Consider the following 919,290-nt stretch of genomic DNA (forward strand, 5'->3'; position numbering starts at 1 on the left):
CAGCGGACGCGGTGCACGATGCGGCCGCCACGGCTCCGGAACGAGCCGTGAGTCTGCAGGTGCTCGAGGGCAGCGGCGTGCCGGAGGTGCTGGGGGACGATGCGCGTCTGCGCCAGGTGCTCGGCAACCTGGTGGGCAACGCGCTCCGGCACACCCAGCCGACGGCGTCGATCACCGTGGCGGTCGGAACCGTCGGTGAGACAGCAGTTCTGGAGGTTCGTGACACCGGGCCGGGACTCACCGAGGACGATGCCGAGCGCGTCTTCGAGCGGTTCTATCGGGCGGATCGTTCGCGCACGAGAGAGAGCGGCGGGAGTGGTCTGGGTCTGTCGATCGTGTCCGCGCTGGTCGCGGCCCACAGCGGTCGGGTCTCGGTGGCGAGCGCGCCCGGCCGGGGTGCGACGTTCCGCGTGGAGCTGCCCCTGGCGGGCCGGCGTCCGGGTGGACGGGTGGAGTCAGCCGGAGACGAGCCCCTCGACCAGGACGACGGCGATGAGGAGCATGACCACACCGATCAGGACGTCGAGCACACGCCACGCGACGGGTCTGGCGAAGATCGGCGTCATGAATCGCGCGCCGAATCCGAGGGCCGTGAACCAGACGATGCTGCCCAGTGTCGCGCCGAGGGCGAACCACCAGCGCGCTGACCCGGTCTCGCGATTGGCGACGGAGCCGAGGAAGACGACGGTGTCGAGGTAGACGTGCGGGTTGAGCCACGTCAGTGCCAGGCAGGTGAGGACCGCGGACCGCAGCGACACACTCGCTCCGTTCCCGCCGACGGTCAGACTCGTCGGGCGCAGTGCCCGTCGGAAGGCCATGAGTCCGTACACGGTGAGGAAGACGGCGCCGGCGACCGTGACGACGGTGACAGCCGTCGGGTAGGTCTCGACGACCACGCCGATGCCCGAGACTCCCGCGAGGATGAGGACCGCGTCGGACAGAGCGCACACCAGGACGACGGCCAGCACGTGCTGTCGTGCGATGCCCTGACGGAGAACGAAGGCGTTCTGTGCGCCGATCGCGACGATGAGGGAGAGGCCGACACCGAAGCCGACGAACAGGGAGGACATGACCGGAACGCTAGGTCGAACCCGACGATGTAGTCCAGCTCATGTTTTTCAGGACTGATGAGCGTAGCTTCACATCATGCAGTCGGACCAGCTCGAGGCTCTGCGTGCCGTCGTCGACGACGGCACGTTCGAAGCGGCTGCGCGGTCGCTGCACATCACACCGTCGGCGGTGAGTCAGCGCATCAAAGCGCTGGAACTGCGGGTCGGTGCCGTTCTCGTCTCGCGCACGAAGCCCGTGATGCCGACCGAGTCGGGCGTCGTGCTGCTCCGGCTCGCCCGGCAGATCCAGACTCTGACCGACGGCGCCGTGCGGGAGTTGCGCACCGCGGACGACGTCGCTCGGGTGTCGCTGGCCGTCAACTCGGATTCCATGGCCACGTGGGTGTTGCCGGCGCTCGCGCCACTGGCGGGCTCCGTGATCCTCGACATCCATCGAGAGGATCAGGACCACACCGCCGAACTCCTCCGCGGTGGAACGGTGACGGCGGCGATCACGTCCGTGGACACACCTGTGCGCGGCTGTACCTCGACCAGGCTCGGCTCGATGCGGTACCGCCCCTGCGCGTCTCCGTCGTTCGTGACTCGATTCCTGGACGACGGCGTCACTCCGGACGCCCTGGCCCGAGCCCACGTCGTGGTGTTCGACGAGAAGGACGCGCTGCAGGATCGCTACCTCTCGCGACACGGCGTGTCCGCGTCGGTGCCGCCGCGACACCTGGTGCCGTCGTCCACCGAGTACGCGCGTGCCGTGCATCTGGGCTTCGGCTGGGGCATGCTGCCGGACCAGCAGCGCGGCGGACTCGACGTCGTCGAACTCGACGACACCGTGATCGACGTGGCGCTTCACTGGCAGCAATGGACGCTGTCGTCGCCGGCGCTCGACACGGTGGCCGCGGCGATCGTCGGAGCCGCGCGGGCGGTTCTCGGACGACCGATCAGCGACGGGGGACGTGCTGCCCGTGGCCGAGTGCCGTGAGCGCTGCGGTGATCTTCTCCTGCGCCTCGTCCAACGACTCGGGCGACGGGGAGGTGTCGGCGCCGGAGATGTCGAAGTCCGCCATGTCGAAGGCCGGGAACACGTGCAGATGCAGGTGCGGCACCTCGAGACCGGCGATCAGCAGACCCGCCCGAGGGGCGTCGAACGCCGACCGGACGGCCTTGCCGACGGTCTGAGCGACAGACGTGAGCGAGCCGAAGGTCGTGGGATCGACGTCCTGCCACTGATCGATCTCGGCTCGCGGGACGATCAGGGTGTGACCCTGCGTGACCGGGGCGATGGTGAGGAACCCGACGACGTCGTCGTCCTCCCACACGAAGCGGCCCGGGATGTCGCCGGCGATGATTGCGCTGAACACGGATGCCATGGGCCGACTCTATTCGTCGGCTCCGCATCGGCTCCCGGGTACTTCCCGGGTTCGCCCCGGGTCGGTCCCGGGGCGGCGCACGAGTGTTCGGTGCATGACAACCAACTCAGTGGTGGAGCGGGAAGGCCGGAGGCCGGCCGGTGACGGGCGGGAAGGCCGGAGGCCGGCCGGTGACGGGCGGGAAGGCCGTGGGCCCGGGCGCGGGCGGGAGCCGGGGCCGGGTGGGGGTGCGGCGCGGACGGTGACCGTCGAGCTCGTGGTGCCCGTGTACAACGAGGAGGCCGCGCTCGAAGCCTGTGTCCGCAGGCTGCACGCCTTCCTGCGGGCCGACGTTCCCTGGTCGACGGTGATCACCGTCGCCGACAACGCGAGCACGGACGCGACACGGTCGATCGCCGAGCGCCTCGCCCGGGAGCTCGACGGTGTCTCGGTGCGACATCTGGACGACAAGGGTCGCGGCCGCGCGCTCAAGGCGGTGTGGACGGAGTCGGAGGCCGACATCGTCGCGTACATGGACGTCGACCTGTCGACGGATCTCGGTGCACTCGTGCCCCTCCTGGCTCCGCTGGCATCGGGCCATTCCGATCTCGCGATCGGGTCCCGGCTCGCCTCGTCCTCGCGGGTGGTGCGAGGGGCGAAGCGAGAGTTCATCTCCCGCACCTACAACGTCCTCCTTCGCACGGGTCTGCGGACCAGATTCTCCGACGCTCAGTGCGGGTTCAAGGCCGCGCGCACCGAGATCGTCCGGGAACTGCTTCCGCTGATCGAGGACACCGGGTGGTTCTTCGACACCGAACTGCTCGTCCTCGCGGAGCGGGTCGGTCTCCGCATTCACGAGGTGCCCGTCGACTGGGTCGACGATCCCGACTCGAGCGTGGACATCGTCGACACCGCACTGGCCGATCTGAAGGGCTGCTGGCGCGTCGGGCGTGCGCTCGCGACCGGCGCCCTCCCGATCGCGGACCTGCGTCTCAGCCTGGGTCGTGGACCCCTGTCGTCCACCGCCTCCACCACCGAGGTCTCCGAACTGAGGGGAGTGCCCGTCGGCATGATCGGTCAACTGGTGCGGTTCGCGCTCGTCGGCGTCGCCAGCACTGTCGCCTACGCGGTGCTGTACCTGATCCTGCACACGATCCTCGGCGCGCAGGGCGCCAACTTCGTCGCGCTCCTCGTCACCGCAGTGCTGAACACCGCCGCCAACAGAGCCTTCACATTCGGGGTCCGAGGCTCCGACGGGGCTGCGGCGCATCATCTTCAGGGTCTCGCGGTGTTCGCCTTCGGGTGGCTCGTCACCGCCGGTTCTCTCGTCGCCCTGCACGAGTGGGCTCCGGGTGCGTCCAAGCACGTCGAGCTCCTCGTTCTCGTTCTCGCCAACCTGGTCGCCACCGTGACGCGCTTCGTCGCGCTGCGCTGGGTCTTCCGGGCCGCATCCTCCGCCCGCACTCGTCAGATGGAGTCCACCTCGTGACCACCCTCCTCACCGCCCCGGAAGATCACGTGCACGACGGGGCTCCGCGCCCGGTCCGTACTCGTTGGGAACCATGGGCCGCTGCGGCCCTGATCCTGGGAACTGCTGTCGCCTACCTCGTGAACCTGAGCAGCAACGGATGGGCCAACTCTTTCTACTCCGCTGCGGTGCAGGCGGGTTCGCAATCCTGGGAGGCGTTCTTCTTCGGCTCCTCCGATGCCGCGAACTCCATCACCGTCGACAAGCCGCCGATGTCGCTGTGGCTCATGGAACTGTCCGTCCGGGTGTTCGGGCTGAACTCGTGGGCGATCCTCGTGCCTCAGGTCCTGCTGGGTGTCGCCTCCGTGACGCTGCTGTGGCGCACCGTACGGCGACAGTGGGGACCGGCCGCCGGACTGCTCGCAGGACTGGTTCTCGCGCTGACTCCCGTGGCGGCACTGATGTTCCGTTTCAACAACCCCGATGCGCTGCTGGTGCTGCTCATGATCGCGGCGGTGTGGGCGACGATGCGGGCTGTCGAGACCGGTCGCACCCGGTGGCTCGTGGTCGTCGGCACGATGGTCGGACTCGGCTTCCTGACCAAGCAGCTGCAGGTCATGCTGGTGGTTCCCCCTCTGGCGCTGACGTACCTCCTGGCCGGGCGTGTGTCGCTGCGACGGCGCATCCTGCAGTTGTGTGCCGCGCTGGGCGCGATGATCGTGTCGGCCGGATGGTGGATCGCCGTCGTGGAACTCTTGCCGGCGTCGTCGCGGCCGTGGATCGGTGGGTCGCAGAACAACTCGATCCTCGAACTGACGCTGGGATACAACGGTCTCGGTCGGCTCAACGGTGAGGAGACCGGTTCGGTCACGCCCGGCGGCGGCGGTGGTGGCGGCGGAATGTGGGGGGAGACGGGCATCCTGCGGATGTTCGACGCCTCGCAGGGCGGTCAGATCGCCTGGCTCGTTCCCGCTGCGCTGATTCTGGGAATCGCGGCGATCGTGCTGCGCGGCAGGGCTCCTCGTACCGACCAGCGGCGCGCTGCGCTGATCGTCTGGGGACTGTGGCTCCTGGTCACCGGGCTGACGTTCAGCTTCATGGCCGGCATCTTCCACTCGTACTACACCGTGGCGCTGGCGCCGGCGGTCGCGGCGCTGGTGGGCATGGGCAGCGTGGCGCTCTGGCGGGCCCGCGAGCGCCTCGTCGCACGCATCGCTCTCGCCGCGACGGTGGTCGCGACCGTGGTGACGTCCTGGATCCTGTTGTCCCGCAGCGCATCCTTCGTTCCGTGGCTGAAGGTCGTCGTCGTGCTGGTCGGTGTGCTCGCGGTCGTGGGGCTGCTCGTTCCGCGGCTGACTCGCGGCAGGCTCGCCGCGGTCACGGTTCTGGCGGCGGTGATCGCGGGTCTCGCAGGACCGACCGCCTACGCCGCGAACACCATCGCGACACCGCATCAGGGCTCCATCGTCACGGCCGGGCCGAACACCGGTGGCGGCTTCGGGCGTGGCGGCATGGACGGCGGGCGCGGCATGCGCGACGGCGGTGCCGGCCGGATGCCCGCCGGGGGACAGGCGCCGACGGGTGCGCCCGGTCAGCTCCCGGGTGGCGCCGCGCAGATGCCGGGTGGCGCGGACGGTGGCGGCGGCATGGGCGGGTTGCTCGATGGCAGTACTCCGAGCGCCGAGATGGTCGCCCTGCTCGAGGAGAACTCGGACTCGTACACCTGGGTCGCCGCGGCGATCGGGTCCAATGCCGCGTCGGGCTACCAGTTGGCGACCGAGGACCCGGTGATGCCGATCGGTGGCTTCAACGGGAGCGATCCCTCCCCGACGCTGGCCGAGTTCCAGCAGTACGTCGCTGACGGTGAGATCCACTGGTTCATCGCGGGCGGCGGTATGGGAGGCGGTGCGTCCGGTACCTCGGCGGAGATCAGCGAGTGGGTCACCGCGACCTTCACCGCCCAGACCGTGGACGGCGTGACACTGTACGACCTCACCGCCTGACCCGGATCCGGTGCAGTGAACCGTGCTGACCACGGTCCACTGCACCGGATCTCACATCAGCGAAGTTCTCCGGCGATGTCGGCCGAGGCGAGCATCAGCACCAGCGCGGGCACGACGGTGCGTGCGGCGAGCCGGTAGTCGCCCCGGCCGTGCTGCTCGACGATCCGCGCCGAGGTGAGGGTCTTCAGATGGTGATAGAGCTGACCGACGGACGACAGTCCCACCGCCGCCTGGAGATCGGCGGCGACTGCTGGACCGCGCAACAGTGCGCGGACCACGGCGAGCCTCACGGGGTGGCCGAGCGCCGCCAGCACCTCGACCGCCCGGTCGGGAGGAAGATCGAGCACGGCGTCGGGCACGTACTCGATGGACCAGGTGACGTCGCCGGCCAGATGGACGTCACCCGAGTAGGACACGAGGCCCCCGGTGGACGCCGCCGTCTGTCGGGGGTCCCCCTCGAGCGCCGCGACCCGAGCCTCCAGGGCTGCGACGCGTGCCTCCAGCTCGCTCACGAGATGCAGGCTAGCCGCCCCACTGTCGCCGGATCCGCCGCGGCCTCGAGGAGCAGCGTCTGATGCTGGGTCAGGTTCGTCGTCGCGGACTCGTACTCGGCTGCGGTCAGACCATGGTTCAGCCACACCACCACGGCGGGGGCGCCGTCCGCGCGGCGGAACTCGAAGCCGTGCGTGAGAACTCCGGGCAGATTCCCGCCCTTGAACCCCATGGCCACGAACCCGGCGTCCGCAGGCGGGTCCTGCCATTCGAGGTGGCGCCTGACGGTGTCGACCCCCGAGCCGTAGGAACCGTCGGCGACGGCGGTGTGGAATCGCGCGAGCTCGGCGGCCGTCCCGGTCGGGCCGAACCGATCGAAGTAGGTGAGGAGTTCCGTCTCGCCGCGCGGTCGCGCAGTCGTTCCGTAGGTCGCGCGGAAGTCGGCGTCGAACGCGAACCGCTGTGCGAGCGACCACAGATCGTCCGTGTCGACGGTCGCGTCGAGGGCGCCGAGCGTGACGCCGACGAGGGTGGGTGGTGTGAAGTCGCTCCACCCGCCCGCTGCGGCGGCGTCCCGCAACGCGTCGTCGCCCAGGCGGTACCGGAGGTAGTCGGGCACTCCGTTGTCGCTCTCACGCACCATCGCGGTGACCATGTCGTCGAGCCGCACCGTTGCGGCCGGATCCGTCGGCGATGTTCCGTCGTTCGCGATGCCGAGGCGATTGAGAGCCGCGATGTGGACACCGCCGTCGGTGCCGGGTGCGTACCACCGCTGCCAGTCGGCGACAGGGATGCGTTCGTCCGGGTCCAGCGTGCCGTCGGCAACCGCGCGGGCGTAGGCACCGAGGTGTACGACCTTCACGGCGGAGGCGAGGGGGTGCGGCGTGTCCGCGTCGTGCTCGGCGGTGTGTCCGAGACCGTCGTCCACCGCGAAGGACACCGATTCGGGGTGCTGGGCGGCGAAGCCGATCCAGCCGTCGGGTGTGGTCATGTCCGCAGCGGGGGCCGGTGCGCACGTCGTGGTGGTCGTCGGCTGGGCCGTGCTCGGCGGTGCGGACGAGCACCCGGCCAGCAGAATCGACGCCGCGGTCACGGCGGTGAGAGTGCGCATCATCGGTTCTCCTCGAGTCGCATCGTTCGGCTATTCCGTAATTCCGGAAATTACCATAGCGCGAACGGGTGCGCTGGTCCAGAGGTCGTGGCCAGTACGCTGCTCTCGTGCGAGTACTCGTCATCGGTTCCGGAGCCCGTGAACATGCCCTGCTGATCGCCCTGGCGGCCGACCCCGAGGTGAGCGCGGTGATGTGCGCCCCCGGCAACGCCGGCATCGAGACCGTCGCCCAGACGTACCCCGTCGACGTGGCCTCCGGGGAGGCCGTCGTGTCGCTCGCTCGCGAGCGCGGCGCCGATCTGGTCGTCATCGGCCCCGAGGTACCGCTGGTGCTCGGCGTCGCCGACGCGGTGCGCGCGGCCGGGATCGCCTGCTTCGGTCCGTCCGCCGCCGCCGCCCGGATCGAGGGTTCCAAGGCGTTCGCGAAGGACGTCATGGCGTCGGCCGGGGTCCGCACCGCGACCAGCGAGGTGGTGGACACGCCGGCACTGCTCGATGCCGCCCTCAACCGCTTCGGGCCGACGTGGGTGGTGAAGGACGACGGACTGGCCGCGGGCAAGGGAGTCGTCGTCACGCAGGACCGCCTCACCGCGCGCGCTCACGCCGCCGAGCTCCTCGAACTCGGCCATCCCGTGTTGCTCGAATCGTTCCTGTCCGGCCCGGAGGTGTCGCTGTTCTGTCTCGTCGACGGCGAGACCGTGGTGCCGCTCCTGCCCGCTCAGGACCACAAGCGCGTCGGAGACGGCGACACCGGGCCCAACACCGGCGGGATGGGCGCCTACACACCGTTGCCGTGGTTGCCCGACTCGATGGTCCAGCGCATCGTCGACGAGGTGGTCGCGCCCGTGGCAGCGGAGATGGTGGCACGGGGTTGCCCGTTCACCGGCCTGCTCTACGCGGGCCTCGCGGTGGACGGTGAGGGCCCCGCGGTCATCGAATTCAACTGTCGCTTCGGTGATCCCGAGACCCAGGCCGTGCTCGCACTGCTCGACTCACCGCTCGGTGCGGCGCTGTACGCGGCATCCACCGGAACATTGGCGGACCTGCCGCCGCTGCAGTGGAAGCAGGGTTCGGCGGTCACCGTCGTGCTCGCCGCCGAGAACTATCCCGGCCGACCGCGCACCGGAGACGCCATCACCGGCGCCGAGAACCCCGGCGTGCTGCACGCGGGGACGGCGCACGGCAGGAACGGTGGCCTCGTGTCGGCCGGGGGCCGCGTGCTCAGCGTCGTCGGCACCGGGGCCGATCTCGCCGCCGCCCGCACCGAGGCGTACGACATCATGGCGCGAGTGTCGTTGACCGGCGGCCACTTCCGCACCGACATCGGACTCTCGGCCGTCGAGGGCCGGATCTCGATCCCCTCCTGACGATGGTCGAGGAATCCGCGCGCTCGCGTATCGAGCCGTTCCGCGTCATGGACGTGTTCGCCGCTGCGGCGCGCCGCCAGGAGACTCACGGCGACGTCGTGTCCCTCGCGGCCGGACAGCCGTCCACGCGTGCGCCCGGGCCGGTCCTCGCTGCCATGCGCACGGCGCTCGACGACGACGTGATCGGCTACTCCGAGACGTTGGGTACCGCGCGGCTGAGGGCGACGATCGCCGCCTACCTGTCGACGCGATCGCAGGTCGTCATCGAGGCCGAGGACGTCGTGGTGACCACCGGGTCGTCGGGTGCGTTCACATTGCTGTTCCTCGCGGCGTTCGACGCCGGCGACACCGTGGTGATGGCGCGACCCGGTTATCCCGCGTATCGCAACACGTTGTCCGCGTTGGGGTGTCGCGTGATCGAGCTGGACTGCGGCGAGGACGTGCGCTTCCAGCCGACGGTCGCGATGCTCGATGCGCTCCCCGAACCTCCGAAGGGACTGATCATCGCCAGTCCGGCCAATCCGACCGGCACGATCATCGATCCCGACGAGTTGGCCGCGCTCGCGCGATGGTGCGACGAGCACGGCACGCTGCTGATCTCCGACGAGATCTACCACGGCATCTCCTACGGCGACGTCGAGTGCCGGAGCGCTCGGGAGTTCTCGGACGGCGCCGTCTCGATCGGATCGGTCTCGAAGTACTTCTCCATGACCGGCTGGCGTCTCGGCTGGATGGTGCTCCCGCGTTCGCTCACCCGAGCGGTCCAGCGGCTGGCCTCGAACATGACGGTGTGTCCGCCGACCGTCTCGCAGCTCGCCGCGGTCGCCGCCTTCACGGACGAGTCCCTCGCCGAGTTGGACGGTCACGTGCGGCGGTACGCCCGCAACCGCGAGGAACTGCTCGGCGGTCTCCGTGATGCCGGTATCACCCGGCTCGCTCCCGCGGACGGCGCCTTCTACGCGTACGCCGACATCGGGCACCTGACGGACGATTCGTTCCGGTGGTGTGCCGACACCCTGGACGAGACCGGCGTGGCCGTCGTCCCGGGTGCGGACTTCGACACGGTGCACGGTCACCACACGGTGCGCTTCTCCTTCGCCGGTGCGACCGAGGACATCACCGAGGCGCTGCGTCGGCTCGCCCCGCGACTGCGGTAGTGGGCTGCGCCCCCGTGCGCCCTTTGCGCATCCAGGGATACGCAAAAGGCGCACGGGGGAGAAGCGCCGGTGGCAGCATGTGTACGCATGTCGACCGGCTCCGCTCCCCGCTCGACGCCCAAGGGTCGGCGTCGGCGCGAGGCCCTCATCTCGGCCGCAGCGGATCTTCTGCTGGCCGGAGGGTACGACGCCGTGCGGCACCGGAGCGTCGCGGCGAGGGCCAGGCTTCCGCTGGCGTCCACGACCTACTACTTCGACTCCCTGGACGACCTCGTCACGCACGCCGCGGAACTGAACGGGGTCCGTGAGATCGCGATGATCCGCGACCGGATGACCGCATTCGCGCCGGCTGCGTTGGACACCGCGGACACGGTGGACCTGGTGGTGGACCTGCTCGTGGGTCCGGACGACGGCGACGAGGTCCGGCGGGACCTGATGGTGGCGCGCTACGAGCGGGTGCTGGCTGCGGCGCGGCATCCGCAGCTGCAGGAACTGCACTGCCGGCTGCGTGGTGAGCTGGAGGACATGCTGTCCGACGTGCTGTCCGCCGCGGGTCGGCCCACCGACCGTGACCACGTCCGCCCGCTCCTGGCCCTCGTCGACGGTGTCGTGATGGGCGCGTTGGGTGAGAATGGGGCGGACCTGCGGTCACGCGTGCGGGACGTCCTGCTGGATGCGGTGGACCGTCACGCGCCGTTGTCGCGGGAAGTCCGGAGGACGGTCGCGCAGTAGAGGCGCAGTCCGGAGGACGGTCGCGCAGTAGAGGCGCAGTCCGGAGGACGGTCGCGCAGTGGAGGGACCGTAAACTGGCCGCTCGTGAGCCGTATCCCGAATGTCCTCGCCCACCGTTACGCCAGTCCCGACATGGCCCGTCTGTGGTCACCCGAGCACAAGATCGTGCTCGAGCGTCAGCTGTGGATCGCCGTGCTCCGAGCGCAGGCCGATCTCGGTGTCGACGTCCCGGCGGAGGCCATCGCGGACTACGAGCGCGTGGCCGACCGGGTCGATCTCGAGTCGATCGCGGATCGCGAGCGGGTCACTCGTCACGACGTGAAGGCGCGGATCGAGGAGTTCAACGCCCTTGCCGGCCACGAGCACGTGCACAAGGGTCTGACCAGCCGCGATCTGACGGAGAACGTCGAGCAGCTGCAGATCCTGCGGTCTATGGAACACGTGTACGGGCACGGCGTGGCTGTCGCGGCGCGTCTGGCCGAGCGCGCGGCCGAGTACACCGAGGTGGTCATGGCCGGCCGCAGCCACAACGTCGCGGCGCAGGCCACGACGCTGGGCAAGCGGTTCGCGTCGGCTGCCGACGAGCTGATGGTGGCGTTGACCCGGCTCCGGGAGCTGATCGACCGGTACCCGCTGCGCGGCATCAAGGGTCCGATGGGGACGGCCCAGGACATGCTCGATCTGCTCGGCGGCGACGCCGACAAGCTCGAGACCCTCGAACGCGCAGTGGCGCAGCATCTCGGTTTCGCCCACGTCTTCACGAGTGTCGGCCAGGTCTACCCTCGTTCCCTCGACCACGACGTGGTGTCGGCGCTGGTGCAGGTGGGTGCGGCGCAGTCCTCCTTCGCCCACACGGTGCGCCTGATGGCCGGACACGAGCTGGTGACCGAGGGTTTCCAGCCGGGTCAGGTGGGCTCGTCGGCCATGCCGCACAAGATGAACACCCGGTCCTGCGAACGCGTCAACGGCCTGCAGGTGATTCTGCGCGGCTACGGGTCCATGGCCGCGGAGCTGGCCGGCGCACAGTGGAACGAGGGCGACGTCTTCTGTTCCGTCGTGCGTCGTGTCGCGCTGCCGGACGCATTCTTCGCCATCGACGGGATGATGGAGACCTTCCTGACCGTGCTCGCAGAGTTCGGTGCCTATCCCGCGGTGATCGCCCGCGAGCTCGATCGCTATCTGCCCTTCCTGGCGACGACCAAGGTGCTCATGGCCGCCGTACGTGCGGGAGTCGGTCGGGAAACAGCCCACGAGGCCATCAAGGAGCATGCCGTGGCCGTCGCTCTCGCGATGCGGGAGCAGGGGAGGGAACCGGACCTCCTCGACCGACTCGCGGCCGACGAGCGGTTGCCGCTCGACCGCGCGGCACTCGACACGGCGCTGGGGGATCGGTCGGCGTTCATCGGCGCCGCGCACGCGCAGGTCGCTGCGGTCGTCGCCGCGGTGCAGACACTGGTCGACGCGAACCCGGAGGCGGCTCGGTACACACCGGCTCCCATTCTGTGATGTGAACCGTGACGACGGGGCGGTCTCCCGGTGGAAGTGACGGCCGTCAGACCCTACGGTTCGTCATGTGAGCAAAGTTGTCGTCATCGGAACGGGTTACCTGGGCGCCACGCACGCTGCGTGCATGGCCGAGATCGGACACGACGTCCTCGGGGTCGATGTCGACCCGAGCAAGCTGGCCAAGCTCGAGGCGGGGGAGGTGCCCTTCTGGGAGCCCGGCCTCGAGGAAGTGTTGCAGCGCAACATCGCAGCGGGCCGCCTGCGCTTCACCGCGTCGTACGCGGACGCTGCAGCGTTCGGTGACATCTTCTTCCTCGCGGTGGGCACGCCGCAGAAGAAGGGCGAGTACGCCGCTGACGTGACGTACGTGAACTCGGTGGTGGAGAACCTCGCACCGCTGATCACCGGACCCGCTGTCCTCTTCGGCAAGTCGACGGTCCCCGTGGGCACGGCGGAGCGACTCGGCACTATGGCCCACGCGCTCTCGCCGGCAGGCGAGGACCTCGAGGTGGCCTGGAACCCGGAGTTCCTGCGCGAGGGTCACGCCGTGGAGGACACGCTGCACCCGGACCGGCTGGTGCTCGGGGTCGACCGGAACCGTCCTCGGCGCGCGGAGGAGGTCGCCCGCGAGGTCTACGCGCCCCTGCTCGCCGAGGGGATCCCCTTCATCGTGACCGATCTGGCCACCGCCGAATTGGTCAAGACGTCGGCCAACGCATTTCTCGCTACGAAGATCTCGTTCATCAATGCTATTTCCGAGGTCTGTGACGCGGCAGGCGCCGATATCACCGTTCTGGCCGACGCAATCGGTCACGACGATCGAATCGGACGCAAGTTTCTGAACGCCGGGATCGGTTTCGGCGGAGGTTGCCTACCGAAGGACATTCGCGCATTCATGGCTCGTGCCGGTGAGCTGGGAGCCGATCAGGCGCTGACGTTCCTGCGCGAGGTCGACAACATCAACATGCGTCGCCGCACCGGCATGGTCGAGGTCGTGCGCGACACCGTGGGAACTCTGCTGGGAGCTCAGGTCGCGGTGCTGGGTGCAGCCTTCAAGCCCGACTCCGACGACGTCCGCGATTCGCCGGCTCTCAATGTCGCTGGGCAACTGCAACTTCAGGGTGCCGGTGTGACCGTGTACGACCCGAAGGCCAACGACAACTCGCGCGCGCTGTTCCCCACGCTGGGGTACGCGAGCTCTGCGCTGGAGGCGTGCGCGAAGGCCGACGTGGTACTCGTGCTCACCGAATGGCGTGAATTCCGCGAGCTGGTTCCCGCCGATCTGGAGGGCGTGGTGCGAGAACGCAGAATCATCGACGGACGCAATTGCCTCGACGTGAATATGTGGCGTTCTGCCGGGTGGCACTATCGCGGTCTCGGACGACCCTGAGTCCGACGAAACGACAGTCGACAACGCCATTGATACACTCCTGCCGAATATCGGTCCGAGAACGAGCAGAGGATTGTCGTGTCGAATGAGCTCGGTGGAACCACGACGGCACGGCGACGGCGGGTCCCGATCTGGGTGTGGATCGTGGCCGTCGTCCTCCTGGCTCTGGTCGCGTGGTTCGGGTGGACCGTCTACACGGCGTACAAGGGGCTGAGCTCCGCCCGTGACGATGCACTCGCGGCACGGTCGGCGATCCTGGCCGGCAACGCGGACGAGGGTCGTGAGCGCGTCGCGGACGCGACCGCCGCGTCGACAGATGCGCTGGATGCGACCGAGTCGCCCATCTGGAAGGCCGTCGCCGCCATTCCGGGTGTGGGCTCCCCTCTCGATGTCGTGGGTCCGCTCACCGGACTCGTCCACGACCTCACGACCGAGGTCCTGCAGCCCGCGGTCGACGTCGGTGCGGTGCTGAACCCGAGTGAACTGCGCGCCGACGACGGCACGATCGATCTGGGTGCGCTGCGCGAGGCGTCGCCGACCCTCGAGCAGGTGTCCGCCTCGGCGACCGCACTGAACCAGCGCGCGGAGTCCATCGACACCGACAGTTATCTACCGCAGGTCACCGAGGCCGGTGATTCGCTGAAGGCGCAGTTGAACGATCTGTCCGGGTTGCTCACCAACACCAGCCTGGCGTCGAAGATCCTCCCGGACATGCTCGGCGAGAACTCACCCAAGAGCTACTTCCTGGCGTTCCAGACCAATGCCGAGTCGCGCGGTACCGGCGGGCTCATGGGTGGATTCGCCATCATCGACGCGGACCGGGGCAAGATCTCGCTCGACGCACTGGCGAAGAACAGCGAGCTCGGTGCCCTCTACGACCCGATCGATCTGGGGCCCGACTTCGCCAAGGCGTACGGCAACCAGTACAACGCGACGGCCAACTGGCAGAACGCGAATGTGAGTCCTCACTTCCCGTACACGGGGGAGATCCTCCGGTCGATCTGGCAGCAGGAGTCCGGTCAGTCCGTCGACGGTGTGCTGGCGACCGACCCGGTCGCGCTGAGTTACATCCTCGGCGTGGTCGGCCCGGTGACTCTCGCCGACGGCGAGCAGGTCACGTCGGACAACGTGGTGAACCTGACGCAGTCGGAGGCGTACTTCCGCTTCGCCGACGACAACCTCGCGCGCAAGGACTACCTGCAGCAGATCGCGGCACGCGTCTTCTCCAAGGTGGAGGGCAAAATCAACGATCCTGCGGGACTTCTCGACGCCATCGGACGTGGCGTCAGCGAGGGCCACACCGCCGTCTGGAGCGCGGACCCCGCGATCCAGAGTGTGCTCTCCGGAACCAAGATCGCGCACGAGGTGCCGGACGATCCCGCGCCGTACGCCGCGCTGGTGGTCAACAACGGCGCCGGTGGCAAGCTCGACTACTACCTCGAGCGAGACATCACCTACACCGCGACGTCCTGCGAGGGGGACACCCGGACGACCCAGATCACCGCCTCCGTGACCAACACGGCTCCGCCGCAGGAGTACCCGACGTACATCGCCGGACGTCAGAACGAGACGACCGCGTACGAGGGTCCCCCCGGAACCAATCGATCGGTGGTGTCGGTCTTCACGACGACGGGATCGACGCTGACGAAGGCGTCGATCGATGGGCAGCAGGTGTTCGTGCTCACCGGGCAGGAACGGGGCCATCCGTTCTTCTACACGCCGTTCGTCGTCGAGCCGGGGCAGACCAAGACCCTCGTCCTCGACCTCGTGGAGCCGACGGCGCCGGGTGCTGCGCGGGTGCCGCTCCAGCCTGCGACGCTCCCCGGCACCGCCACCGTCGACGTGCCGGACTGCTCGGGATCCTGACGCGGCTCTCGTGAGATCGTGACGCGCTGGTCACAGCTGTCTGTGACCGGCCCCATTGCACTCCACCGCCAGGCATGGTTAGGCTCGCCTTACAGTCGCTCGATTTCCCCGAGCGTGCCGCAGGCGAGGAGGTCCGATGTCGACAGCGTTCGAACTCGACGCCGCGACGCTCGATGCGGAACCCGGCTTCTATCCGGCGTCGGTGCTGTCCACGACGGCGATCTCACCCAGCATGGTGCGCATCGTTCTCGGCGGCCCGTGGGTGGAACGGTACGTCGGCGTCGAGGCACCGGACGAGTGCGTGACCGTGTACTTCCCGCCCGCCGTCGACGACGTCCTGCCGCCGATGACCTGCTGTAAGGGCGTGTGGGGCTACCACGACGCGGCGACGCGGCCGGAGTGCCGCAACTACACCGTCCGCATGCGCGACGACGACACGCTGACCATCGACTTCGTCCTGCACGAGAGCGGCGTCGCGTCTGACTGGGCGCGGCTGGCGCGCCCGGGCCACAGCGTCGTCCTCTCGCGCCCCCGCTCCTGGTACCGGTGTCCCGAGGACGCCGCGTGGCAACTGCTCGTGGCGGACCAGACGGGTCTGCCGGCCATCGCCCGAGCACTCGAACAGGCACCGGCCGGGCTGCGGACCCACGTCGTGCTCGAGGTCCTCGACCCCGCCGACATCCAGTCGTTCGACACGGCGGCGGACGTCACCGTCGACTGGCGCGTGGGTACCGGCAACGGTGTGATGCCGAGTGTCCTCCCCGATGCGGTCGCGTCGTACGAGCGTTCCGCGGGCTCCGGATACGTGTGGTTCGCCGGTGAGGCGGGCGCGTCCCGCGCGGTGCGCTCCCACGTGCGCAAGCAGTGGGGCATGAGCACCCGTGAGTGCTCGGTCATCGGATACTGGCGCGAGCGCGCCGAGGAGTGGCTGGCCTCCTACAAGCGGTACGAGGCGATGGCACTCGCGGGCTACAAGCGCGCTCTGCGCGAGGGCAAGTCGGAAGCGCAGGCGCAGGAGGAGTTCGAGGCACTCCTCGAGCGCGTCGGCCTCTAGCTCTTCTCGGGATCGGCGATACGGCCACCGGGCATCGCGAGCGCGGCGATCAGCAGCAGGACCGCTCCGCCGATCACCGTGTAGAACACGATGTGCAGACCGTCGCCGAGTTCGGTCGGCGATGCGTCGTCTCCGACGGTGGCATTGACGATGGCCCCGCACACCGCGATGCCGACGGCGCTGCCGAGGTTGCGGGCGAACGTGTTGGTGGAGGTGACCACTCCGCGCTCGGACCAGTCGACACTCGACTGCGCCGCGATGAGCGCAGGGCCCGCGATCAGCCCCATCCCGGCTCCGATCACGAGGCACCCGACGCAGATCTCCCACACCGACGACGTCGTGGTCCATCCCAGTGTGAGCAGCGAACCGGCCGTGACGATCGACCCACCGATGACCGCGGTGCGCCGGAACCCGATGCGCAGATACACCCGACCCGACTGTGACGACATCAGCGGCCACGACAGCAGGAGCGGTGCGAGGGTGAAGCCGCCCGCCAGTGCGCTCAGCCCCAGTACGCCCTGGACGAACGTCGGGACGTACGTGGTGAGCGTGAGCACGACGGCGCCGATGACGGCGCCCACGGCGCTCGTGGCGACCAGGACGCGACGCGTCAGCACCCACAGTGGCAGCACGGGGGACGCGACGCGTCTCTCGACGAGCACGAAGGCGGCGAGCCCGGCCACTCCGACGGCGAATACCGCGACACTCGCTCCCGACGTCCACGCCCACGATTGACCACCCTCGAGCAGCCCGAGGATGAGGGCGCCCGCGCCGACGGTGAGCAGCGCGGCGCCGACGTAGTCGATGCTCTGCCGCGTCGACGGCCTCGCCGTCTCGTCGAACTTGCGGATCAGCATCACCGCCGCGACCAGGCACAGCGGGATGTTGACGAAGAAGATCCAGCGCCACGAGAGGAACTCGGAGAAGATGCCGCCGAGACTGGGACCCACGATGGACGACATCGCCCACACGCTGGCCAGATAGCCCTGCGCCTTCGCGCGCTCGCGCACGGTGTAGATGTCGCCGGCGATCGTCTGCACCATCGGTTGGATCGCGCCCGCGCCGATGCCCTGGATCGCCCGGGCGACGATGAGGGCGGGCATGCTCCAGGCGATCCCGCACAGCACCGAGCCGATCGCGAAGACGGCGATGCCGAACAGGACGAGACGCTTGCGGCCGAAGAGATCCGCCAGCTTGCCGTAGACCGGCACGGTGACGGCCTGTGCGAGCAGGTAGATCGAGAAGAGCCACGGGAACTGGGAGAAGCCGCCCAAATCGTCGACGATGGTGAGGACGGACGTGGCGATGATCGTCGAGTCGAGGGCGACGAGCGAGTTGCAGAGCATCAGCGCCGCCAGGATCGGGCCTCGTTCGGACCGGAATCCGACCTGCACCCTGTCCGTCGTCGTCACCCGCCACGCTCCTTCGTTCGCCTCGGTACCGAGGGTCCCTCCGAACACTGCCAGACACCGCCACCACCGCGATGCGCGGCACGACTACGCTCGAACGTCGTGCGCCCCTCTCTCTCGCAGTATCCCCATCTGGCGGCCGGCAAGGTCCGCGACCTGTATCGCATCGACGACGACCATCTGCTCTTGGTGGCGAGCGACCGCATCTCCGCGTACGACCACGTGCTGTCGACGCCCATTCCTGACAAGGGTCGCGTGCTCACCGCGATGAGCGTGTTCTTCTTCGACACTCTCGGCGTGCGCGATCACCTCGCCGGAGACGCGGAGGATCCGCGGATCCCGCAGGAGGTGCTCGGCCGCGCGCTGGTGGTGCGCGCGCTGCGCATGGCGCCGGTCGAGTGTGTCGCCCGTGGCTACCTCACCGGGTCCGGGCTGCTCGACTATCGGGAGACAGGCGCGGTGTGCGGCGTTCCGCTCCCGGACGGTCTCACCGAGGCGAGCACGCTCCCGGAGCCGATCTTCACCCCCGCCAGCAAGGCGGCGATCGGCGATCACGACGAGAACATCGACTTCGATTCCGTGGTCGCCCTGGTCGGAGCCGACACGGCGGACAAGCTGCGCTCGGCGACGCTCGACATCTACGCGCGCGCCGCGGAGTTCGCCGCCGGACGCGGAATCATCCTCGCCGACACCAAGTTCGAGTTCGGTGTCGACGACGACGGCGAGGTGGTCCTCGCCGACGAGGTGCTGACTCCCGATTCGTCCCGGTACTGGCCGCTCGACGGCTACACCGAGGGGCAGGCGCAGCCGAGTTTCGACAAGCAGTTCGTCCGGGACTGGCTGACCGGTGAGTCCGGATGGGACCGCCACGGCGACGCACCGCCCCCGCCGCTGCCCGACGACATCGCCGACCGCACCCGGTCGCGTTACGTCGAGGCGTACGAACGACTCTCGGGTCTCTCCTTCGACGATTGGGTACGACCGTGACCGACATGCAGACGCACGACGCACAGCAGACGACACCACCGATCGCCAAGACCGTTCCGCACACGCGCACCCACCACGGTGACGTCGTCGTCGACCCGTACGAGTGGTTGCGGGAGAAGTCGGATCCCGAGGTCGTCGCGTACCTCGAGGCGGAGAACGCCTACACCGAGGCGCAGACGGCCCACCTGGAGCCGCTGCGCACGGCGATCTTCGACGAGATCAAGTCGCGCACACAGGAGACCGACCTGTCGGTGCCCACGCGCCGCGGACTCTGGTGGTACTACGGGCGCACGCTCGAAGGCAAGAGTTACGGCATGCAGTGCCGCTGCCCGGTCGCCTCGGTGGACGACTGGACGCCGCCCGCGCTCGAACCGGGTGTCGAGGTCCCCGGCGAGGAGATCGTCCTCGACGCCAACGTGCTGGCAGAAGGACACGACTTCTTCTCGCTCGGCGCATTCTCCCTGAGCGACGACGGACATCTGCTCGCGTACTCCGTCGACACGGCCGGCGACGAGCGGTACACGTTGCGCATCAAAGATCTTCGTACCGGGGAGCTGTTCCCGGACGAGATCGAGCAGACCGCTCCCGGAGCGACCTGGTCCGCCGATCAGCAGTACCTCTTCTATCAGACCGTGGACGACTCGTGGCGGCCCGACAAGGTGTGGCGACACCGGATCGGGTCGCCCACGTCCGAGGACGTGGTGGTCTTCCACGAGCCGGACGAGTCCTACTGGGTCAGTTTCGGATCCACGCGCAGCGAGAAGTACCTCGTGATCTGGGTGGGGTCGAAGGTCACCACCGAGGGCTGGTACCTCGATGCGCAGGATCCGACGGGCGAGTTCCACGTGATCCTGCCGCGCAGGGACGGCGTCGAGTACAGCGCGGAGCACGCCGTGGTCGCGGGCCGCGACCGGTTCCTGATCCTGCACAACGACGTCGTCGACGGAGTGAAGGCGGAGAACTTCGTCCTGGCCGACGCGCCGGTGGAAGACCCGTCGGACATGACGATTCTCCTGGAGCACGCCGACGACGTGCGGCTCGAGGACGTCGACGCGTTCGCGCACCACCTGGTGCTGTCGTACCGCCGGGAAGCCGTGCCGCGCATGGCCTTGTGGCCACTGCTCGACAGCGGCTACGGCGAGCGTCACGAGCTCGAGTTCGACGAGGAACTGTTCTCGGTGGGTCTCGGCTCGAATCCGGAGTGGGACGCACCGCTGCTGCGTTTCGGCTACACCTCGTTCATCACGCCCTCGCGTGTCTACGACTACGACCTGTCGTCCGGCGAGCGCATCCTGCGCAAGTCGCAGCCGGTGCTCGGCGATTTCGACCCGACGCGGTACACCCAGACCAGGGAGTGGGCGACGGCGGAGGACGGCACGCGAGTGCCGCTCTCGGTGATCAAGCGCGTCGACGTCGAGGTGTCCGAGGGCGGCGCGCCGACGTTGCTGTACGGGTACGGCTCGTACGAGGCGAGCATGGACCCGGGCTTCTCGGTGTCGAGACTGTCCCTGCTCGATCGGGGCATCGTGTTCGTCATCGCGCACGTGCGCGGCGGCGGGGAGATGGGCCGCCTCTGGTACGAGGACGGCAAGATGCTGCACAAGAAGAACACGTTCACCGACTTCGTCTCGTGCGCACGGCATCTGATCGACACCGGGGTCACGTCTCCCGATCGTCTGGTGGCCGACGGTGGCAGTGCGGGCGGCCTCCTCATGGGAGCGGTGGCCAACCTCGCACCCGAACTGTTCGCGGGCATCCTCGCCAACGTGCCGTTCGTGGATCCGCTTACGTCCATTCTCGACCCGTCGCTGCCGCTCACGGTGATCGAGTGGGACGAGTGGGGAAACCCGCTGGAGGACAAGGACGTCTACGACTACATGAAGTCGTACAGCCCGTACGAGAACGTGGCGGAGAAGGACTACCCGGCCGTCCTGGCCATCACCTCGATCAACGACACGCGCGTGCTCTACGTCGAACCCGCGAAGTGGATCGCCGCTCTGCGGGTGAAGAACACCGGCAGCGAGCCGATTCTGCTGAAGACCGAGATGAGTGCCGGGCACGGCGGGGTCAGCGGGCGATACGAGAAGTGGAAGGAGATCGCCTTCGAGTACGCGTGGGTGATCGAACGCACGGGTGCGATTGCCACGGGTGGCCGCGATACGGCAAGCTGACGGCGTTCGCCGGGGGGTGGACTGCAGCGAATGACGGTCGGGGGCCGCAGTGAGTGAACGTCGTGATGTCGAGTTCGTGTCCGGGGACGCCACCTGTGCGGCGTGGCTGTACCGTCCGGCCACACCGAGCGAGCGGCAGCCGATCGTCGTCCTCGCTCACGGTCTCGGCGGTGTCCGCGAGATGCGGCTCGACGCGTACGCCGAGCGCTTCACTGCTGCCGGCTACGCGTGCCTGGTGTTCGACTACCGCCACTTCGGCGCCAGTGGCGGCGAGCCACGGCAGCTCCTCGACATCAGGCTCCAACTCGAGGACTGGGCGTCGGCCATCGCGCACGCCCGCACGATCGACGGGATCGATCCGACCCGAGTGGTGCTGTGGGGGTCCTCGTTCGGCGGTGGCCACGTCCTCGAGGCCGCCGCTCGGGACGGCCGGGTCGCCGCGGTGATCTCCCAGTGCCCGTTCACCGACGGGCTCGCGTCGGCCCTGGCCACGCCGCTGAGCACGACGCTCAGGATCACCCCGCTCGCCGTCCGGGACATCGTCGGATCGCTCCGAGGCAAGCCTCCCGTGATGGTGCCGCTCGCCGCGGAACACCGTGGTGTCGCACTGATGGCCAGCACCGATGCGCTCGACGGGTACCTCGGTCTGCAGCCCCCCGGTTCCGCCTTCTCCAACGAGGTGGCGGCTCGGTTCGTACTCGCCATCACCCGGTACTTGCCCGGCCGGGCGGCGAAGAAGATCACCGCGCCGGTGCTGTTCTGCGTGTGCGATCCGGACACCGTCGCACCGACGAAGGCGACCCTGCGCCATGCGGCGAAGGCGCCTCGCGGACAGATCGAGGTGTACCCGTACGGCCACTTCGAGATCTATGTCGGCGACCCGTTCGAGCGCGTGGTGGCCGATCAGATCGCGTTCCTGGAGCGCACGGTCCCGCTGGGCTGACTCACCGCCAGCGGTACCGCACCTGGGGCCGTCCGGCCCTGCCGTACTCGGTGTGCCGCTCGACGAGCCCGTCGTCGGCGAGCCGTTCGAGATAGCGCCACGCCGTCACCCGGGAGACGCCGACGGCCTTGGCTGCCTCGGAGGCCCCGAGTCCCTCGGGCTGTGCCCGCACGCTGTTCGAGATCTCGGTGAGTGTCGCCGGAGCGATGCCCTTGGGGGAGGCGGCGCGCTCGTCCGCGGTGCGCAGAGAGGCCATGGCGCGGTCGATGTCGCGTTGACTCACCGCCGACTCGCCGTCGCGCAGGGCGCTGCGAAACTCGCCGTACCGTTCCAGCTTGTCCCGGAACGCCGCGAAGGTGAAGGGCTTGAGCAGGTACAGCACCACCCCGTGCGCGACGGCGTTGCGCACGACGGCGAGGTCGCGCTCGGAGGTGATGGCGATGACGTCGGGTCCGGGGCGCAGTCCACCGAGTGCGGCGGCGACGTCGATGCCGTTGGCGTCCGGCAGCCCGATGTCGAGCAGGACCAGATCGAACGGCGACCCGTCGGCGATGGCCTTGGACGCCGCGCGCATGGCGCCCGACGCGGTGTGCACCATCGCACCCACGGTGAAGCCGGGGACACGACCGACGTAGCTCGAATGGGCTTCCGCGATCAGGGGTTCGTCCTCGACGATCAGCACGCGGATGGTGGTGTCGTCGGGACCGGGTGCCTCACTCATGCGGGATGCTCGCGGTGACGACCGATCCGTAGGTCGTCTCCGACGTCAGGGTCCCGTGATGGCGTTCGACCACCTGGGTGACCAGCGCGAGACCGAGGCCCCGCGAGCCGGACTTGGTGGAGTAACCGCGGGTCCGTGCTCTCGCCAGGGCGTCCGCGTCCATTCCCGGTCCACTGTCCGCCACCTGGATCACGAGGTCCGTCTCGCTCTCGCGCACGGTCACCTCCACCCACGGCTCGTCCGACTGCTTCGCTGCATCGATCGCATTGTCTATCAAATTTCCGGCGAGAGTGACCAATTCGCGTCGGTCGAAGGACTCGGTGTCGGTGAGGGCGGTGTCCTCGGTGACCGTGAGCTCGACGCCCTGCTCGGCGGCCTGGCTCACCTTGCCCAGCAACAGTGCTGCGACCGCGGGTTCCTGCACCGTGCTCATGAGCCGGTCGATGAGGTTCTGCGACAGCTCGAGTTCCTGGGTGGCGAACTCGACCGCCTGCTCGGTGCGGCCGAGTTCGACCATCGTGATGACGGTGTGGAGACGGTTCGCCGACTCGTGCGCTTGCGAGCGCAGCGACTCGGCGAAGGACGTCATCGAGTCGAGTTCGCCCATGACACGCTGCAATTCGGTGTGATCGCGCAGCACGGTCACCGTGCCGAGCCGGCGGGACCCGTGCAGGACGGGGTCCTGGGTCACCACGAGGACACGCGTCGTCGTCAGGTGCATCTCGTCGCGAACGGCGGTGTCGCCCAGTCCGCGCAGCGATTCCGGAAGGCGCTCGCGCGTCACGGGACCCTCGGGCAGGTCCAGCAGCCGCCGCGCCTCGTCGTTGACCAGCTCCGCCTCCGAGTCGTCGCCCCACACCACCAGCCCCTCGCCGATGGAGTGCAGGACGGCGTCGTGGTGCTCGTACATGCTGCGCAGCTCGTCGGGCGCGAGCCCGAGGGTCTGACGACTGAGCCGCCGATTGAGTAGATACGACGCCGCGAGGGCCACGCCGAGTGCCGCCGCGATGATGCCGAGGACTGCCGGGAGCCCGGCGACGAACTGACTGGAGATCTTCTGGCGGGTGACCCCGGCGGAGACGAGCCCCACGACGCGGCCGTCGTCGAGCACGGGCGTGACGGCGCGGATCGACGGTCCCAGAGATCCGCGGTACGTCTCGGTGAACGTCTCGCCGGCGAGCGCCCGGTCGATCGTGCCCGTGAACTGCCCGCCGATCAGCTCGGTGGTGGTGTGGGTGAAACGCGTGCGGTCGGGCGACATGACGACGATGAAGTCCATCCCCGTCGCGATGCGCACGCGCTCGGTCACCGGTTGCAGCGCGGCTGTGGGATCCGCACTCGCGAGTGCGGTCACCGTGGACGGGGCAGTCGCGATCGAGACGGCGATGTCGACGACCTCCCGGCGGATGCTCTCGTCGCTGTCCCGGCGGGCGTCGACGAGGGCGAGAGCGCCGCCGAGCGTCACGAGGAGCACCACGACCGCGAGCTGGCCGACGAGGAGCTGCCGCGCCACACTGCGGCGACGCCGGGTGTTCGTGCTGCTCACGGGGTTCCTCCGGGTTCGACTGTTCTGCTCACGACGTGCGCGTGACCGCTGTACACATGAACGAAATGAACTCATTGGTGACTCGGGTCACGCTCATGGACCACCATTCCATTCAGACAAGCGTGATCCACCTCACGCCACGATCGTAAGGACAACCATGACCGCCAGCATCGACGCCGAACCGTACGACGCGACCCCGCCGCCCAAGAAGAAGCGGGACAAGACCCACTGGCTCTACATCGCCGTGATCATCGCCGTGATCGGCGGTGTCATCGTCGGTCTCGTCGCACCCGAGGTCGGGTCGAGCCTCGGCGTGCTGGGCACCATGTTCGTCGATCTGATCAAGATGATGATCAGCCCGGTCATCTTCTGCACCATCGTGCTCGGCATCGGGTCGGTCAAGGCCGCGGCCAGCGTCGGCAAGGTCGGCGGCCTCGCCCTCGGTTACTTCATCACGATGTCCACCTTCGCCCTCGCCATCGGCATGGTGGTCGGCAACCTGATCCAGCCGGGAACCGGCCTGAACATCGAGCCGAACTCCGGCGCTGTCGGCAAGCTCGTCGAGACCGCGGAAGGTGCCGGCGGCACGCTCGACTTCATCCAGGGCATCATCCCGACGTCGCTGCTGTCGTCGCTCACCGAGGGCAGCGTGCTGCAGACCCTCTTCGTCGCGCTGCTCGTCGGCTTCGGCCTGCAGGCCATGGGCAAGCAGGGTGAGGGCATCCTCCGCGGCATCGGCTCGATCCAGAAGCTCGTCTTCCGCATCCTGGCCGGCATCCTGTGGCTCGCCCCGATCGGTGCCTTCGGCGCCATCGCCAAGGTCGTCGGTGACACCGGCTTCGAGGCCGTGGTCCAGCTGGCCACCCTCATGCTGGCCTTCTACCTGACCTGCACCATCTTCGTCTTCGGCATCCTCGGCACGATCCTGCGCTTCGTCTCTGGCGTCTCGATCTTCAAGCTGGTCAAGTACCTGGCCCGTGAGTACCTGCTCATCGTCGCCACCTCGTCCTCCGAGTCGGCCCTGCCGCGCCTCATCGCCAAGATGGAGCACGTCGGAGTGCAGCGCACCACGGTCGGCGTCGTCGTCCCCACCGGCTACTCCTTCAACCTCGACGGCACCGCGATCTACCTGACGATGGCCTCGATCTTCATCGCCGACGCCATGGGCAACCCGCTCGGACTCGGCGAGCAGATCTCGCTGCTCGTCTTCATGATCATCGCCAGCAAGGGTGCGGCCGGCGTCTCCGGCGCCGGCCTCGCCACGCTCGCCGGTGGGCTGCAGAGCCACCGCCCCGAGCTGCTCGACGGCATCGGCCTCATCGTCGGCATCGACCGGTTCATGTCCGAGGCTCGCGCCGTCACCAACTTCTCGGGTAACGCCGTCGCCACGATGCTGGTCGGCACCTGGACGAAGACGATCGACAACGAACGCGTCAAGGACGTCCTCGCCGGCAAGCTCCCGTTCGACGAGACCACGATGGTGGACGACGGGCACGGAGAGGCCCGCGATCCGGAAGCCAAGCCCGACCTCGTGAAGAACTAGCACCGCACGCACCGACCGAGAGCGGGCGCATCCTCCACACAGGGAGGGTGCGCCCGCTCTCGTGCTCACGGGTTACCGGCCGGTACTGTGAGCCCATGACAGAACTGCAGAACGTCGGCATCAGCACTCTCGGCGGCGCTCCCACCTCGCTCGAGGAGTACAGCGGCCGCGCGGTGCTCGTGGTCAACGTCGCCTCGAAGTGTGGCCTGACCCCGCAGTACACGACGCTGGAGAAGCTGGCCCGCGAGTACGCGGACCGCGGACTCTCGGTCGTGGGCGTTCCCTGCAACCAGTTCGGTGGCCAGGAGCCCGGCTCGGCCGAGGAGATCGAGACGTTCTGCTCCACGACGTACGACGTCACCTTCCCGCTGATGGAGAAGGTCGACGTCAACGGCGAGAACCGGCACCCGCTCTACGAGATCCTGACGCAGACCGCGGACTCCGAGGGGAACGCGGGAGACGTGCAGTGGAACTTCGAGAAGTTCCTCGTCTCGCCGGACGGCGAGGTCGTGGGCCGATTCCGCCCCCGCACCGAACCGGACGCCCCCGAGGTTCTCGCGGCGATCGACAAGGTGCTGCCCGTTCCGACTCTCTGACGTCGCCCGGCGTTCACACGGGACGAGACCGTCGTACACCTCGGTGTGCGACGGTTTCTTCATGAGTGCACGTCTGATCGTGTCCGTGTCCGGTATCCGCGACGAGACCCGCGACGCCGCCGCCGAGTTCGCCGCGGAGATGGATCGCCGCGACATCGAGTTGTCGCTTCTCGTGGCCCCACGGTTGAAGGACAAGTACCGCCTCACGCGCGACACCGAGACGCAGGACTGGCTGCGCATGCGCCGCGATCACGGAGACGCACTGGTCCTGCACGGATACGACCAGGCGGCCACCAAGCGGCGTCGTGCCGAGTTCGCGACCCTCCCCGCTCACGAGGCGCAGCTGCGGTTGCGCGCCGCGGACCGGGTCATGGAGGAGATCGGCATGCGCACCCGCGTGTTCGCACCGCCCCGCTGGGTAGCCTCACCGGGTGCGGTGTCCGCCCTTCCCACGGTCGGGTTCCGTGTCTTCGCCGGGCTCGCCGGCATCCAGGACCTCGAGCGGGGCACCACGGTGCGCGGTCGGGTCCACGGTATCGGTGAGGGCTTCGGCACCGGATCCGGTGGCTACGTCTGGGAGCCCGGGTCCACGGAACCGTGGTGGTGCCGCGCGCTCGTCATGGGTGCCGGCCGTACGGCTCGCCGCGGCGGCGTGGTGCGACTGTCGGTGAGCGCCAAGCAGCTCGGCCGTCCGGGCCCCCGTGCCGCCATGCTCGACGCGGTGGACCTGGCGCGCTTCCACGGTGCGACGTCGGCCCGCTACGAGTGGGTTCCGCGCTCACGCACCGCTGTCGCCTGACCCGGCCGCGACCTGCGCGTCGTACAGGTCGTAGGGATCCGCGATCGGCATCCCGAGGGCCTCGGACAGGGACTCCGCCGACCAGCTCGTTCCCTCGGCATCGGTGTCCACGGCGCCGTCCGAGGTGAGGTTCGACCGGAAGATCCCCGCGGCGGACGCGGGTAGGAAGTCCTCGTAGACAACGGGTTCGAGCCCGTCCGGCGTGCGAAGGTAGTAGGCCAGTCCGCGCTCCGCCATCTCCTGATCGGTGCCGGGGAAGTGCTGCGCCCACTCCCGGGCAGCGGCCTCGTCGGAGAGGCCGTCCACCCGCGCCATAGCGGTGTCGTACACCTCCCGGCCGCGGCGGGTGAGGGCGACGCCCCGTGCCTCCACCTCACCGAAGCGCACGCGGAGCCGATCGGAGAACGTGGCACCGGACGCGTCGCGAAAGAGTCGAGGTTCGGCGAGAGCTCGGAACGACGTCTGGCGCAACAGCACCGGCGGTCCGGCCCACCGAGGGGGTCCCTGGATCCTGTCGATCATCTCGATACCGCGCTCGGCCATGCGGCGGTACAGGTCGTCGATGTCGAGCACCCGCGGCGTCAGGTGGTTGATGTGCGTCGACGACACCCCGCCGATGTCCGCGGCCACCGACGACACGGCTTCGAGCTCGTCGTACCAGGCGCGATCGACGGGCTCCGTGCCGAGTTCGAAAACGGCGACGGCGCCGTCGACGAGCGTGGTGGCCTCCGGTTCCGGTAACCCGCCGTCCTCGGCGGCACGGACCGCGAGGCGCACCAGGTCGGGCGGGACGAGCGTGCGCGCCTCGAGTGCGGTCGAGAGTCGCTGCTCCAGATCGGCGGTGAAGAATCTGCGGTCGTCGACGACGAGCAAGGAGCAGAACACCCGGAACGGGTTGCGGGCCAGCTCGATCGAGTCCACGGGCCGGAACGCCGTGGACACCACCGGTATCGGGGTGGCGGCGTCACGCAGATCGTAGAAGCCGACGGGGTGCATGCCGAATCCCCCGAACAGTCGTGCCACGTCGCGCAACTCGGCGACGGTCCCCACCCGGACGGCTCCGTGCCGTTCCGCCGTGACGCGGTGGAGGGTGCCGAGGCGCTCGGCCTCGGCACCCTCGCGAGCCACCACGTCTGCGTTCACCGCGGTCGCCACCTCCACCAGCGTCGTGTACGCCGGGACCTCACGGCCGTACATCGCCGAGAGGGCGACTGCGAAACGAGCGCGGAGATCGGACGCCGGGATCATGCGACGACGCTATCGCTGTCCGACCCGTTCCGGCACCCGGACGGCCACCAGGATGTCGTCGGAGACGTGGGGGGTTCCGGGTGCTGCCTCCACCAGTCGTGGACGCGTCTCGTCGACCGTGACGGTCCACTCGGCGGGGTCGAGGGACTCGGCGACGGAGTGGGGGCTGTGGAAGTCCGACGGATCGAACCCTGCCCAGCGGTGTCCGGGCGACGGGGTGTGGCCGACCATGAGCAGCGTCCCGCCGGGAGCGACGGTGTCGACGAGGCGCGCGACCCCGTCCGCCGGCCCGGACCGCAGGATGCCGAAGTAGTGCAGCGTCAGCAGATCCGTGGAGTGCGGCGGCAGCGGGTCGATCAGCAGGTCCCTGGCCAGCCACGTCACACCCTCGTGCAGTCCGCGTGCCCGCTCCACGGCCACCTCGGAGATGTCGACGCCGGTGACGGTCCAGCCGCGTTCCGCCAGCCACACGGCGTCGGCGCCCTCACCCGACCCGACGTCGACGGCGCGCCCGGGGGAGAGGTGCTCCGCGTACTGGACCAGTGTCGGGTTGGGATTGCCGCTCCACCGCTTGTCCGACTCCCGGTACAACTCGTCCCAGAAGTGCCCGTCCAACGCCGGACGGGGGCGCCCTGCCTGGACCGCCTGGTCGAACTCCTCGGCGATGAGGTTCGCGTTGACGTGAGCGCCGGCGAGGGCTCCCTGCGCGGTGGAGGCGATGACCGTGGCCGACGGGTCGGTGACGTTGCCCGCCGCCCACACTCCCGCCACGGTGGTGGCACCGAAGGAATCGACCTCGACGACGTCGCCGAGTCCGGTCGCGTGCGGCACTGTGGTGAGGCCGAGCGACCCGAGAAGTTCACTGCGAGCGGTGAAGCGCAGTCCCACGGCGAGAGCGTCGACCGCGACCTCGGTCCCGTCGGCCAGCCCGACCGCACGGAGGCGATCCTCCCCGGTGAGCACCGCGGTGACCTTCTGCTCGACGATCTCGATGCCGCGCGCGGTGAATTTCTCGCGATCCTCGTCCGCCAGAGGTCCGCCGTCGGTGAAGAAGGTCAGGTCCTCTGTCCACTGCCGCCACATCGAGGCGTGATGGATGCTGAACGGCCCGGTGCTCAGGACGCCGATGCGGTGATCCTGGATCTCCCACCCGTCGCAGTAGGGGCACTGCACGACGTCCCGACCCCAGCGTTCGGCCAGACCGTCGACGGGCGGGAGCAGATCGGTGAGTCCGGTCGTCACCACGATGCGCCGCGCAGAGAAGGCGCGTCCGTCGTCCGTGGTCGCGGAGAAGTGCCCGACGTGACCGCCGAGTGCGGTGACCGTGGCGTCGACGATCGTGACGTCGTATCGCTCGAGGTCAGCTCGGCCGTTCTTCAGGTAGTCGAGCGGCGAGGTGTGGTCCCGACCCAGCACGCCGTGCATGTGCGAGGCAGGTGCGTTGCGAGGAGTTCCGTTGTCCAGAACCAGGACTCGCCTACGGGCACGGCCGAGCATGAGTGCGGCGGACAGTCCGGCGGACCCGCCGCCGAGGACGATGACGTCGGCGTCGACGTGGTGGTGTGAGGTCATGCGGACACTGTGCGCCCGAGTCTGCGGATTTGACAAACATATTTGCCGAAACTGCAATATGAGGTATGGACGACTTCGACGGTGTGATCAGTGCGATCGGTCCGCGCCTGCGCGCTCTCCGCGTCGCGGCGGACGTGACCCTGGCCGCGGTGTCCGAACGCACGGGCATCCCGGTGAGCACGCTCTCCCGGCTCGAATCGGGGCAACGAAAGCCCAGCCTCGAGCTGTTGCTGCCGTTGGCCAAGGTGTACGACGTTCCCCTGGACGACATCGTCGACGCCCCCGAGACCGGAGATCCGCGGGTGCAGTTCACGCCGGTCACGACGAACGGCGTCACCGTCGTCCCGCTGACGCGCCGGGCGGGCGGGTTGCAGGCGTTCAAGCAGATCGTCCCCGGAGATCGCTACGAGGAGAACCCGCGGTTGGGGTCTCACGAGGGTTATCACTGGATCTACGTGCTGAACGGGAAGCTACGACTCATTCTGGGCGACAAGGACCTGGTGCTGGGTCCGGGTGAGGTGGCCGAATTCGACACTCACCTTCCGCACTGGTTCGGCAGCGCCGACCGCCGGCCCGTCGAGTACCTGGGAATCTTTGGACCGCAGGGCGAACGGATGCATGTGAAGGCGACGTATTCGGGGCGCTGAGGACCTTCGTGGTCAGGGGATGTGCAGGAGGCGCCCGACGACCTCGCCCATCAGTTGCGGGGGCACGATGCCCGGCTGGGCGAGTTCCTCGACGGCCAGACCGTTGCTGAGCGCCAGGATGACGAACGTGACCCACTCCGCGGGAACGTGCAACGTCGCTCCGGAGCTCTCGGTGACGCTGACGACGGCGTCGGTGACCGCCGCCCGGAGCTGCGCCCTGTGCTCGGCGAAGCGGGCACCCACCTCGGGGTCGCGCAGGGCCCTCGACCAGTAGTCCATGAACAGCAGATGCCAGTCGCGATTGTTCGAGATCGCCTCCGTGAGACGGGTACTCAGCACCCGCTGGGCTTCCCGCAGGTCGGAGGGGAGCTCGGCGAGCAGGTCGACCGACATCCGCGCCCGACCGAGCACCTGCCGGTCCATCAGCTCGTAGAACAGCCCCTCCTTGGAACCGAAATTCGAGTAGACCGCGCCCTTGGTGAACCCGGCCTGCTCGGCGATGGCATCGAGGGTGGCGTCGGCGTACCCGCGTCGACCGAACTCTGTCATCGCGGACGCGATGATCCGCTCGCGAACCTCGCTGCGAGGGGGGCGCGTGGTCGGCTCGGTGATGTTCGGGTCGGGGGTGCTCACTCGGGAAGAGTACCGCTCGATACCGGCGGTATCGAAAACGTGGTTCGCCGTATACGGTGAGGTCATGGGGATACGAGAGTGCGATGTCGTCGTGGTCGGTGCGGGTCTCGCAGGACTGGTCGCGACAGCGGAACTGGTCGAGGCGGGCAAGCGCGTGATCCTGCTCGATCAGGAGAACGAGGCGAACCTCGGCGGCCAGGCGTTCTGGTCGTTCGGCGGGCTGTTCCTCGTGGACAGCCCGGAGCAGCGTCGTCTCGGCGTCAAGGACTCCTACGAACTCGCGCTGCAGGACTGGATGGGATCAGCCGGCTTCGACCGTCCCGAGGACGAGTGGCCTCGCCAGTGGGCCGAGGCCTACGTCGCGTTCGCGGCGGGGGAGAAGCGCTCCTGGTTGCGCGAGCGCGGCTGGAAGATCTTCCCGGTCGTCGGGTGGGCCGAACGCGGCGGCTACGGCCCCACCGGCCACGGCAACTCCGTGCCGCGGTTCCATCTCACCTGGGGTACCGGGCCGGGACTGGTGGAGATCTTCGAACGCATCGTGCGAGACGGTATCGACCGCGGCAGCGTGATCCCCGCCTTCCGGCACCGGGTCGACGAGGTGGTGGTGACCGACGGTGTCGCGACCGGTGTGCGCGGCGCCGTCCTGGAGCCGACCGACGTCGCCCGCGGCGTGACGTCGTCCCGCACCGTGGTGGGGGACTTCGAGATCCGGGCCGGCGCGGTGCTGGTGACCTCCGGCGGCATCGGCGGCAACTGGGATCTGGTGCAGAAGAACTGGCCGAAGCGCATGGGCCGCACCCCTTCTCACATGCTCTCGGGCGTACCGGCGCACGTCGACGGTCGGATGCTGGAGATCTCGCGTGCCGCGGGCGGGAACATCATCAACGAGGACCGCATGTGGCACTACACGGAGGGCATCACCAACTGGGACTCCGTGTGGCCGAACCACGGCATCCGCATCCTGCCGGGTCCGTCGTCGCTGTGGCTCGACGCGTCGGGTCAGCAGCTACCGGCGCCGCTGTTCCCCGGCTTCGACACGCTCGGCACTCTCGAACACATCGTGTCGACGGGACACGACTACACGTGGTTCCTCCTCGATCAGAAGATCATCGAGAAGGAGTTCGGACTCTCCGGTCAGGAGCAGAATCCGGATCTGACCGGCCGCGATCTGCGCAAGCTTCTCGAGCGAGTCCGTCCCGGCGCACCCGGCCCCGTCGAGGCCTTCAAACAGAAGGGCGTCGACTTCGTCGTCGCCGACACGGTGGCAGAACTGGTCGCCGGAATGAACAAGATCGGTGACGTCACGCTCGACGCCGCCGACGTGGAGAAATTGGTCGTCGCGCGAGATCGTGAGATGGACAACGACTTCAGCAAGGACCTCTCGGTCTCGGCGATCCACGCGGCGCGCAACTATCGAGGCGATCGCCTGGCGCGCATCGCCACACCGCACAAGCTGCTCGACGAGACCGGGCGTGCCGCAGCGGGTCCGCTGATCGCCGTCAAGTTGCACCTTCTGACGCGAAAGTCGCTGGGCGGGTTGCAGACCGACCTGAACTCCCGGGTGCTCCGAGCCGACGGCACGCCGTTCCCGGGGCTCTACGCGGCCGGCGAGGTCGCCGGCTTCGGTGGCGGCGGTGTGCACGGGTACCGCTCGCTCGAAGGCACATTCCTCGGGGGGTGCATCTTCTCCGGACGTGCCGCGGGACGCGCCCTGCGGCGCTAGGTGTACTGCAGCCGGGGAGTCATCCCAGCGCCCACTGCACGTTCACCGAGACGCTGACGGTCTGCTGCCCCGGCTCGATCGGCACCGCGGACGAGGCGGAACTTCTGTCGAAGCTCGGCGCCGACTCCTGGCCGGTGATGTTCTCGGTGATCGACAGGACTTTGCCTAGATCGCTTCCCGCCAGGGACGCGTACTGCTCGGCTCGGTCGCGAGCGTCCGCGAATGCCCGTGACCGAGCGTCGGCGATGAGGTCGGAATCGTCGTCGATGCGGAAGGACACGCCGGACACTCGGGTCGCGTTCCCACCTGCGCGGGTGGCGTCGCCCAGCACCGCCGACGCTCGCGACAGGTCGCGCACGGTCACACCGAGGATGTTCGACGCCCGGTAGCCGGAGATCGTGGAGGTTCCGCCCCCGAACCCGTCGGCATACTGCGGGTCGATGGACACCTGGCGGGTCTGGATGTCCGCGCGGTCCACTCCGGCAGCGGCGATCGCCTCGGTCACCGCAGTCACCGCGGTGTTCGCCTCGTCGATCGCCGTCGTCACGTCGTCCGCCGTCGTCTCGACACCGATCTGAGCGGTGAGAGTGTCCGGGGTGCCCTGGATCTCGCCGACCCCGGACACGGAGATCCCCGGCGGTGTGTCGGTGGCCGACGCACCGGACTCCCCGGTCCCGCATGCCGCGGTCGCCGCCACGACGGCCAGCAGGGCGGCAGATCCGATGACCTTCGAAGTACTCCTGGTCCACGTCATCGGGTCAGTGTCCACGACGGTCCGGGAATGTCTAGAGCGGCGTGCCCGTCTCCTCCTCCAGGGCGCGGAACTCCGTCCCCTCGCCCGCGAGGCCCGACAGCATGCCGTAGTAGATGCCGCGCGCGTCCGGCGCGACGATGGCCTGGTGGATGGGAACGGCCAGTCGCGGAGAGACGGCGCGGAGGAAGTCGATGCCCTCGCCGATCTTCATCCACGGGGCCGCTGCCGGAAGTGCCAGCACGTCGATCTCCACGTCGGGAACGAACAGTGAGTCGCCGGGATGCATCAGCTGCCCGGGCTGATCCGGCGTGCCGAGGAGATACGCGATGTTGTCGATCAGCGGGATGTCCGGGTGGATCGTCGCGTGCGTGCCGCCCGCACCCGTCACCTGCACGCCCCCGATGGAGAAGACGTCTCCCGCGTTCACGGCGGTCCACCGATCTCCGAGCTGGTCGGCCGTCTGCGGGTCCGCGTACAGCGCCGCGTCGGGGTTGGCTTCGAGGAGCGCCGGCAACCGATCGGTGTCGACGTGGTCCGCATGCTGGTGCGTGATCAGGATGGCGTCGAGGCCGGTGATGCCCTCGAACCCGTGAGAGAAGGCGCCGGGGTCGAACAGCACCGTCGATCCCGCCATCGACACCTGAATGCACGAATGTCCGAAGTGAGTCAGCTCCATGGTTCCCCAGTATGCGCCGGATTCGTGGAGTGGTTCGGGACTGGGTAAAGTGCCTGCTGGATCTGCCCTCTTAGCTCAGGAGCTCTCACGTGGCCCGTGTGGTTGTCGACGTCATGCCCAAAGCGGAAATTCTCGACCCCCAGGGACAGGCCATCGTCGGGGCGCTGCCGCGACTCGGTTTCGCCAATGTCTCCGACGTCCGTCAGGGCAAGCGATTCGAGCTCGAGGTCGGCGACGACGTCGACGATGCGACTCTCGACCAGATCGCCGAGACCTTCCTGGCCAACACCGTCATCGAGGAATGGAAAGTGACCCGGCTGTGACTCGCCTCGAAGATCGACCGGCCTCCGGCCTTCCCGCCCGGATCGGTGTGATCACCTTCCCCGGCACGCTGGACGACATCGACGCCTCGCGCGCGGTCACGCTCGCAGGTGGTGAGGCCGTCAGCCTCTGGCACGGCGACGCAGATCTGAAGAACGTCGACGCCATCGTCGTCCCCGGCGGTTTCTCCTACGGCGACTACCTGCGCGCCGGCGCCATCGCGCGCTTCGCCCCCGTCATGGATGCGGTCATCGACGCAGCGAAGGGCGGCATGCCCGTCCTCGGAATCTGCAACGGCTTCCAGGTGCTGTGCGAGGCCGGACTCCTGCCCGGCGCCCTCACCCGGAACGCCAACCTCCACTTCACGTGTCGCGATCAGTGGCTCACGGTGGAGAGCACGTCCTCGGCGTGGTCCTCGCGGTACGAGGCGGGCGCCGAGATCCTCGTTCCGCTTAAGTCCGGTGAGGGTCGCTTCCAGGCGTCCGAGGCGGTCCTGGACGAGCTCGAGGGCGAGGGACGCGTCGTGTTCCGCTACTCGGGTGACAACCCGAACGGTTCGCAACGGTCCATCGCGGGCATCTCGTCCGCCGACGGACGCATCGTGGGACTCATGCCGCACCCCGAGCATGCCACCGAGGCCCTCACGGGCCCCAGCGACGACGGCCTCGGCATCTTCTACTCTGCGCTGGACGCGATCGTCACGGCCTGACGGTCACCGCCCAGGAGTGCGGCCGCAGGTCGTTCTCCACTCCGTCGGCTGCTGCCACGATGTCTCCGGCCGGTCGAGGCACGGGTGCGTCGCCGATGTTCGCCGACAGCACCAGCGTCGTCGTGCCGTCCGTCGCGGTGAGGGTGACCGCGGTGTTCTCCAGTCCGGACACCTCGGCGTGCGCACGGTGCAGCCACGGGAACCGTCGCCGCATCGCGATCAGGGCCTGGTGGCGCCGGTAGTGCGGCCATCCGTACGGCGCCAGATCGTCGGGTGTCGCCGGGAACTCGGGTCGGATGGCATCGTCGCCACCCACCCGCTCCTCCTTGATCCCGCGGAATCCCTGCTCGTCGCCGTAGTACACCGTCGGCGTTCCCGCCACGAAGAACAGCAGCGCGGCGGCGATGTCGGCATCGTCGTCGTCGAGGGTGGACGCGATCCGGGTGACATCGTGGTTGCCGACGAACGTCGCCGGAACGAACGTGGGCAGCAACTCGTCGTGGCGCCCCAGCGCGTGGGCGAACTCGAAGAAGTTCGCGTCCTTCAGGGCGCTCCACGTCGCCTTCCACAGCTCGTACTGCGTGATCGAGTCGAGTCCGGACTCCCGCACGTACGACGAGTAGTCCCCGTGGATCATCTCGCCGACGATCCAGGCGTCGGGATGTGCCTCTCGCACACGGGGGAGCACCGCCGCCCAGAAGGCCGGTGAGACCGCGTACGCCGCGTCGAGCCGCCATCCGTCGACACCGCGGTCGAGCCAGTGCGTCATGACCTGTGCGACGTGCTCCTGCACCGCCTGCTCGTCGTGGTTCAACTCGACCAGCAGATCGTGGCCCTCGAACGTGCGCGGCCGACCGTCCTTCCAGCGGAACCACCGCCCCGCGTCCGAGTCGGGCCCGTCCTGCTCCGCACGAACGAACTGCGGGTGGCTCCTGCCGACGTGGTTGAAGACGCCGTCGAGCAGAACTCGGATGCCCTTGGCGCGTGCCGCACCGATGAGTGCGTCCATGTCGCTGTCGGTTCCCAGACGGGAATCGATGCGGAGATGGTCGACGGTGTCGTAGCCGTGGGTCTCCGACGCGAACACCGGGCCGAGTGCGAGGCCGTTGCACCCGAGCTCGAGGAGGTAGTCGAACCAGCCCTCGATCCGGTCGAGTCGGTGTTCGGTGCGGTCCACTGCCTCGGCCTCGGCGCCGACGAACCCGAGGGGGTACACCTGCCACCAGATGACGTGATCGACCCAGTCCTGCATCGCATTTCCCCCTTTCTCCCGGTCTCGGCGAGGGTTCGCCGAGCGACGGTCTGCTTGTCGGATCGCACAATTCGATTCCGGTTGTGTAGTGACTGTCACTATGAGTAACTGACGTCGGCGGACGACCGTTCGTCACCACCGTGCCAAGGGAGTCACCATGTCCTCCGACCTCACCGATCTGCTCGAACTCTTCCAGAACCTGTCCGGGATCGTCGACGCGCTCGGATCGATCTTCGACGGACTGTCCTTCTTCAGCTGACCCGATCATCCCTGTGGGGCGAACTCGGCCGAGTCCGCCCCACAGGTGTGCCCGGCGTGGAATGGCAGGAGTCGGCGTCGGATCGGGTCGGAGTCCACGCGAGGCGACAGTGCTGGTGACAATGGCTCGCCCGTGGCCCGGCGTTGCAGGTGGTGCACAAATCGACCCGTGAGTCGATTCTCGTCACCGAATCGCGACAATTTTCGGGTTGCGAGCCATTCTTTTGTGTGGATTACTTAGCAAGCGGGCAACAAGCCCACCAACCTCACAAAGGGAGCTCCTCATGACCGACCTCGCCAGCTTCGTCGACCTTCTCGGTGCACTGTCCGACATCTTCGGTGGCGCCGGAAGCTTCCTCGACGGCCTGAGCTTCTTCAGCTGAACCCTTCTCGACTCGTGATGCCGGGTCCACCCTCGTGGTGGGCCCGGCATCGCTGTCTCCGCACCCCGTCTCTCTACGATCGGTGACCATGGCGTCCCTCACCTCCGCGACCGCGGCCGGCCTCTGTTCCTTCGTCGACGCGTCCCCGTCGCCGTTCCACGTCGTCGAGACCGTGGCCTCGGAACTGGCGGCGCACGGGTTCACCGCCGTGGCCGAGACGGACGCGTGGCCCTCCGAGCCCGGCCGGTACCTCGTCGTCCGCGGTGGTTCGATCATCGCCTGGTCCACCGAACGCGCGCCCGACGCGGCGTTCCGCATCGTGGGCGGGCACACCGACAGTCCGAACCTCCGCGTCAAGCAGAACCCCGATCTCGACGTCGCCGGGTGGCAGATGGTCGCCCTCGAGCCCTACGGCGGCGCGTGGCTCAACTCCTGGCTCGACCGCGATCTCGGCATCTCCGGCCGTCTCGGTGTGCGTGACGGCGGCTCGGTGCGAGACGTCCTCGTGCGCGTCGACCGTCCCATCCTGCGCGTGCCCCAGCTGGCGATCCACCTGTCCGAGGATCGCAAGGGAGTGCACCTCGATCCGCAGAACAACGTGAACGCGATCTGGGGCGTCGGGCGATCACCCCACTCGTTCATCGGGTTCCTCGCCGACGAGGTCGGGGTGGATCCCGGTGACGTGCTCGGGTGGGAACTGATGACCCACGACCTCAATCCTGCTGCAGTGGTGGGACTCTCGGACGACCTCGTCAGTTCGCCGCGACTGGACAACCAGGGCACCTGCTACGCCGGAACCGAGGCGCTGGTCGTCGCGGCCGCGCAAGCCGACGACTGCATCCCCGTGCTCGCACTCTTCGATCACGAGGAGGTGGGCAGCATGTCGGACCGTGGCGCGTTCTCGGATCTGATGAACACCGTCCTCGAGCGCATCGTGCTCGCGCGTGGTGGCGGCCGCGAGGAGTTCCTGCGCGCGATGGCCGGGTCGATCCACGCCTCGGGCGACATGGCGCACGCGACCCACCCCAACTACGTCTCGCGGCACGAGCCCGCGCACCGCATCGAGGTCAACGGTGGCCCGGTGCTCAAGGTCAACCAGAATCTGCGCTACGCCACCGACGCCGCCGGTGCCGCGGCCTTCGCCTTGGCGTGCGAGCGAGCCGACGTCCCACTGCAGCGGTACGTCCACCGGGCCGATCTGCCGTGCGGCTCCACCATCGGCCCCATCACCGCCTCCCGCACCGGTCTGTCCACCGTCGACGTGGGTGCCGCGCAGCTCGCCATGCACTCCGCGCGCGAGGTGATGGGCGCACACGACGTCGACATGTACGCCGACGCCTTGGCTGCGTTCCTGGGGGCGTAGCGCCGGTCGGGCTGCGCTGAGTGCCACCTGGTGCCGCCGGGCCGGGCGGTGGGTACGGGAACCCCGTCGATTCGGCCGACGAATCCTGAAGCCGTACAGGGCCCGGCGGGGGAGACTGGCGGGATGGAGATCGCGCAGTGGTGGCCGGCCGTCACGGCGGAGACTCGGGACTGGCTGGTCGAGCACAACGGTGAGCCGCTCCCGTCCGCCGTGAGGGACGACGTGCTGCGCGTGAACGGCGATCTCACCGACCCGTCGTGGTGGGCCGGTGAGTCCGTCGACGGGTCGTCCGAGCTGACGGACGCGGCGACGGACTGGATCGAGTCCGCGGCGAACGAGGGGTGATGAGTTCCGGCGTCCGGCATGGTCTGTCCCGCAGTGATCGGCGACCGGCGCCGGTTCTTCACGAGGGCGGTACACGATGCGTGCGGTGACGGCAGGGCTCTTCCACTCGGTGGACGGTGTGGTCGAGGCTCCCGACCAGTGGCAGTTCGACAGTTTCGACGACGAACTCGGCCAGTCCATGGGCGGGTTCATGAGCAGGACGACCACCGCCGTCATGGGTCGGGTCGCCTACGAGTCGTGGTCGGAACACTTCGGCAACGCGGGGGCGGACGACCCCTTCGCCGGCTTCATCAATCCGGTGGAGAAGTTCGTCGCCTCACGCACGCTCACCGGAGATCTCGCATGGCAGAACTCGACGCTCATCGACGGCGATCCGGTGGAGTTCGTGCGTCGACTCAAGCAGACCGACGGTGGCGACATCGCGCTGGTGGGCGGCGTCTCTCTGGTCCGCCAGCTCTTCCTGGCCGGTGTGCTCGACACCCTGACCCTGATGACGCACCCCGTCGTCGTGGGCAAGGGCCAGCACCTGTTCGAGCCGGGGGATCCGCTCACTCGTCTCGTCCTGACCAACTCCCTCGTCACGAGCAAGGGCAACGTGGTCGTCGACTACGCCGTCAAGGGGGACTAGCGGGCAGGCCGGAGGCCGGTCGGGGGCTGACGAACGGGCAGGCCGGAGGCCGGTCGGGGCTGACGAACGGGCAGGCCGGAGGCCGGTCGGGGCCGACGAACGGGCAGGCCGGAGGCCGGTCGGACGGTGTCGGGTCCTGCACATAGAATGACCTCGACATTCTGCCGAGGGAAGGACCCCATCCACCGTGTCTGTCGAGTCCACTCCTCAGGTCGACGCCCTCCCCACCCCTCCGGTCGACACCGTCTCCGCTGCGGCCGGGTCGCCCGACGTCGCTCAGCCGTGGGCGGAGTTGGGTCTGAAGGAGGACGAGTACGCCCGCATCCGGGAGATCCTCGGCCGCCGTCCGACGGACGCCGAGTTGGCGATGTACTCGGTGATGTGGAGCGAGCACTGCTCGTACAAGTCGTCGAAGGTGCACCTCAAGTACTTCGGCGAGACGACGACGGACGAGATGCGGTCGGGAATGCTCGCCGGAATCGGTGAGAACGCGGGCGTGGTCGACGTCGGCGACGGGTGGGCTGTCACCTTCAAGGTGGAGAGCCACAACCATCCGTCGTACATCGAGCCGTACCAGGGTGCGGCCACCGGCGTCGGCGGCATCGTGCGCGACATCATGGCCATGGGTGCTCGTCCGATCGCGGTGATGGATCAGTTGCGTTTCGGTGCGGCTGATGCTCCGGACACGCGCCGGGTGCTCGAGGGCATCGTGCGCGGCGTCGGCGGTTACGGAAACTCACTCGGCCTTCCGAACGTGGGCGGCGAGACGGTGTTCGACGCGTCCTACGCCGGCAACCCGTTGCTCAACGCGCTGTGCGCCGGAGTGATGCGTACCGAGGATCTGCACCTGGCGTTCGCGTCGGGCTCGGGCAACAAGATCATCCTGTTCGGTGCCCGTACGGGCCTCGACGGGATCGGCGGCGTGTCGGTGCTGGCGTCCGAGACGTTCGACGAGAAGCAGGGCCGACGCAAGCTACCCGCGGTGCAGGTGGGCGACCCGTTCACCGAGAAGGTGCTCATCGAGTGCTGCCTCGAGCTCTACCAGCAGAAGCTCGTGGTCGGTATCCAGGACCTCGGCGGTGCCGGATTGTCCTGTGCCACCTCCGAGCTCGCTTCGGCGGGTGATGGCGGTATGCACATCGCCCTGGATCGGGTTCCGCTGCGTGCGACCGGGATGACGCCGGCGGAGGTGCTGTCCAGCGAGTCGCAGGAACGCATGTGCGCCGTGGTGGCACCGGAGAACGTCGACGCCTTCATGGCGGTGTGCGCCAAGTGGGACGTGCTGGCGACCGACATCGGCGAGGTCACGGACGGTGAGCATCTCGAGATCACCTGGCACGGCGAGGTCGTCGTCGACGTGCCGCCCAAGACGGTGGCCCACGACGGTCCCGTCTACGAGCGTCCCGTGCAGCGGCCCGCGAGCCAGGATGCCCTGGTGGCGAACACCACCGAGGGTCTGCCCCGTCCGACCACAGGCGTGGAACTGCGCGAGACCCTGCTGCAGATGATCTCCTCCCCCCAGCTCTGCAGTCGGCGGCTCATCACCGAGCAGTACGACCGGTACGTCCGCGGCAACACCGTGCTCGCCGAGCACGCCGATGCCGGTGTGGTGCGCATCGACGAGAAGACCGGCCGCGGAATCGCTCTCGCGACCGATGCGTCCGGCCGGTACACCGCGCTGGATCCGTACCGCGGTGCGCAGCTGGCTCTGGCCGAGGCGTTCCGCAACGTCGCGACGACGGGCGCCACGCCGAAGGCCGTCACCAACTGCCTGAACTTCGGGTCGCCCGAGGATCCGGGTGTCATGTGGCAGTTCCAGCAGGCGGTACGCGGCCTGGCGGACGGCTGTGTGCAACTGGGCATTCCGGTCACCGGCGGAAACGTCAGTTTCTACAACCAGACCGGGTCGACGCCGATCCTGCCGACCCCGGTGGTGGGTGTGCTGGGTGTCCTCGACGACGTCCACCGCCGCATCCCCACGGGCATCGGCCTGGAGCCGGGCGAGACCCTGATCCTGTTGGGTGACACGCACGACGAATTGGACGGCTCGATCTGGGCCCAGGTCGTCCACGACCATCTCGGTGGTGTTCCGCCGCAGGTGGATCTGGCTCGCGAGCAGTTGCTGGCCGACATCCTCACGGCGTCGAGCCGCGACGGTCTGGTCACCGCGGCGCACGACCTGTCCGAGGGCGGGCTCGCGCAGACCGTCGTCGAGGTCGCGCTCGCCGGCGAGACCGGGTGCCGCATTCTGCCGCCCGAAGGAACAGATCCTTTCGTCACCTTGTTCTCGGAATCGTCCGGGCGGGTACTCGTTGCTGTCCCTCGGACCGAGGAGACCAGGTTCACGGGGATGTGCAGCGCGAGGGGGATGCCATGGACGCGTATCGGGGTGGCCGACGAAGGGTCGGACGAGGTGGAGTTCCAGGGACTGTTCAGTGTCCCGTTGACCGAACTCCGCGAGGCGTACGAGGGGACGCTCCCGGCGCTCTTCGGCTGACCGACCTTCCCGGCACCGGCACCGGCACCGGCACCGTCCGATGACCGACACCGATACTCGGTCGTCGGACGAACTGCAGCGCCCCCACAGTTTCGAGGAACTGCCGGCGTACGTCCTGAGCTCGGCGACCCGCACGGTGCGCAAGCACCCCGCGTGGATCTGGGCGTGGGGTCTGCTGCGGCTCGACGTCACCGGCATCGCGTTCGGCGCCCTGTTCTTCTGCTGGTCGCTGACGCCGTCACTGCTGCCACGCGGCTGGCTGTTCCAGGGCATTGTCAGCGGCATCACCGCGGCCATCGGGTACGGGCTGGGCGTCGCTGTCGGCTGGATTCTCCTGCGCACGGTGCTTCGTCAGCAGCCGTGGTGGCCGCTGCCGATCCGCGTGGAGCGCGCACTCCTGGTCGCTGTCCCGGTGATCGCGACCGTCGCCGGAGCGGTCATGCTCTACGCCTCTGCGGACTGGCAGCGTCAGCTCGCCGCGCTCATGGGCGCCGAGGGGCTCACGTCCACGGGGTTCATCCGCACCGGCATCATCAGTTTCGCGGTGTGCGCCGCGCTCATCGGCCTGTGGCGGGTCATCCGGGACATCCGCCGCTTCGTCGTGCGCTCGATCCTGCGTCTGATCCGACTCCCGCAGTGGGTGGCCAACCTCGTGGGGTTCCTCCTCGTCGTGACGGTGCTCGTCACACTGGTGCAGGGTGTGCTGTTGCGCGGCACCATGACCGTCGCCAACTCGGTCTTCAGCACTCAGAACAGCAACACGCGTGAGGGTGCCGAACAGCCGACGGTGCCCGAGCGTTCCGGTGGTACCGGCTCGCTCGTCGGCTGGGACACACTGGGATTCGAGGGCAGGAACTTCGTCTCGGGTGGATTGTCGGCCGACGAGATGACCCGAGCGACCGGCCGCACGGGCATGGAGGCGATCCGCGCGTACGTGGGACTCGAGAGCGCGGAGACGGACGAGGAGCGCATGAATCTCCTGGTACGCGAACTCGATCGAACCGATGCGTTCTCCCGCAAGGCCATCGTCGTCATCCCGACCACGGGAACCGGGTGGGTCAATCCCACCGCAGCTCGGGCCGTGGAACTGATGTACGACGGGGACGTCGCGCTCGTGGCGTCCCAGTACTCGTACCTTCCGAGTTGGATCTCTTTCCTCGCCGATCGCGAGAAGGCGGCGGCCGCGGGGAAGTTGCTCATCGACACCGTGCACCAGCGATGGGAGCAGGAGCCCGAGGCGACCAGGCCCAAGTTCTACGTCTACGGCGAGAGTCTCGGAACCCAGGCCGGCGAAGGCGCGTTCGCGGACATCGCCGACATCCGGGACACCGTCGACGGAGTGCTGTGGGTGGGCCCGCCGAACTCCAATCGCATCTGGGACACCTACGTCAGCCGACGCGATCCGGGAACCACCGAGGTGGAACCCGTCTACGCCGGCGGACTGCTGATGCGGTTCGCCGACAGCACCCGGGACGTCGAGGCGCTGAGCGGGGACTGGCCCTACCCGCGCGTGCTGTACATCCAGCACCCGTCCGACCCCATCGTGTGGTGGACGCCGGATCTGATCTTCCAGCGTCCGGATTGGCTCGCCGAGCCGCCCGGGTACGACCGACTGCCCAGCATGCGGTGGTTCCCGTTCGTCACCTTCTGGCAGGTGAGTGCCGACCTCACGAACGCGGCCGGCGTGCCGGACGGGCACGGCCACAACTACGGGACGACGGTGCTCGACGGCTTCGCCGCTGTGGCCGCCCCCGACGGGTGGACGCAGGCCGACACCGAACGCATCCGCGTCGTCATGAACGAGTACGCCGACGCCGACGGTCCCGAGAAGTGACCGGACTGGCCCGATGGGTGCTGTTCGACATCCCCATCGGGACAGTGCTACCCGAGGAATTCCTGTTCCGCGGCGTCGTCGACACCGTGGCCACCGCCGTGGTGGGTCCCCGTGCCGCACTGGTGGTCGGCTCCACGGCATTCGGGGTCTGGCACTGGTACGACTCGGGCAGGTCGGTGCCCGTCGTCCTGTTCACCGGGGCGGCCGGCGCACTGTTCGTCGAGTCGAAGCGGCGAACCGGCACCATTCTGACGCCCATGGCACTGCACTGGGCCGCCAACTCGGTCGGTGCGATCGCATCGACGTGGTGGCGCTCTACTCGAGGTGACAGACCGCCTCGAGGTTGAGGCCGTCGGGGTCGTACACGAAGCCGCCGAAGTAGTTCTCGTGGTACTCGGGGCAGACGCGCGGAGACAGCTTGTCCCGTGCGCCCGCCGCAAGGGCCGCGGCGTAAAACGCCCGGACGACGTCACGGGTGGGTGCCGAGAACGCCACGTGCAGTGCGGGATCGACGGTGCTTCCCTGGACGAGCCAGAAGAACGGCTTGCGGCCACTGCCGAATCCGACCATGCGGACGTAGTCGTCGTCCGGCCCGCCGGTGAAGTCGAGCAGCTTCTCGATACCCAGTACCGCGAGGGCCGGCACATAGATCGCGAGTGAGCGGTCGACATCCGTGACCGTCACGTTGAGGTGGTCGATGGTCGATCCTTGATAGAGATTCGGTGTCATGGAGACAGTGAAGCGTCCATCGCGGACAGCGGCAGTCCTCGTTGATCAGACCGTGCCTCAGCATCCGCAAGTCTCACGAATCGACGGGATCCCGTCGATCAGAGCGACCTGTGGACGGTGAGGCACGGCTCGGGGCACACCGCGCTCGGTGAGACACTGAACGGCGTGGCACCCTCGAAACCCGTCGACCCGGCCGAGCTCCGGAGCGCACTGCAGACCGTGTCTCCGTGGCTCGACGACCCCGACCTCCCGAAGCCGCCGCGCGCCGATCTCGCCGCCGCGGTGCGGCTCAGTGCGCGCACCATCGAGCAGACGGCGCCGGGCTCGAGTGTCGAGGTGCGCGTGCCGCCGTTCGTCGCGGTGCAGTGCATCGTCGGGCCGCGTCACACCCGAGGGACGCCGCCGAACGTCGTCGAATGTGACCCGCGGACATGGCTGTTGATGGTGACGGGGCGCGTGGCGTTCGAGGACGCCGTCCGTGGTGCGGGCGTCACGGCCTCGGGTGGCCGCGCCGGCGAGGTGGCGCATTGGCTCCCACTCGTCCGGATCTGACCCTCACCGCCAGGGCTGTACCGGCGGCTTCACCCACAGAATCTTCTCGTCGGCGTGTGCCCGGCGGACCGCGTCGTGATCCGGGTGATCGAGCGCCCACTCCGCCTTCTCGCGCAACAGCGTCGACACCACCGTCCACGTCTCGTCGGAACTGGGTGGATTGATGTCCGCGGCCCGCGCCACCTTGCGTCGGACGTCCGCAGCCATCGCCGCGAGGTCGTCCGCAGAGATGTCGCGATCCCACAGGTACCGAGCGAGAGCGACGGCCTTGTCGCGGCGGGACTTCTCGGCCGCGTCGGAGTGGCTGTAGAAGTTCTTCTCGGCCACTACCAGCCCCAACTCCCGGCGATGCCCTTGAACGGTCCGACGACGTCGCGGGTGATCCACCCCGCGTAGAAGCCGCCCTCCTGCGGGCGTGCCACCTCGCCGTCGAGCTCGCACGTCAGGGACACGGGAGAGAAGGAGAGCGCGCCGGCGATCGGTGCGAAGGACGGGGTGGGGTTCTCGTAGCTCCACCCGCCGGCCTCGAGCACGGCGCCGTCGTCGCCCACGATGTCCCAGTAGGTGGCGGATCCCTTCCATTCGCACATCGTCGATCGCGCACTCGAGCGCCGCAGTCGGCTCTCGTGGACGTCGGCCCGCGGGATGTACCAGGTGGGCGGATGGCTGGTCTCCAGGACGCGGTGGGCCGCGTGACTGTCGGCGACGATCACGTCGCCGAAGCGCACCACGAGATGCTTCGTGGACGCCTCGAGGGCCGGCGGACGCGGGTAGTCCCACACCGATTCCTGCCCCTCGCCGGGCTGTTCGGGGGTGACGCCGTACGGAAGTCTGCTGACCATGTCTCCATCATGGCACCGCGCCGCGAGTCGTGGATCACAGCTCACCGCGGTATCGGTGCCTGCCGACGGCTTGTTGATCGCGGGGTTGCCCGTAGACTCCCCGAGTGTGCGTGCAGCGTGGCCTGCACCCCACCCCTCCCGGCTTCTAGGAGAGCGCGTCGTGACTCGTGACCCCTCGGTCCACAGCCCGAATCTGCTCGATGACACATCCGGTCCGGAACTGGACATCAACGAGAACGAGCCGCGGGAGGAATGCGGCGTCTTCGGTGTGTGGGCCCCCGGCGAGGACGTCGCGAAGATGACGTACTACGGCCTCTACGCGCTGCAGCACCGCGGTCAGGAGGCCGCCGGCATCGCCGTGGCCGACGGGTCCCAGGTGTTGGTGTTCAAGGACCTCGGTCTGGTGAGCCAGGTGTTCGACGAGCAGACTCTCGGCGCCATGAGCGGCCACATCGCCATCGGGCACTGCCGGTACTCCACCACCGGATCGACGACGTGGGAGAACGCGCAGCCCATCTTCCGCACCACCGCGGCCGGCAGCGGCATCGCCCTGGGCCACAACGGCAACCTCGTGAACACGGCCGAGTTGTCGGAGCGGGCGCGCGACGCCGGCATCATGGGCCGCCCGCGCGGGACCGGTGCCACCTCCGACTCGGACATCGTGGGCGCACTGCTGGCGCACGGCGCCGCGGACAGCACCATCGAGCAGGCGGCCATGGAACTGCTGCCGACGCTGAAGGGTGCCTTCTGCCTCACGTTCATGGACGAGCACACCCTCTACGCGGCGCGTGACCCCCACGGTGTGCGTCCGTTGTCCCTGGGCCGTCTCGACCGCGGCTGGGTCGTGGCCTCGGAGACCGCCGCCCTCGACATCGTCGGCGCCTCGTTCGTCCGCGACATCGAGCCGGGCGAGCTGCTCGCCATCGACGCGGACGGCGTGCGATCCTCCCGCTTCGCCGCGCCCGAGCCCAAGGGCTGCATCTTCGAGTACGTCTACCTCGCACGCCCCGACAGCGTCATCGGTGGCCGGTCGGTCCACTCGACCCGCGTCGAGATCGGCCGCCGCCTGGCCGAGGAGCACCCCGCCGAGGGCGATCTGGTGATCCCGGTCCCGGAGTCGGGAACGCCCGCCGCCGTCGGCTACGCGCAGGGTTCGGGCATCCCGTACGGCCAGGGCCTGATGAAGAACGCCTACGTCGGACGCACGTTCATCCAGCCGTCGCAGACCATCCGTCAGCTCGGCATCCGGCTGAAGCTCAACCCTCTCCGCGAGGTCATCCGGGGCAAGCGCCTCATCGTGGTGGACGACTCGATCGTCCGCGGCAACACCCAGCGGGCCCTGGTACGCATGCTGCGCGAGGCGGGCGCGCTCGAGATCCACGTGCGCATCGCGTCGCCGCCGGTCCGCTGGCCCTGCTTCTACGGCATCGACTTCGCCTCGCCCGCGGAACTGATCGCCAACGGCATGGACTCCGAGGACGGCATGCTCGAGGGTGTGCGGCAGGCCATCGGCGCCGATTCGCTGGGCTACATCTCGATCGAGGGCATGATCGCCGCCTCGGAGCAGCCCGCGACGCGGCTGTGCTCCGCCTGCTTCGACGGCAAGTACCCCATCGAGCTCCCCAAGGAGACCGCCATGGGCAAGAACGTCCTCGAGGGCATGTTGGCGACCGCAGCGGGCATCGCGATGCCCGCGGCCGTCGACAACGTGAGCGCTCTCTCGCGCCCCTGACACCCAGATGCTGATCCGGCTCGCGATCGCCGAGGCGATCGCGGCGGGAACGATCCGGGTGCAGTACCGGCGCTGGGCGAAGCGGCGCGTCAAGGCGGGTACGTGGATCCACACGCCGGCCGGTGTCGTCGTCGTGGACTCGATCTCCGAGTGCGACCCCGAGTCGCTCACGGACGACGATGCCCGCGCGGCGGGGGAGCCCTCGATCTCGGCCTTGCGCAAGGGGTTTCGGGGCGCCGACGGTGATCCCGTCTGGCGGGTCGAGGTGTCGTTCGGTGGCGAGGACCCGCGAGTGGGGCTGCGTGCGGACGACGATCTGTCCGACGACGACGTCGCCATGGTGACCACGAAGCTCGATCGCATGGACGAGCGTGCCGACGCGCCGTGGGCCTGGCGCACCCTCGAGCTGATCCGGGAGCGCCCGGCGGTGCTGGCGGCGGACCTCGGCGCCGTGCTGGGACTCGAACGCGACGTGTTCAAGCCGCGCGTGCGTCGGCTGAAGGCGCTGGGTCTGACCGAGAGTCTGAAGGTGGGATATCGGCTGTCTCCGCGAGGCGAAAAGCTGTTGGACATCAGGCGGTCGGACAGGTAAGTACCGGTCATGTTAAAAATTTCGTGTGGTTCGACACATGAACGACATGCGCACTCGGTAACGTGCCGTTCACCGAACCACCGGAACGACCCGGCCGGACGGGACGCGACGCGCGCTTCCGACACCGCGGGCCCAGACTCACGAAGGACATCCACACCATGAGCGTGCCCTCCCGAGGACGCACGGCGCGGCGCACCGCAGCCGTGTCCATCCTGTCCGTCGCGGCTCTCACCGCGGCAGCGTGCGGCTCCGGCCGCACCGACGACGGCGGCGGCGCAGGCGGTGAGGGCGGCGGCGAGGCGCTCGTCGTCGGCACCACCGACCAGGTCTACTCGCTCGATCCTGCCGCCTCGTACGACAACGGCTCGTTCACGATCATGAACCAGGTCTATCCGTTCCTGATGAACTACGCCCCCGGCAGCGACGAACTGCAGCCCGACGCCGCCGAGAGCTGCGAGTTCAGTCAGCCGACGGTCTACACCTGCACGCTGAAGGACGACCTGACCTTCGCCAACGGCCACGCGCTGACCAGCGAGGACGTCAAGTTCTCGTTCGATCGCATCGTGTCCATCAACGATCCCAACGGCCCGTCCTCGCTGCTGGCCAACCTGGACTCGGTGGCCGCGCCGGACGACAAGACCGTCGAGTTCACGCTGAAGGCCGCGAACGACCAGACCTTCCCCCAGGTTCTCGCCACCAACACCGGGCCCATCATCGACTCCGAGGTCTTTCCGGCCGACTCGATCATGGACGACAACGCGGTCGTGGCGGCCAAGCCCTTCGCCGGCCCCTACTCGATCGACAGCTACGAGAAGAACTCCCTCGTCAGCTTCTCCGCCGCGGCGGACTACAAGGGCGTGCTGGGCGAGCCCAAGACCGGATCGGTCACCCTGCGCACCTACACCAGCGCGGACAACCTCAAGCTCGACATGCAGAACAAGTCCATCGATGTCGCGTGGCGTTCGCTGACCCCGACCGACATCGAGTCGCTCGACCAGGTGGACGGCCTCACCGTCCACGAGGGCCCCGGCGGCGAGCTCCGCTACATCGTCTTCAACCAGAACACGATGCCCGGCGGCACACCCGAGCAGAAGCTCGCGATCCGCAAGGCCATGGCCGCCTCGGTGGACCGTGACGCACTGTCGGAGAACGTCTACAAGGGCACGTTCACGCCGGCGTGGTCCGTGGTGCCCAGTGGCCTCGAGGGCGCGAACACCGCGTTCAAGGACGTCTACGGCGAGGCCCCGAACAAGGACGAGGCAGCGAAGTTCCTGTCCGACGCCGGTGTGCAGACCCCGGTCGCGGTCAATCTGCAGTACAACCCCGATCACTACGGTTCCTCGTCGTCGGAGGAGTACGCGGCGGTCAAGGCGCAGCTCGAGAGCTCGGGCCTGTTCACGGTGAACCTGCAGTCCACCGAGTGGAACACCTACAACAAGGAACGCGTCGCGGACACGTACCCCGTCTATCAGCTCGGCTGGTTCCCGGACTTCCCGGATGCGGACAACTACCTGACGCCGTTCTTCGCACCGGACAACTTCCTGCAGAACCACTTCGAGAACCCCGAGATCACTGCGCTGATCGACTCCGAGCGGACCGAGACCGACCCGGCTCGCCGCTCCGAGATCATCGGTGAGATCCAGACGCGGATGGCGCAGGACTTCGTGTCCACGCTGCCGCTCCTCGAGGGCAAGCAGATCGCGATCTCGACGGACGAGGTCCAGGGTGTCGACGAGACTCTCGACGCCTCGTTCAAGTTCCGCTTCACCCCGCTCACGAAGGGCTGATCCATGGTCACCACCACGCCCGACGAGGCGTCGGTGGGGAAGCAGTCACGGGCGAGCGCGTCGTCACGCTACGGCGCGCTCGCCCGTTATCTCGTGATCCGGTTCCTGCTGATCATTCCCACGGCATGGATCCTGGTCACGGTCGTCTTCTTCCTCATGCGCGTTCTCGGCGATCCCATCAGTGCTGCCCTCGGTGGACGACTGCCCGCCGACCAGATCGCCGAACGACGCGCCGCGGCCGGTTACGACCGGCCGATCCTGGTGCAGTACTGGGAGTACCTGTCCGGTCTGCTGCGGGGAGACTTCGGTCGCTCCGCGACCAGCAACCAGGAGATCAGCGGTGTGCTGATCACCAACGGCGCGGCGACGCTGGAACTCGCGTTCTGGGCGTTGCTCGTCGCGTTCGCCGTCGGCATCCCCCTCGGCTTCTACGCCGCGACCCGCCGCGACTCGATCTCCGACGGCACCCTGCGCATCCTGGCGATCCTGTTCTACGCGGCGCCGGTGTTCTTCGTCGGCATGCTGCTCAAGCTGGTCTTCGCCGTGAAGCTCGGGTGGCTGCCGGTGGCGGGCCGGGCGAGCACCAATGTCGAACTGGCACTGCAGAACGTGTCACCGAAGACCAACATCCTGCTGATCGACTCGATTCTCTACGGGGAGCCGAGCTACACCGTCGACGTGCTGAAGCACGCCGTGCTCCCCGCGGTCGCGCTCGGACTTCTCACCGCCGGCGTGTTCCTGCGCCTGGTGCGGGTGAACCTTCTGCAGACCCTGCAGTCCGGCTACGTGGAAGCTGCGCGCGCACGGGGACTCTCGGCGCGCGTCGTCGCCCGGCGGCACGCCTTCCGCAACGCGCTCATCCCGGTCGTCACCGTGATGGGGCTGCAGATCGCCATGCTGCTGGGCGGCGCGGTGCTCACCGAGACGACGTTCGAGTGGCAGGGACTGGGCTATCAGCTCGCTCGCTACCTGCAGGCGCGCGACTTCATCGCCGTCCAGGGCATCGTCACGTTCCTGGCCATCGTCGTCGCGGTCGTCAGCTTCCTCACCGACGCCATCGTGGCGATCGTCGATCCACGAGTGAGGTTCTGATGAGTATCGAGGTGAGCGTCGGCTCGATCGAGGCGCCGAAGCGACGTCGGGGTGTGCCCGGCCTGTCGATCATCCGCTCGAGTGCCGGACTGCAGAAGGCCACCATCGTCATCGGGCTCGTGCTGGTGGTGCTGTTCGTGATCATGGCGGTCTTCGCTCCGCTCATCGCGCCGTACACCTTCTCCCAGACGTCCGCCGACGGCGTGGAGTTCGCGCGCCAGGCGGCGCCGAGTGCGGACCACATCTTCGGGACGTCGGTGCGCGGAGAGGACGTGTTCTCCCGCGTCGTCTACGGCGCACGGACCGCCCTGCTCGTCATCGTCACGTCGCTGGTGCTGTCGATCGTGGTGGGCGTTCCCCTCGGACTGCTCTCCGGCTACGTCGGCCGGTGGGTGGACCGGGTGTTGGTCCTCTTCATGGACGCGATGTACGCGTTCCCGAGTCTGCTTCTCGCCGTGGTGGTCTCGATCGTCGTGGCCGGAGGCCAGTCCAGCAGTTTCGGTGGTGTCCTCTCGGCCGCGATCGCCATCACCGCCGTCTTCGTGCCGCAGTACTTTCGCGTGGTGCGCAACGCGACGGTCTCGGTGAAGACCGAGCCCTACGTGGACGCGGCGCGGGTCACCGGCGCCGGCCCGGTGCGGATCATGTTCCGCCACATCCTCGCCAACGTCACGCAGACACTGCCGGTGATCCTCACGCTCAACGGCGCCGAGGCCATCCTGACTCTGGCGGGTCTCGGCTTCCTCGGGTTCGGCATCGAGCCGACGTCCGCGTCCGAGTGGGGATACGACCTCAACAAGGCGCTGCCGGACATCTCCAACGGCATCTGGTGGACGTCGATCTTCCCCGGCACGGCCATCGTCCTGGTCGTGCTCGGTATGACCATGGTGGGCGAATCCGTCAGCGAGACACTCAATCCCGTTCTGAGAACCAGACGCAAGCAGAAAGATCCCTCATGACGGCCTCAGCGTCCACCCCGCAGGCGGCTCTGACCCTCGAGGCACTGTCGGTCAGCTTCGCCACCGACGCGGGGCCCGTCGACGCCGTCAAGGGAGTGAGTTTCGAGGTCTTCCCGGGCGAGGTCCTGGCCGTCGTCGGCGAATCGGGCTCCGGGAAGTCGGTCAGCGTCCGCTCCGCCATCGGGCTGCTCCCGGACACCGCCCGCGTACGCGGAACCGTCACCGTGGGGTCCCGCGAGGTGACGTCGCTGTCGGACAAGCAGTGGGCCGATCTCCGCGGCAACGCCGTGGCGATGGTGTTCCAGGAACCCGGCAGCGCCCTCGACCCGCTGTTCACCGTCGGTTTCCAGATCGTCGAGGCCCTGCGAGCTCACGCCGGAACGGACGGGAAGGTGCTGGACAAGAAGTCCGCCCGCGTCCGGGCGATCGAGTTGCTCACCATGGTGGGTCTGCCCGACCCGGAGCGGCGATTCGGCTACTTCCCGCACGAGTTGTCCGGTGGCCAGAAGCAGCGTGTGATGATCGCGATCGCCATCTCGTGCGAGGCGAAGGTGATCATCGCGGACGAGCCGACGACGGCACTCGACGTGACCGTGCAGGCCGAGATCCTCGACCTGCTGCGCGACCTCAAGGACCGTCTGGGTTGCGCGATCGTGCTGATCACGCACAGCATGGGCGTGGTGGCGGACATCGCCGATCGGGTCGTCGTCATGAAGGACGGCGAGGTGGTCGAGGAGGCACTCGTCCACGATCTCTTCGCTGCGCCGAAGGCCGACTACACGAAGACGTTGCTGGCGGCGGTCCCGACGCTCGATCCCGTGGTCACCGATCGCACCGTCTCGGACGAGGTGGTGCTGTCGGTGCGCGATCTCGTCGTGCAGTTCCCCGGCGGCATCGGTCAGCCCGTCTTCCGGGCCGTCGACTCGGTGACGTTCGATCTGCACCGCGGCGAGACCCTCGGTCTGGTGGGGGAGTCCGGTTCGGGCAAGTCCACCATCGGCCGTTGCGTGGCCGCACTGCAGAAGCCGACGTCCGGCTCGGTGGACGTCCTCGGTCAGGACGTGGGCAGGCTGCGGGGGTCCGCGCTGAAGAGTCTGCGCAAGCGTTTCGGATTCGTGTTCCAGGATCCGTCCACGTCGCTCAACCCCCGACTGACCGTCGGCCAGTGCATCGCCGAGCCGATGATCGTGCACAAGGCCGGGTCGAAGGCGGACATCGCGCGCACGGTCGTGGAGTGGCTCGATGCGGTCCAGCTCCCGAAGGGCACGGAGAAGCGGTACCCGCACGAGCTGTCGGGGGGTCAGCGTCAGCGGGCATCGCTGGCGCGGGCACTCGTCCTGAAGCCGGATCTGCTGGTCGCCGACGAACCGACCAGCGCGCTCGACGTCTCGGTGCAGGCCGCGGTTCTCGACCTCTTCGAGGAACTGCAGACCGAACTGCACTTCGCGTGCCTGTTCATCAGTCACGATCTCGCCGTGGTCGACCGCCTCGCGCATCGGGTGGCGGTGCTGCGGGGCGGCGCCGTCGTCGAGCTCGGGACGCCCGGACGGATCCTCCGGGATCCGGCGGAGGAGTACACCAAGCGCCTGATCGCGGCCATTCCCAGGCCCGAGGTGACACGAGACCGGAAGGACCGATAGGCCTCCGGTACCGTTAGGGCCGCATCCGACCCTCCCGGGTACTCACACACAGATCAGGCTGGAGCAGTACACCCATGACCGATGACACCCACCAGCCCGGCGCAGGAGCCTCGTACGCAGCGGCAGGAGTGGACATCGAAGCCGGTGATCGTGCCGTCGAGCTGTTCGCGCCCCTCGCCAAGCGGGCGTCGCGACCGGAGGTCATGGGCGGTCTCGGTGGGTTCGCCGGCCTGTTCGCGCTGAAGGGCGGATACCGCGAGCCGCTGCTCGCCGCGTCCACCGACGGTGTGGGCACCAAGATCGCGGTCGCGCAGGCTCTGGACAAGCACGACACGGTGGGACTCGACCTGGTCGCGATGGTCGTGGACGACCTCGTCGTCTGCGGCGCCGAGCCGTTGTTCCTGCAGGACTACATCGCGGTGGGGCGCGTGGTGCCCGAGCACGTCGCGCAGTTGGTCAAGGGCATCGCCGACGGCTGCATCCTGGCGGGATGCGCACTGCTGGGCGGCGAGACCGCCGAGCACCCCGGCATGATGGCGGACGGCGAGTACGACCTGTCCGCGACGGGTGTCGGCGTCGTCGAGGCCGACCAGGTACTGGGCCCGGACCGGGTGCGTCCCGGCGACGTGGTCCTCGCGATGGGGTCCTCGGGACTGCACTCCAACGGCTACTCCCTCGCTCGCAAGGTTCTGCTCGACATCAGCCGCATGTCGCTCACCGGTCATGTCGAGGAGTTCGGCCGCACGCTCGGCGAGGAGATGCTCGAACCCACCCGCATCTACGCCAAGGACTGCCTCGCCCTCGCGGCGGAGACGGACGTGCGGACGTTCTGCCACGTCACCGGTGGTGGCCTGGCTGCCAACCTCGCTCGCGTCATGCCGAAGGGCCTCGTCGCCGAGCTCGATCGCGGAACGTGGAGCCCGGCTCCGATCTTCGCGATGATCGCGCAGCGCGGACGCGTGGAGCGCGAGGAGATGGACCGCACGTTCAACATGGGCGTCGGCATGGTCGCGATCGTGGCACCCGAGGACGTCGACCGCGCCCTCGCCGTGCTCACTGCTCGCCACATCGACTGCTGGACGCTGGGGACGGTCAAGAAGTCCGCCGACAGCGGAACCGACGAGCGCGCCGTGCTGACGGGTAATCACCCCCGTTTCTAGGTTCTCGTTTGTCGCAGGACTGGTCGGGCACCCGACCGGCATGACGACGTACGACGGATTCGACACCCTCCCGATCGCCGGTCAGTGGCGAGTGGGCCGAGACGGCCGCACCGCCGACGACGTGAACCCGTACTCGGGCGACGTCCTGACCACCCTCGCGCTGGCCGATGCGGCCGACGTCGACGCAGCGTTCACGGCGGCGAGCATCGCGCAGCGGGACTGGGAGTCCACGCTCCTGACCGAGCGTGCGGACGTGTTCCACCGCGCAGCGCGCATCATGGAGGAGCGCAAGGACGAGATCGTGGACTGGCTCGTCGCGGAGGTCGGCGCCATCCGCCCCCGCGCCGAGTGGGAATGGCTGGCCGTCCGCGCGGTGATGCTCGAATCGGCGAGCTACCCCACTCGATCGGCCGGGCGCATCCTCCCCGCTGCGCTGATCGACGGCAAGGAGAACCGCGTGTACCGGCGGCCCCTCGGCGTGGTCACGGTGATCAGTCCGTGGAACTTCCCGATGCAACTGTCCGCCCGCTCGGTGGCGCCCGCGCTGGCGCTCGGCAACGCAGTGGTGCTGAAGCCCGCGAGCGACACCCCCGTCACCGGCGGACTCCTGCTGGCCAGAATTCTCGAGGATGCCGGGTTACCCGCCGGCCTGCTGTCCGTCGTCGTCGGCAAGAGCAGCGAGATCGGTGACGCCGTGACCTCGCATCCCCTCACACGGCTCGTGTCGTTCACGGGTTCGACGCCCGTGGGGTCGGGCATCGCGGCGTCGGCGCCGCTCACCAGAATGTCCCTCGAACTCGGGGGCAACGGGCCTCTGGTCGTGCTGGAGGACGCGGACGTCGAGGCAGCCGTGAACGCGGCGGTCTTCGGGTCGTTCTTTCACCAGGGTCAGGTGTGTATGGCGACCAACCGGGTGATCGCGGTCGATGCGGTGCACGACGAGGTGGTGGACCGGCTCACCGAGCGGGTCCGGTCACTGCGCACCGGCGATCCCGCCGATCCCGACACACAGATCGGCCCGATCATCAACGACGCGCAGGTGGAGTCGATTCTCGACCGGATCTCTCGCGCGGAGTCGGACGGCGCGGAAGTCCGCGTGCGCGGGGAGCGTTCGGGACCGGCCGGGCGGGTGCTGGGCCCACATCTCGTGCTGGGGACGAACGGCGTCGCGACCGCCGCCGAGGAGGTGTTCGGACCCGTCGCCACGGTGATCCGGGCAGACGGGGAGGACGACGCTGTCCGGATCGCGAACGACACCGAGTACGGGCTCTCCAGCGCGGTGTTCTCGCGAGACGTCGGGCGTGCGGTCCGGGTGGCGACGAGACTCGAGGCCGGAATGACACACGTGAACGACACCACGATCAACGACGAGCCCAACACCGCGTTCGGCGGCGAGAAGAACTCGGGCATCGGTCGTTTCGGCGGCGAGTGGGCCATCGAGGAGTTCACCACCGACCACTGGATCAGCGTCCAGCACACGCCGCGACAGTATGCGATCTGACCTCGCGTGAAGAACCTCGCACACACGACCGTGCGGGGCGTCCCTGAGTCGGAACGCCCCGCACGGTCGTGTGTGCGATGTGAGGATTCCCCCCGTGTCAGGGGATGCGGTCAGCGCCGCCAGTCGTCGTAGTCGTCATCGTCGTGTCGGGACGGCTCCCGATCGGCGATGCCGTTGCGGTGCGAGTCGGGGGAACCTGTGAGCTCTCGTTGGAGACTCTCGAAGTCCGTGGACGGTGAGCTGTACTTGAGCTCACGTGCAACTTTGGTCTGCTTTGCCTTAGCCCGGCCGCGGCCCATGGCTAACCCCCTCGCGAGTAGCGGGGCGGCCTGGGATTTTTTGGCGGCCCCGTCTGATTGTGTGTTCTTCCTGCCCACACTCTAGCGTGCGAATCGGGTCTGCGCTTCCACCGGCGCCGGTGTCACACCGACGGTGCGCGCCGCGCCGCCCGGGCCGCCATGTCGCGGGCCTCGCGGTAGACCTTGGGCGCCAGATCGGGGGTGTTCAGAAGGATCTGCATCGCCTCCGCCGACACCCCGGTGAAGAGGTCCCGCACGGTGACTCCGTGGTCGGGAACGGACACGATCTCGATGTCGTCGCCCGCCGAGAGCGCGCCGACTCGCACGACGCGCAGGTACGCCCCGACATCGCCCCGCGCGGTGAAACGCTTGACCCAGGTCTTCTCGCCCGTCCACCGCGCGAAGGCGGCACACGGGCGCCGCGGAATGGTCACCTCGAGCTCGGCGGTGCCCACCGACCAGCGCGTTCCGACGACCGCATCGGTGACGGGCAGTCCGCTCACGCGCAGGTTCTCACCGAACCACCCCGCGGGAACCTCCCGGCCGAGTTCCTCGGCCCACCTGTCGGCCTCGGCCTCGTCGTACGCGTAGACCGCCTGGTCCGCGCCGCCGTGGAAGGTGACGTCGCAGGAGCGATCACCGTGCAGACCGAGCTCGGTGACGTCGACCGGTCCGGACACCGCTCGCTTGTCGATGGCGGAGTCGACCACCGCCGGCCGAGAGATGGGGTGGATGGTGTGCACGACGCACACCGACAGCACGCGTCCCGACGGGGCCGGCTGCGTCACCGGCCGCGCAGCCGATCCACCGCGGCGCGGCCCGCCTGGACCGCGGTGTCCAGGACGTAGGAGTCGGGATCGATCGAGGCGGCACACGGCCCGGCGTCGAGCGTGGTCTCCACCGGCACCGCGCGCTTGATCTGTGCGAGCGCGATCGGTCCGAGCTCGAAGTGATCGACGACGGTGCCGATGCGGCCCACGGATCGGCCGCCGACGGTGACGTCGTCGCCCGTCTCCGGTCGACCGTCCGCGGAGCCGTCGAGGTGCAGCAGGACCAGTCGGCGCGGAGGCTTGCCCAGATTGTGGACGCGCGCCACCGTCTCCTGTCCGCGGTAGCACCCCTTCTCGAGGTGGACGGCCCCGAACTCGGTGACCCCGCCGATCCAGCCGACCTCGTGGGGAATCGTGCGGTCGTCGGTGTCGAGACCGAGGCGTGGTCGACCGGACTCGACGCGCAGCGCCTCGAACGCCCAGCTGCCCGCCTCACGCGCACCCGCGACGACGAACTTCGCCCACCACTCGTCGAGACGGTCGGCGGGGACCAGGACGTCGAAGGAATCGGTGCGGGTCGGCCACGGCATCCGGCGGACGAGACCGGCGTCGGGGTTCGCGGCGTCGAGCGGAAGGGCGTCGTACGGCATCGCGGGCACCTCGGCGCCCACCGCTCGCAGGATGGAGCCTGCCTTCGGGCCGAGCAACGACACGACGACCCGTTCGCTGCCGCGACGCGGCGCGGCCTTCGACCAGAACACCATCTTCGACAGGAAGGCGAGAAGGTCCGGTCCGCGGTCCGCCTCGGTGTCGATCCAGGTGGTGCCGTCGAGGTCGGTCATGACCATGTGGTGTTCGACGCGCCCGTTGACGTCCAGGCTCAGGTTCTCCGCGGAGGCTCCGTCGGCAAGCGTCGCGACGTGCTGGCTGGAGATGGTGTGCAACCAGGTCAGTCGCTCCTCGCCGGTGATCGCGATGACGAACCGGTTCGACCGATCGACGACCGCGGCGGTCGTGACGGCGGCGCGCTGCTCACCCAACGGATCCCCGTAGTGCCAGGCGGTTCCACGATCGGGACCGTCCTGGGGTGCGGCCACCGCGCCGGGGCGGGCCAGAACGGGGGAGGAGTACAGGCCAGGGGTCTCGGACACCCCACCAGTCTAGGAGCGGACTGCCCGGTCCGGCCACGGCACTACCCTCGGGGCCATGACTTCACGCGTGGTGGTGACCCTGGACGGTGCCGTGCTCGATCCGACCGAGCCTGTTCTGCATGCCGACGACCTGGCGGCGGTGCGCGGGGACGGCATCTTCGAGACCGTGCTGATCCGCGAGGGTCGGGCGTGCCGACTCGACGCTCACCTCGCCCGCCTCACCCGGTCGGCGGCCATGCTCGACCTCGCGGAACCGGACGTCGACGCATGGCGGCGCGCGGTGGACGTGGCACTCGCGCAGTGGGAGAAGACCGGTGGCGGCGAGGGTGCGATGCGGCTGCTGCTGAGCCGGGGGCGCGAGGGCGCGGACGGTGCCGAGACGGCGCTCGTCATGGTCTCCGCCGTCGCCGATCGCGTCACCCAGGCGCGCGCGGAGGGCGTGTCGGCCCTGACCCTGAACCGGGGTTTCTCCATCGACGCGACACAGCAGTCGCCCTGGGCCCTGCTCGGTGCGAAGACTCTGTCCTACGCCACCAACATGGCGGCCCTGCGCCACGCGGCACGAGAGGGCTTCGACGAGGTCGTGTTCCGCAGTATCGAGGGGCAGGTGCTCGAGGGTCCACGGTCGAGCGTGCTGGCCGTGGTGGATCGCCGCATGGTCACGCCTCCGGTGGAGCACGGGGTGCTGCGCGGCACCACGGTGGACGCTCTCTTCGAGGTCGCGGGCGACGCCGGCTTCGACTGTGCGCACGAGCCGTTGCGGGTGGCCGATCTGATCCTGGCCGACAGTGTCTGGCTGATCTCCTCCGTCACGCTGGCCGCGCGCGTGCACACGCTCGACACCACGCACCTCAAGGAGATGCCGTCGGACCGCGTCGTGCGCGAACTGGTGGACACCGCCGTCGCGCGTTGACGCGCGCCACAGGTAACGGTGGACACAGTCCATCGCCTACTACTACGCGTAGTAGTAGCGTCGGCCCCGTAGGCAGGATCCCCGCCTCGCAGCCGACGACAAGAAGCTGGTCATGGACGCACTCGATGTCTCACGATGGCAGTTCGGAATCACCACCGTCTATCACTTCCTGCTCGTCCCGCTGACCATCGGACTCGCTCCGATCGTCGCCGCGATGCAGACCATGTGGGTGATCACCGGCAAGGACTCCTGGTACCGGCTCACCAAGTTCTTCGGCAAGCTCTTCCTCGTCAACTTCGCACTCGGCGTCGCCACCGGCATCGTCCAGGAGTTCCAGTTCGGCATGAACTGGTCCGAGTACTCGCGGTTCGTGGGCGACGTCTTCGGTGCGCCGCTCGCGCTCGAGGGCCTCGTCGCGTTCTTCCTCGAGTCCACGTTCCTCGGGCTGTGGATCTTCGGGTGGCAACGGCTGCCGAAAGTCGTTCACCTGGTGACGATCTGGCTGGTGGCCATCGGGGTCAACGCCTCCGCCTACTTCATCATCGCCGCGAACTCGTGGATGCAGCACCCGGTGGGGGCCGTCTACGACCCGGACACGGGGCGTGCCGAGCTCGTCGACTTCTGGGCCATGCTCACCAACAACACGGCGCTCGCGGCGTTCCCGCACGCGGTGGCCGGATCCTTCCTCACCGCAGCGACATTCGTCGCCGGCATCGCCGGGTGGTGGATGGTGCGCAGCGCACGTCGCGGCGACGTCGGCCCCTCGTCGGAGGCCCGCTCCATGTTCCGCCCCGCGGCCCGGCTGGCATTCGTCGTCATGATCGCCTCCGGCGCTGCACTCGCGATCACCGGAGACGTGCAGGGCAAGCTGATGTTCGAGCAGCAGCCCATGAAGATGGCATCGGCAGAGTCGCTGTGTCACACCGAGACCGGCGCCTCGTTCTCGATCCTCACCATCGGCACCCACAACAACTGCGACAGCGTCCAGCACATCGTCGCGATCCCCGGCCTGACGTCGTTCCTCGCGAAGAGCGACGTCGACGCGACCGTCCAGGGTGTCACCGAGCTGCAGCAGCAGTACGAGGAGCAGTACGGACCGGGTAACTATCGGCCCAACCTCTTCGTGACCTACTGGGCCTTCCGGATGATGATCGGCCTCGCCGCCGGGTCCGCCGTGCTCGCGCTCGCCGGCCTGTGGGTCACTCGAGGTGGCCGAGTTCCGGACCAGCGCTGGTTCTCCCGGCTCTCACTGCTCGCGATCCCGACACCCTTCCTGGCCAACAGTGCGGGCTGGATCTTCACCGAGATGGGCCGCCAACCCTGGATCGTCGCGCCCAACCCCAGCGGAGTCGACATGATCCGCCTGACGGTCGACCAGGGTGTGTCCGACCACCCCGTCGCTCTGGTGGCGGCGTCCCTCGCAACGTTCACCGTCCTCTATGCCGGGCTCGGTGCCGTCTGGTTCCTGCTCATGCGTCGCCACGTGCAGGCAGGTCCGCTCGAGCACGACAGGCACCCCCACGACGACGACGGTGACGACACCGACGCCGACGCCCGCCCGCTCTCGTTCGCCTACTGACCCGCCGGAGACATGATCATGGGAACGCCCGAATTCTGGTTCGCCGTCGTCACCGCATTGTTCGTCGGATACTTCGTTCTCGAGGGATTCGACTTCGGGGTCGGCATGCTCATGCCCGTTCTCGGTCGATCCGGCCGGGACGACGCCGAGACCCGACGTCGCGTCGTGCTCAACACGATCGGTCCGGTGTGGGACGGCAACGAGGTGTGGCTCATCACGGCGGGAGGAGTGCTCTTCGCGGCCTTCCCCGAGTGGTACGCGACGCTCTTCTCCGGCTTCTATCTGCCGCTGCTGCTGATCCTCGTGGCGCTCATCCTGCGTATCTGTGCCATCGAGTACCGCGGCAAGATCGACGACCCCGTGTGGCGGCGTCGGTGCGACCTCGGTATCGGGATCGGTTCCTGGGTGCCCGCGGTGCTGTGGGGTGTCGCCTTCGCGAACATCGTGCGCGGTGTCGCCATCGACGCGGACAAGAAGGTCACCTCGGGACTGCTCGACCTTCTCACTCCCTATGCGCTGCTGGGTGGTGCGACCACAGCGATGCTCTTCGCGTTCCACGGTGCCGTGTTCATCGCCCTCAAGACGGCCGGCGAGGTTCGAGCGGACGCATCGAGACTCGCTGCGGCACTGATCGTTCCGACCGTGGTGGGCGCCGGGGTGTTCGCGCTGTGGACTCAGCTCGCGCACGGGAAGGGCTGGACCTGGTGGATCGTCGCCGCTGCCGTGGCAGGGCTGGTGACGGCAGCGGTGGCCGTGCTGCGCGGGCGAGACGGATGGGCCTTCGTCGGCACCACCGTGACCATCGGCGGAGCCGTGCTGTTGCTCTTCTGCTCACTGTTCCCGAACGTGATGCCCTCGACCATCGACGCCGCGTTCTCGCTGACCGTCGACAACGCGTCGTCCTCCGCGTACACGTTGCGCATCATGGCGTGGCTGTCGGCGATCGTGGCACCGGTGGTCCTGGCCTACCAGGGCTGGACCTACTGGGTCTTCCGTCGGCGCATCTCGACGACGCAGATCCCGGCGTCCATCGGCCTGGCGAGCACTCGATGACCGCGACGAGGCGGCCCCGAGGACCGATCGACCCCCGGTTGTGGCACCGGTCGGTGCCCGTCCGTCGTCACCTCGTGGGGTCAGTGGCGCTCTCCCTGGTGACGACCGCGTGCGTCGTCGTCATCGCCGTCGTCGTCGGGACCGTGCTGGGCGGCGCGGTCACCGACCCGACCCGTCGGACGGTCGGAGCCTGGACCACCGAGCTGACGGTCCTGGCTGCCGCCGTACTGGTCCGCGTCCTCGCGTCGTGGGCGCGGTCGAGGTACGCGCACCGCTCGGCGGTCCGAGTCGTGCGCGGGTTGCGCGAGGACATGCTGGACGCGGCCACGACGACGCGCTCGCGCGGCGGGGAGGATCGGGGCGAGTGGTCGACGGTGGTCACGCGTGGTCTCGACGGACTGGCGCCCTACCTCACCGACTACGTCCCGGCCCTCGTCCTGGCGGCGACCGTCACCCCGATCGCGACCCTGATGATCGCGTTCGTCGATCCGCTCTCCGCGGTGATCGTGGCGGTCACCCTCCCGACGATCCCGGTGTTCATGGTGCTGATCGGTCTGATGACCCGCGGGCGGTCCCGACGAACCCTCGACGCGATGACGCGACTGTCCTCTCAGCTGATGGACCTGCTCGCCGGAATCCCGACACTGCGCGCACTCGGCCGGCAGGACGGGCCGGCCGCGCGGGTCGGCGAACTCGGGGACGAGCACCGCCGCCGGACGATGGCCGCACTGCGCGTCGCCTTCCTCTCGTCCATGGTGCTCGAACTGCTGGCCACGCTCGGCGTCGCACTCGTCGCGGTGTCGATCGGTCTACGCCTCGTGTACGGCGACATGGAGCTGGCACCCGGCATCATCGCGCTCATTCTGGCGCCCGAGGTCTACCTGCCGCTGCGCGCACTCGGTGCCGCCTTCCATGCGTCCGAGGACGGTGCGGAGGCCGCGGGACGTGCCTTCGCTCTGCTCGAGAGCGCCGAGGCGCAGGCGCCGCATGACCAGCGGACGGCCGCGCCGCCCACCGGTCCGGTCACCGTCGTCCTGACGAACCTGTCGGTCCGCGGGCGGGACGGGTGGGCACCCCGCCACCTCGACGCGACGTTCCGGCCGGGACGGGTGACGGTGCTGACCGGCGCCAACGGGACCGGGAAGTCCACGGTCCTGGCGTCCGTTCTCGGGCTCGTCGATCCCGACGAGGGGTCCGTCTCCCTCGTGGGCTCCGACGGGGTTCGGGTCGACCTGTCGACCGTCGACCTCGACCGGTGGTGGCGCCGTGTGACCTGGCAGCCGCAGCGTCCGGCCGTCGTCGCCGGATCCGTCGCCGACAACCTCGACCTCGGGGCGCGTGGTGACGTGGCCGAAGCTGCTCGCGCCACGGGGTTCTCGTCCGTCCTGGCGTCCCTGCCCCGCGGAGCCGCGACGATGCTCGGCGCCGGGGGAGTGGGACTGTCCGTCGGAGAAGCCCAGCGGTTGGCCCTGACGCGCACTCTCGCCGCGACGGAATCCGTCGTGCTCCTGGACGAACCGACCGCCCACCTCGACCCGGAATCGGCGCGTCGGGTGCTCGGGTCCCTGCGGGCCGCGGCCGACGGCGGCCGCACCGTCGTCATCGTGGGGCACACGCCCGAGGTGCTCGCCGCCGCGGACACTGTCGTGCACGTGGACCGAGCGGCGGTGTCGGCATGAGCGATCTGACGCGGGCACTGCGGCTGCTCGACCTGCCGCCGGGGCGCGTCGCGCGGGCCGTGGCGGCGGGAGTCGCGACGCTGGGCAGTGCACTCGCGCTGTCCGCGCTCTCGGCCTGGCTCATCACGCGGGCATGGCAGATGCCGCCGGTGTTGCACCTCTCGGTGGCCGTGGTCGCGGTGCGCGCGCTCGGCATCACGCGCGGCGTGTGTCGGTATCTGGAACGACTGGCCACTCACGACGTCGCACTGCGCGGGACCGTCCGTGCGCGGTCCACCCTGTACCGCGAACTGTCGCAGGGTGATTCGGCCACGGCGGTGACGACGCGGCGAGGGGATCTCCTCGTGCGGACCGGCGCCGACGTGGACGCCGTCGGCGACGTGGTGGTGCGCGCCCTCGTTCCCGTCGCCGTCGCCGCGGTGGTCTCGGCCCTCGCGGTCGGACTCGTCGCCGTGTGGTCCCCTGCCGCGGCAATCGTCCTGGCGGTCGCGCTGCTCGTCTCCGGGGTCGTGGCGCCCTGGTCGAGCGCCAGGGCCGAGCGGGCCGTCGCCGAGGATCTCGTCGCTGCGCGAGCCGACTTCGCCGCCCACGCCGTCACCGCGATCGACCACGCCGCCGAACTCCGGGTGTCCGGGCGACTGGCAGACGTGCGACGCCGCGCCGACGAGGCCGACCGCGCCGTCGGTGCCGCGCAGGACCGCGCCGCTGGGTGGTCCGCCCTGTCCGCCGCGGCGACCCCGCTGTCGATGGGAGTCGCGGTGCTGGGCGCCCTCGCCGTCGGCATCTCGGCGTACGGCACCGCATCGGGGTTCGCGGGCGGCACCGACCCCACCGGGCTCGCCGTCGTGGTGCTGGTTCCGCTCGCCGCGTTCGAGGCGACGGGTGCGATACCCGCCGCCGCGGTGGCGTGGGTGCGCGGATCCGCGGCGGCTCGGCGGATCATGGCTCTCGTGGACGAGGCCCGCTCCGGGCCGGCGGTGACGCCGAAGGACGACCCGTCGCCGTCGCCGTCGGTGCGCCTCGAGGTGTGCGACGTCGTCGCAGGCCGCGGCGGATCGCGGACCGCGCCGGTATCTCTGGTGGTGGGACCCGGTGCGCGCCTGGCGATCAGCGGACCCAGCGGCGTCGGCAAGTCCACGCTCGCCATGACGATCGCGGGGCTCGTCGCCCCCGCCGCGGGCGCCGTGCTCGTCGACGGCAGGTCCGTCGGCGAACTGTCCGAGGACGCGGTGCGCCGGACGGTGTCCTACGTCGCCGAGGACGCCCATGTCTTCCGGACCACCGTTCTGGAGAACCTCCGTGTGGTGCGCGGTGACGTGACCGAGACGGAGGCGACGGCGGCACTCGACCGGGTCGGGCTCGGCGACTGGGTGCGCGCACTGCCCGACGGTGTGCACACGGACCTCGACGGCGGCGCGGAGGTGCTATCCGGCGGACAGCGTCGCCGATTGCTGCTGGCCCGCGCGACGCTCTCGCGGGCGGCGGTGATCATCGTCGACGAGCCCACCGAACACGTGGACGACGTGTCCTCCGCCGCGTTGCTCGCCGCGATGCTCGATCCCGACGGTGGACTGTTCGATCGGGCGACGACCGTTCTGGTCGTGACGCATCGACCGGTGCCGACGGGCGTTCGAGTGGTGACCGTGAGCGGTGAACGTCAGGTGTGTTCGCTCACGGAAAAAGACGTTGCCGACCGGGCTGATCCACGCGTAGCGTCGTCTGTACACGAGAGAGGAGGTGGTCTGGAATTGTATGACTCTTGGACGCGTGAGGTGGCTGCCCGCTAGCCGCAACCGCTGACGGTTCTTCTCTCACCGCGCGAGCGGCGGGCGAATACCAGGCAGCTACCCGACCCCCGAGCCCTCGGTCCGTCCAGACCGAGACCCGTACTCCTGCAACGGTGTACCGGTAGGGCTCGGGGGTCGTCCCATGTCCGGATCAGGCCCGCGCGCCTGGTCTTTCCCGTTCTGCCGAGCAGACCCCCTCGCCTGTGTCACTGTGGGGGACATGACGAGTGACGAGCAGCCTGACACGACGAACACCGACGACACGTCCTCCGACACCGGTTCGGCGAACGAGGAGACCGTGGGCCCCGAGCTGACGCAGGAGGACCTCGATCGCGCCGGCGAGAAGATGGACGGCCTCAATGCGCGGTACGAGACCGGTGCGCGCGAGACGGTGACGCTGCCCGGCACCGGCGGCACCGTGTCCGGTACCGCGTTCGCGGACTTCGACGAGGACGGTGCCTCCGAGAGATCCGACACCGAGAAATCCGACACCGAGAATGCCGACACCGGTTCCGGGAAGGATGCGGAGAGCGAGAAGGGCGAGCGTCAGCCCACGTAGCGTTCGAGGCGGGCGGACAGCCGGGGCTCGAGATCGCCGTCCGGTCCGACCCGCTCCTCGACGTACGCGAGATCGCCACCCTCGACGATGCCGTATAGACGCTTCGCGCCCCCGACCAGCGCCGCCGACGTGCTTCTGATGACCACGTCGGTGGCCAGCTCCCAGGACGACTGCGTCAGTGCGCGGCCGTAGTACAGCTCGATGAGCCCGCTCGCGTGGGTCAGTAGGAGCTCGAGAGTCTCCTCGCCGTCGTCACCGGGCTCACCGGTTCCGCTCACCCGCCAGAAGCCGGACTCGCGCAGGTCGCGGCCGGCGTAGGCGCCGTTCTCGTCGACGCGCCAGGTGCGGGACTCCCACGACAGGTAGGGACCGCCGTCGTGGCTCACGACGATCTGCTGTCCCAGTGTGTAGTCGCCCTCAGCGTCGTGTCCCTCACCGGTGCCGCGCCACACGCCGACCAGCGGCAGCAGTGCCAGCATGGAGTGCGAGATGTCGGGACCCTGCCGCAGATTGGCGGTGTCACCGTCACCGGGCAGATCGGGGAGCAGCGGGATGTTGCGCCCGGCCGTCTCCTTGGCCCGTTCCTCCGCACGCGCGACCGCGGCGTCACCGCTCAGGCGGGGCGCCGGGGTGCCGAACTCGTCGGTCACGACTCGTCGGTGACCAGGCGATAGACGACGTACAGCGAGAACCAGGCGATGAGGATCGACGCCAGGATGAGGAGTGCTTCGAAGAATAGGACCACGCACCGATTGTAGACCGGCGGTGTCGTGGATCTGCCACGGGCCGCCGTCGCGATCGGTCGACGCAGGCGGTCCGCAGACTGTGTGACGGATGACAACCTGTGCCGGGTCCGGTGACGCGATTCATTGTTTAAGGTCGTGAGGTTCTGGAACCGAGAGACGAGGGTGATCCATCCATGCTTCGTGTGACCGGGCTCGACCCGACCGACCGTCGGCGGACCGGGCCGACGAGGATCGTGCTGCGCGCGGCGACCGCTGCCCTCGCGACACTGCTGTTGTGCGCGATCCCTGGAGGACTGGCGGGGGCGGCACCGATCACCCCCTCCGATCCGCTCGGTCTGGGCGACGACCCCGTCGAGTCGGTGCTCGACACGTTCGGGCTGGGCACGAAGGTCGATCAGGATCCGAACAACTACGCGTACGACTGCCCCGACGTGCTCATCGTCGCCATCACGGGCGCGACGGACTCGGAGTCGGACCGGAACCCCGTCGACGAGGTGGACCGGCTGCCGTGGTCCAACTGGGTCGGCAACGTGACCGTGCCCGCGGGGGAGGCCTCGGCGTCCACGCCCGGACGAGTCGGTTGGGTGTACGTGCCGTACGCGTCGGAGTACGGCGTGGCCGTGGCCGAGCCGGTGCCCACCTATCAGGAATCCGTCGCCGAGGGCCTCGCGACCATGGGCCGGATGATCGACGCCAACAAGACCGCGTGCGGCACGTCGACGAAGTACGTGCTGCTCGGCTACAGCGTGGGTGCCGAGGTGGTCGAGCGCCTCGCCGTCGACATCGGGTCCCGACCGTCCACGGCGCACGTGACGTCCGACGACATCGCCGGGGTCGCCCTCGTCGGAGATCCGTACCGCCCTGCCGGCACTGCGTCTCTGGACAAGCCCGGTCCGCCGGGTGGTGGCTTCATGTCGTCCGAGCCGAAGGACTACGGAACCCTCACGAACAAGATCCGGTGGGCGTGCCGTCCGATGGACATCGCCTGTGACGCACCGGAGAACCTCGGCGTCCTGCCGTTGGCGCTCAACGTTTTCGGGCGGATGCACTTCACCCTGCTCGATCCGGGCCGCACCGTCACCGAGTTCGTCGCGGTCTCGTCCGACGTCGCGGCTCGCACCATCGCGCACGTCTTCAGCGACCCGGACTTCGCCACGTCGGACGAGTCCCTGCTCGACGTGATGCTCCGGGTATCGGACCGCACCCAGCCACTGCCGGACGAGAGGTCGCCGACGCCGCGCGAGATGTTCGACGCAGTGACGTGGGCGCTCGGTCCCGGCCGCCCCGTCGTCGAGGCCAAGCTGCAGGCGGAGGCCGTGGGGTTCGGCGAGGACAACGCCGACATCCCGCAGCTGTTCGAGAAGCCCTACGTCGAACTGGGGTTTCTGCAGCACCTCTACTACTGGGACAACTTCCCGGACAACGGCCGCGACTGGGAGAGCGAGAAGATGATCCGCTGGATCACCGACCTCGCTCGCGAGCAGAGCGAGGCCCCTCCGGTCGACGAGCCGGCCGCTCCTCCTGCGGTAGACACGACGGCGCCCGCCGAGCCCCGCGTGATTCCCCCGGTGAATCCCGGCTATCTCGCGCCGCCGGCGCAGCCCATGGAGACGGTGCCGTCGACGTGGGAGGAAGTGCTGAAGTCCCTCGGCCTCCCGCCGGAGCCCGGCAAGTAGTTCCCGCGGTCGGATCGCACACCCTCCACGACGCGAACACCCTCCCCAGCACGCTGGGGAGGGTGTTCGGCTGAAACGAGAGGTGTTCGGTCAGGCGCCGATCGAGATCTCGGCCTCGTGGAGGCCGGCGGACTCGGGCGAGATGGTCACGTCGCCGTTGCCGGACGCGGACAGCGCGCGCAGCGTCCAGGTGCCGGGGGCCGCGAAGAAGCGGAAGTCGCCGGTTCCGGACGCGACGACCTCGGCGGTGAACTCACCCGTGCTGTCGAGCAGGCGCACGTACGCACCGCCGACGGGCTGACCGTCCGACGCGGCCAGGACACGGCCCGTGATGACCGTCTCCTTCTCCACGTCGACGCCGGCGGGAAGGGTCTGTCCCTGAGCAGGTGCTCCACACATGATTACGCTCCCAACTCGATAGGTGCTCCCACGAGGGAGCCGTACTCGGTCCAGCTGCCGTCGTAGTTCTTGACGTTCTCGTAGCCCAGCAGCTGCGTCAGTGCGAACCAGCTGTGCGACGAGCGCTCGCCGATGCGGCAGTACGCGATCGTGCCCTTGCTCGGATCGATGCCGACACCGTCGTAGAGCTCCTTCAGTTCCTCGTCGGACTTGAAGGTGCCGTCCTCGTTCGCTGCCTTGCTCCACGGCACGTTGACGGCGCCGGGGATGTGGCCGGGACGCTGGCTCTGCTCCTGCGGGAGGTGCGCCGGCGCCAGGATCTTGCCCGAGTACTCGTCGGGGGAGCGGATGTCGAGGAGGTTCTTGGTGCCGATGGCGGCGATGACCTCGTCGCGGAACGCGCGGATCGACAGGTCGGGAGCCTCGGCCCTGTAGGACGTTCCCTCGCGGGAGACGGCGTCGGTGCTCAGCGGACGACCGTCCAGTTCCCACTTCTTGCGGCCGCCGTCGAGCAGACGGACGTCCTTGTGGCCGTACAGCTTGAAGTACCAGTAGGCGTAGGCCGCGAACCAGTTGTTGTTGCCGCCGTAGAGGATCACGGTGTCGTCGTTGGCGATGCCGCGCGTCGACAGCAGGTCCGAGAACTGCTCCTGGTTCAGGAAGTCACGAAGGACCGGATCCTGGAGGTCGGACTTCCAGTCGAGCTTGACGGCACCCTCGATGTGGCCGGTGTCGTAGGCGCTGGTGTCCTCGTCGACCTCGACGAACACGGTCTTGGGAGCATGCAGGTTCTGCTCGGCCCAGTCGGCAGTGACCAGGACGTCGGAGCGAGCCATGTGGTTCCTTTCGATTCTTCTCTGACAGGTGGTGGGTGGTTCAGGTGGTGGCATGTCGAGCCGGCAGGAGCCGACTCGCGAGTGGGTAGATCTTGCAGCCCAGGCAGATTCCGAACGCCGCGTTCAGCACGGCGGCGAACAGGGCCAGGCCCGTGGCGACGGTGCCGACGGTCGTCGAGGACAGCGCGAACCCGAGGGTTCCCACGATCGAGAAGGCGAATCCCAGTCCCTGCGCGAACCGCAGGGGGGTCGTCGGTTCGGTCTCCGACACCGGGCCCAGGCGCGGTGCGACGACGGCGCGGAACACGCGTCCGTAGGGATGCGCTGCCGGCCCGGCAGCAGCGCCGTACGCGAAGACCAGCGTCTGCAGGCCCAGGAGCACCGCTGCAGCGGTGAGCGACACCGTCGACACGAGCAGCGTCACGACGAGGACGCCGGTGGTCACCCAGGCGACGAAGCGGGGACCACGAACGTCGACCTGCGGGGGAATGGATGACATCGAGATGCTCCTGGAGTGGAGGAAAGGGGACCGAGCGGATGCGCATGATCTCCGGCGATCGTCGAGCGGTCCGAGGTCGGTACAGCACGGCTGTACCCGAGCGGACGGGTCGACGAGGGGAGGACCGTCGTCAGCGGCAACGGCAGCAACAGCCACCGAGGCGGCACAGGTCCACTGTGCGGCGTCGGGTGAGCAGAAGCTCGTGGCTGGCGGTCACGTCGGCCATGGTACCCACGCCGGTCCAGATCCAGAAGTTCCGGGTGTCGCTCGTCACTCCGACGAGGGTGAATCGGACGCCGAGAGCACAGCGGCCCGCAGGTCCTTCGACGACGGCACACCCGACGCGCGCGATCGTTCCCGCATCGCCCCGTCGAGCACGAAGGTGGTCGGGAGAGACATCACGCCGAAGTCGCGGGCGAGCTGCGGATTCTCGTCCATGTCCACCTCGACGTCGGACACGCGGTGCCCCGCCGACTCGAGGTCGCTCACCACGGCGGACACGACGCGTCGCACCGCCGCACACGGGCCGCACCAGGTGGCGGAGAAGTGGAGCACGGTCACCGCGCCGTCGGTGGCGCCGGCGGCGCGCAGAGCGTGAGCTCGCGATCCCGACGCGCCGCCGCGATCCGACGTGCGGACGGCGCCCTCTCGGCGGCGGACCCACAGGCCCACCACGGCGGCGAGCGCCAGGGCGACGAGAAGGACGACGACGGCGCTCACGGCGTGCGGATCTCGTCGAGTTCGATGGTGACGTCCTCGGCGCTGCCCTCGATGACGATCTGGCCGCCCTCCGCGTAGACCGACGTGGGGAGGATGCCGAACGGCAGCTGCTGCTCGTCGATCGTGCGGGTGAACAGGCCCAGGACCGCGGGCTTCAGGAAGTCGGGGATGGTGAAGTCGGCCTGGCCCTCGGGCCCGAAGTAGAGGTCCGACGCGACGATGGACACGGTTCCACCGTCGAGCCGGAGCTCGGCGGTGACGCTGACCGCGGTGTCCAGGGGGCCGACGGGCACGGTGCCCGTGAGGACCACGGCCCCGGCGGTGGTCTCGCCGGAACCGCCCGAACCGCCGGTGCCGTCGGAGCGGTCGGCTGGGGGAGTGGAGACCTGGAGGTCGGGGATCTCGAGGAACCGGCCGAGGTCGGTGGCGTCGATACGGACGCGCGCGTCGAGTTGATCCATGGGCACCGTGCGCACCGATCCGTCGAGCAGGTCGGAGGCCGGAATACGCACGCCGCGCAACGTCGCCTCGATGGTCGTCTTCTCGACGTAGTCGGTGGGGACGTCCTGCGCTCGGATCTCCACGCGGCCGTACCTGCCGTCGGCCGCCTGGGTCAGGAACGGGAAGCCGTGGATGGTCACCTGCGGATCGGACACCAGATCTCCGCCGTCCCGCAGTGCCCGCGAGACGCGGTACTCGGAGTAGGCGGCAGTGCCGAAATCGGCGGCCAGAGCGAGCGCCAGGACGAAGACGAGCCCGACGATCAGTTTTCGCACGGAGTTCCTCTCGGGCGGTTCGGTGTCCTGCGGGAGGGTCCCGAGGCGGGCGGTGGCGGCTCGCAGCCGACTGTCCTGCCTTCCGACAGGTTAGTCTGTGACCGAAGAACAACCGGAAGTGCCGGTCGCGGACCCGCTGGTGGGCTCGTCCGGCCGGAGAAGAGCGGACGAGGAGGCCCTGTGGAGTTGCTGCTGCTGACCTCCGATCCGGATCCGGAGTCCGTGCTCCCGTCCCTCGCGCTCCTGGCGCACACGGTGCGTCCCGCGCCGACCGAGGTCTCGTCGTTGCTCGAGGCCGGGAGCGCGGACATCGCGCTCGTCGACGCGCGCACCGATCTGGCCGCCGCCCGCGGACTGTGCCGACTGCTCGGCAGCGCCGGCTCGTCGGTACCCGTGGTGGCCGTGCTCACCGAGGGCGGCCTGGTCGCCGTCAACGCGGAGTGGGGCCTCGACGACATCCTGTTGCCCACCACCGGACCCGCCGAGCTCGATGCCCGGTTGCGTCTGCTCGTGGGCCGCCACGGAGGCGTCAGCAGTCCCGAGGCCTCGGGAAAGATCACGCTCGGCGAGCTCGTCATCGACGAGGGCACCTACACCGCCCGTCTGCGCGGGCGACCGCTCGACCTCACCTACAAGGAGTTCGAACTCCTCAAGTACCTCGCCCAGCACGCGGGCCGCGTCTTCACCCGGGCGCAGCTGCTGCAGGAGGTGTGGGGGTACGACTTCTTCGGCGGTACCCGCACTGTGGACGTGCACGTCCGGCGTCTGCGCGCGAAGCTCGGAACGGAGTACGAGTCGCTCATCGGCACCGTGCGCAACGTGGGATACAAGGCCGTGAGACCGAGCCGGGCAGGTAAGGGCGCGGCGGGCAGCGACGACGCGGTCGACCTGCCGTCGGACGGCGACCTGGACATCGAGAACGACACGGCGACACCCTCGTTCGCCCCAGCTGATCGGACGGCCTTCTGACGTGAGCGACGCGATTCGACTCGAGGCACGGCGACCGGTCGGCGACGAGGCCCGACGCGTCCGCGACGCGATCGAGGCCGCCACGACCGCCGACGGGACACCGCCGCTGTCGGAGCAGGCCGAGCGCGCCGTGGACTCTCCGCGGGACGACGAGCATCTGCTGGCACTGGACGGCGAACACCTCGTGGGGTACGCGACGCTCTCGTCCGCGCGCGGTGACGCGCCGGTCATGGTGGAGGCCGTCGTGCACCCCGATCACCGGGGCCGCGGCGTCGGCACCGCGCTGGTCGACCGCGCTCTCGCAGCACCGGGGGCGCGCGTGTGGGCCCACGGGCGGCTGCCCGCCGCCGATCGCGTCGCCGAGAAAGTCGGTCTCGAGGTGGTCCGCGAACTGCTGCAGATGCGCCGCCCGCTCGGTGGCCCCGACGCGGCGCCCCTGCCCGAACTCACCGTCCCGGACGGCATCACCGTGCGGACCTACCGGGAGTCCGACGACGCCGAGATCCTGCGGGTGAACAACGCCGCGTTCTCCTGGCACCCCGAGCAGGGTGGCTGGACGCAGGCGGAGATCGACGAGCGCCGCGCGGAGTCCTGGTTCGACCCCGCGGGGCTGTTCGTGGCGACGTCGACGGACGACCCGGACACGGTGCTGGGGTTCCACTGGACCAAGGTGCACCGGCCGACCGGAGACGATCCCGAACTGGGTGAGGTCTACGTCGTCGGCATCGATCCGGCGGCCCAGGGCAGGGGGCTCGGCCGGACCCTCACGCTCGCCGGCCTGCGGTATCTGGCCGATCGCGGCCTCGCCGGCGTGCTGCTGTACGTCGAGTCGGACAACACGGCCGCCGTGCACACGTACGACCGGCTCGGCTTCGCCACCTTCCACGTCGACGCGGCGTTCGCGCGCGTCTGACGCGGGACCGGTGCGGTCCCTGAGACGCGCATCGCATCCCGATCCGGGTTTTCGGTCTGTCTGTTCACCCTCCGTTCACAAAGGCGCGGTGAACCGTCCACCACCGGCGCTTACGTTCTCCCACGGGTAGCGCACGCTGCCCGTTGCGGTACGACGTCACCGCATCTTTTCTCGCCCGCCGACCGATCGGTCGCCGACGGGCTGTTTCTGGAGGAGACAGGTGAAGCTCGAGCGCAGCATTGCCCTCATGGGTGTACTGGCTGTCGGCGGATTGACGCTGGCTGCATGTGGTTCCGACGCGAACGTCGAGGCCACCGGCAGTGGTGACTCCGCCGCGACGTGCGAGGGCAAGAGCCCCATCACCGGCGAAGGATCGTCGGCGCAGCAGAACGCGATGTCCAACTTCACGTCCGTCTACTCGGGTGTGTGCTCCGGCAAGGCCGTGGAGTACACCGTGAGCGGTTCCGGCAACGGCCGGACCCAGTTCGTCGCCGGTCTCGTGGACTTCGCGGGCTCGGACTCGTCCATCAAGGAAGAGCAGGCCGACGCGGCCGCCACGCGCTGCGCCGGCAACCCGGCGTGGAACCTTCCCCTCGTGTTCGGTCCGGTCGCCGTGGCCTACACGCTCGACGGTGTCGACGACCTGGTCCTGACGCCCGACGTCATCGCCCAGATCTTCACCGGCAAGATCACCACCTGGAACGATCCGGCCATCGCCGCGCTGAACGAGGGCGCGTCGCTCCCGACCACCGCCATCACGCCGATCTACCGCTCGGATTCCTCGGGCACCAGCGACAACTTCCAGCGCTTCCTGTCCGACGCCGCACCGCAGTCCTGGACGCTGGACCACAGCTCCGACTGGGCCGGTGGAGTGGGCGAGGGCGCCAACGGTTCGTCGGGCGTCGCTCAGGCCGCTGCCGCCACCCCGGGCGCCATCACGTACGTCGAGAAGGGCTTCGCCGATCAGGAGAACCTGACCGCGGCGCAGATCGACTTCGGCGCTGGTGCCGTCGAGCTCACCACCGAGACCGCCGCCAAGGCGATCGACACGGTCACCTTCTCCGGTGACGGAAACGACCTCGCGCTCGACACCGACGCACTGTTCGCCAGCAAGGAAGCCGATTCCTACCCGCTGGTGCTGTCGACCTACGAGATCGTCTGCTCCAAGGGCTACGACGCGGAGACCGCCGCGGGCGTCAAGTCGTTCCTGCTCAGCGCTGCCAACGAGGGCCAGGAAGGCCTCGAGGCTGCCGGTTACGTGCCGCTCCCGGACAGCTTCAAGGAGCGTCTGGTGACGGCGATCAACGCCATTTCCTGACACACTGGTTCTCGCCTGCATCACCCCCGAAGACCATTCACCGGGTGATGCAGGCGATGCCGTACCACCCCACACGAGACAGTGAGCGGTATGAGCGACACCCATTCGATCAGCGACGTCACGCCGGCCACCACATCGGCCGTGAGCGCCGCTCGCAAGACGGAAGCGCCGACACCAGTGCCCGACAAGAAAGCCTCAGGTACGGTCACCCGCCCGGGTGACCGCATCTTCTCGACGCTCGCCACCGGTTCCGGTGTCTTCGTCATCGTCCTGATCGCGGCGATCGGTGGGTTCCTCCTGTGGCGGGCGATCCCCGCGCTGCAGAACAACACCGTGAACTTCTTCACGTACAACGGGCAGTGGAGCACGTCGGACACGTCCGCCATGCTCTTCGGTGTCCGTGACCTGTTCCTGGTCACGGCCACGGTGTCGGTGGTGGCTCTGCTGATCGCCATGCCGGTGGCACTGGGCATCGCGATCTACCTGACGAACTACGCCCCGAAGCGTCTGGCGGGCCCGCTGGGCTACGTCATCGACCTGCTGGCCGCCGTGCCGTCCATCGTCTTCGGACTCTGGGGCCTGTACGTTCTCGCGCCGGTCATCTCGCCCGTCGCCGAGTGGCTCAACACGAACCTCGCGTGGTTCCCGCTCTTCGCCACCGGTTCCGTCTCCATCGCCGGCGGCGGCACCATCTTCACCGGTGCGATCGTGCTCGCCGTCATGATCCTGCCGATCATCGCCGCGGTCACCCGCGAGGTGTTCGTCCAGACGCCCCGTGGCCAGATCGAGGCTGCTCTCGCCCTCGGCGCCACTCGGTGGGAGGTCGTGCGCACCACGGTCATCCCGTTCGGCAAGTCCGGCTTCGTCAGCGGCTCGATGCTGGGCCTGGGCCGCGCGCTCGGCGAGACCATCGCGCTCTACATCATCATCCGCAGCACCCAGGAGACGTTCGGCTGGACGCTGTTCGACGGTGGCAACACCTTCGCGACGAAGATCGCACTGGCCGCGGGTGAGTTCAACAACCAGCTGCAGGCCGGTGCCTACATCGCCGCGGGCCTGGTGCTGTTCGTCCTCACCTTCGTCGTCAACGCCGGCGCCCGCGCCGCCATCGCTGGAAAGAAGGACTGACCCATGGCCGACACCACGTCCGGTGGAACCGCCACCATGGATCGCCCCGTCAAGGAGCCGACCTTCCAGGGTGTCAGTGCCCGTCGCAAGGCCTCCGACTCGATCGCGACGGTCCTCGTGTCCCTCGCGGTGCTCGTCGCGCTCGTCCCACTGATCTGGGTTCTCTACACCGTCGTCTCCCGCGGCATCGGGGCCGTCGCGTCGGCCGACTGGTGGCAGTACTCGCAGGCGGGTGTCACCCCCTTCAAGGAAGGCGGCGGCGCGTACCACGCGATCGTCGGAACGCTGCTCCAGGGACTCTTCTGCGCGGTCATCTCCATCCCGATCGGCATCTTCGTCGCCATCTACCTCGTCGAGTACGGCGTGGGTACGCGGCTCGCGAAGGCCACGACGTTCATGGTCGACATCCTCACCGGTGTCCCGTCCATCGTCGCGGCGCTGTTCATCTACTCGCTGTGGATCGCGACGTTCGGCTTCGACCGGTCGGGTCTGGCTGTCTCGCTCGCCCTGGTCCTGCTCATGATCCCCGTGATCGTGCGCTCGGCGGAGGAGATGCTGCGCATCGTTCCCCAGGACCTGCGCGAGGCGTCGTACGCGCTGGGTGTGCCGAAGTGGAAGACCATCGCCAAGATCGTCGTCCCGACGGCGCTCTCGGGCATCGTCACGGGCATCATGCTCGCTCTCGCCCGCGTCATGGGTGAGACGGCGCCGGTGCTGATCCTGGTCGGGTCCGCGACGGCCATCAACTTCAACCTGTTCGCCGGTCCGCAGACGTCGCTGCCGCTCATGATGGTCGACCTCCAGAAGGCCGGAACCGCTGCCCTCACCAGCGAGCGGATGTGGGGTGCCGCCCTCACCCTCATCCTCATCGTCGCGGTGCTGAACATCGGCGCGAAGCTGGTCTCCCGCTTCTTCGCTCCCAAGAACTTCTGACAGAAGGATCTCGACATGGCAAAACGACTCGAACTCAAGGACGTCAACATCTTCTACGGCAAGTTCCACGCCGTGTCGAACGTGACGCTCTCCGTTCCTCCTCGTAGCGTCACGGCCTTCATCGGACCGTCCGGCTGCGGCAAGTCCACGGTGCTCCGCTCGCTGAACCGCATGCACGAGGTCACCCCGGGTGCTCGCGTCGAGGGCTCGGTGCTGCTCGACGGCGAGGACATCTACGGTTCCGGCGTCGACCCGGTCGGCGTCCGCCGCACCATCGGCATGGTCTTCCAGCGTCCGAACCCGTTCCCCACCATGTCCATCCGCGACAACGTCGTGGCCGGCCTGAAGTTGCAGGGTGGCCGCAGCAAGAAGCAGCTGGACGAGGTCGCGGAGGAGTCGCTCAAGGGCGCGAACCTGTGGAACGAGGTCAAGGACCGCCTCGACAAGCCGGGCGGCGGTCTGTCCGGTGGTCAGCAGCAGCGTCTGTGCATCGCCCGCGCGATCGCGGTGCAGCCCGACGTCCTGCTCATGGACGAGCCCTGCTCGGCTCTCGACCCGATCTCGACGCTGGCGATCGAGGACCTGATCGGTGAGCTGAAGAAGGACTTCACCATCGTCATCGTCACGCACAACATGCAGCAGGCTGCACGTGTGAGCGACCAGACCGGCTTCTTCAACCTCGAGGCCACCGGCAAGCCCGGCAACCTGATCGAGATCGACGACACCGAGAAGATCTTCTCCAACCCGTCGCAGAAGGCCACCGAGGACTACATCTCCGGTCGCTTCGGCTAGACCGCAGCTCGCGCGTCCACACACGGAAAGGGCGCCCTCCCCGCGGGGAGGGCGCCCTTTCGTGCGTCCGGGTACCGAGTGGAAGAACTAGGACACGTGCTGCGCGGGAGGCGTCGGCAGGTCGCTGGGCAGGCTGCCGGTGACCAGGAAGATGACTCGGCGGCCCACCTCGACGGCGTGGTCGGCGAAGCGCTCGTAGAAGCGACCCAGCAGGGTCACGTCGACGGCTGCGGCGACGCCGTGCTTCCACTCCTTGTCCATGAGGACGCTGAACAGGTGGCGGTGCAGGTCGTCCATCGCCTCGTCCTCCTCACGGAGCTTCGCGGCGCGCTCGGGGTCGCGGGTCTCGAGCACCTCACGTGCGGAGGAGCCGAGAGCGACGGCGATGCGTCCCATCTCGGCGAAGTAACCGTTGACCTCCTCCGGCAGTGCGTGCTGGGGGTGGCGACGACGCGCGATCTTGGCGACGTGCAGGGCGAGAGCGCCCATCCGGTCGATGTCGGCGACGATCTGGATGCCGGAGACCACCGAGCGGAGGTCGCCGGCGACGGGTGCCTGGAGAGCCAGCAACGCGAAGGCGCGCTCCTCTGCCTGGGCACTGAGGTCGGTGATCTTGTCGTGCTCGCCGATCACCTGCTCGGCGATCCGGAGATCCGCCTGCAGCAGGGACTGCGTGGCGCGCTCCATCGCACTACCGGCCAGGGCGGCCATCTCGCCGAGCAGGTCGGCGAGTTCTGTCATCTGTTCGTTGTAAGCCACGCGCATGGCCCGATTTTACTCGGCCGTACGTGGGTACAGGGCATGCAGGCGGTGAACGGGCGGTGAATGCGGAGCAGCGATTCACACACAGGACTCGTCCGCCCCGTTCGTGACCGTCAGATCGCTGGGGAGCGCGACCTCCGTGGACGCTCCGGAGACCCCCGTCGCGAAGGTCGGAAGCAGGTCTCCGACGACGGTCGGCGGCATCAGGAAGCCCTGGAAATCCGTCCCCAGGACGACTTCGACGATGCCGCCCAGAGTCGGCGTCTCCTCGAGAACCGCTCCCGGAATGGTGCTGGCCACCGTCGACGCGTCCGCGATCGACCCGGCGCCGTACCGCACGACGGTCGCCGCGGCACCGGTGGTCTCGGCGTTGCCGGTCCCGACGACCTGGAAGCCGTAGGCCGCCAGTTCGTCCGCGGTGGTGGCGGCCAGTCCGCTGGTCTCCGAGGCGTTGGAGATCTGGACCGACACCAGCGAGGGGTCGACCGCGACCTGCGGTTCGGTGGTGACCGGCGGCGCGACCTCGGGGGTGGTCTCGGGTGCGCGTTCCTCACCGGGGAGCGGCTGGTCGTCGATGATCGCCTGGAAGATCGCCTTGATGTCGTCGGTGCGCGGGATCTCGTTGCCGTAGTCGGTGGTACCCGCGGTGGGGACGGTGAGGAACGTGACCGCGCCCGCCTCGACGCCGCGCAGCGACTTGCCGAGCGTCAGCAGATCCGACGTCTTCACGTTCTCGACGAACGTGTCGCGGGTGAACGCCGTGACGAAACCGTTGAGGGCGCCCGGGTCGAACAGCACGCGGTTGCTCAGCACGGAGCGCAGGAGCGAGGACAGGAAGAGTTGCTGACGTTTGATGCGTCCGTAGTCACCGGTGCCCTCGGCGTCCACCTTGCGGGCGCGCACGTAGTTGAGCGCGGTGCGTCCGTCGATGCGCTGTTCGCCCGCGGTGGCCAGGACCGTTCCCAGCTCCTCGTCGACCAGCGGAACCGGGGAACACACGTCCACCCCGCCGACCTCGTCGACCATCGACTCGAAGCCGGCGAAGTCGATACCCACGAAGTGGCCGATCCGCAGTCCGGAGATCTTCTGAATGATCTTGACCAGGCACTTGGGTCCACCGAGCGCGTAGGTCGCGTTGAGCTTGTCGCCGTCCGCGGCGGGATACATCTCGCCCGTGTAGTCACCGGTGGTGCTGTCCCAGCCCTCGCACTCGGGGCGTTCGACGTCGAGGTCGCGGGGGAACGACACGGCGACCACGCGACTGCGGTCGGCCGGGATGTTGATGAGCATGACGGTGTCGGACCGTGCACCCTCGGCATCGGCCACCGTGCCGGCGCCGATCTCACCACTGGCTCCGGCTCGGGTGTCCGTCCCGACGATGAGGTAGGTCTCGTCGCCGTACTGGCCGGGCGCGTCGACCACGTCGGTGGACTCGGTGTCCAGGGCCGCGACCTGCTCGAACCCGCGGTCGGTCGCCCGGAGATATCCCCACACGACACCGGTGATGACCAGGGCCAGGATCGAGACCATCGAGACGCCGACACGGCCGGCGACCCGCATCCGCTTGCGCTTGCGTGCCCTGCTGAGGGCGAGCCGCGTGAGCGTCGGGGGTGCGACGGGGCCGACCGCCTCGGGCGCCGGACGCTCTGCGGTGCGTCGCTCGTCCACGACGGGGGCGATCACCTCGGTGGGCGGCTCGGGATCCTCGCGAGGTGGAACCGGCGGGGACGGTGGAGGGCTCGACGCGACCGCTCGATCGTCCGCGCCGGAGGTCGGCGAGTCGTCGCGACCCGCTGCGCGTCCCCGGTTGGAACCGATGCGGGAGATCCGATCCACGACCTCGGCCACCGAGAGCCGTCGATCCTGGTCGTCGGACGAGGACGGCGGGGTCTGCTCGGGCTCGGGTCGATCCGCTGGCGGGCGCAGTTCCGGCGCGGGCTGCTCGGACGGGGGAGACGGTGTCTCGGGGTCGCGATCGGAGCGCGGCACTCGCGAGATGGGACGCTCCCAGGGGGCGCGTCGTCCGGGTGTGGGCGACCCCGGTTCGTTCTCGTCACCCACTGGTCGTTCCGTCTTTCTCTCGGGCGTCGAACAGTGGTCGACGGATCGACGCCATAGTACTGATCATCCGCCCGAGTGCATCAGATCGGCGCCCGCCGGCACCGCACAGTCGTCGGGATCGTCGAGCCAGCCGTCGGGCAGCGACACTGCGCCGGGGGAACCCTGGCGACCGCGGGGGCCCTCGGCGTCGGCCGGGAAGGGAACGGACGGATCCAGGCGAGCCAGCAGCTCGTCGAGCTCCGCGAGTGTCGAGACGGTGGCCATGCGTACCCGCAGGTCCGAGCCGGCCGGGAAGCCGCGCATGTACCAGGCGACGTGCTTGCGCATCTCCCGGAGCCCGCGGCCCTCGCCGTGGTGGTCGGACAGCAGTTCCGCGTGCCGACGCATGATGACGGCGACCTCGCCCAGCGTGGGCGGAGTCGGCGCAGTGGTGCCGCGCAGAGCGGCGGACAGTTCGGCGAACAGCCAGGGGCGTCCCAGGCAGCCGCGGCCGACGACCACGCCGTCGCAGCCGGTCTCGGCCATCATGCGGGCGGCGTCGGACGCGTCGAAGATGTCGCCGTTGCCCAGGACGGGGACGTCGCGGACGTGATCCTTGAGGCGCGCGATCTCGGACCAGTCGGCCGTACCGGAGTAACGCTGCGCCGCGGTGCGCGCATGGAGCGCGACGGCCGCAGCACCCTCGCCGGCGGCGATCCGTCCTGCGTCGAGGTGCGTGTGATGCTCGTCGTCGATGCCGATCCGGAACTTGACGGTCACCGGGATGTCGGTCCCCTCGGTGGCCTTCACCGCCGCGGCGACGATGCGTCCGAACAGCGATCGCTTGTACGGCAGGGCGGCGCCGCCGCCCTTGCGCGTCACCTTGGGCACGGGGCAGCCGAAGTTCATGTCGATGTGGTCGGCCATGTTCTCGTCGACGATCATCTTCGCGGCGTCGTACGTCGTGCCCGGGTCCACGGTGTAGAGCTGCAACGAGCGAGGCGTCTCGGTCGGGCCGAACGTGGTCATGTGCAACGTGGCGGGCTGCCGCTCGACGAGGGCACGCGCGGTGACCATCTCGCAGACGTAGAGCCCGGAGGTGCTGCCCGTCAGCGTCTCCTCGAGCTCCCGACACAGCGTGCGGAACGCCACGTTGGTGACACCGGCCATCGGCGCGAGGACGACGGGACTACGCAGGGCGAGGGAACCGATCTGCAGAGTCATGGTTGATCACACACCAGACATGGTCGACGGGAAACAGCGATGTGCCCGGCATCCGCGGAACGGGTGCCGGGCACATCGAGGGTATCCGTCGGAACTGGCACTCGGCCACTCCGTGGTGCGGTGCGGGTCAGGATGCCTGCGCGGCCTGCCGCTTGGCAGCCTCGCGGGACAGCATGCGGTCGCGCTGCTCCTCGAACTTGAGAACGTCTTTCTCCAGCTTCTCGAGGAAGGCGGCGAGCTCCTCACGCGTCTGCTCGCCCTCGGCGGTGAAGTCGGTGCGATCGAAGATGTTCCACTTGCGCAGCACCGGCATGACGACGTCCTCGAGGTGCTGACGCAGATCGTAGATCCCGTGCTTGGCCATCAGCACGCCGTTGCGGCGGAAGTTGGGCATGCCGGCGCCGGGCATCTGGAAGTTCTGCACGATGTCGGCGATGGCACGCAGCGCCTGGTCGGGCGAGATGTCGAGCGCCGCACCGCACAGGTTGCGGTAGAAGATCATGTGCAGGTTCTCGTCGGCCGCGATGCGCTGGAGCATGCGGTCGGCGATGGGGTCGTTGCAGACTTTGCCCGTGTTGCGGTGGCTCACTCGCGTGGCCAGCTCCTGGAACGTCACGTACGAGACGGAGTGCAGGAAGCCCATCTGATCGTGGCCACCGGCAGCGGCCGAGGAGAAGCCGTTGGTCATGTGCTCGATGCGGGCCTGCTCGAGGGCGACGGGATCCACTCCGCGCGTGACCACCAGGTAGTCGCGCATGACGATGCCGTGGCGGTTCTCCTCGGCGGTCCACCGGCCCACCCAGGTGCCCCAGGCGCCGTCCTGCGAGAAGTTCTCCGCGATCTCGCGGTGGTACGACGGCAGGTTGTCCTCGGTGAGGAGGTTGGTGATCATGGCGGCCTTGGCCACCTCGTCGAGCCGAGACTGTTCGGGCGACCAGTCCTCGCCACCGAGCGCGGCGAAGTTACGCCCCTCGTCCCAGGGGACGTAGTCGTGGGGGTGCCACTCCTTCGCCATGGAGAGATGCCGGTTCAGATTCTCTTCCGCAACCGGCTGCAGCTCTCCGAGCAGCTCCAGTTGGGTCAGATCCCGTGCCATGCGTGTCCTCCAGAATGGTGTTCGGCTCACTGCTTCCGCGCGATGACCGCGCTGCCTCGTACTGTGAGGGCAGCCTACGGCACCGTAACTTCGATGTGAATTGCTTCGACGAGCCGCCGCGAGGGGTGCGTACCGTCCGGTAGACGTTCATCGAGCGGGGCGACAGTTCGTTACGCCCGCCCGCCGTCGACCCCGTCCAGTATATGCCGCGGGGTACGGGGTGCAGGTGTTGTGACTTCTGCGAGAAACGAACTCGATGTACTGTGCGTCACTCGGAGTCGGTGGCAGGGGACAGATCACCGGAGCCACTGTGGCGACGGCCGTTGTCTGCCATTCTGTCTGCCGTGGCGCAACTGAGAACCGAGGGACACCGCGTTCTGGTCGTCGACCTGCACGGGGACAGCGTGCGGGCGGTCACCGGATCGATGATCGCGTACGAGGGCCAGGTGACCTTCCGGAACGCCGGGATGGGCGGTGGCGGTGGACTGCGCGCCGCTCTCAAGCAGAAGGTCACCGGCGAGTCGCTGTCCCTGATGGAGATGGCGGGGCAGGGAACGGTGCGGCTCGCGGTCGACGCGCAGCACGTCGTCGTCGTGCCGTTGGCGGGTGACGCACTCCACGTCGAATCGTCGCAGTTGCTCGCTCTGTCCGGCGGGCTGCGGTCCGATGTGGCCTTCGCCGGGCTCCGCGGCGCCTCGTCCGGGCAGGGCCTGTTCACGACGGTCGTCAGTGGACAGGGCGAGGTGGGGCTGCTGTCCGCGGGCGGACCGCTCATCGCGCTCGAGGTGTCACCGCAGTACCCGTTGGTGGTCGATCCGGACGCCTTCGTCGCGCACCGAGGTCAGGTGACACAGAGCTTCGTCACCGACGTCACGTGGCGGTCGGCCGTCGGCGGCGGGAGCGGCGAGGCCTTCTCCCTCCGCTTCGACGGCGCCGGTGTCGTCTACATCCAGCCGCAGGAGCGCTGACATGTTGGAACTCGTCAACAGCAAGGTCGTGAAGTCGACCGTCGCCCCGGGCTCGCCCACGCTCGCGCGCCGTGGATCCATGTTGTTTCACCAGGGCGACGTCCGCTTCGTCCCGCACACGATCGGCGGCGCGGGCGGCATGCCGGGGATGGGTGCCGTCGCGGGTATGGCCGGCCGGATGATGTCGGGCGAGCACGTCGCCATGATGGCCGCCGAGGGGTCCGGCACCGTGCACTACGGCCACGCCGGGTTGCACGTGTCCGTCATCGATCTCGACGGGACCGGTGTCCTCTCGGTCGAGGCGTCACGGTTGCTCGCACACAGTGGCGCACTCTCGACATCGGTCGTACCCCTGACGCAGCAGGGAGGGGTCCGCGGCGCGGTGCGCGGGGCGATGACCGGGCAGGGCATGTTCACGACACAGGTCGCCGGACGTGGGCAGGTGGCCGTGCTGGCCCACGGTGGGACGGTCGAGATCGAGGTGGGTCCGCACCGGCCGCAGGTGGTGGTCGATCCGCAGGCGTACGTGTGTCACCGCGGCACTCTCACCGTCGACATCTCGGCGAACGTCGGGTGGCGTGACGCCGTCGGCCGCGGTTCGGGTGAAGCCGTGCAACTCGCGATCGGCGGCGCAGGGACCGTGTGGGTCCAGGCGTCCGAGCAGAAGTTCTGACGAGAGGGAATCGGACATGACCGACGTCGTGCACAACCCCCACACCCTGCCGGTGAACGACAACGTGCCGGGAAACGACTACGCCTTCTGCATCGAACTCGCGGGACAGCCGTGGTTCACGGCGAAGGGCGCGATGATCGCCTACTACGGGTCGGTGCAGTTCGAGCCTCTCGGGCGGACGTCGATGGCGGCCGTCGTGGCCTCACGCTTCTCGTCGCCGCTGTACGCGAACGACTGGGTGCTCGCGAGTGGACACGGCAAGGTGCTGCTCGGCGATCGCGGCTTCGACATCAACTCGTTCGATCTCGACGACGGCAACCTGACCATCCGGGCGTCGAACCTGCTGGCCTTCGAACCCGGCCTGGAGCTGAAGCAGTCCATCGTGCCCGGTTTTCTCACGCTGCTCGGCACCGGGAAGTTCCTCGCCTCGTCCAACGGTGCGGTCGTGTTCGCCGAACCGCCCGTTCGAGTGGATCCGCAGGCACTCGTCGGCTGGGCCGACTGCCCCGCTCCGTCCCACCACTTCGACGCGCAGTGGATGCAGAGCTTCCTGGGGGCGGCGCAGGGGATGCTCCTCGGAGCACAGACGGGGGAGGAGCGGCAGTTCGACTTCACCGGTGCGGGAACGGTCCTGATCCAGTCGTCCGAGAAGGTGGTGAGCGACGCTCATCTGCTCCGCCACATCGAGTCGGAGACCGTGGCGCTGGGTCAGAACGCGTTGCGCTCACTCCATCAGAGCATCGGGGCCCGGCTGAGCCAGAATTCCTGAGCGTCGACGGGTGTGGGGAAAGACGTTGTGCCCCCAGTAGGGCTCGAACCTACGACCTGCGGATTAAAAGTCCGTAGCTCTACCAACTGAGCTATAGGGGCGGTGCTCGACGAGTGTAATGGACCCCGGGCGGTCGCTCTCGACCTGGCCTCGCGTCGGGAGTGACGCATTCACCATTCACCTATTCGCTATGAATCATCACCATTCTCGCCGGTCGACATTCGGACGCGGGCCGGGCATATATCCGACAAACCGGTCATCGGAACGTACGACACGCTGGTGGGGCCGTCCGAACACGCCGGACGAACCCGCTCGAGCTCGATGTTTGCGGCCACGTCCGAGGGGATTCTCAGGTTTGTCGGCTACCCTTCACTCAGTATCAGGGCCCTTCAGGGTGTTCAATTTCGGAGGCAGCAGCGCAATGGCACAGCAGGAACGTGCTCGACGCACCCGGGCCGCGATCGTCGAGGCAGCCGCGTACGAGTTCAGCAAGCGTGGGTACACCGCGGCGTCGGTCAACACGATTCTCGAGGGATCACGCGCCACCAAGGGTGCGATGTACTTCCACTTCAGCTCCAAGGAAGAACTGGCTCGCGCCGTTCTGCAGACCGCGATGGAGAAGTACGTCGCGATCATGGACGTGGAGCGCCCGGACGGCGTCGACGCCCTCGAGTGGCTGCACAACCTCATCTTCCAGCTCGCCCGGTCCTTCGACGAGAACGTCGTCGTGCGTGCGGAGTTCCGTCTCGTGGTCGAGCCCGAGTTCCACGCGAGCATCCGCGAGGGAGCGGGCGCCGTGTGGGGTCGCACCGCCCACAAGCTCGCGGCCGAGGCGCACGAGACCGGTCTGCTGCGCCCCGACATCGATCCGCGCATGTTCACCCGCGTGCTGGTGACCTCGCTCGCAGGCCAGCGGTACATGGCCGATCTGACCGCCGAGGACACCGACCTGGTGGTGCTGTTCGAGGAGTCCCTCGAGGTTCTCCTGATGGCGATGGCGTCGCGGGAATGGCTCGACAAGTGGCGCGTCAACGGGTGGCCCCGAGTCGACGCCGTGAGCGTCGAAACATAGCCTCACCTGCGGATTTGTGAAATTCCGAAGCGGTGTCCTAAGCTATCCAAGCTCCCAACGGAACGCCGTTGGGGTACGGTCGGAGCGATTCGACGGGCCCCCTTCGTTTAGCGGCCTAGGACGCCGCCCTTTCAAGGCGGTAGCGCGGGTTCGAATCCCGTAGGGGGTACGTTTCAGCGAGTGACAACGCTGGAGCGGGAGTGGTGAGAAGTAGGACGAAGATGCAGTAGGGTCTTCCACGCAGTACATGCTTCACAGCATGGCCCTGTGGCGCAGTTGGTTAGCGCGCCGCCCTGTCACGGCGGAGGTCGCGGGTTCGAGTCCCGTCAGGGTCGCAACACCTCAGAGGTCGCAATACCTCAGTGATGCGATGATCTTCAGCACCGAGTAGTACAGCATCACCGGTACCCGCGAGGGTGCCCACGGCCAGGTAGCTCAGTCGGTACGAGCGTCCGCCTGAAAAGCGGAAGGTCGCCGGTTCGATCCCGGCTCTGGCCACCGAGAATGGACACAGACTGGAACCACCTGCCCGCGCAGGTGGTTCTTCTCGTTTCCGGACCCGTCGTCCGAGGTCGCCGACGCCCGGGTGGTATCGATAGGGCATGACTGACATCGATGCTGACGTGATCGTGGTGGGGGCGGGTATCGCCGGTCTACGGTGCGCCGGAGCGCTGCGCCGGCGTGGATTCACGGTGCGGGTCGTGGAGGCGGGCGACGCCCCGGGAGGACGGATCCGCACCGATCTCGTGGACGGTTTCCGCTGTGATCGAGGCTTCCAGCTCCTCAACCCCTCCTACCCGGCCGTGAAGCGTCATGTCGACGTGTCCGCGCTCGATCTGCGGGTCGCCGGTCGCGGTGTGCGGATCGTCGACGACTCGGGGCGAGCGCACACGATCGCCGACCCGACACGGCACCCGGGCCTGCTGCTCGGGACGGTGCGGTCCGCGGCTCGCCTGGGCCTGCTGCACCCGGGCGCCGTCGTCGGCGCCGCGCGGTGGGCGTTGCCCGCTGTCGGACCGGTGCGCCGCCTGGCCGCGTCCCCCGACGCTGCACTCGCCGACGACTGGGACCGCGTCGGCCTCCGCGGTCCGCTGCGCTCCGCACTGCTGGCTCCGTTTCTCAGCGGGGTCCTCGCCGACGGCGTGGGAGACACGTCGGACCGCTACGTCCGGCTCGTGCTCCGCAGCTTTCTTCTCGCGACACCCGGTGTGCCGAACCGCGGAATGCAGGCGTTCCCCGAGCAGCTCGCCCGCGATGCCGGGGTCGACATCGCGTACTCCTCGCGCGTCGAGCAGGTCACCGACGGCGCGGCACCCGCCGTGCGGATCGCCGACGGGTCGGTGCTGCAGGCCCGCGCGGTGGTGGTGGCGACGGACGCGCGAGGCGCGAACGAGCTGACGGACACCCGGACCTCTCCCATGCGCGGGTTGTCGACGTGGTGGTTCGAGGCCGACGCCGCGGAATCCGACGAGTTCCTCCGCATCTCGGGGACGGGCGGCGTGGTGGTCAACACCGCCGAGATGAGCTCCATCGCACCGGGATACGCGCCGACCGGGAAGACCCTGGTGCAGGCGACCGGGCTGCTGGACGACGCCGGTCCCGCCGAGGAGTCCGTCGTGCGCGCCGTTCTCGATCGGCTGTGGGGTCGGTCCACCGCGTCGTGGCGGGTGATCGTGCGTCACGACGTGCGGCGTGCGCTCCCGGTCCAGGCACCCGGGACGTCGCTCCGGCGATCGCTGCGGGTCGGTGACCGCGTGCTGCTCGCCGGCGACCATCGCGACACCCCGTCGATCCAGGGTGCTCTGGTGTCGGGTGGTCGCGCGGCCGCCGAGGTGGCGCGGCTGCTTGGCTGACGCGGCGTCCGGTTCTGGGCCGGAGCGATCTCCACGGAATCTTCACAACGTGTCCCCGAGACCCGCACATGGTGCCGTTACGGTCTGTTTCATGGATCGACGACGAATTCTGGTGGTCGAGGACGAACGGGCCCTGGCCGACGCGATCGCGGCACGGCTGCGGTCCGAGGGCTTCGACGTCGACCTCGCGTCGACCGGACCGGCCGCCGTGGAGACGGTGGCCCGCACGAACCCCGACCTGGTGGTCCTCGACGTGATGCTGCCCGGGTTCGACGGTCTCGAGGTGTGCCGACGCATCCAGTCCCGCCCCGAGGGCGCCGTCGCCGTCCTCATGCTCACGGCGCGGTCGGACGAGACGGACCAGCTGGTGGGCCTCGGGGTGGGTGCGGACGACTACATGTCCAAGCCGTTCTCGATGCGCACCCTGGTGGCCCGCGTGCACGCACTGCTGCGCCGGGTGGAACGCCATCCCGCGCCGACGCCGACCGTCGTGCACGAGTTCGACGACGTGCGGGTCGACGAGCACGCGCGGCGGGTCTTCCGTGACGGCGAGGAGGTCCACCTGACACGCACGGAATTCGATCTGCTGCTGTTCCTCGCCCGGCGGCCGGGCGCGGCCTTCGCGCGAGATCGACTGCTGTCGGACGTGTGGGGGTGGTCGCGCGACGACTCCATGACGTCGGTGCCGTCCCGCACGGTCGACAGCCACGTCAAGGCGTTGCGGCGCAAGCTGGGGTCCGACGTCGTGCGCACCGTCCACGGCGTCGGGTACGCGTTCCGGGCACGCGGATGATCCGCCCTCTCGACTCGCTGCGCTCGTTCAAGGTCAAGACCGGCATGGTGGTGGTGATCGCGCTGTTCGCGGCGTCGGGCACCTTCTGGCTCGCGGCCCAGCAGCCGTTCCGGTACGCGCTGCTGCTCGCACTCGTCGTGGCGCTGGTGGTCACGCAGATCGTCGCGCACGGGATGACCTCGCCGCTGCGCGAGATGACCGCAGCCTCGCGAGCGATGGCGAACGGGGACTACACGCACCGGGTCCGGGCCACGTCGCGGGACGAGATCGGCCAGCTGGCCGTCGCGTTCAACACGATGTCGGCAGACCTCGCAGAGGCCGACCGCTACCGTCGGGAGCTGATCGGCAACGTCTCGCACGAACTCCGGACACCGATCGCGTCGCTGCAGGCCGTGCTCGAGAACATCGCCGACGGGGTGCAGGAGGCGACCCCGGCGACGGTGGGAGTCGCCCTGGAGCAGACCGAACGTCTGGCTCGGCTCGTCGACGACCTCCTGGATCTCTCGAAGCTCGAGGGTGGCGCACTCGGTCTGTCGCGCAGCACGTTCGACCTCCGTCAGTTCCTGACCAGCGTGGTCACCCAGAGCACGGCGACCCGGTTCTCGGTGTCCGTCGAGCCTCCCGGTGCGACGGTGATCGCCGACGAGGAACGGGTACGGCAGGTGATGGCCAATCTGGTCGAGAACGCCGTGCGCCACGGTCCGCCCGACGGTGCAGTGGCCGTGTCGGCCGTGGTGGGGGACGACACGGTGCGCATCGACGTGATCGACGAGGGCGACGGGATCGCGCCGGCCGACCGCGCTCGGGTCTTCGACCGGTTCGTCCGCGGCGGGTCGACCGACGGCGGTACCGGCATCGGGCTCGCCATCGCTCGATGGGCCGCCGAGTTGCACGGCGGCACACTCGATGTGGTCGACGTCGGCGCCGGGTGTTGCTTCCGGCTCACCCTTCCTGTCTGACCCCACCGTCCGCACTCGGCACGTGACACCGCATCCGGTGCTCGCGCGATCACCCCTGCCCGAAAGAGGTTCACGATGACCACCGATCTTCTTCCCGATCCGGCGGCGCAGTCGCCGGTCCGCACCGTCACCGAGTCTCCGCGTCGCTGGGCCGTGGGTTCCGCCGCAGCGGTCGGGGTGGTCGCCGGCGCGATACTGACCGACCGGCCGTCGGTGGCCTACCTCGCCGTCGGCGTCGCTGCCGTCCTCGCCGCTCGACTGCCGGACCGGTCGCGCTGGTCCGTGGCATGGATCGGCGCCGCGTTCGCGCTGCTGCTGGTCCCGTTCGTCCGCGATTCGGGATGGCTCGCAGCGTCGTCCGTCGGACTGGCCGTGTGGTGTGTGGCTCTGTCGACCACGAGATCGACGACGTTCACCGCCACGGTGCTCGCGCCGATCGTGCCCGTCGTGGTGCAGGGAGCCGTGCTCCGCTCGCTCGGAACCGGTGCCGCACTGGTGACGCTCCCGTCTCGGGGGTCCGCGGTACGCACGCTGCGCGTCGTGGTGAGCACGGCCCTGCTGGTCACCGTGTTCACGCTGCTGTTCGCGGGTGCCGACGATCGCTTCGCCTCGCTCGTCGACGCGGTGATCCCGACCGTGTCCGTCGACGTCGACCCGCTGGGGCCGGTCGTGGCTCTGTGCGTCGCGCTGTGGATTCTGGGTGTCGCCCACGCGAAGCGTCACGCGATGGCACTCGATGCGCTCGCTCCCGGCGCTGGTCGACGACGACCGGTGTGGGAGTGGGCGGTGCCGGTCTGCGCGCTCGTCGTCGTGTTCGCTGCGTTCGTGGTGGTGCAGGCAGCCACGTTGTTCGGCGGACACGACCACGTGATGACGACGGACGACCTGACCTTCGCGGACCACGCCCGATCGGGATTCTGGCAGCTGATCACGGTGACAGTCGGCGTGCTCGTCGTGGTCGCCGTGCAGGTACGCAAGGTCGACGCCGAGGTGCGGCGCGACCGGGTGCTCGCGCGCATCGCCTTCGGGTCGCTGTGTGTGCTGACGCTGGTGGTCGTCTGGTCGGCGGTGTACCGAATGTCGTTGTACGAGCAACAGTTCGGTCTCACTCGGCTGCGAGTCGGGGTCATGGCCGTCGAGGTGTGGTTGGGCGTCGTCGTGCTCGCCGTCATCGTCGCCGGTGCGCGCTGGTCCGCGCGCCTACTGCCCGCGGTGATCGTCGGCACGGCGGCGCTGGGCGTGCTGGTGATGGCGGCGGTGAACGTCGATGCGCTGGTCGCGGAGCGGGCAGTCGAGCGCTACGAGCGGACCGGACTGATCGACGTCGACTATCTCGGCACGCTCTCGGCGGACGCGGTGCCCGCCGTGTCGACCCTGCCGCCCACGCTGCGCGACTGCATCCTCGACGAGCCCGGGAGCGACCCGTGGTGGAACGCGAACATCGCACGCCGTGAGGCCGCCGTCATCGCGGCGAGCGACCCTCTCGCAGAGTGCGCTCTGCCAGCTCGCGAAGCGGGCCGGTGAGTGCCGAATCGCCGGTCTCACACGAGTGCTCGCCGATCTCGAGTCGCCACCGGAAGGTGTCGCGGGCGAGGGACGACGACTCGGGCAGGCCGTTCAACAGGGGGAGCGCGCGAGTGACCAGCTGCTCCCACTCGGGTGCCGTGTCGCCGAGGGCCGTGGTGTCGACGCTGCCGCGGCGGGTCGTCCCGGCCACGCCGCCGCTGCGTACCACCACGATGACCATGTCACGTCCTCTTGCTCGCCTCGTCCGCCGCATCGGACGCGGATCCCGTCCCGGCCGGCTCGAGGCCCACGGTAGTCCACCCGCCGACCACGGCGCGGTGAACGTCGGACCCGGTTCCGTACCGCGCCGATGCGGCCGCGACCGTCGCCGCGGAGAAGGCGGCGAAATCGGCGGTCGGCGTCAGGCTGCCGGACGTGAGAGCGTCGAACCAGACCTGTCCGAGACGATCCCAGGCCGGCCCGCCGAGCGCGACGGCGGCCTCGGCGAACGCGCGGTTGGGGATGCCGGAGTTGATGTGCACCCCGCCGTTGTCCTCGGTGGTCTCGACGTATCCCGCCATGTCCGCGGGCTGGGGGTCCTTGCCGAGGACGTCGTCGTCGTACGCGGTACCGGGTGCCAGCATCGAGCGGAGGGCGCTGCCCTGCACGTCGGGGAGGAAGAGCCCCTCGCCGACGAGCCAGGACGCGTCCTCGGCGTTCTGCCCACGCGAGCGCTGTTCTGCGAGGACGCCGAACACGTCGGACACCGACTCGTTGAGGGCGCCGGACTGTCCCGCGTACTCGAGCTGTGAGGTGTACTGCGTGAAACCGTGAGCCAACTCGTGCGCGATGACGGACAGCGACACGGTGAAGCGGGTGAACACCTCGCCGTCACCGTCGCCGAACACCATGCGGGTGCCGTCCCAGAACGCGTTGTCGTACTGCTCGCCGTAGTGCACCGTGGCGTCGAGCGGCAGCCCCTGCCCATCGAGGCTGGACCATCCGTAGACCTCGGCGAACAGGGCGTGGGTGACGCCGAGGCCGTCGTAGCTCTCGTCCGCCGCCGGATCGCCGACAGGTTCGCCGCCCTCGGTGCGCACGACGTCGCCGGGCAGAGTCTGCGTGTTCTTCGCGTCGGCGATGGTGCGCTGCAGCCGATCCGCGACGGCGCCGCGGGGAGCGGTGGGCGACACGGTGGACCGCGTCGAATCGCGTCGGCGCCGCATCTCGTCGTCGAGTTCCAGCGTGCGGCTCGCGACGGACGGGGCGGTGTCCAGGCGGGCACTGCGTTCCGCGGGGGCCGACGCGAGGCGCTGCAGAAGGTAGGGAGGAACGACGCCCTGGCAGCAGGGCGTGGTGCGCGAGAGGTCGGGGGTGGCCACGATGAGATCCTTCCGAAGGGGAACGATCGCCACGCTAACCCCGATCACCGACAGCCCGCGCACCTCGCGGAGCTCGTGCGGTCAGGGGCAGGCGACCTTCGCCTGGTCGTAGATGCGACCGGCCTCGTCGACACCGGGCTCGTTGCCGTTGTTGGTGGCCTGCGACCGGATGTCGGTGACCACGGCGTCCTTCTCCTTGCCGTCGGTGATCTGCTGGCAGATGCTGCCGAGCAGCGATTCGATGTCCTCGTCGGACTTTCCCTCGGAGAGCGCGGAGAACTGCGCCTTGTAGGCGGCGACGAAGGTCGCGCGCTTGGCGTCGTCGAACATGTTGCCGGCATCGTCGGCCAGGCTGCCGGCGCTCGACTGGATGCCGGGTGCGGCCGACTGTGCAGAGCTGAGTGCGCCCTGAGCTGCGTCGCCCACCGATTCCGCGGCGTTGTTCGCGGTGTCCTGTGCGGACTGCTGATCCTCGGAGCTGCATCCACCCAGGACCAGGGCGAGGGTGGCGGCAGCGGCGAGCGTGGCGGGAAGGAGTCTCATCGGACGAACTTTACCGGGCGTACCGTCGCATTCCACCGCGAAAGAGGCCTGTGAATGACCATGATCGACGATGGCCATCATGCAGCGGGGTGCGGGTGCGCGGCGGGTGCGGACGCCGATCGTGCGCAGTGCCGACGGGACGTCGTCCGTGGAGTCGTTCGTCATCGCCGCGGTCGCGACCATCCTGCTCACCCGCGCCTACCTCGAACTCACCGACTATCCGCAGGTGGGCGGTGGAAGCCTGCACATCGCCCACGCACTGTGGGGCGGTGCGCTGATGATGACGGCGCTCGTCGTCGGATGGCTGTTCCTCGGCTTCGGAGCGCGCTCGTCGGCCGTGCTGCTGGGCGGCGTCGGCTTCGGTCTGTTCCTGGACGAGGTCGGGAAGTTCGTGACGAAGGACAACGACTACTTCTACGGCCCGTCCGCCGAGATCATGTACGTGACGGTGGTTCTGGTCCTGGTGCTCGGACGAACCGTCCGCGACGTCCGCGAACCGACGCCACGGGAATGCCTCGCGAACGCTGCCGCCATCGCGTCGGAAGGACTCGTCGGTGGGGTACCGGGATCGCGCCGGGAGCTGGCCCGCGAACTGCTCGACCGAGCGCGGACGACGGGAGCCGATCCCGAGCTCGTCGCGAGCATCGACACCCTGCTGAGTCGGTGCGTTCCGGCACCGTCCCGGCCGACGAGTCGGCGGGCGTGGTTCTCGCGCGCCGTCCCGTCGTTCGTGACCAGTACGCGCTGGGCGATCGCGTTGTCCTGGCTCATGGTGGTCACCGCGTCCGCGACGGTCGTGGCGGGCATCGCGCAACTGGCCACGGGCGGTCTGGTCATCGAGCGCGACGACCTCGATGTCACCCTCGACCGGATGACCATCTCGGGCGGCATCCTGTGGGTGACGGCGTGCGTCACGGTCGCCCTCGGGCTCCCGTCGCTGATCGCACGGCGGCGCACCGCGTCCCTCTGGCCTCTGCACCGACTCCGGTCGGCGGCCCTGATCTACGCGTTGCTCGGTGCGCTCGTCGACTTCGCCGAGACGGGCTTCGCCGCCCTGACCAACCTCGCGATCGGACTGTTGACGCTCGCCGCGATCTCGCACCGGATCACGGTGGAGACAGCGCGAGGGTCCGCTGCGACGCGAAGTGCCGCGGTGCGCCTGTGAGCGGGTCGGTGAACTCGATGCTCCGCGCCAGCAGTCGCAGTGGATCCCGGTAGTCGTCGACGGCGACCTCGCGCGGCACGGGATACAGCGAGTCGCCGACTATGGGCAGGCCGAGAGAGGCCATGTGCACGCGTAGTTGATGGGTCTTGCCCGTGCGCGGATGCAGGCGGTAGAGCGCCAGGTCGCCCACCGTGCGCACCTTCTCGATCACGGTCTCGCTGTTCGGCTCACCCGGCACCTCGGTCGCCTGCAGTGATCCACGGTCCTTGACGATGCGGCTGATCACGGTGTGCGGGAACGAGATCGGCGAGTCGGGGGCCACCGCTTCGTAGACCTTGACCATGCTGCGCTCCCGGAACATCTCCTGATATGCGCGGCGGACGTCCTGTCGTGCGGTGAAGACGAGCACGCCCGCGGTGAGGCGATCGAGGCGGTGCGCCGGGGACAGTGCGTCGTTTCCCAGTTCGCGTCGCAGCCGGGTCAGGGCGGTCTGCACGACGAAGCGCCCCCGTGGTGTCGTAGCCAGGAAGTGCGGCTTGTCCACCACCACGATCGCATCGTCTCGGTACAGGATCGGGGCGGTGAACGGCACCTCGGGTTCCACGGGCGGATCCCGGTACAGGTAGACGTCGGCGCGGGGGACCAGGGGAGTGTCGACCAGCACGGGCCGTCCTGCGGCATCGACGACCTCGCCGTCCGTCACCTTCGCGCGCAGGGCCTCCGCATCGCGCGGAAAGCGTGCGACGAGGTACTCGACTATGGTCCTGTGCTCTGCCGGCGCGTCCGGCATGCGGATCCGCGTCGGATTGAGACCGTCTCGGATCGGCAGCGGTGCGGGCACCGGATCGAGCGTAGTGCGCCGGTACCCTCGAACGCGGTCGGCCGCGGCGAGCGGCCGAGAGAAGTCTCAGGGGGGAATCGCATGGCACAGAAGTCTGCACACAAGTGGGTCGAGACCGACGTACCGGATCAGTCCGGCCGGACCTTCGTGGTCACGGGAGCCAACAGCGGGCTCGGCGCCGAGGCCGCGAAGGCACTCGGTCGCGCGGGCGCGACGGTGGTGCTGGCCTGCCGGACCGTGGAGAAGGCGAAGCCGATCGCGGACGAGATCGGTGAGCGCGCCGAGGTGCGTCGACTCGACCTCGCGGATCTGAGCTCGGTGCGGGAGTTCGCCGACGACACGCCCACCGTGGACGTACTGATCAACAACGCCGGCGTCATGGCACTGCCGCTGAAGCGGACCGCCGACGGTTTCGAGATGCAGTTCGGCACGAACCATCTCGGGCATTTCGCGCTGACCGGCCTCCTGCTGGACAGGATCACCGACCGCGTGGTCACCATGTCGAGTTTCATGCACCAGGTACCGGGACTGAAGCTGTCGGACCTCAACTACGAGAAGCGTCGCTACAGCCGGTGGGGTGCCTACGGGCAGTCGAAGCTGTCGAACCTGCTGTTCGCGTACGAGCTGGATCGCCGACTGCGTGCGGCGGGGTCACCCGTGCTCTCGCTGGCGGCGCATCCCGGTTACTCGAGTACCGAGTTGATGGGTCGGACGGAGAGTGTGCAGGACGCGTTCATGTCACTCGGCCGGGTCTTCGCCCAGTCGGCCTACATGGGAAGCCTGCCGGAGCTCTACGCCGCGACGGCGCCGGGGCTGCAGTCCGGCGGCTACTTCGGACCGGACGGGTTCCAGGAGCTGAGCGGGCACCCGAAGAAGGTCGGATCGAACAAGGCCTCGCGTGACGAGGCGAAAGCCCGTGAGCTCTGGACCAGGTCGGTCGAGCTCACGGGCGTCACCTACCCGATCTGAACGGTCAGTCGTCGCTGACGGTGATCTGCACGTCGATGTTGCCGCGGGTCGCGTTGCTGTAGGGGCAGACCTCGTGGGCCTTGTCCGCGAGGGCCTGCGCCGTGTCGTGATCGAGGTTGGGGAGGGTCACCTCGAGGACCACGGCGAGCTCGAAGCCGCCGGCGTCGTTCGGGCCGATGCTGACCTTCGCGCCGACGGAGGAGTCGGTGACGTCGGCCTTCTGCTGGCCGGCGACGAGGCGCAGAGCGGAGTGGTAGCACGCTGCGTAGCCGACGGCGAAGAGCTGCTCCGGGTTGGTTCCGTTGCCGCTGCCGCCCATCTCGGTGGGGGCGGCGAGGTCGACGTCGACCTTGCCGTCGGTGGTGCGGCCGTGGCCGTTGCGTCCGTCGCCGGTGGCCAGTGCCTCTGCGGTGTACAGCGTCTTCATGGGTGAACCTCTCGTGGTGGGGATGGACGGGTCAGGCGGAACGAAGCGACGCGGTGGTCTTGCGGACGAGCGCGATCAGCGTGGTCGCCTCGTCTTCGGTGAGGCCGGTCGCGGTGAAGATGCACTCGGGAACGTGCGCGGCCGCGGAACGCAGGGCGCGGCCCGTGTCCGTCAGCCGGATCTCGACGCGTCGTTCGTCCTCCGCTGAGCGTTCGCGGGTGACGAGCGACAGTGTCTCGATGCGCTTGAGCAGGGGGGACAGTGTTCCGGAATCCAGGCCGAGTCGATCGCCCAGTTCCGAGACGCTGAGTCCGTCCCGCTCCCACAGCACGAGCATCACCAGGTACTGCGGGTAGGTGATGCCCAGGTCGTCCAGCAGGGGCCGGTAGACCGCGGTGGTGGCCCGCGACGCCGAGTACAGGGCGAAGCAGAGTTGCTTGTCCAGTGTCAGCGCGTCGTTCACAAGACCGAACGTAGCGCACAATTGAATTGTGCACAACCTTTTGCTCGAGACAATTGTCCGTCGAAGCGATCGAGGCGGACGTCAGCGTGCGAACAGGAACATCGCAAGAGTGCGGAGAACGCCGGGGTAGGCGTCGTCACGCGGCTGCGAGGCGGCGGGCGCGGGTCGGAGCGGCGTCATGGGCACCGATGGGTTTGTCGGTGTCACGACATCGACGCCTCACATCCGGGCGTGCCGGGCCATCACGACGGCGTAGACGCCGTAGAGGGCGATGCCGACTCCGGCGAGGACGAGCAGGATCTGTCCGAACGGCTGCGCCCCCAGGGTCTTGACGGCTCCGTCGAGACCCGTCGCCTTGCCGGGATCCGCGGTCAGCACGGCGGCGGCCACCAGGACACCGACACCGACGAGGGCGAGGCCCTTGGCGGTGTATCCGACCACGCCGATGACCCGGACCGGACGCCCGACGTGACCATCGAGGTCCTTCTCGAACTTCGTGGAGATGCCCTTGTACACGTGATAAGCGCCGACGCCGATGATGACGGCCGCGGCCACGACGAGAACGACCTTGCCGATCGTCGACTCCATGAGGCGGGCGGTGAGCCCGGCGTTCTGCTGACCCGTCGACTGCCCGGCACCGCGAGCGAAGTTCAGCGCGGACCAGGCGAATGCGAGGTACACGACGGCGAGTGCACCGGCCTTGAGTCGATCGGTCGCACTGCCGGAATCGGCCTCGGTCTTCTTACCCACCACCGCCTCGAGAATGCGCCACGCGGCGAGGGCCAGGAAGGCGACGACGGCGATCCACAGCATGACGGCACCGCCGGGCTTGGAGGCCAGCTCGCCCAGCGCGCCGGACTGGTCGGCGTCGCCGCCCTGTCCGAAGGCGAGCCGCACCGCGATGTATCCGATCAGGAGGTGCAGCACTCCGCTCACGAGATGCCCTGCGCGGGCGGCTCTCTCGAACGCCGTGCTGTTCTGGATGCGGTCCCCGCGAGAGGTGTCGATCGCCATCGGACCATGGTCCCACGTCAAGGGAGGAGAATGTCCGCTTCCGCCGCCCGGGTGCGTCGGTACGGCCGTGCGCTACAGTGCCTGTGTGCAGCGAGCATATTTTTGGTTCAGCAGGCCGGCCCTCGGTGGTCCGGTCAGCGGAACCATGCGCTGACCCACTCCACCCGACGAGCCGGCAGGACCGGCTCGCGTGGAATGCGTGTCCCGGTCGTGACGTCTCACCCGACCGCCCCGAGGACTCATCGTGACTCTCGCACTCGACACTCTTCCCGACCTGTCGCGGACAGGTCCGCTCGTCTCGCCGCGTGCGCTGCGGGACGCGGAACCCGCATCCGCCGACGCGGCTCTCCGCGTCGCCGACAGCCGTGACGCCCTGCGCGCCATCCTGACCGGAGCCGACGACCGCGTGGCCGTCGTGGTGGGCCCGTGCTCCGTGCACGACCCGATCGCGGCACTGGACTACGCCCGCCGGCTGGCCGTCCTGGCCGACGAGGTGGGGGATCGACTCCAGGTGATCATGCGGGTCTACTTCGAGAAGCCGCGGACGTCGGTGGGCTGGAAGGGTCTGCTCAGCGACCCCGGCCTCGACGGCTCGGACGATCTCGACGCCGGGCTCCGGGCGGCGCGGCGCATTCTGGCCGCCATCGTCGACGGCGGCCTGCCCACGGCGACGGAGTTCCTCGATCCTGCTCTGTCCGGCCATCTCTCGGACCTGGTGACGTACGGGGCGATCGGTGCCCGCACCGCGTCGTCGCAGGTTCACCGCCAGATGGTCAGCGGTCTGCCGATGCCGGTGGGCATCAAGAACGGAACGGACGGCGACGTGCAGGTGGCCGTCGACGGGGTGCGCTCGGCGAGGTCGCCGCACGTGTACGCCGGGGTCGACGACGACGGCCGACTGGCCGCCGTGCGCACGACGGGCAACGAGGACGCCCACGTCATCCTCCGGGGTGGGTCCTCCGGCCCGAACTACGACGCGGCTTCGGTGACCGACGCTGGGGAGCGGCTCCGGCGCTCGGGCGCGGACCCGCGGGTGGTGGTGGACGTCAGCCACGGCAACAGTGCCAAGAACCACCGACGCCAGCTCGACGTGCTGGGCGACCTCGCCGACCGGATCGCCGGCGGCGACCGCGGCGTCGTGGGGGTGATGGTGGAGAGCTTCCTCGTCGAGGGCCGTCAGGACCTCGGCACGTTGGGGGAGCCGCTCACCTACGGCCAGTCGATCACCGATGCCTGCCTCGGGTGGGCGGACACCGAACGCGCCGTGCGGGCGCTGGCCGACGCCGTCAGCGCACGCCGTGCGGTCGGAACTGGACGCTGATCCGGGGCCCCGTGGCGCGTGTGCTCTTGGGCACGCAGTGCTCCCAGGTCCGCTGGCAGGACCCGCCCATGACGATCAGATCACCGTGTCCCAGAGTGTGTCTCACCGAGGGACCGCCGCCGCGCGGTCGCAGCAACAGCGGCCGTGCGGCGCCGAGGGACACGATGGCGACCATGGTGTCCTCGCGCGCTCCGCGTCCGAGGTCGTCGCCGTGCCAGGCGACGCTGTCCTTGCCGTCGCGGTAGAAGCAGAGTCCGGCCGTGGCGAAGTCCTCGCCCAGTTCGGCCCGGTAGTGCTCACTCAGCTGTCGACCGGCATCGACCAGGACGGGGGCGGGCAGCCGCTCGGGATCGGGGAAGAAGGAGACCAGGCGCGGGACGTCGACGACGCGGTCGTACATCGGTCGGCGTTCCGACCGCCACGGAACCTCGTCCACCAGCCGGTCGAAGACGGAGTCCGAGCCGCTCACCCAGTTCGGCAGCACGTCGATCCACGCGCCGTCGGTCAACACCGTCCGGCGGACGGACGCGAGGGAGCCGAGCGACGGTCCGTCCGCGCCGTCGTCGAACAGGGACGCCTGGAGTGCGTAGGTCACGGGGCCATCGTAGCGCGGTCGTTCGAACGTATGTTCCTACGCGGCCGTCGTCAGCGAACGCGGGCCAGCTCCGCTGCGCGCAGACCGACGTACAGTTCGGCGGCGTCCACCGGGTTCGTGTGATCACGGCCCGTGAGGTCGTGGATACGGCGGAGCCGGTAGAGCACAGTGTTGCGGTGGTAGTGCAAGCGGTCGGCCGCCGCGGTGGTGGAACCGGCGGCCGCGAACCACGCGTCGAGCGTCTCGAGCAGGCTGTCCCGGTCCGCGAGGCGGTGCGGGCCCTCGGCCACGGCGAGCGGACCCAGGATCTGCCGGGCGGCCCGCGCGGCGGCGTCGGGAGTCGAGACCAGCAGCAGCGGAACCGGACACGCGTCGTAGCGACTGATGCGCGCGCTCCCCGGCGGTGCGCAGCGACGAGCCGTCCGGGCCTGCGCCACCGCCGTCGGGGTGGACAGCGACCGCTCGTAGTACGTGCCGACACCCAGTCGGGTGCCGTAGAGCCGGCCCAGGGTGTCCACCGCGTCGTCGAGCACCGCCGGCGCGGAGGCGACCAGCAGTCCCAGGTGACCGTCCGCATCGGTGTCCCACACCGACTCGACACCGAGCGGCAGGATGCTCTCGCGCGCGCTGCCCGGAGTGGCACCCCGGTCGACGGTGGTCTCGGCGGACACGACGGCGAAGTGGCCCGCGTCCGGGATGCGGAAGGCCCGCAGGGCGTCCTGCACGGCAGCGGGATCCGAAGCGGTCTCGTCGAACAGAGCGCGGAGCACCATGCGGCGCGCATCGGCGTCGTCGAGGGCGAGCCGGTCCGCGGCGTCGCGATACGCCTCCGCGGCCGCGTCGGAGTAGGTGTCCACCAACGCCCACACCTCGGTGGCCATCGCGAGCAGCACCTCCGGAGCCCGGCCCGCGGCCGCCGCGGTGAGCTCGGCCCAGATCAGACGACCACCGAGGCGGAACGCGTGCAGCAACGCCGCCAGCGGCACCGCGTTCTCGGCCTTGATCCGGCCGGCCGCGCGTGCGGGTTCCAGGTCGCCGCTCGCGCCCGTGGTCAGAGCGTCGAGCATGGACCGAAGATTGCCGGTGCACACCGTGGCGAGCTCGTCCCGCGTGAGCGACGTGGCCTCGAGGTACGAGTGCTCGGCGACCAGGATGTCGAGGACGAGTCGCTCGCTGAGCTCGCCGACGTGCTCTCCCAGCAGCGCGGCGAGACCCTGCGAGGTGAGCGGTTCCGGTGCGGAGCGGCGGACGGCCACGGGCGTCGACATCACTCCACCGTACGGCTGTCCGGTGACGGACACCACAGGGCGGCTGTGCCTCGGCACAAACCGGGCGCGTGAGCTGCCGACGTCCGCCTATGGCCACCCGATGTAGTACAGGTCACAATCAACGGTATGACCACAGGCGAACTCACCCCGAGTACCACCGGCGCATCCGCCTTTCCCGAGGTCGACGCGGCTCTCCGCGACCTCGAACAGGGCGAGGCCGCATGGGCACGTGCCTCGCTCGGCGACCGCGCGGACCTTCTCGACCGGGTCGCGGCCCTCACGGCGTCGAAGGCGCAGGAGTGGGTCGATGCGGCCGCTCGATTCAAGAAGCTGCCCGCGGCCTCCGCACTCCTCGGTGAGGAATGGCTCTCCGGGCCGTACTCCGTCGTCACCGCGTGCCACGTGCTCGCGCAGAGTCTGCGGCAGCTCGCCGTGGGGAAGAGCCCGCTCGCGGACGCCCGGATCGGCTCGGGTCCGGGCGGGCGCACCACCGTGCAGGTGCTGCCGTCGAACATCTTCGACACGCTGCTGCTCAACGGGTTCTCCGCCGAGGTGTGGCTCGAACCGGGTGTCGACGCGGACACCGCGCGCCGTGACGCCGGACTCGCGCAACGGAATCCGACCGAGACCGGCGGCGTCGGTGCGGTGCTCGGCGCCGGCAACATCACGTCCATCGCCCCGCTCGACACGCTCTACGAACTGGTCGCTCACAACCGCGTCGTCGCGCTGAAGCTCAACCCGGTGACGGATCCGATGGAGCCGGTGCTCCGCGCCGTCTTCGCTCCCTTGGTCGAGCTGGGCGCGGTGCGCATCCTCACCGGTGGCCCGGACGTCGGCTCGTACCTCGTGCACCACGACGCCGTGGCGCACGTGCACATGACGGGCAGCTCGATCACGCACGACGCCATCGTCTTCGGCACCGGCGAGGAGGGTGCCGAGCGCAGGAAGGCCAACACCCCGTTGCTCGACGTGCCCATCTCGAGCGAACTCGGCGGCGTCTCGCCGGTCATCGTGATCCCGGGCGAGTGGTCCGACGCGGACATCCGGTTCCAGGCCGAACACGTGGTGACCCAGCGGCTGCACAACGGCGGCTACAACTGCGTCGCCGCGCAGGTCGTGGTGATCTCCTCCGAGTGGCCGCAGCGCGACGCGTTCCTGGCGGCACTGCGCACGGCACTGCACGAGGCACCGGACCGCGAGCCGTACTACCCCGGCAGCGCCACCCGCGTCGCCGGTGCCCGAGCGGACTACCCGGGCGCGGAGTCGCTCGGCCCGTCCGGCGGCCGCACCCTCGTGAGCGACCTCGATCCGGACAGCTATCGCGCTCTGCTCACCACCGAGTACTTCGCACCGGTACTCGGTGTCATCGAGATCCCGTACACCGGGCAACGTTTCGTGGACGAGGCCGTCCGCATGTCGAACGAGGAGTTCGTCGGCACGCTCGGCGTCAACGTGATCGCGCATCCCGACACGCTGTCGTCGCTCGGCACCGCCGTCGACGAGATGCTCGAGGACCTGCGCTACGGCACCATCGCGCTCAACGCGTGGACCGGCGTCGGCTTCCTCACGGCGGCGGCGACCTGGGGTGCGTTCCCGGGCCACACGCTCGACGACGTCCAGAGCGGAATCGGCGTCGTGCACAACGCACTGCTCATCGACCGACCCGAGCGCACCATCGTCCGCGGGCCCTTCCGGCCCGCGCCGCGCTCGATCCTGAAGGGCGAGTTCACCCTGTCGCCGAAGCCGCCGTGGTTCGTCACCAACCGCACCGCGGCCACCACCGCGAAGCGGTTCACCGCGTTCGCTGCGGCTCCGTCCTGGAAAGCCCTGCCCGCCATCTTCGCGTCCGCTCTGAGAGGTTGACATGACCGAGACTTCCACCGACTACGTCGTCGTCGGCGCAGGATCCGCAGGATGCGTCGTCGCGAATCGGCTCAGTGCCGCGTCGAACACCGACGTCGTCGTCCTCGAGGCGGGCCCGGAGGACAAGGACAAGTTCGTCCACATTCCCGCCGGGTTCTCGAAGCTCTTCCGTTCGGAACTGGACTGGGACTACGACACCGAGCCGCAGGCCGAACTCGCCGGCCGACGGATCTTCTGGCCCCGTGGGCGCATGCTCGGCGGCTCCTCGTCGATGAACGCCATGATGTGGGTGCGCGGGTTCGCAGCCGACTACGACGACTGGGCGGAGGCAGCGGGACCCGGGTGGTCGTTCGACAGCGTGGTGGACACCTTCCGCCGTATCGAGAACATCGAGGGTGCCACCGAGTCCGACGAGGGCAGCGGCGGACCGCTGCACGTGTCGAAGCAGCGCAGTCCCCGGTCGATCACCGGCGCGTACCTCGATTCGGCCGCGGCACTGGGCTTGTCGACGGAGCGCGCCAATCTCCCCACGCCCAAGGGCATGACCGAGACGATGGTCAACCAGAAGCGCGGCGCCCGGTGGAGCTGCGCCGACGCGTACCTGCGGCCGGCCATGTCACGGCCCAACCTCACCGTGGTGACGGAGGCGCAGGCCACGCGCGTGCTCTTCGAGGGAACCCGCGCAGTGGGTGTCGAGTACTCGAAGGACGGTGCGCTGCACACGGTTCGGGCCTCGAAGGAGGTCATCCTGTCCGGCGGTGCCATCAACACCCCGCAGTTGTTGATGCTGTCGGGGATCGGTGCGCCGGAGCATCTCGCCGAGCACGGCATCGACGTGGTGCACGCCGCCCCCGAGGTGGGCGAGAACCTCATGGACCACCTGGTGTCCGCCCTCGGATACGGGGTGCAGTCCGACACGCTGTTCACCGCGGAGAAGATTCCGGAGCTGATCAACTACCTCGCGCGTCGACGCGGCATGCTGACCTCCAACGTCGCGGAGGCGTACGGCTTCGTCCGCAGCCGCGACTCGCTCGACCTCCCGGACATCGAACTGCTCTTCGCGCCGGCGCCCTTCTTCGACGAGGGTCTCATCCCTGCGGACTCGCATGCGGCCATCCTGGCGTCGATCCTGCTCAAGCCGGAGAGCCGCGGACGCATCTCGTTGCGGTCGTCCGCACCGTTGGACAAGGCGATCGTGGATCCGCGCTACCTGTCCGACCCGGGCGGTGTGGACCGTGCGGCGATGCTCAGCGGGCTGCGCTACTGCGCCGACATCGCGCAGACGGAGCCGCTGAAATCGCGACTGGGGGAGATGGTGCGCCCGGTACTGCGCAACAGCGAGGCACTCGATGAAGCGCTGAGCGAGTCGCTGGAGACCATGTCCCACACCCTCTACCACCCGGTGGGCACCGCCCGGATGGGCTCGGACGCGGCATCGGTGGTGGATCCGGAGCTGCGGGTGCGCGGGGTGGACGGGCTGCGCGTGGCCGACGCGTCCGTGATGCCGACGATCATCCGCGGCCACACCCACGCACCGTCGGTGCTCATCGGGGAGAAGCTGTCGGAGTTCGTGCTCGCCTCACGCGTGTGAGCGGTACGACCCCGGCGTCATCCCGGTCCACCGTTTGAAGGCGCGGCGGAAGGCGCTGGGTTCGGAGAAGCCGAGACGCGAGGAGATCTCTTCGGCCGTCTCGCCTCGTTCGAGCCCGGCGACCGCCGCGTCGCGCAGCACCTCGTCGCGCAGCTGACCCAGTGACGTGCCCTCCTGGCGCAGCAACCGGCGCAGGTGCGGCACGCTGATGGACAACATCGTCGCGATGTCGGTGGTGGTCGAGGCGCGGCCCATCGCGCCCAGTGCGAGGGCGCGCCGCACCACACTCGCCGCGCTGGAGCCGTAGTCCCGCTCCGAGAACAGGCGATTGGGCGACTCGCGGAGGTACTCCTCGAGGCTCTCCTCCGTCTGCACGAGCGGTGACGCCATGATCGCGTCGTCGAATTCCAGTGCCGCGACGTCGGATCCGAACGTCACGTGCACCCCGAAGATGTCGTCGTACACCCGCGGCGACGGATGCTGCGGTTCGGGGAAGGGCACCTGGACGGACAGCAGTTTCACGCGCCGCCCGATGAGCCACGCAGAGAAGCGGTGCCAGAGGATGAGCAGGAACTCGATGCGGATGCGCTGCGCCGCCTCGGCCGCCTCCGGGGAGAGCTGATCGGCGATCATCGTCGGGGAGTCGACGAGTTCGAGCCGGGCGCGTCCCCCGCCGCGCATCAGCACACCGCGCGGGACGCCGGGAAAGGCGCGACCGACGTCCACCATCCGCTCGAGCGCGCTCCCCAGATCGGGGCGGTGGATCATCGTCAGACTGAGTGCCCGAAAGGTGCCGCGGCGCACCGGAGCCGATCCGAGACCCATCAGCTCGTCGCCCGTCATCTGCCACAGCGCGCGAGTGAGGCGCGTGACCTGGTCGGTGGTGAGGCGGGCGCCGGGTCGAGTGAGGACGTGCGGGTCGATGTCGGCCTCGCGCAGGCAGGCGGACAGGTCCACACCCGTCTCCCGCGCGAGGGTCACCGCCGTGCGGACGAACTCCACCGAGATGGTCGGCGGCGCCGCAGTGTCGATCGTCATGGGGTGGCGGACAATCGGGCCAATCGCGACGCCGCGTCGGCGAGCACGTGATCCTGTTTGCAGAAGGCGAAGCGCACCAGGGTGTCCCAGCCCTCGCGGTGATCGACGAACGCGTCCACCGGTACGCCGACGACGCCGATGCGTTCGGGCAACGCACGGCAGAAACTGTCGGCGTCGGACTCGCCCAGTGGAGCGATGTCGGCGCAGACGAAGTACGTGCCCTCACTGCGCTTGACGTCCAGCCCGGCATGCGACAGCGCGGCGGACAGCGTGTCCCGCTTGGCCTGCAGTCCCGATCGCAGGGCGTCCACCCAGGCGCTCTCGTGGTCGAGGGCGTGGGCCACCGCCGGCTGGAAGGGTGCGCCGCCGACGAAGGTCATGAACTGCTTGGCCGCCTTCACCGCGGCGATGAGGTCGGCGGGTCCGCAGGCCCACCCCGTCTTCCACCCGGTGGCGTTGAACGTCTTCGCCGCGCTCGACACCGTGATGGTGCGCTCGGCCATGCCGGGGAGTGTGGCGATGGGGGTGTGGACGGCGTCGTCGAAGACCAGTCGCTCGTAGACCTCGTCGGTGAGGACCAGGAGGTCGTGCTCGCACGCGACCTCGGCGATCGCGGCCAGCTCCGATGCGGTGAACACGGTTCCGGTGGGATTGTGCGGGGAGTTGACGACGATCATGCGGGTACGCGGGCCGACGGCGGAGCGCAGGGCATCGACGTCGAGGGCGAACCGATCGCCGTCGACGACGAGGGGGACGGTGCGCCGCTGCGCACCCGCGAGCGCGACGGCGGCCGCGTAGGAGTCGTAGTACGGCTCGACGAGCAGCACCTCGTCACCGCTCTCGACGAGGCCGAGCATCGCGGCGCTGATCGCCTCGGTGGCCCCGACGGTGACCAAGATCTCCGAGTCCGGGTCGTACTCGGTGCCGTAGCGGCCGGCCCGGTCCCGAGCGACGGCGTCGCGCAACACCGCCATGCCCGGCCCGGGCGGGTACTGGTTGAGGCCGGACGCGATGGCCTCGCGCGCCACCTCGAGCATGCGCGCGGGACCGTCGGTGTCCGGGAAACCCTGACCGAGGTTGACGGCGTCGTGCGTGGCCGCCAGCGCGGTCATCTCCGCGAAGATGGTGGACGCGAAGGGGCGCAGCCGGGCGACGGTGCGGGAAGGCCGGAGGCCGACCGGACTCGATGCGCGGTCGTTCGACGTCACAGCCATGAGGGGGAGCCTAGCGTTCGAGTCACGAGTCCCTCGACGCGTCAGTCCGCGCGCTTCTGCAGCAGTTCCTCGGGCAGGTCGTGGGGGTCGATGAGGAGCTGATCGTTCTCGGCCTGCCGCACGGTCTCCGACACGGACAGGTTCTTGCGCAGCAGCTTCCACTCGACCGGATCGATGGCCTCGATGGCCGTCCGCAGCACGGTCCTGTCCCGCGTACCCCAGGCGATGGGCATGGGGCTGACCATCTGCCACGTCTCCGAGATGGATTTGGCGCTCCGGTCGGACAGCACGGCCACGGAGGGGACGCGCTCGCCCTCGGTCATCGTGTGTCCCGGCAGCGCCCGCACGTTCCGGACGACGAGTGCGTAGTGCGGGACGGTGGTCTCCGGCTTGGCGATGTCGATCAGCGCGAGGATCGTGGCTCCACGCGGTCGCGTCTCCGACACCATGGCCGGCACCAACGCGCTCGAGGCGTACAGCTCGTCGATGGACCCGACCTTGCGGGGCGCCCACACGGACACCCACAGCGACATCAGGGCGGCCACGGCCAGCACCGCACACAGGATGTAGGACCACGCGTGGTCGAGGACGAACAGCCAGGCCGCGCCGCCCGCGAGGAGCACGGCGAAGACGACGGACGAGATGCGCAACCGCCGCACGTCGCCGAGGGTCTCGTTCACCGACCGGGCGTGCGCGCGGTCCACGGGGAAGTCGAAGGTGCGCACGTCAGATCGCCGGTCCCAGGAGGTCGTCGGCGTCGGTGATGCGATACGCGTAGCCCTGCTCGGCGAGGAAGCGCTGGCGGTGAGCCGCGTACTCCGCGTCGAGGGTGTCGCGCGAGACGACCGAGTAGAAGTGCGCCTGCCCACCGTCGTGCTTGGGGCGCAGCAGTCGGCCCAGTCGCTGGGCCTCCTCCTGCCGGGATCCGAAGGTGCCCGAGACCTGCACGGCCACCGAGGCTTCGGGGAGGTCGATGGAGAAGTTGGCGACCTTGCTCACCACGAGGGTCTTGATCTCGCCGCGGCGGAACGCGTCGAAGAGCAGTTCGCGCTCCTTGTTCTTGGTCGAGCCCTGGATCACGGGAGCATCCAGGGCCGCACCCAGCTCGTCGAGCTGGTCGAGGTACGCGCCGATGACGAGCGTCGGTGAGTCCTCGTGCCGCGCCAGGATCGACTTCACCACGGCGATCTTCGTGTGCGCCGTGGAGCACAGCTTGTAACGCTCCTCCGGCTCCGCCACGGCGTACGACATGCGTTCCGCGTCGGTCAGAGTGACGCGCACCTCGATGCACTCGGCCGGCGCGATCCAGCCCTGTGCCTCGATGTCCTTCCACGGTGCGTCGTAACGCTTGGGGCCGATGAGCGAGAACACGTCGCCCTCGCGGCCGTCCTCGCGCACCAGCGTCGCGGTGAGTCCGAGTCGGCGTCGCGACTGCAGGTCGGCTGTCATGCGGAACACGGGAGCGGGGAGGAGGTGCACCTCGTCGTAGATCACCAGGCCCCAGTCGCGGGAGTCGAAGAGCTCGAGGTGCTTGTACTCACCTTTGGTGCGGCGCGTGATCACCTGGTAGGTCGCGATGGTGACCGGGCGGATCTCCTTGCGCTCGCCGGAGTACTCGCCGATCTCCTCCTCGGTCAGAGAGGTTCGGGCGATGAGCTCGCGCTTCCACTGCCGACCGGCGACGGTGTTGGTGACGAGGATCAATGTGGTCGCGCGGGCCTTGGCCATGGCCGCGGCGCCCACCATCGTCTTGCCGGCACCACAGGGGAGGACGACCACACCGGATCCGCCGGCCCAGAACGAGTCGGTCGCCATCTGCTGGTAGTCGCGTAGCTCCCAGTGGCCACCGGAGAAGTCCAGATCGATGGGATGCGCCTCGCCGTCGACGTATCCGGCCAGATCCTCGGCCGGCCAGCCGACCTTGAGGAGCATCTGCTTGAGGCGCCCGCGCTCACTGGGGTGGACGAGCACGGTGTCGTCGTCGACCTGAGCGCCGAGCATCGGGGCGATCTTCTTGTGCCGCATGATCTCGGTGAGCACGGCGCGGTCGAGGCTCACCAGGGACAGTCCGTGCACGGGCGACTTGACCAGCTGGAGCCGGCCGTAGCGGGCCATCGTGTCGACGATGTCGACGAGCAGGGGCTGCGGAACCGCGTAGCGGGAGAAGGTCACGAGGGCGTCGACCACCTGCTCGGCATCGTGGCCCGCGGCGCGCGCGTTCCACAGCGCGAGCGGGGTGATGCGGTAGGTGTGGACGTGCTCGGGTGCGCGTTCCAGCTCGGCGAACGGAGCGATGGCCGCGCGGGCCTGCCCGGCGAGCTCGTGGTCGACCTCGAGCAACAGGGTCTTGTCGGACTGGACGATCAACGGTCCGTCGGTCACGGTCTCTCCTTCACGCGCCCCGCATGGACGAACCGGGGCGCAACCAGTCCATTGTGCCTTGCACCGGCGCGGCGGTTCAGGCGAGCAGGGCCACCGACGTGATGCGGTGCAACGTGAAGTGACGCATGACACCGGCGTCGGGGTCCCACGCGTCGAGTTGGCCGCCGCCGACGGTCACCGGTTCGACGACACGGTTGCTCGAGACACCGGCAGCGTCCACGTAACCGATGCTGATCGGTGAGCGGGACAACGCGGCGCGCTGGAGAAGCGCGATCGTCGCGGCGCCGGACGCACGGGTGCCGTCGGACCGCACCCGTTCACGCTCGGTTCGGCGCACCTCTCCGGCTCGGGTGCCGGCCCGCATCTCCGAGACGAGGCGCCCCAGTTGCTCGTCCGTGGGGACGGCGGGCGTGCGGTAGGGCGAGCGACCGCGACGGGGGACGACGCGCGCACCGCGATCGCGGACGTCGACGATGGTGCCGGAGGAGTCCTCGCCCGCGGGTGCGAACCCGGCGGCGCGCAGCCCGGCCAGCACGTCGGCCAGCGGCGCCTGCGAGATCGCGACGGTCGGGGCCAGTGCCCGCAACGCGAGGGCCTCGGCGGCGGGGGAGGAGAGCACCTCCGCGAGCAGTGCGGGATCCTCGCAGCGGACGAAGGACGATGCCACCCCGGCACGCAGGCGTCCGTGGCGGCGGGCGACGTCGTCGATGAGGTAGGTCAGCGACTGCGGGACGGGCGTCCGAGAGTGGGTGGCGAAGAGGGCATGGAGCTCCGCGGCGGTGGTGCCGCCGTCCAGAGCACGTCGCAGCGTCCGCTCGTCGATGCGGTACATCGTCGCGGCGCCCGCCGACTCGATGTCCGCGACCGTCGCCATCCGCTGCGCGAGCTCGGGAGTCAACGGCCCGGGGGCGACGACGGTCAGGTCGGCCTGGACCAGAACGTGGTCGATGGGGTCGGGCAGGACGCGGTGCATCGCCGCCGCGGCCGAGGACGGATCACCGATCAGTGCGCGTCCGGGGGTGGACAGTGCTCCGCGGCCGACGACCCCGAGAGCGCCGGCCTCGGCCAGGTAGCGGGAGACCGGGCCGACGCCCAGGCGAGCGGCGAGGCGTGGCCTGCGCCAGGTGGCGATGCGGACGACGTCCTCGGTGGCGAGGGCCTTTCCCGAGGCGAGATCGGCGATCACGCCCAGCACGATCCGCCGGTCTCGGGGCGCGGCGGCCGAGCGGGCCTCGTCGGACAGTGCGGCGATCGGCTTGTCGTTGGCGTCGCGCATGCCGATCAACCACGGCACCCTGGGCAGATCCAGCCAGGCACCGGCCAGGGTGGCCCAGCGCTGTGCCGGCGATGCGGTGACCCATGCGTCGACGGCGGGGGTGGGCGTCCACATGTCGTCGATGTCGGTGAGAGGTCCCGGATCGGGCAGCCCCACCGTGATGAGTCCGGCGCCCGCCAGGACCTCGACCAGCAGGCCGACCCGCGCCTCGTCGAGATCGGCTGCCTTTGCGATGCGTCGGATCTCCCGGACGCCGAGTCCCCCCGCCTTGAGTGCGGGCGCGGGCGTGCGGGAGAGCGAGTCGACGATGTCCTCGCAGTGCCGCAGCAGCTCGAGGGCCTCCCCGGCGGCGGCCGCGTCGACGTCCGCCACCCCGACAGCGGTGGTCGACGCCGCCGGTGGGGCCAGCGACACCGGATCGGTGACGGGCTCGCCGCGGAGTACCTGCGAGACCTGCGGCGGCAGTTCGACCGTGTTGTCGTCGAGCCAGGTGAGCAGCCCGGCGGCGAGCAGGCGCTGGACGGGCCGATCCGCGGGCGTACCGGGTGCGGCGTCGCGCGTCCGGCCGATCGACGACGAGCGGGTCAGCGTGGTGAGCAGCTCACGGCTGCGGTCGTCGATCTCCGCGAGCTTCGCACCGACCACCTCGGCGGTGAGAGAGGCGTCGACGTCGAAGAACCGTCCGACCCGCCACGGCACGGCGTCGCGTGCGGCCGCGACCAGGGTGAGCGACGTCGTGCCGCGCACCAGCGCACGCGCACGCAGCACCGACAGTGCCGCGTCGACCGCCTTCTTCGTCGCTCGGCGGCCGACGATCTCGTCGAGTCGGGCGCGGGCGACCGGGGCGGTGTCGGCGCCCTCGTGCGCGAGCAGCTCCACGACGGTCAGGCACGTGGTGTCCAGGTCCTCGGCCGCGCGCAGCACCGAGGCGCGTTGCTCGGACCGGCCCGCCAGAACCTCGAGTGTGGGCGGCGGCGGGATGGTCAGGTCGGGGCGGAGCCGCAGCAGTTCGGCCAGTTCGTCGTCGCTGCGCGCGGACAACCACTCGGTGAGTGTGTCCGCCGGCGTGCCCTCGTTGTCGGTCATCGAGGTCAAGCGTAGAGACCGGTCCAGGGACCTGGACTGGCAGAGGCGCTACTCCGAATGGTGAAATGAACCATGGCGAACTCAGAGAAGAAGCGATATGTCGACCCGGGCTGGCCGCACAGTGCGGACGACGACGATCATCCCGTCACCGAACTGATGTCGGCGCGCGCCGGAAACCTGTCCCCGTTCGGTGAGGAGACGGAGTTCCCGCTGCCGGTGGACTCGCTGCCCTACGCGCATCCCCACACGGTCATCAACCGCTGACGCGCGAGACACGAGAAAGGCCCCCACCAGTCGGTGGGGGCCTTTCTCGTGGAGTGGGTCAGCGGGGCAGGAGATCCTGGTTCGCTGCGATGAAGCTCGCCACCTGCGGATCTGCGGTGGCGGCCTGGACGAAGCCCAGGATCGCCGGATCGTTGGTGAAGTTCTGGACGACCTGGGTGAGTCCCTGCACGGCCTGCTCGGTCGACGGGATGCTCGTCAGATCGGGGAGTGCCGGTGCGGTGGGCGCCGTGGTCGCCGGTGCGTCGCGCTGCGTCGGGCCGCTGCTCAGTCCGAGCTGCGAGGAGCAGGACGGCCAGGCGCCCCAGCCCTGCGACTCGAGCACGCGCTCGGCGACGACGATCTGCTCTTCACGGCTGGCCTGGTTCGCGGTGGCCGCGAACTCTCCGCCGCCGTGTCCGGTCCAGGTGCTCGGCGAGAACTGCAGGCCGCCCTGGAAACCGTTACCGGTGTTGATGCCCCAGTTGCCGCCGGCCTCGCACTGCGAGAGACGGTCCCAGTCGGAATCGGGGGCTGCGTTGGCCGTGCCGCTGAATGCGAGACCTGCGGTGCCGACCAGTGCGCCGGTGACGGCGACCTTGGCGACGGTCTTGCCCGTGGTGCTCGGCTTGCGATGACGTCCGCTCATAAGGGTAGAAATCCTCTCCACACGCGCCTGCGAGGTCAGCTGTCGGATTCGGGCTGAGAGGTAGCCCGGCCTCGGTGCGCTCCTGGCTGGAGCGGAGAGGCTTCACCCCTAGGTCGACTGCTCGGTGCCCGGTGGGGCGCCGCGAGAGCCGGCCGGATATCTACGAAGGACGTGTGGGTCCCCCGCCCTCGTCCCTGATCATGTCTGTGAGGGATGTCCGGTACCCGCGGGACGAGGTTTGGCGCGGCGGGCCGGACGTCGGCCGAACTTCCGGCCGTGATGGACAGTATTACGAAACGGGCACACATGTCACTGTTCGATAACTTCCCCTGGTGCGCGCGTCGCGCCGCCGTTGTGAGGTGTTCGAACGGGTCGTCGCAGCTAGGACGGCGAAGGCGCGCTGACCACCGTCTCGTCACCCGTTCGTGACCGCTTCGTTATGTGTCCGACGTCACATGTGCGCAGGATCACAGCCACGACGACGAGCACCAGGACACCCGTGGTCGGGTAGACGGTCTGCAGCACCACACCCTCGAGTCGGTTCGACGGCGGGAGCATGAAGGTGCCGATCGCGTAGACGTCACCGGGCGCCACCCAGAACCAGGCGATCTGCGGCAGGCTCGCGACGAGCGGCAGGAGCCAGGCGAGCGGGTTCGAGGCACGCAGTGCGACGTCCATGCAGACGATGACCAGCGGCAGGAGCCACACCCAGTGGTGACCCCAGGAGAACGGGGACACCAGAGGCGCTGTCAGGCCGATGACGATCAAGCCGAGGAGCGGCAACCCCCGGCGGTGCGCCGCGGCGCCCACGAGAAGGCCGGCCACGCAGACGGCTCCGGCGATGACGATCCAGAGCAGCGTCGGCGCCTCGGTCATGCCGAACCACCTCGGTATCGACGCGCGTAGCGACTGGTTCGCGCCGGACGAGATGTCGCCGATCCGGGACGAGTCGGAGATGGCGCCGAACCAGTAGGTGACCGCGTCGGAGAAGAGCACGACGAAGCCGAGCACCACGGTCGCCGCGGCGGTGACGACGCCGACGACCAGTGCCCGCCACTGCCGTGTCAGCGCGAGGTGGACGAGGAACAGTCCGGGAGTCATCTTGATGCCGGTGGCGATGCCGACCCCGATGCCGCGGAGCCGGCTGCCCTCGGGCCGCGACAGGTCCCACAGCACCAGCGCCAGGAGCACGAGATTGATCTGACCGAGCCAGATGGTCATGCGCACCGGTTCGAGCCACGTGAAGACGATGGACAGTGCGGCGCTGACGATGCGGAGACTGCGGTCGTCGCGGAAGCCGAGGATCATCCAGCAGGACCGGACGATCAGATAGAGCAGCGCGATGTTCCCGAGCCAGAAGACGATGTTGGTCGTCGCGGTGGACATCGCCCCGAGAGGTGCGAACACCAGCGCGGCGAACGGGGGATACGTGAAGGGGAGTTCGCCGACCAGATCGTGGGCGTACAGCGGGGACGAGTCGAGCACCGTCGCTCCGCCGGCGCGGTACACGAGAGCGTCGATGCCGAACCGGAACAACCCGAACTTGGGGACGTCGAACGGGATGAGCCGATCGTGCGCGACGAGCGCCACGGCGGCACCGATCACGGTGAGGGCGACGAAGATCCTGTGTGATCCGAAGGTGCGGTCATCGGATTTCTTCAGTATCACGCACAGGATGGTAGACCGATCCGACGTGTATCACCCCTCGGGCCACGCCGAGAAGGAACCGTTCGTTCTGTTGAGTGCGCGCCCCGACGTCAGTAGCGCGTGGCCACGAACGGTGCGTCCGAGTCGACGATGTCCTTGCCCAGCGGCATGAGCGACACCGGGATCAGCTTGAGGTTCGCCAACGCCAGCGGGATCCCGATGATGGTGATCGCCATGGCGATCGCGGTGAGGATGTGCCCGATGGCCAGCCAGATCCCTGCCACGACGATCCAGATCACGTTGCCGATCACCGAGGCGACGCCCGCCGTGGGCTTGTCCACCACGGTCCGGCCGAAGGGCCACAGGGCGTACACCCCGATGCGGAACGCCGCGATACCGAACGGGATGGTGACGATGAGAATGCAGCAGACGATGCCTGCCACGAAGTAGCCGAGAGCGAGCCACAGGCCGCCGAAGATCAACCAGATGACGTTCAGCAGCAGGCGCATGCGACCAGTATGCCCGGTTCCGCCGTGTCAGCGCCGGGCTCGGCGGCCCGACCGCAGCGCGTGGATCAGACCGAGCAGGAACCCCAGCGGGCACAGCATCGCCGAGAGGTAGATCCACAGTCCGGGCGGATCGTCCCAGACGAGCAGCGTCACGAACATGACGACGATCGCCAGGAGGCCCAACCCGAAACAGACGAGGGCAGCGACCAGGAGCGCCGGGGTTCCGGTACGGGGGGAGTCGGTCACGAGAGAGCACACTATCTCTCCGGCCTTCCCGGCCTGACGACCCGACCGGCCTCCGGCCTACCCGGCCTGACGACCCGACCGGCCTCCGGCCTACCCGGCGCCTGCCCCGCGATATCGAGGTGCTCGTCGTTCGCGCAGCGGAGTACCATCGACTCATCGCGTCCCGAGCGCCAGGGCCCGTCATGGGCGGCGGCAACGGGCGCGATTATTCATGTGACGCGATCAACGAGACGAATGGGTGAGATCGGTGCCGACCGGCAAGGTGAAGTGGTACGACGTCGACAAGGGTTTCGGATTCCTCTCGCAGGACGAGGGTGAGGACGTGTACGTCCGGTCGTCCGCGCTCCCGCAGGGAGTCGAGGGCCTGAAGGCCGGCCAGCGCGTCGAGTTCGGCATGGCCGCCGGGCGCCGCGGACCCCAGGCGTTGTCGCTGAAGGTTCTCGACCCGGCGCCCTCACTGCGTCAGGCGGGTGCCGCCGCCCGCCGCGATCAGCCGACCGCTCGCAAGCACACGCCCGACGAGTTGCACGGCATGGTCGAGGACATGATCACGCTTCTGGAGGCCACCGTGCAGCCAGAGTTGCGCAAGGGCAAGTACCCCGACCGCAAGACCGCCCAGAAGATCTCCGAGGTGGTCCGGGCCGTCGCCCGCGAACTGGACAGCTGACCCGGGCGCTCACTCCCAGCGGCCGTGCGTGCGCCAGTGCTCGAACTGGGTGGTGAATCCGTCACGCGAGCCCGCAGTGTCCTAGAGGGCCGTCGTGGTGGCGATCGACCAGATGGCGTGGCTGACGATCTCCTCCTGGTCGGTGTCGACGTCGATGACACCGGACGGCAGGCGCACCTCGACGCCGATGAGCACGAGTCCGTCCTCGTTCACCGGCGGCACGGTGAGCGTGTTCCGAGTCCCGGGGGCGAAGTACTCGTCTGCTTCCACGACGTCGCCGGAGTCCGGGTCTCCGTAGACGCTGGCGAAGCCCCACGGGTTCTCCGAGATGGCGCCCGGCAGGGACAACTGCAGCGGATGGCCCTCGCGCACGGGCATCGTCGCGGTCGTGCCCTCGTAGTCGCAGAGCGGCTCCTGCACCGGGCAGTACCGGAACGGTTCCACTTCCTCGTACCGGCCGTCGGCGTACGCGGACACCCGCGGGGACTCCTCGGGGGCGTCGAGGATCGCCTTGCCGACCACCAGCACGAAGGCGACGCCGACGACGGCGACCAGTGCGGACAGTCCGTACAGGATCTTGCGTGTCGTCATCGGGGAGCGTCCTCGCCCGCGGGTGCGCGGCCCGCGTCCTGATCCACTCGGGGAATTCGGCCGGTGGCGTGGCGCAGTTCGCTGCCCGCCACCTCCTGGTCCGCTCGTACCGGTCTCTTGCCGCCGAAGCCGGGAAGCAGCGAGCCGCCCCGGTGGGTCACGAATGTCTGCACCAGGCCGATCGTAAGGACCACCGACACCACGGTGAAACCCAGCCAGTACTCGGTGGGGAGCAGCACGCCGAACGTGCCGCCGATGACCCAGCTCAGCTGCAGCACCGTCTCGCTGCGCCCGAAGCCGGACGCGATCGACTCGGGAGGCAGGTCGTTCTGCAACGACGCGTCGAGCGACACCTTCGCCAGCGCGCTCGCGCCCGACGCGACGAGAGCCGCGAGCGCGGCAGTCAGCAGGCTGTTCGTCAGAGCCGCGACGATCGCGACCGCAGTGACGGCCGCGGTGCAGCGCACCACCAGCACCGACGGGCGACCGAGCTTCACCCGGGCGCCGGCGGCGTTGCCGCCGAAGTTGCCGAGACCGGCCGCCGCGCCCACCAACGCCAACATGAGTGCCTGCTGGAGTGGCTCGTGCTCGGTGCGGGACTTCGCCACGAACGCGACGTACAGCGTGAGGAAGCCGGTGAGCACGCGGATGGTGCCGTTGCCCCACAGTCCGGTGAGGACGTCGCGGCCGAGGGGCTGCCGGCGTTTGCTGGGCGCCGGGACGATGCCGATCGCGCCGGTGGTCGCCTCGGCGTGGTACCCGAGCGTCGCGGGCACCTCACCCTCGGTGACCTCCACCCAGGACGGGATGCGCATGGAGAGATACGCGCCGAACACCGTCACGGCGAACGTGAACCACAGTGCCCCGGCGGAACCCAGTGCGAACGCGATGGCACCCGCGACCGCTCCCGCCGAGATGGTGCCGCCCAGCAACCCGAACACGGTCAGGCGGGAGTTCACCCGGACGAGGTCGATGTCCGGTGGCAGCACCCGAGGGGTGACGGCTGACTTGAGCACCGAGAACGACTTGCTCAGCACCATCATCCCGAGCGCGGCGGGATAGAGGAGCCAGGTGTCGAAATTGAAGACCAGCACCACGGCGAGGACGGCACGCAGGACGAACGAGGTGGCCAGCGCGATGCGGCGACCCTGCTGCAGGCGGTCGAGCATGGGGCCGATCAGGGGCGCGATGATCGCGAACGGGGCGATGGTGATGAGCAGATACAGGGCGACCTTGGTCTTGTCCTCGCCCGTCGCGGCGGAGAAGAACAGCGTGTTGGCCAGCGCCACCGCCATCGCCGCGTCCGAGGCGAAGTTGGCCATCGTCGCGTAGGTGAGCGCCGTGAGACCGGACTTGTCGGCTCCGTCGGCGGTGGCGGCGCGTCGGAACGTCGCGATGCCCTTGCCCGTGATCTCACGACCACGCATCGCCGCGACGCGGGTGACCGTCAGTTTGCGCGGTACGCGGGGACGGCGGGGACCGGTGTCCTGGTTCGGCATGCGTGTCGTCGGGTCGGGCGCCGTGGTCGGGTCGCCCGGGATCGTCTCGCCCGGTCCGGCCGTCGGTGGATGCAGCGGAGGCAGCGGCGATCGACGGGGTGGGAGTCGCTCGGACGGCGAGTAGTTGTCCCATCCCGGATGTCGCGAACCGGGGCGCGGATCGTCGGGACCTGTCACCCCGTCATTGTCCCCCACCTCGGGTCGGGGAGTGTGGGCGACTCGCTCGGCGGGGGCGGCGTCCCTCGGTCACCGTGGTCGGAACTCGACCTCGAACAGAGTGGGCCACAATTTGCCGGTCACGAGGAAGCGGGACGTGCCGGGGACGGCCGCGATGCCGTTGAGGACGTCGATTCCGGACGTGTCCTCGAGTGCGGCACGCAACGGCGAGGCGTCGACGATCGCCGTCACGGCGCCGGTCGACGGATCGATCCGCACGATGTCGTCGGTCTTCCAGATGTTGGCGTAGATCCCGTCCGCGGTGCACTCCAGCTCGTTGATCGACGTCACCGGCCGCTCGCCCCGAGTCACGCGCACGCTGCCGGTGGGCTCGAAGGTGACCGGATCTCGGAAGGTGAGGGTGTCGGTGCCGTCGCTCATCACGAGGCGGCCGCTCGATCCCGCACTCGACTCGTCGAGGCACAGACCCCAGCCCTCGCCGTCGTAGTCGACGCGTCGCCGCTCCAGCAGAGTCTCGCGATCTCGGGCCACCGCGATCCCGTCCTGCCAGGTCAGCTGCCACACCGTGTCGCCGGCGACGGTGATGCCCTCGCCGAACAGCGGTGCGGGAAGGTCCACCTCCGCGAGCACGTCGCCCGTCTCCCGATCGGACGCCGTGACGCGGGAGCGGCCCTCGCGGCCCGTCCCCTCGAGCAATCGGTCACCGTCGATCTCGAGACCCTGGGTGAAGGCGTCGGTGTCGTGCGGCGACGTGCCGACGATCTCGACGCCGAAGCGGGGCACGTCCGCGGCCGGCGGTGCGGGGTCCGGCGCGCATCCACCGAGCACCACCGCGGCGGCGACGGTTCCGGACCCGATCGCGCGGCCGACTCCCGAACCTGAACGCAAGAGACCCGAACGCATACGGCCATCCTGTCAGGCCCGGTGGGCGCACGACGCGAGCCGATGCTGCAAAATAGGGGGTGTGAGTGCCCCTGTCGTGACCGAGATCCCCCCGCTCCTCGCCGACGCCGTGTCCGTGGCGCAGGCCGCCGTCGTGGAGTCGGGCGAAGGCCCGGTCGGAGCCCACCTCGGGGTCGAGGCCGTCGATGAGGCCTCTGCGATCCACCGCTTCGCGGCCGACCTGCCCGGATACGGCGGCTGGCAGTGGGCGGTCGTCGTCGCAGCGCCCCCCGGCTCCGAGACCGTCACCGTCAGCGAACTCGCCCTGCTTCCCGGTCCGGACGCCCTGGTGGCGCCGACGTGGGTTCCGTGGGACGAGCGCATCCGTCCCGGCGATCTGGCTCCGGGTGACCTGCTGCCGCCACGCCACGAGGACGTCCGACTGGTGCCGGGGTACCTGGCCACCGGCGATCCCGCCGTCGACGACGTCGCCCTCGAACTCGGTCTCGGTCGCAAGCAGGTCATGAGCCGCGAGGGTCGGCTCGAGGCCGCCGAGCGGTGGGCCGAGAGCGACTTCGGTCCCGATTCCCCGATGGCCAAGGCGGCGCCGGGCACGTGCGTCACGTGTGGTTTCTATCTCGCTCTGCAGGGTTCGCTGAGCGCTGCGTTCGGCGTGTGCGGAAACGAGTTGGCCGCGGACGGACACGTGGTGCACGCGGCGTACGGCTGCGGTGCGCACTCGGACACCGAGGGACCGACCGGCGCCGGATCGCCCGCGTACGCGGCCTACGACGACGGTGCCCTGGAGACCACGCCGACCGAGAACACCGAGCCCCAGAACACCGAGCCCCGGGACACCGAGGCGGTCACCGACATCACGGAGTCGTCGTCGACCCTCTGACCGACCCCTTCGGGACGGAGGCACTGCGCGAGTCCGTTCTCGCGGCCTGGTCGTCGTCGCCCACCCGACTGCGGGAGGATGCGGCCACGGAGGCCGATCTGGTGCTGGGGGGCTACCGCGATCGCGTGATCACGGAGCTGGCGCAGAACGCCGCCGACGCCGCCTCCCGCGCCGACGTTCCCGGTCGCCTGGCGGTGTGGTCCGTCGGCGACGCGCTGCACGTCGCGAATGTCGGTGTGCCGCTGTCGGTCACCGGGGTGCAGGCGCTGTCCGCGCTGCGAGCGTCCGACAAGACTTCCGAGCACGCCACGTCCGTCGGGCGATACGGAGTCGGGTTCACCGCCGTCCGTGCGTTGTCCGAGCGTATCGAGATCCGATCCACGTCGGGCTCGATCGTCTTCGACGGATCGAGGACGCGCCGAGCGATCGCCGCGCGTGGGCTCAGTGAGCCGGAGCAGGGCGTTCCCGTTCTCCGATTGCCGTGGGCGTCGGACGACGTGCCGACCCCGGGTTGGGACACCGAGGTCGTGCTGCACGGCGTCGTGGACGTCGCCGAAGTGCTGACCGCGGCCGCCCGTGAGTCGATCGATCTGATGCTCGAACTCGATGCGCTGCAGTCGATCTCCGTCGACGGGACCGAACTCGTGCGTGAGGTGTCGTCGGGCCCGGGAGCGTGGACGGACGTGCGGGTCGGCGGCCGACGATGGTGGCGCGGCGACGCGGCGACCGCACGCTGGTTTCTGCCGCTCGAGGACGACGGTCTCACGCCGGACTCGCCCGCGCCACTGACGCGGGACGTGCTGCGTGCGCCCACCAGATCCGATGAGGTGCTGACGATTCCGCTGCTCCTGATCGCGGACGTCCCCCTCCAGCCCGACCGTCGACGGGTCCTTCCGGGCGCTGACCTCTCGGTCGTGGCGACCGGATACGCGGCACTGGTCGCCGACCTGCCGGCGTCTCATCGGGCCGCCGCGGTACCGCGTCCGGGACTGCCGGCGTCCGAGGTCGACGAGGCGGTCCGCGCGGCGCTGGTCCGCGACCTGGAGTCGACCGCGTGGGTCCCGACGGCGGCGGGCCGGGCGGTACGTCCCGCGAATGCCGCGGTGGTGGACTCTATCTCGGCCGAATTGGCCGATCTCCTCGTGGACGTCGTGCCGGGTCTGGTGGCACCCGAGGCATCGGATCGCGCGTCGGCGACGGCTCTGGCGGCGGTCGGTGTGCGTCGGCTCGGGCTCGCGGGCATCGTCGAGAGCCTGTCGGGGGTGTCGCGACCGCCGATCTGGTGGCACCGCCTGTACGACGCACTGACCGACATCGTGCACGACTCGGCGGACGTCGACGAGTGTGCGGCGCTGCCGGTTCCGCTGACGGACGGCCGCACCGTCACGGGTCCCCGCACGGTGGTGCTGGTGGACGGCGACCGTCTCGGCTCGGTCGGGTGGGCTCGTGTGGTGCACCCGGACGCCGCCCATCCGTTGCTCCGCCGCGCGGGAGCGCGGACCGCTCGCCCGGCCGACCTGCTCGCCGACCCCGCGTTGGCAGCGATGCTCGAGGATCCGGACGACGTGCCGGAGGAACTGGTGCACGACGTGCTGACCCTCGCGGCAGCCGTCGGCGGCGGGACGAGGATCGGCTCCGTCGGGTCGTTGCCGTTGCTCTCGTCGGACGGCGAGATGCGGGCGGCGGACGAACTGCTGTTGCCGGACTCGCCGTTACGGCGAGTGTTGCAGCGGGACAGCCCGTTCGGCGTGGTGGATCGGTCCGTCGTCGACCGGTACGGCGCGGACGCCCTGCGGGTGGTGGGCGTGGGTCACGGCTTCGGCGTCGTGGTGGACGAGACCCCCGCGGGTCCCGATCACGATCTCGACGACGAGGAGGCGTGGTGGGACAGTCTCTCCGGTGAGCCCGGCACCCTGGTCGCCGTGCGTGATCTCGATCTGGTGGACGAGGCGCGCTGGGCGGACGCGCTCACCCAGATCGTCGACGATCCGGTGACGGCCGCGGCGGTGCGGGACCGGACCGGCTACACCGCCTGGTGGCTGCGTCGTCACGCGCGGGTGAACGAGACACCGCTGGGGTTGCTCCGTCTGCCCGGCGACGACTCCCTGCGTGGACTGCTGGACCCCGTCGACCATCCCCGCGCCGCCGAGTTCGCCGCGGCGCTGGCGGGTCCCGCGATCGACGACGCCGACACGGCGGCCGATCTGCTCGCCGCGGCGGCCGATCCCGATCGTGTGGTGTCTCCCGCGGTGGCGATCCGGGTCCACACGCTCCTCGCCGAGGCGGTGGACGCCGGGCGGGTGGATCTACGCGACATCGATCCGCCCGTGGCGGTACGCACTCTCGCCGGCAGCGTGGCCGATCCCGCCGCGGTGGTCGTCCTCGATCACCCGCGGTGGATCGCCCTGCTACCCGCCGACCGAGTCGTGCTCGGGTCGACGGCGTCCGCCGACACCCTCGCGGATCTCCTCGACGTGGAGACGGCGTCGACGGCGCTGAGCGTCGAGATCGTGTCGGTGGGGGAGCGGGCGACGGTGGACACCCATCCCGCCCTCGCGGCCGCACGCGCGATCTCGTCGTGGCCGGTCCCGGACGTCGTCGTCCTGCACGACGACCTGGTGGTGCGGTGTCGCGGCACCGTGCGAGTGGAGCGAGCGGTGCCCTTCTGGGTCACCGACGACGGCGAGACGCACGTGTCACGGACGGTGCTGCCGTGAGCGCGGACCGTGATGTCCTCGACTGGATGGTGGATCACCGGAGCGCGGCCCTGACGGACGCCATGACCGTGATCACCACGGTGGGCAACACCGCGGGCGTCGCACTCGTGACGGTGGTGGTCGCGCTGATCCTGGTGCGCCGGGGGCACCGCCATCTCGGGCCGGGCCTCGTGGCCACGGTGTTCACCGGATGGCTCGTCATGAACGCTCTCAAGTACGCGATCCGCCGGACCCGGCCGCCGGTGCCCGAGCGCCTCGTCGACATCTCGACCTACTCGTTCCCGTCCGGTCACGCCATGGTGTCGGCGACCTTCGCGGCGGCGGTGATCACGCTGCTGGTCGCGCTCGGCGCGTTCGACAGTGCCCGGAAACGAACGAGAGCAGCGGCCGCCGTGGTCACGGCGGCAACGCTGCTCATCGGGTTCTCCCGCGTCTACCTCGGGGCGCACTGGCTCAGCGACGTCGTCGTCGGCTGGCTCCTGGGGGCCCTGGTCGGTGTCGCGGGTATCGCGGTGGTGTCGCGACTCAGCGGTCGCGCTGGGCGATGACGAGAAGCTCGTCACGCATCGCGGGGCTGCCCACGTTGTTCGCGCGTGCGTAGAGATCACGCAGTGCCCGAACGTGGCGGCGGCGGTTGAGGAAACTTTCGACGTACTTCACTTCTATCTCTCCGGACGTTGCTCGAGTAGCTGAACTGACATAACCTATTCTCCACGTTACGTCCGTGTTACTCAACCTCGAGGAGGGTGAGTTCCAGCACGTCAGAGGGGGTTTTCGCGCCCGGAACCTGTCGCCCGGGTCACACCTCGGGCGGGTGCACGAGCCCCTTCTGGGCCGTGCGTCGGCCGCGGCGAGCAGCTCGGCGTTGCAGTGCGAACAGTCCGAACCCCAACGCGCCCAGAGCGGTTCCCGTCCAGCAGACCGCGACTGCGCCCGAGAAGGAGTCGACCACCGAGCACAGGACGGCAGCGACGAGGAACAGCAGCGTCCCGGCAGCGAGCACCGGAGCGGGATCGGTCACGCGCGGTGGCAGTCCGGGCGGGGTGGCGGGGGTGGGGCGCACGGCGCCGACGCTACCCGCGCCCCTCACCGGGTCATGGCCTAGTCTCCACTTCATGTCTCGCGCGACGTCTCTCCTCGACTCGTACTTCAAGATCACCGATCGCGGATCGACCATGTCCGCCGAGGTGCGGGGAGGCGTCGTCACGTTCGTCGCCATGGCCTACATCGTGGTGCTGAATCCGCTGATCCTCGGCAGCTTCTCGCCCGACGACGCGGCGGCCAAGACCGACGTGCTGGGCGACATCCTCCCGGTGCCCCAGGTCGCCGCCGTCACGGCGCTCGTGGCCGGCGTCATGAGCATCCTCTTCGGTGTCATCGCCAATTACCCGTTCGCCATCGCGGCGGGACTCGGCATCAACACGCTGCTCGCCGTCACCATCGCCCCGCAGGTCACCTGGGCCGAGGCCATGGGGCTGGTCGTCATCGACGGCATCATCATCGTGGTGTTGGCGCTCACCGGATTCCGCACCGCCGTGTTCGAGGCCATCCCCAGCGAACTCAAGGCCGCCATCGCGGCGGGCATCGGCGCCTTCATCGCGCTCATCGGTCTCGTCGACGCAGGCTTCGTGCGTCGTGTGCCGGACATCGCCGGCACCACCGTTCCGGTCGGCCTGGGCATCGACGGGTCCATCGCGTCGTGGCCGACGGTGACCTTCGTCTTCGGTCTGCTTCTCATGGGCATCCTCGTGGCGCGAAAGGTGCGGGGCGGGTTGCTGATCGGGATCGTCGTCACCACCGTGGTGGCCGCGATCATCGAGGCGATCACCGACACCGGTGCCTCCGCGGGAGTGAACCCGAAGGGCTGGAACCTCAGCGTGCCGGCGCTGCCCGACGTCGTCGTCGACCTCCCCGACCTGTCACTCGTGGGCAACGTCGATCTGTTCGGCGCCTTCACCCGCATCGGCGTCCTGGCGGCCAGCCTGCTGGTGTTCACGCTGGTGCTGGCCAACTTCTTCGACGCCATGGGCACCATGACCGGGCTCGGCAAGGAGGCCGGGCTCGCGAGCAAGGACGGCACGCTGCCGGGCGTCGGCAAGGCGCTCGTCGTCGAGGGTGTCGGCGCGGTCGCGGGCGGCGCGGGCTCGGCGTCGTCGAACACGGTCTTCGTCGAGTCGGCGTCGGGAATCGCCGAGGGTGCGCGCACCGGCCTCGCCAACGTGGTGACGGGCGTGCTGTTCCTCGCCGCGATGTTCCTGACACCGCTGTACTCGGTGGTCCCCATCGAGGCGGCCGCACCGGCCCTCGTCGTGGTGGGGGCGTTGATGATCGGGCAGGTCGCCGACATCGACTTCACCAAATTCCATGTGGCGCTGCCCGCGTTCCTCACCATCGTGGTCATGCCGTTCACCTACTCCATCGCGAACGGCATCGGCGTCGGATTCATCACCTGGGTCGTCCTCGCCGTCGGTCGCGGCAAGATCCGCAGCGTCCACCCACTTCTCGGCATCGTGGCCCTGCTCTTCGTCGCGTACTTCGCCCTCGGGCCCATCACGGACGCGCTCACGTAGTCGGCGCAGATCCGCTGCTCGCGCGGGTCGTTCAGCACCCGCACGTGCCGTATCCTGTGGCGATGCCTCAGGAACTGCGTGCGTTGGCCGGCGACCTCTCCCTCGCTGTCGTCCGTATGACGCGGCACCTGCGAGGCCGCCGCACCAGCCAGGTGACGCTCACGCAGCTCTCCGCTCTCGCGACCCTCGCACGCGAAGGCGCGATGACTCCGGGCACCCTGGCAGCGCGCGAGCGCGTACAGCCGCCGTCCATGACGCGCGTCGTCGCGTCCCTGGGCGATCTCGGGTACGTGGACCGGATGCCCCACCCCACCGACGGCCGTCAGATCATCGTGTCGCTGTCCGACGCGGGCCGTCAGGTCATCGAGGACGAGGTCAACGCCCGCGAGGCGTGGTTGACCGAACAGTTGCGCGGGCTCGACGCGGACCAGCTCGTGGCGATGCGTACCGCGGTCGACATCATGTCGGCCATCGTCAACGAGTCGGAGTGACGCTCCCCGCCTGACCTCGGGCCGAGGTCTCCGCCACCGGAGTAGATTGGTACTTCGTGCAACTACTTCATCGGCGGACGGACGGGTCCGCGGCCCGGCCCTCTCTGTTCGACGCGTTGCACTCGCGCAACTACAGACTGTGGGCGTCGGGTCAGATCGTCTCGCTCATCGGCACCTGGATGCAGCGCATCGCCCAGGACTGGCTGGTTCTCGAACTGTCCGGGGGCAACGGTCTCGCCGTCGGCATCGTCATGGCACTGCAGTTCGGTCCCACGCTGGTGCTGTCCGTGTGGGGCGGGGTGCTCGCGGATCGGTACGACAAGAGACGTCTCCTCATGGCCACTCAGGCCGCTGCCGCCGTGTTCGGGCTCGTGCTCGGGCTGCTCGACGTCGGCGGTGTCGTGGCGCTGTGGCACGTCTACGTCCTGGCGCTGCTCCTCGGCTGTTCGTCGGCGATCGACGCGCCCGTCCGGCAGTCGTTCACCATCGAGATGGTCGGTCCCGCACGGCTTCCCAACGCCATCGGCCTCAACTCGATGACGTTCAACCTCGCCCGCATCGTCGGCCCCGCGATCGCCGGCGTGGGCATCACGCTGGTCGGCACCGGCTGGGTCTTTCTCGTCAACGCAGCCTCGTTCGCCGCGGTGTTCGGCGCCCTCGCCGCCATGCGGCCCGCCGAACTGTTCACCGTCGAGCGTGCACCGCGTCGGAAAGGGCAGGTGCGGGAGGGATTCCGCTACGTCGCGGGGCGGCCGGATCTCTGCGTGCTCCTGGCGACCGTGTTCGTCGTGTCGACGTTCGGCATCAACTTCCCGCTGAGCCTGTCGGTGATCGCGCGCAACACCTTCGACAAGGGTGCGGACGCGTACGGATTCCTGTCCACGGTGCTCGCGGTGGGCACCTTGATCGGCGCGACTCTCGCCGCCCGGAGACGCGGCACCCCCGGGATCCGTCTCTTCGTGCTGTCCGCGGTGGTGTTCGGCATCTTCGAGACTCTGGCCGGAGTGATGCCCGCGTTCTGGGCCGTCGCAGTCATGCTGATCCCGGCCGGCGCAGTCCAACTCACGTTCAGCACCATCGCGATGAACATCCTGCAGGCGTCGGTCCCGTCGGACATGCGCGGCCGGGTCATGGGCATCTACATGCTGTGCTTCCTCGGCGGAACCCCGCTGGGCAGCCCGTTGCTCGGCTGGGTGGCCGACGTCGTCGATCCTCGCGCACCGCTGGTGCTCGGCGGGATCGTCTCCCTGATCGCGGGCCTGGGCGCGGCGCTGGTCGTGCGCCGCACCCATGTCGCCGACATCGCGATGCCCGACGTCGGGGTCGACGAACCCCGACCCGCCTAGAAGAACCAGCCGATCTGGGGCTGGCTCGGGGTGCCGAAAGCCAGATCGAACTCGTGCAACGCCTTCTCCGACGTCGACGCCACTCGGCCGGCGGCCGCGAACTGGCGAGCGCGGTGCGCGCCGAGGTAGAGGCTGCCGAGGACGGACGAGGACACCGTCACGTCGGGGTCGTCGTCACTGCGGGTGACCTCGGCGTGCCCGTCGCGGGTGACGAAGCGATAGGCGCCGCCGGCGTGCAGGAACGGATCCTCCACGCCGATCACGAGATCGGTGTCGATGGCGTACGTGCGCGCCGACAGCGCCGCCGGGACGTCCATCAACCGCACCCACAGGCCGTCCTTGACGCCGGTGACCTGCGGGACACGGCGATCGGTCAGCAGTGTCAGCAGCGGATCCCCGACGGGAAGCGTCACCTCGATCGTCTCCACGAGATCGATGCCGCACATCACCTGCCAGAGATCGGAGCGTGCCTCGTCCGTCGCGGCGATGATGTCGACGATGCGCGCCTCCTGCGCCCCCGCTGTCCCGACGCGGTAGCCGCGGCGGAACGCGATGTATCCGTCGGGGTGGACGATGAAGAAGAGCTTGGAGAAACCACCGCGGGAGTTCTTGCGATCGGCGAAGAAGCGATGCCACCGGGTCTGGGGCATCGGCTGGGCGCCGGCGGTCTGTCGCTGCCACCGTCCGTAGATCTCCGGCAGCAGTTCACGAGCCTCCGCGGACGTCACCAGACGGGCGCCCCGGGGCGGCGGCAGATCCTTGCGGAACGCGGTGAAGCGCCGGTCGATGGTGTAGTTGACACCCTGCGTGGCGGCGCCGTACCCGAACCGCTCGTAGATGGTCGCCTCGCTCGCCGTGAGCACCGACAGGGGCTTGCCCGCCTCCTCGAAGCGCTCGTGCTGCGCGGTGAACATCCGGCGCAGGATGCCGCGTCGGCGATGCGTGGGAGCGACCGACACCCACGACACCCCCGTCGCGGGCAGGGTGCGGCCACCGGGGACGGTGACGTCCATCGGGAAGTGCATCGTGACACCGACCGGCAGGTCACCGTCGCACGCCAGGAAGATCTCGGACGAGGCCGTGAGGATCTTGGTCTCCTCCATGTCCTCGCTGTTCTGGTGCTCACCGAAAGCGTGGGCGTCGAGGAGCGCGATGGCGTCCCAGTCGTCCTCGGTGGCGGTACGGATGGTGATCGTGTCGTCGGTAGTCATCGCAGACGACCTTATCGGCCGCGCCGATGCACCGCCGGAACACGTCCTGAGAAGATGGGTCCGTGGTACACGTCGTCGACATCACCGACCCAGCCGATCCTCGCCTCGACGACTTCCGGGACCTCAACTCCTCGGACCGCCGCCCCGACCTGCCCGAGGGCAAGGGGCTGGTGATCGCGGAGGGTGTTCTGGTGGTCCAGCGCCTCGTCGCGTCACGTTTCGAGCCCCTCTCGCTGCTGGGCGTCGAGCGGCGGCTCGGTGAGCTCGCGGACGATCTCGTGGACGTCGACGTGCCGTTCTACCGCACCACGGCGGACGTCATGGCGGAGGCCGTCGGGTTCCACCTCAACCGCGGTGTGCTCGCGGCCGCCCGGCGCCCCGCACCGCTGGACCTCGCGGACGTCGTCGCCGACGCGCGGACCGTGGCGATTCTCGAAGGCGTCAACGACCACGAGAACCTCGGCTCCATGTTCCGCAATGCCGCCGGCCTCGGTGCCGACGCCGTCCTCTTCGGCGGCGCCTGCGCCGACCCGCTGTACCGACGGTCGGTGCGTGTCTCGATGGGCCACGTGCTGCGCGTGCCGTTCGCCACGGTCCCCGACTGGCCGCGCGGGCTGTCCGTGCTGCGCGACAACGGGTTCCAGCTCGTCTCGCTGACTCCGAATCCCACCGCCGTTCCGCTGGCCGAGGCGATGACGGGGGAGAAGGTCGCGCTCCTGCTCGGCGCCGAGGGGCCCGGACTCACCGAACACGCGATGCGCGCCACCGACGTCCGGGCGCGGATCCCGATGGCACCGGGCACCGACTCGCTCAACGTCGCCACCGCGGCCGCCATGGCGTTCTACGAGCGGGTGCGCACGGGATGAGGGATCCGGACGAACCGACACCGTGGGGCCCGGGAATTGCGTGTGCCGTCGCCGCGGCACTCGTCACCGCCGCCGCGGTGATCTCGCTGGGCCTCACCCTGCTCCGGGTCAGCAGCCTCTTCGCTGTCCTGGTGATGGCCGTGATGGTGGGCGGCGCTGCGCCGTCGGTCGCCCGCCGGCGTGCAGATCCGGTGTGGCGCTTCGTCGTTCCGGGCATCGCCGCCGGCGCGGCCGTGGGTGTGCTGGCGTTCGCCGTCGACGCGTCGGTCTAGCGGCGCCGGAACAGGCCGCGCTTGCGCTGCGGCTCCGGAGTCTCCGGTCGCGGCGGTTCGGGCGGAGGGGTCGCCGCCGGATCGCGCATCGCGAAGTCGCACAACAGCACCGACCCGGGGTCGGTGTCCCCGTCGCGGGCACCGCCGATCATGCGGACGCCGAGCCAGTGGGCGCTCGCCGCGTCGGCGAACTCCTGGGGGTGGAACGGCAGCGCCTGGGGATCGGGAAACTTCTCGCCGTCGAACTGCAGCGGATGGTCGCCCGACCAGAAGGGCCGTTCCCACGGGAAGGGAAGACCCTCGTCCTCGTGGATGTAGGTGGGGCCGGCGCTGAACGAGCGCTTCAGGGTGCCGGAGTCCCATTGCGCGAAGGCGCCCCACGCGTGCTCGCGTTCGGAGGCGACGAGAAAGGTGTGCGTGGACGGCAGCAACGACGTCCACGACTCCTCGAGAGTCGACGGGCGCACCGCGGCGGGCTCGGACGCGCAGACGACGGTGATGCCCGGGTAGCAGCCGACCAGCACGCGATTCGGCTCCGACGCCACGGCGAACGCCGTCAGGGGAGCCATGCCGACGAGGGTGGGCTCGAGACCGGGGTGGAGCTTCCGTGCGACGGCCGCGGCCGCATCGGTGTCGGACTGCACTCCGGACCGCAGTACCGCGATCGGATCAGGTGCATCGACGAACCACAACGCTGCTGTTCCCAGCCCCACCGGGCGCCCCCTTGTCGTCGTCCGGTCTCAGACGGTCACTTTCTCGGCCGTGAAGATCACTCTGGCGTGAACACTGCTCGGCTCAGCGGCCGTTGCTGCGCACTCCCAGCAAGACATCCTCCCACGACGGCATGGCGGGCTTTCCCCGTTTGTCCTTCGCGTTCGCATGGCCCGGCGCCGGCTTGGGTTGCGTCGGTTCGGGCTCGGGCTCGGCTGCGGGCGTCTCCGCGGGTTCGGGCTGCTCCGCCGTGGTCTCCGTGTCCGAGTCCGCGTCGACCCCGTAGTAGTCGTCGAGGGTCTGCTGCGACGGCGAGTCCTCCTCGGCGGCGACGACGGGGGCCAGCCCTCGGAGCTGGCGGCCGAAGTCGGGGTCGATCAGCTCGGACGCCGCGTCGTCGAGGGGCGTGACACTGCCGCCGTGGGCATCCGGCTGGAAACGCCAGTGCGCGGTGTTGGTGGTGCGTCCCGCGGGCCACGTCAGCTGAGCGATCCAGTGATTGTCCTCGTCGCGCCACGCGTCCCACTCGGCCTGGTCCATCGAATGCCCGCGGCCGCGGAACGCGAGTCCCACGATCTCCACGAGGGTGAGCACGGCGGGCCCGTCGGCACGCAGGGGGTGGCCCAGCTGGGCGAGTTCGGCAGCGCGGGAGCGTTCCAGCAGAACGGGGTGCGCGTAGCGCTCCACCTTGCTCGCCGGCATACCCGACTCCTTGGCCACCTGCTCGATGGAGGCGCCGGACCGGATGCGCGCCTGGATCTCGCGCGGTCGCATCAGAGAATCCATCTCGATCTCGATCTGTCCGAGTCGCGCGGCGTCACCACGGGCGGCGGCACGCAACTTCTCGTCGGCCGGCAGACGGAACTTCTCACCGGAGGAATCGGCACAGACGATGTGCTTGCCGTCCGACGCCAGGCCGATCACGTGGATCTCTCGCACGATCACTCCTTTGCGTCGCGACGGCCCCTGCCCCTCGGCTGCTCGCTGTCCGAGCACGGGGCCGGGTTCGGTGCCTCCCCCGACTGTAATGCACCACAGTGCAGCAGTCGGGGGGACACGCACGCTCTCACGCCAGGTGTTCGACCACGTGATCGATGCAGGCGGTCAGGGCGGTGACGTCGTCGGGCTCGACGGCCGGGAACATGCCGACGCGCAGCTGGTTGCGGCCGAGCTTGCGGTAGGGCTCCGTGTCGACGATGCCGTTGGCGCGCAACGTCTTCGCGACGGCTGCAGCGTCGACCTTCTCGTCGAAGTCGATGGTGCCGACCACCTGCGAGCGATGCTTCGGGTCGACGACGAACGGCGTCGCGTACTCGGAGCGCTCCGCCCAGTCGTACAGCCGCGACGAGGAGTCGGCGGTCCGTGATGTCGCCCAGTCCAGGCCGCCCTTGCCGTTCAACCACTCGATCTGGTCTGCGAACAGGAGCAGCGTCGCCACCGCGGGGGTGTTGTACGTCTGGTTCTTGGTGCTGTTGTCGATGGCGATGGGCAGCGACAGGAAGTCGGGGACCCAGCGCTTGCTCGCCGCGATCTCGTCGACGCGGGCCAGTGCCGCGGGGCTCATCAGCGCGACCCAGAGGCCACCGTCCGCAGCGAAGTTCTTCTGGGGAGCGAAGTAGTAGACATCCGAATCGGCCACGTTCACGGGCAGGCCGCCGGCGCCGGAGGTCGCATCGATCGCGATGAGGGCGTCTTCCGAGCCCGCCGGGCGCGACACGGGAATGGCGACACCGGTCGAGGTCTCGTTGTGAGCCCACCCGATCAGGTCGACCGACGGATCCGACGTGGGCTCCGGAGCACTGCCCGGCTCCGCGGAGACGACGATCGGGTCACCGATGAACGGGTTGGCCTTGGCCACCGAGGCGAACTTCGAGCTGAACTCACCGTTGGTGAGGTGCAGCGACTTCTCCTTGATCAGGCCGAACGCCGCGGCGTCCCAGAATGCGGTGGTGCCGCCGTTGCCCAGCACGACCTCGTAGCCCTCGGGGATCGAGAACAGCTCGCGCAGACCGTCGCGCACCCGACCCACCACGTCCTTCACCGGCTTCTGGCGGTGGCTGGTGCCGAACACCGACGCGCCCACGTCCACCAGGGACTGGAGCTGCTCGGGCCGGACCTTCGACGGACCGCACCCGAAGCGTCCGTCGCCGGGCTTGAGGTCGGAAGGAATGGTCAGGTTCTCGGCCATACGGGGTTCGCGTCCTTAGTTTCGGTGTGGGCGTTACCGGCGTGATCAGGGTAGTGCAGCCGTGACAGGGGTCGTGCACCCCATTGGGCCGGCGTTGGTGGGCCGGCGTTGGTTTGCCGGCGCGCGCACCGCGCGGTGCCCTGCGCAGGATGCGGCGTGCGCTCGTCGACGGGCGCTGCGCGTGGAGGGCGCGGTCACCCCACCCGAGTGGTGCGCGGCCGTGCGCCCCCGCACCCTGCGGCCAACACCCGACACAGTTCGCGGCCGAGTTGCGGCGACGTCAGATCAGCCCACGTCCAGCGCACCACCGTCCATCCGTGTGCGCGGAGCAGGTCCTCGCGACGCTTCTCCCGCACCAGGACGTCGGCGGGTGACTCGCCGGGGCGTGCGAGAGCCGAGTACTTCGAGACACCGTCGAACTCGCCGATCACACCCTCGTCCTCCCACAAGAAATCGGGGCGGAAGGTGGTGCGGCGGTCCGAGAGCATCAGCGTGACCTGCAGTTCCGGGCACGGAACGCCGAGATGGTGCAGATACACGCGGCTCCGCGACTCCCCGACGCTCTCGCTTCGCCCGTCCAGGAAGCCGAGTACACACTCGGCGGCGGTGCGTCTGCGATGGGACGGCGTACGGCTCAGCGACTCGCGCACCGACTCCGGCGTCACGAGATGTCGGTTCAGTGCGGAGTCACCGGCGCAGACCGCATCCTCGAACGGGAGGGTCCGCGCGAGGTCGGCGACGGTGCGCGCAGCGGACGTGCAGCGCAGGCCGTCGATGACGTCGACGTCCCGCTCGGTCAGACCGTCGGCATGCACGTGGCGATGCCGACCGACGTGGCCACCCGACGATCGCGGGATGCCGAGATGCACCCGTTCCGGGACTCGCCACAACGACATCCCGTGCACCAAGGCTGCGGAACCGTGTGCGGCGGCCGCCGCGGGGGCGCTCGCCAGCAGCGTCGCGCGCACCTCGAGCAGGTGCCGGCCGGTGGCGTCGAGCGATTCGAGGACCGCAGCCGGAACGTAGATGCCGCGCCGGACGACGGCGATCTCGCGACGCGCCAGTGCAGCCTTGATCTCGGCGTCGGTGGCGCCGCGTGCCAGTGCGTCACGACGGCTGAGCAGGTGTTCCCCGTAGAAGTTCACGGCCGCAGTGTGCGCACGAGTCGGTCGCCCGCGCTGCGGCCGTCCACAGTCGGCCGTCATCCCCGGGTTCGAGCGCCCGCCCCTTGCCCCGCGCGCACCGCTCGGCTACGCGCGCAGGACGAGAAATGCGCGAAACACCGTGCGGTGCGCGCGGCGGAAACCCGGGCACCCAGCAACTGGGCACCCCACCTACCTCACGCGATGGTGCCCCACCCCTCGACGCTCTCGGGGGAGCGCGGTGCGGGACCGGTGTAGATGGCGGCGGGACGCACGAGCTTGCCGAGGCGTTTCTGTTCGAGGATGTGGGCGCACCAACCGGCGGTGCGGCCGCAGGTGAACATGGCGGGCATCATGTGCGCGGGTACTTCGGCGAAGTCGAGGATGACGGCGGCCCAGAATTCGACGTTGGTCTCGATGGCGCGGTCGGGGCGGCGTTCGCGCAGTTCGGCGAGTGCGGCCTGTTCGAGGGCGGCGGCGACCTCGAAGCGGGGTGCGTTCAGGCGCTGCGCGGTGGCGCGGAGGACGCGGGCGCGGGGGTCCTCGGCGCGGTAGACGCGGTGCCCGAAGCCCATGAGCTTCTCTTTGCGGTCGAGGATGCCCTTGACCAGTGCCCGTGCGTCGTCGGACTTCTCGACCTCCTCGATCATGGGGAGCACGCGGGCGGGGGCGCCGCCGTGGAGCGGTCCGGACATGGCGCCGATGGCTCCGGAGAGGGCGGCGGCGACGTCGGCTCCGGTGGAGGCGATGACGCGGGCGGTGAAGGTGGAGGCGTTCATGCCGTGCTCGGCGGCGGAGACCCAGTAGGCGTCGATGGCCTCGGTGTGGGCGGGATCGGGGTCGCCCTTCCACCGAGTCATGAATCGTTCTGTGACGGTGGAGCACTGGTCGATTCGCGTCTGCGGCACGGCCGGCTGGTAGATGCCCCGCGCGGACTGGGCGACGTAGGACAGCGCCATGACGGAGGCGCGGGCGAGGTGTTCGCGGGCGGTGTCGTCGTCGATGTCGAGGAGCGGTTCGTAGCCCCAGATCGGTGCGAGCATCGCGAGTCCGGCTTGGACGTCGACGCGGACGTCGCCGGTGTGGATGGGGAGGGGGAAGGGTTCGGCGGGCGGCAGTCCGGGGCCGAAGCGTCCGTCGACGAGCAGTGCCCACACGTTGCCGAAGGTGACGCCCTTGCCGACGAGGTCCTCGATGTCGACGCCGCGGTAGCGCAGTGCGCCGCCGTCCTTGTCGGGTTCGGCGATGTCGGTGGTGAAGGCGACGACGCCCTCGAGTCCGGCGACGAAGCCCTCCGGTACCACTGTTTCCTGGGCCATGAAGATCCCTCGTTCTCCTGTGTCCGCGGACCCCGCTTTCGTGCGTGGACCTGCACCTCACCGCACCCTAGTGGGTAGCGCGGGCCGCACCGTACTCCGGGAGTAGCGTCTGCGCGGTGACCGAGAACATCGACCTGGCGGATATGCGGGTGGCGTATGGCGGGGACGAAGATCTCGAGGAGAGCGACCTCGCCGACGGCTGGCTCGCGCTCGCCCGTGTGTGGTTGCAGCAGGCGATCGACGCGCGTCTGCCGGAACCGAATGCCATCACACTCGCGACGGTGGACGCGGACGGCCGACCGGCGACCCGCACGGTGCTGTGCAAGGAGTTGTCGGAGTCGGGTGTCGTCTTTTACACGAACTACGGATCCGCGAAGGCCCGCCATCTCGAGTCGACGCCCTTCGCATCGGCGACGTTCCCGTGGATCGGCATCCAGCGCCAGCTCACGGTGCGCGGACCGGTCACGCGGGTGAGCGCCGACGAGACGGCTGCCTACTGGTCCACCCGGCCGCGGGGGTCGCAGCTCGGTGCGTGGGCGTCGCAGCAGTCGAGCCCCATCGGATCGCGTCAGGTCCTGGAACGGCACCTCGCCGACGTGACCGACAGGTTCGAGAACCAGGATGTGCCGGTGCCTCCGAACTGGGGCGGCCTCCGCATCGCGCCCGAGTCCGTGGAGTTCTGGCAGGGCCGGAACAACCGTCTGCACAACAGGCTGGTGGTCACGGCGTCCGGCGTCGAGCGTCTGCAACCGTGAGACTTCTCGCCGACACCACTCCTCTCCAGAACCCCGACTATCGACGACTGTGGGCGTCGGGCGTCGTCACGGTCATCGGTGCCCAGCTCTCGGTCGTCGCTGTGCCGCAACAGATCTTCCAGATCACGTCGAGCTCGGCGTACGTGGGGCTCGCGGGTGCGTTCGCGTTGGTTCCGCTGGTCGTGTTCGGGCTGTGGGGCGGGGCGTTGGCCGACGTGATGGACCGGCGCACCCTGCTGATGATCACCACGGTGGGGATCGGCGCGACGTCGTTCATGCTGTGGCTGCAGGCGCACCTGGGGCTGAACAACGTGTGGATCGTGTTGGTGCTGCTCGCCGTGCAGCAGGGCTTCTTCGCGGTGAACCAACCCACGCGCAGCGCCATCATCCCGCGCCTGATTCCGTTGCGGCAGTTGCCCGCTGCCAACTCACTCAACATGACGGTGTTCAACTTCGGTGCCATCGCGGGCCCGATGCTGGCCGGTGCGTTGATTCCGGCGTTCGGGCTGCCGACGCTGTACCTGCTCGACACCATTGCGCTGTCGGTGACCCTGTGGGCAGTCGCGCGACTGCCGAAGATTCCGCCGACGGGGGAGTCCCGACGCGCGGGTCTGCGCGAGGTGTTCCAGGGGTTCGCCTACCTGGCGACGCAGAAGGTGCTGCTCGCCTCGTTCGTCGTGGACATCATCGCGATGGTGTTCGGGATGCCGCGCGCACTGTTCCCCGAGGTGGCCACCGAGACGTTCGGTGACCCGGCCGAGGGTGGACTCGTCCTCGGACTGCTGTTCGCGTCGCTGTCGGCGGGCGCGGTGCTGGGCGGAATCTTCTCGGGGTGGTTACCGCGCGTGCAGCGTCAGGGTGTCGCGGTGATCGCGTGCATCGTGGTGTGGGGCGGCGCGATGATCGGGTTCGGCGTCTCCGTGGCGCTCGCGACGGTCGGGGAGCGCGGGTGGGCGCTGTACCTGGCGCTGGGCTTCCTGGCGATCGGCGGCGGCGCCGACATGATCTCCGCCGCGTTCCGGAGTTCGATGCTGCAGTCCGTGGCCACCGACGACATGCGTGGCAGGTTGCAGGGAGTCTTCATCGTGGTGGTCGCGGGCGGCCCGCGGGTGGGCGACGTCCTGCACGGCGCGGCCGCCTTCATGGTGGGTACCGCGGCCGCGGCGGCGGGCGGCGGGGTGCTGGTCATCGTCGGCGTGATGATCGCGGCCCTCGCCATCCCGGCCTTCGTCAAGTACCGCGTCACGGCTCACACCTGAGCGGTGCGGCGGCACACCTCCGCCCAGGGAGTGGGCTCGATGCCCAGCATCTGCTGTGACCGCGTCGAGTCGAGGACGTAGGGCGCGGTGCGCTGGTAGGACAGCTGGTTCAGCTCCCGCAGCATCGGTACGGCGAGACCCGCAGCCCGCGTGATCACGCGGGGTACGACGCGTACGGGCACCGGGGGTCTGCCCACGGCCGCGAGTGTGTCGGTGATCGCCTGCCGCAGTGTCACAGCGGGATTGGTCGGCGCATGCCACACCTGACCCCATGATTCGGGAGTGTCGACGGCGGCGATCAGTGCCCGCGCCTCGTCGAGGACGTCGGTGAACGAGTGCGGCACGTCGGCCGCATCGATCGCCCACACTGCCTTGCCGTCGAGCGCAGCGGGGAGGAGGCGCGTGACGTGGCCGTTCGCGCCCACTCCCGTTCCCACGTAGTCGGATCCGCGTACCTCGACGGCGCGCAGAGAACCGGCGCGGTGAGCGTCGGCGAGATCCGCCCACATCTGGGCCCGCAGCACACCCTTGTGGTCGGTAGCCGCGTCGGGCATTCCCTCGCGCATGACACCGTCGGCGACGGGCCCGTACGGGTAGAGGGTGCCCGTGACAGCCAGGACGGCGCCTGTCCGTTCGGCAGCGGTGCGCAGCGACCGCGCCAGAGGGGGCCACACCTGATGCCACTGCGTGTAGTCGCTCGGGTTGGCGCAGTTGTACAGCGCGACGGCACCGTCCGTGACTGCGCTGAGAGCGTCGGCGTCGGAGGCGTCGAGCGTGGCGGAGGTGACGCCGGGGGCCGTGGTGCCGCGACGGGAGACGAGAACGACCTCGGAGCCGCGGTCGGCGAGCAGGCGGGCGACGTGGGTACCGACGGGGCCGGCCCCGACGACGACGTGACGATCGGACATGGGAAACACCTTCCGTAGTGGAGAGCACCGCTCTCGCCACAACTATGAGAGCACCGCTCTCGAAAGTCAAGAGCGGTGCTCTCGGTTACTGTGAAGGCATGCCCACGCCTCGGGAGACCGCCCGCACGGAGACGATGGCCGCGATCCTCGGCGCAGCTCGGACCCAGCTCGCCGACATCGGACCCGCGGCACTGTCCCTGCGCGCCGTGGCGCGGGAGATCGGCATGGTGTCCTCGGCCGTCTATCGCTACGTGGCGAGCCGGGACGAGCTGCTCACGGCACTGATCGTGCAGTGCTACGACGAGCTGGGTGCGGCCCTCGAGGATGCGGATCCGCAGGGTGGGAAGCCTGTCGACCGCTGGGTCGCGGTGTGTGACGCACTGCGATCGTGGGCCGCGGCGCACCCGCACGAGTACGCGCTGCTGTACGGCTCGCCCGTGCCCGGCTATCGAGCGCCGCAGACGACCGTCGGTCCGGCCACGCGCCCGACTCTCGTGGTGGTGAGCATCGTCGTCGACGCGCATCGGTCCGCACCGCCGGTCCGTATCGAGCCCGACAACTATTCACCGGCGCGCGACTTCGTCGTGGAGCACTATCGCCAGGCCACCGGTGAGGATGTCGGCGGCGTGATGACGACCGACCTGGTGGCCCGCACGTTGTCGGCGTGGATCACGGTCTTCGGCGCGGTGTCGTTCGAGCGTTTCGGCCATCTGGTCGGCGTCACCGAGGACACCGGCGCGTTCTACGCCGACATCGTGCGGAATCTCGCCGCGACGCTCGACCTCAGTGGAAGGTGACGTGCCACACCGCGAGTGCGGCCAACGCGCCGGCGCCGTTGAGTGCCCAGTGCAGACCGATGGGAGCGAGGATGCTCCCGCCGCGATGGCGCAGCCAGGTGAAGACGAAGCCGGCGACGGTGGTCCCGGCGACCGCGCCGCACACCCCGATTATCTGGCCGAACAGTCCGGTTCCCAGCACGGCGGAGAACCCGTCGTTGCCCACTGTCAGGCCGAGTGACGACGCCACGTGCCACAGGCCGAAGAGCAGCGAGCCGATGACGGCGACCGCGCGAATGCCGAAGCGCCGCGACAACTTCGCGTGCAGGACGCCGCGGAACGCGAGTTCCTCGGGAATGACGGTCTGGAGCGGGATGATGACGAGGGCCGCGAACAGCGTGGCGCCGACGTTGACGCCGTACCGCTCGTTGAGGAAGGCGCTCTGGGTGAGGGGGATCGAGGCAGCGATGGCCACCACCACCAGCGTGAGTCCGGCCGCAGCGGCGCCGTGACGGGCTCCGCGCCCGATGTTGCTCAGCCCGAGGTCGCTCCACTGGACGCCGCGCGCACGAGCGAAGGCGAGCAGGATAAGGGCGCCGACCGGCACCGCGGCGACCGCGATGGGAGTGGGCGCGAAGTGTGCGGTCAGGTTGAAGACCACGAGGGCGGCGACGACCACGACGATGTCGACGAGGGTCCTGTCGAACCAACGGCGGGATGTCACCGGTTCGGTGGCGACGACGACTGTGGACACCCGATCCACCGTACAGAGAACGGCGCGTCACATCAGGGCGGTAGCGTGCTGCCATGGTCGACGACGCGCCATCCGCCCTGTCCCACTCGCTGCGCCACGGTGCGTACCGCGCCGACGTCGCTCACCGAGACGTGGGACGCGGGCAGGCCGGAGGCCGGTCGGGATCGGGTCGCCGTCAAGCCGCCGTTGTCGGCAGGGCTGGTGCTGGCCCCGTGGCCCAACCGCACGCGCGACGGCCGGTTCACGTTCGACGGTGAGACACATCAGCTCGAGATCACCGAACCGGCCCGGAACAACGCGAGTCACGGACTCGTCCGTCGACGGGAATGGGACGTCGCGGAGCGGTCCGACTCGTCGATCACCCACACCATCGACATCGGTGGCGAGCAGGGATGGCCCTTCGCGCTGCGGCTGACAGCTCGGCACAGCCTCGGTGACGACGGTCTGACCGTGACCCACACGGCGACGAACGTCGGGGATCGCACGGCGCCGTTCGGCATGGGCGTCCACTCGTTCGTCCGCGCGGGTGATGCGCCCCTGGACGAGTGCACGCTCCGACTCTCGGCGGGTGTGCGTCTCCCGCTCGACGGCGAGCGCAACCTGCCCAGCGGCGGCCCCGTGCCCGTGCAGGGCACGGACCTCGACTTCGCTGCGGCGCGGAGCCTCGCCGGAGTCTGGCTCGACACCCCGTTCAGTGCCCTCGTCCCGGACGCGGACGGCATCGCACGGCAGTACCTGACGCCGCCGGACAGCGCGGCCACCGTGCTGTGGACCGACGCGAATTTCCCGTGGGTGCAGGTGTTCACGGCGGATCCGGCGCACGATCAGGCCTACCCGGACCGCGGCCGCGCCCTGGCGATCGAACCGATGACGTGCCCACCGGACGCGCTGAACTCAGGGGTGGGGCTGATCGTGCTGGAGCCGGGGGAGACCTGGACCGGGAGCTGGGGCATCCGGGCGGACGACGGGAGCGCCTCGTGACGATCCTCGTGTGCGGCGAGGCGCTGGTCGATCTGGTGCCGGATCGCCAGGGCGGTGGTCCCGCGTTGACGCCGAAGCTGGGCGGCGGCCCGTTCAACGTCGCCGTCGCGCTCGGCCGCCTCGGTGCGGACGTGCAGTTCCTCTCCCGCATCTCCCGCGACCCGTTCGGCCGCGACCTGGTGGCGTGGCTGGAGGCGTCGAAGGTGGGACTCGACCTGCTGCAGCGTGGGCCGGAGCTGACCACGCTCGCCCTGACAGTGCTCGACGCGCACGGCGCCGCCGAGTACTCGTTCTATGCCGACGGCACCGCGGACCGACTCGTCGAGGCGCCCGCGACCATCCCCGAGTCGGTGACCGCGGCGTCGTTCGGCACGTTGTCGCTGCTCTACGAGCCGGGCGCGAGCGTGTACGCGGCGCTGCTCGCGAGGGTGCACGACGCCGGGGTCCTGACGATGCTCGATCCGAACATCCGCCCGGCCGCGATGACGGACGGCGACGGTTACCGCGCCCGGTTCCGTACCTGGCTTCCGTCGATCGACATCCTCAAGGTGTCGGTCGAGGACGCGGGATGGCTGGGGGAGGGGCCGCAGGGCACCACCGTCCGAGACTGGTTGGACGCGGGCGTGACGGCCGTCGTCGTCACGCGCGGCGGGGACGGACTGTCGGTGGTCACCACGGCCGGCGAGACAGTCGTTCCGGGTGTGTCGGTGCAGGTCGCGGACACCATCGGTGCGGGCGACACCGTCCACGGGGCGATGCTCCACCACCTGACGGAGCAGGGCATGCGCTCGTCGGCGGACCTTCTGCGACTCGATTCACAGGCCTGGACGGCGGCTCTCACGTTCGCCGCGAAGGCAGCCGCCATCACCGTGTCACGACCGGGGGCGGACCCTCCCTGGGCGGACGAGGTCGGCGACGACTAGTTTTATCGAGACACCACAAGTTCCGTTACACCGAGCTCGAGAGGGACCCTTCGTGCCCGCTGAGAATGCCGACAACGCCGCCACCGCCAAGCTGATCTATCCCGGCGGCGAACACGAGATGACCATTGCGAGAGCGACCGAAGGCAACGACGGTATCGAGCTGGGCAAACTGCTCGCGAACACCGGGTACACGACGCTGGACGGTGGGTTCGTCAACACGGCCTCCACCAAGTCCGCCATCACGTACATCGACGGTGCCGAGGGCATCCTGCGCTACCGCGGATACCCGATCGACCAGCTCGCCGAGAAGTCGTCGTTCCTCGAGGTCAGCTACCTGCTGATCTACGGGGAGCTGCCCACCACCGTCGAGTTGGAGAACTTCACCGACCGCATCCGTCGGCACACTCTGCTGCACGAGGACCTCAAGCGCTTCTTCGACGGCTTCCCGCGCAACGCGCACCCGATGCCCGTCGTCTCGTCCGCGGTCAACGCGCTGTCCGCGTACTACCAGGACTCGCTCGACCCGAACGATCCCGAGCAGGTCGAGCTCTCGACGATCCGTCTGCTGGCCAAGCTGCCGACCATCGCCGCGTACGCGTACAAGAAGTCGGTGGGCCAGCCGTTCCTGTACCCGGACAACTCGAAGAGCTACGTCGAGAACTTCCTGCGCATGACCTTCGGTTTCCCGGCCGAGCCCTACGAGGCCGATCCCGAGATGGTCAAGGCGCTCGACATGCTGCTCATCCTGCATGCCGATCACGAGCAGAACTGCTCGACGTCGACGGTGCGCCTGGTCGGCTCGTCCGACGCCAACCTCTTCACGTCCATCTCCGGCGGCATCAACGCACTGTGGGGTCCGCTGCACGGCGGCGCCAACCAGGCCGTCCTCGAGATGCTCTACCGCATCCAGAGCGAGGGCGGCGACAGCGCCGACTTCCTGAAGCGGGTCAAGAACAAGGAGGACGGTGTCAAGCTCATGGGCTTCGGACACCGTGTCTACAAGAACTACGACCCGCGCGCGGCCATCGTGCGCAAGACGGCGCACTCGATCCTCGAGAAGCTCGGCACCAACGACGAGCTGCTCGACATCGCGATGAAACTCGAAGAGGTCGCCCTGTCCGACGACTACTTCGTCGAGCGCAAGCTGTACCCGAACGTCGACTTCTACACGGGTCTCATCTACCGCGCCATGGGCTTCCCCGAGCGCATGTTCACGGTGCTGTTCGCGCTCGGCCGCCTGCCCGGGTGGATCGCGCACTGGCAGGAGATGCACCAGGACCCGAACGCCAAGATCGGCCGCCCCCGTCAGATCTACACGGGCTACACCGAGCGCGGCTACGAGGGCATCGACGGCCGCTGATCGGCCCGCCCCTCGCGACACCCCCGACGCGGTGCGTCAGAACTTCCGGTTGGCCAACACCGGCAAGTTCTGGCGCACCGCGTCGATCTCGTTCGGGTCGATGTCGAGCGTGAGCAGACCGGGCGCCGCGCCGAGCTGGTCGAGCACGTGGCCGGTGGGGGACACCACCATCGAGTTGCCGACGCCCACGGGTGCCGAGCCGGAGATCTCGATACCCGACTCGGCGGGGTCCGCCTGCCCGCAGGCCGCGAGGAACGTCGTCGAGTCCAGTGCGCGGGCGCGGGCGAGCAGTGTCCACTGATCCACCTTGCCGGGGCCGCGGCCCCACGACGCGGCGACGACGGTGAGCAGGGCGCCGCGGTCCGCGAGGGTCTGGAAGAGGCCGGGGAAGCGAATGTCGTAGCACGTCGCGAAGCCGACACCCACGCCGTCGATGTCGACGACCACCGGCTCGGTTCCCGGTGCGACGGTGTCGGACTCGGCGAAACCGAACGCGTCGAACAGGTGGATCTTGTCGTACGACGCCTCGACGCCCCCGCCGGTGATCAGCAGGGTGTTGCGCACCCGCTCGTCACCGCCGACGGCCGGGGTGAACATGCCGGCCGCGACGGTGATGCCCGCGTCGTCGGCGATCTCGCGCACCGCGGTGGCCCAGGGGCCGTCGAGCGGCTCGGCGACGTCGGCGATCGATCCGCCGAATCGGCGCATCGTTGCCTCGGGAAGGACGCACAGCCGGGCGCCCGCGTCCACGGCGTCACGGACCGACGAGCGCACCAGGTCGAGGTTCTCGTTCGGATCGCGGGACGCGGTGATCTGGGCGAGGCTGATTCTCATGCGGTGCTCCTGACGTCGGCGTGCGGGGTGTCGAGGGTCGTGAGTGGTATACACACAGTATGCAAGAACAGTCCGGTCGCGAGCGTGCCTATGTCTATCTCCGCGACCGCGTGCTGTCCGAACCGGCGTTCACGGGCACGTTCCTGAACGAGGGCGAGCTGGCGTCGCAGATCGGGGTGTCGCGCACCCCGGTTCGAGAAGCGTTGCTGCTGTTGGTGTCCGAGGGTCTCATCGAGATGGTGCGCGGCAGGGGCGCGTACGTGCCGCCGATGTCCGGGCGCCAGATCGGTGAACTGATGGACCTGCGCGGCGTGCTCGAACGGCACGCCGCGGAGAAGGCGATCGACGCCGGGAACGTACCCATCGCGGCGATGACGGCCACTCTGGAGTCGCAGGAGTCCCTGGCTGCCGGTGCCGCCGAGGATCACGCTCGAACCTTCATCGACCTCGACGGTACGTTCCACCAGGAACTGATCGACTCCGCAGGCAGCGAGTTGCTGTCCCGGACGTACGCCGGGCTGCGGGCGCGGCAGTTGCGTGCCGGGTTGTCCGCGCTGTTCGGCGCTCCCGACCGCAAGCGCCAGGTGTGCACCGAGCATCGCGCGATCGTCGACGCGTTGGCCTCGGGGGATCTGGCCGCGGCGTCCGCGCAGATCGATGCACACCTGGACGTCACCATGCGAATCCTGCTGCGCGGCTAGCTATCCCGCGCCGAGAGCTGCTCGGCGCCGAGGTTCTGCGCGACGTAGCTCTCCTCCTCCGCGGGATCGGGACCACGGCCGAGTGCCAGGCCGAGGACGGTGAGCACACCCATCGCCATGATGTAGACGAAGACGGGCACCCAGCTGTCGGTGCGGTCGAGCAGGAACGTGAACATGAGCGGTGCGATCGCGCCGCCGAAGACGCCGGCGATCGTGTACGCCAGCGAGGCACCGGTGGAGCGCAGGCGCAGCGAGAACTGCTCCGTCACGAACGCGGCCTGCGGCCCGTACATGAACGAGTGGAACGTCAGTCCGACGACGACGCCCAGGACGAGCATGCCGAACGAGCTGCCGCCGATGAGGAGGAAGAAGACGGCCACCCACGCGACGCCGCCCACGGCCGCGACGGCGTAGAGCAGTCGCCGGTTCACGATGTCGGACAGTGCGCCCGCCAGCGGGATGGTGGCCAGCTGGAACGCCGAGCCGATGAGGATGGCCGTGAGCACCTCGCTGCGCACGAAGCCGAGCTTCTGCACGCCGTAGGTGATGGAGAAGACGGTGAAGAGGGCGTAGATGACGTCGGGCGCGATGCGCGAGAGGATCGCGGCGATCAGGGGGCGGCTCTGCTCGCGGAAGACCTCGGTGATCGGTGCCTCGGGTCGGTCGCCGCTCTCCTGCAGCGCCTTGAACACCGGGGTGTCCTCCAGCTTCAGGCGGATCCACAGTCCGAAGCCGACCAGCACGGCCGACAGCAGGAACGCCACGCGCCAGCCCCACGACTCGAACTGCTCCTCGGTGAGGGCGAAGGTCAGGGCCGCGAGAGCGCCGTTGGCCATCAGGTTGCCGGCGGGCGGGCCGATCTGCGCTGCGGACGACCAGAATCCACGCTTGCGCGGATTGCCGTACTCGCTCGAGAGCAGGACGGCACCGCCCCACTCGCCACCGACGGCGACGCCCTGCGCGAAGCGCAACGCCACCAGGATGATCGGGGCCGCGACGCCGATGGTCGCGTAGCCCGGCAGCAGTCCGATCAGGAAGGTCGTGACGCCGATGAGCAACAATGTGATGACGAGCAGCTGTTTGCGTCCGATGACGTCGCCGAGGCGGCCGAAGACGAATCCGCCGATGGGCCGCGCGACGTATCCCACGGCGTAGGTCGAGAACGCGAGCAGCGTTCCCGTCAACGGGTCGCTCTCCGGGAAGAAGACGATGGGGAAGATCAGTGCGGCCGACGCGGAGTAGACCGCGAAGTCGTACCACTCCAGTGCCGTACCGGTCAGGCTGGCAGCGAAAGCCTTGGTCAGCGCAGTCCGGTCGGGACGCACCGCCCCTCGGCCGTCGGGTGTCGTGCCGTCCATGGGATGTCCTTTCGGGTGTCGTGGTTCATATACTTGCTGTATACAAGACGTATGCGCAACCCCCGGAGCGCTCCCGAAACAGAGAAGTAACAGGAGAAATGATGACGACACTGACCTTCGAACTTCCCGACGGTTCCACCGAGTCGGTCACCGTGACCACCCTCCTGAACGCCGGATACGCGGGCCGTGACCAGGCCGAGGTCGCGTCCCACATCGCCGAACTGGCCGAGCTCGGCGTTCCCGCACCGACCACCATCCCGGCGATGTACCCCATTTCGCCCTACCTGGCACAGCAGACCTCCGAGGTGCACGTCCAGCACGGACACACCTCCGGCGAGGCGGAGTGGGCACTGGTGATCACGGGTCCCACCCGCGACGACGTGCTGCTGACCGTCGCGTGCGACCACACCGATCGCGATCTCGAGGTGCACAGCGTCGCGTGGAGCAAGAACGCCTCGCCCGATGTGCTCGGCACCGGGGCCTGGCGGCTCGCGGAGGTCGCCGACCGCCTCGACGACATCACGCTGCGCGCGTGGGTCGGAGACGACGAGACCCTGATCCAGGACGGCACTCTGGGCGATCTGCTCTCGCCCGATCACTGGCTCGACGTCCTCACCGAGCGGGGACTCTTCCGGGCGGGCACGGTGCTGATGTCCGGAACGGTGTCGATGGTTCCGGGGGTGGACCAGTTCGCGAACTCGTGGAAGGTCGAGCTACGCGACCCGGCGACCGATCGGTCTCTGACCTGCGCCTACCGTACGGTCGCCATGCCGTCCCCGATAGGCTGAGCGCAGTCACGTTACAGTCGATCGGTACAGGACATCGTCGTTCGGTATCAGTCGACTACAGGAGTTCATCGTGACCAAGCCCGAGATCGAGTTCCAGGCCGGCCCCCCTCCTACCGACCTGGTGGTCCAGGACATCACGGTCGGTGACGGCGCGGAAGCTGTTCCCGGCGGCACCGTCGAGGTGCACTACGTGGGCGTCGAGTTCGAGAGCGGCGAGGAGTTCGACTCGTCCTGGAACCGCGGTGAGTCCATCACCTTCCCGCTGCGCGGCCTCATCCAGGGCTGGCAGGACGGCATTCCCGGCATGAAGGTCGGCGGACGCCGTCAGCTCACCATCCCGCCGGAGCTCGCCTACGGCCCCGCAGGCGCCGGACATCGGCTGTCGGGCAAGACCCTCGTCTTCGTCATCGATCTGCTGAACGCCTGACCTCTGCTCCGCAGATTCGACGGGCTCACGCCACGTCGAGCACCAACCTCGCACCGCCCAGCGGGCTCGCCTCCAGATGCACCGTTCCACCGTGCAGGTGAGCCTGCTGGGCGACCAGTGCGAGCCCGAGTCCGGATCCGCCCGCCGCGGCCCGTGATCCGCGCTCGAAGCGTCCGAAGACACGTTCCCGCTCGTCCTCCGGGACGCCGGACCCGTTGTCGTCCACGCTGATTCGCGCACCCTCCGCCGTGCGCGCCACGCTGATCACCACGGTCGTCGCGCCGCCGTGACGCACGGCATTGAGCACGGCGTTGTCGAGCGCCAACCGTAGTCCCGTGGGATGGCCCAGGGCGGACACCGGCCCGTCGGCCTCCACCCGCACCCGCGTCTCCGGCAACGTCCGCGCGGCGTCCCGTGCGACGAGGTCGGCGATCTCCACGACGTCCACGCTCACCCGGTCCGCGTCGGTGGTCAGCTCTCCGGTGGCCAGCCGTTCCAGCGCGGCGAGTGTCGATTCCACCCGGCCCTGCGTGCGCTGGAGGTCGTCGAGAATCTCCTGCCGCTGCTCGGCCGAGAGATCGAGCGTGCGCAGCACCTCGATGTCGGTACGCATGGCGGTCAGCGGCGTCCGCAGCTCGTGCGCCGACACGGCGGCGAAGTCGCGGGCCGTCTCGAGGGCGCTCTCGGTGCGCGCCTGGGCGTCCGACACTCGCTGCAGCATGTCGCCTACGGCGGCCGCGAGGGCGTCCGCCTCCCGCACACCCGTCGACTTGCGGGGTGGTGTCGGCGGGTCCTTCGCGACGTCGTGCGTGAGCCTCATCAACGGGCGCACGGCCCGTCCGCCGAGGATCCAGCCGAGTGCCGTCGACGCGCCGACCGCCAGAGCGCCGGCCTGCAGCACCTGCCGCTGCTGGTCGTCCGTGATGTCCTGCGCCTCCGACAACGGCACCGCGATGGACACGGTGACGTCCGTCCGGTCCGGCACCGCGGCGGTGTAGACGCGGAACGGGGTGCCGTCGACGTCGGCGGTCGCCGAACCGAGCGGCATCGCGGGGAGCTGCGGCTGCGTACTGGCCCGCACCTGATCGGTCTGCCTGATCGTGATGGCGAAGGCCTCGGACCTACTCAGGCTCCCGAGGAACATCTCGAACGTCTGCGCACGCGGCACCACCACCTCCGACGCTGTCTCGAGCCGACGGTCGAGCTGCAGGATGTTGTTGCGGGAGATGGCCGCTGCGACGTACCAACCGACGAGCGAGACGATGATGAGGGCGCCCAGGGCGGTGGCGGCGGCCACGCGGGCGCGCAGCGAGAAGACCCGGGAAGGCCGGAGGCCGGTCGTCATGCGCCGGGAAGGCCGGAGGAGCTTCATGAAGCCGTGCGCAGGACGAAGCCGACGCCGCGGACGGTGTGCAGGATCCGTGGCACCCCACCGCTCTCCATCTTCCGGCGCAGGTACCCGACGAAGACGTCGACGACGTTGGTGTCGGCCACGAAGTCGTACCCCCACACCAGTTCCAGGAGCCGCTCCCGGCTGAGCACCACTCCGGCGTTGTGCGCGAGGACGGCGAGGAGTTCGAACTCGCGCTTGGTGAGGTCGAGGGGCCGCCCGTCGATGGTGGCGCGGTGGCCCGGCTCGTCGAGGCTCAGCGGTCCGACCACCACGGCGGCAGTGGCCGGGACGCTGGTACCGATGGTGCCGCGGCGGCGCAGCATCGCGTTGATGCGTGCCACCAGTTCGGCGAGGACGAACGGCTTGGTCAGGTAGTCGTCGGCGCCGGACTCGAGGCCCGCGATGCGGTCGTCGACGGAACTGCGCGCGCTCAGGACGCACACCGGGACGTCGTTGCCGCGGGCGCGCAATGCGGTGACCACGCCGTTGCCGTCGAGGACGGGCATGTTCATGTCCAGCACCACGACGTCCGGATCCTGCGCACCGACGAGGTCGAGAGCGGCGGCGCCGTCGCGAGCGGTGAGCACGGTGAACCCGGACAGCCGCAGTCCGCGCTCGATCGAGGCCAGCACGTCGACGTCGTCGTCCACCACGAGGACGGTGGGCTGGTCCGGAGCGGTCATCCGTCGATTGTGCCGGAACGCCCGTGGTGTGCGGATACGCCCCGCGCCGCGGGAGTCGACCTGTGTGCAGTGATCCGCGCTCACCGCGGATCACTGCACACAACCGGCCGGGCCGGGAACGATCGCGGTGGTCACGTCTGCGCAATCTGCCCGGAACAGAGCGTCTCTATCGTCTCTCGAAGCCGTCGGTGCATCCAGCGCGGTCGGGGTCGAGCATGCAAGGGGTATCACGATGAGCGCGAACACGGTCCGTCTCCAGGCTCTGCGAGCGGTCGAGGCGTACCAGCCTCCCGCCGTCAGCTACACCGACACGGAGACTCCGGGTCAGGTCTTCGGCGAGAACGTGTTCAACCGCGTGGTGATGCAGAAGCGCCTGCCGAAATCGGTCTACAAGTCGGTGATGAAGACGATCGAGCACGGTGCGCCGCTCGATCCGATGGTGGCCGACGCGGTGGCGTCCGCGATGAAGGACTGGGCCATCGAGAAGGGGGCGACGCACTACGCGCACGTGTTCTACCCGCTGACGGGTCTGACGGCGGAGAAGCACGACAGTTTCCTCGAGCCGGTGTCGGACGGTTCCGCGTTGGCGGAGTTCGCCGGCAAGACGCTGATCCAGGGCGAACCCGACGCGTCGAGTTTCCCGAACGGCGGTCTGCGCAACACCTTCGAGGCGCGTGGTTACACGGGGTGGGACGTCACCAGCCCGGCGTACGTCCTCGAGAATCCGAATGGCAACACGCTGTGCATCCCGACGGTGTTCGTGTCGATGACCGGTGAGGCACTGGACCACAAGACGGGTCTGCTGCGCTCCCAGCAGGCGATGGGCCGGCACGCCGAGCGCATCCTGACGCTCTTCGGACACGAGGACCCCGAGCACGTCGTGTCCTTCTGCGGACCGGAGCAGGAGTACTTCCTCGTCGACCGGCACTTCTTCCTGGCGCGTCCGGATCTGCTCAACGCGGGGCGCACCCTGTTCGGTGCGAAGCCGCCCAAGGGCCAGGAGTTCGACGACCACTATTTCGGCGCGATTCCCGAACGCGTCCTGGGCTTCATGATGGACACCGAGCGCGAACTGTTCAAGCTCGGCATCCCGGCCAAGACCCGGCACAACGAGGTGGCGCCCGGACAGTTCGAGATCGCGCCGATGTTCGAGCGCGGCAACATCGCCGCGGATCACCAGCAACTGCTCATGACGACGTTCAAGACCATCGCCAAGAAGCACGGCATGGAGATCCTGTTCCACGAGAAGCCGTTCGAGGGCGTCAACGGGTCGGGTAAGCACGTCAACTTCTCGTTGGGCAACTCGGAGCTCGGCAGCCTCCTGGTCCCGGGGGACACCCCGCACGACAACGCACAGTTCCTCGTCTTCTGTGCCGCGGTGATCCGCGCGGTGCACAAGTACGCCGGGCTGCTGCGCGCATCGGTGGCGTCGGCCACGAACGATCACCGACTCGGCGCGAACGAGGCTCCGCCGGCCATCATCTCGATCTTCCTGGGTGACCAGCTCGCCGACGTCTTCGACCAGATCGCCAAGGGCGCGGCGACGTCCTCGAAGGGCAAGGGCACCATGATGATCGGGGCGGACACGCTACCCGTGCTGCCCACCGATCCGGGCGACCGCAACCGTACGAGCCCGTTCGCGTTCACCGGCAACCGATTCGAGTTCCGCGCTCCGGGGTCGATGCAGACGGTGAACGAGCCGATGGTCGTCATCAACACGATCATGGCCGAGTCGCTCGACCACATGGCCACCGAGCTCGAGACGGCCGTCGCGGACGGGGTCGACTTCGACACCGCGGTTCAGAACCTGTTGACGCAGATCATCACCGACCACGGCGCTGTCGTCTTCAACGGTGACGGGTACTCGGAGAACTGGCCCATCGAGGCGGAGGCGCGGGGTCTCGCCAACCTGCGCACGACGCTGGACGCATTGCCGGAGCTCATCACCGACGAGGCACTGGCCCTCTTCTCGAAGTACGACGTGTTCAACTCGCGAGAGATGCACAGCCGCTACGAGATCGGGCTCGAGCAGTACGCACTCACCATCGGTGTGGAGGCTCGGTTGACGCTCGAGATGGGCACCACCATCGTGCTGCCGGCGGCAGTGCGGTACCAGACGGAGGTCGCCCAGAACCTGGCCGCGCTGCAGGCGGTGGGCGTGGAGATCGACAGGGCACCGCTGGACACCGTGTCCGTGCCGCTCGCGGCTCTGCGGGCCGGGCTGGCGACGCTGAAGGGCGCGCTGGACGCCGACACCGGGCACGACGCGCTCGGCGAGGCCACCCACGCCAGGGACGCACTCCTTCCGGCCATGGCGGAGGTGCGGGCGGCGGCCGATCAGCTCGAGGACATCGTCGCCGACGACCTGTGGCCGCTGCCGACCTACCAGGAGATGTTGTTCGTCCTGTGATGCACGCGGCGCGCTGGTGACATTCACTCGAGGCGTGCCGAATGTCCGTTTTCCGTGCGGCACCACCTCCGGCGGGCGGTAGCTTCCCCGTCGGGGGTGATGCGGCATGGGGTCGTCGGGATCAGGATCGTCAGGGTGGAATGCAGGGTCGTTGTTCGCGCTACCGGTTCGGGTCGGGTTGGTCCTGACCGCGGTGGCGGCGACGGTGGTGGTCAGCGCCGTCACGGCGGTCGCAGCGCCCGCCGACCCGGCCGTCGGCTCCACCTACGCGTGCAGCGGCGACGTCGCGGGTGCGGCGGAGGACCCTGTGGTGTTGGTGCACGGCACCTGGACGAACAGTGTCGAGGACTTCGGCGCGGTGCTCGAACCGTGGCTCACGCAGACCGGTCGACCGTTCTGCACGGTGGAACTACCTCGGCGCGCGACGGTCGACGTGCAGATCAGCACCCGCTTCGTCGTGGACGCCGTGCTGCGCACCGCGAACACCCGCGGTGGCCCGGTCGATCTGGTCGGCCACAGCCAGGGCGGAACTCTCGCGGCGTGGGCGGTGAAGTCCGATCCCGAGGTCGCCGCGGTGGTGGACGACGTGGTCGGGCTCGCTCCGGTGGGTGCTCCGCAGGACACCGATGCGGTGTGCGCGGCGCTGGGCGGCTGTGCGGCGCCCATCTGGCAGTTCTCGGAGGGTTCCGACTTCATGGCCGCACTGACGTCGACGCCGTTCCCGGCGGGCACGTCGGCCACCACGATCTCGACGGCGTTCGACGAGCTGGTGCGACCGGCCCCGGCCGCCGGCGCGATGGCCGGGGCGTCGAACCTGGTGATCCAGGACGTCTGCCCCCTGAAGTACGTCTCCCACGTCCTGCTTCCGTCGGACGCCACGGCGATCGCGATGCTGGCCGACGCGTTGGACAACGACGGCCCGGCCGTCGAGTCGAGGGTGGGCACGCAGAGTTGTCTCCAACTCACTCCGCCAGGAACCGATCCGCTGGGCCCGCTGCGTACCGCGCCCACCGCCATCGCCGGCCTGGTGGACGCGCAGATCCAGACGCAGGTGCTTCCGGCCGAGCCGGCCTACACCGGACCCTGACGTTCGGCCGGGGCGCGGAACGGGTACGAACGTCTGTCATGAGCTCTTCTGCACCCTCCGTCCTGTGGTTCCGCCGCGACCTGCGCCTCGGTGACCACCCGGCACTGGCCCACGCCGCCGAGGACGGCCGGGACGTGCTGGCGCTGTTCGTGCTCGACGATCACCTCCTCGGCCCGTCGGGTGCCGCGCGCCGCGACGTGCTGTTCCGGTCGTTGACAGCGCTGGACGATCAGCTCGGCGGCCGCCTGATGGTGGTGAAGGGCGATCCGGTGGCCGCGGTTCCGGCCGTGGCGAAGGCCGTGGGAGCGGGCGCCGTGCACGTGAGCGAGGACTACGGTCCGTACGGTCGACGCCGCGACGACGCCGTCGCCGAGAAGGTCGACCTGGTGCGGACGGGGTCGCCGTACGCGGTGTCGCCCGGCCGCATCGTCAAGGACGACGGCGAGGGTTTCAAGGTCTTCACGCCGTTCTACCGCCGCTGGCAGGACCACGGCTGGCGCGGCCCCGCCGACACCTCCGCGTCGTCGGCGTCGTGGATCGATCCGGACGACGTGTCGGGCGGCCGCAAGCGAGTGACCATTCCGACGGAGAAGACCCGTGCGGACGTCGAGGCCGGCGAGCAGGCGGCGCTGTCCTCGTGGGCGGACTTCCGCGACGACCGTGCGACCGGGTACGACGACGAGCGCAACCGTCCGGACAAGGACAGCACCAGCCGGATGTCGGTGCACCTGAAGTACGGGACCATCCATCCGCGCACCATGCTGGCCGATCTGGCCTCACTGAAGAACGACGGCTCGGAGGCGTACCGACGCGAGTTGTGCTTCCGAGACTTCTACGCCGACATCCTCTTTCGTCGACCGGACAGCGCTCGGGAGAACTACGACAAGAGGTTCGACAAGATCGAGCTCGACTCCGGGCCGCACGCGGACGAGCTCTTCCAGGCGTGGTGCGACGGCACGACGGGCTTCCCCATCGTCGACGCGGGCATGCGCCAACTGGTCTCGGAGAACTGGATGCACAACAGGGTGCGGATGATCGTCGCATCCTTCCTGGTGAAGGACCTGCACCTGCCGTGGTGGCGGGGTGCACGCTTCTTCCTGCAGCACCTGATGGACGGCGACATCGCCAGCAACCAGCACGGGTGGCAGTGGACCGCGGGCACGGGAACCGATGCGTCGCCGTACTTCCGGGTGTTCAACCCCACGACGCAGGGCGAGAAGTTCGACCCGAACGGCGACTACGTGCGTCGCTGGGTTCCCGAGCTCCGCGGTGTCGAGGGTAAAGCCGTGCACGCTCTGAAGAACGGACGGCCGGAGGACTATCCCGAGCCGATCGTCGACCACAAACACGAGCGGGAGGAAGCGCTCCGACGCTTCGGCGCGCTCAAGTCCTGACTGTGCGGTCCTTCAGGGCCTGAAGAGGGCCGCCAGGGCGTCGAGCACGGACGCGTCCTCGATGGTCGACGGCACCACCACCTCGTCGCCGTCGACCATCTGGCGCATCGTCTTGCGCAGGATCTTGCCCGAACGGGTCTTGGGCAACGCCTGTACGACGGTCACGTCACGGAACGTGGCAACGGCGCCGATGTCCTCGCGAACGGCGGCGACGAGTTCGGAGCGCAGGGTGACGTCGTCGATGTCCACGCCGGTCTTGAGCACGACGTAGGCGCTGGGGCGTTGACCCTTCGTCTCGTCGTGGATGCCGATCACGGCGCACTCGGCGACGGCCGGGTGGGCGCCGACGACGGCTTCGATACTGCCCGTGGACAATCGGTGCCCCGCGACGTTGATGACGTCGTCGGTGCGCCCCAGGACGTAGACGTAGCCGTCCTCGTCGACGTAGCCCGAATCGCCGGTGAGGTAGTACCCGTCGAACGCGGCGAGATACGACGACAGGAACCGGTCGTCGTCCTGCCAGAGGCCGGCGAGTGTGCCGGGCGGCAGGGGGAGTTCGAGCACGATGTTGCCCTCGGTGCCGGCGGGTACCTCGGCCCCCGCACCGTCGACGATGCCGACGTGGAACCCGGGCACCGGCACCGTCGGTGAGCCCGATTTCAGCGGCATCAGTTCCAGCCCACGGAGATTCGCGCAGATCGCCCACCCCGTCTCGGTCTGCCACCAGTGGTCGACCACCGGTCGGTCCAGGATGCGGGACGCCCACGAGAAGGTGTCCGGATCCAGGCGCTCGCCGGCGACGAACAGGGTTTCCAGGGACGACACGTCGTGATCGCGCAGCAGCGCGGCCTCCGGATCGACCTTGCGTACGGCGCGCAGTGCTGTGGGCGCCGTGAACAGCGCACGCACCCCGTACTCCTCGATCACTCGCCAGAACGCGCCCGCGTCGGGGGTGCCGACGGGCTTGCCCTCGTACAGCACCGTCGTCGCTCCGGCCAGCAACGGGCCGTAGACGATGTAGCTGTGGCCGACCACCCAGCCCACGTCCGAGGCGGTCCACATGACCTGGCCGGGTCCGACGTCGTAGATGTTGGTCATCGACCAGCGCAGCGCGACGGCGTGTCCGCCGTTGTCCCGGACGACGCCCTTCGGCTTCCCGGTGGTGCCCGACGTGTAGAGGATGTAGAGCGGATCGGTCGCCGCGACCGACACGGGATCCGCGGGGGTCGCGGCGTCGAGTTCCCGGTGGAAGTCCAGCCAGTCGCCCGGTGCCTCGATGTCGATCTCCGGTCGGCGCGTGAGGAAGACCGCACGCGGGGACGACGTCGACATGGCGAGGGCCGCGGCGACGGGTGTCACGTAGTCGACGGTGCGTCCGGGTTCGAGACCACCCGTGGCGGTCACGATCGCGACGGGATCCGCGTCGTCGATGCGCGCGGCCAGTTCCTTCGCGGCGAACCCGCCGAACACCACCGAGTGGACCGCACCGAGGCGCGCACAGGCGAGCATCGCGACGACGGCCTCCGGGATCATCGGCATGTAGAGCACGACGCGATCACCCGCACCGACGCCGCGAGCGGCGAGCGCCCCCGCGAAACGGGACACCCGGTCGAGGAGTTCGGAGTAGGTGAACGACACGCGAGCGCCCGTCATGGCGGAATCGTGGATCAGCGCGGTCCGATCGCCGGCACCGGCCGCGACGTGGCGGTCGAGCGCGTTGACGCACGTGTTCAGTCGACCGTCCGGGAACCAGCGGTGGAAGGGTGCGTTCGACGAGTCCAGGGCGATGGTCGGCGCGACGTCCCAGTCGATCGCCCGCGCCGCCTCGAGCCAGAAGGCGTCGGGGTCGGCGGCAGCGGCGTCGTAGGCCTGGCGGTAGGCGCCCGATTCGGTCATGAGCCGACTGTAATCTCGGCCGCACTTCCGTAAGGTCGAGACATGACCCTGATTGCCGAGGATCTGCTGCTTCTTCTGCTGGACGACGGAACGGGCAAGCCCGTCGTCGACAGCACCAAGCTGCCGCGGGTGCTCGCCGGCGCGGTGATCCTCGAACTCGCGATGGACGGCACCGTGTCGGTGGCCGGCGACAACGAGACGACGAAGAAGGGCCGGCTCGCGGTGTCCGGCGCTCGAACGGTGTCGGATCCGATACTCGAGCGGGCCGTGGAGGCGATCGAGACGGCCAAACGTCCGATGACGCCGAAATCGGCCGTCGAGAAGTTGCACAAGGACATTCGCGAGCAGGTGGTCGCCCGCGTCGTCGAGCGTGGGTTCGTCGGCGAGGAGAAGGGCAAGGTCCTGGGCCTGTTCCCCACCACCACGTGGCCGACGCTCGATTCGTCGCACGAGGACCGGGTCCGCGAGACGCTGCACTCCGTCCTGATCGACGGTCTCGATCCCGATGCGCGGACGTCCGCGGTGGTGGCGTTGCTGTCGGCGATCGACGCGACGCACAAGGTCTTTCCCGATGCGGACAAGCGCGCGGTGAAGAACCGTGCCAAGGACATCGCGCAGGGGGAGTGGGCGAGCGATGCCGTGCGCAAGGCGGTGCAGGACGTCTACACCGCGGTCACCGTGGCGGTGATGGTTCCCGTCATGGCCGGTACGTCGGGGAGCTGATCCCGACCGCTTCCTGGACCGGGGTCTCCCGGGTGACGCGGTGCCGTCCGCAGTGGCACCGGTGATAGACGACGGTGCCCTCGCTGGTGCGGTGGCGGGACTCGACCGTCCATCGATGCAGACATTCCACGGTGCTCATGACGACGAGTCTGCTGTAATGGTCTTGTGCACCTCAACCCTTACGGAGAATATGCGGTCCGGCTGGCCGTCGACATCGTGAACTCGCCCCCGACCGATGCGGTGGAGTTCGAGAGTCGGTGCCTCGAGGCGGGCATGTCCGATGACACGGTGGCCATGCACACCGATCTGGCCCGCGCGGAGGTGTTCTTCGAGGAGTGGCTCGGCGTGGTCGACGCGCCGACGCACGAGCAACGGGCGCTCGCACTGAACGCGTTGCTCGCGCAGACCTCGGCATACCCGAGGTTGACGAACCACGCCGACGACGGCTGGCACCTGCACTACCGGGATCCGGATCTGCCGCTCGCGGACGTCGTGCGCGCGCTGGTGAGCGTCGGTACCGCGCTGCATCTGGTGGGCCGCGGCATGCACCGTCTCGGTCGGTGTTCGGCGGACGACTGCGACCGTGTCTACGCCGACTTCTCCCGTACCGGTCGCCAACGGTACTGCGGCACGGCCTGTTCCAACCGCGACGCGGTCCGGCGGCACCGCGCGAAGGCTACTGCCCCAGCGTCCTGAACCGACGCAGTCGCTCGGACTGCCGGACGCCCGGGTCGAGGGCGGTGACGGTGTCGAGTTCGCGGGCGATCGCGGTCCCGAGGCGACCCATGAACCGGTGCGGTTCGTCGGCGGCATCCGGGTCCTCGGGCACGATGGTGTCGACGATCCGGGCCGACCGGAGGTCGACGGGCCGGATGCCCTGCGCCTCGGCCATCGCGGGCGCGTGTGCGGTGTCGCGGTGCACGATGGCACTCGCCCCTTCCGGCGGGAGCGGCGCCAGCCAGGCGTGCTGCGCGGCCACGACGCGGTCGGCGGGCAGCAGTGCGAGCGCGCCGCCGCCGGTGCCCTGCCCCAGCAGGACCGACACGGTGGGAGTGCGGAGGGTGATCAGCGTCGAGATGCAGCGCGCGATTCCGGGAGCCAACCCGTGCTCCTCGGCCTCGCGTGAGAGCGATGCGCCGAGCGTGTCGATCACCAGGACCAGCGGCAGGCCCAGTTGCTCCGCGAGGCGCATGCCGCGCAACGCTTCTCGGAGAGCGCCCGGACCCATCGTGTTCTCCGGCGTCTGCCCGGTGCGATCCTGCCCGAACAGGACGCACGATCGTCCGCGGAACCGGGTGAGGGACAGGGTCACGGTGGAGTCGAAGTCGCCGCGCCCCGTCCCGCTCAGCGGGATGTGATGAGAGACGTTCGCCACCAGCAGCTCTCGCACACCGGGGCGGTCGTCGCGGCGACTCAGCAGGACCGAGTGCCATGCCGACACGGAGGTGTCCGCACCCTCGTCGGACGGCTCCGCGTTCTCGGGGGTCGCCTCCGGTTCGTCCTGCAGAACCACCAGGACCCGTTCGAGGACGCCGCGGACATCGGCGGGACGGACGACCGCGTCGATCACGCCGCAGCGGAACAGGTTCTCGGCCGTCTGCACGCCCTCGGGGAAGTCCTGGCCGTAGAGGGCCTGGTAGACCCGCGGTCCGAGGAACCCGATGAGGGCACCGGGTTCGGCGAACGTGACGTGGCCGAGCGATCCCCACGACGCGAACACGCCGCCCGTCGTGGGGTGCCGGAGATGGACGAGGTAGGGCAGGCCGACGTCCTTGTGCAGGGTCACCGCCGCGGCGATCTTCACCATCTGTACGAACGCCGCGGTGCCCTCCTGCATGCGCGTGCCGCCGGAAGTGGGGGACGCGATCAGCGGAAGCCCCTCCGCCGTGGCCCGTTCCACGGCCAGGGTGATGCGCTCCGCCGCGGCCACACCGATGGATCCGGCGAGGAACGCGAACTCGCACACCACCACGGCGACGTGCCGCCCGCCGACGGTGCCCGCACCCGTCAGGACCGCCTCGTCCACTCCGCTCCGGGTTCGTGCGCGCTCGAGGTCGGCGAGGTACTGCTCGTCCGCCGCGACGACGAGCGGTGCCCGATCCCACGAGAGGAAAGTCCCGGGATCGAGCACCGCGTCGAGGAACTGCTGCGCCGAGGTCGTCATGCGCTCAGTATGGCGTGCGATCAGGCGCGCCCGAGCGCCTCCTTCCAGGACACCGTGCGGCCGATGCGCAGGATGGAGCGCTGGTAGATCTTGGCCGCGACGACGGCGAGAACCAGGGTGGCGACGATCATCAGCACGATGGTGCCGACGATCTGGATCGGGTCCGCGACGCCCGCCGCGATGCGCAGCGGCATGAGGATGGCGGAGAACGGGGGAATCCACGACAGGACGGTCGGCAGTGTCGCTCCCGGGTCGTCGATGGACGAGAACGCCGCGAAGAACATCGCCAGGATCACGATCAGCAGCGGCATGGTCGTCGAGTTGACGTCCTCCTGGCGCGACACCATGGAGCCGCCGGCGGCGTAGAGCACCGCGAAGAACGCGAAGCCCAGCACGAACCAGCCGATGGTGGAGACGAAGACGCTGACGGCGGTACCGGTGACCGTGAGCGTGCCGGTGGCCGTGCCCGCGATGAGGCCGGCGGCGCCGTACGCGGTGAGCTGCACCAGTCCGACCACACCGATGCCGATCACCTTGCCCCACAGCAGCTGCAGCGGGCGCACGGTGGAGAGCAGCAGTTCGACGACCCGGGACGACTTCTCCTCCACGACACCCATCGCGACGTACATGCCGAAAGTGATGATCTGGGCGTACAGCAGGATGACGGCGATGAAACTCAGCGCGAGTCGTTGACCCTGTGCGGGATCGGGCGGATCGACGGCCTCGACCGTGACCGTGGCGGCGCTCGTCGCCGAGGTGACGGTGGCGGGATCGACTCCCAGCCCGGTGAGGGCGTCGTTCTGCGCCTGCGCGGCGACCGCGCTGTCGATGACGGCCTTCAGGGTGCCGTCGACGGTGTCCTCGGTGACGGCCGTGTACGCGCCGCCGGTCCCGGGGACGAGCGCCACGTCCACGTCGCCGTCGGTGACCTGCGTGCGAGCCTCGTCCGCCGAGCCGATCTCGCGGACCTCGACGGGAGCGCCGAGTTGATCGCCCACCGCGGTGAGGGTCTGGGACAGGCTTTGGTCACCGACCAGCCCGAGGGGCGTCCGGTCCTCGGAGTCGCTGCCGCCGGAGAAGATCGAGAACGCGACGATGCCGCCGACGATGACCAGCAGCACGATGGCGTTGGAGATCAGGAAGCTCTTCTTCCGGACCTGGACGTCGAACTCGCGCCGGGCGACGAGCGCGATGGCTCGTCCCGCCGAGAGCGGTGATCGGGTGGTCGACTTCTCGCTCATGCCACTACCTCTCGGTACAGGTCGGTCAGGGACGGTGTGCTGCGGGCGAACTCGTGCACGGGTCCGGTGGCGAGCGCTGCGGCGAGCACCGCCTGGTCGTCCGCCTCGGGCGCCAACGACAGGCTGGTGCGCCCGTCGGAGTGCGACACGGTGGTGACCCCGGTCAGCGCGTCGGCCCAGCCGGCGGGAGCGGCCGGGGCGTGCACCTCGAGGGTGGTGCCGGACTTGCCGCGCAGTTCGTCGACGTTGCCCACGGCCTTCATCCGGCCGGAACCGATGATGCCGACCCGATCGCACAGGCGCTGCACCAGATCGAGCTGGTGGCTCGAGAACAGCACGGGGACACCGGTGCGGGCCTTCTCGAGAAGCACCTCGCTCATGGTGTCGACGGCCACGGGGTCGAGACCCGAGAAGGGTTCGTCCAGCACCAGGACGGCGGGATCGTGAATCAGGGCTGCGGCCAACTGGACTCGCTGCTGGTTTCCCAGTGACAGTGAATCGACCGTGTCGTTCACCCGGCCGTCGATGCCGAGGCGCTCGGTCCAGGTCGCGACCGCGGCGGAGGCGTCGGACGTGGAGAGCCCGTGCAGCTCGGCCAGGTACTTCAGCTGCGCTCCCACCTTCATCTTCGGGTACAGCCCACGCTCCTCCGGCATGTATCCGATGGTGCGGCGCACGTTCAGGTCGATGGGCTGCCCGTTCAGGCGTGCCTCTCCCGAATCGGCTCCCAGCACGCCGAGGGTGATGCGCATCGTCGTGGTCTTGCCGGCACCGTTGCTGCCGACGAACCCGAACACCTCGCCGGGATTCACGGTGAACCCGACGCCGTCGAGTGCGACGGTCTCGCCGTATCTCTTGTGCAGGTCGTCGATCTCGAGAGTCGAGCCGCTCATGCTGATCCTTTCTCGGGGGAGTGGGGTGTGGGAGTGGGGAATTCGTCCGGTTCGTCGACCGGCGCCGTCCAGGCGAGGATGATGCCGGGAGAGCAGATCCCGACAAGTAGACCACTCAGTATGATGAATCCGCCACCGAGTGCCAGTCGGGGATCGTCGGTGAAGGTGGTCGCCCACACCAGTGCGAGCGCCGGAACCGTCACCGCGCCCTGGGTGATCGCGAACCCGATGGAGCGAGCCGCGTTGCGACGTTCCAGGTCCCACTCGTCGAGCGCATCGGCGGGAGCATCGCTGCGGCGGCCGGTGACGATCTGCAGCGTCGTCCACGACACGCTCATGAGAATCGCGCCGGGAAGCCAGGTGAGCGGCGCCCACTCGGGCCCGACGAGAATGAAGATCGACGATGCCGCGAGCGCGACGAGCGAGGCGACGAGAATCCACACCAGCAGCCGGCGCCGTGACCTGGTGCGCCAGCCGGGGAGGTAGTGCGCGTACCGCGCCTCGTTCTGCAGGTATCGACGGGTGCGGAACGCCTGATAGCGGTCCAGAACGGTGTCACTCATCGTGGTGTCCCTTCCTCGGGCTGGGTGCGTCGGTAGACCTCCGTGGACAGCGGCGCGAACTCGGTACGCGAGAACACCGCCTCGACCGGCAGCCCGAACACGTCGCAGATGCGCATCGCGAGATCGAGGCTCGGGTAGTGGTCGCCGCGTTCGAGTGCGCCGACCGTCTGCGGGTTGACCTCGACGAGTTCCGCGAGCTGGGCGCGGGTCATCCGACGCTCGGCGCGCAGCACACCGATGCGGTTGTGGATGGGGAGCGTGGTCCCGCGTTTGACCGGACTCATGTATCGAAGTGTTGTATAAACCTAACGATGTGTCAATACCGGAGGCAGCACTGTTCGCGCGAGCGCGCGCTGAACCACACGATCGTGCGTGATTCTGCCGATCGGCAGGAACTGCGACGATCGGGTGGGGAAATCCTCAGTCCTGGTGCAGAACGCCCTGCGCGACGGTCCACCGGCGCGTGCTGCGCACCGAGTCGAGCATCCGCCGGTCGTGGGTGACCAGGAGCATCGTTCCCTCGTAGGTCTCCAGTGCCGATTCGAGCTGCTCGATGGCGGGGACGTCGAGGTGGTTGGTGGGCTCGTCGAGCACGAGCAGGTTCACCCCTCGGGCCTGCAGCAGCGCGAGTCCCGCTCGGGTGCGCTCGCCGGGGGACAGGGATGCCGACGGCCGCAGGGCGGCCTGTCCGCGGAGACCGAACTTCGCCAGGAGTGTGCGGACGTCGGCGTCCGGCCAGTCCGGAACGGAGGCTGCCAGCGCGTCGGCGACCGAGTCGGGTCCGTCGAAAGCCGAACGCGCCTGGTCCATCTCGCCGATCTCGACTCCGGAGCCGGTGCTCACGGATCCACTGGTCGGCGTGATGCGGCCCAGCAGCAGGTGCAGCAGGGTGGTCTTGCCCGAGCCGTTGGCGCCGGTGACGACGATGCGGTCCCCGGCGTCGATCTGTGCCGTCACCGGCCCGAGCCGGAACGCCCCCCGCTCCACGACGGCGGAGTTCACGGAGACCACGACGCTGCCGCTGCGGGGCGCCGCCGCGATCTCCATGCGCAATTCCCACTCCTTGCGCGGCTCCTCGACGACGTCGAGCCGTTCGATGCGTCGCTGGGTCTGGCGCGCCTTCGCGGCTTGCTTCTCCGTCGATTCGGCGCGGACCTTCCGGCTCGCCTTGTCGTTGTCCTTGCTCTTGCGTCGAGCGTTCCGCACGCCGTGCTCGAGCCAGTTCCGTTGCATCCGAGCGCGATCCTCGAGCCCGGACCTGGTGTCGGCGTACTGCTCGAACTCTTCCCGTGCGTGACGACGCGCCACGTCGCGCTCGACGAGGTAGGCCTCGTAACCGCCGTCGTAGACCGCTATCTGCTGCTGCGCCAGGTCCAGCTCGACGATGCCGGTGACGGTGCGCGCCAGGAACTCACGATCGTGACTGACGATCATCACGGCGCACTGGGTACTCGTCACGAAGTTCTCGAGCTGGTCCAGTCCCGCGAGATCCAGATCGTTGGTGGGCTCGTCGAGAAGCAGGACGTCGTAGCGCGCCAACAGGATTCCCGCGAGTGATGCGCGGGCCGCCTGCCCACCGGACAGGGCGGACATCTCGGTGTCGAGCGCCGCGTCCAGGCCCAGGCCGGCGAGCACCGACTCGGCTCGCTCGGGCAGATCGGCGCCGCCGAGCGCCAACCACCGCTCCAGTGCCGGTGTGTAGAGATCGTCCGACGCGCTCGCGTCGCCGAGCGTCTCCGCCGCCGCGTTCATCGCGTCCTCGGCCGCGCGCACTCCGGTGCGGCGCTGCAGGAACATCTCGACGGTCTCACCGGGAACGCGGGAGACCTCCTGCGCCAGGTGGCCGACGGTGGCGTCCGACGGGGTGAGCGTGACCGTGCCGTCGTGGTCGACCCCGGTCGCCGTGCCCGCCAGCAGGCCGAGCAGCGTCGACTTGCCGGCGCCGTTCGCGCCGACCAGCCCGACGACGTCGCCGGGTCCGACGGTGAGGTCGAGACCGTCGAACAGCGTGCGCTCGCCGCGATAGGCGGACAGGTCGTCGACACGGACCACGGCACTCACGTCTCGCCCAGCTCCTGAAGTAGTTCCCGCACGGCCGTGCGTCCCGCACGGTTGGCGCCGATGGTGCTGGCCGACGGACCGTATCCGATCAGATGGACGGTGGGCCGCGCGGCCACTCGAGTGGCCGACGCGCCGGTCATCGTGATGCCGCCGCCCGGCCCGCGCAGTCGGAGCGGCGCGAGGTGATCGAGCGCGCTGCGAAACCCGGTGGCCCACAGGATGACGTCCGCCCGGGTGGCGGTGCCGTCGTCCCACCGCACTCCGTCGGGTGTGACCTCCGCGAACATGGGCCGCCGTACCAGGACGCCGCGATCGCGGGCCTCGCGCAAGCTGGGGGTGAGGATCAGGCCGGTCACCGACACCACCGATCCCGGCGGCAGTCCGCGGCGCACTCGATCCTCGACCTGCGCGACGGCAGCGCGGCCCACCTCGGGTGTGAAGTCCCGCTCGAGGAAGACGGGCTCGCGGCGGGTCACCCACGTCGTGGTGGTCACGCGCGAGATCTCGTCGAGCAACTGCACCGCGGAGATCCCGCCTCCGACGACGACGACGTGCTCGCCGCGGAACTCCTCCGCCGAGGTGTAGTCGCGCGTGTGCAGTTGGCGCCCCGTGAACGTCTCCATGCCGGGGTAGCGCGGGACGAACGGGTGCTCCCAGGTGCCGGTGCAGTTGATCAAGCCCCGTGCGTGGACGTCGCCCTGCTCGGCCTCCACCCGGTACCGCATCGTCGTCTCGTCCCGGTCGCAGACGACCGACACCCGTCCCGGCCGCCGTACGGGCAGCGCGAAGTGCTTCTCGTACGCCGCGTAGTACTCGGGCACCGCCGACGACGCGGGCACGTGCGCGGGGTCGACGTCGGGTGCCAGCGTGTCCGCGAACGCCATGCCCGGAAGGTCGTGCACGCCGTTGACGGTCTCGAGGGTCAGGGAGGGCCAGCGGAACTGCCACGCCCCACCGGGAGCCGGCGCACCGTCGAGCACGACGTAGTCGTCCCATGCCCGCAGCCCCGCTCGCTGCAGGAAATAGGCCGCGGACAGACCGGCCTGCCCGGCACCGATCACTGCGACGTCGACGTGTTGCACCCGTCCAGTACACCAGTCAGGGCTCCGCACCCGGTAAATTCGCGTGAGGGGGTCTCACAGAACACTTCGTTCCACGCAGAGAGAAGACACAACGTGACCATTGGTATCACCAGGAACGGCGCGGTTCTCACCGTGGAACTGCAGCGACCGGAGCGCCGCAACGCTCTGAACACGGCTCTGTGCACCGAAGTGCGTGAGGCGGTGGAGGGTGCCGAGGCGGACGGCACCCGCGTCGTCGTGATCACCGGCGAGGGCACGAGCTTCTGCGCGGGCGCCGATCTGTCGGGCGAAGCCATCGCCGACGAGTTCCCCGAGGCGCTGCTGTCGATGAACCGCGCGCTCCAGACCGTGTCGGTCCCGGTCATCGCCGCCGTGAACGGGCCTGCTGTGGGTGCGGGTACGCAGTTGGCCATCGCCGCAGACCTGCGGGTGGTCGACTCGGGCGCCTTCTTCGCCATTCCCTCCACCCGGTTGGCCATCGCCGTGGACAACTGGACCGTCAAGCGGCTGGTGTCGCTGGCCGGCGGCGGTCCCGCCCGGACGGTGCTCCTGGGTGCCGAGCAGTTGTCCGCCGAGCAGGCGCTGGCGTGCGGACTGGCCAACAAACTCGGCGATCTCGACGTCGCGCACGCGTGGGCCGAGGAGATCGCGCAGCTGGCGCCACTGTCGCTGCGTCACCTCAAACTCGTCTTCAACGACGACGGCACACGTGACGAGGCGAACGCCACGCAGCTCGACGCGTTCGCGGCCGCCTGGGCGAGCAACGACGCCGTGGAGGCGCGGATCGCGCGCAAGGAGAAGCGACGCCCGGTCTTCCAGGGCCAGTGACGACATCGGGGTCGCTGACCTGCCGATTCGGGCAAAGGCGACACCCCGGCACCACGTAACGCACTCGACACAGAGTGCGTACAGTCCGGCAACACAGCGTTCCTACGGTCATCTCGCATCGCGCCGCCACGGCGTGCGACACGACCGGAGGCACCCGACCATGACCGCTCTCGGAGACGTTCCACCCGACTCCACGCTCACGTCCGACAGTCAGAAGCAGTCGGCGGCACTGAAGGAGACGCTCGAGGACTACACGCTGCGCTTCGCCCCGCGCAGCTACCGCAAGTGGGGGACCGGCGTCGTGGCGACGTCGGCTCTCGGCGGAATCGCCTATCTCGCGGACTTCGCGATCGGCGCCAACATCGGCATCTCCTACGGCACCGGCAACGCGCTGTGGGGAATCCTGGTGTTCGCCGTCGTCATCTTCCTGACGGGTCTGCCGCTCGCCTACTACGCGGCGCGCTACAACATCGACCTCGATCTGATCACGCGCGGAAGCGGATTCGGCTACTACGGGTCGGTGGTCACCAACGTCATCTTCGCGACGTTCACGTTCATCTTCTTCGCGCTCGAAGGGTCGATCATGGCCCAGGGCCTCGAACTGGGGCTGAACATCCCGCTGCCCATCGGGTACGCGGTGTCCACCCTGATGGTCATCCCGTTGGTCATCTACGGCATGAAGGCGCTCGCCACACTGCAGGTGTGGACGACCCCGCTGTGGCTGATCCTCATGGTGCTGCCGTTCGTCTATCTCGTGGTGAGCAACCCCGACTCCATCGGTCAGTTCATGGCCTACGGGGGTGCCGACGGTGCCGCCGGCACCGGTGTGAACCTCGGATCCGTCATGCTGGCCGCGGGTGTCTGCCTCTCGTTGATCGCTCAGATCGCGGAGCAGATCGACTACCTGCGCTTCATGCCGCCCAAGACGCCGGAGAACTCGCGTCGCTGGTGGACGGCCGTCCTGCTCGCGGGGCCGGGTTGGGTCATCTTCGGTGCGCTCAAGCAGATCGTCGGACTGTTCCTCGCCGTGTACCTCATCGCTAACGTGGTCGACGGATCGTCGATCGCCAACGAGCCGGTGCACCAGTTCCTCGAGATCTACGAGAACTTCATGCCGGGCTGGCTCGCCATGACCCTCGCCGTGGTGCTCGTCGTCATCTCGCAGATCAAGATCAACGTGACCAACGCGTACTCGGGCTCCCTGGCGTGGACCAACTCGTACACCCGCGTCACCAAGTCCTACCCCGGACGACTGGTCTTCGTGCTGTTCAACCTCGCGATCGCGTTGATCCTGATGGAAGCCAACATGTTCGACTTCCTCAACAACATCCTCGGGTTCTACGCGAACTGCGGTATCGCCTGGATCGCGGTGGTCGCCTCCGACATCGTGTTCAACAAGTACCTGCTGAAGCTGTCCCCGAAGGTGCCGGAGTTCCGCAGGGGGATGCTCTACGCGGTGAACCCCGTCGGTTTCGGTTCCATGGCGGTGTCCGCGATCCTGTCCATCCTCGTGTTCTTCGGGGCGTTCGGGCCGGCGATCAAGCCGTACTCGCCCATCGTGGCGCTGGTACTGGCGATCGTGCTGCCGCCCGTGCTGGCGGTCGCGACCAAGGGCAAGTACTACCTGCGGCGCACCGACGACGGCATCGACCTGCCGATGTTCGACGAGTACGGCAACCCGTCCGACGCGACGCTGCTGTGCTCGGTGTCGGGAATGGAGTTCGAGCGGCCGGACATGATCGCGTCGGCCAAGAAGGGGTCGAACGGGGAGACGCTCTACATCTCGTCGCTGTCGCTGAGCACCGACAAGACGGGGGAGCACATCCTGCCGGAACAGACGTGAGCCGATACTTGTGAAGTCGGTACACATCAACCGTGGACTAGTGTCGGAGGCGTGAATCCAGCCACCGCAGCAGTGTCCATCGGGCTCGCCGCCGCAGGGTTGTCCTGGCTCGCGCGCGCGGCGTGGGGTGTGCCGTCCGCCGTCGGCGCCGGACGCGGTGCCATCCGTCCGTACGCCGCCGCGTCCTCGCACTACCGGGACCGCAAGTTCCACAACACACGCAGCAGCTCGCCGGTCGCGGCGGGGGAGCAGGCGAGCATCGGAGCCGCGATGCTCACGCGCGGCCGCTCGGGACGACCCGAGCGCGCCGTGCCGTTGGCCACCCCGCTCGCGCCGGCGGAGGCCGGGGACCTGGCCGTCACCTGGTTCGGGCACTCCTCGGTGGTCGTCGAGATCGACGGTCACCGCGTGCTCACCGATCCGGTCTGGAGCCGGCGGGTCTCACCGTCGCGGGTTCTCGGACCGGCCAGGTTGCACCCGGTACCCGTTGCGGCCGAGGCGCTTCCGCAGGTCGACGCCATCGTCATCTCGCACGATCACTACGACCACCTCGACCGTGACACGGTGGCCACGCTGCTCACGTCGCAGTCGGCGCCGTTCCTGGTGCCGCTGGGGGTGGGCGCCCATCTGCGCCGCTGGAAGGTTCCCGAGGACCGGATCGTCGAGCTCGACTGGAACGACGACGTCCGCATCGGATCGCTCACCGTCACGTGCCTGGAGGCACGACACTTCTCGGGCCGGTCCCTGGTGCGCGACACCACGCAGTGGGCGTCGTGGTCGGTGGTGGGTCCGGAGCACCGGGCCTTCTTCGGCGGCGACACCGGCTACACCGAGGCGTTCGCGGACATCGGCGCGCGGCTCGGTCCGTTCGACGTGACCCTGCTTCCCGTCGGTGCCTACGACGACCGGTGGCCGGACATCCACATGAACCCCGAGGAGGCGGCGCGGTCGCACGGTGACCTGCAGCAGGGCACCCCGTCCTCCGGCATCGTCGTGCCCGTCCACTGGGCGACCTTCAACCTCGCGTTCCACCCGTGGTCCGAACCCGTGGAGCGGCTGCTGACGGCCGCCGCGGCGGAGCGCATCTCGGTGGTGGTGCCGATGCCGGGCCAGCGTGTCGATCTCGCGCGTCCTCTCCCGCACCGGCGTTGGTGGTCCGGCGCGGTATCGTGACGACCATGGCACTCGTGGACAACCTCAAGAAGCTGATCGGCCAGGGCAAGAAGGCCGCCGCTCAGAACAGTGACAAGATCGAGAAGGCCGTGGACAAGGCAGCGGACTTCGCCGACAAGAAGACGCAGGGCAAGTACGCCGACAAGATCGACAAGGTCCAGGACGCCGCCAAGAAGGCGATCCCCGAGAAGTAGCAGACCCGCGCGGTAGTCGAGTCGATGGACGGGTGGCTCCTGCTTCTGGTGATCGTCGGGGCCGTCGTCATCGCCGGCTTCGCCAAGCGCCTCGATCTGCAGGTGCCCCTCGTTCTCGTCGCCGTCGGGTCGGTCGCCTCGTTCGTCCCCGGGCTGCCGCGTCCCGCTCTCGAACCCGAACTCCTTCTGGGCGTGATCCTTCCGCCCCTCCTGTACTCGACAGCGTTGAACTTCTCGTTCCGCTCCTTCGCGCACAACTTCCGCTCCATCGTCCGGCTCGGCGTCGGTCTCGTCGTCGTCACGACCGTCTCGGTGGGGTACTTCTCGTACTGGCTCGTCCCGGAGCTGACACTGGGCGCCGCCCTGGTCCTCGGCGCCGTGGTCGCGCCGCCCGACGCCGTCGCCGCGGTAGCCGTGGGGCGCAAGCTGGGTCTGCCCGCGCGCATGATGGCGATCCTCACCGGCGAATCACTCGTCAACGACGCGGCGGCGCTGACCCTGTTCACCATCACCGTCGCCTCCGTGACGGGAAGCCGGGTCGGCATCGACTCGCCGCTCCTGTTCTTCGTCTACGAGGTCGTGGGCGGCGTCGCCGTGGGATACGTGCTCAGCCGACTCGTGCGCTTCGTCCGCAGCCGTATGGCGGACAGCGCGCTGGAGACCGTGCTGGGCATCCTCGTTCCCTTCACCGCCTACCTCGCCGCGGAGCAGATCCACGCCTCGGGTGTGCTCGCCGTCGTCACCGCCGGATTCGTGCTCGGTTCGGCGCGCAGCGGCGACGCGATCCCGACGCGAATCCAGGAGCGGCACGTCTGGCCGACGCTCGATCTGCTCCTCGAGACCTTCGTCTTCGCCTACATGGGCCTGCAGCTCAAGTTCGTCATCGACGACATCAGCCGCGAGGGGCTGCCCGTCCACCACATCTTCCTGTACGGACTTCTGGTCCTCGCGCTCGTCATGGCAGTGCGTCCGGTGATGCTGTTCGCCGGCTCGGCGCTGCGACGCGTCTACCACCGGGCTCGATCGACCGAGGACGCGGAACTCACCTGGCGCCAGAACGTCGTCCTGTCCTGGGCCGGGATGCGCGGAGTGGTGACCCTCGCGGCGGCCGCCGGTGTCCCTTTCACCACCCTCGCGGGGGACGACTTCCCCGGGCGCGGAGTCATCCAGGCCATCGCCTTCACCGTGGCCGTCGGAACCCTGCTGATCCAGGGGGTGACATTGCCGCTGGTGATCCGACGGCTGGACATCTCCGACCCGGACGAGGCCCGGCATCTCGACGAGCAGCGCGCACTCGCTCGGCAGATCGCGCGCCGTGCGGTCGAGGAGTCGCTCGACGAGGCGATGACGAAGGTCGAGGGAACCGAGGCCGCCGAGGTCGTCGATCGGGTGCGCCGCGTGATGCTGGGCCGTCTCCGGACGGAGCAGGACGAGGACGATCAGGAGAGGGCCGCGCGGGCGCGGTCCTCCGGCGCGGTGTTCGATCGATGGCGGCGCACCGCACTGCGGCGACAGCGCGAGGCGTTGCTCGCCGCACGCGACGCGGGGGACCTCGACGACGAGGTTCTCGCCGCGGTTCTGGACGGGCTCGACATCGAGCAGGCCGCCACCGAGACACGGTTGCAGCGATTCATGGCGGAAAGAGGTCGAGAGTGAACGTGTGCAGGATCGGTTCGAGACCAGGACTGCGCGGCAGGGTCCCGGTCCTGCTGGGATCGGCACTGGCCGCGTCGATGCTGATGCTGTCGGGATGTGCGTCGTCGGATCCCGCGCCCAGCCCGGGGAACGACGCGACCACTGACGCGGCACCCCGCTCTCCCGCCCCCACGGGCGACGAGCGCGGCTCGCTGGTCGCCGACGTGCTCCTCGGTCAGGTCGACCAGGCGGTCACCAACCTCGGCGCCACGGCGCACCGCATCACGTACCGCTCGACGTCCGGGGTGGACGGCGGCGGTGTCGACGTCACGGGCACGGTGTTCGTCCCGGCCGGCGCACCGCCCGAGGGGGGATGGCCGGTCGTGTCCGTCGGGCACGGCACGACGGGTGTGACCGACGAGTGCGCACCGTCCCTCTATCCCAATCTGCTCGGCTCCATCGGCCTGGTCACGCCGATGCTCGAACGCGGCGCCGTCGTCGCGGTGACGGACTACGAGGGCCTGGGAACCGACGATCCGCATCCGTACCTGAACGCCCCGTCGGCCGGCCACGACATCATCGACGCTGTCCGCGCAGCGCGGAACGTGGCGCCCGGCAGCGGGACTCGCTGGGCGGCGCTGGGCGTGTCGCAGGGTGGGCAGGCCACCTGGGCCGCCGCCGAGATGGCCGCGGAGTACGGCGACGGGCTCGAGTTCCTGGGATCGGCCAACCTGTCCCCGGCCGCGGACATCAGCCCGATCGCCCCGGAGTCCGGACTGGGGCAGCTCACGTTGCCACAGAAGGCGATCATGCCGTTCGTCGTCGAGGGCTTCCTCGTGGACCATCCGGAGTACACCGACGCGGACTTCCTCAGCGGCGGACTGCTGGAGAACAAGGACGTCCTGTTGGCCTGCACGGGACCCCTGGCCGCCGGCAAGTTGACAGCCGCGGGATCCATCGGACCGGACGACGTGCGCCCCAGCTCGCCGGAAGCGTACGCCGCCATTCGAGAGTGGTTGTCGGACAACGCCCTACCGCAGGGGCGGGCCGCGGCGCCGATGATGGTGCTGGTCGGTTCGCGAGACGATCTCATCCTGCCGCAGTGGACCGAGGACGCGTCCCGCCGAGCGTGCGCGCAGGGCGACGTCATCGACTACCGGGTCCGGGCGGACCAGGGCCACGCCGACTCGGCCGCCAACATCGAGGGCATCGACTGGATCACCCAGCGGTTCGAGGGAACCGGACAACCGACGAACACGTGTGACCAGGTGCCGTGACAGCCACCACGGCGGTCGTCCTGTTGGTGATGGCCGCGGTCGTCGCCGGTGCGGTCGTCGTCATCACGCGCCGGGGGACGCGCCCGCTGACCACGCCCACCGAACGCGCGGTGCACGCCGCGCTGCACACCGCATCGCTCGCGGCACGCCCGTTGCGGCGGGGCCTCGACGCCGCGTCCGCGTCGGAGGCGGCGCCGCACCTGCGCACACTGACCGGCGCCGCCGCCGTCGTCCTGGCGGGACCGGACGGGACGGTGTTGGGCCACGACGGTCCCGTCGACGGGACCCTGGACGAGTTCCCCGTGGTCGCCCGCCGTGCCGTTGACACCGAGCGTCGGGTGCTGCTGCGCACCGCCGCGACCGCGGACGCCCCGGCACGCTCGGTGGTGGTGCAGCCGGTCCTCACCGAGGGCGCCGGCGTGGTCTGCGTGCTGGGCGTGGTCACGCTGGAGGAACCCGGTCCCGGTCTTCTCGGGGCCTGCACCGAGGTCGCGCGGTACGTCGGCGAGCAGGTCGAGCTGGCCGAACTCGACGCGAGCAGAGCACGCCTCGACCGGGCCGAGGTCCGGGCGCTGCGCGCCCAGATCAGCCCGCACTTCATCTACAACGCCCTGACGACCATCGCGTCGTTCGTGCGGACCGATCCCGATCGTGCGCGCGAGTTGGTCCTCGAGTTCGCCGACTTCACGCGCTACTCGTTCCGCACGGCGGGGGAGTTCACGGTGCTCTCCGACGAGCTCCGCAACATCGACCGGTACCTCACGCTCGAGCGCGCGCGTTTCGGTGACTCCCTCGACGTGACGGTGCAGATCGCTCCCGAGGTACTGGGAGTGGTGTTGCCGTTCCTGGCGCTGCAGCCCCTCGTCGAGAACGCGGTGCGCCACGGCGTCGCCGGCCGGGGACGCGGCCGCATCACCGTCATCGCGGCGGACGCGGGTACGGACGCGGCCATCAGCATCGAGGACGACGGTGTCGGCATGGATCCGGAACTGCTGCGCTCCGGCGACCTGGGATCGGAGGAGGGGGTGCACGTCGGACTCGCCAACGTCGACGACCGGTTGCGCGCCGCCTTCGGCAACGACTACGGCCTGGTGGTGGAGACCGCGCCGGACGCCGGCACCAAGGTGAGTATGCGGATCCCGAAATTTCGGGCAGGCATCCGGCCCTGACGTGCGCGCGCGACATGGCACGATGAAGGCGCCATGAGCCCCACCCATGCCACCGAGGCGACCACGCCCGCCGCTGCCGACCGGCCCCTGCGGCTGCTCGCCGTGGACGACGAGCGGCCGGCCCTGGACGAACTCGTCTACCTGCTGCGCCGCCACCCGGCGGTCGGATCGGTCGAGGGAGCGAGCGACGCCACCACGGCGCTGCGCATCCTGCGCGACGCGCCGGTCGACGGTGTCTTTCTCGACATCGACATGCCCGGACTCGACGGCATGGAACTGGCCGGAGTGCTGAGCAACTTCGCCTCACCGCCGGCGGTCGTCTTCGTGACCGCCCACGACGATCGCGCCGTCGCCGCCTTCGAGATCGGGGCCGTCGACTACCTCCTCAAGCCGATCCGCGACCAGCGCCTGTCCGACGCTGTCCGCCGCGTCGTCGACAAGAGGTCCGGCGCGGTACCGGGTCCCGCGGGGCGCAGCGACCAGGACGACGTGATCCCGGTGGAGCTCGGCGGTGTGACGACGATGGTGCCGCGGTCCACCGTCGTCTGGGTGGAGGCCGAGGGCGACTACGCCCGGCTGCACACGACGACCGGCACCCACCTGGTGCGGATCGCCCTCTCGACGCTGGAGTCCCGCTGGGCCGACCACGGATTCCTGCGCGTCCATCGGTCGTACCTCGTGTCCGTCGGCCAGGTCGGGGGGACCCGCACCGTCGGGTCCGGACTGGTGGTCTGCCTGCGCGGCACGGGTGCCTGCCCACCCGTCGAGCTCCCGGTGAGCCGTCGCCACACCCGCGAACTCCGCGATCGGCTCGTCCGCGGCCCACGAGCGGCACTCGCCGGACAGCACCGTTCCTGAGATGGCGGCGCAGCGAGAGAAGGTGGTGTTGGCCCAGCGCCGCGGTGCACGCATCGTGCGCACCCGGGTGGAGGTCCAGGAGCAGACCGAGGTGGGCGAGGCCATGATCAACGGCCTGGTCCGCGCACAGTTGGCGCTCGCGTTGCGCACCGCGGCCGTCGTGGTCCTGATCCTCGGCATCGTCCCGCTGGTGTGGGTGTTCGCGCCGGCCGCGGGTACCGCACGCATCGCCGGCATCGGGGTTCCGTGGTGGGCACTCGCCGTCGCCGCGTACCCGGTCCTGCTGGTCGCCGGGTACCTCTTCGTCCGTTCGGCCGAGCGCAACGAGCAGGAGTTCACCGAACTGGTGGAGGACTGATGGCCGGCGCTCTCACGTCCGGCACGCGCTGATGGTGTCCGTCCCCACGGTGCTCGCCGTCATCTTCTCGGCTGTGGCCACCGTCGCGGTGGGCGCCTACGGAGTCCGGTTGGCGCGCACCACCTCCGACTTCCTCGTCGCCTCCCGCAGCGTGGGTCCGCGGTGGAACGCCGCGGCCGTGTCCGGTGAGTACCTCTCGGCCGCATCGTTTCTCGGGGTCGCGGGCCTGATTGCCAAGTACGGTGCCGACGCACTGTGGTACCCGGTGGGCTTCACGGCCGGGTATCTCGGGCTGTTGCTGTTCGTCTCGGCGCCGCTGCGACGGTCCGGTGCGTACACGGTGCCGGACTTCGCCGAGTTCCGCCTCGGTTCGGCGCGGCTCCGCACGTTGGCCATGCTGGTGGTCGCGGGGGTGTGCGCGCTGTACCTCGTCCCGCAGCTGCAGGGCGCCGGGCTCACCCTCAACATCCTTCTCGGCGTTCCCAGTTGGGTCGGCGCGGCTGTCATCGGAGTGATCGTGATCCTCAACGTGGTCGGCGGCGGCATGCGCTCCATCACGTTCGTCCAGGCGTTTCAGTACTGGCTCAAGCTGACGGCCGTCGCGGTACCGGCGCTGGTGCTCGCGGTGCATTTCGCGGCCGATCCGCGCGAGATGGGCACCCCCGCACCGCCGTCCGTGGACACCGCCACGACTGTCGACATCAGTACCGACGTCGTCGTGCAGGTGCAGGAGAACCTCGACGTCGTGGTCCGCGGCACCGTCGACGGCGCCGCGGTGGACGGACCGACGACACTCGACGCGGGCGACCACACCCTGCAGTCGGGCACGGTGCTCGAACTCGAGGCCGGATCGCCGGTCCCCGTGGTGGCGGGCGCACCGGTCGAGGGCTCCGACTGGCTCTCGCCCGGCAACGGTTTCGGTGGTCCCTTCCCGCTGTACCAGGTGTACTCGCTGATCCTCGCCACGTTCCTCGGCACGATGGGGCTGCCCCACGTCCTCGTGCGCTTCTACACCAACCCGGACGGGCCGGCGGCCCGCTGGACGGCGCTGACCGTGGTGGGTCTGCTGTCGGTGTTCTACCTGTTCCCGACGGTGCTGGGTGTGTTCGCACGCCTGTACGTTCCCCAGTTGCTGATCACCGGAGCATCCGACGCGGCCGTGCTCCTGCTGCCGTCGGCGGCCATCGACGGGGTGCCGGGGCTGCTGCTCGCCGCACTCGTCGCCGCGGGCGCGATGGCGGCGTTCCTGTCCACGTCGTCGGGACTGCTGGTGACCATCGCCGGAGTGCTCAGCACCGACGTCCTGCGCGGCCGGGTACGCGACTTCCGGATCGCCGCGATCGTGGCCGGCACCGGTCCGCTGCTGCTGTCGGTCGGGCTGGTGACGCTCGACCTCTCCCGCACCGTCGGGCTCGTGTTCGCCGTCGCGGCGTCGACGCTGTGTCCGCTGCTGGTGCTCGGCATCTGGTGGCGCGGTCTCACCGCCGCCGGGGCCGCCGCGGGGCTGATCGTCGGCGGCGGGGTCTCCACGGCCGCCGCATCCCTCGCCGTGCTCGGCGGGGTGTCCGACCAGCTCCTGGGTGGGTGGGCCGCGGCGATCGTCGGCTACCCGGCGGCGGTCAGCGTGCCCCTCGCCTTCGCCGTCATGGTGACGGTGTCGCTGGCGACTCGCTCCTCGATACCGCTGGACATCGGCCGCATCATGTCGGCCATGCACGCACCCGAACGCCTCGGTCTGGGCGTGGAGCGACTGCGCAAGCAGTGAGCGGCACGACCGTTCGTCCCGCCCGGCAGACCGTTCGGCGCACCGGCGCGCTGCTCGGCGTGTGATCGGCGCCACGCCGTATCGGTGTGATGGTGGTCTCACTACCGTCATCCGAGTATCTCCCGACACGTAGGAGCACCCGTGACCACCGCACAACCCCATTCGGGCGCACACCCCGAACCCCGGACCCCGTCCCCCCAGGACTTCGTCGACATGCAGGCCACGCCCGAGTTCCAGGAACTCAAGAAGCGCCTGCGCGGCTTCGTCTTCCCGATGGCCGCCTTCTTCCTCATCTGGTACACGACGTACGTGCTCCTCGGGGCGTACGCACACGACTTCATGGCCACCCGCGTCTTCGGCAACATCAACGTCGGACTGTTGCTCGGACTCGGACAGTTCGTGACGACGTTCGCCATCACCGGCATCTACGTGAAGTTCGCGAACCGTGAGCTCGACCCCCGTGCCGCGAAGATCCGCGACGAACTCGAAGGACCCCTCCAGTGACCACCTACTCTGCCGCGCAGCAGTTCCTGGCCCAGCAGACGATCGAGGCCGAGACCGTCGGCAGCCCGCTCGTCAACATCTCGATCTTCGCGGTCTTCGTCATCGTGACCATGGCCGTGGTGATCAAGGCCAGCAAGAAGAACGCCACCTCCGCGGAGTTCTTCACCGCGGGCGGCGGCTTCTCCGGACCGCAGAACGGTGTCGCCATCGCCGGTGACTACCTCTCCGCGGCGAGCTTCCTCGGCATCGCGGGCGCCATCGCCGTCTACGGTTACGACGGCTTCCTGTACTCCATCGGTTTCCTCGTCGCGTGGCTCGTCGCCCTGCTTCTCGTCGCCGAGATGTTGCGCAACACCGGCAAGTTCACGATGGCAGACGTGCTGAGCTTCCGCCTCAAGCAGGGCCCGGTGCGTACCGCGGCCGCGCTGTCGACACTCACGGTGTCGTTCTTCTACCTGCTCGCGCAGATGGCCGGAGCCGGCGGCCTCGTCGCACTGCTCCTCGACATCTCGGATCGCACGGGACAGTCCATCGTCATCGCGGTCGTCGGCGTCCTCATGATCGTCTACGTCCTCGTCGGCGGTATGAAGGGCACCACCTGGGTGCAGATCATCAAGGCCGCGCTGCTCATCGCCGGTGCCGGTCTCATGACGGTGATGGTGCTGGCCAAGTTCGGCTTCAACCTGTCCGAGATCCTCGGCAGCGCGCAGACCATGGTCGGCGACTCGGTCTCCGAGACCGTCGCCGCGCGTGACGTTCTCGCCCCCGGCGCCCAGTACGGCGGCTCGGCCACGTCGCAGCTGAACTTCGTCTCGCTCGGTATCGCCCTGGTGCTCGGCACGGCCGGCCTGCCGCACGTGCTCATGCGCTTCTACACGGTGCCCACCGCCAAGGAAGCCCGTCGCAGCGTCGTGTGGGCCATCGCGCTGATCGGTGCGTTCTACCTCTTCACGCTGGTGCTCGGCTACGGCGCCGCCGCCATCGTCGGACCGGACCGCATCCTCGCCGCGGCCGGCGGTCAGAACGCTGCCGCACCGCTTCTCGCGTTCGAACTCGGCGGCGTGATCCTGCTGGGCGTCATCTCGGCGGTCGCCTTCGCGACGATCCTCGCGGTCGTCGCCGGCCTCACCATCACCGCGTCCGCGTCCTTCGCTCACGACATCTACGCCGGTGTCATCAAGAAGGGCAAGGTCGACGACAAGAAGCAGGTCCAGGTCTCTCGCATCACCGCCGTCGTCATCGGCATCCTCGCCATCGGTGGCGGCATCCTGGCCAACGGACAGAACATCGCCTTCCTCGTGGCGCTGGCCTTCGCGGTCGCCGCGGCGGCCAACCTGCCGACCATCCTGTACTCGCTCTTCTGGCGACGCTTCACCACGCGCGGCGCGCTGTGGAGCATGTACGGCGGTCTGATCTCCACCATCGTGCTCATCATCTTCTCCCCGGCCGTGTCCGGCTCGGCGACGGCGATGATCAAGGGCTCGGACTTCGCCTGGTTCCCCCTGTCGAACCCGGGCATCGTCTCGATCCCGCTCGCCTTCATCCTCGGCATCGTGGGAACGCTGACGAGCAAGGACAACGAGAGCACCGACAAGGCGGCGGAGATGGAGGTGCGATCCCTCACCGGCGTCGGCGCCGAGAAGCCGGTCGCTCACTAGCATTCGTCCTGGAAGTTCGGACACGATGCGGGCCACCGCGGGTGTCGTCACGCGCTAGTGTTCACGGCGTGGCGAAACTCGAGGTGGTCCGCATCGTTCCTCTGTCCGCGGAGGATGCCTGGAACGGCGCATCCGATCTGACGCGGTACGAGGAATGGCTCAGCATTCACGACGGGTGGCGCAGTGACCTGCCCGCCGAACTGTCCGAAGGCACGCAGATGGCGTCCGTGGTGTCGGTCAAGGGCATGCGGAACCGGGTGCAGTGGACCGTGAAGAAGTACTCCCCGCCGCGCGAGCTCGAACTGAAGGGCGCGGGCAAGGGCGGGGTCAAGGTCTCGCTGAAGCTCACCGTCGCGGAGAAGAAGGACGGCTCCGAGCTGAAGATGACGATCGATCTCGGCGGCGCGCCCCTGTTCGGTCCCGTGGGATCCGGTGTGGCGCGGGCGCTCAAGGGCGACATCGAGAAGTCGGTCGACACGTTCGTCACCGTCTTCTCCTGAGCGTCAGGACAGTACGACCCCCGTCGCGCACGCGGCGATCACCAGCACCAGGGCGACCGCGTCGGATCCGTGCGGGCGACGTCGGCCCGATGTGATGCTGCCGCTGCCGCCGCGCACCGCGATCGCCTCGCCCATGTCGGCCGACCGCCGGATGGCCACCGACATGATGGCGGCCATGATGTCGATGAGGAATGTGTCCTGCGTCTTGCCGCTGCGCGTGCTCTTGCGGGGTCGCAGCTTGCGTGCGGCCACCAGCGTGTAGACGTCGTCGACCAACATCGGCAGCGACCGCAGCAGCAGAGCCATCGAGACGGCCCACTCGTCCACGGGCGCACCGACTCTGCGCAGGGGCGACAACAGAGTGGCGATGGCCGGTGCGATGTCCGCCATCGACGTCGTCCAGGCCACGGTGAGCGTCGCCCACAGCAGCACGACGCCGAACAGGATGCCGCGGAAGTAGATCCACACGGCGTCGACGCCGACCACCACGTTCACTGCGGCACCGAACGCGACCAGTCCCCAGAGCCACCACGGCGGTACGGGGATCGCGAACACCGGGACCCGCGCGGCGATCGCCGCGAGCAGCAGGACGACGGACACCGCGGCGAGCATCGGCCAGGTCGGGTAGACCACCAGCGACCCGCCCAGCAGCGTGACCGCCACGAGTTTCGTTCCCGCCCAGAGTCGGTGGACCGACGTCTCCCGCGGAAGTTCGCGGAGCAGTGTGCCTCTCACCGGGTCGCTCCTCGTTCGATGGTGTCGTTCGTGGACTCGGGCGCCACGGTGCCGTGGTCGAGCACGACGGTGCGCGAGCGGACGGACGCCAGGGTGTCGACGTCGTGCGAAATGATGACGAGGGTGAGCCCCGTGCGGCGCAGATGGGTGAGCAGGGCGGTGATCTCCCGTCGACCCGGCGGATCGAGTCCGGCGAGCGGTTCGTCGAGCACCAGGACGTCCGGCTTGCCCACCAGAAGTCCGGCCAGCGCGACGCGCCGCATCTGCCCGCCACTCAGTTCGTCGACACGCGCGCCCGCGATGCGGCGATCGAGTCCCACCTGGTCGAGGACACGGCTGACGTCGATGGTGCCCACGTCGGTTCCCCCCGCGGCCTCGATGTCCTCGGACACGGTGCGGCGCTGCAGTTGCAACCGAGCGTGCTGGAACGAGAGCGCGACGGTGCCGACGGCCGACGACGTGGCCTTGCCCGAGAGCTCGCACGTGCCCTCGGAGGGCTTCGTCAGGCCGGCCATGATCCAGGCCAGCGTGGATTTGCCGGAGCCGTTGCCGCCGATGACGAGCAACCCCTCGCCGCGATGCACCGTGAGGTCGATTCCCTCGAGCGCGCGGGTGGCCCACGGACCGCGTCGGTCGTACACGTGTCCGACGCCGCGCAGCACCAGTAACGGTGGTCCGGGCGGCGGCAGCGGATCCGTCCGTAGCGGAGTCGACGACATCCAGTTCGGGTCGTGCATCACCCGGCGGCCGCGGTGGAGCCGTACGACGTCGTCGGCCAGTGCTGCCTCGGTCGCGCGATGGGTGATGAGGACGACGGCCATGCCGTGGCGACGGGGGAGCCGGGCGAGCAGTTCGACGAGATCGCGCTGACCCTCCGGGTCGATCATCGCGGTGGCCTCGTCGGCGACCAGCAGCCGTGGTTCGCGAGCCAGCGCCGCGGCGACGGCGAGGCGCTGCAGTTCGCCACCGGACAGGCTGCCGGTGTCGCGCAGCCCGTACCCGGCCAGGCCCACTTCGGCGAGCAGGGCCTCTACACGGTCCGGTGTCGGCCGCGCCGCCGCCGGCAGGCCCCACACGACGTCGTCGGCCACGCGGGTACCGAGGATCTGGGACTCGGGATGCTGCAGAATCATCGCGGTTCCGCCGATCAGGCCGAGCCCGGTGGAACCCGTCCGGTCGATCCGGCCGCCCGTCGGCTCGGTGCCCACCAGGATGCGAGCGAGGGTCGACTTGCCGGATCCGTTGGCGCCGACGACGGCCACGAAACGGCCGGGCACGATCTCGAGATCGAGTGGGCCCAGCGCGTCGTCGTGACCGCCCCGGTAGCGGTAGGTCACGCCCGTCAACCGCACGGGCACGGGGTGCGGTGCGGCCGCGTCGTCGGGGGTGATCACGACGTCGGGCAACTCGCCCCGCGACTCCAGCTCGCCGAGGCGGGACAGGGTGGCGCGCAGCACCCACCACGCGACGACGCCGCTGACGGCCGTCGACATCAGCGCCGAGACGAAGACGAGCACCCACCAGTACCCCAGGGCGAAGGAGGCGTAGTCGGCCACGGCGGTGGCGACGTCCTCGGCGGGTGCGATCCTGCCGACGATGTCCGCGCTGCCGCGGATCGAATTGTCGAGGACGGTGAGGAACAGCTCGCGCAGTCCGCTGAGGATCAGCAGCATCAGCACGGAGAGGGCGCCCACCACGGCGCCGGTGAGCAGCGAGAGGGTGAGCACCGACGTGAACCCACGTCCGCGTCGGACGCTCACTCCCACGATGCCGGCCAGCACTCCGGAGATCGTCATGGTCAGCGCGGTGCCGAACCCGCCCGCGACGAACGACACGAGCATGCCGGCGGTACCGGCGACGGCCAGTGCCCGCAGGCGGTGGCGGTGGGCGATGACGGCCAACGGGACGACGGCGACGATCTGCAGCGCACCCGCCACGGGAATGAGGGCGCCGATCACCGAGAACGCGACGGCGAGGGCGGTCATCACCGATCCGGTCGCGAGTTCGTCCGGGTGTAGCGTCTTCGTACCGCGACCTGTGGCCGTCCTGGATCTCACCCCTCGAGTGTGCCACCGGCGTGTCCGGTTCCCGTTCCGACGGAGACCCGCGGAACGAGAAAGTGAGCCATGACGTCCGACTCCGACGCCGCCGTGCAGATCACGCGCCCGAGACGCGTGCACCGGGCCTGGATCGTCGCCGCCGTGGCGTTCCTCGCACTCCTCGGGGCCGCGGGGTTCCGCGCCGCTCCGTCGGTGCTGATGGTGCCGATCACCGACGAGTTCGGCTGGTCGCGCGGCGTGTTGTCCGCGGCGGTGGGTGTCAACCTGCTGCTCTTCGGGCTGACCGCACCGTTCGCGGCGGCACTGATGGACCGCTTCGGCATCCGGACGGTGACGTCCGTCGCCCTCACCGTCGTGGCCCTGGGCAGCGCCCTCACCGTGTTCGTCACAGCGCCGTGGCAGATCCTGCTGACGTGGGGGCTGCTCATCGGCCTGGGTACCGGATCGATGGCACTCGTCTTCGCCGCCATGGTCACCGACCGCTGGTTCGTGCGGCGGCGCGGGCTCGTGTCCGGCATCCTCACGGCCGGGTCCGCGACCGGTCAGCTCATCTTCCTGCCCGTGGTCGCCGCGCTCGCCGACAGCTCGGGATGGCGGACGGCGTCACTGGTCGTGGCGGGCGGTGCGCTGGCCGTGGTGCCGTTCGTCCTGCTGTTCCTGCGGAACTCCCCGGAGGAGGTGGGGGAGCTGCCGTACGGGGCGACCGAGCAGGCCGCCCCGGTGCTCGTCACGGGGAATCCCGCGATGCGGGCGATCCGAGCACTGCGGGACGCGTCGTCCGTGCGGACGTTCTGGGCGTTGATGGTGGGCTTCGCGATCTGCGGCGCCACCACGAACGGGCTGGTCGGGGCGCACTTCATCCCGTCCGCGCACGACCACGGCATGCCGCAGACCACGGCCGCGGGACTGCTGGCCGTGGTGGGGATCTTCGACATCGTGGGCACCATCGCGTCGGGCTGGCTCACCGACCGGGTGGATCCGAGACTGCTGCTGGGCGCGTACTACGCCTTCCGAGGCGTCGCCCTGCTGTTCCTGCCGGCGCTGCTGTCCGACGCCCTGCACCCGTCGATCGTGGTGTTCATCGTCGTGTACGGCCTCGACTGGGTCGCCACGGTGCCGCCCACCATCGCTCTGTGCCGCGAGGTGTTCGGCACGCAGGGGCCGCTGGTCTTCGGCTGGGTGTTCGCCTCGCACCAGGTGGGCGCGGGCATCGCGTCCGTGGTGGCGGGGGTCGTGCGCGATGCCACCGGTGAGTACACCGCCGCCTGGTTCGGCGCAGCTGGTCTCTGCGTCGTGGCGGCGGTGCTCAGCGTCGGGATCGCTCGGCGATCAGCCCCGGTAACCGGCTGATTCGCTGCGCGCGGTGGTGGGGCGACGACGTCGACCCGAACCCCCGTTGGAGTTGCCGGCATGACCGCCGCGGGTGGAGCGTCCGCGTCCGGGCTGCTGCTGCTTCGGAGCCGGTGCGGCCTCCTTGGGAGCGGGCTTGACGTAGGCCGCGACGTCGCCGACCAGCTCCTGGACGGCCGGTGAGTCGACGGTCACGCGCTGCGGCGCCGCGTCGATCTTGGCCTTGCGCATCAGGACCGACAGGTCTCGACGCTGCTCCGGCAGGACGACGGTGACGACGTCGCCGGCGCTGCCCGCACGGGCCGTACGGCCACTGCGGTGCAGGTAGGCCTTGTGCTCGGCGGGCGGATCGACGTGGACGACCAGCTCGACGTTGTCGACGTGCACACCGCGCGCCGCGACGTCCGTGGCCACGAGCACGCGCGCATCGCCGTTGGAGAACGCAGCGAGGTTGCGGTCACGCGCAGCCTGCGACAGGTTGCCGTGCAGGTCGACGGACGGGATGCCGGCCTCGGTGAGTTGACGCGCCAGCTTGCGAGCCTGGTGCTTGGTGCGCATGAAGAGGATGCGGCGACCCTCACCGGAGGCGAGACGCTGGACCAGCGCCTTCTTGCCGTCGACACCGCCCACCTCGAAGATGTGGTGGGTCATCGCGGCGACGGGGGAGTTCTCCTCGTCGACCGAGTGCTGCACCGGGTCGGTGAGGAACTGCTTGACCAGCTTGTCGACGCCGTTGTCCAGCGTCGCCGAGAACAGCATGCGCTGTCCGTGCGAGGGTGTGGCCTTCATGATGCGCGTGACGCCGGGCAGGAAGCCCAGGTCCGCCATGTGGTCGGCCTCGTCGAGCACGGTGATCTCGATGTCGTCCAGCGTCACCAGACGCTGCTTCATCAGATCCTCGAGGCGACCGGGGCAGGCGACGACGATGTCGACGCCGCGGCTGAGCGCGGTGACCTGGCGTGCCTGCGAGACGCCACCGAAGATCGTGGTGACGCGCAGGTTCGACGCCATGGTGAGCGGCTCGAGGGCGGCAGCGATCTGGGTGGCCAGCTCACGGGTGGGGGCGAGGATCAGACCACGCGGGCGGTTGGGCTTGCGGACGCCCGAGAACGTCTCGCCGAGGCGGGACACCATGGGGATGGAGAACGCGAGAGTCTTTCCGCTGCCGGTCTTTCCGCGTCCGAGGACGTCGCGACCCTTCAGCGTGTCGGGCAGGGTGTCCGCCTGGATGGGGAACGGTGACGCGATGCCGGCAGCTGTGAGAGCGCGGACGAGACGGTCACTGACGCCGAGGTCGGCGAAGGAGGGAGAAGTCATGAAGAGTTCGAGTGCCTTTCGGGCATCTGAGCACTCCTGTGGCGGAGCGCAGAATGGCGAGACTGCCGGTGGGCAGTTCCGATCGCCGTAAGAAAAATTCGTGCTGATTCCACGACGTACGCCGCGCACAGTGGCGCAGCAGCGTGCCCCAGTGTAGCCGGTCGGTCGCTGTGACCGCCGTCTCGCAGCGCGTGGGGCCGGCGCCGTGCACGCTCTGCCGGGTGGAGTTGTTGTGGCGGAACGGGATCGGCAGTGCGTGCACACCATTTCCGGTGGGCGCACACCCCTCCCGGCAGGCCGCAGCGGGTGTGCGCCTCACGGAACTGGTGTGCGGTTCGGAGTACGGGTCTGGTTCGCGTGTGCGCACCCGGGTGATGAGCGCGCGCGGCTGCGGTGGGTGTGCGCTTCGGTGCAAGGCCCGGTAGGGGTGTGCACACCCCCTCTGGGGAGCGCACACCCCTCCCAGCAGGCCGCAGCGGGTGTGCGCTTCACGGAATCGGTGTGCGCTTCGGCGTGCGGGTCTGGTTCGCGTGTGCGCACCCCGTGTGACCAGTGCGCACGGGGCTGCGGTGGGTGCGCGGGAGATGCTGGCCCGGTAGGGGTGTGCACACCCCCTCTGGTGGGCGCACACCCCTATCAACAGGCCGCAGCGGGTGTGCGCCTCACGGAATCGGTGTGCGATCAGGCAGTGAACGCCGCGCTCTGCGACCGCACCAGATCGACCAGTGTCTGTTGCGGAATCGTCAGGTCCAGCAGGTGCAGCCCCCAGGTCGCGTTCGGCAGCGTGGGCAGGGCCGAGGCTCCGGGGCCGTCGATCATGAGCACGTTGTCACCGTCGCACTGCGCCGTGAGGTTCGGCAACGGCCCCAGTACCGGCGTCCTGGCATTCGCTTCGAGCGACGCCGGGTTGGTGCAGATGATGCCGTCGCCGCCGTAGCGGGAGTCGGGTGGGGGAGTGCGCGAGACCGTGGAATACGCGACCACGCAACCGGTCTCGCTCACATCCGTGCACGGGGCGACGGTGGTGAAGTCCGCCGTCCGCACCGAGATGCCGGGAATGATGGCGGACACCAACAGCGCTCGCGTCGCGGGATCCGGTTCGATGCGTTGCTGCAGGAGCGTGCGCAGCATGCGTGAACCCTGCGAATGGCCGACAAGCACGACACCGCGTTCCGAGTTCCGCTGCGCGAGGAAATCGGTCCACGCCGCATCGATGTCCACGTAGGCCGCGGCGAGTGCCGCATCGCGTGCGGGACCGTCGGCCGTGGCGAGGCTCAGCAGCGTGGCCTGACGGTAGACCGGAGCCCAGACGTTGCACACGGAGTCGAACGGGCGGGCCTGCGCCGCCGCGGCGAAGGCGAGTTCGGGGGACGCGTCGAGGTTCGCCGACTGCGCCGGTTGCAGAGAGGCGGTGGGGTAGACGTAGAAGCAGTCGACAGGGGCGTCGGTGCCACCACCACACGGATCCGCGGTGCCGGGCCGGCAGAGCCAGGTTGTCGACGGTGCTGCCGACGCGGCCGGCACCGACAGGACGAGTGAGCCGAACAGGGCTGCCACCAGGAGGAGCGCGCGCGTCATGGCTGGACTGTAGCGGGGCTTTCGGTGCCCTCGGCAGGATTCGAACCTGCGACCTACCCTTTAGGAGAGGGTTGCTCTATCCCCTGAGCTACGAGGGCCGACCCGGTGAGAGCCGGGCTGACGCTCAGCACTCTACCGGGTCGACGTGGCCGTCAGGCGCTGGGCGAGATGGCCTCCAGCTTGCGTGCCACCAGTGCGGCCTGCAGGTGCCGCATTCCGGACGGGCGCGTGGGATCGAACCCCGTGAGGTGCGCGATCCGCTTGAGGCGGTAGTCGACCGTGTTGGTGTGCAGGTGCAGCTGACGCGCCGAGCGCTGACGGTTGAGGTCGTGGTTGATGTGGATCTCGAGGGTCTCGAGCAGCTCGGGCGAGTTGTCCAACGGGACGAGAACGCGTGACAGGTACGCCCGGCCGGGGCCGGGGCGGGTGAGCTGGTACTCGAGAACCAGGTCGGTCATGCGGTAGACACCGGCGGGTCGACGAAGCTGCTGGGCGAGGTCGAGAAGCTCGTGCACCTGATCCGAGGCGGCCGGCACGTCGTTGACGGAACTGGTGGCGACGGTGGCGGTGACCGCGGTCTCGGCGGCGACGGACATGCGCTCCACGAGAGTGGCGACCCATTCGTCGTCGCGCTCGCCGGGAACGAGAATGGTGCCGCCCTCGGCGGACAGCATCGACAGGGGGGAGCGGTCGCACACGAGGGCCAGCTCGGCCTGCACGCGGCGCAGCTTGCGACGGGCGGTGACCGCGCGCGGCAGGGCGGGGTTGGACTCGTCGGGATGCGCGGCGATGGAGACGGCCAGCACGGTGAACGAGTCGGCGAGCTCGATGCCCGACTGGCGGGCCACCGAACGCGCGTTGTGGCCACTGAGCAGTGCGGTGACGACGGTGTGCGCGGCGGTGTGGTGCTCGCTCGCGACGGCCTGCAGTTCGTCGACGTAGCTGGCCGACGCGGCCGTCGAGATGCGCTCCGACAGGGCGACGAACGCCTTGGCGACAGCCTTGAGATTGCCCGTCGCGCGCTCGGACACCAGGTCCCAGCCCATCTGGATGCCCTCGTGGTAGACGCCGAGGACGGCGCGGAGCGGAACACCCTCGCGGGCCCACTGCGCCGCGCGGCCACCGAGCTCGTCGATGTCCTCGTCCGAGGTGGTGGGTGCGTCGCCGACGCCGACGGCCATGGACAGGCAGGACACCGTCAGTTCCGTGACGTCAGCCCGGAGGGTCGCGCCGAGTGTCGACGTGCGGGTGGCCGCAGCCGGCTGACCCACCGTCCGACGAGCGACGTTCTCGAGGTCGCGTGGCGGCACGCCGGTGCGGCCTGCCACCATGAGTCCGGTGGTGCTCTTCTCCACCGCAGCCGCCTGGGACGACTGCGTGTTCTCGACACTCACGTAACTAGTTCCTTCCGGTCGGCGAGCCGTACGTCCACTCCGTGTCACGTGGCGGTTTCCCTCCACGTCGACGGTCGACTGGCTCGTCACTCGCACAAAAACGGGGCGCAAGTTCAGATTGTAGGGCAATAAAAGTTCATATGTGTAGTTTCGTCCCGCGTTTCCTCGCGGCGCTGTGACCCGAGCCAGGCGGAATCGGACCGTCCTGCGACTCGTCCCAACATCGACGCAAGGCGGCGGTGGCCCGATCGGACCCGTCCTAGCGTCACCTCTCGTCGGCCGGCCAGGTCGACGGAACACGACGCGTCACGGGGGAACCTCATGCCACAGGTGCTGTCACAGATCGAGCTGCTGCGCGAACTGCAGCCGGTAGCGGAAACCAATCTCGAACGCCATCTGACGCTGGCCAAGCCGTGGAACCCCCACGACTACATCCCGTGGAGCGACGGCAAGAACTTCGCGATGCTGGGCGGCCAGGACTGGTCGCCGGAGCAGTCGTCGCTGTCGAAGGTCGCCAAGGCGGCCATGGTCACCAACCTGCTGACCGAGGACAATCTGCCCTCCTACCACCGCGGGCTCGCCGAGAACTTCTCGATGGACGGGGCCTGGGGAACCTGGGTCGGTCGCTGGACCGCGGAGGAGAACCGCCACGGCATCGCGATGCGCGACTATCTCGTCGTCACCCGGAGCGTCGATCCCGTCGCGCTCGAGCAGGCGCGGATGGAGCACATGACGGTCGGTATCGACTCGCCGATGGAGGGCGCCAACCTGCTGCACGGCGTCGCCTACGTGACGTTCCAGGAGCTGGCCACCCGGGTGTCGCACCGCAACACCGGCAAGGCCTGCAACGATCCGATCGCCGACGCACTGCTCGCCCGCATCGCGGCCGATGAGAACCTGCACATGATCTTCTACCGCAACATGTGCTCGGCGGCCATCGAGCTCGCGCCGGACCAGACGATGAAGGCGATCGCCGACGTCGTCATGAACTTCCAGATGCCGGGGCTCAACCAGCCGGACTTCCGTCGCAACGCCGTCCTCATCGCGAAGTACGGCATCTACGACCTGCGCCAGCACCTCGACGAGGTCATCATGCCGGTGCTGCGCAAGTGGGACATCTTCGAGCGCACCGACTTCGGACCCGAGGGCGAGAAGCTGCGCGAGATGGTGGCCGACTACCTGGCCGACCTCGAGAAGCAGGCGGTGCGCTTCGAGGAGTCACGCGACCGAGCACTCGCCCGCGACCGCGAACGCGGCGAAGCCATCGCCGTCTGACAGATCTGACGACCGTCTTCGATCGACCGGCCTCCGGCCTGCCCGGCCTCCGGCCTGCCCGTCCTACATCGCGACGGTCAGCAGGAACGCGACGTCCTCGACGGCCTCCACACTGTGGCGGGCGTCGGGGACGACGAGGAGATCGCCCGCGGAACCTTTCCAGGATCGCTCACCGCTCACCAGTTGCAACTGGCCGCTGAGGACCAGGACCGTGGACTCCCCGTTCAGATCGTGCTCGGCCAGCGAGTTGCCGGCGGCCAGGCCGACGACGGTCTGCCGCAGGCTGCGCTGATGTCCGCCGTAGACGGTGTGCGAACTCCGCCCGCTGGACGCGGTCTTCGCCAGCTTCAGCTGTTGCCGAGCGAGCGCGGTCAGCGATTTCTTGTCCATGCGTCGTATTGTCCCGCTCAGCGGGCCCCGGCGCGGCGAATCAGCGCGTGTAGCGCACGAATCGATAGCGAACATCGGATGCGCTGCTCGTCTGCCAGGCGCCCTCGGTCCGGGTGAACGATGCCGGTACCTCGGGAGCGACCGTGTCGCCGCCGGGGACGTCCAGATCGATCTCGGTCATCTCGACGACATCGGCGTGCGGCAGGGCGAGCCGGTAGATGTCCGCGCCGCCGATGATCCACGTGTCGTGGCCGCCGAGCAGCGCCTCGTCCATCGTGGCGGCACGTGCGGCACCCTCCGCGGACCAGGACGCGTCACGGCTGAGCACGATGTTCGTCCGGCCCGGCAGAGGGCGGAACCGTGCGGGCAACGAGTCCCAGGTACGCCGCCCCATGACGACGCGGCTGGATCCCGTGACCTCACGGAAGTGCGCCATGTCCTCGGGCACCCGCCACGGAATCGTGCCGTCCTTGCCGATGACGCCGCCGTGCGCCTGCGCCCACACCAACCCGATCATCATACCGCTACGGGTGCCTTGATCGCGGGATGGTGCTGGTAGTCGACGATCTCGATGTCGTCGAAGGTGTAGTCGAAGATCGAGTCACGTGGAGCGAGTCGGAGCGTGGGGGCGGGGAACGCGTCTCGCGTCAACTGCTCGCGCACCTGGTCTACGTGATTGTCGTAGATGTGGCAGTCGCCGCCGGTCCACACGAAGTCGCCCACCTCGAGGCCGGTCTGCGCGGCGACCATGTGCGTGAGCAGGGCGTAGCTCGCGATGTTGAACGGCACGCCGAGAAACATGTCGGCGCTGCGCTGGTACAGCTGGCACGACAGCTTTCCGTCGGCGACGTAGAACTGGAAGAAGGCGTGGCACGGAGCCAGTGCCATGTCGGGGATCTCCGCGACGTTCCAGGCCGAGACGATCATGCGTCGGGAATCGGGGTCGCGGCGGATGGTGTCGATCACCTGCGAGATCTGATCGATGTGGTCGCCCGACGGTGTGGGCCACGAGCGCCACTGCACTCCGTAGACCGGCCCCAGGTCGCCCTTCTCGTCGGCCCACTCGTCCCAGATGGTGACGCCGTTCTCGCGCAGGTAGGCGACGTTGGACTCGCCTCGCAGGAACCACAGCAGCTCGTGCACGATCGACTTGAGATGCACGCGCTTGGTGGTCACCAGCGGGAATCCCTCGGACAGATCGAACCGCATCTGGTGGCCGAACAGGCTGGTGGTGCCGGTCCCGGTGCGGTCGGACTTGGGCGTGCCCTCCGCGAGCACGCGGCGGAGCAGATCCTCGTAGGGCGTCGCGACCATGGCTACACCTTAGGCTCAGGCAGATGAGGACCATGCACGTGATCGGTATCGGAGCGGGGGATCCCGACCAGGTGACCGTCGCGGCGATCAAGGCGATGAACACCGTCGACGTCTTCTTCGTCATCGACAAGGGCGCGCAGAAGCAGGAGTTGGTCGACGTCCGCACCCGCATCCTGCGCGAGCACGTGCCGACCGACCATCGCGTGGTCGAGTTCACCGATCCGCCGCGCGACCGCGCGCCGTCGGACTACGACGACGCCGTCGACACCTGGCACGACCTCCGCGCCCGGATGCTCGCCGACCTCGTGGACGCGGAGCCGTCCGAGTCGGTCGGCGCGATGCTGGTGTGGGGCGACCCGTCGCTCTACGACAGCACGTTGCGCGTGGTGGAGCGGGTGCGCGCGGTGCTCGACAGCCCGTTCGAGGTCTCGGTGATCCCGGGTGTCACCAGTCCGTCGGCGCTCGCGGCCGCGCACCGCATCGTGATGAACCGAGTGGGGGAGCCGGTCCTCACCACCACCGGTCGCCGGCTTCGTGACGAGGGCCTGCCCGACGGCGTCACGGCGGCCGTGGTGATGCTCGACTCGGACTGCAGCTTCCGGTCGCTGCCCGGGTGGAACGTGTGGTGGGGCGCGAACCTGGGCACGCCCGGCGAGGTGATCCTGGCAGGCCCCGTCGACGATATCGGGGACGAGATCGTCGCGCGCCGGGCGGCTCTGCGGGCCGAGGCCGGCTGGGTGATGGACACCTATCTCGTCCATCGACCGTGACTTCCGATTAGGGTCGAGGTGTGCCGGAATTACCCGAGGTCGAGGCTCTCGCGGGCTTCCTCCGTGAGCATGCGCTGGGAGCGGTGATAGGGCGGATCGACGTGGCCGCGTTGAGCGTTCTCAAGACCTTCGACCCGCCGGTCACCGATCTGCAGGGCAAGGACATCACGGGCGCGGCCCGGTGGGGCAAGCACCTCGGCATCGAGGCCGGCGGGCTCTGGCTCGTCACGCATCTGTCGCGCGGCGGCTGGCTGCGGTGGACGGACAATCCGTCGTCGGCGCCGCCCAAGCCGGGCAAGGGGCCGCTCGCACTCCGTGTCCATCTCTTCACGCCGGAGGGGCTCACGCCCGCGTTCGACCTCACCGAGGCGGGGACGCGCAAGCGGCTCGCCGTGTGGGTCGTGCGCGATCCGCAGGAGGTGCCCGGCATCGCCCGCCTGGGCCCGGACGCCCTCGCGGTGACGGAGCCGGAGTTCGCGGAACTACTCGCCCGCAAGAGTTCTCGGCTCAAGACCGCATTGGTGGATCAGCACCTGCTCGCCGGGATCGGCAATGCCTACAGCGACGAGATCCTGCACACCGCGAAGCTCTCGCCGTTCGCCACCACCGCCTCGCTCACCCCCGAGTCGGTGACCCTGTTGTGGACCACGATGCGCTCGGTCCTGCTCGACGCCGTCGCGCGGTCCGAGGGTCAGGACGCGGCGCGGCTCAAGGGCGAGAAGCGGTCCGGTATGCGGGTGCACGCGCGGACGGGCATGCCCTGCCCGGTCTGCGGCGACACCGTGCGCGAGGTGTCCTACGTCGACCGGTCGTTCCAGTACTGCCCCACGTGCCAGACCGGCGGCCGGATTCTCGCCGACCGCCGTCTGTCCCGTCTCGTGAAGTAGCCGATCAGCGGAAGTCCTGCGACGACTCGTTCTCCGTACCGGCCGAGGATCCGGTCGGTGTGTCGTAGCCGCTGAAGCCCTCCCACGCAGCGCGACGGGACCCGAGCGGATCGTTCTCCATCCGCGTCGCGCTGTCGAAGATCCGAGTGGCGCGCCCGGGCACCTCGTACTGGGTCCAGTCCGCTTCGGGCGCACCGGTTCTCGCGAAGGCGAGCCACTGCTTCTGCACCTCGTCGGTGACAGCCACCGAGCTGCCCCAGTCGCCCAGGATCGCGAAGAACTTGCCGACGCGGGCGCGGTAGACGCCGAACACGGCGAACAGTTCGGAACCGTGCGTCGAGTACAGCTTCAGCAGGTCGAACAACCGCGGTGAGTAGTCGTAGCGGTACACGTAGGTGGGCGCGTGCTCGGTGTGCGCGTCCGCGATCTCCAGCGACGGTCGCCAGAAGGTGATGTCGCCGCCGAAGTCGATGGCGGACAGGCCCTTCGGGTATCCGGGGTACTCGGCGAGAATGCGATCCCTGGCCGACGGGTCGGTGTTCGCGAACAGGCGGTCGATGCGCTCGGCATTCGTGGGAAGGGCGTCGAGCCACTTGGGGAACAGGGTGCCCTCGTGCTCGTTGCTGCCGATGATCATCGGGACGGGATGCGCGCGGCCCGATCGGTACGCCTCGAGCGGCGCCTCCGGCACGTAGTCCCCGTCGACGCTGGGGCCGAACGGAATGAGCCCCGGAGTCTCCTTCAGGCTCTTCGAACCCAGCCGGTGAGCCGCCTTCAGCAGGTCGGCCACGTCGGCTCCCGCGAGCGTGTCGGCGGCGGTGTCCGGAGTGGCACCGAGCAACTCGACGAAGTCGCGTCCCCACTTCTCGCTACGGTCGGACGTGGCGACCATGCCCGGCGCCGAGCTCTGCGAGATGGCCTTGTGGAAGAGGCCCTTCGTGGCGGGCACGGTCGTCAACGTGGTGACGGCGTTGCCGCCGGCCGATTCGCCGAAGATGGTGACGTTGTCCGGATCGCCGCCGAATGCGGCGATGTTGCGCTGGACCCACTGCAGCGCGGCGACCTGGTCCCGCAGCCCGAGATTGCTGTCGAAGGTCCGGTCGGGCGTCGAGAACTGTCGGAAGTCGAGGTATCCGAGGGCGCCGAGCCGGTAGTTGAGCGAGACGTAGACGATGTCGCCGCGGCGGACCAGCGACGTGCCCGAGTACATGGAGGTGGCCGACGTTCCCAGCGTGTAGGCGCCGCCGTGGATGAACACCATGACGGGGCGGGGGCCGGCGGGCGTGGTGGCCGGCGCGCTGACGTTCAGCGTCAGGCAGTCCTCGCTGGTGCCCTGTCCCTTGATGGGACCGATGGGGGAGCGGCCCGAGTCCTGGACCGCCGCGTCACCCCAGCGGGTGGCGTCCCGGACGCCCTCCCACGCCGTCGGCGGCTGCGGTGCCCGCAACCGCAGCGGTCCGACCGGCGGCTGCGCGTACGGGATGCCCCGCCACTGCGCAATACCGCGCGCGACGAATCCGCGGACCCGCCCCTCGCTCGTGGTGATCTCTGTCGAAAAGTCTCCCTGCCCCATCCGGCCGACTATACGGAGAGCCGAGTGAGCACACTCGGGGTATGACGTTCACCTGTCCCATCGAGATCGTGCAGCTTCTCGTGTCTCCGTCACATGCCTACTTCGGTCGCAGCAAGGACGGACCCGCCGCCGACGTACGCACGCAGCTGCCGTCGTCCGTCGAGGTGGTGACCGGGAAGGGCATCCGGGGCGACCGGTTCTTCGGCGTCCAGGCGCACACCGAGGCGGCGATCACGTTCCTGGCCGTCGAGGCGTGGGAGACGGCGGTCGCCGAGGCGAACGCCCTGCACCCGGACGACGAGCCGTGGGACGGCGACGTGAGCGTGGCCCGCCGCAACATCGTCGTGCGTGGTCTCGAACTCGACCCGCTCCGGGGCGAGGACTTCGTCATCGACACCGGTGACGGCCCGGTGCTCCTGCGTGGGGGGCGTCCCGCGCACCCGTGCGCGTGGATGGACAGCATGGTGGTGGACGGCACCCGCAAGGCGTTGATCGGACGCGGTGGTCTGCGCACCGCGCCGATCAGCTCGGGCACGCTGCGAGTCGGACCCGGTGTCGTGATCTCCCCGGTCCCACTCGACCCCGAGCGAGCAGCACTGTCCGTACGGCGCGCCCAGCCGCTGCCACGCGGCTAGCTTCCGCTGCGAGCGGCCTCGAGCAGGCGCAACCACACCTCGCTCATCGTCGGGTAGGACGGGACCGCGTGCCACAGGGTCTCCAGCGGGACGCGGCCGACCACCGCGATGGTGGCCGCGTGCAGGAGTTCCGCGACGCCCTGGCCGACCAGCGTGAATCCGACGATCACGTCGCTCGACGTGTCGATCACCATCGACGCGTGTCCGGCGAAATCGTCCTGGCGCAGGGAGCTTCCCGCGACGGCGATGTCCATCTCGACCACCCGCACCGGCAGACCGGCGGCCCGCGCCTTCTTCTCGGTGAGGCCCACCGACGCCACCTCGGGGGTGGTGAAGACGACCTGGGGCACCTGGCCGTGGTCGGCACTCGCCCGGAACCTGCTGCCGTCGATCGATCGACCCTCGGCGCGCGCGGCGATGACGTCGCCGCACACGCGTCCCTGGTACTTGCCCATGTGGGTGAGCAGGGCGCGACCGTTGACGTCGCCCACCGCGTAGAGCCACTCGTCCTTCGCCGTCAGATGGTCGTCGACGGCGATCGAGTCCCCGGTGGGGAGGCCCACCGCGTCGAGCCCTAGGTCCTTGGTGGCCGGCCGTCGGCCGGCGGCGACCAGGATCTCGTCGACCTCGAGTGTGTCGTCGCCGATCGTCACCGAGGCGGGCCCACCGTGGAGGTGGCCGTACCCGGTGTCCTGCGCGTCGGGCCGCGACACCGTGGCGACCTGCGACTCGAACAGGATGCGCGCACCCGCGGCGGTCAGAGCGTCGGCCACCGCCGCCCCGGCGAACGGCTCCGATCCGGCCAGCAGCGAGGTTCCGCGCACGATCATCGTGACCTCGGCGCCGAGGGCCAGCAACCATGTCGCCGACTCGCAGGCGACCACGCCCCCGCCGATCACGATGATCCGCTCCGGCACCTCGTGCAGGTTGGTCGAATCGCGGGACGTCCATGGTAGTGCTTCGCGCAGTCCGGGAATCGGCGGCACCGTGGCCGTGGTGCCGGTCGCGAGGACCACCGCGTGCCGAGCGCGCAGGACCCGATCGCCCACTGTCACCTCGCGCTCGCCGGACACCCGGCCGTGACCGCGCACGACGTGGATGTTCGCGCCCTCGGCCCACGACACCTGGGAGGAGTCGTCGAGCCCGTGGGTGAAGCTCTCGCGGCGGGCGAACACCGCGTCGACGTCGAGTCGCGCGTCGCCGACGATCTCGCGGACCCCGGGCATCGCCCGGGCCTGGTTCAGCACCGAGGCGGGCAGGAGCAGCGCCTTGCTGGGCATGCAGGCCCAGTAGGAGCACTCACCGCCCACCAGTTCGTGCTCGACGATGGCGGCGGTGCGATCACTGCCCGCGATCGCGTACTGCGCCGCGTTCTCGCCGACGGGCCCTCCGCCGATCACGATGACGTCGTACTCGTCGGTGCTGCTGTCGCTCACTGATCCTCCAGAGTTCTGAGTGGGTCGTGGTGGCTAGTGTGTGCCCGATGGGGAGACAGAAGATCGTGATCACCGGGGCCAGTTCGGGTCTGGGCGAGGAGATGGCGCGGCGGTTCGCGGCGATGGGCCGCGACGTGGGGCTGTGTGCCCGGCGGGTGGACCGGCTCGAGGCTCTGCGCGCCGAGCTCACCGCCCGGCATCCGGACATCACCGTGGCGGTCACCGCGATGGACGTGACGGATCACGAGTCGGTGGTGTCGGGGATCGACGCGCTGCGGGAGACACTCGGCGGGCTCGATCGCGTGATCGTGAACGCCGGTCTCGGGAAGGGCGCGAGGCTCGGCACCGGCCGCGCGGACGCCAACCTCGAGACCGCACGCACCAACTTCGTCGGAGTGGTGTCCCAGGTCGAGGCAGCGCTGGCGGTGTTCCGTGAGCAGAATGCCGGTCACCTCGTCCTCGTGTCGTCGGTGAGTGCCGATCGCGGACTACCCGGATCCAAGGCTGTGTACTCCGCATCGAAGGCGGGAGTCTCGGCACTCGGCGAGGCGCTGGTCGCCGAACTCCGCCGCACACCCATCGCGGTCACCACGGTTCTGCCCGGATATGTCGCCACCGACATGTCCTCCCGCGCCGGAGACGCCGGTCGACTGATGTCCTCACTCGACGACGGCGTCTCCGCGATGGTCGCGGCCATCGAGAAGGAGGTCACGCGCTCCGCGCTGCCGGGCCTCACCTGGAAGGCGATCGACGTCGTGTTGCGCGTGCTCCCTCGTCGACTCACGGACGGGCTCGTCTAGCTACTGCAGGTAGTTCTCGACCTGTGAGACGGACTGCGCCTCGGCGTCGTCGGGGGAGAGTCCGGCGTCCTTCTTGGCGCGCCGCTGACGCAGCAGGTCCCAGCACTGGTCGAGTGCTTTCTCGAGCTGGTCGAGCTGCGCCCGCTCCTCGCTCGGATCGAGCTCGCCTGCTTCGGTGCGCGAACGCAACTCGTGCTCGGTGTCGACCAGGTCCTTGATCTTCGCGTAGATGTCGGTCTCACTCATGAACGCACTCACCTCTCTGAAGTCGGTGATGTTCACCGTACTCACCAGAAGTCGGGTGTGAGGTGGTGATGCCCGAGTGCCGTCGCGATCGCGTCGCGAACCTGCTCCACCGAGTGCGCCGCCGCAGGATCGGTGACCACCACCGACAGCGTGTACGCGTGATCGTGGCGGCAGAGATAGGCCGACAGGATGGTCGGCGACGCGGCGGACTGCTCGTGTCGGAGTCCCGGGTGGATCGCCCGCGCGGCGACGCGCACCGCGGGGCGGCCGCCGATGGTGCGCACCGCCTCGGGAAGCGGGCCGATGTTGGAGCACAGAGCATCTCGCCGGCCCGTCGACGGCGCGAGGAGCGCGGCGGCGCGTTCGGGGACCACGTGCAGCAACTCGTCGGGAAAGCCCGCGGGACCGGTCAGCGGGCTTCGGTACGCCGTCTTCGCGCGTCGACGGATGTCGGCCAGTGAGTCGGATTCCGTGATGCGGACCGCCGTCACCGAGATCGCGTTGGCGCCGCCGGCCTCGACCTTCATCGGGACGCCGAGCAGGACGGACCCGTCGGTGTCGCCGGACGTGCCCGAACATCTCAACGTCGCGACGACGGCCGCGACGACGGACAGGAACACCACGTTCGGAGTGCCCGCTCCGTCGGCGGCGACCCGATCCCACTGCGTCGCTTCGACATCGGTGCTCACGGACAGCGCTTCCCACGCGTCGGGACGGGCCGGCGCAGGAGTTCCGGTCCTCGACGCCTGCAAGTACTGCATCAGTTCGGCGCGCCGGGCGGGACTGACGGCGAGCGCGGAGACGGCCACGGCGGTGCGGCCGACGACGGTCGACAGTGTGGCCAGTGCATCGGCGGTGTCGGTGGTGCCGTCGTCCGGGGCGATCGGGTCCGGGACGCCGGACAGCGCCGCCGCTGCTGCGTCGATGAGTCCGCGTGCGTCGGCGATGACGTGGGAGCACACCAACGAGACGGCGGTTCCGTTCCCGCAGGGCGCCGCGGTCAGACGCCAGCCCGGTCCGTACTCGGGGTCGAGCGAGACGTCGGCGCCCGACTCGGCCCAGCGGACCGGGTCGTCGGTCGGCTCCGTCCACCGGACGCCGGGGCGCCCCGAGGCCCGGACCCAGCGCCGACGCGCGCCGGGCAGACGCGAGCTGACGATCCGCACACCCAGACGTCCCTCGGCGAGCCGGGCGTCGATCAGGTCGAGAGCGCCGGGGGTGATGGGCTCCTCGGTGACCCAGAGGCCCTGCATCGCAACGGGTATGCCGAAGCCTCGATGTGTGCGAAGGAAGATCTCGTCGACGACGGAGAGGCGAGTCACTCGAGCGGTGCTCCGTGTCGCCCGGCGCCGGACGCGAACTTCTGTGCACCGTCGAACGCGTCGACGAGCGAGGTGGCACCGTGCCGGAACTCGTTCGCCATCGCCGCGCGGTGGTCCAGGCCCTCCTGCTCGAGCGCCGACAGTCGGTCGCCGCGCAGGCACGCCTGCGGGAACTCGGCCAGGGACGCGGCGAGTTCCTCCGCGGCAGCGCGGCAGGTGCCCGTGGGGACGACCCGGTTGGCGAGTCCGAACGTCAGCGCTTCGTGCGCGTCGACGGCACGCCCGGTGAGGATCATGTCCATCGCCCGCGACGTACCGATCGCCCGCGGCAATCGCACCGTTCCGCCGTCGATCAGCGGCACACCCCAGCGCCGACAGAACACACCGAACACGGCGTCCTCGTCGGCGACGCGCAGGTCGCACCACAGCGCGAGTTCGAGACCGCCGGCGACCGCGTGGCCGGACACCGCGGCGATGACGGGCTTGGACAGTTCCATGCGCGTGGGCCCCATCGGCCCGTCACCGTGCTCGGTCGCCACGTTCGAGCGCTCGGTGCCCAGTGCCTTGAGGTCGGCACCGGCGCAGAAGGTTCCGCCGTCTCCCCACAGCACCGCGACCGATGCCGTCGGATCCGCGTCGAACTCCTCGAAGGCCTCCACCAGAGCGGCCGCCGTCGGACCGTCCACGGCATTGCGTGCCTCAGGTCGGTGGAGGATCACCGTGACCACCGGACCTCGGCGTTCGATCCGCACGTTCATGGTTCGACCGTACCGCTGCCACGCCAGGTTGTGGTTGTTCACGAGGCCGCCGAAGAAAGTTCGCCCGATGTGTAACGCCCGGACGGGTGGCGGCGACATGGTGTGTGAGACCGTGCCGGTCCGTCAGACCCCCGACCCGACGGACCGGCGCGGTCTCGCTGTACGTCAGCGTCCGCGTTCGCTGCGGTACCAGTCGATCAGCGCACTCGTCGACGAATCGAGGTCCGCGCCCGGGCCGTCCGCATCGGTCAGCACCGGCGTCAGCTCCTGCGCCTGGGTCTTGCCCAGCTCGACTCCCCACTGGTCGAACGAGTCGATGCCGAAGATGACGCCCTCGACGAAGACCTGATGTTCGTAGAGGGCGATGAGCTGACCCACCACCGAAGGCGTGAGTTTCGGCGCGAGGATCGACGTCGACGGGCGGTTGCCCGGCATCACCTTGTGCGGCACGATGTCCGCGTCCGTGCCCTCGGCGGCGATCTCCTCCGCCGTCTTGCCGAAGGCCAACACCTTGGTCTGGGCGAAGTAGTTGCTCATGAGCAGGTCGTGCATGCTGCCCGTGCCGTCCGCGGTGGGAAGATCGTCCGTCGGCTCGGCGAAGCCGATGAAGTCCGCCGGCACGAGTCGTGTTCCCTGGTGCAGCAATTGGTAGAAGGCGTGCTGGCCGTTGGTTCCGGGCTCGCCCCAGAAGATCTCGCCGGTGTCCGTCGTGACGGGCGTTCCGTCGGCCCTCACCGACTTGCCGTTCGACTCCATGGTGAGCTGCTGCAGGTAGGCGGCGAACCGGTTCAGATCGTTCGAGTACGGCAGCACCGCCCGGGACTGCGCGCCGAAGAAGCTGGAGTACCAGACGCCCAGCGTGCCCAGCAGGATCGGCGCGTTGGATTCGAGCGGCGCCTCGCGGAAGTGCTGGTCGATCAGGTGGAAGCCCTCGAGGAAGTCCGCGAACGCCTCGCGGCCGACGGCGAGCATCACCGACAGACCGATGGCGGAATCGACCGAGTAGCGGCCGCCGACCCAGTCCCAGAAGCCGAACATGTTCGCGGTGTCGATGCCGAAGTTCGACACCTTCTCCGCATTGGTGGACACCGCGACGAAGTGCTGGGCGACGGCGTCGTCACCGAGTGCGGCCGTGAGCCATCGCCGGGCGGCCGTGGCGTTGGTCAGCGTCTCGAGTGTGCCGAAGGTCTTGGAGGCGACGATGAACAGCGTCGACGCCGGGTCCAGGTCGGCGAGGGTGCCGACGAGGTCGGCCGGGTCGACGTTCGAGACGAAGCGCGCCGAGATGCCCGCGTCGGCGTAGTGCCGCAGAGCCTGGTAGACCATCACCGGACCCAGGTCGGAGCCGCCGATCCCGATGTTGACGACGGTGCGGATCCGCTCACCGGTGGCGCCGGTCCACGCGCCGGATCGCACTCGATCGCTGAAATCGCCCATCCGCGTGAGGACCTCGTGCACGTCGGCCACCACGTCCTGGCCGTCGACCTCGAGTGACGCGTCCGACGGCAGACGCAGCGCGGTGTGCAGCACGGCCCGGTTCTCGGAGGTGTTGATGTGCTCGCCCGCGAACATGGCGTCCCGACGCCCGGTGACGTCCGCTGCGCGTGCGAGGTCGAGCAGCAGTTCGAGCGTCTGCCGCTCGACCCGGTGCTTGCTGTAGTCGATGTACAGGTCGCCCGCGGTGACGGTCAGCTCGCTCCCACGCGACGGATCGTCGGCGAAGAAGTCACGGAGGTGGCGATCGGCCACGGCCTCGTGATGCGAGACGAGCTCGGTCCAGGCTTCGGTGCTCGTGATGTCGGCGCTCATGAGCCCTGACCCTAATCGCTGGGCACCCGAGCCGCTGGGACATGCCGACCGGCCTCCGGCCTGCCCGCTGACATGCGATCGCCGTGCGGGAGTGCGTGACGAGTCCCGCCCCACGGGGTAGACAGTCGGTACCACCGGGCGACCCGGCGAGCAGCGACGAGGAGTGCGAGAGACGTGAGCGAAGGAACGAGCAGCGCAGCGACGACCCGGGAGAAGGACCTGATCGCGTCCGTCCCCACGAAGTTGTGGATCGGAGGCAAGCAGGTCGACGCGGAGAACGGTGCCACGTTCCCGGTTCGGGATCCCTCGACCGGGGAGGTGCTCACCGAGGTCTCGGACGCGAGTCCCGCCGACGCCGCACGCGCGCTCGACGAGGCCGTCGCGGTGCAGAAGTCCTGGGCCGCCACCCCGGCGCGACAGCGCGGCGAGATCCTGCGGGCGGTCTTCGAGTCGATCACCGAGCACGCCGACGACATCGCACTGCTCATGACGCTGGAGATGGGCAAGGCCTTTGCCGAGAGTCAGGCCGAGGTGAAGTACGGCGGAGAGTTCTTCCGCTGGTTCTCCGAGGAGGCGGTCCGCATCGCGGGGCGGTACACGCCGGCGCCCGCGGGCAACGGCCGGATTCTGGTGACCAAGCAGCCCGTCGGCCCGGTGCTGGCGATCACGCCGTGGAACTTCCCGCTGGCGATGGGCACCCGCAAGATCGGGCCCGCACTCGCGGCGGGATGCACGATCCTGGTGAAGCCCGCCTCGGAGACTCCGCTGACGATGCTCTACCTGGCGAAGCTCATCTCCGAGGCCGGGCTGCCCGAGGGCGTGCTGTCGGTACTGCCGACGTCGAAGTCCAGCGCTGTCACCGGGCCGCTGATCGACGATCCTCGACTGCGCAAGTTGACCTTCACTGGCTCCACCGAGGTGGGGCGAATGCTCGTGGAGAAGTCGTCGAAGAATCTGCTGCGGACGTCGATGGAGCTGGGCGGCAATGCGCCCTTCGTCGTGTTCGACGACGCGGACATCGACGCCGCCGTCGAGGGCGCGATGCTCGCCAAGATGCGCAACGGCGGCGAGGCCTGCACGGCCGCCAATCGGTTCCACGTGCAGAACTCGGTCAAGGACGAGTTCGTCGCCAAGGTGACCGAGAAGATGCGCGCCATGACTGTCGGGCGGGGCAGTGATCCGGACACGAAGCTCGGACCGCTGATCAACGAGGAGCAGCGTGACACGGTGGCCGAACTCGTCGACGACGCGGCGTCCAAGGGCGCGACCGTCGCACTCGGCGGCACTGCGGAGGACGGGCCGGGCTGGTTCTACCCCGCCACCGTGCTGACCGACGTACCCGGCGACGCCCGAATTCTGAGCGAGGAGGTCTTCGGACCGGTGCTCGCGGTGCGCGGCTTCGAGACCGAGGAGGACGGCATCGCTGCGGCGAACGACACCGAGTTCGGCCTGGCCGCGTACATCTTCACGCGGGATCTGGACCGGGCGCTGCGCGTGGCGGAGGCCGTGGAGACCGGCATGGTGGGTGTCAATCGCGGGGTGATCTCCGACGCGGCCGCACCGTTCGGTGGGATCAAGGCGTCGGGATTCGGTCGCGAGGGCGGAAGCGAGGGGATCGAGGAGTACCTCGAGACCAAGTACATCGCCCTGCAGTGATGCGGTGAGGCACGGGAACCGCCCGTCGTCTGGGCGGTTCCCGGTCGAGCTCTACGAGCGGTGGACTCAGTGTCCGAGGCGGCCGCGGCCCAGGCGGAGCAGGAGCATGGCCAGCGTGTGACCCTCCTGGCCGAGGTCGCTGAAGCGCTGGAGGACCTTCATCTCGCGGCTGTGGACGAGGCGGGGTCCGCCCTGTGCCATCCGCGTCTGACCGATGGTGCGGGAGACCTCGGAGCGGCGCTTCACGGCGGCGAGGATCTCGGCATCGAGGCGGTCGATCTCCTTGCGGAGCTCGTCGATCTCGGCTTCGGACGTCGGCAGGTTCGCGTCGTCGGCGTGATCGTTCGACTCGGACGATGCCGATGCTGCGGTGGTGTGAATCGCTGTGCTCATATCAACTCCTCGTGTCAGAACGTGTGTCGCTCTGCTCTCACGTTCTGTTACGTAGATTCCAAGAATTCTCGAGGACGCCACGAAATACCTGGTCAGGGGGTCGGATGCGGTCGGCGCTGTGCCGTCCGCGAGTCCGGGCCCGAGCAAGAGTATGCCCGGCCCGCACTCGGCGTAAAGAAGGAGCCGAACGGTCTCGTTCGGATCCGACGTCCGCGTGCGTGCGTCACGACAGGGATTCGGCGCCCACGGCCCGAGTGATGGTGTCGGTGTCGGTGACCGCCGGTAATCTGGACGGACGATGAACACACAGTCACCCGCACGTGCCACCAGGTCCTCGGACCAGCTCCTCGAGGGCCTCAATCCCCAGCAGCGCGAGGCAGTGATGCACTCGGGGGGACCGTTGCTCATCGTGGCGGGCGCCGGTTCGGGCAAGACCGCGGTGCTGACCCGTCGCATCGCGTATCTCCTGGCGGAGAGAGATGTCACACCCGGCCAGGTCCTCGCGATCACGTTCACCAACAAGGCCGCGGCGGAGATGCGGGAACGCGTCGTCCAGTTGGTCGGGCCGCGGGCCAACTTCATGTGGGTGAGCACGTTCCACTCGAGCTGCGTGCGGATCCTCCGGAGCCAGGCGGCGCTGCTTCCCGGCCTCAACTCGAACTTCTCCATCTACGACGCGGACGACTCGCGTCGGCTCCTCACGATGATCGGCAAGGATCTGCAGCTCGATCCGAAGAAGTTCTCGTCGCGTCTGCTGGCGACGCAGATCTCCAATCTGAAGAACGAGCTGATCGATCCGGACCAGGCCGTCGCCGACGCGGAGAAGGAGCCGGCCGAGCTGCCGGCCGTCATCGCGAAGGTCTACGGCCACTACCAGCAGCGTCTGCGGGCGGCCAACGCGTTCGACTTCGACGATCTCATCGGCGAGACGGTGGCACTGCTGCAGAGCCATCCGGACGTCGCCGAGTACTACCGGCGCCGCTTCCGCCACGTCCTCGTCGACGAGTACCAGGACACCAACCACGCGCAGTACATGCTGGTGCGCGAGTTGGTGGGCACCGGATCGACGGCGGAGGGCGAGGTCGCGGCAGTTCCCCCGAGCGAACTGTGCGTGGTGGGTGACGCGGACCAGTCGATCTACGCGTTCCGCGGCGCGACCATCCGCAACATCGAGGAGTTCGAGCGCGACTATCCGGATGCGCGGACCATCCTGCTCGAGCAGAACTACCGGTCCACCCAGACCATCCTGGCGGCCGCCAACGCCGTCATCGCGCGCAACACCAACCGCCGTGACAAGCGGCTGTGGACGGACACCGGCGACGGCGATCCGATCATCGGCTACGTGGCGGACAACGAGCACGACGAGGCCAAGTTCGTGGCGTCGGAGATCGATCGGCTGGTCGACGGCACCGACTACAAGTACTCCGACGTCGCGGTGTTCTACCGGACCAACAACTCCTCGCGCGCGCTCGAGGAGATCTTCATCCGCCTCGGTCTGCCCTACAAGGTGGTGGGCGGTGTGCGCTTCTACGAGCGCAAGGAGGTACGCGACGTGGTCGCGTACCTCCGCGTGCTGGCCAATCCGGACGACACGGTGAGCATGCGGCGCATCCTCAACACCCCGCGCCGCGGCATCGGCGATCGTGCCGAGGCCTGTGTCGCCGTGCACGCCGAGCGGAAGAACATCAGCTTCAACGCCGCGCTCCTCGATGCCGCGGCCGGCTCCGTGGCGCTGCTCAACACTCGCGCGCAGAACGCCATCGCGTCGTTCATGGAGATGATCGGCGAGCTGCGGGCCACCATGAACGCCACCGATGCCGACGGAAACGACGTCGCGGACATCGGCGACATCGTCGAGGCGGTGCTCGACCGCACGCGGTATCGCGCCGAACTCGAGGCCAGCTCGGATCCCCAGGACGGCGCTCGCCTCGACAACCTCAACGAACTGGTCAGCGTGGCCCGCGAGTTCAGTGCCGACGCACGCAACCTTCAGGGCATCGAGGATCTCGAGGTGGGGGTCGACATCAACGCGGACCTCGACGTCGCGTCCGCAGAACCCGAGGACACCGACGGTGTGGCCGAGCCGGGTTCGCTCGCCGCCTTCCTCGAGCGGGTCTCGCTGGTGGCCGACACCGACCAGATCCCGGACAACGGCGACGGCGTCGTCACGCTCATGACGCTGCACACGGCCAAGGGGCTCGAGTTCCCGGTCGTGTTCGTCACCGGGTGGGAGGACGGCCAGTTCCCGCACATGCGAGCGCTCGGTGATCCTGCGGAGTTGTCCGAGGAGCGTCGACTCGCCTACGTGGGCATCACGCGTGCTCGGCACCGGCTCTACCTCACTCGCGCGATCATGCGCTCGGCGTGGGGGCAGCCCATCAACAACCCCGAATCGCGTTTTCTGCAAGAGGTTCCGCAGCATCTCATCGACTGGAAACGGGAGGATCCCGGCGTCGGCAGCGGGTTCGGTTCCAGTGGTGGCTCGGGGCGCCAGCGCGACTGGACGTCGAATCCCCGTGGTGGATGGTCCGGTGGGTCGTCGCCGTCGGCCACCCCGACACCCAGCTTCGGCAAGGCCCGGTCCAACAACACCCTGACGCTCGCCGTGGGTGATCGCGTGAGCCACGACAAGTACGGTCTCGGGACCGTCGTCGAGTCCGAGGGATCAGGTCAGCGTGCGATGGTGTTGATCGACTTCGGCACGTCCGGTCGCGTGAAGATGATGCTCATCGGCGGAGTGCCGATGACCAAGCTGTGAGAGGGCACGGAAGAATGGTCCGGCGCCACCGTCCATGACGGTGGCGCCGGACCTTCGACGTGTGTGGAGTTGTGGGAAGTCAGTCGCGCTCGGGGCCGAGAGCGATACCGCGGGACGCCAACCAGGGGAGCGGGTCGATCTTGTTGTCCCCCGTGAGGTGGACCTCGAAGTGGAGGTGCGGGCCGGTGGACTGGCCGCGGTTGCCCATCTTGGCGATCTCGTCGCCGGCCATGACCGTCTGGCCCACCTGGACCTCGGACGAATCGATGTGGCCGTACACGGTGATGGTGCCGTCGGCGTGCTGCAACCGGACCCACAGTCCGAAGCCGGCCGCGGGGCCCGAGTCGATGACGGTGCCGTCGGCCACGGCGTACACCGGCGTGCCGATGGCGTTGGCGATGTCCACGCCGGCGTGCAGCGTGCCCCACCGCGAGCCGAAGCCGGAGGTGTAGGTGCCGAGCGCAGGCAGTGCGAAGAGGGGACGCCGTGCAGCGGCCTCGCGAGCCTCGCGCTCCTCGCTGAAGCGCTGGCCCTTCGCCAGGAGCTCCGAGAACTGGCCCAGGTCGACCGGTGCGGCGATGTTGAGGATCTGCGGTGCCGCGGACGTGGAGGGGGCCGTGACGGGCGCTCCTGTCGACGTGGCGGTGGGCACCGAGTCGACGTGCGCGGCCGGCTGGTCCGCGACGATGCCGGCAGCGGTGGAGCTGTCGACGATTCCTGCGGACGCGGCAGCTGCCGGGGCCTGACCCGCGGCCAGCGCGTACTCGGAGGTCTCGGTGCGCTCGGCGGGCTGTGCGTTGTCGATCGCGGCCTGGCCGGCAGCGACGACCGCACCTGCGGCCACGGCGACGACAGCGACGCGTCCCTTGAGGGCGGACGGCGGAGCGGGGATGCGGTGGGCGCCGCTGCGCTTGACGGCGATCTCGTCCGCGATGGCAGCCGAGGTCACCGACGGTGCTGCTCCGGCCGGAGCGGTGACGAGGAAGGACGTCGCCGGTACCGAGCGGCGGCGGCGCGTGAGCGCATCGCCGAGGGGTGCCGGGGTGTACGCGGGCGCGGACGCCACGTAGTCGCTGGACTCGTGCGCACGGTCCCAGGGGGACGATGCTGCATCGGTCGAGAGGGCTTCGAGGGGGCCGGTGTCGGTCAAATGACCGTCCGCCGGCGTGAACACGGTGGTTTCGTGCTCGAACTGCTGGGCCTCGTACTGCTGGGAATCGAACCGACTGTCGTCGGTGGCGTCCGAGACGAAGCGTGAGCGTGTGAACGGAGTTCGGTGGTGCTGCAAGACCTGCCGTCCTCCTGATTCGTGACCTACCCGTGATGTGGAACCTCGTGGACGGTAACGAAATGGTCGCGGCGGGCGCAAGCCAAACGGCTTCTCGGGTCACATATGTGAGGTGGCTCACAAGGTGTCCTGGGTTTACTCGAGGACGAGTCCCGACGCCGATCAGGCACATCGGTGATCTTCCTGTGATCGAGGCGAGCGGCATCACGATCGACGGACACGAGGACCGGATACCGTTCGTCATCGTGACACAGCCGACATCCGCGGGCCGTCGTACCTCAGGTTCCGCGTCCGACCCCGTCCGGCTCGGTGCCCGCGCTCTCGGAGTCGTCGGAGCGCTGGCGGTGGCGGCCGCTCCGTACGTTCCCGTCGTCGGCGGCGCCGACGTGGGTCCCCCGGTGCGGGGCGCGGCCGCCGTCTCGTCGGCGCTCTGGGCGGCGATCGCCCTGCTGCTCCTGGTGCGCGCGACCCGGCCGATCGTCTTCCCCGTGCTCGCGACGTTGGGCGCCGTCGCACTGGGATCGATCGTGGCCGATCTCCAGTTGTTCGTCGGAGCGATCGACGCCGACCGGCTGGAGCTGTTCCGTCCGATCTCGGCCGGCGCGCTGGAGGCGGGCCCCGGAGCCGTGGTGGTGACGCTCGGGCACGCGCTCGTCGTCGTCGCCGGGGCGCTGGCGGCACTCGCGCTGGCGCGGACGGTCGAGTGGGACGACGTCGACGAGGATCCCGTCGCTCGTCGATCGGCATCGGTCGTGGTCGCCGCGGGGGTCGCGGGCGCTCTCGCTCTCGCCGCCTCGTTCCTCCTGCCCGCGTACGTGAGCACCGATGCCGTCGTCCTCGCTCCCGCTCCGGTCGCCGGACCCGTCGCGTCGGCTCTCGGCGGTGGACTGTCCGCGGTCGCGGTGCTGGTGGGTGTGGCCTACGCGTTCTCGTCGACCAGCAGGTCCGCGGCGGTCGGCGCACTGACCGGTGTGGTCGCGGCGTCGGCGACCGTCGTCGGCGTCCGCCTGGCTGCCGCGCTGGGGGCGGGCGACCGCATCGACCTCGGCGCGGGCACGGTCGTCGGAGTCGGCGGGCTCCTCGTCCTCGGCGTGGCCACGGTGGCGACGGCGCGCGCGACCTCCGGACCCACGACCTCCGTGCCCCGGCTCGCACGGTCCGCCGCTCCCTCGAACTCGACGCGGCGGCACGTCGTCGCGGGAGCGGTGACGGTCCTGACGGGCATCGCTCTCGGTGTCGGCGCCGTCCTGCCGCTTCTCGACGTCTCGACCGGCTCCGTCCCGACGGTGGTGGGGGATCGGGCGGTGGCCGCGTACGCCGTCGTGACCGTCGTCGGCGGCGTGCTGTTGCTCTTCTCGGAGTTCGCCGCCGCGGTGCGGCCTGCGGTGCCGCTGATCGTCACGGGCCATCTGGCGCTCGCGGCCGCGGTGCTGCAGGCGCTCGTGCTGGGCGTCGGTATCGACGGCGTGTCCGTCGGTGCGGGCGGCTGGCTGCTGGTCGTCGGCACGCTGCTCGGTCTGCTCACGCTCGCGCTCGTCGCCGCGGCGGGCGCCTCGGAGCGGGACGGCGTCGACACCAGCGATCTGGACGGGGCCTCGCGCCCCCTCGCAGCCGCGCTGGCCGTCGCGGCCGGGGTCGCCGCACTGGGGCTGCTCCTGCCGCAGTACGACGTGGTTGGGGAGACCGGCGGCTGGATCGGGGCGCTGCCGTGGGGGTGGGACGTGTGGGGGCGGCTGGTACTCGTGGCCGCCGTCCTGATCGGCGCCGCCGTCGCGGCCCGCGCTCGGGCGTCGCGCGCCGCGGCGCTCCAGATCGGTTCCGCGGTGGCTCTGGCGGGTGTCGCGCTGAGCCCGATCCTCGGCGGCGCGGGCCCCGACGTGACGGCGTCGTCGGGGGCCTTCGTGACCGCTGTCGGCGCTGCGGCATCGGCGCTGGTGGCGGCGGGATTTTTTCGTACTGGCGAGTAGATGTCGGCGCAGGTCGGTGATCTGAACCACAAGTTCGACGGGCTGTCGATCAGGCCTCTCGGTGGAAAGTTACAGTCGCAAGTCGGACCCGCTCCTACCCCTCGAGCGGGCGTCAACGCAGACGAGATGGTGAGCTGATGGATCTCTTCGAATACCAGGCGAAGGAACTCTTCGCCAAGCACGAGGTTCCGACGTCGGCAGGTCGTGTCACCGACACGGTCGCCGGTGCACGACAGATCGCCGAAGAAATCGGCAAGCCTGTCATGGTCAAGGCCCAGGTGAAGGTCGGCGGCCGCGGCAAGGCCGGCGGCGTGAAGTACTCCAAGGACGTCGCCGAGGCCGAGGCGAACGCGGAAGCGATCCTCGGACTCGACATCAAGGGCCACGTCGTCAAGAAGCTCCTCGTCGCCGAGGCCAGCGACATCGCGGAGGAGTACTACATCTCCTTCCTGCTCGACCGCACGAACCGCACGTACCTCGCGATGTGTTCCGTCGAGGGTGGTGTCGAGATCGAGGTCACCGCCGAGGAGAACCCGGACGCGCTCGCCCGCATCCCCGTCGACGCCGTCAAGGGTGTCGACCTCGCCTTCGCGCGTGAGATCGCCGAGGCCGGCAAGCTTCCCGCCGAGGTGCTCGACGCCGCGGCCAACACGATCCAGAAGCTGTGGGACGTCTTCATCAAGGAAGACGCGCTGCTCGTCGAGGTCAACCCCCTCGTGCGCACGCCGGACGACCAGATCCTCGCCCTCGACGGCAAGGTCACCCTGGACGCCAACGCGGACTTCCGCCAGAAGGGCCACGCCGAGTTCGAGGACGCCGACGCGGCGGACCCACTCGAGGCGAAGGCCAAGGAGAACGACCTCAACTACGTCAAGCTCGACGGACAGGTCGGCATCATCGGAAACGGTGCCGGACTGGTCATGTCGACCCTCGACGTCGTCGCGTACGCCGGTGAGGCGCACGGTGGCGTCAAGCCCGCCAACTTCCTCGACATCGGCGGCGGCGCCTCGGCAGAGGTCATGGCCGCAGGCCTCGACGTCATCCTCGGCGACTCGCAGGTCAAGAGCGTGTTCGTCAACGTCTTCGGCGGCATCACCTCGTGCGACGCGGTCGCCAACGGCATCGTCGGCGCTCTGAAGACGCTGGGCGACACCGCCTCCAAGCCGCTGGTCGTCCGCCTGGACGGCAACAAGGTCGAAGAAGGCCGGAAGATTCTCGCCGATGCTGCGCACCCGTTGGTGACACTGGCCGAGACCATGGACGAAGGCGCCGACAAGGCCGCCGAGCTGGCTGCGAAGTAGAGGGCACCGAAACTATGTCTATTTTCCTGAACAAGAACAACAAGGTCATCGTCCAGGGCATCACCGGCGGCGAGGGCACGAAGCACACCGCCCTGATGCTCAAGGCCGGCACGCAGGTCGTCGGCGGCGTCAACGCTCGCAAGGCCGGGACCACGGTCAAGCACACCGCAGCCGACGGTTCCGACGTCGAGCTGCCCGTGTTCGCCAGCGTTGCCGAGGCCATGGAGAAGACCGGAGCCGACGTGTCCATCGCGTTCGTGCCGCCGGCATTCTCCAAGGACGCCATCGTCGAGGCCATCGACGCGGAGATCCCGCTGCTCGTCGTCATCACCGAGGGAATCCCGGTGCAGGACAGTGCGTACGCGTGGGCCTACAACGTCGAGAAGGGCAAGAAGACCCGCATCATCGGGCCGAACTGCCCCGGCATCATCACCCCCGGCGAGGCACTGGTCGGCATCACGCCCGCCAACATCGCCGGCAAGGGCCCCATCGGCCTCGTCTCGAAGTCGGGCACCCTGACCTACCAGATGATGTTCGAGCTCCGTGACTTCGGCTTCTCCACCGCCATCGGCATCGGCGGCGACCCGGTCATCGGCACCACGCACATCGACGCCATCGAGGCGTTCGAGAACGATCCCGACACCGAGATCATCGTCATGATCGGCGAGATCGGTGGCGACGCCGAGGAGCGTGCAGCCGACTACATCAAGGCGCACGTCACCAAGCCCGTCGTCGGTTACGTCGCCGGCTTCACCGCTCCCGAGGGCAAGACCATGGGCCACGCCGGCGCCATCGTCTCCGGCTCGCTGGGAACGGCTCAGGCCAAGAAGGACGCTCTCGAGGCGGCCGGCGTGAAGGTCGGCAAGACGCCGTCCGAGACCGCTGCCCTCGCGCGCGAGATCCTCGAGAAGAAGTAGTCACTCTTTCTTCTCTCACACGAGGGAGGCCGGTTTCCCGCTCGGGAAGCTTGCCTCCCTCGTGTCGTTCCGGGGGACTACCGTCGAGGTATGAGCATTCCCGCGACTCACTCCGCCATCGTCTCCGTCGAACCCGACTCGCCGTTCGTGCAGATCGAGCGAGAGACTCCGTCGCCCGCCGGATTCGACGTTCTCGTACGTGTCGACGCGGTGTCCGTCAATCCGGTGGACACGAAGGTTCGCTCGTCCTTCGATCCGTCCGACGGCCCGAAGGTCCTCGGTTTCGACGCCGTCGGTGAGGTCGTCGCGGTGGGTTCCGACGCCCGAATCTTCGAGCCCGGCGATCGAGTCTTCTATGCGGGATCCATAGCTCGGGACGGCAGCAACGCCCAGTACCAACTCGTCGACGAGCGGATCGTCGGCCATGCGCCGTCGTCACTGTCCGCCGCGGACGCCGCGGCCGTGCCGCTGACCGCCATCACCGCCTGGGAATCGCTGTTCGTGCGGCTCGGACTCGGGAAAGACAGCACCGGAACACTTCTCGTGATGGGGGCCGCCGGCGGTACCGGGTCGATGATCATCCAGCTCGCCCGGGCACTGACCTCGCTCACCGTCGTTGCCGCGGCATCGCGCGGCGAATCCCGCGACTGGGCAACGGAGATGGGCGCCCATCACGTGGTGGATCGGCACTGCCTCGTGGACGAGGTCGGTGCCCTGGCGCCGGACGGCGTCGAGTACGTGTTCTCCCCGTTCTCCGAGGGCAATGTCGACGCCTACGCCGCGGTGATGGCAGTGCACGGTCAGGTCGTGGCGATCGACGATCCGGTCGGCCTGGACCTGATGCCGCTGAAGGCCAAGAGCCAGACCTGGCACTGGGAACTGATGTTCACGGTGCCGTTGTCGTTGCCGAAGAGCACTTCTCAGCACACCATCCTCGACGAGGTCTCGCGACTCATCGACGACGGAACTCTGCGGAGCACCCGCACCACGACTCTGTCACCGTTCGACGTGGACACCCTGCAGGACGCGCACCGGCGGGTGGAAAGTGGCGGCACCATCGGCAAGGTGGTCGTCGTTCGGTAGATCAGTCGATCGGCGAGACCCTGATGAGGTTGCCGTCGGGGTCGCTGACCACAAATGTGCGGCCGAAGACCGCGTCGTACGGCTCGTCGACGACACGGACTCCCTTCGAGACCCAGTTCGCGAAGACCTCGTCGACGGCAGACGCCGACCCGGGGACCATCAGTCCGACCTCGGTCGTGCGTGGAGTGTCCGGGGCCAGGTGCTCGCTGTAGCCGGTCCACAGCGCGAACAAGACGCCGGGGGCTACCTGGAAAGCGACATAGTGGGGACTGATGAAGGTCGGTTCGATCTCGAACAGGTCGCTGTAGAAGCTGGTAGCGGTCTCGGCGTCGCGGACGCCGATCAGGAACAGGTTCGGTGCGGGCACAGGAGCTCCTCGACTCGGTGAATTCTCGGTACCGCCACAGTGGACCGGCCTATCACGACAGAACCTGTCACCTTTTCTGCGAAGATCGGACGCATGAAGGCCGCCCGATTGCTGCACCTCTTGCTGTTGCTGCAGACCCGCCAACGCATCACCACCACGGAGCTGGCCGCGCGTCTGGAAGTATCGCGGCGGACCGTGCTGCGGGACGTCGAGGCGCTCTCGGCAGCAGGAGTGCCTGTGTACGCCGAACGTGGCCGCAGCGGTGGAATCGTCCTGCTCCCCGGTGCGCGGCTCAACGCGTCCCACCTGGAACCACCGGAGTTGGAAGCCCTTTCTCTGGCGGGTCTGGACAGCACGCAACGTGAGCGCATGGGCTTGTCGGCGATGTGGGAGTCGGCAGCACGCAAGATCGCCGCCCGCCAGGCCGCGACATCCACGGGCACGAGCCCATTGCGACTGGCGGACCTCGTGCTGGTGGACAGCACCCCGTGGTTTGCCGATTCAGAAGCAGCGGTCGACGTCGCCGATCTGGCATCGGCCCTGCAGGACCGACGCCGATTGCGAATCCGATACCGGCGGAGCGCCGAGAGTGAGGCCTCGACACGTGTGGTCGACCCGTACGGGATCGTGGCGAAGTCCGGCCGCTGGTACCTCGTCGCCGACCACCGAGGAGATGGACGACTGTTCTCTCTGGACCGACTCGCGGCTTTCGAACAACTCGACGCGCCAGTCTCTCTCCGACCCGGAGAAACCCTCCGCACCACATGGGCCGCGTTGAAGGACCGCACCGAGGGTCGAGGTCATGTGAGCGTGACCTTTCGCCTGCCGGAACACGGCCTCGACTTGGCGCGGCGCATCCTCGGGACACGCATCCACGATGTATCCGATCCGGAGAACGGAACATGCATCGTCGTCGTCGGCTACCCCGACATCGAGTCGGTGCGTCAACTGCTGCAATTCGGCGACCACATCGAGGTCCTCGCCCCAGACGCAGCCCGCACACGCATCAGCCAACTCGCGAAAGTCCTGGCCGAAACACACTCACCCCCATCCAGTTGACCGCCGATCGGGACGCCTCGAGCTCGATCGACGTGTCCGGTCAGTACGACCGGCCGTGTTCTCGGGCACGGAATGTGTTGGTGGAAAGGCGATCTGCGCTCAATGTCCGCGCATGTATCGACGGCCGAAACGGATCGAGGAGCTGGAGCGCGCATCCGACGGCGTGACCCGAAAGTGTGTCGGTGGGGTGGGCTACTGTCTGTTCAGGTCGTCGGGGGGCGGTCTGATCGGGGCATCACCGGGGGGTGAATTCGTGTACGACGCAGAGGCTTCGGTGGATGTGGTGGTGTCGGCGAAGGTCGACGCTCAAGCGTCGTTCGCCCGGACCGTGTCGGCGTCGTGTGCGTACGTGCAGGAGTCGTCGCGTCGGCCGGCGGTGCTCGGTCCGGGTGGGGTGTTCGACGCGGAGGCTGCTGAGACCTGTGCGGTGGCGGAGGTCGCGGCGGCGTTGGCGGTGTCGACGCGCACGGTGAGCGAGTGGCTGTTCCTGACCCGCACCGCGCATCGCGCGGTGGCGGAGGCGTTCGATGCGGGCCTGTTGGCGTATGCGGCGTTCCGGACGGTGTGCCGGTCGGTGGCCGGGGTTCCGAACGCCACCGAAGCGCTGCTGCAGCGGGTGATCGCTGCCGCGTCGAGGTGCACTCCGGGTGCGGTGGCAGCGGCGGTCGATCGGATTCTCGCGGAGTTCGACGCGGAGTGGCACCGCATCGCTCGGGAGCGCGCGACGACGGAACGGTACGTCTCGGTCAGGAAGCTGCCGCGAGGTCAAGCCGAGCTGAAGGTTCGTGGCCCCGCAGAGCAGATCGCCGGGATGAAGCGGGCCATCGTCGAGGCGGCCCGAGGGGTGTGCGATCCGAGTTCGCTGCCGGCGCGGTTGTTCGACGCTGCGCATGCGATCATCACCGGCACACCTCTGCCGTGCGACTGCGTTGACGAGAGTTGCGCCCACGCGCCGTCGCCGGCCGCACCGGCCCATCATGCCGTCATCGTCCTCGACGCCGCCACGGCGGCGGGGTTGGCAGGGGAACCCGGTCACCTCGTCGGTTGGGGTCCGGTTCCTGCGGACACTGCCCGGAGGATCGCCGGGGATGCGACGTGGCAGGCGATGATCACCGCCGCGGAGGTCGCGGAACCGCGGGCGGGGTGCAGCTGCCGATGCCCACAACACGACCCACCGACCGACTCCGAACCACCGGGCCCGCCGGTGCCCGCCGCCGGGCGGGAAGTCCGCCGCACCCCCCGCATGCCCGCAGGCTGGACACCGACCACCGGGAAACTGGGCAGCACGAAAAACCGAAAACTCCGGGAGCAGGTCGACTATCTTCGCACGCTCCCACCATCGGCGGTGGACCGTGCCGTCGCCGACCCCGACGGCCACGGTGGCTTCGCCGTACCCCCGGCCGGGGCGTTGACCTACCGGCCGTCCGAGGCGATCGCGTCGCTGGTGACAGCCCTGTATCCGACGTGCATCCATCCGGGGTGTGCTGTGCCCAGCGAGGACTGCGACCTCGACCACGTCGTCCCGTTCGACCACACCGACCACCCGGAGAGAGGCGGCTGGACCGTCACCGGCAACCTCGCGCCGCTGTGCCGTCGGCACCACGGCCTGAAGACCCGGCGGCAGTGGCACCACCGCATGCTCCGGGACGGCATCGTCCATGTCCGCGACTCGCACGGCACCGACTACCTCACCGCACCCGGCGAGTGAGCGAACCGTTCGAATCACCCAGAGCGCAACGGTGGTTCCGCATCGACCCGGGCGATGTACTTCCGGGCATGACGATCACCGACACCCGCCCCGCCGGCGCCGCCACCGAACCGCGCTGGACCACCGCTCCCACGACGTCCGCGGAATGGATCGACCGTGCCCGCGAGGTGGCCGCGATCCTCGCCGTCGACGCCGTCGCCCGTGATCGCGCCACCGAGGCGCCGCACGAGGAGGTGACGTTGTTGAAGGAGTCCGGTCTGGTCACGATCCTCGGGCCGACCGAGTTCGGTGGCGGTGGGCAGACCTGGGAGACCGCCTACCAGGTGATCCGCGCCGTGGCCGCCGCCGACGGGTCGATCGGACAGCTGCTCGGCTACCACCTGCTGTGGTTCTGGGCGGCACGTCTGGTCGGGACGAAGGAGCAGATCGCTGCCGTCGAACAAGCCGCCACCGAGAACACCTGGTTCTTCGGCGGCGCGGTCAACCCGCGCGACAACGACGTCGAGATCACCGACGAAGGCGACACGATCGTCTACAACGGTGCCAAGACGTTCTCCACGGGCAGTCGTGTCTCCGACGTGACCGTGCTCGAGGGGGTGCTCGCCGGTACCGACACCCACGTCTTCGCCATCGTTCCGTCGAATTCCGAGGGCCTGACGTTCCACGACGACTGGGACAACATCGGTCAGCGTCGCACCGAGAGTGGCAGTGTCACCATCGATCACGTCCGCACTGACTGGAGCTCGGCCGCCGGATTCGCGAACAAGGCGTTCGAGCCGCGGGTCTACAACACCCTCAACGTCCCGATCATCCAGCTGGTGTTCGTCAACTTCTACCTCGGCATCGCACGCGGAGCCCTCGAGACCGCTGCCGACTACACGCGTACCACCACGCGAGCGTGGCTGCACAGCACCGTGGACAACGCGCTCGACGAGCCCTACATCATCGACCTGTACGGAGACCTGACCGGGAAGCTCTGGGCCGCAGAGGCTCTCGCGGACTCCGTGGCCGCGGAGCAGCAGCGGATCCACGAGAACGCCTGGACTGTCACCGAGCACGAGCGCGGCGAGCACGAGGTGCGCGTCGCCGCGGCGAAGGCACGCGCCACGGAGGTCGCCCTGGAGATCACGTCGGGCATCTTCGAGGGGCTCGGCGCCCGCGCCACCGCGTCGAGTCACGGATTCGACCGTTTCTGGCGCAACGTGCGCACGCACACGTTGCACGATCCGGTGGCCTACAAGCGCCGTGAGGTCGGCCGCCACGTGCTCACCGGCGAGTTGCCCCAGCCCACCTGGTACTCCTGAAATCATATGTCGCGCACTATTATCGAACCGAGGACTGCATGAGTACAGAGAAGATCGCCGACGAAGTGAAGTTCGCCTACTGGGTGCCCAACGTCAGTGGTGGCCTCGTCACCAGCGACATCGAGCAACGCACCAGCTGGGAGTTCGAGTACAACAAGAAGCTCGCGCAGACGGCGGAGAACAACGGGTTCGAGTACGCGCTGAGCCAGGTCCGGTACGAGGCCAGCTACGGAGCCGAGTTTCAACACGAGTCCACGAGTTTCAGTCTGGGACTGCTCCTCGCGACCGAGCGCCTCAAGGTCATCGCTGCCGTGCATCCCGGGCTCTGGCAACCGGCCGTGCTCGCGAAACTCGGTGCGACAGCAGACCATCTGTCCAACGGACGCTTCGCCGTCAATGTGGTGAGTGGATGGTTCAAAGACGAGTTCACGCATCTCGGTGAGCCCTGGCTCGAACACGACGAGCGTTACCGACGCAGCGCCGAATTCCTGCAGGTGCTGCGCAAGATCTGGACCGAGGACGACGTCGATTTCCGCGGCGACTTCTACCGCATCCACGACTTCACGCTCAAGCCGAAACCGCTCAACACGCCCGCCCGTCCCAATCCCGAACTGTTCCAGGGTGGTAATTCGTCGGCGGCACGGGAGAACGCAGGTCGGTACTCCGACTGGTACTTCTCCAACGGCAAGGATTTCGACGGCATCACCGAGCAGATCGACGACGTGCGGCGCGTCGCACAGGCCCATCAGCGTGAGGTGAAGTTCGGTCTCAACGGCTTCATCATCGCCCGCGACACCGAGAAGGAGGCGAGGGACACCCTCCGCGAGATCATCGAGAAGGCGAACAAGCCGGCAGTCGAGGGGTTCCGCGGTGCCGTGCAGCAGGCCGGCAGTTCGACGTCGGACAAGAAGGGCATGTGGGCCGACTCGAGCTTCGAGGACCTCGTGCAGTACAACGACGGCTTCAAGACCCAGCTGATTGGTACGCCCGAACAGGTGGCGACGCGCATCGTCGACTACCGCGACCGCGGCGTGGACCTCATCCTCGGCGGTTTCCTGCACTTCCAGGAGGAGATCGAGTACTTCGGAGCGAAGATTCTGCCGCTGGTGCGGGAGATCGAGGCCGCGCGGGCGAGTGACCGCGAACCCGTCGGCGTCGCCTGAGCGAGGAGTCACTCACCGCGGGTCCGTAGTGTTGGTGAGCGGCGCGGCCGCCGCAGTCGGCGGCCGACCGACGACCAGCACCGAGGAAGAGGAATCGAGATGACCTTCTCACCAGGGGGACCCGACCACGACCACGGCCGGACGGACCCGCGGACGACCACCTTCGGAGACCCGTCCACGGAGACCGGGCAGGTCGACGACCGTTCAGCGTCGATCGACCGCACTGACGGCGCTGCGACCCCGTCCGTCGACGCGGACGCGGCCGGCGCCGACGACAACACGACCGAGCAGATCGCGGCGCGCACGACGCAGGTCGCCCGTATCGCGTCGTACGTCGTCATCGGCACCGGTGTCCTCGCGTTCCTGCTCGGTCTGTCCGCGCAGTTCGCGCTCGGCGGTGAGTCCTCCAACTTCTTCGAACGCGAGCTGGGCGACCCGACGTCCGTGGCGCTGCTCCTCCTCGCTGCGCTCGTCACGGCCGCGGGCCTCCTGCCGCGGCAGACGACGTCGCGGGGACTGGTCGCGGCGCTGTCCGTCACCGCGTTGCTCACGCTGATCTTCCAGCTGGTGAACCGCGGGGCGGCGTTCACCGCCTTCGGTGAGACCGTCCGCGTCGGTATCGGCATCGGGTCGATCCTGGTTCTGATCCTGGCCATCGTGCAGGTGGCCGCGGCCGTCGGTGCGCTTCTCGTCGACTCGGGAGTCGTGACGGTTCCGGCGCCGCGTCCGAAGCAGCAGCAGTTCGGCCAGCCGGGTGGCCCGGGACAGCAGGGTCCCGGCCAGCAGAACTACGGGCAACAGGCATACGGCCAACAGGCATATGGCCAGCAGGGCGCCTATGGCCAGCAGGGTTACGGGCAGCCACAGAGCTATGGCCAGCCGCAGGGTTACGGGCAGCCGGGTGCCTACGGGCAGCCGCAGGGATACGGGCAGCCGCAGGGTTACGGGCAGCCGCAGGGTTACGGGCAGCCGGGTGCCTACGGGCAGCCGCAGGGGTACGGCCAGCAGGGTCAGGCGCAGCCCGGCGCCTACGGTCAGCAAGGGTACGGCCAGCCGCAGGGCTACGGATCGCCCTACAGCGCCCCGACCGAGCGCTACGGGCAGCCGGTCGGCCAGACCGCCGCGGACACCGCCCCCGCGCACGCCGCATCGGCGGAGTCCGCGACACCTCCCACCGGTGAGCAGTCGTCCGCGCAGCAGCCGAGCACGGAGGGGCACGCACCCGAGCAACAGGCACCCGAGCAACAGGCACCCGAGCAGCAGGCGCCCGAGCAGCAGGCACCGGAAGCCACCCGCGCACTCGACTTCGGCGATCGGTCGGACGACCGCCGCTGAACCACGTCGTCGGCGCGCCTAGGTTCTCCACCGCGCCGACGGTGAGAACCTGATCGGTGATGACCTCACTACTCGATCGCGAACCGCACACGCGGGGCCGTTTCGGTCCGAGTCCCGACGAGGCTCGAATGCTGCTCACCGTGGCGTTCCGGCCCGTCGGGCTACTCCTGGCCGTCGTCACGGCCGTGGTGCTGGTGACGCTCGTCTCCGCGAACAGCGACCTGACGGGGACGTTTGGAGCGTTGGCCGCCACGTGGCTGGCCGTGCATCAGGTGCCGCTGGGCATCGCCGGTGCGACGTTGTCGATCCTTCCGCTGCTGCCCACTCTCGTGCTGGTGCACGCGGTGTCGTCGGCGGTCGCGCGGCCACTGACCGACGCCTCCACCCGTCGCGACATCGGATGGGTCGTCGGCGCGGCGATCGCGGGTCCGCTCGCGATGGCGGCGGTGATGCTCGCGATGATTCACGACGCGTCCACCGTCATCGCCCTGAGCACGCCCAACGCACTCGCCACCTTCGGGTGGGTCATCCTCGTGCACGGCATCGGTGCGGCGATCGGCTGCATCCGCGGTACCTGGCCCTCACTCATGCGCACGGTGGTCCTGCCGCCGTGGCTCGCAGCGTCCTTCGCTCCGGCGGCGCGTGCCGGCGCGGTGCTGCTCGCCGGTGGCGCCGTCGTCGTCGCCACCTCTCTCGTGCTGTCCTTCTCCACGCTCGGCACGCTGCTCGAGTCCGGCGGCGGGATCGGCGGAGCGCTGGGTCTGACCGCGATCTCGGTGCTGTATCTGCCCAACATCGTGGTGGCGGCGTCGTCGGTCGTCACCGGGTCGTCCGCCCACGTGGGCGCGGCGATGGTCTCCGTCACCGAGACGACCGGCGGTCAGCTTCCTGCCGTCCCGGTGCTGGCAGTCATGCCCGAATCGTCGGCCCAGGTGTGGTGGCCGGTCATGCTCGTCGTCCCCGCACTCGCCGCCGTGGTGCTCGGGCGTGCGTGTGCTCGTGCGACGACGTCCCTGGCGGACGCGGTGCGCAGTGCCGCCGCCGCCGCGGTCTGCGTGAGCGTGGCGGCCCTCCTGATCGGCGTCGTCGCCGGTGGCTCGGTGGGAACGTTCGGCCATCTCGGTGTCGATGCGCCGCTCCTCGGCGTCACCACCTTCGCGTGGTGCCTCGTGGTGGGCGCGCTCACCGCGGCCGTCACCGCCTGGTCGATGCGGCGCCACGACATCCACGGATGGCACGAGGACAGCGAAGCCGAGGAGAGCGAATCCGACGACTCCGCGGGCACATCGATGCTCGGTGAGCCGGCCGCCCTCCCCGCAGCCCCGGACGCCGCGCCGACGGACACGGACATCGTGGAAGCCGAGACCGAAGCCGAGACCACCGACACCGACACCGTCGAGACCGAAGACGATGCCGTGGAGGCGGACGTCGTCGACGCCGAGATCGTCGACCTGCCGGACGAGTCGGCCGAGCCCGAGAAGCCCGGCGGCACCGACACCGCTCCCTGACGCGCGTCCTCCCCGAGCGAGGCCGATCGAGGAGGCGAACGGCGGCCGTCTAGGCTTCCTGTCGGCGTGATCCCACGCCGACAGAGCACCTGACCCGCCCGAGCAGCTGAGGAGAAGCACGCTGTCTGCCCCGCGTTCGACACCCGGGCGGGACCTCCCGGCCCGCGTCGTCGTCCTCGCCTCGGGGGTCGGATCACTGCTCGGATCGTTGGTCGAGGCCGCGTCCGCTCCCGAGTTCCCGGCCGAGGTCGTCGCCGTGGTGGTGGATCGCCCGTGCGGCGCCGAGGGCGCAGGGCTGCCGTCCCGGCGAGTGGCCGTGTCGGACCACGGTTCGCGTGCGGAGTGGGATGCCGCCCTCACCGAGGTCGTGGACTCCTGGTCACCGGATCTCGTCGTGAGTGCGGGATTCATGCGGATCCTCGGGCCGGTGTTCCTCGCACGCTTCGGTGGCCGCATCGTCAACACGCACCCCGCACTGCTGCCGTCGTTCCCGGGCGCGCACGCGGTGGCCGACGCCCTCGCCCACGGTGTGAAGGTCAGCGGGTCCACCGTCCACCTTGTGGACGACGGTGTGGACACCGGGCCCATCGTGGCGCAGGAAGCTGTTCCGGTGCTCGACGGCGACACCGAGGAGTCGCTGCACGAGCGCATCAAGATCGTCGAACGACGGCTGCTGATCGACGTGGTCGCCGCCGTCGCCACACGCGGAGTCATCACCGATGGACGAAAGGCCCAGATCCCCAGTGACTAACCCAGAGAACACGCGCGCCGTCTCGCGCGCACTCGTCAGCGTCTACGACAAGACCGGTCTGGACGAGCTGGCCGTGGGCCTTCACGCCGCCGGGGTGGAGATCGTGTCCACCGGATCGACCGCCGGGCGCATCGCCGCCGCGGGCGTACCGGTGACTCGGGTCGAAGACCTCACCGGCTTCCCCGAGACCCTGGACGGCCGCGTGAAGACGCTGCATCCGCGCGTGCACGCCGGCGTCCTGGCGGACACGCGCAAGCCGGAACACCTCGCGCAGCTCGACGAGTTGGGCGTCGCTCCGTTCGAGCTCGTCATCGTCAACCTCTACCCGTTCACCGAGACGGTGGCGTCCGGTGCGAGTCCGGACGAGTGCGTGGAGCAGATCGACATCGGTGGCCCGTCCATGGTCCGCGCCGCGGCGAAGAACCATCCGTCGGTGGCGGTCGTGGTGGATCCCGCTCGCTACGCCGACGTGCTGACCGCGGTGCAGGGTGGCGGCTTCACGCTCGAGCAGCGAATCGCGCTGGCCGCCACGGCGTTCCAGCACACCGCAGCATACGACGTCGCGGTGGCGTCCTGGATGACCGACGTCCTCGTCGCCGGCGGTTCCGACGAGTCCGAGCACTTCCCGGCATGGATGGGCGCGACCTACGAGCGCGCCTCGGTTCTGCGCTACGGCGAGAATCCGCACCAGGCCGGCGCTCTGTACGTCGACCCGTCCGCTCCCGCCGGCATCGCGCAGGCGGAGCAGGTGCACGGCAAGGAGATGTCGTACAACAACTACACCGACGGTGACGCCGCCTGGCGTGCCGCGTTCGACCACGATCTCCCGTGCGTGGCGATCATCAAGCACGCCAACCCGTGTGGCATCGCGGTGTCGGCGTCCGGCTCCATCGCCGAGGCGCATCGCAAGGCGCACGCCTGCGATCCGGTGAGCGCGTACGGCGGCGTCATCGCGTCCAACCGCGAGATCACCGTCGAGATGGCCGAGCAGGTCGCCGAGATCTTCACCGAGGTCATCATCGCCCCGTCCTACGCCGACGGCGCGCTGGGAGTGCTGCAGCGCAAGAAGAACATCCGCGTCCTCGTGTGCGAGCCGCCGACGGCGGTGCCGGAGATCAAGCAGATCTCGGGCGGCCTGCTGCTGCAGGACCGTGACCGTCTCGACGCCGCGGGCGACGATCCGTCGGGGTGGACCCTGGCCGTGGGCGAGCCCGCCGACGAGGCAGTGCTGGCCGACCTCGAGTTCGCCTGGAAGGCGTGCCGCGCCGTCAAGTCCAACGCCATCCTCATCGCCGCGGACGGTGCGTCCGTGGGAGTGGGCATGGGACAGGTCAATCGGGTCGATTCCGCCGAACTGGCCGTGCGCCGCGCCGGCGACCGCACCACGGGCGCCGTGGCCGCGTCGGACGCCTTCTTCCCGTTCCCCGACGGCTTCCAGATCCTCGCCGCAGCGGGGGTGGCGGCGGTGGTGCAGCCCGGCGGATCGATCCGCGACACCGAGGTCGTGGAGGCAGCGCGCGAGGCGGGCGTGACCATGTACCTGACCGGGTCACGCCACTTCGCACACTGACCTCTCTCGAACCTCGACCCCCCGAACTTCGACCCCCCGAACCTCGACCCCCCGGGCTCAGCCCTTAGCGAGAACCTTCTCGATGGGCTTCGCGAGCTTCTCCGGCTTGGTGGTCGGCCCGAAACGGTCGACCACCTTGCCGTCGGCGTCGATGAGGAACTTGGTGAAGTTCCACTTGATCCGGCTGCCCAGCACGCCCGACTTCTGGTCGCGCAGCCACTTGTAGAGCGGGTGCGCGCCGTCGCCGTTCACCTCGATCTTCTCGTGCATCGGGAACGTGACGTCGTACCGCAGCGAGCAGAAGTTCTTGATCTCGTCGGCGTCGCCGGGCTCCTGGTGCCCGAACTGATCGCACGGGAAGCCGAGAACCACCAGCCCCTGCGGCCCGTACGTCTTGTTCAGCACCTCGAGGCCCTCGTACTGCGGCGTGAATCCGCACTGCGAGGCGGTGTTGACGATGAGGAGCGGCTTGCCCTTGTAGGCGGCGAGGTCGACGGGCTCGCCGTCGATGGTCGTGGCGGTGAAGTCGTATGCACTGGTCTCGGTCACCGCTCGACGCTACCGGCAGGAGGCCACATCGTGTTTGGTCTGTTCTCGGCGAGGGTAGACGCGGGCCATGACTCAGGACCACCGTGACGGCGACCCGGACGGCGGAATGAAGGAGGGCAGCTCGGAGCGCGAGCCTCGCGACGACGAGCGGACTTTCCGCGCACACGCCGGCGAGGCCATCGCCGATGCCCGGAACTGGCCCGGCTACTTCCTCATCGCACTGGGCCTCGGGGCCATGGGTCTCGGGCTCACTGCCGCAGGAGGCGGTTTCGAGGGGTGGGTGATGATCCTGTTCCCGGCCACCGTGATCCTCTGGGCCGCCGGTCTGACAGTGATCCTGCTCGAACGCAAGCGCGTCAAGAACGCCGAGGGCAAGGACCTGACGGACCCGTCGGGGCACTGATCGAGCTGTGCACGTGCCGAAACGGCTCGACGCTCGTACGTTGGAAGGGTGACCCAGTCTCCCAGTAGTCGAGATCCACACCCGCGCGCGACCACCCTCGGTGAACTCCGCGCGTCGGGACACGTCCAGAAGACAGTCAAGAACGAACTCCGCGACAACCTGCTCGACGCCCTGCGCGAGGGCCGCGACGCATGGCCCGGCATTCTCGGATTCGAGAACACCGTCCTTCCGCAGATCGAACGCGCACTCCTCGCCCAGCACGACGTCGTTCTCCTCGGCGAGCGCGGGCAGGGCAAGACCCGCCTGCTCCGTACCCTCGCCACGCTGCTCGACGAGTGGACGCCCGTCATCGACGGCTCCGAGCTCGGTGAGCATCCCTACGACCCCATCACCCCCGCCTCGATCCGCCGGGCAGCCGAACTCGGCGACGATCTGCCGGTGTCCTGGCGCCATCGCTCCGAGCGGTACTCGGAGAAGTTGGCGACCCCGGACACATCGGTGGCCGACCTCGTCGGCGACGTCGACCCCGTGAAGGTCGCCGAGGGCCGCAGCCTGGGCGATCCGGAGACAATCCACTTCGGCCTCGTGCCGCGTACCCACCGAGGAATCGTGGCGATCAACGAGCTGCCCGACCTCGCCGAGCGCATCCAGGTGTCGTTGCTCAACGTGATGGAGGAGCGCGACATCCAGATCCGTGGCTACACGGTGCGGTTGCCCCTCGACGTGCTCCTCGTCGCGAGTGCGAACCCGGAGGACTACACCAACCGCGGTCGGATCATCACTCCGCTGAAGGACCGGTTCGGCGCCGAGATCCGCACCCACTATCCGATCCTGCTGACCGACGAGATCGCGGTCATCGAGCAGGAGGCCGACCTCACCGCAGTCGTGCCGCCGCACGTGCTCGAGGTGCTGGCGCGGTTCACCCGGCTGCTGCGTGAATCGCCGTCGGTCGACCAGCGTTCCGGCGTCTCGGCTCGGTTCGCCGTCGCCGCCGCCGAGACCGTCGGCGCGGCCGCCGTGCACCGTGCCGCCGTGCTGGGCGAGTCCGATCCGGTGGCCCGTCCCGTCGACACCCAGACGATCGTCGACGTCCTGCGGGGCAAGGTGGAGTTCGAGTCGGGCGAGGAGGGACGGGAGATCGAGGTCCTGAACCACCTGTTGCGGCGGGCCACAGCCGACACCGCACGGGACTCGCTCGGCGGTATCGACCTGAGCCCTCTCGTCACGGCCGTCGAGCAGGGTGAGCCCGTGATCACCGGTGATCGAGTCACCGCGAAGGTGCTGCTGAACGAGTTGCCGGATCTTCCTGTCATCGACGAGATCGCCGAGCGTCTGGGCGCGACCTCCGACGGTGAGCGCGCCGCGGCCGTCGAGCTCGCGCTCGAAGGTCTCTACCTCGCACGTCGCATCGGCAAGGACACCGGCGACGACGGGCAGACGGTGTACAGCTGATGGCGGGCCACAACTCCCGGTACGGGCCGTACGTCGACGGTCCGGATCCGCTGGCACCACCCGTCGATCTGCGGGAGGCGCTCGACGCGATCGGTCAGGACGTTCTCGAAGGTGCGTCGCCGCGCCGCGCGATGCAGGAGATGTTGCGTCGCGGGACGAAGAACATGCGCGGCCTGGACGATCTCGCCGCGCGGGCGAACCGTCGTCGGCGGGAACTGCTGAAGAACAAGAATCTCGACGGCACCCTGCAGGAGGTGCGCGACCTGTTGGACGAGGCGGTCCTCGAGGAGCGCAAGACCCTGGCCCGTGCTCTGGACGACGACGCCCGCTTCCAGGAGATGCAGATCGCCGAACTGCCTCCGTCGACGGCGCAGGCCGTGCAGGAGCTCGCCGACTACGACTGGCGCAGTAGCGAGGCGCGGGAGAACTACGAGAAGATCAAGGATCTGCTCGGCCGCGAGGTGCTCGATCAACGCTTCAAGGGCATGAAGCAGGCACTCGAGGGGGCCACCGAGGAGGACCGTGCTCGGGTCGCCGAGATGCTGTCCGATCTCAACGACATGCTCGACGCCCATGCGCGCGGGGAGAACACCGACGAGCAGTTCGAGAAGTTCATGCGCGATCACGGTGAGTTCTTCCCCGAGAATCCCGAGACCATCGACGACCTGATCGATGCTCTCGCGGAGCGGTCCGCGGCAGCGCAGAGGCTGCGGAACTCGCTCTCCGCGGAGCAGCGTGCCGAGCTGGACGCGTTGGCGCAGCAGGCCTTCGGCAGCCAGGACCTGATGGACCAGCTGTCGCGACTCGACGCGAATCTGCAGTCGGCCCGGCCGGGGGAGGACTGGGACTCCGCCCAGAAGTTCCGCGGTCAGGAGGGCATGGGACTCGGCGACGGGACCGGTGTGCTGCAGGACATCGCCGAACTCGAGGAGCTGGGGGACCAGCTCTCGCAGCAGTACAACGGTGCGGCGCTCGACGACATCGACGCCGATGCGTTGCTGCGCCAACTGGGTCCGGAGGCGGCCGCGGACGCGCGGACGTTGGCGGACCTGGAGAAGGCGTTGCAGCAGGAGGGTTTCCTCGACAAGGGGGCCGACGGACAGTGGCGCCTGTCCCCGAAGGCCATGCGGCAGTTGGGGCAATCGGCTCTGAAGGACGTCGCGGGCGGCATGGCATCGCGCCGCGGTGAGCGTGACACCCGCCGAGCGGGCGCGATGGGCGAGCCCACCGGTGCGTCGCGCGCCTGGGAGTTCGGCGACACCGAGCCGTGGGACGTCGTCCGGACGGTGACCAACGCCGTCCTGCGCACCGCGACGGAACCTCGCGGAGACGGCGAGACCGGAGTGCGTCTGGCCGTCACCGACGTCGAGATCAGCGAGACCGAGCTACGGTCACAGGCCGTGGTGGCCCTGCTGGTGGACACGTCGTTCTCCATGGTGATGGAGGGTCGCTGGGTTCCGATGAAGCGGACGGCGCTGGCGTTGAATCACCTCGTCAGCACGCGGTTCCGCGGCGACGATCTGACGATGATCGGTTTCGGACGACACGCGCAGACGCTCACACCGTCGGAACTGGCGGGGCTCGACGGCGCGTGGGACCAGGGCACCAACCTGCACCACGCGCTGATGCTGGCCACGGCGCACCTGCGGCGCAATCCCAACGCCCAACCCGTGGTGCTCATCGTCACGGACGGCGAGCCGACCGCCCATCTCGAACCGGACGGCCACGCCTTCTTCGATTATCCGCCGCATCCGCGGACCCTCGGGTTGACGGTCAGGGAGCTCGATACCCTGGCGAAGATCGGTGCGCAGGTGACGATCTTCCGGCTGGGAGACGATCCCGGTCTGGCCCGCGTCGTGGACCGGATGGCCCAGCGCGTGGGCGGGCGGGTCGTCGCACCCGATCTGGACGGACTCGGTGCCGCGGTGGTGAGCGACTATCTGAGCGCCCGCAGGAAGCGCTGAGCCGGCTCAGGTCCCGTTGAGCACCGTGCGGGTGCCCACCGGGGCCGCGAGCTGCAGCTCCATGGTCCCGTACACGGCGATCATGATGCAGGACTTGTCCTTCGCGGATTCGAGGGTGCCGGTCCGGACGGTGACCACCACCGTCTCCTCGGTCTCCTCCACGGTCGCGTCGGCGCCGTAGCACTCGGGAGTGCCGGTGACGAAGTGCACCGCGATCCGGTTGCCCGGCAGCGCGGTCCACGCCTCGAACGGTGTGGACTGCGCCATCACCAGCGACGCGCCGGGTGTGAACTCGGTGCCCACCTGGTCCGCGGCCACCTCGTGGGGAACCGGCGGTGAGCCGGGGACGGGCACGAGGTCGGTGGGGGACGCCGCGCCGGTCTCGAGGTCGCCGGCGTCGCCGGGGTCGGAGGAGCCGCATCCGCCGAGTGCGACACACAACAGCAGCCCCAGGGCGAACGACCTCATGACCTCCACGGTAGCGCGGCCGCGCGCGGGCCCGGCCGAGCTCGCTCCCACGGTCACGCGAGCAGCGCGGCGACGAGGGCGATGACGGGAACGGACACCAGCGTCGTGACGAACGCGGTGTCGCGTGCCAGCACGGTTCCGCGGCCGTAGCGGGTGGCGTAGATGAACACGTTCTGCGCGGTGGGAAGCGCTGCGATGACCACCACGGCGAAGAGGTCGTGGCCGTCGATGCGCCACACCCACCGCGCCAGGACGTAGGTGAGGACGGGCAGCACGGCCATCTTGAGAAAGGTCGCCAGCGCGACGTCGCGGCGCGGTCCGGCTCCCCGCTCGAGCACGCGTACGCCCTGCAACGACATGCCGAAGGCGAGAAGGGCCCCGGGAACGCTGGCGCCGCCGAGCAGTGCGAACGGCTGCATCACGGGGTCCGGCAGGATCAGACCCGTCACGGCGAGCGCCAGTCCGGCGAGGCCGGCGAGGACGATCGGGTTGGTGAACGGGGCTGCCACGACACCGACCAGCGAGGTGCCGCGCGACGACGTCGAGACGTCCAGGATCGTCAGGGCCAGCGGCGAGTAGATCATGATCTGGAAGAGCAGCAGCGGCGCGACGAACGAGGCGTCGCCCAGGACGTACACGGCGATGGGGATGCCGAGGTTGGCCGCGTTGACGTAGGACGCGGCGAGTGCCCCGATGGTGGCCTCGGGGACCGTGCGCTTCGTGATCGTCAGGGCGATCACCAGATACAGGGCTCCGACCAGCAGAGCCCCCACGGCCGTGATGGCGAGTGTGGGGGAGAAGATCACCGACAGGTCGGCGCGGGCGAGGGTGTCGAACAGCAGCGCCGGAGTGGCGACGAAGAACACCATCCGCCCCAGAACGAGTCCGCCGGACTCACCGAGTACGCCCGTACGGGCGACGACGTAGCCGATGAAGACGACCACGAAGATGACGGTGAATCCGGCGAGAACTCCTGACACGGGGGGCCTGTCAGCCCCTACCGGTCGACACTCAGCGGGTGGTGAACGGAAGGAGCGCCATCTCGCGTGCGTTGCGCACGGCGGTGGCGACCTGACGCTGCTGCTGGGGGGTCAGCCCGGTGACACGGCGGCTACGGATCTTGCCGCGATCGGAGATGAACTGACGCAGCAGGTTCACGTCCTTGTAGTCGACCTCGGTGATGCCCGCCGCGATGAGCGGGTTCTTCTTGGGCTTGCGATCCTTCTCGACCCGATCCTTCTTGGACGGGCCCCTCTTCACTGCCATGAGTTCTCCATCTCACCAACTGCTCTTGTGGACGCCGGGAAGTTCCCCGCGATGTGCTCTCTCTCGAACGCCGATGCGGGAGAGTCCGAATTTTCGGAGGTACCCGCGCGGGCGACCGTCCGCAGCGTCTCGATTGCGCAATCTTACCGGACTCGCATCGCGCGGTAGACGCTGGAGAGCCCGCTGCGCCGCGAACCGGTCCTCGTCGCTCGTCGAGGGCCTCCGGATCAGCTCTTTCAGCTCGTGGCGACGTGCCGCGTGGCGGGCGACGATCTCGGCCCGCTGGGTGTTGCGGGCGATCTTCGACTTCTTGGCCATCAGCGTTCCTCCCGGAAATCGACGTGTCGACGCACGACGGGGTCGTACTTGCGCAGGACCAGTCGGTCGGGATCGTTGCGCCGGTTCTTCCGGGTGACGTACGTGTGGCCGGTGCCGGCGGTCGACGTCAGTTTCACGATCGGCCGGACGTCGGTGCTCTTGCTCGCCATGTCAGAACTTCTTTCCGGCCGCGACGAGCCGCGTGACGACGGAGTCGATGCCGTCGCGGTCGATGGTCTTGATCCCCTTCGCCGAGACCGTCAGCCGCACTCGTCGGCCGAGGCTCGGTACGAAGTAGGTCTTGTGCTGCACGTTGGGGTTCCACCTCCGACTCGTGCGGTGGTGGGAGTGCGAGACGGACTTCCCGAAGCTCGGGACCCGTCCTGTGACGTCGCAGTGCGCGGACATCGCGAACCCTTCCTCTCTGTCGACTGGTGACCGGTGACTTTATCGACAACAGTTGTCGACAAGCGCTGTATCGGAACTGTACGCTCGGACGCCGGTAACTGACAATCGTTGTCGACAACTCGAAGAACCGAAAGGACGTGCAGTGCCGATGGAGAACCTCGAGGCGCCCGACAGGAGAACGCCCCTGGTCGTGGTGTGCGGGCCGGAGGATCTCGGCGCCGCGGTGAGCGCGACGTTCCAGGAGCCGGGCACGATCGTCCTGCACCACGACCTCTCCGACGCCACCGTCGGTGTCGTGCGGCGGCGGACGGTCCGGGTGGACGACGACGCCACGCCGACCACCCGGGTCGTCGACCTGGCGGGTCTCGGGTGCTGCGTCTCCTGCCTGCTGCGGGAGGATCTGCTCCCCCTGCTGCGATCGGTCTCCGCGGACTCGTCCGTGCGACGCATCGTCGTCCGGGTCGATCCCTCGCTGGAGGTCGAGGCGATCTGCTGGGCGATCGAGAACACCGTCGTCACCGGCATGGTCGGCCGGGTGGACGCCACGGCGTCGCGAGACGTGCGCATCGAGGCGGTCGTCGGCTGCGTCGACGGCGCGACCTGGTTGTCCGACGCCACCGGCGACGAGCTCGTCGGCGAACGGGCGTTCCCGCCCGGGCCCGACGGCGGTCAGGTCGTGGATCTTCTCGACGACCGCACCGTCGCGCAGGTCGCCGTCGGCACCGTTCGAGGGTCCGATCTGCTGGTCGTCGCGGACACCGGAGTCGATCGGTGGGACGCCGCGCGCCTAGACGCGGTACTGGCGCGGCTCGCACCACGCGCGCCGCGGGTCTGGATCCTGCCGGGCGAACGTCCGCGAGACCTGCTGGCCCGCGTTCCGGCGACGGCGCGGCGAGGACTCGTCGACGACGCCCACGCGCCACTGCTCGACGGGCAGCCGCCGCTGTCGGCGGAGTGCGGCGTCACCCTGGTCGAGTTCACGGACCGACGGCCGTTCCACCCGGGCCGGCTGCACGACGCGATCGATGTTCTCCTCGACGGTGTCGTCGCCACCCGCGGTCGGCTGTGGGTGGCCACGCAACCCGACGCCGTGCTGTGGCTCGAGTCCGCCGGCGGTGGGCTCCGGGTTGCCTCCGCGGGCTCGTGGCTCGCGGCCATGGCACCGGACGACTACGAGGAGGCGCCCACCGCCCGCCGCGCTCTCGCCGCACTCGCATGGGACGAGGAGTACGGGGACCGCGCGCAGTCGCTGGTGGTGCTGGTGCACGAGGCAGATCCCGAGCACGTGTACGCGGCGCTGTCCGACGCGCTGCTCACGCCGGACGAGCTCGAGACTCCCGAGCTCTGGGCCGAGTGGGCCGACCCTTTCGGGCAGTACCACGAAGATCCCTGCGAGACAGACAGTTCCGCCGTCGGGGCGGACGACGACAGAAGGGCTGCACAGTGAAGAAGAACGTACATCCGGACTACCATCCGGTCGTATTCCAGGACTCCGGGACGGGATCGATGTTCCTGACGAGGTCGACCGTCACCAGCGATCGCACCGTCGAGTACTCGGACGGTCGCACATATCCGCTGGTGGTCGTCGACGTCACCAACGAGTCGCACCCGTTCTGGACCGGCGCGGCGCGGGTGATGGACACGCAGGGACGCGTCGAGAAGTTCGAGCGTCGCTACGGCACCCGCACGAGAAAGGCCTGACCCGTGGCTGTTCCCAAGAGGAAGATGTCCCGCTCGAACACGCGCAGTCGACGCTCGCAGTGGAAGGCGACGCCGCCGGATCTGGTGTCCGTCACCGTCGGCGGCGTGACGCACCGGGTGCCGCGTCGGCTGGTGAAGGCGGTGCAGACGGGACTGTTGGACCCGTCACGACTGACCTGAGGGGCTAGCATCGCCGCATGAACGTCGACGTCACCCTGCTTCCCGGCATCGGGGTACGCAAGGATTTCGCGCTGTCCACGGGGCGACGCATCGGGGTCATCACGCGCAAGGACGGCACGAACGAGCTGATCGTGTCGAAGAAGGAGGACCCGGACTCGACGCAGGCGTCGATCACGCTGACGAACGAGGAGGCGGCGGCGCTCGGCAACCTGCTGGGCACGCCGCAACTCGTCGCGCAGCTGGGGGAGGAGCACCGCGACCTCCCCGGTATCCGGACCCGGCAGTTGCCGATCCACGAGGGATCCCGCTTCGACGGCCGACTTCTCGGCGACACCGCCATGCGGACCAAGACCGGGGTGTCCATCGTGGCGGTCATGCGGGCGGGGCAGGTCCAGCCGTCGCCGCCGCCGAACTTCACCCTCGTCTCGGGCGACCTGCTCGTCGTCGTCGGAACGAGCGACGGTCTCGATCACGCAGCGAAGATCCTCGGTAGCTGACGGGTGGGAGAGACTGCGCTCGGACTGACCGAGCTGGGCGCTGTCTTCTTCGCGCTGGGGTTGCTCGCCAGGCTCGCTTCGCGGATCGGCATGTCCCCCATCCCGTTCTATCTGCTCGCCGGGTTGTTCTTCGGCAACGGCGGCATCGTCGAGCTCGACGGCATCGACGACTTCACCCATCTCGCGAGCGAGATCGGCGTGGTGCTGCTGCTCCTGCTCCTCGGACTCGAGTACACCGCGAACGAACTGGTCACCGGGCTGCAACGTTCGTGGACCGCGGGCCTGGTCGACCTGGTGCTGAACTTCGTGCCCGGTGCGGTGACAGCGCTGATTCTCGGCTGGGGACCGATCGGCGCCCTGGTGCTCGGCGGTGTCACCTACATCTCGTCGTCCGGCATCGTCGCCAAGGTGCTCGGTGACCTGGGCCGACTGGGCAACCGCGAGACGCCCGTCGTGCTGTCCATCCTGGTGTTCGAGGACCTCATGATGGCGCTCTATCTGCCGATCCTCACCGCGGTGCTCGGCGGCGTCAGCATTCTCGGCGGCGCCGAGGCCGTGGGGATCTCCCTGTTGGTCGTCGCCGTCGTGCTGGTCGTCGCACTGCGGTACGGGTGGGTGGTGTCGAAGGTGGTCGCCAGCCGGGACCGAGAGGTGGTGCTGCTGAAAGTCTTCGGGCTCGCCCTCCTGGTGGCCGGAATCGCGTCGGCGATGCAGGTGTCCGCGGCCGTGGGGGCGTTCCTGCTCGGGATCGCCATCTCGGGATCCACCGCCCAGGCCGCCACCCGGGTGCTCGAGCCCTTGCGTGACCTGTTCGCGGCCATCTTCTTCGTCGTGTTCGGGTTCAACACCGACCCGCGCTCGATCCCGCCCGTCCTCGGGTACGCGGTGCTGCTCGCGGTCATCACCGCGGTGACCAAGGTGGCCACCGGCGCGTGGGCCGCGAAGCAGATCGGCGTGGGACAGCTGGGCCGGATGCGTGCCGGGGCAGCACTGATCGCGCGCGGCGAGTTCTCCATCGTCATCGCGGGTCTGGCCGTCGCGGCCGGCGCCGTGGAGAGCGAGCTGGCCGCACTCGCCACGGCCTACGTGCTGATCATGGCCGTCGCCGGACCCATCGCAGCCAGGGTCGTCGAGCCCGTGACGCTGCGCGTGCTGGCGGCGCGGGGTCCGACGTCATGAGACCGGCCTGTTGCAGCGATGCCTTCTTCGCCGCGAGCGCTGCCCGAGCCGCTGACCGGTCCCGGGTCCACTGCGCGACCACCTCGTCGGCGTCGACGCGGCCGATGGGTACCTGAGGTCCCACGGGCGCCCGCAGCCAGTCCATGATGCGCGCGTTCAGATCCCTGACGATCGCACGGACCGCGTCCTCGGACCGTACGTCCCGCAGCGCCTCCGGGAGACGCTCGACCTCCTTGCGCAGGCGGAGCGGCGTCGGCAGAAGAGCATCGCCCGAGAGGTTCTCGCGCTTCAGATACCCCCGCACCCAGGACAACTCGTCGGTGCTCGACGGCGGGATCGGCTTGCCGAGGCCCGGCAGGTTCTCGAAGGCGCCGTTCTCCTGAGCGGACGCGATCTGCCGGTCCACCCACGTCTGGACACTGATGTCCGACGGCTTGCGTTCCGTCATGCGACGAGACCTCCTGCGCTGCTGTGCCTATCCGACGGGGTCGGACCCGAGCTCCTCCACGAAGTCGCGGACCAGTTGCTCCGCGATCACCCGAGCCTTGACGTTGGCGGCCTGACTCATCGTCGCGATGTGGTCGAAGGCCGCCTCCGGCGACATCCGCTGCGTGACCATCAGCAGGCCCACTGCCTGACTCAGGACACTGCGGCTGTCGAGCGCCGTGCGCAGCGAGGACACCTCGCGTTGCGCGCTGCCGAGCAGCTGCTCCCGCAACCGGGCGAGCTCGAGGTGCACCCGGACACGTGCGACGAGCTCCGCCGGCTGGAACGGCTTGGTCACGTAGTCGTCCGCACCGAGGCGGAGGCCTTCGACGACCGACTCGGATCCCGCACGTGCACTGAGCAACACGATCGGGACGCGCACCAGCCGGCCGTCGGACCTCGCCTCGTCGACGAGCGAGAGACCGGAGCGGTCCGGCAGCATGATGTCGCTGACGATGACGTCCGGCGGGTGGGCGCGGGCGTGCGCCATCGCGGAGTCGACATCGGCGAACATGGTCACGTGCCAGTTCTGTTCGCGGAGCAGTCCGACGAGGTAGTCGCGCATGTCGGCGTTGTCCTCGACGAGCACCACCTGGCGCTGATCGGGTGTCGGATCGGTCCGGACGCCGTCCAGCGGTCGCCAGGTGTCGGCTTCACCGATGTACCCGGCGCCCAACGCTTCCGCGACCTCCTGTGTGGTGGCGTCGGAGGCGGGCGGCGCGGACGCCACCGTGCGGGGAAGCGTCACGGTGAACGTGGATCCCGTGCCGTCCGGACCGTCGCTCACGTCGATGGTGCCGTGCAGGGCGGCCACGAGGTCGCGCACCAGGGAGAGTCCGACGCCGGACCCCTCGCGGCTGCGACCGGCGGCGGCCGCGACCTGATAGAACCGGTCGAAGATCTTCGCTCGGTCGGCCTCGGGGACACCCGGTCCCGTGTCCGTGACCGTCAACGTCACCGTGTCCGCGTCGTCTCGCAGGCTCACGGTCACCGATCCCGCCGTCGTGAACTTGACCGCGTTGGACACCAGGTTCATCACCACGTGAGTCCACATCGTGCGGTCCATCTCGGCGAAGCGGTGGGTGACGCCGTCGAGTGCGAGGTGCAGTTCCACTCCGGCCCGCGCCGTCGCGTCGCGGAACATCGAGGCGCAGTCCGTGGTGAGCGAGACGATGTCGGTCGGTTCGAGAGACACGACGAATCCGTCGGCATCGCCGCGGGCGACGTCGAGCAGGGTGTCCACCAGTCGCTGCAGTCGCAGTGCCGCGCGCCGCGCGGTCTGCAGCGATCGCACCCGGTGCGGCGGCAGTGGGTTCTCCTGGTCGTCCACCACGTCGCCCAACGGACCCAGGAGCAGTGTCAGCGGGGTGCGGAACTCGTGGCTGACGTTCTCGAAGAACCGGGTCTTGGCAGCATCCAGCTCTTCCAGGTCGCGAGCCCGGCGGCGTTCTGCCGCATACGAGTACGCATCCGTCAGCGCCGTCGAGATGCGTCCGGCCACCAGATCGAGGAACACGCGGTACGGCTCGTCGAAGCGCCGCAACGCGCTGATGCCGGCCACGAGAACGCCGACGGGTCGGCCCGACGACGCGTGCAGGGGGAGCACGACGGCGGTCGTGCCCACGATCTCGCCGACACCGCTCGTGCTGACGCGATCGATCACGCCGCGATCGACGGTCGTGGCGGTGTGCGGCCGACCGGGGAGCGTCGCGGACGTCGAGGCGACGGGACGGATCTCGCCGAGTTCCGCGTCGTGGGTGGTGCGGAGGTGGATGGACGCGAACGGCACGTCGGCCTCGTTGCCGGCGAGCAGGTCCAGTGACGCCCGGCAGACGTCGTCGATGTCGCGGGAGGCCACGGAGATCGAGCCCAGCTCGTGCAGCACCGACATGCGGCGCTCCGCCAGTACCTGCTGGGTCACGTCGGTGGTGGCGACGAAGACCCCGTTCACCGTGTCGCCGGAACCGAGGATCGGGCTGTAGGAGAACGTGAAGAACGTCTCCTCGAGGTAGCCGAAACGGTCCAGCAGGACGCGCTGACGGGTGCGATGGACGGCGGTGCCGCGCAGGGCGTCGTGCGCCAACGGGCCGAGCTGCTCCCAGCCGACGCGCCAGCAGTCCGCGGCTCGCTGGCCCACGGCCTCGGGAAACAGGTCGCCTGCCATCGGGGTGTAGGCGTGGTTGAAGAGCTGGACCAGATCCTCGCCCCACCACACGAGCTGTCCCACCTCGGACGGGAACAGCGTGCGGATGGCGGTCACCAGTGCGTCCGGCCAGTTCTCGACCGGTCCGAGTGACGTCGTCGACCAGTCGAACTCGCGATGGGCGGTCGAGGTGGCGTCCGTGCCGGGGAACAGCTCGTCGCGGGTCGTCACGCGACCACGTGCATCATGCGAGCACACCCGTCATGCGCTGTGTGCTGTCGTCGTCCCCGGCATTCCTGATGAACCTTCCTCGCGCGTCTCCGTACAGTGTAAAGGTGCGCGCGGGGTGGTGACGACTGCGAGCGGATCAGGCCAGCGCACTCCCGGCGAGCCACTCGGACCACGGGACGCTCCAGTCACCGTTCTGCCACTGCTGCAGCGGTGCACCGCCGGTGTCGCGCACCTCGACGACGTCGCCGGGCACCGAGAAGTCGTAGAACCAGGACGCGTTGGCCCGGCTCAGGTTGAGGCAGCCGTGCGAGACGTTGGTGTTGCCCTGCGCCCACACGGTGTCCTCGAGTTCGTGCAGGTAGATGCCGTCGTTGCTGATGCGCGTCGCGTAGTTGATCGACTCCTTGTACCCGAGGCGCGAGTTCACCGGCAGCCCGTACGTCGAGGAGTCCATGATCACCGGGTTCGCCTTGTCCAGCACGGTGTAGACGCCGGGCTGAGTCCAGAACGTCAACGTCTGGCCACCGACGGTCTCGCTGCCGCCCATGCCCATCGACGTGGGCATGGTGCGCACGAGCGTGCCGTTCTCGTACACGTCGACCTGCTTGGTGTCGTCGTCGGCGACGGAGACGTGCGAGTCGCCGATGGTGAACGACGTGGTGACGTCCTCCTGTCCGAAGAGGCCCTCACCGACCTCGACGCCGTACACCTTCGCGGAGATGGTCACCGCGGTTCCGGGCGTGTAGTAGTTCTCCGGCCGCCAGTGGACGTTCTGGTCGTCGGCCCAGTACCAGGATCCGGTCACGGCGGGCGTGGTCTGGACGGACAGCGTGCGCTCGGCGGCGGCGCGGTCACCGATGGGCTCGTCGAAGTGCACCACCGCGACGATGCCGACGCCGAAGGTGCCCCCGTCCGTGAGCAGGTTGCCGCCCGACGTCACGAAGGACGGCAGCGTGTAGTTGTCCGGCTCCACGGTCGTGAACGTGCTCGTCTGCTCGTGCGCGGCGCCGTCGGTCGCCTCGGTGTCGATCTCCAGTGAGTACTGCTTCCCGTAGCCGAGCGTGGTGGCCGGCTTCCAGGTGGATCCGTCGGGTGTCACGACCCCGTCGACGACGACACCGTCCGCGTTCGTCATCCGCACCGCGGTGATGGTGCCGTTCGACGCCGTCACGCTCACCGGCGCGAGCGGGTTGACGTCGGCCGCGCCGTCCGGCGGGTCGAGGGTGAGGGTCGGCGCGGGTGCGGCCTGCGTCGTCTCCGGCGCGCCGCCGGAATCACCTCCCGAGCCGCCGTCACTCGATCCGATGGTGCAGGCCGAGGCCAGCAGCATCACGAACGCGAGGCACGCCAGGAGACCGGTGCGGAGAAGGGCAGGACGGGACGACATGCGGGTGCTCCGTAAGGTGCGGAATCGGGTAGCGCGACGACACGGCGCTGACCACCACGGTAGCGCGTGCGCGGCGCTCACCCCCGCCGAGCGGGAGTGCGGGTTCGATGGAAGCATCGCGGGCATGACCACGACTCGCCGCCGATCCTCCGTCCCGGACGCGTTGCCGCCCCAGGTGGTCGTCCTCTTCGGTGCCACCGGAGACCTGGCCAAACGCAAGCTGCTCTCGGGGATGATGCACCTCGTCCTGTCCGAACTGGCGCCGCGGATGCGCGTCGTCGGTACGTCGTTGCAGGAGATGACGTCGGACGAGTTCCGAGCGATGGCGAAGGAGGCGATCAAGCAGTTCTCCACGCGCACACCGACGGAGGACGAGTGGGACCGCTTCGCGACTCGCCTGACCTACGTGCCCCAGACCGCCGGCCCGCGGGCGTTGTCGGACGCGGTGGCAGCGGCGGAGAAGGAACTCGGGGACGGCGTGCAGCGGCTGCACTATCTGTCGGTACCGCCGTCCGCGGCGCTCGCCGTCATCGACATGCTCTCCGAGGCGACGCTCGTCGAGCGGGCCCGCATCATCATGGAGAAGCCGTTCGGCACCGATCTCGCCAGCGCCGTCGCGCTCAACGCGGCTGTGCACGAGACCTTCGCCGAGGAGCAGATCTTTCGCATCGACCACTTCCTCGGCAAGGAGCCGGCGCAGAACATCCTCGCGTTCCGCTTCGCCAACGGTCTCTTCGAGCCGATCTGGAACCGCACGTTCATCCAACACGTGCAGATCGACGTGCCCGAGACTCTGGGACTGGACGGCCGCGCCGGCTTCTACGAGTCGACGGGTGCCTTCAAGGACATGGTGGTGACCCACCTGTTCCAGGTACTGGCCTTCACGGCCATGGAACCGCCCACCGCGCTGGAACCCGAGGCGATCAAGGAGGAGAAGAACAAGGTCTTCCGCTCCATGCTTCCCCTCGATCCGCGGAACGTCGTGCGCGGCCAGTACTCCGGCTACCGCAGCGAGAAGGACATCGCCCCCGACTCGGACACCGACACCTTCGTCGCCCTGAAGTGCCACATCGACAACTGGCGGTGGGCGGGTGTGCCGTTCTATCTCCGGACCGGCAAGAAGCTGGCCGAGGGGCAGCGCATCATCTCGATCGCGTTCCGGGAGCCGCCCAAGTCGATGTTCCCGGCGGGCTCCGGCGTCGGCGCCCAGGGGCCGGACCACCTGACCTTCGACCTCACCGACTCGTCGAAGGTGTCGCTCTCCTTCTACGGTAAGCGGCCGGGCCCGGGCATGCGCCTGGACAAGCTCAGCATGCAGTTCGCGCTGCACGAGACGGAGAGTGCCGCAGACGTTCTGGAGGCGTACGAGCGGCTGATCCTCGATGCGATGCACGGGGATCACACGCTGTTCACCACGTCCGAGGGCATCGAGCGGCTGTGGGAGGTCTCGGCACCGCTGCTCGAGGACCCGCCGCCCGTCCGGTCCTACGCGCCGGGATCGTGGGGCCCCAACGCGATCCACAGTCTGGTCGCGCCCGACGCGTGGCGGCTGCCGTTCGAGCGCGAGTGGCGCGGGGAGTGACCTAGTTGCAGGTACTCGGCGCCGGTGTCCCGGCGAACCGGCCGTCCAGCCATTCCGCCGGCGCACTTCCGAGGTTCAGGATGCCGTGGCCCTGTCCCGGTGCCTCGCGGAGCTCGATGGTGTCGCCGAGTGCGCACGCTCGCTGCACCGCGGCCACCGTCCACTCCGGGAGTGCGAGTCGATCCAGTTCGCCGTAGCCGACGAACATGGGCGCGGTCGCCGCGGCGCCCGGCACTCCGGCCTCGGTGAGCCACGCGCGCAGACGATCTGCGGCGGCCTCGTCCACCGGTGCGTAGTCCGACGGTGTGACAGACTCGGCGATCGCGCTCTCGAGACCGTCGTTCTCGCCCTCGCAGGCGGCGAAGACGTCCCGACGTTCGTACAGCACACCGCGGAGGTAGTCGGTCACCTGAAGGTCGGGGTGCGCGACGGACAGCCCTGTCAGGACCGACGGCACCAGCGCGACCTGTTCGGCGGTGAGTGTTCCGGCCACCATCGCGTCGACGAGCGGGCTCAGGTCGGTCGCGGGGGACATGCTGATGGTGCCGACGAGGCGGAGTCCGTCGCCGTAGTCGGCGGCCCGTTCGTTGGCGGCCCACACCGCCTGCCCGCCCTGGGAGACGCCGTAGCCGATCCAGGAGTCGGACGCCGTCGGTTCCACCTCGCGCGCTGCGCGCACCGCGTCGATCACGTTGTTGCCGGCCGTGGCGGCATCGAGGTACGGGTGCGGACCCGGGGTGCCCAGGCCCTCGTAGTCGGTCATGGCGACCACGTAACCGTTGGCGAGGAAGGGGATCACGGTGGTGAGCGCCCCCAGCAGCCCGATGTGGGTGGACGGCGCGCACCGACTGTCGGTACCGGTGGTCGCGTGGCCGACGGCGACGACCGGCCACCCACCCGCCGGTGGGTCGCCGCGAGGAACGAGGACCAGCCCGCTCACCTCGGTGGCGGAGCCGTCGATGCCGGAGGTCGAACGGTAGAGCACCGTCTTCGACACCGCTGTCAGGGTGGCGAGTGCGGGATAGCCCGCGAAGTCACGGGGGGTGCCCAGCAGTGAGCCGGCGGCGACGTCGGCGAGAGAGTCGACGGCCGTCTCTGGGTCCGACTCTCCGGGCAGCCCAGCGCAACTCGCGCAGAGGACGGCCAACACCGACAGCCAGGTCAGCGCGACGTGGCGGCGCGCGGTCGTCGTCCCGATGATCGCGGCCACCGCACGTCACTCCCCGTCGGAGCGCAGGTCGGCCGTGTTCCGGCTCAGCAGGCCGACGGGATCGGCACACGCGCGGGCGAGGGCACGGTCGACCGTCTCGGTCTCGATCATACCGCTGCAGAACGACGCCGAGTACGAACGTCCGCCCTGGACCTGCGAGACGAGGATCGAGATGCCGTCCGGGCCGTCGGGTTCGAGAGAAGCCGTCATCTGACGGGGCCGACCGTCGTCGAGCCAGGGAAGATGGTCGTAGATCGAGAGGGTGCCCAGGTCGCTCACCGCGAGTCGCGGTCGGTCGGGCACCGTGACGACGTCCTCGCTCGGCGCCGGCGCCGGGGCTGTCCGGTGACCCTTGAGAGTTGCTCGGGCATCGGCCATTCCGAGCACGGCGATGGGCCAGCCGGAGTCGATGACCTGCTTCATGACACCGGCGACGTCACCCGGCGTCGGCAGCACGGGCAGGCGGACCGGGATACCGATCGCGAAGTTGCCGTGTTCCGCGCGGTGCTTCTCGTCGAGGTACCGGCGGCAGTTGAAGAGGATCATGACGTGCTCGTCGAGGGGGACACCCTCGGAGCGCAGAGCGGCGACGAGCAGAGCCACCGACACCGACGCGCCGGTGGCGCCCGGCGCGTTCGCCTTCGACCACGATCGCAGTTCCGCCACCTGCTCGGGACGCATGTAGGCCGCGCGCGTGGTCTTCGACGATTCCCAGTGCTCGATACGGCGCGTCGGCGCCCCGTCGGCCGTCGCGTCACGCCGTTTGTGGACGGCGCGCAGGCGCCGGAAGTCCTGCAGGGCACGAGGGTTGGATCTGTAGTGCCGCCGCAGAGCACTCCACGTGGCGCTTCTCGGCAGCGACGGCGCCATGCTGCGTGCGATCGCGAAGCCGGGGTCGCTCGCGGCGGCGCCGACCAGCAGTACACCGAGCTGACCGTCGCCCACGCCGTGGGAGTAGTGGACCACGGCGTAGTCACCGCACAGCACGATCTCCACGGGGGCGCGTACACCGTCGCGGGTGCGCACCCGGTCCATCAGCTCACCGAGGTCGTCGGTGGCCAGATCCGGCCTGCTGGTGACGGCAGTGCCGGCGCCGATGTCGGTGCGGTACGCCCAGTTCCGACTGTCCGAGCGGGGATCGAGCCGGATGCGGGAGGTGGGGGACGCGTTCTCCGCCGCGGCGAGCATCGCCCGCGCGGCGTCGACGTCGAGACCCGCCGTCGGCCCGACGACGGCGAGGGTCTGCGCGGACGCGAAGGTGCGGTCGAGTTCGGTCGACGGGTACTCAGACTGCGGCATCGATCACCTCCTGCATTCGTGAGCGGAAGTTGGCTCGCGAGAAGCCTTCCGCCCAGACGCGGATCTGCGCTCGATCGAACTGGGCCGGGTCGAACGACGTCATGGCGTCGGCGAAACCGGTGACGATCTCGTCGTCGGTACCGGGCTGCACGTGCAATCCGGTGGTGCCGTGGATGACCGAGTCGACGGCACCACCCTCACCGAGCGCGATGACCGGGGTACCGGTGGCCATCGACTCGACGGGAACGATGCCGAAGTCCTCGATGCCGGGCATCAGCAGTGCACGCGTGGAGCGGTGGAGCTCGAGCAGCTTCTCGTGCGAGACGCGGCCGAGGAACACCGTCTTCGGTCCGGCGAGGGCGCGGCACTGCTCCATCGCGCGGCCGTCGCCGGCGACGATGAGCGGTACGTCCGCCAGGGCTGCCGCACGGATCGCGATGTCGGGACGCTTGTACGGCACCAGGCGACCGGCGAGCAGGAAGAAGTCCTCACGCTCCACCGTCGGATCGGGAGTGAAACCCTCGGTGTCGACGGGTGGGTGCACCACCACGGCGTCGTCTCGTCCCCACCAGCGCGAGATGCGGTCCGCTACGGCGGTCGAGTTGGCGACGACGGTGGTCAGACGCGGCGCGGCTCCTGTCTCGCAGCGCCGTGCGACGGCCGACAGTGCCGTGAGGATCGCGGCACCTGCGCGGCCGCCGCCCTCACCCGCCCGCAGTTCCGGATCCCACGCCCAACGCGCCGGGCTGTGCACGTAGGCGATGACGGGAGCGTCGGTCGCGTGCACGGCCTGCGTCGCGAAGGCGTGGTGGCTCACGACGACGGCCTCGGCGTCGCGCAACGGCAGACGACGGAACACCGTCGGCATCAGCGGCAGGACCGGGGCGTAGGACCGCTGACCGATGCCGTTGTAGATCGAGTTGAGCCACGTGGTGTTCGGCGGCGTGGTCAGCCCGGCGGGAGTTCCCTCGGGACGGGCGATGGGTGCGTACACGCGCGCACCCGGCCACTGCAGAGCGAGCTGTTCGACGACGTGCTCGGATCCGGCGATCTCGGTGAAGCGCTCGTGGACGATCGCGATCTTGTCAGTGTCTGGCATTGTGTCCGACCTGTTCCTCGGGGCGCTGGGAGGCCGTGCGTCCACCCGGGGCGGGATCGGACCGGCGCTTGCGGCCGGACGGTTGCACGACGAGGTGAGTGTGGATGCCGAACGTCCGCAGCTGCTTCAGCACTCCCTCGGCAGCTCGGCGGTCGCGTCCACCGGACGACAGTAGTACCACCGCGGTCTCGACGTCGTGCACGTCGACGAAGGTCCACCACTCGCTCGTGAGGTCGGCCCCGACGAGTGCGTCCGGGTGGCGGGGCTGCCCGCCCGTGGAGAGGGAGGTGGGAGCCGGATACACGGCGTCGTCACCGACGAGTACCAGCACGTTCTGCTCGATGCGACCGTGAGCGGCGTGGCGAGCGCCGGCCGACCGGGTGCCGTTGCCGTTGCTGCCGTTCCCGTTGGACGACGACGCGCCCCGGTCCGACGCGGCCACCGTCGCGGCGACGATGGGCGGCAGGCCCGTGGTCACCTTCGGATCGAAGTCGGCCTGGTACTTGCGAGCGACGCGGCGGGCCCACGCGGGCCGCGGACGACGCCCGAGTCGACTGCGCAGCAACACGATCAGCTCGGCGGCGACGATGAACGCCACCAGACCCGCGACGGAGGCCTCCGAGGCCGGCATCGGTGAGACGGGGGCGGTGCTCTGCTCGGGCACGGCGAGCACCACCAGCTGGTTCCCGCCGCCCGTGCTCTGGAGCTGTGTCAGCTGGTCGCGGAGGTCGGCGAGCGACTGGTCCGACGCGGAGCGGGCGGGGTCGCCCGGGATGAGCTGGGAGTTGCGCGCCTCCTCGGCGGCAATCGAGGCCTGGACCTGCTCGAGCTGCCCCTGTGCGTTGCGGGCGGCGTTGGCCGACGACGCCTGCGACACCGTGGTCACCGTGGTGCGGGCGACCTCGAGGGCGAGCTCGGGGGAGTCCGCGGTGACGGTGAAGGTGAGCAGCGCCGGCGACGTTCCCGGGGCGAGCTCGAGGTGGGAGGCGAGCTCACCGGCGTCCCAGCCGGTGTCGACCTGCGACAGCACCTGATCGAGCACGTCGTTGTCCGCGGCCAGCCCGATGAACGGGGCGCGCAGCTGCTCGATGAACGCGTCGCCGGGGATCACCTCGCCGGTCGCCCGGATCTCCGTCACGACGGATGCCGCGTACTGCTTCTCGGTGCCGTACTCGCGGAGGGCGAAGACGCCGGCGCCGACGATCAGCGCGATGATCAGAGCGGGAAGGAACGCGCGTCCCAGTTCCCGCATGTGCCCGGCGAGATCTATCGGCGGAGGTACGTCTCCGCGGTGCACGGGGTCGTCTACGGGCGCCAACCGAATCTCCTCGAGTTGCTGGTGCGCGTGCGGTCATGCCCGGTCGACGGCATGTCCCATTCGATACTACGCAGGGACGGAGACCATTCCTGCGTAGGTGAATTGCCGTGTGTCACCGTTCGGGAGATCGGTTCGCGGGCCGTCGTGAAACCGACGCGGTACCCATTCTGGGCGCGTGAGGAATGGCTGATGGCTCTTTCTGTCGTGGCATTCATGCGGTCAATTCCGTCAACAGTCGGGGGAGGGTGACCGAGATGTCGTGACGCGTCGCGACGGTGTCCCGCGCGCGTGCTCCCATGTCCGCGCGCGCCGCGTCGTCGCCGAGCACCCTTCGCAGAGCGTCGGCCAGTGCCGCCGCGTCACCCGGCGGGACCAGCACGCCCTCCCCGCGAGCGAGGAACTCGGTGGGACCGCCGTGATCGGTGGCCACCACCGGCACCCCGTGGGACATGGCCTCGAGGACGGACAGGGGCCCCGCCTCGGGGAGAACGCTGGCCGACACCACGACGTCCCACCGGCGCAGCGCGCTGTCGGGATCGACGTGCCCGAGGAAGCGGACACGTCCCGCGAGATCGGGACGTGCTGCCCGCGTGTGCAGTTCGTCGACGTACGCCTGATCGCCGGAGAAGCTGCCGCCCGCAAGTTCGACCATCACGTCGAGCTTCGCGACCGCGTCGAGCAGGACGAGGTGCCCCTTCCACGGAGTGAGGAGCGCGAGCATGCCCACGACGGGCGGCGAGTGCGTGGGGGCGGCGAAATCCTCCACGGGCCACGGCACGCCGTAGGGCACGATCTCCACCTCGATGCCGAGGTCGCGTACCGGTGCCGCCGCGGCGGACGTGCACGCGACCGCGCGGCGGACGGCGCCTCGACTCGCCGATGCCACGGCGCGCTGGCGTCCCGCCGCGATCGCATCGTGCACCAGCCAGGCGACACCGTGCGGTGGCCGGGCGAGTCGCGCTGCGGGCAGGGCGAACAGCGAGTTGACGACGGTGTGGGTCGCCGGCCGTCGCGTCACCGCACGCAGCGTCCGTGCCGCCGACACCCACCGCGCCGCCATCCTCGCCGCGGCGCCGATGCGGGCGACTCCCTGCTCTCCGCCCAGGCCCAGCTCGGGGATCGCGACGTGCACCGCGGCGTCGGGCAGCGCCTCGGACAGCGCCCCGACGGGACAGACGACGGTGACGCCGCCCGGCCCCCGCAGTGCCTCGGACACCAGCGACAGCAGCATCTTCTCGGCACCCGAGATGTTCGCGGTGTGCGCGACGAACACGGTGGTGCGATCCGGAGTCACGAGGCGACCTCCGGGGCAGGAGAGTTGCTGCGCGAGTCACGCTTGGTCAGGAGGAACCCGCACGCGGCGACCAGGAGCGCCGCGACGACCGAGATCAGGAACCACAGGGACGGTGCCTCGTCGACGAGCAGTGTCGCCCCGACCGTCACCGCGGCCGTGACGGCGGCGAGCACGAGGATCGGCGACACGGCGAGCAGCCCCGACATGGGCATGCTGCGCTCGATCACGACCCACAGCATGATCACTGTGACACCGAACGTGACGACGGTGGCGATGGCGGATCCGTTGTAGGACAACCTCGGGATGAGCGCGACGTTGAGGCCGATGTTGAGAGCGAGGCCGAACAGCGCGACGAGCGGGTAGTGCCGCTGCATCCCCGCGGAGGCGAGCAGGAAGATGCCGAGCAGGATGAGCGACATGATCGCGGCACCGAGGACGAGGAGCCGTGCCGCGTCGGAACCGGGAGCGAAGCGCTCGCCGTAGAGCAGGCGGATGAGCGGCTCGGCAGAGGGCCAGAAGCCGGCGACGGCGACGGCGCCGAAGGTCGCGAAGTACAGTCCCGCGGAACGGGATCGGGCGCGGAACGTGGCCGTCTCGCTCGGCCAGGCCGCCACGAGGAGGGTGCTCACCGGCGCCACGGCGGCCAGCGCGATGGTGTCCATCATGTCGGAGAACTTGTAGCCGATGGAGTACAGGCCGACCGCGTCGAAGGTGTCGAGAAGGCTCAGCATCAGGACGTCGATCTTCAGCATCGCGATGGTCAGCGCGAAGCCGATCGCGAGGGGAATCGCCTCGCGGAGGTAGGCACCCCACCGGTGGACGTCGATGTGACGAGACGGGCGCAAGCCCACCGACCGCCGCCGCACCGCGAGACCCTTGCCGACCGCGCGGAACGCCTCGTTGAGCACCGCCGGCAGCACGAAGATCAGCAGCACCGGCGCGAAGACGGCGGCGAGGATCGTGAGCACCAGCTGCAGGCCCTGGCCCAGGCTCTCGATGACCGCGACCAGCAACAGTCGATGGCGGGCCTGGAACAGCACGGAGAGTGCGTGGGACGGCGTCGCGAACACGACGACGAGGCCGCCCAGAGCGGTCGCCGCGATGACCTCACCCGGGTACTGCAGCACCACGACGTAGCCGACGGCGAGCACGTACCCCACGAGTCCGAGCACGGTGCGCAGTGCGAGGAACGACGAGGCGGTGCGGCCGATCTCCTCGGCGTCGTCGTCCATCAGTCGGGCCAGGACGACGCGGCCGACGCCGAGGTCGGTGACGACGGACATGAGTCCGAGCAGCGCGAAGACGAAGCTGAACTGACCCCACCCCTCGGGGCTCAGCGAGCGGGCCACGATGACGCTGCCCACCCAGCCGAGTCCCGCCACGATCACGCGGGAGATCAGCACCGCCGCGGTCGCCCGCGCCGCCGCCTTCGGATCGGCGGCGAGCGCGCGATAGTCGGGTGCAGTGGTTTCAGGTTCGGGGGTGACGGCACCCTCGACGGTGATGTCGTCGTCCATCAGAGCAGGCCTGCGTCCCGATAGGCGTCCGCGGTGCGCTCGGCGGTCCGGGCCCACGTCAGGTCGGCCATCGCGTGCAGGGCCTCGGTCACCAGGTCCGCGCGCGCCGTCTCGTCGAACATCAACGGGCTCAGTGCCTCCGCCCAGTCGTCGACCCGCTCGTTGTCGAGCAGCACGGCGCCCTTGCCGACCACCTCGGGCAGGGCGCCCACCGCGCTCGCGACCACGGCGCCGCCGCACGCCATCGCTTCGACCGGGGGCAGCCCGAAGCCCTCGTAACGCGACGCGTACGCGGTGACGGTCGCCGCCGCGTACAGTGCGGGCAGGTCCTCCACGTCGACGTAGCCGAGCCCGTTCGCGTAGCGGGGTGCGTCCGGGCCCGTGGACCCCGCGCCCGCCAGGAAGAAGGGCACGCCCAGCTTCTCCGCGGCGTCGGCGACCAACTGCACGTTCTTGCGCGGCTCCACGGTGCCCACCTGCATGACGAAGCGTTCGGGCAGACCGTACCTCGCGCGCACCGTCTCCACCGCGCCGTCCTCCGGGGGCACGGCCCAGGCTGCCGGGGCGAGTTCGACGACCGCGGCGTCGCGGCCGCTGACGGCCTTGATGCGGTCGGCGGTGAACTGCGAGACGGCGATGAGCAGGTCGGCCTTGCGCAGCGACCGTCGCACGAGGCGCTGTTCGCCGGCGGCGCGGAAGCGACTCGACGCGGACGGCATGTCGATGACCGAGATGTCGTGCACCGTGGCGACGGTGGCGCCCCGGCCGACGAGGGGGAGATCGACGTCGAGCCCGTGGACCACGTCGTGCGACCCGACCGGGAGCGCACCGAGCACCGCGCGGACGGCACCGCCGGACACCGGCCGGGGGAGCGCGTCGACGCCTGTCGGCAGCTCGCCGATCGCGTCCTTCTGGACGACGGCGGCGAGGTCCGTTCCGGGGAGACGGCCGGGCAGCTCCCTCAGGAGCTCACGGATGTACGTCTGGACGCCGCTGCCGCCGGGACGGAGGGCGAGGGCCCCGAAAACGATTCGTGTTGTGCTGCTGCGCATCCCACAACTCCTAACAAGAGCCAGAAATAGACGTCGATAGGGAAGATCTCGAAATAGGTGGCCACCAGTGACGCGAACATCGCCGCGACGATGGAGGCGCCGACACCGAGTGTCAGCGCGCCGTCCTGACCGGGGAGGGTGCGGGAGAGTCGCGTGCACCAGATCAGGGCGGTCACCAGGAGCGCGAGGACGGCCCACAGTCCGATCGGACCGAGTTCGAGAGCCGTCTTCACGTAGTAGTTGTCGGGCTGGTAGTTGGTGGACAGCCCGAGCGACCCGGTGATGTTCTCACCCTGCGCCGACGAGATCCGGTCCGCTGCCGCACCACTCGACCCGAGCCCCTCGCCGAGCCAGTGGGTGCGCACCTTCTCGATGACCTCGTTCCACCTGCCGCCACGTTCGTTCAGGCTGCTCGACGAGAAGAAGACCGACGTGATCTTGGGGACGAACGGCAGAATTGCGCCGACGAGCGCCGCCATGATCACGAGCAGCCCGCCGAGTGCGCGGAACCGGATGATGGTCATGTAGATCAGCCCGACCGCGAGTCCGAGCAGCGCCGCTCGCACGATGGCACTCGACATGGCGACCACCATGAACGGGCTCGCGCACAGGAACAGCAGGTTGCGCCGGCGCATGGGGTTCGCGAGCGCCACGGCTCCGCCGACGAGCAGCGACAGCATCACGTAGAGCCCGAACGGGAAGGGCAGGTTGAACGTGCTGAACGTGCGGAGCAGCCCGCCCGACGTCCGGACCTGGGTGCCGTACTCGTACCCGATCGCCACGAGCGCCGCCGGTCCCGCGAGCAACTGAGCGATGCCGACCAGGGACGTGAACGCGCCCATGCCCATGAGGATGCTGACGAGGTGGTCCCGGTCGCGGGCGTCGAACGGCGCGAGCCACAGGATCGCCACCAGCAGCAGGTAGAAGAACGTCACCTTGATGCCGACGAAGCCGATGATCCCGAACGACAGCAGTGCCGACGCGGTCCCGAACACCACGAACAGGGCTGCGGCCGGCCACCAGGGCATCAGCAGTGTCGGACGACGCGGGCCCAGCGCTCGACTGCGCCGGATCCAGGCGCTGCCGAGCGTGAAGATCACCAGGCCCTCCTTCCAGCCGGCGACGAAGCCGGGCAGCGGAAGGATGGCGAGGAGACCGTTCAGCGGGACGAACGCGGCCAGCAGCAGCACCCCGAGCTGCGGTCGATGAAAGACCGCGCGTGCCACCAGGAACGCGACGACCAGCACGACGACCGCGGCAAGACCCTCGAGGACGATCAGCATGACGGGACCGCCGACACGGTCAGTCTTCCGCCTTCTTCAGGACCGCGGCGATGGTGAGGAAGAGGATCTTGATGTCGAGGGACAGCGACCAGTTCTCGATGTAGTAGTTGTCCCACTCGGCTCGGTCGGCGATGGACGTCTGTCCGCGCAGTCCGTGCACCTGCGCCCACCCGGTGACACCGGCCTTCACCCGGTGGCGCTCACCGTAGCGGCGGATCTGCATCTCGAACAGATCCACGTATGCGGGGCGCTCCGGCCGGGGACCCACGAGGCTCATGTCGCCGCGAACGACGTTGAGGAGCTGGGGCAGCTCGTCGAGCGACGTCTGGCGCATGATCTTGCCGATACGGGTCCGGCGATCCACGCCCTCGACGCCGCCCGGAGCGGCGCCCTCGACGCGAGTGAACTCGGCGTCCGAGGCACGCGGCGGACGCATCGACCGGAACTTCAGGCAGCCGAACGGTTTTCCGTCACGGCCGATGCGCTCCTGGGAGAAGAAGATGGGTCCGGGGGAGCTCGTCTTGACCAGCAGCGCGAGCACCAGGAAGACGGGGGAGAGGACCAGCACGCCCAGTCCGGCCAGGGTGCGGTCCATGACGCCCTTGACGACGAACTGCCAGCCCTTGGGGTCGGTGTGCGGCAGCACCATCAGGGGCAACCCGCCGAGATGCTCGACGCGGGTCCGCACGCCGACGGTATCGAACAAGCGCGGTACCAACCACACTCGCATGCCGTTCGAGTGGGCGGTGCGGATGGCCTTGACCAGACTCTCGGTCGGAACGTCCGAGAACCCGATGACGAGCTCCTCGGCACCGGTCTGCTCGATGGCCTGCGCGAGCTGCGACGGTGTGCCCATGTAGGGGACGGTCAGTGCCTCGGGAGTGTCCGGCTGCGGATCGACCGCGTGTGCCTTGTCGAGCACGCCCACGGGGTCGAGGCCGTACTCGGGGAACTGGTGCATGCGCGACGCCAGCTGGTGGGCGATCGGACCGCCGCCGATGATGAGCGTCGGAGCCGCCGACTTGTGGTTCACCCGCAGGTACCGCTGGATCGCGGTGCGCAGGAACCGCGCCACCGCCACCAGGATCGCCGCGGCGATCCACACCCGGACCATGAAGAGGCCGGGCCGGTACTCCGTGCCGATGACCAGCAAGATCGTCAGCACCAACAGAGTGGCGAGCGCGACGGACGTCTCGACGGGACCGATCTCGTCGAGGAAGTTCCGGCGGAGTCCGCGTCGGTAGAGCGAGCGGGACGCCAGGATGAGCAGAACCAGCGGCACGAACAACCACGGCACCCAGCCGTAGTCGATGCCGCCCGTTCCCGGCCAGAACCTCGCCACGGCAACAGCCACGATCGCTGCCGTCGCGTCTGCCGCGATGGTGACCATCGTGTGTGCGGGATCGACGCGAAGACGGTCCGCTATTCCACGTTCATTGGACACCCTCGTGGCAGGGGCGTTGCGTAGCAACGTATCTCGCGATTCCAGTGTTTCGGACACAGGATTCACTCCGTACGGACCTAGTGGTTGACCGACCGAGGTCAACACTAGACCATTCTTTGGAGTTGTCTTCTCAGAATGGTCACGGCGCCATTACGGAAAAGCGACCGATGGACAGACTAACGAGGCGAAAATGTAGATCACGCCCGGAATGGTTCGCTCACTCGAAAATTCGCTCGCGAACCATCCACGCGATGTCCTTGAGTACCTGTACGTGCCCCGTCGTCCACTGACGTGGCTCGGCGTCCCAGACGCACAGCGTGCCCACCGCGTGACCGCCGTCGTCCACCAACGGGATGCCGAGGTAGGAGATGAAGGTCTTGTCCAGCACGCCGGGGTGGTTCATGAACTTCTCGTCGAGGCGAGCGTCCTCGACCAGCAGTGGTTCACCCAGGGCCACCGTGTGGCGGCACATTCCGGCCTCGAGGGGAATCTCCCGAGGCCGTTCTTCCTCCGGCCCGAAACCGACAGCGCTCTTGATGAACTGGCGGTCCTTGTCGATCAAGGAGATCGAGGCACCCGGCGTGGACAACGCGTCTGCGGCCATGGCCACGATGCGGTCGTAGGCCGGTTCGGACGGGGTGTCGAGCAGCCCGGTGGCCTCGACGGCGCGCACGCGATCGGGATCGGTGACGATCGCGGGCATGTCGGATACCGCCGGCGGTGTGGACGCGGGCGTGTCGGGCACGGGATCGGCCGTCGCCTCGAGGCGCTTGAGCAGATGGCCCAGATCGGTGTCGTCCGCCTCGGCGAGTTCTTTCACCAGGCGTGTCACGACGGCGCGCCGAACATAGGCGGGCACCGTCTCGCCCACCCTCGCGGCCTGCTGTTCCAGAACCTCGTTGAGGCGGGCGTCGAAGCCGTCGTTTCCCGTCGTCATTTCGCCGATACTAATGCAGGCTTGTACGGGATCGAGCGATGTGGAGAATCATCGCATCCGGAGCCTCGCCGGTGTCCGTTTTCGCTGGTACGCCCCGCGCGGCCGCCGCTGTTAGCCTGGGCCGGTGCTCACCGATCGGTCTGTTTCGCGTTCGAGGCCGACTCGGCGCGGAGCCGGTGCCGGGTTTCTTCGGCGATGCAGCGTGTCTGGTGCCGCTGTCCTTCTCGTTCTCGTCGGTGTGCCGACACCGGCATCCGGCGCTCCGTCGGGCGAGGTACCGCGGTGCGTCGCGGAGTCCGACGGTGTCCGGGTGGGCGGATCACCCGGCGGCTCCTTCGGATTCCTGTCGGACGAGGACCTCGGACGCGAACTCGACATCGCGAGGAATGCGGGCATGTTCTCGGTCCGCATCGACATCGACTGGTCGGTGGTGGAGCCGCAGCCCGGTCGGCGCGACTGGTCGTCGACGGACAGAGTGGTCGACGCCATCGTCGCTCGGGGTATGTGCCCGTACGCCATCGTGACCTACGCACCTGCCTGGGCGCGTGTGGCGACGGCTCGGGATCAGCCCTACGCCCGGCCGGCGAGTCCGGACGCGTTCGGGGCTTTCGCGGCACTCGCCGCGGAGCGGTACCGCGACCGAATCGTGTTGTGGGAGGTGTGGAACGAGCCGAACATCACCACCTACTTCACGCCGCTGCCCGACCCGACGGTGTACGCGCTGATGCTGCGCGCGACGTACCGCGCCATCAAGAAGGTGCAACCGGAGGCGCTGGTGCTCGCCGGCGGTATGGCGCCCGCGGTGAACAACGGCACCAACATCTCGCCGACCGCTTTCCTCTCGTCGCTCTACACCCTCGGAGCGAATCGTTATTTCGATGCCTTCAACGTCCACCCGTACACGTGGCCGTTCCTTCCGAACGATCTGTCGACGGCGCCGTGGAACACGGCGATGGCGATGTGGTCGATGCACGATGTCATGAGCGCCGAGGGTGACGGCGGCAAGCAGATCTGGATCACCGAGATGGGCGCCCCCACGGGAACGAACGCGAATGCCATGAGCGAGGAGGGGCAGGCCGAGTCCATCGGCATCATGCTCAATGCCCTTCTCGGCAATTCCTGGCTCGGGCCCGCGTACGTCTACAGCATGCGTGACTCGGGCAGCGACGAGTCCGACACGGAGCAGAATTTCGGAATGGTGCGCCGCGATTTCTCGCCCAAGCCTGCGCTCGCCGAGATCACGGAATTCACGGCGGAACATTCCGGCTGACGGTGCCAGGCCGGCGCAGTGTCGAACCTGAGGTCGCCCTCGGCTCACCGTCTCGGATTCGATCAGTCGTCCGGGGGCGGCGCGAGGTGCCGTTCCGGGAAGTTCAGGTGGTTCGGGATGCCGCGCCGACCCTCGTCGATGACGGCAGGCGGATGCCACAGCACTGTTCCCGGGTACGGATGACTCGGGGGAGCGGTGCTGGTGGCCCACTGGCCGGCACGTTCGCCGACGAGCGGATGGTGGACGTCGCACGCCAGCGCGAGGTCGTCGATGTCGGTCAGGCCGCCCGCCGCCCAGTCGTCGACATGGTGGGCCTCGCACCGTGACGCGGGGGCCGAGCATTCCGGCCCGGTGCAGCCGCGGTCGCGGGCGAACAGGGCGAGCCGCTGGTCGGTGCTCGCGCACCGGCGGGCTCGGGCGAAGTGCAGCGTGCTGCCGGTGGCCCCGTCGAAGACGCGGAGGTAGTGGTGCGCCTCGGCCGCCATGCGCACCACGTCTGCCACGGGCATTGTGGATCCGGTGGCGGTGAGCCCGAGACCCGCTGCGGCGGTGAGCTGTCGAGTGACACCGACACGACCACGGACAGGGGCAGACCACGATGCTGTCCGTGTCGACCCGAGGCCAGCACGTCCTTCAGGAGGTAGGTCAGTGCATCGTGATTGCGCTGGCCGGGGGTGCGGTGGTCCCACTCGGCCTCGCGGTCGTCCGACCCTTCCGCGCTGTCGGCCGGTTGTCCTGCGTCGCCGGACGGGACAGCGTCAGTGGGGGTCGTGTCATCCTTCGGGGGCGGGTCGTCGAGATCGACTGCTGAGGGAGTGCTTTCGGAGTTGTTCGTTCCGGGTGCCGCGAACTTGGCGAGGAACGCGTCGAGCAGGGCGCGCAGCACCGGGTCGACGCAGAAGCGGCCGGTCGACATCGAATCGGGACCCTGGGGGTCGATCTCGAAGAAGCGCTTCCTGGCGCGGTCGCGATCGTCGGGCTCCGCTCCGTCGGGATCGAGGTATTCGGTGAGGCGCGTCGCGATGGCCGTGAGCTCCTCCGGTCCGACCGTGCGCGCAAGGTCGGCGAGAGTCTGCTCGGCGGCGTCGCGCGTCTCGGCATCGACGGCGTGAGGGAGCTTCTTCAGGAACGAGCGGATGATCGAGACGTGTGCGTCGGCCAGCGCGCCGTCCCGCGCTGCCGCGGCCGTGTGGGTCAACGGCGGATCGAGCGTCTCACCCGTCATGGTCGTTCCGGTGCCGAGATCGCGTGCCACGGCAAGGCGGGATGCCGCGGCAGCCGTGGTGATGCGCAGCATGTGCGCCAGTGCGTGCGGAACACCGCTCGCGCCGATCGCACCGAGCACTGAGTCGAATCCCGAGCCGGCCACCAGGCCGTTGAGCCAGGTGTGTGACGCGCCGGTGAGCAGGCGCCGGGTGTTCTCGGCCCCGCAGACCAGCGCCAGTCGGTCCTCGCTGGTGAGCGTCGACGCGTCGAGCATGGCGATGCCCTCGACCGCGGAGCCGAGCTGGGCGAGTAGCGCGCACACGCGGGGATCGTCGACAGGTGCGGCCACAGCAGGCAGCGCGCCGACACGTCGGCCCATCTGCACCTGCCAGGCCGACCGTGGATCCCCCGATTCCATGACCTCAGATTACATGGATTAGAACATATGTTCGATAGTAGATGTCACCGAATACGGACAGAGAACTGCCCACCGTTCACAGGTGAACGGTGGGCAGTCGTCGATGTGCGTCGGTGTCAGCGCGAACGGTAGCTGTGCGACATCTGGCGTCCCCGGAAGTCCAGGTCGCGTCCGCCGGACAACAGTGCGACCGCGAGTGCTGCCGCGCCGACGAGTGTCAGTGTGATCATCATGTGTTTCCTCCGATCGTGCTGAGGTCGGTTCCCCTGACCGGCCCCGGCGGGAGCGTGTCCCGCCGTGCTCCATGATTGCCCGCTGCGAGGTGGTTTCCACCGGAATGAGGGGCACCCCACGTGGTGCCGATCGGGGCGACGACGGTCACAACTGAGTGTGACGCGAGGTCACGGCTACTCGCGTAGGCCGTCCGCCAGCTCGAAGACCCGGCCCACGTACCGGGAGACGAAGACGTCGAGCGCGTGGTCGGACAACTCCAGGCACCCCACCCGTCGGAACCAGTGTTCGAGGTCCACCAGCTTGTCGCCGAGGGCCACTCGGTGGTCGTCGAGCGCCCGGAGCTCGTCCGCGACCGCGCGCAGCTCGAGCACCTTGTCGTTCACCGAACTCTGCGTCGCACCCACCTCGTCCATGACTGAAGAGCGTAGCCGTGATCGAACGTATGTTCTAGTCCGGAACCCGGTGCCGGAGCGGTACGGTGACGCCGTGCCGAACCGCTCCCGCCGCCTGCTGCGCGCCTTGGTGACCCTGACCGCCACGACGTCCGTCGCGCTGACCCTCACGGGTGTGGCGCAGGCGCAGGACCGTGATCCGGGCACTCTCGTCGGATCGACAGCGTCACCGGCCCCGATTCCGGGAAGTGTCGACGCCCGGCGCATCACCTACTGGTCGGTGGGCTCGCAGAACGAGCCGGCCCTGAGTACCGGTGGCGTCTATCTGCCGCCCGGCGAGGCGCCCGAAGGTGGCTGGCCTGTCATCGCGTGGGCCCACGGCACGTCCGGGCTCGGCGACGACTGCGCTCCGTCGGTCGTCGGCCCCACGTTGCCGGACCGCGACTTCCCGTACCTCCAGACGTGGCTGAACCGCGGCTACGCGATCGTCGCCACGGACTACGTGGGACTCGGTACCCCCGGAGTGATGCCGTACCTGGACGGCAAGGTGCAGGCGCACAGCGTCGTCGACAGTGTCGCTGCTGCAAGGGAACTGGAGCCGACGCTGTCGAATCGCTGGGTCGCGATCGGCCAGTCCCAGGGCGGCGGCGCCGCGGTGACCACCGCGCGGTACGCCACCGAGTACGGCGGCGACGGCCTGGACTACCTCGGCGCCGTCGGGACCGGCGTGCCCGCCAACATCGAACTCGTTCTGCTTCCGCTCGGGCCCGGAGTCCCGCCCGTCGCGATTCCGGACGGTCTGACGTCGTACGTCTTCTACATCCTGGCGGGGTTGCGGGCCGCCCATCCGGAGATCGATCTGAACTCGTACCTGACTCCGCTCGGCCGGCAGTGGGTGGACACCGCCGAGACGCAGTGCGCGAACCCGTTCCACGATGCGGTGTCCGGGTTGCGACTGGGCGACATGTTCTCGCGGCCGTTGGCGCAGATCCCGAACGTGTACGGACTGCTGAACGACTACATGGGTGTGCCCACCTCCGGGTACGACCGTCCCGTCTTCATCGGCCAGGGTCTGCGGGACGTCGATGTGCCGGCACCGTCCGCCCTGTCGCTCGCGGCGGCCATGACGGCCAACGGCGAACCGCTGACCTTCCGGACCTACCCGGGCGACCACAGTCAGACGTTCCGTGACTCGCAGCCCGATGCGATCGCGTTCGTCGACCGGCTGTTCGGGCGCTGACACCGGCCGCCCCTGTGTCCTCTCAGCAGCGTCTCAGTCGTCGGGGCGACACTGTTCCCATGCGTGTACTGGTGACCGACGACGATCGTGCCGTCCGAGAATCGCTGCGACGGTCGCTGACGTTCAACGGGTACACCGTGGACCTGGCCACCGACGGTCTCGACGCCCTCGAGAAGGTCGCGGCCGAGCGACCGGACGCGCTGGTCCTCGACGTCATGATGCCCCGGCTCGACGGGCTCGAGGTGTGCCGTCGCCTGCGCAGCACCGGAGACGACCTGCCGATCCTGGTCCTGACGGCTCGTGACTCCGTGTCCGAGCGGGTGGCGGGTCTCGATGCCGGGGCGGACGACTACCTGCCCAAACCGTTCGCGCTCGAGGAGCTGCTGGCACGGCTGCGCGCACTGTTGCGACGCACCGGTGGGGAACTGGGTCCGGACAGCGAGGCCATGACGTTCGCCGATCTGTCACTCGACCCCGTCACGCGCGAGGTGCGACGGGGCGAACGGCCCATCAGCCTGACCCGCACCGAGTTCTCGTTGCTCGAGATGCTGCTCGCCAACCCCCGACGGGTGCTCAGCCGGAGCCGCATCCTCGAGGAGGTGTGGGGCTACGACTTCCCGACGTCGGGCAACGCCCTCGAGGTGTACGTCGGGTATCTGCGGCGCAAGACCGAGGCCGACGGCGAGACTCGTCTCATCCACACCGTCCGCGGTGTGGGTTACGTGCTGCGGGAAACGCCTCCGTGATGGTTGCTCCCTTCGGCCGCCGGCGGGGCGAGGCCGGGACCGACAAGGGGCGCGCGGCACAGGACGGACTCATGCGTCCTCCGATGCCCCTCACCCGCTCGGTGTCCCTGCGGTGGCGTGTCACGCTGCTCGCGGCGTCCGTGGTGGCCATCGCGGTCGCCGTCATGGCGATCGCCGCGTACGCGGTGGTGTCCCGCGCGCTGTACGGCGACGTCGACAATCAGCTGCGTACCCGGGCGAGTGCGCTGATCGAGACCAACCTCGTCGCCTTCGATCCCCGGTACGTCGCGGGCGCCACGCTCTACAGCACCGATGTCAGTGTCGCGCTGATCTTTCCGGACCTGACGAAGTACATCCCGCCGGGTTCGATCGTGCCCATCGGTGACCCCGAGATGGACGTCGCGCTGGGACAGTCGACCTCGTCGCTGCGCACCACCTCGGGAGCTCGCGTTCTCGCGGAGCGCACGCAGACCGGAAGCACGCTGGTGATCGCACAGCGGCTCGCGCCCACCGGCCAGGTCCTGGATCGACTGGCCTGGGTGCTGTTCGTCGTGGGCGGCTGTGGCGTCGTCCTCGCGGCGGTGGCCGGCACGGCGGTGGGACGCACCGGTCTGCGACCCATCGGACGGCTGACGGCGGCGGCCGAGCGTGTCGCCCGAACCGACGACCTGACGCCCATTCCGGTGACGGGTAACGACGAACTCGCCCGCCTCACCGACAGTTTCAACACGATGCTGCGGGCGCTCGCCGAGTCGCGGGCGCGGCAGAGTCGACTCGTGGCGGACGCGGGTCACGAACTGCGGACCCCGCTGACGTCGTTGCGCACCAACATGGAACTGCTGATCGCGTCGAGTCGGCCGGGTGCGCCGCGCATCCCGGAGCAGGACATGGCGGAGCTGCGTCTCGACGTGGTGGCGCAGATCGAGGAACTGTCCACGCTCGTCGGCGATCTGGTCGACCTGGCACGTGAGGACGCCCCGGAGAACGTCTTCGAACGTGTCGACATGGCGGATGTCGTCGAACGCAGCCTGGAGCGAGTTCGCAGGCGTCGCAACGAGATCGACTTCGACTCGATGACCACACCGTGGATCCTGTACGGCGACCAGGCAGGTCTGTCCCGCGCCGTCCTCAACGTGCTCGACAACGCGGCCAAGTGGAGTCCGTCGGGCGCCACCGTGCACGTGGCGATGATCGCCCGGCCCGACGGCCTGCTCGAACTCACCGTGTCCGACGCGGGTCCGGGTATCGCGCCCGAGGAACGAGAGCTGGTGTTCGAACGCTTCTACCGGTCCACCGCGTCGCGGTCGATGCCCGGATCGGGACTGGGTCTGGCGATCGTGCGCCAGGTGGTGCTCAAGCACGGCGGAACCATCGCGGTCGAGGACTCGGTCACCGGCGGCACCCTGATTCGAATCGTTCTCCCGGGGGAATCCGCCGGTCCGCAGGATCTGCTGGGAACAGGATCGCAGGACCCACAGGCCACTGACACGATGATCTCAGCGCCCTCTCAGTCCGGCGGAGCATCGTCGATCAGGACGACGTGAGGTGACCGGTGCGAGCCGGTCATGGAGATGGAGCGAAACGCATGAACGAGGACCGCACCACTGGTGACACCGGCCGCGACGGCCGGGACGGCGCATCGGAGCCCACCGCGCAGCAGCCCGCGTACGGGGGACAGACGCAGCCCCAGTACACCGGGTGGGACGGTCGACAGTCCGGTCAACACCAGGCGGGTCAGCACCAGCAGCCCCACAACCCGTATCAGCAGCCTCATCAGCAGGGACAGAACCCCTACCAGCAGAACCCGTACCAGCAGCCGCAGTACTACGGCGGGACGGCGCCGGCGACCACGTCGCGGAAGCCGGGGCGTACAGCCCTCGTCGCAGGCGCCATCGCGCTGGCCCTGGTGAGCGGTGGAGTCGGCGGCGCGGTCGGCGCCATCGCCGCGGACGGCGGCAACGGTGGCGTGACCAACGCCCTCAATCAGCCCGTCACGCAGGCGAACCCGGCCGCCAACGCCCCCGACGGTTCGGTGCAGGCCGTGGCCGGCAAGGTGCTCCCCAGCGTGGTCCAGATCCAGGTGGCGGGCCGCACCGCCGAGGGCGAGGGGTCCGGCGTGATCCTCTCCTCCGACGGCCTCATCCTGACGAACAACCATGTCGTGTCCGGCGCGGGTGCGAACGCCCAGCTGACCGTCTCCTTCAACGACGGATCCACGTCGTCGGCGACGGTGGTCGGTGCGGACGCGTCCTCGGACATCGCGGTGATCAAGGCGCAGGGTCGCAGCAACCTGACGCCCATCGAGCTCGGCACCTCGGACGGTCTGCAGGTGGGTCAGGGTGTCGTGGCCGTCGGTTCGCCGCTCGGCCTCGCCGGCACGGTGACCTCCGGCATCATCTCGTCGCTCAACCGCCCGGTCGCGACCAGTGGCGAGTCGACGGACCAGACCACGGTGATCGACGCGATCCAGACCGACGCGGCCATCAACCCGGGCAACTCGGGCGGCGCGCTCGTGGACATGAACGGCAAGCTGGTCGGCGTCAACAGCGCCATCGCGACGTTGGGAGCGGGCGCCAGCTCGTCCGAGTCGCAGAGCGGGTCCATCGGCCTCGGCTTCGCCATCCCCGTCGACCAGGCCCGCCGCATCGCAGACGAGCTGGTGCAGACCGGCAAGGCGACGCAGGCGATCATCGGCATCAGCGTCCCGAGCCGTGACGACGCCAACGGAGCCACGGTCATGGCCGTCACCGACGGTGGGCCGGCCGCGCAGGCGGGCATCCCGACCGGTGCAGTGGTCACCAAGGTCGACGACCGCGTCATCGCCAGCGGCGACGCACTCATCGCGGCGGTCCGCTCCCACGCCCCCGGCGACCAGGTCTCGGTGACCTACACACAGGGTGGCAACGAGCAGACCGTGCAGGTCACGCTCGGGACGGCCCCGAGCGGAGGCAACTGATGAAGCGACCCCGGATCGTCCGTGACCGTGGGCACCTCACTCCCATCGTCGGGCACATCGAGTCTCCGTCGGGCCCGGGCATTACGGTGAGCGACATGACTATGGATGCAGCCGTGGCCGGACGTGCGCTCGTCGTGATCGTCGACGACCGCACGGCTCACGGAGATGCCGACTCGACCGGACCTCTGGTCAACGAACTGCTGACCGAGGCGGGCTTCCTCGTCGACGGTGTCGTCGTGGTCAGCAACGACGAGGTGGACGTGCGCAACGCACTGAACACCGCGGTCATCGGCGGCGTCGACCTGGTGGTCTCCGTCGGCGGCACCGGCACGTCGCCACGCGACGTCACCCCGGACGCGACGGCCGAGGTGCTCGACCGTGAACTCCTCGGCATCAGTGAGGCGCTCCGCTCCTCCGGACTGGCGGCGGGGTCGCTCGACGCCGGCCTGTCCCGCGGGCTCGCCGGAGTGTCCGGCAGCACGCTGGTGGTCAACTTGGCCGGGAGCCGCGCGGCCGTCCGCGACGGAATGGCGACGCTGACGCCCCTCGCCGCCCATGTCATCGGTGAGTTGTCCAGCCTTGACGGCTGACGACCCCCAGAAGAACGACCCTCGAGCCGGCGACGCAACACCTGTCGATCCGGACTCCGAGGACACTGCGAGCCGGGCCCGTGCACGACGGGCCCGGCTCGCTCGTGTGTTCGGCGATGTTCTTCCCGAGTCGACTCGAGACGACGGAACGTCGGGCGAACCACATCGAGGTGATTCGTCCTCGGGCTCGGAGGAGTGGTTGAGGAGCCAGAGGCCTCCGCATTACGAATAGTTTTGTGTGATCCACATCACTGGGAGTTACCACAGTGCGAACCTGGTGTTGCCTGTCTGTTAACCGCGAATTCGTCTGAATTCGGACGACCTCCCCGAGAGTTACCGCAGGGTAGATGTGACTGGTGTGACTGGCAACCCCCGTCGAGCAGTGGTTCCGCTCGGGGTCGAGTCGAATAACGCCCACGTCACGGGCACCCGGGCACCCGGTTAGCACAGTCCGACGACGTTTGGTGCCATTGGAGCTGCGGCGCGTCGTGCGGCCAAAACGCTTGTGACGCACGTTCACACGCACGAAACGTGGACGGCGGTTTTCGGACGCAACGCCGCGCACGTAGGGATTGTCACGGTCCGAATCACCCTCTAAGGTTTCGCTCAGGTTCAACGGTGGATGCTGAATCGATACGAGGACGCGTCCAACTTGTGTTCCTGCACTGCCCGACGCGTAAGCCATGAGCTTGCAGTCGCCGCCTGATACGGTTCGCTCGCAAGCGAACCGCTCGGGAGGACGTCAGAGCCCGACAGCGCACCCGAGGCGAACACGCCGCGGGACGAACATGATGAGGAAGTACATGACCGTAATTCAGAAGCCGCGGCGCAGCCGGGGGCTCAAGTCCATGCGTACCGCAGTGGTCGCCAGTGCCGCAGTCGTCGGCCTGGTCGTCGGTGGCGGCTCGGCATCTGCAGCAGTCGACGATTCGAACTCCGTCGTCGACGGTGGTGGCAACACCATCACGGTCTCGCAGGCCGACACCTTCATCAACAGCGTCTTCCCGCTCGACGGAAGCCCCCTCACCCGTGAGTGGTTCCACAACGGTCGCGCCATCGTCGAGGTCACCGGCCCCGACGCCGACGACTTCGAGGGCGACATCACCCTCGGCTACCAGTTCGGCTACCCGGCTTCGCTGGGTGGAGAGCTGACCTTCAGCTACAGCACCCCGCAGCTCGAGCTCGACTTCGATGGCGGCGGCACCGTATCCGACATCCTCCCGCAGGTCGGCACCACGGTCACCCTCGAGCCGGGCCCCGGCATCGAGGACGTCGAGGTCGGCACCGGCTCGGCTTCGGGCGCGCGCACCGAGATCCAGATCTCGAACGTGCACGGCACCGCGACCAACATCGCCGGCAACGTCTCGGTTCGCCCGTACGTGAAGGTCGTCTCCAGCAATGGCGACACCGCAGTCACCTACGGCAAGCCGTGGCGCTTCAACTGATCCTGGCCCAGCCAGTATCAGTTGCCTGCTGATCGGTAGTCCGCTGCCACAGCAGATCTGAACACAGACGAAGCCCCATCCGGGTCATCCGGGTGGGGCTTCGTCATGTTCGTGAGGCGTGACAATGGCGTGCGACAACGGTCGGTGGCATGTCACGAGCATCCGAAGGTGCACCGCCCCACTGCGTTCCGACGTCCACGCATCCTGTTGAATGGTCGGCATGAACTCCGGTACCGCGACTCGTGTGATGACTGCAGCTTTCGCCCTCACGGCCCTGGTTGGCCTGTCCGCCTGCAGCAGCGGGGATTCCGGGACGTCCGACGACTCGTCCGAGAACGCCACCGCCTGCGCCGATTTCGAGACCACGTACGACCAGTTCACCGCCCTCGTCAAGGCCGGCCCGGCCGACACGGACGTCCAGACCTGGACCGACGCGAAGACCGCCGAGATGCAGAAGTTCCAGCCGCTCGCGGACACCGCCACCGGTGACGTCGAGTCCTCGCTCAGCACCCTCATCGGCGCGCTACCCGCCGATTCCCTCGAACTCACCGAGCCGGACAGCTCGTCCGGTCAGGCGTTCGTCGACAACTCGACGGCAGTGGTCGATGCCTGCTCCGCGGCCGGCACCGCGATCACTCTGGACGAGTTCCCCTTGGTCAAGTTCAACTGATCCCGCTCGTCCGAACAGACGACGAAGGGCTCGTCCCCACCGTGCGGTGGGGACGAGCCCTTCGTCGTGTCTGCGGGTGACTACGTGGTGGTGTCCGGCTTCGTGTTTCCGGTGATGCCGTCCGAGGTGGTCTTGACGCCGTCGGACCGGCCCTCCGCCAACAGGTCCCGGATCTGGATCAGGATGTCCTGATCGCTCAGGGCCTTCTCCTTCTTCGTCGCGAAGCGGTTCTTCGCGGTGTTCACCGGGAGGATGAGCACGAAGTAGACGACCGCCGCGATGATGACGAAGTTGATCACCGCGGTGATGACGGCCCCGATGTTCACGAATGTCGCGTCGTTGCCGGAGCGGATCAAGAAACCCCAGCCCAGCTCATTGCTCGCCCCGATGGACGAGATCAACGGGTTCACGATGTTGGTGGTGAATGCGGTGACGATGGCCGTGAAGGCCGCACCGATGACCACCGCGACCGCGAGGTCGACCACGTTCCCGCGCAGCAGGAAGTCCTTGAAGCCCTTCAACATGCGATCCGCCCCTACTTTCGTCGATCATGGATTGAGCCACGACGAGAGTAACCGACCAGACCGTCTCGTGGGCGCGGGCGAAGCCTCGGACGGTCACCGCAGCAGCACCGTCAGTGCATCGGAGAGCGACGCAGCGGCGACGGCCGACGCGTCGTCCGCGCGCAGGGCGACCAGGACGAGCTGGTCGCGTCGCGACACGCCGGAGCCCGGGGCGGAGACCATCACCACGGTGGCGCTTTCGGCGATCACCCCGGACGAGGACGTGTCGTCCGGCGCCGCACGCACGACGTCGACCACGTCGCCGGCTCGAAGCAGTTGCGCCAGCTCGGGATCGGCGAGGCGGATCGGCACGATGCGGGCGTCACCGGACGGCAGGGTGGCGGACGCCAGCCGAGGCCCCAGCAGTCGGACATCGGTGAGCGCCTCGCCGGATCGGACGGGTCCGGCGACAGTCCGTCCCACCGCGTCGTCCACCGACCGCAGCGTTCCGTCCGCGAGCAGGGACGAGTCGACGCGGGTCAGCGTGACGTCGGCGGCCGTGAGTGAGGTGCCGGGAGCGACGTCCGTGGCGGTCACGACGACCGGGACCTCGGTCCGCGACGGATCGGTTCGATAGGTCGAGACGACGGCGAGCCCGACGAGAGCAGCGGCGAGGATGCGTCGAGCGGCAGGTGACCGCAGACGCGGTGGTAGAGGCGGGATGCGGTCGAACAGGCGCGCAGTCAGCGGGTGATCGACCGTGGGAGACATGACGCGACCGTAGAACGCGGGCGACGCAGGACGCGGCCAGGATCGACGGTGCCCGGGGACAGCGGCTCAGCGATCCCCGGGTCGGACGATCAGCTTGCGGCGGCGGGGGTGGAGGTGCTGCTCGACTTCTTCTCACTCGAGGTGGTCGAGGTCGAGGTCGAGTCGGACTTCGTGTCGCTCTTCTTCTCGCTCGAGCTCGTGCTGTCCGAGGAGCTGCCGGAGTCGGAGGAGCCCGACTCGCTGCTGCTGGAGCTGCCTCGGCTGTCGTTGCGGTAGAAGCCGCTGCCCTTGAAGACGATGCCCACGGTGTTGAACAGTTTGCGAAGCTTGCCGGAGCACGCGGGGCAGACCGTCAACGAGTCGTCCGTGAACTTCTGGACGATGTCGAACCGGTTGTCACACTCGGTGCACGCATAAGAGTAGGTAGGCACGTTTCCTCCGCTGTCGGTCCCTGACTGGCACTCTACAGTCGACAGTGCCAGCGTCGGCAATCGAGGCAACGTCCGTGCAGGTGGCGCTATTCCTCAGCCGTGGCTGTCGTGGCCGAGTCGCTGCAGCCCCGACAGCGGCGTCAACACGTGGGTCATCCGCACGTCGTGCGTCTCGGTGGGCAGCGCGTCGACCAGGTCGTCGTCGTACACCACGCCCACCAGCCACGCGTCGGGCCGGACGGCATCGAGTGTGCGGTCGTAGAAGCCGGCGCCTCGGCCGAGGCGACCGCCGCTGCGATCGACGGCGAGTGCGGGTACCAACACGATCGATGCGTCCGCGACGGTCTCGGGAGGAAGCGTCGGGCCGGACGGTTCGCGCAGGCCGTACGCGGCCGCGACGAGCGAGTCGGGTCCGCGGTACTCGGCCCAGGACAGCGGCCCCGGTTCACGCGCGACGGGCAGCAGCACTCGCAGTCCGGCGGCCAGTGCGGAGTCGAGCATGCTCGCATCACCGGGCTCGCTACCCACCGGTACGTAGGCGGCGAGAGTGTCGCCGCCGCGCTCCCGCGCATCGGAGGCCAAAACCGACACGGCGTGAGAGAGTGCCTCTGATGCCCGCTCTCGTGCGTGGACGTCTCGCTGCTTGCGGGCAGTGAGTATGCGTGTCCTCCACTCGAGTTTGTCGTCACTGATCACGGGGGAAACCCCAGTGTCTCGCGAAGGACGATTCGCGGTCTACATGGATAGGGTGTGCGCATGAGCTCAGCAAACAGTGAGTCCGTGGCCGGTGGCAAGAAGCCGTCGTTCCGTACGGCCGTCGTACCCGCTGCAGGCATGGGAACACGTTTCCTCCCCGCCACGAAAACGGTACCGAAAGAGCTACTGCCGGTGGTCGATACGCCCGGAATCGAGCTCGTCGCCGGAGAAGCTGCCGATTCCGGCGCGCAGCGCCTCGTCATCGTCACCTCGCCCGGCAAGGACGGTGTGGTCGCCCACTTCGTCGAGGATCTGGTGCTGGAGAACAAGCTCGAGGCGAGCGGCAAGCTCGAGATGCTCGAGAAGGTCCGTGTCGCGCCCGGACTTCTCGACGTCCAGTCGGTCATCCAGGCGGAGCCATTGGGTCTCGGACATGCCGTCGCGTGCGCCGAGGAGGTGCTCGACGACGACGAGGACGCGATCGCAGTGCTGCTCCCGGACGACCTGGTGATGCCGCGGGGTGTGCTCGACGTGATGTCGCGGGTGCGTGCCAAGCGCGGCGGAACGGTGTTGTGCGCCATCGAGGTTCCCGAGGACGCGGTGTCCGCGTACGGAGTGTTCGACACCGAGATCGTGCCCGACGCAGTGAACCCCAACGTGCTCAAGGTCAACGGCATGGTGGAGAAGCCCAAGAAGGAGGACGCGCCGTCGAACTACGCGGCGGCCGGCCGATACCTTCTGGACCGGGCCATCTTCGATGCGTTGCGACGCATCCAGCCCGGCGCCGGCGGCGAGTTGCAACTCACCGACGCCATCGCTCTCCTCATCGAGGAGGGTCATCCGGTACATGTGGTGGTGCACCGCGGAGTGAGACACGACCTCGGAAATCCCGGGGGTTACCTCCGCGCTGCGGTTGACTTCGCACTGGAACGCGAAGATTACGGTCCGGCACTGCGCGAGTGGCTCCAGGAGCGCTTGAGCGACAGCTGGGCACCGGAGCTCACGACCTACGAGTGACGCCCGGTCGACACGGATGACGGAAGGTGCGGATGCGCTCGGTTGAGGAGCAGCAGTCGAGAGTGACGGCTGCAGCGGTTGCCCCCCGGCCGGTGCGAGTCGCCATCTCCGAGGCGCAGGGTCTGCTGTGCGCGGAGGAAGTGGTGACCGAGCGCCCGCTGCCCGGGTTCGATCAGGCGGCCATCGACGGCTACGCGGTCCGCAGTGTGGACATCGCCGCCGCGGGGTCGGCCACCGACGACGACGGCGCACCCGTGGACATCTCGCTGCCCGTGGTGGGCGAGGTCGCGGCGGGGTCGCGTCAGCCCATCCGTCTGCAGCCCCGGCAGGCGGTGCGCGTCGACACGGGTGCACCGCTGCCCACCCTCGCGGACGCCGTTCTGCCCGTGGATCGAGCGAAGTTCGCGCGCGGCCGCATCGAGGTGCTCGCACCCGTGCGTTCCGGAGAGTACGTGCGCCGCATCGGCGACGACGTGCAGCCCGGCGACGTCGCCGTGCGGTCCGGGACCATCATCGGCGCAGCGCAGGTCGGGCTCCTCGCAGCTGTGGGCCGCGACAAGGTCCTGGTGCATCCCCGTCCCCGCCTCTCGGTCATCTCGATCGGCGGCGAACTCGTCGACATCGAACGCACACCGGGCCAGGGCCAGGTGTACGACGTGAACAGCTACGCCCTCGCTGCCGCGGCGCGGGACGCGGGCGCGGACGTCAACCGCATCGGCATCGTCAGCGGTGACGCAAAGCGGCTGCGCGAGGTGGTGGAAGGGCAGCTCATCCGCTCCGAGATCGTCGTCATCGCCGGAGCCGTCGGCGGCAGCGCGTCCGAGGAGATCCGCGAGGCGCTCGAGGACTTCGGCGACATCGAGGTCGGCCGCGTGGCCATGCACCCCGGATCGGTGCAGGGCTTCGGCCAGCTCGGTCGCGACGAGGTACCCACCTTCCTGTTGCCGTCCAACCCGGTGAGTGCGCTCGTCGTCTTCGAGGTGATGGTGCGGCCGCTCGTGCGCATCGCGCTCGGTCGACGCCAGCCCATGCGCCGCATCGTCACGGCCCGCACCGTCGGACCCATCACGTCCATCGCTGGGCGCCGCGCCTACCTGCGCGGCCAGCTCATGCGGGACGAGGGCACGGGGGAGTACCTCGTGCAGGCACTCGGCGGTGCTCCCGGCAGCTCGTCGCACCTGCTGGCGACGCTGGCGGAGGCCAACTGCCTGGTCATGGTCGACCCCGAGGTGACCGAGGTGCGGACCGGCGAAGAGGTCGACGTCGCATTCCTCGCGCAGCGCGGCTGACGCTCCGTCCTCTTCGCTAAGGTTTCGAAGTATGCCGCGATCGTGGTCGAGCCATCCCGGATGGCCGGCGAAGCTGGGACCTCTCGTGGTTCCCGCGGGCGAGGTGACGGTCCGACCGGTACGTCTGCGTGACGCCGCGGTGTGGTCGCGGACCCGCATCGACAACCGCGCGCACCTCGAACCCTGGGAGCCCACCGGTGAGGCGCCGTGGGACATGCGGCACGCGATGTCGTCGTGGCCGCCCCTGTTCTCGAGCCTCAAGGCCGAGGCCCGGCGCGGGATGATGCTGCCCTTCGCCATCGAACTGAACGGCACCTTCGTCGGGCAGCTGACTGTCGGCAACATCGTCCGCGGAGCCCTTCGATCGGCGTGGATCGGCTACTGGGTGGCCAAGGACGTCGGCGGGCAGGGGGTTGCCACGGCAGCACTCGCACTCGGCGTCGACCACTGCTTCTCGTCGGCCGGGCTGCACCGGCTCGAAGCCACCGTGCGGCCGGAAAACGCTGCCAGCCAAGCGGTTCTGCGCAACGTCGGGTTCCGCCAGGAGGGCCTGCTGCAGAGGTACCTCGACGTGGACGGTGCGTGGCGCGACCACATCCTCGTCGCCATGACGGTGGGGGAGACGCCCGGAACGGTGGCGGACGTGCTGGTGCGCAGTGGTCGGGCGGCGTGGGCTCGGTAGTCGCCTTGCGATTCCCGTAGGGCTTCCGTGTTCCCGCGCGTGCTGCAGTGTCCGCGGGAACACGCAAGCACTACGGGAAGTCCGGCCTGTGACTGGAGTGACATGAGTGCACTCGTGTTCGGCGCGTCGTCGTCGGCGGTTCACCGCGCCCCACTACGCTGACGTGCAAGCTCACATGAATGTGATTCACGTCAGGAGGTGGTGGGTGTGCCCAATTCGGTGATCTGGATCGGCCTCGTCGCCATCTGGCTGTTCGTGCTCGTGCCGATGGTGGTCACATCGCGCCCGCGTATCCGCCGCACCACCGACGTCGCGCTCGCGACACGGGTCCTGCACCGGGGCGGAGCACGGCTCCGCGTCGATCCCGGCCCCGCGGCAGGGCATCGCAGCGACCCCGACTGGCGCCCGTCCGACGACGACCTGCACTCGACCGACTCGCTTTCGGAGGATCCGATGGAGACCCAGCACGGCCACGAGAGCGACGAGCACGTCGACGAGTACTTCTCGGAGGACTTCGTGCCGCAGCGACGCGGTCGCGGCGGCTTCGATCCCGAGGCCGACGCCATCGCCCGCGCCGCCCGCTACGCGTTCCGTCAGCGCACGGTGCTCGGCTCCGTGTTCGTCATCGCGATGTCCGCAGCGCTGGGATTCCTTGCGAGCCCGATCTTCTGGTGGGTCTTCGCCGTCACCATCGTCGGACTGTCGTCCTACCTGTTCTACCTCCGCCGCCAGGTGCGCATCGAGGAGGACATCCGTCGTCGTCGCATGCAGCGTCTGCAGCGCTCGCGCCTCGGTGTCGAGTCCAGCACCGACCCGGAGCTCAAGCTCACTCCCGAGCGCCTGCGTCGCCCCGGCGCCGTGGTGCTCGAGGTGGACGACGAGGACCCGGCGTTCGACCATCTCGAGCACTACGACGAGCGCGTCGGCGACTCCCACCTCGACGTCCGCATGCGCCGCGCAGCGGGGGAGTGACCGGATTTCTGGCAGTCCCGCGGGGCTGCTAGAGTTCGAGACGATCCTGGTTAGCCGGGTCAGGGGCTGTGGCGCAGTTGGTAGCGCGTCTCGTTCGCATCGAGAAGGTCAGGGGTTCGATTCCCCTCAGCTCCACCACGTTCGACTCTCGTCACAGCGCATCGCGGAACTCGTCCAGGAACGGCGACGGCGTCTCCCGTCGGATCCGCCACGACCGCACCAGCCACATCTCGACGAGCTCGGGCCGTACGTGGCCCAGTCTCGCCCACTCGTCGAGCACCTCGCAGTAGTCGAGGTAGCGCCGCACGGTCATGGCCGACACCGAGGGATTGTCCACCCACCCCAGGTGCACGAGTTCCGACAGCGCCTGCTGGTCGAGGAGTTGCGGGCGGTGCAGCATGTTCTCCGACCCGATCGCCCACACGTACAGGGACATCGGAACGCGCCCGAATCCCGTGGCCCTCGGCCAGCCCGACCAGTCCCGGTGCGGACCGACGTCGATGAGCGCCGGCGCGCGGCGGCACTCGTCCAGTGCCTGCCGAACACCGTGCAGCCGACGGTCGCCGGCCGGCTCCTCGAGGTCCCGCGCATCGGGGAAGCGGCGAGCGCGGTCTCGGTCTCGATGACCGACGAGCCATGCGGCGCAGTGGTAGACGGTGGTCAGATCGCACCCGCTCCCGATGGTCTGCAGATCGCCGCGCCGCAGGAACCCGGTGCCGGTCTCGACGACATCTCCGTCCAGACCTCGGGCGCGGACCCGCACCGGGATGCGCGCGCTCGTGAGCCGACTGTTCCACCAGTCGAGGTCGATCTCCGCGAGATCACCCAGCACGTCGTACTCGTACGAACGGGTGCTGCACCACGCGAGGCACGCTTCGGGTAGCGCCGGCGTCGTCGTCATGTCGGCGATGGTGGCAGGTCCCACCGACAGCCTCGGTCGGGTTTGCAAAGTGTCTGTAAAGACTGCCCGCAGCCGTGCCTCATATGGCGCCGGTCACACCTAGTGTTCGTTCGGTGCATCCCCTGCACCGGACCGAAAGGTGACCATCCATGGCCACGACAGCCATCCCCGCGGGGCCTCCCTCGACGAAGCGGGCGGTGTTCAACACCATTCGCGGATCACTCGGCAACCTCGTCGAGTGGTACGACGTGTACGTCTACACGGTCTTCGCGTCGTACCTGCAGTCGAGCTTCTTCGCCGACGGTGAGCCCAACGCGGGCATCTACACGATGGGCATCTTCGCGATCACCTTCGTGATGCGCCCGATCGGGTCGTGGTTCTTCGGTCGGTACGCGGACCGGCACGGGCGTCGTCCCGCGCTGGTGTTCAGCATCTCGCTCATGGCGGGCTCGTCCCTGCTCATCGCGCTGACCCCGACGGCCGCGTCCATCGGGTCGGCCGCCGTGGTCATGCTCGTCCTCTGCCGTCTGCTGCAGGGCTTCGCGACGGGTGGCGAGTACGGCACGTCGGCGACCTACATGTCCGAGGCGGCCACGCCGGGGCTGCGCGGATTCTTCTCCTCGTTCCAGTACGTCACCCTGGTGGGCGGTCACGTCCTCGCCCAGGTCACGCTGCTGATCCAGCAGAGTGTCCTGACCGACGAGCAGATCGCCTCCTTCGGCTGGCGCATCGCGTTCGGAATCGGCGCCCTCGGCGCCGTGGTGGTGCTGTTCCTGCGTCGGAGCATGGACGAATCCCTGCAGACCGAGGTCGACGGCAAGCGCAGCGGCTCGATGACCGAGCTGTTCACCGCGTACCCGAAGCAGCTGCTCATCTGCTTCCTCGTGACCCTCGGCGGGACCGTCGCGTTCTACACCTACAGCGTCAACGGGCCGCTCATCGTCAAGAGCACCTACGCCGATCAGGGCATGACGGCGACGTGGATCAACCTCGCGGCGCTGGTGCTGCTCATGGTGATCCAGCCACTCGGCGGACTGCTGAGCGACAAGATCGGGCGCAAGCCGCTGCTCGTCGGGTTCGGCATCGCGGGTGTGCTGTGGTCGTGGACCTTCCTGAACCTGCTGCCGCGCGTCGAGACGCCGATGGTGTCCTTCCTGCTGCTCGCCGGCACCTACGTCATCCTCACCGGCTACACCTCGATCAACGCGATCGTGAAGGCGGAACTGTTCCCGGCGCACGTGCGCGCTCTGGGACTGGGACTCGGCTACGCACTGGCCAATTCGATGTTCGGCGGCACGGCTCCGGTGATCTACGAGGCCGCCAAGGAGAACGATGCGCTCGACGCCTTCGGCATCTACGTCACCATCGCCATCGCTGTCTCGCTCGTCGTGTACGTCTTCGTCCTGAAGAACCGCGCACCGACCTTCCTGGACGCCGAGCAGGCACGCCGAGCGGACAGGAACGAGGCGGCCGTGTCCTGAGGTCCGTGCGTTAGGCTTTCCGCGCCGGACGGGAGGGCCTGACGATGCAGATTCTCGTCGTCGAGGACGACCTCGGAGTCGCCGACGCACTCACACAGTCGCTGCGTCGGCAGGGCTGGGCGGTGCGGCACGCCGCGACCGGGACCGCGGCGCTCGACATGGTGGACGACGCCGATCTCGTCCTGCTCGACATGGGGCTCCCGGATCACGACGGCCTGTGGGTCTGCCGCCGGATCCGGGAGCACTCGTCCGTTCCCATCGTGGCGCTCACGGCGCGGCGCACCGAGGATTCCGTGATCGGCGCTCTGCGTGCGGGTGTCGACGACTACGTCACCAAGCCGTACAGCTTCGCGGTGCTGCTCGCACGGCTGGACGCGGTCGTGCGGCGCAGTGTCGGACGCGTCGCCACCGAGCCGGCCGTCGATCTCGGCTTCGACCTCGCTCGGGACACCCGCGAGGTCACCGCACCCGACGGCTCCGTGCGCACGCTCACTGCGAAGGAATGCGAACTGCTCGTGGCACTCTCCCGCACACCGGACCGCCCCGTGAGCCGCGCCGCGCTCATGGAGGAGGTGTGGGACACGACGTGGGTGGGTGCCTCGCGCACGCTCGACGTCCACGTCGCGTCACTGCGGAACAAGCTGAAGGACGTCGCCCGGATCGAGTCGGTGCGCGGTGTCGGCTATCGACTGGTCGCTCCCGCCGAGCCCGACGCGTGAGGAGACGGCTGCTCGCACTGGCGATCACGTTGACGGCCGCCGTGCTGGTGGCACTCGTCGCGCCGCTCGTGGCCGCCCACGCCGAGGAACGGGCGATCACCATCCACGAACGGCGTCTGGCCGCCGCGACCCGGTTCGCCACCCTGGCCGACAGTGTCGGTGACGCGAGCTCACTGGGACCCGATCTGATGCGGTACGGCGAGGTCACGGAGAGCACCCGCACGTGGATCGTCGACATCGACGGATCGGTGCTCGCACCGGCAGGCTCGGATCTGCCGGCCGACGTGCCGGGTCTGGCGGGCGCGGTACGCGACGCGCTCGCGGGAACACCGACCTCCGCTCCGACTGCGCTGTGGCCGTGGCAGACCGAGCCGTTGATCGTCGCGACGCCCATCGGCCGGGACGCGCAGATCCTCGGTGCCGTCGTCATGCTGGAGGACACGTCGGCCGCGCGGGACAACGTGCAGCGAGCGATGGTGCTCGCCGCGGCGGGCGGCGCCGTCGTCCTCGCGCTCGTCGCCTGGCTCGTGGGAGTGCCACTCGTCGGCTGGGTGGTGCGGCCGGTCGACGATCTGACCACCCGCGTCGAGCAGCTGTCCCGTGGCCGCACTCCGACCGAGGGACGCCACGTCGGGCCGCCCGAACTCCGGCGGCTCGCGGAGTCGTTCGACGACATGGCGGCGAACGTGGAGCACTCCCGGCAGCAGCAGCGCGAACTGGTCGCGGACGTGTCGCATCAGTTGGCCAATCCGCTGACGGCACTGCGGCTCCGGCTCGAGAACCTGGCCGTGGACGATCCGGCCGTCGAACCGGTGCTCGCCGAGACCGAACGCATGGCGCGCTCACTCGACGCGGTGATCGAGATCAGCCGCGCGGGAGGCTTCGACCGACGCTCCTCCGAGGTGGACGTCGCCCGGCAGCTTCGCGAGCGGGTCGCGCTGTGGGCGCCGTTGTTCGGGGATCTGCTGACCGTCCGGGTCGACGTCGACACCGCCCCGGCGTTCCTGGAGGAGGACCTCGTCCCCACGGTCCTCGACGTCCTGCTGGACAACGCCCTGAAGTACGCGGAGGGTCGGTCCGTCGACGTCGCGCTGGAGCAGGCCGGCGACGCGTGGCGAGTGACGGTGCGCGATCACGGTGACGGCGTCAGTGCCGCCGAAGCCGCCGAGCTGGGGCGGCGCTTCCATCGACTCGACCGGCACGCCGGCGTCGAGGGCACCGGACTGGGTCTCGCGATCGTCGTCCTCCGCATCCGCGACGCCGACGGGGACGTGGTCTTCGACCCCGCCGATCCCGGCCTGCGGACGGTCATCTCACTTCCCGCGCGTCTCGATCGCGGAACCACCGCAGCGCCCCCGGATGCAGCGGGACCGGCTGGGTGAACATCCCGGCGGCGACGGTCGGCTGCCGGACGTCGGGGACGGTTCGTGCGATCGCGTCCTGACGGTCGAAGACGACGGACGTGAACCCGTAGGCCGTGTCCTCGCGGAGCGTCGGCGTCGCGATGAGGTAGGTCTTCACGCTGACAGTCTGGACGGCGGCGGGCAGACGGTACGGCCCGGCCGGCAGCGGACCGGTGACGTACTGCGGACCCCACGTCGACACGAGTCCCTCGACCAGTCCACCGAGATCCAGCGCGCGGACCGGTGTGCGCGCGCCCAGCTCGACCAGTGCCCGCACCGGGAACCCGCTGACGAAGGCCAGCGCGTCGACGCGTCCGGTGCTCAGCGCCGCCGTCGCCTCGCCGAGCGGTTGCGCGACGAAGTCGACGTCCGCCGTGTCCACTCCTGCTGCGGCCAGGCACCTCTCGGTCACCGACCGGGTACCCGAGTCGGTCTGGCCCGCGCTCAGGCGCACGCCCGTCAGATCCTGGATGCCCGTGACCGGGGAATCCACCGGGACGAGGATCTGCAGGAAGCTGTCGTAGAGCCGGGCCAGCGCGGTCAGGGGGACCGGGGAGTCGAAGGCTCCCTCGCCGCGCACCGCGTCGAGCGCCGTGTCGCCGAGACAGAACGCGACGTCCGCGGTGCCCGATGAGAGGTCGAGCACGTTTCCCACGGAGCCGCCGGTCACGACGACCTCCGAGCGCACACCCGGCAGCACCTGCGTGGCCTCTGTGCGCAGAGCCGCGCCGTACTCGTCGAACACCGCACCCACGTTGCCGGTGGCGATGCGCAGTCGGCCGGAAGCGTCCTGCCACCACGTATCTCGGGAACACCCCGCCAGGGCGGCGGCGGCCGCAGCCGCGCCGGCCCCGCGGAGGAACTGCCGTCGGCCGAGCACGCGTTCAGCATAGGCCGGGGCCGGTCCGTCAGCGCTGAGTGAGCCGCGACCCGGTCTCGACGGAGACGACGCCCGAGCCGAAGAGCCCGTCGACGATCTGGTGCACGCCGGTGGCCAGTTCCTGTGCGGCGACCGGATTGAGCATGTCGGCCATCGACGGGATGCCGATGTCGACGGCGGCGTCGAAGGCCATCTCGACGGCGCCGTCGCCGGTCTCCCGCACCGCCCACCGGCCGTCGAACGATCCCAGGTCGCCGCTCGACTGCTCGAAGGTGACGGTGCGGCCGGGCACGTCGACGGTGTCCGTCTCGACCCACTGCAGCAGACCGCCGCGGAAGTGGGTCGACCACGACGACGATCGAACGTACCCGGCCGCGTCCCGCGACTCGGGATCCGTCACGGTGATGCGGTCGACCATGGGTACGTGATCGCCGAAGGAGGCGAAGTCGCTGACCCGATCGAACACGTCGTCCGGAGTGACGCCGGTGAGGGTGGCGATCACACTGATGATGCTGGGGGACATGAGAACTCCTCGAATGGAATCGACGGTCAGGCGGACTGCAGGACGGGATAGGCGCCGGGGGAGCGCTCCACCAGATGTCGGGCGGTGAGGCGGGCGGAGCGTTCGATGGTGCCCGCCGTCTGCGCGGGAGGGAGGGGTCCGGACCCGAGCGACGTGGGAAACGGGTTGGTGTTGAACAGGTTCGCGACGGAGGCGAGGAGATTGGCGAACTTCGTCTGCGACGCGGGGTCGAGCAGGTCGAAGAAGGCCGGCTTCCACAGGCGCTGGAACACGTCCGGGTGCAGCCGGCGAGGCGCGTCCACCGCGATCCCGAGGCGGGTGGCCTCGTCGACCAGCACGGCGACGAGCGAGTCGATGTCCAGTGCCGCGGCCCCGCTGGTGACCCACACGTGCTCGCGGTCGTACTGCCGCGGGTGGTTCACCACCGTCGCGATCGACCGTGCGACGACGTCGCACGGCACGAAGTCGTACTGCAGCGCGTCCTCGCACAGGACGACCGGCAACGACCCGCGCAGGAAGGCGCGCACGAGGGTGTGCAGCCCCTGCAACTCGGAGATCTCACCGGTCTCGGAATCGCCGCACACGATGGACGGGCGGACGATGGTCCAGTCGAGGCCGCTGCTCCGCACGAGATCCTCGCCGTCCCTCTTGCTGGCGATGTACGCACCGGGGTGCATGGTGGCGAGTCCGCCGGTGACGTCCGGGATCACGGGTTGGCCGACGAAGGCGGTGCTGACGTGCACCAGGCGTGCCGACGCGTCCCGGGAGAGCTCCACGATGTGGCGGACTCCGTCGACGTTGACGGCCCGGGTGGACGCGTCGTCGATCCCGAAGTCCACGACGCCGGCGCAGTGCACGACGGTGTCCACGTCGCGGGTGAGGGCGGACCACGTCCGGTCGTCGAGTCCGAGGTGTGGCGCGCGGAGGTCGCCGCGGACAGTGATCCCCGAGTGCTGCACGGCCCGTCGACCTTCCAGCACGACGACGTCGTGGTCCTCGGTGAGGGCGCGGAGCGTCGGCAGTCCGACGACGCCGGAGGCTCCGGTCAGCAGAATCGTCATCGGTGTCCTTTCGAGAACGTCTCGCGCAGTGCGTCGCCGACGGCGGTGAGCATCCAGTCGACATCAGCCTCGGTCATCGTGGCCGGGGGAGTGAAACGCACGACTGGACTGGCGTTCAGGGAGTGGTTGGCCACGACGCGCCGGTCGAGCAGCGCGAGCAGGAAGCTGCCGGCGGTGCCGGCGTCGCCGAAGTCCAGCCCGATGAGCAACCCTCGACCGCGGACCTCCACGGTCCCGAGATCCGCTGTGAGTATGCGCAACTCGTCGAGCAGTCGTCTGCCCGTCCGTGCGGATCGCGCCACCAGCTTCTCGTCGTCGATGACCTCGAGCGCGGCGCACGCGGCCGCCATCCCCAGCGGCGCACCGGAGAAGGTCGACGTGTGGATGCCGAAGTCGATGTCGAAGGCACGGAAGGCGCGCGGTGTCGCGACGGCGGCCGACACGGGAATCACGCCGCCGCCCAGACTCTTTCCCACGAGGACGATGTCGGCGTCGACGGCGTCCCGCTCGCTCTCCCACATCAGGCCGGTGCGTCCGAGGCCGGTCATGATCTCGTCGATCACGAGGAGGGCTCCGCGTTCACGGCACAGTGCCGAGGCGACCGCGAGGTAGTTGCGGGGCGGCAGCACGACCCCGCCCTCGCCCTGCACGGGTTCGAGGACCACGCAGGCGTCGGAGGCGTCGTCGCCGAGTGCGTCCGACAGTGCCTGGACGTCGCCGTACGGAACTGTGGTCGCCGCGGTGAACAGTCGACGGAACGGGTTCTGGTACGACGGATTCGCCGTGAGGGCGAGCGCGCCGAGGGTCTTGCCGTGGTAGCCGCGGCTCGCCCCGATCAGGCGATGGTGGCCGGCGCTGCAGGCCATCTTGACGGCGGCTTCGGTGGCCTCGGTTCCGGAGGCGCCGAAGTAGACCTTCGACAGCGGGTCCGGCAGGCGGGCCGCCAGTGCCGCCGCGGCCTCGGCCACCCGAGGTTCGAGCAGGGTGCGGGTGGAGACGGGATGGCGTCCGAGCTGGGCGATCACCGCGTCGACGACGCGGGGATGCCGGGCGCCGAGCAGGAGGGTCCCGTACCCGCCGCAGTTGAGGTACTCGACGTCGTCGGTCGACCACAGTCTGGCTCCGAGCGAGCGGTCCTCGACGATGTCGCCCAGCATGGAGGCCACGCGTGCACGAGACTCGGACAGATGCGCGCGGGTGTGGCTCTGCACCCGCCCGTCGAGGGACGTCGAGATCGACATGGTGTGGCTCCCGAGACGAGGAGAAGCGATGAGGCGTGCGGCCCGGCGGGCCGCCGCGATCACCGACGGTAACCCCGGCTGCAGGTGGCGTCAAAGCCACCGATGAGTCGTATGATGTTGCGCCACAACAGATGGAGCGAACCACCGTTATCCTGTGGGGCAGCTCCGAGTGGCTGGTCCGGTGACCACGGAGTGAATCCGGATCATCAGAAATTGTGCGAATATCGGTTCACCGGGACCAGCCGTCGTCAGATCTTCTTGCGGGCCCGGTACGCGGCGACGTTGGCGCGGTTGCCGCAGTTTCCGGTGTCGCAGTACCGCCTCGATCGGTTGCGGGAGAGGTCGACGAGCACCGCGTCGCAGTCCGGTGCGTCGCACAGGCGGAGCCGCTCGAGCTCGTCCGACCGCACCATGTCGGCGAGGGCGACGGCGGTCTCGGCCGTCATGCGATCGGCGAGGGGCGCGTCGTCGTCGCTGACGTGCATGTGCCAGCCCCAGTCGCCGTGGCGGGTGAGGTACGGCCGGGCGTCGGATGCGGCCAGCATCGCGTTGACGACGGGTACGACGGCGTCGGGTTCGCCCGTCTCCCACAGCGCCCGCCAGGCCGGGCGCAGGGCCCGCACGGCGTCGAGTTCCTCCTGTGTGCCGTCGCGGCGCCCCGTCCACTCGTGCTCGTCGAGCATCGACGACAGGGTGCTCACGTCAGGGAGGTGGTCCTCGCCGTTCGCGGCGGTGTTGATCAGCGCCGCCGCCCAGACGAGGGCGGTGCGTGTGTCATGAGCAAAAAGCATTTGACTCCTGACCTTCCGGGTCTCTAGTGTCATGACCAATCTACAGTTACGGTCATGACATGACGGGCGACGTACCCGGCGGTGTGGCCGGATCCTCGAAAGGGCCGCTCATGGTGTCCTCCCGTTCCGGTGTCGCGTTCGCCGTGACCTCCGCGATCGCGTTCGGAATGTCGGGCCCGTTCGCGAAGGCGCTCACCGACACCGGGTGGTCGCCCGAGTCCGCGGTGCTCGCTCGCATCGTGGGCGGTGCGGTGATCCTCCTGCCCGTCGTCGTCCTGCTGCGCCGCGGCGCACTCCGCGGGGTGCTCTCGGCTCCCGTCACCGTCGTCGCGTACGGCGTCGTCGCGGTGGCAGGAGCCCAGGTCTGCTTCTTCAATGCGATCCAACACCTCTCGGTGGGTGTCGCACTCATGCTCGAGTACCTCGGGCCGGTCCTGGTGATCGGCTGGATCTGGATCACCACCCGGCGGCGCCCCCGCCCGACGACGATGGCGGGTGTCGCACTCGCGCTCGGCGGTGCGCTGGTCGTGCTCGACGTGTTCGACGGCGCCGTGTTCGATCCTGTCGGCGTGCTCTGGGGACTGTCCGCCGCCGTGTGTCTCGCGTTCTACTTCGTGGTGTCCGCGAAACAGGGCGACGCCATCGATCCGTTGGTTCTCTCGGCCGCCGGACTGGCGGTGGGCGCCATTGTGGTCGGCGTCGCCGGAATGCTGGGAATGGTTCCGTTGCAGGTGTCGACGAACGACGTCGCTCTCGACGGCCGGGCGTGGCCGTGGTGGACTGCCGTCGCAGTGCTCGCCCTGGTCTCCGCAGCCGTCGCGTACGTTTTCGGGATCATGGCGTCCCGCGCCCTCGGGGCATCGACCGCATCGGTGATCGCGCTGGTCGAGGTGCTGTGCGCGGTGGTTGCGGCGTGGCTCCTGCTCGGCGAGACGGTGTCTCTCACTCAAATCGCAGGTGGTGCAGCAATTCTGACGGGAGCCGCCGTGGTGCAGTGGCGATCCGATGCACCGCCGCCCGTGGAGGCGTTGCCGGCCTCGGCAGGAATGGACGGATCTCACGGGGTATCCGTTCTCCCCTGACGCGGCACTGTATGGTGAGGGCGCGTCGTGGTATTCGGCGGGTGGGCACTTCTCCGGGCGGGGTCGCGAGTGCCGGTCCGCCGGAATGTCAGTGACCACCACGCGGACATCGAAGCCGTTGCACGGGAGCCCGTCATGACCATCGAATTCGTCGACCTCGCGGAAACGTGGGTTGCGGGTCTCCCTGTGCGCAGCCCGAAACGGGCGTTGGGCTCTCTCTACGACACCAATCTCGAACGTGCGTGGTCCGGAATCCTGAACCAGGACATCGGTGAACCGCTCGGGTCGATCTACACCGACTTCGTTCCCGCGATCGGGTCCTACAGCACGCAGATCGTCGGGTACCGCGTCGCGGACGGTGACGTGCGCCGCGGGCACATCGTGGCGCGTGTGCCGGCGGGTCGCTATGCGAAATTCTCAGCAGTCGGCAATTTTCCGCAGGTCCTGACGACGCTGTGGAACGAGATCACCCACGCGGAGGAGATGGGGTCCTTCACTCGCGCCTTCACCGGTGAGTTCGAGGTGTATCCCCACGCGTACAAGATCGAGATGTACGTTCCGGTCGCGACGCCCGGCTCGCGGGGCGTCGGCGGTGCGGGATGACGTTCCGTCTCGTGGCACGTCCGAGCATGGTGTTCGGCGGACTGGTCGTGCCCGGTGTCGATCCCGGACCCGAGGGCAGCGCCAGCGATCTCGTCGTGTTCCTGCGTGAACGTATCCGCGAACGTGAACCGGAGGACGCCGACGTCTACACCGTCTACGTCCCGGATCAGCGTGGTGTCTGCAACGTCGTCGTCGGCGTACCTCGTGGGAACGTCGACGACGTGCCGATCGGCGACGTCTTCGTCACGGTTCCGTCGGGAGCGTTCGCGGTCTTCACGCCGTCGATGACTCTGCCCGACCGGGCGGAGGACGCGTGGGCGCAGGCCGAGGAGGCCATCGCCGACGGCTCGATCGTGCGCGCCGGCGGGGTGGAGTTCGAGTGCCTCTCAGCCGACGGGAACGTCGAGATCTTCGTCGCCGTCTCGCTGCAATGACGTGCGCCGACGTCCGGTGCCGGCGGACGAGGAGTCGGCTCTCGTCGAGATAAAGAACCTACCGACGAGTAGAAGCAGTCGGAGCGGTGCCTGGACTCGCTCGAGCGCTGGTCGTCATTGTGATTTTGTCTCGAGTGCATTTCTGTGGCGGTGTTCGAGTCCAACCTGTGCCTATCATGATCACGCGCAGTAGAAGGGTGTGACACGGGATTCACACCGGCGGTTCGGAGCACCGGTCCGAACGCGCGTGACTAGTGGGGAGTAACAATGGTCAGGCAATTACGTGCAGAGGCAACGCGGTCCGCGGCCCTGCGGGCTGCCGCCGATCTGTTCCTGCGGGTCGGCCACGCCACGGCGACCCTGAGCCAGGTCTCGGCGGAGTCGGGTGTGACCAAGGGCGCGCTGTACTTCCACTTCGCGTCCAAGGAAGAGCTGGCGCGCGCGCTCGTCGACGAGGGTCGTGAGCGTGTCGCGGCCGCCTGCACCGGAATGGTCGACAGCCGTTCTCCCGCACTGGAATCCGTCATCGGGATCACGTATTCCGTTCTCGACCTTGCCAATACCGACAACCTGGTGCGCATCATGTACCGCCTGCAGCTCGAGGTGGACGCACCGGACCCCACGCGGGGGAGCGTCTTCGGTACGTGGCAGAACATCTTCTCGCACCTCTTCGAGCGTGCCATCGAGCACGGTGACGTCATCGACTCGCTGGACGCCGAGACCGCGTCCTGCCTGGTCTCGGAGATGCTCAGTGGCGTGCTGATGGTCGCCGAGGGCACTGCGCGCCTCGACGGTGCCGCCGTGCGCATGGAGCAGGTCTGGCACACCATCCTGCCCTCGCTCGTGCCGCCGGCGAAGCTCCCGTACTTCCGCGAGTTCGCCTCGCGAAGCCTCTCCAGCTTCGTACGCGATCGCTCGGGTGCCGACGCCACCAGCGACACCGGCGTCTCCAGCAACCACTAGCGTTCGGCGCTCTCCCGGCGCACACTGTGACGTGAGACACACGGCATCGTGTGTCGACCGCACGAGTGACGTCGGGAGAGACCGATGGAAGACATCGCCACGCGCGAGCGCACCGACCGCCGCATGTCCGACAACGAGCTGCGCAAGGCCATCCGCGTGCTGCAGTCACGCGCGGACGACGCTCGGAAACGCGGTGACGCCGACGATGCCGCACGCATCGAACGCACTGTCCGCGACTACCAGGACGAGATGACCACCCGCCTCTGAACTCGGCCGGGCGGGGACGGTTGTCAGCTGGGTCCGAAGCGCTCCGTGCGGATGTTCGCCGGTGCATGTCCTCGCTCGACCAGCATGTCCGCGACCGTGTCGACGAAGCTCGTGGGCCCGCAGATGTAGCACCGCGGCTCGAACTCGGCGGGCCACCCGTGCGCGTCGAGATCCTCGATCGTGATGCGGCCGAGCGGCCTGCGGGAGCCGGTGGGGGCGCGCCGCGTGTAGAGCGTGGTGACGTCGACTCCCGCGGGCGGATGCGCCCACTCGTCGGCGAAGTACACCTCCGCCGGTTCACGGACCGAGTAGAGCACGCGGAACGGCACCCGGCCGCCGCTCGATCCCGCCGCGGCCTGCGCGCGGACCATCGCGCGGAGCGGAACGATGCCCGAGCCGCCGCCCACCAGCAGGACAGGCGGTGATGGGGTCTCGGTGGGTGCCGACGGCCGCCAGACGAACCACCGGCCGACGGGTCCGCGGATCTCGAACCGGTCGCCCACCTCGACGGCGCCGACGAGGTAGGGGGACACCTCGCCGTCGGAGACGTTCTGCACGGCGATCTCGATGCGCGACGTGCCGTCCGGTGCGGAGGCGAGGGAGTAGCTGCGCTGCGCGCTGTACCCGTCCTCGGCGGTCAGCTTCACGTCCACGTGCTGTCCGGCGAGATGTCCCGGCCAGCCGTCGACGTCGAGCACCAGCGTCGAGGCGGTCGGTGTCTCGCGCCGCACCTCGAGCACCCTCGCGACGAGCCAGGGCCGGGCCCCGACCCCGGCGGTGGCTCCGGTGGTCACGTCAGTCGCCTTGGTATCGCTGCTCGCGCCACGGGTCGCCGTAGTCGTGATAGCCGCCGCGCTCCCAGAATCCCTGTTCGTTCTCCTCGGTGAGTTCGATGCGCGAGACCCACTTCGCCGACTTCCAGAAGTACAGGTGCGGCACGAGAAGCCGTGCGGGACCGCCGTGTTCGCGTGCGAGCGGCTCTCCGTCGAACTCGGTGACCAGCCAGGCCTTCCCGTCTCGCAGGTCCTCGAGGGGCAGATTGGTGGTGTATCCGTCGAAGCCGTGTACGACGACGTACCCCGCCTCGGTGTCGAGACCGTCCAGCAGCACGTCGAGACTCACGCCGTTCCAGTTGGTGTCGAGCTTCGACCACTTGGTGACGCAGTGGATGTCGACCGTCGGGGTCTCGTGCGGCAGCGCGGCCACCTCGTCCCACGTCCAGGTCCGGGTCTCACCGGTCTCGGACGTGATGGAGAACGACCACGTGTCGGTCGCGACCACGGGCGCGGGCCCGATGGCGAGAACCGGGAAATCGTTGGTCAGGTACTGGCCGGGGGGAGTCCGACCGTCGTCGCCGCGCCGGCGGCCCACGAAGCCCTTCGAGATCAACGCCATGGTGGCAGATTCTGCGCCGGTCGTCGGGCCTCTGACAAGTCGGAGCGCGCACACTCGACCGGTAGTGTCGGGCACCACAGCAGGCCGGCGAGGGGGGAGTGCGACGCGATGGTGCAGAGCAGGCTGAGAGGGAGACGTCCGCGACGGTCGTGGACCGACCTGCGCGGGGCGATCGTGCTGGTCACCGGCGCCGCCAGCGGCATCGGTCGCGCCACGGCGATCGAGGCCGCGCGGCGTGGGGCGCGGCTGGTCGTCACGGACATCGCGGAGGCGGGACTGGCGGCCACGGCCGCCACCATCGCCGAGAACGGCGGCAGCGTCGTCGCCTCGCGTGCGCTCGACGTCTCCGACCACGACGCCGTCGCCTCGTTCGCGGACGCCGTGCACGCCGAGGTGGGGAGCGTCGACGTCGTCATGAACGTGGCCGGGATCTCCGCGTGGGGCACCGTCGAGAACATGGCCCACGAGACGTGGAAGGCGCTGATCGACATCAACCTGATGGGCCCGATCCACGTCACCCAGTGCTTCGTTCCCCCGATGATCGCGGCGGGTCGCGGTGGGTACCTGGTCAACGTGTCGTCGTCGGCCGGCCTGCTCGCGTATCCGTGGCACGCGGCGTACAGCGCCAGCAAGTTCGGCGTGCGCGGCATGTCCGAGGTGTTGCGCTACGACCTCGCCCGGCACGGCATCGACGTCTCGCTCGTGGTCCCCGGGGCGGTGCGGACACCGCTCGTCGAGACGGTGGACATCGCCGGCGTGGATCGCGACGACCCACGCGTGACGAAGCTGACCGCACGCTTCGAGGCCCACGCCGTGTCGCCCGAGGTGGTCGCGGAGAAGATCCTGACCGGGATGGCGAAGCGGCACTTCCTCGTCTACTCGAGCAACGACATCCGGGTGGGGTACTGGGTGTCGCGCAAGTTCGCGCGCCCCTACGAGATGACCATGCAGGCGGCCAACGACTACTTCTCCCGACTGCTGCGCTGACCTCACGCGCGTGTCGCGGCGGAGCGCGTGCCGAGTCGGCGCTCACGCACTACCGTTCTGGCATGGACGCGACGGCTCCGCTGGGAGCGGATTCCGAGGTGGGAACGCTCCGGACGGTCATGCTGCACCGCCCTGGCGACGAGCTGCGCCGACTCACCCCCCGCAACAACGATCAGCTGCTGTTCGACGGGCTGCCGTGGGTGGACCGCGCTCGCGACGAGCACGACGCGTTCGCCGACCTGCTGCGAGGACGCGGTGTCGAGGTCCTCCTGCTCGGTGATCTGCTGACCGAGACCCTGGCCCTCAGCGGTGCCGCACGCGTGCAGGGTGTCGCCGCCGCGGTGGAACCCCGGCGGCTCGGACACGTGCTCGCCCGGGATCTGGCGACCTACCTCCGAGGCCTGCCCGCACCCGAACTGGCGACCGTGCTGATGGCGGGCATGACCTTCGACGAACTGCCGGTAGCGGACGACTCGGGTGTCTCGCTGGTCCGGCGCATGCACCACGGCGGCGACTTCGTCATCGAGCCGCTCCCGAACCTGCTGTTCACCCGCGACTCGTCGTTCTGGATCCAGCAACGCGTCGCGATCACGTCGCTGGCGCTGCGGGCCCGCGCTCGGGAGACGTCGCTGACGGATCTTATCTACGCCTTCCATCCACGATTCCTCGGTGTGCGCCGGGCCTACGAGTCGCACACCGCGCCGGTGGAGGGCGGCGACGTGCTGCTGATGGCGCCCGGCGTCGTCGCCGTGGGAGTCGGTGAACGCACCACGCCCGCCGGTGCAGAAGCGCTCGCGCGCAGCCTCTTCGACGACGACCTCGCGCACACCGTGCTCGTGGTCCCCATCGCGCAGGAACGGGCGTCGATGCACCTGGACACCGTGTGCACGATGGTCGACACCGACGCGGTGGTGATGTACCCGATCATCCAGGACACGCTGTCCGCGTTCACGATTCGCCGCGAGGACACCGGTGTGACCATCACCGGCGCGGGCCCGTTCCTCGACGCCGCGGCCGACGCCATGGGTATCGGCAAACTGCGGGTCATCGACACCGGACTCGACAACGTCACCGCCGAACGTGAGCAGTGGGACGACGGGAACAACACGCTCGCACTGGCTCCCGGCGTCGTCGTCGCGTACGAACGCAACGTCGAGACCAACGCGCGCCTCGAGGCGTCGGGCATCGAGGTGCTGCGCATCTCGGGATCGGAACTGGGGTCGGGCCGCGGCGGACCCCGCTGCATGTCCTGCCCCGTCGCCCGCGATCCCGTCTGACCTCCGGCCTTCCCGCAGATGTCCGGCCGGTCAGAGGACCGTACTCACCGTGGCCGCCGGGCGCGCCAGGACGGTGCCCTTCTCGCCGACCACGAAGGGCCGCTCGATGAGTACCGGATGCGTCAGCATGGCGCGCAGGACCGTCTCGTCGTCGGCATTCGCGAGATCGAGTTCCTTGTACAGTGTCTCGCGCTTGCGTACAGCGGTGCGCGGGGTGAGGCCGGCATCGGAGATGAGGGCTCGCAACGTCGCCTCGTCCGGCGGGGTGGTCAGGTAGGGCACGATGGTCGGCTCCACCCCCGCGTCGCGGATGGCCGCGAGTACGTTGCGGGACGTCGAGCACCGGGGGTTGTGATAGATCGTGACGGACATGGAGCAAGTATGGCGGGAGTGGGACCGATGAGGTTCACGATCGACGGTGCGTCGGGGACGGCGCCGTTCGACCAGGTGCGGTCGCAGATCGTGGCCGCGGTGCGGTCGGGGCAGCTCATCGCGGGATCGAAACTGCCGACGGTGCGAGCTCTCGCGGCGACGCTGGACCTCGCTCCCAACACGGTGGCGAAGGCGTACCGCGAACTCGAGAAGGACGGCGTGATCGAGACCCGGGGGCGGTCGGGCACCTTCGTGGCGGCCGGCGGCGATCCTTCGGCCGGGGCAGTGCAACTCGCGGCCACGGAGTACGTCCGCGCGGCGCGTCGCGCCGGCATCGACGACGAGGTGGCTCTGCGCTACGTGCGGACGGCGCTCGCGGACTCCTGACACCACTTAGGTTGACGCTTCAACCTAAAGTGTGTCATCGTGATCCCGAATCCACCCCGACCCATCAGAGGATCACTGTGAAGACACCTGTCGTCGTTCGAGACATCGCCGCACTCGTCGCGCGCATCGCCCTGGGCGTCGTGTTCGTCGCCCACGGGTGGCAGAAACTGCGTACCAACGGGCTCGATGCCACCACCGCCGGCTTCGAGGGCATGGGCATTCCGGCCCCGCAGGTGTCGGCGTACTTCGCCACCTTCGTCGAGCTCATCGGTGGAGCCGCTCTGATCCTGGGCGTGCTGACGTCCGTCGCGGCTCTGCTGCTGGTCGTCGACATGGTCGGCGCGCTCGTCTTCGTGCACCTCGACAAGGGCGTGTTCGTCGGCGAGGGCGGCTGGGAACTGGTCGTCGCACTCGGCGCCGGAGCGCTTCTCCTCGCGGCAGTCGGCTCGGGCACGTACAGTGTCGACCGCGCATTCCGCCGTCCGAAGTCACGTGCACGCGTATCGTCCTGACCTGCGAAAACAGTCTGTGAACTTGCACCGGGGCGTCGAGGCGAGCAACGTGACGTCTCATGACATCGCGTATGGACACGGACACAGGACCGGCTGACACCCCACGCGATGATGCCGCGGACGTTCCGTCGTCCGCGGCATCTGCCGTGCTGCCCACCTCCGCGCACCCCGATGCGCAGGACCCCGGGTCGCAGGAACCGGCGCCGCGGCGCGCCACCCTCGACCCCGTGGTGTTCGGCGTCGCGGCAGCCGTCGTCACGGGCATCATCGTCTGGGGACTGGCCGGACCGACGAGCCTCGAGAACGTGACGTCCTCGATGCTGGACTGGCTCGTCACCAACATGGGCTGGCTGTTCATCATCTCCGCCACCGGTTTCGTGCTCTTCTGCATCTACCTGGCGATGTCGAAGTACGGACGTATCCCGCTCGGCAAGGACGGGGAGAAGCCGGAGTTCAAGACCGTCAGCTGGATCGCCATGATGTTCAGCGCCGGCATGGGCATCGGGCTGATGTTCTACGGCGTCTCCGAGCCGCTGACGCACTTCGTCACGCCGCCGCCCGGCACCGACAGCAGTGTCGGAACGGCCATGGCCACCACGATGTTCCACTGGAGCCTGCATCCGTGGTCCATCTACGCCGTCATGGGTCTCGCCGTCGCGTACAGCACCTACCGCCGCGGCCGTCGTCAGCTCATCAGCTCCGCCTTCCTCCCGCTCCTCGGTCGCCGCGCCGAGGGCCCGATCGGCAAGGTCATCGACATCCTCGCCATCTTCGCGACGCTGTTCGGTACCGCCGCCTCCCTCGGACTCGGTGCGCTGCAGATCGGTTCGGGTGTCGAGGTCATCGGCTGGCTCGGTGAGGCCGGCACGCTCCTGCTCGTCGCCATCGTCGCGCTGTTGACCCTCGCCTTCGTCGCGTCCGCGGTCTCCGGCGTCGCCAAGGGCATCCAGTGGCTGTCCAACATCAACATGGTGCTGGCACTCGTCCTCGCACTCTTCGTGTTCGTGCTGGGCCCGACGGTGTTGATCCTCAACCTGATTCCCACCACCATCGGCGACTACGCGAGCCAGCTGTTCCACATGTCGGCTCGCTCGGCGGCGTCGTCCGATCCGGAGACCGCGTCGTGGCTGTCGTCGTGGACGATCTTCTACTGGGCCTGGTGGGTCTCCTGGACCCCCTTCGTCGGCATGTTCCTCGCCCGCATCAGCCGTGGCCGCACCGTTCGTGAGTTCATCATCGGTGTCATCGTGATCCCGAGTGCCGTGAGCCTGGTGTGGTTCTCGATCTTCGGCGGAGCCGGTATCGGCGAACAGCGCGACGGCATCGACCTGGCCGCGCGCGCCAGCAGCGAGTCTCAGCTGTTCGGCATGCTCGAGAACCTGCCGCTCTTCGGGCTGTCGACGGTCGTCGTGATGATTCTCGTGGCCGTCTTCTTCGTCTCCGGTGCCGACGCGGCGTCCATGGTCATGGGCACCCTCAGTCAGCGCGGAACCCTCGAGCCCAGCCGCTGGGTCGTCGTGTTCTGGGGAGCCATCACCGGTGGCACCGCCGCGATCATCCTGTGGACGGGCGGCGCGGACGCGCTCAACGGCTTGCAGACCATGACGATCATCGCCGCGGCGCCGTTCGTGCTGGTCATGATCGGGCTGTCGGTGTCGCTCTACCGCGACCTGTCGCACGATCCACTGGTGCTCACGCAACGTCGTCGACGTCTCCGGCTGACGAAGGCCGGGCGCACCGAGCTCTGAGCGGTCAGCGCCAGCTCGGCAACCAGAGCTGCTGCTGCCACGTCTCCTGACTGATGGGCAGACCCGTGAGGATCGGCCAGAGCCACACGAAGTTGGCGATCACCACGGCGACGTACAGCGAGACCAGCAGCAGACCGAGCGTGCGGCGCTCGCGACCCTGCCCACCGCGGAGTCCTCGCCCGAGGATGTCGCCGAGGACCAGGGTGACGCCCATGACGAGGAAGGGCGCGAGCGCCGCGGCGTAGAAGAAGTACATCTGACGGTCGAGGGTCAGGAACCACGGCAGGATGCCGGCGCCGTAGCCGACGAGCACGGCGGCGTAGCGCCAGTCGCGGCGGGCCACGGTGCTCCACAGCGCCCAGCCGAGCATCGGGAACGCGACCCACCACAGAGCAGGCGTGCCGATGAGCATGACGGCCTTGACGCAGTTGCCGCCCGTCGAACAACCGGTGATCTGCTGCCCGTCGGCGAAGTAGTAGAGCATCGGCCGCAGACCCATCGGCCACGTCCACGGCTTGGACTCCCACGGGTGGCGGTTACCGGCCGAGTTGGTCAGTCCGGCGTGGAATTCGAGGACGTTGCCGCTGTAATACCAGAGCGAGCGCAGAGCGGCGGGCACGAACGAGAACGGTCCGCCCGTCCCGATGTCGGTGCCCACGGCGTTCCGGTCGACGCCGGTCTCACTCGCGAACCAGCCGGCGTAGGTGGCCAGATAGACGACGAGCGGAATCGCCACCAGCGCATACAGCGCGGGTCCGACGTCGCGCACGGCGGTGCCGACCCACGGCCGGGTGACCCCGTACTGGCGACGCGCCGCGACGTCGAAGGCGACGCTGAGCAGTCCGAAGAACGCGACGAAGTAGATACCCGACCACTTCGTTCCGCACGCCAGACCGAGCAGGAGTCCGCCGCCGAACCGCCACCAGCGGACGCCGAGACGCGGGCCCCACGTGGTCATCTCCATGCGGCCCTCGACGGCGACCCGGTGCAACCGCTCCCGGACGTCGTCCCGGTCGCGGACCAGAGCGCCGAACGCGGCGACGACGAACACCACCATGAAGATGTCGAGCATGCCGACTCGGGACGTCACGAACGTGACGCCGTCCACGATCATGAGGATCCCGGCGATCGCGCCCAGCAGCGTCGAGCGCGTCATGCGGCGCACGATGCGGGCGACGAGGAGAACGAGGATCACACCGAAGACGGCCGACGACAGCCGCCAACCCCATCCGGTGTAGCCGAACAGTGCCTCGCCGACGGCGATCAGCTGCTTGCCGACGGGCGGGTGGACGACGAGGCCGTAGGCCGGGTTGTCCTCGACGCCGCCGCCGGTGAGCACCTGGTAGCCCTGCGGGGCGTAGTGCTTCTCGTCGAACACCGGGGTGCCGGCGTCGGTCGGATAGCCGAGCATCGTGAAGCGGGTGACGGCCGCGAGGACCGTGAGGACCGCGGTGACGATCCATCCGCGCATGCGGTCGGTGGGCCCGAACACTGCGGGCGGGAGAGCGGGGCGCGGCGCGGTGAGGTACTCGTCGGAACCGTCGCGACCGGTGGGGATACGCGCGGTCACGAGGGTCACGATTCGATCGTAGGCTAGATGCCGACGGCGACCGCGGTCGTGACCGACGAGCGAGATGAGGACGACGCGTGCTGGTACTCGGTGCGACACCGATGGGGGACCCCGCAGACGCGTCGCCCCGACTGCGCGACGCACTGGCCACGGCCGATGTCGTCGCGGCGGAGGACACGCGTCGCACGAAGTCCTTGGCCACGGCACTCGGGGTGCAGATCACCGGTCGCGTCGTCAGTTTCTACGACCAGGTCGAGGTCGATCGGGTTCCCCTGCTGCTCGCCGAGATGCGCGAGGGGCGGCGGGTCCTGCTGGTCACCGACGCCGGTATGCCCTCCGTGAGCGACCCGGGTTACCGACTGGTGGCCGCGTGCGCAGAGGCGGGGATCGGCGTGACCTGCCTGCCCGGGCCGTCCGCCGTGACCACCGCACTGGCCCTGTCGGGGTTGCCGGTGGAGCGCTTCTGCTTCGACGGATTCGCCCCTCGCAAGCGTGGTCCCCGGCAGGCGTGGATGCGCACGCTGACGACGGAGAGCCGCGCCGTCGTGTTCTTCGAGGCCCCGCACCGCATCGCGGACTGCCTCGCCGACGCGTCCGAGGTACTCGGCCCCGATCGGCGCGCCGCGGTGTGCCGGGAATTGACCAAGACCTACGAGGAAGTGAAGCGAGGGACGCTGGGGGAGTTGGCCGCGTGGGCCGCCGACGGCGTGCGCGGCGAGATCACGGTGGTCCTGGCCGGAGCCGAGCCGGTCAGCGCGGATCCCGCCGACCTCGTCGCGGAGGTGGAGGATCTCGTGTCCGCCGGGCTCGGCCTCAAGGACGCGTGCGCACGGGTGGCCACCACGACGGCGGCGGACGTGTCCAAGCGTGCGCTCTACGAAGCGGTGCTGGCCGCGCGCGGCTGACGCCGACGCCGCGTCGTCAGCCGACGACCTGCTGGCGCAGTCCGTCGGTCGCCGTCTCGAGGACGGACTTGGTCCCGCGCTTGACGATGAATCCCGGCACAGGGATCTTCGGGTCGAGCGTGATCTCGAACTCGAGGTGGGTGCCCTTGTCGGTCTCGCTGAGGCGGTACTCCGCGTGCTGCGACTTCTGCTGGGTGCTCTCGACGACGTCCCATGCCACCGACATGTCGGACCACGTGAAGCGCAGCACCTGCTCGTCGGTGAATCCCATGACGGCGACGGTCATCTCGGCGAGGACGGGACGACCCTGATCGTCACGCTCGCGCACCGAGACCTTCTTGTGGATCGACGACCAGGCCGGCAGACCCTCGAGGTCCGCGATGACCGCGAGCACGTCGGCCGGTGGTGCCTCGATCTCGACTTCTCTGTTTCCGCTGACAGCCATGGCGTGAATGTAACCGACCGTCCACACCTACAGGGCGGTTTGGGTCGGTGTCGTGATCATGTACCGGTGCCGGCCAGGGGAACTGTGCCGCGGCGGACCTGCTCGTCGACGAAGACGGCGATCTCCGAGATCGCCCGCGCCGACTCGGGAACGAAGTCCGCGGCGTGGAACACGTGCACCTGGTCCTGCCACACCTGGAGACGGCACTCGATTCCGGCGTCCGCCAGGCGCTCCGCCATCAGTTCCGAGTCGGCGTAGACCATCTCGGTGGATCCGACCTGGATCAGGACCGGCGGGAGGGCGGACAGGTCCGCGTCGACGGGACAGACGCGGGGACCACGCTTGCCGTCCACGACGATGCGGGCCTCGACCTCGTCCGCCAGCTCGGTGAGCGCCGGCACGGCGCCCTTGGGGAAGACCGAGCACAGGGACGCGTTGGGATGCAGCATCTTCCGCGTCGGATCGAGATCGGTGAGCGGAGACAGGGCGATGATGCCGCCCGCGGGCGGCAGACCCTGGCTCTGCAGGGCGAGCGCCACCATGAAGGCCAGGTAACCGCCGGCGGAGTCACCGGCGATGAAGATCTGTTCGGGCAGGTACCCCGCGTCGAGCAGGTAGCGGAAGCCGTCGACCCCGTCCTCCACCGCGTGCGAGATGGGGTTGCGCGGCATCATCCGGTAGTCGACCGACAGCACGTCGGCACCGGTGGACTGGGCGATGCGCGAGACGAGCCGGCGGTGGCTGTTGAGGCCGCACACCACGAACGCGCCGCCGTGGAGATACAGGATCACGCGATCGCGGTCCGCGCGGCGGGTCGGTCGCTCGGACCTGCCGTCGGCACCGACACGACGCGGGCTGTCCGTGCGGACCCACTCGGCCCGGCACTCGTCGAGCCGCACGGGCGCGACGGTGGTGTCACCCACGGGTGGGAGGAGTCGGCCGGCCTGGTCGACCATCGACATGGGCCACGGCAGGCTGTGGGTCCGGGCCCACACGCCCAGGAAGGGACGGACCGTGCGGCGCAGGTACGCGGCGAGAAGCTTGGACTGCATGCTGCCGCCCTCGAACTCCTGGCGGTCCACGGCGGTGCCGACGCCGAGGGCGCGTCGCACCCGGCGACTGGCGGACGTGCGTGTCAGCGACGACGGTGCGGTCATCTCGGCCGAGGCGATGCTCATGGGTGGCCCTCCACTTCCTTGCTCGTACTGGGAATCGCACGATAGGGCCGAAACGAAACACTTCTCGAGGAATAGTTGTTGCCGGGGTCACACCGTGACCCCACGTTGTCGCAATAGTTGTGGGTTCGTTACTTCCGGGTAGCACAGTGAACCTGCAGGTGAGCCGCACCGTGACCACGCGGTTCCGCAGTTCGAGAGAGGTCCGCCCCCATGCCCTTCATGCCGGTCACAGAGTCGATGTTCCTACTGGCCGAGACGCGCGAGCACCCCATGCACGTCGGGGGACTGCAGCTGTTCGTGCCCCCGGAGGACGCCGGCGACGACTTCGGGATGCAGCTCTACGAGACGTTCCAGGCCGCCACCGACGTCTACAAACTGTTCCGCAAGCGGCCGGCGCCGCCGGTGAACTTCATGGGCACCGTACGCTGGATCTACGACGAGGAGCTCGACTTCGAGCATCACGTCCGGCGCATCATGCTGCCGCGGCCGGGCCGCATCCGCGAGCTGCTGCGCTACATCTCCGCCGAGCACAGTGCGCCGCTCGATCGGCATCGCCCGATGTGGGAGCTGCACATCATCGAGGGCCTGGCCGACGGCCGCGTCGCGCTCTACAGCAAGATCCACCACTCGCTGGTCGACGGTGTCTCGGCGCTCAAGTTGTTCGAGCGCACCCTGACCACCGATCCCGAGGCCCGTGACTGCGGCCCGATCTGGGACCCGGCGCTGTTCGAGCGGCCGAAGAAGAAGAGCACCGAGGTCGCGAAGGTCGACGACGGTGGCGTCCTGTCGCTGCTGTCCACGGGCGTCAAGGCGGCCGGTGAGCTCGCCGGGGTCGGACCCGCCGCGGCCCGGATCGGTCTGAACAAGCTGCGCGGCAACGAGATGGTGTTGCCTCTGACCGCGCCGCGGACGATGCTCAACGTGCCGATCGGCGGGGCACGCCGCTTCGCCTCGCAGCAGTGGTCCAAGTCGCGGATGAAGGACATCGCGGCATCGCTGGGGGTCACGTTGAACGACGTGGTGCTGACGATGTGTTCCGGGGCGCTGCGGTCCTATCTCATCGACCGCAACGCACTGCCCGACCAGCCGCTGATCGCGATGGTGCCGGTATCGATGCGCGAGGCCGGTGCCGACGCGGACGGTGGCAACGCCGTGACCACCGTGCTGTGCAACCTCGGCACGGATCAGCCCGACCCGGAACGCCGTCTCGCCGCCGTCGTCTCGTCGATGAACGAGTCGAAGGCGATGATGCGCAACTTGTCTCCGCTGCAGGCGCTGAGCTACGGTGCCGCCGTGATGGCCCCTCTGTTGCTCACTCCCGTACCGGGATTCGTCCGCAACACCCCGCCCCCGTTCAACGTGATCATCTCCAACGTGCCGGGCCCGAAGACCGAGATGTACTGGAACGGTGCGCGACTGGACGGGGTGTATCCGGCGTCGATCGTCCTCGACGGTCAGGCGTTGAACATCACATTGGCCACCAACGCCGACAACGTGAACTTCGGACTGGTCGGAGATCGACGGAGCGTGCCGTCCCTGCAGCGGATGCTCACGCATCTCGACACCGCACTCGAGGAGCTCGAGAAGTTGGCCGACGGGTGAGTCTCGCTCTACGGCCGATGGTTCCGCGGGACCCGAACGAGGAACATCGAGCTGCGAGTTCGCTGGAACTGTTCTTCGACCTGGTCTTCGTCGTCGCGGTGTCGTTCGCCTCCGTGGAACTGGCCCATCTGCTGGAAGAGAACCACATCGCGTCGGGCATCGGTGCCTACGCGATGGTGTTCTTCGCCATCTGGTGGGCGTGGATGAACTTCACGTGGTTCGCCACGTCGTTCGACACCGACGACTGGCTGTACCGCGTCACCACCATCGTGCAGATGGCGGGAGTGCTGATCCTGGCCAGTGGTGTCTCCGACGCGATGATCGACTACGACTTCACGCTGGTGACCATCGGCTACGTCGTGATGCGACTGGCGATGGTGAGTCAGTGGATACGGGCGGGGCTGCGCAACAACGAGTTCCGCGCCACCGCCGTGCGGTACGCGGTGGGCATCACCGTCGTGCAGGTGTTGTGGGTCGCCCGACTCGCGCTTCCCGACAGCGTGGCCGTGCTCGGGTTCGTCGCGCTGGTGGCCGCGGAGCTCGCCGTCCCCGTGCTGGCGGAGCGCGCGGGACGGACGCCGTTGCACGGCGAGCACATCGCCGAGCGCTATGGTCTCTTCACGCTCATCCTGCTCGGTGAGTCGTTGCTGGCCTCGGCGACAGCCATTGTCGGCGGCATCAACGAACACGATCACACGGTCGAACTCGTCGGCCTCGCGATGGCCACGCTCGTCGTCGTCGCCGGCATGTGGTGGCTGTACTTCTCGGTGTCGCAGGAAGATTCGGTCGGGGCGAGACTCGGCCGCTCCTTGAGTTTCGGCTACACGCACTACTTCGTGTTCGCGGCGGCGGGCGCGGTGTCGGCGGGCATCGAGGTGGCCGTCGCGCACATCGAGGGTGACGGAGTGCTGTCGGACCGTCAGTCCTCCGCCGCGATCACGATTCCGGTGGCGGTCTTCGTCCTGGGGTTCTGGATGGTGGCGATGCGCCGCCGGTCGTCACGGCTGGTGAACATCGTGACGCCGGTCGGCGGTGTCGCTGTGCTCGCGGCCACGGCCGTACCCGGATCGGCCGTCGTCAGTGCGGCCGTGACGGCCCTGACCCTGCTCGTCGTCGTCGGAACGACGGTCGCCGATCGGTCCGCTCACTCCTCCGGTTCGACGTAGCGGGGGAAGACGCCGGTGGGCTTGGGCAGCGCGACGCCGGGAGTGAGACGCGTTGTCAGCGAGTCGAACTCGCGTTCCGTCACCCCGAGCAGGTCGAGCAGCTTCGCTGTGCTGTCGGGCATGAACGGCTGGGTCAGCAGGACGGTCACGCGGAGCACCTCGAGGGTCACGTACAGCACCGTCGCCATGCGGGCCGGATCCGTCTTGCGCAGAACCCACGGTTCCTGCGACGAGAAGTAGCGGTTGGTCTCCGCGAGTACCGACCAGATCGCGTCGAGCGCCAGGTGCATCTCGACGGCGTCCATGTGGCCGCGCACCACGGCGTGAAGGGCATCGACGCGAGCGAGCATCGCCTCGTCGTCGGCGGTGAACTCGCCGGGTGTCGGCACCTGCGCATCGCAGTTCTTGGCCACCATGGACAGCGACCGCTGAGCCAGGTTCCCCAGTTCGTTGGCCAGGTCGGCGTTGATCCTGGTGACGATCGCCTCGTGGCTGTAGCTGCCGTCCTGTCCGAACGACACCTCGCGCAGGAGGAAGAAGCGCAGCGAGTCCAGGCCGTACTCCTCGATCAAGGCCGCCGGACTGACGACGTTGCCCACCGACTTGGACATCTTCTCGCCCTTGTTGGTCAGGAAGCCGTGCGCGAACACGCGTTTCGGCAATTCGACACCTGCCGACATCAGGAACGCCGGCCAGAACACGGCGTGGAATCGCACGATGTCCTTGCCGATCATGTGGACGTCGGCCGGCCAGAACTTCCGGAACGACTCGCTGTCGGTGTCGGGGTAGCCGACGCCGGTGAGGTAGTTCGTCAACGCGTCGACCCACACGTACATGACGTGGTCGGGATCGCCGGGAACCTGGACACCCCAGTCGAAGGTGGACCGTGAGATCGACAGGTCCTTGAGACCGGACTTCACGAAGCTCGCCACCTCGTTGCGGCGACCCGCCGGGAGAATGAACTCGGGACGCTCCTCGTACAGCGCGAGCAGCTTGTCCTGGTACGCGGACAGCCGGAAGAAGTACGTCGACTCCTCCGTCCACTCCACCGGGGTGCCCGACTCGGTCGCGATGCGGGAACCGTCGTCCTGCAGCGTGGTCTCGCCCTCGGCGTAGTACGCCTCGTCCCGCACCGAGTACCACCCGCTGTACGAGTCGAGGTAGATGTCGCCGTTGTCGGTCATCTTCTGCCACAGGTCGCGGCTGGCCTCGAGGTGGTCGGCGTCCGTGGTGCGGATGAACCGGTCGAACGTGATCTTCAGCGACTCCTGCATGGCCTGGAACGCGTCCGAGTTCCGGCGCGCCAGATCGGCGGTGGAGATGCCCTCCTTCGACGCCGTCTGGGCCATCTTCAGACCGTGCTCGTCCGTTCCCGTCAGGAACCGCACGTCGAACCCGTCGAGCCGCTTGAACCGAGCGAGGACATCGGTGGAGATGTACTCGTACGCGTGGCCGATGTGGGGATCACCGTTCGGGTAGGCGATAGCGGTCGTGATGTAGAACGCAGGCTTGGTCGAACCGGTCTCAGTCATGGTGCGCCTACTCTATCTTTCGTGCCGAGAGACCGTCCCGCCCCCGACTTGCCCACTCCGCTCGCACCGCTCGTGGACGCGCACACGCACCTCGACGCGTGCGGGGCCACCGATGCAGCGTCGGTCGCGGCGATCCTCGATCGTTCCGCATCGGTGGGCGTCGGACGCGTCGTCACCGTCGCGGACGACCTGGACGCTGCTCGCTTCGCCGTCGCCGCCGCGCACTGGGATTCCCGCGTGTACGCCGCCACCGCGATCCATCCGACGCGCGCGAACGTGCTCACCGACGAGGTGAAGGCCGAGATCGAGCGCCTCGCGCGCGATCCCCGCACCGTCGCCGTGGGGGAGACGGGGCTCGACTACTACTGGCCGGGGAAGCTCGACGGCTGCGCCGCGGTGGAGGAGCAGGTCGAGGGCTTCCGCTGGCACATCGATCTGGCGAAGCGCGTCGGCAAGCCGCTCATGATCCACAACCGCGACGCGGACCACGACGTTCTCGCGGTGCTCCTCGACGAGGGCGCGCCGGAGACGGTGATCTTCCACTGCTTCTCGTCGGGTCCCGAGATGGCGCAGGTGTGCGTCGACGCCGGCTACGTGCTCAGCTTCTCCGGCACCGTGAGCTTCAAGAACTCGCACGACCTGCGGGAGGCGGCGCAGCTGGTCCCGGACGGGCAGTACCTGCTCGAGACCGACGCGCCGTTCCTGACACCGCATCCGTTCCGAGGTGCTCCGAACGAGCCGTACTGCCTGCCCTACACGGCCCGTGCGCTGGCCGAGGCGACCGGCCGAACTGCCGACGAGGTCGCGGCGTCGGCGACCGCCACGGCGGAACGGGTCTACCGGCTGGTCTAGTTAGGGGGCGGGAACTCGCCGTACGGGGTGATGGTGTTCCCCGTGAGGTCGAACTCGACGAACGAGGTGTTCGACGGGCAGCAGAACGCGTCGTCGGGGTTCAACCACCGGTAGCGCACCGTGACGGTGCTGTCCGACGCGCCGACCACCGAGGTGTAGCTGTACGCGTCCGACGTCGCGGTCCCGAGGTAGTCACCCGAGTTGGTGAAGAACAGGACGTGCGACTGCACGGTGCCGTTCCGGATGCCGGTCCCCGTCGCCCGCGCCCATTCGAGCGTCGGACATCCGTCCGCGCTGGTGCCGGGCGTGTGATCGTCGATCACGAAGGCCCCTCCCTGCGAGTCGGTGCCCAGGTTCGCCACGGCGGTGCGCACGTTCAGCGAACTCGGGTCGACGCACGGCACCACCTGCGCCGGCTGCGCCGGTGCGGGTGCGGGCACGGTGACCGTCTCGGTCTGCGTCTCCACCCTCGTCTCCGGCGCGGGTGCCGGTGCGGGGGCCGGAGCGGACGACGAGGGTGCCGGGTCGTCGGCGGGGAGCGCCGTCCCGGTCGTACCGGCGGAACCGCACGACACGGCGGCGGCGGCGCAGGCCGCCACGGCGAGAACGGCCATCGAACGCGGGAGAGTGGTCACCGAGCCTCCAGGGTGTCCGTACCGAGCGTCTGCTCGGCGGTCGAAGGGTGTGTCGGTGACCACCACCCGATCGTTACCGATGCTCAGGTCACGATCGGGTCGCGGCGACGGATCAGTCGTCGTCCCCGTACGTCTCCACCAGTCGATCGAACTCGGCACGGTCGATCACGCTGGGCTCGTTGATGGCCAGAGCCTGCGCGTACTTGCCCGCGAGGTGGTAGTCGCGGCCCAGGGGACCGCGCTCACCGTCCTCGTCGTCGTCCTGCGTGCTCGCTCCGGGCGGCACCTCGTTCTGCAGACCGTTCGTCTGCGCACCCAACCGAGCGTCGATCTTCGCCGTGATCTTCTGCATGATCTCTTGGTCGTCGCTCACTGTCGTGCCTCTCGTCGGTGTAGCGGCTTCTCGGTGCGGGGCCCGCGTCTCACAGGACCTTGTCGAGGAAGTCCTTCGTTCGCTCGTGCTGCGGGTTGCCGAACAGGTCGTCCGGCGAACCCTCCTCGACGATGTACCCCTCCGCCATGAAGATCACACGGTCGGACACCTCGCGGGCGAAGCCCATCTCGTGCGTGACGACGACCATCGTCATGCCGCCCTTCGCCAGATCGCGGAGGACCTGCAGGACCTCGCCGACCATCTCGGGGTCCAGCGCACTCGTGGCCTCGTCGAACAGCATGATGTCCGGGTCCATCGCCAGTGCACGTGCGATGGCGACGCGCTGCTTCTGCCCGCCGGACAACTGCGCCGGCTTCGCGTTCTCCTTGTCGGCGAGGCCCACCTGGGCCAGCAGACGAACGGCGTTCTCGCGCGCCTTCGACTTGTCCGACTTCTTCGTCTCCACGGGCGCGAGCATCACGTTCTCGATGACGCTCATGTGGGGGAAGAGGTTGAAGTGCTGGAACACCATGCCGATGTGCTGGCGCACGGAGTCGAGGTCCACCTTCGGATCGGTCAGGTCGAAACCGTCGACCACGACCGTGCCGCCCGTGATGTCCTCGAGCTTGTTGAGGCACCGGAGGAAGGTGCTCTTGCCGGAACCGGACGGGCCGATGACACACACCACCTCGCCCGAGTGGACGTCGACGTCGAGGCCCTTGAGCACCTCGAGATCGCCGAACGACTTCTTCAGTCCGATGGCGCGGATCTTGACCTCGGCCGCAGCGGCGTCGGGCGCGGTGGTCTCGGTGCTCACTTGTTGATCCTCTTCTCGAGACGGTTCGACAGCATCGTCAACGCCATGATGATGACGAAGTACATGACGCCGATGATCAGCCACATGTTGAACGACTGGAAGTTGCGGGCGATGATGATCCGCCCCGACTGGGTGAGTTCGGCGAGGCCGATCACCGACAGGATCGAGGTGTCCTTCAGCGTGATGACGAACTGATTGATGTACGACGGGATCATCGTCCGGATCGCCTGTGGCATCACGACCTTGCGCATGGACGTCAGGTAGCTGATACCGAGACTGCGCGAGGCCTCCATCTGGCCCTTGTCCACCGACAGGATGCCGCCGCGGACGATCTCCGCCATGTACGCACCGGCGTTGAGCGACAGCGTGATGATGCCGGCGGTGAACGCCGACATCTGGAAGCTGAGCGCGGCGGGAATGCCGAAGTAGATGAAGAAGGCCTGCACCAGCAGTGGCGTGCCGCGGAAGATGGCCACGTAGGTGGCGCCGATCCCGCGCAGCCACGCCTTCGTCGACACCCGGAAGAGTCCGAAGACGGCGCCGAGGATCAGGGCCAGCACGATGGAGATGACTGTCAGGACGATGGTGAGCCAGAGGCCCTTCAGCAGTTCCTTGTACTCGCTCTTGATCAGTCCGGGGATCGAGTTGTCCGTCTCGTCCGCCGCGGCGCCGATGTAGGTGCCGAGGATCTCGTCGTACAGGCCGGACGACCGCAGGTTGGCCAGTCCGGTGTCGAACGCGGCGAGCAGCTCGGGGTTCGCGCCCTTGTTCACGGCGAAGCCGTAGTTGCTCGGCGACTCCTTCTCCGTGACCGTCTTCAGACCGTTCCCCTGGGTGATGCCGTACTGCAGCACCGGGTAGTCGTCGAACACCGCGACCGAGTTCCCGGTGCGCACCTCGTCGTACATGCTCGCGGAGTCGGCGAAGTACCGCGTCGTGAAGCCGTACTGCGCCTTGATGCTCTCCGCGAAGTCGGCGCCCTCGGTGCCGTTCTTGACCGCGACCTGCTGCCCGGAGAGATCGTCGTACGAGGTGATCGACGAGTTCTCGAGCACGGCCATCTGCACGCCGGACTCGAAGTAGGGCTCGGAGAAGTCGAACACGGCCTCGCGTGCCGGCGTGATCGTCATGCCGGCGATGACGCCGTCGGCCTGGTTCGCCTGCACTGCCTGCAACGCCGCGTCGAACCCGAGGGGTCGGATGTCGACCTGGAAACCCTGGTCCTCCGCGATCGCTCGGATCAGGTCCATGTCGATGCCGACGAACTGGCCGTCGGAGTTCTGGAACTCGAACGGTGCGAAGGTCACGTCGGTGGCGATGGCGAACGTGCGACCTTCCACCGGGCTCGGGGGCGCCGGCTGGGCCTGCGCTGCGGGTGCGAGCACCAACGCGACGAGTGCCACGACGGCGGTGATCGCCGGGAGGCGGCGCAGTCGGTGCCACCGTCCGCGTTCGGATCGCGGTGGGGAGGTCGGATTCACGAAGAGCCTTCCGTTCTGGTGCAGGTGAACAGTCGGCTCGGACCCTATCGGCCGGGGGGCTCGCGACGACCCTTACCGGAAGGTAGGAACGGTCGACGGGCTGCTCGAGGCCGTGAAGTTGCCGAACCTCTGCCCGCTCGTTACCGTATCGTGATCGTATGACCCCGATGCGAGCCTCTCGGCCTCGTGATCGTCTCGACCCGGCAAGGAAATCGAAGTTGCGTTATTCGTCCGTGATGTCCGTTCGACCAGTCGTGTCCACCGGGGCGGGAGCGCGGTGACGATGTCGCACGTCGCCAGACTCAACTCCGCCCGGTCCCGCCTGCTGTACGTCGTGGTGGCCGCGCTTCTCGCCACACTCGTCGTGGGAGCGAGCGTCGCCGTGGCCCGCCACAAGACCGTCACGATCGACGTCGACGGGCAGCAGGTCCAGCTCTCCACGATGACCACCGACGTCCGCAGCGCCCTCGCGGCCGCCGGCTATCAGCCCACCGAGCGGGACGAGGTCGCGCCCGCCGCGGACGCGACCCTCGCCGACGGAGAGACCGTCACGCTCAAGCGGGCTCGCGAGGTGACTCTCACCGTGGACGGTGCGCCGACGACGGTGTGGACCACCGCCTCCACCGTCGCCGAGGCCAAGGATCAGTTGGGCATCGCTCCCGACGTCCACATCGACGAGTCGGAGTCCGACCCGCTGCCGCTCGACGGTGCCTCCGTCAACGTCGTGCTGCCGAAGTCCGTGACCCTCGCCGACGGGGCCGCGTCGCCCGCACCGATGCGGCTCGCCGCACCCACCGTCGGCGAGTTCCTCGCCGCGGCCGGTGCGCCTCTCGAACAGAACGACACGGTCGCCCCCGCGGCGGACGAGCCGCTCGTCGAGGGCGCCGTGGTCACGGTGACCCGCGATCGGACGGAGACCGTCAGCGTCACCGAACCCGTCGTCGCGCCGGATCAGCGCATCGAGGACCCGACGATGAACATGAGCAAGACGATCGAGGAGTCCGCCGGCGCTCCGGGCGAGCAGAACGCGACCTACTCGGTGAACAAGGTCAACGGTGTCGAGGTCTCCCGCACGCTCGTGAAGGCCGACGTCACGACACCGCCGGTCGCCAAGACCGTGCGCGTCGGTGCCAAGCCCGGCACCGAGGTGCCGCCGGTCGAGAACGGCGCCGTCTGGGACGCCCTCGCGCAGTGCGAGGCCACCGGGAACTGGGCCATCAACACGGGCAACGGCTTCTTCGGCGGCGTGCAGTTCGACCAGAACACCTGGGAGCGGCAGGGCGGGCTCAAGTACGCGGCGCGCGCCGACCTGGCCACCCGCGAGGAGCAGATCGCGATCGCGTCGCAGACCCAGCGCACCCAGGGCTGGGGCGCCTGGCCCTCCTGCACCAGCAGGCTCGGGCTGCGCTGACATACGCTCCACCCGTGTCCGAACCTCCCGTCTCCCCGCCGACGTCCGATTCGCCGGCGTCCGATTCCGCAGCCGGCCCGGCACGCGTCCGCCTGCTGGGGCCCGCGGAGGTGCGCACCCTCGCGGCCGAGCTGGGCGTCCGGCCCACCAAGACCCTCGGCCAGAACTTCGTCCACGACGCGAACACGGTGCGACGCATCGTGACCGCGGCCGGAGTCGGTCCGGACGACACGGTGCTCGAGGTGGGGCCGGGACTCGGATCGCTGACCCTGGCGTTGCTCGACGTCGTGCACGACGTGGTCGCCGTCGAGATCGACCCCGTTCTGGCGCAGCGTCTTCCGCAGACCGTCGCCGAGCGCGCCGAGTCGCGAGTCGACCGGTTGGCGGTGGTCGGTGCCGACGCTCTGCGCGTGCGTCGCGACGAGATTCCCGGCGCGCCGACAGCACTGGTCGCCAACCTCCCGTACAACGTGGCGGTGCCGGTGCTGCTGCACCTGCTCGCCCTGATCCCCACCCTGCGCACCGCGCTGGTGATGGTGCAGTCGGAGGTGGCGGACCGGCTGGCGGCTCCTCCCGGCAGCAAGACCTACGGGGTGCCGAGTGTGAAGGCCGCGTACTTCGGCGACGTCCGCCGCGCGGGCGCCGTGGGCCGTTCGGTGTTCTGGCCGGTGCCGCAGGTGGAGTCGGGTCTGGTGCGCGTCGATCGGCACGAGAATCCGCAGTGGCCGATGGACGAGACGTTCCGCCGCACTCTTTTCGCCGTCGTGGACGCGGCATTCGCGCAGCGGCGCAAGACGTTACGTGCGGCTCTGGCGGGGTGGGCCGGATCGGCGGCCATGGCGGAGACGCGGCTCGTCGAGGCCGGGATCGACCCGTCGGCGCGCGGGGAGACGCTCGACGCCGCCGCGTTCGTCCGACTGGCGCAGACTACCGGTGGTCACGAGTCCTGACACGGGCGGTGCTCGTCGCGGGCACGGGCGTATCGGGCGGCGACACGGTCGAGTCGCCGTGACTCGACCTCGCAGGCGTCGATCAACTCCTGTGGGCCGCACACCGTGAAGTCCACGTCGAAGGCGGCGAGCCACCGCGCCATCGACGGGTAGGTGTCCGCGGTGATCGAGACCTCGCACCGCTCGTCGTCGAGCCGGGCGAGGGTGCCCCACTGCGGATCGACGCGGTCCTCGACCCGTTCGAACGGCACGTGCAGCACGACCCGTCCGCGGGCGGCCGAGAACGCCTGATCGATGCCCCTCGACACGAACTCCGCGGCGCCGCCCTCGGGCAGGGCCCGAGGAGTGAAGCGAGGCCCCGTCGGCACCTTCGGATCGAGGCGGTCGACGCGGAACGACCGCCAGTCCTCACGGGCGAGGTCCCAGCCCACGAGGTACCACCGCAACCCCGACCGCACGAGCCGGTACGGCTCCACCTCACGCCGCATGGTGTCCCCGCCGTGGGTGCGGTAGTCGAACCGCAGGCGTTCGTGGTTCTGGCACACGGTCGCCAGTGCTGTCAGTACCGACGCGTCGACGCTCGACTGCACCGGACGTGACTGCACGACGTCGATCTGCAGTGCGTCGAGTCGGTGACGCAACCGTGACGGCATCACCTGCCGCAGCTTGGTGAGGGCCCCGATCGACGACTCCGCGGTGCCGGTGACGGACGCGGACGCGCCGCTCTGCAGCCCGAGCGCCACGGCGATCACCTCGTCGTCCGTCAGCAGCAGGGGTGGCATCTCCGCGCCGGCACCCAGCCGATACCCGCCGCCGACGCCGACCGTTCCGTCCACCGGATAGCCCAGCGACCGCAGCCGGTCGACGTCACGGCGCACGGTGCGCGGGGTGATCTGCAGCCGTTCGGCCAGATCGGCCCCGGACCAGTCGCGCCGGGTCTGCAGCAACGACAGCAGAGCCAGCAGTCGGGCGGACGTCTCGCGCATGTCGACATGATGCACCCGACAGCGGACAGTTCGGGTCCTCGATCCGGTTCGGTACTCGGGCGCACGCCGACTACAGTGGTGAGACGTGCTCACAGTCGTTCCGCGGCCGGTCTCGGTCCGCGCTCCCGCCAAGGTCAATCTGCACCTTGCCGTGGGTGACCTGCGCCCCGACGGCTACCACGAACTCACCACCGTCTTCCACGCGCTCTCCCTCGTCGACGACGTCTCCGTCGTGGCCGCGGAGACACTGTCCGTCAGCGTGTACGGGGACGATGCGGGCATCGTTCCCACCGACCACACCAACCTGGCGTGGAAGGCGGCCGAACTCGTCGCCGCCCATGCCGGTCGTCGGCCGGCCGTCGCCATCAGCATCGACAAGGGCATTCCCGTCGCGGGGGGCATGGCCGGGGGCAGCGCCGACGCGGCCGCGACCGTCGTCGCGCTGGACGCGCTCTGGAACCTCGGCCTGTCCCGCGAGAAGATCATGGACTTCGCGGCGCAGCTCGGTAGCGACGTCCCGTTCTCCGTCGCCGGTGGCACGGCCGTCGGCACGGGTCGCGGCGAGAAGCTGCTGCCGGTGCTCTCACGCAACTCCTTCCACTGGGTGCTCGCTCTCGCGAAGGGCGGCCTCTCGACTCCCGCGGTCTACCGCGAACTCGACCGGCTGCGCGAACGGGGAGCGCCGCCGCGCCTCGGCGCACCCGACGAGCTGATGCAGGCCCTGGCGTCGGGCGATCCGGCGCGGGTCGGGCCGCTCCTGGGCAACGACCTCCAGGCCGCGGCGCTGTCCCTCGAACCAGGCCTTCGCCGCACCCTGCGCGCCGGCACCGAGGCGGGTGCCATCGCCGGCATCGTCTCCGGGTCCGGCCCCACCTGCGCCTTCCTCTGCGCCTCTGCCGACCATGCGGTCGAGGTCGGCGCGGAACTGTCCGGCGCCGGCGTCTGCCGCACGGTACGTGTGGCACGTGGACCGGTGAGCGGAGCGCGAGTGCGCACCGAACGCGACCAGAACGACACGAACCGGGGACAACACTGATGGCCAACCTGATCAACCTGGAGCAGGTCTCCAAATCCTTCGGCGTGAAGCCGCTCCTCGACGGAGTCTCGCTCGGTGTCCAGGAGAACGAGCGCATCGGCGTCGTGGGCCTGAACGGCAACGGCAAGACCACCATGCTCGAGGTGCTCGCGGGCGTCGAGCAGCCCGACTCGGGCCGGGTGAGTCGCGTGGGCGGCCTCCGGATGGCCGTCGTGACGCAGCGTGGTGTCCTGCCGCCCGGGTCCACCATCGGGGACATCGTCCTCGCACCGCTCGGTGTCGCCGAGCACGAGTGGGCCGGTGACGCCCGGATCCGCAGCGTTCTGGACGGCATCGGCATCACCGGTCTCGGGCTCGACGCACCGGTCGAGCAGTTGTCGGGCGGTGAGCGCCGACGCACAGCGCTCGCCGCCGCGCTGGTGCAGGACCTCGACCTGCTCGTGCTCGACGAGCCGACCAACCATCTCGACGTCGAGGGCGTCCAGTGGCTCGCGGAGCATCTGGTGAACCGGCGGTCCGCACTGGTCGTCGTCACCCACGATCGGTGGTTCCTCGACACCGTCGCCACCCGCACCTGGGAAGTGGTGAACGGTCAGGTCGAGACGTACGAGGGCGGCTACGCCGACTGGATCTTCGCTCGCGCGGAGCGCTCTCGCCAGGCCGATGCCGCGGAGGATCGTCGCCGCAACCTCGCCCGCAAGGAGCTGGCCTGGCTGCGCCGCGGCCCGCCCGCTCGAACCTCGAAGCCGCGCTACCGCATCGAGGCCGCCGAGGCCCTCATCTCGGACGTGCCGCCGCCGCGCGACTCGGTCGCGTTGTCGAAGTTCGCGCAGACCCGGCTGGGCCGCATCGTCATCGAGCTCGAGGACGCCACGCTGGCGACTCCGGACGGCCGCGTACTGGTGGAGGACTTCACGTGGCGCCTCGCGCCGGGGGAGCGCATCGGTCTCGTCGGCGTCAACGGCTCCGGCAAGACGACGTTGCTCCGCACCATCGCGGGCGAGCTCGAACCCGCGAAGGGCCGCCGCATCGAGGGCAAGACGGTGCGCATCGGCTGGCTCCGCCAGGAACTCGACGACCTACCCGTCGGGATGCGCGTGCTCGAGGCGGTCCAGGACGTCGCGGAACGAATTCAGTTGGGCGACAGGGAGATCTCTGCCGGACAGCTCGCCGAGCGGCTGGGCTTCACGCCTGCACGGCAGCGCACGCCCGTCGGTGACCTGTCCGGTGGCGAGCGCCGTCGACTGCAGCTGACACGCGTGCTGATGTCCGAGCCGAACGTCCTGCTCCTCGACGAGCCGACCAACGACCTCGACATCGACACGCTGCAGCAGCTCGAGGATCTGCTCGACGGCTGGGCCGGCACCATGATCGTCATCAGTCACGACCGGTACCTCATCGAGCGCGTCTGCGACTCGACGTGGGCTCTGTTCGGCGACGGCAAGCTCACCAACCTGCCGGGTGGCATCGAGGAGTACCTGCGGCGTCGCGCGCGAATCGCCGCAGCCGACGACGCGGCTCCGGGGATGACGTCGGGCGGGGGAGCGAAGCCGGCCGCGGCCAAGGGCGGTGCCGACGAGCGCGCCGCTCGCAAGGAACTCTCGAAGCTCGAGCGCTCCCTGGTCAAGCTCGACGATCGGGTGCGCGCACTGCACGTCTCGCTGGCCGAGGCGGCGACGGACCCGGCGACGTTGCAGTCGCTGAACGCCGAGTTGCTCACCGTCGTCGCGGAGAAGGACTCCGTCGAGGAGCGCTGGATGGAGCTGGCCGAGGAACTGGGCTGACACGGTCTACCCTCGCGTTCAGGCGGTCGATCGGCGACCGCGTTCTGCGCGAGGAGTGACGATGACATCCGTCGTGTCCGAGGTCATGGGCTCGGAGTTCGAGAAGCTTCACCCGAAGGTGCAGTGGCGCTTCGGTTTCGGTGCGGACGATCATGTGGCGCAGTTCGGCACCGGTGTCATGGAGACCATCACGCACTCTCCGCTGCTGCCGCCGCCGGCCCTGTGGCTCGGTGGCAAGCGGCGGATGGTCCCCTCCGACTCGGGCGAGAACATCCCCTTCACCATCGCCAACTACGCGTACACGGACGAGCTGGGCAGGCCCACGCTGGCGTTCGTCCGTCGTTTCCAGTTCCCCGGCCACGAGGTGGCACTCGACTCGGTGATGGTCGTGGGATCGCGCGGCGCACTCGACTACATCGGTGCCGGCCCCGACATGGTGGTGCACACCCAGTGCTCCGCGGACGCCGACGGTGGTCTGCGGCTCGACAGCGGTCTGCCCCGGTTCCTCGCTCCGCGTGGGTCGATCAAGCCGCCGGGTCTTCTGTCGGCGGAGACCATCGGCCGCGAGTGGTGGGACGAGGAGCAGCAGCGCCACCGCATCGACATCGAGGTGCGTGGCCGCACGCTCGGGCGGTTGTTCCGCTACACCGGATGGTTTACGGCCACACAGGAAACCTGCCTTCCGACCGATCTACCCGCCGAATTGGGGCCGGGGCGTACCGATCCCAGGGAGTGATCCCTGGTCGGACCCCGAAGTGACTGGTGGGGAATTTTTCTCACAACCGTCACCAATCCCCCATGGGACCCGGATCCGAATGGTGGATGACACAACCGACAGCGGCCGGTGATCATCACCGGCGGTGAGCGGCTATCAGATCCGTACAAGAAGGGTTCTCGCCATGAGCGTCACCAAGAGCAAGAGTGCAGTAGCAGTCGGCTTCGCAGCAGTTGCACTCCTCGGACTGTCCGCATGTTCGTCCGACGACAGCAGCAGCACCACCGAGACCACCGCGAGCAGCAGCATGGAGTCGATGACCTCTTCGGCCATGTCCTCCTCCACCGCGATGAACTCGAGTGCCGATCCGGCCTCCAACCTCGTCGGCTCGGGCTGCGCCGCCTACGCCGAGCAGGTCCCGGACGGTGCGGGCTCCGTGAGCGGAATGGCTGCCGATCCGGTCGCCGTCGCCGCCTCCAACAACCCGATCCTCACCACCCTGACCGCAGCGGTCTCCGGTGGCCTGAACCCGGGCGTCAACCTGGTCGACACGCTGAACGGCTCCGAGTTCACCGTCATCGCCCCGACCGACGACGCGTTCGCGAAGATCGACCCGGCCACCATCGAGACGCTGAAGACCGATTCCGCGCTGCTCACCAAGATCCTCACGTACCACGTGATCCCCGGCCAGATCGCTCCCGACGCCATCGCCGGCGAGCAGACCTCGGTCGAGGGCCAGGCAGTCAACGTCACCGGTGAGGGCGACACGCTGAAGTTCAACGACTCGAACCTGGTCTGCGGTGGCGTCAAGACCGCCAACGCGACCGTCTACCTGGTCGACTCGGTCATGATGCCCCCCGCCTGATCCTTTTCCACAGGGATCATGAGGACGAACACTCTCTTCGCGGCGGTCGTCCCCCGACTGTGTCCGTCGTGAAGTAGTACGAGGCGACCCGAGATTCTTCTCGGGTCGCCTTCGTGCGTCACGGGGACGGATGACGACAGCACGAGAATGGCCCCCGGCGATGCCGGGGGCCATTCTCGTGTGTCAGGGGAGGATCAGCGGAAGCCCTTGGCGGGGTTCTGCAGATCGAGCACCACCGTCGTGCCGTTGGAACGCACGTGCAGCTCGGGGCTCGCGAGCCCACCGGAGGTGAGGTACTCACCGAGGAGCTGCAGCAGCTCGTCGGGTCCGGTGGAGGAATCCATCGGGCGCGTGTCGCGACTGGTGATCTCGTTCTGGGTCAGCCGTCCCGCGATGCGGATGGACGCGATGCCCATGGCCGTGCGGCGATCGGGGCTCGGGTGACGACCCGAGGCGAAGCTGCTGCCGTTCGACGATCCGTTGGTGGACGTGCTGCCGCCAGGCAACGCGTGTTCGGAAATCTGATCACTGGTTGTCATGTCGACCTCACTTTTGCTCGGAGTGACGCTCGAAGGTGTCCCGTTGGATCGGTGGGCTGGTGCCTTGCCGATCTTGATCCCCGTGAGGGGCCCACTTGATCCATCGCTCATTACTCGGACTGCTCCTCGATCGTCTCGGTACGTGACTCGAGTACTTCCGAAGAACAAACCAGAAGTACGTTCGAACAGAGAAAAAGTACCACGGGAAGGAAACAGCGAACAGTTTTGACCCTATGGATTGGAGATGACACCAATCTTGGGGTGAGGTGGTGTGGAGATGTCCCAGAGGATCAGTCGGCTGCGGCGACCAGCGGCTCGAGCAGCAGGTCCGGCAGCTCCTTCTGGATGTACTGCAGCCGCCACTTGTCACTGACCAGCGCCAACATCACGCCGTCCGTGCGGGTGAACACCTCGACGCCGCGCTGGCGACCGAGCTCCCCGGCGGACGCCGCGTCGGTGCGTCGAGCGATCGAGTAGCCCAGGGGCTCCATGCGCGCCTCGACGCCGAACTCGGACTTCATGCGCGCGGACACCACCTCGAACTGCATCGGCCCCACGGCGGCGAGGACGGGTGACGCGTCTCCGCGGATGTCGTTGCGCAGGATCTGGACGACACCCTCCTGATCCATCTGGTCCACGGCGCGACGGAACTGCTTGTACTTGCTCGCGCTCTCCGCGCGGAGGACGGCGAAGTGCTCGGGAGCGAAGGACGGGATCGGCGGGAACTCGACCTTGCGATCCGCGTACAACGTGTGGCCGGGAGCGAGCGCGGTGGCGTTGACCAGCCCGACGACGTCGCCGGGGTAGGCGTTCTCCACCGTGGTGCGCTCGCGGCCGAACACCGTCAGCGCGTACTTCGTCGTGAACGGTTTGCCCGTCTGGGCATGGGTGACCACCATGCCGCGCTCGAAGACTCCGGAGACCACGCGCATGAAGGCGAGGCGGTCGCGGTGTGCGGTGTCCATGCCGGCCTGCACCTTGAACACGACCGCGCTGAAGGGGTCGGTGACCTCGCGCTCACCACCGGCCACGTCGGGACGGGGGCCCGGGGCCGGAGCGAACGAGACGAGGGTGTCGAGGATCTGGTGCACGCCGAAGTTCAGCATCGCCGACGCGAAGATCACCGGAGACGTCCGGCCCGCGAGGAACTCGTCCTCGTCGTGGCGCTGCCCGCTCTCGACGAGCAACTCGCTCTCCTCGACGGCGGTGGTCCAGTCGTCGCCCTCACGGGACTGCGCCGCCTCGGAGTCCATGAACTCCTCGGGTGCGATGGTCGCGCCACCGGCCGTGCGGGTGAAGTGGATGTACTGGTGCTCCGACACGTCGAGCAGTCCGCGGAAGTCACCCGCGATACCGACGGGCCAGTACAGCGGGGTCGGCGTCAGACCGATGCGCTCCTCGATCTCGTCGAGAAGCTCGAGGGGGGAGCGGCCCGGCCGGTCCCACTTGTTGACGACGGTGATGACCGGGATGCCGCGGTGTCGACACACCTGGAACAGCTTCAGCGTCTGCGGTTCCAGACCCTTCGCCGCGTCGATCAGCATCACGGCGGCGTCCACCGCGGTCAGCACGCGGTAGGTGTCCTCGGAGAAGTCGGCGTGACCGGGGGTGTCCACCAGGTTGATGGTGTGATCGGCGTAGTCGAACTGCAGCGCCGTCGAGCTCACGGAGATACCGCGCGCCTTCTCCATCTCCATCCAGTCGGAGACGGTGGAGCGGCGACCCGACTTCCCGTGGATCGCACCGGCCTCGGAGATCTTCCGCGCGTGCAGAGCCAGGGCCTCGGTGAGCGTCGACTTGCCCGCGTCGGGGTGCGAGATCACCGCGAAGGTGCGACGACGCTCCACCTCGCGCCGGAGGTTCTTCGGCGGGGTGGTGCCGGCGGCGGTGACCGCGGTGGTGGTGTCGGTGTCGACGGACGGGGTGCTCACGAAGGCCTTTCTTCGGTGACCGCAGCTGTGCGGATCACTGGTCGGAACATACCCAGGGTACTCGGCCGACACGCCGAGCCCGTCCGTCCGTAACAGCGGTCACCGTCGTCCGGATGTAACAGTGGTGCGCGCACCCGGCACGCACCACCGACGAGGGAGTGACGTTGAGCAGGTTCACCGAGGAGATGTACGCGACCGCGGCCACGACCGAGCGGGGTCTCGTCACCGGTGAGCCCGACGCACCGTTGCGGCAGACGTGGGGCGACATCCATGCGGTCGCGCGCCGGATGGCCGGCGGGCTCGCCGCGGCAGGGGTCTCCCGCGGGGACGCGATCGGCATCCTGGCCGGTCAGCCGGTGGACATCGCGCCGTCGTGCCAGGCGGCGTGGATGCGCGGCGCGTCCGTGACCATGCTGCATCAGCCGACGCCGCGCACCGATCTCGCCGTGTGGGGTGCCGACACCGAGACCGTCATCCGGATGATCGACGCCGCCGCGGTGGTGCTCGGTGCACCGTTCGACGCCGCGGCGCCCATCCTGGAGGAACGCGGGATCACCGTGCTGACGATCGACGACCTGCGCGGCGGTGAGGACACCGATCCCGTGCCCACCGACGAATCCGACATCGCGCTGCAGCAGCTCACGTCCGGGTCCACCGGATCTCCCAAGGCCGTGCGCATCACCCACGAGAACTTCTACGTCAACGCCTACGCGATGATCGATCGGATCGAGTACTCGCTCGAGGACGACGTGATGGTCAGCTGGCTCCCGCTGTTCCACGACATGGGGATGGTCGGGTTCCTGTCGGTGCCGATGCAGGTCGGTGCCGAGGTCGTCAGCATCACGCCGATCGACTTCCTGCGCTCTCCGCTGCTGTGGGCCCAGCTGATCGACAAGTACCGCGGCACCGTCACCGCCGCTCCCAATTTCGCGTACTCGTTGCTCGCGCGCAGGCTGAAGCAGGCGTCCGCCGACACGGCCCTCGATCTGTCGTCGTTGCGCTACGCGTGGAACGGTGCCGAGCCGGTGGATCCCGACACGATGCTCGCTCTCGCGGAGGCGGGCGCCCGGTTCGGGCTCGCCCCGACCGCTCTCGCACCCGTCTACGGGATGGCGGAGACCACGCTCGCGGTGTCGATCCCGGTACGCGATCAGGGCCAGGTGCTCGACGTGGTCGACGCGGACCTGCTCGAGGTGATGGGCCGCGCCGTTCCGTCGACCAAGGGCAACGTCCGTCGTCTCGCGACGCTCGGGCGGATGGTGCCGAATCTCGAGGGGCGCGTCGTCGACGCCGAGGGCCAGGTGCTCCCGAGCCGCGGTGTCGGTGTCATCCACGTGCGGGGGCCGGCGGTGACGCCGGGGTACATCACGGTGGAGGGCTCGGTGTCCGCGCAGGACGACGACGGGTGGCTCGACACCGGCGACATCGGGTACTTCACGGAGGAAGGCCTGGTCGTCGTCTGCGGGCGCATCAAGGACGTCATCATCATGGGTGGCCGCAACATCTATCCGACCGACATCGAACGTGCCGTGGGCACCGTCGCGGGCGTCCGGCCGGGCAATGCCGTCGCGATCCGTCTCGACGCGGGGCAGAAGCGGGAGAGCTTCGCGGTCGCGGCGGAGACCAACGAGATCGCCGACCCGGATGCGGTCAAGCGCATCGAGCACGACATCGTGCACGCGGTGTTCTCGGAAGTGGGGGTTCGTCCTCGCACGGTCGCGGTGCTCGGTCCCGGCACCATTCCGAAGACGTCCTCGGGCAAGCTCCGCCGCGCGAACTCGGCGTCGCTCCTCGGCTGAGCTCAGCGCATCAGGGTCGGTGGATGCGGTTCTGCGCGTCCTCGAGGCTGCCCTTCAGGAGCAGCTCCACTGCGTCCGCGGCCTCCTCCAGCACGACCGCCACCTCGTCGCGCTCGGACGCGGCGAACGGCTTGAGCACGTACGACGCCGGATCCATCCGGCCGGGCGGGCGCCCCACCCCGACCCGGACACGGAGGTAGTCCTTGGTGGACAACGACTTCGAGATCGAGCGCAGCCCGTTGTGCCCGCCCTCGCCGCCGCCGATCTTGAGCCGCACCCGACCCAGATCGACGTCGAGTTCGTCGTGCACGACGATGATGTCCGCCGGCGCCACGGAGAAGAACCGGGCCAGGTTGGCGACCGGGCCGCCGGACTCGTTCATGTACGACCGCGGCTTCCCCAGCACGACCGGGCGAGTCCCGAGCCGTGCCTGGAGCACGTCGGAGTTGCTGCGCTTGTGCGACGAGAACGACCCTCGCATCCGCTCCGCCAGGGTGTCGACGACGACGGCGCCGACGTTGTGTCGGGTGCGCTCGTACTGCGGCCCGGGATTGCCCAGGCCGATGACGAGAGCAGGGCGATCGGTCATGTGCGGCAGTCGCTTTCAGCTCGTGGCGTGCGGGGTCGTGCGGAGTGGGGGAACGAGAAACGGCGCGCCTCCGGTGAGGGAGGCGCGCCGCGGTGGTGCTCGGTGGATCAGTTCTCGTCTGCTGCTGCGGCCTCGTCGGCGGCGGAGCTGTCCTCGACAGCCTCCTCTTCCTCGGCGGCGACGTTGCTGGCGAGATCGCCCGCGCCCTCGGCCTCGAGTGCAGCCTCGCTGGGCGCCTCGACGACGTTGACGAGGAGGAGCTCGGGATCGGAGATCAGCGTCGCGCCGGACGGCAGCTCGATCGACGAGGCGAGGATCTGGGTGCCGATCTCGGCGTCCTCGACGGAGACCTCGAACTGCTCGGGGATCTGGGTCGCGTCGACCTCGATCTCGATGACGTTGGCATCGGTGGTGACGAGGGCGCCGGGCGCCGCGTCGCCGGTGACGACGACGTTGATCTCGACGGTGACCTTCTCGCCGCGACGGATGACGAGGAGGTCGGCGTGCTCGATGTAGTTACGGATCGGGTGGACCACGACCGACTTGGTGAGGGCGAGGTGCTTCTCGCCATCGACCTGGAGCTCGATGACGGCGTTGGTGCCGTCGGCGCGGAGCACGGCGGCGAACTCGCGGGACGGGAGCGAGAGGTGCTTGGGCTCGGTGGCGTGTCCGTACAGGACGGCGGGGACGAGACCGTCGCGGCGGGTGCGGCGGGCTGCGCCCTTGCCGAACTCGGTGCGGACGGTGGCGTTGAGAACGTTGGCCATGGGACGGGGCTCCTCGGAAGATCTGGTGTGACTGCGGTCTGAAACGGCTGCGGTCCGGTGTGACTGCTGCGGGTACTACTCGCTCGGCGTGGACACGAACGAGGACGGCTGCGAGACCGCGCCTGCGTCGATCACGGTGACGTACGCACTGCGCACTCGTCACCCTCGCCGAGACAACGGCGTGAACACTACCCGAACGCGCCGATCGGCCGCGAATCGCCCCTGCTCGTCACCGTTGGCGGCGGGTCACCGCTCCGACGTCAGAGCCCGGCACTCGTCCACGGCGTGATCGATCTGATCAAGGGTCAGGAAGTAGTGGGGAGATGCCCGGACGACGGAGTCCAGTCCGCGGGCCGTCATGTCGAGCAGAGTCGACGACGCCGGGCTGACGGAGACGGTGATGTCGCGCTCCGCCAGTGCGTCCTTCACCGCGGCGGGCGCGACGCCCTCGACGGTGAAGGTCACGATGCCGGTGTGGTGGTCGCCCAGGTCGTGCACCGCGATGCCGTGCACCTCGGCGAGGGCGTTCCGCAGCCGCTCGGCCCGCACACGCACCGCGGCCTCCACCGCGCTCGGCCCGAGTTCGAGCAGGAGATCGACGGCGGCGCCGAGACCGAGCCGGGCCGCGACGTCGTGTTCCCACGTCTCGAACCGGCGCGCGTCGTCGGCGACGGTGTAGGAGTCGGGGCCGGTCCAGGACGCACTGTGCAGATCCAGGGATCGCGGCTCCAGGGTGTCGAGCACCGACGGGGCGACGTGAAGGAAACCGGTGCCGCGCGGTCCTCGCAGCCACTTGCGTCCCGTCGCGGAGAGAGCGTCCACACCGAGCTCCACCACGTCGAGGGCGATCTGGCCCACCGACTGACAGGCGTCCAGCAGCACGAGGGCCCCGTGACGGTGGGCCAGGTCGACGATCTCCCGGACCGGGTTCAGCAGGCCGCCGTTGGTCGGCGCGTGCACGAGCGAGACCAGCGCGACGCGGTCGTCCATCATCCGCTCGAGAGCCTCGAGATCGATGCGTCCGGACGGGTCCACGGGAATGGTGTCGACCACCGCGCCGGTAGCCCGCGCCCGCTGCAGTGCGGCGATCGCGTTGGTGGCGTACTCGACGGTGGAGACCAGGATGCGGTCACCGGGGGAGAGCGGTACCGCGTAGAAGAAGTCGCACCAGGCCCGCGTGGCGCTGTCGGACAGTGCCACGGTGCCGGTCGGGGCTCCGATCAGCATCTCCACGGACGTGCGCACCGCGGCGAGATCCTCCGAGCGTTCACGCGCTGCGCGGTATCCGCCCACCTCGGCCTCACGGCGCAGGTGCTCGACGACCGTCTCGACGACGCGCTGTGGCGGCAGCGACGAGCCGGCGCTGTCGAGGAACACCCCGTGCTCGGCGGCAGGGGTGTCGGCGCGGGCGGCGAGCACGTCGACGGTGTCCGTCTCGGGGGTGGCGTTCACAGTGACGCCGACACTACCGGCGACCGCGCGCGGGAGCGATTAGTCTGTGAAGGGCGGGGGTAGACGTCATCCGGACACGCAGTGTCCGTTCCTCTTCCCGTACGCAGTGCCCGTTCCGCTTCACGCTCCACCGTCACCCCGCGGAGGCATCCATGACGGCCGTTTCCGGCACTCTCAGTTCGCGGCCCGCCGCCGAGGCATACCTCGCCCGGGTCTGTTTCAAGGTGGGGCCGCCGACTCTGATCGGCGCAGAACTCGAATGGTTCACCCGGACCCCGTCCGGTGCACGTCCCACTCTCGACTCGCTCGCCGAGGCACTGGGTGCCCACACCCCGCAGTCTCTTCGGTCCGAGTCCCCCGCACTCGCCCTCCGCTCCGGAAGTGTCGTCTCCGTCGAGCCCGGTGGTCAGATCGAATTGTCGTCCTCGCCCGCCACGTCCCTCGCCTCCGTCGTCGAGGCGTTGCGCGACGACGAGCAGACGTTGACCCGCCTGCTCGACTCGCACGGGATCTCCCTCGCCGGAGGCGGCGCGGACACGCTGCGACCTCCCGACCGCCTGCTCACGCTGCCGCGCTACTGCGCGATGGAGCAGCGCTTCGAGCAGTACGGCCCGTACGGCAAGCTCATGATGTGCAACACGGCCGCGGTCCAGGTCAGTGTGGACGCCGGCGGCGACGACGAGCAGATCCGACGGCGCTGGGCCACAGTGCATGCCGTGGGTCCGGCGTTACTGGCGGCGTTCGCCACCACGCCCGCTCTGTACGGCGTTCCGGACGGCCGTTGGGCCTCGCAGCGCATGCGCACCTGGTTCGAACTGGACCGCACCCGCACGCGAGTTCCGCTCGGGGTCGATCCCGTCCGCGACTACGCACGCTGGGTGATGGACGTCCCGCTCCTGTGTGTGCGACGCGACGGGCGCCTCGCCGCGCCGCCGCGCGAGGCCACGTTCGCCCAGTGGCTCGAGGGTGACCTGGACGACGACATGGGTCGGCGCCCCACGACGGCCGACCTGGACTACCACCTGACGACGGTGTTTCCCCTCGTTCGTGCGAGCGGCCACCTCGAGATCCGGTACCTCGACGGCCAACCCGACGGGACGTGGGAGGTGCCGATGTACGCGGTGGACGCCCTGCTGTCCTCCGACTCGGTGGCCGATCAGGCGCTGGACCTGGCTGAACCCACCCTGAACAGGTGGGAGGACGCGGCGCGGGACGGACTCGCCGACCAGGCGCTGCGGCGAGCTGCGGTGGAGCTGCTGACACTCGCGGCCGACTCCAGCCACGGCGAGGCGCGTGAAGCCCTGGGCCGCGCGGCGACGCGCTGCTCCGCCGCCCGGCCGCCGACGGCACCAGGGACAGCGGCGACACCACCACGAGGCGATGCTCGGAAGGAGTTCTCACGATGACGGCGAACACGACGGTCGACGCGGTGGCGCTGCGCGGCCGGCTCGAATCGATGCTGGTGCGTAGCCGCGCCCGGACCCTGGCGCTCACCCGGTGCCTCGACGAGGACGGGCTGCGCGAGCAGGTGTCGCCGTTGATGAGCCCACTGGTCTGGGATCTCGCCCACATCGGCAACCAGGAAGAGCTGTGGCTGGTCCGCGACGTGGGCGGCCGCGACGCGGTGCACCCGGAGATCGACGACCTCTACGACGCGTTCCGCCACGCACGGTCCGTCCGGCCGGGGCTGGATCTGCTGTCGCCCGACGAGGCGCGTGCCTACGTCGACACCGTGCGCGCCCTGTCACTGGATGCGTTGCAGCGCTGCACCTTCGACGAGAGTCGGCTGGTGGAGAACGGCTTCGTCTTCGCGATGGTCGCGCAGCATGAACAGCAGCACGACGAGACGATGCTGGCGACACATCAGCTGCGCACCGGCGACGCCGTGCTGGACGCACCCGACGCTCCCCGCGCCCAGCTGCCGCCCGCCCACGACGTCGAGGTCATCGTCCCCGGTGGCGCGTTCGAGATGGGAACCGGCGACGATCCGTGGGCCCTCGACAACGAGCGGCCCGCGCACACTGTCGAGGTGCCCACCTTCGCGATCGACGCGGCTCCGGTGACCAACGGCGAGTACCTCCAGTTCATCGCCGACGGTGGCTACGACCGCGAGGAGCTGTGGACCGAACGCGGCTGGGCACACCGCACCGAGGCCGGTCTCACCGCGCCGCAGTTCTGGTCGCAGGACGACGACGGTGTGTGGTGGCGTCGAGTCTTCGGACGTGCGAAGCAGATTCGAGCAGCGCAGCCCGTGGTTCACGTCAGCTGGTTCGAAGCCGACGCCTACGCCCGCTGGGCCGGCAAGCGCCTGCCGACCGAGGCGGAATGGGAGAAGGCGGCACGCTTCGACCCCGCGTCGGGGCTCTCCCGGCGCAACCCCTGGGGCGACGACGACGCCGACGACCGGCACGCGAATCTCGGTCAACGCCACCTCGAACCCGCCGACGTCGGCGCGTATCCCGAGGGAGCCTCGCCGCTCGGCGTCGAACAGCTGATGGGCGACGTCTGGGAGTGGACGTCGTCCGACTTCGAGCCGTACCCCGGGTTCGAGATGTTCCCCTACCCGGAGTACTCCGAGGTGTTCTTCGGTGGCGACTACAAGGTGTTGCGCGGCGGCTCGTTCGGCACCGACCAGACCGCGGTCCGCGCGACGTTCCGCAACTGGGACCACCCGATCCGGCGCCAGATCTTCGCCGGCTTCCGGTGCGCCCGCGACGTGGGACACCGGTAGCGGATGTGCCGACACGTCGGCTATCTCGGACCCGCACGCACCGTCGGAGACGTGCTCACCGCGGGCCCGACATCGCTGCTCACCCAGTCGTACGCACCCCGCGAGATGCGCGGCGGCGGCACGATCAACGCGGACGGCTTCGGTGCGGCCTGGTGGTCGAACGGCACCGCGTCGTCGTATCGGAGCGCGATGCCGATGTGGGGTGACCCGGCCGTCACCGACACGCTCACCCACATCCGCTCGGTGGCGGTGATGGGGGCCGTGCGGTCAGCCACCGTCGGCATGCCCGTCGAGCGGTCGGCGTGCGCGCCCTTCGTCGAGGGTCGATGGGCGTTCAGCCACAACGGTGTCGTGCGCGGATGGCCGCAGTCGGTCTCCGCGCTCGCCGAGAAGGTGCCCGTCGAGTCGCTGCTGCGGTTGGCGGCACCCACGGATTCCGCTGTGCTGTGGGCGATTCTGCAGCAGCGGCTACTGGACCGCGATCCGGCGGACGCACTCGCCGGTCTGCTGGCGGACGTCGACGCCGCCGCTCCGGACTCGCGCGTCAACCTGCTGCTCGGCGATGGCGAGTCGCTCTGGGCGACGACGCTCCACCACTCGCTCTCCGTCCGGTACGACGAGGACAGCGTCGTCCTCGCGTCCGAACCGCTCGACGATCTGCCCGGATGGCAGCAGGTGCCCGATCGGTGCCTCGTCTCCGCCCGACCGGGATCCGTGGACATCACCACCTTCTGACCGCTCCACCCCTGCACCTTCCATGCTCGTCAGCACCGAGGAGTTCGTCATGACAGCGCCGTCACTGGACATCCACATCACCGAGGGTGATCTACAGCAATCGCTGCGGGAAGATGCCCGCCGCGGGCTCACCGCGACGCCGAAATGGTTGCCGCCGAAGTACTTCTACGATGCCGTGGGCAGCGAACTGTTCGAGCGCATCACCGAGTTGGACGAGTACTACCCGACGCGCACCGAGCGCGCCCTGCTGACCGAACGGGCCGCGGAGATCGCTCGCGTGACGGGAGTGGAGGTGCTGGTCGAGTTGGGCTCCGGATCGTCGGACAAGACCCGGGTGCTGCTGTCCGCGGGTCTGGAACACGGCACCCTGCGTCGCTACGTACCGCAGGACGTGTCGCCGTCGGCGTTGACCGGTGCGATGGAGGAGTTGTCGCGCCAGTACCCGGACCTCGAGATCCACGGTGTGGTGAGCGATTTCACGAGCACCGGCGGCCCGGACAGTGGTTTGTTCTGGGTCCCCACCGGCGGGCGCAGGACGTTGGCGTTCCTGGGCGGCACGCTGGGGAACCTCGTGCCGCAGGAGCGCGCCGAGTTCCTCTCCGCCATCTCGAACACCCTCGACACGGGGGAGTTCCTGTTGCTCGGGGTCGGGCTGGTCATCGACCCCGCGGTTCTGGTGCCCGCGTACGACGACGCGCAGGGAGTGACGGCGCAGTTCGACCTGAACGTGCTCTCCGTGTTGAACGGGCAGCTGAACGCCGACTTCGACATGGACGACTTCGAGCACGTCGCCGTGTGGGACGAGCGCAACGAGTGGATCGAGATGCGGCTGCGCGCACGTCGCGACCACACGGTGCGCGTCGCGGACCTCGACCTGAACGTGCAGTTCGCGGCGGGCGAGGAGATGCGGACCGAGATCTCCGCCAAGTTCCGACGCGAGTCGATCACCGGCGAACTGGCCGCGGCGGGGCTGACGGTCGACGAGTTCTGGACCGATTCCGACGAGCGCTTCGCCCTGGTGCTGGCCCGGAAGTAGGGCGCCCGACGACGACACTCCCCGCGGACGAGGTCCGCGGGGAGTGTCGGTCGGTGACGTCGTTTCTCAGGCGTTGCCGTTGAACAGGCTGGTGACGGACCCGTTCTCGAAGACCTCACGGATGGTCTTGCCGAGCAGGGGTGCGATGGAGAGCACAGTCAGCGACGGGAACAGCTTGTCGTCACTGATGGGCAGCGTGTTGGTCACGACGACCTCCTTGGCGCCGCACGACGCGAGGCGCTCGGCGGCCGGGTGGCTCAGCACGCCGTGCGTGGCGGCGATGACGACGTCGCCCGCGCCGGCCTCCTCGAGCACCTTCACCGCGCCGGCGATGGTGCCACCGGTGTCGATCATGTCGTCGATCAGGATGCAGGTGCGTCCCTCGACGTCACCGACGACTCGATTCGACTTGACCTGGTTGGGCACCAACGGATCTCGCGTCTTGTGAATGAACGCCAGCGGCGCCCCGCCGAGCGAGTCGGCCCACTTCTCCGCGACGCGCACGCGGCCGGAGTCGGGGGAGACCACGGTGATGTGCTCGAGGTTGTAGCCCTCACGGATGTGGTCGGCGAGCTGGCTGTGCGCGTGCATGTGGTCGACCGGGCCGTCGAAGAAGCCCTGGATCTGGTCGGTGTGGAGATCGACCGTGATGATGCGGTCGGCACCGGCCGTCTTGAGCAGATCGGCGACCAGGCGCGCGGAGATCGGCTCGCGGCCGCGGTGCTTCTTGTCCTGGCGGGCGTAGGGGTAGAACGGCAGGATCGCGGTGATGCGCTTCGCGGATCCGCGCTTGAGCGCGTCGATCATGATGAGCTGTTCCATGAGCCACGTGTTCAACGGGAACGGGTGGCTCTGGAGCACGAAGGCGTCGGAGCCGCGGACGGACTCCTCGAAGCGGACGAAGATCTCGCCGTTCGCGAAGTCGCGGGCGGTCTGCGGGGTGACCTCGATCCCGAGTTCCTTCGCCACCTGCTCGGCGAGCTCGGGATGAGCGCGACCGGAGAAGAGCATCAAGTTCTTCTGGTTGTCGATCCAGTTGGCTGTGGTCACTGCTCTACTCGCCGTCCTTCGGTTCGTGCACGTGTGATTCCTCGGTCGAACGGGCGCGTTCGGCGGCCTCTGCCGCCGGCGTTCCCGGACGTTTCTTCTGCACCCAGCCCTCGATGATCCGTTGCGGACCACCGGAGACGGCGAGCGCTCCCGCCGGTACATCATGGCGTAGGACGGTTCCGGCGCCCGTGTAGGCCCCGTCGCCCACGCGCACCGGCGCGATGAACATGGTGTCGGAACCGGTGCGCACGTGCGAACCGATTTCGGTCCGGCTCTTGCCGACGCCGTCGTAGTTGACGAAGACGCTGGAGGCACCGATGTTGGAGTGCTCGCCGATGCTGGCGTCGCCGACGTAGGTCAGGTGCGGCACCTTGGAGTGCGCTCCGATGGTCGCGTTCTTGGTCTCCACGAAGGCGCCGAGCTTGCCGTGGTCGCCGAGGTCGCTGTTCGGCCGCAGGTAGGTGAAGGGCCCGACCGTCGCTCCGGCACCGATCACCGAGTCGGATCCGTGCGAGCGGACCACCGTCGCGCCCTCGCCGACCGACACGTCGGTGAGTGTCGTGTCGGGCCCGATGATCGCGTCCTCGCCGATGACGGTGCGTCCGTGCAACTGCGTGCCGGGGTGCAGCACGGCGTCGCGTCCGACGGCGACCTCGATGTCCACCCACGTCGACGACGGGTCGATCACGGTCACGCCGGCGCGCATGTGGCGGGCGAGGATGTGCTCGTTGAGGATGCGGGTGACCTCGGACAGCTGCACTCGGTCGTTCACGCCGCGCACCAGCGACGGGTCGGTGAGCTGGGTGCTGAACACCGGCAGGCCGCGTCGGCGCGAGATCTTCAGGACGTCGGTCAGGTACAGCTCGTGCTGCGCGTTGTCGGTGCCGAGCGAGTCGAGAGCCACCCGCAGCGACTGCGCGTCGAAGGCGTAGACACCCGAGTTCACCTCGGTGATGGTCAGCTGATCGGGAGTCGCGTCGGCGTGCTCGACGATCTCCTGGACCTGGCCGGACCCGTCGCGGACGATGCGGCCGTAGCCGTTCGCGTCGTCGGGGACGAAGGTGAGCACCGACACCGCGACGGGCTCCGCGGAGGAGTGGTGATCGTGCAGCAGTGCCTGCAGAGTGTGGGCGTCGAGCAGTGGCACGTCCCCCGCGGTGACCACCACGGTGCCGTCGAAGTCGGCGGGCAGCGACGCGAGGCCGCACTGCACCGCGTGACCGGTGCCGTGCTGTTCGGCCTGCACCGCGATGTCGATGGTGCGACCCAACGTCTCGGCCAGATCGGCGACGGCGGCCGAGACCTTCTCGCGGTCGTGCCCGACGACGGTGACGAGGTGATCGGGGTCCACTCCGTCGGCCGCGTGCAGAGCGTGCGCGAGCATGGACCGACCGGCCAGTTCGTGCAGAACCTTCGGAGTCTTCGATCGCATTCGGGTTCCCGCCCCCGCGGCGAGCACGACTACAGCGACCTTCGACGTCATGAATCTCCTCGACCGACTTCGGATGTGCCCCGGGCGGGGGACCCGCCACACTCGTCGCCACGGCTCCGCCGCCCTACGACAGCAGCTCCGCCGCTGTGGCGTCACGGCTCCGCCGCCAGGATTCGAACCTGAACTATCTGAACCAAAATCAGAGGTGCTGCCATTACACCACGGCGGATCACAGCCTCGGCTGGCGTGCGCCGAGCGCGTCGATCCTCGCACGAGTGCACCCGCTCCGTAAAACGCTCCGCAGGCCTCACTCGCCGCGCAGTGCTCGCGTGTCACAGTGATTCCATGACCTCGACGCCCGACGCGCCCCGCGAGCCCGATCAGCCGCGTGCACCCGGTGACGCCGCCCTACCGGAACGTGCGCCCCGCGTCCGGATGACGGGGACCGCGCGCCGGGCCCAGTTGATCGAGATCGGCCGCACGCTGTTCGCCGAGCGTGGCTACGAGGCCACGTCCATCGAGGAGATCGCGCAACGCGCGCAGGTGAGCAAGCCGGTCGTGTACGAGCACTTCGGCGGCAAGGAGGGTCTCTACGCCGTGGTGGTGGACCGCGAGATGTCCACGCTGCTGTCCATGATCACGTCGTCGCTGACCGAGAACCGATCCCGGATCCGGGTCGAACGGGTGGCGCTGGCCCTGCTGACGTACGTCGAGGAGCGCAGCGACGGGTTCCGCATCCTCGTGCGCGACTCCCCGGTCGCCGCGGCCGAGGGAACGTACTCGAGCCTGCTGAACGACGCCGTCGGCCAGGTGGGGCACATCCTGGCGGGCGACTTCTCCCGCCGCGACATCGACCCGGCCAATGCCCAGCTGTACGCCCAGGCATTGGTCGGAATGGTGTCGATGACGGCGCAATGGTGGCTGGACGAACGGTCGCCCTCGAAAGAGGTGGTGGCCGCGCACATCGTGAACCTGTGCTGGAACGGGCTCACGAATCTGGAGCCCGATCCCCGGTTGGGGAGCTGAAAGCGCGAGTGTCACCGGAGGTGGTCACGGTGGACCACCTCGTCGGTCGTGACGACACGACGCTCGGACTCCGGGACGAGTGCTCGTGCTGTGTAGTGGTCCAGTGGTACCGTTCTCGCGTTGTTCACGGATTGAATGCCCCAAACTTTCGAGGCGGATCGCATGGTCAGACAGGCACGCGCCGAGATCACCAGAGACACGGTGCTCGCGGGGGCCGCCCATGTCTTTCTACGGCTCGGGTACGCCAATGCCAGCCTCAGCGAGATCATTTCGCAGTCGCAGGTCACCAAGGGAGCTCTCTACTTCCACTTCGGGTCGAAGGAGGAGCTGGCTCGCGCCGTCATCGACGAGGGCGTGCGGCGGCTCACCACGGCGTGCCGCGCCCTGGACGACGGCCGGATCCCCGCTCTCGAGGCCGAGATCGGTGTCTCGTACATCACGGTCGATCTGGCGATCACGGATCCGATGGTCGCCGCGATGTTCCGGCTCAAGCATCAGATCGGCGACTACCGCGGTACCGGTGAGAACGTCATGGAGGGCTGGGCCGAGTACCACACCGGCCTGGCGCGTCGGGCGATCGACGAGGGCGACCTCGAGGCCGACCTCGACCCCGTGACCACCGGAATGCTGTTCCTGGAGGTCATCGTCGGCGCCCACATGGTTGCGGTGGCCACCGACAGCACCAAGGAGTTGTCGGCGCGCATGGAGCGGCTGTGGCACTACCTGCTCCCGTCGCTGGTCCCCGGTCGCAAGCTCGACTACTTCCGTGAGTTCGCCGCCCGCCGGGTCCTGCGCTACGGCGCCTGACGACGAGCGGCCGCGTCGCGGTCGCCTCGGTCGGCCCACGGTCGTTTCTGTCGGCGACTGCTCCTAGAATCGATACCGAGTCGTCACCGACCGATCGATCTCCGTGAGGGGTGTCGAGCGTTGCGGGTGCACGATCGTGTCGTCTTTCCGTCAGGAGTTCTGCTGGTGTCCTCGCCGTCCGTCCATGTTTCCCCCGCGCAGACCCCGGACGACGGTGCGGGCCGGATGTCGGGCCTGCTGGAATTCGCACTGCGTGACGCGTCGCTGGCGCAGATCGTCGATCTGGCCGGCCGCCGCGAGGCCACCCTGGTCGCACCCACTCCGGCACGGGCGTTCATCGCTGCGGCCATGTCCCGCACCACACCGGTCCTGCTCGTCACCGCGACGGGCCGCGAGGCCGACGATCTGACGGCCGAGCTCACGGAGATGGTGGGCGGCGCCGTGGCGCAGTTCCCGTCCTGGGAGACGCTGCCGCACGAGCGTCTGTCTCCCGGAGCGGACACCGTCGGTCGTCGTATCGAGGTGCTGCGGCGCCTCGCCCGGCCGGAGGACGCCGACTACGGCGTCCCGCTGAAGATCATCGTCACCACGGTGCGCTCGGTGCTCCAGCCGATGGCGCGTGGACTGGGCGAGATCGAGCCCGTCGGCCTGCGCGTGGGGGCGGAGTTCGACTTCGAGGAGTTGCAGAAGCGACTGGTCGAACTGGCCTACACGCGTGTCGACATGGTCGGCAAACGCGGTGAGTTCGCGGTGCGCGGCGGCATCCTCGACCTGTTCTCGCCGACGGCGGATCACCCCGTCCGTGTCGAGTTCTGGGGTGACGAGGTCACCGACCTGCGCGCCTTCTCGGTCGCGGACCAGCGCTCCATCCCCGACGTGGAGGTCGACACGGTCATCGCGCCGCCGTGCCGGGAGATGATTCTCGACGAGGCCGTACGGGAGCGTGCGGCGCGTCTCGCCGCCGACAACACCGGCGACCCGATCCTGGTGGAGATGCTCGAGAAGATCTCCGCCGGCGTTCCGGTCGAGGGCATGGAGGCGTTGCTGCCGGTGCTGAAGGCCGGCGGCCTCGAACTGCTGACCGACGCGCTGCCCGACGGCGCGCACGTGCTGGTCTGCGATCCGGAGAAGGTGCGTACGCGCGCGACGGATCTGGTGCGGACCGGCAAGGAGTTCCTCGAGGCGTCGTGGACGGCCGCGAGCATCGGTGCGGCCGCACCGCTCGACACCGCAGCGCTGGACACCAGCAGCGTGACGGACGAGAGCGCCGTCCTCGACCTCGATCTCAGCGCGTCCGCGTACCGGTCGCTGCGGCAGGTCCGAGAGTCTGCGGAGGCGGCCGGTCGGCCGTGGTGGACCGTGGGCCCGCTCGCCTCGGGCAGTGACGAGGAGATCGTGCTCGACGTCGACGCGGCGCCGGACGTGCGCGGCTCCGAGGAGGCACTCGCGACGCTCTTCCAGATGTTCACGGCGCACCTCGCGTCCGGCGGCCGCGTGGCCGTCGTCGTCGCGGGCGCGGGAACGGCGCAGCGCACGGTCGAACGCCTGCGGGAGGCCGGTGTGCCGGCGCTCCCTCTCGATGCCGGTGCCGAGCCCGGCTCCGACGTCGTCGGCGTGATGTGCGGGTCGTTGCACTCGGGTCTCGTCCTGCGTGACGCCGGCCTGGTGGTGGTGACGGAGGCCGATCTCACCGGCAACCGGGTCGCGGCGGCCGGCGACGGCAAACGGTTGCCCGCGAAGCGTCGCAACCAGGTCGATCCGCTCGCGTTGACGGCCGGCGACATGGTGGTCCACGACCAGCACGGCATCGGCCGCTTCGTCGAGATGGTCGAGCGGACCATCGGCGGGGCACGCCGTGAGTACCTCGTCGTCGAGTACGCGCCCAGCAAGCGCGGCCACCCGGGCGACCGCCTCTTCGTTCCCATGGAGTCGCTCGACCAGTTGTCCCGCTACGTCGGCGGGGAGATGCCGAGCCTGAGCAAGCTGGGCGGATCCGACTGGACCAACACCAAGCGCAAGGCCCGCAAGGCCGTCCGCGAGATCGCAGGGGAGCTCGTCCAGCTCTACGCGGCGCGGCAGGCGGCGCCCGGTCACGCGTACGGGCCGGACACCCCGTGGCAGAAGGAGATGGAGGACGCCTTCGCGTTCACCGAGACCGTCGACCAGATGACCGTCATCGACGAGGTCAAGGCGGACATGGAGAAGCCCGTCCCGATGGACCGAGTGGTCATCGGCGACGTCGGTTACGGCAAGACCGAGGTCGGCGTCCGGGCGGCGTTCAAGGCCGTCCAGGACGGCAAGCAGGTAGCGGTGCTCGTTCCCACCACCCTGCTGGCCCAGCAGCATCTGCAGACCTTCACCGAGCGGATGGCCAACTTCCCGGTGACGGTCAAGGGGCTGTCCCGGTTCTCCGACGCCGCCGAGTCACGGGAGACGTTCGCCGGCCTCGCGGACGGCACGGTGGACATCGTCGTGGGCACGCACCGATTGCTGCAGACCGGTGTGCAGTGGAAGGACCTCGGGCTGGTCATCGTCGACGAGGAGCAGCGCTTCGGCGTCGAGCACAAGGAGCACATCAAGGCGCTGCGCACGCACGTCGACGTCCTGACGATGTCGGCGACACCGATTCCGCGCACGCTCGAGATGAGCATGGCGGGCATCCGCGAGATGTCGACCATCCTGACGCCGCCCGAGGAGCGTCACCCCATCCTGACCTACGTCGGTGCCTATCAGGAGAAGCAGGTGGCGGCGGCGATCCGCCGTGAGCTGCTCCGTGACGGCCAGGTCTTCTACGTTCACAACCGCGTGAGCAGCATCGACAAGGCCGCCGCGAACATCCGACGGCTGGTGCCGGAAGCGCGCGTCGTGGTCGCACACGGCCAGATGAACGAGGACGCGCTCGAGAAGACGGTGCAGGGGTTCTGGGAGCGTGAGTTCGACATCCTGGTCTGCACCACCATCATCGAGACGGGCCTCGACATCTCCAATGCGAACACGCTGATCGTCGAGCGAGCCGATTCGTTGGGTCTGTCCCAGCTCCACCAGTTGCGTGGGCGTGTGGGTCGCAGCCGGGACCGTGGCTATGCCTACTTCCTCTACCCGCCGGAGAAGCCGCTCACCGAGACGGCGTACGACCGGTTGGCCACCATCTCGCAGAACTCCGACCTGGGCGCCGGTATGGCGGTGGCGATGAAGGACCTCGAGATCCGCGGCGCGGGCAACGTGCTGGGCGCGGAGCAGTCCGGCCACGTCGCCGGTGTGGGATTCGACCTGTACGTCCGACTGGTCGGCGAGGCGGTGGAGGCCTACCGCGCCGTGGCCGACGGCCGCCCCGTCACCACCGACGAGGCGCCCAAGGAGGTGCGCATCGACCTCCCCGTCGATGCCCACATCCCGCCGGACTACGTCACCAGCGACAGGCTCCGACTCGAGGCGTACCGCAAGCTGGCCGCGGCGCAGAACGACGCCGAGATCGGTGCGGTCATCGACGAGCTGACCGACCGCTACGGGCCGGTGCCGGCCGAGGTCGCCCGGCTCGTGGCCGTCGCCGTCCTGCGCATCCTGTGCCGTTCCTACGGCATCGTGGACGTGCAGATGGCGGGGACCATGGTGAAGTTGGCGCCGATGGACCTACCCGACTCCAAGCAGATACGGTTGAAGCGGCTCTACCCCAGCGCACAGTATCGGGCGACCACCGGCACGGTGCAGATCCCGATTCCGCGTGTGGCAGGTGGTGGAGTCGGTTCGGCCCGTGTCCGCGACGAGGAACTTCTGCAGTTCGTCGCCGACGTGCTGCTCGCGATGGACGGGCAGCCCGCGGGCTCCGTACGAGTCGAGCAACCGATCGGGGTGTGAGCGCGCGATGACGATTCTGCTGCTGGATCCCCTGCGGCCCACCATGGTGCCGGTGCAGGCCGTGACGTTGCTGGACAAGCCCGTGGGCTTCACCGAAGAGGTGCCGGTCTCCATCCGCTGGCGCCTCACGGGGTTCACCTCCGCGGGCGACGACGAGCCCGAGGTGCTCATCAGCACCAGCCGCGACAACCCCGACGTCCAGGAACGCATCACGCGCGGCGAGGACGTCATCGAGGTGCCGGTACCCCGCGGCGGCAACCTCGCCGAGGCCGTCTTCGTCATCGACAAACTACGCTCACTCGGCGGATGGGAGGCGCAGCAGACGCACGAGTCGCTTCGCGGGTACCTCCTCGAGGAAACCTACGAACTGCTCGATGCCATCGAGACCGGCGATGCGGACTCCATCCGGGAGGAGCTCGGCGATCTGCTGCTGCAGGTCATCTTCCACGCGCGCATCGCCAAGGACGCGGGCGCCGAGGCGTTCGACATCGACGACGTGGCGTCCACCCTGGTGGCCAAGTTGACCCACCGCAGCCCGCACCTGGCCGACACGTCCGGCGCACCGATCGACATCGGTGCGCAGGAGAAGGCCTGGGAGGAGCGCAAGGCCGCGGAGAAGGTACGCGCGTCGTGTCTCGACGGCATCGCCATGGCGCAGCCGTCGCTCGCGCTCGCCCAGCAGGTCATCACCCGAGCGGTCAAGGCCGGGCTCCCTCAGGACTTCGTCCCGGAGTCCATGCTCTCGGTGCGCATCGACATCTCGGGTGATCACGGCGCCACCAGCGCCGAGGACTCGCTGCGCCGCACCGTCAACGAGTTCGTGGCCGACGTACGGGCCGCGGAGCGCGGCGCCGCCATGGACGGAGTCCGATCGGCCGAGATGGACGCACGAGCGTGGTCCAAGTACTGGCCGGGAACCGACATGTTCGGCCGACCGCTCGCGGCGACGGGGACGGACGACGCACGCGTCGCCGCGTCCCACCATCGGCCGCAGGCGGACGAGAAGAACCGCTGACCGTCTAGCCGAAGAGCGTCGAGCCCCAGTAGTCCTCGGTGCCTTCCGGAACTCCCGGTGGGCAGGCGAAGACCGCCGAGCCGACGTGGGAGATGTACTCGTTCAGGGCATCTCGTCGCGCGAGCGCTTGCTGCATCGGCACGAACTGGGTCTGCGGATCGCTGCAGAAAGCGACGAAGAAGAGCCCCGCGTCGAGGTGGCCGAAGCCGTCGGAGCCGTCGGTGAAGTTGTACCCGCGGCGAAGAATCTTGATGCCGCCCAACGACTCCGACGACGCCAGTCGTACGTGCGCGTCCTTCGCGATGGTCGAGGAGCCGAGGTCGACGGTGTCGAACTCGGCCGTGCCGCCCAGTGGCGCGCCGGTGGCCTTGGACCGACCGATGACGCGTTCCTGTTCGCCGAGCACCGCGCGGTCCCACGGTTCGATCTTCATCCGGATGCGCCGCGCCACGAGGTAGGTGCCGCCTGTCATCCAGTCGGACTCGCCGCCGTTCACCCACACGTGCTCGTCGACGGTCGCCGCTTCCTCGGCCTTGATGTTGTTCGTGCCGTCCTTGAAGCCGAAGAGGTTGCGCGGTGTCGCCTGGGCGGTCGACGTCGACGCGGTGCGACCGAAACCGAGCTGCGACCACCGCACCGACGCGGTGCCGAACGCGATGCGCGCGAGATTGCGGATGGCGTGCACCGCCACCTGCGGATCGTCGGCGCAGGCCTGCACCGCGATGTCGCCACCGCTCCGCGCCGGGTCGAGGTCGTCACCGGGGAATCGCGGAAGATCCTGCAGTGCAGCCGGTCTGCGGTCACCCAAGTCGAGCTTGTCGAAGAATGACGGGCCGAAGCCGATGGTCAGCGTGAGGTTGGACGGCATCAGACCGTAGGCCTCGCCCGTGTCACCGGGCGGCTCGTACTGTCCGCCGCCGACCACGCCACCGGGCACCGACTCGGCGCCGACGGTGAGACGTTCGGCCATTGCCGTCCACTTCGTGAGCATCGCGACGATCTCGTCGCGCGAGGTGGTCGTCACGTCGAAGGTGACGAAGTGCATGCGGTCCTGTGCGGGCGTGACGATGCCCGCCTGGTGGACGCCGCGGAACGGCACCACGGCCTCGGCCGCGTCGGCGACCACGGGTTCGGGTGCGGTCGACCGGCCCAGCGCGGCACCGGCGCCGACCGCGAGTGCGCCGGCTCCCACGCCACCGAAGAGCGCGCGGCGCGAGAGGCGTCGACTCGGCGGGGTGGTGGCGGCGGCGTCCGTGTCGGACGTCCGCTCAGGCGCCTGCGACGACACCCTGGACCTGGCTCACCGACGCGGACAGGGCGTCGATCTTCTTCGACAGGTCCTGGCGCTGCGGCTCGGTGACCGTGTCGTAGGAGACGAAGCCGTCACCCTGGCGGTACTTCGCGAGCTCGGTGTCGAGTTCGGCGAAGCGCTGCTCGATGGTGGACGCGAGTTCCGGGTTCCGCTCGGACAGCACCGGAGCGAGAGCCGCCACCGCTGCCTGCGATCCGTCGACGTTCGCCTGGAAGTCGTACAGGTCGGTGTGGGAGAAGAAGTCCTCCTCACCGGTGATCTTCGTCTGGGCGACCTCGTCGAGGAGGCCCTGTGCGCCGCCCGCCACCGTGATCGGGTCGATCACGAAGTCGGGGGACTGCACGCCCGCGACCAGTTCGTCGACGTCCGCCTTCAACTGCGCGGCGATCGCGTTCGTGTCCGGCTGGAGCCCCTGTGCCCACAGGTCCTTCTCCAAGCGGTGGAACCCGGTCCACTCGGCACCCGGCTCGACGTCCGGCTCGCGCAGGTCGATGCGGGGGTCGAGATCGTCGGGGAAGCTCTCCGCGACGGGTTCGATGCGCTCGTAGTAGGTGCGGACGAGCGGGAACTGGGCCTTGGCGCCCTCGACGTCGCCGGACGTGACCGCGGTGACGAACGATCCCGTCGTCTCCTGCAACGCCGTGACCTGGCTGACGACGTAGCGCTTGTAGCCGTCGGCCGCCTCGGCGAGCGTCCCGTCGGCGTCGGACTCCTTGGCGTCACCCGTGACGACGAAGTCGCCGCGGAGGCCGTCGCCGACCATGCCCGGCTTGCACGCGGTCTGGTACGTGGCGGGCTCGGGTAGCGCGACGATGAGCTGGCGGGAGACGCCGGGCCCGATGTTCTCGATCTCACCCATGACGCGGTCGCCCTCGCCGTAGACGTAGAACTCGGTGACCTTGGAGCCGTTGTTGGTCACCTGGAAGGTGGAGCTGCCCGTCTGTGCACTCGTCGTACCGACGTCGCACGAGCTGTCGGTCGCGTCGACCACGATGTCGCCGCCCTCGGCCGAGGTCGCGGCCTCCTTCTCGGTGCAGGCCGTGAGTGCCAGCGGCAGCGCGGCGGCGCAGAAGAGGAGGCGGGTGGTGGTGCGCATTTCTGTGGTGCCCTTTCGGGAGCGGGAAGGCCGGAGGCCGGTCGGTAGTGGAGCGGGAAGGCCGGAGGTTCTGGAGCAGATGTGTGGGTCAGGACGCGGCGGGTTGTGGCTGCGGTGCGGTGACTCGTGGCACGGTCTTCGGCCGCCGGAGGAACAGGGGCAGGACGACGACGAGGTAGAGCACCCAGGCCGCGACCTGCAGAACGGTCGGCTCGGGGCGGAAGTTGAAGATGCCGGCGACGACGGTGCCGTACCAACTGCCCGCGTCCCAGGTGTCGCTGATGTCGAACGCGGTCGCGCTGCCGCCGGGGAGGATTCCGCCGATCTGCAGAGCGCGCAGTCCGTACGCCAGGATTCCGGCGGCGACGAACACGAGGAAGACGCCCGTCCAGCGGAAGAACCGGGCGAAGTCGATGCGCACTGCTCCGAAGTACAGAAGAACGGTGAGGATCGCAGCAACGGCGATTCCGGCCAGCAGGCCCAGCAGCGGCCAGGAACTGCCGTTGGTGTTCTCCGCGTAGCCGACCATGAGGAGCGCCGTCTCGATCCCTTCGCGCCCGACCGCCAGGAAGGCGAGCGATGTGACGGCCACCGGCCCGACGTCGAGCGCGCGGGCCATGCCGGCCTTCAACGTGCCGGAGATGGAGGCGGCGGCCGACCGCATCCACAACACCATGCCGGTGACGATCGCGACGGCGATCAGCGAGGCGATGCCGGCGATGATCTCGGCGGTGAGGCCCGTGACCGTCGAGGTGCCGAGGTGGATGACGGCGAACACGACGGCGACCATGCCCACGGCGGCCGAGACACCCGTCCACACCCACTTCAGCGCGTCGCGGCGGTCGGACTTCACGAGGAAGGCGACCAGGATCATCACGACGATCCCGGTCTCGAGTCCCTCCCGGACGCCGATCAGTCCACTGCCGACCATCTGCGTCACGACGGACGGCGCGGACGCGACGACGGCGACTGTGGACACGGCGGGATCTCCCGGGTTCGAGTGGAGTGGGGCGTCTTAGGCAAGGCGACCCTCATACGAAAGGTGAACATACACCGGCTTCGGGGTGCGAAACAGCCGCCGACCAGGACTTTTGAAGACCTTTACCCTTCTATTACTTTGACTCGGGATGATGGAGGCATGCTCCCACCGCGCTCCCGGCGCCTCCGCGTCGTCGCGGCTGCGCTCGCCACGGCCGCCGTCGTCTCCGGCTGTGGCGCCCTCGATCTGGATCCGGGCAGACCCGCGGTGGAGATCCCGGAGGGAATCCCGCCGGGGCCCGGAGCGCCCGTGCCGCCGATCGACGTGGACGCGCCCGGTCGCTCGGCCGACCTGCTCGCCGGCTGGGCGGAACCGCTGGTCGACCCCACCGGAATCGGTCGCACGGCGCTCGAGGCCTACGGCCACGCGGCCGCGGTCATGGCCCGCTCGTCACCGGGGTGCGGTCTGGCCTGGACCACTCTCGCCGGGATCGGCCGAATCGAGAGTCGTCACGGCACCTTCGGTGGATCGTCCGTCGGTCCCGACGGCACCGCGACCCCGCCCATCCGCGGAGTGCCCCTCGACGGTACCGCCGGCAACGCGGAGATCGCCGACACCGACGGCGGAGAACTGGACGGCGACACCGTCTTCGACCGCGCCATGGGACCGATGCAGTTCATCCCCGAGACCTGGCGCAAGTGGGGCGTGGACGCCAACGGGGACGGCCGCGCCGACCCCGACAACCTCGACGACGCCGCGCTCACCGCGGGGCGTTACCTCTGCGCCCGTGGGGGAGACCTCACCGCAGCGGAGGGATGGCAGGCCGCCCTCATGGCCTACAACCTGTCGGGGGTCTACCTGAGGGACGTCCGCGACGCGGCCTCCGCCTACTCCGTCGGTGCCCGGCCGTCCTGACGTCGACCTCCTCCGGCCTGCCCGCCCGACTACCGACCGGCCTCCGGCCTGCCCGCGTGCGCGCCTGCGCGTCGAATATCGAGCGCGGCGGCTGCGACGGCTAGTCTGTCTTCGAGCCGCGCCCGACCACGGGTGACCGGTTCGCGCCCGAAGCTGTGTGTTCAACGCCTGACTAGGAGTTCATTCGTGGCCATCATCGAACAGGTCGGAGCTCGCGAGATCCTCGACTCACGTGGCAACCCCACGGTCGAGGTCGAGGTCGCGCTCGACGACGGCACGCTGACCCGTGCAGCGGTGCCCTCGGGCGCCTCCACCGGTGAGCACGAGGCCGTCGAGCTCCGCGACGGCGGCGATCGCTACGGCGGCAAGGGTGTCGAGAAGGCCGTCAACGCCGTGCTCGACGAGATCGCTCCGGCCGTCATCGGCCTCGACGCCATCGAGCAGCGCACGGTCGACCAGGCACTGCTCGACCTCGACGGCACCGCCGACAAGTCGCGCCTCGGCGCGAACGCCCTGCTCGGTGTCTCGCTCGCCGTGGCCAAGGGTGCCGCGGAGTCCGCCGGACTGGAGCTCTTCCGTTACCTGGGTGGACCCAACGCCCACATCCTGCCGGTGCCGATGATGAACATCATCAACGGTGGCGCCCACGCCGACAGCGGCGTCGACGTGCAGGAATTCATGATCGCCCCCATCGGTGCGCCGACCTTCAAGGAGGCCCTGCGCTGGGGCGCCGAGGTCTACCACGCACTGAAGTCGGTCCTCAAGGCCAAGGGCCTGTCGACCGGGCTCGGCGACGAGGGCGGTTTCGCCCCCGACCTCGCGGGCACCAAGGCCGCACTCGACCTCATCTCGGAGGCCGTCGGCAAGACCGGCCTCACGCTGGGCTCCGACATCGCTCTCGCGCTCGATGTCGCCGCCACCGAGTTCTTCACCGCCGGAACGGGATACGCCTTCGAGGGCAACACCCGCACCGCGGAGGAGATGTCGGCGTTCTACGCGGACCTGCTGAACCAGTACCCGCTCGTCTCCATCGAGGATCCGCTCGACGAGAACGACTGGGACGGCTGGGTCGCCCTCACCGACAGCATCGGTGACCGGGTCCAGATCGTCGGCGACGATCTGTTCGTCACCAACCCGGAGCGCCTCGAGGAGGGCATCGTCAAGGGAGCCGCCAACGCTCTCCTGGTGAAGGTCAACCAGATCGGCACGCTGACCGAGACCCTCGACGCCGTCGATCTCGCGCACCGCAGTGGCTACCGCACGATGATGAGCCACCGCAGCGGCGAGACCGAGGACACCACCATCGCCGATCTCGCCGTCGCCGTGGGCAGCGGACAGATCAAGACCGGTGCCCCGGCTCGCAGCGAGCGTGTCGCCAAGTACAACCAGCTGCTGCGCATCGAGGAGGCACTCGGCGACGCCGCGCGCTACTCGGGCGAGCTGGCGTTCCCGCGGCTCGACTTCACCTCGAAGGACAGCTGAGCTCACCGATGGCGGACCGGGACTCTCGACGCAGTGCGGCACGGCCGGGTGGCCGTTCGCCGCGCCGTGACGCGCGTCCCGGTCGATCCACGCGCCGCGACGGGTCCGGGTCCTCGCAGCCCCGGACCGTCGCCGGCGCGGTCAACGACGTCGTCACCGAGGGTGCCGCACTGGTCGGTCGGCGCGGACGCCGCCGCGGCGGCGAGAAGAAGGAGCGCACGTTCCTCGGCCTGTCGACGGGCAAGGCCGTCGTTCTCGCCGTGGTGATCTGCGCTCTCGCCCTGACTCTCGCAGTTCCGTTGCGGACGTACATCTCCCAGCGCGGGGACGCCGCCCAGGTGGCCGCCGAGCGAGTGGCCCTGGAACAGCGCGTGGCCGAGCTCCAGATCCGCAAGGACCAGACCGACGATCCGGCCTACATCACCGCACAGGCACGCGAGCGCCTCGGTTACGTCATGCCCGGCGAGACCCCCTATCAAGTCCAGTTGCCCGGCGCGCGTGCACGATCGGACATCGAGAACGATCCGCCGCCGCCCCCGCCCGGACCCTGGTACAGCGACCTGTGGTCCACGGCGACCACCCCACGGTGACGCCTCGGCGCACGCCGATCCACCCGATCCGGAAATGAGTCAGACCCAGTGAGCGACGTGTCGCGCGAAGACCTCGACGCCGTGTCCGCCCAGCTCGGACGAGAGCCGCGCGGCGTGCTCGAGATCGCCTACCGCACCCCGGACGGCCGTCCCGCCGTCGTCAGGACGGCGCCGAAGCTGCCCGACGGCACGCCGTTCCCCACCCTCTTCTACCTCACGGATCCGCGTCTGACGGCCGAGGCGAGCCGCCAGGAATCCGCCGGTGTCATGCGCGAGATGACCGAGCGGCTGCAGCAGGACGAGGAGCTCGCGGCGGCCTACCTGCGTGCCCACGAGGCGTATCTGGCCGAGCGCAACGAGATCGAGTCGCTCGGAACCGATTTCACCGGCGGCGGGATGCCGGACCGGGTCAAGTGTCTGCACGTGTTGATGGCGCACTCGCTGGCCAAGGGGCCGGGTGCCAATCCGCTGGGCGACGAGTCGGTGGCGCTGGCCGCCGAGGGGCCCCTGCGTGGCACGGCCCTGCCCGCGGACTGGCCCACCATCGAGGAGCTCCGAGCATGAGGGTCGCTGCGATCGACTGCGGAACCAACTCCATCCGCCTGCTCGTGGCCGACGTGGACGACGACGGTCTCCGAGACCTCGCGCGTGAGATGCGTGTGGTCCGGCTGGGGCAGGGTGTCGACGCGACCGGGTCGTTCGCACCCGAGGCGATCGACCGCACCGAGGCAGCGCTGCTCGAGTACGTCGACATCATCACCGAGCTGGGCGGTGTCGACGCGGTGCGCATGGTCGCGACGTCGGCCACGCGCGACGCCGACAATCGTGATCTGTTCTTCGACATGACGCGCCGGACCCTCGCCTCCGTCGCGGACGGTGCAGTGGCCGAGGTCATCTCGGGCGACGAGGAGGCTCGTCTGTCCTTCGCCGGGGCGGTCGGCGACCTGGATCCGGACGAGGGGCCGTTCTTGGTGGTCGATCTCGGCGGCGGCTCCACCGAGCTGGTGCTCGGAGATGCCGACGGCGTGCGCGCCGCCTTCTCCGCCGACATCGGATGTGTTCGGCTCACCGAGCGGTGCCTGCGCACCGATCCACCCACCGAGTCCGAGCGCAGGGCAGGGCAGGCCTTCACCTCGGAGCGCCTCCAGCCGGCGTTCGACGCGGTACCCGTGAAGGATGCCCGCACCTGGGTCGGGGTTGCCGGGACCATGACCACCCTCTCGGCCGTGGCACAGAATCTTCCCGCCTACGATCCGGACGCGATCCACTTGTCGCGCATCCCGTTCACCGATCTGCGCGACGTCTGTGATCGTCTGCTCGGCATGACGAGAGCGGACCGTGCCGTGCTCGGCCCGATGCATCCCGGTCGCGTCGACGTCATCGGCGGAGGATCCCTCGTCGCGGCCACACTCGCCGAACACATCGGTGCCGAAGCCGGAATCGACAGCCTGGTCGTGAGCGAGCACGACATCCTCGACGGGATCGCTCTCAGCGTCGCCGGGCGATGATCACTCCGGTCTCGGCCCGAGCTTCCTGACGGTCACCGGAGCGCGGCACTCCCACGCTTCCTCGATCAGTTCACGAAGCTCGTCGACGTCCACCTCGGGTAGTCGCACGAGCACCGACGCGTGACCCTCGTAGTGATCGGTGGTGAAGAACGCTGCCGGGTTCGAGCTGATGAGGGCCTCGCGGTCCTCGACGCTCGGTCTGCGGAGCAGCAGAACGTCGGGCATCTCGTGGACCCGTGCGAACAGTCGGTCCTTCACGCGGAAGCCGGGAGTGCCGTACGACGGCTTCTCCGTCACCTCGCGCAGCGCGAGTGCGATACGTCGGACGTCGTCCTCTGTCGCCATGGACGCAGTGTGCCACCTGCAGTCCTGCATCGCCGCAGATCGAGGGTGCAGTGATGCCTCTTGCCTTCGGGCGGACGCACGGGAAGGGTCGATCGAGGCCGTTGTGGTCCCCGACACACCGATCGCTCGACGACCAGGAGGTCACCATGGCAGTCCGCGACACCGACGCACCCGCGGAGAAGGGGCTGGCGCGAACAGCCCAGGCACTGGCCCGCGGCACCGAGAAGTGGTTCCCCGACGCCTACATCTTCGCGCTGGTCGGCGTGCTCGTGGTGGCGATCGCCGCGTTCGCGAACGGATCGTCGCCGCAGAACGTGGTCGACGCGTTCGGCAACGGATTCTGGGACCTGACGGCGTTCACTCTGCAGATGGCCATGGTCGTGCTCACCGGGTACGTCGTGGCCACGTCGCCACCCGTGGCGCGGCTGATCACGAGACTGGCCGCGCTGCCGAACAATCCACGCACGGCGGTCAGCTTCGTCGCGCTCATGTCGTGCTCGGTGTCGTTCCTGAACTGGGGTCTCAGCCTCGTCTTCGGTGGACTGCTCGCTCGTGCCATCGCCCGGCGACGCGATCTGAGCGTCGACTACCGCGCGCTCGGCGCCGCGGCGTTCATGGGCCTGGGCGCGGTGTGGGCACTGGGCATGTCGTCGTCCGCGGCGCAGCTCCAGGCCACCGCGAGCTCGCTCCCGCCGGCTCTGCTCCGCATCACCGGAGTCCTGGACTTCGGCACCACCATCTTCACCTGGCAGTCACTGGTCATGTGCGTGATCATCATCGTGCTGACGGTGATCATCGCGCACCTCTCCGCTCCCACCGGTGCGGCGATCAAGACCGCCGAGGCCATGGACGTGAACCTCGACGACACCATCGCCGAGCCGCCGACGCGCACCCGTCCGGGCGAGTGGCTCGAGTACAGCCGCATCCTCCCGATCCTCGCCGGGGCGATGACGCTGGGATGGCTGGTGTCGCAACTGCTCTCGAAGCCCGTGCTGTCGGTGGTGAGCAGCCTGAACGGCTACCTGCTGGTGTTCCTGATGCTGGGACTCGTGCTGCACGGCACACCGCGACGGTTCCTCGATGCCGTCGCCAAGGCCGTGCCCGCCACGGCGGGGATCCTGGTGCAGTTCCCGCTGTACGCCGCGATGGCCGCGATTCTGACCACATCCGAAGGGCGGGGCGGAGTCACGGTGTCCGAGCACCTGGCCACGTTCTTCACCGAGGTCGGCGGTGGCGGAGCCTTCGCTGTGGTCATCGCCGTCTACACCGTGATCCTGGGACTCTTCGTCCCGTCGGGCGGAGGCAAGTGGTTGGTCGAGGCGCCGTACGTCATGCAGTCCGCCACCGACGTGCAGATGAACCTCGGCTGGACCGTGCAGATCTACAACGTGGCCGAGGCGCTACCCAACCTGATCAACCCGTTCTTCATGCTGCCGTTGCTCGCCGTCCTGGGTCTGCGGGCGCGCGATCTCATCGGATTCACGTTCCTGCAGTTCCTCTTCCACTTCCCGGTGGTGCTGCTGCTCGTCTGGCTGCTCGGGACGACGTTCACCTTCGAGCCGCCCGTGATCCCTGCCTGACCGAGCGGTGCGCGCAGCACACCGAGTCGTACTCTGATCGCCATGTCGGAGATCCTGGTGACCGTGTCGGAGTTGTCCGCAGCGCTGACGTCGCCGCGTCCGCCCGTGCTGCTCGACGTGAGATGGGCACTCGGTGATCCCGACAACCACCAGCACTATCTCGACGCGCACATCCCTGGCGCCGTGTTCGTCGACCTGGGCTCGGAACTCGCCGGTCACGGGGAGCCCACCGAAGGGCGGCACCCCTTGCCCCGACTCGACGATCTGCAGATGTATGCGCGGCGGTGGGGCATCGACGCCGACTCGTCCGTCGTCGTCTACGACGCCACCGGCAACATGGCTGCGGCTCGGGCGTGGTGGCTGCTGCGCTGGGCGGGCGTCGAGACCGTGCGCATGCTCGACGGTGGACTCGGCGCGTGGCAGGCGGCCGAACTACCCACGCGGTCGGGCGAGGAGAGGGCGCCGCGAGCTGGGGACGTGACGCTGTCCGAGGGCCATCTGCCGACGGTCACGGCAGACGCTGCCGCCACATTCCCCGGTCGTCTTCTCGACGCACGTGCGGGGGAGCGGTACCGCGGGGAGGTCGAGCCCGTCGATTCCCGTGCCGGCCACATTCCCGGCGCTCTCAGTGCGCCGACGTCGGACAACGTGACCGTCGACGGGACCTTCGTAGCACCCGATGTACTGCGCGATCGGTTCGCGGGCATGGGTATTCGGCCTGGCGACGAGGTGGCCGTCTACTGCGGTTCCGGTGTGACCGCGGCGCACGAGGTCGCAGCGCTCGCACTCGCCGGTATCGATGCGGCCTTGTTCCCGGGATCGTGGTCGGCGTGGGCGTCCGACCCACGACGGCCGGTCGAGACGGGATCGGGCGTCTCCTGAACGGCGCGCGATAGGCTGGCCCGAGCAGGCCCCCATAGCCCAATTGGCAGAGGCGACGGACTTAAAATCCGCTCAGTGTCGGTTCGAGTCCGACTGGGGGCACCAGAGTCCGTATGGATCCAGATTCCTGGACCAGGACAGTGCTTTTCGGGTTCAAGCGTCGAGCCGTATCAGTCCGTGTGGCGACGCTTACTCGACCACGGCAGCTCGTCAAATCTCAGTTCCGCAAAGCAATGTCGCAGTGACACTCTGCAACTGGACCTCGTTCGGGCCGTGCTGTGATGGTCCGTACCGACGGAGCCGGAGCCAGCCACGCTTTCATGACATGGCTGCAAGCGAGTGTCGTGGTCAACCGGCTTCGCGCTCACCGATGCGACGGCGTGGGTCAGCGACGCTACCGGCCCACTCGAGCTGACGACGTGGCCGACCGGGATGCGCGTGATCATCAGGAAGGAACGCCTGCACCCCGGCGCGCAGTCGAGTTCACCGATGCCGACTGTCGTCGATCGACCGCGTTCGCCACTGACACCGTTCGCGCTCAGGTGCAAGATCTCGAACTGCGGCACCGTCGTCGCGCCCAATCTCCCTTGGACGGGTTCGATCGGAACCGCATCTGGCCGGCGATGTTCCAGTCCGCTAAGGATGTGAAGTCGTGAGAGTCTTCGGTCCGCAGTTCACGTGGCACGACTGGACTTGCGCTCTCTACAGTGTCGGTTCCAGTCCGACTGGGGCGCCAGAGTCCGGATGGATCCAGATTCGTTCACCAGGCCGCGCGTTTGGAGTGCCAGTGTGGACCGACGTTTTCGAGTGGACAACCGAGACAGTGGATCTCAGATTCGTGCGGGACCAGGCGCGCTGTCAGGCGCTGGAACTATTCATAACTCTTCTCGCGCTTATATAAGTCGAATGTGGTAGTTTTCTTCTCGTGAGCGCGTTCGATGTTCTCGGCGACCCGGTGCGTCGGCGCATCCTGGAGTTACTCGCCGAGGGTGAGCAGACTTCCGGCGCGATCACGGACGTGATTCGGGCCGAGTTCGCGTTGTCGCAGCCTGCTGTCTCCCAGCATTTGCGTGTACTGCGTGAGCACGGATTCGCATCGGTACGGGCAGAGGGTGCCCGTCGGTTCTACGCCGTGGAGCCCGGGCCGTTGAGCGAAGTCGACGCGTGGCTGGACCGGTTCCGCAAATTCTGGGACCAGAGGCTCGACGCACTCGAGACCGAGCTTGCCCGCGGGAGGCGCACCACCAGGAGATCTGCCGGCGACGAGCTCGGCGCAAACAAAGAAGCCTAGACACAAGCGTTTCCTATTGGACGGAGCACGACGATGAGAGATGTACTCGACGAACTTTCCGCGGCCCGCCGAAAGATGGGCGCGGCAACCCTTCCCGCCGGGGAGGCCTACACGATGGAGCTCAGGCGTCGCTACGACGCGCCCCTCGATGACGTGTGGGACGCCATCACCAACCCTGAGCGGATCGGTCGCTGGATGAAGCCGATCACCGGCGACCTTCGTCTCGGCGGGTCATTCGAGCTCGACGGCGGGGAACACGGCGAGATCCTCCGGTGCGAGCCACCGCGTCTGCTGCGGGTGTCCTGGATGTTCGGACCCGGCGCGGACGAGTGGCCGGGAACGAGCGAGGTCGAAGTCCGCCTGTCCGCTGGCTCGAGCGGAGGCACCGAGTTCGAGCTGGTCCACGCTGCGGCCGTCGGTGAGCCCATGTTCCCCATCTACGGTCCCGGTGCGGGTGGTGTCGGCTGGGACCTGCATCTGCTCACGCTGGCGAGCTTCCTCTCGGGCGGCGAGGTGCTCGAGCACGAGAAGTTCAGTGCGTCGTCCGACGGTCGCGAGTTCAGTCGGCGTAGCGCCGCCGCGTGGGGTGAGGCCCACCTGGCCGGCGGCGGGGAACCGGGCCACGTCGCAGCTGCGGTCGAGGCCACCACCGCGTTCTACCTGCACACCGGTGATACGCGATGATGTGACCCGGAATGCGGGGTTCAATGGACCGCGCGGGGGCGTGTGGTGACGACGCCGCGATGAAGTCGTTCCAGCGTTGCCTGTGCGAGCTCACTCCGATCGAGTTCGAGACAGCCAACAGGGCCGCACACGCGGCATGATCTGATCGACGGATAGCGCAGGGGTCGCAAGTGAACAAGTATCGAGTCCACTTGCTTTGAGGTGAATCCAGATCCGGCGACGTGAAATCCGTACTTTCTGGACCAGGGCCATGCACTTCGGCCCCCGCGACCTCGAAGGGTTACTCAACGAAGAGGGTGCGCTGAAACACTGTTCGTAGGAATGTCAGTCAAGTGCTGGCGAGCGACGCCGGTGCCGGCCAGGAGCATCGGTGGGCAATGGAAGTGCCCGAAGCGCATGACACGAAGCCGCGGCACGCGTTTCCGAAGAGTCAGATGGCGCAGCCTGTGCCGTCATCCGGCAGCTCGAGGTCTATCAGGTAGTCGGCGATCACGCCGTCGACACAGGCATTGGCGGAGATGATCGTCCCGTGCTGGTTTCCGTCGACCGTGAGCAACCGCGCACCGAGGGTCTCGGCCAGGCTGATGCCGCCTTCGTGAGGCGTCACGGGGTCCCCGGTGGCCGAGACCACCAGCACTTCAGGGAGTCCGTCGATATCGGTGGCGTAGGGGTATCCGAGTGTGGGCTCGGCCGGCCAGAACTCGCAACCGTCCTGCGCAGGGGGTGCCGTTCCGGGATCGAGGAACGGCACCGCCTCGTTGAGATCGTGGCCGAGCCCGGTCATTTCTTCTTCGGTGAACCGTTCTTCGTCGAGGCAGTTGATGGCGAAGAGTGCTTCGAACGAATTTGTGTACTCCCCTTTGTCGGATCGGCCGTAGTACCCGTCACGGATCGCGAGGAGAGCGTCGGGTCGTCCGGCTTTCAGCTCCGTCAGCCCCGCGATGATGGCGGGCCAGCCGGCTTCGGAGTACAGGCCGGAGACAATTCCCTCACCGGCGGCGAGGAAGCCCACCTCTCGTCCGTCACTGGCCACCAGCGGCTCCTCCTCGAGGGGCTGGAGGAGGTTCTGCACCACCGCGGTCGCCTGCGCCGGATCTGTTCCGAGCGGGCACGCGTTCTGTGTCACGCAGAAGTCGGCGAGACGCTGGAAAGAAGCCTGCAGTCCCTCGCTGAGCTGGATCCTGCGGTCCGCGGTGTCCATGAGGGGATCCACCGCGCCGTCGAGAACGAGAGCACGGACATTCTCGGGAAACATCTCGGCGTACACCGAACCGAGTCGGGTGCCGTAGCTGACTCCCGCATAGGTGAGCTTGTCGTCGCCGAGTGCGGAGCGGAGCACATCCATGTCGCGAGCGACGTCCCGTGTTCCGAGGTGGGCGAGTATCTCGTCGCTTCCGGAGCCGTCGGCGCACTTGTCGACGATGGCCCGCGCGGATTCTTCGGTCCATTCGCCGAGTGCCGACAGGGGTGCGTCGGCGTCGCGCTCCTCATCGGAGTAGCAGTCGATAGCCGGGTTGCTGAGACCGACTCCTCGCGGATCGAAGCCGACGATGTCGAAGCGCTCGGGGATGGGGCCTCCCGTCCACAGGGCATTCACGAGCGGGGCGAGCGTGGTCCCCGCCGCTCCGGGACCGCCAGGGTTCAGCAGGACAGAGCCGATCGGGTTTTCGCCGGTAGCGGAAATGCGCGAGACGGCGATCTCGATGGTCTCGCCGTCGAGGTCCTCGTAATCCATCGGCACGGTGAGCATCGCGCATTCTGTCTTTTTTGCCGCCTCGACGACCTGGGGAACCGGCGGCTGGGAGTCCACGATGCCGGCGTCGCATGCTCCGAACTCGAGCGACTGCTCCATGAACCGGTCGAGGCCACCGCCGTTCGCGCTGTCGTCGTTCGGCGCCGCGCCGGAGCATCCGGCGATCAGGAGCACTGAGGCAGCAGCCGCGGCCATCGTCGGCTTCGGCCATCGTCGTCGCTCGTATTTCCGTCGGATGATGGTCGGAATCATCTGAGGCATGGTGAGTTTCCCTTCGTGGGTTCAGCTGGCGAGTTCGTCGATCCAGCTCGATCGCATCCGTAGAGCTCGTTCCGTGCTGCCGAGGACAGCGGCGAGTCCGATGATCAGATTGACGTGGAGCGGTAGTCGGACGGGTGAGGTGAAGGTGCCGATCGAATCGGCGATGGGGGGAATGAGAGAGAGGGATGCGATGATCTGCGGCACCTCCACGCAGAGGCCGCCGATGACGAGCACGATCGAGATGAGACCGATGACGCGACTGGGACCCGGATGCCGGTGGTGCAGCCTGGCGCGACGCCCCTCTGCGGATGCGGGATCGGGAGACAACAACTGCTCGGTGCCGTCGTCGCGCACGTAATGGCAGCGCTTCAGTCCGAACCCTGTGGCCGCGACCTCGATGTGTCCACCGGGGACGGGGAAGCGGGTCGGCATCTTCGCGTAGGACTGCAATGCGCCGTCGACGTAGAGGCGAGCGCGTACCTCACCGTCCTTCGCGTCGCCCATGTGTCGAACGTCGATGGCGTAGGTCGACGTCGTGCCGTCGGGCGCGGACAGCCTGATCGTGCGGAGCGATCTGCCGAACATCTGCCACCAGCGGTAGCGGCGGAGCGGTTCACCCGATCCGGCTCGAATGCGCCGGTAGCGCCACTGTCTGATTCCCATCTGCTCAGTCCCCGATCCAACTAGTACAGCGTGATAGCTTGCCAAGAAACTAGCACACTGTGATGGAGGACGTCGTCGTCAAGATGGAGTGTCGGAAACGAGCGCCGTGCGGCTGCCATGGCGGGTCGATTGGTACGCTGTGACAGCGGTTCGTGAGATCACGCGCCAGCTCGGGGCCGGGGGGAGTCGAACACCATGGATGATCGCGTGAGCGAGCCCAGCACCAGGGATCGCATTCTGATCGCAGCCGCGACGATGGTGTCCGAGGATCCGGGCACCCGGCTCAGTGTCCGAGCGGTCGCCGCGCGAGCCGGGGTCAGTACCGGATCTCTGCGCCACTTCTTCCCGAACCAGCGAGTGCTGATGGACGAAGTCGCCGCGGCTGTCACCGGGCTGGTGGCGAACAGAAACGCCATCGACGATGCCGCTGTGCCTGCCGAGACGCGCCTACTGGCCTGTATGCAGCAGGTGTTGTCGGCCACAGGGACCGGTGAGCAAGCCCGCGACACGTGGCGACGGACGTTGGGAACGTATCTCGCCTCGGAGCTCGACGCCAACGTCATCGACACGTACCTCGCTTTCAGCGCGGCCGGACTCCGGCACATAGAACACTGGCTGGACGTCCTCGACGAAGAAGGTGCACTGCCGCCGGGCGACAACACCCAGCGCGCCGCCTATCTCAACGTGATACTGGACGGGCTGTCCGTGGCACGAGCCCTCCCGACCGATGCTGCTCGCATTCGCTCGGAAACGGACGTTCTGCAGCACGCCATTTCGATGCTCTTTCAGGACGCTGTACCGATGCCGAAGGGCGACTCGGACTGACTTCGACGATGAGCGCGAGGTGATTGCCGGGATGGCATACGCCCTCCCGATCCGACACCGAGGATGCGGCAACCGACGAGGCGTGTGGACTGGGTGATCCCATGTCCAGGAAGCACTTCCACGACGCTGCGCGGTCGGAGAGCCTCACCGAGACGTCGGCGCACTGGTGAAGCGGGTTGGTGTCTCGGTGCGTCGGGTACGCCGGTGGCATGGCAGAACCCGTTGCTCCTGATGTCGTCGTGTTCGATGTGGTCGGCACACTCGCCGATCTCGACATCGTCCGCGACAGGTTCATCTCGGTGGCGCCGCCGTCGTCGTCGTTCGACGGATGGTTCGCGCACCTGTTGCGTGACGGCATGGCGCTGACCCTGTCCGGTGCGTACGAGCCGTTCGCCGTCGTGGCATCGTCCGCTCTGCGGGCGTACACCCGTGGGTTCGTCTCCGACGCCGACATCGAGCACGTCGTCGGAGGGTTCGCCGAGACGACACCGCACCCGGACGTCGTCGCGGCACTCGACGCCGCTGTCGCCAGTGGTGCGCGAGTGTTCACCCTGTCCAACGGAAGCGCGGACTCGACAGCAGGGTTCCTCGACCGGGCGGGTGTGTCCCATCGGGTCGAACGAGTGCTCAGCATCGACGACGTCCGCGCGTGGAAGCCGGCAGCGGCGCCGTACGAGCTGGCGGTGTCGAGCGCCGGAGTCACCGCGGACCGGTGCGCGATGGTGGCGGTGCACTCCTGGGATCTTCAGGGCGCAGGACGCGCGGGAATGCGCACCGGATGGTGCCGCCGCGAGGAGAAGGTGCCCAGTGCCGCCTTCGGCGAGGCCGACGTCTCGTCGCAGACGCTCGACGGTGTGGTGCGCGCACTGTTCGACTCGACCGTCGAGTGACGAGTCCGCGGATCACCGATCGCGGCGCCGACACTCGCGCCGACGAATCCGGTGCACTGAACCGCGTACAGCGCGGACTACTGCACCGGATCCCACCGCCTCATCGAGCGCAGCGCTCGTCACGGCTCGAACCACACCAACGTGGTGATGCAGAAGGGATGTCCGGCCGGATCGAGGAGAACAGCCCACCGAGAATCGACCTGCGGTTCGGACTGTCGCGCACCACAGGTTTCTGCGTACCGCACCGCACCGGCCAGATCGTTGCCCGCGTCGATGTCTAGATGCACCACGGCGGTTCCGGGCCACTCGGGCGGTGTGTACTTCTCGACCTTCTGTGCCACCAGGACGAGCCCCTCACCGGTGCGCATCCCGCACGCCTGTTCGTCGCGCCAGAGTCGACGACCACCGAGAAGGGCCAGATAGAACCGAACGAGTTCTTCCGGATCCGCACAATCCAGGGAGATGCCCGCGGTGCGTAACGGCCCGCTCGTCGTCGGGGTGGGTGCCTCAGCGCGCGCTCGCTCCACGACATATCGCCGTTCGATGCCCGCCGTCCGTCTTCCCCACTCACTCGACGAGACTCGGTCCTGATGTCGCGCGAAGGCGTCGTCGTCGGTGAAGTACTCGTCCACCAGCCACACGAGGGGATCACCGCTCTGGTGGACGTCGAAGGACACGCAGCCGGGTTCGGCCCGCGTCAGCTCGACATGGCGGGGCAGGCATTCCGACACGACGGCCAGCTCTGCATCGTCCCGACAGACCAGCTGACCGCTGAGGTGGACGTGCGGGCTCATGCGTGGCTCCTCGTCGACGTGCCGATGAAGGGTGTACGACGACCATCCTCTCCTGCGGGCGCTGGAATCCCGGTGTTCGCGCACCCATCCTTGCGAGCCGCACGCGTGTTGCTCGGCGTGGTTGCGTGCGAGGGCCGAGAAACAGTGCGGGTACCCAGCCCGCGGGTCACCGGGCGGCGCGGTCCACGGGCTCGAACCCCTACAGTCGACAGGTGCTCGAACCCCGCGACCACCTCGACCCGCCACCGCGACGCATCCTGATCGGGGCGCCGGCGGGTGCCGGGAAGACCACGCTGGCGCGAGAGATCGAGAACCGCACGGGTCTGCCGCACACCGAGATCGATGCGCTCTTCCACGGACCGGGGTGGACTGTGCGACCGCGCTTCCACGCCGAAGTCGACGCGTTCACGGCCCGCGAGCGGTGGGTGACCGAATGGCAGTACACGACGCAACTGGGCCCGCTGCTGCCGGAGCGCGCCGACACTCTGGTGTGGCTCGACCTTCCCGTTCACGTGCACATGGTGCGGCTCGTCCGTCGTACGCTGCATCGCCGCCGACATCGAGTTCCGTTGTGGAACGGCAACATCGAGCCGCCGCTGCGGACGATCCTCACCGACCCGGAACATATCGTCCGGTGGGGCTGGAAAGGCAGAAAGAAGATGCGCGGGCGCGTGGTCGACGCAGTGAGTGTGTACCCGCATCTTCGAGTCGTCCGATTGCGATCGAGCCGCGAGGCGATGCTCTGGGTGCGGGGTCTGCCGAGAGCTCAGGTCTGACCCGTCGGCACCGAGCGACTCACCCGCACCGCCCGGACCTTCCCGCACCCCTCGTCGCGTTCCGCACGCGTGTTGCTCGGCGAGGTCGCGTGCGGGAACCGAGGAAGGGTGCGGGCGAACATGGTTCACCGGTGTCAGGGCAGCGTGTGCCCCGCAGCGCGGAAGAGGCGGTACCACTGCTCCCGGCTCAGAACCACGTCCGAGCCGGCGGCAGCTTCCCGCACGCGGCCGGGATTGGTGGTTCCGAGCACCACCTGAATGTTCGCCGGGTGCCGGGTGATCCACGCGGTGGCGATCGCGGTGGGCGTGGTGCCGAATTCGGAGGCGAGCTCGCGGAGCGCATCGTCCAGTTCTGGGTAGTTCTCGCGATCCCCGAGGAAGACGCCGTCCGACGTTCCCTTCTGGAACGGTGACCACGCCTGCAGAGTGATGCCGTTCAGTCGCGCGTGGTCGAGCAACCCGTTGTCGCGGTCGACCGACTGCTCGAGTCCGGCGATGTTCGCCGCGAGACCGGCAGCCACGAGCGGTGCATGCGTGATGCTCAGCTGGACCTGGTTCACGATCAGGGGCTGTCGCACCTCGGTCTTCAGCACCTCGATCTGTCCGGGAGTGTGGTTGGAGACGCCGAAGTGTCGTACCTTGCCCGCCGCGTGCAGCGTGTCGAAGGCAGCCGCGACTTCGGCCGGCTCCACGAGGGTGTCCGGCCGATGCAGCAACAGGACGTCGAGGTGATCGGTGCGCAAGGCGGCGAGAGACTCGTCGACGGTGGTCAGGATGTGCTCGGACGAGAAGTCGTAGAAGCCTTCTCGGATGCCCACCTTGCTCTGGATGACGACGTCGTCTCGATCCGACGCGAACGTCACTGCGTCACCGAACCTGCGCTCGCAGGCGTGACGCTCGCTGCCGTAGATGTCCGCGTGGTCGAAGACCGACACCCCCGCATCGCGCGCGGTGCCGACGAGGGTTCGGATCTCCTCGTCGCTCAGCGTCTCGATGCGCATGAGGCCGAGCACGATGCTGGACGCGCGGAGATCGGTGCCGGGGAGCTCGTAGGTCTTCATCTGCACCTGACTACCCGCCGCGAACCGCCCGGCGCAACCGCATCGTCAGATGCGCCCGCCCGGCATCGCGCCACCGGGACCCGCGACGGCCCGCGTCTTCGGTAGCGGCGTTTCCTGTGAACGACCTGCGTAACAATCCCGCACCGATGTGACTGCTGGTGCAGATGAGACAGATGGGACTGGGAGACTGCATCGGTGACGACCCTCCGACGCAGGCGACTGTCCGGCCTACCGATGGTGCTTCTCGCCGTGGCGAGCCTGCTCGTCGCCGCCCCGGCGAGCAGTGCTGCCGCTCCGGCGGGGTGGATCTACACGATGGTCGCGTTCAGCAATGCCAGCGACCGTGACCTCGACGTGTATCGGTCGTCGGACGGGACCACGTTCACGCCGGAGCGTACGTCCGCGTTCCGACCGCCGTCGGGACTGATGCGGGACCCCAGCATCTTTCGCCACATCGACGGGTCGTACCGCCTCACCTACACGACGGCCGACGGTGCGAACATCGGCTTCGCTCGCAGCCCGGACCGGGTGAACTGGACGTTCACAGGTACCCAGCCGGTGCCGTTCTGTTGCGCGTTCATGCCCGGCACCGGAGACGGCAAGGGCCCACGCATCCCGTTCTTCTCCGAGTCGGCAGGCTTCGCCGACGGCCCGTCGCTGTCGCCGTTCGTCACCAAGGCCTGGGCTCCGGAATGGTTCGTCGACGGCGACAGGGTGCACGTCGTCCTGTCGTTGTCGACCGGTGGCGGCTTCGTGCCGTACCTGATGACGGCACTCGACGACTCTCTGAGTTCGTGGAGCATTCCGGTGCCACTCGACGGGATCGGAGCCGACCACATCGACACGACGATCGTGAAGGTCGGATCCACGTACCACGCGTTCACCAAGAACGAGACGAAGAAGTTCGTCGAGCATGCCGTCGCGCCGACCGTGCTCGGGCCCTACCGCTTCGTCGCCCCCGGCGCGTGGGGTTCCATGGTCGAGGGTCCGGCTCTGGTCCAGCTGCCGAACGACGTGTGGCGCATCTACCTCGATGCCTACATCGACGGGAAGTACCTGTACTCCGACAGCACGGACGGTCTCGCCACATGGTCCCCGGTGCAGGAGCTGCCCGGGGTGTCCGGAACCGCGCGGCACTTCGGTGTGATGCGAGAACCCGCGTGATCCGCACCGGACGTCGCTGACGACGTGGGACGAGTCGTCGCCGCGGGACTCACCGGTGTCCTGCTCGGTCTGCTGCCCGGGCTGCTGTGGATCGTGTCCGCCTTCGTCGGTCTGCCGCCCGACGCGTCCGTGGCGTTCCCCGTGGACGGGTTGCTCATCCTCTTCGTGGGGAGCGTCGCGGCGGCATACGTTCTCGCGCTGCTCGCCGTGTTCCTGACGCTGAGGCTGACCTCCGATCCTCTGGTCCGGCGCACGACGACGGCGGTGGCAGTGGCGCTTCCCCTCGGCGCGGTGGTCGCGACGGCGGCCGCACTGGGAGCAGGCCTGCTGTTCTCCTTCGACGCGTCCGTGACCATGTGGTCCGCCCTGACGATCGTCGTCGTGCTCGTCCTCGCGAGCACCTTCGCCGGCGCACGACGCTGGGCGCACACCGACCGGTGAACGCCGCGCGGACCCAGCGTCGTCAGGGCTTGCCGCGTGCCGGGGTCTGGTACGCGACGCCGTGCCGGAGCGGCGTGTGGTCGGTGGGGGAGTGCTCCGGACCGACGTTCGACTGCCGCGGGGTGTCCGACACCTCGGGAGCGGCGGACGGGTCCCCTCCGGAGGGTTCGGCTCCGGCGCGCAGTTCGCCGAGACGAGCAGTGAGAATCTGAAGCACCTGAGGGCGGTTCGCCGCATCGCGCTCGTGAGCGATCAGCCGCTCCATCTGATCCTGATCGAGCGATCGGCAACGGTGCTGAATGGTCCCCACCGTGAGCTGGTCGTAGTCGGGTAGTGGTGTGGTCGCGTCGTCTGCAGTCATGGGTGCGGCCTACCCGAGCTGTCACGCCACAAACGAGGGTGATCAGTCAGCGATTGCCATTACCGTTCCCGGAGTTACCGTTGCCGTTCCCGGGATTGCCGTTGCCCGAGTTGCCGTTCCCGGAATTGCCGTTGCCAGAGTTGCCGTTCCCGGAGTTGCCGTTGCCGGGTGCTGCGGGTTGCGGAACGACGGGTGCGGGAGCGACCGTCGTCGTCTCGACGACTGGTGGCGCGACCTCCGGGACCGTCTCGGGAACCGGGACAGGGGTGGCCGTCGGCTCCGACGTCGTCTCGACCACCACGGACGTGCTCGGCAGCGGCGGCTCCGTCGTCGGTTCACCGTCCGACCCCGCTCCGCGGATCGCGAGCACCGTGACGAGCGCCGCGCAGATTCCCAGCGCGGCGAGTACCCACGGCACGGCGGATCGACGGCCCGACACGACGGCGGCCGGCGTCGCCACCGGGGTCGCGAGGACCGCGGTGTCGGTGTCCTCGGTGAGGGTGTGCAGCCGGTGAGCCACGTCGGCGGCGGTCGGGCGCGCCGTCGGCGTCCGGGAGGTCATGTCGGTCAGCAGCGACACCCACGTAGGCCCGAGTTCGACGGGGATCACCGGTTCGCGATGCAGACGGGCTATCGCGGCGGCGATCGCGCTGCCCTCGAACACCATTCGTCCCGTGAGGCACTCGGTCAGGACAAGGCCCAGCGAGTAGACGTCGGAGGCCGGCCCCGTCGCCTCGCCGGTCGCCTGCTCCGGGCTGAGGTAGTGCGCCGTCCCGACGGCGGTGCCGTGCTCGGTCATCGGGTCGGAGTCGACGATGCGCGCGATACCGAAGTCGGTGAGCTTCGCTCGCAGTCCCGCGTCGTCGTCGCGGGTGATCAGGATGTTGGCAGGCTTGACGTCGCGGTGGACGATGCCCGACGCGTGGATGTGTGCCAGTGCCTGCGCCACCTGGTGGCCGATCTGCCGGACCACCTCGGGCGGCAGGGCGCCGCCCGCGCGGAATGTGGACAGCGTGGTGCCGTCCACGAACTCCATCACCAGGTAGGGCCCGTCGTAGCCGGCGACGTCGGACTCGCAGCCGGCGTCGTGGAGCGTGACCAGGCCGGGGTGGGTCAGCGACGCGAGGGTGCGCATCTCGCTGTCGATGCGTCGACGGTCGTGCGGCGTGTGGTCGTCGCTGCGGAACAACTTCACCGCCACGGCCCGGCCCAGCGTCCGATCGGTCGCCCGGAACACGTCCGAGACGCCACCGCGGCCCAGGACAGGTCCGAGGAGGTAGCGACCGGCGACGATGCGGGGTGCGGCCACCTGCTCAGCCATTCATCGCACCTGTCGACCGGTTCACCATGGGCATTGATCCTAGGGCGGGTCGGCCATTGGTCACGCAGAGCCGCGATGTCCGACTCGAACGGAACTCGAGGCACACTGTGTGGCCGGGTGGGGACGTCGGAGCAGTTGTGGATCGGAAAGGGCATGTGGTGGACGCACCCCCTCTTCTTCCCGGACCGATCGACACCGTCTATCAGCCCATCGTCGATCTGAGGAATCGCTCGATCGTCGGCTACGAGGCTTTGACCAGGCCGGCGTCCGGCGGCTCACCCGAGGACTTGTTCGCCGAGGCCGAGCGCCGGGGTGTGACCGCCGAGTTCGATTGGCTCTGCCGCGTGTCCGCAGTGCGCGGCGCAGCGGAAGCGGGACTCCCGAGTGAACTGGCGTTGTTCGTGAACTCCGAACCCGCCGCCCTGGACGCCCCACCGCCGGATTTCGCACGCGATGCGCTCGTGGACGCCGCCGACCAGTCCATCGTCGTGGAGATCACCGAGCGTGACCTGATGGCGGATCCGGCCGGAATACTGCGTGCGGTCGCGCACGCCCGAGACCTGGGGTGGCGTATCGCCGTCGACGACGTGGGGGCGGACTCGTCGAGCCTCGCGCTGCTGGCGTTGCTGCGACCGGACGTCGTCAAGCTGGAGATGCGCCTGGTCCAGCAACCTTCCACGCCGGAGACGATCGCGCTCCTCGCCGCGGTGGCCGCGGAGACCGCGCGAACGGGCTCCGTCGTCGTCGCCGAGGGAATCGAGAATGCTGCGCACGAGGCCCGCGCCCTCGAGCTCGGTGCCTCGTGGGGGCAGGGCTGGTACTTCGGCGCACCCGGCCCGCTACCGCGTTTCGACGCCGTGCCGCGTCGACCGCATCCAGGGCTGGCCGGCCCCGCTGTGACGGTGCGTGCCCCGGTGGCCGTGACACCCTTCGGGCTCACTCACGGCCGCGGGTCCGCGGTGCGGACCACCCCGGCCGCGCTGGCCGACCTGGAGGCGGATCTGCTCCGTCGTGCCCTGGAGTGTGGGCCGACATCGTTGGTGCTCGTCACGGTCCCGGAGCCGGAGACGATGATCGGGACTCGGCGGCAGCTGCTCGATCAGCTGTCCGAGCGAAGTGCTCTGACCGTGCTGTTCACCGCGGGAGACGCGCGATCGATGGCCGGCCACCATCGAATCGTCGTGATCGGACAGAGCGAGCCGCTGGCGAGAGAACACTCGATCGTGGTGGTGGACCCGGAATTCGCCGCGGCGCTGACCGCGGTGCCGTGCACCGCGGACGGGGAGCCGTGTGTGGAGTATCGACTCACCCGCGACCGTGATCAGGTGCTCGACGCGGCCACGCTGCTTCTGCACCGGGTGCCGCCGCGCTGAGCGAACCCCGGGCTACATCTGCACGCCGGCGATCTTCTGCACTCCGCCCCGGCCGTCGAAGGCGAGTTGGCGGAAGGCCACCTTCTCGATGAAGAAGCGGTCGTGGCTCACCACCACGACGGCCCCGGGGAACGCCGTCAGCGCTCGCTCGAGGACGTGCGCGCTCGGGAGGTCGAGATGGTTCGTCGGCTCGTCCAGCACGATGACGCCGGCTCCGAACAGGAGACACTGGGCCAACGCGACGCGTGCCTGTTGACCTCCGGACAGCGTTCCGATGCGCTGCTTCTGTTCGGCCTCGGAGAACTGCAGCAGAGCGAGGAAGCGTGCCACGTCCTTCCGGGTCGCGGTCAGTGCCAGACTGTCCGGCATCGCGTTGACCGCGTGCGTGACGGTGTCGTCCGGATCGAGGTTCGCGAGCACCGTGTTGTAGTGAATGAACGCGGGCGCCTTGACCTTCCACTTCACCGTTCCGGAGTCGGCGGGTGCGAGCCCGGTCAGCACGTCGAGGAGCGTGGACTTCCCGCAGCCGTTGGGGCCGGTGATCGCGATGCGGTCGCCCCGATGGATCTCGAAGGAGAGATCCGCGAACAGTGGATCGCCGCCGTGCCCCTTCGTGACGCCGTCGACGACGCAGAGGTCGTCGTGCACGTGCAGTCCGCTGTAGATCGACGTGATGATCTGATCGACCGGTCGAGGGGTCTTGCTCTTCTTGATCGACGCCAGTCGCCGCTTCAGCACGCCGCTCGGATTCTTCGCGGCTTCCTTCCGGTCGGTGATCGCGTCCTGCTCGTAGGCCAGGAGTTGCTGCTCGGTGCTGAACTCCTTCTCGAGGTTCTTCAGTCGGAACTGCTTCTGCTGCACGTACTCCGAGTAGCTCCCGTCGTAGGTGTGCAACCGGTTGTTCTCGATCTCGACGATGGTGGTCACCACCTGCTCGAGAAAATGGCGATCGTGGGAGACGAGGAGCAGTGCGCCGCGGAAGTCACGGAGCCACCGCTCCAGCCACGTGATCCCGGCTACGTCGAGGAAGTTTGTGGGCTCGTCCAGAAGGAGGACGTCGGGCGATTCCAGGACGATGCGGGCCAGCGCGGCTCGGTTGCGCCATCCACCGGACAGCTTGTCCACCGGCAGTTCTCGACGCTCGGCGTCGAAACCCAGCATCGACAGGGCGGTGTCGATCTGCTGGTGGTACGTCCATCCACCGCCGACCTCCATCTGCTCGAGCAGCTCGGCCTGGCGGTCGACGAGGCGGTACATCTCCTTCTCGTCGATGTCGCCTCCGAGCGCCGTCTCGACCTCGGCCAGTTCGGTCTCCACCGCCCTGATGTCCCCGAAGAGCGACTCGAGCTCGGCGGTGATGCTGCGATCGCCGTCGAGCTCGGAGAACTGGGAGAAGTAGCCGATCCGAGCACCCTCGGTGACGTCCACCGTGCCGGAGTCCGGCGCGACGCGACCCAGGAGCAGCTGCAGGAGCGTGGTCTTGCCCGACCCGTTACGGCCGGTGAGGCCCACCCTGTCTCCGTCGGAGAGACGGAAGAACACCTCGCGGAGAACGACTTTCTGCTCGTACCCGGCGGTGACGTCGTTCATGCGAATCCAGCTCATCGCGACGACGCTACCGGGAGCCGCCGTCGGTCAGGCGACGGGAAGGGTGGCCACGATCTTTCCACGGTTCCCGCCGGCGGACATCGTCGACAGCGCCTCGGGGATCTCGTCGAAGGTGATGGTGCGGCCGACGACGGGACGGAGCGCCCCGTTCTCGATCAGGGCGGCGATCTCCCGTAGCTGACCGCCGTCCGCGTGCATGAACAGGAATTCGTACGACACATCGGCTTTCGCCGCCTGTCGACGAATCTTCCGGCTGATCACCGCGATGGCCGTGCGGACGACGATGTTCAGGCCTGCGTCGGAGGCGAAGGCGGGGTCCGGCGGGCCGGTGATCCCGATGGCCTTGCCACCTCGCTTCAGCACGCGGAGCGAGGTCTCGAGTGTCTCACCGCCGACGCTGTCGAGCACGAGGTCGACGCCGGACAGGGTGTCGAGATCGTCGGTGTGGTAGTCGATCACGACGTCGGCGCCCAGTGCCCGCAGGAAGTCGGCGTTGCGGGCACTGGCCGTGGTCACCACGGTCGCTCCCAGATGTTTCGCAAGCTGGACGGCGATGGTGCCCACACCACCGGCCCCCGCATGGATCAGCACCGTCTGACCTGCCTGCAGGCCGCCTCGCTCGACCAACGCCTGCCACGCGGTGAGCGCGACGAGGGGCAGCGACCCGGCCTCGGCCATGCTGATGCCGGCCGGTTTCGGTGCCACGTCGGACTCGGGAACGGCGATGCGCTCGGCGAAGGTGCCGATCTGATCGGTCGGTGGCCGCGACCAGACCTCGTCCCGCGGTGCGAAGGACCGCACAGCTGAGCCGACTGCGAGAACGGTGCCGGCGACGTCGTGACCGAGTGTGCGGGGAAGGGTGTACGGAAGTATCTGCGTGAACTCGCCGAGACGGATCTTCTCGTCGAGCACGTTGAGACCGGCCGCCTCCACTCTGATCAGGACGTCGTGATCACCGACGATCGGCTCCGGAACATCCCGTTCGACGAGAGGGTGCTTGTAGCGGGTGAGAACGAGTGCGCGCATCGTGAGCCTCCTGAGTTCTCTTCGGCCGGTCGAATCAGACTGTGGTGGGGCGGGATCCGGGGTACAGGGCGTCGAGTGGTCCGGCCAGTGCGGCCTTGGTGCCGACGGTCAGCTCGTCGGCGAGCACCTCCGTCTCACCTGCCTCGACTCCGTCCAGAACGGCCGCGACGAGCTGCTCGGTCGTCAACTTCGGCCCGTCGGCGCCCGCCGCCATCGCGGTGTCGACGTACCCCATGTGCACACCGGTGACGAGCACGCCGTGGGGCGCCAGTTCGAGACGCAGGGAATTGGTGGCCGCCCAGAGGGCCGCCTTGGACGCGCTGTACGCGCCACCGAAGTGGTACCAGCTGGCGACCGAGTGCACGTCGATCAGCACGCCCGCGCCGTGAGCTTTCAGTGCCGGCGCGAAAGCTCGCGCCACGAGCAGGGGACCGAAGAAGTTCACCTCCATGGTGGCGCGGATGTCGGCGACCTCGACGTCGAGCAGGCTGGCGCCGGGCGGAAGTGCGCCCGCGTTGTTGATCAGCACCGTGACGTCCGCGGCCTGCGCGGCGGCGGCCTCGACGGACGCGGGGTCGGTCACGTCCAGGGTGACGGGAACGATGCGGTCGTCGTCCCAGTCGCGCGGCGTCCGGGCGCTGGCGTACACCTTGGCGGCGCCGCGGGCGAGGGCGTCGTGGACGAACTGCGTACCGATGCCACCGTTGGCTCCGGTGACGAGGACGACGGATCCGGCGAGAGCGGTCATGACGAGCTCGATTCTGTGACGGGTTTATATGACTGTACTCAGAACCGAGCACGGTCATGTTTTGTTCCGCGCTGCTGCACCGTCGTCGTTCCCGCGTGACGAGACTCGCACCCCCCTCGGGGGTAGTCCGCGCCCGGTGCGGGGTACACCCCGCTGGTGACGAGACGAGTGACGTTCAAGCGATCCGTCGCGCAGGCGATGGCCTTGTTCGCGGTGCTGGGCCTGTTCTGGGCGCTCGTCGGTGCACGCCTCGACCAGGATCATCCGTTGCGCACCATGGTCGTGGTCGGCTGCAGTGTGATCGGCGCCGGGTGGTTGTTGCTCGCCGTGGTCGTCGTCGTTCGTCTCCGGCGTCTCCGCGCGCGTCGTGATGCGGTGAGCGACACCTGACGCAGCGACGTCAGGGCGCGGTCGTGAGATCGCGTATCAGGGCGTCGACGATGCTGCGCCGCGCGCTCGCCCCCTCGGGTGTGGGAAGCAGGGGGTAGACGTGGATCGCCCCGGGACACTCGGTGCTGCGGATGTCGACGCCCGCTGCGCGCGCCTCGTCCACGAACGCCCGGACGTCGGGCAGGAACAGATCTCTATCCCCGATCAGGACGTGAACGGGCGGTAGTCCGCGCGTGGGCCCGCGCAGTGGACTGACCACGGGATCGTCGAGGTCTCGACCGTTCGACCACGTCCGCGCCAGATGTCGCAGGCCGACGCTCGACAACCACGGGTCGCGCGCCTCGACATCGGGGATCGCCGGGTTCGTCAGCGCGAGATCGAGCCACGGGGAGATCAGGCAGAGATGAGACCCCGGTCTGCCGGCTGCCGCGAGCCGTTGCGCGAGCCCGAGGGCGAGGGTGCCGCCGGCGGAATCGCCCATGATCGCGGTGTGGTCGATCCCGTGCTCGGACACCATCCGTTCGTGGACCGACGTCAGGAGGGGGTAGGCGTCGTCCACGGTGTGATCCGGAGCCAGACCGTAGTGCGGTACCGCGACAGCGAGCCCCGCCTCGGTGAGCTGATCGACGAGCGACCAGTGCTGAGCGGCGATCTCGCTGACGAACGCTCCGCCGTGGAGATGCAGGACGCCGCCGACGCAGGGTCGGTCGCGCGGACGCACCACGTCGACGGGCCGTCCCGCGACCTCGAACCGCTCGATGTCGTGCCGTCCCGCCATGCGCGCCGGCGGAGTCGGAGAGTCCTTCGGCCGCCGCATCCGGCGGTCGGCACGAGCCTCGGACGCCATCGTCCGCTTCGCCGTCGCCCGCATGTACAGCGCCACCGCGCGCATCTGCCACGTCGCCATGAAAAAGTCTCCTGGTCGGTGATCGTCCGGCGGCCATCGTGTCACGAGAGGAAAGCCCGTGAACGTCATCCGAACTCCCGTCGCGGTCACCGGATCGACCGGCGCACTCGGCGGCGCCGTCGCCGCGTCGCTCGCCGCCGCGGGCGCGTCGCAGCGTCTGCTGGTGCGGAACGCCGGTCGCGCGCCGTCACACCCGGGTGCCGACGTCGCGCAGTGTTCCTACTCGGACGCGACCGCCGCGGTGCAGGCACTCGCCGGGATCGAGGTCCTGTTCATGGTCTCGGCCTCCGAGAGCGCCGATCGTGTCGCCCAGCAGAGGACGTTCGTCGACTCGGCCGTCGCCGCCGGCGTGCGCCACATCGTCTACACGTCGTTCGTCGGCGCCGCGCCGGACGCCGTCTTCACCCTGGCCCGAGATCACCACGCCACGGAGAGTCACATCCGGTCCACGGGTATCGGGTTCACGTTCCTCCGGGACAACTTCTACCTCGACGTCATGGAGCACTTCGTGGGGGAGGACGGTGTTCTGCGCGGACCGGCGGGGGAGGGGCGTGCCGCGCTCGTCGCCCGCGTCGACGTAGCGCGCACCGCTGCGGCGGTGCTGAGCGACCCGGCCCGTCACCTCGGCCGGACCTACGATCTGACCGGGCCCGAGGCGCTGTCGATGACGGAGGTGGCCGCCACACTGTCCGATGTCCGGGGAGTCGACGTGCGGTTCCACGATGAGACGGTGGCGGAGGCCTACGAGTCGAGGGCACGGTGGGCGGCACCCGCCTGGCAGAACGACGCGTGGGTGTCGACCTACACGGCCATCGCCTCGGGAGTTCTCGCCGACGTCTCGGGTGACGTGGAGGAGATCACCGGACGCCGACCGCTCTCGTTCCGGGAGTTTCTCACCGTCGGCTGAGCACGAGCACGGTCGGTATAGTGCACTGCATAGAACGAGAGGAATCCCATGCCCAGGCAGAGCACCGCCCGTACCGACATGTTGCGCAGCGCGGCGCTGCTGTTCCGGGAGAAGGGTGTCGAGGCCACCTCGGTGGCCGACGTCATCGAGCATGCCCATGCGCCGCGCGGGTCGATCTACCACCACTTTCCCGGAGGGCGCCCGCAGCTCGTCGAGGAAGCGACACGGGGCGCGGGTGACTTCATGGGATCGATGATCTCGGCGGGTCTCGCGTCGCGGGGACCCGAGCACACCATGGCCTCCATCGTCGGGTCGTTCCGTGACCAACTCGTCGCGACGGATCACGTCGCGGGGTGTCCCGTCGGTGCGGCGGCCGTCGAGGGGCCCAACACCCCGGGTGCCCGTGACGCGGCAGGTGCGGCCTTCAAGTCGTGGGAGAAGATCATCGCGGACTCTCTGTGCGAGCGCGGTGTCGCTCGTGACGACGCGGAACGCGGTGCGACCCTTGCCCTGTCGGCCATCGAGGGCGCCCTCCTCATGTGCAAGGCGCAACGGAGCACGCGGCCGCTCGACGTCGTCGAGGAGTGGCTCGTCGGCATGATGGCCGACCTGCTGAGCACCGCCTCTCGGTGAACTGCGCCGCACGGCGCGGAGCCTTGTTAGTGTCGGTCGAATGTTCGTCCCGTTCAGTGTCACCGACTTCCTCGACCGCGCCGCCGCCGTGTACGGAGACCGGGTCGGGTTCGTCGACGAGCCCGATCAGCCCGCTCCGAGCCTCGGATCGCCGACCTATGCCGAGATGGCGGACCTCGCCCGACGGCAGGCCGCGAAACTCGACGATCTGAGTATCGAGCGTGGCGATCGAGTGGCGATCGTCAGCCACAACGCGGGCCGTCTGCTCACGTCGTTCTACGGAATCAGTGGCTGGGGCCGCGTCATCGTTCCCGTCAATTTTCGACTCCGGCCGGACGAGGTGCGGTACATCGTCGAGGACTCCGGTGCGCGCGTGCTCTACATCGATCCGGAGCTGAAGGACTCGCTCGGCGACGTCGAGTGCGAACACGTCGTCGTTCTCGGTGACGACCAGAATCTGTACGCTCCGCCGGGATCCACTCCGGCACCGTGGGATCCGGACGAGAACGCGACCGCTGCCATCAATTACACGTCGGGGACCACGGCTCGCCCCAAGGGCGTCCAGATCACGCACCGCAACATCTGGGTCAACGCGGTCACCTTCGGCATGCACGTCGGCGTCAGCGATCGCGACGTCTACCTCCACACCCTGCCCATGTTCCACGCGAACGGCTGGGGACAGCCGTTCGCGATGACGGGAGTCGGTGCGCAGCACATCGTCCTGCGCAAGGTCGACGGCGCCGAGATCCTGCGCCGCGTGCGCGATCACGGCGTGACGGTGATGTGTGCGGCCCCCGCCGTCGCGGCAGCCGTGCTCGATGCCGCGCAGTCGTGGGAGGGCGAGATCCCCGGCCGGGATCGGGTGCGCATCATCATGGCCGGTGCGCCGCCACCGACGAAGACCGTTGCGCGCGTGGAGCGAGAACTGGGGTGGGAGTTCATCCAGATCTACGGGCTCACCGAGACGTCCCCTCTGCTGACCGTCAACCGCACTCGCCAGGAGTGGGACGATCTGGAACCCGAGGAGCGTGCCGCGAAGCTCACTCGGGCCGGCGCCCCCGCACTGGGTGTCCGACTCGACGTCGACCCGACCGGCGAGGTGTTGGCGCGATCCAACGTCGTCATGGAGGGCTACTGGGGGCGGCCCGAGGAGAGCGCCAGAACGTTGGACGGCGGCTGGTTCCACACCGGTGACGGCGGCCTCATCGGCGACGACGGCTATCTCACCATCGCCGACCGCAAGAAGGACGTGATCATCACCGGCGGCGAGAACGTCTCGTCCATCGAGGTCGAGGACTGCCTCTTCTCCCATCCCTCGGTGAGCGAGGTCGCCGTCATCGGGGTGCCGAGCGAGAAGTGGGGCGAGACGATCAAGGCCCTGGTGGTGCTCGCGCCGGACGTGGACGCCGGCCCGGAGACGGAGGTCGACCTCATCGCGTGGTGCAAGCAGCGACTGGCCGGGTACAAGGCGCCGACCACCGTGGAGTTCCGGGACGAGCTGGCGCGCACGGCCACCGGCAAGCTGCAGAAGTTCAAGTTACGCACGCCCTACTGGGACGGGCTGGACCGCAAGGTCAACTGACTCGCCGGAGCCGATCTCTCAGGGAGGCTGTTTACACTCGGGGACTCGACCACTCTCCGACTCTCCGACGGGATCTCACCGATGACGATGTCCTCGCTGTCCGACGACGACGTCGACGTGGACCGTCCGTCTCGCGGAACCCCGGCGCGCGTGCTGCCGTGGGTCCTGCTGATCGGCGGGGTCGTCGGATTCGCGGCCGCCTGTGTGCTGACCTACGAGAAGATACGACTGACGGCGGACCCGTCGTACGCGCCGACGTGCAACCTCAACGCCGTGGTCAACTGCGGCTCGGTCATGGCATCACGCCAGGCGGCCGTCCTCGGATTCCCCAACTCCTTCATGGGGGTGGGCGGCTTCGCCATCGTCGCCATGGTGGGCGTCGCCCTGCTGATGCGCACGCGTCTCGATCGGTGGTTCTGGGCAGGGCTGCAGGTGGGGGTCACCGCGGCCGTCGCCTTCGTGCACTGGCTCATCGTGCAGAGCCTGTACGAGATCGGTGCGCTCTGCCCGTACTGCATGGTGGTGTGGGCCGTCACGGTGCCCGTCTTCTGGTACGTGACGGTGGTGAACGTGTCGGCTCTGGCGGGACCGGGCCGGACGAGAGACCTGCTGACGCGGTACCACGCCGTCCCCCTCGTCCTCTGGTATCTCGTGCTGGCAGGACTCGTCGTGCAGAGGTTCGTGCTCGGCTGACCACGCCCTCCGGCTCCGGCTGACCGCACCCCGTGCGTCAGGTGGGGCGCGCGCCGGTCATCTCGGCCGGCGCGACGTCCGTCACCGACGACACGAATTCGCGGGCGATGTCCCGCAGTCGGCGGTTGGTGCGCTGCGACTCGGTCGAGAGCACCTCGAACGCCGCGGCGTCGTCGATGCCGCGCAGGGCCATGAGGATGCCCTTGGCCTGCTCGATGGGTGCGCGGTGGGCCATGGCATCGCGGAGGCCGTCGACGGTGGTCGAGAGGTCGCGGTGCTGGTCGTCGCGCTCCAGCGCGTCCGAGACGGCGCCGACCAGCGTGCTGAGAACCTGACGGTCAAGGTCGTCGAACGAGTGCGGGGTGTGGGCGAAGAGGGTGAGCGAACCGATGGTGCGGTCACCCACCCGCACCGGGGTGCACATCATCGCGGCGATCCCCGCGGCGCGCGCAGTGTTGCCGAATTCCGGCCACCGGGCGTCTCCCGCCTCGCAGTCGACCAGCACCGTCTCGCACTCGCGAGCGGCGTGCAGGCACGGACCGCTGTCCGCGTCGTACTGCTCGAGGTCGATGGCGGAGACGGTGGCCGACGACGTCGCGGCCGCGAAGGGTGCGCCGTTCAGCTCGACGGTGACTCCGCACATGTCCGTGTCGGGGATGCACGCGCAGGCGGCGTCGACCAGCCGGTGCATCAACTCCGCAGCATGGTCGTCGTCGGTGCCCGCCGCGCTCAACGAGCGGACGGCGTTACCGATCACGACCGCGAGCGGCAAGGAGTCAGAGGAGTTCACGGCACCATTTCACCACGACGGGGCGACAACCTTCCGGCAACGACCAGGTCACCCCCGGTCGGCCGCAGGCGTACGGATGAAGAACGAGGCGCCCACTGCCAGCAGGGACACGGCACCGCCGCACAGGAACGCGGTGTGGATCCCCGACTGCTGCGCCGCCACGTCGCCCACGCCACCGGCCAGTCGGGAGGCCGCAGCGGTGGACATCACGGTGACGAACAGCGCGGTGCCGGCCGCTCCCGCCAACTGCTGCACGGTGTTGAAGATCGCGCTGCCGTGCGAGTACAACTGCGGCGGAACCGAACCCAGTGAGGAGGTCATCAGCGGAGTCATGATCAGAGCGAGTCCGACGCTGAGCAGCGAGTGGATCGCGACGACCACGGGGAGGGCGGTGTCGGCCGTGAGGATCGTCATCGACCACAGTGCGGCGCTGACGACGACGGCGCCCGGGACCACCAGTGGGCGGGGGCCGACCCGGTCGAAGACCCGTCCGACGACGGGAGCGAGACCGCCCATGATCAGACCGCCGGGAAGGAGCATCAGGCCCGTGGTCAACGTGTCCAGCCCGCGGACGTTCTGCAGATACATCGGCAGCAGGATGAGGGCACCGAACAGCGCCATCATGCTGATGGAGAGCATGCCCAGGCCGATGCTGAACGTGGGGGTGCGCAGCGGACGCAGGTCGAGCAGGGCCCGGCCCGAGTCCTGACGAGCGATCTGCCGGAGGACGAACACGACCAGTGCGACGACGCCGACACCCAACGGGATCCACACGGGGACCGCGGTGCCCTCGGCGGCGTGACCCAGGCTGCCGAGTCCGTACACGATGCCGCCGAACGCCAGCGCGGACAGCACCACCGAGACGGCGTCGAACGGGGCCACCGTGCTCGCCGCGGTGGCGTTCTCCACCAGGCGGGATCCGATCGCGAAGGCCAGCAACGCGATCGGGAGCACGAGCCAGAACATCCACCGCCAGTCGAGTGCACTGAGGATGACACCCGAGATGGTCGGCCCCACGGCCGGAGCCACGGCGATGACGATGGAGATGACGCCCATCATGCGGCCGCGCCGATCGGCGGGAACCAGTCGCAGCACGGTCGTCATCAGCAGGGGAAGCATGATCGCCGTGCCGCCTGCCTGGACGACTCGACCGGTGAGCAGCAGCGGGAAGCCGGGCGCCGACGCGGCGAGAACGGTGCCCACGGAGAACAGCGACATCGCCGCGAAGAAGACCTGGCGGAGAGTGAAGCGCTGGAAGAGGAAGCCCGTGGTCGGGATGACGATGGCCATGGTCAGGAGGAAGCCGGTGGTGAGCCACTGCGCGGTGCCGGCGTCGATGGCGAGATCGACCATCAGGGTGGGCAGCGCGACGCTCATGATCGTCTCGTTGAGGATCATGACGAATGCCGACACCACGAGCACCGCGATCAACAGCCGACTGCTCCGTGGCAGAGGCCCGTCCGTGACGCGCGGCGCGTCCACCTCTGTCTGCTGAACCTGCATCGTCGTGGGGCCTCTCTGTCGTTCGGTGTGGTAACAGTGTCTTCCTGCATGACAGTCACTGTCAAACTGGTTGTTGATGTAGGGTGACGGCCATTCGGAGAGGAGTGATGTCGTGAGTGGAGACGGCTCGACCGAGGTGGCGGCGACACCGGTGCCCGATCTGCGGGAACGTCGGCGTCGCGACATGTGTTCCGAGATCTCACTGGCGGCGCTGGAACTCTTCGAGCGTCAGGGATTCGCGTCCACCACCGTCGGCGACATCGCTCGCGACGCGGGTATCTCGCAGAGCACGTACTTCCGTCACTTCCCCACGAAGGAGCAGTCCGTCGTCGGCTTCGATGCCGGGCTCGAGCGCGAGATCCTGGCGTGGGTGACCGAGGCCGACCTCGCGGGTGTCGGTCTGGCCGGCATCGAGGACATCGTGGAGCGGTTCCTCCGGCGCATGAGTGCGGCGAACACGGCGTCGTCCGACCGCGTGATGCGCATCCGTCGGCTGATCGTGTCGGATGCGCACCTACGGTCCGCTGCGATCGCCCTCGACGAAGTGGTCATCGCTCGCCTGGCCGACGCGCTGGCGGCGCGAGTTCCGCGATCGCCCTCCCGCCTGACCGCCGAGACGGCGATCATGACCGTCCGGGTCGCGTTCGACTCGTGGGCGGCGCGCGTGGACGACGGGGATCAGGACGCCGACCTGGCGGAGATCTATCGCGTCGCGTGCCGTGATCTGCGGACCGTCGTGACCGGTGCCGCCCCGGACGTCACGACGTAGCCCTCGGTGCGCCGGTGGTCGACCGTGACACCAGGCTGGGCGTCAGCACGATGCTCGGCGCACTGTCGTCGACGGTGAGGGTGAGTGCGGCGTCCACCGCCGCGTCGGCCAGGCTCTCGGCGTCCTGGGACACCGTGGTGAGTGCGACGTGGTCCAGTCCGGCGACGCGCGAGTCGTCGTACCCGATCACCGACATGTCCCGCGGCACGGCGAGTCCGCGAGCGACCAGTGCGGCGAGAACGCCTGTGGCGCACCGGTCGTTGAAGGCGATCACGGCGGTGGGAGGGTGCTCTGTGTCGAGGAGTCCCTCGACTGCTCGCGCTCCGTCGTCCTCCGTGAGGCCGCCCCGCACCACCTCGGCTCGGGCGTCGTCGATGTGGGACAGGGCGTCCAGGAAACCGGCGGATCGGTCCTCGCTGCCCGGTGCGCCGTCGCCGTCGACGAAGGCGATGCGCCGATGGCCGAGCTCCTCGAGATGCCGTACCGCCAGCGTGATGCCGGCGACGTCGTCGCTGCGCACCGTCACCGTGTCCGGGGTGTCGACACGGCGAGCGACGACGACGGTGGGAACGGTGCGGGCGAGCGCGGCCAGCTCGTCCTCCGGCAGTCGGCTGCCGAGGAGGATCGTTGCCTCGCAGCGATCGTGACGAAGGGAGTCGATGGCCGCTGTCTCACCTCTGCTGGGTGCGACGGCGCTGAGAGCCACCTCGTAGCCCCGTCGAGCCGCGGCGGAATAGACGTGTTCGACCAGATCCCCGTGGAACGGTTGTTGCAGCTCGAAGACGACCCCGAGAAGCCGGGAGTGCGACTGCCGCAGACTGCTCGCCCGTCGATCGCGGACGTATCCCAGTTCGTCGGCGATCTCGCGTACCCGTGCGCGGGTCGCGTCGCTGGCACCGGGGGAGTCGCGGAAGACGATGGACACCAGGGCGGTCGAGACTCCCGCCGCCCGTGCCACGTCGGTCATCGTGACGGGACGCTCGGTTCGTCTCCTGGTGGTCACGCACCGATCGTACGGGGGTGTTGACGCCGGCGTCTAGTACGTTCTAGCCTCTGCGAACAGTCAAACTAGAACGTACTAGTAGGAGGCGTCATGGCAGTCGATCGTTCGGAGGTGGTGGGCATCGCGGTGCTCGGTGCGGGCAGGATCGGCGCCAACCACGCCGAGATCGTCGCGCGCCGGGTACCGGGTGCCGCACTGCGGGCAGTGGCGGATCCGGTGCCCGGCGCCGCCGACAGGCTCGCCGGGGAACTCGGTGCACCGACGGCGTCCACCGACATCCACGAGACCCTGCGGCGTGACGACGTCGACGCGGTCGTGATCTCCGCCCCCGCGCGGAGTCACACCGAACTCGTCGTCGCGGCCGCGGAGGCCGGGAAGCACGTGTTCGTCGAGAAGCCGATGGCCGTGACCCTCGAGGACGCGGACCGTGCCATCGCCGCCGCACGGGCCGCGGGAGTGACACTCCAGGTGGGCTTCAACCGACGCTTCGCGCCGGGATTCGCGGCGGCACGTCGGGCCGTCGACGAGGGCAGGATCGGTACGCCCCAGCTGCTGCGGTCGCTCACCCGTGATCCCGGCCCGTGGGGTGGAGATCCGAGCCGCGTTCCAGCGTGGACCATCTTCCTGGAGACGCTGATCCACGACTTCGACACGCTGTGCTTCCTCAACCCGGGAGCCGCTCCGGTGCGCGTGCACGCCATGGCCGACGCGTTGATCCGGCCCGAGGCCAGGGACGACGGCTTCCTCGACACCGCCGTCGTCACCATCGCGTTCGACAACGGCGCCCTCGCGACGGCCGAGGCCAACTTCTCCGCGCTGTACGGCTACGACGTCCGCGGAGAGGTGTTCGGATCCGGCGGCATGATCACTGCCGGCACCACGGCGTCGAGCGACATGACCCTGTACGACGCTCGCGGGATCACCGTGGACACCGCCCGTCGCGACACCGATCTGCTGCGCGAGGCCTACATCGGCGAGTTCACCGCGTTCGTGTCCTCGGTCCACGACTCGACGCCCGCGGTCGTCGGTGGAGCCGACGCACGGGTCGCCCTGTCGATCGCGCTCGCCGCGATCGAGAGCGTGCGGTCCGGCGCCGCGGTCGCCGTCGCGGATCTCGACTCGGACGGTGTCCGATGACGTACACGCTGGCGGCCAGCGCCGAGATGCTCCACCTCGATCTGCCGTTCGTCGATCGGGTCCGACGGATCGCGGACCGCGGCCTGCAGGTCGAGATCTGGAACTGGTCGACGAAGAACATCGACGATCTGCAGGCCACGGGTGCCCGGTTCTCCTCGATGACCGGGTACCTGAGCGGAAGCCTCACCGACCCGGACGGCATCGACGAGTTGCTCCGCACGGCCGCGGAGTCGCTGCGCGTGGCCGATCGGCTCGACTGCCCGCGCCTGAATCTGCACGGCACAGGTCTCGATTCCGAGGGGTTGCCGGTCCACCCCGAGCACACGGTGACCCCCGACATGTGGCTCCGGGCGGCCGACACACTGCGCCGGGTCGCGGAGCTGGGCGAGCGTGCCGGTCGCGTGTTCACCCTCGAGAACCTCAACACCGCGGTCGATCACCCCGGTACACCGTTCGCCACCGCGGCGGACACGCTCGCACTCGTGTCCGCGGTGGACAGTGCGGCGCTGCGCCTGAATCTGGACCTGTACCACGCTCAGATCGGCGAGGGGAACCTCATCGAGACGGTGCGGCGCTCGCTTCCCTGGATCGGCGAGATCCAGGTGGCCGACGTTCCGGGGCGCTGCGAACCGGGCACCGGGGAGATTGCCTACCCGGTCGTCGCCGCCGCACTGCGCGAGATGGGGTACGACGGTGTCGTCGGTCTCGAGGGGTGGGCACGCGCCGATCCCGACGAGGCACTCGACGCCTTCGAGGCGGCGTTCACGGCGCCGTGATCGTCGGTCAGCTGTCCTCGGTGATCCGGCGGGCCACGTCGACGAGTGGCAGTTCCGCTGCGGCAGCGGCTTTCTCGAGTAGTGCTCGGGCCTCGCCCATGTCGAGATCGTCCCGCACCATGAGGATGCCGACCGCGATGCCGACGACCCGGCGGTCCGCCATGGCCGCACCGATCCGTCGGACTCCGGCGACGAGGTCGCGCCCGCGGCCGTAGGACCACAGGGCGGTGTCGAGGTGGTCCACGAGGACGCACACCAGATCGTCCTCGGCCTCGACCTGCGCGGAGGACAGGGGAGGCCCCGCGGCGTACAGGTTGACCGATCCGGCGGCCGCCCCGTCGACGGTCAGCGCGCACGCGTGCACCCGGTCCACGCCGGCCCTCGCCGCGAGGGCGGCAAGGGGCGGCCAGAGTCGGGCCACCTCGTCGTGGGAGAAGTGCAGCGACGAGTGTGTCCGCAGCGCGCGCAGGCAGGGTCCGTCGTCGAGGTCGTACTGCTGGGCGTCGAGCGCGAACACGACGGCGTCGGTGGGGGACACGGTGAAGGGGTGGACGTCCACGGTGGCGGTGATGCCGGCGTGCGCCACGCCGTCGAGTGATCGGACCGCCGCCGCCGCGCCCTGCTCGAGCACGACGAGCAGAGCGGCATCGTCGTCCACCGAGCCGGTCAGAAAATCGGAGACCGTGGTCGTCGCCGTCGAGTCCCGTTCGCGGGCCCGACGGAAGTGGGGGAGGTCGCGCAGTGCGAACAGACGTCGCGTGAGTTCGTCGTCCATGTCCGCGCCCCTCCCGTGAGATCGAGTCGTCCGGGACGAGACTACGCGGCCGACGTGCGTCAGCCGGGGTTCCGCGGATCGATCTTGTAGTAGGCCGTCTTGCGGTAGAGCGTGGCGCGGCTCATCCCCAGCTGACGGGCCGCCTGGCTCATCGTGACCTTGCCCGACGCGAGGACCCGCACTATCTCCCCGTGCTCGAACGCCTCGATGCTCGACAACCGGCGCGTCCGGCCCGCCAGCAGTTCGGCGGGGAGCATCGCGACGTCGACGACGTCCGCACGCGACGCGACTCGCGTGACGAGTTCGCGGAGCTCCGCCGCGCCCTGCGGCCAGTCGTGGTGCTGCAGAGCGCGTTCCGCCGCGGGGGTGATGTGCACGTCGCGTCCGCGCACCGCGCGCGCGAACTCGTGAGCCAACGGCACGACGTCGTCCGGTCGGTCCGACAGTGGGGGCAGCGACAAGACCGATGCGACCGCGGAGGCGAGTGCGGCCGGGATGTCGTGCAGTCGTTCGGCGGTGACCGCGAAGGGCATCCGGGTCTCGGCGGACCGCAGCAGGTCGACGAGTGACTGTGCGGCGAAGTCGGGGAGCGTGTCGACGTCGCGCAGGACGACGACCGTGTCGGTGCGATCCGCCTCGTACGTCCACAGGTCGAGCCACGTGTCGACGTCGTCGGGTGCGGGGGCCGCTGCCGAGAGGATGCGGTGGCGCGGGAAGGCGCGCCGCGCAGCGTGCGTCACCAGCGACGAGCGGCCGGAGCCGGGGCGGCCGATCACCGCGACGGTCGATCCCGCGGCCATCGCGGAGTGAGCGTCCGCCTCCAGTCGTGACCACTCCGCGCCGAGTCGAACGCCTGTGCCGGTGGACCCGTGCTCGATACGGAAGAGGCTGCGACGCACCGTCGGTCGCTCTCGTCGACCGGTTGATCGGGACGACATCGACAGCGAGATGGTGCTCGCGGCCGACCGTGCGAGTGTGAGTAGGAGGTCGCTCGACGTCCGGGACCAGGTGGTGAGATTGACGGCACCCTGCAGACGACCCGTCGCGGGATCCAGCACCGGGGCGGCTGCGCAGGTGAAGCCGGTGAGGCTGTGGGAGTAGTGCTGTTCCGCTCGGACCAGGGTGGGTGCCAGGTCTGCCAGCGCGAGACCCAGACCGTTGGTCCCCACCTCCCGTTCCGAGTAGCCGAAACCGGGCGCGAGGTGGACGTCGTCGAGCGCGCGGAGCAACGTGTGGTCCCCGCTCAGGCGGGACAGAACGAGGCCGTCGGCGTCGGTGAGCATGAGGCCCACCGGCTCGGCGGTGAGTGTCCGCTGCAGGTCGGCGAGCACTTCGTCACCGCACTGCCGAAAGAGCGACTCCTGCCGTTCCGTCCCGGCGAAGACCGGCTCGACATGATCGACCGGGATGCCGTAGCGCCGACTCCGAAGCCAGGAGGCGCGGAGCCGAGGGGGTACCGCACCGGCGACCGCGTCCACCTCGCGGCCGGAGCCGGTCCGGTGTTCGGGGAGCTGTGCTGGCACGCGGGCGTCCTGGTGGGTCGAAGCGGGTCGGGTTGTGATCCAGGTTACAGCGCCCGAGGGGTGGTCGACCGTCTCAGATTGAGACGCCGGGGACGCCCGCTTCCCGTCCGTCGCGCCCTAGCGTCGAGCCAGTGAAGGTGACGCCAGTCACACGACGAAGGGACCTCGATGTACACCAAGGGCGACAACAGCTACTTCATCGTCGACGCGCACGTCGCGCTGTGGGACGCGCGGCCCGAGAACCAGCGCAACATCCACGGCAAGCAGTTCATCGACTGCTTCTACGACTACCACCGCAACCTGTCGCCCGAGAGCGAGCTGTGGCCGTACGACGAGTACCTCTACCAGGGCGGCGACCGCCTGATGAAGGACCTCTTCGAGGACGGGTACGTCGATCATGCGATCTTCCAGCCGGCCCACCTCGGGGAGTTCTACGTGAACGGGTTCGGGCAGACGGAGGAGGCATGGGCCCTCACGGCGCAGAATCCCGACAAGCTCACCTACAACCACCACTTCGATCCGCGCAACGGCGAGCGTGGGCTCGATCAGCTCCGCGCCGATGCCGAACGGTTCGGACTGAAGGGCGTCAAGCTCTACACGGCGGAGTGGCACGGAGACTCTCGCGGCTACAAGCTCGACGACGACTGGACCCGGCGTTACCTCGAGGTCTGCCGCGAGCTCGGGATCACCAACATCCACGTCCACAAGGGACCGACCATCAGGCCGCTCGATCGCGATGCCTTCGACGTGGCGGACGTCGATCATGTCGCCACCGACTTCACCGATCTGAACTTCGTCGTCGAGCACTGCGGTCTCCCGCGGCTCGAGGACTTCTGCTGGATCGCCACCCAGGAGCCGAACGTGCATGCCGGGCTCGCCGTCGCGATGCCGTTCATCCACTCCCGGCCGAAGTACTTCGGCCAGATCATGGGCGAGTTGCTCTACTGGCTCGGTGAGGACCGGATCCAGTTCTCGTCCGACTACGCCCTCTGGACACCGCGCTGGCTGATCGAGTCGTTCGTCGACTTCCAGATCCCGGCGGAGCTGAGCGAGTACCCGGAGATCACGATGGACCAGAAGCGCAAGGTGCTGGGCCTGAACGCCGCGAAGATGTACGACATCCCGGTTCCGGCGGAGCTGCAGATCGCCGATGCCGACGAGACGGCCACCGGCCCGCGCGGCGCCGACCGTGCGGCCGACGACGTTCTCGTGGGAGCGTGAGATGACCACCCGTGCCGACTCGGCGATGCGGGCTCTGGACGTGGTGATCGATCCCGAGCTCGATGAGCCGATCACCGACCTCGACTTCGTGCAGTCGCTCACCGTCTCCGAGGACCGTGACGTCGTGGTGCACCTGCGCTTGCCGACGTCCTTCTGCGCGCCGAACTTCGCCTACCTCATGGCCTCCGACGCGAAGGACGTGCTCACCGGCCTGCCCTGGACGCGGAACGTGACGGTGGAACTCGACGACCACCACGATTCACCGATCATCAACGCGGGACTCGCCGCGGACGCGGGGTACCGGGGCACCTTCGCGCACGAGGCGGAGAACGATCTGGAGGAGCTCCGGACGACGTTCCGGCGCAAAGCTCACGTCGCGGCGATGGAGCGGTGCCTGACCGCGCTGCTGAAGCGGGATCCGTCCCGGCGCATGGAGGACATGGGAACCGTTGTGCTGGGCGATCTCCCGGACGACGACACCACCAGGGCACTGCGGTCGCGGCGACGGTCCCTCGGTCTGGACGACGTGCCCGACAGCATCGTCATGGTCGATCACACCGGAGCCGGCTATGCGCAGCTCGACGTGCCGCTCGCACTGCGTCGGGCTCGATCGACCCGCATCTCGATCGACGGCAATGCCCACTTCTGCCGGGGACTGCTCCGTACCCGCTACGACGACCCGGACCGCACGACGGTCGACGCCTGACCTTCCCGAGAAGCCGAGGAGACACATCATGAGCACCATGCGCGCAGTCCAGGTCGTGGGGTACCACGAGAAACTCCGAATGACCGAGGTGCCCGTTCCCACTCCCACGGGGCCGTTCGACGTGGTCGTCCGGATCGGTGGAGCGGGGGTGTGCCGTACCGATCTGCACATCCTCGAGGGGCAGTGGGCCGAGAAGTCGAACGTGACCCTGCCGTACACGATCGGTCACGAGAACGCCGGCTGGGTCCACGCCGTCGGTTCCGCCGTGACGAACGTGCAGGAGGGTGACAAGGTCATCGTCCACCCGCTCATCACGTGCGGGCTCTGCCGCGCCTGCCGATCCGGCGACGACGTGCACTGCGAGATCAACCAGTTCCCCGGCATCGACACGAACGGTGGCTACGCGGAGTATCTGAAGACGTCGGCACGCAGTGTGGTGAAGCTGGACGACTCGCTGGAGCCGGCGGACGTGGCTGCCCTCGCCGATGCCGGGCTGACGGCCTATCACGCCGCGGCGAAGGCTTCCCGGCATCTGACTCCGCGCGACCGCGTCGTGGTCATCGGTGCAGGTGGGCTGGGGCACATCGGGATTCAGGTGCTGAAGGCGCTGACCGCGGCCGAGATCGTGGTCGTCGACCGTAACGCCGACGCGGTGAAGCTGGCCCTGTCCATCGGGGCGGATCATGGCGTCGTCGCCGACGGCACCCACATCGAGCAGGTGCTCGAGCTCACCGGTGGGCAGGGCGGCGAAGCGGTCATCGATTTCGTCGGTGAAGGCGGCGCGACGGCTGAGGGCATCGCGATGTTGCGGCAGGCGGGCAATTACCACGTCGTCGGATACGGCGAGAACATCGACGTCCCCACCATCGACATCGTGTCGTCGGAGATCAACGTCATCGGCAACCTGGTCGGGTCCTACAACGACCTGTGCGACCTCATGGCTCTCGCGGCACGCGGGTCCGTCGTTCTGCACACCGCGAAGTACGCACTCGACGACTTCCAGAGCGCCATCGACGATCTGGACGCGGGCACGGTGCGAGGGCGGGCCATCCTCACGCCGTGAGAACGGCCCGCCGCCGGTCAGTGCGTGACGAGGTCGTCGGCGTCGGTGAGGGTGGCGCCGGTGGCGTCGTGCACCTGCGCGGCCGTGACACCGGGCGCGGTCTCCCGCAGGACCAGGGTGCCGTCGCCGACGACGTCGATGACGGCGTAGTCGGTGATGACACGGTCGACGACGGCCTGACCGGTGAGGGGGAGCGTGCACGTGTCGACGATCTTGGGGTTGCCGTCCCGATCGGTGTGCTCCATGACGACGATGACGCGCGCGGCGCCGTGAACGAGGTCCATGGCGCCGCCCATGCCCTTGACCATCTTTCCCGGGACCATCCAGTTGGCGAGGTCGCCGGTCGCCGAGACCTGCATGCCGCCGAGGACGGCGGTGTCGATGTGGCTGCCGCGGATCATCCCGAAGGACAGCGCGGAGTCGAAGAACGCCGCGCCGGGCAGGGTGGTGACGGTTTCCTTGCCGGCGTTGATGAGATTGGCGTCGACCTCGTCCTCGGTGGGGTAGGGGCCGGTGCCGAGGATGCCGTTCTCGGAGTGCAGCGTGACGCGGATCGCGGGATCGAGGAAGCCGGGAATCAGTGTGGGCAGCCCGATGCCGAGGTTCACGTAGTCACCGTCGCGCAGTTCGGCCGCCGCGCGCCGAGCCATGTTCTCGCGGGTCCATCCGGTGTCGGTGCTCATCGTGCGTCTCCTGCGGGTCGGGTGGTGCGCTTCTCGATGCGGGGTGTCTGAGGGCCGGTCTCCACGATGCGCTGGACGAACACGCCGGGCAGGTGCACGTGCGCCGGGTCGATCTCGCCCGGCTGCACGAGATGCTCGACCTGAGCGACGGTGATGCGGCCGGCCATGGCGGCGAGCGGGTTGAAGTTCATGGCTGCCTTGTCGAAGACGAGGTTTCCGTCGGTGTCACCCAGGTGCGCGTGCACGAGCGCGAAGTCGGCGCGGATGCCCTCCTCGAGGACGTACCGCTTGTCGCCGAAGACGCGGGTCTCCTTCGGGGGGGATGCGAGTGCGACGGATCCGTCGGCGGCGTAGCGCCACGGGAGCCCGCCGTCGGCGATGGGGCTGCCGACACCGGCCGGGGTGAAGAACGCCGGGATGCCCGCGCCCCCGGCGCGTAGTCGTTCGGCGAGAGTGCCCTGGGGAGTGAGCTCGACCTCGAGCTCGCCGGAGAGGTACTGCCGGGCGAATTCCTTGTTCTCGCCGACGTAGGACGCGGTGACGCGACGGATCCGGTGCGCTGCGAGCAGGATGCCGAGGCCGTGGTCGTCCACTCCGCAGTTGTTGGAGAAAACCTCCAGATCGGTGACGTCGGTGGCGGCGAGGGCGTCGATCAGTGCGTCCGGGATGCCGCAGAGTCCGAAGCCGCCGACGGCCAGGGTGGCGCCGTCCGTGACGCCGCGTATCGCGTCGGCGGGGGTGGACAGGACTTCGGTGGCCACGAGTTCCTCCTGAGATCGAGTACTGATCAGATGTACGGTCCGGTGAGTGGACGTGCGCACTCTCTGCATTCGATCAGGACCGCAGCGTCTTCGCAGGCGATACGGGTTCCGGACGGCGAACTGCTCGACTCGTGGAACGATCGGCGGCACGGTGTTCACTGAGTGGACACCCCGCGAGCCCTAGACTGTGGTGATGGCGGAGGCAGCGAGGTCGGTCATCGCGCGAGTCGCGGCCGTGATGCGTGCCATCGGTGATCACGAGCCGGACGGCGCGTCGACCACCGACATCGCCAGGACCGCCGGGTTGGCGCGGCCCACCGTGCACCGGATGGTCACCGCGTTGGCGGCGGAGGGCTTCGTCGATCGGCACGAGTCGGGCCGGTGGGCGCTGGGGCCCGAGACCTTCCTTCTCGGATCGATGGCAGCGGAGCGGTACGACATCACGTCGAGCGCGGGAGACATCCTGCGCGATCTGGCCCGAACGACGGGGGAGAGCGCCTTCCTGTCGGCACGTCGGGGCGACGAGACGGTCTGCATCGCGAGCGAGGAGGGCAGTTTCCCGCTGCGCTCGCACGTCCTGCACGTCGGCCTGCGCATGCCCCTCGGAGTCGCGTCCGCCGGGTTGGTCATCCTCGCGCACCTGCCCGAACGCGAGCGGAGGGAGTACCTCGACCGTGCAGAGCTCGGCGGCTGGGGAGAACGTCACGCGCCGCGCGAGATCGCCGAACGGGTGGAACAAGTTCTGGTGCAGGGATACTCGGTAAATCCCGGGTTGTTGGTGGAAGGTAGCTGGGGTCTCGGGGCCGCGGTGTTCGATCGCCGCGACGCCCCGGCGTGGGCGCTGAGTCTGACGGGCGTCGCCGGCCGTTTCGACGATGTCCGGCGCCCTGTTCTCGGCGAACAGCTGCTGCGGGCCGCACACGCGTTGACCTCGCGTCTGCGGTGATCGGAGGTCGATGCGGCCGGTCGGACAGAACTCGGGCGGTACATCCAAGTTATTCACCCGTTATATCGTGAATGCATGCCCGATATCGTATCGATGTCGACATCAGAGTCCGAGAATCGTTGTCGCACAGAGATGTCAGTCGTCCATCACGTGATTGTCCGGACTCGACAGAATGTCGCAATTCCGGCATGCATTGACATCACCGTTATCGTCCTGTTCACTCTCATTTATGCCGTAAATCTACGTCGCATTCGACGGAGTCGGCTCGATCTCACACCTGCCCCCGCCACATCTCGGCGCCGTGGTCGTCTTCTCGGACGGTCATCGACGCGCCGACGTCGCCGGGGCGTCATCGCACCACTCTGCGTCGTCGGGGACAGAGTCTGCGCACCACATGTGCTGCATCAGGGATGCGGCACATTCACCACATCGCGCAAGGAACCGCATGATCAGGACACACCTCGACCGCTCTCCCTTCGACGCCGCGAAGCGAGGCCGCCTCCCCGCACTGGGTACCGTCGCCGTCGCCACGGCGGCTCTGATGATCGTCGGCGCGAGCACCGCCGACGCCGCCACTCCGGTGGGACTCGGCACCGCTGCCAGTTACGCGGTCCTGGCCGGTGCGGGCGTGACCAACACCGGCCCGTCGGTCATCTCGGGTGACCTCGGAACCAGTCCGACCGCGGCCGTCACGGGGTTTCCGCCCGGTCTCGTGAACAACGGCACGATCCATGCCGCCAATGCGGTTGCGCTGCAGGCGCAGTCGGACCTCACCACGGCATACGACCAGGCGAGTGCGGAGCCGATCTCGGCGAACGTCGCTGCCGACATCACCGGCAGCACCCTCGCCCCGGGGGTCTACAAGGCTTCCAGCGCACTGGCCCTGAACGGCACCGTCACGTTGGACGGTGGATCGGATCCCGACGCCGTCTTCGTCTTTCAGGCACCGTCCACATTGATCACGGGGTCCGGCAGCAGAGTGGCACTGATCAACGTGAATCCCTGCAACGTCTTCTGGCAGGTGGGCAGCTCGGCGACCATCGGTACCTCCACGACGTTCGTCGGAACGGTACTGGCGCTCACCTCGATCAGCGTCCAGAACGGTGCGACCGTCTCCGGACGTGTGTTGGCGCGCAACGGCGCGGTGACCCTGGACGACAACGTGATCACGGCGAACGACTGCTCCCCGCGGACGACCACCACCCCGGTCGGCGACGGGGGAGTCGTGTTGCCTCCCATCGTGATTCCGATCCCGTCGATCCCGGGACTGCCGTCGATCCCCGGTGTCCCGCCCGTGATCACCATCCCGGGTCTTCCGGGGTTGCCAGGTACACCGCCCACCTCGTCGGTGCCCACCGCACCGGCGGTCCCGCCCACCTCGGACACTCCCGGTACGCCGGGAACCCCGAACACTCCCGGTACGCCGGGTACCCCGAACACGCCGGGAACCCCGAACACGCCCGGAACCCCGAACACGCCCGGAACCCCGAACACGCCGGGAACCCCGAACACGCCGGGAACCCCCGGTGTCCCCACGGGTCCGGACGCGCCGGGCCGGTACTCGCCGGGCAGCCAGATCACTCAGGTCCCGGGTGGTGGCGTCGACACGGGTGACGGCAGCACCGTCCGGTCGGCCGACCATCGGCAACCCGTGTCGATCGGCCTCGCGGCCGCGGCGATCATCGGGTCGGCCCTGGTGCTGCGTCGTCGAAAGAGCTGAAGTGGCATCACGTTCCGTCACCACCGCGGCGCGCTCACTGTGCGCTGCGGTGCTGCTCGCGCTGGCGCTGATCTCCGGATGCTCCACTGCTGCCGGCACCGCCCCGCCGGCGCCGGCCGCGACCGAGTCGGCGGACGTCGGCGTGGTCGACGAGGGCACCACCGGTGTCCCTGATGCCGTGGCCCTCTCGTCGCCGCCGGTCCGCATCGACGTTCCCGCGATCTCCGTGAGTTCCGACCTCATGGGCCTGGGTCTGCAGCAGGACGGGACGATGGAGGTACCACCCGGCGCGTTTCCGGCCGGGTGGTACACGGGTTCACCGATTCCCGGCGCGATGGGGCCGTCCGTGATCGCCGGTCACGTGGACTGGGACGGTGCGCCGGGCGTGTTCTCCCGGCTCGGTGACCTCGTCCCGGACGACGACGTGATCGTCACTCTGCAGGACGGCACCACGTCGCGCTTCCGGGTCATGGAGGTCGATCAGTACCCGAAGGCCGAGTTCCCGACGAACACGGTGTACGGCGACATCGACCACCCGGGACTCCGGCTGATCACGTGTGGCGGTCGATTCGACAGCGACGCAGCCAGTTACGACGACAATATCGTGGTCTACGCCGATCTGATCAGCTGATTCGTTCGCGGATCCGGTCGATGATCTCCAGGGTCGCGACCGCGTCGGCGAGGGGATGGACGGCGGACTCGACCTCGCCGACGGAAATCCTTCTCGCAGCCTCCACCGCGGCGAGATGCAGTCCGTCGACCTGGAGGCCGGGGGTCTCGTCGTAGGCGAGGGTGATGCCGTCGCGGAGTGCAACGGTGAACGGCCCCGGCATGAAGAAGGGCCCGGCGATGGTGAGCGTGCCGTCCCGGCCGCACACGACCGCCGTCGTCGGCGTGTTCGTCAGGATCGTGGTGTTGAGCACCGCATGTCCGGACTCGCCGGTGAGAAGGGCCGAGATCTGACCGTCGATCTGGTCATTGGCAGGTCGACTCCGAGCATCCACCGTCTCCGGTGCACCGAGAACCGAGTAGGCGAAGGACGCGACGTACGTTCCCAGATCCAGGAGCGGGCCACCGGCCAGCGCCGGATCGTAGATACGGTGATCGGTGGTGAAGAACTCGCCGTGATCCGCGAGCACCGTGTGGATCGGTCCGAGGACGCCGCTGCGGAGCACCTGCTCTATCACGTCGAACTTCGGCAGGAATCTCGTCCACATCGCTTCTCCCGCGAACACTCCTGCCGACCGTGCGGCCTCCGCGATACGGGCCGCGCCGACCGCGTCGACGGCGAGCGGCTTCTCGACGAGCACGTGCTTGCCCGCGGCGATGGCGTCGAGGGCGTTCGCGAGGTGCTCGGTGTGCGGCGTGGCGATGTACACGATGTCGACGTCGTCGTCGGCGAAGACGGCCTCGTAGGTGCCGTGCGCGCGGTCGACGCCGTGCTCGTCGGCGAAGGCGCGTGCGCGCTCCGGTGAGCGCGATCCCACCGCGACGACGGTCTGGGTCGTGTGCCGGTGCAGTGACTCGACGAACCGGTTCGCGATCCAGCCCGGCCCGAGGACTGCCCATCGGAGCACGGGCGCGTCACGGGGATCGGGAACTCGTGACAGGGGGAGGGAGGCGCTCTGCGTCATGCGGCAGAGCCAATCAGACGAAAGCATATTTGTCAGGACATTAAGATGTAATACTTTCGATCATGACTGTGCGGGTTGGAATCATCGGTGTCGGCGTCATGGGAGCGGACCATGCCCTGTCCCTCGATCGGCGGGTGTCGGGCGCGGCGGTGACCGCTGTCGCCGACTTCGACGCAGCACGGGCGAGTGCAGTCGCCTCCACCCTGCGCGGCGCCACCGTCGCGGCGGACGGCCCGGCGCTGATCGAGCGCGACGACGTCGACGCCGTCGTCATCGCCTCGCACGATTCGACCCACGCCGAACTGGTGCACCTGGCGCTGGCCGCGGGCAAGCCGGTGCTGTGCGAGAAGCCGCTCGCGCCCACGGCGGCGGAGTGCCGCGAGATCATCGCCGCGCAGGGCGAACGCACCTTGATCACGGTCGGCTTCATGCGTCGGTTCGATCCGGCCTACGTGGAACTGAAGCGTGTGGTGTCGTCCGGTGAACTGGGTGAACCACTCGTCGCCCACTGCGTGAGTCGCACCGTCGAGGCCTACCCCGGCGGCACGTCCGCGTCGACCATCACCAACTCCGCGATTCACGAACTCGACATCGTGCCGTGGTTGCTGTCGTCGCCGATCACGGAGGTGAGTTGGCACGCGGGTCGTACGTCCGCGCACTCCGGAACGCGCCAGGATCCGCAGATCATGCTGTTGCGGACCGAGTCCGACGTTCTGGTGACGGTCGAGATCTTCCTCAACGCCCGCTACGGATACGACACGAGGTGCGAGGTGGTGGGCGATATCGGAGCGTCTGCGCTCGTGCTGCCCACTCACGTGGTCACCGACCGCGACCGCCGGCGGTCCGTGGCCTACCCGGCCGACTGGGTTCCCCGCTATGCGGACGCGTATCGCCTGCAACTCCAGGAGTGGGTCGATTCCCTCGAGGCCGGCCGGGTCTCGGAGCTCGCCGACGCGGACGCGGGGCTGCGTGCAGGTCTCGTCGCCGACGCTCTCGTCGCCTCGATGAACGAGGGCGGCCGAACCGTCGTCGTGGAGTGATCTCGGCGGTACGTTTATCCATGTCCGACTCGGGCACCAGAATCCATGGATTCCTTCGACGCCACCCGCGCCGTGGTGGAGCGGTACGCGCCGTCGCTGGGTGTGGACGGGATCGCGGTGGCAGTCATCGTGACCGCGGCAATCCGCGACCTCGTCTACAGCAGCGACGACGTCGCGACCCGCATCGACGAACTGCAGTTCACGCTGGGAACCGGGCCGTGCCTCGATGCCTTCCGGAGTGAACAGACGATGATCAGCATGGTCGGTACCGACGAGGGCTCGCCGTGGCCGCTGTTCGACGACGCCGTTCGAGCTCTCGACGTGGGTGCCGTGTTCGCGCTTCCGGTGGGCACGGAGCCGACGGTGGGCGTGCTCGAGCTCTATCGCCGCGACGCGCATCCGTGGTCGCCGGTGACCGCGGCGCGTGCCGTGCGGTGCGCCGGGGAACTCGCGTCCGCGGTGCGCCGCGACGTCGCCGGAGTGGGGGACGACGCCGCGGACGATCCGTTGTCCCGCGCCTCCGTGCACGTGGCTGCCGGCATGATGGCAGCACGGTTCCGGATCACCGCCGACGAGGCCGTGGTGCGGCTCCGGTCCCTCGCCTACGCAGACGGGGTCCGCGTCACCCAGCTCGCGGACGACATCGTCGCGCGGCGGGTCGAGCTGACCGATGCCATGCTGGACTGACGCCGGCTCAGATGACGGTGCCGACGTCGGTGGCCACGATGCTGTCGAGAGCGTGCTCCGCGACTGCGGCGATGGTCATCGACGGATTGCAGGCGGCGCAGTTGCCCGGGATCAGGGCGCCGTCGAGAACGTAGAGGCCGCGCTGTCCCTGGACTCGACCCTCCAGATCACAGACCGTTCCCATGTTGGCCCCGCCGAGCGGGTGCCAGGTGGACGGGAACACCGCGTTGGTGTCCACGACGAGGCTGTTCGGTCCGGCGATCGCGCGCACGCGCGGGTCGATGTGACTCTGGATGGCCGCATCCCCCTCGTGCGGCCACCGCAGGATCGCATCGTCCCGCGCACCGTCGTAGACGAAACGCCCACGGGCGTCGCTGACGCCGTAGCCGACCAGAACGGTGGTTCGGGCATCCACCCCGAGAGGGGGGAACGACGCCTGGATGACCGTCATCGCGCGGGACGGGTCCGCCCAGTCGAGACTGCCGAAGACCACCGGGCCGCCCTGTGCGGGTCCGAAGTCCTGGTCGAACGTCGTCCACGAGTAGATCCTGTCCGCGTTGGTGCCCCAGCCGTCGCCGAGCGCGTCCGGCATGTCCGGGATCCGGCCGGACGCTGCCGCCCGCATCAGCAGTCGCGTGGTGTTCATGCTGCCCGCAGCCATGATCAGGGTCGGCGTGGTGAGGATCTTGTTCTCCACGACCGCCCCCGAGGTGTCGATGTGGTCGACGTAGACCGTCCACCGGCCGTCGGACGCCCGTTCGACGTCGGTGACCTGGTGCAGGGTCTGTACCGTCGCCAGCCCGGTCGCCTCCGCCTCGGCGATGTACGTGACGTCCACGGAGAACTTGCCGCCGTTGTTGACGCCGATGGCGCCGTCGCCGTTGGTGTAGGACGGGGCCATTTCGCCACGAAGTTCGTCGAGCGCGAAGTTCCAGTCGATGGGCATCGGGATCTTCGACACGGGGAGTCCGAGTCGTCGTGCACTGTCCCGGAATGCTCGTGGTGCAGCGTAATTGGGGCTGTCGACCAACTCGTCGGGCGCGACCGCGAGGTGCAGCATCCGGGCGACCCGCGGGTAATGGACGTGATCGAGCAGGCCCCAGTCCAGTGCGCCGGGGAACTGCGACGCGAACACCGCCTCGGCCGGCTGCAGCGTCATCCCCTGATAGACGAGGGACCCGCCGCCGACCCCGGCCGCACACAGCGCGGTCATGTTCTCGCCGGGAACCGCCTCGACGAGGCCGGTGTACGCCGGGACGTCGATCGGACGTCCGAACACGTTCTTCGCGGATCCGTACCAGAGGAAACGACCGTCGGGTGAGCGAGCGTGCGGAAAGGTCTCGGCGTTCGGACCGGTCGGCCATCGCAGACCGCGCTCGAGCACGGTCACCGGAACGCCTGCCTGTGCGAGGCGCAGTGCGGCGACGCCGCCGCCGAACCCGGAGCCGACGATCACCACGCGGTGATCCTCGCGGGAGAGCGGAACTCGTTGTGTGCGTGCGGCGATGCCGTGAGCAGAGGCGCGGGCGGCATGGTTGCCGGCGATCAGCGCACCGCCGGCCGCGGCGGCGCCGGAGAGGAACGTGCGGCGAGTGAACGGTGACATGCGGCTTCCCCCGGATCGTTCGTGGAGTCCGCCGATACCTGTGGGCACCCCCCGGCGAACACCCGATCTCGATGCCGGGTGCTCAGAACCTAGACAGTTCTGTCAGCGAGTGTCAAGGTTTCGCCCCGACTAGGCTCGAACGATGGCTACCAGACGCATCGCAGTGATCCCGGGTGACGGCATCGGCAAGGAGGTGGTTCCCGCCGGTATCGAAGTACTGGACGCCGCGGCGGCGGCGTTCGACCTCGACCTCGAGTACGAGTACTTCGACTACGCCAGCGCCGACTACTACGTCGAGCACGGAAAGATGCTTCCCGACGGCTGGTTCGAGGAGCTCCGACCGTTCGACGCGATCTTCTTCGGAGCGGTGGGCTGGCCGGAGGTGGTGCCGGACCACATCTCGTTGTGGGGCAGTCTGCTCCAGTTCCGACGTCACTTCGACCAGTACGTGAATCTGCGGCCCATCCGGCTCATGCCGGGCGTCACCAGCCCGCTCGCGGGACGCGAGGTCGGCGACATCGACTTCTACGTGGTGCGGGAGAACACCGAGGGGGAGTACACCGATCTCGGCGGCCGGATGTTCGCGGGGACCGAGCGTGAGACGGTGATCCAGGAGACGGTCATGTCGCGCATCGGCGTTGACCGAATCCTGAAGTACGCCTTCGAACTCGCCGAGACCAGGCCGAAACGCCACCTGACGTCCGCGACCAAGAGCAACGGCATCTCCATCTCGATGCCGTACTGGGACGAGCGGGTCGCCGCCATGGCGTCGCATCACCCCACGGTGGACGTCGACAGCTATCACATCGACATCCTCACGGCGAACTTCGTGCTGCACCCGGACTGGTTCGACGTGGTCGTCGCGAGCAATCTGTTCGGGGACATCCTGTCCGATCTCGGACCGGCGATCGCGGGCACCATCGGCATCGCCCCGAGTGGAAACATCAACCCGGAGGGGCTCTTTCCCAGTCTGTTCGAGCCGGTGCACGGATCGGCACCGGGTATCGCGGGCAAGAACGTCGCCAATCCGATCGGACAGATCTGGAGCGGCAGCATGATGCTCGATCACCTCGGCGAACCCGATGCCGCGCGCACGGTCCTGACTGCGGTCGAGAACGTGTTGGCACGGGGCGGCGCCGCGCTCACCGCGGACATGGGCGGAACGTCGGGGACCGACGAGTTGGGGCGCATCATCGCGGACGAGGTGACCGCTCTCGCTCGCTGATGATGTTCTCGAGATTGACACCGTTTCGGGGCGTTGTCTGTGAGCACGACCAAGTCAGTGACAGGTCACCACACCGTTCATCGTCGTCCGTGACGACGGGTCCTTCATGATCTGTGTGCGCGAAACAATCGCGACATCACTCACTCGGGAGACATCATGCTCAGCATTCTCAACGGCCTCAGCTTCCTCAATTTCTCGTTCGGAGATCTGCTGCCTCTGACCGATTTCCTGAACATTCTGAAGAGCCTCTCGATCGCGTCCTGACGCCGACGGCCGGGCGGGTCCACCCGCCCGGCCGTTGCGTCCGACGTCAGCGAGGAATGATCCGCGCGTCCCGGTACCGAGCGAGGTTCTCCGCGAAACTCTCACTGGTCGAGCGGAATCCGAGGAACCCCGCCTTGCGGCTCTTCGTCATGTCGGTCAGGCACTCCATGTCGCGGCCGAGGTCGCCGTCGGTGTGCCACCACGATGCGAGTCGAGTCACGTCCGACTCGACGAGGTCGTACTTCTCGGCGATGCGCCGCCACGCGTCGGGTGCATCGTCCATTCGCGTCGCCAACGGTCGCGGTTCGGTGTCGAAACCGACGGGTTCGACACCGAAATGGTCGGCGATGCGCGGCCACAGCCATCGCCAACGGAACACGTCGCCGTTCGCGACATTGAATGGCTCGTCGGCGCCGTTCTCGTTCGTGGCGGCCCAGATCATCTGCTCGGCGAGCAGATCGGCATCGGTGACATCGGTCAGACCGTTCCACTGGGTCTCCGAACCGGGGAATACGAACGGCTCGCCGGTCTCCTTGCAGAGAGTGGCGTACACCGACAGGGTGAGTGCCATGTTCATGGCGTTGCCCACGGCGAACCCGAAGATGGTGTGTGCCCGGTGCACGCTCCAGGTGAAGCCCAGTCGCTCTGCGCCCGAGAACAACTCGTCCTCCTGGGCGTAGTAGAAGTTCGGTGTGTCGAGGCGCTCCTCGCTCTCGTGGAACGGGGTCTCCGCCGTCACCGCGGCGCCGTAGGCGTCGAACGGGCCGAGGTAGTGCTTCAGACCCGTCATGAGAGCGACGTGCTTCACCGAGTTCTCCGGCGCCAGCGCGTCGAACGTGTTCCGGAGGGTGGCGGTGTTCACCTCGATGTTCTCCGCCTCCGAGTCCTGCATCATCCACGCCGTGAAGAACACGAGGTCGGGCGCCGTTCCGCGCAGTGCCTCACTCAGAGCATCGGCGTCGAGAAGGTCGGCCGTCACGGGTGTCACGCCGTCGACCGGCAACTCGGTCTTGCGCGACAACCCGTAGGTGCGCCACCCCGCGTCGACGAGTCGTCGACAGATGGTCTGCCCCGAGATGCCGGTGGCTCCGACGACGAGCGCCGTGCCCGGACTTCGTGCTGCCATGTGTGTGATGCCTCCGATCGGTGATCGTGTCTCGATCCAGCATGGGCTACCCGTAGGGGCAACGGAGCAACCAGTGTTGCCGAGTGGCGCGGCGCACTGGTCCGCTACGTGGCGCCGAGCGCACCGCCCGGTGCCGAGCGCGCGCTGCACCGTGCGCGGAACGCCGTGCGCAGCGCGCGGGCGCCGGAACAGCTCGAGTGGTGCGGCGCACTCGTCGACGTCACGGCCGATCGCCTCTCATCGAGCCGGGCGAAGTGGACAACTTACCGGCGAGTAAGGAAGCTTCAGCGCATCCGCTGCCCGTCCGCGACACCCGCGATCACCTGCACCGGGTGGAGAGAAGCGTCGACATGCAGTGGTCGAGAAGACAGTTCCTGGGCGCGATGGGCGTCGCGGGCCTGATCGGGTCGACGGGACCGGGAGCGGTGTCCCGCGCGGCTCCGATACTCGACGGTCTGTACCGGTCGGCGGTGCCCGAGCTCTACGCACCGATCGATCCGGCGCCGGCGCATTCGGAGGCCGTGGTGGTCGGGTCGGGCTTCGGTGCCGCGGTCACCGCGCGGCGCCTCGCCGAGGCCGGCGTTCGCGTCACCGTCCTGGAGCGCGGGTCGCAGTGGCCCACGGATCCGCGTCGACAGATCTTCGCCAACGACTTCCTGCCGGACGGGCGCGCGTTCTGGCGTCGCGGTGGCACTGCTCCGCTGACCGGACTGCCCACGGTTCCCACCGACCGCTTCGGCGGCATCTTCGATGTGAGTGAACACGGCACCATCGACGTGTGGTCAGGAGCCGCGGTCGGCGGTGGTTCGTTGGTGTTCACCGGCGTGATGATCGCCCCCGAACGACGGTTCTTCGACCAGCTCTTCACCGGGCTCGTCTCGTACGACGAGATGCAGGCGCTGCACTACCCGCTCGTCCGTTCCGAGCTGCGGCTCGCACCGATGCCGGAGGACGTCTATCAGTCGCTGCCGTTCACGCATTCACGGGTGTGGGATCACCAGGTCCGCCGCGCCGGGTACACACCACAGCGCATCGACGGTATCTGGGACTGGGACGTGGTGCGCGGAGAGATGGCCGGTCGGTCCCGTCCGTCCGCGATCATCGGGGAGTCGAATCTCGGCAACTCCAACGGCGCCAAGTTCGACCTCAACCGCAACTATCTGGCCGCTGCTCGCGCCACTGGCCGGTGCACGATCCATGCGCGTCACGAGGTCACCGCCGTGACCAGGGAGGCGGACGGTCGCTATTCGCTGACCGTGGATCTGCTCGACCCGTCCGCCGAGGTCCTCTCCACCCGCACGGTGACCTGCGACGACCTGTTCCTGGGAGCCGGGTCGATGGGAACGTCGCGGCTTCTCGTGCATGCCCGCGACACCGGACTGCTCCCCGACCTGAACGAACACGTCGGTGAGGGATGGGGCACCAACGGTGACGCGGCACTCGTCCGGGGCATGAGCCCGGAGGGCAACGGCATCGTGCAGGCGTCGCCCTCGGCGTCGAGGATCTCCGACGACTCGGGCGCCCCGCTCACCCTCGAGAACTGGTTCGTCCCCGGATCGCCCGTCGATCTGACGCTGATCGGCTCGTTGGGCATGGTCATGGACCCGACGAGAGGGCGGTTCGTGTGGGACGAGTCGACGCGGTCGGTACGGCTCGACTGGCCGGAGGCCGGCAACATCGCCGTCTCGGACGCCCTGCGACCGGTGCACGACCGCATCGCGGAGCGCTCCGGAATCGGTGTGGGGTATCCGCCCCTGCGGGTTCCGGACGTGAACACCTCGTTCACGGCGCACCCGTTGGGAGGGGTGGTGCTGGGCCGAGCCACCGACGCGCACGGCCGCGTCCTCGGCCACGACCGGTTGCACGTCGTCGACGGAGCGCTGATCCCGGGCAGCACCGGCAGAGTCAATCCGTCGCTCACCATCGCGGCGCTCGCCGAACGCAACATCGCGACGGTGATCGCCGATCGCTGAGCGCCCCGTGGAGCGAATGACGGGAATCGAACCCGTGTGCACGGCTGTGCAGGCCGTTGCCTCACCACTCGGCCATCCCACGTCAGGAAACCCGGACCTGTCGGGACAGGGTTGCGCTCACGGTGATTCTCGGGCTGTCGCGGTGAGATACCTCGCGGCCGCCGCCGGGTTCTCGTCCGCCAGTGACGCCAGCGCTCGACACAGTGCGCCGAGTGAGGTTCCCTCGGCGTGCGCGGCCGACTGCAGGAGTGCCGCCGCGGTGTCCCGGTTCACCGCGAGGTGTTCCATCGCCATGCCGATGCTCTGATCGAGCGCGGCCGCGGAGCGCAGTGCCGCGGAGTATCGATCCGAACGGGACGTCGTCGCCACGTCGATCTCCGTCTCGAGGCGCCGAGACAGCATCGCGAGTCGGACGGCCGTGTGTTCCGGCCCGTGTCCGCGGGTCTGCAGCGCGACGAGGGTGGCAGCGACCGCCGCGGCGGCCTCGGTGCGCGCGCGTCTCTGCACAGCCTGCCGTCGACGGGACCGGAGGTGGTCAGACGACCGTGCTCGCAGCAGTGACGGCGGGTGGAACCGGGTCGTGTCGCCGTGCTCGACGCGGTCACGACCGAGACGCTTCGCCCGGTACATCGCATCGTCCGCGCAGGAGATGAAGGAGTCGAGCGTCGACTCCACGTCGCCGAGGGCGAGCGCGGCGCCGTCGGGAGCCGTGGCCACGGCCGTCGTGGTGCCGATGCTCACCGTCACCGAGCACCGTGTGCGCACCGATCGCAGGACACGGTCCGCGAGATCGGCCGTACGCGCACCGCGGGCGACGACCAGGAACTCCTCGCCGCCGAGACGGGAGACGACGGCGCCCGCCGGAGTCGCCAGCACCACCGCTCGCGCGACGGACTGCAGCGTCCGATCACCGTGGGTGTGTCCGTGGGTGTCGTTGACGGCCTTGAAGTTGTCGATGTCGATGACGAGGGTGGTGACCGATTCGTGCCGCGACGCCGCGGCACCCAGCAGTTCCGTCAGACGGGGGAGTACGCCCCGGCGGTTCAACAGGCCGGTCAGGACGTCCGTGCGCGCGAGCACGTCGAATCGGTGACTCACCCGCACCATCGACCGCCGCAGGCCCCACACCAACACGACGGGGACGACGACGATGGTCAGGGACGCGCCGGCACTGATGAACGCGATGGCCGCAGATCCTGCCGAGGCGAACGACACCACGACGGCGGCTCCACCGGCAGCCACGGTGAACGACCACGCGGTCGCGGGCGGCGACGCGGCCGCGGAGAGCACCGGGACGATGGTGAGCAGCGCGGCGATCGCGAGGGAACCCGCCGGATCGGTCACCGCCACCGCGGAGAACGTCGTACCGCACAGCATCACCATGCCCATGGCGACGAACTGGCGTTCGGTCAGCCGCCCCGAGCGCCAGATGATGCCGGCTCCCACCACGGCCGCAGCGACGGCGAGAGCGGTGGCGAGCATCGGGGCGATGCCGGGGAAGAACAGACCGGGCACCACCCAGCCCGCTCCCAGTGACAGGGCGGAACCGGTGATCGCCGTTCCCATCGCGATCGACCGGATGTCGAGCACCTGCTGTGCGGGTGTCTCGAGAGGCGACTCGGTGGGCGACGTCCGCGCGCCGCGGTGCGCTCTGTCGATGTGTGGCGTCACGCGAGCACCCCGGTCCCCGTCACCGGTGATCCGTCGTCGGCTGACCTCCACCGTGTACCCCGTGAATGTACCGACCGGGACGGTTCCGTCGCGGCGATCCGGCGCACGTCTGGCCGTGAGACCTCGGGCGCGTGACCACCGCGAACACGTGGTCGGTGCGGTTGTCACCCTTTCCGGTCATCGTGATTCGAACTCGACGGAGCCGAAAAGTGTTGTGCGATTTGACGTCTCGAGACGTCGGCGCTACATTTTCCTCACCATCCAGAGCGACCGAGAGACCTGGCTCGTCGACGTCGCAGCAACCCGCCTCGAGTTCGAGTGTGTGGGTGCTACCGCCAGGACCGATGGAGGAGATCCGCCGATGAACACTGTGACGACCCGACGCCCGCACGTCCTGCGCCTGCACCTCGAGTGGTGTCGAGAGTGCTGCTGCGCCTGTACGCGGCGCTGACCAGGTCCCTCACTTCGTCCTCTCGAAAGGCACAGCGATGTTCGCTGCCCTCACGCACCGGTGCAGCCGGTGACTCAACTCCACGATCGACCGGTCGCCACCGACGCCGGTGACGTCTCGGATCACGACCTCGTCGTCGCACGCACGGTGCACCCGTGGCGGTGGATCATCGCCGTCGCGACCCTGGTCCTTCTCGCACAGTTCGTCCACGGGCTGGTGACCAACGCCGGCTGGGACTGGGGCACCTTCGCTCAGTACTTCACGGCGCGGTCCGTCGTCACTGCTCTGTGGCTCACGATCCAGCTGACCTTCTGGGGCACCCTCATCGGGTTCGCACTCGGCATCGCTCTCGCGGCGGCGCGGTTGTCGCAGAACCCGGTCCTGCAGATCATCTCCTGGTTCTACATCTGGGCGTTCCGGTCGATCCCGCTGATCGTGCAACTGCTGTTCTGGTTCAACATCGCCTACCTGTATCAGCGTTTGTCCCTGGGCATTCCGTTCGGACCGAGCTTCGTCGAGTTCGACGTCAACAGTGTCATCAGCGGGTCCACTGCGGCGATCATCGGTCTGGCCCTGCATCAGGCGGCGTACTCGGCGGAGATCGTGCGCGCCGGCATCATCTCGGTCGATCAGGGGCAGCTCGAAGCCGCTGCGGCGCTGGGGATCCCGAAGCGACGCGAATTCTTCGCGATCGTGCTGCCGCAGGCCATGAGGGGAATCCTCCCCAACGCGGCCAACGAGGTGATCAGTCTCTTCAAGGGCACCTCGATCGTCTCGGTCATGGCCATCGCCGAGCTGTTCTATCAGGTCCAGGTGATCTACGGACGGACCGGCCGTGTCGTCCCGATGCTCATGGTCGCGACGGTCTGGTACGTGATTCTGACGTCCGTCCTGTCCGTGGTGCAGTTCTACGTCGAGCGGCACTACTCCAAGGGTGCACTGCGCACGGTGCCGCTCACGCCGATCCAGAAGTTGCGTTCGCGCATCGCCGCGCTGCCGCTGTCACCGAGGGGAGCAACTCGATGACCGCCCAGATCGAGACTGCGCGGTATGCGGTCGAGGTACGGGGAGTGCACAAGTCCTACGGTGCCCTCGAGGTCCTGAAAGGCGTGGACCTGGCCGTGCGGCCGGGGGAGGTCACGGCCATTCTCGGACCCTCCGGGTCGGGCAAGTCCACTCTGCTGCGCACGGTGAACCACCTCGAGAAGGTCGACGCCGGATCCGTCCGAGTGGACGGTGCCCTCGTGGGATACCGCCGCAGAGGCCGGAAACTGCACGAACTGACGCCGAAGGAGATCCGGCGCCAGCGCTCGCAGATCGGCTTCGTCTTCCAGAACTTCACCCTGTTCCCGCACCTCACGGTGCTCGAGAACGTGGTCGAGGCACCCGTGTCCGCACAGCGACGTCCGCGGTCGGAGGTGGAACCCGAGGCTCTCGCACTCCTGTCGCGGGTCGGTGTCGCTGACAAGGCGCACGACTACCCGCGGCGGTTGTCCGGCGGGCAACAGCAACGCGTCGCGATCGCCCGGGCGCTGGCGCTGCGCCCGAAGGTGATCCTGTTCGACGAACCCACGTCGGCACTCGATCCCGAGCTGGTGGGCGAGGTGCTCGATGTCATCCGCGGTCTCGCCGCAGACGGCGCGACGCTCGTCATCGTCACGCACGAGGTCGGCTTCGCACGCGAGGTCGCCGACACCGTGGTGTTCATGGACGGCGGCGTCGTCCTCGAACAGGGTTCTCCTGCAGAGGTGTTCGACACCCCGACCCACAGTCGCACTCGAGAATTCCTCTCCCGGGTTCTCTGATTCCCACGCACACCTCTCCCGAAAGTGACCTCTCCCATGTCTCGATCGTCCCGTCGCCTCGCGTCGGTCCTGTCCTCCGTCGCCGTCCTCGCGCTCGTCGCGTCCGCGTGCGGCGAACCCGCAGCCGAGAACACCGTGGTGTCCGAAGCCGGTGTCTCCTATGATCTCTCGCCCGAGCAGTCCGGGCGCATCCACACCGAGAAGGTGGACGACATCGCGGCGAAGGTGCCGCAGGCAATCCGTGATCGCGGAACCCTCGTCGTCACCGGAACAGCGGGTGCCACTCCGCCTCTCGGCTTCTATGCCACCGACGACACCACCGTCGTCGGATCCGAGATCGATCTCGCGAGCCTCTTCGCCGACGTCCTCGGTCTCTCGGTCGACCGCCGGACCGCGGACTGGGCCCAGAACTTCGTCAAGATCGATTCGGGCGAGAACGACGCCTTCATCTCGAACGTGACGGTCACGGAGGAGCGCAAGGAGAAGTACGACTTCGCCACCTACCGCCTCGACAACGTCGCCCTCGAGGTTCCGACGGACTCCGACTGGACGTTCACCGACCGCAAGGACATCGCCGGCAAGAAGATCGGTGTCTCGTCCGGTACCAACCAGGAACAACTGCTCGTCGACTGGAACACGCAGAACGGGGCGGAGGGCATCGCGCCCGCCGAGATCGTCTACTACCAGAACGCCGCCGACTACTACCTCGCCCTGTCCTCGAAGCGCATCGACGGGTACCTCGGACCCAATCCGTCCGCGCAGTACCACTCGTCGAGCACAGGGGAGTCGAAGATCATCGGCACCTTCTCCGGTGCGGGCGAGGCGCTCCAGGGTGAGATCGCCGTCCTGGTGAAGAAGGACAGCGGGCTCGCCGAGGCGTTCGCGGACGCCATCGATCACACCATCGAGAACGGGACCTACCAGCAGGTGCTGGACAAGTGGGGGCTCGGCGGCGAGGCCGTGTCGGCCTCGGAGATCAATCCACCCGGGCTCCCGAAGAAGTGACCTCGGTCCGACAAGGAGCACCCGTGGCCGGCAGCGATCGCCCGCAGCTCGAGGTCGCGCGAGTCGACCAGGGCGATCCGCTGGCACGACCCCTGCTCGCGGAGCTGGCGATCGAGTACAGCACCCGCTACGGCGGGACCGCCGACCAGATGTACTCGGCTCTGTCCACCCATCCGGCAGAGGACTTCGCGCCGCCGCACGGCGGGCTGATCGTGCTCCTCGAGAACGGTGAACCTGTTGCCGGCGGGGCGTTTCGGCGTCACGACGAGCAGACCGCCGAACTGAAGCGCATCTGGACGTCCGCATCGCACCGCCGACGAGGACTCGCTCGGCGCGTTCTCACCGAACTCGAATCGGAGATCGCTGTCCGAAACTACGAGAGCATCCACCTCACCACCGGGTGGCGCCAACCGGAGGCTGTCGGCCTGTATCTGGCGGCGGGGTACACACCGCTGTTCGACCCGGTGGCCCCGCCGGCCGAGGGCGTGCCCCGTGCGTTCCGGAAGACGACTCGACCCACCAACTGACCCCCGTTCTTCGTTCCTGCACACACACCTCTTGGAGTTGACCCAGTGATCGACCGCCATCAACGGACACCCGCCGTCAGTGCCGCGATCGGCCTCGTCGCCCTGACCACGGCCCTCACCGCCTGCGGCGGCGCTGCTGGTTCGGCGGGCGCCGACGCCGGCCCCGCTCAGCCGGGAGGCACCCTGAACTACGGACTCTCCACAGCGCCGACGTGCTCGGATCCCGCGCAGGCAGGGACCAACCAGACGATCTACGTCACGCGCGCCGTGGTCGACTCACTCACCGATCAGGATCCCGACACTGGCGAGATCGTGCCGTGGCTCGCCGAGAAGTGGGAGACCGACGCGGATGCGACGTCGTTCACGTTCACACTGAAGGACGGGGTGTCGTTCAGCGACGGCACACCGGTCACCGCGCAGTCGGTCAAGAACAACTTCGACGCCATCGTGGGCACGCTCGGGGCGGCGAAGGCGCCGCTCGCCGCCAGCTATCTCGCGGGATACGTCGGGACGACCGTGGTCGACCCGCGGACCGCGCAGGTGACCTTCTCGTCGCCCAATGCGCAGTTCCTGCAGGCATCGGCGACCTCACAGCTGGGACTGCAGGCCGATGCCACCACGTCGCTGTCCGCCGAGGAGCGCTGCCAGGGCGGAAACATCGGCAGTGGCCCGTTCACGTACACCGACTACCAGCAGGATCGATCGGTGAGTGTGGCCAGGCGAGCCGGCTATTCCTGGGGTTCGCCGGCGTTCGGTCACACCGGTGAGGCCTACCTTGACGGCATCGAGTTCACGGTGGTGCCGGAATCGGGCGTCCGGACCGGAAGCCTGTCGTCGGGTCAGCTCGACGCCGTCAGCGACGCGCTCCCGCAGGACGCACCGACCATCGAGGCGACCGGCGGTCGAGTGCTGACGACGTCGAATCCCGGAACACCCTTCGGTATCGCGCCCAATGTCTCGCGAGGCGTACTGGCCGACCCGGACGTGCGCCGCGCACTCGTCCCCGCGATCGACCGTCAGCAGTTGGTCGACACCGTCCTCGGCCCGAACTTCCTGCCGGCGACCAGCACTCTCGCGAGCAGGACGCCCGGCTACGTGTCGCTGCCCGACGTGACCTTCGACGCCGACGCGGCGCGGACCGAGCTCGACCGTGCGGGTTGGGTACCGGCCGCGGACGGGATCCGCGAGAAGGACGGTCAGCGGCTCAGCTTCTCGATCCTGTTCAGCGCAGTGTTCGCGGGCAACCAGGCGATTCTCGAGTTGCTGCAGCAGCAGTTGCGGGACGTCGGTGTCGATGCCCGGCTCGAGCTGACGTCCGTGCCCGAGTCGATCGCACGACAGAACGCCGGTGACTTCGACGCGACGTACTACAACAGCACGCGTGCCGACGGCGACATCCTGCGGACGTCGTTCGCGGCGGACGGCCGAAATCTCAACCAGCGTGGCCCGATCGCCGATCTGGATGCCTCGTTGACCGATCAGCTGCGCACGACGGACACGACGCAGCGCGGCGAGTACCTGGCGAACGCACAGCAGCAGGTGCTCGACAACGGACTGTGGATCCCGACCGTCGAACTGTCGCAGGCGGTCGGCGCGAGCTCGGCGGTGCAGGACCAGAGGTTCGACGCGTCTGCTCGGCTGCAGTTCTTCGACACCTGGTTGAGCAGGAGCTGACATGCTTCGCTACCTCGGCCTGCGCGTCCTGCAGGCGATCGGTGTCCTGTGGGCCGCGTTCACCATCTCCTTCGTGGTGCTGTTCCTGCTGCCCTCTGATCCGGTGAGCATCGCGGTCGATTCCGGCGGCGGCAGTGGCACCCCGGTGGACGCGGCCGCGGTCGCCGAGCTGCAGGCCCGGTACGGACTGGACAAGCCTGTCCTCGAGCAGTACTGGACATCGCTCACCAGCGCGATCCGCGGTGACTTCGGCACGTCCATCTCCACGGGTCAGCCGGTGACCACCGCGATCCTGGACGCCGTTCCGAGCACCCTCGCCCTGGCCGGTCTCGCGCTGATGCTCGCCGTCGGTGTCGGTGGGGGGCTCGCCTTCCTCGCTACCTACACCCGCGCACGATGGTTGCGTACCGCGCTGCTCTCCCTCCCTCCGCTGGGCGTCGCGGTGCCGACGTTCTGGGTGGGACTCCTGCTCCTGCAGGTGTTCTCGTTCGGGCTGCCGATCTTCCCGGCGTTCGGCGACCGCGGGTTCGGATCGCTGGTGCTGCCGGCGATCACGCTGGCGGTACCGACCGGGGCCGTCATCGCGCAGGTGCTCGCGACCAGCCTGACCACGACGTGGCGGCAACCGTTCACCACCGCGGCCGAGGCGAAGGGTGCGTCCCGGTGGCGGATCCAGACTCGCCACGTGCTGCGCCTGGCCAGCGTGCCGGCGTTCACCATCGCCGGCGTCCTCGTCGGCGAACTGTTGGCCGGTTCGGTGGTCGTCGAGACCGTGTTCTCCCGGGCCGGCGTGGGCCGACTGACGCAGACATCGGTTCTCGCGCAGGACATCCCGGTGGTGCAGGGAATCGTGGTCCTCACGTCGCTGGTGTTCGTGGTCGTCACGCTGGCCGTGGACATCGTGTACCCCCTGATCGATCCCCGGATCGTCCAGCGCACCACCCGACCCACGAAGGAGCCGGCCCATGTCTGACGTCCTGGTACGAGAGACGGTCCACGCGAACGTCTCGCCCGAGCCGACGTCCCGTCGACGGCGAGTGACCCCGCGGGCCGTCGGCGGCAGGATCGGCGTGGCGGTGTCGGTGGCCGTCCTGATCGTCGCCGTCGGGTTCGCCGTCGTCCCGTCTCTGTTCGCCAGTGGGGATCCCTTGCGCGGCGTCCCGGCGGAGAAGTTGCAGGGACCCAGCGCCGCTCACTGGTTCGGCACCGACAACATCGGCCGCGACGTCTGGACCCGGGTCGTGCACGGCGCCGGGTTGTCGCTCAGCGCGACGCTGATGGCCGTGGCCATCGCGCTCGTGGCGGGATCGATTCTCGGCCTGATCGGAGGCGCTGTCGGCGGAACCGTCGACGCGGTGCTCATGCGTCTCGTCGACGTGCTGTTGTCCATCCCGACTCTGCTGCTGGCCCTGGCCCTGGTCACCGCTCTCGGTTTCGGAACCGTGAACGTCGCGATCGCCGTCGGTGTCACCCTCGTCGCGAGCTTCGCGCGCGTGATGCGGTCCGAGGTGCTGCGCGTAAGGCGGTCGCTGTACGTGGAGGCCGCCTTCGCGTCGGGTTCGCGGTGGCACACCGTGCTGTGGACCCACATTCTCCGGAACGCGTACCCACCCGTGATCGCCCTGGCGGCAGTGCAGTTCGGCATGGCCGTGCTCGCGGTGTCGTCGCTCAGTTTCCTCGGTTTCGGAGCGGTACCGCCCACACCGGAGTGGGGTTCGCTCGTGTCGGAGGGGCGCAACTTCCTCGCCACCTCCTGGTGGCTCACCACGCTGCCCGGTCTCGTCATCGTGGCGGTCGTGCTGTCGGCACACAGAGTCGGCCACGCGCTGGATCGGGGTGATCGAGCATGAGCAGCAGGAGTGGAGCCGGCGGAACGACCCGGACGAGCCTGCTCAGGGTCGACGGTCTGCGCGTGTCGTACGGGGCGACAGAGGCAGTGCGGGGTGTCGACTTCGAGATCGCGCGGGGTGAGGTGCTCGCCCTGGTCGGCGAGTCCGGCAGCGGCAAGACGACCACGGCCCAGGCGATCATCGGTCTCCTCGCCGGATCGGGCACCGTCACCGGGGGCACCGTCACGTTCGACGGTGACCGTGTCGACGACGCGGGACACCGTCGGTGGGAGAAGCTTCGCGGTGCGCACATCGGTCTGGTGCCGCAGGACCCGACCACGTCGCTCAATCCCGTGAAGCGAGTGGGGGAGCAGGTCGCAGAGGTGCTCCGCATCCACGGCCGGGCCGACCGGCGCAGCGCCGCGGCGGCGGCCGTGCGGATACTCGACGAGGCGGGGATCGACAATCCGGAGCTCCGTGCTCGGCAGTATCCGCAAGACCTGTCCGGCGGGCAGCGTCAGCGCGTGCTCATCGGTGTCGCGCTGGCGTGCGAGCCGGAGCTGGTGATCGCCGACGAGCCGACCAGCGCTCTGGACGTGACCGTGCAGCGCCGCATTCTCGACCACCTCGCGGATCGGATCGCCGAGCACGGCACCTCGGTACTGCTGATCACGCACGACCTCGGGGTCGCGGCCGACCGCGCCGATCGGATCGCCGTCATGCGTGACGGTGAGATCGTCGAGATCGGGCCGGCGCGAGAGGTGTTGGAGAACCCGACCGCCGACTACACGAGAAGCCTGATCGCGTCCGCGCCGTCTCTGACGTCGGTACGGCTGCCGCGTGCGACGCGCGAGGCGCAGCCGGTCCTGTTGTCGCTGAGACACGTGTCCAAGACGTTCCGCATCGGTCGTGGGCAGAACCTGACGGCGGTGGACGGGGTGTCGCTCGACGTCGAGCGCGGACGGACGGTGTCGATCGTCGGGGAGAGCGGCTCGGGAAAGTCCACCACCGCTCGCATCGCCCTACGGCTCGAGAACCCGTCGGCGGGGTCGGTCGTCTTCGACGGCGACGACATCACGTCCGCACGCGGCAGGGAGTTGCGCACCCTCAGGCGACGCTTCCAGATCGTGTATCAGAACTCGTACGCATCGCTGAATCCCGCACTGCGCGTGCGGGACATCGTGGCGGAACCGCTCGTCGCGTTCGGGCTCGGATCACGCTCCACGCGTCCCGCCCGGGTGGCCGAACTGCTCGAGCAGGTTGCCCTGGCGCCGGAGTACCTCGACAGGCGCCCCGCCGAGCTGTCCGGTGGGCAGCGCCAGCGGGTCGCCATCGCCCGCGCGCTGGCTCTCCACCCGGAGTTGCTCGTGCTCGACGAACCGGTGTCCGCACTGGACGTCTCGGTGCAGGCGCAGATTCTCGAACTCCTCACTCGGCTGCAGGACGAGCTGGATCTGAGCTATCTGTTCATCTCCCACGATCTCGCGGTCGTGCGGCAGATCAGCGACACGGTGCTGGTGATGCGCAACGGGCGAGTGGTCGAGTCCGGGTCGGCGGAGGACGTGTTCGATCGACCGCAGCACGAGTACACCAGGGAACTGCGCAACGCCGTTCCGGGAACGGGAGTCGACGCACGACCGTCGTGACCTTTCCGATCACGCCGAGCAGAACTGTGTCTCCGCGCGCCGCGCGGCTCTAGCGTCGGGCCATGACCTGGAACTCGATCATCGATTCGATTCGTCACTGGGTGTCCGACTGGAGCGACGAGTCTGCCGCCGGCTGCGTCGAGGCCGCGGTGCGCACCTCGTTCTGAGGGCGCGCGACGACGCTGTCAGCGTGCGGCTCTCGGCCGTGTCGCCGCGACGACCGCGGCCCCCAGCGCGGTGATCGCCATGACGACGATCACGGCGTGGTTCCAGCCGTCGAATACCGCGGACGGCGCGGTGCCGGCCGACAGGACCACCACCGACACCACGGTCACGCCGATCGCCGAGCCGAGGTAGCGCGCGGTGTTGTTCGCCCCGCTTCCCATGGCGGCGCGCCCGGCTGGGACGCTCGCGACGGCCTCGCGGCCGAGGGCGGCGTTGACTATTCCTGTCGCGGCGCCGGCCAGGACGAGACCCGGCACGAGGCGCAGGGGCGACGACGTCTCGGACAGTCCGAGTAACAGCCCCGTCCCGACGGCGACACCGACGAGGCCCAGGGCCAGTTGCGTTCGGCCGGAGACGGACGCGGGTATGCGCCGCGCGAGCAGGGCGGTGATCACGCTCGTCGCCGACCAGCCGAAGAGCAGGAAGGCGCTGTGGAGTGCGTCCAGACCGAATGCGGCGCCGACGAATCCGGCCATGTACGACATCAGCGCGATCACCCCGGCTCCGGTGGCGAGTGCGGCGACGGTGGCGGCGAGGAAGGCGGGTTGGCGCAGCAGCGTGAGATCGAGCATGGGCGACGCGGTCCGGCGTTCGTGCAGAACGAAACCCGCGAGCAACAGCGCGGCCACGGCGAGCAGGACGAGGGGTAGGGGTCGCGTCCACCCGGCACGGCCCTCGACGAGCGCGGCGAGGAGGGCCGACAGACCCCCGGACAGGGCGACGGCGCCGATCAGGTCCAGTCCGCGCGGTGTCTCCGTGCGGGATTCGGCGAGGAGGCGCCCTGCGACGACCGCGGCGACGAGTGTCAGCGCGGTGAGCAGCCAGTACCCCTCGCGCCACGTGGCGAGACGATCCGAGGTCGCGGACAGCAGGGGCCCGAGGGTGATGCCCGCGCCGACGGCCGCGCCCCAGATGCCGCTGGCGCGGGCGCGCAGCGGGCCGGGTTCGAAGGCGTGCGCGATGACGCCGAGACTCGACGCCAGCACCGCGCCCGCGCCGACGCCCTGGACCACGCGGGCGAGGACGAACACGAGCGTGGACGGCGCGGCCGCGCACACAGCGGACGCGAGGGCGAGGACGACGAGACCGAGAACGAAGGTGCGGCGACGGCCGATGTCGTCGGCGAGTGCGCCGGACACCAGCAACGCGGCACTGAGGCCGATGCTCATCGAGCTCAGGATCCAGGTTCTGCCCGACGCGTCGCTCCCGAGCGTCGCGGCGGTGCTGCCGATGGTCGCCAGGGGAAACGTGAACGCAGCCAGGGCGAGGAGGGTCCCGAACGCCGCGACGGGCAGGGGACGGGCGAGAGGTGGTGCGGATCGCTGCTGAGTCATGCCCGTCCTTCGGTTCGGTGAGCGAACCGTAACCCGCCGATATGGTTCGGTCAACAGACCGTTCGAGGTAGGCTCGAGCCATGGCGATGGGAACGGATTACGCCGCGCAGGACTGCTCGCTCGCTCGCGCCCTGGAGATCGTGGGGGAGCGGTGGACACTGCTCGTCGTGCGGGACTCCCTGTTCGGTGTGCGCCGGTTCTCCGACTTCCAGCACCACCTCGGCATCTCGAAGGCAGTGCTGTCGCAGCGCCTGTCGGCCCTGGTGGACCACGGATTGCTGAGCAGGGAACGTGTCGGTGGGCGTGAGGAATACCGTCCCACCGAGATCCTCGTCGACCTGTGGCCCGCGCTGCACGCGTTGACCGTGTGGGGTGAACGAGCAGCGCCCGCGCAGGACGGCCCCCGTCGGGTGTTCCGACACGAACCGTGCGGCGGTGAGCTCGACGATCACGGCAGCTGCCCGCAGTGCGGGACCGTGCCCGCTGCCGGTCGGGTCGTCATGTCGCCGGGGCCGGGTGTGACCGCGACCCCGCGGCCGAACACCGTGTCCCGTGCGCTCCGCGCACCTCGTCGGTTGCTCGAGCCGATCAGGTGACGGCGACACCCGGCGCGAGGTGAAGGGGGGCGGTCGCGCGACGGCCTCCGGGGCCTCGCTCTATTCTGGACCGGGTCGGAAACACAGGTCCGCGACACGGTCGGTTGTCATGGGCGTCGAGAGTGGGGAACACATGACGGTGCCGTACGGCGATCGCGGCGATCTCGTCCGCACCATCGACGAGGACACCTCCGTCGATCAGCAGGCGTCGGCGCTCGGCAAAATCGCCGAGATGGCCCGCACTCTCCGCGGAACCCGTCGATCGGTGGACGACACGCTGACAGCCCTGGTGCGGTCGGCCACGCAGCTCATGCCCGGCGTCGACCATGCGTGCGTCACCGTGATGACCGGTGCGCGGCGCACCATCCACGCCCGCACCGACGACGTCGCCGCCGATCTCTGCCGTGTGCAGTTCGAACTGGGTGAGGGGCCCACCGAGAACGAGATCTGGCAGATCGACACCGTCGTGGCCGAGAATCTCGGCAGCGAGCGGCGGTGGCCCTCCTTCGCCGCGGCCGCACGCGACAGGGGAATCGAGTCGATGGCGGCGTTCCGCCTCTACACCGATCCGTCGGCGCGTGATCTCGGCGTGTTGCTGCTGTTCAGCAGGACTGCCGACGCCTTCGACGCCGATGCTCAGATGGTCGGATCCGCGCTCGCCGCCCACGGCGCGGTGGCGCTGCTCAGTGCCCGCGACGACCAGAACTTCCGGGACGGCCTCGCGAGTCGCGACATCATCGGCCAGGCCAAGGGGATCCTCATGGAGCGATTCGACGTCGATGCCGTGCAGGCCTTCACGATGCTCGCCCACATCTCCCAGTCCGAGAACCGCCCGCTGCGGGAGGTCGCGCTGTCTCTGATCGAGGAGTCGCATCCCACGAGGTCCGTCGAGGTTCCGCCCGTCGCGTGACGGCCCGCCGGAACTGCCCGTCGGAACAACGCGGTGCGCGCGGACGTTGTCGGAACAGAGTGTTACTGCGACAAGAGGAGACACCATGGCGGACAGCACACAGGCAGGTTCCACGACCGAGACGGCCATCCTGGCGGGTGGATGCTTCTGGGGTGTCGAGGAACTGATCCGCAAGCAGCCAGGCGTGCTCTCCACGCGCGTCGGGTACTCGGGCGGAGACGTGCCGAACGCAACGTACCGGAACCACGGCACGCACGCCGAGGCGGTCGAGATCGTGTTCGACCCGACCCGGACGACCTACCGCGACATCCTGGAGTTCTTCTTCCAGATTCACGACCCGTCGACGAAGAACCGTCAGGGCAACGACCGCGGAGTGAGCTACCGCTCGGCGATCTTCTACACCTCCGACGAGCAGAAGCACGTCGCGCTGGACACGATCGCCGACGTCGACGCGTCCGGTATATGGCCCGGAAAGGTGGTCACCGAGGTCACCGCGGCGAGCGAGTTCTGGGAGGCCGAGCCCGAGCACCAGGACTACCTGCAGCGGATCCCCAACGGATACACCTGCCACTGGGTCCGCCCCGACTGGAAGTTGCCGCGCCGGAACGCGGCGGTCAGCTGAGCCGTTCGACCATCGACGCCCGTCGTCCCCTCAGGGGCGGCGGGCGTTTCTCGTCAGCTCGATCGTCGCGGCACGGAGATCGTCGAGTGACGCCAACGGCGACGTGTAGCCGACTCGCGTGTAGGACACGCCTCTCGGTGTGGTGACCGTGATGTCGAGTCCGTAGCGGTCGGCGCCGGTGCACACAGCGGACGTCGCATCGGGGAATCCGCCGAATGCCGCGGTCATCGCGGTGAGTGCGTCCGCGTGGTCGGCGTTCAGGTGCTCCACCGCGGGCCCGCTCACCGGCCGTACCGGATCCGGTACGGCGGCTGCGTAGTCCGCCGCCGTGGCCGAGTCCATGCGGCCGTAGCCGCCCACCCATCTGACTCGGTCCACCGACAGGATCCAGACGGTGAAGTCGCTGTAGTCGATGTAGTACCGCGCCGCCGGAACGGCCACCAGGTGCGCCTCCCGCGCAGCCTCGACGTCCGAGCCCGACGGCCGAAGCGCGGTGCCCGCCAGCGTGATACGTCCGCTCGCGAGCGGATCACTGTTCTCGCCCGGAGCGACGACGGACAGACTCACCCGTGGATCCGCCGCGAGATTGCGACCATGCTCCGCCATGTGGGAGACGCAGAGCACGGGGTTCCCGCCCAGGAGGCCGTACGTCACGTAGGACGCCCACGGATGTCCGTCGGCCGAGAGGCTCGCGAGCGTGGCCGTGTTGGTCGACGCGGCCACCGTGCGCGCCTCCTCCGCCGCGGACGGCCGGCGAGGGTGGGTGACGGGAGCGGTGGGCGTCGGCATCGACGGGGCGTCGCCGGGGTCGCCGTGATCGAGAGTGGCCATGGGCGAACACTACCGGCGCCCAGCGCCGACCGGTGGCGCCGGAATGCCCTAGCGGACGGGCGGTCGCAGCAGGAGGGCAGCGCCCGAACCGACACCGACCACCATGAACATCAGCAGCATGACGACGTTGGCCATCTCGTTCTCCGTCTTCCGGGCGGGTACGTCCACATCGCGACCCGTGTGGACAGTTCTCTACCCCCGGCCGTGTGACCGCAAACACTCACGCATGAGCGTGCATCTCCCACACCAGGATCTCGGCCGACGACGTCGTGTGGACGACATGTCCGCCGGTGTCGGTACCGCGGAGCGCGTCACCGTGACCGAGTGTTCCGATGCCGTCGATCTCGACGGTGCCGCGCGCGACGAAGAGGTGGAGGAACGGCGCGGTGGGGAGGGTGACGGGCGTGCCCGGCCGCAGCCGCGCCACGTGGAGCGCCGCCTTGCTCTGGCCCAGTCCGACGGCCGTGCTACCGCGGTCACGGTCGAGTCCCGACGCGACCGTGACCAGGCGGCCGGAGGCCAGTTCGCCTGCCGCCGCGTACTCCTCGTACCCGGGCGGCCGCCCGTTCTCGTCCGGCGGAAGCCACATCTGGACGACCCGGAGCGGTGTCCCGGCGGAATACCCGGCCCCGTTCCGCTCGGAGTGGACGACGCCGGAGCCCGCACTCATCCGCTGCGCCAACCCGGGCGTGATGGTCCCCTCGTTCCCGAGCGAGTCACGGTGCACCAGTGATCCGTCCAGCACCCAGGTCACGATCTCGACGTCGGCGTGCTGGTGGCTGTCGAATCCCTCGCCCGCGTCGACGCTGTCGTCGTTGTGGACGAGCAGCAACCCGTGCGCATTCGCGGCGAGATCGAAGTTGCCCGCCACGGGGAAGGACTGCCAGGAGTCCAGCCACTCGTTGCGCCAGTGGATTCGATCGGCAGCGGGTACGACGACGTCGGGCATGACACGCACAGTACGCGGGCACATCGACACTGCGACGCGATGTGATGACAGCTATCATCAGATGATGGTGGGACGACGGAGACCGTTGGCGGACCTCGCAGGCAAGGTGGTGGTGATCACCGGAGCCGGATCCGGCATGGGCCGCGCGTACGCGGCGGCCTACGCCGCACGCGGGGCGGTCCTCGCGCTCGGCGACATCGACGGCAACGCCCTCGCGGAGACGGTGACGAGCCTGCCCTCTGGCGGCACGGTGCTCACCGAGGTGTACGACGTGGCCGATCGCGACGCCGTCGCGGCCTTCGCCGCCCGCGTCGCCCGGGAGGTGGGCCCGGCGACCGTCGTCGTCAACAACGCCGGCATCGAGGGCGGTTTCCGGCCCGCCTGGCATCTCGACGACGCGTCCTACGACCGGGTGATGGCGGTCAATCTCGGTGGGGTGGTGCACGGGACGCGCGCCTTCCTGCCGCAGCTGATGTCGCGGCCGGCGGCTGCGCTGGTGAACGTGTCCTCCATCTTCGGACTGCAGGGGACGCCGAACCACACCGACTACTGCGCCAGCAAGTTCGCGGTGCGGGGATTCACCGAGGCCCTCGCGACCGAACTCGCCGGGTCCACCGTCTCGGTCCACCTGGTCCATCCGGGCGGCGTGGCGACCAACATCTCGCGGGCCGAGGGATCCCAGCAGTTCGCAGCGAAGTACTACGCCACCTCGCCCGAGGCGGTGGCCGAGCGCGTGGTGCGGGACGTCGAGTCCGGACGGATGCGCATCGTCACCGGACACCGGTCGCGCCAGGTCGCCTTCGGGGCCCGGTTCCTGCCGCTCCCGCTCATGGTCCGGCTCGTCCGTCGCGACATGAACGACATCCTGGACCCCGGCGACTACGCCGACTGAGCCTCGGCGCCGGGCGACCGCAGGACCAGTGCCCACAGAGCGGCGACGACGGCCAGTGCGATGACGAACGCGGCCATGGCTGACCAGCCGTAGGCCTGATACACGACGCCGCCCGTCCAGCCGACGATGCTCGAACCGCCGTAGTAGAAGAGGTTGTAGAGCGACGCCGCCTGAGCGCGACCGTCCGTCGCGCGATGCCCGGTCCATCCGGACGCGATGGCGTGCGCGGCGAAGAATCCCATCGTGAACACCACCAGGCCGAGGAGTACGACGATCAGCGTGTGCGCGATCGTCAGGGCGACCCCGGCGATCATGACGCCCGTCGACCCGGCGAGCACCGCGGAGCGTCCGAACCGGCCGGCCAGCTGTCCGGCGACGCGAGACGAGACGGTTCCGCTGAGATAGGCGATGAAGATGAGGCTGATCAGCGACTGGGGGAGTCCGAACGGGGCTGCCTCGAGGCGGAAGCCCAGATAGTTGTAGACGGTGACGAAGCCGCCCATGAGCAGGAACGCCTGCCCGAACAGCGCGCGCATGCCGGGGTCCCGGAGGTGTGTGGTGACGCGTTTCCCCAGCCCCGGGCCGCCATCCCGCGCAGGGAGCGCGCGCCGCGGTGCGGGGGCGAGGCGCAGGAAGGCGATCGCGGCCACGGCGGCGATGATCGAGACCGTCAGTGTTCCGATGCGCCAGTTCGTGTACTCGGCGACGGGTCCGGCGACGATGCGGCCGAGCAGCCCGCCCAGCGTGGTGCCCGAGACGTAGGTGGCCGCGGCCACCGCGGTGTTCCGGCGGTGCACCTCCTCGCTGAGGTAGGCGATCGCGATGGCCGGCAGCCCGCCGAGGGCGGCGCCCTCCACGAACCGCACCGTCAGCAGCATCGGCAACGACGTGGAGAGCGGGACGACGAGGCCCAGGACGGTGGCCGTGACGATCGAGATGCTCATGGCACGCACCCGGCCGACGCGGTCGGCCACCACGGACCACGGCAGTACGGCGACCGCGACGCCGACCGTGGCGCAGCCCACCGCGAGCGAGGACTGCGACGGCGTGATCGAGAGGTTCGAGGCGATGAGCGGGAGGATGCCCTGGACGGAGTACAGCTGGGCGAAAGTGGCGACACCGGCGAGAAGCAGCCCGGCGACGAGCCTGCGGTACTCGCGGGACCCACGGGTGTGTCCGTCCCAGTCGGTGTCGGTCGCCTCGTCGATGGTCACGGGATCCGACGGTAGGCCGGACGCGACCTATTCGTCCAATGCATTGCATCTCGTACAATCATGATCGTGACGTATCGTTCGATTCATGCGTGAGGAAGCCGAGGCACTCCTGCCTCTGATCCCGACACTGCTCGCCGTGGCGGAGACCGAACACATCACCGAGGCGGCGCACGTCCTCGGCCTCCCGCAGCCGACGGTGAGCCGGCAACTCGCTCGCGCCTCGGCCGCGTTGGGAGTGGCGGTCGTCGAGCGTCGTGGTCGGGGCATCGCCCTCACGCCTGCGGGACGTGCACTGATGCCCTTCCTCGACCGGGCGGTCCGCGAACTCGAGGCCGGGCTCGACGCCATGACCGAGCAGGACGCCCGCACTCGTGGCCGCATCTCGGTCAGCTTCCAGAACACGGTGGGCGAGGGCGTGCTCCCGCTGCTCATCAAGCGCTTCCTCGCCGATCATCCCGCCGTCACGTTCACCCTCGACCAGGGCGCGCGGGCCCGGTGCCTCGACAGACTGGAGGACGGGAGCGCGGACCTCGCATTCGTGGCGCTCGGCACCGAACACGGCACCGACACGTCCTTCGGGCTGTACGACGAGAGGCTCGTGTTGGTCGTCCCGTCCGATCACCGACTGGCGGGCCGCCGATCGGTGGACCTCGTGGAAACGGCGGACGACCCGTACGTGGCGATGGAACACGGGTACGGCATGCGTTCTCTCTGCGAGACACTGTGGGCCGCTGCGGGAATGGCCCCGACCATCGCCTTCGAGGGGCAGGACATCCACACCGTGCGCGGGCTGGTCGGGGCGGGCCTCGGCGTCAGCGTCCTCCCTCGCACGACCACTCCCGCCGGCCCGCTGCCCACGGTCGACATCGCGGTGAACGACCCCGCGGCGCGGCGGCGCATCGGCGTGGTGTGGCCCGCACGCACCCTGCCGGCGCAGGCCCTCGCCTTCCGCGACATGGTGGTGCGGCGAGGGGCCGCTGTCCTGGCGCGCTGACGATCGGCCTCAGGAGCGAGCGCGACCGTCGGTTGCCATCCCGCGGTGCATCACCCGGTCGCCCACCACTCCGCTGTGGTCGGCCCGGTGCATGACGCACCGGTTGTCCCACAAGACGACGTCGCCCGGCTGCCACGTGTGCCGGTGCACGTTGTCCTCGGCGGTGGAGTGGTCGTAGAGGAACCGGACGGTCTCGGCGGTCTCGTCGGGCGACATTCCGCTGATCGACGCGCATCGCGCGGGAGTCGACAGGTAGAGCGAGCGCCGTCCGCTGATCGGATGGGTCGCCACGAGCGGATGCACTGCGGACGACTCGGCATCGTCGGCGAGATCGAGACCGGTCACGACGTGCGTGAGCGTGCGGTCGACGAGCTCGTCGCGAAGGTCGTCGGGCAGTGTGTCCCACGCGCGGTACTGGTTGCTGAAGACGGTCTGTCCTCCCTCCGACGGCACGGTGACCGCACGGAGCGAGGTGTACGCCGGTGGGTGTGCCACATAGCTCGTGTCCACGTGGAAGGTGGAGCGCGGCGTCGTCGTCCGGCCGACATTGCTGATGACGTTGAGATCCGGGTGTCCGGGGACCGGTGTCTCGCCCTCGGTGAACACGAGGTCGCCGAACGCACGGAGGAACTCGGTGAAACGGTCGTCGTCGAGCGACTGCCCCCGGAAGACGACGACGCCGTGATCTGCTGCGAGGCGGCGTGTCTCGTCGATTCCCGCCGCACCGAGGTCCTCCACCCGGACGTCCTCGACGAGTGCGCCGACGGATTCGAGGGTGGTGTGTCGCATCATCGTGCTCCTTCGATCGAGAGTTCGCGCAGTCCTGCGGCGAACAGGTCCTCGAGAGGTATTCCCGCGGCCGCGGCCATCACCGCGACCACGCTGCCCCGCGCATAGGAGCAGTACAGGCCGGCCTCGAGAAACCACGGTCGACCATCGGGGTCCACCCGGAAGTCGAAGAGGCTGTAGTGCCGGCACCCCAGCGCTCGGTGGCACTCGAGGGCCACCGCGTGGATCCGCTCGGTGATCGGATCGTCCTCGGGGACGATCCACGCCTTCGTGGCGTTCTTGGCCACCAGGTACAGCGCCCCGTCCTCGTCGCGGGACAACTTGTCCTCGCGTGTGCGGATCGGCCGATCGTCCGCGTCCACGGCGTACTCCTCGAGCGGCAGGCACACCGGTTCACCGTCCACCACGACGATGCCGCAGCGCACCTCGCGTCCCAACTCGACGTAGCGCTCCACCAGCACCCGGCGGGAGAACCGCGCAGCGTCCGCGAACGCGTCGGTGTACTCGTCAGGAGTGCGCGCGAGCGACACCCCCACCGAGTTGTCGGAGTCCACCGGCTTGACGACCACCGGTAACGGGACGGGCGACCGCGTGCCTGACCGTGGTGCGTCCGGGGGCACGACGACGACGTGGCCCTCCGGCACCGGAACGCCCGCCGCAGCGACCACCGCTCGGGTCAGCGCCTTGTCCGCCGCGAGTGCCATCACGTCGGCGGTGTTGCCCAGCAGAGCGAGACCCACGACGTCGACCAGCGCCCGGTAGGACGTCATGCCGGGCAGGCAGAACATCTGCGGCACGACGACGTCGACACCCAGAGCCTCGATGTGACGCAGCGCGTCCGCGAGCGACAGAGGCGGAGCCGCCGCCACCGCGTCGTCGGTGAGATCGACCGGGAAGCGCCACGTGCGGTCGGGCGAGACCAGTGCGACGTGGAACTCGTACCGTGCGGGATCGGCGAGCGCGGACAGCGCGTCCGAGGCGTACACCCGCGACAGGTCCGAGTGGAACTCGTCCTCGGCGGACCCCGCGAGGTGCAGCACGGTCACCCGTGCGGTCGGGTGGACGAAAGCCGTGTCGTCAGTCACCGCCGGCCTCCACGAGTTTGCCGATGTTGAAGTCGATGCGGCTCCACGAGCGACCGGCGCGAAGGTTCGCCCAGATCAGCGACGGCATGTGGAGGTGGTGAAGCATGAAGTAGGGCAACGGATCCCACCGCGTGAACACCGCGTCCTTCCCGGTGGCGATGGTGCGTGCGCGGGCGAGGCGGCCAGGCTGGGTGAGCAGCCGCCAGATCTCGTGGTAGATCCAGTAGGTCGGCCGGGCGGACGGGAGCGGCGTGATGACGGGGTGCCCGTCGTCGAGGTACGCAGCCGCCACGTCCGGGTGATCGTGGAACATGGTGATGGCCGAATGCGTTCGCGGATTGCACTCGATGGCGTAGGCGTGGCCGTCCGCCGCCTCGATGAAGTCGAAGGACACCTGGCCCGTGAGCCCGAGCTCGCCGACGAAATGCTCCACCCACGACCGGATCTCGGGCTTGTCCACCATGGCGTAGTTGATCTGGAACGCCGACGACTCGCAGCACCCGTACACCTGCACGCGCCCGTTGCGGACAGTCGAGTGGGTGCAGTACTCCTGACCTGTGACGAACTCCTGCATGATCCACGGATCCTCGTCCGAGATGTCGAGCCCGGAGATGAACGCGGCATTCGCCGCGCGGTCCCGTCCCGTCAACGGCGTGAGGTCCATACGACCCACCGGGTTGTACGCGATGCGCTTGAGGATGTAGGTACGGCCGTCGGGGAAGTCGAAGTCCTCGACCTGCCGACGGTCGGTGACGAGGTGTGATTCCGGCACGCGCAGACCGAGCGACTCCGCGACCTTCGAGAACTGCACCTTGTCGTCGAGCATGCGCACGGTGGCCGAGTCGACGTGGACGACGTCGCACCGCCCGTCGAGCAGACGACCGACCTCGGCGTCCGGCACGCTGGACGCCGGACTCGACACCGGCACGAACACGTCCGCTCTCTCGCTCAGCACGATGTCGGCGATCGCGCGCGCATATCCGGGTTCCGACGCCTCGGGGACGGTGTGGAACACGTCCACCGCTCGGGAGAACCGATGCGCGGTGTACCGGTACTTGGCCGATTCGACCAGTACCACCCGGTGGCCGGCGCCGTGGAACGATCTCGCGAGTTGCAGCGCCTTGGTCATCTTGCCGCCGTTGATCACGACCGTCCTACGCCGTGCGGCAGGCGAACCGGGTGCCGTGCGCGGTCGGGCGAGCGCCGCCAGGACGGGCACGAGGTCGAGCGGGGCGCTGACGAGCGAGCCGGCGAGGACCGCCACGGACCGGCCGACGCTCGTCACGACGCGCTCGATCGACGGATGAGCGTCAGTCCGTCCCGCAGCGGGACCAGGACCTGCTCGACGCGGGAGTCCGCCGCCACGGCGCGATTGAACTCCGCGATGGCGGAACCGTTGTCCGACATGGCCGTACCGAGGTACGGCTCGGCCTGCAGGAGTGTGTTGTCGACGGCGACCACGGCGTCCGGCGTCAGCAGCTCGGAGTCGAGAAGCGCCGTCAGGTATCCGAGGTACCCGGCCTTGTCGGCGTCGATGAACACCAGGTCGAACCGGCGTCCCTCGTCGGCGAGACGGGTGAGGGACTCCGCCGCAGGACCGACGAGAATCTCGATCGCGTCACCTGCCGGCGACGCGTCGAAGCACTGTCGGGCGAACGCCGCGACGGGTTCGTCCAGTTCACAGGCGACGATGCTTCCGCCGGGTGGAAGTGCTTCGGCCATGGCGAGAGCCGAGTACCCCGTGAACATGCCGATCTCGAGGACCGACGTGGCGCGGGTCATCCGCACGAGGAAGTCGAGGAAACGTCCCTCGACGTGGCCGGACAGCATCTCCTGCTCGAGCGCGCTGCCGGACCATTCCGCGGATCGGGTGCGTGCGGCCAGATCCGCGAGAGCGGGTGATTCCGGGGTGGTGCACTCGTCCAGGTACGGGTCGAGGCCCGCGATCACGTCACGCGCACGCCGAGCGCGGCCGAGAACGGCTGCCGGGACCCCGAGGTCGTCGAGGTCCCGGCACAGCTCCGTCAGCTCGGCCGCGGCGATGGTGGTCGGTGTGACCGGCCGTGCATCACTCATCGTGGGACGAACCGACCGCGACCTCCGGTTGCGGCGCGGTGAACATGTCCACGCCGTCGCCGTCGCGGTCGTGCTCGAGGCAGATCTTCTTGTGCAGGGTGAGCGTGTCCGACAGCTCGTCGACGGTCACGTCGTTCAGGAATTCGCAGGACCCGATGGGCGCCGGCACCGCCGCGCGGAGAATCCCGTCTCGGGTCTTGAGGATGGACGACGTGGCCTCGGCGAGCAGGTCGGCCGTCAGGTACGAGCTGTCGAGCGCGAGCCCGATCCCGCTCATGACGCCGAGCACGCGGTCGCGGTCGTCGGCCGTGATGTGGCCGCGCTGCTCCGCGAGGGTGGTGGACAGCGCCATGTCGATGTTGATGGCGTGTCCGTGGAAGAACGGCGCGGGCGGGGTGAGCTCGAGCGTCGGACTCCAGGTGTGGCCGAAAGCGATCACGCGATCGAGGTCGATCTCGTGGAGGTTGGGCGCTTCCAGGTCCAGCATGGTCGCGATGGCCTTGTAGGTGAGGCGGTCGGCGATCTCGCGCAGTTCCGCGGTGCCGTCGAGGTGACCGAAACGCGTCGCGAGCAGCTCCGGGCCGTGCTTCTCGAGCATCTCGAAGATCTCGAGATTGCCCACGACGGAGATCTTGATGAGTTCCGCCATGCCGTTGCGGACCTGGTCCTCCGGCAGGGTGCCCAGGAAACTGAAGTCCAGCAACACCTTCTGTGAGGCGTGGTACGCGCCCAGACGGTTCTTGTGCTTGCCGTAGTTGACGGCGACCTTGATGCTGACGCTGGCGTCGATGAGACCGATCAGCGTCGTGGGGATGCGGATGTACGGCGTGTTCCGGCGGTAGCTGGCGCACGCGAAGCCGGCGACGTCCGTCGTGAGTCCGCCGCCGACGACCAGGACGGGCTCGGTGCGCACCAGGCCGAAGCGATCGAACTCGCCCACGATCCGCTCGAAGGTCTCGATCGACTTCGCCGTCTCGCGGATCTGCACCGGGACGATGGTCAGCGCGATGTCGTGATGGCGGAAATAGGTGTGGATCGCGTCGCCGTACAGCGCGAGGACGCTGTCGTCCACCACCATCAGGCAGCGGCCGTACGGCCGGTAGCTGTCCGCGAGCTCGGTGTTCGCGGTGTCGAAGACGCCGTCGACGTACACGAGGTCGTATTCGATCTTCTCGTATCCCTCGACGTGGAAGGTGCGATCGTCTGCGGTGACACGTGCCTGGAGGTTGCTCACTACTTCTCTCCCGAGGAAAACGGTTCGCGAGCATCGCGCTCGACGGGTGAACCGGGGTTGGCGTGGATGTGACTCGACAGGGTGTGGAGTCGACCGGTGAAGGTCACTGTCGAGCCGTCACCAGAGATTCGATGCGAGCGGGGTCGAGGGATTCGACCGTCTCCGATGCCGAGGAGAAGTCGCTGCCGGCCGTGTTCTCGTTCGGGAACGCGACGCAGGTGATGTCGGCTGCGGCTGCGGCGGCCACACCACCGGCGTTGTCCTCGATCGCGACGCAAGCGGAGGGCTGTTCGCCCAGCTTGTCGAGGGCGAAGGCGTAGGACGCGGGGTCGGGCTTGCCCTGCTCGACGTCGTCCGCGTCGACGAGGACGTCGAAGGAGTCGCGAGTGACCTCGGGGGACAGCGCCTCGAGCACGGCGTCGACGTTCTCCTTCGACGTGGTCGTGACGAAGCCGAGCTTGGCGCCCGACTTCTTCGCCGCGGCGATGGTGTCCACGACGCCGGGTCGCGGGCTCACACCGGCCGAGGAGAGGAGGGACCGGAAGATCTCCGACTTGGTCGCGTGCACCGCGGAGGCGTCGACCTCGACGCCCTCGGACGCCGCGAAGTCCTCGATCCGGTTCGCGCCGCCGTTGGACCCGAGCATGGACCGGTAATCGTCGCGTGACCAGTTCCAGTCGAGCCCGTGCGAGGAGAACGCCTCGTTGAAGGCGCGTCGCTGGAGCTCGGACGTGTCGGCGAGAGTGCTGATGGAGCCGAAGAGGATGGCAGACATCGGTGTCCTTCCGTGGACCGGCCCGACGCTGTGCTGCGCCGAGGCCCGAGGCGACGGATGACCCGTCGCGAATGATGGTGGGGGAGTTCGCGGTCGAAATGCCGTGCACGAAGCTGGTCCAACAGTACAGTAATGAACATTTAGTTCAATAGGTCTGTACCCGATATTCGCGTAACTTCAACCCTCGAACTTCGATGCCAGAATTTCGAAGCCCGACTTTCGAAGCACAGCGACCGAGGAGGTGAGTGACGCGATGAGTGATACCCCGTCGGACGAGAACGGAATCGGAACAGAGCCCGACGCCGTGGCAGAGGACGCCCGCGTCGCTCGCACTCGCGCGGACGTCTCGCGCGCCGCGCTCGAGGTGCTGACAGGCGAGGGGTGGGAGGCGGTGACCCACGCGCACGTCGCACGGGTGGCCGGTTACTCCAAGACCACGCTGTACACGCACTGGCCGTCCCGTTCCGACCTGCTCACCATGGCTCTCGAGGCGATCGGCGACATGCCGCATCACGACCTGGTCGGCGACGTCCGCACGGACCTGATCGGTGAGCTGCGGATGCTCCGTGACGCCATCGCCACCCAGCGCCTCGATCGCGTGCTCATGGCCATGGCGCAGTGGGGGGCCACCGTCGCCGAGATCGGCCGGGTGCGCCGCCGCATCGTCGACGACGGCGAGAAGCACACTCGGCAGATGCTCGGTGCGGTGATCCAGGGCCCGGAGCTCGAGGCGGCGGTGTCCATGCTGTCCGGCTCCGTTATCTGCCCGACGCTGATGTACGGGACGCTGCCCGACGATGCCACCATCGAGGCCGCCGTCGACGTCCTCCTTCGGGGCATCGATCTTCGGGGCAACGAACTTCGGGGCAACGAACTTCGGGGCAACGAACGCTGACTCAGCGGCTGCTGTGCACCAGGTCGGCCAGGGACTGCCGCGACTGCGCGGACTCGGCCAGTGCCGCCGTCAGTTCCTCCCATGCGCGCTGGACGCGGAGTTCGTCGTGGGCGAGACGTGCGCGGGCGCGAGCCACGCGCCGGTGCTCGGCGTCGCGGGTGAAGGTCGCGTGTTCCTGCCGTCGGACGAGCAGGAACACGTCGGGATCGGTGGGATACATGCGTGCGTCCTCGAGTCGTGGTCGGTTCGATGTCGGCCGGCCTCCGGCCTTCCCGGTGGTCGGTTCGCACCACTGAAACACCCGAGGGGGGACCGCGTCGACCGAATTACTCGGGCTCGGCCGCACCGACCACCGCGGCGAGGAACCGGGCGGTCCCGTGAACGAGATCGGTTCTGTCCGCTCGGTATCCGTCCATGAGCCAGGTCATGGCGGTGTGGCTGATGCCGCCGACAGCGGCGGTGGCCAACCTGTCGAGGGAACTACCGACGGCAATGTCCGGCGTGTGGCGACCGAGGAGCCCCACCATCAGCTCACCGAATCCGTGCATCGTGTCGAGATACGTGCGGTCCACCCGTGGGCTCACCCCCAGCACCTCGAGCCACACGATCCGTGCGAGCTCACGGTCCTCCACGGCGCGGAAGAAGCCGTCGAGGCCGTGACGCGAGAGCGTCAGCGGGTCCGTCCCGGCGGGCAGGTCGTCGACCGCCGCCGTGGTGGATCGGGTCAGTGTGGCGATGCACTCGCGGTACACCTCGACCAGGAGGTCCTCGAGAGTGGGGAACAGCTCGTAGAAGTAGCGATCGGCGACGTGCGCGTCACGACAGATGCCGCGCACCGTCGACGCTCGGAAACCCACCGATCCGAAGGACGCGCGCCCCGCGTCGAGCAGTTGGCGCCGGCGACGAGCCGTGCGCTCCTCGGCGCTCTCCCCGCCGTAGGTACGTGCGGGCGATGGATCGGTCACCCCACCATTCAACCGGTCGACGCGAGACCGCGCGCCGTTCCCCCGTCCACGGCGACGCAGTGCCCACCCGATCGCTTGGCCCGGTACATCGCGGTGTCGCCCCGATCGACGAGTTCGGTGAGTGTGGCCGACAGGCGCCGGCGATCGTGCAGCAGGGTGGTCGTGCTCGCCATCGCGAGCCCGACACTCGCGGTGACCGCCGGCCCCGGGATCCTCTCCGCCACCGCGTCGCGGACGGCGCGGGCGGCCCGCAACGCCGCGAGTGCGTCGTCGTACAGATCGAAGACGAGGAACTCCTCGCCGCCGTGGCGTGTGACCACGGCGGCGGATCCGGCCGCGCGCACCAGGCTCTGTCCGACGCGCACCAGCACCTCGTCGCCGACGTTGTGCCCGAATTCGTCGTTGATCGCCTTGAACTTGTCGAGGTCGAGCACGATCACGGCGGCCACCGGGTGGGCAGCGGCGGCGCGGGTGGTCGTGGAACGCATGTCGTCGGCGAGAAGCATCAGTCGCGACTCGAGCCCCCGGCGGTTGCTGAGGCCGGTGAGCGGATCGGTCAACGACTTGTCCGCGTCGACGCGGATGAGATGGACACCCAGTTCGATCACGATGGGGACCACCACGCCGACGACACTCAGCATGATCGCCTTGGCGGCGGCGATCGCCAGGTCGTACTCGGGGTCGAGCGCGACCTTGACGGCGAGCACCGCGATGGTGAATGCGCACCACACGACGTGCGCGAGTAACACCCGTGGCCCCAGCAGGAAGGTCGCGTAGGTCCCGAGGAGCACCAGCAGACCGGCACCGCTCAAGCCGGCGAGCGAGCTCGAGTCGAGGAAGCAGACCACGGCGATGGCGACATCGGCGTAGGCGAAGAAGACGACCGATTCGCGGAAGGACGGCCAGTGCGCCACGTTCCAGCGCACGGCCCAGCCGATTCCACCCACGATGGTGACGACGACGACGGCTCGATCCGCGAGACCCTGGGCTCCGGACGGCGATCCGAGCGACAGGACAGCGATGGCCGTGACGACGAGGGTGAGGCAGGAGATCAGGCCGCGCATCCATCGCGCGAGGCCGCGCGACTCCACGAAGAGCCGCAACTGCTGCGTGTCACGCTGGGCGGACCAGCATTCCCGGAGCAGGGCGGCGAGCATCATGCATCGGAACGATACCCGTGATAACAGACACTGTCGGTACTAATCACCAGTGTGCGGGTCACAAACGGGGAAATAGCCGAATCAGGGCCGGCGGCGTTCGAGCCGCGCGACGAGCGTCCGGATCGTCCGGTCCTTCTCCAGTACGACATCGGACAGCGGGTTCGCGATCCCGCGCATCGCCGAATAGGCCCGCCACCGTCCCGGAAGCTGGATCCGTGCTGCTCGTCGCTCGATACCGTCCACCGCTCCCGCCGCGAGAGCCTCGGGGGAGATGGGCGTGAGAAGGGGTGCGGGGAAGGCTCGCGCCACCAGAGCGGTCGCGATGTCGTCGGCGCCGAAGGCCACGTCCGCGATGGGGGTCGCGACCCACCCCGGGTACAGGACTCCCGCGGTCGCGCCCGTGTGAGCGAGCTCGGCACGCAGGGCGCGACCGATCTGCTCCACCGCGGCCTTGGTCGCGGCGTACGGAGCGTTCGCCAGGCCGTTGAGATAGGCGTAGGTCGACGACGTGATCAGCACGTGGCCGCGGGCGGCGACGATGTCCGGCAGTGTCGCCCGGATCGTGTTCCACACGCCGTTCAGGTTGACCGAGACGACACGCTCGAAGACCCCGTCGGGAACGGTCGCCACGGTGTACGCGGTGTCGCCGCTCGAGATGCCCGCGTTGGCGTGCACCACGTCGATCCCGCCGAACCGGTCGTGGACAGAGGCGACGGCCGCACGGAGTTCGTCGGGAGACGTCACGTCCACGCGGAGGGCGATCGCCCGGTCGCCCAGGGCACGAGCGACGCCGTCGACGGACGGAGCGACGTCGAGCAGCGCGACCGCGGCGCCGCGGGAGACGAGTTCGCGTGCGACGGCGGATCCGATGCCGCCGCCGGCCCCCGTCACGACGGCCACGCGCCCGTCGAGGCGGAGCCGCGGGGATCTCCGGAACATGCCCGTGGTGCCGGAGGTCATGACGCTGCCACTCTCTCGGTGTCGGTCGACGCGGGCCGCAGGACGTGGTCGTCGTCCCGGAACGAGCCGGCCAGTCTGCGGTAGGTGAAGCTGAAGCCGGGGAACATGGCGATCACGCGTCCGGACGCGGACTTGTACCAGCTCGTGCAGCCACCGTTCTGCCACACCGTGCGTGTCATCTCGTCGTGGATCATCGCGGTGTAGCGCTCCTCGGCGGCGCGGGTGACCTCCACCGTGCGCGACGACGTCCGCCGAGCGTGCTCGATGGCCGACATGATGTACCGCATCTGGGCCTCGATGACGAAGATGGCGCTCGTGTGGCCGATCCCGGTGTTCGGTCCGGTGACGATGAACAGGTTCGGGAAGTCGGGGACGGTCGTGCCCAGATAGGCCCTCGGGTAGTCGGACCACACGTCGCGGAGCGCGGTGCCGTCCCGGCCGATGACCGGGTAGGAGATGACGCCGTCGGTGGCGTCGTATCCGGTGGACCACACGATCACGTCGAGGGGGATCTCGCGCCCCGTCGCGGTGGTGATGCCGGTGGGGGTGACTTCGGCGATGCCGTCGTCACGGTCGTGGAGCGTCGTGTTCGCGGAGCTGATGGCGGGATACAGCGTGTTGGACAGGATGATCCGCTTGCACCCGATCGTGTAGTCCGGTGTCAGCCTGGCCCGGAGATCGGGGTCCGCCACCTGGTCGCGGAGCAGATTCCGTGCGTGACGCTCGGCGAACAGCCAGAGGCCGACCTTCGAGTACTTGAAGCCGATGATCCGGGCCTCGAGCTTCCAGTAGATGGCCGCGCGCAGTGCTCGACGCACGAAGCCCACCCGCAGGGCACGGCGTTCCCAGGGTCGAAACTTCCGATCGGGTCGGGGCATCACCCAGTGCGGGGACCGCTGGAAGACGTGGAGCTCACCCACCTCGGGCTGAACGGCCGGGATGATCTGCGCCGCGCTCGCGCCACTGCCGACGATGGCGACACGCGCGCCGGCGAGGGGGACGTCGTGGTCCCACGCGTTGGTGTGGAACTGGGCGCCCGCGAAACTCTCGCGACCCGGGAAAGCCGGAACGACAGGCGTGCTGAGCGGCCCGGTCGCGTTGACCACGAACTGCGCACGATAGTCACCCGCTGTGGTCGTGACGTGCCAGGAGTCGGCGACCCACTCGATGCGCTTCACCTCGGCGCCGAGCACGGTGAGATCGTCGAGACCGTGCTTGTCCACGACGTGGCGGGTGTAGTCCTCGAGTTCGCTCTGCACCGCGAACATCTGCGACCAGTCGTACGGCTCGGACGCGATCGAGTAGAGCGGGCTCTGCACGTCGACGGCCGCTCCGGGGTAGGAGTTCTGCCGCCAGGTTCCGCCGGCGAACTCGCGTCGTTCCAGGACGACGATGTCGTCGATGCCGCGACGCAGCAGTTCGATGGCGGCGCACTGCCCACCGAACCCGCTGCCGATGATGACGACCGTGACGCTGCGCATCGCGCTCCCGAGTGGTGGGGCGCCCGTTCACGGACACCGCGGCAAGTGATGACAGCTATCATCACACCACATCTGGTGTACTCCGGGGAACGGATCCACCCACCCATTCACCCGACGAGGGGTTCCATGCCTGACGTGTCGCTGTCCGCACCGCTGACGTTGCCCAACGGACAGGTCCTGCCGAACCGGATCATGAAGTCCGCGCTCAGCGAAGCGCTGGGTACCCGTGACAACGCCCCGGACGAGAGACTGTCGCGTCTCTACCGCCGCTGGGGCGACGGTGGCTACGGGCTCCTCGTCACCGGGAACGTCATGGTCGACCACCGGCATCTGGGCGAGCCCGGCAACGTCGCGGTCGAGGACCGACGGGACATGGATGCCCTGTCCCGCTGGGCGAAGACGGCGCAGGACGGCGGCACGCCGATCTGGATGCAGATCAACCATCCCGGCAGGCAGGGCAACCCGGTGACGACGGTCGGCGGCACCCTGGCCCCGTCCGCGGTGGGCCTGGACATCCCCGGGATCCCGGCGCCCCGCGCGGCCAGCGGCGCGGAGATCGAGGACATCCTGTCGCGGTTCGCGACGACGGCCGCGGTGGCCGAGGAGGCGGGGTTCGACGGAGTGCAGATCCACGCCGCCCACGGTTATCTCGTCAGCCAGTTCCTCTCGCCCCTGACGAATCTGCGGACCGACGAGTGGGGCGGCGACATCGAGGGGCGCGCGCGTTTCCTGCTCGAGGTGGTGCGACGAGTACGCGCCGCCGTCTCCCCGGGCTTCGCCGTCGGCATCAAGCTCAACTCGGCGGACTTCCAGCGCGGCGGTTTCAGCGAGGACGAGTCCCGCGAGGTGGTCTCGATGATCGGTGATCTGCCGGTCGATCTCATCGAGATCAGCGGCGGCAGCTACGAGTCGCCCGCGATGATGGGCACCGCGGTGTCGGCCGGTACGGCGTCGCGCGAGGCGTACTTCCTCGACTACGCCGTCACGGTGCGCGACCTCGCTCCCCACATCCCGCTCGCCGTGACCGGTGGGTTCCGCACGCGCGACGGAATGTCGGACGCGGTGCGGTCCGGTGCGTGTCAGATGGTGGGACTCGGCCGCCCGACCGCCGTCCTGCCCGGAGCGGCACGGGACGTTCTCGACGGCACCGTCAGCGCACTGCCCAGCCCGTCCATCTCCGTTCCGGTGCCGGCCCGCTTCGCGACCCACCGCTCGGTCCGGTCGCTGGGGGGGCTGCTCGATCTGCAGTGGCACACCGATCAGTTGCATCTGATGGGTGCCGGCAAGGATCCGGATCCGGATCGGCCCGTGGCGAAGACGATGCTGTCGTCGTTGCAGCGCAACGGGATCGACGCTTTCACCGCGGCGCGGCGAGGATCCGGTGGCGGTGCGAGCTCCCCCGTGGGGACGGTGTTCGCGCTCGCACGCCATCGGATCCTCGATCCCGCCGTCCGGCTCGTTCGGTCACGCACCGGACGCTGATCGGCTGTCAGAGCGTCGGGATCAACCCCAGCGCCTCGAGATCACGCACGTACTTCGCGACGAGATCGCGCGACAGGTGCGGGATGTCGTCGATGTCCGCCAGTGCCGACCCCGGTGTCGACGTGTCGCGGACCGCGGCACGGAACACCTCGGCCGGCAGGGGTGACCCGGCGGTCGGCAGGTCCGGCCGCGCGTAGGCGTGCCGCAGCGGCAGCACCGAGGCGGACCGCTGTGCCGACGGCAGGGACTCGAGCGCGTCGGAGAACTCGGCGAACCACGTGTCGTAGTCGGCGATGCGCCGAATCGTCCTGCCGGACTCGATGATCCAGTCGACGACGGTGTCGAGAGAGATGCCGTCGTCGTGCGGATTGAGCACGTCGAAGGTCCGGTGTCCCGACGTCGCGCTGCCACCGAGCTCGGTGATCGCCGCTGCGGTGAAATCGGCGGGGAGTCCGTCGTAGTGTGCGCGCGGCCGCCCTGCATCGTCGACGGGTGCGCCCGTGTCCTGCCGGTAGAACGTCTCCGGGGCGATTCCGGTGGCGATCAACGACAGCACCGTGCGGGTGAAGATGTCCGGGACGTTGAGCTGACCGGTCCACCGGGGGTGCGCCAGGATCATGTCCGAACGGAAGACGGTCACGGGGAGCCCGAAGGCGTCGGAGGCGTTGCGCAGCACCACTTCACCCGCCCACTTGGAGGTGCCGTATCCGTTGGCGTACGACTCGTCGAGGGCGCGGACCGGACTGATCTCGCGGATGTCGCCGTCCTCGGAGAAGGCCTCGACGCCCGCCGCGACGGCCACGGTGGACAGGTAGGTCACCGGCTTGAGGTGATGCGTCAGGGCGAGCCGGGCGATCTCGGCGGTGCCGATCACGTTGGGGCCGAACAACTGCTCGTACGGCAGCGCGTGATTGACGAGCGCCGCGGGATGCACGATGCGGTCGACCCGCTCGGCCAGCGACGCGTACTCCTCGTCGCTCACGCCCAGGTTCGCCTCGCCCACGTCGCCGACGACGACCTCGAGCGCGGTGTCGGCCAGCGTCGTCCACCGCGACCACAGGGCCGGGTCGCCGGTGTCGAACGCGGTGTCGAGACGGGCACGAGCGTCCGCCGCGGTGCGTCCGCGCACGAGGCACACGACGGTGCCGCCGACCGCGGCCTGGCGTTCGAGCCACTCCAGGCACAGGAAGCGCCCGAGGTATCCGTTGGCGCCCGTGAGCAACACGGTCCGGGTGTCGGTGCGCACCGGTCCCACGTCAGCCGCGGACGAGAGGAACTCGTCGCCGAGGACGGCGCTCAGCGTCAGCTGATCGGCACGGGCCTGCGTCGCGTGCGCTCCGTGCACCGAGGCGAAGGTCGCGGCTCCCGTGGCATCCGCGTCGCCGCGTCGCCGCTCGATGTGGGTCGCGATCGCCGCGAGGTCGGACGACGGCGCGATGACGACCGTGACGGGGACGTCCACCTCGAAGATGTCCTGCAGCAGGGTGGCGAACGTCAACGCGGACAACGAGTCACCGCCGAGGTCGGTGAAGTGCGCATCGGGTGAGACCTCCGTGCCGGCGCATCCCAGCAACGCCGCGGCGGCCTCGCCGACGGTCTCCAGGACGGGTGCGTCGGCGCCGCGGCGGCGTAGTTCGCTCATCTTCGCCGTCTGGCCCTCGTCGATCTCGCGGTACCTGTCCTCGAGCGCCTCGCCGTAGCGCGCCGTCAGAGCGGGACGCAGCTGCTTGTTCGCTCCCGAGAGCAGACCGTTCTCCTGCGTGAAGGGCTCCGCGGCCAGGACGATGTCGCGCGGGACCTCGTAGGACTCGAGCTGCTCCTCGCGCGCGAGTGCCTGCAGGGAGTCGAGCACGGTGGCGGTGTCGGCTCCGTCGGCGGGCACGACCACGGCGAGGAGGTAGGACCGCTCGCCGCTGCCGTGCAGATGGATCTGGTCGACGGCGTCGGCGGACGCGTAGATCGACTCCAGGCGCGAGAGGGCGACGAACTCGCCCTGCGCCAGTTTCAGCACGTTCTTGCGGCGATCGACGTACACGAGATGGTCCGGCTCCGTCTCCGCGACCACGTCGCCGGTGCGGTAGAAGCCGTCCGCACTGAACATCTCGGCCGTCACGTCCGGCCGCTTGTAGTAGCCGGGCACGAGGGAATCGGTCTTGAGGAGAAGCTCACCGCGCGGGTAGGGGCGGTCGGTCACCGCGTACCCGAGCTCCGGAACGTCGTCGAGGCGGTACTCGAGCACCGGCGGCCGCTGGACGACGCCGTCGAACAACACCATGCCGGCCTCGGTGGAGCCGTAATTGTTCTGCACCGTCGTGTCCAGGAGTTCGGAGACGAAGTCGATGACCTCGGGGGAGGTCGGCGCGGTACCCACCACTGCGGAGAGGATGCGGCCACCGAGAGTGGTGGATCGCATGTCCTCGAGGACCTCGGCGCGGACGGCGTCCGCGCTCTCGCCGGTGCGGTGCGCCCGGGTCTCGATGCGTCCGAGGGCTGTCTGACGCAGTAGATCACACACGCGGGGAACCAGCATGGCCACGGTCGGCCGGGCGAGTGCGTAGTCGTCGAGAAGCGTGGACAGATCGCTCGAACTCGCGAAGTACACGATGCCGCCGGCTGCCAGGGTCGTGAACACCACCGCGCGCCCGGCGAGATGGCTCATGGGCAGGTAGTCCAGCGTGATCGCACCGGGTCGCCCGGCCTCGTCGGACTCCGCGCTCTGGTCGTACCAGTGGGACGTCGACCACAGGCGCGAGACGATGCGCTGGGTGTGGATGGCGCCCTTCGGGGTCCCGGTACTGCCGGAGGTGTAGATCAACGTGGCGATCCGGTCGGGATCGACGGCCTCGGGGCCGGCGAGCCGGGGGAGAGTGCGACCGCGTGCGATCGCCTCCCGTAGCGTCTCGATCGCGAGCACCGTGCCCGGTGCGGATCGTCGAGCCTCGGCGAGACGGTCCTCGTCGTCGTCCACACGATCGTCGTGGTCGAGGACGACGATACGGCGGATGCTCGGGCACGCGGCGGCCACAGCCGTGGCGGTGGACAACTGTTCGTTGTCGACAACGAGTGCGACAGGCTCGACCTCGGCGGCGATGTCGGCGAGGCGTCCGGGAGCGGCGCCGGACTGGAGGGGAACGGCAACGGCACCGGTCCGGACCGTCGCCAGTTCGGCGACGACGTAGTCGGCACCGGCGAATCCCAGGGTCGCGACGAAGGTGTCCGGAGTGGCGACGTCGCCGAGTGCGGTCGCGAGATCGAGGGCATCGGACCACAGCGATCCATAGGTGATGGTGTCCATGCGCTGCTGGAGCCGACGCACGCGGCGACCGTCGTCCGCGGGCTCGACGTCGTACGCCCGGCGACCCAGCGCGGGCCGGTCTGCGTAGCGGTCCATGACCACCTCGACCATGGCGTGCAGATCGGGCGTCAGGTCCGCCACCTGTGCCGACACCGCGGGATCCGCGGCCGCGGCGCGCACCTCGGCGTCGGTGTCGAACAGGTGCGCCGCGCGGGCGGCGACAGCGTCGGTCCGTGTGTCTCCTGATGAGATGGTGCTGGTCATGCTGTGTTTCCCCCTCTGATCGACGTCGCGCGGTCCCCGTCGCGCGGTATATCGTTACTCGAAGTAAGAGTAAGCCCTCGCGGACCTCCGGAAACGTGATGTACGACATAGCGTGCCCGAGATGTCCGGTGCGCCAGAAACTTCCGGGTCCGCGGTGCCGCGATCGATCGAGCGCAGGCACGGTGCGGGATACTGGGGAAGTGCCGGAGAAGATGCCGACGTCCAGGGTGGCCCGGGGCGCCGAGGTGGGTCGCCTCGTCGCGGGTCGCACGGCGCGTAACGCCACCATGCGAGTACGCATGGCGGGTCGCACCGAGGAACTGCGTGCCGCCCTCACGGCGAAGGAGGCGGTCCGCTCGGCCGAACGGCTGGTGACCGTCCTGGGCGGTCTCCGCGGAGCGGCGATGAAGCTGGGCCAGATGCTGTCGATGCTGGACCTGTCATTCGTCCCCGACGAGCACCGCGACGAGTTCCACCGCAAGCTCGCCGAGTTGCAGAGCCGCGCACCCACCGTCTCGTTCGACGACGTGCGCACTGTGATCGAGGCGGATCTGGGCGAGTCGATCGAGTCGCTCTACGCCGAGTTCGACGAGAGCCCGTTCGCCGCCGCGTCGATCGGTCAGGTGCATCGTGCCCGCTTGCACGACGGCCGGGAGGTGGCCGTCAAGGTGAAGTACCCCGGTATCGACGACGCGGTGCGGGCCGACCTGAAGAATCTGTCGTTCTACGTCAAGCTGTTGCCGGCGTCGATCCCGATGCTGTCCTCCCGTGCCGTCGTCGACGAGTTGCGCCGAAACCTCGAGGCGGAACTCGACTACCCGGCGGAGGAGCGGACGCAGCGCCGCGTCGCGGCACTGTATCGGGAGCACCCGCACTTCTTCATCCCGGACACCGTGCCGGAGCGGTGCGGCGCGGCGGTCCTGACGACCGAGTTCGTCGACGCGGTGCCGTTCGACGAGATCCGTGCGATGTCGGCGGAGGTGCGAGACCGGGTGGGTGAGACGGTGTTCCGCTTCTACATCGGGTCTCTGCACACGCTCGGCGAGTTCTGCGGTGACCCCCATCCGGGCAATGTCCTGCTGGCTCGGGACGGGCGCGTCACCTTCGTCGACTTCGGTCTGTACCTGCGGATGAGTCCGGCGGACGTCCGTTTCGAGAGAGAGTGCCTGCGAGCGGCGATCGAGGGGCGCGGAGACGATCTGCTCATCGCCATGTCCGCGCGGGGGATTCTCGACCCCGGCGCCGCCGTGACGGCGAGCGATTGTCTCGACTACGTCTGCGCAGCAGCGGAACTCAGTCTGAACGACGGGTCGGTCACCGTGACGCCAGAGATGGCGGGGGCGTGTTTCGTCCTCGCCGTCGACCCGCGATCGGGCAGTTTCGGCACCATGACCAAGCAGTGGTTGCCGCCCGAGCACGTCTTCTCCCGTCGCGCGGACTTCCTGACGTTCGGCATCCTCGGGCAACTTCGTGCCACCGCGAACTGGGGGCGGATCGCGCGCGAGTGGTTGTACGACGAACCGCCGAGCACCGCCATGGGTGTGGACATCGCCGCATGGCAGCCACCGCCCGCGTGAGGGAACGCATCCTCGCGGCGGCGGTGCGACGCCTCGAGCTCGGTGGTTTCGACGGCGTGACCATCAGTTCCGTGGCCGACGAGGCCGGTGTCTCCCGCCCGACGGTGTACGCGCACTTCGGTACCCGCGACGCCCTGGTGTCGGACGCGTTGCAGGACGTGAGTTCGCGTGTCATCGGGTCCGTCGTGTCCGCGGTCGGCGAGCGGGAGTCGGTGTCCGAGTTCGTCGTCGAGGCCATGGTCGCCGCGCGTGCGGCGTTCCGGTCGTCGCCGGCGTTGGCGCCGCTGGTGCATCCCGGCCGTGGAACGGTGATCTACGACGGATCCGCCTTCGGGATCGACGCGCTGAGCCTGACCCGGTCCTTCCTCACGCCTCTGGTGGGAGCGCCCGCCGAGGCCGGCGGCGATCTCGACGAAGTCGCCGACCTCTGCATCCGCATGTTCCTGTCCGTGGTGCAGTTCGACAGCGAGGCGACCCGGTCCGACGACGCGCTCCGGGGCTATCTGCGCCGCCGCCTCGTGCCGGTCCTCGACCTGCCCGGTGCGTGACCCACCCGGCCGAGACCCTCCTGGACTTGACAATCTTTACGGGTATGTCAAAGGTGTAAACCCTCCGGGGGGGCAAGCAGATCCGGACTGCCCAGCAGTGCGCTCACGAGGCGTGGGGCTCACATCATCCGCATCTCGCGCATCGGGGACTCATGCCATCGTTCGACCGCCGATCCTTCCTGTCCGCATCCGCCGCCTCGGCCGTGGCCGCCACGCTCGCGGGGGTGTGCCGGCCCGTGCCGGCGGGAGCCGTTCCGGCGGGTGTCGGGGAAGGCGTCGCCGCGCCACCCGACTTCCCACCGGGAATCCCGCTGTTCCGGCAGCGGTACCAGAACTGGTCGAAGGAGATCGTGGTCGACGCGGTGTGGACGTGTTCGCCGCGATCCGCCGACGACGTGGTGACGCTCGCGGACTGGGCTCACGCCTCCGGTCACCGGCTGCGGCCGCGCGGCGCGATGCACGGGTGGACCCCGTTCACCATCGAGAACGGCGAGAACCTGGACCGGGTCGTGCTCGTGGACACCATGACCGGGCTGACCGGTGCCACGGTGGACACCGCGTCGTCCACCGTCACCGCCGGTGCCGGCGCGACTCTGTCCGACGTCCTCCAGGCGCTGGAGGACCACGGTCTCGGATGGTCGAGTGTGCCCGCGCCGGGGGTTCTGTCCATCGCGGGCGCTCTGGCTGTCGGGGCGCACGGCGCCGTGGTACGCGCAGTGGGAGAACAGGTTCCGATCGGTTCGTCGTCGGGATCGTTGAGCAATCTGGTGACCTCGATGACGGTGGTCGCGTGGAACGGGACCGGGTACGCACTGCGGACCGTCGCCCGGTCGGAGGCCGACGCGCCGGATCTCGCGGTCCATCTCGGCCGAGCGTTCGTCACCGAGGTGACGATGCAGGCGCATCCGGCGACTCCTCTGCGATGCGAGAGCATCACCGACATCGGCTGGGCGGAGTTGTTCGGAGCGCCGGGGGCACCGGGGCGTACGTACGTCGATTTCCTGGACCGGTCCGGCCGCGCGGAGGCGATCTGGTACCCGTTCACCGACACTCCGTGGCTCAAGGTGTGGACGCCGACTCCCGTGCGACCGCCGTCCTCCCGCGAGGTCGACGGACCGTACAACTACACGTTCTCCGACACCCTCCCGGAAGCGGTGTCCGACGCGATCGGTGCTGTCGTGTCCGGGCGGACGGAACTGACGCCCGCGTTGGGTCAGGTGTTCCTCGCGACGACGGTGGCGGGGCTCGCGGCCACGGGGTCGTCGGACATCTGGGGAGCGCCGAAGAACACGCAGTTCTACATCCGTCCGAGCACACTGCTCCTGACGGAGGGCGGCGGTGCGGTGATCACGGCTCGCGCGAACGTGGCTGCGGTCCTGCACGACTTCACCCGCTGGTTCCGAGAGCGCACCGAGCACTACGCGTCCCTGGGGCAGTTCCCGATCAACGGCCCAGTCGAGATCCGGTGCTGTGGTCTCGACCAGGGCTCGGACGTCCTCGTCGACTCGGCCGGCCCGCCGACGATCTCGGCCATGCGTCCGGTACCCGATCGTCCCGAGTGGGACACGGCGGTGTGGCTCAACGTGCTGGGCATTCCGGGAACGCCCGGGATGTTCGCGTTCTATCGCGAGATGGAGCAGTGGATGCGAGAACGTTTCGACGGTGCCGATGCGGTGTTCCGGCCGGAGTGGTCCAAGGGGTGGGCGTTCGACGAGGACCGCCCCTACCGAGACGTGCAGGCGCTCGCGGCCACCATCCCCGACTCGTTCCGCGACGGGTACTCGGGCGAGCGGGACTGGGACTCCGTCGTCGGCACCGTCGACCGACTCGACCCGCACCGCGTGTTCGGCAATGCCTTCCTCGACCGATTCGTCCGGTGACGTGGTGATGCGGGCCACAGGAGCGGCGAGAACGTTGACGTGGGTAAGGATCGGTGCCTAATTTAAAACAGCTGTTTCAAACTAGCTGAGAAGAGACTCGACCCATGTCCTCACCCATCGCTGCCACGGCCGAGACGGAGGAGACCGGAACCGGACGCATCGTCGCGGTACTGGCCTTCGCCGGCATCACGGTCGCCCTGATGCAGACACTGATCATCCCGCTGGTTCCCCAGCTCCCCGCTCTGGTGAACGCCTCGGCCGCGAACACCGCGTGGGCCATCACGGCCACCCTGCTGGCGGGTGCGGTCGCCGTTCCCGTGACCGGCCGACTAGGCGACATGGTGGGCAAGCGGCGCATGCTGCTGGTCAGCCTGGCGCTGCTCGTCGCCGGATCGGTGGTCGGTGCCCTCGCGAACAGCCTCGTGCCCCTCGTCGTGGGGCGGGCACTGCAGGGTCTCGCCGCCGGTGTGATTCCCCTCGGCATCAGCGTGATGCGGGACGTGTTGCCTCGCCACAAGCTTCCCGGTTCGATCGCGCTGATGAGTGCGTCGCTCGGAGTGGGCGGCGCCCTGGGTCTTCCGGCCGCGGCGATCATCGCCGAGTACGCGGACTGGCACTTCCTGTTCTGGACGGCGGCTGCGCTCGGCGCACTGGTGGCGGTCGCCGTGGTCGTCGTCGTTCCCGAGTCGACGGTGCGCACCGGCGGCACGTTCGACATCGGTGGAGCGCTCACGCTGTCGGTCGCCCTGGTGACCCTGCTGCTCGGGATCTCGAAGGGTTCCGACTGGGGGTGGAGCAGCGCGTCGATCCTCGGCCTGCTGCTGGTGTCCGTCCTCGCGTTCGCGGCGTGGATCGTGTGGGAACTGCGCACTCCCCAGCCACTGGTGGACCTGCGGGTCTCGCTGCGGCGGCAGGTGCTGTTCACCAACGCCGCGTCGATCATGCTCGGTTTCGCGATGTTCGCACTCAGTCTCGTTCTGCCGCAGATCCTTCAGTTGCCCGCCGCGACCGGTGTCGGCCTGGGACAGTCGATCCTCGTCGCGGGCCTGGTGATGGCGCCGTCCGGACTGATCATGATGGCCGTCGCGCCGGTGTCCTCGCGCATCACCACCACGCGCGGACCGAAGATCACGCTCATGGCCGGCGCGGCGACGGTTGCCGTCGGCTACCTGCTGGGCATCGTGATGATGGGCGCGGTGTGGCAGCTGATCGTGGTCTCGCTCGTCATCGGTGCGGGCATCGGACTGGCGTACGGAGCGATGCCCGCCCTGATCATGTCGGCGGTGCCCGCCTCCGAGACAGCGGCGGCCAACAGCTTCAACACGCTGATGCGGTCCCTCGGAACGTCGTTCGCCAGTGCGGTCGCGGGGGTCGTTCTCGCGTCGATGACCGTGTCGTTCGGATCCACCGCGGTGCCGTCCGAGGCCGCCTTCCGGATCACCATGGCCATCGCCGCCGGCGCGGCGATCCTCTCGGTCGTACTCGCCTCCTTCCTTCCGCGTCACCAGGACGGCGAGGGCGAGGCGTCGGAGGTCGTCGGAGGTGCCGTCACCGACCGGGCCACCGAGCCGGTGGAATGAGCCAGGCCCGGTCGACGCGAGCCCCGTCCGCGCGCTCCGAGGCGACGCGCGAGGCGATTCTGGGTGCCGCCGAGCGGCTGTACGCGGAGAACGGTGTCGTGTCGGTGTCGAACCGTCAGGTCGGCGACGCGGCGGGGCAGAGCAACAGCGCCGTGGTCGGTTACCACTTCGGCAGCAAGGAGGATCTCGTCCGCGCGATCGTCGTCCGCCGGACGGGCGACGTCGAACGGATCCGCTCCGCCCACGTCGCGGCGATCGGAGAGGGCGCCGACCTGCGAGCGTGGGTGTCGGCACTGGTCCTTCCGTCGACGCAGTACTTCGCCGAGTTCGGCGCCCCCACCTGGTACGCGCGGTTCGCCTCCCAGGTCATGACGGATCCGGTGCTGCGGCCGATCCTGGTGGACGAGGCGCTGTCCTCGGCGACGCTGCGAGAGACGGTCGCCGGCGTCACCTCGTGCCTGCCCCCGATTCCTGCCGACGTCCGCTCGGCCAGAGGGGCCATGGCGCGCACTCTGCTGACGCACGTGATGGCCGAACGAGAGTCGGAGTTCGCCGCATCGGGCGCCGATCCGACGGCGTACTGGACGGCGTGCGGCATCGACCTCGTCGACGCCATCGTGGGGATCTGGTCCGCTCCTGTCTCCCGCTGACGTCGCGACGCGTCGTCAGCGGGCTCGCCGCGCCGACGACCGGGCACCCGTCGACCTAGACTTTCCGGATGCAGACTGCCGGGAACAGGCTCGAGCGACGGAAGGCGCGCACGCGCCAGGCTCTCGTGGACGCCGCGCGCGAGATGATCGCCGACGGGCGTTCCTCCACCGCGAGCATCGCCGACATCACGGCCGCCGCCGACGTCGGGTTCGGGAGCTTCTACAACCACTTCGAGGACAAGCCCGCACTCTTCGCCGCCGCCGTGGAGCAGGTTCTCGAGCAGATGGGGGAGACGCTCGACGGAGTCTCGCCGCGCTCGGACGATCCGGTGCAGATCTTCTGCGACGCCGTCAGGCGGACCGGTCGTGCCGCCGTCTCGCATCGTCAGGCCGCGGAGATCGTCGACCGGTCGGGGTTCGCGTTGCTCGACGCGCCCGGTGGTCTCGGGCCGCGGGCCCGCCGGGATCTCGCGGCGGCGGTGGACGCCGGACGACTCGAGATCGAGGACCTGTCTCTCGCTACGGCGATGACCGCGGGTGTGCTGTTCGCCCTGGTGCACCGGTGGCTCGAGGACCCGGGCTCCGTCGACGACCGCCGGATCGACGACGCAGCGGAGCGTCTGCTGGTGATGCTCGGAACGGACCCCGACACCGCTCGGGCAGTGGCGCACACGGATCTGGAGATGCCCCAGATCTCCTGACGATCCGGCACCGTCCGGACCTTGCGACGTCTTCCCGTGACGGCGAGTACCTGATAACCTCTGTCACAGTTAGTCACGGAGATGTACCCGCCCACGGAAGGACGACGCCATGACCAGCACACTCGACCCGGAACTCACCGTCTCGGATGCAGAGGACGTGTCTGCTCGGCTGCTCGATTCCGTCGCAGCGCTCTCGTACGACCCCATGCAGGAGGTCGACTGGGAGGCTCCTCTCGACCCGGAGCAGTTCGGCCTCAATCCCGAGTGGAGCACCCTCTACGGCACCGACCTGTGGAAGGAGATGACGCCCGAACAGCGCGTCACCCTCACCCGCCACGAGGTCTGCTCGATCATGAGCACCGGCATCTGGTTCGAGATGATCCTGCAGCAGATGGTCCTGCGTGATCAGTACTGCAGCGACTCGTCGTCCTCGGACTTCCAGTTCGCGCTCACCGAGATCGCCGACGAGTGCCGCCACTCCCTGATGTTCGCCAAGGCGTGCCGCACCATGGGCATCAAGGCGTACATCCCGCGCCGGCTCAGCATCGAGCTCGGTCGTGGCTTCAAGACTCTCGCCGTGTCCGAGGCCGCCTACGGCGGCATCCTCGTCGCCGAGGAAGTGCTCGACGTCATGCAGCGCGACTGGATGCGCGGTGAGAACGTGCTCCCGTTGGTGCGCACCACCAGCAAGATCCACGTCGTCGAGGAGTCGCGGCACATGACGTTCGCGCGTCAGCAGATGCGCGAGAACATGGCGGGAATCTCCACCGCCCGCCGTAAGTCCGCGGCCCTGCTCATCGCCATCGCCGCCCGAGTCATCGTGTCCAACATGGTGAACAAGGACGTCTACGCCGCGGCCGGTCTCGACCGGGACCGCGCCGTCCGCGAGGCGAAGAACAACACGCACCACCACGTCATGATGCGCACGAGCAGCCAGCACCTGATGGCGTTCCTCAGCGACTGTGGACTGCTGACCAAGCCCGCTGCGGCCGTCTACCGCACCATCCACATGGTCTGACGCTCCCATGGCCTTCGCGATCACCCAGAACTGTTGCAACGACGCATCGTGTCTGTCGGTCTGTCCGGTCAACTGCATCCACCCGACGCCGGACGAGCCGGACTTCGGCAAGACCGACCTGCTGTACATCGATCCGCGGTCCTGCATCGACTGCGGCGCCTGCGCGGACGCGTGCCCGGTGGACGCGATCACGCGGGTGTCGCGGCTGTCGCCGTCGCAGGCGATCTACGCGGAACTGAACGCCGACTACTACCGGGACCGGCCGGTCGATCATGTATGGGGCGCACCGACGTTCCCGCCGGCGGACATCGGCTCCGTGTCGCTGAAACGGGTCGCCGTGGTGGGAACCGGGCCGGCCGCCTGCTACACCGCGACGGCGCTCCTGCGTCAGACCGATGCCGCGGTGACCTTCTTCGACAAGCTGCCCGTGCCGGGTGGTCTCGCGAGATACGGTGTGGCACCGGATCATACGAGTACCCGGCGCATCGGTGAACACTTCCGATCGCTGTTCGTGCACTCGCGCGTGACGATGCGCCTCGGCGTCGAGGTCGGGGTCGACGTCACGGTGGAGGAACTCTCGCGGACCTTCGACGCGGTGGTCTACGCGGTGGGTGCCGATCAGGACAGGCAGCTTCCCCTCGAGTCCGAGGTCGTCCCGATGAGTGCCCGGACCCTCGTCGGCTGGTACACCGGTCACCCCGACGTCCCCGCCGACGCCGTGGATCTGCGCGGCGTGACGCGCGTCGTCGTGATCGGCAACGGGAACGTGGCGCTCGACGCGGCGCGAATTCTGACAGCTCCCGTCGACGACCTCGTGGGCACGGACATCTCGGCCCACGCGCTCGCGGCGCTGCGGGACAGTGCGGTGCGGGAGGTCACCGTGCTCGGTCGACGCGGTCCCGAGGTCGCCGCCTTCACCCGGTCCGAGTGCCAGGCGCTCGTCGATCGCACATCGGTTCCCGTTCTGGTCGCGGGCGACGACGATCTCTCCTCGGTCCTGGCGGCGCTGCCGCTGTCCGCGTCCGCTGCACCGCTCGCCGCCGCACTGCGCGCCGACGAGGCCGAGACGGGTGACGGCGCGCCGCGCATCGTCTTCTCGTTCGGGCGCGCACCGGTGGCGGTACGCCCGGGAGCGCTCGACGTCCGCGGATCCGGCACGTCCGACGCGGGGATCGCGAGCTCGATTCCCGCCGATCTGGTGCTGCAGGCGACCGGGTATCGCGGGTCCGCCCTGCCCGGACTTCCCTTCGACGCGGACCGCGGAACCGTGCGCAACGTCGAGGGTCGCGTCGTGGACTCCGAGGACCGCCCGGTGGCCGGGGCCTACGTCGTGGGATGGGCCAAGCGTGGCGCCACGGGGGGTATCGGCGACAACAAGCTCGATGCCGAGCGCACCGTCGAGCTGATGCTCGCGGACTCCCTCTCCGCAGCCACGTCGTCGCGTCGCGAGACGGCCGGCAGACGACCATTGTTCGGCCGCGCCGGCCGATAGGCGAGCCGTTCCCGCGCTCCACTCCCGGGTCTCCAGCAGCCCCGGACCGTACCTCTCGGGAGGTGTGGTCCGGGGCTGACTGCGTTCCGAGGTGTCGGTGTGGCGCTGTGAGAGCGCCCGAGTGGCCGTCGTGGAGCGCGAATTCGCCACGAATCGCCGACCCGCCGTTCGTGGCTTTTCACGAAATTCAGTCTGCTTCGTCGGTGCAGTTCTACGAGGAGTCACCAAAGCGACCCGGAATACGAACGGGTAACTCGGATATAGGTTGTCGTAACGGGTCAATGACCTGCGGTTCGTTCTCGGGCCTCGAAAAGGGCACATTCGTCGCAGGTCACCGATTTCGGGGCGGAATCCACTTTTTGCTCGGGAAGCGGGACAATAAGTGTGTGGATTCGTCGTCCGGCGAGTCCGTGGTCTGTTGGTCGGGGCGCCGGACGGCGATCCGACAACTCTGTCCGAGAGGTGTCCGATGTCGACGACTCTGCTCGCCCCCACCCGCCTGATCACACAAGGGAGCACGCGCCTTGCAGATCGTGATAGTGGGACCGTTCTGGTGATGAGTTCCCCGTCCGCCGATCGTGGGCTCTGGGACGAGTACCTCGCCTGCGCCACGCGGTCCTACGAGCGCCACGGAGTGGGCGTCGCGCTCGACGTCGAGCGCGTCGCCGACGGTGCGGACACCGCTGTGTTCTACGCGGCCGTGGACCGTGCGGGGCAGGTCGTCGCCGGCGTCCGCGGCCAGGGCCCGTACCTCAGCGCGGACCAGTCGCACGCTCTGGTGGAGTGGGAGGGCAACGCCGCTCGGCCCGACGTCGCGGAACTCATCCACGGTCGACTGCCCGCCGGTGTGGTGGAGATGAAGACCGCGTTCGTCTCCGCGGACGCCGAGCATCCCGGTGCGCTCTCCGCACTGCTGTCCCGTACGGCGCTGCCCACCATGGTCTTCACGGGCGCCCGGTACGTCATGGCCACGGCGGCCGATCACGTGCTGCGACGGTGGGAGTCCGGCGGCGGCCGCGTGGCCGAGAACATCGCCCCGGCCGCGTACCCCGACGAGCGCTACCGGACCCGCATGATGTGGTGGGACCGGTTCTCGATCATGGACGACGTGACCGAGGACGTGTGGGCACGCATCACTCGCGAGACGGAGGTGCTGACGGGCCGCGATCTGGTTCTGGCGGCGTGATCGCCGGGGTCACCGGTACCAGTCGGCGAGCCACCGAGCGCAACGTCACTGCCGCCGCGAGCGGCAGGACCGCCGCGGCCGCCCACGGAACCGCCTCGCCTGCAGGCGTGTCCGGCATCGCGTCGATGATCGCGCCGAGCGCGACCGACCCCACGAGCACCCCGATCCCGCCCAGCGAGGCCAGCAGACCGTAGTACGAGCCCGTGCTGCGCTCCCGCGCCATCCGCGGGACCAGGTCGCGCGCGAACGGCATGGCGATCATCTGACCTACCGTCAGCAGCATGACGAACGCGGCGGGCCCCACGAGCCCTGCGGCACCCTCGGTGCCGAGCAGTGCGGCCGCGGCCGCCGCGGCGAACGCGGTCGCCATGACGGCGAAACCCAGTGGGAGCACACGTACCAGCGGGAACCGGCGCAGTGCTCGGGTCACGCTCATCTGCCCGGCGACGACGAGTGCCGACGCCGCGGCGAAGAACCATCCCAGTGGTGCCTGCGATCCCCACACCTGCTCGACCCGCAGCGGCAGCAGGAGATAGAGCTGGTTGTACGCGACGAGCTGCGCGCTCATCGCGGCGGCGAAGACGAGGAACAGACGGTTGCGGGCGATCTCCCGCCAGTCGTCGAGCCAGGTGTCCGTGGTCGACTCGGCGCGTCGAGCTGGCAGCAGCACCACGTGCGCGAGCGTGATGACGACGAAGACCCCGGCCGCGACGAGGCAGGTCAGTCGGAAGTCCACCGCGAGCAGCGCGGAGCCCAGCAGCGGACCGGTGAACGCGCCGATCTGGCCGAACACGGTGAACAACGCGAACGCGTCCAGGCGGGACTGGCCACCCGCGCGTTCACCCTCGCCCGCTTCCAGCGCCACCGCGCTCTCGACGGCCGGCGAGAACAGCGCCGCGGCCACGCCGGTGAGCGCCGTGGCTGCGAGGACGGCCGGAAGGCTCTGGGCCAGAGCCAGTCCCACGAATCCGAGGACGCGCAGGACGCAGCCCGTCAGCACCACCGGCTTGACGCCGAGGCGGTCCGCCAGCGTTCCGCCGACGACGAAGAGTCCCTGCTGCGAGAACGTGCGGACTCCGAGCACGACACCGACCAGCGCGGCGCCGAGACCGAGGTCGGACGTCAGGTGCACGGACAGGTACGGCAGCACCATGAAGAAGCCGATGTTGAAGGCCATCTGCGTGAGGACGAGCAGTCTCACGGTGGGCGTGGCCGCACGGAGGTCGTGCCAGGGGAGCACTCGACCGCGGCGAGACGCCCTCAGCACGCGGAGACCGGGGTGGGACGGTCGGCCTGCGCGGCGGGACCGTCGGTGGACCGACGCCCACGGCGGGACCGGACGGCACTCGACAGCGACACCGCCGTGACCGACAGCAGAACGAGGCTCACCAGTGGCGCGAGGGCCACCCAGGGCGCCCGCTCCACCGTGGACACCCCGTCGGCCAGCACGAGACCCCAGTCGGGACTGGGTGGTTGCGGTCCGAGTCCCAGGAAGCCCAGGGCGGCGAGTGCCAGGGCGATACCCGGGAGCCGCACCACCCCGTGACGCAGAACGGCGGGACCGACCGCCGGGAGCACCGACCCGAACAGCACGCGCAGTCGACCCGCGCCGAGGGTGGGCAGGACGGCGACGTACGGCCTGGCCGCGACCTCGGCCGACAGCGCTGCAGTGTGCGCGGCCAGGGGTGCCCACGAGACCAGCAGGACAGCCACGGCTGCCGACGCGGCGCCGGGGCCCACGACGGAGGCGACGACCACGCCGGCGATGACCGGTGGCGCGGCGTTGGTCACCTCGATCGGACCGGTGAACACCCGCGCCGCCGAACCGAGAACCAGACCCACCAGCACACATCCCAGTGCGACCGTCGCGGACACGGTGACGGTGTGTGCCGCACCGTGAGCGACGCGGGCGAGCACGTCGCGTCCCGACGCGTCGGTGCCGAACGGATGCGCGAGGGACGGTGGCAGGAACTTGCCTCGCGTGGTGGCGAACGGGTCGCGGGGCAGGCCGACGAGCACCATGGTGCCCAACGCACTCGCGGCGACGGCGGGCACGACGAACGGGAACCGACCCGCGGCGACTCGAGCGGTGGGTACCGGGACGGCGTGATCGTGCACCGACCGGCCGAGCAGTGCCCGGCGGGCGGCCTGCGCGGCCACACCGATGAACACGCTGACCCCCATGAGCAGCAGGATGTCGGCCTGCAGCGCCGGAAGGTCCTGCGACTGAGCGTGTCCGAGCATCGATCGTCCGATCCCGGGGATGGCGAAGACGCGTTCGACCGCGACAGCTCCACCGAGCAGACCCACCATCACGAGGGCGATCTGGGACGTGAGCGACGAGGCTGCGCGACGCAGCACCGCACGGGCGAGCGTGCCACGGTCCACGTCGGCGACCGTCCACGTGGTCACCCATGCCTCGGTGAACGACACCGACACGGCATCGGCGAGAAGACGGCCGAGCAGCCCGCCGGCCGGGAGACCGAGTGCGAGAGCCGGGAGGATCGCCGAGGTCGGGCCGGTCCAGCCGTAGGACGGGAGCGACAGCCACACACTGCCGACGATCACCGCGACGGACGCCAGCAGGAACTCCGGCACCGAGGTGAGAACCGAGGCGCCGACACCCGACGAGCGGGTGGGCCGCCCCCGTAGCCCGGCGCGCAGTGCCGGAGCCACGATCACCGTCGCCACCGCACAGGCCACCGCGAGGGCGAACCCCATCAGGGTCGTCGAGACGGCGAGCGCGTCGAGGGCGCCGGGAAGGACGGGCCTGCCGGTGTTCCACGACGTGCCGAGATCGCCCCGCAGAACTCCGCCGAACCACCTGCGCAGCAGCGTGATCGGACCCGCATCGAGTCCCAGATCGGCGCGGATCGCGGCGAGTGCGGCGGGTGTCGGCTCCTGGTCCGCGGAGCGCGCACGCAGGATCGACAACGCCGGGTCGCGGCCCGACAGCCACGGCAGCAGTGCGACCACCACGATCACGCCCGCGACGGACAGCAGGCGAGAGGCGGAGACGAGGACGCGGCCGGACGTCATCCGACCGTGGTCTCGGTGGTGACCAACATCCGTTCCCGCGGATCGCGCGCTGCACCCGACACCGACGCGGCCTCACCCTGCACGACGCGCTCGTGCAGCATCGGCACCACCGCATCGCGCTCGAGTATCAGCCGCTCCGCCTCGAGGACGGCGGCTCGGCGCGCTGCTCCCGGCTCGGTCGCCGAGGCGGTGGACAGAGCGGCGTCGACGGCGGGGTCGCAGAACTGCGCGATGGTGAAGGAACCGGCGCAGGCGAAGTCGGAGTACATGTAGGCGACGGGGTCACCCGAGTCGAGCACGGTCGCCCGCGACAGGACGAACGCGTCGAACGCGCCGGCGAGAGCATCGGCCTCGATGAACTGGTACTCCCGGACCACCTGCTCCACCACGAAACCGCGGGCCTCGAGCTCCTGCTGCAACAACACCGCGACCTCGGGCAGTTCCGCGCGATCGGTGAAGGTGCCCAGGGTGATCCGTCGCCCCGCGGGATCGCCGGCCGGGGCGGTCGTGCGTGCGGGCCGGTCCGCCGTCCACGGCAGGGCGGGACCCAGCAGTCCGCGGGCCACGTCGGCGCGGTTCTCGTAGACCTGGTCGACGAGTCGATCGGTGTCGACGGCCTCCCGCGCTGCGGCGCGCATCGACGGGTCGGCGAAGGCGCCCGTCCTGTTGTTCAGGTAGAGGGTGTTGGTGCGCGGCATGGGCACCTCGTGCACGAGAGCCGGATCGACCAGCGCCGCCTGCGACACCGGCACCGCCTCGACGATGTCGGCGGTACCGTTCCGCAGGGCCGCGGCCCGGGCAGTGCCGTCGGGGACGAAACTCACGTCGATGCCCGAGGCCTTCGCCGGCCCACCCCAGTAGTCGTCGTTGCGATCGAGTGTCGCCGTGGACGTGCCGTCGACGGCGGTGAGCACGAACGCACCGGTGCCGTGTCCGACGGGATCGACGGGACCACCGCCCGCGTACGCGCCCGGCGAGAGGATGGCCAGCTGGGGGCTCGACAGTAGTTGCGGTACCAGCGGATCCACCGTCGCGGTGCGCACGGTCACGGTGTCCGTGCCGTCCGCCTCGACGGTCATGTCGACACCGTCGAGAATGCGGGGCTTCGGCGAGGCGGTGGTGGCCGCGGTGAGTGCGGTGACCACCGCGGCGGCGTCGAGCGGCGTCCCGTCGTGGAACCGGACGTCGGGCCGCAGGTCGATGCTCCAGGTCGTGTCGTCCACGCGAGTCCATGAGGTGGCGAGGGCAGGCTGTGCCTCGCCGAGATCGTCCAGTACGACGAGGGTCTCGGCCGTCGACCATCGGGACAACTTGAAGGAGTCGTCGCTCAGCGGGGTCAGCCCGGAGCGCGGAGGCTGCAGCATCGCCACACGCACTCGGCCGCTCCCGTCGTCGGCGGACGGTGATGCCGCGAAACAGCCGGACAGCGCGAGCACCGACACGGTGAGAACGGCGGAGAGGGGCAGCATTCGGCGGGGGGACCGCATCATGGGCATTCTTTCGAGGGAAGGTCGGACGGAACGAACTACAGGTGCGCGCGGACGGGAAGACGCGGTACCGCATCGACCAGGGCGCGGGTGTGGGTGTGCTGCGGGGACCCGAGAACCGTGGTGGTGCAGCCACTCTCGACGATCACGCCGTCGGCCATGACCAGAAGACGGTCACTCGTGCGGGCGGCGACGGCGAGATCGTGCGTCACCAGCAGCGACGCGGTGCCGTTGCGGTCGCACACGGTCTCGAGGACGTCCAGGACGAGATCTCGCAGGGGCAGGTCGAGTCCACTGACCGGTTCGTCGGCGACGAGGTAGCGGGGTCGGCACGCGAGGGCGCGAGCGATGGCCACCCGTTGTCTCTGGCCGCCCGAGAGCTCACCGGTGCGGGCGCCGACCATCGACGCGGCCACCTCCACCGAGTCCAGAGCCGCGAGGGCGCGAGCGCGGTGATCGCCCTCGCACCGCAGCCACCGCAGCGGTGCGGCGACCGAGTCGAGCACGGTGCGACGCGGGTCCAGTGAGGAACCGGGATCCTGTGGAACGTACTGCACCTCGCGGCGGAACCAGCGGGTCGAGCGGGCCGGTCCCGGCCGGATCGCGGCGCCGTCGAGTGTCACCTCGCCGGAGTCGGGTGTCTCCATCGCCAGCAGCATCCGGAGCAGGGTCGACTTGCCCGAGCCGGAGGCGCCGACGAGTGCGATTCGCTCCGAGGGCGCGACGGAGACGGTGACGTCGTCGACCGCGAGCGTGTGTCCGTCGTACCGGCGCGTCAGTGCGCGGCCGTGCAGACCGGGAGATCCCGACGTCACGATGCGACCGGGGCGGAGTGCAGCGCCGCGTCGGCGGACCGTGCGCGCGAGACGAGCCTCGCCGTGACGGGATGGCGCGGTGCTGCGAGAATGTCTGTGACGGTGCCTGTCTCGATGATCGTTCCCCGGTCGGCGACCACGACGCGGTCGCAGAGAGCGGCGGCGACGGCCAGATCGTGCGTGACGAACAGCAGGGCGGGTCCTCGATCGCCGCCGGTCGCGGCGCCGAGAGTCGCGACGACGGTGCTCTGGCTGACCACGTCGAGTGCCGTGGTGGGCTCGTCGGCCACGATCACCGGGGCATTCGAGGCCAGAGTCATCGCAATGCAGACACGCTGACGCTGCCCGCCGGAGAGCTGGGCCGGACGCGCTGCCGCGATGCGCTCGGGATCGGTGAAAGCCATGCCCCGCAACAGTTCCTCTCGATCGGCACGTCGCCGACTCGCCTCGCCGCGATGGCGCAGTGCGAGATCGAGCTGCCGTCCGACGGTGCGGAAGGGGGCGAGTGCGGACGACGCGTCCTGGAAGACCATCGCCGCCCGGGCGTCACGGGGGCGGCGGGGGACGGGCGTGCCCGCCACGTCGTGACCACCGATGCGCACGTGACCGGCGACGACCAGGTCGGGAGGAGTGACGCCGACGACGGCGGACGCGATCACGGATTTCCCGGAGCCGGACGCGCCGACCAGTGCGACACGTTGTCCCGCAACGACATCGAACGTGATGCCGGTCACGAGCGTGGTGGCGCCGACCCGGACGGTCAGGTCCTCGACCTGGAGCACGGTGGTGTTCCTCCGCCTTCTGTCGATACTGATAATCGTTGTCGTCGAGACAGTAGGGGTTCGTGACGATGGGGGCAAACCGGCCGACGTCGCCCGTCCGATCCGACAACGGTTGTCGGTAACGCTATGATCGCTGCACGTCGTCCTCGCAGGCGATTCACCGTCACCGATCCGCAGCTGCTCGCAGCGCGGTGCAGAGGGAGTCCCACCATGATGTTTCCCGTCATCGCCAAGGCGGCGTCCACCGTCGTGACCGGGGTCGTGGGCGTCGCGGCCTACAACGGTGTGAAGAAGGTCGTCGAGCGTGCACCGCTGCGCGAGGCTGCCGTCCGGGTCACCGAGGTGAGCCTGCGGGGGGTGCGCAAGGCGGAGGTCAAGGCCGAGTCCGCCCGTCTCGCGGTCTCCGACGTGGTCGCCGAGGCGAAGGATCGCATGGGTGAGGAGGTGCGGCCCCCGGCGGCGTCCGACGTCGGTCACGGCCACGACCACTGAGCGCCGACGTGAGCACCGCGGTCGCCGCTCGCACGGACACCGATCCCGCCGAGACGCCGACACCCGCAGCACCCGAGGTCCTGTCCCACGGCGCCGGCAGGATGCGCGTCCGACTCGACTGGATCGCCGGCAGTGACGTCCGCGCGGTCGCGGTCGAGGACTTTCTCGACGCCGTTCCCGGTGTCCGCGCCGTGCACGCCTTCCCTCGGACGGCGTCCGTCGTCGTCTGGTACTCCCGCTCCCGTACCGACGCCGCGTCGGTGCTGGCCGCGCTGACGGCCGTACCCGCGGCGACCGCGCTCACGCCGGGCCAGGCCGCGGTGCGCACACCACGGTCGGCAGACGTCGGTACCGGCGAGCTGCTGCGCATGACGGTGGGCGGAGCGGCCCTGGTCCTGCTGGGCCTGCGCCGGTACGCGCTGCGCCGACCTCCCGTGCTGGGCCCCACCAGTCGGCTCGTCGCCACCGGGGTCACCGTCTTCACCGGCTATCCCTTCCTGAAGGGCGCCGTGCGGTCCCTCACGGGAGGCCGCGCGGCCGGAACGGACGCCCTGGTGTCCGCGGCGACGGTCGCGAGCCTCGTCCTGCGCGAGAACGTCGTCGCCCTCACCGTGCTGTGGCTGCTGAACATCGGCGAGTACCTCCAGGAGTTGACGCTGCGCCGCACCAGGCGTGCCATCTCGGATCTGCTCAGCGGCACCCACGACACCGCGTGGATCCGGACCGGTGACGGTGCCGAGGTCTCCGTGGACATCGACTCGCTCGAGGTCGGCGACGAGGTTGTGGTGCACGACCACGTCGGAGTCCCGGTCGACGGCACCGTGATCGAGGGCGACGCCGTCGTCGACCAGTCCGCCATCACCGGCGAGACGCTGCCGGTCACTGTGACCGTGGGGACCCGGCTGTCGGCCGGATCCGTCGTGTTGCGCGGCCGCGTCGTCGTCCGCGCGTCGGCCGTGGGTCGCGACACGGCGATCGGCCGCATCATCGCCCGGGTCGAAGAGGCGCAGGAGGATCGCGCGCCCATCCAGACGGTGGGCGACAACTTCTCCCGTCGCTTCGTGCCCGCGTCGTTCCTGCTCTCGGCCGCCACGCTGCTCGTCACCCGTGACGTCCGCCGGGCCATGACCATGCTGCTCGTCGCGTGCCCGTGCGCGGTCGGTCTGTCCACCCCCACCGCCATCAGCGCTGCCATCGGCAACGGTGCCCGGCGCGGAATCCTCATCAAGGGCGGGTCCCACCTCGAACAGGCAGGCCGTGTCGACGCCGTCGTCTTCGACAAGACGGGAACGCTGACGGTCGGGCGCCCGGTGGTGACCAACGTGATCGCGTTCCACGACGCGTGGGAGCCGGAGCAGGTGCTCGCCTATGCGGCCAGCTCCGAGATCCACTCTCGGCATCCGTTGGCGGAAGCCGTGATTCGCAGTACCGAGGAACGTCGCATCGAGATTCCACCGCACGAGGAGTGCGAGGTGCTCGTCGGGTTGGGCATGCGGACCGTCTCGGACGGCCGGACGCTGCTGCTGGGCGGTGCGTCGCTGCTGCGCAGAGAGAACGTCGAGGTCTCCGAGGAGGCGTCCGACTGGGTGTCCCGTCTGCAGCACCGTGCCGAGACGCCTCTGCTCCTCGCGGTCGACGGCGTGTTGGTCGGGCTGGTCAGTCTGCGCGACGAGATCCGCCACAACGCCGCCGAGGTACTGCGCGCGTTGCGGGCCGACGGTGTGCACCGCATCGTGATGCTCACCGGGGACAACCCGGCCACGGCCGCCGCCGTCGCGGCCGAGCTCGGTATCGACGAGTGGCGCGCCGAGGTCATGCCCGAGGACAAGCTCGACGTCGTCCGCGCCCTGCAGGCCGAGGGCCACATCGTCGCGGTCGTCGGCGACGGCACCAACGACGCGCCGGCGCTCGCGGCCGCGGACATCGGCATCGCGATGGGCGCCGCCGGGACCGACGTGGCGGTGGAGACCGCGGACGTCGCTCTCGCCGGGGACGATCTGGCACGACTGCTCGACGTGCGCGCGCTGGGGCGGCGCTCGGTGGCCGTCATCCGCCAGAACTACGCCATGTCGATCGCGGTCAACGCGATCGGGCTGGCCGTGAGTGCCGGCGGAGCGCTGTCACCGGTACTCGCGGCGATCCTGCACAACGCGTCGTCCGTCATCGTCGTCGGAAACAGCGCGAGACTCATCGAGTACAGGCCCGGATCCGGGTAGGTTCGACAGGATGACGACCACCGCACCGCGCACCACCGCAGCACCCGTCGGACCACTCGATCTCTTCGCCGCCGACTCCCTGCTCGACGAGGACGAGCGGGACATCGCGGCCACGGTCCGCGCGTTCGTCGACAAGCGGCTCAAGCCCGAGGTGGGGGACTGGTTCGAGGCCGGCACGCTACCGCGGGAGATCGCTCGCGAGTTCGGCGGCATGGGTCTGATGGGCATGCACCTCGAGGGGTACGGCTGCGCCGGGACCAACGCGGTGAGCTACGGCCTCGCGTGCATGGAACTCGAGGCGGGTGACAGCGGGTTCCGGAGTTTCGTCTCCGTGCAGGGCTCGCTGTCCATGTTCTCGATCCACCGGTACGGGTCGGAGGAGCAGAAGCAGGAATGGCTCCCACGTCTCGCCACCGGGGAGGCCATCGGGTGTTTCGGACTGACCGAGGCCGACTTCGGTTCCAACCCGTCCGGGATGCGCACCCGTGCGCGACGGGACGGCGACGACTGGATCCTCTCCGGCTCCAAGATGTGGATCACCAACGGCACCCTGGCCGACGTGGCGACGGTGTGGGCGCGGACCGACGAGGGCTTCCGTGGGTTCGTCGTGCCCACGGACGCACCGGGATTCGCCGCGCACGCCATCGGTAAGAAGCTGTCGCTCCGCGCCTCGGTGACAGCGGAACTCGTCTTCGACGACATCCGGCTTCCGTCGTCGGCAATGCTGCCGGGTGCCACCAGTCTCGGAGCTCCGCTCTCCTGCCTCAACGAGGCGCGGTTCGGCATCGTGTTCGGCGCTCTCGGCGCAGCGCGAGACAGTCTCGAGACCGCCATTGCGTACGCGAACTCCCGCGAGGTGTTCGACCGGCCGCTCGCGAGTTTCCAGCTGACGCAACAGAAGCTGGCCGACATGACGCTCGAGCTCGGCAAGGGGTTCCTTCTCGCCGTCCACCTCGGCAGGATCAAGGACCGCGGTGAGATCACGCCGGATCAGGTGAGTCTGGGCAAGCTCAACAACGTGCGCGAGGCCATCGCCATCGCTCGCGAGTGCCGCACGATCCTGGGCGGTAGCGGCATCACTCTGGAGTACTCGCCGTTGCGGCACGCCAACAACCTGGAGTCCGTGCTCACCTACGAGGGAACCAGCGAGATGCACATGCTGTCCATCGGTAAGGCGCTGACCGGCCAGCAGGCCTTCCGCTGACTCCTCACCGCTTCTTCGCGGTCTGCTTCCTGTTCTCCTTGTCGATGGCGTCGACCAACTCGTCCTTGGTCATCGTCGATCGGCCGTGCACGTCGAGGTCGCGAGCGACCTCCTCGAGGTGCTTCTTCGACGCGTTCGCGTCGACGCCGCCGGCGCTGCGGCCCTTCGGGTTCGGGCCGCCGCTCTCGGCGCGCTCGTCGGAGGGGCCCTTCTCGTCCTTCGGCTCCCAGTGGTCGCCCACCTTCTCGTAGCTGTGCTTCAAGGAGGAGTAGGCGACTCGGTGCGCCCGCTGCTCGTCGTCGTACTCCTCCTCCGCGGAGTCGAGTGTCTTCGCGAAGGTGCGCTGCGCCTTCTCGTCCGATTTCTGCAGGGTGGAGGGCAGCTCCGACTCGATGGGCTTGCCGTCGTCGTTCGTGGTGGGCACGACTGCCTCCTTCTCTCGGGTCCTGACGTCGGGTCTCGTGTCCAGGTGGCCTACCCGCGTCCCGAGGCGCGAAAACCCTGCCGACGTCACCGTCTCAGCGGCACCGTCTCGCCGCGCCCGACGTAGGTGATGCGGTCACCGAGACCTCGCGCGCGCATCTCGCGGGAGAAGTCGGACAGGGGAGAGGCGAAGACACCGTAGTCGTCGACATGCACGGGCAGTACCTGCGCCGGGTCGACGAGCTGCATGGCGTCGGTGCCCTGGCGGCCGTCCATCGTCACCATCGCTCCCCAGCGCGGGTTCTGCCCGAACGGCAGGGTGGTGCCACCGAGGTGCACGACACCGGTGTCGATGTCCGGATAGCGCGTGGGGATCTCCCGGAGCCCGTCGACCATCAGGGTGTCGCCGGAGACGTACACGCGCAGGTCGACGGTGTCGGACTCCGCGGATCCGAACTCGAGCATCGTGCCCATCACCGGCGGAAGCACCCGCAGACGCTGTGCCCAGACGGGGCCGTGCCGACCGGGCATCGCCGTGATCGTCACGACCTGCTCTCCGACTCGCAGGCGTCGTGATTCCCACGTCGACAGTCCGGTCGCCGCCTCGAAGCCGCGACGGGTCAGTTTCGAGGCAGCGTGACCCGTGGTGAACACCGGCAGCGACCGGTCGAGCCCGCTCTGTGCGCGCCGGTCCCAGTGGTCTCCGTGCATGTGCGACAACACGATCGCGGACAGCGGTGGCAACTCGTCGATCGAGACGGCCGGATCGAGACGGCGTGTGGAGAACAGACCGTGACCGAGATAGGCACGCTCGCCGGCGTGCAGGAAGTTCGGATCGGTGAGCAGCGTGTGTCGCCGTAGCTCACCAACCCGGTCGCGTTACCGATGAACGTGTAGCTGCCGTGGGAAACCATGCCGGCGGCTTCCCTGCCGACATGGTCCCAAACGACCTGGTTCTACTTGGACAGCGTGAACTGCATGATGTCGATGGTTCCGCGGCGGAACTGCTTCGCACATCCGCCGAGGTACTTGATGTAGCGCTCGTAGACCTCGTCGCCGGCGATCGCGATGGCCTCGTCCTTGCGGGCCTCGAGGTTCTCCGTCCAGATCTCCAGCGTGCGGGCGTAGTGCTGCTGCAACGAGTGCACCCGGTCGACCGAGAACCCGACGGACGTTGCGCGTTCCCGGATGGTGCCCGGGCGCTCGAGCTCCCCGCCGGGGAAGATCTCCCGGAGGATGAAGCGCATGAAGACGGCGTCGCGCTTGTCGACGGCGACACCCTTCTCCTCCAGATCGTCCAGTCCGTAGCCGACGATGGTGTGCAGCAACATGACTCCGTCGGAGGGGAGCAGCGAGTGCGCCTTCTCGAAGAACGGGACGTGGCGCGCGCGACGGAAGTGCTCGAAGGCGCCGATGCTGACGATCCGATCGACCGGTTCGTCGAACTCCTCCCAGCCCTGCAGGCGTACCTCGGCCTTGCGGTCGCCCGTGAGGTCGTCCAGACGGGACTGGACGCGTCCGAACTGGTGCTCGCTGAGCGTCAGGCCGACCACGTCCACATCGAACCGCTCGCGGGCGCGGATCATCGCGGTTCCCCATCCGCAGCCGACGTCGAGCAGGCGCATGCCCGACTCGAGGCCCAACTTGTCCAGGGCCAGATCGATCTTCGCGAGCTGTGCCTCCTCGAGCGTCATGTCCTCGCGCTCGAAGTACGCACAGCTGTACGTCCACGTGGGGTCGAGGAAGAGCGCGAAGAAGTCGTCGGACAGGTCGTAGTGCGACTGAACGTTCTTGAAGAAGGGCTTCAGGTCTGTCATGTGGTCTAGCAACCTCACACTCGACGGGCAGGAAGGAGCGACGGCACACCCTCCCCCGGGGATGTCTGTCGTGCGCGAATCTACGGTCTTCCCAGTCGATCCGCGCTCGGAACCGCCAGGTCGACGCGCTAAACGAACCTGCGGTCCGAGTCTCGCGCGTCCGTCGTGGTCGGTCCCGGTTCTCGGCTCCCGCAGGTCGTCGAAGGTCCGTTTCGAGGCTGTCACTCGGCGATGTCGCGCTCCTCCAGGATCGTGGTCGCCAGGGTGCGGTAACCGTGTTCGGGAAAGTGCACGGTGACGCGGTCCGCCTCGGCCGACACCACGTTCCCCGCGCCCCAGTCGCGGTGATGCAGCGTGTCGCCGGGCTGGTAGCTCGTGTCACCGCCGTTCACGTCGGACTCGGCCGCGGTGCCGGACTCGCAGGTGTCGCACCGACCGCAGAGTTGCTCCGTCACCTCGCCGAGGTACTCGAGGAGCACCTGTCGTCGGCATCGCCGCGTCTCGGCGTAGGTCCGCACCATCTCCACCCGCGATCGCGCCGCCGTCTCCTGCCGGCGAGCCGCCTCCAGTGCGCGCTCGACGGCCTCGGTCGTCGAGAGGCTGCCGGGCACCCACCCGGCGTCCGTGTGGTGCACGGCGTCGACGTGATCGAGCAGCTCCAGGGCGGTCTCCACAGCGCGCGGTGACAGGTCGGGCAACCCCGTGAGCGACTCGGTCGACATCGGTTCCGTGGCGGACCGCAGCGCCCCCTGCACCGTCTCGAGCGCATCTCGGCGCGGTCGGCGAGTGGCGAAGAACGACGGCAGCCCCAGGTCCTCGGCGCGAAAGTGCAGGACGGCAGCGGCGTCCGCACCGTCGCGACCGGCGCGGCCGAACTCCTGGTAGTACCGCTCCAGCGAATCGGGCGGTGCAGTGTGGACGACGAACCGGACATCGGGCTTGTCGATGCCCATCCCGAACGCCGACGTGGCCGCGACGACGTCGACCGTCCCGGCCGCGAACGCCTCGTGCGCCTCGTCGCGCGCGGACCGTGCGAGACCGGCGTGGTACGCGAGCGCTCGGAGGCCGCGCTCCGCCAGCAGAGCCGCGAACTCCTCCGCCTGCACGCGAGTGGCGGTGTACACGAGACCGATTCCAGCCTGCCCGTTTGATTCCGACCGGCCGCCGGACTCCGAGCGCCGGACGACATCGTCCACGGCCGCCCGGAGTGCCATGTCCGCGTCGTGGTGCCGGACGACGGACAGCCGGATCTCGGGCCGATCGAAGGAGCCGACCACCGTCAACGGATCGAGCATGCCGAGGCGCGTCGTGATCTCGTCACGGATCGGCGGGGGAGCCGTCGCGGTGACGGCGATGATCGGCGGGCGTCCGATCGCCTCGGCCACGTGACCGAGACGAAGGTAGGCCGGACGGAAATCGTGGCCCCGGGCGGCGATGCAGTGGGCCTCGTCGACGGCGATGCACGCGACGCCGAGTGCGCGCAGCCGATCCTGCACCTCGTCCCGAGAGGCTGATTCCGGCGTCAGGTAGACGATGGTCGCCTCACCGCGAGCGAGGGACTCCCACGAACGCTCGTTCTCGGTGTCGCTCTGCTCGGAGTGCACCGCGACCGCCCGCACGTGTGTCGACCGACGACGCAGACCGTTCACCTGATCGCGTTGCAACGCGATGAGCGGGCTCAGGACGACGGTCGGCCCGTCGAGCAGCGACGCGGCGACCTGATAGATGGCCGACTTGCCGAAACCGCTCGCCAGTAGTGCCAGCACGTCTCGTCCGGACACGACGGCATCGATCGAGTCACGTTGTCTCGGATGCAGTTCGGCATGACCGAACGCCCGCGCGGCCGCATCGATGTCGGGCGGTGGGACGGTGTCGGGGCTCACGAACGCCCAGGTACCCGCGAGTGGGCGTGCGTATCCTGCGCGGCCGCACCGTCAGAAGCGGCGCGTCAACCGCAGCCGCAGTGGTCGGCCGTCGGGGTCGACCACCAGCCGGTAGAGGAGCGAGAACACCCGCTGCTTCCACAGCGGCGGCACCTCGATGGCATGCATGCGCAACCGTCCCCGCGGGCGATCACCGTCGCGGCCCCCGTCGTGCCACGCGTCGAGCTCGCTGACCTGCTCGGCGACCGCGTCGAAGCAGTCGTCCGGGTCGAGGAGGTCGGCGACGTCGGCGTCCGCGCCGCTCCCACGGGACAGGTGTTCGGCGAGGAGCTCGAGGCGGAGATCTCGGGCGAACACCCGCGCACCGTCACCCAGGCCACCGGGATCGACGGGCTCGCGCGCATCCCGCTCCTCGTCGACCACGGCCGCCGTGAGCTCCGAATCGTGCGTCCAGGAGCGGCGATTGAAGTTGTCGCTACCGACGGCCGCCCACACGTCGTCGACGATGCAGACCTTGGAGTGCACGTACACCGGCACGCTGTCGTCGTTTTCCACGTCGAGGACGAGCACCCGGTCGGCGCCCGCGTCGCGTAGTAGGTCCAACGCGGCGGCGTGACCCAGGAGCGACGGCGGGATGGTCATCGCACTGTCGTCGTCGAGGTGCCGGGGTACCACGATGATCATGCGGAGCCGGGGCGAGCGCCGCAGCGCACGCGCGAAGACCCGCGCGACGTCCACGGACCACAGGTACTGGTCCTCGATGTAGATCAGGCGCTCGGCGCGACCGAGGGCTTTGGCGTACGCACGGGCGGCGCTGCGCTCGCCGTCCTGCGCGAACGGGTAGGACGGTCGGCGACGCGGGTAGGTGCGGAGCAACTGCACCGAGCACGTTCCCGTCGCCTCCGGGTCGGGGAGGGCAGCGGGCAGCTCGGACGGCTCGCGCCGGTGCCGGCGGACGACGTCGCTCACCACGTGCCACGGCAGCCGCGACAGCGCCGCCGGATCCTCCCAGCGCTCCCGGAAGGTGTCCTCGACGTCGCGCACGGCCGGACCGCGCATCTCGAGTTGCAGGTCGTGCCAGGCGGGGGTCTCCCCGTACTCAGGTGGAAAGGGTCGGCTCAGGGCATCGCCGTGATGGTGCGCATCGTCGCGTCGCGAGCGGGCCAGGTCGATACCGCCCACGAAGGCGACATTGCCGTCGACACGCGACGCGGAGCGCATCACCACGAGTTTCTGATGATGGGACCCGAATGCCAGGACGCGCTGATCGAGAACGCACTCACCGCCCGCGTCCTCGAGGGCGGTCGCGAGGGCACTGTTCTTGCCGCCGGTGTATCCGAGGCCCTCCGCGTGCGAGCGCCACAGCAGACCTCGGACGACGACACCGCGCGAAGCGGCACCGGTCAGCGCGTCCTCGACCGTCGGACCGCGGTCGGTGAGCACCTGCTCCGGGTCGCCGCGCCAATCGGTGAACAACACCAGATCGTCCGGTTTCGCGTCGGCCAGGTGCTCGTTCAGCACGCGGAAGTAGGTGTCGCCGTGCACGAGAGCGACGCAACGGTTGCCCTCCGTCCAGGCGCGGATGCGAGTGTCCGGGTTGGCGCGCTCCTCCGCGGACAGGAACCAGGGATGCGTCTCGTCGTCGAAGTCGATGTCGGCGAAGATCGACGACCGACCCAGAGCGTTCGAGATGCGGTCGACCGCCGTCATCAGCACGTTGCCGCGCGGTGGTGCACCCGTCTCGGCGCCGTCCTGTCCTGCCCTGCGCTGTCCCGACCCGTGCGTCACGCGACGCGTGCCGCGGGTGGGAGGGACTCGGTGCCGCCGGTGGGCCACGCCAGAGGGTCGGAACCCAGGGCGTGCAGCTGACGGACCTGGTCCTGACACCACGGCGACAGATCGCTCTCGCCCGCCAACACGGTCGCGACGAACTCGTTCCACGGTTCCCAGCGGTAGTCGGCCACCTCGTCCGGTCGCGGATCGACCGTCCTGTCGTCGTGCAGGACGAGGAACACCGGGCAGATCTCGTACTCGACCACGCCGTTGTCCATCACGGCGCGGTACCGGAACGACGGGAGCACCGGAGCCGCGCTGTCCGCACCGATACCCAGTTCGTGATCGAGGCGCCGCAGAACCGCGGAGTCGAGACGCTCACCCGGCGCGGGGTGTCCGCAGCACGTGTTGGTCCAGATTCCGGGCCAGGTGCGCTTGTCGTGCGCCCGCTGTGTCACCAGGACCTCGCGCTCGCGGTTGATCACGTAGCTCGAGAACGCCAGGTGCAGCGGTGTGGCGTCGTGATGCACAGTGGCCTTGTCGTGGGTGCCGATGGCACGGCCGTCCTCATCGAGCAGTACTACGAGTTCCACACGTGTCCCTTCCGGATGTACGACCGGCCTCCGGTCCAGAGTAGTGGTCGCTCAGCGGGGCCGAGACGGGCGGATGGACACCACCTCGTGGGTGCGCACCGGCCCGGCGACGCGGGCGTGGCACGTGGTGAGGATCGGCGCCGACCGAGACTCCTGGAGGACCACCTCGACGGTGTCCCCGTGGTGGTCGAGGAGGACGTGTCGCCGACCGTCCGGGCCGGGAGCCTCCGACAGGGGATGCAGTGTGTCGATGGCGAAGTCCTGCAGGACGGTTCGTGCGGCGTGCTGGGCCACCTGCACGGCCCCCGAGAGCGCACTGCGGCCACGCAGGAACTCCGGGGTGACGAGTCCGTCGTGGTGGCGACGCAGGATGCGGACGACGTCCGCGTCGTCGACGTTGCCGTAGTAGAGACCGTGCGGCAGGACGATCATCGTGCCGGCGAATCGATCGCCACCGAGGTGCGAGCACTCCCACACCTCGCCGGGGTACGCCGCCACGGCCGGAGCGAGGATCGTGCGACCGCGGACGGCGCAACAGCGGTCGTGCCTGCCGTGGGTGCACACGGCCACGATGGTTTCCGTCGACGCGATTCCCGACGATCCGTCGAGCGGGACGTCGAGCAGATCGGCCGCGTCGGACACCTCGCCCCTGTGCACGCTCTCGTGCCCCGGCCGTGCGTCCACCGACGCCCACCGCCACCTGCCTCGGCCTCGGCGACGGCCGGGCTCCCGGACGGCGAGGGGGCGGAATCCGGCACTCTCGATGCGGCGCACGAGCGCACTACCCAGTACGGGATCGAGGACGGACGGGGAATCGAGGAACGCCGACGGGCCCCAGCTTCCCGCGAGCTCGACGAGGAACCATCGTTCTCCGCGAGAACCGCTTCCCGCCAAGGTGTCTCCCCGATCACGAGCGTTGTCGCTGCACGGGCGCCACGCCGCGGTGGTGCTCACCTGAGTCGTCACGATCGGGCGACGACGAGACCCTCGCGGAGCAGACGACGCACCACGACGATCGCGTCCTGATCATCGAGACCGGTGAGATCTCCGACAGCACAGTCTTTTCCGCTGTGCAGCTGCCGAACGGCGTCCGCCGCGATCGAGGGCAACGTGACCGTCTTGGTCCGCGTCGTCACGGCGACCGACTCGGGCGACTGCGTCACCCGCGCGGCGAGCCCGGATCGCCACGTCACCATGGTGGCCGCGGTCAGGCCGGCCATCGTGCGGACGGTCTCGAGAGGACGCACCGGGGCCGGCCGCGTGACCTCGACGAAGCGACGGCCGACTCGCTCTGCCGCCGCCCGCGCTCGACTGTCGCGGCCGTCGGTCTCGGCGAGGGCCGCGGTCAGGTCTGCGATCAGCGCGCGCACGTGCGGTGCGACGGCGTCCGGATCGGTCAGATCGAGCCCCACGGGCAGCGGGGCCCGGAAGCTCGCGTCGTCCGCGAGGGTGCCCAGCACGTGATGCAGCAGGTCGTACCGGGTGAAGGCCGACATTCCGACGGTCAGATGGATCGAGGTGTCACCCAGGGCCTCGGCGGAATGGATCCAGCCACGCGGAACGTACAGCGAATCACCCTCGCGCAGAACGACGTCGAGGGTCGGGTCCGTGCGCGCCATGGCGGCGACGGCGTCCCGGCGATCCGACCACGGCTGGTTCGACAGCGGATGCTCGTGCACCGGGGGGTGCAGGATCCACCGCTTCTCGCCGGCGATCTGGAGGACAAAGACGTCGTGCACGTCGTAGTGGGGATCGAATCCACGCGACGATGCGGGGGTGATGTACGAGTTGACCTGCACCGGGTGGCCGAGATCGGCGACCAGGTCGCCGGTGAAGTGGATGAGGGGAGGCCACAGTCGATGGAGTCCCTGCAGGACGAGGGTGTGGCCGTCCGCGAAGGCCGCCAGAATTCCGGCGGAGTCGAGCTGATCGGTCACCTCGGCCCCGAAGCCACCCGAATCGGTGAACTGACTGCGGTCGGTCAGTGCGCCGTTCCGGGCCATCCGGGCGAACGGAGTGCGCACGCCGCGTTCGGACACCAGCTCGTCGACGGCGTCCGTCGACAGCAGATCGGTGAACGGAGCGGGTAGATCGACCGCGCGCGTCAGGAGCGGCGCGCGACCCCAGTGGTCCTCGGCGAAGGCGCGGGGCTCGATGCTCAGAAGACGACGCAGCGCGGACCGGTCTCCCGGTCCGCGCTCGTCATCGGTCGGTCGGCTCAAGCCGTACCGTCCGCACCGCCGTCGTGGCCGTCGGGGTTCGAGCCGCCGTCGGCCGGGCCCTCGCCGCTGGCCGCGGAGCCGTCCGCGCCGCCGTCGTGTCCACCCGGATTCGAGCCGCCGTCCGCGGGGCCCTCCGTGCTGGACGCGGTGCCGTCGGCGCCGCCGTCGTGACCGTTCGGGTTGGAGCCGCCGTCGGCGGGGCCTTCGCCGCCTGCTGCTCCGGAAGTGGTGATGTCGTCGTCGTTGATAGCCATCGTCTACCTTTCAGTCGTCACGACCGGACGCCGGAATTCCGGCGTCGGACACACATCGAACGTCCCCGTTCTACAGGAGACAGGTCACGTGTTGACGATTTCGGGACTTCTCAAACTCCGTGTCCACCGCATCGCCGCGTAGAGCACGCCGCCGACCAGGAGCAGCACGCCGGCACGCAGCCATGTCTGTGCGGTCTGCTGCGTCGCGAGCACGCCGCAGCTGATCAGAGCGAGCACCGGAAGGATCACCGGGGTGCGGAAGTGCGGATGGTCCACACGGTCCTTGCGTAGCACCAGCACGGCGAGATTGGTGCTGACGAACACGATCAGGAGCAACAGGACGACGGTTTCGGCGAGTGCTGCGACCGTGCCGGTGGCCGCGAGAATCATGGCCACCACCGTGGTCGCGACGATGGCCACCCACGGTGTCTGCCGCCGTGGCAACACCCGGCCCGCGACGGCGGGCAGCAGTCGTTGTCCGGCCATGCCGTACGTGAGGCGACTGGCCATGATCATGGTCAGCAGGGCGCCGTTGGCAACGGCGATCAACGCGACGAGTCCGAACAGCCTGTCGGGGACACCGACGTCGGCGGCCGAGACGACGGCGAGCAGGGGCGCCGAGGTGTCCGCGAGGTCGCTCGCGGGCACGACCGCACTCACTGCGAGTCCGACCGCGACGTAGACCGCACCGGCCGCCGCCAGGGAGAGGAAGAGCGCGCGAGGGTAGACGCGGTGCACGTCCCGGACCTCCTCCGCCATGTTGGCCGAGGTCTCGAACCCGACGAACGAATAGAAAGCGAGCAGTGCCGCCGCGAGGACCGCCACGGCAGGGTTCACGGCGTCGGTGAACTCGAGGGTGCGGCCGAGATCGCCGTCGCCGCGACCGAGCACGATGCAGGCGAGGACGACGACGAGGACGAGTCCGCTGACCTCGACGACGGTCATGACCAGGTTCGCCCGCATCGACTCCTTGATGCCACGCGCGTTCAGCAGAGCGACGACGGCGAGGAACACCAGCGCGGCAGGAACCGTCGGGACGTCGAGGAAGGCGCCCAGATAGTCACCGGCGAAGGCGACGGACAGCCCTGCCGCACTCGTCACACCCGCCGCCAGCATCGAGAATCCGACGAGGAACGACACCACCGGCCGTCCGAAGGCTCGCTCGGCGAACACGGCGGCGCCACCCGCACGCGGGTACTTGGTCACCAGCTCGGCGTACGAGGCCGCGGTGAGCATGGCCATGGCGAGGGCTACCAGCAGCGGCACCCACACGGCACCGCCGACCTCGCCGGCGATCTCGCCCACGAGTGCGTAGATGCCCGCTCCGAGAACGTCACCCAGGATGAAGACGAACAGGAGTTTGCCGGTGACGGCGCGACGCAGACCGGGGGAGTCGCCCGGGGCCGCAGGGTCGTTCAGGTCGGTGCTCATCGCAGCCGGTTACCCGTTCGCGGGGCCGTTACCCACGCGCACGATCCGGCGATCCGGGTCGTTTGTCGGGTCCGCCTCCGGGTAGCCGGGGCGCGACAAGAGCACGACCCCCGAGCACTGTCAGGAGCCTTCATGTTCCGTCACACCGACCACCTCCAGTTCGACGTGAAGCCGGAGAAGCCGGATCCCGTCTACGCCCGAAAGCTGCAAGAGTTGATCGGCGGCGCGTACGGCGAGATGACCGTCACGATGCAGTACCTGTTCCAGGGATGGAACTGTCGCATGAAAGGCAAGTACAAGGACCTCACCATGGACATCGCGACCGAGGAGATAGGTCACGTGGAGATGATCGCGACCATGGTCGCGCGGCTCCTCGAGGGCGCACCGGCCACCGAGTCCACCAAGAACGCTGCCGCCGATCCCGTCGTCGCCGCGGTGCTGGGCGGGATGGATCCGCAGCAGGCCATCGTGTCCGGCGCGGACCCACCCTCGCCGACAGCAACGGTGTCCCGTGGAACGGGCGCTTCATCGTCGCCAGCGGCAACCTGCTGGCGGACTTCCGCGCCAACGTCGCGGCGGAGGCGCAGGGCCGCGTGCAGACCGCACGCCTGTGGCACATGACCGACGATCCCGGTGTCAAGAACATGCTCGAGTTCAACCTCGCCCGCGACACGTATCACCAGAACATGTGGCTCGCGGCCATCGAGGAGTTGCAGGCGGACGGTCTGGAGGGTGTGGTGGCGCCGAACGACCTGTTCGACGAGGAGTACGACGAGCACGCGAGCACGCTGTGGCATCTGTCGGACGGCACCGAGTCCGATAAGGGCCGGTGGGCGCACGGCACCGCACCCGACGGCCGCCACGAGAACAGGTTCCTCGCCGATCCGCAGCCGCTGGGCAACAAGCAGAGCGGACCGCCGCCGGACCCGAAGCTCTACGCCACCTACGACGGTGGACTCGGCGAACCGTCGAACGCGGCTCTCGGCACGGAGAAGGGCGTCATGGGCAAGATCAAGGAGACGTTGGACCCCGACGCCGGCTGATCGGCCGACCCGAACGACGAAGAACCCCGGCGCCGATACGGCGCCGGGGTTCTGTCAGGTTGATGTGGATGGTGCGAGTCGATCCGGAGAACAGGCTCCGCGTGATCGTCCTCGCGTCGGAATGAACACGTGTCTCGTCGTCACCGTGTTGATACGCACCACCTGCCTCGAGTTCGTCCTACGACCTGTTCGGCTTGCGTCTCCGACGATAACCCCGCGGAGTGACGCTGTCCACACCTGCGTCATGACGACGTCATCCGGCAGTCGTCGCGCGTTCGTTCGGGACGCAGTGCGTCATCTGCAGGTCGGCGACATCGCGGGGGCCGTTCTTCCCGAGATTCGCGCGCCGCCGGTCCTCCTCCTCCGACAGGGTCTGCGATGCGAGCGGTTCGAGTCCGCGGACGTCGTCGGCCGAGATGCCCAGCCCCTCTCCCACGCGGGCGCCGAGTTCGTCGTCGGCCATGAAGAAGTGCCAGACCATCCGCTCCTGCACCTCGCGCGTCGCCTCCGAGATGTTCGCGACGAGATTCGCCACGAGGTCGTCCTTCTCCCACTGGTCCATCAGCTGGTACCGCTGACCGGCCTGCTCGTAGTCGTTGGTGCGATCGATCCGCTTGCGGGTGAGGCGGCCGTGGATCTCCGGACCCTGCTCGTCGTGCGTCGGGTACTCGGCCTCACGGAGACCGCCCGTGATGGAGGGCTCGTAGTTCACGTGCGGATTGCTGCCGGTGTTGTCCACCGAGTACTGCATCTGGCCGCCCTGCTGGTTCGTGGACACCCGCGCGTTCTTCGCCTGGTTGACGGGCAGCTGCAGGTAGTTCGGCCCCACGCGGTAGCGCTGGGTGTCCGAGTACGAGAAGGTCCGGCCGACCAGCATCTTGTCGTCGGAGAAGTCCAGGCCGTCGACGAGCACACCGGTGCCGAACGAGATCTGCTCGTTCTCGGCGAAGTGGTTCGAGACGTTGCGGTCCAGCACCATGCGGCCCACCACCTTCGGCGGGAACTCGTTCTCCGGCCACACCTTCGTGTCGTCGAGCGGGTCGAAGTTCAGCTCGGGATGCTCGTCGTCGCTCATCACCTGCACGCGCAGTTCCCATTCGGGGAAATCGCCGCGCTCGATGTGCTCGTACAGATCCTTGCTCGCATGGCCCAGATCGTTCGCCTGGATCGCGGCGGCGTCCGCCTCGGTGAGCGACGCGACTCCCGCCTTCGGGATCCAGTGGTACTTCACCAGGTGAGTCTCGCCCTCGGCGTCGACCCACTTGTAGGTGTTCACTCCGAAACCCTGCTGCGTCCGGTAGTTGGCCGGAATCCCGCGGGGGGAGAACAGGTTCACGAGCATGTGGGTCGCCTCGGGCGTCTGCGACATGAAGTCGAAGATGCGCGCGGGCTCCTGCCGGAACGTCACCGGATCCGGCTTGAGCGAGTGGATGACGTCGGGGAACTTGATGGCGTCACGGATGAAGAAGACGCCCAGGTTGTTCCCGACGAGGTCCCAGTTGCCGTCCTCGGTGTAGAACTTGATCGCGAAGCCGCGGGGGTCACGCGCGGCCTCGGACGAATCGCGCCCGCCGATCACCGTCGAGAATCTGACGGCGAGGTCCGTGCGCTTGCCGGCCTCGGCGAACAGCTTCGCGCGGGTGTACCTCTCGATGGGTTCGTCACCCCACTTCCCGGTGGCCTCGAAATAGCCGTAGGCGACGGCTCCGCGGGCGTGGACGACGCGCTCCGGGATGCGCTCGCGATCGAAATGGCTGACCTTCTCGAGGAACTGGTAGTTCTCGAGGGTGGCCGGACCGCGTGAGCCCACGGTGCGCTGGTTCTGGTTGTCGTAGACGGGATGCCCTTGACGATTGGTGAGGATGTCCCGGTCGTCTGCCGGTGTCGACCCCTGCGACGCGACGTCTGTCATGTGTCGGCTCCTTGACTGCTCTGTGGAACGGAGGCTTCGTGCAGCGGACCGCGTACCCGACACGATCGCGAGAAAACGTGATCCGACAGAATCCTGGAATGAGGACGAGTGCCGGTGTGCTGCTGTTCCGCGGGGGTGGGGGCGAGCTGGAGGTGCTGCTGGCGCATCCCGGCGGACCCTTCTGGGCGCGCAGAGAAGCCGGTGCCTGGTCGATACCGAAGGGCGAGTACGACGCCGACGCCGAGGATGCGCGCGCAGCGGCGGCCAGAGAGTTCGCGGAGGAACTGGGGTCCCCGGTGCCCGACGGGGACTGGATCGATCTCGGCACGGTCGCGCAGTCGAGGGCCAAGTCGGTTCGTGCGTTCGCCGTGCGCGGCGAACTCGACCCCTCGACCGCCGTGAGCAACAGTGTGGAGATGGAGTGGCCACCCAGATCGGGGCGACGGCTGGTGTTTCCCGAGGTCGACCGCGTGGAGTGGTGTGATCGCGAGTCCGCGCGGCGTCGGTTGCTGAGCGGGCAGGTTCCGCTTCTCGACGCCCTCGACCGCCACCTCGAGCAGCTCTGAGGCGCACGTCGCGCGGGCGGAGAACCTGTGTGCAGAGATCCGCGGTGAACGCGGATCTCTGCACACAGACCGTCGACGCATCGCGGAGCGGACTGGTCGCCGACGTGATGAGACGGATCGCTCAGCCCACTCAGGCGGCGCCCTGACCTCCGCCGCCGCCCTCGGTCATGCCCTCGTCACGGTCACCGTCGGCGTTGCGGAACTCGTCGAGTGTCGCCTCCGCCGCGTCGCCGGTCTGTTCGGCGGCACCGTCGGAGGAATCGTGGAGATCGTCCTGATCCGGCCCGCCCTCACGCCGCTCGGGGATGTCTCCCGCCGCCTGCTTGGCCTCGTCGATCTTCTCCTGCACGGAGTCGAGCATCGTCTCGTCCAGTTCGTCGGCCATGAGAACTCCTTCGATCGCGGGGAATGTGCCTCGTCACACTGCGTTTTCCCCGTTGTACCGGCGGGTAACCACGATCTGTCACCGAATGACACAGGGCGGTCGTTCCGGCTGCTCTTGCACCGAGACTCAACTTCCATCACAGGGGGCACATCACATGGTCAGCACCACCGCACACACCGAACGGGCGACGCTCGTCGCCCAGCTTCGCGCTCTGCTCGCGCTCACCAACACCGAGGTTCAGGTGGCCGAGACCCGCGTCGCACAGGCTCGGACGGAAGCTGTCCGCGAGGAACTGCTGCAGAACGCGTCGAACGGACGCGATCGCGCTGCTCGCATCGATGCCGCCATTCGTGAACTCGGCGGCTTCCCCGGCGTCGTCGCACCCGTCGTCGGGCGCCTCACCGCGCTGCTCAAGGCCATCGGCGAGCAGGCGCAGCCGTTCGACGAGGCCCTTCTCGGCGATCTCGCGCTGGAGCACCAGCTGCTCGACCGCGCCCGTTACGTCAAGGCTCTCGCCACGACCGCGTCCACGCCGGGCGTCGTGTCTCTCGCAGACGATCTCGTGACCGCCCACACCGCGACCGTCGAGTGGCTCACCACCGTCCTCGCCGAGGACGCCCTCGGTGGACCGGCCGCACTGCGTCGCACGCCGATCCAGGCCGCCACCGGTGCTGCCGTGCGTCTCATCAACACGCCGGTCACCTGGTCATCGCGAGGTGTCGACCGCGTCGTCGGCACGGCGAAGGACGTTCCCGCGAAGGTGTCCACCCTCATCGGCCGCGGCCAGCGCGCGACCGAACTGGCCGTCGACACCGTCACCGCGAGCCGCGACGCGGCACTCGAGACGGCCGAGGAGGTCACTCGTGACGGCGGCGCGACCGGTGTCGCCGACGCGATCCACCGCACCCGTGCGGCCGGCGGGACGCTCGAGGAGCACGAACTTCCCATCGCCGACTACGACGGTCTGAACGTCGCCGCAGCAGTCGCCGAGATCAAGGAACTGACCGATCCGGCAGATCTGCGCACCGTGGTCGCCTACGAGGAGCGCAACAAGAACCGCCACTCGGTGGTCTCCGCCGCGCAGACTCGTCTGGCAGCGCTGGCGAAGGACATCGTCGGCATCTCCTGATCCACTCACACGGAAGCCCCCGAGGATCATCGATCCTCGGGGGCTTCGTCGTTCGTCGGTCCGGTCAGCCCGCACGCCTGGTCGGGGTGTCGGCATGGTCCGGTCGTTCTCGGCGGGAGGGTGCCGAGTCGAGGGGAACCGGTCGTGCAGTCTCCGCTCCGCACCGTGCCATCACGGCCTCCCACCATTCCTGCCGCGGACCGGTCTCGGTCCAGACCACCGTGTCGATGTCCATCTGTTCATCTCCTGTCGAAACACCGGAATGCGTCGACGCCTCACTTCTCGAGCGCTGTGAGGGGGATTACCCGTTCGGAGCAGGATCACACCGACCGACCGAGACGGTCAGCGCCACCATGTCTCACTGGGGGTGACCGGAGTGGTGCGCTTGTGCCGGGTCTTGACGAACCAGTTCTCGATGGTGGCGGCGGCCTCGTCGGGCACGTCCTCGCCTTCGAGGTAGGCGTCGATCTGGGCGTACGTCACACCCAGTGCCTCCTCGTCGGGCAGCGCCGGCCGGTCGTCCTCGAGGTCGGCCGTGGGTACCTTCTTCCACGTGCTCTCCGGGGCACCGAGCTCGCGCAGCAGGGCCGCACCCTGGCGCTTGGTCAGGCCGGTCAGCGGTGTGAGGTCCACACCGCCGTCGCCGTACTTGGTGAAGAACCCCGTCACGGCCTCGGCAGCGTGATCGGTACCGACGACGAGCAGGTTCCGCTCGCCCGCGAGCGCGTACTGGGCGACCATCCGCTCGCGTGCCTTGATGTTGCCGCGAACGAAGTCGCGCAGTCGATCGACTCCGAGGGCCGTGGCAGCCGCCACGCCTGCGCCGTCCGCGGACGGCTTGATGTCCACCGTCACCGTGGTGTCGGGGCGGATGAAATCGAGCGCGATCGCCGCGTCGGCCTCGTCCGCCTGCTCACCGTAGGGGAGTCGTACGGCCATGAACGTCGCGTCGCCGCCGCCGGCGCGAACGCGTTCCGCGGCGAGCTGGCACAGGCGTCCCACGAGTGTGCTGTCCTGTCCGCCACTGATGCCGAGTACGAAGCCGGCAGTTCGGGTGGCGACGGCGTAGTCGGCGAGAAAGCCCACCCGCGTGTCGATCTCCGCTGCGGGATCGATGGTCGGACGGACCTCGAGTTCGGTTCGAATGGTGTCGCGAAGGCTTGGCATGACTCAACGCTAGCGCCGATCCTCCGCGCGTGCCGGGGATGTTTGTCACCGGACGGAGCGGGAAGGACTACCGGTCCGCGCATCACGTCGAGAGGAAGCCCGAAGTCACATGTCCCGAAGTCGTACGTCCCGAAGTCGCGTGTCGCAGCATGCCGGGCACGAGGAACTCATCGAGGGCGAGGCGGCCGAACCGGAGCAGCGTGTCGACACCGACGAGGATCTCGCCGAGCTCTGTTCGGAGATCGCGGAACTCGCACTCGAACGCGACCTCCGTATCGCCACCGCCGAGTCGCTCACCGCCGGGAACATCGCTGCCAACCTGGGCCGCGCGTCGTCGTCCGGAACGTGGTTCCGCGGGTCGATCGTCGCCTACGCCAGCGAGGTGAAGTACTCGCTGTTGCAGGTACCCCGCTGCCCCGTGGTGAGCGAGGAGGCCGCCACGGCCATGGCGAGCGGAGCGGCGTCGGCGCTCGGCGCGGATCTCGCCGTGGCCGTCACCGGTGAGGCGGGACCGGAGACGAACGAGGACGTGGAACCCGGAACGGTCTGGTTCGGCATCGCCGACCACGGGACGACCAGCGCGGAGCGCGTGGTCTTCGAGGGCGACCCGAAGGACGTCCTGGCCGCGACCATCGAACGCGCGCTACGCCTGCTGCGCGACCACGCCCGGTCAGGCGCCCAGCGCGAGTAGGGCGATGTCGTCGATCGGAGAGAGGTCGGGGATGAGGGCGACCAGATCCTCGACCATCTTCGTCGTGGACAGTCCGAGGCGGGCCTGCGTGAACTGCGCGAGACCGTCCTCGCCGAACATGGTGCGCCCGTCGGGACGTGCCTCGGTGATGCCGTCCGTGTAGAGCAGCAGTGTCTGCCCCTCCTGCAACCGGAAACTGCACGCACTGAAGGTCGCGTTCGGCAGAGCGCCGACGAACATGCCTGTACTGGAACGGATCTCGTGCACCTCGCCGCGAGCGGGATCGAGGAGCAGGGCGGGTGGGTGCCCGCCCGTCGCCAGTGTGACGCGGAAACCGCCGCGAGGATCCGGGGTGATCACACCGAACAGCACGGTGCAGAAACGCTGATGCGAGGTGTCCATCAACAACAGTCGATTGAGCTCGGCGAGCCCCTCCGTCGGATCGTCGTGGTGCAGCGCCGCGGCCCGCAGGGTGTAGCGGACCAGCGAGGTGACGGCCGCGGCGCCGGCGCCGTGGCCCTGGACGTCGCCGAGGAAGAACGCCCACCGGTCCTTGCCCAGCGCGAAGACGTCGTAGAAGTCGCCGCCGACCTGCAGGGGTGACGAGGCGTGGTAGTGCGACGCGAGCGTCAGACCCTCGATGGTGGGAAGGGAGGGTGGGAGCAGCGTGCGCTGCAGCACGGCGGCGTAGTCACCGATGATCGCGGAGTCCGCCTCGGCGCGCGTGCGGAGTTCCCGCTCGGCGCGCACGGTGGTCGCGGCCGACAGTCGCAACTCGAACTCGTCCATCGCGATGTCGGCCAGTTCCATCAGGATGTCCGCGCGATCGTCGGACACCGTGCGCGGCAGCACGTCGTAGACGTTGACCGTGCCGAGCCGGAAGCCGTCGGCGGTCACGATGGGGGCGCCGGCGTAGAAGCGGATGCCGAGATCGCCGCGGACGAAGGCACTACCGGCGGTGGCCGGGTTCGCCAGGGTGTCCGACGCGACGAACGGGCCGTCGTGCGTCATCGCCATCGTGCACAGGGCGTCGTGACGTTCGGTGTGGTCCGGGAGCCCGTCGCCGTACGTGGCGGTGAACCGCACCAGGTCTGCATCGATGATGGACACGGACGCGTACGGCGCGTCGAACCAGCGGGCCGCGAGTCGGGCGATGCGGTCGAAGGCTCCGTCGGCGGCGGTGTGCTCGACGTCGTACCGGGCCAACGCGGCCAGACGTGCCGCCTCGGCGGCCTGCGCGAGGTCGGGACCGAGATCGAAGGCATCCATCGCCGTTCTCGACGTGGCACGGCGCGGGGAGTCGAACGCGTGGGACGAGAGTGCAGTCACGAAGCCTCCGGTGATACGAGAGCGGTAATGCTCTCCCCGGGGCTGGAGGAGGAGAGGCTCGCGGGGAGCCTCAGCAATCGCGTACGAGTCTACGAGACCTGATCGTCGGTGTCGATGCCGGATGTCGGTGCCACGTCCCATGCCATGGTCACGGTGGTGCCCGAGTCGGCGGACGACAGCGTGACGTCGTCCGACAGGGTCTCGATCAGCGGCAGACCGCGGCCACGGAGAGGCCCGGGCGACGAGTCGGACCACGTCCCGTGATCACGGACGGCGACCTCGAGCCGAGCGGAGTCGTAGGTGGCCTGGAGGTCGAAGACGCGTCGACCGGTGGTGGCGGCATAGGCGTGCTCGACGACGTTGGCCATCGCCTCGTAGACGGCGAGCACGATGTCGTACGTCCGCGCCGTGTCGAACGGCGTGTGCGTCAACCACGCACCGAAGCGGACGCGAGCGTCTGTGATGCGCTGCGGTTCGGCGTCCAGATCGGTGAGGGACAACTGGGCGGGGGGCTGGTGGTGCTCAGTCGTCGCGTCGTCGATCACGAGGGGAGGAGTACCCCACGCGTGCCCGGTCCTCACACCGGGAGCGCTGCTCATGCGAGGTCGTCGACGGGCGAACCGGACGTGGTGACGGCCGCGAGCGCCGCCTCGCGGGTGTCGAGCACGGGGAACGTCTCGTCGAGACCGACCAACTGCAGGGGGCGAGCGGTGGCCGCACCGCGGGCGACGACGGCGAAGGCGACGTCGTCGCCCACCGCCTGATGCGAGGTCACCAGCACGGTCATACCGGCGGACGCGAGAAAATCGACACCCGTCAGATCGATGATCAGCGCGCTCGACGCCGTGGTCCGTACGGCGTCCACCGCGTCCTGAAGAATCGGCGCGGTGGCCAGATCGAGTTCGCCCACGACTGTCAGGATCGCTGCGTCGTCGTGCCATTCGGTGTCGACACGGAATGCGTCCGTGGTGTTCTCGGCGATCGACATCGGATGTCCTGCCTTTCGGTGTTCGGTCCAGAAAGGCCATTCAAGCAGCCGAGTCCGACCGATGCCACACCGGCTCCGAGCGCCGGGTGGGGAGTTTGACGGGGTTTTTCCAGGGTATCGAGCCCCGATGAGCAGCATCGGTACGGACGGCCGACGCGTTCTCGTCGCGGGCTGGTGACAGGGCCTCACACCCGGTCCAGCTGGTCGTCCCCCGATACGTCCGCGGTGTCGGTGGAGGTCGGCTCCGGAAGCAATGACCGGTAGACCCGATCGGTGTCGACGGCGATCTGCTCCCACGAATACCGGGCGCGAGCGCGATCGGCGGCCGACATGCCGTAGCCGGTGCGTCGACCCTCGTCGTTCAGCAGGCGACGGACGGCGTCGGCGACGGCGGCAGGTGTGCGGCGATGGACCAGCACGCCGGTGACACCGTCGATCACGGTGTCGAGGAAACCGCCGACCGCGGTGGCTACCACAGGGATCCCGCACGCCATCGCCTCGAGCGGCACGATGCCGAACGGCTCGTACGTGGGAGTGCAGACCACGATGTCGGCGGAGCGGAGAAGGTCGGGCATCGCCTCACGGGAGACCTGCCCGACCAGGCGGACGCGGTCGGCCACACCGTGGGCGATCGCGATCTGCTTCAGGCGTCGAGCCTCGTCGTCGTCCGAGACGTCGCTGCGCTCGCCGCCGGCGATGATGAGGTCGGTGTCCGGAATCGACGCGAGAGCCGCGATCATCAGGTCGAAACCCTTGCGAGGCACCAGACGGCCGACCGCGACCAACCGCCGCCGTCGCGCGGGGCCGGGAGAGCTGACCGGCGCCGGCTGGAACTTCTAGAGGTCTACGCCGCACGGCACCACCGACACCCGTCGGCGCGGTATGCCCATCCGGACCAGTTCGGTGACCTCGTCCGAGCACGTCGCGACGACGTGATCGGCTCCGCGTGCGATGAGCCGCTCGATCTTGGGTCGGCTCGGCGGCGACATGTCCCGCGTGCCCTGGTGCCGACGCTCGACCACACCGAGTGCGTGGAACGTCACCACGGTGGGAATCGCGAGCGGACGCGCCGCGAGCTGGGTCGCGAAGCCCGACATCCAGTAGTGGGCGTGGACCACGTCGGGTCGGTCTCGCGTCCAGCGCTCGGCCAGGTGCGAGGCGAAGTCGCCCATGTGGGGCAGTAGTTCGTCCTTCGGTACCGGCTCGGGCGGACCCGCTGGAACATGGACGACGCGGTAGCCCTCGTCGACGACGACCTCGTCGGGCTGTTCGCGCGAATCGCGTCGGGTGAACACCGACACCTCGTGGCCGCGGGCGACGAGGGCGACGGCGAGGCATCCGACATGGACGTTCTGCCCCCCGGCGTCGATACCGCCCGGCGCGGCGAGCGGGCTGGAATGTTCTGACACCATGGCGATGCGCATGAGGAATCCGTCCCTCGGATCGTGCGTTCCGAGTCGTCGCTGGTGACTGAACGACGTCTCGCTACTGTCGGTGGTGCAAGTCGAGGTCGGCTGGAGACCGGATCGGACAGAACGTCGGGCCCGCGGGTATGTCGAGAGCAGGCGGAAGTACGCGGGCCGTCGAACACCGTGAGTGATGAACACGCCGACGAGCTAGGTCGTGAATATCCCGAATCGAGAGAAGAAAACATCCGAACGCCGATCGGCTCCGAATGCCTGCTCCTCATCTGACGTGGGTGTCACTTCAGCGGATCGTGTCCCCAGTTCATCAGCGAGTAGCGCCACCGCGAGTGCTCCACGTCCTTCGAGGGGCCCTGGGCGCGATGTCGGTGCACGTATCCGACGACCTTGCGCATCGCGGCGACGTCGTCGTCAGTGAGATCGGATTTCTTCGTGTCCAGGATCGAGGTGATGCGCCGCCCCATCTCGTGCCCCGTCGACTCACCGTCCTTCGAGTCACCGACGGAGCGGGACTCGCCGGTCGTCAGCCAGTCCTCGAGCTCCTTCCTGGTCATGGTGACCGCGTCCTTCCAGTCGTCCCACACGTCGTCCACCGTCTCGTTCCTCTGCGTCATGACGCATCGCGTTCCCCGGAAGCGACGGCGACAATCACGATCTGTCGGCGCACCGACGCGGCGGGTCGACACCCGACGTGATCGAGCCCGCGCACCGCGCCCGTGCGACCATCTGCCGATGAGTGTGTTGGTGTGCTTCCATGCCCATCCCGACGACGAGGTGTTCGGCACCGGCGGGATCATGCGGTCGGCAGCCGACGCCGGCCACCGAGTGGTGCTGGTGACGGCGACCGACGGTGCGCTCGGTGAGGTGCCCGACGGCCTGTTGACCGAGGGCGAGTCGCTGCACGATCGGCGGCAACGTGAACTGGAGCGCTCGGCCGAGGTGCTGGGGGCACAGCGCGTGGTCGTGCTGGGATACGCGGACTCGGGGATGGCCGGGACCGAGGGCAACACGAACCCGCACGCCTTCGCCAACGTGGATGTCGAGGAGGCCGCTCGGCGGCTCGCGGACGTTCTCGTCGAGGAGCAGGCCCGTGTTCTGACGGTCTACGACTCGCACGGTGGTTACGGCCATCCCGACCACGTGCAGGTGCACCACGTGGGGGTGCGCGCCGCGGCCATCGCCGAGGTGCCGTTCGTCTACGAGGCGACGATGAACCGTGACCGCATGCGCGAGATGATGACGGCGAACCCCAACTGGGATCCGGGCGAGAACGAGGACGCCTCGCAGCTCGACATCGAGGCGTTCGGCCTGCCCGAGTCGGAACTCACCACCGCGGTGGACGTGTCCGGTGTCCTGGCCGCCAAGCGTGCGGCGATGGTGGTGCACGAGTCGCAGATCGGTGACTTCGGCCCGTTCATCCCCATGTCGGACGAGGATCTCGCGTCCGCGTTCGGCACCGAGTGGTTCCGACGCATCGTGCCCCCGGTCGACGCGCCCGGCGCCGTGCGCGAGACCGCACTGCCTCTGTAGTCCGGCACCGGGGCGGTTTGGTGGCGGGAGCGCAGGGTAGCCCGGAGCATGAGCCTCGTCACAGGAGATGTCGGAGTACGCCTCACGGTCAACGGCGAGGAGCACCGGATCGAGTGCGACGTCCGGACGACCCTCCTCGACGCGCTGCGTGAGCGGCTCGGGCTGACCGGCGCCAAGAAGGGGTGCGACCGCGGTCAGTGCGGATCGTGCACGGTGCTGTCCGGTGGTCGGCGCGTGGTCAGCTGCCTGACGCTGGCCGTCGCGGCACAGGACGACGACATCACCACCGTCGAGGGGCTCGCCGACGGCGAGGACCTGCATCCCGTGCAGGCGTCGTTCCTCGCGCACGACGCATTCCAGTGCGGCTACTGCACCCCCGGTCAGATCTGCTCTGCCGTCGCCGTGCTCGACGAGGTGAAGAACGGATGGCCCAGCGCCGTCACCGAGGACCTCGACGGCGTGCCGACGGCCTCGGACGCGGACATCCGAGAACGGATGAGCGGCAACATCTGTCGGTGCGGCGCCTACCCCAACATCGTCGATGCCGTGCGAGAGAACATCGACGGCATATCTGCAACGACGACGGAGACGGGCGCGGACCGGTGAGAACATTCGCGTACGACCGTGCCGCCGACGCGTCGACCATAGCGTCCGCACTCGCCGAGGGGTCCACCCGCGTGCTGGCCGGCGGAACCAACCTCGTGGATCTGATGAAGCTGGGAATCGAGACCCCGGACCGGCTCGTCGACATCACGGGTCTGGCCCTGGCGGACATCGAGTGGAACGACGGCAGTGGCGGCGGGGTGCCGGGTCTTCGTGTCGGGGCCCTGGTCCGCAACAGCGATCTGGCCGCCGACCCCGTCGTGCGTTCGCGGTTTCCCGTCCTGTCGCGCGCTGTGCTCTCGGGTGCGTCCGGTCAACTGCGGAACATGGCGACCACGGGCGGGAACCTGTTCCAGCGCACCCGCTGTCCGTACTTCATGAACGTCGACACAGCGTGCAACAAGCGTGAACCGGGCTCGGGCTGTTCGGCCCTGGACGGCGATCGGCGCAACGCCGCGGTGCTGGGCGCATCGCAGCACTGCATCGCCACCCATCCCTCGGACATGGCCGTGGGCCTCGCGGTGCTCGATCCCACTGTCACCGTCGTCGGCACCGACGGAGTACGCGAGATCCGGTTCGCCGATCTGCATCGGCTTCCCGAGTCCGCACCCGAACGCGATTCGACTCTGCGGCAGGACGAGTGGGTGACGCACCTCGACATACCGCCGCTTCCACCCGGTGCGCGCTCGACCTATCGGAAGGTGCGGGACCGTGCGTCCTACGCCTTCGCGAGGGTGTCCGTCGCCGCCGTCGTGGTCGTGGAGAACGGGGTGTTCACCACGGCGCGCATCGCGCTGGGCGGAGCCGCTCACAAGCCGTGGCGGGCCACGGTCGCCGAGTCCGAGCTGCTCGGGGCGATCCCGTCCCGGAGCGGCGTGATCGCTGCGATGGAGCGCGAGCTCGCCGCGGCACACACGTTCCCCGACAACGACTACAAGTTGTCACTCCTCGCGTCGACGGTGGCCTCCACCGTGATGTCCCTCGCCGACGCGGCCGCGGACGAGGCGGCCACCCGATGACCGTCACGGGAACACCGGTCGAGCGGCTCGAGGGCCGCGACAAGGTCACCGGAGCCGCCCGGTACGCGGCGGAGTACCGGGACGTCGGTGGAGAACCAGCGCACGCGGCGATCGTCGGCGCCGCCGTTCCGGCGGGGCGTGTGCTGGACGTGGATCGTGCTTCGGCGCTGACGCTTCCGGGTGTCCTCGCCGTGCTGTGGCACGGCAACGCCCCGACGCTCGGGTCCGCCGGGGACGGCGAGTTGCAGGTGCTCCAGTCCGATGTCGTCGCCTACCGCGGGCAGATCGTCGCCGTGGTCGTGGCGGAGACGTCGGAGCAGGCGACGTGTGCGGCCTCCGTTCTGGACGTCACGTACGAGAGTCGCCAGTGCGACAACGAATTACGGGAGCATCACCCGGGCATCTACGCACCCGAGCAGGTGAACGCGGGCTTCGACACCGATGTCGTCACCGGGGAACCGGAGCGGCGCTTCAAGGAGTCCGCGGTGCGCGTCGACGTCCGCTACACGACGCCGCCCGAACACAATGCGCCCATGGAGCCGCACGCGTCGATCGCCGCGTGGAGCGAGGACCGGTCGACCCTCACGGTCTGGGACTCTACGCAGGCGCCGTCCGGCGTGGCCGGAGATCTCGCCGAGCTCTTCGGCGTCGACTCGGACGCCGTGCGCGTCATCGCCCGGCACGTGGGCGGCGGCTTCGGATCGAAAGGGAGCACGCGACCGAACGCGGTCGTCGCGGCCATGGCGTCGTCCGTCGTGGGTCGACCGGTCTCGTTTCCGGTTCCACGCCGGTCGACCTTCGACTTCGTCGGCTACCGGACGCCGACGATCCAGCGGGTCCGACTGTCGGCGGACGCGGACGGCTCGATGACGGCGTTGCTGCACGATTCGCTCCAGCAGACCTCCACCGTGATGGAGTTCGTGGAGCAGACGTCCGAGGGCAGTCGCCACGTGTACGACATCGACGACGTCTCGACCACGCATCGCGCGGTCGCGCTGGACGTCGGGACACCGCGCTGGATGCGCGCTCCCGGTGAGGCGCCCGGCATGTTCGCTCTGGAGTGCGCGGTGGACGAACTGGCCCACGCGCTCGGAACGGACCCCGTCGAGTTGCGGCTGCGGAACGAGCCGTCGGTCGATCCCGCGGACGGGCAGACCTACAGCTCACGTACCGTCCGCGCCGTCTTCGAGGAGGGCGCGCGGCGCTTCGGTTGGGCCGGTCGTGACCCGCGGCCCGCGATACGCCGGGAAGGACGCACCCTCGTCGGGACCGGTGTCGCGATGGCGACCTACCCCGCGATGACGTCGCCGAGCACGGCGCGGGCGACCGTCCGTGACGACGGGACGGTCGACGTGTCCGTCGCCGCGTCGGACATCGGTACCGGCGCACGAACGGTGCTCGCCCAAATCGCCGCCGACGCGCTCGAGGTCGCGCTGGACCGGGTCCACATCCACGTCGGGGACAGTGCGCTGCCCACGGCGCCCGGCGCAGGCGGGTCCTCGGGTACCTCGTCGTGGGGCTGGGCGGTGACCAAGGCCTGTCGTGCGCTGCGCGCGGACGGAGACCTCGCACCGGGTGCGACGGCCACCGCGGACACCACCGACGACCTCGAGGAGCGTGCGGCGCTGGCGCGGCAGGCGTTCGGCGCCCATTTCGCCGAGGTGCACGTCGACGTCGACACGGGGGAGGTCCGCGTGACGCGGATGCTGGGCGTCTTCTCCGTGGGCCGTGTGCTGAACCCTCGGTTGGCTCGGTCACAGCTCCTGGGCGGCATGGTGTTCGGTATCGGCATGGCACTCATGGAGGAGGGCATAGTGGATCGACGACACGGCGGCTTCCTCAACGCCGACCTCGCGGAGTACCACGTCCCGGTGGACGCCGACGTCGCCGACATCGATGCGATCTGGGTCGAGGAGCACGACGACGATCTGAACCCGATGGGCAGCAAGGGGATCGGCGAGATCGGCATCGTGGGGTCGCCTGCTGCCATCGCCAACGCGGTGTTCCACGCGTGCGGTGTCCGGGTGCGAGACCTGCCCATCACTCTCGACACCCTGATCGAGCGGATGGACCCCGCGCTGCGCCTGTGACCACCCGGTCAGCCCAGCAGATCGTCCAGGCGCTCGTAGCCCTCCCGCATGCCCTTCTCCATGCCGCTCGCTGCCATCGAGTCCCGCGCCTCCAGTGTCGGGTACACCGAGTGGCCCTCCAGCCGGCAGCGGTCACCCAGGTCGACGAACGTGAGGAACTCGATGCTCACCACGTCGGGGAAGCCCTCGTACTCGAAGGTCTGCACGGCGAACTCGTTCGTCCGCACCGTGTGGAACATGCCGTGGAACGCGTACTCCGCACCGCCGGGATCACGGTGGACGTAGCGGTACCGGCCACCGCCGCGGAAGTCGTACTCCTCGACCGACATCTCGTAGCCGGCGGGACCGAGCCAGCGGGACACCAGTTCGGGCTCCGCGTGCGCCCGGAAGACCGCGGACACGGGTGCGTCGAACTCGCGCCGGACATCGATGAACGGCAGACCCGCCGGTGAGTGGATGTGCAGCGCCCTGTCGCCGGTTCCGGTCATCGTCGTCTCCTCGATCTCGGGTGGCGGGGAGGTCCAGTGTGAATCAGTGCTGGTCGTCGGTCGTGTGGATTCGAGAAGAACGGAAGGTGGTAGACACATCGGGACATGATCGCCGGTTCCACCGCGGCGAGGGTGTCTGCCATCACACTGCCGCGACAGCTCGGGGGACCCACGTGCGTATCGCTCTGCTGTCCTACCGGAGCAAGCCCCACGTCGGCGGTCAGGGTGTCTACGTCGCGCGTCTGAGTCGAGCGCTGGTGGACGAGGGGCACGAGGTCGAGGTGTTCTCGGGTCAGCCCTATCCCGATCTCGACCCGCGGGTGCGGCTCACGCGAGTACCGAGCCTCGACCTCTATCGAGACGACGATCCGTTCCGCACCCCGCGGCCCTCCGAGATCCGAGACCTGGTCGACGTGTCCGAGGTGCTGACCATGTGGACGGCCGGGTTCCCGGAGCCCCGCACGTTCGGGGCGCGCGCCGCTCGTCTGCTGCGCGCGCGAGCCGACGAGTTCGACGTGGTGCACGACAACCAGTCGCTGAGCTACGGATTGCTGCGCATCCCGTTGCCGCTCGTGGCCACCATTCATCACCCCATCACCCGCGACCGCGCCCTCGACCTCGCGGCTTCGCCGTGGCGACGACGGATCACCGTGCGGCGCTGGTACGGCTTCCTCACCATGCAGCGGCGGGTGGCGCGCCGGATCCCGCGGTTGCTGACCGTGTCCCGCTCGTCCGCGGTGGACATCGTGGACGCCTTCGGTGTCGCTCCGGGTGCGGTGACGGTGGTGCCGCTCGGGGTCGACACCACCGTGTTCACCCCCGGCGCGGCGCCGCGAGTGTCCGGCCGCATCGTCGCGGTCGCGAGTGCCGACGTCGCACTCAAGGGCGTGCGGCACCTTCTGGAGGCGGTCGCGAAGATCCGCACCGAGCGGGAGGTCGAACTCGAACTGGTGTCGAAGGTGGACCCCGCAGGGCCGACCCGGACGTTGATCGACGATCTCGGAATCGACGACATCGTGCGGACGCGGAGCGGTCTCGACGACGCCGAGCTGGCCCGCGTGCTGGCGTCGGCCGACGTGGCCTGCGTGCCGTCGCTGTACGAGGGCTTCTCGCTCCCGACCATCGAGGCCATGGCCTGCGCGACCCCCCTGGTGGTGAGCCGCACCGGGGCGATCCCTGAGGTCGTGGGGCCCGACGGGGTCTGCGCCGATCTGGTGCCCCCCGGTGACAGCGACGCCCTGGCGCGGGCATTGATGCGCGCGCTGGACGACGAGCCCCGCCGACGCGCCATGGGCGAGCGCGGGCGGGAACGAGCCACGCAGACCTACGGCTGGCCGGCGGTGGCCGCCGCGACCGTCGCGGAGTACGAGAAGGCGATCGCCGATCGCCGTGGACGAGGGAATCGAGAGACGACATGCTGACGATGGACTTCGACCGGCTCGGCTTCGGTGCGGGCGATCGCGTCATCGACATCGGGTGCGGCCAGGGGCGCCACTCCTACGAGTTGTACCGCCGCGGGGCCCATGTCACCGCCTTCGACCAGAACGCGGACGAACTCGACGAGGTCAAGGTCATGTTCGGCGCGATGGCCGAGGAGAAGCAGGTACCGGAGTCCGCCACGGCGGAGACGGTCGTCGGCGACGCGTTGTCCCTGCCGTTCCCGGACGAGTGGTTCGACGGGGTGATCGTGTCCGAGATGCTGGAGCACGTGCCGGACGACGCGTCGGCCATCGCCGAGATCGCGCGCGTGGTGCGCCCCGGCGGCACGGTGGCGGTGAGTGTCCCGCGCTGGTTGCCCGAGCGGGTCTGCTGGTCCCTCTCCGACGAGTACCACGCGAACGAGGGTGGCCACGTCCGGATCTACCGTGGGAGTGAGTTGGCGGCGTCGCTCACCGCGGCGGGCCTCGAGGTCACGCACACCCACCACGCGCACGCACTGCACGCTCCGTACTGGTGGCTCAAGTGCGCGGTCGGGGTGCGGAACGACGATCACCCGCTGGTGCGCGGCTATCACTCGATGCTGGTGTGGGACATGATGAAGGCCCCGCGCACCACCCGAGTGCTCGAGCAGGTCCTGAATCCCGTCATCGGCAAGTCCGTGGTGATCTACCTGCGCAAGCCGGAGACCGGGATCGGCGGACCGGGGGCCGGACGTGGCGCTCACTGATCACGTGACGCCGTCGGTTCCCGGAATCCTGTCCGCCGAGCAGTGTCTCGCCAGTGCGCGCAGCATCGCCGCCGTCCAGGTCCGGTCCGGGGCGATTCCGTGGTCCGAGGGCGGGCACCTCGACCCGTGGGACCACGTCGAATCGGCCATGGCGCTCAGCGCCGCGGGCCTCGTCGAGGAGGCCGACGCCGCGTACGAGTGGTCGCGGCGCACGCAGCGCAGCGACGGCACCTGGCCGATCCGGCTGCGCGGCGACGTCGTGGAGGACGCCGGCGCCGACACCAACTTCTGCGCATACATCGCGGTGGGGGTGTGGCACCACTTCCTCGTCACCGGCGACGACAACTTCGCCCTGGCCCTGTGGCCCACCGTGCGCCGCGCCGTCGACTTCGTCCTCGGTCTGCAGACCGACCGCGGCGAGATCGCCTGGGCCGCAGGGCCGAACGGATCGCGTGCCGAGGCCCTGCTCACCGGGAACGCCAGCATCCACCACAGTCTGCGGTGCGCGCTGGCGCTCGCGGCGTACATCGGCGACCCGCAGCCGGACTGGGAGGTCGCCGTCGGCCGGCTGGGTCACGTTCTGCGGCATCACCTCTCGGCTTTCACGCCGAAGCCGTCGTACTCCATGGACTGGTACTACCCGATCCTGGGCGGCGCCGTGCGCGGACGGGCGGCCGGGCGGCGCATCGACGACCGGTGGTCGGACTTCGTCGTGGAGGGGCTCGGCATCCGCTGTGTCGACGACCGACCGTGGGTCACCGGTGCCGAAACGTGTGAGCTGGTTCTGACTCTCGACGCGATGGACCGGGTCGACGTGGCGACGGACCTGCTCGGAAGCATGCAGCACCTGCGGGAGGACGACGGGTCGTACTGGACCGGGCTGGTCTATGCGGACGGCAAGCGGTGGCCCGTCGAGAGGACGACGTGGACCACCGGAGCCATGATTCTGGCGGCCGACGCCCTGTCCCGGTCCAGTGCCGGATCCGGCATCTTCCGGGGGGACGATCTGCCCGTCGGGCTCTCCGGCGCGCATCGCAGCTGCGGCTGCGCGGGGGAGTCCTACCCGGCGAGCGTGCCCGGCTGACCCGAGGTCCGCACCAGCACTCGCAGTGAGCCGACCACGCGGTTCTCGGTGAACATGCCGCTGTCGAGGGCACGCCGGTAGATGCGGTACGGGGCCTGCCCGCCGTCCGCCGGATCCGGGAACACGTCGTGGATGAGCAGGGCGCCTCCGACCGCGACCCACGGCGCCCACCCCTGGAAATCGACGGTGGCCGCCTCGTCGGTGTGGCCGCCGTCGATGAACAGCACGTCGACGGGATGCTTCCACAGCGCGGCGACGTCGCCGGAACGGCCGACGACGGCGACGACGACGTCCTCGAGGCCCGCCCCCGCCAGGGTGCGGCGGAATCGTCCGAGAGTGTCCAGCGCACCGGTGGCCGGGTCGACGAGCGTGGTGTCGTGGTACTCCCAGCCGACCTGGTGCTCCTCGGATCCGTGGTGGTGGTCGACGGTGACCACACGGCCGCCCGTGGCGCGCGCCGCGGCGCCGAGGTACACGGTCGACTTGCCGCAGTAGGTGCCGATCTCCACCACCACGCCGTCGCCCAGGAACTCGGCGGTGGCGTCGAAGAGCGCGAGTCCCTCGTCGGCGGGCATGAATCCTGTTGCCGCCTCGGCGAACTCGCGCAGGTCGTCGGGCATGACGGGACGTGCGGGGGTGTCGGTCACACGGGCGAGCCTAGCTGGTCGAACACCTTGCCCGGGTTGAGGATGCCCTGCGGATCGAGTGCGTCCTTGACCGCGCGGTGCATCGCGAGGACCACCGGATCGAGTTCCTGGACGAGTCCGTGCATCTTGAGCAGGCCGACGCCGTGCTCGCCGGTGACCGTGCCGCCGAGGGCGAGTGCGGCGTCGATGATCTCGGCGAACGCCGCCTGCGAGCGTGCTCGGGCGGCGTCGTCGCCCGGGGGTGTGATGAGCAGTGGGTGCAGGTTGCCGTCGCCGGCGTGGGCGATGTTGGCGATGACGACGTCGTGGGCGATGCCGATCTTCTCGATCCGCGACAGCATTTCCGGCACATGGCGTTTGGGGACGCACACGTCCTCGGTGAGCACCGGGCCCAGTCGTTCCATGGCCGGGTAGGCCAGGCGCCGCGCCGCGAAGAGCGCGTCCGCCTCCTCCTGATCGGTGGACACCGCCGACCAGGTGGCGCCGCCCTCGTCGAAGCAGGCGAGCATTTTCTCCGCCTCCTGGTCACCGATCTGCCCGGGGGTGTCCACGCGGCCGAGCAGCACCACTTCGGCGTCGACGGACAGTCCCATGTTCTTCCACGCGTCCACCGCGAGGAGGCACTGCTTGTCCACCAGTTCCAGAGCGGAGGGGGTGAGCCCGGCGGCGGCGACGGCGGCGACCGCTCGGCCCGCGTCGACGATCGAGTCGAAGTAGCCGGCGACGGTGCGTTGCGGGTCCTGGAGGGGGCGCAGCTTGACGGTGATCTCGGTGATGACGCCGAGTGTTCCTTCCGAGCCGACCATCAGTCCGGCGAGGTCGTACCCCGCGACGCCCTTCGCGGTGCGTCGGCCGAGTCGGACCTTCTCACCGGTGCCCGTGACCACCTCCATGCCCATGACGTAGTCGCGGGTCACGCCGTACTTCACGCAGCACAGGCCGCCGGCGTTGGTGGCGACGTTGCCGCCGATGGTCGACCACGGCGAACTCGCCGGATCCGGTGGGTACCAGAGGCCGACCTCCGCGACGGCCGCGCGCAGATCGTCGTTGATCACGCCCGGTTGCACGACGGCGTACCGCTCGAGGTGATCGATCTCGGTGATCGCGGTCATGCGGTCGAGCGCGAGGACGATGCACCCCGCGGTGGCGTTCGCGCCCCCGGAGAGCCCTGTCCCGGCGCCGCGGGTCACCACGGCGGTGCCGTGGTCGAGGCACGCCCGTACCGTCGCCTGGACCTCGTCGGCCGTGGCCGGACGCACCACCGCGAGAGGGGTCGCGGACGGCGCCCACTCGGCCTCGTCGTGCTGGTAGGACGCCATGACGTCGGGATCGATCACCACCCGATCGGCGGGGAGTACGGCGAGCAGGGCATCGACGATCATCGGTCGAGCGTAGCGCCGGGCGACCGCCCGCCCGCCGGATCCCGCCCCCCTCTTCGGAGGGTGGTGGGAGTGGTTCAGGTCACATACGTTCCTCCCGAGTCCGACGATTCGGACGATCCTCACCTCGGATGGAGAACCATGACCACAGTTTCGCCGGACGACGCGACGGCGCGCGCCACCTCGGCACCACCCGTCGCGGCACCGCCCGCCACGAGCGTCCGCAAGGTGGCCGTCGCCAGCGGCATCGGAACGACCATCGAGTTCTACGACTTCTTCATCTACGGCACCGCGGCCGCGCTGGTGTTCCCGACGGTGTTCTTCCCGGCACTGGGATCGACAGCCGGCACCGTGGCCTCGTTCGCCACCTTCGCCGTCGCGTTCGTCGCGCGTCCCGCGGGAGCCGTGCTGTTCGGCCACTTCGGCGACCGCATCGGCCGCAAGAAGACGCTGATCTCGACGCTGCTGCTGATGGGTGTCTCCACCTTCGTCATCGGGCTGCTCCCCGGTGCCGCGACCATCGGCGTCGCCGCACCGATCATCCTGGTGGTGCTGCGGTTCGGGCAGGGGTTCGCCGTCGGCGGCGAATGGGCGGGAGCGACGCTGCTGACCGCCGAGTACGCACCGGCGAAGCGGCGCGGCTTCTACGGCATGTTCCCGCAGCTCGGTCCGGCCGCCGCCTTCATCCTCTCCAGCGCGACGTTCCTGGTGACCGGCGCCGTGTTCGGCGACACCAACGACACGTTCCTGAACTACGGGTGGCGGATCCCGTTCCTCTTCAGCGCCGTGCTGGTGCTGATCGGTCTCTACATGCGCCTCGCGATCGAGGAGACGCCGGTGTTCAAGGCCGATCAGGCCGCCGCCGCGACCACGCCGTCCGCTCCCACCAGGCTCCCGGTGCTCGAGGCGTGGCACGTGCAGAAGCGCGAGGTGCTGCTCGCGGCCGGTGCGCTGGCGTCGCTGTTCTCGCTGTTCTACATGGGCACCGCGTATCTCACGAGCTACGGAACGAAGACCCTCGGCTTCGACCGGCCGTTCGTGCTGTGGACCGGCATCGTCGGTGCGGTGATCTTCGGCATCACCATCGCGCTGTCGGCGACGTTCTCGGATCGGGTGGGTCGGCGCCGCGTCATCATGGTGTCCTGCGCGGCGGCCGTTCCCTGGTCGCTCGCCCTGTTCCCGATCCTCGACACGGGATCGAGTACGGCGTACGTGATCGCGATGTGCGTGACCCTGTCCATCTTCGGTATCGCCTACGGCCCCACCGGTGCGCTGCTCCCGGAGCTGTTCCGGACCCGGTTCCGCTACACCGGTGCCGGTCTCGGCTACAACCTGGCGGGCGTGCTCGGCGGTGCGATCCCGCCGCTGCTGGCGGCTCCGTTGACGGCGCAGTTCGGCAGCATCGCCGTGGGCGTCATGCTGGCGCTCCTGTCGGTGCTCAGTCTGATCTGCACGCGAGCACTGGTGGAGACGAAGAACAACGACCTGACCTGACCTGACCCCACGACGACGAATCCGGTGCAGAGATCCGCGGTGAACGCGGATCTCTGCACCGGATCTCGTGTGCGTGGAGGCTAGCGAGTGCCGCCCTTGGCGTACTCGGCGATCGCGTCGATGTTCGTCGAGTCGATGAAGGCCGGGCCGGTCAGAACGGGCGTGCCGCCACCGATGGTGTTGCCGTTGTTCAGGTACAGCCACAGCGAGTCGACGGCCAGGTAGCCCTGGAGGTACGGCTGCTGATCGACGGCCCACGCGACGTCGCCGCTCTGGATGGCCTCGACGAGTGCGGCGTTGGTGTCGAAGGTGACCACCGTGGCCTCGGAGTTGGCGTTCGCCTTGGACTGCACCGCGGTCAGCGCGATGGGGGCGCCCAGGGCGACGATGTGGTCGATGGTCGGATCCTGCTGCAGCTTGGCCGTGATGGTGGCCTCGACGGACGGCATGTCCTTGCTGTTGACGTTCAGGATCTCGGTGGAACCGCCGGTGAAGCCCTGTGTCACACCCGCGCAACGGGATTCGAGGGCGACCTGGCCCTGCTCCTGGATGATGCAGAGGGTCTTCTTCGCACCCTCGGTGGTCAGACGCGCACCGACGGCCTGGCCGGCGATGGTCTCGTCCTGGCCGAAGTACTGCTGGACGCCCTGGTCCTTCCACGCGTCGTAACCGGAGTTGAAGGCGACGACCGGGATGCCGGCGGCCGTGGCGGCCTCGACGGCGGGTGCCATGGCGTCGGGCTTGGCCAGTGTGACCGCGATGCCGTCGACGTCGGAGTCGATGGCGCTCTGCACCAGGTTGGCCTGGTTCGGTGCCTCGGGATCGGCCGAGTAGCGCAGCTCGATGTTGTCCTTGGCCGCAGCCGCCTCGGCGCCCTTGCGGATGAGGTCCCAGAACGTGTCACCGGGAACCTCGTGCGTGATCATCGCGATGGTGGCGCGCGGGGTGTCGGCCGTGCCGGCGTTGCCGCCGCCGTCACCGGAGGACTCCGGTGCGCCGCCCGAACTGGAGCAGCCCGCTGCCAGGCTGACGCTCAGTGCCACGCCGAGAGCGACAGCAGTGCCCCGACGGGTGAAATGACGTGTCATTCGGTCTCTTTCTCGAACGCCGACGAGAGAACAACGCGGCGACATACTGGGTACGACTGGAATGGATCGAGCCGGTGACCTCTTCGGTCGCGGCCCGACATATGTGTAATCCACATCACAAGGGAAGTCAATAGTTTGTTCGGACAATACGTCCGCAGCACAGCGAGCCGTCAGGATCGAGGTCCGGTCGCGATCATCGCCAGGACGGCCGGGCGGTCGAGCTTGCCGCGGGCCGTGCGGGGGAGCGCGGTTACCGTGACCACGCGGGTGGGCATCGCCGGTGCCTCGAGGTGCGCCCGCAGATGACGCCGCAGAGCGGTGCGGTCGACCGGCTCCGAGACCGTGATCGCCGCGACCGGGACGTGCCCCATCCTCGGATCCGGCTCGCCCACACACGCCGCGTCGAGCACGCCGGGAAACCCCCGCAGGGCGGTCTCCACATCGAGTGGCTCCACCTTGAGGCCGCCGCGCACGATGGTGTCGGAACTGCGGCCCGCGAGAAACAGCCACCCGCCGTGGATCTCGCCCCGATCGCCCACGCTCGTCCACCCGTTCACGGGCCCGTCGGACGGTTCCGCGTGGTCGGGGTGGGTCAGGTATCCGTCGAACAGCATGTCGCTGTGCACGCTGACGACGCCGTCCACAGTTCTCGTGCGGACACCCGAGACGAGCCGCCCGGCGGAGCCGTCGGGAACCGGTTCGGTGGAGGAGTCCACGGCCACCAATGACAGTTCCGAGGCGCCGTAGAAGTGGACGAACCGAGCGCCGGGAACGCGAGCGGACAGGGCGTCGCGACCGGAGCGCGGCCAGAAAGCACCCGAGGACAACACTTCTCGGACCTGCGCCAGCCGGGGTCGGGTGGACACGGCGATGTCGTGTGCGAGGGTGGGCACGGTGTAGACGTGCGTCGGGTCGACATCTCCCGCGGAGGACCACGACTCGAGGGGTCGTAGGTCCACGGCAGCACCTCGCGTGAGCGCGTGCACCAGTCCGTAGAGGAAGTGGGTGTGGTCCAGGACGCCCGGTGCGGCCACCCGGGAGTGCCGGTCCACGGTGAACTCCTCGTCGGACCGATCGAGCGTGCGCGACCACGACCGCCGCGAGCGGACGAAGAGCTTGGGGGTGCCCGACGTGCCGGAAGTCAACCCCGCCAGCAGTTCTCCGGCCTCGTCCGGTGCCGGGAGGGGGACCGCGGGCGCGGCGGCGAGGTCGTCGGGCGAGGTGAGCGTGCCGGTGACGCCGAGTCGACGCAGCCGGGTCCGCCCGCGCTCCGTGGCGATCACCGCAGCGGGGCGACCGATCTCGAGAACCGATGCGAGGTGGTCGGGAAGCAGGTGGCGGTGCAGGAGGACGAGCGAGCAACCTGCACGGATCGCGCCGAGAACCGTGACGACGGAACCGAGATCGGACGCCGGGAGTACGGCCACTCGCTTCGCACCGAGCAGGCGTGCGGCGACGCGTCCCGACCGATCCCACATCTCACGATAGGTGAGACTGCCGTCCGCGGCGACGACCGCGAGCGAGTCCGGACGGTCCCGGGCGCGACGACGGATGCGCTCGTCGATCGAGTCCGCGATCACGCGTCATCGTCCCGGTCGTCGTCCACACCGCGGGCGACGAGACTGTCTCCCAGCGCATCCGCGGTCCGCAGCGCGCGGACCACCACGGGTGTCGCCAGCGCGGTCATCGACCACTGCAGTCCGCGGGCCTTCCGTGCGTCGGAGACCTCGTGCACGATGCCGGTGAGGACGGGGACGAGCCGGATCGTCAGTGCCAGCAGCAGTCCGATGCGGTCGGGGTCGACGCCGAAGCGCCGCAACGGTTCCAGGACCCTGCCGCACACGTCGAGCATCGCGGTCACCCGGGTGGTGAGGGTGACCAGACTCGCCGCGGCCACCGTGACGACGAGAATCCCGCACACGACCACGGCGCGGGCCGGGGTCGTGATGATCACCTGGAACACCGCGATGATCGCGATCATCCAGAAGAGCGGCCGGATCTGCGCGAGTGCGGTCCGCGGGCCGATGCCCCCGATCCCGAAGAGAACGGCGACCACGCCGGCAGCGACCGCGACGTCGACCGGTCGGCGAACGAGGGCGATGACCGCGATGACGCCGACCATGAGCAGCAGAAGCTTCCACCCGGCCGGAAGTCGGTGCAGGAGCGAGTGACCGGGTCGGTAGAGGCCGATCATTCGAGCAGCGCCTCGTACGCGGGCAGGGCGTCGGCGGGCCGTCCGTCGTGGGCGACCCGAGCGTCGTGGATCACGATGACGCGATCGAAGTTCGTCAGGAGATCGAGGTGATGTGTCACCACGACGACCTGCTGCTCGAGAGTGTCGAACACCGCGCCGACCTTGCGGGAGTTGCGGAGATCGAGAAGCGTGGTGGGTTCGTCGGCCACCAGGACCTCGGGTCGGCGGATCAGCACTGCGCCGATCGCCAGCATCTGTTTCTGTCCGCCGGACAACAGGTGCGCGGGATGATCGGCGTGACCGGCCAGCCCGAAACGGTCGAGCATGTCGGCGACGCGGTCCGCCACCTCTTCCTTCGACGCTCCGGTGCGGCGCAGCGAGAACGCCAGATCTTCGGCGACGGTCGGCATCACGATCTGGTTGTCCGGGTCCGTGAACACGAACCCGACCTTCCGTCGCACCTGGCCACCCTTGCGCGCGACGTTCAGACCGTCGACGGTGACGGTGCCGGAACTCGGCGACACCAGACCGTTGATCATGCGGGCCAGGGTCGACTTCCCGGAGCCGTTGGATCCGACGATGCCGACGCGGTGTTCGCTGATCTCGAGATCGATGTCGCGCAGCACGGGCCGATCGCCGTATCCGTGCGAGACGTGATCGAACCGGATCACGCTCATGCTCCGACTCGTTCCACGAGCATGGCGATGCCCTGACCACCGCCGATGGCGCACACCGCAAGACCGAGAGCGGGGGAGTCGGTCGTGGCCATCTGCTCAGCCAACCGGACGAGGAGAATCGCTCCGGAGGCGCCCCACGGGTGTCCGAGCGCGATGGCCCCTCCGTGCGGGCACACGATGTCCGGATCGATGCCCAGCCGGTCGACGGCCGCCAGGGCCACCGAGGCGAAGGCCTCGGTGATCTCGACGATCCCGACGTCGGACAGGTCCACTCCGCAGCGGTCGAGGACGGCGCGGACCGCGGGCACGGGGGACAGTCCGGGGAGCGCGGGATCCGTCCCGGCGACGGCCCAGCCGAGTACCCGCAGGGCAGGGCCGTCGGCCCGGTCCGCGGTCGTCACGGCGAGCACGGCCGCGCCGTCGGAGATGCCGCACGAGTTGCCCGCGGTGGCGGTGCCGTCGGGGGAGAACGCCGGACGCAGCCTGCTCAGACGCGCCGTGGTGAGTCCGCCGCGCACCCGCTCGTCCCGATCGATCCCGGCGACGGTGACGATCTCCGCCGAGAAGTCCGTCTGCGAGGCGAGTCGGTGCGAGCGTTCGGCGTACGCGTCCTGTTGCTCCCGGTCGATGCCGAGCGTGCGGGCGAGATCGTCCGCGGCCGTGCCCATGTCGGGGTCGGGGTGACCGCGCGGGGTGAACGGTGCGCGCGTGTACCGCTGCGGACCCCCGTCGCCGACCGGGGCGTGGAAACGCCACGGCGCCGTGCTCGCCGATTCGACTCCCCCCGCGAGAATCAGGGCGTCGTCACCCGCGCGGACACGGGACGAGGCCAGGGCCACGGCGTCGAGGCCCGAGCCGCACTGGCGGTCGACCGTCACGCCAGGGACGTGGTGACCGAGACCGGCCTGCAGCGCGGCGACCCGAGCGAGGTCGCCGCCGGGACCGAGGCAGTTGCCCAGGACGGCGTCGTCGATGCGGCCGAGATGGTGCACCCGGCGAGCGACGTCGGCGAGGACGGGTGCCGCGAGGTCGGCGGCCGTCAGGTCGGCGAACGCATGCCCCGCCGTGCCGATCGCCGTCCGCCGTCCCGCCAGCAGGATCGGATCGCGCGGGGACAAGCGCACCATGTCAGGCGGCGGACCCGACGGTCGCGCGACGCCGCGGCGCGACGAGACCGGGGTAGGCGCGGTGCACGCCCTTCGCGACGACGGTCGCGACGACGACCTTGACCGCGTCGCCAGGAACGTAGGCGCCCGTGGACGCGATGGCCGCCCCTACGCCGAGGTCGGTGCGCAGCAGGAGGCCGAGGACGCCGAAGACGTAGATGACGGCGATGCCGCCCACGGCGTTGACGAGCAGACCGGCCCACAGCGGGTAGGACGGGACGATCAGCCGCGTGAGCGCGCCGATGACGAAGGCGCCCACGACCCATCCGACGAGGTACCCGACGCTGGGGGCCGCGAAGACGCCGAGACCGCCGCGTCCGCCGGCGAGCAACGGGAGGCCGATCGCGACGAGTGCGAGCAGGACCAGTACCGCGGCCGCACCCTTGCGGGCGCCGAGAACCGCGCCCGCGGCGATGACGCCGAGGGTCTGCAGGGTGATGGGCACACCGCTGATGCCGACCGTGATGGAGCCGGGAAGGCCGAGTGCCGCGATCAGTGCCGCGAAGACGGCGACCTGAGCGAGGTCACGAGCCGAGAAACGAGGGGACACGGTCGGGACTCCTGTGCGTGGCGTGAGCGAGGACCACTTGAACGGTGTTCAAGTGCGCGGAGTCACGCTAGTGGGGTGCTCGTACCCGGTGCAACTCCCCGTCGTGTCACAGCGACGCGACGAGGGCGTTCAGGGTGGCGGAGCTGCTGTGCGCGGGATGCCACCCGAGGTCGCGCTTGGCCTTCGAGGTGTCCATGACGACGGACGTCCGTCCCACGTGCACCCACTCCACCATCGACGGGACGAACGGGAGGGTGCGGATCACCGCCGACGCCGCAGACCCGAGGAGGGACGGCACCCGCACCGGGAAGGCGCCCAGCGCGGCCGCCACCTGCGACAGGGACACCACCCCGTCGCCCGCGATGTTGTACGGACCGGAAGGTGCGTCCGTGGTCGCAGCGAGCGCGATGGCCGTCGCCACATCGTCGTGGTGCACCAGTTGCAGCGGATGCCCCGGGTCGGGGAACACCGGACGCACCGCGCCGACCACGGCCCCCAATGGTGCGGGGAGCTGGGCCGCGATCGAGCGCCACGGCATGGAGTCGGCCAGGGCGGGCGCTTTCGGGCCGGCGACGATGCACGGCCGCAGGACGTACACCTCGAGGTCCGATCCCGCGGTGACCTCGTCGAGGACCTCCTCGAGTTCGGCCTTCTGCTCGGAGTAGTAGTGCTCCTTCGATCCGCGCGTCGGCGTGTCCTCCGTCAGCGGCACCCGGTTGTCCGAGTGATAGCCGTACGCGGCGACGGACGAGGTGTAGACGAGCCGTGTCGGCTTCGCGGCGGCCACCGTCGCCTCGAAGACGGTGCGAGTCCCGGCCAGGTTGATCCGTGAACTCTCGGCACGAGATCCCATGATGAGGAAGGCGAGGTGCACCACGACATCCGCCTCGGCGACGAAGGCGTCCACCGCCTCACGATCGAGAATGTCGCCCTGCCGGTACTCCGTCTTGGTCCAGCCGTGCTCGGCCACGTCGAACGGTCGTCGCGCCATGCCGAGGATGCGGTCCACGGCCGGATCGCGCTCGAGCGCGTCCACCGCCGACATCCCGATCTCGCCGGTCGGACCGGTCACTGCCACTGTGAGTCCCATGGGTCGATGATGCCCGCTGACGTCGAGATTCACGCAGGGTTCGGTCGGAGTGGGAGACTGCGACGATGCAGGATCCGGACCATGTTCTCGGCGCGCTGCGTCGCTCTCCCGATGTCGAGGCGCCCAATCTCCACGCCGTCGACGCCTCCGACCGGCTGATCCTGGCCGAGGCCGCGGAGTCGACCTCCACCGCCGCGCCCGGGACGGTCGTGGTGATCGGCGACCGGTACGGCGCGCTGACCCTCGGGACCGCCGCCGCGCACGGCCTCACCGGCATTCGCGTGCACCAGGATCCCCTCACCTCCGAGCTCGCGCTGGCTCGCAACGCCGGCACGCTCGGCCTCGGCGACGTCTACTCGAACCACGCGTTGGATCGGGAGTTGCTCGACGGTGCGGCCGTGGTGCTGCTGCAGCTTCCCCGCGCCCTCGCCGAGCTCACCGAGATCGCCGAAGCCGTTGCCCGCTGGGCGGATCCGTCGGTCCGCGTCATCTCGGCGGGTCGACTCAAACACATGAGTCGGTCGATGAACGACGTGCTCGCCGCGAACTTCACCGACGTGGCGGCCACCCGCGCGGCGCAGAAGTCCCGCGGGTTGGTGGCGACCGGGCCGCTACCTCGCGAGAACGCGACGTACCCCGTGTCGACCGTCCTCGCCGATCTGGACCTCACCGTGGTCGCCCACGGCGCCGTCTTCTCCGGGGACCGGTTGGACATCGGCACCCGGTACCTGTGCACGTTCCTCGACCGGATGGCGCCCGACGCGCGCCGCATCGTCGACCTGGGGTGCGGGACCGGCATTCTGGCAGCCCTCGCCGCGCGCCTACGACCGGATGCGGAGGTGGTCGCCACAGATCGTTCGGCCGCGGCGGTGGCGTCGGCGGCGGCCACTGCGGAGGCGTCCGGCGTGCGGGTGACGGCGCGTCGGGACGACGCCATGGCCTCGGAGGCGCCCGCGAGCGCGGACGTGATCCTGTGCAATCCGCCGTTCCACGAGAACGCGGCCGTGCACACCGGGGGAGCGGAGAAGCTGTTCGCAGCAGCACGGGCCGTCCTGCGCCCCGGCGGCGAGCTGTGGGCGGTGCACAACTCACACCTGCGGTTCCGCTCCATGCTCGCGCGCATGGTCGGGCCGACGGAGGTGATGGGCCGCAACGACAAATTCACCGTCACCCGGTCGATCAGGTGACGGTGAATGTGTCGGCCGCACAAGTCAGGCGGACGTGACTCAGTCGAAGTAGGAGCCCGCGTCCTCGGGGGTACCGTCGATCTGGCCGCGGTGCGTCGCGGAGTTCTCCACCACGACTCCGTCCACCACATCCGCGTCCTTCACGGCGGCGCCGTCCGTGCCGTCGTCCTCCGTGGCGTCCGCGATGTAGTCGTTCTCGTCGTCGCTGTCAACGACTCGGTCCACCAGTTCCTCGGTCAGATCGTCGTCTGGTGTCGCCGCCACGGGGACGTCGAGTTCCTCCTCCAGCGGGACGTCCGGCACTTCCTCGGCCAGCTTCTGGTCGAGGCTCTCACCCTCCCGTGCCTCGCGCTCGGTGGTGCCGAACTTGTCGGCCTCGGTCCACGAGTCCGGCGGGGTGACCACGTCGTCGACGTCGTCCGTGCCTCGGATCTCGTCCGAGTCGAGACTCTCACTCTGGTCCAGCGTGTCTCCGGGTCCGTCTTCGATGCTCATGAGGGAGAAGGTGCCCGGATCGCCCGAGCGACAAACGTGAGCGGACAAACGTGCGCCGACCGTGTGTACTGATGCGGTACTGCGCTGGGGGAACGGCGACGTCCGCCCGGTACAGTCCGTTTTGTCCGATGGGAACTTTTCCGTCGCATCCGAACGTTGAGAGATACACAGGCTCCACCACACGAAAGGGATGAGACACGGTGCGCACTTCCAGCAACCCGGTGTTCCGCAATCTGCCCAAGCAGGCGGGAGGCGGATATGCCTCCTTCGGTTCGGCCGCCGCCGGTGCCGGTGCGGTCACCCAGCAGTACGGCTCCCCGCAGGGACAGCCGCAGCCGTACCAGACCGGTCCGCAGCAGCGTGCGATGACGATCGACGACGTCGTCACCAAGACGGCCACCACCCTCGGTGTCCTGACGGTGTTCGCCATCGCGTCCTACGTGCTCGCGAGCAACAACCCCGGCCTGGCCCCGATGTTCGTCATCGGCGGCGGACTCATCGGCTTCGTCCTCGTCCTCGTGGCGACGTTCGGCCGCAAGATGGACAGCGCGCCCCTGGTGCTCGCGTACGCGGCCTTCGAGGGCGTGTTCCTCGGTGCCCTGTCGCTCCTCTTCACCGGTCCGATGTTCGGCGTGAGCAACGGCAGCTCGCTCATCGTGCAGGCTGTGCTCGGTACGTTCGGCGTGTTCTTCGGCATGCTGATCGTCTACAAGACCGGCGCGATCCGCGTGACTCCTCGCTTGACCCGCATGATCGTCGGCGCCCTCATCGGCGTGGTCGTACTGATGCTCGGCAACCTGATCGCCAGCTTCTTCATGGACGGCGGTTTCGGTCTGCGCGACGGCGGACCGATCGCCATCATCTTCAGCCTCGTCTGCATCGGCCTCGCAGCGTTCAGCTTCCTGCTGGACTTCGACCAGGCCGACCAGCTGATCCGTGCCCAGGCACCGGAGAAGGCTGCCTGGGGCGTCGCGCTCGGTCTGACCATCACCCTGGTCTGGCTGTACGTCGAGATTCTGCGACTGCTGAGCTACTTCAACAACGATTAGTTCCAGCGGTAGTCGTCACAGCCGACAGCCCCCGTCCTCCTCTCGGAGGGCGGGGGCTGTCTGCTGTACGAGACCGACTCAGCTGAGGCGCTCGAGCACCATGGCCATGCCCTGTCCGCCGCCGACGCACATGGTCTCGAGACCGAACTGCTTGTCGTGGGCGCGCAGGTTGTTGAGCAGGGTCGCGGTGATGCGGGCACCGGTCATGCCGAAGGGGTGTCCGAGGGCGATGGCGCCGCCGGAGACGTTGAGCTTGTCCTCGTCGATCTTCAGTTCCCGTGCGGAGCCGATCACCTGGACGGCGAAGGCTTCGTTGATCTCGACCAGGTCGATGTCGTCGATGGTCTTGCCGGCGAGCGCGAGCGCCTTCTTCGAGGCCTCGATGGGGCCGAGGCCCATGATCTCGGGCGAGAGGCCCGAGACGCCGGTGGACACGACGCGGGCGAGCGGGGTCAGCCCGAGCTCCTTGGCCTTGGTGTCGGACATGATCACCAGTGCCGCGGCGCCGTCGTTCAGCGGGCAGGCGTTGCCGGCGGTGATGGTGCCGTCCGGGCGGAAGACCGGCTTGAGCTGCGAGATCTTCTCGTAGGTGGTGCCGGCGCGGGGGCCGTCGTCGGTGCTGACGACGGTGCCGTCGGGCAGCGTGACCGGGGTGATCTCGTTCTCGAAGTGGCCCTTGGCGATGGCTTCCTCGGCGCGGTTCTGGCTGCGGACGCCCCAGTGGTCCTGCTCCTCACGGCTGATGCCGGTGAGCTGGGCGACGTTCTCCGCGGTCTGGCCCATCGCGATGTAGGCGTCGGGGAGGTTGCCGTTCTCGCGGGGGTCGGACCAGGTCTGGCCACCCTCGGCGATCTTCTCGGTGCGGGCCTGGGCGTCGGCGTAGATGGGGTTCTGGGTGTCCGGGTACGAGTCGGAGTTGCCCTTGACGAAGCGGGAGACGGTCTCGACTCCGGCGGAGATGAACACGTCGCCCTCGCCGGCCTTGATGGCGTGCAGTGCCATGCGGGTGGTCTGCAGCGACGAGGAACAGTAGCGGGTGATGGTGGTGCCGGGGAGGAAGTCGTAGCCGAGCTGGATGGCGACGTTGCGGCCGATGTTGAAGCCCTGCTCGCCGCCGGGCAGACCGCACCCCATGAGGAGGTCGTCGATCATGGTGGGGTCGAGGGCGGGCACCTTGTCGAGGGCTGCCTTGACCATCTGCGCTGCGAGGTCGTCGGGACGCATGCTGACGAGCGACCCCTTCATCGCGCGCCCGATGGGCGAACGGGCCACGGACACGATCACTGCTTCTGGCATGGGAGGACTCCTGGGGTTGGCGACGATATGACTGGAGGGTAACTCTCGTCCGGTGGGCCCCCGGTCACTGCAGGGCGTCTCGCGGCCGTAGCCGCGACACGTGGCGGTTGGCCGAGGCGGTGAGGCGGGAGACGAGGCGACGCTGCTCGGCGACGTCCGACACCGTGGGCAGCGTCGGCAGGGGGCCGCCCGCCCATTCGCCCAGCGCGGCCGCCAGCACGGGCAGGATCTGCTGGGCAGCGAGTTCGTATCCGGCCGCGGACGGATGGAAACGGTCAGCCGAGAACATCCGCTCCGGTGCCGCGAGGAACTCCGGGGCGAGCAGATCCGCCAGCGCGACGGGGTGGCCGCCGGCGGCGAGCGTCGCCGACGTCTGAGCCCGCGCGAGTCGGTGGCCCCACGTCCGCACGACAGCGCGGAGCGGCTGCGGGATGGCGGTGACGACACCGAGATCCGGGCACGTTCCGACGACCACGACGGTGCCCTCCGCCCGCAGGCGACGCACCGCGGTACGCAGGCGCTCGGCCGAGGCCGCCACCGCATGCTTCTTGGTGACGTCGTTGGCGCCGATGAAGACGACCGCAGCGTCGGGCCGGTCGTGGTGGGCGACCAGCATCGCATCGACCTGACCCTCGAGTCCCTTGGATGTCGCGCCGGGAATGGCCTTGGTGCTCAACCGGATCCGCTTCCCGCTCTCGTCGGCGAGACCCCGCGCGATCAGCACGCCCGGCACCTCGTCCGCGACGACGCAGCCCATGCCGGCCGCCGTCGAGTCGCCGAAGATCATCAGGTGCAGGTCGGACTGCACGCCGGGGCGCCACCGCTGCGGGACGCGCGCACCCGGGGCGTACACACCGTCGGCCTCGGGCGGCCGGTCCGTGCTGCGGCCGATCACGGTCCGGGCAGCGGCCGCCTGCGCCAGCAGGTGCCGGTACGCGGCCCAGGACAGCGTTCCCGCGCCGGATCCCGCGACGACGGTGGCGGCTCCCGCCACCGCTGCCTGTCGCCACCCACCGCGACCCGAGCCGCCCTGCTGCATCGCACCTCCGTTCACCTGTCCGATTCTAGGTGCGCCGACGGTGGTGCCGTGCAGTGCGATCGCCACAGCGCGACGAGGCTCGGTGGGTGTCCGGCCGGACATCTGGGAGGATGGACGCATGCGCATTGCAAACAGCGTCGTCGACCTCATCGGCAACACCCCGCTGGTGAAGCTGAACACCGTCGTCGCCCCCGGGTCCGCACTCCTCGCCGCCAAGGTGGAGTACCTCAATCCCGGTGGTAGTTCGAAGGACCGCATCGCCGTCAAGATGATCGAGGCGGCCGAGGCGTCCGGTGAACTGAAGTCCGGCGGCACCATCGTCGAGCCCACCTCCGGCAACACCGGAGTCGGCCTGGCCCTCGTCGCACAGCAGCGCGGCTACAAGTGCGTCTTCGTGTGCCCCGACAAGGTCGGCGAGGACAAGCGCAACGTCCTACGTGCCTACGGCGCGCAGGTCGTCGTGTGCCCCACGGCGGTCGCGCCGGAGGATCCGGACAGCTACTACAGCGTCTCCGACCGGCTCGTGCGCGAGATCGACGGGGCGTGGAAGCCCAACCAGTACGCCAACCCGGGCGGCCCGCAGAGCCACTACGAGACCACGGGCCCCGAGATCTGGAACGACACCGACGGCAAGATCACGCACTTCGTCGCCGGCGTCGGCACGGGCGGCACCATCACCGGCACCGGCCGCTATCTCAAGGAGATGTCGGGCGGAAAGGTCAAGATCATCGGCGCCGACCCCGAGGGTTCCGTCTACTCGGGCGGGACCGGCCGGCCGTACCTCGTCGAGGGCGTGGGCGAGGACTTCTGGCCCAGCGCGTACGACCCGTCGATCCCGGACGAGATCATCGCCGTGTCCGACGCCGACTCGTTCGAGATGACGCGTCGCCTGGCCCGCGAGGAGGGCCTGCTGGTCGGCGGATCCTGCGGTATGGCCATGGTCGCCGCGCTGCAGGTGGCCGAGCGCGAGGGCCCGGACGCCCTCGTCGTCGTCCTGCTGCCCGACGGTGGTCGCGGCTACCTCGGCAAGATCTTCAACGACAAGTGGATGAGCTCCTACGGCTTCCTGCGCACCCGGCTCGACGGCGGCACCGCCGAGCCCACCGTCGGTGACGTGCTGCGCGGCAAGTCCGGCGCACTGCCCGACCTCGTGCACACGCACCCGTCCGAGACGCTGCGCGACGCCATCGAGATCCTGCGCGAGTACGGCGTCTCCCAGATGCCGGTCGTCGGCGCCGAGCCGCCGGTCATGGCGGGCGAGGTCGCGGGCAGTGTCAGCGAGCGCGATCTGCTCAGTGCCGTGTTCGAGGGCCGGGCGAACCTGTCCGACGCCGTGAAGACGCACATGAGTGCGCCGTTCCCGCTCATCGGCGCCGGTGAGCCGGTCTCGGCCGCGACGAAGACGCTCGGCGACACCGACGCCGTCATGGTCGTCGACGACGGCAAGCCGGTCGGCGTCATCACCCGCCACGATCTCCTCGGATTCGTCACCACCGCGTCCTGACACACGGAACTACTGACCTATCCCGACCGGCCTCCGGCCTGCCCGCTCGTTAGGCTGGTGCGCATGAGTGAGCAGCGCAGCAAGTCCGACACGACGTCCTGGCAGGGGTTCTCCACTCGCGCGGTGCACGCCGGGTACGAGCCCGACCCGCTGACCGGTGCGGTCAACGTCCCGATCTACGCGAGCTCCACCTTCGCCCAGGACGGCGTGGGTGGTATGCGCAGCGGGTTCGAGTACGCCCGCACCGGCAACCCGACCCGGCGTCCGCTCGAGGCCAACCTGGCAGCCCTCGAGAACGGCCACTACGGTCGCGCGTTCTCCTCGGGCATGGCCGCGACGGACGCCCTCCTGCGGGCGTCGCTGCGCCCGGGCGACCACCTCGTGATCCCGAACGACGCGTACGGCGGCACCTTCCGGCTCATCGACAAGGTGTTCACCCAGTGGGGCATCGAGTACTCGGTGGCCGCGGTGTCGGACGTCGACGCCGTGCGCGAGGCCATTCGCCCCAACACGAAGCTGGTCTGGGTCGAGACGCCCACCAATCCGCTGCTCAACGTCGGCGACATCGAGGCTCTGTCGGGCGTCGCACACGAGGCGGGCGCGAAGATCGTCGTCGACAACACGTTCGCGTCGCCGTACCTGCAGCAGCCCCTCACGCTCGGCGCCGACGTGGTGCTGCACTCGACGACCAAGTACATCGGTGGACACTCCGACGTCGTCGGCGGCGCCCTCGTGTGCAACGACGAGGAACTGGACGCGTCGTTCGCCTTCCTGCAGAACGGCGCCGGCGGTGTTCCCGGACCGTTCGACGCGTTCCTGACACTGCGCGGCATCAAGACGCTCGCCCTGCGCATGGAGCGGCACAGCGACAACGCCGAGAAGATCGTCGAGCTGCTGACGGGTCACCCCGCCGTCTCCTCGGTCATCTACCCGGGATCCGAGAGCCACCCGTCCCACGCCGTCGCCGCCAAGCAGATGCGTCGGTTCGGCGGCATGGTGTCGGTCCGTCTGAAGGGTGGCCGCCAGGCGGCGCTCGACCTCTGCGCGCGCACCGAGATCTTCACTCTCGCCGAGTCGTTGGGCGGCGTCGAGTCGTTGATCGAGCATCCCGGCGCCATGACCCACGCCTCCACCGCCGGCTCGCTGCTCGAGGTGCCGGACGACCTGGTGCGCCTGTCCGTCGGCATCGAGGACGCCGCCGACCTGGTGGGCGACATAGAACAGGCGCTCGCCTGACGCTCGACGGCGAACAGGCGCTCGCCTAGGGGCATTCGGGTTTAGGGTTCCAGCCATGGATCTCCTCACCGCCGACCGGCTGGACCGCGCCACCGCGCTGCTCGCCCCGGTCATGCGCCGCACACCCCTCGTGGCGTCCCGTGTCCTGTCCGATCGCACCGACCGCCAGGTGTGGCTCAAGTGCGAGAACCTGCAGCGCACCGGATCGTTCAAGCCGCGGGGTGCGTACAACCGGATCGCGGGTCTGACCGACGAGGAGCGCGCTCGTGGGGTGGTCGCGGCCAGTGCCGGCAATCACGCGCAGGGCGTCGCGTGGGCGGCGTCGGAACTCGGGGCCGCGTCGACGGTGTTCATGCCGAACGGTGCGCCGCTGCCGAAGTTGGTGGCCACCAAGGCGTACGGGGCCACCATTCACCAGGTGGGCACCACCATCGACGAGGCTCTCCTGGCGGCCATGGCCTTCGCCGACGAGACCGGCGCCGTGCTGATCCACCCGTTCGATCACATCGACGTGGTCGCGGGCCAGGCCACGGTCGGCGTCGAGATTCTCGACCAGATGCCCGATGTGGGCACCATCGTGGTGCCGACCGGCGGCGGCGGTCTCGTCGCCGGCATCGCCGCTGCCGTCGCGTTGAGCGGCAAGGACATTCGCATCGTCGGGGTGCAGGCGGAACAGGCAGCCGCGTGGCCCGGATCGCTCGAGGCCGGTATGCCGATCTCTGCCGAACGGATGTCGACGATGGCCGACGGTATCGCCGTGGGGCGTCCCGGGGCGGTCCCCTTCGCACACGTCACCGAGATGGTGGACCGCGTGATCACCGTCAGCGAGGACGCGCTGTCGCGGGCACTGCTGCTGTGTATGGAGCGCGCCAAACTCATCGTCGAAGCCGCCGGAGCGGCAGCCGTCGCTGCGCTCATGGACCATCCCGAACAGTTCCACGGTGACGGGCCGATCGTCGCCGTCCTGTCCGGCGGCAACATCGATCCGCTCCTGCTGACACACGTCGTCGCGCACGGGTTGCGAGCGGCGGGTCGCTATCTGACGGTGCGCATCGTCATCCCCGACCGCCCGGGTGGCCTGGTGGGGGTGCTCGGCGTGGCACGCGACACGGCCGCGAGTGTGGTCGACGTGGTGCACGCGCGCACGGCAGGGCGGCTGGCGATGGACGAGGTCGAGATCATGATGACCCTGGAGACCCGGGGCCCGGATCACCGCGCCGCCGTGCTGTCGGGTCTCGCGGCCGCAGGATACGAGGCCGAAGTTCAGGAGTGATCAGGCGGCGATGAAGACCGCGGCGGAGGCGTGGTCGGCGGCGCGATCGACCAGCGCGTCGGCGCCCGCTGCCGCGGCGCGCGACAGCGCGGCTGCCACCACGGGGGAGGACGCGGCCACCGTGGCCGTGGTGGTGCCCGTGGTGGTCACCATCGTGGTTCCCGAGGCGATCGGAACGAGGCGTTCCGCCGAGCCGTCGATCACCGAGATCTGCCATCCACGAACGGGTTCCGGCCCGGCGACGGCAATGTCGGTGTCGGTCGAGTTCGCACCCGACACCGACACCAGTGCCCCGCAGGCGAAGCGGCGTGCGATCGTCGCGGCGATGCGCTCCACGACCACGGCGAGCGCTGTCGCGTCCAGATCGACTGTGGCCCAGCCGGGAAGGCGCACGCCGAGACCGTCGACCTCGATGGCCTCGTGAGTGTCCGTGCCCGAGCTGCGGAGCGGATCGACGGCGCCGGCCGTCAGGTCCGCGGCGGCGAGGGCGTGTCGCACCTGGTCCGCCAGAGCAGGGGAGACGCGCACGGTCCGGCCGAAGGAGCGGTTCAGTCGCTGCAGTTCGGAGTCCGCACGGGTGAGCGAGACGATGTCGAGCCACGTGTCCAGGGCGGTGCGCGCCGCGGCTGCCGCATCGGTGATCACGGCCGCGTCCGTGACGACCACCCGCACGTGGCGGTCGTCGATGTCGAACCCTGCGAATGCCTTCGTGGCGAGACTCATCTGGTGGCACCTCCATGGCGTTCATCGCTCGGCGAGCGCGTGCCTGTTACACCAGGGCTTCGAGCCCGGCGGCCACACGGATGGGAAACGCAGTTCGGCCCCGTACGCGAACGTGCGGGGCCGAACGGACATGCGTCGTGCGAGATCAGTTGTGGTACGGCTCCGCGCTCGCGAGCGTGACCTTCATGGTCTTGCCGTTGGGCAGCGAGTACTCGCGCGTGTCGCCGACCTTGGCGTCGATCAATGCGCCGCCGAGGGGCGAGTTGGGGGAGTAGACCTCGAGCTTGCCGTCCCGTGCGCCCTCCTCACGCGTGGCGATGAGGAACGTCTCGGAATCGGACTCGTCACCGTCGTAGTAGACCTTGACGACCGACCCGGGGAGCGCGACGCCCGACTGGGTGGGAGCCTCGCCGACCTTGGCGTTGTTCAGCAGCTCCTGCAGCTGGCGGATACGCGCCTCCTGCTGGCCCTGCTCCTCGCGGGCGGCGTGGTATCCACCGTTCTCCTTGAGGTCGCCCTCTTCCCGTCGCTCGTTGATCTCCGCGGCGATGACGGGTCGGTTGGCGATGAGCTGGTCGAGTTCGCCCTTGAGCCTGTCGTGCGACTCCTGGGTCAGCCAGGTCACCTGGGTCTCGCTCATCTCGATCACTCCCTCGTGTTCTTCAGAGCCGTTCGGCTCCGGTATTCGTAGGCGGCGTGCGGTGGTGTCACCGAGCCCACACGTGAAAGAGAGCCCGCGCTGGTGCGCGAGCTCCGTCACGAGCAGGGCGTTCCGCCGGGGCGGAACGCGGTCGATGCGAACGGCCCTTGGCTCGAGTGCTCGCGTTACGCCCGTCAATGCAGCAATACACGGCCCCACTGGGTGAGCCGTGTACGAAGCGATTTTACCACGAAAGAACTTCGTGGTTTCTTGGTCGGCACCCGACGGTCACCGAGGTGTGAGATGTTCTGGCACGTCCAGGCTGCATCCGTAGAGGTCGGCGAGGCCCGGCGCGGCCGAGGTGATCACGAAGCTGCGGACGTCCTCGGTGCCGTTCTCGGACGCCGGGATCAGTACTTCGCGTCGCCCGGTCTCGGTTCCGTCGCGCGATCGCGATCGGATGATGCAGACCGCGGGCTGGGACGGGTCGTCCCTGGTCACGTTCAGGCGTACGTCGACGCGGTCCTCGCCGACGATGTCGAACGACACCATGGTCCCGTCGACGTCGGGGGTGGTGAACTTGGTGTATCCGAGGTAGGCGACGGCCACGCCCAGCGCGATGACCAGAAGCGTCAGAGCCACGGCGAGGACACGGGACGGGGCGATTCCCCGACTAGTGGGGTAGCGACCCTCGGGGAGACTCTGCGGCGTGGTGGACATCGCCGTCGAACTTACCCGCGGACCCGGTACCGCCTCGGCGGGGTACCGGACGAAGTGGAACTATTGGAGGTGCCCGGACCGGAACCGGAGCACCACCGATAGTTGAAGTGAGGCACACGTGAGCGGACTGCGACTGATGGCAGTGCACGCCCATCCCGACGACGAGTCCTCCAAGGGCGCTGCCACCATGGCGCGTTACGCGGCCGAGGGCAACGAGGTGCTGGTGGTCACGCTCACCGGCGGTGAGCGCGGCGACATCCTCAACCCGGCCATGGACATCCCCGGTGTGCGCGAGCGCATGTCCGAGGTGCGCAAGGAGGAGATGGCCGCTGCCGCAGCCATTCTCGGGGTGCAGCAGACGTGGCTGGGGTTCGTGGACTCCGGTCTGCCGGAGGGAGATCCGCTGCCGCCGCTTCCCGAGGGATGCTTCGCGCTGGTGCCGCTCGAGGAGTCGACCGAGGCTCTGGTGCGCGTGGTGCGCGACTTCAAGCCGCACGTCATGACGACCTACGACGAGAAGGGTGGCTACCCCCACCCCGACCACATCCGCTGCCACGAGGTGTCGGTCGCCGCGTACGAGGCGGCCGGCGATCCCGAGCAGTTCCCCGGAACGGGCGAGGCGTGGGAGGTCTCGAAGCTCTACTACTCCCACGGCTTCATCCGCCAGCGCATGCAGTTGTTCGACGACGAGATGATCGCCTCCGGTCAGGAGGGGCCGTTCACGGAATGGCTCGCGCAGTGGCCGAAGGATCGCGGCGAGATCATGGAGCGCGTCACCACCCAGGTGGAGTGCGCGGACTACTTCCAGCAGCGTGACGACGCACTGCGTGCGCACCGCACCCAGATCGATCCGAACGGCCGCTTCTTCGCGGTCCCGGTCGACGTGCAGAAGAAGCTGTGGCCGACCGAGGAGTACGAGCTGGCGCGGACCCGCGTGCGTACGTCGCTGCCCGAGACCGACCTGTTCGCCGGGATCGAGTCCTAGATGACCGTGCTCAGCGCGTCGATCATACTGGCGCAGAACAACACCGGGCCCGAGTTCGGTAAGGCGTCACCCGTCGGCCTCGTCATCATCGTGCTGTTGCTCATCGGTACCGCCCTGTTGGTGCGGTCGATGAACGCGCACTTCAAGAAGCTCCCGGCGTCCTTCGAGCCGGAGGATCCGACGCCGGACCAGGCGGCGGACGAGGGCACGGACCGCGGAGGCTTCCGACCCGAGCGGTGATTACGCCGGGTGTCACGGGGGACACTTCAGGGGTGGCCACCCGTGAGCGCAACACCCTGTCCGACTCGACGAGCCCCTACCTGCGTCAGCACGCCGACAATCCCGTGCACTGGCAGCAGTGGGGTGACGACGCCCTGGCGTGGGCTCGCGAACGAGACGTCCCGGTCCTGCTGTCGGTGGGCTACTCGGCGTGTCACTGGTGTCACGTGATGGCACACGAGTCGTTCGAGAACGACGCCATCGCGGAGATCATGAACGCGAACTTCGTGTGCATCAAGGTCGATCGCGAGGAACGTCCCGACATCGACGCCGTCTACATGAACGCGACGGTCGCGATGACGGGTCAGGGCGGTTGGCCGATGACGGCATTCCTCACCCCCGACGCGGAACCGTTCTACTGCGGCACCTACTTCCCGCCCACACCTCGGCAGGGGATGCCGTCGTTCACGCAGCTGCTCGAGGCCATCTCCGAGACGTGGCGCACCCGTCGTGACGAGGTGCAGCAGGCGTCGGCCTCGGTGGTCGCCGAACTGCGCAGGACCGCCGCGGGCATTCCGGAGGGCGACCGAGTCGTCGACGCCGCCCTGCTCGACGAGGCGGTGGCGCGCGTTCTGGCGGACGAGGACGTGCCGCGCGGCGGCTTCGGCGGAGCACCGAAGTTCCCACCGTCGTCTCTCGTGGAGGGGCTGCTCCGCCACGTCGAGCGCACCGGGTCGGAGCCTGCCCGCGCTGCGGTGGGCCGTACCGCCGACGCCATGGCCCGCGGCGGGATGTACGACCAGCTCGGGGGCGGTTTCGCTCGGTACTCCGTCGATGCGGACTGGGTGGTGCCGCACTTCGAGAAGATGCTCTACGACAACGCGTTGCTGCTGCGCTTCTACGCTCACCTGGCGCGCCGCGGCGATGCGTTCGCTCATCGTGTGGCCGTCGACACCGCCGACTTCCTCCTGCGCGATCTCGGCACGGACGACGGGTGCTTCGCCTCCGCCCTGGACGCCGACACCGACGGGGTGGAGGGTCTGACCTACGCGTGGACACCCGCGCAGCTGGTCGAGGTGCTGGGCGACGAGGACGGGGCTCGGGCCGCACAGGTGTTCGGGGTGACCGACACGGGCACGTTCGAGGAGGGGGCGTCCGTGTTGCAGCTGCGGGCCGAACCGACGGACCCCGAGCGTTTCGCACGCATGCGCGCAGCACTGGCCGCGTCGCGTGCCACGCGTCCTCAGCCGGGGCGCGACGACAAGGTGGTGACCGCCTGGAACGGCTTCGCGATCACGGCGCTGGCCGAGGGCGGCGCCGCGCTGGGGTACCGGAACTGGGTCGATGCGGCAGCACGCTGCGCGGACCGCATCCTGGACCTGCACCGCGTCGACGGCCGACTACGGCGTGCGTCCCTGGGCGGTGTCGTGGGCGATGCGGCGGCTATCGCGGAGGATCACGGCGCACTCGCCGTCGCTCTCGCCGCGCTGCACCAGGCGACCGGGGAGGCACGCTGGCTGACGGCGGCGGAGGAGGTACTCGACGTCGCGCTCGACCACTTCGCCGATCCTGAGCAGCCGGGCAGCTGGTTCGACACCGCCGACGACGCGGAGACGCTCGTGACCCGGCCTCGCGATCCACTCGACAACGCGACCCCGTCCGGAGCGGCACTGATCACCGAGGCTCTGCTGACGGTGGCCGCGTCCAGCGAGAACTCCTCGCGGTTCGGTGCGGCGGCGGACAGGTCGCTTGCGCGAGCGTCGATCCTGCTCGAGCGGGCACCCCGGTCGGCCGGCCACTGGTTGACCGTCGCGGAAGCCGCGGTGGCGGGACCGGTGCAGGTGGCGATCGCCACGGAGTCGGTCGACGACGACCTCGTACGCACCGCCCGCCGCGTCGCCGCCGGCGGCACGGTGGTGGTCGCGGGTCCGCCCGACTCGGTCCCGCTGCTCGCGGATCGCCCGCTGGTGAGCGGCGAGTCGGCCGCGTACGTGTGTCACGGCTTCGTGTGCGACCGACCGGTCACCGACCCCGAGGACCTGACCGCACTCCTGGTCCGGTGACGCCGGATCAGGTGAAGAGCACCAGCCACACGGCGATGTAGTGGCACACCGCGGCGACGACCGTCGCGGCGTGGAAGAACTCGTGATGGCCGAACGTGGTGGGCCACGGGTTGGGCCACTTCGTTGCGTAGAGAATCGCGCCGATGCTGTAGAACACGCCGCCCGCCACCAGCAGTGCCATCGGTCCGACGCCCACACGATGGGTGAGTTCGCCCGCGACCGGCACGATGGCCCAGCCCAGCACGAGATACAGGGGCACGCCCAGCCAGCGAGGGGCCGTGGGCCACAGCATCTTCAGCGTCACTCCGGCCAGCGCACCGGCCCACACCACGATCAGCACGATGGTGCCGGTGCGGCTCGGCAGCCCGAGCACTGCGAACGGCGTGTAACTGCCGGCGATGAACAGGAAGATCATCGAGTGATCGGCGCGCTTCATCCACGTCCGGCTGCGCACGGTCTGCCAGTGGACGCGGTGGTATGTCGCGCTCACTCCGAAGAGACCGCACGTCGCGACGGCGTAGACAGTGATCGCGAGACCGGCCCGGACGGACACCGCCGAGTAGGCGAGCACCACGAGCACGATCCCGCAGACCACCGACACCCCGAAGGCGTACAGGTGGATCCATCCGCGCATGCGCGGCTTCACCGGCAGTTCGTCGAGCCCGAAGACAGTCACGAACCTACGGTACCGTAGGTTCGCGCTCCGACCGTGGCCGAACTAGCGGTCACCGAGTGTCAGATCCATCAGGGCACTGATCGTCTTGCGGTGAACCCATCCGCGCACACCGTCGCTCGCCAACGCGGCCCTCGCCGCAGCCAGTCCCGGTGCCCCGTGCACGCCGCCGCCCGGATGGGCGGACGCGCTCCCGAGGAACAACCGACCGACGGGAGTCTCCGTACGTCCGAGTCCGGGAACGGGCCGGAACACCAACTGCTGCTGCAGTTGCGACGTTCCGCCGTTCACCGCGCCACCGAACAGGTTGGCGTCGTCCGCTGTCAGGTCGCCCGGCCGCTGGACGTGCTTGCCGACGATCGACGCCGCGAACCCGGGCGCGTACTCCTCGAGGACGGTGTCGACCCGCTCGGCGAGCAGGTCGCCCGAGGCGTCGTCCGTCACACCGCGGGGGAGGTGTGTGTACGCCCATGCGCTCTCCGTCCCGGCCGGGGAGCGGGTGGCGTCCGCGGTCGTCATCTGACCGAACAGCATGAACGGCCGCTCCGGGATGCGGCCTGTCACCAGGTCGGCGTTCCATCGCACCAGACCGTCGTCGTCTGCGCCGACGTGCACCGTGCCCGCCTCGTTCAGACTCTTCGAGCGCCACGGGATCGGGGAGTCGAGCGCGTAGTTGATCTTCACCACCGGGGTGTCCCACTCGAACTTCTCGAGATCGCTGTGCACCCGGGCGGGAACCGCGTCCCGCGGCAACAGCGAGCCGTACAGCGCGGGAGCGGACACGTCTGCGACGACGGCTCGCCGTGCGACGTACGTGTCGCCGCCTGCCGTCCGCACGCCGCGGGCGACACCGCCGGAGACGTCGATCGAGGTCACCTCGGTTCCGCAGACGACCCGCGCCCCGGCGCTCTCGGCACGGCGCACGAGCGCGCTGGTCAGCTCCTGCGCACCGCCGACCGGGACGGGGTAGCCGACATCCTGCGCGAGCATCGTCAGCAGGTAGCCCATGATGCCGCTCGCGGGTGCGTCGGTGGGGACGTCGGCGTGCATGGCGTTGCCGAGCAGCAGGCATCGCGCCGCCTCACTGTGGAACAACTCGTGCGCCATCGCCCGGGCCGGGAGTACCGCGAAGCGCAGGAATCGCAGTGTCTCCGCGGTCCCGAGGCGCCGGAAGAGCGTCGCGGCACCCTTGACAGGCGGGAAGGAGCTGCCGAACAGCGAGTGCAGCAGAGGATCGCGGATCCGGTTCCACTGATCCACCACGGACATCCACGCCTCGCCGTCGCGCGGATCGTGCTCCGCCAGCATGGCGGCGGTGTCCTCGGGATCGTGGTGGACCACCGGGGCGTCCTCGTCGTCGGGCGAGCGCGGGTGACCGAAGACGACGGGTGAGTGGGTCCAGCGGAGTCCGTGGCGGTCGAGCTCGAGCGCCGTGAACGCCGGGGACGACGCACCGAGGGGATAGAAGGCACTGAACAGGTCGCTCACGTATCCCGGGGTGAGCTCGGCGCTGCGGACCGCGCCGCCGGGCACCGGGGCGGACTCCAGGACGACGACGTTCCATCCTGCGTCGGCGAGCACGGACGCCGCGACGAGTCCGTTGTGGCCCGCTCCGATCACGACGGCGTCCACCGTCGTGGTCGTCATCGGGGAACCGCGGAACGCTCGGCCAGCAGCGCGAGTCGCCGTGTCGCCTCGGTGTTGCGGGGATACACGAGTGCGCGCTGGACCGACTCGGGAACGAGCGAGAACGGGAGGGTCCGAGCGTGCTCGATCATCTCGATCCGGCACCCCGAGCCTCGCGGCGTCAGGCGCAGGACGATCGTCGCCTTGCCTGCCGGAATCCCGCGCGCTTCGAGTGTCACCTCGCGTCCCTCCGTCATGCTCAGTACCCGCGTCTCGTCGTTCAGCACGGCGGGCCACAGCCCGACCGAATGGTGGATCCGCGAGCCGCGCGCGGGGAACTCGGGGTCGACGGCGCGGATGCGCGAGGCGCCCACCACCCACGTCGCGTAGCTCCACCCGTCGGAGAGCACGTTCCACACGGCTTCGACGCTCGCCGTGGTGTCCCGGACAACAGTCATGACTGCTCCTGTTCTCTCGTGTGCGGTCGGAGCCGGGTACCCCGTACGCCACGGAACCATCATGCGGCGCGGTGACGAGTCGGTCACGCCGATCGCGTCGTACTGCGGGCGTAGGGTGATCACCTGCTGAACAATTCTGTCGAAGTGGGGAGCTGGGTGAAGGCTCGCGGTCTGCTGTACACGCTCTACGAGAGGCGCCTGCTGCGTCAGCTCGAGGGCGCTCAGCACCCTCGGCACGTCGCCGTGATGTGCGACGGCAATCGTCGCTGGGCCCGGGAGAACGGCTTCACCGACGTCAGCCACGGGCACCGGATGGGCGCGCTCAAGATCGCGGAGCTGCTCACGTGGTGTGACATGGCCGGCGTAGAGATGGCCACCATCTACCTGTTGTCCACCGAGAACCTGCGCCGGTCACCGGACGAGCTCGACTCGCTGCTCGAGATCATCACCGACGTCGTCGAGGAGATCAGCGGACCGGGAAAGAACTGGTCCGTGAAGATCGTCGGCACGATGGATCTGCTTCCCGCCGAATCCGCCCGCCGCCTCAAGGAGGCCGCCGCCGGCACGGCCGGCCGCTCGGGAACGCACGTCAACGTCGCGGTCGGGTACGGCGGCCGTCAGGAGATCGCCGACGCCGTGCAGTCGCTCATCGCGGAACGGCTGTCCGACGGTGCCGACGGGGACGAGTTGCTCCGCTCGGTCACCGTCGAGGGCATCGACTCGCACCTCTACACGTCGGGCCAGCCGGATCCGGATCTGGTGATCCGCACGTCGGGGGAGCAGCGGTTGTCCGGGTTCCTGCTGTGGCAGAGCGCGTACTCGGAGATCTGGTTCACCGAGGCCTACTGGCCCGAGTTCCGCCGCGTCGACTTCCTGCGCGCGCTGCGCGACTTCGCCGCGCGGCACCGGAGATTCGGTACCTGAGCCGGAGCCGGGCAGGCCGGAGGCCGGTCGTCACAATTTGCGCAGGCGCAGCCGGTTGATGGTGTGGTCGGCGTCCTTGCGCAGCACCAGGGTGGCGCGGGGGCGCGTCGGCAGGATGTTCTCCACCAGGTTGGGCCGGTTGATCGACTGCCAGATGTCCGCGGCCGCGATCCTGGCGTGCTCGTCGGACAGTCCCGAGTAGTGGTGGAAGTGCGAGGCCGGGTCGGCGAACGACGTGGAGCGCAGGGCGAGAAAGCGGTCGACGTACCACTTCTCGATGTCCTCGATGCGGGCGTCGACGTAGATGGAGAAGTCGAAGAGGTCCGAGACCATGAGGCGCGGACCGGTCTGCAGGACGTTGAGTCCCTCGATGACGAGGATGTCCGGCTGTCGCACCTCGGTGTACTTGCCCGGCACAATGTCGTACGAGACGTGCGAGTACACGGGTGCGCGTGCGGATTCGGCGCCGGATTTCACCTCGGTGACGAAGCGCAGAAGCTTGCGCCGGTCGTAGCTCTCGGGAAAACCCTTGCGGTGCATGATTCCTCGACGCACCAGCTCGGCCGACGAGTAGAGGAACCCGTCCGTCGTCACCAGGTCCACGCGCGGGTGGTGCTCCCATCGCGCCAGCAGTGCCTGCAGCACGCGCGCGGTCGTGGACTTGCCGACGGCGACGCTGCCGGCGATGCCGATGACGAACGGGACCTGGCGGTCCGGCGTCTTCTCCCCGAGGAACGTGGCCGTCGCCGCGAACAGGCGTTGGCGGGCGGCCACCTGGAGATGGATGAGTCGAGCGAGGGGGAGGTAGACCTCCGCGACCTCGTCGAGGTCGATCTGTTCGCCCAGACCGCGCAGGCCGGTGAGCTCGTCCTCGGTCAGGACCAGGGGTGTCGCGTTCCGGAGAGTGCGCCACTGTCGACGGTCGAATTCGACGTACGGACTCGACTCGCTCACTCGGGACACGCTGCCTCCATGACTGAATTGTGCTGGGTGGCTCCGGCGAACCGACAGCCGGGTGGTGCGTGACTAGAGTCGAGCGTCATGCACGCCGACACTCTCGTCCACGACTACCTCGTGCTGGGGTTGTCCTTCGATCGCCTCGAGGAGGGGTTCGTCGACGCCTACACCGGCGACCCCGCTCTGCGACGCCAGGTCGAGAACGCGCCCCCGCCCGAACCTCGCGCGCTGGCGCGGCGGGCGGCGGAACTGCGGACCGAACTGCCCTCGTCGGGGCTCTCCGAGGACCGCGCCGCGTTCCTCGACGTCCACCTGCGCGCGCTCGAGACGTCGGCACGGAAATTGGCCGGTGACGAGATCGGATTCGTCGACGAGGTGCACGACTACTTCGACGTCGCGATCGCACCGGGCGACACCGACGACTACCGCGAGGCACATCGCCTGATGGACGAGGTGCTGGCCGGGGCGGGGCCACTGGGGGAGCGGGTGCGCGCTCACCGCGTGGCCGACGAGATCCCGCCCGAGCGGCTCGCCGAGTGCGTCGAGGCGTTCTCCAGTGCGTTGCGCGACAAGGTGCGCGGCCGGTACCCGCTGCCCGACACCGAGAAGGTCACCTACGAGGTGGTGGGCGACAAGCCGTGGTCCGGGTTCAACTACTACCTGGGCGACTACCGGTCCACCGTCGCGATCAACTCGGACCTCAAGCAGCACATGGCGCATCTGCCCCATCTCATCGCACACGAGTCGTACCCGGGCCACCACACCGAGCACTGCCGCAAGGAGGCCGGGCTCGTGCGCGGTGCCGGGCAGGCGGAGCAGACGCTCTTCGTCGTCAACACTCCGCAGTGCCTGATGGCCGAGGGCCTCGCGGACCTGGCGCTCGAGTCGATCGTCGGGCCGGGCTGGGGAGTGTGGGCGCAGGAGATCTACGCCGACCTCGGCCTGCGATTCGACGGGGAACGCGCCGAGGCGCTGCAGACCGCGTCGGCGAAGCTGCTGGGGGTGCGTCAGGACGCCGCGCTGCTGCTGCACGACGAGCACCGCAGCCAGGACGACGTGGCCGCGTTCCTGGGGCAGTGGTCGCTCGCGACACCGGAACGCGCCCGTCAGATGTTGCGATTCCTGTCCTCACCGCTCTGGCGTGCCTACACCAGCACCTATGTCGAGGGGTATCGCCTGCTGCACTCGTGGCTGCACCGGGCCGACTCCGCGGACGGCCGAGCCGACCGCTTCGAGCGGCTGCTCGACGAACCCCTCATCCCGTCTCAACTGCGCTGATCACGGGCATTAGACTCGGCGGCATGACTGCTGCGCCCGTCTCTGCCACCAACATCGACACCGCCTCCCTCGCCGAGGTGGATCCCGAGGTCGCCGCGGCGATGGCCGGCGAGCTGGGACGCCAGCGCGACACCCTGGAGATGATCGCGTCGGAGAACTTCGTTCCCCGCGCGGTGCTCCAGGCGCAGGGCAGCGTCCTCACCAACAAGTACGCCGAGGGTTACCCCGGTCGTCGGTACTACGGCGGGTGTGAGCACGTCGACATCGTCGAAGATCTGGCTCGGACCAGGGCGAAGGAGCTGTTCGGTGCCGAGTTCGCCAACGTGCAGCCGCACGCGGGCGCCCAGGCCAACGCCGCCGTTCTCATGGCTCTGATCAACCCGGGCGACAAGATCATGGGTCTGGACCTGGCGCACGGCGGCCACCTGACGCACGGCATGAAGCTGAACTTCTCGGGCAAGCTCTACGAGGTCGAGTCCTACGGTGTGAGCAAGGAAGACCACCGCATCGACATGGACGAGGTGCGCAAGCAGGCGCTGCACGCACGCCCACAGGTGCTCATCGCCGGATGGTCGGCCTACCCGCGGCACCAGGACTTCGCCGCGTTCCGCTCCATCGCCGACGAGGTCGGTGCGCTTCTGTGGGTCGACATGGCGCACTTCGCCGGGCTCGTCGCCGCCGGTGTGCACCCGTCGCCGGTGCCCTACGCGGACGTCGTGTCCTCCACCGTCCACAAGACCCTCGGTGGGCCCCGCTCGGGCATCATCCTCGCCAAGAAGGAGTGGGCGAAGAAGCTCAACTCCGCGGTGTTCCCCGGCCAGCAGGGCGGTCCGCTCATGCACGCGATCGCGGCCAAGGCCGTCGCCTTCAAGATCGCCGGCACTCCCGAGTTCCGGGAGCGTCAGGAACGCACCCTGCTCGGTGCGTCGCTGCTCGCGGAGCGGCTGACAGGCGCCGACGTCTCCGACAAGGGTGTCTCGGTGCTGACGGGCGGAACCGACGTCCACCTCGCGCTGGTGGACCTGCGCAACTCGCAGCTCGACGGCCAGCAGGCCGAGGATCTGCTGCACGAGGTCGGCATCACCGTGAACCGCAACGCGGTGCCGTTCGATCCGCGCCCGCCGATGGTCACCTCCGGTCTGCGTATCGGTACCGCGGCGCTCGCGACCCGTGGGTTCGGCGAGGCCGAGTTCACCGAGGTCGCCGACATCATCGCGACGGCGCTCGCCACCGGCGAGGCCACCGACGACCTGCGTGGTCGCGTCAGCACGCTCGCCCACGACTTCCCGCTGTACGAGGGACTCGAGGGCTGGGGACTGCTGGGCTGATCCGACATGCGGCTCACCGTGGCGGGTCTGCAGACGGCGGGGTCACCGGGTGACGTCGACGCCAACCTCGCGGAACTCGACGGAGCCGCGGGGGCGGCTCTGGCGCGCGGAGCCGACCTCCTGGTCACGCCGGAGATGTTCGTGACCGGGTACGACATCGGCGATCGCCTCGGTGAGCTGACGTCACGGGAGCTTCTCTCCGAGGTGTGCGCACTGGCGCGCCGCCGCGGCATCGCGCTGCTCGTGGGTCTGCCGGAGACCGAGGCGGGAGCGGTGTACAACACGGTCGCACTCGTCGATGCGGACGGCAGTGTGATTGCGCAGCACCGCAAGTCGCACCTCTACGGTGAGCTCGACCGGGAGTGGTACTCGCCCGGGCTCGACTCGGTGACGGTCGTCGACTTCCGCGGGGTGCGGCTCGGTCTGATGATCTGTTACGACGTCGAGTTCCCCGAGAACGTCCGAGCCGCGGCCCTCGCGGGCGCGCACGCCCTGCTCGTTCCCACCGCGCAGATGGTGCCGTTCACGTTCGTGGCCGACGTCGTCATCCGCACCCGCGCATGGGAGAACCAGCTCTACGTCGCGTACGTCAACCACGTCGGAACCGAGCGCGCCACCACCTACGTCGGCCGTAGCAGCATCGTCGGCCCCGACGCAGAGGTGATCGACCGGCTCGACGACGAGACCGGCCTGATTCTCGGCACGGTGGACACCGAGGTCGTGGCGGCGGCCCATCGAGACAACCCCTACCTGGTGGACCGCCGCCCCGGCCTCTACTCGTCGATCGCCCGCGACCTCAGTCGCGAGTGAGCGGCAGGCCGGCGCGGCCCAGGAAGTCGAGGATGTCCGACTCGACCTCGCTGCGGTTGGTCTCGTTCAGGATCTCGTGCCGCGCACCGGGGTAGACCTTCTCCTCGAACGACGGGCCGCGCAGTGAGCGCATCGCCTCGGTCGTCGGCTCCAGCGGCACCAGCTGATCGTCGCCGCCGTGCAGCCACAACGTCGGCTGGTCGCCGAGAGTGCCGGAGGACGACACCGTCTCCACCGCGGCCGTGAAGGTCTCGAGGGTGACGCGCGCGAAGGGGCCGTGGAAGACCAGCGGGTCCGCCTGGTAGGCGGCGCCGACCTCGGGGTCGCGGGACAGCACGGACGGGTCGATCGGGATCTCGGGGATCTCGTCCATCGACAGCAGCATCGAGAAGGCCGGGTTCTGCCCGACCAGCGGACCGGACAGCACGAGTGCCGCCAGCTCGCCGGGGTGGGTCTGCGCGTAGCGCGTGGCGATGAGACCACCCATCGAGTGGCCCAGCAGCATCACCGGTAGATCGGGGTGCTCGCCGCGGGCGATGTCCGCGATCGAGTGCAGATCGGCGACGATGCCGTCCACGTCCGTGATCTCGGCGGGCGTCCCGTCGGACCGCCCGTGCCCGTGATGGTCGGGTGCGTACACCGCCGCTCCGGCCGACGTCAGGGTCGACGCCAGGTGGCCGTAGCGACCCGAGTGTTCGCCGTACCCGTGCGCGAGCAGCGCGACGAATCCCGGCGTGGTGGACGGCCAGGAACGGTAGGCGACGGTGCCGTGGGTTCCCCTGAGCTGCTGCATTTCCTGCGCGTTCTGCATCGGCCGAAGTTAACACCGTGGCCTTCGGCCCCGTGCGCCTTTTGCGTACTCCTGGATGCGCGAAAGGCGCACGGGCGTGTAACGCAGAGTTCACCCACACGTCCCCACGTGTCGCCGAGCCTGCGCCCCCGATCCGGTCTAGCGTCAGCAGTGCGGGTGGCGGGGAAGCCGTCCGTACGGGAGGTCCTCACACATGACTGAGTCATTCGGTCGGGAGGGGCCGGCCCCGGTCCCTGCGGTGTCGGGATCGACCGGTCCAGCGATCGACGGATGCGCGGTGACCGCGCGTCCTTAGGAGCCCCACGTGACTGCAGCTCGCTCCGGTTCTTCCGTCCGCACCTACGTGCTGGACACCTCGGTTCTGCTCTCGGACCCCTGGGCCGTGACTCGGTTCGCCGAGCACGCGATCGTCCTTCCACTCGTCGTCATCAGTGAGCTCGAGGGCAAGCGGCATCATCACGAACTGGGGTGGTTCGCGCGCGAGTCGTTGCGGATGCTCGACGACCTGCGGATCCGCCACGGGCGCCTCGATCAGCCCGTGCCCATCGGCACCGAGAACGGCACCCTGCAGGTCGAGCTCAATCACACCGACCCCGCTGTGCTTCCCGTCGGCTTCCGGACCGACTCCAACGACTCGCGGATCCTCGCGTGCGCACTGAACCTCGCCGCCGAGGGCAAGGACGTGGTGCTGGTCAGCAAGGACATCCCGCTGCGCGTCAAGGCCGGTGCGGTGGGTCTGCCGGCCGACGAGTACCACGCTCACGACGTCGTCCCGTCGGGATGGACGGGCATGGCCGAGATCGAGGCGTCGCGCGCGACCATCGACGGCCTGTTCGCCGAGGGATTCGCCGATATCGACGAAGCGCGAGAGTTGCCGTGCCACACCGGTGTTCGACTGCTCGGCGGCACGTCCAGCGCGTTGGGTCGGGTGACGGCGAACAAGCAGGTGCAGCTGGTGCGCGGCGAGCGTGAGGCGTTCGGCCTGCACGGCCGGTCCGCCGAGCAGCGCGTCGCCCTGGATCTGCTGCTCGACGAGAGCATCGGCATCGTCTCGCTCGGCGGGAAGGCCGGCACCGGTAAGTCCGCGCTCGCGCTCACCGCGGGCCTCGACGCGGTGCTCGAACGACGGACCCATCGCAAGGTCGTCGTGTTCCGGCCGCTGTACGCGGTCGGCGGCCAGGAGCTCGGCTACCTCCCCGGCAGCGAGAGCGACAAGATGGGCCCGTGGGCGCAAGCGGTGTTCGACACGCTCGACGGTCTCGCGAGTCCGGAGGTCATCGAGGAGGTCACCGCACGCGGCATGCTCGAGGTGCTGCCGCTCACGCACATCCGCGGACGGTCGCTGCACGACTCGTTCGTCATCGTCGACGAGGCGCAGTCGCTGGAACGCAACGTCCTGCTGACGGTGCTCTCGCGGCTCGGCACGGGATCACGCGTGGTGCTCACGCACGACGTGGCACAGCGCGACAACCTGCGGGTCGGACGCCACGACGGTGTCGCCGCCGTGATCGAGAAGTTGAAGGGGCACCCTCTCTTCGCCCACATCACGCTGACCCGCTCGGAGCGGTCGCCCATCGCCGCACTGGTCACCGAGATGCTCGAGGAGTTCGGGCCGGCCTGAGTCACCGTTCGCGCCGGGCGGCACGGACCGCCCGGCGCGATGTGACGCCGAACTATCACCGACCTCTTTGTCAGGGAGATCACCGGAATCCGCGTCGCGCGGTCCGAAGGTTCGGAGTGGACACCTACGGCCGTTATGCTGCTGTGATGCCGAAGAGTGACCAGGACCTGTTGAGCGAGCTCGAAGCCGATGCCGCGCACCTGCTGCAGAAGCACATCGACGCTGCTCGGGACTGGCAGCCCCACGACTACGTTCCGTGGGACTCGGGTCGCAACTTCGCGTTCCTCGGCGGCGAGGACTGGTCTCCGGAGCAGGTGACGCTCGGTGACGCCGAGGTCGTCGGTGCCACCGTCAGTGTGCTGGTCGCCGACAACCTGCCCGAGTACCACCGCGACCTGGCGTTCGCTCTCCGGAGCAGCGACGTCTGGTGGAAGCTGATCGGCCGGTGGACCGCGGAGGAGAACCGGCACGCCATCGTGCTGCGCAACTACCTCATGACGACTCGCGCGGTCGACCCGGTGGATCTCGAGCGTGTGCGCATCGAGCACATGACCACCGGCTACTCCGCACCGTCTCTGCACGTGCTGCACATCCTCGCCAAGTTCGCCCTCGACGAGCGCGCAGCGGCCGTGCGCCACCGTCGCGCCTCCGCGTCGTCGCAGGACGCTCTCCTGTCGAGCATCCTCGACCGCATCGCCGAGGACGACGAGCTGCAGACCACGCTCTTCACCGACCTGGTCTCCGCCGCGATCCGCGTCGATGCCGACGGCGCCGTCCGCGCCATCGCCGACACCGTCGCGTCCTTCTCGGTCCCCACCGTCGATCTCCCCGGCCGCGGTGGCAGCGCCGAACTGCTCGCCGGCATCGGGCTCTACGACCGCACCATCGAGACCGAAGAGGTGATCAAGCCCCTGCTGGAGGCATGGAACGTGTTCACCCTCGACGGCCTCGGCGAGGACGGCCTCGCGGCCCGCGCGGAGCTCGAGAGCGCACTCGCCACTGCCGCGTCCTGATCAGCGCGTGATCGCGAACCCGCCCACCACCACCGGCTGACCGGCACCGACGAAGTACACGGTGCCGTTCCAACGGTTCGGGTTCACGGCGTCGCGCGTCATCTCGTCGTGGAAGACGGCTCCGAAGGCGGGGGACAGGCGCGAGTAGTCGACGTGGACCACGTCGGCCCCGGTCGCGATGCTCGGGGCGCGGTAGACGTCGCCCGGGATCGCGTTCACGCCGAGAAGTCGGTTGACCGTCGTGTCGCCGGTGATGGTCTTGCCGTCCCACAGCGGGACGGGAGCGCCTTCGGGCGTGGTGCCGACGTAGACGCCGTCGGGAACGGGTCCGGCGGACGCCAGTGCGGGGGCGGCCAGCGCCGTGCCGATCGCGGCGGCGCCGCCGAGGAGTGCCACTGCAGTTCGTGTCATGACACGTCACACTCCTCCTGATCGCCCCGCACCACAGCGTTTCGCCGTGATGCGGGGCGGGGAGTGCTGGGTCAGTCCTGGACCTTGGCCATCGCCAGGACGTCGAGGCGCTTGTCGAGTTCTTCTTCCGACAACTTCTCGGGGACGAGTCCACGCTCGAGGACGACCTCGCGAATGGTCTTCTTGTCCTTCAAGGCCTGCTTGGCGACGGCCGCAGCTTCCTCGTAGCCGATCGCACTGTTGAGAGGTGTCACGATGGACGGCGACGACTCGGCGAGCTGCTTGAGGTGCTCCTCGTTGGCGACGAGGCCGTCGACACACTTGTCGGCGAACAGGCGGGAGACGTTGGCGAGCAACGTGAACGACTCGAGCAGGTTGCGCGCCATCATGGGGATGTAGACGTTGAGTTCGAAGGCTCCGGCTGCGCCGCCCCAGGCGATCGCCGCGTCGTTGCCGACGATCTGCGCCGCCACCTGGGTGGCCGCCTCGGGGAGAACCGGGTTGACCTTGCCGGGCATGATCGAGCTGCCGGGCTGCAGGTCGGGGAGCCGGATCTCGCCGAGACCGGTGAGCGGGCCCGACCCCATCCAGCGGATGTCGTTGGCGATCTTGGTCAACGAGACGGCGATGGTGCGCAGCGCGCCCGACGCCTCGACCAGACCGTCACGAGCCGCCTGGGCCTCGAACGAGTTCTTCGCCGCGGTGAGGGCCTCGACACCGGTCGACTTCACCAGCTCGGTCACGACCTTCGGGCCGAAGCCGTCGGGGGCGTTGAGACCCGTGCCGACGGCGGTGCCGCCGATGGGGAGTTCGCCGAGGCGGGGGAGCGTGGACTGCACGCGCTCGATGCCGGCCTCGATCTGACGTGCGTAGCCGCCGAACTCCTGGCCGAGCGTGACGGGCACCGCGTCCATGAGGTGGGTGCGGCCCGACTTCACGACGGTCTTCCACTCGGTCGCCTTGGCCGCCAGAGCGGTGTGCAGGTACTCGAGGGCCGGGATCAGGCTGGTGACCGCGGCCTCGGTCGCGGCGACGTGCGTCGCGGTGGGAAACGTGTCGTTGGACGACTGCGACATGTTGACGTGGTCGTTGGGGTGCACCTCGACGCCCGCGTTCTTCGCGATGCTCGCGATGACCTCGTTCGCGTTCATGTTGGAGCTGGTGCCCGAGCCGGTCTGGAACACGTCGATGGGGAACTGATCGTCGTGCTTGCCGTCCGCGATCTCGCCGGCCGCCGCGATGATGGCGTCGGCCTTGTCCGCATCGAGCAGACCCAGGTCCTTGTTGACCTGTGCACATGCGGCCTTGAGCAGCCCCATCGCGCGGATCTGGGTGCGCTCGAGGGGGCGGCCCGAGATGGGGAAGTTCTCGACGGCGCGCTGTGTCTGCGCACGCCACAGCGCGTCGACGGGTACGCGAACCTCTCCCATGGTGTCGTGCTCGATGCGGAACTGCTGATCGTTGTCTGTCATGTACCTCGTGCCTCGGTAGATGGGTCGGGAAGTCGGAGTGCGCGTCAGAAGGACGGGACGGCGCCGGAGGTGTCACCGTCGAAGTCCACGGACGAATACTCCCGCAGTTTGTTCAGCTGGTGGTACGCGTCGATCATCCGCACGGTGCCCGACTTGGAGCGCATGACGATGGACTGCGTGTGGGCACCGCCGCCGGAGTAGCGCACTCCGCGCAGCAGATCGCCGTCGGTGACGCCGGTCGCGGTGAAGAAGACGTTCTCCCCGGCGACCAGATCATTGGTGTTCAGGATGCGATCGAGATCGTGGCCTGCGTCGACGGCCTTCTGGCGCTCGTCGTCGTCCGTCGGGGCGAGCCGGCCCTGCAGTGCTCCCCCCATGCAGCGCATGGCCGCCGCGGCGATGATGCCCTCGGGCGTGCCGCCGGTGCCGATCAGGATGTCGGTGCCCGAATCGGGGCGGGCGGCCGCGATGGCGCCGGCGACGTCACCGTCCGAGATCAACCGGATGCGGGCACCGGTGTCGCGGATCTGCTGCATCAGCTCGGTGTGGCGGGGACGGTCGAGCACACACACGGTGACGTCCGAGGACGACCCCTTCTTGATCTTCGCGATCCGGGCGATGTTCTCGGCGACCGGAGCGGTGATGTCGATGGCATCGGCGTAGTCGGGGCCGACGGCGATCTTCTCCATGTAGAACACGGCCGACGGATCGAACATCGCACCGCGCTCGGCCACCGCGAGCACGGAGATCGCGTTGGGCATGCCCTTGGCCATCAGCGTCGTGCCGTCGACGGGATCGACGGCGAAGTCGACCTCGGGACCGTTGCCGTTGCCCACCTGCTCGCCGTTGTAGAGCATGGGCGCCTCGTCCTTCTCGCCCTCTCCGATGACCACGACGCCGCGCATCGACACCGAGCTCACCAGCTGGCGCATGGCGTCCACGGCAGCGCCGTCGCCACCCTCCTTGTCGCCGCGGCCGACCCAACGCCCGGACGCGAGCGCCCCGGCCTCGGTGACGCGGACGAGTTCGAGCGCGAGGTTTCGATCCGGCGCCATCTGCGTGGGAACGTCGGTGTTGGCCGTCATGGGGCTGTGCCTCCTTGCACATGGCGCGGTTCGCAGCCCGACTGACGGGCGTCGTCCGCACGGAATGAACATCGACTCGGGCGAAAAAGACTCGGCGTGATTGTCGCACTAGTCGCACGGCCCCGGCCTGCCGGGGGAAGCGCGGAGCTGCGCGGATGGCGAGCCCCCGCGCGCTCGATGCGATACTGGAGAGGTGGCCGACAAAAAACCCAGGTACCTGCAGAACAACAAGGACATGGCCTGGTCCCTGATCCCGCTTCTTCTCGCATGCCTGGTGATCGCGGCCATCGCCGGTCAGTGTTCGTTGCGTGTGGGCGGCCCCGAGGCGGGTGAGGTTCCTCGCATCGATCTGGGGGCGTCCCTGCAGGCGGACGCGAATGCGCTGACCTTCCCGGTGCGCAGTCCCGACGTGCCCGATCAGTGGATCCCGAACTCGGCGAACCGTGGCCCTGTCTCGGGCTCGGAGTTCCAGTCCAGCACCGTCGGCTTCGTCACCGAGAACGGCAATTTCCTCTCGCTCACCCAGAGCGACGCCTCCGAGGACGAGCTGGTCCGCTCGAAGACCGAGGGATCACGGGTGTCCGCCGGCGGCGCGGAGGCCATCGCCGGGCTGAACTGGGTGGTCTACGGCAACGACGACACGGAACCGTACTGGGTGGCCGATCTCGGCGACACCCGCGCGATGCTCACCGGTTCCGGGTCGCAGGAGGAGTTCATCGCGCTGGCATCCGCCACGGCGACGGCTCCGGTACTCGACAAGCGCTGACGCGCTCGCTCACTCCTCGTCGCGGGCCAGCGCCTTCTCGATGCGCGTGCGCGCGCCGGCCAGGTGCTGCTCGCAGTGCGTCGCCAGTGCTTCGCCGCGCTCCCACAGCGCCAGTGAGGCATCGAGATCCAGGCCGCCCTGCTCGAGCAGCTTGACCACGTCGACCAACTCGTCGCGCGCGTCCTCGTAGCCCAGCTCGGCGATCGGTGTCTCGTTCATGAGTCCCAATGCTGCCTCGAGAGTCCGACAGCGGACGAGTCAGGTGGCGGAACTGCGACCCATCGTGACGGCCGTGACCACGCCGTCCGCGACGCGGACCCGGAGCTGCGTACCCGGCGCGGCGTCGTCGACCGACCGAAGCACCTCGGGGTCGGATCCGGGGACCATGCGCTGCACCACCGAGTAGCCCCTCGCCAGAGTCGCCGCCGGTCCGAGCGTGGTCAGACGCGCGCGCATGTGCTCCACCGTCGTCGCCTCTCGCGACACCGCGCGCTTCACGTCGCGGCGGACGACGCGGCGCATCTCGGCGATCTCCTCCTCGCGGCGGGCGACCGCGGAGAGGGGATCGGCCAGCACGGGCCGGTGCCGCAGGGCGTCCAGTGCGCGCGCCTCGCGCTGCACCCAACTGCGGAGCGCTGCGGCGCTGCGGCTCCGCAGCTCGGCGACCAGTTCCCGTTCGGCCACGGCGTCGGGCACGACGAGCTTGGCGGCATCGGTGGGGGTGGCCGCACGAAGATCCGCCACGTGATCGCTGAGTGGACTGTCCGGTTCGTGTCCGATGGCGCTCACTATGGGCGTCGTCGCACGGGAGATCGCGCGGCAGAGCGCCTCGTCGGAGAACGGCAGCAGATCCTCGACACTGCCGCCGCCACGGGCGAGTATCACCACGTCGACCGTGGGGTCCTCGTCCAGCTCGGCCAGCGCGCGCAGGATGCCGGGCACCGCCGACGGGCCCTGCACGGGAGTGTTGCGTACCTCGAAGCGCACCGCCGGCCACCGCCGTTCCGCGACGCTGAGCACGTCGCGTTCGGCAGCACTGGCGCGTGCGGTGACGAGCCCGACGACGCGGGGCAGGAAGGGGAGCGGCCGCTTGAGTCGCGGATCGAAGAGTCCCTCGGCCGCGAGAAGACCGCGCAGGCGCTCGATGCGGGCGAGCAGCTCGCCGACTCCCACCGCTCGAATCTCCGTGGCGCGCAACGACAGTGTGCCGCGACCGGTGAAGAAACTGAGCTTGCCGTAGAGGATGACGCGAGCGCCCTCGGTCAACGGCACGGGAGAGTTCTGGATGAGCATCGGTGAGCACGTCACCGACAGCGACATGTCGGCAGACGGGTCGCGGAGCGTCAGGAACGCCGTGCGCGTTCCTGCACGCACCGAGATCTGCGTGATCTGGCCCTCGACCCACACGCTGCCGAGGCGATCGATCCACCCGGCGACCTTCGTCGCGACCGTACGGACGGGGAGCGGGTTCTCGGCGGTGCTGGTGGCGGCCGTGGTCATCGTGGTCCGAGAATCACTTCGCTCGGGCGGTGGTGATGCGGTTCTCGAGCATGGTCCGGTACGGCGCGCGGTCCGAGGCCGACGTCTCGTACTCGAGAAGTGACGTGAGGTCCTCGACCGACAGCGACCGCAGACGGGCACGCAACTGAGCCAGCGTCAGGGCGTCGTAGTCGAGGTACTCCACGATCTCGGGAGTCGCGGTCGGCGCGGTCGCGAGAGCAGGGGCCGGAACGGGTTCGGTCGTCTCGATCTCCGACGGCGGGGTGGAGTACAGGGCGAACCGCCCTGCGGGCGCACCGGGCTCCGGCACGTCGATCTCTCCGGCCGGGTCACCGACCGGCTCGGGCTCGGTGGACAGCGGCACCTGCGTGTACCGCGCGGGTGCGACGTCCGCGTCGTCGTCGAAGGTCGCCCACTCCGCGGTCTCGACCGGGCGTGAGCCGATCAGGGAGAACACCTGGTCGCCCTTGATGGCCAGCTCGGTGACGGTCTGTTGCAGACGCATCGCGGTCTGGAGGACCTCGCTCACGGCGGTCATCGGCAGGGAGATGGCGGTGGTGGGGAGACGCCGAGCCTCCTCGACGACGGTCACGGCGATTCCGAGCGCGACGCGGGCGGCGAAGGGTGGACGGATCATGTCTCACAGAGTGCCCCACGCCGCGCATTTTTCCCAGTCGACGTGCGCGGGAAGCGACGCCCACCCGACTACCCGTATCCTCGTGGTATGTCTTCGGCTCTTCCGGTGTCCTCGTCCTCCACCACCTCCTCCGCCATCCCGCTCGAGCTGGGTATCGCCCGGCCGGCGGTCACAGGTGAGGTCTACGACGGCCCGCTGCGCGTTCTGCTCGCCGAGCCGCGCGGGTACTGCGCCGGTGTGGATCGAGCGGTGGAGACGGTCGAGAAGGCGCTCGAGAAGCACGGCGCCCCGATCTACGTGCGCAAGGAGATCGTGCACAACCGCCACGTGGTGGAGACGCTGTCCGATCAGGGCGTCATCTTCGTGGACGAGACCGACGAGGTGCCGGACGGCGCACTGCTCGTGTTCTCCGCGCACGGTGTATCACCGGCGGTCCACGAGTCCGCGGCCGCCAAGAACCTGCGCACCATCGACGCGACGTGCCCACTGGTGACGAAGGTGCACCAGGAGGCCAAGCGGTTCGCTCGCGACGACTTCGACATCCTGCTCATCGGCCACGAGGGTCACGAGGAGGTCGAGGGCACCGCGGGCGAGGCCCCGGACCACGTGCAGGTCGTGGACGGGCCGGATTCCGTCGACGCCGTCACCGTCCGGGACGAGAACCGCGTCATCTGGTTGTCGCAGACCACGCTGAGTGTCGACGAGACCATGACGACTGTCGCGCGACTGCGGGAGAAGTTCCCCAACCTGCAGGATCCGCCCAGCGACGACATCTGCTACGCCACCCAGAACCGGCAGGTGGCGGTCAAGGCTATGGCGCCCGAATGCGACCTGGTGATCGTGGTGGGGTCGACGAACTCGTCGAACTCCGTCCGTCTGGTCGAGGTCGCCCTCGCTGCGGGCGCGCGCGCGAGCTACCTGGTCGACTACGCCAAGGACATCGATCTCGCCTGGCTCGAGGGCGTCCGCACGGTGGGCATCACGTCCGGCGCATCCGTGCCGGAGGTGCTGGTGCGTGGAGTGCTGGACCTGCTCGAGACACATGGCTTCGGCGACGTGAAGTCGGTGACGACGGCCAACGAGACGCTGGTCTTCGCGCTTCCTCGCGAGCTGCGGACCACCAGCCGGGTGTGAGCCGGCCGCGCCCGGGAGATCAGTCCCGGTCGCGGTAGCGCACCCGTGGTGCGGGGTACGGCGACAGATTCTCCGCACCGGTTCGCCGGGGTTCGTACGGCGTGGGTTCGTACCGGGGGCGAGCTTCCCGTGGGCGACCGTTGTCGGAAGCCGTGACCTGGCCCTCGTAGGCGCGCGGGGCGGGCCGAGCAGCGCGTGACTCCTCGCGCGGTTGCGGTGCGGCGGGCCGTGCACGCCGGGTGCGGTCGTGTCGAGCGTCGGGTGCGTCCGTCCGCGGTTCCTGGCGGGTCCTGCGGCGTTCCTCCGCCCGTCCCGCCGTCTCGCGAGTGGCGGGACGTTCGGAGCGCGACCGTCGGGGTGCGGCGTCACGCGCTGCCGCGGCCGGTCGCGCTGTGCGCGCCGGCTTCCGGACCGGAGTGGGGCGACGATCGAGCGCGAGCCGGGCGCCACCGACGCCGAGGACCAACAGCGTGGTCAGCGCCATGAGCGGGAAGCGATCGACGAGCGGCACGGCGACGGTCAGGACGATGTCCTTGATCGAGGTGCCCGCTCCGTCGGTGAGGATCTGGTATGCGATGGGGACGCCGAGGAACATGATGAGCGGCGGCTGCACCATGGCGGTGAAGAGTCCACGATGGCGGACCGCGACGACGGCGATGAGTGCACCGAGCACGTACAGGACGGCGAACGTCGATCCCAGTTCGTCGCCACGCATGGCATCGACGAGAAAGCCCAGGACGGCTGCGCCCACTGCCACCGCGACGGCGCCCCATGCGGGGATTCCGGGTACCGACGGCACAGCGGAGCGCTGGTCGAGAGGCACTCCCGAGCGTGCGCGTTGGGGGGAAGACACACAGCGAGGTTAGCGTTGATTCAACGACTTGCGTCGTCGGCATGCCCGCGACACGTCGACGAGGTGCCCTCCATCGCAGTCGCGGTCATGGTTCGTGGCCGCTGGTCCACACTCGTGACCTGCGGCGGTTCGCCGTCGAAGAGGGACATCTCGTGCAGCTTGCGTGCTGTGACGAAGACCCGGGCGTCCAACGATCCCGCCGCCGCGTTGAACGAGTCCACGGCCTTGCCCAGCTGTGATCCCAAGCGATCCACGTGGGCTCCGACCGTGCCGAGGCGCTCGTACAGCTCACGGCCCAGCACGCGCACGCGAGCGGCGTCCTCGGCCAGTGCGTCCTGTTTCCACGTGTAGGCGACGGTCCGCAGCAGGGCGATGAGAGTGGTCGGGGTGGCGAGCACCACGTTCCGGGAGAAGGCGTGTTCGAGCAGGCCGCGGTCGCGCGTCAGCGCGGCATCGAGGAACGGATCGCCCGGAACGAAGAGGACGACGAATTCCGGCGACGGGTCGAACGCGTGCCAGTACTTCTTGTCGGCGAGCTGGTCGACGTGTGTGCGAAGGTGCTTGGCGTGGCGTTCGAGATGCCGATCGATGGTCTCGGGATCCTGCTCGGCGCTCGCGTCGAGGAAGGCGACCAGCGGAACCTTGGCGTCGACGACGATGCGCTTGCCACCGGCGAGCTTGACCACCAGATCGGGGCGCACGCCGGGTGCGGCGACCTGGGTGTCGAAGTCGCAGTGGCGCGTCATGCCGGCCAGCTCCACGACCCGCTCGAGCTGGATCTCGCCCCACCGGCCGCGAATCTGGGGCGCCCGCAGCGCGGTGACGAGCTGGTCCGTCTGCGACGCCAACTGCCGCGAGGCGCGGTGCATCCCGGCGACCTGCTCGGTCAGTCCCGCGTACGCGTGAACACGGTCGCGCTCGACGAGCCGTACGTGTTCCTCGAGTGCGTCGACCGCCTCCCGCAGCGGGTCGACCACGTGGGAGACCTGTTGACCGATGGCGCCGGAGTGGCGCCGCGCGGAGTCCTCGTTGAGCAGCGACAACGACCGCCGCAGCGTCTCCTCGTTGTCCGCGGAGACCGCGAGCCGCTCACCCGCACGGGCGAGTTCGACGTCGCCGCGTGCGGCCCGCAACCACCAGCCCAACCCCAGGCCGACGAGAAGGGTGGCGAGAGTGGTCACGGCAGTGAGGGCGGTCATGAGGCTCACTATGAACCGGGGTACCGACACACCTTCGGCCCGAGCGTCTTTGTCGTAGGTCTCCGTTAGCGTCGGCGACATGAGAATCCTGCACACCTCGGACTGGCACATCGGGCGCACCTTCCACGGTGTCGACCTGCTGGCCGATCAGCGTCGTGCTCTGGAGGCTCTCGCCACCGTCGTCCGAGAACAGAGTGTGGACGTCGTCGTGGTCCCCGGGGACATCTACGACCGTGCGGTGCCCAATGCGGACGCGGTCCGGCTGTGCAACAAGGCATTCGAGGCCATCCGTGACGCGGGGGCCGTCATCGTCGCCACGTCGGGCAATCACGACTCGCCCGCCCGGCTCGGTGCCGGGTCGGCGTTCTCCGCTGCCGGCGGTCTGCATCTGTTCACCACCGTCGACGCCGTCGACCGACCGGTCGTGCTGGCGGACGAGCACGGTGACGTGGCGTTCTACGGCATTCCGTACCTCGAGCCGGACGCCACCCGCGCCGAGCTCGGGGTACCCGGCGCTCGTTCGCACGCCGCGGTGCTGCAGGCGGCGATGGGCCGCATCGCGGCCGATCTGGCGACGCGGCACTCGTCGGTCCGCTCGGTGGTGCTGGCCCACGCCTTCGTGATCGGCGGCGAGGGTACGGGTTCCGAGCGTTCGATCTCCGTCGGTGGCGTCGAGACCGTGCCGGCCTCGATCTTCGGCGGCATCGACTACGTCGCGCTGGGCCACCTGCACTCCCCGCAGACCATCGACGACCACATCCGGTACTCGGGATCGCCGCTGCCGTACTCGTTCGGCGAGCGTTCGCATCGCAAGGCTGCGTGGCTCGTCGACATCGACGGCTCGGGTGGCCGCGTCGTCACGCGCGTCGATCTGCCGGTGGTGCGGGGCCTGTCCGTCCTGGAGGGAACGCTCGAGGAGCTCTGCACGGAGAACCGGTTCGATTCCGCGACAGAGCATTACGTCTCCGCTGTGCTCACCGATGCGGTGCGGCCCGTCGACGCGATGCGCCGTCTGCAGGAGCGTTTTCCGCACGCGGTGCACCTCGAGTGGAAGCGCCCGGCCGGTGTCGATTCCGGGAGCTACCGCGAGAAGGTGCAGGGTAGGTCGGACCGTGAGGTGCTCACCAGCTTCCTCGCGGACGTGCGGAGCGCGCCCTCGTCGTCCGAGATCGAGCTGCTCGATCGTGCGGTCGAGAACGTCACGGGTCAGCGGGATTCGACGTCCGCATCGCCGGTCGAGCACGAGTGGGTGCGCTCGGCGTGAGACTGCATGCGTTGTCGGTCACCGCGTTCGGGCCGTTCGGCGGCACGGTCGACGTCGACTTCGACGATCTCGGGGCCGACGGCCTCTTCCTCCTGCACGGCCCCACCGGAGCGGGAAAGACGTCCGTTCTCGACGCCATCGCCTTCGCTCTCTACGGCGTTCTCCCCGGCTCGCGCCGAGAGAGTCGACGCCTGTTGTCGGATCACGCTGCGCCGGGTGTGGTTCCGCGCGTCGAACTCGACGCGACGTTGGGTGGCCGCCGCCTCACCATCGTCCGGCAGCCGGAGTTCCTGCGCCCCAAGCGGCGCGGGGTGGGAACCACGAAACAGAACGCCAAGGCGACGCTGACGTGGCACGACGGCCGGGGCGAGAACCTGACGCGCATCGACGAGATCGCGCTCGAGGTCGAGCGCCTGCTCGGCATGCGGGTGGACCAGTTCTTCCAGGTCGTCCTGTTGCCGCAGGGGGACTTCGCGCGGTTCCTGCGGGCGCGCAACGAGGAACGGGGTGCGCTGCTGGAGCAGTTGTTCGACACCGATCGGTTCCGCGACATCGAGACGTGGTTCCAGGATCAGCGTCGCGCCAGCGCGGAGCGTCTCGCCGGGCGATCGGAGTCCGTCGACAGACTGGCTGCCCAGGTGGCCACCGCCGCCGGCGTGGACCTCTTCACGGGCACCGACGTGGTGGAGTGGGGGACCGATCTTCTGGGCGGTGCCCGAGAGCTGGCCCGTGGGCGCACAGAGCATCTGCGGACAGCGCGCGCCGAACACGCCGCGTCTCGTGAGACCGCTCGGATCGCGCACCGCCGCCGGGAGGCACGCGAGCGGGGGGCCGCGGCAGCAGCGCGACTCACGGTGCTGGCGGACGGCGACGCCGAGCGCGCGCAGCAGATCGCTGAGCTGGACCGTGCGCGTCGGGCGCTGCCGGTGCGCGATCGCGCCGTCACCCTCGACCAGCACCGTCAGCGCGCGACCGCCGCCGCCGCGACGATGCGGCGCCGGGAGCGGGCGGCTGCCGAGACCGAGGCCTCCGTGCTGGTCGGGACGTTGTCGTGGCCGCCCCGTCCTGCCGATGCGGAGGTGCTCGATGCCGCGGTGCACCGGTGGAGCGGCGAGTGCGCGGTGCTGGACAGTGTCGCGGGCGACGAGTCCGATCGAAGGACGGCGGTGGCCGATCGGGAACGCGCCGTCGCCCGGGTGCGCGGTCTGGAGACGGACCTGCGGGCGGTACGGGTACGTCTCGACGCGGTACCTGCGGAGCGCGCGGCACTGGACGCCGAGCATCGAGTAGCCGTCGCGGCTCGTGCGGGTCTCGCCGGCCTGGAGGCGCGGCATCACGGCGCCGAGGACGCGGCACGCGCACACGTCGAGTGGGCTCGCGAGTCCGAGCGCCTCGCGGCGGCCGTGACGACGGCCGAGCGTGCCCGGACCCGCTACGACGATCTGCGCACGGAATGGTTGGACCTGCGGGAACGCCGTCTCGAGGGGATGTCCGCGGAGCTCGCGGCGGGACTCGAGGACGGCGCCCCGTGCGGAGTCTGCGGCGCGACGGAACATCCGGCGCCCGCATCTCCGACCGCGGGGCGGGTGTCCCGGGACGACGAGAACCGCGCGGGACAGCGGGTCGGTGCAGCCGAGGCGGAACGCACCACGGCGGACGCCGCGGTGCAGCGCTGCCGACAGCGTGTGGACGAGCTCGCGACCCGGTGCGCGGATCGCACCGCAGCGGAACTCGCGGCCGAACTGGACGCGGCCACGACGGCACTGGCGGAGGCGCGGCGTGCCGCGGATCGTCGCGCGGCGATCGACACCTCGCTGGCGGCGCTGGACGAGGAGACCGCCGGTCTGCGGGTGCGGGCCGATGCGATCACGACCGAACTGGGCGTCACTCGCGGGCGTACCGAGGCGCTGGAGACTCGGATCGCGGAGGCCACCGCGCGCATCACGGCCGCCGTGGGGACGACGTCCACCGTTGCGGAACGGCGTGCCGCACTCGACGCGGCCATCGCAGCCGCGGTGGCGTGGCGCGATGCTCGCCGCGACGCCGACTCGGCCGATCAGGCGGTGATGCGGCTCGAGACCGACCTGGTGGAGTGCGCGCGCGAGCACGGATTCACCGAGGTCACGGAAGCCCTGGCGGCGGTCCGTGACAGGGCCCGGTGCACGGTGCTGGAGAACGCCGTTCTCGACGCCGAGAAGCAGCGCTCCGCGGCTGCGGCCGTGCTCGCGGAGCCGGACGTGGCGGAGGCGATGGTGGGGGAGACCGTCGACACCGCTGCTGTCGATGCGGAGGAGATCCGACTGCGGGGGTTGCTGGACGAGGCCATCGCCTCGGCCGGAGACGCCGACAGTCGGCTACGCATGCTCGAGGACCTCGTCGCCCAACTGTGGGCCGCTGCGGACCGTCTGGGACCTGCCCACCTCGAGCACGCGGAACTCGAGCAGCTGGCGGAGGTGGTGGCCGGCAAGGGCGCCAACGCGCGTCGGATGTCGCTGCGGTCCTACGTGCTGGCCGCGAGGCTCGAGGACGTCGCCACCGCGGCATCCGTGCGCTTCCGGTTGATGTCGCAGGGCCGGTTCGAGTTCGTGCACTCCGACGACGTTGGTCCCCGAGGCACCCGCGGCGGGCTGGGTCTCGACGTACGCGACGACTACACCGGAGTGGTCCGGTCGGCGGGCACCCTGTCGGGCGGCGAGGCATTCTGCGCGTCGCTCGCGCTCGCGTTGGGTCTCGCCGACGTCGTCGCGGCCGAGGCGGGCGGCATCACCCTGGACACGATGTTCATCGACGAGGGGTTCGGAAGTCTCGACTCGGGATCACTGGACGCCGTCATGGGAGTCCTCGACGAACTCCGGTCCGGTGGGCGCACGGTGGGCATCGTCAGTCACGTCGACGAGATCCGTGACCGGGTCCCCTCACGCCTCGAGGTGATCCGCGAACGTCACGGATCCACGGTACGAGTGCACGCGGGAGTGTGACCGCTCAGTCGTCCTTCTTCTCGTCGTCCTCGTGCGTGTCGACGTCGATCGGAGTCGGTGCCACGTCGTCGGACTGGTCCGAGGGCGCCGGCGCGTATCGGGTCTTCTCGTCGTGGACGACGACGGGCGCGTCGTCACCGGGTGTGCCGAGATCGTCGTGGATGCGTTCGGCGATGTCGTTCGCGCCGGGATCCTCGTCGGACCGAAGTTCGATCTGCTCGTTGATGTAGCGCAGCAGCACCGCGGTGGCCGCAGCGACCGGGACCGCGAGGAACGCCCCGATGATGCCGAAGATGGAACCGCCGGCGGTGACGGCCAGCAGCACGATCGCGGCATGCAGGTTCATCGACTTGCTCTGCAGGATCGGCTGCAGGACATTGCCTTCGATCTGCTGCACGGCCAGGATGATCGCCAGGACGATGACCGCGGTGGTGAACCCGTTGGCCACCAGCGCGACCAGGACGGCGAGGGCACCGGCGACGAAGGCACCCACGATGGGGATGAAGCCACCGAGGAAGGTGAGCGTCATCAGCACCGGGGTCAGCGGCACGCCGAGGATCACCAGGCCGATGCCGATGAAGATCGCGTCGATCGCGCTGACGATGGCCTGGGTACGGATGAAGCCACCCAGGGTGTCCCACACTCGTCGGAGTACCTCGGCGAGATGACCACCGGCCTTGCGTCCGGCCAGTCCGTGCAGCCAGGGGAGGAAGCGCGGGCCGTCCTTGATGAAGAAGAAGCTCAGGACGAGCACCAGACCGAGCGTGACCAGGATCGACCCGGCGGTGGCGACGCCGGCGAAGACGCCCGAGGCGATCGCCGTGCCGCTGTCCTGCAGCTGCGTGACGATGGCTTCGACGGCGCTGTCGATCTGCTCGTCGTCCAGATTGATGGGCGGGCCCTCGAGCCACTCCTGGACCTGCGAGACGCCGAGGGTGGCGCTGTCTGCGAGATCGGGAGCCTGGCTGATGACGGAGGGGACGATGAACGCGACCACACCGGCGAGTACCGCGAGGAAGCCGAGGAGTGTGGTCAACGCGGCGAGCGCGGGCGGAAAGCCGATGCGGCGCAGCAGCCTGGTGGGCGGCCAGAGCACCGTCGCGACCACCAGTGCCAGCAGAACCGGGAGCATGATCACCCACAGCTGGCCGACCAGCCAGCCGGCGATCCACAGCGCTGCCGAGACGACGAGGAGCACGGCGGACCACTTGGCCAGCCAGAGTCCGCCGGCGCCGAACAGGTCGCTGCGATCACGGCCCGACGCGGAGCCTGCGGAAGTGGTGGGCGCGTTCTCGCTCACGTGTGTCCTCTCGTCTGACGTTGATGCGGCGAACGCAGAGTCGAACGCGCTGTGACTGTACCCGGGAAGCCGATTCCGCACGCATGGCGACGGAGGGACTACCCGATGGTGAGCCCGCGGGCGAGAAGGGCAGTACGCCACAGGTGCATGGAGGCGTAGGACCGCCACGGTGACCAGTGGGCGGTGTCCGACAGATCGATGTCGAGGAGGGCCGCGCCCTGCCGGACCACCAGGTCGGTGTCGAGCAGCACGTCGGGGTCGCCCAGCAACCGCATCGACACGTAGCGGGCGGTCCACGGGCCGACACCGCGCAGTGCCAGCAGTGCACGCTCCTGGGTGGCCGCGTCGCCGTCGTGACGCACGTCCACGGCGCCCGATGCCAGAGCATCGGCTGTCGACTCGATCGCGGCGACCCGCCGCGCCGGACCGGTGAGGATCTCGGTGCCGCGTGTGGCCACGGCCTCGGGAGTGGGGAACAGGCGAGTGATGCCGTGGTCGGCTTCGCCCTCGTCGTCGCCCACCGGATCCCCGAGGGCCGCGACGAGCCGGGCGGTGTGCGTGGCCGCGGCACCGAGCGAGATCTGCTGACCGATCATCGTGCGAAGAAGCACCTCCGCGGCATCGAACGCCCCGGGAACGCGGATCCCCGGGGCCGCGGCCACCGACGCGGTGAGCGCAGGATCTGCCGCGAGCGCAGCGTCGACGGGAGCCGCGTCGACGTCCAGGGCCAGTACCCGCCGCACTCGGGACAGCGCGGTGGGGACGTCCGACTCGTCCCGGGCTCGCGTCTCCACCCGGACGACTCCCGCGCCGCCGTCACCCGGGACGAACCGGCACGTGACGACGGCGGGGCCGTGATCGAGGCGCAGAGCCCGGCGGTAGACGCCGTCCGTGAAGGTCTCCATGCCCGGAACCGCGTGACCCGCCAGGAACCACCGCATCCACCCCGTGTCGTACGGAGCGGAGTACGGCAGCTCGGAGGTGTCGAGGGTCCAGCGCGGCGACGTCACCCCGTCATGATCTCAGCAGCAGCGTGCGCCCGGATTCGCGTCCGCCTCCGCATGACGTGCCTTCCAGTACTCGCGCTCGGACGGCACCGGATGCCCGGGATGGACCCGGTTCCGGTGCTCGACGAAACGCTCGTAGTCGTGATCACCCATGACGGAGGTGATCCACCACGTCGCGGCGCGAACGGACTTCAGGACGGCGTTCATGTCAGTGGCCCGTTCCCGGCCGACGGACCGTGCCGTCGGCGATGAGGACGTCCCACTCCGCCTGCACCGACTTCTCCGCCTCGGTGGGGAGGAAACCGCTGGGCGCGAACAGCTTCGACGGTACGTCCTCCTCCTCGCTGCTGGGCAGTCCACCGGCGCGGATCGCCTTGAAGCAGACGGCGAATCCGGCGAGCGCGACGATGAGGACGAGCACCGCGAAGACGATGGACAGCGTGCCCTGGATGAAGGTGTTGCGGATGACGGCGTCGATGGCCTCCGGTGTGGCGGCAGACCGGAACTCGGTGAGGCCCTGCGACTTCGCTTCCTTGAAGTCGCTGTGCTGCGCCCAGTAGCCGATGGCCGGAACGTCGGAGAAGATCTTCTGGTATGACGCCGTCATGGTGACCACGAGGTCGAAGGCCAGCGGCAGCGCGGGGATCCAGGCCCACTTCAGCAGACCCTTCTTCACCACGACGGTCAGGACGACCGTGAGCGCGATGGCGGCCAGCAACTGGTTCGCGATGCCGAACAGCGGGAAGAGCGTGTTGATGCCGCCCAGCGGATCGGTGACGCCCATGAGCAGGATGGCGCCCCAGGCCGCGACGACGATGACCGAGCAGATCCAGGCACCGACGCGCCACGACGGATCGCGGAACTTCTTCGCGCCGCCACCGAGATTGCCGAGCGAGTCCGACAGCATGAAGCGGGCGACACGCGTGCCTGCGTCGACGGTCGTGAGAATGAACAGCGCCTCGAACATGATCGCGAAGTGATACCAGAACGACTTCAGGCTCTCGCCGCCGAAGACCTGGTGCAGCACCTCGGACATGCCGAACGCGAGTGTGGGGGCGCCGCCGGTGCGCGAGATGATCGACTCCTCACCGACGTCCGTCGCGGCCTGCGACAGCTCGGCCGCGCTGACGTCCCCGCCTGACAGTCCGAGCCCGTTGACGTACGCCGCGGCGGTCTCGGGTGTTCCGCCGGTGAGTGCGGTCGGTGCGTTGAGCGCGAAGTAGATGTGCTGATCGAGAATGCAGGCGGTGACCAGAGCCATGATGGCGACGAAGGACTCGGTGAGCATGCCGCCGTAGCCGATCATCCGCATCTGCTTCTCCTTCTCGAGAAGCTTCGGCGTGGTGCCCGAGGAGATCAGCGCGTGGAAACCGGAGAGCGCGCCGCAGGCGATGGTGATGAAGAGGAACGGGAAGAGCGATCCGGAGAACGCGGGTCCGTTGCCCTCGCTGGCGAACGACGTCATGTCCGGCATCTGCAGGACGGGTCGAGCGATGAGGATGCCGACGGCGAGCAGCACGATGGTGCCGATCTTCATGAACGTCGACAGGTAGTCACGCGGGGCGAGCAGCAGCCACACGGGGAGGATCGACGCGGCGAGACCGTAGGCGATGAGCAACCACGCGACGGTGACCTTGGACAGCGTGAACCAGTCGGCGCCCCATTCGGTCTCGGCGACCCAGCCGCCCGAGATGATGGCGAGCAGCAGCAGGACGACGCCGATGAGGGAGACCTCGGAGACCTTGCCCGGGCGCAGGTACCGCAGGTAGACGCCCATGAAGAGGGCGATGGGAATGGTCAGTGCGATGGAGAAGACGCCCCACGGGCTCTCGGCGAGTGCGTTCACGACGACGAGTGCGAGCACCGCGATGATGATGATCATGATGACGAAGACGCCGATGAGGGCGGCGACACCGCCGACCACGCCGAGCTCCTCGCGGGCCATCTGACCGAGGCTGCGGCCACGACGGCGGGTCGAGATCCAGAGCACCAGGAAGTCCTGCACCGCGCCGGCGAAGACGACGCCGATGATGATCCACATGGTGCCGGGCAGATATCCCATCTGCGCGGCGAGGACGGGACCGACGAGGGGACCGGCGCCCGCGATGGCGGCGAAGTGGTGGCCGAACAGCACCCGACGGTCCGTCGGCATGTAGTCCTTGCCGTTCTCCAGGATCTCGGCGGGTGTGGCCCGATCGTCCCGTGGATGGACGATGCGGTTCTCGATGAGGCGTGCGTAGAACCGGAACGCGAAGATGTAGGTGCAGACCGCCGCGACGACGAACCACACCGCGTTGACCTGCTCGCCGCGGATCACGGCGATGACGGTCCAGGCGACGGCGCCCAGCAGACCGATGATGACGAAGACGATGCGTTTGGGCACCGTCATCGGTGAGCGGTCGACGACGCCCACTGGGGGAAGGTCGTCGTCGGTCTTGAGGAACTCGACGTGCGAGTTCCCCCTGTCGGACACGGCAGTCATCTGCGGGCTCCTGGCATGCGGTGGAGGGGCGGCGATCATCGTGTGATCGCAGTCACTGTAAGCAGACCGACCGACATTTCGTGCGGTTGTGAGCCTGGCGTGTGCGGATCGTTGCGCCGAGCGGTCCGGGACCGTCGCCGAACGTCACGACATGACAACGAGACCCCACTCGCGCGCCCCGACTGCCTACGATGCTCGTGTGTCAGACCACCCCGAGTACCCGCAGCAGCCGTACACCGGTTCGTCGTACGAGCCCGACCTGACGAAGGGGCCGACGGACACCGGAGCGTTCCCGACCAGCGGAGCCTTCCCGCAGCAGCAGCCCCCCAGTTATCCCCAGCAGCAGTACGGTCCGCCGCCGCTGCCGCCGACCAACGCCGGCTGGGCCGCCGCCGCGCTGATCTTCTTCTGGCCGCTGGCGTTCTCGGCGTTCAACCACTCGAGCTCGGTGTTCCCGCGGTGGTCGCTGGGCGACTATCAGGGTGCGCACTACGCGTCGGAACGCACGAAGCAGCTGGGCAAGTACTCGCTCTACATCTTCGTGGGGCTCTTCGCGCTGTTCATCCTCTTCTACGTGCTGCTCATCGCCTTCGCGATCTCGGCGGGATCGGGCACCGACTACACGTACTGACAGGGCGGTCGGGGGCGGCACGTAGACTCTCCTCCCTGTGAGCCTCACCCTCGGAATCGTCGGACTGCCCAACGTCGGCAAGTCCACCCTCTTCAACGCACTGACCAACAACGACGTGCTGGCGGCGAACTATCCGTTCGCCACCATCGAGCCGAACGAGGGCGTCGTCCCGTTGCCGGATCCGCGGCTGAACGAGCTGGCCAAGATCTTCGGTTCCGAGAAGATCCTTCCGGCGCCCGTCACGTTCGTCGACATCGCCGGCATCGTGAAGGGCGCGTCCGAGGGCGCCGGCCTGGGCAACAAGTTCCTCGCGAACATTCGTGAGGCCGACGCCATCTGCCAGGTCGTGCGCGTGTTCGCCGACGACGACGTGGTGCACGTCGACGGCAAGGTCGATCCGGCCGCCGACATCGAGGTCATCGAGACCGAGCTGATCATCGCGGACATGCAGACCCTCGAGAAGGCGATCCCGCGTCTCGAGAAGGAAGTTCGCACGCAGAAGGATCGCGCGCCGATGGTCGCCGCGGCCAAGGAAGCGCAGACGATTCTCGACAGCGGCACGACGCTCTACTCGGTGAAGGACACGTTCGACGCGTCGTCACTGCGTGAGCTCAATCTGCTCACCACCAAGCCGTTCCTCTACGTCTTCAACGCAGACGAGTCGGTGCTCACCGACGATGCGAAGGTCGCCGAGCTGAAGGCTGCTGTCGCACCCGCCGACGCCGTGTTCCTCGACGCCAAGATCGAGTCCGAGCTCGTCGAACTCGACGACGAATCCGCGATGGAGCTGCTCGAGAGCATCGGCCAGGCGGAGCCCGGCCTGCACGCCCTGGCCCGCGCCGGCTTCCACACCCTCGGACTGCAGACCTACCTCACGGCGGGGCCGAAGGAGTCCCGCGCGTGGACCATCCATCAGGGCGACACCGCACCCCAGGCCGCCGGTGTCATCCACACCGACTTCGAGAAGGGCTTCATCAAGGCCGAGGTCGTGTCCTACGACGACCTCGTCGCCGCCGGATCCATGGCCGCCGCCAAGTCGGCCGGCAAGGTCCGCATCGAGGGCAAGGAATACGTCATGGCCGACGGGGATGTGGTGGAGTTCCGCTTCAACGTCTGAGCGGGACTGCTACCGCCAGCCCAGCTCAGGTGCCACGTGCGTCAGCACCGACTCGATGAGGTGTGCGCAGTACTCGACGCCGAGCTGGTTGGGCACGGTCAGGAGCAGTGTGTCGGCCGCGGCGACGGCTTCGTCCTTCGCCAGCTCCGCGATGAGCTTGTCTGGTGAGCCGGCGTAGGTCTTGCCGAAACGAGCGATGCCGCCGTCGATGTAGCCGACCTGATCGCCGCTTCCGCCCTCACGGCCGAAGTAGGCGCGATCGACGTCGTCGACGATCGGGAAGATGCTGCGGCTGACGGACACTCGTGGTTCGAAGGAGTGTCCGGAATCCGCCCACGTCTTACGGAAGCGCTCGATCTGTTCTGCCTGCAGCTCGTGGAACGGCACGCCGGTGTCCTCGCTGAGCAGAGTCGAGCTCATGAGGTTCATGCCCTGCTGCGCCGTCCACTCGGCGGTCGCACGAGTACCTGCACCCCACCAGATGCGCTCACGCAACCCGTCGGAGTGCGGCTCGAGGCGCAACAGGCCGGGCGGGTTGGGAAACATGGGGGAGGGGTTCGGCTCCGCGAAGCCCTTGCCCTCCAACAGGTCCAGGAAGATGCGTGTGTGCTCACGGGCCATGTCTCCGCTGTCGGTGCCCTCGGCCGGGGCGTAGCCGAAGTAGCGGAAGCCGTCGATGACCTGCTCGGGCGATCCCCGGCTCACTCCGAGCTGCAGCCGCCCGCCGGAGATCAGGTCGGCGGACCCGGCGTCCTCGGCCATGTAGAACGGGTTCTCGTAGCGCATGTCGATGACGCCGGTGCCGATCTCGATGCGACTGGTCTTGGCACCGACGGCCGCGAGCAGAGGGAACGGCGACGCGAGCTGGTTCGCGAAGTGGTGAACGCGGAAGTACGCGCCGTCTGCACCGAGTTCCTCTGCGGCGACCGCGAGGTCGATCGACTGCAGCAACACGTCCGATGCGGAGCGCGTCTGCGAGTGCGGCGACGGTGACCAGTGCCCGAACGACAGGAACCCGATGTTCTTCATGCACCGGAGAACGCTGACGGCGCCCCAATATTTCCCTTCCGGCGGCCGCCACCGTCGCCTAGCGTGGATCCATGGCTCAGGTGAGACAGGTGCAGGTCACCTTCGATTGCGCGGACCCCGAGCGAGTCGCCGGATTCTGGTGCGAGGTGCTCGGATACGTGGTGCCGCCGGCGCCCGCGGGCTTCGCCGACTGGGCGGAGTTCGACCGTTCGCTCCCCGCCGAGAAACAGGGGTCGGCCTTCGCCTGCGTGGACCCGAACGGGGTGGGTCCACGCCTGTACTTTCAACGCGTACCCGAGGCGAAGACCGTCAAGAACCGCGTCCACCTCGACGTCCGTGTGGGCATCGGCATGGTCGGTGACGAGCGCCTCGGGGCTCTGGAAGCGGAATGCGCACGCCTCGTCGACCTCGGAGCCACGCGAGTGCGGCTCCTGCCCGCGGGCGACGGAGAAGAGTCCTGCATGGTGATGCAGGACGTCGAGGGCAACGAATTCTGCCTGGACTGATGTCCCGTCAGAACGGTGGTGGGTCGTCGTTGTCGGCGAACTCTCGTCTACGTCGGTTTCGGGAGCGTTCGGACCGCCGCCGCGCATGCTTGTCCGCCAGGCGGGTTCTTCGCCTGGTCGGTGATGTGCGCGGGGCATCCGGTGGGGCCTGCGCCGGCTGTTCGAAGGTGATGTCGGCGAGTCCGGGGTACAGGTCGTACCCGCTGTGCGCCGGGCCCGGAATCACGCGTCCCTCGGGTGTGGCGATGGTGGAGACGACTCGTCCGGTGTCTCCGTCGAGGTACTGGTCGTCGACGAAGTCGCCGAACGTCTTCAGGTTGTGGTGAAAGCGGCACTTGGCGCCGAGGTTGACGTCGGTCGTCTGTCCACCGGCCGCGGGATCGTCGTGGTCGTACTCGGTGATGTGGTCGAGGTCGCCGGTCCAGACGGCGTTGCTGCAGCCGGGCCAGGTGCAGTACTGATCGCGGATGCGCACGAACGTGTCGAGGGCACTGGACGGGCGGTAGGGATCCGCGGGTTGCGAGGCGGGGTTGGTGGCGGCGACAGGCCTCAGAACCGCGTCGGGGCGCGCAGCGAGGTCGGCGACGTGGTCGGCGGAGATGACGCCGTGGCCCGCGAGGAAACCCGGGTTGCCCTGCTGCGCGGAGGCGGTGTCCCCGTTCACGGTGGCGGCGTCGGCGACGACGTGCACGATGACGGTGGTCAGGAGGCCGTCCTCGCCGGTCCAGCCGGGAGCGTCGCAGTCGTCACGGTCACACTGGCATTCGAAGGGGGTGCGCGTGGCGAGGGCGAAGAGGGCGTCGCTGCGTCGGGCGCCGGCGCTGCGCGGGTCTTTCGGGCAGACGCGTCCGGCGAGGTCGTCGACAGCAGCGGCGACGAGGACGGCGTTCTCGGCGGGCATGGTGGCGCACTGATAAGCCATGCCGTCGGGTGCGGGGTCGATCCAGAAGCCGCGGTCGTCCTTCGCGCGAGTGCGACGCTCGCGGACGGCGTCGGGGTCGTGGCGGTAGACGATACGGTCGACCATGTCGCGCATCCGGGCCACTGACCAGGAGCCGCGTCGCCGTAGTGCCGCCGCGATCTCGGCATCGACCAGGTGGGCATGGTCGGTGCCGTCGACGAGGTCGGTGCGGGCGATGATGGTGTGGATGTACTTCGGGGTCACGAGGCCGTCGCGGAGGCAGGCGGCAACGTCGGGCAGACGATCTCGCAGGGCCACGGCACGGGTGAGTATGCCCTCGCCTGCGCCCCGGGGTGATCGACAGGACTGCGGCGATGCGAGCGGCACAGTGGGTGGTCGCGTCGAAGCGGCGGCGGTCGGCGGTGTCCATTGGTGCGACCAGTCGGGTGTGCAGTTCCGCCGCGGCCCGGTAGCGGGTCCATTCGAGGTACGCGGCGCCGGCGGTGGCGTGGGTGAGTGCGCCGAGGACGCCGTCGACCGTGACATCGGCGAGGTGTCCGGGTAGGCCCATGGCCTCCGGATCGCGCGTCGCCCACCCCTGTTCGAACATGTGTGCGAAGGTAGCAGCGGGCACCGACACGAACAGGCCGAGAGGGGCAGAATGCGCACCATGCGAGTCGAGCGCATCACCACCAACCTGCCGGTCGAGGACATCGCCGAGGCGAAGTCGTTCTACACCGATTTCCTGGGACTCGCGGTCGAGGAGTTCGATCTCGGTTGGGTCGCCCGCTTCACGTCACCGGAGACCGGTGCGCACGTACAACTGGTGACGCGAGATGCGACGAGTCCGGTGGAGTCGGCGATGTCGGTTCACGTCGACGACGTCGATGCGGCGTACGAGGAGGCCGTCCGTCGCGGTCACGAGATCGTGCATCCGCTCACCACGGAGGAGTGGGGAGTCCGACGATTCCTCGTGCGCGCTCCTGACGGAAACGTCGTGAATGTCGTGATGCACCGAGCGTGACAGTGACTCGTCACCGACATCCGCCGTCCGAGGTGCACGCCTGCAACGACGCGTCTTGACTGTCGGGGACAGATGTTCCCTGCAGTGAGGACTACCGCCATGCTTTCGCTCTGGATCTGGAATCAACCGTGGGTCTGGTCCTCGATCGTGTCGAACCTGACCGATCTCCTCTGACGGAGACGTCAGCCGAGGTCGATACCCGTGGCCTCCACGACCGCGCCCCACAGTGCGTCCCGTGCCTCCGGCGAGTCCCGCCGCCAGGACGGGTAGTGCGTGGGGCGCGGTCGTCTGTCGTGCCAGAACATCCCCGTGGATGCGAGTGGCTGATCGGCGGCCGCGAGCCACACGATGGTGTCGGCTCCGTCGTCGGCGGTGCGCAGGATGGGTTTCATCACCGAGCCGAACATCGGAATGGAGTCCGTGACACCGGGTGTGGCCGCCCACCCCGGGTGCATGCTGTGCACGACGGGATCGTCGGGCCCGGTGAGGCGCTCCGCCAGTTGCTCGGTGATCACCACCTGCATGCGCTTGGTGCGGGCGTAGGCGGTGAGGCCCGAGTAGTCGCCGTGAGCGAACTCGACGTCGGTGGTCTGCAGCGGCACCGGATACATGCCGCCGCTGGAGACGAACACCACGCGGGACCCCGCGTCGAACAGCTCGCGTAGCCCGACCGTGAGCGCGACGGGCCCGAGCACGTGGGTCGCGAAGGCCATCTCGTGCTTCTGTGCCGTCTCGGTGCGCTCGGGCGGCATGACGCCGGCGCAGTGCACCACCGCGTGGATCGACGTCAGCTGAGCGGTCAGTGTGGTGACCAGCGCAGCCACGGCATCGAGGTCGCTCATGTCGCACTCGTGCGCGACGAGCTCGGCGCCGGGCACGGTGTGGCGGATCTCGGTCGCGGAGGCGTCGAGCCGCCGCGCCGAACGCCCGACCAGGTGCACCCGCGCACCGAGGACGGCCAGTTGTCGGGCGGCAGCTGCGCCGAGACCCGAGCTGCCGCCGGTGACGATCACGTCGATGGGGGCGGGGAACGGGGCCGGATCGGCCGCCCAGAATCGACGACGGACGGCCGACCCGATACGGGAGTAGCCGGGCACGACCGTCCGGTCGAGCGCCTCGTCCAGCACTCCTGTCAGAAAGTTCCCCACCGCGACCACTAGGCGGGAGGACCGTCGGTGCGGTCGCTGTTCTTCTCGCCGATGGCGTCCTTGGCCTTGTCCAGCGCGCCGTCGATCTGGGAGTCGTGCCCGGCGAACTTCTTCTTGGCCGCGTCGCCCGCTTTGTCCAGTGCCTGTTCGACCTTTTCCTCGTTCTGGTCGAGCTTGCGCTTGATCTCGCCGAAGTTCACCATCGGTCGTCCTCTCGTTGATCGTGTGAGCTGCAGTTCGAGGCTACCCACTGCCGGGCGTGGAAGAATCCCGACCATGCCGCGCACCGCCGTACCCGACGCGATCCACGACATCATCGGTGCGGCACTCGCCCCGCTCCCGCCGCACCGGCGGGACACCTTCACTCTCCGTGTCGAGCGCTGGTGGCCCGATCTCCACGAGGCCGTCACCGCCCTGTACGCGGAGCCCGATGCGGTGGCGCGCACCCTCGTCGAGCGCGCGGCACACGCGTTCGCGGACCGGCCCGACGAGCTGCACCGGCTCGACGAGCGGCGTCTGCTGGAGCCGGACTGGTTCCAGCAGCCCACCATGTTCGGGTACGCCTGTTACGTCGACCGTTTCGGTGACACTCTGTCCGGTCTGGCGGATCGGCTGGACCACCTGACGGATCTCGGTGTCACCTACCTGCACCTGATGCCGCTGCTCACGCCGCGTCCGGGCGACAACGACGGCGGGTACGCGGTCATGGATTACCGCACGGTGCGGGAGGACCTCGGGACGGTCGACGATCTGCGGGCGCTCGCCACCACCCTGCGCGAGCGCGGGATCAGTCCCGTGATCGACCTGGTCCTCAATCACGTTGCTCGCGAACACGAGTGGGCGGAACTGGCGCAAGAGGGCGACGCAGTCCACCGCGACTACTTCCACATCCATCCCGATAGGTCGACGCCCGACGCCTACGAGCGCACGCTGCCCGAGGTGTTCCCCGACTTTGCACCGGGGAACTTCACGTGGGACGACGGCGTCGACGGCTGGGTCTGGACGACCTTCAACGAGTGGCAGTGGGATCTGAACTGGGCCAATCCCGCGGTGCTGGTCGAGTTCGTCGACATCGTCGCCGCTCTCGCGAACCTGGGCATCGAGGTGGTCCGTCTCGACGCCATCGCCTTCCTGTGGAAGCGGCTGGGAACCAACTGTCAGAATCAGCCCGAGGTGCACGCGATCACGCAGATCCTGCGGGCGACGGCGCGCATGGCCTCGCCTGCGCTGTTGTTCAAGGCCGAGGCGATCGTCGGACCACGAGATCTGTTGCCCTACTTGGGAACCGGATCGCACACCGGTCGGGTGTCCGACATCGCTTACCACAACAGCCTCATGGTCCAGGTGTGGTCGATGCTGGCCTCGGGCAGCACCGAGCTGGCGCGCCACGCCCTGTCGACACTGCCACCGACTCCGCCCGGCGGGACGTGGGTGACGTACGTGCGGTGCCACGACGACATCGGATGGGCGATCGACGACGGCGACGCGGCCGCGATGGGTCTGTCCGGCGCCGGCCACCGACACTTCCTCGCCGATTGGTATTCCGGAGAGTTCCCGCAGTCGTGGGCGGAAGGTCTGGTGTTTCAACACAATCCGGAAACAGGCGACCGTCGGATCAGCGGGACGGCGGCGGCGCTCTCGGGCCTCGGTGCGGAGCGACGGGATCCGGACGGCGCGTTCGCCCGGCTGTTCCTCGCCCACGCCCTCGTCGCGGTCTGGGGCGGGATCCCCGTGGTGTGGAGCGGGGACGAGATCGGCTCGCCGGGTGATCCCGACTGGGCGGCGGAACCCGGCCACGAGGACGACAACCGGTGGGTGCACCGACCGCGCGTGACCGACGCCGACAGGGCGCGACGCCACGAGCAGGGCTCCGACGCGCAGCGGGTGTTCGACGGCATCGCGCACATCGCCCGCGTGCGGTCGGATCTGCCCATGCTGCATGCCGAGGCGCCGGTCGACGTTCTGGGCGATCTGGACGACGGAGTGCTGGGTGTCCGCCGTCGGCACCCGAGCGGCACACTCGTCGCCCTGTTCAACGTGAGCGACACACACCGCCCGGTGGCGGTGTCCGTCCTCGGCCGCTCGGGAATCGTCGCTCCGCGGGAGGTGCTGACGGGCGTCGGGTCGGTCGACGACGACACCGTCTGGCTCCCGCCGTACGCCGCCTGGTGGGTGGTGGACGGCTAGCCGTCCCGGAACCTCGCGTCGATCCACCGCATCGCGAACGGCAGACCGGACAGCGCGCCCACGAAGTGGTCGCCGAACACAGGCCGGTACTCCACGTCCGCGCCGCGTCCGCGCCACGCGTCGACCAGGTTCAGGACGCCCTGCTCGGGGATCCACCGATCGGCGAACCGGGGCACCGCAGCACCGTGATAGAACGCCACGGGTACGACGGGCGCGTCCGCCCCCGGAGTGTTCGCCTCGATGACGGCGCGCGCGGTGGCGGACTCGAACACGCCCGGGTCCACGGACAGCCGTTCCAGTCGCAACCGCGCCAGCCCGGACAAGGCCAGCGGTACGACGGACAGGTCCTTGATCATCGACGCGAGAACGATGCCGGTGGGGCTGAACTGCTCGACCAGGGCTGGGTGTTCGCGAGCCATGCCGATGATCGCCGCCCCGAAGAGGCCGGCTCCGAGAGTGCCGTTCATGGTCCCGCGCAGCAAGCCGACGTCGACCGGTGATCCTCCAGCCACGGCGCCGCGCAGGACGAGCTCGGGCGCGTAGGAGGGGTGCAGTTGCGCGGCCCAGGCCGTCGCGATGGCACCGCCGCTGTAGCCGTAGAGGGCGGTCGGGCTCGTCGCGTAGGACGAGTCGAGCGCGACGAGTCCGCGGATGCTGTCGAGCACGGCGTGCCCTGCCATGGTCCCCTCGGCGTAGGCCATACGCGGTCCCTGATGGTCCGGAATCAGCACCGCGTACCCGCGCTGAAGCCAGAGCGGAACCACCGTGGGGAAGTCCTGGCCGACGCCGTGGACGATGCGATACGACGGTGTCGACCGGGTGCCGAGCGAGTCGATCGCGACGTTGTGCACGACCACGGGCCGGGGACCCGACCCGCGCCACGGCCTCCTCGGTTCCATCAGCGTGGCGGTGACGGGCACCGGACGACCGAGAGCGTCGGTGGAGCCGACCATGAACTGGCGCAGGCGGGTTCGTGGTCGCGGGAACCATCCCGTCGCATCGCGGTGGCGCACGAGGACACCCGGTGACAGGTCGTGATCAGGCGTGTCGAAGAAGGAGTCGTCGGCGATGGGGGTCGGCAGGATGGCGGCGTGCGGATCCGCCGCCATCTCCGGTGTGATCCGCCCCGCGATCAGTCGATTCATGCTGCGCGACAGCGCCATGGTTCCCCCCGTTCGGGTCACCGTACTGCCTCGGGCAGCGGGCGTGGCAAGAATCTCCTCGAGTCCAACGGTGTCGGCCGACGGCGCCGACGAGCAGTCTCGTCTCCCGTGACGACGACACACGACCGAGTGACCGACGGCCCGGCGACCGACGAGGCCCTCCGCGCCCGCTTCCAGCCCGTCTTCGACCGCATCGCCGAGGGCGCGGTGGCCCGCGAGAAGGACAGACGGCTCGCCCACGACGAGATCGCGCTGCTGCGCGAGGCCGGCTTCGGCGCACTGCGCGTGCCGGTCGAGCACGGTGGCTCCGGCGCCTCGGTGACGCAGTTGTTCTCGCTGCTGGTCGATCTCGCGGCCGCCGAGTCGAATCTGCCGCAGGCGCTGCGCGTGCACTGGAGCTTCGTCGAGGACCAGGTGGCGGCAGAACCGGGACCCGACCGCGACGCGTGGCTGCGGGCGATCGCCGACGGCACTCTCGTCGGCAACGCGATCACCGAGCCGGGTGTCGGGGCGGTGGACCACTACCGCACGACGGTCACGCGCGGCCCGGACGGTCTGCGTCTGAACGGCGAGAAGTTCTACAGCACGGGCAGTCTCTACTCCGACCACATCCTGGTCGCTGCCGACCTCGACGGCGAGCGGGTGTCCGTGCTCGTCGACTCGGACGCTCCCGGCGTCGTGCAGCGTGACGACTGGGACGGCTTCGGGCAGCGGCTCACCGTCAGCGGCACCACCACGTTCACCGACGTCGCCGTCGACGAGTCGCGCCTGCTCGGACCGGGGTACGGCGCACCCGGACGCACGTACGCGACGTCGTACCTGCAGCTGGTCCAGCTCGCGGTCCTGGCCGGCATCGCGCGCCGCGCCGCCGACGACATCACCGCGTGGGTCCGCGCCCGCACCCGCAGCTACACCCACGCCGCCGCCGACCTGCCGCGACACGATCCGGTGGTGCAGCAGCTCATCGGGCGGCTCGAAGCTGCCGCCTGGTCCTCCCGCGCCCTGGTCCTGTCGGCGGCCGCGGACGTCGAGAGCGCCGTCGAGGTGGGCGACGACGCATCGCTCGACCGGGCCGAGCTGAGCACGTCGCACGCCCAGGCCGTGGTCGTCGACCTCGTGCTGGACGCGACGACCCACTTGTTCGAGGTCGGCGGAGCATCGATCGTGTCGGAGACCCTCGCCCTCGATCGGCACTGGCGCAACGCGCGCACCATCTCCGTGCACAACCCGGTGCTCTACAAATTGCGCTCGGTGGGTGCTCACCTGCTCAACGGCGATGACCTGCCCTACGCCTGGTCGGCGGGGAACAAGACGAGCATCGCGGCGCCCGCTACCGGCAGGGGATAGCGTCACGGGCATGACACACGCCGGTGGCACCGACCCGAAGCCCTACTCCACGGGGGAGCGGGTGTTCGGTCCGCCCAACGGCACGTTCGACGCGGACTGGGCGGCGACGGCCCTGCGCTCGAACCGGCCGGAACTCGATCACGCGACGTCGGTACGTCTGGTGGAGAAGGCCTGGGACCTGCTGCGCTCGCAGGGGCTGCGCGGCAGCGAACTCGCCGATGCCCTGGATCTCGAGCCCGGGCTGGCGTCCGCGGTGTCCGACGTGGCGACCGAGACCGCGCGCTTCTACCTCGACCGGTGACCGCTACGCGGTGGTCGGCCGAGCGCAGCGCCGAGGACTCGCACGCCTACGTCGCGCGCTTCCGGGAACTGGAGGCGTCGGGCGCGGACATGCACGGGGAGGCCCGCTTCGTCGACGCCGTGCTGCCCCGAGCCGCGCGTGTCCTCGACGCAGGATGCGGAACCGGACGACTGGGCGCGGAACTCGCGCGGCGCGGACACACGGTGACCGCCGTGGATCTCGACTCGGTCCTGGTCGAGGAGGCGCGTCGACAGCACGGCATCACGGTGGTGGAGGGCGACCTGGCGACCATGGATCTGGAGCCGCAGTCGTTCGACGCGATCGTGGCTGCCGGCAACGTCATGGTCTTCCTCGCCCCGGGCACCGAGTCGACGGTGCTCCGGCGCTGGCACGACGCGGTGGTCCCGGGCGGGGTGGTGATCCTGGGGTTCGCGACGGACCGCGAGTACACCGCCGACCGGGCCGAACGAGACGTCCGGGAGGCCGGCTTCACGGCCGTGCAGCGCTTCTCCACCTGGTCGGTGGCACCGTGGCGCGAGGGTGCGGAATGGGTTGTCCTGACCGGGTACCGACAAGCGGGAAGTCTCTCGGGCATCGGCACGCCTGGCTAGAATTCGGACATGACACGACCCACGATCGACATGGACTACACGGTTCTCGACTGTCCCGATCCGGTGGCGCTCGGGCGTTTCTACACCGCTCTGCTGGGGTGGAAGGTGGTGCAGGACGATCCCGACTGGACCGTGATCGAGGGCACCGGCGGCTCGCGTCTGGCCTTCCAGAAGGCGCCCGACTTCGTCCCGCTGTACTGGCCTCGGGAGGGCATCCGCATCCACCTCGATCTCGTGGTCGACGACATGGAGGCGGCGCAGGCCTTCGCTGTGGAGCAGGGTGCCCGCGTGCTGGACGACGACGGCGAACACCCGGGTTTCCGCGTGTTGCAGGATCCCGTCGGTCACCTCTTCTGCCTGTGCAGGCGCGACTGACTGCTGCGCCCTACCATCACCCCATGACCACCGACAGGGTCCACGAGTTCGTGATCGAACGTTCCGTCCTCGTCGACGCTCCGGCGTCGACCGTGCACGGTTTCCTCGACGATCTGCACCGGTGGACGTCCTGGTCGCCGTGGGAGGGCAGCGACCCCGATCTGTCCCGCACCTACAGCGGCTCGGAGTCCGGGGTCGGGGCGTCCTACGCCTGGTCGGGTAATCGCAAGGCCGGTGCCGGGTCGATGACCGTCGTGGATTCGACGGACGATCGTGTCGTGCTCGATCTGCTGTTCAGGAAACCGTTCAAGGCCACGAACGTGACCATCTTCCTGCTGTCGCCGGCAGGAAGCGGCACCGAGGTGACGTGGCGGATGACGGGACAGCAGAACCTCGTCGCGCGTCTCGTCGGCAGGATCGTGCCGATGGACAGGTTCATCGGCAGGGACTTCGAGAAGGGACTCGCCGCGCTGAAGTTGCAGGCGGAGCAGCAGGACCGTTGACGTGACCGGTCGGCTCACGGCCACCGACGCCCGCATGTACTGGCTGTCGCGGCGCCTGCCAAGCGACCAGTTCCTGCTCTACGCGTTCGACGGTGCGCTCGACGACCCGGAGGCCGCCGCCGCGGACCTTGTACGTAGGGCGGGCCTGGTAGACGGGCTGGCAGTCCGTCTGCGCGAAACGCGGTGGACGGCCGACTACCCCTACTGGGTGCCCACGGGGGTGACCCGCGACCGGGTCCGCGTCCACGCCGGCGGGACGTGGCAGGACTGCCTCGACCGGGTGGCGGAGACCTTCGGGGATCAGGTCGAGCCGCGCCGCGAGCCGTGGCGCGTGCATCTGTACCCGTGCGTCGACGGGGTGCCCGGCACGACGGGGTCGGCGACGGTGCTCGTCCTGCAGATCGCGCACGCACTCGGGGACGGCGGGCGGGTGTCGGCGCTGGCTCGCGCGTTGCTGTCGGACGAGCCGTCAGCGGCGGTGCGCACGGTGGTGGTGCCGGCGCCCCTCGCGGTCGCGCGTGGTGCCGTCGAGCTTCCCGCACGGGTGATCGGCATGGTGCGTCGGGCACGTGAGGCGGTGGTGGCCGATCGTCGGCGCACGGCCGACACGGCGGCCGGCGTCATCCCCGGCCCGCCGCTTCCCCGAGCGCCGACGCTGCTGTCCCGCCCGGCAGGCGGAACCACCCGCATCCGGTGCGTGGTGTGCCCGGCGTCGGACCTCCGCACCGACACCGTCAGTGTCACCGTGGCCGCGCTCGTCGTGGTGTCGGACGCGATGAGTCGGCATCTCGCGTCCCTGGGCGAGCCGGTTCCGGACGACCTCGGGGCCGAGGTCATGATCGCCATACCGGGGGATAGTCGAACCACCGCTGCTGCCAACGCTTTTCACAACGCGGGGGTGGATCTGCACCCGTCCGTGCAGGATCTCCGCGCTCGGGCACGGGCGATCGACGACTCCCTGCGAGATCGGCGAAGACGGCTGGAACACCCCGCGTTCGGGGTCGGCGATCGTGCGACGGAGACCGTTCCCGCGGTGATCGTCCGGCGCGACGTCGACCGCGCCGACCTGTCGGTGGCGCAGACGACGGTGGCGGGTCACACGGTGGTCTCCAGTGTGAATCGAGGCGTCGCCGACCTCACGCTGAGCGGTCGGCCCGTCGTGCTGAGCGCCGGGTTCCCGGCCCTCTCGCCGACGGTCGGCGTCACGCACGGAGTGCACGGCATCGGCGACGTGGTGACCCTCTCGATCGTGACGAGCGACGACGTCATGGACGCCGACGCGTACACCGACTGCCTGCGGGAGGCCGTCGATCGAGTGCGGGAAGCGCTCAGGTGACCCGCCTACGCTGCTGACATGGCACTGTCCACGTCGGTACGACCCAGCCCCGTCTTCCTCGCGGTCGTCGCCGTCGCCGTGATCGGCGGTGTTCTGGCCTGGAACTCGACCAGGCCGGGCGACGTCCTGTCGTATGCCGGTGTCTTCGTCCTCGTCATCGGTGGATGGGTGGTGTCCCTGTGTCTCCACGAGTTCGCCCACGCGGTGACGGCCTGGCGCTTCGGTGATCACGACACCGCCGCGCGCGGCTATCTCACGCTGAACCCCCTGAAGTACACGGTGCCCGGACTGTCGATCGTGCTGCCGCTGATCTTCGTCGCGCTGGGCGGGATCGGTCTGCCGGGCGGCGCCGTGTGGCTGAACACCAGCGGTATGACCAGGCGGCAGCGGACGACGGTGTCCCTGGCCGGCCCGTTCGCCAATCTCGTTCTCGCGGTGATCCTTCTGGCGATCGTCGCGGTGTGGGCACCGGGCAGCGAGCACGCCTCCTTCTGGTTCGGCATGAGCTTCCTCGCCTTCCTGCAGGTGGTCGCCGTGGTGCTGAACCTGATCCCGATGCCGGGCCTGGACGGTTTCGGGGCGATCGAGCCCTACCTGTCGCCCGGTGCGCGGCGGTCGTTCGCGCAGATCGGGCCCTACGGGGTTCTCATCGTGGTGGCCCTGCTGTTCGTGCCGCAGGTCAACCGCGTCTTCTTCGACGCGGTGTACTCCCTGTACGAGCTGTCCGGCGTCCCCGCGGGGTGGGCCCAGAGCGGCGGCGTGCTCACGCGGTTCTGGACGCAGTGGTACTGATCGCTGGGGACGAGGGGACTCACGGGACTAGCGGGGTCCCTGAGGTCTGTGGTGCAATAGCGCCGGAAATCGTGAGAAGTTACCAGCCCGGGCCGTCATGTCGAGGAAGGCGCGCCGGGCGAATCGAGAGGTAGACCCCAGTGCACGTGTCGCGTCGTCAATTGTTCCGCTATGCCGCCGCCGGTTCCGTCGCGGTCGGGGTCACCGGTGTCGCCGCTCGCGGCGTCGCCTCTGCCGCGCCCGCAGCACCCGCAGCGTTGGGCACGATCGTCGACTACGCCGGGGGAGTGCCGTCTGCCTCCGCCATCGCCGCCGCCGGCCATCTGGGCGCCATCCGCTACGTCTCGGACCGTCGACCCGGTGCCGCCTGGATGACGGGCAAGCCGATGACCGCCGCCGAGGCGGACGAGCTCACCGCGGCCGGTCTCCAGGTGGTGTCGTGCTACCAGTTCGGCAAGGGGGCGACGGCCGACTGGCGTGGCGGATTCGCCGCCGGCGTGAAGCACGCGACGCGCGGCCTCGAATTGCACACGGAGGCAGGCGGACCGGCGGACCGGCCCATCTACGCGTCGATCGACGACAACCCGACCGCGGTCGAGTTCGCCGCGATGATCGCGCCGTACCTGCTCGGCTGGCAGTCGGTGGTCGGGGCCGAGAACACGGGCGTGTACGCCAACTCGCCGACCATCGACCTCGCGGCGGCAGCGGGACTCGGTGCCTGGTACTGGCAGCACAACTGGGGGACGCCGAAGGGCTACGTGAACCCGGCTGCCCACCTGCATCAGATCGAGATCGACAAGCGAGCGATCGACGGAGTGGGTGTGGACGTCAACACCGTGCTGCGCGAGGACTACGGGCAGTGGAGCCTGTCCGCGTAACGCGGCGGCGACCTCTCACGACACACCTGTCACAGCAGTCACAACTACGGAGAGGCACCATCATGGAGTTCATCGATTACCTGTACGCGATCGCCGGAGCGATCTACACCCAGATCTCGACCGCGTTCGGTTCCTGAACGCCGGTCTCGTCCCGATCGTCAGACGACGAAGGCGCCGATGGTCGGCAGGAAGCTGCACGTGATGCCGGCCTCGGTGCTGATCGACCCGGAGACGGCGGCCAGGACGCGACCGGTCCCGGTGTCCGCGAGTGCCGAGAGCGTGGCCGGGCCGTCGGGGTTGATCCCCGCGGCACCCGTGAGCACGGTCGCTCCGGTGCGACCCGTGTCGACGTTGACCCAGTTTGCCGTCAGCGGCGCTGCCTGCACGTCGGCGAGCGGTGCGGTGCCGAGTGCCGTGAAGACGAAGCCGGCCTGACCGGCTGCGGGTCCGGGAGGCGGCAACTGTGCCGGGCCGGGTACCGCGAGCGCGCTCGCGACGGAGTCGGCCGTGGCCGAGATGCAGCCCTTGCCGACGGTGGGGTAGAAGAACTGCGAGATGACCGGGCCGTTCTCGGGGATCTCGGGGCCGCCACCACCGCTGCCGTCGAGGAACGTGATGATGCTGGTGAGGATGCGCTTCGCCTGTTCCGACAGCGGGGCCGTGGCCAGCAGCGCCTTCGCGCGCACCAGCAGATCGCTCTGCGGCGACGCTGCGTCGCGCTCCGCGGCGTCGAGCAGGGTGGGGGCCAGGGCGGCCAGTGCCTCGTAGCCCGGCACCACCGGAACCTCGGCGGGCAGCGGCAGGACGGGGGCGGGTGCCGCGCCTGCCGCAGCGGGTGCGACGAAGGCGCAGGCGGCGGCGACGGCCACTCCGCCCAGAACACGTCGCGCTGCGACGCGCGTTCCCGTTGTCCCGATGTCCCGCATGATGTCCCCGTTTCTCCTCCGGCCGCCTCGAACCGATCCGAGGCGACCCACGATGCACTATCTGCCCGTCACCGCCGTGCGAGGCAGTCGGGCGCGGGGTCACTCTATGTACACGGAGTGACGGTTGTACAGCAGCTCACCGGTCGATCGACCCGTGTCGCTCGCTCCGATTCGAACGGTAGTCTGTTAATAGAGTGTCTGGTGTTGTCAGAGTGAACAGTGATGCGATCGTTACTGCTGTGAGCCGTGTCGCGTGACAACGCGGCGGCTCCGTGGTGCAGAAGAGTCACGTCGCACGGTGCGGATAGGCTGCGCTCTGGCTTCGACCCCCGTCGATCGGAAGAACACTCGTGAGTGAAGTACGGCGATCGGCCGGGCGCACGTTGCTGGCAGCAGCACCGGCCCTGTTCGTGATCTCGCTGATCCTGCGTGTGGTGTGGACCGTCGCCACCCCCAACGGCAGCAACTGGGTCGATCTCCACGTGTACGTCGACGGTTCGGCCCGCCTGTTCAGCGGCGACCTCTACGACTTCACCTACTCGGAGGAGACTCCCGACTTCCCCCTGCCCTTCACGTACCCACCGTTCGCCGCGCTCGTGTTCTATCCGCTGCATTTCCTGCCGTTCCCGGTGGTGGGCGCTGCCTGGATGATCGCCACGATCGCCGCGCTGTACGCGGTGGTCCGGCTCGCACAGGGCATGGTCGGGTCGGGCCTCTGGTCCGGACATCGGGCGGCGTTGCTCTGGACGACGGTGGGCCTGTGGACCGAGTCGATGCGCACCACCCTGGACTACGGCCAGGTCAACGTGTTCCTGGTTCTGCTGGCGATGCTCGCGGCCCGCAGCGCCCGCTGGTGGCTGTCGGGTGCCCTGGTCGGCGTCGCGGCAGGCGTCAAGCTCACCCCCGCCATCACCGGCCTCTACTTCCTGGCGCAGCGTCGGTGGGCGGCCGCCGCGTTCTCCGCCGTCGCCTTCGCGGCGACGGTCGCGATCAGCTTCCTGCTCGTGGGGTCCGCCGCGACGACGTACTTCACCACCCTGCTGGGCGACGCGGACCGGATCGGTCCCGTCGGCTCGGTGTGGAACCAGTCCCTGCGCGGAGCGCTGTCACGCGTGGCCGGGCAGGACGTCGGCCAGGGGCCGGTGTGGCTGGTCGCGGCGGCCGTGGTGCTGGCCGCGGCATTCCTGGCCTGGCGGACGCTGGCACGCGACGATCGCCTGGGGACGCTCGTCGTCGTCTCGTTCGTGGGCCTGATGATCTCGCCGATCTCCTGGTCCCACCACTGGGTCTGGGTGGTGCCCATGTCGATCTGGCTGATGCACGGTCCGTTGTCGGGCGCGCCGGGAGCGCGCGTGCTCGCGGGGTACTGGCTCGTGGTCACCCTGATCGGCGTGCCGTGGATCCTCAGCTTCGAACAACCGTCCATCTGGGACATCTCGCGCCCGTGGCCACTCGCTCTGGCGGGATCGGTCTACGCCGTCGGCACCCTGGCACTGTTCGTCTGGATCGCGGTGGTGGGCCGCCGCGTCACCTCGCCAGGCGGTCGATCGCGGCCGCGAGCAGGACGTCCTTCCCGGTGAGTCCACCCGCGGAGTGCGTCGACAGCCGGTAGGTCACCGACCGCCATCGGACGTCGATGTCCGGATGATGGTCCGCCGATTCTGCCTCCTCCGCGACGCGCCGGACGAGGTCGATCGCCTTGAGGAAGCTCGCCGACTCGACGGTGCGGACCAGGGTGTCCCCGTCTCGCTGCCAGTCGGTCAGGCGGGTGAGTGCGTCGTCGATCTCCGTGTCGTTCAGCAAGTCGGCCATACTGCGATGGTGCCAGTTCCCGAGCCCGCGCTGGTGGTCGCGGGCGCCCTCGTCGAGAACGGGCGCCTGCTGCTCGCGCGTCGCGCCTTCCCACCGGAACTGGCGGGACTCTGGGAACTGCCCGGCGGCAAGGTCGACCCCGGCGAGACCCCCGAGGACGCACTGGTCCGGGAACTGCGCGAGGAACTGGGTATCGAGGTGACCGTCGGCGAGCCCGTCGGTGTCGACGTCGCACTCTCGGCGTCGCTGACACTGCGCGCCTACGCGGTCACACGGTTCTCCGGGACGGCGACGGCGCTCGAGCACGAAGCCCTCCGCTGGGTCGACGCGGCGGATCTGCACGGAGTCGATCTGGTGCCGGCGGACGCCGCGTGGCTGCCGGATCTCGCGGCGCTGCTGTAGTCAGGCCGCGCGGGCTTTCTTCAGACCCTTCTTCAGGTCCTTGCCCGTGACACCTGCTTGTTCCAGTTTCTTCATCCGCATGATCACCACCGGACACGTCAGACAGCGAGTCTTGCTGCGGCAGCACTTCTTCTTGGCCTTGCCGCGAGCGACCTTCGATGCCGAGGACATCGGGTGAGGGTACCCTGAGGTGGAGCCCGTGCCGACCGTCCCGGCCTGCGTGACCGCCGTCACCCGAGCCGACCGAGTAAACTGATCCGGTCGCGCTTCTCGTCGGCGACGCAGCGCGCTCTCTGGGAGAGGAAGCCGCTCGCTCTTCACCCCGCATTCGACCCAGGAGATTTCACGCGTGACCAGCCCCACCGCCAGTCAGACCGTACCCACCACCTTCCGCAACGTCGCCATCGTCGCGCACGTCGACCACGGCAAGACCACGCTCGTCGACGCGATGCTGCGCCAGTCCGGTGCCTTCGAGGAACGCGCCGAGGCCATCGACCGCGTGATGGACTCGGGTGACCTGGAGAAGGAGAAGGGCATCACGATCCTGGCCAAGAACACGGCCGTGCACAAGCGCAACGCCGACGGCAGCACCACCGTCATCAACGTGATCGACACCCCCGGCCACGCCGACTTCGGTGGCGAGGTCGAGCGCGGCCTGTCCATGGTCGACGGTGTCGTGCTGCTCGTCGACGCCTCCGAGGGCCCGCTGCCGCAGACGCGCTTCGTGCTCCGCAAGGCGCTCGCCGCGTCGCTGCCCGTCATTCTCGTGGTCAACAAGACCGACCGTCCCGACGCGCGCATCGAGGAGGTCGTCTCCGAGAGCCACGACCTGCTCCTCGACCTGGCGTCGGACCTCGACGACGAGGCCTCCGAGGCTGCCGAGCTGGCCCTCGACCTCCCCGTCCTGTACGCCTCCGGCCGTGAGGGCAAGGCGTCGACGAAGCAGCCGGAGAACGGACACGCTCCCGACGCGGAGAACCTCGACGAGCTGTTCGAGATCCTGCTCAGCTACATCCCGGCACCGAAGGGCAACGTCGAGGCGCCGCTGCAGGCTCACGTCACCAACCTCGACGCCTCCGCCTTCCTGGGCCGTCTCGCCCTGGTCCGCATTCACAACGGTGAGCTCAACAAGGGTCAGACCGTGAGCTGGATGCGCGAGGTCGACGGCGAGCCCGTCGTCCAGAAGGCCAAGATCACCGAGTTGCTCACCACCATCGGTGTCGAGCGCGTTCCCGGTCAGAAGGGTGTCGCCGGTGACATCGTCGCCGTCGCCGGCTTCCCGGACATCATGATCGGTGACACGCTGGCCGACCTCGAGAACCCGGTCGCCCTGCCGCGCATCACCGTCGATCAGCCGGCCATCTCGGTGACCATCGGTACCAACACGAGCCCCCTGGTGGGACGCGTGAGCGGCCACAAGCTGACCGCCCGCATGGTCAAGTCGCGTCTGGACCAGGAGCTCATCGGCAACGTCTCGCTCAAGGTCCTCGACATCGGTCGCCCCGATGCGTGGGAGGTCCAGGGTCGTGGCGAGCTCGCGCTCGCCATTCTGGTCGAGCAGATGCGCCGCGAAGGCTTCGAGCTCACCGTCGGCAAGCCGCAGGTGGTCACCCGCCAGGTCGACGGCAAGCTGCACGAGCCCTTCGAGGAGCTCACCATCGACACTCCCGAGGAGTACCTCGGCGGCGTCACGCAGCTGCTCGCCGCCCGTAAGGGCAAGATGGTCCAGATGACGAACCACGGCGCAGGCTGGGTTCGTATGGAGTTCATCGTCCCCTCGCGCGGTCTCATCGGCTTCCGTACGGACTTCCTCACCGACACGCGCGGCACCGGCATCGCCAACGCGGTCTTCCACGGTTACGCACCGTGGGCCGGCGAGATCCGCGCGCGCCACACCGGCTCGCTCGTCTCGGACCGTCAGGGCAGCGTCACCCCGTTCGCCATGATCCAGCTGGCCGACCGCGGCACGTTCTTCGTCGAGCCCGGTGCGGACACCTACGAGGGCATGGTCGTGGGCATCAACCCCCGCCAGGAGGACCTCGACATCAACGTCACCCGCGAGAAGAAGCTGACCAACATGCGTCAGTCCTCCGCCGACGTGATGGAGACCCTCGCCAAGCCGAAGAAGCTCGACCTCGAGATGGCGATGGAGTTCTGTGCCGGCGACGAGTGCGTCGAGGTCACGCCGGAGGTCGTCCGCGTGCGCAAGGTGCACCTCGACTCGAACGAGCGTGCGCGTGAGCGTTCGCGCAGCAAGTCGCGTGACAAGGCTGCTCTGTAATCATGTCGGTGGCGCGGGTGGGTGCGGCGCTGGCCGCTGCCCTGCTCGCGCTGTCCGCGTGCACGGCCGATCCGCCGCCGCCGATCCAGAGCACCGAGACGGCCACGACGACGCCTCCCGCAGCGCCGGCGGCCACGGGTAATCCGGTCGTGGTGGCCATCGACGACGTCGGTACGGGATTCAACCCGCACCTGCTGGCCGACCAGTCGCCCGCGAACACCGCGGTGTCCACGCTGGTGTTCCCCAGCCCCTTCCGCCCCGCGTCGGTGGGGACAGGAGTCGAGTGGCTGCCCGACGCGTCGCTGGTGCTGTCGGCCGAGGTGACGTCGCAGGCCCCGTTCACCATCACCTACCGGCTGCGCAACGAGTCGCAGTGGTCGGACGGTGCGCCCATCGCGGCCGAGGACTTCCGCTACCTGTGGCAACAGATGATCGACGCGCCCGGCGTGGTGGATCCCGCAGGCTACGAGGCGATCGACGACATCGCGTCCTCGGACGGCGGCAAGACCGTCACCGTCACGATGGCGACGCCGTACCCTGCGTGGCGCGAGCTCTTCGAGAATCTGTTGCCCTCCCATCTGCTCAAGGACTCGCTGGGCGGCTTCGAGCGCGGACTGCGCGACAACGTGTCCGTCTCCGGCGGACACTTCCGCATCGAGTCGATCGATCGTGGCCGCGACGAGATCCTGCTCGAGCGCAACGACCGCTACTGGGGGTCACCCTCCACGCCCGATCAGATCCTCCTCCGACGCGGGGGCAGCGACGCCCAGCTCGCCGACTCGATGCGCTCCGGTGACGCCCAGATCGCCGAGGTGCGTGGCGGTTCGGCGACACTGGCGCAACTGGGCGCCATCCCCAACGTCCGCACGGACACCCGGTTCCGTTCGCGGACCCTCGAACTGACGTTGAACGGCCGGGTGCCGGAACTCGCGGACGCCGACGTGCGCCGCGGCGTCATGGGTCTGCTGGACGTGGACCTGCTGTCCACCGTCGCGTCGGGTACCGGCACGGCCGCGAACACCGTTCGCGCGCAGGTTCTCTCGCCGTCCCAGCCCGGCTACGTCCCCACGGCTCCGCAGACTCTCCCGCGGGACGAGGCACTGCAGCTGCTCGCCGACGCGGGATTCGTTCCGGTGCCGCTGCCGCCGGCCCTGGCTCCCACCTCGGGCCAACCCACCGCGACGACGACGCCGGTGCCGGGTACCACGCGCGCGCTGACCGTCGTGATCGGCGCTCCCGAGAACGACGCGGTCGCGGTCGCGGTGGCCAACACGGCCGCCGATCAACTCCGCGACGCGGGCGTCGACGCCAGCGTCGCTCCCACCGATCCGGAGGAGTTGTACGGCACCGCGCTGCTCGAGGGCACGGTCGACGCCGTCGTCGGGTGGAGCCACGTGGGTACCGATGTGGCCACCGCCTGGTCGTCGCGCTACGGATGTGCAGCAACCGATCTCGCGACGTCGACGACGACGGCACCCGATTCCGACGCCGACCCGGTGGCGGCGAGCAACCTGTCCGGAGTCTGCGATCCGTCGCTCGAGCCGGTGATGGACCAGAGCCTGAGAGGCGACGTGAACCCGACCGAGGCCGTCATCGCGGCGCAGCCGCAGCTGTGGAACCTGCACACCGTGCTCCCCATCGCGCAGGACAGTTCCGTCGTCGCCGTCGGTCCCGGCGTGAGCGGCGCGACGCTCGCGGGGCCCGTCGAACTCGGTGTCTTCGGGGACGCGGACGACTGGATGCGGGTGACGCCGTGACGGAGCGGCCCCGGATGCTGGTCGTCCATGCGCACCCCGACGACGAGACCATCACCACCGGCGGCACCATCGCCCGCGCCGTGCGGGCGGGCGTGGACGTGACGGTCCTGACCTGCTCGCTCGGCGAGGAGGGTGAGGTGATCGGGGAGACGTGGGCCGGACTGGTCGCGGATCGCGCGGATCAGTTGGGCGGGTACCGCATCCACGAGCTGACCGTGGCGCTCGAGGCGCTCGGATGCCGGCCGCCGCGGTTTCTCGGCGGTGCCGGGCACTGGCGCGACTCGGGCATGGCCGGAACCCCCGCGGCACGCCACCCGCGTGCCTTCGTCAACGCCGACCCGGACGAGGCCGTCGGCGCGATGGTCGAGGTCATCCGTGACGTTCGCCCGCAGGTCCTCGTGGCCTACGACCCCGAGGGCGGCTACGGCCACCCGGACCACATGCAGGTGCACCGGCTGGCTGGACTGGCCGTCGAGGCGGCGGAGGACCCTGCCCGGTTCGCCGAGACGGGGCCGGCCTGGTCGGTGGACAAGATGTACTGGACGGTCACCGGTCTGCATCAGTTGACCGCAGGCCTGAGCGACCTCGGCGACGTCCCCCAGCAGTGGCGCATGCCTGTCGAGGGCGAGCTGCCGAGCGTGCCCGACGACACGATCACCACGTCCGTCGACGTCCGCCCGGTGCTCGATCTCAAACGACTCGCGTTGCGCGCGCACCGAACTCAGGTCACCGTCGCGGAGTCCGGTCGGGTCTACGCCCTGTCGAACGACATCGCGCAGCCAGTCCTCGAGGACGAGCAGTACATCCTCGTCCGCGGCGATCTCGGACCGGTCGACTCGTCGGGGCGCGAGACCGACCTGTTCGCGGGGATCGTGTGACGGCCCCCAGTGTCTGCCCGGGGACGGTGTGCGGGTCCGAACCGGGCTCGGTGCCGGGTTATGCTGTGAGCGGCATCACCGGACGGGGTCGGACGTACCCGGTGAGTTCGACTCGAAGGAGCTCTTCCCATGAATTTCGATCTTCAGTACGCCATCGTGGCGTTCGTGGATTCCCTGCGACCCACAGCCGATCTGCAGCGCGAGATCTACCTGAACTCCGTGGGCGGCTTCGCGACGTTCGTGAGCAATTACCTCACGTCGATCGGGTTCCCTCCTCGCTGACGTTCACGGCGCCGACAGGATCGGCGCGATGACGGGCCACGCCGGGGAGGGCGTGGTGTCCGGCATCAAGGCGTCGATCGTCGGCGCATTGGTGCTCGACGGGTTCCTGTGCGCCGTGACCGCAGTGCTGTTCCTCCCGCTGTATCTCGGAAGCACTCCGTTCCCCGTCAGTGGTGTCCTCGCCGGCATCGTCAACGTGATCCTCGTGCGGGTCGCGTTCTCGGTGACGCACAACGTCTCCCGCGCCGCTCTCCCGGTCGCGGGATTCTTCGTGGGTCTCGTGCTGGCCATGCTGGGGGGACCGGGTGGAGACGTGCTCGTCGTGGCCGACTGGCGCACCCTGGTCCTCGTGGCAGGCGGGTTGCTTCCCGCTGTGGTGCAACTGTTCGCGTTGCGCATGGGTCAGTTCGCCGAACTCGGACGCGGCTGACTCCTGTCGATTCCGGCGGCGTCGGCCGCCGCGGCGAGCACCTGCTCCACCATGGCCGGCGTGAGCCGTCCGGTGAAGGTGTTCTGCTGGCTGACGTGGAAGCACCCGAACAGATGCAGGTCCGGCAACTCCTTCTCGGGTGACGTCAGCACGACGTGCGCACCGTGGCCGAACTTCGGGCGCGGTCGGGGGATTGTCCACCCCGCGCCGTCGAGGACCGGAAGCAGTGCCTGCCAGCCGAATCCGCCCAGGACCATCACTGCCCGAACGGTCGGCGCCAGGATGTGCAGTTCCGTCTCCAACCAGTGACGGCACCGGTCGCGCTCCTCCGGTGTCGGCTTGTTGGCCGGGGGAGCGCAGTGCACCGGCGACGTGATGCGCGTGCCGATCAACTCGAGGCCGTCGGCGATGTGGGTCGCCGTGGGCTGCGTGGCGAGGCCGACGGCGTGCATGGCCGCGTAGAGAACGTCGCCGCTGCGGTCGCCCGTGAACATCCGCCCGGTGCGATTCGCGCCGTGAGCCGCCGGCGCCAGGCCGACGATCAGCAGCCGAGCGTCCACGGGGCCGAAACCCGGAACCGGTCGGCCCCAGTAGGTCTCGTCACGGAACGCGGCACGCTTCTCGCGCGCCACCAGCTCACGCCACTCCACCAGGCGCGGACACGCGCGGCACTCCGACACCGCCACATCGAGTTCGGGGATGCTCCGGGGTGTACCGGAGGCGGGTGTCACGGGCGCTCGACCCACACGTCGCCGGCACCGGGCTGAGCGCTCTCGACGATCGACCACGCGTGGTCGGCGGGTACGTCGAGGACCGTGTAGCGGCCCGTGCCGGCCGCGGTGGCGGCGACGATGGTCGCGACACCGGCCCGTCGCTGGAAGAAGGTCTGCCGGACACCCCAGGCGACCACGCCGTCGGTGTCGAGGACGACGCGTCGCCGGTCGAGGCTGCCGTGCTCGGTGATCAGAACTCCCGGGTGGGCACGGTGGCCCAGGGCGGCGTACCGATCGAGCGCCAGGGCGACGGCGGCCACCACGAGGAGCGCGACGCCGATCCACGCGGCGATCGGGACGTCCCGGCCGGTCGACCGGACCACGAGGAGTGCGACAGCGACCAGCAGGACCGGCCCGACGGCGCGGGTGAGCCTGCGCCGCAAAGCCGCCGGTCCGTGCTTCTGCAGTGTCACCGTGGCCGGCGCGCTCTCCGGCAGACCCGCCAGCACGTCGTCCATCGTGTGGCGGGCGGCCGGCAGGGGAGCGGGTGGCAGGAGCAGCGACGACTCCTTCTCCGAAGCGGACACCCCGGTCATGACGGCATCCAGGCGTGCTCCGCGCGCCCACCGCAGGACCAGCGGTCGACGCAGCGTCGCGCCGCGGAGGCGGTCGCGGTCCAGCGTCGTGTGCCGCGTCGACAGCAGTCCGTGGCCGACGCGGAGCCTGGTGCCGTCGTCGGTCACGGAGAGGTTGCCGTAGACGACCAGGTAGCGCACCACGGAGACGATGCTCGACACGACGAGCAGCAGGGCCGCGGCGACGACCACCGCGACCACGATGCCGAGGCGCAGAACGGCCTGATAGGTGTCGTCGAGGGCCGGCGAAGAGGCGATGTCACCGGCGAACCCGGACTGGAACACGAGCCCGAATCCGGCACCGACGACGACGATGCCCGTGGCCGTGAAGGGGGCGAATCGAACCCAGCCGGTGCGAAAGTGGGCGATCTCACGTTCGGGCGTCACGGCGGGTTCGGTCACTGCGACCGGATCCACTCCCACCGTCCGGCCGGTGCCCGCCAGCAACTCCTCACGCAGGGCGGGGACCAGGTTCGAGGCGAGGGCGTTCAGCTCGAACGAGTCGGCCTTGTCCGACTTCTGCTGACCGGTGCCCACGGTGAGGATCGACAGTCCCAGCAGTCGGTGCAGCGGCCCGGCTCGCACGTCCACACTGCGGATGCGACCACGCGGAATGGAGAGCACCTTCTTCTGGAAGAGCCCGCGGCGCAGCTGGACGTCGTCCGAGCCGATGCGGTACCCGGTGGTGAACCAGCGCAGGATCGCCGCGCCCACGAGGAGGACCACGACGATCAGGCCCCAGACGTGCGTGCCGCTCTGCGATCCGAGGACGAGGGACACCAGGAGCACCGGCAGCAGGCGGACCAGCTCGGTGACCGGGTGGATCAGGAGCATGCGCTTGTCGAGTCGTAGCCACGGCAACTCGTCGACGCGCAGGCCGGCGTCCTGCGTCACGTGGCGTCGCCTCGTGAGCGTGCGGCCGCCGCGGTGATGGCGGCGACGGTGCGATCGGCGGTCGCGAGGTCGAGCCCCGCGATCTCCAGAGCTCCCGCGGAGGACGCGGTCGTCACCGTCACGGTGGCCAGTCCGAGTGCCCGGTCGAGCGGCCCGCGCTCGGTGTCGACGGTCTGCACTCGGGACAGGGGAGCGATGCGCCGTTCCTGAGTCACCCAGCCGGTGCGCGTGTGGACGGCGGTGTCGCTCAGTTCCCAGCGGTGCACCCGATAGCGCCACTGCGGCGCGATGGTCACGTGCGCTCCCGCGAGGACCACCACGGCGACGGCAGCGGCCACCACGGGCGTCCAGGACGGGCGCTCGACGTTCACCGCGAGCACCACGGCCCACACGATCACGGCGACGACCACCGGGAGCCACAGCAGGGCGGCTGCCACGGCCCACAGAATCTTCGCCCGCGGATCGGGGCGATGCGCGGGATCGGTGAGGACCACACCGGGACTGTTGTCGGACACGTCGCATCACCCCTGCTGTGGCACGCCTCCGGCCGGAGGGCGCATGATCGAACGGTGACGATGTTGCCCGATCCGAGTACTCCCGCGCGCGCCGACACCCGAGTGACGCCTCCCGACAGCCCGGCACCGACCGCATCGGCGCTGCGGCGTGCGCTGCGCCGTGCCCGCGACGGTGTGGTGATCAGTGTCGACGAGGCGACCACGCTGCTGCACGCCCGCGGTGACGACCTGACCGATCTGTGCGCGTCCGCGGCGCGGGTGCGGGACGCGGGACTGCTCGCCGAGAACCGCCCCGGCACGGTGACCTACTCGCGCAAGGTGTTCATTCCCCTCACCCGGCTGTGCCGGGACACGTGCCACTACTGCACGTTCGTGACGGTCCCCGGCAAGCTGCGCGCCGAGGGGCACGGGATGTTCCTCGAGGCCGACGAGGTGCTCGACATCGCGCGGCGCGGTGCCGAACTGGGATGCAAGGAAGCGTTGTTCACGCTCGGCGACCGCCCCGAGGCCCGCTGGCCCGAGGCGCAGGAGTGGTTGGACGCGCGCGGCTACGACTCGACGCTGGACTACCTGCGGGCGATGTCGATCCGCGTGCTCGAGGAGACGGGTCTGCTCCCGCACCTCAATCCCGGAGTGATGAGCTGGGAGGAGATGTCGCGCCTCAAGCCGGTCGCACCGTCGATGGGCATGATGCTCGAGACCACCTCGCGTCGACTGTTCGAGGAGAAGGGGCAGGCCCACTACGGCAGCCCCGACAAGGACCCCGAGGTGCGTCTGCGCGTGCTCACCGACGCCGGTCGTCTCACCGTTCCGTTCACCACCGGCATCCTCGTGGGCATCGGCGAGACGATCCGTGACCGCGCCGAGTCGATCATGGCGATCCGGAAGTCGCACAAGGCATTCGGTCACGTGCAGGAAGTGATCGTGCAGAACTTCCTGGCCAAGGACGACACCGCGATGCGCTCCGCGCCCGATGCCGGCCTGGAGGAGTTCCTCGCCACCATCGCCGTGTCCCGTATCCTTCTCGGCCCGGCCATGCGCATCCAGGCGCCGCCGAATCTGGTGTCCGCGCAGGAGTGCGCGGCGTTGCTCGCCGCGGGCGTCGACGACTGGGGCGGTGTCTCGCCGCTCACCCCCGATCACGTCAATCCCGAGCGGCCGTGGCCGAACCTCGACACTCTCGCGCAGCTGTCCGCGGACGCCGGCTTCACGCTGACCGAACGCACGGCGGTGCAGCCGCGGTACGTCCTGGCGGGCTCACCGTGGATCGATCCGCGGATCTCGGCGCACGTGCGTGCGCTCGCCGACGACGCGACCGGGCTGGCGGTGCCGGAGACGATCCCGTCCGGCCTGCCGTGGCAGGAACCCGACGAGGTGTGGGAGTCCACCGGCCGCGTCGACCTCAACACCGGCATCGACACCGAGGGTCGCAACACCGAGACGCGCAGCGACATGGGCAGCGCGTTCGGCGACTGGGAGTCCATCCGCGAGCAGGTGGCGCACCTCGCGACCCTGGACAGCGTCGACCGCGACGTGGTCGCCGCCCTCCGCGCCGCGGAGAAGGATCCCGGCAACTGCACCGACGAGGAGTACCTGGCGCTGGCCACCGCCGAGGGTGCGGCGCTCGACGCGGTGACCGCCTTCGCCGATCAGCTGCGCCGTGACGTCGTCGGTGACGACGTCACGTACGTCGTGAATCGGAACATCAACTTCACCAACATCTGCTACACCGGGTGCCGCTTCTGCGCCTTCGCCCAGCGCAAGGGCGACGCCGACGCGTTCTCGCTGTCGACCAGCGAGGTCGCCGACCGGGCCTGGGAGGCGCACGTCCTCGGCGCCACCGAGGTCTGCATGCAGGGCGGCATCGATCCGGAGCTGCCCGTGACCGGATACGCCGACCTGGTGCGCGCGGTGAAGGCGCGGGTGCCGTCGATGCACGTGCACGCCTTCTCGCCCATGGAGATCGTCAACGGTGCGTCGCGCGGTGGCCAGTCGGTGCGCGACTGGCTGACCGAACTGCGGGAGGCCGGGCTGGACACCATCCCCGGGACGGCGGCGGAGATCCTCGACGACGAGGTCCGCTGGGTGCTCACCAAGGGCAAGCTGCCCGCCCAGACGTGGATCGACGTCGTCACCACGGCGCACGAGGTGGGACTGCGGTCGAGCTCGACGATGATGTACGGCCACGTCGACAATCCCTCGCACTGGGTGGGACATCTGAACGTGCTCAAGCGGATCCAGGACCGCACCGGGGGTTTCACCGAGTTCGTGCCGCTGCCGTTCGTGCACCAGAGTTCGCCGCTGTACCTGGCGGGGGCGTCACGACCCGGACCGACGCAGCGCGACAACCGGGCCGTCCACGCACTGGCGCGGATCATGCTGCACGGCCGCATCGACAACATCCAGACGAGCTGGGTGAAACTCGGCGTGACGGGAACTCGGGTGATGCTGAACGGCGGCGCCAACGACCTGGGTGGCACGCTGATGGAGGAGACGATCTCGCGGATGGCGGGATCGCAGCACGGATCGGAGAAGACCGTCGAGGAACTACACGCGATCGCCGAGGGAATCGGACGACGCGCAGTCGAGCGCACCACCGCCTACGCAGACCGGACGGAAGCAGCATGAGCGCTGATCGATTGGGCGACGAGCGCGTCGCCGGAGTTCTCAAGGCCGCGGTGCGCGTGATCGTGCCGGTCCTCGAACTGCTCGCGGACCGCGACCCGCTCGGCCTCAAGAAGCGCACGTTCCGCGAGCAGGCGGACGCGAACGGCACGAAGGTCGACGCGGCGCTGAACGCCGTCGCGTCGGTGTTCGACGCCGCCGACACACCGGGAACCAAGGCGTGGGAGTCGATGACCGTCGACCAGCGTGTCTCGTGGTGGGTCGGCCGCGTCGGCGGGATCGGCACCGTGGCGGTGGCGTTCCCCGGCATCTTCGGTGTACTCGCTCGCCGACTCCCGCTCGGCGACGTCCTCGGGTTCGCGAACCAGGCCATCGTCCTGGTGGCCGTCGCCCGCGAGTACGGCATCACCGAGCAGGACGAGCAGGTCCGCCTGCTGGCATCGGTGCTGTGCAACCGCGAGCTGCCGAAGGGTGCCAGCATCCACGCGCCCGAACCCGACGTCGACGGCGTCACGGACGACAGCCGTGTCACCGAGCCGTCCGGTCGCTTGTCCCGGTCCCCGTTCGCGTTGCTGTCGACCTTGTGGTCGGTCACCAAGATCCTCAAGGCCGTCACCGACGAATTGGACAAGCGGCCCCGCAGCCGTACCGTTTACAGATGGCTCGGTAACCTGCCCGTGGTCGGTGCGGTCGCCGGGTACTTCGGTGAGCGCGGCGCACTGTCCCGAGCTGCGAAGCTGGGGCGCCGGTGGGTCGAGCAGAACAGCACGTCCGCGTCGAACGCGTCCCCGCGGGGCCGCGACACGCTCAGAGTTCGGAAAGGCTAAGGAGAACCTCAGTGCCGTACACGATTGCTGAACCGTGCGTCGATGTCCTCGACAAGGCATGCATCGAGGAATGCCCTGTCGACTGCATCTACGAGGGTGGACGCATGCTCTACATCCAGCCCGACGAGTGCGTGGACTGCGGTGCCTGCGAGCCGGTGTGCCCCGTCGAGGCGATCTTCTACGAGGACGACGTCCCCGAGCAGTGGTCCGCCTACGTCAGCGCCAACGTCGACTTCTTCGACGAACTGGGCTCACCCGGTGGCGCGGCCAAGGTCGGCAAGACCGACTACGACCCGCCGTTCATCAAGGCTCTGCCCCCCATGGGTGAGAACTGAGCGTGACGGACGCACCCGTCGTCTCGCGTCGGTCGCCCGCTGTTCGTCGATCCGTGGCGAGCCTGTTGCCCGAGTTCCCGTGGGACACGCTGGCCGACGTCACCGCGCTGGCGCGGTCGCATCCGCACGGCATCGTGAACCTGTCCGTCGGTACGCCGGTGGACCCGGTCGCCGACGTCGTCCGTGACGCTCTCGCGGCGGCCTCCGCGCAGCCGGGGTACCCCACGACAGTGGGCACACCCGAGCTGCGGGCGGCCGCCGTCAGTGCGCTCGCACGCCGCTACGGCATCGGTGGGTTGGACGAACGCTCGATCCTGCCGGTGATCGGAACCAAGGAAGTCATCGCCTGGTTGCCGACCCTGCTCGCGCTCGGCCCGGACGATCTCGTCGTCATCCCGGAATTGGCGTACCCCACCTACGAGGTCGGGGCCCTGCTCGCGGGATGCCGCACACTGCGCGCGGACGGGGTGTCGCGTCTCGGTCCCGAACGCGCGTCCCTGATGTTCGTCAACTCGCCGTCCAATCCCAGTGGCCGGGTGCTCGGTGTCGCCCACCTGCGCAAGGTGGTCGAGTGGGCCCGCGAACGCGGCACGATCGTCGTGTCGGACGAGTGCTACCTCGGACTCACCTGGGAGGGACGCGCCGTCTCGATCCTCGACGACGAGGTGTGCGGCGGGGACACCACCGGCCTGCTGGCCGTGCACTCGCTGTCCAAGACGTCGAACCTCGCGAGCTACCGCGCCGGCTTCGTGGCCGGCGATCCCGCCCTGGTCGCGGAACTGCTCGCGGTGCGCAAGCACGCGGGCATGATGGTTCCCCTTCCGGTGCAGGCGGCCATGACCGCGGCGCTGAGTGACGACGAGCACGAGAACGTGCAACGCGAGCGCTACCGCGATCGTCGGACCGCGCTCGCCGCCGCCGTGGTGGCTGCCGGATTCACCATCGATCACTCCGAGGCCGGCCTGTACCTGTGGGCCACGCGCGGTGAACCGTGCCGGGACACCGTGCGCTGGTTCGCCGAACGCGGCATCCTCGTCGCTCCGGGGGAGTTCTACGGTCCCGACGGCGGCACCCACGTCCGCATCGCGCTGACGGCGACCGACGAGCGCATCGCCGCTGCCGTCGCCCGTCTCACGGTCTGAGCCCGGCCGTGGGAGCGCTCGACCGTGCGCAGGAGGATCTGGCCCGCGGGGAACCATGGAGTGCGCGCAAGCGCCTGACAGCGCTGCTGGATCAGGACGCCGCCTCGCAACCCGCGCTCGACCTCCTCGGCTACGCGTGCCTGGCGATGGACGACCCGGCCGGTGCCGGTGCGGCCTGGTTCCTCACCGATCGAGACGACGCCGACCCGCTGGTGCGGCACGCGCTCGACTCGTTCGTCGCCGCGTGCCCGACACCGCTGGTGCTCGCGCGTCGGCTGCCCATCAACGCGCCGTCGCGGGCCTATCCGCCCCGCGTGCGCGAGCGGCTGGCCGTGCTCGAGTCGCGGGTGCGTGCCAGCGGCGAGGAGTGGGAGCCGCCCGGCGAGGTGCACTACTTCGCGCAGGAGGGCGTCGATGTCGAGGCGTTCGACGAGTGGTCGGACGCTCCCGCCGCGTCCCGGTCCGGTGTGAAGATGGTCGCCGCCGTCCTCGTGGTCGCCATGATCGGCACCGCGTCCATCGCGACCGTTCTCACCGTCTTCTTCTGACGACGCGCCGTCGCGAGGCCGAGGACGTGTCGGGGGCCGGTGGTACAGATGGAGTCATGAAGGATTCGCTGACCGGATGCGTCGAGTGTCTCGGCGCTCTCGACCACTGTCACGGCACGCTCGTCGTCCACCTGCACGGTGCGGTCGAGTGCACCGACGACGCCTGTGTTCTGCTGCACGCCGTCCGGCACACCCTCGTCGTCGACTGTTCCGCGGTCGCCGGGGGCTGCACGTGCATCGAGGTCACGGAGCAGCTGCGGGCGTCGTGAGAGACTGCTCGGTGTGCTGCTCCGGTCTCTGAACTCGTACGCGATCACCCATGGCGGCGACGCCGACGACGCGGTCACCGTGGGTGACGTCGTCCTCTCTCGAAGCGATCTGCTCGGGGCCGCCACGTCGGTGGCCGAGCGCATCATGGGCGTCGACCGGGTGGCCGTCCTCGCCGAACCGACCGCCCGCACCGTCGTCGCCGTGGTCGGTGCGCTCATCGCCGGAGTGGCCGTGGTGCCGGTGCCCCCGGACTCCGGGCCGACCGAACTCGACCACATCCTCGCGGACTCCGGTGCCCGCGGGTGGCTGGGTGTCGCGCCCGAGCACGACGGCGGTCTGCCCGTCGTCCCGGTCCGCATGCACGCACGGTCCTGGCACAGCTACGCGGAGCCGTCGGACGACACGACCGGTCTCGTGCTCTACACCTCGGGAACCACGGGCCCTCCGAAGGGCGTGATCCTCAGCCGCGGTGCGCTCGCCGCCGGCATCGACGCGCTCGCCGAGGCGTGGGGATGGACGGCGAACGACACTCTGGTGCACGGACTCCCGCTCTATCACGTGCACGGGCTCGTGCTGGGAGTCCTGGGTCCGCTGCGACTCGGCAGTCGAGTGATCCACACCGTCAAGCCCTCCGCGGAGCGGTACGCCGCGGCGCGGGGAACGATGTACTTCGGGGTTCCCACCGTGTGGTCGCGAGTGGCGGCCGACCCGGAGTCCGCCGCGGCGCTGTCGCACGCTCGGTTGTTGATCTCGGGCAGTGCCCCGCTGCCGGTGCCGGTGTTCGAGAAGATCGCCGCTCTCACGGGTCTCGAGCCGATCGAGCGCTACGGCATGAGCGAGACCCTCATCACGCTGAGTACGCGCGCCGACGGCGAGCGACGACCCGGTTGGGTCGGAGTTCCGGTGCGCGGCATCGAGACTCGGCTGCGCGGTGAGGACGGGTCGGAGGTCCCACGCGACGGGGAGTCCATCGGTTCGTTGGAGGTGCGCGGCCGGTTCTTCGACGGTTACCTGAACAAGCCGGAGGCCACCGCGGCCTGCTGGACGGACGACGGGTGGTTCCGGACGGGAGACGTCGCGGCGATCGACCCGGCGGGCTTCCATCGGATCGTCGGCCGGGAGTCGACGGACCTGATCAAGACCGGTGGGTACCGCGTCGGCGCGGGCGAGGTGGAGACGGCGATCCTCGGTGTTCCTGGAGTGCGTGAGGTGGCGGTCGTGGGACTGCCCGACGACGATCTCGGCCAGCGCATCGTGGCGTTCGTCGTGGGTGACGAGGTGGAGCCGAGAGCAGTCGTAGACTCTGTGGCACAACAGCTCTCGGTGCACAAGCGCCCGCGTGAGGTACGCGTGGTGGACTCGTTGCCGCGGAACGGGATGGGCAAGGTCCGCAAGAACCTGTTGGAGTAGCGTCGGGAGGCATGACCTCCTCCACTCGCATCGTCCTGGCCTCTCGTCCCACCGGCGCACCCACTGCCGAGAACTTCCGGACCGAGACGGTCGATCTCCCCGAGGTCGGTGACGGTCAGGTCTCGCTGAAGACCCTGTACCTGTCGCTGGACCCGTACATGCGCGGCCGGATGAGCGACGCCGAGTCGTACGCGGAGCCCGTCGAGGTGGGCGACACGATGGTGGGCGCCACGGTCTCCGAGGTGATCGAGTCCCGCAGTGACGCCGTGTCGGTCGGCGCCGTGGTGCTCGGCTACACCGGGTGGCAGTCGCACGCGGTGGTCGACGCGTCGTCCGTGCGAGTGCTGGATCCGGAGAAGGCGCCCGTGTCCACCGCGCTGGGCGTGCTGGGGATGCCGGGCTTCACCGCGTACTCCGGCATGACGAAGATCGGGCAGCCGAAGGCGGGGGAGACCGTCGTGGTCGCGGCAGCCAGTGGGCCCGTCGGCTCGGCCGTCGGCCAGTTCGCGAAGATCAAGGGTGCGCGTGCCGTCGGCATCGCCGGCGGTCCCGAGAAGTGTGCGTACCTGATCGACGAGCTCGGCTTCGACGCCGCCGTCGATCACCGCGCCCCGGACTTCGAGGATCAGTTGAAGGCCGCGACTCCGGACGGCATCGACGTCTACTTCGAGAACGTGGGCGGCGCCGTCGCGAAGGCGGTGCTCCCGCGGCTCAACCTCTACGCACGCGTGCCGGTGTGCGGTCTGATCGCGCAGTACAACGACATGCAGGCACCGGAGGGCCCGGATCGGCTGCCCGGCTTCTTCACGCGCGTGCTGACGAAGAGCCTGACAATCCGCGGCTTCATCCAGAGCGAATTCGTCCCGGAGCTCTACAAGGACTTCCTGCGCGAGGTCGCCGAGTGGATCGAGAACGGGTCGTTCCGCTACCGGGAGGACGTGGTCGAGGGTCTCGAGAGCGCTCCCGACGCGTTCTTCGGGCTGCTCGAAGGCAAGAACTTCGGCAAGCTCGTCGTCAAGGTGGCGTGACGGTTAGAGTACACGTGTGCACTCGAATCGCGATCGGAACGAAGTAGCGGGCGCTGCCGACGTCGTGGCCACGGCCATCGACATCCTCAGCCGCCCTGTCCAGGGGACCCACCGCGCGATCAACGATGTGGTGTTCGGGGTGCTGGGCCGTTCCGCGGCACCCGTGCGCATCCTGAACGAGGGCATCGCCGACCTGGTCTACGAGGCTGTGCGCGGGGGCGGTGTGGCGGCCGCCGAGGCTGTCACCGCGGTGTCCCGGCTGTTGCCCGAGGACCGCGTGTCCCACGCGGTCACGTCCACCGCGGCCGGATCGGTCGTGGTCGGCGCCGTCAACGGGCTGCTGGGCGACCGGCTCGCCGCCGAGGGCAACGACCTGACGGTGGAACTCGGGCCGCATCACGAGCGCCGCATCGTCGGGAACGACACCGCGATGCTGACCACCGCGTATCCGAAGGCCACGGGTCACGTCGCCGTGCTCGTACACGGGCTGGGGGAGACCGAGCAGGCCTGGTACTACCGCCACGACGGGCGGGGCAGTTACGGCGAGGCGCTGGCCGCGCACGGCATCAGCGCGGTCTGTCTGCGGTACAACACGGGCGCCGGGATCGAGGACAACGGGGCGGCACTGGCCGGCCTCCTCGACGAGCTGATCGCGGTCTGGCCCGTCCCCGTCGAGCGGATCGACCTCGTCGGGCACTCGATGGGCGGGCTCGTGGTGCGGCGTGCCTGTGCGGTCGAGGCGAGCAGGGCGACCTGGCTGCCGCTGGTGCGCACGGCCTGCTACCTGGGCACCCCGCACGAGGGCGCACCGCTCGCGACGGGCGTGTACCACCTCTCCCGTGCCCTGCGGAAGGTGCGGCAGACGGCGGTGTGGGCGGACCTGCTCGACGTCCGCAGCCGCGGCGTGGACGACCTGAGACTGGCCACGGACGTGGCGCTCGCCCCCGGGATCCGGCACGTCGCGGTCGCCGCCACCCTGGCCGCCGACGACACGGCCTGGTGGGCCGACGCCGTGGGAGACGGACTGGTGACGCTGCGCAGCGCACGGGGGCCGATGACGGAGTTGCACACGCTCGTCGGCACCGGGCACCTCGCGCTGCTGTCGGATCCGCGGGTGCTCGACGTCCTCACCGAACTCATGGCGGACGCGACACCGGCCGAGATCGACGACGTCACCGAGCCGGACGAGACGGTGGCCTGAGACCACCGTCCCGCGTCAGACCAGGCTCTCCTGCCACGCCGTGTTCAGGTGCGCGAACCTGCCGTCGCCGGCGACGAGGGCCTCCGGGGTGCCGTCCTCGACGATCCGTCCGTCGGCCATGACGAGAACGCGGTCCGCGATCGCGACCGTCGACAGGCGGTGCGCGATGATCAGTGCGGTCCGACCGTGCAGGATCGTCTCGAGGGCGCGCTGGACCAGGCGCTCGCCGGGGATGTCGAGGCTGGACGTGGCCTCGTCGAGCACGATCACCGACGGTGCGGCGAGGAACACCCGCGCGAAGGCCACCAGCTGTCGCTGTCCGGAGGACAGACGTCCACCGCGCTTGCGCACGTCGGTGTCGATGCCTCGCGGCAGTGCGGCCAGGAACGGGGTGAGGCCCACGGCGTCGGCGGCCGCCCGCACCTCGTCGTCGGTCGCGGACGGTCGGCCGAGGCGGATGTTGTCCGCGATCGATCCGGAGAACAGGAACGATTCCTGCGTCACCATGACGACGTTGCGACGCAGGTCGTCGTCGGCCAGGTCGCGGAGATCGATGCCGTCGAGACGGATCCGGCCGTCCGTGGGGTCGTAGAACCGCGCGAGGAGCTTGGCCACCGTCGACTTGCCGGCACCGGTGGCGCCGACCATGGCGACCACCTGTCCGGCCGGCACGTGCAGCGAGAAGGGCTGCAGCACCAGCGCGTCCGCGGCGTAGCCGAACGAGACCCGGTCGAACTCCACGTCGCCGGCCGTGATTCCGATCGGCACCGGGGTGGTGGGAGGCGCCACCGTCGGTTCCTCCTCGAGCACGCCCGAGATCTTCTCGAGCGCCGCCGCGGCCGACTGGTACGCGTTGAACACCTGCGCGAGTTCGTCGAGCGGCCCGTAGAAGCGGCGGAGGTACAGCACGTAGGCGGCGAGCACGCCGATGTCGAGGGCACCGCCGATGACCCGCATGCTGCCCACGACCACGATGACGGCGAGGGTGGCGTTGCCGATCCAGCGCACGATGCCGGTGTAGCTCGCCATTCCGCGCAGCGCGGTGGTGGTGGCGTCCCGGTACTCGGTGTCCTCCGCGAGCAGGATCGCGTCGTTGCGGCGCTCGCGGCGGAACACCTGGACGGCGCGGATGCCGACCATCGACTCGACGAAGTGCACCACGACGCGCGCGATGGACACCCGGGTGCGTCGGTAGGCGCGGCGCTGGCGGCGCTGCGACCAGCGTGTGATCAGTAGCAGCGGAACGAATCCCGCGAGCACGACGAGGGCCAGCGGAACGTCGAGCCAGAACAGGATGATCGCGATCGAGACCATCGACAGGATCGCGGTCAACGCATCGTTGAGCGCGCTCTCGAGGAGCGTCTGCAGCGATTCGACGTCGCTCGTCAGTCGCGAGATGACCTTGCCGGACGTGTACTTCTCGTGGAAGGACAGCGACAGTGCCTGCGTGTGGCGGAACACCCGCTCGCGCAGATCGAACAGGATGTCCTGGCTCAGGCGCCCCGAGACCATGAGGAACGCGTACGTCGTGGCGGCGCCGAGGAACCCGACCACGACGTATCCCGCCACGGTCCACACCAGCGGCGCCCATCGTCCGTCGACGGCAGCGGCGACGCCGGTGTCGAGGGCGTGGGCGATGAACAGCGGTCCGGCGACGAACGCCAGGTTGTCCAGGAAGATGATCGCCATCGCGAGGACCGTGCGGCGGCGGTGCGGGCGCAGCAGCGAGAAGAGCAGTCGACGTGAGCGACCGGCCAGGACGAGGTTGCCGGCCCGGTCCACGTCGGTGTCCTCACCGCCGACGCCTCGCCAGTCGGTGTCAGCCACGGTCTCGCTCCGGTCCGGACATCGAGCCCATCACGTCGCGGTACGCCGCCGAGGTGGCGAGCAGGTGCTCGTGCGTCCCGGTCTCCATCACCGTGCCGTGGCCGAGGTGCACGACGCGATCCGCGAGCGCGGCCGTCGAGGGGCGGTGCGCCACCAGCACGGTCGTGGAGTGCGCGAGCACGGTGCGCAGCCGGCGCTGGACCTTCGCCTCGGTGTCCACGTCGAGCGCGGAGAGCGGATCGTCCAGCACCAGCACGCGGGGCCGGCCGAGCACCGCCCGCGCCAGCGCCAGACGCTGGCGCTGACCTCCGGACAGGCTCAGTCCCTGCTCGCCGATCCGGGTGTCGAGGCCCCACGGGAGCTTCTCGACGAAGTCCGTCGCGTGCGCGATCTCGAGTGCCTCCGCGACGTCCTCGTCCGTCGCGTCGGGACGGCCCAGCGCGACGTTCTCGCGCACACTGGCCGAGAACAGCACCGGCTCCTCGAAGGCGACCGAGACCACCGAGCGCAGATCCGCCAGCCGCATCGATCGGACGTCGACACCGTCGAGAGTGATGGCGCCACCGTCGACGTCGAACAGCCGAGGGATCAGCGCCGTCAGGACGGACTTCCCCGTTCCGGTGTTGCCGACGAGAGCCACCGTCTCGCCCGGACGCACCTCGAACGTGACGTCGTGCAGGAGGTGGTCGGACGCGTCCGGGAATGCGAAGGAGACGTGGTCGACGCGGATGTGCCCCCGCACCGGATCGGGCAGGGGGACGGGCGATGCCGGATCGACGATGGTGTCCGGGGTGTCCATGATCTCCCAGTACCGATCCGCCGCCGTCCGCGCGTTGTTCAACTCGGCGAGCAGGAAACCGAAGGACTCGATGGGCCACAGCAGGAAGGCGACGATGGCCATGGTCGCCACCAGGGTTCCGGCCGTCAGGGTCCCCGTCACGATGGCGTACGTCCCGTAGGCGAGCATGCCGCCGACGGCCACCGGTGGCAGTCCGACGATGACGGTCCACAGGATCGCGAGGTACCGCACCTTGGTCAGCTCGGTCGTGCGGAGCGTCGCGGCCTGCGCGAGGAAGCGGCGGCCCAGGTGCGCGCTGCGGCCGAACGCCTTGAGCACCCGGATGCCGTGGATGGACTCCTCGACGGTGGTGGTGACGTCGCCGGCCTGGTCCTGGGCGTCGCGTGCGACGACGCGATAGAGCTCCTCGAACCGGACACACGCCCACACCAGCGGGATCGCCACGACGAGCATGATGACGCCGAACTGCCATGCGCGGGAGAGCAGGACACCGAGTCCCACGACGAGGGTCACCGCGTTGATGATGATGAACGGTCCGATGAAGGCGACGAAGCGGCGCAGCGCGGACAGGTCGGAGATGGCGCGGGAGAGCAGCTGGCCCGATTCCCAGCTGTCGTGCGCGGCCACCGACACGTGCTGCAGCTTCGCGAACACGTGCGCGCGTGCCGTGATCTCGAACTGACTCGACGGCCCCGACACCAGGTACCGGCGGATCCAGATGCCGGCGGCGTCGATCGTTCCGAGCAGCAGCACGAGCGCCGCGGGCCACCACACGCCGGCGACGTCGCCGCGGGTGATCGGGCCGTCGATGATGCTCTGGATGACGAGCGGGATCACCAGGCCGGTGAGCGTGGCGATCAGCGAGACCACGATGGACCCGACGAAGTACCAGCGATACGGCGCCAGGAACGGGGCGAAGCGGCGGAGCGACGAGGTCACCGTCGCGGAGGACGCCTCGACCGCACGTCTCGTTCCGCGATCGAGCACTCCGGTGGACACACACGACTCCTCACGTACCGCTCGACTGTCTCATCGAGCCGTACTCGGAGCCAACCGATTTATCGCGGGGCCTGTTCCCCCCGTTCTCACGTCACCTCCGCTTCGCGTCACCGAACGGTTCGTCGCGTTCCTGGACGGCCTGCCGGAATCCGACGGTGGCAGCGCGGGTCTGGAACGCGAAGCCCTCCCGGGTGTGCCGGGCGACGCCGTCAAAGACCGTGCTGATCATCGTGGAGGTGTGCACGCCGGAGCTGATCAACGCGCTGTTGAGCGCCAGCTTGACCATCATCAGCTGGTTGATCGGCATGCGCGCGATCCGTGCGACCAGTTCCTCGGTGCGGGCGTCGAGCTGATCCGCGGGCACCGATTCGACGGCGAGACCCCACTCCGCCGCCTGCGCCCCGGTGAGACAGTCACCGGTCAGCAGCAGTCGTTTGGCGCGCTGGTCGCCGAGGCGGTGTGCCCACATCCCGGCGGCGGGAACGCCCCAGACGCGGGTCGGCGGGTAGCCGATCCGCGTGTCGTCCGCACAGATGATCTGGTCGGCGTACAGCGCGATGTCGGTACCGCCGGCCACGGCGAAACCGTGCAGCTTGGCCACCACCGGCTTGTTCGCGTGCAGCAGGCTGGCGAATCCGCGGTTGAATCGGCTCATCATCGCGTAGTCGATCATCGGGTCCCACTGGCCCGACGGATCGTGGTTGCGGGCCTGGACGACGGGATCGAGAACCGTCCCCGTCGTGTCCACGGCCCCGCTGTCGCCCCGATCGAGATTCTCGGCGTAGATCGACAGGTCGTAGCCGCCGCAGAACCCCTTGCCGCGACCGGACAGCAGCATGACGTGTACTCGCGGATCGAGATCTGCCCGCTCGACGGCCGCCGCCAGTTCGACGGGGGTGTCCGCGGTGATGGCGTTGCCGTGCTCCGGTCGGTCGAAGGTGATCCGGGCGATCCGCCCGTCGACCTCGTAGGTGAGCGTCCGGAACGTCGGGGAGTCCTGCTGTGGAGTGCGGCCGGTGAAGGGGGAGTCGGCTCCCTCGTCCCACCCCTCCCGCCACGGGGCGGGTGCGTCGGTCACGCCGGAACCTTCGGCGTCGATCGCTCGATGATGGCGGCCGTGTCCACCCCGGTCGGCAGGGTGCCGTACACGCTGCCCCAGTCGCCGCCGAGTCGGCTCGTCGTGAACGCGTCGGCGACCGCGGGGTGGCCGTGCCGCACGAGCAGCGAGCCCTGCAGTGCCAGTGCCATCTCGCCGACGACGCGGCGTGCCCGCTGTTCGAGGGTGGCGATGTCGGTGAAGGAGTCCTTCAGCGACCGCACCGCGGCGTCGAGCGCCGCATCGGCTCCGCGGCAGCCGTCGAGCTCGTCGAAGAACACGGCGAGCGTCTCCGGCTGTCGTGCCACGGCGCGCAGGGTGTCGAGCGCCGCGACGTTGCCCGAACCCTCCCACACCGACAGCAGTGGAGCCTCCCGGTAGAGCCGCGGCATCCTCGACTCCTCCGCATACCCGTTGCCGCCCAGGCATTCCAGGGCCTCCGCCGCATGCGCCGAGCCGCGCTTGCACACCAGGTACTTGCTGACGGAGAGGCTGATGCGCCGCAGTGCGGCGGCACGCTCGTCGCCCGCAGCTGCCTGATCGGTGAGCGCGGCGAGCCACAGGGCGACGGTCGTCGACGCCTCGGACTCGATCGCGAGATCGGCCAGGACGTTCCGCATGAGCGGCTGGTCGACGAGGTTCTTCCCGAACGCCTGCCGGTGCACCGCATGATGCACGGCCTGAGCGGTGCCCGCCCGCATTCCCGTGGCCGACCCCAGGGTGCAGTCGAGCCTCGTCATGTTGACCATCTCGATGATGGTCCGCACGCCGCGACCCTCGTCGCCGACGAGCCAGGCGGTCGCGTCGTCGTACTCCACCTCGCTCGAGGCGTTGGAATGGTTGCCCAGCTTGTCCTTCAGGCGCTGGATCGCCATGGCGTTGCGGGTGCCGTCCGGGAGGACGCGGGGCAGGAAGAAGCACGACAGGCCGCCGGGCGCCTGCGCGAGGACCAGCAGGACGTCCGACATCGGCGCCGACGTGAACCACTTGTGGCCGGTGATCCGGTACGAGCCGTCCGGCTGCGGCACGGCCGTCGTGCGGTTCGCCCGGACGTCGGAACCGCCCTGCTTCTCGGTCATGGACATGCCCGCGATCAGACCCGTCTTGGTCGCGGGAGGACGGTACGAGGGGTCGTACGTCGACGAGGTGAGCAGCGGTTCGTACAGCGCGGACAGTTCCGCGTTCGCTCGGAGTGCGGGAACGACGGCGTACGTCATGGAGATCGGGCACCCGTGCCCCGCATCCACCGCGCCCCACACGCTGAACTTCGCGGCACGGATCAGATGCGCGTGCGGTGACGGGTCGCGCCACGGCGCCCCGTGCATGCCGAATTCGACTGCCGTGCGCATCAACTCGTGGTACGCCGGGTCGTAGACCACCTCGTCGATGCGGTTCCCGTAGCGGTCGTGCGTGTGCAGGACGGGCGGGTGCTCCTCGGCGAGATCGCCCCAGCGCTGCGCCTGCTCGCTCCCGGCCAGCCGACCGAGCCGGTGCAGCTCGTCGAGCGCGTCGTCGGCGCCCTCGCGGTGCAGGGCCTCCAGGACGACCGGGTGGTCGGCGACGTCGTGGCCGATGAGCGGCGGAACCTGATTGGTGACGGTGTGCGTGGGGGTCATGACGCTCTCCTGTCGGTCGGGGCGCCGAGGGCGCGGAGTGTGAAGGTCTCGAGTGCGGCGAGAATGCGAGCGTCGGCCTCACCGCGGGCGAGTGGGACGACCAGTGCCTCGCCGATGGCGCCGACGATGCACGCCGCCGTCAGTGACGCGTCCTGGTCCGGGAGTTCACCGGCCTCGACGGCGGCACGGATGGCGGCGGCGAACGCGTCCGCGAACGACTGCCGGAAGGCGAGGCGCTCGGTGTCGACGAGTGCGTCGATGGGCTCGGCCAGCAGCGCGTACGCGAGAGTCGGTGCGCGACAGGCGCGATCGCAGAAGGTGTGGACCGAGGCGAGCAGGCTGTCGGTGTGGGTACCGGTCGCGGCGGCGCGCACACCCGCCGCTGTGGCGGCGGCGACCTCGCGGCTGCAGGCGTCGCGGAAGACCTCGGCGAACAGTTCGCCCTTGCCGGGGAAATAGCGGTAGACGGTGCCCACCCCGATGCCGGCGCGGGCGGCCACGTCGGCCATCGAGCATGCGGCGTACCCCCGCTCGGCCACGAGAGACTGTGCAGCGGTGACGATTCGAGATCGGGCTGCATCGAGCCGCTCCTGGACCGCAGCGGTCCGTCGGTACACCATGGCAAGAAGTGAACGCCCGTTCCGCACTGGTGTCAAGGATGGAACGGTGATTCACATGTTCGGGAGGGCAGGACTACCAGCGCGACCCGACGCGATTGTTGACCAGCAGCGTGCCGTCCGGATCGAGACGGGACTCGGGACGGAACACCATGACGGCGTCGTCCTCGTCGGGCGGTGTCGGCTCCTCCGTGTTGCCGATGCCGCCGAGCAGTCCGCGCCACAGCACCCAACCGCGCCGCTCGTAGAACCCGACGGCGTCGGGAAGGGAATTGAGCACGCCGACCACGTCGTCCGACTCGATCTGCTCCTCGATCGCGGCCATGAGCCGCGCACCCAGCCCGGTGCCCCGGAACTCCGGGTCCAGGGCGACGGCCTCGACGAAGCCGCCGTCGAACTCGTCGCCGCCGTGGTGGAGAAGGCGCGGCACCACGGCGGCATGGCCGATGATGCGGTCGCCGTCGCGGAGGATCACGTGGGTACCGCCCAGGGCGTGCTGCCAGTCGTGCGGGGTGAAGCGCTCGCCGAAGGCGCCGCGCACCAGCCCCTCGCACGTGTGGGCGTCCGCGTCACCCAGATCGTCGGTGATCACCGACTCGAGTCGCGGTTCCTGCTGTATCGCTTCCTGGCTCACGGTCCCCCCGGACGCAGCCTGCCGCCGAATCGCTCAATCGTTGGCGTGCAGGATCGAGTTCAGCTCGACGCCCGTACCCTTCCACGGCACGACCTCGACGGCACCGGAAACGGAGTTACGACGGAAGAGCATGTTCGACTGCCCACTGAGATCGGCCGCCTTGACGACGGTGCCGTCCGGGCCGGTGACCTTGGTGCCCGCGGTGATGTAGAGGCCCGCCTCGACGACGCAGTCGTCGCCGAGGGAGATGCCGAGCCCCGCGTTGGCGCCGAGCAGGCAACGCTGTCCCACCGAGATGACGGCCTTGCCGCCGCCGGACAGAGTGCCCATGATCGAGGCGCCGCCGCCCACGTCGGAGCCGTCGTCGACGACGACGCCGGCGGAGATGCGGCCCTCGACCATGGACGAGCCGAGCGTGCCGGCATTGAAGTTCACGAAACCCTCGTGCATGACCGTCGTGCCGGACGCGAGGTGGGCGCCGAGGCGTACGCGACCGGCGTCGCCGATGCGGACACCGGTGGGGAGCACGTAGTCGACGAGTCGCGGGAACTTGTCGACACTGAAGACGGTGACGGCGCCCCGTGCACGGAGACGGGCGCGCGTCGCCTCGAAGCCGTCGACGGCCGCCGGGCCGTGGTTGGTCCACACCACGTTGGACAGCAGGCCGAACTGGCCGTCCAGGTTGAGGCCGTGCGGCCGGACCAGGCGATGCGAGAGCAGGTGCAGGCGCAGGTAGACGTCGTGCGCGTCGACCGGGGCGTCGTCGAGGGAGGAGATGGTGGTGCGCACCGCGACGATGTCGAGGTCGCGGGCGTCGTCGTGTCCGACCAGCGCGGCCAGTTCCGGGGGAACGTCCGCCGCGTCGAGCCGTGCGGTGCCGGTCTCGGCCACCTCGGCGAGCTCGGGAGCAGGGAACCAGGTGTCCAGCACCGTTCCCGACGGGGTGATGTGTGCGATGCCGACTGCCGATGCTCCTGTGGTCACGGGGACCGAGCCTAGAGGACGACCGGACGGCCGGGCGAACGTAAGGTCGGCTGCGTGAGCGCACCGATCTCTCTGGACCTGCACGCCGATCCCGTCGACCTCACGGCGGCGCTGGTGGACGTTCCCAGCGTCTCGCGAGACGAGGCCACGCTGGCCGACGCGGTGGAGCGGGCGCTGCGCGAGCAGACCACGGGATTCGAGATCGTGCGCTCGGGCGACGCCGTGCTGGCCAGGACGAACCGGGGGCTCCCGACGCGGGTGATCCTCGCGGGGCATCTCGACACCGTCCCGATCGCCGACAACGTGCCCAGCAGACGTGAAGGCGACGTTCTGTACGGATGCGGAACCGTCGACATGAAGTCGGGGGACGCGGTGTTCCTGCACCTGGCGGCGACGGTCGCGGAGCCCACCGCGGACCTGACGCTGATCTTCTACGACTGCGAGGAGATCGAGGCGTCGGCCAACGGTCTGGGTCGCATCGAGCGGGAGATGCCCGAGTGGCTGCGCGGAGACGTCGCGATTCTCGGTGAGCCGTCGGGTGGCTACATCGAGGCGGGGTGCCAGGGGACGCTCCGCATGCGGTTCACCGCGACGGGGACGCGCGCCCACTCGGCCCGATCATGGCTGGGAGACAACGCGATCCACAAGCTGGGCCCGCTGTTCGACCGGCTCGCCGCGTACACGCCGCGCAGCGTGGACATCGACGGCTGCGTGTACCGGGAGGGACTGCAGGCGGTCCGTGTCGGCGGCGGCGTCGCCGGGAACGTGGTCCCCGACGAGGCATTCGTCGACGTCAACTTCCGCTTCGCCCCCGACCGCAGTGTGGAGCAGGCGATCGAGCACGTGCGCGAGGCGACCGACGCGGAGCATCTCGATCTCACCGTCGAGGTGACCGACAGGTCGCCGGGCGCGCTGCCGGGTCTGGCCGCACCCGCGGCGGCGGCGCTGGTCACGGCGGCGGGGGGAGAGTTCCGCGCCAAGTACGGCTGGACCGACGTCTCCCGGTTCTCCGCGCTGGGCATCCCGGCGGTGAACTACGGTCCCGGCGATCCCAACCTCGCGCACAAGCGCGACGAGCGTGTACCGGTGCAGCAGATCACCGATGTCGCCGACGTCCTGCGCCGGTATCTGACCGCCACCGACGCCCACTAGCCTCTCCGTCATGGGAGCGCACGAGAGCCGGGAGAACGCCGGCGAGAGGTCCACGAACTACCGCGGGCCCGTCATGGACCGACGGGAGTTCGGTGGGTCCACCACCGATCAGCGGCTCCTCGACTCGCGGGGCTCCGCCGACTGGCTGCACACCGATCCGTGGCGGGTGCTGCGGATCCAGAGCGAGTTCGTCGAGGGCTTCGGCGCACTGGCGGAACTGCCTCGGGCCGTCACGGTGTTCGGGTCGGCGAGGACGTCGCGCGAGTCCGCGGAGTACGCGCTCGGCGTCGAGCTGGGCACCGCGTTGGCGGGCGCCGGCTACGCCGTGGTGACGGGCGGGGGACCGGGCGCGATGGAGGCCGCCAACAAGGGGGCCTGCGAATCGGGCGGGTTCTCGGTCGGCCTCGGTATCGAGCTGCCCTTCGAGCAGTCGCTCAACGAGTGGGTGGACCTCGGCGTCAACTTCCGCTACTTCTTCGTCCGCAAGACGATGTTCGTCAAGTACTCGCAGGCCTTCGTCTGCATGCCGGGCGGATTCGGCACGCTCGACGAGTTGTTCGAGGCACTCACGCTGGTGCAGACCCGCAAGGTCACCCGGTTCCCCATCATCCTGTTCGGCAGGAAGTTCTGGGGCGGGCTGCTCGACTGGATCCGCACCACGCTGGTGGCCGCCGGCACGGTGTCCGAGGCGGATCTCGAGCTGATCCGCTGCACGGACAGTGTCGCGGAGGTGGTCCGCTGGGTCGACGAGAGCCGGGCGGCCGAGATCGCGGCGACCGAGTCGCGGGCGAGCGAGACCGAGCAGTGACCGGGTCGATCGCGGTCTGTGTCTACTGCGCGTCCGGCCCGGTGGAGCAGCATCACCTCGATCTGGCCGCCGCCGTGGGCACCGAGATCGGACGTCGCGGCGGCACGTTGGTGTCCGGGGGCGGCAACGTCTCCATGATGGGCGCCGTCGCGGCGGCCGCACGCGCCGCGGGGGCATTCACGGTGGGAGTCATCCCGCAGGCCCTGGTGCACCGCGAGGTGGCGGACATCGATGCCGACGAGCTGGTGGTCACCGAGACGATGCGCGAGCGCAAACGCATCATGGACGACCGGGCGGACGCGTTCATCACGCTCCCGGGCGGTATCGGCACGCTCGAGGAACTTTTCGAGACCTGGACCGCCGGATATCTGGGAATGCACGACAAACCGGTCGTAGTCTTGGATCCCGTGAACCACTTCACACCGCTGTTCGACTGGATGCGCTCGCTCGTCGGGACGGGATTCGTCTCCGAGCGCTCGCTCGATCGCCTGGTCGTCACGGCAGACGTGGACACGGCTCTGACGGCGTGTGGGCTCGTGCAGGGCACGCGCACCGTGAACATTACCAATCAGTAAGGTAAGCGTCGTCACAGCCGGAGACGCAGCCGGCTCGCCAGGGGAGGGAACCACAGCATGGGTGCCGAGGCTCGTCACAAGGTCGGATTGCTCGACATCGCCGCCACACTTCCGAAGATGACGGCGGCGCTGCCCAGTGTCCTCCGGGGTGTGCCCGGGTTCCTGCGCAAGCCCGACGACAAGGAGTCGATCGGCCACATCTTCCAGCGCGTCGCGGCGAAGACGCCGGACCACCCATTCGTACGTTTCGAGGGAGACACCCTCACGTACGGCCAGGCCAACGATCTGGTGAACCGGTACGCGAGCGTGCTCACGGACCGCGGCGTCCGGCGCGGTGACGTCGTCGGTGTGCTGGCCAAGAACTCGATGCGCACGCTGCTGGTGGCCCTGGCCACCGTCAAGCTCGGCGCCACGGCCGGAATGCTGAACTTCAATCAGCGCGGCGACGTGCTCGAGCACAGTCTCGGCATCCTCGACGCGCGCGTCCTCGTCGTGGACGGCGACTGCGTCGAGGCCCTCGAGTCCCTCGACGAGGCCCTCCCGGAGAAGGTCATCCTGCACGCGGACGAGCTGGACGAGAAGGCGGCGTCGGCGAGCGCGGAGAACCCGGCCACCACGGCCGAGGTCCAGGCCAAGGAGAAGGCGTTCTACATCTTCACCTCCGGCACCACGGGCATGCCCAAAGCCAGCCTGATGAGCCACTTCCGCTGGATGAAGTCCATGTCCGGTCTCGGCAGCATGGGCGTGCGTCTGGACAAGAACGACGTCCTCTACTGCTGCCTCCCGCTCTATCACAACAACGCGCTGACGGTGTCCCTGTCGTCCGTGCTGGCGTCCGGTGCCACCATCGCCATCGGCAAGCAGTTCTCGGTGTCCAACTTCTGGAAGGACGTACGCGAGAACGAGGCCACCGCGTTCACCTACATCGGTGAGCTGTGCCGCTACCTGCTGACGCAGGACGAGACCCCGCAGGACTCCGACAACACGATCAAGCTGATCGTGGGCAACGGGCTGCGCCCGGAGATCTGGGAGGAGTTCACCACCCGCTTCGGCATCGAGCGCGTGGCGGAGTTCTACGGCGCCAGCGAGTGCAACATCGCGTTCATCAACGCCTTCAACATCGACCGCACCGCAGGCTTCTGCCCGTTGCCGTACGCCGTCGTCGAGTACGACGACGAGACGGGCAAGGCCAAGCGGGACGACAACGGTCGGCTGCGCAAGGTGGGGTCCGGCGGCGTGGGCCTGCTGCTGTCGAAGATCACCGACCGCGCGCCGTTCGACGGGTACTCCGACGAGGAGGCCACGAACAAGAAGCTCCTCAAGGACGGGTTCAAGGACGGCGACTGCTGGTTCGACACCGGAGACCTGGTGCGTCAGCAGGGCTTCCGGCACGTGGCGTTCGTCGACCGTCTCGGCGACACATTCCGGTGGAAGGGCGAGAACGTCGCCACCACCCAGGTGGAGGGCGCGCTCAATTCGCACCCCGACGTCGATCAGGCCGTGGTCTTCGGTGTCGACGTTCCCGGTACCGACGGCAAGGCGGGCATGGCGGCGGTGACCCTGCGCCACGACAAGAGCTTCGACGGCGCGAGCTTCGCCGAGCACGCCTACAAGAACCTGCCCGGCTACGCCGTGCCGCTGTTCATCCGCGTCGTGGACTCGCTCGAGGCCACGTCCACGTTCAAGAGCAAGAAGGTCGAGCTCCGCAAGGTGGGCTACGGCGACGGGGACGGCGACCTGTTCGTCCTGAAGGGCAAGTCCGGCGGTTACGTCGAGAGCTACGACGAGTACGTCGACGAGGTCGGTGCCGGCAAGCTGCCCAAGGGCTGAGGTGGCCCCCGGGGACGGGCATCATGGTGGTGTGAGCGCACCCGAGACGTCCGTCCCCGCCGACACCCTGTGCGGTAGACCGGTCGCGACCGACCGTGCGCTGGTCATGGCCATCGTCAACCGCACCCCCGACAGCTTCTACGACCGCGGCGCGACGTTCGAGGACGACGCCGCGATGGACGCGGTCCGCCGTGCGGTGGACGAGGGTGCCGACCTCGTCGACATCGGCGGTGTGAAGGCCGGACCCGGCGCCACCGTCGACGCCGCCGAGGAGACCCGACGGGTCGTGCCGTTCGTCGCCGCCATCCGCGCCGCATACCCGGATCTGGTGATCAGCGTGGACACCTGGCGGGCCGAGGTCGCTCGGCTCGCGTGCGCCGAGGGCGCCGATCTGATCAACGACACGTGGGCCGGCGCGGACCCCGAGCTCGTGCACGTCGCCGCCGAGGTCGGTGCCGGCATCGTCTGTTCGCACACCGGCGGAGCCGTTCCCCGGACCCGGCCGCACCGCGTTCGCTACCCCGACGTGGTCGCCGACGTGCTCTCCGAGGTGACTCGATCGGCCGAGATTGCTCTGGCCGCGGGCGTGCGAGCGGACGGGATCATCATCGATCCGACCCACGATTTCGGCAAGAACACCTATCACGGGCTCGAACTGTTGCGTCGGATCGACAGTCTTGTAAACACCGGATGGCCTGTCCTGATGGCACTGAGCAACAAGGATTTCATCGGGGAGACTCTGGGTGTAGGACTTGCCGAACGGTTGGAGGGAACATTGGCCGCGACAGCTTTGACGGCATCACAGGGTGCTCGGATGTTCCGGGTGCACGAGGTGGCAGCGACGAGACGGGTGGTCGACATGGTGGCAGCGATAGCAGGCACCAGGGCTCCCGCCCGGACGGTACGGGGTCTGGCATGACACTCGCAGGCATGCTCACCACCGCGACCGACTGGGATCGCGAGAACAGCTGGGAATCACCCTCCTGGACCCTCGAGGAGCTCGAGGCGGCGAAGGGTGACCGGACCGTCTCGGTCGTGCTTCCCGCACTGAACGAGGAGGAGACCGTCGCCGGTGTCCTCGACACCATCTCGCCGCTCCTCGGGCGACTGGTCGACGAGTTGGTGGTGCTCGACTCCGGGTCGACCGACCGGACCGCCGTGCGTGCGACGGCCGCCGGTGCCACCGTCGTCTCCCGGGAGGAGGCGGTTCCCGAACTCGCCCCCGCTCCCGGCAAGGGGGAGGTGTTGTGGCGCGCGATCGCGGCCACGACGGGCGACGTCATCGCGTTCGTGGACTCCGACCTGATCGATCCCGACCCGCAGTTCGTGCCCAAGCTCCTCGGGCCGTTGCTCATGGGGGACGGCATCCATCTGGTCAAGGGCTACTACCGCCGGCCGCTGAGCGGGTCGACCGAAGCACACGGTGGTGGGCGCGTGACCGAACTGGTGGCCAGACCGCTGTTGGCCGCGCTGCGTCCCGAGCTCGGAAGGGTCATCCAGCCGCTGGGCGGGGAGTACGCGGGCACCCGCGAACTGCTGTCCTCGGTGCCCTTCGCGCCCGGGTACGGCGTGGAGATCGGTCTGCTGATGGACACGTACGACCGGTTGGGCATGGACGCGATCGGGCAGGTGAACCTCGGAGTCCGGCGTCACCGCAACCGGCCGCTCGTGGAGCTGGGGGCCATGAGCCGTCAGATCGTCGGAACCATGCTGGCGCGCGCCGGCATCGCCGACTCGGGAGCCGGTCTCACGCAGTTCGTCCTCGACGGGGAGACCTTCGTGCCCTCGATCACCGACGTCTCGCTGGCCGACCGGCCGCCCATGCGCACGGTGCGGCCGTGGGCGGGCAAGTCGGGAGTCGAGAAGTCGGGGGGCTGAGAAGTCGGGGGACTGAGAAGTCCGGGGGCGCAGAGGCGCACCACCGCCGCGGATCCTGTCGCCTCGTCGTGACAGGATCCGTGTCATGGTGACGATCCTGCTGTACGTCGTCGTGATCGCGGTCGTGGCCGCGGCCCTGTTCCTCCTCGCGTCCGTCGTCTTCGGCCGTGGGGAGGAGATGGAACCGTTGCCGGAGGGGACCACGGCCACCGCGCTGCCCGCTCGTGGCATCTCCGGGCGCGACGTGCGCGCGCTGCGATTCTCCCTCACGCTGCGCGGGTACGACGCCCGCGAGGTCGACTGGGCCCTCGATCGACTCGCGGTCGAGATCGACAGCTTGCGGCTACGCCTGCGCGAGGCCGAGCCGTCGGAAGCCGTCGTGGAGGACGCGCCCGGTGACGACGTCTGAGTCCGGTCTCCGGATCGGTTCGGACGGACGGGCCCGCTGCCTCTGGGCCGGTGACCCGACGACCGATCCGCTGTACGCCCGGTACCACGACGAGGAATGGGGCGTCATCGTCCACGGTCGCGACGCGCTCTACGAGCGGATCACCCTCGAGGCGTTCCAGTCGGGACTCTCGTGGATCACCATTCTGCGCAAGCGCGACGCCTTTAGAGCGGCGTTCGCGCACTTCGATCCGACCGTCGTCGCACGGTGGGGAGACGACGACGTCGAACGCCTCATGGGTGACGCGGGAATCGTCCGCAACCGCGCGAAAATCGTTGCGGCGGTGCGCAATGCGCGGGCCATCGTCGATCAGGACCTCGATCTCGACGCGCTCCTGTGGTCGTTCGCACCGCCGCGCCGCGGTCGCCCCACGAGCCTGCAGGACGTTCCCGCGGTGACACCCGAGTCCACCGCTCTCGCGCGCACTCTCAAGAAGTCCGGCTTCGCGTTCGTCGGTCCCACCACGGCGTACGCGCTGATGCAGGCGACCGGAATGGTCGACGATCACCTCGCCGGATGCTGGGTTCCCGCGCGCTAGTACACACCCGTGTCCCGCTCGTTCGAGGGTGTCCGTTGCCCACGGATCCGGAGGATAGGGAACAATAAGTGCACGAGCCTCGTCGGACCCCGGCGAGGCGCGACCGAATTGATGCAGCGCGCGATGCAGGGCAGCGCAGATCTGGAGGGAGCAGAGAATGGCGGCCATGAAGCCCCGGACCGGGGACGGTCCGCTCGAGGCGACCAAAGAGGGACGAGGAATCGTCATGAGGGTTCCACTCGAAGGCGGAGGACGCTTGGTCGTCGAACTGACTCCCGACGAGGCAGCCGCTCTGGGCGACGAGCTCAAGGGCGTCACCAGCTGACACCACTCCTGTCATCACCGTGAGAACAGCCCCACCGGCCGACCCTGACCGGTGGGGCTGTTCTCGTCCCGACCGAACGAGCGACCCACCACGACGAGCGGAGGAACCGTGAACGACGATGCGGTGGCCCTGCTCGCGTGCCCACACTGCGGGTCGGACCTCGAGGCCGACGATCCGGACTCGGGATCTGCCGCGCTGCTGTGCGACCGCGGGCACACGTTCGACGTCGCGCGCCAGGGATACGTCAGCCTGCTCTCCGGGTCCGGCGGCAAGATCGTCGGCGACTCCACCGAGATGGTCGCTGCACGCGCCGAGTTCCTCGACCGCGGGCACTACGACCCGCTGATGGACGCCGTGGCCGACGCCGTGGGGGACCGGCGCCGCGTGCTCGACGTCGGAGTGGGCACCGGGCACTACCTCGCCCGCGTGCTGGACGCGGGCGTCCCCGATGCCGTCGGCGTCGGTCTCGACGTGTCCAAGGCGGCTGCGCGCCGCGCCGCACGATCGCACCCTCGGGCCTCCGCGGTGGTCGCCGACGTCTGGCAGAGCATCCCGGTCCGCTCCGGCGTGATCGACGCGGCCCTGTCGGTGTTCTCGCCGCGCAACGCCGAGGAACTCGCGCGCGTGCTCGCACCCGCCGGGGTGCTGGTGGTGCTCACCCCCACCGAGCGCCATCTCGTCGAGTTGGTCGACGATCTGGGTCTCGTCCGGGTGGACGAGAACAAGACGCAGAGGTTGGGCGACACGCTCGGCAGCCGGTTCGAGCGGGTGCGCCGGGTCCCGGTCACCTACTCGACCACGCTCTCGCGGGACGAGATCGTCGACGTCGTGAGCATGGGGCCGTCGGCGCGCCACATCCCGGCGGCGGATCTGCGCGCGCGGGTCGACGAGATGCCGCCCGCGCGCGAGGTCACCGTGTCGGTGACCCTCGGTGTCTACGCGCGGGCCGCGGCGTAGACCTCCATCGTCTGCTGCGCGATCGACTCCCAGGAGAACTCGGCGACGGCGCGCTCGCGACCGGCGACACCCTGCCGCGCTGCTCGACTCTCGTCGGCGACGAGGTCGTTGACCGCGGCGGCCAGGTCCGCCTCGAACGTGGCGGTGTCCGCGGCGTCGTAGTGCACGAGAGCCCCGGTACGGCCGTCGGCCACGACCTCGGGGATGCCGCCCACGTCGGACGCGACGACGGCCGTCTCGCAGGCCATCGCCTCCAGGTTGACGATGCCGAGGGGCTCGTACACCGACGGGCACACGAACACGGCGGCCGCCGAGAGGATCTGGCGGATCTGCTCGGTCGGCAGCATCTCGCGGACCCAGAACACGTTGCCGCGGCTCTCGGACAGGGCGGTGACGGCGCGCTCGGTCTCGACCGCGATCTCCGGGGTGTCGGGCGCACCCGCGCACAGCACCAGCTGAATGGACGGATCGAACGAGTGGGCCGCGGCGATGAGGTGCCCCACGCCCTTCTGCCGGGTGATGCGGCCGACGAACGCGACGATGGGGGCGTCGGTGCGCACGCCGATCGCCTCGAGCGCGGACGGCGCGCCGTCCGCGGGGCCGCCGGCGTGCCACACCTCGGTGTCGATGCCGTTGCGCACCACGTGAACTCGGTCCGGATCGATGCGTGGGTAGCAGTCCAGCACGTCGGCCTTCATGCCGTCGCTGACGGCGACGACGGCGTCGGCGTACTCCATGGCGTTGCGCTCGGACCACGACGAGATGCGGTAGCCGCCGCCCAGCTGCTCGGCCTTCCAGGGGCGGCGCGGTTCCAGCGAGTGCGCGGTGAGCACGTGCGGGATCCCGTACAGCTCGGCCGCGAGGTGGCCGGCGAGGCCGGTGTACCAGGTGTGCGAGTGCACCACGTCGGCGCCGCCGGCGGCGTTGGCCATCCGCAGTCCCGTGGAGAGTGTGGTCAAGGCCGGGTTCGCGTCGACCAGGGCCGGGTCCGGCGAGTGCACGACGGCGGTCTCGCGCGGCGCGCCGATGCAGTGCACGTCGACCTCGCACAGTGCGCGGAGACGGTCGACCAGCTGCGTCACGTGAACGCCCGCGCCGCCGTAGATCTCGGGGGGATATTCCTTCGTCATCATCGCCACTCGCATGAGAGGAACGTAACGCGTCGGTGTGCATTCGGCCTATACGTAGCGATTGCTCGTCACAACCGGATAGGTTGGCTGTTGTGAGGACCCAGCCGCATGTACTCGGAATCGTGCTCGCCGGAGGTGAGGGCAAACGCCTGTATCCGATGACAGCCGATCGCGCGAAGCCCGCGGTCCCGTTCGGTGGTGCGTACCGCCTGATCGACTTCGTGCTGAGCAATCTCGTCAACGCCGGCTATCTGCGGTTGTGCGTTCTGACCCAGTACAAGTCGCACTCGCTCGACCGGCACATCTCCCAGACCTGGCGGCTGTCGGGTTTCGCGGGTGAGTACATCACCCCCGTGCCCGCGCAGCAGCGGCTCGGCCCCCGCTGGTACACCGGCAGTGCCGACGCCATCTTCCAGTCCATGAACCTCGTGTACGACGAGGATCCCGAGTACATCGTCGTGTTCGGTGCGGACCACGTGTACCGCATGGACCCCGAGCAGATGGTGCAGCAGCACATCGATTCCGGTGCCGGTGTCACGGTGGCCGGCATCCGCGTACCGCGCGCCGAGGCAACGGCATTCGGCTGCATCGACAGCGACGCCTCGGGCAACATCACCGAGTTCCTCGAGAAGCCGTCGGACCCGCCCGGAACGCCGGACGACCCCACCATGACGTTCGCGTCGATGGGCAACTACGTCTTCACCACCAAGGTGCTCGTCGATGCCATCCGTGCCGACGCCGAGGACTCGGATTCCGATCACGACATGGGCGGCAACATCATTCCCGCGCTCGTCGCGGCCGGGAAGGCATCGGTCTACGACTTCAAGGACAACGTCGTCCCGGGTGCGACCGAGCGGGACAAGGGCTACTGGCGCGACGTCGGCACCCTGGACGCGTTCTACGACGCGCACATGGACCTGGTGTCGGTCCACCCGATCTTCAACCTCTACAACAAGCGGTGGCCGATCCGTGGCGCCGCGGACAACCTGCCGCCCGCCAAGTTCGTGCAGGGCGGTCTGGCGCAGGAGTCGATCGTCGGAGCGGGATCGATCCTGTCCGGCGCGACGGTGCGCAACTCGGTGCTGAGCTCGTCGGTGATCATCGACGCGGGCGCCACCGTGGAGGGCAGCGTCATCATGCCCGGAGTGCGCATTGGTCGTAATGCGGTCGTCCGCAACGCCATCCTGGACAAGAACGTGGTGGTGAACGACGGCGAGATCATCGGCGTCGACCGCGAGCGGGACAGCGAGCGGTTCAACGTGAGCGCCAACGGCGTGGTCGCCGTCGGCAAGGGTGTCTGGATCTAGGTCACTCCGGCACGCGCGAGGCGCACAGCAGGCCGTCGCCGAGGGGAAGGACGACCGCTGTCAGGCTGTCGTTCTCCGCGATGGCGCGGGCGGCCGCGCGGACGGCGACGGTGGCCTCGTCGCGTGACGAGGCGTCCGCGACGCGTCCACCCAGCAACGCGTTGTGCAGGATCAGGGCGCCACCGGGGCGGAGCATCCGCACGCCCTCCGTCACGAATCCGACGTGGTCCCGCGGCGTCGCGTCGACGAACACCAGGTCGTAGGACGCGTCGGCCAGGCGGGGGAGCACGTCGAGGGCGCGGCCGTTGATCAACCGGGTCCGCGATGCCCCGATGCCGCCGGAACGGAACGCCTCCTTGGCGGCGCGCTGATGCTCCGGTTCGGTGTCGATGGTGGTGAGGACCCCGTCGGGCCGCATCCCGTCCAGCAGCCACAGCCCGCTGACACCGGCGCCGGTTCCGACCTCCACCACCGTGCGCGCTCCGGACAACTGCGCGACCATGCTGAGCACGGCACCGACGGACGCCGGTATCGGCGCGGCGCCCAGATCCACCGCGCGCTCGCGCGCGGCCTGCAGGATCTCGTCCTCCACGACGGAGGCTTCGGCGTAGTGCAGCATCTTGGCGGCGTCGGCAGTCACGAAGGGACCCTAACCCGCCCACGAACTCCTCGCGTCCAGACTCTCAGCCCACACTCAGCCTTCTCACACGGGTCGCACACCTGCCCGCGACATAGTTTCCTTACGCGGGTTCGTCGGATCGTCCTCACGCTTCGGTCGCGCCGAACACGGGTAACACCACATCGCACGTCGACACCACGCCGCGATGATCGCCCGAGTAGGAGGATTGAACGATCCACATGATCACCAGCCCGCGCGAACACGCTGCCCTCACGTCCCCGACCTCCCGCCCCGCCGCCGAGTCCGAACTGACCGTCGATGGTCCCGAGGAGCTGTCCGGCACCGCGGTGTTCGACGCGACCGGAGACGTGACGTCGATGCCGTCCTGGGACGAACTCGTCCGCGAGCACGGTGACCGCGTCTACCGCCTCGCCTACCGGCTGTCCGGCAACGCGCAGGATGCCGAGGACCTCACGCAGGACACCTTCATCCGCGTGTTCCGCTCGCTGCAGAACTACCAGCCCGGCACCTTCGAGGGCTGGTTGCACCGCATCACGACGAACCTGTTCCTGGACATGGTGCGTCGCCGCAACCGCATCCGCATGGAGGCGCTGCCGGAGGATTACGACCGGGTGCCGTCCGACACCCCCGATCCCGAGCAGATCTACCACGACGCCCGGCTCGACCCGGATCTGCAGGCGGCGCTCGACTCGCTCGCTCCCGAATTCCGTGCAGCCATCGTGCTGTGCGACATCGAGGGTCTGTCCTACGAGGAGATCGGCGCGACCCTGGGGGTCAAGCTCGGCACCGTCCGTAGCCGTATCCACCGTGGCCGCCAGGCGCTGCGCGACCACCTCGCCGCCAGTCGGCGTACCCGCGAGTCGCTGACCTCGGCCGAGTAGCCGCCGACGCGAGTACCGTTCTGTGGGGAACGAATGCGGGCCGGGAACTTCCGGCCGGTGCCGTGCGTTTCACCCCGGGACGATCCGCACATCGGCACGGCATGAAGTGGAGGCAGCATGACTCGGTTTCGTGATCCTCGGCAGTTCAGCCCCACCGACCACCTCGCCAGTGAGGCGGTGGCCGCCTACGTCGACGGCGAACTGCGCATGAACGCCTATCTGCGCGCCGCGCGGCACGTGTCGGAATGCGCTTCCTGTGCCGACGAGGTCCAGGTGCAGCAGCAGGCCCGTGTCGCCCTCCAGGGCTCGCCGGAGATGTCCATGCCGTCCTCGCTCCTGGGTCTCCTGCACCAGATCCCGCACTGCACGTCTCCCGAGCCCGGCCGATCCGAACCCGGCATCGGCTCCGGCCTGCGTCATGGCCTGGGGTCGGTCGTCGGGTCACGTTTCCGGCGCCGGTAGCGTGCAGAGGTGACTCCAGCCGACGAGTACCGACCGGACCCCACGGCTTCTTCGGCGGACGGGGGAGCACCCGACGACGATGCGCCGCGGCTTCCTCCGCGTCCGCTCTACCGGCCCACCATCGACGCGCACGTGGTGCGGGCGTTCGGTCGCCCCCACGGCATCCGCGATTCCTTCGGTGACGCGCAGACCCGGCGACGGGATAGTTCGTCGATCCGCGTCGCGGCGCCCGATCCCGTCCTCACCGAGGCCTTCGGTCGGCCGCCCGGTGTCGCCGAATCCCTGGTGCGCGAGCCCGAGGCGCCCGAGGTCGAGCAGGAACCCGAACCTCAGAACCCGTGGCGCGTGCCCTCGTCGGCTGTCACGACGGTCTCGCCCGCGCTCGACGAACCGGAACCCGCGCCGCTGACGCCCGGCACGAGACTGGGTGCGCGGGACGTACTGTTCGGCCGCCGCGTCTCCGCCGGCGCTCTCGCCTCGCTCGCGGGTGTCGCACTGGTCATCGGCCTGCTCGGCGGCGTCGTCGGCAGTGTCGCGGCCGATCTGGGCGGCTCGCTGACCAGCTCGCGCGTGACCCTGGAACAAGGCGGCAGCGAACTCCCGCAGGGCCAGGTGGCCAGGGTCGCCGAGGCCGTCCTGCCGTCCGTGGTGTCGGTCCAGGAGACGTTCGGCGGCAACGCCGGCACCGGCTCGGGAGTCGTCATCGACGGAGCCGGCTACATCGTCACCAACAACCACGTCATCTCGATGGCCGCGACCAACCCGGGCGCGACGCTCAACGTGACGTTCTCCGACGGCACCAAGGTGCCCGCGCAGATCGTCGGCCGTGACACCAAGACCGATCTGGCCGTTCTGAAGACGGACGTCGCGGACCTCAGCGTCGCCCGACTGGGCCGCTCGTCGGACGTGGCGGTCGGCGACGACGTCGTCGCCGTCGGATCTCCACTGGGACTGAGCAAGACGGTCACCCGCGGCATCGTCAGTGCGCTCGATCGTCCCGTGCGACTGTCCGGGGAGGGCACGGACACCGACGCCGTCATCGACGCGGTCCAGACCGACGCGGCGATCAACCCCGGTAACTCCGGCGGTCCCCTGATCGACGCCGAGGGTCGCGTCATCGGCATCAACTCCGCGATCCGCAGTGAGAGCGGGGGATCGGTGGGTTTGGGCTTCGCCATCCCCATCGACGACGTCACCGAGGTCGCGCAGTCCCTCATCCGGACCGGCGCGATGAATCATCCCGACATCGGCGTCAACGCGCGGTCCGTCGTCAACGACGCGCTCAGCGGTGCGCAGATCGCCAACGTCACCGCCGGTGGCCCCGCTCAGCAGGCGGGTATCGCGGAGGGCGACGTGATCGTCCGCGTCGGCGACCGCACCGTCTCCGGTGCCGACGAGCTGACGGTCGCCGTCCAGGAGCAGGAGATCGGTACGCCGGTGCAGGTGCAACTCGTCCGCTCGGGGCGGACCGTCGACGTGACGGTCACTCCGGTGTCGGATGCGTAAGGTGTAGACGTGTTCTCGAACATCGGCTGGGGCGAGATGATGGTTCTTCTCGTCGCCGCACTCGTCATCCTGGGTCCCGAGCGTCTGCCCGGGGCCATCACCTGGACCACCCGGTCGCTCCGGCAGGTCCGTGACTACGCCAGTGGGGCCAGTCAACAACTCAAGGACGAGCTGGGGACGGACTTCGACGATCTTCGCAAGCCCCTGGCCGACCTGAACCAGCTCCGCGGCATGACCCCGCGCGCGGTCATCACCAAGCACCTGCTCGACGGCGACGACTCGATCTTCACCGGGAAGTTCGACGAGAAGCCGCAGTCCGGGACACAGTCGTCGACCCCGCAGTCCGGGACGCCGAACATGACGAAGTCCAGCGGGTCGGCGCCGTTGCCGACCGGGGACCGTCCCCCGATCGACCCCGACGCGACCTAGGTCCTTCCGGCCGTCAGAGGTGCCGGGTGGTGTCGATACCCAGGCTCATGCCCGCGAGGCCGCGACTACGGACCGACAGCTTCTCGGCCACCTCGATCATGGCCTTGGCCGCGGGCGACTCCGGATCGCTGAGCACGATCGGAACGCCCGAGTCGCCGCCCTCGCGCACCGCGGTGTCGAGCGGGACCTGGCCCAGCAGCGGGACCTTCGCGCCGACCGCGGTGGTGAGTCGCTCCGACACGGCCTGGCCGCCGCCGGAACCGAAGATGTCCATCCGCGATCCGTCGGGCAGCTCGAGCCACGACATGTTCTCCACCACCCCGACGACTCGCTGACGCGTCTGCAGGGCGATGGCTCCGGCACGTTCCGCGACCTCGGCCGCGGCCTGCTGCGGGGTGGTCACGACGAGGATCTCGGCGCCGGGGATCAGCTGGGCCACCGAGATGGCGACGTCGCCGGTGCCCGGCGGCAGGTCCAGCAGAAGAATGTCCAGGTCGCCCCAGAACACGTCGGCGAGGAACTGCTGCAGGGCGCGGTGCAGCATGGGACCGCGCCAGACGACGGGCGTGTTGCCCTGCGTGAACTGCGCGATCGAGATCATCTTCACGTCGTGCGCCACGGGCGGCATGATCATGCGCTCGACCTGTGTGGGGCGAGCGTCGGTACCGAGCATGCGGGGCACCGAGTGGCCGTAGATGTCGGCGTCGAGGACGCCCACCGACAGTCCCTTGGCGGCCATCGCGGCGGCCACGTTGACGGTGACGGACGACTTGCCGACACCGCCCTTCCCTGACGCCACCGCGTACACGCGGGTGAGGGAGCCGGGCTGAGCGAACGGGATGACCGGCTCGGCGGAATCTCCCCGCAACGACTTGCGCAGTTCGGTGCGCTGCTCGTCGTTCATGACGTCGAGCTCGACGCGAATCTCGCCGACACCGGCGACGTCGGCCACTGCCTTGCGTACCCGGTCGGAGATCTCCGTCTTCATCGGGCACCCGGCGGTGGTCAGATAGATGCCGACGTCCACGGATCCGTCGTTACCGAGCGCGACACTCTTGACCATGCCGAGTTCGGTGATGGGCTTGCGAATCTCGGGATCGTTCACACGCGCGAGGGCGCTGCGAACGTCCGATTCGGTGGCTACGGGCATCTCTCCATGGTATGCGGTACCGCGTCAGTGAATTCGGGGCAGGTCCGCTTCGGAGGGGGCGATGCCGGTGGAGTAGGCGACCGACCACGCGACCACGTTGGCCACGTAGGCCATCGAGTTGTTGTAGCGCAGGATCGCCTGTGTGGCCTGGATCGGATCCGCCATGTTCAGGCCGCCGTCGCACAGGTACTTCCCGGTGGTGGCGGCGCTGTCGAACAGGTTCTGCGGGTCGGCCCTGCCGTCCCCGTTCCCGTCCGTGGCGTAGTGCTTCCACGTCGCCGGCAGGAACTGCATCGGCCCCACGGCGCGGTCGTACGTGGCGTTGCCGTCGAGCTCGCCGCCGTCGGTGTCCATGATCACGTTGTTGCCGGCGAGGCTGCCGTCCAGGACCGGTCCGAGGATCGGCTCGAACAGCGTTCCGTCGGCACCCGCCTTGCCGTCGTTCGCGTGGGTGGACTCGACCCGGCCGATACCGGCGAGGAGGGCCCAGTTCATCGAGCAGCCGGGGGTGGTCTGCGCCAGGAGGGTCTCGGCGCTCTTGTAGGCGGCGACGTTGATGCCCGGGACGCCGAGCGGGCCGGCCGCGAGGGACTCGGGCAGCGCGGGGGCGGGAGCGGGCTCCGGCGCGGGCGGTGCCACGGGCTCGGGCGCGGACTGCGTGGTGGGTGCGGGCGCGACGTCCACTGCCGGGGCCACGTCGGTGGGCTCGAGGGCGGACTCGCTGGCCGTGGTGTGCGTGCGGAGGAACGGGATGTCGGCGCTGGCGCCGTAGCCACTGGCCACGGTGATCGCTCCCGCGGGGATCAGACCGGTCAGCGCGATGACCGTGTTCCGTCGCAGAGTGGAAGACGATCGTTTGCGGTGCCGACCCACGGATACACAACCTCCTCGCCCCCGCGAGACTCGTGATCCGCGACGACTGTTCCCGCCCCGTTCCGGGGCGCTTCCGACCTTTGCTGTCGGAGCGAGGCTACCTGATCCGTTGCCGATCCGTTACCGGCCCGTGATGTGAGCCACGACCAGTCACGGTGTCGTGACGGACGTGTCCTGCTCAGGTGGGGCGGGTGGTGCCACTGGTGCAGGAGGGCACAGGAGACACGGGATCGTGGGGAGCTCGATGACCGGGAGCGGCGGCAGTCCGGGGATGCCGAACGCCGGCGGTGGTGTCACCGGAGTGAGCGAGGTGTCCGGCATCGCGGTGGTCGTGGCGGTGGTCGTCGGGGCCGCGGTCGTGGGATCCGTGACCTCGCCGCCGGCGGCGGCCGCCGCGGCGACGGCCAGCGCGTCCGCGGGGGAGGGCGCCGCCTCGCCGATCCGGCCGACGACAGGGGTGCCGCCGCCGGAGTACGCGGCGGACCAGGCCAGCACGTTGGCGGTGTACGCGGCGGAGTTGTTGTAGCGCATGACGGCGGTGGTCGCCTGCGCCGGATTCGTCATGTCCAGGCCGCCCGAGCACAGGTACTTGCCCGCGGCGAGAGCCGCGTCGAAGACGTTGTTCGGATCGCTCCGACCGTCGCCGTTGCCGTCCGAGGCGTATCCGGCCCAGGTGGCGGGGATGAACTGCATCGGCCCGACCGCACGGTCGTGCCCCGCGTCCCCGTCGAGCGCGCCGCCGTCGGTGTCGGTGATGACCGCGTCCGCGGCCGATCGTCCGTCGAGCACCGGGCCCAGCACGGACGTGATCGTGGTGCCGGCGGCATCGGTGCGGCCGCCGCCCGCGTGGCCGGACTCGATGCGCCCGATGGCGGCGAGAAGATGCCACGGCAGGTGACAGCCCGGTGTCGAGGTGGCGAGCTGGGCCTCGGCGGAGCGGTAGGCCTGCAGGACGAGTTCGGGAATGCCGAGTGCGCCGACGAGCACGGCGGACAGCGGCGCCGCAGCAGCGGCCGGGGCGCCCGCGGGCGCGGCGACGGCTGGTTTCGGGGACCGGAACGCGACCGGTTGCCGATCGGCGGGCTCGACCAGGCCGACAGCGCGCTCCCGTGGTGGGAGTGTGGGCGCCGCAACCGATTCGGCGGCCGCCATCGCGACGGAACCGTGCGCGGAACTCGGCGTCACCGAGCCGGCGGCCAGCGTGACCGCGCTGAGAAGAAGAATCGAGGCACTCAGTGCACCTCCGAGTCGAGAGTCTCGACCGACGCGCATACGACAAACCCCCACGAACACTCGGCTGCGCACTCACCGAGACCCGACGCGCAGTGTGACCGAGGTTACCGTCGCGTGTCCTCGCTGTGGTCGAAACGAGTTGTTTCCTCGACGGAAGGGGCGGCGGCGAACGAGGTGGAGTCCTCGTCGACCGACTTCTTGCGAGACTTCTTGCGCGCCTTCTGTTCCTCGGCCGCCGCCTGCGCGGGATCGAGCAGCGCCGCGCGCAGGTCGTCGAGTTCGCGGCGGAGGTAGTCGCGCGTGGCGACCTCGCCGACCGCGATCCGGAGCGCAGCGAGCTCACGAGCGAGGAACTCGGTGTCCGCCTTGGTCTGCGCGGCGCGCGAGCGATCCTCCTCGAGCGACACCCGGTCGCGGTCGTCCTGCCGGTTCTGAGCGAGCAGGATCAACGGGGCCGCATAGGCGGCCTGCGTCGAGAACGCCAGATTGAGCAGGATGAAGGGGTAGGGGTCCCACTGCAGGCTCACCGCGAAGACGTTGAGCAGGATCCACACGATGACGATCCCCGTCTGGATCGCCAGGTATCGCCCCGTACCGAGGAATCGCGCGACGTTCTCGCCGGTCCGGCCGACCGAGTCGACGTCGATGTCGAGCTTGAACCGTCGGGATCCGCGTGGAGTGTCGAGGCGCTGTCTGGCGGTCGCCGCCGACTTCTCACTCATGTCCCACGTGCTCCTGTTCGCGCCAGTCGTCGGGAAGAAGGTGGTCCAGGACGTCGTCCACGGTCACGGCGCCGATGAGATGCTCCTCGGCGTCCACGACCGGTCCGCAGACCAGGTTGTACGCCGCGAAATATCGCGTGACGGCGGCGAGACTGTCGTCCGGGGAGAGCGTCGACAGTGTCGTGTCGATCACGCCGCCGACCAGACTGGCGGGCGGTTCGCGCAGCAACTGCTGGAGATGGACGCAGCCGAGGTAGCGGCCCGTGGGCGTGGCCGTCGGCGGTCGCACGACGAAGACCAGTGACGCGAGGGCGGGCGTGAGGTCGGGGTTGCGCGCACGAGCGAGCGCCTCGGCGACCGTCGCGGACGCGCTCAGCACCACCGGTTCCGGTGTCATCAGACCACCCGCCGTGTCGGGGGAGTGCTCGAGGAGACGTCGCACCGGCTCGGAGTCCTGCGGATCCATCAGGCGCAGCAGCGATTCGGCCTCCGGCTCCGGCAACTCGCCGAGCAGGTCGGCTGCGTCGTCGGGGTCCATGGCCTCGAGCACGTCGGCGGCACGGGCGGGGGCGAGCGCCTGCACCAGGTCGATCTGATCGTCGTCGGGCATCTCCTGGATGACGTCCGCGAGGCGCTGGTCGTCCAGGGCGAAGGCGACCTCGAGTCGCCGCTTCTCCGGGAGGTCGCGGATCGCGTCGGCCACGTCGGCGGGCCGGAGTCCCTCGAACTGGGCGAGAAGCTGTGACACACCCTGACCCGGCAGGGACAGATCGGACCAGGTGAGGCCCTGCACGTTCTGCCAGTCGAGCACGTGGATGCTGCCGCGGCGACCCAGCCGGGTGCGGTGGGGGCGCACGGCGACGCGCGCGATGACCCAGTCCCGCGTGCGGGTCTGCTCGATACCGAGGTCGACGACGACGCAGTCCACGCCGTGCAGGTCCTCGGCGTCCGGATCGTCGGTCCGCACCCGCGAGTCCAGGACCTGGGCCAGGGCCAGCACCTCGCCCGGTCGCTGGACGAAGCGGCGCATACTGACGTTGCCGGTGGTCAGCGTCACCGACGTCGGTTCGACGGCCGTCACGCGCAGCATCGGAACGAAGATCTTGCGCCTCGTGGCCAGATCGACCACGAGGCCGAGGACGCGGGGTTGCTGGCGGCCGACGCGCACGGTCACGACGATGTCGCGGACGCGGCCGATGCTCTCACCGTCGGGTCCGAGCACCACGAGGCCCGCGAGCCTGGCGGCGAACACCTTGTTCACTGCTGCCATGGGCGCAACAGTAGACGGGGGCCTCGCATGCGGTGCGGGCCGATAGTGTGCCGTGGTGACCACCACAGTGCCGCGCGCCCGCCTCCGACGCTCCGTGCTCGCCGTGCCGGGCAGCAGTCCGAAGATGATGCGCAAGGCTCTGAGCCTGCCCGCCGACGCCGTCTTCCTGGATCTCGAGGACGCGGTCGCGCCGGCCGCCAAGGCGCAGGCGCGCATCGACGTCGCCGACGCGCTCGGATGGGACGGGTGGGGCACGCAGCTCCGGCTCGTGCGGGTCAACGACTGGACGACGGAGGCCACGTTCCGCGACGTGCTCGAGGTGGTCGGACGGGCGGGTGCCCACCTCGACGCCCTCGTCCTGCCCAAGGTGCGCTCGGCCGGTGAGGTGCAGGCGCTCGATCTGCTTCTGACACAACTCGAACGCGAGTCGGACCTGCCCGTCGGCCGCATCGGGATCGAGCCGCAGATCGAGGACGCCGTGGGTCTGCTCCACATCGACGCCGTCGCGACGGCCTCGCCGCGGGTGCAGACCCTGGTGTTCGGGCCGGGTGACTTCATGGCCGACGTCGGCATGCGCACCCTCACGGTGGGGGAGCAGCCGCCCGGCTACGAGCGCGGCGACGCCTACCACCACGTGCTGATGACGATCCTGCTGTCGGCGCGGGCCCACGGGCTCCAGGCCATCGACGGACCCTGGGTGCAGGTACGCGACACCGACGGGTTCACCCGCGCCGCCCGGCATTCCGCGGCTCTGGGCTACGACGGCAAGTGGGTGCTGCACCCCTCGCAGATCGACATCGCCAACGAGACGTTCTCGCCGCGCCAGGCCGACGTCGACCGCGCCCACGACATCGTCGAGACCTACCGTCGGTACCTCTCCGTCGACGGGGGAGCGCGCGGGGCCGTCATGGTGGGGGACGAGATGGTCGACGAGGCGGGTCATCGAATGGCTCGGGCCCTCGTCGAGGCCGCCGACGCGGCCGGCATGGTGCGCAGCGGTGCGCGGCCCGCACCGGACCCCACGACCGACCCGCCAGCAGGCACAATGGAGTCATGACGAACCCCATGTCGCAGTCCGGCCGCCCCGGACAGGGCCTCCCCACCCCGCCGTCGGGCTGGCCCATCGGTTCCTATCCCACCTACGCCGAGGCGCAGCGCGCGGTCGACTACCTCTCCGATCAGGAGTTCTCGGTCCAGGACGTCACCATCGTGGGTGTCGACCTCATGCAGGTCGAGCGTGTCATCGGTCGCCTCACCTGGGCCAAAGTGATTGGCGGCGGCATCATCTCGGGCGCCTGGCTCGGTGTCTTCCTCGGACTCGTTCTCGGAATCATCACGAACACCAACTACCTGAGCGCGCTCCTAGTCGGTGTGCTGGGCGGCATCGTCTTCGGACTGATCTCGGCCACCATTCCCTACGCGGCGACCAAGGGGCAGCGCGACTTCGCGTCGACGATGCAGTTGGTCGCGGGGCGGTACGACGTGCTGTGCGAGCCGAAGACGGCCGAGAAGGCGCGCGATCTGCTGGCGCGTCTCGCCATCTGACCTCTCACCACCGACCCGTCGGTACCGAAAGCATCACGGGATTGCAACAAGCCACCGTTTTCCTCTCAGCTTTCGACTAGGTTCCACTTCGCAGGGAATGCGTGTCCAACGAAGCACACGCTGCGGAGTCGGGCCGACTGTGGCGCCTTCTCTTGCGGCAGAGGAGGCGGTCGTGCCGAAGAGGTACAGGGCGAGGAAACTCGCAGCGACAGGGGCCGCCGCGGTGGTGGCCGGAAGTCTGTTGGCGGGGTGTGGATCCTCCGACGACGGAATCGTGTTGAGCTTCTACACCGCCGCCGACGGCGCGGAGCAGTACGCGGCGGCGGCGCAGGCGTGCACCGAGCAGTCGGGCGGCGCGTACCGGGTGGAGCAGCGCACTCTCCCCAAGAGCGCCAACGATCAGCGCCTGCAGCTCGCTCGCCGTCTGGCGGGCAACGACCGCACGCTCGATCTGATGACACTCGACGTCGTCTGGACCGCCGAGTTCGCCGAAGCCGGTTGGGCACTGCCGGTTCCGGACGATCTCGAGGCGAAGCTGCGCGACGGATCGGTGCTCGAGGGCCCGCTCGCCACCGCCGAGTGGCTCGACCCCGAGACGGAGCAGAAGGACAAGCTGTACGCGGTCCCGCTGAACTCCAACACCCAGTTGCTCTGGTACCGCTCGGACATGGTGCCGAACGGCCAGCCCCCGGCGACGTGGGACGACCTCATCGCCACCGCCGGCGAGAACGCCGCCTCCGGCAAGCCCGCGGCCATCGGTGTGCAGGCGAAGCAGTACGAGGGCTTCATGGTCTGGTTCAACACCCTCCTCGAGAGTGCCGGCGGATCCGTCGTCGGCGAGGACGGCACCACCGTGACACTGAACGACACCCCCGAGCACCGCGCGGCCACCGAGAAGGCGCTCTCGATCATCAAGAGCGTCGCGACCGCTCCCGGCGCCGACCCCTCGGTCTCCCAGAGTGACGAGGGCACAGCACGTCTCGGCGTCGAGGCGGGCACCATGTTCGCCGAGGTTAACTACCCGTTCGTGCTCCCCGGACTCAAGGAGAACGCCGCCGCGGGCGGCGTGTCCTTCCTCGACCTGTCCACCGTTCCCGCCGACCAGCAGGACGCGGCGGTGAACGAGGTGTTCCTCAGTGCGCCGTACCCCTCGGTGAACCCCGGTGAGCCCGCCAAGGTCACCATCGGCGGGTTCAACATCGGTGTCGCCAAGACCACCGAGCATCCCGACGAGGCGTGGGCCGCCGTCGCGTGCCTGACCGACGAGCAGAACCAGCGCAACAACGCCGTCGACGGCGGTGTGCCGCCGGTGATCCGCTCGCTCTACGACGATCCCGAGTTCCAGGCCGCCTACCCGGCATGGGAGGGCGTTCTCGGCTCGATCGAGAGTGCCGCGGTCCGACCGGTGTCGCCCGCGTACCAGTCCATCTCGATCCTCCTGACCGACGCGCTCAACCCCCCGCAGGACATCGATCCCGTGGGAGACGTCGACAGGCTTGCCGATCTGGTCCGCCAGGCCGTGAACTCCGAAGGGCTGATCCCATGACCGTCACCGACGAGCCCCGACGCCCGCAGAAGCACGCCAAGGCGGCCGAGGCGGTGTCCGAGGGCAAGAAGGCGGAGCGCCGACTGGGGCTCCTGCTGGTCGCTCCCGCCGCGATCCTGATGATCGCCGTCACCGCATATCCCATCATCTACGCCTTCTGGCTGAGTCTGCAGAAGTACAACCTGGCATTCCCGGACGACAAGGAATTCGTCGGCCTGTCCAACTACGTCTCCGTCCTCACCGACGGCTACTGGTGGACGGCGTTCGCGGTGACCGTGGGCATCACCGTCATCTCGGTGATCATCGAGTTCGTCCTCGGCCTCGCGGTCGCGCTGGTCATGCACCGCACCATCTTCGGGCGCGGCGTCGTCCGCACCGTCGTGCTGATCCCGTACGGCATCGTCACCGTCGCCGCCGCGTACAGCTGGTACTACGCGTGGACACCGCAGACCGGCTACCTGGCCAACCTGCTTCCCGAGGGCAGTGCGCCTCTGACGCAGCAGCTTCCGTCGCTCGCCATCGTCGTGCTCGCCGAGGTGTGGAAGACGACGCCGTTCATGGCACTGCTGCTGCTCGCCGGTCTCGCGCTCGTTCCCGACGATCTGCTCAAGGCGGCCCAGGTGGACGGCGCCGGCGCGTGGACCCGACTGATCCGCATCATCATCCCGTTGATGAAGCCGGCCATCCTCGTGGCGCTGCTGTTCCGCACGCTCGACGCGTTCCGCATCTTCGACAACATCTACGTTCTGACGAAGGGCAGCAACAGCACTGGTTCGGTGTCGATCCTCGGGTACGACAACCTCTTCGGGGCGTTCAACCTCGGTATCGGGTCGGCCATCAGCGTGCTGATCTTCTTCTGCGTGGCCATCATCGCCTTCGTCTTCATCAAACTGTTCGGGGCCTCCGCACCCGGCTCCGACGCGGAAGGACGCTGACCCATGGCAGCCACCACGAAGACGAAGGCCGGCTGGTCCATCGTCAACCTTCTCGTCCTGCTGTACGCACTGATCCCGCTCGTGTGGATCATCAGCCTGTCGTTCAAGCCGGTGGCGAACATCGCCGACGGCAAGTTCATCCCGACGACGTGGACGTTGGACAACTACAAGGGCATCTTCCAGACGTCCCAATTCACCAGCGCCCTGATCAACTCCATCGGCATCGGTCTCATCACCACGCTCATCGCGGTGGTCATCGGCACGATGGCGGCCTACGCCGTCGCTCGTCTCGACTTCCCCGGCAAGAAGCTCCTCGTCGGCGCCGCGCTGCTCATCGCGATGTTCCCCCAGATCTCGCTCGTCACACCGCTGTTCGACATCGAGCGTGCGCTGGGCCTGTTCGACACCTGGCCGGGCCTGATCATCCCGTACATCACGTTCGCGCTCCCGCTCGCCATCTACACGCTGTCGGCGTTCTTCCGTGAGATCCCCTGGGAGCTGGAGAAGGCCGCCAAGATGGACGGTGCCACCCCGGGACAGGCGTTCCGCAAGGTCATCGCACCGCTCGCGGCACCGGGCATCGTCACCGCGGCGATCCTCGTCTTCATCTTCGCGTGGAACGACCTGCTGCTCGCCATCTCGTTGACGGCCACCGAGCGTTCGGTCACGGTGCCGGCAGCGATCTCACAGTTCACCGGTAGTTCGCAGTTCGAGGAACCGACGGGCTCGATCGCGGCTGCGGCCGTGGTCATCACCATCCCGATCATCATCTTCGTCCTGTTCTTCCAACGTCGTATCGTGGCGGGCCTGACGTCCGGCGCAGTGAAGGGATAAGTCCATGGCCGAAATCGTTCTCGACAAAGTGACCAAGCTGTACCCGGACGGTGCCGCGGCGGTGAGCGACGTCGACATCACCATCGCCGACGGCGAGTTCATCATCCTGGTCGGACCCTCCGGCTGCGGAAAGTCCACCACGCTCAACATGATCGCCGGCCTCGAGGACATCTCGAGCGGCGAGCTGCGCATCGCCGGTGAGCGCGTGAACGAGCGGGCACCGAAGGATCGCGACATCGCGATGGTGTTCCAGTCGTACGCGCTCTACCCCCACATGACGGTGCGCGACAACATCGCCTTCCCCCTCACACTCGCCAAGATGAGCAAGGAGGACATCGCGAAGAAGGTCGACGACGCCGCCCGCATCCTCGACCTGGGCCAGCACCTCGACCGCAAGCCGTCCAACCTCTCCGGTGGTCAGCGTCAGCGCGTCGCGATGGGACGCGCGATCGTCCGCAGCCCCAAGGCGTTCCTCATGGACGAGCCGCTGTCGAACCTCGACGCCAAGCTGCGCGTGCAGATGCGGACCGAGATCGCCCAGCTGCAGAAGCGTCTCGAGACCACCACGGTGTACGTGACGCACGACCAGACCGAGGCCATGACGCTCGGCGACCGCGTCGTCGTGCTCCGCGGCGGACTGGTGCAGCAGATCGGCTCGCCGCAGGAGCTCTACGATCACCCGCGAAACCTGTTCGTGGCGGGCTTCATCGGGTCGCCGTCCATGAACTTCGTGTCGGGTCGTCTGACGGACGGCGGGGTCACCACCTCGCTCGGCGAGATCCGGTTGAGCGACGAGGCGCGGCAGAAGATCGCCTCGAAGAACGCGAAGGGGGACGTCGTCGTCGGCATCCGCCCCGAGCATCTCGAGGACGCCTCGCTCGTCGAGTCGTACCAGAAGATCAACGGCAGCACGTTCTCGGCGCGAGTCGAGGTGCTGGAGTCGATGGGGTCGGACAAGTACATCTACTTCTCCGCCGAGGGCCCCAAGGTCACCTCGCGCGAACTCGACGAGCTGGCCGCGGACTCCGGCGCGGACGGCGGCCAGTTGGTCGCTCGACTCTCGGCCGAGTCCGCCGCTCGCATGGGTGAGTCCATCGAGCTGTGGTTCGACCAGAAGCGCGTGTCGGTGTTCGACGTCGAGTCGGGTGCCAACCTGACGCTCTGACCGCTCGAACGCGACGACGGCCCCCACCGCACGATGGGGGCCGTCGCCGTCTCGGTCGGCGCCCGTCTCAGTTCGGGGCGGCCTCCTTGAGCTGCGCGATGATCTCGTCGTTCCAGATGTGACTGCGCACCAGGCGGTAACGCTCGCGCGCCACCCACATGTAGGCCTCGGCGTCGGTGTGGCGGGTCAACATGCCCCCGACGGACCGCACCATCCGGACGACCGGCAGGAACTCCTCACCGAACCAGCGGCGGGCGACGGTGCGCCGGTCGACGAACTCGCCGAGCTCCTGCATCAGCCGGAAACCCCAGGCCTCCACCGCATCCGAGAGTTCGGCGTACTGCCACGGATCCGTGAACTCGATCGCCTCGCGCGACTTCCCGGTGAGGGGGACGCGGCTGAGGAAGATGCGCCGGTGATCCTTCACCAGGAGATCGCCCCTCGTGGAGATGCCGTCGGGGGAGATGCGGGTGATGATCTCGGTGACGTAGGCCTCGATGGTGAGACTGTGCATCGCGCAGGCGATGGACACGCGATGGTGCCCGTCGATGACGAAGTGCATGCCGCCGACGCGATACACCTCGATGGGCGGCATCGGTTCGCCGCGGCGCCAGGCGGTGGCGAGGCGCTGCCAGCGTTCGCGTGTCCGCGTCGACGTCGGGCGGAAGTACCGGTCGAAGTCGCGGGTGCGATCCACGCTGCCCACGATCGAGTCGACCCGGATGACCTCGAGTCCGACGCGGCGCTCCCGCACCTTGCCCAGGGCGGCGACCACCTCGTCGAACGGCAGGATCGTGTTGATGTCGTCCGGTTGACGGCGCAGCCAGCCGACCAACCGCGCCACGTCCGCGCGCCGGCGCTGGCGGGAGAAGTCGTTCTGCGCGTCGGCAGCGGGGAATCCGGTGTCACGAGCCATGACGTCGCCTCTCGATGATGGGCGCGGTGTCGCCGCCCGGGGTGATGTCGATCAGGGCGTAGCCGACGGTGTTGATCACCGTGGCTCCGTGCAGCTGTCGGTCGGCCGGCCTCGTGCCGTGCGGGTGGATGTGTCCGTGGACGAGGAGCTGAGGCCGCAACCGCTCGGTGAGCGGATCGAGACACCGGAAACCGCGGTGTGGTGCGTCCTCGGCGTCGCCGACACCGAACGGTGGGCTGTGGGTCAGCAGGACGTCGACCCCGTGTGCGTCCGCTCCGCGTCGCAGCAGCGGGTGCCAGGTGTGGGTCCGGATCAGGGAGCCGGAGCGCCGCTTCTGCTGCCGTTCCGTCCACTGGTTGGGTCCGTCGCGGTAGCGGATGGACCCGCCCAGCCCCGCGATCCGCAGACCGGCGGCGCTGACGATCCGTCGATCGGCGTTGACGGCGCCGTCCGGACCGGGCCAGCTCGACGGCAGCCCGGCACGCATCCAGCCGGCTCGACCGGCCGAGTACCCGGTGAGGTCGGCGTCGTGGTTGCCGGGGACGAAGACGCACGGGGCGTCGGCGGCCTCGGCGAGGTGCTCGAGGTACTCGAAGGGCAGGTCGCCCGCACCGAGGACCAGGTCGACGTCGAACGGGAGTGTGCGGGCGTTCCACAGGCCTTCGACCACCTCGTCGGACACGGTCAGCACAGTCACCACACGCAGGACCGTACCGGCACGCCGGTCCCGTCGGAGCCGGTACGGACGTCGTGGGGTTGGATGGACGGTGTGAGTGGGAGCGACGTGACAGCGCAGGTGCGAACCCATCTGCAGACGGTGCTCGGTCAGGACGACCCGTCCAGCGCATCCGTGACCTTCCTGGGCCTCGAGCCGCTGGAGGTGTTGCTGTTCGCTGCCGACGTCGAGGGAGTCGTGCGGTTCGCCACACTCGGGTGCTCGCGGCATCCGATGGCCGACCCGTCCGACATGGTCACCGACTCGCACCGAGGCCCGCGCGCCGAGCTGATCCTGGCCCTGCGCGGAGTCGACGAATCCGTCGCCGAGGTCTGGCGCACGCTCGCCGTCTTCGCCGCCTCACCCGCGGTGGAGGGCATCGTGCTGGTGCCCGACGCCCTGCTGGACGCCGGCGAGCCTCTCTGGCCCGGCGCTCCGTTCACGGCGGTGCTGTTGACGGCCGAGTCCGGGGTGGCCGACCTCGAGCTGCCCGAACCGTACGATCCGGTGCGGTTCCTGCGGGCAGTCCCGATCACCGGCACCGAGGCCGCGTGGGTGCGCCTGCGCGGAGCCGATGCGTTGCGCGACGCGTGGACCGAGGCGGGCATCGACATCGCCGACCCGCGGCGCTCGGCGGCGTCGCTGCGCCCGCCCACCTGAGCGCTCGCGCACCTGACAGACTGGGCGCGTGCTGATCGATCTCCACACCCATTCCACGTCGTCGGACGGAACCGAGACGCCCACCGAGCTGATCGCCACGGCGACCGCCGCGGGCCTCGACGTGATCGCGTTGACCGACCACGACACCACTCACGGCTGGGACGAGGCCGTGGCCGCGGTGACCGCGACGCCCGGTGCGCCCACCCTCGTCCGTGGCATGGAGATGTCGTGCCAGGGCCGCGGAGCCGACGGTGACCCGGTCACGGTGCATCTGCTCGCGTACCTCTTCGACCCCGGGCACGTCGCCTTCGCCGAGGAGCGCAGCCGGTTACGTGGGGAGCGGGAAGTGCGTCTGCGCAGCATGATCGACCGTATGGCGGCCGACGGCTACGACGTCGACGCCGACACCATCCTCGCCGCGGCAGGTCCGTCGGCGGGCCGCCCGCACCTCGCCCGTGCACTCGTCGCCGCCGGAGTCGTCGAGACCGTGAACGACGCGTTCACCGACCTGCTGCGGACCGGTGGGACGTACTACGTCGAGAAGGCGGACACCCCACTCGACCTCGCCGTCGAGTTGATCGCCGACGCCGGGGGAGTGCCCGTCATCGCCCACGCCCGCGCGCGCACGCGAGGTCGACTCCTGCACACCGACCACATTCTGGAGCTCGCCGCCGGTGGGCGACTCGGCGGACTCGAGGTCGATCACCCCGACCACAGCCCCGAGGACGCGGACGTCCTGCGCGACATCGCGCGCGAGCACGATCTCGTCGTGACCGGATCCTCCGATTACCACGGCACCAACAAGACGACGCCGATCGCGGCCCGCACCACCGCCGAGGACCAGTTCGACGCGTTGGTGAGCCGGGCGACGGGCGTGCCGCTCGTCGTACCCGGAGGCCGCCGGTGAAGGCGCTCAGCGGATCGATCACCGCGGGTCTCGTCGTCCTCACGGCGCTCGTCATCGCCGCCGCCGTCGTCGGCGGTGATCGGGGATTCCCCGGCCCCGGCACCGCGTCCATCGCGTGGCACGTCGCCGCCGTCGTCGCGGCGCTCCTGCTCCAGCGGATCGCCGACCATCGCTCGCGTGGGGTGTCGTTCCTCGGCTCACTGGGCGTGCTGGTCGTCGCGGGAGCCCTGCTGTGGACGCAATGGTGGGGCTGACGAGACAAGGGTGAGGCTGACCGGCACCTGTTTGCTCCCGAGGAACCGGCGGTGGCACACTGGCTCCACTCGCGATCACCGCCACCCCGTGGTGATCGACCCCGGTCACCGCTCGTCGGTGGCGCGCGAAGTCGGCTCACCCGCCGCGCACGCATCGAGATGTCGCCTGCCCTCGGTTCTCATCCCCCGGGCGCGCATCTCGACTTCCCCTCACGACTGTGATCCGCACCCTTCGTGCGGACGATGAAGGAGCGCCCAGTGACCGCCGCAACAGATCCGACCGAACACACGACCGGCCTCCGGCCTGCCCGCGACGACCTCACGACCATCACGGACGACGAGATCTTCCTCAGCCACGTGGGCGGCAAGCTGTCCGTCGAGCTCACCGCGCCGCTCGAGACCAAGCGCGACCTCTCCATCGCGTACACCCCCGGGGTGGCCAAGGTGAGCAGTGCGATCGCCGCCGATCAGGAGCTGGTGAACAAGTACACCTGGACCGAGCGACTCGTGGTGGTGGTCAGCGACGGCTCAGCGGTATTGGGTCTGGGCGACATCGGCCCGCGCGCCTCGCTGCCCGTCATGGAGGGTAAGGCGGCACTGTTCAAGAAGTTCGCCGGCCTCAACTCGATCCCGCTGGTGCTCGACACCAACGACGTCGACGAGATCGTCGAGACGCTGATCCGCCTGCGCCCCAGCTTCGGAGCCGTGAACCTCGAGGACATCTCGGCACCCCGGTGCTTCGAGATCGAGAAGCGCGTCGTCGAGGCACTCGACTGCCCGGTCATGCACGACGACCAGTACGGCACGGCCATCGTCGTCCTGGCTGCGCTGAAAGGCGCTGTGGCAGTGCAGAAGCGCGAGCTCGCGGGTCTGCGTGTCGTCATCTCCGGTGCGGGAGCCGCGGGCGTCGCGTGCGCGAACATCCTACTCGCCGCGGGCATCTCGGACGTGGTGGTGCTCGACTCGAAGGGCATCGTCGGTGCGGATCGCGCCGACCTCAATCCCGTGAAGGTCGACCTCGCCTCGCGTACCAACCCGCGCGGCCTCTCCGGGACGGCCGCCGACGCCCTGACCGATGCGGACGTGTTCCTCGGGGTCTCCGCGGGGAAGATCGGGCACGAACTCATCGCCTCGATGGCAGACGACAGCATCGTCTTCGCCCTCTCCAACCCGAACCCGGAGATCCATCCGGAGGACGCGAAGAAGTACGCCGGCATCGTCGCCACCGGACGCAGCGACTTCGCCAATCAGATCAACAACGTGCTGGCGTTCCCGGGTGTGTTCCGCGGTGCTCTCGATGCGGGCGCGCGGCGCATCACCGAGAACATGAAGCTCGCCGCCGCGGACGCGATCCTGTCCGTGGTCGGCGACGATCTGAGCGTCGACATGATCGTGCCCAGCCCACTCGACCCGCGGGTCGCTCCGGCCGTCGCGGCGGCAGTGGGCGCGGCTGCGAAGGCGGACGGCGTCGCCTGAGAGGTCTCAGAGACGGGGCGCGCGGCGCAGCCGCCCCGTCCCGGGCGCCGAGACCCACACGGCGAGGGCCAGCAGGCCGTCCGCCACGAGAGCCAGCACGGCCACCAGGATCGCGCCGACCACCACTCGGTCGTAGCTGTAGAGCGCCAGACCGTCGAAGATGTACCGCCCGAAGCCGCCCAGGTTGACGAAGGCGGCGACGGTGGCGGTGGCGATGACCTGCAGGGTGGCGTTGCGGATGCCCCCGAGCAGCAGCGGCAGCGCGTTGGGAATCTCCACCCGCAGCAGCACCTGGCGTTCGGTCATGCCCATCGCCCGTGCCGCGTCCACGACGGTGGCGTCGACATTGGCCACACCCGCATACGTCCCGGCGAGGATCGGCGGAATGCCCAGGAGCACGAGGGCGATCAGTGGTGGCACCAGGCCCAGCCCGAGCAGCAGGACGAGGAACGTCAGCACGCCGAGCGTCGGCAGCGAGCGCAGACTGTTCACCAGGCCGACCAGGGCCACCTCGCCGCGGCGCAGGTGCCCGATCAGCAGTCCCAGCGGAACCGCCACGACGACGGAGAACAGCACGGCGAGAAAGCTGTACCAGACGTGCTCGGTGAGACGCGTCGCGATGCCGGTGCCGCCGGACCAGTTGGCGCCGTCGAGGATGTAGCCGATCGCGTCGGAGAAGATGCTCATGCGCGGGCCCCCGTCACTCGTCGCCGGCGCGTCGAGGGCGCACCGGCGCGGGTCCACGGCGTCAACGCACGCCCGAGCAGGAACAGCAGCGCGTCGAAGACCAGGGCCAACACGACGATCGCGATGATGCCCGCCAGGATCTGGTCGGGGTAGTCGCGCTGGTAGCCCTGGGTGAAGAGCTGTCCGAGACCACCGATGCCGATGACCGACCCGACCGACACCATCGAGATGTTGGTGACCGCGACGACGCGGACGTTCGCGACGAGCACGGGAAGTGCCAGCGGCAGTTCGACGGTCGCGGCGCGGCGGAACCGTCCGAAGCCGACCGCGGTGGCGGCGTCGACGACGGCGGGGGACACCGAGTCGAGTGCCTCGGGCACTGCGCGGACGAGCAGCGCCGTGGAGTACACCGTGAGCGCGATGACCACGTTCAACGGATCGAGGACACGCAGTCCCGCGATGAGCGGGATGGTGACGAACAGTGCGAGCGAGGGGATCGTGAATGCGACGCTCGCCACCACCAGGGTCAGGCGCCGCAGCCAGCCCACCGTGCGCACGGCCGCGCCCACGGGCACCGCGACGACCAGTCCGACGAGCAGCGGCACCAGCGACAGGTACAGGTGGGTCCGCGTCAGCTCGAGGACGATGTCGATGTTGTCGATCAGCCAGCGCATCAGGGCTTCTCGAAGTACTGGCGGCCGCGCTCGCGGTCCTCGGCTCGACGCTGGTCCGCCAGCAACGCCACCACCTCGGTGGCGTCGATACCGCCGAGGACGGCGCCGTTCGCGTCGACCGCCACGCCGACGCCGGAAGGCGACGAGATGGCCGCGTCGAGCGCCTGTCGCAGATCGCCCGACGGCGGGTACAGCGAACCGCCCGCGGAGGTGCTGTCCGCGATGCTCGCGCCGGACTTGAGCGCCTCGAGGCCGGTGACGTCCATCCAGCCTCGCGGACGGCCCTCGGCGGAGACGACGAGAAGCCACTGGCCCTGGTCGAGACGGACCGACGCCGCGTCCTGTTCCGACGCCGTCGTGATGGGATGCAGGGACACCCCGTCACCGTGGCGGAACGACAGTCCACGGTAGCCGCGGTCCCGACCGACGAAGGACGCGACGAAGTCGGTCGCGGGAGCCGACAGCACCACGTCCGGGGTGTCGTACTGCTGCAACGTTCCGCCGGTGCCGAACACGGCGATGCGATCGCCGAGTTTGATGGCCTCGTCGATGTCGTGCGTGACGAAGACGATGGTCTTCTTCAGATCGGCCTGCAGCCTGAGCATCTCGGTCTGCAGGTCTTCGCGCACCACCGGATCGACGGCGCTGAACGGCTCGTCCATCAGCAGGATCGGAGGATCTGCCGCCAGGGCACGCGCGACCCCGACGCGCTGCTGCTGGCCGCCCGACAGCTGAGCGGGGTACCGGGTGGCCAGCGACAGATCGAGGCCGACGCGCTCGAGGACCTCCATCGCGTCGCGACGGGCCTCCTTGCGTGAACGACCCGTCAGCACCGGAACGGTGGCGACGTTGTCGACGACGGTGCGGTGAGGCAGCAGGCCGGCGCTCTGGATGACGTAACCGATGCCCAGCCGAAGCTTGACGGCGTCGACGGTCGAGATGTCTCGACCATCGACGCTGATCGTGCCCGACGTGGGCTCGATCATCCGGTTGATCATCCGCATCGAGGTCGTCTTGCCGCAGCCCGACGGGCCGACGAAGACGGTGAACGACCGGTCCTCGATCCGGAGATCGAGAGAGTCGACCGCGAGCGTTCCGTCCGGGTACTGCTTGGTGACTCCCTCGAACGAGATCACGAGACCGGCTTGTCCAGACCCTGCTCGACGACCCAGGCGTTCGCGGCGGCGGCGGGCTCGGTCTTCGCGTCGCCCGACACCTCCTGGTTCAGCGCCAGCAACTCGACCGTCGTGAGCTTGGCCGACACGGCGTCGAGGACGGCGGTGAGCTTGTCCGACTTCTTCGACGAGTTGTAGACCGGGACCACGTTCTGCGCCGGGAAGTTGTTGTCCGGGTCGCCCAGTGCCACGAAGTCGTTCTCGACGATCGCGGGCGTGGTGGTGAACAGGTTCGCCGCGGTGATGTCCCCCGCAGCGAGGGCGGCCACGGTGGCCGGGCCGCCGCCGTCGGAGATCGGGACAAAGTTGGCGGCCGGGATGTCGACGCCGTACTTGTCGCGCAGGCCGGGCAGGCCGACGGGACGCTCGGCGAACTCGGGCGGCCCACCGAACTTGACCTCACCCGCGTACGGCGCGAGATCGGCGATGTTGGTCAGGTTCCAGCGCGTCGCGGTGTCCCGCGTGACGACGACGGCGTCCTTGTCCTCGCCGGGGGCCGGCGTGGATGCCAGGAGATCGTCGCTCAGTGCCGCCGTGAGGGCGGTGTTCACCTCGTCGGGCGCCGTGGCCGTGGCCTCGGGGTCCAAGTACAGCAACAGGTTTCCGGTGTAGTCCGGGATGAGGTCGATGGAGCCGTCGCGCACGGCCGGGATGTAGGCCTCACGGCTGCCGATGGACAGGCGTGTGCTGGCGTCGAAGCCGTTGGCCTTCAACGCGTCGGCGTAGATGTTGGCGATGATCTCGGACTCGGTGAAGTTCGCGGAACCGACGACGATGGTGTTCGGATCGCCTCCGCTACCACCCTCACCGCCGCTGCTCAGTGGATCGGAGTCGCCGCCGCAGGCGGACAGGGTGAGTGCTGCAGCGGCCACCAGAGCGGTGGCGGCGACGCGCACGGAACGTGAGGTGGTGCGACGTGTCGTGTTCACTGTTCGAGTGTAACGATAGGCCCCGACACCGGCCCGCTTTCGGCGCCGGAACGCCGGTACCGGGTTCGAGAGGATGGTCGATGCGGGTCTGCAGGTCGGCCGTCGCGTCGCTGCTCGCGGCCTCGGTGGTGGCCGGGTGTTCGAGTACCGGCGGCCCCGAGGGGACGACGCGCCCGCAGCCGCTGGTGGTCGCCGACACCGGAACTCCGGTGCAGACGGTGCTGGCGCACCTGTACGCCGACGCGCTGTCACGCGGGGGAGCGGACGCTCGGGTGGACACGGTCGACGGTCTCCCCGGCGCGCTCGCCGGCCTCGACGACGCCTCGGTCGCGCTCGTCCCCAGCTTCACCGGATCGCTTCTGGCGCAACTGGATCCGTCGTCCGCCGCGCGGGCGCCCGAGGACGTCTACGCCGATCTGGCGCGTGCACTGCCGGAGTGGCTGGCGGTCACCGACCAGGGTCTCGCCGAGAACGGGCCGACGGTGTCCGTCACCGCGGCCGCGGGATCGGCTCTCCCCGAAGCCACTCTGTCGGCTCTGTCTCCGCAGTGTTCCCGCCTCTCCGCCGCCGTCGACCCGGCCGTCGATGCGTCCGCGGTGACACGGGCCCTCGCCGAGAGTTACGACTGTGCGTTCGCTCCTGCCGGCCCCACCGAGGTGACGATCGTCCGGGCCACGGACCGGGTCGCCGTGGTCGATGCGACCGACGTGGTGCTCGCCGACGATCGAGACGGCCTCACCGCCGACGTCCTCGTCCCCCTCCTCCGCAAGGGCTCCGTGGACGAGACGCTGGACCGTCCGCTGCAGATCATCGCCGGCGAACTCACCACTGCGGATCTCGCGGAGATGGTCGACCGTGTCCGCGGCGGCGAGGATCCGGGCGCGGTCGCCGCGAGTTGGCTAGGGACGCAGTCGTTCTGAGTGGGCGGTCGCGTCGCGGACGAAGGCGCCGATCTCCCTGACCGCTGTCGCTGCCTCGGCCAGCAGGGTGGCCTGCAGGTGGGCGACGTGCCACAGATCCGTGAGTTCGGTGCACCGCACGGAGACACCGGCCTCGGTCAATGCGTCGACGAAGCGAAGGATCTGGGGCCGCAGGATCTCGTCGGCGGAGTACTGGATCATCGTCGAGGGGAAGCCGGTCAACGTGCCACGCACGGGGGCGTAGCGCGGATCGGTCGGGTCGCCGTCGCCCAGATACTGCCGCGCCGAGTTCCGCAACCAGCGAGCGTCGAGCAGGAAGTCGCGCGGCGCCGGGAAGTCCTGGTCCGCCGGATCGGCCCACGGGGAGATCATCGCGACGCACGACGGTGATGTGCCACGGTCGACGAGCGCCTGTGTCGTCGCCGCGGCCAGACCGCCGCCGGCCGAATCGCCGACCACGGCAATGTGATCGGCCGCGACACCGTCGGCGACCAGCCCGTCGAACACGGCCAGTGCGTCCTCGAGCGCGGCCGGGCAGGGATGCTCCGGAGCCAGACGGTAGTGCGCCGCCACCACGACGGCGCCACTGTCGCGGGCGAGCGACGACGTGACGACGCGGTGCGTCAGCGGCGACCCCAGCGTGTACGCACCGCCGTGCAGATACAGCACGGCGGTGCGTCGGACGGTGGCACCGACGGTGACCCGTTCGACCGGGACACCGCCCACGGTCTCGCTGCGGATCACCGTGCCCTCCGGCAGCGGTAGCGACCGGGCCGCGACCTCGAGCAGTGTGCGCTGCACCGGAACCGGGAGGCGCGGGTTCAGAATCACCCGGAACACAGGCTTCAGAACTCGGGACACCACGGGCAACGGCAGAGTCATCGGTCGCATCGCCCGAACCTACCGTCAGCCCTACCGCTGGGTGGTCGTCCGCGGCAGGACGCGCGAGGACAGCCTGACGATGATGTCCTGGTACCGCGATCCCGTGATGCGGGCGAGGGCGTCGAGCGCGCGGGCGTCGTTGCCGATGAGCACGCGGGCCTTGTTCTTCTCCACTCCGCGCAGGATCACCAGGGCGGCCTGCTCCGGGGTGGTCTTCGCGAGGCGACGGTCGAAGAACTCGGCCACCGACTTCTGGTCCTGGCCCTCGGCGACGGTCGCGTTGCGGGCGATCGCCGTCTTGATGCCGCCCGGGTGGACACACGTGACGTGCACCGGGTGGCGGGCGATCAGCATCTCCTGGCGCAACGCCTCGGTGAAGCCGCGCACGGCGAACTTGGCTGCGTTGTACGCGGACTGGGACGGGATCGACAGGAGGCCGAACAGGCTGGACACGTTGACCACGTGACCGTCTCCCGACTCGACGAGATGCGGGAGGAATGCCTTCGTACCGTTGACGACGCCCCAGAAGTCGACGTCGATCACGCGCTCGAGATCCTTGAACTCGGTCTTCTCGACGTCGCCGTGGAAGGCGATGCCGGCGTTGTTGTAGACCTGGTTCACCACACCGAAGTGCCGACGCACGGTCTCCGCGTAGTCGAGCACGCTGCCGCGTTCGCTGACGTCGAGGTGGTCGCTGCGGACCTCTCCGCCGCGCTGCTCCACGGCCGCCACGGTGGCGGCCAGGCCGACCGAGTCGACGTCGGACAGCGCGAGTCGTGCTCCGCGCGACGCCAGTTCGAGAGCCAGCGCACGGCCGATCCCCGATCCGGCTCCGGTCACCACGGCCACTCGTCCACGGAACTCGCTCATCGGGAGATCGCCTTCTCGTCGTCGTTGTCGGTCGTCGCAGGGGTGGGGGTGCCGTCGACGGCGCTCACAGGCCTCGTGACGTTGCCGGCCGCGAGGGCGTCGTATGCCTCGAGGTCGAAGTTGCGGGTGATGCGGCGGAACTCGAAGGTGAAGTCCGGCCACAGCGTCGTGTTGTTGCCGTGCTTGTCGAGGTACCAGCTCGCGCACCCGCCGTTGAGCCACACCGTCTTGTTCAGCTTGGTCTGCAGGTCGGCGTTGAACTCGTCCTGCACCTCGCGGCGCACCTCGACGACACCGAGATCGTGCTTGTCGATCGTGTTGAGCGCGTCGATCACGTAGTTCAGCTGCGACTCGATCATGAACACCATCGAGGTGTGCCCCAGGCCCGTGTTGGGTCCGACCAGGAAGAACAGGTTGGGGAAGCCCGCGACCGTGGCGCCCTTGTATCCCTGCTGTCCGCGCTCGTCGAAGACCTCGGCGAGCGAGCGGCCGTCCTTGCCGAAGATGCCCTGGAAGGTGGGGGAGTCGGTCACGTGGAATCCGGTGGCGACCACCAGGGCGTCGATCTCACGCTCGGTTCCGTCGGCCGTCACGATGGAGTGCGCCCGCACCTCACGGATACCGTCGGTCACCAGGTCGACGTTCGGTCGATCCAGTGCCGGGTAGTAGTTGTTGGAGATCAGCATGCGCTTGCAGCCGATGCGGAAGTTCGGCGTCACCTTGCGGCGCAGCTCGGTGTCGCGGATGCCCTTCGCGATCTGTCGGCGCGCGATGAACTCGAACGCCTTCATGAGCTTGGGGACGCGGGTGAGGCCGACGACCTGGGTCTCACGTGCGGCGTAGATGCCGGTGCGTGACAGACGCTGGTAGCCGGGGAGGTACTTGAACGCCAGCTTCTCGATGCGGGTGTACTCGCGGTCGAAGCGCGGGAGGACCCACGGGGCGGTGCGCTGGTAGACGTCGAGATGGGCGACCGTCGGCGCGATGGCCGGGACGATCTGGATCGCGGAGGCGCCGGTACCGATGACGGCGACGCGCTTGCCCTCGAGGCTCGCGTCGTGGTTCCAGCGGGCCGAGTGGAAGATCTCGCCCTGGAAATCGGTGATGCCGGCGATGTCCGGGAGGTTCGGCTCGCACAGGGCGCCGACGGCGGACACGACCTTCTTGGCCGTGAAGTTCCCCCGGGTGGTCACGATGTCCCACTGCGAGGTGGCGGTGTTCCAGCGGGCCGACTCGACGTGGCAGTCGAAGACGTGGCGGTCGTACACGCGGTACTGCCGCGCGACGCTCTCGATGTACTTCTGAATCTCCGGCTGACGGGAGAACGAGCGGGTCCAGTCCGGATTCAGCGCGAACGAGTACGAGTAGAGGTGCGAGGGCACGTCGCAGGCGGCACCGGGGTAGGTGTTGTCGCGCCACGTGCCACCGACGTCGCTGCCGCGCTCGAGGACCAGGAAATCGGTGCTTCCCTGCTGGCTCAGCTTGATCGCGGCGCCCAGTCCTGCGAAACCGCTGCCGATGATGATGGTGTCGACGTAGCGTGCAGCGACAGCGTCGGTATCTGTAACTGGAAGACTCATGAACCCAGACTAGGTCCTTATTGAGCGCAGGTCAACAGTTACTGACGAACGTTCAGTAGTATGGAGCGCATGGACAGCGTGAAGCGAACGCGGCTCAGTCCGGAACAGCGGCGGGCCCAGCTCATCGACCTGGGGGTCGAGATGCTCTCGGAGCGCACGCTGGACGCCATCTCGGTCGAGGACATCGCCGACCAGGCGGGCGTGTCGCGTGGGCTGCTCTTCCACTATTTCTCGTCCAAGCACGACTTCCACGTCGCGATCGTCGAGCACACCAGCCGACAGATGCTCGACGCCACCGAGCCGCCCGTCGGGCTCGACCCGTTGACGACGCTCGCCGTGGCACTCGCGTCCTACGTCGACTACGTCACCGAGCACCGCTCCAGCTACGTCTCGCTGCTGCGCGGCACCGCGAGCGGGGATCCCGACATGCGGGCCGTCTTCGAGCGCACCCGCGACGTCATGGTCGAACGGACGGTGTCGCAGCTCCCGCTGCTCGGTGTCGAGCGCACCCCGCGGATCGCGCTGGCCATCCGCGGCTGGGTGGCGTTCTGCGAGGAGGTCACCATCACCTGGCTGAACCAGGAGGACCTCAGCCGGGACGAGCTGATCGAACTGCTGGTGCACGCGCTGCCTGCCGTGGCGCTGCCGACGGCGGACACGACCGAGTTGTCGTGGGCGAGTGCCGACGCGGGATGACACCTCGAGCGACACCCCCTTCGATCGACGGGTCCGCACCAGTAACGTGAGGGCGTACACCGGCGCACGAGCGGCGGTCGGCAGCACGAGAGGACGGCCTTCGATGGGCGCGCAGATCAGTATCCCGACCGAGACGCGACACTCGGGAATCCTGGGAATCGGGGCCTACCGGCCCGAGCGTGTCGTCACCAACGAGGAGATCTGCAAGACCATCGACTCGAGCGACGAGTGGATCCGTACCCGTACGGGCATCGAGTCCCGCCGTTTCGCCGGGGAGAACGAGAACGTGGTCTCCATGTCGATCGAGGCCGGACGCCGTGCCCTCGAGAACTCCGGCGTGGACGCCGCCGAGATCGGCTGCGTCATCATCGCGACGTCCACTCACCTGTTGCTCACACCGCCCGCCGCGTCGATCATCGCGGACGCGCTCGGCACCGGTGGCCCCGGCGCCTTCGACCTCGGCGCGGGCTGCGCGGGCTTCTGCTACGGCCTCGCACTCGCCTCGGACATGGTCCGCGCGGGCACGTCGGACAAGGTCTTGGTCATCGGCACCGAGCACCTGAGCGTCACGACGCGACCCGACGATCGCGGCACGCGCATGATCTTCGGCGACGGTGCCGGCGCCATGGTCGTCGGCCGCACCGAGGAGCCCGGCATCGGACCGGTCGTCTGGGGTTCGGACGGCTCGCAGGCCGACGCCATCAAGCAGGACAAGGACTGGTTGCAGTACTTCGCGGACCTGAAGGAGGATCCGAACGCCGATCGTCCGTGGATCGCGATGACCGGTATCGCGGTCTTCCGCTGGGCGGCGTTCGAGATGGCCAAGGTGGCACGCGAGGCCCTCGACAAGGCGGGCGTCAAGGCCTCCGAGCTGGACGTCTTCGTGCCGCACCAGGCGAACTCCCGCATCACCGATCTGCTGGCGAAGAGCCTCGAACTCGCCGAGGACATCCCGGTGGCACACGACATCGCCGAGGCCGGCAACACCTCGGCCGCCTCGATCCCGCTCGCGGTGGAGGAGGTGCTGCGCACCGGCAAGGCGAAGAAGGGCGACACCGCCCTGCTGCTCGGTTTCGGTGCCGGCCTGTCGTTCGCCGGCCAGGTCGTCACGTTGCCGGAGGCCCCGACCGCCTAGTCGTGTCAGAGGTGGCGCAGGAACCGGTCGGGGGCGTCGAAGAACGCCGACCAGTCCCGGACGACCTGCGCCTCCTCCCACGTCGTGGACGACAGACCGTCCTCGCCGAGTTCGAGCAGGCGTGCTCCCGGCATGGCCGCGAGCACCGGCGAGTGCGTCGCCATCACGATCTGTGAGCCCTCCTCGACCAGTTCCTTCATCACCGAGATCAACGCCAGACACGACTGGAACGACAAGGCCGCCTCGGGCTCGTCCATCAACCAGAGTCCGACTGCGACAGGGCGATCCGCGACATAGCGCAGAAACGACTGTCCGTGGGACAGCGCGTTGTAGACGACGTCGGTGTCGCGGACTCGCCGTGCGTCCGCGGACTCGAACAATCCGTGCATCGTCTCGGCGCGCAGGAAACACCCGCCCTGCGGCCGCGGTCGGGCACCGTGGCACGTCAGGTGCTTGTGCAGGTCGGTGTCCTGCGCCCCGCCGCCGGGTGACCACATCGCGTCGGCCGCACCGAGACCGAAGGCCCAGCACGCGGCCAGCGCCTCCATCAGCGTCGACTTCCCGGTTCCGTTCTCCCCGACGATCACGGTCATAGGACTGTCGAAGTCGAGCCCGGTGCGCACGATCTCGGCGACCACGGGTACCTGCAGATACCACGAAGCCGGGTCAAATCCCCTCCGTGGAGTGAACTCGACCCGGCTCAGTGGCAGCGTCACAGGTGAACGATCACCCGTTGAAGGCCGTGTCGATGATCTCGGCCTGCTCGACCGCGTGGACCTTGCTCGAACCCGACGACGGTGCGGACATCGGACGCCGCGAGACGCGCTTGATGCCGGACAGACGCTCGGGAAGCAGCTCCGGGAACGCGAGACCGAACGTCGGCCACGCACCCTGGTTGGCCGGCTCCTCCTGGACCCACCGGTACTCGGTGGCGTTGGGGTAGCCGTCCAGCGCCTCCGCGATGCGGCGGCTGGGGATCGGGTAGAGCTGCTCGACCCGCACGATGGCGACGTCGTCCCGCTTGTTCTTCTGCTTGAAGGCGAGCAGCTCGTAGTACAGCTTGCCGCTGACCATGAGCACCCGCTCGACCTTCTTGCGGTCACCGTCGCCCGAGTCGTAGGTGGGCTCGTCGAAGACGGAGTGGAACTTGCCGTCGGTGAAGTCCTCGATGTTGCTGACCGCAGCCTTGTTGCGCAGCATCGACTTCGGGGTGAACACGACCAGGGGCCGCTGGATGCCGTCACGTGCGTGACGACGCAGCAGGTGGAAGTAGTTCGCCGGCGTGGACGGCACCGCGACCGTCATCGATCCCTCGGCGCACAGCTGCAGGAACCGCTCGATGCGTCCCGAGGTGTGGTCGGGGCCCTGGCCCTCGTGGCCGTGCGGCAGCAGCAGAACGACGTCGGAGAGCTGTCCCCACTTGGCCTCACCGGACGAGATGAACTCGTCGATGATGGACTGGGCACCGTTGACGAAGTCGCCGAACTGCGCTTCCCACAGCACCAGAGCGTCCGGGTTGCCCACGGAGTAGCCGTACTCGAAGCCCACCGCCGCGTACTCGCTCAGCGCGGAGTCGTAGACCAGGAACTTGCCCGGATCGTCGCTGCCGAGGTTGTGCAGTGGCGTGTACTCCTCACCGGTCTTGCGATCGATGATGACCGAGTGCCGCTGCGTGAACGTGCCGCGACGGGTGTCCTGGCCGGACATGCGCACGAGCTTGCCCTCGTCGATCAGCGTGCCGAGTGCGAGCAGCTCGCCGAACGCCCAGTCGACCTTGCCCTCGTAGGCCATCTCGCGACGCTTGTCGAGGACGGGCTGCACGCGCGGGTGCACGGTGAAACCGTCCGGGACGTTGACGAACGCGTCGCCGATGCGGTGCAGAACCGACTTGTCCACCGCGGTGGTGAGCTTGGCGGGCAGCTGCTGGTCGAGCTCGACGGACTCGCTCGGCTCCGGTGTGTACTTCTCGAGTTCGCGCACCTCGTTGAAGACGCGTTCGAGCTGGCCCTGGTAGTCGCGGAGTGCGTCCTCGGCCTCCTTGAGGCTGATGTCGCCACGACCGATGAGCGACTCGGTGTAGCTCTTGCGGACGCTGCGCTTGGTGTCGATCACGTCGTACATCGCCGGCTGCGTCATCGAGGGATCGTCACCCTCGTTGTGGCCGCGACGGCGGTAGCAGATCATGTCGATGACGACGTCCTTGTGGAACTTCTGACGGAAGTCGACCGCCAGTCGAGCCACCCAGGCGCACGCCTCCGGGTCGTCGCCGTTCACGTGGAAGATCGGTGCGCCGATCATCTTCGCGACGTCGGTGCAGTACTCGCTGGAGCGCGAGTGCTCCGGCGCCGTCGTGAAGCCGACCTGGTTGTTGACGACGATGTGCACGGTGCCGCCGGTGCGGTACCCGCGCAGCAGCGCGAGGTTCAGCGTCTCCGCCACCACGCCCTGGCCCGCGAAGGCCGCGTCGCCGTGCAGCATGAGCGGCAGGACGGAGAAGCCGTCGGACGAGTCGCCCTTGTTCAGCATGTCCTGCTTGGCGCGGACCAGGCCCTCGAGGACCGGGTCGACCGCCTCGAGGTGCGAGGGGTTGGCCGTGAGCGACACCTTGATGTCGTTCTCGCCGAACATCTGGATGTAGTTGCCCTCGGCACCGAGGTGGTACTTCACGTCGCCCGACCCGTGTGCGGCGGCCGGGTTCATGTTGCCCTCGAACTCGGTGAAGATCTTCGAGTACGGCTTGCCGACGATGTTGGCGAGCACGTTCAGGCGTCCACGGTGCGGCATGCCGATGACGACCTCGTCGAGGGCGTGCTCGGCGGACTGGTCGATGACCGAGTCCATCATCGGGATGACGGACTCCGCGCCCTCGAGCGAGAAGCGCTTCTGTCCGACGTACTTCGTCTGCAGGAACGTCTCGAACGCCTCGGCCGCGTTGAGCTTGCTGAGGATGTACTTCTGCTGAGCGACCGTCGGCTTGACGTGCTTGGCCTCGACGCGCTCCTGGAGCCACGCCACCTGGTCGGTCTCGAGGATGTGCGTGTACTCGATGGCGGCGTGACGGCAGTAGGAGTCGCGCAGCACGCTGAGCACGTCGCGCAGCTTCATCTTGTCCTGGCCGTGGAAGCCGCCGACCTGGAACTCGCGGTCGAGGTCCCACAACGTCAGGTCGTGGCTGATCACGTCGAGGTCCGGGTGCATCCGGAACTTGTCCTTGGTGAACATCAACGGATCCGTGTCGGCCATGAGGTGGCCACGGTTCCGGTAGGCCGCGATGAGCTCGAGGACGCGCGTGTTCTTGTCGACGCCGCCGGTGGGCAGGTCACGACGCCAGCGGATCGGCTCGTAGGGGATGGCCAGACCGTGGAAGATCTGGTCGTAGAACTCGTCGCTGATCAGCAGGTTGTGGATCGTGCGAAGGAAGTCGCCCGACTCCGCGCCCTGGATGAGGCGGTGGTCGTACGTCGAGGTGAGCGTCATCAGCTTGCCGACGCCCATCTCGGCGATGCGCTCCTCGCTGGAGCCCTGGAACTCTGCGGGGTACTCCATGGCGCCGGCGCCGATGATGGTGCCCTGACCGTTCATCAGACGTGGAACCGAGTGCACGGTGCCGATGGTGCCCGGGTTGGTCAGCGAGATCGTGACGCCGCTGAAGTCGGCGGCGGTGAGCTTGCCGTCGCGCGCACGACGGACGATGTCCTCGTAGGCAGTGTGGAACTGGTTGAACGTGAACTCCTCGCACCCCTTGATCGCGGCGACGACGAGTGACCGCGAACCGTCCTTGCCCGGCAGGTCGATGGCGAGGCCGAGGTTGGTGTGCGCGGGGGTGACCGCGTTGGGCTTGCCGTCGATCTCGGCGAAGTGCCGGTTCATGTTGGGGAACGACTTGACCGCCTGCACGATGGCGTAACCGAGCAGGTGAGTGAACGAGATCTTGCCACCGCGGGTGCGCGCGAGGTGGTTGTTGATCACGAGACGGTTGTCGATCATCAGCTTCGCGGGGATGGCGCGCACGCTGGTGGCCGTCGGGATCTGCAACGAGGCGGCCATGTTCTTGGCGACCGCGGCCGAGGCGCCGCGGAGCACCTTGGTCGTGTCCTCCTTCGGCGCGTCCGACTCCGGCTGTGCGGGCGGCACGGCCGCGGACTTCTTCTCGGCCGGACCGGCGGCGGCGGTCGACTTCGCGGGGGCAGCTGTGGTCACGGGCTTGGTCTCCGCCTTCGGTGCCGGCTTGTCGGTCTTCGCGGCGGCCGGCTTGTCGGCCTTCGGCGCGGCAGGCTTCTCCGCCTTCGGCGCGGCAGGCTTGTCCGCCTTCGGCGCAGCTGCCTTCGCGGAAGCGGGTGCGGCTGTGGTGGTCTCGGTGTCGGTGGCGGGATCGCCGCTACCGTTCTGCTCGGGCGTGTAGTCGGCGAGGAACTCGTGCCAGCTCTCGTCGACCGACGACGGATCGGTCTTGAAACGCTGGTACATTTCGTCGACCAACCACTGATTCTGTCCGAACTGTGTTGTAGAGCTGCTGCTCACGGCAGGTGTTCGCCTCGTTTCCTTCTTCGTTCTCGCTCAGCGCACGGCACGATCAAGGTTAGACCTTTCGGTCCGCGGCCGTGTGTCCGGATCACCCTTGTGATCGGCTTCACCGGTGTGTGGCGTGGTCGTGCCGTCGCCGGCTGCGTGACCCGCGCCACTCACAGCCGCGGTACGTCCCTCGGTGGTTTCCCAGAGTTCGGCGTAGAAACCGTCCGAGCGCACCAGGTTCTCGTGGGTTCCGCTCTCCACGATGCGCCCGTCGTCGACCACCACGACGAGATCGGCCCGCGCGGCGGTCGCGAGGCGGTGCGCCACGATCACCGATGTCCGACGGGTGGTCACGGTGCGGCCGGCGTCCAGGACGGCTCGTTCCGTCTCCGGGTCCAGGGTCGCCGTCGCCTCGTCGAGCAACAGGATGTCGGGATCGACCAGCTCGGCGCGCGCCAGCGCCAGTAACTGCCGGGTTCCCGCCGCGAGGCCGCGGCCACGTTCTCCGACGGGCGTCGCCATGCCGAGGGGGAGTGTGGCGATGGCGGGCAGTGCCCCCACGGCGCGGGCCGCGCTCTCGATGTCGGCGCGCGTCGCCTCCGGACGCCCGAAAGCGATGTTGGAAGCGATGGTGCCGCTGAAGAGATGCGCCTCCTGCGGAACGACTCCCAGACGTCGGCGGTAGTCGCCGAGCGGGTACGACCGCACGGGCACGTCGTCCACGACGACGTCCCCGGTGGTCGGGTCGTAGAACCGCGCCATCAACTTCACGATGGTCGACTTGCCGGCGCCGGTGCGACCCACCAGTGCCACCGTCGATCCCGCCGGAACGTGCAGGTCGACCGACGTCAGCGCATCCCGCGGAGCCCCGGCGTAGCGGAAGGTGACGTCCTTCAGCGCGATGTCGCCGCGCAGTCGCGGTGGGACCGAGACCGGCGTCGACGACCCGGCCTGCTCGATCGAGCTGCGGGTGCGCAACAGGTCACCGATGCGAGTGAGACCCACGGACGCCTGCTGATAGCCGTCGAACACCTGGGACAACTGTTGGATGGGGCCGAAGAGCAGACCCAGGTACAGCACGAAGGCGACGAGGGCGCCGGCCGAGGTGCGCCCGTCGGCCACGCGGTACGCACCGACGAGGACCACGGCGGCGAGGGCGAGGTCCGACAGGAACGCGATGAACGGGAAGAACACCGAGATGGCCCGTTGCGACCGCATCCGGCTGCGGCGGTACGACTCGGAGCGGGCGAGGAACGAGCGTGCCGCAGCCGTCTGATGCCGGTACGCCTGCGTGACCCGTAGTCCGGTGACGTTCTCCTGGAACTCCGCGTTGACGGCCGAGATGCGCTCGCGTGACGTCGAGTACGCGCGAGCGGAGATGCGGCGGAACACCAGCGTCGCCACCACCAGGATCGGGACGACCGACAGGGCCACCGCGGCGAGGACGCCGTCGGTGAGGATCAAGGCGGCCGACACGCCGACGATCGTCAGGAGGCTGACGACGGCCGTCGAGAGACCCGTCTGCATGAACGCCGACAACGCGTCCACGTCGGTCGTCATGCGGGTCATGATCCGGCCGGACAGTTCTCGCTCGTAGTAGTCGAGGCCGAGACGCTGCAGGTGCGCGTAGCTGCGGACGCGGAGCCCGAAGAGCACGCGCTCACCGGCCCGCGCGGTCACCACCGTCATGGTGCGGACCACGAGCCAGTCGACGATCACCAGCGCAAGCGCGATGCCCGACACCGCCGCGAGGATTCCGGTGGACCTCTCGGCGACACCGTGGTCGACGGCGAACCGCACGATCGACGGGAAGGCGATGGTGACGGCCGAGTCGAACGCCAGGCAGACCATGACCACCGCGAGCAGTCCGGCGACGGGGGCGAGGGTGCGCCGCAGGGTGAACGTCGACTCGTCCCGCCGAGCCGTCGCGGTGTCGACGCGCGGGTCCTCGTCGGCCGGGGCGAGTCGGGTCAGGATCTCGGTCATGGCCTCGGTGGGCACGGCGCCGCCGAGTGACGACGCCATGTGACCGCCCGGGCCGGGAGGGCCGCCGGCAGCCGCGCCGTCCGCGCTCGCGCGGGAGGCGGGTGAGGACGCGAACTCGGTGGAGTCGCCGTCGTCCGGCCACAGCGAGTCGGCGGGCACGTCGTCCTGCGCCGGCTCGGACTTCTCGCCTGCGCCGGACATCAGCGCGCGGAACAGGGGGCAACGCTCGTCGAGTTCGGCCTCGGTGCCGATGTCGACGATGCGCCCCCGGTCCAGGACGGCGACGCGATCGGCCAGCGCGAGCGTCGACCTACGGTGCGCGAGCAGCACCGTCGTCCGGCGTGGACCGGAACGCAGCCGGTCGAAGATCGCTGCCTCCGTGCGGGCATCGACGGCCGAGGTGGCGTCGTCGAGGACCAGGACGCGCGGGGAGGACAGCAGGACCCGCGCGAGCGCGATGCGTTGGCGTTGGCCACCGGACAGCGAGAGCCCGCGCTCACCCACCGTGGTGTCGTAACCGTCGGACAGGTCGCGGACGAAGTCGTCGGCCATGGCGCGCGTGGCCGCGTCGCGGACACTCGCCTCCGACGCGTCGGGGGCACCGAGGGCGATGTTGCGCGCGACGCTGGAGGAGAACAGGAACGGATCGTCGAACGCGACCGACACCGCCGCGCGGAGGTCGTCGGCGGACAGGTCGGCGATGTCGACGTCGCCGATCTCGGACGTGAGCACGATGCTGCCCGACGACGGTCGGTAGAACCGCGGCAGCAGCATGGACAGGGTCGACTTGCCGCTGCCGGAGGGGCCCACCACCGCCACCGTCTCGCCCGGCGCGACCGTGAGGTCCAGTCCGTCGAGCACGGGGGCGTCGGGGTCGAAACCGAATCGGACGTCGCGCAGACGCAGCCCCAGTGGTCCGTCCGGGATCGGTACCGGATTCTCGGGTTCCTCGTGCGCCGGCCGGGTGTCGATGACGCCGTACACCCGTTCGACCGCGGCACGGGACAGCTGGGCCATGACCACGACGGACGTGAGTGTCCGGGTCACGGCGGCCATCGTGGCGACGTAACTCGCGAAGGCCAGGAACGTGCCGACGGTGATGGAACCGGACAGAGCCGACCACCCACCCAGGGCCACCACACCCACCAGACCGAGCTGCGGCAGCGCCGCCATGCCGGGGGCGAATCGGGAGTTCACGACGGCGGCACGCAGGCGCTCGGCGTACAGCCGCCGGCCGATGCGCTCCAGCGTGTCCACGGCACGCGATTCCTGGCCGAAGCCCTTGACCACGCGCACGCCGGTGACCGTCTCCTCCACGTGCCCGGCCAGTTCCGCGGCCTGCTGCTGGGCCGACCAGGTGGCCGCGTACAGCGTGGGGCGCATGCGGACCACCAGCACGCTGATGGCCGGTACGACGGCGAGCGCCACCAGGGTGAGCAGCGGCGACAGATACGCCATCACGCCGAGAGCCAGGACGAACTGCAGCAGGGCGCCCGCCGACAACGGGACCATGGCGAGCAGACCCTGCACCAGCTGCAGGTCGGTGATCGAGCGCGACACCACCTGACCGACCTGTACCTCGTCCTGCCGCTCGCCGTCGAGGCGGTGCAGCGACGCGAGCAGGCGTTGGCGCAGTCCGTGTTGCACGTCGATGGACAGGGCGCCGGCGAGGAGGCGCCGCCCGAACTGGCACGCGAAGCGGACGACGGCCAGTCCCGCGATGGCCGCGGCGATGGTGGCGATGTGGTCGGTGCGGCTGGCCGCCGCGCCGTCGACGGCGGCGCGGGTGAGGAGGGGGAACATGATGTCGATGGCAGCGGCCACGAAGGTCACCGCGAGTGCGCCCACCGCGACGCGGCGATGAGCGAAGCAGTCCGACGCCAGCCTGCGGATCCACCCTCGCGAATCGGGAGTGCTCACGTCACGTCTCGGCGAGTGGTGCGCAGCCACCCGGCTCCGGCGATGCCGATGGTCCACAGCAGCAGTCCGATGACGGCAGCGGAGAACGGAAGCAGCATGTCGCCGTCCGTCCCCTTGTCCGCTGCCATGATCGCGACGGTGGTGGCTCCGGGGAGCAGGGCGGCGACCGCCTCCGCGCCGATGCCGCTGAGCACCGCGATCACGACGAGCTCTCCGATCGGTAGCCACGCGACCACGACGATCGCCGCGATGGCAGGGGAGCCGGTGAGCAGCCCGAGCCCGCAGCCGAGGACACACCACAGCGCGGAGACGACGATGCCGAGAAGACAGACCGCGATCACCAGTCCGTCGTCCACCACTGTGTTGCCCCCGAACAGTGCGAGCGACGCCACGCTGACGAGGACGGACACCACGGCGTACGCGGCACCGACGGCGGCCGAGACGAGAATCCTGGCGGCCACCACCTGACCGCGACGCGGCGCGGCGAGGAAGGTCGTGGACGCGGCGCCGTGGCGCAGGTCGGTCGCGGCGTGCACCGCGCCGAACACGGCGGCGAACAGCACCGACACGCCCACGGTGACGTACAACCCGATGAGAGCGGCGACGCGATTGGCGTCGTCGACGCCGGTGAGCGCGTCCGACGACGCGATGGCGGCGTACACGGCGCTGGCGAATCCGCCGATCAGCACGGGCGGTAGACCCAGTGCCCACCACGACCGCAACGATCCGACCCGGCGGATCTCCGATCGGAGCAGACCGCCTGCCGTGGGGCTCATCGCCGAGCTCCGGTGAGGGCGGGATGCGGACCGACCGGGGTCGTGAGGGACAGGTAGATCTGCTCGAGGTCCACGGCGGACACCACGGTTCCGTGGACGGTCACCCCGGACGCGAGCGCCGTCGACCGGATCACGGCCTCGCCGACACCGGTGACCACGAGTCGGCCGTCGGGACCCAGCACGGCGTCGGTGTGGCCGGACGCGGCGAGGCCCAGTGCCAGGGCGGCGGGGTTCGAACTGTGTACCAGGATTCGGGCGGGACGGGTACCGCGGAGCTCACCGATACTGCCGTGGAAGACGACCGAGCCGCGGTCGAGGATCACGACGTGGTCGACGATCGCCTCGAGCTCGCGAACGACGTGGCCGGACACCAGAACGGAGCCGCCCGCACGAGCGAATCCGCGCAGGAAGTCGCGGAGCCACACGATGCCGCCGGGGTCGAGACCGTCGGTCGGCTCGTCCAGCACGAGGATGCGAGGTGTGCCGAGCAGTGCCGCCGCGAGCGCGAGGCGCTGCCGCATCCCGAGAGAGAACTCGCCGACGCGGCGACCGGCGACGTCGTGCAGACCGACGAGTGCGAGCACCTCCTCCACGCGTGAGTCGGCGACACCGAGGACGGGCGCGAGAGTGCGCAGGTGTGCGCGCGCCGTGCGGCGGGGGTGCGCGCCGCCGCCGCCGAGCACGGCACCGACGGCGCGGCCCGGCTCGACGAGTGCCGCGTACGGCAGGCCCTCCACCAGCGCCGCACCCTCGTCGGGCTGCACGAGCCCGAGGAGCATTCGCAGCGTGGTCGACGTGCCGGAACCGACGGGTCCGAACAACCCGGTCACCGATCCGCGCGGTACGACGAACCCGATCCGCGCGGCGGCGACCGCGGTTCCGTACGTCTTGGTGAGGTCACGCGCCTCGAGCGCGTGTCCGGGGCTCGTCTCGGTGGTGACGTGCACGCGTCAGGCGTCCGGCTCGACGACGCCCGGTGCGTCCTGCCACCGCGCCGGCGGCGGCCCGAAGGCGTCCCGTGCATTGGTGACGACGCCTTTGCCCAAGGCGCGGTTGCCGGCTCCGCCGATGACGGCTCCGATGCCCGCGGGCAGCAGCGTGCCGAGCATGACCGCCCCTCGCTTCGCGGCGTACTTGGCGACGAACTTGCGGACGAGCCGCTTGTTCAGACTGCCGAGGTTCGCGCCGGGGATCCCGGCGGTGAGCACGCGGCCCACGTTGCCGCGGCCCAGTGTCCTGCCGACGATCTCCCGGCCGGACTCACCGAGAGCGACCGCCAGCACCAGCGCACGCCGCTGTTCGTGGTCGTGCACGGCGATGCCGTGGACAGCGGCCACCGACAGGGTGAGCAGTGCGGAGGCCTCGACGAAGAAGGCCGTCTCGGTGCCGACGGCAGCGACCGACGCGACGGTGCCGATGCCGGGCACCGCGGCGGTGGCCCCGGCAGCCCCGCCGCTTCCCGTCACGGCGTTCAGGAACGTCTTCTCCAGGCGACCGATGATCTGCGCCGGCGACTCGGTGGGATGCGCGCGGCGAATTCGCCAGACGTACTTCTCGACGGCGGGGCCCTGCAGTCGGCTCCCGTTGTCGAGGATCGACACCAACGCCTTCTCGACGCGTCCTGGATCCTCGGCCATCGATCGGTCCTCCTCGTCCGCAGTGTGTGCACGAATGCCGGGCGGCCTCGCTCGTACCGTTCTACCGTGTGCCCATGACAGCCGTGTCGGACGGCGCGACCGCGGTGCCGTCGCGGGCCCTCCGCGGCCTCGTGCGTCGCTACGAGGGGTACCGCCTCTCCGGCTTCGCGCCGGGCTCGCACGTCGGCATGCCGTCCGTCGACCTGACGATCATTCTGCCGATCGGGCCACCGCTCACGATCTCCCGCACCGCGATGGCGGATCAGCGGCCGGGGGAGTTCGGTGCCCTCGCGTCGGGTCTGGGGACCGAACCCGTCGTGATCGAGCACGACGGCGAGCAGCATGGTGTCCAGATCACGGTGACGCCGGCGGGGTGCCGCGCGCTGCTCCACGTCCCGCCCGCCGAGTTGCGCCAGTACATCGTGCCGTTGGAGGACCTGCTCGGGCGCGATGCCGCTCGGCTTCTCGACGGCGTGCACGCAGCGACCGGATGGCGTGAGGCATTCGCGCTGCTGGACCGCACGCTGTGCGCGCGACTGGGCCGGGCCCCGCAACCGGATGCCCGGCTGGAACGGGCGTGGGCGCGGACCACCGGCCCCACCGCGATGTCGGTGGAGCAGGTCGCCGCGGAGGTCGGATGGAGCCGTCGACGCCTCGAGACCGCGTTCGCCTCCGAGTACGCCGTCACGCCGCGGGACGCGGTCCGGCTGGGGCGCTTCGCCCGAGCGCACGCGATGCTGCGGGTGGCCGAACCGCCCCGGCTCGCCGAGGTGGCGTCGGTCTGCGGCTACTTCGACCAGGCACACATGGCACGGGACTGGCGCGCGCTGGCGGGATCGGCGCCCTCGGTGTGGCGTGCGAACGAGGTGTTCGCATCCGTACAAGACGAGCGCACCTCCGCGGCGACAGGATCGACGGCATGACCGAGACACAGCACACCGAGACCACCCCGACCGTCGTCTGGCCCGCACTCCGCTACGACGACGCGCGTGCCGCGATCGCCTTTATCGTCGACGTCCTCGGCTTCACCGAGGCCGCCGTGTACGGCGAGGGGGAGCGCGTCGACCACGCCGAGCTCGTCCGCCCCGGCGGCGGAGCCGTCATGCTCGGCTCGGCGCGACCGGACAGCACCATCGCGGGCCTGCCGCCCGGAGTCGGCGCCGTCTACGTTGCCGTGGGACAGGACGAACTGACGCGACTGCACGATCGCGCGCGCGAGGCCGGCGCCCGTATCGTGGAACCCCTGCGCGACGAGGACTACGGCGGCCAGGGTTTCACCTGCCGCGATCCCGAGGGGGTGCACTGGTCCTTCGGCACCTATCGGGGCCATTCGGGCTGAGGGTGCTCCGCGCCTGTGGACGGCTGGTTTGGCCTGCTCGCTCCGACCCGGTAACATGGAACGTCGGTGCGTTCACGCGTGCCTGCACGAAGTGTGGTTACGAGACGTCAATCAGGTGTGCAAACCAGGATCGCGGAGGATATGGCAAAGAAGGACGGCGCAATCGAGGTCGAGGGCCGAGTAGTCGAACCCCTGCCCAATGCGATGTTTCGCATCGAGCTGGAGAACGGTCACAAGGTGCTCGCTCACATCAGCGGCAAGATGCGGCAGCACTACATCCGCATCCTCCCCGAGGATCGCGTCGTGGTCGAGCTGTCTCCCTACGACCTGACACGCGGGCGGATCGTCTACCGCTACAAGTAGTCAAGAGTCCCCGGTTCCTCGCGAGCCGGGGATCAACCATGTCCGAGGTTCGGCGCGTTCGCGCGTGATCCTCGGACGCGACCAGGAGATCGAAAAGACGTGAAGGTCAAGCCGAGCGTCAAGCCGATCTGCGAGAAGTGCAAAGTGATCCGCCGTAACGGCCGGGTCATGGTGATCTGCGACAACCTGCGCCACAAGCAGCGTCAGGGCTGATCAACCCCCCTCTCGAAGATCTACTTGGCTCCACATGCCAGAAGAAGACCTCCCAGCACCAGCTGCCCACACGCGGGTAGTACACCCCCGGCCGCGGAGGCCGGGGCCCCGAGCACCACATGTATGGGGACGGACTGGGAGCAGACCTCCGCACGAATGAAGGAAAACGCCACATGGCACGTCTAGCCGGTGTGGATCTTCCGCGCGAGAAGCGCATGGAGATCGCACTCACCTACATCTACGGCATCGGCCGTACCCGTTCGCAGGAGATTCTCTCCGCCACGGGCGTCAGCCCCGATCTCCGGAGCAAGGACCTCACCGACGAGGACCTGACCAAGCTCCGCGAGTACATCGAGGAGTCGCTCAAGGTCGAGGGCGACCTGCGCCGCGAGGTGCAGGCCGACATCCGTCGCAAGATCGAGATCGGCTGCTACCAGGGCCTTCGCCACCGTCGTGGTCTGCCCGTCCGTGGACAGCGCACGAAGACCAATGCGCGCACCCGTAAGGGACCGAAGCGCACCATTGCCGGCAAGAAGAAGGCGAAGTAATGCCCCCGAAGTCACGCACCTCCGGTCCGAAGAAGACCCAGAAGACGCGCCGCAGGGACAAGAAGAACGTCCCGCACGGCAGCGCTCACATCAAGAGCACGTTCAACAACACGATCGTGTCGATCACCGACCCGTCGGGCAACGTCATCTCGTGGGCGTCCTCGGGCCACGTGGGCTTCAAGGGCTCGCGCAAGTCGACTCCGTTCGCCGCTCAGCTCGCTGCCGAGAGTGCCGCGCGCAAGGCGCAGGAGCACGGCGTCAAGAAGGTCGACGTCTTCGTGAAGGGTCCCGGCTCCGGCCGCGAGACCGCGATCCGTTCGCTCCAGGCGGCAGGCCTCGAGGTCGGCACCATCTCCGATGTCACCCCCCAGCCGCACAACGGCTGCCGTCCGCCCAAGCGCCGTCGCGTCTAGCGGGAAGGAAGTAACAGAACATGGCTCGTTATACCGGACCCATCACCCGCAAGTCGCGTCGACTGCGCGTCGACCTCGTCGGAGGCGACCAGGCCTTCGAGCGTCGCCCGTACCCGCCCGGCCAACACGGCCGCGCGCGTATCAAGGAGAGCGAGTACCTGCTCCAGCTGCAGGAGAAGCAGAAGGCACGCTTCACCTACGGCGTCATGGAGAAGCAGTTCTCGCTGTACTACAAGGAAGCGAACCGCCTCAAGGGCAAGACGGGTGAGAACCTGCTCCGCATCCTCGAGACGCGTCTCGACAACGTCGTCTACCGTGCGGGCCTCGCTCGCACGCGTCGTCAGGCACGCCAGTTGGTCACGCACGGCCACTTCTTGGTCAACAACAAGAAGGTCGACATCCCCAGCTACCGCGTCTCGCAGTACGACATCATCGACGTCCGCGAGAAGTCGCTGAGCACGCTGCCTTTCCAGATCGCCCGCGAGACCTACGGCGATCGTCCCGTTGCCGGTTGGCTGCAGGTCGTTCCGAACCGTCTCCGCATCCTGGTCCACCAGGAGCCGGAGCGTTCGCAGATCGACATCCCGCTGACCGAGCAGCTCATCGTCGAGTACTACTCGAAGTAAGGCGCTTCGCGCCCCGTGCGCCTTTCGCGTATCTCCGGATACGCAAAAGGCGCACGGGGCCGTAGGCCACATCCCGAGCGTCAAATAGCGGACGCTCTTCCCAGGAGGACATCAATGCTCATTTCTCAGCGACCCACGCTGACCGAAGAGGTCATCGCTGACAACCGCTCGAAGTTCGTCATCGAGCCCCTCGAGCCTGGCTTCGGGTACACCCTCGGCAACTCGCTTCGCCGCACGCTTCTCTCGTCGATCCCCGGCGCTGCTGTCACCAGCATCCGTATCGACGGCGTTCTGCACGAATTCACCACGGTCCCCGGCGTGAAGGAGGATGTCACCGACATCATCCTGAACCTCAAGGGTCTCGTCGTGTCTTCGGAAGAGGACGAGCCGGTCACCATGTACGTCCGCAAGCAGGGCCCCGGCACTGTCACTGCAGGCGACATCGTTCCTCCGGCCGGCGTCACCGTGAACAACCCGGATCTGCACATCGCGACCCTGAACGACAAGGGCAAGCTCGAGATCGAGCTAGTCGTCGAGCGTGGCCGCGGATACGTTCCGGCTGTTCAGAACAAGGCGTCGGGCGCCGAGATCGGCCGTATCCCGGTCGACTCGATCTATTCGCCCGTGCTGAAGGTGACCTACAAGGTGGAGGCCACCCGCGTCGAGCAGCGCACCGACTTCGATCGGCTCGTTCTCGACGTGGAGACCAAGAACTCCATCACCGCGCGGGACGCGCTCGCCTCGGCGGGCAAGACCCTGGTCGAGCTGTTCGGGCTTGCCCGTGAGCTCAACGTCGAAGCAGAAGGCATCGAGATCGGACCCTCGCCCGCCGAGGCCGATCACATCGCATCCTTCGGTCTGCCGATCGAGGATCTGGACCTCACCGTCCGGTCCTACAACTGCCTCAAGCGCGAGGGTGTTCACACCGTCGGCGAGCTGGTCGGCCGTACCGAGTCGGATCTGCTGGACATCCGTAACTTCGGACAGAAGTCCATCGACGAGGTCAAGGTCAAGCTGCACTCGCTCGGCCTCTCGCTCAAGGACAGCCCCGCGACGTTCGATCCGAGCACTGTCGCCGGATACGACGCCGCCACCGGTACCTGGAGCGACACCGACACCGCCGTGAGCGATGCCGACGGCGCCGAGCAGGACTACGCCGAGACCGAACAGCTCTGACGCACTCGCGTCCCGAGCTCTTGATCAGGAGAGATTGACATGCCCAAGCCCACCAAGGGTCGCCGTCTCGGCGGATCGGCGTCGCACCAGAAGGCGATTCTCGCCAACCTGGCCACGGCGTTGTTCGAGCACGGACGGATCACCACCACGGAGTCGAAGGCCAAGCGCCTCCGCCCCTACGCCGAGAAGATCATCACGCACGCGAAGGCCGGCTCGCTGGCTCACCGTCGTGAGGTCATGAAGGACATCCGCAACAAGGACGTCGTTCACACTCTGTTCGCAGAGATCGGCCCGCACTTCGCCGAGCGCGCAGGCGGCTACACCCGCATCATCAAGACCGTCCCCCGCAAGGGTGACAACGCTCCTCAGGCCATCATCGAGCTCGTTCGCGAGCAGACGGTGTCCAACGAGGCGGACCGTGCTCGTCGTGTCCAGGCATCGCAGGCCGCGCCTGCCGCCACGAACGACGAGACCGCCGCTGACGAGGCTGCATCCGATCAGAACGTCGTCGAGGCCGTCGAGGCCGAGGCAACCGACGCTCAGGTCGAGAATGCAGACGCCGTCATCGAGGGTGTCGAGGCAGAGGACGCTCACGCGGCCAACGCCGATGAGGCAGACAAGAAGTAAGAGTGTCCACTACGGACTCCCTGGACGAGCCCGCCACCCTCACCGGTGGCGGGCTCGTTCGTTTGCGTCTCGACATCGCCTACGACGGCACTGCCTTCGCCGGCTGGGCTCGACAACGCGACCAACGGACCGTGTGCGGTGTGCTCGAGGAGCGACTGTCCGCCATCTTCGGTACCCCACTCGATCTCACCGTGGCCGGGCGGACGGATGCCGGCGTGCACGCCGAGGGCCAGGTCGCCCACGTCGACGTGCCGCGAACCGCGTTGGCCCGCATCGATCCTCGCGATCCCGACCGCGCACCCGACCCGTCGTTGCTGGTGCGGCGACTCGCGCGTTTCCTGCCGACGGACGTCCGCGTCCTGCGTGTGACGTTCGTGTCCGACGATTTCGACGCCCGGTTCTCCGCACTGCGGCGGCACTACGAGTATCGATTGTCCACCGCGCCCTACGGAACTCCGCCCCTCCGAGCGGGTTTCGTGGTGCCGTGGACCCGCACACTCGACGTGGCGGCGATGCAGGAGGCATCGTCGACCCTCGTCGGCCTCCACGATTTCGTCGCCTTCTGCAAGCGCCGTGACGGTGCCACCACCGTGCGGGAGCTGCAGCGCTTCGACTGGGTGCGGGACGGCGACGATCTCACCGCGCACGTGAGCGCGGACGCGTTCTGCTGGTCGATGGTGCGTTCCCTGGTCGGGGCGATGCTGGCTGTGGGCGAAGGACGCCGTGACCTGACGTGGGTACGCGGCCTGTTGTCCAGCGATGCCAGGTCCAGCTCGATCACCGTGGCCCCTGCTCACGGGCTGTGTCTGGTGCGCGTCGACTACCCGGCAGAGGATCGGCTGGCGGAACGCAACGTGACGACGCGAGCGACGCGGTCGATGCCCGGCGGCTGCTGCGGTTAATCTCGGCGGTATGGCACCAGTTCTCGGCGTGATCATCGGCAGTGTCCGCGAAGGGCGAATCGGTCCGACCGTCGCGGCGTGGTTCGTCCGGCAGGCCGTCGCCGACGGCCGGTTCGAGGTGCGGGTCCGAGATCTAGGGGACGACGACGGCGGTTTCACACAGTGGGTCGGGGAGTGCGACGCGTTCGTTCTGGTGACGCCCGAGTACAACCACGGGTACTCCGCAGCGCTGAAGGGTGCCCTCGACTTGGTGAAGTACGAATGGCGCGGCAAGCCTGTGGGTTTCGTGTCCTACGGTGGCTCGGCCGGGGGAGCGAGAGCTGTGGAACAGCTGCGACAGGTCGTCGCCGAACTTCACATGGCGTCGGTGAGAGACGCACCGCTGTTCGCGCGCGTGAAAAAGGCCTTCGACGAGAACGGTGACACGACTGACGGAGCCGCCATGGACGCCGCCGCTCGCATGATCGACCAACTGTGGTGGTGGCGTCGGGGCGACGCGTCGACCTACCCGGGTACGTGACTTCGCTGACGGATACTCGTTCGCGGACGGCCGATGGCTTCCGTTTCCGCGGCAGTGGTCACCAGGCGTAGAGCGATACTCCGGTGCCCGACGGTGACGACGACATGATCGCCGATCGAGTCCGCCTGGTCGTCCTGGATGTCCGCGTCGCCGGATCGTCGGTCGGTATCGACGTGGAGGACAGTGGAACCGGTGGGAACGGGCCGGACGGAGGGATGGTCCGCGACGACGAGGTCTGCGTCGTGACCCTGCGAGGATTCGACCGCGACCACGCTCAGCGTTCCGGAGTCCGCCACGGACGCAGCGAGATGACGCCACGCGTGGTGACGATCGGTGACGACGACGACGGTCGCACCGATGGCCACTGCGCGGAAGACGATCTGATGCACCAGGTACAACTCCGCCCGCACCCTGATCGACCGAATTGCAGGCCCGTAGACGCGCATGGCGACCGCTGATCCGTGTCCGTCGACACCGAGTATCTGACCGCAACCCGCGACAGGAAACACCAACGGGCCCTTTGGTGCAAGATTCAGAGGTGACCAACCAGCGAAAGCGTCGTCGCCAGGCTCTGCCGGGAACCGCCGTGGGCTACATGCGCTGCTCGACGGACGAGCGGGCGGTCTCGAGGCTTGGACTGGAGGCGCAGCGAACCGCCATCCTTGAGGGCGCTGCGAAGAAGGCGTGGCGTGTGGTTGAGTGGCACGTTGCAACGGCGGTGTCTGGCCGGGTTCAGGTTCACCGACGGCCCGTCTTCCCTCTGGCGTTGGCGACCCTCGACGAAGGCCGAGCGTAGCGGCTGATGGTCGCGCGTTTCGATCGAATTGGGCGGGATGCAGGAGACGTCTTGAACCTAGATCGCGATCACCCGGGCGCGATCTACATTTGCGACAGGGACCTCGATAGTTCGAATTCGAACGATCGCCTGCAACTGGTGGTTATTGCGGGTGTCGCCGAGAATGAACGAGCCAAGATCGGCGAGCGAACCGAAGCTGCGCTCGCTGCCAAGTAAGCGCGGGGTGAACGTGTAGGGGCGCCACAGGTGCTCCCGGACGAGTTGGTCACTCGGATAATAGGCGAGCGTCGTGACGGCTCGACCCTGCAAGCCATTACAGACCGTCTCATCGCCGACGGTGAGCCAGCGGCTCGTGGTGGGCGCTGGCAGCCCAGTGTCATACGCAAAGTCTTGATCAGTCAGCGCGCAGTCGAACTCCAGGAAGGTCGCAGTTATGGACAATGATCAGCTTTGGATCGAATCGAACTGGCCTGCAACCACGATCGACGGCACTCCAGTCGTCGTTTCTGGCACTTGCGAACTCTTGAGGCAATCTGATGGATCCCTTATTCTGACCGGTTCCACTGGATCAGTCGGGGCCCGGCCTGAGGACTGTGACTATTTTGAGTTCATCGTGGACTCAAAGGATGTCGCGAGATTGCGCAGGTTCCTCCTGCAGTGATCTCCGAGGCCGGCCACGTGCAGAACATCTCCCCGGTCCTTATGCTGATACGTCGGAACAGCATGCCTGTAATTTGTTGCGTCGTAACGAGGTAGGTTCATCACATGCTCGGATCGCCTTCGGAGGTAGCCGCCCTGGTCGTCAGCGTGCTTACGGCACTTGGCTTACTGGCCGGCCTGAGCGAAACGAGGCGCCTAAGACGGCGGGCAGACTTGTTGAAGGAAGCAGCAGCAGGACTGCCAGAAGGTGCTCCGCAACGACCGGCGATCGCGAACCACTACACCGCGACAGTTGCTAGGTTGCTTGCTCGGCAACTGTTCGGTGTGTGGAGATATGTGTGGCCGTGGATTCCCGTGATGGCGATCGCTTATATGGGTTATGACCTGAGTTATCGGGGTGTCATGTATGCGCATAAATACGATGGGTTCAGCTTCGACACGTTTGTCATCGACGTCCTTGGAACGCCGGATGTTGCAATTATGCTCCCTGTCATCGTGCTGATATTTGCTCCGATCGCCGTTCAACTATTTGTCGTAGCTTGCGTTGATAGGGCCGCCGCTGCCGTAGAATTCTATGAGTCCGGCACCTTGCGGCTACGTCCACTCCAAGATCAGAAGCCCGTTCCGAGCGCAGATACGGAACCCCCCAAAGTTGACACATTCTCGCGGGCGGGAATTGCTTCGGGCATGAAAAAGGTCAGACAAGGAATTGGCGCGTGGTGGCTTTTGGTCAGTCCCATCCTATTTTTCTACGCATCAGCGTCGTTGATCGGATCATTCATTGCTGCACGCCGAACCGGTGATTCAAGTTTTGCGCTTACGGATCCGTTTGTCAGGTATTTTAACCTGGGCCTGATTGCGCTTCTGGCAGTAACGATAATTTCGTTCTTATCTCTGGGGATGGAAGTCAATAAAGAGTTGCGTCGGTTAAGGGCGTTCTTGGAGTATCTGCCCTCGACGACTTCGGAACCCAAACGTCCTCAGGGCGACACACCCTCTTCGAGGATGGTCGGCCGAAGTCCGCTTTCTGCTAGGTCAGCACGCGTCTGGACCCTGGGAGCTGGCGTCGCGTTAACAGCTTTCGTTATAGGTAAGAGAGCGAACAGCATTCATGAACTTGTTCGCCGTAAGTCCTGAAGCCAACCGTGCGTTGTCAATTGAAGTCTTGATTCAATGTTCCTTGTCGGAAATATTGGTTGATTCTCTCTCGGCGGCTTCCATGACTGCGCGGACGCTAGTTGGATCGCCACGTGCGAGTAATTTTAGGGTTGTCAGTTTCGCGTCCATTGCCGCTTGCAGATGGGGCGTTGCATTGGAACGGTTCTTTTTGACAAGACGAACTGCGCGGCGGTAGTTAACTTCGCGTTTTACATAATGGACCGCAAGCACGTACCAAACTCTAATCTGCCGAAGAGGAATTACAATACGGCCCTTATAAAAGTTTTTCACTCGTAGACGCCGTATGCGGCGTACTAAGTCCCGAATTGTTTCTTCTGCATCGATTCTGGCTACGTTGCACGCTTCAACCGTCGTCATGAACTTTGTGTCACACGCAATGTCCGCCGACCGGTCGCGTATTGACGCGGCGATGTCGAAGACGTCTCCAACGCCGGGCACCCACTGCTTGCTGATAAGTTTGGCCTTTGGATAGTGCAGTCCCGTTGGTGCCCTTAGCTCCGAAAACAAAGCGAAGATGAGGCGATCGGCGGCCATAGTGTTCCGGAATGAGAAGTGGGATATGAAGCCCGCGCCGAATTCGAGCGCAATAAGGCCCCATACGAGCCAGCTACGCCCGTCGCGAAGAAGTAGAAGCATTGCCAGCGATGCTGCGACCATTACAGTCGCGAAACTGAACGTTGGAACACGCCGACGGATTGTTCTCGGATACTCAAGGAGGAAGGCCAACCTCAGAACGGCGTCGTCCGAATTACGCCTGAGCTGAGCCCAGCCCGCCACGCCGCGATCCACTTTGTCGGACAGTTCTAGAGCGACCTTTGCTCTAGTCTCCAAGCGACTCCGCTCAGAATATGCCTTGAACGCTGCAGGCAGGCCGACAAGCGCTGCAACCGCCACTATGGCAATTTGGATCACTTGGATCAGGGGCACCAGTACACACTAGCGAGCCGCCTCGTCATGCGCTCTAGGGTGCATTTTCCGCTGTTCGATTGGACTCGACTCGGCGCCGCATGTCGCCGCGGTGATCACCAACCTGTCCGAGGAAGCAGGAATGGTCGAGAGGATGCGGGACGCCCTCGCGGGCGAGATGAGCCGCCGACAGGAGTTCCTGCGATCGGTCGGGAACTTCGCGAACGTGTCCGACTACTCCAGAGCTCGCCTCTCCGGCGCACCGCTGGCTCCGTTGCCCGCGCTCTTCGTGGTGGTCGACGAGTTCTCCGAATTAATCAGTCGTTTCCACGAATCCGCGGATCTCTTCGTCGCGATCGGAAGGTTCGGGCGGTCGTCCGCTAGCGGTGGGCCGACTAGCGTTGCGCCAACCTTGATCCATTCAAACCACCAAATCATTTCAAGTCCTCCTCTAGGAACTTTTCTGGCTCCTGCTTTCTAAGAGCGTTAACGCGTTTATTGAACTCACGGCGGATGGACTCAAACCCAGCCTTATTGTGAAAAGAAAATTCTAGTGCGCCAACCTCAAACTTTGTCATGGCTTGGAGGTCGCCACGAACTTCTGTCAGAATCGTGCGTGCAGAATTGAAGTTTGTAAGGTGTGTGTCCGTTGCTGGCTGCCTAGCGGGTAAAGCATATAAAGCGTATCGCTGCAGATCAATGCTGAAAAGCGCAATGTCGAAGCATAGATCTGCGTAAGGCTTGGATGCTATGAGGCCAAAAATTGTTTGCGCAGAGGTGAGTTTGGATACTGCCGTCCCCAACTGTTCAAAACGCGCGTGTTCATCTTGACCAATCATCGTGCGTGGCTATCTCCCGCGTGAGGTTTTCGACATCGTCGAGACACTGGTAAAAAGCAATCGCAGCATCAGTTAGTTGCGTGCGACGCCAGTTCTGAAGGTCGCGGGATGTTGCGTCAAGATGCGTCTTTTTCCATCCTAGGTAAACGAAAAATACGCCCAGTGCCGGACCGGCGAGAGGGAAGTATGGGGTCACTGCACCGAGGACAGTCGAGTACGAGTATTGCAGTACGGCTGAGCATAAGGAGATGACGCCTCCGGCGGTTACCAATGCGGCTGACACGACCATTTGTTTTTCAGTGCTTATTCGGGGCATGGCGGCATGTTTCTATTCCAATTCAACGCAGCGACACTTTCAAAGATTAAGCCGTCTGATTCGTGACAGGGTTGACGATCCAGAATATCGGGCGTTTTTTCAAACCGTAAGACCTCTTTACCTGGCTCGATTAGTGTCGTCCACCTCACATCCGAACTCAGCGTGACGGCTGTTATGTCGCTATTATCCGAGAGTTTGACCTTCTCGGTGGTTAACCAAGGGGTTGGAGTCCATATGGCCATAGCGACAATTATTAGAGTTAGTGCGACGGAGGTAACAACTTGCTCTTTTGTCGGCAAAACTTCATTTGACCTCGTTTTATTTCTGGTATAAGCGCGTCGTTGTAGAAGTTCGATCACGGTAAATCCGAGTGGTATTACAATTGCCCACAAGATTGGGCAATACAACATCGGGACTATGGTGAGAGCCAGAATGATTGTCAGGGTCACCGCGTTCATATGGTACGCACGTCTGTCATGGTTTACGAAGTATCGGGCTAGGAAGAGCGATCCCGCGAAAACTATAGCCATGGGTGCGTATGGCAAGATGACAGCGTAGGCAAGTGAGAGCAGATTGAGAGACTGGGCCACTGCATTCATTGCCTGAGGGTTGCCGCCCGTAAACCTAAGTATTTTGGAACCAGCGATGAACGCTATGACCGCACTCAGGACGACCACGGGGTTGCGCTGAATCCAACGCCACAATTTAGCGTTGGTCTCATTTTGAGTCTTGTCATCGCCGGTACGAGGTCGGAACGCTCGGTAGTGCGACGCGCGTCTACTACCTGGCTTGTGCCGACGATGCATTCCAGGATTGTAGTTCGTAGGCCGGTGACCGGTTCGTAGAAGCCGTAGCCCAGTGGCTTCAACGGTGGACTCCATACATGAGCCAACAGGCTCTAAGTCGCTCTCGGCTCCATCGGAGACGCGATCAAGTCCAGCGGGACGGCGAACGGCGCGTCGGACGACGACAACACGCGTTCGGTGACCGCTGCCGGCGGATCACTCAACCTCTGACCGACCCACACGATCGACGGAAAGGATCTATGGCCAGGAGGTACGTACTCGGAGCGATCGATCAGGTCACCGGCCAGATCAACGCGAAGTAGGCCACGCTGAACAGCAAGCTGGACGAGCTGCGTCATGTGATCTCGCCGCTCGTCGCGGACTGGGAAGGTGCCGCGTCGGAGTCCTACCAGGACAAGCAGCGGCAGTGGGACTCGGCGGCGCTCGAGCTCAACCAGGTCCTCGAATCGGTAGGACGCGCGGTCGGGCAGGGCAATGCCGACATGCAGGCTCGTGAGGCGGCCAATCGGGGGATGTTCCCCTGACGTGAAGGAGGGCGTGGCGGAGAACCGGGGTGTGGGGGGTGTCCGGTTCTCCGCTACGTCCTGCGTTCGGAGGATGATGGAGGTCGACATGACCGATCCGCCGTATGCCCAGCCCGCCGACAAGGCACGCGCACGCGCGCGTGTCGCATCCGAACGCGCTGCGACCGAGGCGCGCATCGTCTCTCTCGCGCGTCAGCACCAGACCATCGTCGAGGGATCCCGGTGGACCACCGACGACGACGAACACGACCCCGAGGGCTCGACCATCGCCTTCGAGCGCGCCGCCATCGCGTCCATGTCGCGGGAAGCTCGCGACGAACTCCGCGAGCTCGACGACGCGGAGCTGCGCGTCGAGCGGGGAACCTACGGAGTGTGTGAAGTGTGTGGGGGAGCCATCGCGGAGGCGCGGCTGGACGCGCTGCCGACGGCGCGGCGGTGCATCGACTGCACCTCTCGTCGACGGTGACGGTTCAGGGTTCGACCTGGGGGTTTTGACCTGCCAGTACGTGGGCCGGTAAGGTACACCGTTGGCGTTCGGTACATCGAGTCGTCATGCACGACCGATACCGGTCCCTCGGGTCTCCACTGGCCGCCGAGACGATCGACCACGCGCCTGGCCAGCACCATCAGCGATGAGACAAGGAAGTTCTGTGTCCACGTACAGCCAAAAGGCCGGGGATGTCACCCGGACCTGGCACGTGATCGATGCCACCGACGTCGTTCTCGGCCGCCTCGCAGTCCAGGCAGCAACTCTGCTGCGTGGCAAGCACAAGCCCACGTATTCCCCCAACCTCGACGGCGGAGACTTCGTCATCGTCATCAACGCTGAGAAGGTCGCGATCAGCGGCAACAAGCGGACCGACAAGTTCCACTACCACCACTCGGGCTTCCCGGGCGGTCTCCGTGCGCGCAGCATCGGTGAGGTTCTGGACAAGAACCCCGACCGCGTCGTGGAGAAGGCCATCAAGGGCATGATCCCCAAGACCAAGCTCGGCAACCAGATCGCCGGCAAGCTCAAGGTCTACGCAGGTCCCGATCACCCCCACACGGCTCAGCAGCCCGTCCCGTACGAGATCAAGCAGGTGTCCCAGTGACCGCTCCCGAAGAGAACGTCGTGACCGAGACGGCCGAAGAGACCGTCCCCATCGGTGACTCCGTCGAGATCGCCGACGAGTTCGTCTCCGTCGAGGAGCCCGAGGTCGTCGCCGACATCGAGGCAGCCGCTCGTCCCGCCATCTACATCGATCGCCCCGTCACCACGGTCGGTCGTCGTAAGGAAGCCGTCGTGCGCGTGCGCATGACCCCCGGCTCGGGCGACTTCAAGCTCAACGGCCGCACCCTCGAGGACTACTTCCCCAACAAGGTGCACCAGCAGCTCATCAAGTCCCCGTTCGTCACCGTCGAGCGTGCGGACGGCTTCGACATCGTCGCCCTCCTGCACGGTGGCGGCCCGTCCGGCCAGGCAGGCGCCCTGCGTCTCGCCATCGCCCGTGCCCTCATCGAGGTCACCCCGGACGATCGCCCCGCCCTCAAGAAGGCCGGCTTCCTCACGCGTGACCCGCGTGCCGTGGAGCGCAAGAAGTACGGCCTGAAGAAGGCTCGTAAGGCATCGCAGTACTCGAAGCGCTGATCTCAGCACTTCTGGAGAAGCAGGCGCTCCGGCTGGTCCTCGGACCGCCGCGGGCGCCTGCTTCGTGTCACGGCACCTGCATTCGCTCCACCTGCTCGGAAGAGGTAACTGTCATGGCCCGGTTGTTCGGTACCGACGGAGTTCGGGGACTGGCGAACGAGGAGGTGACGGCAGACCTCGCACTACGACTCGGCCGTGCCGCCGCAGCGGTGCTCGGCGAGGTCGCCTCGTCGACCACCCGCCCCCTGGCCGTGGTGGGACGGGACCCGCGCGCGAGCGGCGAGATGCTCGAAGCCGCGATCGTGGCCGGACTGTCCTCCGCCGGAGTCGACGTCCTCACGGTCGGTGTCGTCCCCACCCCGGCCCTGGCCTACTTGACCGACGACTACGACGCGCAGCTCGGCGTCATGATCTCCGCATCGCACAACGCGATGCCCGACAACGGCATCAAGTTCTTCGCGGCCGGCGGCCACAAGTTGGACGACGACCAGGAGGACCGCATCGAAGCGTTGCTCGACGCGCCCGCCACGGGCCCCGTCGGTGCCTCCATCGGCCGCGTGCGACAGGCCCCGGACGCCCTCGCCCGCTACGAGAGCCATCTCGCGACCATCGTCACCCGACGCCTCGACGGCATCACCGTCGTCGTGGACTGCGCTCACGGAGCCGCCTCGACCGCCGCGCCGGACGCCTACCGCGCCGCGGGCGCGACCGTGATCGCCATCAACGCAGACCCGGACGGCCTCAACATCAACGACGGATGCGGGTCCACTCACCTCGACGTGGTGCAGAAGGCCGTCGTCGAGCACGGCGCAGACCTCGGACTCGCCCACGACGGCGACGCGGACCGCTGTCTCGCAGTGGACGCGAGCGGCGCCGTGGTCGACGGGGACGCGATCATGGCGATCCTCGCGATCGCGATGCACCAGCGCGGCGAGCTTCCCGACGACACGCTGGTCGCCACCGTCATGAGCAATCTCGGACTTCACATCGCGATGCGTGACGCCGGAATCACGGTGCGCACCACCGCTGTCGGCGATCGCTACGTTCTCGAAGAACTGCGCGCCGGCAATTATGGACTCGGCGGTGAGCAGTCGGGGCACATCGTCCTGCCCGCCTTCGGCACCACCGGTGACGGTGTGCTGACGGGCCTGCAGATCATGGCCAGAATGGCCGAGACGGGACGCACCCTCGAGGACCTCGCGTCCGTCATGCGCACGCTGCCCCAGGTGCTGATCAACGTGCCCGTGCAGGACAAGTCCGCCGCGACGTCGGCTCCGCTCGTGCAGGATGCGGTGACCCGTGCAGAGGACGAGCTCGGACGAGAGGGGCGAGTGCTGTTGCGTCCCTCGGGAACCGAGCAGCTCGTCCGCGTGATGGTGGAAGCGGACACTGCAGACACCGCCCGCCGGCTCGCCGACCACATCGCGGATGTGGTCGGCGCCGTCTGACGTCTCGGCCCGTCAGCCGATGAGGGCCTTGAGCTGCTCCACCTGACTCACGCGGCCAGCGGTGTCGGCTGCGATGGGGTGGATGTTCAGTGTGGTCACACCCGCGGACTCGAAGGCGGCGAGGCGCTCCTTGACGTAGCTCTCGGTGCCGATCAGCGAGATCGACCGGACCAGCTCGTCGGGAACGGCGGCCGTGGCCTCCTCCTTCTTGCCGGCCAGGTAGAGGTCCTGGATCTTCTCTGCCTCCGCCTCGTACCCGTACCGCACCGCGAGGTCGTTGTAGAAATTCTTGCCCTTGGCGCCCATGCCACCGATGTAGAGCGCGAGCTGGGGCTTGATCCACGGAAGGAACTGGTCGGCGTCGTCGCCGATGGCCACGGCGGGGCTGGCGTAGACGTCCAGCTCACCCAGAGACGGGTCGCGTTTCGCCTTACCGGCCGCGAGCGACTCGCCCCACACCGACTCGGCCTTCTCCGGATGGAAGAAGATGGGCTCCCAGCCCTGGGCCAGCTCGGCGGTGAGCGCGACGTTCTTGGGTCCGAGTGACGCGATGACGATCGGAATGTCGGCTCGCACAGGATGATTGATGAGCTTGAGGGGCTTGCCCAGACCCGTGCCCTGATCGGCGGGCAGCGGAATCTGGTAGTACTTGCCCTCGAACTGCACCTTCTCGCGGCGCCACACCTGGCGGCAGATCTCGATGATCTCTCGGGTGCGGCCGAGCGGGGCGTCGTATTTGACGCCGTGGAATCCCTCGATCACCTGGGGGCCGGACGCGCCGATACCCATCACGAATCGTCCGCCGGAGACGTAGTCGAGACCGGCGGCAGTCATCGCGAGCAGCGACGGCGTGCGGGTGTAGATCTGGAAGATGCCCGACGCCAGCTGGATCGTCGAGGTCTTCGCCGCGAGGAAGCCGATCTGGCTCACCGCGTCGAACGAGTACGCCTCGGGAATGAACGCGATGTCCATTCCCGCCCTCTCCAGGGCCCCGACCTCCTCGACCGTCTCGCTGAACCCGCCCGAGTAGTTCAATTGCATACCGATGCGCATGGGGCTCCCTGATCGCCGAAGTGTGTGTTACTCACCTGTGAAATCGGAGGTTACCGGTCCTACCGGCCGTGCCCACCGACGGCTGCCGTTTCGCGGGAACGCGGGGAAGCGGCGGTGCGTCTGATCTGTGGGGATCGCGCTCTCGAGCATCACTTCGGAAGGGACGACATGGCCAGTGGAACGTCGCGAGGCGGAACGACGCTGGACGAGGGGGCAGCCCGGGCGGCGATCGCGGCCCTCGAGGAGTCCGCGACAGCCGTACGAATGTCCGCCGAGCGCGGTGTGGGCGGTCTGTTCGGTGTCGAGTCGGCGGGCCGGAACCACCGGGCGGAGGCGGCCGCCCTGCAGGACAGCCTCGGGCGGTTGTCGGAGGGCCTGCGGTCCTGGTCGGACGCCACCGCTGCGACGTCGGCCGCCCTGCGGGCGTCGATCGACGGCTCGGTGTCGCTCGACGATGTCACCGCCCTGCGCGTCGCGGCGCCGGGTGTGCCGGCACAGCGAGGTGACCGGTGACCGCACCGGTGCCGTCGACGATCGACGGTCTGCTGGATCTCGGGAGTGAGGGCCTGACGTTCTTCGCGACGTTCCTCCCGCTGGTCGGAGCGAGCGGCGCGCCGATGACCACGACCCACGTCGCGCTCTGCGCTCGCTACGACGAGCAACGCGGACTCGACACCGAGGCTCTCCGGGCTGACGCCGACCGCCTCGGCGTCGCGGCGGCCGAGGCGCGCGCGGAGATCGGGCGTCAGTCCGACGCAGCGGAGTCGTTGGGGCAGGCCTGGTCGGGAGATGCCGCCGACGCCGCGCTCGACCTCCTTCGACGGCAGTGCGCGAGGTCGGCCGGCCACGCCGATCAGCTCGAGGCGATCGGTTCAGCGATGGCCTCCGCGTCGGCGGGGTTGCACGCGATCGTCGAGGACAAGTCGATCGCCGCCTCCGCGTTCCGCACCGACCACGTGGGCGGTCGCGATGCAGCGCAGGTCGCGGCCACCATCGCCGGAGCCGGAGGTGCATCCGCACCCGACGCGGTGCGGACGCTGGCCTCGGTGTTCCCGGGCCTCGAGGCGATGCTGCTGTCCGCGTCGGATCCCGGCCGGCGGCAGGCCGAGGTCCTCGAACCGGTCGCAGCCCGATGCCGAGAGTGGTTGGACACCGTGTTCGTGCCCGCGATGACCGAGCGTGTGGCCGCATTCGAGGAACTGTGCACCTCGACGGAGACCGCCGTGTCCGAGATCTACGCGGCACTCTGCGCCGCTGCGGCGGACATCGACGGCTCGCCGTGGCCGAGTGGTCACCGGTCCGTCGAGGACGACGCGTGCGAGTGTGTGCCGGCGGAAGGCACCGCGCCGGCTGCAGCGACCGCGCCGGCGTCGGTGACGGCGCCGGCCGCTGCACCAGAGCCGCCGTCGCTCGCCGTCGCGCCCTCTCCTGTGGTCGCGGAGCCGCCCACGACGCTGCCTGTCGCTCCCGTCGAGGATCGCTCACCGCTCGCCGAACTGATCGGTCGGGCGGTGCGGGACGCGGTGACCGAGGTGGTGTCGACTGCGGCGCCGTGCGACCCACCGCCCGCCGAGGCGCAGATCTCACCGGAGGCGGCGCTGACTGCGCCTGCCGAGAACGTCGAGCGCGGTCACCTCGAGGCGGAGCTCGACGGTCGCGGGGTGAGTGTCGCCCTCGGCGCGGACGGGGCCGTGGACATCCGCACCCACGACGCGGCGGGGGAGTCCCACCACTTCGCTCTCGCTGCCGGGCCTCTCGGACTGCCCGTCCTCACCGAGGTGATGGACGAGGCGGCGCCGCAATCGGAACAGCCGTCGGAGCCGTCGTCCGAGACCCCGGACACAGCGGAACGGGACGAGCCGCATCGGGAGGCAGTCGAACAGGACGCAGCGGATGAAGGGCTCCCGGTCGTCGAGGCCCCGGTCGTCGAGGCCCCGGTCGTCGAGGCCCCGGTCGTCGCACCACCGGTCGTCGCGCCACCGGACTGCATTCCCGCTGCTGCGGAATCCGGCGGTGTCACGGAACCCGGTGTGCTGCAACCGGACACAGACCCGAGCGGTGAGGCAGCGACGGTCGGCGAGCCGGCGCGACCCGAGATCGCGGAAGCCGGTCCGCTGTGAACTCGCAGAACACCGCGGACATCATCGACGCCGTCGTGCGGGAGCACCGGCGGGCGACGCGACGTGTGCGGACCCGCCTCGCGGCCATCGACGAGGAGGCTCGGAAGCGCTCGGAGGCCGCGCGGGTGGTGCCGCGTCGCGCCGGAGTGATCCTGCGATCGCCCACAGAGGCGGTGGCCGGCGACGAGGCTCCGCCGGCGGCGCCTCAGCGACCGGCGAGGTGGCTCAGTTGACGGATCGCGCTGACCTTCTTGGGGGCGTCCGCGGTCGGCGCGTTCGGGTCGACCACCTCGGTGCCCTTGACGACGGCGTCGGGATCGGAGAAGTCGGAGTACGTGTCGTCGCCCGCGAGGCGGTGCAGGAGGAAGCCGGTGAGCAGTGCCTGCACCGAGCGCCGAGTCTTCGGCTGGGCGTTGCCGACGCCGAGGAAGCTGAGCAGCTTCCGGCCCTCGACCATGCCGTCACCTTCCGACTTGTCGATCACGCGGAGCAGGGTGGGGCCACCGAGCGCATCGGCGAGCGCGACGGGCTCGGCGGTGAGGGAGTTCAGTTCGGAGGGACTGCCGAGAACCAGAGCGGGCGCCGTGACCGCGTCGGCGATGCCGGGCGACAGGGCGCGCGGAGAGGTGGGCGCCGGATAGAGCGCACCGAGAGCGGCGACGTCCGATCGCTGAGCCGCGGCGATCACCGCGGCGCCCGCGCCCATGGAATGGCCCACCAGGCCGAGCTTGGCGGGGTGCACGCTGATGTCGCCGGTGCCGAGACGGATGCCGGTGCACACGTCGAGCGCGACGAGGAGATCCTGCGCCAGGGCACTGTGGGAGGGCACCGGTCCGCGCTGCGTGTTCGGCGCGACGACGACGATGCCCCACGACGCGAGGTGCCGCAGCGTGGAGTCGTAGTGCGAGGCGCCGGTCATCCAGCCGTGCGCGAAGGCGATCGCCGGCAGTCCCGTGCCCTCACTGGGCGTGTAGATCACACCGGGCAGGCCCGCGAGAGCGAGGTCACCGCGCAGCACGCGATGGGGACCCCGCTTGGTCAGGTCGGCGACCAACTTCTGCGTCTTCGGCACAGCACTGACCGTAGTCGACGCGGCAGTTCGCCATGCCGTCGACGTGCGGGCGGCCGGAGCGCCGTCCGCGCCGAAGTAGGCTGTCGTCCCATGTGCGGAATCGTCGGGTACGTCGGACATCGTCGAGCGCTACCGGTGGTGGTGGAGGCGTTGCGCCGGATGGAGTACCGCGGATACGACTCGGCCGGCATCGCCGTCCTGGACGGGTCCGGGGGAATGGCCGTCGAGCGCAAGGCCGGAAAACTGGCGAACCTCGAGGCCGAACTGGACGAACTCGGGCGGGACACCTTCGTCGGCACCAGCGGGATCGGCCACACCCGGTGGGCCACCCACGGACGGCCCACCGATCGCAACGCCCACCCGCACCGCGACCGCGCCGACCGCGTCGCCGTCGTGCACAACGGCATCATCGAGAACTTCGCGCCGCTGCGCGCCGAACTCGAGAACGCAGGCGTCGAGTTCGAGTCGGACACCGACACCGAGGTGGCCGTCCATCTGGTCGCCGCCGCCTACGACGAGGGCCCCACGGCCGGAGACTTCGTCCAGAGCGCCCTCGCGGTGCTGCAGCGCCTCGAAGGCGCCTTCACGCTCGTGTTCACCCACGTCGATCACCCCGACACCATCGTCGCGGCCCGTCGCTCCACCCCGTTGGTCGTCGGCGTCGGCGAGGGCGAGATGTTCGTCGGGTCCGATGTCGCCGCCTTCATCGAGCACACGCGCGACGCGGTCGAGCTCGGGCAGGACCAGGTCGTGGTGATCACCGCCGACGGCTACGACGTCATGAACTTCGACGGGTCCGAGGCCGAGGGGCGTCCGTTCCGCATCGACTGGGACCTCGCCGCCGCCGAGAAGGGCGGTCACGACTACTTCATGTTGAAGGAGATCCAGGAGCAGCCCGCGGCGGTCGCGGACACCCTCCTCGGACACTTCACCGACGGTCGCATCGTCCTCGACGAGCAGCGACTGTCGGATCAGGAGCTGCGCGACGTCGACAAGGTGTTCGTCGTCGCGTGCGGCAGCGCGTACCACTCGGGGCTGCTGGCGAAATACGCGATCGAACACTGGACCCGCCTCCCCGTGGAGGTGGAGCTGGCCAGCGAGTTCCGTTACCGCGACCCCGTTCTCGACCGCTCGACACTTGTGGTGGCCATCTCCCAGTCGGGCGAGACCGCCGACACGCTGGAGGCGGTCCGGCACGCGAAGGAGCAGAAGGCCCGAGTCCTGGCCGTCTGCAACACCAACGGTTCGCAGATCCCGCGCGAGGCCGACGCGGTGCTCTACACGCGGGCGGGACCGGAGATCGGTGTCGCGTCGACCAAGGCGTTCCTCGCCCAGGTGACGGCCAACTACCTGGTCGGTCTGGCGTTGGCGCAGGCTCGCGGTACCAAGTATCCGGACGAGGTCGCACGGGAGTACGCGGATCTCGAGGCCATGCCGGACCTGGTGAGGAAGGTGCTCGAGACGGTCGAGCCCGTCCGTGCCCTGGCCCGCGAGTTGGCGTCGTCACCGACGGTGCTGTTCCTGGGTCGCCACGTCGGTTACCCGGTGGCCCTCGAGGGTGCGCTCAAGCTCAAGGAGCTCGCGTACATGCACGCCGAGGGTTTCGCCGCCGGCGAGCTCAAGCACGGTCCGATCGCCCTCATCGAGGACGACCTGCCCGTGATCATCGTGATGCCGTCGCCGAAGGGCCGAGCGGTGCTGCACTCGAAGATGCTCAGCAACATCCGCGAGATCCAGGCGCGCGGCGCCCGGACCGTCGTGATCGCCGAGGAGGGCGACGAGACGGTGCGGCCGTTCGCCGATCACCTCATCGAGATCCCGGCCGCGCCGTCACTGCTGCAGCCGCTGCTGTCGACGGTGCCGCTGCAGGTGTTCGCCGCCGAGGTCGCGCAGGCGCGCGGCTACGACGTGGACAAGCCGCGCAACCTCGCGAAGTCGGTCACCGTCGAGTGATCAGCTCTCTCGGACGATGACGGTGCCCGTCATGTTCGGGTGCACCGAGCAGAAGTACGGGTACGTGCCGGGGTCGTCGAACGTCTGACTGAACTGACCCGACGAGATCATCGGGCTGTGCAGCAGACGGGACGCAGCGTCGATGCCGATCACGTTGTGCGCGACACCGGTGTCGTCGAAGAACCACGTGACGGTGTCGCCGGGCGAGATGGTGACGCTGGCAGGGGAGTAGGCCATTGCGGCGACCGTGACGACGTTCGGCCCGGTCGGACGTTCGGCGGTGGGGGCGTCCTCGGTGCACGATGTGAGCGACAGTGCCAGTGCGGCAGTGACTCCGATCGTCGCCGCGAGTGTTGTCAGGCGAGCCATGATTCCCACGGTAGACCTGCCGTGCATCGTGGCCTGTCGGCGCTACCGTGGGACGCATGCGTCACTTCCACACCGCCGACGAGGTGCGAGCGGCGGAAGCCCCGCTGCTGGCCCGACTGCCCGAGTACGCGGCGATGCGCCGCGCTGCCCACGGACTGGCGACGGTCGTCGCTCGTGAACTCCGGGCCCGCACCGGCGGGGTGGTCGGCAGACGGGTGCTCGTTCTCGCCGGATCCGGGGACAACGGCGGCGACGCGCTGTTCGCCGGCGCCGAACTACGCCGACGCGGTGTCGCCGTGGAGGCACTGCTGCTCCGCCCCGATCGCGCCCACCCCGCCGCACTGGCGGCGTTCCGGGCCGCCACGGGACGTGTGGTGACGCTGGCCGGCGACCCCGATCTGGTGATCGACGGCATCGTCGGCCTGTCCGCGCGGGGATCGCTCCGACCGGACGCGGCCGCGATCGTCGACGGACTCACCGCCCCCGTCGTGGCTGCGGACCTGCCGTCGGGTGTCGACCCGGACACGGGCGACGTCGACGGTCCCGCCGTCCGTGCCGCCGTGACCGTGGCGTTCGGCGCCTACAAGCCGGTGCACGTGCTCGCGAGCGCGTGGTGCGGCGAGCTGCACCTGATCGACATCGGCCTCGTTCCGGACGCCGCGACGATCACGTCTCCCGACGACGGCGAGGTGGGCCGCGCGTGGCCGGTACCCGGACCTGCGGACGACAAGTACTCCCAGGGCGTCACCGGCATCATGGCGGGCAGCGAGAAGTATCCCGGCGCGGGCGTGCTGTGCACGGGCGCTGCGGTGGCGGCGACGTCCGGCATGGTCCGCTACGTCGGGCAGGGCGGCGCCGAGGTGGTGCATCACTACCCGGAGGTGGTCACCGCCCGTTCGGTCGACGAGGCAGGACGTGTACAGGCCTGGGTGGTAGGGCCCGGCTTCGGCACCGACGACGACGCGGCCGACCGGCTGCGCTCCGTCCTGGAGTCCGACGTCCCGGTCCTCGTCGACGCCGACGGACTGACCGTGCTGTCGCAGCGACCCGAGCTGGTGCGCGGACGGTCGTCGGCGACCGTGCTGACACCGCACGCGGGAGAGTTCGAGCGACTCACCGGGTCCGCGCCCGGACCCGATTGTGTCCGGTCCGTCCGCGCCCTCGCGGCCGACTGGAACGTGACGGTGCTGCTCAAGGGGCGAGCGACGGTGATCGCGGATCCCGACGGCGCCGTCTCCGTCGACGACGCGGGGTCGTCCTGGTCCTCGACGGCCGGGTCCGGCGACGTGCTGTCCGGCATGATCGGAGCGCTCCTCGCGGCGGGCGTGCCGGCCCGCACCGCCGCCGTCATGGGCGCTCGCGCGCACTCGCGGGCGGCCGCGCTCGCCGCCACCGATCGAGGTCGGCGTACCGCTGCTCCCATCTCCGCCTCACCGCTGCTCCGCGCCGTTGCGGACGCGGTCGGCGACCTCCGCGCACAGGCCTGACACCCGCCACCGCACGTCGGTGCGGGGTGTCGATGGCAGAATGACGCCGGTGAACAGCGCGCAGGAGGTGCCGACGAGTCCGGTCGCACCGGCTCCGACTTCTCGCCCGCAGGCCGAGGCGCTGATCGATCTGGACGCCGTCGCGCACAACACCCGCATCCTGATCGAGCACGCCGGCGATGCTGCGGTGATGGCCGTCGTCAAGGCGGACGGCTACAACCACGGCGGAGTGGAGGTCGCTCGGGCGGCGCTCGCGGCCGGTGCTCGCGAACTCGGTGTCGCCACGGCTGCGGAGGCGCTCGGACTGCGCACCGCGGGTCTCACGGCGCCGGTGCTGTGCTGGTTGCACGCCCCCGGCACCGACTTCACGGGACTGATCGACTCGGACGTCGAGATCGGCGTGTCCTCGCCCCGTCAGATAGCGGAGGTCGCCGACGCCGCACGCCGTGTCGGCCGTCCCGCCGTGGTGTCCCTCAAGGTCGACACCGGCATGAATCGCAACGGGGTGGGTGCGGACGAGTTCGACGCGGCCGTCGACGCCCTGGTGGCGGAGCAGCGTGGTGGCGCGCTGCGCGTGCGCGGCCTGTTCTCCCACCTGGTCGATGCGGACGTACCCGGCGATCCGATCAACGACCGGCAGAAGGAGCGCTTCGACGCCGCCGCGGACGCGATGGCCCGAGCGGGCGTGGCACCCGAGGTACGGCACATCGCCAATTCCGCCGGTGCCCTGACCCGCCCCGACCTGGCCTACGACATGGTCCGACCGGGCATCGCGCTGTACGGCCTGTCCCCGGCACCCGATCTCGGATGGTTCGAACTGCGCCCCGTGATGACGCTGCGCGCCACGGTGATCCTGCTCAAGCGGGTGGCTGCCGGCGACGGCGTCTCCTACGGCCACGAGTGGATCGCTCCCGTCGACACGACGGTGGCGTTGCTGCCCGTGGGCTACGCCGACGGCATCACGCGTGCGCTGAAGAACCGATACGAGGTGTCGATCCACGGCGTGCGGTATCCGGCGGTGGGCCGGGTGTGCATGGACCAGATCGTCGTCGACCTCGGACCCGGCCGCCCCGACGTCGCCGAGGGGGACACCGCGTACCTCTTCGGACCGGGCGACCACGGGGAGCCCACGGCCCAGGACTGGGCGGAGACGCTCGACACGATCAACTACGAGGTGGTGACCGGTATCCGCGGTCGAGTACGACGGACGTTCGCCGGAGGGGTCTCGTGATCAGCGCCCGTCTCGCCGGAATGGCCGGGGGCGCAGCGAGTATCGCGGCCGTGGCCGCCGTGGCCGGCATCACGGCGGTGCGGCGCCGGGTGGGCCCGCCGGTGCCCGACGCCGGTCGGCGCGAGGACTTCGAGTCGATGGAGTTCGATCGCGGGTGCGTCGTCGCCAGCGGAGACGGAGTGCCGCTGGCGGTGCGCGAGGTCGGTCCACTCGAGGCGCCGCTGACCGTGGTGTTCGTGCACGGGTACTGCCTGCGCATGGAGTGCTGGCACTACCAGCGCCGCGAGCTCGCCCGCCGGTGGGGCGACGACGTGCGGATGGTGTTCTACGACCAGCGCGGTCACGGCCGATCCGGCGACGTCTCGCCGGACGAATGCGACATCGCCCGCCTCGGCATCGATCTCGCCGACGTGATCCGGGCCGTCGCACCGCGTGGGCCGCTGGTGCTGGTGGGCCACTCGATGGGCGGCATGTCGGTGCTCGCGGCCACTCGCCAGTTCCCCGACGCGGTGGCCGAGCGGGTCGTCGGAGTCGCGCTGATGTCCACGACCGCAGCGGGTCTCGCGCGTACCGGTCTCGGACGGAACCTCCAGAATCCGGCCGTCGACGCGTTCCGGCTCGCGGTGCGGACCGCTCCGGGTGCGGTCCAGTTCGGCCGCGGTGTCGTGCGCGGGGTCATCGCCCCGGTGCTGCGCGCGGCGTCGTTCGGCACCGCGGTCAGTCCCGCCCTCGAGGCGTTCGCCGAGCAGATGATCCACGACACCTCGGTGGTGACGATGGTCAACTTTCTCCAGGCGCTCGAGCTGCACGACGAACTGGAGGCGCTGCCCGTCATCGCGGACACGGCGACCCTGGTGCTGTGCGGCGACGACGACTGGGTCATCCCGTTCGACAAGTCGGAGCAGCTGGCCGACGCGCTCCCGCACGCCGAGATGGTCCGGGTCCGCCGCGCCGGTCACCTGGTGCAGCTCGAGTTCCCCGACGAGGTGAACGACGCCCTGGACCGTCTGGTACAGCGTGCACGCGACGGACGGGTCCGCGCCGAACCGACGAGGCGAACCGTTGGCTGACGCGGTGCCGGTCGAGGGGGAGGCCGTCCTCTCGACGGCCGAGGACACCGAGCTCCTGGGCGAGCGCCTCGCCGCGGAGCTCGAAGCGGGCGACGTCGTGGTGCTCGACGGACCCCTCGGCGCAGGTAAGACGACGCTGACGAAGGGCCTCGCCCGCGGACTCGGCGTGCTCGGCCGCGTGAGCTCGCCGACGTTCATGATCGCGCGCACCCACCGCGCCGGCGGGGACACCGGCCCCGGGCTCGTGCACGTCGACGCCTACCGGCTGGGGCTCGGAACCGGCGCCTCGGCGATGGACGAGCTCGACGCCCTCGACCTCGACACCGAGCTGGCGGACTCCGTCGTCGTCGTGGAGTGGGGCGAGGGCATCGCGGAGGCCCTCGCCGACCGGCACCTGCTGATCCGGCTGCGGCGCGAGCCGGAGTCCGACGTCCGCACCGCCACGTGGCAGTGGATCGGGTGAGCACGGGTAATCTGGATCCCCGTGCTGATACTCGCCGTGGACACCTCCACTCCCGCCGTGACGGCCGGGGTGGTGCGGCTCGACGACACCGGCCCGCAGCCGCTCGCGACGCGCGTCACCGTCGACGCCCGTAAGCACGCCGAAGTTCTCACCCCACACATCCTCGAGTGCCTCGCCGACGCCGGCATCAGCGCGGACGACCTGTCCGCTGTCGTCGTCGGCACCGGACCGGGGCCGTTCACCGGCCTGCGCGTGGGCATGGCGACGGGAGCCGCCTTCGGTGACGCCCTCGGCATCCCGGTGCACGGTGTCGGCAGTCTCGATGCCATCGCCGCGGCCGTGCCCGGTGATCGCGAGGTCCTCGTCGTCACGGATGCGCGTCGCCGGGAGGTGTACTGGGCACGGTTCCGCGGCGCCGAGCGCGTCGCCGGACCGTTCGTCTCGCCCGCCGCGGACATCGTCGTGGGGGAGTCGACGGTGGTGGCCGGATCGGCACTGCACGTCGATCTGGTGGACCTGCCCGTGGAACCGGTCGAGAGTCCGTCCCCGGAATGCCTCGTCGCCGTGGCCGCGCAGGCGCTGCGCTCCGGCGCGGAGCCGACGTCGTTGGTGCCGCAGTATCTCCGGCGTCCCGACGCGGTGGCGACGGCCGATCGAGCGGCGAAGACCCGCGCATGATCGGCACGGTCGAACCGATGCGCGTCGAGGACGCGGACCGGTGCGCGGAGCTCGAGGCCGTGCTGTTCCCCACCGACGGGCCCTGGCCCGCATCGGCCTTCGTCGAGGAACTGCGCGGCCCGCACGTGCGGTACTTCGTCGTGCGAGAGGACGACGGTCGGGCCGTCGGGTACGCCGGGATCGCGTTGCTGGGCAAGGGCGAGGACACCGAGTCCGAGGTCCACACCATCGGCGTCGATCCCGCCGCGCAGCGTCGCGGTATCGGCAGGGCACTGCTCGACGCGTTGCTGCACGAGGCGGACCTGCACGGCGGTCCGGTGTTCCTCGAGGTGCGCACCGACAACGAGCCGGCCATCGAGTTGTACCGCCGTGCGGGCTTCGACATCGTCGGGACGCGCCGCCGCTACTACCAGCCCAGCAGTGCGGACGCGTACACCATGACCAGGCCCGCCCCGACTACGAGAGGTGGTCACCCGTGATCGTCATGGGGATCGAGAGTTCGTGCGACGAGACCGGTGTCGGCATCGTCCGCTACACCGGAGACGCGTCGGGCACCGGCACGTGCGAGATGCTCGCCGACGAGGTCGCGTCCAGTGTCGACGAGCACGCCCGCTTCGGTGGTGTCGTCCCCGAGATCGCATCGCGCGCACACCTCGAGGCCATCGTGCCCACGATGCGACGAGCGTTGGCGCAGGCGGGCATCCGTCGCCCGGACGCCGTCGCCGTCACCATCGGACCGGGCCTCGCCGGAGCGCTCCTCGTCGGTGTCGCGGCGGCGAAGGCCTACGCGGCCGCGTGGAACGTGCCGTTCTACGCGGTCAACCATCTCGGTGGTCACGTCGCGGTGGACACCCTCGAGCACGGCCCGATGCCGGAGTGTGTCGCGCTGCTGGTCTCGGGCGGACACACGCACCTGCTCGAGGTGTCCTCCCTCGCCGAACCGATCGTCGAACTGGGCAGCACCGTCGACGATGCGGCGGGAGAGGCCTTCGACAAGGTCGCCCGGCTCCTCGGACTCGGGTATCCCGGCGGTCCCGTGCTCGACGCGCTCGCCGCAGAGGGTGATCCGCGCGCCGTCGCGTTTCCTCGCGGCATGACCGGACCACGCGACTCCCGCTACGACTTCTCGTTCTCCGGCCTCAAGACCGCGGTGGCTCGCCACGTCGAGTCGGCGCAGCGCGCCGGCCGTCCGATCGTGGTGGCCGACGTGGCCGCGTCGTTCCAGGAGGCCGTCGCCGATGTCCTGACGATGAAGGCGCTGCGCGCTGTGACCGACCGGGGGATCGGCACCCTCGTCCTGGGCGGCGGTGCCACTGCGAACTCGCGTATCCGATCGCTCGCCGAGGAGCGGTGCGCCGCGGCCGGGGTGACGTTGCGCGTGCCCACTCCGCGTCGATGCACCGACAACGGCGTCATGATCGCCACGCTCGGGGCGCACATCGCTGCATCCGGAGCCGAGCCGTCACCACTGACGGCGGCGACCGATCCGGGCCTGCCCGTCTCGGTCAGCCAGGTCGTCTGACGGCCCGTCAGGCGGGTGGTGCAGTCGACGGTGTGACCGCCGGAGCGGACGTGGTCGGTACGGGAACGAGGCCCTCGGGGAGCACGGACTCCGGCACCACGGCACCGGGCGCGGGCGACACCGGTGTCGATCCGGACTCGGGCGTGCTCTCCGGCGTCGTCACCGGCGGGGTCGGCAGCACACTGGTCAGGTCCGTCCACCACGGCGGGATTCCGGGAACGTCCCGCAGGACGATGACCGGAAGATCGGGAGCCGGGCGGAGTGTCGGGGTGGTGGATGTCGGCGGCGCCACGGTCGTCGTCGCCGTGGCCGACGGTGACGACGAGCGAGTCGGGTAGGGACGCACCTCGGGGGTGTAGGTGTAGTCGGTCGTCGGCCACGGTTCCGCGGCCGTGGGCTCCGGCGCGTCGTCCTCCCAGCCACCGGTCAGAGCGGGCGGCGCCGCCTCGGGTGCCGACGCGCTGGTGGCCGTCTCCTCCGTGGTCGAGTTCGGGAGTTCCGAGGTGGCCACCGTGGTGACGGCCGGCTCGCTCGACGGGGTCAGGGCCTGGACGCCGTACGCGAGCACGACGGCCATGGCCGCGCACGCCGCGGCGAGCAGCCCGACCGTTCGCAGGCCCCCGGCGATCGAGGTGGGCGGCCGGGTGGACGCGGGCAGCACCGAGTGGCCGAGGTCGCGGGCCAGCAGGGCTGCGCCCTTGGCCACGGCGGCATCGGGTTCGGGCGTCGGCACCGCGGGCACGTCGGCGGCGTGGGTGATGGTCTCGACCACGGCGGGCACGTGGGCGCCGCCGCCGACCACGGCGGCCGCCTCGGGGCGTGCGGTCGGGCCGGCCTCGTCGAGCACCTCGAGAACCAACTCGCGCAGCGCAGCCAACGGTGCGGCGATGGCGACGACCATCTCGGCGCGAGTCACGGTGAGCGTCTCGGCTCCGGGCAGATCCACGGTGACGGACTCGTGGAAGGACAGTTGCTCCTTGGCCGTGCGCAGACGTGCCGCGACCACCGGGCGATCCGAGGTGGTGACCGCGGGCAGCCTCTCGGCGGTCAGGGCGAGGAGGTGCGCGTCGAGGACGGCTCCGCTGACCTCGTCGGTGCGCCGGACCGCGCGCACGGTGCCGTCGACCTGATCGATCACCGTCGTGGTGGTGCCCGAGGCGCCGACGTCGACGAGCAGGACGTGGCCGTACCGCGCCACCTCGCCGGTGTGCCGGAGCCAGCACAGCAGAGCGTCGGTGTCGGTCACCAGATGGTCGTCCGTCACGTGATGACGACGGGTCGCCGACAGAATGGACCGCGACCCGAGGCCGCCGCGATGCGCCACGGCGATACGTCCGCCCGACGTGGCGGGGCGGGTGTCGTCGTCGACGAGGTGGTGGGACGCGAGATCGAGCGAGGTGGCGACCAGGTCACCGATGTCGGAGCGGGCGCCCTCGGCGGTCACGGTGCGGTAGTCGAAGGTCTCGGTACCGTCGGGAGCGGTGGTGAGGACGGCGCAGCACACCACCTCGGACCCTGCCGAGACCCCGATGGTGGGTTCGGGGACCACACTCTCCTGCTGTGTGTCCGACACGTGCATGCACCTCCTCGGGCGGTCGTTCCTACGCTGCCGTTATACGAATGTTACCGAAGTCCGCCGGAAATAGTGCACATCTCGCGCCGGTTCCACCCGCGGAGGGACACCGAACCCCTTCCTGACCAGTGCAATGACGAGACGTCACGAAAGTGAGAAAGGGGCGCGTCACCGTGCCTGCGAGCGTCGAGATCGGCATCACCTACCTTCGCCGAGACCTACCCGGAGGAGGGAGTCCAGGAGGTGCGCGGCCACGGTCGACGACTGCGCGAGGTGGTCGAGGAGGCCCAGCTCGCCGACGAGGTGGGACTGGACGTGTACGGCGTCGGTGAGCATCACCGCGAGGACTTCGCCGCGTCCGCGCCCGCCGTCGTGCTCGCGGCGATCGCGGCGCGGACCGAGCGCATCCGTCTGACGCATCAGCGTCGGCACGCTGCCCCACGAGACGGTGCTGCGCTCCATCGAACTTCTGGGCCGCGAGGTCGCGCCTCTGGTCCGCGAGGCGATGGCGTCCTCGACGCGACACGAGAATGTGCACTCGTGAAGGTTGAGTGCTGGCACTCGCGTGTATAGAGTGCTAGTCGACGACAGGTTCAGTGACCCGGCACCCGCGACGACGGGCCACCGCAATCGTGCGTCGTGAACCAGAGCAGTACCCAGCAGGACGAACACCAGCACAATCCGTGCCGGGGACCAGCCCCGGACCGACAATCGTGAAAGTGGAGGGCTCATCGTGGCAGGCGTGAACATCAAGCCGCTCGAGGACAAGATCCTCGTCCAGGCCGTCGAGGCCGAGACGACGACCGCCTCCGGCCTGGTCATCCCCGACACCGCCAAGGAGAAGCCCCAGGAGGGCACCGTGGTGGCCGTGGGTGAAGGCCGAGTGACCGACAAGGGAAATCGCATCCCTGTCGACGTCAAAGAGGGTGACACCGTCATCTACAGCAAGTACGGCGGCACCGAGATCAAGTACGCCGGCGAGGAGTACCTGATCCTGTCCGCACGCGACGTGCTGGCAGTCATCTCCAAGTAAGCCCCACGCCCTCCGCCCCGGTGTCCTTGTCTCGAGGACCCGGGGCGGAATGCGTCACGCCGTACTGATGAGGAGTTGGTAGGCCACATGTCCAAGCAAATCGAATTCAACGAGGTCGCACGACGCAGCCTCGAGAGGGGCGTCGACAAGCTCGCCGACGCCGTCAAGGTCACCCTCGGGCCCCGCGGCCGGCACGTGGTGCTGGCCAAGGCCTTCGGTGGTCCCACCGTCACCAACGACGGCGTGTCCATCGCCCGTGAGATCGACCTCGAGGATCCCTTCGAGAACCTCGGCGCACAGCTCGTCAAGAGCGTCGCCACCAAGACCAACGACGTCGCCGGTGACGGTACGACGACGGCGACGGTACTCGCACAGGCCCTGGTCAAGCAGGGGCTCAAGAACGTCGCCGCCGGTGCCAACCCCATCGCGCTCGGCGCCGGCATCACCAAGGCCGTCGAGCACGTGTCCGAGGCACTGCTCGCCGCCGCGGTTCCCGTGCAGGGCGAGAAGTCCATCGCGCAGGTCGCCACCGTGTCGTCCCGCGACGAGGTCATCGGCCAGATGGTCGGCGAGGCGCTCACCCGCGTCGGCGCCGACGGTGTCGTGACGGTCGAGGAGTCGAGCTCGCTCGTCTCCGAACTCGTCATCACCGAGGGCGTGCAGTTCGGCAAGGGCTACCTCTCGCCGTACTTCGTCACCGATCCGGACAGTCAGGAAGCGGTGTTCGAGGACGCGCAGATCCTGCTGTACCGCGAGAAGATCTCGTCCCTTCCCGATTTCCTGCCGCTCCTGGAGAAGATCGCGGAGTCGGGCAAACCGGTTCTCATCATCGCCGAGGACATCGAGGGCGAGGCACTGTCCACGCTCGTCGTGAACTCGATCCGCAAGACGGTCAAGGCCGTCGCGGTGAAGGCGCCGTTCTTCGGAGACCGCCGCAAGGCGTTCCTCGAGGACCTCGCCATCGTCACCGGTGCCACCGTCATCAACTCCGACATCGGCCTCAGCCTCAAGGATGCGGGCCTCGACCTGCTCGGCAGCGCACGCCGCGTCGTCGTCACCAAGGACGAGACCACCATCGTCGAGGGTGCGGGCACCGCGGAGGCCATCGCCGACCGCGTCGGACAGCTCCGTCGCGAGATCGAGGCGACCGAGTCCGACTGGGACCGCGAGAAGCTCGAGGAGCGTCTGGCGAAGCTGGCCGGCGGAGTCGCGGTCATCAAGGTCGGTGCCGCCACCGAGACCGACCTCAAGGAGCGCAAGTTCCGCGTGGAGGACGCCGTCAACGCCGCCAAGGCAGCTGTCGAGGAAGGCATCGTCTCTGGTGGAGGCGCCGCACTCGTGCACGCCAGCCGCGGCCTGAAGGACCACCTCGGTCTGACGGGCGACGAGGCCATCGGCGTCGAGGCAGTGCGCCTCGCGCTGCGGGCCCCGATGTACTGGATCGCGAGCAACGCCGGTATCGACGGTTCCGTCGTCGTCGGCAAGCTCGTCGACGCGGACGACGGCACCGGCTTCAACGCCGCCACGCTGACGTACGGCGACCTGGTCGCCGACGGCGTCATCGACCCGGTCAAGGTCACTCGCTCGGCCGTGGTGAACGCCGCGTCCGTCGCGAAGATGATCCTCACGACCGAGTCGACCGTCGTCGACAAGCCCGAGGTCGTCGAGGACGAGGGCGGCCACGGTCACGGCCACAACCACTGACCACCCTCTCGACGAGCGAGGCCCCATCGGACACTGTCCGGTGGGGCCTCGCTCGTTCGTGGGGTCAGGAGGCCAGACGGCGACGGTTGCGCCGCGCGAAGACCTCTCGCTCGGTCTCGGACATGCCGCCCCAGATGCCGTACGGCTCGCTCACGGCGAGCGCGTGGCTCCGGCACTGGGCGAGGACGGGGCACGCGCGGCACATCTCCTTGGCCTTCATCTCGCGTTGCGCTCGCGCTCGTCCTCGTTCACCATCGGGATGGAAGAACATCGACGAGTCCTCGCCGCGGCACGATCCGTGCATCTGCCAATCCCAGATATCGGCATTGGGTCCGGGAAGGTGATTGGGCTGGGGCATTGTGTACTCCTAGGACTCTCACGCACGGTCGTGAATTCTTCTGGTGCAGTTCACGATCTGTCGCAACCGTAGAGCCGGGCGAGTTTCACCGTCAACAGTCTCGATCGTGGTGATCTGCATACTCCGAGCAGGCATTAATTAACTCGGACGACACTTTTCTCTGGTGTCGAGCCGGTAGGGGAGTCCTCGTAATGTCCCTGTCACATCGTCGACAAGACACCGACACACTGTGCCCGGAAATGTCGTGACATTTCGTGTGTAAATTCCTGGATAACGCCCGAAGACTATTCTGTTTCCCGTGCAGTCCTCGTGTCCTCCCGTGCCCGGTCCGGACTCCCTGACACGGTGGTCGGAGGCCGTCGACGCCGGGGCCCGCGGGTGGTACGCCGCCTCGCTCACCGGGGCCCGGTCGCTGCGGCGCGACGCCGATCCGGCCGTGCGGTCCCTGGGCGCGAGCCTCGAGGGGTCGCTGCTGCGCCAACTCGGCCGCCACACCGACGCCGCGGTGCGTGACGGCGCGGCGCTCGTCGACAGCGGCTTCTCCCGCGGGACAGGTCCGCGCCGGGCGATCGACGTCGACGCCGCCGTCGACGCCCTCGTCGGTCTCGCCGCCGATGCCATCGGTCCCCGCCGCCTCGCGCGGGCCGACGTCCTCCTCGCCCGGGCTGAGTCGGTGCTCGCCACCCGGCCGGGGCACCAGCGAGTGTCTCTCCGCGTGCTGTGGGTCCGGGCGGAGGTGGCGATGGCGTCGGGTGACGCGCGGCGCGCCCTCGACGCGGCGGAGGCATCCGTTCGGGCGGCACGGGAGTTCCGGTCGCCGCGGCACCTCGTCAAGTCCCGTGTGGTGCACGCCGCGGCCCTGCTGGTGGGGGGTGATCACGCGGGCGCCGCGACGGCAGCGCGCGCGGTGCGCGACGACGCCGTCGCCGCCGACCTGCTCCCGCTCGCGTGGGCCTCCGCCTGCCTGTCCGAAGCGTGCGGTGACCGCGACGCCGGCGCTGTCCGACGAGGGTTCGAGGTTGCGATCCGGTCACGCGGTGGGCAATTCTCGTGACCGAACCGTACGGTTCGGTCGAGCCGCGTCGGGCGGCGACTATCCTTGAGAGGTTCCGCACCGGGCCGTCGGGGACCGGGAGGAAGCGCGCTCGATTCCGGAGCGGGCCCGATGTGAGGTGGGAAACACTCTGACGATGATTGCCACGGGTGAGGGGCTGGACTCGGCCGTCGCCGCAGCTGCTCGCGGCGACCGAAGGGCTCTCTCCGTCGTCCTCGAAACCATCAGGCCGATCGTGGTCCGGTACTGCCGGGCGCGCGTCGGTGCAGGTGAGAGGGGTCAGCTGTCTGCTGACGACGTCGCCCAGGAGGTGTGCCTCGCGGTCATGACAGCGCTGCCGCGCTACGAGGACCAGGGCCGCCCCTTCATGGCGTTCGTGTACGGGATCGCATCGCACAAGGTCGCGGACGCCCATCGCAGCTCGTCGCGTAACAAATCCGAACCGATGGCCGATGTACCGGATGTCATGTCCATCGAGGACGGCCCCGAGCAACGGGCGCTGGATTCGGAGGCAGGACGCCGCATGAACGAACTGCTGTCGACGCTGTCGGAGAAGCACCGCGAGATCCTGGTGCTCCGGTTGGTGGTCGGGTTGTCGGCAGAGGAGACGGCCGCCGCCGTGGGTAGTACCGCAGGCGCCGTTCGTGTGGCGCAGCACCGGGCAATAGCGAAGCTGAAGAACGAAGTAGTGGGAGCAGGTGACAAGTATGGCTAGGGACTCGTGGCGCGGCAGCGCTGGAGATTCTCGGCACGGCGCCTCCGGACACGGAGCCACCGGCCGCCCCGACGCCTCCGGCGCAGGTGGCGTCGATCCCCGAGCCGTCGACGACCTCGAGTCGTCCGGCCCCGTCGACATCATGGCCGTGCGCCGTGACGACGCGCTCATCGATGCGATCGCGAGCGACGGTCCCGTCGCGACCGTCGACTCCGACGAGTATCGCCTGGCCAGTCTGCTGGCCGAATGGCGTTCCGACATCCTCGCCGACCCGCTCCCCGAGAGTCCCGATCTCGATCAGGTCGCCGCGGCGATCGATCTCGCGCTGGCCGAGGACGCGCTGCACCGTCAGCGCACGCGGAGCCGGATGCGTTTCCTGCGCCCCGTCGCCGGTGCCGCGGCCGCCGTCGCGTTCCTCGCGGGTGGTGTCACGGCGTTCTCGTACAGCGCGATGCCGGGCGATCCCCTGTGGAAGGTGAAGGAGGTCGTCTTCACCCAGCAGGCCGATTCGACGGTCGCGCAGGTCGACACCACGTCGGCGCTGCAGGAGGTCGAGGATCTGCTCGCTCGTGGTGACGCGGAGACGGCCAAGACTCGTCTGGCCGAGGCCGCACAGCGCACGGAGAGCATCCGCGACGAGGACGAGCGTGCCCAGCTGCAGATGTGGTGGACGCGCCTGTCGGACGAGTTGGCAAAGCTGACAGCGCCGGCCGCCGTTCCGCCGCCGGCGTTGCCGACCACGCCGGTCACCACGGTGCCGACCGTGCCGCAGGACGTCATCCCGGAGATCCCCGTCGATCCGAGCCTGCAGCTCCCGCAAATCCCGCTCCCGACGGAGATCCCGCAGCTGCCGACGGACATCCAACTGCCGGGGATTCCGCTGCCGACGAACCTGCCGTTCTTCCCGCAGGCGCCCACCACCACGGTCACCGTCCCGCCGGAGATCCTGCGGGCACCGATGCCCGTGCCGTCGACGACGGCGGCGGTCACTCCGGACACGTCCGTGGTGCCCAACTGACCTCGAGTCACCGACCACGTGCACGACGAAGGCCCGCAGACACTGTCTGCGGGCCTTCGTCGTGAAGTGGTGTCGCGCGCCGACGCCCTAGGAGTCGTACCCGTCGCCCTGGAGCGCGTCGTTCATGGACGCGTCCGCGTATCCGCGGCAGTAGTCCCACGTGACGTACGCGTCGGGAATCGGGTCGTACGCGGGCTCGTGGGGACGCACCGTGCCGTCGACGAGAAGCTGCAGCAGGTTCGCGCGCAGCATGTCCCAGTCGTGGTAGTGGTCCTGCTGGCAGTCCTCGCAGCACACGACGAGGCCTCGCACGCCGCGGTGGGCGAGCAGTGCCTCGTAGACGGCGAGATCCGCGAGATCCTCCTCGACCGCCAGGCGTTCCTGGGGATCGAGGGGCTGTCCGGGCTCGATGGCGTCGAGGGCGGCCGAGGGGTCGGCTGGATCGCCGGCGAAGGGATCCGGCGGCAGACCTGGAGGCAGTTGATCGCGCACACGTCCACGGTACGCAGCAAGTGCCGGTCTGCGCCAGCGCTACACGGCTCCGCGGGGGTCCGGCGGCCTCCGGCGCACGGGGTGACCTGCGCCGGGCGGGGGACCGATACGATGTACCGCGAGCGGACGAGGGAAGTCCCCGGCTCGCACATCGATCGACCGCAGCTCAGGAGGGCCCGATCCGTATGAGTACCCCCGACAGGCCCGTGACCGCCGCAGAGGACTCGACCGCCCGCGTCGAGGCGACCCGTGTCCGCACCGGTGGCGACGACCCGAACAAGGTTGCCATGCTGGGCCTCACCTTCGACGACGTTCTCCTCATACCCGCCGCATCGGATCTCATTCCGAGCAAGGTGGACACGTCCAGCCAGCTCACCCGCGAGATCCGGCTGCGCGTCCCCCTGGTGTCCAGCGCCATGGACACCGTCACCGAGGCACGCATGGCCATCGCCATGGCTCGCGCCGGCGGTATGGGCGTCCTGCACCGCAACCTGTCCGCGGCCGATCAGGCGGCGCAGGTCGAGGTGGTCAAGCGGTCCGAGGCCGGCATGGTCACGGATCCGGTGACGTGCTCGCCGTCGGACACGCTCGCCGAGGTCGACGCGCTGTGCGCCAAGTTCCGCATCTCCGGCCTGCCCGTCACCGACGAGCGCGGCGAACTGGTCGGCATCATCACCAACCGCGACATGCGGTTCGAGGTCGACCAGAACCGCACCGTCGCGGAGGTCATGACCAAGGCTCCGCTGGTCACCGCGCGCGAGGGTGTCACGGCCGACGCCGCGCTGGGGCTGCTGCGTCGTCACAAGATCGAGAAGCTGCCCATCGTCGACGGACACGGCCGGCTCACCGGTCTGATCACCGTCAAGGACTTCGTCAAGACCGAGCAGCACCCCTACGCCACCAAGGACCGCGACGGTCGCCTGCTGGTCGGTGCCGCCGTCGGCGTCGGCGACGACTCCTGGTCCCGCGCGATGCTTCTCGCGGAGGCAGGGTGCGACGTGCTCGTCGTCGACACGGCGCACGGGCACAACTCCCAGGTCCTCGAGATGGTCAGCAAGATCAAGGCCGAGGTGGGCGAGCGTGTCCAGGTCGTCGGCGGCAACATCGCCACCCGCTCGGGAGCGCGCGCCCTGGTCGAGGCGGGTGCGGACGCCGTCAAGGTGGGCGTGGGTCCCGGTTCCATCTGCACCACCCGCGTCGTCGCCGGCGTCGGTGCCCCGCAGATCACGGCCATCCTCGAGGCGGTCGCGGTGTGCAAGGCTGCCGGTGTGCCCGTCATCGCCGACGGCGGACTGCAGTTCTCGGGTGACATCGCCAAGGCTCTCGCCGCCGGCGCCTCCACCGCAATGCTCGGATCCCTGCTCGCGGGCACCGCCGAGTCGCCCGGTGAGCTGATCCTGGTGGGCGGCAAGCAGTTCAAGAGCTACCGCGGCATGGGTTCGCTGGGCGCCATGCAGGGACGCGGCGCGACGAAGTCCTTCTCCAAGGACCGCTACTTCCAGGACGACGTGCTGGCCGAGGACAAGCTGGTGCCCGAGGGCATCGAGGGGCGCGTGCCGTTCCGAGGCCCGCTGTCCCAGGTCATCCATCAGCTCACGGGCGGACTGCGGGCCGCGATGGGCTACACGGGGTCGAACTCGGTGGAGGAGCTGCAGGAGGCGCAGTTCGTGCAGATCACCTCTGCCGGACTCAAGGAGAGCCACCCGCACGACATCACGATGACCGTCGAGGCACCGAACTACACTGCCCGCTGACTCGATTCCGGCCGGAGTCGAGCGCCTCCCGACCCACGAGGTCCGGGAGGCTTACGAGAGAGGACGCGCGTGCGCGACCTGGTGGAAATTGGCATGGGCCGCACGGCTCGACGGACGTACGAGCTCGAGGACGTGGACATCGTCCCGTCCCGGCGAACCCGGTCGTCGAAGGAGGTGTCGACGGCATGGCAACTGGACGCCTACCGCTTCGACATCCCGATCGTCGCGCACCCGACCGACGCGTTGGTGTCTCCGTCGTTCGCGATCGAGCTGGGCAAGCGCGGTGGCCTCGGCGTCATCAACGGTGAGGGCCTGTGGAGCCGCCACGCCGACGTGGAGTCGGTGATCGATCAGCTCGTCGAGCTCGCGGAATCGGACGTCGACGCGGACGCGCCGGTGAAGATGCTGCAGAAGCTCCACGCCGCACCCCTGCAGCCGGATCTGCTGGCCGCCGCCGTCGCGCAGGTGCGGGAGGCCGGTGTCACGGTCGCCGTGCGCGTCAGTCCCCAGAACGCACGGTCGCTGACTCCGGCACTGGTGGCCGCGGGCATCGACCTGTTGGTCGTGCAGGGCACGATCATCTCCGCGGAGCACGTGGGACACCCGAGCGAGGAACCGCTCAACATGAAGACGTTCATCGCCGAGCTCGACGTTCCCGTCGTGGCCGGCGGCGTGAGCGACCACCGCACCGCCCTGCACCTCATGCGGACCGGCGCCGCGGGTGTCATCGTCGGCTACGGATCCACCGAGGGTGCCACCACCACGGGCGAGGTCCTCGGTATCGGTGTCCCGATGGCCACCGCGATCGCCGACGCCGCCGCCGCCCGTCGTGACTACCTGGACGAGACCGGCGGCCGGTACGTGCACGTGCTCGCCGACGGCGGGATCTCGACATCGGGTCATCTCGCGAAGGCCATCGCCTGCGGTGCGGACGCCGCTGTGCTCGGCGCACCGCTCGCCCTGGCCGACGAGGCTCCCGGCCGCGGCTGGTACTGGCCGTCGGCAGCGGCGCACCCGTCGATGCCGCGCGGTGCGTTCCTGCCCGTGTCGTTCGGCGAGGACCGTCCGTCGCTGGACCGCGTCCTGTCCGGTCCGTCGACGGACCCGTTCGGTTCGCTGGACCTGGTCGGCGGCCTGCGACGGTCGATGGCCAAGTCGGGCTACTCCGATCTCAAGGAGTTCCAGAAGGTGGGCCTCAACATCCGCGGATAGTCGCGACCAGTTCCTGTCACCCGGATTCACACGTACGGTATCGTGGTGCCGATCACGTCCGGGTCTATCAGGAGGTCTCGATGAGCGACGCAACCACGACGAGCGCCACCCCGCACTACGACGTCCTCGTCGTGGGGTCCGGCTTCGGTGGCAGTGTCACGGCGCTGCGGCTCGTCGAGAAGGGGTACTCGGTCGGCGTTCTCGAGGCCGGGCGTCGGTTCGAGGACGACGACTTCGCGGCGACCAGCTGGGACCTGAAGAAGTTCCTCTGGGCGCCGAAGCTGGGCTGTTTCGGCATCCAGCGCGTCCACCTGCTGCGTGACTGCCTCATCCTCGCCGGCGCCGGTGTCGGCGGCGGGTCGCTGAACTACGCCAACACGCTCTACCAGCCGCCGCGGACGTTCTTCCAGGACCAGCAGTGGTCGCACATCACCGACTGGCACTCCGAGCTGACGCCGTTCTACGAGCAGGCGCAGAAGATGCTCGGTGTCGTGCAGAACCCGCACATGACCCCGGCGGACCACGTCATGAAGTCCGTCGCGGACGACATGGGCGTCGGCCACACCTTCATCCAGACGCCCGTCGGCGTGTTCTTCGGCGACGAACCCGGCAAGACGGTGCCCGATCCGTACTTCGGCGGCATGGGCCCGGACCGCACCGGCTGCATCGAGTGCGGCGAGTGCATGACGGGCTGCCGCCACAACGCCAAGAACACGCTGCTCAAGAACTACCTCGGCCTCGCGGAGAAGGCCGGCGCGGACATCGTGCCGATGACCACCGTCACCGACCTGACACCGCGACCGGACGGCTCGTGGGTCGTGTCCACCGAGCGGACCGGTGCCCGCCTGCGTAAGGGCCGTGCCACCTACACCGCGGGGCACGTCGTCCTCGCCGCCGGCACGTGGGGCACCCAGCAGCTCATGCACAAGTTCCGCGACACGGGTTCGCTGCCGAACCTCTCGCCCACGGTCGGGCGCCTGACGCGCACCAACTCGGAGTCCATCGTCGGCGCGGGCAAGCTGACCTACGACCCGTCGATCGACCTCACCCGCGGTGTCGCGATCACGTCGTCGTTCCACCCCAGTGCGGACACGCACATCGAACCGTGCCGCTACGGCAAGGGCTCCAACGCGATGGGCCTGCTGCAGACGCTCATGACGGACGGCGGCGGCCGCACCCCGCGGTGGCTCAAGTTCCTCGCCGAGGTGGTCAAGAACCCCGTCCGGTTCCTGCGCATGATGAACACGCGGCACTGGAGCGAGCGCACCATCATCGCGCTGGTGATGCAGAACCTCGACAACTCCATCACCACCTTCACCAAGCGTGGTCCGTTCGGGCGTCGCCACGTCAGCAGCCGGCAGGGACACGGCGAGCCGAACCCCACGTGGATCCCGATGGGCAACGAGGCCACCCGGCGCATCGCGAAGAAGATCGACGGGATCGCCGGCGGGACGTGGGGAGAAGTCTTCAACATCCCGCTCACCGCCCACTTCCTCGGCGGCTGCGTCATCTCCGAGGACGTCGAGAACGGCGTCATCGACCCGTACCACCGCGTGCACAACTACCCGACGCTGAGCATCGTCGACGGCTCGTCGGTGTCCGCCAACCTGGGCGTCAATCCCTCGCTGACCATCAGCGCACAGGCCGAGCGGGCCGCGTCGCTGTGGCCGAACAAGGGGGAGAAGGACCTTCGGCCCGCGCAGGGACTGCCGTACGAGCGCATCGAGCCCATCGCGCCCCGCAGCCCGGTGGTTCCCGCGCACGCACCGGCGGCGCTCGTGCTGCCCATCGTCGAGATCCGGACGCCGACGAGTACGCCGCCGTCCTCGACGCGGGTCGTCAGCCACGCGGGCAGCACCGGCGCGGCATGAGGGCGGACGCGCTCTCTAGACTGTGCGCGTGACCGACTCCCCGCAGCAGGATCCCGTCCCGCCCCTCGAGAACGCGAATCCCGTGCTCGTCGTCGACTTCGGCGCGCAGTACGCCCAGTTGATCGCGCGGCGCGTCCGAGAGGCACGGGTGTTCTCCGAGGTCGTATCGCACACGATGACGGTCGACGAGATCGCGGCGAAGAAGCCCGCGGCGATCGTGCTGTCCGGTGGTCCGTCGAGCGTCTACGCCGAAGGTGCGCCGCAGCTCGATCCGGCGCTGTTCGACCTGGACGTCCCGGTCTTCGGTATCTGCTACGGGTTCCAGGCAATGGCGGGCGCGCTGGGAGGCACGGTCACCCACACGGGCACCCGCGAGTACGGGCGCACCGACATCGACGTCTCCGGCGGAACGCTGCACGACGGGCTGCCGTCGACGCAGCCCGTGTGGATGAGTCACGGCGACGCCGTCACCGAAGCTCCCGAGGGCTTCGAGGTCGTGGCGACCAGTGCCGGCGCCCCCGTCGCCGGCTTCGAGAACCGGGCACGACGCCTCGCCGGGGTGCAGTATCACCCGGAGGTCCTGCACTCCCCGCACGGTCAGCAGGTGCTGTCCCGCTTCCTGCACGACATCGCCGGCATCGCGCCGACGTGGACGGCGGCGAACATCGCGGACGCACTGGTCGAGCAGGTGCGTGAGCAGGTGGGCGACGGCCGGGCCATCTGCGGTCTCTCCGGCGGTGTCGACTCGGCGGTCGCCGCGGCGTTGGTGCAGCGCGCGATCGGTGACCGCCTGACGTGTGTGTTCGTCGATCACGGACTGCTGCGAGCGGGAGAGCGCGAGCAGGTCCAGCAGGACTTCGTCGCCGCCACCGGCGCCCGGTTGGTGACGGTGGACGCCGTGGACACCTTCCTGCGCGAGCTCGACGGCGTCTCGGATCCGGAGACCAAGCGCAAGATCATCGGCCGCGAGTTCATCCGATCGTTCGAGGGTGCGGTGAGCGCGGAACTGGGTGACAGTGCGGCGCACGGGGAGTCGATCGACTTCCTCGTCCAGGGCACGCTCTACCCGGACGTGGTCGAGTCCGGCGGCGGCAGCGGTACCGCCAACATCAAGAGCCATCACAACGTCGGCGGTCTGCCCGAGGATCTGCAGTTCTCGCTCGTGGAGCCGCTCCGGCTGCTGTTCAAGGACGAGGTCCGCGCCGTCGGCCGGGAGCTCGGCCTGCCCGAGGAGATCGTGGCGCGGCAACCGTTCCCCGGCCCGGGCCTGGCCATCCGCATCATCGGATCCGTGACGCCCGATCGCCTGGTGACGCTGCGCCACGCCGACGCCATCGCCCGCGAGGAGCTGACAATGGCGGGTCTGGACTCCCAGATCTGGCAGTGTCCCGTGGTGCTGCTCGCCGACGTCCGCAGTGTGGGTGTGCAGGGCGACGGCCGGACCTACGGTCATCCCATCGTCCTGCGTCCGGTGTCGAGCGAAGACGCGATGACCGCGGACTGGACCCGGCTGCCGTACGACGTGCTCGAACGGATCTCCACCCGGGTCACCAACGAGGTGCGCGAGGTGAACCGGGTGGTGCTCGACGTGACGAGCAAGCCGCCGGGCACCATCGAATGGGAGTGAGCCCGGCGGCGGACCGCCTGCGGTCGAACGGCGAGAGCTCTACTGCGAGCGTGACTTCCGGCGCCTGACGGGTGCCAGGACGAGGACCACGCCGACGACGATCGCGGCGATCACCAGGGTCCAGCCCGACGCGGCGCCGGCGACGATCGCGGTGGGGTCCGCGCCGACGAGCGTCGGGATCGCCAGCAGCAGTGCCGCCACACCGGCGATCAGCAGGACCGGTGAGGGTCCGCGGCGATCGGTACCGCTCGTGTCGTGTCCGGTCTCATCGGTCACGGTGCACCTCCAGGTTTCCCAGCGCAGTGCTGGCCTCGATGGTCAGGGTCGGTCCTGCCGTCCCGTCGGATCCGCCGTCGACCCCGCCGGCGCCGATGCAGTTCGCGTTGCCGACGGCGCTACTGCAGTCGGTGACGACGTTCATGGTCGGTGACAGCAGAATCTCGGTGTTGCCGACGGCCTTCTCCACGGTCACGGTGCGGTCCTCGGTGAGGTCGAGCCCGCGCAGGTCGAGGACGAAGTTCCCCACACCGGACTCGTACGCGGGCGCCAGCGCGGCCATCGACGTGGGCGCGATCGTCACGTTGCCCATGTTCGGCGACTCGACACCGCGCAGGTCCTGCACGTCGACCAGGGACGACACGAGGACGAACCCGGCGAGCGGGGCCGCGAGAACGAGCAAGCCGTAGCCGCGCCGCAGGAACGCGCCGATGATCAGTCCGATGCCGACGACGGTCAGCGCCACCGCGCCGACACGGGGAGCGGTCACGACGGCGGCGCCCGTGGCGGCGCCGATGCCGATGGTCACGGCGGAGGCGATGATGGCGAGGCCGATCACCGTGGACGTCAGGTGCGACTTCCGCGTCGGTGCGGGGACCGGGAGAACGGGCCGACCCGGTTCGGGGAGGTCCCAGGCGAACGGGGCGACTCCCAGAGGATCCCAGCTCGGCGGCGGCGGAGTGGACGGTGTGTCCGGGTCGTCCTTCGACAACGAGAGGGGCGCGGGGTGGGCGGCGGGTTCCGGAACGTACTGGTCGGGGAGCGTCGAGTAGGCGTTCCATTGCTGTGCAGCCGGATCGTGCGCGGAGAGGGGAGCGCCGGCGAGCTCGGCCGGTGTCGGCGCGTTCGGAGTCCGACGGAACAGCAGGTACAGGGCCCCCAGCATGGCGATCGTGGACACCAGCCCCGATCCCATTCCGAGTGGTCCGACCGTGAGGACCGAGATGACGAGAGCGACGGACAGCACCACGGCCGTCGTGTGGGAGTCCGACGTGCGGCCGCGGCCGAGCAGCGACTCCGCCGGCGACACGACATCGCCGCGGCGCGGAAGCACCAGCCAGGCAGCGAGATACAGGACCAGGCCGGATCCACCGAACAGGGTGGAGACGACGAACGCGACACGGACGAGAACGGGGTCGACGCGGAAGCGGTGCCCGATTCCGGCGGCGACACCGGCACCGGGGCCCTGATCGGGCAGGCGCACGGGTCGGGTTCGCCAGATCTCGGACAGCTGGGCGGACGCGGTGGCGTGGGTCATGGATACATCCTGGGCTGCCGAGGCGTCCCGGCACATCGGGGCGAACCCTGATTTCGCCGGTGTCCACGCTTCGTGCGACTCGACCGAGATGGGGGAGAACCCCGATACCGCGGAGCCGTGAGCCGTGCCAGTATCGAGGCGTGTCCACCCTGCCCGCACAGCCTCCGCACACGCGGGAGCCCCCCGGCCGTCCGCCGTTGCCGACGCCGGCGCTCCGTCGCCGTGCTGCCGGCCGTGTCGTCGGCGGTGTCGCGGGCGGTGTCGCCGATCACCTGGACGTCGACGTGTTCCGGGTGCGGGTCGTCTTCGCGGTGCTGTGCGCCGCGGCCGGCGCCGGTGCTGTCGCCTACGGACTGCTGTGGATCTTCACCTCCGCGGGTACCGACGTCCGCAGGCCGGACCGCTCGGAGAAGCGTCGCGCGTACGGGCTGATCGCCCTCGGGATCGGCGGCGCCGTCGCGCTGGGGTCGGGGCTGACGGGCAGCTCGTCCACGATCATCGCCCCTGTCGTCGTCGTCGCGCTCGGCGCCGCGCTGGTGTGGCGGGAGTTCGACGCGGCCGGGACCCGGACGGCGGACACCCGGCCTCGGCACGCACGCACGTCGGTACTCGGGTGGGCGCGCATCGTCGCCGGGGTCACGCTCGTGATCATCGGGCTCTGTGTCGTGCTCGTCGCCCGCGTGGACGTGCGGGCGCTGCAGTCGTCCCTGCTCGCCGTCGTCGTGACGCTGGTCGGGGCGGTACTGCTCACCGTCCCGCTCTGGATGCGGTTGTGGCGCGCCCTCGGTGACGAGCGCGCGGCACGCATCCGGAACGACGAACGCGAGGAGATCGCGTCGCACCTGCACGACTCCGTGCTGCAGACCCTCGCCCTGATCCAGAAGCAGTCCACCGACTCCGCCGAGGTGATGCGCCTCGCGCGCAGCCAGGAACGAGAGCTGCGCAAGTGGCTGTTCGGGGGAGACCGGGACGACCACGCGTCTCTCGTCCGCGCGTTGGCCACCATCGCCGGTGAGGTCGAGGACCACTACGGTGTGACCGTGGATCCCGTGACCGTGGGCGACGTGGCCCTGGACGAGCCGGTCGAGAGTTCGGGGTTGAACCGTGAGGTCGCCACCGCTCTGCTCGGAGCCACGCGCGAGGCACTCGTCAACGCCGCCAAGCACTCCGGGGTGACCTCCGTCGACCTGTACGCCGAGGCGGGCTGCGACACCGTCGAGGTCTTCGTCCGCGACCGCGGGTGCGGATTCGATCCGGACAGCGTGCCGCAGGATCGCCAGGGCCTGGCGCGCAGTGTGCGGGCACGCATCGAACGCCGCGGCGGCTCTGTGCGGGTGCGGTCCGCACCCGGGCAGGGTTCCGAGATCCACATCTGTGTGCCGCGGGTGCGCGGCACGGGTACCACCGGGCACGCGGACTCCGTGCCCGACACCGCGAGAGAGGAACGGTCCGCGTGACCCTGCGAGTCTTCCTGGTCGACGATCACGGAGTGTTCCGGTCGGGGGTGCGCGCGGAACTGGGGCGCGAGACCGACATCGAGGTGGTCGGTGAGGCCGGGGGCGTCGCGGACGCGGTCCGCGGTATCGACGAGATCCGTCCCGACGTCGTCCTGCTCGACGTGCACATGCCTGACGGCGGTGGGGTCGCCGTTCTGCAGTCCATCGCGGAGGGCCCGGTGTGCCTGGCGCTCAGCGTGTCCGACGCCGCCGAGGACGTCATCGCCGTGATCCGCGCCGGTGCTCGGGGTTACGTCACCAAGACCATCTCGGGGTCCGATCTCGCCGACGCGGTGCGCCGCGTCGCGGGCGGTGACGCCGTGTTCGGACCGCGGTTGGCGGGGTTCGTCCTCGACTCGTTCACCGGTCGCTCCGCGGCACCGGAACCGCCGCTCGATCCGGAGCTCGACTCCCTGACGCCGCGCGAGATGGAGGTGCTGCGTCTGCTCGCCCGTGGCTACACCTACCGCGAGATCGCCGAGACGCTCTTCATCTCGATCAAGACCGTCGAGACCCATGCCTCGAACGTGCTGCGGAAGACGCAGCAGTCCAACAGGAACGCCCTCACCCGCTGGGCACACCGACGGCGCATCGAATGAGGGCCCGTGCGGTCGCGGCCGTCGTCGTCGGCCTCGGTGGGCTCGCCGCGGGTCTGGTGGCCGTCGTCTCGTCGATGCTCGAGACCCGCAGCATGGTGGTCGTGGGTCCCGCTTCCGCGGCGCCGATCCTGTTGTGCGTGACCGTCGTCGGAATCCTGGTGTGCCTGCTCGCGCGGCGGTGGTGGATCGCCGCGGCGTCGGCCGTTCTCCTGGGGTCGGCCGCAGTGGTCGTGGTGCCGTTGTACGTACCGGGCGCCGCGGGAGTCGCCGATGCCGCCCCCGGTGAGCCGCTGCGCGTGATGCAGGCGAACGTCAAACTGGGAGAGGCGGATCCACAGGCACTGGTGGCGTCGGTGCGGGAGCGCCGCATCGACGTCCTGACCGTGCAGGAGCTCACCGAGGAGTCGGTGGGGGCGTTCGACGCGGCCGGGCTGTCCGCCGCGTTGCCCTACCGGTTCGTGGCGCCGTATCAGGGCGGCGCGGGCGCCGCGATCTACAGCCGGTTCCCGCTGTCGAACGGCCGGGAACTGCCCGGTTACCTGCTCGCGAGCGTGACGGCAGATCTCGATGTCGGTGCGGCGCAGCCGCTCCGGGTCTACGCGGTGCATCCGGTGCCGCCCTGGCCGACACCCACCCCGGTGTGGGCGTCGGAGCTCGACATGCTCGGTGACGAGTTGGCGCAGGCGTCGCCGGGAGCGGTGATCGTCGGCGGTGACTTCAATTCCACGCACGCGCACAAGCGGTTCCGCGATCTGCTCACCGGCGGATACGTGGACGCGGCGGACGCTGTCGGTGCCGGGGTCATCCCGACCTACCCGATGGACAAGTGGTACCCACCGGTGGTCGGGATCGACCATGTGGTGGTGCGGGACGCGCAGGTGCGCTCCCTCGAGCCCGTCGACATCGTGGGATCGGATCACCGGGGGCTCGTCGCGACCGTCGACGTCCCCTGACCCACCTCGATCTCTCGCCGGGTCGGGAGCGGGTCAGAGCACCAGGAGCAGGACGATGAGCAGGAGCAGCACCGCGCCGCCGATCGCGAGGTAGAGCGGCAGCCCGGCGGGGGCGCTGAAGGACTTGGGTTCCTTCGTCTCGAACGCGGGCGGGGAGTACGTCGGGCGCGGAGCCGGCCCGGGTGCCGGCGTGGTGGACGCCGCCGTCGGACGCGGAACCCGATCCAGAGGGGTGGCGGTGTCCGCTGCCGGGAGCCCCGTCATGGTGCGGCCGTGGATGCGTTCGCCTCGCCGGGAGGTGCCCGGGACTCGGGAGCCGCGCAGCGCCCAGAACGGGACCTGACCGTCGGCCGCGCGCAGCGGGTGGTTGATCACCGATCCGGCGTTGCCGTTCTTGCCCACGGCGAGGGTGACGAAGCGGGTGCGGACCTCGGCCATGGTGGGGCGGCGCGCGGGGTCGGGTTCGAGCATGTGCAGCAACGTGGCCGTCATCGGTCCGCTCTTGCGCGGTGGGATGATGCGCCCCCCGGCGACGCGGTGCAGCAGGGCGATGGAGTCGGCGTCGATGCCGAAGGGTGGTTGTCCCTCGGTCGCGGTGTACAGCGTGGCGCCGAGCGAGAAGACGTCGCTGGCCTCGGTGGGGTCCGCGCCGCGCGCCACCTCGGGTGCGAAGTACGCGGGTGTGCCGGTGATGACGGCGCTGTTCTCCTCGTGCGTGTCCGTCTTGGCGCGCGAGATGCCGAAGTCGCTGATCTTGACCATGCCCAGCGCGCTGCCGCGATCGGCGACCAGGATGTTGCCCGGCTTGATGTCGCGGTGCACGATGCCGGCGGCGTGGGCGGCGGTGAGGGCGTCGGCGATCTGGGCGCCGATCTGGATGACCTCGTCCGGGGGCAGCGACTCGGCGATGTTGAGGGCCATCGCGAGGCTGCGGGCGGGGAGGTACTCCATGATGAGCCAGGGCTCGCCGCTGTCGAGTGCGACGTCGTGCATGGCGATGGCGTGCGGGTTGTTCAGCTGGGCCGCCATCCGCCCCTCGCGCATGGCGCGTTCGCGGATCTCGCGGGCGGCCTCGGGAGTGAGGTCCACGGTCGAGGTGGCCTGTTTGACGGCCACCTTGCGGCTGAGCAACGTGTCGCTCGCGAGCCACACCGCGCCCATTCCGCCGCCGCCGAGCTTGGAGTCGAGTCGGTAGCGACCGGCGAGGAGGTAGTCGGGTCCGATGACCGGTCGCGTGCGCCCCGAGCCGGCCACCGCTCCGCTGGGCTGCTGGTGATCAGTCACGGTGTTCGAGGTTATCGGACGAGCCGATCGAGTGCCGGGCAGGGCTGTCACCAGGACGTTTCCGGGCGTCTTGACGTTCGAACGGGCAGCGGCTTTACTGGTGTGAGCGTTCGAAAGTATGTTCGAATTCTCGGTCTTCCCCCGGGTCTCCAACGCAGTCTCGACCGTCCCGACCGGGGAGTGAGTATGCCTGTTTCCGTTGATCTCGAAGGCCTCGAAGGGCTGTCCCGCACCGAGCGGATCGAGTTCCTGCGGCGTCGTATCCGGTCCTCACCTGCGCGTGTGGCCGATGCCCCCGCTCCTGCCGCACCGGTCACCCTCACGGCCACCGCGCCTGCCCCGGATCCTGCGCCGGCCCGGGTCCGCCCGGTTCTCCCGGTCCCGGAGGCGTTGTCGGCGCTGCTCCCCGAGGGTGGGTTGGCCCGCGGCACGGTGGTCTCGGTGTCCGGCGCCGGATCGTTGCTCCTCGGGATCCTGGCGTCGGTCACCGGATCGGGACGGCACGCCGCCGTCATCGGTTTGCCGCGGCTGGGACTGTTGGCGGCGTCGGAGATGGGGGCGCATCTGCAGCGGGTGGCGCTGGTCCCGGATCCCGGGCCGGACCCGGTGGAGGTCGCCGCCGTGCTGCTCGACGGCATCGATCTGGTGGTGCTGGGGCTGGGCGGCATGTCGGTGCCGCCGTCGCGAGCGCGGGCGGTGGTCGCTCGGGCGCGCAACAAGGGCGCCACGCTGATCGTCACCGACGGACGCTGGGACGGCGCCGAGCTCCGGTTGGACGCCCGCATCCGCGGGTACGGCGGGCTCGGCTCGGGGGCCCGTACGGGTCACGGCCGGGTGCGCGCCGTGCATCTGGGCGTCGAGGTGCAGGGCCGTGCCGTCCGGCCGCGGACCGGCCGGTTGACCCTGACGTCCACGGGCGACGGGGTCGAGTGGGGATCGGCCGACTCCGCCGTGTCGCATCAGGATCCGGTGCTGGAAGCGCTGCCGTCGTGAGCACCGACCGCCGGAGCCGGGTGCTGGCTCTGTGGTGCCCCGACTGGCCGGCCGTGGCCGCTGCCGCCGCGGCGGAGATCCCGGCCTCGTCGCCGGTGGCGGTGGTCTCCGCCAATCGTGTCGTCGCCTGCTCCGCGACGGCACGCGCCGAGGGGGTCCGTCGCGGCGGCCGACGCCGTGAGTCGCAGGCCCGCTGTCCGGAACTGTATGTGGCGCGGGCGGATCCGGATCGTGACGCGCGACTGTTCGAGCCGGTCGCCTCGGCGGTGGACGAGGTGGTGCCCGGTATCGAGGTGCTGCGGCCCGGCCTGTTGCTGCTGTCGGCGCGCGGTGCGGCGCGGTACTTCGGTTCGGAGGAGGCCGCGGCGGAGCGACTGGTGGACACCGTCGCGGCGGTCGGTGTCGAGTGTCAGGTGGGGATCGCCGACGAGGTGTCGACGGCCGTCGTCGCGGCTCGGCACGGCGCGATCGTGCCGCGGGGGAGCGGCGCGCAGTTCCTGGCTCCGCTCCCGGTGGCCGAGCTGTCGGCGGAACCGTCTCTCGCGGCGCCGGACCGGGCGGAGCTGGTGGATCTGCTGGTGCGGCTGGGTCTGCGCACGGTGGGGGACTTCGGGGCACTGTCACCGGTGGACGTGGCCTCCCGCTTCGGCACCGACGCGGTCCTCGCGCACCGCAGCGCGCGAGGTGAGCCGGAGCGGCCGCCCTCGGCGCGCGTGCTTCCTCCCGATCTCGAGGTCGAGTACCGCTGCGACCCTCCGATCGCTCGCGTCGACGCGGCGGCGTTCGCGGGTCGCGCCCTGGCCGAGAGACTGCACGTGACGCTGTCGGCCGCGGCCGTGGCCTGCACCCGGTTGCTGGTGCAGGCCACCACGGCCAACGGTGAACACCTCTCCCGCACGTGGCGATGCGCGGAACCGCTCACTCCCGAGGGCACCGCGGATCGCGTGCGATGGCAGCTCGACGGCTGGCTCACCGGCCGCAGTGAGAACAAGCCGACCGCCGGCATCGTCCTGCTGCGTCTCGAGCCGGTGGAGGTGGTGTCGGCGGGTGCGCTGCAGCTGGGACTGTGGGGCGGAGTCGGCGACGAGGACGAGCGGGCCCGCCGTGCCCTGGTGCGGGTGCAGGGTCTGCTGGGCGGCGACGCCGTCCAGGTGGGTGTGCTCAGCGGTGGTCGGGGGCCGGGTGAGCGCGTGACGATGCTGCCGTGGGGCGACGAGCCGGTGCCCGATGCTGATCCCTCCGCTCCGTGGCCCGGCCGGTTGCCGTCCCCGTCGCCCTCGGCGCTGATGCCGACGCGTCCGGAGATCGCCGTGACCGACGAGTCGGGAGTGGCGGTGCAGGTCACCGAGCGCGGCATGTTCGATCGCGTGCCCGGCCGGGTCGACTGGGGATCGCGGAGCTGGGTGCTGCACGGCTGGGCGGGACCGTGGGCGGCGGACGAGCGGTGGTGGGATCTCGGCGCCACCTCCACGGCCCGCCAGGTGGCACGGGCGCAGGTGCTGCTGGAGGACACCCGTGCCCTGCTGGTCCTGCACGACGGTGGACGATGGTTCGTGGAAGGGATCTACGAATGACGGCGGAACGCGCACGGGAACGCACGGGCGAGGCCACGATCCTGCATGCGGACCTCGACTCCTTCTACTCCTCGGTGGAGCAGCGGGACGACCCGTCGCTGCGCGGGCGACCCGTCATCGTCGGCGGTGGTGTGGTTCTGGCGGCGAGCTACGAGGCCAAGGCCTTCGGCGTGAAGACGGCCATGGGTGGCCGGCAGGCGCGCGCTCTGTGCCCGCAGGCGGTGGTGGTGCCGCCCCGGATGGCCGCCTACTCGCAGGCGAGCAAGGACGTCTTCGAGGTGTTCGAGAACGTCACCCCGCTGGTCGAGGGCATCTCCATCGACGAGGCCTTCCTCGACGTCACCGGGTTGGCGCGGCTGTCCGGATCGCCGTCGGACATCGCTCGGGACCTGCGTCGCACGGTGGCGGAGGACGTCGGTCTCCCCATCACCGTCGGGGTGGCGCGTACCAAGTTCCTCGCCAAGATCGCCAGTGCCGTCGCCAAGCCCGACGGCCTGCTGGAGGTTCCGCCGGATCGTGAGCTCGAGTTCCTGCATCCGCTTCCGGTGGAGCGCATGTGGGGCGTCGGCAGGATCACCGCCGACAAGCTGCACGCGCAGGGCATCCGCACCATCGGTGACCTCGCCGCGCACCGCGAGGGCGCGCTGGCCGCCGTCCTCGGATCGGCCGCCGGTCGGCACCTGCACGCCCTGTCGAACGGTGTCGACGCGCGCCGGGTGAGCACCGGCAGGAGCCGGCGGTCGGTGGGCGCCCAACATGCTCTGGGGCGTCGTCACAAGACCCCGGCGGACATCGACGCAGCCCTCGTCGGACTGGTCGACCGTGTCACTCACCGCATGCGGAAGGGTCACCGGGCAGGTCGCACGATCACGCTGCGCCTGCGTTTCGACGACTTCACGCGAGCGACGCGATCCACGACGCTGAGCCGCGCGACGGCCGACACCCACGTCGTGCTCACCGCGGCCCGATCGCTGCTGGGCGCATCGATGTCGACCATCACGATGCAGGGCCTCACCCTTGTCGGCGTGGCGGTGTCGAATCTCGAGGACGGCGCCGCGATGCAGCTCGAGCTGCCGTTCGAGACGCCGGAGGACGAGCATCCGACCATCGACCGGACGGCCCTGGACGAGGCGCTCGACGGAGTGCAGCGCCGGTTCGGCACCTCCGCGCTCACGCGCGGTGTGCTGCTCGGGCGAGAGGAGCAGACATCGGTGCCCATGCTCCACGAGTGAGGGTCGGCGCCTCTGGGAGGATGGCTCGATGATCATGACGGACGGCGTGGTGGACGCCGAGGGCGTGCGGCTGCACTATCGAGATTCCGGTGGTGCCGACGTGCTGGGGTCGCCCGTCGTGCTGGTGCACGGCATGGGCGGCGACGGCCACACCTGGGACACGTTCGCGCGCACGCTGGTTCGGCGGGGCCGCCGTGTCGTCGTCCCCGACCTCCGCGGGCACGGCCGCAGCGGACGCGCACGGAGTTACCTGTTCGGTGAGTTCGGCGACGACCTCGAGGCGCTCCTGGATCATCTCTCGCTGACTCGCGTCGACCTCGTCGGCCACTCCCTGGGAGGCCACGCCGCGACGCTCGTCGCCCAACGCCGTCCGACGACGGTGCGCAAGCTCGTGGTCGAGGAGGCCCCACTCCCCATCCGTCCTGGTGACGAGACCCCGTCGATCACGACGAAGTTCCCGTCCGCGCGCGAACTGTTGCACGCCACGACCAGCGTGATCCGACACCCCCGCGCCGTGCTGGCCTTCGATCGGTCGATGACCTCGTCCGCGCTCACCCAGTTCCGCGCCCCCGATCCGCTGTGGTGGGAGGCGCTTACGCACATGGAGAGTGATGTGCTGTTGGTCGTGGGTGGTCCCACCGGCATGGTCGACCGCGCGCGCCTCGAGGCGATGACGGCGCTGGTGCCGCGCAGCCGGGTCGTCGCCGTGGACAGCGGCCACAGTGTGCATCGGGATCGGTTCGCCGAGTTCGACGCCGCGGTCGGCCCGTTCCTCGCCGAGCACCAGGAAACTCCCCGCGCCCTGTGAGGCGTCCAGAACCGACGACGTCCTCGCCGTCCCTGGCGACCACAGTCGTTACCGTCGGCGCATGACGGCACCCACCCAGCAGTTCACCGTGACCCGGACCGACGGCGAACTCGCTGCTCGGGCCCTGATGTACGCCGTGTCCGAGCTCAGCCTCATCAGGGTCACCGGCCAGGGCGGGGCCGCCTACGCGCAACTGCAGGTGTGTCCGTCGGGTGCGCGCTACCGGTCGGTCGTCGACGGGATGAGTCCACGCGCCGCGCGGGAGCTGACCAACGGATACCACGCCAACTTCCACCACCCGGTGCTCTACGCGGCGGCGCTGCGGCTGGGCGCCGTGCGGCTCGCCGAGCTGGTTCCCATGTCGCGGTCGTTGCGCGCGGTGCTCGTCGCCGCCCCGGCCGTCGCGGCCACCGCGGACATCACCGAGAACGTCGTCAACCTCTACCTCCACCGCGACACCCGCCGCATCACCGACACGACCGCGACCGTGTCGAGTGCGCTCAGCATCGTCAAGTGGGGCGGGACGGTGGGACCGTTGGCCTACATGACCGTCGGCTTCCTCCCGATCTGGGGCCGAGCCGTGCGGGACCGGTTCGCACGCGGTCGATAGGACCGCACAGCCGCCGAACGATCCGCCGGTTACCGTCGTGTCATGACCGTCACCCGGCCCCGCGCGGCGACGCTGTCGCTGCGGAGTCGCATCCGACTTCTCACGGTGAGCGTGGCGGCGCTGGCCGTCGCGATCTGCTCCTTCGTGATCTACATGGTCACCGAGGACGCTCTGCGTGCGCAGCTCGCCGATCGGGTGGGCCGGGACGCCGACAAGTTGATCGCCAGTGACTCCTCCGGACTCTCGCCCGCGGCCTTCGGTTTCGCTGCCGGACCTCGCGCGGGACGCTATCTGCAGGTGGGCATCGTCAGCGAGGACGGTGACGTGTACTCCGCGTCCGGAAGTTTCACTCCGTTCGCCTCTCCCGACGGCGTGCTGGAACCGGTGGTCGCGTCGGTGGTCGCGGGGGAGTCGGACCGCGTCGTCACCGACCTGAACGGCTACGCGGTGGCCATCGAGAAGGCGCCGAGCGGGTCGACGGTGCTGGTCGGAGAGTCCTACCGGTCGCTCGACGGGGTGATGAGTGGACTGCTCCTCATCTTCGTCACGGTGGGCGGCGCACTGGTGGTGCTGGCAGGGCTGTCGGGGTATCTGGTGGCGCGGACGGGCCTGCGCCCGGTCGGCCGACTCACCCGCGCCACGCGGCGGATCACCGAGACCGGCGACCTCAGTCCGGTGGCCGTGGTGGGTGACGACGAGCTGGCGCATCTCGCCGATCGGTTCAACGACATGCTGGCGGCCCTGCAACGCTCGCGGCTCGCACAGAACCACCTCATCGTCGACGCGGGTACCGAGCTGCTGGCGCCGCTCACCGCCTTGCGCACCAACATCGAGTTGCTCATCGAGATCGGTGACCCCGATCGTGCGCCCGCGGTGCCGCTGGATCAGGATGCGGTGGACCAACTTCGGCGCGACATCGTCGATCAGCTGGACGAGGTCGCACGCCGTATCCACCGCCTCGTCGACGAGGCGCGGGAGGCGCACACGCGGGACGGGTGAGTCAGGTGTCCGCTCGGTAGCGCGCGGGGGGACTACCCACCAGGGCGGTGAACGCCCGGATCAGATGGCTCTGATCCGCGTATCCGAGGTCGGCGGCGAGCGCCGCCCAGTCCACCGTGCCGTCGGTGTGCGCGGCACCCGCCACGTCCAGGAGTCGGCACCGCTGCACCACCCACTTGGGCCCGACGCCGACATGGTCGGCGAACTGTCTCTGCAGCGTCCGCAGGCTCACTCCCGCGCGATCCGCGAGCTGCTGCGCCCGGATGACCGTCGTGTCCGTCTCGGCCAGCTCCACGAGGTCCGCGATGTCGGCGGCCACGGGGTCGGCCGTCGCGGTCCGCTCGATCAGCCACGAGGACAGTCGGTCCACACACGTGGTGACGTCCGCGTCCGGGTCGAGGAGGAGACCGGCGAGTCGGCGATCGTCGGTGCCCAGCACGTCCGCGACGGTCCCGACCCGATCGGTCATCGAGCTCACGGGCCGGCCGAGAACGGGGCGGAAACCTGCGGGACGGAACGCTGCGGCGACCGTGCGCCCGTCGCCGACGAGGGTGCGCTGGAAGCGACGTCGCATCACGCCGTGCACCAGCAGCCGCGGAGCGCCGTCCCGAGATTCCGCCGTCAGATGGACCACCGGGCGCGGGACGACCTCCTGCACGTGCGGTTCGGGGCAGTGCCACTCCACCCACCAGAAGTAGTCGACGAGGGTCGAGAGGTCGTCGGGAGGGCGGGAGCGGCCGACGGTGATCCGACCCTCCGCACGCGCGGGGTGCAGGATCGCCGACTGCGCGCGTCGGCCTGCTCGGGTCAACGGATCCTCCGTCACGGAGCGAACCGTACCGCTCGGGCTGGCGCGTTTGTTCACGTCACGGTGCCGATCGTGAGGGAGGCTGAGGTCATGACGACGACGCGACTGGCGATGACGACCCTGGACTGTGCCGAGGTTCCTCCGGTGGCCGAATTCTGGGCGGCGTTCCTCGGTCTGACCCAGACGATGGGTGACGGCGAGAACTACGCCATGCTCTCTCCCGCGAACGGGGGCCCGGCGCTGGGCTTCGGCCGCGTGGACGGCTATCGGCCACCCGCCTGGCCGAACCCCGACGGGAGCAAGCAGTTCCACTTCGACATCGCGGTCGAGGACATGCCGGTGGCCGAGGCCCGTGCGATCGAGCTGGGGGCGACGCTCGCCGAGCCGCAGCCGGGCGAGACGTGGCGCGTTCTCCTCGATCCGGCCGGCCATCCGTTCTGCCTGACGGATGCCGCCAACTGGGGCTGACCACACGCGTGGTGAACTGGCATCGACAGCGATCCCCGACCGAACGGACGTCCCGTGGCCATCACCGCTCTGCTCGAACTGCGTCTCGATCCCGCCCGCCTCGAGGAGTCGCACCGCATCATCGACGAGACCCTCGTCGCCACCCGCGCGTTCGAGGGATGCCTCGGTGTCGAGGTGACGGCGGACGTGAAGGATCCGGCGCACGTCGTCATCGTCGAGAGCTGGGCCAGCGTCGAGGCCGACGCCGCCTACCGCGCGTTCCGGGCGACGCCCGAGGGTCGCAGTGAACTCGGTTCGATCGTCACCGCGGCGCCGGTGCTGACCGTGCTGGCGCCCGTTCGATGACGACGGACGCGACTCCCTCGGTGGCCTTCGTCCAGGCCACCTGGCATCGCGAACTGGTGGACCGGGTGCGCCAGGGTTTCGTGCGGGAGTTCGGGCGTGACGTGGACACCTTCGAGGTGCCCGGTGCGTTCGAGATCCCCCTGCACGCCAAGCGACTCGCGCTCACGGGCCGGTACTCGGCCGTCGTCGCGGCGGCGCTGGTGGTGGACGGCGGTATCTACCGGCACGACTTCGTCGAGACGGCCGTCATCGACGGACTCATGCGGGTGCAGCTCGACACCGATGTGCCCGTGTTCTCGGTGGTGCTGACCCCGCACCACTTCCACGAGCATGCCGACCACACGAGCTTCTTCGCGGAGCACCTCGAGAAGAAGGGTGTCGAGGCGGCGAGCGCGGTGGTGCGCACGCTCGCGTCCCTCGACTCGATCGGCCGCTAGCTGTCGGGTCGGTCCTGCCAGACCGAGGGGTCGACGAGCGCGAGCTTGGCTGGTGACCGGATCATGTCGATCCGCGACACCAGGCCCGTCGACGACACCTCGAACGAGACGACGCCGACCAACCCGTCGCCCGCCACGAGGGCGAGTCCCGTTCTGCCGTTCACACGGCACGGACGCACCCGCAGACCGTCTCCCGCCTTCGCCGCGATGCCGAGGAGGAATCTCGCGACGTGGTCGGCGCCGATCACGGGACGCCGTGCCGCCGAGACGACTCCGCCCCCGTCGCTGACGAGAACGACGTCGGGGTCCAACGTCGTCAGCAGATCGGCGAGCACTCCCGTACCGGCGGCACGGGTGAAGTCACGCACGGCGCCGGCATGCAGTTCGGGCGACACCGCGAAACGTGGAGCCCCCTCCGTCACGTGCCGTCGTGCACGAGACGCGAGCTGCCGCACGGCATTCGGAGTGCGGCCCACGATCCGCGCGATCTCGTCGAACGGGACGTCGAACACGTCGTGCAGGACCCATGTCGTGCGTTCGGCCGGGGACAGCGTCTCGAGCACCACCATGAGCGCGAAGCGCACGCTCTCGTCGAGCGTCACCCGGTCGGGCGGCGAGTCGGCCGGTCCGACCAACGGCTCGGGCAACCACGGTCCCACGTACGTCTCTCGTCGCACGCGGGCCGACCGCAGCACGTCCAGTGCTGCGCGCGAGACAGCGACCACGGCCCACGCCTCGACGTCGAGAACGGGTGACGTCGCATCGGCCGCGACCAGTTTCGGCCAGCAGTCGGACACGACGTCCTCGGCGTCGGCGTGCGAACCGAGGACGGCGTAGGCGATGCGGACCAGCCGTGGGCGGACGCGGACGAAGTCGTCGGTGACACTCACCGGGTCGAGGCACCCACGCGCGCGAGCCACTGATCGAACGTCTCGTCACCGTGCGCAGCGTCCGGACCGGGAAGGAGCCCACCGTTCGCCATGCCGCGACCCCCGGCGCCCGGCAGCCGCAGGGGGAGGACGAGACGCTTCGATCCACGCGCGCGCAGCAGCCTCCGGGCAAGATCGGGTTGGTACTCCGGGCGCGGACCGGCGTACTCCACGACCGAGGTGAGCGGTGTCCCCACCGCCAGGTCGACGATGTGGGCGGCGACCTCGGCGGTGCTGACCGGCTGACTCCGCATCGTCGGGACCATCGCGACCGGACCCGAAGTCATCGCGAGAGCCTGATCGGTGAACTCGTGGAACTGCGTCGCACGGAGGATCGTCCATGGCAGCGTCGACTCGCGTACGAGCTTCTCCTGCAGACGTTTACCGGCGTAGTAGCCGTAGTCGACACGATCGCACCCCACGATGGACAACGCCACGTGGTGACGGATTCCCGCGCGCTCACCGGCGGCCAGCAACGTCGACGTGACGGCGCCGAAGAACTTCTCGGACGCGCGCGCCGACATCGTCGTGACGTTCGCGGCGTCGATCACCGCGTCGACGTCCGTCAGTGCCCGGTCGAGCTCCGGCGTCGGCCGCACGAGATCGATTCCGGCCGATCTCGCGAGTACCACGGGAGTGTGTCCTCGCGCCCGCACCTGCTCCACCACGTGCCGCCCCGCTGCGCCCGTTCCGCCTGCCACTGCGATCCGCATGGCGTCATCCTTCCCTCGTGCGAGTCCTCGGTGGAACCCGTTCGAGAGTAGGACGAGAGAGAGCCGGCATCTGTGACATCACCAGTGGGCGCCGGGAACCCATCGTCCGGCCCGCCGCACGACCCGGGGCATCCGGAACTCGCGTCGGTTCTTCTTCGGTGCACGGGGACCGGACGACCACGAGCTGGTGTCGGTGATTCCCTTGGCGGCGGCACTGTCCGGATACGCCTTGTAGTACGACGCCAGCACGCGGTCCTTCGAGCGAGGCATCAGCAGGTTGCCCCACTCCGCGGCGGTTCCGGTGGGAACGTCGATGCGCTTGGGCTTCTCGATCAGTGCCCGCATCACCATCGCGGCGGCCTTCTCCGGCGTCTCGACCTTGTTGACGTTCTTGTTGCCGGTGGGGGCGATCATCGGGGTGTCCACGAGGGGCATGTGCACGGTGGTGAACGAGACACCGTCCGCCAGGGTCTCCGACGCGGCGACCGAGGTGAAGGCGTCGAGCGCCGATTTGCTCGCCACGTACGCGGCGAAGCGCGGCGGGTGGCTCTGCACCGAGGCGCTGCTGATGTTGACGATGTGGCCGTACTTCCGCTCGCGCATGTGGGGGAGCAGCGCGAGAATCAGGCGGAGTGCCCCGAAGTAGTTGACAGCCATGGTCCGCTCGAAATCGTGCAGACGGTCGGTCGACAGGGTGAGTGAGCGCCGGATCGATCTGCCCGCGTTGTTGACGAGCATGTCGACGTGGTCGTGGTCGGCCAGGATGGCGGGCACCGTCTCTGCCACCGACGCGTCGTCGGTGATGTCGCAGACGTAGCCGTGCGCTTCCGCACCCGTGGCGCGGATCTCGTCCACCACCGTCGTCAACTTGTCGCCGTCGCGGGCGATGAGGATGACCCGTGCGCCCTTGCGGGCCGCCGCGAATGCCGACGCCTTGCCGATGCCCGACGATCCGCCGGTGATGACGACGTGACGCCCCACCAGCGGTCCCGCGGGATCGTCACGACGAGCGCGATAGGGGTCGAGATTCGCGCGCCAGTACGACCAGAGGGCGGGCGCGTAGTCCCGTAGAACTGGAACCTCGATCATGTTCTCGCCCAGTGCATCCGACAGGGCTCTCCGTGTCCGGGTGGCGTCGAACCGCGTCGGCAACGTCAGATGCTCCGCCATGACAGGGGGGATGTCGTAGTTCTCGAATACCGAATCCCGTGCCGCCGCAACGTGCTTGTTGGTCGAGCGCAACAACGGCGTGACGACGGCACCGGGAATGCTGCCGACGGCACGAGGAGCGCCGGCGGCGTCGGCCAGGGCCGAATAGACCTCGCGCATCGGCTGCGGGCGGGGATTGACCAGGTGGAAGGCGCGACCGTCGAGACCCGATGTATGCAGCAGGGCGACGAGCGCATCGGCGACGTAGTCGACGGGGACGATGTTGGTCGCGCCCAGAGCCGGCACCGTCATCGGGAGCAGCGACGGTAGCTCGGCCAGCAGCGAGATCAGCCGGAACAGGTAGTACGGGCCGTCGATCTTGTCGATCTCGCCCGTCCTCGAATCGCCGACGACCGCAGCCGGCCGATAGACCCGCCACGTCAGGCCTGGCGTCTCCCGGACGACTTTCTCCGCCTCGAATTTCGTGCGGTGATACGGCGTCGGAAAGCCTTGTCCGCGGTCGAAGTCGTCCTCGGTGAACGTGCCCCGGAAGTCGCCCGCGACCGCGATGGACGACACGTGGTGCAGGGTGGCGTCGAGTGACCGAGCGAGTTCGGCGACAGCGGCCGTTCCCCGCACGTTGGTCGATTCCTGTTCCTCGCCGGCGGTCAGGTCGTAGATCGCGCCGAGATGGATCACGTGGTCGACCGCTGTCAGAGCGGACAGTGCTGAGTCGTCGATGCCGAGACCGGGTCGCTCGAGATCGCCGATCAGCGGGCGAACGCGGTGACCGGACGACTCCGCGACGCCGCTCAGGCGGTGTTCCGAGGTCGGTCGCACGAGAACGTGGACCACAGCGTTGGCGTCGCGTTCGACCAGCCGGCGCACCACGGCCCGGCCGAGGAATCCTGTGCCACCGGTGACCACGTAAGTACTCATGCGCGGACCTTACCGCGGAGTAAGTACCGGCGGTATCAGTGACCGATGCCGACTTTTTCGTGCACCTTCTTCATCCACGCGGGTGCCCACCAGTTGGCCTCGCCCATGAGCTTGACCAGCGACGGGACCAGCAGCATACGGATGATCGTGGCGTCGATGATCAACGCCAGAATCATGCCGACACCCAGGAATCGCATGATGGACAGTCCGGACATCGAGAACGCCCCCGTCACGATGATCAGGATCAACGCCGCCGCGGTCACGATGCGTCCGGTCCGCTGGGCGCCGATCAGCACCGCCTCCTCGGTGGTGGCACCGGCCGTGCGCGCCTCCACCATGCGGGACATCAGGAACACCTCGTAATCGGTGGACAGCCCGAACACGACCGCGAGGATGAGAACCACGAACGTCGCCTCGAGCGGTGCCGGTGTGACGCCGAGCAGGCCCGCCCCGTGACCCTCCTGGAAGATGAACGTCAGAGCCCCGAACGTCGCGGCCATGCTCAGTCCCGCCATGGCAACAGCCTTGATCGGCAGCACCACCGAGCCGAACGCCAGGAACAGCAGGATCAGCGTCGACACCACCATGATGGTGAGCATCACCGGCAGCCAGTTCACGATGGCGTTGTTGCCGTCGAGGACCAGGGCCGCCGCTCCGCCCACCGTCAGGTCGGTTCCGTCGGGTGCCGGGATCGCGCGGAGTTGTTGCACCACATCCTGTTGCGCTTCCTGGGACACGTCCGAGGAAAAGGTCGCGTTGATGACCACGAAGTCGCCGCTGGCCGTGCCGAACTGAACGTTGGCGATCCCGCTCACCGCGCGCGCAGCCGTCGTGACCGCATTGATGGCGGGGCCGTCCGGCCGCGCCGACTCTCCGTCCAACACGATGGTGGCGCTGTCGCCGGTGCTGCTGAAGTCCGAGGCGAGGGTTTCGAACGCGATACGCGCGGGATCGTCGGCGGGCAGCGCGGTGTAGGACACCTCGCCCAACTGGGCCTTGACCAGCGGTGCGGCAACGACCAGCAGGCCGACGATGATCAGGGTGGCGACAGCGATGGGGCGCTTCATCACCTTCGTGACGACCCCGCCCCAGAACCTGTGTGCGCGTGCATCTCCGCGATCCGAGGCGGTCCTGGACCAGGTGATGGCATTGATGCGGTCACCCAGCATGGCCAGGACGGCCGGTACAGCCGTCAACGACAGCAGAGCCGCACATCCGACGGCCGCCATCGCGCCGAAGCCGAGGGATCGGATGATGGCCTGCGGGAAGACGAGCATCCCCGCGAAGGCGCAGATGAGCAGCAGACCGGAGAAGACGATGGTGCGCCCGGCGGTGAGCATCGTGCGTCGTGCGGCCTCGTGGGACGTGGCTCCGCCCCTGAGTTCCTCGCGGAACCTGCTGACGATGAAGAGGCCGTAATCGATGGCGAGTCCGAGACCCAGCAGGCTGGCGACGTTGACGGCGAAGGAACTGATCTCGGTGAACGTGGTGAAGATGCGCAGAACGGTCAGCGCGCCGGCCACCGAGAGCGCTCCCACGATCACGGGCACTGCGGCGGCCACGACGCCGCCGAAGATGACGACCAGAAGAATCAGCGTGATCGGGATGGCGATGATCTCGGCACGGACCAAGTCTTCCTGGAGCTGGGTGTTGAAGGAGACGCCGGCGACGGAGGCGCCCGCGAACTGCGTGTCGATGCCGGCGACCTCGAGCTTGGGGAGCAACTCCGAGAACGACGCGACCGTGATGCCGCTGGCGTCGCCGAGGGTGACGGTCGCGAGTCCCTTCGTGCCGTCCTTGCTCTCCAGGAACGGCTTCTGCACCGGTCCGGCCGTCCAGTAGGAGGTGATGTCGTTCGGACCCACCTCCGCCCGGAACGCGTCGAGCACCGGCGTGACGTCCGCGCCGATGTCGTCGAGTGTGCGGCCGTCGGGCGCGGAGTAGATGACGATGATGTCCGGGGCGGCGGTTCCCAGGCCCTGGATCTGTCGGGCGACCTGCACGGCCTCGCTGCCGGGATCCTCGTATCCGCCCTGGCTGAGGCTGCCGAAGACCCCGAGTCCCCACGTGGCGCCTGCCAGAACGATGACGATCGCGGCGGTCAGGACCCACCGTGCCCGCGACACCACGAACGAAGCCCAGCGAGTCACAGAAAATCCCCATATCGGTCAGGTCGAGCATCCACGGTCGTGTGTGACTGTAGTGAACGGTTCTGGGGAAGCTCTGAGAGCGGGGACAGACCGGGCGGTACAGTTCGGGCCATGCGAACGGCACGGCAGATCAGCGAACGGCTGACGGTGGCGATGCTCGTGCTCTCGACGACTCTCACGCTGATCGTCGCGATGCCGCAACCCATCGAGGTCGCCGTAGCTGTGGCCGTCACCGTATCGGTGGCTCTGCTCGCCGCCGCGTTCCTGCGACCCGAGTCGTTCGTGGCGCGCGTCGAGTCGGCGAACGGCCCTCCCGCCGACGAACGCCGACTGCGCGGATCCTTCCGCCGTCAGTCCCACCCCGCCACGCCGGGCCGTCCCATGCCCCGAGCACCCGGAGCTCTCGCGGGGGCGCAGCCGAGCTGATCGGCGCCGTGCGTCTCCGCACCGACGACACCGTTCACATCTCGGATCGTGGGAGAGAGACCTCATGTTGCACCTGTCCGGCATCACCCGTGCCCACGGAGAGTTCACCGTCTTCCGGCGCGTCGACCTCACTGCTCGTCCCGGCTCGGCCTGCGCCGTGGTCGGTGCCAACGGCTCCGGAAAATCGACGCTCCTCCGCTGTGCCGTCGGCGCAGACGACGTCGACGAGGGGCGCGTGCTCCTCGACGGCACCGACCTCGACGAGACCGATCCCGCCACCCGTACGGCGATCGCGGCCGTCCTCGACGACGGGGGCATGTTCCCTCACCTGTCGGTGCGCGAACATCTGACACTGATCGCCACGGCCCATGCGGTCGACGACGCGGAGGCCGTCGTGACGGCGATCCTCGACGGGCTCGCCCTGTCCGCCGCGGCCGATCAGCTCCCGGTCACGCTGTCCAGTGGTCAGCGTAGGCGGCTCGTCCTGGCCTCCGCCTTCGTGCGACCTCGTCGCGTCCTCGTCCTCGACGAACCGGAGCAGCATCTCGACTCGGACGGGCGCGCGTGGCTCGCCCGCACACTGGCGGCCGAGAAGGAGGCCGGAGTGGCGGTGCTGTTCGTCTCGCACGACAGGGCAATCGTCGACGCCGTGGCCGACGTCGTCGTCGACGCCGACACATGGCGATGACCTCCGCCGCCGATCTGCACCGAGAGCTCCGCCGACGCCGCCACGGCACCGAGAGTGCGGTCGAGCAGGTGTCGATCTGGGGTGGCGGCGCCTTGTCGACGGTGGCCGTCGCGCTATGGGTGCTGTCCGGCCGCGGGACGGGATTCACATTGGACCCGGTGCTGTCGGCGTCGGCATCGACGAGTGTCGGAATTGTCCTCGCGGCGGCCGCACTCCATGTCCTGCGCGTCGTCGGACCGATCGGAACCGACGCGGCCACGACGCATTGGCTCGTGTCGGCGCCGCTCGATCGACGCACTCTTCTGCGCGGCCAGGTGCTCGCCTGGACCGGCGCGCTCGTCGCACTCGGAGTGCTGGTCGCTCGTCTGCTGGCACTGATCGCGGGTGCGACGTCCTGGTGGCCGTTGGCCGCCGTCGGGGCGGCGGCCGGTGCGCTGGTGGTCGCCCTGGCGGTGTTGGGGCAGCAGTCCCGCAGGTGGTCGTCCGCGCTGCCGATGATCGAGCTCGGAACAGTCGTGTCGGCGGGCGTCGCGACGCTCGCACCGCCTCCTCCAGCTGTCGCGTGCGCGACTGTGCTCGCCGTCGCGGCCGTCATCGGATGGTGGGCGGCCGACTCCCGCCTCGGGCGAATTCGTCGGACGTCCCTGACCTCGGGGGCCGATCTGCTGGCGGCCGGGTCCGCGGGACTGTCCTTCCTCGACGTCGGGTTCCTCGTGTCCGCGCTGGAGACCAGGGCCCACCGACGCCGAGGGGCGGTGCGCCCGCGGGGTCGTGCCGGAAGATCCGTCGGCCCGGTCCGCGCCCTGGTGCGGTCCGACCTGATGCGGCATCGCCGGAACACGATGCTGCAGGCGGTCCTGGTGACCGGACTCGGTCTCGTGCTCGCCGCCTCCGCGGTGTCGATGCCGTACTGGGCGGGCGTCGTGGGCCTTCTCGTGGGCTACGTGGCGACGTCGGCGGCCAGCATCGGATTCCGAGACGTGTCGGCGGACAGAGCATTGCGATTCTCACTCGCCCTGCCGGACCGCACGGTGGCCGGTGCGTTCCTCGTGGTGCCGTCGATCGTGGCACTCACCGTCGCCGTCACGGTGGCGGCAGCGGTGTCGTGGTGGGCGGGCATCGTGGTCGGGTCGACTTCGCTGGTCGCCGTTGTTCGCTCCCGCACCGCGCCGCCGCGTGTTTACGACGGCCTCGCCGTGGTGACCATGTTCGGCACGGTGCCGGTCGACGTGATCCGGCAGGTCCTGCGTGGCCCGGGCCTGCTCCTCGTCGGTGCCGTGCTGCTCCTGCTGTGACAGGAGGACGCGATCACTCCAACCCGGCCAGGTCGACGTCCACCCTCGACGGGGGTCGCAGTGCGGTGGTCGTCGCCCATCCGCGGGCGACGAGGCCGGCGTCGCTGTCGTCGTCGTCGCGCGCGTGGATGGCGTCGAAGCGGACGGTGACGAACTCGTCGTCGGTGTCGCCGATCTCCGCCTGGACGGCGCCGAAGGCTGCAAGGTCGGCCGGGCGGATGCCGCGGAGCTCCGATGGCGCGACCGGGGGGATGTTGACGTTGAGAACCCAGTCCGCTGCACCGTGGTCGACGAACCAGTCGAGTGCGCGCCGGGCCACGAGGTGGGCGGTGTCCCAGCTCGGAGCGCCCGAGGCGACCTCACGGTCGACCTGGTCGTGGATGTCGCCAGGCGCGGCGAGAGACGCCGTGTCGAGGCCGGCGAGGGACAGGGCCATCGCCGGAACCCCGTGGGTGGACGCGGTGAGGGCCGCCCCCACGGTGCCGGAGTGCAGAACGGCGGAGCCGGTGTTCGGACCGTGATTGATGCCGGACAGCAGGATGTCCGGCCGCGGACCGAATGCTCCGCGCGTCGCGACGAACGCGATCATGGCGGGCGAGGCCTGTACGGCGAACGCGTCGACGTCCAGGTCGGCGACCGACGCGCGGGAGACCACGAGCTGGTCGCGGTTCTGGAGCGCCGACAGCGACGCACTCGCACCGCTGCGCTCCTCGTGCGGCGCCGCCACCACGACGTCGTGACCGGCCTCGACGGCGACCCGAGCGAGCACGGCGATCCCGTGACTGTCGATTCCGTCGTCGTTCGTGATGAGCACGCGCACGTGTGCCTCCTGCGAGTGGGTGCAGCCGGTCAGGACGAGAAGGGGCGTACCTCGACCGTCGACATGATGGTCTCGACGAGCCCCACCTGTCCTGTACCCAGTCCGCGGCGGGTCACGTTGGCGGTGCCGGCGGCGCCGCCGAGGGCGAGTGCCTCCTCGATGGACATGCCGCGGGCGAGTCCGGTGGCGATGCCGGCGCTCATGGAGTCGCCTGCACCATGGTGGTCCGTCTGTTCCAGGTCGGGAGTGACCACCTCGAGCACCGTGCCGTCGACGAGGGCGAGCGCCGGGTCCGCCGCGCGGGAGAGAACCACGATGTCGGCACCCTCGTCGTGCAGGGCGCGCATCGCCTCGATGAGGACGTCCGGGTCGTCCGACTCCGCGCGCCCGTCCTCGATGAGGTCTTCGTGGCTCATCTTGAGCACCGTGAGACCGCCCTGCAGAGCCGCCGTCGCGGTCGGTCCGGACAGATCCGCGACGACGGGCTTCGACAGCGATCGCAGATCGGTCGTGAGCCGCCGGTAGAAGTCCGCGGGCACCACCGACCCGGTGTGCGGGCCCCCCAGCAGCACGATGTCGGACGATGCTCCGGACTCAAGGGTGATCCCGTACAGGTCGTCCAGCGCGTGCCGGGCGAGGTGCGGGGGATCGATCGTCGCCACCTCGGTGCGGTCGCCGTCCCGCCGGTCGTGAATGTAGGACCCGGACTCGTGACCGATGTCCACGGCACGCACGGTGATTCCCTCGCGGTGGATCAGATCCCGCAGTACGCCGCCGCTCTCGCCGCCGAACGCGCCGGTCAGCGTCACGTCCATGCCGAGGTTGGTGGCCATGCGGGCGATCCAGTGGCCTTGGCCGCCGGCGTGCACGTGGAGTTCGGTGTCGCCGTTCGGCGCTGCGTCCAGGGTGATGGTCAGCAGCGGGGACGGCGCGAATACGGTGGCGGTGGGCGCGTGTTCGGCAGTCGACATCGCCGTGATGTGCCCGATTCGTCCCTTCCTCAAACCCGGCGTCGGACGGTCGACTAGTCAGCTTCCGAAGGCCTCCGCAAGGTCGTCGAGCGACGGGAAAGCCGGTTCCGGTGCTGCCTCGGGCACCGTGATCACCGTCGACGCCTGCTGGACCGTGTAGACGGTCCAGGGCAACACCGTGGCCATGTACTCAGCGAAGCCGGGGTAGTCGGACACCCACATCGCCTCGGTCGCGTCGCCGTCCTGGAGGGCACAGGTGGCCAGCGCGACGTATGAGCCGGGAGGTACGTCGGACACCGTCTGGGTCGACGCACCGGGTTCGATGTCGCCGCCGTCGTAGAGGGTCTGGCCGGGTCCGAGAACGTCTTCCAGCGGCGGCAGAACACCGTCCGGTGCGGGTGCCAACGACGTGGCACAGCTGAGGGTGTCGTCGGCAGTAGAGGTGATGGTGTTGGTGACGGACGTGCCGTCGACAGCGAACGCGTAGGTGACGTCGGTGGGTTCCGCCGCGGCAGCGAGACCGGGAGTGGCGAGGGTCAGGGGAATCACTGCTGCAGTGCCGAGAAGGGTTCGGGTGAGTTTTCGCACGGCATGTCCTCTCCGTCGTCGATGGTCGCTTCCAGGGGAAGTGTGCAACGGAAGCGGACCATTCGGCACCTTTCGTACCGGGTGTCCCCGTGGGGGTGTGGTTCCGGGCGAGACCACGGTTTCCGACGACTTGCCGCCGGAGTGGAGGTGGTGGTCCAATGGGAACATACGTTCGAAGAGTGGGGGTGCGTCATGGGCTGGAACGACGGGCCGCCCAGCTGGACCGAGATGGAGCGGCTGCTCTCGGGAAAGCCCCGTGTCATCGATCCGCTGGCCGCGGGCGACGGCGGTGACAGTCCGGCCTGGTCGCGGAAGCGGGATCCGTACGAAGGCGCGGTGGTGCGCCCGAAGAACACCGTCCCCTATGCCGAGTTGCACGCGCATTCGTCGTTCAGCTTTCTCGACGGAGCCTCCCAGCCGGAGGAGATGGTCGAGGAGGCCGTCCGGCTGGGTCTCGACGCCATCGCGCTGACCGACCACGACGGCATGTACGGCGTCGTGCGCTTCGCCGAAGCGGCGCGCGAGCTGGACATGAAGACGGTGTTCGGCTCCGAGCTCTCCCTGGGTGACCCGGGCATGCCGACCGAATCACGCACCGGCGCAGCCGATCCGGACGGAACTCATCTGCTGGTACTCGCTCGCGGGCAGGAAGGCTACCGACGGCTCTCCCGGGAGATCGCCACCGCGCATCTCGCCGGGGGCGAAAAGGGGCGTCCGCGCTACGACATCGATGCTTTGGCCGACGCAGCAGGAGGGCACTGGCAGATCCTGACGGGGTGCCGGAAGGGCAGTGTGCGACGTGCGCTGACCGAGAGCGGGCCGGCGGCGGCAGAGCAGGCACTACGCGAACTCGTCGATAGGTTCGGTCGGGACCGGGTCACGGTGGAGCTGACCCGTCAGGGAATCGCGGAGGACGACGACCGCAACGACGTGCTCGCGGAACTGGCCGAGCGGTTGTCGCTCCCGGTCATCGCGACGACGTCGGCGCACTTCGCGCGGCCGAGTCGGCGCCGACTCGCGATGGCCATGGCAGCGGTCCGTGCGCGGCGCAGCCTCGACGACGCGTCGGGCTGGCTTCCGCCGCTGGGTGGGACGCACCTGCGCTCCGGGGCCGAGATGGCGCAGCTGTTCTCGGCGTATCCCACCGCCGTGTCCCACGCCGCGGCGCTGGGGGAGGAGTGCGCGTTCGACCTGCACCTCATCGCGCCGCAGCTGCCGCCGTTCGACGTGCCGGAGGGCCACACCGAGATCACGTGGCTCCACGAGTTGACGATGCGCGGTGCCGAGCGACGCTACGGTCGACGCGAGGACGAACCTGCGGCCTACGCCCAGATCGACCGCGAACTCGCCGTCATCACCGAACTCGACTTCCCCGGCTACTTCCTGGTGGTCCACGACATCGTCGACTTCTGCAAGAGGGCCGACATCCTGTGTCAGGGGCGAGGATCCGCGGCCAACTCCGCTGTCTGCTACGCGATCGGCATCACCAACGTCGACCCGGTGCGCAACGGTCTGCTGTTCGAGCGGTTCCTCTCCGTCGAGCGCGACGGCCCGCCGGACATCGACGTGGACATCGAGTCCGACCGTCGGGAAGAGGCCATCCAGCACGTCTACGCCAAGTACGGCCGCGACTACGCGGCACAGGTGGCCAACGTCATCACCTACCGCGGGAAGTCGTCGGTACGCGACATGGCGAAGGCGCTGGGGGCATCGCAGGGTCAGCAGGACGCGTGGAGCAAGCAGATCACCCGCTGGTCGGGGGTGCCGGGGCGAGACCTGTCCGCCGAGGCCCGCGAGACCACCATCCCGCTCCCGGTGCTCGAACTCGCCGCGCAGATCGAGAACTTCCCACGGCATCTCGGCATCCACTCCGGCGGCATGGTGATCTGCGATCGGCCGATCGCCGACGTGTGCCCCGTCGAGTGGGCGCGCATGGAGAACCGCACCGTGCTGCAGTGGGACAAGGACGACTGTGCCGCAGTGGGTCTGGTGAAGTTCGACATGCTCGGGCTCGGCATGCTCTCGGCGCTGCACTACATGATCGACCTGGTGAAGGAGCACAAGGGACTGCACGTCGATCTCGCCGAACTCGACCTCGGCGAGGCCGCGGTGTACGAAATGCTGCAGCGCGCGGATTCGGTCGGGGTGTTCCAGGTGGAGTCGCGGGCCCAGATGGCGACGCTTCCTCGCCTCAAGCCGCGGGAGTTCTACGACCTCGTCGTCGAGGTGGCCCTCATCAGACCCGGACCCATCCAGGGACATTCGGTGCACCCGTACGTCCGGCGCCGCAACGGACTCGAGCCCGTCACCTTCGATCACCCGTCGCTCGAGCGGGCACTCGAACGCACTCTCGGCGTACCGCTGTTCCAGGAGCAGCTGATGCAGATGGCCGTCGACGTCGCCGGGTTCTCGGCCACCGAGGCGGACCAACTGCGTCGGGCCATGGGGTCCAAGCGCAGTCCGGAGAAGATGGACCGCATGCGTCAGCGTTTCTACGACGGGATGCGCGACCTGCACGGCATCACCGGCGCGAAGGCCGACCGCATCTTCGACAAGCTCTACGCCTTCGCCAATTTCGGCTTCCCCGAGAGTCATTCGCAGAGTTTCGCGTCGCTGGTCTTCTACTCGTCGTGGTTCAAACTGCACCACCCGGCCGCATTCTGTGCGGGGCTGCTCCGCGCTCAGCCGATGGGCTTCTACTCGCCGCAATCATTGGTGGCCGACGCTCGCCGGCACGGTGTCCTGGTGCACGGGCCGGACGTCCGTGCCAGTCTCGCCCACGCCACCGTGGAGAACGACGGCCTCGAGGTGCGCCTGGGATTGTCCGACGTGCGGTCCATCGGGACGGCGTTGGCCGAGAAGATCGTGGCAGCGCGGGAGTCCGGCGGGCAGTTCACGTCTCTGCTCGATCTCACCGGACGTGTCGAACTCTCCGTCACGCAAGCAGAGTCGCTGGCCACCGCCGGCGCCCTGGCGTGTTTCGGTGTGACACGTCGAGAGGCGCTGTGGGCAGCCGGGGCCGCCGCAGCCGAACGCCCCGATCGACTCCCGGCACTTGGTGCGTCCACCCGGGCGCCGTCGCTGCCGGGAATGAGTGCGTGGGAGTTGGCCGCCGCGGACATCTGGGCCACCGGTGTCTCGCCCGACAGCTACCCCACCCAGTTCCTGCGCGAGCGGCTCGACGAGATGGACGTGGTCCCTGCGGACCGCCTGCTGTCGGTGGCCGATGGAGATCGGGTGCTCGTGGCCGGGGCGGTCACCCACCGTCAGCGTCCCGCCACCGCCGCGGGAGTCACGTTCATCAACCTCGAGGACGAGACCGGGATGATCAACGTTGTGTGCTCGGTGGGACTGTGGCAGAAGTACCGCTCCGCGGCGCAGTTGTCACAGGCCCTGTTCATCCGCGGCATCGTGCAGAACGCCGAGGGGGTGGTGACGCTGGTGGCCGACAAGCTCGAGACGCTGGACCTGCGAGTGCTGCTGCGCTCCCGAGACTTCCGCTGATCCTGTGGTTGGGCGTTCTGCTCCTCTCGCGCGCCGATCCGGCGGGATCCCGCTCCGCGCGCCCTCGACCGGAGCACAAACGCCATTCGACAGTCCGGGAAGCTCAGACGCTGCCCTCGAAGTCGCACTGACGCCACGCCTCGTAGACGACGACGGATGCGGCGTTGGTGATGTTCATCGAGCGGCGCCCGGCGAGCATCGGAATGCGCAGGCGATCGGTGACATGGGGGTCGGCGAGAACCTCCGGTGCGAGGCCGGTGGGCTCGGGCCCGAACAGCAGCACGTCGCCGGGCCGGTAGGACACCGACGCGTAGGACGTGGTGGCATGGGCGGTGAAGGCGAAGACCCGCTCGGGCGCGAGGGTGTCCCACGCCGCCTCGAGGTTCGGGTGCACCGTGACCGACGCCAGGTCGTGGTAGTCGAGACCGGCGCGCCGCAGCTTGGGCTCGGACAGGTCGAAGCCGAGCGGTTCGATCAGGTGCAGCTCACACCCCGTACCGGCGACGAGGCGGATGGCGTTTCCCGTGTTCTGCGGGATACGCGGTTCGTGGAACATCAGACGGAACACCTGATCAGACTGCCACGTCCCACCCGCCTGCCCGAGCGTGGGAAACTGTGCGGTGTGACCGCAACGCGACTGGACGGCAAACTCACCCGCGACGAGATCTTCGTCGACCTCACCGCGCGGGTCACCGCACTGCGCGAGCGTGGGATCACCCCCGGCTTGGGGACGGTGCTGGTCGGTGACGATCCGGGCTCCGCTGCCTACGTGCGAGGCAAGCACAACGACTGCGCCAAGGTGGGCATCGCCTCCATCCGGCGCGACCTCCCGGCGGACGTGTCCAGCGACGAGCTCGACGCCGTCATCGACGGGCTGAACGCCGACCCGGCCTGCACCGGCTACATCGTGCAGCTCCCGCTGCCGAAGCACCTGGACGAGAACCGCGCCCTCGAACGCGTGAACCCCGAGAAGGACGCCGACGGCCTGCATCCCGTCAACCTCGGCCGACTGGTCCTGGGCGAGGACTCCACCCTCCCGTGCACTCCCCGCGGCATCGTGCACCTGCTGCGTCGCTACGACGTCCCCATCGCCGGTGCTCATGTGGTCGTCGTCGGACGCGGCGTGACCGTCGGCCGGCCTCTCGGGCTCATCCTCACCCGGCGCTCCGAGAACGCCACCGTGACGCTGTGCCACACCGGTACCCGTGACCTGGCCACCGAGGTGCGGCGCGCGGACATCGTCGTCGCCGGTGCCGGCGTCGTCGGACTGATCACCCCGGACATGGTCAAGCCCGGTGCCGCGGTCATCGACGTCGGCGTCTCACGCACCGACGACGGGCTGAAGGGCGACGTGGCCGACGGTGTCGACGAGGTCGCCGGCTTCCTGTCCCCGAATCCCGGCGGCGTCGGACCCCTCACGCGCGCGTTCCTGCTGAGCAACGTCGTCGAGCGCGCGGAGCGCATGCTGGCCGCATCGGAGTCGGTCTCGTCATGAGCGGGAAGGCCGGAGGCCGGTCGGTGACGGGCGGGAAGGCCGGAGGCCGGCCGTTCGTGAGAAAGCCGACGCGGCGGAGGCCGGCGCGGGACATGCTCCGGCGCAGCATCCCGGTGGTCGCCGTCGTGCTGGTGATCGTCGTCGCCGTGGTCTTGGTGCTCGCCGACCGGTGGCGCCGCGGCGCGTTCGTGTTCGGTGTCGCGACCCTGATCGCCGCCGCGTGCCGGTTGTGCCTCGGAAGTGAGCGTGTCGGGATCCTGGCCGTGCGGTCGCGCGCCTTCGACACTTTCTCCCTGGCTGCTGTGGGCAGCGCGGTGGTGTGGCTCGCCGTCTCGATCGATCCGCTCGGGACGGACTAGCCCTCGCGTGAGCGGGTCACCCGTAACGTCAACGGGACGAAGATCGCGAGGATCAGCAGCGAGACGATCACGGAGTACAGCATCGGGTGTGTCGACGCCCAGTTGATCGGCTCGCGGATCGCGACGGACGGCGCGGTGGGATTGCCGAACGACTCGCGCGTCGACCGGGCCACCGAGGTGATCGGATTCCACTGTGCGACAGCGCGGAGCGGACCCGGCAGCGTCGAGGACGGCACGAACGCGGACGAGATGAACGTGATCGGGAACAGAATGATCATGAGCGCGCTCTGGGCACTCTCGGCAGTGCTGGCGACGGATCCGACCACGGCGCCGATCCACGACATGGCGAAGCCGAAGAACATCAGCAGCAGTACGGCGCCCAGTGCGTCGAGAGCGCTCCCGCGGATACGCCACCCGACGGCGTAGCCCGCGCCGATCATCACGGCGATGCTCACCACCGACACGAGCATGTCGGAGAGAGTGCGCCCCAGCACGATGGACAGACGCGACATCGGCAGCGAGTGGAACCGGTCGACGATGCCCTCCTTGCTGTCGGTCGCGAGCCCGATGGCCGTGAACGCGGCGCTGAACACGACGGTCTGCGTGAAGATGCCGCCCATGAGGAACTCGCGGTAGGTGGCACCGCCCAGTGCTCCGCCGAAGACGTAGCTGAAGAGCAGGACGAACATGAGGGGCTGAATCGTCGCTCCGAGCAACAACTGTGGGACCCGCAGGATGGTCAGCAGGTTGCGCTGGGTCATGGTCACGCAGTCGACGAGGAAGCTCGAGGCGTTCTGCTCCCGGACTCCGCGGGGACCGACCAGTTCGGCGGTCATGCGGTGGCCGTCGCGAGGGCGGCGGCGGGGGACGCGCTACCGGTCGACTGGAAGAAGACGTCGTTGAGATCGGGCACGTTCACCCGCGCGTCGCCGACACGGATACCGGTGCCGTGCAGGCGACTCAGCACGTCGACCATGGATTCGCTGCCCCACGGCGCATCCACAGTGAACCATCCGGCGGACGCAGAGGCGCGGTGCACGCGGAAGTTCATCCGCGGGAGCAGATCCGCTGCCAGGCGCAGGTCACGAGGGTCGGCGAGGCGCACCTCGACGGACGGCGGACGGACGCGCGACTTCAGATCGGACGGGGTGCCCCTGGCCACGACGACACCGCCGTCGACGACGACGATCGCGTCGGCCAGTCGGTCGGCCTCCTCGAGATACTGGGTGGTGAGCAGCACTGCCGTTCCGTCCGCCTTGAGGTCGGTGACGATGTCCCACATGTCGTTCCGACTGCGGGGGTCGAGACCGGTGGTGGGTTCGTCGAGCACGATGAGGGGTGGCCGCGCCACCAGCGCGCCCGCCAGATCGAGACGACGGCGCATACCGCCGGAGAACGTGGAGACCGAGCGGGTTCCCGTGTCATCGAGGCGGAACCGGGTGAGGAGCTCGCGCGCCCGCGCGCGTGCGTCTCGGCTGCTGAGCCCGTAGAGCCGCCCGAGCATACGGAGGTTCTCGTAGCCGGTGAGCCGACCGTCGACGGCGGCGTACTGGCCGGACAGCCCGATGAGCCCACGCACAGTGCGCGGGTCCTTCACGGCGTCCACGCCCGCGACGTGGACGGAACCCGACGTGGGCCGAATCAGTGTCGCGACGATCCGCACGGTGGTGGTCTTGCCTGCGCCGTTGGGGCCGAGCACCGCGGTGACCTGTCCCGCAGCGGCCGTGAGGTCGACGCCGTCGAGGGCCCGGTGCATGTTACGTCGTCCCGTGTAGTCCTTGACCAACGATCGGACGTCGACGGCGAGAGTCGCTCCTCCGGAGAGTCCGGCGGTCACCGGGCACCGGCGAGCAGCGCCGGACGCACACCGCCGAGGCGACGTGCGACGGCGGCCAGCGCGTCCGGCGTGCCCATCGCGTTGTGCGGGACGTCGACGGGGTAGTCGGTGATCGACCCGGCGATGTAGCGCCGCCATGCCCACGGCGTGAGGGTGGGATCGGAATCGACGGTCGCGGAGAAGAACTGGAGATCGCCCGAGAACCGGGCCGGGGTGTGGTCGTGGCCGAGGTCGACGAAAAGCTGGTAGCGCTCGTACAGCCGTCGCATCTGCCCCTCGTCGAGATGGGCGGTCGGTCCCCCCGCGCCGCGGATCATGGCGATGGCCTCGTCGAGATCGATGTCGTCGTCGACGGTCACCTCGAGAGGAAGGAACTCACGCATCAGCGACGCCACGGACATCTCGGTGCGCGGGCGGTCGCTTCCGGCGAGGGGATACGCGTCCATGACGAACAGCTCGACCTCGTCGCCGAGCTTCTCGATCTCCACGGCCATCGCGTGGGCGATGAGACCGCCGAGTGACCACCCGAGGAGTCGGTAGGGGCCGGTGGGGAACTGGGCGCGCACGGTGTTGACGTAGTCGCGCGCGATCTCCGCGACCGACGCGGGCTCGGGTGCGGGGATGCCGATGCCGCGGGCCTGCAGACCCAGCACCGGGATCGACGGATCGAGGTGTGGCAGCAGTCCGGTGTAGCTCCAGGAGAGACCGATCGCCGGATGCACGCAGATGAGGGGAGTCACACCGTCGTCGCCGGCACGCAACGGCAGCACCGCGTCGGTGCTGGTGCGGCGGACCGGCGGCTTCGGGGTGCGAGCGGACGGCTCGGCGACGGGCGGGGGTGCCGCGTGTGATCCGGTCCTCGTGGCGGTTCCGTTGGCTGCGGACCCGTTCGTGCCCGAGCCGTTCGTGGAGGAACCGTTCGCGTGGCTGCCGCCGTCGCCTCGGGTGCCGTGATTGTCGTCGAGCATGATCAGCTCCTGTACGCGAGCGGACAACGCAGCCGGGGTGGCTGCGTCGAAGAACCAGGTGACGTCGATGGAATCGGGGTCGACGTCGGTAGCGATGTCGGCACGGAGGCGCTCACGTAGGACGTCCATGACCCGCACCGCGGCGAGGGAGTTCCCGCCGAGAGCGAAGAAGTCGTCGTCCGGGCCGACGGCGTCCACCCCGAGCACGTCGGCGAAGACGCTCCGGACGGTGTCGAGCAACGACCGGGCGGGCGCGATCGCCGTGGCGGTGGTCGTCCGGGTAGGTGCGGCGCTCAGATGATCCGGAGCCAGCGGTTCGAGCCGGCCCAGGGGGATGAGCAGTGCGCGTCGGTCGACCTTGCCGTGCGGGGTGCGCGGCAACGACGAATGCACGGTGACCGTCGCGGGGACGAGGGCACGGGGGAGCTTCTCGGCGGCGAAGCTCCGCAGGGCGGCGGAGTCGACGGTGCCGTGCACCGTGACGTGTGCCGCGAGCGCCGCGCCGACGGAGTTCTCCTCGACGACGACGGCCACCGACGTCACGGCCGGATGTGCGGCCAGCACGGCCTCCACCTCGGCGGGTTCGATGCGGACACCGCGGATCTTCCTCTGGGTGTCCGATCGGCCCGTCATCTCGACCATGCCGTCGGATGCGACCCGCACCAGGTCGCCGGTGCGGTACGTCCGGCCGCCCGGGCGGCCGGACGGGTCGGCCACGAAGCGTGCCGCCGTGAGCCCCGGGCGTCCCGGATAGCCCTGTGCCACTACGGGTCCGGAGACGTACAGCTCACCCACGTCGCCGTCGGCGACCTCGGCAAGTGTCGTGTCGAGCACGCGCAGGGCGGTCCCGGGCACGGCGAGTCCGATGTGGGGTGCGCGGCCGGCGCGCTGGACGCCCATCGTCGCCGCCACCGTGGTCTCGCTGGGGCCGTAGGCGTTGACCATGCGGCGACCCGGGGCCCACGCCTCGAGCAGAGCCGCGGGAAGCGCCTCGCCGCCGGTGCCCACCGACCGCACGCCGGACACGGTGTGAGGATCCAGGGTCGCCAGCGCGGCAGGCGTCAGGAACAGCACGTCCACGCGCTCACGCTCGATCAGGGCCTCGAGCGCCCTGCCGGCGTAGGCGGCGGGCGGCGCGACCACGGACGTCGATCCGCGGATCACCGTCAGCAACATCTCGAGGATCGCCGCGTCGAACCCCGGTGACGCCGCGTGCAGGACGCGAGACGTCCGGTCGGTGTCGAACGCGGTTCCGAGGGCGACGGCGAGGCTCTCGATGCCGCGATGGGTGACGCCGACGGGTTTCGGGCGCCCGGTCGTTCCCGAGGTGTAGACGAGGTAGGCGACGTCGTCGAGGCTGCGCCGGACCGTGGCCGGGAGGGCCGCGTCGGGCGTGGAGGGGTGATCGGGCGTTCCGTCGATGTCGAGGGTCCACCACCTGACGGCGTCCGGCGCGACCACGGGATCCGAGGCCGCTCGCAATGCCAGGACGGGTTTCGCGTCGTCGAGGATGTAGCTCAGACGTTCCTCGGGATACGTCGGATCGAGAGGGAGGATCGTCGCACCGGTCCTTGCGACGGCCCAGAACGCCGTCACCGAGGACGCGGACCGGCTCATCGCGAGCGCCACGGTACGTCCGGGCCCGGCGCCGGCTGCGCGGAGTCGGTCGGCGAGAGCGTCTGCAGCGGTGAGGAGTTCACCGTAGGTGCGGGTGCCCTCGGGAGCGACTACGGCCACGCGCTCCGGGGAGTTGCGCGCGACACGCTCGACCAGCACGTCCAGGAGCTCCGTCTCGGACGGGAGGCGGGACGGGCCCGTGAGGCTCGCGATCGACAGTGCGGGATCGGACGTGGCGCGGTCCACGGTGTCCACCACGGCGTCGGCCAGGTGACGAGCGGTGCTGGGCAGGAACAGGTCTCGGGCATAGGTGACCGACACGTCGGCACCACCGTCCGTCCGGGCGCGGACGGTCACGACGAGATCGAAGGCGGATCGCTCCACGGGCAGGCGGAGCGCGGAGACGGTGCGCCCGCCGAGGTCGAGGTGCAGCGGCGGTGCGGCGTGGACCGAGAGCATGATCTGGACGATCGGGTGGCGTGCCGGATGACGTTCGGGCTGCAGTGTCGACACCAGCGTCTCGAACGGAACCGCGGCATGGTCGAGCGCCGCGAGATCGCGGTCCCGCACCAGCTCGACGATCTCGTCGAAGGTGGATGCCAACGACACCGGCACCCGCAGCGCGAGGGTGTTCACCGCCATGCCGACCATCGACTCGGCTCCGGCGCGGTCCGCGTAGGGGGTGCCGACGACGACGTCCGCCGTTCCGAGCAGCGGGTCGATCCCGGGGGTGTGCGCGGCCAGCACGGCGGCCAGTGCTGCGTGCACCACCATGAACTCGGTACCGCGGTGATCGGCCGCACAGGCCAGCACGCGTTCGCGGACCTGCGGACTCAGGACCGCGTCGACGACGTCGGCGCGGCCGGTGGGCCGGTCGGGGCGCGGGCTGTCCAGAGGTACCGAGTGCACGGGGGGAGCACCGTCCAGGGCGGAGCGCCAGAAGTCGACGGCGCGGGTGTGGTCGGCGCTGCCCACCGAGAGTGTGAGTGCCAGCGCGTGATCGATGTACTGCACCGGCTCCGTCGGCCACACCGGTGCGACTCCCGTGCGGCGAGCCTCGTAGGCCAGCAGCAGGTCGGTGGTGAGCGGCGCCACCGATTCGCCGTCGGCGGCGATGTGATGGACCGCGACGCCGACGACGTGGCTGTGCTCCGACAGGCGCACCACGACGGCACGGACGGGAGCCTCGGTCGCGAGATCGAACCGTCGCCGGGCGACCTCGTCGAGTGCCGCCTGCACCTCGGGCGCCGACGGATCGAGGTCGGAGTCGGAAGGTGTGACCAGCTCGACGGAGACGGGAGCGGCGTCGAGGACCACCTGCACCGGCTCGCCCGCGACCGTGGGATACACGGTGCGCAGCGATTCGTGCCGCGCGATCACGTCGTTCACGGCCGCACCGACGGCGTCGACGTCGAGCGGACCCTCCACGAGCAGTCCGGCCACGATCGTGTACGCCGTGGCGGTGCTCGCCACCTTCGACGAGAACCACATCGACAGCTGCGCCGGCGTCAGCGGGACGGGATCGGGTCGCTCCGCGGGTGTCACCGCGGCGGCCGATGGGAGGGTGCCCGGATCTGTTGTCACGTCGGCGAACTCGGGCAGTTCGGCGAGCTCGGCGACCGTCGGTCGATCGAAGATGGTGCGTACGGCGACGGGCACACCGGTGACCTCGGTGATGCGCGCGGCGTAGCGCGTCGCGGTCAGCGACGTTCCCCCGAGCGCGAAGAAGTCCGCTGTGGCACCGACCCGCTCGACACCCAGGACCTGCGCGAGTACACCCGCGAGGGCTGCCTCCGCGGCGGTTCCGGGAGCGCGGTCGTCCTCGTCGACGAGGACGGACGGCATCGGCAACGCCGCACGGTCGAGCTTGCCCACCGGTGTCAGCGGAAACGCGTCCACGACGACGATCGCGGTGGGCACCATGTGACGCGGCAGCCGAGTGCGGGCGAGGCGGAGCAGATCGTTCGATCGCAGGGCGGCCGGCTCGTCGGCGACGGGATGGACGAAGGAGACGAGCAGGGTCTCGCCGGTCGGTCCGGGCGTCGTCAGCGTGACGGCTCCACCGACACCCGGTGCCGACGCGAGCACGGCGTCGATCTCGCCGAGCTCGATCCGCAGACCACGGATCTTGACCTGGAAGTCGCTGCGACCGGTGATGCGGACGACCGGTTCGGTGCTATCGGGATCGGCCGCGAAGGTCCACCGGGCCAGGTCGCCGCTGCGGTAGGTCCGGCTTCCCGGCGGGCCGAACGGGTCGGCGACGAAGCGTGTCGCCGTGAGGCCCGGCCGGTCGAGGTAACCCCGTGCGAGTTGTACTCCGGCGAGGTGCAGTTCGCCCTCGACTCCGGGCAGCACCGGTTGCAGCGAGGCGTCGAGCACGGTTGCCCGCATCCCGGCGACGGGGCGCCCGAGTGCGACGTCGTCACCCTCGTGCAGCGTCCTGGCGTGGGTGCAGATCGCGGTCTCGGTGGGCCCGTAGATGTTGATGACGGTGCGTCCGGGCGCGACCGCATCGAGCAGTTCCGAGCCGAAGTTCTCGCCGCCGACGCCGAGTGCGGACAGTAGCACCGGGTCGCCGGGGACGAGGTCGTCGGCGGAGAGCGTCGACAGGACGGAGGGGGTGAGGAAGCAGTGCGTCACGTCGTGGCGGCGCAGCAGCGTCGCCAGTTCCTTACCGCCCACGACTCCGGGGGGCACCACCACCAGCGCGCCTCCGGATCCGAAGGCGAGGCCCAGTTCCAGCATCGAGGCGTCGAAACTGGGAGAGGCGAAGGCGAGCACGCGGGCGTCGGTGTCCGCCCCGTAGGCGCGCACCAGTTCGCTGGTGATGTTCGCGTATCCCTGACGTGTGACCTGGACGCCCTTGGGGCGTCCGGTCGTTCCCGACGTGTAGGTGACGTACGCCGTGCAGCCGAGCGGAACCACCCAGCCACCGTCGTCGGGACACGTCGGGACGTTCTCCTCGGCGAACAGTGAGTCGGTCGTGGACCACAGGAAGCCGTCGCTCGGGACGTCCGAGGGATCGGAGCAGACGGCGTGCAGCGTCTTGCTGTCCCGCACCATGAACGAGCGCCTGTCCGCCGGGTAGTCGGGATCGACGGGCACGATGGCACCGCCGGCGCGTGAGACGGCGAGGATCGCGGCCACCGACTCGGTCGAGCGTCGCAGCAGGCCGATCACACGCGTGTCGGCGGAGACGCCGTTGTCGACGAGGCGTGCGGCGCCGCGGGCGACGAGTGCCTCGAGCTCTGCGTAGGTGGTCCGCCGGTCGCCTTCGACCACGGCCACCGCGTCCGGAGTGGCCTCGGCGTGATGCGCCACGAGAGCGTCGAGCGCGGAGGTCGAGTCCGTCGACCGAGCTCGCGCTCGTTCCCGCATCGGTACCGTCGCCGCGCGCTCGGGAGGCAGCAGGACGTCGATGTCGGCGACGAGCGCGTCGGGGTCGGCGGCGATCGCGTCGAGCACGGCCAGCAGTCGATCGAGGACTGCCCGCGCGGTGCGCTCGTCGAACAGGTCGGTGGCATAGGTGAGATCGATGCTCGACCGCGGGCCGGCATGCCCGGGTGACTCGTCGAGCACCAGTTCCAGGTCGTACTTCGCCCGCGCGACGTCGATCCCGTGGGCGGTCACCCGTGCATCGCCCACCGCGCCCGACGTGTCCGGCGTGCTGCGGGTGGTGAGCATGACGTCGAACAGCGGGTGGCGGCCCGGAGTGCGCGGTGGGTCGAGGAGATCGACGAGGGTGTCGAAGGGCATGTCCGCTCGGGCCAACGCGTCCAGGTCGGCCGCCCGCACGGCGTCGAGATGGTCGGCGACGGTCGCCGCGCCGTCGACCACGGTGCGCAGCACCACGGAATTGACGAACATGCCGACGACCCCGTCGAGGTCCGGGTGATCGCGTCCGGCGACGGCGGTGCCGATGGTGACGTCGTCGCCTGCTCCGGACCGACTCAGCACCAGGACCAGTGCGGCGTGCACGATCATGAAGTGGGACAGGCCGACTCGGCGGGCGAGGGCATCGACGTGCACTCCACGATCGCCGTCGAGGACGACGGACACCGTCGCGCCCTGTCCGGACGGTTCCGCGCGACGCGGGCGATCGGCACCGGGAGTGGGGACGTCGGGGAGATCCGCGAGCGCGTCGGCCCACCAGGTCGCGGACGTCGCGAGAGCCGACTCCGGATCGTCCGCGGACCCGAGTGCCAGCCGCTTCCATTCCGAGGCGTCGGCGTACTGCACGGGCAGCGGGGACCACGCCGGGGTGCGACCCTCGAGCCGCGCGGAGTACGCGACGACGAGGTCCGTGGCCAGCACGCCGAGCGACCACCCGTCGACACACACGTGGTGGAGGACGAGAGCCAGGACGTGATCGGCCGCCGGTCCGGACGTGCCGGCGACGCGGACGATCCGGGCGCGCAGGGGCAGGTCGACGGCGAGATCGAAGGGGCGGGACGCGACGTCCGACAGCGCCGGGAGGACGGCGTCCGTGTCCGGCGCGTCGAGCACGTCGACATCGAACAGAGCTGTGGCCGTGTCGATGTCGAGGACACGCTGCACGGGGCCGTCGACGGCGTCGTCGCGGTCGAAGAGTGTGCGCAGGCTCTCGTGACGATCGAGGACGTCGAGAAGCGCGGCCCGCGCCGCCTCGACCGAGAACGTACCGGTGACGCGGAGAGCGAGCGGCACGTGATAGGTCGCCGACGGCCGGTACTGCTCGATCCACCACATGCTGCGCTGGGACGGCGAGGCGGGGATCGGCACGGAACGGTCGACGGGCACGGGGCCGTCCTGATCGCCGGTGGACGGGGTGCCGTCGTCCAGGTGCAGTGCGAGCGCTTCGACCACGGGATGCCGGAACACCTCGCGAACCCCGAGGGCATGGCCCCCCACCGCGGAGATCCGGGCGGCGACCCTCGTCGCGAGCAGGGAGTTGCCGCCCAGTTCGAAGAAGTCGTCGGTGGCGGCCACGTCGTCGAGGCCGAGGACGTCGGCGAGGACGCTCGCCACCAGGAGTTCGTTCTCCGATTCCGGAGCGCGCGCGGGACGGCTCTCACGGGCACGCGGTTCGGGGAGGCGTCGCCTGTCGATCTTGCCGTTCGGCGTCAACGGCATCTCGTCGAGGATCGTGAGCCGGTTCGGCACCATGTAGTGGGGGAGCAGAAGAGCGAGATCGTCGAGCAGCGTGTCGGCGACGGCGCCCGCGTGCGTCATGCGCACGTAGCCCTCGACGGTGCGGAGGGTGCCGTCACCGCGGACCACCACGGCGGCGTCCGCGACGTCGGGCAGCGCGCGCAGCGCCTCCTCGATCTCGCCGAGCTCGATCCGGAATCCGCGCACCTTCACCTGGCTGTCCCGGCGCCCGAGGTAGACCAGGGTGCCGCGGGAGGTCCACTTCACCAGATCGCCTGTGCGGTAGAGCCTGTCGGAGTGTCCGAACGGATCGGCGACGAAACGTTCGGACGTGAGGGCGGTACGGCCGAGGTACCCGCGAGCGATGCCGGTACCGCCGAGGTAGAGCTCACCCACACAGCCGGGCGGTGTCAGTGCGAGCGAGCTGTCGAGGACGAAGGCGCGGATACCCGGGAAGGGCGACCCCAGCTCCACCTCGTGTTCGGCGACCAGGGGACCGAACGTCACCGCCACCGTGCTCTCGGTCGGCCCGTACACGTTGACCATCCGGCGTCCGGGCGCCCACTCGTCCACCAGCGCGACCGGGACGACGTCCCCGCCGACTCCGATGGCACGCGGACCCGCGCCCGGCGCCACAGGAACGGTGGCGAGGGCCGAGGGCGTGATGAAACCGGCGTCGATGCGCTGGGAGTCGAGCACCTCGGCCAGCTCCTCGCCCCCGTGCACGTCGGTCGGCACGACGACCAGCGTCCCGCCGGACCCGAAGGCCAGCACCATCTCGAGGACGGAGGCGTCGAATCCCGGTGACACGAAGTGCATCACCCGCGCGCCGCGCGGCAGACGATGCGCCGAGACGGCCGCGTACGTCATCGCGGCGAAGCCCCGGTGCGTCACCGCGACGCCCTTCGGCGTCCCCGTGCTGCCGGAGGTGTAGATCACGTAGGCGAGGTCGTCCGGTCCGGGGCGCCGTGCTCCCACGAGGCCCTCGCCGGTGAGCGGTGCTCTCTCCTCGTCGACGAGGACCCATTCGACCTGCGCGGGAAGCGAATTCACCAGTGCGCTCGTCGTGATACCGACCAGTGCGCCGCTGTCGCCGATGATGGTGGTGATCCGGTCGGCAGGCAGGGCGGGGTCGACCGGCACGTATGCGCCGCCCGCTTTCGCGATGGACCAGGCCGAGGTGACGGACGCGTGGGAGCGGGGGAGCGCGGACACGACCATGACGTCGGGACCGACACCCAGATCCAGCAACTCGCGGGCCAGGGCGTCCGAGCGGCGGTCGAGCTCGGGATAGGAGAGTGCGATGTCGCCGTCGACGACGGCGGGCACCTTCTCGCCCAGCACCAGCCCGTGCGTGAGGATGTCGGCGAACGTGGCGAACGGCGGCACCAGCGGATCGAGTGCCGGCAGGACGGCGGCGCGGTCCTCGTCGGTCACGAGGGACAGCGCGCGCAGCGGTGTGTCGACGTCGGCCTCGGCGAAGTCGACGAGGAAGCGGGCGAACCGTTCGCTGTGGACGACCAGTTCGTCGGCCGTGTACAGGGCGGGGTTGCCCTCGAGGTCCACCCGCAGGCGACCCGTGGTGGTGCTCTCGTGCACCGTCACGGCCATGTCCGCGGTCGGTCCGGAGGTCAGTAGTTCGAGATCGGCCGGGATGTCGCCCAGCACCACACGTTCGCCGAACATCATGAGGTTGATGGTGGGACCGAGGGTGACGCCGGGGGCACCGAGCAGGTGGGCGATCTCCGAGGCGGGAAGCAGCTGGTGACGGAGTGATTCGCTGACGCGGTTCCCGACCTCGCGGACCACCGAGCCGATGTCGACGCCGCCGCCGCAGTGCGCGGGCACGGGTACCGCGTTGGCGGCCATGGACGCCGATTCGCGCATCCACGACGTCACGCGGGCGGCCATCGGCATCGTCAGGACGACGTCGGGTGTGTCGGTGACACGCGCGAGGAACGCGGCGAACGCGGCGGCGACGACGACCGCGACGGTGGATCCGTGACGCTCCGCCGCGTCGTGAACCGTCCGGTCCGCCGAGGTACCGAGCAGCGTGTCGCAGCGGTGGTTGAACGCGGACGGCGGCGCGACCCGCCCGGACATCGAGACCGGCTCGCCGAGGACATCGCGCAGACCGGCCCAGTGGGCTCGATCGCGCTCGTACCGCGACGACGCCCGGTAGCGCGCCTCGGCCTCGGCGAAGGCTCGGGGATGCCGTGCTCGCGACGGCGGTGGATCCTCGCCGCGTACCAGCGCGGTGTAGATCTCGGCGGTGCGAGCGGCGGCGACCGAGGCTCCGTAGCCGTCGATGGCCACGTGATGGCCGCGGGCGTACCAGTAGTGGTGGTCCTCGGCCAGGGTGATGACGGCGGTGTAGCCCAGCGCGTCCCGATACATGTCGAGGGGACGGGTGAACTCCGTCATGATCTCGGCCGCCGCCTCCTCGGGAAACTCGTCGTCGCTGACGTCGATGCGATCGAGGTCGATGTCGAGGAGCGAGAGGTCGAGCCGCTGGCGGAGCGAGTCGGAGTCGACGCGCTCGTCCTGCGCGTCACTCGTGACGAGTCGGGTGAGCATCGAGCCGGTGTCGAGAGTGGCGAGACGCATGGCCTGCTCGAGAAGGTCGACGTCGAGCGGGCCGCGGATGTCCATGTAGTGCGCGACGGCGAAGGTGACCTCGGGGTCGAGTTCCTGCAGCAACCACATGTCCCGCTGCGCGCGGGTGAGATCGAAGACCTCGGTGTAGTCGTCCGCTCCCGCGCCCGAGCCCGGGTGATCGTCCGACATGCTGTTCCCCCGGCTCGCTCGCATCCCCACGGTGGGCCCTTCGGTCACCGCAGCGTCGAGCGCTGCGGTGCAGACCACACGATGTCGAACACTAACAAACCAGAAACTTGATTTCCCTCGTCCTCGAGGACTCCAAGTTTCTTTGTGAGAGTTGCCAAGCTCAGGGGAGCGTGAGGGTCAGTCCTCCGCCGCGAGCGCGTCGGAGGCCAACGCCATGGTGGCCACGAGCATCGTGGACACCGCGTCGGGTTCGGTGAGGAAGCCGTCGTGGCCGTCGCGCGAGGAGATGATGCGCAACCCGTCGCACCCGGGGATCAGATCGGCGATCTCCTGCTGCTGCCGCAGGGGGTACAGCCGGTCGGAGTCGACGCCGCCCACGATGGTGGGCGTGCGGATCGACCCCAGGGCCGCCTCGAGCCCGCCTCGCCCGCGGCCCACGTCGTGCCGGTTCATGGCCTCCGACAGCAGCACGTAGGTCCCGGCGTCGAAGCGGTCGACGAGCTTGGTCGCCTGATGCTCGAGGTAGCTCGCGATCGCGTAGCGCCCGCCGTTCAGCGGGTCCTCGCCGATCTGGGGCTCGTTGCCGAACCGGGCGTCGAGTTCGTGCTCGGTGCGGTAGGTGAGGTGCGCGATGCGCCGAGCGACGGCGAGTCCGGCACGCGGAGCGCGACCGGAGGCGTGATAGTCACCGCCCTGCCAGTCGGGGTCGGCGGTGATGGCGGCGATCTGCGTGGTCTGGGTGCCGATCTGGTCCGCGGACGCGCGCGCACCGACGGCGAGCACCAGTGCCGAGGCGACACGGTCCGGGTAGGAGACCAGCCACTCGAGAGTGCGCATACCGCCCATGGAGCCGCCGACGACCGCCGCGAAGCGGTCGATGCCGAGGGCGTCGGCGACCATGCGCTCCGCCGCCACCTGGTCGCGGATGGAGATGGCCGGGAATCGGGATCCCCACGCGACACCGTCCGGATCGAGCGACGCGGGACCCGTGGTACCTCGGCACCCGCCGAGCACGTTCGTCGCCACCACGCACCAGCGATCGGTGTCGAGGGGTGCGCCGGGACCCACCATGCCGGTCCACCACCCGGGCGACGGGTGATCCGGTCCGGCCGGTCCGGTGACGTGCGAGTCCCCGGTGAGCGCGTGCTGGACGAGAACGACGTTGTCCCGCGCGGGCGAGACCTCGCCCCACCGCTGCACGGCGACCGTCGCGTCGGGAACCACGCGTCCGCTCTCGAGGGGAACGTCGCCGATGTGCACGGTGCCCACCTGCCCGTCCGCCGGCGGAAATGCCGACGGACGGGCAGGCGAGTGGAGATCGAGTGTCAAGATGCGGCCCGGAAACCCTTCTCCAGATCGGCCAGGATGTCGTCGATTCCCTCGATACCGACTGCGAGTCGCACCAGGCCCGGAGTGACTCCGGAGGCCAGCTGCTCCTCGGGCGTCAACTGCGAGTGCGTCGTCGACGCGGGATGGATCACCAGTGAACGCACGTCTCCGATATTAGCGACATGGCTGTGCAGCTCCAGCGCATCCACGAAACGCTTGCCCGCGTCGACACCGCCCGCGAGTTCGAACGCCACGATGGCACCCGCTCCGCGCGGGGCGAGTTCCTGTCCGCGCTCGTACCACGGGGAGGAGGGCAACCCGGCGTAGTTCACGCTGGTCACCTCCTCGCGCTGCTCGAGGAACTGTGCGACCGACGTCGCGTTCTGCACGTGTCGCTCGAGGCGCAGGGACAGTGTCTCGATGCCCTGGCCGATGAGGAACGCGTTGAACGGGGAGACCGCCGCGCCGATGTCGCGCAGCAGTTGCACGCGGGCCTTGAGTGCGAAGGCCGGAGCGCCGAGATCGGCGAACACCACACCGTGGTAGCTGGGATCGGGGGTGGTGAAGTTGGTGAAGCGACCCTGTGTCCAGTCGAAGCCACCGCCGTCGACGATGACGCCGGCGATCGCGGTGCCGTGGCCGCCGAGGTACTTGGTGGCCGAGTGCACCACGATGTCCGCACCGTGCTTCAGCGGCTGGATCAGATACGGCGTCGCCACGGTGTTGTCGACGATCAACGGGATGCCGTGGCGGTGTGCCACGTCGGACACTCCGCGGATGTCGAAGATGTCGTTCTTCGGGTTGGAGATGGTCTCGCCGTAGAACGCCTTGGTCTCGGGGCGGACGGCCTTCTCCCACTGGTCGAGGTCGTCCGGATCGTCGACGAAGGACACGGTGATGCCCAGCTTGGGCAGCGTGTAGTGGAAGAGGTTGTACGTGCCGCCGTACAGACGGGGGCTGGAGACGACGTGGTCGCCGGTCTCGGCGATGTTCAGGATCGCCAGCGTCTCGGCGGCCTGGCCGGACGAGACGAGCAGTGCGGCGACGCCGCCCTCGAGCGAGGCGATGCGCTGCTCGACGACGTCCTGCGTCGGGTTCATGATGCGGGTGTAGATGTTGCCCGGCTCGGCGAGCCCGAACAGCGCGGCGGCGTGGTCGGTGTTGTCGAACGTGTAGGACGTCGTCTGGTAGATCGGCAGGGCGCGCGCGTGGGTGGTGACGTCGGGAACCTGTCCGACGTGCACCTGCCGCGTCTCGAAGCTCCAGTTCAGTGCCGGATCCTCGACGGGTGCTCCGGCTGCGTCGACGACGTCGCCCTCGGTGGCACCGGTGTCGGAAGTGTGATCGGTCATGGGTGTCGTGCTCCTCGTGGGGGTGGTGCTCGAGTGGAGTGCTCGAGTGGGATCCACGTCGGCAGCCGCCACGCCCGCAGCACGAGAGGCACCTCACCGTGTGCAGAGCGCAGTAGGCGAGCCGATCTTCGTGGAGAGAAGGGTCGGGGCCTATCGCCGGCTACAACACAGTCGGTGGGAGAACATGGGTACCTCCGAGATCGTCGGTCGGTGGGCCCGAGGAGACGGGCCCGCGCTTGCTCTCGGCCCGTTCGGGCCGAGTAACCCGGTCATCACCCGGGGCACCCCACCGCGGTTGGAGGGTTGCCGGCCAGCAAGCCGGGGCTCGATGCTGGCACTCATGACCTTGGCGGGAATGGTAGCGGGTCGGGTGTCGACGGCACGAGGGTGGCCGAACTCACGATCGTTCGATTGGCGAATGATCCTGCCGACGGTCAGACTGGTCAGGTGATCGGGCGCCTCTCGGGGCGCCCGTCGTCGTTGACCACCCGAGCGCTTCTGAATCGATCATGAACGATCGACGACGGGCGCAGACCAGAAAGTGAGCTCGTGACACCCCCCTCCGTCGCGTTCGACGTCCTTCCCGCTGCTGCCGCGGACCCCGCGGCGGATCGGCTGCGGGTGCGCCGCCGACGCGTCGCGATGCTGGCGCTCGCGCTCGGCGGTTTCGGCATCGGCACCACGGAGTTCGTCTCGATGGGCCTGCTCCCGGAGATGGCGACCACGATGGGGGTGTCCGAGCCCAGCGCCGGCCACCTCATCTCCGCCTACGCCGTCGGTGTCGTGGTGGGTGCGCCCGTCATCGCCGCGCTCGCGGCGCGGATACCGCGGCGGACGTTGCTTCTCGCCCTCATGGTGGCGTTCACTCTCGGCAACCTGGGCACGGTGTTCGCGCCCAGCTTCCACGAGCTGATGGCCTCCCGCTTCGTCGCCGGACTGCCGCACGGCGCGTACTTCGGTGTGGCAGCGCTGGTGGCCGCCCACCTCGCCGATCCCGGTGCGCGTGCCAAGTCGGTGGCCATGGTGATGATGGGACTGTCCGTCGCCAATGTCGTCGGTGTGCCGGCGGCCACGTGGATCGGCCAGGCGTTCGGCTGGCGCAGCGCGTTCGGCATCGTCGCCGTCATCGGTGCCCTCACCGTCACCGCCCTCGCGGTGTGGCTGCCGCGACTGGACTCGATGCCCACCACGAACCCGCGGACCGAGCTGGGCGCCTTCCGGCGCACGCAGGTGTGGATGACCCTCTTCGTGGGCATGGTGGGCTTCGGCGGCATGTTCGCCGTGTACACCTACATCGCCACGACTCTGACGGACGTGGCCGGTCTGTCCAAGGCCGCGGTGCCCCTGGCGCTGATGATCTACGGCCTCGGCATGGTGGTCGGCAACATGGCCGGCGGATGGATCGCGGACCGCATGCTCGTCCCCGGGCTCTTCCTGGCGATGACGTCCGTCGCGGTGAGCCTGGCGGTGTTCGTCGCCGCGGCGCACAACCCGGTGACCGCTCTGATCGTCGTGTTCCTCATCGCCGCATCGGGATCCGCCATCGTGCCCGGACTGCAGACGCGACTGATGGACGTCGCCGCCGATGCGCAGACCCTCGCCGCCTCGCTCAACCACGCGGCGTTCAACTTCGCGAACGCGCTGGGGGCCGCCCTCGGCGGCGCCGTCATCGCCGCGGGCTTCGGCTACACGGCGCCGGCCGTGGTGGGTGCCGGTCTCGCGATCGCCGGCATCGCCGTTCTGGCCACGTCGGTGGCGATGCAGCGTCGCACCGACGCTCGTCTCGCCGCCTGACGGTCCTGTCCGCCCTGTCGGATACGGTGCTGCGGTGTCTCACACCATCACGTCGGTCAACGTCAACGGAGTGCGCGCCGCGGTGCGCAAGGGCATGCTCGAGTGGCTCGAGCAGTCCGCGGCGGACATCGTCTGCCTGCAGGAGACGCGGGCGACGGACGAGGAGCTGCTCGCATGCCTCGCTCCCGCGCTGGGCGAGGGCTGGCATCTCGTGTCCGCCGAGCCGTCCGCGAAGGGCCGCAACGGTGTCGCCATCCTGTCGCGGGTTCCTGCGGACAGTTTCGTCGTCGGGTTCGGGAGCGCCGAGTTCGACGACGCGGGGCGCTGGATCGAGGCCTGCTTCCCGGCAGTCGGAGCAGATCCGGCCGTCACCGTCGCCAGTCTCTACCTGCCGTCCGGTGAGGTGGGCACCGAGAAGCAGGACTCCAAGGAACGGTTCATGGCCGCGTTCGAGCACCGTCTCGCGGCGCTCGCGTCCTCGGGCGAGCATCACGTGGTCTGCGGCGACTGGAACATCGCGCACACCGAACGGGATCTGAAGAACTGGAAGGGCAACCGCACCAAGTCCGGCTTCCTGGCGAGCGAGCGCGCCTGGCTCGACGCTCTCGTCGGTGAGTCGGGAGCATGGGTCGACGTGATGCGAGCGCTCCACCCGGACGTCGACGGGCCCTACAGCTGGTGGTCGTACCGCGGTAAGGCCTTCGACAACGACGCCGGGTGGCGCATCGACTACCAGATGGCCACCCGGGACTTCGCGGACCGCGCGAAGGACGCCGTGGTCGAGCGGGCCGACACCTATGACCAGCGGTGGTCCGACCACGCACCGGTCACCGTCGTCTACCGCTGACCGGTCGGCTCACAACGCGGCGGCCAGTCGGTGGTACGCCGCGTTCCAGCGCAACGTGCGCTGGAAGTCTCGTGTGGTGGTGCCCTCCTCGATCGTGAGCAACTCCACCGCGATCATGTCCGAGAACGCTTCCAGTACCGGCAGATCGAGCGCGGTGCTCAGCACCGTGTGATGCGGTGCGCCGGCTGTGAGCCACGACTCCGCGGACACCGACAGCGAGGGCTGCGGTTTCCACACGGCGCAGGCCACCGGCAGGGAGGGCAGCGCCTCGTCCGGCTCGACGACCTCGATGACGTTGGCGGTGAGGCGGAACCGTTCGCCGACGTCGGAGATGCCCACGACGATGCCGGCGCCGGGATCCGCCGTGAAGCGCAGTCGTACGGGATCCTCGCGCCCGCCGATCGACAACGGATGGATCTCGAGAGTCGGGGTCGCCGTGGTGATGGACGGGCACACCTCGAGCATGTGTGCCCCCAGGATCTTCTCCTCGCCGGGCACGAGGTGGTACGTGTAGTCCTCCATGAACGACGTGCCGCCGGGCTGCCCGATGGCCATGGTCTTCATGGCGCGCAACAACATCGAGGTCTTCCAGTCGCCCTCGCCGCCGAAGCCCCACCCGTCGGCCATGAGCCTCTGGACCGCGAGTCCGGGGAGCTGACGCAGGCCGCCGAGGTCCTCGAAGTTCGTGGTGAAGGCGCCGAATCCGCCCTCGGTCAGGAACTGTCGCATTCCCGCCTCGACCCGTGCGCCGTAGCGCAGCGACTCGTGTCGATCGCCGCCCGGCCGCAACGCGGACGCGACGTCGTAGGTCTCGACGTACTCGTCGACCAGGGCGGACACCGCGGACTCGTCCACCGCGGAGACGACCTCGACGAGATCGTTGACACCGTAGGTGTTCACCGAGACGCCGAACCGCAGCTGAGCCTCCACCTTGTCGCCCTCGGTGACGGCCACGTCGCGCATGTTGTCGCCGAAGCGCGCCAGCCGGAGCGACCGCATGTCGGCGCGACCGCGCGCCGCACACGTCCACTGTTCGACGCGCCGGACGACGGCGGGATCGTCGACGTGTCCGGCGACGGTGGTCCGCAGCACACCGACGCGGGACTGGATGTGACCGAACTCCCGGTCGCCGTGCGCGGCCTGGTTGAGGTTCATGAACTCCATGTCGATGGTCGACCACGGCAGCGACATCCCGGCCTGCGTGTGCAGATGCAGGAGGGGCACGTCGAGGGCGTCGAGGCCGGCGATCCACATCTTGGCGGGGGAGAAGGTGTGCATCCAGGTGATCACCCCGATGCAGTCGTCGGTCGTGTTGGCCTCGCGCATCCGGTTCAGGATGGACGACGCGTCGAGGAGCACCGGCTTCCAGACCACCGTCACACCCAGTGCGTCGTCGAGTTTCTCGGCGATCGTGCGGGACTGCACCGCCACCTGCTCGAGAGTCTCGGGACCGTACAGACTCTGGCTGCCGGTGAGGAACCAGACCTCGGGTCGGGCGACACCGGACGGTGCGGGCGAGGGGGACGGGGCGGACCTGGTTTCGACGACGGACATGGGAACCTCCTGGTCACCGCAGAGGCGGTGGAACGAGTGCGGGTGAAGTCGGGTGCGGAGCGAGTGGTGCTGCGGCGGTTCAGCGTTGGCCGTACACGTTCTGGTAGCGGTCGTGCAGTGCGTCGACGGCGTCCGGCGGGATGGGCAGCGGCCGGCCGAGCTGGTGTGCGAGATGCACCGACCGTGCGACGTCCTCGCACATCACCGCTGCCTTGACGGCGGACCGCGCCGTCGGGCCCACTGCGAAGACGCCGTGGTTCTGCATCAGCACGGCGGGCGACCTGCTGCCACGCAGCGTGTCGACGATGCCGCGTCCGATCGAGTCGTCACCGATCGCGGCGAACGGTCCGACGGGGATGTCGCCGCCGAACTCGTCGGCGCACATCGTGGTGACCACCGGGATCGGCTCGCCGCGGGCGGCCCACGCCACCGCGTAGGGGGAGTGGGTGTGCACCACGGCGCCGACGTGATCGAGGTGGCGGTAGACGTAGGCCTGGGCCGCGGTGTCGGAGGACGGGGCATGATCGCCCTCGACCACGGTGCCGTGCAGATCGCACAGCACCATGTTCTCGGGGGTGAGGTCGTCGTAGGAGACGCCGCTCGGCTTGATCACGAAGAGGTCGTGGCCGGGGACCCGAGCGGACACGTTGCCGGCGGTCCACACCACCAGTCCGTACCGCACCAGTTCGGCGTGCAGCGCGCACACCTCGGCGCGGACCGCCTCCGCGGTGCCGCGAGCGCTGTCGAGAACGGTCATCGTCGAACCGCCTTCCGGTCGAGCACGTCGCTGCGGAGGGCCCGCAGGTCGCGCATGGTGGACACCTGACGTCCGAAGTGGTCGTGAAGATCGGAGTAGATGCGGAACAGAGCGTCGTAGGCCTGCGACCGGCCCTCGTCGGGTTGGTACGCGCCGCGGTGCACGCGGCCCATCGCCTTCGAGGCCACGGGCACGTCGGCGTAGCAGCCGGCCGCGACTGCCGCGTGGATCGCCGATCCCAGCGCCGGACCCTGGTCGGACCCGATGACCGAGAGCGGCATGCGCAGCACGTCGGCGTAGATCTGCATCAGCAGTGGGTTCTTCGCCAGTCCGCCGGCGACGACGAACTCCTCGACCGGAACACCGCTGGCGCGGAAGGTCTCGACGATGACCCGCGTGCCGAAGGCCGTGGCCTCGAGCAGTGCCCGATAGATGTCCTCGGGCCTGGTGGCGAGAGTCGTACCCAGCAACAGTCCCGACAGTCGGTGGTCGACCAGGACGGATCGGTTGCCGCTGTGCCAGTCGAGGGCCACCAACCCGTGTTCGCCGACCTCCTGCTCGGACGCCAGCCGGGTCAGGTACTCGTGGACCGACTCGCCGGCCTCGGCGGCAGCGTCGCGGTAGTCGGCAGGAACCCCGGTGCGCGTGAACCATCCGAAGATGTCGCCGACTCCGGACTGCCCGGCCTCGTACCCGTAGGACCCCGCGACGATGCCGCCGTCGACGACGCCGCACATCCCCGGAACCTCCCGCAGTACGTCGGCGCTCATGACGTGACAGGTGGAGGTGCCCATGATCGCCACCATGCGCCCGGGTTCCACTGCGCGGGCCGCCGGCGCCGTGACGTGCGCGTCGACGTTGCCGACGGCCACGGCGATTCCCTCGGGCAGTCCGGTCCACGCGGCCGCCTCGGCGGTCAGAGATCCTGCACGAGAACCCAGTTCGCCGATCGGCTGGTCGAGCTTGTCGGTGACGAACGCGGCGAACCCGGGTGCCAGGGCGGTGAGGAACTCGGCCGACGGGTACTCGCCGTCCTGGAGAATGCCCTTGTAGCCGGCCGTGCAGGCGTTGCGGACGTAGCGTCCGCACAGCTGCCAGACGATCCAGTCCGCCGCCTCGACCCACCGCTCCATGGCGTCGTAGACCTCGGGGTCCTCCTCGTGGATCTGCAACGCCTTGGCGAACTCCCACTCGGACGAGATCAGTCCGCCGTAGCGGGGGAGCCACGTCTCGCCGCGCTCCGCGGCGAGGGCGTTGATGCGATCGGCCTGGCCCTGTGCCGCATGGTGTTTCCACAGCTTCACGTAGGCGTGCGGCCGATCGGCGAACTGCGCGACCTCGTCGAGCGGGGTGCCGTCGGCGAGTGTGGGCACCATCGTGCACGCCGTGAAGTCGGTCCCGATACCGACCACTCGGTCGGGTGGGACACCGGCATCGCGCAGGGCGGCCGGGACGGCGGTGCGGAGCACGTCGCGGTAGTCGTCGGGAACCTGGAGTGCCCAGGCGTCGCCGAGCCGCACGGAGCCGCCGGGCAGCGTCGACTCCAGGACTCCGTGTCGGTACTCGTGCACGGCCGTGCCGAGTTCGGCGCCGTCGGAGACCCGCACGACGACGGCCCGTCCGGACAATGTGCCGAAATCGACTCCGATGGTGTAGGTCTCGTGATCGGGCGTCGTCATGGCTGTTCTCCTGTGGCTCGGGTGGTGCTCGCGCGCACGACGAGTTCCGGAGCGATCTGCGTCTCGGGACCGCCGGTCCCGTCGATCGCCGCTCGCAGGATCTCGATGGCGCGTCGGCCCACCTCGGTGAAATTCTGTCGGATCGTCGTCAGCGGAGGGATGAGATAGGCGGCTTCGGGGATGTCGTCGAAGCCCACGACGCTCACGTCCTCCGGCACCCGACGGCCGTGCTCGTGGAACGCACGCAGCAGGCCCAGCGCCATCTGATCGTTGGCGCAGAACACCGCCGTGACGTCGGGATCGGCCGCCAACCGGGAGCCGCGCTCGAACCCACTGCGCGCGGACCAGTCACCACGGAGCGGAGGGGTCCACGGCAGCCCCGCCTCGTCGAGGACCTCCCGCCACCCCTGTTCGCGCGCGCGAGCCTCGGCCCAACCCAGCGGACCCGCGAGGTGGGCGATGCGTCGATGTCCGGAATCGACGAGGTGACGGGTGGCCAGGCGGGCGCCGCCGACCTGGTCGATGCCGACCGTCCAGCGCGAGGTCAGCGGATCGCCCTCCACGACGACGACGGGCACCACCGCCTCCTCGGAGCGCGCCGCGGCCACCGCGTCGTCGGTCGCGGCGATGAGGACGATGCCCTCGACGCCCTGGTCGTGCAGGTGGTGCATCGCGTCGACGAGCTCGTCGCGCGAGAGGGTCGTGAGACTGACAGCGCTGACCGAGAAACCGGCCTCGCGGGCGGCGCTCTGGACGGTGCGGTGGGTGGTGCTCGGGCCCCAGAATCCGAGCTTGGAGCCGATGATGCCGATGGTGGCCGACCGCTTCGTCACCAGGGCGCGGGCGGCCCGGTTGGGCCGGTACCCGAGCTGGTCGATGGCGCGCTGGACCCGTTCCCGAGTCTCCGGACGAAGGTTGTTCTGTCCGTTGATGACTCGGGAGACCGTCTGATGGGACACGCCGGCGAGCCGGGCGACGTCGGCCATGACGGGAGGTCGACCGTCCGTGCCGGTCGTGGTGGTCATGCTCGCCTCGGACGGAAGCGGGCCCGCGGCACCGTGGTCAGACGCTGAGCGACGACGAAGACGAGCAGCAGTGTTCCGACCGTGATCCGAGTCCACCACGAACTCAGGGTCCCGTCGAACGCGATGAACGTCTGGATGGCACCGAGGATGAGGACACCGACGACCGAGCCGAGAACGTAGCCTCGGCCACCCGTGAGCAGCGTCCCACCGATGACGACGGCGGCGATCGCGTCGAGCTCCATGCCGACCGCGTGGAGGCTGTAACCCGACAGGGCGTAGAACGCGAACAGGAGTCCGCCGAGCGCGGCGCAGAAACCGCTGATCGAGTAGACACCCACCTTCACCGCCGCCACACGCAGTCCCATCAGCACGGCCGACGCCTCGTTGCCGCCGATGCCGTAGACCGACCGGCCGAAACGGGTGCATGCAAGGACGTAGGCCGCCACCGCGACGGTCACGAGTGCGATGACGACGCTCCACGTGATGGTGTAGCCGCCCGGGAGCTCGATCACGGCGAACGCGATGGAGCTGAACGTCTCGTCGGTGATGGGGATGGACTCGACGCCGATCATGTAGCAGAGACCACGGGCGAGGAACATGCCGGCGAGCGTGGCGACGAACGGCTGGATCTGGAGGTAGTGCACCAACACGCCCATCGTGGTGCCGAGCAGCGTGCCGCACAGCAGCACGGCCGCGATGACGAGGAAGGGGGACCAGCCGAGTTGCAGTGTGCGCGCCGCGATCATGGTCGACAGCGCCACGACGGAGCCGACCGAGAGATCGATACCGCCGGTCAGGATGACGAAGGTCATGCCCACAGCGAGGACGATCAGGAACGCGTTGTCGACGAACAGGGAGAGGAACAGCTGCGGGTCGGCGAAGCCGGGGTAGCGCATCTCGCCGACGCCGAACAGGCCGACGAGCAACGCGAAGGTGGCGATGACCGGCAGGAACCTGCTCGGCGGCGAATAGCGCCGGATGCGGTCCCAGCGGGACGGCGCGGTGGAGGTGGCCGGGGGGCGTGTCAGCAGATCGGTCATGACCGGGCCGCCTTTCGAGTCGTCGGTCTCCTATGTCGAAGGCCCAGCAGTGACGCTCGGGCACGCGGTGACTGCAGGAGGCAGACGACGATGACGACCAGAGCCTTGAAGAGGTAGTTGGCCTCGGAGGGGATGCCGAGATTCGGGATGGTGCGGGTCAGGGTGCCGATGAGCAGCGCACCGACCACGGTGCCGGCGAGCGAGAAGCGTCCGCCCGTGAGTGCCGTGCCGCCGATCACCACGGCGAGGATCGCGTCGAGCTCGATCCACAGACCGAGGCTGTTGGCGTTCACCGAGTTGGTGTTGGCGGCGATGATGAGACCGGCGATGCCGGAGCATGTCGCCGCGAAGACGTAGACGGTCCACACGATCGTGCGGGCGCTCACTCCCGCGAGGCGACTGGCCTCGGGATTGATGCCGACCGCTTCGACGAGCATGCCGAGGGCGGTACGGCGGGTCAGCAGGGCGGTCACCACGACGACGGCGAGCGCGATCAGCAGTGCCACGGGGAGTCCGAGGACGATCCCCGAGGCGAGCGAGCTGAAGGCCCCGTCCTGCACGGTGGTGATCTGACCGTCCGTGATGAGCATGGCCAGGCCGCGGCCGGCCACCATGAGGACCAGGGTCGCGATGATCGGCTGAATCCCGAACACCGACACCAGCAGTCCGTTCCACAGGCCCAGCAGCACACTGGCTCCCAGTGCCCACACGACGGCCATGACGACGGTGGTGACGGCGCCCTCGTCCGGGGCGGCCGCGATACGGGTGCAGGCCACGGCCGCCGCGATGACGGCGACGGCGCCGACCGACAGGTCGATGCCGCGGGTCGCGACCACGAGCGTCATGCCCACCGCGACGAGGATGAGCGGTGCGGAGTTCCGCGCGATGTCGACGACGTTGCCGAACAGGCCACCGTTCTCGATCCTGATGTCGAGGAAGTCCGGTGTCGCGACGACGTTGACGACGATCAGCGCGATCAGGGCGAGCAGCGGCCAGACGACCGGGTGCGACATCCATCCCGGGGTCCGGCGACCGGCCGGGGCGTCGGACGCCGGCCGTGGCGGGGGAGTCGACGTCGGTCGTACTCCCAGAGTGTCGGTCATGCCTCGGAACTCCTGTCGTCTGCGCGGGTTCCCGCCGCGATGGTCGCGAGGACGTCGTCGACGGAGACTCCTCGGTTGACGCGCTCGTCGATCAGGTGGTGATCGCGCATCACGACGACGCGGTCGCTGAGGCGCAGGATCTCCTCGAGCTCGGCCGAGATGAACACGACCGACATCCCGCGTTCGGCGAGATCGGCCACGAGAGCCTGGATCTGCGCCTTGGCGCCGATGTCGATTCCGCGGGTGGGCTCGTCCAGGATCAGGATCTCCGGTTCCGTGACGAGCCAGCGCGCGAGCAGCACTTTCTGTTGGTTGCCGCCGGAGAGGTTGCGCATCAACGCGTTCGGGTCCGCGGGGCGGATGTCGAGTGCAGTGATGTACTTCTCCACCAGGGCGGTGCGGGTGGCGCGGGGGATCGGGCGCATCCACCCACGAGTGGCCTGGAGCGCGAGCATCATGTTGTCGGCCACCGTCAGGTCGCCCACGACGCCGTCCGCCTTGCGGTCCTCGCTGGTGAGCGCGACCCGTCGATCGACCGCGTTGCGTGGTGTGCGGAAACGTCGACGGGTGGAGTGGATCTCGATGGTGCCGGAATCTGCGCGGTCCGCCCCGCCGAGCAACCTCGCCAGTTCGGTGCGGCCCGATCCCAGCAGCCCCGCGACGCCGACGACCTGCCCGGCGTACAGCCGGAGATCCGTAGCCTCGAGGGCGCCCTTGCGGCCGAGGCCGAGCACCTCCATGACGGGTTCGGTGGTGGGATCGACCACCGTGGGCTCGCGGTCGTCCAACTCGCGCAGGGTGTCGAGTTCCCGGCCGATCATCAGTTCCACCAGGGTCAGTTGCGGGGTGTCCGCCACCGACCGCTCCTCCACCAGGCGTCCGTTGCGCAGGATCGTCATGCGATCCGAGATGCGATAGACCTGGTCGAGGAAGTGGGAGACGAAGACGACGGCCGTACCCGCGTCCCGCAGCCGCTCGATGACCCCGTACAGGGTCTCCACCTCGTCCTTGTCGAGGCTGGAGGTGGGCTCGTCGAGGATGAGCACGCGGGCGTCGACGTCCACCGCACGAGCGATCGCGATCAACTGCTGCACGGCGATGGGGTGATCGCCGAGCACCGACGCGGGATCGACCGCGAGGCCCAGTCGATCGAGCGTCGCACGTGCGCGGCGGTTCATCGCCCGGGTGTCGATACCGCCCACGGCGTCGAGAACGGTGCGCACCGCGCCGCCGGTGCTGCCGAGCAGTCGGTCGAGCCGCCGCGGCTCGCGCCCGAGCAGCATGTTCTCGGCCACGGTGAGGTTGGGCAGGAGGTTGACCTCCTGGTACACCGTGCTGATGCCGGCGGCCTGAGCGGCCGCCGGACTCGCGAACTCGTGCACGGTCCCGTCGACGGTGACGGTGCCGCTGTCGATCGGGTAGACGCCGGTGAGCGCCTTGATCAACGTCGACTTGCCGGCACCGTTCTCGCCCATCAGCGAGTGGACCTCGCCCGGGTAGAGCCGCAGGGAGACGCTGTCGAGGGCACGGACGGCGCCGAAGGTGATGGAGATGTCCGTCATCTCCACGATCGGTTCCGTCGCCGTCGTGGTCGGCGGGGGGACGATCATCTCGGTGCTCATGTCAGTACTGGCGGTCGGCGAGCACGGAGGCGGCCTGCTCGCGGGTGAAGGTGGTCTCCTCGGTGACCACGCGCTTGGGTACCTCTTCGCCGGCGACGACCTTCTTCGTCAGGTCCATCAGTTGCGGTCCGAGCAGCGGGTTGCACTCGACGATGTAGTCGATCTTGCCGTCGGCCAGCGCCTGCATGCCGTCCTTGACCGCGTCGACGGTGATGATCTTGATGTCCTTGCCGGGGACGAGGCCGGCCGCCTCGATGGCCTCGATGGCGCCGAGGCCCATGTCGTCGTTGTGGGCGTAGACCACGTCGATGGCCTTGTCGGAGTTCAGGAACGACTCCATGACCTGCTTGCCGCCGTCGCGGGTGAAGTCACCGGTCTGGGACTTGGAGATGGCGATGGTCGGTTGTGCGGCGATGGCCTCGCGGAAGCCCTCGGCGCGATCGATGGCCGGTGCGGCACCCGTCGTGCCCTCGAGCTCGACCACGTTGATGCGTCCGTCGGCGTTGACGTCCGACGTCGCGCTGTTCTCGACGAGCCAGTCGCCGGCCTTGACGCCCTCGGCGACGAAGTCGGATCCGAGGAACGTGGCGTACAGCGACTCGTCCGTCGTGTCGACCGAGCGGTCGGTGAGGATCACGGGGATGTTCGCGCGCTTCGCTTCCTGCAGCACCGGCTCCCAGCCCGTCTCGACGACCGGGCTGAAGGCGATCACGTCCACCTTCTGCTGGATGTAGGTGCGGATGGCCTTGATCTGGTTCTCCTGCTTCTGCTGTGCGTCGGAGAACTTGAGATCGATTCCGGCCTCGCTCGCCGCGCCCTGGATCGACGTGGTGTTGGCGGTGCGCCAGCCGCTCTCGGCTCCGACCTGCGAGAACCCCAGGACGGTCCCGCCTCCGCCGCTCGCGGAGTCGCCTCCGCCGCCGCAGGCACTCAGGATCAGCGCACTGCTCACCAGGAACGTGCTCGCTGCAACGACTCTCTTCGACGTCATCGTGGTCTCCTCTGTAGGCATCACTCCGTGTGACGCGTGACACAGAGTGTGAGCGTTAACATTCCTCCGCGTCAAGAGGTTCGCGAACATTGCCGAAACTCGATGTGAACGCTCACATCAGTGGCATCATGGGCCGGTCGTGAGGCGGCAGGGCCGGACGACCACACCGCGGGAAGGCTGGAGGTGGGCCGACTATCGCGCGGCGAACCTGTACTCGATCACGCAGCGAGACGTCTCGCCCGGGCGCAGGACGGCCGACGGGAACGCCGGCCGGTTCGGGCTGTCGGGGAAGAACTGGGGCTCGAGCGCGAGTCCGTCGCCCTGACGCAGCGCGGTACCGCGTCGGGACACGGTGCTGCCGTCGAGGAAGTTGCCGGTGTAGACCTGCAGCCCGGGCCGATTCGTCCACACCTCGAGCGTCGTGTCGCTGCGATACGACGTGACACGCGCGGCGCGGCGCAACTCCCCGCCGTCCTCGGGTCCGTCGAGGACGAAGTTGTGGTCCACCCCTCGCGTGGCCGCAACATGAGGATCGTCGGACCGGACGACGTCGCCGATGCGGCGCGGGAGCCGCAGGTCGAGTGCCGTGCCGTCGACCGGGACGACACCGTTCGTGGGAATTCCCGCGGAGTCCACGGGCACGAACGAGGCCGCCTCCACCTGCAGTTCGAGGTCGTCGACACCGCGTCCGTCGAGATCGATGTACGCATGGCTGGTCAGGTTCACCACTGTCGTACGTGAGGTCTGCGCGAGGTACTCGATGCGCATCGTGTCTCCCCGGACCGAGTAGACGGCGCGTGCCCGCACCTCGCCGGGGTAGCCCTGGTCGCCGTCGGGACTCACCAGGGACAGTTCCACCTCGTCAGCGGTGACCCGCTCCACCGTCCAGGTGCGGGAGTCGAAGCCGTCGACTCCGCCGTGCAGGTGGTTGTCGCCGTCGTTGCGCGACACCTCCACCCGCTCACCGTCGAGGTCGAATCGCCCGTGCGCGATGCGATTGGCGTAGCGCCCCACGGTCGCCCCGAGGTAGTCCGTGCCCGCGCGCAACTCGGCTTCGCCGGCGACGCCGACCGACACGTCGCGGCGCACACCGTCCCCGCCCGTGACTGTCAGGCGCAGCAGGGTCGCACCGTACGGCAGCACCTCCACCTCGATCCCCGGCGCCGAGCCGATGGTCACGGCGGTGTCGGACGTCCTGTCAGTGGTCATGGCGCAGACCCTACGACGGTCATAGCGCAGACCCTACGACGGTCATAGCGCAGACCCTGCGACGGTCATGGCGCGGACCCTGCGACCAGAGGTGATTGAATCTGTAGATCATGACGACCGACACCGCGACCGACAGCGCAGGAGTCGCACCTCGGCACCGAGTGCTCTCCGGCATCCAGCCCACGGCGGATTCCTTCCACCTGGGCAACTACCTGGGCGCGGTGCGGCAATGGGTCGAACTGCAGGACGAGTACGACGCCTTCTACTTCATTCCGGACCTGCACGCCATCACGGTGCCGCAGGATCCGAAGGAGTTGCGCGCCCGGACTCGCCGCGCCGCAGCGCAGTTGCTGGCCGTCGGCATCGACCCCGCGCGCTCCACGCTGTTCGTGCAGTCCCATGTACCCGAACACGCCCAACTCGCATGGGTTCTCAACTGCATCACCGGATTCGGCGAGGCCGGCCGCATGACGCAGTTCAAGGACAAGTCGGCACGCCAGGGCAGCGATCAGGCGAGTGTGGGCCTGTTCACCTACCCCGTGCTGCAGGCCGCGGACATCCTGCTCTACCGCCCGCAGCGAGTGCCCGTGGGGGAGGACCAGCGCCAGCACCTCGAGCTGACCCGCGATCTCGCCCAACGCTTCAACTCGCGCTACAAGAAGACGTTCGTCGTGCCGGAGGCGCACATCGTCACCGGTATCGCGAAGATCTACGACCTGCAGGAGCCGACGGCGAAGATGAGCAAGTCCGGCTCCGGCGTGTCGGGCCGGATCGACATCCTGGACGACCCCGCCGTGTCGGCCAAGAAGATTCGCTCGGCGGTCACTGACAACGAGCGTGAGATCCGCTACGACACGGCGGAGAAGCCCGGTGTCAGCAATCTGCTCACCATCCAGTCCGCCCTCACCGGCACGCCGGTCGCGACGCTCGTCGAGGGATACGTCGGAAAGGGATACGGTGATCTCAAGAGCGACACCGCGGATGCGGTGTCGGCGTTCTCCGCCCCGGTGCGCACGGCGTTCACGGAGTACATGAACGATCCGGCCGAACTCGACCGGATTCTTCGGGACGGGGCCGAGCACGCACGCTCGATCGCGTCCAGGACGCTGGCACAGGTGTACGACAGGGTCGGATTCCTTCCACCGAAAGGCTGAGCGCCATGCCGGACTTCGCGGCGATCATCGAGGAACGTCGACGGCGGTGGCCGTGGTTCGATCACCTCGCGCGGGCCGGCTCGGTGTACCAGCAGCAGAAGGGCGACTACTACGCCGCGGGTATCACCTACTTCAGCGTTCTGGCCCTCTTCCCGCTGCTGATGGTCGCGTTCGCCGTGGTGGGCTTCGTTCTGGCCTCCCGGCCGGACCTGTTGACGGAACTGCAGTCCCAGATCGCCGAGAACGTTCCCGGGAGTTTCGCGGGCACCATCAACGAACTGGTCTCGAGTGCCATCGAGTCGCGCACCAGCGTGGGCATCATCGGTCTCCTGGGTGCGCTCTACGCAGGCCTCGGATGGACGGCCAATCTGCGGGAGGCGCTCACCGCGATGTGGGAGACGCCGCACGAGGCGGGCAGCTTCCTGGCCACCAAGGCCAAGGATCTCGGAGCGCTGCTCGGTCTGGGTCTGGCCCTGGTGATCTCGCTCGGCCTGTCGGCGGTGGCCAGCGGGTCGGTGGTCCCCGCACTCCTGAAGGCCGTCGATCTGGACGATGTTCCCGGTGTCGGCGTCGCCGTGCAGATCGCGTCGTTCGCCCTGGCGATCGCCGCGACGTGGGCACTGTTCGTGTGGGTCATCGCCCGGCTGCCCCGTGAGCCCGTGACCGTGAGCAGCGCGGCACGCGCCGCGCTGTTGGCGGCCGTGGTGTTCGAGATCTTCAAGCAGGTCGGCGCGGTCTACCTCGAGAGCGTCACGTCCGGTCCGGCCGGTGCCACGTTCGGACCGATCATCGGCATCCTCGTGTTCGCCTTCACGACGTCACGCTTCCTCTTGTTCTCGACGGCGTGGGCGGCGACGGCCACGGAGAACCTGTCCCTCGCGGCACCCGCCGTGCCCGACAGTGCGGTGATCGCACCGCAGGTGGTGGTCCGCGAAGGGGTCTCACCCGCCGGTGCGGCAGCTCTCGTCGGCGCCGGCGTGCTCACCGTGCTCGGCCTGGGCGGATGGCGCGGCCGGCGCCGACGCTGACGTGCAGCGTGGTCAGGACCGTCTGCGGTGCAGCGTGCGCGCCCACAGGAGGAGCCCGATCACGACGATCAGACCCAGAACTCCCGCACCGACCCTGATCGCCACCTCGCTCTCGTCGTCCACTCCGGCATAGGCGCCGCCACTGCTCGCCTCGGTCCGCCGATCGGTCGGCGCGGTCGAGGCGGGGGTCGACGAGGTCGGCGCCGCCGCCGCGTCCGGGCTCCCGGTCACCAGGGTGCCCACCACCGTGTCGGCAGGCTGCGTGAAGCCGTAGTCGAGCAGGCGGGCGGCCTGCTCCCAGGGCCGGATGGGCAGCACGTCGGCATTCATGAGCGACACGGCCAACCGGCGGCCACCGCGTTCGGCCGCGCCGACGAAGGTCTGGCGTGCGTCGTCGGTGTAGCCGTTCTTGCCGCCCAGTGCATCCGGGTAGTTGAACAGCAGCGCATTGTCGCTGGCGAGGGTGAAGCCCGGCCGGTCCTCGTTGAGCGGCAGATCGGGGTTCACCGGCACGCCGGGCATGTCGGGCCGTGAGGGGTTGTCCGGCTTCGACGCGTCCTTGGGATAGCCTGGGAACGGAACCGATTCGGTGGCAACGAGTTCGGCGAAGGTCGGATCGTCCATCGCGGCCCGGAAGATGAGCGCCAGATCGTAGGGTGAGCAGGCCATGCCCGGTCCGTCGAGACCCGACGGCGACGAGGTGCGCGTGTCCAGGGCACCGAGCTCACGGGCCTTCGCGTTCATCTTCTCCACGGCGGTGTCGACGCCGCCGAGCTGGACGGCGAGGGCGTGCGCGGCATCGTTGCCCGACGCCATCACCAGCCCCTGCATCAGCTGGCGCACCGAGTACACGCCGCCGGTACCGATGCCCACCGCGCTGCCCTCGGCGGCCGCGTCCTCCGCGGTGGCCACCACGGTGCGATCGAGATCGAGCTCGTCGAGCGCGACGAGCGCCAGCAGGACCTTGATCGTGCTCGCCGGCCGGTACCGGCCGTGCGGATCCTTCGCCGCGATCACCGCGCCGGAGTCGAGATCGGTGAGCACCCATCCCGCCGCCGAGATGTCTGCGGGAAGAGCGGGCGCACCGGCAGCGGTGATCACACCGCACGCCGCCAGTTCCTCGCCGCCGACCGTCTCGGCCGGGACGGGTACGGGCTGCGGTTCCGCGTCGCCGGGAGCGGGGACCTCGGACGCGTCGATGGCCGGTGGTGGCACGTCACGGTGGGGACAGGCGTCGGTGTCGGGCGTCCGGAACGGGGTGGACGTCGGAGGCGGTGCGGGCTGCGCCCCGGCGAGACTCGGAAGGAGTGCCGGCGTACCCACGAGCACGACCGCCGTCGCGATCGCCGCGGCTGTCCGTCGGCCGCGTCCGGTGCGGTCGTGAATGTTCATCACCGGTCACCCTAGGCGGCGCGCTCGCGCACGCCGCCCCGGGTGACCGGGTGTGTCCGGATCGAGAAGTCAGTCGGCGGACGGCCGGAGGTACGGCCGCTGGACCTTCTTCCACGCCTCGTACGTCTCGTACGCCGTCTGCGTGCTCTCGAGCGTCGAGGTGGCGCTGACCGGGACGTCCCACCAGGACTCGCTGTCCGGAGCGGCGATCAGCGGATCGGTCTCGACGTGGATGACCGTGCAACGGTCCGCCGCCTTGGCCACCTTGACGGCGTCGGCGAACTCGCCGGCGGTGTTCACGCGGATGACGTCGGCGCCGAGACTCTGGGCGTTGGCCGCCAGATCGACGGGCAGCACACCGCCGTCGAGTCGACCGGACTCGGACCGGTAGCGGTACGCGGTGCCGAAGCGCTGGGAGCCGAGCGACTCCGACAGTGATCCGATGGAGGCGAAGCCGTGGTTCTGCACCAGCACCAGGATGACCTTCACGCCCTCCTGGACCGCGGTGACCAGCTCGGTGGCCATCATGAGGTAGCTGCCGTCGCCGACCATGACGAAGACGTCGCGATCCGGTGCCGCCATCTTGACGCCGATGCCGCCGGCCACCTCGTAGCCCATGCAGGAGAACCCGTACTCGACGTGGTAGCCCTTGGCATCGCGTGTGCGCCAGAGCTTGTGGAGGTCTCCGGGCATCGAGCCGGCGGCGCACACGACGATGTCGCGTGGGTCGGACAGCGAGTTGGTGAGACCGATGACCTGGTTCTGGTTCATGCCGAGGTTGTCGTCGTCCACGGCGTAGACCGAGGCGACCGTGCGATCCCACTCGGCGGCGAGTTCGGTGGCGCGCGCACGGTACTCGGCGCTCACCTCGTGGTCCGCGAGCGCGTCGGTCAGTGCCTCGAGCGCCTCGCGGGCGTCGGCGACCACGGAGAGACCGCCCTGCTTGACCGAGTCGATGGACGCGACGTTGATGTTGACGAACCGCACGTCGGGGTTGGAGAAGGCCGTGCGCGACGCGCTGGTGAAATCGCTGTAGCGCGTGCCGATCCCGATGACCACGTCGGCCTCGGTCGCGAGGGCGTTGGCGGCCGTGGTGCCGGTGGACCCGATCGCTCCGACCGACTGCGGGTGGTCGTACACGAGGGAGCCCTTGCCTGCCTGGCTCTGGCCGACGGGGATTCCGGTCTTCTCCGCGAACGACGCGAGCGCCTCGGTGGCACCGGAGTAGATGACGCCGCCGCCGGCGACGATCAGCGGCGCCTTCGCCGAGCGGATGATCTCGGCGGCGCGGGCGACGACGGACCGCTCGGGCAGCGGGCGGGCGACGTGCCAGGTGCGCGGCGCGAAGAACGACTCGGGCCAGTCGTGTGCCTCGGCCTGGACGTCCTGCGGGACGGCGACCGTGGCGGCGCCGGTCTCCACCGGGTCGGTGAGGACGCGCATGGCGCCGAGCAGAGCCGCGGGCAGTTGCTCGGCGCGCCACACTCGATCGAAGTAGCGCGAGAGCGGCTTGAACGCGTCGTTGACGGTGACGTCGCCGCTGGACGGGAGCTCGAGCTCCTGCAGCACCGGTGAGGAGGCGCGGGTGGCGAAGGTGTCCGCCGGGAGCAGCAGGACGGGCAACCGGTTGATGGTGGCCAACGCCGCGCCGGTGAGCATGTTGGTCGAGCCCGGTCCGACACTGGCGCTGACGGCCCAGGTCTGGAGACGGTCCTTCTGGCGGGCGAAGCCGACGGCGCTGTGCACCATGGCCTGCTCGTTGCGGCCGAGGACGTAGGGAAGCTCCGGCTCGGTGCCCGCCTCGACGGCGTCGATCTCGGCCTGCAGCAACGCCTGTCCGAGACCGGCGACGTTGCCGTGGCCGAAGATGCCGAAGCAGCCCGCGAAGAACTTGGTCCGGACCCCGTCACGCTCGACGTACTGGTTGGCGAGGAAGCGGACGATGGCCTGGGACACCGTGAGGTGCACCATCGGCTCGGCGTTCTCGGTCTTGCTCTGTGACATCGGTGCGGTGGACACCATCGTCAGGCTCCTTTTCCACGGTGCGCTGAGTCCAGCGGAGGTCGGGGGGTGAGGGGGAGGCGTGGATCGACGTCCTGGCCGTCCCACGTGCTGCGGATCCAGGTGTGGTCGGGATCGTCGACGATCTTCCAGGCGCGCTCGCTGCCCGGTCCGGCCATGACGTTGAGGTAGTACATGTGGTAGCCGGGCGCCGCGACGGACGGCCCGTGATACCCGTGCGGGACGAGGACGACGTCACCCGTGCGCACCTCTTCGAGCACCTCGATGGGACGCTCGGGTGTGCCGTACACGCGGTGGTATCCGAAACCGGCGGAACCGTCACGGCCACTGTCGATCTCGAAGTAGTAGATCTCCTCGAGTGCCGATTCGGTCTCGGTCTCCTCGTCGTGCTTGTGGCCGGGGTAGGACGACCAGTTGCCGCCGGGGGTGATGACCTCGCACGCGATGAGCGAGTCGGCCTCGAAGGTGTCGGCGGTGCCGAAGTTGTGCACCTGCCGGCTGCAGTTGCCCGCGCCGCGCAGTTCGACGGCGACGTCGGTGGCGGGAACGTACCGGAACGGCAGGGCCCGCGAGGCGCGTGCGCCGCACAACGCGAAACGTCCACCCTGCTCGCTGCGCAGGGTGTAGCTGCTGTCACGGCCGACGTACGCGAAGTCGGAGGGCCCGTCGAAGACCGACGCGCGCCCCGTCAGTGCGAACGACTCCTCGCCGCACGTGACGGTCGCGGATCCCTGCAGAGGGACCACCATGATCTCGTTGTCGTCGGAGGTGAGATCGACGGACTCGCCGGGTGCGAGAAGCACTGTGCGCAGACTGGACTCGGTCCATCCCGCGCTCTCCGGGGTGACGGTGACTCCGGCGCCGGGGACGGCGGGAATGTAGAACTCGCTGTTCACTCGTCCGCCCCGCCCCGCACCATGTCGACTGCGGTCGCCACCGCGGTGGCGACGTCGCCGTCCTTCGGGTAGAGCAGTGTGCGGCCCACGATGAGGCCGCGGACGGCGGGGATCTTCAGTGCGCGTGCCCAACTGGCGAAGGTCTCGTCGGGCGCGGTCTGCGGGTCGCCGCCGAGGAGCAGCGTCGGGAGCGTGGTGGCGTCCATGACGCGCTCCATCTCGTCGACCACGGGCAGCTTCATCCAGGTGTACGCCGACGACGCGCCGAGGCCCTGGGCGATGTGGATGGACTTGATGACGGCGTCGGCACGCAGATCGTTGACCACCTTGCCGTCGCGGCGCGACGACAGGAACGGCTCGACCATGGCCATGAGGCCCTCGGCCGCGAGTTCGTCGATGGCCTGCGCGCAGGCGGTGAGGGTGCCGAGCGTGCCGGGATCGTCGAGGTCGATGCGGGTCAGCATCTTGGCGCCGTTCATCCGCGCCTTCGCGGTGGACGCCGCGGTCGCGCCGGTCATCCGGTCGTCGAGCTCGAACGACGCGCCGGCGAGTCCGCCGCGGTTCATCGAGGAGATGACGACCTTGTCATCGAGGGCGCCGAGCAGGACGAGGTCGTCGAGAATCTCGGACGTCGCGAGGACACCGTCGACTCCCGGGTCGGCCAGCGCGGTACGCAGGCGGTCGAGCAGTTCGGTGCGACTGTTCATGGCCGTCGGGTTCGAGCCGACCGACAGGGCACCGCGGGCGGGGTGATCGGCGGCCACGATCATGAGCCGCCCGTCTCCGCGCACCGTCTCACGGGTGACGCGAGAGGCCCAGGCGCGGTCGATCGCGCCCGGGTCGTGCGCCCGGATCTCGGTGACGTCGGCGTACGTGGTGCAGGTCGCGGTGATGGTCTCAGACATGTGCTTCCTCGGAATCGGCGAGATCGGAACCCGGTGCGGTGACCGCGGACTCGGCGAGGGCGGCGACCTCGTCGGCGGTGGGCATGGCGGTGGAGCATTCGAGGCGCGACGCGACGATGGCGCCGGCCGCGTTGGCGTGGCGGAGGATCTTCTCGAGTGGCCAGCCGGACAGCAGTCCGTGGCACAGCGATCCACCGAAGCTGTCGCCGGCACCGAGTCCGTTGACGACGTCGACGAAGTTCGGTGGCACCTCCACGCGCTCGGTGCGCGTCTTGCCCAGTACGCCCTTGGGGCCCTGCTTGACGATCGCCAGTTCCACCCCCATGTCGAGCAGCGCGTCGGCGGCCCGGTCCGGCTCGGTCTCGCCGACGGCGACCTCGCACTCCTCGCGGTTGCCGACGGCCACCGTGACGTGTCGCAGTGCGCGCTGGACCTGCTCGGTCGCGGCGGCGGGGCTCTCCCAGAACATGGGCCGGTAGTCGAGGTCGAGCACCGTCAGCGGAGCGCGTTCACGCGCCTCCCAGGCGGTGAAGTGTGCACTGCGCGAGGGCTCCTCTGACAGACCGGTGACCGTCGACCAGTACAGAGCGGCGCTCCGGACGGCCTCGGTGTCGATGTCCTCAGGACGCACCTGCAGGTCCGGCGCGGTGGGCTTGCGGTAGAAGTACAGCGGGAAGTCGTCCGGCGGGAAGATCTCGCAGAACGTGACCGGGGTGGCGTACTGGCCGTCGACCACGACGTAGCGGTTGTCGACGCCGAGGCGGGCGAGCTCGGCGCGCACGAAGCGGCCGAACGGATCGTCGCCGGCGCCGGAGATCAGCGCGGTGCGGCGCCCGAGTCGCGCGGCGGCGACGGTGACGTTGGCGGCGCTGCCACCGAGGAACTTGCCGAACGTCTCGACGTCCTCGAGGCCCACACCGACCTGCAGGGGATAGATGTCGACTCCGCTGCGTCCGATGGCGAGCACGTCGAAACGTGCATCACCGGTGGGGCCGGTGTTGTTCACTGTGGTCAAGGTCTGCTCCATCGATACTCGGGGCGTGTGCGTGGGGGCCGGTATCACTGTGCTCCGCGCCACACCAACCTGTCAATAGTTTGTCCTGACATTCTAACTTGCCGTCATATTGCGCACGGTCACTTACACTCTGTTCTCGGGCAGCCCGCCCGCACACCCGCCTAGTTTCGGATCGGAGCTGGTACGTGAGTCAACCGCTCGCCGTGGAGCTCGACAGGTCGAGTCCCGTTCCGCTCTACTACCAACTCGCGCAGGCCATCGAGGGCGCGATCCTCGGCGGCAGTCTGGCCCCGGGTGACCGCTTCGAGAACGAGCTCGCCCTCGCGAAGCGCCTGAACCTGTCGAGGCCGACCACGCGTCGGGCCATCCAGGAACTGGTGGACAAGGGGCTGCTGGTGCGCAAGCGTGGCGTCGGCACACAGGTGGTGCAGAGCCCGGTGCATCGACCGGTGGAGCTCACCAGCCTCTTCGACGACCTGGCGCGCGCCGGCCAGGACCCGACGACGAAGTTGCTCGAGTACTCGGTCGGGCTGCCCACCGAGGACGTGGCGCGCGAGCTCAACATCGGGCCGGAGTCCGAGGTGGTCACCGTGCGGCGTCTGCGACTGACCAAGGGTGAACCGCTCGCGCTGATGATCAACTACATGCCCGTCGACGTGGCGCCGGAGCCCGCCGAGCTCGAGGCGCACGGCCTGTACCAGTCGCTTCGCACCAAAGGAGTCCACATCCGCCTCGCTCGCCAGCGCATCGGGGCGAAGGCGGCCGATCGCGACGAGGCGCACCTCCTGGACGAGAAGCCGAAGGCGCCGCTGCTCACCATGCACCGAACGGCGTTCGACGACTCCGGCAAGGTGGTCGAGTACGGGTCGCACGTGTACCGCGCGTCGCGGTACTACTTCGACACGACCCTCGTCGACCGCTGACCCGGAGGCGTCAGCCTGCGATCGACCGGAGCGTCGGCCGAACCTTCTCCAGCGCGTACGTCAGCGACGCCGGTGACGGTGTGTTCAGCGCGATGATGGTCGCGTAGTCCGTGATCAGCATGCCGCCCGAGCGCACCGAGGGCAGATCGGCCCATCCGGGCAGTGCCTCGAGATCGGCGGCGGTACCGCCGTTCACGAGGATGATCACCAGGTCGGAGTTCAGGACGTCGACGCGTTCGGGCCCGACGACGAGCCGGTTGCCGGCCGTGGCGGGCAGGTCGACGGCCGGCAGCGTCATCCCCAGTTCCTGATAGAACGCCAAGGCGCCGTCGTCGGGATCGGCCACCACGACGAGCTGCTGGGTGGCCGGGATGTACTGCGACAGCAGCGCTGTCCTCCCCGCCAGTCCGGGCAGCTCCGCGGCGGCGTCGGCGAGGGCGGTCCGCGTCCGCGCGATCACCGCGTCGGCGTCGTCCTCGCGGCCGAGCGCCGTGCCCAGCGCGCGCGTCAGCGCGTCGTAGGGCGAGACCGTGTCGCCGATGACGGGAATGGTCGGGGCCAGTGCGGTCAACTGCTCGTACTGGGTCGGTGTCGACGCGGCGAAGTCGGCGAGGATGAGATCCGGTGCGTACGAGGCGATCTCCTCGATGGGGAGGGTGCCCTCGACGGGGACGGGAATGAGCGGTACGTCCGCCGCCAGCTCCGACTGCCAGGGATAGCGGCCGTCCGGTGCCCCGGTCGTGTCCGAGGCGAAGGCCACCGGCTGCACCCCCAGGGCGAGCGCGGCGTCCACGGCCGGAGCGGTGAGGGCGACGATGCGAGGGTCGGACCCGAGTTCGGCGCGGTCGATCGCGGTGGAGCCCAGTGCGTGCTCGATGGTCACTGTGCCCGTCGGGGCGTCGCTGTCGGGCACCGCGTCGGACGCCTGATCACTGCTGCACCCGGCCGCCGTGAGGAGTGTCAGAACGGCGACGGCCGTGGCGAATCGTCGTGATGTCGTGCTGCGCATGCGGTACCCCTGCTGCTCGCGATGCCTCCGGAGACCGCGGAGGTAGGGGTACCCTAAGTCACCTGGGAGGCCGCGTGGGGAGCTACGTGTCGGCTGGCGGTGCCGTGCTTCCGCGCACCTGCAGTGTCGGCGCGATGAGGTCGAGGGTGCCGGCTGCCGTCGGACGAGCGATCCGGTCGATCACCGCCGCTGCGGCCCGGCGACCGACCGACGCGCTGGCGTTGTCCACCGACGTCAGGGAGACGTGGCGCAGTTGTGCGATGGAGGTGTTGTCGTATCCGACTATCGAGATGTCCTGCGGCACGGTCAGTCCCGCTTCCTGACAGGCCGTCATGACACCGACCGCGGCGATGTCGTTCACCGCGTACACGGCGGTCGGGCGGGGGGTGCGGGCGAGGAGTCTCCGGGCGGCGTCGTATCCGCCGTCCTCGGTGAGGTCGCACGCTTCGACGAGGCCGTCGGTGTCCAGACCGCGCGACGCCATCGCGGCGCGGTAGCTGTCGGCGCGCAGGGCGGACACGGCGCCGAACGACCCGGCCACGTGGGCGATCCGGCGGTGACCCAGTTCCGCGAGATGCGCCACCGCCAGCGCGGATCCCGCGGTGTCGTCGTTGGCCACGACGTCCGCGCGGGGGAGTTCGAGGTCGCGGCTCGCGACGATCACCGTCGGCATGGACGTCGCGGCATCGGCGACCAGGGGAGTGGGCGACCGGGTGCCGACCAGGACGAGCGCGTCGAGTCGCAGTTCGGTGAACTTGCGGACGACGGTGTCGTCCCCGCTGCGGTCGGCTCGACCGTCGCCGAGCATCATGGTCAGCCCGTGTGCCTCGAGCACCGGGGCCATGCCCTCGAGGCAGTCCACGAACCACGGGTTGCGGAGGTCGTTGATGAGGACCCCGACGATGTCCGTCCGTTGCCGGGACAGGTTGCGGGCCGACAGGTTCGGCCGGTAGCCCAGCTCGTCGATGGCGGCGTGCACGGCCGCGCGCTTCTCGTCGCTGACGTTGGGGGAGTCGTGCAGGACCAGGGAGACGAGCGACTTGGACACGCCGGCGCGTTCGGCCACGGTGCGGATCGTGGGTGGCCGCTCGATGTTCGTCACGGCTTGCTCCGTCCGGTGAGGCGGCCCCGCCGAGTTGGACCGTGCCAAACGCAGCCTAGCGGGACGGACGCGGTGAGCGGAAGAGCGTTGACAGCGCGATCGGGCGGCGGGCAGACTGCGGACAGTCTTCTGTTTGGAACGGTCCAACAACCCCCTCGTCTGGAGTGCACCCATGTCCGACCCTCGCCTCACCACTCTGCCTGTCGCCGTCGTCGGCTTCGGCTGGATGGGCCGCGTCCACACGCAGGCCTACAGCCGCGTGCATCACCACTACCCCGCGCTCCGACCCCTGCCCGTTCTCGCGACCGTGGCCGACGAGGTGCCCGGCCGCGCCGCCGAGGCTGCCGAGCAGTTCGGCTTCGGCTCGTCCACCGAGTCGTGGCGCGACGTCGTGGCCGACCCGTCCATCGGTGCCGTGTCGGTGACGTCGCCGAACTTCCTGCACCGGGAGATGGGCGTCGCGGTGACCGAGGCCGGGAAGCACCTCTGGATCGAGAAGCCCGTGGGACTGTCGGCGGACGATGCCCGTGCAGTGGCGATCGCCGCGGAGAAGGCAGGCGTGCAGACGGCAGTGGGCTTCAACTACCGCAATGCACCGGCCGTGGAGCAGGCGCGCGGCATCATCGCGTCCGGCGAACTGGGCGACGTGACGCATGCACGCTTCCGGTTCTTCAGTGACTACGCGGCCCACCCGGACGGCGCACTGAGTTGGCGTTTCGAGCGTGAGCGCGGCGGCAGCGGCGTGCTCGGCGATCTGGCGTCCCACGGCGCGGATCTGATCTGGTACCTGCTCGGCGACATCGCCTCGCTGGTGGCGGACACCGCCGTCTTCATCCCGCAGCGTGCCAAGCCGACGGGGGTGACCAGCGGCCACATGCGCGCCTCGGGCGGTGGGCAGGGCCCGGTGGAGAACGAGGACTTCGTGTCCGCGCAGCTGCGCATGGCGACCGGTGCCCGGTGCGTCCTCGAGGCCAGCCGCGTGGCGGTGGGTGACCAGAACTCCTACGGGTTCGAGATCCACGGGACCAAGGGCTCGGTCTCGTGGGACTTCCGTCGGATGGGGGAGCTGCAGCTGGGCCTGCGGGCGGCCGGCGAGGATCAGCCGCTGTATCAGGACCAGCCGCAGTCGACGCTCTTCGTCGGTCCGGGAGCGGGCGAGTACGGCGTCTTCCAGCCGGGGTCCGCGTCCGCGATGGGGTACGACGACTTGAAGGTGGTCGAGGCGGCGCGCTTCCTGCAGTCGATCGCCGAGAACGCCTCCGTCGGCGCGACCGTGCGGGATGCTGTCCGCAGCGCCTCGGTGCTGGACGCGATGACGGAGTCGGTGGAGTCGGGAAGGTGGGTCACGCTCTAGCGGGTATGTCCGGCTGCAGTCCTAATGTCCGAACAAAGTATTGACTTATGGCTGTGATGCGTATTACATCGACATCACACGGAACGTTCGCCGCTCGCCTCCCTCACGGGGTGTCATCCGAACGAATGCTCCGCCAGCGCAGAGAATCCCCCGTCAGGTAAGGAAGTCCATGTCCACTCAGGCAGATCTCGATCTCGCCACGCATACCGTCGTGACCGACGAGCGGGTGAAGAAGCAGAAGCCGTTCCAGCGTCTGCTGGTCCGTCCGGAGATCGGTGCCCTCTTCGGCGCCATCATCATCTTCGTGTTCTTCGCCATCGTCGCCCCGCCGTTCCGGAGCCCCGAGGCCCTGGCCACCGTGCTGTACGCCTCGTCGACCATCGGCATCATGGCGTGCGGCGTGTCGGTCCTCATGATCGGCGGCGAGTTCGACCTGTCGACCGGTGTGGCGGTGACGTTCTCCTCGATCGCCGCGTCCATGCTGGCCTACAACCTCCACCTCAACGTGTGGATCGGCTCGGTCCTCGCCCTGGTGCTGGCACTGGGGGTGGGATTCCTCAACGGGTACCTGGTGATGAAGACGAAGATCCCGTCGTTCCTCATCACCCTGTCCTCGTTCCTGATGTTGACGGGCATCAACCTCGCGGTGACCAAGCTCGTCACCGGCCAGGTCGCGACGCAGTCCATCTCCGACATGGACGGGTTCGAGTCCGCGAAGAAGGTCTTCGCCTCGTCGTTCTCGGTCTTCGGTGTCTCGGTCCGCATCACCGTCCTGTGGTGGCTCGTCTTCACGCTCATCACCACCTACGTGCTGATGAAGACGCGCGTCGGCAACTGGATCTTCGCCGTCGGCGGCAACCAGGACTCGGCTCGCGCCATCGGTGTGCCGGTGACCAAGGTCAAGATCGGCATGTTCATGTTCGTCGGCTTCTGCGCCTGGTTCGTCGGCATGCACCTGCTCTTCGCCTTCAACACCGTCCAGTCCGGCCAGGGTGTCGGCAACGAGTTCCTCTACATCATCGCCGCGGTCATCGGTGGCTGCCTGCTCACCGGAGGTTTCGGTACCGCCATCGGTGCGGCCATCGGCGCCTTCATCTTCGGTATGACCAACCAGGGCATCGTCTACGCCGGCTGGAACCCGGACTGGTTCAAGTTCTTCCTCGGTGCGATGCTGCTCTTCGCCGTCATCGCCAACAACAGCTTCCGTTCCTACGCTGCGAAAAGGTGACACCTGACATGAGTGCAACCATCGAGACTCCCCTCGAATCGAACAGTGGCGGCAAGACCCCGCTGATCGAGCTGAAGAACGTCGGCAAGAGCTACGGCAACATCATCGCCCTCGGCGGGATCAACCTGCGCGTCGGCGCCGGCGAGGTCACCGGTGTGCTCGGCGACAACGGTGCCGGCAAGTCGACCCTCATCAAGATCATGGCCGGCCTGCACCAGCAGACCGAGGGCCAGCTGCTCGTCGACGGCGAGGAGGTCAAGTTCTCCTCACCCAAGGACGCGCTCGACAAGGGCATCGCGACGGTCTACCAGGACCTCGCCGTCGTGTCCCTGATGCCGGTGTGGCGCAACTTCTTCCTGGGCCAGGAGCTCCGGAAGAAGGGCGTCTTCCGCACCCTCGACGCCGCCGCGATGCGCGCGACGACCAAGGAGGAACTCCACAAGATGGGCATCGACCTGCCCGACGTGGACGCCCCCATCGGCTCGCTCTCCGGCGGTCAGCGCCAGTGTGTGGCCATCGCCCGCGCCATCTTCTTCGGCGCCCGCGTCCTGATCCTCGACGAGCCGACCGCCGCGCTGGGCGTCAAGCAGTCCGGCATGGTGCTGCGCTACATCTCCGCAGCCAAGGAGCAGGGCTTCGGCGTCGTGTTCATCACGCACAACCCGCACCACGCGTACATGGTCGGTGACCACTTCGTGCTGCTCAACCGCGGTCGCCAGAAGCTCGACTGCTCCTACGACGAGATCAGCCTCGACGATCTCACCAAGGAGATGGCCGGCGGCGACGAACTCGAGACGCTCACCCACGAACTGCGCCGCTGACGCTCGACTCCCGGGCCCCGCACCTCACACGAGGTGCGGGGCCCGTGTCGTGTCGGCACCCGGACCGCGCGCGCGAGTGCTCGTGAGCAGAACTGCACGAACGACGACGGCCCCGCACCGAGGTTTTCGCCAAGGGGTGCGGGGCCGTCGTTCTCGGGGGCTAGCGGAGAGGGAGACCTGCCGCCGTGTACGCGGCATCGACGAGCTCCATGGTGGCCACCGCGTCGTCGGCGTCGAGGGGGATCGAAGCGCCGCTCTGCACGTGCGCCGCGAAGGCCTCGAGCTGGTACTCGTACGACGGGCGGGTGCCGAGGTGCTCCACCGTCGTCCCCGACGCATCCGTGACGGAGACGCGGTCGTCGGTGTTCGGCTTGATGTGGTTGTGCGCGAACGCCGTTCCCTCGGAGAAGCTCAGCAGCACCGTGAACTCGTGCTCGGCGTGCTCCATCGAGTTCGTCACGGTGCCGGTGGCGCCGTCGGGGAACGCGAGTTCGATGGTCGACGTCGCGTCGACGCCGGGGTCACGTTCGGTGGCGACGGCGGAGACCACGCGGGGAGGCCCGCCGGCGACGTCGGCGAGAAGGCGGTGCACGTGGAGCCCGTAGCAGCCCAGGTCCATGACGGAACCGCCCGCGAGGTCGAGCGACCATCGCGGATCGTCGTCGGCGGGTGCGGGCATGGCCATGACGACCTCGACCCGCGTGAGGCGACCGAGGGTGCCGTTCGCGGCGATGTCCAGCAGCCGCCGCGTCACCGGGTGGAAGAGGTAGTGGAACCCCTCGACGATCACTGCGCCCGTCTCGCGAGCCACATCGCGCACTGCCCGCGCCTCGGCGGCGTTGCGTGCGAACGGCTTCTCCGTCAGGACGGCCTTGCCGGCGCGCAGCGCGCGCATGTTCCACTCGGCGTGCAGGGCGTTGGCGAGCGGGTTGTAGACGGCGTCCACCTCGGGATCGTCGATCACCGCGTCGTAGTCGTCGGCGACGCGCTCGACGCCGTACCGCTGTGCGAAGGCCTCGGCGCGGCCGCGATCGCGAGCCGCGACGACCACCAGTCGATGACCGAGCGCGTGAGCCGGTCCGATGATCGCCTGCTCCGCGATGCGCGACGCGCCGAGGACCCCGATGCGCAGAGGTGCCGTCACACCGCGGCCGTTCGGGCGGCGACGATGTCGTGGAGGTGCTGCACGCTGGCGACGACGTCCGTCACCGGGCCGCCCACCTCGCCCGGCTCCTCGGACAGGATGGTGTCCTGCTCGAGCACGAACCAGCCGGTGTATCCGGCGTCGAGGAGCGAGTCGACGACGCCGCCGATGCCCACGTCCCCGGTTCCGAGCGGCGTGTACATGCCGGCGCGGACCGCGTCGGTGTAGGTGAGCTCGCCGGCCTGGACCCGTGCTGCGAGGGCGGCGTCGACGTCCTTGAGGTGAGCGTGCGCGATGCGATCGGCCGCCGCGGTGGCCAGTTCGGCCGGATCGGTGCCGCCGATCATGAGGTGCCCGGTGTCCAGGCACAGCGGGATGGAGGAGCCGTCGAGCACGCGGTGCACCTCGTCGCGCTGCTCGATCATGGTGCCGACGTGGGGATGCACGACGGCGAGGATTCCCCGCTCGGCGGAGGCGGCGGCGAGACGATCGAGGTTGCGCAGCAACACGGTCCACTGATCGGCGGTGAGCGTCGGGCGGGCGTCGTAGCCCTCCTGGCCGGTGGACGCGGCGAGGACGATGACGTCGGCGTTCGCGGCCACGAAACCGTCGAGCAGCGAGGCGATGGTCGGCACCGGATCGTGCGACTCCTCGTGCAGCAGAACGGGAGCGAAGCCCCCGACGGAGGTGAGGTCGTGACCGGCGAGCACTGCGGCCAGGGATGCCGGATCGGCCGGGAGAAAGCCCTCGGGACCGTTCTCCGTCGCGGTGAGTCCGGCGCCGCGCATCTCTCGGAGCACGCGGTCGTTGTCCATCTGGTATCCCCAGCCGGGGACCTCGCAGACGCCCCACGAGATGGGTGCTCCGGCGATACGTACGGGTGCGGCGGTCATGAGCGGACCTCTTCCAGGGTGACGGGTGCGCCGCGGCGCAGGGATTCGGTGGCGGCCTCGGCGATCCAGGCGACCTCGAGGGCGTCCTGCGCGGTGCAGGGGGACGGGCGGGTGCCGGCGCAGACCTCCAGGAACGCGGACAGCTCGGCGCGGTAGGAGGCGGCGAACCGGTCCATGAAGAACCCGTGGGGAGTGTCCGACGGGAACAGCTCGCCGTGCGGGAAGAGCTGGGGCGCTTCCATGTTCCGGACCGGGGTGTGGGGATCCCAGCCGGCGACGACCGTGTCGTCCCGGCCGTGGACCTCGAGCCGGCAGTCGTAGCCGCGGCCGTTGTAGCGAGAGTTCGACACGACACCGACGGCGCCACCCTCGAACGTGAGGAGCACGGTGGCGGAGTCGACGTCGCCGGCGGCGGCGAACGCGGGATCGCCCTGGTTCGAGCCGGTGGCGAACACGGACACGACCTCGCGGCCGACGATCCAGCGCACGACGTCGAAGTCGTGGACGCTGCAGTCGCGGAAGATGCCGCCGGACTCCGCGATGTACGCCATCGGCGGGGGAGCGGGGTCGAGAGTGGTGGACCGCACGGTGTGCAGGAACCCGAGATCCCCACTGCGCACGGCACGTTCGGCGGCCGCGACGGCCGGATCGAACCGCCGGTTGAACCCGATCTGGACGGGCACGTCGGAGGTCGCGATGCCGTCGACCACGGCCTTGCTCTCGGTGGCGGTGAAGGCCAACGGCTTCTCGCAGAAGACGGGGATCCCGGCGTCCACCGCGGCCAGCAGCAGCGAGGCGTGCGCGGGCGTGGCCGCCGCGACGACGATGCCGTCCACGCCGGCGGTGAGCATCGCGTCGACCCCGTCGACCTTCTCCGCGCCGTACTTCGCGGCGACGGCGTCGGTGACCTCCGGCCGTCCGTCGGTGACCACGAGGCTCGAGACCCCGTCGAGTCCGGCGAGAGTCTCGGTGTGGAACGCACCGATGCGTCCCAGTCCGACGACTCCGATTCGCTGGTTCCGAACGTCGTTGCCCATCAGTCCTGCCCTCCTACTACCTGTTGATCCCATTCGATGACCGAGCCGGTGACGACGCCGCTGCGCGGCGACAGCAGGAACACCACCATGTCGGCGATCTCGTCGGGCTGTCCGAGCTTGCCCATCGGCATGCGTGCGGCCGCGTCGGCGGCCCAGTCGTCCGGCGCGTCGTGGAATGTCCTCTGCGTCACGGCTTCGCCCTCGGTCTCGGTCCAGCCGATGTCGAGTGCGTTGATGCGGATCCGGTCGAACCGGTGAGCGTGTGCCGCGTTCTTGGTCAGCCCCGACAGGCCGGCCTTCGCCGCCACGTACGGGGCGAGGTAGGACTGCCCGCCGCGGCCGCTCACGGAGCCGATGTTCACGATGGTGCCGGGAGCCGAGCGCGAGAGCATGTCTCGGACGGCGGCCTGCATGACGAAGAACGGTCCCCGCAGGTTGACGGCCATGTGCTGGTCGAACAGCTCGGGGGTGGTGTCGAGCAGTGACCCTCGGGAGGTGAGTCCGGCCGCGTTGCACACGGCATCGACGCGGCCGTAGTGCTCGACGGTGCGCTCGACGCTCGCGATCGCCTCGATGGGGTCGCCGATGTCGGCGCACACGAAGGTCGCGTCGTGGCCGTCGGCACGCAGCTCGCGTTCGAACGCGGTGCCCACCTCGTCACGTCGGCCGCTGAAGGCCACGCGTGCGCCCGCGGCGAGGCTCGCTCGCACGACGGCGGCGCCCACACCGGACGTGCCGCCGCTGACGAGAACGACGGTGTCGTCCAGAAGAGTGCCCACACCGGGAAGTCTTGCGGTCCCGGCGCCGGTGATCAACACTCTGAACGCATCAAAAACACCTCGAGAGGACACTGCTGTGGGACATCGCTACAAAGTGCGGGAGATCGCGCAGCAGTCGGGCCTGAGCGAGGCGACCGTGGACCGGGTGCTGCACGAGCGGCCCGGTGTCCGGGAGGACACCCGAGCGGAGGTGCGCCAGGCCATCGCCGACCTCGACAAGCAGCGCACCCAGTTGCGGTTGTCGGGGCGCAAGTTCTTCGTCGACGTGGTCATGCAGGCACCCGAGCGGTTCTGTTCCCAGGTGCGGTCCGCCCTCGAGGCCGAGTTGCCGATGCTGTCACCGGCCGTGGTCCGGTCGCGGTTCCACTTCCGGGAGACGGAGTCGGTGCCCGCGATGCTCGAGACGCTCGACGGCATCCGCGCGCGCGGCTCGCACGGACTGATCGTCAAGGCGCCGGACGATCCGCAGGTGTCCGACGCGCTCGACGCCGTCGTGGCAGCCGGCATCCCGGTGGTGACCTACGTCAGCGACGTGCCGTCGAGCGCGCGCACCGCGTACGTGGGCATCGACGACGGCGCCGCGGGCGCCACCGCGGCGTACCTCGTCGATCAGTGGCTGGGGGAGTCGATGTCGAGCGTGCTGGTCACATTGAGCCACGACACGTTCCGCAACGAGGGTGAACGGGAGATCGGGTTCCGTCGGGCCCTGCGCCGCACGGCGTCCGGGGTGCCGCGGGCCGTGTTCGACATCGCCCGCAGCAGCGGACTCGACGACACGGTCGAGGACCTGGTGGTCGAGGCATTGACGCAGCACCCCGACATCGAGGCGGTCTACTCCATCGGCGGCGGCAACGTCGCCACCGTGCGGGCCTTCGAGCGGGTGGGTCGTCGGTGCCGGGTGTTCATCGCCCACGACCTCGACGCGGACAACCGTCGGCTGCTGGCCGAGCGCTCCATCTCGGCTGTGCTGCACCATGATCTGCGTGCCGACGCGCGGTCGGCGTGCCGGTTGCTCATGCAGGCCGCCGGTGCCCTGGACGGTGTTCGGGACGAGCCGTCACCCGTGCACGTGGTCACTCCGCACAACACTCCCCGATGACGCGCTCCGGCCGAGGAGCCAGATGGCGAGTGCGGCGAGGGAGATCGCTGCCCCGGTGAGGCACAGCACCGCCCACCCACCGACGGAATAGCTGACGGACGCAGCGACGGAACCGAGGACGCCGCCGCCGAAGTAGCTCACCATGTACGCGGTGTTGAGACGGTTTCGCGCCGGCGGATCCAGGACGAACACGACGTTCTGATTGCTGATGTGCGCGCCCTGGGTGCCCAGGTCGAGAGCCATGATGCCGACGATCAGGACGACGACGGCCCACACGGCGGAGCTGCCCGATCCGAAGAAGAGCAGCGCCCAGCTGGCCAGCAGGATCGTCAGGCACAGCGTCGTCGCGCGCCGTCCGTGTCCCTTGTCGGTCATGCGCCCGGCGATGGGTGCCATCAACGCACCGGCGACCCCGGCGATGCCGAACAGGCCGATGACGGCGTCACCGTAGGAGAACGGCGGAGCCGCGAGCAGGAACGCGAGCCCGGTCCACAGCACCGAGAACGCGGCCATGAGGAGCGCGCCCAGAGCCATGCGCAACCGGAGCTCCCGGAGTTCGCGTACGAGCGTCAGGATGGAGCCGAGAATGCCGCGGTAGGTGTCGGTCGCCACCGGGGTCGACACCGGGACGTACTTCCGCAGCACCACCGCGAGCAGGGCGATGGCCACGGCGGCCACCCCGTAGACCAACCGCCAGCCGCCCAGTTCGGACAGGAACCCACTGACGGTGCGGGCGAGCAGGATTCCGGTGAGCAGGCCGCTCATGACGGTGCCCACGGTGCGTCCGCGATCCTCCTCCGCGGCGAGGGCCGAGGCGAGCGGGACGATCACCATGGCGGCGGACGCTCCCACCCCGGCGAGGACGAGGGCGGCGGCGAGCATCGGGAAGCCGGGGGACACCACGGCGATGCCGTCCGCGACGGCGCAGATCAGGGCGGCGGTGACGATGAGGCGCCGCCGTTCGATCAGGTCGCCGAGCGGGACGAGGAACGTCAGACCGATGGCGTAGCCGATCTGCGCGGTGGTGACGAGGATGCCCGCCGTGCCCTCCTCGATGTCGAAGGAGCGAGCGATCGTGTCGAGCAGCGGTTGCGCGTAGTACAGATTCGCGACCAGGACACCGCAGGTGACGGCCAGCAGGAGGACCAGCCCGCGGCCGATGGTGGGTTCGGTCGTCGAGCTGCCCCCGGGTTCTGTCACTGCTCAACTATGGCCCCACCTCGTCGAGACCGCACAGCGGGGACTCCGGAGACCTCGAGAACACCTCGAGATCCGTTCGACGGGTTCGACTGATCTCGGGACAGTCGGGGTATCCGTGCAGCACGGTGACAGACACAGGCGTCACCCGACCACTCGCCGGACGACCGACACAGGAGCCGCACATGAGCAAGCACGAACCGCTGGGACCTCTCTCGAAGGGGTTCCTCGCCGCGGACATGTTCGGCTACCAGGGCATTCTGACGGACGAGGAGTCGGAGACGGTCGGGGTGGTGCGTCGCTTCCTCGAGGACGAGGTCGCCCCGCGCGCGAACGAGTTCTGGGAGAAGGCGGAGTCACCGGTCCATCTGCTCCCGCGCCTGGCCGATCTCGGGATCGTCGGTCTGGAGTACGAGTTCGACGGTCGGGCGCCCGCACGCAAGGTCTTCACCGGGTGGCTGGGCATGGAGTTCTCGCGGGTCGATCCGTCCACGGGCACCATGTTCACGGTCCACAGCGGGCTCGCGATGAGCAGCATCGCCATCCTGGGCTCGGACGAGCAGAAGGAGCGGTGGCTCCCGGCCATGCGCCGCATGGAGAAGATCGGCGCCTTCGGCCTGTCCGAGCCGCACGGCGGTTCCGACGTCGCCGGCGGGTTGGAGACCACGGCGCGGCTCGACGGCGACCACTGGATCCTCAACGGCAGCAAGCGGTGGATCGGCAACGCCACCTTCGCCGACCTGATCATCGTCTACGCGAAGGACGAGGCGGACGGTGAGGTGAAGGGCTTCGTCCTCGAGAAGGGGGACGACGGCTTCCCCGAGGGGTTCCGTGCGGAGAAGATCGAGCGCAAGTACTCGCTGCGCGCGGTCGAGAACGCAGATCTGTACTTCGAGGACTGCCGGGTGCCCACCGCGAACAAACTCGAGCACGCGAACTCGTTCGCCGACACCGCCAAGGTCCTGTCCCTCACCCGCGGCGGCGTCGCGTGGGGCGCGGTCGGAGTGATGATCGGTGCCTTCGAGAAGGCGGTGGCCTACGCACAGGAGCGCGAGCAGTTCGGGGCGCCCATCGCGTCGTTCCAGTTGATCTCGGACCTGATCGCGCGCATGGCCGGCAACATCACCGCGTGCCTCGGGATGGCGCTGCGGGTGTCGCAGCTGCAGGACTCCGGGGTGCAGCACGACGAGCACGCGGCACTGTCCAAGAGCTACACCACCACGCGATTGCGTGAGGTGGTGGGCTGGGCCCGAGAGATCATGGGGGGCAACGGCATCGTGCTCGACTACGACGTGATCCGTTACTTCACCGATGCCGAGGCGCTGTACTCGTACGAGGGCACGTCGCAGATGAACAACCTCATCGTCGGCAGGGGAGTGACGGGGTACTCGGCGTTCGTCTAGTGCGGCTCCGCCGCCCGTGAGTCTTTTGCGCATCCAGGGATGCACAAAAGACTCACGGGCGCGAAGCGCACATCAGCGTGCGAAGAGCAGTGCGCGCTTGACTTCCTGGATCGCCTTCGTCACCTGGATGCCACGGGGGCACGCGTCGGTGCAGTTGAAGGTGGTGCGGCAGCGCCACACACCCTCGACGTCGTTGAGGATGTCCAGGCGCTCGGGAGCGCCCTCGTCACGGCTGTCGAAGATGAAGCGGTGTGCGTTGACGATGGCGGCGGGACCGAAGTAGCTGCCGTCGTTCCAGTACACGGGGCACGAGGTGGTGCAGCACGCGCACAGGATGCACTTGGTGGTGTCGTCAAACCGCGCGCGGTCGGCGGCCGACTGGATGCGCTCACGCGTGGGCTCGTTGCCGGACGTCATCAGGTAGGGCTTGACGGCACGGAACGCGTCGAAGAACGGCTCCATGTTCACGATGAGGTCCTTCTCCACGGGCAGACCGCGGATGGGCTCGATCGTGATGGTGAGGGACTTCGAGGAGTCCTTCGGGAGCATGTCGCGCATCAGGACCTTGCAGGCCAGACGGTTGACACCGTTGACACGGACCGCGTCGCTGCCGCACACGCCGTGCGCGCACGAGCGGCGGAACGAGAACGTGCCGTCCAGGTAGTTCTTCACGTACAGCATCAGGTTGAGAAGACGGTCGGTCGGCAGGGTGGGGACCTGGAAGCTGTCCCAGTGCGAACCCTTGTCGTCCTCCGGGTTGAAGCGAGCGATCTTCAGTGTGACCATCACTGCTTCGTCCGGAACCGCAGGCAGACCGCCCTTGTCTTCGGACTTGTCGATAGCGGGTGCGCGCATCAGTACTTACGCTCCATCGGCTCGTAGCGGGTCTGCACCACGGGCTTGTAGTCGAGGCGGATATCGGAGAGCAGACCCTCGCCCACCTTGTACGCCATGGTGTGGCGCATGAAGTTGACGTCGTCGCGCTCCGGGTAGTCCTCGCGCGCGTGTCCGCCGCGAGTCTCCTTGCGGTTGAGAGCACCGGCGACGGTGACCTCCGCCATCTCCAGCAGGAAGCCGAGCTCGACGGCCTCGAGCAGGTCGCTGTTGTAGCGCTTGCCCTTGTCCTGCACGGTGATCCGGCCGTAGCGCTCCTTCAGTCCCTGGATGTCGCTCAGGGCCTGCTTGAGGGTGTCCTCGGTACGGAAGACGGACGCGTTGTTGTCCATCGACTGCTGCAGCTCGGTGCGGATGGTCGCGACCTTCTCGTTGCCGTGATCCGAGAGGATGAGTTCGAGCCATTCCTCGACCATCTTCTGCGGAGCCTCGGGCAGCGGGGTGAAGTCAACGCTGTTGGCGTGCTCGGCGGCAGCGATGCCGGCGCGACGGCCGAACACGTTGATGTCGAGCAGCGAGTTGGTGCCGAGACGGTTGGAGCCGTGCACCGACACGCAGGCACACTCGCCGGCGGCGAAGAGGCCGGGAACGACGTCGTCGTTGTTGCGGAGCACCTCACCGCGGATCTTGGTGGGGATGCCGCCCATGACGTAGTGGCACGTCGGGTACACGGGCACCAGCTCGGTGACCGGGTCGACGCCCAGGTACGTGCGGGAGAACTCCGTGATGTCCGGGAGCTTCTCCTCGAGGACGTCGGCGCCGAGGTGGGTCACGTCGATGTAGACGTAGTCCTTGTTCGGTCCGGCACCGCGACCTTCGAGCACCTCGAGCACCATCGAGCGGGCGACGATGTCGCGCGGCGCGAGGTCCTTGATGGTGGGGGCGTAGCGCTCCATGAAGCGTTCACCGTCCGCGTTGCGGAGGATTCCGCCCTCACCGCGCACGGCCTCGGAGATGAGGATGCCGAGTCCGGCGAGGCCGGTCGGGTGGAACTGGTGGAACTCCATGTCCTCGAGCGGCAGGCCCTTGCGGAAGATGATGCTCATGCCGTCACCGGTGAGGGTGTGGGCGTTCGAGGTGGTCTTGTAGATACGACCCGAACCGCCGGTGGCGAACACGATCGACTTCGCGTGGAACACGTGCAGCTCGCCGGTGGCCAGCTCGTAGGCGATGACGCCGGTGGCCACAGGGCCCTCGTCGGTCTCCGTCAGCGCGATGTCCAGTGCGTAGAACTCGTTGAAGAACTCCACGTCGTGCTTGACGCACTGCTGGTACAGCGTCTGGAGGATCATGTGACCGGTGCGGTCGGCGGCGTAACACGCACGGCGCACGGGCGCCTTGCCGTGGTCACGGGTGTGCCCGCCGAAGCGACGCTGGTCGATCTTGCCCTCGGGCGTGCGGTTGAACGGCAGGCCCATCTTCTCGAGGTCGAGGACCGCGTCGATGGCCTCCTTCGCCATGATCTCGGCGGCGTCCTGGTCGACCAGGTAGTCGCCGCCCTTGATCGTGTCGAAGGTGTGCCACTCCCAGTTGTCCTCCTCGACGTTGGCGAGGGCAGCACACATGCCGCCCTGAGCCGCGCCGGTGTGGCTGCGAGTGGGGTAGAGCTTCGTGAGCACCGCGGTGCGGGCGCGCGGACCGGCCTCGATCGCCGCGCGCATACCTGCACCACCGGCACCGACGATCAGTACGTCGTAACGATGTTCCTGCATGTGCACTCTCCCCTAGCTGGCGGTGATGTTGGGGTCGAACGTGAAGATGACGTACGTGCCCAGACCCATGATGAGGATCATCGAGAGCACCAGAAGCGTGGTGAGCCAGAACCGCGTGGAGTCCTTGCGCGAGTAGTCGGCGATGACGGTCCGCAGACCGTTGCCGCCGTGCAGCTGCGCCAACCAGAGCATGGTCAGGTCCCACACCTGCCAGAACGGACTCGACCAGCGGCCGGCCACGAAGGCGAAGTTGATGCGGTGAACACCGTCGTCGAGCAGCAACATGATGGACATGTGCCCGAGGACGAGGACGACGAGCGCGAGTCCGGAGAAGCGCATGAACAGCCATGCGTAGAGCTCGAAGTTGCCGCGGTTCTTCCGGCGCGGTGAGCGCGGATTGTCGAGGCTGGCGGGACGGTCGTGAGACGTTCCCAGCGTGCGTGCCTGCTTGGCACCTGCGTCGGTGGTCGCCATGGCTCAGTGCCCCCCGGTGAAGGTGTTGTAGAGGATGCGTGCCGCGCCCGGGATCATGACGACGAACCAGATGCCCAGGATGACCCACAGCATGAGGCGCTGGTACTGGGTTCCCTTGGACCAGAAGTCGACGAGCATGACTCGGATGCCGTTGAGTGCGTGGTAGAGCACCGCGGCCACCAGGCCGAGCTCCATCAGGCCGACGATCGGCGTCTTGTACGTGTCGATCACGTCGTTGTACGCCTGGGGATCGACGCGGACGAGCGCCGTGTCCAGGACGTGCACGAACAGGAAGAAGAACGTGACGACACCGGTGATCCGGTGCAGAACCCAGGACCACATGCCAGGGTCTCCGCGGTACAGAGACCGCGTGCGCTCCCGCGTCGGGGCGGCTTCGGTCGTGCTAGCCATCGAGTGCAGTGCCTCCAACATCATTGATGGACGCGACGAGCGAAGACGCCCGGAGAGATACCGGAGAAATCCAGCTCGATCGTGTGTGTGAAACGACTTCTTCGAACTCTAATCCCATGCTCGGACACGCACTAATTCGCGTTGGGCCTGGCGTTTCCCTGCCGACCGGAAGTTAGGTTTGCCTGTCCAATTACCTGGTGGGTCGCTCGGAGTTGCCTGCAGTGGCAGCCTCGACGTGACAGGATCGCCCCCATGCCGGAAGTCGACTGGAAATCCTTGCGCGACAGTGCTCGTGAGGCTATGACCCACGCCTACGCGCCCTATTCGAACTACCCCGTGGGGGCCGCTGCGACAGTGGACGACGGACGCATCGTCGCCGGATGCAATGTGGAAAATGTCTCATACGGTCTCGGGCTCTGCGCCGAGTGCGGACTGGTGTCGGCGCTGAATGCGAGCGGCGGCGGACGCCTGATCGCGTTCTCGTGCTGCGACAGTCGAGGCTCGATCCTGCTGCCGTGCGGCCGTTGTCGGCAGCTTCTGTTCGAGTTCGGCGGAGGCGATCTGCTGATCGACACGGCGTCGGGTGTGCGTCCACTGAGCGACCTCCTCCCCGAGGCGTTCGGCCCCGACGATCTCGCCGCCGGGCAGGTCTCGAACACCGCCGATAAGGCGGTGACCGATGCCTGATGCCGTATCGGTGATAGCCACCAAACGCGATGGCCACACCCTTTCTTCGGACCAGATCTCGTGGATGGTCGACGCGTACACCCGTGGCGACGTGGCGGACGAGCAGATGTCGGCCCTCACGATGGCCATTCTGCTGCGCGGCATGACGCGCGTGGAGATCCGTCAGTGGACCGACGCGATGATCGCCTCGGGCAGCCGCATGGACTTCTCGTCCATCTCGCGTCCCACCGTCGACAAGCACTCCACGGGCGGTATCGGGGACAAGATCACGCTCCCGCTCGCACCCCTCGTCGCGGCGTGCGGTGCGGCGGTGCCGCAGCTGTCGGGACGCGGTCTCGGCTACACCGGCGGCACGCTGGACAAGCTGGAGTCCATTCCGGGCTGGCGGGCCGATCTCACGGCCGACGAGATGACCCGACTCCTCGACGACCCCGCTGTCGGCGCGGTGATCTGCGCTGCGGGTGCGGATCTGGCCCCGGCGGACAAGAAGCTCTACGCCCTGCGTGACGTCACCGGCACCGTCGAGTCGATCCCGATGATCGCCGCGTCGATCATGAGCAAGAAGATCGCCGAGGGGACGGGCGCACTGGTCCTGGACGTGAAGTGCGGATCGGGTGCGTTCATGAAGTCGCTGGATCAGGCGCGCGAGCTCGCCGCGACGATGGTCGAGCTCGGCACCGATTCGGGCGTCAACACGGTCGCCCTGGTCACCGACATGTCCACCCCGCTCGGCCTCACCGCCGGCAACGCTCTCGAGGTGCAGGAATCCCTCGACGTCCTGGCCGGCGGCGGCCCCGCGGACGTCGTCGAGCTGACTCTCGCGCTGGCGCGCGAGATGGTCGCGGCCGCCGGACTCGACGGTGTCGATCCGGCCGACAAACTGCGCGACGGCACGGCCATGGACCGGTGGCGGGCGATGATCGCCGGACAGGGCGGCGATCCCGATGCGCCGCTGCCCGTGGCACGACATACTCACGACGTCGTGGCCGACCGCGACGGCGTGGTCACCCGTGTGGACGCCATGGCGGTGGGTATCGCCGCCTGGCGGCTGGGTGCCGGGCGCGAGCGGCAGGGCCAGCAGGTCCAGGCAGGAGCAGGGGTGCGCATGCATGTCAGACCGGGAGAGCGGGTGTCCGCCGGGAGTTCGGTGTTCACGCTGCACACGGACACCCCGGAACGGTTCGACGGTGCGCTCGAGGCGCTGACGGACGGATGGGCCGTCGGCGACGACGCTCCTGCCGTCTCGCCGCTGATCCTGGATCGGATCGGTACGTAGCGTGACGCGCGCTCGGTGGTCCCTCGTCACGCTGGTGGGGGTGATGCTCGCGATCCTGCTGGGCGCGTGCGGGTCGTCCTCGGACGAGCCGTTGATCGACACGGTCACCGACAACGGTGTGCTCGTGGTCGGCACGGAGGGCACGTACAGCCCCTTCAGTTTCCAGGGGTCCGACGGTGACCTGACGGGGTACGACATCGACGTCGTCCGCGCGGTCGGGGAGAAACTCGGCGTACGCGTCGAGTTCGTCCAGACGCCGTTCGACTCGATCTTCGCCGGTCTCGAGTCCGGCCGGTTCGACCTCATCGCCAACCAAGTGACCGTCAACGACGAACGGCAGGCCAAGTACGACCTCTCGCGGCCGTACACCGTCTCCGAGGGCGAGATCGTCGCGCGGGCCGGGGACACGTCGATCACCTCGCTGGCGGATCTGGCCGGCCGGACCACGGCGCAGTCGTCGACGAGCAACTGGGCCGAGGTGGCCACCGACGCAGGCGCTCAGGTGCAGGCCGTCGAGGGATTCGTCCAGGCGGTGACGCTGGTCAAGGACGGCCGTGTCGACGCCACCGTCAACGACTCGCTCGCCATCGCCGAGTACTTCGCACAGACCGGGGACACGGGTGTCGCCGTCGCCGCCCAGACCGGGGACACCAGCCTGCAGGCCTTCGCCGCCCGCAAGGACAGCGGCCTGATGGAGCAGGTGAACACCGCGCTGGAGGAACTGCAGGACGACGGCACGCTGGCGGCGGCCTCGGAGCGCTACTTCGGGTCCGACGTCGCGGTGCCGGATCCGCAGACCGCCGCGGCCACCGCCCCCACCGCCGAGGCAGGGGCCACCGAGTCGACTCAGGAACTGATCACCCGCAACCTGGTGCCGATGCTGAAGGCCACCGTCACCACGACGTTGCCGCTCACCGCGATCAGCTTCGTCATCGGTCTCGCGATCGCGCTGGCCGTGGCACTGGCCCGAATCTCCTCGATCCGACCCCTGTCGCTGATCGCGCGCTTCTACGTCTCGATCGTCCGCGGCACGCCGTTGCTGCTGCAGCTGTTCATCGTGTTCTACGCGTTGCCGCAGTTCGGGGTGGTCATCTCGCCGTTCCCGGCGGCGGTGGTGGCGTTCAGCATCAACGTCGGTGGGTACGCGGCCGAGATCGTGCGGGCGGCCATTCTCGGCGTGCCCAAGGGCCAGTGGGAGGCGGCCGAGACCATCGGCATGGGGTACCGCACCACGCTGCAGCGCATCGTCCTGCCGCAGGCGCTGCGCACCGCGGTGCCGCCGTTGTCCAACACGTTGATCTCGTTGGTGAAGGACACATCACTGGCGTCCACGATCCTGGTCACCGAGCTGCTCCGCGTGGCGCAGCTCGCGGCGGCCCCCACCTTCGACTTCTTCGCGCTCTACTCGGTGGCCGCGGTGTACTACTGGATCATCTGCATCGTCCTGTCCTCCGTGCAGGGCAGACTCGAGACCCGACTGGACAGGTACGTGGCGCGATGACCGAGAAGCCCTTGATCGAGGCGACGGGACTGCGGAAGTCGTTCGGCGACAACCACGTCCTGCAGGGAGTCGACTTCACCGCCGACCGCGGCACGGTCACCGTCGTCGTGGGTCCGTCGGGCTCCGGCAAGACCACGCTGCTGCGCGGGCTCAATGCGCTCGACCCGGTGGACTCCGGCACCGTGCGCATCGGCGACGTGTCCGCAGACTTCGGTGAGCTGGCGTCGGCTCCGCGTGGCCGCGTCCGGTCGGCGACGGCAGCGCTGCGTGCACAGAGCGGCATGGTGTTCCAGAGCCACAACCTGTTCCCGCACAAGACGGTGCTGCAGAACGTCGTCGAGGGTCCCGTGATCGTGCAGAAGCACCCGCGGGCGGAGGCCGAGGCGGCGGGCAGGGAACTGCTCGCGCAGGTCGGTCTCACCGGCAAGGAGGACCAGTACCCGTTCCAGCTGTCGGGTGGGCAGCAGCAACGCGTCGGGATCGCCCGCGCACTCGCCCTGGCGCCCGAGCTCATGCTGTTCGACGAGCCCACCTCGGCGCTCGATCCCGAGCTCGTCGGCGAGGTGCTGTCGGTCATGAAGAACCTCGCGAGCGAGGGCTGGACCATGGTCGTCGTCACCCACGAGATCCGATTCGCGCAGCAGGTGGCCGACCAGGTGCTGTTCGTCGACGGGGGAGTCGTGGTCGAGCGAGGCACCCCCACCGATGTGCTGACGCACCCGGCGCAGGAGCGGACGCAACAGTTCCTCAAACGCATCCTCGACCCGCTGTAGGCAAGGGGCGCGAGGCGCGGCCGCGAACACTACAGTCGGGACATGGATGACGATCTGACGGTTGCTCCGGACAGCGCGGCACGACTGAGCGGTCCGGCACCCCTGGACATGCAGAACATCGCCCGCGCGCCGAAGGCGCTGTTGCACGACCATCTCGACGGCGGGCTCCGGCCGTCGACCGTGCTGGAACTGGCGAGCGAGTGCGGGTACGACGGGCTTCCCGCGTCGGACGCGGAGAGCCTCGGCCGGTGGTTCCGCGACGCCGCCGACAGCGGCTCCCTGGAGCTGTATCTCGAGACGTTCGCGCACACCGTCGCCGTCATGCAGACGGCCGAGGGCCTGCAGCGCGTGGCGCGCGAGTGCGCCGAGGATCTGGCCGCCGACGGTGTCGTCTACGCCGAGGTGCGCTACGCGCCCGAGCAGCACCTGGAGAAGGGGCTGACACTGGACGAGGTGGTCGAGCACACCCTGGAAGGGTTCCGCCAGGGCGAGAGCGCCGCCCGTGCGGCCGGTCGACCCATCGTCATCGGATGCCTCCTCACCGCGATGCGGCATGCCGCCCGTTCCCGCGAGATCGCCGAACTGGCGGTCCGGTACCGCGACCAGGGTGTCGCGGGCTTCGACATCGCCGGCAAGGAAGCGGGCTTCCCCCCGAGCCGGCACCTCGACGCGTTCGAGTACATGCGGGCGAACAACGCGCACTTCACCATTCACGCCGGCGAGGCGTTCGGCCTGCCTTCCATCCACGAAGCGATCGCGTTCTGTGGCACGGACCGGTTGGGCCACGGTGTGCGCATCGTCGACGACATCACCACGAACGCCGACGGCGCCCGCGAACTCGGCCAGCTGGCAAACTACGTGCGGGACAAGCGGATTCCGCTGGAACTGTGCCCCAGCTCCAACGTCCAGACGGGCGCCGTGGCCAGCATCGAGGAGCACCCCTTCGACATTCTGGCCCGCTTACGGTTCCGCGTCACCGTGAACACGGACAACCGGTTGATGAGCGACACCTCGATGAGCAAGGAGATGTACCGGCTCGCCACGGCCTTCGGCTACGGGTGGTCCGACCTCGAGCGGTTCACCATCAATGCGCTGAAGTCGTCGTTCCTGCCGTTCGATCAGAGGTTGGCGTTGATCGACGACGTCGTGAAGCCGGGATATCGGGTGTTGTTGGGGTAGCGGTCGTCCGCGTAGCGCTCCGCTGAGAGGAGCACGCGACGCTCCCCTCGAATGGCATGGTGATTGCCCTCGATCTTCGGGGCGTATCCGCATCGGCGATTGACCGTGAATGGTTTCTCATCCATCGAAGTTCTCGCACAGTGGCCCGGTGATATATCCGTCCTCGCAGCCGGTCCTGGTCTGAATGTCACCGCTGGTGGGTTCTTGTCCGCACGCGATACCGCAGCGTTCATATCCGTTGACCACGCCGTCTCCGTTGCGGTCTTCTTCTGCGATGTAGGGGAACCCGCCACCGGGATTTGGATTGATCGGCTCATCGCTGATACAAGCGGGGTCGGACGATGACGCCGTGCCGTCGGTGTATACGGCTGTCTCGGGGTAATCGCAGTACCAAAGGATCTTCTCGACGGGAGGTACATAGGTGTCGCACGTGCTTTCATAACCAGTCGTTCCATCCGAATACAGCGCGGTGCCGGATTGATACAGGCTTAGATCACCGCATTCGAAGGTGATCGGTGCCGGCGCAGGATCGGCGGGAGTCTCTGAGCTGATCGGCGCGACTGATGTCGGCGCAACTGTGGTCGACGGGACGGCGGTCGAGGTCGTGGGTGTCGTGGTGGTCGTCGTGGGTTCTTCGGAGCTGCAGGATGAGAGCCCGGCTGTGCTGAGCAGGGCGACGGCGGCGAGGGCAATAGCGAGTTTCATGGTCACTCTCGAGGTTGAGGCAATGCTGGCTGCGGTGGTTGAGCGGGAAGAAGTATTCGTCGACCTATCGCGTGGACCCTGCGGTATGTTTCATCATGCTCGGAGGGCTTTCGTCTGGACCAGCGGCGACTCGAATGGTCACCGACAGCCCATTCACGCCGAACAGAGGATAGGTCGATTTGTGAGACGCGTACTCGGTGCGATCACCGTGGCAACGATTGCCGTGGTCGTCACCTCATGTGGCAGCGGCCGGACGACCGTCCATTCGGAGATCAGTTCGACCGTGGCGACCACCGCGTTCAGTACGCCTGCACTGACGGCGCTTCCGACCACATCCGGGCCAGCTGTGCCCAGCTCTCCTCCGCCAGTGGCACTCTCGTCCGAGTCGGCCAGCATTGTGGGGTGTCAGGCCGGAGATGACCCAGTCGAGACGACATGGTCGGACGGCTCGGTCACGGGATCCAGCGAATATTGCCAGAAGGTCCGAGGCGAATTCGTGCGCGGCCAAGACGCTCCGGAGTCGGGCCCGACCGAGTTCACGTGCGAGTCCGGGTACGCGTGCGGCATCACGGAGGCAGACGGCGTCGTGTGTGACCTCTACGGATGCCGATCGACACGGACTGGCTGACCCGAGCGGAGAATGCTCATCACGAATCAACGTATAACCGACTCGACTTGTGGCAGCACCGTGGTGCCGCCCGCACCACACGTCCACCGGCTCACGCTTCGCGCGGTGCGTCGAGACCGACCTGAAGCACTATCCCGCAACGATGAGGACCTCACATGGCGAAACGACGCGGATTCTTCGCGGAGATTCAACACCAGAACCGACTTCGGGAACAGCGTGAACGGCAGCAGCAGCGCGCCACCGACCAAGCGCACGCCCGAGCGACGCGCGAAGCGGAACGTTCGAGGAAGGAGTGGGAACGCAATAGAGCAGCGGACGCCCGCCGCGCCGCCGCCCTCACTGCGGCGCAAATCAAGGAGCAGGCGCGCCTGCACGTCCAGGCGCGTCAGGCCGAGGTCGACCTGCTCAACGCCACCCTGGCGCAGCAGCTCGAGGACATCGACGCAATTCTCGCCGCCACGCTCGAGGTGGACGATTACGTGGATCTGGCCTCGCTGCGGCAGCCGGTGCAGCACCCGCCGTTCTCCCGCCCCGACCTGACCCAGCCCGCGCCGCCCCCCTTACCTCCGCCGTTGTCTCCGGAACCGGTCTACGTCGAACCCGCTGCTCCCGCGCGCATCGGGGCCGTGCTGGGTGGCAAGAAGAAGCACGCCGCTGCCATCGAAGCGGCGCAGGCGCAGTACTGGGAACACCGCCGACAGTGGGAGCAGTACGCCAGCGAGCACCACGCTGCGCACCAGCAGGCCGAGACTGCGCACCGGGAACGTGAGACGCAGCGGTTGAACGCTCTGGCCGCCGCCCAGTCACAGTACGAGGCGGAGTGCGCACAACGGCGCACCGAGATCCTGGCAGCCAACGTGCGCCTCGAGAAGCTCATGACAGGCCTGCAGGAGCGCGAGCCTGCGGCGCTGGAGGAGTACGTGTCCATCGTGCTTGCAAACTCCGCCTACCCGGAGTGCTTCGAGGTCGAACACGACTTCGCGTTCGACGGTGCGGCGGGGGAACTCACTCTCACCGTGCACGTTCCGCACCCGGACGCGCTGCCAACCGAGAAGGCCTTCAAGTACACCAAGGCGAGCGACTCGATCACCAGCACTCCTCTGCCGGTCAAGGCCCGCAAGGACCGCTACGCGACGGCGGTGTGTCAGGTCGCTCTGCGCACCGCGCATGAGATCTTCGAAGCCGACCGGGACGGCATCGTGGCGACATTGTCGATGACCGTCGGTGTGGACGCCGTCGACCCGGCAACGGGGCGGGACCACTTCGTCGAGCTGGTCCAGTTGGCCACTGACAGAGCGAGCTTCGAAGTCCTTGACCTCGGCCGGGTCGACGCGAGGGCGACGCTGGACCACCTCCGGGCTGGTGTCTCCAAGAACCCGCACGACCTGGTCCCGGTCAGCAACTCCCGAGGAGTTCGAGGATGACGAGAGCCTGTATCGACGCTCGGTCCGAGAGGTGCAGGGCATGACCGACGATGCCGGCGCAGATGTCATCCGGGCACTTCGAGGCACACTGGTGGCGAAGGAACGCGAACTGCACTCCCTGCAGGACCAACTCGCGGCGGCCACTCGCGAACGCGACGAGGCCGTGCGGACCGCGTCGACACCGCCCCCGACGCCCATGCCCGCGGCCGTGTCCACGGCATCACCGGGCGTCGTCGAGACCGACGACCGCGTCGTTCTGCAAGAAGTAGGCATCTACACCTACCAACACCCCCTGCAGAACGCCGAGCATTACCGCGAACGGCTGGCCGATGTGCGCGACCGGATCAAGCAGTCCGTGATCTCCACCGCGGCCGTCGAAGCGTCAGACATGTTCTCCTTCAACAACTCCCTCGCCAAGGGTCGCAAAATGACGGCGGATCTGTCGAAGTTGATGCTCCGCGCGTACAACGCCGAGGCGGAGAACTGCGTGCGGACCCTCAAGGCGGGCAACCTCGCCACCGCCGTCAACCGCTTGGAGAAGGCGGCCGCCACGATCGCCAAGCTCGGAGCGATGATGGAGATGCACGTCTCCGACGACTATCACCGGCTCCGGGTGACGGAACTCGAACTCACCGCGGACTATCTGATGAAGGTCCAAGAAGAGAAGCTCGCGCAACGCGAGGAGCGGGAGCGGCTACGGGAGGAACGCAAGGTCGAGCAGGAACTCGCCGCGCAACGGGAGAAGCTCGACAAGGAACGCTCGCACTATCAGAACGTGGCCGATTCAATGGTGGACCGCGACGACGACGAGGCCCGGCGTGTGCGGAAAAGACTGGCGGATCTGGAGTCGGCGATCGAGCAGAACGACTACCGCCGCGCCAACATTCGAGCCGGATACGTCTATGTGATCAGCAACCAGGGTGCATTCGGTCCGGACGTGGTGAAGATCGGCATGACCCGGAGGCTTGAACCGATGGATCGAGTCCGCGAGCTCGGCAGCGCCTCGGTGCCGTTCCCGTTCGACGTGCACGCGCTGTACTTCTCCGACGACGCCGTCGCCCTGGAAGCATCGCTGCACAATGCTTTTTCGGACCGCCGACTGAACCACGCGAATCTGCGACGGGAGTACTTTTTCGCGCGCCCGTCGGAGGTGAGGACCGTTCTCGCGCAACAGGTGGGAAACCTGATGGAGTACACCGATGAGCCGGAATCGACTCAGTATTACCAAAGCCGCGGCCGATGGCCTGCGGTTGACATTCGGTGATCAACGGCAAAATCTTCGATCGGCACAAAAGAGCGGACAGCTCGCATAACACCCATCCACGAGAGAGTCGAGATGACGGTGCGTCAACAGTAGATACGTTGTGCGCACGGTGGCTGTGGATCCGACGGAAGCAGGTAGGTGCGATGAGCGAGAAGATGCGCAGCCGGCTACTTACTTCCGTGATGTTGCTCGTTGCACTGGTCGTTGCCCTGCTCATGGCCCTGTATCCCTTTTACGGGACAGTGACCTGGTTCATCGATCCACCGCCCACGCTCTACATCGCGGGCACCGGGTACGCGTTGGTATCGTCCTCGCCAGCCACCACGAGCCTGCCGCCGACCGTGGCGTGGATCGCTGACCATCACATGTGGCCACTCTGGTACGACATCTTCACCCCACGAGACGGCGCCGGGCCATCAGTCTTTCTGCGCTGGAGGGATGGCCTGTACTACGCGTATACGACGCGGGGATGACCGCTGCGGCAACCGTCGAGACTGCCTCTGACGTGGTTGTTTTGGACTCCGCAACGAGTCGGTGTCAGTTTCCCCGCAAGCTGCTGATCCAGTGCATTCGACTCGTTGATAGATCTCGTTCACCGTCCCGCTTCTGAGGGAACAGCAGGCGCACGAGCGCGGGCACCTCGAAGTCGTGAGGCATCGGACCGGCGCCCCGCGTACGCAGAGACGTCACCGCAACACCTTGGGCTTGGGGTGAAGCTTGTGCCCGAACCCACCGGGGTATCTCGGTGCACAATCAGGGTTCGCCGGGTCCGACAATTCTCAGTCCCTCCTGTGGCACCTCGATGATCAGGAACTCGTCCTGGACATCGGTCACGATGGCTACGTAGAAGACCGGCTGACGGTCGATCTGGACGTGGCTGCCGATCTGTATACCGACTAGGCGAGGGATCCGATTCATCAGCGGCATTCCTCCGGTGATGTCGGCATCGGGGTGCAGCCGTGCAGCTTCTGCGAGGACGGCCCGTTGTACGAGATCGCGGTCGACCAGGTCGTCCTCGTCGGTGAGGATCGGTGATCTCGGCTCGGTGCACACGAACGGCACTTCGTATCTCGGGGTCTGCTGTACGCCTTCCTGCGGCGGCGGGGGAGCGTAGGGAGCGAGTGTGACGCGGTACGCGGCGATCGGGCGGTGAGAGTCGTGATGCACGAGAAATGTCCAGTGCCCGTCGTGTGTCCAGACGGACCCACGCAGAGCGGTGCCGCCTTCGGCTGTCGCGGCCACGAACTCTTCGTACCCCGAGGGTGCGCCCGGTGCCGACACCTTGCTGTCTCCGAACTGGGCGTTCACGTCGCTCAGGTCGACGTCGAACAGCTGGACGGGGTAGCGGTATTTCCACCCGGAGATCTCGGCGTGGAAGTCACGGAGTGCGTCCGTGGTGAGGTCGTCGGCGATCCACTGCGCGACGTCACGTGTGGTCACCTGTTCGACGGGCTGGGGCGGCTGGGGAAACCCGCGGAACACGCCGTCCTCGTCGACGCTGTCGGCGAAGGACTCGAAGTCCATGTTGGAGATCGACAGATTGTTCTCCACGCCCCACATCTCCGTGGGAATGACACGAAACGTTCTGCCGCGCGGGCTTTCCGGGTTGTCGGGACCGGTATGCACCGCAACGATGGGCATCTCGGGATCGTTGACGGTAACGGAGTCGGCGAGGAAGACGTAGTGGGTCGGTTCATCCCCGATGATGTCGATCAGTCCGTCGACGGTCAGGCCGTCGTACTGCCGGTTGTCGATGCACGTGAGGTACGCCGCGAACTCCCCTTCGCCGCCACTCGGTACGGGCGCCATCGCCGCTACCGCGACGTCGCGCCATCGTGCGTCGTCGGTGAAATCCGTTCGGATGAGGAGAGACTCGCCGCCGAGATGGTCGGTGATCACGCGCCCGGTCCCGAGGCTCTCGGACACCTCCGCCTCGCGTCGGTCGGACTCCTCGTCGGCGAGCTCGGCCAGGATGTCTGCTGGATCGCGATCGGGTGGAGCGACCGGAACGATGGACTCGATGATGCGAGCGCAGTCGGTTTCCGAGAAGTCGTTGTAGCTGCGGATCTCGTACGTCCAGTCGCCGATGGTCCGCCGGTAGCGTTCCGGCGTGTTCTCGTTCGGCCACGCCAGAGCCGGCTCACCGATCGATGTCACCCACCGCCGCAGCGTGAATTGGGGGGCGTGACCGGTGATGTCCAGGCTCAGCTCGCCTGTACGGGCATCGCCGGACTGTGGATGGACATTCGTCGTCAACGGAAGCCACGTCGGGACTGCCTGCGGGATCAAGGCCAGCGCACGTTGGCGTTCGTCGTATTCGCGCTGCGCCCGCGATACGGCTTCCTCGAACGGTCGTGACGGTCCGGACCACGTGAACAGCTCTCGATCAAAAGCATCGTCGAGGTGAGGGTCGGTCAGTTCCATCCACTCGTCGCCGCGCTGCCACCGAATGGCGACGCCGAGTTCCGCATCGAAGACGTACGTCACGGTCAGGTTCATCTGGCTGTCCTGACCACTCACTTCCCAACCGTCGCGGCCCCGCACTCGGGCTGCCCGCGGCGTGCTCGGCTCGCCGAACAGCTGGTCGTGATAGCCGGGCGTGGGGTTCGGAGGGAAGAGGTCGTACGCGCGAAGTAGCAGCGACGGCGAGCCGGGACCCATGACGACGTACACGGTTCCGGGGTGCTTGACGGTATGAACCATCACCGCGTCTTGATCGCGAGACCACCGATCGGTCGCATTTTCCACGTATGTGGGCTCGCCGAGTTCATTCTCGTAACGCCAGCTGGACTCAGGTGCATGGCGCACGAGTTGCGACGATCCGTCCGGTCGGTGGACGACTCCTCGAACGGACCGGCCCATCGTCCCGTAGTTGGAACCTCGCAACTGCTCCCATCTCGGCGCCATTCCTGGAACGTACCCGACGGTTCGATCGTGAATGGTGATGTGAAGCAGGTGAGTGCGCTCGGGTCGAACCGGTCAGTTGATGGGATCGCACCACGTGGCCGACGAGCCGAATACACTCCCACCCGTGCACCGCATCTTCACCACCCCCGTCTCGTCCGTGTATCCGCTGTACGTCACCAAGTTGGAGCGCAAGGGTCGGACGAAGGACGAGCTCGACGAGGTCGTCCGCTGGCTCACGGGCTTCGACGACGCCGAGTTGGCCCGTCACCTGTCGGCGGACACGACGTTCCTCGATTTCTTCGAGGCCGCGCAGCTGAATCCGAACGCGCCGCTCATCACGGGGTCGGTGTGTGGTGTGCGGGTGGAGTCGGTGGAGGATCCGCTGATGCAGAACATCCGTCGCCTCGACAAGCTCGTCGACGAGCTCGCCAAGGGGCGACCGATGGCGAAGATCCTGCGCGCCTGATCGGCGCGCCGACGGTCAGGTGGTCGGACGCAACCGGGTCTCGAACTCGCGCTCGAGGGCGCGCCACGACTCCGCCTCCGCGTCGAACGGGGCGCTCGGAGCCATGCGTCCGTCCACCGGCTCGAGGATGTAGGAGATGAGCCAGCCGAGGGGAGTGGCCGGCGCCAGTGCCTCCTCGACGGACGCGTCCTTGGCGTAGTCGGCTGCGTCGGTGAACAGTTCGACGGCGAGATCGAGCTGATCGGCGTCGACGGATTCCGGTCCGCGGGCCAGGTCGTCGGCGAGCCCGGGCAGCACGTATACGTTCTCGTCGGTCACCTGCACGTCGAGAGAACCGTCGACGGCCGCGGTGCGCACGTCGTCGTACGTGCTGACCGTCGTGAGGTCGTGGTCGTGATCGTCGGCCAGGTATCGGGCGAGCGCCCGCTCACTACCGAACACGAAGATCGCGCCCGAACGTCCCAGGAACAGCGGCTCGTCGTCGAGGTAGCAGCGCAGCGTGTAGTACGTGTCCTCGGAGGTGATGATGCGCACCGGATCGATACCCACCGAGCCCCAGAAGGTCTCGTCCTCGTCCTCGGTGTCGACAGGGACCACGACTACGTCGGAGTCGTCCGACGAGGTGTCGTCGTCCGTGTCGATGTCCTCGTCGTCCAGATCCTCTGCGTCCACGATGTTCTCGGCTGCGGCCGTGATCTCCGCATCGGCCACGGCAGTCGCCTCGGCATCGACGTCGGGAGTGGTCAAGACGGTGTCGATGGCGTCGAGGACGGCGTCCCACCCCTTCGCCACGACGGCACCGATACGGTTCCACAGCTGCGAGCCCTCACGCCCGACGAAGGCGTCGGCACCGCGGGACAGCACTCCGAGAAGCGCGTTGGCAGAGAAGAAGCGAGTGACGGCATCCAGTTCGCAGACCTCGCCGAGGGTGCGTGCCATCTCGAGGGAGCGGGCCAGCTCGATGATGGAGTCCTCGTCTGGATCCCCCGCGGCGAGCTCCGGAACGCCCACGAGGTCGTAGACGTGGTCGTCGTCCGGCTCGATGTGCGCTGCGGAGAGCGCGACGACGGTGCGCCACTGCGGATGGTCGACGAGGTCGTTGTCGGTGTCGGTGCGGATGAACGCCGCCATCTCGGCCACCGACGGGAACGCGTAGAGATCGTCCTCGCGACCGAGGAAGGCCTCCCACTCCTCGCCGTCCTCACGCCACTCGGGCGCCCACAGGGTGACGAGGTCGCCGGCAGTCACACCGAGTTCGATCGGGACGATGTCTCCAGCCATGGCCGCGAGCCTATCCCAGCCGCCGGGCGTCCTCACTGGACGCCGTGTCGAGCCCCAGACGCAGGGCGGCGTGGATGTCGGCACGCTCGAGAACGACGGCCAGAACGGCTGTGTTCACCGCGTGGACGATCGCCGCCTCGACCCGATGACAGCGCATCTCTCGGACGTCGTCCTCGACGGTGAGGCCGACCAGACGTCCGTGCGCGTCCACCTCGGCCCGGACGAGCGCGTCGTCCCTGTCGTTGCGGCCGCGCACGCGGGCCAGGTCGTCGAGAGTGCGGTGCAGCAGTGCGGACACACGTCGTGCCGAACCGGACGAGTCGGTCTCGAGGAAGTCGTCGTCGGCAGGGCCCGCCGCGGGCACCGGCGCCACCGGATGCGCGAGCCCGTGCAGCATCAGCACCGCGGCAGCCACCGCGGAACCCCCGAAGGCGAGCTCCCTACGTTCGAGCTCCAGGTCCACGATCTCGCCGGACGGCAGCACCACGATGCGTCCGGCGCGCGAGGTGGCGTGTCCGCCGGTCATGCGGTCGGCCGGTAGAAGCCGTGGAAGCTCATGCCGACGTTCGACGTCCGGACGGCACTGACGCTGACCGGGTCGCCCGCCTCCACCATCTGACCGTTCCCCACCACCATCGCGACGTGACCGTCCCACACGGCGAGGTCGCCCGGCATCAGGTCCTCGGCGCTCACCGGGCTGCCCACCGCCTGGTCGGCAGCGAGCCGCGGCAGGTCCACTCCGGCGGTGCCGTACGCGCTCTGTGTGAGTCCGCTGCAGTCCAGGCCCTGGCCGGGGGTGGTGCCACCCCATACGTACGGCGTGCCCTGCTGGGCGAGCGCGAAGCGGACGGCTCCGGCCGCGCGCTCGTTGGGCGCCATGGCGGTGCTGCCGTCGGGAAGCGTCACGAGCGTGCCGGTCCCGTCGGCGCCGGGCGACGCCGGATCGGCCGGCTGCTCCGGAGCCGTCGGCGCGAACAGCCCGCGGAGAGCCGCGTCCGGCGACGCGGGAAGAGACGGAAGCGCGGGAACCGCCGGCACGACGAGTGCGCCGACGCGGGCGGCCAGGGCATCGAGCTCTGCTCGCACCCGAGCGTGGACGGCGAGAGCATTGTCGAGGTGGTGCGTCGCGTGGGCGATGAGTGCGGTCTGTCCCGGGGGAGTGAGGGCCGCGGGCGCGAGCGCCGCTGCGCCCGTGAGGAAAGCGGCCATGATGGTCTGCAGCTCGGCGACCCCACGCGCGACGCTCGCCTGCGCCTCCGCGGCGAGTGACTGCAGCGCGCCGGCGTGCTCGATCATCGACCCGGCCGCGGCGGCGCCGCGCACGGTGAGGTCGAGAGCGGCCTCGGACGCGGGTCCGGACCACGCGTCCGAGAGAGCGGTGACTCCGTCGGTCACCTGTCGCGAGGCGTCGGACAGTGACGCGATGCCCGAGTCGAGGGAATCGGTGTCCGGGGACGGACAGCCGGTGCCGAGAGAGCGGATCAGAGTCTCGAGGGGCGCGGCCAGCAGATCGATCATCGCGGTGCACCGGTGCCGACGAGCACGTCGGACAGCGCGGTGTCGCCGTCGCCGTAGGACCGCGCTGCGGACTGCACGGACGACCCGAGGTGCTCGAACAGGTCGGACAGCGCGCCGAGGCCGTCGGCGTAGCGCGCCGCGGCACCGGCGAACGCGACTCCGAAGTCGGCTCCGACGAGGCCGAGCGTCGCCGCGGAGCCCGTTGCACCCCGTGCCACCGTGGACGCGTCCCGCACGAGGAGTGCGGCGTCGGTCAGACGGCCGGCACCGTCGTGCAGACCGTCCACTCGGACGTCGAATGTCGTACCGCTCTCGGCCACTGCAGTCCACCGTTCACTCGCGTGCTCGCACCGTCTCGAAGTCAGACGGTGCGGAGCGGCTCGCGGTTCCCCGATCACGCGGATCCGTTCGACCGGGAGTGGGCGCCGATCGCCGACTAGGGTGATCCCGGTGAACACCACGCCCGACATGGACACCCGCGTACTCGACCACCCCCTCGCGTCCGCGCTGCTGACCCAGATGCGCGACCAGTCGACGGACAACCCCGCGTTCCGATCCGCACTGCGCCAGCTGACGCAGATGCTGGTCTACGAGGCGCTGCGCGACGCGCCCGTGGTCGAGTTCGACGTCACGACGCCGGTCGCGGTGACCACCGGGACGCGACTGAAGTCGCCGCCGCTGCTGGTGCCGGTGTTGCGCGCGGGCCTGGGCATGGTGGAGAAGGCCAGCTCGCTGATCCCGCAGTCGCGGATGGGCTTCGTCGGCATCGCGCGCGACGAGAAGACACATCAGCCGGTGCCGTACATGGAATCGCTGCCCGACGACCTGGCCGGTTACCCGGTGTACGTCCTCGACCCGATGCTCGCCACGGGCGGGTCGATGGTCCACACCATCGAGCTGCTGGTGCAGCGCGGCGCGGACGACGTCACGTGCATCTGCGTCGTGGCCGCCCCCGAGGGAGTGCAGGCACTCGCGTCGTCGGGACTGCCCGTGCGCCTCGTCGCCGCGAGCATCGACGAGGGTCTGAACGAGAACGCGTACATCGTGCCGGGCCTCGGTGACGCCGGGGACCGCCAGTTCGGTCCTCGCTAGAGCGAGCGGGCGAAGTCGGCCAGGGACTCGAGCGTGTCGGCCGCGCGAGTCCTGGCCGGAGCCAGATCCTCCGCCGTCGCCACCGGCTCGACCACTTCGAGGTAGGCCTTCAGCTTCGGTTCGGTTCCCGACGGCCGAACGATGACGCGGAACCGTTCGCTGGTCAGTTCCACTGCATCGGTGCGGAGTTCGGCGTCGGGGGTGTTCAGGTCGCGTACGGTCACCGTCGCACCCGCCAACGTCGTCGGTGGGGCGGAACGCAGGCGCGTCATCATGTCGCCGATCTCCGAGAGGTCGGTGACGCGCCGCGACACCTGGGTGCCCACGCGTGCTCCGAACTCGCGGTCGAGATCGTCGAGGACGTCGAGGATCGTGCGTCCTTCCTCGGCCAGCTCGGCCGCGATGTGTGCGAGCAGCACGGCCGCCGAGACGCCGTCCTTGTCTCGCACCGCGTCCGGGTCGACGCAGTGTCCGATCGCCTCCTCGTAGGCGTACACCAGGCCGTCGCCGGCGCGCACGAGCCACTTGAAGCCGGTGAGCGTGCGCCGGTAGCGGGCACCGCGGGCCGGCGCGAGCGCCGAGAGCAGGCTCGACGACACGATGGTGCTGGCCACGAGTGATCCCGGCGGCGCCGACCGCAGGATGTGGTCTGCGATCACCGCTCCCGTCTCGTCGCCGGTGAGCATGCGGACACCGTTCGGTCCGCGCACGCCGATCGCGCACCGGTCCGCGTCCGGGTCCAGAGCGATGGCCAGTGCCGCGTCGACCTCGGCGGCGAGCGCCAGCACCTGGTCCGCCGCGCCCGGCTCCTCGGGGTTGGGAAAGGTCACGGTGGGAAAGTCCGGGTCGGCGTCGAACTGCGACGTCACGATGTGGACGTCGGTGACACCGCTGCGGCGCAACGCCTCCACGGCCACGGGCCCGCCGACCCCGTGCATCGGAGTGAGTGCCACACGGAGGGTGGAGTGCGACGGCCGCTCGGGAACGCGCTGTGCCACCCGGTCGAGGTACTGCTCGATCACGGGGTCCGCGGTGGGCGTGACGGCGGTGCGTGCGATCGAGGACGCACCCGGCGCCTGCCGGATGAACTCCTCGATCTCCCGGTCGGCGGGCGACACCAACTGGGCGCCGCCGTCGAGGTAGACCTTGTAGCCGTTGTCTGCCGCGGGATTGTGCGAAGCGGTGATCTGAATGCCGGCGACGGCGCCGCGTGACCTCGTGGCGAACGCGAGCACCGGGGTCGGCGCCGGGTTCGGGAGCAGGGTGACGCGGAAGCCCGCCGCGGCCAGGACCTCGGCCGCGGCGACGGCGAACTCCGCGGAGCCGTGCCGGGCGTCCCGGCCCACCAGCACCTCGGAGCCGGTCGCGTGATGACGCGAGAGATACTGCGCCACACCGTGTGTGGCCCTCGTGACGACGGCGACATTCATGCCACCGGGCCCGGCCTGCACGGGTCCGCGCAGACCCGCGGTGCCGAACGTGAGCGCACCGGCGAAACGCGAGGCCAGATCACTCGCGTCGAGATCGCGCAGTTCCGCCTGCGTCGCGGGGTCCGGATCGTCCTCGATCCACTGCCGGACGACGGCGTCGAGTTCTGTCACAGTTGCGGGACCAGCCGTCGCAGCAGAGTTCCCATCCGCTCGGCCGAGGCGGCGCCGGCGGCGATCACCTCGTCGCCGTCCAGGTGCTCTCCGGTCATCCCGGCCGCGAGGTTGGTCACCAGCGAGATACCGAGGACACGGGCACCCGCACCCCGAGCCGCGATGGTCTCGTGCACCGTGGACATACCGACGAGGTCGGCGCCCAGCGTGCGGAGCATGCGGATCTCGGCGGGCGTCTCGTAGTGCGGGCCGGGCAGTCCGGCATAGACGCCGTCGGTCAGGCTCGGGTCGATTCCTCGGGCCACCTCGCGCAGGTCGGCCGAGTACGCGTCGACCAGATCGACGAACTGGGCGCCGATCAGCGGTGACCGCGCCGTCAGGTTGAGGTGGTCGGAGATCAGCACGGGATCGCCGACAGCCATGCCCTCACGGATGCCGCCCGCCGCGTTGGTCAGGACGATGGTGCGAGCGCCGGCGGCGGCCGCCGTGCGGACGGGATGGACCACGCGGCCGAGATGATGTCCCTCGTACGCGTGGGTGCGCCCGAGCAGGATCAGGACCTGTGTGCCCTCGACGTCCACGGACCACATGGCGTTGGAGTGGCCCAGCGCCTTGGGTGCGGCGAAGCCGGGCAGCGAGGACATGGGAACGATGTGCTGGGGTGTGCCGAACTGCTCCGCGGCCTTCTGCCACCCGGATCCGAGGACCACTGCCACGGGATGCTCGGCGATGCCGGTGATCCGGGCCAGGGCGGCGGCGGCCGCCTCCGCGGCTCCGGTGGGATCGGTCTCGGGATCGACGAGTGCGTTCTCCGAGTCGGCCGGTACGGGGGGAGTGCTCACACGTCCGACCCTATCGCCGCGGGCGGGTGTTCGCTGCGGCAGGCGAGACGGCGGAGTGTCAGGTGTGGGCTCGGTAGAGACGCCAGAACCACACCGACGCGGCCGAGGCGATCACGGCGCCCGATCCGAACGCGCCGACGAACAACAGCATCGCGGAGAGGGCTGCGAGCAGCACGATCACACCGAGCTGGAGGATCGCCGCGAGAGCCATGACTGCACGGTCCTCCGGAAATCGTTCCCGCGCAACCGAGCGTCGCCGGCGTCGATCGGGGTCTGGTTACCGACGAGTACCATCCGTCCATGCCTTCACTCGATCGCCACGGAGACGTCTTCGTCCTCAGCCTCGCCCACGCCGACGGCGTCAACCCGGAGAACCGCTTCCATCCGGAGTGGATCGAGCAGGTGCACACGCTCCTCGACGAGGCCGAGGCGTCGGAGGGTCCGGCCGCGTTGGTGACCGTCGGCGGCGGCAAGTTCTACTCGAACGGCCTGGACACCGACTACCTGTTCAGCCACGCGGACTCCATTCCGGAGTACCTCGACCTGGTGCACACCGTCTACACCCGGCTGCTGCGCTTCCCGATGGCCACGGTCGCCGCCGTACAGGGCCATGCCTTCGGCGCCGGAGCTATGCTCGCCCTGTGCCACGACACGTCCGTCATGCGCGCGGACCGGGGCTTCTTCTGCCTTCCCGAGGTGAACCTCGGCATGCCGTTCACCGAGGGCATGTCGACGCTGCTGGCCGAGCGACTGCCGAGTCGGACGATGATCGACGCGATGACCACCGGCCGTCGCTACGGCGGCGCGGACGCCCTCGAGTTCGGCATCGTGCAGGCCGTCGCCGGCGAGGACGAGCTGCTGTCCACCGCGGTGGCGCAGGCGGCCGAACGGGTGTCCACCCGCGGCGCCAACCTCACGTCCATCAAGGACAGCATCCACGTGCGCACCCTCGCCGCGCTGTCCGTCCCCACGGCGGAGAGCACCTTCTCACTGGGGCAGTGACACACTGAGTCCCGTGTCCTCGACCCTCGATTCCGTTCTCGACGCCGCGACCGGCGATCTCGTCGCCCTGTCGCACGCCGTGCACGCGCGTCCGGAGCTGGCCTTCGAGGAGCACTTCGCGTCGGCGGCGACGGCCGATCTGCTCGCAGGTGGCGGATTCGAGGTGCGGCGGGGCGTCGCGGGCCTGCCGACGGCGTTCGACGCGACCTACGGTTCGGGCGAGCTGGTGGTCGCCGTGTGCGCCGAGTACGACGCACTGCCGGAGATCGGCCACGCCTGTGGACACAACATCATCGCGGCGTCGGCGGTCGGTGCGGGGCTGGCCCTCGCGTCGGTCGCCGACGAGCTGGGGCTGACCGTCCGGGTGCTCGGCACCCCGGCCGAGGAGTCCGGCGGCGGCAAGGTTCTCATGCTCGACGCCGGGGTGTTCGACGACGTCTCGCTGGCGATGATGGTGCATCCCGGTCCGTTCGACATCGCCGCCGCGCGCTCACTCGCGTTGTCGGACATCGCCGTTCGATACGCAGGGCGTGAAGCGCACGCCTCCGCGGCGCCCGAGTGGGGCATCAACGCGGGCGACGCCGTCACCGTCGCGCAGGTCGGTGTCGGCCTGTTGCGCCAGCATCTGCGCCCGGGTCAGCAGATCCACGGCATCGTCGGTCACGCCGGCACCGCCCCGAACATCGTCCCCGGATCGGCGGAGATGTTCTACTACCTGCGCGCGGACACTGCCGAGGCACTCGCCGATCTCGATCGCCGCGCGCGGGGATGTTTCGAGGCCGGAGCGGTGGCCACCGGGTGCACCCACGAGATCGTCACCGTGTCCCCGACCTACACCGAACTCACTCCCGATCCTTGGCTGGTGGCCGAATACCGTCGTGTCGCAAGCACTCTCGGTCGCGCACTGGTTCCCGAGGAGTTCGAGACCTCGCGCCCGTTCGGCAGCACGGACATGGGCAACGTCACCGCGCGGATCCCGGGCATCCATCCGGTGATCGGTCTCGATTCCGGCGGCGCGGTCACTCACCAGCCAGGTTTCACCACGGCGTGCATCACCGAGTCGGCCGACCGCGCCGTCGTCGACGGGGCCCGCGCCCTCGCTCGGGTGGCCGTCGCGGCGGCCACCGACCCACAACAACGCTCTCGACTCGTCGAGGGCACACACGAGAGGACGGTACGACGATGAATCCGGCCGACGCCTGGATCGCAGCACACGGGGCGGATCTCGTGACGTGGCGTCGACGGATTCACATGCACCCCGAGCTGGCCAGGCAGGAATTCGAGACGACCAAGTTCGTCGCCGAGACCCTCACCGCCGCGGGACTGTCCCCGGTGGTGCTTCCCAGTGGCAGCGGCGTCATCTGCGACATCGGCCCCGCCGGTCCGCGCGTCGCTCTCCGGGCCGACATGGACGCGCTGCCCCTGACGGAGTTCACCGGCGCCGAGTACTCGTCGACGGTCCCGGGCGTGTCCCATGCCTGCGGACACGACGCCCACACGACGGTTCTGCTGGCGACCGGTCTGGCGCTGGCCTCACTCGACTCGCTGCCGCACGGCGTCCGGCTGATCTTCCAGCCCGCCGAGGAAGTCATGCCCGGGGGCGCTCTCGACATGGTGGCCGCGGGCGCGCTGGAGAGCGTGTCGCAGATCTACGCGCTGCACTGCGATCCCCGTCTCGAGGTCGGACGCGTCGGCATCCGCGTGGGCGCGATCACCTCCGCGGCGGACACCGTGGAACTGCGGTTGGACTCGGCCGGCGGACACACCTCCCGTCCGCATCTGACGTCCGACCTGGTGTACGCGCTGGGCACGGTCATCACCGGTCTGCCGGGACTGCTGAGCCGCCGCGTCGACCCGCGTACCAGCACCGTCATGGTGTGGGGCGCCGTCGTCGCAGGTCAGGCCCCGAACGCCATCCCGCAGAAGGGGATGCTCACGGGCACGGTCCGAACGGGCGACCACGAGACGTGGGCACTGCTCGAGCCGCTGGTGCAGGAGATCGTCGCCGGCGTGCTCGCGCCCACCGGCGTGAAGTACGAGGTGCACTACCGCCGCGGCGTGCCGCCGGTGGTCAACGACGAACACGCCACCCGGCGCTTCGAGGCGGCCATCCGCTCGCTGGGCCCGGATGCCCTGGCCGACACCGCACAGTCCGGCGGCGGCGAGGACTTCTCGTGGTACCTCGAGCACGTGCCGGGCGCGATGGCGCGTCTCGGCGTGTGGTCGGGCGTCGGACCCCAGCTCGACATCCATCAGCCGACGTTCGACCTGGACGAGCGTGCGCTGGCCGTCGGTGTCCGCACGATGACGGCACTGGCGCTGGGACTGGGAGACGACCCCGTCGCCTGAGAATCAGAGCTGCCCGAGGATCAGAGCGACGAGGTCCCGGGGCCGACGTTGCGGCTGTTGCGGGTGCGCAGGTCGCGTACGTAGTCGGCCGGGGCGCCGGCGATCTCCGCAGCCTCGGCCATGACGCCGAGATAGCGCGCCGAGGGCAGCCCACCCTCGTAGGCGTCGAGCACGTAGAGCCACGCCAGGACGGGTTCGTCGTCCGTCTCGACGCGGAGGCGGATCTTGCGGTGGATGCCGAGCTCGGAACCCTCCCACCGGTCGAGGCTCTCCTCGTCCTCCGGTGAGACGTCGTAGAGCACGACGAACACCTTCGAGTCGGGGTCCTCCACGACGGTCGCGAGCGCGCCCTCCCAGCCGATGTCGCCGCCGCCGAAGGTCAGACGCCACCCCGGCAACCACCCGGTTCCGGCCGCAGGGGAGTGGGGGCACCGCTCGAGCATCTGCTCGGGGTGCATGTTGGAGCCGTAAGCGGCATAGATCGGCACGGCGGTCAGCCTAAACCGTCGTACCCGATTCGCGCGGATCGAGGTGTCCACCGATATGGGCTCGGCCTGACGTGCAGCCGCGGCACCCCGTGGAATAGGTTTGATGCTGTGAGCAACCCTCACTCGCCAGGACTCTCCCGAAAACCCGCAACGGAGGACGAATGACCCGCATCGTGATCATCGGAGGCGGACCGGCCGGATACGAGGCCGCTCTGGTCGCCTCCCAGCACGGCGGGACGGTGACGCTCATCGACTCCGACGGAGTGGGCGGCGCCTGCGTCCTCTGGGACTGTGTTCCGTCCAAGACCTTCATCGCCTCGACCGGCATCCGCACCGACATGCGTCGCGCGTCCGACCTCGGTATCGAGCTCGACCCGACCTCGGCCACCATCGACCTGCCGCAGATCCACAACCGCGTGAAATCCCTTGCGCAGGCTCAATCCTCCGATATCCGCGCCCGTCTGCAGACGGTCGGCGTGACCGTGCTGTCGGGAACGGCGAAGGTGGTGGACACGCAGCCCGGCCTGGCCGCCCACCAGGTGGAGGCCACCCTGGCGGACGGGTCGACGCAGGAGATCGACGCCGAGGTCGTGCTCATCGCGACCGGTGCGAGCCCGCGCATCCTGCCCGGCGCCGAGCCCGACGGTGAGCGCATCCTGACGTGGCGTCAGCTCTACGACCTCGACTCCCTGCCCACCCACCTCATCGTGGTCGGGTCCGGCGTGACCGGAGCCGAGTTCGTCTCCGCGTACACCGAGATGGGCGTCAAGGTCACCGTCGTGTCCAGTCGCGACCGCGTCCTTCCCGGTGAGGACGCCGACGCGGCACTCGTGCTCGAGGACGTCCTGTCCGAGCGTGGTGTCACGTTGATCAAGAACGCACGCGCGGACTCGGTGACCCGCACCGCCGACGGCATCGTCGTGACGATGTCCGACGGCAAGACCGTCGAGGGTTCGCATGCGCTGATGACGGTCGGCTCCGTCCCGAACACGCAGAACCTCGGCCTCGAGAGCGTCGGCATCGAGCTCGACCGCGGCGGTTACCTTCGCGTGGACCGGGTCTCGCGTACCCGCGTGCCCGGCATCTACGCGGCGGGCGACTGCACGGGCCTGCTGCCACTGGCCTCCGTCGCCGCCATGCAGGGCCGCATCGCGATGTACCACGCGCTGGGCGAGGGCGTCAGCCCCATCAAGCTCAAGACGGTCGCCTCCGCCGTGTTCACGCGACCCGAGATCGCCACGGTGGGTGTCGGCCAGTCCGCCATCGACAACGGGGACGTCCCCGCGCGCACGGTCATGCTGCCGCTGAACACGAACCCACGCGCCAAGATGTCCGGCCTGCGTCGCGGCTTCGTCAAGATCTTCTGCCGTCCCGCGACGGGTGTGGTCATCGGCGGAGTGGTCGTCGCTCCCACCGCGTCCGAGCTGATTCTCCCCATCGCCATCGCTGTGCAGAACAACCTGACGGTGAACGATCTCGCCGCCACCTTCTCGGTCTACCCGTCGCTCACGGGATCGATCACCGAGGCGGCGCGTCAGCTCATGCGCCACGACGATCTGGACTGACACCCTCGCTCGACTGTATCCCACACTGTGAGACAGTGGTTCCACTGTGTGAGTCACCGCGCTACGCTACGAGAACGGTGCCCCACCCGCGGCACCGTTCTCGTCACGACCGACTCCGAGCCCACCCCGGTGAGCGCGCCGCGACGCCTCGTGTCCCACGATGCTCGGAGAATCCATGTCGTCCTCTGTTCTGCCACCCCTGTCCGTCCGCGCCTCGGCGATCACCGGATCGGCGATTCGTGACCTGCTCACGCTGACCGCGCGGCCTGACATTCTGTCCCTCGCGGGCGGTCTGCCCTCGTCGGACATCATGCCGCACAGCGTCATTCGCGAGGTCACGCATCGAATACTGAGCGGCGACACCGCGGCCCTGCAGTACGCGGAGACCACGGGGGTGCGGCGGCTCCGAGACGTCATCGCGGCGCGGGAGTCGGCTCTCGTCCGGGTCGAGGTGCCGTCCACCTCGGTGGTGGTGACGCACGGCTCCCAGCAGGCGCTCAGCCTGCTCGCGTCCGTGCTGGTCGATCCCGGCGACGTGGTCGTGGTCGATCGACCGGTGTATCCCGGTGCGCTGCAAGCGTTCCAGGCCGTCGGTGCCCGTATCGAGTCGGTCCCGGTCGATGCGGACGGCACCGACACCGATGCCCTCGCGCGGCTGCTCGAGTCAGGAGTGCGCCCTCGCGCCGTGCACACCGTCAGCAACTTCCACAATCCTCGCGGGGGAGTGCTGTCGGTCGGGCGTCGCCGCGCCCTCGTCGCCCTCGCGGAACGGTACGGCTTCTGGGTCGTCGACGACGATCCCTACGGCGACGTGTGGTTCGACGCACCCCCGCCGGGCCCCATCGCGTCCGATCGGGTGATCCGTCTGGGCTCGGCGTCCAAGATCCTCGCACCGTCGTTGCGCGTCGGGTGGCTCACCGCGGCCCGACCGGTGTGCGACGCCGTGGAGCGGATCAAGCAGAGCGCCGATCTGTGCGGGTCGTCGTTGACGCAGCTGGTCGCGGAGGACCTGCTCGCGGACGAGCCGTGGCTGCGACGGCACCTGGACGACGTACGTGCGGTCTACTCGGCACGGGCGGAGGTGCTGGTCGGAGCACTGCGGAGCGAACTCGGTTCGGCGATCGAGGTCGATGCGGCCCGTGGCGGGATGTTTCTGTGGGTGCAGTTCACCGACGGCACGGACACGTCGGCGCTGCTGCCGGCAGCGCTGGACCGCGGCGTCGCGTACGTTCCCGGTCGCGCCTTCGATCCGGCCGGTGGCGACGAACTCGGTACCGCGTTGCGCGTCTGCTTCGCGACGTCGACCGACGACGAGCTGCAGGAGGCCGTGGGACGCCTGGCCGCGGCGCACGACGCGCGGTAGCCCTCTCCGGTTTTCCGACTCCCGCCGAACCTGGCATCGTGTCGGCATGCGGTCCGTCGACGGCGTCCAGCCACCTGGTGTTCGGCACGAAAGCGTTCTCGCACGCGCCGACGCCGACCTCTACCAGGTGAAGCGGAGGAGAGCCGGCGTCGACGAGCAGGCGTGAGTGGGTCAGTCCTTCGGATCGAGCGCGGAGGGCTTGTGCACCGCGTCCTTGCCGGACTTGTCACTCTCCACTCGGTACTGCGGGTCGTCCTTCGACGCCTTGACCGTGCGCCCACCGGCTTCGGTCTCGGAGGTGATCTTCTCGACCACCTCGCCTTCGGTCGTGGTGCCGTGCGTCTTCCACTCGACCTTGTCGCCCTTGCTGAACTCGTCCTTCGACATGTGTCGGTTCCTTCCGTCTGCCGATTCCTCTTGTCCGGTGTGGGGCTCATACCCGGGAAGTGCTGTCGGCACACACGACCGTCCGGTGGTCGATGGTGCAACTTGCATGGTGCAAAGTACACAGTCGGCGTAGGGTCTCGAACCGATCGGTCTCCAGCCCATGTTCGTGGGACGGGGACTCGGCACGTCGAACGGGGAAGACGAGATGGCCGCGAGAATTGCTGCGACGGTACTGACGCTGGCCTTGGTGGCAGCGGGATGCAGCTCGGAGGAGGCGTCGCCGGAGCCACTCGCGGACAGCCCGCCGGCCGTCCCTGCCGCCCAGATCGACCGCGCAGACGTCGACGCGGCCGTCGGCGATCTCGACGGGTACGTCGAGGCGATGATGGCGCGAACCGGGACGCCGGGAGTCGCGGCTGCCGTCGTGTACCAGGACGAGGTGCTGTACTCGCGCGGATTCGGTGTCCGGAAGGTCGGTACCGACGAGCCTGTCGACACCCACACCCGGTTCCAGCTCGCGTCGGTGTCGAAGCCGGTCGCGTCCAGCGTCATCGCTGCCTCGGTCGGAGACGGAGCGGTCGACTGGACCGATCCCGTGCGGAGGTACGAGCCCGAATTCGCGGTGGCGGATCCGTATGTGAGCGAGCACGCGACGTTCGTCGATCTGCTCTCGCACCGATCGGGTCTGCCCGATCACGCCGGTGACGTGCTCGAGGACTTCGGCTACGACTACGACGACATCATGGGCCGCCTCGACCAGCTCCCGCTGGCGTCGTTCCGGGACAGCTACGCGTACACGAACTTCGGGTTCACCGCCGCCGGCAATGCCGCGGCCAAGGCGCAGGACACCGACTGGCCCGAGCTGTCTCGTCGTCGCATCTACGAGCCCCTCGGCATGGCCGACACCTCGTCGCGATTCGAGGACTGGGCGAACTCGCCCAACCATGCGGTGAACCACGTGCTCGCCGAGGGTTCGACCACCGAATGGGAAGCGAAGTACGTCCGCGAGCCCGACAACCAGTCACCTGCCGGCGGAGCGAGTTCGTCCGTCGACGACATGACGAAGTGGATCCGCATGGAACTCGGCGGGGGTGAGTTCGAGGGGCGTCGCATCGTCGACGCGGACGCACTGCAGTACACGCACACCTCGCACTCCCTGTCGGGCGCGTCCGGGACGGAGGGCGCGCGAGACTCGTTCTACGGGTTGGGATTCAACGTGGGCACGGACGACAAGGGGCGCGTCGAACTGTCGCATTCCGGAGCGTTCGCCCTCGGGGCGAGCACCACCGTGTTCATGTTGCCGAGTGAACAGCTGGGCATCGTCGTCCTGTCCAACTCGGCACCGGTCGGGGGCTCGGAAACTGTTGCCGCGCAATTCATGGACCAGGTGAGGAACGGTCGGCAGACCGTCGACTGGGCACCGTTGATCGCCGGGATCTTCGACGGGATCGCAGAGGAGGAGGCGTCGCCGATCGACTACGCGACACCGCCGGCCTCGGTGACCCCTGCTCGTCCCGCGACCGAGTACGTCGGAACGTTCGACAGCCCGTTCCACGGTCCGGCGCGGGTCTCGGAGGACGGTGATCGGCTCACGCTCACCGTCGGCAAGGACGGTCAGCTGACGTACCCACTGACCCACTACGACGGTGACACCTACTTCTTCGAGACGTCCGGCGAGAACGCGGTCGGTCCGACAGGGGTCACGTTCGAGATCGTGAACGGTGCTCCCGGCTCGTTCACGGTCGAATACCTCGACAAGCAGGGACTCGGAAGGTTCACACGCTCATGACTGTCCGCAGTGTCTCTCGTTCCGTCGGTATCGCGACGGCCTCTGCCCTGATCTTCCTCGCGGGCTGCTCGTCCGGCAGCGGCGAGACGCCGGCACCGGCCACGTCGTCAGCGACCGAATCGGCTCTCCTGCCACTGGATCCCGCGGCTCTCGACGCGATGGTCGAGGACGTCGCCGCGACGTCGCGGGAGATCGGCATGGTCGTCCTGATCACCACGCCGGACGGTGAGTACGTCAAGACCTGGGGTTCGGTAGCGGCCGATCGGTCGGAGGTCCCGACTCTCGACACGAAGGTGCGGATCGGCTCGAACACGAAGACATGGACGGGCACGGTCATCCTGCAGATGGTCCAGGAGGGGTTGCTGTCCGTCGACGATCCGGTGAGCACGTTCCGACCCGATGTGCCGAACGGCGATGCCATCACGATCGGGCAGTTGCTCGACATGCGCAGTGGGCTCTACAGCTACACCCAGACCGTGGAGCTCAACGAGGCACTCGACACCGATCCCGGCCGGGTGTGGACCGCCGAGGAGCTTGTCGCACTGGGGCTGAGCAATCCGCCGAACTTCCCACCGGGAGAGGGCTACAGCTACTCCAACACCAACACGGTGCTGCTCGGACTGATCGCCGAGAAGCTCGACGGCAAGCCCATTGCCCAGATCTTCCAGGACAGGCTCTTCGGTCCACTGGCGCTGGTGGGGACGTCGTATCCCACCACCACCGACACGAGCATCCCGGCGCCGTTCACCCGCGGGTACAGCTACAGCGGCAACGTCGAGACGCTCGGGGAGGGCAAGGAAGCGCTGTCTCCGGAGCGGATCGCTGCGATCGACGCCGGCTCGGTCCAGCCGAGGGACACCACGAACGACAACCCGTCGTGGACGAGCTCGGCCGGCCAGGGTATCTCGACGGCGAACGATCTGGCCACGTGGGTCCGGGCATTGGTCAAGGGCGACCTCCTCGACGCGGACACCCAGAAGCTGCGGATGGACAGTGTGCAGCCGACCGACCCCGACAACCCGTCCTCGGCCGGGTACGGCTACGGACTCGCGCAGATGGGCCCGATGTTCGGCCACATCGGCGAGATGCCCGGGTACAACTCCTTCATGGGGTACGACCCGGTCAACGACCTGACGATGGTGGTCTGGGCGAACATGGCGCCCGGAACGGACGGGAGTGCGCCGGCGGCGGCGCTGGCCGGGTCGCTGGCGAAAGCCCTGTACCCGCAGCAGTCCGGGCCGTCTTCCGGCCCCGAGGACACAGCCGACGACATCGACGAGGTGGCGGAGGACACCGGCAAGTAGGCTCGCTACCGGGGGAGAAATCCAGAGGTGGAACCGGTGGCTCAGGGCGACCTCACCACGACGTCCTACGTCGTGCTCGGCATGTTGGTGTCGCGGGACCTCACCGCGTACGACATCTCGGAACTGTTCAGTCGTGGTGTGGGCGAACTGTGGCCTCGGGCGGGACGGCAGCACTACAACGCTCCGAAGAAGTTGCTCGAGCGCGGGCTCGTGTCAGCGAGAGCAGATGCCGTGGGCGCTCGTCCCCGCACCGTCTACTCGATCACCGACGAGGGGCGCGCAGCCCTGACGGCATGGTTGGCGCAGAAGTCTCGCCCGTCGGCCCTCGAGTTCGAGGGCATGATGCGGGTGCTGTTCGCCGAGCAGGGTTCCATCGAGGACCTGCGCGGCAACCTGCGGACGATGCGGGAGCAGGCCGACGCCACCCGCCGACTCTTCGGGCGGCACGCCGTCACGCTGCGAGACACCACCGTCGCGACGTTTCCGGAACGTCAGCACCTGATGGCACTCGCCAATCGCTTCATGGTCGGACATTTCTCGCACATCGTCGAGTGGAGCGACTGGGCGCTGGCCGAGATCGAGGACTGGCCGGACACCACGACTCCGGCCACCTCGCACCGGGATCGGACCGAGACGATGCTCGACGCCTCGGCGCGGCTGGGTGCACCGGAGGTGTCCCACGAGCCGTGACCGGACAGTCGGTTCACGGAGCGGGTTGGCACCTCGGGCACCAGTAGATCTGCCGCTCCTCGAGCGGGTTGTCGCCGAGCAGCCCCTCGCGGATGCGCGTTCCACATCGGCGGCACGGCTTGTTCTCTCGGCCGTAGACCCAGAAGTGTCGACCCGCACGGAGATCGCCCGTGAAGGTGCGAGCATTGCGGTTCTTGTTGGCCGTGATCGTGCGGTGCGACAGATCGATCATCTTCGCCAGGTTCCCCGCCGCGGAGACCGGCGTGTGGGGATCGACGCCGCGCAGGAACAGGATCTCGTTGCGGTAGACGTTCCCGAGTCCGGCGATGACGCGCTGGTCGAGCAGAGCGAGGCCGATGGGTCGGTCGGGTTCCGCTTCCAGGTTTCCGAGAGCGACGGCCGGATCCCACAGGGGCCCCAGCAGATCCGGCCCGAGATACCCGACCGCCTCCTCGACGGTATCCAGTATCTCGACGACACCGAGTTCGAACCCGACCGCGACTCGGTCACCCGTTCCCAGCACGATGCGCGCTTGGTACGCGGGCCGTCGCCACGGTGTGTCCGGCTGGTAGACGTGCCAGGCGCCTTCCATCTTCAGGTGCGAGTGGATGACCTTGCCGCCGACCTCGATGACGAGGTGTTTTCCCGCCGAGAGAACCGATTCCACTGTCTCGCCGGTGAAGTCGACCGTGGCGTAGCGCGGCACGCGCACATCACACGTGGTGAGGACCTTGCCGTCGAGTGCGTCGCGCAGACTGTTGGCCGTGCGCCAGACGGTGTCGCCTTCGGGCATGGATCAGGCCCTGATCCGCAGGCCACGCGGCGTCGCCGAGAAGCCCGCCTCGGTGAGGATCGTCGCGAAGACGGAGCCGTGGATGTCGCTCCCGTCGGTGCGTTCGATCACCAACTTGTCCACAGAGCGGGTGGTGACCAGCGCGGCGAGCGCCGACGCCGCGGTGACAAGCACGTCGCGCTCCTCGGTGAAGGTGAGCACCGTCTTGCCGCCCCGCTCGACGTACAGCACGAGTTCGCCGTCCACCATGACGACAAGGGCACCGGCCTTGCGTCCGGGGCGGTGCCCGGATGCCGCGTCCACAGGACTCTTGGGCCAGGGCAGTGCGGCGCCGTACGGGTTGGCGGGATCGGTCGCGGCAAGTGCGACGGCTCCGACAGCACGTTCCGACTCGCTGCGCAGTCGGTCGACGACGTCCGAGGTGGAGAACTGGGCGCCGCCGAGCGAGTCGACGAAATAGCCGCGTCGCGCCCGGCCGCTGTCCTCGAAGCCGGTGAGCACCTTGTAGACACCGCCGAAGCCGCCGGGGACGCCCTCGTTCATGACGGACCCTCGGGTGACGACGCCGTAGCGCTCGAGCAGGATGTCCGAGGTTGCATGTGCCCGGATGGTGGGGTCCGACTCGGCCTCCGGAAGTAGGGCCCACCGGCCACCCGCGGAGGGTGGTCCCGTGCGCGTCGGTAATGAGGGCCGCGCGAACCGCTGGTAGGACCGCGCCCGCGGCGAGCGTCGCGCGGGGCGGTGGCTCGGCGCCGAACGGGTGGTGCCGTGCAGCAGCGCTCGCAGCGGGGCGAACGTGTCGTTGGTGAGGTGCCCGGTCCACACCAGATCCCACAGTGCCGCAACCAGAGTCGGGTCGTCGGCCGGGGCGCCGGACTCGGTCTGATGCACTTGCCCGACAGTGTCGGACAGCTGCCGGAAGAAATACGCGCCGCCGCCCGAGAGCACCTGCAGCACCGTCTGCTGCAAATCCGTCAGCTCGTCGCCCTTGGCAGGCGGCAGCGTCACCGGGGCGGCGTCGGCGGGATGGAGGCAGATCCACCCGTCCTTCGAGGAGATCGCGCCGTGGCCGGACCACACGACTTCGCCGGTGGCGGTCAGCTCGTCGAGCATCGCGGGGGAGTAGTCCCGGACACGCTGGGGCAGGATCAGCGATTCCCAGGCCGAGGCGGGCGCGGGGACGCCGGCGAGCTGGTCGATGACCGTGGCCACGCCGTCGAGTCCGCGGAGGGTGCCGCCGACGTGTTGCCAGCGCGGGAGGAAGCGGCCGAGGACGCCGGTGGACACGGGTTCGACGTCCTGGCGTGCGGCGGCGAGCGAACGCCGGCGGAGCCTGCGCAGCACCTCGGCGTCACACCACTCACTGCCGGAACCGCCGGGCCGGAATTCACCTTCCACCACCCGCTTCTGGGCGACCAGGCGCAGCAGCACGTCACGGGCCACCGCCGACCCGATGCCGAAGCGGCCGGCGACGTCCGCGACCGAGAACGGACCGTGCGTGCGTGCGTAGCGGCTGACGAGGTCCCCGAGCGGGTCCTCGACGGGCTCGATGAACGCCGCCGGGGTGCCGATAGGCAACGGGACACCCAGCGCATCACGCAGTCTGCTGGCGTCCTCGATGGCGACCCACCACTGCGACCCGGCGAACGAGACCTCGAGGGCGCGGCGCGCCGCGGTGAGCTCGCCGGCCCACTGCGCTGCGGAGCCGGGCGACTCGATGCGTGCCTCGATCTCCGCCGTCGTGAGCGGGCCGAGCAGGCGCAGCAGATCGGCCACGCCCTCCGCGTCACGTGCCTTGCGGTCGTCGACGAGGCGCTGCAGTTCGAGCTCGGTGTCGGTGACGACGTCGCCATCGAGCAGGTCGCGCAGTTCGACGCGTCCGAGCAGCTCCGCCAGCAGCGAGGCGTCGAGAGACAGTGCAGCAGCACGACGCTCGGCGAGCGGGGAATCGCCCTCGTACATGAACTGCCCGACGTAGCTGAAGAGCAACGAGGTGGCGAACGGTGACGGGGAGTCGGTCTCGACGTCGACGATGCGGATCTGGCGGCGTGCGATCCGCACACACAGGTCCTCGAGTGCGGGCAGGTCGTACACGTCCTGCAGGCACTCGCGCACCGTCTCGAGCAGGATGGGGAACGTGGGGTACTTCTTGGCCACGTCGAGAAGCTGCGCGGCGCGTTGACGCTGCTGCCAGAGCGGCGCTCGCTTGCCCGGATTGCGGCGGGGCAGAAGCAGTGCGCGCGCGGCACATTCACGGAACCGCGACGCGAACAGGGCGGAGCCACCGACCTGCTCGGTGACGATGTCGGTGATCTCGTCCTTCTCGAAGACGAACAGGTCTGGGCCCGGCGGCTCGTCGTCGGTGTCCGGGAGCCGCACGATGATGCCGTCGTCGGACGCCGTGGGCTGCGAGTCGATGCCGTACCGCTCGATGAGGCGAGCGCCGATGGCGAGGGCCCACGGCGCGTGCACCTGCTGGCCGTACGGGGAGTGCAGCACCAGACGCCAGTCGCCCAGCTCGTCGCGGAACCGCTCGACCACCAAGGTGCGATCGGTGGGCATGTGGCCCGTCGCGGTGCGCTGCTCGGTGAGCAGCGCGGACAGGTTGTTCACCGCGTTGACGTCGAGCCCGCTCTCCTGCAGCCGGCCGCGCAGCGCGTCGTCGTCCGACGACTCGCGCAGGAACGCGCCCAGTGCCTCGCCCAGTTCGGCCGGGCGACCGAGTCCGTCGCCGTGCCAGAACGGCAGTCGGCCGGGCTGCCCGTAGGCCGGGCTGACGAGAACCCGATCGTGGGTGATCTCCTCGATGCGCCAACTGGTGGCACCGAGGGCGAAGACGTCTCCGACGCGCGACTCGTAGACCATCTCCTCGTCCAGTTCGCCGACGCGGCTGGCCTTCTCGCCGACCATGAAGACGCCGAACAGTCCGCGGTCGGGGATGGCGCCGCCCGAGGTGACCGCCAGGCGCTGGGCGCCGGGGCGACCGGTGAGCGACCCGCCGTCACGGTCCCACACCAATCGTGGTCGTAGCTCGGCGAACTCGTCCGACGGGTACTTTCCCGACAGCAGGTCCAGTGTGGACTCGTAGGCGGACCGGGGCAGCGACCCGAAATTGCCGGTGTGCCTGACCATGTCGAACCACTCGTCGGCGTCGATCGGTTCGAGGGCGCACGCGGCGACCGTGTGCTGGGCGAGGATGTCCAGGGGATTGGCCGGCACCTTCAGCGCCTCGATGTGCCCGTCGGTCATCCGCTGCACGGTCACGGCGCAGTGGATCAGGTCGGTGCGGTGCTTCGGGAACAGCACGCCGCGGGAGATCTCGCCGACCTGGTGGCCGGCGCGACCGACACGCTGCAGACCGCTGGCCACGGACGGCGGCGCCTCGACCTGCACCACCAGATCGACTGCGCCCATGTCGATACCGAGTTCGAGGCTGCTGGTGGCGACGACGCACTTCAGTCGGCCGGACTTCAGGTCGTCCTCGATGAGCGCGCGCTGATCCTTGCTCACGCTGCCGTGGTGTGCGCGGGCCAGCAGCGGCTCGGCGCCGTGGACGACGTCCCCGGACGCGCCGATCTGGGACGGCGGCGCGTGATCGACGGGGGCACCGTCACCGAGGCGTTCGGCGTAGATCTCGTTGAGGCGCGCGGTGAGTCGCTCCGAGAGCCGTCGAGAATTGGCGAAGACGATGGACGACCGGTGCTCCAGGACGAGGTCGACGATCTGCGCCTCGACATGCGGCCAGATGGACCCCTGCTGCGGAGCGGCGGAGGCCGACCCCTCCTGCGGCTCGGTGGTGCCGAGTTCCGTCATGTCCTCCACCGGAACGCGCACCGAGAGGTCGAACGTCTTCGGCGACGGCGGGCACACGATGCTGATGGGTGCGGACCCGGTGAGGAAGCGTCCCACCTCCTCGTGTGGACGGACGGTGGCGGAGAGCCCGATGCGCTGAGCGGGCTTGTCCAACCTCGCGTCGAGACGCTCCAGCGACAGCGCCAGGTGCGCGCCGCGCTTGGTGCCGGCGACGGCATGCACCTCGTCGACGATGACGGTGTCGACGCGTTCGAGGGATTCGCGTGCCGCGGACGTCAGCATCAGGAACAACGACTCGGGTGTCGTGATGAGGATGTCCGGCGGCGTCTTGAGCATCAGACGACGATCGGCGGGGCTGGTGTCGCCGGAGCGCACGCCCACCGAGATCTCCGGCGGCGCGACCCCCTGCAACTTGGCCGTCTGCGTGATGCCGACCAGGGGAGCGCGCAGGTTGCGCTCGACGTCCACCGCGAGCGCCTTCAGCGGCGAGACGTACAACACGCGGGTGCCGGGTGCCGTGTCCTCGGGATCACGGCTGACCAGCTTGTCCAGCGCCCACAGGAACGCGGACAGGGTCTTGCCGGAGCCGGTGGGAGCGACGACCAAGGTGTGCGCGCCGCTGGAGATGGAGTCCCACGCGCCGAGCTGAGCGGCGGTGGGCGCGGGGAAGGCGCCGTCGAACCACGCCCGCGTCGGAGCCGTGAACCGCGCGAGCACGTCCTCGGGCGACGGAGCGGTGGGGTTCTTCACCTCTCCATAGTGCACGGACCCACCGACACGGTCGCCGGATGAGCGTCCCCACCCCGCCGCGAGTACGTCGATAATGTCAATGAGAAGGCCGGGATCACAGCACTCTGGACGTACTCGCGAGGTGTGGCGGCGCGACGATCAGTCGTGCAGGCGTTCCTCGCCGCGATTGCGGAAGAACTTGAAACCCGGGATGCCGATGACGGCCTTGCGCACGTCCTTGGTCACCTCGAGCAATTCGTGGATCTCGGGGGAGACCGTGTCGAGCGTCGCGAGGATCGGCATGATCCCCTCCATCCGCTGCACCAGCTCCGGCAGCTGGTCCACGAGCTTCACCGCCGCCTCCACCTCGGCCTCGGAGAAGTTGTCCACGAAGGTGCGGCCCAGCGGGATCGCGCGCGCGGTGATGGGTTCGAGCTCGGAGATAATCGCCAGCGCCTTGGACGAGGCGGACTCCGCTCCGACGATGACGCCCTGCGCGTCCTCGGTGGTGGCCGAGACCTTGCCGATGACCGTCTGGGCCTGGTCGGTGATGCGCTCGATCGCGGCGATGACCTCGTCGACACGAACGAACAGGTCGTCGATCCGCCGGGGCAGCTGAGCGACGAACGCGACGGTGTCGAGCGACCAGAGAACGGTCCCGCGGGCGAGTCCGAGCATGTTGCCGAGTGACGGTACGGGCAGCCGGACGGTACGCACCGACAGATCGTTGTCGGGTGCTCGGTGTCGATCCACGTCGGCCATGAGCACAGTCTGCACGGTGACGCCCCTCACGCGGCGGTATGCGAGCGCACCGCACCCGTAATGTCGAGAGCATGACTGCTTTCGTGACCGGGGCCAGCGGCTACATCGGTTCTCGCCTCGTCGACGCGCTCGTGTCGGCCGACGAGAGCGTCGTCGTGGGCTCGCGCACGCCGGAGAGGCTGACCGCCTTCGACTGGCACGACGACGTGCGGGCGGTGCGACTCGATGTGACCGACGCCGACTCGTGCGCCGAGGCGCTGTCCGCGGAGGACATCGACGTCGCGTACTACCTGGTGCACGCCATCGGGGAATCCGGCTACCGGGCCACCGACCTCGCGTCCGCCCGGCACTTCGCCGAGGCGGCACGCGCCGCGGGTGTCCGCCGCATCGTCTACCTCGGTGGCTTCGTCCCCGAGGGCGAGAAGCTGTCCGAGCACCTCGCGAGCCGCGCCGAGGTGGGCGAGGCGCTCACCATCGACGGCATCGAGGTGGTGTGGCTGCGCGCCGCCATCGTCATCGGCGCCGGATCGACGTCCTTCGAGATGATCCGGTACCTCGCGGACCGGCTGCCTGTGCTGCCGCTCCCGAGCTGGTTGAGCAAGCCGGTGCAGCCGATCGCCGTCGACGACGTCGTGCACTATCTCCTCGCGTGCGCGTCACCCGACGTGCCCGCCGACGCGTACGACATCGCGGGCCCCGAGATCCTTCCGTACAAGGACCTCGTCTTCGCCTACGTCCGCGCCGCCGAGCTGCATCGTCTGGGTGTGCCCACCCCGGGCATCCCGACCAAGCTCGCGGCTCTCGTGATCGGCCGACTGATCCCGGTTCCGGGACTGCTCGCCGACGACCTGGTGCAGTCTCTCGTGAACTCGATGACCGCCTCGGAGAACCGCATCTCGGAGTTCGTCCCCGAGCCCGAGGGCGGTCTCACCGACGTCGACGACGCCATGCGCCGAAGCCTGCTCGGCGCGAGCGCCACCCGCGGCCTGGCCACGACGCCCGACTCGCTGCGCCTGGTGTCCTCGGACGCGGAGTGGACCGGCGGCGACGTCCGCAGCATTCGCCGCCGCGGCGCCGAACTGCTGAGCGAGGACGGGTGGAAGCTCGCCGAGGCACTCGGCATCGGCGCGGTGCTCTACTCGTGGCCCGTCGCTCCGGTCGTCCGGACCAATCTGGACGTGGTTGCCGCGGTCTCGTCCCGGGTACGGTCTCTTCTGAAGTTCTAGTCGGTCTCTCGTTCACAGACCGCAAGTTCCGACACGACCGACAGGTTCGACGAGCCGGAGGAGTACTTCATGGTGTCCTGGCAGATGAGGGCCGAATCCATCGTGCGCAACGCGCTGGTGGACAAGGTCGACCGCGACCATCACGAGACCGATCGCGCCTTCCTACGGCGGCGCATCATCGTGGCGGTCGTGCTCGTCGTGGGCGCGACGCTGCTGGGAGTGTCGCTGTCGACCGAGCCCGGCGACCCCATGTTCTACACGCTGACCATCGCTCTGGCCCTGGTGTGGATCGTCGGTGGGTTCCTGTCCGGGCCACTGCACCTCGGTCGCATCAACTTCCGCGGCACCCTGCGGCGGCCGATCATCACGCCGATCGCGATCGGTCTGGCCGCGGGTGGCGTGTTCATCCTCGGCGCACTGGTCGTGCGGGAGATCCCGCCGCTGCGGGACTTCACGGCCAACGTCCTCGATCACGCCCGCGTCGGACCGCTCGCGCTCATCGTCTTCATCACGCTGTTCAACGGGGTCGCCGAGGAGATCTTCTTCCGCGGCGCTCTGTTCTCGGCCATCGGCGTGAAGCGGCCGGTCGTCATCTCGACGATCGTCTACACCATCGCCACTCTGGCCACGGGCAACCCGATGCTCGGCTTCGCCGCCATCACCCTCGGTTTCGTGCTGGGACTCGAACGCCGGGCGTCCGGCGGCATTCTCGCGCCGATCCTGACGCACGTCGCGTGGTCGACGGTCATGGTCTTCGCCATGCCACCACTGTTCGCCTGACGCTGCCCGATCGGGACGTGGCAGGGTAGCGCCCATGACCGGTGCACGAGGCAAGTCCGTCCGCTCGGACGATCTGGACGCCACCGATCGCGTGCTCGTGGAGGAACTGATCATCGACGGCCGCGCGACTCTCGCTCACCTCGCGGAGCGGGCGGGCCTCTCGGTCTCGGCCGTGCAGTCACGAGTGCGCAGGCTCGAGTCGTCCGGGGTCATCCTCGGATACACCGCGCGCGTCGATCGGGAGGCCATCGGCCAGCCACTGTCGGCGTTCGTGGCCATCACCCCCTTGGATCCGACGGCGCCCGACGACGCGCCCGCGCGTCTGCGGCCGCTGCCCGAGGTGCAGGCGTGCCATTCCGTGGCGGGGGAGGACAGCTATGTGCTGCTGGTCCGCGTGGCGTCACCGCGGGATCTCGAGCGACTCCTGCAGCAGATCCGGACCACTGCCAACGTGCAGACCCGCAGCACCATCATTCTGCAGACCTTCTACGACTCCTGATCGCGCTGCAGCATTCTCCAGACGCGGTCCGCCGACATCGGCAGTGTGTGCGGCCGTACGCCGACGGCGTCCGTGACGGCATTGGCCAACGCCGGTGCGACGGGGTTGTACGGAGACTCGCTCATCGACTTGGCACCCAGCGGCCCGAGCGCGTCATAGGTGTCCGCGAACAACACTCGGGTCGTCGGAACGTCGGCGAGTTGCGGGATGTGGTAGTTCCGTAGCGACGCTGTGGTCACGTGCCCCGTCTCGTCGAGCCTCATCTCCTCGTAGAGCGCTGCGCCCAGCGCCTGCGCCACACCACCTTCCACCTGCCCACGGCACTGCACCGGATTCATCACCGTGCCGGCGTCGACGGCCTGCACGGAGTCCAGGATCGCGACGCGGCCGCTCCCGGGGTCGACCGCGACCCGAAACCCGTGGACGTTGAACACCACCGAGCGAGGCGATCCGCCGTGGTACCCGTCCGCCGCCAACGGTCCGCCGTGGGCCGCGACGATCTCGTCGAGGGAGCACAGTGCGCCGTCCACCGTGACGCCCTCCGGACCGAGCACACCCTGCGTCGGCAGCGATCCGGTCAGGCTCGATGCGGCACCGATGATGCTCTCGCGCAACGACTCCGCGGCGAGTGCGACAGCCTTGCCGGCGACCACCGTGCCCGCCGACCCGAAGGCGCCCGTGTCGTGGGAGGTGACGTCGGTGTCCGACTGTGCGATCTCGATGCGGTCGACGGTCGTGTTCAGGATCGACGCCGCGATCTGACCGTGCACCGTCGTGGTGCCGTTACCGAACTCGGCGGTGCCGACGCGCACCAGGTAGCGCGCTCCGGGCAGAGCGGTGATCGACGCGTCGGAGACGTGGCCGCGCGGCGGCACGGTGGCATTCATGCCGATGGCCACGCCGACGCCCACCTGCCATCCGTCGGGCGCCGGCGATCCGGGCTCGGCGAGTGCCTCGTCCACGAGATCGAGGCACTGGTCGAGTCCGTAACTGCCGAACAGGAGGTCGCCGTCGAGGACGTGCGCGGCGACGAACGGATCACCCGGCACGACGACGTTGCGACGCCGGAACTCGATCGGATCGATGTGCAATCGGTGCGCCAACTCGTCGAGCGCCGACTCGACGGCGAAACCGGTCTGCCCGACGCCGTATCCGCGGAACGCGCCGGACGGAATCGTGTTCGTGTACACCGCTCTCGCCTCGACGCGCTTGGCCGCGCAGCGGTAGAGGGCGATCGAGTCGGTGGAATGGTGCAGCACACCGGGACTGTGGTTGCCGTAGGCGCCGGCATCGCTCAGCACGTCGAGGGTCAGCGCGGTGAGCGTGCCGTCGGCCGTGGCGGCTGCGGTGACCGACACCTCCATGGGATGCCGACAGGGCGCGACGGTGAACTGGTCGGCACGGGAGAACTCGAGCTGTACCGGTCGACGCACCGTCAGAGCGGCGAGCGTCACGAGATCCTCGGTGAGCATCTCCTGTTTGGCGCCGAACCCGCCACCGACCCGCGTCGTGAACACGCGCACGGTGTCGGGATCGAGGTCGAAGATGTGACACAGCTCGTCCCGTACGAGGAACGGGACCTGCGAGCTCGTGCGGACGGTCAGGCGCCCGTCCTCCGCGAACCAGGCGATCGCACCGTGCGTCTCAAGGTGAGTGTGCTGCACGCGGGCGGTGCGCCACGTTCCGGTCACCACGGCGTCCGCGGCCGCCAGGCCCGCCTCGACGTCGCCGGTCGTACCGCTCACCTCGGCCACGACGTTGCGCTCGACGTCCGCGATCCTGGCCTCGGTACCCTTGCCGGCGTGGACGATCGGGGCTCCCGGTGCGAGCGCGTCCGCTGGATGCAGCACGGCGGGCAGCACCTCGTACTCGACGACGAGGCGCCCTCTGCCCTCCTCCGCGGCGGCCACCGACTCGGCGATCACCGCCGCCACCCGCTGCCCGACGTAGCGGAGCTCGCGATCCAGAACGAGTGTGTCGTCGGGATCGTCGTCCCGTGACTCGTGGCGTGCGGTGGAGAAGGCGACGGGCGGCGCGTCCTCGTGGGTGAGCACCGCGACCACGCCCTCGACGGCCAGCGCGGCCGACGTGTCGATCGAGACGATGCGCGCACGGGCGTGGGGGCTCCCCAGCACCGACAGATGCAGTAGACCCGGCATCGCGACGTCGAGCGTGTAGGGCTCCGTTCCCGTGACGACGCGAGCGCTGGCCGGCGCGGCGACGGAGCGTCCGCACGCCGGTCCCTCGGTGGACTTCTCGATGGTGCGCACACCCGTGACCGCGTCGGTGATCGCCCGATACCCGGTGCAGCGACACAGGTTTCCCTTGAGCGAGGTGTCCAGATCCTCGGTCTGCTCGTCGGTGAGGGCGGCGGCGGTGACGATCATGCCGGCCGTGCAGAAGCCGCACTGGAATCCGGCGGCGTCGACGAATCGCTGCTGCATCGGATGCAGGTCGTCCGGCGTGCCCAGCCCGGCCACCGTGGTGACCTCCCGACCTTCGGCGCGGTAGGCCGGAACGATGCACGACTGGACGGCGGCACCGTCCAGCAGCACCGAGCACGCGCCGCAGTCGCCCGCGTCGCACCCCTTTTTCACCTCGAACCGTCCGATGTCGCGCAGGGCCGTGCGCAGGCACTGGCCCGGTCGCGGCGACATCTCCACGGTCTCCCCGTTGACTCCCACTCTCATGACAGCTCCTCGCAGATCTGCTGTGCCAGCAGGCCGCTCACGTGGCGTCGCCAGTCCGGTGCTCCGTGCACGTCGTCGTACCACTGGTCGGCGGGTATCGCGGCGTCGAGCAGCGCGGCCACGTCCTCGGCGTGCGGCACTGCCTCGAGTCGCAGCTGGTGCGGGCGGCGCGTCGACGCGGTGACGGTGAGGACGCACGATCCGTCGGCGTCCCGGCGACCGATCACGACGGCGCCGGAGCGCCCGCGAGGTGCCAAGGACATTCTGCGGCAGGCGAATCGGGAGCGCAGAACGGCGTCGTCGATCTCGATGCTGCGTATCACCTCGCCCGGTGCGAGCGACGTGCGTTGGGGTCCGGTGACCAGCGTGGCGACGGGTACGCGCCGCTCGTGACCGTCGGGGGTCCAGATCACCGCGACGCCGTCGAGCGCCGAACACAGTGAGGTCATGGATCCCGCGGGAAGTCCGAGGGCGATGTTCCCACCGACCGTGGCGAACTGCTGCACCTTGAACGACGCGAGCAACGCGTCGGAGCAGAGGGCCACCAGCGACTCGAGGTCCGGCCACCGCGGCGGCCACGACATCCGACGCAGCGTGTCCACGGTGCACGTCGCGGCGATCTCGAGCCCCTCACCGACGACGACGGGTTCCCAGCCGAGGTCCGTCAGATCGACCAGTCGGTGCACCCCCACCTGCGGTTCCGAGAAGACCCACGTCCCACCTGCCACCACGGCGGTGCCGCCGTCGATGACCGAGAGATCGCCCCGCGTACGAGCCCGGACGACCTCGCGCACGGTGTTCAGGTCCACGGAATCACCGCCCGGCCTTCGTGAGCAGCGCCGTGTGCGCCGCCGCCACGTCCCGGGCCACTGTCTCCTCGTCGACGGTCATGACCACCCCGTTCTCGACCACCACCCGCCCGTGCACGAGGAGCCGTTCGAGGGGCGGCCGGTCGCCCAGTACCAACGCGGCGACGGGATCGGTGATGCCGGCGTGGGCGGCGCCGTCGATGCGCCACAGCGCCAGATCGGCGAGCTTGCCCACCTCCAGCGAGCCGATCTCGTTCTCGCGCCCGAGGACTCGGGCACCGCCGAGTGTCGCGAGGTCGAGGCTCTCGCGCACGGTCATGGCGCGGGGTCCGCCGCGCGCCCGTGCGAACAGTGCCGCGTGGTGCGCCTCCTCGAGCATGCTGCAGGACTCGTTGCTGGCGGCACCGTCGACGCCGAGCCCCAGGGGAACCCGCGCGTCGATCAGATCGCGCGCTCGGGCGATGCCGGCGCCCAGCCGCGCGTTGGACGTGGGGCAGTGGGCCGCCCCGGTTCCGGTGGCCGCCATGGTCGCGATCGCGGCGTCGTCGAGATGCACGGCGTGCGCGTACCAGACGTCGTCGCCGACCCAGCCGACCGATTCCATGTACTGCACGGGAGTCATGCCGAAGTTGCTGCGGCAGAACTCCTCCTCGTCCAGGGTCTCGGCGAGGTGTGTGTGCAACCGGACGCCCAGCTCGCGCGCCAGCGTCGCCGATTCGCGGAGGAGGTCGCCGGTGACGGAGAACGGCGAGCACGGTGCGAGAGCGATGCGCAGCATCGATCCGAAGGACGGGTCGTGCCAGCGGTCGACCGCGGCGCTGCTCGCGGCCAGGATCGCATCGAGCGACTCCACGACGCTGTCCGGCGGCAGACCACCCTGACTGTGTCCCAGGTCCATCGATCCGCGCGTCGGGTGGAACCGCAGACCGACCGTCCTCGCGGCGTCGATCTCTGCGCCCAACACGTCGCCGCCGTCGTGGGGGAAGACGTAGAGGTGGTCGGTGGTGGTGGTGCATCCGGTCGCGGCCAACCGAGCGAGCCCACCCGTCGCTGCGACGCGGACCGAGTCGGCGTCGATGCCGGCCCACACGGGATATAGCGTCGTCAACCACTCGAAGAGCGTCGAGTCCGCAGCCAGACCGCGGGTGATCCACTGATAGAGATGGTGGTGCGTGTTCACGAGGCCGGGAGTCAGGACGCAACCGCGACCGTCGATGACGGTGTCCTCCGGACCGTCGGGACGCGGCGGCGGTGTCCCGTCGCCGAGCGCCGCGATGAGCCCGTCCTCGATCAGGACCCAGCCCGCCGCCCACTCGGAGCGGGCGGGATCCACGGTGATCACGTGGGCGCCCGTGATGAGAATGCGGTCCGGCACGTCGTACTCCTGTCCTCGCTGTGTCACCGAGTCAACACCGTGTCGGCCACCCGCGCAGGGCGCGCGCCGACGAAACGTGGCCGAAACGAGCGCCGCCTACTGTCGGATCCTCCAACGACGATGCGGGCGGGTGAACAGGTGTGCTGATCCAGGACGTGCTCGACGTACCGGAACTCGCGCTGCGGCGCCTCGTCGGCACCGACGACCAACTCGGTCGGACCGTGCGGTGGGCCTTCGCGACCGATCTGCCGGACCCGTCGCGCTACATCGTGGGCGGCGAGCTGGTCGTCACCGGCATGGTGTGGCGCCGCGCGCCGGAGGACAGCGATGCCTTCGTGGGGTCGGTCGTCGCGGCGGGCGCTGTGGCGCTCGCGGCGGGCGACGAAGTGTTCGGTTCCGTCCCCGACGACGTGGTGCGTGCGTGCGAGAAGTACTCGCTACCGCTGCTCGCGGTGCCGTCGGCGGTCGCGTTCGCGGACGTCATCGATGCCGTCACCAGCCGGGTGACCGGCGATCGGGTGGCGCGGCTCTCCGCCAGTCTGGCCCGCCAGCACCGATTGCTCACCGCGGTCACCGACGGACGCGCGCTCGCGGACCTCACGCACGAGACGGCGCGGGACACGGGCGTGACCTGCCGGATCGTCACCGCGGTGGGCCGGCCCGTGGTGTCCGCCGAGCCGTTGGCCACGGAGGTGGTGGATGCTCTCGTACGGGATGCGGCGCAGGGTGTTCCGTGCCGCGTGGTCACCGAGAACACGGTGCGGTCCGTGCTGCCCGTCGGATCGAGTTTCGGTCACCGTGCGACTGCGTGGTACCTCGTCGTGGACGGTGACCACGAGTGCATGGACGGGCAGGTTCTCGATGCGCTCGGTCAGCTGGCGAGCATCGCGGCCCTCGATCGCGTGCGCGTCGACGACGGCGCGCGGGTGCTGCGCACCATGGCCGACCGCGCGGCCGAACTCCTCGTCGACGGATCCGGAGAGCAGGCGCTGGAACGCATTCGACAGATCGGCGTCGACGTGACAGGAGACGTCGTCGCGCTGGCCGCCACCGCGGATCTGCCTGTCGAGGTCTTGGCCGCGGTGCTCACCGACGCGGCGCGGGAATCGGTCGACGGTGCGGTGAGTGTGGGAGTCACCGGCGGGGACCTCGTGATCGGCGTCGTCGGGCTACCTTCCGGTCGGACGTCCACCCGCATGGCCGCCGATCTCGCCCTTGCGCTGCGTCGACTCGAGGACACCGTGACCGGACGGATCGCCGTGGGCGTGGGTACGGCGGTGGAGGCCGCGGCCCTCGTCGGATGTGTGCGGTCGGCACAGCATGCGCGTGAGGTGGCGGCGGCATCGGCCGACCGGATCGCCGTGCGGACCAGCGCGGACACCGGGTCGGCCGCCGTCCTGCTCTCGGTGGTGCCGGACGGACTGCGCGCTGCCTATGCCCGGCGGGTGCTCGGCGCGGTACTCGACCACGACAGCCGCACCGACGCGGGACTGCTGGACACGCTGCGGGCGTACCTGCACCACGACGGTTCCTGGAGCCGCACGGCGGACGCCCTCCACGTGCACGTCAACACGGTGCGGTACCGCATCGGACGGGTGGAGGCGCTGACGGACCGAGACCTGGGGACGACGGAGGACCGCACCGACGTCTTCGTCGCGTTGGCCGTGCTCGGGCCTCAGCCGACGACGCTGTAACCCCGCCAGGCGGATCCCGCGTCGGGGGCGTCCTCGCGTTCGACGGTCGCCTGGATGAGCCCGTACGGACGGTCGTCGGCGTGGAAGACCTCGCCGTTGTTCTCGACGCCGAAACGGTCGAGGTCGTACAGGAAGTGGTGCTTGTTCGGTGCACTCATCCGGAGCTCCGCGATGAACGGGAATGCCTCCAGCGCAGCGCGTCCCATCGCGAAGAGTGTCTGCTGCAACGCGAGCGACTGGAGTGTGGCGAACTGCTCGATCATCACCGCCTTGACGCCGGCGTACACCTCGTCCCAGTCGACGTCGGTGGTGGTGTAGCGCCAGCGCGCCTCGAGTGAGGTGGCCATGACGCGATCATGAGTCGGGGCGAGCACGGTGTAGGAGTCCTCGAGGAAGCCGGCGAACTCGGACCCAGTCGACTTCAAAATGATCAGATCCTTGAAACCTGCGGTGACCCATGTCTTTTGCTCCGATCCGGTGCCGGCTACGGTGACCGAGGCGACCCGCGTCTCCTGGCCCTTGCGTACCCACGTGTGATCGTGCGGACGTCCGTCGACGGTGACGCGCTCCCACGCGTACTCCTCCAACTCGATGCGCGCTTCCGTCACCGGCTCGACGTCGTCGACGAAATGTCGTGCCAGATCGAGGCCGTACGACTCGAGATGCAGCAGGCCCTTCTCCTTCGCGTACGCGTAGGCGGTCTGCTTCTGCGTGTCCGTCGGCAGGACCGCGCCTTGGTCACCGACGAGATGGGCGGCGGAGAAGTCGCCCCGCAGTGCCGAGGACACGGAGATGTCCCGGATCTCGTGGCGGGCGGTGTCGCGGTAGATGCGCACCACTCGGTTCTCGGCCTTGCCGTACTGGTTGGCTCCCAGGACGATGTTCCCGGTCAGATCGGTCACGGGGTCAGCTTCCTCGATAGGTGGAGTACGCGAACGGGGACAGCAGAAGCGGAACATGGTGGTGCGCATCGACATCGAGGACGGTGAAGGTGATGGACACCTCGGGGTAGAAGGTCTGCGTCCCGGACTGCTCGAAGTACGCGGCGGTGTCGAACACGAGTGTGTAGACACCGGCCACCGCGTCGTCCGGGAGCAGTTCCTTGGCGCGTCCCTCCTCGTCGGTGATGCCGGTGGTGACCACGTCGCCGTGCTCGTCGACCACCGCGAGACCCACCCCCGTCGCCGGTGTCCCGTGCACCGCGTCGAGGACGTGGGTGCTGACGCTCACTGTTCGGTCCGCTCGGTCAGCATGCGGGTCAACCTGATTCGATTGATCTTCGCCAGTTCGGTTCTCATCACGCGCCTCTCCGTCTCCGGATCGTTGTCGAGCCTCTCGGTGAGGATAGCGAGAAGCTCCGTCGCAGGGCGGCCCGTCGCACACACCAGGTAGACGTGGCCGAACTTCTCCTCGTAGGTCCGATTCCCCGCCGCGAGTGCGTCCTTGACGCCCTGGTCCGCCTCGCTCACCGCGGCCTGCTCGCGCTGTGACGACGAGCCGGCGGTCACCGAGGCACCGATACGTGGATGACCGTCGAGTGCGCGGTCGATCTCCGTCTCGGACAGTTCCGCCAACTCGCTGTCGGCGCGTTCCAGGAGGGCCTCGGCGCTGTCGAAGGGGCGACCGACGGCCACCCGGCGCGCCCAGATGGACGACGAGCAGCACTCGAACAAGGCGTGCATCGCGGCGCGATCGGACAGCCGATTGAATCCGTCGAGCCCGAGTGCTTCGTGCAGGAACACGAGCGTTCCCTTCTGTGGTGGGGATCAGGACAGGTCGTTCAGTCTGCCGAAACGCGCCGCGGCGATGGGATTCGCATCGGCGACCAGGTCGTCGAACCGGTGGTTCGCGATCTTCGCGACCTCGATCATGGCGAACGACCGCTCCGCACCCGGTGAGTTCTCCATCCGCGACCACCCGTTGGCGAGCACCCGGTCGTAGCGCTCGGTCTCGGCCGCGCAGATGACGAGGGGGAAGCCGAAGTGATCCCGGTAGGCGGTGGCCAGGTCGACCACCGAGCGGTGCTCCTCGTCGCCGAGGTGCGCGAGCGAGACGTGGTCCTTGGCGAACGCGGTGCCGGCGTCGTCCTCGCTGCCCAGATCGGGGAAGGCGCTGATCAGCTCGACCTGCTCCTCCGTGGTGCCTGCGAGCAGGGAATCCTGGAACGCCTCCCGCAGTGCATGAGCATCCGCGTAGGGCCGCTGCTCGTACGCGCGACGCACCACCCAGTCCGATCCCTGCACCACGTCGCCGAACGTCGTCGAGAACTCGTCGAGGCTCATCTCGTTGACGGCGTCGAGGGTGATCGAGTCGCCGGGGGAGCCCGCCACCGTCGCCCCGCGCGAGCCACCCACGTGGAAGAACAGGATGTTGAGGACGATCGCGGTGAACGCACCCAGCACTATGCCGCTCGAGAACAGCAGCTCGAGCCAGCTCGGAACACCCTCCGAGACGGTCGGCTGGATCGTGACCAGCAGGGCCAGACCGAGACTCGTCGCGACGATGATGAGGTTGCGGTGGTCGGTGAAGTCCACCTTCGACAGGGTCTGGATGCCCACGACCGCCACGGTGGCGAAGAGCGCCAGCGCGGCGCCGCCCAGGACGGGTGACGGAATGGACGCGACCACGGCCGCCGTCTTCGGCAGCAGGCCCAGGACGATCATGATGACACCGGCGGCAGCAACCACCCACCGGCTGCGCACGCGCGTCAGGCGCACCAGGCCGACGTTCTCCGAAAAGGCCGTGTACGGGAACGAGTTGAAGGAGCCGCCGATCACCGTGGCCACGCCGTCGGCACGCAGGGTGGCGGCGATGTCGTCCTTCGTGATCCGCTTGCCGACGATCTCACCCGTCGCGAAGACGCTGCCCGTCGACTCGACCGCCGTGATCATCAGGACCACGATCATCGAGATGATGGCGATGACACTGAACTTGGGCGCGCCGAACAGGAACGGCTGCGTGAACCCTACCCACGACGCCTCGGAGACACCGTCGAACGTCATGTCGCCCAACACGTACGCGGTGGCGCTGCCGATGACGAGTCCCAGCAACACGGCGATGGTGGCGGTGAAGCCGCGGAAGAATCGCTGGATCAGCACGATGATCACCAGCGTGCCGATCGCGTAGGCCATCCAGCGACCGTTGGTCGGATCCTGTTCGTGCGTAGCAGGATTGGTGACGGCGTCGTTGACGGCCACCGGCAGCAGGGCGATACCGATGATGGCAATGACCGTTCCGGTCACCACCGGCGGGAAGAACCTCAGCAGCCTGCTGAACCAGGGGGCGATGAGAAACGTGAACAGGCCCGCCACGATCACGGCGCCGTACACGTACAGCAGGCCCTCGGTCCCGCCGCCGTTCGCCATCGCGATCGCGATGACCGGGCTGACACCGGCGAAGGTGACGCCCTGCAGGAGCGGCAGCTTCACACCGATCTTCCGGAAGCCGACCGCCTGGATGATCGAGGCGATGCCACACGTGAAGAGGTCGGCGTTGATCAGGTGGATCAACTGCTCATTGGTGAGGCCGATGGCCCCACCGATGATGATCGGGACCAGCACAGCTCCCGCGTAGAACGCGACGACGTGTTGGAACCCGTAGGCCGCCAGCTTGTGGGCGGGGAGAACCTCGTCGACGGGGTGACGCCGCGTGACGGCGGAGCGAACAGTCATGAGTGGACCTGGTTCCAGGCGAGGGCCGAAAAGGCCTGAGGCGGTGCCCTGCGACGGTGCAGGGCGGCGAGTGACCGGAGTGCGGTGCGATCAGACTCCGCCATGCGGGGCCACCCCGCCAGTCGAGACCGCACAAAGTCGGGGCACCGGTCCGCGCTGGTCGTTGGGTGATCCGCCAACAGGTGGTGAAGAGTGAGGGGCGATGAGCAACCACTATCACCACCTGGTGTTCGGACCCTCGGCGCTGGCGCGGCAGCGCGCGAAGGGCAGCTACACGGCCTACGGTGCGCAGGCGGAACGCGGCGACGACGGACCCGACGCACTCGACGGCCGCGAGAAGGTGATCATCCGCGCCGCGGACCAGTTCTACCTGTCGACAGTCACCGAGACCGGATGGCCCTACGTCCAGTACCGCAGCGGGCCGGCCGGGTTCCTGCAGGTGCTCGACGACCACACACTCGCGTTCGCCGACTTCGCCGGGAACAACCAGTACGTGACGGCCGGCAATCTCGACGCGAACGACCGCGTGGCGCTGATCGTCGTGGACTACCCGCGCCGCCAGCGCGTGAAGATCTACGGGCGCGCGACGGTGGTCGAGGGAAGTGCGGACCCGGCGTTGCTCGAGCGACTTCGGCAGGTGCCCGGCGGCACCGTCGAGTCGCGGTGCGAGCGCAGCGTCGTGATCTCCGTCGAGGCGATCGACTGGAACTGCACCCGCAGCATCATCCCGCGCTACGACCAGGACTACGTGAGCAGGATGGGTGCGCTGTACGAGCGCGACGCCGCGGCGCGGGAGAAGGTGCTGCTCGACCGCATCGCGGAGCTCGAGGCGAGGCTGGAGTAGGCGTGGCGTGGGGTGCGCGGGGTGTTCCACTCGCGGCCAGTGGGGGCGGGCTCCCGCGTGTGGGTGCGGAAAGTGGGTCGTGGCGCCCGGGAGGTGCTCGGCGCGCACTGGCGCCGGGGACGCAGCCCGTGCAGGGTGGTCGCATGACGACGGTCGGCGTGGTGCTCGCGGCGGGTGCGGGCACCCGGTACGGCGCCCCCAAGATCCTGGCGCACGACGGGCTCTGGTTGGACCTGGCGGTGCGGGCGCTGCGCGAGGGCGGGTGCGACGAGGTCCTGGTCGTCGTGGGTGCCGCGGCGCCGGAGATGCCTCCCGGCGCGCAGGCCGTGGTGAACGACGAGTGGCGCACCGGCATGGGCAGCTCGGTGCGGGTGGGCCTGAAGGCATGTGAGACGACCGACGCCGACCACGCGGTGCTGCACCTGGTGGACACCCCCGACATCGGCGCCGAGGTGGTGGGGCGGGTTCTCGACCATGCCGCGGACACTGGAATCGCGCGGGCCACCTTCGATGACACTCCCGGTCACCCCGTGGTGCTCGCGCGCCGGTGGTGGGCGGAGGTCGCGGAGGCTGCGAAGGGGGATCAGGGCGCCCGCACCTTCCTCCGCGGCAACCCCGACGTGATCACCGTCGAGTGCGGGGACCTCGCGACGGGTCGCGATCACGACCGCCCGAGCCCCTGACGATTACGCCGAGGCCCGGCTGGGCACAGGACAGTCATGCCGATGAGTTCGTCCGAAGGTAAGTCCTGGACCCGCGACCGTGTCCACGCCCTGGGGTCCGAGCGACCCGTCTCCGTGCTCGACATCGGACCGGGGGTGGGGACCTACGCGAAACTGCTTGCAGGACCGCAGCTCTCCCGCATCACCGGTGTCGAGATCTGGGAGCCGTACGTGGAGACCTACCGCCTCCACGAGTACTACGACGAGATCATCCTCGGTGACGCGCGCACGGTGGATCTGCCGACGGCGGACGTGGTGATCATCGGCGACGTGGCGGAGCACATGACCGAGGCCGACGCGGTGGCGCTGTGGGCCAAGTGCTGTGCGGTCGCGACGCGGGCGGCGTACCTGTCGATCCCGATCGTCCACTACCCGCAGCACGAGATCGAGGGCAATCCGCACGAGATCCACGTCGACGAGGACTGGAATCACGAGCGCGTGCTGTCCTCCTTCGAGGGCATCGGCGCCTGGGAACTCGGGTCCGAGGTCGGCGTCTACGAACGACTGCTCGCCTGACAGGACCGGAGAAGCCTGCCCAGTTCCTCGAGGTCGTCGACGACGAACTCCCAGTCGTCGGTGGGTTCGGACTCGGTCTGCTGCGGTCCGTGCTCGTGCGGGCGGCGCACGAAGGCGGTCTGTAGTCCGCACCCACGGGCGGCGGCGAGATCATCGTTGTGTGTCGCGACCATCAGGCACTGGCCGGGAGCGAGATCGAGCAACTCCGCCGTCCGCAGATACGACTCGGGAGTCGGCTTGTAGGCCTGCACCACCTCCGCGCCGAGGACCGCGTCCCAGGGGATGCCGGCACGCTTGGCCATGTCGAGGAGCAACGACACGTTGCCGTTGGACAGGGGTGCCACGATGACGGACTCGCGGACGGCTGCGATACCGGCGACCGAGTCCGGCCACGGCGGCAAGCGGTGCCACGCCAGAGTCAGATCGTCGACCGCCTCGGTGGGGAGCACGTACTCCGCCAGCAGTTCCACGAGACTCTCGCGGTGCAGCACGTCGAGCTTGGTGAAGGGGCGCTCACCGGTCCGGATCGGTTGCATCGAGGGCTGGTACCTCGCACGCCACAGGTCCGCGAAGTCGCCCGGATCGATGTCGTCGCGTTCGGGGGCGTACTCCTCCAGCCAGCGCCGCACCTCGTCGGCGATACCCCCGCGCCAGTCGACGACGGTGCCGAACACGTCGAAGAGAGCGGCCCGGACCTCTGTCACGACGAGTGCCCGTACGAGCCGGGAGACGGGAACGCCCGCCCTCGTCGATCGGTTCTCACGTGCGGACTGTCGTCGGCCATGAGAGGAGCGTAACCGGGGCGGGCGTCCGGCCGGCTCACTTCAGTTCTGCGAGAACAGTTCCCTGGGTGATCGCGGAGCCGGGCTCCACGGCGAGTCCGGTGACGACGCCGTCCTTGTGGGCGGTGACGGGGTTCTCCATCTTCATGGCCTCGAGGACGGCGATGAGGTCTCCGGCGACGACTTCCTGGCCCTCGGTGACGGCGACCTTGACGACGGTGCCCTGCATGGGTGCGGTGACGGCGTCACCTGACGCGGCCGCGCTGCCGGCGCCGCCGCGGGTGCGCGCCTTGGGCTTGCGACGAATGACGTTGCCACCGGCAGCAGCGTTGCCGCCGAGCGAGAACTGGCCGGGCAGGGACACCTCGACACGGCGCCCACCGACCTCGACGACGACGTTCTGTCGAGGTCCGTTCTCGTCGTCCTCGATGGGGGCGCCGGCGGTGAACGGTTCGACGGTGTTGTCCCACTCGGTCTCGATCCACCGGGTGTGAACGTCGAAGGACTGACCGTCGCCGATGAAGGCGGGGTCGGAGACGACGGCGCGGTGGAACGGGATGACGGTGGCGAGGCCCTCGACGCGGAACTCGGCGAGGGCGCGGCGGGAGCGGGCGAGGGCTTCCTCGCGGGTGGCGCCGGTGACGATGAGCTTGGCGAGCATGGAGTCGAACTGGCCGCCGATGACGGAGCCGGACTCGACACCGGAGTCGACGCGCACGCCGGGGCCCTCGGGGGCGATGAAGGTGGTGACCGGTCCGGGGGCGGGGAGGAAGCCGCGGCCGGCGTCCTCACCGTTGATGCGGAACTCGAAGGAGTGTCCGCGCGGTGCCGGGTCCTCGGTGATGGAGAGTTCGTCGCCGTTGGCGATGCGGAACTGCTGCAGCACGAGGTCGATGCCGGAGGTCTCCTCGGTGACGGGGTGTTCGACCTGCAGGCGGGTGTTGACCTCGAGGAAGGAGACGAGTCCGTCCTGGCCGACGAGGTATTCGACGGTGCCGGCGCCGTAGTAGCCGGCTTCTTTGCAGATGGCCTTGGCGGAGGCGTGGATCTCGGCGCGCTGGTCGTCGGTGAGGAACGGTGCGGGAGCTTCCTCGACGAGCTTCTGGAAGCGGCGCTGCAGGGAGCAGTCGCGGGTGCCGGCGACGACGACGTTGCCGTGCTGGTCGGCGATGACCTGCGCTTCGACGTGGCGGGGCTTGTCGAGGTAGCGCTCGACGAAGCATTCGCCGCGGCCGAAGGCGGAGACGGCTTCGCGGGTGGCGGAGTCGAAGAGCTCGGGGATCTCCTCGCGGGTGCGGGCGACCTTCATGCCGCGTCCGCCGCCGCCGAAGGCGGCCTTGATGGCGATGGGGAGGCCGTGCTCGTCGGCGAAGGCGAGGATCTCGTCGGCGTCCTTGACGGGTTCGGACGTGCCGGGCACGGAGGGGGCCTTGGCGCGGGTGGCGATGTGGCGGGCGGTGACTTTGTCGCCGAGGTCGCGGATGGACTGCGGGGACGGTCCGATCCAGATCAGGCCGGCGTCGAGGACGGCCTGGGCGAAGTCGGCGTTCTCGGAGAGGAAGCCGTAGCCGGGGTGGATGGCGTCGGCGCCGGACTTGGCGGCGGCGTCGATGATCTTGTCGATCGCGAGGTAGGACTCGGCGGAGGTCTGACCGCCGAGGGCGAAGGCTTCGTCGGCGAGGCGGACGAAGGGCGCGTCGGCGTCGGGTTCGGCGTAGACCGCGACGGAGGTGTAGCCGGCGTCGGCCGCCGCGCGGATCACGCGAACCGCTATCTCACCGCGGTTCGCGACGAGAACCTTGCTGATGCGGGCAGTGGCGTGGCTGGGCACGAAGCCTCCTGTGAGGTCGGGTGGGCCGTCGCGTGGTGTCGCTCCGGCGGACGAGCACGGGCCTTCGCCCGCGCCATCGGTTGGTCATCCTAGTTTCGGAGTGTAGGGGTGAGCTCACTCCGGGCCCGCACGAGGTGTGTCCCGGTGGTCACGACGTCGCTGAGCACGGTCCGCAGTTCTGCCACGAACCGGTGGACGGCAGCGGTGGCGACCTCGCTGCTGGGGAACCGGGCCGAGATGTTGACGCCCTGCGGAGTGCGATGCACCCACAGGTAGACGTCGTGGTCGTACTTCCTGCTCCGCAGTGCGCGCGCGTTGACGTCGGGCCACGTCCGCGCGTCGGGTGCGAAGCGCACGTCCATGAAGGAGACGACGAAACGCGGGGTGTCGTGCAGGTCGATCGCCTCGGCGACGAGATCGAGGGGGACGCGCGAGATCGGACGAGTGCGTGCGATCTCGGCTCCGGCGCGCACGACGACGTCTCCGAACGACTCGCCGTCCGCGACGTCGAAGGCGAGGGGAGCCACGCCGACGAACCAGCCGAGGGACGCGGCCCACGACGGGTCGTGACGGGTGTGCATCGGGGTGACCGTGCGGAAGCGCCCGGCACCGGACACGGCAGCCGCCGCAGCGCCCATCGAGGCCATGAGGCCGGCGGAGAAGCCCGGACCGGCGCGGCGGCACGCCACGGTGAACGCGTCCGCCTCCTCGGGCGAGAGGACCCACGCGGACAGTCCGGCCTGCGGGATCGGCACCTCCGGAACGGGTCCGATGTCGAGCGGGAAGGACGGGAATCGTCCCCCGTCCTCGGCGAGGAAGTTCGCCCACTCCACGGCGGCGTCGTGCGTCCGGTCGACCCCGCTGCAGAGGGTGCGCTCGAGTTCGCCGAAATCGAGGTAACTGCCGGTGGGGAAGAGACCTGCCGGGGCGCCGGTGGTCTCCTGCTCGTAGAGGCGGGTGAGTTCGTGCGCGATGAGCACGATGGACAGCCCGTCGATGATCGAGTGATCGGCGGCGAAGAACACGGTGAAGTGGTCCGGCGCTGCGTCGCCGCCGGAGTGTCCGGTGGGTTCGAGAGTGACGAACGCGTACGACGGCCACACCAGCGGCGACGTGTACTCGTCGAACAGGTGCTGAAGATGCTGGTACACCTCGCCGGCCTGCGTGCACGCGTCCTGCTGGATGACCCAGATGTCGGTGGCACCGACCGGGGCCGTCACGCGCGAGAGCAGGCCCGTGTCGGGGTCGACGGTGGCGTTGGACCGCATGCCCTCGTGCCGGTCGATCCACGCCAGCACCGCGCGCCGGAACGCGGCGGTGTCGAGCGGGCCCGCGATGTCGAACGCGGTGCCGAGCCACGACTCGCGACCGGCAGACGGCCTGGCCAGGGTGCGACGCAGGTGCGCCTCGTGCACGTAGGAGGTGGGCCGATCGTCGGGCAGCCACCCCGCGTCCTCCGGCGTCGATGCGTGCGGACCGACGCTCGGGATCCATTCGGTGAGGGTGCCTGCCGGAATCGGGTAGTCGACCGGTTCGGTGAACTCCACGATTCGGCTGTCCTTCCAGACCGGCGCGGCGCCCCGTCCGGACGCCGCTCTCGGTACCTCAGTCTACCGCCGAGAGCGACATTGTCCGAACAAAGCGGCGAGTCAGGACCGCAGGTGCTGTTTGACGCGGCTGAGCATCGCCGACATCCCGCGCAGCCGTAGCGGACTCACGGCCGCCGCGAGTCCCAGCTCGGTGTAGAAGTCGTCCGGGACGTCGAGGATGTCGTCGGCGGGAAGACCGTCGAGCCCCTGCGCCAGGATCGACGCGAAGCCGCGCGTGGTCGGTGCCTCCGGCGGGGCGCTGAAGTACAGGCGCACCGCAGACCGGTCGGACGAGTCCACCGACAGGAACAGCGGTGACTGGCACTCCGGGACGGGCTCCATCGCGGCCTGCTCGAGACCTGCGGGCAAGGCCGGCAGCTCCTTGCTGAACTCGAGCAGCATCGTGATCTTGTCCTGGCCCTCGACTGCCGCGAAGTCATCGACGATCTCGGCCAGCGGCGCGGGCAGTGTTCCGCTCATTGCAGGGCTCCGGGCTCCTCGCCGCGCGCGATCGGTGTGCGCACGGCGTTGCCCCACTCGGTCCAGGAACCGTCGTAGTTCCGGACGTTCTCGTAGCCGAGCAGATGCGTCAGCACGAACCACGTGTGCGACGACCGCTCGCCGATGCGGCAGTACGCGATGACGTCGGCGTCGGAGGACACGTCCCCGTAGACCTCGTCGAGCTCGGTGCGGGACTTGAACCGGCCGTCGGGTGCCGCGGCCTTCGCCCACGGGATGCTCAGCGCTGTCGGGATGTGTCCACCGCGCAGCGCGCCCTCGTCGGGGTAGTCGGGCATGTGGGTGCGCTCGCCGGTGTACTCGGCGGGGGACCGCACATCGACCAGCGGGCCGGATCCGAGGTGTGCGAGGACGTCGTCCTTGAACGCACGGATGGCTGCGTCGTCGCGCTCGACGACGGGGTAGTCCGCCCCGGAGATGTCGGGGACGTCGAGTGTGGTGTCGCGGTTCTCGGCGAGCCAGGCGTCGCGTCCACCGTCCAGCAGGCGCACGTCCTCGTGGCCGAACAGGGTGAAGACCCACAGCGCGTACGCGGCCCACCAGTTGCTCTTGTCGCCGTAGATGACGACGGTGTCGTCGCGCGAGATGCCCTTGCGGTTCATCAGGTCGGCGAACTTCTCGCCGTCGACGTAGTCGCGCGTGACGGGGTCGTTCAGGTCGAGATGCCAGTCGATCTTGACCGCGCCGGGGATGTGGCCGACGTCGTAGAGGAGCACGTCCTCGTCGGACTCGACGACCTTGAGTCCGGGTGTGCCGATGTTGGCGGAGAGCCACTGCGTCGTGACGAGTCGTTCGGGGTGCGCGAACGACGCGAAGGCGGGGTGGGGATCTGGCGCGACGGACACGTGCGTCTCCTGAGGTTGTCAGACGGGGGGTCGAACTGATTGTGCGTGACCACACGATCCTAGGGCGCGCGTCGGGACGGCGTCAGACGCTGGTGTCGTCGATCCCGTCACGATGCGCCGCGGCGCTCTCCCACAGATCGGCGATGCCGACACCCACCTCGGCGAGCAACCGGCGTACCAGCGGCAGCCCGATACCGATGACGGACGACGGGTCACCCTCGATGCCGTCGACGAACCAGCCACCGAGACCGTCGAGGGTGAACGCGCCCGCGACGGCGAGTGGCTCGCCCGAGCGAAGGTATGCCTCGAGGTCCCGCTCGGTCGGCGAGGAGAAGTGCACCGTGGTCCCGCAGTGGGCCGCGCCGCGTGCGGTCACCCGGCCGTCGTCGAGCCGTAGGACGCAGTGACCGGTGAGCAGGTCACCGCTCGCACCGGCCATCGCCGCCCAGCGTTCGCGAGCGACGGCGACGTCTCGTGGTTTGCCCACGAGGTCGCCGCCGATCGACAGCATGGAGTCGCAGCCCACGACGACGACGGTGCCGGTCGACAGCTCCGGATCGTGGGCGAGAGCCTCTGCGATCACGGCCGCCTTGGCCGCGGCCAGCTCGGTGACCACCACCTCGTGGGGGGAGTCGGAGGGCAGTGCTGCGGCGACCGCGTCCTCGTCGACGTCCGAGACCCGGACGATCGGATCCACCCCGGCTGCCCGCAACACGGACAGGCGGGCGGGCGAGCGCGACGCGAGTACGAACCGGACCGTCACCGCGGTCCGGTGACCCCGGTGGTGAACGAGTAGGGCGAGAAGGCCGTGCCCGCGCGGTGCATGGTGGACGGGCGACCCCAGTGATCGAGCACGGGGATCTCGGTCGGCCCGGCGTCGGCCGTGGCGGCGGACAGGACGGCCACGAGGGCGGCGATCTCCTCGTCGGTCGGGTTGCCCGACTCGACGCGCAGGAAGGGCGCCGAGGGAGCGGTCTCGTCCGTACCGGACTCGGTCCGGTCGTCGGCTGATGTCACGAAGCGTCTCCTCCAGGTGCAGGTGTTCCCCGAACTCTAGGGGACGGTGACCGGCGCGTCGGCCGCGGTCCGGGTGTCCACCGCGAACCGTAGGGCGGCCTCGCACGGCTGGGCGACGAGTGCGAGGTGGTCCGTGACGGCGGCCACGAAGGCCTCGATCGTGGTGCGGGCGGTCGGGTTGTCGGGGAACCGGCTCCGCAGTGCGAGACCGTCCGCGGTGCGGGAGATCCAGAACTGCGCGTCGTCGGAGACGGTGACGTTGGAGATGTGGTGGGCGTCGATGCTGCGCAGCAGGTCGTGTCCGGGGGCCGAACGGTAGTCGACGTAGGACACCATGAAGACGTCCTTGCGCGGGCGCCGGAGTCCGCCCGCGGCCTCGACCACGCGGGCGATGGGCACCTCGCCCAGCGCGACCGCGCGTCGCACCGCCGAACCGGCCGAGCGGATCGTGGCCCTCAGGTCGCTCTCGGTGACCACCTCGAGCGGCGCGTTGGTGACGAACCAGCCGACGGACGACCGCCATGCCGCGGATCGACGGGTGTGCAGCGGGAACAGCAGGGGAACCGTGGCGCCACCACCGAGGTCGCGTACCGCGTGCGCCATGGCCGCGAGCACACCGGCGTAGAGGCTGGCCCCGTCGGCCCGGCACCCGGTCTCGGCCGCGTCGGCCTCCGGTGCGGTGAGCAGGGTGTCGACGCGGACCGCACAGCGGTCCGTGCGCCCGTGCGGGACTCCGAGATCGAGAGGGAACTGCGGCGGAGCGCCGGCGCCCGCGTGCAGGAAGTCGACCCACGTGCGGAGCCGGTCGTCCTCGAGGTCGATCGGCGTGCCCGCGGACTCGGCTGCGCAGTAGTCGACGAAGTCACCCGGATCCGGCGCGGTCTCCGGCTCGCCGAGATAGCCCCGACGGACGTCGTCGATGACGACCGCCAGCGAATAGGCGTCGACGTGCGCGTGATCGAACCCGCACACCACCGTGGAGACGTCCGGACGATCGATGGCGAGGAAGGTGTAGGCCGGTGCGGAGAAGGGAGCGCACGCGGCGTCGAGCGCGCCGCGCACGACGCGGTGGGCCTCCGGGACGGAGGGGACCGCGATGTCCGGTCGTCGTCGGAGGGTGAGCGCACCCTGCGGATAATTCACGCGTGACGGACCGGAGTCGGACCGCACGAACCCGGTCCGGAGCGAACCGTGGCGTGCGACCAACCGCTCGAGAGAACGCTCCAGGGCATCGGTGTCGAGCGGCCCCGGGACGTCGAACGATGCTGCGAGCCACGTGCTGCCGTCGTCGACGTCGGCGAGGTGCGCACTCTGGTTGAACGACGGCGGGACCGTCGACGGGACGGGTTCGGCGTCGGAACGCACGAGCCACTGCAGGACGACGCCCGGGCGCGGGGCCCAGGCGTCCACTCCGATCACGTGCACGCGCCACCACCGACGACGCGGTTCCCGTCCCGCGCGACCGTCTGCAGGACCTCCCGCAGGTGCTGGTGGTATCGCGCCACCTGCCGCTGAGCCTCGGGCGTCGCGGGAGTCTGCGACCCGAGATAGAAGTGGCGATCGTCCCGGTTGAACCACATGGACGCGTTCGCGGTGCGGCCCTCGCCGGTGAACAGGATCGCGTCGTCGTCGGCCTCGGAGCCGTGGCCGGGGAACCAGCGGAAATCGATGTAGGACAACAGGTGCGGGCTCGATGCCAGTCCGGCGCCGCCGACACCGGACTCGAAGAGCAGCTGCAGCACCTTCCCGATCGGCGCTGCCGCGGTGGCCTTCGTGCGGGCGTAGGCCTCGCTCGCCCGACCGACGAGGGTGCGGAAGTCGCCGGCGCCCGCCACGGGGAACGTCACGGGCGCGAAGTTGCAGAACCAGCCCTGGGACAGGGCGAAGTCCCCGAGGTGGCGGGTACCGAGCACGGTGATGCCGGCGTAGTCGTCGCGGCCCGCGAGCTCGTGATCGGTGATCGCGACCGCGGCGAACAGGCCCGTGACGAACTTCCCACCCGCCTCCCGGCACGCGGCGTCGAAGGCCGCGGTGTCGTCCGCGCCCAGCAGGTCCATCTCGATCGGTTCGACGGGAGCGGTCTCACCCGGTGCGAGTCCGAGGTCGAGCGGGAAGGACGGCATCGCGCCGCCGTGGGCTCGCACGACGTCGATCCACTCGGCCAGCTCGGGGGAGTCGGCGTCGACGGCCTCGGCCCTCTCGTTCTCGATCGCGACGTGCTCGAGGAAGCTTCCGGTCCACGCCGAGATGTCGGTGGGTGCACGGTTCGACTGCGCCGCGCGATAGAGATCGATCAGCTCCGCCAGGACCAGGACCTGAGAGGCGCCGTCGGAGAACGCGTGGTCCGCACCGTAATAGAGCGTGAATCCCCCCGGTCGCGCCACCGCCCCGAACGCCACGGCGGGCCAACTCAGGGGTGTGGCGTCCCGCGAGAGCCGATCGCGCACGTAGTCGAGGAACTGGTCGGGCGCCGAGCACTCGCCCGCGGAGACGGCCCGCAGGCGCGCGGCCGCCGGGGGAACGCGGCGCCGCACGACCGCGCCGCCGTCCGTCTCGAACCACGTCTGCAGTCCCTCGTGGCGCAGGAGGAACTGCTCGAAGGCGAGGGTCAACGCGGCGACGTCGAGATTCCCGGCGACCTCGGTCGCGGAGCCGAGGTACGCGGTGTGCGTGCCTCCCCGGTCCGCCACCGCGCGCACACCGCGAACATGGTTCTCCTGCAGGAACGACGGCGGGGTGGGATCGACCGGTGCGGACTCGACGAGCGGCCGTGCGTCGTCGACCGGATGCCACTCGAGCAGTTCGCCGGGTGCGGGTTTCCAGTTGCGCATCGCCGTGATGATCATGCGTGCACCGTCCTGTCCGCCCCGCTCTCGACGACGGCGCCGGCGGACTCGCGCAACACCTCCTGGAATCGGGCGAGGTAGGCGTGCACGTTGCGGACCGCCTCCTCGTGGCCGGGGAACCGGGCCGCGATGCTGAGGCCGAGCGGCGTGCGGAGGATCCAGAAGTAGACCTCGTCGCGGGAGGCGGTGGCACTGCGGAGTGTGCGCGTGTTCCACAGCGGCCACGACTCGGCATCGGGGGTGTGGCGCAGATCGAGGTAGGACACCACGAACTGCGGCACCGAGTCCACGTTCAGCAGCCGCGCGACACGGGAGTACGGCTGGCGCGCATAGCCCTTGACGGCGTCCAGGCCGGCGGCAGCGCGGCGCACGGCGTCGTCCACGTCCGAGGCGGGGTCGACGTGGACGTCGACCGGCACCACTCCCACGTACCAGCCGACCGATTCGGCGTACTGGGGCTCGAAGCGCGTGTGCATGGGCATGGTCACACGCAGTCGGCGTTCACCCGCGAGGTCGCGGGAGGTCAGTGCCAGCGCACCGACCACGGCCGCGGTCATGGACGCACCCCGCGCGCGGGTGTGTGCGGCGAGCGCGTCGGTGTCCGCCGCACTCAACAGGTACCGGGAGAGACTGCTCTGCCGCTCGGGACCGTGCTCGTCGTCGGCGCCGACCGGGAGGGGGAACGGGGGGAAGCTGCCGTCGGAGAGGAAGGACGACCAGGTGCGGACCACCTCGTGGTCAGGGGTCAGGCAGTCACCGGTCTCCCGGTCGACGACGCTGAAGTCGAGATGACTGCCGATCGCCGCCAGCCGTGGATCGCGCGCGTGGATCTCGAACTCGTACAGCCGGCGGAGTTCGCTGACGGCCAACAGCATCGAGTACGCGTCCATGACGGAGTGGTCGGCTCCGAAGACGAGCAGGAACCGGTCAGTCTCGTCGTCCTCCTCGGTCGACGAACTCGGGGCGATGTCCTCGACCGTGGCGACCACGCAGTGCGGCCACCGGAACGGCGACAGGGTGCGGGCGAAGAAGTCCGAGACGTCGGCGTGCACGTCGGATCCCGTGCGCCGACGCCCGAGTACACGCGGAACCACGTCCACCGCATCCTCCGGGACGGTGGAGCGGGCGAGACGGGCGCCGCCGTCGGCGTCGACGCCGTCCGTCGTGACCGTCGAGCGGAAGGTCTCGTGGCGAGAGGTCCACGCGCGCAGAGCACGACGCAGCGCCTCGGCGTCGTACCGGTCGTGGATCTCGAACACCGCCCCGATCCAGGCGGCGCCGATCTCGTCCGAGGATCCCGTGGCAGCCTTGGCGAGGCTGTGACGGCAATGTTCCTCGTGCGTGTAGGCCAGTGGTCGGTCGTCCCGATACCAGCGGTCGGTCGCGGTGACGGTGGGGATCCACTCGGTCACCACGCCCCGGGGGAGCGGGTGATCGGCGAGCTCGGTGAATTCCATCTTCGGTCTCACGTCCGTTCGGGTCGAGATCGCAGGGTCGGGAAGTGGAGCGGTGCGCTCAGGGCATTCCGCGATCGGTGCGGGGGCGCAGGAGATGTCGCGCGGAGAAGGATCCGCTGTCGCTGTCGTAGGCGCGGATCATCACGAGTCGGCAGGCGTGGAGCGCGGACACCCCCGGCACGTACAGCACGAGCGCTGCCGCCGCGAGCGCGTGGCGTCCATGCAGTCGCAGGGTTCGGGGGAGGCACGCCATGTAGCGGACGAAGGACCGCATTCCCGATTCCATTCGGCGCGGCGACACTCCCACGGTGAGGGATGGCAGAAAGGCGTTCCGCCCGCCCGACTCCTGGACGCAGAGCCCCATGTCGACGTCCTCGAAGACGTCGCGGCGCAGCGAGACGTCCTCGCGGATCAGCTTCCACGTCTCGCGGCGCAGGATCATGTTGGAGCCGTACAGGACCGGAACGTCGCGGACCTCCGGCGTGGACGGCGACCGCCGGGCGAGCGGGGACCACCGCGCCTTGATGCGGGCGGCCGCGTCGCCGTAGGGCAGCTCGTACGCCTCACCGCGTCCGCACGCGGCGGCCCAGTGCTGATCGACGTCGGCGGCGAAGAAGTCGAGAATCGTTGCCGCCCAGTCATCGGGCACGCGGGTGTCGGCATCGATCCGGGCGACGAGATCCCCGGACGCCGCATCCATACCGGCGTTCCGGGCGAAGACGAGACCCTGCTGTTTCTCGGTCACCACGCGGATCTCGGGGTGGTCCGTGGCATGTCGTCGCACGATGTCACGGGTGCCGTCCGCGGAGTTGTTGTCCACGACGATGATCTCGGTGATGCAGTCGAGCTGGGTGCACAGCAGGTCCAGGCACGCGCCGATACACTCCTCCTCGTCGAATGCCGGGACGACGACGGACAGGGACAGTCGGTTCATCGGGAGGTCTCCGTTCGCGAGGCGGTCGGGTGCAGCGGGGCCGTGCGGCGCTGCGCTGCCGCCTCGACGAGGTCGGCGCACCGCCGGACCGCATCGGTGGGCGAGACGAGGGAATCCGCGAGACACTCTGCAGCAGAACGTGTCCGTGGGTGGAGCACCCGGGCCAGAGCGGCATCGAGCGAGGCGGAGGACGCCGATCGTGCGGCGACGCTCGCGCCGACTCGCGAGGCGACGACGCGTCGTCCCCACAGGGGTTGATCGGCACCGACATGACACACGAGAGTGGGTCGACCGGCGCGCAGACCGGCGGCGGTGGACCCGGCGCCGCCGTGGTGGACGACGGCCTCGCACTGCGGGAGCACCGCGGTGTGGTCGACGGCCGATACCGAGAGGACATCGTGCCCGAACTCGCCGGAACCGGGGGCGTTCTCGCGCAGCAGCCGGTCGTCCCAGCCGCCGACGAGCAGAACGCGTCTCCCGGCACGCCGAACGGCAGCGACGAGTTCGTCGAGAAGAGCCGCGCCGCCGGGGACCGTCATGCTGCCGAACCCGATGTACACCGGTGGTGTGCCCGCGCGGAGCCAGGAATCGAGACCGTCGGTGACCGGGGCAGCTCGCTGCACCGCGGCGCGAGTGCGGGCGTCGGGATGCAGGAAACCGGTGAGAGGTCGCGCCGGGCCCCATTCCTCCGTGAGCCCGCGGAACAGCGCCGCGTCGTACGCCTGGATCTCGGTGACGCCGGAACGCGCCAGCGCCCCAGCGACACTGGATGTCATGGGCGGAAGTCCGAGTTCTGCTCGGAGGGTGGTGTGCGCACCACGGGAGGCGCGCCACAGTGTGGTGTCGAGCGCCCACCACGCCGCGCGGTGCACGAACCCCGGGAGGGCCGACGGTACCGGGACGACGGAGGCGACGCCGTTGCTGCGAACCGGGCAGAAGTGCAGGGGTGCGTAGGGGATCGAGTGCACATCGGCCACGTCGTACGCGCTTTCCTGACCGACGGACGACCCCACGAGGACATCGCTGCCGGCGGCCAGGTCGGTCAGTGCGGCTCGCGCGGCGCGACCTCCCGCGACGGTGATGGCCGTGACGGCTGCCAACCGGCGGCGCGGGTTGCGCGAGGCCATGTCTCGGGTCACGAGGGGCGAGGTGAGCAGCTCCGCGGTGTCCACACCGCACGGGCGAGCATCGAGGCCGGCGGACGCGGCGAAGGCGACGAGGTTCGGCGGAACGGCGAGCACCACCCGGTGTCCACGTCGTTCCAGCTCGGTGGCCAGGACGACGCCGGGCTGCACGTCGCCTCTACTTCCCTGAAATGCCAACGTGACCTGCATGTCTCACCCCCTCGAGCGTTGCTCCGCGACCCCCGCGCGCCGAGCGTCCGCAACTGATGACCTCCGCGAACTGTTCGTGGAACGACCATTGCAGACATGGTGGGACTCCGCCAATCGTGACGTCCTACGCCACACCGACACGCCAGGGTGACGAGTGTCTCGCTGTCCGAGTTGCGATCGGGCCCGTCGTGACATCCCACGCCGCTGCGCCGACCCGACCTCCTTGTTCGGCGTATTCGGCTGTCAGCCTTGACAAGTCGACTGCGGCGCTGCTTGTGACCAGCGTGCGTTCCCGACCTCGAGGTCTGTCCGTGGTCCAGTTCTCGGATCGGCACCACGACATGCCGTCCCGTGCGTCGAATGGTACGAACAAGTGACACAAGCGGACGAGACGCCATTTCCGGCGCACTCCACATCAGGTAAGTCCGAGGGGGAATCGAGTCGTGCGCATCGTCATGGCCGTCAGCGGAACGCGAGGCGACGTACAACCTGCCGTCGTCCTGGGTTCGGATCTGGCGGGCCGGGGCCACCACGTTGTCATGGCAGTTCCGCCCAACCTCGTGCACCTGGCCCGCGGGGTCGGACTCGAGACGGTGCCGTTCGGGTACGACACCCGCGAGCACATGAACTCGGACCTGGTCCGTCACGGCCTGTCCCGCGGGTCGGTCGCCGACCGTGCGCGGGCGCTCGCCGCACTGTGGAACTTCGGGTGGGACCAGATGGTGACGGAACTGCGCGACGTCGTCGACACCACGGCGCCGGACGTGCTGCTCACGGGCATCACCACCGAACAGATCGCGCTGCCCCTCGCCGAGGCGCGCGGGATCGGTCTCGTCGCGCTGCATCACGCGCCGGTGCGCTCCAACCCGCGGTACTCACCGGTGCCCGGCATCGACGGTGCGCCGGCTGCGGTCGTCGGACTTGCCTGGACCGTGCTGGACCATGTCCTGTGGACGGCGACCCGGCGGCGCGAGAACACGCTGCGCCGCTCCCTGGGCATCCCCACGGTGTCGTCACCGCTTCCCGGTCGCATGGCCCGTCGCCGGACCGTCGAGATCCAGGCCTACGACCGGGTGTTCTGCCCCGAACTCGCCGTCGACTGGGACGGCACGCGTCCCCTCACAGGTTTCCTCGAGGTGTCCCCGGAGCTGCGGGCACGGATGGATCCGCAGCCGTCCGACCCGTCCCTGGACGAGTGGATCGACGACGGCCCCCCGCCCGTCTACGTCGGCTTCGGATCCATGCCGGTGACGAACCCGGCGGCCGTCCTGGCCGCCGTCGCGGATGCCGCGGCGCGCGTGGGCGAACGGGTTCTGCTGTGCGCCGGCTGGAACGACGTCGACTCCGCAGACGCGCTCGGTGATCACGTCCGTGTGACCGGCGCCGTCGACCACGCCGCGGTCTTCCCCCGGTGCCGCGCCGTCGTGCACCACGGCGGCGCGGGGACCACCGCGGCGGGACTGCGGGCCGGACGGCCGACGGTGGTGTGCTCGGTGTCGTCCGATCAGCCCTTCTGGGGTCGGCGGGTCGTCGCCCTGTCGTGCGGCGCCGCGATGTCCGCCTCCGACATCACGGCGCAGTCGTTGGAGAAGGCGTTGCGCCTCGCTCTGACGCCCGAGGCGGCCGCGGGCGCAGCCGCCGTGGCCGCCGCCATGACGAGTCCCGCGGAGGCGGTCCGCCGCGCGTCCGACCTCGTGGAGTCGGCCCGCCCCGCACCGACGGACGCGGTGGTCGCATGACGGCGCGGCTTCAGGATCAGGACTTCACCTACTGGTTCCTCTCCGAGGCGTTCGGGTGGGACGTGGTCCTGCAACTCGTGTGGCGCTTCGACGACGCGGTGCCGGACGCCGACGTGACGGCGATGGCGGTGGGACTCGCGCGCGGAGCACTGCATCGACGCATCGTGCGACCGTCGATTCCCGTCGCCCGCCCGGGCTGGGTCCGGTCCGACCGGGATCCCGCCGTTCGGCTCGACGACGAGTCTGTGACACCGGACGAGGTCCTCGACTGGGCGACGCGCGATCTCGAGACCGTCGACCTCGACGCCGAGGCGGGGCGCTGCTGGGCGCTGCGGTCCACCCGGACGACCACCGGTGGATCGGCGCTGTCTCTCACCTGCCTGCACCTCGTCGCGGACGGCCGAGCGATGACGGCGGCCGCTGTGGCCGCCGTCGCCGACACGGCCGGGGTGCGCGACGACATCGGCGCCGCGCCGACCGGGCCGTCCGCACTCGTCGGGGACGTCGGCGACGCAGCACGTCAGGTGGTCGGAGCCGTGGCCGGCGTGGCACGGACCGCCGTCGCGGTGGTGTCCGATCTCCGCTCGACCGACTCCGGCGTCGCACGTCCGGCCTCCGTCACCCCGCGCACTCCCGCACACACCCGTGCGCCGCTGGCTCGTCCGTCCTGGGCGACGGTCACGGTGCCGGTGGCGGAGTGGGACGCCGTCGCGCAGCGTCACGGCGGGACACGGAACTCGTTGTTCGTCGCGGTACTCGCCGGTGCGCTCGTCGCCACCGGCTACGCAGACGACGGGCTGCCCGTGAAGGTCGGCATCCCGATGAGTCTGCGCCGGGGTGACGACGATCAGCGCAGCAACGCCACCGGGGGCGTGTCGATCTCACTCGCCGAGCGCGTGGTTCCGGGCTCCGATCTGGGCGGTGTCCGCGCGCTGTGCCGGGACGCGTTCGCGGCGCTGTCCGCCGGACGCCGGCCGGCGATGATTCATCTGCAGCCACTGCTCCAGGTACTCCCGCTGTCCGTCGTGTCGTCCGTGGTGACGGGCGGCGGGTCCGGTATGCCCGACGTGGTCGCGTCGAATCTCGGGTCCTTCGACGGTCTCCGCCGGGTCGGCGGCCGTACCGCCACGGACGTCGCCTTCCGGGGAACAGCGCACCACGTCGACCCCGCCGGCACGCAACGCTTCGGCGAGGGCGTGCAGTCCTGGTACCTGGAGACGGACGGTGCGGCGACCTTCGCCGTGGCCGGGTTCGACGAGACACGCGTGGGTTCCGCGCAGGCGCTGACGGCAGCCCTGTCCGCGGAGCTCACCGGATGGGATGTGCCGCATGAGTTCTGGTGACGTGACCACTGCTCAGGTCCGCCCGGCAGACCGCGTGGCGGGTGCCGACGAGTCGTACGCGTTGGCGGAGCGACTCTTCGGATGGACGGCGCCGATCCAGTACCTGTGGATCTTCCCGGCCGACCCGGGTGCGGACGCCGTCGCGACGCTCGCCGACCGGCTCGCGTCGGGATCGTTCGACCGCCGGGTGGTCCCCACCTCCGTGCCGTTCGGCCACGACCGATGGGTGCGGGCCGAGCGCCCCGCCACGGTGTACACCGAACCGGGCACCATCGCGGATGACGCGGTGGGGGACTGGGTCGATGCGCGGCTCCGTGCGGCCGATCTCGACCCGTCTGCCGGACGCGGTTTCACGCTCGAGTGCGCGCACACCGATACCGGGAGAACCGTTCTGGCACTGCTGGTCTCGCACATGATCGCCGATGGCCAGGCCGTGTACGCGGCGCTCGACGCGGCTCGCCGGGGGCCGACGCGCTCGGCACTGCCCACCGGGCGTGACGTCGCCGGGTGGGCCGGCGTGCGGGGCGATCTCCGTGACGCGGGGGCGCAGATTCCGGCGGTGGCGCGGGCTCTCGCGGTGATCGGGAAGGCGGCGGCGACGGCCGGCGCGACGGCGCTGCGGACGGCGATCACGCGATCCGACGAGACTGCCCCGACTGCCGCGCCGGTCGCGGCTCGCGCGGACGAACCCACTCCGACCGAGTCCGACACCACCCTCGCCGTGGTGGATCTCGATCGCCGCGAGTGGGTCGACCGCGCGGCCGAGCACGGTGGTACGCCGAACAGCCTCTTCACGGCCGTCATGGGCGGGGTTCTGCGTGCGTCCGGCCATCCGACGGGTCCCGAGGGCACGCGCATCTGCATCGCGGTGAGCAACCGCGCCGACGGCGACGACAGAGCGAATGCGTCCGGGGGCGTGTGGATCCGGGTGCCCGGGCCGATCGGACCCGAGGTGGGGCTCGGCGAGATCCGCGCGCTGAGCAAGGCGGCGTTCGCGAAGTACGCGGCCACGGACGACGCGGTCACCGACCACCTGCAGGCGGTGGCCAGGTTGCTTCCGGACCGGGTGCTCGGGCGGATGATGACGTCCATCGCCGGGCCGGACACCACGGTGTCGAACCTGGGCGCCGCGCCGCAGAGCGCCCTCGAACTCGGTGATCAGGTCGCGGAGTCGTTCGGGATCCGCGCGATCATGCAGGGCCGCGACGCGGCCGCCCGGCGTCGACAGGGACCGGCGATCGCCGCGTGGGCGGTGGAGTACGGCGACAAGGTGACGGTCACCGTGTTCGGCATCCACCCCGAGTACGCGGGAGACACCGGCCGGCTCCGCGAGACGGTGTCCGCGGAGCTCGACCGGTGGTCACTCGAGCACTCGTTCTGGTGAGGTCTAGAGCGGGATGTTGCCGTGCTTCTTCGGAGGCAGGGTGACCATCTTGCGTTCGAGCAGGCGCAGTGCGGTGACGATCTGTCCGCGGGTGTGGCTCGGGGGGATCACCGCGTCGACGTAGCCGCGTTCGGCGGCGACGTACGGGTTGACGAGGGTGTCCTCGTACTCGTTCTGCAGCTCGAGGCGCAGTGCGTCGACGTCGTCACCGTTCTTGGCGGCCTCGAGGAGGCGCTTGCGGTAGACGAAGCCGACGGCGCCGGAGGCGCCCATGACGGCGATCTGCGCGGTGGGCCACGCGAGGTTGAGATCGGCGCCCATGTGCTTGGACCCCATCACGTCGTACGCGCCGCCGTACGCCTTGCGGGTGATGACGGTGATCTTGCCGACGGTGGCCTCGCCGTAGGCGTAGAGCAGTTTCGCGCCGCGGCGGATGATGCCGTTGAACTCCTGATCGGTGCCGGGCAGGAAGCCCGGGACGTCGACGAGGGTGATGATCGGGATGTTGAAGCAGTCGCAGGTGCGTACGAACCGGGCGGCCTTCTCGGAGGCGTCGATGTCGAGGGTGCCGGCGAACGCGGTGGGCTGGTTGGCGACGATGCCGACGCTGCGCCCGTCGACGCGGCCGAACCCGACGATGATGTTGCGGGCCCGCCCTTCCTGCACCTCGAGGAACTCGTCGTCGTCGAGGATGCGGCGAATGACCTCGTGCATGTCGTACGGGGTGTTCGGCGAGTCCGGGATCAGGGTGTCGAGTTCCAGATCCTCGGCGGTGAGGGAGTCGGCGATGGCCCCGTCGATGGGGTCCGAGGGGGCAAGGCGGGGCGCGGTGGCCTGGTTGTTCGAGGGGAGGTAGCCCAGGAGTTCGCGGACGTAGTCGAGGGCGTCCTGCTCGCCGGAGGCGACGTAGTGGGCGACGCCGGACTTCTCCATGTGGGTGTGGGCGCCGCCGAGGTCCTCCATGGTGACGTTCTCGCCGGTGACGGTCTTGATGACGTCGGGTCCGGTGACGAACATCTGGGAGGTCTTGTCGACCATGACGACGAAGTCGGTGAGGGCGGGGGAGTAGACGTGCCCGCCCGCGGCCGGTCCCATGATCAGCGAGATCTGGGGGACGACGCCGGACATGCGGACGTTGCGGTGGAAGATCTCGCCGTAGAGGCCGAGGGAGACGACGCCTTCCTGGATACGGGCGCCGGCGCCCTCGTTGATGCCGACGAGGGGGCGTCCGGTCTTGAGGGCGAGGTCCATGACCTTGACGATCTTCTCGCCGTAGATCTCGCCGAGGCTGCCGCCGAAGACGGTGGCGTCCTGGGAGAACACGCACACGTCGCGGCCGTCGACGGTGCCGTAGCCGGTGACGACGCCGTCGCCGAAGGGGCGGTTGTCGGCGAGGCCGAAGTTGACGGAGCGGTGGCGGGCGAGGGCGTCGAGTTCGACGAACGAGCCCTCGTCGAGGAGCGCGGTGATGCGTTCGCGGGCGGTGAGCTTGCCCTTGGCGTGCACCTTCTCCACAGCCGCCTCGCCCATGGGCTTCTCGGCCTGGGCCTGGCGGGCGGCGAGCTCGGCCAGCTTTCCGGCAGTGGTGTGGATGTCGGGTGCGGCAGCCCCCGTCTCTTCTCGAGCCACTGATTCCTGCGCGGACGCATCCTGAACACTCGTCATAGACCAGCACTGTATCGACGCGGCGCCGCCGGACGTGGCAGGGGTGGTGCGTCGGCCGCGTCTCTATGCTCGGCCCCATGTGGGAGAACCTGGACAGACCGCCGCTCGACGGGCGTGCGCTCACCCGCGCACTCGTCGACGGACCCCGCGGATCGTGGTCGCGTGTCGACGTCGTGGCGCGGACCGGATCGACCAACGCGGACCTGTTGGCCGTCGCCGACACCGCCGGTGACCGCACCGCGCTGATCGCCGACGTCCAGGACGCGGGCCGCGGACGGCACTCGCGGTCGTTCACCGCTCCCGCGCGGTCGCAGGTCATCGTGTCGGCGCTGGTCAAGCTGCCCGGCGTGCCGCCCGGATCGGTGGGGTGGCTCCCGCTGCTCACCGGTGTCGCGGTGGTCGACGTGCTGCGCACCGTCACCGAGGTCGACGCGGTGCTCAAGTGGCCCAACGACGTCCTCATCCGCGGCGACGAGTCGTCCGGCTACGCCGGAGGCAAGGTGGCGGGCATCCTGGTGGAGGTGGCCTCGACCCATCCCGTCGTGACGGCGGTGTCCGGAGTCGGCATCAACGTCAGCCTCACCGAGGCGGAGCTGCCCGTCCCGACGGCGACGTCCCTGCAACTCGCCGGCGCGGCGGTGATCGATCGCGGCACCGTGGTGCGCGCCTTCCTGCGGGCCATGGGTTCGGCACTGGACGAGTGGCGGGAGTCGGGGTGGGACACCGCGCCGATCGCGGAGCTGTACCGCTCCCGGTGCGATACTCTCGGCCGCCGCGTGCGGGTCACGATGCCGGGCGACACCGAGCTGGTGGGCGTCGCGACCGACATCGACGAGCACGGTCGGGTGGTGATCGTGCCCGAGTCGGGGGACACCACGCCGGTCGCCGTCTCGGCGGGCGACGTCACTCACCTCCGCGCGCTCGACGCCTGACCGCCCCTTCCCCTCAGGAGAATCGCATGTCGTTTCCGCAGGACGCACTGGGGCACGAGGAGGACCTGATCCTGCATCGGCACCCGCACTGGAAGATGCTCGTGCTGCCGGTGCTGACGTTCCTCGTCGCGACACTTCTCGCGGGCTTCCTCGTGGGTCTGATCGGACGGTCGCTGGAGTCCACGGCGCGGTCCGCCGCGCTGATCGCCGTCGCGGTGGTGTGGCTCGGGCTGATCGCCTGGCGCACCGCTGTCCCCGTACTGCGGTGGCGGTCCACACATTTCGTCGTGACCGACCGACGCGTCCTCGTCCGCCAGGGTGTGCTGTCGCACTCGGGCATCGACATCCCGGTACGCCGGGTGTCCAACGTGCAGTTCCGTCACGGTCTTCTCGACCGGCTCCTGAAGACCGGCACCCTGGTGATCGTGGCGAGCTCCGACGACCCCCTCGAGTTCGACGACATCCCCGACGTCGAGCGGGTCCACTCCCTGCTGTACCACCAGGTCTTCGACTCCCAGAATCACGGCTGGGACGACGGAGACGATCTCGGTCCGGCGCGCACTACGTAGGGTGGTCCGGTGACCGAAGTCCTGCTCGCCGAAGACGATGAAGCCATCGCGACCCCGCTGTCCCGCGCACTCGGACGAGAGGGGTACACGGTGACGGTCGAGCAGACCGGCCCGGCAGCGCTCTCGCGCGCCCTGGAAGGCTCGTTCGATCTCCTGATCCTCGATCTCGGGCTCCCCGGGATGGACGGCCTCGAGGTGTGCCGGCAGATCCGCGCCACCAGGTCCGACCTCGCCGTCCTGATGCTCACCGCACGCACCGACGAGGTCGACTTCGTCGTCGGTCTCGACGCGGGAGCCGACGACTACGTGAGCAAGCCCTTCCGTGTCGCCGAGCTCATGGCGCGGGTCCGGGCCCTGCTCCGGCGCCGCGGCGCGGCCTCCGAGGACGGCACCATCGAGGTGGGCGGCCTGCGCCTCGAACCCGCCGCACGGCGCGTCCTGCTCGACGGCCACGAGATCCCCCTGGCCAACAAGGAGTACGAACTTCTCAAGATCCTGCTCGACCATGCCGGTCAGGTGGTCTCGCGCGAGACCATTCTGCGCGAGGTGTGGGGCGACGCCGAGCTGCGCGGCTCGAAGACGCTGGACATGCACATGTCCTGGCTGCGCCGCAAGATCGGCGACGAGGGCTCGGTGGCCGAACGACGCATCGCGACCGTGCGCGGCGTCGGCTTCCGGATCAACACGGACTGACCGGGCCACCGCATGAGGCGTCGGATCCTGCAGTCGATCCTTGCGGTCGTCATCCTCACCGGCATGCTGCTCGGCATCCCGTTGACCTACACCGCCTGGCTGTGGGTCGAGGACTTCACTCGCGGCGACCTGCGCACCCGGCTCGAGCGCATGGCGTCCGAGATCATCGATCAGGAGGGCGGGGACGGCCGCGTGGACGGCGGCCTCGATACCGCCTCGCTGCGTCTCGTCGTGCCCATGGGCGGGCGCCTCGTCGTCGTCTACCCCACCCCCGAGAACCCGGCGTCCCGGATGGACATCGGCGCACCGTCCGTCGAGGATCCGATCGAGGAGTCCCTCTCGATGGGCACCTCCGGGTCGCTGCTCCTCGAAGTGCCGTCCGACGAGATGCGCACCGCCCAGAAGCAGGCCGTCGGCGCGGTGGCGCTCGTCGTCCTGGCCTCGATCGCGGCCGGCACCGTCGTGGCCGTCCTCACGTCCCGTCGACTCTCCACGCCCCTGCAGCACGTCGCGGGGCGGGCCGCCCGGCTGGCCGAGGGCGATTTCCGCAAGGACCCCACCCGCCACGGCATTCCCGAACTCGACCGGGTGTCCGACGTGCTGGACTCCGCATCGGTGGAGATCGTGGGGCGCCTGCAACGCGAACACTCCCTCGTCGCGGACGTCTCCCACCAGTTGCGCAGCCGTCTCACCGCGGTGCGCCTGCGTCTCGACGAGCTGTCCGGACACCCCGATCCCGAGGTGGTCACCGAGGCCAACGAGGCGATGGCCCAGGTGGACCGGCTCACCACCGCGATCGACGATCTCGTGCGGTCGTCCCGCAGTGACGGCGCGGCCGACGCCTCGACCGTGCGCGTGCGCGGCGAACTCGAACCCGTCATCGACGACTGGCGCGGGCCGTTCGCCGATGCCGGGCGCGACCTCGAGCTGCGCGGCGACTCGTCGGTCACCGCCCTGGTCACGGGTTCCCGGCTCCGCGAGGCGGTGTCGGTGCTGCTGCACAACGCGCTGGACCACGGCGGCGGGCGCTGCGTCGTCACGGTGCGCCTCGTGGGGGAGTCGCGTGCACCCGCGCAGGACGGACCACGGCCGCCCGTGGTCGTGGAGGTCTCCGACGAGGGAACCGGCGTCAGCGACGAACTCGCGCCGCACATCTTCGACCGCGGTTTCTCCGGCGCCGGATCCACCGGGGTGGGCCTCGCCCTCGCCCGCGCGCTGGTCGAGGCGGACGGGGGACGACTCGAACTGCAGCGCCGACGTCCCGCGCTCTTCGCGGTGTTCCTGCCCGCGGCACGCGTGGACCAGGTGATCCCGGCCGGGATGTCCGAACCGCGCTGACCGGCTCGGCTCACCTAGGCTCGCGACGTGACTGCGCCCGACTTCTATTCCGAACTGCGGACTCTGCGACTCGAGCGGGTGCTCGACGCCGGGGTGGAGATCATCGCCGACCGCGGGTGGGACGGCCTGAGCATGACCGAGGTCGCGAAGCGTTCCGGGGTGCCCCGGCAGAGCCTCTACAAGGAGGTGGGCACCAAGGACGACCTCGGTCGCGCCGTCGTGGACCGCGAGGTCGAGCGATTCCTGGAGCAGGTGCGCACCGGGCTGGCAGCACATCCCGACAGCTTCGAGGACGGCATCTCCGCTGCCGTTCGGGGCGTGCTCGAACACGGTCGGGCCAATGTCGCTCTCGCAGCCGTTCTGCGGCCGGGGCACGATTCGGGTCTGCTCGCCCTGGTCACGGTCCACCCCGACGCCGTGTTGGGCCACGCGAACGGTGCCGTCGGTGCGTTGGTGGGCGAGAGAGCGCCGGACGCGTTGGTGGACTGCGTGGTTCGACTGACGCTGAGCCATCTGGTGCAACCGTCCGTGGACGTGGACGAGGCGGTGGATCGCATCGACCGGGTGGTCCGCGGGTTCGCCTGAGCGGACTCGGCTCGGTCCCACCGGCCCGGCGCACTACAGGTCGAGCACCAGCTTCGACGACAGCGATCGCGAGACACACATCATGACCGTGTCCCCGCGTTCGCGTTCGCGACGCGACAGCACGGAGTCGCGGTGGTCGGGAGTGCCGCTCAGGACGTCGGCCTCGCACGTCCCGCAGATGCCTTCCATGCACGACCCGATGACGTCGGCGCCGGCCTTCTCGACGGCGTCGAAGATCGACGTGCCGTCGGGGACGGTGACGGTCACCCCCGAGCGCGCGCACTCGACCTCGAACGAGTCGAGCGCGTCGTCCGGTGCCTCGACGGTCTCGGCCGCGAAACGCTCCAGGTGCAGGCTCCCGTCCGGCCACGCCGCGCACGCGTTCTCCACGGCATCGAGGAGCGGGCCGGGCCCGCAGCAATAGATCAGGGTCTCGGGCCGGGGCTCACCCAGCACGGTGTCGAGATCGACACGCTCGCCGCGTTCGTCCTTGGCCCAGACCGTCACGCGGTCGTCGCCGTCGAACTCGTCGAGGAACGCCATGGACGAACGAGATCGACCGGTGTACACCAGGTTCCACTCGGCGCCGTCGGCTCGGGCAGCGGCGATCATGGCGCGGATCGGTGTGATGCCGATGCCGCCGGCGATGAAGAGGTAGCTCGGTGCGGGATCGAGTGCGAAGTGGTTGAGCGGCCCTCGTGCTCGCAGAGTGGCTCCCTCCGGCAGGTGGTCGTGCACGTGCGCCGAGCCGCCGCGGCCGTCCGGCTCGCGCAGGACAGCGATCGTCCACGAGGACTCGTCGGCGGTATCTCCACAGAGTGAGTAGTGCCTGACCAGGTCGGGGCGCAGCATCAGTTCGACGTGCGCGCCGGGCGTCCAGGACGGCAGCGATCCGCCGGCGGCATCGGTGAGGACGAGTTCGACGACGCCCTCCGCCGCGGTACGCCGGTGCGCGACCCGCACATCGAGCTGCGTCCGCTCTGCTCCGTCGCCGTCGCGGCGCTGCCGAGGGGTCGTGACGGTGGACGTGTCCACCACGGGAGCGGCGCCGGCGGCCTTCCTGTCGGTGCGGTAGGTGCCGTGCCGTCGACGCTCCCCGCCCTTCGGTGTCGTCGTCACCATCATGGAGCTGTAGCCACGAACGAAGTTGGACTGCACGCGCGTCGGCTCCGCGAGGACCTCGATGTCGTCGAAGCGCGTCAGCAGCTCCTCCCAGAGGATCCGCAGCTGCATCTCCGCGAGCCGACTTCCCATGCAGCGGTGGGTGCCGATGCCGAACGCGAGGTGATGCCGTGCGTTGCGCCGGTCGATCACGAAGCTGTCCGGGTCGTCGAACGTGCGCTCGTCGCGGTTGGCCGAGGCGTACCACATGACGACCTTGTCGCCCTCGCGGACGAACTGACCGTTCAGGACGGTGTCTCGAGTCGCGATGCGGCGCATGTAGGCGAGGGGCGTCTGCCACCGCAGGATCTCGTGGACCATCTTCGGTACCAGGCCCGGATCGGCGCGCAGGCGATCGAACTGCTCCGGGAACTGGTTCAGGGCCAGCAGTCCGCCCGTCATCGAATTGCGGGTGGTGTCGTTGCCGCCGACGACGAGCAGGACGATGTTGCCCAGGAACTCCATCGGGCGGTCGATCAGGTCCTTCGTGTCCTCGGAGAGCTGCATGAGGGTGATGAGGTCGTACCCGGGCTTCTCGCCGGCTGCGAGGCGCGCCGCCTTGTCGTGCCACAGCGCACTGAAACTGCGCGCTGCTTCCGCCGCGGCCCGATACGCCGCGTCCGTGTCGGTGGACCCGCCGGTGGCCGACGCGCTCGCGGCCACCAGATCGGTCCACTCGACCAACTTCCGTCGTTCCTCGTACGGGAAGTCGAGCAGCGTCGCGAGCATCCGCGAGGTCAACTCGATGCTGACCCGGTCGACCCAGTCGAAGGGCTCGCCCACCGGGAGCTCGTCGAGGACCTCCGCGACCCGCGAGCGGATGAGACCCTCCATCTCCTCCAGATTCCGAGGTGCGACGACGCCTTGCACCGCGGCGCGCTGCTGATCGTGGCGCGGCGGGTCCATCGCGATGAACATCTCGATGTCGAGGCCCTCCGGCGGTGTGCCCAGGATGATCTGCGGTTCCGCCGAGAACGTCTCGAACTCCCGGTCGACTGCGACGATGTCGTCGTAGCGCGTGACGGACCAGAACGGCCCGAACGCGCTGTCGGCCCGGAAGTGCACGGGCGACTCGTCTCGCAGTCTCCGGAAATAGGCCTCCCACGATCCCTGCCGCCACAGGAACGGGTTGCTGACATCGATCTCGGTCAGATCCAGCTCCGCCACGTCGGGGATCGCGGACTCACGGAAGTGCGGCTGCCCGTCGCTCACCACGAGCCTCTTCGCGCGCTGCCACAGATGCAGTCCCTGGATCTGACGCTCCATCGGGACCAGTGCCTGTGTTCTCGTGATGATCGTGTCGCGAACGCTCATGACGACTACCGCCTCGGTGCTGGGATGGTTCTGACGAGTGGGATGACAGAACTAAACCATGTGTATCCGGATATGACAATAGTCGACTTATTGTCGCCGCTGAGCGGCAGAGCACCAGCGGGCCCGTCGCCGGGTGGGTGAGGAGAGGTGGCCTGACGCGTCGCGTCAGCTGTGACCCATGAACTGCGTCTGCTCGTCGTCCGGGTCGACGTCGGGATCGAGATCGGGGTCCGGCTCGTCCTCGATCAGCGGATTCGCGATGATTCCGCGGCCGTTCTCGTCCGGGAACGCGAAGCGACGCAGTGCCCAGAATCGGAAGACCATCTGCAGCAGATTGCCGATGACGTAGTTGAGGACGAAGTCGATGATGATCAACGCGGTGAGGGTGGTCTGTCCCTCGCGGATGTCGAAGACGTTGTTCGCGATCCAGAGCGGAGCGGCGGCGAGGATGACGCCGATGCCACTGATGGTGAAGAACAACAGCGCCTCGTGATGACGCTCGCGGCCACCACGGTTCTTGAACGACCACTCGCGGTTGAGGATGTAGCTGAGAATCGTCGCCATCACGCCGGAGAAGATCTTGGCGACGACGGGCTTCGACTCGAGCACGGTGAGGCTCAGTGAGTAGAAGATCGCGAGGTCGAACACCATCGTGGTCGCGCCGACGATCGCGAACTTGATCAGTTCGGAGTGGCGGAGGGCGATGCTTCGGAACGGCTGCGGGATACCGGCAACCACACGGTCGATCAGAGGCACGGTGACCCACTTTACGAAGAGCAGTGACCAAACACTAATCGGACTCGTGACACGATGAGCGGCGTGACAGCAGGAGACACCGTGAATTCGGACATCCCCCAGCAGACCCCGCGCACCGACCCGCCGCGGCAGCGCACCTCGTCCCTGCCCGTCGTCGCGATGGTCGGCGGAGGACAGCTCGCACGGATGACCCACCAGGCCGCGATCGAGCTGGGTCAGACCCTGCGCGTGCTCGCGGCCGGGGAGAACGATCCGGCGGCTCGGGTGAGCGCCGACGTGGTGCTCGGCGAGCACACCGATCTCGCGGCACTGCGTGCGGTCGCCGCCGGTGCCGACGCACTGACGTTCGATCACGAACACGTCCCCACCGAGCATCTCGACGTCCTCGTCGCCGAGGGCGTCAACGTCCAGCCGCCTCCCGAGGCGCTGATCTTCGCGCAGGACAAGCTGCGGATGCGCGTTCGCCTGCGGGAACTGGGACTACCGGTACCGGATTTCACGGAGGTGGCGTCCGTCGAGGACGTCGTCGCCTTCGGTGACGCCCACGACTGGCGCATCGTGATCAAGGCCGTGCGCGGCGGCTACGACGGTCGCGGCGTCTGGATGCCCGACGACGCCGACGAGGCGCGCACCGTGGTGTCCGACCAGCTCGCCGCCGGAGTGCCGCTGATGGCGGAACAGCGTGTCGACATGGCGCGCGAACTCTCGGCGATGGTCGCGCGGTCCCCGTTCGGGCAGGGAGCGACCTGGCCCGTCGTCGAGACCGTGCAGCGGTCCGGACAGTGCGCCGTCGTCATCGCACCCGCCCCCTGCCTGTCCGAGGACCTGGCTGCGGACGCCGAGCACATCGCGCTCCGCATCGCGTCCGAGCTGGGTGTGGTGGGAGTCATGGCCGTGGAGCTGTTCGAGAAGGTCGACGGCACCCTGTCGATCAACGAACTCGCAATGCGCCCGCACAACTCGGGCCACTGGACGCAGGACGGTGCCCGGACCTCGCAGTTCGAGCAGCACCTGCGCGCGGTGCTCGACTATCCCCTCGGTGACTGCGCGCCTCTCGCGCCGGTGTCCGTCATGGCCAACGTCCTCGGCGCCGAGGAGCAGCCGTCCTCGACCATGGACGAGCGGGTGCATCACCTGTTCGCGCGGATGCCCGACGCCAAGGTGCACCTCTACGACAAGGGTGAGCGCAAGGACCGCAAGATCGGCCACGTCAACATCGTGGGCCCGCGGAACGGCTCCGCGTCTGATGCCGAGCACGTCGCCGAGGTCCGGGAGCGTGCCGAGCGTGCCGCGCACTGGCTCTCGCACGGCGTCTGGACCGACGGATGGGATCCGCATCATGGATGAGAACAGCAACAGCACGGCCGTCCGGGTCGGCATCATCATGGGCAGCGACTCGGACTGGCCGGTGATGGAGGCCGCCGCCCTGGCGGTCGCCGAGTTCGGCGTCCGCTTCGAGGTGGGCGTGGTCTCCGCGCACCGGACGCCGCAGCGCATGCTCGACTACGCGCGGGACGCGGCGGACCGCGGAATCGAGGTGATCATCGCCGGCGCCGGCGGTGCCGCTCACCTGCCGGGCATGGTGGCCTCCGCGACGCCGCTCCCCGTCATCGGTGTCCCGGTTCCCCTCAAGTACCTCGACGGGATGGACTCGCTCCTGTCGATCGTCCAGATGCCGGCGGGGGTTCCCGTCGCGACGGTCTCCATCGGCGGCGCACGCAACGCCGGTCTGCTCGCCGTGCGCATTCTCGGTGCCGCCGATCCGCAGCTGCGTGGACGGATGGCCGAGTTCCAGCGCGGACTCGAGCAGATGGTGCTGGACAAGGACGAGGCGCTGCGTCGCAGTCTGCTGGAATGACCGCGTCCGCGGACTCGGTCCGTCCTCTGCACCGCACGCCCGCTGCCCTGGCCGCGGTCGTCGTCGGCGGTGCCGCGGGGACGGGTGCCCGCTACGCAGGGGAGTCCTGGGTGCCGCACTCCGGAACGGGATGGCCGTGGGCCACGTTCCTGATCAACCTGAGCGGTGCGTTCGTCCTCGGTCTGCTGCTGGAAGCGTTGGCGCGCTCGGGACCGGACGTCGGGCGGCGTCGGTGGGTGCGCCTGGTGGCGGGCACCGGCTTCTGTGGCGCGTTCACGACCTACAGCACGTTCGCCCTCGAGACGGTCGAGCTCGTCCGGGACGGCGCACCGACGACTGCACTGACCTACGCCGCCGTCGGAGTCGTGGCGGGACTGATCTGTGCCTGGGCGGGCATCGTGACCGGTGGCACCCTCCATCGGAGGCCACGCACATGACGGTCGCCGCGGTGCTGCTCGCGGGTGCGCTCGGGGCGGTGGTCCGCTTCGTCGTCGACGGCGAGGTGACGGCTCGTTTCGGTCGGCCGTTCCCCCTGGGGACTCTGATCGTCAACGTCAGTGGGTCGTTCCTTCTCGGCATCCTGGCCGGGCTCGTGCTGTTCGCCGGCCGGCCCGCCGAGTGGCAGGCCGTCGCCGGCACCGGGTTCTGCGGCGGGTACACCACGTTCAGCACCGCGAGCGTGCAGACGGTCCGACTCGTGCAGGAGGGTCGGCACCGGGCGGCCGCGGCGAACGCGGGGACCACCGTGATCGCCTCCGTCCTGGCCTGCGCCGGTGGACTGGCTCTCGTGTGGGCGGCGTCGGGTGGGAGCTCGGTGTGACGTCCTCCGGTCCGCGGGGGTCGAGCCCGCTGCGACGGGTGTCGCGCGGCAGCATCCAGTCGCTCGTCGTCACGGCCACGGCGCTCACCTGGGCTCGTCTGTGGCGCTCGCGGATCTCGTACGACGCGTCGTCGAACCTGATCGTGTGCGAGGCGATGCGAGGCGGATACGCCCGCGGCGGGACGTGTTTCGGCGGAGCGTTCCTCACCGGACACGCGCTCGTCGATCCCCGTCGACGGCGGGCGATGCTGCGCCACGAGTCCGTGCACGCCGACCAGTGGGCCCGCCACGGGTTCTCGTTCGCGATCCGGTACCTGGTGGAGGAGATGCGCCGGCCGGGCGCCGCCAACCGCTTCGAGGTGGAGGCCGGACTCGGCGACGGGGGCTATCTCACTCGAGGACCGTCGTGACCTTCTCCGTGGCGACGCGGCGATCGAGTGCCGCCGGGTCCAGCGCGGTCACCTGAACCAGTGACGCGCCGGCCGCGAGCACCGCGACGAGACCGTCGAGCAGTCCGTCGGCGTCGTCCCACGACCCGGTCGCGAGAACCCGGTCCGTCGCCGACAGTCCGCGCGCTGTTGCGCGGCCCTGTGCATCGGTCAGGACGTCCTGGACGGAGCGACCCTCCAGGGCCGGACCGGCGCCGACGGGAACGAACTGATCGCCGTGCACGCGAACCGACGTCGCGTAGTCGGTGACTCCGAGGGGGAGGTCGTCGACGGGCCGACCGAACGGGTCGAGCGACAGCGCGGCCACCTCACCGGCGTCGGCGGTCTCCACACCCGCGGCGGTCACCAGTGCGACCGCCGCGTCCGGATCGGGCCGGAGAGTCACCTCGGCGCCGACCCACCACGCGCCGAGCAGCACCGAGGCGGTCTGCCAGTGCGCGGGAAGCACGACGCTGACGACGTCGCCGGGCGACACACCGAGCTCGTCGCGGAGGAAGTTGGCCGTCTTCGCGGCCCAGTTGGCCAGAGTCAGCGCGGACAACTCGATGCGCTCACCGGTCGAGTCGTCGTAGTAGGTGATGCGCGGTCCCGCCGCGTCCGCCGCGAGGATGGGTCCGAGAAGCGCGTCCGTGAGCGTCGTGCCACCTGAGGTCATCGACGACATTCTTCCGAACGGGCCCGATCAGTTGACGCACTGGGGGCCCGTGGACCCGGCGTCGATCGGGTCGGCCGCCGCGGGAGCCGGGGTGGCGGTGTCGCCTGCGGGCGAGACACCGGCCGGAAGTGAGCCCGCCGCCGCGGGAGCGGAGTAGTCGGAGGCCAGCACGACGCGCACGGTCCCGGACGGCAGCGAGTCGTCGGTCTCGGTCCGGTCGGTGCCCACCCGCGCGGCGACGGCCGCCGCGGCGTCACCGTCCGACGACGCGGCGTACACGGTGGTCCGGTCGACGCTCGCACCCTCGTTGTTGCCGACCTCGCCCGGAACGAAGCCCTCGCCCGACAGAGTGTCGGAGACCGAGGACGCCAGACCGTCGACGCCGCTGTCGTTCGCGACGTCCACGGTGACACTCGAGGCGTCGATGTCGGGAACGGTGGGCGTCGGCGTCACGCTCTCGGACGGCGCCGCGTCGCCGATCAGGCCTCGCACCCACGTCTGGACCTCGACGGGGTCGACCGCGACGATCGACTCGCCGTAGTCGGTGACGCCGTTGATGTCCGCGACGGGAATGGTGTCGAAGGTGACCGCGCCGCCGGCGACGTCCTGCAACTTCGTGGCGAAGTCGAGGACGTCCCAGTCGTCGTCGATGGTGACGGAGCGCTGCACGGCCGACCCGAGCTGCCCCAACGTGCCGGGGTTGCTGAGCGTGCGGGCGCTGAGCACCTTGCGGACCAGCGACGCCATGAACACCTGCTGACGGACGATGCGGTCGAGATCGCCACGGGGGAGATCGTGGCGCTGGCGCACGAAGCTGAGTGCGTCGGCACCCGAGAGCGTCTGCTGCCCGGCCGCGAAGCGCGCGCCCGAGAGGGGCTCGTCGACCGGCGCGTTCAGACACACGTCGACGCCGCCGACGGCATCGGTGAGCAGGACGAATCCGAGCAGCCCGACCTCGGCGTAGTGATCGACCGTCACGCCGGTGAGGCCCGCGACGGAGTCGATGAGCGCCTTGCGGCCCGCGAGCGTCGACTCGCTGTCGGCCTCGGCGTCGGGCACCCCGCTCTCGACGAGTTCGAGGCGCTTCTCCTCCTTGGTGGCTCCGTACGCGGCATTGATCTTGCTGTCGCCGATGCCGGGCACGTTCACGTAGGCGTCGCGCGGGATGGAGATCGCCGACGCGGACGATCCGTCGTTGGGAACGCGGATCAGAATGATGGTGTCGGTGTTGTTGGCCACCTCGTCGCCGGCGCGGAGCGAGTCGAGCTCGTTCTGCGAGAGCGCGTTGCCGTGCGCGTCGGTCCTGCTGTCGGTGCCCACGAGCAGGATGTCGACCGCACCGTCGGCCCCGTCGCCGAGATCGAGGTTCGACACCGTCGCGAGGTTGCTGCGCAGCGAGTCGATGCTCTGCCATGCCACACCCGTCACCAGCAACGCGCCGGCGGAGAACAGTGCGACGGCTATCCGGCCGGCGTTGGAGTGCCCCGGCGTCCGCGAGGGGCGGTGGCTGGTCGGAGGTCGACGCCCCCGGTCGGAGCGGGTGGAGGAGCGCCGCGCACCCGGTTCCGACTCGCGAGAATCGGGTCGCCGCTGCGCACCGCGCTGTGTCCGAGGTCTGTACGGATCGCGCGGTGTCCCGGGGCCCGTCACAGAATCCGTCACGATCCCCAGGCTAACGGCAGGGTCGCCGTGCTCCGCGCAACCCGCCACGGCGTGCCACACTCTGTCGCTGTGACCACCGACGCAGAGCAGAGTTCGGACAGGACGATCGTGGTGACCGGAGCCGGAGGTCAGCTCGGTCGCCGACTCGTCGACCGCGCGCGGGACGGGTACCGCGGGGCCCGCGTGCTCGGCTTCGGATCAGCCGACCTCGACATCACGGATCCTGAGTCGATCGCCGCCGCCGTCGTGCCGGGCACCGTGGTGATCAACTGCGCAGCGCACACGGCGGTCGACGCGGCGGAGACCGAGGAGGACCGCGCCGCACTGCTGAACGAGGTGGGACCGCGCCTGCTCGCCGAGCGGTGCGCCGAGGTCGGTGCAGGTCTCGTGCACGTCTCGACCGACTACGTGTTCGCCGGAGACGCGCGGACCCCGTACGAACCCGACGATCCCACCGCGCCGGCGACGGCCTACGGGCGCACCAAGCTGGCAGGGGAACGGGCGGTCCTGGAGGCGTTGCCGTCCGCGACGATCGTGCGGACCGCGTGGGTCTACACCGGCACCGGCTCCGACTTCGTCGCCACGATGCTCCGGCTCGAGGCCGAGCGGGAGACCCTCGACGTCGTGAACGACCAGGTGGGTTCGCCGACGTACTCGGGTGATCTCGCGGACGCGCTCCTCGAGGCGGCGACGTCGCCGCGAGCGCTGCCGCAAATTCTGCACGCCACCAACGCCGGCACGGCGTCCTGGTTCGATCTCGCTCGGGCGACCTTCGAGACCGTGGGCGCCGATCCCGACCGTGTTCACCCGTGCGGCAGTGATCGCTACGTGCGGCCGGCGCCGCGTCCCGCCTACTCGGTGCTCTCGCCCGCGGCCTGGAAGGGTGCCGGGCTGACCCCGCTGCGGCCCTGGCGCGACGCCCTGACGGCCGCGCTGGCGGCTCGGGCGGTCGCGGACCCGCCCGGAGCCGCCCAGTAGGGTGACCGGCGTGAGTGCCCCCCTGGCCGTCGTGACGGTGACCTATTCGCCCGGCGAGCACCTCGACGCATTCCTCGAGTCCCTGCGGGATGCGACGACGCGGCCGGTGTCGGTGATTCTCGCGGACAACGGGTCCACCGACGGCGCGCCCGAGGCGGCCGAGGCCGCATACGACCACGTCCGACTGCTGCGCACCGGAGCGAACATAGGCTACGGCGGCGCCGCCAATCGCGCTGTCGCCGAGGTGGATCCGGCCACCGAGTTCGTCATGGTCGTCAATCCCGACGTCCAGTTCGGCCCCGGGTCGATCGACGAGCTGCTGGCGGCCGCCGAACGGCATCCGCGGGCCGGGTCGCTCGGGCCCCTCATCCTCGAGCCGGACGGTTCGCGCTACCCGTCAGCCCGCCGCGTTCCCGATCTCACGTCCGGGTCGCTGCACGCACTGCTCGGTTCGGTGTGGCCGTCGAATCCGTGGACGCAGCGCTACCGGCAGGACAACGACGAGGTCAGCGAGCGGTCGGTCGGGTGGCTGTCCGGCTCGTGTCTGTTGCTGCGCCGTGCCGCGTTCGACTCGGTGGACGGGTTCGATTCCCGGTATTTCATGTACATGGAGGACGTCGATCTCGGAGATCGCCTCGGACGAGCGGGCTGGACCAACATCTACGTGCCCACGGCCGTCGTGACGCACGCCAAAGGTCATGCCGCGGGGCGTCATCCGGAGTCGATGTTGCCGGCGCACCACCGCAGCGCCTATCGCTTCCAAGCTGATAGACACCCGCGGAGATGGCAAGCTCCTCTCCGGTGGACGTTGCGCGCCGGACTGGCGTTGCGGTCCAGGGTGGTCGTGACTGCCGCACTGCGGCAACGCGACGACACGGTGGGGTCAGGTTCGAGCACGTGAGAAGTTTCTGAGAAAGGCGATACGCGATGACTGCTCCGGCGACCGATGCCGTAGTTCTGGTCGGAGGAAAGGGCACGCGACTGCGTCCGCTCACGCTCTCCGCCCCCAAGCCGATGCTGCCCACGGCAGGTCTGCCGTTCCTCACCCATCTCCTGGCGCGCATCAAGGACGCCGGGATCGACCACGTCGTACTCGGCACGTCCTTCAAGTCGGAGGTGTTCGAGCAGCACTTCGGTGACGGCAGCGCACTCGGCCTCGAGCTCGAGTACGTGTTCGAGGAGGAGCCGATGGGCACCGGCGGCGGTATCCGCAACGTCCTGCCCCGGCTCCGCGCCGACAACGTCATGGTCTTCAACGGTGACGTGCTGGGCGGTACCGATCTGCGCGGCGTGCTCGACACCCACCGCACCACCGAGGCGGACGTCACCCTGCACCTCGTCCGCGTCGGTGACCCGCGTGCGTTCGGCTGCGTGCCCACCGACGAGTCCGGCCGCGTCACCGCGTTTCTCGAGAAGACCCAGGATCCGCCGACGGACCAGATCAACGCCGGCTGCTACGTGTTCAAGCGGGAGATCATCGAGAAGATCCCGTCCGATCGTCCGGTGTCCGTCGAGCGTGAGGTGTTCCCCGCACTGCTGGCCGAGGACAAGCGAGTCTTCGGACACGTCGACGCCGCCTACTGGCGCGACATGGGTACGCCGGAGGACTTCGTGAAGGGCTCCGCCGACCTCGTGCGCGGAATCGCACCGTCGCCTGCGCTGACGGGGACGCGGGGCGAGTCGCTGGTCCATCCCGGCGCGGGCGTCGCGCCCGGCGCGCTGCTGATCGGCGGCACGGTCGTCGGACGCGGCGCCGAGGTGGGAGCGGGCGCCCGTCTCGACGGTGCCGTCCTCTTCGACGGTGCCGTGGTCGAGGCCGGCGCGGTGGTCGAACGATCGATCCTCGGATTCGGTGCGCGCATCGGACCGCGGGCACTCGTGCGCGACGCCGTCATCGGCGACGGAGCCAACATCGGCGCGCGGTGCGAGCTGCTCCGCGGCGCCCGGGTGTGGCCCGGAGTGACGCTGCCCGACGGTGGAGTGCGCTTCTCGACCGACGTCTGAGGATCCAGGGCGTCCGAGAATCCAGGGCGTCCGAGAATCCAGGGCGCCCGAGGCTCAGCGAGCCGCCGCGCGGGAGATCATGTCCTGCAACGCGTCTCGTTCGGCGCCCGCCTCCCCGTCGGGGAGGTCGTCGACGGGCCACCACCGCAGGTCGTTCGACTCCGCGCTGCGGACGATGTGTGCACCGTCCGCAGCGCGTACGACGAAGCGCAGGTCGAGATGGCGCGTCGGCTCGCCGAGCGAACACGTGATCGGGTGTGTGTGAACGGAGAGCAGCTCCGGCTCGAGAACCAGGTCGTCGATGCCGCTCTCCTCACGCGCCTCGCGGAGAGCCGCGTCCCGGACGGTCTCGTCGTCGACCTCGCAGTGTCCGCCCAGTTGGAGCCATCGTCCGACCCGCGGGTGCAGCGTCAGGAGCACGTGGCACCCACTCCGATCCAGCACCAGCGCCGACGCGGTGACGTGACCGGCCACGTTCTCGCGGAGACAGCCACGCGGCGCACTGTCGAGGAACGCCAGCATCGTGTGGCGCATCGAGTCGTCGTGCGGCTCGATGGTCGACCAGGAACGGAGCAGTTCTCTCGCGGACTCGTGGAGGCTCTCGGCGCTCACGGACGGTTCCTCACAGTTCTCGGAACGCGGAGCCGGGCGGCGTCGGCGCGCGGGGCGACGGGGGAGTGAGCGGGTGCCCGACGGCGACGGCCCCGACGGGATGCCAGTCGGCGGGCAGATCGAGCGTCTCGCGCACGGTGTCGGCGGCGAAGATGGTCGACCCGACCCAGCAACTGCCGAGGCCGCGCGCCGCGAGGGACACCAGGAACGCCTGCACCGACGCGCCGGCCGCCACCGTGAACATGACGGTCTCCGCGGACTGCCGTTCCGCGTCCGGATAGTCGTGCGCGTCGTCGAGCACCGCGAACGCCAGAATCAGTTCCGGCGCGGTGCGCAGCAGATCACCGCGTGCCAGACGGGCCTCGATCGAGTCCGCGGTCCGTCCGTCTCCCTCGAGATCGGCGCGCCACCGCGTTGCCATCGCATCGAGCAGTGCGGTGCGCACCGTCGGTGTCCGGACGGCGACGTAGCGCATCGGGTGAGAGTGATGGGGAGCCGGCGCGGTGACGGCGTCCGCCACGGCGGCCTCGACGACAGCGGGATCGACCGGGGCCGAGTCGAACTCGCGTACCGAGCGACGGGCGGGTACCGCGCCGAGTGCACCTCGTCGCAGCGCCTCCTGCGTTCCCAACCAGAAGAGGTCGTCCTCGCCCGGACGCACCAGATCGCGGGCGGAGGAGCCGTCGTCGGCGTAGTGCAGACCCCGGACCACGGCGACGGGAACCGAGCCGAGCTTGCCCTTCACCAGATCCCCAGCGGACGCCAGCTCGTCCGCGAGCGCGACCTCGGTGACCATCAGCTCGTTGCCCTGCGCGTCGCGACCACCGGCGTACGCGTGCAGGACGGGCAACCCGGCCGATCCGATCGCGTTGTCCGTCTGGCCGTTCCGCCACGCGCGGCCCATCGTGTCGGTGACGACGACGGCGACGGCCACGCCCAGCGAACGGCGTACACCGTCGCGCAGTGCCCGGGCGGACGCGTCGGGATCCTCGGGGAGCAGGGCCAACTCGTCCGTCGACACGTTGGATCCGTCGATGCCGGACGCGGCCTGCACGATGCCGAGGCGGTTCTCGGTGATGAGCGTGCGACCGCGCTGGGCGAGGACGCGCACGGCCTCCTGCTCGACGAGGATGCGGCGCAGTGCGTCCCGCGCCTCCGGGTCGGTCGGCGCGGTCACCAGGCGTCCCTCGACCTTGGAGACGATCTTGCTCGTGACCACCAGGACATCGCCGTCGGCGAGCCACGGTGCTGCCGTGGCGACTGCTGCCACCAGGTCGTCGCCCGGCCGGAACTCGGGGAGTCCCGCGACGGGAATCACCTCGATCGAACCGCCCGGTGCATGATCGCCGGGACCGTCGGATCGGGTCACAGGACGCCCGCTGCCTCGAGCGCGGCGCGCGCCATCCGTGCGGTCACCGCGGGCTCGGTCATGAGCAGAGGTACCGCGCGCACGTCCACGCCGGGAACGTCGGCGGTGTCGGTCTCGTGAATCAGCCAGGCGTCGAGGATGCCCGCCGCCGAGCGGGCGCCGTAGTGGCGGCCGATGGCCTCGGCCGTCGTCTCCACACCGATGACGGACAGGCACTCGTCGGCCATGCCGCGCAACGGCTTGCCGTCGATGACGGGGGAGAGCCCGACGACCTTCGCGGGTGTGGTGCGCAGTGCGGAGCGGATGCCGGGCACCGCCAGGACGGCGCCGATGCTGACCACCGGGTTGGACGGTGCGAGCAGTACCGCGTCCGCGGTCTCGATCGCCTCGACGACGCCGTCCGCCGGGGTCGCCTTGTCCGCTCCGACGTACGCGAAACTGTGAGTCGTCACAGCAGCGCGGTAGCGCACCCACCACTCCTGGAAATGAACGGCCTTGTCGGTGCCGTCGTCGGGATCGGTGATCACCACGTGGGTCTCGCTGCGGTCGTCCGTGACGGGCAGCAGGCGGACACCCGGAGACCACCTGTCGCACAGGGCCTCCACGACTGCGGACAGCGGGTACCCGGTGCGGAGCATGCGCGTCCGGATCAGATGCGTCGCGATGTCGCGGTCCCCGAGCCCGAACCAGTCCGGGTGGGCCCCGTACGCCGCGAGTTCCTCCTTGACGCTCCACGTCTCGTCGCGTCGACCCCAGCCGCGCTCGGTGTCGATGCCGTCGCCGAGCGTGTACATGCAGGTGTCGAGGTCGGGTGTGATGCGCAGGCCGTGCATCCAGACGTCGTCGCCGACGTTCACCACGGCCGTGACGTCGCCGTCCGGCCCCAGCAGTTCTCGAACCCCCTGGAGGAACCGCGCGCCACCGACGCCGCCCACCACCACAGTCACCTTCATGACCCTCGACCCTAGGCGGTCGCCGTCGGCGCGATCGGGCCGGTGGGCGCGAATCACGGCGTGTCCGACGCGAAACACCGGGGAAGTCTCGCCTTCCGGGAAAACCGGAGATCGGATGGTATTGCAAATCGAGCGGTCCGCTTGACCGCGACACACCGCGGCGTGTCTAATCACAGTCATGTCATTAACGGTTCGAACAGCGGAATCGCTTGTAGCGAACCACCGTTCGAACACGTGTTCCCATGAGTCGACACGAGTTCGCGCGCTGCGTTCCGCAGCGTCACGTCCCATGGTGACACGAGGCTTCGCTCTTCGATCCGGCTTCGCGGTCGATCATCGACACAAGTGACCGACAACAACTGCGCTCGAACAGGTGAGGAGGCGGACGTGATGCCGGAACAACACCACGACCTCGGTCGACAGGAGTCCCCCGTCGGGGAACTCGACGACGTACTGCACGTGGATGCCGTGACGGAGGACGCCCCGGCGGACCCCGTGGACGGGATCGACCCGGAGGACGTTTCGGTCGACGACGTCGACCCGCCGCTCACGAGCCTCGGAATGCCTGCGCCCGCACTGCATCTGAGTCTGGTGCCGGGCGACATGGATCCGCTCGAGGATCAGTGGCAGGAGCGCGCTCTGTGCGCTCAGACCGATCCCGAGGCGTTCTTCCCGGAGAAGGGCGGCTCGACGCGCGAGGCCAAGCGCATCTGCCTCGGGTGCGAGGTGAAGGACGACTGCCTCGAGTACGCCTTGGCGCACGACGAGCGGTTCGGCATCTGGGGTGGGCTGTCCGAGCGCGAACGTCGCCGCCTCAAGCGCGGCATCATCTGACGCGTCGCGTCACCGCAGCCGCCGAACGACGCGCTGCAGGCGCCGGGGTGTCAGTCGTCCTCGGTGTCGGGGTCGACCACCTCGGGCGTGACCCCCAGGTAGGTCGCCACCTGCTCCACCAACACGTCGTGCACCAGGTCCGTCAGCTCCAGCGAGTCGTGTGCTCTCCGCTCGAGGGGCCGACGGAACAGCACGATCCGAGCCCGCGTCGTCGCTCCGCGCGTGTCCACTCCCGCCGGAACGAGTCTCGACAACGGCACCGGGCCCTCGGCCACGACCTCGGGTGGCCAGTTCACCGATTCCGGGTCCACCGCACGGATCTTCGGCACGTCGTCGACGGCGATGTCCAGTTTCGTCAGCCGGTCGTGCCACTTGCGGTCGATCTCGGCGAACGCGTCCAGCACCGCCGCATCGAACTTCTCGGCGCGAGACCTGCGTGCGGGCACCGTGTCGGGGAACAGGGTGCCGCGCATTCCGCGACCCCGCCGCGCCGCGGACCGCGAGCTGGACGCCCGATGTTCCCGTCCGGGACGGCCGCCGGCGCGGCCGCGGGGTTGAGAGGATCCGGTGAACGACACGCGCCCATGCTACGACCGTGTCCTGCGAGGCACGCCGGAGGACACGCGCTAGGGTTCGACCTGTGAGAGCTGTGCGGGGATGCTGCCGACCGGGATGCAAGAGACCGGCCGTCGCGACGTTGACGTACGTGTACTCCGACTCGACCGCCGTCGTCGGACCTCTCGCCACCGTGGACGAGCCCCATTCCTGGGATCTGTGCGAGGTGCACGGTTCGTCGATCACCGCCCCCAAGGGGTGGGAGATGGTGCGCTACGAGGGTGGGTTCTCCACGTCCAGCCCCGACGACGACGATCTGACCGCACTCGCCGAGGCCGTCCGCGAGGCCGGTGCGCGTGAGCGTCCCGCTCCGTCCCTCGGTCGACGTGGTTCGTCGTTCGACACGCGCACCTCCGCCGACGTACCGGCCGCCGCGCCGACACGCACGGGTCGACGCGGACATCTGCGCGTTCTTCCCGACCCCACCAGCTGAACGACTGTTCCTGCGCGCGGCGTCGGGCTGCAGGACTGCTCGCGCGTCGCCCCCGGGCACTAGGCTCCCAGCATGGTCTCGCCGACTCGTCGTCGTGCGTGATCCGTCCGGTTCGTCCCAGATGCAGGAGTGTGCAGTGGCCCGACCAGCTGACCTGGTTCACAGCGTCATCAAGGCGTACGACGTGCGCGGTGTCGTCGGAGAGCAGATCGACGAGGACTTCGTCGCCGACGTGGGGGCCGCCTTCGCGAGACTCGTACGCGGCGAGGGCGTCTCGCAGCGCGTCGTGGTCGGGCACGACATGCGCGACTCGTCTCCCGCACTGTCGGCCGCCTTCGCGCGAGGGGTGACCTCACAGGGTCTCGACGTCGTTCTCATCGGCCTCGCGTCGACCGACCAGCTCTACTTCGCCTCCGGTCGGCTCGACTGCCCCGGTGCGATGTTCACCGCCAGCCACAACCCGGCGAAGTACAACGGGATCAAGCTGTGCCGGGCCGGCGCGAAGCCCGTCGGCCAGGACTCGGGACTCGCCACCATCTCTGCCGAGATCATCGACGGCGTCCCGACGTTCGACGGTGCGCCGGGCACGATCAGCGAGCAGGACGTGCTCGCGGACTACGCCACGTTCGTGCGCGACCTCGTGGACATCAGCGACATCCGTCCGCTGTCGGTCGCGGTGGACGCCGGCAACGGCATGGGCGGGCACACGGTGCCCGCGGTCCTGGACCCGACGTCGGTGACCGTGCACCCCCTGTACTTCGAACTCGACGGCACGTTCCCCAACCACGAGGCGAACCCGCTGGAGCCGGCGAACCTCGTCGATCTGCAGAAGTTCGTCACCGAGACGGGCGCGGACATCGGCCTCGCGTTCGACGGCGACGCGGACCGCTGCTTCGTGGTGGACGAGCGCGGCGAGCCCGTCTCACCGTCCGCGATCACCGCGCTGGTGGCCGAGCGGGAGCTGGGCAAGCACCCCTCATCGACCATCATCCACAACCTCATCACCTCACGGTCGGTGCCCGAGTTGGTGGAGCTGCTCGGCGGTACCGCCGTGCGCACCCGGGTCGGCCACTCGTTCATCAAGGCACTGATGGCCGAGACCGGCGCGGTGTTCGGCGGCGAGCACTCGGCGCACTACTACTTCCGCGACTTCTGGGGCGCCGATTCGGGCATGCTCGCAGCGCTGCACGTGCTCGCCGCGCTCGGGACACAGGACGAGCCGTTGTCCGCCCTGATGCGCAAGTACGAGGTGTACGCGGCATCGGGCGAGATCAACTCGACGGTGGCCGACGCTCGTGAGCGCACCGCCGCGGTGGTCGCGGCGTTTGCCGATCGCACCGTCTCCACCGACGAACTGGACGGTGTGACGGTCGATCTCGGTGACAGCGCGTGGTTCAACCTCCGCGCCTCCAACACCGAGCCCCTGCTCCGACTCAATGTCGAGGCACGCACCCCCGAGGACGTGGACCGCCTGACGACGGAGATCCTGAGCATCGTCCGCGCGTGACGGTTGCGGACTGACATAGTGGGGGATACGGAACGAGAGAGGCGGGTGAGGTGCCCATGACTGCTCCTTCGGCGTACGTCGATCTCGACGACGCGAGCGCGATACTGGCTGCGGACTCGTTGGGCGCACTGCACTCCGCCGCGCTGGCCGGCGCACAGATCCGCGCCACCGCGTCCGCCGTCCGCGAGGGCCTGCTGGCGCCGCTGGACGGTCTGCGTCCCCGCAGTGTCGTGCTCGTCGCCGCGTCCGGTCCCGCCCGGAGGGCGTCGGCGCTGGTCGCCGCGGTCCTCGCTCCGACCGCCGGCGTGCCGGTCGTCTCGCTCGCCGCGACCCCGCCGTGGGTCGGACCCCTGGACGTCGTGGTCGTGGCCGGCGACGACGCCGGCGATCCGGCCATCGCGGAGTCCGTCGCCGCCGGGGTACGTCGGCGCGCCGAGGTCGTGGTGGCCGTACCGGACGAGGGTCCTGTCGCGGACGCCGGTGCCGGCCGGGTGGTGTCCTTCCCGCCGCGAGTCCGTGTCCTCGATCGCAACTCCTACGCCCGGCACGTCGCGGTGATGGCCGCGGTACTCGCTGCGGTGGACCCGGCGTCGTCGGTCGGTGACCTCGACGCGGTGGCCGACGCGGTGGACGCGGAGGCCATGCGGCACCACGCGTCCGTCGAGGTGTTCCAGAATCCCGCGAAAGGTCTGGCGTCCCGGATGGCGGGTCGTCGGGTCCTCATGACCGGTGACGGCGTGGTGGCGACCGAGGTGGCCCGGCACGGAGCCGCGTCCCTGCTGCGGGCCGCGGGCGTCGTGGCGGCGGCCACCGAACTCTCCGATGCCGTCGGTGTGATCCACGACCTCGGCGCGATCGGTGGGGACTCCGCCGAGAGCGGCAGTGTCGACTACGACCCGCTGTTCCACGACGACCAACTCGACGGTCCGCCCCCGGCCGATCCCGTTCGGGTGTTCACCGTGTCGACCGACCCCGACGACAGTCTGGTCCGCCGGCGGGTGGCCGTCCTGGGTGAGGTCGACGTGGTGCGCGCCGACGACGACGGTGGTCCCCGCACGGATCTGGAGGCGCCCGCGCCCGCCGCGGTGCCCGGTCCCACGACGCCGGTCGGGGCGTCGCTGCGCAGGGCGCTCGTCCTGGCGGTGCGGATCGAGGCCGCGGCGGCCTATCTCCAACTCTCGAATTCTCAGGCCTCGGGAGGCAGGGAGTGACCCCAGCCGTGTCCGGGTTCGCAGCGATGACGACGGCAGGTGGTGGTCGGTGAATCTCCTCGACGGAACAGCACGGTCCTACGCGTGGGGTTCGCGCACGGCTCTCGCCGAACTGCGCGGCGTGCCCGCACCCACCCGGCATCCCGAGGCGGAGTTGTGGTTCGGTGCTCATCCGGGCGACCCGGCGCATCTCGTCACGCCGCGCGGTCGGGTCTCGCTTCTCGAGGCCATCGACTCCGATCCGACCGGACTGCTCGGAACCGGTGTGGTGGAGCGGCACGGTCCGCGCCTGCCGTTCCTCGTGAAGTTCCTGGCGGCCGAGGAGCCGCTGTCGCTGCAGGCTCACCCCTCCTCGGACCAGGCGCGCGAGGGTTTCCGACGGGAGAACGCCGCGGGCGTGCCCCTCGACGCCTCCGTCCGGAACTACAAGGACGCCAGCCACAAGCCCGAGCTCGTGGTCGCCCTGACGGAGTTCGACGCGCTCGCCGGGTTCCGCAGTCCCGCCGAGACGGTGGAGCTGTTCGGTCGGCTCGATGCGGACGAGCTGCGTCCCTACACCGAGATGCTTGCCGCGCAACCGGATTCGAGCGGCCTGCGCACCCTCTTCACCTCATGGATCACTCTGCCGCAGCGGGCGTTGGACTCCGTGCTGCCGGCCGTTCTGGACGCGTGCGTCCGCGCTCTCGAACGTGCCGAGAAGACCGGGGACCGCACCTTCGTGCCGGAACTGCGCACCGCACTGGAATTGGGGGAGTACTACCCCGGCGATGCGGGCGTGCTCGCGGCGTTGCTGCTCAACCGGGTCACGCTGCAGCCGGGCGAAGCTCTGTACCTGGACGCCGGAAACCTCCACGCGTACCTGCGCGGAACCGCGGTGGAGATCATGGCCAACTCGGACAACGTGTTGCGTGGGGGACTCACGCCCAAGCACGTCGACGTCCCGGAACTGTTGCGGGTGCTCGACTTCGAGCCGCTCGACTCACCGGTCCTCGTCGCCGACACCAGCCGTCCGCACGTGGTGCGCTATCCCACGCCGGCACCGGAGTTCGCACTCGTCGGTGTCGAATTGTCCGCGGCGTCCGGCGACGGTGAGCCGTGGACGCTCGCGCACGACGGTGACGCCGCGCCGCGCATCGTCCTGTGTGTCGACGGTCGGGTACAGGTCTCCTCGGGTGAGTCCACCCTGGTCGTGGAGCGGGGAAGTGCCGTCTGGATCGCCGCGTCCGATCCGGACCCGCAGCTGTGTGCTCTCACCGACTCGGCTCGCGTGTTCGTGGCGGGCGTCGGCGGGATCTGACGGCCCCGACACGCTGGCGGATACGTCCCGCCTAGTTCAGTGTTCGTGTGACGATGACCTCGGGCGGTCGACGGCCGCCCGGAGGACGTGAGGAGTTTCGACGGTGACCATCGACGGCAAGGACGCACCCGGTTCGCGCAACACCGGTCTGCGCAGAACGAAGTCCATCGAGCAGTCGATGCGCGACACGGACGAGCCGGACACGAAACTTCGCAAGAGCCTGTCATCGTGGGATCTCACCGTCTTCGGTGTCGCGGTCGCCGTGGGTGCGGGCATCTTCACCCTGACGGCGCGCACCGCCGGGAACGTCGCGGGCCCGTCCGTCTCGCTCGCTTTCGTGTTCGCCGCGATCGCGTGCGGACTCGCCGCGCTCTGCTACGCCGAGTTCGCCTCGACGGTGCCGGTCGCGGGCAGCGCGTACACGTTCTCGTACGCCACTTTCGGAGAGTTCGTCGCGTGGATCATCGGCTGGGACCTGATCCTGGAGTTCGCCCTCGCGTCGGCCGTCGTGGCGAAGGGCTGGTCCCTGTACCTCGGTGAGGTACTCGGGACGTCGTCGCCCGTGGTGTCCATCGGCGGACTCGACGTCGACTGGGGTGCCCTGGTCATCGTCGCGGTGCTCACCGTCCTGCTCGCGACGGGTGTGAAGATCTCCTCGCGCGTCTCCCTCGTCATCACCGCGATCAAGGTGGGCGTCGTGCTGCTCATCGTCGTGGTCGGAGCGTTCTACATCAAAGCGGCGAACTACTCGCCCTACATCCCGCCCGCCGTCCCCGCCGAGAAGGAGTCGGGCCTCACCCAGTCGCTGTTCTCCTTCGTCACCGGCGCCGAGGGCAGCAACTTCGGCTGGTACGGACTCCTGGCCGCCGCGAGTCTCGTGTTCTTCGCGTTCATCGGCTTCGACGTGGTGGCCACCACGGCCGAGGAGGCGTCCGATCCGCAGAAGGCCCTGCCGCGCGGAATCCTGGGCTCGCTCCTGATCGTCACGATCCTGTACGTCGCGGTCACCCTGGTGCTGACCGGAATGGTGAAGTACACCGAACTCGGTGGCGAGGGCGCGACCCTGGCCACGGCGTTCGAACTTAACGGCATCACCTGGGCGTCGAAGGTGATCTCCTTCGGTGCGCTGGCCGGACTCACGACCGTGGTCATGGTGCTCATGCTGGGACAGTCGCGCGTGCTCTTCGCGATGTCGCGCGACGGTCTGATGCCGCGTCGTCTCGCGAAGACGGGGAGCCGTGGCACCCCGGTGCGCATCACCGTGCTCGTCGGCATCGTGGTCGGCCTTCTCGCGGCGTTCTTCCCCATCGGGACGCTCGAGGAGATGGTCAACATCGGCACCCTGTTCGCCTTCGTCCTGGTCTCCATCGGTGTCGTCGTCCTGCGTCGAACCCGTCCCGACCTGAAGCGCGGCTTCCGCGTCCCCCTGGTTCCGCTGGTGCCGATCCTCGCCGTGCTGGCCTGCGTGTGGCTGATGCTGAACCTGTCGGTGGAGACGTGGCTGCGGTTCGTCGTCTGGATGGCGCTCGGAGTCGTGGTGTACTTCGGCTACAGCCGCCGCCACTCGGTGCTCGGAGCCCGGCAGCATGCGGATGACACCCACTAGTCACCATATTTCGCGCCGATAACGGACCGATCTCACCATTCGGATCGTCGGACCGTCGCGCTACTTGCTCTACACTCGGATTCGAGACCGAAAGTTTGTTTCTGCGGTGGGCACGAGTCCGCCACGGAGTCCACTCGATGTCGAGGAGTTGACGTATGGCGCGGCGGTGGCACGACCCGAAGAAGCTGCTCTGGCTGCTGGGGATCTTGGCGCCCGCCTCGGCACTGCTGCCGTCCCAACTGGTTCTGCACACGGGGGTGTCGGCCTTCTGGTGGAGCGGCGCGATGCTGTTCTTCCTGGTCATCCCCGTGGTCGACGCGCTGGCGGGGGAGGACGGCAACAATCCGTCCGACGCGCAGGTGCAGGACCTGCAGCACGACCGTTTCTACCGGTGGTGCACGTTCCTGTTCCTTCCGGTGCAGTACGCGGGGCTCGGTGTCGCGTGCTACCTCGTCACCTTCGGCACCCTGTCCGCCGTCGACAAGATCGGGTACGCGGTCAGTGTCGGTCTCGTCGCCGGCATCGGGATCAACGCGGCGCACGAGCTCGGTCATCGGGTGGAGAGCACCGAGCGCTGGCTGGCCAAGATCGCTCTGGCGCAGAGCCTGTACGGCCATTTTCACGTCGAACACAACCGCGGACACCATGCGCGTGTCGCGACGCCCGCCGACCCGGCCAGCGCGCGCATGGGCGAGTCCCTCTACCGGTTCCTGTCCCGCAGTGTCAGCGGCGGCCTCGTGTCCTCCTGGGAGCTGGAGAAGCAGCGTCTCGAGCGCAAGGGCAGCGGCGTGTGGACGATCCGCAACAACGTGCTCAACGCGTGGGCGATGTCCGCTGCACTCTTCGGTGTCCTGGTCGCCGTCTTCGGCGTCGGCATCCTGCCGTTCCTCGTGCTCCAGGCGGTGGTCGGCGTGATGACCCTCGAGTCCGTCAACTACATCGAGCACTACGGGCTGCTCCGGGGACGGACACCCACGGGCCGGTACGAGCGGTGCGCGCCGCGGCACAGCTGGAACAGCGATCGGATCGTCACCAACATCTTCCTGTACCACCTGCAGCGGCACAGCGACCATCATGCGAACCCGGGCCGCCGGTTCCAGACGTTGCGCACCTTCGACGAGGCGCCGCAACTGCCGGCCGGCTACGCGACGATGGTCGTCCTCGCGGCCGTCCCGCCCCTGTGGCGTCGCGTGATGGACCCCAGGGTCGTCGCGCACTACGACGGCGACGTCACCCGCGCGAACCTGCAGCCGAGCGCCCGCGCTCGACTGGAACGGCGCTGGGCGACCGTTCCCGAACGCGCCGCCGCCGCCTGACCCGTCGGCGCGAGACGACGGAACCGGACACGTCGTGGCCCCGACCCACCCGCGGGCAGCCGTGAGCCGATAGCCTGGAAGCCGATCATCAGCCGACAGGAGTGGCATCACACAATGACGACATCGACATCCCCCGACATTTCGAGCACCGAGGCGCTGCAGGCGGACATCCGCGGTGGCATCGAGTTCAAGGTCGCGGATCTCTCGCTGGCTGAGTACGGCCGCAAGGAGATCGGCCTCGCGGAGCACGAGATGCCCGGCCTCATGTCCCTGCGTCGCGAGTACGCCGACGTGCAGCCGCTGAAGGGTGCACGGATCTCCGGGTCGCTGCACATGACGGTCCAGACCGCCGTCCTGATCGAGACGCTGGTCTCGCTCGGAGCCGAGGTGCGGTGGGCATCGTGCAACATCTTCTCCACCCAGGATCACGCCGCCGCCGCGATCGTCGTCGGACCCCACGGCACGCCCGAGGATCCGCAGGGAATCCCGGTGTTCGCCTGGAAGGGCGAATCGCTGGCCGAGTACTGGTGGGCCGCCGAGAAGATGCTGACCTGGCCGGTCGCCGAGGACGGCACTCCCCGCCACGCCAACATGATCCTCGACGACGGCGGAGACGCCACGATGCTGGTTCTGCGCGGTGCGCAGTTCGAGAAGGCCGGCGTCGTGCCGCCCGTCGACGAGGACCGCGACTCCGACGAGTACAAGGTCTTCCTCGGACTGCTCCGCGAGTCGCTCGCGCAGGACGCCACCAAGTGGACGAGCATCGCCGAGTCGGTCAAGGGTGTCACCGAGGAGACCACCACCGGCGTGCTGCGCCTGTACCAGTTCGCCGCGGCCGGCGAGCTGACCTTCCCGGCGATCAACGTCAACGACTCGGTCACCAAGAGCAAGTTCGACAACACCTACGGCACCCGCCACTCGCTGATCGACGGCATCAACCGCGGCACCGACGTGCTGATCGGTGGCAAGAAGGTCCTGATCTGCGGCTACGGCGACGTGGGCAAGGGCAGCGCCGAGTCGCTGGCCGGTCAGGGCGCGCGCGTCCAGGTCACCGAGGTCGACCCGATCAACGCGCTCCAGGCGCTCATGGACGGGTTCGACGTCGTCACGGTGGACGAGGCGATCGGCAAGGCCGACATCGTCATCACCGCGACGGGCAACAAGGACATCATCACGCTCGACCACATGCGGTCGATGAAGGACAAGGCCATCCTCGGCAACATCGGCCACTTCGACAACGAGATCGACATGGCCGGTCTCGAGCGGTCCGGTTCGACACGCATCAACATCAAGCCGCAGGTCGATCAGTGGATCTTCTCCAGCGGCAAGTCGATCGTCGTCCTCTCGGAGGGTCGTCTGCTGAACCTCGGCAACGCCACCGGTCACCCGTCGTTCGTCATGAGCAACAGCTTCTCCAACCAAGTCATCGCGCAGATCGAGCTGTGGACCAAGCCGGACGAGTACGACAACGAGGTCTACCGCCTGCCGAAGCACCTCGACGAGAAGGTCGCCAAGATCCACGTCGAGGCTCTCGGTGGCACGCTGACCAAGCTCAGCAAGGAGCAGGCCGAGTACATCGGTGTCGACGTCGAGGGCCCGTACAAGCCCGAGCACTACCGGTACTGACACTCGGTCCCGTAGGACTCGACAGGCAGGAGTGGAGTCGATGGGCACTCTCATCGCGATCGAGGGCGTCGACGGAGCAGGCAAGTTCACGCTCTCGTCCCGCCTCACGCACGCGTGGGAGGCCGCCGGCGTGGACGCCGTCCGCGTCGGTTTCCCCCGCTACGGGGAGTCGATCCACGCCGACCTGGCCGCCGAGGCGCTGGCCGGTGAGCACGGCGATCTCGCCGCCGGGGTGAACTCGATGGCAGTGCTGTTCGCCCTCGATCGTGCCGGTGCGGTGTCCGACCTCCGTCGGATGCTGCACCGGCACGACGTGGTTCTGCTCGATCGCTACGTCGCGTCCAACGCGGCGTACTCTGCCGCGCGGGTCCACCAGGACGCGGACGGTGCGATGGTCGAGTGGGTGCGCGCGCTCGAGTTCGATCGCCTCGTCCTGCCGCGTCCCTCCGCCCAGATTCTCCTCGACGTTCCGGTCGAGGTCGCGGAGCATCGCGCGCGTGGTCGGGAGCAGGAGGATCCGTCGCGGGCCCGCGACGCGTACGAGCGCGACGGTGGTCTCCAGGCCCGTACCGCGGCGGTCTACGCGGGACTCGCGGCCTCGTCGTGGATGTCGCCGTGGTTCGTCGTGAACGGCGCGCAGGCGGACGGTGAGCAGGTCGACGTGACGAGACTCGCCGCCGAACTTCTCAATCAGACTGCGGAGTACGACGGGATGACACGATAGTCGTCATGAAGCCACGAATTCTGGTCGTCGACGACGATACGGCTCTTGCCGAGATGCTCACCATCGTGTTGCGCGGTGAGGGATTCGAGCCGTTCGTGGTGGGAGACGGCACCCAGGCGCTGTCCGCCGTCCGGGAGAACCGACCGGATCTGGTGCTGCTCGACCTGATGCTCCCCGGTATGAACGGCATCGACGTCTGCCGCGTGCTGCGGGCGGACTCCGGTGTGCCGATCGTGATGCTCACCGCCAAGACCGACACGGTCGACGTCGTGCTGGGACTCGAGTCCGGCGCCGACGACTACATCATGAAACCCTTCAAGCCGAAGGAGCTCGTGGCGCGCGTCCGTGCGCGCTTGCGACGCACCGAGGAGGAGCCGGCCGAGCTCCTGTCGATCGGCGACGTCGTCATCGACGTTCCGGCGCACAAGGTCACCCGCGACGGCTCGCTCATCTCGCTGACGCCGCTCGAGTTCGACCTGTTGGTGGCGCTGGCCCGCAAGCCTCGACAGGTCTTCACCCGCGAGGTGCTGCTCGAACAGGTGTGGGGATACCGGCACGCCGCCGACACCCGCCTCGTGAACGTGCACGTCCAGCGACTGCGCGCCAAGGTGGAGACGGATCCGGAGAACCCCGAGGTGGTTCTCACCGTGCGCGGTGTCGGGTACAAGGCCGGCCCGCCGTGATCGGAGCCGATCGACTGCGGGACGGTCGGTGATCTTCACGTCCCGCTCCCGTCGACGCATCAACGGAACCTTCTCGCCTCTGGTGCGATGGTCCCGGTCCATGTGGGCTGCCGCCGGTCACGCGTGGCGTCGGTCGCTGCAGTTGCGCGTCGTCGTGTCGACGCTGACGCTCTCCCTCATCGTGATCACGATCCTCGGCGTCGTGCTCACGAGTCAGATCACGGATCGACTTCTCGACACCAAGATCGACGCCGCCACGAAGGAGCTCGATCGCGCGCGTGCGTCCGTCGAGAGCCAGTTGGCGGGCGACGACTCGACGTCGATCTCGAACCGTCTGGAGCTCGCTCGGTCCGGTCTGACGAGCCGGGACACCGAGAGCGGCGCGGACAGCACGTCCGCCGGCACGTTCGACCCCGTGCTCATCGTCCCCGGCGACGGAGCCCGCGACGAGCTGTTCACCGGTCCCGCCGACCAGATCCCGCAGACGTTGCGCTCGTTCGTCCAGGCCGGCCAGGTGAGCTACCAGTACGCGACCGTGTCGGAACCGGACGGCTACTCGGGTCCGGCCCTCATCGTCGGCAGTCCCACCGCGTCGGACCTCTCCACCCTCGAGCTGTACCTGGTGTTCCCCCTCGCGGGAGAGGATCGCAGCCTCGCCCTCGTGCGCGGAACCCTGCTCATCGGCGGTGCGGTCCTGCTGGTGCTGCTCGCGGCCATCTCGATGCTGGTCGCCCGGCAGGTGGTGGTCCCCATCAGATCGGCGTCGCGCATCGCGGTGCGCTTCGCGGACGGCCGGCTCAAGGAACGGATGCCGGTGCGCGGCGAGGACGACATCGCCCGGCTCGCCATGTCGTTCAACGAGATGGCCGAGAGCCTGTCGAAGCAGATCACCCAGCTCGAGGAGTTCGGAAACCTGCAGCGCCAGTTCACGTCCGACGTCTCGCACGAGCTGCGAACGCCGCTCACCACCGTCCGCATGGCCGCCGAGCTCATCCACGACGCCAGTGAGAGTCTCGATCCGCTGCTCAAGCGCTCGTCCGAGTTGCTGGTCGCCGAGCTGGACCGTTTCGAGACACTGCTCAACGATCTGCTCGAGATCTCCCGCCACGACGCGGGCGTCGCCGAACTGGCGTCGGAGCAACTCGATCTCCGTATGTGCGCCCGCGCCGCGGTGTCCACCGTGCGGCACCTCGCCCGCGAGACGGGCACCGAGCTGATCGTCGACATGCCCGACGAGCCGGTCAACGCCGAGGTGGACCCGCGCCGTGTCGAACGCGTGCTGCGCAACCTGTTGGCGAACGCTCTCGACCACGGGGAGGGCAAGCCCGTCCTGCTGCGCCTGCGCGCGGACGACGACGCCGCCGCCTTCGTCGTGCGGGACCAGGGTGTGGGACTGCGCCCCGGTGAGGAGAAGCTCGTGTTCAACCGCTTCTGGCGGTCGGATCCGTCCCGCGTGCGACGTTCGGGCGGTACAGGCCTGGGGCTCGCCATCAGTCTCGAGGACGCCCGCCTGCACGACGGCAAGCTCGAGGCCTGGGGCGAACCGGGCCAGGGCGCCTGGTTCCGCTTCACGCTGCCGCGCGTGCGTGGTCGCAAGGTCGTGTCCAGCCCACTGCCGCTGCGACCCGCGGGCCGCAGGTACGCACAGGGACAGCCGCTTCCGGCGGCGCGCCCGACGAGTGTCGGCGCCACGGCGGGGGAGCAGCGACCGTGAGAGACCGCACCGTGCCGCGGCGACGAGCCGCCCTCGTGGCGTGCGTGGCCGCGCTCGCGCTCGTCGCGTCCGGATGCGCGTCGTTGCCCGCGTCGTCTGCGCCGCAGGCCATCGGCACCGTCGCGCGGGGGCCCGTCGAGCAGGAACTCCCCGTTCCCGCCGCGGGTCGTGAACCCAATCTTCTGGTCCGCGATTTCGTGAAGGCCAGCACCGATCCGGCGGACGACCACGCGGGTGCACGTCAGTTCCTGACGGCGAACGCCGCCTCGGAGTGGAACGACGGCGCCAGCGCGATCGTCGTGGACAAGGTGGACGTCCTCGAGGACTCTCGGTCGAGTGACGCCGCGCAGTACACGATCCGAGCCAACCGGGTGGGGCAGCTCGATCAGGGTGGGCAGTACCGCGCCGAGCAGGGATCGTTCGAGACCCAGGTGACGCTGGCCCGCGAGGACGGCGAGTGGCGGATCGACGAGCTGCCGTCCGGAGTCGTCATGGACCGCACCCAGTTCCTCACCTCCTACCAGCGCAAGTCGCTGTACTTCGTCGATCCCACCGGCACCGAACTGGTGCCCGATCAGCGTTGGGTGAACACCACGCAGGACCGGATGACAGAGACCCTGACGGCACTGCTGCAGGCGGGTCCGCGACTGTCGCTGGAGCCGGCGGTGCGCAACGTGTTCAACGGTGTCACCACAGCCGGTCCCATCACGAAAGCCGACGGGCGTACCTCGGCCGTCGGCATCGGTCTCGGCGGTGTCCGCATCGACTTCCGGGGCGCCGGTGCGCTGGACCGCGCGACCCGCGAACTACTTGCCGCGCAGATCATCTGGACACTGGCCGAGGCCGAGGTGTCGGGTCCCTACGTCCTGCTCTCGGACGGCGCGCCGTTGGACCCGAACTATCCGGACGGCTGGACCACCGCCGAGGTCGCAGAATTCGATCCGTTGGCGGTGACGGGTGCCGACGTGGGCCTGCACGCACTGCGCAACGGCGGGCTCGTCCGCATCGGAACCGACGGCGTGACACCGGTTCCCGGCTACTTCGGCACCGTCAACAACATGCGGTCCATCTCGTTGTCCAGCGACGGAACGCTCGTGGCGGCCGTGTCGGACACCGGTCGTGCGGCGCCGCAGCCGCCCGACGCGCTGCTCATCGGCTCCTACGGCGGCAACGCCTTCCCGGTCGCGGAGGGTGGCTCGATCACCCGGCCCACCTGGGGTCCCGACCGAGACGCCGTGTGGGCCGTCGTGGACGGCACCGTGGTCAAGCGCGCCGTCCGCGACCCGGCCACCGGACAGGTGTCGGTGGTGGACGTCGATTCCGCCGACATCGCCGAGCTCGGCGGCCAGATCACCGAACTTCGGCTCTCCCGCGACGGGGTGCGAGCGGCTCTCATCGTGGACGGCGCCGTCTACGTGGCGGTGGTGGTGCGGCGCGCCGACGGCACCTACGCACTCCGCGAGCCCGAGGCGGTGGCCAACGGTCTGGCGAGCGCGGCGCTGTCCCTGGACTGGAGCACCGGTGACACGGTGGTCGTGGCCCGAGCGGCGACCGACATCCCGATCGTGCAGGTGGCCGTCGACGGCTCACGTCTCGACGGGCTGCCCAGCCGCAACCTCACCGCTCCCGTCGTGTCCGTCGACGCCTCCGCGTCGAGCACCTACGTGGCCGATTCGCGCGCCGTGTTCCAGATCGACGACAGCGACCCGGCGAGTGACCGCTACTGGCGCGAGGTGCCCGGCCTGACCGGCACGAAGTCCGTGCCTGTCCTGCCGGGCTGACGAGCGGCGAACTCTGTCGGAGCCCCGCGACACAGTGTGCCGGTGCCGATGACCCTGCTGGACCTCATCCTGCCCCGCGAGTGCGGCGGCTGCGCCCGTGTCGACGCCTCGTGGTGCCCCGCCTGCGCCTGCGCGCTCGACGCGGCGCCGGGGTCGGTGCGGCCGCGTGTCGATCCCGGGGTGCCGTGCTGGGCGCTCGGCCCGTACGCCGGCCCGCACCGTGCGTCGATCCTGGCGATGAAGGAACGCGGTCGGCGGGATCTCGCGGCACCGCTCGGGGTCGCCCTCGCCGCCGCCGTGACGCGCCTGCGCGACGCCGGGGAGATCGATCCACCCGAGCTGTCGCCCCTCGTGCTGGTCCCGGCCCCGTCCCGACGCCGCGCGGCACGGGCGCGCGGTGGTGATCCGATCCTGCGTACCTGCCGCCGTGTCGCGCGGGTGCTCGCACCGGAGGACGTGCGCGTCGTGTCGGTGCTGCGGGTGGACGCGCGGGTGCGTGACTCCGTCGGTCTCACCGCCGACGAGCGTGCGGACAACCTGCGGGGGCGGGTCCGTGTCCGGAGCGGGGGCATCGCCGCGATCGGTCGCGGACCGGTGCTGCTCGTCGACGACGTGGTGACCACCGGAACCACCACCGCGGAGTCGGTGGCGGCACTGCGACGGTCCGGTGTCGGTGTCGACGCGGTGCTCGTTCTCGCCGCCGTGCGCTGACGTCGCAGTGCCTGTCCCGGTGCCGGAAAGGGAGCCTGAAAAGGTCCCGTGAATATCCCGTGAACAGTGGCAGACCACCCGGGGAGCGACTACGGTCAGGGCCACGATCGATCCTCGCTACCGGGTCTGGAGGTGATGCCTCACCACCGAAGGCGCCGGGCGGTCCGCGCTCCGGTGTCACCGTTCTTCCGCTGCGCCAGAAGCGATCTCGGCGCGGCCTCTATCGGGAGGTACGTATGACGACAACGTCACCAGTGACGACTGCACACACGAGCACCCACCGGGTGCACGCGCATCCCCGCGAAGCTCACGCCCATGGTCCGGAGCAGAACGACTCCACCGCCCTCGACTCGACCGACACCACTGCGGATTCCGTCTACTTCGACGATGCACCCAGTGCCGTCCCGGCCGACGACAGCTCGAGCGCCGAACCCGCCGCCGAGGTCGTGGTCAAGGGTCGCAACGTCGAGATACCCGACCACTTCCGCCTGTACGTCTCCGAGAAGCTCGCTCGCCTCGAGCGCTTCGATCCCACCATCCATCTGTTCGACGTCGAGCTGTTCCACGAACGCAACCGTCGTCAGTCCAAGAGTTGCCAGCGAGTCGAGATCACCGTGCGGGGCAAGGGGCCCGTCGCGCGTGCCGAGGCCTGCGCGGACAGTTTCTACGCCGCCCTCGAGTCGGCGACCACCAAGCTCGAGAGTCGACTCCGACGGACGAAGGACCGCCGCAAGGTCCACTACGGGGAGAAGCGGCCCGTGTCGGTGGCCGAGGCGACCGCCGCGCTCGTCGAGGAGGCCGTCACTGCCCCCGTCGAGGAGGCGCCCGCCGTCGACGACCACGCCACCGAGGGCCCGGGCACCGTGGTGCGCGTCAAGGAACACCCGGCCGTGCCGATGACCGTCGACGACGCCCTGTACGAGATGGAGCTCGTGGGCCACGACTTCTTCCTGTTCCACGACAAGGAGTCCGACCGGCCGTCGGTCGTCTATCGCCGCCACGCGTTCGACTACGGACTGCTGCGTCTGTCCTGACGCTCGCACCGCCGCGCCGACCACATCGGGCGTCCGCTCCGGCGGGCGCCCGGTGTCGTGCGCGGAACATCCGGTGTGCCTCACAGCGCGCTGTCAGGCTCGACGCCTACGATGGTTCCGCCGGGAGACCGACGAGGTCTCTTCGCATCGAACTGCGCCCCCCGTGTGGACGGGCTCGGTTCACGCCCCACGTACCCGATATTGAGGACGAATAGCCCGTGCCGACGTTGTCGTTGTCCAAGTTGCTCCGTGTCGGTGAAGGTCGCATGGTCAAGCGGCTGAAGCACATCGCCGACCACGTGTCGTCCCTGTCGCCGGACGTCGAGTCCCTGTCGGACGCCGAACTGCGTGCGAAGACCGACGAGTTCACGAAGCGGCACCAGGACGGCGAGAGCCTCGACGAACTGCTGCCCGAGGCGTTCGCGGTCGCCCGCGAGGCGTCCAAGCGGGTGCTGTCCCAGCGCCACTTCGACGTCCAGGTCATGGGCGGTGCCGCGCTGCACTTCGGCAACGTCGCCGAGATGAAGACCGGTGAGGGTAAGACCCTCACCTGCGTCCTCCCGGCGTACCTGAACGCGCTGTCCGGTGACGGCGTCCACGTCGTCACGGTCAACGACTACCTGGCCAAGCGTGACTCGGAGTGGATGGGCCGCGTTCACCGCTTCCTCGGACTGAGCGTGGACGTGATCCTCTCGGGCATGACGCCCGCCGAGCGGCGTGCCGCCTACGCGGCCGACATCACGTACGGCACCAACAACGAGTTCGGTTTCGACTACCTCCGCGACAACATGACGCACTCGCTGGACGACCTGGTCCAGCGCGGACACAACTTCGCCGTGGTGGACGAGGTGGACTCGATCCTCATCGACGAGGCCCGTACCCCGCTGATCATCTCGGGCCCCGCGGACGCGTCGTCGAAGTGGTACCCAGAGTTCGCCCGCATCGCCCCCATGATGAAGAAGGACGTCCACTACGAGGTGGACATCAAGAAGCGCACGGTGGGTGTGCACGAGGCGGGCGTCGAGTTCGTCGAGGACCAGCTGGGCATCGACAACCTGTACGAGGCCGCCAACTCGCCGCTGGTGAGCTACCTGAACAACGCCATCAAGGCGAAGGAGCTCTACCAGCGCGACAAGGACTACATCGTCCGAGACGGCGACGTCATCATCGTCGACGAGTTCACCGGCCGCATCCTGGTGGGGCGCCGCTACAACGAAGGCATGCACCAGGCCATCGAGGCCAAGGAGAAGGTGGAGATCAAGGCCGAGAACCAGACCCTCGCCACGATCACGCTGCAGAACTACTTCCGTCTGTACGACAAGCTCTCCGGCATGACCGGTACCGCCGAGACCGAGGCGGCCGAGCTGCACCAGACGTACTCGCTCGGTGTCATCCCCATTCCCACCAACCGCCCGATGGTGCGTGTGGACAACGGCGACCTCATCTACAAGAGCGAGGAAGCCAAGTTCAGTGCCGTCGTCGACGACGTCGTCGAGCGGCACGAGAAGGGTCAGCCGGTTCTGATCGGTACCACCAGTGTCGAGCGCTCGGAGTACCTGTCCAAGCAGTTCACCAAGCGCGGTGTCGCGCACAACGTGCTCAACGCCAAGTTCCACGAGCAGGAGGCGACCATCATCGCCGAGGCCGGCCGGTCCGGCGCGGTGACGGTGGCCACCAACATGGCGGGTCGAGGAACCGACGTGGTGCTCGGCGGCAACCCGGACATCATCGCGGACCTCGCGCTGCGCGGGCAGGGGCTCGATCCCGTCGAGTCGCCGGAGGAGTACGAGGCGGCGTGGGAGCCCACGCTGGAGAAGGTCAAGGACCAGGTCCGCGAGGATGCGGACAAGGTCCGCGACGCGGGCGGTCTCTACGTCCTCGGTACCGAGCGGCACGACTCGCGCCGTATCGACAACCAGTTGCGCGGACGCTCGGGTCGTCAGGGCGACCCGGGGGAGAGCCGGTTCTACCTGTCGCTCGGCGACGAGCTGATGCGCCGATTCAACGGTGCCGCTCTCGAGTCGATCATGACGCGACTCAACCTCCCGGACGACGTCCCGATCGAGGCCAAGATGGTCTCCAAGGCCATCAAGAGCGCGCAGACGCAGGTCGAGCAGCAGAACTTCGAGATCCGCAAGAACGTCCTCAAGTACGACGAGGTGATGAACCAGCAGCGCACCGTCATCTACGAGGAGCGTCGCCGCATCCTCCGCGGAGAGGACATGGAGGGCCAGGTCGAGCAGATGATCACCGACGTGGTCACCGCGTACGTCGACGGCGCCACCTCGGAGGGCTACGTCGAGGACTGGGACCTCGAACAGCTGTGGACCGCGCTGAAGACGCTCTACCCGGTGGGCGTGCAGCACACCGACCTCGCAGCGGAGAACGAGTTCGGCGAGAAGGGCGACCTGTCGCGGGACGACCTGCGCGAGGCGCTGCTCGAGGACGCCCGCGCGGCCTACGCCACGCGTGAGGCGGAGATCAACGAGATCGCGGGCGAGGGCGGTATGCGCGAGCTCGAACGACGGGTGCTGCTGTCCGTGCTCGACCGCAAGTGGCGTGAGCACCTCTACGAGATGGACTACCTCAAGGAGGGCATCGGTCTGCGCGCGATGGCGCAGCGCGATCCCCTCGTCGAGTACCAGCGCGAGGGCTACGACATGTTCACCGGCATGCTCGACGGGTTGAAGGAGGAGTCCGTCGGGTTCCTCTTCAACCTGCAGGTCGAGGCGGCGGCGCCGAGCCCCGCGGCCTCCGCGGGCCTGCAGGTGGGCGCGGGACTGCAGTCGCCCGTCGCAGCCCGACCGGCGCCGGCAGCGCAGGCCGCCCCTGCAGCGCAGGCCGCCCCCGCGGCGCCGGCGCAGCGTCGACCCGAACCCACGCCGGAATCGGCGCCCGAACCGCGGCCCGCCGCACCTGCCGCGCTGCGCGCCAAGGGGTTGGACGACGAGTCGACCGGTCGCCTGACGTATTCCGGTCCCGACGAGACGGGCGGCACCTCGGTCCGCCGCGCCGGGTCGGGGTCGCCGACGGGCGAGTCGAGCTCCGGCACCCGACGCGAGCGCCGCGAGGCGGCTCGGGCCGGGGTCAAGCCGGTCAAGCGCGCACCGAAGGCCAAGCGGCGCAAGTGATCTGCTCGTCCGGGGGCGGCGACCGCCGCCTCAGGACAGGCGCAGGCTCGTGAGCACCCAGGCCGGACCGGTGGTGTTGCGCCGTGCCGTCAGTCGTGCCGCGACGGCGAACACGCGGTCACCACGCGAGTAGGTGCCGAAGACCTCGACGTCGCCGTGCCCGGCGCCGTCGGGCACCGGACCGGCGGCGCGCACGTGCATGGTCCGGACGACGGCGACACCGAGTGTTCGGCCCGGCACGGCCGCCGTCGACAGGGCTGTCGCCATTCCGACCATGGCCGGTGACAGCACCGCGCGCAGGGACGCCGCGGGTCGGCGGCGGTCCACCACCTCGAGTGTCAGACGCAGGACGCGATCGGCGACGTGCCGCGCCGCGGCGGCGGTGCGCGCGTCGGCCTCCGACGGTCCGACGACGGGCCGGGTCGGTCGCGAGGTCGATCGTCCCGAGTGCGGGCCGGGGCGCGGCGACGAGAGCGCTCGGCCCGCGGACCGGGTCGTCGGGCGTGCACGCGTGGGAGTCGCGCCGACCTCGGGTGGCTCGGATCTCGGCAACCGCGCCACGTGAACGACCTCCGATGTCATGCGTTCCCCTCCATGCTCGTACCTGTGCGGCCACGGCCGGTGTGCGGCGAGTGTCGCACGCACGGACGCGGTTCCGGCCCGTCGAGGCAGACGCGGGGCGTCGTCACACCGCAGCCCGTCAGGGTCGGTGAATTCCGACGAGGACGACGGGGAACCGACACGGCGCGGACCACGAGGACGATCGTGAGCGTGGTCGGTCTCATCTGTCGTGCGAGACTGGGACCCGTCACACTCGACCGAGGGGATTCGCGCGTTGGCCACCAGACTCACCACTCAGGACGCGTCCTTCTACTTCCTGGAGGCCAGTACGACTCCCATGCACGTGGGGTCGCTCGCCATCTTCCGGCTCCCGCGCGGGGGTTTCAGTTACGACGAACTGCTCACCCTCGTCGAGAGCCGGCTCGCTCTCGTTCCGCGCTATCGCCAGAAGGTGCGCGAGGTGGCCTTCGGCCTGGCTCGCCCCGTGTGGGTCGACGACCGCGACTTCGACATCACGTACCACATCCGGCGTTCCGCGCTGCCCAAGCCGGGATCCACCGAACAGCTGCACGACCTGGTCGCGCGACTCACCTCACGCCCTCTCGATCGCACGCGTCCGCTGTGGGAGATGTACCTGGTCGAGGGTCTGGCACGGAACCGGTTCGCGATCTTCACCAAGTCGCACTCGTCGATCGTGGACGGCGACAAAGCGCTCGAGATCAGTCAGGTCATCCTGGACGCCACCAAGGCTCCGACTCCGATGGCCGAGGAGCTGTGGATGCCCGCGCGGGAACCGTCGGAGAAGGCGCTCGTCGCCGGGGCGCTCGCCGAGATGGTGTCGCGGCCGGGCGAGGGCGTGGAGGCGGTGCGCGGAGCCGTCGGTGACGTCACCCGCGCCGCCGGCGAGGCGGTACGCGCCGTGGGCAAGTTCGCGGCGGTGGTCCGCACCGCGGCGCAGACGGCACCGACGAGTCCACTGAACACGACCATCTCCCGCAACCGCCGGTACTCGGTGGCCAAGACCGATCTCGACGACTACCGGATGGTGCGGTCGAAGTTCGGGGGGACGGTGAACGACGTCGTGCTCACGGTCGTGTCCGGTGCTCTGCGGAACTGGTTGCTCTCGCGCGGTGAGCCCATCGGCCCGTACACGACGGTGCGCGCGATGGTGCCCCTGTCGGTGCACGCGGCCGCCACGGGGACGGGCGACGAGGGCGACGTGCCGCCCAACGAGGTCGAGTCCTTCCTCATCGATCTGCCCGTGGGCGAACCGAACGCCGTGGTGCGGTTGTCCCACGTGTCGCACGCGACGGAGGCTCACCTGGGACAGAGTCGCGGTGTGACGGCGTCGACCCTCATCACGCTGTCCGGGTTCGCGCCGGCCACGCTGCACGCGATGGGTGCGCGCGTCGGGTCGAGCCTGTCGCAGCGCATGTTCAACATCATCGTCACCAACGCCCCCGGCCCCCAGTTCCCGCTCTACGCGGGCGGTGCACGCATGCTCGAGATGTATCCGGTGCCGCCGCTCGTGCGCAATCAGGCGCTCAGCATCGGCCTGACGTCGTACGACGGCAACGTCTACTACGGTGTGAACGCGGACCGGGCAGCGATGCCGGACATCGACGTGATCACCACGTTGCTGCACGAGGCACTCGAGGAACTGGTCGACGCGGCGCGCGACGACAAGAACGTCCGCTGACGACGGTGAGGGAATGAGGCGCAGGTGAGGGTGTTCGTTCCGGCGACCATGCGGATGTTGCAGACACTGGTGGACGAGGGTGAGTTCTCGCCGATCAGTCGGACGGCCTTCGCCGTGACGCCGACGTTGCGGGAGGCGTACGTCTCCGGTGACGACGACGAGTTGGCCGACGTCGCGCTGCGGGAGGCCGCGCGGGCGTCGCTGCGCCTGATCGGCGGTGAGCCGGAACTCGACTCAGACGATGACGGGGACGCCGACGAGGTCGCCGACGCCACTCCGAGCTTCCGCCGCGTCGTCATCGCCGCCGACGTCGATCCGGTGACCCTGCGTCCCGATCTCGACGACGCCGTGGTCCGCCTGCCGGCGCCGCTCTCCCTGACGGAGGTGGCGGCGGTCCACGTCGATCTCGCGGCGGCCGAGTCCGCCGTGAGCGCCGCTGTCGCCGCGGTGGACGCGGCCGACCTGGGGGATCCCGACGCCGAGTTCGTGCTGGGCGACGTCGAGGATCATGAACTCGCCTGGTACGCACCGCAGGAGATACCGTTTCTCCTGGAACTGCTCTGACACCGGAACTGCTCTGACACCGGAACCGCTCCGACACCGCCCTGTTTCGTCGCAGTCGTCGACTGCGTCCGTGGTGGCCGCTCGACCGAGGAGATGTGACATGGGAATCAAGGACTGGCTCGAAGCCCCGGCCGCGAGTGTGTCGTCCCCGCGGCGGCCGTCGCTGAACGTGGTGCGCGGTGCGTTCGCGCGCATCACCACGCCGTTGATTCCCGACGACTACCTGCACCTGGCCAATCCGCTGTGGTCCGCGCGCGAATTGCGCGGCCGCATCGTGCGGATCGAGAAGGTGACCGGCGACGCCGCGACCATCGTCATCAAGCCCGGATGGGGCTTCGACTTCGACTACCGGCCGGGGCAGTACATCGGCATCGGCCTCCACGTCGACGGTCGGTGGCACTGGCGGTCGTACTCCCTGACGTCGCCGCCCGACTGGAAGGACAAGCAGATCTCCATCGCCGTCAAGGCGATGCCGGAAGGTTTCCTGTCCTCGCATCTCGTCGGCGGTGTGCCGTCGGGCACGATCGTGCGGCTCGCCGCGCCGAAGGGGAACTTCGCCCTTCCGGAGCCGCCACCGGCCAAGATCCTGTTCGTCACGGCCGGCAGCGGCATCACACCGGTGATCGGCATGCTGCGCAGTCTCGACTCGCGCGGCCACATGCCCGACGTGGTGCACGTGCACTCGGCTCCCACGGCGGACGACGTGATGTTCGCCTCGGAGTTGGCGGCGCTCGACGCGAAGTACGACTCGGTCGTGTCCCACGTGCAGCACACCCGCTCGGACGGCAAGTTCGATCTGGGCTCGCTCGACGAGCACTACCCGGACTGGCGCGAGCGGCAGACGTGGGCGTGCGGTCCGGCGGCGATGCTCGACGACATCGAGAGGGTGTGGCGGGAGGCAGGCATCTCGGAGAACCTGCACACCGAGCGTTTCGAGATCGTGCGCACCGGCGCGCCGAGCGACGGCGGCACGGTCACGTTCTCCGTCTCCGACCGCACGGTGGCGGTGGACGGCGCCACCACGTTGTTGGAGGCCGGTGAGAAGGCAGGTGTGCGAATGCCTTTCGGCTGCCGCATGGGTATCTGCCAGACGTGCGTGGTGCCGCTGACCGACGGTCACGTCCGAGATCTGCGCTCGGGCAAGGAGCATGCGCACGGCGAGCGGATCCAGACGTGCATCTCCGCGGCTGCCGGGGACTGCACGCTCGAACTCTGACTTCGTCGGCCCCGGGTCGCGCCGCAGGGGTGATCGCACACACACCCTGCGCACAGGCTCGTCCGCTATTCTCGGAAAGGCCTGCCCGCCGATACCGAATCGGTGCGAGGAACGGCATACCGCGATCCGGGGAGTAGACCAGCATGGCCATCACGGACATCTTGGAGTTCGCACATCTGACCGACGAGGACATCGAGTCCCTCGGTCGTGAACTCGATGCCATCCGTCGGGACGTCGAGGACACCCGAGGACGCAAGGACGCGGAGTACATCCGCCGCACCATCGCGCTGCAGCGCGCGCTCGAGGTCGGCGGACGGCTCGCGATCATGGGTTCCCGCTGGCGCTCGGCCGCGCTGGTGGGCGCAGGTCTGCTGGCGGCCAGCAAGATCATCGAGAACATGGAGTTGGGCCACAACGTCTCTCACGGTCAGTGGGACTGGATGAACGATCCGGAGATCCACTCCACCTCGTGGGAGTGGGACCAGACCGGTCCGTCCGCGCACTGGAAGCGTGCGCACAACTACTCGCATCACACGTACACCAACATCGTCGGCATGGACCACGACGTGGGCTTCGGGATCCTCCGGATGACCCGCGACGAGAAGTGGCGGCCACGCAACCTGGTGCAGCCCCTGGGCAACCTGGTGCTGGCACTGACGTTCGAGTGGGGCATCGCTCTGCACGACCTGGACGCGGCGAAGCTCGAGGCCGGTGTTCCCGCGACGCAGCTGCTCTCGGAGCCGAACAAGGAGTTCGCTCGGAAGGTCGCGTCGCAGGTCGGCAAGGATTTCGTGCTCTTCCCGCTGCTCGCGGGTCCGGCGTGGCGTCGTGCACTCGGGGCGAACCTCACCGCCAACGTGGTGCGGAACCTGTGGGCGTACGCCGTGATCTTCTGCGGTCACTTCCCGGACGGCGCCGAGAAGTTCACGATGGGCCAGTTCGAGACGGAGACCCACGAGGAGTGGTACCTCCGGCAGATGCTCGGCAGCGCCAACTTCACGGCCGGCCCCACGATGGCGTTCATGAGCGGCAACCTCTGCTACCAGATCGAGCATCACCTGTTCCCGGACCTGCCGAGCAACCGGTACGCCGAGGTGGCCGTCCGGGTGCGCGCCCTGTGCGACAAGTACGACCTGCCGTACACCACCGGCAACCTGGCGACCCAGTACTGGAAGGCGCTGCGCACCATCTTCAAACTGTCGCTGCCCGACCAGCTGCTTCGTCGCACGTCGGACGATGCGCCGGAGACCAGTTCGGAGCGCCGTTTCCAGAGCTCCGGCTCCTCCGTCGTGGACCGGGTGCGGTTCGATCCGGTCACCGGTCGCAAGCGCGGACTGCGGTCTGCCCTGCACGAGGCGCGGCTCGAGGCGCGTCAGGCAGTGAAGCGGGTCACAGATACGACGGCGTAACCTACGGGTGCGTAACTTCCGGTAGAGTAACCACGGTCAGGCCCACACGGGCATCGACCACCTGCCGAGGAGTGACCACATGGCGATTTCCGACGTCAAGGAATATGCCCACCTCACCGAGGCCGACGTCGAGGCGCTGGGCCATGAACTCGACGCGTTGCGTCGGGAGATCGAGGAGTCGCGCGGCGAGAAGGATGCGCGGTACATCCGCAACACCATCCGTTTTCAGCGCTCCCTCGAGGCCCTCGGCCGCACCACGATGCTCGCCAGCAACCACCGCGCCGCATGGTGGGCCGGTAGCGCGATGCTCGGTGTCTCGAAGATCGTCGAGAACATGGAGCTCGGCCACAACGTCATGCACGGCCAGTGGGACTGGATGAACGACCCGGAGATCCATTCCACCTCGTGGGAATGGGACAACACCGGTCCGTCCGAGCACTGGAAGCAGACCCACAACTACATCCATCACAAGTACACCAACGTGCTGGGCATGGACGACGACGTGGGCTACGGCCTCATCCGCGTCACGCGTGACCGCAAGTGGGTCCCGTTCAACGCCGGCAACCTCGTCTACAACACGCTGCTGATGCTCCTGTTCGAGTACGGCGTGGCGGTACAGCATCTCGAGCTGGGCAAGGCCGTGAAAGGCCGTGTGCCCAAGGAGGAGACGCGACGCAAGCTGAAGGAGGTCGGCGACAAGGTCGGCCGCCAGATGCTGAAGGACTACGCGATCACGCCGGCCATCACGTCGCTGTCGCCCGCCGCGTCCTACCGGAAGACGTTGACCGCCAACATCATGGCGAACGTCATTCGTAACATCTGGACGAACGCCGTCATCTTCTGCGGTCACTTCCCGGACGGTGCGGAGAAGTTCACGCGCCACGACCTCCAGGACGAGACGCAGGGGCAGTGGTACCTCCGACAGATGTTGGGCAGCGCCAACTTCCACGCCGGACCGACCCTCGCCTTCATGTCGGGCAACCTCTGCTACCAGATCGAGCACCACGTGTTCCCCGATCTGCCGAGCAACCGGCTCGCCGCGATCAGTGTGCGGGTCCGCGAACTGTGCGAGAAGTACGACCTGCCGTACACCACAGGGCCTTTCCTCGCCCAGTACGGCAAGTCCTGGCGCACCATCGCGAAGCTGTCGCTCCCCGACAAGTACCTCAAGGCCACGGCGGACGACGCACCGGAGACGGCATCCGAGCGCAAGTTCGGCGGCCAGGTCACGTCCACCGTCGATCCGGTCACCGGTCGCCGTGCCGGTCTGCTGACCGCGATCAAGGAATCCAAGCGCGGCACGGGACTGCGAAAGCTGCTCTCGCGCTGATCGATCGGTCGGAGCTCCGTCAGTAGGAGTCGTTCGACATCACGGCCACCAACAGCAGGCGAACCGCGGCGACGCGGTTCGCTTGCTGTCCTGTCAGGGTGTCCAGAGCGCACTCCGGGTCGGCCGGCGGCCCGAGGTGTGTGCAGCCGCGCGGGCAGTCCTCGATGGTGACGGCGAGGTCCGAGAACGCCGCGACGACATCCTCCGGCGAGATGTGGGCCAGCCCGAAGGACCGGATACCGGGAGTGTCGATGACCCAGCCTCCACCCGGAAGATGCAGCGACACCGACTGAGTCGACGTGTGCCGTCCCTTGCCGACGCCGGAGACGATGCCGACGGCGCGATGTGCCTCCGGCACCAGCCGGTTCACCAAGGTCGACTTGCCCACCCCCGAGTGGCCGATCAGCGCGGACGACTTCCCGGTGATCATCGCCAGGAGCTCGTCCAGCGGACGGTCCCGGCCCACCAGCACCACCGGCACGTCGAGGTCGGCGAAGACGGCGGCGAACTCGTCGGACGACGCCAAGTCGTCCTTCGTCAGACACAGCACGGGTCGGAGACCACCCACGAACGCTGCCACCATCGCGCGCTCGACGAAGCCCGAGCGGGGTGGCGGGTCGGCCAACGCCACCACGATCAGCAGCTGGTCCGCGTTGGCCACCACGACACGCTCGTACGGATCCGTGTCGTCGGCGGTGCGCCGCAGCACCGTTCGTCGTTCGTCCACGCGGACGATGCGGGCCAGGGCGTCGACGCGTCCCGAGACGTCGCCGACGATGCCCACCGCGTCACCGACGACGATCGGGGTCCGGCCCAGCTCGCGCGCTCGCATGGCGACCACGAGGCGCTCTGGATCATTGTCGATCACGCAGCCCCACCGGCCGCGATCCACCGACACCACCATCGCGTCCGAGGCGTCGGCGTGGGTGGGCCGGGTCTTCGTTCGTGGGCGCGTGCCCTTGCCCGGCCGGACGCGGACGTCCGACTCGTCGTACACCCGCCGGATCAGCGTGCACCACCTCCGGCCAGCATGGCGCTCCAGAGGGTCGCGAACCCCGGCAGCGTCTTGGCGGTGGAGTCGATGTCGTCGACCTCGACGCTCGGGACGACCAGACCGATCACGGCGCCCGCCGTGGCCATGCGATGGTCGGCGTACGCCCGCCAGGGTCCGCCGTGCAGCGGCGCCGGCTCGATGACCAGGCCGTCCTCGGTCTCCTCGACACCGCAGCCCAGAGCACCGAGTTCCGCCGTGAGTGCGGCGAGCCGATCCGTCTCGTGCCCGCGCAGATGGGCGATCCCGCGCAGGCGCGAGGGGGACCCGGCCAGGGCCGCCATCGCCGCGACCGTGGGGGTCAGCTCGCCGATGTCGTGCAGGTCCACGTCGACGCCCTCGAGCTTCTCGGGCCCCCGCGCCGTGAGCGACTCGGCAGTGAGCAACACCTCGGCCCCCATCGACGTGAGGATGTCGCGGAACGCGTCACCGGGCTGCGTCGTCCGGGCAGGCCACCGGGGCACGGTCACCTCACCGCCCGTGACGGCCGCCGCGGCGAGGAACGGGGTCGCGTTGGACAGGTCCGGTTCCACGACACGGTCGACCGGAGCCACAGCGCCGGGATGCACGCGCCACCGGTTCGGAACGCCCGAGTCCTCGGGAGTCTCCACCTCGATCCCGCTCTCGCGCAGCATCTCCACCGTCATGTCGATGTGAGGCATCGACGGCACCGGGGGACCGACGTGCTCGACGACGAGGCCCTCGTCGAACCGCGCCGCCGAGAGCAGGAGCCCCGACACGAACTGGGACGACCCGGACGCGTCCAGTCGGACCGTGCCCCCGCGGACCCGGCCCGTGCCGTCGACGACGAACGGCAACCGGTCCCCGCTCACGGGAACACCGAGGGCGCGGAGCGCGTCGAGAATGGTCTGCTGCGGGCGCGAGCGGGCGTGCTCGTCGCCGTCGAAGCGCGAGCGACCGGTGGCCAGCGCGGCCACGGGGGGAACGAAGCGCATGACGGTGCCGGCCAGCCCGCAGTCCACGTCGCCGCCGCGGCCGGGTCCGGGGGTGACCCGCACCGTCGTCCCGTCGTCGTCGGGGGACTCCACGACGGCACCCAGGGTGCGCAGCGCATCGATCATCAGATCGGTGTCACGGCTGCGCAGAGCGCCGGTCACCGTCGACGGTCCGTCCGCGAGCGCCGCGAGGATCAGGGCGCGATTGGTGATCGACTTCGACCCCGGGAGGTCGACGGTCGCACGGACGGGCTGCGGGGCGAGGGGCGCGATCCAGGACGTCACGGTCACAGTCTCTCACTGGCGGACGCGCGTCGGATGTCCGCGACGGTCGCGGCGGTGGCCCGGACGAGATCCTGTGCGGAGAGTTCGATCTCCAGACCGCGCCGACCGCCGCTGCAGAAGAGGGTCGAGTGCCCGAGTGCCGACGTGTCGACGACCGTGGGCAGGGGCGTGCGCTGACCGAGCGGGGAGACGCCCCCCAGGACGTAGCCCGTCGACCGGCGCACGGCTGCGGGATCGGCCATCGACACCTTGCTCGCCCCGAGGGCGGCGGCGACGGACTTCAGGGCGAGCATGTCCGGCACGGGAAGAACCGCGACCGCCAACGAGGAGCCCGTCGACACGACCAGGGTCTTGAACACCCGATCCGCCGACACACCGAGGCCGGCGGACAGTGCGTCGACCGCCTCGTCGCCGTACTGCTCGGTGCCGCGGTCGTGCTCGTAGGTGTGGACGGTGAACTCGATTCCGAGCCGCGTCAGCATCGTCGTCGCGGGAGTAGCCGATCCGGCCATGGCGTCGTGGTCCCTTCCCACCGTGATCACCCGCCCCGCGAGTACGTCGAGAACGTCGTGATCGGCTGCTGGTACACGACATTCTGGCCGTACTCGCGGAGACGGTCCGGCAGCGGGGGGAACACGACGGCGGCCACGGCTGTTACACGCAGCATCAGGACGGCGCGCACTGTGCGCCGCCGCTCGACGGAGGAGGGCGTGTGAACGTCGTTGCACCGGAGCGCTCCGGAGCCGAGGGGCTCTCGGCGACGCTGACGAATGTGGTGGTGATCCCATCGGTAAAGTGGAGTCCGGACGACCACGGTGAGCTCACCGGTTCCCGGACGTCCGAGGTCGACACCTCGGAGGACGGGGCGGTCGCCGCGGGGCACACGAGAGGGGCCAGCGTGACGGATCAGCCACAGACCGAGACCGGCACCACGACGGGCGCCGTCGATCCTGCGATCCTCGAGACAGAGGACGGCATCCGCTCGCGGGAGAACGCTGCGGATCTGACGGCGCGGTTCGAGCGTGACGCGCTCCCGCTGCTCGACCAGCTGTACGGCGCGGCCCTGCGGATGACGCGGAACCCGTCCGATGCCGAGGACCTGGTCCAGGAGACGTACGTCAAGGCGTACACGGCGTTCAAGAGCTTCCGCGAGGGCACGAACCTCAAGGCGTGGCTCTACCGGATCCTGACCAACACCTACATCAACTCGTACCGGAAGAAGCAGCGTCAGCCGGCGCAGTACCCGACGGACGAGATAACCGACTGGCAGCTCGCGGCCACCGCTGAGCACTCGTCCACCGGTCTACGGTCGGCCGAGGTCGAGGCGCTGGACGCCCTGCCCGACGACGACATCAAGGCGGCGCTGCAGGCGTTGCCCGAGGAGTTCCGCATGGCGGTGTACTACGCCGACGTCGAGGGCTTCCCGTACAAGGAGATCGCCGAGATCATGGGCACGCCCATCGGCACCGTGATGTCGCGGTTGCACCGCGGCCGCAAGCAACTGCGCAACGAACTGGCGGAGGTCGCTCGCGACCGTGGATTCAACCGGTCCGCCGCGGCGACCGAGGAGGTAGCACGATGAGCGGCAACGAGTTCGAGGACCTGGACTGCTCGGCCGTCATCGCCGACGTGTGGACGTTGCTCGACAACGAGTGCGACGAGGCCAGCAGGCAGCGCGTGCAGCGTCACCTCGACAGTTGTGGTTCGTGCCTCGCGCAGTACGGCATCGAGGAGAAGATCAAGTCTCTCGTCGGCCGCAAGTGCGGCGGCGAGCGGGCTCCGGAAGGCCTGCGGGAGCGCCTGACGCTGGAGATCCGGCGGTCGGTGACCATCACCGCCACCGAGGACTGACCGCCTACACGACGAAGGGCCGGGACGCTGTGCGTCCCGGCCCTTCGTCGTGTGGTGCTCGTGATCAGCTGTTGGGGCGCTTGCCGTGGTTGGCTGCATTTCCCTTACGGCTGCGCTTCTTGCGTCCTCGCTTGCCCATGGTGGATCTCCTTCCTGTTCCACCCAGTTTCTCACGTGTGGTTGGCTGTACGACGAGCGGCCGTGCCTCCGGCGTGGTCCGTTCACCGAACGAGTCGACACGCGCGTGCAGACGAGCGGAACGGAACAGGGGGACCGTGATGGCCGAGGACGTCCGAGCCGAGATGGTGTCGACGGTGTTCCAGATCGTCGTCGCCGAGGGTGATCACGTGAACGAGGGCGACGCCGTGGTGGTGCTCGAGTCGATGAAGATGGAGATTCCCGTGCTCGCCGAGTCCGCGGGCACCGTGACGTCCATCGGAGTCGCCGTGGGCGACGTCATCCAGCAGGGCGACCTGATCGCCGTCATCTCCTGATCCGGTCACCACTCTGATCAGCCGACGCCGTACCGGGACAGGGTGATTCGTCGTGTCCACGCTGTCCGAGATGCTCGCCGAGCACACCGACCTGCCGGGTACGGCGGTCGATCATCTGCAACGCGTCGTGGGGGAGTGGCAGATCCTCGCGGACATCTCCTTCGCGGACCTGCTGCTCTGGGTGCCCGTCGACCATCCCGGATCGCGTGCGGTGACGTCGTCGGACACGGCGACGGTGGTGTGCGTCGCGCAGTGTCGTCCGACGACGGCCCCCACGGTGATCCCGTCGGACACGGTCGGTGCGGTGGTCGGGGAGACCGAACATCCCCAGGTCGCGGAGTGCCTGCGCACGGCGTCGATCGTGCGCGGCGGTGGTCGCCTCCCCGACGATCAGGGTCCGCCCCACGACGCCGTTCCCGTGCGCGTCGACGGCCGCGTGGTCGCCGTGCTGACGCGTGACTCCGCGCCGGTCTCCGGCCGACCGCCGAGCTTGCTGGAGGCCGCGTACCGCGACTGCGCCCACCACCTCTCCGACATGATCGCGGAGGGGTCGTTCCCCTCGCCGTCCGAGAAGACGGACGTCAACTCGAGCCCACGCGTCGGCGACGGGTTCATCCGCCTCGACACCGCCGGCATGGTCACCTACGCGAGTCCCAACGCGGTGTCCGCCTACCACCGGATGGGGTTGACGGCAGATCTCCCCGGCCACGACCTCGCTGCGTCGACCCGGTCGCTCGTCACCGATCCCTTCGACGCGGAGGAGATCGCCGCCACCATCGGAGCGGCCGTCACGTCCGCCGGGGGACGACGGATGGAGGTGGACGCTCGCGGTGCCACCGTGCTGCTGCGCACGGTTCCGCTGAGCCCGGCCGGCACGTCCGTGGGCGCTCTGGTACTGGTCCGGGACGTCACCGAGGTGAAGCGTCGCGATCGCGCGCTGCTGAGCAAGGACGCGACCATCCGCGAGATCCATCACCGGGTCAAGAACAACCTGCAGACCGTCGCTGCTCTCCTGCGTCTGCAAGCTCGCCGGACCGACAACGACGAGGCCAAGGTCGCGCTGAGCGAATCGGTCCGCCGGGTCACCTCCATCGCCCTCGTCCACGACGTGCTGTCGACGTCGGTGGACGAGGTCGTCGACCTGGACGAGGTGGTCGACCGCCTGGTCCCCGTCATGGTCGACATCGGCTCGCTGTCCGCGGACGTCACCGTCGGTCGCGAGGGCAGCCTGGGCGTGTTCCCGGCCGAACGGGCCACTCCGCTGATCATGGTGCTCACCGAGCTGGTCCAGAACTCGCTCGAGCACGGGTTCGATCCGGGTGCGCGAGGCCGTGTGACCATCGAGTCCCGACGGTCCTCCCGCATGCTGGAGGTCACCGTGCGCGACGACGGCCGTGGAGTCTCCGACGACTTCGACGCGTCGGCGTCCGACCGGCTGGGACTGCAGATCGTCTCGACACTCGTCACGGTGGAGTTGGGCGGCACCATCAGCGTCGCGGCCGGGCGGGACGGGGGCACCGCCGCCGAGCTCCGCGTCCCGCTCGGACGCCGGGAGCCACGCGGCTGACCCGGGTTGCGAACTCCCGTCGGACACACAAAAGGCCCGGCACCATGCGGTGCCGGGCCTGCGTGCGTCTTGCGAGCTGTGTCAGACCGCCGAGCGTGCGCGGGTACGCGCGTTACGACGCTTCAGCGCGCGACGCTCGTCCTCGCTCATGCCGCCCCAGACGCCCGCGTCCTGACCGGACTCGAGAGCCCAGGACAGGCAGTCCGCGGTGACGGGACACCGGTTGCACACGACCTTGGCATCAGCGATCTGTGCGAGTGCCGGGCCGCTGTTTCCCACCGGGAAGAACAGTTCCGGGTCCTCGTCGCGACAGATAGCCTTGTGGCGCCAATCCATCCTCTTACTCCTCACTGAGCGCACGACGGCGCTGTCGAATAACTGATCCTGGACTCTCGTCCGGATCGTGGGCTTGTTGTCCTGCAGTTCGCGAGCGCGGCAACCAATGTTTCCGCACTGTTACTTGTGAATGCTTTCACGAACCAAGCAGAAGTCAAGAGATGACGCGGTGCGGGTGGCCAAGCTCACTGGACCCGATTTGGTTTCACACCCGACGTCTGGTACCCGGATCGGGAGATGTGAAACACAGTAGCTTGGCCTACGGGGTATCGCCAGGTAAAGGCGCCACGACGGCGAGGGCGTCCGGTGCGGACGCGAATTCGACCTCGGTGCGTTCTCCCAGGTAGTCGCCGTCGACCTGCAAGCCGGTCGGTTCCACCGAACGCACGCGAATCCATTTCACGTCGTCCTCTCGGAGAAGCGCCCGAGAATGCGGACCGGACGTTCCGGACAGCATTTGCACGACCACTCGCAACGTCGTGAACACCTTCGTGGATCGCATTGCGAATATGCCGAGTCCGCTGTCGAACGAGGTGCCGGGGTTCGTCCGGACCGGGCGTGCGTCGAGGAACGTCCACGGATCGGAGTTGGTCACGAACGCGAAGTGAACGCCCGTCACGGCCTCGCCGGTGTCGGTCTCCACGGTGAGGTGCGGGTCGCGGCGCTTGCGGCGGAAGAACGTGGTGACCGCGGTCCGGACGTAGCGCGAGGGCGTGACCGCCTCGCCGCCCTTGCGGCCTCGATCGATCGCGTCGCACACGTCCGCGTCCCATCCGAGGCCGGCGTTGAACAGGAACCATGTCTTGTCGCAGTGCCCCAGGCCGATACGCCTGCTCGTTCCCGACTCCAGCAGATCGATGAGCTGGTTGGTGGCCTCGACCGGATCCCTCGCGATGCCCAGCGAGCGAGCGAACACGTTGGCGGATCCGCCCGGGACGACCGCCAGCAGCGGCACGGGTCCCACGGTGACCGACTGCATGGAGGTCGGGGCAGGAACACCGAGAAGTCCGTTCACCACCTCGTTCACCGTTCCGTCGCCGCCGTGCACGATCACCAGATCGATACCGGCCCGGCGGGCCTCGGTCGCGAGTTCGCTCGCGTGTCCACGGTGCGTGGTGTGGAGCACTCTGAGCGACACCCTGCTCGCGAGCGCATGCGCCACCAGGTCTCGGCCGGCAGCCGTGGTGGACGTGGCGTTCGGGTTGACGATGAGGATGGCTCGCACGATCACTCAGGGTAGACGCGAGCGGCGGCGGCTCACGACCACCGGCGCGTGACCGTCGGCCACCTCGCGCGTGTGCTCTAGGGTGGCCTGGTGCGTCCGAAGCTGCCCGATTCCGGTGTTCCGACACCGGTGCGCGCCGCGGGCCTGTTGGTGTCCGTGCAGGGCGCCACGGCGGTCGTGGTGGCACTCGTCCTGGTGATCCGCGGCGCCGCCGGCGCCGACGAGAGCGTCATCAACGGTTTCGGCACCGCGATCTGGTTCGCCGCACTCGGGGGCGCCGTGCTCACCGGTGGTATCGCCCTGATCCTCGGGCACCGCTGGGGCCGCGCCATCGCGATCGTCGCGCAGCTGTTGTTGCTCCCGGTGGTCTGGTCGCTCCTCACCGATTCCGGGCGGCCCGTGCTGGGCTCGTTGCTCGGCATCGTCGTCATCGGCGTCCTGGTCTGTCTGTTCAGTGGCCCCGCAACGCGGTGGCTCGCCGACGACTACGTCGAGACCGACGACGCCTGAGCGGCTCTCCGACCGACGCCGGGCACCTCAGGAACCGAGGCGAGGATCCACGTTGTGGGTGTGGATCTGGCGGTACTCGTGCTCGTACCCCAGCACGGTGAAGCCGGCGGGCGCCAGCGCGAAGCGCTTTCCCTCGGTCACCGGTTGCTCGACCCACCGCGCGATGACCGACCTGGAGAAGTGGCCGTGTCCGACGAGCACGACGTCGCGCTCGGCGAGGGTGGGAACGACGACGGACAGGACGAGATCGGCCCGTGCGGACACGGCGTCGATGGTCTCGCCGGACGGTGACGGATGCGTCCAGACGGTCCAGTGCGGCGCGGTCTCCCGGATCTGCGGAGTGGTCAGGCCCTCGTAGTCGCCGTAGTCCCACTCGACCAGCGCGTCCCACACCCGATCGACGGTCAGTCCGGCCAGCTCCGCCGTCCGCAGCGCCCGCGATCGGGGGCTGCTGACCACCAGGGGACGTTCGAGCCCGAGCGCCGCGATGCGGTCCCCGGCGGCGCGGGCCTGGTCCTCCCCGTCGGCGGTGAGAGCGATGTCCGTCCGTCCGGTGTGTCGACCGCTCGCCGCCCACTCCGTCTGACCGTGACGGATCAACACCAGTCTGGCGTCGGAGCGCCGCGGCGACGTCCCGGACCCTCCGGACGATGCGGGTGCCGGGTCACGGGGGTCGGGGTCTGCCATGGCTCGATCATGCTCCCGGGTCGCGTCGCGTCGATGACGGAGGTCGTCCCGGTGACGGAGGTCTCGTGAAATCCGCTGGTGATCGCCGCCGGTTGGGGTGTTTACTTCCTTGGTCCGATCACGCGCCACCCGGTCTCGATGCCGGCGGATACAGATCAGCCAGGAGACTCCGCATGACCGATCAGAGCACCGAGCAGGGCGCGCAGGGGTGCCCGAACACCCCCGGGCAGGGTGGTGTCGACACCGGTCAGGGGCTGGACGCGGCCGTCCTCAAGATCGCGGCCGTCATCGTCATCGGCGCCATCATGTCGATCCTCGACGTGACCGTCGTGAGCGTGGCGCTGCCGACCTTCGCCTTCGAGTTCCAGACGTCCTACGCCAACGTCGCCTGGACCATGACCGGCTACACCCTCGCTCTCGCGACCGTCATCCCGCTGACCGGCTGGGCCGCGGACCGGTTCGGTACCAAACGCCTCTACATCCTGGCGCTGATCCTGTTCGTCGCCGGATCCATGCTGTGCAGCGTCGCGTGGGACATCACGTCGCTGATCGTGTTCCGCGTCCTGCAGGGCTTCGGCGGCGGCATGCTCATGCCGCTCGGCATGACGATCCTGACCCGCGCCGCCGGTCCCGAGCGCATCGGTCGTGTCATGGCCGTCCTGGGCGTACCGATGCTGCTCGGTCCGATCGCGGGCCCGATCCTCGGCGGGTGGCTCATCGACGCGGCGAGCTGGCACTGGATCTTCCTGATCAACGTGCCCATCGGCGCCGTGGCGCTGGTGGCCGCGTGGGTCATCCTCCCGAAGGACGCACCCGAGCCCTCGCAGTCCTTCGACTTCGTCGGCATGCTGCTGCTGTCGCCGGGCCTCGCGCTCTTCCTGTTCGGCGTCTCCTCGATCCCCGAGACCGGAACGGTGATGTCGGCTCGCGTACTGGTCTCCGCCGTCGTCGGGCTCGTCCTGGTCGCGGCGTTCGTGCGCCACGCCCTGCGGACCGAGCACCCGCTGATCGACCTCCGGCTGTTCGCCAACCGTCACCTGTCCGTCGCGGTGATCGCGATGAGCCTGTTCGCCATCGCGTTCTTCGGCGCGGGCCTGATCTTCCCGAGCTACTTCCTGCAGGTCCGCGGGGAGACCACGCTCATGGCCGGCCTGCTGCTCGCCCCGCAGGGACTCGGGGCGATGGTGTCGATGCCCATCGCCGGACAGCTCGCCGACAAGATCGGGCCGGGCAAGATCGTGATCACCGGCATGGTGTTCGTGACGCTGGGCATGGCCGTCTTCACGCAGGTGGGATCCTCGACCTCGTACGTCGTCCTGCTCGGCGCCCTGTTCGTCATGGGGTTGGGACTCGGCGCGACGATGATGCCGATCATGACCGCCGCGCTCCAGACGTTGGACGACGCGTCCGTCGCCCGCGGTTCGTCGCTGATGAACATCATCCAGCAGTCGGCCGGGTCGATCGGTACGGCCGTGATCTCGGTGGTGCTCACCAACCAGTTGCTCGACCGGGCGGCTGCGGGACCCGCCATCGCGGCACAGCGTGACCCGGCGATCGCCGAGCAGATCGGGCCGAATGCCGTGCAGGCCGGACTGGCGCAGGCAGCCGACGCGTTCGGCGGCACCTTCCTGGTGGCCACGATCATCGTCGCGTTCACCTTTGTGCCCGCACTCCTGTTGCCGCGCAAGAAGTTCCAGCGTGCAGACCAGGGTGACGCCGTCGCGCGCGGTGCGATGCTGCACTGAGCTCGGCCTCCGTTCCACCCCGTTCGGCCCGGTGCGGCATCACGCCACGCCGGGCCGAACGTCGCTCGACACACCGAGTGATGCCAAGATCGTGCTGTGACGACGATCCTGGCAGTGGCCAACCAGAAGGGTGGCGTCGCCAAGACGACCACCGTGGCATCGCTGGGAGCGGCGCTCGTCGCTCTGGGCCGACGAGTACTCGTGGTGGACCTCGACCCGCAGGGAAGTCTGACCTTCTCGCTGGGGCACAACCCCGACAAGCTGGAGACCTCGATCCACGAGGTCCTCACCGCCGGGGTTCCCGTGGGCGACGCCGTGCTCGGCACGGACGAGGGTGTGGACCTGCTCCCGGCGACCATCGACCTGGCCGGCGCCGAGGCGCTGTTGCTCATGCGTCCGGGCCGCGAGTACACCCTCAAACGCGCCCTCGCGCCCCTCCTCGAGAACTACGACGTCATCGTGCTGGACTGCCCGCCCTCACTGGGCGTGCTCACCCTGAACGGGCTGACGGCCGCGACGAGCGTGCTGATCCCGCTGCAGTGCGAGACGCTCGCTCACCGCGGTGTGGGTCAGCTGCTGCGCACCGTCAGTGAGGTCCAGCAGATCACCAACCCCGATCTGACACTCCTGGGCGCCCTCGCGACCCTGTACGACGCCCGCACCACGCACAGCCGTGACGTCCTCGCGGACGTGTCCGGTCGGTACGACATCCCGGTGCTCGCGCCGCCGATCCCGCGCACCGTGCGGTTCGCGGAAGCGTCGGCGTCCGGCACCTCGGTGATCGCGGGACGTAAGAACAAGGGCGCTCAGGCGTACCGCGACCTTGCCGACAACCTGGCCGCGCATTGGACCGACGGCGCACCCCTGGCCACGTACGACGCCGACGCCTGAGGCTCAGCCCAGGGCGACGGTCTCGGCACCGCGGCGTTCGAACACGCTGGTGCCGAGGACGGACAGGGCGACCGGCCCGGTGTACTCGCCGCGGTCCACCGCGATCGTGCGCGAGGCGACGCCGTTCTCGGGGTCCACCACCGCGATTCCGCCGGGAACCGGGACGAGGAGCTGCCCGGCCATCACGGCGCCCGCGCCGAGGGTTCCGGCGAGAGCCCAGCGCTGGGACAGATCGGACTGCGTGAAGCCGACGGTGTCGGCACCCGTCCACCAGGAGACGACGGAGCCGGTCCTGACGATGTCGGATGCGAGGGCGTCGGCGGACGGTGTGGTGACGTCGGCGGTCACGGCCTGCGCGGAGACGAAGTTGGCGGACCCGTCGAAGAGTGCCACCCGTGCGACCTCGCTCCCGGCCGGGGGGAGGTAGACCGCGAGGCGATCCCCGACCACCGCGAGGACGCGTGCTGCCGCTGCGTCCGCGGGGACGTCGGCCAGGATGGTCGAGCCGTACACGTCGGGCACCGTGTTGTCCTTCGGTGCGGGGTTCATCGACGTCAGGCGCAGGCCTTCCTCACCGGGACACCGTTCCAGCACGGCGAGGCGGGTGCTCGCGGACGCGCTCGACACGAGGTCGCATCCGGTGCGGGGTTGGCTGCGCGGGTTGACCGGGGCGTCGACACGCCCGTACTCGAGTGTGCGCACGAGGTCGGAGCGCCAGAGTTCGAGGCGCGTGGCGCCGAGTTCGGTCACGTACGTGCCGTCGAACGACAACCGGACCGGGTCGTCGGCGTCGTTGGTGCGCTGGTCCTCGCGCGCTCCGGTGGACCCGTCGAGCTCGGTGACCTGGCCGCATCCCCGGCCGTCCCGGAACACCGCCACCGCCGCGTCCCACGCCCCCACGACCGAGCAGAGGGCCCGGTCACGCGTGTAGGACCAGGACGGCGAGCCGGTGGCGGGATCGAGTCCGGTCACCGCGTCGCCGGTGGAGACGACGACGGCTCCGCCGACGGTGGTCGGTGCCCCGGTTCCGGTGTCGTCGGCGCGCCAGATCTCCGAGAACGACTCGGGCACCGACAATGCCGACGCCGGGGCGGTGAGAGGCACGTCGGCGACCACGGACGTGGTGCCGCGAGCGTCGCTGCGGAACCAGATCACCGAGGCGCCCACCAGGACGACCACGACGATCACCACAGCGGCGATCACGTCGACGCGGGTGCGCCGTTCGGGAGCGAGCACGTCAGGTACGTGACGGTCAGTCGGACGTACCGGCGGACGACGAGGCCTCCGCCGACGCGCCGTTCTCACCGGCGTGCGCCGCGGACCCGGCGGACGACCGGCGTCGACGGCGACGACGGGGCTTGTCCGACGTGGATCCGTCACCGGACGCCTCGGCGGGACCTGTCGTGGCCGAACTGTCCGCGGTGGCGGCAGCGTCGGCGTGGCCCCCGCCGCGGGTGCGGCGACGTGACCGGCTCCGGCGCGACGTGGTGGTGGCCTCGCCGTCCGACGCCTGGTCGGAGTTCTCGCTCTTGCTCGAGCGGGTGTCCGTCTTCTCGGCGGCGGGAGTCTCGGCGCGCCGCTTCGCGATGCTGCCCGTGGTGCCGTGCGGGATGTTCAGTTCCGCGTACAGGTGCTCGGAGCTGGAGTACGTCTCCACCGGGTCGGGGATGTCGAGGCCCAGGGCCTTGTCGATCAGCTGCCAGCGGGGGATGTCGTCCCAGTCGACCAGCGTGACGGCGATACCGGTGCGGCCCGCACGACCCGTACGTCCGATGCGGTGGACGTACGTCTTCTCGTCCTCGGGGCACTGGTAGTTGATGACGTGGGTGACGTCGTCGATGTCGATACCGCGCGCCGCGACGTCGGTGGCGACGAGCACGTCGATCTTGCCGGAGCGGAACGCCGCGAGCGACTTCTCGCGGGCGACCTGCCCGAGATCACCGTGGACGGCGCCGACGGAGAATCCGCGCTCGGCGAGATCGTCGGCGACCTTCTGGGCAGTGCGCTTGGTGCGCGTGAAGATCATCGTGGCGCCGCGGCCCTCGGCCTGCAGCACCCGCGCGACCATCTCCGCCTTGTCCAGTGCGTGTGCCCGGTAGACGTGCTGGGCGGTGCGCTCGTGGATCGCGGAGGACTCGGCCTCCTCGGCGCGGATGTGCGTAGGCCGAGTGAGGAACGTGCGGGCGAGCGTGATGATCGGCCCGGGCATGGTCGCCGAGAACAGCATGGTCTGACGCTTCTCCGGCACCATGCTCATGAGGCGCTCGATGTCGGGGAGGAAGCCCAGGTCCAGCATCTCGTCGGCCTCGTCGAGCACCAGGACGCCGACCTTGCCCAGGACGAGGTGGCCCTGTTTGGCCAGGTCGAGAAGTCGTCCGGGGGTGCCGACGACGACGTCGACGCCGGTCCGCAGGGTCTCGATCTGGGCCTCGTAGGGCCGTCCGCCGTAGATCGACATGACCTTCACGCGACCGTTGGCCGAGTGCAGGTGCTTCGACGCGTTCTCCAGGTCGGAGGTGACCTGGACGCACAGCTCGCGCGTGGGAACGATGATCAGCGCACGCGGGGTGCCGTCCAGGACCGTGGTGCCCGAGCCGTCGGCCGGACCGGTGGCGAGACGGTGCAGCAGCGGGACGCCGAAGCCGAACGTCTTGCCCATGCCGGTGCGGGCCTGGCCGATGAGGTCGTCGCCCGCGAGTGCCAGGGGAAGCGTGAGTTCCTGGATCGCGAACGTGCGCTCGATGCCGATGTCGGTCAACCCACGGACGATCTCGGGGTGAACGCCCAGCTCGGCGAAGGTCGGGGGAGTGTGGGTGGTGTCCAGGGTGGCCGAGACGGTGGTCTCCGCCACGTCGTCGGTCTCGTGGTCCACAGTGATCTTGCTCAGTGTTTCGGCCTTTCTCGTCTCTCGCCTCGCACGCACGACGAGGGCCAGGCCGCTCCGCGGCCGGTGTCGAAACCCTCGATTCGTCGACAGGCGCGATCGGGGTCGGCCGCAGATGCGGCGACACGATCGGCGGCAGACACGAATCAGGTGCGCGCACAATGTCGTGAGCACGGCTCCCGGTGCTCGCCGCGATCGCCTCCGACGGAGGTGACCACGGTGCGTCGGGCCGGCGTGCGGACTGTCTCGGTCCCTGCTGCCGGCACCGGTGGAGCGTGCTCGCGACCTATTCTACCTGGTCGGCACCCGACGCCGCGGTTCCGCTCGCGCGAGCCGTGTCGACGGTAGTCTCGGCAGCCATGCGAACAGATTCGGATCCACAGCACGGCGGGTCCACTCCGAACGTCCCGTCCGGGTCCGACGAGGGCCTTGCGACCGGGGGAACCGTGCCGGGTGATCACCCCGGAATCATCAGTCTCCTGGGCGTTCTCGCGTACGGCGAGATCTCGGCGTTCTACCGGTTGGTCGACGACGCTCGGATGGCCCCGACGCTCGGCGACCGCATCGCCATGGCGAGCATGGCGGCCGCCGAGATGAACCACTTCGAGGTGCTCGAGGCGGCCCTCGCGGAGCGCGGGCGCGACGTCCTGTCGGTCACCGAGCCTTTCGCCGCCGCTCTCGACGCTTACCATGCCTCGACGCTGCCCTCGACGTGGATGGAGGTGCTCGTCAAGACCTACGTCGCCGACGGCCTCGCCGCCGATTTCTACCGCGAGATCGCGCACAGCCTCCCGGACGACATCGCCGCCACCGTGCGCGAGGTGCTCGCCGAGACGGGCCACTCGGAGTTCGTCGTCACCGAGGTGGTGGCGCGTGTCGCGGCGAGTGCCGCGGACAAGGACCGGTTGATGCTCTGGGGACGCCGCCTGCTCGGGGAGGCCATCACCCAGGCGCAGTTCGTCCTGGCGCAGCGCGAGGAGCTGACCGAACTGGTCATGACGGCGTCGGGCGATTTCAACGGCATCGTGGCGCTGTTCGACCGCATGCAGGTCCGGCATTCCGAGCGCATGGCGATTCTCGGCCTCGTCTGACTCGTGTCGGTGTTCGCTGTGGGCGTGTGCGTCACGCACTCACCGGCGGCCGGTGCTGCTCTAACCTGAAGTGGACAGCAGGTTCGCGACAACGTTTCGGAGGTCGGCCGTGGAGGTCAAGATCGGAATTTCGGACAGCCCACGGGAATTGGTCATCAACAGCGCGCAGACGCCCGACGAGGTGGAGACCCTGGTCTCGAAGGCCTTCGGCGGCGAGGGTGTGCTGTCGTTGGTGGACGAGAAGGGCCGCAAGTTCCTGGTGCCCGCGGGCAAGCTCGCGTACGTGGAGATCGGTCCGTCCGACAGTCGTCGGGTCGGTTTCGCGTCGTCCGGCACCGCCTGACCGACGCGCCCACCGCGCACGAGGAACGGCCCCGCACCTGCTGGTGCGGGGCCGTCGTGGTTCGTGAGACCGGGGTGCGTCGCCTACTGGGACTGCAGGGGGACGTGCGAGAGTCCACCCCAGGCGAGGGTGACGGTGGTGTCCACCGCTTCCTCCTTGGTGATGGGGCGATCCGCCTCGAGCCAGTAGCGGGCGGTGAACTGGCTCGCGCCCACGAGGCCGACGGCGAGGATGCGGGCGCGGTGCGGGTCGAGCCCGGAGTCGTGGCTGACGAGGTCGAACACGGCGTCGACGCAGGCCTCGGTGGCCTGATCGACGCGGCTCTGGACCTGAGGGTCGCCCATGAGGTCCGACTCGAACACCAGGCGGAATCCCTGGCTGTCGTTGTCGACGAAATCGTAGAACGCGAGCACGGCGGCCCGGACGCGCTTGTGGTTGTCCGTCGTCGACCGCAGCGCCTGGCGCAGACCCGAGATGAGGCTGTCGACGTAGTTCTGCAGCACCGCGACGTAGAGGTCGAGCTTGCCGGGGAAGTGCTGGTACAGAACAGGTTTGCTGACGCCCGCGCATTCCGCGATCTCGTCCATCCCCGCGGCGTGGTACCCGCGGGCGACGAAGATCTCCCCGGCAGCGGCGAGGAGTTGGGCGCGGCGTGCATCACGGGGCAGTCGAGCACTGCGCCGGCCACTCCCGGTCCCGCCCACGGAGGAGCTTCGGTCGGCGACGTCTGTCATGTGTTTCGTGTGTCCCATCCGCCGCGACACCGGTGGACGAGGATCACTCAGACATCGGAACTACGCGGCATGAAAGTTCTTCCGGATCGTGACGACGATACCCCGGCGCGCCGACCGAAGGCCGCAGACGCGTGTGAGAACCTGGATCGGTGAGTGACCGACGGCAACCGCAGAGAGAGCCTGCGACGCGTGACGACCGTGCGCGACGCTCGCATCAGCCTCTGCGCGCCCAGTGGGATCCCACCGCGGTCGATCCCGGACGCACACGCGCCGCACGGCCGGAGCGCAGCGCCCGGAAGCAGAGCCGGCTGGGGCGGTTCACGTCGACCTACGGTTGGCGCGCCTACGCGATCCCGATCCTCGCGGTCGTGACGGTACTCGTGGTCGTCGACGCGATACGCGATCCCGGAACCGCGTCCACGACGGACTCGGCACCCGGATTCCCCGCGCTGAGCAACACGACCGACGACACCGGCATCATCGGTGTCCCGCCGCAGGCCGACGGGAATTTCGCCGAGACGGTGTCCAGCGGTCAGCTGCCCGACGGCGGTCAGTTCGCGGTGCAGGGCGCAGGCACGTGGCGCGTGGTGCCGGGAGTCACCGACCAGGTGGGCCAGGGCACCGAACGCACGTTCACCTACACCGTCGAGATCGAGGACGGCGTGGACACGACGGGCTTCGGAGGCGACGAGTCGTTCGGTCGCCTCGTCGACCAGACTCTCGCCAATCCCAAGAGCTGGACGAACGATCAGCGTTTCGCCTTCCGCCGCGTCGACACCGGTGATCCGGACTTCCGGGTCTCGCTGACGTCGCAGATGACCATCCGCGACGCGTGTGGGTACGACATCCAGCTCGAGGTGTCCTGCTACAACCCCGGTATCGGCAGGGTGGTGCTCAACGAGCCGCGCTGGGTGCGCGGCGCCGTGGCGTTCCAGGGCGACATCGGGTCGTATCGGCAGTACCAGATCAACCACGAGGTAGGCCACGCGATCGGGTACCAGGCGCACCAGCCCTGCGAGACCGACGGTGGCCTGGCCCCGATCATGATGCAGCAGACCTTCGGCACGGCGAACGACGACATCGCTGTACTCGATCCTGCGGGCGTGGTGCCGATGGACGGCAAGACCTGTCGCTTCAACCCCTGGCCGTACCCCAGGGCCTGACCGGGGAGGTACGAGGAGCATGACGATCGTCGACCCGGTGGTGGAACCGGGCCCGGAGCTGAGCCGCGAGCAGGTCGCTCGGTACAGCAGACACCTGCTGCTACCCGACGTCGGAGTGCTGGGCCAGCGGCGTCTACGCAACGCGAGAATCCTGGTGATCGGTGCCGGTGGCTTGGGTTCGCCCGTGCTGCTGTATCTCGCCTCGGCGGGCGTGGGCACCCTCGGCATCGTCGAGTTCGACGACGTGGACGCCTCCAACCTGCAGCGACAGATCATCCACGGCGAGGCCGACATCGGTCGGCCGAAGTCGGTCAGCGCCCGCGAGTCGATCCGGGCTGTGGACTCCACCATCGAGGTCCGGCTGCACCAGGTCCGGCTCGAGCCCCGCAACGCGGTGAACCTCTTCCGCCAGTACGACCTGGTGGTGGACGGCACCGACAACTTCGCGACGCGGTACCTCGTCAACGACGCGGCCGCCGTCGCCGGCATCCCGTACGTGTGGGGATCCATCTATCGCTTCGACGGGCAGGTGTCCGTGTTCTGGGATGCCGCACCCGGCGGTCTCGGCGTCGACTACCGGGACCTCTACCCGGATCCGCCCGCGCCGGGCACTGTGCCGTCGTGTTCGGAGGCCGGCGTGCTGGGCGTGCTCTGCGGGGTCGTGGGCTCGATCATGGCGACCGAGGCCGTCAAGCTGGTGACGGGCATGGGCGACACGCTGCTCGGGCGTCTGCTGGTCTACGACGCGCGCACCATGACCTTCCGCACGGTCACCCTGCGCCGGGACCCCGGTCGCGTGCGGGTGTCCGAGGTGGAGGAGGACTACGAGGTGTCCTGCGGTGTGGCCTCGCCCCTGCCGTCGGTGGACTCGGTGGACGGCGACCTCGATCCGGCGGCCGTGCGCGCGCTGCTGGACGGCGGTGCCCCGGTGGCACTGATCGACGTGCGGGATCCGGTCGAGTGGGACATCGTGCACCTCGACGGCGCAACGCTGATGCCTCTGCCGACGGTGGTGGCCGGTGACGCGGTCGCGTCGCTGCCGACGGACCGGCCGGTGGTGCTCTACTGCAAGACGGGTGTCCGCTCGGCCGAGGCACTCGCGGTCCTGCGGTCCGCCGGCATGGCCGACGTCCACCACCTGCGCGGCGGACTCGAGGCGTGGGCGCGCGACGTCGACCCCACCGTCCCGACGTACTGACACCGGGTTCGGTCACGCGTGCCGGGACACGCGCTCACCGGGGTCTGCGGACTCGCACCGTGGCGGCGGTACGGTGGCCGTCATGACATCGGCGGAACCTCCCCAGCACGTCATCGGCACGTTCGGGCTCCGAGACGTCGCGCCGGTGGCTCTGGGAGCGGACTGGGACGGCGGTTGGCGTCTCGGTGACGTCGTCCTGTCCCCGGTGGCCGATCACGCCCGCGGCGCCTGGTCGGCGAAGGTGCGCGAAACCCTTGCGGTGGAGGGGGTTCGGCTCGCACGGCCGGTGCGGTCGACCGACGGCCGCTACGTCGTGTCCGGATGGCGCGCGGACACGTACATCGAGGGGGTTCCCGAACCCCGCCACGACGAGGTCGTCTCGCTGGCGACCCGGCTGCACGTCGCGACGTCGCAGCTCGAGAAACCGCGGTTCCTGACGCAGACGCCGGTCGCGCCGTGGAGTGACGTGGACGTGTTCGTCGCCGCTGATCGTGCTGCGTGGGAACAGGTTCCGTTCCGCTCCGCCCGTGCCGGGGGAGCGGTGGAGCCGACGTCGCCGGACGGTGTGCGCAGTGTCGAGGTGATCGGTCAGCTGGCCACCCTGCGTCGGCCGGTGCGCGAGCCCGACCAGTTGGTGCACGGAGATCTGTTCGGCACGGTGCTGTTCGACGGCGTGCAGGCTCCCGGTATCACCGACATCACCCCGTACTGGCGCCCCGCGTCGTGGGCCGCGGCGGTGGTGGTCGTCGACGCGCTCTCCTGGGGCGGCGCGGACGACGGGCTCATCGGCCGCTGGGAGGATCTCCCCGAGTGGCCGCAGATGTTGTTGCGGGCGGTGATGTTCCGCCTCGCGGTGCACGCTCTGCATCCGCGCTCGACCGCCGAGGCGTTTCCCGGTCTGGCCCGTACCGCCGATCTGGTGCGCCTGATCCTCTAGTCGGTCGGCAGTGCGCCGGTGTCCCGATCATCGGCACCGTCCGCGGCGAGCTCGGTGAAGAAGCAGCGTGCGGCGGCGGCCGCCGCGTCGGCGTCCCCGGACACGACCGCTCGGACCAGGGCCGCGTGCTCCTCGTGGAACGCACGGTCGGAATCGGCGTCGTGGTCGAGGATGGTCTCCTCGATACTGGGGAGCAGGAAGTCGTAGACCTCCAGGTAGATGCTGTTGTGGCTGGCCGCGACGATGGCACGGTGCAGGGACACGTCGAGATGCAGGGCCCGGGTGCGGTCGACGTCCCACAGTGCGGTCCGATGCGCCAGGGTGTCCTCGAGCATCCGGACGTCCTCGTCGGTCCGCCGCTCGGCGGCCAGTGTGGCCGCGGTGATGTCGAGCGCCCGCCGCAGCTCCAGGACGTCGCGTCGCCGCGCGGACGAGAAGTACTTGCCGAGGGCCGACGGCATCTCCGACGACGCGAGCACGTAGGTGCCCGATCCCTGGCGCCGCTCGAGCATGCCCGCGTGCACCAGCGCCTGGACGGCCTCGCGAACGGTGTTGCGTCCCGTGCCGGTCAGCTCGGTCAACTCCGGTTCTGTGGGTATCCGCGTACCGACGGCCCACGTCCCGGACTCGATCTCGCCTCGTAACTGGTCGGTGACCTGCCCGATGAGGCTCTGTCGGCGTACGGGTTGCACGTCAGTGTCTTTCTCTCGTGTGGTGTCGGTCTCGGCCAGTCTAGTGGTCCTTTGCCAGACAGGTCGGATCATCCTATGATTCGTCCCATGACTGCGACCGCCACCACTGCCGAGCCCGGGTCACGCTCGACACTGCAGGGACGGCTGTTGGTGTTCGCGGCACTGATCCTGTCCGCGTTCACACTTCGGGCAGCGGTCACCTCGGTGTCGCCGCTGTTCCCCCGGATCGGCGACGACCTCGGGTTCGGCGCCGGCGCCATCGGGCTCCTCGGGATGCTCCCGACCGCGATGTTCGCGCTGTTCGGCGTGCTCACCCCGGTCATCGCGACTCGTCTCGGACTCGAACGGACGGCACTCGCCGCGGCGGCTCTGACCGGTGTCGGCATCTTCGCGCGGGCGTTCGCCCCCGGGCTCGGGTCGCTGGCGCTGCTCTCGGCGGTCGCCCTGGCCGGTATGGGCATCGGCAACGTGGTCATCCCGCCGCTGGTCAAGCGCTACTTCTCCGACCGGATCGCCATGATGAGCACCGTCTACATCTGCCTCCTGCAGCTGGGCACCATCGTCCCGTCGCTCACGGCGGTCCCCGTCGCCGACGCGGTCGGGTGGCGCTGGTCGCTCGCGATGTGGGGTGTGGCCGCCGTCGCCGCCGTGGTGCCGTGGACGGCCATCGTGCTGACGCGACGCACTCGCCCCGCCGCCCCCGCGGTGCGCGGTACGGAGTCTCCGGCGCAGGACGCCGCCGTGGAGGCCGAGCTCGACGGGCCGCTCACCGAGCCGTCGGCCAAGCCGGTGGCGCCGCCCGTCCCGGTCTGGCGCACCTCGCTCGGCTGGGGGATGGCCGGCATGTTCGCGATGACGTCCATGGTCACGTACTCGATGCTGACGTGGCTGCCCTCCCTCCTGGTCGAGGCCGGCATCAGCGAGGGTGCCGCCGGTGCCTCGCTCGGGGTGTTCGCCGCGGTCGGTCTCGCAGGTTCCCTGCTCGCGCCGTCCATCACCAGTCGGATGGTCGACCCCTATCCCATCGTCATCGGCTGCGCGGTCTGCTATCTCGCAGGCTTCGCGGGCCTGCTGTGGGCGCCCGCGACGGGCACGGTGCTGTGGCTGGTGTTGGTCGGTGCAGGTCCGACGACGTTCCCGATGTCGCTCACGCTCATCAATCTGCGCACGCGCACGGCCGTCGGCTCGGCATCCCTGTCCGGCTTCACGCAGGGAGTCGGGTACACGATCGCCTGCGCCGGCCCCATTCTCTTCGGTGTGCTGCACGAGAACACCGGGGGCTGGGAGTGGTCGTTCGCGTTCCTCACGTGCGGCATCGCCGTGCTGCTGGTCGCCGCCAAGGCCGCCTGCCGTCCGCGCGTCCTCGAGGACGGGCCCGTCCGCCAGGCTCAGTCGCGACCCTGACCCTCACGAAGCAGACCCTCACCTACCCGGAAACACGGACGTGAGGTCAAGTTCACGCACGGGTCACAGCGTGCAGCGCCCCCGCAACATGGTTTTCCTATCTTTGGGCTTCCCCAGAGATCAGGAGGCCACTCGTGACCAGCTTGTCGGATACCGGCGCTGCCACGGCGCCCACCGGTGCCCCCGGTGCAGTCGCTCGTAAGCACCACATCACGAACTGGGACGCGGAGGACGTCGAGGCCTGGGAGGCCGGCGGCAAGCACATCGCCCGCCGCAACCTGATCTGGTCCGTCGTCGCGGAGCACGTCGGCTTCTCCATCTGGTCCATCTGGTCCGTGATGGTGCTCTTCATGCCGATGGCGCAGTACGGCATCGACCCGGCCGGGAAGTTCTTCCTGGTGGCCGTGCCGACATTGGTCGGCGCCATCCTGCGAATCCCGTACACGTTCGCCACCGCGAAGTTCGGCGGCCGCAACTGGACGATCTTCAGCGCCCTCGTGCTGCTGATCCCGACCGTGCTGACGTTGTACTTCATGATGAATCCCGCCTCGTACACGACGTATCTCGTCGTGGCCGCGTTCGCGGGACTGGGCGGCGGCAACTTCGCCTCCTCGATGACCAACATCAACGCCTTCTATCCCCAGCGTGAGAAGGGGTGGGCTCTCGGACTGAACGCAGGCGGCGGCAACATCGGTGTTCCCGTCATCCAACTCATCGGGCTCCTCGTCATCGCGACGGTGGGCAACACCGCACCCGAGATCGTGTGCGCCGTCTACCTCGTCCTGATCGCGGTCGCCGCCGTGGGCGCGGCCCTGTACATGGACAACCTGGACAACCAGAAGACCAACGGCCGCTCCATGATCGACGTGCTGCGTTTCTCCGACTCGTGGTGGATCGCGTTCCTCTACATCGGTACGTTCGGGTCGTTCATCGGTTACAGCTTCGCGTTCGGGCAGATCTTGCAGATCAACTTCCTCGCCGGTCTGGCCGACGGGGGTGCGGTCACCCCGGCCATGCAGGCACAGGCCTCCCTGCACGCCGCTCAGATCGCGTTCATCGGCCCGCTCCTCGGTTCCCTGTCCCGACCGATCGGCGGCAAGTTCGCCGACCGCGTCGGCGGCGGCCGCATCACGATGTACACCTTCGTCGCGATGATCTTCTCCGCCGGCATCCTCGTCGCGACGTCGATGACGGACGACGCCACGGCCGGAGCGGCGACCGGATCGATGATGGTGTTCTACGTCGTCGGCTTCATCCTGCTGTTCGTGCTCTCGGGGCTCGGTAACGGCTCCGTCTACAAGATGATCCCGGCGATCTTCGCGTCGAAGTCGACGTTGCTGGTGGGGATGTCGGCCACCGAGCAGGCCGCGTGGTCCCGCCGGATGTCCGGTGCGCTCATCGGTATCGCCGGTGCGATCGGCGCGCTCGGTGGAGTGGGCATCAACCTGGTCCTGCGCGCGTCGTACTCGGGCGCGGAGAAGTCGGCCACGTCCGCCTTCTGGGTCTTCCTCGTCTTCTACGTCCTCTGCGCCGCGGCCACGTGGGCCGTGTACCTCCGCCGATCCGGCGCGCGTACCGCGAACGAGCAGGACGTGGTCACCGTATGACCGTCGCTGCATCCGTGCCGGAGACCCTTCGGCCACCGGCCACCCGAGCAGGTACGGCGACGCACTGCCCGTACTGCGGGCTGCAGTGCGCGATGACCGTCACCGGCACGGATGCAGCGAGCGCCGGGATCGAGGCCCGCCAGTTCCCGACCAACAAGGGTGGTCTCTGCCAGAAGGGGTGGACCGCCGCCGAGGTGCTGCGAGTGCCCGGCAGGCTCACCACACCACTGGTGCGTGTCGACGGGGAACTCGTCCCGACGACCTGGGACGCCGCACTCGACGCGGTGGCCACGACGCTTCGACGCGTCCGGGCCGAGCACGGCGCCGACGCGGTCGGGATCTTCGGGGCGGGCGGGCTGACCAACGAGAAGTCCTACATGCTCGGCAAGTTCGCCCGTGTCGCGCTGGGCACGTCGAACATCGACTACAACGGGCGGTTCTGCATGTCGTCGGCCGCGGCCGCCGGCAACAAGTCGTTCGGAATCGACCGAGGACTGCCGTTCCCGTTGGCGGACATCGGTTCCGCGCGGGCCGTGCTGGTGCTGGGCGGCAACGTCGCGGAGACGATGCCCCCCTTCGTGCAGCATCTCCGGACCGCCGCCGACGCGGGCGGGCTCATCGTCGCCGACCCACGGCGCACCGCGACGGTGGACCGGGCGGTGTCCGCCGGCGGAGTGCACCTGCAACTGTCGCCGGGCACCGACCTGGCCCTCGCACTGGGCCTGGTGCACCTGGCAGTGGTCGAGGGGTACGCCGATCGCGACTACATCGACTCACGCACCGAGGGTTTCGACGAGTTCTGGACGGCGGCGGCGCAGTGGTGGCCGGAGCGGACCGAGCGCGTCACCGGCGTTCCCGTCGCTCGCCTGCGGGAGACGGTGCGGTTGCTGGCGCAGTCACGGGACGCGGGTACGGGCGCCTACGTGCTCACCGCCCGTGGAGCCGAACAGCACGCGTCCGGAACCGACACGGTCTCGGCCGTCATCGGACTCTCTCTCGTGCTGGGGCTGTGCGGACGACACGGAACCGGATACGGCTGCATCACCGGCCAGGGCAACGGACAGGGCGGACGCGAGCACGGGCAGAAGGCGGACCAGCTTCCCGGATACCGCAAGATCACCGATCCCGCAGCGCGTGAACACATCTCCGCCCTCTGGGGTATCGAGGAGTCCGCACTCCCGGGTGCGGGACTGAGCGCCTATGAACTGCTCGACGCCCTCGGCACCCCCGGTGGTCCCCGCGCGCTCATGGTGCACGGCTCGAACATCGCCGTCTCGGCCCCGCGGGCCGGTCACGTCGTCGATCGGCTCGCCTCACTCGAGATGCTCGTCGTCACCGATTTCGTGCTCTCCGAGACTGCCGCGATGGCCGACGTGGTGCTGCCGACGCTGCAGTGGGCCGAGGAGGAGGGCACCATGACCTCTCTCGAGGGCCGCATCCTGCGCCGGCGCAGGGCCGTGGACGCTCCCGAGGGCGCGCGCGGGGAGCTCGACATCCTCGCCGATCTCGCCGTTCGCCTGGGCCAGCCCGCCGACCGCTTCCCCCGCGACGCACGGACGGTGTTCGAGGAGTTGCGCCGAGCGTCCCGCGGTGGCATCGCCGACTACTCGGGCGTGACCTACGAGCGTCTCGACGCCGGGGAGGCGCTGCACTGGCCGGTACCGTCGGAGACGCACGGCGGCACACCGAGACTGTTCCTGGATCGTTTCGAGACACCCACCGGGCGAGCGCGTTTCGTCACGGTCGACCAGGTCGGGCCCGCAGAACCCACCGACGCCGACTTTCCTCTCCTCGCGACGACGGGGCGGGTGCTCACGCACTACCAGTCCGGTGCGCAGACCCGGCGCGTGCCGTCCCTGTCGGAGGCGGCAGGCCCGATGTTCGTCCAGCTCCACCCGGACACCGCCGGTCGCGCGGGGCTCGAGGACGGCGACGACGCGGACGTCGTCTCGCGCCGCGGAACGGTCGTCGCCCGCGTGCGGTGCGACGCGTCGATGCGGCTCGACACGGTGTTCCTGCCGTTCCACTTCGCCGACGCGGCGCGCGCCAACCTCGTGACCAACCCGGCACTCGATCCCACCAGCCGGATGCCCGAGTTCAAGGTCTGCGCGGTGCGCATCGCCGCGCACCTGCTCGGCGCGACGGACGGGGAGACGGCATGAGTGCACCTCATCGCGTCGTCGTGGTCGGGAACGGCCTCGCCGGTGCCCGGTTGCAGGAGGAGATCCACCGACGCGACGCGGATGCGGCCCGCGTCCAGGTGGTCGTCTACGGCGACGAGAATCACGCCGCGTACAACCGCATCCTGCTCTCCAACGTGGTCGCCGGGCACCTGACCCCGAGGGACACTCGGATCAAGCCCGAGAACTGGTGCGAGCGCAACGGTCTGGAGACGCACATCGGGGTCGCGGTCACGTCGATCGATCGCGAGCGCCGCACGATCACGCGCTCGGACGGGTCCACGGACACCTACGACACGCTCGTCCTCGCCACCGGCTCGCGTTCCTTCCTGCCGCCTGCACCCGGCATGACCGACGCGGACGGTCACCCCGCGGACGGCGTGGTGGCGTTCCGCACTCTCGCCGACTGCGACGCCATCACCGCAGCAACGGGACCCGGTTCCCGCGTCGTCGTGATCGGCGCCGGGCTTCTCGGCATCGAAGCCGCACGCGGCGCCCTCATGCGCGGATCGGACGTCACCATCGTCCACCCCCGCGCGTATCCGATGGAGAAGCAGATGGACGCCGGTGGCGGCGCCGTACTGACCCGAGTGTTGCGAGAGCTGGGGATGGACGTGGCGCTGGGCGCTCGGGCCGAGGCTCTGCGTACCGCGCCCGACGGCGCGCGCGAACTCGTGTTGTCCGACGGCAGCGCGTTGCCCGCCGACCTGGTCGTCGTCGCGGCCGGGATCCGTCCGAACATCGACCTCGCCGTCGCGGCCGGGCTCGACGTCGACCGCGCTGTCGTCGTCGACGACGACCTGCGCACCTCCGACCCGCACATCCGCGCGATCGGCGAGTGCGCCCAGCACCGCGGTGAGGTCTACGGCCTGGTCCAGCCCGCCTGGGAGATGGCCGGGGTGGTCGCGGACCAGCTGTGCGGCAGCGCGTCCCGCGCCGAGTACCACGGCACCGCGCAGATCACCCGCCTCAAGGCGCACGACGTCGACCTCGCCTCGATGGGCGAGATCGACGTCGACCCGAACGACACCGAGTCCGAGGTCCTCGTCATGAGCGACCCCACCCGCGGCCGGTACGCGAAGGTCGTCGTCCGCAAGGACCGCCTGGTCGGCGCGGTGATGCTCGGCAACCCGGAAGTCGTCGGAACGCTCAGCCAGTACTTCGACGGCGGATCGCTCGTCCCCGTCGACCGTATGACCCTGCTGCTCGGGCACCTCGTCGGTGGACCCACCGAGAGCGCCAACCCGTCGACCATGCCCGACGCAGCCGTGATCTGCCGCTGCAACACCGTCACCAAGAAGCACTTGGTCAGCGCGTGGCGCGGCGGTGCCCACACCCCCGAGGCCATGGCCGAGAGGACCCGCGCCACCACCGGTTGCGGTAGCTGCGTGGGCGTCGTCGACGGCCTCTGCGACTGGCTGCACCGAGCGGATCCCGTCCCCGACAACGACCGGCCTCCGGCCTTCCCGGTCACAGACGACCGGCCTCCGGCCTTCCCGGTCACGGACGGCCGGCCTCCGGCCTTCCCGGTCACCGCATGACCGACCCGAGTCACACCACCCGTTCACCGTTTCCCGAGGAGATTGTCATGACCGACCAGACCGCTCACCGCACAGCTGTGGTGGTGGGACACGGAATGGTGGGCCACCGGTTCGTCGAGGCGCTGCGCGCACGCGACACGGCCGGCGAGTGGTCCGTCACCGTCCTGTGCGAGGAGGCCCTCCCCGCCTACGACCGCGTCGGGCTCTCGTCCTACGTCGGCGCCTGGGACCACAAGGAACTCGCGTTGGCGGGCAACGACTATGTCGGGGACGCCGCGGTGACCCTCCGTACCGGCGTGCGGGCCGAGTCGATCGACCGCGACGCTCGGGTGGTCACCACCTCGGACGGTGCGGCGGTGCCGTACGACGCTCTGGTCATGGCCACGGGGTCCTACCCGTTCGTCCCGCCCATCGCGGGGCACGACCTCGATCGCTGCTTCGTCTATCGCACGATCGACGACCTTGATCGCATACGCACCTGCGCCGACGCGGCCGGCCCCGGCGCGGTGGGAGTGGTCGTCGGCGGCGGCCTGCTCGGTCTCGAGGCCGCGAACGCCCTGAAGCAGATGGGCATGACGCCGCACGTGGTGGAATTCGCGCCGCGACTGATGCCGCTGCAGGTCGACGAGGGCGGCGGTGCGGTCCTGGCGAAGCTCGTCACCGAGCTCGGTGTCACCGTCCACGCCGGTGTCGGCACCTCGGCCATCGCCGAGAACGATCACGGCATCGACGTCACTCTGGCGGACGGTAGCGTCATCGACGCCGCCCTGCTGGTGTTCTCGGCGGGTGTCCGCCCGCAGGACGCTCTCGCCCGCACCAGCGGCCTCCCGGTCGGCCAGCGTGGTGGCATACTCACCGACATCGGTTGCCGTACCGAGGATCCCGCGATCTACGCCATCGGCGAGTGTGCGGCCATCGAGGGCCGGTGCTACGGTCTCGTCGCTCCGGGGTACTCCAGCGCGGAGGTCGTCGCCGATCGGCTCGTCGGCGGTACCGCCGAGTTCCCGGGCGCGGACCTCTCGACCAAGCTCAAACTGCTCGGTGTCGACGTCGCCAGTTTCGGAGACGCGATGGGCGCCACCGAGGGCGCACTCGAGGTGGTGCTCAACGATGCCGCGAAGGGCACCTACGCCAAGCTCGTGCTGTCGGACGACGCGAGGACTCTGCTCGGCGGCATCCTGGTGGGGGACGCGTCGGCGTACGCGACGCTGCGCCCGCTCGTCGGCCGCGAACTCCCGGGCGATCCGGCTGCACTGATCTCGCCGAGCGGCGAGAAGCTCGGCGCCGGAGCGCTTCCCGACGATGCCGAGGTGTGCTCGTGCAACGGTGTGGACAAGGGGACCATCTGCTCGGCCATCGCTGCGGGCGCCTGCGACATCGCCTCGGTCAAGTCCTGCACCGACGCCGGCACCACATGCGGTGGCTGTCTTCCCACGATCAAGCAGTTGCTCGCCGCGTCGGGCGTGGTCATGTCGAAGGCCCTGTGCGAGCACTTCTCCCAGTCGAGGCGCGAGTTGTTCGAGATCGTCGCCGGCGCGGGCATCCGCACGTTCTCCGGTCTCGTCGCCGCTCACGGCCGCGGCGCCGGCTGCGACATCTGCAAGCCGGTCGTGGCCTCGATCCTGGCGTCCACGTCCTCGGAGCACATCCTCGACGGTGAGCAGGCTGCACTGCAGGACACCAACGATCACTTCCTCGCCAACATCCAGAAGAACGGCACCTACTCCGTCGTGCCGCGGATGCCGGGTGGGGAGTGCACTCCCGAACAATTGATCGTCATCGGTGAGGTGGCACGCGACTTCGGTCTGTACACCAAGGTGACGGGTGGTCAGCGCATCGACATGTTCGGCGCGCGCGTGGAGCAGCTCCCCGCCATCTGGAAGCGACTGGTCGACGCCGGCATGGAGTCGGGTCAGGCCTACGGGAAGTCGTTGCGCACCGTGAAGAGTTGCGTCGGGTCCACGTGGTGCCGCTACGGCGTGCAGGACTCCGTGGGCATGGCCGTCGACCTCGAGAAGCGCTACCGGGGTCTGCGGTCCCCGCACAAGATCAAGTTCGGTGTGTCCGGCTGCGCCCGCGAATGCGCCGAGGCGCGCGGCAAGGACGTCGGCATCATCGCCACCGAGAGTGGCTGGAACCTGTACGTCGGCGGCAACGGTGGGCAGTCGCCCAAGCACGCGCAACTCCTCGCGTCGGGGCTGGACGACACCACCCTCGTCCGGTACATCGACCGGTACCTCATGTTCTACGTGCGCACGGCGGACCGCCTGCAGCGCACGGCGCCGTGGGTCGAGAGTCTCGAGGGCGGACTCGACCACCTGCGCGCCGTCGTGTGCGAGGACAGCCTGGGTATCGCCGCGGACCTCGAGGCAGCGATGGCGTCGCACGTCGAGGGCTACAGGGACGAGTGGCGGGGTGTGTTGGAGGACGAGACCAAGCTCGCGCGCTTCGTCTCGTTCGTCAACGCCCCGGAGGAGCCCGACCCCACCGTCTCGTTCGACGAGTCCGGTGGCCGCAAGGTTCCGGTCCTGATGGGGATGCCGTCCGTTCCGGTCGGGTGAGTGGTCGGGAAGGCCGGAGGCCGGCCGAGATGTGGCCCGTCATGTCGCCGTAACGGCCGAGTAACACCAGCCCCGTAGAACTGTCCCCAGGGAGGACCACCATGACTGTCATCGACTCAGCACCTCGCCATTCCACGACCGTGACCAGCGGCGACACCGACGAGTGGATCACCGCGCTCGCACTCTCGGAACTCACTCCGGGTCGGGGAGTCGCCGTGTTGCTGCCCTCCGGGGCGCAGGTGGCGTTGTTCCGCACCGGCGACGAGGAGCTGTTCGCCGTGAGCAACATCGACCCCTTCGGACGGGCCGCCGTGATGTCGCGCGGACTGGTCGGGGACCGCGGCGGCGAGCCGACCGTCGCGTCGCCGTTGCTCAAGCAGGTATTCTCGCTGGTGGACGGCCGTTGCCTCGACGACCCGGACACGACCTTGGCGGTACACGAGGTCACCGTGATCGACGGCGTCGTCGCAGTGTCCGCCCAGCCCTCGGGCGCATCGACCCAGACCTCGGGCACATCCGTCCGGCCGAGAAGTGGAACGGAGACGACATCCCCGTGATCGATCAGCCGACCTCGTCCGACGCTCCCCTCGCGGGGTTCACCGTGGGCGTCACCGCGGCTCGACGCGCCGACGAACTGGCCTCGCTGCTGGTACGGCGCGGAGCGAACGTGGTGCACGCCCCGGCGATCAGGATCATTCCGCTGTCGGACGATGCGGAGCTCGGTCGTCGTACCCGCGAGATCATCGAGTTTCCGCCGGCTGTCACCGTGGCCACCACGGGCATCGGTTTCCGTGGCTGGATGGAGGCCGCCGACGGGTGGGGCGACGCCGAGGAGCTCACTCGGGCCCTCGAGGGCACCCGCATCCTCGCCCGTGGGCCTAAGGCCAAGGGAGCCATCCGTGCAGCAGGTCTGCGCGAGGAATGGTCACCGGAGTCCGAGTCGTCCGCGGAGGTGCTGGAACATCTGTTGGCGGAGGGCGTGGACGGCGTCCGCGTCGCGGTGCAACTGCACGGCGCCACCACCGAGTGGGAGCCCGTTCCGGACTTCTGCGAGGTGCTGCGGCAGGCCGGCGCGACGGTCATCCCGGTTCCGGTCTACCGCTGGGTGCAACCCGACGACTCGGCACCGATGGACCGCATGATCGAAGCCGTACTGTGTGGTGACCTCGATGCGGTGACCTTCACCAGTGCCCCCGCCGTGGCCTCGATGTTGATGCGCGCCAAGGAGAACGGTGTGCTGGAACCGATGCTGCAGTCGTTCCGCGATCGGGTGCTCGCCGTGTGCGTCGGGCCCGTGACCTCCGCTCCGCTCGACGTACTGGGTGTTCCCACGACGGCGCCCGCGCGGGCGCGTGTCGGAGCTCTCGTGCGCCACGTCGCCGACGAACTTCCGCGTCGAGCGGGCATCGTCCGGGCCGGCGGTCACGAGTTGCGCGTTCTCGGCGCGTGCGTCGTCGTCGACGGCACACCCAAGGCTCTGTCACCCGCGGGCATGGCCGTGCTGAAGACTCTCGCTCGCCGTCCCGGACAGGTGATCTCCCGCGAGGACCTGCTCGCCGCTCTGCCGGGTGGGGGCGGCGACACCCATGCCGTCGAGACGGCCATGGCGCGAGTGCGGTCCGCGCTCGGCGCACCCAGAGCGATCCAGACCGTCGTCAAGCGGGGATACCGCCTCGCCGTCGACGACAGCGCGGACGACCTGATCGACGCCGTGTCGAGTGCTCCGGGCGGCGGCCTCGGCCGGACGGGGGAGGCGTCGTGAGCGATCCTCGACTCGTCCTCGTCGCGCACGGCACGCGCAACCCCGCCGGCGTCGAGGTGATCGCCGCGCTGGCCGACGCCGTGGCTCCGCACGTGGGCTCGGTGCGGGTCGCCTTCGTCGACGTGCTGGGACCCACTCCGTCGGAGGTCCTGCGCGATGTCGACGGTCCCGTCGTGGTCGTGCCCGCCTTCCTGGCCTCGGGCTATCACGTGCACGCGGACGTGCCCCGCGAGATCGCCGAGAGCGGTCACGACGACGTCCACGTCACCCGCGCACTGGGCCCGGATCTCGACCTCGCGCGGGTACTGCGTGACAGGCTCGAGCAGATCGGATGGACGACCGGCGATCGCATCGTCCTCGCCGCGGCGGGCTCCTCCGACGTGCGGGCCCTCGACGACGTGCACACCGCGGCGGATCAGCTCGCCGCCGTCACCGGATCGGCGGTCACCGTCGCCTACGTCGCCACGGGCGAGCCGCGCGCGGCGGACCTGGTCCCCACTCTGAAGGCCACCGGGGAGAAGGTCTTCGTCGCCTCGTACCTGTTGGCGCCCGGCCTCTTTCACACGAGGTTGCAGTCCGCCGGAGCGGACGGTGTCACCGAACCGCTGGGGCTGCACGGGGGAGTGGTGCAGCTGCTCGTCGATCGCTACCGCGAGGGTGCCGACGTCATCTCTGCGGCAGCGGCACGATTTCGACGGGAGCGCCCGGACTCCGGCCCGCAGTGACGACGGCGATGCCGTCACGGCCCACCAGCGCCGCGAGATGTGCTGTACGCACAGAGCTCTCGCACCGCCAGGTACCCGCACCGAGGTAGGACGCGGGCAGGGCTCGAGTGACGTCACCGGCATCGACCTCGGTGGCCAGTGTTCCGGTCAGCGGTATCGGGACGGACCGTCCGGTCAAGGCCGCGGCGATGGCGGGGCCGAGCAGCATCACCGTGGTGACGGCGGCATACGGATTGCCGGGAACACCCAGGACCACGCGATGATCGGGCAGCTCCGAGACGGAGGCGGAACCGCCGGGGCGACAGGCGAGTCCGTCGACGACACGGTGTGCTCCGGCACGTCGAAGTGCGTCGTCCAGTCGATCCGCGGCGCCGCCGCCGGTCGCGCCGATGATGACGACGACGTCCGGCGGTGCGGAGTCCGCACCGCCGTGGATCGCCGCGTCGAAGGCATCGTCGGTGTCGGCGCAGTGCGCGACGTCGGCGAGTGCGAACCCGCACGACCGTAGGTACGTCGGCATGACCGGCCCGATGGTGTCGCGGATGCGCCCGGCCACCGGCGCGGTGTCGTCGCCGATCTCGTCGCCCGTGAGAACGAGTCGGACGGTCGGGGCGGGGCGCGTCGACGCCCGGATCACGCCGGCAGAGAGCGCGGCCGACACGACGGCGGGGGAGATGACGGTGCCCGCCGGCGCGAGTTCGCTTCCGCCGTCCCAGTCCTCGGCGACACTGCGGGCGTCGTCGCGCACGGGTGCGCCGTCCGACCGGTGGAGCAGACCGTCGTCGTCGAGAACGACGAACTCGTCGCGTACCACGCCCGCCTCCGCCGGAACCGCTGCGCCGGTGGCGATGCGCACCGCGTGGCCGGTGTCGAGGACGACGTCGTCGGTGGCGCCGGCGACCACCACGGCGTCGTCGACGTGCCAGGGTCCGTCGCCGCGCACGGCGTAGCCGTCCATCGCGGACGTGACGAAGCTCGGAAACGGGCGTGCGGCGATCAGCGGCTCCGCGAGCGTGCCGCCGAGGCTGTCGGCCAGGGACGCGGTACGAGGTGTGATCGCGGTGAGTCTGCTCCCCACGAGGACGCGCGCCACCTCGACGGAGGGGCGTCTCGACGCGGTGCGGACGGCCGCGAGTTCGGTGGGCGTGTCCACGTCGTCGATGCCGGTGAGCGCCACGGTGCCCACGACGTCCGGCAGGGCGTCGCGGATGGACGGGCCGCGCTCGGCGTCCGCCGGACAGCGTGCGAGCGCGGCGGTGACGCCTCGAACGAGGGCGTCGCGACGCCAGGCGCCCACGAGGTACTGGGTGCGACCGGTCGAGTCGGTTCCGAACACTGCTTCGACTGTCGTGTCTCGCAGCAGTTCTCGCACGAGCAGTCGGAGTGCAGGCTCGGTGATGTACGGCAGGTCGGCGGACAGGGTCAACACGACGTCGTTCTCCCGCGGACCGTCACCGTCGTCGACGGTGACGGCCAGCCCGGCCGCCAACGCACGTACCGGGCCTCCGAACGGCGGGTCCTCGCGGGTGCGGCGGACACGCCTCGGTCCCGGCGGGTCGGCAGTCACGTCGTCCGGTCCGACGAGGACGGTGACGGTGCAGAACGACGTCGCTCCCAGCACCCGATCGACGAGGGTGACTCCGTCCACGAGCGCGGCAGGCTTGGTGGTTCCCTGCATCCGTGAGCTGCGTCCGCCGGCGAGTATCAGCGCGTCCGTGCGCGCTGTGCGTCCCGACATGTGATCCACAGTAGTGGAGGCGACGCGGCAGCCTCATCGACCGGTGGTGGACACGGGCCGACTGCGCGGTGGGCCCTCGAGAGAGTGGCGACCGCCGCCCGCGACGGCGACGGCGCCGAACCCGATGCTGAGAGTGGACAGGGCCAGAAGTGTTCCGATGACGATCATGGACAGAGTCTCGACCGCCGAGAGGCCTGGTGGAGCAGTCCACTGGACTCGAGTGGACTGTGGCATAGTGGCGGCATGGCATCCACTCCCGCACGGCTGCGCGACGGGTTGTCGGCGCGCGCACTCGCCGCCGCGATCGACATGACCGCCGTCGCGCGGGACAGTCGGTCCCTGTACCTCGGACTCGCGCAGGAACTGCACCGTCTCGTCGAGGAAGGCGCGGTGGCCGCCGATGCCCGCCTGCCCGCGGAGCGCGTCCTCGCGTCGGTGCTGGGGGTCAGCCGTGTGACGGTCGCGTCGGCCTATCGCGAACTCCGTGAGCACGGCATCGCGGTGTCGGTGCACGGGGCGGGCACCTTCGTCGTTCCGCGCGGGGACAGTCAGCCGTGGGGCGGCATCCTGCGCGGCACCCAACCGGGCGTGCTCGAGTTCGTCAACGCCGCGCCGCCGGCCTCGGCCCTGCTGGGACCCGCTTACGACGCTGCTGCCCGCGCGCTGAGCACGACGGGCCTGCACGTCGGCTACGTGCCCACCGGTGTGGGCCGACTGCGCGAGGCGATCGCCCGGTACTACTCCGCTCGCGGGCTCCCCACCAGCGCCGACCAGATTCTCGTGACCGCTGGCGCCAGCGATGCGTTGCACGCCGTGATCGACACCTTCGTCGAACAGGGCAATCGTGTGCTGACCGAGCACCCGACCTACCCGGGTGCCATCGACATGGTGCGAGCCGTGGGTGGCAAGTGTGTTCCGGTGGCCATCGATCCGGATGATCCCGACACGTTCGTGGAGAACATGGACAGGGCTGCGCGGCAACATGATCCGGTACTGGCCTACCTGATGCCCGACCACTCCAACCCGTCCGGGGCGGTGTTGCCCGAGACGTCCCGGCGTCGGCTCGCGGCCACGCTGCATCGGCACGCCGTGGTGACCGTGGTGGACGAGGCGTCGGCCGACCTCCGTCTCGACGGCGACGCCGACGTCGAGCCGTTCGGCGCACCGGTCCCGGACCGCGCCTGCATCACCGTCGGATCGTTGAGCAAGACCGTGTGGGGCGGGCTGCGGGTGGGGTGGGTGCGCGCGGACCCGGTGCACCTGGCGCGCGTGGCCACGACCTACGCGAGGCGGCAGCTCTCGGTGTCGATGATGGATCAGTACACGGCCGTGGAACTGTTCGGCGAGTACGACGCGGTGGTGGCGCACCGCGCCGATCAGCTGCGGGCGGGTCGCGACACGGCGATGGCGGCCGTGACGCGGTCGCTGCCGGGCTGGACGTTCCACCGGCCGCGCGGCGGACTGTCGCTGTGGTGCATGCTGCCATCGGGCGTCCGGTCCACGGACCTGGTGGAATCGGCCCGCGGTCGCGGACTGCTGCTCGCCCCCGGATCACGCTTCGGGACGGGATACGCCTTCGACGAGTGCCAACGCATCCCGTTCTCCCGCAGCCCCGAGGAGATCGAGGACGCGGTCGCCGTCCTGGCGGAACTGGTGGGAGCGGGAGTCGATGCCGGGCCCCGCGAGAGCGTTCCGTCGCACGCCGTCCCCGAAGCGATGGTCTGACACTCGATCAGGGCTCGTGGCGGTACCGGACCGAGGCCAGAGCGATGCGGCCGTCGACGGACGACACCCCCTCCTCGGCCAGCGCCGCGAGCTGACGTGTCACGAGGTGGGGAGCCGGGCGGCCGTCGGCACGGATGACCCGGTGCCACGGCAGATCGGAGGAGTCCGTCCGCATGATCCACGCGACGATGCGTGGGCTGGGCAGTCCGACGACCCGGGCGATGTCGCCGTACGTGGTGACACTGCCCGGGGGGACTGCGGCCACGACGGCGCGCACGGCCTCGACCTGTTCGTCGGTGATGCGGCTCACGACGTCGTCACGCGTCGGATCATCTCGTCGACCAGAGCGGCCGATTCGGGACCCTTCGCCTGCGGCACCATGTGGTCGCAGTCCAGGTCGACGATCCGCACGTCCGGCGACGAGCGGACGAGTGCGTCCCGGAACTCCGGTGTGAGGTACGGCGGGTCCACCCGCGCGGCGCGCACGACGGTGACCGGAATGTCACTGGGCGGCAGCACGAACGGGCGCGCGAGCTCGCCCCACGACGCGACGACGGCGGCCGTCGACGTCCGCCATCGCACTCGCCCGTCGTCGGTGTCCACCAGGTGTTCGGCGATCTCCTCGTCGACGAGAGCCGGGTGGACGTCGGACCACGCGCCGTGGAGCTTCTCCGAGCGTGCCTCCGCGGCATCGGTGTAGTCGTCGTACAGCACCGTCGACTGCGCCGTCTCCAGCATCGAGTCCGGCGACAGGCCGATGGCGGGATCGAGCAGCACCAGTCCCGCGACGAGCGACGGGAACGACCTCGCGAGATGGATCGCGAGCGCGCCCCCGTAGGAGTGGCCGACCACGACGACGGGCCCGGCCGAGTGGGCCCGTAGGACGGCGGCCAGCCGATCGACCTGGCGCTCGATCGACCACGGCGGAGTCCACGGTGCCCTGCCGTGACCCACCAGGTCCGGAGCGACGACGCGGGCCTCGGGCAGGTGCTCGCTCCACCGTTGCCAGCGCCTGCCGTGGCCGGTCATGCCGTGGATCGCCAGGACCACCGGTCCGGACGCCGGGCCGTACACGGCGACGTCGTCGGCATCCGTCGTGGGGGCGGGGGATTCGGAGGTCGTCGGCATGGGGTCTCCTGAGCGGTCGAGTGTCGACGCGGTGGCGGAACCGAGTCGGTCTCGGAGAGGGGGCTGTGTGGGAACTGGGGGTGTGTCGGACTCCCATGATGCAATGCGCCTCATGAACGACGACGGCGCGGGCACCACCGGAGACGCGGCTGTCACCCGTGGCGGTATCCGGCTGGTGCGCCGGACGCACCGTGTCGCGCAGGTGCGCACGTGGCCGCAGGAGTGTGCGCCGCTGGTCGCGCCGAGTGAGCCCGGCGACTCCCGGCCGTGGCAGGTTCTGGGCGGTCCGGGCACCGGGAAGACCGCGCTCGTGGCCGATGTGGCGGTGGCGCGGATGACGGCGCCGGGAAGCGATCCGGAGTCGGTCCTGGTGCTCACGCACTCGCGTCAGGCGGCCGTCGACATGCGCGAGCAGATCACCGCCGGGCTGTTGGGCGTGTCCTCCGAGCCCCGCGCGACACGCGAGCCACTCGTACGCACGGTGCACTCGTACGCCTTCGCCGTGCTGCGGTTGCAGGCGTCCGCCTACGGCAATCCGCCGCCGCGTCTCCTCACCAACGCGGAGCAGGACTCCGTGATCCGCGAGATGCTCCGCGGTGAGATCGCGGACGGCGCCGCCCGGTGGCCGGAGCGCGTGCGCCCGGCGCTCGGACTGGTGGGCTTCGCGTCCGAGCTCCGTGATCTCGTCCTGCGCGCCGCGGAACGCGGGCTCGGTCCGGAGGACCTGATCGCGTGGGGGCGGAAGCACTCTCGGCCCGAGTGGGTAGCTGCGGGCAAGTTCGCCGCACAGTACGAACAGGCGATGTTGCTTCGAGGATCGGTCGGCGTCGAGACTCCGGAGGCCACGTCGCCCGGACTGGACGCGGCCGAGCTCGTGGGTGCAGCGCTCACGGCGTTCGCGACGGATCCGGACCTGCTCGTCTCCGAACGTCGGCGCATCCGCCACGTGCTGGTGGACGATGCCCAGCACCTCGATCCGCAGGCGGCCCAGCTGGTGCGGCTGCTCTCCGCCGGTGCGTCGTCCACCGTCGTCGCCGGCGATCCCGATCAGGCGGTCTTCTCCTTCCGCGGCGCGGACGCGCACTTCCTCACCGATCTGGACGACGGGCACAGTGGTCGTCGCGTCGTGTTGTCCCGCAATCACCGTTCGGACTCCGGTGTCGGCTCGGTGCAGCGGGCGATCACCGCGCACCTGTCCGGTCGGGTCGCACACCGTGTCGGCACGCAGTTCCGCGACGACAGGGCGGAGGACGAACACCCGTCGGCCGAGGAGGAGACCCGCGCGGTTCCGCCGGTGCGGGTGGTCGTCGCGTCCTCGACGGCGAAGGAGGCCACCGCCATTGCCGACACGTTCCGCCGCGCGCATCTCGCCGACGGCGTGCCCTGGTCGGAGATGGCCGTCGTCGTCCGCTCCGTTCCGCGGTCGCTGCCGTCCCTGCGTCGCGCGCTGCACGCCGCGGGGGTGCCGGTGGTGTCGTCCGCCACGGCCGTGCCCCTGCATCGGCACCGTGGTGCGGCTGCCCTGCTGCTCGCGATGCGTGCGGTCGCCGCTGCCCGGTGCGCACCCGAGCGGTCGGCGGCGGTGTTCTCCGACGACGCTGCGTTGGCACTGCTCGAAGGTCCCATCGGAGGGGCGGATCCGCTCGCCGTCCGCAGACTGCGTCGCGGGCTACGGCGGGGCGACGTGGCCGAGGGCGGCGAGCGGGACTCGTCCGTGCTGCTGCGCGCCGCGATGATCGGCTCCTCGGTCGACCCGCTCGTCGCACGTCTGTCCGACGTCGAGAAGGCACCGCTCACCCGCGTCCGTGCCGTGGTCACGGCCATCGCGAAGGCAGTGGGCCCGGCCGGTCGTCGCGTCGAGGACGCACTCTGGGCCGGGTGGCGTGCCACCAGGCTCGAACGCCGGTGGGTGGCGTCGTCCGCCCGGGGTGGGCCTCTCGGCGTGCAGGCAGATCGGGATCTGGACAGCGTCGTCGCGTTGTTCGACGCCGCGGCCGCGTACGTCGACGCACTCCCGCGCGGCACCCTGGAGGGGTTCGTCGAGTACGTCACCGACCAGGAGGTTCCCGTGGGCGACGGGCGGCGTCCCGCGATCGTTCCCGACGCGGTGCGGATTCTGAGTGCCCATGCCGCGGTCGGGCGCGAGTGGGACGTCGTCGCGGTGGCGGGCGTACAGGAGGGACTGTGGCCCGCGCTGCGCCCGCGCGGATCGCTGCTCGGGGTCGAGGCCCTGGTGGATCTCGCCGCGGGTGTCTCCGACGGCGATCGCGAGTTGGACGATCGGGTCTCGCGGACCGCACCGTTGCTCGCGGAGGAACGTCGCCTGTTCCTGGTGGCGTGCAGCCGCGCACGGTCGAGCCTGCTCGTCACCGCCGTCGACTCGGTGACCGGTGGCGCGGACACCGTGCGGTCGAGGTTCGTGGACGACCTGCTCGCGTCCGATGCCGTGCGGTACTCGGACGTCGACGAGAGCGACTCCGGTGCCGGCCCCACCGCGCCTCTCGGCCGGGTGCTCGCGTTGCCCGCTCTGGTCGCCGAGCTGCGTGCGGTCGTGTGCGACCGTCGTGTCGCGGAGAACGACCCCGACCGCCATGCGCGCGCCGCACGGCACCTGGCGCGACTGGCGAGGGAAGGGGTGCGCGGCGCCCACCCGGACGAGTGGTACGGGCTGTCCGGAACCAGTACCGAGTTGCCGCTGTGGGATCCGGCGGACGGGCCGGTGTCGTTGTCGCCGTCCACGGTGGAGGTGCTCACCGCGTGCCCGCTGCGGTGGGCGCTCGAACGCAACGGGGGCACCGACGGCGACACCGTGCACGCGGTCACCGGAACGCTGGTGCACACGCTGGTGCAGGCAGTGGCCGGTCGGGTGCCGCCGGACGAGGTGCGCAGAGAGCTGGAGAAAGCCTGGGTGGCAGTCGATCTCGGATCTGCGTGGTTCTCGCGCAAGGAGCTCGCACGTACCGCCACCATGATCGAGACGTTTCAGGAGTGGATGTCACGCTCACGCGGCGAGCTGACGGAGGCCGGTGTCGAGGTGCCGGTGGACGGGGTGTTGGAACCGCGCACGCCGGACGAGCCCGCCGTCGCGCTGCGCGGACGGATCGATCGGCTCGAACGTGACCCCGACGGACGACCCGTGGTCGTCGACGTCAAGACCGGTAAGAACGCGGCGACGGCCGCGGCGACGGCCGAGCACGCGCAGCTCGCGACGTATCAGGTGGCACTCGCCGCCGGTGCGGTCGAGGGCGAACCGGCCGGCAGTCCCGGCGGCGGGCGGTTGGTCTACGTCGCCAAGCCGCACACCAGGACCGGTGCCACCGAACGAGCGCAGGCAGCACTCACGGGGGAGACCCTCGAGCAGTGGCGCACCGTCGTCGTCGACGCGGCGCGTGCCACGCGGGGCCCGGTGTTCGAGGCTCGCGTCAACGACGGCTGTCGGCACTGCCCGATAGCGTCGTCCTGCCCGGCACAGGACAGAGGCAGGCAGGTGACCGAAGGATGAGAGACGTGGCCCGAGTGAGCCCCGCCGAGGTCGCCGTCGCTCTCGGCCAGTTCCCGCCCACCGACGAGCAGTCGGAGATCATCGCGGCTCCGCGCGGTCCGTTGCTGGTCGTCGCCGGCGCCGGTGCCGGCAAGACGGAGACCATGGCGGCGAGAGTGGTCTGGATGGTGGCCAACGGTCTGGTCCGGCCGGAGGAGGTGCTGGGCCTGACCTTCACGCGCAAGGCCGCCCAGCAGCTCACCACGCGCATTCGCCAACGGCTGGCCCGATTGGCCGGGTCCGACCTGCTGCGGCGTCTCGATCCGTCCGGTGAGCTGCGGCGCACCGTCCTGTCGGGCGAGCCCGAGGTGAGCACGTACCACTCGTACGCGGGCCGACTGCTCCAACGCCACGGCATGGTGCTGCCGCTCGAACCGTCCACGACCCTCGTGTCGGAGACCGAGCTGTGGCAGCTGGCCCACCGCGTGGTGGCCGCATGGGACGGCGACGTCCCACTGGACCGGGCACCGGCGTCGATCACGGAATCCGTGCTCGCCCTGTCCGGTCAGCTCGCCGAGCACCTGGTCGAACCGGGCGACCTGGGAGAGGCCCACACCGAGCTCGAGAAGCTGATCCACCATCTGCCACCGGGCCCGAAGCAGAAGAGCGGCGGTCCCACCAAGGACCTGCTGGGCATACTGCAGGTGCAGGAACACCGGCTCGATCTGCTGCCCCTGGTGGCGCGGCTCCACGAGGTCATGACCCGTGACGGACTGCTCGACTTCGGGCGGCAGATGTCCCTGGCCGCGCGTGTCGCGGCGGACCACCCGAACGTGGGCCGCGACGAGCGCACGCGGTGCCGGCTGGTGCTGCTCGACGAGTACCAGGACACCGGTCACGCGCAGCGCGTCCTGCTGTCCTCGCTGTTCGGGGGTGGCCGTGACTCCACTCTGACGGTGACGGCCGTCGGCGACCCGATGCAGTCGATCTACGGCTGGCGCGGTGCGTCCGCGGCGAACCTGCCCCGGTTCGGTACCGACTTCCCACGCTCGGCGCGCTGTGCGGCCCCGGTGCGTCAGTTGTCGACCAGCTGGCGCAACCCGCCCGAGGCGCTCGCGCTGGCCAATGCGGTGGCTGCCCCGTTGCGCATGCGCGGTGTCGCGGTGGACGAGTTGCGCGCGCGTCCCGGTGCGGTGCCCGGCGATGTCCGGCTCGCGCTGACCACCACGGTGGACGACGAGCGCCGGTGGATCGCCGAGGCGATCGCGGGGGAGTACCGCACGGCGCGGGAGGACGGGCGCACTCCGCCCACCGCGGCGGTCCTGGTGCGGCGCAACGCCGATGCGGGGCCGGTGGCCGAGGTTCTGCGCGGCGCAGGCCTGCCGGTCGAGGTCGTCGGACTCGGTGGGCTGCTCCGGACGCCCGAGGTCGCCGACCTCGTGGCGATGCTGCGGCTGGTGAGCGACCCGCTGGCCGGCAGCGCCGCCATGCGCGTTCTCACCGGCTCGCGCTGGCAACTGGGTGCCGCCGATCTGCGTGCCCTGTGGAGTCGAGCGCGGGAGATCGCGGCGCACACCGGCCGCGGGCGGACGGGCACGGTCACCGACGCCGAGGAGTTGGGGCGCGCGCTCGAGGACGGCATGCCCGGGGAGCGATCGGAACAGTCCGGGCTGGTGGACGCCCTGGCGGATCCGGGCGACCCGTCGCGCTACTCCGAGGCGGGACATCGGCGCATCCTCGCCCTCGGCGGGGAACTGCAGTCACTGCGCCACCGGCTCGGTCAGCCACTTCCCGATCTGGTCGCCGACGTCGAGCGAGTGCTCGGGATCGACGTGGAGGCGGGGGCACGTCGTCCGTCGGGGGACGCGGGCGGGCGCGAGCATCTCGACGCCTTCGCCGAGGTGGTCGCGGAGTACGGCGATCAGCAGACGGCGACTCTCACCGGACTGCTGTCCTTCCTGTCCGCCGCCGAGTCCGTGGAGGACGGCCTCGCGCCCGGCGAGGTCGACGTCGACCCGCACCGGGTGCAGGTGCTCACCGTGCACTCCGCCAAGGGTCTGGAGTGGGAGGTCGTGGCGGTACCGCACGTCTGCGAGAGCGTGTTCCCGTCCACCAGGTCGTCCGCGTCCTGGTTGGGCTCGGTGGCCGAGCTACCGCCGTCCCTGCGCGGTGACAGGGCGATTCCGGGTGACGACGCCGGGGGCGTCCCCGTTCTCGATCTCGAGGGCGCGACGCACCGCGGCGACATCGCCGACGCCGTCACCGAACACAAGGCTGCGCTCGCACGTCGCCGACTCGACGAGGACCGACGGTTGTTCTACGTCGCCCTCACGCGCACCGAGCGGGTGTTGCTGGTCTCGGCGCACCACTGGGCTCCCGGCGCCTCGTCGCCGAAGGGTCCCTCGTCGTTCCTCGCCGAACTGCACGGCCTCGTCGAGACCACCTCGGCGATCGGCGGCGCGGAGATCGGGACCGTGCAGCACTGGGAACCCACTCCGCCGGACGGAGCCGACAACCCCTACGCGACAGTCGAACTGACGGCACTCTGGCCGGCCGATCCGCTGGGTGCCCGCCGTGAGGACGTGATCATGGGGTCTGCAGCCGTGCGCGCCGCACTCGTCGAGTCGGCATCGGTCGAGGAATCGTCGTCCGAGAATCCGGACGACGACGATCCCGACGGGTGGGCGCGTGACGTCGAACTGCTTCTCGCCGAACGTGATGCGGTGTCGCGGCCGGAAACCGACGTCGTCGTGCCCGACACCATGTCGGTGAGCCAGGTGGTCCACCTGGTCGCGGATCCGGACGCCCTGGCATCGACGCTGCGGCGACCGGTCCCGTTCGCGCCCAACCCCTTGGCGCGTCGCGGCACCGCGTTCCACGCCTGGGTCGAACGACGCTTCGGGGCGACCCGCCTGCTCGACCTGGACGAGCTGCCCGGCGCGGCGGACGGCGCCTCGGCCGCCGACACGGACCTCGAGGAGCTGCAGCGTGCGTTCGACGCGTCACCGTGGGCGTTGCGCAGTCCCGTCGAGGTGGAGGTCCCGTTCGAGACGTCGGTCGGTGGAGTCGTGTTGCGGGGACGGATGGACGCCGTGTTCGCGGACTCCGACGGTGGCTGGACGGTGGTGGACTGGAAGACCGGCGCGCAGCCGACACCGGCCGAGGAACGTGCGGTGGCGATCCAGCTCGCCGCCTACCGACTCGCCTGGGCGGAGCTGATGTCGGCGACCCGCTCCGAGCCGGTGCCCCTCACCACGGTGCGGGCGGCCTTCCACTACGTGCGATCGGGAGTCACCGTGTCTCCGACGGATCTCCCGGACGCGGAACGGTTGGCGGAGATCATCTCCACGGCGGGCGCGGACCCGGCGACGTGATCAGCGCGCGTCGCGGTACACCTTCCAGGACTGCGTGATCAGCGGGATCTGCAGCGGCAGTCGAGCCACGACCCCCACCTTCATCGCGGTCGAGGTCTTCTCGCTCTGCAACCACGACGCGGCCATCTGCAGGTTGGCCGGGAACACGGCCACGAAGAAGGCGGCGGCCGCGGCGCCGGCCAGGCGACGAGTGCGGGGAACGATCAGTCCGGCCGCCAGTCCGAGCTCCGCCACTCCCGACACGTACGTGTACGTCCGCGGTGATCCGGGGAGCACGTGCGGCACCTGGGAATCGAACGGCGCCGGTGTGACGAAGTGCAGGACACCGGCTCCGCCGAGGAGGACCGCGAGTCGCTGCGCCGCCCTGTCCGCCGCCCGTCGGCGCGACGGGAGTCGAACGGAATCGAGCAGCGGCAAGGTACGGAGCGTCATGGTCGCAGCCTGCACCATCGTCTGCTCGTTGCCAACAGGACGGTGGAGCACCGGAGTTCTGCAGCGACTGATGGCGGTCGGCGGCTCGATGCTCCGATACAGTCACGGCAGCCGACGAGGCGGATCGACGACCACGAGCGACGAACGAGGACCACATTCATGGCAGGACGGTTGCGGAATCGGCTGCTGAACACCGACACCGGACTCACGGATCGCCCCGACTTCGCACTGGTGGGTGTCCTGCGGATCCCGGAGTTCGAGCAGAGCCCCTGGCGAGCGATCTACCAGCGCATCATCATCGCGCTCGCCACGCTCTTCGTGGCCGCCATGGTCGTCTACGTGGACCGGGACGGGTACGCCGACAACCAGGACAATCAGCTGTCCTTCCTCGACGCTTTCTATTACACGACCGTGTCGCTGTCGACCACCGGCTACGGCGACATCGCGCCCATCACCCCGTCCGCGCGCCTGGTGAACATCCTGGTCATCACGCCGCTGCGCGTCTTCTTCCTGATCCTGCTCGTCGGCACCACCCTGTCAGTGCTCACCGAACGTTCGCGCCAGGCGTTCAAGATTCAGCGATGGAGGCGCAACGTGCGCAATCACACCGTGGTCGTCGGGTACGGCACGAAGGGTCGCACCGCGATCGCCGCGATGCTCGGAGACGGGGTGTCGGCCTCGGACATCGTGGTCGTCGACACCGATCAGTCGTCCCTGGACGCGGCGAGCAACCTGGGCCTGGTGACCGTGCAGGGCTCGGCCACCCGGTCGGATGTCCTGCGCCTGACCGGTGCTCAGTACGCCGCGTCGATCATCGTCGCGACCAACCGGGACGACACCGCCGTGCTGGTGACGCTCACGGCGCGGGAGATCGCGCCCAAGGCGAAGATCGTTGCCGCGGTGCGCGAGGCGGAGAACGTGCATCTCCTGCGCCAGTCGGGCGCCGATTCCGTGGTGGTCTCCTCGGAGACCGCCGGGCGACTGCTGGGTATCGCGACGACCACGCCGAGCGTCGTGGAGATGATGGAGGACCTGCTGACCCCCGAGGCGGGCTTCGCGATCGCCGAGCGCGAGGTCGAACGCGACGAGGTCGGCGGATCGCCCCGCCACCTGTCGGACATCGTGCTCGGTGTGGTCCGTGACGGTCGTCTGGTGCGGGTCGGTTCGCCCGAGGTCGATGCGATCGAGGCGGACGACAGACTGCTTTACATCCGACGCGTCTCCAACTGACCAGCCGCACTGCGGTGCACCGGATCTGCCGCCGTCGGACCCGGTCAGTAGGGTCGTGACGTGTCCTTCCGACTTCTGTCCGAGCCCATGCTCTCGCGTTCCCCGATCGACCGCGCCGAGGAATTGCGTCGCGACGACGCGGCACTCGCCGCAGGGTGGCCCACCGCACGGCTGTTGCGCGTGGACAGTCAGGGTCGCGTGCCGGTCGAGGACGGTCGAGTGGCGCTCGTACCGGCCGTCGACACGGCGGACTCGCCGCCGGAGGACGCAGTGTTCCTGGGAGTCGTCGACGACCACCACGTCTGGGCGGTCTCCGTCTCCGCACTCACCGGCGAGGTGACGGATCTGCGGTCGTTCGGCGACGTCCTCACGGAGTCGTCGGCGGGGCTGGTCGTGACGGCGGTGGCGTTGTTGAACTGGCACCGGTCAGCGGCGTTCAGTGCGCGCGACGGATCACCGACCGTGCTCTCGTCGGCGGGGTGGTCCCGCACCAGCACCCTCACGGGCCACGAGGAGTGGCCTCGGTCCGACCCGGCGATCATCGTCCTCGTGCACGACGGGGCGGACCGCGTCCTCCTCGCACGCCAGCCGATGTGGCCGGAGCGTCGGATGTCGGTGCTCGCCGGTTTCGTGGAGGCGGGGGAGTCGCTCGAGACGTGCGTGAGCCGCGAGGTGGGCGAGGAGGTCGGTCTCGACGTGTCCGACATCACCTATCTCGGCAGTCAACCCTGGCCGTTCCCGCGCTCGGTGATGATCGGGTTCGCGGCGCGCGCGAACGCCTCACAACCGCTGTCGTTCAACGACGGTGAGATCGCGGAGGCGCGATGGTTCACCCGTGACGAGGTACGCACCGCCCTCGCCGCCGGGGACTGGAGCGCCTCGGAGGACGCTCCGCTCCTGCTTCCGGGAAGCATCTCCATCGCCCGCGCGATGGTGGAGTCGTGGGCGGCGCTCGAGTCCTGACGAACGCGAGCGCCCACGCCTCAGTTCAGGCCGATGGCCTTCTTGACCTGCGCGAGGCTGGGGTTGGTCGCAGTGGAACCGTCGGCGTACTTCAGAGTCGGCACGACGTGGTTTCCGTTGTTGACGCTCCCGACGAACTCGGCGGACGCGGGATCCTTCTCGATGTCGATCTCCGTGTAGGCAATGCCGTTCTCGTCGAGCTGCGTCTTGAGACGTCGGCAGTAGCCGCACCAGGTCGTCGAGTACATCGTCACTGCGGGCACGTGGGCTGTGTCTTTCTGCTGTGCTGTGGTCACGCAACTCTCAACGCGGAGTCATCGACGGTTGTTCCGATCGGGCGGTGGGCGCGCCGGCGGTGTCGGTGCGGGCTGACATGATGGCCACGTGAACGACAGGGATGCGGTGGAGGGTCTCGACCCCGAACAGTCGGCCGCCGTGCTCGCTCCGCGAGGCCCCGTGTGTGTGCTCGCGGGTGCAGGAACCGGCAAGACCAGGACGATCACCCGTCGCATCGCCCACCTCGTCGCGGACGGGCACGTCAAGCCGAGTCAGGTCCTCGCCGTCACGTTCACCGCGCGGGCTGCGGGGGAGATGCGCGAACGGCTCCGCGTCCTCGGTATCCGGGGGCAGTCGTCCGACGGGCAGGTGCAGGCGCGCACGTTCCATGCCGCCGCGATGCGGCAGCTCAAGTACTTCTGGCCGCAGGTCGTGGGAAACACGGACTGGCGTCTGCTGGATCGCAAGTTCGGCGTCGTCGGGCAGGCCGCCTCCGCTGCCGGCGTCTCGACGTCCACCGACAGTGTCCGCGACCTGGCGGGTGAGATCGAGTGGGCCAAGGCCTCGCTGATCGCGCCCGAGGACTATCCGGCCGCCGCCGCACGACTGCACCGCGACACGCCGACCGACGCGGATCGTGTCGCCGCGGTCTACGAGGGTTACGAGGAACTCAAGAACCGCGATCCCGATGCTGTGCTCCTCGACTTCGACGATCTGCTGCTGCACACGGCGGCGGCGCTCGAGAACAGCCCGTCCGTCGCACAGGAGTTCCGCGAGCGGTACCGGTGCTTCGTCGTGGACGAGTACCAGGACGTCACTCCACTGCAGCAGCGTGTGTTGGACGCCTGGCTGGGCGATCGGGACGACCTGACGGTGGTCGGCGACGCCAACCAGACCATCTACTCCTTCACCGGGGCCACACCGCGGTTCCTGCTCGACTTCTCGCGGCGGTTCCCGGAGGCGACGGTGGTGCGCCTCGAGCGCGACTACCGGTCCACGCCGGAGGTCGTCGGGCTCGCCAACAAGGTCATCGGCGCGGCGAAGGGGCGCATCGCGGGGACACGGCTCCAGCTCATCGGACAGCGCGCGGCGGGACCGGACCCCACCTTCGTGGAGTACGACGACGAGGTGTCCGAGGCAGCGGGAGTCGCGCGCACCATTCAACGGTTGATCCGTACCGGCACGGCGGCGTCCGAGATCGCTGTGCTCTATCGCATCAACGCTCATTCCGAGGCGCACGAGAAGGCGCTGACGGATCTGGCAATTCCGTATCAGATCCGCGGCGGCGAGAGCTTCTTCCAGCGGCAGGACGTCCGGTCGGCCGTCGCCGCCGTTCGGTCGAGCGCCGCCCGGGACGACCTGCCGTCCGACGCACGCAGCGGGGCCGGCCTGCCGCGGCTCGTGGAGGCGGTGCTGGCTCCCCTGGGACTGTCGGCGACGGAACCCAACGGTGCTCAGGCGCGGGAGAAGTGGGCTGCGTTGCGGGCTCTCGTCGCGCTGACCGAGGATCTCGTCGTCCAGGTACCCGATCTCGATCTCGAGGGACTGGTGCGTGAGTTCGCGATGCGCGCGGAGGCTCGGCACCCTCCGGTGGTGGAGGGGGTGACGCTGGCGTCGCTGCACGCCGCCAAGGGACTCGAATGGGACGCGGTCTTCCTCGTCGGTCTCACCGACGGCACGCTGCCCATCAGTCACGCTCTGGGAGACAACAACTCGTCGCCCGACGAGGCCGCGGTGGAGGAGGAGCGTCGCCTGTTGTACGTGGGTGTGACGCGCGCCAGGGAGCACCTCGAACTGTCCTGGGCGCTGGCCCGTAACGAGGGCGGTCGCAAGTCGCGTCGGCGTTCGCGGTTCCTGGTCGACCTGGTTCCCGAGTCGTCGCCCGCATCGCGCATCGCCGCACCCACCGTCCACAAGAAGCGGCCGGTCTGCCGTGTGTGCGGCAAGCCCGTCATCGGCACGGTGGCCACCATGCTCGGCCGGTGTGAGAACTGCCCGTCCGACGTCGACATCGCTCTGCTCGAATCCCTGCGGACCTGGCGGTCGGAGACGTCGAAGGCGCTCAAGGTTCCTGCCTACGTGGTCTTCAGCGACAACACGCTGACCGCCATCGCGGAGCAACGGCCACGCGACGATCGCGGGCTCGTCGCGATCCCGGGTATCGGGGCGAAGAAGCTCGAGCGGTTCGGAGCCGACGTCTTGGCGCTCGTCGACGCCCGTCTCTCCGCCACCGAGTGAGCGCATCTCCGCAGGTCGAAAAAGGGTTGTGCGGTCTGAGGCAGCCGTTTACTGTGTATTTCGTACCGCGCGCCCCGTGAGGGTTTCCGGTGCGTGACCTGCTCGATTCCGACTCGCCGCCGAAGGAGGTGTCACCCGTGGAGATCTACACCACCGCAGCGCTTCTGCAGCAGAAGTCTGCCGTCTGCAGCACCGGCATGAACAAAGCCGGCGCAGGCGCAGTCGCCGAAGCAATCGCACTGAGCACGACCGGTTTCGGAGTGGCACCCTTGCCGCGCCGTCACCGCGAGCGCTGGGCGCATCGCGCATCCGTGGGCACCGGAGTCGATCGGGACATCACTCGATAGGCACCGCACAGCATTCCTTCGTCGAAGGCCACGGATTCGCACCTGCGAACCGTGGCCTTCGTCGTGGGACACCCCTCGACGCCGTTCACGGATCTCGCCAGATCTGTCGAGTTCGACACCACCGTGAATCGCAGCAGAAGAGGAGAACGACGTGTCACCCGCCACCACCCGGACGACATGCCGCACCGACGACACCACGACCGACCGGTCCGTGGCCGCCATCGACGACTTCGTCGCAGATCAGTTGCCGTGCCGCCGAGCCGATCCGGATCTCTGGTTCGCCGAGTCGCCCGACCGTCTCGAACGCGCCAAGCAGCTGTGCGCACACTGCCCCATCAGGTCGGGGTGCCTCGACGCGGCGCTCGACCGTGCCGAGCCGTGGGGAGTGTGGGGCGGCGAGATCTTCGATCAGGGAGTCGTCATCGCGCGCAAGCGGTCTCGCGGCCGTCCCCGCAAGAACCCGGTTGCACCCGCACCGTCCGTCGTCTGTGCTTGACGGTCGGTGCGGGTGTCGCCCGGCTACTCGGCGAACCCGGGCATCCACTCGGTGAGAATCGCCATGTACGGAGCATTCGCGTCGAGCTGGGCGCAGATGCCCACCGATCCCAGGAGAACGCGGAAGATCACCGCGTACCGCGGCGGCAGATTGAGGGACCGGGCCGTACGGAACTGCGGACCGTTGAAGTCCGCGGCCTTGCCTGCCGTGCCCTGCAGCCACTTTCGAGTGAAGTGGAACGACTCGGTCTTGATCGGATCGGTGAAGGGGCGGAGATAGTCGGCGATCTCCTGCTCGGTGACCTCGCGGCCGGGAATCACGAATCCCGTCTCGCGCAGCAGTTCCGTCAGCTCGTCGAACTCCTCGTCGCGCGAGAGTCGCACCATCCGACCGAGTTCCGGGGGCAGACCGTCGGGGAGAGTGAGGCACGCACCGAAGTCGATGACGCCGAGCCTGCCGTCGGCGAGCAACTTGAAGTTGCCGGGGTGCGGATCGCCGTGGATGCGGCGGACGCGCTCCGCCGATTCGAAGTGGAAGCGGGCCAGGTTCTCGCCGGCGGTGTTGCGCTGCTCCGCGGTTCCGGTGGCGATGACGGAGGAGAGGGACGTTCCTTCCATCCACTCCGTGATGACCACCTTGGGAGCACTCGCCACGACACGAGGCACGGCGAATCTTTCGTCCCCGTCGTAGACCGCGGCGAACGCACGCTGGTTCTCGCCTTCGATCCGGTAGTCGAGTTCCTCCTCCGTGCGCGCCGACATCTCGTCGAGGACGGCCTTCACGTCGGTTCCCGGCACGATGGTGCCGAGGATGCCGACGAAACGCGACAGCGTCTTGAGGTCGGCCTTCAGCGCCTCGTCCGCACCCGGGTACTGGATCTTGACCGCCACGTCGCGACCGTCGGACCAGGTCGCTCGGTGCACCTGACCGATGGAGGCCGACGCGGTGGCCGTGTCGTCGAAGTCGGAGATGCGCGAGCGCCACCCGGTGCCGAGCTGTTGATCCATCACCCGATGGACCGTCGCGATCGGCATCGGGGGCGCCTCGGCCTGCAGCTTGGTCAGCGCCTCGCGGTAGGGCTCTGCCATCTCCTCGGGTACGGCCGCCTCCATGACGCTGAGAGCCTGACCCAACTTCATCGCTCCGCCCTTGAGTTCGCCGAGGACGGCAAACATCTGCTGGGCGGCCTTGGCGCTGAGTTCGGCGTCGATCTCCGCACGATTTCCGCCCGCGAGTTTGCGTCCGAAGCCCATCGCTGCGCGGCCTGCCATCCCGAGGGGGATGCTGGCCAGCTTGGCTGTCCGGGCGGAACTGCTGCGGGGGATGTCGGGCATGACTCCATCATGTCTGACGATCGGCCGACGCGCCGCGACGGCCGAGACCCGGCCGCGCATCCGTGACACGTCACACCGTCCGTCACCGACGAGCGCAGGTGCACAACAGGTGACGCGGCCATCGTCGACGGCGGGTGGCCGCGGCGACGAGGTCCACCTCCAGGCTGTGCCCGACGGTCATCGGTGCGGGCGAGTCCGCGTGTGCGTCGAGGAACTCGGTGACCTGCGCGACCGCGAACGCCGCGGTGGCGGCGATGGTGGCGCCGCTCGCGGACCCGACGGTGCCGAGTAGCTGCGCGGCGAGGTGCGGCCATTCCCGGTCGTAGTCGCACCGCGTCAGCTCGACGCACTCGAGGCAGGGCGTGTGTCCGGGCAGGACGAGCGGACCCACCACGCCGACGCCGTCGCGCAGCCGCACGGGAAGGTGCGGGATGCCGTCGTCCATGAGCACCCGGGAGACCTCGGGAGCACAGAGCACGGTGTCCGCCACGACCACGCAGTCGACGTCCGCGTGTCTGTGGGGGAGCGAC

Annotated in this window: 860 protein-coding genes, 9 tRNA genes, 8 pseudogenes and 3 riboswitches (2 of these 880 cut by a window edge); of the genes and pseudogenes, 482 read left to right on the plus strand and 395 right to left on the minus strand. The window is 69.1% G+C overall.

Annotated features, from left to right (window positions below; all coding sequences use genetic code 11):
* Positions 1–647, plus strand: the 3' portion of a protein-coding gene (locus QRN16_RS14335; protein ID WP_350310214.1) for a sensor histidine kinase. The gene continues 994 nt to the left of window position 1, outside the view; only the last 647 of its 1,641 coding nucleotides appear in the window; the start codon falls outside the window, past its left edge; it ends in the stop codon at positions 645–647.
* Here the strand turns inward: QRN16_RS14335 and QRN16_RS14340 are convergent.
* Positions 537–1,070, minus strand: a pseudogene (locus QRN16_RS14340) (LysE/ArgO family amino acid transporter); the annotation flags it as partial. The gene QRN16_RS14335 and the pseudogene QRN16_RS14340 sit on opposite strands and share 111 nt — an antisense overlap.
* A 76-nt stretch (positions 1,071–1,146) precedes the next feature.
* On the opposite strand from QRN16_RS14340, the gene QRN16_RS14345 reads away from it, so the two are divergent.
* On the plus strand, positions 1,147–2,046 hold the full coding sequence (locus QRN16_RS14345) for a LysR family transcriptional regulator ArgP (protein WP_285187709.1): 900 nt from the start codon (positions 1,147–1,149) through the stop codon (positions 2,044–2,046).
* Here the strand turns inward: QRN16_RS14345 and QRN16_RS14350 are convergent.
* On the minus strand, positions 2,006–2,434 hold the full coding sequence (locus QRN16_RS14350; RefSeq protein ID WP_027504327.1) for an HIT family protein: 429 nt from the start codon (positions 2,432–2,434) through the stop codon (positions 2,006–2,008). The two genes, QRN16_RS14345 and QRN16_RS14350, sit on opposite strands and share 41 nt — an antisense overlap.
* A 94-nt stretch (positions 2,435–2,528) precedes the next feature.
* Between QRN16_RS14350 and QRN16_RS14355 the strand changes: the two genes are divergently transcribed.
* Together QRN16_RS14355 and QRN16_RS14360 are read left to right on the plus strand one after the other, a co-directional pair.
* Positions 2,529–3,902, plus strand: a complete 1,374-nt coding sequence (locus QRN16_RS14355; RefSeq protein WP_222627930.1) for a bifunctional glycosyltransferase family 2/GtrA family protein — start codon at positions 2,529–2,531, stop codon at positions 3,900–3,902.
* Positions 3,899–5,884 (plus strand): glycosyltransferase family 39 protein, encoded by a 1,986-nt coding sequence (locus QRN16_RS14360; protein ID WP_502944005.1) that lies wholly within the window; start codon positions 3,899–3,901, stop codon positions 5,882–5,884. The genes QRN16_RS14355 and QRN16_RS14360 overlap by 4 nt, the downstream gene beginning before the upstream one ends.
* A gap of 56 nt (positions 5,885–5,940) precedes the next feature.
* On the opposite strand, the gene QRN16_RS14365 is transcribed toward QRN16_RS14360, so the two are convergent.
* Positions 5,941–6,396, minus strand: coding sequence for an ArsR/SmtB family transcription factor (locus QRN16_RS14365; protein WP_056446646.1), 456 nt, complete (start codon positions 6,394–6,396; stop codon positions 5,941–5,943).
* Positions 6,393–7,490 (minus strand): serine hydrolase, encoded by a 1,098-nt coding sequence (locus QRN16_RS14370; protein WP_285187712.1) that lies wholly within the window; start codon positions 7,488–7,490, stop codon positions 6,393–6,395. Before QRN16_RS14370 ends, QRN16_RS14365 begins: the two co-directional genes overlap by 4 nt.
* A 104-nt stretch (positions 7,491–7,594) precedes the next feature.
* On the opposite strand from QRN16_RS14370, the gene purD reads away from it, so the two are divergent.
* The 7 genes from purD (at position 7,595) to QRN16_RS14405 (ending at position 16,559) form a co-directional block, all read left to right on the plus strand.
* Entirely contained in the window at positions 7,595–8,854 is a 1,260-nt protein-coding gene (gene purD / locus QRN16_RS14375) for a phosphoribosylamine--glycine ligase (protein WP_285187714.1), read from the plus strand.
* A 2-nt stretch (positions 8,855–8,856) separates the two neighbouring features.
* Positions 8,857–10,011, plus strand: coding sequence for a pyridoxal phosphate-dependent aminotransferase (locus tag QRN16_RS14380; RefSeq protein WP_285187716.1), 1,155 nt, complete (start codon positions 8,857–8,859; stop codon positions 10,009–10,011).
* 87 nt (positions 10,012–10,098) lie between these two features.
* Positions 10,099–10,743, plus strand: coding sequence for a TetR/AcrR family transcriptional regulator (locus QRN16_RS14385; RefSeq protein WP_027504321.1), 645 nt, complete (start codon positions 10,099–10,101; stop codon positions 10,741–10,743).
* A gap of 84 nt (positions 10,744–10,827) precedes the next feature.
* A complete protein-coding gene (gene purB, locus QRN16_RS14390; RefSeq protein WP_285187719.1) occupies positions 10,828–12,249 on the plus strand; it encodes an adenylosuccinate lyase in 1,422 nt (473 codons plus the stop codon).
* Positions 12,250–12,316: 67 nt separating this feature from the next.
* On the plus strand, positions 12,317–13,639 hold the full coding sequence (locus QRN16_RS14395; RefSeq protein ID WP_285187721.1) for a UDP-glucose dehydrogenase family protein: 1,323 nt from the start codon (positions 12,317–12,319) through the stop codon (positions 13,637–13,639).
* 78 nt (positions 13,640–13,717) lie between these two features.
* Entirely contained in the window at positions 13,718–15,505 is a 1,788-nt protein-coding gene (locus QRN16_RS14400) for a DUF4012 domain-containing protein (protein WP_285187723.1), read from the plus strand.
* 136 nt (positions 15,506–15,641) lie between these two features.
* Positions 15,642–16,559 carry a siderophore-interacting protein gene (locus QRN16_RS14405; protein ID WP_285187725.1) on the plus strand — a complete coding sequence of 306 codons (918 nt, stop codon included), beginning with the start codon at positions 15,642–15,644 and terminating at the stop codon, positions 16,557–16,559.
* Here the strand turns inward: QRN16_RS14405 and QRN16_RS14410 are convergent.
* A complete protein-coding gene (locus tag QRN16_RS14410; RefSeq protein WP_027504317.1) occupies positions 16,556–17,971 on the minus strand; it encodes an MDR family MFS transporter in 1,416 nt (471 codons plus the stop codon). The genes QRN16_RS14405 and QRN16_RS14410 overlap by 4 nt on opposite strands.
* Positions 17,972–18,070: 99 nt before the next feature.
* On the opposite strand from QRN16_RS14410, the gene QRN16_RS14415 reads away from it, so the two are divergent.
* From QRN16_RS14415 to QRN16_RS14425, 3 genes are read left to right on the plus strand one after another with little or no spacing between them, the layout of a single operon-like run.
* On the plus strand, positions 18,071–18,955 hold the full coding sequence (locus tag QRN16_RS14415; RefSeq protein ID WP_056446672.1) for a phosphoribosylaminoimidazolesuccinocarboxamide synthase: 885 nt from the start codon (positions 18,071–18,073) through the stop codon (positions 18,953–18,955).
* A gap of 5 nt (positions 18,956–18,960) precedes the next feature.
* Positions 18,961–21,126 (plus strand): S9 family peptidase, encoded by a 2,166-nt coding sequence (locus tag QRN16_RS14420; protein ID WP_285187729.1) that lies wholly within the window; start codon positions 18,961–18,963, stop codon positions 21,124–21,126.
* A gap of 49 nt (positions 21,127–21,175) precedes the next feature.
* Positions 21,176–22,069: an alpha/beta hydrolase gene (locus tag QRN16_RS14425; protein WP_285187731.1), complete on the plus strand. Its 894-nt coding sequence runs from the start codon at positions 21,176–21,178 to the stop codon at positions 22,067–22,069.
* Position 22,070: 1 nt separating this feature from the next.
* Here the strand turns inward: QRN16_RS14425 and QRN16_RS14430 are convergent, their stop codons facing one another.
* Together QRN16_RS14430 and QRN16_RS14435 are read right to left on the minus strand one after the other, a co-directional pair.
* The gene (locus QRN16_RS14430) at positions 22,071–22,790 is read right to left on the minus strand and encodes a response regulator (protein WP_037184018.1); all 720 of its coding nucleotides are present in this window, start codon (positions 22,788–22,790) and stop codon (positions 22,071–22,073) included.
* Positions 22,783–24,336, minus strand: coding sequence for a sensor histidine kinase (locus tag QRN16_RS14435; protein ID WP_027504311.1), 1,554 nt, complete (start codon positions 24,334–24,336; stop codon positions 22,783–22,785). Before QRN16_RS14435 ends, QRN16_RS14430 begins: the two co-directional genes overlap by 8 nt.
* A 157-nt stretch (positions 24,337–24,493) precedes the next feature.
* Between QRN16_RS14435 and QRN16_RS14440 the strand changes: the two genes are divergently transcribed.
* The 3 genes from QRN16_RS14440 (at position 24,494) to QRN16_RS14450 (ending at position 27,274) form a co-directional block, all read left to right on the plus strand.
* Positions 24,494–25,879, plus strand: a complete 1,386-nt coding sequence (locus QRN16_RS14440; RefSeq protein WP_027504310.1) for a cation:dicarboxylate symporter family transporter — start codon at positions 24,494–24,496, stop codon at positions 25,877–25,879.
* Between the two features lie 95 nt (positions 25,880–25,974).
* Complete coding sequence (locus tag QRN16_RS14445; RefSeq protein WP_027504309.1) at positions 25,975–26,475, plus strand: glutathione peroxidase; 501 nt, start codon at positions 25,975–25,977, stop codon at positions 26,473–26,475.
* 61 nt (positions 26,476–26,536) lie between these two features.
* Positions 26,537–27,274, plus strand: coding sequence for a DUF2334 domain-containing protein (locus tag QRN16_RS14450; RefSeq protein WP_027504308.1), 738 nt, complete (start codon positions 26,537–26,539; stop codon positions 27,272–27,274).
* Here the strand turns inward: QRN16_RS14450 and hglS are convergent.
* Entirely contained in the window at positions 27,254–28,522 is a 1,269-nt protein-coding gene (hglS, locus tag QRN16_RS14455) for a 2-oxoadipate dioxygenase/decarboxylase (RefSeq protein WP_285187746.1), read from the minus strand. The two genes, QRN16_RS14450 and hglS, sit on opposite strands and share 21 nt — an antisense overlap.
* Before the next feature lie 9 nt (positions 28,523–28,531).
* On the minus strand, positions 28,532–30,094 hold the full coding sequence (locus tag QRN16_RS14460; protein WP_285187748.1) for a bifunctional NAD(P)/FAD-dependent oxidoreductase/class I SAM-dependent methyltransferase: 1,563 nt from the start codon (positions 30,092–30,094) through the stop codon (positions 28,532–28,534).
* Positions 30,095–30,159: 65 nt separating this feature from the next.
* Between QRN16_RS14460 and QRN16_RS14465 the strand changes: the two genes are divergently transcribed.
* Entirely contained in the window at positions 30,160–30,741 is a 582-nt protein-coding gene (locus tag QRN16_RS14465) for a helix-turn-helix domain-containing protein (RefSeq protein ID WP_222627893.1), read from the plus strand.
* Between the two features lie 12 nt (positions 30,742–30,753).
* Here QRN16_RS14465 and QRN16_RS14470 read toward each other — a convergent pair whose 3' ends face one another.
* Positions 30,754–31,374, minus strand: coding sequence for a TetR/AcrR family transcriptional regulator (locus tag QRN16_RS14470; RefSeq protein ID WP_285187750.1), 621 nt, complete (start codon positions 31,372–31,374; stop codon positions 30,754–30,756).
* Between the two features lie 64 nt (positions 31,375–31,438).
* Between QRN16_RS14470 and QRN16_RS14475 the strand changes: the two genes are divergently transcribed.
* A complete protein-coding gene (locus tag QRN16_RS14475; protein WP_027504305.1) occupies positions 31,439–33,097 on the plus strand; it encodes an FAD-binding dehydrogenase in 1,659 nt (552 codons plus the stop codon).
* 19 nt (positions 33,098–33,116) lie between these two features.
* Here the strand turns inward: QRN16_RS14475 and QRN16_RS14480 are convergent, their stop codons facing one another.
* Together QRN16_RS14480 and QRN16_RS14485 are read right to left on the minus strand one after the other, a co-directional pair.
* Positions 33,117–33,851, minus strand: a complete 735-nt coding sequence (locus tag QRN16_RS14480) for an SIMPL domain-containing protein (RefSeq protein WP_222627889.1) — start codon at positions 33,849–33,851, stop codon at positions 33,117–33,119.
* Positions 33,852–33,882: 31 nt separating this feature from the next.
* A complete protein-coding gene (locus tag QRN16_RS14485; protein ID WP_285187753.1) occupies positions 33,883–34,527 on the minus strand; it encodes an MBL fold metallo-hydrolase in 645 nt (214 codons plus the stop codon).
* An 89-nt stretch (positions 34,528–34,616) separates the two neighbouring features.
* Here QRN16_RS14485 and purS point away from each other — a divergent pair, with 89 nt between their 5' ends.
* Both purS and purQ read left to right on the plus strand, forming a co-directional pair.
* Positions 34,617–34,850, plus strand: coding sequence for a phosphoribosylformylglycinamidine synthase subunit PurS (gene purS, locus QRN16_RS14490; RefSeq protein WP_285187755.1), 234 nt, complete (start codon positions 34,617–34,619; stop codon positions 34,848–34,850).
* The gene (gene purQ, locus QRN16_RS14495) at positions 34,847–35,557 is read left to right on the plus strand and encodes a phosphoribosylformylglycinamidine synthase subunit PurQ (protein ID WP_235578796.1); all 711 of its coding nucleotides are present in this window, start codon (positions 34,847–34,849) and stop codon (positions 35,555–35,557) included. Before purS ends, purQ begins: the two co-directional genes overlap by 4 nt.
* Here purQ and QRN16_RS14500 read toward each other — a convergent pair.
* Positions 35,547–36,809: an alpha-amylase family protein gene (locus tag QRN16_RS14500; RefSeq protein WP_285187757.1), complete on the minus strand. Its 1,263-nt coding sequence runs from the start codon at positions 36,807–36,809 to the stop codon at positions 35,547–35,549. The genes purQ and QRN16_RS14500 overlap by 11 nt on opposite strands.
* 729 nt (positions 36,810–37,538) lie before the next feature.
* On the opposite strand from QRN16_RS14500, the gene QRN16_RS14505 reads away from it, so the two are divergent.
* The 6 genes from QRN16_RS14505 (at position 37,539) to QRN16_RS14530 (ending at position 44,464) form a co-directional block, all read left to right on the plus strand.
* Positions 37,539–38,813, plus strand: a complete 1,275-nt coding sequence (locus tag QRN16_RS14505; RefSeq protein WP_056447496.1) for a M18 family aminopeptidase — start codon at positions 37,539–37,541, stop codon at positions 38,811–38,813.
* Positions 38,814–38,936: 123 nt separating this feature from the next.
* Complete coding sequence (locus QRN16_RS14510; protein ID WP_056446702.1) at positions 38,937–39,158, plus strand: hypothetical protein; 222 nt, start codon at positions 38,937–38,939, stop codon at positions 39,156–39,158.
* Between the two features lie 85 nt (positions 39,159–39,243).
* Complete coding sequence (locus QRN16_RS14515) at positions 39,244–39,786, plus strand: dihydrofolate reductase family protein (RefSeq protein ID WP_285187763.1); 543 nt, start codon at positions 39,244–39,246, stop codon at positions 39,784–39,786.
* Positions 39,787–39,973: 187 nt separating this feature from the next.
* The gene (purL, locus tag QRN16_RS14520) at positions 39,974–42,283 is read left to right on the plus strand and encodes a phosphoribosylformylglycinamidine synthase subunit PurL (RefSeq protein ID WP_056446708.1); all 2,310 of its coding nucleotides are present in this window, start codon (positions 39,974–39,976) and stop codon (positions 42,281–42,283) included.
* 40 nt (positions 42,284–42,323) lie between these two features.
* The gene (locus QRN16_RS14525; RefSeq protein ID WP_285187764.1) at positions 42,324–44,117 is read left to right on the plus strand and encodes an alpha/beta hydrolase; all 1,794 of its coding nucleotides are present in this window, start codon (positions 42,324–42,326) and stop codon (positions 44,115–44,117) included.
* Positions 44,114–44,464, plus strand: coding sequence for a CPBP family intramembrane glutamic endopeptidase (locus tag QRN16_RS14530; RefSeq protein WP_051612986.1), 351 nt, complete (start codon positions 44,114–44,116; stop codon positions 44,462–44,464). Before QRN16_RS14525 ends, QRN16_RS14530 begins: the two co-directional genes overlap by 4 nt.
* On the opposite strand, the gene QRN16_RS14535 is transcribed toward QRN16_RS14530, so the two are convergent.
* Positions 44,433–44,846: a VOC family protein gene (locus QRN16_RS14535; protein WP_056446712.1), complete on the minus strand. Its 414-nt coding sequence runs from the start codon at positions 44,844–44,846 to the stop codon at positions 44,433–44,435. The two genes, QRN16_RS14530 and QRN16_RS14535, sit on opposite strands and share 32 nt — an antisense overlap.
* Positions 44,847–45,011: 165 nt before the next feature.
* On the opposite strand from QRN16_RS14535, the gene QRN16_RS14540 reads away from it, so the two are divergent.
* Positions 45,012–45,398 carry a sterol carrier family protein gene (locus QRN16_RS14540; RefSeq protein ID WP_027504295.1) on the plus strand — a complete coding sequence of 129 codons (387 nt, stop codon included), beginning with the start codon at positions 45,012–45,014 and terminating at the stop codon, positions 45,396–45,398.
* A gap of 3 nt (positions 45,399–45,401) precedes the next feature.
* Here the strand turns inward: QRN16_RS14540 and QRN16_RS14545 are convergent, their stop codons facing one another.
* Complete coding sequence (locus QRN16_RS14545) at positions 45,402–45,725, minus strand: hypothetical protein (protein ID WP_056446715.1); 324 nt, start codon at positions 45,723–45,725, stop codon at positions 45,402–45,404.
* On the minus strand, positions 45,725–46,240 hold the full coding sequence (locus QRN16_RS14550) for a DUF427 domain-containing protein (protein ID WP_285187770.1): 516 nt from the start codon (positions 46,238–46,240) through the stop codon (positions 45,725–45,727). Before QRN16_RS14550 ends, QRN16_RS14545 begins: the two co-directional genes overlap by 1 nt.
* Before the next feature lie 160 nt (positions 46,241–46,400).
* Between QRN16_RS14550 and purF the strand changes: the two genes are divergently transcribed.
* The 8 genes from purF to QRN16_RS14590 all read left to right on the plus strand — a co-directional run bounded on the left by purF (position 46,401) and on the right by QRN16_RS14590 (position 56,703).
* On the plus strand, positions 46,401–47,972 hold the full coding sequence (gene purF / locus QRN16_RS14555; RefSeq protein ID WP_056446723.1) for an amidophosphoribosyltransferase: 1,572 nt from the start codon (positions 46,401–46,403) through the stop codon (positions 47,970–47,972).
* A gap of 7 nt (positions 47,973–47,979) precedes the next feature.
* Positions 47,980–48,564 carry an ASCH domain-containing protein gene (locus QRN16_RS14560; RefSeq protein WP_285187773.1) on the plus strand — a complete coding sequence of 195 codons (585 nt, stop codon included), beginning with the start codon at positions 47,980–47,982 and terminating at the stop codon, positions 48,562–48,564.
* Positions 48,565–48,722: 158 nt separating this feature from the next.
* A complete protein-coding gene (locus tag QRN16_RS14565) occupies positions 48,723–50,351 on the plus strand; it encodes an ABC transporter substrate-binding protein (RefSeq protein ID WP_056447497.1) in 1,629 nt (542 codons plus the stop codon).
* 3 nt (positions 50,352–50,354) lie between these two features.
* Positions 50,355–51,443: an ABC transporter permease gene (locus tag QRN16_RS14570; protein ID WP_081821062.1), complete on the plus strand. Its 1,089-nt coding sequence runs from the start codon at positions 50,355–50,357 to the stop codon at positions 51,441–51,443.
* Entirely contained in the window at positions 51,443–52,402 is a 960-nt protein-coding gene (locus QRN16_RS14575; protein WP_222627862.1) for an ABC transporter permease, read from the plus strand. The genes QRN16_RS14570 and QRN16_RS14575 overlap by 1 nt, the downstream gene beginning before the upstream one ends.
* Positions 52,399–54,042, plus strand: a complete 1,644-nt coding sequence (locus tag QRN16_RS14580) for an ABC transporter ATP-binding protein (RefSeq protein ID WP_285187779.1) — start codon at positions 52,399–52,401, stop codon at positions 54,040–54,042. Before QRN16_RS14575 ends, QRN16_RS14580 begins: the two co-directional genes overlap by 4 nt.
* Before the next feature lie 74 nt (positions 54,043–54,116).
* Entirely contained in the window at positions 54,117–55,202 is a 1,086-nt protein-coding gene (purM, locus tag QRN16_RS14585; protein ID WP_027504286.1) for a phosphoribosylformylglycinamidine cyclo-ligase, read from the plus strand.
* Between the two features lie 40 nt (positions 55,203–55,242).
* On the plus strand, positions 55,243–56,703 hold the full coding sequence (locus QRN16_RS14590) for an aldehyde dehydrogenase family protein (protein WP_285187783.1): 1,461 nt from the start codon (positions 55,243–55,245) through the stop codon (positions 56,701–56,703).
* Positions 56,704–56,813: 110 nt separating this feature from the next.
* Here QRN16_RS14590 and QRN16_RS14595 read toward each other — a convergent pair whose 3' ends face one another.
* The 3 genes from QRN16_RS14595 to ygfZ all read right to left on the minus strand — a co-directional run bounded on the left by QRN16_RS14595 (position 56,814) and on the right by ygfZ (position 58,923).
* The gene (locus tag QRN16_RS14595; protein WP_081821107.1) at positions 56,814–57,002 is read right to left on the minus strand and encodes a DUF3073 domain-containing protein; all 189 of its coding nucleotides are present in this window, start codon (positions 57,000–57,002) and stop codon (positions 56,814–56,816) included.
* 122 nt (positions 57,003–57,124) lie between these two features.
* Complete coding sequence (locus tag QRN16_RS14600; protein WP_056446733.1) at positions 57,125–57,790, minus strand: MOSC domain-containing protein; 666 nt, start codon at positions 57,788–57,790, stop codon at positions 57,125–57,127.
* Positions 57,787–58,923, minus strand: coding sequence for a CAF17-like 4Fe-4S cluster assembly/insertion protein YgfZ (gene ygfZ, locus QRN16_RS14605; protein WP_222627856.1), 1,137 nt, complete (start codon positions 58,921–58,923; stop codon positions 57,787–57,789). Before ygfZ ends, QRN16_RS14600 begins: the two co-directional genes overlap by 4 nt.
* A 55-nt stretch (positions 58,924–58,978) precedes the next feature.
* Here ygfZ and QRN16_RS14610 point away from each other — a divergent pair, with 55 nt between their 5' ends.
* The 6 genes from QRN16_RS14610 to QRN16_RS14635 all read left to right on the plus strand — a co-directional run bounded on the left by QRN16_RS14610 (position 58,979) and on the right by QRN16_RS14635 (position 66,493).
* Positions 58,979–59,836: an aminodeoxychorismate lyase gene (locus QRN16_RS14610; RefSeq protein ID WP_222646610.1), complete on the plus strand. Its 858-nt coding sequence runs from the start codon at positions 58,979–58,981 to the stop codon at positions 59,834–59,836.
* A gap of 112 nt (positions 59,837–59,948) precedes the next feature.
* Positions 59,949–61,415, plus strand: a complete 1,467-nt coding sequence (locus QRN16_RS14615; protein ID WP_285187789.1) for a cytochrome ubiquinol oxidase subunit I — start codon at positions 59,949–59,951, stop codon at positions 61,413–61,415.
* An 18-nt stretch (positions 61,416–61,433) separates the two neighbouring features.
* On the plus strand, positions 61,434–62,468 hold the full coding sequence (gene cydB, locus QRN16_RS14620; protein WP_222627850.1) for a cytochrome d ubiquinol oxidase subunit II: 1,035 nt from the start codon (positions 61,434–61,436) through the stop codon (positions 62,466–62,468).
* Positions 62,465–64,147 carry a thiol reductant ABC exporter subunit CydD gene (gene cydD, locus QRN16_RS14625; protein ID WP_285187792.1) on the plus strand — a complete coding sequence of 561 codons (1,683 nt, stop codon included), beginning with the start codon at positions 62,465–62,467 and terminating at the stop codon, positions 64,145–64,147. Before cydB ends, cydD begins: the two co-directional genes overlap by 4 nt.
* The gene (gene cydC, locus QRN16_RS14630) at positions 64,144–65,934 is read left to right on the plus strand and encodes a thiol reductant ABC exporter subunit CydC (RefSeq protein ID WP_285187794.1); all 1,791 of its coding nucleotides are present in this window, start codon (positions 64,144–64,146) and stop codon (positions 65,932–65,934) included. Before cydD ends, cydC begins: the two co-directional genes overlap by 4 nt.
* 220 nt (positions 65,935–66,154) lie before the next feature.
* Positions 66,155–66,493 carry a hypothetical protein gene (locus tag QRN16_RS14635; RefSeq protein WP_285187796.1) on the plus strand — a complete coding sequence of 113 codons (339 nt, stop codon included), beginning with the start codon at positions 66,155–66,157 and terminating at the stop codon, positions 66,491–66,493.
* Here the strand turns inward: QRN16_RS14635 and QRN16_RS14640 are convergent.
* Positions 66,481–67,143, minus strand: a complete 663-nt coding sequence (locus QRN16_RS14640; RefSeq protein ID WP_027504278.1) for a heme-binding beta-barrel domain-containing protein — start codon at positions 67,141–67,143, stop codon at positions 66,481–66,483. The genes QRN16_RS14635 and QRN16_RS14640 overlap by 13 nt on opposite strands.
* A 269-nt stretch (positions 67,144–67,412) precedes the next feature.
* Between QRN16_RS14640 and QRN16_RS14645 the strand changes: the two genes are divergently transcribed.
* A complete protein-coding gene (locus tag QRN16_RS14645; protein WP_285187798.1) occupies positions 67,413–68,915 on the plus strand; it encodes a cutinase family protein in 1,503 nt (500 codons plus the stop codon).
* A gap of 90 nt (positions 68,916–69,005) precedes the next feature.
* On the opposite strand, the gene QRN16_RS14650 is transcribed toward QRN16_RS14645, so the two are convergent.
* From QRN16_RS14650 to QRN16_RS14670, 5 genes are all read right to left on the minus strand, one after another.
* Entirely contained in the window at positions 69,006–69,314 is a 309-nt protein-coding gene (locus QRN16_RS14650; protein ID WP_027504276.1) for a DUF1416 domain-containing protein, read from the minus strand.
* Positions 69,315–69,316: 2 nt separating this feature from the next.
* Positions 69,317–70,150: a sulfurtransferase gene (locus tag QRN16_RS14655; RefSeq protein WP_027504275.1), complete on the minus strand. Its 834-nt coding sequence runs from the start codon at positions 70,148–70,150 to the stop codon at positions 69,317–69,319.
* A gap of 40 nt (positions 70,151–70,190) precedes the next feature.
* The gene (locus tag QRN16_RS14660; protein ID WP_222627838.1) at positions 70,191–70,649 is read right to left on the minus strand and encodes a DUF4395 domain-containing protein; all 459 of its coding nucleotides are present in this window, start codon (positions 70,647–70,649) and stop codon (positions 70,191–70,193) included.
* Between the two features lie 270 nt (positions 70,650–70,919).
* The gene (locus tag QRN16_RS14665; RefSeq protein WP_285187804.1) at positions 70,920–71,369 is read right to left on the minus strand and encodes a TlpA family protein disulfide reductase; all 450 of its coding nucleotides are present in this window, start codon (positions 71,367–71,369) and stop codon (positions 70,920–70,922) included.
* A complete protein-coding gene (locus QRN16_RS14670) occupies positions 71,366–72,145 on the minus strand; it encodes an LmeA family phospholipid-binding protein (protein ID WP_027504272.1) in 780 nt (259 codons plus the stop codon). The genes QRN16_RS14665 and QRN16_RS14670 overlap by 4 nt, the downstream gene beginning before the upstream one ends.
* A 180-nt stretch (positions 72,146–72,325) precedes the next feature.
* On the opposite strand from QRN16_RS14670, the gene QRN16_RS14675 reads away from it, so the two are divergent.
* From QRN16_RS14675 to pstB, 6 genes are all read left to right on the plus strand, one after another.
* On the plus strand, positions 72,326–73,114 hold the full coding sequence (locus QRN16_RS14675) for a winged helix-turn-helix transcriptional regulator (protein WP_056446762.1): 789 nt from the start codon (positions 72,326–72,328) through the stop codon (positions 73,112–73,114).
* A 1-nt stretch (position 73,115) separates the two neighbouring features.
* Positions 73,116–74,027: a mycothiol synthase gene (mshD, locus tag QRN16_RS14680; protein WP_502944006.1), complete on the plus strand. Its 912-nt coding sequence runs from the start codon at positions 73,116–73,118 to the stop codon at positions 74,025–74,027.
* 220 nt (positions 74,028–74,247) lie between these two features.
* A complete protein-coding gene (pstS, locus tag QRN16_RS14685; RefSeq protein ID WP_027504269.1) occupies positions 74,248–75,345 on the plus strand; it encodes a phosphate ABC transporter substrate-binding protein PstS in 1,098 nt (365 codons plus the stop codon).
* 90 nt (positions 75,346–75,435) lie between these two features.
* The gene (gene pstC, locus QRN16_RS14690) at positions 75,436–76,473 is read left to right on the plus strand and encodes a phosphate ABC transporter permease subunit PstC (protein ID WP_027504268.1); all 1,038 of its coding nucleotides are present in this window, start codon (positions 75,436–75,438) and stop codon (positions 76,471–76,473) included.
* 3 nt (positions 76,474–76,476) lie between these two features.
* Positions 76,477–77,406, plus strand: coding sequence for a phosphate ABC transporter permease PstA (gene pstA / locus QRN16_RS14695; protein WP_285187808.1), 930 nt, complete (start codon positions 76,477–76,479; stop codon positions 77,404–77,406).
* A 15-nt stretch (positions 77,407–77,421) separates the two neighbouring features.
* Positions 77,422–78,198, plus strand: coding sequence for a phosphate ABC transporter ATP-binding protein PstB (gene pstB / locus QRN16_RS14700; RefSeq protein WP_285187810.1), 777 nt, complete (start codon positions 77,422–77,424; stop codon positions 78,196–78,198).
* A gap of 87 nt (positions 78,199–78,285) precedes the next feature.
* On the opposite strand, the gene phoU is transcribed toward pstB, so the two are convergent.
* The 4 genes from phoU to QRN16_RS14720 all read right to left on the minus strand — a co-directional run bounded on the left by phoU (position 78,286) and on the right by QRN16_RS14720 (position 83,320).
* A complete protein-coding gene (phoU, locus tag QRN16_RS14705) occupies positions 78,286–78,963 on the minus strand; it encodes a phosphate signaling complex protein PhoU (protein WP_027504265.1) in 678 nt (225 codons plus the stop codon).
* Positions 78,964–79,038: 75 nt separating this feature from the next.
* Positions 79,039–81,021 (minus strand): LCP family glycopolymer transferase, encoded by a 1,983-nt coding sequence (locus tag QRN16_RS14710; RefSeq protein ID WP_285187812.1) that lies wholly within the window; start codon positions 81,019–81,021, stop codon positions 79,039–79,041.
* Positions 81,022–81,084: 63 nt separating this feature from the next.
* Positions 81,085–82,224 (minus strand): tRNA dihydrouridine synthase DusB, encoded by a 1,140-nt coding sequence (gene dusB, locus QRN16_RS14715; RefSeq protein ID WP_285187814.1) that lies wholly within the window; start codon positions 82,222–82,224, stop codon positions 81,085–81,087.
* A 127-nt stretch (positions 82,225–82,351) separates the two neighbouring features.
* Entirely contained in the window at positions 82,352–83,320 is a 969-nt protein-coding gene (locus QRN16_RS14720) for an acyl-ACP desaturase (protein WP_027504262.1), read from the minus strand.
* 353 nt (positions 83,321–83,673) lie between these two features.
* On the opposite strand from QRN16_RS14720, the gene QRN16_RS14725 reads away from it, so the two are divergent.
* The 3 genes from QRN16_RS14725 to QRN16_RS14735 are packed head-to-tail and all read left to right on the plus strand — an operon-like array spanning position 83,674 to position 85,730.
* Positions 83,674–84,288 carry an AIM24 family protein gene (locus QRN16_RS14725; protein WP_373425298.1) on the plus strand — a complete coding sequence of 205 codons (615 nt, stop codon included), beginning with the start codon at positions 83,674–83,676 and terminating at the stop codon, positions 84,286–84,288.
* A 1-nt stretch (position 84,289) separates the two neighbouring features.
* Positions 84,290–84,961, plus strand: coding sequence for an AIM24 family protein (locus tag QRN16_RS14730; protein ID WP_056446783.1), 672 nt, complete (start codon positions 84,290–84,292; stop codon positions 84,959–84,961).
* A 16-nt stretch (positions 84,962–84,977) separates the two neighbouring features.
* Entirely contained in the window at positions 84,978–85,730 is a 753-nt protein-coding gene (locus tag QRN16_RS14735; RefSeq protein ID WP_027504259.1) for an AIM24 family protein, read from the plus strand.
* 28 nt (positions 85,731–85,758) lie between these two features.
* On the opposite strand, the gene QRN16_RS14740 is transcribed toward QRN16_RS14735, so the two are convergent.
* Positions 85,759–85,831 (minus strand) — tRNA-Lys (locus QRN16_RS14740).
* Between the two features lie 320 nt (positions 85,832–86,151).
* Here QRN16_RS14740 and QRN16_RS14745 point away from each other — a divergent pair.
* From QRN16_RS14745 to QRN16_RS14780, 8 genes are all read left to right on the plus strand, one after another.
* Entirely contained in the window at positions 86,152–86,802 is a 651-nt protein-coding gene (locus tag QRN16_RS14745; protein WP_027504258.1) for a ScbR family autoregulator-binding transcription factor, read from the plus strand.
* A gap of 96 nt (positions 86,803–86,898) precedes the next feature.
* Positions 86,899–86,971: transfer RNA gene (locus QRN16_RS14750), tRNA-Glu, on the plus strand.
* 92 nt (positions 86,972–87,063) lie between these two features.
* Positions 87,064–87,137, plus strand: a tRNA-Asp gene (locus QRN16_RS14755).
* An 89-nt stretch (positions 87,138–87,226) separates the two neighbouring features.
* A tRNA-Phe gene (locus QRN16_RS14760) sits at positions 87,227–87,300 on the plus strand.
* Between the two features lie 104 nt (positions 87,301–87,404).
* Positions 87,405–88,655 (plus strand): FAD-dependent oxidoreductase, encoded by a 1,251-nt coding sequence (locus QRN16_RS14765; RefSeq protein ID WP_285187818.1) that lies wholly within the window; start codon positions 87,405–87,407, stop codon positions 88,653–88,655.
* A 91-nt stretch (positions 88,656–88,746) separates the two neighbouring features.
* Positions 88,747–89,448, plus strand: a complete 702-nt coding sequence (locus QRN16_RS14770) for a response regulator transcription factor (RefSeq protein WP_056446788.1) — start codon at positions 88,747–88,749, stop codon at positions 89,446–89,448.
* Positions 89,445–90,407, plus strand: coding sequence for a HAMP domain-containing sensor histidine kinase (locus QRN16_RS14775; protein WP_285187820.1), 963 nt, complete (start codon positions 89,445–89,447; stop codon positions 90,405–90,407). The genes QRN16_RS14770 and QRN16_RS14775 overlap by 4 nt, the downstream gene beginning before the upstream one ends.
* 75 nt (positions 90,408–90,482) lie before the next feature.
* The gene (locus tag QRN16_RS14780) at positions 90,483–91,931 is read left to right on the plus strand and encodes a DUF4153 domain-containing protein (protein WP_285187822.1); all 1,449 of its coding nucleotides are present in this window, start codon (positions 90,483–90,485) and stop codon (positions 91,929–91,931) included.
* Here QRN16_RS14780 and QRN16_RS14785 read toward each other — a convergent pair.
* From QRN16_RS14785 to QRN16_RS14795, 3 genes are all read right to left on the minus strand, one after another.
* The gene (locus QRN16_RS14785) at positions 91,870–92,154 is read right to left on the minus strand and encodes a protealysin inhibitor emfourin (RefSeq protein ID WP_285187824.1); all 285 of its coding nucleotides are present in this window, start codon (positions 92,152–92,154) and stop codon (positions 91,870–91,872) included. The genes QRN16_RS14780 and QRN16_RS14785 overlap by 62 nt on opposite strands.
* Position 92,155: 1 nt before the next feature.
* Complete coding sequence (locus QRN16_RS14790; RefSeq protein WP_051613070.1) at positions 92,156–93,295, minus strand: M4 family metallopeptidase; 1,140 nt, start codon at positions 93,293–93,295, stop codon at positions 92,156–92,158.
* 81 nt (positions 93,296–93,376) lie between these two features.
* On the minus strand, positions 93,377–93,838 hold the full coding sequence (locus QRN16_RS14795) for a hypothetical protein (protein ID WP_285187826.1): 462 nt from the start codon (positions 93,836–93,838) through the stop codon (positions 93,377–93,379).
* A 70-nt stretch (positions 93,839–93,908) separates the two neighbouring features.
* Between QRN16_RS14795 and QRN16_RS14800 the strand changes: the two genes are divergently transcribed.
* Positions 93,909–95,003 carry a hypothetical protein gene (locus tag QRN16_RS14800; RefSeq protein ID WP_285187828.1) on the plus strand — a complete coding sequence of 365 codons (1,095 nt, stop codon included), beginning with the start codon at positions 93,909–93,911 and terminating at the stop codon, positions 95,001–95,003.
* Here QRN16_RS14800 and QRN16_RS14805 read toward each other — a convergent pair.
* Positions 94,945–95,793: a pseudouridine synthase gene (locus QRN16_RS14805; RefSeq protein ID WP_197027734.1), complete on the minus strand. Its 849-nt coding sequence runs from the start codon at positions 95,791–95,793 to the stop codon at positions 94,945–94,947. The two genes, QRN16_RS14800 and QRN16_RS14805, sit on opposite strands and share 59 nt — an antisense overlap.
* A 132-nt stretch (positions 95,794–95,925) precedes the next feature.
* Between QRN16_RS14805 and QRN16_RS14810 the strand changes: the two genes are divergently transcribed.
* A complete protein-coding gene (locus QRN16_RS14810) occupies positions 95,926–96,813 on the plus strand; it encodes an oxidoreductase (protein WP_056446802.1) in 888 nt (295 codons plus the stop codon).
* A 4-nt stretch (positions 96,814–96,817) separates the two neighbouring features.
* Here the strand turns inward: QRN16_RS14810 and QRN16_RS14815 are convergent, their stop codons facing one another.
* The 3 genes from QRN16_RS14815 to QRN16_RS14825 form a co-directional block, all read right to left on the minus strand.
* Positions 96,818–97,240 carry an organic hydroperoxide resistance protein gene (locus QRN16_RS14815; RefSeq protein WP_027504250.1) on the minus strand — a complete coding sequence of 141 codons (423 nt, stop codon included), beginning with the start codon at positions 97,238–97,240 and terminating at the stop codon, positions 96,818–96,820.
* A 31-nt stretch (positions 97,241–97,271) separates the two neighbouring features.
* Positions 97,272–97,703, minus strand: coding sequence for a MarR family winged helix-turn-helix transcriptional regulator (locus QRN16_RS14820; protein WP_285187834.1), 432 nt, complete (start codon positions 97,701–97,703; stop codon positions 97,272–97,274).
* Between the two features lie 219 nt (positions 97,704–97,922).
* Positions 97,923–98,717, minus strand: coding sequence for a DUF1206 domain-containing protein (locus QRN16_RS14825; RefSeq protein ID WP_285187836.1), 795 nt, complete (start codon positions 98,715–98,717; stop codon positions 97,923–97,925).
* Between the two features lie 244 nt (positions 98,718–98,961).
* Here QRN16_RS14825 and QRN16_RS14830 point away from each other — a divergent pair, with 244 nt between their 5' ends.
* Entirely contained in the window at positions 98,962–100,038 is a 1,077-nt protein-coding gene (locus tag QRN16_RS14830; RefSeq protein WP_037183986.1) for a 3-deoxy-7-phosphoheptulonate synthase, read from the plus strand.
* On the opposite strand, the gene QRN16_RS14835 is transcribed toward QRN16_RS14830, so the two are convergent.
* Both QRN16_RS14835 and QRN16_RS14840 read right to left on the minus strand, forming a co-directional pair.
* Positions 100,004–100,633 carry an alpha-ketoglutarate-dependent dioxygenase AlkB gene (locus QRN16_RS14835; RefSeq protein ID WP_285187840.1) on the minus strand — a complete coding sequence of 210 codons (630 nt, stop codon included), beginning with the start codon at positions 100,631–100,633 and terminating at the stop codon, positions 100,004–100,006. The genes QRN16_RS14830 and QRN16_RS14835 overlap by 35 nt on opposite strands.
* Before the next feature lie 50 nt (positions 100,634–100,683).
* Positions 100,684–101,901 carry a PucR family transcriptional regulator gene (locus QRN16_RS14840; RefSeq protein WP_222650984.1) on the minus strand — a complete coding sequence of 406 codons (1,218 nt, stop codon included), beginning with the start codon at positions 101,899–101,901 and terminating at the stop codon, positions 100,684–100,686.
* A gap of 126 nt (positions 101,902–102,027) precedes the next feature.
* Here QRN16_RS14840 and QRN16_RS14845 point away from each other — a divergent pair, with 126 nt between their 5' ends.
* Together QRN16_RS14845 and QRN16_RS14850 are read left to right on the plus strand one after the other, a co-directional pair.
* Positions 102,028–103,764 (plus strand): aldehyde dehydrogenase family protein, encoded by a 1,737-nt coding sequence (locus QRN16_RS14845; RefSeq protein ID WP_285187843.1) that lies wholly within the window; start codon positions 102,028–102,030, stop codon positions 103,762–103,764.
* A gap of 1 nt (position 103,765) precedes the next feature.
* The gene (locus tag QRN16_RS14850; RefSeq protein WP_285187845.1) at positions 103,766–105,355 is read left to right on the plus strand and encodes a GMC family oxidoreductase; all 1,590 of its coding nucleotides are present in this window, start codon (positions 103,766–103,768) and stop codon (positions 105,353–105,355) included.
* Here QRN16_RS14850 and QRN16_RS14855 read toward each other — a convergent pair.
* The 5 genes from QRN16_RS14855 to QRN16_RS14875 all read right to left on the minus strand — a co-directional run bounded on the left by QRN16_RS14855 (position 105,344) and on the right by QRN16_RS14875 (position 112,351).
* Entirely contained in the window at positions 105,344–106,393 is a 1,050-nt protein-coding gene (locus QRN16_RS14855; RefSeq protein ID WP_056446817.1) for an AraC family transcriptional regulator, read from the minus strand. The genes QRN16_RS14850 and QRN16_RS14855 overlap by 12 nt on opposite strands.
* Positions 106,390–107,607: a pyridoxal phosphate-dependent aminotransferase gene (locus QRN16_RS14860; RefSeq protein WP_285187848.1), complete on the minus strand. Its 1,218-nt coding sequence runs from the start codon at positions 107,605–107,607 to the stop codon at positions 106,390–106,392. The genes QRN16_RS14855 and QRN16_RS14860 overlap by 4 nt, the downstream gene beginning before the upstream one ends.
* Before the next feature lie 41 nt (positions 107,608–107,648).
* Entirely contained in the window at positions 107,649–108,332 is a 684-nt protein-coding gene (locus tag QRN16_RS14865; protein WP_056446823.1) for a DUF3239 domain-containing protein, read from the minus strand.
* A 1-nt stretch (position 108,333) separates the two neighbouring features.
* Complete coding sequence (locus QRN16_RS14870) at positions 108,334–109,989, minus strand: DNA repair helicase XPB (protein ID WP_027504240.1); 1,656 nt, start codon at positions 109,987–109,989, stop codon at positions 108,334–108,336.
* A gap of 76 nt (positions 109,990–110,065) precedes the next feature.
* Positions 110,066–112,351 carry a helicase-associated domain-containing protein gene (locus tag QRN16_RS14875; RefSeq protein WP_285187854.1) on the minus strand — a complete coding sequence of 762 codons (2,286 nt, stop codon included), beginning with the start codon at positions 112,349–112,351 and terminating at the stop codon, positions 110,066–110,068.
* A 72-nt stretch (positions 112,352–112,423) separates the two neighbouring features.
* Between QRN16_RS14875 and QRN16_RS14880 the strand changes: the two genes are divergently transcribed.
* Complete coding sequence (locus QRN16_RS14880) at positions 112,424–112,615, plus strand: hypothetical protein (protein ID WP_027504238.1); 192 nt, start codon at positions 112,424–112,426, stop codon at positions 112,613–112,615.
* Positions 112,616–112,673: 58 nt separating this feature from the next.
* On the opposite strand, the gene QRN16_RS14885 is transcribed toward QRN16_RS14880, so the two are convergent.
* The 4 genes from QRN16_RS14885 to QRN16_RS14900 all read right to left on the minus strand — a co-directional run bounded on the left by QRN16_RS14885 (position 112,674) and on the right by QRN16_RS14900 (position 115,663).
* On the minus strand, positions 112,674–113,261 hold the full coding sequence (locus tag QRN16_RS14885) for a transglycosylase family protein (protein WP_027504237.1): 588 nt from the start codon (positions 113,259–113,261) through the stop codon (positions 112,674–112,676).
* 8 nt (positions 113,262–113,269) lie between these two features.
* Positions 113,270–113,476, minus strand: a riboswitch (cyclic di-AMP (ydaO/yuaA leader).
* 166 nt (positions 113,477–113,642) lie between these two features.
* A complete protein-coding gene (locus tag QRN16_RS14890) occupies positions 113,643–114,929 on the minus strand; it encodes a glycosyltransferase 87 family protein (protein ID WP_285187857.1) in 1,287 nt (428 codons plus the stop codon).
* A gap of 89 nt (positions 114,930–115,018) precedes the next feature.
* The gene (locus QRN16_RS14895; protein ID WP_056446832.1) at positions 115,019–115,417 is read right to left on the minus strand and encodes a YccF domain-containing protein; all 399 of its coding nucleotides are present in this window, start codon (positions 115,415–115,417) and stop codon (positions 115,019–115,021) included.
* Between the two features lie 27 nt (positions 115,418–115,444).
* Positions 115,445–115,663, minus strand: coding sequence for a hypothetical protein (locus QRN16_RS14900; protein ID WP_027504235.1), 219 nt, complete (start codon positions 115,661–115,663; stop codon positions 115,445–115,447).
* A gap of 247 nt (positions 115,664–115,910) precedes the next feature.
* Between QRN16_RS14900 and QRN16_RS14905 the strand changes: the two genes are divergently transcribed.
* On the plus strand, positions 115,911–116,330 hold the full coding sequence (locus QRN16_RS14905) for a cold-shock protein (RefSeq protein ID WP_027504234.1): 420 nt from the start codon (positions 115,911–115,913) through the stop codon (positions 116,328–116,330).
* Positions 116,331–116,411: 81 nt separating this feature from the next.
* Here QRN16_RS14905 and QRN16_RS14910 read toward each other — a convergent pair whose 3' ends face one another.
* The 3 genes from QRN16_RS14910 to QRN16_RS14920 all read right to left on the minus strand — a co-directional run bounded on the left by QRN16_RS14910 (position 116,412) and on the right by QRN16_RS14920 (position 119,500).
* On the minus strand, positions 116,412–116,921 hold the full coding sequence (locus QRN16_RS14910) for a DUF2771 domain-containing protein (protein WP_027504232.1): 510 nt from the start codon (positions 116,919–116,921) through the stop codon (positions 116,412–116,414).
* Positions 116,918–118,597, minus strand: a complete 1,680-nt coding sequence (locus QRN16_RS14915) for an MFS transporter (protein WP_285187861.1) — start codon at positions 118,595–118,597, stop codon at positions 116,918–116,920. Before QRN16_RS14915 ends, QRN16_RS14910 begins: the two co-directional genes overlap by 4 nt.
* A 69-nt stretch (positions 118,598–118,666) precedes the next feature.
* Complete coding sequence (locus tag QRN16_RS14920) at positions 118,667–119,500, minus strand: glutaminyl-peptide cyclotransferase (protein ID WP_285187863.1); 834 nt, start codon at positions 119,498–119,500, stop codon at positions 118,667–118,669.
* 52 nt (positions 119,501–119,552) lie between these two features.
* Here QRN16_RS14920 and QRN16_RS14925 point away from each other — a divergent pair, with 52 nt between their 5' ends.
* The 3 genes from QRN16_RS14925 (at position 119,553) to QRN16_RS14935 (ending at position 123,645) form a co-directional block, all read left to right on the plus strand.
* On the plus strand, positions 119,553–120,380 hold the full coding sequence (locus QRN16_RS14925; protein ID WP_056447505.1) for a DUF3027 domain-containing protein: 828 nt from the start codon (positions 119,553–119,555) through the stop codon (positions 120,378–120,380).
* Between the two features lie 125 nt (positions 120,381–120,505).
* On the plus strand, positions 120,506–123,097 hold the full coding sequence (locus tag QRN16_RS14930; protein ID WP_285187865.1) for a sacsin N-terminal ATP-binding-like domain-containing protein: 2,592 nt from the start codon (positions 120,506–120,508) through the stop codon (positions 123,095–123,097).
* On the plus strand, positions 123,094–123,645 hold the full coding sequence (locus QRN16_RS14935) for a phosphatase PAP2 family protein (RefSeq protein WP_027504228.1): 552 nt from the start codon (positions 123,094–123,096) through the stop codon (positions 123,643–123,645). The genes QRN16_RS14930 and QRN16_RS14935 overlap by 4 nt, the downstream gene beginning before the upstream one ends.
* Here QRN16_RS14935 and QRN16_RS14940 read toward each other — a convergent pair.
* Positions 123,623–123,757, minus strand: a complete 135-nt coding sequence (locus QRN16_RS14940) for a hypothetical protein (protein ID WP_261769702.1) — start codon at positions 123,755–123,757, stop codon at positions 123,623–123,625. The two genes, QRN16_RS14935 and QRN16_RS14940, sit on opposite strands and share 23 nt — an antisense overlap.
* Before the next feature lie 139 nt (positions 123,758–123,896).
* Positions 123,897–124,160, minus strand: coding sequence for a DUF2530 domain-containing protein (locus QRN16_RS14945; RefSeq protein WP_051612979.1), 264 nt, complete (start codon positions 124,158–124,160; stop codon positions 123,897–123,899).
* A 52-nt stretch (positions 124,161–124,212) separates the two neighbouring features.
* Between QRN16_RS14945 and QRN16_RS14950 the strand changes: the two genes are divergently transcribed.
* From QRN16_RS14950 to QRN16_RS14960, 3 genes are all read left to right on the plus strand, one after another.
* Entirely contained in the window at positions 124,213–125,667 is a 1,455-nt protein-coding gene (locus QRN16_RS14950) for an NCS2 family permease (RefSeq protein ID WP_027504226.1), read from the plus strand.
* A gap of 62 nt (positions 125,668–125,729) precedes the next feature.
* Positions 125,730–126,158: a MarR family winged helix-turn-helix transcriptional regulator gene (locus QRN16_RS14955; RefSeq protein WP_056447507.1), complete on the plus strand. Its 429-nt coding sequence runs from the start codon at positions 125,730–125,732 to the stop codon at positions 126,156–126,158.
* 104 nt (positions 126,159–126,262) lie between these two features.
* Positions 126,263–127,504 (plus strand): MFS transporter, encoded by a 1,242-nt coding sequence (locus QRN16_RS14960; RefSeq protein ID WP_051613067.1) that lies wholly within the window; start codon positions 126,263–126,265, stop codon positions 127,502–127,504.
* Here the strand turns inward: QRN16_RS14960 and QRN16_RS14965 are convergent.
* Positions 127,501–128,715 carry a GNAT family N-acetyltransferase gene (locus QRN16_RS14965; RefSeq protein ID WP_222640915.1) on the minus strand — a complete coding sequence of 405 codons (1,215 nt, stop codon included), beginning with the start codon at positions 128,713–128,715 and terminating at the stop codon, positions 127,501–127,503. The genes QRN16_RS14960 and QRN16_RS14965 overlap by 4 nt on opposite strands.
* A gap of 62 nt (positions 128,716–128,777) precedes the next feature.
* Between QRN16_RS14965 and QRN16_RS14970 the strand changes: the two genes are divergently transcribed.
* Together QRN16_RS14970 and QRN16_RS14975 are read left to right on the plus strand one after the other, a co-directional pair.
* Positions 128,778–129,581, plus strand: coding sequence for a TrmH family RNA methyltransferase (locus QRN16_RS14970; RefSeq protein WP_027504223.1), 804 nt, complete (start codon positions 128,778–128,780; stop codon positions 129,579–129,581).
* Positions 129,578–129,853, plus strand: a complete 276-nt coding sequence (locus QRN16_RS14975) for a DUF2537 domain-containing protein (RefSeq protein ID WP_222627779.1) — start codon at positions 129,578–129,580, stop codon at positions 129,851–129,853. Before QRN16_RS14970 ends, QRN16_RS14975 begins: the two co-directional genes overlap by 4 nt.
* Here QRN16_RS14975 and QRN16_RS14980 read toward each other — a convergent pair.
* The 5 genes from QRN16_RS14980 to QRN16_RS15000 all read right to left on the minus strand — a co-directional run bounded on the left by QRN16_RS14980 (position 129,850) and on the right by QRN16_RS15000 (position 135,213).
* Positions 129,850–130,566: a DUF6928 family protein gene (locus tag QRN16_RS14980; RefSeq protein ID WP_056446855.1), complete on the minus strand. Its 717-nt coding sequence runs from the start codon at positions 130,564–130,566 to the stop codon at positions 129,850–129,852. The genes QRN16_RS14975 and QRN16_RS14980 overlap by 4 nt on opposite strands.
* Positions 130,567–130,648: 82 nt before the next feature.
* Positions 130,649–131,503, minus strand: coding sequence for a septation protein SepH (sepH, locus tag QRN16_RS14985; protein WP_222627775.1), 855 nt, complete (start codon positions 131,501–131,503; stop codon positions 130,649–130,651).
* A gap of 127 nt (positions 131,504–131,630) precedes the next feature.
* Entirely contained in the window at positions 131,631–132,752 is a 1,122-nt protein-coding gene (gene serC, locus QRN16_RS14990) for a phosphoserine transaminase (RefSeq protein ID WP_222627773.1), read from the minus strand.
* Between the two features lie 194 nt (positions 132,753–132,946).
* Complete coding sequence (locus tag QRN16_RS14995; protein ID WP_285187878.1) at positions 132,947–133,897, minus strand: putative endonuclease domain-containing protein; 951 nt, start codon at positions 133,895–133,897, stop codon at positions 132,947–132,949.
* A gap of 194 nt (positions 133,898–134,091) precedes the next feature.
* A complete protein-coding gene (locus QRN16_RS15000) occupies positions 134,092–135,213 on the minus strand; it encodes a citrate synthase 2 (protein WP_027504219.1) in 1,122 nt (373 codons plus the stop codon).
* Positions 135,214–135,356: 143 nt separating this feature from the next.
* Between QRN16_RS15000 and pdxH the strand changes: the two genes are divergently transcribed.
* Positions 135,357–135,968: a pyridoxamine 5'-phosphate oxidase gene (gene pdxH, locus QRN16_RS15005; RefSeq protein ID WP_285188985.1), complete on the plus strand. Its 612-nt coding sequence runs from the start codon at positions 135,357–135,359 to the stop codon at positions 135,966–135,968.
* A complete protein-coding gene (locus QRN16_RS15010; protein ID WP_285187880.1) occupies positions 135,965–137,227 on the plus strand; it encodes an MFS transporter in 1,263 nt (420 codons plus the stop codon). Before pdxH ends, QRN16_RS15010 begins: the two co-directional genes overlap by 4 nt.
* On the opposite strand, the gene QRN16_RS15015 is transcribed toward QRN16_RS15010, so the two are convergent.
* The gene (locus QRN16_RS15015) at positions 137,218–138,135 is read right to left on the minus strand and encodes an NAD-dependent epimerase/dehydratase family protein (protein ID WP_285187882.1); all 918 of its coding nucleotides are present in this window, start codon (positions 138,133–138,135) and stop codon (positions 137,218–137,220) included. The two genes, QRN16_RS15010 and QRN16_RS15015, sit on opposite strands and share 10 nt — an antisense overlap.
* 98 nt (positions 138,136–138,233) lie before the next feature.
* Here QRN16_RS15015 and QRN16_RS15020 point away from each other — a divergent pair, with 98 nt between their 5' ends.
* Positions 138,234–138,932, plus strand: a complete 699-nt coding sequence (locus tag QRN16_RS15020; protein ID WP_285187884.1) for a TetR/AcrR family transcriptional regulator — start codon at positions 138,234–138,236, stop codon at positions 138,930–138,932.
* Here the strand turns inward: QRN16_RS15020 and QRN16_RS15025 are convergent.
* On the minus strand, positions 138,919–139,665 hold the full coding sequence (locus QRN16_RS15025; protein ID WP_285187886.1) for a CPBP family intramembrane glutamic endopeptidase: 747 nt from the start codon (positions 139,663–139,665) through the stop codon (positions 138,919–138,921). The two genes, QRN16_RS15020 and QRN16_RS15025, sit on opposite strands and share 14 nt — an antisense overlap.
* 99 nt (positions 139,666–139,764) lie before the next feature.
* Between QRN16_RS15025 and QRN16_RS15030 the strand changes: the two genes are divergently transcribed.
* Genes QRN16_RS15030 through QRN16_RS15040 form a run of 3 tightly spaced genes read left to right on the plus strand, consistent with a single transcriptional unit; the run spans position 139,765 to position 142,929 of the window.
* Positions 139,765–140,646 (plus strand): aldose 1-epimerase family protein, encoded by an 882-nt coding sequence (locus tag QRN16_RS15030; RefSeq protein ID WP_285187888.1) that lies wholly within the window; start codon positions 139,765–139,767, stop codon positions 140,644–140,646.
* Entirely contained in the window at positions 140,643–141,569 is a 927-nt protein-coding gene (locus tag QRN16_RS15035; RefSeq protein ID WP_285187890.1) for a carbohydrate kinase family protein, read from the plus strand. The genes QRN16_RS15030 and QRN16_RS15035 overlap by 4 nt, the downstream gene beginning before the upstream one ends.
* Before the next feature lie 52 nt (positions 141,570–141,621).
* On the plus strand, positions 141,622–142,929 hold the full coding sequence (locus QRN16_RS15040; protein WP_037183979.1) for a citrate synthase: 1,308 nt from the start codon (positions 141,622–141,624) through the stop codon (positions 142,927–142,929).
* A 36-nt stretch (positions 142,930–142,965) separates the two neighbouring features.
* On the opposite strand, the gene QRN16_RS15045 is transcribed toward QRN16_RS15040, so the two are convergent.
* Positions 142,966–143,763, minus strand: coding sequence for a carbon-nitrogen hydrolase family protein (locus QRN16_RS15045; protein WP_027504210.1), 798 nt, complete (start codon positions 143,761–143,763; stop codon positions 142,966–142,968).
* 59 nt (positions 143,764–143,822) lie between these two features.
* Here QRN16_RS15045 and QRN16_RS15050 point away from each other — a divergent pair, with 59 nt between their 5' ends.
* Positions 143,823–144,464: a GntR family transcriptional regulator gene (locus tag QRN16_RS15050; RefSeq protein WP_285187896.1), complete on the plus strand. Its 642-nt coding sequence runs from the start codon at positions 143,823–143,825 to the stop codon at positions 144,462–144,464.
* Here QRN16_RS15050 and QRN16_RS15055 read toward each other — a convergent pair.
* Entirely contained in the window at positions 144,461–145,822 is a 1,362-nt protein-coding gene (locus QRN16_RS15055; RefSeq protein ID WP_285187898.1) for an MFS transporter, read from the minus strand. The genes QRN16_RS15050 and QRN16_RS15055 overlap by 4 nt on opposite strands.
* 101 nt (positions 145,823–145,923) lie before the next feature.
* On the opposite strand from QRN16_RS15055, the gene QRN16_RS15060 reads away from it, so the two are divergent.
* On the plus strand, positions 145,924–146,610 hold the full coding sequence (locus tag QRN16_RS15060; protein WP_204866328.1) for a DUF2848 domain-containing protein: 687 nt from the start codon (positions 145,924–145,926) through the stop codon (positions 146,608–146,610).
* Between the two features lie 70 nt (positions 146,611–146,680).
* Positions 146,681–147,037, plus strand: a complete 357-nt coding sequence (locus tag QRN16_RS15065) for an FKBP-type peptidyl-prolyl cis-trans isomerase (RefSeq protein WP_027504206.1) — start codon at positions 146,681–146,683, stop codon at positions 147,035–147,037.
* Between the two features lie 25 nt (positions 147,038–147,062).
* Here the strand turns inward: QRN16_RS15065 and QRN16_RS15070 are convergent, their stop codons facing one another.
* Entirely contained in the window at positions 147,063–148,382 is a 1,320-nt protein-coding gene (locus tag QRN16_RS15070; protein WP_197027712.1) for a sensor histidine kinase, read from the minus strand.
* A gap of 23 nt (positions 148,383–148,405) precedes the next feature.
* A complete protein-coding gene (locus QRN16_RS15075; protein ID WP_027504204.1) occupies positions 148,406–149,113 on the minus strand; it encodes a response regulator transcription factor in 708 nt (235 codons plus the stop codon).
* Positions 149,114–149,345: 232 nt separating this feature from the next.
* Here QRN16_RS15075 and QRN16_RS15080 point away from each other — a divergent pair, with 232 nt between their 5' ends.
* From QRN16_RS15080 to QRN16_RS15090, 3 genes are all read left to right on the plus strand, one after another.
* Entirely contained in the window at positions 149,346–151,523 is a 2,178-nt protein-coding gene (locus QRN16_RS15080) for a glutamine synthetase III family protein (RefSeq protein ID WP_027504203.1), read from the plus strand.
* Between the two features lie 151 nt (positions 151,524–151,674).
* A complete protein-coding gene (locus QRN16_RS15085) occupies positions 151,675–152,610 on the plus strand; it encodes an esterase/lipase family protein (protein ID WP_285187914.1) in 936 nt (311 codons plus the stop codon).
* Positions 152,611–152,648: 38 nt separating this feature from the next.
* Complete coding sequence (locus QRN16_RS15090; protein ID WP_027504202.1) at positions 152,649–154,004, plus strand: cryptochrome/photolyase family protein; 1,356 nt, start codon at positions 152,649–152,651, stop codon at positions 154,002–154,004.
* Positions 154,005–154,016: 12 nt separating this feature from the next.
* On the opposite strand, the gene QRN16_RS15095 is transcribed toward QRN16_RS15090, so the two are convergent.
* Positions 154,017–155,900: a propionyl-CoA synthetase gene (locus tag QRN16_RS15095; protein WP_285187918.1), complete on the minus strand. Its 1,884-nt coding sequence runs from the start codon at positions 155,898–155,900 to the stop codon at positions 154,017–154,019.
* A gap of 42 nt (positions 155,901–155,942) precedes the next feature.
* On the opposite strand from QRN16_RS15095, the gene QRN16_RS15100 reads away from it, so the two are divergent.
* Together QRN16_RS15100 and QRN16_RS15105 are read left to right on the plus strand one after the other, a co-directional pair.
* Entirely contained in the window at positions 155,943–156,623 is a 681-nt protein-coding gene (locus QRN16_RS15100) for a GOLPH3/VPS74 family protein (RefSeq protein WP_222640862.1), read from the plus strand.
* Positions 156,624–156,788: 165 nt separating this feature from the next.
* Positions 156,789–157,319: a CGNR zinc finger domain-containing protein gene (locus QRN16_RS15105; protein WP_027504199.1), complete on the plus strand. Its 531-nt coding sequence runs from the start codon at positions 156,789–156,791 to the stop codon at positions 157,317–157,319.
* Here QRN16_RS15105 and QRN16_RS15110 read toward each other — a convergent pair.
* From QRN16_RS15110 to QRN16_RS15140, 7 genes are all read right to left on the minus strand, one after another.
* Complete coding sequence (locus tag QRN16_RS15110; RefSeq protein WP_285187923.1) at positions 157,300–158,787, minus strand: carboxyl transferase domain-containing protein; 1,488 nt, start codon at positions 158,785–158,787, stop codon at positions 157,300–157,302. The genes QRN16_RS15105 and QRN16_RS15110 overlap by 20 nt on opposite strands.
* 20 nt (positions 158,788–158,807) lie before the next feature.
* Positions 158,808–160,028 (minus strand): ABC transporter permease, encoded by a 1,221-nt coding sequence (locus tag QRN16_RS15115; protein WP_027504197.1) that lies wholly within the window; start codon positions 160,026–160,028, stop codon positions 158,808–158,810.
* Complete coding sequence (locus QRN16_RS15120; RefSeq protein WP_027504196.1) at positions 160,025–160,921, minus strand: ABC transporter ATP-binding protein; 897 nt, start codon at positions 160,919–160,921, stop codon at positions 160,025–160,027. The genes QRN16_RS15115 and QRN16_RS15120 overlap by 4 nt, the downstream gene beginning before the upstream one ends.
* Positions 160,918–161,484 (minus strand): hypothetical protein, encoded by a 567-nt coding sequence (locus QRN16_RS15125; protein ID WP_037183974.1) that lies wholly within the window; start codon positions 161,482–161,484, stop codon positions 160,918–160,920. Before QRN16_RS15125 ends, QRN16_RS15120 begins: the two co-directional genes overlap by 4 nt.
* Entirely contained in the window at positions 161,481–161,768 is a 288-nt protein-coding gene (locus QRN16_RS15130) for a helix-turn-helix transcriptional regulator (protein WP_027504195.1), read from the minus strand. The genes QRN16_RS15125 and QRN16_RS15130 overlap by 4 nt, the downstream gene beginning before the upstream one ends.
* Before the next feature lie 136 nt (positions 161,769–161,904).
* Positions 161,905–163,545 carry an ABC-F family ATP-binding cassette domain-containing protein gene (locus QRN16_RS15135; protein ID WP_285187928.1) on the minus strand — a complete coding sequence of 547 codons (1,641 nt, stop codon included), beginning with the start codon at positions 163,543–163,545 and terminating at the stop codon, positions 161,905–161,907.
* The gene (locus tag QRN16_RS15140) at positions 163,542–164,627 is read right to left on the minus strand and encodes an NAD(P)-binding domain-containing protein (protein WP_222651011.1); all 1,086 of its coding nucleotides are present in this window, start codon (positions 164,625–164,627) and stop codon (positions 163,542–163,544) included. Before QRN16_RS15140 ends, QRN16_RS15135 begins: the two co-directional genes overlap by 4 nt.
* Before the next feature lie 93 nt (positions 164,628–164,720).
* On the opposite strand from QRN16_RS15140, the gene QRN16_RS15145 reads away from it, so the two are divergent.
* The 13 genes from QRN16_RS15145 to QRN16_RS15205 all read left to right on the plus strand — a co-directional run bounded on the left by QRN16_RS15145 (position 164,721) and on the right by QRN16_RS15205 (position 178,389).
* Complete coding sequence (locus tag QRN16_RS15145) at positions 164,721–165,455, plus strand: enoyl-CoA hydratase (protein WP_027504192.1); 735 nt, start codon at positions 164,721–164,723, stop codon at positions 165,453–165,455.
* Positions 165,456–165,615: 160 nt separating this feature from the next.
* A complete protein-coding gene (locus QRN16_RS15150) occupies positions 165,616–167,298 on the plus strand; it encodes a purine-cytosine permease family protein (RefSeq protein WP_285187931.1) in 1,683 nt (560 codons plus the stop codon).
* A 51-nt stretch (positions 167,299–167,349) separates the two neighbouring features.
* Positions 167,350–168,471: an MBL fold metallo-hydrolase gene (locus QRN16_RS15155; protein WP_285187933.1), complete on the plus strand. Its 1,122-nt coding sequence runs from the start codon at positions 167,350–167,352 to the stop codon at positions 168,469–168,471.
* Positions 168,472–168,476: 5 nt separating this feature from the next.
* Complete coding sequence (locus QRN16_RS15160; protein WP_042575922.1) at positions 168,477–168,665, plus strand: antitoxin; 189 nt, start codon at positions 168,477–168,479, stop codon at positions 168,663–168,665.
* A gap of 24 nt (positions 168,666–168,689) precedes the next feature.
* A complete protein-coding gene (locus tag QRN16_RS15165; RefSeq protein ID WP_222651013.1) occupies positions 168,690–170,321 on the plus strand; it encodes a Na+/H+ antiporter in 1,632 nt (543 codons plus the stop codon).
* Between the two features lie 77 nt (positions 170,322–170,398).
* The gene (locus tag QRN16_RS15170; RefSeq protein WP_502944018.1) at positions 170,399–171,577 is read left to right on the plus strand and encodes a lipase family protein; all 1,179 of its coding nucleotides are present in this window, start codon (positions 170,399–170,401) and stop codon (positions 171,575–171,577) included.
* 29 nt (positions 171,578–171,606) lie between these two features.
* A complete protein-coding gene (locus tag QRN16_RS15175; protein ID WP_037184426.1) occupies positions 171,607–172,746 on the plus strand; it encodes a sensor histidine kinase in 1,140 nt (379 codons plus the stop codon).
* A 33-nt stretch (positions 172,747–172,779) separates the two neighbouring features.
* Positions 172,780–173,604: a LytR/AlgR family response regulator transcription factor gene (locus QRN16_RS15180; RefSeq protein WP_051612976.1), complete on the plus strand. Its 825-nt coding sequence runs from the start codon at positions 172,780–172,782 to the stop codon at positions 173,602–173,604.
* 1 nt (position 173,605) lies between these two features.
* Positions 173,606–173,962: a hypothetical protein gene (locus QRN16_RS15185; protein ID WP_027504184.1), complete on the plus strand. Its 357-nt coding sequence runs from the start codon at positions 173,606–173,608 to the stop codon at positions 173,960–173,962.
* A gap of 31 nt (positions 173,963–173,993) precedes the next feature.
* The gene (locus QRN16_RS15190) at positions 173,994–175,727 is read left to right on the plus strand and encodes a sodium/solute symporter (RefSeq protein ID WP_056446914.1); all 1,734 of its coding nucleotides are present in this window, start codon (positions 173,994–173,996) and stop codon (positions 175,725–175,727) included.
* Positions 175,728–175,868: 141 nt separating this feature from the next.
* Positions 175,869–176,231, plus strand: a complete 363-nt coding sequence (locus QRN16_RS15195) for a DUF485 domain-containing protein (protein WP_027504182.1) — start codon at positions 175,869–175,871, stop codon at positions 176,229–176,231.
* Positions 176,228–177,889, plus strand: coding sequence for a monocarboxylic acid transporter (locus tag QRN16_RS15200; RefSeq protein WP_231476145.1), 1,662 nt, complete (start codon positions 176,228–176,230; stop codon positions 177,887–177,889). The genes QRN16_RS15195 and QRN16_RS15200 overlap by 4 nt, the downstream gene beginning before the upstream one ends.
* A gap of 68 nt (positions 177,890–177,957) precedes the next feature.
* Positions 177,958–178,389 carry a type II toxin-antitoxin system Rv0910 family toxin gene (locus tag QRN16_RS15205; protein ID WP_056446917.1) on the plus strand — a complete coding sequence of 144 codons (432 nt, stop codon included), beginning with the start codon at positions 177,958–177,960 and terminating at the stop codon, positions 178,387–178,389.
* 3 nt (positions 178,390–178,392) lie between these two features.
* Here QRN16_RS15205 and QRN16_RS15210 read toward each other — a convergent pair whose 3' ends face one another.
* Positions 178,393–179,124, minus strand: coding sequence for an energy-coupling factor transporter transmembrane component T family protein (locus QRN16_RS15210; protein ID WP_222641590.1), 732 nt, complete (start codon positions 179,122–179,124; stop codon positions 178,393–178,395).
* Complete coding sequence (locus QRN16_RS15215; RefSeq protein ID WP_285187952.1) at positions 179,121–181,109, minus strand: ABC transporter ATP-binding protein; 1,989 nt, start codon at positions 181,107–181,109, stop codon at positions 179,121–179,123. The genes QRN16_RS15210 and QRN16_RS15215 overlap by 4 nt, the downstream gene beginning before the upstream one ends.
* Positions 181,110–181,250: 141 nt before the next feature.
* Between QRN16_RS15215 and QRN16_RS15220 the strand changes: the two genes are divergently transcribed.
* Complete coding sequence (locus QRN16_RS15220; RefSeq protein WP_285187954.1) at positions 181,251–182,534, plus strand: MFS transporter; 1,284 nt, start codon at positions 181,251–181,253, stop codon at positions 182,532–182,534.
* On the opposite strand, the gene QRN16_RS15225 is transcribed toward QRN16_RS15220, so the two are convergent.
* The 4 genes from QRN16_RS15225 to QRN16_RS15240 all read right to left on the minus strand — a co-directional run bounded on the left by QRN16_RS15225 (position 182,514) and on the right by QRN16_RS15240 (position 186,823).
* Positions 182,514–183,851 carry a DEAD/DEAH box helicase gene (locus tag QRN16_RS15225; protein ID WP_222627727.1) on the minus strand — a complete coding sequence of 446 codons (1,338 nt, stop codon included), beginning with the start codon at positions 183,849–183,851 and terminating at the stop codon, positions 182,514–182,516. The two genes, QRN16_RS15220 and QRN16_RS15225, sit on opposite strands and share 21 nt — an antisense overlap.
* A 681-nt stretch (positions 183,852–184,532) precedes the next feature.
* Positions 184,533–185,429, minus strand: a complete 897-nt coding sequence (locus QRN16_RS15230; RefSeq protein WP_285187957.1) for a DUF3089 domain-containing protein — start codon at positions 185,427–185,429, stop codon at positions 184,533–184,535.
* A 25-nt stretch (positions 185,430–185,454) separates the two neighbouring features.
* Positions 185,455–185,527: transfer RNA gene (locus QRN16_RS15235), tRNA-Arg, on the minus strand.
* Between the two features lie 54 nt (positions 185,528–185,581).
* Positions 185,582–186,823, minus strand: coding sequence for a PucR family transcriptional regulator (locus tag QRN16_RS15240; RefSeq protein ID WP_350310215.1), 1,242 nt, complete (start codon positions 186,821–186,823; stop codon positions 185,582–185,584).
* A 321-nt stretch (positions 186,824–187,144) separates the two neighbouring features.
* On the opposite strand from QRN16_RS15240, the gene QRN16_RS15245 reads away from it, so the two are divergent.
* Complete coding sequence (locus QRN16_RS15245; protein ID WP_027504174.1) at positions 187,145–188,098, plus strand: acyl-ACP desaturase; 954 nt, start codon at positions 187,145–187,147, stop codon at positions 188,096–188,098.
* Between the two features lie 63 nt (positions 188,099–188,161).
* Here the strand turns inward: QRN16_RS15245 and QRN16_RS15250 are convergent, their stop codons facing one another.
* The 3 genes from QRN16_RS15250 to QRN16_RS15260 are packed head-to-tail and all read right to left on the minus strand — an operon-like array spanning position 188,162 to position 189,802.
* Entirely contained in the window at positions 188,162–188,488 is a 327-nt protein-coding gene (locus QRN16_RS15250; protein ID WP_027504173.1) for a cupin domain-containing protein, read from the minus strand.
* A gap of 40 nt (positions 188,489–188,528) precedes the next feature.
* Positions 188,529–189,008: a dihydrofolate reductase gene (locus QRN16_RS15255; protein WP_285187962.1), complete on the minus strand. Its 480-nt coding sequence runs from the start codon at positions 189,006–189,008 to the stop codon at positions 188,529–188,531.
* Positions 189,005–189,802 (minus strand): thymidylate synthase, encoded by a 798-nt coding sequence (locus QRN16_RS15260; RefSeq protein WP_056446937.1) that lies wholly within the window; start codon positions 189,800–189,802, stop codon positions 189,005–189,007. Before QRN16_RS15260 ends, QRN16_RS15255 begins: the two co-directional genes overlap by 4 nt.
* Positions 189,803–189,825: 23 nt before the next feature.
* Here QRN16_RS15260 and cobF point away from each other — a divergent pair, with 23 nt between their 5' ends.
* On the plus strand, positions 189,826–190,572 hold the full coding sequence (gene cobF, locus QRN16_RS15265) for a precorrin-6A synthase (deacetylating) (RefSeq protein WP_285187964.1): 747 nt from the start codon (positions 189,826–189,828) through the stop codon (positions 190,570–190,572).
* A 20-nt stretch (positions 190,573–190,592) separates the two neighbouring features.
* Positions 190,593–191,459 carry an Fpg/Nei family DNA glycosylase gene (locus QRN16_RS15270; RefSeq protein WP_285187966.1) on the plus strand — a complete coding sequence of 289 codons (867 nt, stop codon included), beginning with the start codon at positions 190,593–190,595 and terminating at the stop codon, positions 191,457–191,459.
* A 4-nt stretch (positions 191,460–191,463) separates the two neighbouring features.
* Here the strand turns inward: QRN16_RS15270 and QRN16_RS15275 are convergent, their stop codons facing one another.
* The gene (locus tag QRN16_RS15275) at positions 191,464–193,032 is read right to left on the minus strand and encodes a carboxylesterase/lipase family protein (protein WP_222627719.1); all 1,569 of its coding nucleotides are present in this window, start codon (positions 193,030–193,032) and stop codon (positions 191,464–191,466) included.
* A 41-nt stretch (positions 193,033–193,073) separates the two neighbouring features.
* Between QRN16_RS15275 and QRN16_RS15280 the strand changes: the two genes are divergently transcribed.
* A complete protein-coding gene (locus QRN16_RS15280; RefSeq protein WP_222641575.1) occupies positions 193,074–193,667 on the plus strand; it encodes a molybdenum cofactor biosysynthesis protein in 594 nt (197 codons plus the stop codon).
* Here the strand turns inward: QRN16_RS15280 and QRN16_RS15285 are convergent.
* Positions 193,664–195,103 (minus strand): dihydrolipoyl dehydrogenase family protein, encoded by a 1,440-nt coding sequence (locus QRN16_RS15285; RefSeq protein ID WP_285187970.1) that lies wholly within the window; start codon positions 195,101–195,103, stop codon positions 193,664–193,666. The genes QRN16_RS15280 and QRN16_RS15285 overlap by 4 nt on opposite strands.
* Positions 195,104–195,150: 47 nt before the next feature.
* Between QRN16_RS15285 and QRN16_RS15290 the strand changes: the two genes are divergently transcribed.
* Positions 195,151–195,903 (plus strand): SDR family oxidoreductase, encoded by a 753-nt coding sequence (locus tag QRN16_RS15290; protein WP_285187973.1) that lies wholly within the window; start codon positions 195,151–195,153, stop codon positions 195,901–195,903.
* Here QRN16_RS15290 and QRN16_RS15295 read toward each other — a convergent pair whose 3' ends face one another.
* The 4 genes from QRN16_RS15295 to pgi all read right to left on the minus strand — a co-directional run bounded on the left by QRN16_RS15295 (position 195,904) and on the right by pgi (position 200,038).
* The gene (locus QRN16_RS15295) at positions 195,904–196,149 is read right to left on the minus strand and encodes a DUF2630 family protein (RefSeq protein ID WP_027504165.1); all 246 of its coding nucleotides are present in this window, start codon (positions 196,147–196,149) and stop codon (positions 195,904–195,906) included. It lies immediately after the preceding gene.
* Positions 196,150–196,190: 41 nt separating this feature from the next.
* Complete coding sequence (locus QRN16_RS15300) at positions 196,191–197,471, minus strand: hypothetical protein (RefSeq protein ID WP_056446954.1); 1,281 nt, start codon at positions 197,469–197,471, stop codon at positions 196,191–196,193.
* On the minus strand, positions 197,468–198,229 hold the full coding sequence (locus QRN16_RS15305; RefSeq protein WP_027504164.1) for a crotonase/enoyl-CoA hydratase family protein: 762 nt from the start codon (positions 198,227–198,229) through the stop codon (positions 197,468–197,470). The genes QRN16_RS15300 and QRN16_RS15305 overlap by 4 nt, the downstream gene beginning before the upstream one ends.
* A 165-nt stretch (positions 198,230–198,394) precedes the next feature.
* Entirely contained in the window at positions 198,395–200,038 is a 1,644-nt protein-coding gene (gene pgi / locus QRN16_RS15310; RefSeq protein WP_056446956.1) for a glucose-6-phosphate isomerase, read from the minus strand.
* A 174-nt stretch (positions 200,039–200,212) separates the two neighbouring features.
* Between pgi and QRN16_RS15315 the strand changes: the two genes are divergently transcribed.
* Positions 200,213–201,694 carry an NAD-dependent succinate-semialdehyde dehydrogenase gene (locus QRN16_RS15315; protein ID WP_222647891.1) on the plus strand — a complete coding sequence of 494 codons (1,482 nt, stop codon included), beginning with the start codon at positions 200,213–200,215 and terminating at the stop codon, positions 201,692–201,694.
* Positions 201,695–201,760: 66 nt separating this feature from the next.
* Here the strand turns inward: QRN16_RS15315 and QRN16_RS15320 are convergent, their stop codons facing one another.
* Complete coding sequence (locus QRN16_RS15320; protein WP_027504161.1) at positions 201,761–202,087, minus strand: chorismate mutase; 327 nt, start codon at positions 202,085–202,087, stop codon at positions 201,761–201,763.
* 298 nt (positions 202,088–202,385) lie between these two features.
* Between QRN16_RS15320 and QRN16_RS15325 the strand changes: the two genes are divergently transcribed.
* Complete coding sequence (locus QRN16_RS15325; RefSeq protein WP_027504160.1) at positions 202,386–204,845, plus strand: UvrD-helicase domain-containing protein; 2,460 nt, start codon at positions 202,386–202,388, stop codon at positions 204,843–204,845.
* A gap of 79 nt (positions 204,846–204,924) precedes the next feature.
* Here QRN16_RS15325 and QRN16_RS15330 read toward each other — a convergent pair whose 3' ends face one another.
* Positions 204,925–206,133, minus strand: a complete 1,209-nt coding sequence (locus QRN16_RS15330) for a M23 family metallopeptidase (protein ID WP_285187983.1) — start codon at positions 206,131–206,133, stop codon at positions 204,925–204,927.
* 245 nt (positions 206,134–206,378) lie between these two features.
* On the opposite strand from QRN16_RS15330, the gene QRN16_RS15335 reads away from it, so the two are divergent.
* The 4 genes from QRN16_RS15335 to QRN16_RS15350 all read left to right on the plus strand — a co-directional run bounded on the left by QRN16_RS15335 (position 206,379) and on the right by QRN16_RS15350 (position 211,401).
* Positions 206,379–208,100, plus strand: a complete 1,722-nt coding sequence (locus tag QRN16_RS15335; protein WP_285187985.1) for a hypothetical protein — start codon at positions 206,379–206,381, stop codon at positions 208,098–208,100.
* A gap of 137 nt (positions 208,101–208,237) precedes the next feature.
* Positions 208,238–209,401: an ADP-forming succinate--CoA ligase subunit beta gene (sucC, locus tag QRN16_RS15340; RefSeq protein ID WP_056446972.1), complete on the plus strand. Its 1,164-nt coding sequence runs from the start codon at positions 208,238–208,240 to the stop codon at positions 209,399–209,401.
* A gap of 14 nt (positions 209,402–209,415) precedes the next feature.
* Positions 209,416–210,318, plus strand: a complete 903-nt coding sequence (gene sucD, locus QRN16_RS15345) for a succinate--CoA ligase subunit alpha (protein ID WP_027504157.1) — start codon at positions 209,416–209,418, stop codon at positions 210,316–210,318.
* A 90-nt stretch (positions 210,319–210,408) separates the two neighbouring features.
* Positions 210,409–211,401, plus strand: coding sequence for a zinc-binding alcohol dehydrogenase family protein (locus tag QRN16_RS15350; RefSeq protein ID WP_285187992.1), 993 nt, complete (start codon positions 210,409–210,411; stop codon positions 211,399–211,401).
* 1 nt (position 211,402) lies between these two features.
* Here the strand turns inward: QRN16_RS15350 and QRN16_RS15355 are convergent, their stop codons facing one another.
* Positions 211,403–211,768, minus strand: coding sequence for a VOC family protein (locus QRN16_RS15355; RefSeq protein ID WP_056446979.1), 366 nt, complete (start codon positions 211,766–211,768; stop codon positions 211,403–211,405).
* A 93-nt stretch (positions 211,769–211,861) separates the two neighbouring features.
* Here QRN16_RS15355 and QRN16_RS15360 point away from each other — a divergent pair, with 93 nt between their 5' ends.
* The 8 genes from QRN16_RS15360 to purH all read left to right on the plus strand — a co-directional run bounded on the left by QRN16_RS15360 (position 211,862) and on the right by purH (position 222,166).
* Positions 211,862–212,827, plus strand: a complete 966-nt coding sequence (locus QRN16_RS15360) for a helix-turn-helix transcriptional regulator (protein ID WP_027504154.1) — start codon at positions 211,862–211,864, stop codon at positions 212,825–212,827.
* Positions 212,828–213,080: 253 nt separating this feature from the next.
* Positions 213,081–214,535, plus strand: coding sequence for an HNH endonuclease signature motif containing protein (locus QRN16_RS15365; RefSeq protein WP_285187995.1), 1,455 nt, complete (start codon positions 213,081–213,083; stop codon positions 214,533–214,535).
* 68 nt (positions 214,536–214,603) lie between these two features.
* A complete protein-coding gene (locus tag QRN16_RS15370; protein ID WP_285187997.1) occupies positions 214,604–215,839 on the plus strand; it encodes an acyl-CoA dehydrogenase family protein in 1,236 nt (411 codons plus the stop codon).
* A gap of 38 nt (positions 215,840–215,877) precedes the next feature.
* Positions 215,878–217,002, plus strand: coding sequence for a dimethylsulfone monooxygenase SfnG (gene sfnG / locus QRN16_RS15375; protein ID WP_027504151.1), 1,125 nt, complete (start codon positions 215,878–215,880; stop codon positions 217,000–217,002).
* 99 nt (positions 217,003–217,101) lie between these two features.
* Complete coding sequence (locus tag QRN16_RS15380; RefSeq protein ID WP_285188002.1) at positions 217,102–218,337, plus strand: DUF5336 domain-containing protein; 1,236 nt, start codon at positions 217,102–217,104, stop codon at positions 218,335–218,337.
* Between the two features lie 59 nt (positions 218,338–218,396).
* Positions 218,397–219,845 carry a cell division protein PerM gene (locus QRN16_RS15385; RefSeq protein ID WP_285188004.1) on the plus strand — a complete coding sequence of 483 codons (1,449 nt, stop codon included), beginning with the start codon at positions 218,397–218,399 and terminating at the stop codon, positions 219,843–219,845.
* 106 nt (positions 219,846–219,951) lie between these two features.
* Positions 219,952–220,596 carry a phosphoribosylglycinamide formyltransferase gene (gene purN / locus QRN16_RS15390; protein WP_082544624.1) on the plus strand — a complete coding sequence of 215 codons (645 nt, stop codon included), beginning with the start codon at positions 219,952–219,954 and terminating at the stop codon, positions 220,594–220,596.
* A complete protein-coding gene (purH, locus tag QRN16_RS15395; RefSeq protein WP_051612967.1) occupies positions 220,565–222,166 on the plus strand; it encodes a bifunctional phosphoribosylaminoimidazolecarboxamide formyltransferase/IMP cyclohydrolase in 1,602 nt (533 codons plus the stop codon). The genes purN and purH overlap by 32 nt, the downstream gene beginning before the upstream one ends.
* 57 nt (positions 222,167–222,223) lie before the next feature.
* Here purH and QRN16_RS15400 read toward each other — a convergent pair whose 3' ends face one another.
* A complete protein-coding gene (locus QRN16_RS15400) occupies positions 222,224–222,715 on the minus strand; it encodes a glutathione peroxidase (RefSeq protein ID WP_204866400.1) in 492 nt (163 codons plus the stop codon).
* Between the two features lie 67 nt (positions 222,716–222,782).
* Here QRN16_RS15400 and QRN16_RS15405 point away from each other — a divergent pair, with 67 nt between their 5' ends.
* From QRN16_RS15405 to QRN16_RS15415, 3 genes are read left to right on the plus strand one after another with little or no spacing between them, the layout of a single operon-like run.
* Positions 222,783–223,118, plus strand: a complete 336-nt coding sequence (locus tag QRN16_RS15405; RefSeq protein WP_081821049.1) for a hypothetical protein — start codon at positions 222,783–222,785, stop codon at positions 223,116–223,118.
* A gap of 48 nt (positions 223,119–223,166) precedes the next feature.
* Complete coding sequence (locus QRN16_RS15410; RefSeq protein WP_204866402.1) at positions 223,167–224,570, plus strand: sigma 54-interacting transcriptional regulator; 1,404 nt, start codon at positions 223,167–223,169, stop codon at positions 224,568–224,570.
* Positions 224,570–226,534 carry a vWA domain-containing protein gene (locus QRN16_RS15415; RefSeq protein WP_285188011.1) on the plus strand — a complete coding sequence of 655 codons (1,965 nt, stop codon included), beginning with the start codon at positions 224,570–224,572 and terminating at the stop codon, positions 226,532–226,534. Before QRN16_RS15410 ends, QRN16_RS15415 begins: the two co-directional genes overlap by 1 nt.
* Positions 226,535–226,540: 6 nt before the next feature.
* On the opposite strand, the gene QRN16_RS15420 is transcribed toward QRN16_RS15415, so the two are convergent.
* The 6 genes from QRN16_RS15420 to rpmB are packed head-to-tail and all read right to left on the minus strand — an operon-like array spanning position 226,541 to position 228,994.
* On the minus strand, positions 226,541–227,002 hold the full coding sequence (locus QRN16_RS15420; RefSeq protein WP_027504144.1) for a hypothetical protein: 462 nt from the start codon (positions 227,000–227,002) through the stop codon (positions 226,541–226,543).
* Between the two features lie 53 nt (positions 227,003–227,055).
* Positions 227,056–227,982 (minus strand): AEC family transporter, encoded by a 927-nt coding sequence (locus QRN16_RS15425; protein WP_285188014.1) that lies wholly within the window; start codon positions 227,980–227,982, stop codon positions 227,056–227,058.
* 31 nt (positions 227,983–228,013) lie between these two features.
* A complete protein-coding gene (gene rpsR / locus QRN16_RS15430) occupies positions 228,014–228,268 on the minus strand; it encodes a 30S ribosomal protein S18 (protein WP_027504142.1) in 255 nt (84 codons plus the stop codon).
* A 12-nt stretch (positions 228,269–228,280) separates the two neighbouring features.
* Positions 228,281–228,586, minus strand: a complete 306-nt coding sequence (rpsN, locus tag QRN16_RS15435; protein WP_027504141.1) for a 30S ribosomal protein S14 — start codon at positions 228,584–228,586, stop codon at positions 228,281–228,283.
* Positions 228,586–228,756 carry a 50S ribosomal protein L33 gene (gene rpmG, locus QRN16_RS15440; RefSeq protein ID WP_027504140.1) on the minus strand — a complete coding sequence of 57 codons (171 nt, stop codon included), beginning with the start codon at positions 228,754–228,756 and terminating at the stop codon, positions 228,586–228,588. The genes rpsN and rpmG overlap by 1 nt, the downstream gene beginning before the upstream one ends.
* Before the next feature lies 1 nt (position 228,757).
* Positions 228,758–228,994, minus strand: a complete 237-nt coding sequence (gene rpmB, locus QRN16_RS15445; protein ID WP_027504139.1) for a 50S ribosomal protein L28 — start codon at positions 228,992–228,994, stop codon at positions 228,758–228,760.
* 148 nt (positions 228,995–229,142) lie between these two features.
* Here rpmB and mrf point away from each other — a divergent pair, with 148 nt between their 5' ends.
* Genes mrf through QRN16_RS15470 form a run of 5 tightly spaced genes read left to right on the plus strand, consistent with a single transcriptional unit; the run spans position 229,143 to position 232,551 of the window.
* Positions 229,143–230,441: a ribosome hibernation factor-recruiting GTPase MRF gene (gene mrf, locus QRN16_RS15450; protein ID WP_056447005.1), complete on the plus strand. Its 1,299-nt coding sequence runs from the start codon at positions 229,143–229,145 to the stop codon at positions 230,439–230,441.
* Positions 230,438–230,695: a type B 50S ribosomal protein L31 gene (locus QRN16_RS15455; RefSeq protein WP_027504137.1), complete on the plus strand. Its 258-nt coding sequence runs from the start codon at positions 230,438–230,440 to the stop codon at positions 230,693–230,695. The genes mrf and QRN16_RS15455 overlap by 4 nt, the downstream gene beginning before the upstream one ends.
* A 3-nt stretch (positions 230,696–230,698) precedes the next feature.
* Positions 230,699–230,875 (plus strand): 50S ribosomal protein L32, encoded by a 177-nt coding sequence (gene rpmF / locus QRN16_RS15460; protein ID WP_056447007.1) that lies wholly within the window; start codon positions 230,699–230,701, stop codon positions 230,873–230,875.
* Between the two features lie 17 nt (positions 230,876–230,892).
* Positions 230,893–231,372: a cation:proton antiporter regulatory subunit gene (locus QRN16_RS15465; protein ID WP_027504135.1), complete on the plus strand. Its 480-nt coding sequence runs from the start codon at positions 230,893–230,895 to the stop codon at positions 231,370–231,372.
* Between the two features lie 3 nt (positions 231,373–231,375).
* Positions 231,376–232,551 (plus strand): cation:proton antiporter, encoded by a 1,176-nt coding sequence (locus tag QRN16_RS15470; protein WP_027504134.1) that lies wholly within the window; start codon positions 231,376–231,378, stop codon positions 232,549–232,551.
* On the opposite strand, the gene QRN16_RS15475 is transcribed toward QRN16_RS15470, so the two are convergent.
* The 3 genes from QRN16_RS15475 to QRN16_RS15485 all read right to left on the minus strand — a co-directional run bounded on the left by QRN16_RS15475 (position 232,466) and on the right by QRN16_RS15485 (position 236,798).
* On the minus strand, positions 232,466–232,999 hold the full coding sequence (locus tag QRN16_RS15475) for a DnaJ family domain-containing protein (RefSeq protein ID WP_285188021.1): 534 nt from the start codon (positions 232,997–232,999) through the stop codon (positions 232,466–232,468). The genes QRN16_RS15470 and QRN16_RS15475 overlap by 86 nt on opposite strands.
* Before the next feature lie 27 nt (positions 233,000–233,026).
* Positions 233,027–235,411, minus strand: a complete 2,385-nt coding sequence (locus QRN16_RS15480; RefSeq protein ID WP_285188023.1) for an ATP-binding protein — start codon at positions 235,409–235,411, stop codon at positions 233,027–233,029.
* A 136-nt stretch (positions 235,412–235,547) separates the two neighbouring features.
* Positions 235,548–236,798 (minus strand): L,D-transpeptidase, encoded by a 1,251-nt coding sequence (locus QRN16_RS15485; protein ID WP_285188025.1) that lies wholly within the window; start codon positions 236,796–236,798, stop codon positions 235,548–235,550.
* A gap of 124 nt (positions 236,799–236,922) precedes the next feature.
* On the opposite strand from QRN16_RS15485, the gene zwf reads away from it, so the two are divergent.
* On the plus strand, positions 236,923–238,380 hold the full coding sequence (zwf, locus tag QRN16_RS15490; RefSeq protein WP_285188027.1) for a glucose-6-phosphate dehydrogenase: 1,458 nt from the start codon (positions 236,923–236,925) through the stop codon (positions 238,378–238,380).
* A 1-nt stretch (position 238,381) separates the two neighbouring features.
* On the opposite strand, the gene QRN16_RS15495 is transcribed toward zwf, so the two are convergent.
* The 10 genes from QRN16_RS15495 to QRN16_RS15540 all read right to left on the minus strand — a co-directional run bounded on the left by QRN16_RS15495 (position 238,382) and on the right by QRN16_RS15540 (position 250,833).
* Entirely contained in the window at positions 238,382–239,590 is a 1,209-nt protein-coding gene (locus QRN16_RS15495) for a lipase family protein (RefSeq protein WP_285188029.1), read from the minus strand.
* A 6-nt stretch (positions 239,591–239,596) separates the two neighbouring features.
* A complete protein-coding gene (locus tag QRN16_RS15500) occupies positions 239,597–240,889 on the minus strand; it encodes a hypothetical protein (RefSeq protein ID WP_222627678.1) in 1,293 nt (430 codons plus the stop codon).
* Positions 240,876–241,988 (minus strand): glycosyltransferase, encoded by a 1,113-nt coding sequence (locus QRN16_RS15505; RefSeq protein WP_285188033.1) that lies wholly within the window; start codon positions 241,986–241,988, stop codon positions 240,876–240,878. The genes QRN16_RS15500 and QRN16_RS15505 overlap by 14 nt, the downstream gene beginning before the upstream one ends.
* Positions 241,975–243,306, minus strand: a complete 1,332-nt coding sequence (locus QRN16_RS15510; protein ID WP_197027710.1) for a YveK family protein — start codon at positions 243,304–243,306, stop codon at positions 241,975–241,977. The genes QRN16_RS15505 and QRN16_RS15510 overlap by 14 nt, the downstream gene beginning before the upstream one ends.
* A gap of 211 nt (positions 243,307–243,517) precedes the next feature.
* Positions 243,518–244,600, minus strand: coding sequence for a glycosyltransferase family 4 protein (locus QRN16_RS15515; RefSeq protein WP_285188035.1), 1,083 nt, complete (start codon positions 244,598–244,600; stop codon positions 243,518–243,520).
* A complete protein-coding gene (locus tag QRN16_RS15520) occupies positions 244,597–246,117 on the minus strand; it encodes a flippase (RefSeq protein WP_285188037.1) in 1,521 nt (506 codons plus the stop codon). Before QRN16_RS15520 ends, QRN16_RS15515 begins: the two co-directional genes overlap by 4 nt.
* On the minus strand, positions 246,117–247,169 hold the full coding sequence (locus tag QRN16_RS15525) for a glycosyltransferase family 4 protein (RefSeq protein WP_285188040.1): 1,053 nt from the start codon (positions 247,167–247,169) through the stop codon (positions 246,117–246,119). Before QRN16_RS15525 ends, QRN16_RS15520 begins: the two co-directional genes overlap by 1 nt.
* A complete protein-coding gene (locus tag QRN16_RS15530) occupies positions 247,079–248,452 on the minus strand; it encodes an O-antigen ligase family protein (RefSeq protein WP_285188042.1) in 1,374 nt (457 codons plus the stop codon). Before QRN16_RS15530 ends, QRN16_RS15525 begins: the two co-directional genes overlap by 91 nt.
* A gap of 19 nt (positions 248,453–248,471) precedes the next feature.
* Complete coding sequence (locus tag QRN16_RS15535) at positions 248,472–249,842, minus strand: sugar transferase (RefSeq protein ID WP_285188045.1); 1,371 nt, start codon at positions 249,840–249,842, stop codon at positions 248,472–248,474.
* Between the two features lie 271 nt (positions 249,843–250,113).
* Entirely contained in the window at positions 250,114–250,833 is a 720-nt protein-coding gene (locus QRN16_RS15540) for a GAF domain-containing protein (RefSeq protein ID WP_285188047.1), read from the minus strand.
* Between the two features lie 202 nt (positions 250,834–251,035).
* Here QRN16_RS15540 and QRN16_RS15545 point away from each other — a divergent pair, with 202 nt between their 5' ends.
* Positions 251,036–252,103, plus strand: coding sequence for a cellulase family glycosylhydrolase (locus tag QRN16_RS15545; protein WP_285188049.1), 1,068 nt, complete (start codon positions 251,036–251,038; stop codon positions 252,101–252,103).
* A gap of 62 nt (positions 252,104–252,165) precedes the next feature.
* Here the strand turns inward: QRN16_RS15545 and QRN16_RS15550 are convergent.
* Positions 252,166–253,727 (minus strand): annotated as a pseudogene (locus QRN16_RS15550) (HNH endonuclease signature motif containing protein).
* Between the two features lie 407 nt (positions 253,728–254,134).
* Positions 254,135–254,374 (minus strand): hypothetical protein, encoded by a 240-nt coding sequence (locus tag QRN16_RS15555; protein WP_027504121.1) that lies wholly within the window; start codon positions 254,372–254,374, stop codon positions 254,135–254,137.
* 73 nt (positions 254,375–254,447) lie between these two features.
* Here QRN16_RS15555 and QRN16_RS15560 point away from each other — a divergent pair, with 73 nt between their 5' ends.
* The 7 genes from QRN16_RS15560 (at position 254,448) to QRN16_RS15590 (ending at position 262,000) form a co-directional block, all read left to right on the plus strand.
* Positions 254,448–255,593: a lipase family protein gene (locus QRN16_RS15560; protein ID WP_502944007.1), complete on the plus strand. Its 1,146-nt coding sequence runs from the start codon at positions 254,448–254,450 to the stop codon at positions 255,591–255,593.
* A gap of 59 nt (positions 255,594–255,652) precedes the next feature.
* Positions 255,653–256,339, plus strand: coding sequence for a response regulator transcription factor (locus QRN16_RS15565; RefSeq protein ID WP_027504120.1), 687 nt, complete (start codon positions 255,653–255,655; stop codon positions 256,337–256,339).
* Positions 256,340–256,410: 71 nt separating this feature from the next.
* Positions 256,411–257,883 (plus strand): HAMP domain-containing sensor histidine kinase, encoded by a 1,473-nt coding sequence (locus QRN16_RS15570; protein ID WP_231476140.1) that lies wholly within the window; start codon positions 256,411–256,413, stop codon positions 257,881–257,883.
* A gap of 41 nt (positions 257,884–257,924) precedes the next feature.
* Positions 257,925–259,295, plus strand: coding sequence for a S1C family serine protease (locus QRN16_RS15575; protein WP_285188062.1), 1,371 nt, complete (start codon positions 257,925–257,927; stop codon positions 259,293–259,295).
* A gap of 95 nt (positions 259,296–259,390) precedes the next feature.
* Entirely contained in the window at positions 259,391–259,885 is a 495-nt protein-coding gene (locus QRN16_RS15580; protein ID WP_197027709.1) for a MogA/MoaB family molybdenum cofactor biosynthesis protein, read from the plus strand.
* 803 nt (positions 259,886–260,688) lie between these two features.
* A complete protein-coding gene (locus QRN16_RS15585; RefSeq protein WP_285188065.1) occupies positions 260,689–261,330 on the plus strand; it encodes an MspA family porin in 642 nt (213 codons plus the stop codon).
* A 247-nt stretch (positions 261,331–261,577) separates the two neighbouring features.
* A complete protein-coding gene (locus QRN16_RS15590) occupies positions 261,578–262,000 on the plus strand; it encodes a hypothetical protein (RefSeq protein ID WP_285188068.1) in 423 nt (140 codons plus the stop codon).
* Between the two features lie 80 nt (positions 262,001–262,080).
* Here QRN16_RS15590 and mscL read toward each other — a convergent pair whose 3' ends face one another.
* From mscL to QRN16_RS15610, 4 genes are all read right to left on the minus strand, one after another.
* Positions 262,081–262,524: a large-conductance mechanosensitive channel protein MscL gene (mscL, locus tag QRN16_RS15595; protein ID WP_204866432.1), complete on the minus strand. Its 444-nt coding sequence runs from the start codon at positions 262,522–262,524 to the stop codon at positions 262,081–262,083.
* A gap of 93 nt (positions 262,525–262,617) precedes the next feature.
* On the minus strand, positions 262,618–263,274 hold the full coding sequence (locus QRN16_RS15600; protein ID WP_285188073.1) for an SAF domain-containing protein: 657 nt from the start codon (positions 263,272–263,274) through the stop codon (positions 262,618–262,620).
* A gap of 89 nt (positions 263,275–263,363) precedes the next feature.
* Complete coding sequence (locus QRN16_RS15605) at positions 263,364–263,705, minus strand: FmdB family zinc ribbon protein (protein WP_285188074.1); 342 nt, start codon at positions 263,703–263,705, stop codon at positions 263,364–263,366.
* A gap of 93 nt (positions 263,706–263,798) precedes the next feature.
* Positions 263,799–264,398, minus strand: a complete 600-nt coding sequence (locus QRN16_RS15610) for a 5-formyltetrahydrofolate cyclo-ligase (RefSeq protein WP_442973048.1) — start codon at positions 264,396–264,398, stop codon at positions 263,799–263,801.
* Positions 264,399–264,461: 63 nt separating this feature from the next.
* On the opposite strand from QRN16_RS15610, the gene QRN16_RS15615 reads away from it, so the two are divergent.
* The 5 genes from QRN16_RS15615 to QRN16_RS15635 all read left to right on the plus strand — a co-directional run bounded on the left by QRN16_RS15615 (position 264,462) and on the right by QRN16_RS15635 (position 268,499).
* Positions 264,462–265,418, plus strand: a complete 957-nt coding sequence (locus QRN16_RS15615; protein ID WP_051612960.1) for a UTP--glucose-1-phosphate uridylyltransferase — start codon at positions 264,462–264,464, stop codon at positions 265,416–265,418.
* A gap of 32 nt (positions 265,419–265,450) precedes the next feature.
* Positions 265,451–266,707 carry a molybdotransferase-like divisome protein Glp gene (glp, locus tag QRN16_RS15620; protein WP_027504112.1) on the plus strand — a complete coding sequence of 419 codons (1,257 nt, stop codon included), beginning with the start codon at positions 265,451–265,453 and terminating at the stop codon, positions 266,705–266,707.
* 31 nt (positions 266,708–266,738) lie between these two features.
* Complete coding sequence (locus tag QRN16_RS15625) at positions 266,739–267,389, plus strand: GNAT family N-acetyltransferase (protein ID WP_027504111.1); 651 nt, start codon at positions 266,739–266,741, stop codon at positions 267,387–267,389.
* Between the two features lie 207 nt (positions 267,390–267,596).
* Complete coding sequence (gene sepX, locus QRN16_RS15630) at positions 267,597–268,361, plus strand: divisome protein SepX/GlpR (protein WP_056447538.1); 765 nt, start codon at positions 267,597–267,599, stop codon at positions 268,359–268,361.
* A 62-nt stretch (positions 268,362–268,423) separates the two neighbouring features.
* Positions 268,424–268,499 (plus strand) — tRNA-Ala (locus QRN16_RS15635).
* Positions 268,500–268,512: 13 nt separating this feature from the next.
* Here QRN16_RS15635 and QRN16_RS15640 read toward each other — a convergent pair.
* Complete coding sequence (locus QRN16_RS15640) at positions 268,513–269,262, minus strand: 8-oxoguanine DNA glycosylase OGG fold protein (protein WP_285188087.1); 750 nt, start codon at positions 269,260–269,262, stop codon at positions 268,513–268,515.
* 149 nt (positions 269,263–269,411) lie between these two features.
* Between QRN16_RS15640 and QRN16_RS15645 the strand changes: the two genes are divergently transcribed.
* The 3 genes from QRN16_RS15645 to QRN16_RS15655 are packed head-to-tail and all read left to right on the plus strand — an operon-like array spanning position 269,412 to position 272,844.
* The gene (locus tag QRN16_RS15645; protein WP_027504109.1) at positions 269,412–270,743 is read left to right on the plus strand and encodes an MFS transporter; all 1,332 of its coding nucleotides are present in this window, start codon (positions 269,412–269,414) and stop codon (positions 270,741–270,743) included.
* Between the two features lie 44 nt (positions 270,744–270,787).
* Positions 270,788–271,462, plus strand: coding sequence for a response regulator transcription factor (locus QRN16_RS15650; RefSeq protein WP_027504108.1), 675 nt, complete (start codon positions 270,788–270,790; stop codon positions 271,460–271,462).
* A complete protein-coding gene (locus QRN16_RS15655) occupies positions 271,459–272,844 on the plus strand; it encodes a sensor histidine kinase (RefSeq protein WP_285188090.1) in 1,386 nt (461 codons plus the stop codon). Before QRN16_RS15650 ends, QRN16_RS15655 begins: the two co-directional genes overlap by 4 nt.
* Here QRN16_RS15655 and QRN16_RS15660 read toward each other — a convergent pair.
* From QRN16_RS15660 to QRN16_RS15680, 5 genes are all read right to left on the minus strand, one after another.
* Positions 272,771–273,745, minus strand: a complete 975-nt coding sequence (locus tag QRN16_RS15660) for a TAXI family TRAP transporter solute-binding subunit (protein WP_051612958.1) — start codon at positions 273,743–273,745, stop codon at positions 272,771–272,773. The genes QRN16_RS15655 and QRN16_RS15660 overlap by 74 nt on opposite strands.
* 28 nt (positions 273,746–273,773) lie before the next feature.
* Positions 273,774–274,268 (minus strand): type II toxin-antitoxin system RatA family toxin, encoded by a 495-nt coding sequence (locus QRN16_RS15665; protein WP_051612957.1) that lies wholly within the window; start codon positions 274,266–274,268, stop codon positions 273,774–273,776.
* 26 nt (positions 274,269–274,294) lie between these two features.
* The gene (locus tag QRN16_RS15670) at positions 274,295–275,329 is read right to left on the minus strand and encodes an SDR family oxidoreductase (RefSeq protein WP_285188095.1); all 1,035 of its coding nucleotides are present in this window, start codon (positions 275,327–275,329) and stop codon (positions 274,295–274,297) included.
* Positions 275,326–276,570, minus strand: coding sequence for an aspartate aminotransferase family protein (locus QRN16_RS15675; RefSeq protein ID WP_285188097.1), 1,245 nt, complete (start codon positions 276,568–276,570; stop codon positions 275,326–275,328). The genes QRN16_RS15670 and QRN16_RS15675 overlap by 4 nt, the downstream gene beginning before the upstream one ends.
* A gap of 248 nt (positions 276,571–276,818) precedes the next feature.
* Complete coding sequence (locus QRN16_RS15680; protein ID WP_027504105.1) at positions 276,819–277,361, minus strand: CGNR zinc finger domain-containing protein; 543 nt, start codon at positions 277,359–277,361, stop codon at positions 276,819–276,821.
* Positions 277,362–277,420: 59 nt separating this feature from the next.
* Here QRN16_RS15680 and QRN16_RS15685 point away from each other — a divergent pair, with 59 nt between their 5' ends.
* The 5 genes from QRN16_RS15685 to QRN16_RS15705 all read left to right on the plus strand — a co-directional run bounded on the left by QRN16_RS15685 (position 277,421) and on the right by QRN16_RS15705 (position 280,710).
* Positions 277,421–278,443, plus strand: coding sequence for an EamA family transporter (locus QRN16_RS15685; protein WP_285188100.1), 1,023 nt, complete (start codon positions 277,421–277,423; stop codon positions 278,441–278,443).
* 135 nt (positions 278,444–278,578) lie between these two features.
* On the plus strand, positions 278,579–279,046 hold the full coding sequence (locus QRN16_RS15690; RefSeq protein WP_027504104.1) for an effector binding domain-containing protein: 468 nt from the start codon (positions 278,579–278,581) through the stop codon (positions 279,044–279,046).
* Complete coding sequence (locus tag QRN16_RS15695) at positions 279,043–279,480, plus strand: effector binding domain-containing protein (protein ID WP_027504103.1); 438 nt, start codon at positions 279,043–279,045, stop codon at positions 279,478–279,480. Before QRN16_RS15690 ends, QRN16_RS15695 begins: the two co-directional genes overlap by 4 nt.
* Before the next feature lie 267 nt (positions 279,481–279,747).
* Positions 279,748–280,443 (plus strand): TetR family transcriptional regulator, encoded by a 696-nt coding sequence (locus QRN16_RS15700; RefSeq protein WP_051612955.1) that lies wholly within the window; start codon positions 279,748–279,750, stop codon positions 280,441–280,443.
* Positions 280,444–280,527: 84 nt separating this feature from the next.
* The gene (locus QRN16_RS15705; RefSeq protein ID WP_056447066.1) at positions 280,528–280,710 is read left to right on the plus strand and encodes a hypothetical protein; all 183 of its coding nucleotides are present in this window, start codon (positions 280,528–280,530) and stop codon (positions 280,708–280,710) included.
* A gap of 23 nt (positions 280,711–280,733) precedes the next feature.
* Here QRN16_RS15705 and QRN16_RS15710 read toward each other — a convergent pair whose 3' ends face one another.
* A complete protein-coding gene (locus QRN16_RS15710) occupies positions 280,734–281,504 on the minus strand; it encodes a ferredoxin reductase (RefSeq protein WP_056447069.1) in 771 nt (256 codons plus the stop codon).
* A gap of 1 nt (position 281,505) precedes the next feature.
* Entirely contained in the window at positions 281,506–282,105 is a 600-nt protein-coding gene (locus QRN16_RS15715; protein ID WP_056447072.1) for a sulfite oxidase-like oxidoreductase, read from the minus strand.
* A 108-nt stretch (positions 282,106–282,213) separates the two neighbouring features.
* On the opposite strand from QRN16_RS15715, the gene QRN16_RS15720 reads away from it, so the two are divergent.
* Positions 282,214–283,092, plus strand: a complete 879-nt coding sequence (locus tag QRN16_RS15720) for an SDR family oxidoreductase (protein ID WP_222627644.1) — start codon at positions 282,214–282,216, stop codon at positions 283,090–283,092.
* A gap of 62 nt (positions 283,093–283,154) precedes the next feature.
* Entirely contained in the window at positions 283,155–284,369 is a 1,215-nt protein-coding gene (arcA, locus tag QRN16_RS15725; protein ID WP_027504489.1) for an arginine deiminase, read from the plus strand.
* A gap of 30 nt (positions 284,370–284,399) precedes the next feature.
* Here arcA and arsC read toward each other — a convergent pair whose 3' ends face one another.
* Positions 284,400–284,741, minus strand: coding sequence for an arsenate reductase (glutaredoxin) (gene arsC / locus QRN16_RS15730; RefSeq protein WP_027504100.1), 342 nt, complete (start codon positions 284,739–284,741; stop codon positions 284,400–284,402).
* Between the two features lie 27 nt (positions 284,742–284,768).
* On the opposite strand from arsC, the gene QRN16_RS15735 reads away from it, so the two are divergent.
* From QRN16_RS15735 to QRN16_RS15745, 3 genes are all read left to right on the plus strand, one after another.
* Positions 284,769–285,128, plus strand: a complete 360-nt coding sequence (locus QRN16_RS15735; RefSeq protein ID WP_222627638.1) for a GntR family transcriptional regulator — start codon at positions 284,769–284,771, stop codon at positions 285,126–285,128.
* 77 nt (positions 285,129–285,205) lie between these two features.
* Positions 285,206–285,640: a DoxX family protein gene (locus QRN16_RS15740; RefSeq protein WP_027504098.1), complete on the plus strand. Its 435-nt coding sequence runs from the start codon at positions 285,206–285,208 to the stop codon at positions 285,638–285,640.
* Positions 285,641–285,699: 59 nt separating this feature from the next.
* The gene (locus QRN16_RS15745) at positions 285,700–287,388 is read left to right on the plus strand and encodes a BCCT family transporter (protein ID WP_261781633.1); all 1,689 of its coding nucleotides are present in this window, start codon (positions 285,700–285,702) and stop codon (positions 287,386–287,388) included.
* Between the two features lie 4 nt (positions 287,389–287,392).
* Here QRN16_RS15745 and QRN16_RS15750 read toward each other — a convergent pair whose 3' ends face one another.
* Positions 287,393–288,859: a dolichyl-phosphate-mannose--protein mannosyltransferase gene (locus tag QRN16_RS15750; RefSeq protein WP_285188989.1), complete on the minus strand. Its 1,467-nt coding sequence runs from the start codon at positions 288,857–288,859 to the stop codon at positions 287,393–287,395.
* Positions 288,860–289,035: 176 nt separating this feature from the next.
* Between QRN16_RS15750 and rsmI the strand changes: the two genes are divergently transcribed.
* Positions 289,036–289,863 (plus strand): 16S rRNA (cytidine(1402)-2'-O)-methyltransferase, encoded by an 828-nt coding sequence (rsmI, locus tag QRN16_RS15755; RefSeq protein ID WP_027504096.1) that lies wholly within the window; start codon positions 289,036–289,038, stop codon positions 289,861–289,863.
* A gap of 16 nt (positions 289,864–289,879) precedes the next feature.
* Here rsmI and QRN16_RS15760 read toward each other — a convergent pair whose 3' ends face one another.
* Entirely contained in the window at positions 289,880–290,308 is a 429-nt protein-coding gene (locus QRN16_RS15760) for an SRPBCC family protein (RefSeq protein WP_027504095.1), read from the minus strand.
* 56 nt (positions 290,309–290,364) lie between these two features.
* Positions 290,365–291,360 (minus strand): alpha/beta hydrolase, encoded by a 996-nt coding sequence (locus tag QRN16_RS15765; protein ID WP_155956926.1) that lies wholly within the window; start codon positions 291,358–291,360, stop codon positions 290,365–290,367.
* A 336-nt stretch (positions 291,361–291,696) separates the two neighbouring features.
* Between QRN16_RS15765 and QRN16_RS15770 the strand changes: the two genes are divergently transcribed.
* Positions 291,697–293,088, plus strand: coding sequence for a WS/DGAT/MGAT family O-acyltransferase (locus QRN16_RS15770; RefSeq protein WP_285188117.1), 1,392 nt, complete (start codon positions 291,697–291,699; stop codon positions 293,086–293,088).
* A 17-nt stretch (positions 293,089–293,105) separates the two neighbouring features.
* A complete protein-coding gene (locus QRN16_RS15775) occupies positions 293,106–294,254 on the plus strand; it encodes a low temperature requirement protein A (RefSeq protein ID WP_285188119.1) in 1,149 nt (382 codons plus the stop codon).
* On the opposite strand, the gene metG is transcribed toward QRN16_RS15775, so the two are convergent.
* Positions 294,233–295,786 (minus strand): methionine--tRNA ligase, encoded by a 1,554-nt coding sequence (gene metG, locus QRN16_RS15780; RefSeq protein WP_027504092.1) that lies wholly within the window; start codon positions 295,784–295,786, stop codon positions 294,233–294,235. The genes QRN16_RS15775 and metG overlap by 22 nt on opposite strands.
* A 21-nt stretch (positions 295,787–295,807) precedes the next feature.
* Between metG and QRN16_RS15785 the strand changes: the two genes are divergently transcribed.
* Entirely contained in the window at positions 295,808–296,638 is an 831-nt protein-coding gene (locus tag QRN16_RS15785; protein ID WP_200933708.1) for a TatD family hydrolase, read from the plus strand.
* Here QRN16_RS15785 and QRN16_RS15790 read toward each other — a convergent pair.
* The 4 genes from QRN16_RS15790 to QRN16_RS15805 all read right to left on the minus strand — a co-directional run bounded on the left by QRN16_RS15790 (position 296,635) and on the right by QRN16_RS15805 (position 299,848).
* Complete coding sequence (locus tag QRN16_RS15790) at positions 296,635–297,273, minus strand: LppP/LprE family lipoprotein (RefSeq protein WP_285188124.1); 639 nt, start codon at positions 297,271–297,273, stop codon at positions 296,635–296,637. The genes QRN16_RS15785 and QRN16_RS15790 overlap by 4 nt on opposite strands.
* Positions 297,274–297,385: 112 nt before the next feature.
* On the minus strand, positions 297,386–297,646 hold the full coding sequence (locus tag QRN16_RS15795; protein WP_027504090.1) for a hypothetical protein: 261 nt from the start codon (positions 297,644–297,646) through the stop codon (positions 297,386–297,388).
* 49 nt (positions 297,647–297,695) lie between these two features.
* On the minus strand, positions 297,696–298,463 hold the full coding sequence (locus QRN16_RS15800; RefSeq protein WP_082544604.1) for an amino acid ABC transporter ATP-binding protein: 768 nt from the start codon (positions 298,461–298,463) through the stop codon (positions 297,696–297,698).
* A complete protein-coding gene (locus QRN16_RS15805; RefSeq protein WP_502944019.1) occupies positions 298,460–299,848 on the minus strand; it encodes an amino acid ABC transporter substrate-binding protein/permease in 1,389 nt (462 codons plus the stop codon). Before QRN16_RS15805 ends, QRN16_RS15800 begins: the two co-directional genes overlap by 4 nt.
* A 379-nt stretch (positions 299,849–300,227) precedes the next feature.
* Here QRN16_RS15805 and QRN16_RS15810 point away from each other — a divergent pair, with 379 nt between their 5' ends.
* Both QRN16_RS15810 and rsmA read left to right on the plus strand, forming a co-directional pair.
* Positions 300,228–301,355, plus strand: coding sequence for a resuscitation-promoting factor (locus tag QRN16_RS15810; protein WP_027504087.1), 1,128 nt, complete (start codon positions 300,228–300,230; stop codon positions 301,353–301,355).
* A 92-nt stretch (positions 301,356–301,447) separates the two neighbouring features.
* Positions 301,448–302,305: a 16S rRNA (adenine(1518)-N(6)/adenine(1519)-N(6))-dimethyltransferase RsmA gene (rsmA, locus tag QRN16_RS15815; protein ID WP_051613059.1), complete on the plus strand. Its 858-nt coding sequence runs from the start codon at positions 301,448–301,450 to the stop codon at positions 302,303–302,305.
* Here rsmA and QRN16_RS15820 read toward each other — a convergent pair.
* Positions 302,293–303,291, minus strand: a complete 999-nt coding sequence (locus tag QRN16_RS15820; RefSeq protein ID WP_222650153.1) for a helix-turn-helix transcriptional regulator — start codon at positions 303,289–303,291, stop codon at positions 302,293–302,295. The two genes, rsmA and QRN16_RS15820, sit on opposite strands and share 13 nt — an antisense overlap.
* A gap of 85 nt (positions 303,292–303,376) precedes the next feature.
* Between QRN16_RS15820 and QRN16_RS15825 the strand changes: the two genes are divergently transcribed.
* The 4 genes from QRN16_RS15825 to QRN16_RS15840 all read left to right on the plus strand — a co-directional run bounded on the left by QRN16_RS15825 (position 303,377) and on the right by QRN16_RS15840 (position 307,691).
* Entirely contained in the window at positions 303,377–304,327 is a 951-nt protein-coding gene (locus QRN16_RS15825) for a 4-(cytidine 5'-diphospho)-2-C-methyl-D-erythritol kinase (RefSeq protein ID WP_027504084.1), read from the plus strand.
* Positions 304,327–306,111, plus strand: coding sequence for an ABC-F family ATP-binding cassette domain-containing protein (locus QRN16_RS15830; RefSeq protein ID WP_027504083.1), 1,785 nt, complete (start codon positions 304,327–304,329; stop codon positions 306,109–306,111). Before QRN16_RS15825 ends, QRN16_RS15830 begins: the two co-directional genes overlap by 1 nt.
* A 61-nt stretch (positions 306,112–306,172) precedes the next feature.
* Positions 306,173–306,847: a DUF4166 domain-containing protein gene (locus tag QRN16_RS15835; protein WP_027504082.1), complete on the plus strand. Its 675-nt coding sequence runs from the start codon at positions 306,173–306,175 to the stop codon at positions 306,845–306,847.
* Positions 306,848–307,010: 163 nt separating this feature from the next.
* Positions 307,011–307,691 (plus strand): fasciclin domain-containing protein, encoded by a 681-nt coding sequence (locus QRN16_RS15840; protein WP_027504081.1) that lies wholly within the window; start codon positions 307,011–307,013, stop codon positions 307,689–307,691.
* 194 nt (positions 307,692–307,885) lie between these two features.
* Here the strand turns inward: QRN16_RS15840 and QRN16_RS15845 are convergent, their stop codons facing one another.
* Together QRN16_RS15845 and QRN16_RS15850 are read right to left on the minus strand one after the other, a co-directional pair.
* Positions 307,886–308,230 carry a hypothetical protein gene (locus QRN16_RS15845; RefSeq protein ID WP_231476131.1) on the minus strand — a complete coding sequence of 115 codons (345 nt, stop codon included), beginning with the start codon at positions 308,228–308,230 and terminating at the stop codon, positions 307,886–307,888.
* Between the two features lie 290 nt (positions 308,231–308,520).
* Positions 308,521–310,161, minus strand: a complete 1,641-nt coding sequence (locus QRN16_RS15850) for a peptide chain release factor 3 (protein ID WP_056447083.1) — start codon at positions 310,159–310,161, stop codon at positions 308,521–308,523.
* 164 nt (positions 310,162–310,325) lie between these two features.
* Between QRN16_RS15850 and QRN16_RS15855 the strand changes: the two genes are divergently transcribed.
* Positions 310,326–311,960 carry a fatty acyl-AMP ligase gene (locus QRN16_RS15855; protein WP_222627617.1) on the plus strand — a complete coding sequence of 545 codons (1,635 nt, stop codon included), beginning with the start codon at positions 310,326–310,328 and terminating at the stop codon, positions 311,958–311,960.
* Between the two features lie 10 nt (positions 311,961–311,970).
* Here QRN16_RS15855 and pth read toward each other — a convergent pair whose 3' ends face one another.
* From pth to QRN16_RS15870, 3 genes are all read right to left on the minus strand, one after another.
* Positions 311,971–312,549: an aminoacyl-tRNA hydrolase gene (gene pth / locus QRN16_RS15860; protein WP_285188140.1), complete on the minus strand. Its 579-nt coding sequence runs from the start codon at positions 312,547–312,549 to the stop codon at positions 311,971–311,973.
* A gap of 107 nt (positions 312,550–312,656) precedes the next feature.
* Entirely contained in the window at positions 312,657–313,316 is a 660-nt protein-coding gene (locus QRN16_RS15865) for a 50S ribosomal protein L25/general stress protein Ctc (RefSeq protein ID WP_056447089.1), read from the minus strand.
* Positions 313,317–313,562: 246 nt separating this feature from the next.
* Positions 313,563–314,768, minus strand: coding sequence for an aminotransferase class V-fold PLP-dependent enzyme (locus QRN16_RS15870; protein ID WP_222638291.1), 1,206 nt, complete (start codon positions 314,766–314,768; stop codon positions 313,563–313,565).
* Between the two features lie 152 nt (positions 314,769–314,920).
* Between QRN16_RS15870 and egtA the strand changes: the two genes are divergently transcribed.
* Genes egtA through egtD form a run of 4 tightly spaced genes read left to right on the plus strand, consistent with a single transcriptional unit; the run spans position 314,921 to position 319,270 of the window.
* Entirely contained in the window at positions 314,921–316,174 is a 1,254-nt protein-coding gene (gene egtA / locus QRN16_RS15875) for an ergothioneine biosynthesis glutamate--cysteine ligase EgtA (protein ID WP_285188146.1), read from the plus strand.
* A complete protein-coding gene (gene egtB, locus QRN16_RS15880) occupies positions 316,171–317,499 on the plus strand; it encodes an ergothioneine biosynthesis protein EgtB (protein WP_222627609.1) in 1,329 nt (442 codons plus the stop codon). Before egtA ends, egtB begins: the two co-directional genes overlap by 4 nt.
* Positions 317,500–317,502: 3 nt before the next feature.
* A complete protein-coding gene (gene egtC / locus QRN16_RS15885; RefSeq protein ID WP_285188149.1) occupies positions 317,503–318,234 on the plus strand; it encodes an ergothioneine biosynthesis protein EgtC in 732 nt (243 codons plus the stop codon).
* A 49-nt stretch (positions 318,235–318,283) separates the two neighbouring features.
* A complete protein-coding gene (gene egtD / locus QRN16_RS15890) occupies positions 318,284–319,270 on the plus strand; it encodes an L-histidine N(alpha)-methyltransferase (RefSeq protein WP_285188151.1) in 987 nt (328 codons plus the stop codon).
* 66 nt (positions 319,271–319,336) lie between these two features.
* Here the strand turns inward: egtD and QRN16_RS15895 are convergent, their stop codons facing one another.
* The 3 genes from QRN16_RS15895 to QRN16_RS15905 all read right to left on the minus strand — a co-directional run bounded on the left by QRN16_RS15895 (position 319,337) and on the right by QRN16_RS15905 (position 321,981).
* A complete protein-coding gene (locus tag QRN16_RS15895) occupies positions 319,337–320,320 on the minus strand; it encodes a ribose-phosphate diphosphokinase (protein ID WP_027504070.1) in 984 nt (327 codons plus the stop codon).
* 4 nt (positions 320,321–320,324) lie between these two features.
* Positions 320,325–321,803, minus strand: a complete 1,479-nt coding sequence (gene glmU / locus QRN16_RS15900) for a bifunctional UDP-N-acetylglucosamine diphosphorylase/glucosamine-1-phosphate N-acetyltransferase GlmU (RefSeq protein ID WP_027504069.1) — start codon at positions 321,801–321,803, stop codon at positions 320,325–320,327.
* Between the two features lie 107 nt (positions 321,804–321,910).
* Positions 321,911–321,981: transfer RNA gene (locus tag QRN16_RS15905), tRNA-Gln, on the minus strand.
* Between the two features lie 206 nt (positions 321,982–322,187).
* On the opposite strand from QRN16_RS15905, the gene QRN16_RS15910 reads away from it, so the two are divergent.
* From QRN16_RS15910 to QRN16_RS15925, 4 genes are all read left to right on the plus strand, one after another.
* Positions 322,188–322,778 carry a TetR/AcrR family transcriptional regulator gene (locus tag QRN16_RS15910; protein ID WP_027504068.1) on the plus strand — a complete coding sequence of 197 codons (591 nt, stop codon included), beginning with the start codon at positions 322,188–322,190 and terminating at the stop codon, positions 322,776–322,778.
* Between the two features lie 162 nt (positions 322,779–322,940).
* Positions 322,941–323,585 carry a ScbR family autoregulator-binding transcription factor gene (locus tag QRN16_RS15915; protein WP_027504067.1) on the plus strand — a complete coding sequence of 215 codons (645 nt, stop codon included), beginning with the start codon at positions 322,941–322,943 and terminating at the stop codon, positions 323,583–323,585.
* A 165-nt stretch (positions 323,586–323,750) separates the two neighbouring features.
* A complete protein-coding gene (gene mfd / locus QRN16_RS15920) occupies positions 323,751–327,440 on the plus strand; it encodes a transcription-repair coupling factor (RefSeq protein ID WP_502944008.1) in 3,690 nt (1,229 codons plus the stop codon).
* 7 nt (positions 327,441–327,447) lie between these two features.
* Complete coding sequence (locus QRN16_RS15925) at positions 327,448–328,455, plus strand: nucleoside triphosphate pyrophosphohydrolase (RefSeq protein WP_081821037.1); 1,008 nt, start codon at positions 327,448–327,450, stop codon at positions 328,453–328,455.
* 4 nt (positions 328,456–328,459) lie between these two features.
* Here QRN16_RS15925 and efeB read toward each other — a convergent pair whose 3' ends face one another.
* The 3 genes from efeB to efeU form a co-directional block, all read right to left on the minus strand.
* Complete coding sequence (gene efeB, locus QRN16_RS15930) at positions 328,460–329,743, minus strand: iron uptake transporter deferrochelatase/peroxidase subunit (RefSeq protein WP_285188156.1); 1,284 nt, start codon at positions 329,741–329,743, stop codon at positions 328,460–328,462.
* Positions 329,724–330,863, minus strand: a complete 1,140-nt coding sequence (gene efeO, locus QRN16_RS15935) for an iron uptake system protein EfeO (RefSeq protein WP_285188158.1) — start codon at positions 330,861–330,863, stop codon at positions 329,724–329,726. The genes efeB and efeO overlap by 20 nt, the downstream gene beginning before the upstream one ends.
* 88 nt (positions 330,864–330,951) lie before the next feature.
* Complete coding sequence (gene efeU, locus QRN16_RS15940) at positions 330,952–331,794, minus strand: iron uptake transporter permease EfeU (RefSeq protein ID WP_502944020.1); 843 nt, start codon at positions 331,792–331,794, stop codon at positions 330,952–330,954.
* A 207-nt stretch (positions 331,795–332,001) separates the two neighbouring features.
* Between efeU and QRN16_RS15945 the strand changes: the two genes are divergently transcribed.
* From QRN16_RS15945 to QRN16_RS15965, 5 genes are all read left to right on the plus strand, one after another.
* Entirely contained in the window at positions 332,002–332,757 is a 756-nt protein-coding gene (locus QRN16_RS15945; protein ID WP_285188163.1) for a lytic transglycosylase domain-containing protein, read from the plus strand.
* 186 nt (positions 332,758–332,943) lie between these two features.
* Positions 332,944–334,239: a phosphopyruvate hydratase gene (gene eno, locus QRN16_RS15950; RefSeq protein WP_027504061.1), complete on the plus strand. Its 1,296-nt coding sequence runs from the start codon at positions 332,944–332,946 to the stop codon at positions 334,237–334,239.
* Positions 334,240–334,247: 8 nt separating this feature from the next.
* Positions 334,248–334,829: an FtsB family cell division protein gene (locus QRN16_RS15955; RefSeq protein WP_056447114.1), complete on the plus strand. Its 582-nt coding sequence runs from the start codon at positions 334,248–334,250 to the stop codon at positions 334,827–334,829.
* Positions 334,830–334,877: 48 nt separating this feature from the next.
* Positions 334,878–335,393 carry a DUF501 domain-containing protein gene (locus tag QRN16_RS15960; protein ID WP_027504060.1) on the plus strand — a complete coding sequence of 172 codons (516 nt, stop codon included), beginning with the start codon at positions 334,878–334,880 and terminating at the stop codon, positions 335,391–335,393.
* On the plus strand, positions 335,390–336,337 hold the full coding sequence (locus QRN16_RS15965; protein ID WP_285188168.1) for a Ppx/GppA phosphatase family protein: 948 nt from the start codon (positions 335,390–335,392) through the stop codon (positions 336,335–336,337). Before QRN16_RS15960 ends, QRN16_RS15965 begins: the two co-directional genes overlap by 4 nt.
* Here QRN16_RS15965 and QRN16_RS15970 read toward each other — a convergent pair whose 3' ends face one another.
* Entirely contained in the window at positions 336,338–336,682 is a 345-nt protein-coding gene (locus tag QRN16_RS15970; RefSeq protein ID WP_222638284.1) for an MmcQ/YjbR family DNA-binding protein, read from the minus strand.
* A gap of 146 nt (positions 336,683–336,828) precedes the next feature.
* Here QRN16_RS15970 and QRN16_RS15975 point away from each other — a divergent pair, with 146 nt between their 5' ends.
* The 6 genes and pseudogenes from QRN16_RS15975 (at position 336,829) to QRN16_RS15995 (ending at position 341,119) form a co-directional block, all read left to right on the plus strand.
* Positions 336,829–338,262 carry a short-chain fatty acid transporter gene (locus QRN16_RS15975; protein WP_056447560.1) on the plus strand — a complete coding sequence of 478 codons (1,434 nt, stop codon included), beginning with the start codon at positions 336,829–336,831 and terminating at the stop codon, positions 338,260–338,262.
* A gap of 42 nt (positions 338,263–338,304) precedes the next feature.
* Positions 338,305–339,144: a sulfurtransferase gene (locus tag QRN16_RS15980; RefSeq protein ID WP_285188176.1), complete on the plus strand. Its 840-nt coding sequence runs from the start codon at positions 338,305–338,307 to the stop codon at positions 339,142–339,144.
* 28 nt (positions 339,145–339,172) lie between these two features.
* Positions 339,173–339,249: transfer RNA gene (locus QRN16_RS15985), tRNA-Leu, on the plus strand.
* Positions 339,250–339,522: 273 nt separating this feature from the next.
* Positions 339,523–339,725 (plus strand): annotated as a pseudogene (locus QRN16_RS21850) (IS1380 family transposase); the annotation flags it as partial.
* A gap of 344 nt (positions 339,726–340,069) precedes the next feature.
* Entirely contained in the window at positions 340,070–340,435 is a 366-nt protein-coding gene (locus QRN16_RS15990; RefSeq protein ID WP_222650170.1) for an ArsR/SmtB family transcription factor, read from the plus strand.
* A gap of 33 nt (positions 340,436–340,468) precedes the next feature.
* Positions 340,469–341,119 carry an SRPBCC family protein gene (locus QRN16_RS15995; protein WP_222650171.1) on the plus strand — a complete coding sequence of 217 codons (651 nt, stop codon included), beginning with the start codon at positions 340,469–340,471 and terminating at the stop codon, positions 341,117–341,119.
* A 430-nt stretch (positions 341,120–341,549) separates the two neighbouring features.
* Here QRN16_RS15995 and QRN16_RS16000 read toward each other — a convergent pair whose 3' ends face one another.
* Positions 341,550–343,133 carry an alpha/beta hydrolase gene (locus QRN16_RS16000; RefSeq protein WP_285188182.1) on the minus strand — a complete coding sequence of 528 codons (1,584 nt, stop codon included), beginning with the start codon at positions 343,131–343,133 and terminating at the stop codon, positions 341,550–341,552.
* Positions 343,134–343,154: 21 nt separating this feature from the next.
* The gene (locus QRN16_RS16005) at positions 343,155–343,796 is read right to left on the minus strand and encodes a hypothetical protein (RefSeq protein WP_222650173.1); all 642 of its coding nucleotides are present in this window, start codon (positions 343,794–343,796) and stop codon (positions 343,155–343,157) included.
* 207 nt (positions 343,797–344,003) lie between these two features.
* Here QRN16_RS16005 and QRN16_RS16010 point away from each other — a divergent pair, with 207 nt between their 5' ends.
* Positions 344,004–344,621: a TetR/AcrR family transcriptional regulator gene (locus QRN16_RS16010; protein ID WP_222650174.1), complete on the plus strand. Its 618-nt coding sequence runs from the start codon at positions 344,004–344,006 to the stop codon at positions 344,619–344,621.
* A gap of 209 nt (positions 344,622–344,830) precedes the next feature.
* Positions 344,831–345,511 carry a haloacid dehalogenase type II gene (locus QRN16_RS16015; protein WP_285188190.1) on the plus strand — a complete coding sequence of 227 codons (681 nt, stop codon included), beginning with the start codon at positions 344,831–344,833 and terminating at the stop codon, positions 345,509–345,511.
* Positions 345,512–345,630: 119 nt separating this feature from the next.
* Here QRN16_RS16015 and QRN16_RS16020 read toward each other — a convergent pair whose 3' ends face one another.
* Entirely contained in the window at positions 345,631–346,305 is a 675-nt protein-coding gene (locus QRN16_RS16020) for a VOC family protein (RefSeq protein ID WP_285188192.1), read from the minus strand.
* A gap of 212 nt (positions 346,306–346,517) precedes the next feature.
* Between QRN16_RS16020 and QRN16_RS16025 the strand changes: the two genes are divergently transcribed.
* A complete protein-coding gene (locus tag QRN16_RS16025; protein ID WP_285188195.1) occupies positions 346,518–347,081 on the plus strand; it encodes a P-loop NTPase family protein in 564 nt (187 codons plus the stop codon).
* A gap of 134 nt (positions 347,082–347,215) precedes the next feature.
* Here the strand turns inward: QRN16_RS16025 and QRN16_RS16030 are convergent, their stop codons facing one another.
* Entirely contained in the window at positions 347,216–348,142 is a 927-nt protein-coding gene (locus tag QRN16_RS16030) for an aldo/keto reductase (protein WP_285188197.1), read from the minus strand.
* A gap of 234 nt (positions 348,143–348,376) precedes the next feature.
* Here QRN16_RS16030 and QRN16_RS16035 point away from each other — a divergent pair, with 234 nt between their 5' ends.
* Both QRN16_RS16035 and QRN16_RS16040 read left to right on the plus strand, forming a co-directional pair.
* A complete protein-coding gene (locus QRN16_RS16035) occupies positions 348,377–349,306 on the plus strand; it encodes a glycoside hydrolase family 43 protein (protein WP_285188992.1) in 930 nt (309 codons plus the stop codon).
* Between the two features lie 24 nt (positions 349,307–349,330).
* Entirely contained in the window at positions 349,331–349,747 is a 417-nt protein-coding gene (locus QRN16_RS16040; protein ID WP_285188199.1) for a hypothetical protein, read from the plus strand.
* 22 nt (positions 349,748–349,769) lie between these two features.
* Here QRN16_RS16040 and QRN16_RS16045 read toward each other — a convergent pair whose 3' ends face one another.
* Entirely contained in the window at positions 349,770–350,108 is a 339-nt protein-coding gene (locus QRN16_RS16045; protein ID WP_027504050.1) for a DUF8129 domain-containing protein, read from the minus strand.
* A gap of 46 nt (positions 350,109–350,154) precedes the next feature.
* Positions 350,155–351,429: a serine/threonine-protein kinase gene (locus QRN16_RS16050; RefSeq protein ID WP_285188201.1), complete on the minus strand. Its 1,275-nt coding sequence runs from the start codon at positions 351,427–351,429 to the stop codon at positions 350,155–350,157.
* A gap of 158 nt (positions 351,430–351,587) precedes the next feature.
* On the opposite strand from QRN16_RS16050, the gene QRN16_RS16055 reads away from it, so the two are divergent.
* Positions 351,588–352,802 (plus strand): EAL domain-containing protein, encoded by a 1,215-nt coding sequence (locus tag QRN16_RS16055; RefSeq protein WP_285188203.1) that lies wholly within the window; start codon positions 351,588–351,590, stop codon positions 352,800–352,802.
* Positions 352,803–352,814: 12 nt separating this feature from the next.
* Here the strand turns inward: QRN16_RS16055 and QRN16_RS16060 are convergent, their stop codons facing one another.
* The 3 genes from QRN16_RS16060 to QRN16_RS16070 are packed head-to-tail and all read right to left on the minus strand — an operon-like array spanning position 352,815 to position 356,184.
* Entirely contained in the window at positions 352,815–354,407 is a 1,593-nt protein-coding gene (locus QRN16_RS16060) for an ABC-F family ATP-binding cassette domain-containing protein (RefSeq protein WP_027504048.1), read from the minus strand.
* 30 nt (positions 354,408–354,437) lie between these two features.
* Entirely contained in the window at positions 354,438–355,436 is a 999-nt protein-coding gene (locus QRN16_RS16065) for an NADP-dependent oxidoreductase (RefSeq protein ID WP_285188206.1), read from the minus strand.
* A 34-nt stretch (positions 355,437–355,470) separates the two neighbouring features.
* Positions 355,471–356,184 carry an SDR family oxidoreductase gene (locus QRN16_RS16070; protein ID WP_285188208.1) on the minus strand — a complete coding sequence of 238 codons (714 nt, stop codon included), beginning with the start codon at positions 356,182–356,184 and terminating at the stop codon, positions 355,471–355,473.
* A gap of 156 nt (positions 356,185–356,340) precedes the next feature.
* Between QRN16_RS16070 and QRN16_RS16075 the strand changes: the two genes are divergently transcribed.
* Positions 356,341–356,574: a hypothetical protein gene (locus tag QRN16_RS16075; RefSeq protein WP_155956902.1), complete on the plus strand. Its 234-nt coding sequence runs from the start codon at positions 356,341–356,343 to the stop codon at positions 356,572–356,574.
* Between the two features lie 10 nt (positions 356,575–356,584).
* Here QRN16_RS16075 and QRN16_RS16080 read toward each other — a convergent pair whose 3' ends face one another.
* Entirely contained in the window at positions 356,585–357,481 is an 897-nt protein-coding gene (locus QRN16_RS16080) for an alpha/beta hydrolase fold domain-containing protein (protein WP_056447149.1), read from the minus strand.
* Positions 357,482–357,539: 58 nt separating this feature from the next.
* Here QRN16_RS16080 and QRN16_RS16085 point away from each other — a divergent pair, with 58 nt between their 5' ends.
* The 4 genes from QRN16_RS16085 to QRN16_RS16100 all read left to right on the plus strand — a co-directional run bounded on the left by QRN16_RS16085 (position 357,540) and on the right by QRN16_RS16100 (position 361,296).
* On the plus strand, positions 357,540–358,388 hold the full coding sequence (locus QRN16_RS16085; protein WP_285188213.1) for an SDR family oxidoreductase: 849 nt from the start codon (positions 357,540–357,542) through the stop codon (positions 358,386–358,388).
* Between the two features lie 48 nt (positions 358,389–358,436).
* Entirely contained in the window at positions 358,437–359,021 is a 585-nt protein-coding gene (locus QRN16_RS16090) for a TetR/AcrR family transcriptional regulator (RefSeq protein ID WP_285188215.1), read from the plus strand.
* Between the two features lie 40 nt (positions 359,022–359,061).
* Positions 359,062–360,603, plus strand: a complete 1,542-nt coding sequence (locus QRN16_RS16095; RefSeq protein WP_285188217.1) for an AMP-binding protein — start codon at positions 359,062–359,064, stop codon at positions 360,601–360,603.
* Positions 360,604–360,684: 81 nt separating this feature from the next.
* Positions 360,685–361,296 (plus strand): vitamin K epoxide reductase family protein, encoded by a 612-nt coding sequence (locus QRN16_RS16100; RefSeq protein ID WP_082544607.1) that lies wholly within the window; start codon positions 360,685–360,687, stop codon positions 361,294–361,296.
* Positions 361,297–361,333: 37 nt separating this feature from the next.
* On the opposite strand, the gene QRN16_RS16105 is transcribed toward QRN16_RS16100, so the two are convergent.
* A complete protein-coding gene (locus QRN16_RS16105; protein WP_285188219.1) occupies positions 361,334–362,086 on the minus strand; it encodes a GAF and ANTAR domain-containing protein in 753 nt (250 codons plus the stop codon).
* Positions 362,087–362,134: 48 nt separating this feature from the next.
* Positions 362,135–363,589, minus strand: coding sequence for an MDR family MFS transporter (locus QRN16_RS16110; protein ID WP_051612949.1), 1,455 nt, complete (start codon positions 363,587–363,589; stop codon positions 362,135–362,137).
* A gap of 112 nt (positions 363,590–363,701) precedes the next feature.
* On the opposite strand from QRN16_RS16110, the gene QRN16_RS16115 reads away from it, so the two are divergent.
* The gene (locus tag QRN16_RS16115) at positions 363,702–364,358 is read left to right on the plus strand and encodes a TetR/AcrR family transcriptional regulator (RefSeq protein ID WP_235578814.1); all 657 of its coding nucleotides are present in this window, start codon (positions 363,702–363,704) and stop codon (positions 364,356–364,358) included.
* Here QRN16_RS16115 and QRN16_RS16120 read toward each other — a convergent pair.
* Positions 364,348–365,325 carry a LacI family DNA-binding transcriptional regulator gene (locus tag QRN16_RS16120; RefSeq protein ID WP_056447165.1) on the minus strand — a complete coding sequence of 326 codons (978 nt, stop codon included), beginning with the start codon at positions 365,323–365,325 and terminating at the stop codon, positions 364,348–364,350. The genes QRN16_RS16115 and QRN16_RS16120 overlap by 11 nt on opposite strands.
* A 126-nt stretch (positions 365,326–365,451) precedes the next feature.
* Here QRN16_RS16120 and QRN16_RS16125 point away from each other — a divergent pair, with 126 nt between their 5' ends.
* Both QRN16_RS16125 and QRN16_RS16130 read left to right on the plus strand, forming a co-directional pair.
* On the plus strand, positions 365,452–366,498 hold the full coding sequence (locus QRN16_RS16125) for a Gfo/Idh/MocA family oxidoreductase (RefSeq protein ID WP_285188224.1): 1,047 nt from the start codon (positions 365,452–365,454) through the stop codon (positions 366,496–366,498).
* A complete protein-coding gene (locus QRN16_RS16130) occupies positions 366,495–367,274 on the plus strand; it encodes a TIM barrel protein (RefSeq protein ID WP_285188226.1) in 780 nt (259 codons plus the stop codon). The genes QRN16_RS16125 and QRN16_RS16130 overlap by 4 nt, the downstream gene beginning before the upstream one ends.
* A 7-nt stretch (positions 367,275–367,281) precedes the next feature.
* Here QRN16_RS16130 and QRN16_RS16135 read toward each other — a convergent pair whose 3' ends face one another.
* Positions 367,282–368,049, minus strand: coding sequence for an ANTAR domain-containing protein (locus QRN16_RS16135; RefSeq protein WP_285188228.1), 768 nt, complete (start codon positions 368,047–368,049; stop codon positions 367,282–367,284).
* A gap of 59 nt (positions 368,050–368,108) precedes the next feature.
* A complete protein-coding gene (locus QRN16_RS16140) occupies positions 368,109–369,572 on the minus strand; it encodes a helix-turn-helix domain-containing protein (protein ID WP_285188230.1) in 1,464 nt (487 codons plus the stop codon).
* A 168-nt stretch (positions 369,573–369,740) separates the two neighbouring features.
* Here QRN16_RS16140 and QRN16_RS16145 point away from each other — a divergent pair, with 168 nt between their 5' ends.
* From QRN16_RS16145 to QRN16_RS16155, 3 genes are read left to right on the plus strand one after another with little or no spacing between them, the layout of a single operon-like run.
* Positions 369,741–370,793, plus strand: a complete 1,053-nt coding sequence (locus QRN16_RS16145) for an amidohydrolase family protein (RefSeq protein ID WP_285188233.1) — start codon at positions 369,741–369,743, stop codon at positions 370,791–370,793.
* 1 nt (position 370,794) lies between these two features.
* Positions 370,795–371,499 carry an iron-sulfur cluster assembly protein gene (locus tag QRN16_RS16150; RefSeq protein WP_056447574.1) on the plus strand — a complete coding sequence of 235 codons (705 nt, stop codon included), beginning with the start codon at positions 370,795–370,797 and terminating at the stop codon, positions 371,497–371,499.
* 37 nt (positions 371,500–371,536) lie between these two features.
* A complete protein-coding gene (locus QRN16_RS16155; RefSeq protein ID WP_204870263.1) occupies positions 371,537–372,562 on the plus strand; it encodes an NAD(P)-dependent alcohol dehydrogenase in 1,026 nt (341 codons plus the stop codon).
* Between the two features lie 17 nt (positions 372,563–372,579).
* Here QRN16_RS16155 and QRN16_RS16160 read toward each other — a convergent pair whose 3' ends face one another.
* Both QRN16_RS16160 and QRN16_RS16165 read right to left on the minus strand, forming a co-directional pair.
* Positions 372,580–373,245, minus strand: a complete 666-nt coding sequence (locus QRN16_RS16160) for a 3-oxoacid CoA-transferase subunit B (protein ID WP_027504030.1) — start codon at positions 373,243–373,245, stop codon at positions 372,580–372,582.
* Positions 373,242–374,006, minus strand: coding sequence for a CoA transferase subunit A (locus QRN16_RS16165; protein WP_056447180.1), 765 nt, complete (start codon positions 374,004–374,006; stop codon positions 373,242–373,244). Before QRN16_RS16165 ends, QRN16_RS16160 begins: the two co-directional genes overlap by 4 nt.
* Positions 374,007–374,199: 193 nt before the next feature.
* Between QRN16_RS16165 and QRN16_RS16170 the strand changes: the two genes are divergently transcribed.
* The 3 genes from QRN16_RS16170 to QRN16_RS16180 all read left to right on the plus strand — a co-directional run bounded on the left by QRN16_RS16170 (position 374,200) and on the right by QRN16_RS16180 (position 377,303).
* Positions 374,200–374,952, plus strand: coding sequence for an IclR family transcriptional regulator (locus QRN16_RS16170; protein WP_285188238.1), 753 nt, complete (start codon positions 374,200–374,202; stop codon positions 374,950–374,952).
* 445 nt (positions 374,953–375,397) lie between these two features.
* Positions 375,398–376,672, plus strand: a complete 1,275-nt coding sequence (locus QRN16_RS16175; RefSeq protein ID WP_285188240.1) for an ice-binding family protein — start codon at positions 375,398–375,400, stop codon at positions 376,670–376,672.
* 1 nt (position 376,673) lies between these two features.
* Positions 376,674–377,303, plus strand: coding sequence for a class F sortase (locus QRN16_RS16180; protein ID WP_285188242.1), 630 nt, complete (start codon positions 376,674–376,676; stop codon positions 377,301–377,303).
* Here QRN16_RS16180 and QRN16_RS16185 read toward each other — a convergent pair.
* Entirely contained in the window at positions 377,296–378,306 is a 1,011-nt protein-coding gene (locus QRN16_RS16185) for a Gfo/Idh/MocA family protein (protein ID WP_285188245.1), read from the minus strand. The genes QRN16_RS16180 and QRN16_RS16185 overlap by 8 nt on opposite strands.
* A 62-nt stretch (positions 378,307–378,368) precedes the next feature.
* On the opposite strand from QRN16_RS16185, the gene QRN16_RS16190 reads away from it, so the two are divergent.
* A complete protein-coding gene (locus QRN16_RS16190) occupies positions 378,369–379,346 on the plus strand; it encodes a Gfo/Idh/MocA family oxidoreductase (protein WP_056447194.1) in 978 nt (325 codons plus the stop codon).
* A 45-nt stretch (positions 379,347–379,391) separates the two neighbouring features.
* Positions 379,392–380,033, plus strand: coding sequence for an ANTAR domain-containing protein (locus tag QRN16_RS16195; protein ID WP_285188248.1), 642 nt, complete (start codon positions 379,392–379,394; stop codon positions 380,031–380,033).
* Between the two features lie 7 nt (positions 380,034–380,040).
* On the opposite strand, the gene QRN16_RS16200 is transcribed toward QRN16_RS16195, so the two are convergent.
* The gene (locus QRN16_RS16200; RefSeq protein WP_285188250.1) at positions 380,041–381,639 is read right to left on the minus strand and encodes a GMC oxidoreductase; all 1,599 of its coding nucleotides are present in this window, start codon (positions 381,637–381,639) and stop codon (positions 380,041–380,043) included.
* A gap of 142 nt (positions 381,640–381,781) precedes the next feature.
* On the opposite strand from QRN16_RS16200, the gene QRN16_RS16205 reads away from it, so the two are divergent.
* A complete protein-coding gene (locus QRN16_RS16205; RefSeq protein WP_056447200.1) occupies positions 381,782–382,864 on the plus strand; it encodes a tartrate dehydrogenase in 1,083 nt (360 codons plus the stop codon).
* Between the two features lie 310 nt (positions 382,865–383,174).
* On the opposite strand, the gene QRN16_RS16210 is transcribed toward QRN16_RS16205, so the two are convergent.
* Positions 383,175–384,254, minus strand: a complete 1,080-nt coding sequence (locus QRN16_RS16210; RefSeq protein WP_056447203.1) for an SDR family oxidoreductase — start codon at positions 384,252–384,254, stop codon at positions 383,175–383,177.
* A gap of 350 nt (positions 384,255–384,604) precedes the next feature.
* Here QRN16_RS16210 and QRN16_RS16215 point away from each other — a divergent pair, with 350 nt between their 5' ends.
* The gene (locus QRN16_RS16215) at positions 384,605–386,227 is read left to right on the plus strand and encodes a GMC oxidoreductase (RefSeq protein ID WP_037184298.1); all 1,623 of its coding nucleotides are present in this window, start codon (positions 384,605–384,607) and stop codon (positions 386,225–386,227) included.
* 8 nt (positions 386,228–386,235) lie between these two features.
* Here QRN16_RS16215 and QRN16_RS16220 read toward each other — a convergent pair.
* A tRNA-Cys gene (locus QRN16_RS16220) sits at positions 386,236–386,306 on the minus strand.
* A 38-nt stretch (positions 386,307–386,344) separates the two neighbouring features.
* The gene (locus QRN16_RS16225) at positions 386,345–387,898 is read right to left on the minus strand and encodes a GGDEF domain-containing protein (protein ID WP_285188259.1); all 1,554 of its coding nucleotides are present in this window, start codon (positions 387,896–387,898) and stop codon (positions 386,345–386,347) included.
* A 254-nt stretch (positions 387,899–388,152) separates the two neighbouring features.
* Positions 388,153–388,249, plus strand: a riboswitch (SAM riboswitch).
* A 169-nt stretch (positions 388,250–388,418) separates the two neighbouring features.
* Here QRN16_RS16225 and QRN16_RS16230 point away from each other — a divergent pair.
* Genes QRN16_RS16230 through QRN16_RS16265 form a run of 8 tightly spaced genes read left to right on the plus strand, consistent with a single transcriptional unit; the run spans position 388,419 to position 396,835 of the window.
* Positions 388,419–389,375, plus strand: a complete 957-nt coding sequence (locus QRN16_RS16230) for an amino acid ABC transporter permease (protein ID WP_231476123.1) — start codon at positions 388,419–388,421, stop codon at positions 389,373–389,375.
* Entirely contained in the window at positions 389,372–390,154 is a 783-nt protein-coding gene (locus tag QRN16_RS16235; protein ID WP_285188263.1) for an amino acid ABC transporter ATP-binding protein, read from the plus strand. The genes QRN16_RS16230 and QRN16_RS16235 overlap by 4 nt, the downstream gene beginning before the upstream one ends.
* Before the next feature lie 36 nt (positions 390,155–390,190).
* Positions 390,191–391,159, plus strand: coding sequence for an ABC transporter substrate-binding protein (locus QRN16_RS16240; protein WP_027504017.1), 969 nt, complete (start codon positions 390,191–390,193; stop codon positions 391,157–391,159).
* Positions 391,160–391,182: 23 nt separating this feature from the next.
* A complete protein-coding gene (locus QRN16_RS16245) occupies positions 391,183–391,686 on the plus strand; it encodes a GNAT family N-acetyltransferase (protein ID WP_051612945.1) in 504 nt (167 codons plus the stop codon).
* Positions 391,687–391,731: 45 nt separating this feature from the next.
* Entirely contained in the window at positions 391,732–393,360 is a 1,629-nt protein-coding gene (locus QRN16_RS16250; RefSeq protein WP_285188266.1) for an ABC transporter substrate-binding protein, read from the plus strand.
* Position 393,361: 1 nt separating this feature from the next.
* Positions 393,362–394,333 carry an ABC transporter permease gene (locus QRN16_RS16255; protein ID WP_056447215.1) on the plus strand — a complete coding sequence of 324 codons (972 nt, stop codon included), beginning with the start codon at positions 393,362–393,364 and terminating at the stop codon, positions 394,331–394,333.
* Positions 394,326–395,210 (plus strand): ABC transporter permease, encoded by an 885-nt coding sequence (locus tag QRN16_RS16260; protein WP_056447219.1) that lies wholly within the window; start codon positions 394,326–394,328, stop codon positions 395,208–395,210. The genes QRN16_RS16255 and QRN16_RS16260 overlap by 8 nt, the downstream gene beginning before the upstream one ends.
* Complete coding sequence (locus QRN16_RS16265; protein ID WP_285188270.1) at positions 395,207–396,835, plus strand: dipeptide ABC transporter ATP-binding protein; 1,629 nt, start codon at positions 395,207–395,209, stop codon at positions 396,833–396,835. The genes QRN16_RS16260 and QRN16_RS16265 overlap by 4 nt, the downstream gene beginning before the upstream one ends.
* A gap of 185 nt (positions 396,836–397,020) precedes the next feature.
* Here the strand turns inward: QRN16_RS16265 and QRN16_RS16270 are convergent, their stop codons facing one another.
* Positions 397,021–398,394, minus strand: coding sequence for an MFS transporter (locus QRN16_RS16270; protein WP_285188272.1), 1,374 nt, complete (start codon positions 398,392–398,394; stop codon positions 397,021–397,023).
* A gap of 80 nt (positions 398,395–398,474) precedes the next feature.
* Between QRN16_RS16270 and QRN16_RS16275 the strand changes: the two genes are divergently transcribed.
* The 3 genes from QRN16_RS16275 (at position 398,475) to msrA (ending at position 400,522) form a co-directional block, all read left to right on the plus strand.
* On the plus strand, positions 398,475–398,990 hold the full coding sequence (locus QRN16_RS16275) for a winged helix-turn-helix transcriptional regulator (RefSeq protein WP_285188274.1): 516 nt from the start codon (positions 398,475–398,477) through the stop codon (positions 398,988–398,990).
* A gap of 109 nt (positions 398,991–399,099) precedes the next feature.
* Complete coding sequence (locus tag QRN16_RS16280) at positions 399,100–399,900, plus strand: GAF and ANTAR domain-containing protein (RefSeq protein ID WP_261769686.1); 801 nt, start codon at positions 399,100–399,102, stop codon at positions 399,898–399,900.
* Between the two features lie 85 nt (positions 399,901–399,985).
* Positions 399,986–400,522, plus strand: coding sequence for a peptide-methionine (S)-S-oxide reductase MsrA (gene msrA, locus QRN16_RS16285; RefSeq protein WP_027504010.1), 537 nt, complete (start codon positions 399,986–399,988; stop codon positions 400,520–400,522).
* 30 nt (positions 400,523–400,552) lie between these two features.
* Here msrA and QRN16_RS16290 read toward each other — a convergent pair whose 3' ends face one another.
* Positions 400,553–401,353 (minus strand): HugZ family pyridoxamine 5'-phosphate oxidase, encoded by an 801-nt coding sequence (locus QRN16_RS16290; protein WP_285188276.1) that lies wholly within the window; start codon positions 401,351–401,353, stop codon positions 400,553–400,555.
* A gap of 220 nt (positions 401,354–401,573) precedes the next feature.
* Positions 401,574–402,302, minus strand: coding sequence for a pirin family protein (locus QRN16_RS16295; RefSeq protein ID WP_285188279.1), 729 nt, complete (start codon positions 402,300–402,302; stop codon positions 401,574–401,576).
* A gap of 85 nt (positions 402,303–402,387) precedes the next feature.
* Between QRN16_RS16295 and QRN16_RS16300 the strand changes: the two genes are divergently transcribed.
* Positions 402,388–403,194: an SDR family NAD(P)-dependent oxidoreductase gene (locus tag QRN16_RS16300; RefSeq protein WP_235578817.1), complete on the plus strand. Its 807-nt coding sequence runs from the start codon at positions 402,388–402,390 to the stop codon at positions 403,192–403,194.
* On the opposite strand, the gene QRN16_RS16305 is transcribed toward QRN16_RS16300, so the two are convergent.
* Positions 403,182–404,408, minus strand: coding sequence for an MFS transporter (locus QRN16_RS16305; RefSeq protein ID WP_056447237.1), 1,227 nt, complete (start codon positions 404,406–404,408; stop codon positions 403,182–403,184). The two genes, QRN16_RS16300 and QRN16_RS16305, sit on opposite strands and share 13 nt — an antisense overlap.
* Before the next feature lie 85 nt (positions 404,409–404,493).
* Between QRN16_RS16305 and QRN16_RS16310 the strand changes: the two genes are divergently transcribed.
* Positions 404,494–405,402: a LysR family transcriptional regulator gene (locus QRN16_RS16310; protein WP_222627529.1), complete on the plus strand. Its 909-nt coding sequence runs from the start codon at positions 404,494–404,496 to the stop codon at positions 405,400–405,402.
* 9 nt (positions 405,403–405,411) lie between these two features.
* On the opposite strand, the gene QRN16_RS16315 is transcribed toward QRN16_RS16310, so the two are convergent.
* The 6 genes from QRN16_RS16315 to QRN16_RS16340 all read right to left on the minus strand — a co-directional run bounded on the left by QRN16_RS16315 (position 405,412) and on the right by QRN16_RS16340 (position 411,361).
* Positions 405,412–406,194 carry a TauD/TfdA dioxygenase family protein gene (locus QRN16_RS16315; RefSeq protein ID WP_285188291.1) on the minus strand — a complete coding sequence of 261 codons (783 nt, stop codon included), beginning with the start codon at positions 406,192–406,194 and terminating at the stop codon, positions 405,412–405,414.
* Positions 406,191–407,276: an ATP-binding protein gene (locus tag QRN16_RS16320; protein WP_285188294.1), complete on the minus strand. Its 1,086-nt coding sequence runs from the start codon at positions 407,274–407,276 to the stop codon at positions 406,191–406,193. The genes QRN16_RS16315 and QRN16_RS16320 overlap by 4 nt, the downstream gene beginning before the upstream one ends.
* Positions 407,269–408,561 (minus strand): ATP-grasp domain-containing protein, encoded by a 1,293-nt coding sequence (locus tag QRN16_RS16325; RefSeq protein ID WP_285188298.1) that lies wholly within the window; start codon positions 408,559–408,561, stop codon positions 407,269–407,271. Before QRN16_RS16325 ends, QRN16_RS16320 begins: the two co-directional genes overlap by 8 nt.
* The gene (locus tag QRN16_RS16330) at positions 408,558–409,352 is read right to left on the minus strand and encodes an O-methyltransferase (RefSeq protein WP_285188300.1); all 795 of its coding nucleotides are present in this window, start codon (positions 409,350–409,352) and stop codon (positions 408,558–408,560) included. The genes QRN16_RS16325 and QRN16_RS16330 overlap by 4 nt, the downstream gene beginning before the upstream one ends.
* Complete coding sequence (locus QRN16_RS16335) at positions 409,345–410,586, minus strand: sedoheptulose 7-phosphate cyclase (protein ID WP_027504001.1); 1,242 nt, start codon at positions 410,584–410,586, stop codon at positions 409,345–409,347. Before QRN16_RS16335 ends, QRN16_RS16330 begins: the two co-directional genes overlap by 8 nt.
* Before the next feature lie 103 nt (positions 410,587–410,689).
* Positions 410,690–411,361 carry an HAD-IA family hydrolase gene (locus QRN16_RS16340; RefSeq protein WP_027504000.1) on the minus strand — a complete coding sequence of 224 codons (672 nt, stop codon included), beginning with the start codon at positions 411,359–411,361 and terminating at the stop codon, positions 410,690–410,692.
* A gap of 253 nt (positions 411,362–411,614) precedes the next feature.
* On the opposite strand from QRN16_RS16340, the gene QRN16_RS16345 reads away from it, so the two are divergent.
* Positions 411,615–412,256: a TetR/AcrR family transcriptional regulator gene (locus tag QRN16_RS16345; protein ID WP_285188304.1), complete on the plus strand. Its 642-nt coding sequence runs from the start codon at positions 411,615–411,617 to the stop codon at positions 412,254–412,256.
* Position 412,257: 1 nt separating this feature from the next.
* Here QRN16_RS16345 and QRN16_RS16350 read toward each other — a convergent pair whose 3' ends face one another.
* From QRN16_RS16350 to QRN16_RS16370, 5 genes are all read right to left on the minus strand, one after another.
* The gene (locus tag QRN16_RS16350; protein WP_027503999.1) at positions 412,258–412,476 is read right to left on the minus strand and encodes a hypothetical protein; all 219 of its coding nucleotides are present in this window, start codon (positions 412,474–412,476) and stop codon (positions 412,258–412,260) included.
* Positions 412,477–412,582: 106 nt separating this feature from the next.
* Positions 412,583–413,221 (minus strand): TetR/AcrR family transcriptional regulator, encoded by a 639-nt coding sequence (locus QRN16_RS16355; RefSeq protein ID WP_051612942.1) that lies wholly within the window; start codon positions 413,219–413,221, stop codon positions 412,583–412,585.
* Positions 413,222–413,229: 8 nt separating this feature from the next.
* The gene (locus QRN16_RS16360) at positions 413,230–414,381 is read right to left on the minus strand and encodes a GGDEF domain-containing protein (protein ID WP_222627519.1); all 1,152 of its coding nucleotides are present in this window, start codon (positions 414,379–414,381) and stop codon (positions 413,230–413,232) included.
* Between the two features lie 81 nt (positions 414,382–414,462).
* A complete protein-coding gene (locus QRN16_RS16365; protein WP_285188312.1) occupies positions 414,463–415,341 on the minus strand; it encodes an SDR family NAD(P)-dependent oxidoreductase in 879 nt (292 codons plus the stop codon).
* Positions 415,338–416,822, minus strand: coding sequence for a flavin-containing monooxygenase (locus tag QRN16_RS16370; protein ID WP_285188314.1), 1,485 nt, complete (start codon positions 416,820–416,822; stop codon positions 415,338–415,340). The genes QRN16_RS16365 and QRN16_RS16370 overlap by 4 nt, the downstream gene beginning before the upstream one ends.
* A gap of 126 nt (positions 416,823–416,948) precedes the next feature.
* Between QRN16_RS16370 and QRN16_RS16375 the strand changes: the two genes are divergently transcribed.
* Positions 416,949–418,304, plus strand: a complete 1,356-nt coding sequence (locus tag QRN16_RS16375) for an NADH:flavin oxidoreductase/NADH oxidase family protein (RefSeq protein WP_285188316.1) — start codon at positions 416,949–416,951, stop codon at positions 418,302–418,304.
* Positions 418,305–418,311: 7 nt separating this feature from the next.
* Here QRN16_RS16375 and car read toward each other — a convergent pair whose 3' ends face one another.
* Positions 418,312–421,863, minus strand: a complete 3,552-nt coding sequence (gene car, locus QRN16_RS16380) for a carboxylic acid reductase (RefSeq protein ID WP_285188318.1) — start codon at positions 421,861–421,863, stop codon at positions 418,312–418,314.
* 200 nt (positions 421,864–422,063) lie between these two features.
* Here car and QRN16_RS16385 point away from each other — a divergent pair, with 200 nt between their 5' ends.
* From QRN16_RS16385 to QRN16_RS16425, 9 genes are all read left to right on the plus strand, one after another.
* Positions 422,064–423,440, plus strand: a complete 1,377-nt coding sequence (locus QRN16_RS16385) for an ABC1 kinase family protein (protein ID WP_027503994.1) — start codon at positions 422,064–422,066, stop codon at positions 423,438–423,440.
* Complete coding sequence (locus QRN16_RS16390) at positions 423,419–423,988, plus strand: TetR/AcrR family transcriptional regulator (RefSeq protein ID WP_056447269.1); 570 nt, start codon at positions 423,419–423,421, stop codon at positions 423,986–423,988. Before QRN16_RS16385 ends, QRN16_RS16390 begins: the two co-directional genes overlap by 22 nt.
* A 152-nt stretch (positions 423,989–424,140) precedes the next feature.
* Positions 424,141–425,868 (plus strand): cholesterol oxidase substrate-binding domain-containing protein, encoded by a 1,728-nt coding sequence (locus tag QRN16_RS16395; protein ID WP_285188321.1) that lies wholly within the window; start codon positions 424,141–424,143, stop codon positions 425,866–425,868.
* Between the two features lie 104 nt (positions 425,869–425,972).
* Entirely contained in the window at positions 425,973–427,448 is a 1,476-nt protein-coding gene (locus tag QRN16_RS16400) for an MFS transporter (RefSeq protein WP_285188324.1), read from the plus strand.
* Positions 427,445–428,098 carry a TetR/AcrR family transcriptional regulator gene (locus QRN16_RS16405; protein ID WP_222650217.1) on the plus strand — a complete coding sequence of 218 codons (654 nt, stop codon included), beginning with the start codon at positions 427,445–427,447 and terminating at the stop codon, positions 428,096–428,098. The genes QRN16_RS16400 and QRN16_RS16405 overlap by 4 nt, the downstream gene beginning before the upstream one ends.
* 68 nt (positions 428,099–428,166) lie before the next feature.
* Entirely contained in the window at positions 428,167–428,799 is a 633-nt protein-coding gene (locus tag QRN16_RS16410) for a TetR/AcrR family transcriptional regulator (RefSeq protein WP_056447278.1), read from the plus strand.
* Between the two features lie 109 nt (positions 428,800–428,908).
* On the plus strand, positions 428,909–429,817 hold the full coding sequence (locus QRN16_RS16415) for an AurF N-oxygenase family protein (protein WP_204866622.1): 909 nt from the start codon (positions 428,909–428,911) through the stop codon (positions 429,815–429,817).
* Positions 429,818–429,824: 7 nt separating this feature from the next.
* Complete coding sequence (locus tag QRN16_RS16420) at positions 429,825–431,309, plus strand: 4Fe-4S binding protein (protein ID WP_285188330.1); 1,485 nt, start codon at positions 429,825–429,827, stop codon at positions 431,307–431,309.
* A 556-nt stretch (positions 431,310–431,865) separates the two neighbouring features.
* The gene (locus tag QRN16_RS16425; protein WP_222650219.1) at positions 431,866–432,495 is read left to right on the plus strand and encodes a hypothetical protein; all 630 of its coding nucleotides are present in this window, start codon (positions 431,866–431,868) and stop codon (positions 432,493–432,495) included.
* Here QRN16_RS16425 and QRN16_RS16430 read toward each other — a convergent pair.
* From QRN16_RS16430 to QRN16_RS16450, 5 genes are read right to left on the minus strand one after another with little or no spacing between them, the layout of a single operon-like run.
* A complete protein-coding gene (locus QRN16_RS16430) occupies positions 432,443–433,696 on the minus strand; it encodes an MDR family MFS transporter (protein ID WP_285188332.1) in 1,254 nt (417 codons plus the stop codon). The two genes, QRN16_RS16425 and QRN16_RS16430, sit on opposite strands and share 53 nt — an antisense overlap.
* A 59-nt stretch (positions 433,697–433,755) precedes the next feature.
* Positions 433,756–435,534 (minus strand): ABC transporter permease subunit, encoded by a 1,779-nt coding sequence (locus QRN16_RS16435; RefSeq protein WP_222650220.1) that lies wholly within the window; start codon positions 435,532–435,534, stop codon positions 433,756–433,758.
* Positions 435,531–437,024: an ABC transporter substrate-binding protein gene (locus QRN16_RS16440; protein WP_285188334.1), complete on the minus strand. Its 1,494-nt coding sequence runs from the start codon at positions 437,022–437,024 to the stop codon at positions 435,531–435,533. The genes QRN16_RS16435 and QRN16_RS16440 overlap by 4 nt, the downstream gene beginning before the upstream one ends.
* A 35-nt stretch (positions 437,025–437,059) precedes the next feature.
* Positions 437,060–437,836, minus strand: coding sequence for an ABC transporter ATP-binding protein (locus QRN16_RS16445; protein WP_285188336.1), 777 nt, complete (start codon positions 437,834–437,836; stop codon positions 437,060–437,062).
* Positions 437,833–438,618: an ATP-binding cassette domain-containing protein gene (locus QRN16_RS16450; protein ID WP_285188339.1), complete on the minus strand. Its 786-nt coding sequence runs from the start codon at positions 438,616–438,618 to the stop codon at positions 437,833–437,835. Before QRN16_RS16450 ends, QRN16_RS16445 begins: the two co-directional genes overlap by 4 nt.
* Positions 438,619–438,828: 210 nt before the next feature.
* On the opposite strand from QRN16_RS16450, the gene QRN16_RS16455 reads away from it, so the two are divergent.
* From QRN16_RS16455 to QRN16_RS16465, 3 genes are all read left to right on the plus strand, one after another.
* The gene (locus tag QRN16_RS16455; protein ID WP_056447595.1) at positions 438,829–439,110 is read left to right on the plus strand and encodes a DUF1490 family protein; all 282 of its coding nucleotides are present in this window, start codon (positions 438,829–438,831) and stop codon (positions 439,108–439,110) included.
* A gap of 101 nt (positions 439,111–439,211) precedes the next feature.
* A complete protein-coding gene (locus QRN16_RS16460; protein ID WP_222628871.1) occupies positions 439,212–441,326 on the plus strand; it encodes a heavy metal translocating P-type ATPase in 2,115 nt (704 codons plus the stop codon).
* A 10-nt stretch (positions 441,327–441,336) separates the two neighbouring features.
* Positions 441,337–442,530, plus strand: coding sequence for an acyl-CoA dehydrogenase family protein (locus QRN16_RS16465; protein WP_027503983.1), 1,194 nt, complete (start codon positions 441,337–441,339; stop codon positions 442,528–442,530).
* 4 nt (positions 442,531–442,534) lie between these two features.
* Here QRN16_RS16465 and QRN16_RS16470 read toward each other — a convergent pair whose 3' ends face one another.
* From QRN16_RS16470 to QRN16_RS16515, 10 genes and pseudogenes are all read right to left on the minus strand, one after another.
* Positions 442,535–442,954: a ChaB family protein gene (locus tag QRN16_RS16470; protein WP_222638235.1), complete on the minus strand. Its 420-nt coding sequence runs from the start codon at positions 442,952–442,954 to the stop codon at positions 442,535–442,537.
* Between the two features lie 86 nt (positions 442,955–443,040).
* Positions 443,041–443,867 (minus strand): annotated as a pseudogene (locus QRN16_RS16475) (MBL fold metallo-hydrolase).
* A gap of 42 nt (positions 443,868–443,909) precedes the next feature.
* Entirely contained in the window at positions 443,910–444,770 is an 861-nt protein-coding gene (locus QRN16_RS16480) for a cyclopropane mycolic acid synthase family methyltransferase (RefSeq protein ID WP_285188345.1), read from the minus strand.
* 221 nt (positions 444,771–444,991) lie between these two features.
* Entirely contained in the window at positions 444,992–446,653 is a 1,662-nt protein-coding gene (locus tag QRN16_RS16485; protein WP_285188347.1) for a RecQ family ATP-dependent DNA helicase, read from the minus strand.
* A gap of 51 nt (positions 446,654–446,704) precedes the next feature.
* Positions 446,705–448,363 carry a phospholipase D family protein gene (locus QRN16_RS16490; protein WP_285188999.1) on the minus strand — a complete coding sequence of 553 codons (1,659 nt, stop codon included), beginning with the start codon at positions 448,361–448,363 and terminating at the stop codon, positions 446,705–446,707.
* Positions 448,364–448,437: 74 nt separating this feature from the next.
* On the minus strand, positions 448,438–449,019 hold the full coding sequence (gene idi, locus QRN16_RS16495; protein WP_027503978.1) for an isopentenyl-diphosphate Delta-isomerase: 582 nt from the start codon (positions 449,017–449,019) through the stop codon (positions 448,438–448,440).
* Positions 449,020–449,070: 51 nt separating this feature from the next.
* Complete coding sequence (locus QRN16_RS16500) at positions 449,071–449,973, minus strand: ferredoxin family protein (RefSeq protein WP_285188348.1); 903 nt, start codon at positions 449,971–449,973, stop codon at positions 449,071–449,073.
* 8 nt (positions 449,974–449,981) lie between these two features.
* Positions 449,982–451,241, minus strand: coding sequence for a cupin domain-containing protein (locus QRN16_RS16505; protein WP_285188350.1), 1,260 nt, complete (start codon positions 451,239–451,241; stop codon positions 449,982–449,984).
* Positions 451,238–451,495 carry a hypothetical protein gene (locus tag QRN16_RS16510; RefSeq protein ID WP_027503975.1) on the minus strand — a complete coding sequence of 86 codons (258 nt, stop codon included), beginning with the start codon at positions 451,493–451,495 and terminating at the stop codon, positions 451,238–451,240. The genes QRN16_RS16505 and QRN16_RS16510 overlap by 4 nt, the downstream gene beginning before the upstream one ends.
* Positions 451,496–451,579: 84 nt before the next feature.
* Complete coding sequence (locus tag QRN16_RS16515) at positions 451,580–452,926, minus strand: APC family permease (protein WP_056447311.1); 1,347 nt, start codon at positions 452,924–452,926, stop codon at positions 451,580–451,582.
* Positions 452,927–453,058: 132 nt separating this feature from the next.
* On the opposite strand from QRN16_RS16515, the pseudogene QRN16_RS16520 reads away from it, so the two are divergent.
* Positions 453,059–453,969, plus strand: a pseudogene (locus QRN16_RS16520) (manganese catalase).
* 253 nt (positions 453,970–454,222) lie between these two features.
* Here the strand turns inward: QRN16_RS16520 and QRN16_RS16525 are convergent.
* On the minus strand, positions 454,223–455,881 hold the full coding sequence (locus QRN16_RS16525) for a catalase (protein ID WP_222638228.1): 1,659 nt from the start codon (positions 455,879–455,881) through the stop codon (positions 454,223–454,225).
* A gap of 98 nt (positions 455,882–455,979) precedes the next feature.
* On the opposite strand from QRN16_RS16525, the gene QRN16_RS16530 reads away from it, so the two are divergent.
* Positions 455,980–456,447, plus strand: coding sequence for an NUDIX hydrolase (locus QRN16_RS16530; RefSeq protein WP_285188355.1), 468 nt, complete (start codon positions 455,980–455,982; stop codon positions 456,445–456,447).
* A gap of 130 nt (positions 456,448–456,577) precedes the next feature.
* On the opposite strand, the gene QRN16_RS16535 is transcribed toward QRN16_RS16530, so the two are convergent.
* Entirely contained in the window at positions 456,578–456,832 is a 255-nt protein-coding gene (locus QRN16_RS16535) for a hypothetical protein (protein WP_027503971.1), read from the minus strand.
* 154 nt (positions 456,833–456,986) lie between these two features.
* Here QRN16_RS16535 and QRN16_RS16540 point away from each other — a divergent pair, with 154 nt between their 5' ends.
* The gene (locus QRN16_RS16540) at positions 456,987–457,961 is read left to right on the plus strand and encodes a hypothetical protein (RefSeq protein WP_027503970.1); all 975 of its coding nucleotides are present in this window, start codon (positions 456,987–456,989) and stop codon (positions 457,959–457,961) included.
* A 342-nt stretch (positions 457,962–458,303) separates the two neighbouring features.
* Here the strand turns inward: QRN16_RS16540 and nadE are convergent, their stop codons facing one another.
* Entirely contained in the window at positions 458,304–459,128 is an 825-nt protein-coding gene (gene nadE / locus QRN16_RS16545; protein WP_027503969.1) for an NAD(+) synthase, read from the minus strand.
* 139 nt (positions 459,129–459,267) lie between these two features.
* Here nadE and QRN16_RS16550 point away from each other — a divergent pair, with 139 nt between their 5' ends.
* Entirely contained in the window at positions 459,268–459,819 is a 552-nt protein-coding gene (locus QRN16_RS16550; RefSeq protein WP_285188358.1) for a CinA family protein, read from the plus strand.
* Here the strand turns inward: QRN16_RS16550 and QRN16_RS16555 are convergent.
* The 5 genes and pseudogenes from QRN16_RS16555 to QRN16_RS16575 all read right to left on the minus strand — a co-directional run bounded on the left by QRN16_RS16555 (position 459,799) and on the right by QRN16_RS16575 (position 464,174).
* A complete protein-coding gene (locus tag QRN16_RS16555) occupies positions 459,799–461,148 on the minus strand; it encodes a PP2C family protein-serine/threonine phosphatase (RefSeq protein ID WP_285188360.1) in 1,350 nt (449 codons plus the stop codon). The genes QRN16_RS16550 and QRN16_RS16555 overlap by 21 nt on opposite strands.
* Before the next feature lie 89 nt (positions 461,149–461,237).
* On the minus strand, positions 461,238–461,747 hold the full coding sequence (locus tag QRN16_RS16560) for an ATP-binding protein (RefSeq protein ID WP_285188362.1): 510 nt from the start codon (positions 461,745–461,747) through the stop codon (positions 461,238–461,240).
* The gene (locus QRN16_RS16565; protein WP_051612937.1) at positions 461,744–462,136 is read right to left on the minus strand and encodes an STAS domain-containing protein; all 393 of its coding nucleotides are present in this window, start codon (positions 462,134–462,136) and stop codon (positions 461,744–461,746) included. Before QRN16_RS16565 ends, QRN16_RS16560 begins: the two co-directional genes overlap by 4 nt.
* Before the next feature lie 185 nt (positions 462,137–462,321).
* Positions 462,322–463,560: pseudogene (locus QRN16_RS16570) on the minus strand (glycosyltransferase).
* A 278-nt stretch (positions 463,561–463,838) separates the two neighbouring features.
* Entirely contained in the window at positions 463,839–464,174 is a 336-nt protein-coding gene (locus tag QRN16_RS16575) for a DUF3140 domain-containing protein (RefSeq protein ID WP_285188365.1), read from the minus strand.
* 118 nt (positions 464,175–464,292) lie between these two features.
* Between QRN16_RS16575 and QRN16_RS16580 the strand changes: the two genes are divergently transcribed.
* The 4 genes from QRN16_RS16580 to QRN16_RS16595 are packed head-to-tail and all read left to right on the plus strand — an operon-like array spanning position 464,293 to position 468,802.
* Positions 464,293–465,090: a PIG-L family deacetylase gene (locus QRN16_RS16580; RefSeq protein WP_027503965.1), complete on the plus strand. Its 798-nt coding sequence runs from the start codon at positions 464,293–464,295 to the stop codon at positions 465,088–465,090.
* A 48-nt stretch (positions 465,091–465,138) separates the two neighbouring features.
* Positions 465,139–465,696, plus strand: coding sequence for a 2Fe-2S iron-sulfur cluster-binding protein (locus QRN16_RS16585; RefSeq protein WP_222650234.1), 558 nt, complete (start codon positions 465,139–465,141; stop codon positions 465,694–465,696).
* On the plus strand, positions 465,693–466,712 hold the full coding sequence (locus QRN16_RS16590) for an FAD binding domain-containing protein (protein WP_222638210.1): 1,020 nt from the start codon (positions 465,693–465,695) through the stop codon (positions 466,710–466,712). Before QRN16_RS16585 ends, QRN16_RS16590 begins: the two co-directional genes overlap by 4 nt.
* Positions 466,709–468,802, plus strand: coding sequence for a xanthine dehydrogenase family protein molybdopterin-binding subunit (locus QRN16_RS16595; RefSeq protein ID WP_285188369.1), 2,094 nt, complete (start codon positions 466,709–466,711; stop codon positions 468,800–468,802). The genes QRN16_RS16590 and QRN16_RS16595 overlap by 4 nt, the downstream gene beginning before the upstream one ends.
* Before the next feature lie 8 nt (positions 468,803–468,810).
* Here QRN16_RS16595 and QRN16_RS16600 read toward each other — a convergent pair whose 3' ends face one another.
* On the minus strand, positions 468,811–469,290 hold the full coding sequence (locus QRN16_RS16600) for an SRPBCC family protein (RefSeq protein WP_285188370.1): 480 nt from the start codon (positions 469,288–469,290) through the stop codon (positions 468,811–468,813).
* A 173-nt stretch (positions 469,291–469,463) separates the two neighbouring features.
* Here QRN16_RS16600 and QRN16_RS16605 point away from each other — a divergent pair, with 173 nt between their 5' ends.
* The 3 genes from QRN16_RS16605 to QRN16_RS16615 are packed head-to-tail and all read left to right on the plus strand — an operon-like array spanning position 469,464 to position 472,541.
* Positions 469,464–470,711, plus strand: coding sequence for a glycosyltransferase family 4 protein (locus tag QRN16_RS16605; RefSeq protein WP_285188371.1), 1,248 nt, complete (start codon positions 469,464–469,466; stop codon positions 470,709–470,711).
* Positions 470,705–471,457, plus strand: coding sequence for a class I SAM-dependent methyltransferase (locus tag QRN16_RS16610; protein WP_285188372.1), 753 nt, complete (start codon positions 470,705–470,707; stop codon positions 471,455–471,457). Before QRN16_RS16605 ends, QRN16_RS16610 begins: the two co-directional genes overlap by 7 nt.
* Positions 471,444–472,541: a prenyltransferase gene (locus QRN16_RS16615; RefSeq protein WP_285188373.1), complete on the plus strand. Its 1,098-nt coding sequence runs from the start codon at positions 471,444–471,446 to the stop codon at positions 472,539–472,541. Before QRN16_RS16610 ends, QRN16_RS16615 begins: the two co-directional genes overlap by 14 nt.
* On the opposite strand, the gene QRN16_RS16620 is transcribed toward QRN16_RS16615, so the two are convergent.
* Together QRN16_RS16620 and QRN16_RS16625 are read right to left on the minus strand one after the other, a co-directional pair.
* The gene (locus QRN16_RS16620) at positions 472,517–473,161 is read right to left on the minus strand and encodes a class I SAM-dependent methyltransferase (RefSeq protein ID WP_222628841.1); all 645 of its coding nucleotides are present in this window, start codon (positions 473,159–473,161) and stop codon (positions 472,517–472,519) included. The two genes, QRN16_RS16615 and QRN16_RS16620, sit on opposite strands and share 25 nt — an antisense overlap.
* Before the next feature lie 23 nt (positions 473,162–473,184).
* On the minus strand, positions 473,185–474,570 hold the full coding sequence (locus QRN16_RS16625; RefSeq protein ID WP_285188374.1) for an FAD-binding oxidoreductase: 1,386 nt from the start codon (positions 474,568–474,570) through the stop codon (positions 473,185–473,187).
* A 138-nt stretch (positions 474,571–474,708) separates the two neighbouring features.
* Here QRN16_RS16625 and QRN16_RS16630 point away from each other — a divergent pair, with 138 nt between their 5' ends.
* The gene (locus QRN16_RS16630) at positions 474,709–476,061 is read left to right on the plus strand and encodes an MFS transporter (protein ID WP_222627478.1); all 1,353 of its coding nucleotides are present in this window, start codon (positions 474,709–474,711) and stop codon (positions 476,059–476,061) included.
* Positions 476,062–476,141: 80 nt separating this feature from the next.
* Here the strand turns inward: QRN16_RS16630 and QRN16_RS16635 are convergent, their stop codons facing one another.
* The 7 genes from QRN16_RS16635 to QRN16_RS16665 form a co-directional block, all read right to left on the minus strand.
* On the minus strand, positions 476,142–477,149 hold the full coding sequence (locus QRN16_RS16635; protein ID WP_027503955.1) for a substrate-binding domain-containing protein: 1,008 nt from the start codon (positions 477,147–477,149) through the stop codon (positions 476,142–476,144).
* Between the two features lie 170 nt (positions 477,150–477,319).
* Complete coding sequence (locus QRN16_RS16640; protein WP_285188375.1) at positions 477,320–478,729, minus strand: class I adenylate-forming enzyme family protein; 1,410 nt, start codon at positions 478,727–478,729, stop codon at positions 477,320–477,322.
* Positions 478,726–479,343, minus strand: a complete 618-nt coding sequence (locus QRN16_RS16645) for an energy-coupling factor transporter transmembrane component T family protein (protein ID WP_222627477.1) — start codon at positions 479,341–479,343, stop codon at positions 478,726–478,728. The genes QRN16_RS16640 and QRN16_RS16645 overlap by 4 nt, the downstream gene beginning before the upstream one ends.
* Complete coding sequence (locus QRN16_RS16650; RefSeq protein ID WP_285188376.1) at positions 479,340–480,020, minus strand: energy-coupling factor ABC transporter ATP-binding protein; 681 nt, start codon at positions 480,018–480,020, stop codon at positions 479,340–479,342. The genes QRN16_RS16645 and QRN16_RS16650 overlap by 4 nt, the downstream gene beginning before the upstream one ends.
* Positions 480,017–481,147 carry a thiolase family protein gene (locus tag QRN16_RS16655; protein ID WP_285188377.1) on the minus strand — a complete coding sequence of 377 codons (1,131 nt, stop codon included), beginning with the start codon at positions 481,145–481,147 and terminating at the stop codon, positions 480,017–480,019. The genes QRN16_RS16650 and QRN16_RS16655 overlap by 4 nt, the downstream gene beginning before the upstream one ends.
* Position 481,148: 1 nt before the next feature.
* The gene (locus QRN16_RS16660) at positions 481,149–481,736 is read right to left on the minus strand and encodes a biotin transporter BioY (RefSeq protein ID WP_037183888.1); all 588 of its coding nucleotides are present in this window, start codon (positions 481,734–481,736) and stop codon (positions 481,149–481,151) included.
* Positions 481,737–481,842: 106 nt separating this feature from the next.
* A complete protein-coding gene (locus tag QRN16_RS16665) occupies positions 481,843–482,826 on the minus strand; it encodes an NAD-dependent epimerase/dehydratase family protein (protein WP_285188381.1) in 984 nt (327 codons plus the stop codon).
* A gap of 65 nt (positions 482,827–482,891) precedes the next feature.
* On the opposite strand from QRN16_RS16665, the gene QRN16_RS16670 reads away from it, so the two are divergent.
* Complete coding sequence (locus QRN16_RS16670) at positions 482,892–484,013, plus strand: class I SAM-dependent methyltransferase (RefSeq protein ID WP_285188383.1); 1,122 nt, start codon at positions 482,892–482,894, stop codon at positions 484,011–484,013.
* A gap of 39 nt (positions 484,014–484,052) precedes the next feature.
* Here the strand turns inward: QRN16_RS16670 and QRN16_RS16675 are convergent, their stop codons facing one another.
* Entirely contained in the window at positions 484,053–484,508 is a 456-nt protein-coding gene (locus QRN16_RS16675; protein WP_056447352.1) for a hypothetical protein, read from the minus strand.
* A gap of 200 nt (positions 484,509–484,708) precedes the next feature.
* Here QRN16_RS16675 and QRN16_RS16680 point away from each other — a divergent pair, with 200 nt between their 5' ends.
* Positions 484,709–485,557: a Bax inhibitor-1/YccA family protein gene (locus QRN16_RS16680; RefSeq protein ID WP_027503947.1), complete on the plus strand. Its 849-nt coding sequence runs from the start codon at positions 484,709–484,711 to the stop codon at positions 485,555–485,557.
* A 78-nt stretch (positions 485,558–485,635) separates the two neighbouring features.
* Here the strand turns inward: QRN16_RS16680 and QRN16_RS16685 are convergent, their stop codons facing one another.
* Both QRN16_RS16685 and QRN16_RS16690 read right to left on the minus strand, forming a co-directional pair.
* The gene (locus QRN16_RS16685; protein WP_222638200.1) at positions 485,636–486,853 is read right to left on the minus strand and encodes an acetyl-CoA C-acetyltransferase; all 1,218 of its coding nucleotides are present in this window, start codon (positions 486,851–486,853) and stop codon (positions 485,636–485,638) included.
* A gap of 64 nt (positions 486,854–486,917) precedes the next feature.
* Positions 486,918–487,892 (minus strand): SGNH/GDSL hydrolase family protein, encoded by a 975-nt coding sequence (locus QRN16_RS16690; protein ID WP_051613045.1) that lies wholly within the window; start codon positions 487,890–487,892, stop codon positions 486,918–486,920.
* Positions 487,893–488,010: 118 nt separating this feature from the next.
* On the opposite strand from QRN16_RS16690, the gene QRN16_RS16695 reads away from it, so the two are divergent.
* The 3 genes from QRN16_RS16695 (at position 488,011) to ilvA (ending at position 491,905) form a co-directional block, all read left to right on the plus strand.
* On the plus strand, positions 488,011–489,396 hold the full coding sequence (locus QRN16_RS16695; protein ID WP_285188385.1) for a cystathionine beta-synthase: 1,386 nt from the start codon (positions 488,011–488,013) through the stop codon (positions 489,394–489,396).
* Positions 489,397–489,459: 63 nt separating this feature from the next.
* A complete protein-coding gene (locus QRN16_RS16700) occupies positions 489,460–490,632 on the plus strand; it encodes a cystathionine gamma-synthase (protein WP_056447615.1) in 1,173 nt (390 codons plus the stop codon).
* A 55-nt stretch (positions 490,633–490,687) separates the two neighbouring features.
* Positions 490,688–491,905, plus strand: coding sequence for a threonine ammonia-lyase (ilvA, locus tag QRN16_RS16705; RefSeq protein WP_027503943.1), 1,218 nt, complete (start codon positions 490,688–490,690; stop codon positions 491,903–491,905).
* On the opposite strand, the gene QRN16_RS16710 is transcribed toward ilvA, so the two are convergent.
* The 3 genes from QRN16_RS16710 to QRN16_RS16720 form a co-directional block, all read right to left on the minus strand.
* Entirely contained in the window at positions 491,906–492,628 is a 723-nt protein-coding gene (locus QRN16_RS16710) for an FAD:protein FMN transferase (protein WP_222638199.1), read from the minus strand.
* A 145-nt stretch (positions 492,629–492,773) separates the two neighbouring features.
* Positions 492,774–493,268, minus strand: a complete 495-nt coding sequence (gene greA, locus QRN16_RS16715) for a transcription elongation factor GreA (protein WP_027503942.1) — start codon at positions 493,266–493,268, stop codon at positions 492,774–492,776.
* A gap of 288 nt (positions 493,269–493,556) precedes the next feature.
* On the minus strand, positions 493,557–493,988 hold the full coding sequence (locus QRN16_RS16720) for a DUF4307 domain-containing protein (protein ID WP_027503941.1): 432 nt from the start codon (positions 493,986–493,988) through the stop codon (positions 493,557–493,559).
* Between the two features lie 136 nt (positions 493,989–494,124).
* On the opposite strand from QRN16_RS16720, the gene mca reads away from it, so the two are divergent.
* Genes mca through QRN16_RS16735 form a run of 3 tightly spaced genes read left to right on the plus strand, consistent with a single transcriptional unit; the run spans position 494,125 to position 497,255 of the window.
* The gene (gene mca, locus QRN16_RS16725) at positions 494,125–494,973 is read left to right on the plus strand and encodes a mycothiol conjugate amidase Mca (protein ID WP_037184227.1); all 849 of its coding nucleotides are present in this window, start codon (positions 494,125–494,127) and stop codon (positions 494,971–494,973) included.
* Complete coding sequence (locus tag QRN16_RS16730) at positions 494,974–495,213, plus strand: hypothetical protein (RefSeq protein WP_027503939.1); 240 nt, start codon at positions 494,974–494,976, stop codon at positions 495,211–495,213.
* 32 nt (positions 495,214–495,245) lie between these two features.
* Positions 495,246–497,255, plus strand: a complete 2,010-nt coding sequence (locus QRN16_RS16735; protein WP_222638198.1) for a thioredoxin domain-containing protein — start codon at positions 495,246–495,248, stop codon at positions 497,253–497,255.
* A 7-nt stretch (positions 497,256–497,262) separates the two neighbouring features.
* Here QRN16_RS16735 and trhA read toward each other — a convergent pair whose 3' ends face one another.
* From trhA to QRN16_RS16750, 3 genes are read right to left on the minus strand one after another with little or no spacing between them, the layout of a single operon-like run.
* Positions 497,263–497,931, minus strand: coding sequence for a PAQR family membrane homeostasis protein TrhA (gene trhA, locus QRN16_RS16740; protein WP_027503937.1), 669 nt, complete (start codon positions 497,929–497,931; stop codon positions 497,263–497,265).
* 42 nt (positions 497,932–497,973) lie between these two features.
* Positions 497,974–499,575, minus strand: a complete 1,602-nt coding sequence (locus QRN16_RS16745; protein WP_285188386.1) for a phytoene desaturase family protein — start codon at positions 499,573–499,575, stop codon at positions 497,974–497,976.
* The gene (locus QRN16_RS16750; RefSeq protein ID WP_285188387.1) at positions 499,572–500,012 is read right to left on the minus strand and encodes an SRPBCC family protein; all 441 of its coding nucleotides are present in this window, start codon (positions 500,010–500,012) and stop codon (positions 499,572–499,574) included. Before QRN16_RS16750 ends, QRN16_RS16745 begins: the two co-directional genes overlap by 4 nt.
* Before the next feature lie 156 nt (positions 500,013–500,168).
* Here QRN16_RS16750 and QRN16_RS16755 point away from each other — a divergent pair, with 156 nt between their 5' ends.
* Entirely contained in the window at positions 500,169–500,936 is a 768-nt protein-coding gene (locus QRN16_RS16755; RefSeq protein WP_027503934.1) for an isoprenyl transferase, read from the plus strand.
* A 30-nt stretch (positions 500,937–500,966) separates the two neighbouring features.
* Here QRN16_RS16755 and coaA read toward each other — a convergent pair whose 3' ends face one another.
* Positions 500,967–501,899 carry a type I pantothenate kinase gene (gene coaA, locus QRN16_RS16760; RefSeq protein ID WP_027503933.1) on the minus strand — a complete coding sequence of 311 codons (933 nt, stop codon included), beginning with the start codon at positions 501,897–501,899 and terminating at the stop codon, positions 500,967–500,969.
* Positions 501,900–501,977: 78 nt separating this feature from the next.
* On the opposite strand from coaA, the gene QRN16_RS16765 reads away from it, so the two are divergent.
* The 3 genes from QRN16_RS16765 to QRN16_RS16775 are packed head-to-tail and all read left to right on the plus strand — an operon-like array spanning position 501,978 to position 505,309.
* A complete protein-coding gene (locus tag QRN16_RS16765) occupies positions 501,978–503,171 on the plus strand; it encodes a DUF885 domain-containing protein (RefSeq protein ID WP_222650244.1) in 1,194 nt (397 codons plus the stop codon).
* A gap of 23 nt (positions 503,172–503,194) precedes the next feature.
* Positions 503,195–504,499, plus strand: a complete 1,305-nt coding sequence (gene glyA, locus QRN16_RS16770) for a serine hydroxymethyltransferase (protein WP_027503931.1) — start codon at positions 503,195–503,197, stop codon at positions 504,497–504,499.
* A 6-nt stretch (positions 504,500–504,505) separates the two neighbouring features.
* Complete coding sequence (locus QRN16_RS16775) at positions 504,506–505,309, plus strand: carbon-nitrogen hydrolase family protein (RefSeq protein ID WP_222646076.1); 804 nt, start codon at positions 504,506–504,508, stop codon at positions 505,307–505,309.
* Here the strand turns inward: QRN16_RS16775 and QRN16_RS16780 are convergent.
* Positions 505,296–506,120, minus strand: a complete 825-nt coding sequence (locus QRN16_RS16780) for an alpha/beta hydrolase (RefSeq protein WP_261775847.1) — start codon at positions 506,118–506,120, stop codon at positions 505,296–505,298. The two genes, QRN16_RS16775 and QRN16_RS16780, sit on opposite strands and share 14 nt — an antisense overlap.
* Before the next feature lie 304 nt (positions 506,121–506,424).
* Between QRN16_RS16780 and phoH2 the strand changes: the two genes are divergently transcribed.
* Both phoH2 and QRN16_RS16790 read left to right on the plus strand, forming a co-directional pair.
* Positions 506,425–507,741, plus strand: a complete 1,317-nt coding sequence (gene phoH2, locus QRN16_RS16785; protein ID WP_027503928.1) for an RNA 5'-3' helicase PhoH2 — start codon at positions 506,425–506,427, stop codon at positions 507,739–507,741.
* 146 nt (positions 507,742–507,887) lie between these two features.
* Positions 507,888–508,754, plus strand: coding sequence for an acyl-ACP desaturase (locus tag QRN16_RS16790; RefSeq protein ID WP_027503927.1), 867 nt, complete (start codon positions 507,888–507,890; stop codon positions 508,752–508,754).
* Here the strand turns inward: QRN16_RS16790 and QRN16_RS16795 are convergent, their stop codons facing one another.
* The 3 genes from QRN16_RS16795 to glpX form a co-directional block, all read right to left on the minus strand.
* Complete coding sequence (locus QRN16_RS16795) at positions 508,755–509,165, minus strand: hypothetical protein (protein ID WP_285188388.1); 411 nt, start codon at positions 509,163–509,165, stop codon at positions 508,755–508,757.
* A 71-nt stretch (positions 509,166–509,236) separates the two neighbouring features.
* Entirely contained in the window at positions 509,237–510,637 is a 1,401-nt protein-coding gene (locus QRN16_RS16800) for a class II fumarate hydratase (protein ID WP_285188389.1), read from the minus strand.
* Between the two features lie 44 nt (positions 510,638–510,681).
* Entirely contained in the window at positions 510,682–511,722 is a 1,041-nt protein-coding gene (gene glpX / locus QRN16_RS16805) for a class II fructose-bisphosphatase (protein ID WP_027503924.1), read from the minus strand.
* Between the two features lie 193 nt (positions 511,723–511,915).
* On the opposite strand from glpX, the gene QRN16_RS16810 reads away from it, so the two are divergent.
* The gene (locus tag QRN16_RS16810; RefSeq protein ID WP_285188390.1) at positions 511,916–512,488 is read left to right on the plus strand and encodes a DUF4245 domain-containing protein; all 573 of its coding nucleotides are present in this window, start codon (positions 511,916–511,918) and stop codon (positions 512,486–512,488) included.
* A gap of 9 nt (positions 512,489–512,497) precedes the next feature.
* On the opposite strand, the gene QRN16_RS16815 is transcribed toward QRN16_RS16810, so the two are convergent.
* The 3 genes from QRN16_RS16815 to QRN16_RS16825 are packed head-to-tail and all read right to left on the minus strand — an operon-like array spanning position 512,498 to position 514,625.
* On the minus strand, positions 512,498–512,707 hold the full coding sequence (locus QRN16_RS16815; RefSeq protein ID WP_027503922.1) for an exodeoxyribonuclease VII small subunit: 210 nt from the start codon (positions 512,705–512,707) through the stop codon (positions 512,498–512,500).
* Positions 512,708–512,746: 39 nt separating this feature from the next.
* Positions 512,747–513,988 carry an exodeoxyribonuclease VII large subunit gene (xseA, locus tag QRN16_RS16820; protein ID WP_285188391.1) on the minus strand — a complete coding sequence of 414 codons (1,242 nt, stop codon included), beginning with the start codon at positions 513,986–513,988 and terminating at the stop codon, positions 512,747–512,749.
* A gap of 13 nt (positions 513,989–514,001) precedes the next feature.
* Positions 514,002–514,625 (minus strand): lipid droplet-associated protein, encoded by a 624-nt coding sequence (locus QRN16_RS16825; protein WP_027503920.1) that lies wholly within the window; start codon positions 514,623–514,625, stop codon positions 514,002–514,004.
* Between the two features lie 87 nt (positions 514,626–514,712).
* Here QRN16_RS16825 and QRN16_RS16830 point away from each other — a divergent pair, with 87 nt between their 5' ends.
* Positions 514,713–515,759 (plus strand): 4-hydroxy-3-methylbut-2-enyl diphosphate reductase, encoded by a 1,047-nt coding sequence (locus QRN16_RS16830; protein WP_051612934.1) that lies wholly within the window; start codon positions 514,713–514,715, stop codon positions 515,757–515,759.
* A 19-nt stretch (positions 515,760–515,778) separates the two neighbouring features.
* Here the strand turns inward: QRN16_RS16830 and QRN16_RS16835 are convergent, their stop codons facing one another.
* Together QRN16_RS16835 and QRN16_RS16840 are read right to left on the minus strand one after the other, a co-directional pair.
* Positions 515,779–516,612 (minus strand): DUF6542 domain-containing protein, encoded by an 834-nt coding sequence (locus QRN16_RS16835; RefSeq protein ID WP_261781647.1) that lies wholly within the window; start codon positions 516,610–516,612, stop codon positions 515,779–515,781.
* Between the two features lie 20 nt (positions 516,613–516,632).
* Positions 516,633–517,811 carry a DNA recombination protein RmuC gene (locus QRN16_RS16840; RefSeq protein WP_285188392.1) on the minus strand — a complete coding sequence of 393 codons (1,179 nt, stop codon included), beginning with the start codon at positions 517,809–517,811 and terminating at the stop codon, positions 516,633–516,635.
* A 79-nt stretch (positions 517,812–517,890) separates the two neighbouring features.
* Between QRN16_RS16840 and QRN16_RS16845 the strand changes: the two genes are divergently transcribed.
* Positions 517,891–519,075 carry an exonuclease SbcCD subunit D gene (locus QRN16_RS16845; RefSeq protein WP_285188393.1) on the plus strand — a complete coding sequence of 395 codons (1,185 nt, stop codon included), beginning with the start codon at positions 517,891–517,893 and terminating at the stop codon, positions 519,073–519,075.
* Entirely contained in the window at positions 519,072–522,053 is a 2,982-nt protein-coding gene (locus QRN16_RS16850) for an AAA family ATPase (protein ID WP_285188394.1), read from the plus strand. The genes QRN16_RS16845 and QRN16_RS16850 overlap by 4 nt, the downstream gene beginning before the upstream one ends.
* 4 nt (positions 522,054–522,057) lie before the next feature.
* Here the strand turns inward: QRN16_RS16850 and QRN16_RS16855 are convergent, their stop codons facing one another.
* The 4 genes from QRN16_RS16855 to QRN16_RS16870 all read right to left on the minus strand — a co-directional run bounded on the left by QRN16_RS16855 (position 522,058) and on the right by QRN16_RS16870 (position 526,842).
* Positions 522,058–523,353 (minus strand): AI-2E family transporter, encoded by a 1,296-nt coding sequence (locus QRN16_RS16855; protein ID WP_082544615.1) that lies wholly within the window; start codon positions 523,351–523,353, stop codon positions 522,058–522,060.
* Between the two features lie 98 nt (positions 523,354–523,451).
* Entirely contained in the window at positions 523,452–524,363 is a 912-nt protein-coding gene (locus tag QRN16_RS16860; protein WP_285188395.1) for a DNA-3-methyladenine glycosylase family protein, read from the minus strand.
* 12 nt (positions 524,364–524,375) lie between these two features.
* Positions 524,376–524,567, minus strand: a complete 192-nt coding sequence (locus QRN16_RS16865; RefSeq protein WP_051612930.1) for a YbdD/YjiX family protein — start codon at positions 524,565–524,567, stop codon at positions 524,376–524,378.
* A 1-nt stretch (position 524,568) separates the two neighbouring features.
* Entirely contained in the window at positions 524,569–526,842 is a 2,274-nt protein-coding gene (locus tag QRN16_RS16870) for a carbon starvation CstA family protein (RefSeq protein ID WP_285188396.1), read from the minus strand.
* 199 nt (positions 526,843–527,041) lie between these two features.
* Between QRN16_RS16870 and QRN16_RS16875 the strand changes: the two genes are divergently transcribed.
* Positions 527,042–527,473, plus strand: coding sequence for a CD225/dispanin family protein (locus QRN16_RS16875; RefSeq protein ID WP_285188397.1), 432 nt, complete (start codon positions 527,042–527,044; stop codon positions 527,471–527,473).
* Between the two features lie 37 nt (positions 527,474–527,510).
* Positions 527,511–528,590, plus strand: coding sequence for a redox-regulated ATPase YchF (ychF, locus tag QRN16_RS16880; RefSeq protein WP_285188398.1), 1,080 nt, complete (start codon positions 527,511–527,513; stop codon positions 528,588–528,590).
* Positions 528,591–528,599: 9 nt separating this feature from the next.
* Here ychF and QRN16_RS16885 read toward each other — a convergent pair whose 3' ends face one another.
* Positions 528,600–529,619 (minus strand): LLM class flavin-dependent oxidoreductase, encoded by a 1,020-nt coding sequence (locus tag QRN16_RS16885; protein ID WP_285188399.1) that lies wholly within the window; start codon positions 529,617–529,619, stop codon positions 528,600–528,602.
* Positions 529,620–529,690: 71 nt separating this feature from the next.
* Between QRN16_RS16885 and QRN16_RS16890 the strand changes: the two genes are divergently transcribed.
* A complete protein-coding gene (locus QRN16_RS16890) occupies positions 529,691–530,125 on the plus strand; it encodes a VOC family protein (RefSeq protein WP_285188400.1) in 435 nt (144 codons plus the stop codon).
* Between the two features lie 7 nt (positions 530,126–530,132).
* On the opposite strand, the gene QRN16_RS16895 is transcribed toward QRN16_RS16890, so the two are convergent.
* A complete protein-coding gene (locus QRN16_RS16895; RefSeq protein ID WP_502944009.1) occupies positions 530,133–531,344 on the minus strand; it encodes a DUF222 domain-containing protein in 1,212 nt (403 codons plus the stop codon).
* Between the two features lie 352 nt (positions 531,345–531,696).
* On the opposite strand from QRN16_RS16895, the gene QRN16_RS16900 reads away from it, so the two are divergent.
* Positions 531,697–532,050 carry a VOC family protein gene (locus tag QRN16_RS16900; RefSeq protein ID WP_222638182.1) on the plus strand — a complete coding sequence of 118 codons (354 nt, stop codon included), beginning with the start codon at positions 531,697–531,699 and terminating at the stop codon, positions 532,048–532,050.
* Between the two features lie 182 nt (positions 532,051–532,232).
* On the opposite strand, the gene QRN16_RS16905 is transcribed toward QRN16_RS16900, so the two are convergent.
* Positions 532,233–533,198, minus strand: coding sequence for an SDR family NAD(P)-dependent oxidoreductase (locus tag QRN16_RS16905; RefSeq protein ID WP_285188402.1), 966 nt, complete (start codon positions 533,196–533,198; stop codon positions 532,233–532,235).
* A gap of 8 nt (positions 533,199–533,206) precedes the next feature.
* Complete coding sequence (locus QRN16_RS16910; protein ID WP_037183861.1) at positions 533,207–533,401, minus strand: antitoxin; 195 nt, start codon at positions 533,399–533,401, stop codon at positions 533,207–533,209.
* 73 nt (positions 533,402–533,474) lie between these two features.
* On the opposite strand from QRN16_RS16910, the gene QRN16_RS16915 reads away from it, so the two are divergent.
* Positions 533,475–535,385 carry an alpha-amylase family protein gene (locus QRN16_RS16915; protein ID WP_285188403.1) on the plus strand — a complete coding sequence of 637 codons (1,911 nt, stop codon included), beginning with the start codon at positions 533,475–533,477 and terminating at the stop codon, positions 535,383–535,385.
* Here the strand turns inward: QRN16_RS16915 and QRN16_RS16920 are convergent.
* On the minus strand, positions 535,382–536,548 hold the full coding sequence (locus QRN16_RS16920; RefSeq protein ID WP_502944021.1) for a lipase family protein: 1,167 nt from the start codon (positions 536,546–536,548) through the stop codon (positions 535,382–535,384). The two genes, QRN16_RS16915 and QRN16_RS16920, sit on opposite strands and share 4 nt — an antisense overlap.
* 108 nt (positions 536,549–536,656) lie before the next feature.
* Between QRN16_RS16920 and QRN16_RS16925 the strand changes: the two genes are divergently transcribed.
* From QRN16_RS16925 to QRN16_RS16960, 8 genes are all read left to right on the plus strand, one after another.
* Positions 536,657–537,895, plus strand: coding sequence for an acyl-CoA dehydrogenase family protein (locus QRN16_RS16925; protein WP_285188405.1), 1,239 nt, complete (start codon positions 536,657–536,659; stop codon positions 537,893–537,895).
* A 10-nt stretch (positions 537,896–537,905) separates the two neighbouring features.
* Positions 537,906–538,196, plus strand: a complete 291-nt coding sequence (locus QRN16_RS16930) for a hypothetical protein (protein ID WP_027503896.1) — start codon at positions 537,906–537,908, stop codon at positions 538,194–538,196.
* Positions 538,193–538,807, plus strand: a complete 615-nt coding sequence (locus QRN16_RS16935) for a class I SAM-dependent methyltransferase (RefSeq protein WP_285188406.1) — start codon at positions 538,193–538,195, stop codon at positions 538,805–538,807. Before QRN16_RS16930 ends, QRN16_RS16935 begins: the two co-directional genes overlap by 4 nt.
* A gap of 9 nt (positions 538,808–538,816) precedes the next feature.
* On the plus strand, positions 538,817–539,182 hold the full coding sequence (locus QRN16_RS16940; protein WP_027503894.1) for a VOC family protein: 366 nt from the start codon (positions 538,817–538,819) through the stop codon (positions 539,180–539,182).
* 23 nt (positions 539,183–539,205) lie between these two features.
* On the plus strand, positions 539,206–539,685 hold the full coding sequence (locus QRN16_RS16945; RefSeq protein WP_285188407.1) for an SRPBCC family protein: 480 nt from the start codon (positions 539,206–539,208) through the stop codon (positions 539,683–539,685).
* 1 nt (position 539,686) lies between these two features.
* On the plus strand, positions 539,687–541,021 hold the full coding sequence (locus QRN16_RS16950) for a wax ester/triacylglycerol synthase domain-containing protein (RefSeq protein WP_285188408.1): 1,335 nt from the start codon (positions 539,687–539,689) through the stop codon (positions 541,019–541,021).
* 18 nt (positions 541,022–541,039) lie between these two features.
* Complete coding sequence (locus QRN16_RS16955) at positions 541,040–541,813, plus strand: site-2 protease family protein (protein WP_027503891.1); 774 nt, start codon at positions 541,040–541,042, stop codon at positions 541,811–541,813.
* A gap of 140 nt (positions 541,814–541,953) precedes the next feature.
* On the plus strand, positions 541,954–542,691 hold the full coding sequence (locus QRN16_RS16960; protein ID WP_222627421.1) for a DUF1906 domain-containing protein: 738 nt from the start codon (positions 541,954–541,956) through the stop codon (positions 542,689–542,691).
* Between the two features lie 158 nt (positions 542,692–542,849).
* Here the strand turns inward: QRN16_RS16960 and QRN16_RS16965 are convergent, their stop codons facing one another.
* Positions 542,850–543,617: an Rv1157c family protein gene (locus QRN16_RS16965; RefSeq protein WP_285188409.1), complete on the minus strand. Its 768-nt coding sequence runs from the start codon at positions 543,615–543,617 to the stop codon at positions 542,850–542,852.
* Positions 543,618–543,967: 350 nt separating this feature from the next.
* On the opposite strand from QRN16_RS16965, the gene QRN16_RS16970 reads away from it, so the two are divergent.
* Positions 543,968–545,197 carry a mannosyltransferase gene (locus QRN16_RS16970; protein WP_051612927.1) on the plus strand — a complete coding sequence of 410 codons (1,230 nt, stop codon included), beginning with the start codon at positions 543,968–543,970 and terminating at the stop codon, positions 545,195–545,197.
* On the opposite strand, the gene QRN16_RS16975 is transcribed toward QRN16_RS16970, so the two are convergent.
* Positions 545,145–545,429, minus strand: coding sequence for a 4a-hydroxytetrahydrobiopterin dehydratase (locus tag QRN16_RS16975; protein ID WP_285188410.1), 285 nt, complete (start codon positions 545,427–545,429; stop codon positions 545,145–545,147). The two genes, QRN16_RS16970 and QRN16_RS16975, sit on opposite strands and share 53 nt — an antisense overlap.
* 9 nt (positions 545,430–545,438) lie before the next feature.
* Between QRN16_RS16975 and QRN16_RS16980 the strand changes: the two genes are divergently transcribed.
* Positions 545,439–545,831: a (deoxy)nucleoside triphosphate pyrophosphohydrolase gene (locus tag QRN16_RS16980; protein WP_269320087.1), complete on the plus strand. Its 393-nt coding sequence runs from the start codon at positions 545,439–545,441 to the stop codon at positions 545,829–545,831.
* On the opposite strand, the gene QRN16_RS16985 is transcribed toward QRN16_RS16980, so the two are convergent.
* Positions 545,832–546,002 (minus strand): hypothetical protein, encoded by a 171-nt coding sequence (locus QRN16_RS16985; protein WP_204866762.1) that lies wholly within the window; start codon positions 546,000–546,002, stop codon positions 545,832–545,834.
* A gap of 178 nt (positions 546,003–546,180) precedes the next feature.
* On the opposite strand from QRN16_RS16985, the gene typA reads away from it, so the two are divergent.
* From typA to QRN16_RS17010, 5 genes are all read left to right on the plus strand, one after another.
* Positions 546,181–548,112, plus strand: coding sequence for a translational GTPase TypA (gene typA, locus QRN16_RS16990; RefSeq protein ID WP_037183854.1), 1,932 nt, complete (start codon positions 546,181–546,183; stop codon positions 548,110–548,112).
* 2 nt (positions 548,113–548,114) lie between these two features.
* On the plus strand, positions 548,115–549,869 hold the full coding sequence (locus QRN16_RS16995) for an ABC transporter family substrate-binding protein (protein WP_285188413.1): 1,755 nt from the start codon (positions 548,115–548,117) through the stop codon (positions 549,867–549,869).
* On the plus strand, positions 549,866–550,747 hold the full coding sequence (gene mshB, locus QRN16_RS17000) for an N-acetyl-1-D-myo-inositol-2-amino-2-deoxy-alpha-D-glucopyranoside deacetylase (RefSeq protein ID WP_285188415.1): 882 nt from the start codon (positions 549,866–549,868) through the stop codon (positions 550,745–550,747). Before QRN16_RS16995 ends, mshB begins: the two co-directional genes overlap by 4 nt.
* A gap of 129 nt (positions 550,748–550,876) precedes the next feature.
* Complete coding sequence (locus tag QRN16_RS17005) at positions 550,877–551,029, plus strand: glycoside hydrolase family 6 protein (protein WP_162246780.1); 153 nt, start codon at positions 550,877–550,879, stop codon at positions 551,027–551,029.
* A gap of 28 nt (positions 551,030–551,057) precedes the next feature.
* Positions 551,058–551,459, plus strand: coding sequence for a hypothetical protein (locus QRN16_RS17010; protein WP_027503883.1), 402 nt, complete (start codon positions 551,058–551,060; stop codon positions 551,457–551,459).
* Here QRN16_RS17010 and QRN16_RS17015 read toward each other — a convergent pair.
* From QRN16_RS17015 to QRN16_RS17025, 3 genes are read right to left on the minus strand one after another with little or no spacing between them, the layout of a single operon-like run.
* Complete coding sequence (locus QRN16_RS17015; RefSeq protein WP_056447629.1) at positions 551,432–552,190, minus strand: uracil-DNA glycosylase; 759 nt, start codon at positions 552,188–552,190, stop codon at positions 551,432–551,434. The two genes, QRN16_RS17010 and QRN16_RS17015, sit on opposite strands and share 28 nt — an antisense overlap.
* On the minus strand, positions 552,187–553,701 hold the full coding sequence (locus QRN16_RS17020; protein WP_056447421.1) for a PH domain-containing protein: 1,515 nt from the start codon (positions 553,699–553,701) through the stop codon (positions 552,187–552,189). The genes QRN16_RS17015 and QRN16_RS17020 overlap by 4 nt, the downstream gene beginning before the upstream one ends.
* On the minus strand, positions 553,698–554,216 hold the full coding sequence (locus tag QRN16_RS17025) for a PH domain-containing protein (protein ID WP_027503881.1): 519 nt from the start codon (positions 554,214–554,216) through the stop codon (positions 553,698–553,700). Before QRN16_RS17025 ends, QRN16_RS17020 begins: the two co-directional genes overlap by 4 nt.
* 60 nt (positions 554,217–554,276) lie before the next feature.
* On the opposite strand from QRN16_RS17025, the gene QRN16_RS17030 reads away from it, so the two are divergent.
* Genes QRN16_RS17030 through QRN16_RS17070 form a run of 9 tightly spaced genes read left to right on the plus strand, consistent with a single transcriptional unit; the run spans position 554,277 to position 563,602 of the window.
* Positions 554,277–556,844 carry a bifunctional FO biosynthesis protein CofGH gene (locus QRN16_RS17030; protein ID WP_222638331.1) on the plus strand — a complete coding sequence of 856 codons (2,568 nt, stop codon included), beginning with the start codon at positions 554,277–554,279 and terminating at the stop codon, positions 556,842–556,844.
* On the plus strand, positions 556,841–557,668 hold the full coding sequence (locus tag QRN16_RS17035; protein ID WP_222638170.1) for a hypothetical protein: 828 nt from the start codon (positions 556,841–556,843) through the stop codon (positions 557,666–557,668). The genes QRN16_RS17030 and QRN16_RS17035 overlap by 4 nt, the downstream gene beginning before the upstream one ends.
* Before the next feature lie 11 nt (positions 557,669–557,679).
* A complete protein-coding gene (gene fdxA / locus QRN16_RS17040) occupies positions 557,680–558,003 on the plus strand; it encodes a ferredoxin (protein WP_027503879.1) in 324 nt (107 codons plus the stop codon).
* Positions 558,004–558,056: 53 nt separating this feature from the next.
* Entirely contained in the window at positions 558,057–559,145 is a 1,089-nt protein-coding gene (dapC, locus tag QRN16_RS17045) for a succinyldiaminopimelate transaminase (RefSeq protein ID WP_222650504.1), read from the plus strand.
* Positions 559,146–559,153: 8 nt separating this feature from the next.
* Complete coding sequence (locus QRN16_RS17050; protein WP_056447428.1) at positions 559,154–559,693, plus strand: DUF6584 family protein; 540 nt, start codon at positions 559,154–559,156, stop codon at positions 559,691–559,693.
* Between the two features lie 56 nt (positions 559,694–559,749).
* Positions 559,750–559,962, plus strand: a complete 213-nt coding sequence (locus QRN16_RS17055) for a hypothetical protein (protein ID WP_056447430.1) — start codon at positions 559,750–559,752, stop codon at positions 559,960–559,962.
* A 13-nt stretch (positions 559,963–559,975) separates the two neighbouring features.
* Positions 559,976–561,373 carry an acyl-CoA synthetase gene (locus QRN16_RS17060; RefSeq protein WP_285188425.1) on the plus strand — a complete coding sequence of 466 codons (1,398 nt, stop codon included), beginning with the start codon at positions 559,976–559,978 and terminating at the stop codon, positions 561,371–561,373.
* An 11-nt stretch (positions 561,374–561,384) separates the two neighbouring features.
* Complete coding sequence (gene curA / locus QRN16_RS17065; RefSeq protein ID WP_285188427.1) at positions 561,385–562,401, plus strand: NADPH-dependent curcumin/dihydrocurcumin reductase; 1,017 nt, start codon at positions 561,385–561,387, stop codon at positions 562,399–562,401.
* 16 nt (positions 562,402–562,417) lie between these two features.
* Complete coding sequence (locus QRN16_RS17070; RefSeq protein WP_056447435.1) at positions 562,418–563,602, plus strand: lipase family alpha/beta hydrolase; 1,185 nt, start codon at positions 562,418–562,420, stop codon at positions 563,600–563,602.
* A 15-nt stretch (positions 563,603–563,617) separates the two neighbouring features.
* Here QRN16_RS17070 and QRN16_RS17075 read toward each other — a convergent pair whose 3' ends face one another.
* The 7 genes from QRN16_RS17075 to dapD form a co-directional block, all read right to left on the minus strand.
* The gene (locus QRN16_RS17075; protein WP_285188431.1) at positions 563,618–565,429 is read right to left on the minus strand and encodes an ABC transporter ATP-binding protein; all 1,812 of its coding nucleotides are present in this window, start codon (positions 565,427–565,429) and stop codon (positions 563,618–563,620) included.
* Positions 565,422–567,227: an ABC transporter ATP-binding protein gene (locus QRN16_RS17080; RefSeq protein WP_285188433.1), complete on the minus strand. Its 1,806-nt coding sequence runs from the start codon at positions 567,225–567,227 to the stop codon at positions 565,422–565,424. The genes QRN16_RS17075 and QRN16_RS17080 overlap by 8 nt, the downstream gene beginning before the upstream one ends.
* Before the next feature lie 91 nt (positions 567,228–567,318).
* Complete coding sequence (locus QRN16_RS17085; RefSeq protein WP_285188435.1) at positions 567,319–568,305, minus strand: crotonase/enoyl-CoA hydratase family protein; 987 nt, start codon at positions 568,303–568,305, stop codon at positions 567,319–567,321.
* Positions 568,302–569,939, minus strand: coding sequence for an acyl-CoA dehydrogenase family protein (locus QRN16_RS17090; RefSeq protein ID WP_285188437.1), 1,638 nt, complete (start codon positions 569,937–569,939; stop codon positions 568,302–568,304). The genes QRN16_RS17085 and QRN16_RS17090 overlap by 4 nt, the downstream gene beginning before the upstream one ends.
* Positions 569,936–570,559, minus strand: coding sequence for a TetR/AcrR family transcriptional regulator (locus tag QRN16_RS17095; RefSeq protein WP_285188439.1), 624 nt, complete (start codon positions 570,557–570,559; stop codon positions 569,936–569,938). The genes QRN16_RS17090 and QRN16_RS17095 overlap by 4 nt, the downstream gene beginning before the upstream one ends.
* Before the next feature lie 73 nt (positions 570,560–570,632).
* Positions 570,633–571,190, minus strand: a complete 558-nt coding sequence (locus tag QRN16_RS17100) for a GNAT family N-acetyltransferase (RefSeq protein WP_051612925.1) — start codon at positions 571,188–571,190, stop codon at positions 570,633–570,635.
* Positions 571,191–571,223: 33 nt separating this feature from the next.
* Positions 571,224–572,174 (minus strand): 2,3,4,5-tetrahydropyridine-2,6-dicarboxylate N-succinyltransferase, encoded by a 951-nt coding sequence (gene dapD / locus QRN16_RS17105; RefSeq protein WP_222638162.1) that lies wholly within the window; start codon positions 572,172–572,174, stop codon positions 571,224–571,226.
* Between the two features lie 54 nt (positions 572,175–572,228).
* On the opposite strand from dapD, the gene dapE reads away from it, so the two are divergent.
* The 10 genes from dapE (at position 572,229) to QRN16_RS17155 (ending at position 580,685) form a co-directional block, all read left to right on the plus strand.
* Positions 572,229–573,326, plus strand: coding sequence for a succinyl-diaminopimelate desuccinylase (dapE, locus tag QRN16_RS17110; protein WP_285188443.1), 1,098 nt, complete (start codon positions 572,229–572,231; stop codon positions 573,324–573,326).
* Positions 573,327–573,336: 10 nt separating this feature from the next.
* Complete coding sequence (locus tag QRN16_RS17115) at positions 573,337–574,134, plus strand: LOG family protein (RefSeq protein ID WP_502944010.1); 798 nt, start codon at positions 573,337–573,339, stop codon at positions 574,132–574,134.
* Complete coding sequence (locus tag QRN16_RS17120; protein WP_056447448.1) at positions 574,131–574,709, plus strand: LOG family protein; 579 nt, start codon at positions 574,131–574,133, stop codon at positions 574,707–574,709. The genes QRN16_RS17115 and QRN16_RS17120 overlap by 4 nt, the downstream gene beginning before the upstream one ends.
* Positions 574,710–574,766: 57 nt before the next feature.
* The gene (locus tag QRN16_RS17125; protein ID WP_027503865.1) at positions 574,767–576,539 is read left to right on the plus strand and encodes a long-chain-acyl-CoA synthetase; all 1,773 of its coding nucleotides are present in this window, start codon (positions 574,767–574,769) and stop codon (positions 576,537–576,539) included.
* Between the two features lie 106 nt (positions 576,540–576,645).
* Positions 576,646–577,458: a dihydropteroate synthase gene (folP, locus tag QRN16_RS17130; protein ID WP_285189008.1), complete on the plus strand. Its 813-nt coding sequence runs from the start codon at positions 576,646–576,648 to the stop codon at positions 577,456–577,458.
* Positions 577,455–578,417: a glucosyl-3-phosphoglycerate synthase gene (locus QRN16_RS17135; protein ID WP_285188446.1), complete on the plus strand. Its 963-nt coding sequence runs from the start codon at positions 577,455–577,457 to the stop codon at positions 578,415–578,417. Before folP ends, QRN16_RS17135 begins: the two co-directional genes overlap by 4 nt.
* 85 nt (positions 578,418–578,502) lie before the next feature.
* On the plus strand, positions 578,503–578,826 hold the full coding sequence (locus QRN16_RS17140) for a DivIVA domain-containing protein (protein ID WP_222638160.1): 324 nt from the start codon (positions 578,503–578,505) through the stop codon (positions 578,824–578,826).
* 13 nt (positions 578,827–578,839) lie between these two features.
* Positions 578,840–579,403, plus strand: coding sequence for a DNA-3-methyladenine glycosylase I (locus tag QRN16_RS17145; RefSeq protein WP_027503863.1), 564 nt, complete (start codon positions 578,840–578,842; stop codon positions 579,401–579,403).
* Between the two features lie 157 nt (positions 579,404–579,560).
* Positions 579,561–579,728 (plus strand): DUF3117 domain-containing protein, encoded by a 168-nt coding sequence (locus QRN16_RS17150; RefSeq protein WP_003406247.1) that lies wholly within the window; start codon positions 579,561–579,563, stop codon positions 579,726–579,728.
* A gap of 108 nt (positions 579,729–579,836) precedes the next feature.
* A complete protein-coding gene (locus QRN16_RS17155; protein WP_285188450.1) occupies positions 579,837–580,685 on the plus strand; it encodes a methyltransferase domain-containing protein in 849 nt (282 codons plus the stop codon).
* On the opposite strand, the gene glgA is transcribed toward QRN16_RS17155, so the two are convergent.
* Positions 580,664–581,830, minus strand: coding sequence for a glycogen synthase (glgA, locus tag QRN16_RS17160; RefSeq protein WP_056442603.1), 1,167 nt, complete (start codon positions 581,828–581,830; stop codon positions 580,664–580,666). The two genes, QRN16_RS17155 and glgA, sit on opposite strands and share 22 nt — an antisense overlap.
* Positions 581,831–581,907: 77 nt before the next feature.
* Here glgA and glgC point away from each other — a divergent pair, with 77 nt between their 5' ends.
* Positions 581,908–583,122 carry a glucose-1-phosphate adenylyltransferase gene (glgC, locus tag QRN16_RS17165; protein WP_027503860.1) on the plus strand — a complete coding sequence of 405 codons (1,215 nt, stop codon included), beginning with the start codon at positions 581,908–581,910 and terminating at the stop codon, positions 583,120–583,122.
* 1 nt (position 583,123) lies between these two features.
* Here glgC and QRN16_RS17170 read toward each other — a convergent pair whose 3' ends face one another.
* A complete protein-coding gene (locus QRN16_RS17170) occupies positions 583,124–583,741 on the minus strand; it encodes an O-methyltransferase (RefSeq protein ID WP_027503859.1) in 618 nt (205 codons plus the stop codon).
* Between the two features lie 239 nt (positions 583,742–583,980).
* Here QRN16_RS17170 and sigE point away from each other — a divergent pair, with 239 nt between their 5' ends.
* The 4 genes from sigE to tatB all read left to right on the plus strand — a co-directional run bounded on the left by sigE (position 583,981) and on the right by tatB (position 587,040).
* On the plus strand, positions 583,981–584,643 hold the full coding sequence (gene sigE, locus QRN16_RS17175; protein WP_285188454.1) for an RNA polymerase sigma factor SigE: 663 nt from the start codon (positions 583,981–583,983) through the stop codon (positions 584,641–584,643).
* Positions 584,644–584,760: 117 nt separating this feature from the next.
* On the plus strand, positions 584,761–585,105 hold the full coding sequence (locus tag QRN16_RS17180) for an anti-sigma factor (RefSeq protein WP_285188456.1): 345 nt from the start codon (positions 584,761–584,763) through the stop codon (positions 585,103–585,105).
* Positions 585,106–585,114: 9 nt separating this feature from the next.
* On the plus strand, positions 585,115–586,611 hold the full coding sequence (locus QRN16_RS17185) for a S1C family serine protease (protein WP_222627385.1): 1,497 nt from the start codon (positions 585,115–585,117) through the stop codon (positions 586,609–586,611).
* A 9-nt stretch (positions 586,612–586,620) separates the two neighbouring features.
* Positions 586,621–587,040 (plus strand): Sec-independent protein translocase protein TatB, encoded by a 420-nt coding sequence (tatB, locus tag QRN16_RS17190; RefSeq protein WP_027503856.1) that lies wholly within the window; start codon positions 586,621–586,623, stop codon positions 587,038–587,040.
* A 13-nt stretch (positions 587,041–587,053) separates the two neighbouring features.
* On the opposite strand, the gene QRN16_RS17195 is transcribed toward tatB, so the two are convergent.
* The 5 genes from QRN16_RS17195 to QRN16_RS17215 form a co-directional block, all read right to left on the minus strand.
* On the minus strand, positions 587,054–588,190 hold the full coding sequence (locus tag QRN16_RS17195) for an Mrp/NBP35 family ATP-binding protein (RefSeq protein WP_285188458.1): 1,137 nt from the start codon (positions 588,188–588,190) through the stop codon (positions 587,054–587,056).
* Between the two features lie 24 nt (positions 588,191–588,214).
* A complete protein-coding gene (locus QRN16_RS17200) occupies positions 588,215–589,063 on the minus strand; it encodes a lytic transglycosylase domain-containing protein (RefSeq protein ID WP_027503854.1) in 849 nt (282 codons plus the stop codon).
* Positions 589,064–589,213: 150 nt separating this feature from the next.
* Entirely contained in the window at positions 589,214–590,335 is a 1,122-nt protein-coding gene (locus QRN16_RS17205; protein ID WP_222638155.1) for a lytic transglycosylase domain-containing protein, read from the minus strand.
* 65 nt (positions 590,336–590,400) lie between these two features.
* Entirely contained in the window at positions 590,401–591,018 is a 618-nt protein-coding gene (locus QRN16_RS17210; protein ID WP_081821023.1) for a DUF1003 domain-containing protein, read from the minus strand.
* Positions 591,011–592,288, minus strand: a complete 1,278-nt coding sequence (locus QRN16_RS17215) for a magnesium transporter MgtE N-terminal domain-containing protein (RefSeq protein ID WP_027503853.1) — start codon at positions 592,286–592,288, stop codon at positions 591,011–591,013. The genes QRN16_RS17210 and QRN16_RS17215 overlap by 8 nt, the downstream gene beginning before the upstream one ends.
* Before the next feature lie 55 nt (positions 592,289–592,343).
* Here QRN16_RS17215 and QRN16_RS17220 point away from each other — a divergent pair, with 55 nt between their 5' ends.
* From QRN16_RS17220 to QRN16_RS17245, 6 genes are all read left to right on the plus strand, one after another.
* On the plus strand, positions 592,344–593,345 hold the full coding sequence (locus tag QRN16_RS17220) for an HpcH/HpaI aldolase/citrate lyase family protein (protein ID WP_268788555.1): 1,002 nt from the start codon (positions 592,344–592,346) through the stop codon (positions 593,343–593,345).
* The gene (locus QRN16_RS17225; protein ID WP_027503852.1) at positions 593,342–593,833 is read left to right on the plus strand and encodes a YflT domain-containing protein; all 492 of its coding nucleotides are present in this window, start codon (positions 593,342–593,344) and stop codon (positions 593,831–593,833) included. The genes QRN16_RS17220 and QRN16_RS17225 overlap by 4 nt, the downstream gene beginning before the upstream one ends.
* Positions 593,834–594,005: 172 nt before the next feature.
* Positions 594,006–595,379, plus strand: a complete 1,374-nt coding sequence (locus tag QRN16_RS17230; RefSeq protein ID WP_285188466.1) for an extracellular solute-binding protein — start codon at positions 594,006–594,008, stop codon at positions 595,377–595,379.
* Positions 595,376–596,314, plus strand: a complete 939-nt coding sequence (locus QRN16_RS17235; RefSeq protein WP_027503850.1) for a carbohydrate ABC transporter permease — start codon at positions 595,376–595,378, stop codon at positions 596,312–596,314. The genes QRN16_RS17230 and QRN16_RS17235 overlap by 4 nt, the downstream gene beginning before the upstream one ends.
* 3 nt (positions 596,315–596,317) lie before the next feature.
* Entirely contained in the window at positions 596,318–597,148 is an 831-nt protein-coding gene (locus tag QRN16_RS17240; protein WP_027503849.1) for a carbohydrate ABC transporter permease, read from the plus strand.
* Between the two features lie 4 nt (positions 597,149–597,152).
* Entirely contained in the window at positions 597,153–598,313 is a 1,161-nt protein-coding gene (locus tag QRN16_RS17245) for an ABC transporter ATP-binding protein (protein WP_056442586.1), read from the plus strand.
* A 67-nt stretch (positions 598,314–598,380) separates the two neighbouring features.
* Here QRN16_RS17245 and QRN16_RS17250 read toward each other — a convergent pair whose 3' ends face one another.
* Complete coding sequence (locus tag QRN16_RS17250) at positions 598,381–599,229, minus strand: hypothetical protein (RefSeq protein WP_027503847.1); 849 nt, start codon at positions 599,227–599,229, stop codon at positions 598,381–598,383.
* Positions 599,219–599,929, minus strand: a complete 711-nt coding sequence (locus QRN16_RS17255; RefSeq protein ID WP_027503846.1) for a metallophosphoesterase family protein — start codon at positions 599,927–599,929, stop codon at positions 599,219–599,221. The genes QRN16_RS17250 and QRN16_RS17255 overlap by 11 nt, the downstream gene beginning before the upstream one ends.
* Positions 599,930–599,989: 60 nt before the next feature.
* Here QRN16_RS17255 and QRN16_RS17260 point away from each other — a divergent pair, with 60 nt between their 5' ends.
* The 4 genes from QRN16_RS17260 (at position 599,990) to QRN16_RS17275 (ending at position 603,241) form a co-directional block, all read left to right on the plus strand.
* Positions 599,990–600,604: a suppressor of fused domain protein gene (locus QRN16_RS17260; RefSeq protein ID WP_285188472.1), complete on the plus strand. Its 615-nt coding sequence runs from the start codon at positions 599,990–599,992 to the stop codon at positions 600,602–600,604.
* A 28-nt stretch (positions 600,605–600,632) separates the two neighbouring features.
* The gene (locus QRN16_RS17265) at positions 600,633–601,511 is read left to right on the plus strand and encodes a PHP domain-containing protein (RefSeq protein WP_222646045.1); all 879 of its coding nucleotides are present in this window, start codon (positions 600,633–600,635) and stop codon (positions 601,509–601,511) included.
* The gene (locus tag QRN16_RS17270) at positions 601,508–601,765 is read left to right on the plus strand and encodes a hypothetical protein (protein ID WP_027503843.1); all 258 of its coding nucleotides are present in this window, start codon (positions 601,508–601,510) and stop codon (positions 601,763–601,765) included. Before QRN16_RS17265 ends, QRN16_RS17270 begins: the two co-directional genes overlap by 4 nt.
* A gap of 243 nt (positions 601,766–602,008) precedes the next feature.
* Complete coding sequence (locus QRN16_RS17275; protein WP_502944011.1) at positions 602,009–603,241, plus strand: NAD(P)-dependent malic enzyme; 1,233 nt, start codon at positions 602,009–602,011, stop codon at positions 603,239–603,241.
* Between the two features lie 6 nt (positions 603,242–603,247).
* Here the strand turns inward: QRN16_RS17275 and QRN16_RS17280 are convergent, their stop codons facing one another.
* From QRN16_RS17280 to QRN16_RS17295, 4 genes are read right to left on the minus strand one after another with little or no spacing between them, the layout of a single operon-like run.
* Positions 603,248–603,928, minus strand: a complete 681-nt coding sequence (locus QRN16_RS17280) for an ABC transporter permease (protein ID WP_027503841.1) — start codon at positions 603,926–603,928, stop codon at positions 603,248–603,250.
* Complete coding sequence (locus QRN16_RS17285) at positions 603,925–604,602, minus strand: ABC transporter permease (protein ID WP_222638152.1); 678 nt, start codon at positions 604,600–604,602, stop codon at positions 603,925–603,927. The genes QRN16_RS17280 and QRN16_RS17285 overlap by 4 nt, the downstream gene beginning before the upstream one ends.
* Positions 604,602–605,738, minus strand: coding sequence for an ABC transporter ATP-binding protein (locus tag QRN16_RS17290; protein ID WP_222650287.1), 1,137 nt, complete (start codon positions 605,736–605,738; stop codon positions 604,602–604,604). Before QRN16_RS17290 ends, QRN16_RS17285 begins: the two co-directional genes overlap by 1 nt.
* Positions 605,735–606,706 carry an ABC transporter substrate-binding protein gene (locus tag QRN16_RS17295; RefSeq protein ID WP_027503838.1) on the minus strand — a complete coding sequence of 324 codons (972 nt, stop codon included), beginning with the start codon at positions 606,704–606,706 and terminating at the stop codon, positions 605,735–605,737. The genes QRN16_RS17290 and QRN16_RS17295 overlap by 4 nt, the downstream gene beginning before the upstream one ends.
* 80 nt (positions 606,707–606,786) lie before the next feature.
* On the opposite strand from QRN16_RS17295, the gene QRN16_RS17300 reads away from it, so the two are divergent.
* Complete coding sequence (locus QRN16_RS17300; RefSeq protein WP_285188481.1) at positions 606,787–607,626, plus strand: type 2 periplasmic-binding domain-containing protein; 840 nt, start codon at positions 606,787–606,789, stop codon at positions 607,624–607,626.
* On the opposite strand, the gene QRN16_RS17305 is transcribed toward QRN16_RS17300, so the two are convergent.
* Genes QRN16_RS17305 through QRN16_RS17315 form a run of 3 tightly spaced genes read right to left on the minus strand, consistent with a single transcriptional unit; the run spans position 607,606 to position 610,958 of the window.
* Complete coding sequence (locus tag QRN16_RS17305; protein WP_285188483.1) at positions 607,606–608,517, minus strand: alpha/beta hydrolase; 912 nt, start codon at positions 608,515–608,517, stop codon at positions 607,606–607,608. The genes QRN16_RS17300 and QRN16_RS17305 overlap by 21 nt on opposite strands.
* A 21-nt stretch (positions 608,518–608,538) precedes the next feature.
* A complete protein-coding gene (locus QRN16_RS17310; RefSeq protein WP_056442564.1) occupies positions 608,539–609,378 on the minus strand; it encodes an SDR family NAD(P)-dependent oxidoreductase in 840 nt (279 codons plus the stop codon).
* Positions 609,375–610,958 (minus strand): flavin-containing monooxygenase, encoded by a 1,584-nt coding sequence (locus QRN16_RS17315; protein ID WP_285188486.1) that lies wholly within the window; start codon positions 610,956–610,958, stop codon positions 609,375–609,377. The genes QRN16_RS17310 and QRN16_RS17315 overlap by 4 nt, the downstream gene beginning before the upstream one ends.
* 69 nt (positions 610,959–611,027) lie before the next feature.
* On the opposite strand from QRN16_RS17315, the gene QRN16_RS17320 reads away from it, so the two are divergent.
* On the plus strand, positions 611,028–611,654 hold the full coding sequence (locus QRN16_RS17320; protein ID WP_027503833.1) for a TetR/AcrR family transcriptional regulator: 627 nt from the start codon (positions 611,028–611,030) through the stop codon (positions 611,652–611,654).
* Positions 611,655–611,757: 103 nt separating this feature from the next.
* Entirely contained in the window at positions 611,758–612,789 is a 1,032-nt protein-coding gene (locus QRN16_RS17325) for a beta-ketoacyl-ACP synthase III (RefSeq protein ID WP_027503832.1), read from the plus strand.
* A 5-nt stretch (positions 612,790–612,794) separates the two neighbouring features.
* Here QRN16_RS17325 and QRN16_RS17330 read toward each other — a convergent pair whose 3' ends face one another.
* The 6 genes from QRN16_RS17330 to QRN16_RS17355 all read right to left on the minus strand — a co-directional run bounded on the left by QRN16_RS17330 (position 612,795) and on the right by QRN16_RS17355 (position 623,620).
* Positions 612,795–613,427, minus strand: coding sequence for an AAA family ATPase (locus QRN16_RS17330; protein ID WP_285188492.1), 633 nt, complete (start codon positions 613,425–613,427; stop codon positions 612,795–612,797).
* Between the two features lie 88 nt (positions 613,428–613,515).
* On the minus strand, positions 613,516–617,310 hold the full coding sequence (locus tag QRN16_RS17335) for a multifunctional oxoglutarate decarboxylase/oxoglutarate dehydrogenase thiamine pyrophosphate-binding subunit/dihydrolipoyllysine-residue succinyltransferase subunit (protein WP_082544354.1): 3,795 nt from the start codon (positions 617,308–617,310) through the stop codon (positions 613,516–613,518).
* 36 nt (positions 617,311–617,346) lie between these two features.
* A complete protein-coding gene (locus QRN16_RS17340) occupies positions 617,347–621,207 on the minus strand; it encodes an ABC transporter ATP-binding protein (protein ID WP_285188496.1) in 3,861 nt (1,286 codons plus the stop codon).
* Positions 621,204–621,983 (minus strand): hypothetical protein, encoded by a 780-nt coding sequence (locus tag QRN16_RS17345; protein WP_285188498.1) that lies wholly within the window; start codon positions 621,981–621,983, stop codon positions 621,204–621,206. The genes QRN16_RS17340 and QRN16_RS17345 overlap by 4 nt, the downstream gene beginning before the upstream one ends.
* A complete protein-coding gene (locus tag QRN16_RS17350; RefSeq protein WP_285188500.1) occupies positions 621,980–622,930 on the minus strand; it encodes an ATP-binding cassette domain-containing protein in 951 nt (316 codons plus the stop codon). The genes QRN16_RS17345 and QRN16_RS17350 overlap by 4 nt, the downstream gene beginning before the upstream one ends.
* 3 nt (positions 622,931–622,933) lie before the next feature.
* The gene (locus QRN16_RS17355) at positions 622,934–623,620 is read right to left on the minus strand and encodes a hypothetical protein (protein WP_056442559.1); all 687 of its coding nucleotides are present in this window, start codon (positions 623,618–623,620) and stop codon (positions 622,934–622,936) included.
* A gap of 74 nt (positions 623,621–623,694) precedes the next feature.
* Between QRN16_RS17355 and QRN16_RS17360 the strand changes: the two genes are divergently transcribed.
* From QRN16_RS17360 to QRN16_RS17410, 11 genes are all read left to right on the plus strand, one after another.
* Complete coding sequence (locus QRN16_RS17360) at positions 623,695–624,543, plus strand: helix-turn-helix domain-containing protein (protein WP_056442636.1); 849 nt, start codon at positions 623,695–623,697, stop codon at positions 624,541–624,543.
* Positions 624,540–624,959: a VOC family protein gene (locus tag QRN16_RS17365; RefSeq protein ID WP_285188504.1), complete on the plus strand. Its 420-nt coding sequence runs from the start codon at positions 624,540–624,542 to the stop codon at positions 624,957–624,959. The genes QRN16_RS17360 and QRN16_RS17365 overlap by 4 nt, the downstream gene beginning before the upstream one ends.
* A gap of 141 nt (positions 624,960–625,100) precedes the next feature.
* Positions 625,101–625,322, plus strand: coding sequence for a translation initiation factor IF-1 (gene infA, locus QRN16_RS17370; RefSeq protein ID WP_005140011.1), 222 nt, complete (start codon positions 625,101–625,103; stop codon positions 625,320–625,322).
* 99 nt (positions 625,323–625,421) lie between these two features.
* Positions 625,422–625,535, plus strand: coding sequence for a 50S ribosomal protein L36 (rpmJ, locus tag QRN16_RS17375; protein WP_009679193.1), 114 nt, complete (start codon positions 625,422–625,424; stop codon positions 625,533–625,535).
* Between the two features lie 173 nt (positions 625,536–625,708).
* A complete protein-coding gene (gene rpsM, locus QRN16_RS17380; RefSeq protein ID WP_027503825.1) occupies positions 625,709–626,083 on the plus strand; it encodes a 30S ribosomal protein S13 in 375 nt (124 codons plus the stop codon).
* The gene (gene rpsK, locus QRN16_RS17385) at positions 626,083–626,496 is read left to right on the plus strand and encodes a 30S ribosomal protein S11 (RefSeq protein ID WP_027503824.1); all 414 of its coding nucleotides are present in this window, start codon (positions 626,083–626,085) and stop codon (positions 626,494–626,496) included. The genes rpsM and rpsK overlap by 1 nt, the downstream gene beginning before the upstream one ends.
* 20 nt (positions 626,497–626,516) lie before the next feature.
* On the plus strand, positions 626,517–627,122 hold the full coding sequence (gene rpsD / locus QRN16_RS17390) for a 30S ribosomal protein S4 (RefSeq protein ID WP_027503823.1): 606 nt from the start codon (positions 626,517–626,519) through the stop codon (positions 627,120–627,122).
* 114 nt (positions 627,123–627,236) lie between these two features.
* The gene (locus tag QRN16_RS17395) at positions 627,237–628,298 is read left to right on the plus strand and encodes a DNA-directed RNA polymerase subunit alpha (protein ID WP_027503822.1); all 1,062 of its coding nucleotides are present in this window, start codon (positions 627,237–627,239) and stop codon (positions 628,296–628,298) included.
* 39 nt (positions 628,299–628,337) lie between these two features.
* Positions 628,338–628,925 carry a 50S ribosomal protein L17 gene (gene rplQ, locus QRN16_RS17400; protein ID WP_027503821.1) on the plus strand — a complete coding sequence of 196 codons (588 nt, stop codon included), beginning with the start codon at positions 628,338–628,340 and terminating at the stop codon, positions 628,923–628,925.
* 62 nt (positions 628,926–628,987) lie between these two features.
* The gene (gene truA, locus QRN16_RS17405) at positions 628,988–629,827 is read left to right on the plus strand and encodes a tRNA pseudouridine(38-40) synthase TruA (protein ID WP_350310218.1); all 840 of its coding nucleotides are present in this window, start codon (positions 628,988–628,990) and stop codon (positions 629,825–629,827) included.
* A 10-nt stretch (positions 629,828–629,837) separates the two neighbouring features.
* Entirely contained in the window at positions 629,838–630,347 is a 510-nt protein-coding gene (locus QRN16_RS17410) for an NADPH-dependent FMN reductase (RefSeq protein ID WP_285188558.1), read from the plus strand.
* On the opposite strand, the gene QRN16_RS17415 is transcribed toward QRN16_RS17410, so the two are convergent.
* Positions 630,332–630,793, minus strand: coding sequence for a hypothetical protein (locus QRN16_RS17415; RefSeq protein WP_285188560.1), 462 nt, complete (start codon positions 630,791–630,793; stop codon positions 630,332–630,334). The genes QRN16_RS17410 and QRN16_RS17415 overlap by 16 nt on opposite strands.
* A gap of 149 nt (positions 630,794–630,942) precedes the next feature.
* Between QRN16_RS17415 and QRN16_RS21820 the strand changes: the two are divergent.
* Together QRN16_RS21820 and QRN16_RS17425 are read left to right on the plus strand one after the other, a co-directional pair.
* A pseudogene (locus QRN16_RS21820) lies at positions 630,943–631,359 on the plus strand (recombinase family protein).
* Positions 631,360–631,908: 549 nt separating this feature from the next.
* Positions 631,909–632,940: a hypothetical protein gene (locus QRN16_RS17425; RefSeq protein WP_285188563.1), complete on the plus strand. Its 1,032-nt coding sequence runs from the start codon at positions 631,909–631,911 to the stop codon at positions 632,938–632,940.
* Positions 632,941–632,973: 33 nt separating this feature from the next.
* Here QRN16_RS17425 and QRN16_RS17430 read toward each other — a convergent pair whose 3' ends face one another.
* Positions 632,974–633,909 carry a hypothetical protein gene (locus QRN16_RS17430; RefSeq protein ID WP_285188565.1) on the minus strand — a complete coding sequence of 312 codons (936 nt, stop codon included), beginning with the start codon at positions 633,907–633,909 and terminating at the stop codon, positions 632,974–632,976.
* Positions 633,910–633,967: 58 nt separating this feature from the next.
* Between QRN16_RS17430 and QRN16_RS17435 the strand changes: the two are divergent.
* A pseudogene (locus QRN16_RS17435) lies at positions 633,968–634,264 on the plus strand (hypothetical protein); the annotation flags it as partial.
* A gap of 58 nt (positions 634,265–634,322) precedes the next feature.
* Here QRN16_RS17435 and QRN16_RS17440 read toward each other — a convergent pair.
* Positions 634,323–634,727, minus strand: a complete 405-nt coding sequence (locus QRN16_RS17440; protein WP_285188567.1) for a hypothetical protein — start codon at positions 634,725–634,727, stop codon at positions 634,323–634,325.
* A gap of 1,430 nt (positions 634,728–636,157) precedes the next feature.
* Between QRN16_RS17440 and QRN16_RS17445 the strand changes: the two genes are divergently transcribed.
* From QRN16_RS17445 to glmM, 5 genes are all read left to right on the plus strand, one after another.
* On the plus strand, positions 636,158–636,373 hold the full coding sequence (locus QRN16_RS17445) for a WXG100 family type VII secretion target (RefSeq protein WP_285189014.1): 216 nt from the start codon (positions 636,158–636,160) through the stop codon (positions 636,371–636,373).
* Positions 636,374–636,461: 88 nt separating this feature from the next.
* Positions 636,462–636,839, plus strand: coding sequence for a TraR/DksA family transcriptional regulator (locus QRN16_RS17450; RefSeq protein WP_285188569.1), 378 nt, complete (start codon positions 636,462–636,464; stop codon positions 636,837–636,839).
* 184 nt (positions 636,840–637,023) lie between these two features.
* Positions 637,024–637,467: a 50S ribosomal protein L13 gene (gene rplM / locus QRN16_RS17455; RefSeq protein WP_027503810.1), complete on the plus strand. Its 444-nt coding sequence runs from the start codon at positions 637,024–637,026 to the stop codon at positions 637,465–637,467.
* Between the two features lie 50 nt (positions 637,468–637,517).
* Positions 637,518–638,003: a 30S ribosomal protein S9 gene (gene rpsI, locus QRN16_RS17460; RefSeq protein WP_371831715.1), complete on the plus strand. Its 486-nt coding sequence runs from the start codon at positions 637,518–637,520 to the stop codon at positions 638,001–638,003.
* A gap of 113 nt (positions 638,004–638,116) precedes the next feature.
* Positions 638,117–639,451 carry a phosphoglucosamine mutase gene (gene glmM, locus QRN16_RS17465; protein ID WP_285188573.1) on the plus strand — a complete coding sequence of 445 codons (1,335 nt, stop codon included), beginning with the start codon at positions 638,117–638,119 and terminating at the stop codon, positions 639,449–639,451.
* Positions 639,452–639,463: 12 nt separating this feature from the next.
* Here the strand turns inward: glmM and QRN16_RS17470 are convergent, their stop codons facing one another.
* Positions 639,464–640,504, minus strand: a complete 1,041-nt coding sequence (locus QRN16_RS17470; RefSeq protein WP_285188575.1) for an LLM class F420-dependent oxidoreductase — start codon at positions 640,502–640,504, stop codon at positions 639,464–639,466.
* Positions 640,505–640,672: 168 nt separating this feature from the next.
* Here QRN16_RS17470 and QRN16_RS17475 point away from each other — a divergent pair, with 168 nt between their 5' ends.
* Genes QRN16_RS17475 through QRN16_RS17485 form a run of 3 tightly spaced genes read left to right on the plus strand, consistent with a single transcriptional unit; the run spans position 640,673 to position 642,857 of the window.
* Positions 640,673–641,017 carry a hypothetical protein gene (locus QRN16_RS17475; protein ID WP_285188577.1) on the plus strand — a complete coding sequence of 115 codons (345 nt, stop codon included), beginning with the start codon at positions 640,673–640,675 and terminating at the stop codon, positions 641,015–641,017.
* Positions 641,014–642,624: a hypothetical protein gene (locus QRN16_RS17480; RefSeq protein ID WP_285188579.1), complete on the plus strand. Its 1,611-nt coding sequence runs from the start codon at positions 641,014–641,016 to the stop codon at positions 642,622–642,624. The genes QRN16_RS17475 and QRN16_RS17480 overlap by 4 nt, the downstream gene beginning before the upstream one ends.
* On the plus strand, positions 642,621–642,857 hold the full coding sequence (locus QRN16_RS17485; RefSeq protein ID WP_222627333.1) for a hypothetical protein: 237 nt from the start codon (positions 642,621–642,623) through the stop codon (positions 642,855–642,857). The genes QRN16_RS17480 and QRN16_RS17485 overlap by 4 nt, the downstream gene beginning before the upstream one ends.
* On the opposite strand, the gene QRN16_RS17490 is transcribed toward QRN16_RS17485, so the two are convergent.
* Positions 642,830–643,696 (minus strand): dienelactone hydrolase family protein, encoded by an 867-nt coding sequence (locus QRN16_RS17490; protein WP_027503804.1) that lies wholly within the window; start codon positions 643,694–643,696, stop codon positions 642,830–642,832. The genes QRN16_RS17485 and QRN16_RS17490 overlap by 28 nt on opposite strands.
* Positions 643,697–643,786: 90 nt before the next feature.
* Between QRN16_RS17490 and glmS the strand changes: the two genes are divergently transcribed.
* A complete protein-coding gene (glmS, locus tag QRN16_RS17495) occupies positions 643,787–645,649 on the plus strand; it encodes a glutamine--fructose-6-phosphate transaminase (isomerizing) (protein ID WP_027503803.1) in 1,863 nt (620 codons plus the stop codon).
* Here glmS and QRN16_RS17500 read toward each other — a convergent pair whose 3' ends face one another.
* On the minus strand, positions 645,650–646,018 hold the full coding sequence (locus QRN16_RS17500; RefSeq protein ID WP_037184149.1) for a plastocyanin/azurin family copper-binding protein: 369 nt from the start codon (positions 646,016–646,018) through the stop codon (positions 645,650–645,652).
* Positions 646,019–646,074: 56 nt separating this feature from the next.
* On the opposite strand from QRN16_RS17500, the gene QRN16_RS17505 reads away from it, so the two are divergent.
* Genes QRN16_RS17505 through tsaD form a run of 7 tightly spaced genes read left to right on the plus strand, consistent with a single transcriptional unit; the run spans position 646,075 to position 652,469 of the window.
* Entirely contained in the window at positions 646,075–647,505 is a 1,431-nt protein-coding gene (locus QRN16_RS17505) for an NAD(P)H-hydrate dehydratase (RefSeq protein ID WP_285188587.1), read from the plus strand.
* Positions 647,506–647,545: 40 nt separating this feature from the next.
* Positions 647,546–648,736 (plus strand): alanine racemase, encoded by a 1,191-nt coding sequence (alr, locus tag QRN16_RS17510; RefSeq protein ID WP_502944012.1) that lies wholly within the window; start codon positions 647,546–647,548, stop codon positions 648,734–648,736.
* 20 nt (positions 648,737–648,756) lie between these two features.
* Positions 648,757–649,806 carry an alpha/beta fold hydrolase gene (locus QRN16_RS17515; RefSeq protein ID WP_027503799.1) on the plus strand — a complete coding sequence of 350 codons (1,050 nt, stop codon included), beginning with the start codon at positions 648,757–648,759 and terminating at the stop codon, positions 649,804–649,806.
* On the plus strand, positions 649,799–650,269 hold the full coding sequence (gene tsaE / locus QRN16_RS17520) for a tRNA (adenosine(37)-N6)-threonylcarbamoyltransferase complex ATPase subunit type 1 TsaE (RefSeq protein WP_051613037.1): 471 nt from the start codon (positions 649,799–649,801) through the stop codon (positions 650,267–650,269). Before QRN16_RS17515 ends, tsaE begins: the two co-directional genes overlap by 8 nt.
* A gap of 21 nt (positions 650,270–650,290) precedes the next feature.
* Entirely contained in the window at positions 650,291–650,947 is a 657-nt protein-coding gene (gene tsaB / locus QRN16_RS17525) for a tRNA (adenosine(37)-N6)-threonylcarbamoyltransferase complex dimerization subunit type 1 TsaB (RefSeq protein WP_285188593.1), read from the plus strand.
* On the plus strand, positions 650,944–651,426 hold the full coding sequence (gene rimI / locus QRN16_RS17530) for a ribosomal protein S18-alanine N-acetyltransferase (protein WP_285188595.1): 483 nt from the start codon (positions 650,944–650,946) through the stop codon (positions 651,424–651,426). Before tsaB ends, rimI begins: the two co-directional genes overlap by 4 nt.
* Complete coding sequence (gene tsaD, locus QRN16_RS17535) at positions 651,423–652,469, plus strand: tRNA (adenosine(37)-N6)-threonylcarbamoyltransferase complex transferase subunit TsaD (protein WP_056442507.1); 1,047 nt, start codon at positions 651,423–651,425, stop codon at positions 652,467–652,469. The genes rimI and tsaD overlap by 4 nt, the downstream gene beginning before the upstream one ends.
* A 7-nt stretch (positions 652,470–652,476) precedes the next feature.
* Here the strand turns inward: tsaD and QRN16_RS17540 are convergent, their stop codons facing one another.
* Complete coding sequence (locus tag QRN16_RS17540) at positions 652,477–654,042, minus strand: Hsp70 family protein (protein ID WP_285188599.1); 1,566 nt, start codon at positions 654,040–654,042, stop codon at positions 652,477–652,479.
* 303 nt (positions 654,043–654,345) lie between these two features.
* On the opposite strand from QRN16_RS17540, the gene QRN16_RS21855 reads away from it, so the two are divergent.
* From QRN16_RS21855 to groL, 3 genes are all read left to right on the plus strand, one after another.
* A complete protein-coding gene (locus QRN16_RS21855) occupies positions 654,346–654,615 on the plus strand; it encodes an LLM class flavin-dependent oxidoreductase (RefSeq protein WP_502944022.1) in 270 nt (89 codons plus the stop codon).
* 160 nt (positions 654,616–654,775) lie between these two features.
* Entirely contained in the window at positions 654,776–655,075 is a 300-nt protein-coding gene (groES, locus tag QRN16_RS17550; protein WP_027503792.1) for a co-chaperone GroES, read from the plus strand.
* Positions 655,076–655,162: 87 nt separating this feature from the next.
* Positions 655,163–656,779: a chaperonin GroEL gene (gene groL, locus QRN16_RS17555; RefSeq protein WP_027503791.1), complete on the plus strand. Its 1,617-nt coding sequence runs from the start codon at positions 655,163–655,165 to the stop codon at positions 656,777–656,779.
* Between the two features lie 64 nt (positions 656,780–656,843).
* On the opposite strand, the gene QRN16_RS17560 is transcribed toward groL, so the two are convergent.
* Complete coding sequence (locus QRN16_RS17560) at positions 656,844–657,137, minus strand: WhiB family transcriptional regulator (protein WP_037183820.1); 294 nt, start codon at positions 657,135–657,137, stop codon at positions 656,844–656,846.
* Between the two features lie 298 nt (positions 657,138–657,435).
* Between QRN16_RS17560 and QRN16_RS17565 the strand changes: the two genes are divergently transcribed.
* The 3 genes from QRN16_RS17565 (at position 657,436) to QRN16_RS17575 (ending at position 659,924) form a co-directional block, all read left to right on the plus strand.
* Positions 657,436–658,191, plus strand: coding sequence for a hypothetical protein (locus QRN16_RS17565; protein WP_285188608.1), 756 nt, complete (start codon positions 657,436–657,438; stop codon positions 658,189–658,191).
* A 136-nt stretch (positions 658,192–658,327) separates the two neighbouring features.
* The gene (locus QRN16_RS17570) at positions 658,328–658,906 is read left to right on the plus strand and encodes a sigma-70 family RNA polymerase sigma factor (protein WP_027503789.1); all 579 of its coding nucleotides are present in this window, start codon (positions 658,328–658,330) and stop codon (positions 658,904–658,906) included.
* Positions 658,899–659,924 (plus strand): anti-sigma-D factor RsdA, encoded by a 1,026-nt coding sequence (locus QRN16_RS17575; RefSeq protein WP_285188611.1) that lies wholly within the window; start codon positions 658,899–658,901, stop codon positions 659,922–659,924. Before QRN16_RS17570 ends, QRN16_RS17575 begins: the two co-directional genes overlap by 8 nt.
* Before the next feature lie 87 nt (positions 659,925–660,011).
* Here QRN16_RS17575 and QRN16_RS17580 read toward each other — a convergent pair whose 3' ends face one another.
* Positions 660,012–660,416: a DUF5319 domain-containing protein gene (locus QRN16_RS17580; RefSeq protein ID WP_027503788.1), complete on the minus strand. Its 405-nt coding sequence runs from the start codon at positions 660,414–660,416 to the stop codon at positions 660,012–660,014.
* 287 nt (positions 660,417–660,703) lie between these two features.
* Between QRN16_RS17580 and guaB the strand changes: the two genes are divergently transcribed.
* The 4 genes from guaB (at position 660,704) to guaA (ending at position 666,880) form a co-directional block, all read left to right on the plus strand.
* Positions 660,704–662,170, plus strand: coding sequence for an IMP dehydrogenase (gene guaB / locus QRN16_RS17585; protein ID WP_027503787.1), 1,467 nt, complete (start codon positions 660,704–660,706; stop codon positions 662,168–662,170).
* Positions 662,171–662,239: 69 nt separating this feature from the next.
* Positions 662,240–663,382, plus strand: a complete 1,143-nt coding sequence (locus tag QRN16_RS17590; protein WP_027503786.1) for a GuaB3 family IMP dehydrogenase-related protein — start codon at positions 662,240–662,242, stop codon at positions 663,380–663,382.
* An 80-nt stretch (positions 663,383–663,462) separates the two neighbouring features.
* The gene (locus tag QRN16_RS17595) at positions 663,463–665,253 is read left to right on the plus strand and encodes an FAD-dependent oxidoreductase (protein WP_285188612.1); all 1,791 of its coding nucleotides are present in this window, start codon (positions 663,463–663,465) and stop codon (positions 665,251–665,253) included.
* Between the two features lie 28 nt (positions 665,254–665,281).
* Positions 665,282–666,880, plus strand: coding sequence for a glutamine-hydrolyzing GMP synthase (guaA, locus tag QRN16_RS17600; RefSeq protein ID WP_285188613.1), 1,599 nt, complete (start codon positions 665,282–665,284; stop codon positions 666,878–666,880).
* 39 nt (positions 666,881–666,919) lie between these two features.
* Here guaA and QRN16_RS17605 read toward each other — a convergent pair whose 3' ends face one another.
* Positions 666,920–667,156 (minus strand): hypothetical protein, encoded by a 237-nt coding sequence (locus QRN16_RS17605; RefSeq protein WP_056442488.1) that lies wholly within the window; start codon positions 667,154–667,156, stop codon positions 666,920–666,922.
* Complete coding sequence (locus QRN16_RS17610; protein WP_285188614.1) at positions 667,146–668,414, minus strand: PspC domain-containing protein; 1,269 nt, start codon at positions 668,412–668,414, stop codon at positions 667,146–667,148. The genes QRN16_RS17605 and QRN16_RS17610 overlap by 11 nt, the downstream gene beginning before the upstream one ends.
* Positions 668,415–668,563: 149 nt before the next feature.
* Here QRN16_RS17610 and QRN16_RS17615 point away from each other — a divergent pair, with 149 nt between their 5' ends.
* From QRN16_RS17615 to QRN16_RS17625, 3 genes are read left to right on the plus strand one after another with little or no spacing between them, the layout of a single operon-like run.
* Positions 668,564–669,871 (plus strand): sensor histidine kinase, encoded by a 1,308-nt coding sequence (locus QRN16_RS17615; RefSeq protein ID WP_374197838.1) that lies wholly within the window; start codon positions 668,564–668,566, stop codon positions 669,869–669,871.
* A gap of 2 nt (positions 669,872–669,873) precedes the next feature.
* Positions 669,874–670,509, plus strand: a complete 636-nt coding sequence (locus QRN16_RS17620; protein ID WP_037184132.1) for a response regulator — start codon at positions 669,874–669,876, stop codon at positions 670,507–670,509.
* Positions 670,506–671,462 (plus strand): endonuclease/exonuclease/phosphatase family protein, encoded by a 957-nt coding sequence (locus tag QRN16_RS17625; RefSeq protein WP_285188615.1) that lies wholly within the window; start codon positions 670,506–670,508, stop codon positions 671,460–671,462. The genes QRN16_RS17620 and QRN16_RS17625 overlap by 4 nt, the downstream gene beginning before the upstream one ends.
* 33 nt (positions 671,463–671,495) lie before the next feature.
* Here the strand turns inward: QRN16_RS17625 and QRN16_RS17630 are convergent, their stop codons facing one another.
* Positions 671,496–672,746, minus strand: coding sequence for a serine/threonine-protein kinase (locus tag QRN16_RS17630; RefSeq protein WP_231476091.1), 1,251 nt, complete (start codon positions 672,744–672,746; stop codon positions 671,496–671,498).
* Between the two features lie 186 nt (positions 672,747–672,932).
* Between QRN16_RS17630 and imuA' the strand changes: the two genes are divergently transcribed.
* From imuA' to QRN16_RS17660, 6 genes are all read left to right on the plus strand, one after another.
* On the plus strand, positions 672,933–673,739 hold the full coding sequence (gene imuA', locus QRN16_RS17635) for a DnaE2-dependent mutagenesis accessory factor ImuA' (protein ID WP_056442476.1): 807 nt from the start codon (positions 672,933–672,935) through the stop codon (positions 673,737–673,739).
* Positions 673,736–675,313, plus strand: coding sequence for a DNA polymerase Y family protein (locus QRN16_RS17640; protein ID WP_285188617.1), 1,578 nt, complete (start codon positions 673,736–673,738; stop codon positions 675,311–675,313). Before imuA' ends, QRN16_RS17640 begins: the two co-directional genes overlap by 4 nt.
* Complete coding sequence (gene dinB / locus QRN16_RS17645) at positions 675,310–676,545, plus strand: DNA polymerase IV (RefSeq protein WP_285188619.1); 1,236 nt, start codon at positions 675,310–675,312, stop codon at positions 676,543–676,545. Before QRN16_RS17640 ends, dinB begins: the two co-directional genes overlap by 4 nt.
* 28 nt (positions 676,546–676,573) lie before the next feature.
* Entirely contained in the window at positions 676,574–677,353 is a 780-nt protein-coding gene (locus tag QRN16_RS17650; protein ID WP_222638769.1) for an alpha/beta fold hydrolase, read from the plus strand.
* Positions 677,354–677,414: 61 nt separating this feature from the next.
* Positions 677,415–677,963: a hypothetical protein gene (locus QRN16_RS17655; RefSeq protein ID WP_051612916.1), complete on the plus strand. Its 549-nt coding sequence runs from the start codon at positions 677,415–677,417 to the stop codon at positions 677,961–677,963.
* Positions 677,964–678,005: 42 nt separating this feature from the next.
* Positions 678,006–678,962, plus strand: a complete 957-nt coding sequence (locus tag QRN16_RS17660; protein WP_027503775.1) for a sensor histidine kinase — start codon at positions 678,006–678,008, stop codon at positions 678,960–678,962.
* A 1-nt stretch (position 678,963) separates the two neighbouring features.
* Here QRN16_RS17660 and QRN16_RS17665 read toward each other — a convergent pair whose 3' ends face one another.
* Positions 678,964–679,788 carry a helix-turn-helix domain-containing protein gene (locus QRN16_RS17665; protein ID WP_051612915.1) on the minus strand — a complete coding sequence of 275 codons (825 nt, stop codon included), beginning with the start codon at positions 679,786–679,788 and terminating at the stop codon, positions 678,964–678,966.
* A 72-nt stretch (positions 679,789–679,860) separates the two neighbouring features.
* Between QRN16_RS17665 and QRN16_RS17670 the strand changes: the two genes are divergently transcribed.
* The 3 genes from QRN16_RS17670 to QRN16_RS17680 are packed head-to-tail and all read left to right on the plus strand — an operon-like array spanning position 679,861 to position 681,020.
* Positions 679,861–680,238, plus strand: a complete 378-nt coding sequence (locus QRN16_RS17670) for a VOC family protein (RefSeq protein ID WP_285188623.1) — start codon at positions 679,861–679,863, stop codon at positions 680,236–680,238.
* Positions 680,239–680,292: 54 nt separating this feature from the next.
* A complete protein-coding gene (locus tag QRN16_RS17675; RefSeq protein WP_027503772.1) occupies positions 680,293–680,583 on the plus strand; it encodes a putative quinol monooxygenase in 291 nt (96 codons plus the stop codon).
* Entirely contained in the window at positions 680,580–681,020 is a 441-nt protein-coding gene (locus tag QRN16_RS17680; RefSeq protein ID WP_027503771.1) for a 6,7-dimethyl-8-ribityllumazine synthase, read from the plus strand. The genes QRN16_RS17675 and QRN16_RS17680 overlap by 4 nt, the downstream gene beginning before the upstream one ends.
* Here the strand turns inward: QRN16_RS17680 and sigJ are convergent.
* The 4 genes from sigJ to QRN16_RS17700 all read right to left on the minus strand — a co-directional run bounded on the left by sigJ (position 681,017) and on the right by QRN16_RS17700 (position 686,900).
* Entirely contained in the window at positions 681,017–681,910 is an 894-nt protein-coding gene (gene sigJ, locus QRN16_RS17685) for an RNA polymerase sigma factor SigJ (protein ID WP_222627294.1), read from the minus strand. The two genes, QRN16_RS17680 and sigJ, sit on opposite strands and share 4 nt — an antisense overlap.
* Positions 681,907–682,662, minus strand: a complete 756-nt coding sequence (locus QRN16_RS17690) for an SDR family oxidoreductase (protein WP_222627292.1) — start codon at positions 682,660–682,662, stop codon at positions 681,907–681,909. Before QRN16_RS17690 ends, sigJ begins: the two co-directional genes overlap by 4 nt.
* 78 nt (positions 682,663–682,740) lie before the next feature.
* Positions 682,741–684,750: an SDR family oxidoreductase gene (locus tag QRN16_RS17695; RefSeq protein WP_285188628.1), complete on the minus strand. Its 2,010-nt coding sequence runs from the start codon at positions 684,748–684,750 to the stop codon at positions 682,741–682,743.
* A gap of 35 nt (positions 684,751–684,785) precedes the next feature.
* Positions 684,786–686,900, minus strand: a complete 2,115-nt coding sequence (locus tag QRN16_RS17700; RefSeq protein ID WP_285188630.1) for an MMPL family transporter — start codon at positions 686,898–686,900, stop codon at positions 684,786–684,788.
* Between the two features lie 111 nt (positions 686,901–687,011).
* On the opposite strand from QRN16_RS17700, the gene QRN16_RS17705 reads away from it, so the two are divergent.
* The 3 genes from QRN16_RS17705 (at position 687,012) to QRN16_RS17715 (ending at position 689,309) form a co-directional block, all read left to right on the plus strand.
* Entirely contained in the window at positions 687,012–687,326 is a 315-nt protein-coding gene (locus tag QRN16_RS17705; protein WP_285188631.1) for a DUF6412 domain-containing protein, read from the plus strand.
* A 64-nt stretch (positions 687,327–687,390) separates the two neighbouring features.
* On the plus strand, positions 687,391–688,014 hold the full coding sequence (locus tag QRN16_RS17710; RefSeq protein WP_285188633.1) for an ABC transporter ATP-binding protein: 624 nt from the start codon (positions 687,391–687,393) through the stop codon (positions 688,012–688,014).
* The gene (locus QRN16_RS17715) at positions 688,005–689,309 is read left to right on the plus strand and encodes a DUF6297 family protein (RefSeq protein ID WP_285188635.1); all 1,305 of its coding nucleotides are present in this window, start codon (positions 688,005–688,007) and stop codon (positions 689,307–689,309) included. The genes QRN16_RS17710 and QRN16_RS17715 overlap by 10 nt, the downstream gene beginning before the upstream one ends.
* A gap of 13 nt (positions 689,310–689,322) precedes the next feature.
* Here QRN16_RS17715 and surE read toward each other — a convergent pair whose 3' ends face one another.
* The 3 genes from surE to QRN16_RS17730 are packed head-to-tail and all read right to left on the minus strand — an operon-like array spanning position 689,323 to position 691,688.
* On the minus strand, positions 689,323–690,129 hold the full coding sequence (gene surE / locus QRN16_RS17720) for a 5'/3'-nucleotidase SurE (protein WP_285188637.1): 807 nt from the start codon (positions 690,127–690,129) through the stop codon (positions 689,323–689,325).
* A 29-nt stretch (positions 690,130–690,158) separates the two neighbouring features.
* Positions 690,159–691,100 (minus strand): 1-phosphofructokinase family hexose kinase, encoded by a 942-nt coding sequence (locus QRN16_RS17725; RefSeq protein ID WP_285188639.1) that lies wholly within the window; start codon positions 691,098–691,100, stop codon positions 690,159–690,161.
* A 57-nt stretch (positions 691,101–691,157) separates the two neighbouring features.
* Positions 691,158–691,688: a hypothetical protein gene (locus QRN16_RS17730; RefSeq protein ID WP_285188641.1), complete on the minus strand. Its 531-nt coding sequence runs from the start codon at positions 691,686–691,688 to the stop codon at positions 691,158–691,160.
* A gap of 192 nt (positions 691,689–691,880) precedes the next feature.
* On the opposite strand from QRN16_RS17730, the gene QRN16_RS17735 reads away from it, so the two are divergent.
* Positions 691,881–695,192 carry an error-prone DNA polymerase gene (locus QRN16_RS17735; protein ID WP_285188643.1) on the plus strand — a complete coding sequence of 1,104 codons (3,312 nt, stop codon included), beginning with the start codon at positions 691,881–691,883 and terminating at the stop codon, positions 695,190–695,192.
* Positions 695,193–695,295: 103 nt separating this feature from the next.
* Here the strand turns inward: QRN16_RS17735 and QRN16_RS17740 are convergent, their stop codons facing one another.
* Complete coding sequence (locus tag QRN16_RS17740) at positions 695,296–695,760, minus strand: tRNA (cytidine(34)-2'-O)-methyltransferase (RefSeq protein ID WP_285188645.1); 465 nt, start codon at positions 695,758–695,760, stop codon at positions 695,296–695,298.
* 54 nt (positions 695,761–695,814) lie between these two features.
* On the opposite strand from QRN16_RS17740, the gene QRN16_RS17745 reads away from it, so the two are divergent.
* Both QRN16_RS17745 and QRN16_RS17750 read left to right on the plus strand, forming a co-directional pair.
* Complete coding sequence (locus QRN16_RS17745; protein ID WP_027503763.1) at positions 695,815–696,687, plus strand: bifunctional methylenetetrahydrofolate dehydrogenase/methenyltetrahydrofolate cyclohydrolase; 873 nt, start codon at positions 695,815–695,817, stop codon at positions 696,685–696,687.
* Positions 696,688–696,779: 92 nt separating this feature from the next.
* A complete protein-coding gene (locus tag QRN16_RS17750) occupies positions 696,780–697,046 on the plus strand; it encodes a DUF3017 domain-containing protein (protein WP_027503762.1) in 267 nt (88 codons plus the stop codon).
* On the opposite strand, the gene QRN16_RS17755 is transcribed toward QRN16_RS17750, so the two are convergent.
* The 5 genes from QRN16_RS17755 to QRN16_RS17775 form a co-directional block, all read right to left on the minus strand.
* Positions 697,043–697,882 (minus strand): ABC transporter permease, encoded by an 840-nt coding sequence (locus tag QRN16_RS17755; RefSeq protein ID WP_056447645.1) that lies wholly within the window; start codon positions 697,880–697,882, stop codon positions 697,043–697,045. The two genes, QRN16_RS17750 and QRN16_RS17755, sit on opposite strands and share 4 nt — an antisense overlap.
* Complete coding sequence (locus QRN16_RS17760; RefSeq protein WP_285188648.1) at positions 697,879–698,883, minus strand: ATP-binding cassette domain-containing protein; 1,005 nt, start codon at positions 698,881–698,883, stop codon at positions 697,879–697,881. The genes QRN16_RS17755 and QRN16_RS17760 overlap by 4 nt, the downstream gene beginning before the upstream one ends.
* On the minus strand, positions 698,880–709,385 hold the full coding sequence (locus tag QRN16_RS17765) for a non-ribosomal peptide synthetase (RefSeq protein WP_285188650.1): 10,506 nt from the start codon (positions 709,383–709,385) through the stop codon (positions 698,880–698,882). Before QRN16_RS17765 ends, QRN16_RS17760 begins: the two co-directional genes overlap by 4 nt.
* A 177-nt stretch (positions 709,386–709,562) precedes the next feature.
* Positions 709,563–710,714, minus strand: coding sequence for a homoserine O-acetyltransferase MetX (gene metX / locus QRN16_RS17770; protein ID WP_285188652.1), 1,152 nt, complete (start codon positions 710,712–710,714; stop codon positions 709,563–709,565).
* Positions 710,711–712,066: a bifunctional o-acetylhomoserine/o-acetylserine sulfhydrylase gene (locus tag QRN16_RS17775; RefSeq protein WP_082544638.1), complete on the minus strand. Its 1,356-nt coding sequence runs from the start codon at positions 712,064–712,066 to the stop codon at positions 710,711–710,713. Before QRN16_RS17775 ends, metX begins: the two co-directional genes overlap by 4 nt.
* A gap of 227 nt (positions 712,067–712,293) precedes the next feature.
* Positions 712,294–712,412, minus strand: a riboswitch (SAM riboswitch).
* A gap of 296 nt (positions 712,413–712,708) precedes the next feature.
* Between QRN16_RS17775 and QRN16_RS17780 the strand changes: the two genes are divergently transcribed.
* The gene (locus QRN16_RS17780; RefSeq protein WP_285189018.1) at positions 712,709–713,860 is read left to right on the plus strand and encodes an MFS transporter; all 1,152 of its coding nucleotides are present in this window, start codon (positions 712,709–712,711) and stop codon (positions 713,858–713,860) included.
* Between the two features lie 94 nt (positions 713,861–713,954).
* Complete coding sequence (locus tag QRN16_RS17785) at positions 713,955–714,707, plus strand: exodeoxyribonuclease III (RefSeq protein ID WP_056447998.1); 753 nt, start codon at positions 713,955–713,957, stop codon at positions 714,705–714,707.
* Between the two features lie 9 nt (positions 714,708–714,716).
* Here QRN16_RS17785 and araA read toward each other — a convergent pair whose 3' ends face one another.
* The 9 genes from araA to QRN16_RS17830 form a co-directional block, all read right to left on the minus strand.
* The gene (gene araA / locus QRN16_RS17790) at positions 714,717–716,261 is read right to left on the minus strand and encodes an L-arabinose isomerase (protein ID WP_285188657.1); all 1,545 of its coding nucleotides are present in this window, start codon (positions 716,259–716,261) and stop codon (positions 714,717–714,719) included.
* A 79-nt stretch (positions 716,262–716,340) separates the two neighbouring features.
* Positions 716,341–717,018, minus strand: coding sequence for an L-ribulose-5-phosphate 4-epimerase (locus QRN16_RS17795; protein WP_285188659.1), 678 nt, complete (start codon positions 717,016–717,018; stop codon positions 716,341–716,343).
* Positions 717,015–718,697, minus strand: a complete 1,683-nt coding sequence (araB, locus tag QRN16_RS17800; RefSeq protein ID WP_285188660.1) for a ribulokinase — start codon at positions 718,695–718,697, stop codon at positions 717,015–717,017. Before araB ends, QRN16_RS17795 begins: the two co-directional genes overlap by 4 nt.
* The gene (locus QRN16_RS17805; protein WP_027503751.1) at positions 718,694–719,722 is read right to left on the minus strand and encodes a LacI family DNA-binding transcriptional regulator; all 1,029 of its coding nucleotides are present in this window, start codon (positions 719,720–719,722) and stop codon (positions 718,694–718,696) included. Before QRN16_RS17805 ends, araB begins: the two co-directional genes overlap by 4 nt.
* On the minus strand, positions 719,719–720,762 hold the full coding sequence (yjfF, locus tag QRN16_RS17810; RefSeq protein ID WP_285188662.1) for a galactofuranose ABC transporter, permease protein YjfF: 1,044 nt from the start codon (positions 720,760–720,762) through the stop codon (positions 719,719–719,721). The genes QRN16_RS17805 and yjfF overlap by 4 nt, the downstream gene beginning before the upstream one ends.
* The gene (locus QRN16_RS17815) at positions 720,759–721,865 is read right to left on the minus strand and encodes an ABC transporter permease (protein ID WP_285188664.1); all 1,107 of its coding nucleotides are present in this window, start codon (positions 721,863–721,865) and stop codon (positions 720,759–720,761) included. The genes yjfF and QRN16_RS17815 overlap by 4 nt, the downstream gene beginning before the upstream one ends.
* A complete protein-coding gene (locus tag QRN16_RS17820; protein WP_285188666.1) occupies positions 721,862–723,487 on the minus strand; it encodes a sugar ABC transporter ATP-binding protein in 1,626 nt (541 codons plus the stop codon). Before QRN16_RS17820 ends, QRN16_RS17815 begins: the two co-directional genes overlap by 4 nt.
* 1 nt (position 723,488) lies before the next feature.
* A complete protein-coding gene (locus QRN16_RS17825; RefSeq protein WP_056447659.1) occupies positions 723,489–724,478 on the minus strand; it encodes an ABC transporter substrate-binding protein in 990 nt (329 codons plus the stop codon).
* Between the two features lie 192 nt (positions 724,479–724,670).
* Positions 724,671–725,687 carry an aldose epimerase family protein gene (locus tag QRN16_RS17830; protein WP_285188670.1) on the minus strand — a complete coding sequence of 339 codons (1,017 nt, stop codon included), beginning with the start codon at positions 725,685–725,687 and terminating at the stop codon, positions 724,671–724,673.
* Positions 725,688–725,797: 110 nt separating this feature from the next.
* Here QRN16_RS17830 and trpS point away from each other — a divergent pair, with 110 nt between their 5' ends.
* Together trpS and yhjD are read left to right on the plus strand one after the other, a co-directional pair.
* Positions 725,798–726,841 (plus strand): tryptophan--tRNA ligase, encoded by a 1,044-nt coding sequence (trpS, locus tag QRN16_RS17835; protein ID WP_056447663.1) that lies wholly within the window; start codon positions 725,798–725,800, stop codon positions 726,839–726,841.
* A gap of 5 nt (positions 726,842–726,846) precedes the next feature.
* Complete coding sequence (yhjD, locus tag QRN16_RS17840) at positions 726,847–727,869, plus strand: inner membrane protein YhjD (RefSeq protein ID WP_285188673.1); 1,023 nt, start codon at positions 726,847–726,849, stop codon at positions 727,867–727,869.
* Positions 727,870–727,881: 12 nt separating this feature from the next.
* On the opposite strand, the gene QRN16_RS17845 is transcribed toward yhjD, so the two are convergent.
* From QRN16_RS17845 to iolC, 5 genes are all read right to left on the minus strand, one after another.
* Positions 727,882–729,261, minus strand: coding sequence for a D-alanyl-D-alanine carboxypeptidase family protein (locus tag QRN16_RS17845; protein ID WP_285188674.1), 1,380 nt, complete (start codon positions 729,259–729,261; stop codon positions 727,882–727,884).
* A gap of 69 nt (positions 729,262–729,330) precedes the next feature.
* Complete coding sequence (gene iolD / locus QRN16_RS17850; protein ID WP_222638737.1) at positions 729,331–731,283, minus strand: 3D-(3,5/4)-trihydroxycyclohexane-1,2-dione acylhydrolase (decyclizing); 1,953 nt, start codon at positions 731,281–731,283, stop codon at positions 729,331–729,333.
* A gap of 2 nt (positions 731,284–731,285) precedes the next feature.
* Positions 731,286–732,179 carry a 5-deoxy-glucuronate isomerase gene (gene iolB, locus QRN16_RS17855; protein WP_285188676.1) on the minus strand — a complete coding sequence of 298 codons (894 nt, stop codon included), beginning with the start codon at positions 732,177–732,179 and terminating at the stop codon, positions 731,286–731,288.
* A complete protein-coding gene (locus QRN16_RS17860; protein WP_027503740.1) occupies positions 732,176–733,084 on the minus strand; it encodes a Cgl0159 family (beta/alpha)8-fold protein in 909 nt (302 codons plus the stop codon). Before QRN16_RS17860 ends, iolB begins: the two co-directional genes overlap by 4 nt.
* Positions 733,077–734,111, minus strand: a complete 1,035-nt coding sequence (iolC, locus tag QRN16_RS17865) for a 5-dehydro-2-deoxygluconokinase (protein WP_502944013.1) — start codon at positions 734,109–734,111, stop codon at positions 733,077–733,079. Before iolC ends, QRN16_RS17860 begins: the two co-directional genes overlap by 8 nt.
* A 173-nt stretch (positions 734,112–734,284) precedes the next feature.
* Here iolC and QRN16_RS17870 point away from each other — a divergent pair, with 173 nt between their 5' ends.
* Positions 734,285–735,022, plus strand: a complete 738-nt coding sequence (locus QRN16_RS17870; RefSeq protein WP_027503738.1) for a GntR family transcriptional regulator — start codon at positions 734,285–734,287, stop codon at positions 735,020–735,022.
* Positions 735,023–735,032: 10 nt separating this feature from the next.
* Here QRN16_RS17870 and QRN16_RS17875 read toward each other — a convergent pair whose 3' ends face one another.
* Together QRN16_RS17875 and QRN16_RS17880 are read right to left on the minus strand one after the other, a co-directional pair.
* Entirely contained in the window at positions 735,033–736,031 is a 999-nt protein-coding gene (locus QRN16_RS17875) for an ABC transporter substrate-binding protein (RefSeq protein ID WP_285188682.1), read from the minus strand.
* 82 nt (positions 736,032–736,113) lie between these two features.
* The gene (locus QRN16_RS17880) at positions 736,114–737,133 is read right to left on the minus strand and encodes a LacI family DNA-binding transcriptional regulator (RefSeq protein WP_285188685.1); all 1,020 of its coding nucleotides are present in this window, start codon (positions 737,131–737,133) and stop codon (positions 736,114–736,116) included.
* A 172-nt stretch (positions 737,134–737,305) separates the two neighbouring features.
* Here QRN16_RS17880 and QRN16_RS17885 point away from each other — a divergent pair, with 172 nt between their 5' ends.
* The 3 genes from QRN16_RS17885 to QRN16_RS17895 all read left to right on the plus strand — a co-directional run bounded on the left by QRN16_RS17885 (position 737,306) and on the right by QRN16_RS17895 (position 740,536).
* Positions 737,306–738,487: a Gfo/Idh/MocA family protein gene (locus QRN16_RS17885; RefSeq protein WP_285188687.1), complete on the plus strand. Its 1,182-nt coding sequence runs from the start codon at positions 737,306–737,308 to the stop codon at positions 738,485–738,487.
* A gap of 169 nt (positions 738,488–738,656) precedes the next feature.
* The gene (locus tag QRN16_RS17890; protein ID WP_222627218.1) at positions 738,657–739,715 is read left to right on the plus strand and encodes an ABC transporter permease; all 1,059 of its coding nucleotides are present in this window, start codon (positions 738,657–738,659) and stop codon (positions 739,713–739,715) included.
* A gap of 8 nt (positions 739,716–739,723) precedes the next feature.
* Positions 739,724–740,536, plus strand: a complete 813-nt coding sequence (locus QRN16_RS17895; RefSeq protein WP_027503733.1) for an ATP-binding cassette domain-containing protein — start codon at positions 739,724–739,726, stop codon at positions 740,534–740,536.
* A 160-nt stretch (positions 740,537–740,696) separates the two neighbouring features.
* On the opposite strand, the gene QRN16_RS17900 is transcribed toward QRN16_RS17895, so the two are convergent.
* From QRN16_RS17900 to QRN16_RS17915, 4 genes are read right to left on the minus strand one after another with little or no spacing between them, the layout of a single operon-like run.
* Positions 740,697–741,680, minus strand: coding sequence for a Gfo/Idh/MocA family protein (locus QRN16_RS17900; protein WP_285188691.1), 984 nt, complete (start codon positions 741,678–741,680; stop codon positions 740,697–740,699).
* Positions 741,677–742,573, minus strand: a complete 897-nt coding sequence (locus QRN16_RS17905) for a sugar phosphate isomerase/epimerase family protein (RefSeq protein WP_027503731.1) — start codon at positions 742,571–742,573, stop codon at positions 741,677–741,679. The genes QRN16_RS17900 and QRN16_RS17905 overlap by 4 nt, the downstream gene beginning before the upstream one ends.
* Complete coding sequence (locus tag QRN16_RS17910; RefSeq protein ID WP_222638733.1) at positions 742,570–743,610, minus strand: Gfo/Idh/MocA family protein; 1,041 nt, start codon at positions 743,608–743,610, stop codon at positions 742,570–742,572. Before QRN16_RS17910 ends, QRN16_RS17905 begins: the two co-directional genes overlap by 4 nt.
* A complete protein-coding gene (locus QRN16_RS17915; protein ID WP_285188695.1) occupies positions 743,610–744,389 on the minus strand; it encodes an SDR family oxidoreductase in 780 nt (259 codons plus the stop codon). Before QRN16_RS17915 ends, QRN16_RS17910 begins: the two co-directional genes overlap by 1 nt.
* A 76-nt stretch (positions 744,390–744,465) precedes the next feature.
* On the opposite strand from QRN16_RS17915, the gene QRN16_RS17920 reads away from it, so the two are divergent.
* Positions 744,466–745,488: a LacI family DNA-binding transcriptional regulator gene (locus QRN16_RS17920; RefSeq protein WP_285188697.1), complete on the plus strand. Its 1,023-nt coding sequence runs from the start codon at positions 744,466–744,468 to the stop codon at positions 745,486–745,488.
* On the opposite strand, the gene QRN16_RS17925 is transcribed toward QRN16_RS17920, so the two are convergent.
* Positions 745,447–746,688, minus strand: a complete 1,242-nt coding sequence (locus tag QRN16_RS17925; RefSeq protein WP_285188699.1) for an MFS transporter — start codon at positions 746,686–746,688, stop codon at positions 745,447–745,449. The two genes, QRN16_RS17920 and QRN16_RS17925, sit on opposite strands and share 42 nt — an antisense overlap.
* 182 nt (positions 746,689–746,870) lie before the next feature.
* Between QRN16_RS17925 and QRN16_RS17930 the strand changes: the two genes are divergently transcribed.
* On the plus strand, positions 746,871–748,088 hold the full coding sequence (locus QRN16_RS17930) for an acyl-CoA dehydrogenase family protein (RefSeq protein WP_222638730.1): 1,218 nt from the start codon (positions 746,871–746,873) through the stop codon (positions 748,086–748,088).
* 72 nt (positions 748,089–748,160) lie between these two features.
* On the opposite strand, the gene QRN16_RS17935 is transcribed toward QRN16_RS17930, so the two are convergent.
* The 4 genes from QRN16_RS17935 to sdhC are packed head-to-tail and all read right to left on the minus strand — an operon-like array spanning position 748,161 to position 751,579.
* On the minus strand, positions 748,161–748,943 hold the full coding sequence (locus tag QRN16_RS17935) for a succinate dehydrogenase iron-sulfur subunit (RefSeq protein ID WP_285188702.1): 783 nt from the start codon (positions 748,941–748,943) through the stop codon (positions 748,161–748,163).
* Positions 748,943–750,694: a succinate dehydrogenase flavoprotein subunit gene (gene sdhA / locus QRN16_RS17940; RefSeq protein WP_027503725.1), complete on the minus strand. Its 1,752-nt coding sequence runs from the start codon at positions 750,692–750,694 to the stop codon at positions 748,943–748,945. Before sdhA ends, QRN16_RS17935 begins: the two co-directional genes overlap by 1 nt.
* A 12-nt stretch (positions 750,695–750,706) precedes the next feature.
* Entirely contained in the window at positions 750,707–751,168 is a 462-nt protein-coding gene (locus QRN16_RS17945) for a succinate dehydrogenase hydrophobic membrane anchor subunit (RefSeq protein WP_027503724.1), read from the minus strand.
* Positions 751,169–751,171: 3 nt separating this feature from the next.
* The gene (gene sdhC, locus QRN16_RS17950) at positions 751,172–751,579 is read right to left on the minus strand and encodes a succinate dehydrogenase, cytochrome b556 subunit (protein ID WP_081821085.1); all 408 of its coding nucleotides are present in this window, start codon (positions 751,577–751,579) and stop codon (positions 751,172–751,174) included.
* A gap of 252 nt (positions 751,580–751,831) precedes the next feature.
* On the opposite strand from sdhC, the gene QRN16_RS17955 reads away from it, so the two are divergent.
* The 5 genes from QRN16_RS17955 to QRN16_RS17975 all read left to right on the plus strand — a co-directional run bounded on the left by QRN16_RS17955 (position 751,832) and on the right by QRN16_RS17975 (position 756,995).
* On the plus strand, positions 751,832–752,266 hold the full coding sequence (locus QRN16_RS17955; protein WP_285188711.1) for a cytidine deaminase: 435 nt from the start codon (positions 751,832–751,834) through the stop codon (positions 752,264–752,266).
* Positions 752,259–753,542 (plus strand): thymidine phosphorylase, encoded by a 1,284-nt coding sequence (locus tag QRN16_RS17960; protein WP_027503721.1) that lies wholly within the window; start codon positions 752,259–752,261, stop codon positions 753,540–753,542. Before QRN16_RS17955 ends, QRN16_RS17960 begins: the two co-directional genes overlap by 8 nt.
* A gap of 43 nt (positions 753,543–753,585) precedes the next feature.
* Positions 753,586–755,043, plus strand: coding sequence for an ABC transporter permease subunit (locus QRN16_RS17965; protein WP_285189019.1), 1,458 nt, complete (start codon positions 753,586–753,588; stop codon positions 755,041–755,043).
* Positions 755,040–755,816, plus strand: coding sequence for an amino acid ABC transporter ATP-binding protein (locus tag QRN16_RS17970; protein WP_056447689.1), 777 nt, complete (start codon positions 755,040–755,042; stop codon positions 755,814–755,816). The genes QRN16_RS17965 and QRN16_RS17970 overlap by 4 nt, the downstream gene beginning before the upstream one ends.
* Positions 755,817–755,924: 108 nt before the next feature.
* Complete coding sequence (locus QRN16_RS17975) at positions 755,925–756,995, plus strand: adenosine deaminase (RefSeq protein ID WP_037184105.1); 1,071 nt, start codon at positions 755,925–755,927, stop codon at positions 756,993–756,995.
* 117 nt (positions 756,996–757,112) lie between these two features.
* Here the strand turns inward: QRN16_RS17975 and QRN16_RS17980 are convergent, their stop codons facing one another.
* A complete protein-coding gene (locus tag QRN16_RS17980; protein ID WP_285188714.1) occupies positions 757,113–757,700 on the minus strand; it encodes a hypothetical protein in 588 nt (195 codons plus the stop codon).
* Between the two features lie 783 nt (positions 757,701–758,483).
* On the opposite strand from QRN16_RS17980, the gene QRN16_RS17985 reads away from it, so the two are divergent.
* The 3 genes from QRN16_RS17985 (at position 758,484) to QRN16_RS17995 (ending at position 761,489) form a co-directional block, all read left to right on the plus strand.
* Complete coding sequence (locus tag QRN16_RS17985; RefSeq protein WP_285188716.1) at positions 758,484–759,752, plus strand: hypothetical protein; 1,269 nt, start codon at positions 758,484–758,486, stop codon at positions 759,750–759,752.
* Between the two features lie 196 nt (positions 759,753–759,948).
* Positions 759,949–761,016, plus strand: a complete 1,068-nt coding sequence (locus QRN16_RS17990; protein ID WP_285188718.1) for an SNIPE associated domain-containing protein — start codon at positions 759,949–759,951, stop codon at positions 761,014–761,016.
* 143 nt (positions 761,017–761,159) lie between these two features.
* Entirely contained in the window at positions 761,160–761,489 is a 330-nt protein-coding gene (locus tag QRN16_RS17995) for a hypothetical protein (protein ID WP_285188720.1), read from the plus strand.
* A gap of 280 nt (positions 761,490–761,769) precedes the next feature.
* Here the strand turns inward: QRN16_RS17995 and QRN16_RS18000 are convergent, their stop codons facing one another.
* Positions 761,770–763,719 (minus strand): DUF6924 domain-containing protein, encoded by a 1,950-nt coding sequence (locus QRN16_RS18000; RefSeq protein WP_285188722.1) that lies wholly within the window; start codon positions 763,717–763,719, stop codon positions 761,770–761,772.
* A gap of 283 nt (positions 763,720–764,002) precedes the next feature.
* Between QRN16_RS18000 and QRN16_RS18005 the strand changes: the two genes are divergently transcribed.
* The gene (locus tag QRN16_RS18005) at positions 764,003–764,389 is read left to right on the plus strand and encodes a DUF2200 domain-containing protein (protein WP_285188724.1); all 387 of its coding nucleotides are present in this window, start codon (positions 764,003–764,005) and stop codon (positions 764,387–764,389) included.
* Positions 764,390–764,404: 15 nt separating this feature from the next.
* Here the strand turns inward: QRN16_RS18005 and QRN16_RS18010 are convergent, their stop codons facing one another.
* The 4 genes from QRN16_RS18010 to QRN16_RS18025 are packed head-to-tail and all read right to left on the minus strand — an operon-like array spanning position 764,405 to position 767,508.
* Positions 764,405–765,670, minus strand: a complete 1,266-nt coding sequence (locus QRN16_RS18010; RefSeq protein WP_285188726.1) for a SatS C-terminal domain-containing protein — start codon at positions 765,668–765,670, stop codon at positions 764,405–764,407.
* A gap of 10 nt (positions 765,671–765,680) precedes the next feature.
* Complete coding sequence (locus QRN16_RS18015; protein ID WP_222638718.1) at positions 765,681–766,196, minus strand: hypothetical protein; 516 nt, start codon at positions 766,194–766,196, stop codon at positions 765,681–765,683.
* The gene (locus QRN16_RS18020; protein WP_285188733.1) at positions 766,193–767,188 is read right to left on the minus strand and encodes a C40 family peptidase; all 996 of its coding nucleotides are present in this window, start codon (positions 767,186–767,188) and stop codon (positions 766,193–766,195) included. The genes QRN16_RS18015 and QRN16_RS18020 overlap by 4 nt, the downstream gene beginning before the upstream one ends.
* Positions 767,185–767,508: a hypothetical protein gene (locus QRN16_RS18025; protein WP_285188735.1), complete on the minus strand. Its 324-nt coding sequence runs from the start codon at positions 767,506–767,508 to the stop codon at positions 767,185–767,187. The genes QRN16_RS18020 and QRN16_RS18025 overlap by 4 nt, the downstream gene beginning before the upstream one ends.
* A gap of 148 nt (positions 767,509–767,656) precedes the next feature.
* Between QRN16_RS18025 and upp the strand changes: the two genes are divergently transcribed.
* Entirely contained in the window at positions 767,657–768,280 is a 624-nt protein-coding gene (gene upp, locus QRN16_RS18030; protein ID WP_027503708.1) for a uracil phosphoribosyltransferase, read from the plus strand.
* Here the strand turns inward: upp and QRN16_RS18035 are convergent.
* Genes QRN16_RS18035 through QRN16_RS18045 form a run of 3 tightly spaced genes read right to left on the minus strand, consistent with a single transcriptional unit; the run spans position 768,277 to position 770,934 of the window.
* The gene (locus tag QRN16_RS18035; protein WP_285188737.1) at positions 768,277–769,881 is read right to left on the minus strand and encodes a phospho-sugar mutase; all 1,605 of its coding nucleotides are present in this window, start codon (positions 769,879–769,881) and stop codon (positions 768,277–768,279) included. The genes upp and QRN16_RS18035 overlap by 4 nt on opposite strands.
* Positions 769,878–770,765 (minus strand): purine-nucleoside phosphorylase, encoded by an 888-nt coding sequence (locus tag QRN16_RS18040; RefSeq protein ID WP_373425290.1) that lies wholly within the window; start codon positions 770,763–770,765, stop codon positions 769,878–769,880. The genes QRN16_RS18035 and QRN16_RS18040 overlap by 4 nt, the downstream gene beginning before the upstream one ends.
* Before the next feature lie 16 nt (positions 770,766–770,781).
* Positions 770,782–770,934 (minus strand): hypothetical protein, encoded by a 153-nt coding sequence (locus QRN16_RS18045; protein WP_197027699.1) that lies wholly within the window; start codon positions 770,932–770,934, stop codon positions 770,782–770,784.
* Between the two features lie 89 nt (positions 770,935–771,023).
* Here QRN16_RS18045 and QRN16_RS18050 point away from each other — a divergent pair, with 89 nt between their 5' ends.
* The 3 genes from QRN16_RS18050 to QRN16_RS18060 are packed head-to-tail and all read left to right on the plus strand — an operon-like array spanning position 771,024 to position 774,074.
* Positions 771,024–771,725, plus strand: a complete 702-nt coding sequence (locus QRN16_RS18050; RefSeq protein WP_222627188.1) for an enoyl-CoA hydratase/isomerase family protein — start codon at positions 771,024–771,026, stop codon at positions 771,723–771,725.
* A 13-nt stretch (positions 771,726–771,738) separates the two neighbouring features.
* Complete coding sequence (locus QRN16_RS18055) at positions 771,739–772,911, plus strand: M20 family metallopeptidase (protein WP_222627186.1); 1,173 nt, start codon at positions 771,739–771,741, stop codon at positions 772,909–772,911.
* On the plus strand, positions 772,908–774,074 hold the full coding sequence (locus QRN16_RS18060) for a M20 family metallopeptidase (protein WP_027503703.1): 1,167 nt from the start codon (positions 772,908–772,910) through the stop codon (positions 774,072–774,074). Before QRN16_RS18055 ends, QRN16_RS18060 begins: the two co-directional genes overlap by 4 nt.
* Positions 774,075–774,094: 20 nt before the next feature.
* On the opposite strand, the gene QRN16_RS18065 is transcribed toward QRN16_RS18060, so the two are convergent.
* A complete protein-coding gene (locus QRN16_RS18065) occupies positions 774,095–774,562 on the minus strand; it encodes a gamma-glutamylcyclotransferase family protein (protein WP_027503702.1) in 468 nt (155 codons plus the stop codon).
* 161 nt (positions 774,563–774,723) lie between these two features.
* Here QRN16_RS18065 and QRN16_RS18070 point away from each other — a divergent pair, with 161 nt between their 5' ends.
* Together QRN16_RS18070 and QRN16_RS18075 are read left to right on the plus strand one after the other, a co-directional pair.
* A complete protein-coding gene (locus QRN16_RS18070; RefSeq protein WP_027503701.1) occupies positions 774,724–776,127 on the plus strand; it encodes an NAD(P)H-quinone dehydrogenase in 1,404 nt (467 codons plus the stop codon).
* Positions 776,128–776,302: 175 nt separating this feature from the next.
* Positions 776,303–777,490, plus strand: a complete 1,188-nt coding sequence (locus QRN16_RS18075) for an aminotransferase-like domain-containing protein (RefSeq protein WP_285188745.1) — start codon at positions 776,303–776,305, stop codon at positions 777,488–777,490.
* A 171-nt stretch (positions 777,491–777,661) separates the two neighbouring features.
* Here QRN16_RS18075 and QRN16_RS18080 read toward each other — a convergent pair whose 3' ends face one another.
* Positions 777,662–777,877 carry a hypervirulence associated TUDOR domain-containing protein gene (locus QRN16_RS18080; RefSeq protein WP_027503699.1) on the minus strand — a complete coding sequence of 72 codons (216 nt, stop codon included), beginning with the start codon at positions 777,875–777,877 and terminating at the stop codon, positions 777,662–777,664.
* A gap of 205 nt (positions 777,878–778,082) precedes the next feature.
* On the opposite strand from QRN16_RS18080, the gene QRN16_RS18085 reads away from it, so the two are divergent.
* The 3 genes from QRN16_RS18085 to QRN16_RS18095 are packed head-to-tail and all read left to right on the plus strand — an operon-like array spanning position 778,083 to position 781,660.
* Positions 778,083–779,666 carry a serine hydrolase gene (locus tag QRN16_RS18085; protein WP_285188748.1) on the plus strand — a complete coding sequence of 528 codons (1,584 nt, stop codon included), beginning with the start codon at positions 778,083–778,085 and terminating at the stop codon, positions 779,664–779,666.
* Complete coding sequence (locus QRN16_RS18090) at positions 779,663–780,970, plus strand: serine hydrolase domain-containing protein (protein ID WP_285188750.1); 1,308 nt, start codon at positions 779,663–779,665, stop codon at positions 780,968–780,970. Before QRN16_RS18085 ends, QRN16_RS18090 begins: the two co-directional genes overlap by 4 nt.
* A 36-nt stretch (positions 780,971–781,006) precedes the next feature.
* Positions 781,007–781,660, plus strand: coding sequence for a PadR family transcriptional regulator (locus QRN16_RS18095; protein WP_285188752.1), 654 nt, complete (start codon positions 781,007–781,009; stop codon positions 781,658–781,660).
* A 13-nt stretch (positions 781,661–781,673) separates the two neighbouring features.
* Here the strand turns inward: QRN16_RS18095 and QRN16_RS18100 are convergent, their stop codons facing one another.
* The 3 genes from QRN16_RS18100 to QRN16_RS18110 form a co-directional block, all read right to left on the minus strand.
* Complete coding sequence (locus QRN16_RS18100) at positions 781,674–782,453, minus strand: DNA-formamidopyrimidine glycosylase family protein (RefSeq protein WP_285188754.1); 780 nt, start codon at positions 782,451–782,453, stop codon at positions 781,674–781,676.
* A gap of 3 nt (positions 782,454–782,456) precedes the next feature.
* The gene (locus QRN16_RS18105) at positions 782,457–787,016 is read right to left on the minus strand and encodes an ATP-dependent helicase (RefSeq protein ID WP_285188755.1); all 4,560 of its coding nucleotides are present in this window, start codon (positions 787,014–787,016) and stop codon (positions 782,457–782,459) included.
* A gap of 138 nt (positions 787,017–787,154) precedes the next feature.
* Complete coding sequence (locus tag QRN16_RS18110) at positions 787,155–787,757, minus strand: DUF2059 domain-containing protein (RefSeq protein WP_285188757.1); 603 nt, start codon at positions 787,755–787,757, stop codon at positions 787,155–787,157.
* Positions 787,758–787,828: 71 nt separating this feature from the next.
* Here QRN16_RS18110 and QRN16_RS18115 point away from each other — a divergent pair, with 71 nt between their 5' ends.
* The 3 genes from QRN16_RS18115 to QRN16_RS18125 all read left to right on the plus strand — a co-directional run bounded on the left by QRN16_RS18115 (position 787,829) and on the right by QRN16_RS18125 (position 790,262).
* Complete coding sequence (locus QRN16_RS18115) at positions 787,829–788,983, plus strand: NAD(P)H-binding protein (RefSeq protein WP_056447708.1); 1,155 nt, start codon at positions 787,829–787,831, stop codon at positions 788,981–788,983.
* Between the two features lie 69 nt (positions 788,984–789,052).
* Positions 789,053–789,763, plus strand: a complete 711-nt coding sequence (locus QRN16_RS18120) for a CPBP family intramembrane glutamic endopeptidase (RefSeq protein ID WP_056447710.1) — start codon at positions 789,053–789,055, stop codon at positions 789,761–789,763.
* 34 nt (positions 789,764–789,797) lie between these two features.
* On the plus strand, positions 789,798–790,262 hold the full coding sequence (locus QRN16_RS18125; RefSeq protein ID WP_285188761.1) for an Lrp/AsnC family transcriptional regulator: 465 nt from the start codon (positions 789,798–789,800) through the stop codon (positions 790,260–790,262).
* Here QRN16_RS18125 and QRN16_RS18130 read toward each other — a convergent pair.
* Genes QRN16_RS18130 through QRN16_RS18140 form a run of 3 tightly spaced genes read right to left on the minus strand, consistent with a single transcriptional unit; the run spans position 790,250 to position 795,136 of the window.
* On the minus strand, positions 790,250–792,952 hold the full coding sequence (locus tag QRN16_RS18130; protein ID WP_285188763.1) for a molybdopterin-dependent oxidoreductase: 2,703 nt from the start codon (positions 792,950–792,952) through the stop codon (positions 790,250–790,252). The genes QRN16_RS18125 and QRN16_RS18130 overlap by 13 nt on opposite strands.
* Positions 792,949–793,761: an FAD binding domain-containing protein gene (locus QRN16_RS18135; RefSeq protein ID WP_285188764.1), complete on the minus strand. Its 813-nt coding sequence runs from the start codon at positions 793,759–793,761 to the stop codon at positions 792,949–792,951. The genes QRN16_RS18130 and QRN16_RS18135 overlap by 4 nt, the downstream gene beginning before the upstream one ends.
* A 4-nt stretch (positions 793,762–793,765) precedes the next feature.
* Positions 793,766–795,136 carry an 8-oxoguanine deaminase gene (locus QRN16_RS18140; RefSeq protein WP_285188765.1) on the minus strand — a complete coding sequence of 457 codons (1,371 nt, stop codon included), beginning with the start codon at positions 795,134–795,136 and terminating at the stop codon, positions 793,766–793,768.
* Positions 795,137–795,276: 140 nt separating this feature from the next.
* On the opposite strand from QRN16_RS18140, the gene QRN16_RS18145 reads away from it, so the two are divergent.
* Positions 795,277–796,830: a PucR family transcriptional regulator gene (locus tag QRN16_RS18145; protein ID WP_285188767.1), complete on the plus strand. Its 1,554-nt coding sequence runs from the start codon at positions 795,277–795,279 to the stop codon at positions 796,828–796,830.
* On the opposite strand, the gene pucL is transcribed toward QRN16_RS18145, so the two are convergent.
* Genes pucL through QRN16_RS18165 form a run of 4 tightly spaced genes read right to left on the minus strand, consistent with a single transcriptional unit; the run spans position 796,812 to position 800,501 of the window.
* Positions 796,812–797,732 (minus strand): factor-independent urate hydroxylase, encoded by a 921-nt coding sequence (gene pucL, locus QRN16_RS18150; RefSeq protein ID WP_056447718.1) that lies wholly within the window; start codon positions 797,730–797,732, stop codon positions 796,812–796,814. The genes QRN16_RS18145 and pucL overlap by 19 nt on opposite strands.
* Positions 797,733–797,736: 4 nt before the next feature.
* Positions 797,737–798,060, minus strand: a complete 324-nt coding sequence (uraH, locus tag QRN16_RS18155) for a hydroxyisourate hydrolase (RefSeq protein WP_027503685.1) — start codon at positions 798,058–798,060, stop codon at positions 797,737–797,739.
* Positions 798,057–798,566 (minus strand): 2-oxo-4-hydroxy-4-carboxy-5-ureidoimidazoline decarboxylase, encoded by a 510-nt coding sequence (gene uraD, locus QRN16_RS18160; RefSeq protein ID WP_285189022.1) that lies wholly within the window; start codon positions 798,564–798,566, stop codon positions 798,057–798,059. The genes uraH and uraD overlap by 4 nt, the downstream gene beginning before the upstream one ends.
* A gap of 30 nt (positions 798,567–798,596) precedes the next feature.
* Complete coding sequence (locus tag QRN16_RS18165) at positions 798,597–800,501, minus strand: solute carrier family 23 protein (protein ID WP_285188770.1); 1,905 nt, start codon at positions 800,499–800,501, stop codon at positions 798,597–798,599.
* Positions 800,502–800,703: 202 nt separating this feature from the next.
* Between QRN16_RS18165 and QRN16_RS18170 the strand changes: the two genes are divergently transcribed.
* The 3 genes from QRN16_RS18170 to QRN16_RS18180 all read left to right on the plus strand — a co-directional run bounded on the left by QRN16_RS18170 (position 800,704) and on the right by QRN16_RS18180 (position 802,583).
* Positions 800,704–801,345 (plus strand): pyridoxamine 5'-phosphate oxidase family protein, encoded by a 642-nt coding sequence (locus tag QRN16_RS18170; RefSeq protein WP_285188772.1) that lies wholly within the window; start codon positions 800,704–800,706, stop codon positions 801,343–801,345.
* 143 nt (positions 801,346–801,488) lie between these two features.
* Positions 801,489–802,028, plus strand: a complete 540-nt coding sequence (locus QRN16_RS18175) for a nucleotidyltransferase family protein (RefSeq protein WP_285188774.1) — start codon at positions 801,489–801,491, stop codon at positions 802,026–802,028.
* 42 nt (positions 802,029–802,070) lie between these two features.
* On the plus strand, positions 802,071–802,583 hold the full coding sequence (locus QRN16_RS18180; RefSeq protein ID WP_285188776.1) for a class I SAM-dependent methyltransferase: 513 nt from the start codon (positions 802,071–802,073) through the stop codon (positions 802,581–802,583).
* On the opposite strand, the gene QRN16_RS18185 is transcribed toward QRN16_RS18180, so the two are convergent.
* The 12 genes from QRN16_RS18185 to QRN16_RS18240 form a co-directional block, all read right to left on the minus strand.
* The gene (locus QRN16_RS18185; RefSeq protein ID WP_285188778.1) at positions 802,562–803,287 is read right to left on the minus strand and encodes a haloacid dehalogenase type II; all 726 of its coding nucleotides are present in this window, start codon (positions 803,285–803,287) and stop codon (positions 802,562–802,564) included. The genes QRN16_RS18180 and QRN16_RS18185 overlap by 22 nt on opposite strands.
* Positions 803,288–803,402: 115 nt before the next feature.
* The gene (locus tag QRN16_RS18190; protein WP_285188779.1) at positions 803,403–805,196 is read right to left on the minus strand and encodes an acetyl/propionyl/methylcrotonyl-CoA carboxylase subunit alpha; all 1,794 of its coding nucleotides are present in this window, start codon (positions 805,194–805,196) and stop codon (positions 803,403–803,405) included.
* 89 nt (positions 805,197–805,285) lie between these two features.
* A complete protein-coding gene (locus tag QRN16_RS18195) occupies positions 805,286–806,743 on the minus strand; it encodes a condensation domain-containing protein (protein WP_285188782.1) in 1,458 nt (485 codons plus the stop codon).
* A gap of 102 nt (positions 806,744–806,845) precedes the next feature.
* Positions 806,846–807,265 carry a SufE family protein gene (locus QRN16_RS18200; protein ID WP_037186768.1) on the minus strand — a complete coding sequence of 140 codons (420 nt, stop codon included), beginning with the start codon at positions 807,263–807,265 and terminating at the stop codon, positions 806,846–806,848.
* Positions 807,262–808,149, minus strand: a complete 888-nt coding sequence (locus QRN16_RS18205) for a sulfurtransferase (RefSeq protein ID WP_222627152.1) — start codon at positions 808,147–808,149, stop codon at positions 807,262–807,264. Before QRN16_RS18205 ends, QRN16_RS18200 begins: the two co-directional genes overlap by 4 nt.
* An 82-nt stretch (positions 808,150–808,231) precedes the next feature.
* Complete coding sequence (locus QRN16_RS18210; RefSeq protein ID WP_222638696.1) at positions 808,232–808,912, minus strand: Maf family protein; 681 nt, start codon at positions 808,910–808,912, stop codon at positions 808,232–808,234.
* Positions 808,909–809,166, minus strand: coding sequence for an acyl-CoA carboxylase subunit epsilon (locus QRN16_RS18215; RefSeq protein ID WP_027506905.1), 258 nt, complete (start codon positions 809,164–809,166; stop codon positions 808,909–808,911). Before QRN16_RS18215 ends, QRN16_RS18210 begins: the two co-directional genes overlap by 4 nt.
* Positions 809,167–809,202: 36 nt before the next feature.
* Positions 809,203–810,591, minus strand: coding sequence for a condensation domain-containing protein (locus QRN16_RS18220; RefSeq protein WP_285188789.1), 1,389 nt, complete (start codon positions 810,589–810,591; stop codon positions 809,203–809,205).
* Positions 810,582–812,012: a condensation domain-containing protein gene (locus QRN16_RS18225; RefSeq protein ID WP_285188791.1), complete on the minus strand. Its 1,431-nt coding sequence runs from the start codon at positions 812,010–812,012 to the stop codon at positions 810,582–810,584. The genes QRN16_RS18220 and QRN16_RS18225 overlap by 10 nt, the downstream gene beginning before the upstream one ends.
* Positions 812,009–813,469, minus strand: a complete 1,461-nt coding sequence (locus QRN16_RS18230; protein WP_285188793.1) for a condensation domain-containing protein — start codon at positions 813,467–813,469, stop codon at positions 812,009–812,011. Before QRN16_RS18230 ends, QRN16_RS18225 begins: the two co-directional genes overlap by 4 nt.
* Before the next feature lie 58 nt (positions 813,470–813,527).
* Positions 813,528–814,403 (minus strand): glycosyltransferase family 2 protein, encoded by an 876-nt coding sequence (locus tag QRN16_RS18235; RefSeq protein WP_285188794.1) that lies wholly within the window; start codon positions 814,401–814,403, stop codon positions 813,528–813,530.
* Positions 814,400–815,737, minus strand: a complete 1,338-nt coding sequence (locus tag QRN16_RS18240) for a glycosyltransferase (RefSeq protein ID WP_285188796.1) — start codon at positions 815,735–815,737, stop codon at positions 814,400–814,402. Before QRN16_RS18240 ends, QRN16_RS18235 begins: the two co-directional genes overlap by 4 nt.
* A 443-nt stretch (positions 815,738–816,180) precedes the next feature.
* Between QRN16_RS18240 and QRN16_RS18245 the strand changes: the two genes are divergently transcribed.
* From QRN16_RS18245 to QRN16_RS18255, 3 genes are read left to right on the plus strand one after another with little or no spacing between them, the layout of a single operon-like run.
* Positions 816,181–817,476 carry a glycosyltransferase gene (locus tag QRN16_RS18245; protein ID WP_222638691.1) on the plus strand — a complete coding sequence of 432 codons (1,296 nt, stop codon included), beginning with the start codon at positions 816,181–816,183 and terminating at the stop codon, positions 817,474–817,476.
* Positions 817,473–818,819, plus strand: coding sequence for a hypothetical protein (locus QRN16_RS18250; RefSeq protein WP_285188799.1), 1,347 nt, complete (start codon positions 817,473–817,475; stop codon positions 818,817–818,819). Before QRN16_RS18245 ends, QRN16_RS18250 begins: the two co-directional genes overlap by 4 nt.
* Positions 818,806–820,203 (plus strand): hypothetical protein, encoded by a 1,398-nt coding sequence (locus QRN16_RS18255; RefSeq protein WP_285188801.1) that lies wholly within the window; start codon positions 818,806–818,808, stop codon positions 820,201–820,203. The genes QRN16_RS18250 and QRN16_RS18255 overlap by 14 nt, the downstream gene beginning before the upstream one ends.
* 3 nt (positions 820,204–820,206) lie before the next feature.
* Here the strand turns inward: QRN16_RS18255 and QRN16_RS18260 are convergent, their stop codons facing one another.
* Entirely contained in the window at positions 820,207–821,868 is a 1,662-nt protein-coding gene (locus tag QRN16_RS18260; protein ID WP_261769639.1) for an acyl-CoA carboxylase subunit beta, read from the minus strand.
* A 77-nt stretch (positions 821,869–821,945) separates the two neighbouring features.
* Between QRN16_RS18260 and QRN16_RS18265 the strand changes: the two genes are divergently transcribed.
* Genes QRN16_RS18265 through QRN16_RS18285 form a run of 5 tightly spaced genes read left to right on the plus strand, consistent with a single transcriptional unit; the run spans position 821,946 to position 825,985 of the window.
* Entirely contained in the window at positions 821,946–822,800 is an 855-nt protein-coding gene (locus QRN16_RS18265) for a biotin--[acetyl-CoA-carboxylase] ligase (RefSeq protein ID WP_027506897.1), read from the plus strand.
* Between the two features lie 26 nt (positions 822,801–822,826).
* A complete protein-coding gene (locus QRN16_RS18270) occupies positions 822,827–823,369 on the plus strand; it encodes a PH domain-containing protein (RefSeq protein WP_222647010.1) in 543 nt (180 codons plus the stop codon).
* Between the two features lie 9 nt (positions 823,370–823,378).
* On the plus strand, positions 823,379–824,062 hold the full coding sequence (locus tag QRN16_RS18275; RefSeq protein WP_027506895.1) for a response regulator transcription factor: 684 nt from the start codon (positions 823,379–823,381) through the stop codon (positions 824,060–824,062).
* 12 nt (positions 824,063–824,074) lie between these two features.
* The gene (locus QRN16_RS18280) at positions 824,075–825,400 is read left to right on the plus strand and encodes an ATP-binding protein (RefSeq protein ID WP_027506894.1); all 1,326 of its coding nucleotides are present in this window, start codon (positions 824,075–824,077) and stop codon (positions 825,398–825,400) included.
* Positions 825,401–825,427: 27 nt separating this feature from the next.
* Entirely contained in the window at positions 825,428–825,985 is a 558-nt protein-coding gene (locus QRN16_RS18285; RefSeq protein WP_222650405.1) for a TetR/AcrR family transcriptional regulator, read from the plus strand.
* 33 nt (positions 825,986–826,018) lie between these two features.
* On the opposite strand, the gene QRN16_RS18290 is transcribed toward QRN16_RS18285, so the two are convergent.
* Positions 826,019–828,460, minus strand: coding sequence for a cytochrome P450/oxidoreductase (locus tag QRN16_RS18290; RefSeq protein WP_285188810.1), 2,442 nt, complete (start codon positions 828,458–828,460; stop codon positions 826,019–826,021).
* A gap of 165 nt (positions 828,461–828,625) precedes the next feature.
* Positions 828,626–829,216, minus strand: a complete 591-nt coding sequence (locus tag QRN16_RS18295; protein ID WP_037186749.1) for a GtrA family protein — start codon at positions 829,214–829,216, stop codon at positions 828,626–828,628.
* Between the two features lie 54 nt (positions 829,217–829,270).
* On the opposite strand from QRN16_RS18295, the gene QRN16_RS18300 reads away from it, so the two are divergent.
* The 5 genes from QRN16_RS18300 to QRN16_RS18320 are packed head-to-tail and all read left to right on the plus strand — an operon-like array spanning position 829,271 to position 832,304.
* Entirely contained in the window at positions 829,271–830,563 is a 1,293-nt protein-coding gene (locus QRN16_RS18300; RefSeq protein ID WP_502944014.1) for a 5-(carboxyamino)imidazole ribonucleotide synthase, read from the plus strand.
* Complete coding sequence (gene purE, locus QRN16_RS18305) at positions 830,556–831,074, plus strand: 5-(carboxyamino)imidazole ribonucleotide mutase (protein ID WP_027506889.1); 519 nt, start codon at positions 830,556–830,558, stop codon at positions 831,072–831,074. The genes QRN16_RS18300 and purE overlap by 8 nt, the downstream gene beginning before the upstream one ends.
* Entirely contained in the window at positions 831,071–831,511 is a 441-nt protein-coding gene (crcB, locus tag QRN16_RS18310; RefSeq protein WP_222650409.1) for a fluoride efflux transporter CrcB, read from the plus strand. Before purE ends, crcB (QRN16_RS18310) begins: the two co-directional genes overlap by 4 nt.
* Positions 831,508–831,894: a fluoride efflux transporter CrcB gene (gene crcB / locus QRN16_RS18315; RefSeq protein ID WP_027506888.1), complete on the plus strand. Its 387-nt coding sequence runs from the start codon at positions 831,508–831,510 to the stop codon at positions 831,892–831,894. Before crcB (QRN16_RS18310) ends, crcB (QRN16_RS18315) begins: the two co-directional genes overlap by 4 nt.
* Positions 831,891–832,304: a hypothetical protein gene (locus QRN16_RS18320; RefSeq protein WP_231476447.1), complete on the plus strand. Its 414-nt coding sequence runs from the start codon at positions 831,891–831,893 to the stop codon at positions 832,302–832,304. The genes crcB (QRN16_RS18315) and QRN16_RS18320 overlap by 4 nt, the downstream gene beginning before the upstream one ends.
* Here the strand turns inward: QRN16_RS18320 and QRN16_RS18325 are convergent.
* Positions 832,285–832,998, minus strand: coding sequence for a TIGR03089 family protein (locus QRN16_RS18325; protein WP_285188814.1), 714 nt, complete (start codon positions 832,996–832,998; stop codon positions 832,285–832,287). The genes QRN16_RS18320 and QRN16_RS18325 overlap by 20 nt on opposite strands.
* Before the next feature lie 27 nt (positions 832,999–833,025).
* Complete coding sequence (locus tag QRN16_RS18330; protein ID WP_027506885.1) at positions 833,026–834,462, minus strand: LCP family protein; 1,437 nt, start codon at positions 834,460–834,462, stop codon at positions 833,026–833,028.
* Positions 834,463–834,729: 267 nt separating this feature from the next.
* Between QRN16_RS18330 and rfbD the strand changes: the two genes are divergently transcribed.
* From rfbD to manB, 3 genes are read left to right on the plus strand one after another with little or no spacing between them, the layout of a single operon-like run.
* Complete coding sequence (rfbD, locus tag QRN16_RS18335; RefSeq protein ID WP_285188816.1) at positions 834,730–835,638, plus strand: dTDP-4-dehydrorhamnose reductase; 909 nt, start codon at positions 834,730–834,732, stop codon at positions 835,636–835,638.
* A 10-nt stretch (positions 835,639–835,648) separates the two neighbouring features.
* Positions 835,649–836,539 (plus strand): glycosyltransferase family 2 protein, encoded by an 891-nt coding sequence (locus QRN16_RS18340; RefSeq protein ID WP_222638682.1) that lies wholly within the window; start codon positions 835,649–835,651, stop codon positions 836,537–836,539.
* 26 nt (positions 836,540–836,565) lie between these two features.
* Positions 836,566–837,642, plus strand: coding sequence for a mannose-1-phosphate guanylyltransferase (gene manB / locus QRN16_RS18345; protein ID WP_027506882.1), 1,077 nt, complete (start codon positions 836,566–836,568; stop codon positions 837,640–837,642).
* Between the two features lie 54 nt (positions 837,643–837,696).
* Here manB and QRN16_RS18350 read toward each other — a convergent pair whose 3' ends face one another.
* The 3 genes from QRN16_RS18350 to cofD are packed head-to-tail and all read right to left on the minus strand — an operon-like array spanning position 837,697 to position 840,576.
* Positions 837,697–838,254, minus strand: coding sequence for an NUDIX hydrolase (locus QRN16_RS18350; protein ID WP_285188819.1), 558 nt, complete (start codon positions 838,252–838,254; stop codon positions 837,697–837,699).
* A 10-nt stretch (positions 838,255–838,264) separates the two neighbouring features.
* Positions 838,265–839,623 carry a coenzyme F420-0:L-glutamate ligase gene (locus tag QRN16_RS18355; RefSeq protein WP_285188822.1) on the minus strand — a complete coding sequence of 453 codons (1,359 nt, stop codon included), beginning with the start codon at positions 839,621–839,623 and terminating at the stop codon, positions 838,265–838,267.
* Entirely contained in the window at positions 839,620–840,576 is a 957-nt protein-coding gene (gene cofD / locus QRN16_RS18360; RefSeq protein ID WP_027506879.1) for a 2-phospho-L-lactate transferase, read from the minus strand. The genes QRN16_RS18355 and cofD overlap by 4 nt, the downstream gene beginning before the upstream one ends.
* Positions 840,577–841,179: 603 nt before the next feature.
* On the opposite strand from cofD, the gene QRN16_RS18365 reads away from it, so the two are divergent.
* The gene (locus QRN16_RS18365) at positions 841,180–841,410 is read left to right on the plus strand and encodes a WhiB family transcriptional regulator (RefSeq protein ID WP_197027846.1); all 231 of its coding nucleotides are present in this window, start codon (positions 841,180–841,182) and stop codon (positions 841,408–841,410) included.
* Between the two features lie 50 nt (positions 841,411–841,460).
* Here the strand turns inward: QRN16_RS18365 and QRN16_RS18370 are convergent, their stop codons facing one another.
* Entirely contained in the window at positions 841,461–841,883 is a 423-nt protein-coding gene (locus tag QRN16_RS18370) for a metallopeptidase family protein (protein WP_051613606.1), read from the minus strand.
* A gap of 167 nt (positions 841,884–842,050) precedes the next feature.
* Between QRN16_RS18370 and QRN16_RS18375 the strand changes: the two genes are divergently transcribed.
* The 14 genes from QRN16_RS18375 to secA all read left to right on the plus strand — a co-directional run bounded on the left by QRN16_RS18375 (position 842,051) and on the right by secA (position 860,799).
* Positions 842,051–842,458: a DUF3499 domain-containing protein gene (locus QRN16_RS18375; RefSeq protein ID WP_200933827.1), complete on the plus strand. Its 408-nt coding sequence runs from the start codon at positions 842,051–842,053 to the stop codon at positions 842,456–842,458.
* Positions 842,459–842,594: 136 nt separating this feature from the next.
* Positions 842,595–843,965 (plus strand): phosphomannomutase/phosphoglucomutase, encoded by a 1,371-nt coding sequence (locus tag QRN16_RS18380; protein ID WP_056448043.1) that lies wholly within the window; start codon positions 842,595–842,597, stop codon positions 843,963–843,965.
* Between the two features lie 56 nt (positions 843,966–844,021).
* Positions 844,022–845,176: a tobH protein gene (locus tag QRN16_RS18385; RefSeq protein ID WP_285188828.1), complete on the plus strand. Its 1,155-nt coding sequence runs from the start codon at positions 844,022–844,024 to the stop codon at positions 845,174–845,176.
* A gap of 49 nt (positions 845,177–845,225) precedes the next feature.
* Positions 845,226–846,473 (plus strand): mannose-6-phosphate isomerase, class I, encoded by a 1,248-nt coding sequence (gene manA / locus QRN16_RS18390; RefSeq protein ID WP_285188831.1) that lies wholly within the window; start codon positions 845,226–845,228, stop codon positions 846,471–846,473.
* 178 nt (positions 846,474–846,651) lie between these two features.
* Complete coding sequence (locus QRN16_RS18395) at positions 846,652–848,079, plus strand: amino acid permease (protein ID WP_222628507.1); 1,428 nt, start codon at positions 846,652–846,654, stop codon at positions 848,077–848,079.
* 155 nt (positions 848,080–848,234) lie between these two features.
* On the plus strand, positions 848,235–849,395 hold the full coding sequence (locus tag QRN16_RS18400; protein ID WP_222650418.1) for an alkane 1-monooxygenase: 1,161 nt from the start codon (positions 848,235–848,237) through the stop codon (positions 849,393–849,395).
* Positions 849,396–849,509: 114 nt separating this feature from the next.
* Positions 849,510–851,021, plus strand: a complete 1,512-nt coding sequence (gene ahcY, locus QRN16_RS18405; RefSeq protein ID WP_037186733.1) for an adenosylhomocysteinase — start codon at positions 849,510–849,512, stop codon at positions 851,019–851,021.
* A 40-nt stretch (positions 851,022–851,061) separates the two neighbouring features.
* Positions 851,062–851,745 carry a dTMP kinase gene (locus QRN16_RS18410; RefSeq protein ID WP_222638677.1) on the plus strand — a complete coding sequence of 228 codons (684 nt, stop codon included), beginning with the start codon at positions 851,062–851,064 and terminating at the stop codon, positions 851,743–851,745.
* Positions 851,746–851,750: 5 nt separating this feature from the next.
* Complete coding sequence (gene mtrA, locus QRN16_RS18415; protein ID WP_027506869.1) at positions 851,751–852,428, plus strand: MtrAB system response regulator MtrA; 678 nt, start codon at positions 851,751–851,753, stop codon at positions 852,426–852,428.
* Between the two features lie 28 nt (positions 852,429–852,456).
* Positions 852,457–854,142 (plus strand): MtrAB system histidine kinase MtrB, encoded by a 1,686-nt coding sequence (gene mtrB, locus QRN16_RS18420; RefSeq protein ID WP_027506868.1) that lies wholly within the window; start codon positions 852,457–852,459, stop codon positions 854,140–854,142.
* A gap of 11 nt (positions 854,143–854,153) precedes the next feature.
* Positions 854,154–855,923: an MtrAB system accessory lipoprotein LpqB gene (gene lpqB / locus QRN16_RS18425; protein ID WP_027506867.1), complete on the plus strand. Its 1,770-nt coding sequence runs from the start codon at positions 854,154–854,156 to the stop codon at positions 855,921–855,923.
* Positions 855,924–855,971: 48 nt separating this feature from the next.
* The gene (locus QRN16_RS18430) at positions 855,972–856,634 is read left to right on the plus strand and encodes a ComF family protein (RefSeq protein WP_285189044.1); all 663 of its coding nucleotides are present in this window, start codon (positions 855,972–855,974) and stop codon (positions 856,632–856,634) included.
* A 446-nt stretch (positions 856,635–857,080) separates the two neighbouring features.
* Positions 857,081–857,668 carry a ribosome hibernation-promoting factor, HPF/YfiA family gene (gene hpf, locus QRN16_RS18435; protein ID WP_027506865.1) on the plus strand — a complete coding sequence of 196 codons (588 nt, stop codon included), beginning with the start codon at positions 857,081–857,083 and terminating at the stop codon, positions 857,666–857,668.
* A 218-nt stretch (positions 857,669–857,886) separates the two neighbouring features.
* Positions 857,887–860,799 (plus strand): preprotein translocase subunit SecA, encoded by a 2,913-nt coding sequence (gene secA, locus QRN16_RS18440; RefSeq protein ID WP_056447791.1) that lies wholly within the window; start codon positions 857,887–857,889, stop codon positions 860,797–860,799.
* A gap of 30 nt (positions 860,800–860,829) precedes the next feature.
* Here the strand turns inward: secA and QRN16_RS18445 are convergent, their stop codons facing one another.
* Complete coding sequence (locus QRN16_RS18445; RefSeq protein ID WP_285188837.1) at positions 860,830–861,381, minus strand: Rv3235 family protein; 552 nt, start codon at positions 861,379–861,381, stop codon at positions 860,830–860,832.
* A gap of 253 nt (positions 861,382–861,634) precedes the next feature.
* Between QRN16_RS18445 and QRN16_RS18450 the strand changes: the two genes are divergently transcribed.
* The 5 genes from QRN16_RS18450 (at position 861,635) to QRN16_RS18470 (ending at position 867,578) form a co-directional block, all read left to right on the plus strand.
* Positions 861,635–863,059 (plus strand): WS/DGAT/MGAT family O-acyltransferase, encoded by a 1,425-nt coding sequence (locus QRN16_RS18450; RefSeq protein WP_027506863.1) that lies wholly within the window; start codon positions 861,635–861,637, stop codon positions 863,057–863,059.
* 24 nt (positions 863,060–863,083) lie between these two features.
* Positions 863,084–863,623, plus strand: a complete 540-nt coding sequence (locus QRN16_RS18455; RefSeq protein ID WP_027506862.1) for a DUF6912 family protein — start codon at positions 863,084–863,086, stop codon at positions 863,621–863,623.
* A 100-nt stretch (positions 863,624–863,723) separates the two neighbouring features.
* Positions 863,724–864,839, plus strand: a complete 1,116-nt coding sequence (locus QRN16_RS18460) for a ferredoxin reductase (RefSeq protein ID WP_027506861.1) — start codon at positions 863,724–863,726, stop codon at positions 864,837–864,839.
* Positions 864,840–864,982: 143 nt separating this feature from the next.
* Complete coding sequence (locus QRN16_RS18465; protein WP_056447798.1) at positions 864,983–866,248, plus strand: fatty acid desaturase family protein; 1,266 nt, start codon at positions 864,983–864,985, stop codon at positions 866,246–866,248.
* A gap of 79 nt (positions 866,249–866,327) precedes the next feature.
* On the plus strand, positions 866,328–867,578 hold the full coding sequence (locus QRN16_RS18470; protein WP_056447802.1) for a fatty acid desaturase family protein: 1,251 nt from the start codon (positions 866,328–866,330) through the stop codon (positions 867,576–867,578).
* A gap of 19 nt (positions 867,579–867,597) precedes the next feature.
* On the opposite strand, the gene rsgA is transcribed toward QRN16_RS18470, so the two are convergent.
* From rsgA to QRN16_RS18490, 4 genes are read right to left on the minus strand one after another with little or no spacing between them, the layout of a single operon-like run.
* Positions 867,598–868,575: a ribosome small subunit-dependent GTPase A gene (rsgA, locus tag QRN16_RS18475; protein WP_155957112.1), complete on the minus strand. Its 978-nt coding sequence runs from the start codon at positions 868,573–868,575 to the stop codon at positions 867,598–867,600.
* Positions 868,576–868,583: 8 nt separating this feature from the next.
* Positions 868,584–869,870, minus strand: coding sequence for a 3-phosphoshikimate 1-carboxyvinyltransferase (gene aroA / locus QRN16_RS18480; protein WP_285188842.1), 1,287 nt, complete (start codon positions 869,868–869,870; stop codon positions 868,584–868,586).
* A gap of 2 nt (positions 869,871–869,872) precedes the next feature.
* A complete protein-coding gene (locus QRN16_RS18485; RefSeq protein ID WP_222638672.1) occupies positions 869,873–870,382 on the minus strand; it encodes an aminoacyl-tRNA deacylase in 510 nt (169 codons plus the stop codon).
* A gap of 26 nt (positions 870,383–870,408) precedes the next feature.
* Positions 870,409–870,537, minus strand: a complete 129-nt coding sequence (locus QRN16_RS18490) for a hypothetical protein (RefSeq protein ID WP_261781656.1) — start codon at positions 870,535–870,537, stop codon at positions 870,409–870,411.
* Between the two features lie 288 nt (positions 870,538–870,825).
* Between QRN16_RS18490 and QRN16_RS18495 the strand changes: the two genes are divergently transcribed.
* Together QRN16_RS18495 and rsrA are read left to right on the plus strand one after the other, a co-directional pair.
* Positions 870,826–871,452, plus strand: coding sequence for a sigma-70 family RNA polymerase sigma factor (locus tag QRN16_RS18495; protein ID WP_037186858.1), 627 nt, complete (start codon positions 870,826–870,828; stop codon positions 871,450–871,452).
* Positions 871,449–871,721 carry a mycothiol system anti-sigma-R factor gene (gene rsrA / locus QRN16_RS18500; RefSeq protein WP_027506855.1) on the plus strand — a complete coding sequence of 91 codons (273 nt, stop codon included), beginning with the start codon at positions 871,449–871,451 and terminating at the stop codon, positions 871,719–871,721. The genes QRN16_RS18495 and rsrA overlap by 4 nt, the downstream gene beginning before the upstream one ends.
* Before the next feature lie 64 nt (positions 871,722–871,785).
* Here rsrA and QRN16_RS21860 read toward each other — a convergent pair whose 3' ends face one another.
* The gene (locus QRN16_RS21860; protein ID WP_110293457.1) at positions 871,786–871,860 is read right to left on the minus strand and encodes a 50S ribosomal protein bL37; all 75 of its coding nucleotides are present in this window, start codon (positions 871,858–871,860) and stop codon (positions 871,786–871,788) included.
* 139 nt (positions 871,861–871,999) lie between these two features.
* Here QRN16_RS21860 and QRN16_RS18505 point away from each other — a divergent pair, with 139 nt between their 5' ends.
* A complete protein-coding gene (locus QRN16_RS18505; protein WP_027506854.1) occupies positions 872,000–872,215 on the plus strand; it encodes a biotin/lipoyl-binding carrier protein in 216 nt (71 codons plus the stop codon).
* Positions 872,216–872,267: 52 nt separating this feature from the next.
* Positions 872,268–873,782: a sensor histidine kinase gene (locus QRN16_RS18510; RefSeq protein ID WP_285188846.1), complete on the plus strand. Its 1,515-nt coding sequence runs from the start codon at positions 872,268–872,270 to the stop codon at positions 873,780–873,782.
* Between the two features lie 81 nt (positions 873,783–873,863).
* Here QRN16_RS18510 and QRN16_RS18515 read toward each other — a convergent pair whose 3' ends face one another.
* Both QRN16_RS18515 and QRN16_RS18520 read right to left on the minus strand, forming a co-directional pair.
* Positions 873,864–874,118, minus strand: a complete 255-nt coding sequence (locus QRN16_RS18515; protein WP_027506852.1) for a WhiB family transcriptional regulator — start codon at positions 874,116–874,118, stop codon at positions 873,864–873,866.
* 259 nt (positions 874,119–874,377) lie between these two features.
* Positions 874,378–875,343 (minus strand): diacylglycerol/lipid kinase family protein, encoded by a 966-nt coding sequence (locus QRN16_RS18520; protein ID WP_027506851.1) that lies wholly within the window; start codon positions 875,341–875,343, stop codon positions 874,378–874,380.
* 87 nt (positions 875,344–875,430) lie between these two features.
* Between QRN16_RS18520 and QRN16_RS18525 the strand changes: the two genes are divergently transcribed.
* Positions 875,431–875,853, plus strand: coding sequence for a hypothetical protein (locus QRN16_RS18525; protein WP_442973138.1), 423 nt, complete (start codon positions 875,431–875,433; stop codon positions 875,851–875,853).
* Positions 875,854–875,880: 27 nt separating this feature from the next.
* Here the strand turns inward: QRN16_RS18525 and QRN16_RS18530 are convergent, their stop codons facing one another.
* Positions 875,881–876,540: an acid phosphatase gene (locus tag QRN16_RS18530; protein WP_081821426.1), complete on the minus strand. Its 660-nt coding sequence runs from the start codon at positions 876,538–876,540 to the stop codon at positions 875,881–875,883.
* Between the two features lie 173 nt (positions 876,541–876,713).
* Between QRN16_RS18530 and QRN16_RS18535 the strand changes: the two genes are divergently transcribed.
* Entirely contained in the window at positions 876,714–878,285 is a 1,572-nt protein-coding gene (locus tag QRN16_RS18535) for a DHA2 family efflux MFS transporter permease subunit (RefSeq protein WP_285188853.1), read from the plus strand.
* Between the two features lie 96 nt (positions 878,286–878,381).
* The gene (locus QRN16_RS18540; RefSeq protein WP_027506847.1) at positions 878,382–879,176 is read left to right on the plus strand and encodes a ParA family protein; all 795 of its coding nucleotides are present in this window, start codon (positions 878,382–878,384) and stop codon (positions 879,174–879,176) included.
* Between the two features lie 3 nt (positions 879,177–879,179).
* On the opposite strand, the gene QRN16_RS18545 is transcribed toward QRN16_RS18540, so the two are convergent.
* Both QRN16_RS18545 and QRN16_RS18550 read right to left on the minus strand, forming a co-directional pair.
* Positions 879,180–880,412 (minus strand): Rv3212 family protein, encoded by a 1,233-nt coding sequence (locus tag QRN16_RS18545; RefSeq protein WP_285188856.1) that lies wholly within the window; start codon positions 880,410–880,412, stop codon positions 879,180–879,182.
* A gap of 16 nt (positions 880,413–880,428) precedes the next feature.
* Positions 880,429–882,099, minus strand: coding sequence for a DEAD/DEAH box helicase (locus QRN16_RS18550; RefSeq protein WP_285188858.1), 1,671 nt, complete (start codon positions 882,097–882,099; stop codon positions 880,429–880,431).
* Between the two features lie 320 nt (positions 882,100–882,419).
* Here QRN16_RS18550 and QRN16_RS18555 point away from each other — a divergent pair, with 320 nt between their 5' ends.
* On the plus strand, positions 882,420–883,151 hold the full coding sequence (locus tag QRN16_RS18555; RefSeq protein WP_051613614.1) for a ferritin-like fold-containing protein: 732 nt from the start codon (positions 882,420–882,422) through the stop codon (positions 883,149–883,151).
* Between the two features lie 109 nt (positions 883,152–883,260).
* Positions 883,261–883,494: a DUF3107 domain-containing protein gene (locus tag QRN16_RS18560; protein WP_027506844.1), complete on the plus strand. Its 234-nt coding sequence runs from the start codon at positions 883,261–883,263 to the stop codon at positions 883,492–883,494.
* 83 nt (positions 883,495–883,577) lie between these two features.
* Here QRN16_RS18560 and fasR read toward each other — a convergent pair whose 3' ends face one another.
* Positions 883,578–884,228: an HTH-type transcriptional activator FasR gene (gene fasR / locus QRN16_RS18565; RefSeq protein WP_027506843.1), complete on the minus strand. Its 651-nt coding sequence runs from the start codon at positions 884,226–884,228 to the stop codon at positions 883,578–883,580.
* A gap of 149 nt (positions 884,229–884,377) precedes the next feature.
* Here fasR and QRN16_RS18570 point away from each other — a divergent pair, with 149 nt between their 5' ends.
* From QRN16_RS18570 to QRN16_RS18580, 3 genes are all read left to right on the plus strand, one after another.
* Complete coding sequence (locus tag QRN16_RS18570) at positions 884,378–885,391, plus strand: DUF3152 domain-containing protein (protein WP_051613603.1); 1,014 nt, start codon at positions 884,378–884,380, stop codon at positions 885,389–885,391.
* 19 nt (positions 885,392–885,410) lie between these two features.
* Positions 885,411–886,589 (plus strand): molybdopterin-synthase adenylyltransferase MoeB, encoded by a 1,179-nt coding sequence (moeB, locus tag QRN16_RS18575; RefSeq protein WP_222647036.1) that lies wholly within the window; start codon positions 885,411–885,413, stop codon positions 886,587–886,589.
* A gap of 82 nt (positions 886,590–886,671) precedes the next feature.
* Positions 886,672–887,526, plus strand: a complete 855-nt coding sequence (locus QRN16_RS18580; protein ID WP_027506841.1) for a TIGR02569 family protein — start codon at positions 886,672–886,674, stop codon at positions 887,524–887,526.
* Here the strand turns inward: QRN16_RS18580 and QRN16_RS18585 are convergent.
* Entirely contained in the window at positions 887,523–888,218 is a 696-nt protein-coding gene (locus QRN16_RS18585; RefSeq protein ID WP_285188864.1) for a FadR/GntR family transcriptional regulator, read from the minus strand. The two genes, QRN16_RS18580 and QRN16_RS18585, sit on opposite strands and share 4 nt — an antisense overlap.
* 87 nt (positions 888,219–888,305) lie before the next feature.
* On the opposite strand from QRN16_RS18585, the gene QRN16_RS18590 reads away from it, so the two are divergent.
* The 8 genes from QRN16_RS18590 to QRN16_RS18625 all read left to right on the plus strand — a co-directional run bounded on the left by QRN16_RS18590 (position 888,306) and on the right by QRN16_RS18625 (position 899,998).
* A complete protein-coding gene (locus tag QRN16_RS18590; protein WP_285188866.1) occupies positions 888,306–889,622 on the plus strand; it encodes an MFS transporter in 1,317 nt (438 codons plus the stop codon).
* A 134-nt stretch (positions 889,623–889,756) separates the two neighbouring features.
* Positions 889,757–891,229, plus strand: a complete 1,473-nt coding sequence (locus tag QRN16_RS18595) for a nitrate/nitrite transporter (protein ID WP_373425225.1) — start codon at positions 889,757–889,759, stop codon at positions 891,227–891,229.
* Positions 891,226–893,391, plus strand: a complete 2,166-nt coding sequence (locus tag QRN16_RS18600) for a molybdopterin oxidoreductase family protein (RefSeq protein WP_285188868.1) — start codon at positions 891,226–891,228, stop codon at positions 893,389–893,391. Before QRN16_RS18595 ends, QRN16_RS18600 begins: the two co-directional genes overlap by 4 nt.
* Complete coding sequence (locus QRN16_RS18605) at positions 893,388–894,950, plus strand: FAD-dependent oxidoreductase (protein ID WP_285188869.1); 1,563 nt, start codon at positions 893,388–893,390, stop codon at positions 894,948–894,950. Before QRN16_RS18600 ends, QRN16_RS18605 begins: the two co-directional genes overlap by 4 nt.
* 47 nt (positions 894,951–894,997) lie before the next feature.
* The gene (gene nirB / locus QRN16_RS18610) at positions 894,998–897,511 is read left to right on the plus strand and encodes a nitrite reductase large subunit NirB (protein WP_285188871.1); all 2,514 of its coding nucleotides are present in this window, start codon (positions 894,998–895,000) and stop codon (positions 897,509–897,511) included.
* A 101-nt stretch (positions 897,512–897,612) separates the two neighbouring features.
* Positions 897,613–898,068, plus strand: a complete 456-nt coding sequence (gene nirD, locus QRN16_RS18615) for a nitrite reductase small subunit NirD (RefSeq protein WP_051613601.1) — start codon at positions 897,613–897,615, stop codon at positions 898,066–898,068.
* Complete coding sequence (locus QRN16_RS18620; RefSeq protein ID WP_442973139.1) at positions 898,068–899,273, plus strand: uroporphyrinogen-III synthase; 1,206 nt, start codon at positions 898,068–898,070, stop codon at positions 899,271–899,273. The genes nirD and QRN16_RS18620 overlap by 1 nt, the downstream gene beginning before the upstream one ends.
* Positions 899,270–899,998 carry a sirohydrochlorin chelatase gene (locus tag QRN16_RS18625; RefSeq protein ID WP_285188874.1) on the plus strand — a complete coding sequence of 243 codons (729 nt, stop codon included), beginning with the start codon at positions 899,270–899,272 and terminating at the stop codon, positions 899,996–899,998. The genes QRN16_RS18620 and QRN16_RS18625 overlap by 4 nt, the downstream gene beginning before the upstream one ends.
* On the opposite strand, the gene QRN16_RS18630 is transcribed toward QRN16_RS18625, so the two are convergent.
* Together QRN16_RS18630 and QRN16_RS18635 are read right to left on the minus strand one after the other, a co-directional pair.
* Positions 899,940–901,736 (minus strand): NTP transferase domain-containing protein, encoded by a 1,797-nt coding sequence (locus QRN16_RS18630; RefSeq protein WP_156380533.1) that lies wholly within the window; start codon positions 901,734–901,736, stop codon positions 899,940–899,942. The genes QRN16_RS18625 and QRN16_RS18630 overlap by 59 nt on opposite strands.
* A gap of 33 nt (positions 901,737–901,769) precedes the next feature.
* Positions 901,770–901,904 (minus strand): hypothetical protein, encoded by a 135-nt coding sequence (locus QRN16_RS18635; RefSeq protein WP_261769634.1) that lies wholly within the window; start codon positions 901,902–901,904, stop codon positions 901,770–901,772.
* A 75-nt stretch (positions 901,905–901,979) separates the two neighbouring features.
* On the opposite strand from QRN16_RS18635, the gene QRN16_RS18640 reads away from it, so the two are divergent.
* Positions 901,980–903,461, plus strand: a complete 1,482-nt coding sequence (locus tag QRN16_RS18640) for an aminotransferase-like domain-containing protein (protein ID WP_285188875.1) — start codon at positions 901,980–901,982, stop codon at positions 903,459–903,461.
* Positions 903,462–903,468: 7 nt separating this feature from the next.
* On the opposite strand, the gene QRN16_RS18645 is transcribed toward QRN16_RS18640, so the two are convergent.
* Both QRN16_RS18645 and QRN16_RS18650 read right to left on the minus strand, forming a co-directional pair.
* On the minus strand, positions 903,469–903,771 hold the full coding sequence (locus tag QRN16_RS18645; protein WP_027506835.1) for an MGMT family protein: 303 nt from the start codon (positions 903,769–903,771) through the stop codon (positions 903,469–903,471).
* Entirely contained in the window at positions 903,768–904,589 is an 822-nt protein-coding gene (locus QRN16_RS18650) for an alpha/beta fold hydrolase (RefSeq protein ID WP_056447840.1), read from the minus strand. Before QRN16_RS18650 ends, QRN16_RS18645 begins: the two co-directional genes overlap by 4 nt.
* A gap of 112 nt (positions 904,590–904,701) precedes the next feature.
* Here QRN16_RS18650 and QRN16_RS18655 point away from each other — a divergent pair, with 112 nt between their 5' ends.
* Together QRN16_RS18655 and QRN16_RS18660 are read left to right on the plus strand one after the other, a co-directional pair.
* Positions 904,702–908,091 carry an ATP-dependent helicase gene (locus tag QRN16_RS18655; RefSeq protein WP_285188876.1) on the plus strand — a complete coding sequence of 1,130 codons (3,390 nt, stop codon included), beginning with the start codon at positions 904,702–904,704 and terminating at the stop codon, positions 908,089–908,091.
* Positions 908,088–911,444: an ATP-dependent helicase gene (locus tag QRN16_RS18660; RefSeq protein ID WP_285188877.1), complete on the plus strand. Its 3,357-nt coding sequence runs from the start codon at positions 908,088–908,090 to the stop codon at positions 911,442–911,444. Before QRN16_RS18655 ends, QRN16_RS18660 begins: the two co-directional genes overlap by 4 nt.
* On the opposite strand, the gene QRN16_RS18665 is transcribed toward QRN16_RS18660, so the two are convergent.
* Complete coding sequence (locus QRN16_RS18665; RefSeq protein ID WP_285188878.1) at positions 911,445–911,876, minus strand: DoxX family protein; 432 nt, start codon at positions 911,874–911,876, stop codon at positions 911,445–911,447.
* 159 nt (positions 911,877–912,035) lie between these two features.
* Here QRN16_RS18665 and QRN16_RS18670 point away from each other — a divergent pair, with 159 nt between their 5' ends.
* Positions 912,036–913,106, plus strand: coding sequence for a potassium channel family protein (locus tag QRN16_RS18670; RefSeq protein WP_027506830.1), 1,071 nt, complete (start codon positions 912,036–912,038; stop codon positions 913,104–913,106).
* An 87-nt stretch (positions 913,107–913,193) separates the two neighbouring features.
* Positions 913,194–914,069, plus strand: a complete 876-nt coding sequence (gene nudC / locus QRN16_RS18675; protein WP_285189049.1) for an NAD(+) diphosphatase — start codon at positions 913,194–913,196, stop codon at positions 914,067–914,069.
* A gap of 20 nt (positions 914,070–914,089) precedes the next feature.
* Here the strand turns inward: nudC and QRN16_RS18680 are convergent, their stop codons facing one another.
* Complete coding sequence (locus QRN16_RS18680; protein ID WP_037186837.1) at positions 914,090–914,317, minus strand: mycoredoxin; 228 nt, start codon at positions 914,315–914,317, stop codon at positions 914,090–914,092.
* Between the two features lie 154 nt (positions 914,318–914,471).
* Between QRN16_RS18680 and QRN16_RS18685 the strand changes: the two genes are divergently transcribed.
* The 3 genes from QRN16_RS18685 (at position 914,472) to QRN16_RS18695 (ending at position 917,426) form a co-directional block, all read left to right on the plus strand.
* The gene (locus tag QRN16_RS18685) at positions 914,472–916,583 is read left to right on the plus strand and encodes an ATP-dependent DNA helicase UvrD2 (protein ID WP_285189050.1); all 2,112 of its coding nucleotides are present in this window, start codon (positions 914,472–914,474) and stop codon (positions 916,581–916,583) included.
* Between the two features lie 89 nt (positions 916,584–916,672).
* Positions 916,673–916,930 (plus strand): hypothetical protein, encoded by a 258-nt coding sequence (locus QRN16_RS18690; protein ID WP_222647049.1) that lies wholly within the window; start codon positions 916,673–916,675, stop codon positions 916,928–916,930.
* Positions 916,931–917,081: 151 nt separating this feature from the next.
* A complete protein-coding gene (locus QRN16_RS18695; protein ID WP_502944015.1) occupies positions 917,082–917,426 on the plus strand; it encodes a WhiB family transcriptional regulator in 345 nt (114 codons plus the stop codon).
* A 23-nt stretch (positions 917,427–917,449) separates the two neighbouring features.
* Here the strand turns inward: QRN16_RS18695 and QRN16_RS18700 are convergent, their stop codons facing one another.
* Positions 917,450–918,760 carry an ABC1 kinase family protein gene (locus QRN16_RS18700; RefSeq protein WP_027506825.1) on the minus strand — a complete coding sequence of 437 codons (1,311 nt, stop codon included), beginning with the start codon at positions 918,758–918,760 and terminating at the stop codon, positions 917,450–917,452.
* Between the two features lie 82 nt (positions 918,761–918,842).
* Positions 918,843–919,290, minus strand: the 3' portion of a protein-coding gene (locus QRN16_RS18705; protein ID WP_285188881.1) for a hypothetical protein. Its footprint extends 434 nt past the window's final position; 448 of the gene's 882 nt are visible here — the last part of the coding sequence; its start codon lies beyond the right edge, outside the window; it ends in the stop codon at positions 918,843–918,845.

This window comes from Rhodococcus sp. MEB041, from assembly GCF_030208955.1.
Classification (GTDB): domain Bacteria; phylum Actinomycetota; class Actinomycetes; order Mycobacteriales; family Mycobacteriaceae; genus Rhodococcoides.

Bases quoted from the DNA above. Each gene is read 5' to 3' on its own strand.
- QRN16_RS14345 (WP_285187709.1), top strand. From the start codon at position 1,147: ATGCAGTCGGACCAGCTCGAGGCTCTGCGTGCCGTCGTCGACGACGGC.
- QRN16_RS14350 (WP_027504327.1), bottom strand. From the start codon at position 2,434: ATGGCATCCGTGTTCAGCGCAATCATCGCCGGCGACATCCCGGGCCGC.
- QRN16_RS14355 (WP_222627930.1), top strand. From the start codon at position 2,529: ATGACAACCAACTCAGTGGTGGAGCGGGAAGGCCGGAGGCCGGCCGGT.
- QRN16_RS14370 (WP_285187712.1), bottom strand. From the start codon at position 7,490: ATGATGCGCACTCTCACCGCCGTGACCGCGGCGTCGATTCTGCTGGCC.
- QRN16_RS14380 (WP_285187716.1), top strand. From the start codon at position 8,857: ATGGTCGAGGAATCCGCGCGCTCGCGTATCGAGCCGTTCCGCGTCATG.
- QRN16_RS14385 (WP_027504321.1), top strand. From the start codon at position 10,099: ATGTCGACCGGCTCCGCTCCCCGCTCGACGCCCAAGGGTCGGCGTCGG.
- QRN16_RS14405 (WP_285187725.1), top strand. From the start codon at position 15,642: ATGTCGACAGCGTTCGAACTCGACGCCGCGACGCTCGATGCGGAACCC.
- QRN16_RS14420 (WP_285187729.1), top strand. From the start codon at position 18,961: ATGCAGACGCACGACGCACAGCAGACGACACCACCGATCGCCAAGACC.
- QRN16_RS14430 (WP_037184018.1), bottom strand. From the start codon at position 22,790: ATGAGTGAGGCACCCGGTCCCGACGACACCACCATCCGCGTGCTGATC.
- QRN16_RS14440 (WP_027504310.1), top strand. From the start codon at position 24,494: ATGACCGCCAGCATCGACGCCGAACCGTACGACGCGACCCCGCCGCCC.
- QRN16_RS14445 (WP_027504309.1), top strand. From the start codon at position 25,975: ATGACAGAACTGCAGAACGTCGGCATCAGCACTCTCGGCGGCGCTCCC.
- QRN16_RS14450 (WP_027504308.1), top strand. From the start codon at position 26,537: ATGAGTGCACGTCTGATCGTGTCCGTGTCCGGTATCCGCGACGAGACC.
- hglS (WP_285187746.1), bottom strand. From the start codon at position 28,522: ATGATCCCGGCGTCCGATCTCCGCGCTCGTTTCGCAGTCGCCCTCTCG.
- QRN16_RS14460 (WP_285187748.1), bottom strand. From the start codon at position 30,094: ATGACCTCACACCACCACGTCGACGCCGACGTCATCGTCCTCGGCGGC.
- QRN16_RS14465 (WP_222627893.1), top strand. From the start codon at position 30,160: ATGGACGACTTCGACGGTGTGATCAGTGCGATCGGTCCGCGCCTGCGC.
- QRN16_RS14475 (WP_027504305.1), top strand. From the start codon at position 31,439: ATGGGGATACGAGAGTGCGATGTCGTCGTGGTCGGTGCGGGTCTCGCA.
- QRN16_RS14480 (WP_222627889.1), bottom strand. From the start codon at position 33,851: ATGACGTGGACCAGGAGTACTTCGAAGGTCATCGGATCTGCCGCCCTG.
- QRN16_RS14485 (WP_285187753.1), bottom strand. From the start codon at position 34,527: ATGGAGCTGACTCACTTCGGACATTCGTGCATTCAGGTGTCGATGGCG.
- QRN16_RS14500 (WP_285187757.1), bottom strand. From the start codon at position 36,809: ATGCAGGACTGGGTCGATCACGTCATCTGGTGGCAGGTGTACCCCCTC.
- QRN16_RS14505 (WP_056447496.1), top strand. From the start codon at position 37,539: ATGGCGTCCCTCACCTCCGCGACCGCGGCCGGCCTCTGTTCCTTCGTC.
- QRN16_RS14510 (WP_056446702.1), top strand. From the start codon at position 38,937: ATGGAGATCGCGCAGTGGTGGCCGGCCGTCACGGCGGAGACTCGGGAC.
- QRN16_RS14525 (WP_285187764.1), top strand. From the start codon at position 42,324: ATGACCGACACCGATACTCGGTCGTCGGACGAACTGCAGCGCCCCCAC.
- QRN16_RS14535 (WP_056446712.1), bottom strand. From the start codon at position 44,846: ATGACACCGAATCTCTATCAAGGATCGACCATCGACCACCTCAACGTG.
- QRN16_RS14550 (WP_285187770.1), bottom strand. From the start codon at position 46,240: ATGGTCAGCAGACTTCCGTACGGCGTCACCCCCGAACAGCCCGGCGAG.
- QRN16_RS14560 (WP_285187773.1), top strand. From the start codon at position 47,980: ATGCTGATCCGGCTCGCGATCGCCGAGGCGATCGCGGCGGGAACGATC.
- QRN16_RS14565 (WP_056447497.1), top strand. From the start codon at position 48,723: ATGAGCGTGCCCTCCCGAGGACGCACGGCGCGGCGCACCGCAGCCGTG.
- QRN16_RS14570 (WP_081821062.1), top strand. From the start codon at position 50,355: ATGGTCACCACCACGCCCGACGAGGCGTCGGTGGGGAAGCAGTCACGG.
- QRN16_RS14575 (WP_222627862.1), top strand. From the start codon at position 51,443: ATGAGTATCGAGGTGAGCGTCGGCTCGATCGAGGCGCCGAAGCGACGT.
- QRN16_RS14580 (WP_285187779.1), top strand. From the start codon at position 52,399: ATGACGGCCTCAGCGTCCACCCCGCAGGCGGCTCTGACCCTCGAGGCA.
- purM (WP_027504286.1), top strand. From the start codon at position 54,117: ATGACCGATGACACCCACCAGCCCGGCGCAGGAGCCTCGTACGCAGCG.
- QRN16_RS14590 (WP_285187783.1), top strand. From the start codon at position 55,243: ATGACGACGTACGACGGATTCGACACCCTCCCGATCGCCGGTCAGTGG.
- QRN16_RS14595 (WP_081821107.1), bottom strand. From the start codon at position 57,002: ATGGGCCGCGGCCGGGCTAAGGCAAAGCAGACCAAAGTTGCACGTGAG.
- QRN16_RS14610 (WP_222646610.1), top strand. From the start codon at position 58,979: ATGACTTCACGCGTGGTGGTGACCCTGGACGGTGCCGTGCTCGATCCG.
- QRN16_RS14615 (WP_285187789.1), top strand. From the start codon at position 59,949: ATGGACGCACTCGATGTCTCACGATGGCAGTTCGGAATCACCACCGTC.
- cydB (WP_222627850.1), top strand. From the start codon at position 61,434: ATGGGAACGCCCGAATTCTGGTTCGCCGTCGTCACCGCATTGTTCGTC.
- cydD (WP_285187792.1), top strand. From the start codon at position 62,465: ATGACCGCGACGAGGCGGCCCCGAGGACCGATCGACCCCCGGTTGTGG.
- cydC (WP_285187794.1), top strand. From the start codon at position 64,144: ATGAGCGATCTGACGCGGGCACTGCGGCTGCTCGACCTGCCGCCGGGG.
- QRN16_RS14635 (WP_285187796.1), top strand. From the start codon at position 66,155: ATGACGAGTGACGAGCAGCCTGACACGACGAACACCGACGACACGTCC.
- QRN16_RS14645 (WP_285187798.1), top strand. From the start codon at position 67,413: ATGCTTCGTGTGACCGGGCTCGACCCGACCGACCGTCGGCGGACCGGG.
- QRN16_RS14650 (WP_027504276.1), bottom strand. From the start codon at position 69,314: ATGTGTGGAGCACCTGCTCAGGGACAGACCCTTCCCGCCGGCGTCGAC.
- QRN16_RS14655 (WP_027504275.1), bottom strand. From the start codon at position 70,150: ATGGCTCGCTCCGACGTCCTGGTCACTGCCGACTGGGCCGAGCAGAAC.
- QRN16_RS14660 (WP_222627838.1), bottom strand. From the start codon at position 70,649: ATGTCATCCATTCCCCCGCAGGTCGACGTTCGTGGTCCCCGCTTCGTC.
- pstC (WP_027504268.1), top strand. From the start codon at position 75,436: ATGAGCGACACCCATTCGATCAGCGACGTCACGCCGGCCACCACATCG.
- pstA (WP_285187808.1), top strand. From the start codon at position 76,477: ATGGCCGACACCACGTCCGGTGGAACCGCCACCATGGATCGCCCCGTC.
- pstB (WP_285187810.1), top strand. From the start codon at position 77,422: ATGGCAAAACGACTCGAACTCAAGGACGTCAACATCTTCTACGGCAAG.
- phoU (WP_027504265.1), bottom strand. From the start codon at position 78,963: ATGCGCGTGGCTTACAACGAACAGATGACAGAACTCGCCGACCTGCTC.
- dusB (WP_285187814.1), bottom strand. From the start codon at position 82,224: ATGACTCTGCAGATCGGTTCCCTCGCCCTGCGTAGTCCCGTCGTCCTC.
- QRN16_RS14720 (WP_027504262.1), bottom strand. From the start codon at position 83,320: ATGGCACGGGATCTGACCCAACTGGAGCTGCTCGGAGAGCTGCAGCCG.
- QRN16_RS14730 (WP_056446783.1), top strand. From the start codon at position 84,290: ATGTTGGAACTCGTCAACAGCAAGGTCGTGAAGTCGACCGTCGCCCCG.
- QRN16_RS14735 (WP_027504259.1), top strand. From the start codon at position 84,978: ATGACCGACGTCGTGCACAACCCCCACACCCTGCCGGTGAACGACAAC.
- QRN16_RS14745 (WP_027504258.1), top strand. From the start codon at position 86,152: ATGGCACAGCAGGAACGTGCTCGACGCACCCGGGCCGCGATCGTCGAG.
- QRN16_RS14765 (WP_285187818.1), top strand. From the start codon at position 87,405: ATGACTGACATCGATGCTGACGTGATCGTGGTGGGGGCGGGTATCGCC.
- QRN16_RS14770 (WP_056446788.1), top strand. From the start codon at position 88,747: ATGGATCGACGACGAATTCTGGTGGTCGAGGACGAACGGGCCCTGGCC.
- QRN16_RS14775 (WP_285187820.1), top strand. From the start codon at position 89,445: ATGATCCGCCCTCTCGACTCGCTGCGCTCGTTCAAGGTCAAGACCGGC.
- QRN16_RS14780 (WP_285187822.1), top strand. From the start codon at position 90,483: ATGACCACCGATCTTCTTCCCGATCCGGCGGCGCAGTCGCCGGTCCGC.
- QRN16_RS14785 (WP_285187824.1), bottom strand. From the start codon at position 92,154: ATGGTCATCGTGGTGGTACGCAGCGGCGGCGTGGCCGGGACGACCCGC.
- QRN16_RS14795 (WP_285187826.1), bottom strand. From the start codon at position 93,838: ATGAGACTCCTTCCCGCCACGCTCGCCGCTGCCGCCACCCTCGCCCTG.
- QRN16_RS14800 (WP_285187828.1), top strand. From the start codon at position 93,909: ATGGCCATCATGCAGCGGGGTGCGGGTGCGCGGCGGGTGCGGACGCCG.
- QRN16_RS14805 (WP_197027734.1), bottom strand. From the start codon at position 95,793: ATGCCGGACGCGCCGGCAGAGCACAGGACCATAGTCGAGTACCTCGTC.
- QRN16_RS14810 (WP_056446802.1), top strand. From the start codon at position 95,926: ATGGCACAGAAGTCTGCACACAAGTGGGTCGAGACCGACGTACCGGAT.
- QRN16_RS14815 (WP_027504250.1), bottom strand. From the start codon at position 97,240: ATGAAGACGCTGTACACCGCAGAGGCACTGGCCACCGGCGACGGACGC.
- QRN16_RS14825 (WP_285187836.1), bottom strand. From the start codon at position 98,717: ATGGCGATCGACACCTCTCGCGGGGACCGCATCCAGAACAGCACGGCG.
- QRN16_RS14840 (WP_222650984.1), bottom strand. From the start codon at position 101,901: ATGTCGACGCCCGTGGCCGTCCGCCGCTCCGCACCGGAACCGCTCACC.
- QRN16_RS14845 (WP_285187843.1), top strand. From the start codon at position 102,028: ATGACCACAGGCGAACTCACCCCGAGTACCACCGGCGCATCCGCCTTT.
- QRN16_RS14850 (WP_285187845.1), top strand. From the start codon at position 103,766: ATGACCGAGACTTCCACCGACTACGTCGTCGTCGGCGCAGGATCCGCA.
- QRN16_RS14855 (WP_056446817.1), bottom strand. From the start codon at position 106,393: ATGACGATCGACACTGCGGCGCCGCCGACCATCTCGGTGGAGTTCGTC.
- QRN16_RS14860 (WP_285187848.1), bottom strand. From the start codon at position 107,607: ATGGCTGTGACGTCGAACGACCGCGCATCGAGTCCGGTCGGCCTCCGG.
- QRN16_RS14875 (WP_285187854.1), bottom strand. From the start codon at position 112,351: ATGACCGACAACGAGGGCACGCCGGCGGACACACTCACCGAGTGGTTG.
- QRN16_RS14880 (WP_027504238.1), top strand. From the start codon at position 112,424: ATGGCGAACTCAGAGAAGAAGCGATATGTCGACCCGGGCTGGCCGCAC.
- QRN16_RS14885 (WP_027504237.1), bottom strand. From the start codon at position 113,261: ATGAGCGGACGTCATCGCAAGCCGAGCACCACGGGCAAGACCGTCGCC.
- QRN16_RS14895 (WP_056446832.1), bottom strand. From the start codon at position 115,417: ATGCGCCTGCTGCTGAACGTCATCTGGTTGATCTTCGGCGGCCTGTGG.
- QRN16_RS14910 (WP_027504232.1), bottom strand. From the start codon at position 116,921: ATGACGACACGCAAGATCCTGTACGGACTGTCCGCACTGGTCGCCGTC.
- QRN16_RS14920 (WP_285187863.1), bottom strand. From the start codon at position 119,500: ATGCGTTCGGGTCTCTTGCGTTCAGGTTCGGGAGTCGGCCGCGCGATC.
- QRN16_RS14950 (WP_027504226.1), top strand. From the start codon at position 124,213: ATGTCTCGCGCGACGTCTCTCCTCGACTCGTACTTCAAGATCACCGAT.
- QRN16_RS14955 (WP_056447507.1), top strand. From the start codon at position 125,730: ATGCCTCAGGAACTGCGTGCGTTGGCCGGCGACCTCTCCCTCGCTGTC.
- QRN16_RS14965 (WP_222640915.1), bottom strand. From the start codon at position 128,715: ATGACTACCGACGACACGATCACCATCCGTACCGCCACCGAGGACGAC.
- QRN16_RS14975 (WP_222627779.1), top strand. From the start codon at position 129,578: ATGAGGGATCCGGACGAACCGACACCGTGGGGCCCGGGAATTGCGTGT.
- serC (WP_222627773.1), bottom strand. From the start codon at position 132,752: ATGGCCGAGAACCTGACCATTCCTTCCGACCTCAAGCCCGGCGACGGA.
- QRN16_RS15000 (WP_027504219.1), bottom strand. From the start codon at position 135,213: ATGGCCCAGGAAACAGTGGTACCGGAGGGCTTCGTCGCCGGACTCGAG.
- pdxH (WP_285188985.1), top strand. From the start codon at position 135,357: ATGCGGGTGGCGTATGGCGGGGACGAAGATCTCGAGGAGAGCGACCTC.
- QRN16_RS15015 (WP_285187882.1), bottom strand. From the start codon at position 138,135: ATGTCCGATCGTCACGTCGTCGTCGGGGCCGGCCCCGTCGGTACCCAC.
- QRN16_RS15020 (WP_285187884.1), top strand. From the start codon at position 138,234: ATGCCCACGCCTCGGGAGACCGCCCGCACGGAGACGATGGCCGCGATC.
- QRN16_RS15045 (WP_027504210.1), bottom strand. From the start codon at position 143,763: ATGAGAATCAGCCTCGCCCAGATCACCGCGTCCCGCGATCCGAACGAG.
- QRN16_RS15050 (WP_285187896.1), top strand. From the start codon at position 143,823: ATGCAAGAACAGTCCGGTCGCGAGCGTGCCTATGTCTATCTCCGCGAC.
- QRN16_RS15055 (WP_285187898.1), bottom strand. From the start codon at position 145,822: ATGGACGGCACGACACCCGACGGCCGAGGGGCGGTGCGTCCCGACCGG.
- QRN16_RS15060 (WP_204866328.1), top strand. From the start codon at position 145,924: ATGACGACACTGACCTTCGAACTTCCCGACGGTTCCACCGAGTCGGTC.
- QRN16_RS15070 (WP_197027712.1), bottom strand. From the start codon at position 148,382: ATGACGACCGGCCTCCGGCCTTCCCGGGTCTTCTCGCTGCGCGCCCGC.
- QRN16_RS15075 (WP_027504204.1), bottom strand. From the start codon at position 149,113: ATGACCGCTCCGGACCAGCCCACCGTCCTCGTGGTGGACGACGACGTC.
- QRN16_RS15080 (WP_027504203.1), top strand. From the start codon at position 149,346: ATGAGCGCGAACACGGTCCGTCTCCAGGCTCTGCGAGCGGTCGAGGCG.
- QRN16_RS15090 (WP_027504202.1), top strand. From the start codon at position 152,649: ATGAGCTCTTCTGCACCCTCCGTCCTGTGGTTCCGCCGCGACCTGCGC.
- QRN16_RS15095 (WP_285187918.1), bottom strand. From the start codon at position 155,900: ATGACCGAATCGGGCGCCTACCGCCAGGCCTACGACGCCGCTGCCGCC.
- QRN16_RS15100 (WP_222640862.1), top strand. From the start codon at position 155,943: ATGACCCTGATTGCCGAGGATCTGCTGCTTCTTCTGCTGGACGACGGA.
- QRN16_RS15110 (WP_285187923.1), bottom strand. From the start codon at position 158,787: ATGACGACCTCGGCGCAGCAGTTCCTCGACGCGGTGCTCGATCCCGGG.
- QRN16_RS15115 (WP_027504197.1), bottom strand. From the start codon at position 160,028: ATGAGCGAGAAGTCGACCACCCGATCACCGCTCTCGGCGGGACGAGCC.
- QRN16_RS15120 (WP_027504196.1), bottom strand. From the start codon at position 160,921: ATGAGCGGCTCGACTCTCGAGATCGACGACCTGCACAAGAGATACGGC.
- QRN16_RS15125 (WP_037183974.1), bottom strand. From the start codon at position 161,484: ATGAGTGACACCGTTCTGGACCGCTATCAGGCGTTCCGCACCCGTCGA.
- QRN16_RS15130 (WP_027504195.1), bottom strand. From the start codon at position 161,768: ATGAGTCCGGTCAAACGCGGGACCACGCTCCCCATCCACAACCGCATC.
- QRN16_RS15150 (WP_285187931.1), top strand. From the start codon at position 165,616: ATGACCGCTCTCGGAGACGTTCCACCCGACTCCACGCTCACGTCCGAC.
- QRN16_RS15160 (WP_042575922.1), top strand. From the start codon at position 168,477: ATGGCACTCGTGGACAACCTCAAGAAGCTGATCGGCCAGGGCAAGAAG.
- QRN16_RS15165 (WP_222651013.1), top strand. From the start codon at position 168,690: ATGGACGGGTGGCTCCTGCTTCTGGTGATCGTCGGGGCCGTCGTCATC.
- QRN16_RS15170 (WP_502944018.1), top strand. From the start codon at position 170,399: ATGCTGATGCTGTCGGGATGTGCGTCGTCGGATCCCGCGCCCAGCCCG.
- QRN16_RS15175 (WP_037184426.1), top strand. From the start codon at position 171,607: ATGGCCGCGGTCGTCGCCGGTGCGGTCGTCGTCATCACGCGCCGGGGG.
- QRN16_RS15180 (WP_051612976.1), top strand. From the start codon at position 172,780: ATGAGCCCCACCCATGCCACCGAGGCGACCACGCCCGCCGCTGCCGAC.
- QRN16_RS15185 (WP_027504184.1), top strand. From the start codon at position 173,606: ATGGCGGCGCAGCGAGAGAAGGTGGTGTTGGCCCAGCGCCGCGGTGCA.
- QRN16_RS15190 (WP_056446914.1), top strand. From the start codon at position 173,994: ATGGTGTCCGTCCCCACGGTGCTCGCCGTCATCTTCTCGGCTGTGGCC.
- QRN16_RS15215 (WP_285187952.1), bottom strand. From the start codon at position 181,109: ATGACCGCCCTCGCCGTCGCGTTCTCGGTGATCGGCGCCCTCATTCCC.
- QRN16_RS15220 (WP_285187954.1), top strand. From the start codon at position 181,251: ATGACGTCCGACTCCGACGCCGCCGTGCAGATCACGCGCCCGAGACGC.
- QRN16_RS15225 (WP_222627727.1), bottom strand. From the start codon at position 183,851: ATGACTTCTCCCTCCTTCGCCGACCTCGGCGTCAGTGACCGTCTCGTC.
- QRN16_RS15230 (WP_285187957.1), bottom strand. From the start codon at position 185,429: ATGACGCGCGCGCTCCTCCTGGTGGCAGCCCTGTTCGGCTCACTCGTC.
- QRN16_RS15245 (WP_027504174.1), top strand. From the start codon at position 187,145: ATGCCACAGGTGCTGTCACAGATCGAGCTGCTGCGCGAACTGCAGCCG.
- QRN16_RS15250 (WP_027504173.1), bottom strand. From the start codon at position 188,488: ATGGACAAGAAATCGCTGACCGCGCTCGCTCGGCAACAGCTGAAGCTG.
- QRN16_RS15255 (WP_285187962.1), bottom strand. From the start codon at position 189,008: ATGATGATCGGGTTGGTGTGGGCGCAGGCGCACGGCGGCGTCATCGGC.
- QRN16_RS15260 (WP_056446937.1), bottom strand. From the start codon at position 189,802: ATGGTCGCGACGCCCTACGAGGATCTGCTCCGCCGCGTGCTCGCGGAG.
- cobF (WP_285187964.1), top strand. From the start codon at position 189,826: ATGAGGACCATGCACGTGATCGGTATCGGAGCGGGGGATCCCGACCAG.
- QRN16_RS15275 (WP_222627719.1), bottom strand. From the start codon at position 193,032: ATGGGGCAGGGAGACTTTTCGACAGAGATCACCACGAGCGAGGGGCGG.
- QRN16_RS15280 (WP_222641575.1), top strand. From the start codon at position 193,074: ATGACGTTCACCTGTCCCATCGAGATCGTGCAGCTTCTCGTGTCTCCG.
- QRN16_RS15290 (WP_285187973.1), top strand. From the start codon at position 195,151: ATGGGGAGACAGAAGATCGTGATCACCGGGGCCAGTTCGGGTCTGGGC.
- QRN16_RS15295 (WP_027504165.1), bottom strand. From the start codon at position 196,149: ATGAGTGAGACCGACATCTACGCGAAGATCAAGGACCTGGTCGACACC.
- QRN16_RS15305 (WP_027504164.1), bottom strand. From the start codon at position 198,229: ATGAACGTGCGGATCGAACGCCGAGGTCCGGTGGTCACGGTGATCCTC.
- pgi (WP_056446956.1), bottom strand. From the start codon at position 200,038: ATGAGCGCCGACATCACGAGCACCGAAGCCTGGACCGAGCTCGTCTCG.
- QRN16_RS15320 (WP_027504161.1), bottom strand. From the start codon at position 202,087: ATGAGCACAGCGATTCACACCACCGCAGCATCGGCATCGTCCGAGTCG.
- QRN16_RS15325 (WP_027504160.1), top strand. From the start codon at position 202,386: ATGAACACACAGTCACCCGCACGTGCCACCAGGTCCTCGGACCAGCTC.
- sucC (WP_056446972.1), top strand. From the start codon at position 208,238: ATGGATCTCTTCGAATACCAGGCGAAGGAACTCTTCGCCAAGCACGAG.
- sucD (WP_027504157.1), top strand. From the start codon at position 209,416: ATGTCTATTTTCCTGAACAAGAACAACAAGGTCATCGTCCAGGGCATC.
- QRN16_RS15350 (WP_285187992.1), top strand. From the start codon at position 210,409: ATGAGCATTCCCGCGACTCACTCCGCCATCGTCTCCGTCGAACCCGAC.
- QRN16_RS15360 (WP_027504154.1), top strand. From the start codon at position 211,862: ATGAAGGCCGCCCGATTGCTGCACCTCTTGCTGTTGCTGCAGACCCGC.
- QRN16_RS15370 (WP_285187997.1), top strand. From the start codon at position 214,604: ATGACGATCACCGACACCCGCCCCGCCGGCGCCGCCACCGAACCGCGC.
- sfnG (WP_027504151.1), top strand. From the start codon at position 215,878: ATGAGTACAGAGAAGATCGCCGACGAAGTGAAGTTCGCCTACTGGGTG.
- QRN16_RS15380 (WP_285188002.1), top strand. From the start codon at position 217,102: ATGACCTTCTCACCAGGGGGACCCGACCACGACCACGGCCGGACGGAC.
- QRN16_RS15385 (WP_285188004.1), top strand. From the start codon at position 218,397: ATGACCTCACTACTCGATCGCGAACCGCACACGCGGGGCCGTTTCGGT.
- purH (WP_051612967.1), top strand. From the start codon at position 220,565: ATGGACGAAAGGCCCAGATCCCCAGTGACTAACCCAGAGAACACGCGC.
- QRN16_RS15405 (WP_081821049.1), top strand. From the start codon at position 222,783: ATGACTCAGGACCACCGTGACGGCGACCCGGACGGCGGAATGAAGGAG.
- QRN16_RS15415 (WP_285188011.1), top strand. From the start codon at position 224,570: ATGGCGGGCCACAACTCCCGGTACGGGCCGTACGTCGACGGTCCGGAT.
- QRN16_RS15420 (WP_027504144.1), bottom strand. From the start codon at position 227,002: ATGAGGTCGTTCGCCCTGGGGCTGCTGTTGTGTGTCGCACTCGGCGGA.
- rpsR (WP_027504142.1), bottom strand. From the start codon at position 228,268: ATGGCAGTGAAGAGGGGCCCGTCCAAGAAGGATCGGGTCGAGAAGGAT.
- rpsN (WP_027504141.1), bottom strand. From the start codon at position 228,586: ATGGCCAAGAAGTCGAAGATCGCCCGCAACACCCAGCGGGCCGAGATC.
- rpmG (WP_027504140.1), bottom strand. From the start codon at position 228,756: ATGGCGAGCAAGAGCACCGACGTCCGGCCGATCGTGAAACTGACGTCG.
- rpmB (WP_027504139.1), bottom strand. From the start codon at position 228,994: ATGTCCGCGCACTGCGACGTCACAGGACGGGTCCCGAGCTTCGGGAAG.
- mrf (WP_056447005.1), top strand. From the start codon at position 229,143: ATGGAGAACCTCGAGGCGCCCGACAGGAGAACGCCCCTGGTCGTGGTG.
- QRN16_RS15465 (WP_027504135.1), top strand. From the start codon at position 230,893: ATGAACGTCGACGTCACCCTGCTTCCCGGCATCGGGGTACGCAAGGAT.
- QRN16_RS15475 (WP_285188021.1), bottom strand. From the start codon at position 232,999: ATGACGGAACGCAAGCCGTCGGACATCAGTGTCCAGACGTGGGTGGAC.
- QRN16_RS15485 (WP_285188025.1), bottom strand. From the start codon at position 236,798: ATGTCGTCCCGTCCTGCCCTTCTCCGCACCGGTCTCCTGGCGTGCCTC.
- zwf (WP_285188027.1), top strand. From the start codon at position 236,923: ATGACCACGACTCGCCGCCGATCCTCCGTCCCGGACGCGTTGCCGCCC.
- QRN16_RS15500 (WP_222627678.1), bottom strand. From the start codon at position 240,889: ATGCCGCAGTCTGAGTACCCGTCGACCGAACTCGACCGCACCTTCGCG.
- QRN16_RS15505 (WP_285188033.1), bottom strand. From the start codon at position 241,988: ATGCCAGACACTGACAAGATCGCGATCGTCCACGAGCGCTTCACCGAG.
- QRN16_RS15520 (WP_285188037.1), bottom strand. From the start codon at position 246,117: ATGGACGACGACATCACCGTCGAGGGTGCCGTCACCCCCGAACCTGAA.
- QRN16_RS15525 (WP_285188040.1), bottom strand. From the start codon at position 247,169: ATGCGCAGCAGCACAACACGAATCGTTTTCGGGGCCCTCGCCCTCCGT.
- QRN16_RS15530 (WP_285188042.1), bottom strand. From the start codon at position 248,452: ATGCTGATCGTCCTCGAGGGTCTTGCCGCGGTCGTCGTGCTGGTCGTC.
- QRN16_RS15535 (WP_285188045.1), bottom strand. From the start codon at position 249,842: ATGGTCACCATCGCGGCAGACGCGACGGCAGCGATCGTGGCTGTTGCC.
- QRN16_RS15540 (WP_285188047.1), bottom strand. From the start codon at position 250,833: ATGACGACGGGAAACGACGGCTTCGACGCCCGCCTCAACGAGGTTCTG.
- QRN16_RS15555 (WP_027504121.1), bottom strand. From the start codon at position 254,374: ATGGACGAGGTGGGTGCGACGCAGAGTTCGGTGAACGACAAGGTGCTC.
- QRN16_RS15565 (WP_027504120.1), top strand. From the start codon at position 255,653: ATGCGTGTACTGGTGACCGACGACGATCGTGCCGTCCGAGAATCGCTG.
- QRN16_RS15570 (WP_231476140.1), top strand. From the start codon at position 256,411: ATGCGTCCTCCGATGCCCCTCACCCGCTCGGTGTCCCTGCGGTGGCGT.
- QRN16_RS15575 (WP_285188062.1), top strand. From the start codon at position 257,925: ATGAACGAGGACCGCACCACTGGTGACACCGGCCGCGACGGCCGGGAC.
- QRN16_RS15580 (WP_197027709.1), top strand. From the start codon at position 259,391: ATGACTATGGATGCAGCCGTGGCCGGACGTGCGCTCGTCGTGATCGTC.
- QRN16_RS15585 (WP_285188065.1), top strand. From the start codon at position 260,689: ATGACCGTAATTCAGAAGCCGCGGCGCAGCCGGGGGCTCAAGTCCATG.
- QRN16_RS15590 (WP_285188068.1), top strand. From the start codon at position 261,578: ATGACTGCAGCTTTCGCCCTCACGGCCCTGGTTGGCCTGTCCGCCTGC.
- mscL (WP_204866432.1), bottom strand. From the start codon at position 262,524: ATGTTGAAGGGCTTCAAGGACTTCCTGCTGCGCGGGAACGTGGTCGAC.
- QRN16_RS15600 (WP_285188073.1), bottom strand. From the start codon at position 263,274: ATGTCTCCCACGGTCGATCACCCGCTGACTGCGCGCCTGTTCGACCGC.
- QRN16_RS15615 (WP_051612960.1), top strand. From the start codon at position 264,462: ATGAGCTCAGCAAACAGTGAGTCCGTGGCCGGTGGCAAGAAGCCGTCG.
- glp (WP_027504112.1), top strand. From the start codon at position 265,451: ATGCGCTCGGTTGAGGAGCAGCAGTCGAGAGTGACGGCTGCAGCGGTT.
- QRN16_RS15625 (WP_027504111.1), top strand. From the start codon at position 266,739: ATGCCGCGATCGTGGTCGAGCCATCCCGGATGGCCGGCGAAGCTGGGA.
- QRN16_RS15640 (WP_285188087.1), bottom strand. From the start codon at position 269,262: ATGACGACGACGCCGGCGCTACCCGAAGCGTGCCTCGCGTGGTGCAGC.
- QRN16_RS15645 (WP_027504109.1), top strand. From the start codon at position 269,412: ATGGCCACGACAGCCATCCCCGCGGGGCCTCCCTCGACGAAGCGGGCG.
- QRN16_RS15650 (WP_027504108.1), top strand. From the start codon at position 270,788: ATGCAGATTCTCGTCGTCGAGGACGACCTCGGAGTCGCCGACGCACTC.
- QRN16_RS15665 (WP_051612957.1), bottom strand. From the start codon at position 274,268: ATGTCCCCCAGCATCATCAGTGTGATCGCCACCCTCACCGGCGTCACT.
- QRN16_RS15670 (WP_285188095.1), bottom strand. From the start codon at position 275,329: ATGACGATTCTGCTGACCGGAGCCTCCGGCGTCGTCGGACTGCCGACG.
- QRN16_RS15675 (WP_285188097.1), bottom strand. From the start codon at position 276,570: ATGTCGATCTCGACGTCCCTCGACGGGCGGGTGCAGAGCCACACCCGC.
- QRN16_RS15680 (WP_027504105.1), bottom strand. From the start codon at position 277,361: ATGCTTTTTGCTCATGACACACGCACCGCCCTCGTCTGGGCGGCGGCG.
- QRN16_RS15685 (WP_285188100.1), top strand. From the start codon at position 277,421: ATGACGGGCGACGTACCCGGCGGTGTGGCCGGATCCTCGAAAGGGCCG.
- QRN16_RS15690 (WP_027504104.1), top strand. From the start codon at position 278,579: ATGACCATCGAATTCGTCGACCTCGCGGAAACGTGGGTTGCGGGTCTC.
- QRN16_RS15695 (WP_027504103.1), top strand. From the start codon at position 279,043: ATGACGTTCCGTCTCGTGGCACGTCCGAGCATGGTGTTCGGCGGACTG.
- QRN16_RS15700 (WP_051612955.1), top strand. From the start codon at position 279,748: ATGGTCAGGCAATTACGTGCAGAGGCAACGCGGTCCGCGGCCCTGCGG.
- QRN16_RS15705 (WP_056447066.1), top strand. From the start codon at position 280,528: ATGGAAGACATCGCCACGCGCGAGCGCACCGACCGCCGCATGTCCGAC.
- QRN16_RS15715 (WP_056447072.1), bottom strand. From the start codon at position 282,105: ATGGCGTTGATCTCGAAGGGCTTCGTGGGCCGCCGGCGCGGCGACGAC.
- QRN16_RS15720 (WP_222627644.1), top strand. From the start codon at position 282,214: ATGGTGCAGAGCAGGCTGAGAGGGAGACGTCCGCGACGGTCGTGGACC.
- arcA (WP_027504489.1), top strand. From the start codon at position 283,155: ATGGACGCGACGGCTCCGCTGGGAGCGGATTCCGAGGTGGGAACGCTC.
- arsC (WP_027504100.1), bottom strand. From the start codon at position 284,741: ATGTCCGTCACGATCTATCACAACCCCCGGTGCTCGACGTCCCGCAAC.
- QRN16_RS15735 (WP_222627638.1), top strand. From the start codon at position 284,769: ATGAGGTTCACGATCGACGGTGCGTCGGGGACGGCGCCGTTCGACCAG.
- QRN16_RS15745 (WP_261781633.1), top strand. From the start codon at position 285,700: ATGACATCGCGTATGGACACGGACACAGGACCGGCTGACACCCCACGC.
- QRN16_RS15750 (WP_285188989.1), bottom strand. From the start codon at position 288,859: ATGCGCGGATGGATCGTCACCGCGGTCCTCACGGTCCTCGCGGCCGTC.
- QRN16_RS15760 (WP_027504095.1), bottom strand. From the start codon at position 290,308: ATGGCTGTCAGCGGAAACAGAGAAGTCGAGATCGAGGCACCACCGGCC.
- QRN16_RS15765 (WP_155956926.1), bottom strand. From the start codon at position 291,360: ATGCAGTCCAAGCTTCTCGCCGCGTACCTGCGCCGCACGGTCCGTCCC.
- QRN16_RS15770 (WP_285188117.1), top strand. From the start codon at position 291,697: ATGCCCTTCATGCCGGTCACAGAGTCGATGTTCCTACTGGCCGAGACG.
- QRN16_RS15775 (WP_285188119.1), top strand. From the start codon at position 293,106: ATGGTTCCGCGGGACCCGAACGAGGAACATCGAGCTGCGAGTTCGCTG.
- metG (WP_027504092.1), bottom strand. From the start codon at position 295,786: ATGACTGAGACCGGTTCGACCAAGCCTGCGTTCTACATCACGACCGCT.
- QRN16_RS15810 (WP_027504087.1), top strand. From the start codon at position 300,228: ATGTCGCACGTCGCCAGACTCAACTCCGCCCGGTCCCGCCTGCTGTAC.
- QRN16_RS15820 (WP_222650153.1), bottom strand. From the start codon at position 303,291: ATGCGCGAGACGTCCGCCCGACTGCTGGCTCTGCTGTCGTTGCTGCAG.
- QRN16_RS15830 (WP_027504083.1), top strand. From the start codon at position 304,327: ATGGCCAACCTGATCAACCTGGAGCAGGTCTCCAAATCCTTCGGCGTG.
- QRN16_RS15835 (WP_027504082.1), top strand. From the start codon at position 306,173: ATGACATCCGTCGTGTCCGAGGTCATGGGCTCGGAGTTCGAGAAGCTT.
- QRN16_RS15840 (WP_027504081.1), top strand. From the start codon at position 307,011: ATGAGCGTCACCAAGAGCAAGAGTGCAGTAGCAGTCGGCTTCGCAGCA.
- QRN16_RS15845 (WP_231476131.1), bottom strand. From the start codon at position 308,230: ATGACAACCAGTGATCAGATTTCCGAACACGCGTTGCCTGGCGGCAGC.
- pth (WP_285188140.1), bottom strand. From the start codon at position 312,549: ATGACCGATCGCCCTGCTCTCGTCATCGGCCTGGGCAATCCCGGGCCG.
- QRN16_RS15865 (WP_056447089.1), bottom strand. From the start codon at position 313,316: ATGGCCAACGTTCTCAACGCCACCGTCCGCACCGAGTTCGGCAAGGGC.
- egtA (WP_285188146.1), top strand. From the start codon at position 314,921: ATGACGGCCGTTTCCGGCACTCTCAGTTCGCGGCCCGCCGCCGAGGCA.
- egtB (WP_222627609.1), top strand. From the start codon at position 316,171: ATGACGGCGAACACGACGGTCGACGCGGTGGCGCTGCGCGGCCGGCTC.
- egtC (WP_285188149.1), top strand. From the start codon at position 317,503: ATGTGCCGACACGTCGGCTATCTCGGACCCGCACGCACCGTCGGAGAC.
- egtD (WP_285188151.1), top strand. From the start codon at position 318,284: ATGACAGCGCCGTCACTGGACATCCACATCACCGAGGGTGATCTACAG.
- glmU (WP_027504069.1), bottom strand. From the start codon at position 321,803: ATGACGTCGAAGGTCGCTGTAGTCGTGCTCGCCGCGGGGGCGGGAACC.
- QRN16_RS15910 (WP_027504068.1), top strand. From the start codon at position 322,188: ATGACGGGGACCGCGCGCCGGGCCCAGTTGATCGAGATCGGCCGCACG.
- QRN16_RS15915 (WP_027504067.1), top strand. From the start codon at position 322,941: ATGGTCAGACAGGCACGCGCCGAGATCACCAGAGACACGGTGCTCGCG.
- QRN16_RS15925 (WP_081821037.1), top strand. From the start codon at position 327,448: ATGACGATTCTGCTGCTGGATCCCCTGCGGCCCACCATGGTGCCGGTG.
- efeO (WP_285188158.1), bottom strand. From the start codon at position 330,863: ATGCGCACCACCACCCGCCTCCTCTTCTGCGCCGCCGCGCTGCCGCTG.
- efeU (WP_502944020.1), bottom strand. From the start codon at position 331,794: ATGGTCGGCAGTGGACTGATCGGCGTCCGGGAGGGACTCGAGACCGGG.
- QRN16_RS15945 (WP_285188163.1), top strand. From the start codon at position 332,002: ATGCTCCCACCGCGCTCCCGGCGCCTCCGCGTCGTCGCGGCTGCGCTC.
- QRN16_RS15955 (WP_056447114.1), top strand. From the start codon at position 334,248: ATGGCGGACCGGGACTCTCGACGCAGTGCGGCACGGCCGGGTGGCCGT.
- QRN16_RS15965 (WP_285188168.1), top strand. From the start codon at position 335,390: ATGAGGGTCGCTGCGATCGACTGCGGAACCAACTCCATCCGCCTGCTC.
- QRN16_RS15970 (WP_222638284.1), bottom strand. From the start codon at position 336,682: ATGGCGACAGAGGACGACGTCCGACGTATCGCACTCGCGCTGCGCGAG.
- QRN16_RS15975 (WP_056447560.1), top strand. From the start codon at position 336,829: ATGGCAGTCCGCGACACCGACGCACCCGCGGAGAAGGGGCTGGCGCGA.
- QRN16_RS15980 (WP_285188176.1), top strand. From the start codon at position 338,305: ATGTCGGAGATCCTGGTGACCGTGTCGGAGTTGTCCGCAGCGCTGACG.
- QRN16_RS15995 (WP_222650171.1), top strand. From the start codon at position 340,469: ATGAGAGATGTACTCGACGAACTTTCCGCGGCCCGCCGAAAGATGGGC.
- QRN16_RS16000 (WP_285188182.1), bottom strand. From the start codon at position 343,133: ATGCCTCAGATGATTCCGACCATCATCCGACGGAAATACGAGCGACGA.
- QRN16_RS16005 (WP_222650173.1), bottom strand. From the start codon at position 343,796: ATGGGAATCAGACAGTGGCGCTACCGGCGCATTCGAGCCGGATCGGGT.
- QRN16_RS16015 (WP_285188190.1), top strand. From the start codon at position 344,831: ATGGCAGAACCCGTTGCTCCTGATGTCGTCGTGTTCGATGTGGTCGGC.
- QRN16_RS16020 (WP_285188192.1), bottom strand. From the start codon at position 346,305: ATGAGCCCGCACGTCCACCTCAGCGGTCAGCTGGTCTGTCGGGACGAT.
- QRN16_RS16030 (WP_285188197.1), bottom strand. From the start codon at position 348,142: ATGAAGACCTACGAGCTCCCCGGCACCGATCTCCGCGCGTCCAGCATC.
- QRN16_RS16035 (WP_285188992.1), top strand. From the start codon at position 348,377: ATGGTGCTTCTCGCCGTGGCGAGCCTGCTCGTCGCCGCCCCGGCGAGC.
- QRN16_RS16045 (WP_027504050.1), bottom strand. From the start codon at position 350,108: ATGACTGCAGACGACGCGACCACACCACTACCCGACTACGACCAGCTC.
- QRN16_RS16050 (WP_285188201.1), bottom strand. From the start codon at position 351,429: ATGGCTGAGCAGGTGGCCGCACCCCGCATCGTCGCCGGTCGCTACCTC.
- QRN16_RS16060 (WP_027504048.1), bottom strand. From the start codon at position 354,407: ATGAGCTGGATTCGCATGAACGACGTCACCGCCGGGTACGAGCAGAAA.
- QRN16_RS16065 (WP_285188206.1), bottom strand. From the start codon at position 355,436: ATGCGCGCACTCGTTCTCACCCGCTACAAGCACCCTCTCGTCGAACGG.
- QRN16_RS16070 (WP_285188208.1), bottom strand. From the start codon at position 356,184: ATGACCGCTCTCGCCGGATCCGTCGTCCTCGTCACCGGAGCCAACGGT.
- QRN16_RS16080 (WP_056447149.1), bottom strand. From the start codon at position 357,481: ATGGCGACGTGGCAGATGCGCGCGGTGGCGCTGTACATGCGGGCGACG.
- QRN16_RS16090 (WP_285188215.1), top strand. From the start codon at position 358,437: ATGCCCAGGCAGAGCACCGCCCGTACCGACATGTTGCGCAGCGCGGCG.
- QRN16_RS16095 (WP_285188217.1), top strand. From the start codon at position 359,062: ATGTTCGTCCCGTTCAGTGTCACCGACTTCCTCGACCGCGCCGCCGCC.
- QRN16_RS16100 (WP_082544607.1), top strand. From the start codon at position 360,685: ATGACGATGTCCTCGCTGTCCGACGACGACGTCGACGTGGACCGTCCG.
- QRN16_RS16110 (WP_051612949.1), bottom strand. From the start codon at position 363,589: ATGCAGGTTCAGCAGACAGAGGTGGACGCGCCGCGCGTCACGGACGGG.
- QRN16_RS16120 (WP_056447165.1), bottom strand. From the start codon at position 365,325: ATGACCGACGTGGCACGGGCGGCGGGAGTCTCGACCGCCCTGGTGTCC.
- QRN16_RS16125 (WP_285188224.1), top strand. From the start codon at position 365,452: ATGGCAGTCGATCGTTCGGAGGTGGTGGGCATCGCGGTGCTCGGTGCG.
- QRN16_RS16130 (WP_285188226.1), top strand. From the start codon at position 366,495: ATGACGTACACGCTGGCGGCCAGCGCCGAGATGCTCCACCTCGATCTG.
- QRN16_RS16135 (WP_285188228.1), bottom strand. From the start codon at position 368,049: ATGGACGACGAACTCACGCGACGTCTGTTCGCACTGCGCGACCTCCCC.
- QRN16_RS16145 (WP_285188233.1), top strand. From the start codon at position 369,741: ATGTACACCAAGGGCGACAACAGCTACTTCATCGTCGACGCGCACGTC.
- QRN16_RS16150 (WP_056447574.1), top strand. From the start codon at position 370,795: ATGACCACCCGTGCCGACTCGGCGATGCGGGCTCTGGACGTGGTGATC.
- QRN16_RS16155 (WP_204870263.1), top strand. From the start codon at position 371,537: ATGCGCGCAGTCCAGGTCGTGGGGTACCACGAGAAACTCCGAATGACC.
- QRN16_RS16160 (WP_027504030.1), bottom strand. From the start codon at position 373,245: ATGAGCACCGACACCGGATGGACCCGCGAGAACATGGCTCGGCGCGCG.
- QRN16_RS16170 (WP_285188238.1), top strand. From the start codon at position 374,200: ATGGCGGAGGCAGCGAGGTCGGTCATCGCGCGAGTCGCGGCCGTGATG.
- QRN16_RS16175 (WP_285188240.1), top strand. From the start codon at position 375,398: ATGATCAGGACACACCTCGACCGCTCTCCCTTCGACGCCGCGAAGCGA.
- QRN16_RS16185 (WP_285188245.1), bottom strand. From the start codon at position 378,306: ATGACGCAGAGCGCCTCCCTCCCCCTGTCACGAGTTCCCGATCCCCGT.
- QRN16_RS16190 (WP_056447194.1), top strand. From the start codon at position 378,369: ATGACTGTGCGGGTTGGAATCATCGGTGTCGGCGTCATGGGAGCGGAC.
- QRN16_RS16195 (WP_285188248.1), top strand. From the start codon at position 379,392: ATGGATTCCTTCGACGCCACCCGCGCCGTGGTGGAGCGGTACGCGCCG.
- QRN16_RS16200 (WP_285188250.1), bottom strand. From the start codon at position 381,639: ATGTCACCGTTCACTCGCCGCACGTTCCTCTCCGGCGCCGCCGCGGCC.
- QRN16_RS16205 (WP_056447200.1), top strand. From the start codon at position 381,782: ATGGCTACCAGACGCATCGCAGTGATCCCGGGTGACGGCATCGGCAAG.
- QRN16_RS16210 (WP_056447203.1), bottom strand. From the start codon at position 384,254: ATGGCAGCACGAAGTCCGGGCACGGCGCTCGTCGTCGGAGCCACCGGC.
- QRN16_RS16215 (WP_037184298.1), top strand. From the start codon at position 384,605: ATGCAGTGGTCGAGAAGACAGTTCCTGGGCGCGATGGGCGTCGCGGGC.
- QRN16_RS16235 (WP_285188263.1), top strand. From the start codon at position 389,372: ATGACCGCCCAGATCGAGACTGCGCGGTATGCGGTCGAGGTACGGGGA.
- QRN16_RS16240 (WP_027504017.1), top strand. From the start codon at position 390,191: ATGTCTCGATCGTCCCGTCGCCTCGCGTCGGTCCTGTCCTCCGTCGCC.
- QRN16_RS16255 (WP_056447215.1), top strand. From the start codon at position 393,362: ATGCTTCGCTACCTCGGCCTGCGCGTCCTGCAGGCGATCGGTGTCCTG.
- QRN16_RS16260 (WP_056447219.1), top strand. From the start codon at position 394,326: ATGTCTGACGTCCTGGTACGAGAGACGGTCCACGCGAACGTCTCGCCC.
- QRN16_RS16265 (WP_285188270.1), top strand. From the start codon at position 395,207: ATGAGCAGCAGGAGTGGAGCCGGCGGAACGACCCGGACGAGCCTGCTC.
- QRN16_RS16270 (WP_285188272.1), bottom strand. From the start codon at position 398,394: ATGACTCAGCAGCGATCCGCACCACCTCTCGCCCGTCCCCTGCCCGTC.
- QRN16_RS16275 (WP_285188274.1), top strand. From the start codon at position 398,475: ATGGCGATGGGAACGGATTACGCCGCGCAGGACTGCTCGCTCGCTCGC.
- QRN16_RS16280 (WP_261769686.1), top strand. From the start codon at position 399,100: ATGGGCGTCGAGAGTGGGGAACACATGACGGTGCCGTACGGCGATCGC.
- msrA (WP_027504010.1), top strand. From the start codon at position 399,986: ATGGCGGACAGCACACAGGCAGGTTCCACGACCGAGACGGCCATCCTG.
- QRN16_RS16290 (WP_285188276.1), bottom strand. From the start codon at position 401,353: ATGGCCACTCTCGATCACGGCGACCCCGGCGACGCCCCGTCGATGCCG.
- QRN16_RS16295 (WP_285188279.1), bottom strand. From the start codon at position 402,302: ATGCCCGACGTCGTCGTACCCGCTGCCGATCGAATCCACTGGCGCAAC.
- QRN16_RS16310 (WP_222627529.1), top strand. From the start codon at position 404,494: ATGCGTGAGGAAGCCGAGGCACTCCTGCCTCTGATCCCGACACTGCTC.
- QRN16_RS16315 (WP_285188291.1), bottom strand. From the start codon at position 406,194: ATGATGCGACACACCACCCTCGAATCCGTCGGCGCACTCGTCGAGGAC.
- QRN16_RS16330 (WP_285188300.1), bottom strand. From the start codon at position 409,352: ATGAGTGATGCACGGCCGGTCACACCGACCACCATCGCCGCGGCCGAG.
- QRN16_RS16340 (WP_027504000.1), bottom strand. From the start codon at position 411,361: ATGTCTGCCATCCTCTTCGGCTCCATCAGCACTCTCGCCGACACGTCC.
- QRN16_RS16345 (WP_285188304.1), top strand. From the start codon at position 411,615: ATGAGTGATACCCCGTCGGACGAGAACGGAATCGGAACAGAGCCCGAC.
- QRN16_RS16350 (WP_027503999.1), bottom strand. From the start codon at position 412,476: ATGTATCCCACCGATCCCGACGTGTTCCTGCTCGTCCGACGGCAGGAA.
- QRN16_RS16360 (WP_222627519.1), bottom strand. From the start codon at position 414,381: ATGATGCTCGCCGCCCTGCTCCGGGAATGCTGGTCCGCCCAGCGTGAC.
- QRN16_RS16365 (WP_285188312.1), bottom strand. From the start codon at position 415,341: ATGACCTCCGGCACCACGGGCATGTTCCGGAGATCCCCGCGGCTCCGC.
- QRN16_RS16370 (WP_285188314.1), bottom strand. From the start codon at position 416,822: ATGCGCAGCGTCACGGTCGTCATCATCGGCAGCGGGTTCGGTGGGCAG.
- QRN16_RS16375 (WP_285188316.1), top strand. From the start codon at position 416,949: ATGCCTGACGTGTCGCTGTCCGCACCGCTGACGTTGCCCAACGGACAG.
- car (WP_285188318.1), bottom strand. From the start codon at position 421,863: ATGACCAGCACCATCTCATCAGGAGACACACGGACCGACGCTGTCGCC.
- QRN16_RS16390 (WP_056447269.1), top strand. From the start codon at position 423,419: ATGGCAGCCACCGCCCGCGTGAGGGAACGCATCCTCGCGGCGGCGGTG.
- QRN16_RS16395 (WP_285188321.1), top strand. From the start codon at position 424,141: ATGCCATCGTTCGACCGCCGATCCTTCCTGTCCGCATCCGCCGCCTCG.
- QRN16_RS16400 (WP_285188324.1), top strand. From the start codon at position 425,973: ATGTCCTCACCCATCGCTGCCACGGCCGAGACGGAGGAGACCGGAACC.
- QRN16_RS16405 (WP_222650217.1), top strand. From the start codon at position 427,445: ATGAGCCAGGCCCGGTCGACGCGAGCCCCGTCCGCGCGCTCCGAGGCG.
- QRN16_RS16410 (WP_056447278.1), top strand. From the start codon at position 428,167: ATGCAGACTGCCGGGAACAGGCTCGAGCGACGGAAGGCGCGCACGCGC.
- QRN16_RS16415 (WP_204866622.1), top strand. From the start codon at position 428,909: ATGACCAGCACACTCGACCCGGAACTCACCGTCTCGGATGCAGAGGAC.
- QRN16_RS16420 (WP_285188330.1), top strand. From the start codon at position 429,825: ATGGCCTTCGCGATCACCCAGAACTGTTGCAACGACGCATCGTGTCTG.
- QRN16_RS16425 (WP_222650219.1), top strand. From the start codon at position 431,866: ATGAGTTCCCCGTCCGCCGATCGTGGGCTCTGGGACGAGTACCTCGCC.
- QRN16_RS16435 (WP_222650220.1), bottom strand. From the start codon at position 435,534: ATGACGTCCGGCCGCGTCCTCGTCTCCGCCTCTCGCCTGCTGTCCGTC.
- QRN16_RS16440 (WP_285188334.1), bottom strand. From the start codon at position 437,024: ATGATGCGGTCCCCCCGCCGAATGCTGCCCCTCTCCGCCGTTCTCACC.
- QRN16_RS16455 (WP_056447595.1), top strand. From the start codon at position 438,829: ATGATGTTTCCCGTCATCGCCAAGGCGGCGTCCACCGTCGTGACCGGG.
- QRN16_RS16460 (WP_222628871.1), top strand. From the start codon at position 439,212: ATGCGCGTCCGACTCGACTGGATCGCCGGCAGTGACGTCCGCGCGGTC.
- QRN16_RS16465 (WP_027503983.1), top strand. From the start codon at position 441,337: ATGACGACCACCGCACCGCGCACCACCGCAGCACCCGTCGGACCACTC.
- QRN16_RS16480 (WP_285188345.1), bottom strand. From the start codon at position 444,770: ATGACAGACCTGAAGCCCTTCTTCAAGAACGTTCAGTCGCACTACGAC.
- QRN16_RS16490 (WP_285188999.1), bottom strand. From the start codon at position 448,363: ATGACGGCGGTCGACCGCATCTCGAACGCTCTGGGTCGGTCGTCGATC.
- QRN16_RS16510 (WP_027503975.1), bottom strand. From the start codon at position 451,495: ATGGCTATCAACGACGACGACATCACCACTTCCGGAGCAGCAGGCGGC.
- QRN16_RS16515 (WP_056447311.1), bottom strand. From the start codon at position 452,926: ATGAGCACCGACCTGAACGACCCTGCGGCCCCGGGCGACTCCCCCGGT.
- QRN16_RS16525 (WP_222638228.1), bottom strand. From the start codon at position 455,881: ATGACAGACGTCGCGTCGCAGGGGTCGACACCGGCAGACGACCGGGAC.
- QRN16_RS16530 (WP_285188355.1), top strand. From the start codon at position 455,980: ATGAGGACGAGTGCCGGTGTGCTGCTGTTCCGCGGGGGTGGGGGCGAG.
- QRN16_RS16535 (WP_027503971.1), bottom strand. From the start codon at position 456,832: ATGGCCGACGAACTGGACGAGACGATGCTCGACTCCGTGCAGGAGAAG.
- QRN16_RS16540 (WP_027503970.1), top strand. From the start codon at position 456,987: ATGGTCAGCACCACCGCACACACCGAACGGGCGACGCTCGTCGCCCAG.
- nadE (WP_027503969.1), bottom strand. From the start codon at position 459,128: ATGCCAAGCCTTCGCGACACCATTCGAACCGAACTCGAGGTCCGTCCG.
- QRN16_RS16560 (WP_285188362.1), bottom strand. From the start codon at position 461,747: ATGAGCAGCGCTCCCGGTGTGAGGACCGGGCACGCGTGGGGTACTCCT.
- QRN16_RS16565 (WP_051612937.1), bottom strand. From the start codon at position 462,136: ATGTCGATCGCCGAGAACACCACGGACGCATTCCGTGTCGACACCGAA.
- QRN16_RS16575 (WP_285188365.1), bottom strand. From the start codon at position 464,174: ATGACGCAGAGGAACGAGACGGTGGACGACGTGTGGGACGACTGGAAG.
- QRN16_RS16580 (WP_027503965.1), top strand. From the start codon at position 464,293: ATGAGTGTGTTGGTGTGCTTCCATGCCCATCCCGACGACGAGGTGTTC.
- QRN16_RS16585 (WP_222650234.1), top strand. From the start codon at position 465,139: ATGAGCCTCGTCACAGGAGATGTCGGAGTACGCCTCACGGTCAACGGC.
- QRN16_RS16595 (WP_285188369.1), top strand. From the start codon at position 466,709: ATGACCGTCACGGGAACACCGGTCGAGCGGCTCGAGGGCCGCGACAAG.
- QRN16_RS16600 (WP_285188370.1), bottom strand. From the start codon at position 469,290: ATGACCGGAACCGGCGACAGGGCGCTGCACATCCACTCACCGGCGGGT.
- QRN16_RS16610 (WP_285188372.1), top strand. From the start codon at position 470,705: ATGCTGACGATGGACTTCGACCGGCTCGGCTTCGGTGCGGGCGATCGC.
- QRN16_RS16620 (WP_222628841.1), bottom strand. From the start codon at position 473,161: ATGCCCGACGACCTGCGCGAGTTCGCCGAGGCGGCAACAGGATTCATG.
- QRN16_RS16625 (WP_285188374.1), bottom strand. From the start codon at position 474,570: ATGATCGTCGATGCCCTGCTCGCCGTACTCCCCGCCGATCGGGTGGTG.
- QRN16_RS16630 (WP_222627478.1), top strand. From the start codon at position 474,709: ATGACCACAGTTTCGCCGGACGACGCGACGGCGCGCGCCACCTCGGCA.
- QRN16_RS16635 (WP_027503955.1), bottom strand. From the start codon at position 477,149: ATGACACGTCATTTCACCCGTCGGGGCACTGCTGTCGCTCTCGGCGTG.
- QRN16_RS16645 (WP_222627477.1), bottom strand. From the start codon at position 479,343: ATGATCGGCCTCTACCGACCCGGTCACTCGCTCCTGCACCGACTTCCG.
- QRN16_RS16650 (WP_285188376.1), bottom strand. From the start codon at position 480,020: ATGAGCGTGATCCGGTTCGATCACGTCTCGCACGGATACGGCGATCGG.
- QRN16_RS16655 (WP_285188377.1), bottom strand. From the start codon at position 481,147: ATGGTGCGCTTGTCCCCGCGCGATCCGATCCTGCTGGCGGGACGGCGG.
- QRN16_RS16665 (WP_285188381.1), bottom strand. From the start codon at position 482,826: ATGGGACTCACAGTGGCAGTGACCGGTCCGACCGGCGAGATCGGGATG.
- QRN16_RS16670 (WP_285188383.1), top strand. From the start codon at position 482,892: ATGCAGGATCCGGACCATGTTCTCGGCGCGCTGCGTCGCTCTCCCGAT.
- QRN16_RS16675 (WP_056447352.1), bottom strand. From the start codon at position 484,508: ATGAGCATCGAAGACGGACCCGGAGACACGCTGGACCAGAGTGAGAGT.
- QRN16_RS16685 (WP_222638200.1), bottom strand. From the start codon at position 486,853: ATGCCAGAAGCAGTGATCGTGTCCGTGGCCCGTTCGCCCATCGGGCGC.
- QRN16_RS16690 (WP_051613045.1), bottom strand. From the start codon at position 487,892: ATGCAGCAGGGCGGCTCGGGTCGCGGTGGGTGGCGACAGGCAGCGGTG.
- QRN16_RS16695 (WP_285188385.1), top strand. From the start codon at position 488,011: ATGCGCATTGCAAACAGCGTCGTCGACCTCATCGGCAACACCCCGCTG.
- QRN16_RS16700 (WP_056447615.1), top strand. From the start codon at position 489,460: ATGAGTGAGCAGCGCAGCAAGTCCGACACGACGTCCTGGCAGGGGTTC.
- ilvA (WP_027503943.1), top strand. From the start codon at position 490,688: ATGGATCTCCTCACCGCCGACCGGCTGGACCGCGCCACCGCGCTGCTC.
- QRN16_RS16710 (WP_222638199.1), bottom strand. From the start codon at position 492,628: ATGAGTCTCGCCACGAAGGCATTCGCAGGGTTCGACATCGACGACCGC.
- greA (WP_027503942.1), bottom strand. From the start codon at position 493,268: ATGAGCGAGACCCAGGTGACCTGGCTGACCCAGGAGTCGCACGACAGG.
- QRN16_RS16720 (WP_027503941.1), bottom strand. From the start codon at position 493,988: ATGTCCACCACGCCGCAGAGTCTCCCCGAGGGTCGCTACCCCACTAGT.
- mca (WP_037184227.1), top strand. From the start codon at position 494,125: ATGGCAGTGCACGCCCATCCCGACGACGAGTCCTCCAAGGGCGCTGCC.
- QRN16_RS16730 (WP_027503939.1), top strand. From the start codon at position 494,974: ATGACCGTGCTCAGCGCGTCGATCATACTGGCGCAGAACAACACCGGG.
- QRN16_RS16745 (WP_285188386.1), bottom strand. From the start codon at position 499,575: ATGACGACCACGACGGTGGACGCCGTCGTGATCGGAGCGGGCCACAAC.
- QRN16_RS16750 (WP_285188387.1), bottom strand. From the start codon at position 500,012: ATGACTGTTGTCCGGGACACCACGGCGAGCGTCGAAGCCGTGTGGAAC.
- QRN16_RS16765 (WP_222650244.1), top strand. From the start codon at position 501,978: ATGCACGCCGACACTCTCGTCCACGACTACCTCGTGCTGGGGTTGTCC.
- glyA (WP_027503931.1), top strand. From the start codon at position 503,195: ATGACTGCTGCGCCCGTCTCTGCCACCAACATCGACACCGCCTCCCTC.
- QRN16_RS16775 (WP_222646076.1), top strand. From the start codon at position 504,506: ATGCGGCTCACCGTGGCGGGTCTGCAGACGGCGGGGTCACCGGGTGAC.
- QRN16_RS16780 (WP_261775847.1), bottom strand. From the start codon at position 506,120: ATGCAGAACGCGCAGGAAATGCAGCAGCTCAGGGGAACCCACGGCACC.
- QRN16_RS16790 (WP_027503927.1), top strand. From the start codon at position 507,888: ATGCCGAAGAGTGACCAGGACCTGTTGAGCGAGCTCGAAGCCGATGCC.
- QRN16_RS16795 (WP_285188388.1), bottom strand. From the start codon at position 509,165: ATGACACGAACTGCAGTGGCACTCCTCGGCGGCGCCGCCGCGATCGGC.
- QRN16_RS16800 (WP_285188389.1), bottom strand. From the start codon at position 510,637: ATGACAGACAACGATCAGCAGTTCCGCATCGAGCACGACACCATGGGA.
- glpX (WP_027503924.1), bottom strand. From the start codon at position 511,722: ATGACGGCCAACACCGACGTTCCCACGCAGATGGCGCCGGATCGAAAC.
- QRN16_RS16815 (WP_027503922.1), bottom strand. From the start codon at position 512,707: ATGAACGAGACACCGATCGCCGAGCTGGGCTACGAGGACGCGCGCGAC.
- xseA (WP_285188391.1), bottom strand. From the start codon at position 513,988: ATGACCACGGCCGCCACCAGCACCGCCGAGAACCCGCTCCCCGTCCGT.
- QRN16_RS16825 (WP_027503920.1), bottom strand. From the start codon at position 514,625: ATGATCCGTCCACCCTTCGCCGCCCGCGTCGCGCTCGGAATCGCCGTG.
- QRN16_RS16830 (WP_051612934.1), top strand. From the start codon at position 514,713: ATGTCTTCGGCTCTTCCGGTGTCCTCGTCCTCCACCACCTCCTCCGCC.
- QRN16_RS16840 (WP_285188392.1), bottom strand. From the start codon at position 517,811: ATGACCGCCCTCACTGCCGTGACCACTCTCGCCACCCTTCTCGTCGGC.
- QRN16_RS16845 (WP_285188393.1), top strand. From the start codon at position 517,891: ATGAGAATCCTGCACACCTCGGACTGGCACATCGGGCGCACCTTCCAC.
- QRN16_RS16865 (WP_051612930.1), bottom strand. From the start codon at position 524,567: ATGAACGCCGTCCTGAAGTCCGTTCGCGCCGCGACGTGGTGGATCACC.
- QRN16_RS16870 (WP_285188396.1), bottom strand. From the start codon at position 526,842: ATGACTGCCGTGTCCGACAGGGGGAACTCGCACGTCGAGTTCCTCAAG.
- QRN16_RS16885 (WP_285188399.1), bottom strand. From the start codon at position 529,619: ATGAAGAACATCGGGTTCCTGTCGTTCGGGCACTGGTCACCGTCGCCG.
- QRN16_RS16890 (WP_285188400.1), top strand. From the start codon at position 529,691: ATGGCTCAGGTGAGACAGGTGCAGGTCACCTTCGATTGCGCGGACCCC.
- QRN16_RS16900 (WP_222638182.1), top strand. From the start codon at position 531,697: ATGCGAGTCGAGCGCATCACCACCAACCTGCCGGTCGAGGACATCGCC.
- QRN16_RS16910 (WP_037183861.1), bottom strand. From the start codon at position 533,401: ATGGTGAACTTCGGCGAGATCAAGCGCAAGCTCGACCAGAACGAGGAA.
- QRN16_RS16915 (WP_285188403.1), top strand. From the start codon at position 533,475: ATGCCGCGCACCGCCGTACCCGACGCGATCCACGACATCATCGGTGCG.
- QRN16_RS16920 (WP_502944021.1), bottom strand. From the start codon at position 536,548: ATGGCGCTGTCGCGCAGCATGAATCGACTGATCGCGGGGCGGATCACA.
- QRN16_RS16930 (WP_027503896.1), top strand. From the start codon at position 537,906: ATGACACACGCCGGTGGCACCGACCCGAAGCCCTACTCCACGGGGGAG.
- QRN16_RS16940 (WP_027503894.1), top strand. From the start codon at position 538,817: ATGACACGACCCACGATCGACATGGACTACACGGTTCTCGACTGTCCC.
- QRN16_RS16945 (WP_285188407.1), top strand. From the start codon at position 539,206: ATGACCACCGACAGGGTCCACGAGTTCGTGATCGAACGTTCCGTCCTC.
- QRN16_RS16955 (WP_027503891.1), top strand. From the start codon at position 541,040: ATGGCACTGTCCACGTCGGTACGACCCAGCCCCGTCTTCCTCGCGGTC.
- QRN16_RS16965 (WP_285188409.1), bottom strand. From the start codon at position 543,617: ATGCGGGACATCGGGACAACGGGAACGCGCGTCGCAGCGCGACGTGTT.
- QRN16_RS16975 (WP_285188410.1), bottom strand. From the start codon at position 545,429: ATGGCCGACTTGCTGAACGACACGGAGATCGACGACGCACTCACCCGC.
- QRN16_RS16985 (WP_204866762.1), bottom strand. From the start codon at position 546,002: ATGTCCTCGGCATCGAAGGTCGCTCGCGGCAAGGCCAAGAAGAAGTGC.
- QRN16_RS16995 (WP_285188413.1), top strand. From the start codon at position 548,115: ATGTCGGTGGCGCGGGTGGGTGCGGCGCTGGCCGCTGCCCTGCTCGCG.
- QRN16_RS17005 (WP_162246780.1), top strand. From the start codon at position 550,877: ATGAATTTCGATCTTCAGTACGCCATCGTGGCGTTCGTGGATTCCCTG.
- QRN16_RS17010 (WP_027503883.1), top strand. From the start codon at position 551,058: ATGACGGGCCACGCCGGGGAGGGCGTGGTGTCCGGCATCAAGGCGTCG.
- QRN16_RS17030 (WP_222638331.1), top strand. From the start codon at position 554,277: ATGTTGCCCGATCCGAGTACTCCCGCGCGCGCCGACACCCGAGTGACG.
- QRN16_RS17035 (WP_222638170.1), top strand. From the start codon at position 556,841: ATGAGCGCTGATCGATTGGGCGACGAGCGCGTCGCCGGAGTTCTCAAG.
- QRN16_RS17055 (WP_056447430.1), top strand. From the start codon at position 559,750: ATGAAGGATTCGCTGACCGGATGCGTCGAGTGTCTCGGCGCTCTCGAC.
- curA (WP_285188427.1), top strand. From the start codon at position 561,385: ATGACCTCCTCCACTCGCATCGTCCTGGCCTCTCGTCCCACCGGCGCA.
- QRN16_RS17090 (WP_285188437.1), bottom strand. From the start codon at position 569,939: ATGACCCCCACGCACACCGTCACCAATCAGGTTCCGCCGCTCATCGGC.
- QRN16_RS17095 (WP_285188439.1), bottom strand. From the start codon at position 570,559: ATGGTGTACCGACGGACCGCTGCGGTCCAGGAGCGGCTCGATGCAGCC.
- QRN16_RS17115 (WP_502944010.1), top strand. From the start codon at position 573,337: ATGGGAGCGCACGAGAGCCGGGAGAACGCCGGCGAGAGGTCCACGAAC.
- QRN16_RS17125 (WP_027503865.1), top strand. From the start codon at position 574,767: ATGGGTGCCGAGGCTCGTCACAAGGTCGGATTGCTCGACATCGCCGCC.
- folP (WP_285189008.1), top strand. From the start codon at position 576,646: ATGGCCATCGTCAACCGCACCCCCGACAGCTTCTACGACCGCGGCGCG.
- QRN16_RS17135 (WP_285188446.1), top strand. From the start codon at position 577,455: ATGACACTCGCAGGCATGCTCACCACCGCGACCGACTGGGATCGCGAG.
- QRN16_RS17140 (WP_222638160.1), top strand. From the start codon at position 578,503: ATGGTGACGATCCTGCTGTACGTCGTCGTGATCGCGGTCGTGGCCGCG.
- QRN16_RS17150 (WP_003406247.1), top strand. From the start codon at position 579,561: ATGGCGGCCATGAAGCCCCGGACCGGGGACGGTCCGCTCGAGGCGACC.
- glgA (WP_056442603.1), bottom strand. From the start codon at position 581,830: ATGCGAGTGGCGATGATGACGAAGGAATATCCCCCCGAGATCTACGGC.
- QRN16_RS17170 (WP_027503859.1), bottom strand. From the start codon at position 583,741: ATGCTGCACTACGCCGAAGCCTCCGTCGTGGAGGACGAGATCCTGCAG.
- sigE (WP_285188454.1), top strand. From the start codon at position 583,981: ATGATCACCAGCCCGCGCGAACACGCTGCCCTCACGTCCCCGACCTCC.
- QRN16_RS17180 (WP_285188456.1), top strand. From the start codon at position 584,761: ATGACTCGGTTTCGTGATCCTCGGCAGTTCAGCCCCACCGACCACCTC.
- QRN16_RS17195 (WP_285188458.1), bottom strand. From the start codon at position 588,190: ATGCCCGTAGCCACCGAATCGGACGTTCGCAGCGCCCTCGCGCGTGTG.
- QRN16_RS17205 (WP_222638155.1), bottom strand. From the start codon at position 590,335: ATGCGCGTCGGTCGAGACTCTCGACTCGGAGGTGCACTGAGTGCCTCG.
- QRN16_RS17210 (WP_081821023.1), bottom strand. From the start codon at position 591,018: ATGAGTGAGAAGTCGGCGGCGACCGCCAGACAGCGCCTCGACACTCCA.
- QRN16_RS17215 (WP_027503853.1), bottom strand. From the start codon at position 592,288: ATGGCAGCAGTGAACAAGGTGTTCGCCGCCAGGCTCGCGGGCCTCGTG.
- QRN16_RS17225 (WP_027503852.1), top strand. From the start codon at position 593,342: ATGACGAACCCCATGTCGCAGTCCGGCCGCCCCGGACAGGGCCTCCCC.
- QRN16_RS17235 (WP_027503850.1), top strand. From the start codon at position 595,376: ATGACCGTCACCGACGAGCCCCGACGCCCGCAGAAGCACGCCAAGGCG.
- QRN16_RS17240 (WP_027503849.1), top strand. From the start codon at position 596,318: ATGGCAGCCACCACGAAGACGAAGGCCGGCTGGTCCATCGTCAACCTT.
- QRN16_RS17245 (WP_056442586.1), top strand. From the start codon at position 597,153: ATGGCCGAAATCGTTCTCGACAAAGTGACCAAGCTGTACCCGGACGGT.
- QRN16_RS17250 (WP_027503847.1), bottom strand. From the start codon at position 599,229: ATGGCTCGTGACACCGGATTCCCCGCTGCCGACGCGCAGAACGACTTC.
- QRN16_RS17260 (WP_285188472.1), top strand. From the start codon at position 599,990: ATGGACGGTGTGAGTGGGAGCGACGTGACAGCGCAGGTGCGAACCCAT.
- QRN16_RS17275 (WP_502944011.1), top strand. From the start codon at position 602,009: ATGAAGGAGCGCCCAGTGACCGCCGCAACAGATCCGACCGAACACACG.
- QRN16_RS17280 (WP_027503841.1), bottom strand. From the start codon at position 603,928: ATGAGCATCTTCTCCGACGCGATCGGCTACATCCTCGACGGCGCCAAC.
- QRN16_RS17285 (WP_222638152.1), bottom strand. From the start codon at position 604,602: ATGCGCTGGCTGATCGACAACATCGACATCGTCCTCGAGCTGACGCGG.
- QRN16_RS17300 (WP_285188481.1), top strand. From the start codon at position 606,787: ATGCGGGTCTGCAGGTCGGCCGTCGCGTCGCTGCTCGCGGCCTCGGTG.
- QRN16_RS17305 (WP_285188483.1), bottom strand. From the start codon at position 608,517: ATGCGACCGATGACTCTGCCGTTGCCCGTGGTGTCCCGAGTTCTGAAG.
- QRN16_RS17310 (WP_056442564.1), bottom strand. From the start codon at position 609,378: ATGAGCGAGTTCCGTGGACGAGTGGCCGTGGTGACCGGAGCCGGATCG.
- QRN16_RS17315 (WP_285188486.1), bottom strand. From the start codon at position 610,958: ATGAGTCTTCCAGTTACAGATACCGACGCTGTCGCTGCACGCTACGTC.
- QRN16_RS17320 (WP_027503833.1), top strand. From the start codon at position 611,028: ATGGACAGCGTGAAGCGAACGCGGCTCAGTCCGGAACAGCGGCGGGCC.
- QRN16_RS17325 (WP_027503832.1), top strand. From the start codon at position 611,758: ATGGGCGCGCAGATCAGTATCCCGACCGAGACGCGACACTCGGGAATC.
- QRN16_RS17345 (WP_285188498.1), bottom strand. From the start codon at position 621,983: ATGAGCCCCACGGCAGGCGGTCTGCTCCGATCGGAGATCCGCCGGGTC.
- QRN16_RS17355 (WP_056442559.1), bottom strand. From the start codon at position 623,620: ATGGCCGAGGATCCAGGACGCGTCGAGAAGGCGTTGGTGTCGATCCTC.
- QRN16_RS17360 (WP_056442636.1), top strand. From the start codon at position 623,695: ATGACAGCCGTGTCGGACGGCGCGACCGCGGTGCCGTCGCGGGCCCTC.
- QRN16_RS17365 (WP_285188504.1), top strand. From the start codon at position 624,540: ATGACCGAGACACAGCACACCGAGACCACCCCGACCGTCGTCTGGCCC.
- infA (WP_005140011.1), top strand. From the start codon at position 625,101: ATGGCAAAGAAGGACGGCGCAATCGAGGTCGAGGGCCGAGTAGTCGAA.
- rpsM (WP_027503825.1), top strand. From the start codon at position 625,709: ATGGCACGTCTAGCCGGTGTGGATCTTCCGCGCGAGAAGCGCATGGAG.
- rpsK (WP_027503824.1), top strand. From the start codon at position 626,083: ATGCCCCCGAAGTCACGCACCTCCGGTCCGAAGAAGACCCAGAAGACG.
- rpsD (WP_027503823.1), top strand. From the start codon at position 626,517: ATGGCTCGTTATACCGGACCCATCACCCGCAAGTCGCGTCGACTGCGC.
- QRN16_RS17395 (WP_027503822.1), top strand. From the start codon at position 627,237: ATGCTCATTTCTCAGCGACCCACGCTGACCGAAGAGGTCATCGCTGAC.
- rplQ (WP_027503821.1), top strand. From the start codon at position 628,338: ATGCCCAAGCCCACCAAGGGTCGCCGTCTCGGCGGATCGGCGTCGCAC.
- QRN16_RS17410 (WP_285188558.1), top strand. From the start codon at position 629,838: ATGGCACCAGTTCTCGGCGTGATCATCGGCAGTGTCCGCGAAGGGCGA.
- QRN16_RS17415 (WP_285188560.1), bottom strand. From the start codon at position 630,793: ATGCGCGTCTACGGGCCTGCAATTCGGTCGATCAGGGTGCGGGCGGAG.
- QRN16_RS17425 (WP_285188563.1), top strand. From the start codon at position 631,909: ATGCTCGGATCGCCTTCGGAGGTAGCCGCCCTGGTCGTCAGCGTGCTT.
- QRN16_RS17440 (WP_285188567.1), bottom strand. From the start codon at position 634,727: ATGATTGGTCAAGATGAACACGCGCGTTTTGAACAGTTGGGGACGGCA.
- QRN16_RS17450 (WP_285188569.1), top strand. From the start codon at position 636,462: ATGACCGATCCGCCGTATGCCCAGCCCGCCGACAAGGCACGCGCACGC.
- glmM (WP_285188573.1), top strand. From the start codon at position 638,117: ATGGCCCGGTTGTTCGGTACCGACGGAGTTCGGGGACTGGCGAACGAG.
- QRN16_RS17470 (WP_285188575.1), bottom strand. From the start codon at position 640,504: ATGCGCATCGGTATGCAATTGAACTACTCGGGCGGGTTCAGCGAGACG.
- QRN16_RS17475 (WP_285188577.1), top strand. From the start codon at position 640,673: ATGGCCAGTGGAACGTCGCGAGGCGGAACGACGCTGGACGAGGGGGCA.
- glmS (WP_027503803.1), top strand. From the start codon at position 643,787: ATGTGCGGAATCGTCGGGTACGTCGGACATCGTCGAGCGCTACCGGTG.
- QRN16_RS17500 (WP_037184149.1), bottom strand. From the start codon at position 646,018: ATGGCTCGCCTGACAACACTCGCGGCGACGATCGGAGTCACTGCCGCA.
- QRN16_RS17505 (WP_285188587.1), top strand. From the start codon at position 646,075: ATGCGTCACTTCCACACCGCCGACGAGGTGCGAGCGGCGGAAGCCCCG.
- alr (WP_502944012.1), top strand. From the start codon at position 647,546: ATGACGCCGGTGAACAGCGCGCAGGAGGTGCCGACGAGTCCGGTCGCA.
- QRN16_RS17515 (WP_027503799.1), top strand. From the start codon at position 648,757: ATGGCCGGGGGCGCAGCGAGTATCGCGGCCGTGGCCGCCGTGGCCGGC.
- rimI (WP_285188595.1), top strand. From the start codon at position 650,944: ATGATCGGCACGGTCGAACCGATGCGCGTCGAGGACGCGGACCGGTGC.
- groL (WP_027503791.1), top strand. From the start codon at position 655,163: ATGTCCAAGCAAATCGAATTCAACGAGGTCGCACGACGCAGCCTCGAG.
- QRN16_RS17560 (WP_037183820.1), bottom strand. From the start codon at position 657,137: ATGCCCCAGCCCAATCACCTTCCCGGACCCAATGCCGATATCTGGGAT.
- QRN16_RS17570 (WP_027503789.1), top strand. From the start codon at position 658,328: ATGATTGCCACGGGTGAGGGGCTGGACTCGGCCGTCGCCGCAGCTGCT.
- QRN16_RS17575 (WP_285188611.1), top strand. From the start codon at position 658,899: ATGGCTAGGGACTCGTGGCGCGGCAGCGCTGGAGATTCTCGGCACGGC.
- guaB (WP_027503787.1), top strand. From the start codon at position 660,704: ATGCTGGGCCTCACCTTCGACGACGTTCTCCTCATACCCGCCGCATCG.
- QRN16_RS17595 (WP_285188612.1), top strand. From the start codon at position 663,463: ATGAGCGACGCAACCACGACGAGCGCCACCCCGCACTACGACGTCCTC.
- QRN16_RS17610 (WP_285188614.1), bottom strand. From the start codon at position 668,414: ATGACCCACGCCACCGCGTCCGCCCAGCTGTCCGAGATCTGGCGAACC.
- QRN16_RS17625 (WP_285188615.1), top strand. From the start codon at position 670,506: ATGAGGGCCCGTGCGGTCGCGGCCGTCGTCGTCGGCCTCGGTGGGCTC.
- imuA' (WP_056442476.1), top strand. From the start codon at position 672,933: ATGCCTGTTTCCGTTGATCTCGAAGGCCTCGAAGGGCTGTCCCGCACC.
- dinB (WP_285188619.1), top strand. From the start codon at position 675,310: ATGACGGCGGAACGCGCACGGGAACGCACGGGCGAGGCCACGATCCTG.
- QRN16_RS17650 (WP_222638769.1), top strand. From the start codon at position 676,574: ATGATCATGACGGACGGCGTGGTGGACGCCGAGGGCGTGCGGCTGCAC.
- QRN16_RS17655 (WP_051612916.1), top strand. From the start codon at position 677,415: ATGACGGCACCCACCCAGCAGTTCACCGTGACCCGGACCGACGGCGAA.
- QRN16_RS17660 (WP_027503775.1), top strand. From the start codon at position 678,006: ATGACCGTCACCCGGCCCCGCGCGGCGACGCTGTCGCTGCGGAGTCGC.
- QRN16_RS17670 (WP_285188623.1), top strand. From the start codon at position 679,861: ATGACGACGACGCGACTGGCGATGACGACCCTGGACTGTGCCGAGGTT.
- QRN16_RS17680 (WP_027503771.1), top strand. From the start codon at position 680,580: ATGACGACGGACGCGACTCCCTCGGTGGCCTTCGTCCAGGCCACCTGG.
- QRN16_RS17690 (WP_222627292.1), bottom strand. From the start codon at position 682,662: ATGCGGATCGCAGTGGCAGGCGGAACGGGCGCAGCGGGGCGGCACGTG.
- QRN16_RS17695 (WP_285188628.1), bottom strand. From the start codon at position 684,750: ATGAGTACTTACGTGGTCACCGGTGGCACAGGATTCCTCGGCCGGGCC.
- QRN16_RS17705 (WP_285188631.1), top strand. From the start codon at position 687,012: ATGCGAACGGCACGGCAGATCAGCGAACGGCTGACGGTGGCGATGCTC.
- QRN16_RS17710 (WP_285188633.1), top strand. From the start codon at position 687,391: ATGTTGCACCTGTCCGGCATCACCCGTGCCCACGGAGAGTTCACCGTC.
- QRN16_RS17715 (WP_285188635.1), top strand. From the start codon at position 688,005: ATGGCGATGACCTCCGCCGCCGATCTGCACCGAGAGCTCCGCCGACGC.
- QRN16_RS17725 (WP_285188639.1), bottom strand. From the start codon at position 691,100: ATGTCGACTGCCGAACACGCGCCCACCGCCACCGTATTCGCGCCGTCC.
- QRN16_RS17735 (WP_285188643.1), top strand. From the start codon at position 691,881: ATGGGCTGGAACGACGGGCCGCCCAGCTGGACCGAGATGGAGCGGCTG.
- QRN16_RS17750 (WP_027503762.1), top strand. From the start codon at position 696,780: ATGCTCCGGCGCAGCATCCCGGTGGTCGCCGTCGTGCTGGTGATCGTC.
- QRN16_RS17755 (WP_056447645.1), bottom strand. From the start codon at position 697,882: ATGACCGCCGAACTGGTCGGTCCCCGCGGAGTCCGGGAGCAGAACGCC.
- QRN16_RS17765 (WP_285188650.1), bottom strand. From the start codon at position 709,385: ATGTCGGACGATCACCCGGGCTCGGGCGCGGGAGCGGACGACTACACC.
- QRN16_RS17775 (WP_082544638.1), bottom strand. From the start codon at position 712,066: ATGACCGATCACACTTCCGACACCGGTGCCACCGAGGGCGACGTCGTC.
- QRN16_RS17780 (WP_285189018.1), top strand. From the start codon at position 712,709: ATGCTGGCGCTCGCGCTCGGCGGTTTCGGCATCGGCACCACGGAGTTC.
- QRN16_RS17785 (WP_056447998.1), top strand. From the start codon at position 713,955: ATGCTCGAGTGGCTCGAGCAGTCCGCGGCGGACATCGTCTGCCTGCAG.
- araA (WP_285188657.1), bottom strand. From the start codon at position 716,261: ATGTCCGTCGTCGAAACCAGGTCCGCCCCGTCCCCCTCGCCCGCACCG.
- QRN16_RS17795 (WP_285188659.1), bottom strand. From the start codon at position 717,018: ATGACCGTTCTCGACAGCGCTCGCGGCACCGCGGAGGCGGTCCGCGCC.
- araB (WP_285188660.1), bottom strand. From the start codon at position 718,697: ATGACGACGCCCGATCACGAGACCTACACCATCGGAGTCGATTTCGGC.
- QRN16_RS17805 (WP_027503751.1), bottom strand. From the start codon at position 719,722: ATGACCACCACGACCGGCACGGACGGTCGACCTCCCGTCATGGCCGAC.
- yjfF (WP_285188662.1), bottom strand. From the start codon at position 720,762: ATGACCGATCTGCTGACACGCCCCCCGGCCACCTCCACCGCGCCGTCC.
- QRN16_RS17815 (WP_285188664.1), bottom strand. From the start codon at position 721,865: ATGACCGACACTCTGGGAGTACGACCGACGTCGACTCCCCCGCCACGG.
- QRN16_RS17820 (WP_285188666.1), bottom strand. From the start codon at position 723,487: ATGAGCACCGAGATGATCGTCCCCCCGCCGACCACGACGGCGACGGAA.
- QRN16_RS17825 (WP_056447659.1), bottom strand. From the start codon at position 724,478: ATGACGTCGAAGAGAGTCGTTGCAGCGAGCACGTTCCTGGTGAGCAGT.
- QRN16_RS17830 (WP_285188670.1), bottom strand. From the start codon at position 725,687: ATGACCACTGACAGGACGTCCGACACCGCCGTGACCATCGGCTCGGCG.
- trpS (WP_056447663.1), top strand. From the start codon at position 725,798: ATGACGACCGACACCGCGACCGACAGCGCAGGAGTCGCACCTCGGCAC.
- yhjD (WP_285188673.1), top strand. From the start codon at position 726,847: ATGCCGGACTTCGCGGCGATCATCGAGGAACGTCGACGGCGGTGGCCG.
- QRN16_RS17845 (WP_285188674.1), bottom strand. From the start codon at position 729,261: ATGAACATTCACGACCGCACCGGACGCGGCCGACGGACAGCCGCGGCG.
- iolD (WP_222638737.1), bottom strand. From the start codon at position 731,283: ATGGTGTCCACCGCACCGATGTCACAGAGCAAGACCGAGAACGCCGAG.
- QRN16_RS17860 (WP_027503740.1), bottom strand. From the start codon at position 733,084: ATGTCTGAGACCATCACCGCGACCTGCACCACGTACGCCGACGTCACC.
- iolC (WP_502944013.1), bottom strand. From the start codon at position 734,111: ATGGAGCAGACCTTGACCACAGTGAACAACACCGGCCCCACCGGTGAT.
- QRN16_RS17875 (WP_285188682.1), bottom strand. From the start codon at position 736,031: ATGCGCAGCACGACATCACGACGATTCGCCACGGCCGTCGCCGTTCTG.
- QRN16_RS17885 (WP_285188687.1), top strand. From the start codon at position 737,306: ATGTCCGACCCTCGCCTCACCACTCTGCCTGTCGCCGTCGTCGGCTTC.
- QRN16_RS17890 (WP_222627218.1), top strand. From the start codon at position 738,657: ATGTCCACTCAGGCAGATCTCGATCTCGCCACGCATACCGTCGTGACC.
- QRN16_RS17895 (WP_027503733.1), top strand. From the start codon at position 739,724: ATGAGTGCAACCATCGAGACTCCCCTCGAATCGAACAGTGGCGGCAAG.
- QRN16_RS17905 (WP_027503731.1), bottom strand. From the start codon at position 742,573: ATGACCGCCGCACCCGTACGTATCGCCGGAGCACCCATCTCGTGGGGC.
- QRN16_RS17910 (WP_222638733.1), bottom strand. From the start codon at position 743,610: ATGGGCAACGACGTTCGGAACCAGCGAATCGGAGTCGTCGGACTGGGA.
- QRN16_RS17930 (WP_222638730.1), top strand. From the start codon at position 746,871: ATGAGCAAGCACGAACCGCTGGGACCTCTCTCGAAGGGGTTCCTCGCC.
- QRN16_RS17935 (WP_285188702.1), bottom strand. From the start codon at position 748,943: ATGCGCGCACCCGCTATCGACAAGTCCGAAGACAAGGGCGGTCTGCCT.
- sdhA (WP_027503725.1), bottom strand. From the start codon at position 750,694: ATGCAGGAACATCGTTACGACGTACTGATCGTCGGTGCCGGTGGTGCA.
- QRN16_RS17945 (WP_027503724.1), bottom strand. From the start codon at position 751,168: ATGGCGACCACCGACGCAGGTGCCAAGCAGGCACGCACGCTGGGAACG.
- sdhC (WP_081821085.1), bottom strand. From the start codon at position 751,579: ATGGCTAGCACGACCGAAGCCGCCCCGACGCGGGAGCGCACGCGGTCT.
- QRN16_RS17955 (WP_285188711.1), top strand. From the start codon at position 751,832: ATGCCGGAAGTCGACTGGAAATCCTTGCGCGACAGTGCTCGTGAGGCT.
- QRN16_RS17960 (WP_027503721.1), top strand. From the start codon at position 752,259: ATGCCTGATGCCGTATCGGTGATAGCCACCAAACGCGATGGCCACACC.
- QRN16_RS17965 (WP_285189019.1), top strand. From the start codon at position 753,586: ATGCTCGCGATCCTGCTGGGCGCGTGCGGGTCGTCCTCGGACGAGCCG.
- QRN16_RS17970 (WP_056447689.1), top strand. From the start codon at position 755,040: ATGACCGAGAAGCCCTTGATCGAGGCGACGGGACTGCGGAAGTCGTTC.
- QRN16_RS17975 (WP_037184105.1), top strand. From the start codon at position 755,925: ATGCAGAACATCGCCCGCGCGCCGAAGGCGCTGTTGCACGACCATCTC.
- QRN16_RS17980 (WP_285188714.1), bottom strand. From the start codon at position 757,700: ATGAAACTCGCTATTGCCCTCGCCGCCGTCGCCCTGCTCAGCACAGCC.
- QRN16_RS17985 (WP_285188716.1), top strand. From the start codon at position 758,484: ATGGCGAAACGACGCGGATTCTTCGCGGAGATTCAACACCAGAACCGA.
- QRN16_RS17990 (WP_285188718.1), top strand. From the start codon at position 759,949: ATGCCCGCGGCCGTGTCCACGGCATCACCGGGCGTCGTCGAGACCGAC.
- QRN16_RS17995 (WP_285188720.1), top strand. From the start codon at position 761,160: ATGAGCGAGAAGATGCGCAGCCGGCTACTTACTTCCGTGATGTTGCTC.
- QRN16_RS18000 (WP_285188722.1), bottom strand. From the start codon at position 763,719: ATGGTTCATACCGTCAAGCACCCCGGAACCGTGTACGTCGTCATGGGT.
- QRN16_RS18005 (WP_285188724.1), top strand. From the start codon at position 764,003: ATGGGATCGCACCACGTGGCCGACGAGCCGAATACACTCCCACCCGTG.
- QRN16_RS18010 (WP_285188726.1), bottom strand. From the start codon at position 765,670: ATGGCTGGAGACATCGTCCCGATCGAACTCGGTGTGACTGCCGGCGAC.
- QRN16_RS18015 (WP_222638718.1), bottom strand. From the start codon at position 766,196: ATGACCGGCGGACACGCCACCTCGCGCGCCGGACGCATCGTGGTGCTG.
- QRN16_RS18020 (WP_285188733.1), bottom strand. From the start codon at position 767,188: ATGATCGATCTGCTGGCCGCGCCCCTCGAGACTCTGATCCGCTCTCTC.
- upp (WP_027503708.1), top strand. From the start codon at position 767,657: ATGGACACCCGCGTACTCGACCACCCCCTCGCGTCCGCGCTGCTGACC.
- QRN16_RS18045 (WP_197027699.1), bottom strand. From the start codon at position 770,934: ATGGCTCTCGCGGCGATCCTCCAGCTCGGTGTGATCGTGCTGCTCGCA.
- QRN16_RS18050 (WP_222627188.1), top strand. From the start codon at position 771,024: ATGCCTTCACTCGATCGCCACGGAGACGTCTTCGTCCTCAGCCTCGCC.
- QRN16_RS18060 (WP_027503703.1), top strand. From the start codon at position 772,908: ATGAATCCGGCCGACGCCTGGATCGCAGCACACGGGGCGGATCTCGTG.
- QRN16_RS18070 (WP_027503701.1), top strand. From the start codon at position 774,724: ATGACCCGCATCGTGATCATCGGAGGCGGACCGGCCGGATACGAGGCC.
- QRN16_RS18075 (WP_285188745.1), top strand. From the start codon at position 776,303: ATGTCGTCCTCTGTTCTGCCACCCCTGTCCGTCCGCGCCTCGGCGATC.
- QRN16_RS18080 (WP_027503699.1), bottom strand. From the start codon at position 777,877: ATGTCGAAGGACGAGTTCAGCAAGGGCGACAAGGTCGAGTGGAAGACG.
- QRN16_RS18085 (WP_285188748.1), top strand. From the start codon at position 778,083: ATGGCCGCGAGAATTGCTGCGACGGTACTGACGCTGGCCTTGGTGGCA.
- QRN16_RS18090 (WP_285188750.1), top strand. From the start codon at position 779,663: ATGACTGTCCGCAGTGTCTCTCGTTCCGTCGGTATCGCGACGGCCTCT.
- QRN16_RS18100 (WP_285188754.1), bottom strand. From the start codon at position 782,453: ATGCCCGAAGGCGACACCGTCTGGCGCACGGCCAACAGTCTGCGCGAC.
- QRN16_RS18110 (WP_285188757.1), bottom strand. From the start codon at position 787,757: ATGGCCGACGTGGATCGACACCGAGCACCCGACAACGATCTGTCGGTG.
- QRN16_RS18115 (WP_056447708.1), top strand. From the start codon at position 787,829: ATGACTGCTTTCGTGACCGGGGCCAGCGGCTACATCGGTTCTCGCCTC.
- QRN16_RS18120 (WP_056447710.1), top strand. From the start codon at position 789,053: ATGGTGTCCTGGCAGATGAGGGCCGAATCCATCGTGCGCAACGCGCTG.
- QRN16_RS18125 (WP_285188761.1), top strand. From the start codon at position 789,798: ATGACCGGTGCACGAGGCAAGTCCGTCCGCTCGGACGATCTGGACGCC.
- QRN16_RS18130 (WP_285188763.1), bottom strand. From the start codon at position 792,952: ATGAGAGTGGGAGTCAACGGGGAGACCGTGGAGATGTCGCCGCGACCG.
- QRN16_RS18165 (WP_285188770.1), bottom strand. From the start codon at position 800,501: ATGACTGTTCGCTCCGCCGTCACGCGGCGTCACCCCGTCGACGAGGTT.
- QRN16_RS18170 (WP_285188772.1), top strand. From the start codon at position 800,704: ATGAGCAACCACTATCACCACCTGGTGTTCGGACCCTCGGCGCTGGCG.
- QRN16_RS18175 (WP_285188774.1), top strand. From the start codon at position 801,489: ATGACGACGGTCGGCGTGGTGCTCGCGGCGGGTGCGGGCACCCGGTAC.
- QRN16_RS18180 (WP_285188776.1), top strand. From the start codon at position 802,071: ATGAGTTCGTCCGAAGGTAAGTCCTGGACCCGCGACCGTGTCCACGCC.
- QRN16_RS18200 (WP_037186768.1), bottom strand. From the start codon at position 807,265: ATGAGCGGAACACTGCCCGCGCCGCTGGCCGAGATCGTCGATGACTTC.
- QRN16_RS18225 (WP_285188791.1), bottom strand. From the start codon at position 812,012: ATGATCATCACGGCGATGCGCAACTGGAAACCCGCACCCGGCGAACTG.
- QRN16_RS18230 (WP_285188793.1), bottom strand. From the start codon at position 813,469: ATGGAATTCACCGAGCTCGCCGATCACCCGCTCCCCCGGGGCGTGGTG.
- QRN16_RS18235 (WP_285188794.1), bottom strand. From the start codon at position 814,403: ATGAACCGACTGTCCCTGTCCGTCGTCGTCCCGGCATTCGACGAGGAG.
- QRN16_RS18240 (WP_285188796.1), bottom strand. From the start codon at position 815,737: ATGCAGGTCACGTTGGCATTTCAGGGAAGTAGAGGCGACGTGCAGCCC.
- QRN16_RS18250 (WP_285188799.1), top strand. From the start codon at position 817,473: ATGACGGCGCGGCTTCAGGATCAGGACTTCACCTACTGGTTCCTCTCC.
- QRN16_RS18255 (WP_285188801.1), top strand. From the start codon at position 818,806: ATGAGTTCTGGTGACGTGACCACTGCTCAGGTCCGCCCGGCAGACCGC.
- QRN16_RS18260 (WP_261769639.1), bottom strand. From the start codon at position 821,868: ATGACGAGTGTTCAGGATGCGTCCGCGCAGGAATCAGTGGCTCGAGAA.
- QRN16_RS18265 (WP_027506897.1), top strand. From the start codon at position 821,946: ATGTGGGAGAACCTGGACAGACCGCCGCTCGACGGGCGTGCGCTCACC.
- QRN16_RS18270 (WP_222647010.1), top strand. From the start codon at position 822,827: ATGTCGTTTCCGCAGGACGCACTGGGGCACGAGGAGGACCTGATCCTG.
- QRN16_RS18280 (WP_027506894.1), top strand. From the start codon at position 824,075: ATGAGGCGTCGGATCCTGCAGTCGATCCTTGCGGTCGTCATCCTCACC.
- QRN16_RS18290 (WP_285188810.1), bottom strand. From the start codon at position 828,460: ATGAGCGTTCGCGACACGATCATCACGAGAACACAGGCACTGGTCCCG.
- QRN16_RS18300 (WP_502944014.1), top strand. From the start codon at position 829,271: ATGAGCGGCGTGACAGCAGGAGACACCGTGAATTCGGACATCCCCCAG.
- purE (WP_027506889.1), top strand. From the start codon at position 830,556: ATGGATGAGAACAGCAACAGCACGGCCGTCCGGGTCGGCATCATCATG.
- crcB (WP_222650409.1), top strand. From the start codon at position 831,071: ATGACCGCGTCCGCGGACTCGGTCCGTCCTCTGCACCGCACGCCCGCT.
- crcB (WP_027506888.1), top strand. From the start codon at position 831,508: ATGACGGTCGCCGCGGTGCTGCTCGCGGGTGCGCTCGGGGCGGTGGTC.
- QRN16_RS18325 (WP_285188814.1), bottom strand. From the start codon at position 832,998: ATGACCTCAGGTGGCACGACGCTCACGGACGCGCTTCTCGGACCCATC.
- manB (WP_027506882.1), top strand. From the start codon at position 836,566: ATGACTGCTCCGGCGACCGATGCCGTAGTTCTGGTCGGAGGAAAGGGC.
- cofD (WP_027506879.1), bottom strand. From the start codon at position 840,576: ATGAAGGTGACTGTGGTGGTGGGCGGCGTCGGTGGCGCGCGGTTCCTC.
- QRN16_RS18365 (WP_197027846.1), top strand. From the start codon at position 841,180: ATGGATCCGCTCGAGGATCAGTGGCAGGAGCGCGCTCTGTGCGCTCAG.
- QRN16_RS18370 (WP_051613606.1), bottom strand. From the start codon at position 841,883: ATGCGCGGCACCCTGTTCCCCGACACGGTGCCCGCACGCAGGTCTCGC.
- QRN16_RS18385 (WP_285188828.1), top strand. From the start codon at position 844,022: ATGACTGCTCCTTCGGCGTACGTCGATCTCGACGACGCGAGCGCGATA.
- QRN16_RS18395 (WP_222628507.1), top strand. From the start codon at position 846,652: ATGCGCGACACGGACGAGCCGGACACGAAACTTCGCAAGAGCCTGTCA.
- QRN16_RS18400 (WP_222650418.1), top strand. From the start codon at position 848,235: ATGGCGCGGCGGTGGCACGACCCGAAGAAGCTGCTCTGGCTGCTGGGG.
- ahcY (WP_037186733.1), top strand. From the start codon at position 849,510: ATGACGACATCGACATCCCCCGACATTTCGAGCACCGAGGCGCTGCAG.
- QRN16_RS18410 (WP_222638677.1), top strand. From the start codon at position 851,062: ATGGGCACTCTCATCGCGATCGAGGGCGTCGACGGAGCAGGCAAGTTC.
- mtrA (WP_027506869.1), top strand. From the start codon at position 851,751: ATGAAGCCACGAATTCTGGTCGTCGACGACGATACGGCTCTTGCCGAG.
- QRN16_RS18430 (WP_285189044.1), top strand. From the start codon at position 855,972: ATGACCCTGCTGGACCTCATCCTGCCCCGCGAGTGCGGCGGCTGCGCC.
- QRN16_RS18445 (WP_285188837.1), bottom strand. From the start codon at position 861,381: ATGACATCGGAGGTCGTTCACGTGGCGCGGTTGCCGAGATCCGAGCCA.
- QRN16_RS18460 (WP_027506861.1), top strand. From the start codon at position 863,724: ATGGGAATCAAGGACTGGCTCGAAGCCCCGGCCGCGAGTGTGTCGTCC.
- QRN16_RS18465 (WP_056447798.1), top strand. From the start codon at position 864,983: ATGGCCATCACGGACATCTTGGAGTTCGCACATCTGACCGACGAGGAC.
- QRN16_RS18470 (WP_056447802.1), top strand. From the start codon at position 866,328: ATGGCGATTTCCGACGTCAAGGAATATGCCCACCTCACCGAGGCCGAC.
- QRN16_RS18485 (WP_222638672.1), bottom strand. From the start codon at position 870,382: ATGGCCGGATCGGCTACTCCCGCGACGACGATGCTGACGCGGCTCGGA.
- QRN16_RS18490 (WP_261781656.1), bottom strand. From the start codon at position 870,537: ATGCTGCGTGTAACAGCCGTGGCCGCCGTCGTGTTCCCCCCGCTGCCG.
- rsrA (WP_027506855.1), top strand. From the start codon at position 871,449: ATGAGCGGCAACGAGTTCGAGGACCTGGACTGCTCGGCCGTCATCGCC.
- QRN16_RS18505 (WP_027506854.1), top strand. From the start codon at position 872,000: ATGGCCGAGGACGTCCGAGCCGAGATGGTGTCGACGGTGTTCCAGATC.
- QRN16_RS18515 (WP_027506852.1), bottom strand. From the start codon at position 874,118: ATGGATTGGCGCCACAAGGCTATCTGTCGCGACGAGGACCCGGAACTG.
- QRN16_RS18530 (WP_081821426.1), bottom strand. From the start codon at position 876,540: ATGGCAGACCCCGACCCCCGTGACCCGGCACCCGCATCGTCCGGAGGG.
- QRN16_RS18535 (WP_285188853.1), top strand. From the start codon at position 876,714: ATGACCGATCAGAGCACCGAGCAGGGCGCGCAGGGGTGCCCGAACACC.
- QRN16_RS18555 (WP_051613614.1), top strand. From the start codon at position 882,420: ATGCGAACAGATTCGGATCCACAGCACGGCGGGTCCACTCCGAACGTC.
- fasR (WP_027506843.1), bottom strand. From the start codon at position 884,228: ATGACAGACGTCGCCGACCGAAGCTCCTCCGTGGGCGGGACCGGGAGT.
- moeB (WP_222647036.1), top strand. From the start codon at position 885,411: ATGACGATCGTCGACCCGGTGGTGGAACCGGGCCCGGAGCTGAGCCGC.
- QRN16_RS18580 (WP_027506841.1), top strand. From the start codon at position 886,672: ATGACATCGGCGGAACCTCCCCAGCACGTCATCGGCACGTTCGGGCTC.
- QRN16_RS18590 (WP_285188866.1), top strand. From the start codon at position 888,306: ATGACTGCGACCGCCACCACTGCCGAGCCCGGGTCACGCTCGACACTG.
- QRN16_RS18600 (WP_285188868.1), top strand. From the start codon at position 891,226: ATGACCGTCGCTGCATCCGTGCCGGAGACCCTTCGGCCACCGGCCACC.
- QRN16_RS18605 (WP_285188869.1), top strand. From the start codon at position 893,388: ATGAGTGCACCTCATCGCGTCGTCGTGGTCGGGAACGGCCTCGCCGGT.
- nirB (WP_285188871.1), top strand. From the start codon at position 894,998: ATGACCGACCAGACCGCTCACCGCACAGCTGTGGTGGTGGGACACGGA.
- nirD (WP_051613601.1), top strand. From the start codon at position 897,613: ATGACTGTCATCGACTCAGCACCTCGCCATTCCACGACCGTGACCAGC.
- QRN16_RS18630 (WP_156380533.1), bottom strand. From the start codon at position 901,736: ATGTCGGGACGCACAGCGCGCACGGACGCGCTGATACTCGCCGGCGGA.
- QRN16_RS18635 (WP_261769634.1), bottom strand. From the start codon at position 901,904: ATGATCGTCATCGGAACACTTCTGGCCCTGTCCACTCTCAGCATCGGG.
- QRN16_RS18640 (WP_285188875.1), top strand. From the start codon at position 901,980: ATGGCATCCACTCCCGCACGGCTGCGCGACGGGTTGTCGGCGCGCGCA.
- QRN16_RS18650 (WP_056447840.1), bottom strand. From the start codon at position 904,589: ATGCCGACGACCTCCGAATCCCCCGCCCCCACGACGGATGCCGACGAC.
- QRN16_RS18655 (WP_285188876.1), top strand. From the start codon at position 904,702: ATGAACGACGACGGCGCGGGCACCACCGGAGACGCGGCTGTCACCCGT.
- QRN16_RS18660 (WP_285188877.1), top strand. From the start codon at position 908,088: ATGAGAGACGTGGCCCGAGTGAGCCCCGCCGAGGTCGCCGTCGCTCTC.
- QRN16_RS18665 (WP_285188878.1), bottom strand. From the start codon at position 911,876: ATGACGCTCCGTACCTTGCCGCTGCTCGATTCCGTTCGACTCCCGTCG.
- QRN16_RS18670 (WP_027506830.1), top strand. From the start codon at position 912,036: ATGGCAGGACGGTTGCGGAATCGGCTGCTGAACACCGACACCGGACTC.
- nudC (WP_285189049.1), top strand. From the start codon at position 913,194: ATGCTCTCGCGTTCCCCGATCGACCGCGCCGAGGAATTGCGTCGCGAC.
- QRN16_RS18680 (WP_037186837.1), bottom strand. From the start codon at position 914,317: ATGTACTCGACGACCTGGTGCGGCTACTGCCGACGTCTCAAGACGCAG.
- QRN16_RS18700 (WP_027506825.1), bottom strand. From the start codon at position 918,760: ATGCCCGACATCCCCCGCAGCAGTTCCGCCCGGACAGCCAAGCTGGCC.